Here is a 922,746-nt window from a genome sequence, read left to right as displayed (position 1 = left end):
GGAAGAGGTCATTGGTTCCGAAAGCATGCGCGAGCTTGAGCGCCGCGTGGTGCTCTCTGTCATCGGCCGGAAATGGCAGGAACACCTCTACGAGATGGACTACCTCAAGGAGGGCATCGGCCTGCGGGCCATGGCACAACGTGATCCGCTGGTGGAGTACCAGCGAGAAGGTTTCGCGATGTTCCAAAGCATGATGGAAGCCATCCGGGAGGAGAGTGTTGGCTTCCTCTTCAACCTTGAGGTGGAAGTGACCCCTGCCCAGGATGTGGTTGTGCAGGACGCTGCGGGGGGCCACACCGAGCACATGGACCCCCAGGTTCGCGCTGCCGGCCTGGAAGCTCCGGAGAAGCCTGCCCAACTGCAGTACACCGCTCCCTCTGAGAGCGGTGGAACGCAGACCCGGGTGGAAACCCGGTCCGGGGGCGGACGTTCCGGAAACCCTGCCAAGGCAGCAGCCCAGGATGCCGCGAAACGGCCGGCGAAGAAGAAAAAGCGTTAGCAACACCGGCAACACCGCCGGAAGCATTGGCGGCAGCAAGCAGGGCAGGGACGGAAGCGTCCCTGCCCTGCTTGCTGCCGCCTCGCTGTTGTACTCCGCCAATGCCCGTCCCCAAAAGAATCAGCCGATGACGAGTTCAACTATCCGCCATACCTGTTTGCTGCGCTCAAGCCGGACAGCAACGGCACGGGCGCGTACATCATCCACCACCACGGCGCTGGCCTCATAGATTCCGTCGGCCACCTCACATAACCGCACCGAGCGGACCGTCGAGTTCCGGTGCAGTCGGGCCAGCGCAGGGTTTCCAGTCCTCGTTATTTCGCGCCTGATCAGTGCCGCCCGGTGCTGCAGGGACGCCAGGCACCGGGGATCAAGGCGCCGGGCCAACTGGTGGACGGGCCGGATTCCGGCCAGGACTTCCATGGCGGCCTGGATCGTCCCCCTCGTGATCGCCCTGACTTCCGCCGCCTCATTGACCGGCTGGAGAGCTGCCTTCACCCCGGGAGGCTGGGCTCCGGGCGCCGGAGCAGGGCGCCTTTCCACCATGCCCCTCCCGCCGATTCCCCTGGTGGCGTCAAGGCCCTGGACGGTCCCTACAGATGTCGCTGCAGTCATTGTGTTCTCCTGGCTTCAAATCGTTTGATGGAGTGTGGCAGGCCTGCCGGTAAGGCCGCCGGCCGGAAATGGTGAAAGGCACCCGGGCCGAGTGGCCCTAGTTACGGCGCCGCAGGCGCCTGCAGTATTTGGCCGGGAAGCAGGACGTCAGGACTTCCGCCGATCAGGGCGCGGTTTGTTGCATACCACCGCGGCCATTCAAGGGCTACGTCCACGTCGGATGCCTCCGGTCCCAGATAGGTGGCCACGATGTCCCATAGCGTGTCGCCGGCGATTACGGTTACTGCGGTTCCCTCGCCACCCGAGTCTGGACCGGAGGTACTTCTGGTTCGCGGTCCCACCAGCAAACCGGGTTCCACCATCGGGGGAGCTGGCTGCCAGCCGGGGTGGAGTGTGGCGTCAGGGGGTTCACTGCGTGAACTGCGCGCCGTCGCAGGGTCTTCAAGCGCTCCTGGCGCGTCTTTCGCAACAACCGTTGGCGTTGGGACCTGCGTCCCGCCGGCGCCAAGAGTCCTGCCTCGCCCCTCAGCAGTGCCCAGGGCCGCAGGGTCCGATGGAACTGACGCCGCGTATGCCTGGGTCGGCGTCCACTCAGGCCCAGGTGCGGCCGGCGCGGCATTCGCCGCGGCTCCTGCCACAAGTTGCAGCGACAGGGCGGCAACCACCGCCCGCCGCATAAAGGCGGGAGACAGCCTGCGCGCGGCAGCCGCCGCACGCCGTCGTCCGAGGTGTTCCAGCAGAACCGACGCAGCTGCGGCCAGGATCGAGAAGGCCCACCACAGCAGAAGGCCCAGGCCGGCCGCCGCCGCGGCCGCCCCCAGAAGAACGCCGACGGGTGCTTCCTGGTTACGGGCCGCTGAGTTCTGCCACTGTCCAAGCAGGCCAACCCCCAGGAAGCAAAGCAGAATGCCCAACGCCGGAAGGGCCAGAGCCATGACGGCATCGGACCACCGCGCCGCTTCGGAACGTGCCATTACTACTCCTTTGATGCCGTTTGATGCTGTTTGATACCACTTGACCAAGTTTGCGACGAGGCCGCGGTATTTGTCCATACGTTGGAGAGGAAAAGGCGAAGCCGTTGACTGACCGGGCAGGGCACCCTACGCTGTCGGGATGCGCTGGGATGCTCTCTTCAACGACATGGAAAGCCAGTTCGCGGAGGCCGACCGTCTGGCGCTTGACAGCGAGATCAACGAGCGGACCCGGGCTGAGATGGTCAGCGTTCCGCTCGAGCACCGGTTGCGTGCGGCCGTCGGGTGCCGCATCGGCGTTTACCTGCTTTGTGGAGAATCAGCGCGCGGGGAACTCAGGCATGCCGGAGCGGACGCGCTGGTCCTCGACGAAGATCAGCACCAAGTGCTCGTCCCCTATGCTGCTGCGGCGCGGTACGTCGGGCTCGGCAGGCACGCGTTGCCGGAAAACTCACCGGTCCGCCGCTCAATTGGGCTTGCCCACGCCCTCCGTGGCCTTGCCCGCGACCGTGCGGAACTGTCCGTGACCATTTCAGGGGGAGGCGGCGCACTGCGGCTGGCCGGCGTTATCGACCGGGTCGGCAGGGACTATATCGACCTGGCCTCGGTCACTCCAGGAGAGGTGCGGAGGAGCCGGAGTGTCCGTGAAGTGTCAGCAATCCCCTTCACTGTCCTGGCCATGATCAGGTCGCCCAAGGCCGGCTGACTCCGGCTGTGGACCTGTGAAGGGGGTGAGGCGTCAAACGGACTTGGAGCGTGACTCCTGAATCATGCGGCTGGCCTCGGCGTAGCGTTCCTCGATGTATTGCTCCAGCATCTTCTCTTCCACCCGCCATTGCCCGCGGTTATCTTGACTCTTCTCACGTGTAGGAATTGTTTGTATAGGGCATTCTGCGGTCGGTACCTAACACTTTTTAGGTTGGGTGTGAGGCTAGCTTGTAAACGCTTCGGCTCGGTCACCACAAACGTAACGCCGGCAAGCCGACATCGCTTCACGGAGCGCAGGGCCCACCCGGTTCACCCCCGTCAGTCCGTGATTGAAATAGATCTGGGGCTTCTCAACACCCAGGGCAAAGAGGGCATTGTGTTGGGCGGTAAGGTCCTTGCCGTTCGCCAAGACCCGGGCATAACCGATCTTCATTCCAGTCAAACAAACATGGTTGCAGTAATCCCCCCGTCACCGTGCATTTCATCGTTCGGGTCTTACGTACATAGCCTGGGCTCGCAACCGCACGGAACGTAGCCTTCGGCTTCCGCGGCACGGGGATCGACCGGCTTGCGGGCAGCCACAATATGATCAATTGGTGACCGCTCGAATCCGCTTCGCGACATCGGCTGACTACCCGGCAGTGGAGACGATCGAGAATGCTGCCGATCGGCTTCTCATTGATTGGCTGCTTCCTGATCGATGGCCGCCCGCCCCATCTGGGGGTTCAAGAGCGTCAGAGCCCGGATACGTCCTAGTCACCGAAGCCACAGACACAGGCGCTGTCGTGGGTTTCGTGCACGTTATCGAGTCAGGGAAGATTGCTCACCTTGAGCAACTTTCGGTCTTACCCGAATATGGTCGTCGCGGATACGGCCGCCTGCTGATCAATGCCGCGAAGGAAGAAGCCCGCGAACGTGGGCATAGCCGGCTGACCCTGCGTACTTATGCCGATGTCCCTTGGAACGCGCCTTTCTACTCGCGGGCAGGTTTTGTGGAGGAGGACCCTTCGACTGACTTCCACCGGAAACTGGTGCGTCTTGAAGACAGCCTTGATCTCGCCAGGTACGGTCGCCGCGTACAGATGGTCGCTGTGCTGAAGTAGTTCCCTTCTATCCGTATAGCGCCGTAGCCGATCGAGGCGTCAGCCGTTCCACCGGTCAGGATAACGTCAGAACTATGCGCGAACCGTTGATAGTGGCCCTCAGCCTGTTCTTTGTTGTCGGATGCATAGCGACCTTCCTATGGATCCGTACGTTGGAGCGCAGGACAAGCCACCTCGGATGGTCGGATCCACGTCAGGGGTTCGGTAAGCGACGCAAGATTCAGTTTGCCCTGTGCGTGGCAGCGGCGGCGGCCATCTATTTGCTTGCCGTCTACGGGCCCTTGCGGTTCCCGGGGACCGCAGGAGTTAGCGGAGCTGGGCTGGTACTCCTTCTCGTGTCTACGGTTTGGTTCATATTCCGCAGAGACATAGCGCAGTATCAGTACCAGACCGTCATGACAATGTTCAACCGCAACCGACCCGAGCAGGATGAAGAGCAACGACAAGTCAAAGCCATGGAATCCCTTGGAATTGGTTTCAGCATTCTCCTCTTCTGCACCGGGATCCTGTTGATCACCCTAAGCATCGCGTTTTCTTGACGCTGACCCCCCACCTGCCCGCCGAAGGATCGGTCTGTCAATGGCCATTAGTTTCTGCCCACGGACGGCCAGTTGATGTGCCCGCTGGTGGCCAGTAAAACTGCCCGGTGATGGCCAATAGATCTGCCCACTGCTTGGTTCGGCGGGGTTGGCCATCGTCGGGTCTTGTTAGTTCAGTTGGGTGACTCCTTTTCCGGCGAGGGCCTGGGTGAGGCGGATGGAATCACCGTTGGTTTGGCAGACGTGAGCGTGGTGTAGGAGCCGGTCAACGGTGGCCGTGGCGAGGGTTTTGGGCATGAGCTCGTCGAAGCCTGCCGGGTGAAGGTTCGAGCTGATCGCGACGGAGCGCTTTTCGTAGGCGGCGTCGACTACCCGGTAAAGTCCTTCAGCGGCGTCTGTGGCCACCGGGAGCAGGCCGATGTCATCGATCACCACGAGTTCCGCGCGGAGGATTCTGGTCACGGCGCGGGTGACGCTGTCGTCGGTGCGGTGGGCGCGGATGAGGGCGCCGAGGTCTTCGAGTCTGAACCAGGCCACGCGCATGCCGGCTTCGACGGCTTGCTGGCCGAGGGCTTCGAGGAAGAACGTTTTCCCGGTGCCGGAGGGTCCGCAGACGACGAGGTTTTCCCTGCGGGTGATCCATTCCAGGGTGCGCAGGGCTTGCTGGGTTGGGCTAGGGATGGACGAGACGGCGGGGTCCCAGGCGTCGAAGGTTTTCCCGGTCGGGAAGCCTGCTGCTTTGCGCCGGGTGGCGAGCATGGACCGGGCCCGGCCGGCGGCTTCTTCGGCGAAGAGTGCCTTGATGATCTCGGCCGGCTCCCAGCGTTGGGCGCGGGCGGTCGCGATCAGTTCCGGTGCGAGGGCACGGGCGTGGGGCATCTTCAGTTGCCGCATCAGCGCTTCGAGCTCGGACGGGAGGGCCGGGGCGGTGGTGCTTACGGGGCTCATCGGTTCTGCTCCTTGGCGGTGCTGAAGGGCGCTGCGCCCAGGCCTGCCCACGCGCCGGTGCCTTGGGTCAGGGAGCGGGTCTCGTCCGCGGCGTGGGTGGTGGTGCGTCTGACGTTCGCGTTCAGGATCGAGGCCAGGTCGCCGTGGGCGAAGCGGCCATGGAGTGCCGCGTCGCCCAGGGCCCGGTCCACTTGCTTGGTCCCGGCGATTTTGGCCAGGGTCACGGCCTCGGCCATTTTCAGGTTCATCCTCCCCGTCCCGGCCGCGGCGGCTTCGACCAACCACGTCGCCGCGCCGGCGCCGATGGCCAGGAATTCGGCTTCGTCGGCGGTGCGGGCTCTGGGTGTGTAATCGCCCGGGACCCGGGTTCTGATCCCGGGGAAGTGCTCATCGTTGATGGCAGGGCTGCCGGGCCTTGCCCGTTCGTGCCGGGCGACCTCAACCGGACCACCGGGGCCGTGATGGACGATGATGACCTGCTCGCCCGGGCCGCTGCCGTGGACGCGGACGAACACCCTGGCCCCGAGCAAGTGCGCCGGGACGGAATACTGCGCGTTCTCGAACGTCACCATCGGGGTGTTCTCCGGGACCGTGCGGGCGAGCCCAAACGCGACCGTGTGAGCAGTCTCCGGGACCCGATGCAACCCGGGCGCCTCCTCTGCCAGCACCGCAGCGGGTTTACGCCGCGTGGCACGGTGCTCCCGGTTATTCACCTCGTCCATGAAGACCTCACACGCCTTCTCCAACTCCGCGAACGTGGAGTACTCGGCCCGCAGATTCGTATCGGTCGGCACCAGATCGGCCTTGGCCAGCTTCACCGACGCCTCGACCCCACCCTTCGTGGCCGGATCGGCCGGCTGGCAGGTCAGCACGGTCACCCCGTAATGCCGGGCGAAGTCCAGGGTTTGCTGGTTCCGCACCGGCACCCCGGCCACGTGCGCGGTGGTCACCGTCTTCTCGTTATCCGTCAGGACATAGGTCGGCGCCCCACCCAGGATCCGGAAACAGCGGTCAAGCGCTGCGAAAACGCTCGGCGCGGTCCGGTCCCGCAGCGGGATCACGATCCGGAACCTCGAGAACGCGAGCCAGGCAACGAACAGGATGGTCTTCACCCCGCCGATCCGCGGCCCGTCACCGAAGTCGTACTGCAGCCACATCCCCGGCTCCGCGATCCAAGGCCGGTGCACGCGCACATGGCCCAACCGCCAGGCCGCTTTCACCTGCGCGATCGCCCGGCGGGTAGACCGCTCCGACCCCACATAACCCAGAGCGAGCAGCTTCTCGTGGGCTTTATCCGCGCGGATCCGGCCCTTGGACGTCTCGACCCATTCCTCGATCTTGGGCAAGAACGTGTCCGTGACACGATGGCGGGGCGCCGGTTCAGCGATCGGCCGGCCCGCGTCCCGCGCCGCAACATGCCTGGCAACAGTGTGATGGGAACAGCCCGTCAGCTCCGCGGTTGCACGCAACGATCCGGTCAGATCGTAGGCAGCAAGAATTTCCATGATTTCTCCGTCAGACTTCATACAGGGCCTCTTCCTGGGCGACATTCGATGCGACTAGACACCGTCATCAAATCCCGGGGAGAGGCCCCCGCCGCTTAAGACGCGGCAGGACAAGTAAGGAAGTGGGCAGATCTCATGGCCACCGATGGGCAGTTCTACTGGCCGTCAGTGGGCACTTTCGTGGCCGCCTACGGGCAGTTTTTCATGGCCACTAACATCGGTCACCGTGCACGGCTAGCTTCTACCTACCGGAGGATGTCGACCACTCGTAGAGTGGCCTCGAACGGAGGAAGAACAATGGCGAAACGAAAATGGCACGACAACTGGGTGCTCTACCTGATTCCGCCGTCTCTTTTCGCCATGTTCTTGGTTTGGATTATGAGGGACGTGTGGCACTGGTTCTGACGCCGCGCAGAACGTGGACGACCGTAACCAAAGGTTGGGCATCGCCCGGCGTTTTTCCCCTGCTCTAGGGATCCATTCCTCCCTGATTCGGCCATCTATCCAACACCGGACGCGCCGTGAGGAAAACGTCACTAGCCCTAGTATTGTGGCGCTCTCTCTCACGGCATACTCTTTGAGCCTGATCGGGAATTGGGGTGCGGTCTAATGGCCGGAAAAATCAGACTCTCGCTATTGGCCGTTACGCTATTGGCCGTCCTGGTTGCGTGCGCAGGTCCTGCCACTCCCATTACCGAAGCCTCCTCGGAGTCGCCGGCCCCCACCGCCGCTTCCGGCATGCCAACCATGCTTTACACCCATTGCGGAATCAAGGAATTGCGCGTCGACGACACATTCTTCCTCGCCGAAACACCACTGGACGACGGCCAGGGCAATCCCCCTCCGGGTTGGGGAAACCCTTATCAGGCTGGCACTGTGACCGTGTCCGGCTCAAAAGCTGTATTTCGGGATGACAATGGCCACGTCATCACTTTCCTTGCTCGTCCGGGTGCCACAGGTTTTCTCAATATCTGTTCCTAGAAGCCGATGGGGCTGCACGGTAATGGATCCCTTTACAGTGCAGACGCCGGCATTGCCCAGGCACATTCGGAGACGAAGCTTCGTCCGCTTGGGTGTCGTGTCATCGTCTTGGAGAAGGTGACGGATAGGAGGACTATGCAGCCTATGTCCGGGAATCCGTAGCGACGCCACTGGGCCTCTGCACCGAGCCCAGCAACGTCAAAGCAGCCGGACAATCCTGCCCCGTCCGCAACAAATGCGGCGGATGCCAGTACTACCGGGCCAACCTCTCCCATCTACCCCAGATCGACGCCCACATCGTCGCCCTCACCGCAGACCTGGCAGCGGCCGGTGACATCGCCGAACCATGGATCCACCAGTCACTTACAGCAGAGGTCAGCTCCTACAAACGAATGCGCACCGCGCTGCTGAAGGAAAAATCCAGGCTGCCCCCCGAGGACAAGGCCGCCATTGATGACGCCGTCACGCTCCTGCAGCAAATCCCTCCCGCAGCGCCACGCCTTGAAACCACCGGAGAACGCCGCATGCTGCCACTGACACCCGTCCGAACCACAAACCGAATATGAGCGAAAAACGGCAGGCACCCATCGCCGCGCTAATTGGGGCCAAGAAAAAGGAAAGCAAAACCAAACAAGCCCTCGTCCGGAGAGCAATCACCCGGCTCATCAACGGCTCCGAGCTGCTAACCGTCTCCTCAGTTGCCCGGGCAGCGGGGGTCAGCCGCTGGCTGATCTATAACACCCCGGAACTGAAAACCGCGGTCACCCGCGCAGCGGCGCAGCAGCGCGCGACCTGGGCACAGGGCCATGAACAGACAGGAATGACACCCAAAGGCGCCGTGACCGAACTCCTGCGGCTCCAGGAACGACTCGCCACCGTCACCCGGCAACGCGATCACTACAAACGCGCAGTGAACACCAACCTCGCCGAAGCCCTGGCCGGAAGAACTCCGGAACAGATGGCCAGCTACATCAGCGAACTGGAAACCCAACTCAGCACAGAACGGAAGAGCACTGAGCAGGCACGCAGCGCCATCTCACTACTCGAAGCCCAAGTCGAAGACCTAAACGACCAGCTGCGCGCCGCGCAGTCCATCAACAGGACCATGATGAAACAACGTAACGAGGCAGTGCCCATCACGAAGCTTGAGGCCCGAATACCCGAAAGGGGCTAGACACCGTCCGGCACGGGCCGGCCGTCAGCAGACTGCGCACGGACATACTCGGCGGTCTTCTCATAACCCCGGGAAATGTATTCCTCTAAAAGGCGCGACTCAACCCGCCACTGCCCCCGGCCCCCAACCTGAATCGCAGGCAATTCGCCTGAGCGGACCAGGGCATACGCCTGGGCTGAGGAGATATTCAGAATCTCCGAAACATCAGCCAACGCTAAAAACCGCTTCTCAGCCACAGCACATCACGCCCCAAAGACTACCCAACCGGGCCCTACGATCCTCACGAACCGCACAGAAATCAATCACCGAATCAGGCCCCTTGGCCATGAGTTCCGTGCAGAAATCGCATCGACCCCCATGACTGAGCAAGATAACCCCGGCCGCCGACCTGGATGGCCTTCAATTCGCCGCTGCGGACCAAGGCGTATGCGGCAGGGGAGTTGATCTGGAGTTGCTCTGCGACATCTGCAAGCGTGAGGAACCTTGGCATGCATCCATTTTGCCATCAACTGGCATCTTATGTGCCTGTTATCCACAGTTTGGCGGTATTTGGATAATTGACTTTTGTTCGCGTGGCCTTGCGGTAACAATGAGGAGTCCGGCCAGAGCGGGCAGGTCCGGTGTACCTAGGGGGAGAACGGTATGGTTCCTGATTCAAGCACCACTGCACCACGGCTGAAGCGCCCTTCGTGGAAGGACCCGCGGCTGCTGGTGGGCATTCTCCTGGTCCTGGCATCCATCGCGGGGGTCATCTTCCTGGTGGGCAGCGCAGACCGAACCACCGAGGTTTACGCCGCGCGGGAGGGCATTGCTGTTGGCGAGCGCCTGACGCCGGAGAATGTGGTGCGCGCCAAGGTCCGGCTGGGCGACACGGAACAGCACTACATCACAGTGGAGGCCGGCCTGCCCCAGGATGTCGTCGCCATGCAGAGGATTGGAAAGGACCAGCTTGTTCCCCGGGCGAGCCTTGGTGCGGTGGACCAGCTGAACCGAAAGCCCGTTGCCCTCAATGTCGAGCAGACTTTGCCCTCGCAGGCAGTCGCCGGCGCCCGCGTAGACGTCTGGGTGGCCCAGCCCGACGCGAAAAACGGGTTCACCGAGCCCAAGCTCATCCTTCCCGGAGCGGAAATTGCAGAGGTCGCCAACGGGTCCACCGCGCTTGGGTCGGCGAAAACCACCGTGCTCATGGTCCTGGTCGAGGACAAGCAGATGCCTGCCTTGCTGGGCGCCCAGGCAAATGAGGCAAAGATATCCGTCGTCTGGAACCCGGGCGGCGCCCGATGAACATTCCCGTCGTCACCGTCGGCCAAAGCCGTGAGGACCTGGTTGGGGGTCTCGAAAGACTGCACGGTCCGGTCACGGTGGTACGCCGGTGCGCGGAACTTCCCGAACTGCTGTCGGCCTGCCAGAGCGGACTGGCCCGGGCGGCCGTGATCGCCGATGGGTCTGAAGGGTTAACGGCTTCCCTGGTCGACCGCCTTGGGGCAGTTGGCGTCGCGATCATCGCGCTGACCGACAACGCGGAGGAGGCCGCGAGGCTCCGCAAAATTGGCGTCGCCTCGGCGTTGACGCGGGTTGAGTCGGCGGAGCTTTCCGACAAGATTGCCGACGCCGTCGCGCAACTTACAGGTGCGGTCCGTCCGGTCAGCCTCAGCACGGCCGCTGATACCGGAGCTGCGCTGGCAACCGATCCTGTGGGGCCGGAGCAGGAGGCGGAAGGGCGCGGAACCGGAAGGCTCATCGTCGTCTGGGGGCCAGCGGGGTCCCCCGGAAGGACCACGGTGGCAGTGAACATCGCGGGCGAGATGGCGGCCGATGGCCAGGACGTCCTCCTGGTCGACGCCGACACATACGGCGCCAGCGTGGCCGCAGTACTCGGGCTCCTGGACGAATCGGCCGGGCTGGCCCAGGCGTGCAGGCTCGCCGATCACGGGCAGCTGGACGCGGATGCACTCCGAAAGGTCGCCGCCACCGTCGCTACGGCATCAGGGCAGTTCCGGGTGTTGACGGGCATCACCCGGGCGGATCGATGGACAGAAATCCGTGCCACGGCCCTGGCGCTGGTCCTTGAGCGGGCCCGGGAAATCGCCGATGTGGTGGTGGTCGATACCGGCTTCTGCCTGGAAGCCGACGAGGAACTGAGTTTCGATACCATGGCGCCGCGCCGCAACGCGGCCACACTGCGCCCGCTGGAGCTGGCTGACACCGTCTATGCCATCGGCGCCGCTGATCCCGTGGGCGTACCCCGGATGGTGCGTGCGCTTGCCGAGCTTGGAGACGCAGTTCCGCAGGCGTCACCCACCGTCCTGATGAATAAAGTGCGTTCCTCCTCCGTCGGGAGGGATCCGGAGCGCCAATTGCGCGATGCGTGGGACAGGTACGCGCCGGCCTCGGAACTGACGGCATTCCTGCCCCATGATCCCCGCGCCGCCGACGCCGCCCTCCTGTCAGGATCCCTGCTGCTGGAGGCTGCCCCGGATTCGGACCTGCGCCGGGCAATCCGCGACCTCGTTTGTGCACCAGACCAGCGAAAGCGCAGATCCTCTGTAATTTCTTCCACACCATGGCGAAGGGCGAAGGACTAGGCTCGCCATAAGAGCTGCAAAGGTGCGGCGAATATCTCTGATGGAGGCGTTGTCGATGTCGTCTGGATCCAGTGTGGAGGACCAGCCCCTCTCTATTGAAGGCCTTGAGGGTTTCATGGGGGACTACTACCAGCACCTGGCTGAGGAGGATGCGCGCAGCTACCCGCGCGACGTGCTGGAAGCCCGGGCTGAAGAGCACCGCCGTGCAGCTTCCGTAAGGCAGCCAGGTCAGGCCAGGATCTCGATTGTCGACGAAGAAGACAGCAGCGTCATCTTCGTCGTCACTGACGACATGCCATTCCTGGTCGATTCGGTAAACGCCGAACTTGTCCGGCAGCACGCCGCCATCAAGCTTGTCGTCCACCCGCTTTTCGTGGCCACCCGCAACCGGGAGAGCGGTGAGCTGGTCAAGGTCAACAGGGTGCCGGCGCACCTCGGGATATCCAGCGGGGACACCGCTGCGATGCCCAACCTTTCCCACCTGATCGCGCAGGGGGAGAACGCCTCCCACATGGAGTCGTGGATCGCCGTCGAAATCCAGCGCGTCCCGGACGAAACGAAGACGTCGTTGCTTGAGGGCCTGACCCGCGTGCTGAACGATGTCCGGGCCGCCGTGGAGGACTGGCCCAGGATGCGCCAGAAGGCGCTGGAAATCGCCGAGAGCCTGGACCGCGTGGCAAACTCAGCGCAGATCGCCGAACTCCGGCAGGCGAAGGACCTGCTGCGGTGGCTGGACGACGGAAACTTCACGTTCCTCGGCTACCGTGAATACGACCTCCTTAACGTGGACGGGGAAGACGTCCTCGAATTGCGCGAGGACAGCGGGCTCGGGCTGCTGCGCGCGGCCGCAGACTCCCCGCACATCCAGCACCTGACCGACACCGGCCGCAAAAAGGCACGGGAAAAACGTGCGCTCGTCATCACCAAAGCCAATTCGCGTTCCACCGTCCACCGCTCCGCCTACCTGGACTACATCGGCATCAAGAGCTTTGACGCGGCGGGGAACGTCAACGGGGAACGGCGCTTCATTGGACTTTTCGCCACCAGCGCCTATGCCGGTTCCGTCCGCGACATTCCCATTGTCCGGGAAAAGGTGGACGCCGTGCTGCAGAATGCAGGCTTCCCGCCGGACTCGCACTCCGGGAAGGACCTGCTGGGAATCCTGGAAACCTACCCCCGCGACGAGCTGTTCCAGATCGAAGTCCCCGACCTTGCCGCCACCGCGCTGGGGATCCAGAAGCTGCAGGAACGGCGGCGCACCCGCCTGTTCCTGAGGCCGGACATCTATGGCCGTTTCATGTCCGCTGTTGTCTACCTGCCCCGTGACCGCTACACCACCAACGTCAGGCTCCGCATCGAGCAGGAACTGCGGGAAACGTTCCAGGCAGTCTCGATCGACTACGAAGCCCGCATGACCGAATCTGCCCTCGCGCGGCTTTTCTTCCGCATCCGCCTGCCCAAGGACGCCGACGTCAGCCACGTCAACAGCGATGAGCTGGAAACGCGGCTGGTCCGGGCCGCCCGGTCATGGAGCGAAGGCATCGCGGAAGTCCTGCGCGAGGGCCGGGATCCAGCCGAGGCCAAGGAACTTGCCGCCATTTGGGCCGAGGCGTTTCCGGCCAGCTACCGGGTGGACTACGAAGTAGAGGACGCGCTTGAGGACATTGCGCGCTTCGAGAAGTACGGTGCTGCGGCCGAGCGGAGCACCGGCGCGCAGCAGGACCGGCCCGGCGTGCACGTGTACCTTCCCGAAGGCGCCGGAGCCACGCTTGAGGAAGATGCCCGGGTCAAGCTCTACATGCTGGAGCCCAAGAGCCTGAGCCAGATCCTGCCGTACTTCCACAACCTGGGACTGGAGGTCCTGGATGAGCGGCCGTTCGAAATCGAGACGGCGGACCACCGTGACTTCTTCCTGTACGACCTGGGGCTGAAGTATCCGGCGGCAGTGGACCCGATGTCCACGGGCGGGCTGCTGGCCGAGTCCTTCGGTGCCGCCGTCACCGGCGCCGCGGAATCGGACAGCTTTGACCGGCTGGTACTCCGGGAAGGCCTGCACTGGCGGCAGATCACCATGCTGCGGGCATACGCCCGTTACATGCGCCAAATGGGCAACAGCAGTTCCTTCGGCTTCATGGCGAACACCCTCCTTGCCAATCCGGACGTGACCAGGGGCCTGACCGCGCTCTTCGCCGCCCGCTTTGACCCCGCACTCGGCGAAGACAGCCGGGCCGAGGCCCAGGCGTCCGTGCGGCAGGAACTGGCAGCCGCCATCGAGAAGGTGGCAACGCTCGACGCCGACCGTGTGCTGCGGACTTTCGTCAACTTGATCGAGTCGACCCTCCGCACCAACTTCTACCAGGACAAGCCCCACCTCAGCTTCAAGCTGGATCCCGCGCAGATCGAAGGATTGCCATTCCCGCGGCCAATGTTCGAAATCTGGGTGTACGCTCCCCGGGTGGAGGGTGTGCATCTTCGGTTCGGCAAGGTGGCGCGCGGCGGGCTCCGCTGGTCCGACCGGCGGGAGGATTTCCGGACCGAAATACTGGGCCTGGTCAAGGCACAGACAGTCAAGAACGCCGTGATCGTGCCTACGGGGGCAAAGGGTGGCTTCTTCGCCAAGCAGCTCCCGGACCCGTCCGCGGACCGTGCCGCCTGGATGGCGGAAGGCGTCGAAAGCTACAAGACCTTTATCAGGGGGTTGCTGGACCTTACTGACAACCTGGTGACCGAAGGTGACGGCCAGCGGCTCGTGCCGCCGTCGAACGTTGTCAGGCATGACGACGACGACTCCTACCTTGTGGTCGCGGCGGACAAGGGCACGGCTACTTTCTCCGACATCGCCAACGGATTGTCCGCCGAGTATGGTTTCTGGCTGGGCGACGCCTTCGCCTCCGGCGGATCCGTGGGCTACGACCACAAGGCGATGGGCATCACGGCCCGTGGCGCCTGGGAATCGGTGAAGCGGCACTTCAGCGAGCTGGACCTGGATACACAGACCGAACCGTTCACCGTGGTGGGCGTGGGGGACATGTCCGGGGACGTGTTCGGAAACGGAATGCTCCTGTCCCGGCACATCCGCCTGCTTGCCGCCTTCGATCACCGGCACATCTTCCTTGATCCCAATCCGGATGAGGAATCCTCGTTCGCGGAGCGGCAACGGCTGTTCGAGCTGCCCAGGTCCTCGTGGGACGACTACAACAAGTCGTTGATCAGCGAAGGCGGCGGGGTCTTTGCCCGTCAAGCCAAGTCGATTCCGGTGTCCGCGCAGGTACGCACCGCGCTGGGGCTGCCGGCCGACACCACCGAACTCAGCCCGCCGGAACTCCTGCGCGCCATCCTGCTGGCACCTGCCGACCTGCTGTACAACGGCGGAATCGGGACCTACGTCAAGGCAAGCTCAGAGTCCAACGCCTCTGTGGGTGATAAAGCCAACGACGCGATCCGCGTCAACGGCCGGGACCTGCGTGTCAAGGTGGTCGGCGAGGGCGGAAACCTGGGCATGACACAGCGCGGCCGCATTGAAGCAGCCCTGCAGGGTGTCATCCTCAACACGGACGCCATTGACAACTCCGCTGGCGTGGACTGCTCCGACCACGAGGTCAACATCAAGATCTTCGTGGACCGGATGGTGGCCGCCGGCAAGCTGCCTGCCGATGATCGCGCAGACTTCCTCGCGTCGATGACAGACGAGGTGGGCCGTCTGGTCCTGGAAGACAACATCGACCAGAACATCCTGCTCCTGAATGACCGCACCAGGGTGGCGGAGTGGAGCCCCAGCTACGAACGGCTCATGGACTGGCTGGAGAAGACCGCAGATCTGAACCGGGACCTGGAAGCGCTGCCCAGCACTGAAGCTCTTCGGGAGCGGCTGCAGCAGGGGCAGGGGCTGACTTCCCCGGAGCTGTCGGTGCTGGCCGCTTATGCCAAGATCGAGCTGGCATCGGCCCTGCGCGACAGCGAACTCGCGGACGATCCGTGGTTCCGTGGGACGCTGCGTTCCTACTTCCCACACCAGTTGCGCGAACGCTTTGACGCGGAGCTGGACACCCATCCGCTGCGCCGCGAAATTATCGCCACCGTGGTGGCGAACGACATGATCAACCTGGGCGGTATCACCTTCGCCTTCCGGGTCATGGAGGAAACGTCGGCCAGCGAAGTGGCGGTTGCCAAGGCTTTCGTAGCGCTGCGCGAGGTGTACGAACTCGACGCCATGGTGTCGGAACTGAACAGCCTGCCTGCTTCGTTCCCAACCGAGCACTGGAGCGCGGTCCACTTGGACATCCGCCGGCTCCTGGACCGGGCGGTCCGCTGGCTGCTCAGCCAGGAAAGTGTTTCGCGCCCCATCGCCGAGGTGGTGTCCGAATTCAAGCCGCTGATGGATCCGATGCGGGCCCGGCTGCTCGACTATCTGCGCGGTGATGACCGCGAGCGGGTGGCGGCGTGGCTGGCCAAGGGCCGCGAGTGGCAGCTGCCCGAAGACCTGGCCCTGCGCTGGGCCGAGCTGTTCGAAAGCTTCGTCCTGCTGGATATCGCCAAAATCGGCCGCTCCCGGAAGGACCCCGTCGAGGAGATTGCGGCCGTTTATTACACGGTGTTTAACCGTTTCCACGCGGACTCGCTGCTGGAACGGATCAGCAGCCTGCCCCGGCAGGACCGGTGGCAGGCGCTGGCCCGTGCGGCGTTGCGTGACGACCTCTACTCGACAGTGTCGGACATGACGACGGCGGTGCTGGACGCCACGTCCACCGCCGAGTCACCCGACGCGCGGCTCAAGGACTGGGAGGCCCAGAATGCCGAGCAGCTGGGCAGGGCCAAGAGCATGTTCGATGAGGTGAACGCCCTGGAGGCCGACGACATGGCCTCACTGTCGGTAGCATTGAGGCTCTTGAGGTCAATCGTCCGACGCTAGCAAGCCGGCGTCGAAAATGGAGGTGCAGTGGCAATCTTTACGGACCCCATCAGGGAACACGCTGATTTCGGGCCGGGCGATGCCGAATGGCTGCACCTCCTGGTGGGGGACTGGCAGATGGTGGCGGACCTGGCGTTCGCCGACCTCGCGCTGTGGTTCCCCCACCCGGAGCTTGGCTACATTGCCCTGGCACACGTGCGCCCCTCTACCACCCACACCGCGTTCCACAGTGACTTTGTGGGCGAAGGCATCAGGTCCGATCTGCAACCACTTGTGGACAAAGCGTGGAACAGCAGGACCATCGAGCGTTCCAGCGAGACGAACTGGAACAGCGAGATGGCCCTGCGGGTGGAGGCCGTTCCCATGGTCCGCAACGGCCGCACCCTCGCGGTGGTCACCACGCACATGGATCTGTCCAGCTCCCGGATGCCGTCCCGGCTGGAACTGACCTACCGTCAGTGCGCTTACGACCTCCTGCGGATGGGCACCCTGGGGCTGTGGCCCGATTTCGCCTCGCCCACCGGATCCCGCCGGGGCGCTCCCCGCGTGGGGGACGGCCTGATCAGGCTGGACGCCGATGGCGTGGTGCAGTATGCAAGCCCCAACGGCGTGTCGGCCTTCCGTCGGCTGGGTGACGGCGAGTCCCTGGAGGGCCGTTCGCTGGCTGAGGTTACGGCCGGCCTGCTGAAAGACCGCCGGATGGTCGATGAGACCCTGCCGCTGGTGGTGACGGGGCGCATGCCCTGGCGCAGCGAAATCGAGTCCCGCGGGGTAAGCCTGTCCCTCCGGGCCATTCCGCTGCGCGACGAGCAGCAGCGGTTTGGCGCGCTGGTGCTCTGCCGCGACGTCTCCGAACTGCGCCGGCGTGAGATGGAACTGGTGACGAAGGACGCCACTATCCGGGAGATACACCACCGGGTCAAGAACAATCTCCAGACCGTGGCTGCACTCCTGCGGATGCAGTCCCGCCGCATGGTGAGCGACGAGGCAAAGCAGGGCCTGGAACAGGCGATGCGACGTGTTGCCACTATTGCACTGGTTCACGAGACTTTGTCGCAGGGCCTCACCCAGAGTGTGGATTTTGACGAGCTGATCGGGCGCCAGTTCCGGCTGTCCGCGGAGGTGGCGTCCCCCTCCCAGCAGGTCAGGACCGAGCGGGCGGGCACATTTGGTGAACTCCCCAGTGATCTCGCAACCCCGCTTGCCCTGGTCATCAACGAACTGGTGACCAATGCCGTTGAACATGGGCTTGAGGGCAGGGCGGGAACAGTATGGCTTATTGCCGACCGGTCCGAAGGTGAGGACGGCGAGGAGTTGACGGTCACTATTGCCGACGACGGCGTGGGACTTCCCGAAACCCCGCACGTCGAGGGACTGGGCCTGCAGATCGTGCGGACCCTGGTCACCAGCGAACTGGGCGGCACCATCACGTGGCAGCGGCGCGAGGGCGGCGGCACCGAAGTCAAGATCCGGCTGAGCCTGGCGGGCAAGTAAGGCGCAGCCTTCCAGACTGCCTTCCTCCGGGCGTGCGCCCGCAGGAAGGCAGGAAGGCCAACGCTGGCAACGAGAACAAACAGAGGCCCTGGGACAATCCATCTGGATTGTCCCAGGGCCTCTGTTTTAGTCGACCTGCGCTCCTGCCCTGCCGTTGCGGACTCTAACTAGGAGGCGCGGCGTGCACGGGCAGCGCGACGTTTCAGGGCGCGGCGCTCGTCTTCGCTCATGCCGCCCCACACACCGGCATCCTGGCCGGACTCCAGGGCCCACTGCAGGCACGTGTCCACGACGGGGCACCGCCGGCAGACGCTCTTGGCTTCCTCGATCTGCAGGAGGGCCGGTCCGGTATTCCCGACGGGGAAGAACAGTTCCGGGTCCTTGTCGAGGCACGCTGCGCGATTACGCCAATCCATGCTGATCAGTTGCTCCATTTCTGGGAATTGCCTTTGTGAAATTATTCACTAGTGGCTACAAAGGAAAAGGGCCCTTTGGGCCCCCTTGGTCATCTGCATCAAGCCTGTCATGTTAACGCTGTGTAAACAAGGGGTAATAACGCCCGAAATCCCACGAAACCTGAGCGATGCATCACAGTGACGGCCGGCGCCCTCACCAGTGTCCGACTATGTCCGGTAGGGTGCCAGTGTGTCAAGACCCCCGGTGAACCCAGCAGGTACCCCATCTTCTCCCGATGACTCCGGTAGTGGCGCTGACCGCCCAACGGCCCGGCCGACCACGGTACCTGCCGGGGCCAAGGTGGTAGCGCTCGTGGCAGCTGCCGAGGCCTCCGCCCTCCTGGTGGCAGCCGGATGGTATGCCTTCGAATTGCTGTCCGGGAGTCCCGTCCTGTCCTTCTGGGGCGCAGTCTTCACCATGGGCCTCCTGCTTGCCTTTTCCGCATGGCTTTATGCCGTGGCCGTCTTTCTCTACCGGGGCCTCCGGTGGACCAGAGCGGCTGCGCTGGTGGCCCAACTGTTCGTTCTAACCATCGGGGTGCCGGCAATGACCAGCGGCCTGGTCCTCGTGGGCCTCGCAATGGTGGTTCCGGCGGTCATCGCTATCGTTCTGCTGTTTTCCAACAGGGTGATAAACCATGCCTCGCGCACAGGGGCCGCGCCGCCGACCCTCTGACCCGTGCCTGTGTCTTCCAGTCCGTGACGGAAAGGCTTAGGCGACGGTGCAGCCAGCTCTCATTTTCCCGCCCAAGCCACCTGAAGGGGGCAGGATCGGCCGCCGGAGATCAACACGCCGCGGCCGGGCGGCGGGCTGGCCTCGGTTTCGAACCGGCTCCCGAACAGGTCGCCGTCAGCTGCTGAACGGGGACAGAGCAGCAGCCCCAGGCCCGATGCCCTGGCATTCATGATCAACGGAACGCGCTGAAGGAGCGCCGGGCTGAAAGCGGCGGTGACGACGGCAGCGTAGCCAAGTGCATTCAGCTGGCCCAAATCCCTTACCGCGGGCGGGGCGAGCAGATCCACATCATCGACAAGGAGAATTGACCCGAGGGGAAGCTTCCCTGCCTCAGCCTGCACCAGCAGCTCACCCCAGGCATTTCCGGCCGCCTCGGAAGGTCCGGGACAGGTGCACCAGGACTGCTCCGGGTTGAGTGCCTGCAGAGCGTGCAAGGTATTGGTCTTGCCGCTTCCGGGCCCGCCAAGAATTCCGATGACGCCAGCGCCGGGCAACCGAAATATCACTGGGGCAAGCTCGTCCCCGGACACGCCCAGAAGGATTTCGCGTTGGCGTCGGCCCGCTTTCGAGGGCAGTACTGTTCCAGGCCGCCGGGAAAAGCGCCCTTCTTCAACCAATGCCCGGCCGGGCTCAGGTTCGGGGACATGACCGGCTCCCGTTTGCCCTGCCATCGCTGCAATTTGCCGGACCGTGATTGTCGCCGGAAGGGGTTCCACGCGGAATGGAGGCGAACCGGCGCGTGGATAACCGGGGTTACCGATACTGTCTGGGGCAGAGGGTCGGTAGAACTGGCAAAGTGCGGGCCCGCCGCCGGAGACAGGGCCAAAGGCTGCCGCCCGCCCCTCGATAGCCGGGACGGAAGGCAGCCGCGGCCACATGGCCCGGCTTTCCTCCGTGGAACCGGATGGAAAGTAGAAGCGGTTGGGGAGGGCACCGAAGAATCGGGCTGTCACCAGCTCGCGCTCGCCGGAGAGCAGCAGGGTGATGCCCACCCTGGCGCCGTCACGGACGAGGTCGGTGACCAAGTCCTCAGCCCAGGCCAACGGTCCCGAGCGGAAGGCCGAGACCCAGGATCCCCAGCCGGAGATGGCGAGGACGAGAGGTATCCGGCCGGTGGCTTGGCTGGCCAACCGCTGCCCAAGTTCCCGGACAAGCCGCTCCAGGATGCGTACGCCCCGCCGAAGCTCGTGCAGTCCGGCATAGGCGCCTGTCCTGCCTGCCCGGGCCAGCGGCAGGAAGCCTCCTAAGCCATCCAACAGGTAGAAGTGGGTTTCAGCAGGGCCGAGCATCAGTTTGGAGACAGCCAGTTGGAGCCCCTCTGTGGCACCGGAGGCCGGACTGCCGATGAATGCTGCGTGGCCATGGTGGGCAGGGGCCCACACCAAGGCCTCTACCTTTTGTTTTTCGGGTACATCCATCAAGCCCAGCCGTACCCCGCCCACCGGGCCCATTGGCTCTGCCTGGCATGGGTCGCAGGTGGGGTTAGCCGGAGTGGGTTCTTCCAGTTGCTCCGGAAGGGGAGGAGCCACAGGCCTGCGTGGCAGTTCCTTTTCCTGGGCAGCGCACAGGTTCCGCACCATGGCTGTCAGCGGCTCCACCGCTTGCGCGGGGGTTGAGACAGTGGCTGCCCCGTGGCCGACGTCGATGCCTTGGGCGGCGAGGTAGTCGGTTGTCCGGTGGACGTCAACGGCAGCGGGAGGTCCCACTCCGGAAGGTGAGGCCAGGGAGGCTCCCTGGAACTCCTCTGCCGCCTCGGCCCCGCGGGCCAAAAAGGCGCGGCCTGGCGAGTCGACACTGATGGCCGCGGCGTCCTTGGAGTTGACGATATCCACCGACTCCATTTCTGACTGCACTCGAAGGGCAATACTGGAGGTGACGTTGGCGCGGATGTCTGCCGTCAAGGCACCCTGCGGCCTCTGCGTTGCCATCACCAGGTGGATACCCAGCGATCGGCCGATAGCTGCGATCCGCAGCAGCTCCCGAAGTACTTCGGGTGCATCGTCAACCAGCATCCTGAACTCGTCGATGACGATGACCAGATGGGGGAGGACGAAGTCCCTGGCGGCAGGTGTGGAGCGGTAGGCGGAGATGTCCGGGACGCGCGCGGCCGAAAGGCAACTCTCCCGAAGCCGCACTTCGGCGCGGAGTGAGGTCAGCGTTCGATCCATTTCGCCGTTGGAAAGGTCTGTCTGCAATCCGACGCAGTGCACCAGGCCCGCCAGCGGGCCAAGTCCTGAACCGCCCTTGAAATCGATGAAAAAGAAGTTGACCCGCTCCGGCGGATGGCTCAGGGCGAGGGCAAGCGTGAGGCTCCGGAGGAGTTCCGATTTTCCCGAGCCGGTGGTGCCTGCCACCAGAAGGTGGGGGCCGTCAGCATGAAGATCGATGAACTTGGTTCCGGCTGAGCTCAGTCCCAGTGGTGCTGCCAGTCCATCATCCTCCGCGCTGAAGCCCCATCGGTCCGCGGTGGCTTCCGGAGTAAGGGGCAGGACCTGGCCGAGGCTGCAGACAGCCGGAACACCTGAGCCCGGTTCCTTGCCCTCCGGGGATTGGCCTGCCCGGCGCCGGCAAAAACGAGTGAACACATCTTCCGGCACCAAATCGGGGACGAAGACGGTCTCGCGGAGGTCCAACAGCGCGACTGAGCGTCGTTCGGCCAGGAGGACATCGGGCGGAGGCCATTCCCCTTCGTCCGGGAGAAAGTGAAGGACCTGCCACCCACACCGTAGTGCGGCTTCGCGGACGCCCTGTTCAGCTTCGGCGGTGGAGGGTTCACCCCGAATCAACAGCACTCCGCGCTCGCAGCCCCCGGGATGGACGCCGTTTAGGACACTGAGTCCGGCATCGGCTGTTGCCGTGAGCGTCACCCTGCGAAGGTACCGGGCAGCGAGTGGCAGGGTTCCCGGCGTCCCGTGGACGACGACGTGTGTGGTGCCCCCGCGCGGGTACCCCGCCAGTTGCATGAGAAGGGAGCGGATAAGGCCGTCGGTTGCAAACCGCGGTCCGCCCACCGTCGTGAGCGGGCGGTCCGGGTCCAGCAGGACAGGGGCCATTTCGGGCGGTGGAATCACATGGGCTGCGCCAGCCGGTTCTACCCGTACGTTCGGCGCCTGTTCCGCCTGGCCCACCCGCAGCCAGATGCCATCGGCACCCGAACCATCACGGGCCGTCTCCTTACCTGTTTCCGCTGCCAACGCCACGAGAGACAGGGGAGGGGCGCACCGCCGTCGGCGTTTTCTGTCTTCCTCGGCAGCCGCGTGCACCGCAGCGGACAATTTCTGCTTTTGCGGCTCTTCGCGGTTCGTGGGGAAACGGGTCCCTGGAATGAGCGTCATGCCGCCGTCCGGACGGCACTTCGTAAGAGAATAACGGATTTGTAGTTGGCTGCGTTGCGGTACCCGCGGGCGGTTCGCTTGATGTTCTTGATAGCGGTGTTGTTGGCCTCGACCTTCCCTGTTGTGGCGCCGGTAATGATCAGCACCTCTATCTCTTTCCACCATCTGCAGACGGTTCGGTAGAGCCTGTTCGTCTCCGGCCGTGCGGCTGCCCTGACCAGTTCCTCGAGTACCGTCTTGGCCGTCGCGGCGTCTTCGAGCGAGCCGGTGCGGAGTAGTGCCCGGAGTTGTTCCTTGACGTTCCAAACAGCCTGGAGGGTTCCTGTGGGATCGTCCAGGGTGAATACTTCCTCGAGTCGGCGGCCGGCCCTGCAGCTGAGGGTGTCGCCGCCCCGGAGGAGCAGCATGCGGTGGGCCCAGGCCTTGTCGATGGCCCGGCCGCGGCGGCCCTTGACCTGTTGCGAGAGGTTCTGCCGGGTCTCCGTCATGGCCTGGTTCGCCAGGGAGATCAGGTGGAAATGATCAACGGCGACTGCCGTGCGCGGCAGCCACATCCGGAGCGCTTTACGGAATGCCGCCGAGGGGTCGATCGCGACGACCTGCACGGCCAGGCGCCACTCCAGGGGCCGGGCGAACAGCCAGTCCCCGACGCCCTTGTGGTCCCGCCCGTCGACGACACCGAGGACCTGGCCGGTGTCGAGATCAACGATGGTTGTCATCCAGGGTTCGAACCGGGTCCACGCCTTCGTTGACGGGTCCTGGAAGTAGCGCACGGACCGGAACCGGTGTTCGTCGATGCCGAGCATCCGCGGGCTGAGCTTGTCCACGTCGGGCAACCGCAGCAGGCAGGCTTCGGTCACCGCAGCCCGGACCATCCACCAGGACACGGAGAAGCCGGCAGCGGTCTCCGAGACGGCCCGGCCGGAGCGGATGACGGCGTCCACGAGCTGGTCCCGAAGGCGGCTCGTGGACCGGGCATGGCGCGGGACCTGGGGCGTGGATTCGAAGAACGAGAGCCGGTCGCAGGCCGGTTCCTCGCAGTACCAGCGGTACTTGGACCAGAGGACCTCCACGGGCCCGGCGACAGGAATATCACGGAGCCGTTGAAGGCGGCGCTCTTTCCGCCGGGAAGCGATGACCCCGCAGCTCGGGCAGCCCGGTAGCTGGTCCGTTTCAACGATGACCTGCCTCCGGCCGGCAGTGATGGTGGTGGAGATGACATGGTAGTCGGGCAGGTTGAAGAGGATAGTGGCAGCGTCGGCTGCGACCCCGGTAGGCTCGTTCAAAGGCTCGTGGTCCTGTTCCAGGTTGAATGCTAGACACACTCATCCCAGCAGGGCCACGGGCCCTCTTGTCTTCAACGACACGAACTCAATTCCCCACCAACCACGAAGAGCCGCTTTTGCTGCCTCCCGCTGAGCGCAGTAACCAGGACCGGGAACGCGGAGCCCAGGGAAAAGACGAGGAACATCCACATGCCCGTGAGCATGGCCAGCAGCACCCCGATTACCAGCGGCAGAACCGCGGCCAGGAGGAGCGCAGGACGGTTTCCGGCCTCGACCCGGCCGGCCACCACGATGGGGTCAGCCACCGACTTTCCTGCATCTGCCAGGACCCGTACAGGCAGTTCGGCAAAAACGAGGGACAAGTTCGACTGCCCGCACCTGATGTTGGAGTCCGTGGAGATGACCGCGCTGCGGATCCGCTCCCCGTTGACGTAAGACCCGTTGGCACTGTCCAGGTCAACCAACATAATGTCCGTCTCCGTAACGATCACCCGGGCGTGTTCGCGGGAAAGCTCCGGATCCGGAATGACAATCCGCGTGCCGCTGCGGCCAATGCTGTAGCTGCCACGTTGGAGCCGGACAACCGTTCCCGCTGCCGGGCCACTGTCAATCATGAGGGCCAGCGGAGCCGCACGATCCCCGACCGGCGGACGTTTCGGCCGCCGCCTTAGAGGCGCGGTGCCGCCATCGACAAAGATCGCCGCCTCCACCAGCGGAGGAACACCGAGCACCAGGGAACACAAATCTTCCCCGTCCACGGAGACAGCGCCTGCGCCGAACTTCCGTACCAACTGCTGGTGAATCACGGAGCCGGACGTGCCAGGCGGCGCATCGATGGATAATTCCACAGGTGGCTCGACCTTCGGTGATCCCGGGCCGCCAACCAGCGTGCAGTTGAATGTCATGGTTGGGATCCTTCGCGTATTTACCCACACGCTAGTCACGGCCGTCAGTACCGGGCAGGCAGTTCACGCTCTATGTGGATAAAAGAGTGGTTGCGCCTGCCTGATGCGGCCTGTGTGCCGGCTCACAGCGAGCGGCTGATTCGACGGCCCGTGCAGTCCCTCGGGTAGGCTAGAGCAGCAGACAATGCGCACGATTGCGCTGCCCGCATTCGAACCAGGAGATTTTGTGACCGCTGACCTCGTCATCGTAGGGTCCGGCTTTTTTGGCCTGACAATCGCAGAACAGGCCGCCACTGAGCTCGGCCTGAAGGTCGTCGTCATCGACCGTCGCCACCACATCGGCGGAAACGCGTACAGCGAAAAGGAAGAGCAGACCGGGATTGAAATCCACCGGTACGGCGCCCACCTTTTCCACACCTCCAACGAGCGGGTGTGGGAGTACGTCAACAGGTTCACCACCTTCACGGACTACGTCCACAAGGTCTATGGCGTCCACAAGGGGGAGGTTTATTCGCTGCCCATTAACCTGGCCACCATCAACCAGTTCTTCCGGGCCAACCTCACCCCCGGCGAGGCCAGGGACCTGATCCAGGAGCAGGCCGGCGAACTGGCAGGAACGGACCCGCAAAACCTGAACGACAAGGGTATCCAGCTCATCGGGCGCCCGCTCTACGAAGCATTCATTAAGCACTACACGGGCAAGCAGTGGCAGACCGACCCCAAGGACCTGCCGGCGGGCATCATCTCCCGGTTGCCCGTGCGCTACAACTACGACAACCGGTACTTCAACGACAAGTACGAGGGCCTGCCGACCAACGGCTACACCGCATGGATCGAAAAGATGGCGGAGCACCCCAACATCGAGGTGCGGCTCAACACGGACTTCTTCGACGAGTCCCACGAGTACAGCAAAAACAAGGTAGTCGGCAATATCCCGGTCGTATACACAGGGCCGGTGGACCGGTACTTCGACTACGCGGAGGGAGACCTGTCCTGGCGCACCATCGACTTCGAGGAAGAAGTCCTGGAGATGGGCGACTTCCAGGGCACGTCCGTCGTGAACTACAACGACGCCGACGTTCCTTACACCCGCATCATCGAGCCCCGGCACTTCCACCCGGAGCGCGACTACCAGACCGAAAAAACGGTCATCATGCGCGAGTTCTCCCGCTTCGCCGAAAAGGGCGACGAGCCCTACTACCCGGTCAACACCTCCGCGGACAGGGAGCGCCTGCTCAAGTACCGCGACCTGGCAGCGGCCGAGAAGGACGTCCTGTTCGGCGGCCGGCTGGGCACCTACAAGTACCTGGACATGCACATGGCCATCGGGTCCGCGCTGAGCATGTTCGATAACAAGATCAGGCCGCACTTCGAAAGCGGCGTACAGCTTGAAAGCGGGGGAGTTGACGCATGAGCGTGCCTACCGACAACAAGACGAAGAAGTCCGTGAAGACTGATACGGCCAAAACCCAGCAGGCGTGGCAGACGCTTCAGCGCGTGATCCTGCCCAGCGCGAGCCAGATGGATACGGTGCCCCTGTACATGGATATGGGCACCGCTACCGGTATCCAACTGCCTACTGCCGGGGACCGGGACGGGAAGGCGAACAAGGCCCGGACCATCAGCAGCCCCACCAAGGAAGCGCACGTGGAAGACTTCCTTTCACGCCACTCAACGTCTGTCCGCTCAGGCGAGCGGGTGTCCTTCGGTTCCTACTTCAACGCCTTCCCGGCCAGTTACTGGCGGCGGTGGACCACGGTGGACAAGGTCCGGTTGCAGGTCCGGACCCAAGGGGCCGGCTCCGTCATCGTCTACAAGTCGAATGCGCGCGGGTCCCTGCAGCGGGTGGACACCCGGAGAGTTGAAGGCACGGCGGAAAGCACCTTTGAGCTTTCGCTCGCGCCTTTCGGTGATGGCGGATGGTACTGGTTTGACCTGCTTGCGGGTACAGAGCCGTTGATTATGCTCGACGCCGAGTGGCAGGGAGCGGCGGTCGAAACGACGCCGGGGTCAGTTACGCTCCAAATCACCACCCTGAACAAGACGGACTTCTGCCTGAACAACCTGCGCCTCCTTGCCGAAAGCGAAGAAGCACTTGCCCACGTGCAGGAAATCCTGATTGTGGACCAAGGGACGCAGAAGCTTGCCGACGCAGCGGGCTTCGATGAGGTTAAGCGGTCCCTGAACGGCAAGCTGCGCATCATCAACCAGTCCAACCTGGGTGGCTCAGGCGGGTTCGCCCGCGGCATGTTTGAAGCTGTAGAGAACGGCAGCGACTACGCCCTGCTGATGGACGATGACGTGGTTGTCGAACCGGAGAGCATCATTCGCCTGCTGACTTTCGCGGACCGGTGCAAGACGCCGACCCTCGTCGGCGGCCATATGTTCGACCTGTACAACCGCACCGTGCTGCATACCTTCGGCGAGGTGGTCAATCCTTACCGGTTCCAGCCGTCGCTCCCCAGCGAGGACATGATCCTGGGCCACGACTTCCTGTCGTCCAACCTTCGCCAGACCCCCTGGCTGCACCGGCGGTGCGACGTCGATTACAACGGCTGGTGGATGTGCCTCATCCCCACCCAGGTAATCCGTGAAATCGGGCTGTCACTCCCGCTGTTCATCAAATGGGACGATTCCGAATACGGGTTGCGGGCCAAGGCCGCCGGCTACCCGACGGTGTCCCTGCCTGGTTCAGCCGTTTGGCATGTTTCGTGGATCGACAAGGACGACCTTGTCGGCTGGCAGGCCTACTTCCACGCCCGCAACCGGGTAGTGGCCGCGCTCCTGCACAGCCCCTACGAGTTCGGCGGCAGGGTCATCAAGGAGTCGCAGTACGCCGACGTTAAGCACCTCGTATCGATGCAGTACGCCACAGCGCAGGGCCGGCAGTGGGCATTGGAAGATGTGCTGAAGGGCCCGGATGCCTTGCCAGGGCTGCTGTCCGCCAAGCTGCCGCAGATCCGCAGCATGATGTCTGCACACTCTGACGCGGTCTTCCGGCCCGATCCTGATGACTTCCCCGCACCCAAAATGGACAAACCTCCACGCCGGGGCCACGGACCGTCACAGCCACGGAAGCTGACTCTCTTGCCATGGGCGGCCAAGACTGTCGTTCGGCAACTCGCGAGCCCGGTCAAGGGCACCAACGCCGAACGGCCGCAGACCACAGTTGCGCACCAGGACAACCGGTGGTGGCGGATGGCGCAGTATGACAGCGCTGTTGTGTCCAACGCCGAAGGCACAGGAGCTTCCTGGTACCGGCGTGATCCCAAGCAGCTGAGGAAGATGCTGGCCGAAAGTGCCAAGCTCCACTCTGCACTGCTGAAGGAGTGGCCTGCCCTCAGTAAGAAGTACAAAGCCGCCGTTTCGGAGCTGACCTCCATGGAGTCTTGGAGGAAGACGTTCGAGCAACACACCCAGAACGAGATCAAGTGAGCGCAATTGCGTCCGGTGAGCTAACTACTCCCGGACTGGGCGGTGGCCTGCGGGACATCAGGCAGTCCGGCTTCCTGCTGAAGCTGCTGGTCCGCAAGGAACTCAAGGTGCGTTACCGGGGATCTGTGCTGGGACTCCTCTGGTCATACGTGAAGCCGGGAGTGCAGTTCATTGTCTTCTACGTGGCCCTGGGGGTTTTCCTCGGCCTTGAACGGAGTGCGCGGAACCCGGAAGGGCTTTCCAACTATGCGGTCTACCTGTTCTCTGGCATCGTCCTGATTAACTTCTTCACCGAGGCCCTGGGCAACGCCGCACGGTCGATAGTCAATAACGGAAACCTCATCAAGAAGATCTATCTTCCGCGCGAGCTCTTTCCCGTTGCTTCCGTCTGGGTGTCGGCCGTGCACTTCTTCCCGCAGCTGGTGGTGCTGGTCATAGGGTGTGTCCTGGCCGGCTGGCATCCCAACCTCGTTCAATTGCTGGCTGCGGTTGCGGGTTTCGTTATCGTTGCTCTGCTCGCAACGGGACTCGGTCTGCTGTTCGGGGCGGCCAACGTCTACTTCCGCGACTCCGAGAACCTGGTGGACATGCTCCTGATGATTGCCACTTGGGCTTCCCCTGTGATGTATGCGTGGTCCATGGTCCAGGAGAAGCTTGGCCCAGGGTGGTTCGCCGTCTACCAGGCAAACCCGATCACGATTGGAGTGGAACTGTTCCACTACGCCTTTTGGTTCCCCACAACGGACGGATCGGTCGCCATGCCGCCGAATCTCTTCAGTCTCTGGCTCTTCGTTGGGCTCGGCGTGGCCCTTGCCATCCTCCTGCTGGGCCAATTCACCTTCCGGCGCCTTGAGGGCCGTTTCGCGCAGGAGCTCTAAGTGGTTAAGGCAATCGAAGTTTCCGATATCAGCAAGCAGTTTGTCCTGCGCCATACCCGGTCCATCAAGGAAGCCGTCGTTTGGCTTTTGAAGGGCCGCAAGGGGGATTTGTCCGAGAAGTTCCACGCCCTCAAAAACGTTTCTGTTGACATCGAAGCGGGGGAAACGGTGGCGCTCCTGGGCCTGAACGGTTCAGGCAAGTCCACTCTGCTCAAGCATATTTCGGGCGTCATGCTTCCAGACACGGGGACGGTAAAGACGAGGGGCCGGGTTGCGGGACTCATCGAAGTAGGCGCCGGGTTCCACCCCGACCTCTCCGGGCGGGACAACGTGTTCCTCAACGGTGCCATTCTGGGAATGACGGAACAGCAGATCAACGAGAGATTCGACGATATTGTCGAATTTTCCGAAATCGGCCAGTTCATCGACACCGAGGTTAAGTTCTACTCTTCCGGGATGTACCTTCGCCTGGCTTTTTCGGTCGCAGTGCATACAGACCCGGAAGTCTTCCTGATCGATGAGATCCTCGCGGTCGGTGACGAGCCTTTCCAGCGTAAGTGCATCGACAAGATCCAGGAACTGGCGCACGAGGGAAAGACACTCGTTGTGGTGAGCCACGACCTGGATCTGGTTTCCCGCATCTGTGACCGGGGAATCCTGATGGAGCACGGTAACGTGAAATTTGATGGACCCATTCACGAGGCTGTCTCGATCCTGAGAGCCTGACGGGCGCAATTCGCAGCAGGTCATCAGCTGCTTGCAGATTTTGTTTGACAATCAGCGGTACGAGGTGCCGCTTCGGCCCGCGTGCCGGTAACTTTTCGGAGGATTCTTGTCCTGGTTTGACCAAGTACCGCAGTTTCTCCTCGCACTGGTTCTGCTGTTCATTCCGGGGCTCGCCGTGGCCGTTGCAGCCCGCCTCGAAGGACTCCGCATCTTCGCCCTGGCCCCGGGAATCAGCGTCTCCATAGTCGCAATTTCGGCTGTTGCAGCTCCCTTCCTGGGGCTCTCCTGGTCGTTGCTTCCCGTGCTGGGCACAACCGCTGTCATGACCGGACTCGCTCTTGCTGCATCATTCTTGGTTGCGCGGAAAAGCAACAAAGTTGGGGCCAGACACAGTGGCAGACCGCAGTGGAGTGTCCTTGCTGTTTCGGCGGTCTCGGTTATTCTGGCCGCGGTGCTCGTCTCGCGCCGACTAATCAAAGCCATTGGGCAACCGGAGTCCTTTTCCCAGACATTCGACAATGTTTTTCACCTGAACGCCATCCGGTACATCCTCGATACGGGTTCCGGCTCGTCCTTGACCCTTAATGCGATGACGGGCGCCTCGTCATATCCTGCTGCCTGGCACGACCTTGTCTCGCTGCTTGTCAGCGTCGGTGGAGGAGGAATACCCGCGTCCGTCAACGTCGTCAATATTGTGGTGGCCGCTTTGGTTTGGCCGCTTGGCTGCATCTACCTTGCGCAGGCTATTTGGGGGAACCGTCCAGCAATATGCATCTCCGCCGGCGTGCTCTCGGCAGCCTTTGGCGCCTTCCCAATCTCGCTCCTCGACTTTGGGGTGCTCTACCCAAACTTTCTCGCGGTTGCACTCTTGCCGCTGGTCGTGGGCATATCGGTGGAGGTACTGGGTTTGTCGCCAGCACCGATTCGCTCCAGGTTCATTGGGGTGCTGGTCCTGCTCGCTGTGCTCCCGGGTCTTTCCCTTGCCCACCCCAGCGCCGCCATGGCCTGGATAGCGATGATGACGCCGGCCGCCGCCTACGTCTATGTCCGTCTGGTGGCGCGGACGCTTGCGTCGTCGCGCGGCCGCAGGCGCGCACTGAATCTCGCCGCGCTGGTCGCCGTCCTGGTGGGCACCGTAATGGTTGTCCGCCTTCTGTGGAACCTTGTTCGTCCTCCAGCCGAGGCGGCATTCTGGCCCCCCGTGGAGACCACGGGACAGGCCATCGGCGAGGTGATCGCGAGTTCGGCGATCGGACGCCCGGTCGGCTGGGCCGTCCTGGCGCTGACCCTTATCGGCATCTACGTGACAATTAGGTCCCGCCGGCAGCTGTGGTGGCTGGGTACATACGCTGTGGTGGGTTTCCTGTTCGTGGTTGTCAGTTCGTTTCCCGCCGACCAGTTCAGGATGTACTGGACCGGTATCTGGTACAACGACCCGCCGAGGCTTGCTGCGCTCTTGCCACTGGTGACAATCCCGCTTGCCTCCCGCGGGGCAGTTTGCATCTGGGATCTGTTCTTCAAGAGCAGCGTGAGGGGTATGGAGGCTTTGCAGCGGAAGCGGTTGGCAAGGCCTGAAGGAGCTGCAACTGATCGCGCCGCCGTTCGTCAGGTAGCGACGTACTCGACCGTTGCCGGCCTCCTCATGGTGCTGGCCCTGGGTGCGGCCACGCAGCGGGCGAATGTGCGCCAGGCGCAGGATGCGATGGCAGGCTCCTACCGGCTGGCCGCGGATTCGCCTCTGGTCTCCCAGGATGAGCTGAAGCTGATTGACCGGCTGCCGAACGAAGTGCCGAAGGATGCCGTCCTGGTTGGAAACCCATGGAACGGCAGCTCACTCGCCTACGCGCTTGCCGACCGCAAACTGATCCAACTGCACATCCTCAGTGCCGTTCCAGAAGGGACTGCAGCACTCCTGAACGGCCCTACTCCTGCGAAAGATGATCCCGCCACCTGCCCAGCGGTCCGGAAGCTGAACATCGACTACATCCTGGATTTTGGTCACCGTGAAGTGCATGGCAGGGACAACGGATACAAGGGGCTGGACAACCTCATCGCCTCCGGCCTGGCGACGTTGGAAGACTCGGAAGGCGAAGCGAAGCTCTACAAGCTGCACCTGTGTGATAGCTGACGTGCGCAGCCTGGCATTTATATAGCCCTAAGCGGGATTTATATAGCCCTAAGCGTCCTCAGACCAGGGAGCAGTAAGCCAAGGAAAAGGACTGCTTCACTGATTGCCATTGACATCGCGACCCCATCTATCCACCCCGCGATTGCAGTTGAGAACATTAGGCTTACGCCGATGACGGCCGAAATAACCGTCCAAGTCAGAATCAGCCGCTGGCGGCCATGCGGCAACAGGAGATTGCGAATGAACGGAGAACTGGCCGAAATAAACAAAAACGAGGCTCCGTAGAGTGCGCATGTTGCCTGGCTGGCCTTGTTAGCGGAACCAAACAGGATTTCCGACGTCAATGGACCGAGTGCGGCAAGGAAGACAGCTCCAGCCAGGCCCAGCGCAAAGTGGGCTGCGACGGCGGCTGTATGGCGTTTCCTGGCGCTGGAGGCCTGCGGTTCGAGAGTCCAGCCCTGGAAGGTATTGCCTAAGGCCATCACCGAGAAGAGGCCAAAGCGGTAGATGGTATCGGCAGAGCCGAATCCTGCCACTACCGTGCTGGGAATGAAGGCCTGGGCGATCGGAACAGGTGTTGCAGCGTACGTGGTACCGGAGAGACTGATCGCTGCCGGCCCGAATTGGCCGCGCAGATGCTTAGTGGTTCCACGCCAAGAGGTGAACGTTTTGCCCCTCTCCGTAACAACGAGTCTGTGGAAGACCACAAGACTTATCCCAACAGCGGCCAGCAGTATGACTGGATAGAGCCAGATCTCCTTGGTCACCAGTATTGTTGGGACCGCAACAAGGGTTGCCGCCACCCGGGGCAGAGTATCAAAGGTCGCAAGCAGCGTTGGCTTTCCAACCCCTATGCAAAACCATGCCGGTGACAGGCCAACCACTGCAGTCGTTAGGGACATTGCTGCGCCGTCATAGCGATGCTCGGGGGCAGCCAACTGCCACGCCAAAGCGAAGACCGCGGGAAATACCACCGCTGAGAGGACCAGACGGGTTCTGATGCTCTCCCTGTAAACCTCTGCTCTGTGGAGAGGAGAGGGGTTCTGGGCTATTTCGACCGGACCGACTGTAGTCCATCCCCAGGCAATCACAGCACCACCAAAGGCGCCGATGGCCTGCCCGGATACAAGGCTCGACCAACCTCCTTCTCCGGCGACACGGGACAAGATGGGCAGGAGTAGGAACGGCGTTACGAGCGATAACAGGGGTAAGCCCGTAAAACCGGCAAGCCTCAACAACACGGCTTTCATACTCAAGCACTTCCTTCGATTAGTACTGCAAGCCTGCTGCGTAGCGTGACCGTATTTTTCCAAGAGGGAGCCGGAACGTCGCCCGGACACCCGCTGCCGCGGAACGGTGAAACCCGCAGCAGGGGCAGGGGCCGGCTTTGACTAAGTGGCCGTGCTGAGCGGCATCCGCGGGAGAATCACACCGAGGTAAATCTCCAACGCGCGGATCGGTGCCACGTTCTTACGGAGCACGCCACCTAAAAGGCAACGAAGCAGGCGCCAAGCTCGGGGCTGCCCATAGGTCCTCAGCGCTTCCTGCAAGCCGGGGCAGGAAGATTGGTCCACGGTCCCGGACCGTTCCAGCAGGGTCCGGGCCATGAGCGTGCGCCAACCAAGTCCTGTCTTATAGATGATGCTGCAGATACTGCGGGGCCTCGTGCTTCCTTCATAGCGCTTGACGAACCGAAGGGTGTTGCGGATCGACGTGGGCAGGCTCTGCCGCGACTCGCCCACCACATTGCCGCTGTGCTGGATGTAGTCCTGCAACACGTCGTTCTGGATGCTGATTCCCCCGAAAGCAAGCGCACAGAGTCCGATCCAGTGATCGTGATATTGGGACGGCGCAGCGAGCGATGGAAAGGGGAGGGCTACGTCAAGAAGTTCGCGGCGGAACACACACAGAGACCCCGTCACCTGGTTGTTGGCAATGAGGTCGGCGGCACCGACGTTGCGCCTGTCGGTCAGGGTTCCTTTCGCAGGATCCTGATCGGCTGTCGAAATCTCCGGTGTCACTACCCGTGCCTGGCCTGTCACCAGTGCGGAATCATCCAGATGGGGGAGCAATGCTTCGAGTTTGCCCGGGTACCAATAGTCGTCCTGGTCGCTGAGGGCAACCCAGCGCGCTGCTTCCGGGACTGCTTCCAGGGCACGCTCGAAGTTGTGGTGGAATCCGAGCCGGCTTTCGTAGCCGAGCACCTGGAAGCGCGCATCGTCGCCGCATGCCCGGCGCACCATGGCCTCAACAGGCTGGTAATCGCCATCCACAGAAATGAGGCAAACAAAGTCCTTGTGGGTCTGCGCCTGGATGGATTTGAGCTGGCGGGCGAACATTGGCTCGTCCGGCTGGTAGGCGGCAAGTGCCACCGCACCGAAGCTGCCCGCGTAGCTGTCCGGGGAGGGGAGTATCGAGTCTGCATTGTGCCCGGAGGTCATCTGGTCCGGACCCTCCTGCCCAGGGCCACGAAGAACGCGCGAAGAAGCATGATTCTCGCACGCAGAATCACCGCGGTGGGCCGGCGTGACTTGGGGGTCGTGTTCTCGTCATGCAGGCGGCGTGCAACAGTCGGCGCCTCAACATGGATCATGTCTTGGTTAAGGTTGGCCACGATGGCGATCCACTGATCGTGCGTCTCGGTCAGGAAGTCCGGAAAAGGAAGTATCAGTTTTTTCGCGGCAGCACGGAAAGCCATGGTGCACCCGTAGTATGGCCGCACCCCAATCCAGGTGGTGATGATGTTTGCCACCCACCGCCGGCTGTCGGATTCTTTCAGCTGAATCTTGTGGTACCTGTTTGCCGGGCCCCCGAAAACGGTGAAGTTGCTTGCGGCAAAGTTCTTCTCTTGAAGGGCGTTGACCAGAGTTTCCACGCGTCCGGCAGGCCACACGTCGTCCTGGTCCGACAGCATGATGTATTCGCCCCTGCTGGCGGTTATCGCCTTTTCAAAACTGGCGACGTACCCCCTGTTTTCCTTGCTGGGCAGGAGGACGATGCGGGGATCGTCGAAGCCACGGACGACGTCGAGCGTGCCGTCAGTGGACGCATCGTCAACAATGATGAGTTCGTCCATGGAAGTTAACTGCGCAAGGATGGATTCCACTTGTTCCGCAACAAATTCCTGGCCGTTGTACGTTGCCATGCAAACGGAGACCCGCACGGGCGCATTCGCGTTCATGCGCTGATCTTCCGCTGGAAGGCGGCGTCAATCTTTCCAAGGCGTCCGAGCCACCCGTCCAAACAGCCCCGGATAAATGCCCGGTACTGTCCTTTTCGGTTGGCTCCGTAAAGCAACCTGAATACGTCGCTTTCGGCCTGGAAGCGGAGTCTGCGGATCAGCCACACAGGGAATCTCGCACCATACTGCCGCCAGAGGTAGATGCTGTTCCTGGTCATGTAGTACACCCGGAAAGGGGCATGCGAATGCACGTGGCGCTTGACGCCCAACACTGTCACGTGCCAGCCGAAAAGCATCATAGGCTGTGCGTGGCCCAACGCATGCGTCATATTGCATCCCTTTCCGACCAGGGTGGCCAGCCCGTGGGACCTCACACGAAGATTGAACTCGGAGTCGACGCAGTCGATGAAAAGCCTCTCGTCAAGCATTCCGGCAGTCTTGAAAGTGGACACCGGGATAACGGCTCCCGACTGGAGGGGATCGAACGCTTCGGGAAAACGAGCCCTTTTGGTGAGCAGCGGGACGTTCAGGCCATTATGCGACTGGGCGCTCACCAGGCCGGCGTTGATGCCGTTGGCCCGGGCTTCCGTATACGTGTCCAGAGCTGCTGCGATGTAGCCAGGATCAAGGGCAGAGTCCTGGTCGAGGGTCACCACGAAGTCGGGGGACCAGGATTCAATCGCGGCCTCTATACCTGCATTCAGTGCTGCCGCAATTCCAACGTTGCCCGGCATCCGAATTACGGTGCAACCGAGGTCTTCCAATTCCCGCAACACGCTGCTGTTCCGCTCGAGGTCCGATCCGTCGTCGACCACAACCGTGTGAATGACTTGCTTGCTGAGGTCTCTCACCCTCTGGGGAAGGTCCTGGGGAGGGTGGAAGGCTGAAATAACAGCCGCCACACGCGGGTCACTCCGGTGCGTCACGTCTTATCGTTCCTTCTCGCTTAATCAAATAGACCGTTCCAATGCGTCAGGGAACTGTCAGACAGCAGGCTCCAGTCTATCGTCGGTTCAGAGGGGCCTCCATTTGCCTCTTCCAGCAAGTCGAACAGGCTTCCGGAAAGGGGCGGCCAGTGGCGACGCGGTAGCATTGTCGAGGTGCTCATCTCCGGGCAGACAGATCCAACACTCTGTATCTTCAAGAAAAGGACCTACCTGGCACATGGCCATTGATGTATTGCTTCCCTACTATGGGGACGTCGACCTGATGAAACTTGCGGCCCAGAGCGTCATGAGCCAGCAGTTCGAGGATTGGCGTCTCATCGTGGTCGACGACGGGTACCCCAGCCCGGAACCCCAGCGCTGGTTCGAATCAATGACCGACCCCCGGGTGACGTACCGGAAGAACGAAACAAACCTCGGCGCCAATGGCAACTACCGCAAGGCGCTCGAACTGGCTGAAGCGCCGATTGTCGTCGTGATGGGCGCGGACGACATTATGTTGCCCAACTATCTCGACGTTGTCTCCCGCGCGTTTGACGCCTATCCCGAGGCGAGCGTTGTGCAGCCGGGTGTGCAGGTCATCGATGAGCAGGGCCGCGCTTGCTCCCCTCTCGTGGACATCGTCAAGAAGGTATACGCTCCGTCCACCAAAGAGACGGTGCTGCTCCAGGGTGAAAGAATGGCCACTAGCCTTGTCCGTGCGGACTGGGCGTACTTCCCGTCTCTGGCGTGGCGAACGGACGTAATCCGTCGTATCGGGTTTACCGAAGGCCTGCATGTGGTCCAGGACCTCGCTTTGCTGCTTGATATCGCGGCCGAAGGCGGTTCCATGGTGGTAGACCCCACCCTGTCATTCCTCTATCGCCGGCACTCGGCGTCGGACTCGTCGGTCAAGGCCCTCGACGGGCGACGGTTCGATGAAGAACGTGCCTTCTTTGAGGGCCAGGCGCGCCGCTTCCGCGAACTTGGGTGGAACGCCACAGCACGGGCAGCGGCCTTCCACACAACATCGCGCTTGAACGCCGCCACTTTGGTGGCCCGGTCTTTGATGATCGGGAAAACAGACTCGCTGCCGAGGCTGTTGAAACACGTGGTCTCGTAGAAAGTTTCGTTAAACGGCCCAGGTGGCTGCCCGGTGATACCGAGCAGCCACCTGGTCCTTTTAAGGCGTTGGCTCCTGGGGGCGAACTTCCGGCGGAAGCTGCCCACCGCCGGCGGCATTGCCACCCTGCAGCCGGCCCGTTTCGAGTTCCTCCACTTTGAGGCGGAGAATGCCTACCTCTTCCGCCAGAACCCGGATTTCATCCTCCGCCTGTGACTGCTCGAAGGAGAGGTGCAGGCAGACCGACACCAGCAGTACGAGTGCAATCGCGAACAGAAGGTTCGATGGAACTTTGACTCCGAGCACGCTGCTGGACCAGAAGAGAAGCTGGGGAAATGCCACCAGCACCAGCACGCCGACGCCGATGATGATCCAGATGACGGCGTACTTCTCCCGCAGGTGACGGCGCCGCAGCATCTCGAAGATGATAAGCAAAATAACGAGCACAAAAATGAAGCCAACGAGGGTGGCCATGGAAACTCCTAGTTGGACGACGGTTCATTCCTCTTGCGCGTCAAAGCGAAGAGGAGGGCGAATGCTGACCGGCCCAGATAGATGGCGGCTTTGACCGGATCGTGGCTGGGAGTGCCGCCTTGGCGTTCCCGCATCGAAACCCCAACCTGGCGCACCGTACATCCTGACCGGATGGCTACGACCAGTGAATCGATCGTGTCACCCAGGTATTCGGCCGGGTAGTGGTCCACGTACTGTCGAATGGCCTTGGCATTGGCAGCGCGAAAACCGGACGTCACGTCTGTGAGCCGGGTGCCCGCGATCCGGGAAATGGTCCAGGCCAGAACATTCATGGCCCACTTGCGGGGCCCCCGGACAGTGTAATTTCCTTTTTCCGCGAAGCGGGCACCAATGACGATGTCGGCTTCCTGGAGCCCGTCGAGCACGGCCTTGATATCGCGTGGATCGTGCTGGCCATCGGAGTCGACCTGAATGACTTGCGAGTAGCCGTGCATCTTGGCGTACTTAAAACCGGTCCTCATGGCGCCGCCCACACCCATGTTGAAAGGGAGCTGCACGACCAGCGCACCCGCCGCGCGGGCGACCTGCGCAGTGTTGTCGCGTGAACCGTCGTCCACTACGAGGACGCTGCAGTCGGGGCCAAACTCGAACACTTCCCGGATGGTGTTGCCGATGGACTCCGATTCATTCCAGGCCGGCATGATCACCAGGGTGCGGTGGGCTTGCTCTGCGGGAGTCATGCTTTATCGTTTTCCGCCTTCAGGTAGGCGCTTAGCCTCGACTCGGCGTCGGGGATCTCAAACCCTGTCGACTGCGCCTTCACCAGCTTCAGGTAGCTGTTGAGCGGCCGGGGAGCCGCTGCTTTGTCCTTGAAGTACTCGGCGGTCGTGACGCCCGTTACGTCACTCCGGGCTGCCCCGGATTGCTCATAAACGTCTCCAGCGATATCCGCCCAGCTTTTCACCGGACCTTCATTGCTGAAGTTGTAGGTCCCGTAGGCCGCGTCCCCATCCAGCAGGTGTCGGATGAAGGCCGCGATGTCTTCGGTGAAACTCAGCCGGCCCTTTTGGTCGTTGACGACTGAGGGTTTGACGCCTTTGCGCGCGAGGCTTGCCATGGTGCGGACAAAGTTGTTGCCTTCCCCGATAACCCAGCTCGTCCTGACGATGTAATGGCGGGGAACGACGCTGACCACCGCATCCCCGGCCGCCTTGGTTTGCCCATAGACGCCCAGGGGCGTGAAGGACTCGTCCTCGTCGTGGCTGTCCAAAGTTCCGTCATAGACATAGTCCGAAGAGACATGGACCAAAGTGAGGTTATGTTCGACGGCGGTGCGCGCCAGGTGCGCCACCGCGGCAACGTTGATGGACCAGGAGGCGCTCCGGCCTTCTGCCGTTTCTGCGGCGTCGACGGCGGTGTAGGCGGCAGCGTTGATGATGGTGGAGTAGTTCTTCCAGTTCCTGCCCGCGAAGCTTGCCTCGCTGGTGAGGTCAAACTCCGCCCGGCTTGCGAACTCAACTGTTGTGTCGCCGTCGTACGTCCTGCGCAGTGCTTTGCCCAGTTGTCCGTCCGCGCCCACTACAAGGATTTTCTTGGCGGGCATCGGCGCGACGTCCGCCATCCGTGGGTGCGCCTTGTCCTTATCGGAGAGCTCGGCCTGGGCAAGGGGAATGGGCCACTGTATCGCCGCTGTCTCATCCGCCAGGTTGAGGAAAGTGTACTGACCCTGGGCGTCCGCGGACCAGTGGTCATTCACCAGATACGTGTAGGCCGTGTTGTCCTCGAGTGTCTGGAAGGCGTTGCCAACACCCCGTGGAATGAAGATGGCCTGGCTTGGATCAAGCTCCGCCGTGAAGACGGCCCCAAAGGAGGGCCCTTCACGCAGGTCCACCCATGCCCCGAAAATACGGCCGGTTGCAACCGAGATGAACTTGTCCCAAGGCTCCGCGTGGATCCCGCGGGTGGTGCCGGCCTTTTCGTTGTAGGAGATGTTGTTCTGGACCGGCCGGAAGTCGGGCAGCCCAAGGGCCACCATTTTTTCCCGCTGCCAGTTCTCCTTGAACCAGCCCCGGTTGTCACCATGGACCGGAAGGTCATAGAGGACGACGCCGGGAATGGGGGTTTGGTGGGCGGCAAGCTTTTTCGAGAACTCCAGGGACATTTGTTACTGGCCCTGTTCCTTGTACTTGGCCTCGGTGGCGGCTTTCTGCGGACGCCACCAAGCCTCGTTTTCCCGGTACCACGCGATGGTGTTTTCGATCCCCTCATCGAAATTGGAGAACCTGGGCTCCCACCCGAGCTCATTGCGAAGCTTGGTGGAGTCAATGGCGTACCGCAGGTCGTGGCCGGGGCGGTCAACCACGTGGTCGTACGCGTCAGCGGACTGCCCCATGTGCTTAAGGATCAGTTCGACAACTTCTTTGTTGTTCTTCTCTCCGTCTGCCCCGATCAGGTACGTTTCGCCGATGGTTCCCTTGGCGATGATGGCCAGCACAGCTGAGGAATGGTCATTGGCGTGGATCCAGTCCCTGACATTTTCGCCCTTGCCGTAGAGCTTGGGACGGATCCCGTCGATCACGTTGGTGATTTGCCGGGGAATGAACTTTTCCACGTGCTGGTACGGCCCGTAGTTATTGGAGCAGTTGCTGATGGTGGCCTGCAGGCCGAAGGATCGTACCCATGCCCTGACCAGAAGGTCGGATCCGGCCTTGGTGGAGGAGTACGGGCTGGACGGGTTGTAGGGAGTTTGCTCCGTGAAGCGCTCCGGGTCATCCAGTTCCAGGTCTCCGTAGACCTCGTCAGTCGAAATGTGGTGGAAGCGCTTGTTGTGCTTGCGGGCTGCTTCGATCAGTGTGTAGGTGCCGATGATGTTGGTGTCCAGGAACGGGCGGGGGTCGTGGAGGGAGTTGTCGTTGTGGGACTCCGCAGCGTAATGGACAACTACATCGGTGTCGGCCACAAGGGCATCTACAAGCCCGGCGTCTGCAATGTCTCCCTGAACGAAGTTGAAGCGTTCCTGCGGAAGGCCCTGCAACGACTCAAGGTTGCCCGCGTAGGTCAGCTTGTCCAGAACAGTGACGTGGTCTTCGGTGTTTTCGATAACGTAGTGGACAAAGTTCGAGCCGATAAAGCCGGCTCCGCCGGTCACTAGAAGTCGCTGCATAATTCCCTAGACTACCGGATTTGCCGCTGCCCTAAGCGAAGGGAAAGATGGGGGCATGCGCGGAATAATACTTGCCGGCGGAACCGGCTCCAGGCTTCATCCCATCACGCTGGGTGTCAGCAAGCAGTTGGTACCGGTCTACGACAAGCCGATGATCTACTACCCGCTGTCAACGTTGATCCTTGCAGGTATCCGGGACATCCTCATCATCACGACGCCCCACGACGCGGAGCAGTTTGAACGCTTGCTGGGGGACGGGTCCCGTTTCGGTGTTTCCATCACCTATAAGCAGCAGCCTTCGCCCGATGGATTGGCCCAGGCCTTTGTCCTCGGCGCCGACCACATCGGCGATGACAGCGTCGCACTGGTGCTGGGCGACAACATCTTCTACGGCCAGGGCATGGGGACCCAGCTGCGCCGTTTCAAGACCATCGACGGCGGAGCGGTCTTTGGGTACTGGGTCAAGGATCCCTCCGCCTACGGTGTGGTGGAGTTCGACGACAATGGCAAGGCCCTGTCGCTGGAGGAGAAGCCAGCGGCTCCGAAGAGCCATTATGCGGTTCCAGGGCTGTATTTCTATGACAACAATGTTGTTGATATCGCCAAGAACCTGAAGCCCTCTGCCCGTGGGGAACTGGAAATCACCGACGTAAACCGCATCTATCTGGAGGCCGGTAAGCTGCAGGTCGAAATCTTGCCGCGTGGAACCGCTTGGCTTGATACGGGCACCTTCAATGACCTCAATGATGCCTCGAACTTCATCCGAACCGTCGAGAACAGGCAGGGCCTGAAAATTGGTGCCCCCGAGGAGATTTCGTGGCGGCTCGGATTCCTGAGCGACGACGAACTCCGCGAACGGGCCGAGCCCTTGGTCAAGAGCGGTTACGGGGCTTACCTGTTGGAGCTCCTGGCTGAAAAGTAGCCTGGACACGAATAAGGGGGGTGAAGCCGCGGCTTCACCCCCCTTATTCGTGTCCTAGTAAGTCAACGAACGGCATCCCAACTGGGAGTTGTACGCAGCAAACATTGAGACCGCAACCCCGTAAGTGCAGACGCGGTATTGGCCGCGGGCGGTGATTGGGACAGATGTCGAATAACCGTGGTCACCCACCGTCTGCAGGGCGCTGTTAACATCCGGCCGCTTGAGATTGGCAGTGAAGGGATATCCTCTGGTGCTCCCGTCCGGGTACGTGACGTAGACGTGAACAGGATTGGAAATGCCGGGCAACGCAGGGTCCAGTGTCCAGCCCTGGGTTACGACCGCAGCCTGCCCATTGGACACCTGGATGCCGGCGCTGTCGAGGAATCCCATGGTGGGCGGCGTAGAGGAAACGGAGAAGTTCCTGCATCCAAGTAGGGTGGGCCCGTTGGAGACAGGTGCCACGCCAGCAGCCTGGACGCAGACCGAATAGGTGCCGGTCGAGTTGATGGGAAGTGCGGCCTGGAAACCATGGTCACCCACTGTCCCCAGTGCGGAGTTCACATCTGGCCTTTTCAGGTTGGCCGTGACGTTCACAGGTGTAGGGCTCGTCACCGCGGTTCCGTCTTTGGCGGAAATGTACACGTTGACGGGAATGCTGGTGGCGGGCTGGGTGGGATCCAGGGCCCAACCGGTGACCTGAAGGGCCGCCGAGTTGGTGGCTTGGGTGATGGTCAGGGTGTCGTAACTGCCAATGGGGGACGGATTCGCGTCGACGCTTATAGTCCTGCACCCCAAGGGAGTGTTTGCATTCTGGCCTATCGCATACGTGCAGACCTTATAAGATCCCGGAGCTGTTACGGGGACCTGATAGTCGAAACCGTGGTTGGAACCCAGGCCTGTCGCTGACTGCACGTCTGGCCGGGAAGTGTTTGCGGTCATGCGGTAGCCGGTGGTGGTTCCGTTCGGAGCTGTCACGTAGGCGTCTGCATACGAGGACGTTGAGGGATTGGCCTGGTCAGCCGCCCACCCTTTGAGCTGCAGTGTGACCTTGTCCACGGTTCGGTTTTGCGTGAGAGTGTCGAAGCTGCCTACCGGCACGCCAATTCCTGTAGCGCTTACGCTCTTGCAGCCCAGGGGCGTGTTGCCATACGTGCCGATCGAGTAGGCACATGCAGTGTATGTTCCTGAGCGGGTGATAGGCACAGATCCGTCGAAACCGTGGTTGGGCCCGTAGCCCAGGGCCTGGTCAACATCAGGTCTTGAGGCATTGGCTGTCCAGGCGTAACCCGTGGTGCTGCCGTCCGGTGACGTGACGTAGACGTGTGTTTGGTTCGAGGCGGCGGTGTTGGCAAGATCAACCGACCAGCCCCGCGCGCGCAGCGCAAATTGGGTGCCGCTGCCTGTCACGGACAGGGAGTCGAAGCTTCCTGTTGGAAGCGCCGCACCTGCAAACCGCTGCAGGGATGGATAGTCGCCGTTCCATACGTTGGAGTCGCCCGCAAATGGCCCTGTGCTGCTGTATTGCCACATGCTGTAGGTGCTCCAACTGCCTGTCGGGACTGCCCCGGCATCGTTGGTGGGCGCTCCGGGGTAGGCTGCCACCCACAGGGGGTAGTCACCGAAGCCCGCAGGGTTTCCAAGGCACTGGTTCCACCAGATTGTGTTCGTGTAGATCGCCGGAAGCCGGCCGGTCAAGGACCTCATGGTGTTTCCAAAGTCCTGTACCCAGGACGCCAGCTGCCCGGGAGTCATGTTGTAGCAGGTATTTCCAAAGTAGAAACCGTTGATGGTCCGGCCCTCATAGGGATTGAACTCGAAATCGAGGACCGGCGGCATGGTGTACCCGTCGGCGGACCATCCGCCGCCGTTTGCTACAAAGTACCGGGCCTGGTCGGCGCCTGATGACCAGTTTGGGATGGCAAAGTGGTAGGCACCGCGGATCATTCCGACGTTCCTGGAGCCCTGGTACTGCGGGCTGAACTGGTCATTCGTCATGTAATTGCCCTCGCTGGCCTTTACATAAGCAAATCGTGCACCCATGTTCCACTGCTGCTGCCAGTCGACGTTGGGCTGGTAACCGCTGACGTCAAGTCCCTGGATTCCAAAGGTGGGCGTCCATGTCCCTTGGGTCGCCAGCGACTCGGTACTGAGTCGCTGGACAGCTGAGGTGCTGGACGACGATGTTACCCGGGCTGACCGCTGGCCCATCTGAGCGCCCTTCCCGACGGCCTCAGCCATGGACTGCGCCGGTGGCGCCGTCGGCGCCGGGGCCGCGCTGGCTGCGGGCGAAGAGGCGGGGACTGAGGCCTCGGGTGACGGGGCGGGAGACGACGAAGGAGCGGACCCAGCAGCTGTCCCGCTTATTGATGGTGAAGGAGTAGGCGAAGGATTGGAGTCCACCGCGAAAGCTGCACCGCTAATGCCGGGACCCAGCGTCAGCGAGCAGGCAAGGACGAGCACCCCTAAGGGTTTCAGGGCCAGGCGACGGGACTGAGACAGGTTCCGCTTCATTTTTTGCTCCGGAGAAATTGCGACGCTCCCCCGAGCGCCCTTTGGATACTGCTCAGGCGATTTCCCCCAGGAAGTCCCCTGATAGTGCTATTTCGTTAAATAACGCGCTCACCATAGCATCCTGTTACTACTGGGACCAGTGTTGTGCAGGTTGCAGCTGTGAAGACCGCGGAAGTCCCGGGGGTAGGCCGCCGGCTACAAGTTGTCTAAAGCAGGCGCACAAAGACGTCGGGGGAAAGGCGTCCTGCCCTTCCCCCGACGTCTTATGTCAGGCCCTATCCTGCCAAGGCAGGAGATTTCGTGCTAACCCCCGAGGAAGTAGCCGCTGACATCGCTCACCAGCTGCACAGTCCCCCCGGTGGAGCTGTTCCTAAGGCTCACCTTGCCGTCGGAACCCACCGGAACCACCACCAAGTTCGGCACTGTTTGGCTCTTGCCGAAGTTGACGTTGGAGGCGTTCGGTACAGCCTGCCCGGACGGGTATGCGGTGATGAAACCGTTGGAGGTAGGTTCTGTCACCGTCAGGTTGAAGACCACACCTGCAACAGAGGCAGGAATGCCCGAGGCGCCGGCTACCTGGAACGTAGCCGAGGTGTTGGTCGCTACGGGACCGGTGGAAAGGCGTGTGTCGAGGAACCGGGACGGTCCTACCGGCACAAAAGCTCCAGCCGCGGTGGGTGTCCCGGCAATGTAGTAGCCAAAGACGTCAGCCACAAGTTGTGCTGAGCCGTTGGAGTTGTTTGTGAGGTTCACTTTGCCGTCAGCGCCCACCGGCACGGTGACCAGGTTGGGTACGGTCTGGTTCGGCGCATAGTTGACGTTCGAGGCATTGGGTGCAGCGCCGCCGGAAGGATAGGCGGTGATGAACCCATCGGATTGCGGCTGGGTGACCGTCAGGTTGAACACCACCGCGGAAACCTTGTCCGGGATGCCGGAGCTGCCGCCTACCTGGAAGGACATCGTGGCATGGGCCGCAACAGGGGAGGAGGACCGGGTATCCAGCAACCGCGAGGGTCCGACCGGGACAAGTGCGCCGGGTACAGCCGGGGTACCTCCGAGGTAGTACCCGCTGACGTCAGCTACCAACTGGGTTGCACCGGTGGAGGAGTTCTTGAGCGTTACCTTGCCGTCGCTACCCACTGGCACAGTTACCAGGTTCGGCACAGTCTGGCCTTTCCCATAGTTCACATTCGACGTCGCAGGAGCGCTTGTGAGTGAGGGGTAGGCCGAAATGAATCCGTTCGCCTCCGGTTCTGTCACGGTCAGGTTGAACACGACTGACGAGACGTTCGCCGGAATCCCTGAGGCACCGGCCACCTGGAAGGACACGGTACCTCCAGGTCCCACTTTTGAGGATGTCCTCGTATCCAGGAACCGCTTTGGCGTGACCGGAACGAATGTTCCCGGTGCCGTGGCCGTCTTGCCGCCAGCAACAGGCAGATCGGCGAACCAGTAGCGCTTGGCCACGTCATCGGTGGCCAGAGCCACGATGCCCGTGGTGCTGTTGACCGGTTGCTTACTGGTGCTCACGTTGTTCATGTTCAGTGAAGAGCCATCCTGGATAACAGGAGTCCCACGGCCGGATGCAAAGACAGGATTGTCCATGTCGGCGGTCTTTTGGTAGATGGCGCCCGAAACGCCGGTGTACGGGCAGCCACTGGCTGACGTCGCCGGCCCCGTCTGGAACGCGTGCACCTTGTTGTTTTCAGGATCAAGCACGATTTGTGGCCGGGTTTCGCAGTCAGCCAGCGTGGAGATGGTGGACCGTGAGAAGGACCCTGTACCAGGCTTGAAAACCAGAAGCTGCAGCTGCGGAAGCGTCTTGTCCGTGGCAGTTTCATCGAGGCTTGTCTTAACGGCGGCGAATACCCGGCCAGCGCTGTCCGCTTGCAGGGACTTGAGGTTGAGGTGGTCGTCTGCGATGCCCTTCCCCTGCACTGCGGGCTGGGCCTTCCAGGAGCCGGCCGACTGGCCATCCGTGTGGGTAGCCCACCAAACAGAACCTGTGGACTGGTCGGACCACATCACCCCGATCTGCTTCTTGCCAAACGCCACAACGGCGGAAATATCATCCGGCGTGGGGTGCACGTTGTTAACAGGGAGGACCGCGGGCGTGCCCCAGTTCGTGCCACCGGCCGCGGAACTGTTGACCATCACGCTGTTGGTGTATCCCGCAGTTGCGTCACCTGTGACGTGGGTCCACGTAGCCCAAATGGCCCCCGTGCTGTCCTTGTCGATGGTCATCGTTTCACTGCTGTCAGTGGTGATGGTAGTGGGGAACCCGGAGTCCAGCGTGTACTTCCCGTTTGCATAGCTGTACCGGTAGAGCCTGGCAGGTTGGTTGGGTAGAGAAGCAACTGGAGCGTTCTCGGTTGATGTTGTGACGACATGGGAGGCGACGTACAGGTGCGTGCCGTCCCATAGGGTGTCTGCAAGTGTGTTGGTTCGGCTGTCTATGGCAACCCCGGTGTCAACCCACTTTTCTGCGGTGCGATCAAGCTTGTAGATTCGCCATCCGCTTCCAGTGGTCCACATGTCAGCCCACCAGGAGCCATCGTTCCACCAGAGCTTGCTCTGAGGCTTCTCTTCCGTGGCTGCCTGCCCAGACCCGGTATATGTCACGCTGGGAAAACCATACGTTGGGGCCGGCGCAGCCACTGTTGGGGCTGCCGCGCCGGCTGGCGCCCCAAATACTGTTGCCAGCCCAGAGACAACAAGAACTGTTGCCAGTCCTTGGCCCAGGGCGCGCGTCATGCGTCTCTTCACGATTCTCCTAACAATCAGCCCCAACGCTGCTGCGTCCAGGTCCCTAAGGAAGCTGGTGCCCCCGCTCACCATTAATCCCTCCTGCAACACTTGGCACACGGGTAGTGAGTACTCCACTTGGAGAGGGCTGCCTACCGGTCCACGGGGCCAAGGTACTCAGGGTACTGATCGTTCTGCATTGTTCGGTTTGTCCACAGCCTTGTCATTTGACTTGTTGTGGCAGGACCGGCTCCTTAGGCTGGACCTCAGTCGCACTGCCTCCGCCGGGGGCGGCAGTTGTATGGGGGAACATATGGACGCGCTGGGAATAGTCGAGGACGAAGTCCGCGAGCTCATTCGCCGCCGCGGGCTGGACCCGCTCAGGCAGGCAGGCGAGGTCCGTCGATTGGTCGAAGCCGCAGTCACTGACTACGACGAACGGGCCCTCATGGGACCTCTTCCGCCCCTTGGCCCTCTTGACGCAGCGCGTCGGTTCCTTTTCGACGCCGTCGCAGGGTTCGGCGTACTTCAACCCCTCCTCGATGATCCATCGATTGAAGAGATCTGGCTCAACGCCCCCAATGAAATCTATGTCGCACGCAACGGCGAGTCAGAGCTGACGTCGCTCAGCCTTTCCGAGCAGCAGGTGCGGGATCTGGTGGAACGCATGCTCAAAAGCTCCGGCAGAAGGCTGGATATGTCGTCGCCCTTTGTGGATGCAGCGCTGCCCGACGGCTCCAGGCTCCATGTTGTCATTCCGGACGTCACGCGCCGCCACTGGGCCGTGAACATTCGTAAATTTGTCGTAAAAGCCAGCCGTCTTGAACATCTTGTGGAGTTGGGAACCCTGACCCCACAAGCTGCGCGCTTTCTTGGCGCGGCAGTTTCCAGCGGCCTCAACATCCTCGTTTCCGGGGCAACGCAGGCAGGCAAGACAACCATGCTGAACTGCTTGGCGGCCAGCATCGGAAGTCGGGAGCGCGTCATCACCGTCGAGGAAATCTTCGAGCTTCAGTTCCCCCTCAGGGACGTCGTAGGCCTGCAGTGCAGGCAGCCGAACCTCGAAGGTGAGGGCGAAATTCCACTTCGCCGACTAGTGAAGGAGGCTCTGCGCATGCGCCCGGACCGTTTGGTGGTGGGGGAGGTGCGGGAAGCTGAGAGCCTGGACATGCTGATCGCACTCAATAGCGGACTTCCCGGTATGTGTACTGTCCACGCCAACTCGGCACACGATGCAGTAACCAAAATCTGCACCCTTCCTTTGCTCGCGGGGGAGAACATATCCAGCGCGTTCTACATTGAGTCCCTACCAACAGTTAGGGTGAGGGCATGGCCGGGACAGCAGAAGTCAGGGCAGCAATCTACTGCCGAATCTCGAAGGACCGGGAAGGGGCGGGCCTCGGCGTGCAGCGCCAAGAGGAAGACTGCCGGCGCCTGGCGGAGTCTCTTGGGTGGACCGTCGCCGGCGTCTACACGGATAACGACATATCGGCCTACTCAGGCAGGCGCCGGCCCCAATATCAGCAGCTCCTCGAACGTATGGAAGCCGGAACCCTACAGGGCGTCATTGCCTGGCACACGGATAGGCTGCACCGCTCACCGGTCGAACTCGAAAGCTACATCGACGCCTCCGACAAAAACGGCATCGTCACCCACACGGTCAAAGCCGGGGAGATAGACCTTTCCACGCCGTCGGGCAGGGCCGTCGCCCGCACCCTCGGCGCGTGGTCTCGGTACGAGTCTGAACACAAGAGCGACCGCATCACCCGCAAGAAACTGCAGCTCGCAAAAGACGGCGCATTCACGGGCGGCCCGGTCCCGTACGGCTGGGAAATGATCGACGGCGCCCCGGTCATAGTCGAAGCCGACGCCCTCGAAATCAAGAACGCCGTAACCGGGTTCCTCGCCGGCCGGAGCATTGGTTACATCGTCAAAGACCTCAACGGCAGGGGAGTGCACACCAGGCGCGGGCAGGATTGGACAAGCACCGCCGTCCGCAACCTCCTCCTACGGCCAACCAACGCCGGCCTGTCCGCTTACCGCGGCGAAATCATGGGCCCCTCAGTCTTTCCCGCAATCATCAGCGAAGACGACTGGCGGGCCTGCGTTACCACTCTCAAGAACCCGTCCCGGCTCACACAGAACGGCAACCGCGTCCGTCACCTCCTCGCCGGCCTCCTCCGCTGCGGCACCTGCGGGGAACCAATGAAAACGTCCAGCAGGGCCGGGAAAACCGGGCAAGTCCACTACTACAAATGCAAGGCGACCGGCGGCGGCCACGCCTTCCAGAACGCCGCGCCCGTCGAAGCCTTCCTAACCCGGGTTGTACTCGGTGTCCTCAGCCGGCCAGAGAACGCAGACGCCGTAACCGCCGGCGCCGACGGCATCACTGCGGCGGAGCTGCAGCAGAAAGCCACCGTCCTTCGCGCCCGCCTGGACGAGTCAGCGAACAGCTACGCCGACGGCGACATAACCGCCAAGCAGCTCAGCATCATCACTGCCCGCGTTAACGCTGACCTCGAAACCGTCAACCAGCAGCTCGCCTCGCTCCGCAGCACCAACGTCCTCGCCGGTCGCAACGGCTCAGCCGAGGAAGTAGCGGCATGGTGGGAGTCTGCCGGCATCGAAGACCGCCGGGCCGTCCTTGACGCCCTCATGGCCGTCTACGCCCACCCGGTAGGCAAGTCCGCGCCCCGCACGTTTGACCCCGACAGAATCCGTATCGAATGGAAGCAAGGGGCCGGCAACCCCGACACGCCGACAAAGTCCGCGGAGTAGCAAGCAGGCGCCTCCTGCCTGTTACGTTGACTTTCGTAGTCCTCGCAGCGTTAGAGCGAAGCCCGATTGCTCGGCGGGGACGATAAGACCACTCAAGATGTCATGGCGCAAGATTGCATCACGTGGGGACGGCTGGGTTCGGGCCTGTCCAAGCTCCCACGGAGCCGCATGAAACTAATCCCTGCCAGAGAACTCCTCTGGCGCGGGACTACTTCGTGCCAGGAGTCTCCGTGTCTTCAACACCCAATCTGCTTACCGTCAACGAAGCAGCCGAAATCCTACGAGTCGCACCCGAAACCGTGCGCCGGCGGGTCCGCGACGGCTCCCTCCCAGCCTGCCGACTCGGCACCAGGTCAATCCGCATCCGCAGCACAGACCTGCAAGGACTCGCAACGCCGGCCCCCACCCCCGACGCCCTCGAAACACGCATAGCCCGGCTCATCGCCGAAGCCCCACCGCTGACAGACGACCAGTGCAGCCGCATCGCCATGCTCGTCCGCCGGGGCGGTGACGCCGCATGAGCGCACAACGCATCATCACCACCCGCAGCGCCGCGACCGTGCACGGCTTCACCCGCACCACAAACCACGAGCCCACAGCCTGGCTCAAAAACCGCCTGCAGCTCCTCGCCGCAGACCTCGACGCCGGCCACGTCACCCACTGCGGCCACCTCAACGGAAACGGCGCCGTCGGCATCATCGGGCTCTGGGCGCCCCGCAAAGCCGTCTGCCGCGACTGCCAGCACCTCATAGGCATCCAAGGCGCCGCGGACCGCACCTGCGACCGCTGCGGCCACCACGACCCCGCCGGCGTCACTCTCTCCGCCGTCCGCCCTATCCCGGCCCTCATCGTCCTCATGGGCCTCTGCGACGCCTGCCAGCGTAAGGAGGCCGCTAAGTGAACCGCATAGCCTCAGCCGTCCGCGTAGCCCTCTACGACAAACTCGACAACCTCACCCCGGAACAGAACCAGGCCTACCGCGACCAACGCGCCACCGAACTCACCCGCGCCGTACAAGCCAACGACGGCAACACCCTCTCACAGGAAAGCCTTGACGCCCTAGACAACCACCTCCTCGAGCGGATCCTAAACGGTGCACCACACCTCGATCAGGCCGGCTACCAAGCCCTCGTGGACGAATACGAAACAGCCGCCTACGCACGACAAATCCGGCTTCGCGAACGCGCCGCAAACATCGTCAAAGCCGAAAACACCGCCCCGCCCGCGGCACTACCCGGCATAGTCCAGCTCAAAGACCTCCTCGAAGAACCAGACGAAGAAATCCGCTACCGCATTGACGGGCTCCTGCCCACCGGCGGCAACTGCATCCTCGCCGCCCAATACAAGGCAGGGAAGTCCTCAGCCGTCGGCAACGCCGTCCGCTCACTCGTGGACGGCGACCCATTCCTCGACAAATTCCCCGTCCAACCCGTCACCGGCGAAACCGAAGACGGGCGGCCCGGCACAGTCGTCCTCATCGACAACGAACTCGACCCCCGCACCCTCAAACGCTGGCTCCGCGACCAAGGCATCAAAAACACCCACCTCGTCGAAGTCGTCAGCCTCCGCGGCAACCTCTCCACGTTCAACCTCATCGACCCCGACACCCGCAAAGCATGGGCCCACAGAATAGAAGGCGCCGACGTCGTCATACTCGACTGCCTCCGGCCCGTCCTCGACGCCCTCGGACTCGACGAAAACCTCGACGCCGGCCAATTCCTTATCGCCTGGGACGAATTCCTCGCCGAAGCAATGGCCGGCGAATCCATCATCGTGCACCACATGGGCCACAACTCGGAACGGCAGCGCGGCTCCTCCCGGCTCCTCGACTGGCCCGACGTGACCTGGAAAATCGTCCGCGCCGACGAAGACCCCTCATCACCCCGGTTCTTCTCAGCATTCGGCAGAGACGTTGACGTGCCAGAAGGCGGCCTGGAATACGACCCGGCTACACGCCACCTCAGCTACACCGACGGCAACCGCCGGGAAGGGGCGGCAGGGAATGCCATGCCGGCACTCCTCGAACTCCTCACCCAGCACTCAGCCCTCAGTGGCCGGCAGATCGAAGAACACCTAATGCCGCAGGGGCACCCACAGAAAGCCATAAGGGCAGCACTCAAGAAAGCGCGCGCCGAAGGCCGCACAATCACCTACAGCGGCCCGCACCGGGCGACCATGCACAGCCTCGACGCCAGGCATGGAAAGACCACCGGAACGAGTGAAAAGTCCGTTGCCAACTTTTCACAACCGACTTTGCACCCTTAGTGCGTCAGTGCGTCGCAGTGCGTTCAACGCACCCGTGGTCAGTGCGTCAGTGCGTATATAGACGCACTGACGCACCACAGCCGACGCGGACAACAGCCCAACGCACTGAAAACAACCAACAACGGCCAGGAAAAGAAAACATGAAAAACGCTGCAAAACTCGCCGGCACACTTCCACGCCCCCACAGGCAGCAACTACACGCCGCCCTCATAGCCGCCGTAACCCGGCACCGCCATAACGTCCCCTGCCTGACAACAGCCCCCGGCCTCGACTGGCTCGACCCCGACCCGGACACCCAACAAGCAGCAGCAGCACTCTGCGACCGCTGCCCAGCCCTCCAAGCCTGCCGACGCTACGCAGCCACAACCAGGAGAGTCCCGGGCACCTGGGCAGGCACCACCGAAGCCGACCGGAAACAACGCCGGGCAAAACACCCGGGCAGCAGCAAACAAAAAGACCCAGCAGACCGGCACGGCAAAAACCAAGCAAAAAACCCAAGCGCGAAGGCAGCAACACGCGAGGAACAACGGCAGGCAGACGCAGCATGAGAGAAACAACCAGAGACGACGCCCTCACCCTGCCCGAATGGATCGCCTTCGTCGGCCTCCGCAACGGCGCACTGCTCCCATGCGCATCCGGAACCTACGAATGGATGAGCAAAGACCACGCAGAACAACGGAAAGCCGCACAACTCTGCCGGTCCTGCCCCGTCATGGACGCCTGCCGAAACTACGCGCTCGCAGCCGGCGAAACAATCGGCGTATGGGGCGCAACAACGCCCGCGGACCGCCGCAGGTACCGGCGGCAACAGCAGGCGGCCTGACGGGCAGCCACGGCCCGCACAGCAGGCGGCAGGACCGGGGGAGGGGCGTCTGACTTTGAACGCCGGGCCACCGAATCCCCGCCGGGGTAGCTCAGCACGCAGTATGACCGACCAAAACCACTTTTTGAAAGCGACGACAGCGAAGGAAAGAACAATGACGACAGCAGCATCCGGCAATCGCGGCCCGGGGCGCCCTTCGACGGGCGGGCCGAAGCTCAAGCTCATGCCCGGCGCCGATCCCGGCCAGAAGCAGCCGCCGGCAGCCCCGTCCGCGGTGCAGATAGGTGGCGGCACTTTGGATTGGGACAACCAGCCGGATATCTCCGCCGTCGGCCTGGCGGAGTGGCGCCGACTGGCCGAACAATTCCGCTGCGACCCGGAGCGTTTTCTTGAGGGGGACCGGCAGGGCCTTGTGGCCTATTGCACCTTTTGGGCGGACTTTGACGCCGCGGCCCGGGATATCGCGGAGAACGGTTTGACCGTTCCGGGCCGGTCCAGTGCGGACAACGGGCGCGGAGTGAAGAACCCGAATGTTGCTGCGAAGCGTGAAGCGTCGCAGCAGCTCCGTCTGTGGGCGCGTGAGCTGGGCTTGACGCCGAACGCCCGTACGCAGATGAAAACCGCGCGGCAGGCAGCCGGCGAAGACGACAACAATCCGTTCTGATAACAACGAAGGAAAAGCACAATGACTGAACAGCCCACCCGCGCAGCCCTCACGCTCAACCGCCTCGCGCTCGCCCTTTTCCGCGCCGAATCAGTAGAAGACGCCGACGCCCTGGCGGTCCTGCAGGGACAGATTGAAGCCCTGCCTGAGACAAGCCGGGAAACCCTGGAAAAGATGCTCCGCAACATTGTGGCGGCGGCGCAGGCCGCCCCTGCCGGCGTCGGCCCTGAGGAATTTTTCGACCACTACAGCGCCGCCTTGGACCGCAAAGAGTCAGAGCTGGGCCAAAGTTCCTGACAGAAAAACCGGAAAACGCCCACATTGGGCCACCGGCCCCTGCAAGTATGAGAACCACCGCCGCCTGAATGACACGAAACAACCCAAGATAGGCGACGGAAAATGAACCCTGAACAGCGACTTGCCCAGCTCCGCAAGGAAGCAAACGCGCTCCTTGCCAAAGCCGAAGGGCCCGACTTCACCGAAGCCGACGGGAAGCGGGCAACCGCCCTGGCCCGCGAAGTGAACGACCTGCAAACCAAGATCGGCAATGCGAACGCTGCCGCGGCCGCCTTGAACAAGGCAGTTACCGGCGGAATCACGCACAGCTCCCTTGAGGACGAAGAGGAATACCTCCGGGAGGTCACCATGCCGGGCGTGCGTAAGGCGGCCGGGGCGGACAACGGACGCCGGGAGCGGGCGGCAGCGTTCGCCAAGCAGATGCAGAAGGCCCTGGATGTTGCGGCGCCGACTATCGGCGGCCCTGCGGTGAATAAGCAGCTCGTCCCCAGCGGGGCCGTGAGCGTCGGATTCGACGGGCGTGCCATTGAGGATCCGAAGGCACAGCATTCCCTGCCGAACGCGATCAACGCCCGCCCCGTGGACAAGCCGACTGGCTCCTACCTCCGGCAGGTACTCCGCGAAAACAACGCCACCAGCGTTCCTATGAGCCAGCTCAAGCCGGTTTCCCGGTACGGCCTGGAGGCTGAGAACTACAGCATTGCTACTATCGCCCACGTTTCGGAGCCGACGCCCATCCAGTATTTCGCCGATTACGGTTCCCTGGAAGAGTTTCTTATCTCCGAAATGACTTACGGGCTCGAGTCCGCGGTAACGGACTTCATCCTGAACGGCGGCCTCGCTGAGGACGATTCCACCGTGTACGGCATCATGACTACACCCGGTGTTATCCAAACGGCATTCTCCGGCTCAGCCATGCGGTCCATCCGCCGCGCGTTGGGCGACCTTGAGGCCGCTGGCTCTCCGGCTACCGGGATTGTTCTCAACCCCTTGGATTGGATGGAAATTGAGCTTGCCGAGGACACCACGGGCAGGTTCCTTGTCGGCCCGTCCCAGCCGACGGCCGCCCCGGCCCGGACCCTGTGGAACGTGCCCGTGACCTTGGCGAACGATATGCCTGTCGGACAGGCCGTCGTGGGTGACTTGAGTGTCGTCACCCTGCTGACCCGTTCCAGCGCCCTCCTGGCCTGGAACCCGTTTGTCGGTATCACCGGCACGGAGGCGGCGCCGGTCACGCGGGAGCTTTTCCGTCGAAATGAAATCGAAGCCCGTCTTGAAGCCCGTGTGGGCCTGGAAATCACGTCTCCTAAGTCTCTCCGCGTCGTGGACCTGGCGGCCTAAAAAGCTTTCCCCGGCAAGGCGTCAACGTCACCCGCCAGCAGTATCCATGCTGCCGGCACAGGGATCGATGGGAGCTGACGAGAAGAGCGACCAGCGCCGTCCGGAGGAATAATAAGCCCCCGCAACCAGCGAGTTGCGGGGGCTTACCTATCGCCTCCAAGACGTCAGCGGGACCACTACACTCATCAACTTTCCTATCTGATCTTGCACGGGAGCAGAGTTCTGTAGCCCCCGTTCGAGAGCAGCAGGCAGCCAGGTCTTACCCTTATGCACTCCCAAGCTATAGCCAAAGCTTTCGAGCTCTCCGGCCTCTACGAGTACGACGCGCTGTTGCGCGAGGCCCTGAATCAGTCGTGTTACAGCATCTGTATTTCCTACATTCCGGCGCATCAGTTCGTTAACGCCGTGGTGCTTCACATCGTCCCATGGGCGCGACGGGGCTTTGAGCGCGTCACTAACAGCTTTGCGGGCGTCTCCGTCAAAGAGCGCACGCGGGTTCTGGTCAATCAAAGAATCGAATGTTTTTGCTACCCGGTCGCTGACGGTAACGACGTTCTCGGAAGCGAGGGGTGCATTAAGCGGCCGCACAACAGACTGCCAATCATCTTCCAGGACCGCCCAATCGCCTCCAACAGCCTCGACGATGTTTTTGATCACCGTACGTTTGTCCAACACGTCCAGATCGGGCAGAGCAACGACAGGAACGTTTAAGGATCGAAGGGCACTGGCCAGCCGTGGCATGTTACTTGTGCCACCTGTCGGAATGAAAAGCACCTCGGTTGCTGGAAGAGGAGTGGGCAGTTGTTCCGGGCCGCTGCTGGCAAGGTTATTCTCGTGAACGTCTAGGGCAGCCTCATAAAACCGGCAATCACGCTCAGCTTCAGCAAGAACGACGACCTCATGAAAGAGCCCGTCAAGAACGTGGCTGTACTTGAGGATGGGGTCTTTCATGATCGCCCGGAGGTCTTCCGATCTAAGTTGGAATGCCCTGGTGGGGTTGCTCTGCTGACGAACTAGGCGGACCACCGACAACGGGGCCTCTGCGTTCACAAGCCCAGCGAGGATATTGCGATCGTGTGTTGCAAGTATTACTTGAATCTTCTTGTCGGCAGCGATTTTTCCGAGAATCTGACCTAGGGCAAAGGCCTGCGGTGGATGAAGGAAGGCTTCCGGTTCGTCGATAAGGAGGACTGGGTAGGTAGCCGTGACAAGGGGCACGAGGATGTTGAGAAGACTTCTCATGCCGTCGCCCTGTTCTGCTAGCGCGGGGAGGGACTCAACGTCCAGTTGGTAGGCGACCTTGTCGTCGTATTGGCGCTCGGGCCGCGGAACGGTCGGAGTGCCGACCCGGAGTATGAGTTGCGGGTTCAAATCGTCAAGATGCAGATGCTTTTTGAGGATTTTGTAAGTTATTGCGTTGAGTTCGTCCATCAATTCCTTGCGCTCGCTTAGAAGCTGCAGCGGCTCCGTAGCTGGCAGAAGTACGTTGCCCTTCGTTTGCGCTGGAATAATGTCCCTTTGGCCAGCAGGTAAATGTTTGACGAAGAAAGGGAAGAGGCGTTCCTTATTGAAGTTGTCAGGGCCATTGAGCATGACGTCCGGGTACAAGAACCCGGAGAGTGGCTGTAAGTGACCGAAACGTTGAAAGTGGGCGTTGGAAGCGTTCTCCGTGTCCACAAAAAACTGAGCATGTTTGATAAGCCAGTCCGCATAGTCGGAGTGGTCTCCGTCTGCGTATCGGTGTGCGGATATGACTATGCGCCGCCGATGTACGTCTTGGCCTAACAACTGCTGGCTTAGTTCGGTCAGCATCGTTGATTTTCCGCAGTTGTTTGCGCCGGCGATGACAGTGACACCCGCGGGTTGAAACTCAACCACGTCACCACTGGCTAGGAACGCTTGGCTGACGCCAACAGACACGTTTTCGGCGTTCCCTCTGCGCGTGTTGTGATCTCGCAGAATATCGTCAAGTTGGTTTTCCCTTAGCGTCATACATGTCAACCTACTCGCAGCAGCCGACATTTGCCGTTTGTAGTGCTTTGACATAGAGCGCAAGTGCGTTCGTGGTCCCCACCGTTGCATCGTGCATAGACCTAGTGGTGCACTGCAGCCGGCACGCCGATGGGCGGCGGCAAGTAACCCAAGTCCTGTCATTGGGACGCCGCGTGGAAAACGGCATTATCGAATCCTCATTGGTCTTCGCCATGGAAAACGGGGTCCTGCAGCCCCGGGCAAACGCTATGCCTGCAGCGGAGAAGTTTTCGAAGGCAGGGTACGACGTCGCCGCGCTGCTGGATCCGCGATGATCGCGGCCCTGGTGGGAACTACGGCGGGGGTTGGCTTCTTCCTCATTTGGTGGTCCTGTTGGCAAACGCCTGACTCTGCAAAGCGGGAGCGCAAGCCGGGCCGGCTGGCAGACCTGCTCGTCGGCGCCGGAGTGGATAAAGTCTCACCCCGCGGTTTGGTTGGGACTTGCCTTGGGCTCGGGGCATTTGTGGCCCTGGTCTTCTATGGTCTCAGCCGTTCCTGGCCCATCGCCTGCTGCTTCGGCCTTTTCGGCGGGTGGCTGCCAATCACCCTTCTGCGGTGGCGCGCTAAAAAGAGGACGGCCATGCTGCGTCAACTGTGGCCTGACGTTGTTGACCACCTCCGATCCGCAATCCGTGCAGGCCTGCCGCTGCCTGAGGCGCTTATCCAGCTTGGAGACAAAGGGCCCGAGGAACTGCGGCCGCTCTTCCGGGAGTTTGGGGCTGACTACCGGGCCGGTGGCCAATTCGATGGTTCGCTGAACAAGCTGAAACAGCGGCTCGCCGACCCCGTGGCTGACCGGATTATCGAAGCACTCCGGCTGACGCGGGAAGTGGGCGGCTCAGACCTGGGAAAACTCCTGGGGACCCTGGCAGAGTTCCTGAGGGAAAATGCCCGGACCCGCAGTGAACTTGAGGCACGCCAGTCGTGGACCATAAATGCCGCCCGCCTCGCAGTTGCTGCGCCCTGGATCGTCATGATTCTGCTGGCGACCAGACCGGAAGCGATACAGGCCTACAACACGCCCCTGGGCGCCGCCGTGCTGCTTGGTGGGCTGGTGGTCTCGCTGGTTTGCTACACCGTGATGTTGAAGATCGGGGCCCTGCCGCAGGACGAAAGGGTGCTGCGTTGACGAGTCTTTCCCCCGCCGCCGTAATCTGCGGAATTGCCCTGGGCTTCGGCTTGTGGCTCGTTATCTTCCGGTCTCCTCCCATGCGCCCCATAACGTTGTCTGAGCGGATTGAGCCCCAGCTGAAGTCCCAGAACCTGGAATCGCGGCTTCTGCGCAGTGGGGAGCAGAATCTAACGCCGTTCGGACCGCTTGAACGGATTCTCCGGCCGGTTTTCCGGGACTGGCTCACCACCTTGGGGAAGCTCAATCCCGCACCCGGGGCCACGGGACGTCGGCTCGCGCAGGCGGGATTGGACAAATCGCCGCTTGATTTCCGTGCAGAACAATTGCTGTGGGCGGCGGCCGGGTTTGGCGTCTCTCTGATCGTCGTCCTGGTCGGAGCAGCCGCCGGTAGGTTCAGCCCGGTCTTTGCGGCCGCAGTGGTTATCGGCAGTGCCGCAGCAGGTTTCGTACTGCGGGACTACTGGCTGGGCGCCCAAGTCCGCCGGCGGGAAACACGGATGATGGCAGAGTTTCCCAGCCTGGCCGAATTGATGGCCCTTGCTATTGGCGCGGGGGAGAGCGCAACAGGCGCTTTGGATCGTGTGTGCAGGAGTGCCAACGGTGAGCTGTCCAAAGAGTTCTCGAAAATCCTCGCAGAGACAAGAGCCGGCAAGCCCTTGGTTGTGGCCCTGCAGGAGTTTTCTGCACGCACCGACCTTGCACCGCTGGTCAGGTTCGTCGACGGGATCATCGTGGCGGTGGAAAGAGGAACACCTTTGGCCGACGTGCTTCGCGCACAGGCGCAGGACGTACGCGACTCAGCCAAGCGCGATCTGATGGAAGCTGCCGGGAAAAAGGAGATCGCAATGATGGTGCCCTTGGTTTTCGGGGTGCTTCCCCTAACCGTCGTATTCGCGGTATTTCCCGGCCTCGCCGCCATCAACCTGGGCTTCTGATGGCTGCCAAAACCAAAGGCCCGCACTTCAGCAACAACTGCATGCCCCGTCAAGGAAACAGGAATAGGACCAAGATGAAAACCATGGAAACCCGCTTCGTGATGCTGCTTCTTGGCCTTGCGGCTTTGCTCCAGTTGCAGGTGACCCGGAGGGGCCGCCCGCAGCCGCTTCGCGCCGCGCAGGGCCGCCACGGACAGGATAACGACGAATTGTCCGTAGCGAACCCCAGCGATGATCCTGAACGCGGCGACGTTCCGGGCTGGGTGATGATAACCCTGATGTCCGCTGTCCTGGTTGCCGCCCTGCTGGCGCTTGCAGGCCCAGCACTGGAGGCGATGTTCAACCAGGCAATGGACAAGGTGGGAAACTGAACCATGGAGGTGTCCGCTCCCGGTCCGGCGGCGCAGCCGGACTTGTCCCGCCCCGGGGAGCGGGGTTCGGCCGTGGTGGACTTTGTCCTGGTCGGCGGGCTGCTGACAATGTTCTTTCTGGCGATCGTCCAGTTGACCCTGGTACTGCATGTCCGGAATACGCTCATAGATGCGGCTGCATCAGGGGCACGGTATGGAACCCTTGCTGACCGCACCGCCTCGGACGCCGAGGAACGAACCCGCAGCCTCATAAGCATGGCCTTGAACAAAGGTTTTGCAGAGCAGGTCAGTAGCGAGGAAGTAAGCGTGCAAGGTATGCGGACACTGGAGGTGACGGTCAGGTCTCCAATGCCCGTCATCGGCCTGATCGGACCACGGGACATGCTGGAGGTGAAAGGGCATGCCGCCATCCAGCCCTGATCGGTCCCGCTCTACGTCATTGCACGGGGCCAACGTACAGCTTGGTTCCAGTCTCCGCCTGCGCCTCCAGGCGCGCCTGGCTGAGACACTCTGCTTCAAAAGGGACCGGGACTGTGAGTCGGATCAAACATCCAAAGGGCCTGTGTACCGGCAGCGGTGTTCCAGTGAACAGGGAAGCGCGGTAGTCGAGTTCACCTTCCTTGCACTCCTGCTGATGGTCCCGCTCGTGTACTTCGTAATCACGGTTGGCCAAATCCAGGGAGGATCGTTTGCGGTGGTGGGCGCCGCAGACCAGGCAGCGAAGGTGTTTGTCGCCCAGCCCGATTCCTCCACGGCCCAGGCAACAGCGGAGCGGGCGGTGGCTCTTGCCCTTTCCGACTTCGGGCACCAACCGGACCGCGCCACCATGACCACCACCTGCAATCCCGCCGACTGCCAGGCGGCGGGCACTGCGGTAACCGTGACCGTCAGGCTGGGCGTGCCCCTGCCGTTCGTGCCGTTTGCCGAAGGGTTGTCCGCAACGGAGGTAGAAGCAGCTTCTACCCAGCTCGTCGGTCGGTACCGGTGAAACGCAGGGAACCGGATGAAAGCGGACAGCTGATGGTGATGATCCTCGGCTACGTGCTCCTGGCGCTTTTAGTGGCGACCGTGGTCATCGGCATAACCGCGGTGTACCTGGAGCACAAGCGTCTCCTGTCCTTGGCGGATGCGGCGTCCCTGGCTGCGGCCGACAGCTACACACTGGGGGAAGTCTCAGCAGAGGGGGGAAGCCCATCCGCTGTCCTCAACCCCGCCCGGGTCCGACATGTGGCCGCCGATTTCGTTGGCAGGAGCCCCGCCTCGCAGCGGTTTTCCAGCCTTGCTGTCACCGGGGCAACGGGCACGCCGGACGGTTCCACTGCCGTCGTGGTCCTCACTGCCTCTGTCCACCCGCCCGTAGTGAACTTCCTGATTCCTGACGGCATCCGCATCGAGGCGACATCAACCGCGCGTTCACGCCTGACCCGCTGACGCGTTGGCCGGCTGGCCGTCGCGACGACGGGCCACTGAACCAGCTCACGGGCCGGGCCGGGCGGTATGCCCCGATAGCGTAGGCTTAAACCACCATGGCCAATATTGATTTTTCCGCTGAAATCCGCGCGCTCCGCGCCACCTACGAGTCCATTGAACGCGTTTCCGACGTGGAGGCACTCAAAGAGGACATCGCAGAACTCAGCGAGCGGGCAGGGGAGCCCGACCTTTGGGACGATCCCGCGGCCGCACAGAAAATCACCTCGCGGCTCTCCCACCGACAGTCGGAACTGGAACGCCTCACCAATCTTGCGGCCCGGATCGACGATCTGGAAGTACTGGTTGAGCTCGGGCAGGACGAGGACGACGCCGACTCGATGGGGGAGGCCGCGGCCGAACTTGAGTCCATTAAGAAGGCCCTCAAGGACCTGGAAGTCGTGACACTGCTCTCGGGTGAGTACGACGAGCGCGAAGCCGTGGTTTCCATTCGCGCGGGCGCAGGAGGCGTTGATGCCGCAGACTTTGCCGAGATGCTCATGCGCATGTACCTCCGCTGGGCGGAACGGCACGGCTACCCCACAACCGTCATGGACACTTCCTACGCGGAAGAGGCTGGACTCAAGTCCGCCACTTTCGAGGTGAAGGCGCCCTACGCGTACGGGACCCTGAGCGTGGAAGCCGGGACCCACCGCCTCGTCAGGATCAGCCCCTTTGATAACCAGGGCCGCCGGCAGACCTCCTTCGCCGCTGTCGAAGTCATTCCGCTGATCGAACAGACCGACTCGATCGACATCCCCGACAACGAAATCAGGGTGGACGTCTTCCGTTCATCCGGCCCTGGCGGCCAGTCGGTGAACACGACCGACTCCGCTGTCCGCCTTACCCATATCCCGACGGGCACCGTGGTGTCCATGCAGAATGAAAAGTCCCAGCTGCAGAACCGTGCAGCTGCCATGCGCGTGCTGCAGTCCCGCCTCCTGCTTTTGAAGAAGGAGCAGGAGGATGCGGAAAAGAAGGCGCTGGCCGGGGACGTCAAGGCATCCTGGGGTGACCAGATGCGCTCCTACGTCCTGAACCCGTACCAAATGGTGAAGGACCTGCGGACCGAGCACGAGGTGGGCAATACCGCGGCAGTGTTCGACGGCGAAATTGATGACTTCATCGACGCCGGCATCCGCTGGCGAACAGACAACCGGAACGCCGAAAAGTAGCCCTCACTCCAAGGCCCGGGGACCGCTGATCCGGCGACACGCCCCTGGAAGCCCGGCCAACCGCCGGACGTTTTGCGTATAGTCAAGGGGCCGGGGCCCTACTTTCCCCAAACGAAAACCCGTGCACCGGCTGCAGAACTGGGCTGCATCTGAAGAATCAGCCATGCCCTGCAGGGTACTTAGGGCCATGATCCGATTCGAAAATGTCACCAAGGTTTACGACCAGAAAGCCCGTCCGGCGCTGGATTCGGTCACCCTTGAGATTGACCGCGGCGAATTCGCCTTCCTTGTCGGCGCCTCCGGCTCCGGAAAGTCGACGTTCCTCCGGCTCGTTCTGAAGGAAGACCGCGCCACCTCCGGTGCCGTCTATGTCGCCGGCCAGAACGTGGCCAAGATTTCCAGCTGGCGCGTTCCGCGCCTCCGCCGGGGCATCGGCGTCGTCTTCCAGGACTTCCGCCTCCTGCCGCAGAAGAATGTGTTCGCCAACGTAGCGTTCGCCATGCAGGTCATCGGCAAGAGCCGCAGCGTTATCCGCGACACCGTCCCCGAGGTCCTCAAAACGGTAGGGCTTGAGGGCAAGGAACACCGCATGCCGCACGAGCTTTCCGGCGGCGAGCAGCAGCGCGTCGCCATCGCCCGAGCCGTGGTCAACCGCCCGGGGATCCTCCTCGCTGACGAACCCACCGGAAACCTGGACCCCACCACCTCCATGGGCATTATGGGCGTGCTGGACAAGATCAACCAGAACGGAACCACCGTGGTGATGGCCACGCACGATGACGACATCGTCAACGAGATGCGCAAGCGGGTGGTCGAGCTCAAAAACGGTGTTGTGATCCGCGACGAAGCCAAGGCCCTGTACACATCGATGATTCCGGTTGTCGGCCAGTCCCGGCGCCTGAAGGACGCCAGCGGCAGGGAAACGCCCGACGGCGGCCTGCCGGGCAACGGTGCCGAAGGCGAGGCCCAGCGATGAGGCTCGCGTTCATCCTGTCCGAGATCGGCAGCGGTCTGCGCCGCAACCTTTCCATGGTGGTCTCGGTGATCCTGGTGACGTTCGTGTCCCTTACCTTCGTGGGCGCCGCCGGCATGCTGCAGATGCAGATCAACCAGATGAAAGGCTACTGGTACGACAAAGTCCAGGTGGCCATCTTCCTGTGCAGTGAAGGTTCGACGGCGCCGGGCTGCGCGTCCGGGCCCGTCACCCCTGAGCAGCAACAGGGCCTCAACGCTCTCCTGGAGTCCCCGGCTGTGGCGCAGTACATCAACGACTTCCAGTTTGAGTCCAAGGATGAGGCCTACAAGCACTTCAAGGACCAGTTCTCCAATTCGCCCATCGTCGATTCCGTGACGCCGGACCAGCTGCCGGCATCGTTCCGGATCAACATGAAGGATCCACAGAAGTACCAGATCATCAGCGAGACGTTCTCGTCCCAGCCGGGCGTAGAAACGGTCATTGACCAGCGCCAGCTGCTCGAACGCCTGTTCTCGGTGATGAACGGCGCCTCCTTGGTGGCAGTGGGCATCGCAGGTGTCATGATCGTCTGCGCCATCCTGCTGATCGCCACCACCATCAGGCTCTCCGCCTTCAGCCGACGCCGGGAAACCGGAATCATGCGGCTCGTGGGAGCCTCAAAAACGGTGATCCAGCTGCCGTTCATCCTGGAAGGCGTCATCGCAGCAGTGATCGGTGCTGCCCTGGCCTCGGGCACCCTGTGGGCGGTGGCGCAGTTCTTCCTCGGCGACTACATGTCGCGGCAATACCCCGATACGGCCTTCATCTCATCCGGCCAGACCCTGATCCTCGCTCCGGCGCTGCTGGTCCTTGGCGGATCCTTGGCAGGAATTTCGTCTCTCTTGACCTTACGTAGATATTTGCGCGTTTAGGCTGTGCACACCGACCAAGGAATGCCCATGAACCTGATTGATCAACCCTTGCCCCGTCCTCGGCACAGCCGAGGGCGGACCGCCGGACGCCGTTTGGGGGTCATCAGCGGTGTGCTCACCATTCTGCTGTCCGCGGGGATGGCCGTTGCGACGCCCGTCGCCTTCGCCGACGACCTCGAGGACCGCAAAGCTGCGCTCGAAGCAGAAGCCGCACGCGTGCAGGCTTCCCTCGAATTTGTCGATTCCCGGATTGCAAAGGCCGCCGGGGACCTGGTGATTTACCAGGGCCAGCTTCCGGGTGCCCAGCAGGCGCTGCTCGACGCGCAGGGTCGCGTGGCCAGCGCGGTGAAGGAATCGGAGGCACTGGCCGCGCGTGTGGACATGGCCCAGCAGAACAAGGCGAAGATCACCCAGCAGCTTGAAACGGACAAGCAGAAGATCGCCGATACCAAGAAACTGATCGGCCAGATTGCCACGCAAGCCTACAAATCCGGCGGCGTTCCCTCCAACCTGTCGCTGTTCTTCGGCTCCAACAGCGGCAGCAGCCTGACTGAAACCATGGACCTGGCTGACCAGGCCATGCGCAGCCAGAACGCGGCCATGGACAAGCTCAACCAGCAGAACGCCACCAACGTAAACTCTGAAGCCCGCCTTCAGGCCGTGGAAGTGGAAATCAAGGACCTCAAGGCCAAAGCCGACGCCGCTCTGGAACGGGAAAAGGCGGCGCGTGACGAAGCTGCGGCGAAGAAGGCGCAGGTAGACCAACTGATTGCGGATACCACGCGCCTTGACGCTGAGCTCCAGGCCGCCAAGCCCGGAATTCAGGCCAAACTTGCCGGTGTCCAAGCCAACCAGAACCAAGTTGCCAACGAAATCGCAGAACGTGACCGAAAAGCCCGGGAGGCGTGGGAAGCGGAGCAGCGCCGGCAGGCAGAGGCTGCTGCTGCAGCTGCCGCCGCTGCAGCAGCCGCAGCCGCGGCAGCGAACCGCCCGGCGCCGCCCGTTCAGCCGTATGTACCGCCCGCGGTAGGGTCGCCGTCGGCCTTTGGCCTCCGCCACCCGTTCGACGGCAGCATCCCCATCACCTCAGGCTTTGGCTACCGCACAACTCCGCCGGGAACGATCGACTTCTACGGCACCGGCGGCTATATGCATACGGGAATCGACTTCGGTGCCGCCTGTGGCACCCCTGTGTACGCGGCGGCGGCCGGGGAAGTCTTTAGCTCCGGCTGGAACTCCGCCGACGGTGGCGGGTGGCGCGTCAAGATTGATCATGGCCTGGTGCAGGGGAACACCCTGACCACCATCTATTACCACAACTCCAGCATCGTCGTCTCGAATGGGCAGCGCGTCTCCCAAGGCCAGCTCATTGCCTACTCCGGCAGTACCGGTAACTCCACCGGCTGCCACGCCCACTTCGAAACATGGCTCAACGGCAAGGCCGTAGATCCCATGGGACTGCTGTAGGGGAGAACACCCCTGCCGTAGACTGGGATAGCTCTGCGCCGCCAGGCGGGGAGCTGCCAACTTGAACTTGAGGAGTTTTCCCGTGCCTAAAGAAAGTGGCCGTAAGGTGGTGGCCACCAACCGCAAGGCCCGGCACGATTACCATGTGCTGGACACTTACGAGGCCGGCATCGCGTTGATGGGCACCGAAGTGAAGTCCCTGCGCGAGGGCCATGCCTCCATGGTGGACGGATTCTGCACGTTCTATAACGACGAGCTGTGGATGGAAGCCATCCACATTCCGGAGTACAACCAGGGCAGCTGGACCAATCACGCTGCACGCCGCCGCCGTAAGCTGCTGCTGCACCGCGAGGAGCTCATCAAGATCTCCCGCAAGGTCCAGGAAGCCGGCTACACCATCGTTCCGCTGCAGCTCTACTTTGTGGACGGCCGCGCCAAGGTGGAAATCGCCGTGGCCCGCGGTAAACGCGAGTACGACAAGCGGCAGACGCTGCGGGAGCAGCAGGACAACCGCGAGGCGCAGCGTGAGATGCGCGAACGCAACCGTCGCCGGTAGGAATTATTTCACCGGGGCATGCGTTAGTATGGATAGTCCGGCAGGCTTGCCAGCCGGTTTGGTAACAAAATACGGGGATGATCGGTTTCGACGGTGTTAGTCGCGACAGGTGAAGCGGGCCGAGGATGCAGAATTATCTCGTAAACGCTTTCTGCAAACCAATAAGTGCCGAATCTAAGCGCACTGACTTCGCTCTCGCTGCCTAAGCAGTAAGACAGTCCGTCAGCCCGGGGTTGCTATCGCCCCGGATCCTGGCGTCATTTAGATAGCCACTGCTGTTTGCTCCCGTCATCGGAGTAAACGGGACTTTTAGATGACTGGGCCCGGATCAGCCAGCTGTTTGCAGCATGGCTGGGGCCGAGAAAATCCGACGCAAACTGCGCCCGGAGAAGCCCTGACAACACGACATCGGACGGGGGTTCAATTCCCCCCATCTCCACCCAATGGTGACTCGAGCCATCCTTCACGGATGAGTCGAGTCATCGGTAGCACCCCGGTCTTCGGACCGGGGTGTTTTTTTGCCCTGTTTTTCTGGGCTGGCGGTTCCTTGCGGGGTCGATGGTGAGTTCGCGGATGATCCCGCCAGTGGTGGCGTCGCTGATGGTGACATCGTTGTGGACGAGCATCAGGACATGTTTGCGGGCGTCGGCGCAACCGATGCCGATGTGGCGAGCACCCCGGTCAACTGGCCGGGGTGCCGTAGGAGGACCTATTGCTGGGCCTCGTTAAACCTCTGAGCCAGCACGGGCACGAGGGAGCGGATGTAGCTGCGTGCCGCATGGTCATAATCGGCGTACACCTGGAGGCCACCTATCACTGCATAGCAGCTGCGGTCGTCACAGAACTGATCGGACAGGTCGAGGACTTTCACATTAGGTTTGCCGATGCGGTGGGCGGCATCAGCGACAGGGTCCGGCAGCAAAGCCTCGGCCCGCGCGTTTGCACAGCTAATCGGGTGTTGCTGGTTGAGCGCGACGCAGTCCGGGCTGCTGTGCCGCAGGGTCAGCGGGGGATCCCGGAAGACGAAGACCCGTGAACCGGCGTCGGTCCATTCTCTGAATCGCTTGGTTACCGCATCGTTGTACTGGTCCAGCTGGGAGCGGCCGGTGCCGTCATCTATGCTTTCGCCGGCTCCAAATGATGAAACGAAAACCATGTCGGGCTTTTCCCGGACAATTCGGTCCGTTACCTGCTGACTCCACGACAAGCATCGCAGTTGCGAGTGAGGATCGGTGGCTGGGTCTCCCATGAAGGCGACTCGCTTTACATCCACAAATGGACAGCCGCCGACCATGGACTCCTTTAGCTTCCACTTGTGAAGCTTTGCAAGCTCGTATAACGCGCCTTTCCATTGCTCCGCGTGCGAGTCACCGATCAGCCATACGGTTGCTGCGGATTGCGCGCCCCCGGTGAAATCGCAGTCCGTCAGGATCTTCTGGTCTTCGAAGACTATGGGGTCAGCTGCAGGGTGACATTCGGGAGCGTCAAAACGTGGTGCTTCATTCGGACCCACATTTGCGACTTGGGCAGCCCCGAACGGATCGCTGCAATTGTTTTTCGGGTCCAGGCTGCGCGCCCCGTAACAGGGCCCTCCGGAGAGTGACTGAAGCTTCGCAGTTTCGGCTTCCTGGGCCTTGCCAAAGCTCAGCAGGAGGCCGCCGCCAAGGGCGCAGACAAATGCCATAGTCGCTGCCATATATCGGACGACGTGAACTGGTTTGGCCGCGCGCAGGAGTTTAGTGCGGCCCGGGTCTTCAACAAGTTTCTTGGAAACATAGGCCAGCGCAATGGCGAGGACCAGTACAAGTATTTTGTCCTTGGTCCACAGGGAGTGGCCCAAAAGTGCCGGGGCCAAAACGATCAGTGGCCAGTGCCACAGATAAAGGGAATAGGACACGTCACCCACCAGCTGGATGGGCTTGACGGCGAAAATCCGGTTAGGGGACCAGAACGGGCTGTTGGGTCCGGAGGCGATCACGAGCGCAGTGCCGACGACGGGGACTGCCGCAGCGATACCAGGGAAATACGTCTGCTCGTTGTAGGAAAACGCGGAATACGCTATCAGACAGTATCCGAGCCATTGTGCCGCGCCGGACACAGACAGGTGATAACTCGGCAGCCGCAGACGTAAAGCCGCCAATGCTTGGGGGCCACCGATCGCAATCAGGGCTCCCGCGCCGAACTCCCATACACGGGCAGGCGTGACAAAGTAGGCCGGGCTCTTGTTTGTGTAGGTGAACCAGATACAAAAGGCCCAAGCCAGGGCGCTGACGACAGTAACACCCAGCGCGAGAAACACCCGCCGGCGGACACGGAGCCGGGCCGCAGCCAAGAACAGCCCAAGAAGGAGCAGCGGCCAGAGCAGATAGAACTGCTCCTCCACTGACAGGGACCAAAAGTGCTGCACGGTCGACGCGACTTCGTTATGCGCAGAGTAATCCACGAACTTGGCCGCCAGGACCCAGTTTTCAACGTAGAGAACGGACGCCATTGTTTCCTGTGCGATTGAGACCCAGCGCGAGAAAGGCAGCAGGGCCCACGCGGCCAATAGCGAAATTACGGCGACAAGGGTTGCGGCCGGAAGCAATCTCCTGATCCGCCGTGAATAGAACTTCCCGAGTTCGATCCGGTTCGAGCGCTCCAGTTCCCCAAGCAAGTGCTTGGTAATCAGGTATCCCGAAATCACGAAGAAGACGTCGACGCCGACATAACCACCTGGAAGTCTTAGTGGCCACAGGTGATTGAGCACCACGAGTCCGACGGCCAAGGCGCGAAGGGCCTGAATGTCCTTGCGGGTAGCGCTGGCCGCTTCTGTCCGCCGCACGTCAGCCCTGGATAGCAAGACCTGTCCGGTCACACGTACTCCTCAATTTTTCTGTCAAGTGAATGCAAGCCCTGCCCCCTCGACGCCGACACCTGTTTACGACCGGTGCTCGTTTCACGCGCGACGTGCAGTCGATAAAGCCAAGAAAAGGGCCCGATTTTGACCAGGTAAGGGGAGAGAATTACCCGGTTGTACTTTAGCACCGGGCATGGCGCGAATTGCTGCTGGATATATGCACCGGGAGTCCGCGCCGAAATGTGGCCTGCACCCGGGCCGGGCCGAAATGCTCTGGTACTCCGGGCCGCCGCCCCGCTATCTTCGGAGCATGCACAACGACGCGCTGCAAACGCCTACCGAAGTCCTCGACGCAGGAACGTGCTGGGACCTCCTCCGAGGCGTGTCCGTCGGGCACCTGGCCGTACTGGTGGACGGGTATCCGGAAGTCTTCCCGGTCAATTACAAGGTGGATCAACAGTCAGTTGTTTTCCGCACCGGGGAAGGTGCCAAACTGCGCGCAGCCGGGGGACCGCTAGCCGTCGCGCTTGAAGCCGACGGCCATGACGCATCCAGGGCATGGAGCGTGCTGGTCAAGGGCAGAGCGGTCACCCTGGAGCCCTCAGAGGAACTCCTGGCAGGGGCCGGGCTGACACTTTTCCCTTGGCAGGCTGGCGAAAAGGATCACTTCGTCCGAATCGTCCCCACCTCCGTCAGCGGACGGCGCTTCACCATCACATCCCCGCTTACGTGGTGGAACCATGTGGGACACGCGGCACGCAGGGACACTGCTTAGTCGGCGCCGGGCCCATCGGCCCTTTCCGGAACCCGGGCTTGCTGGTACCACTTACCTATGATCGGGTCGCCCACCGCCGCTGCCGCCAAACCACCATTCGACGCCGTCATTTTCGACCTCGACGGGGTGGTCACCAACACGGCGCTGGTCCATCAGGCAGCATGGAAAGACGCGTTTGAGCGGATCCTGCATGACCCCAGGGTTCCGGCGGACGCCAACCGTGCCCCCCTCAGCAGGGCTGACTACCTCACCTTCATTGACGGGATGCCGCGTGAGGAAGGGGTGGTGCGGTTCCTCGCCGCCCGCGGAGTCAAGGTTGAAAAGGGGAAAGAGACCGACGCGGCCGGAGCCTGGACCGGATTCGGCCTGGGGGCCTGGAAGAACGAATACTTCCTGCAGCACCTCCGCGATGACGGCGTCCAGAGCTACCCCGGAACACTGGAACTGCTGCAACGGCTTGCGGGCGCGGCGGTGCCAACCGCCGTGGTCACCTCAAGCCGGAACGCCTCGCTGGTCCTGCAAGCGGCAGGCATCCATGATTTGTTCCAGGCAGTGATGGACGGAACGACGGCGGCCGGGCTGGGTCTGCGCGGAAAGCCGGCACCGGACGTTTTTCTTGAGGCCGCATCACGGCTGGGGGTGGCTCCGGCACACGCCGTGGTGGTGGAGGATTCGGCGGCGGGGGTCGAGGCCGGCCGGCGCGGCGGTTTCGGCCTCGTGGTGGGAATCGACCGCACCGGGAACCGCCGCCAGCTCGAAGCGGCCGGTGCCGGAATCGTCCTCAACGACGTGGGAGAGCTGGACCTGGGACAAGTCATCGGCAACGCATGGCACCTCGTCTACGAAGGTTTCGACGCCGCGCACGAGGGGCACCGGGAAGCGCTGACCACGCTGGGCAACGGTTACATGGGCGTGCGGGGAGCGGCACCCGAGGGCGGACCCTTCAGCTACGCGGGCATGTATCTTGCGGGCGTGTACAACCGGGTCCTCGCCAAGGCCGCCGGCGAGACGCTGCTGGAAGAACACATGGTTAACGCACCCGATTGCCTGCCGCTTGACTTGCGCTTGTCCGGCCAGCCGTGGTGGTCGGAAGGCGGAATGACCGTCATCCGCGAGCGCCGTGTCCTGGACCTTAGAAAGGCGTTGCTCGAACGGAGGCTGCTGTTGGAGGGCGCAGACCACCGGTGCCTGGAAGTGGTGCAGACCCGCTTTGCATCCATGGCAGAACCCCACCTGCTTGTCCTTGAAACGGTGATTACTGCGCTGGGCTGGAGAGGTGACGTGGAAGTCCGCAGCGGCATAAATGCCGCCGTGCGCAACGCCAACCTGCCTGAACACGCCCAGGGTTCCGACATCCATCTCGCTGACATGACTGCCCCGCGCGGCTCCAGCCTGGAGCTGCCTTCCGACGGAACCTCCGTCGTCGAAGTGGAAACCACGCAAAGCCTGATCCGCATCGCCGCAGCCTATCGGACATCCCTGTCCCAGGCGGCGAAAGGAAGCGAGGGCGGCAGGAAAGGCGCGTTCCATTTCCATACCCTGCTGCTTTCCCTTGAGGCAGGCGCGACGGCGCGGATCACCAAGACAGTGGCCGTGGTGACGTCCCGCGACCGTGCCATCTCCTCCCCGGCGACTGAGGCCAGGGCCGTGCTCGGGCGCGCAGGCGGTGACTATGATGCGTTGCTGGCGGCGCACGAGGATGCCTGGCGGCGCGAAGTCCGGCCGTTTTTGGTGGACATCGATGCTCCGGTCCAGGTGAAACTGGTTCTTAACCTGCACATCTTCCATTTGTTGCAGACATTGACCCACCACACGGCCGAACTCGACGCCGGCGTCACCGCGCGCGGCCTGCATGGCGAAGGCTACCGCGGCCACGTCTTTTGGGATGAGCTGTTCGTCCTGCCGGTGCTCACCTCAAGGACGCCCGACATTGCCCGCTCCGTGCTCGATTACCGGTGGCGGCGGCTTCCCGCTGCCCGGCATGCTGCAGTGATGGCGGGACTGGAAGGAGCCAAGTTCCCATGGCAGAGCGGCAGTGATGGGACCGAGGAGACGCCAAAATGGCTGTACAACGAAAGGTCCGGAAGGTGGGTGAAGGACCACTCGCATCTGCAGGTCCACTCGGGGCTGGCCGTTGCCTTCAACGCCTGGCAGTACTTCCAGGCCACTGGGAACAAGATTTGGCTCCTCCAAAAGGGGGCCGAGCTGGTGATCGAGGTTGCCAGGTTCTTCCGATCCCTGGCCTGCTACGACGAGCAGGGCGGCCGGTACCACCTGCGCGGCGTGGTGGGACCGGACGAATACCACACGGGGTACCCTGGCCGGGACAAACCAGGCCTGGACGATAATGCCTACACCAACGTCATGGCCGCGTGGGTCTGCGCCCAGGCGGCGGGCATCCTGTCCTTCCTCCATGGCAGCGAGCGTGCCGGGCTCATGGAACGCCTCGGTGTCACCGATGAGGAAACAGCCGGGTGGGCGCACATGGGAAGCGCGATGTACGTCCCCTTTCACAGTGACGGCGTCATCAGCCAGTTCGAAGGCTACGGGGATCTGAAGGAGCTTGATTGGGAGCATTACCGGGACGAGTACGGTGACATTGAACGCCTGGACCTGATCCTGGAAGCCGAGAACGACGCGACCAACTGCTACAAACTGGCAAAACAGGCGGATGTCCTGATGCTGCCGTACCTGCTGGGCCACGAAGGACTGGTCAGCATGCTTCAGCGGCTGCATTACGGGTTCGGGCAGGAACAACTCAACCGGACCATTGAGTACTACCTCGCCAGGACGGCCCATGGCTCCACGCTAAGCAGGGTTGCACACGCATCCGTCCTGGCAGGGCTGGACGCGGACAGGGCCTGGGACAGCTTCCGGGAAGCGCTCGACGCCGATTTGGACGACACCCAGCACGGCACCACCCGCGCGGGGATCCATTTAGGCGCAATGGGCGGCACGATCGACGTGGTGCAGCGCAGCTTCGCGGGCCTGCGGTTCAGCGGGGAGACCATCGTGTTCGCCCCCAACCTGCCCACGGGTCTTCGCGGCGTGGCCTTCGAAGTCCTGTACCGGGGGCACCGGCTTCGGGTGCATCTCAAGGATGGGCGGATGAGCATCGCCTCCGCCCCTGGCGACGCCGGCCCCATCAAGGTGCATGTGTACGGCACCGACGTTGTCCTGCCTCCCGGCCGGACCCGGCACTTCCCGTTGCCTGCCCGGGCCCCCGGACTGGCGGCGTCGTGAAACGGCTGGGAATCCTCACCAGTGGTGGTGACTGCCCGGGGGTCAATGCGGTCATCCGCGGAGCCGTACTGGGCGGGGACGTGGCGCACGGATACGAATTCCTGGGGTTCAGGGACGGATGGCGGGGTGTCCTTGAACAGGACGCCGTTCCTTTGCCCCGGACGAGCGTCCGTGGGATCTCGCGCCTGGGCGGAACCATCCTGGGCACGTCGCGAACCAACCCGCTGGTAGGGAAGGGAATCGATGGCGTGCGGAGCTGTTTTCGGCGCAACGGCCTGGAAGGCCTGATCGCCATCGGGGGAGAGGGGACGCTGGCGGCCGCCCGGGAACTGTGCGCGCAGGACATCAACGTGGTGGGGGTGCCCAAGACCATCGACAACGACCTTGGCGCTACGGACTACACCTTTGGCTTTGACACCGCAGTCCAGACTGCCACGGAAGCCATGGACCGCCTGCGGACCACAGGCGAATCCCATCACCGCTGCATGGTGGCGGAAGTCATGGGCCGCAACGCAGGGTGGATAGCCCTGCATTCCGGGATGGCCTCCGGCGCGCACGCCATCCTCATACCGGAGCATCCCGTATCCCTGGACCAGGTCTGTTCATGGGTGGTATCCGCCCGCGACCGCGGCAGGGCTCCCCTTGTGGTGGTGGCCGAAGCCTTCGCACCCGAGGGGCACCCTGCGCCTTACGCCCCCCGCGGCCTGGATACTTTCGGCAGGCCACGACTGGGAGGCATCGGGCTGCTGCTTGAAGGGGAACTACAGATGAGGACCGGCATCGAAACCCGGGCCACGGTCCTGGGCCACATTCAGCGCGGCGGCGAGCCAACGGCCTTCGACCGTGTCCTTGCCACCCGCCTGGGCCTGGCCGCGGTCGAATCCGCAGCAGCGGGACGGTGGGGCACCATGGTGTCGCTGCGTGGCACGGACATCGTGAATGTCGGCCTGGACGAGGCGCTGGGACAACTGAAAGTGGTGCCCGAGGCGCGCTACAAGGAGGCCGCCGTCCTGTTCGGCTGAGGTGGCGCAGTGACGGGAATCGGGCGGCCTGCAGAAACTATTGCACAGCCTGTTCGGGGCGGACCCGCAGGACCGCCGACCCGGTTATCCTGTCCGCCGCCAGGTCTTCCAGGGCCTTATCGGCAGCGGCAAACGGGTACACCGTGGTGGTGAGGGCCAGGGAAAGCCGGGCTGCGAGGGTCAGGAACTCCTGCCCGTCCCTCCTGGTGTTGGCTGTCACGCTGCGCACCTGCCGTTCAAAAAAGAGCTCCCTGGCGTAATCCAGGGCCGGGATGTCGCTCAGGTGGATGCCCGCGATTGTCAGCGTCCCGCCGCGGTCGAGGGCACGCAGGGCGACGGGAACGAGGTCACCTGCCGGTGCAAACAGGATGGCGGAATCGAGCGGTACCGGCGGTTCGGCGTACGCGTCCCCTGCATACTCCGCTCCCAGGTCCAACGCCAGTGACCGTGCGCCCGGGGACCGGGTCATGACGAACACAGAGGCGCCCTGTTTGAGTGCCAGTTGCGCGGTGATGTGGGCTGAACTGCCGAAGCCGTAGATGCCCAGGCGCCCGCCGACCGGCAGGGCTGCGCGTTTCAGGGCGCGGTACCCGATAATTCCGGAACACAGCAACGGCGCAGCTTGTTCGTCGGTAAATGAGGCAGGCAGAGGGTAGGCAAAGTCCTCCGCTACCGTCAGGTGCTCTGCGTAGCCCCCATCCCTGTCCCAGCCGGTAAAGACGGGTGACGAGCAAAGGTTCTCTTCACTTCGGCGGCAGTAGGGGCACCGGCCGCAGGTCCCGCCGAGCCACGCCACGCCAACCCTGTCACCTACTGTGAACCGCGTGCAATCCGCCCCCGTTTCAATGACGACGCCGACTGCTTCGTGGCCTGGCACCACGTGCGGATGCCGCGGCGCCAGGTCTCCTTCAGCGAGGTGGAGGTCTGTCCGGCAGACGCCGCAAACGCTCACTTCCACCAGGAGTTCGCCGGCGGCAGGTCTGGGGGTGGGCCGCTCACCCAGCAGCAGTGGATGGGTGGATATGGGCCCCGGCTGGTTCACCCACCATGCCCGCACAGCGTTCTCCTGTCCGTTGTCCTGCCGGCGTCTCCTGCCCGGCGGCCGCCTATTCGAAGCCGGCGCGGGTTGCGTCGTCCAGCGGGGTTTGCCACAGCAGCGGCGCGTTTACTGTAAAACGCCTCCCCGTGATGGACTCCGGCGTGATGCGGATGAAGTGCTCCTGCCCTACGCCCTGCCAGGGAAACAGGGCACGGCGGATGTCGTCGAGGTCGGGGCCCGTGGGCGTGGTCTCCTGTGCCTTGCCCTTGATAACGACGCTCCAGGCAAGGCCGAACTGCGGGCTGACAGCATCGGCTTCCAGTGCAACCGCGGCATCCGACTGGATTGCCTGCTGCTTGGTGCCGCTGCCGGTGCGGAACACCAGCGTTTGGCCGTCCACCTTGTAGTTGACGGGGAAGACGTCGGGGTGGCCGTCGGCGATGACGGCGAGCCGCCCCACCCCGGTTTGGGAGAGGAGTGTCCAGCATTCCGCCGTGTCAAGGATTTCCGGCGCCGGTACGTTCGTGTTGTCAGTCATAGGCCACAGCGTAGGCAACTCTCCTGCTTGCGGAAAGGGCATAAAGGCCTGGCATGGAAGGAAGGACCTATGGCCCTTGGAGGCCGGCCAGGGCGAATGCGACGCTGTGGGAGAGCCCCGGGAACCTGACTCTTCCTGCGAAAGGTGGCCATGCTGACGCATCTGTTCCTCAACCGCCTGCTGTGGGCTGTTGCCGGACTGCTGGCGCTGGGCGCTGCAGCAACAGGAATATTGCGAATGGAAATCTATGACGGCGTGGTCGCCCCAAGGCTTGTGCCCGGGGCGTACTCCCAGGACCTGCTCTCCCTGGGGGCGGGGCTCGGTCTGCTGTACCTGGCGTATGCAGCCGGGCCGCAAAGGACCAAGCACCAAATTGTGGCCCTTGGGCTCCTCGGCTACCTCTTCTACGCCTACGGAATCTACGTCATCGAGCGGACTTACAACGGCTTGTACCTGCTGTACATGGCCGTCTTCGCACTGTCTTTTTGGGCGCTGGCCACGGCGGGAGCCAGCCTGGACCGCGCAAACCCGTCGGTATCCCTGCCCCGCGCGGTGAGGATTACGTCGGCTCGGGTGCCATTCTTCAGCCCCTGATTTTCTATCCCCTCTGGATCGGGATGCTCCTGCCCCTCATGGCGACGGGCGATCAAATCGACTCCCTCTACTCAATCTTCATCCTGGACCTTTGCTTCATCATGCCCGGGTTCCTGATCCTGTCCTTCCTGGCATACCGGAACCACCGGACAGGGTTGCTGCTCCTGCCGGCCCTGCAGGTCCTGGGCTTCACGCTCATCTTCTCCCTGGCGGTGGGCGAACTGGTCAAGCCCCTGTTCGGGGCAGCACCGGACGGGGCCGCACTCCTGCAGGCGCTTGCACTCTCGGCGCTGTTCCTGGTGCTGGCAACCGTGCACCTGGCCAAACTCCGGACCGTATGGACACCGGGGAAACGCCTTCCGGGCCGCAAGCCCGGCGAAACGCATCCCGCCGAAAGCCAACACACACAAACGCCACCCGCCTCAACGCAGCCACCGCATGGCCAGCCATCCCAAACCGGCAGGCGGCCGCAAAGCCGGCCCTCACATTAAGGAATTAGCCCATGAAAGCCCTCGTCTACGGCGGACCCGGCGAAAAGTCCTGGACCGACGTCCCGGATCCCCGCATCCAGCAACCCGGCGATGCCATCGTTAGAGTCGATACCACCACCATCTGCGGTACCGACCTGCACATCCTCAAAGGTGACGTACCCGCCGTGCAGAAGGGCCGGATCCTGGGCCACGAGGGAGTGGGGACCGTCGTGGAAACCGGCCCCTCCGTGACGGGCCTGAAAGCCAACGATCGCGTCATCATCTCGTGCATCAAGTCCTGCGGCCACTGCATCAACTGCAGGACAGGCCTGTACTCGCACTGCCTGGGAGCAGAAGGCCAGCAAGGCACCGGATGGATCTTTGGCCACCTGATCGACGGTACCCAGGCCGAGTACGTCCGCGTGCCCTACGCCGAGAACTCGCTGCACCTGTTGCCTCCCGGCGTCAGCGACGAACAAGCAGTCATGCTCTCGGACATCCTTCCCACCGGATTCGAAATAGGTGTCCAGTACGGCCGGGTCAAGCCCGGGGACAGCGTGGCTGTGGTGGGTGCAGGGCCGGTGGGCCTGGCGGCGATCACCACGGCAGGACTGTATGGCGCCGCCACCGTGGTGGCCATTGACCTGGACGCCAACCGCCTCCACAAAGCAAAGGAGTTCGGGGCGACGGACACGGTCCTCTCCGGCAGCGCTGATTGGAAGGAACAGGTCCTTGCCCTCACAGGCGGCTACGGCGTCGACGTGGCCATCGAAGCGGTGGGCGTGCCCGCAACGTTCGCTATGTGCACCGAGATTGTCCGGCCGGGCGGTTCGGTGGCCAACGTGGGCGTGCACGGAAAACCGGTGGAACTGCACCTCGAAGATCTTTGGATCCAGAACATCAACATCAGCATGGGCCTGGTGAATACCAACACCACGCCCATGCTGCTCAAGCTGGTATCACAGGGAAAGATCCGTGCGGAAAAGTTCGCCACCCATCATTTTGGCTTCGATCAGTTCCTCGATGCCTACGACACCTTCTCCCGCGCTGCCGAAACCAAAGCGCTCAAAGTGGTCCTCAAGCCCTGAAGCGTCCAGCTAAACGGGAGAATCCGGTCCAAAGCGGGCCGTACCGAAAGCCAGTTCCTACAACCAGTCGGCGGAAAAATCCACTGGAGGCCACCACCGCGTCCGTGACCTTACCGCGAACGTGCGCCCGGTGAGGTCCGTGGGCGTGAGGGCCACCAGGTGGTCCTTGATACCGGGCTGCCACGGTTCCCGGTCGGCGTCACCGTCCGGCAGGGACATCCGGGTTTCGTCGAAGGGTTCCGGCCTGCCCTTCGCCACCACGCTCCAGACTTCCGTGGCATACGGATTGAGCCCGTCCACCTCGAAGGCGGCAACTGCACCGCTGAGCAGCGCGCGGAGCTTCGTGCCCGGCGCGGTGCGGAAGACCAGCGTTTCCCCAGTCACGGAGAAATTCACGGGAAAGATCTCCGGAACGTCACCGTTGATGACCGCCAGCCTGCCGATGTAGGACGACCGAAGATACTTCCAGCACTCATCGGCGGGCAGGATTTCGGTTTGAGATCCTGCAGGGGAATCAGTCATGGTACCGATCCTAGGGCCTGGACAGCAGCCGCGCACGGGTGGCGGTTTCACCCAAGGCGTAGCGAAGCCGGGACTGGAGATGCCCCGGCCGTCGTTTTCTTCTATAAGGCCCCAACAGGGCAAACCACCGCCACAAGCGTATAGAACGGAACATGGCGGATCAGGGCGGAAACGCAGGCAGGAGGTGCGCCGTGGAGCAGGCGCCGGAACCCCAGCAACCGGAGGACGACGACGTTCTGGATGCCTATTCCCGGACCGTCATGCGGGTAGCGGCTGCGGTGACCCCGCATGTGGCGGCGATCGAGATGACTGCCCAGCGCCGTAATGGCCGGGTCAGGGTGGGAGCGGGCTCGGCCGTACTTTTCACGGAGGACGGCTACCTGCTCACGAATTCGCACGTCGTGGCCGGTACCCGGCAGGGCTACGCTGTCTTTGGCGACGGCACCAGGATGGAACTCGAGCTGGTGGGCGCAGACCCCCTGTCCGATCTCGCGGTGGTCCACGGTTCCCGGCCCAAGGTCCGGCCCGCCGTGTTTGGCGCGGCGGAGACCCTGCGTGTGGGGCAGCTTGTGGTGGCGGTGGGGAACCCCCTGGGTCTGGCAGGTTCCGTGACCGCAGGGGTGGTCAGCGGCCTGGGCCGTGCCATACCTGTCTGGTCAGGCGGTAACCGGCGTGTCATCGAGGACGTCATCCAGACGGACGCGGCCCTGAACCCCGGAAACTCCGGCGGTGCGCTCGCGGACACCCATGCCAGGATCGTGGGCATCAACACCGCGGTGGCGGGCGCCGGCCTGGGACTGGCCATCCCCATCAACGCCACCACCCGCAGGATCATTTTCGCGCTGCTGGCGGACGGGCGGGTGCGCCGCGCCTACCTTGGCCTTGTCAGCACTCCCATCCAGCTCACACCCAGTGCGGTGATCCGGACCGGGCTGCGCGAAGGACTTCGTGTCGTGGAGGTGCTGCCCGGTTCGCCCGCGGACAAGGCGGGCCTGTCCGCAGGGGACATCATCATCACGGCGGGTGGCCGCGCCGTGAACAACGCCGAGAGCCTGCAGCGGCTCCTGTTTGCGGACGCCATCGGCCAGCCGCTCGACGTGGCAGTGCTGCGCGACGGCGCCGAACTGCACATCACCGCTGTTCCGGAGGAAATGACGGGAAACGGCACGGCTTAAGGTTCGACGGCGGTCAGGCACCCTGGGCAGGCAACGCCCGGTGACCTACGGACGAACCGGGGGCGCTTCCACGTCCGCGATGCCCACGAAACGGGTCCCCACGCCGTCGTACTCGCTGCGGACGTGGCCGGCGCGGACAGGCGGAACCTCCGCTGGGGCGTGGTGTCCGCACACCACGTACGTAAAGTCGGGCCACCACTTCTTGGGCCGCGCCGCTTCCTCATAGCCACAGACGGCGCATTCCAAGTGCACCCAGACGGGCCGCTTTCCCGTCCGGTTGGCGCGCGACTGCACCAGCCAGGGCGGGGGATTGTCCAGGATGGCACGGAGCTCGGCCTCCGTCATCCACTTGGGCAGGCCATGGCGCTGTGCCATTTCAAGGGGAACATCAAGGGTTATTGCCGCGTCGCGTCTGCTGATCATCACCTTCAACCATACGGGAGGCGGCCAAATCGCCTGGCCGGGCCTGGCCGGGCCTGGCCGGGCCGGGCCGGGCTGGAGCCGGGCTCCGGAACTCAGCCGACCAGGGCGATGCCCGCGGCCGCAGCAGCAAAGCCCAACGCAAGGTTGACCGCCACGTTCAGCACCGCCGAGCCGAACCGTGCTTCGCTGAGCAGGCGGATGGTGGCCGTGGTCCAGGAACTGAAAGTGGTGAGCCCTCCGGCCAAGCCGGTGGCCAGACCCAGCTGCCATTCGGTGCCCAGTCCCAGTCCGGTGGTCAGGCCGTGGGAGAGCCCGATGACGAAGCACCCCACCACATTGACCAGCAGGGTGGCCCAGGGCCAGTGCAGGGCTCCGCGGCCGTCCGCGCGGACGCTTCGGATGCTGCTGTGGTGCGCAAACCAGCTGTCCACCCCGAACCGCAGGAGGGCGCCGGCCACGCCAAATACCCCCACCAGGGCCGCAGCGATCATGGCCGGCCATCCCGGCTGCACGATAGGAACCTGCCGGTCCGCCACCCGGCGCCGGCGGCCGCCAGGCCGAGGACCAGGGACAGGCCCAGATAGGTGATCCATACCGGGTGGGCGGAGGCGCGCGCCAGCTGGTCCGAGGCGTAGATGACTGCCGAGAAGGTGGTGAAGGAGCCCAGCAGGCCGGGTCCCACCGCTGCCCGCAGCCAGAATGCCGTGTGCGGGCGGGCCATCCAGACTGTGGTCAGGGCCGCCAGGACGAAACTGCCGCTGATGTTGATGGCCAGCGTGGCCCAGGGGAGGGAGCCGGGTGCGTCCGGGAATGCCAGCCCCAGCCCGTACCGCAGTTCGCTGCCGATCAGCCCGCCGGCGGCCACGGCCAGCCACGCCGAGCCGTTGGGCATCGCCACGTCAGGATCCGCCCAGGACGCAGCCAGGGTGCGGGGTGTCGCTGGAGACCCACAGCGCTGAGGCGATTTCATCGGCCAGGTCGTAGTCCCGGGGCGTGCCCGAACTGCCGATCCGCACCACCATGGGGCCGCCAAACGGGCGCCGTCCCACCACCTCCACCTCGGCATCGAGGTCGATGTCCTGGGCGGCGAGGTACCGCAGCAGCTCTGGGTTGTCATCGCTGATCCGGGTGATCCGGCCGCTGTGGCCTTCGTCCAGTTCGGCGAGCAGGTGGGCGCGCGGCATCAGTACCTGGCCGTCGGCGGTGGGGATGGGGTCGCCGTGCGGGTCCCGCTTAGGGTCCCCGAGCTTCGCCGCGACGCGTTCAATGAACGTGTCCGAGACCGCGTGCTCCAGCTGTTCAGCTTCATCGTGGACCTCGTCCCAGCTGTAGCCAAGGCGCTGGACAAGGTAGGTCTCGATCAGCCGGTGGCGGCGGACCATGGCCAGGGCCAGCCGCAGGCCGGCCTCGGTGAGGGTGACGGCGCTGTACGGCTTATGGTCCACCAGGCCCTGGTCCTTGAGCTTGCGGACCATCTCCGAAACCGAGGAATTGGCCACGCCCAGCCGCTGTGCCAGCTGCGAGGACGTGATGGGCTTGTCCTGCCATTCCGTGAACGAATAGATGACCTTGACGTAGTCCTCGATCGAGGAGGAGGGCGCGCTGGTCTTCACAGGTTCAAGCCTACCGGTTGGGCCGCGGCGGCAGAGTCCGCTGCACTGGTCATGCCTTGACCGCGCGCCAGGCGAGCGTGAGGTAGGGAAGGTGGATCTGCTGGTCCGGGGCGTAGGCAAGGTGCTCGTGCAGGTACCAGTCCAGGTTGGCCAAGACCTTGGCCCTCGTTGCCTCGTTGGCGCGCAGGTAGTAGCTGCGTGACTTGGTGAGCTCCATCAGGTCCGTGGTCGTCACAGTGTCCTGCCAGTGGCTGACGTGTCCCTCGAGACCTTGGAATTCAGGCCCCACGACGGGTTTGTGGCCAGGCCGGTACACGTCACCTGCGTGCATGATCCGGGAAAGGCGGTGTACCCAGGGCACGGAGGTGTCCAGCTGGTTCCATACCAGGCCCAGGGTTCCATGCGGGCGCAGCACCCGGGCGAGTTCGGTACTTGCGGCCAGCGGGTCGCACCAGTGCCACGCCTGGGCAACGGTTACGACGTCGAAGCTGGCGGTGGGAAGGCCGGTCACCTCGGCGGAGCCCACCACAGCTGCGGCGCCCGGGCAGTGGGTCTTCAGCTGGGCGAGCATGTCCGCGGAGGGGTCGACGGCGGTGACGTCCAGGCCCAGGTCCAGCAGCAAGGAGGTGAACTTTCCGGTACCCGCGCCGACGTCCAGTGCCTCATGGGCGCTGGTGGGCACCAGCCAGCGGACCGAGTCTTCCGGATATCCGGGGCGGACGCGGTGGTAGTGCCCGCCGCCGTCCTGGAAGCTCTGGCCAAGCTCCCGGCGCCGCCCGTGATCGAGCCTGGGGCCACCCCGAACCAAGCGTGGCCTCCTTCGTGTGCTGCCGATGTGGACGTCTCTCGAATGTACCGCACGGACGGTCACCGGCTGGTGCCCCAAGGGGCACCCTCTTTGCTGCAGCTGCTCAGTCGTCGATGCAGGGGGCCGCGCCGGCCGTTCCCGGCGTGTTGGGCGCCCAGTGCGGGTAGGTGCGGAAGTCGTTGGCGGGGACCCAGCGCCCGGCGTCCACCACGTAGTCCCACCCCAGCCCGTTGCTGCGCAGCGCACGGATACCGGCGAGGAGGCGTTCGGCATCCTCCAGCCGTGAGCCGACGCCAAAACTTGCGCGGAGCGAACCGGACGGCAGGCCAAGGCGCTTCAGCAGGGGATGGGCGCAGAAGCGTCCATCGCGCAGGCCCACGCCGTGCTCGGCGGCGAGATAGGCGGCCACCAGCCCCGCGTCGTAGCCCTCCACGGAGAAGTTAACCACGCCGATGGTGTCCGTTTCCGGGTTGCTGTCCTTGAAGATCTGGTGCACGGTAACGCCGTCGATGTCCTGCAGGCCCTCCACCAGGAAGGAGCGGATCGCGGCTTCGTGGGCGTGCCACCGGTCCTGGTCGAGCTCAGCAATGACCTGGGTGGCGCGGGCCAGCGTGGCGGCTCCGAGGACGTTCGGCGAGCCCCCCTCATGGCGGGCCGGGCCGCTGGCCCAGCTGACGCCGTCGAGCCTTGCTTCCTTGACCGCGCCGCCGCCGGCAAGGTGCGGGACGCCCGCGTCCAGCCAGTCAGGCCGTCCCACCAGGACGCCGGCGCCGAACGGTGCGTAAAGCTTGTGGCCGGAAAACGCGATGTAGTCGATGTCATCCGTGCTGATGTCCACCCGGCGGTGCGGTGCCAGCTGGGCCGCATCCACCACGATCCGTGCGCCGTGCTCGTGGGCCAGCGCGGCCAGGGCGCGGATGGGAAGGATCTCGCCGGTGACGTTTGAAGCGCCGGTGACGGCCAGCAGGCTGACCCCGCCCTGCTCCAGCTCCGCGCAGACTGCGTCGAGGGTGCCGGTGATCGTCTCCGCGGCCACGATGCTGCGGTGGGGCACGCCCTGCCACGGCAGCAGGTTCGCGTGGTGTTCGATGTCCAGGTAGAGGACATCGCCGTCAGGGCGGCCATCGGTGACCGGGAGGCAACCTGCCAGGAGGTTCAGCGAGTCGGTGGTGTTGCGGGTGAAAATGACCGAGTCGTCCGGGCGGCCGCCGACGAAATCGCGGACGATGGTGCGCGCGTTCTCGTAGACAGAGGTGCTGATCTGGGAGGCGTATCCTGCTCCCCGGTGGACGCTGGCGTAGTAGGGCAGGATTTCGTTCAGGTAGGCAGACACCACGGAGAGTGCAGGGGCCGAGGCGCCGTAATCCAGGTTTGCGTACCGCACGTGGCCGCCGGTGATCAGCGGCGCCTGGATCTCGGCTCCGGTGACTGCCGCGAGGGGCCGGCCGGCAACGGCATGCCGTTCAGCAACTGCCGCTTCGGTGCTGACGGGCTGGGGGGAGACGGTGGCAGTTGTCACAGAGACCTCACTTGGATACAGGACTCCGGCATAGTGGAATCCGCGCTTGCCGCATCCGCTCCGGACCGGCCTGGTCGTCACCCGGGGCACCCCACCGCGAATGGAGGGTTGCCGGCCAGCAAACCGGGGTTTAGCGCTGGCACTCGTGACCTGGATAAAAGCGTAGGACATGCGGCTGACAGGACTGAACCCGCAGCGATTGTTAAGCGGTTTGTTACGCGATTTCGAATAAACGGCGGCGGACACCCCCATCTGGAGGTGTCCGCCGCTGCTTTATTCGTTTTTTCGGGGAAAAGCCAACCGTTACAGCAAATCGTCCAAATAAGGGTTCAGGCGGTGCAATACCTCTGAGTGCAGGATCGAGTTGGTGGCCAGCGCGTTCCCGCCGAAGGGGCCGTCCTCGCCTTCCAGCGACGTGAAACGGCCGCCGGCCTCCACGACGATCGGCACAAGGGCGGCCATGTCGTAGAGGTTCAGTTCCGGTTCGCAGGCGATGTCCACGGAGCCCTCCGCCACCATGCAGTACGACCAGAAATCGCCAAAGGCACGGGTCCGCCACACGTCCTCGGTGAGGCCCAGGAACTCGTCAAGGTTTCCCCGTTCCTTCCAGCCCGTGAGGCTGGAGTAAGAGAGGGAGGCGTCCGAGAGTGTCGAGACGTTGGAGACGCGGAGCCGGGTGGCAGCTGCCAGGGACCTGCCCATGTATGCGCCCATACCCTTCGCCGCCCACCAGCGCTTGCCCAGGGCCGGGGCGCTGACCACGCCCACCACCGGCTCGCCCTCGTCGACGAGGGCGATAAGGGTAGCCCAGACCGGAACGCCGCGGACGAAGTTCTTGGTCCCGTCAATGGGGTCGATGATCCAGCGCCGCGACCCGTGTCCCGTGCTGCCGAACTCCTCGCCCAGGACCGCGTCCCGGGGGCGGGAACGCGAGAGCTGGCCGCGGATGGCTTCTTCGGCGGCCTTGTCCGCATCGGTGACCGGCGTCAGGTCCGGCTTGGTCTCGACGTGGAGGTCCAGGGCCTTGAAGCGGCTCATGGTCTGGTCATCCACGGAGTCGGCCAGGACATGTGCCAGGCGCAGGTCATCGTTGTAGCTCGAAGCGGGTTGGATCATGGTTCCAAACTACAGTCTGCGCACGCTTCTGCCGGGGAGAACGCGTCAGTTGACGCTGCCGAGCTCCTTGGTTTCCTGTGCTTCCAACCTTGGATCCGTGCCGAGCAGCCGCCGCAGCGACGCCAACCGGGCGGGACCGGTGGGACCTGCGTGTCCGCCCGCCACCCAGTCGTCGAGGCCGCAGTTCACTGCAATTGCCGTGTGCTTGCAGCCCCGTTCGCAGTTCTCGATGCCGGGGGAGAGGTCCGGGAAGGAGCGCAGGATCCGGTCGGGGTCCACGTGGGCGAGGCCGAAGGACCGGATGCCCGGAGTATCAATGATCCAGCTGCCGGCCGGAGCGTCCGCGAGGCGCAGCGCCAGGGCAGAGGACGACGTGTGCCGGCCCCGTCCCGTCACGGCGTTCACTCCGCCGGTGGCCCGCTCGGCCCCAGTAAGCGCGTTCACCATGGTGGACTTGCCCACGCCTGAGTGCCCGAGCATGACGGTGACCTTGCCGCCCAGGTGGGCGCGGAGGGCTGCCACCGCGGTGCTGTCCAGCCGGGCCGAGAGGCCGTCGTCGGAGCGTGCGTCGATCCCGGAGGCCTGGGCGTCAGCGGTTCGGCTGATGATCACCGGGAAATCCAGGTGGGTGTAGTTGGACAGCAGTTCCGCTGGATCCTTGACGTCGGCCTTGGTGACCAGCAGGATCGGCTCGATACCGGCGTCGTACGCAGCCACCAAGGCACGGTCGATGAATCCGGTCCGCGGCTCCGGATTGGCGGCCGCCACCACGATCACCAGCTGGTCCGCGTTGGCCACCACGGCACGTTCGATTGGATCCGTGTCGTCGGCGCTGCGCCGCAGGAGCGTTTTGCGGTCCTGGATCTTCACCAGGCGCGCCAGCGTGTCCGGTGCCCCGGAGACGTCCCCCACGAGCGAGACGAAGTCGCCTGCAACCACCGGCGAGCGGCGAAGTTCGCGGGCGCGTGCCGCAATGACCACGCGTTCGTTGTTCGAGTCCTCACCCACGACTGCGGTGTACCGCCCCCGGTCCACCGTGATGATCCGTCCGGTGACCGCATCGTCGTGGCTGGGACGGTCCTTGGTGCGGGGCCTGGAGCCCTTCTTGTTGGGCCTGATACGGACGTCGGACTCGTCCCAGGAGTCAGTGCGCCGTGCCACCGCTGGGCTCCTCCGGTCCGGATGCCGCAGCGGCGTCCTGGGCCAGCATGCCTGCCCACAGCTGGGGGAAATCGGGCATGGTTTTGGTGGTGGTGGCGATGTCCTCCACCTGTACGCCCTCCACTGCCAGGCCCAGGATGGCGCCGGCAGTGGCCATTCGATGGTCCGCGTAGCTGCGGACGACGCCGGCGTGCAGCGCGGCGGGCCGGATCACCAGGCCGTCGCTGGTTTCCTCTGCGTCCCCGCCGAGCCGGTTGATTTCCGCCACCAATGCAGCGAGCCTGTCCGTCTCGTGTCCGCGCAGGTGGGCGATCCCGGTGAGCCGGGATGGGCCCGTGGCCAGCGCGCACAGGGCTGCGACGGTGGGGGCAAGCTCGCTGGTGTCCGCGAAGTCGCCGCCCTTGATCTCCGGGCCGCCGGTGACAGTCAGGACGCCGTCGGACAGGGTGACGTGTGCGCCCATTTTCACGAGAATCTCGCGCCACAGGTCTCCCACCTGCTGGGTATCCGCCGGCCAGTTGGGAATCCGAACTGTTCCCTTCGAGGCCAGGGCGGCCGCCAGGAACGGTCCGGCGTTGGAAAGGTCCTGTTCGATCCGCTGGTCGAAGGCACGGATTGGCCCGGGTGCCACCACCCAGTGGTTGGGAACGGAGTCGTCCACGGACACGCCGGCGCCGCGCAGGACAGCCACGGTCATGTTGATGTGGTCCAGGCTCGGCACCGGCTTTCCCACGTGCTCCAGGTGCAGGCCCTCGTCGAACCTCGCCCCCACCAGGAGGAGGGCGGAGACGAACTGGGACGACGCGCTGGCGTCGATCACCAGATGGCCGCCCCGCACCGCGCCCTTGCCTTCCACCACGAACGGGAGCGACGACGGAGCGGAGCCGTCTTCGGAGGCAACGGCCACACCGAGGGCCTTAAGCGCCTCGATGATGGTTCCCATGGGGCGCTTCCGGGCGTGCGGGTCGCCGTCGAAGACGCTGGTTCCGTTGCGGAGCGCCGCCAGCGGTGGAACGAACCGCATGACCGTGCCCGCCAGCCCGCAGTCGATTCTGGTCAGGGACGCCTCAGCCGCTGCCGGCAGCGGAACCACTTCCAGGTCAGGGCCAAAGTCGCCGTCCCCCGGCACTTCCTTGATAGAGGCGCCCAGCTGCCGGAGCGCATCGACCATCAGTGCCGAATCCCTGGAGTGCAGGGGTGCGCGCAGCCGGGACGGGCCGTCCGCCAAGGCGGCCAGGACCAAGTACCTGTTGGTCAGGGACTTTGATCCCGGAACCGTCACGGTGGCATCGACGGGCCGGGACGCAAAGGGTGCGGCCCAGTGCTCGACAGGTGTTCCGGACCCGTCCCGGGTGGCAGCTGTTGCGGTCATTCGTGCTTATGCTCCCGTGGCGTGTACGGCGCGGCGTACGGCTTTGTCCGCCTTGTTCAGCTTCTTGGTGGTGGTCCGGCGCGCGTCGGCAGCAAGGTGCGAGGCATTCCTGCGGGCATCGGCGGCCAGGTGTTCGGCACGCCAGGCCAGGCCCGGCTTGCCCGCTGTGTCCACCGAGGCCAGCAGCGCGCCGCCGCTTAGCGAAAGGTTCTTGAGCAGCTGGTTCCGGCGGTTTTCCCGCCCTTCCTTGCTGCTGATATCCGCACTGCGCCACTCAACAAAGGTGTTAAGCAGCGAAATCACGGTCAGGAGGCCGGCTGAAAGCCTGGAGAACTTGCCAAGGCCGAACAGGACGCCCGCTCCCACCTGGGTTCCGCCGATGACGCGCGCCAGCGTCTTCTCGCTCGCCTGGAAGGGGAGCGAAGCCGCCGCCTTACGCAGGAGCGGCGAGAGCTGCTGGGCGGTGTCGTCGGAGTTCTTGAGCTTATCCAGTCCGGCAAGAACGAAACTGGAGGCAAGCATGGGCCGGGCGAGCGTGCGGACAAAGGACATGAATTTCCTCCTGGATGGACGAGCCGCGGCAAGCGGCGGAGTCGGTCCTAGTCTTGCACTTTTGGGGAATATTTGCCCGCTGAGGGCGGTTATCGATGTCGGGTCCGTGACAGGGACCCAGGCGATCATTCACCCGATACAGAGCGGAGTTGGGCCTTGGGGAAGGTGTTGGACGAAACCAGACCGGCGGGGCCGGTGGCATTGGATACTCTTGCCGCGGAGCCGCTGGAGTACGGCATGCCCCGGGCGGGAAGCCGGACAGTAGACTTGAAGGCAATGAGCACCTTGGATCCGGCCGCCGCGGCCATGTATGAGGCCACCCCCGCCGAAGTGAACGGCAAGGCGGGAGCCGCGCCTCTCCCGTCCGGTCAGGATGGTCCTGGTTCCCGGGCCGCCGACGCCGACGCAAATGACAGTACCGAACTGGATGTCTCCGCGGAGACCATGGAGCAGCGCCGCCTTCGCTTCGAGCGGGACGCCATGCAGTACGTGGACCAGCTGTATTCGGCTGCGATGCGCATGGCACGGAACCCGTCGGACGCGGAGGACCTGGTCCAGGAGGCCTACACCAAGGCCTTCTCGGCGTTCCACCAGTACAAGCCGGGAACCAACCTGAAGGCGTGGCTGTACCGGATCCTCACCAACACGTACATCAACCTGTACCGCAAGCGGCAGCGTGAGCCCTTGCAGTCCAACTCGGACAGCATTGAGGACTGGCAGCTGGCGCGGGCGGAGTCGCACACCTCGAGCGGACTGCGGTCCGCCGAGGCCGAGGCATTGGACCACCTCCCGGACTCGGACGTAAAGCGGGCGCTGCAGGATATCCCTGAGGAATTCCGCCTGGCGGTCTATTTCGCTGACGTGGAGGGCTTCGCCTACAAGGAAATCTCAGACATCATGAACACGCCCATCGGCACCGTGATGTCCCGGCTCCACCGCGGCCGGCGAATGTTGCGGGACATGCTCGCGGAATACGCCGCCGAGCGGGGATTCAAAACAGCCGTGGATACGTCGGAAGCGGCAGGAAGCAAAGCACAGGAGAACAGGAAATGAGCGATTGCCAGGGATTGGGCGACTGCGACGACACCCGGATGCAACGCATCTACGAATACCTTGACGGGGCGCTGACCCGCGAGGACTTGACCGAGATCAAGAACCACCTGGATGAGTGCCCTGAGTGCACCCAGCAGTACGACCTCGAGTGCGTCATCCGCAACATGGTCAAGCGCTCGTGCAAGGAGTCCGCTCCGGATAACCTGAAGAACGCCATCCTGGACAGGATCCACGCGATCCGTCCCGTGGAGGCATAGGCATAAAGCGCCGGCCTCCGGATCAGGGCCGCAGACAGCAAAGGACCCCGTAAGCCGAATGGCTTGCGGGGTCCTTCGCTTGAACCGTGTTCCTGGCATTTGCCTAGGTGTTGGGGCGCTTCCCGTGGTTCGCGCCGCCACGCTTACGGTCACGACGCTTGCGTGCACGCTTGCTCATAGCTGGCCTCCTTACTGTTGGTACTCAAAAGAGCTGCCCTCCAGTCTCCCACATGATGTGGCGCCCCGCGAACCGGGAAACGGCGAATGACCTGCGGCAGTGCCTGCAGGTCATGCCCTAATGCCGCAGGGTGCTGCGGATGGCTGCCCGGGCGTCTTCCAGGACAGTACGGACAGTTTCCAGGGTCACCGGGCCTATGGGCTCGCGCAGGGCGTACCGGCGCAGTTCTGCACGGAGGTCGTCACCGAAATGCTGCAGCATCAACTCCACGTCACGCCGTTGCACCGAGGCTGCAATGCCGTTCTCCACGCCCGCCAGGTCATCCCGGCACCGGTCCAGCTCTGCGAGGCCCGCGGGGGTGATGTGGTAGTTGGTGCGGCGCCCGGCCTGCTCAGTGGACACCAGGCCGTCCTCCTCGAGCTTGCCCAGCCTCGGGTAGATGGTCCCGGCGCTGGGTGCATAGGTCCCGCCAAACCGGTCCCGGAGCGCCTTGATGAGTTGGTATCCGTGTTTGGGCCCGCTCTCGAGCAGGGCCAGGAGGTAGAGGCGCAACGCACCGTGTGCGAAGACGGGCGGCATCAGCGTTCCGTTTCGCCGCCGTCAACGGATGCCGGAGCGTGGAAGATGGAGGTCTTGCCCGACACCGAGTTGGTCCGCACCAGCATCAATTGGCCATCCGGCCCGGCGATGGTCTCCACCTTGCCGTTGGCCAGGAGGCACTGCTGTCCGTCCAGAACCACCGCACCGCCGGCCGACTTGGCCACAATGTCCACGCCTACGTCATGGGGCAGGCGGATGGTGAGGTCCCCGGAAACCGAGTTGGAGCCGAAATCCCGGGTGAAATCGAGCAGGTCGAAGCTGAGGTGGCCGCTGACCGTGTTGGTGCGCACATTGGTGAAGTGGCCGGACGCAGTAACCTCACCGGAGACGCTTTTGGCGGTGAGTACGCCGCGGTGGTCCCGGACAGCCACGCTTCCGCTGATGGTGTTGACCTGGAGTTCGCCGGACGTGCCCTCTGCTGCCACCGTGCCGGAAACGGTGTTGAGGCGGACGTGGGCGGAGGTGCCGGAGACCAGGCCGTCGCCGCTGACAGTTCCCGCTTCGACCTCAGTGCCGGCGGGAACGGCAACGGTGATGACGGCGGAATTCCCGCTGTTGTGATTGACCGTCTCCATGAGGTTCTTGAACCACCCCTGCGCGCCGTGCAGCTGGTGCCGGACCTCCAGCCTGCCGCCACTGAGGGAGACGGCGACGGGGTCGCCGTGGACCTCGGACACCTCAATCCGGACCACAGGTTCGGCATGCGCCACGACGCGGAAGCTGCCGCGTACCATCCCCAGCTTCAGGGACGCCACGTCTCCTACGACGATGGTCTGCGGGCTCTCGACAGTCCAGGTTTCCTCAGCCACGGTCCCTCCAAAAGACGATATATCGCGTTGCCGCTACAACTTATCGCCGCAGGCGGACCGGGTCAAGATATATCTCGAAGCCTACTGCGGTGCTTCCAGGCCCAGCCACTGGAACCAGCCGCGGTGCAGAACCAGCCACGCCATGAGGCCATATCCGGCCTGACCGGGTGTGCCGCCGTTGGCGGCCAGGTCCTGGCGCCACTGTTCGTGGTTCAGGAGGGGTGAGAAGGTGTCGACGTAGAGGTGCTTGCGGCGGGTGGTGACATCCGCAAAGGCGGTGTTCAGCTCGTCAAGGCGCCGGTTCTGGGCCGGATCGAGAGTGGGGGGCGGTCCCACCACGAAAACCTCGATCCGGTTCTGGGAAGCCGAGTCCAGGATGTTGGCCAGGTTCAGCCTGCTCCGTGCCGTGGACAGGCCAAACTCGATATCGCGTCCGGACAGGCCTATAACGAGCCGATTCTCCGCTTGGGCGCTGAAGCGGCGGCCTGCTTCGTCCAGCCACCGCGCCGCCAGCCCCTCAGTGCCTTCCTGGGGGCAGGGGAGCGCGTAGCTTTCCAGCAGCATGCCGTCCTGGGGAGTGCGGGCCAACACCCGGCCCAGCCAGCCAAGCGCCCGGGGATCGCCCAGTCCGGCCAGCAGTTCATCTCCTACAGCTGCGATCCGCAGCTTCCTGTCTTCCACGCGTTCCTCTTTACTTCGGTACGGGTCTACTTCGGACGGCATCTGCCGCCGTCGCCGCCGCGGCTGCGGAGGTTGAAGGCGGCGCTGTCCATCCATTAAACAGAACTGCCCGGCCGGAGTCTGGTATTTCGACGTCCGGCCGGGCAGCCTTACTGCTTACTTCCTGTCAAATGCCTGCTTCAGGAGCGCATCCTGTTCCGCAGCGTGGCGCTTCATGGAACCGGCGGCCGTGGAGGCAGAGGCCGGCCGGGACACCAGGCGGACGCGGCGGTCGAGAATCTCCGGCAGGTTCAGGCCGATGAATGGCCATGGTCCCTGGTTTGCAGGCTCGTCCTGGGCCCACACCACCTCGGCGTTGGGGTACTTGGCGAGTTCCGCAGCGATCTCCTGGTGCGGCAGCGGGTACAGCTGCTCCACGCGGACGATGGCAGTGGTCTGGTCGCCGGTCTTCTGCCGGGTGGACAGGAGATCGTAGTACAGGCGGCCGGAAACCAGGAGGACGCGCTCGACGGCGGTGGCCGGCAGCTGCTCATGCTCACCGATCACCGGGCGGAACGTGCCGTTGGTGAAGTCCTCCACCGACGAGGCGGCGGCCTTCAGGCGCAGCAGCTGCTTCGGCGTGAAGATGATCAAGGGCTTCCGTGGGCGGCTGTAAGCCTGCCGGCGCAGCAGGTGGAAGTGCGAGGCGGCCGTGGTTGGGTTGGCCACGATCATGTTGTCCTCCGCGCACAGCTGCAGGAAGCGCTCGATCCTTGCCGAGGAGTGGTCCGGGCCCTGGCCTTCGTAGCCGTGCGGCAGCATCAGGACCAGCGAGGAGCGCTGTCCCCACTTCTGCTCTGCGGAGGAGATGAACTCGTCGATGATGGTCTGTGCACCGTTGACGAAGTCACCGAACTGGGCCTCCCAGAGGACCAGGGCATCCGGACGCTCCACGGAGTAGCCGTACTCGAAGCCCATGGCCGCATATTCGGACAGCAGGGAGTCGTAGATCCACAGCTTGGCCTGGTCATCAGAGAGGTTGCCCAGGGGCAGCCATTCCTTGCCGTTGGCGCGGTCGTGGAAGACGGCATGGCGCTGGACGAACGTTCCGCGGCGGGAGTCCTGGCCGGCCAGGCGCACGGGGACGCCTTCCATGATCAGGGACCCGAAGGCCGCGATCTCGCCGAAGCCCCAGTCGATGCCGCCCTGGCGGGACATCTGCTCGCGCTTTTCGAGCAGCTGCTTCAGCTTGGGGTGGACGGTGAAGCCCTCGGGGATCTCGACGTGGGCCTTGCCGATCCGGGCCAGGGTCTCGGCGCTGATGGCCGTGGAGGCCGGCGCGTTTACGCTGGAATCGGACTGCTGGGCCTTGGGCCGTTCGATGTCGGACACGGCGGCGGAATCCGCGGTGACGATCGGAATCGGTGAGGTCTGGGCGGCGTGGGTCTCGGCGAAGACCCGCTCCAGCCGTTCCTGGTAGTCGCGGAGCAGCTGCTCGGCTTCTTCCTCGGTGATGTCCCCGCGGCCAATGAGCGACTCGGTGTACAGCTTGCGGACGGAGCGCTTGGCTTCGATCAGGTTGTACATCAGCGGCTGGGTCATCGAGGGGTCGTCACCCTCGTTGTGGCCCCGGCGGCGGTAGCAGACCATGTCGATGACAACGTCCTTGTGGAAGCGCTGCCGGAACTCGTAGGCAAGCTGGCCGATGCGGACAACGGCCTCGGGGTCGTCGCCGTTCACGTGGAATACCGGTGCCTGGATCATCTTGGCAACGTCCGTGGAGTACGTGGACGAACGCGAGGACGACGGGGCGGTGGTGAAGCCCACCTGGTTGTTGACCACAATGTGGATGGTGCCGCCGGTGCGGTAGCCGCGGAGCTGGGACAGGTTGAGGGTTTCGGCCACAACACCCTGTCCGGCGAAGGCTGCGTCACCGTGCACCATGATGGGCAGGACGGGGAATGATTCGCCCTGGTCCAGCCGGTCCTGCTTGGCCCGGACGATGCCCTCAAGGACGGAGTCCACGGCTTCCAGGTGCGACGGGTTGGCGGCGAGGTAGACCTTGGTTTCCTTGCCGTTGTCCGAGGTGAACGTGCCTTCGGTGCCCAGGTGGTACTTGACGTCGCCGGAGCCCTGGACGGAGCGGGGGTCCTGCGTGCCCTCGAATTCGCGGAAGACCTGGGCGTAGGTCTTGCCGGCAATGTTGGTCAGGACGTTGAGGCGGCCGCGGTGGGCCATACCGATGGCGACCTCGTCCAGGCCGTCGTCGGCTGCATCGGACATGATCGCGTCCAACAGCGGGATCAGGGACTCGCCGCCCTCAAGGGAGAAGCGCTTCTGGCCCACGAACTTGGTCTGCAGGAACGTCTCAAAGGCCTCGGCAGCGTTCAGCTTGGAGACGATCCGCAGCTGCTCTTCCCGGCTGGGCTTGGAGTAGGGGTGCTCCAGTTGGTCCTGGAACCACTTGCGCTCGGCAGGTTCCTGGATGTGCATGTATTCGATGCCGGTGGTGCGGCAGTAGGCATCGCGCAGGACCCCCAGGATGTCGCGGAACTTCAGCATCGGCTTGCCGCCGAAACCGCCGGTGGGCCATTCGCGGTCCAGGTCCCAGAGGGTCAGGCCGTAGGTGAGGACGTCAAGGTCCGGGTGCTTGCGCTGCACGTATTCCAGCGGATCGGTGTCGGCCATCAGGTGGCCGCGCACGCGGAAGGAGTGGATCAGCTGCTGGATCCGGGCCACCTTGTTGATCTCGTCAGCGGGGTCGACCTGCAGGTCGGGGCTCCAGCGGACAGGCTCGTAGGGGATGCGCAGGGCTTCGAAGATCTCGTCGTAGAAGTTCTGCGCGCCCAGCAGGAGCTGGTGGACCAGCTTCAGGAACTCGCCGCTGCCGGCGCCCTGGATGACCCGATGGTCGTAGGTCGAGGTCAGGGTGAGGACCTTGCTGATGGCGTTCTGGGCGATGATCTTCTCGCTGGCGCCCTGGAACTCGGCGGGGTAGTCGAGGGCGCCGACGCCGATGATGGCCGCCTGGCCCTTGGAAAGACGCGGTACCGAGTGCACGGTGCCGATGCCGCCGGGGTTGGTCAGGGACACCGTGGTGCCCTGGTGGTCCTCAGCGGTGAGCTTGCCGTTGCGGGCGCGCTTGATGAGGTCCTCGTAAGTGTGCCAGAACTCGGCGAAGTTGAGGGTCTCGGCCTTCTTGATGTTCGGGACCATGAGCAGGCGGGTGCCGTCGGGCTTGGGCATGTCGATGGCGATGCCGAAGTTGACGTGGGCCGGCTGGACCGCGACAGGCTTGCCGTCCACCTCGTCGTAGTACACGTTCATCGACGGGAACTGGGACAGGGCCCGGATCACGGCGTAGCCGATGAGGTGGGTGAAGGACACCTTGCCGCCGCGGGCACGGGCCAGGTTGGAGTTGATGACCACGCGGTTGTCGATGAGCAGCTTGGCGGGAATGGCGCGGACGCTGGTGGCGGTGGGCACCTGGAGGCTGGTCACCATGTTGGTGGCGATGGCCTTGGCCGGGCCGCGGAGGACGGAGACGACGTCTTCCTCGGGAGCCGTGGGGGCCTTAACGTTCTTGGGCAGCTGGGCCGGGATGGGCTGCGAGCCGGTGCCGGCTTCGGTCTTCTTGCCGCCATCGCGCGCTTCGGTTGCGGGGGCCTTCTTGACAGGCGCGGGGGCTGCTGCAGGGGCAGCGGCGGACGGTGCGGCCGGGGGAGTGGCAGGGGCAGCTGCCGGCGACGGTGCCGGTGCTGCGGGAGCCGTTTTTACGACAGGGAGTTCCCGGGTGGGAGGGTTGACGGCGTGCGCGGAATTTCCGTTGGAAGATGAACCGTTGCCCGAGTCGAAGGATTCAAACAGGGGCCACCACTTGGCGTCCACTGCATTCTTGTCCTGTTGGTACTGCTCGTACAGTTCGTCAACGAGCCACTCGTTTCCGCCAAATTCCTCTGGTAGACGGTGGCTTGGCTGCTCTGGCACTTGAAATACGCCTCTTCCATGAGTTTGATTTCTCTTTGGCCCCCCGGTGCTTCAGCACTACGTTCGAACCAGTCTCTGTCCTCTGAACCCGGACCTTTGCAAGTCTAGTGAGCATTCCGTGTTAACTGCCAATAAGGGTGACCCAAATCATGATGTGGCGGACGGGGGCCGAAATATGGCGGCTGTCCGGTGTCGCCGCCAGGTCCCCGGGTCACGACTTCGCCTCCTTCCGCCCGCCGGAACAGGGCGTTTTCCGCCGTCCGGCCGGGCCTTGCGGCAAGGGGTGCTCCTGTAGACTGAAATTCTTATGGACAGTAAATCTAGGTGCCGGCCTGGGCGCTGTCAGCGGAGCATGAAGAGAAGCGCCGCGCAGTCCGCCCACAGAGCCGGCAAACCCCGACAACGCGCCCATCACCAGCCAACGGCCCAGCTTGCCGCAACCCGCACGGACCAGGCATCGGTATCTGCCGACCATCCTCCGCCGGGACGAAACAGCTTCCCAACCTTCCCATTGAGCACGCTTGAGGCATTTTCCGCACGTCAGGCGGGATGCTGAATGGAGTGGCTTCTCCTTGCAGCAGGCTTGCTGCTGATCGCCGGCACCGGATTCTTTGTTGCCGTCGAATTCTCCCTCATCGCCCTGGACCAGCCCACTGTCCAGCGCGCAATTGACGACGGCGACACAGGGGCAGTGCCCCTGCTCACCTGCCTCAAGTCCCTGTCGACCCAGTTGTCCAGTTGCCAGCTCGGAATCACCTTGACCACACTGCTCACCGGTTACGTCATGGAACCGTCAGTAGGCCGCCTCCTTAAGGCGCCGCTGGCCGCCGTCGGGCTTCCCTCCGTGGCGGTGGAGTCCGTCTCGCTCATCCTGGCGATGGTCCTGGCGACGCTGCTGTCCATGCTCCTGGGTGAGCTGGTGCCGAAAAACATGGCGATCGCGCTGGCCTTCCCCGTGGGCCGCGCCCTGGCGGGGCCGCAGCTGATTTTCACCGCGATCTTCAAGCCGGCCATCCTGGTCCTCAACGGCTTTTCCAACAGGATCCTGCACATCTTTGGGCTGGAAGCCAAAGAGGAAATTTCGGGAGCACGGACGCCGGCGGAGCTTGCTTCCCTGGTTCGCCGGTCCGCGGCTATGGGAACGCTCGATGCCGGGACCGCCAACTTCATTGCCCGCACCTTGAATTTCTCGTCGCGGACAGCAGCCGACGTGATGACCCCGCGCATCCGGCTGGAGACGATCGACGCCGACCAGCCGGTGTCCGATGTGGTGGATGCGGCACGCAGGACCGGGTACTCGCGGTTCCCCGTCATCGGTGACTCGGCCGATGACATCCGCGGCCTGGTGCACATCAAGAAAGCCGTTGCCGTTCCGTGGGAACGCCGCCAAAACCTCGAAGCCGGCGCCATCATGACCGAGGTGCTGCGCGTGCCGGAGACCATCCACCTGGATGCGCTGCTGGCAGAACTGCGGGAAGGAAACCTGCAGCTGGCCGTGGTTCTGGATGAATATGGCGGAACCGCAGGCATCGCCACCCTGGAGGACCTGGTGGAAGAGATCGTGGGGGAGGTGGCGGACGAGCACGACAAGGTCCGCCCGGGACTCCTGCAAAGCGCCTCCGGCGACTGGTATTTCCCGGGGCTCCTCCGGCCCGACGAACTGTCCGAACAGATCCCGGGGTTGAGTGTTCCCGACGAAGCGGCCTACGAAACCGTGGGCGGCTATGTCATGAGCAAGCTGGGCAGGATCGCCGTCGTGGGCGACACAGTGGCCGTCAACGGCGGAACACTGAGCGTCACCAGGATGGACGGCCGCAGGATCGACCGCATCTGCTTCCACCCGGCAGCAGCAGAAGCGGCTGCGCAGGATGCCAATGACAGGAGCAAGCCATGAGCGACTGGGCCGGAATACTCTGGCTGTGCTTCCTCCTGCTGGGCAACGCTTTTTTCGTGGCTGCTGAATTCGCAATCATGTCAGCCCGCCGCAGCCAGATTGAGCCGTTGGCAGACACCGGGTCCAAGCGGGCCCAGACCACCCTGCGCGCCATGGAGAATGTCTCCCTGATGCTGGCCTGCGCGCAGTTGGGAATCACCGTCTGCTCGCTGCTGATCCTGCTGGTGGCCGAGCCGGCCATTCACCACCTTCTTGCTGTTCCCATCGAGACGGTGGGCCTGCCGTCGGAAGTGGCTGATGTCGCTGCCTTCGCAGTGGCCCTGATGCTGGTGACGTTCCTGCACGTGACGTTCGGCGAGATGGTGCCCAAGAACATCTCCGTGTCCGTGGCGGACAAGGCAGCCCTGTTCCTGGCTCCGCCGCTGCTGTTCATCTCGCGCCTGGTCCACCCCGTGATTTCAGTCCTTAACTGGTCGGCCAACCACATCCTGAAGCTGATGCGGGTGGAACCCAAGGATGAGGTGACGTCCTCCTTCACACTGGAGGAGGTGCAGTCGATCGTGCAGGAGTCCACGCGCCACGGTTTGGTGGACGACGACGCCGGGCTCATCACCGGCGCGCTCGAGTTCTCCGAACATACGGCACAGGACATCATGGTGCCGCTTGAAAAGCTCGTCATGCTGCCGGCTTCCACCACCCCCGTGGAGTTCGAAAAAGCCGTCAGCCGTACGGGTTTCTCCAGGTTCCCGATGCTGGATGACGAGGAAATGCTTTACGGCTACCTCCACGTGAAGGACGTGCTGTCTATTCCGGAATCAGGTTACGAACTGCCGATTGCCGAAAGCCGCATCCGCTCGCTCGCCAACCTTTCCCTGGGTGACGAGATCGAAAAAGCCATGTCCGTCATGCAGCGCACCGGGTCGCACCTTGCCCGCGTGATCGGCCCTGATGGCAACACAAGGGGCGTCCTCTTCCTTGAGGACGTGATTGAACAGCTTGTCGGTGAAATCCGGGATGCAACCCAGGCCACCGGCATTCGCCGACTGGGGCAGCCGAACGGAGGCTGACTTACCGTGGCGCTCCTCGGGCAGGGGCGCCACGGTCCGACCAGTCCCCGTGAAACCTAAATAGGAATCATTCGCATTTGGGTATAGGCTTGTGTCTGTCGCCTTCCCTTCCTGTGTGAACTGAGGTTTTTCGTGCGCCGTACAGCCACTGCCAGCTCCTTCCTTGCCGCCCTGACAGGCGTCGGTCTCCTGCTCAGTGCATGCAGCGGCCAACCGTCGCAGGCCCCGGATGCGGAGCAGGGTATCAACGTGGTGGCATCAACGAACGTTTACGGCGACATTGCCCGGACCATCGGTGGTGACAAGGTCAAGGTCACCTCGATCATCAACAACGCCGGGCAGGATCCGCACTCGTACGAGGCGACCGCCCAGGACCGGCTGGCCGTGTCCAAGTCCCAGCTGGTCATCGAAAATGGCGGCGGCTACGACGACTTCATCCATACCTTGGTGGAGGGCAGCAGGATCGACAGTGCAGGCGTGCTGACCGCCGTCGAAATTTCCGGGCTTGCCCACCCGGAGGATGCCACGGCCGGCCCGTCGGCAACACCCGCGGAGGAGTCCGGCGCACACAGCGGACACGACCACGGCGGCCTGAACGAGCACGTGTGGTACAGCCTGCCGGCCATGGAGCGCGTGGCCGATGCCATTGCGGGAAAGCTGGTGTCGCTGGATCCGGCCTCGGCCGCCTCCTTCACCGCCAACGCGAACTCCTTCAAGTCCTCCCTGGCACAGCTTCACTCCAAGGTGGACGCCATGAAGGCGGCTACGCCGGGCAGCCGCGTAGCAGTCACGGAGCCAGTCCCGCTCTACCTTTTGGAGGAGGCCGGCCTGGTCAACGCCACGCCTGAGCAATACACCGCTGCCATCGAGGAGGGCAGCGACGTTCCTCCCGCGGTTCTGAAGGAGGCCACGGACCTGGTTGGCTCGAAGTCCGTACGCCTACTGGCCTACAACGCCCAAACGGAAGGCCCGCAGACGGAGGCACTCAAGAAGGCAGCCGAATCCGCTGGTGTTCCGGTGGTCGACTTCACCGAGACCCTGCCTGAAGGCAAGACCTACCTGCAGTGGATGACGGACAATGTGAACAACATCAGCAAGGTTCTGGAGACAAACTAGGTGAAATCCGTCGTAAGCCTCAAAGGGGCGTGCCTCGCGTTTGGTCAGCGCACCCTTTGGGAGGACCTGGACCTGGACATCAGGCCCGGGGAGTTTTTCGCCGTGCTGGGCCCCAACGGCAGCGGCAAGACAAGTTTCCTCAAGGTCCTGCTGGGCCTGCAGAAGCTGCAGTCCGGACAGGCAACCTTGGGCGGCCGCCCGGTGGAACGGGGCAGCAGCCTGATCGGCTACATTCCCCAGCAGAAGTCGTTCGCGCCGGACACCCCCATGCGCGCCCGTGATTTGGTGGCCCTGGGCGTGGACGGCCACAAGTTTGGGATCCGGCTTTCAGCCCGCAAGACCAACCGCAGGGTGGACCAGTTGCTGGAACTGGTGGGAGCCTCCGACTACGCCAGAGTCCCGGTTGGCCAGCTCTCAGGCGGAGAGCAGCAGCGGCTCCGGGTGGCGCAGGCACTGGCCACGGACCCAAAGGTGCTGCTCTGCGACGAACCGCTGCTGTCCCTTGACCTCCACCACCAGCAGGCCGTCAGCGCCCTGATCCACCAACAGAGCCGGGAACACGACACCGCCGTCGTCTTCGTGACCCATGAAATCAACCCGATCATCGACTACGTGGACCGGGTCCTGTACCTGGCGGGGGGACGCTTCCGCGTGGGGGCGCCGGAAGAGGTCATGACCACCGAAGTGCTCTCAGACCTCTATGGCAGCCACGTGGAGGTGATCCATGCCAACGGCAGGATCGTCGTCGTCGGCCTGCCGGATGCCACCACGCATCACCACCACGAGGCGGACGCGCTGGCAGGGGAGGTGGCCTGATGGACGCCGACAGCATCCTGGGCGCCATCTTCAACTTCGACAACTATGGCGAACTGCTGGTCCTGGTCCAGAACTCAATCTGGGCAGGCGCCATCCTGGGCCTCCTAGGCGGGCTGGTGGGAACATTCGTCATGAAACGGGACCTTGCTTTCGCGGTCCACGGCATCTCCGAACTTTCCTTCGCAGGTGCCGCCTTTGCCCTGCTGGTTGGGGCGGACGTGGTGTTTGGCTCGCTCATAGGCTCGGTGGCGGCCGCCCTGCTGCTGGGCCTGATGGGGGTCCGGGCCAGGGATAAGAACTCCATCATCGGCGTCATCATGCCCTTCGGCCTGGGACTTGGCATCCTGTTCCTTTCCCTGTACCAGGGCCGTGCGGCAAACAAGTTCGGCCTGCTGACCGGCCAGATCGTCTCCGTGGACACCGTCCAACTGCAGGCCCTGGCGGGGACCGCCGTCGTGGTTGTGCTTGTGCTGGTGGCCGTGTGGCGTCCGCTGAACTTCGCCAGCGTTGACCCGGAGCTCGCCGAGGCCAGGGGAGTGCCCGTCCGAACGCTGGGAATCGTGTTCATGATTGTGCTGGGCGTCAGCGTGGCCCTGTCCATCCAGGTGGTGGGGGCCCTGCTGGTGCTTGCCCTGCTGATAACGCCCGCAGCGGCGGCGCTGCGGGTAACGTCGTCGCCGGCAGCGGTGGTGGTCCTGAGCGTGGTCTTCGCCGTGACGGCAACCGTGGGCGGCATCCTGCTGGCCCTGGGGGGACGGATCCCGATCAGCCCCTACGTCACCACGTTGTCGTTCCTGATTTATGTGGTGTGCCGCATCATCGGTTCTGTGCGCGACGCCCGGGGGATCAACGGCCGGGTCCTTACAGTTTCCCGGCAGCCTTAAGGGCGGTGCAGTCGGGGCAAAGGCCGAAAATTTCCACGGTATGGTCCACCTCGGTGAACCCGTGTTCGGCCGCCATGCGCACCGCCCAGGTTTCCACCGCGGGTGCTTCCACCTCCACTGCCTTTCCGCAGTTCCTGCACAGCAGGTGATGGTGGTGGCCGGTCACGGCGCAGCGCCGGTACACCGCCTCGCCGTCGCCGTTGCGCAGCACGTCCACCAGGCCTTCGTCGGCCAGTGACTGCAGGATCCGGTAGGCAGTGGCGAGCGAAACGGAGACGCCCTGGTTCTGCAGGATCCGGTAAAGCTCCTGCGTGCTGACAAAGTCATCGAGATCGTCCAGGGCCGCGCTGACGGCCTTCCGCTGTTTGGTGACGCGCTGTTCCTTGCCGCCTCCTGCCGGGGATGGGGCGGCGGAATCAGCCTTGACGCCGATCGGCATGGACGAACTCTCTTCCGTGGGGGGGCAGACATCAAGATTACCAGTCGGTGCCTGGCAGCCGGATTTCGCCGGCAGGGTTCGTGGACAGCCTTCAGGAACGGAACCTAGGCTGGCGCTATGAAGCTGACCAAGTACACCCATGCCTGTGTCCGTCTTGAGAAGGAAGGCAGGGTCCTGGTCCTCGATCCGGGCACCTTTTCCGAGTCGGCAGAAGCGCTGGCGGGGGCCCAGGCCGTCCTGGTGACGCACGAACACGCAGACCACCTTGACACCAAGGCCGTGGTGGAAGCCCTGGAAAAGGATAAAGACCTGGCGCTGTTTGCCCCAGCGGGCGTCGCCGGCCAGCTGCGCGGGGAAGCCCCGGAGGCAGCGGACCGGATCCACACCGTGGAACCGGGGGCGTCGTTCCAGGCTGCCGGCTTTGACATCCGCAGCTTCGGGGGACAGCACGCCCTCATCCACCCCCAAATTCCCTTGGTGGCGAACATCGGCTTTCTGGTGGACGGCAACGTGTACCACCCGGGCGACTCGTTCATCATCCCGGACGGCATCGACGTCCAGACCCTCCTGGTCCCGTTGCACGCACCGTGGAGCAAGTCCGCGGAGGTGGTGGACTTCGTGATCGGCGTGCGGGCGCCGCGGGCGTTCCAGATCCACGACGGGCTGCTCAATGAGAACGGCCTGGGCGTCGTCGAAGGGCACGTGAAGCGGATTGGCGCCAAGTACGGCACGGAGTACCGGCACCTGGCCCCGCGCGAGTCCGTGGAAGTTTAGGCCACCGCCCCGGTCCACTCCCCGGTGTCCAGGAAGCGCGCGATTGCCGCTTCGTAGGGTGCCGGATCCAGCCCCTGGGAAGCCAGCCACTCCTGGTTCCAGTGCGTGCCCGCATAGCGGTCGCCGCCGTCGCACATCAACGAAACGACGCTGCCCCGCCGGCCTTCGGACAGAAGCTGCGCGACTGTTTCCCAGACGCCCCAGAGGTTGGTGCCCGTAGACGGGCCGGCATGCAGGCCCGCGTAGTGGTGCAGGTGGCGCATCGCGGCAACCGACGCCGCATCCGGCACCCGGACCATCCTGTCTATAACCGTGGGGATGAAGCTCGGCTCCATCCGGGTCCGCCCAATTCCTTCGATCCGCGAGGGAACGCTGGCGGGCTGTCCATCTGCTTCACCCAGCCAGCCGGGGTAGAACGCGGAGTTTTCGGGGTCCACCACCAGCAGCTTGGTGGGATATGAGTGGTAGCGCAGGTACCGGCCGATGGTGGCGCTGGTCCCGCCCGTGCCGGCGCCCACCACTACCCAGTCGGGGACGGGGTGCGGCTCAAGGCTGAGCTGGCCGAAGATGGATTCGGCGATGTTGTTATTCCCGCGCCAGTCCGTGGCCCGCTCTGCGTAGGTGAATTGGTCCATGTAATGCCCGTTGCAGGTGGCGGCTACGTCTTCTGCCACGGCATACACGTCCGGGGCGTTCTCCACCAGGAGGCAGGAGCCGCCGAATTGCTCAATCAGGGCGATCTTTTCCTGGCTGGTGGTGCGGGCCATGACGGCGATGAAGGGAAGTCCCAGCAGCTGGGCAAAATACGCTTCCGATACCGCAGTGCTGCCGCTGGAAGCCTCGACGATGGTGGTGTCCTGCCGGATCCAGCCATTGACCAGCCCGAACAGGAAGAGGGACCTTGCCAGGCGGTGCTTGAGGCTGCCGGAACGGTGTGTCGACTCGTCCTTGAGGTACAGCTGGATGCCCCAGTGCTCCGGGAGCGGTACTGCATAAAGGTGTGTATCCGCGGAGCGGTTGTTCTCCGCTTTGATGGTGCGGATGGCCTGGTCCGCCCACTCCCGGTCCCTTGCGCCGCTGCTCCTGCCGGTGCTGCCCTCGATCGTCACTAATCCAGCGTACCCGCGGTTCGGGAGCCGCCCGTCTAGAGTGGGACCCGTTGGCAAAACAAGGCGTAGGGAGTGCAATGAAGCCGTTGATCGACGTCCCGGAACTTGAGGCAAGGCTTGCCGCCGGATACCGGACGGTCCTACTGGACGTGCGCTGGGCCCTGGGCGATCCGCACGGCCATGAACACTACCTCGCGGAACACCTGCCGGGCGCGGTCTTCGTAGATCTGGCCACTGAACTCTCTGATTCGTCGGTTCCGGACCGCGGGCGGCACCCGCTGCCGGCTCGGGAACAGTTCCAGGAGTCGGCACAGCGCTGGGGAATCCGTAACGGCGACGTGGTGGTTGCCTACGATGACAGTGCCAACATGGCGGTGGCGAGGCTGTGGTGGATGCTGCGTGACGCAGGCTTGGCAGCGGTCTACCTGCTCGACGGCGGCCTGGCCGCCTGGCGGGCAGCCGGACTTCCGCTCGAGTCGGGCCCGGTTCAGCCCAGCCCCGGCGACGTGGAGTTGGGCAGCGGGCACATGCCTGCGCTGGACGCCGGTGCTGCCGCCGGCTGGGCGCACAGCGGACTGTTGCTCGATGCGAGGGCAGGGGAGAGATACCGGGGCGAGGTTGAGCCCGTGGACCCGCGCGCCGGCCATATCCCCGGGGCGGTCAGTGCCCCCACCGCGGGCAACGTCGATAACGCCGGACGCTTCCTGCCGCCGGGGCAGTTGCGGCGGAGGTTTGCGGACCTCGGGGTCCAGGACGGAACGCCGGTGGCGGTTTATTGTGGCTCAGGCGTTACGGCAGCCCATGAGGTTGCTGCGCTGGAAGTTGCCGGGTTCCGGGCAGCGTTGTATCCAGGCTCTTTCTCCGAGTGGTCCAACCGCCCGGAACTGCCGGTCGCGATCGGCGCGGAGCCAGGGGGCGTCGGGTCGGATCCCGGCGACGCCGGAACCCCGGCTGGAAAGTCCGCAGGAGCCGGGGGTAGCGTCGCACTATGACACCAGGACGCCCTGTACCACCGCCCCTTGCCAAACCCATCACCCCGGCCCCGGAAAATGCGCCCGCCCCTGGCAGTGTGCCAGCGACGGAAGCCGGTGCTCTCGCCGCAGCCTACGGTGCAGCGTCCGGGGACAGCGGCCTTGTACCGCTGACAGTGGCCCGCCGGGCACCCAAACCGGACGACGTCGAAATCGCCATCGAATTCTGCGGGCTGTGCCACTCGGACGTGCACGCCACCCGCGGCGAGTGGGGCGGCCAGACCTACCCGCTGGTGCCAGGCCACGAAATCGTGGGAACTGTCAGCAGGATCGGCTCGGACGTCACTGACTTCGCGGTTGGTGAGAGGGTAGGCGTGGGCTGCATGGTGGACTCCTGCCGCGAGTGCGACAGCTGCCTGGACGGCCTGGAGCAGTACTGCGAAAACGGCATGACAGGCACCTACGGCGCAAAGGACCGCAGGAACGGGGACGCCATCACCCAGGGCGGCTATTCCTCGTCGATCGTGGTGGACCGCCGCTATGTCCTGCGCGTCCCGGACTCACTGGACCCGGCCGCCGTCGCGCCCCTGCTGTGCGCGGGCGTCACGACGTTCTCCCCGCTGCGGCACTTCGACGTCGAAGAAGGCGACGTGGTGGGCGTGGTGGGCCTGGGCGGACTGGGCCATATGGCCGTCAAGCTCGCCAAGGCCATGGGCGCGAAGGTGGTGGTGTTCACCACCTCGGAGTCGAAGGTCGCCGCCGCCCTGGGACTGGGGGCCGATGAAGTTGTCCTCTCCCGGGACGAAGCCGCCATGGCTGCCGCGGACCGCACCATCGACCTCATCATCGACACCGTTGCCGCCCCGCACGACCTGAACCCGTTCTTCCGCACCCTGCGCGTGGACGGCGCACTGTTCCAGCTTGGCCTGCCGTCGGAAGCCATGCCGCCGGTCAACCCGGGCGCCCTCATCCGCCGCAGGATCGCGTATGCCGGGTCATTGATTGGCGGCATCGCCGAAACCCAGGAGATGCTGGATTTCTGCGCGGAGCACGGCGTGGTGGCCGATATCGAGATGGTGTCCGCCGGCCAGCTGAATGAGGCCTACGACCGGATGGTCGCTGGAGACGTAAAGTACCGGTTCGTGCTGGATACCAGCACGCTGCAGCCAGCCGCCGAGGAGGCAAACGCATGAGCACGCTGTTCACGAAGATCCTGAAGGGCGAGATCCCCGGCCGGTTCGTATGGCGCGAGGACGATGTGTCGGCTTTCCTGACCACGGGCCCGCTCGCCGACGGCCATACACTGGTGGTTCCCACCGAGGAAGTGGACCGCTGGACGGACGCCCGGCCGGAAACCCTTGCCAAAGTCATGGAAGTGGCGCGGCGGATTGGCGCCGTGCAGGTGGACATCTTCGGTGCGCGGCGTGCGGGCCTGATCGTGGCCGGCTATGAAATCAACCATCTGCACGTCCACGTGTGGCCCTCGCGCAGCATGGCCGACTTCGACTTCGGCTCCGCGGACCAGAACCCGGATCCCGCGGTCCTGGACGCCAACGCGGAGAAGCTGCGTGACGGGCTGCGCGCAGCCGGCTACGGGGAGTTCGTTCCGGCGTCCTAACCTTTGTTCCCTGCCCGCCGCTGCTGCGGCGGGCAGGGAAAGGGTCAGTCCCTGCGTGGCATCATGGCCACCATGCCCGCATAGGTGAAGCCGCCGCCAAATCCGAACAACAGCGCGGGGACGTCCGCCGGGATCTTCCCGGAATGCCACCATTTGCTCAGTCCCAGCGGCACGCTGGCAGCGGACGTGTTCCCCGACTCGGTGACGTCGGTGATGACGACGCGGTCCGACAGGCCCAGGGCTTCCGCCAGCGGCTCGATTATGCGCAGGTTGGCCTGGTGCGCTGCGAGGACCTGGATGTCGTCCAGTCCCAGCCCGGCGCGGGCCACGATTTCACGGGCGCGCTCCGGTGCCTTGGTGAGGGCCCACCGCAGCACTTCCCGCCCGTTCTGGGAGAACCTGCCCAAGGGAGGCGAGATGCGGACGGCGTCCGCCATGCCACCCTCCGAACCCCAGACCACCGGGCCAATCCGGGGCATTTCGGATGGGCGTACGACGGCGGCCCCGGCGCCATCGGCGGTGAGCACGGCCGTCGCGCGGTCCGTCCAGTCGGTAACTGCCGAGAGGGTCTCGGCGCCGACTACGATCGCGTGCGAGGCGCTTCCGCTGCGGATCGCCTGGTCCGCCACGCCGAGGGCATACTCGAAGCCCGAACACGCCGTGTTGACATCCATGATCGCCGGTCCCCGGCGGTTACCGCCCAGGCCAAGTGCCTCGGCTACGCGGCCGGCAGTGTTGGGGGATCGCTCGGCCGCTGTGGTGGTGGCCACCACCACGAGGTCAATGTCTGTGGCCGCAACCCCGGAATCGGCCAAGGCCATCCGGGCTGCGGGGATTGCGAGGTCCACCACGGTTTCACCCTCACCGGCGATATGCCTGGTGACGATGCCGGTGCGCTGGCGGATCCACTCGTCGCTGGTGTCCATCATGCCTTCGAGCTCATGGTTGTCCATGATGCGCGCGGGCTGGGCGTGGCCGAGCCCGGCGATCTCTGTCCCTGCCGGTCCTTGGGCAAGCGTGAGCTTCATGTGTTCCTCTCGTAGGGGAGTGCTAGGCGGGTGCCAGCGCCTTGTTGAGTACGGCGCGGATACGTTTCTCGGAGACGGAGTAGGCCGTGCCGAGCTCGACGGCGAACAGGCTCACCCGAAGCTCCTCGATCATCCAGCGCACCTGGGTTAACTCCTGGCCCGCACCCCGTCCCGGCAGCAGCGCCGAGACAGCGTCGTCATAGTCGTCCTCGAGCCGCTGCACCACTGCCATATTGAGGGCATCCCGCTGGACGTTTCCGGGCAGGCGTTCCAGCCGCTTCTCAATTGCGGCCAGGTAGCGCGGCAGCTGGCTCAGCTGGGCGTAGCCCGTGCGTGCTACAAAGCCGGGATACACCAGCTGCTCGAGCTGGCTTTTGATGTCGTTCAGTGCGCTGATCAGGGCCAGGCTGGTGGTTCCCTTGAGTTGCTTTTCGATGCGCCGGGTGCTGGACAGGATCCGCTCGACGACGGCAGTGACCGAGAAGACCGTGTCGATCAGTTCCGCGCGCACCACCTCATACAACGCATCGAAGGCCTTGCGGTTCCATGGAAGTTCCACAGGGGTGAGCTTGTCGATGGCCGCCAGCGCGCAGTCTGCGATGAGGGCGGACACCGAACCGTGCGGGTTTTGGCTGAAGGTGAGCTTCTCGGTGTTGCTGAGGTGCTCCAGGACGTACCGGTCAGGCGCCGGAACGCGCAGTGCCAGCAGCCGGATCACGCCGCCGCGCATTGCCTCGGACTGTTCCTCCGCGCTCTGGAACACACGCAGCGACACCGAGGTCCGCTGGTCCACCAGTGCCGGATAGCCGGTGATGGTGTGGCCCTTGACCATGCTGCTCACCTGGCGCTCGATGGTGCCGACAGTCCACTCCGTGAGGCCATCCTGCTCCACAAACCCAGCCGCGGCAGGGGCTTGCGGCACCCGGGCGGCCTCCTGGCGTGTGGCCGGCCCGCCGTCGGACGCCTTCCCGTTGCGCCGCTTGGACGTGCCGGCAGCGCCGGGCGCCGTGGATGCCGGGGTGGCACCGAGCGATTCGGCGATGGCGCGGCGGGTGGCCGGTGCAAGCCGTTCCTGCAGTTCCGCAAGGTCCTTGCCTTCGCCCAGGACCTTGCCCTTGCTGTCCACCACTTTGAAGCTCACCCGCAGGTGCGGCGGGACGGCGTCCCAGTTCCAGGAGCCGGGCGGGATGATGGCGCCCCGGATCCGCCGCAGGGCAAGCTCCAGGGACGGTTCCAACTCGTCCTTGGCGGGATCGAAGTCGGTTTCGAGGACGGCCACCGCCTGCCGGGCGACGTCTGGGGCGGGGACGAAGTTCTTGCGGACCTGCTTGGGCAGTGACTTGATGAGCGCTGTCACCAGCTCCACGCGCTGGCCCGGAATCAGCCACCGGAACGGCGCGTCGTCGAGCTGGTTCAGGAACAGCACCGGCACTTCGGCCGTGACACCGTCGGACGGATCGGGGGCAGAGCCCGGCGCCACGGGATGGAATTCATACGTCAGCGGGAGCTCGAAGCCCTTGTGCAGCCATGTCTTCGGGTACGCCGACTCGTCCAGGTCGTCGGCGTCGTCGCTTAAGAGCAGCGATTTGTCGTAATCCAGGAGGTCGGGGGTGTCCCTGCGGGCATCCTTCCACCATTTGTCGAAGTGCCGCTCGGAGACCACGTCGGGTCCGATCCTGGCGTCATAGAACTCGAACAACGTCTCGTCATCCACCAGCAGGTCGCGGCGGCGCATGCGGGCCTCGAGTTCCTCCACCTCGTGCAGGAGGGCGCGGTTGCGGTGGAAGAACTTGTGGTGGGTTCGCCAGTCGCCCTCCACCAAGGCATGCCTGATGAACAGTTCCCGGGCCACCACCGGATCCACCCGGCCGTAGTTGATGCGCCGCTGCGCGATGATCGGAACGCCGTAAAGGGTGACCTTTTCGTAGGCCATGACGGCGCCCTGCTTGGTGGACCAGTGCGGTTCGCTGTAGCTGTGCTTGACCAGGTCCGGAGCCACCTGTTCGGCCCACAGGGGATCGAACTTTGCGGCCACCCGGGCCCACAACCTGCTGGTTTCCACCAGCTCGGCGGCCATGACGAACGTGGGGGACTTTTTGAACAATGCGGAACCGGGGAAGATGGCGAACCGGCTGCCCCGGGCGCCGGCGTATTCGCGCTTGCGCTCATCCAGGATGCCGATGTGGCTTAGGAGCCCGGAGAGCAGGCTGATGTGGATGCCATCGTGGTTGCCTACGGGGTCGGCCAGGCGCTTGTTGTCCAGCGTGATGCCCAGAGGCCGGGCGAGCTGGCGCAGCTGGGTGAAGAGGTCCTGCCATTCCCGTACGCGCAGGTAGTTGATGAACTCGGCGCGGCACAGCCTGCGGAAGGCTGATGAGGATAATTCCTGCTGCTTCTCCTGCAGGTAGTTCCAGAGGTTGAGGTAGCCGGTGAAGTCGGAATTCTCATCGCGGAACCGGTTGTGTTTTTCCGCAGCCAGCTGCTGCTTGTCGGTGGGACGTTCGCGCGGGTCCTGGATGGTGAGGGCCGCCGCCAGGACCATGACTTCCCGGACGCAGCCCCGTTTTCCGGCTTCCACGATCATCCGGCCCAGGCGGGGATCAACGGGCAGTTGGGCGAGTTTCTGCCCGACGGCGGTGAGCCCGCCGCCTTTGGTTCCGTCCCTGCCGTCGGCTGCTTCCGCCCTGCCGTCCTTGCCCTGCGTGCGTGGGGGAGCAAGGGCGCCGAGCTCGCGAAGGAGGGTGACGCCGTCGTTGATGGCCCGGGTTTCCGGCGGTTCGACGAAGGGGAATTCCTCAACATCCTTGGGGCCTTTCGCCACGCCCATCGCCGTCATCTGGAGGATGACGGCTGCCAGGTTGGTCCGCAGGATTTCGGGGTCCGTGAACCGGGGGCGGGACTCGAAGTCCTCCTCGGAGTACAAGCGGATGGCGATGCCGTCCGACACGCGGCCGCAGCGGCCCGAACGCTGGTTGGCCGATGCCTGGGAGACGCGCTCAATGGGCAGGCGCTGGACCTTGGTGCGGTGCGAATACCGGGAGATGCGCGCCGTACCGGTATCGATGACGTACTTGATGCCCGGGACGGTCAGGGATGTTTCCGCCACGTTGGTTGCCAGCACGATCCTGCGCTTGCTGCCGGGGTGGAACACCTTGTGCTGCTCCTGCAGGCTCAGGCGGGCGAACAGGGGGAGGATCTCGGTGTTGGCGAGTCTCCGGTTGGACTGGATGCGGGACTGCAGGGCCTCGGCGGCGTCGCGGATCTCGCGTTCACCCGAGAAGAACACAAGGATGTCCCCGGGCGCTTCCGCTGCCAGCTCATCCACGGCGTCGCAGACGGCATCCAGGGGATCGCGGTCCTCTTCGAGCTCATCGTCGGAGGCCTCCTCATCGTCCGCGGCCGGCTGCGTGAGGGGACGGTAGCGGATCTCCACGGGGTAGGTCCGGCCGGAGACTTCGATGATGGGTGCCGGATTTTCCGGGGTGCCGAAGTGGTTGGCGAACCGTTCGGGGTCGATGGTGGCCGAGGTGATGATGACTTTCAGGTCCGGGCGCTGCGGGAGGATCCGCTTGAGGTAGCCCAGGATGAAGTCGATGTTGAGGCTGCGTTCGTGCGCCTCGTCAATGATGATGGTGCTGTACTTGCGCAGGAGTCTGTCCCGCTGGATCTCGGCGAGCAGGATGCCGTCGGTCATCAGCTTGACCTTGGTCGCCTTGCTGACCTCACCGGTGAACCGGACCTGGAAGCCGACCTCCTGGCCAATCTCGACGCCGAGCTCCTCTGCGATGCGCTCGGCTACCGTCCGGGCTGCCAGCCGCCGGGGCTGTGTGTGCCCGATGAGGCCCTTCTCACCCAGACCCAGCTCAAGGCACATCTTGGGAATCTGGGTCGTTTTTCCGGAGCCGGTCTCGCCGGCGATGATGGTCACCTGGTTGGCGGCGATGGCGGCCATCAGGTCCTCGCGGCGCTCGGAAACCGGCAGCTCGGCGGGATAGGAGATATGAAAAGTCATGGCTGCAGACAGTCTACTGCCGCCACCAACGGCCCTTTATGCCAATTCCGCCTGCAGCGCAGCCTTCAGCTTTGGGCGTCGGCGTCCGCATCGTCGTCCTGCCCGGGACGGAACGCACCGGCAGATTGCTCGGAGGCAGCCCGTGCGGTGTCGACCAAAATGCGCCACGGGCCCGTAAGGGCCTGTTCAGGCAGGGCAGCCCTCCGCTGCCCTGCCGTGATGGAGTAAATGAAACGGTCCGGCTGCGGAGCCTCGAAGGCGGCGGCCGCGGCCCGCGGGGTGCTGGGGACCGCATCCCACGGGCAGGCCTCCACGATGGGTTGCCACTGGCTCAGGTCGCGGTCTGTCTGGGCGTCCACCGTCCACACCCTTGTCATGGCCGCGATCCCGCCGGTGCGCTCCACCTTGATCTTCATGGCCTGGCCCCTGGGCTTCCATTTGGCCCCGCGGCCACGAGCGGGCCCCAGGGCAGCGGTTAAACCTTGACCTTTACAGTTTCCCACGCGGCCCCTACGGCGTCATGCTCCCGCGAAGCGGCGCCGAAAAGGTCGGCGGCGGCACGCATTGTGGCGCGGGCAAAAACCGTGAAGGTTGCCGCGGCCGGCAATGAGCCATTGGTCAGGGTCTCGTACCAGATCCGGCCGGGCGCCTCCCAGGCACAGCCGCCCAAGGCAGACGCCACCTGGTAAAAGGCGCGGTTGGGGATGCCGGAGTTGATGTGGACTCCACCGTTGTCTGCGCTGGTCCGGACATAGGAGTCCATGGAATCGGGCTGCGGGTCCTTGCCCAGCACGTCGTCGTCGTAGGCGGTCCCCGGTGCTTTCATGGACCGCAGGGCGAGGCCCTGGACCTTGTGGGTGAAGAGGCCTTCGCCGATCAGCCAGCTTGCCTCCGCAGCTGACTGGTTTTTCACGAACTGCTCCACGAGCGCGCCGAAGACGTCCGACATCGATTCGTTCAAGGCACCTGCCTGGTTCCGGTAGGCAAGGCCGGCCGAGTATTGGGTTACCCCGTGCGCCAGTTCGTGTCCAATGACGCTCAGCGACTTGGTGAAGCGTTGGAAGACGTCACCGTCACCATCGCCGAACACCATCTGGCTGCCGTTCCAGAAAGCGTTGTCGTACAGCTTGCCGAAGTGCACCGTGGCGTCCAGCTTCAGCCCGCGCCCGTCAACCGAATCCCGTCCGAAGGCGTCCGCATAAAGGCGGTGCGTGTGCCCCAGCCCGTCGTAGGCTTCGTCCGCGGCGGGATCGCCGGTGGCGGGCCCGCCTTCGCCGCGTACAAGCCTGCCCGGGAGCGTTTCCTCCCGGCCCGCATCATAAATGGTGCGGCTGACGGGACCTGGTTTTACCTGGCGCAGTCCGGGCGGGAGTGCCGGCACAGCCTGTGCGCGGGCGGCCTGGAACGACTCGACGTGGCCCAAGGCGTTCCTGGCAGCGTTTGCCGCCGATGAGAATCCGGGCGCATCCTGCTGCGCGAGCCGCCGCAGCAGGTAGGGCGGAACGATGGAACAGAACTGAACGTGCATGGCGTACTCCCTCAGCTAGGTGTTTTCAGCCTATGAGGGGCCACCGACAATCAGTGGCAGGCCCGCCTCAGGGAATTTATTGGCCTGCCGGGCGCTGCAGCGCGCTCCGGTGGGTACGGTAGGCGCATGGCTCAAACCGAAACCCCCGCCAAGTCCGGCTCCACGCTGCTGACGGTCATCGTCGCCTTCGCGGCCAACACGCTCGTGGCCGCGGCGAAGACGGTGGCGGCTGTCCTCTCCGGTTCCGCCTCGATGGCCGCGGAGGCTGCACATTCCTGGGCAGACACCGGAAACCAGGTCTTCCTGTTCTTTGCCGAGCGGCGGTCTTCCCGCCCCCGGGACAAGAGCCATCCCATGGGCTACGGCCGGGAAGCCTACGTCTGGTCGATGTTCGCCGCTTTCGGTCTGTTCACCGCCGGCGCGGTGGTGTCGATCATGCACGGCGTCCAGCAGATTTTTGAGCCGGAACCCGCATCGGACTTCGTGGTGGCCTACGTGGTCCTGGGCGTGGCCTTCGTCCTGGAAGGGATTTCGTTCGCCCAGGCCTTCCGGCAGACCCGGAAAGCGGCCCATGAGCTGGAACGGCACACGCTTGAACAGGTCCTCATCAGTTCAGATCCCACCCTGAGGGCAGTCTTCGCCGAGGATGCGGCGGCGCTGATCGGCCTCGTCGTGGCCTTCGTGGGCGTGTTCCTGCACCAGGTCACCGGATCACCGCTGCCGGATGCGATCGGTTCGATCGCCGTCGGCGTGCTGCTCGCCGTCGTCGCCGTCGTACTGATCGACCGCAACAGGCGCTTCCTGGTGGGGCAGGGCGTCACACCCGACATTGAACGGTCCATGGCCCGCCGTGTGCTGGAGCACCAGGACATCGCCCGGCTCACCTACCTGCACCTGGAATTCGTTGGCCCGCGCAAGCTGTACCTCGTGGCGGCCGTGGATCTCCAGGGGGACCACCCGGAGCACGAGGTTGCGGTGGTCCTGCGGCGGATCGAGCGCGAGCTGGAGGACCACGAAACGGTGGAGGAGGCTGTGCTCACCCTGGCCACGATGGACGAGGCAGCGCTGCGTTTCTGAGGGCACACGTCCCGCTCAACAAACGAAACCCCGCCGCTTCAATGAAGCGGCGGGGTTCTTTGGTGCCCTCGATAGGATTCGAACCTACGACCTTCTGCTCCGGAGGCAGACGCTCTATCCCCTGAGCTACGAGGGCAATCCGGATATCCTGCCGTTCCCGGCGGGACGTCCTAGAGCTTAGCAGGAAGGTGCCCTGCAAGGGAAAACCGCCTCCGGCGCCGGCTCCGGAGGGCCGGAAAGGCGGGCTCAGTAGCCCGAAAAGGAGTCCGTCCGCACCCGGCGCGCGCCTGCACGGCCGGCTGCACGGCGGAGTGCCGCCACGCTTGCGGGGGAGCCGGAGACGTAAACGTCCCGCCGGGAAATATCGGGTACCAGTGCGGCAAGGGCCGCTCCGTCCAGTCGGCCGTCCGCACCGAAGCTTCCGGCGCCAGAGAGGCTGCCGGCGGCAGGGGCCAGGCCCGACGGCGGCACGGACCCGTCTGCGAGCCGCACCAGCACGCGCACTCCGGAACTCCGTAGTTCCTCCGCGTAGGCCACCTCCTCATTGCTCCTGGCCAGCACCAGGATCACCGCGTCCCGTTCCTGCAGCGCACCCGAGGCCAGATACGAGATGAACGGTGTAATTCCGATTCCCGCCGCGACAAGAAGCACGGGCCGGCGCGGATCGCGTGGCAGGACGAAGTCCCCGCCCACCGCCGTGGCAGCCACCTCATCGCCCGGCCGGAGCGCCAGCAGCGCCTCCTTCGCCGCAGACAATGACCCGTCCGTCCGCACGCCAAACTTCACCAGGCGGCCGCCTGGGCCGCCCGCAAGGCTGAAGACCCGGCGTCGTCCTTTTCCGTCCGGCTTGGCCTGGGGAAGATCCAGCTCCATGTACTGCCCGGGAAGGAAGCGCACCGGCCGGGCAGGTTCGAAGGAGAACTCGGTGGTGGCGGGCGTCAGCGGGCGGGCGCCGGCGAAGCGGAGTTTCACGGCTCCGCGCTGGCCCGCCAGGAAGGCCAGCAGGTTGCCCGCAAGCAGCGCTGCCTCCGGTGAATTGGCAAAGATTCCCAGGTTCCAGGGGACCGCGAAGAGCACGCCCACCAGTGTTGCGAGCGCCAGCTGCTGCCAGCGCCGTGGCGGCAGCGTCAGGGGCTCGGTGAGCATGAATCCCACAAAGAAGAGCACCGGCCGCTGGGCCAGGGCCTGCCAGGCGCCCATCCCCGCTGTCATGCCGGCGCGAAGCAGCTCGAGCATGATGATGGCAGTGGCCACCGCCGTAAACAGCGACGCCATCAGGAGCTTGCGTGTCCGGTACAGGACCAGCAGCACGCCGGGGACCAGCAGCCAGAGCATGGCGGGCGTCGCTGCCCACCACGTGGCGATGTTCAGTCCAGTGAGTCCGGTGGCGAAGGCACCTGCGGCGGCTGGGTTGAAGATGTGCCGGCCACGCCACGCCAGGGTGTATTTGGACGCGGACGCCAGGATGCAGGCCAGCGCCACTCCTGCCAGGTCCATCGACTGCAGGGACGGCCAGAACAGGAAGTAGAGCAGCAACCCGGTGATAAGCGCCGACTCCGTGTGGGGCCGGACCCGGAAGAGCGCCGCCATGGCCCTGTTGGAGGCATAGGTCAGGGCCAGGCACAATGCCAGGTGCGCCAGCATTTCCGGGATGCCGAACGTCAGCCAGCCCAGCACGTTCAGCAGCAGGCTGTAAGCGGCCAGTGCCGACAGGACCAGCAGGACAAGCCGGTACATGGTGAACCTGCCGACGACGGTCTCCACGCGCCCGGCCAGGTAATGCGCAGGGCGGGCTTGGGGTGCTTCCACAGGGTTCATGAAAACAACGCCCCTTCAAATCCGGCGGAATAGGCGGCGCTGCCGTCGGAAAAGACGGTCAGCCAGGAGAAGTCGAAGGTTTCCTGCAGCGTTGCCCCTGGCACGAAGAAGAGCGCCGTGGCGAGCGCGTCAGCCACCAGGGCGGTGTCTGCCAGCGTCCAGGTGGCGACGGCGGTGCGCACCGGGTGGCCGGTGGTTCCGTCCAGCACGTGGTGAAGTCCGTCGCCCCAGGCACGGCGGTTGGCGGCGGAAGCACAAAGAGCCCGGCCGTCCAGATGGATCATGCCGATCGCCTGCTCCGGGTTGTAGGGATGTTCGAGCGCTACGCTGACGGGTCCTGCGCCGCGGGCCAGGAGGTCGCCGCTGGCATCGATGAGGAACTCACCCATTCCGGTGGCCTCAAGTTCCGCCGCCAGGAGGTCCACCAACAGTCCCTTGCCGGCGGCGCCGATGTCCAGTACCACAGGGGTGCTGGCGGTCAGGACTGTTCCGGACCAGCGAAGGACCGCCTCCCATTTTGGCGCCGGGAGGGGCGGGCCGGCGGGCAGGAGCGAATATGCTGCGTCATACCCCAGACGCTCAAGGCTGCCGCCAATCAACGGCGTCATGGCCCCACCGGTAAGCCGATAGAGCCGGCCGTACAGCTCGCCGAGCGCGGCGGCCTCGCCGGGAAATTCATACTGCCCCGGCTCCCTGGCCAGTTCCCCGACCAGCGAGTCGGAGCGGAAACGGGACCAGTCGGCGTCGAACTTTTCGACCCTGTCCAGCAGGCGCCTGCGAACGGACGCCGGCAACGGCAGGGGAGTGCTGACTGCCCAGCCGGTGCCGATCCCCTGAAACGAGAAGTCCTCCCAGTCCGCCACGGGCACCGCCTACTGCGCCTCGGACTTGATCTTCTCCACTGCCTGGTTGAAGCCTCCGCTGGTCAGCGAGGAACCGGCAACCTTGGAAACGTTCAGTTCATCGATGTTCTTACCCACCACCTGGGCTGCAATGCCACCGGCAAACTGGCCCTGGAACTTCCGCGTGTTCGGATTCGACGGGTGCTGGGTGATCTGCACGTCCGTGACCTTTCCCGCGGCAAGGGTCAGCTGGACGCCCACAGTTTCGGTGCCGTTGGGCGAAACGTAGTTTCCATCGGCGTTGTAGGTGCCGTCCTTGTACTCGGCCCCGCTGGCGGCCAGGGAGGAGGATCCTGGGGTGGGCGCCGGGGCGTCGGCGGGTGTGCTGTCGGCGGACGAGGGTGCGCAGCCGGCGACGGTTCCCGCCAGCGACAAGCCGGCGATACCGGCCAAAAGACCGTTGCGGACTGCGTGCATGGATGGGCTTTTAGGGATGGAGGGTCTCATGAAGGCTCTCGATTCACTTTCGGGGCGGTACCGGATCACCGATGCCGTGCGGCAGTGGCTATGCTCTAGTCAACGCCGGATGCATGCGAATGGTTCACGTATGGCGGGGTTCACTCCTTTCCGTGACGCCGGGCGCAGTCACGGCCGCCAAATTCTTTGCTGTCACTGGCCCCCGGTAGGCTAGAGGGGTGACTCCCGAAGAACTTTCCCTCGCCATATCCGCCTGCCTCAAGGACGCCGTCGCCGCCGGCGATATTGCCCTTGCTGTATCAGCCATTCCGGCTGACGTGCGCGTGGAGCGACCCAAGAACCGGGAGCACGGTGACTGGGCCACCAACATTGCCCTCCAGCTCGCCAAGCAGGCGGGCACCAACCCGCGCGAGTTCGCCTCCATCCTCAGCAGCCGGCTCAAGGCCATCGACGGTGTTTCCGCCGTTGACATCGCGGGCCCGGGCTTCCTGAACATCACCGTGGACGCCGCAGCCGCCGGTGCCCTGGCGAAGGCCATCGTCGAGGCCGGCCCGGACTACGGAACCAACACAGCGCTCGCGGGGCACACGGTCAACATGGAGTTCGTCTCTGCCAACCCCACCGGTCCGTTGCACATCGGGCACACCCGCTGGGCCGCGCTGGGCGACTCCATCGCGCGTGTGCTGCGCGCTTCCGGCGCCGATGTTACGGCCGAGTACTACATCAACGACGCCGGCTCGCAGATGAACACCTTCGCCAACTCCGTGTACTCCCGGCTGCATGGCCTTCCCGTGCCGGACGGCGGCTACCCCGGCCAGTACATCGCCGATCTGGGACATGAGGTACTTTCGGCGCATCCGGACATCCGGGAACTCACCGAAGTTGCCGCCCTGCCGGTGATCCGCGCCGCCGCCTACGAAGCACAGATGAAGGACATCAAGGCCACGCTGGCAGACTTCGGCGTCGCGTTCGACGTCTTCTTTTCCGAGCAGGAACTGCACGACGCCGGCGCCATCGAAAGTGCCGTGGCGCGCCTGCGCGAACAGGGCCACGTGTTCGACGACGGCGGGGCGGTCTGGCTGCGGACCACGGACTTTGGCGATGACAAGGACCGCGTGATGATCCGCGCCAACGGCGAGCCCACCTACTTCGCCGCCGACGCCGCCTACTACCTGTCCAAGAAGGACCGCGGCTTCACGGAGAAGATCTACCTCCTGGGTGCCGACCACCACGGCTACATCAACCGGCTCAAGGCCATTGCGGCCGCTGCAGGCGACGATCCCGAGGTGAACATCGAGGTGCTGATCGGCCAGCTGGTGTCGGTCAACGGAGCAAAGCTGTCCAAGCGTGCCGGCAACATCATCGAGCTCAAGGACCTGATTGACTGGCTGGGCAAGGACGCCGTCCGCTATTCGCTGGCGCGTTTCCCGGCGGATTCGCCCTTGACCCTGGACCCGGACCTGCTGAAGAAACACAGCAATGAGAACCCTGTGTTCTACGTCCAGTACGCCCACGCACGTTCGCGCGGCGCTGCGCGCAATGCCGTTGACGCAGGCGTGGAGCGCACTGTGGACGGCAAGGACAGCTTCGACGCTTCCCTCCTGGACCACGCAACCGAAAACGAGCTGCTGTCCTACCTGGGCAGCTACCCGTCGATTGTGGCCAAGGCCGCGGAGCTGCGCGAACCGCACCGGGTGGCACGGCACCTCGAGGCCATCGCCGGCGCGTACCACCGCTGGTACGACGCATGCCGGATTGCCCCCATGGGTGAAGAACCCGTCACCGACCTGAACCGCACCAGGCTCTGGCTCAACGACGCCACCAGCCAGGTACTGGCCAACGGCCTTGACTTGCTTGGCGTCTCCGCGCCGGAACGGATGTGATTCCCATGCCTGCACAGGACACCAACCCTGCATCTCCGCTGGCCCCCGAATGGCTTTCGGTCCCGGCCGACCTGAATGTCCTGGAGCCAAAGATGTGGGCCAAGGATGCCGGCCGGAACGAGGCCGGTGAACTCACCCTGGACGGCGTTCCCGTGAGCGACCTCCAGCGGAAGTACGGCACCCCGCTGTTCGTTATGAGCGAGAACGATTTCCGGGCCCGGGCCCGGGCCTTCAGCGATGCATTCAACGATGCGTTCGCGGACATCTGCGGCGGAGTGGACGTCTACTATGCCGGCAAATCGTTCCTGTGCACCGCCGTGGTGCGGTGGGTCGAAGAAGAGGGACTGCGGCTGGACACCGCCTCCGGCGGTGAGCTCGCCGTCGCGGCGAAGGCCGGGATTCCTGGTGCCGACGTTGCCCTGCACGGCAACAACAAATCCGACGGCGAGATCCACCGTGCGCTGGACATGAAGCTCGGCCGGATCGTGGTGGACAGCCTCAGCGAACTGGTCAGGGTGGGCGCCATCGCCGAACGCCGGGGGGAAGTGGCCAAAGTCATGCTCCGGCTCACGCCGGGCGTCCATGCGCACACCCACGAATTCATTGCCACGGCCCACGAGGACCAAAAGTTCGGCCTGTCCATGGCCGCCGACACCACTGACCAGGCCGGCGTCTCCGCTGCCGAGGAGGCAGTGGCGGCGGCAGCTGCGCACCCCGCCATCGAACTGCTGGGCCTGCACTGCCACATCGGCTCGCAGATCTTCGAACCGGACGGTTTCGCCCTGGCCGCGCAGAAGCTCCTGCGCTTCCTGGCCGCCATGCAGGAAAAATACTCCATCATCATGCCGGAACTGGACCTCGGGGGCGGCTACGGAATCGCCTACACGCCGGTGGATACGCCTCGCCCCGCAGCGGAGATCGCGAACGCAATGGCCGCCGTCGTGCGTTCCACCTGCGCTGAGCTTGGCATCGACGCACCCCGCATCTCCATCGAGCCCGGACGCGCCATCGTGGGCAGCACCACGTTCACCCTGTATGAAGTGGGCACCCTGAAGACCGTCCGCGTGGACGCTCCCGCGGCGTCCGGCGACGGTGACGCGGGCAACAACGTTACGTATCCGCGCCGCTATGTTTCGGTGGACGGGGGCATGAGCGACAACGCCCGGCCGGTGCTCTATGACGCGGATTATTCGGCCGTCCTGGCCTCCCGCACGTCCGGCGCGGCCCCGCAACTGTCCCGCGTGGTGGGCAAACATTGCGAGAGCGGCGACATAGTTGTTAGAGATGTATATCTGCCCGAGGACGTGGCAGCCGGTGATCTGCTCGCTGTCCCGGGAACCGGCGCCTACTGCTGGGCCCTCTCGAGCAACTACAACTATCTGGCCCGGCCGGGCGTTGTCGCGGTGCGCGACGGATCTGCCCGGCTGATTGTCCGCGGGGAAACCGAAGAAGATTTGCTGAGCCGCGACATGGGAGCCTGAATGACGGAAATGCGAACGCTGAAAGTGGCCCTGCTGGGCTGTGGCAACGTTGGGGCCCAGGTTGCGCGGATCCTCATTGAGGACGCGGACGCCCTTGCCGCACGTACCGGCGCCCGCCTGCAGCTCAGCGGCATTGCCGTGCGCAACGTCAATGCCCCCCGCGACGTGGACCTGCCCCAGGAACTCTTCACTACCGACGCCGACACCCTGGTCAAGGACGCTGACCTGGTCATCGAACTCATGGGCGGCATCGAACCGGCGCGCACGCTGATCCTTTCCGCACTGCGCAACGGCGCCTGCGTGGTCACCGGCAACAAGGCACTCCTGGCACAGGACGGCCCCACCCTCTACGAAGAGGCCGACAAGGCGGGTGTCCAGCTGTCCTACGAAGCCGCGGTGGCCGGAGCCATTCCCATCCTCCGCCCCATCCGCGACAGCCTGTCCGGCGACCGCATCACCCGGGTCCTGGGCATCGTCAACGGCACCACCAACTTCATCCTTGACCAGATGGACAGCACCGGTGCGCAGTTTGCGGACGCCCTCGCAGAAGCCCAGCGGCTTGGCTACGCGGAAGCCGATCCCACTGCCGACGTCGAAGGCCACGACGCTGCCGCGAAGGCTGCCATCCTGGCCTCGCTTTCCTTCCATACCCGTTTCTCCCTGGACGACGTCTACTGCGAGGGCATCACGTCCGTCAGCGCCTCGGACATTGCCGCCGCAAAGGATGCAGGCTTCGTCATCAAGCTGCTGGCCATCGCGGAGAAGTTGGCCGGAGCCGACGGCAACGAAGGCGTCTCCGTCCGCGTCCACCCCACCCTCCTGCCACGCGAACATCCCCTGGCCGCCGTCCGCGGTGCGTTCAACGCGGTGTTCATTGAAGCCGAGAACGCGGGCGAGCTGATGTTCTACGGCCAGGGCGCCGGCGGAACCCCCACCGCGTCGGCCGTCCTGGGCGATCTTGTGTCAGCAGCCCGCCGCCTGGTCCTTGGTGGTCCCGGACGCACCGAAACCACCACCGGCCATGTTCCGGCGCTGCCCATCGATGCTGCCACCACCAGCTACTACATCGGGCTCGACGTCGCCGACCAGCCCGGCGTCCTGGCCAGGATCGCCCAGTTGTTCGCCGAGCACGGCGTCTCCATCGAAATCATGCGGCAAACCATCCACCGCGACGCCGGGTCCAACGTGGAATCGGCCGAACTGCGGATCGTCACCCACCGCGCGTCAGAGGCTGCCCTTGCGGCCACCGTCGAGGCCGTGAAGGGCCTGGACGTCATCAACTCAGTTACATCCGTTCTGCGGGTAGAAGGAGTCTAAATGGCTCACCAATGGCGCGGAGTCATCCGCGAATACGCTGACCGTCTGCCCGTGACGGAATCCACCAGGGTCATCACCCTGGGCGAGGGCGGCACCCCGCTGGTGCATGCGCAGAAGCTCTCCGAACTCACCGGTTCCGAGGTCTACCTCAAGGTGGAGGGCATGAACCCCACCGGCTCGTTCAAGGACCGCGGCATGACCATGGCCATGACGGCGGCAGTCGCGTCGGGGGCCAAGGCTGTCGTCTGCGCTTCCACCGGAAACACTTCCGCCTCCGCGGCTGCCTACGCAACCGCCGCCGGCCTCAAGTGCGCCGTGCTGGTTCCTGAAGGCAAGATCTCCATGGGCAAGCTCAGCCAGGCCATCGCGCACGGCGCCACCCTGCTCCAGGTGGACGGCAACTTCGACAACTGCCTGGACATCGCCCGCAAGCTGGGGGAGTCCTACCCTGTTTTCCTGGTGAACTCCGTCAACCCCGCCCGCATTCAGGGCCAGAAGACCGGCGCCTTCGAAGTGGTCGACGCCCTGGGCGACGCACCGGACATCCACGTCCTGCCCGTGGGCAACGCCGGCAACATCACTGCGTACTGGAAGGGCTACAAGGAGTACTCCGCTCCCTTCGAATCCGAGACCGCCGGCACCCTGCCCGCAGTGTCCACCAAGACCCCTGCCATGTGGGGCTTCCAGGCCGCCGGGGCAGCCCCCTTCGTTGCAGGCCACCCCATCACCGAACCCGACACGATCGCCACGGCCATCCGCATCGGAAACCCCGCCTCCTGGGACGGGGCCGTGGGCGCCCGTGACGAATCCGGCGGACTCATCGACGCCGTCACCGATGAAGAGATCCTGAACGCCCACCGGTGGCTGTCAGCCAAGGAAGGTGTCTTCGTGGAGCCCGGCTCCGCCGCAGGCGTGGCAGGCCTGCTGAAGAAGCACGCCGCCGGCGAAGTTCCCAGCGGAAAGAAGATCGTCATCACCGTCACCGGCCACGGACTCAAGGACCCCCAGTGGGCCCTGCGCACCGAGGACGGCAGCGACGTCCAGCCGGTCAAGGTCCCGAACGACGTGGTTACCGTCGCCGCCGAGCTGGGACTGGAAGAAAAATAGCCTTGGACACCACCTCGCAGGCCGCTGTTGGACTGCAACTGATTGAGCCGGGCCAGTGCGTCACTGTCCGCGTACCCGCCACCACGGCCAACCTTGGGCCCGGCTACGACAGCCTGGGGCTCGCCCTGGCCCTGCACGACACCCTCACCGTGGAAAGCCTGGATACGGACGAACTCGTGTTCGAGCTCAGCGGCGAGGGTGCCGACACCCTGCCGCAGGACGCCAGCCACCTGGTGATACGCGCCATGGATGCAGCCTTCGAGCGCTTGGGTTACCGTCACGGCGGGCTGAAGGTGACCGCCCAAAACGTCAACCCGCACGGCCGTGGGCTGGGCTCCTCCGCGTCCGCCGTGGTGGCTGCGGTGTCGGCCGCCAACGCCATGGTTCCGGCCGAAAGCCAGCGTGGAAAGGAGTGGATCCTCCAGCTCACCAGCGAACTGGAGGGTCACCCGGACAACGTGGCACCCGCCATTTTCGGCGGTTTGGCGCTGTCATGGCAGGACAGTGAGCAGTACAGCAGTACCAGCGCCACCGTTGCCGGAACCGTCATCCCCATCGTGGCAGTCCCGGACTTCGAACTCTCCACCGAAGCGGCCCGCGCACTGCTGCCGGCATCGGTGGGACACCATGCCGCGGCGATGAATTCCGGCCGCGCGGCGCTGTTGATCCATGCGCTGACGCAAAAGCCTGAATTCCTGTTGCCGGGCACGGAGGATTACCTGCACCAGAGCTACCGCGCCGAGTCCATGCGGCCCAGCGCGGCCCTGATCGGCGCGCTGCGCCGGGCCGGGTACGCGGCCGTAGTGTCCGGGGCTGGACCCACCGTCCTGGTCCTGGCCAACGGTGAGCTGCAGGCAGCTGACGCACTGGCTTTCATCCAGGCCTTTACGGCAGAGAACACGCCGGACATTGGCTGGCGTGTGCTGAAGCTCGCAGTGGACGTCGAAGGTGCTAAGGTGGACTTGCACCGGCGGTAATTCCGCCTATCTGATCTGCTCCTGCATTCAGTTGCTATTTGATCTACGACTGTGAATGTATTCCGGTGCCGCCTGCTTGGTCTGTCGCAGGAATCTGCAGCATCCAACTGCCCCTGAACCGTCAGTCCGGCGTTGTGCCATGGGCGCAGCGCAAGGTGAATCAGTATCCGGCCCTGCTGGCCGAAATCCAACCGGCAAGGCCGAACAATCCCGGCTGCAGATCTGAACTGCAGCCCAGATCAAATCATCGCGTCCAGCTCCCAGTCTGGACGCCGTCGAGGGGGAAGGATCCTTCGTGACCGAAACCACTGAGCTGTCACCAGCTGTGGAACACACAACTTCTGCTGCCGAACCAACGGCTGCACCCGCCAAGAGCAGCGGCCTCGCCGGCCTGAAGCTCGCCCAGCTGCAGGCCCTTGCCAGCCAGCTCGGTATCTCCGGCGGATCCCGCATGCGCAAGGGGGACCTGGTCTCGGCCATCTCCGCCCATCGCGCCGGGACCCTCACCGCCAAGGCCCCCGCAAAGTCGGCGGAAAAGGCTCCGGAAAGCACCGTGGCTCCGGCTTCGACCGCACCGGCTTCCGCGGTGGACGCCCCTGCCGCAGAAGCTCCTGCAGCGGAAGGCACCCGTGCCCGTGGGCGTGGCCGCAGCCGCCGCGCAGTCAGTGACGGCGTGGTTGCCCCCGCAGCCGAAGCTCCCGTCGTGGAGACCGCAGCCGCGCCCGCCCCCGCAACTGTCGAAGCGCCGTCGGCCGCTCCTGCGGAAGCACCCGAGGCCACGGAAGGTGCTGCAGAGCGCCGCCAGCCGCGCACCCGCAACCGCCGCCGCAGCGAAGCCCCTGCCGCCTCCGTCCAGGAAGCCCCGGTGGAAACCCCGGCAGAGCAGCCGGCCGCTGAACAGCGTTCCGGCGAGCAGCGTACCGAAGCCCCCGCAACTGAAGCGGGCGACGCCGGCCAGCGCACCGAACGCCGTGAAGGCGGCCGCACCCGTGGCCGTGACCGCGATGCCGACGGCGGCCGCGACAACCAGGGCAGCCGCGAGGCAGGCCAGCGTGAAGGTGGCCGGGATAACCGCGACAACCGCGACGGCGACGATTCGGACGGCGGAAACCGCCGCAACCGCCGCAACCGCCGTGACCGGAACGACCGCTCCGGCGGCCAGGACCGGGACAACTCGCGCAATGACCGCTTCCGGGACCGCAACGACCGCCGCCGCGGCCGCAACCAAGGCCCGGACGTGGACGACGTCGAAGTCACCGAAGACGACGTCCTGCTGCCGGTTGCCGGCATCCTGGACGTCCTGGAGAACTACGCGTTCATCCGCACCTCCGGCTACCTGCCCGGCCCCAACGACGTCTACGTCTCTTTGGCGCAGGTCAAGAAGTACAACCTGCGCAAGGGCGACGCCGTAGTCGGCGCCATCCGTGCACCGCGGGAAGGCGAGGACCGCAGCCAGCAGTCCAACCGCCAGAAGTTCAACGCTCTGGTTCGCGTCACCTCCGTCAACGGCAAGACGCCGGAAGAGCTGAAGGACCGCGTCGAGTTCGCCAAGCTCGTTCCCCTGTACCCGTCCGAGCGCCTGCGCCTGGAGACCGACCCCAAAAAGATCGGCCCCCGCGTCATCGACCTCGTGGCACCAATCGGCAAAGGCCAGCGCGGCCTGATCGTCTCCCCGCCCAAGGCAGGCAAGACGCTCATCCTGCAGTCCATCGCCAACGCGATCACCACCAACAACCCTGAGGTCCACCTCATGATGGTGCTGGTTGACGAACGCCCCGAAGAAGTCACGGACATGCAGCGCACCGTCAAGGGTGAGGTCATTGCCTCCACCTTCGACCGTCCCGCCGACGACCACACCACCGTGGCTGAACTCTCCATCGAACGCGCCAAGCGCCTCGTGGAAATGGGCATGGACGTGGTGGTCCTCCTCGACTCCATGACCCGACTGGGCCGTGCCTACAACCTGGCAGCACCGGCCTCCGGCCGCATCCTGTCCGGTGGTGTGGACTCCGCAGCGCTCTACCCGCCCAAGCGCTTCTTCGGCGCCGCCCGCAACATCGAAAACGGCGGCTCACTCACCATCCTGGCCACCGCGCTCGTCGAGACCGGTTCCAAGATGGACGAGGTCATCTTCGAAGAGTTCAAGGGCACCGGCAACATGGAACTGCGCCTGTCCCGCCAACTGGCCGACAAGCGCATCTTCCCCGCAGTCGACGTCAACGCCTCCGGCACCCGCCGCGAGGAAAACCTGCTGTCGCCCGAAGAAGTCAAGATCATGTGGAAGCTGCGCCGCGTCCTCTCCGGACTCGAGACCCAGCAGAGCCTTGAACTGCTCACCAACAAGATCCGGGAAACCCAGAGCAACGTCGAGTTCCTCATGCAGGTACAGAAGACGACGCTTGGTGCGAAGTCGGATAACGACAAGTAGCTGAAGCAGGGGTGGGGCCGTCGCATATTTTTGCCGGCCCCGCCCCTTCGCGTTGCGGCTGACATACTGCGTACGTCAGCCGCAACGCTCCGACAGGCCCGATGCCACTCCCCGGCCGGCAAAAATATGCGACGACGGCGCACGTCACCTGCCGCTGGGCGCGTCATTAGACTTGTACAAGTCGAAAGAGGTTTATAGATGTTTGAGTCCGTACAGGGCCTGCTTGATGAGCATGATGCCATTCAGGCGCAGCTCGGGGATCCTGCTGTTTATGCTGACCAGCGGCTGGCCCGGAAGCTTGGGCGGCGGTCGGCTCAGCTCAATGGCATTGTTGAGGCGTACCACAAGTGGGAGGGCCTCCGGGATGATCTTGCCGCTGCCAAGGAGATGGCTGCCGAGGATCCCGAGTTCGCTGCCGAGGTGCCTGAACTCGAGGCCGCGCTGGAGACTGCTGCGGCCAAGCTTCGCCGCCTGCTCATTCCGCGCAATCCGGACGACGCCCGCAACGTGATCCTTGAGGTCAAGGGCGGCGAAGGCGGCGACGAGGCTGCCCTGTTCGCCGGCGACCTGCTGCGCATGTACACCCGGTACGCGGAATCCCGCGGCTGGAAGACCGAAATCATCTCCGCCACCGAGTCCGACCTTGGCGGGTACAAGGACGTCCAGGTGGCCGTCAAGGGCAACTCCAACGATCCCGCCGAAGGCGTTTACGCGCGGCTCAAGTTCGAAGGCGGCGTGCACCGCGTGCAGCGCGTGCCCGTCACCGAATCCCAGGGCCGCATCCACACGTCCGCCGCCGGCGTGCTGGTCCTGCCCGAAGTGGACGAGCCCGAAGAACTCGAGATCAACCAGAACGACCTCAAGATCGACGTGTACCGGTCCTCGGGTCCGGGCGGGCAGTCCGTGAACACCACCGACTCCGCCGTCCGAATCACGCACCTTCCCACCGGCATCGTGGTGGCCATGCAGAACGAGAAGTCGCAGCTGCAGAACCGCGAAGCGGGCATGCGCGTCCTGCGGGCACGCATCCTGGCACATCAGCAGGAGCAGATCGACGCCGAAAACTCGGCCCAGCGCAAGTCGCAGATCCGCACCATGGACCGCTCGGAGCGCATCCGCACCTACAACTACCCTGAAAACCGGATCGCGGACCACCGCACCGGCTACAAGGCGTACAACCTGGACCAGGTCATGAACGGCGACCTGGAACCGGTCATCCAGTCCGCCATCGAGATGGACGAGCAGGCCCGCCTGGACGCCATCGGCGACTGACCGGAACTACGCCATGATCGAGCCCACCTCAGCGGCGCCGTCCCAGACCCTGGCCGCGGCGGTCCGGGAGGCCGCTGCGCTCCTGGCGGAAGCCGGTGTGCCGAGCCCCCGGGCCGACGCTGAACTCCTGGCTGACCACCTCCTTAACGTAGGGCTGGGGCGACTCCGCTCTTTGATGCTGGGTGACACCCCCGCACCGGAAGGCTATGCCGAACTCGTGGCCGAACGTGCCCGCCGCATCCCGCTGCAGCACATCACCGGGGTTGCGCATTTCCGCTACCTGGAACTGGCAGTGGGGCCCGGGGTGTTCATTCCGCGACCCGAGACGGAGTCCGTTGTCCAGCTGGCCATCGACCGCGTCAAGGGCATGCCGCATCCCCGGATCGTGGACCTGGGGACCGGCTCCGGTGCCATCGCCGGCTCCATTGCCCACGAGGTACCCGGCGCAGAGGTCCACGCCGTCGAATACAGCCCCTTCGCGCACGCCTGGGCAGCTAAGAACCTGGCGCCGCTGGGCGTGAACCTCATCCTGGGGGACCTGCGCGACGCTTTCGCCGAACTTGACGGAACTGCCGACGTCGTTGTTTCCAACCCCCCGTACATCCCCGCCGAAGCCATCCCCAACGAACCCGAAGTAGCCCTGCACGATCCTCCCGAGGCACTGTACGGCGGGGGAGCGGACGGCATGGAACTGCCGACGGCGGCCGCGGCCTCCGCTGCCCGGCTGCTGCGGCCCGGGGGGTACTTCGTCATGGAACACGCCGAAGTCCAGGCGGGCTGGATTGCCGCCATGCTTGCCAGGAGCGGAACCTGGACAGCCATCACCACGCACCTGGACCTGAACGGCAAGGAGCGCGCCACCAGTGCCGTGCTCGCGGACCAGTCCACACGGAATGAAAGAATGGGCCAGTGACCACAACTTATGACTGCACCATTGACGACGAGCGGGCCCGGGGCCTGGAACACGCGGAGCGTGCCATCAGCGAAAAGAAGTGCGTCGTGCTCCCCACGGACACGGTTTACGGCATCGGCGCGGACGCATTCTCACCGCAGGCCGTCACGATGCTGCTGGTATCGAAGGGACGCAGCCGCACCATGCCGCCGCCCGTCCTGATTCCGCGCATCAACGCCCTGGACGGCCTGGCCACCGAGGTGTCGGCGGACGCCCGGAAGCTCGCCGAGGCCTTCTGGCCCGGCGGCCTGACCCTCATCCTGCATGCGCAGCCGTCCCTGGACTGGGATCTTGGCGAAACCAAGGGCACCGTGGCGCTGCGGATGCCCGCCGACGACGTTGCCCTGGAACTGCTGACCCTGACCGGTCCGCTTGCCGTTTCCTCCGCCAACCGCACCGGCCAGGCCCCCGCCCAGACGGCCGCAGCGGCGCGCGAACAGCTTGCAGACTCGGTGGAGGTGTACCTTGAAGGCGGCGCCCGCCCGCTGGAAGGTGAGGCCGGCGTACCCTCAACCATCGTTGACGCCACAGGGCCCGTCCTGCGCGTGGTGCGCACCGGCGCCGTGAGCCTGGACCAGTTGCGGGAGCACGTCCCGGGCGTCCTTGGCCTGGGCGAGATCCCGATGGCTGAAGCGGAACCCGCACCGGAGCAGCAGGCCTCAGGGGATGCAACGGACGACGCCGGTCACGCACCTGCGGTGTCCGGCTCCTCCGCGGTGACGGCTACTGACGCAGAACCGACCACGCCGGCCGGGAACCAGCAGCCTTGATGGCCCTGGACCGCCAGCAGATCCCCGTCCTGGACGTCCACGCGACACCCCTGCGCGTTTCCGAGCTGGTCGAGGAGCTCAACCGGTTCATCGAAGACGGATCAACCCGAACCGTCCTGGGCCATAACCTGCACAGCGTCACGCTCACCTTGTCCGATGACGGCTTCCGCCGCTTATATGAAGAAAGCGACGTGGTGCTCCTGGACGGCGCCCCGGTGCTGTGGCTGTGGGGGAGGACCGGTAACGCCGAGGGCCCAGTGATGGATTACCGGCTGGGTTCCACCGACTGGCTGCCTGCCCTCCACGAGGTGCGCGGCCTGGAGCGGATTGCCGTGATCGGCGCAGGCGCGGAAGCGAACGCGGGCGCCGTCAGCAGGTTGAAGGACATCGTTCCCAGCGCCCATGTCGCCGGCTTCCCGGGGGAGGGCTGGGGACCTGCCCTTGAGGACGAGGTTGTGGCGTGGCTGCACCATGAGCAGCCCCAGTTGGTCCTGCTCGGACTCGGCATGCCACTCCAGGAGGAAGTCCTGCAGCGGCGGCTGCGCGACGTGCCACCTGCCGTCTACTGTGCCGTGGGCGGCGCCATCGAACAGTTGGCCGGTGTGCAGAAACTTGCTCCGCGCTGGCTGGGCAGGATGGGACTTGAGTGGGCATGGCGCCTGCTCCTGCATCCCCGCCGTGTTGCCTATCGCGTGCTGGGGGAGCCGTGGGTCCTGCTGTGGCTGCTGGTTGCCAGGCGGATGAAAAACCGGGGCAGGGCCTAGAACTTCTGGTCCTCCAGCGGAGCGAAGCCCTTGCCGCGAAGGCCGGTGCTGAACGAACGCGCCCAACCCAGGAAGCCCCGCAGGTCGCGACGCTGCAGGAAGTAGCCCAGGTAACCGCCGACGTCGGCCACGAACGATCGCACCCGGAAGTACCGGCGGATGAGGTAGCCCCGGTTCCGGTAGTAATAGAAGCGCTTGAAGGCGGAGTCTGGAACGATTACGTGCCAGCGGGCACCGTAGACATGCTGGGTTTCCGAGAAGGCATGCGGGTGCGTAATGGCGGTGGTGGTCACCGTGCCGAACCGTACCCCCGCCTTGCGGAGCCGGATGGTGAAATCCACCTCGTCGCCGCGGATGAACAGGCGCATGTCGGGCAGGCCGACTTTGAAGAACACGTCTGACCGGATCAGCGCGCCGTTGAAGAAGTGCCCGTCGTCGGGCAGAAAGCCGCGCTTTTCAACCTCCGCGCGGTCGTGCGTGACTTTGCCGTCAAGGCGGAAGAAAAAGGACAGCCGGTCGGGATTTCCGGGCGCTATCACCAAGGGGACCACCGCTTCCAGGTCGCGGGCCTCAGCCTCACGAAGCAGCGTGGCGAGGCATTCCGGATCGGCCGGCTCGGCGTCGTCGTCCATCATCCAGACCCAGCGCGCGCCGCTGGCCACCGCCTTGAGCGCAGCCAGCGCGAACCCGCCGGCGCCGCCCAGGTTGGCTTCGGAGCGGACATAGTCAACGTTGGGGTGCGCCGCCGCCACCTCCGCAGCCGGGGTGGTGCCGCTGTCCACCAGGCAAATGGTGTCCACGTGGCGGCTCTGGGCGTTGATCGACTCCAGCAGGACGGACAGTTCCTTGGGCCGGTCGAAAGTCACGGCGGCAACCGCAATGCGGGGGGTCATGGGGGTCCTTTCCGCATGGCTGCCAGGGAGTTCCCCACCTGTTGTGCGCCCGTGTGGCGCGGAGCCATGGTGCCGGTGGCACTAGTATCTTTGACTAGAGTCCACTGTAATACAGCCCTGTAAGGCGCTGCGCGTAAGTCTGGCGCACTGCCTGCTGCGCGCTCGGCGACGGAGAAGTTTCATTTATCGAAGAACAGATTCCCGGCCAATGAGCCCTTCCACCACGGACCGGCTGCCGGCACAGCTGAACGGCTTCGACACCATTACTCCCCAGACGGTGCCTGCCCCATGATCATGTACCTGCTTATGGGGCTGACGGCTGCCATCGTGTCCTACGCTGCCACGTGGGGCGCCCGGGTGGTGGGCCACAGGCTCGAGCTGCACCTTCCCATCCGCAGCCGGGACATGCACTCCATCCCCGTTTCCAGGCTGGGCGGTGTTGCGATCTTCCTGGGGATCATGGTGGCGCTGGTCGTGGCCAGCCAGTCTTTCTTCGTCAAAGACATCTACCGGAACAATTTCTCACCCTGGGGGGTCCTGGCCGGCGCAGCCGTTATCGTCCTGGTGGGCGTGGCGGACGACCTGCTGGACATCCGGTGGTGGGTCAAGCTGATCGGGCAAAGCGCAGCCGGCCTGACAGTGGCCCTCTTGGGGGTCCGAATGACCATCATCCCCTGGATTCCAGAGCCCATCTACCTGCAAAACGAAACGCTCCGGGTGGTGCTGACAGCGGGGCTGATCGTCACCACCATGAATGCCTTCAACTTCATCGACGGACTGGACGGCCTCGCCGCCGGGGTGGCCATTATCGGCGGCACGGCTTTCTTCTTCACCGCCTACTGGGTGCACCGTAATGCGGTGCTGCTGGACTACTCGGATCTGGCGACCCTCATCACGGCCGTGCTGGTAGGCGGCTGCCTGGGATTCCTGCCGCACAACTGGTTTCCGTCGAAGATCTTCATGGGTGATTCCGGCGCCATGCTGATCGGACTGCTCATGGCTTCGGCCGGTGTGGTGTCCACGGGGCAGATCTCCTCGGGCCTCTACGACCGCGCGAACGGCATCTCGACGGTGATCCCCATCCTGCTTCCGTTCGCCGTCCTGTTCCTTCCGCTGCTGGACCTGGGACTGGCCGTGGTGCGCCGGACGGCCCGTGGACGTTCCCCGTGGTCGGCGGACCGCGGCCACCTGCACCACAAGCTCCTGGACATCGGCTACTCCCACCGCACCGCCGTGATCCTGATGTACCTGTGGACGGCAGTGCTCTCCTTCGGTGGCCTGGCGTTCGCAATCTTCCCCTGGCAGATCGTGCTTGCGGTCGACATCTTTGCCACGCTGGTCATGGGACTGGTCACCGCGTGGCCCTACCTGGCGCGGGGAAACGGGGAAACCAGGGCGTAACGCCGGTTCTGAATTATTTCTATCTCGTGTAGAATTTAGGGGCAGCCCAAGCTGCCACTCCACCCCCTGCCTCCTGGCGTTTTGCCATGTGGTGCCGACGATTGGGATCGAATGACCTCCAACGCCGAGTCCGGACCTGCCTCCGGCAATGGTCCCGTTGGCGCCTCCGGTCCCACGCCTTCACTGTGGCTGAACCTGCTCAAGCGCAGTTCCATCGCCGCGGCGGCGGGACTTGTGCTGTGTGCCATCCCGGCCGCCCTCCTGAACGGGTTCACCGGCGCCGTGTCGAGCGTCCTCGGTGGCCTGCTGGTGATGCTGTTCTTTGGCATCAGCCTGCTGGTGGGGCATTTCGTGGGACGCCGCAACCCGTCGGGGGCGATCGGCATGTTCGTCGCCACCTACTTCATCAAGGTAGTGGGCTTTGCCGTGGTCCTGTTTGCCATCGGTGCTCCGGAATGGCTCCACGGCCGATGGTTCATCATCGGCGCGGTGGTTGCCGTCGTCCTTTGGCAGGCTGCAGAGATCCATGGCTTCAGCCGCGCCCGCCTCCAGATCTACAACGATCCAGAAGACAGCGGAGCAACCGATGAGTGACCCGAAGAAGTCCGCGGGCGCTGCCCACGGCAAACGTGGATCCAACAGCTCCGCGCCCGCTGCTTCCGACGCTTCCAACGATGGCGGCTACAACGCTGGAATGGCTGTATTCAGCTACATCATTGGCGGAATCATCGTCTGGAGTTTGATAGGGTGGGGACTGGATTATCTGTGGGGAACGCGCTGGATCGTGCTCGCAGGCGCTCTGCTTGGAGCCGTCGGAGGTTTCTACCTTTCCCACATGCACGGCCTCACCAGTTCCCGCAAAAATGCTGATGAGCGCCATGCTTCCAGCGCACCGTCCCAGGACGGAGAAGATAATGCCAAATAATTTCACAGGGGGAACAGCAGGCTGTCAGGCTGCCGGACCCCGCCCAACGCCCAATGATGGACACTGCAGAGAGGAAACGCGTTGATCGCGCTTGCGCTCCCGGCCCAAGATTCAGGAGAGTTCACTCCTCCTGGTATTAACGAAATGCATTTGCCGGCAATCCTGCCGTGGGGTGCCGCAGAAGGATTCTCCAAGCAGATGCTGCTGGTCCTCCTCTCTGTCGTCTTTATCGCCGTCTTCTTCGTGCTGGCCGCACGCAAGCAGCAGCTGGTACCCGGCAAGCTCCAGTTCGCCGGCGAGGCCGCCTACGGCTTCGTCCGCAACGGCATTGCCAAGGACATCATCGGCGGCAGGGACTTCATCAAGTACGTCCCGCTGCTCTTCAGCCTGTTTTTCTTCATCCTGGTCAACAACATCTACGGTGCCATCCCGGTGTTCCAGCTCCCCACGTTCTCGCACGTGGGTGGAGCGTACGTGCTCGCCGGCCTGGTCTACATCACCTGGATCGCCATCGGCGTCAAGAAGAACGGCCTGCGCTACTTCAAGCTGGCCACCGTCCCCTCGGGGGTACCGTGGTACATCCTGCCGATCGTCATCCCCATTGAGATCATCTCCAACTTCGTCGTCCGGCCGGTCACCCACAGCCTCCGTCTGTTCGCCACGATGCTCGCAGGCCACCTCATCGTGATGATCGCCGGCTCCGGCATCGAGTACCTGATCATGCAGGAGAACGTCCTGCTGAAGGGCACCTCGGTCCTGGTCCTCGCCGGTGCCATCGCCATGTACATGCTCGAGGCCCTGATCATGGTCCTGCAGGCCTACGTCTTCACGCTGCTGACCGCGATTTACATCGAAGGCGCGCTGCACGCCGACAGCCACTAGGCACCCCGCCGGGGGAGCCATGCTCCGCCGGCACACCACAGTCTTCCCCTCGCGGGGATGAAGCAACCCAAACAACCTGCCGCACAAAGCGGCATCTTGAAAGGAAAAAAAATGGAAGGCTCCATCAACGGCTCCCTCAACCTCATCGGCTATGGCCTCTCGGCTATCGGCGGTGGTATCGGTGTGGGTCTCGTGTTCGCTGCCTACATCAACGGCGTCGCACGCCAGCCGGAAGCCCAGCGCGTCCTGCAGCCGATCGCATTCCTTGGCCTGGCGCTGACCGAAGCACTCGCCATCCTGGGCCTGGTCTTCGCTTTCGTTCTCAAGTAAACCTTCAGAACCTCAGCGAACATTCAGAACCGAGTAGATAAGGACGGGTGAAATATGCATCAGCTGATCATCTCAGCCGCCGCTGAAGGCGACGTCAACCCCCTTGTTCCCAATGCCTGGGAAATGCTGGTTGTCTTCGTGGGCTTTGCCATCCTCTTCTTCATCGTGGTCAAGTATGTTGTCCCGATGTTCGAGAAGACCTTTGCAGAGCGTGCCGAGGCCATTGAAGGCGGCATCGCCAAGGCTGAAAAGGCCCAGGCTGAGGCGTCTGCTGCACTCGAAGAGTACAAGCAGCAGCTGACCGACGCCCGCACCGAAGCCAACCGCATCCGTGAGGAAGCCCGCGCCGAAGGTGCCCAGATCCTCGCGGATCTCAAGGAGAAGGCGGCAGCAGAGTCTGCCCGCATCACGGCACAGGCTCACGCGCAGATCGAATCCGAGCGCCAGGCGGCCGTTGTGTCCCTGCGCTCTGAGGTTGGCACCCTGGCCACCACCCTTGCCGGCCGCATCGTGGGCGAGTCCCTCGACGACGACGCACGCGCAGCGCGGGTAGTGGACCGCTTCCTGGCAGATCTGGAGTCCCAGAACGCAGGTGCAGCAAAGTAATGGCAGGCGTATCGAGCGAATCGCTGGCAACAGCGCTGGCAGAGTTGGAAGCAAAGCTTCCGACTGCGTCGCTGCAGCTGGCAAAGGAACTCTTCGGAATTCTGGGAATGGTGGACAGCTCGGCTGGCTTGCGCCGCGCCCTGACTGACCCGTCCCGCAACGGTGACGAAAAGTCGGCGCTGGTCAAGCAGCTGGTTGGCGGAAAAGTCTCCGCTGATGCTGCAGACATCGCAGGCGGACTGGCCAGCCTACGCTGGGCCAACGCACGTGATATCGGCGATGCACTCGAGACTCTTGCCGCAACGGTGGTCATTTCCGTTGCTGAAAACAAGTCGGCCGTTTCTGCCTCCGGAATCACTGGCCTGGAAGAGCTGGAGAACGACCTGTTCTCCTTCAACCAGGCTGTTGCCTCCAGCCACGAGGTACAACGTGCTCTGTCCGAACCACAGGCCAGCAGTGCAGCCAAGGTTGCACTCGCGGAGAAGCTTGTGCCAGGTGCCAGTGAGGAAGCGAAAGTCCTCATTGCCCAGGCTGTGACCCAGCCCCGCGGTATCAAGCCCACCCGGTTGGTGCAGCGGTTCGCTGAATTGGCAGCCAAGCGGCAGCAGCGCTGGATTGCAACGGTCAGCGTAACCCGTCCTTTGACGCAGACACAGCTTGCCCGCTTGCAGGCTGGCCTGAATGCCATGTACGGGCGGGAACTGAAGGTCAACCTCAATGTTGACCCGGCACTCATTGGCGGCATCCGCGTCCAGGTTGGTGACGAAGTGCTTGACGCTTCGGTCCTCACCAAGCTGGGTGAGCTGCAGCGCCAGCTGGCCGGCTAGCCGGACAAGCACAATACAACTGATAGAAACCCCGGTCACCGCTTGCGGTGATCACAAACAGGAGAGCAGGGACTGCAGATGGCCGAATTGACCATCAACGCCGACGACGTCCGTAATGCGCTGAACGAGTTCGCGGCGTCCTACGAACCCGGGAACGCAGAGCGCGTAGAGGTCGGCCGCGTAACCACCGCTAGTGACGGCATCGCCCGTGTTGAGGGTCTTCCCTCGGTCATGGCGAACGAGCTGCTGCGCTTTGAGGACGGCACCCTGGGCCTGGCCCAGAACCTTGACGTCCGCGAAATCGGCGTCATCATCCTCGGCGACTTCACCGGCATCGAAGAAGGCCAGGAAGTCCACCGGACCGGGCAGGTTCTGTCCGTGCCCGTGGGCGATGCCTTCCTTGGCCGCGTTGTCGACCCGCTGGGCGTGCCCATCGACGACCTCGGCGAGATCAAGGCCGAGACCACCCGCGCACTGGAGCTTCAGGCCCCGGGCGTAACCCAGCGCAAGTCGGTCCACGAGCCGATGCAGACCGGCCTCAAGGCCATTGACGCGATGATCCCGATCGGCCGCGGCCAGCGCCAGCTGATCATTGGCGACCGCCAGACCGGCAAGTCCGCCATTGCCATCGACACCATCATCAACCAGAAGGCCAACTGGGCCTCCGGTGACGTGACCAAGCAGGTCCGCTGCATCTACGTTGCCATCGGCCAGAAGGCGTCCACCATCGCCGCCATCCGCCAGACCCTCGAGGACAACGGCGCATTGGAGTACACCACCATCGTGGCTTCTCCCGCCTCTGACCCCGCTGGCTTCAAGTACCTGGCACCGTACGCCGGCTCGGCCATCGGCCAGCACTGGATGTACGGCGGCAAGCACGTCCTCATCGTGTTCGATGACCTGTCCAAGCAGGCCGAAGCCTACCGCGCCGTGTCGCTGCTGCTGCGCCGCCCGCCGGGACGCGAGGCTTACCCGGGCGACGTCTTCTACCTGCACTCCCGCCTGCTGGAGCGTTGTGCCAAGCTCTCCGACGAGCTCGGCGCCGGCTCCATGACCGGACTGCCGCTGATCGAGACCAAGGCGAACGACGTGTCCGCCTACATCCCGACCAACGTCATCTCCATCACGGACGGCCAGATCTTCCTGCAGTCCGACCTCTTCAACGCCAACCAGCGCCCCGCTGTTGACGTGGGTGTCTCGGTGTCCCGCGTTGGCGGTGCCGCTCAGGTGAAGTCCATGAAGAAGGTCTCCGGTACCTTGAAGCTGGACCTGGCCCAGTACCGCGACATGCAGGCGTTCGCGATGTTCGCATCCGACCTGGATGCAGCGTCCCGACAGCAGCTGACCCGTGGTGCCCGCCTGATGGAACTGCTCAAGCAGGGCCAGTACTCGCCGTTCCCGGTCGAGGACCAGGTCGTCTCCATCTGGGCCGGTACCAACGGCTACCTGGACGACGTTCCGGTCGAGGACATCAGCCGCTTCGAGTCTGAGTTCCTTGAGCACCTGCGCCACAAGTCCTCGATCCTCACCACGCTGGCCCAGACCAACGTGCTGGACGATGACACCGTTGCAGCCTTGAAGTCCTCGATTGTGGACTTCAAGAAGGGCTTCTTCGGCGAGGGCGACAACCTGCTGGTCGGTGCCGGGCATGAAGAGCATGCCCCCATCGACGAGGCCCAGGTTGACCAGGAAAAAATCGTCAGGCAGAAGCGCTAGTTCCACTGGCCGAGTGTGCCGGGCCCACGGGTCCGGCACACCCGGTTCACGGAACGCTAGGAAAGGATAAGTATGGGAGCCCAGATCCGGGTCTACCGCCAGAAGATCAGCTCGACCACGTCGATGCGCAAGATCTTCAAGGCGATGGAACTGATCGCTACCTCGCGCATCGGCAAGGCCCGTGCACGTGTAGCAGCTTCACTGCCTTACGCGAACGCGATCACACGCGCCGTTTCTGCTGTCGCCAGCCAGAGCGAGATCGACCACCCGCTGACCACTGAGCCCGAGCAGATCCGCCGTGCCGCCGTCCTGGTAATCACCTCGGACCGCGGCCTTGCCGGCTCCTACTCGGCCAGCGTCCTCAAGCAGGCGGAAGGTCTCATCGAGCTTCTTCACGAAGAGGGCAAGGAAGTCAAGACCTACGTCGTCGGACGCAAGGCACAGGCCTACTTCGATTTCCGGAACCGCGAGTATGCGCGGGTCTGGACCGGAGGGACCGATGCGCCTGAGTTCGCCACGGCACGCGAGATCGGCGAAGCACTGCTGTCGGAATTCGCAACTGAGTTCGAAGAGGGCGGCGTGGAGGAGATCCACGTTGTTTACACCCGCTTCAAGTCCATGGTCACCCAGGAGCCGACGGTCATCCGCCTGCTGCCGCTGGAGGTCGTGGAAGAGCAGGCCGAATCTGAGTCTGACCTTCTGCCGCTGTACGAGTTCGAGCCGGAAGCGGAGCGGGTCCTTGACGCCCTCCTGCCGCGCTACATCGAATCCCGTATCTTCGCGGCCATGTTGCAGGCAGCAGCCTCCGAGCTCGCCGCGCGCCAGCGGGCGATGAAGTCCGCGGGCGACAACGCAACAGACCTGATCAAGAAGTACACGCGTCTGCGCAACACGGCCCGCCAGGCTGAAATCACGCAGGAACTCTCCGAGATTGTTGCCGGTGCCGACGCCCTCGCGTCCTAGCCTCCACTGCCTCGGTTCCCGCGGAACCTGCACCACCACAGATACACTTAACCCCACGCCATCTACTGAATGAAGTGAGAGAGATGACTGCCACTGCTACCGAACACGTAGCCGCAACGTCCGGTGCATCCGGCCGTATTGCGCGCGTAATCGGCCCGGTTGTCGACGTCGAATTTCCGGCTGACGCAATCCCGTCCATTTACAACGCTCTGACAACCGAGATCACCCTCAACGGTGTCACCAAGACCATCACGTTCGAGACCTCCCAGCACCTGGGTGACAACCTCGTTCGCGCCATCTCCCTCCAGGCCACCGACGGACTCGTCCGCGGCACGTCCGTGGTGGACACTGGTGCCCCCATCTCCGTTCCCGTCGGTGACGGCGTCAAGGGCCACATCTTCAACGTCCTGGGACAGCCCCTGGACGTTGCCGAGTCAGAGTTGGAAATCACCGAGCGCTGGCCCATCCACCGCAAGGCTCCCAGCTTCGCTTCGCTCGAAGGTTCCACCGAGATGCTGGAGACCGGCATCAAGGTCATCGACCTCCTCACCCCGTACATCAAGGGTGGAAAGATCGGCCTCTTCGGTGGCGCCGGCGTGGGCAAGACCGTGCTGATCCAGGAAATGATCACCCGTGTTGCGCGCAACTTCGGTGGTACGTCGGTATTCGCCGGTGTTGGCGAGCGTACCCGTGAGGGCAACGACCTCTGGGTTGAAATGGAAGAGGCAGGCGTCCTCAAGGACACCGCCCTTGTGTTCGGCCAGATGGATGAGCCGCCGGGAACGCGCCTGCGCGTGGCCCTGTCCGCGCTGACCATGGCGGAGTACTTCCGCGATGTGCAGAACCAGGACGTGCTGCTCTTCATCGACAACATCTTCCGCTTCACCCAGGCAGGTTCCGAGGTTTCCACCCTCCTCGGCCGCATGCCTTCGGCCGTGGGTTACCAGCCCAACCTTGCGGATGAGATGGGCCTCCTGCAGGAGCGCATCACCTCCACCAAGGGCCACTCGATCACCTCGATGCAGGCCATCTACGTTCCCGCGGATGACTACACCGACCCGGCACCGGCCACCACCTTCGCGCACCTCGATGCGACCACGGAACTCTCCCGTGAAATCGCCTCCCGTGGTCTGTACCCGGCCGTGGACCCGCTGACGTCCACCTCCCGAATCCTGGACCCCCAGTACATCGGCAAGGACCACTACAACACGGCCGTCCGTGTTAAGCAGATCCTGCAGAAGAACAAGGAACTCCAGGACATCATCGCCATCCTCGGTGTCGATGAGCTCTCCGAGGAAGACAAGATCGTCGTGTCGCGTGCACGCCGCATCCAGCAGTTCCTCTCGCAGAACACCTACACCGCCAAGCAGTTCACCGGTGTTGAAGGCTCCACGGTCTCCATCAAGGACACCGTTGAAGGCTTCGCGGCGATCTGCGACGGTGAACTCGACCACATCGCGGAGCAGGCGTTCTTCAACGTCGGTGGCCTTGATGACGTCGAGCGCCAGTGGGCCAAGATCCAGGAACAGACCAAGTAATATGGCTGAGCTTGAGGTTGAGATTGTCGCAGCGGACCACTTCGTGTGGTCCGGAGCGGCCAAGATGGTCAAGGCCCGCACCAGCGATGGTGAAATCGGAATCCTGCCCGGCCACTCGCCCCTGCTGGCGATCCTGGCCGAGGGTGAACTGGCAATCCAGCCGGTGTCCGGAGACCGTATTGCGGTGGACGTCGACGGCGGGTTCTTCTCCGTCGACAACAACCGCGTGGTGATCGTTGCTGACAACGCCCAGTTGGGCGGCTCGGCTACCGCTGGGATCCGCTAGCACGACCTTGATGGACGCACCGGGTATTACGTTCATCGCACTGGCAGTCGTGTTCGGATTGCTTATTTTTGCACTGTGCCTTTCGGGGGTGCGCCGCTTCAACCTGCGGCGTGCCCTCGGCACGGTGGACGCCTCCATTTGCGTAGCTGGAAACAGCTGGCAGATGGGGGTTTGTCGTTATCAGGACAACGACCTTGAATGGTTCAAGCTCATCTCGTTGAGTGTCCGCCCCAAGTACACGTTCAAACGCAGCTCCCTTGAGCTGCTCGGCCGCCGGAAGCCTACTGAAGCGGAGGCGGTGAAGGTACAGCCGGACGTGGTGATCGTCGAACTTCGCTACGAGGGGCAGGACCTGCACCTGGCCATGAAGTTCGACGCCTATACCGGACTGTCATCCTGGCTGGAAGCAGGTCCTGTCATTGGCGTGGGGACCTGGCGCTAGCCAACGTGGACTGGCTTTTAGACATCCGGCTCACCGACGGTCCACTCTATGGAACCGTGCTGGTATTGGGAATGGGCGGCGCCGCCTACCTCCTGGTGCCGCCTTGGCGCGCCGCCATGGTTCCGGTCCATCGCGTCCGGGCGTGGGCGGTCCGTATCCTCACGGCCACAGCAGCCGCATTTGCCCTGGTCGGCACGGTCCACTGGGCGCTCATCAACATCTTCACCATCTTCCCCGAGGACCTGCCCGACCCCGTCCTGCTGTGGCTGGTGCCGGGTGTGGCGGCCCTGCTCCTGTGCCTGCTCCGGCTGCCCAGGACGAGTTGGAGCGGCCGCGGGGGAGGGATCCTCGCTGCGCTGCTGGTGGTGCTGCTCTCGGCGATCCAGATCAACGCCTACTTTGGCCTGAACAGGACCGTCAGTGACCTGCTGGGTACGGCCCTGGCCCGCATTCCCGCGCTGGAGCAGGACCTCATGCGCCATGCCGGGGAACCCGACGGCCTGCCCCTGCGGGGCTGGAAGCCGCAGGGGGAGTTGCCTGCCGGAGGTGTCCTGCGCAAGTCCGCGATCCCCGGAACGTTGTCCGGGATGAACACCCGCGACGCCTACATTTACCTTCCGCCCGCCTACTTCGCAGCCAACCGCCCCGCCCTGCCGGTGCTGGTCCTGGTCGCGGGCCAGCCTGGCGGCCCTGCCGACTGGCTTACCGGCGGCGCCATCCGCGGCCATATGGATTCTTTCGCCGCTGCCCACGGCGGGGTGTCTCCGGTGGTGGTCATCCCCGATCCCAACGGCTCGCAGTCCGCCAACACCATGTGCATGGACAGCCGGATCGCCAAAGCGGACACGTACCTTTCCCAGGACGTTCCACAATGGATCGGTTCCACCCTGGCGGTGGACACCAACCACAGCCACTGGGCCATCGGAGGTTTCTCTTTCGGCGGCACGTGTGCGGTGCAAATGGGGACCAGGCATCCCGACATTTACGCCGACGTGCTGGCTTTCTCCAGCGAAGCGGAACCGGCAATTGCCAAGGAACGGCAGAAGACCATCGACGCGGCGTTCCCGGGGAACCCCGACGAATTCACCCGTCAGACTCCACTGGAGATTATGAAACACCAACGGTTCGAGACCCACGGCATGTACCTCACCGCAGGGCAAAACGATCCGGAGTTCGTGGCCAACCTCCAGACGCTTGCCGCGGCAGCGCAGAATGCCGGCTTTACGGTGCAGGCACACGTGGTGGAACACACCGGCCATTCCTGGGACACCTCATCCAAGCGTTTTGCCGACGCGCTGCAGTTCCTTGGCGACCAGTGGGGGTTGCAGTGGTGACCACCAGGCAACCCAACCGCACGGCCGCCCTGATGTGGGCCTCCGTCGGACGCCCCGCAGTGCAGCAGGTCCTGCGCACGCTGAAGTCCATGCCGTTCACCCTCGGCGTGGTTGTTGCCTTCCTCGCCACCGCTGCCCTGACCGGAAGCTTCCTGGACGGCCCGCCGGAGCAGCTGCTGGGGCTTGCGTCCGTCAGTGGCCCTGGCCTGCGGGGCGGGCAGTGGTGGTCGCTGTTTACCAGCCTCTTCTTCGCCACCAACCCGCTTGCGTACATCACCGCATCGCTGATGATTGTCCTGCTGCTGGGACTCGCCGAACGAAGGCTGGGCCGCCGGGCCGCCGTCGGACTGTTCTTCGGCGGCCAGTTCGCGGCCGTCACCGTGTTCCTCCTGGTGACCCAGTTGGCGGGATATGTGGGTGACGGCTGGTTGGACACCATGGCCGACGACAACCTGATTGGACCCTACGCCCCGGTGCTGACGGCCGGGCTGGCCGCCAGCGCACGGATCACCCTCCTGTGGCAGCGCCGGCTCCGTACGGTGGTGTTGTCCATCTCGCTGCTCCTGGTTCTCTATGTGGGGCACGCAGAGACGGTCATCGGCCTTATCGGCGCGCTCCTTGGCCTGTTGGCCGGTTGGTGGATCCAGGGGGACCAGGGGCGCCTCCACCGCCACCGGTCCACGGGGCGCGAGACCAGGAACCTGCTGGCCCTCACTGTTGCCGTCTTTGCCGTGGGGCCTATACTGACCGGCATCACGCGGGCGCCCACGGGCCCGCTGGCCCTGCTGCGCGACGTCGTGCTCAGCCCGATGCCCACCCTCAGCCAGCTTGTGTTCAACTGCGGCGCCACGGTGGACGCGTCCTGCCTGGAGACCGGAAGGGCAGGATTTGCCGGGCCGTTCGGTTTGGCCCTGGCGGTGGTGCCGGTCATCCTGCTGCTGATCTGCGCGGACGGCATGCGGCGCGGCCGCCGGCTGGCCCTTAACATCGCCCTGGCCATCCAGCTGGCTGTTACCGCGCTGGCCGCCGTCTACCTTGCCTTGTTCGCCCTTGTCCCGTCCCGCCTGCAGGGCACGCATGCCACGCCGCTGTCCTCGGCCTTCGCGCACGTGCTTCCGCTCGTGGTTGTCCCGCTGCTGCTGGCGGTCGTCCTGTGGCTGAACCGGCGGCAGTTCCGCGTGCAGACGCGGCCAGGCGCCCGGCGCGTGCTCGGTGCGGTGGTCTGCGGAACCTGGCTTGCCCTGGCCAGCTCCTACACGGTGGCCTGGTTCTGGTCCGGGGGACTGGCCCGCGACGGCGGTCTGCTGGGTCTTTTCGCCGAGCTGGCCCGGCAGTACGTTCCGGTGCCCATTCCACAACATTTCCGCCGGGTCTTTCCTGAGCAGGACAGCGCTGAGGCGATGCTGTTCGCCTACTCGGGTCCGGTGTTCTGGCTTGTAGCCCTGGTGGCCGTGTGGTGGGTGCTGGTGGGCCGGCACCACGGCCTCAACTTCGGGCGGCAGGACCGGGACCGCGCCCGGGAGCTGCTCCACCGGGGCGGCGGGCCCCTGTCCTGGATGGCACTCTGGGAGCCCAACACCTACTGGTTCAGCCCGGACGGTGCCGGTGCCATGGCGTTCCAGCAGCATGGGACGGTGGCGCTGACCCTGGGCGGCGCCATCGGTGACCGGGCGGCTGAGCAGCGGGTGACCGAGGGGTTCCTGGATTACTGCCGCAGCCAGGCCCTGGTCCCCGCGCTGTATTCCTGCGACGACACCATGTGGCCGATGCTCAGGGAACGCGGGTTTTCCCGCGTGGCCGTTGCCCAGGAGACCCGGCTGGCGCTGAACGAGCTCGAGTTCAAGGGCAAGGAATGGCAGAACGTCCGGACAGCCCTGAACCGCGCCGCCAAGCTGGGGGTCCACGCGGTCTGGGGCTCCTACCACTCGCTGCCGCCGGCGCTGCGGTCGCGGTTGAACGAAGTGTCCGAGGAGTGGGCGGCCACCAAGTCGGTGCCGGAAATGGGCTTCACGCTTGGGGGAGTGGACGAACTTGATGACGAGGAAGTCCTCTGCTGCTTGGCTGTGGACGGTAACGGCACGGTCCACGGCGTGACAAGCTGGTTGCCCGTGTACGACGGCGGGCGGCTGGTCAGCCGGACATTGGACGTCATGCGCCGGGGCAGCGAGGGATTCCCTGGGGTAATGGAATTCCTGATCGCCTCGGCTGTCCTTGAGCTGCGGGATTCCGTGGACGTTATTTCCCTGTCCGGCTCGCCGCTGGCCAGCCGTCCGGACATCGAGCCCGAGACTGGAGCCGCTGCAGAGGATACGGCCGCGGCTAAGGGCCAGGAGGACGCGGGTGCCACCGACGAGGGAGCGCAGAACCTGGTCAGGATCCTGGATCTGGTAGGCCACGCGCTGGAGCCTGTCTACGGCTTCCGTTCCCTGGCGGCCTTCAAGTCCCGGTTCAAGCCGGAGTACCGGGCGCTCTACCTGTATTACCAGGACCCGCTGCACCTGCCCGCCATCGGCCGGGCGCTGACCCGGGCCTACCTCCCCGGCCTATCCCTGGCGCAGGGCGCCCGGCTGGTCCGTAAATTGGTCACCTGACGCCGGATAGGCTGCCAAAATTGTGCCGCTGTAAAGCACCCCGGGAGAAATCCTGCATTTAGGCTGCGTAATTCCGGACAAAACAAAATGGTCCCCGGCGAAAATTGCCGGGGACCATTTGTCGCTGGCGGCCACGGAAAGCGGCCGGGCGGTTTACTTAGACGACAGTTACGCCGGTGGCCTGGGGGCCCTTGGCACCCTGGCCGATTTCGAACTGAACGCGCTGGTTCTCGTCGAGGGTCTTGAAGCCGCCGGTCTGGATTTCGGAGTAGTGAACGAAGACATCGCCATCGGAGTCGTCCGGGGTGATGAAGCCGAAGCCCTTTTCAGCGTTGAACCACTTGACGGTTCCCTGTGCCATTTATTTCTCCTCATTGTGGAACTTTTTAAGACCGGCACACCTCGTGCCGCCCTTGGTCACTCCGCGAGAAGAATCCTGGATTGCCTTCCCCGGGAGGGGTCCGGCGCTGCAGGAGCTTCGCGCTCGCAACATGTCTTGCGAGCATGAAAAACACCTACACAAAGACTGAGATAAGAATTTCATGCCCATTCCCGCAGGTCAACGGCCCGGACAGCAAAAAAGCGAAAATTTAGGTAAAAAACAGGTGACGAAGAGGTCTGGCCTGAACGCAGCCATTTAGGTGCCTGAAGCAACAAAGGAAAGTCGCTTAGAAGAGCCGCGATTCGCTGTCGTCAACTCCGCGCATGGCGTCGTAATCAAGGGTTACGCAGTCGATCCCGCGGTCGTTGGCCAGCACCTTTGCCTGCGGCTTGATCTGCTGGGCCGCAAAGATGCCCCGCACCGGTGCCAGCAGCGGGTCGCGGTTAAGGAGTTCCAGGTACCTCGTGAGCTGCTCCACGCCGTCGATGTCCCCCCGGCGCTTGAGCTCAATGGCCACCGTGGCGCCGTCAGCGTCCCGGGCCAGGATGTCCACGGGACCAATAGCGGTGAAGTACTCGCGCCTGATCAGCGAGTAGCCCTCGCCCAGCGTTTCGATCTGCTCGGCCAGCAGTCGCTGCAGGTCCGCTTCCACGCCGTCCTTGATCAGGCCGGGGTCTACCCCAAGGTCGTGTGAGGACTCACTGATCTTCTCGTGGATGTTGATGATGAGCCGGTCATCGGTCTTGGCCGACTGCACGGTCCACTGCTCCACCACCCCAAGCTCCAGGTCCACCTCGTCAGGGGACGAAACCCGGAGCGTGGCCGGCGGGCTCATCCAGTTCAACGGCTTGTAGGAACCGCCATCGGAGTGCACCAGCACGGAGCCGTCCGCCTTGACCAGCAGGAGCCGGGTGGCGAGGGGGAGATGGGCTTTGAGCCGGCCAACGTAATCAACGGAGCAATGGGCTATGACAAGTCGCACGCCGTACAGACTATCGCGTGGGCTCCGGCAGGTTATGCCCGACGGCGGGACGCGCCTTGGGGGAAGCGGCGCGGGTCAGCGGGCAGGCTGGGGCAGAATGGATACATGCCGCGCTCCAACCGTCCCCGCCGTCCCGTTTCCGGCAGGGCTCCCGTTTCCGGCAAAGGTGCAGGGCGGAAAAGGAACGGGGACGTCCCCGAACTGGACCTGGAGCGTGCGCGGGCCGGAATTGCCCGCCGGGAAAGCGCCCCCGATGGTGAGTGGATGGTGCGGACCATGACTGCCAAAAACGCCGAGAAGACCTACATCTGCCCGGAGTGCTCCACGGCGGTGCTGCCCGGGGTCGCACACCTGGTGGTATGGAAGGACGACCACCTCTTTGGCGCCGCCGCAGGCCTTGCCGAACGCCGGCACTGGCACACCAACTGCTGGCTGACGCGCAGCTACCGCTACCGCTGACCGGCCGGGAACGGCGGATGCCCCCACTGTCGCTAAGCTGGCAGGCATGACTTTTGATCCGGCGTCGTACCAGTTCACCCAGGGCCAGGGCCCCGTTCCCATCCGTGCCTCCACAGTCCTGCCGGCCCGGCGGGAGAACATCGAGCTGCAGACGGAGGACGGCCACACGCTGGTGGGGGAGCTGGCACTGCCTGAATCGGGGCCAGTGAAGGCCACATTGATCACGCTCCACCCGCTGCCGACGCACGGCGGCTTCATGGACTCCCATGTCTACCGCAAGGCCTCATACCGGCTGCCGGCGCTGGCGGGCATCGCCGTTCTGCGCTTCAACACCCGCGGTACCGCCTCTCCGCGCGGCACCAGCAGCGGCGGCTTCGAGGAAGGAATCGGCGAACGCTATGACGTGGAGGCGGCCGTCCGTTTCGCCGTGGAACGGAACCTGCCCAACCGTTGGCTGGTGGGCTGGTCCTTCGGCACCGAACTTGCGCTGATGTACGGCGCCATCGAGCCCGTGGCGCCCCAGATCGAGGGCGCGGTGCTGCTGTCGCCACCGCTGCACCGCGCAACGGACAAGCACCTGCAGCTGTGGGCGGAATCGGGCAAGCCGCTCACGGTCCTGGTACCGGAGCACGACGACTTCCTGCAGCCGTCGGAGGCCACCGCCCGGTTCAGCGTGGTGCCGCAGGCCCGGGTGGTGGGCGTGGCCGGGGCCAAGCACCTGTGGGTGGGGGAGAAGTATGCTGCCAGGGTCCTGAACGACATCGTGGCGCAGGTCACTCCCGTCCAGGCCGACGCGGAACTGCCGCAGGAGTGGGACGGTCCGACGGCGACTGCCGGGGCCTAGCGGTCAAGCCCCGGGCGCAGCGCCAAAGGCAGGCGCCAAGGGACGACCCGTTTCAGTGCTGGTCCTGCCGGACCCTCAGTGCTGGTCCTGCCGAACGATGTAAATCTCCCGGAGCAGCAGCAGCACGGCAGCGGCGGTGGGGATGGCGATCAGGGCCCCCAGGACGCCCAGGAGGCTGCCGCCGGCGATCACCGAGATCACGGCCACCGCACCGGGCACGGCAACTGCCTTCTGCATGATGCGCGGTGAGATGAAGTAGGCCTCGAACTGCAGGTAGGCGAAGTAGCAGATGGCGTAGATGGCCGCCACCTGCCAGCCCTCGGTAAGGGACACGAGCGTTACTACAATGCCTGCGATCATCCCGCCAACCAAAGGGATGAATGCCAGCAGGACCACCACGAACGCCAGGAGCAGCGCGAAGGGGACGCCCACGATGGACATCACCACGAAGGCGAAGGTGGCGTTGAGCAGGGCCACGCACGCCTGGCCGATCACGTAGTTTCCCACCGACCGGGTGATTTCCTCCGAGAGGGCGGCCACGCGCTTTCGGCGGGAGCGCGGCGCCAGGCGGTAGCCCCACTTCTTCATGGCCGGCAGCGCTGCCAGGAAGTACAGGCTCAGAACCAGGACGATGAGGGCGCCAAAGAGGCCGTTGGCCACGGTGGACCCGAAGCCCAGCACGCCACCGAAAATACCGCCCATCGCGGCGGGGTCGTTGACGAACTTGTTGACCTCCTCCGTGATGCGGTCGCGCACGCCGAACTGGTCGTCAAGGCTGCGGAAGAAATCCGAGTCCATGAAGTTGCGCATCCAGTCCGGTGCCTGCCGCACGATCTCGGAGACCTGCTCCACGATGGTGGGAATGAGCGTGGCGAAGAATCCGACGACGGCGCCCATCAGGACCGCCACAGAGACCAGGATTCCGGCGGGCCGGGGAATTTTGCGGCTCTCCAGCCAGCCCACCACGGGCTCCAGGCCCAGGGCGATGAACAGCGCCGCCACGATCCACAGCAGCAGCTGCGTGGTGTGGGAGCCGATCCAGTAGACCAGCAGCGCCAGGCCCACGCCCACAGTCCCCATGAAGCCCATGTACAGCGGGTGTTGCGGGGACATGCGCGGACCAGGGTGGCCGAACTGCGGCTCCTCGTCACCGCCGTGCTCCGTTTCCGGGGCCTGCCCCGTGTATTCGGGTGGCATCTCGAACCGGAGCCTGGGCTGCGCCCCGGGCAGGGGCTGGCGAAGCCGCCGGACCACCTGGCCAAGGGCGGCGGCGGCAGTACCCCTGCGGCGGGCGGTTGCCGCCATGCCCAGGGGAGGCACCGGAGCAGGGACAGGGTCCCTGGGATCCCCGGGATTTGCGGCTGCCGCCGAGGACGGGTCCGTCTTGTCTGTCACTGGTTCTAGGGGCCTGTTCCGTGCGTGGCTCCGCCTTCGCGGGCCGGTGTGATGATCATCGCAAACACTATCAGCAGGCTTGCCACCGCCTGCCTAAGGCGCTGCCCGGGTGCCCACTGGGAAAGGCGGGGAACCGCCTGACAGGGGCCCCTGATAACAGAAAGGTTACTATTGAAGGTAAACCCCCGCTGATGATAGGTGTTTCCCTTGCGTTTAAAGACTGCAGCCGCACTTGTGCTGCTCGGCCTCCTGACACTTTTGGCCGGCATCGGCCAGAGAACCATCTGGGCTCCATCCGAGACGTTTACCGCTTCCGCGCCGGCCGATGCCGCCGCGGCGCCGCTGACGGTCATTGACCAGAAGCTGCGCACCCTGCACGGCGGAACCGTGAAGATCAACATCCAGGGTGACGGCAACTTCATGCTGGCATCGGGCCGCCCCGACGACGTCAATGCCTGGGTCGGCAAGACGGCCCACAACACCATCAGCGGGGTTTCCGAGGACGAAAAGTCCCTCCAGGTTGACCACACTGACGGCGATGCTGCCGCCCCCAACCCGGCCGGCTCCGATCTGTGGGTGTCCAGCGAGAACGCGGGCGGCGAGCTTGAGTACACCTGGACCCCGCCGGCTGACGGCGAGTGGACCCTCCTGCTGGCCTCCGACGGCACCAAGCCGGCACCCGCCTCTGTGTCCATGACGTTCCCGAACGACACTTCCACGCCTTGGGCGGTGCCGCTGATGGTCCTGGGCAGCCTGCTGATCGTCGCCGGAATCGTCCTGGCGTTGCTCGCCGCGCGCAGGAAGAACGGAGAAGATGCCGGTGACAGCACCGACGGTGACATCAGCGACGGCGGCAGCAGCAGCTATGCGCGCCGGGCCCGTGCACGCAAAGCCAAGTCGGCGGATGCCGGCTCGCAGAACGAAGGCTCACTGAACCCGGACACATCGAACGCCGGCAACCAAAACCAGGCGCCGTCGTCGTCCTCCTCCAAGGTGACCATGGTGGCAGCGGCTGTTGCTGCCGCCGTGCTGGCTGGTTCCGCCACCGCCGCCCAGGCGGCCACCCCCAGCCCGCAGCCTTCCGGCAGTGCCTCGTCACCGGCCAAGGAAGCATCCGGTCTGCCGGTGCTGCTCGATGCCCAGTTCCGGCGGATCCTGGAGCAGGTCTCCAGCGCCACCGATGCCGGAGACGCAGCCAAGGACGCGGCGAAACTTGCCGGCCGGGTGGGCGGACCTGAACTGGAGATCCGCACGCAGAATTACAAGATCCGCTCGCAGGTCGGCTCCTACGAACCGCGGATGCCGGTGCGCTCCACCAAGCTGCTGACTTACGTGGTCACCAGCGACCGGAACTGGCCGCGTTCGGTGCTGGCCGTGACCCAGGGTGAAGGCAACGTGGTTCCGCAGATCCTGACGCTGGTCCAGAAGTCGCCGCGCGAAAACTACAAGCTGACGGAAACTACGCCCCTCCAGCCGGGCACCACGTTCCCCAACATCAGCCGCGGGGGCACTGAGACCCTTGCCGCGTCGGACAAGTCCGGCCTGCTCTACAGCGGCGAGGAAGCGATGTCCGGACTCGCCGACCGGCTTACGTCGGCGGACTCGCCCTTCAAGGACAAGCTCGTCGAGGGCCAGTCCTCGCCGTACATCGCCGACACCCTGTCCTACCAGGCGGAGGTGGTGAAGTCCGGCCAGAACGGCAACTTCTCCTTCACGCACAAGGTGGTTCCGGAGAACACCGTGGTGTTCCGCACCGCTGACGGCGGGGCGCTGGTCCTGGGCCGGATCAACTTCGGCTTCGAAGGCACACCGAAGGCGGCCGGCGACAAGCTCAGCATCGGGGACGACGCCGCTGCCCTGGCCGGCGGCAAGGAAACCACCACGGGAATGGTCCTGAGCTTCGCCGAATCCATGGCGGTCTACGTGCCCCCGGCAGGATCCACGGACCCGATGAAGCTCGTTGCCGCCACCCGCGGCCTGGTCGGCGCCAGCTTCAAGTAGCGCTTGGCTGTATTACCACCGGCAGCGGCCGGAGTGGCTAGAGTGGGAAACATGAGTTCGCCAGCTTCCCGCCCAGTCCCTCCTGCCGCTGCCAACCTTCTTAACCTGCGCGGCGCCGTCGACCTTTCCTCGCTGAAGCGCCCCGCATCCCCATCCGGCCCGGCTCCTTCCGGTCCCGCCGCTGGGGCGGACCAGGGTGCGCAGCCCGGCGGACCCGACGGCGGACCCGAACTCACGGTCAACGTCACTGAAGCGAACTTCCAGCAGCTGGTGGAGTTGTCCGCGCAGGTGCCGGTGGTGTTTGCCCTGTGGGCCGCCTACTCGCCGGAGTCCAGCAGGATGCTTGACACCCTGGACCGCGTGGTGGCCTCCTACGGCGGCCGCCTGGTCCTTGGGGCAGCCGACATCGAAGCCTTCCCGCAGCTTGCCCAGGCCTTCCAGGTGCAGGCCGTTCCCACCGCCGTTGCCGTCCTCAAGGGACAGCCGGTGCCGCTCTTCCAAGGCGCGGCGGATGAGCAGCAGGTGCGCAGCCTCTTCGACGAACTCCTCAAGGTTGCCGCGGCCAACGGGGTCACCGGCAGCCTGGACGCCGGTGCCGCCGGTGCCCAGGAGACTGCGCCGCTGCCGCCCCTGCACCAGGCGGCGTTCGACGCCATCGAGGCCGGCGATTATGCCGCAGCCGCCGAAGCTTATCGCCAGGCCCTGAAGGAAATGCCGTCGGACCATGAAGCCAAGGCCGGGCTGGCGCAGGTGGAGCTGATGGACCGGCTGCAGTCGCTGTCCGCCCGGGACAGCGACGCACTGCGTGGGCTTGCCGCCAATGAGCCGGACAACCTGGACGCGCAGCTTGGCGTGGCGGACCTGGACGTGGCCGGCGGGCACGTGGAGGACGCACTGAACCGCCTGGTGGCCTTCATTGGCAGGAATTTCGGCCCCGAACGCGAGACCGCCCGCGTCCGGCTGCTGGAACTCTTCGACGTGGTGGGCGCCGGTGATGAGCGTGTGGCAAAGGCGCGCCAGGCGCTCGCGCGGGTGCTGTTCTAATGCCGGCCCTGTTCCAGCCGCTGGCCCTGCGGTCCATGGAGCTGCAGCACCGGGGCTGGGTGTCGCCCATGTGCCAGTACAGCTGCGATCCCGACGACGCCCCCGGCGTCCCGCACGACTGGCACCTGGTGCACCTGGGCGGCTTCGCCGTGGGCGGCGCGGCGATGATCCTCACCGAGGCCGCGGCAGTGAACGCCCAGGGCCGCATCAGCCCCCGCGACGCAGGCCTCTACAACGACGAGCAGGCGGCGGCGTGGGAGCGGATCATTTCCTTCGTCCACCGGAACGGCGTGGCCGGCACCAAGATCGGTGTCCAGCTGGCCCACGCCGGCCGGAAGGCCTCCACGTACTGGCCTTTTTCCGGCAAGCACGGCAGCGTTCCGGCGTCCGAGGGCGGCTGGGAAACTGTGGGCCCGTCCACCACTTCCTTTGAGGGCTACGCGGCGCCTGCGGCCATGACCGTGGAGCAGATACAGGGCGTCATCGATGACTTTGCCGCCGCCGCTGTCCGCGCGGTGGATGCGGGTTTTGACACCATGGAAATCCACGGGGCGCACGGCTACCTGCTGCACCAGTTCCAGAGCCCGCTGATCAACCAGCGCGAGGACGAATGGGGCGGGGACGAAGCCGGACGGAACCGGCTGATGTTGTCCGTTGTAGATGCAGTCAGGGCCGTGATTCCGGATTCCATGCCGCTGCTGCTCCGGGTCTCGGCCACCGACTGGGCACCGGGCGGCGTGGACCAGGCGGCGTCCGTCCGGCTGGCCCGGGAAGCGGCCGCCCGCGGTGTGGACCTGGTGGACGTCTCCAGCGGGGGAGCCGTGGCGCACCAGCAGATCAAGCCGGGGCTGGGCTACCAGACCGGTTTCTCGGCCGCCATCCGGGACGAAGCCGGCGTCGCCACCGGCACCGTGGGGCTGGTGACCACTCCCGGCCAGGCGGAGCACGCCATTGCCACCGGACAGGCCGACGGCGTCTTCATCGCCCGGGCCGCGCTGCGCGATCCGCACTGGTGGCTTCGCGCCGCCTTCGAATTGGGCTACGACCTTCCCTGGCCGCCCCAGTACGAGCGGGCTGTCCCGCGGCGCACGTTCTAAGCCTCGTCTTTTGACCGAGGAGACCGGCCTGGCCGGCAGCAGCAGGCATGATCAGCAAAACCCGGTTGAAGGGCAGCTGGAAGCGAAGATCCTGGAACTCCTGGCGGCAAGGGCGGCAACCTCCACCATCTGCCCGTCCGATGCTGCCAGGGCCGTAGGCGGCGACGACTGGCGCCACCTCATGGAGCCGGCACGGGAGGCTGCCCGGCGCCTGGTGGACGCCGGTCAGGTGCACATCACCCAGGGCGGATCCGTCGTCGATCCCGCCACGGCAAAGGGACCGATCCGCATCCGCAAGGCGCCCTGAGACACCACCCTGTCAGCCCAGCAGCTCGTCCACGTAGCACCAGCGCCAGTCTTCGCCGGGTTCTGCGCTGCGCATGACGGGGTGGCCCGTGTCCTTGAAGTGCCGGCTGGCGTGGCGCCCAGCGGAGGAGTCGCAGCAGCCGACGGTCCCGCAGGCAAGGCACATGCGCAGGTGCACCGGCGAGGTGCCCTCCCGCTCGCACCCGGAACAGGCCGGGTTGTCGGGGACCGGCGCCGGCATGGCAGCCGTCAGGTGGTCGCACACACCGCCCGGCTGGGACAGCCCCTCGCCGCCGCCACCGTCGGCGGCGGAATCGAGCTCATTGAGGGAGGCGTCGAGCATGGACTCCTCCACGTCCAGTCGTTCCAGGACTTCGCTGAGGACCTCATGGGCAAATTCCCCGCCGCGCCTGAGCTCCAGCACCTTGTCCCGCTCAGCCTCCAGCATCGCCATCCGCAGCTGGGCATAGCGCTGGCTGGGCGTGGCCGCCTCGGCCGTCGGCCTGCCCAGGCGCTCCCAGGCTGCCAACCCGCGTTCCTGCGTCCGGCGCCGCAGCATGTCCATGACCTCCGGCGGGTCGCTCTCGCGCCGCAGCTGCTCCAGCCGCTCCATCCCCGCAGCTGTAGCCAGCTGCATCAGCGAGGCCTGGTTCAGGGCGTCCTCCCGCCGGTCCGGCCCCGGCAGCCCCAGTGCCCGGACCAGGGCCGGCAGCGTGAATCCCTGCAGTACCAGCGTGCCGCCCACCACCACCATGGCCGCCAGGACCAGCACGTTGCGGTGCTCCAGGTCGTCGGGCAGCGTGAGTACCGCGGCCAGGGTGACCACACCCCGCATTCCTGCCCACGACACGATGGCCGGGAACTGCCAGGGCGGCGCCGGGTCCGACCGCCGTACCGAAGGGATCAGGCGGGGCAGGTAGGTCGCGGGGAAGACCCAGACCGGCCGCAGTACCAGCACAGCCAGCAGGACCACCGCGCAGCCGAACCACACGCGGCCCGCGCCGAGCGAATCGTCCTGGACGCTCTCGACGATGGTCCGTACCTGCAGGCCGATGAGCAGGAACACTGAGTTCTCCAGCAGGAACTGGATGGTGTCCCAGTTGCTCCTGGCGCTTTGCCGCGCGGCGCCGTTGGGCATGGACGGCGCCTTGGTGCCCATCACCAGGCCGGTGACGACGACGGCGAGCACACCGGAGGCGTGGATGGCCTCGGCCGGGAGGTATGCAACGAAGGGTGCCATCAGCGATGTGGAGGTGTTGATGGCCACGTTGTGCACCCGTTTTCGGATTTCGGTGAGGACATACGCCACGGCGAGGCCCACCGCCAGGCCGCCGCCCGCGGCCACCACGAACCCGCCGGCCACGTCCAGCGCGGACACCGAGCCCGCGATGGCGGCCACTGCCGCCCGCAGGCACACCAGCGCTGTGGCGTCGTTGACCAGCGATTCGCCTTCCAGGATGTTGACGATCCGGCGCGGCATTCCCACTTTCCGGGCGATGGCGGTGGCCGCCACCGCATCCGGAGGCGCCACCACCGCGCCCAGGGCGAAGGCGGCCGCCAACGGGATCTCCGGAAACAGCCACCACACCACCAAACCCACGCCCAGGGTGCCGAAAATGACGTATCCCACGGACAGCAGCCCAATGGAGCGGCGGTTGGTCTTGAAGTCGAACAGCGACGTGCGGAAGGCGGCCGCGTACAGCAACGGCGGCAGCAGGCCAACCAGCACCAGCTCCGGGTTCAGCACAACCGGCGGAATGAGCGGCAGGAACGATCCCGCCACCCCGGCCAGGACCAACACCAGGGGAACCGGGATATTCAGTTTGCGGCCCAAGGCACTGCCGGCGCACACCACGGCAACGATCACCAGCAAACCCAACGCGATGTCCATTCCGTAAGTCTCGCACCCCGCGGAGCTGGCCCGCGGACTAGGCTGGCACCATGACTGCTCCGACACCTGGCCCGGCGCCGAGTTCCGGCCCAACGGCGGCCCTTTCCCTCCGTGGGCTGGCCAAACGGTTCGGCGGGAAAATCGCGGTGGACGGCATCAGCCTGGAGGTGCCTGCCGGTTCGTTTTTCGGCATCGTCGGACCCAACGGTGCAGGCAAGACCACCACGCTTTCCATGGCAACGGGCCTCCTGCGTCCGGACTTCGGCACCGCCGTGGTGCACGGCGTGGACGTGTGGCAGCACCCGCTGGAAGCCAAACGGCTCATGGGCATCCTGCCTGACGGCGTCCGCCTGTTCGACCGGCTCAGCGGAGAGCAGCTGATCACGTATGCCGGGCTGCTGCGGGGCATGGACAAGGCGGTGGTGGCGGCCCGGGTGGGCGAGCTGCTGGCAGCCATGGACCTTACCCAGGATGCCGGCACGCTGGTGGTGGACTACTCCGCAGGCATGACCAAGAAGATTGCCCTGGCGTCGGCCCTGATCCATGCGCCGCGGCTCCTGGTGCTGGACGAGCCCTTCGAAGCCGTCGATCCGGTTTCGGCCGCGAACATCCGCTCCATCCTGGACCGGTATGTGGCCTCCGGCGGAACCGTCATTGTCTCCAGCCACGTGATGGACCTGGTGCAGCGCATGTGCGACCACGTCGCGGTGGTGGCCCGGGGCAGGCTCCTGGCCGCAGGAACCGTTGACGAAGTGCGCGCCGGCATGTCCCTTGAGGACCGGTTCGTGCAGCTGGTCGGCGGACACAGCCACACGGAGGGGCTGGAATGGTTGCGCACCTTCTGAGGCTCAAGCTCACGCTGCTGCGCAACGGACTTCGCCGCAGCCCCTGGCAGCTGGTGGGCATGGCCATCGCCGGGCTCTACGCGCTGGGAGTCGTGGCAACGCTGGTCCTTGCCCTGATCCTGCTCCGGGGCGCCGGACCAGCGACCGCCCATACGGCGGTGGTCCTGGGCGGTTCCGCAGCGGTGCTGGGCTGGGGTGTGGTTCCGGTAGTGGCCTCGGCCACGGACATGACCCTCGACCCGGCCCGCTTCACCACCTTCGCCATACCCATGAAGCAGCTGCTCGCCGGCCTGGCGCTTGGCGGGCTGATCGGCATCCCCGGCCTGGCCACCGCGGTCGTGGCCTTGTCCACCGTGGTCACCTGGTCCCGCGGGGTGCTGCCCGCGCTCGCAGCCCTGCTCGGCGCATGCCTTGGCGTCATGACCTGCGTGGTCCTCGCCAAGGTGGTGACCACAGCTACGGCAAGCCTGGCTGCTTCCCGCCGGTTCAAGGACATCAGCGCCATCGCGTTCATGGTGCCCCTGGTCCTGCTGGGCCCCATCGTGGCCGGCGTTGGGCGCGGCATCTCCGCATCCACGGGGTTCCTGCCGGAGTTCGCCCGGACCCTGTCCTGGACGCCGCTGGGCGCCCCGTGGGCGCTCGGCGGTGATATTGCGTCGGCCCGGCCCGCTGAGGCCGGGGTGAAACTGCTGCTTTCGGTGGCTGTCCTGGGTGCCCTCGCCTGGTGCTGGAAGCTGCTGCTTGAGCGCGCCCTCGTCACCCCGCCCTATGCCGGTGCAGGGAAGCGCAGGAGCGGCAGGCTGGGGCTGTTCGGTGTGCTGCCTGCCACCCCTGCCGGTGCCGTGATGGCAAGGTCGCTCACCTACTGGTTCCGGGACCCGCGCTACTCAGGTTCCCTGGTGGTAATCCCGCTGCTTCCCGTGGTGCTGGCGTTCCAAGGGACACAAACCGGAAGCTACGGCAGCCTGGCCTTCCTGGCGCCGCTGGCCGCCTTCATCCTGGCCTGGTCAATCTCAGCCGACGTCTCCTATGACAACACCGCTTTCGCGCTGCACCTGGCCACTGGCGTCAGCGGCGTGGCCGACAGGCTGGGCAGGGCATTGGCGTGCCTGGCGTTCGCCCTGCCGGTGGTGTTGGTGTTCTCGGTGGGCTACGCGGCGTTCACCGGCAATTGGGCGGCGTTGCCCGGGCAGCTGGGGCTCAGCCTGGGCATCCTCTTCACCGGCCTGGGCCTGTCCTCGGTGGTCTCTGCCCGTTATGCAGTCATCGTCCCGCTGCCCGGGGACAGCCCGTTCAAGAAGCCTCCCGGAAACGTGGGGCAGACCATGGCCGTGCAGTTCGTCGGCATGCTGGTCTTGATCGTTTTGGTCCTGCCCGAGGCCGCGCTGCTGGTGGCAAACGCAGTGACCGGGAACATCCTGTTCGGCTGGCTCACCCTGGCGGCAGGCATCGTCCTGGGCCTGGTCCTCTTCCTGGCCGGTGTCCGGCTGGGCGGCAAGTGGCTGGACGCGCGCGGACCCGAGCTTCTGGCACAAGTCACCGTCAACCGCTGACTTCAAGGAAAGGAACACCATGGAGATTGTGATCCTTGGCGGCAGCAGGCAGATCGGAAAGCTCGCTGCCGACGCCATTGAACAGCTGATCCGGAGAAAGCCCGACGCTGTCCTGGGCCTGGCCACGGGCTCGTCACCGCTGCCCGTCTACAACGAGCTCGCGGCGCGGCATGATCAGGGCCTGGACTTCAGCAGGGCCTCGGCATTTGCGCTGGACGAGTACGTGGGCCTGCCCGCCGGCCACCCCGAGTCCTACCGCGAGGTGGTCCGCCGGGAATTCACCAACCGGGTGAATATCGCGCCGGAGAACGTCCATGGCCCCGACGGAGCCGCGGCCGACATCCCCGCTGCCTGCGAAGCCTATGAACAGGCCATCATCGCGGCGGGCGGAGTGGACCTGCAGTTGCTCGGCGTGGGCACCGACGGGCACATCGGCTTCAACGAACCGGCCTCTTCCTTTGCCTCCCGGACGCGGATCAAAAGCCTGATCGAGCAGACGCGCCGGGACAACGCCCGGTTCTTCAACAGCCTTGCCGAGGTGCCCCACCACGTCATCACCCAGGGCCTGGCCACCATCATGGCGGCGCGCCACGTGGTCCTCGTGGCCACCGGCGCGCAGAAGGCCCAGGCCGTCCGCGACTTCGTGGAGGGGCCGGTGGCTGCCATCTGCCCGGCATCCGTGCTCCAGTTCCATCCGCATGCCACGGTCCTGTTGGACGAAGCCGCTGCCTCGGCCTTGAAACTGGCGGATTTCTACCGCCACACCTACGAAAACAAGCCCGCCTGGCAGGGGCTGTAGCAACGCCTGCGGGTGCGCCGCCAGGGAGCAAAGAGTACGGCGGCGGCCGGTGCCGGACCCCGCTGCGGGCGTGCCGCCGTCGAACGTCCGGCCGACGGAACGGCTAAGATGGATGGCATGACTAGCATGACGGACCCTCTCGAAAACGACCCGATGCGCGAGCTTTCCGGGGCTGGAACGTCCACGGCCACCATTGAGCGCGAGGAACTGCGCCAGGAAGTGGAGCCGGGCGACCGGGAGCGCTTCGCACACTATGTGCGGAAGGAAAAGATCATGGAGTCCGCCATGACCGGGGAACCTGTCATTGCGCTGTGCGGCAAGGTTTGGACCCCGGGCCGGGACCCGAAGAAGTTCCCGGTCTGCCCCGAGTGCAAGGAAGTATATGAAGGCCTCCGGCCGGGCAACGACGGCGGAAAGGGTCCGGGCGGCTCGGGCAACGACAAGTAGTGACGGAGACGCTCTTTGGCGGCCCCACCCTGCCTCCGGCCTACCCGGAACGTGCAGCCTGGGGAACCGCCCCGAAACTCCGTGCCTGGCAGCAGGAAGCCCTCGATGTCTACCTGAAGAACAGTCCCCGGGACTTCCTCGCGGTGGCAACCCCCGGTGCCGGTAAAACCACCTTTGCGCTGCGGATCGCTTCCACCCTGATCGATTCGGGTGCCGTGAACCGCGTGACCATCGTTGCGCCCACGGACCACCTGAAGCGCCAGTGGGCCGACGCGGCCGCCAAGGTGGGTATCGCCATCGACCCCAACTTCAAGAACTCCGACGGCCAGCACGGCCGTGGCTTCATCGGCGTCGCCGTCACCTATGCCCAGGTAGCCAGCAAGCCAATGCTGCACCGCGCCAAGACAGAGGCTGCCCGCACCCTGGTGATCCTGGACGAGATCCACCATGGCGGCGAAGCCCTGTCCTGGGGTGACGGACTGCGCGAAGCGTTCGATCCCGCCGTGCGCCGGCTGTCCCTGACCGGTACGCCGTTCCGCTCGGACACCTCGCCCATCCCGTTCGTGGAGTATGCGGAGGACCGGGACGGCATCCGGCGCTCCAAGGCCGACTACACCTATGGTTACGGCAACGCCCTCCGGGACCACGTGGTGCGTCCTGTGATGTTCATGGCCTACTCGGGCCAGATGCGCTGGCGCACCAGCGCCGGCGAGGAAATGGCGGCGTCGCTTGGCGAGGCGGCGGTAACCAAGGACATCACGTCCCACGCCTGGCGGACGGCGCTGAACCCCGCGGGGGAGTGGATTCCCGCCGTCCTGGCCGGCGCCGACAAACGGCTCAGCGAGGTACGGCGGACCGTGCCCGACGCCGGCGGCCTGGTCATCGCCACCGACCACGAGGACGCCCGCGCCTATGCCGGGCAGCTGAAGAGGATCACCGGCGAATCACCCACCGTCATCCTCTCCGACGACGCCAAGGCGTCCAGCAAGATCGAGGAATTTTCCGCCGGCGACAAGCGCTGGATGGTGGCCGTGCGCATGGTGTCCGAAGGCGTTGATGTGCCCCGGCTCTCCGTCGGTGTTTACGCCACCTCGACGTCCACTCCGCTGTTCTTCGCCCAGGCCGTGGGCCGCTTCGTGCGTGCCCGCAAAAGGGGCGAGACGGCGTCGGTCTTCCTGCCTTCTGTCCCGCAGCTGATGGCGCTGGCCAACTCCATGGAGATGGAGCGGGACCACGCGCTGGACCGGCCGGAAAAGGAGGACGGCGACGGCCTGTTCAACCCGGAAGACTCGCTGATGGACGAGGCCAACCGGGAGGAGAAGGCCTCGGACAGCCTGACCAAGGGCAAGTTCGAGGCGCTCGACTCGCAGGCCTCCTTTGACCGGGTCCTGTTCGACGGCGGCGAGTTTGGCACCGGCGGCGAGGTGGGGTCCGACGACGAGATGGACTTCCTGGGCATCCCGGGGCTCCTGGACGCGGAGCAGGTGGGGATGCTCCTGCGCCAACGCCAGCACGAGCAGTTGAACCGGAGGAACCGGAAGGCTCCTGCCGCGGCCGCCGAGAGTTCGGTGCCGGCCGTGCCTGACCACAGGATGCTGATGGACCTGCGCAACGAGTTGGCCAAGAACGTGGCCGCCTGGTCTGCCCGGACCGGAACGCCACACGGCGTGGTGCATACCAAGCTACGGACCGTTTGCGGCGGCCCTCCCGTGGCCCAGGCCAACGAGGAACAGCTGAAGTCCCGGCTGCGCAAGCTTCAGGACTGGTTCGTGGGCCGCAAGTAGCGGCTCAGGCGATATCGGCCCCGCCGAGTTCCAGTTCGGCAACGGTGTCCTCCAGGTCCTCGGCGATGCCGGCGGTCAGCGACCGCACCACCGTGACGCCGTAGCCTGCCTGGACGGCGTCAAGGGCGGTGGCCTTGACGCAGTAGTCGGTGGCGATGCCAACCACCACCAGGTCCTCCACGTCGTGGCTCTGGAGCCAGTCATCAAGGCCGACGGCGTCGTCATCCGGCTCCAGCGACTCGGCGTCCATGTCAGCGGCGCCACCGGCCTTGCGCTCCCCGGTGGGGACGGCGTCTTCGGGAGCCAGCAGGCCCTCGAATCCTGAGTAGGCGGCAGCGAACTGGCCTTTCCGGAAGTACGCGTCCACATATTCGGTGTCCAGGTCCGGGTGGAGCTCCGCTCCGCGGCTGCCTGCCACGCAGTGCCGTGGCCAGCTGTCCTTGTAGTCCGGCGTCTCCGAGAAGTGGCTGCCGGGATCAATGTGCCAGTCCTGGGTGGCCACCACATAGTCGAATTCCCTGTGGTGGGCGTCCAGGTACTCGCTGATGGCCCCGGCGACGGCCGCCCCGCCCGGAACGGCGAGCGAGCCACCCTCGCAGAAATCGTTCTGGACATCCACGATGATCAAAGCGCGGGCCATCAGTGCTCCTCAGTTGTCTTCATAGAGAGTGGGAATTGCGGCTTCGCCGCGCTGCAGGCGGTTGACCACGGGCGGCAGTTCCGCCATGGAGTCCTCATGGCGCTGCCGCGCGCGGAGCACGCCCTCGTGCCCGGTCCAGCCCGGAATCAGCTCGCCATTTTTCATGAACTGCTGCAGCAGTGGACGGTCGTTGCCGTCGTCCTCCGGGCGGTGGCCCACGCCCACCACCTCGGCGGTGGCCCTGCCGCGTTCGTCCAACTTCCGCAGTGCGTACTTGCGCCCGCCCACGCTTGCCTTGTTCTTGGCCGCTTTGGCCACGGACACGAAGTTGCCGTCATCGTCCGTGCGGCTGACAAGTTTGTAGACCATGCTGGCCGTGGGGGCGCCCGAACCGGTCACCAGCGAGGTGCCTACCCCATAGGAGTCCACGGGGGCTGACTGCAGCGCCGCGATGGCGTACTCATCCAGGTCGGAGGTGACCACGATCTTGGTGTGCTCGTTGCCGAGGTCGTCCAGCAGTCGGCGCACCCATTGCGCCTGGGCCACCAGGTCGCCCGAGTCCAGCCGGACGGCGCCCAGCCGCGGCCCTGCCAGGTCAACGGCCGTGCGGACTGCCTTTTCGACGTCGTACGTGTCCACCAGGAGGGACGTTCCCTCGCCCAGCGAGGCAATCTGGGCCTCGAACGCCTCCCGCTCGGTATCGTGCAGCAGGGTGAAGGAGTGGGCGGCGGTGCCCACGGTCTTCACGCCGTAGCGGATGCCCGCCTCAAGGTTGGAGGTGCTGTCAAAGCCCGCGATGATGGCGGCCCGCGCCGATGCGGTGGCGGCTTCCTCATGGGTGCGCCGTGAACCCATTTCGATGCAGGGCCGGCCACCCGCCGCGCTCACCATCCGCGAAGCGGCGGAGGCGATGGCGGTGTCGTGGTTGAGTACGGACAGCAGGTAGGTCTCCAGCATGCAGGCCTCCGCGAATGACGCCTCCACGATCAGGATGGGGGAGTTGGGGAAGTACGCGTCGCCTTCGGCATAGCCCCAGATGTCGCCGGAGAATTTGTAGTTGGCCAGGTAGTCCAGCGTCTCCCGGTTGACCACGTGCGTACGCTCCAGGAATTCCAGTTCGGCCTCGCCGAACCGGAAGTTGGCGATGCCCTCCAGGAGCCGCCCGGTGCCGGCGACGATGCCGTAGCGCCGGCCGTCGGGCAGCCGCCGCGCGAAAGCCTCGAACACGGACCTGCGGTGCGCGGCCCCCGAGTGGAGGGCTGCCTGCAGCATGGTCAGCTCATAGTGGTCGGTGTAAAAGGACGTGCGGGGATGGTCCCAGCCGGCTGAGGTGCTCACGAAAGTCACTCTAGTAGCCAGCCCCATAGAATGGACAGATGACCATAAGCGTTGCGCCCGGCCCTGATACACAGGAGGGCATCCGGACCGGCACAGCAGAGTCCACCGACTCCCTGACCGCGCCGGACATCCCCTGGAACCTGGTGATCTGGAACGATCCCGTCAATCTCATGAGCTACGTCAGCTACGTGTTCCAAAGCTACTTTGGCTACTCGGAGACCAAGGCGAACAAGCTGATGATGGAGGTCCACAAGAAGGGCAGGTCCATCGTCGCCTCGGGCAGCAAGGAACAGGTGGAGCGCCACGCCGTGGCAATGCACGGGTTTGGGCTTTGGGCCACGGTGGAAAAGGCCAGCGGAGGCTCCGGCGGCAACTCGGGCAGGTCCGGCGGTTCGGGCCAGGGTAAGGGGAAGCGTGGCTAAGGCATTCAAATACGGACTCAAAGGCATCACCGGTTACCTGGAACCGGCCGAACGGGACCTGCTGCGCAGCCTGATTGACGATGTCATTTCCATGCTCCAGCCGGAGGACCGTGCCGGGCAGGACCCGCTGGCGGCCCTGATCGGACTCGACATGGACGTCGCGGAGCCCACCGACCGTGCCGTCAAGCGGCTGCTGCCCAACGTGGTGAAGGACGACGGCGGTGCGTCCCTTGAGTTCCGCCAGCTCACCGAGCGTTCACTGCGGGAAACAAAGATCGGGGCGCTGCGTGCGGCGGCGCTGGACCTGGACAAGGACGAGATCGTGCTGACGCCCGAGGGCGCAAGGCACTGGTCCATGGCGCTGAATGACGTCCGCCTTGTGCTGGCAGAGCGGCTGGATATCAGGGATGAGGCCGACGCCGAGCACGTCCACCGCATGCAGGACTGGTCCCAGGCCGAGGACGTGGAGAGCTACCTGGCGCTGGTGTACAACTTCACCACCTGGCTGCAGGAGTCCCTGGTCCAGGCCATGCTGCAATCGATGGAATCCCGCCGGTGAGCGACGGCGGCCAGGGGGAGGCCGTCCTTGTGACAGAGCAGACACGAGTCGCTGGACACAAGATGATGACTGACGCTTCCGGCACCGCCTATCCTCGAATAACCATGACAACAGCCTCGAGCGCGGACCCGTCGGCGGAAACACAGCCCGCGGCCGCCGCAAGTGACCTGCCGGCCGCCGCCCCCGAAGCCCGGCCCATCGGCGTCTTCGATTCCGGCGTTGGCGGCCTCACCGTGGCGCGCTCCATCATCGACCAGCTTCCAAACGAGTCGATCCTCTACGTGGGGGACACTGCGCACGGCCCTTACGGGCCGCTGCCCATCGCAGAGGTGCGGGCCAACGCCCTGGGTGTGATGGACGAACTCGTGGACTCCGGCGTCAAGCTGCTCACCATCGCCTGCAACTCGGCGTCGGCCGCTGTCCTGCGGGATGCCCGTGAGCGGTACACCGCCAAGTACGGCATTCCGGTCATCGAGGTCATCCAGCCCGCGGTGCGGCGCGCCGTTGCCGCCACCCGCAGCGGGAAAGTCGGCGTGATCGGAACCTCCGCAACTGTCGGCTCGCGGGCGTACGAGGACACCTTCGCAGCAGCTCCGGACCTGGACATCACCTCGGTGGCCTGCCCCGAGTTCGTCAGCTACGTGGAAGCCGGCATCACCACAGGACCGGCGCTGCTCGCCGTTGCGGAGGAATACCTGGCGCCGCTGAAGGCGGCCGGCGTGGACACCGTGGTGCTGGGTTGCACGCACTACCCCCTGCTGACAGGCGTTATCTCCTTCGTCATGGGCGCCGACGTCACCCTCGTCTCCAGCGCAGAGGAAACCGCCAAGGACGTCTACCGCGCCCTGGCCACCCACAACCTGCAGCGGACCTCTGATACCCCTCCCGAGCACCACTTCGTGGCCACCGGCGACGCCGGGCAGTTCGAGGCGCTCGCCCGGCGGTTCCTGGGCCCGGAGGTGCTGTCCGTACGCCACGTGGACCACGTCGCGGCGCAGTACCCCACCGGCAGCCTGGCCCGCATCACCCCGGAGATGATCGCCGCCGCGCAAAGCGCACGGAACCGGCCCAGGATCTCCAACTTCGTGGGCGGCGGATTTGCCAACGCGCGGCGCACCGGAGGTCCCGGCCTGTGAAGCTGACCATCGTGGGATGCACGGGCTCGTTCCCCGGGCCCGGCTCCCCGGCGTCGTGCTACCTCCTGACCGCCACCGACGGCGACCGGACCTGGAAGGTGGTGATGGACCTCGGCAGCGGTGCGCTGGGGGCGATCCAGCGCTACACGGACCTGGAGGACATCGACGCGATCTTCCTCACCCATTTGCACCCGGACCACTGCATGGACCTCTGCGGGCTGCACGTGGCCATCCGCTGGAAGCCCGGAGGCTGGGGCCGCGGCCGGATCCCCGTCTGGGGCCCCGCCGCCACGGCAGACCGGATGGCCACCGCCTACGGGCTGGACCTGGACCCGGGCATGCACGAAGAGTTCGACTTCACTAACTGGACCGAACGCGAACCGGTGACCGTGGGCCCCTTCACCGTCACCCCATTCTCCGTCAACCATCCCATCGAGGAGGCCTACGCCCTCCGGGTGGAAGTGGTTGAACCCGGCAAGGACGGCACCCCGGTGTCCCGCGTCCTGACCTATTCCGGCGATACCGATTCCTGCGCGGGGCTTGAGGAAGCTGCCAAGGACGCAGACCTGTTCCTGTGCGAGGCAGCCTTCGAAGAGGGCCGGGACGACGGCATCAACGACGTCCACCTCACCGGCAAGCGGGCCGGCGAGGCGGCAGCAGCTGCCGGTGCGCGGCGGCTCCTGCTGACCCACATCCCGGTATGGACGTCGCAGACCACCGTCATGGCTGAAGCCCGCCCGGTGTTCCCGGGCGACGTTGCCGTCGCCGTGGCGGGCGTGCACTACACCATCTAGCTGCACCTGCCGTCTGTGTGCTGGGGACGTCCGGCGGAGCGGCACTCGATAAGCTAAAGGCATGACATCTGAAGCAACTGCAGTGCCCATCGTGCGCGCCGACGGCCGTGCCCCCGACCAGCTCCGGCCCATCAGCATCACCCGCGGATGGTCCAACCAGGCTGAAGGTTCGGCACTGATCGAATTCGGCAACACCAGGGTGCTCTGCACGGCATCGCTGACACCAGGCGTCCCGCGCTGGCTCAAGGGCGAGGGCAGAGGCTGGGTCACGGCGGAGTATGCCATGCTGCCCCGCGCAACCAACACCCGCTCCGACCGCGAGTCCGTCAAGGGCAAGATCGGCGGCCGCACGCACGAGATCTCGCGGCTGATCGGCCGTTCGCTGCGCTCCATCATCGACACCAAGGCCCTGGGCGAGAACACTATCGTTCTGGACTGCGACGTCCTGCAGGCCGACGGCGGCACTCGCACCGCAGCGATCACCGGCGCCTATGTTGCCCTGGCGGATTCCATCCGGTTTGCCCGCGACAACAAGCTCATCGCCCGGAACGCGCAGCCGCTGATCGATACCATCGCCGCCGTTTCCGTGGGCATCATCGACGGCGTCCCCATGCTGGACCTGCCGTACGTGGAGGATGTCCGGGCCGAGACCGACATGAACGTGGTGGTCACGGGCTCGGGCAAATTCGTGGAGGTGCAGGGAACCGCGGAGGGCGCCCCCTTCGACCGTGACGAGCTGAACCAGCTCCTGGACCTGGCGCTGTTGGGTACGGCCCAGCTCGCTGCCATCCAGCGCGAAACCCTGGCGGACACCCTGTGAGCAGCGTGGCGCCCCGCCTGGTGCTCGCCACGCACAACAAAGGCAAACTCCGGGAGCTCCGCGAACTGCTGCGCGGGCAGGTGCCAGGGCTCGACGTCGACACCCAGGTGGTGGATGCCGCCGCGGCAGGTGCGCCGGACGTCGTCGAAACCGGCGTGACGTTCGCCGAGAATTCGCTGCTGAAGGCGCGGGCGGTGGCTGGCGCCACCGGCCTGGTGGCCATCGCCGATGACTCCGGGCTGGCCGTGGACGTCATGGGCGGGGCCCCCGGCATCTTCTCCGCCCGGTGGGCCGGACGGCACGGTGACGATGCCGCCAACCTGGAACTCCTGTTGAACCAGCTGTCGGATGTCCCGGACGAACACCGTGGGGCCGCGTTCGTGTGCGCTGCCGCCCTGGCCCTGCCAGCGGACGCGGATGGCCCCGGCCGGGAAGTGGTGGAGTACGGGCAGCTGGAAGGCATCCTCTTGCGCGAACCGCGGGGAGCCGGCGGATTCGGTTACGATCCGGTGCTGCAGCCGGCCGGCGAGGACCGCAGCTGCGCCGAACTGTCTGCTGAGGAAAAGAACGCCATCAGCCACCGCGGCAAGGCGTTCCGGGCGCTGCTGCCGTCGATCGTGGCAGCTTTGGAAGCGGCGGGCTAGGAGAAACACGCAAAAAAGGTGCGCACCCGCGTGGGTGCGCACCTTTTTTGCTGCCGCTGGAGGCTGGAGCGTTGCTACTCCGGCCGGCTGCCGCGGATGTTGCGGGGCGTCTTCTGATCCTCTTCCGGGCCGTGTTCCTCGATGAACTCATCCACGGCATCGGTGCCGTAGGCCTGCGCCTGGCGCCTGGCGGACAGGCCGCGCAGGACTTCGATGCCGATGGGAATCACCGAGACCAGCACGATGGCGATGAAGATAATGTCCAGGTTGTCGCGGACCCACGGCACCTTGTCGCCCAGCAGGTAGCCGAGGAGGGTCACGCCGCCGCCCCACAGCACCGCGCCGATGACGTTGAACACGAAGAACTTCCGCTTGCTCATCTGGGCAACACCGACGATCACGGGAACAAAGGTGCGGATGATCGGCACGAACCGGGCCAGGATCAGCGCCTTGCCGCCGTGCTTTTCAAAGAAGGCGTGGGCGTTCTCCACGTTCTCCCGCTTGAACAGCCGGGAGTTTGGCTTGTTGAAGATGGCAGGGCCCGCCTTGGACCCGATGAGGTAACCGGTCTGGTTGCCGATGATGGCCGAGACCACGATCAGCAGGGCCAGCAGCCAGATGTTGAACTTGATGGTGTCCGTGGCCACCAGCAGGCCGGCGGTGAACAGCATGGAGTCGCCCGGCAGGAAGAATCCCACCAGCAGGCCGGTCTCGGCGAAGACGATTCCGCATACCAGCAGGACCACCCAGGGGGCGAGGGCAGGATCGGCCAGGAAGACCTGGGGGTTCAGCCAATCGGGCAGGAACGACGCCATTTTCGGCTGGACCGGTCCCGCACCGCCCAGCATGGACACAGCGAGGTCATTCATCACAGGAAAGTTCACCCCTCAAGGGTACTTGACGGGCCTGTCCCGCCCAGGGTGGGGCGCGTGCGGCGGTAAGGTAGGGGCCGTGGGTTTGGACTTTACGGCGATCGACTTCGAAACGGCCAACGGCTTCCGCGGCTCCCCTTGCTCCGTGGGACTGACGAAGGTCAGGGGCGGCAGGATCGTCGAGGAGGCCTCCTGGCTGATGCGCCCACCCTCCGGGTACGACCACTTTGACCATCACAATGTCAGGATCCACGGGATCACTCCTGCCCACGTTGCCGGTACGCCCCGCTTCGGTGAGCTGTTTCCTGAGATCGGTGCCTTCATCGGCGGGGATGTACTGGCAGCCCACAACGCCGCGTTCGACCTGGGCGTGATCCGCTCGGCGCTGGAGGTGTCCGGCCTGCCCGGCCCAGCCTACGACTATGTGTGCACCGTCATGCTGTCCCGCCGCTGCTACTCGCTGGTCTCCAATTCGCTCCCGTTTGCCGCCGAGGAAGCGGGCGTCCCGCTGGTCAACCACCATGACGCCACGGAGGACGCCCGTGCCTGCGCCGGCATCCTCATTGACATCGCCGCCCGCAACGGCGCCAACAGCATCGCCGAACTCTATCTCTCCCTGGGCCTGGACATGCCCCGCCAGCAGGCCTTCGATCCCGCCACGGGCGAGCTGTCCAAGCCCAGCCTCGCGGCCGTGGCCGGTGCTTCCGGGAACGGCGCCGCGCTGGTCCGCCGGTTCCAGTCCGGCTGGCCCGAGGAAGGGGCCAACCCCGAGCCGAACGCGGATGCCGAGCCCGGCCACCCCCTGTACGCGCAGACGGTGGTGTTCACCGGGCAACTCTCCATCGAACGCCCGGAGGCGAAGCTCCGCTCGGCCCGGTGCGGCGCCCGCACCGAAAGCCGCGTCACCGCCCGGACTACCGTCCTGGTGGTGGGGGACGGGTTCGTTGCCTCGGACCTGCGCTCGGGCAGGCTCACCGGCAAGGCGCGGCGCGTCCTGGAACTCCACGAGCGGGGACAGGCCATCGAGGTGCTCTCCGAGGGCGAGTTCCTCCAGATGGTGGGCGGGGACGTTCCCGGCGGCCCTCAGGGTGCCGGCGCGGACAGCTGGAAGGGCGCGTTGGCACCTGCGGTCAGCGCCTGAGCCCCATGCCCTGACCTCAGCCCCCTGAGCATCTGCCCTGACCCGTCATGCCCTCCGTTGCCCGCAGTCACGCGGCGCAACAAAGCTTGGCCGCCCGGGCAACAGGCTCCTAACCTTGCGTCATGTCCTCCCTGTTCGCTTTTCCCAATCCCGTCAATGAGTACGCCGCCAGGGTCACCGCCGCGCTGGTGGTGCTGCTCGCCGTCGTCACCGCCGTGGCAGGTTCCGCGTGGGGGCTGCTGGCCATTGCCATCGGGTTCTGGCTCCGGCTGCTTTTCGGCCCGCGGATTTCACCCCTGGCGTTGCTGTCAGTGAAGGTCATCACTCCCCGGCTGGGAAAGGTGCGGCTGGTTCCCGGGCCGCCCAAGCGCTTTGCCCAGGGGATCGGCGCAGCAGTGTCCACCGCCGCCCTGCTCCTGTTCGCTGCAGGCGCGGCACCGGCAGCCTGGACGCTCCTCGGCGTCCTGGTGGTCGCAGCGTCGCTGGAAGCCTTCGCCGGATTCTGCCTGGGCTGCACCATCTTCGGGTTCCTGCAGCGCCGTGGACTCATTCCGGAGGATGTCTGCGAAGCCTGCAACAACATCAGCCTTCGCCGGTCGTAACCTTTACCAACTGATCGGCCATGCCCCGGATGACCTTCGGTGCTTCGAGGTCATTAAGCCATTCCGCCGGCAGGCAGGCCTCCCCGTACAGGGCGCCCAGGATGTTTCCCGCCAGGGAGCCTGCCGTATCGCTTCCGCCGCTGTGGTTCACGGCCACTGCCAGGGCATCCCGGAAATGCTGGTCCGGCTGCCCGTCGGCAGCGCCGGCCGGGAGCGTGGCAAGGACGGCGTAAAGCGCGACGGCGAGGGCCTCCTCCGCGGTCCAGCCCCCGCCAAGTGCCTGGACCAGTTCCTCCGGGCCGGCCAGTTTCCCCAGGGCACCAGGTGACTTCTCCGCCAGGCGGATGGCGGCCTCCAGGCGCTCCGGCAGTTCCGGTGCGGCCTCCGGAAGGGTGGCGGCGTGGGCAGCGACTGCGGCCGCAGCGTCCCGCAGTGGCTCCCCGGACACCAGCCGGTGGATCAGCAGGCTGAAGATTCCGGCGCTCTGGTGGGCCACGGGATGCCCGTGCGTCAGGGCGGCGGCATCGGCACTCAGTTTGTAGACGGCGTCGGGCGTAATGTGGGGAATCAGCCCAAAGGGCGCTGAACGCATCACCGTACCGGGGCCCTTTGCGCCGGCATTGACGGGGCGCACCGCGGTTCCCATTTCGCCGGTGGCCAGCCCGCTGATGCAGTCCCTATCGGGGTGCCGGCGCTGCCGGAGCACCTCGTTGCTGTCGATCCAGCGGGGCTGGGGTGCCGGCGCAGACGCCCCGGCGTCCTCGCCCTGCGTCGCCAGCCAGCGCAGGTAGGCCAGCCAAAGGCAGGCGTTCACGTCCGCGCCAACCCCCGCGTTGGCCCATTCCAGTGCCTCCACCAGGCCGTCAACGGTGTAGAGCGTCAATTGCGTGTCATCCGAAAAGTGGCGGGGGCCGGACAGCTCGCCAAGCCCGGTCAGCCCCCGGGCACCGAAGCGTTCCCGGATGTCGTCGATGGAATCAAACTCCACGGCGTAGCCCAGCGAATCTCCCAGCGCCCCGCCCAACAGGCAGCCGTGGATCCGGGACTTGAGGGTGGGCGCGGGAATGCCGGGGTCAGTGCTCATGCTGTCAATGTACCGTCCCCCGTACAAACTCCGCCCAACCCAAGGGGTCCCGGGGCACCGCCAACAGCTGGTGCCCAGCAAACGTACAGCCTGGGCTGGAATACTGCTCGGGTTGCCGTGGCCAGACCGCCGGCACGCACCTGCCTCCCACACGTAAGGTTTCCCCATGAGCACCCCAGCCCCAGCCCGCGACGCACTGCAGCCCGGCGGTACTGACACCGCCCCCGGCTTGCTGCCCCGCTTGGTGGCCGAGGCCTTCGGCAGCCTCTTCCTCGCCGTGGCCGGGCTGGGTGTGCCGCTGTTCAGCATTCCGCAGTCCAGCCCAGTTCCTGCCGCGCTTGCTGCCGGCCTGGCCATCACCGCCGCCATGCTCGCCTTCGGGCATGTCTCCGGCGGCCACTTCAACCCGGCCATCACCCTGGGGCACCTCCTCGCCGGCCGGATCCGTGCCGGTGCCGCCGCGGCATACGCCGCCGCCCAGGTGGTGGGTGCCCTGGTAGGCGCCCTTGCCCTGTTCGGGATCCTCCGGACGCTTCCCAGCATCCCGGACAGCCGCACGGCCTTCGACACCGTGGCAGCCGGTTTCGCTGCGCACTCCATAATCCAGGCGCCGCTGGCCGCCGTCGTGCTCCTGGAACTGCTGGGCGCCGCGATCATCGTGGCAGTCTTCCTCGGCGCAGCCGGCCGCAGCGGCAACCGCACCGTGGCCGCCGTCGCCGTCGGCCTGTCCTTCGCGGCCCTGCTCCAGGTGGGCCAGTCGGTGGGAAACCTGCCATTCAACCCCGCCCGTGCCGTGGCCTCAGCCGTTTTCAGCTCGGGCTGGGCCATGGAGCAGCTGTGGGTCTTCCTGGTGGCGCCGCTGGCCGGCGCTGCCATCGCCGGCCTGGCGTTCCGGATCACCACGGGCGCTGAGCCTGCCGCGGCCGCTGCGCACCGGGCCTCCGACGACGGCAAGGCCGGTGGCAACCGGAAAGGCACCGACGTGACAGAGGCGGGCGACGTCGACGCCGGTGGCCTCGACGCCGACGGTGTAAACCCGGACGGCCTCGACGGGGACCTCACATGCAATGACGACGACGGCGCCGCGGCCCCCAGGACAGGTGCCGGTACGCCCGCCACGGCCCAGCGCCAGGACAGCGCCCGGCAGCAGGAAAGGATCCGCGTCAGCGAGGCCCAGGAATTCTTTGACGGCAAACGGTCCTGAACGCTGCACCGCGGCACTGCGTCGCGGCTATTTTCTGAAGTGTCAGTGGCTGCCGATAGCTTAGGAACATGCGGTTACTTCACACCTCGGACTGGCATCTTGGCCGTTCGTTCCACGGCGTTGGCATGCTGGACGCCCAGCGTGCCTTTGTTGACCAGCTGGTGGCAGCGGTCCAGCGCGACGGCGTCGACGTCGTCCTGATTGCCGGGGACGTATACGACCGCGCCCTCCCGGGCGTGGACGTGGTCCACCTCCTTGACGACGCGCTGGTCCGGCTCACTGCCGCAGGTGCCAAAGTGGTCCTCACCAGCGGCAACCACGACTCCGCCATCCGGCTCGGCTTCGCGTCCCGGCTGCTGGAGCGTGGGGGAGTGCACCTGCGCACCAGGGTGGAAGATTTGGCCCAGCCTCTCCTGCTTCCGCTGGGAACCGATGCGGCCGGCAAGGACGCCGTGCTGGCGCTCTACGGTATTCCGTGGCTGGAGCCCCGGCTCGTCAGTGAGCAGCTCGGGGTGGAAACGGCGAGCCATTTCGAGGTCACCCGTGCAGCAACCTCCCGGATCCGGGAGGACATTGCCCGCCGGTCGGAGTCCGCCACCGTCCACTCGGTGGTCCTGGCCCACACGTTCGCCAGCGGAGGCATCAGTTCGGACAGCGAACGGGACCTCAGCATCGGTGGGGTGGGCGCGGTGCCGCTGGACCTGTTTGACGGCTTCAGCTACACGGCGCTGGGTCACCTGCACGGCCGGCAGGAACTGTCCGGTTCCGTCAGGTATTCGGGCTCTCCGCTGGCCTATTCCTTCTCCGAGTCCACCCACCGGAAGGGGGCATGGCTCGTGGACATCGGTCCGGAAGGAGTCGCCGCTGTGTCGGAGGTCCAATGGGAAGCCCCGCGCGCCCTGGCTGTACTGCGGGGAGAGATGGAGGACCTCCTGGCTGAACCCGCCCACACCTGGGCCGAAGCCGCCTATTGCCAGATCACCTTGACCGACGCCCAGCGTCCCGCCCGCGCGATGGAACGGCTCCGCACCAGGTTTCCGGACACGCTGGTCCTGGCATTCGATCCGCAGGGCGGGGCGGCCACCGCGCAGGCCAGCTATAGCAGCAGGCTTGCCGGGGCACCGGATGACCTGTCTCTCTGCTGCGGCTTCCTGGAACACGTACGGGGACGGAGCGCGGACCAGGCGGAAAAGGCTGCGCTTGCCGCCGCCCTGGAAAACGTCAGGCTGCAGGAGGCATCGCGGTGAGGATCCACCATCTGCGCATTTCGGGGTTCGGCCCTTTCGCGGGCACCGAGGACATCGACTTCGACCGGCTTAGTGCCCATGGTCTTTTCCTGCTGAACGGACCTACGGGTGCGGGAAAGACCAGCGTGCTGGATGCCATCTGCTTTGCCTTGTGCGGGTCTGTTCCCGGGGCCCGGCAGGACGGCAAGCGGTTGCGCAGCGATCACGCAGAGCCCGGGCAGGAACCGGCCGTCACGTGTGAGTTTTCCGCGCAGGGCCGGCGCTTCGAGGTGACACGCTCCCCGGCCTGGGAGAAGCCCAGTGCCAGGGGTAAGAACGGCTTCACGGTTCAACAGGCCAAAACACTGCTCCGGGAGCGGGTGGACGGAACGTGGTTGGAAAAGTCGGCCCGCAACGATGAAGCGGGAGCCGAAATCATGGCGCTCCTGGGCATGGACCGTGAACAGTTCACCCGCGTGGTAATGCTGCCCCAGGGTGACTTCGCTGCCTTCCTCCGCTCCAAGGCTGCCGACCGACTGGACCTGCTGCAGAAGCTTTTTGGTACCCAGCGGTTTGAGGCCCTGGAACAGGAACTGTCCCGCCAGTCCGCTGCCGCCCGCGAGGACGTGGCGGCCCTGTCCGGGCAGCTCGGACTCCTGGCCTCCCGGGCGGAAACCGAAGCCGCCCCGTTGCAGCTTCCGGAGGACGACGCACCGCCCGCCGAAGATGTTCCCCGCCGCCTTGCATGGCTGCAGGCTTCCACCGCGCGGCGCCTTGAGGAACTGAGGGACCGCGCCGCTGCCGCGGAGGCCGCAAGCCAGGACCGCCGCAACGAGGCAGATCAGGAGGCCGCGCGGCAGGGGAGGAACCGGAAACTCCAAGCTGCCATCGAGCGGCAGGAGGCAGTGAAGGAAGGGGCCCAACGGCAGGAGGAGCTTCTGTCCCGGCTCAGGCGCCACCGCCAGGCCGAAGTCCTCCAGGGGCAGCTGCAGGTGGTGGACGCCGCATCGGCCAAGGTGCGCAGTGCTGCAGCCGGCGCCGAATCCGCCATGACGCTGCTCCGGCTCGCCGTTGGCGATGGCGGGGAACTGGCCCAGCTCGGCCTGGAAACGGCGGCGGAAGCTGCCGATGCGGTGCTGGAGTCCTCCACTTCCGCCGAAACCGCCGGAGCCGGTGAACGTGGCGGTGCCGCCAAGGACGGCATGCCCGGGGCCGCGGAAGAACTCGGCCGGCTGCGTTCGCTGCTGGCGGTGGTCGAGGCGCGGCTGCCGGACGAGGACAAGCTCCGGGACCTCCGAAAGCGGCACCAGGCACTGTCCGGGAAGCAGGCAGAACTCCAGCAGGCCGCGGAGACGCTGGGCAACACCGTCTCGCAGCTGCTGGTGGAACGCGAACAGCTGGTGGACGGCATGGACCGGCTGGAAACCCGGTCCACCGACGCCGCACTTCGCCGCAAGGAAGCTGCCGCCGCCGCGGAACTGCTGGACGTGGTCCGGCGCCACGGTTCCGCCGTTAGGGCCCTGGGCCTCGTCAGGGCCCGTCACGGAGACTCGCGGGAGAACCTGTTGGAGGCCAAGCGCCGCTGGTTGGACGTGAGGGAGGCACGCCTGGCCAATGCGGCATCCGAACTGGCCGCGAAGTTGGTTGATGGAGAACCCTGCGCCGTCTGCGGCAGCGGCCACCATCCCAGCCCCGCAGATGCCGGCAGCGGAGGTCCCGGCCTGGCCCAGGAAGAGGAGAAAGCCCACGACATTTACGAGGCTGCGGAGGCAGCCCACGCCTCGGTTACCGCCGAACTTACCCAGGCTCAGCAGGCGGTGGCTGTCCTCGCCGGACAAGGCGGAAACACCCCCGAGGCAGAGGCCCGCGCTGCCGCGGACGGTGCCCTCGCTGCGGCAAACGACGCCGAGCAGGCAACGGAGGAACTCCAGGGCAGGCGGCAACGGCTCGAAGTACTGGATGCGGGCATTGGTCAGGCCCGGTCCGGCATGGCCGAAGCCGAGGCGGACCTCTCCCGGGTCGCTGCCTCCCTGGCCGAGCTGGCTGAACAGGCGGCTTCATTGGACAAAGGCCTGGCAGGGCTGCGCGGCGGCCACCGCAGCCTGGACCGCCGGTTGCGGGCACTTGAGGAAGCCGTAGCGGTCCTCGATAAAGCGGTCGAAGCGCAGGCGCGGCTGGATGCTGCACTGCTGCAGGCTGCTGAAGCGCGCGAACACCTTGAGCGTGCCCTGCCGGAGGCCGGCTTCGCCACAGTCGCCGACGTCCGTGGCCAGCTCCTCGGAGCCTCTGAAGCCGCGGCCCTGGACGCCGCAATCCGTGCTTTCCAGGACGAAGCCGCCCGGGTGGCCGGATTGTTCGAGTCCGAGGACATCGTGTTGGCAATGGCTGAAGCCGCGGAGGGCTTCCAGATGGACGAGGAACGGCTGGCAGAAATGCGTGCGGGAGCGGCGGCTGCCCAGAACGACGCACGGGAGGCGGATTTGGCGGCGGGTCTGGCGGACCGCTGCCTGGCCTCGCTGACGTCAATTGCTGCTGAATACGAGACGCTGGTCTGCTCGTCACGGGAGCCCGCGGAGAAGGCACAAATGCTCGCCGGACTGGCTGATGCGGCGTCCGGTCGGGGCGAGAACACCTACCGGATGAGCCTCAACAGCTACGTCCTGGCCGCCCGGCTGGAACAGGTGGCCCTCGCCGCGTCGGAACGGCTGGTGGCCATGAGCGATGGTCGCTACCTGCTCCAGCACACGGACGCCAAAGCCGCCCGCGGTGCCAAGTCAGGGCTGGGGCTTGAAGTGGTGGACCAGTGGACGGGCTTCCGCCGGGATACGTCCACCCTGTCCGGCGGCGAGTCCTTTATGGCGTCGCTGTCCCTGGCCCTGGGCCTGGCGGACGTTGTCCAGCAAGAGGCCGGAGGAGTTGAAATCGAGACCCTGTTCGTGGATGAGGGCTTTGGAAGCCTGGACGAACAATCGCTGGAACAGGTGATGGATGCCCTTGAAGGGCTTCGCGACGGCGGCAGGGTAGTGGGCCTTGTCAGCCATGTAGCCGAGATGAAACAGCGGATCGGCACGCAGCTGCAGGTACTCAAGAGCCGGAACGGCTCCACGCTCCGGATCTCCGAAAGCCTGGACGCGCTCGCCTGACCGGGGCCGATATACTGTAACGCGTTACCGGGTTGCGCGCATCGGGAGGAGGGACGGTGCGCACCGACTGAACGAGCCCGGAATTGACCACACAATCTACTCCTTCAAGCACCAGCGACACCCCTGCCCGCGTCACCGCCGCGAACCCGGCGGAAGGGAAAGCGCGCGGACGCTTTTCGCGCCTCCCGCAGCTGGCAGGCCGGAGCTTCATCCCTCTGGGACTCTTCGCCCGGCTTCCCCTGGCGATGCTCACCATGGGCACACTCACCCTCGTCACTTCCGTCAGCGGCTCCGTTGCCGCGGGCGGAACAGCCGCGGGCGCGGTGGGCATCGGCTCGGCGCTTGGCGCGCCGCTGCTGGGATCCTTGGCAGACAGGAGGGGACAGCGTCCAGTCCTGTTGCTCGCAGCTGCGCTCAATACCCTGGCGGTACTGGCCCTGGTGCTCGCCGCCAATGCCTCTGCGGCAGCCGAAGGTTTTCCGCTTGCTGTGCTGGCAGTTGCCTTCGCTGCCGGCGCCACCAGTCCCCAGGTGGGCCCCCTGGCGCGGGTGCGGTGGATGTCCCTGACGGCCAGCGCGGACGCTACGGCTCCGCGCCCCGATCCTGCCCGTGACCTGGATACGGCCCTCTCCTACGAAAGCACCGCAGACGAGGTGACGTTCGTCCTGGGACCGGCACTGGTGGGAATCCTGGCCAGCCTCGTTGCGCCCTGGCTTCCGCTGGCACTGGCCGCGGCCATGACCATCACGCTTGTACCGGCCTTCGCAGTCCATCCCACCCACCGGGCGGTTCCGGCCGCCCGCCGGTACCGCCGTGGGCAGCGCCATGCTGAAACGGGCCGGGGCGCAGCAAAGCTGCCGTGGGTGGTGGCCCTGCCCGTCTTTGCCATGGTGTGCATGGGGACCTTCTTTGGCTCTACCCAGACTGCCCTCAGCGCCTTCTCCGCTGGGCTCGCCGGCACCGAAATCGCGGGGCTGCTGTACGCCGTCATGGGGCTCAGCTCGGCTGCCGCGGCACTCTCAGTTGCCTATTGGCCCCGCCGCGCCGGGCTCGTGCTGCGCTGGGTGCTCTGTGCTGTCCTGATGGCGGGACTGGCCGTCCTGCTGCTGGTGCCGTCGTCGCTTTCCATGATGGCGGCGGTCCTGCTGCTTCTCGGGCTGCCCGTGGGCCCGGTGATGGTCACTGTCTTTGCCGTGGGCGGAAGGGTGGCTCCCGCCGGCATGCTGGGCACCGTCATGACCGCGCTGGCCAGCGGGATTGTCGCCGGAACCGCCCTTGGATCCTCTGTTGGCGGGCAGTTGGCGCAGCTGCACGGGCACGGTGCCGCGTTCCTTGTCCCGGTCGGCGCCGCGCTGGCGCTGGCACTGCTGGGTGCGGCAGCCGCCGTCGTGCTCCGCCGAAAGGCCTGACAGCACACCCGGCACGGCGCATCCCGGCCCGTCCGGCCGCTGGTTCGACCTGTTCTGCTACGCGAGCTGGCTCTCGATCCGTGCCGCGCTTTCGGCGATGGCCGCGCCCACGGCTTCCGGGTCCTGGGCGGAACGGATATAGACGACGGCGAGTGCGGCCGGACGTCCGCCGGGCACCCGGACCGGGGCTGCGAGTGAGGAGACCCCGGCAATGACCTCGTCGTGGCTGGCCGAGTAGCCCTTCCTCCGCGCTTCCACCGCCTCCGGCCGGTACGGGATCCCCGTGTCCAGCCGGTCCCACTCCGGCTCGGTAAGGGCCGATTGGATGGCAATACCGGGCGCCCCGGCGTTGATGGGGTGGCGCGTGCCGGGACGCTGGGCCACGCTCGCCCCCGAATGCCTCGGTTCGACCGTAACAAGCGTGATGCAATCGTGGTGGTCCCAGACCGCCACGAAGGCCGTCATGTCCAGCGAGTTTGCCAGCTGGGTGAGCTCCGGGAGGGCGGCGCTCTGAAGGTTGCGGGAGACGCCGCGGGCCAGGACCGCAAGGCCGGGTCCAGGCTGGACCCGGCCGGCGTCGTCGCGGACCAGGAGGGAATGGTCTTCGAGGGTGCGCAGGATCCGGTATGCCACCGAACGGTGGACGCCCATGGCCTCGGCCAGCTCGGCGATGGTCAGCGGTCCGGAGGCAGCTGCAAGGATCTCCAGCGCACGGATGCCGCGCGACAAAGTCTGGGAGGGCGAAGCCTGCGGCACCGCTCCGGCCTGTGCTGCGGCTGCTGGAGGAGTCATGTGTCCATCCTAGGTTGCGGTCCACCGGGTGACCCTTGTCTCACTTCGCGTGAAGCGGTAGTGTCCTGTATACGAACTCGCAGTTCAAATATAGAACATCTATTTCGAGTGCGCATGCCTCGTGAAAATCCCCGGAGTTCGTGTTCCGCATCACAATTTCGTAGTACCCTACTAACTAACTGACCGTTCTGTCGGTAATTCTGAAGGCGTCCGGGTGGCATTGCTGCCCAATAAACAATGGAGTTTCAATGACCACACCTTCCAAGGTGGATACCCTCGCTGGTCCCAGCAGCCGGCGTGAGGAGCGCAAGGTCCTCGCCGGCACCCTGGTCGGCACCACTATCGAGTGGTACGACTTCTTCATCTTTGCCCAGCTGACGGCAACGCTGCTGTCACCGCTGTTCCTCGCACCCTTGAACGAATCCAACCCCGGCCTGGCCCAGATTCTCTCCTTCGCCCTCATCGGCATCAGCTTCCTGTTCCGCCCCCTCGGCGCCGTCATCGCAGGGCACCTGGGCGACCGCCTGGGCAGGAAGGCCATGCTGGTCTTCACCCTGGTAATGATGGGCGCGGCCACTGCCCTCATCGGCATGCTGCCCACCTATGCGCAGATCGGCGCCTGGGCTCCTGTGCTGCTGATCCTGCTGCGGGTCATCCAGGGCTTCTCCGCCGGCGGTGAATGGGGCGGTGCAGCCCTCATGGCCGTGGAGCACGCACCAATCAACCGTCGTGGCCTGTTTGGCGCCTACCCACAGATTGGCGTGCCCGTGGGCATGATCCTGGCCACCGGCCTGCTGTTCTTCCTCAACACGGGCATGTCCAAGGAAGACTTCGCGGCCTGGGGCTGGCGCGTGCCGTTCCTGCTCTCCATCGTCCTGATCGTGGTTGGCTACCTGATCCGCCGGGCCGTCGCCGAGAGCCCGGTCTTCCAGGAAATGGCCCTGCGCAAGAAGGAGAGCAAGGCGCCCCTGGGCGAGCTGATCCGGAACCACAAGCTGCCGGTGCTGTACTCCACCCTGATCTTCATCGGCAACAACGCGGCAGGCTACCTGCTTATTGCGTTCTTCATCTCCTACGCCACCAAGACCCTGAAGATGCCCACCCCGCAGATCCTCCTGGCCACCACGCTGGCGTCCTTCGGTTGGCTGATCTTCACGCTGGTGGGCGGATGGCTGTCCGACCGCATTGGCCGCGTCAAGACCTTCCTGATCGGCTACGCCATCGTCTTCGCATGGATGATTCCGATGTTCGCCTTGATCGACACCAAGAACATCATGCTCTACGGCGTCGCCCTGTTCGTCCTGACCGTGGGCCTGGGCCTTTCCTACGGACCCATGTCCGCCATGTACGCAGAGATGTTCCCCGCCAACGTGCGCTACTCCGGCATCTCCATCGGGTACGCCTTCGGCGCCATCCTGGGCGGAGCCTTCGCGGCCACCATCGCGGAATCGCTGCTGCAGGCCACCAGGTGGACCGGCTCGATCGGCATCTACATCATGATCCTCTGCGTCATCTCCGCCGTCGGCGTGGTGCTGGCCAAGGAAACCAAGGGCCGTCCGCTGGGGGTCAGCAGCCACCACTAGTCCCCGCCGTCCCCAACTGAAGCAGACCCGGACCCCTTTGGGTCCGGGCCTGCTTCGTATCCTGATCGGTCAGGTAGCCAGCAGCCTGACCGCGTCGGCGTCGCTCAGTTGCGGAAAGTGCCGGTAGTAGCTGCCCACGGCCCGGAACTTGCCGGGCAGGTGCAGGCAGATCACCGCGTCGCACACCCGCTCAAGCGATGCCTGTGCGTCAACCGAACCCACCGGGGCGGCAGCAACCACCGCAGCAGCGCCACCTTCCCGCAGGGCCTCGACGGCAGCGCGCATCGTAGCGCCAGTGGCCAGGCCGTCATCCACCAGGAGCACGGTCTTGCCCGCCACGTCCATGCCGGCTCTCGGGTACAGCTCCGCCCGGCGAAGCAGTTCGGCCCGCTCGCGGTCTTCCACGGCGTCCAGCGCTTCCTGGCGAACCCCGTGTTCAAGGACCCGCTCCAGCAGCGGCTTGTTGATCAGCCGGACCGTGCGGCCTCGAGCCAAGGCCAAGGCACCGTACGCGGTTTCCTCGTGCCCGGGGATCCCCAGCTTCCGCACCAGGACGGTGCCCTGGGGCAGGCGCAGCTCCGTTGCCGCGGCCGCCGCGACGGCGATGCCCCCGCGGGCCAGGCCCAGGACCACGGTGTCAGGGCGTTCCCGGAATTGGGCCAGGGCAGCGGCAAGGCGTTGTCCGGCCTCCGTACGGTCTTCGAAACGCGTCCCCATGTGTCCTTTCCGGCGCTCTGTCCCTCACCGCTGCGGCCTGCCGTCGGCGTACCGTTCCCATGGCCGCCGTCGGCAGCCCGCGTGCCGCTTAGGCAGCCAGGAACGAAATCGCGGCCTGCTTGAAGGCCCGGCTGGTGATGGCGTTGGTGTGGTTCCGGCCCGGGAGGATCACTTGCTCAGCCGTCGACCCTGCGCCGCGGGCCAGTTCGGCAAGCTTGGGCAACGTGGCAGCGCGTTCGTCCTTGTCTCCCGCAACCAGCAGCATCGGAACGCGGGGGACCGCTTCGGCCGGGTCATAGGGTTCGGCCTTGATGGCCTCCACGAGGGACAGGAGCGCGAAGACGTTGTTGCTGGGCAGCAGCAGCGCCATCTTGAGCAGCTGGGCGGTGGACTCGTCCTTGATCGGAGTGCCGTCGGCGAGGTAGTCCTGGGCGGCTACCAGGTCGAAGGCCGCCAGCGGATCAGAATCGTTGGGGCCGCCGAGCACCAGCCGGTGCACCAGTTCGGGCTGGGTTGCGGCGAACTCCCAAGCGAGCCGGGAACCCAGGGAATAGCCCACCACGTCCAGCCCGCTGGAAGGATCCCCGTCCTGCAAGGGGCGCGCGCCGGCGTCGAAGGCTGCCTGCAACAGGTCCGCGCGGATCCGGCTGGGGGAGTAGGAATCCATGTCCTCGGGGGCACCGCTGCGGCCGTGGCCCGGCAGGTCGACGGTGATCACGCGGCGTCCGGCGTCGAGCAGGGCAGAGACCCATCCCGTGTCCTCCCAGTTGAGCTTGGACGAGGAGGAAAAGCCGTGCAGCAGCAGGACCGGCCGGAGGCCTGCGTCAGCCGCGGGTTCATGGACCGCCACATACAATTGCGGGTCGGTGCCTTCGACGGTGTGCGCCTGCTGCTGGCCGCTGTGCCTGCCGGTCATGGTGTCAGTTCCCCAATCAGGTACGGCGCCTGGGCGGGCCCGGCGCATCGGTGCGTCTTCTGTGGAAAGGTAGGCACCACTCTACCTGTTGACGGCCTGCTTCCTGCCGGTCAGGCGGGCGCCTGCGGCGCAGGCCAGTGCGATGCCGGCGATCAGGGTGAAGGTGCTGAAGAGCTGCACGCGGCTGGCGTCAGCACTGAACCCGACGGCGAAGATGAGTCCCAGCAGCACCAGCCCCAGGATGGTCAGGCCGGGAAAGCCCTTCATCCGCAAGGGCAGCGGGGTCCCGTCCCGGTCCGCCCGCCGCCGGAGGACCAGCTGGGACACCAGGGCGCTGCCCCAGACCACCAGGCACGTCGATCCCACCAGCTGGAACAGTGCGGGCAGGATACGGTCCGGGAACAGGAGTTCCAGGACGGTGGCCACGAAGCCGAAGGCCACGGAGACCGCCACCGCGGGCACGGGCACGCCGGCACGGTTGAGCCGGGTCAGGACGCGGGGGGCCTCGCTCCGCTGGGACAGGGAGTAAACCATGCGGGAGGCGCCGTAAAGGTTCGCGTTCAGCGCTGAGAGAAGTGCGACGACGGCCACCAGGGTGATGGCGGTGGAGGCGCCAGGGATCCGGGCGGCATCCAGAACGCCGGCGAAGGGGGAAGCAAGGCTTTTGGAAGTGGCGGGAAGGACGGCGGCGATGACGAAGACGGAGCCGATGTAGAAGACCAGGATCCGCCACACCACCGTGCGGATGGCCCTGCCTACGCTGCGTTCCGGGTCCTCGGTCTCGGCTGCCGCCACCGAGACAATCTCCGTGCCGCCAAATGCGAAGATCACCACGAACAGGGCCGCAGCAACGCCGCCCAGGCCCTGCGGCGCGAAGTTGCCGGTGAGGTTTTGCGGGCCAGGGGAGTCGACGCCGGGGAGCAGGCCCAGGAGCAGCGCTGCACCGACTCCAAGGAACAGGATGATGGCGGCCACCTTGAGGATGGCGAACCAGAACTCGAACTCGCCAAAGTTCCGGACCCCGGCCAGGTTGATGGCGGTGAAGACCACCATGAACAGCAGCGCCAGGGCCCAGACCGGGACCACCGGCCAGACGGAGAACAGCAGCCCGGCCGCGCCCAGGGCCTCGGCTGCGATCACCACCACCAGCTGCAGCCACCACAGCCAGCCGATGGTGGCACCTGCCGTGCGGCCCAGCGCGCGCTGGGCATACACCGAGAAGGCTCCGCTGTTCGGATGTGCCGCCGCCATCTCACCGAGGGCCCACATGACCAGGATGATCAGCGTTCCGGCCACCAGGTAGGAGATGAGGACTGCCGGCCCTGCCGCCTGGACACCCGCGCCCGACCCCAGGAACAACCCGGCCCCGATGGCACTGCCGAGCCCCATCATGGTCAGCTGGCGGGGCTTCATGCTGTGGACGGCCGAGGCCTTGGACGGGGGGCTGGACGTGGTGGTCGATGGCGTGTGGGCAGACTTCATCGTCATGGGCAGGTGCACCTTCTGGGGTGGTTGGGTCCGGGGGGAGGCCCGGGGGTCCTTTTGGGACCTATTGAATTTACCGCTTCTGAAAGGCTGCCCGGAAACCGGAGGGCGAAGTCCGCAGCCGGCGGCGCGCGCCCGTTGCAGCAGTCCAAGCGCGGCCGGCACCTGATGTGAAGGCTCCATGCCCAGGGTGGCTTGGAAATGTGCGGGCAGAAACATTTCCCTTTCGGGGACGCCCGGCCGTAGAATTAGTTTTGGTCAAGATGACCATAACTAGCGATGACCGCCTCCAAAGCGGGCAGTCGAGGATGACGGAAGGCGGTGGGACGGGTGTACTACAGCTCGGCTAATGTTTCCGAGCGGCAGGCCGCGCCGCCGTCGTTGGCCATCTCCACGGTGATCTTCGCCCTCCGGCCCAGTGCCACCTCCGGCCGTCCCACCCTGTGGCTTCCCCTGGTGCGCCGCATCCGGGAGCCGTTCAAGGGGTTGTGGGCCCTCCCGGGAGGCCCGCTCAGCCACGACGAGTCACTCCAGGACGCCGCCGCCAGAAACCTGCGGGAAACCACTGGGCTTGCACCGAGCTACCTTGAGCAGCTGTACGCCTTCGGCGGCCTCCACCGTTCACCCACCCAGCGCGTGGTCTCCATCGTCTACTGGGCCCTGGTCCAGCCCACGGAAGCAGCGCTCGCGGACGAGTCCGAAAACGTGAAGTGGTTCCGCGCGGACCGCCTGGGCGAGCTGGCCTTCGACCACAACGCCATCGTGGACTACGCGCTCTGGCGCCTGCGCAACAAGCTGGCGTACGGCTCGGTGGCGTACCACCTGCTGGGGGAATACTTCACACTGGCCCAGGTCCGCGAAGTCTACGAAGCCGTCCTCGACCGCCAACTGGATCCCGCCAACTTCCGGCGGCAACTCAAAGCCACCCCGGAAATCGAAGAAACCGGGGAATACCTCCAGGGCGGCAAGCACCGCCCGCCACGCCTCTACCGCTTTACCGGCCGGCCAGGCCTTGACCCAGACAACAGGAGCACACCATGAGCAGCGTCAACACGGCAATCCAGCTGATCACGCGCGAACAGGCCGAAAAAGGCGCAGCCGCTGAACGCAGCACCTGCAGCCCGGCGCTGGCCAAGGGCCCGTGGGATTACGACCTGGCCGAGGCGCTCGCAGGGGTCCCGGCCTATGGCCCGGGTGCATCCAGCGCCGATCCGGCACCGGCCACCACACCGCGCCAGGGCCAGCTGCCGGAAGAGTACAAGCTGGCCGGCGAGGCCGAGCTCGGGGAGCGCATCAAAGCTGCCAAGGCCGCCCTGGGAGACCGGGCGGTGATCCTGGGCCACTTCTACCAGCGGGATGAAGTCATCCAGTACGCGGACTTCGTGGGCGATTCCTTCCAGCTGGCGAACGCCGCACTGACCCGCCCGGACGCGGAGGCGATCATCTTCTGCGGCGTCCACTTCATGGCTGAAACGGCGGACATCCTCTCCACGCCGGAGCAGGCCGTGATCCTGCCCAACCTCGCCGCCGGCTGTTCCATGGCCGACATGGCGGACGCGGATTCGGTGGAGGAATGCTGGGAGCAGCTCGAAGACATCTTCGGGACAGAGCCCGACGCCGAAGGCCGGGTTCCGGTCATCCCCGTCACCTACATGAATTCCTCCGCAGCCCTCAAGGCGTTCTGCGGCGAACACGGCGGCATTGTCTGTACCTCCTCCAACGCGAAAACGGTGATGGAGTGGGCCTTCCAGCGGGCCCAGCGCGTGCTGTTCTTCCCGGACCAGCACCTTGGACGCAATACCGCCAAGGCCATGGGTGTGCCGCTGGAGCAGATGCCCATGTGGAACCCGCGCAAGGACCTGGGCGGCAATGACGAACAGGCGCTGTTGGGCTCCCGGGTGATCCTCTGGCACGGGTTCTGCTCCGTGCACAAGCGCTTCAGCGTGGCGCAGATCCAGAAGGCCCGGGCGGAGTTCCCCGGCGTCCAGGTCATCGTCCACCCCGAGTGCCCCATGGAGGTGGTGGACGCAGCGGATTCCGCGGGTTCCACGGACTTCATCAAGAAGGCCATCGCCGCCGCCACCGAGCCCACCACGTTCGCCATCGGCACCGAGATCAACATGGTGAACCGGCTTGCCGCCGAGTACCCGCAGCACACCATTTTCTGCCTGGACCCGGTGATCTGCCCATGCTCCACCATGTACCGCATCCACCCCGGCTACCTGGCCTGGGTGCTGGAGGAACTGGTGGCCGGCCGCGTGGTCAACCGCATCACAGTTGACGACGAGGTACAGGCCAACGCCAGGATTGCGCTCGAACGCATGCTCGCGGCGAGGCCCTGATGGCAAGCCGCCTCGCTGTCATCGGAAGCGGCATCGCCGGCCTGTACGCAGCGCTCCTCGCCGCCGATGCCGGCGCTGACGTGGTGCTCCTGACCAAAGGCGCGCTGGACCAGAGCAACACCTGGTACGCGCAGGGCGGTATTTCCGCTGTACTGGCCAAGCCCGCGCCCGGGGACACCGTGGCTGCGCACATCGCGGACACGCTCCGTGCCGGTGCCGGGCACTGCAACGAAGCCGCCGTCCGGCTGATGTGCACGGAAGCACGCCGCGATATTGAGGGCCTCCAGTGCTACGGAGTTACCTTCGATGCAGGGCAGGCGGGGGCAACGCAGGCTGAAGCAACGTACGACGGCGGCCCGGCCCTTGGGCTCGAAGCGGCCCACAGTGCCCCGCGCATCCTGCATGCAGGCGGAGACGCCACGGGTGCGCGGGTCGCCGGCGCGCTGATCCAGGCAGTGCTGTCCCGGCGGGACGAAGGAAAGCTCACCCTCCTCGCACATGCCCGCGCAACCTCCCTCGTCACCCACCGCGGAAGGGTGACCGGACTGGAGTACCTGCAGGACGGCCGGACCAGCAGGCTGGACGCGGACGCCGTCCTGCTCGCCACCGGGGGAGCGGGCCAGCTGTTCGCCCAAACCACCAACCCCGCCGTGGCCACCGCCGACGGACTGGCGCTCGCCGTCCGCGCCGGGGCAGCCACCGCAGACCTGGAATTCTTCCAGTTCCACCCCACCTGCCTGGTCAGCTCCGCCACCGCCCTCCCTGACCGGTTGGACGGCCCGCTGCTCATCTCCGAAGCGGTGCGCGGCGAAGGCGCCATCCTGCGTGACTCCGGCGGCCGCCGCTTCATGCAGGCCTACCACCCCGATGCCGAGCTGGCGCCCCGCGATGTCGTCTCCCGCAGCATCGCCCTCCACCTGGCCAAGCTCGGCGACCCCACAGGCCACGTCTACCTCGACGCCCGCGTCATCGAGCAGGCCAGGGGGGAAGGCTTCCTGCAGCAGCGGTTCCCCACCCTCACCCGCAAGACCCTCGACGCCGGCATCGACTGGACCCGCGAACTGGTCCCCGTCGCCCCCGCCGCCCACTACTGGATGGGCGGGGTACGCACCGACCTCTCCGCCCGCACCACCGTTCCCGGCCTCTACGCCGCCGGGGAAGCTGCCTGCACGGGCGTCCAAGGGGCAAACCGGCTGGCCAGCAACTCCCTCCTCGAAGGACTCGTCTTCGGCCGCCGCGCTGTTGAAGGCTTCCTCTCCGGTGGCCGGGGCTGGGACGCGTCCCGCGGCAGCGATGCTCCGCGTGCTGCCTCGGCCGCGGGCGGCCTCCGCTTGACGCACGCTTCCGCACCCCTGCCGCGAAACGCGAGTGCGCCCGTCACCGTCCCTGCTGCTTTAGAAGGCGGGGCGGACCTCTCAGGTGCGCCCGCCGGGAGTTGGCCGTTCAGCTCCGGTGGGGGAGAGGAGGTCGGGGAGCCCTTTTCTCGGGAGGCTCTTCGCCGCCTCATGACCTCGCATGCCGGGGTGCTGCGCTCCGGGGAATTGTTGGCTGAGGCCGGCCGCACGCTTGAGTCCTGGGCCGGCGTCGTCCGTCCGCTCTCCTCTGCTGGCCTCTCCCCTGTTGACCCTGGGGTTCTTGAGGACCGAAACCTTTTGCTGGCTGCGCGGCTGCTTGTGGCCGCTGCCCTCAACCGCCGTGAATCCCTGGGGGCGCACTACCGCGATGACGGCCCCGACCAGACTGAACCTTCCTACCCTCCGCGCCTGAAAGCGAGCCTGCTCCATGACTGAATCCGCCGTGATCGACCTCGCTGCCGCCGCGCGTCCGGCACTGGACCTCACGCTCCCGTCGGCCCCCGTCCGGGAGATCCTCGAACGGGCCTTCGCCGAGGATGCGCCAGGCGGCGACATCACCTCGCAGTTGCTTATACCGACGCATGCCCGTGCCACTGCCGTCCTCAACGCCCGTGTCCCCGGTGTCCTTAGTGGCGCCACCGTGTTCCGCGACGCCATGCAGCTGGTGGACCCCGACACCCGGGTGGAGCTCCTGGTGGCGGACGGAGAAAGGTTCGACGCCGGCACGCACCTCGCCCGGGTCAGCGGCGCCGCACGCTCTGTACTGATGGCAGAGCGGGTGGCGCTGAACCTGGTCCAGCGGATGTCCGCCATCGCCACGAAGACTGCAGAGTTCGTGCGGCTCACCGAGGGCACAAGGGCCCGCATCACCGACACCCGCAAAACTACCCCCGGCCTGCGCATCCTGGAACGCCTCGCGGTCAGGTGCGGCGGCGGAGCAAACCACCGCTACAGCCTCTCCGACGCCGTCCTGGCCAAGGACAACCACCTCGCTGTGATGACCGGGGGAGACCCTGCAAAGCTCACGGAGCTTCTGCTGGCGGCCAAGGCGCAGCTGGGCCACACCACGCACTTTGAGGTGGAAGTGGACCGCATGGACCAGATCGAACCCGTGCTGGCCGCGGGAGTGGACACCATCATGCTGGACAACTTTTCGGTGCCGGAGCTGAAGGACGGCGTTGCGCTCGTGGCCGGACGTGCCCGCGTGGAAGCCAGCGGCAACGTCAACCTGAACACGGTTGCCGCCATTGCCGCGGCAGGCGTGGATGTCATCTCCGTGGGCGCGCTCACCCACACTGTGGCCGCCCTCGATCTGGGCCTTGACGTTGAATTGACCGCCGGGTGAGGCTGCCGTGATCTTCCTTGACGCCGCCGCCACCACCCCCGTCCGCCGGGAAGTGCTGGACGCCATGTGGCCCCACCTCACCGGCGGGTTCGGGAACCCGTCCAGCCACCACACCCTCGGTGAGTCGGCCGCCGCGGCGCTTGCGGGGGCGCGGTCAACCGTGGCGGGGGTCCTTGGCTGCCGGCAGGGCGAGGTGGTGTTTACCTCCGGCGGTACCGAGGCGGACAACCTGGCCGTCAAGGGAATCGCCCTGGCCCGGCAGGCGAAAAACCCGCAGCTGGACCGGGTGGTGATCAGCGCCGTCGAGCATCCTGCCGTGGAGGAATCCGCGCGGTACCTGGAACGCTTCCACGGCTTTACCGTGGACGTGGTGCCGGTGGACGCCGCCGGCCGTGTCACGCCGGAGGCCTTGGCAGCCGTGTTGCGTCCGGAAACCGCCCTGGTGAGCATCATGTACGCCAACAACGAGGTGGGAACCGTCCAGCCCATCCCCGCGCTAACGGAACTCGCCCATGTCCGGGGCATCCCGTTCCATACCGACGCCGTCCAGGCCGCCGGATGGCTGCCGCTGGACACCAGATTCCTGGGCGTGGACGCCATGAGCATCTCCGGGCACAAGCTCGGCGCACCGAAAGGCTGCGGCGCACTGTTTGTCCGGAGCCGCACCCGGCTGGAACCGGTCATCCACGGCGGCGGCCAGGAGCGGGGCCGCCGTTCCGGCACCGAAAATGTGGCAGGGGCGGTGGGGCTGGCTACTGCCCTCACGCTTGCCCAGGACCGCCAAGCGGAGCAGCAGGCACGGGTGGAAGCACTGCGTGACGGGTTCATCGGCGCCGTGCTGGCAGGAGTGCCCGACGCCGTCCTCACCGGCCACCACTCGGAACGCCTCCCGTCGGTGGCCTCGTTCTGCTTTCCCGGAACCAGCGGTGAGTCGGTTCTCCTGGAACTGGAACGGCGCGGCGTGGTCTGCTCCAGCGGCTCGGCCTGCGCTGCCGGGTCCGATGCGCCGTCGCCCGTACTCACCGCCATGGGGATTTCCGCCGAGGTGGCCCAGACCGCTGTCCGATTCAGTTTCGATGCTTCAGTGACGCAGGAGGACCTGGACGCTGCAGCGGTTGCCGTCCAGGCGGCAGTCGGCAGCGTCAAGACCCTGGGCACGGGCCAGCGCTCCTGACCGTCCCGGCCTCCGGGTCAGCGGTGCCGTGCAATCAGCGGTGCCGTGCCCGGCGGAAGATCCAGTGCCGCAGCATGCTGAACCGCACCGCCGTGGCCAGGAACCCGGACAGCGTGGTGGCCACGAGTTCGTCCCCTACCGTGGCGGCCGGGTTGAACCAGTGCAGTACGCCCAGGCTGCTGCCGGTGATTACCAGGGCCACGCCGATCACCACCAGGCCGTTGAGGTGATCCCGCGTGCGGCGTTGCTGGCCCGCGATCTTGAAGGTCAGCCGCCGGTTCAGTGCCGTGTTCAGCAGGGATGTGAGGATCAGCGCCACCGCGTTGGCCAGCTGGGCGCCAAGCCAGGGCCGCAGCAGCGCGTAGATCCCCAGGGATGCGGCCGTGCAGATGACGCCTACACCGGAGAACCGGATCAGCTGGCGGACGACCGGAAAGCGCAGGATCCCCCGGTAGTGCCTGGTGGCGGGAAGGCGCCGGGTGGTGGTCTCCGGTCCTGGGGGTGCTGACGTTTCCTCCCTCACGCGGCCGCACCCGCAGCATGGTCAGTGCAGCAGGCCGTGAACGCGGACGGATGGCGCGCAGGGCGCAGGGAAAGACCCGCCACAGGTCAGTACAGCTCGCCCACGGGGATGTCCACTGCCAGCCGGTTGGACGGTCCGGGCAGGGGACAGGCCCATGCCTCGTTGTAGGCGCAGGATGGGTTGTAGGCGAAATTGAAGTCCAGGACGAAGGTGGCGTCGGGACCGCTGCCGTTGACACCGTGGAAGGCACCCTTGATGGTGTCCAGCAGGTAGCGGCCGGCCCCGTAACTTCCGCCCGGCTGCCCGGCCGTGGCATCCCGGAACGGAACGAAGATGCCGCCGCCGTAGCCGTGGATCTTCCATACCCCCAGCTGGCCCATTTCCGGAAGATCGAAGGTGCCCAGACGGACAAGGTGGACCACGCCGTCGGTCCCCGTGTCCACGCTCAATTCCCGGCCGGCGCCTTCCTTGGTCAACGGGACGTGGAAGCGGTAGATGGGATCGTAGTCGGCAGTCTTCAGGCCGGAGAACCGTGCCTTGTCCGCGGCAGTCAGCGCGGATGCGGGGTGCGTGGCGAACATCAGGTCCCGCTGGTGGCGCCAGTATGAGTGCGCCTCGGACGGGCTCTCCGCGGAGATCCGGCGGACGGCGTCGTACAGCGCAAAGGTCCGCAGACGCCAGTCGGCGACGTCCACGGCGGACATGTTCAGGGCGGAGGTGTCCGCGGGATTGTCTTCAGCTGCGCCGTTCTGCTCTTCCGCCATAGCTTCCAGCCTAGTCCCAGCCCGGGGTGGTAAATGTCCGACGGCGGCACGCCGGGCAGGTGCCAGGGCTGGGGGCTGCCCAGGTGGTTGGCGGAGGGGGGCGCCAGCAATGCGAAAAACACCCCCGCGTATGCGCAGGGAAGCGGACGGAGCGCCGCTAGGCTGGCTTTCATGACAGGCAAGGCAGCGTCCACCCTTCTTTCCGGCGCATCACTTGTTGCCGCCGCAATCCTGCTGGCGGCCTGCTCCGGGACACCGGCCGGAAGTCCTGGCTGGACAGCGCAGCCGGCATCATCGGGAGCGGCTGCGAACGGGGCGGCGACGCCGGGCAGCCCAACGCAGGAAGCGGCACCCGGAGCAAGCGGCAGCAGCCCCTCATCCACCTCCGCAACGTCTGCCGGGCCGCAGGGCGCTGCCACCGCCGCTGCCTGGAAGACGTTCTCCGATTCCGCCAAGACAGTCAGCTTCGACCTGCCGGCGGACTGGATCGCCCAGTCCGTACCACGGGAGGAGGGCGTCCTTCCCGGCGGCCTGAAGGTTGACGTGAAGAAGCCCGACGGAACATTCGTTGCCGCGCTCAGGACGGGACTCCCGCCGTCGTCCGGTGACTGCCCGGACAGCGCAAAGCACCCGTATACGGTGATCAGCAGCGTACCCTTCGAGCTCGCCGCGCAGGGCGGGGAGGGAACCATCCCGCCGCGGATGGTCTACCGGGTGATCCAGGGCTACCGCTACTTCGGCTCCTATGGCATCACCAACCTGGTGGGCGGAGCGGACGGGAAGGCCTGCGAGCTGCGAAATGTGGTGCGCGGCCCCGCAGGCAAGGGAGACTACTCCTTCGGCGACCTGGTGGCGCTTAAGGCCTTCGCTCCGGACGAGAAGGTGGCTCCGGCCAAGGCCTTCGACACCCTGGGCCAGGCCGCACAGTACGTCAACGAGAGCAGTGACTTCGCCAACGTGCAGCGGATGCTAATGTCGCTGAAGGTCAAGAACTAGTCCCGCTGCCCGCACTTACCAGGTGCCGGGGCAGGCGACTTTCCGTCCGCCCCCAACACCCCTGGAGAGACATGGAACGCTCTGTTTCCGCACGCCTGGTTTTCAGGACCATCGCCAACACCAAGGTGGCCATGGCCATCGCCGTAGCGAGGAACAGCGGCTACTCGTCATTCGAGGAATCACTGTCCGTGACTGCAGGCGGAGCGGACGTTCCGCTCACGGATGTTTCGGACCACCACGGCGGCCGGTTCCACTACATGGAGTTCGCCGAGCCCACCGATGTCACGGTGGAATACTCCGCCACGGTGACCGGGCGGGGCGTGCCGGAAGAGGCCAGCCTGGCAGACCGGATCCGGTACGTGCGGCCAAGCCGCTACGCCGAATCGGACCGGCTCCTGCCCACGTCGTACGCCGAGTTCGAGGGCGTTCAGGGCGCGGACCTGGTCCACGCCGTCCGCAACTGGGTCAACGGTGAACTGCGGTACATCAGCGGCTCCTCCCGCGGCACCGACGGTGCGGTGGAAACCCTGCTCAGCAGGCGTGGTGTCTGCCGGGACTTCGCCCACCTCGCCATCGCGCTGCTCCGTTCCAAGGACATCCCCGCCCGCTTGGCGGCCGTCTACGCCCCCGGCCTGAATCCCATGGATTTCCATGCCGTGGCGGAAGCCTATGTGGAGGGCGCCTGGCACATCATCGACCCCACGGGGCTGGCCCCGCGGGAGTCGATGCTGCGCATCACTGCCGGCCGCGACTCGTCGGACACGGCCTTCCTGTCCACGGTGGGCGGCAGCCTGGTGCTGAACCAGCTGCGCGTCACCGCGGTGGTCAACGGTGACCTGCCGGCCGAGGATCCCGCCCGGCTGGTCCAGCTCGGCTAGCGCTTCCGCGGCAGAGGCCCCAGAGAGTTCCGCAGTTTGTCCGTAAGCCGCATCAGTTCCTTTTGCTCGGCGGCCGTCAGGGCGGGACCCACCAGCGCCGAGATGTCCCGCACGTGCTCGCGGCCGATCTCCTTCTGCAGCTCCCGCCCTTCGTCGGTCAGCTTCAGCAGTACGCCCCGGCCGTCCTCCGGCGCGGGCATCCTGGCTACCAGCCCCCGCTTTTCGAGCCGCTCCACCAGCCTGCTCAGGCTGGACTGGCTCAACAGGACGTTGTCGTTGAGCTCGTTTAGCCGCAGCCAGCCGGACGGGCAGCGGGAGAGCGTAAACAGGACGTCGTACTCATTGAGTGCCACCTTCCGGAATGCCGGTGCGGACTGCAGCTTCCGCATCACGGCAACCTGGGCCCGGAACAGTGATTCCCAGGCTTCGGCCGCAAGCCGCACCGGTGATTCCGTTCCTCCCGCGGCCATTACGCCTCCGAGGTGGCTTCTGCGGCATCCTGCGATGCCAGCAGGGCCGCCACGCGGCCGGCGTGGGTGGGCGGCTCCGGGACGTGTGCGGGCTTGAGGGCCGCGTACTCCTTGCGCAGGACGGGCAGGACTTCCTCGCCGAACAGGTCCAGCTGTTCCAGCACGGTTTTCAGCGGCAGGCCGGCATGGTCGATCAGGAACAGCTGGCGCTGGTAGTCACCGAAGTACTCGCGGAACGTCAGGGTCTTTTCGATGACCTCCTGGGGGCTGCCCACGGTCAGCGGGGTCTGCGAGGTGAAGTCCTCCAGGGACGGCCCGTGGCCGTAGACGGGGGCGTTGTCGAAGTACGGCCGGAATTCCTTCACGGCGTCCTGGGAGTTCTTCCGCATAAAGAACTGGCCCCCGAGGCCCACAATGGCCTGGTCCGCCTTGCCGTGGCCGTAGTGTTCGTACCGCTCGCGGTACAGGCCGATCAGCTGCTGGTAGTGCTCCTTGGGCCAGAAGATGTTGTTGGCGAAGAAACCGTCACCAAAGTAGGCCGCAACCTCGGCAATCTGCGGGGTGCGGATGGAACCGTGCCATACGAAGGGCGCCACGCCGTCCAGCGGCCGGGGCGTCGAGGTGAAGTTCTGCAGCGGGGTGCGGAACTTGCCGGACCAGTTGACGGTGTCCTCATCCCAGAGCTTGCGCAGGAGGCTGTAGTTTTCGATGGCCAACTCCACGCCGTCCTGGATGTTCTTGCCGAACCAGGGGTACACGGGGGCGGTGTTGCCGCGGCCCAGGACCAGGTCCACGCGCCCGTCCGCGAGGTGCTGGAGCATGGCGAAGTCCTCGGCGATCTTCACGGGGTCGTTCGTGGTGATCAGCGTGGTGGCCGTGGAGAGGATGATCCGCTCGGTCTGTGCTGCGATATAGGCCAGGGTGGTGGTGGGGGAGGAGGAGAAGAAGGGCCGGTTATGGTGCTCGCCCAGGGCGTAGACATCCATGCCAATTTCCTCGACCTTTTTGGCGATGGCCACCGAGGCCTTGATACGTTCGTGCTCGGTGGGGGTGCGGCCCGTGGTGGGGTCCGTGGTGATGTCGCTGACGCTGAAAACACCGATCTGCATGACAATGCCTTTCCGTTCCTGGACTTGCTGGCTTGGTTCCACTCTAGACCAATTTAGATGCATTTGCATCTATCGCCTTCTGTAACGCCAAGCGGCGGTGATTATTCCCGGCCCAGGTCCAGCATCGGATCCTTTGTTAAAGAGCGATGCCCGCACCGCAGGGCGGTACGGGCATGCCTTGGCGGGACGGGGCCCTATTCGGCGCCGCCGGGGGCCGCGCGGCGGCCGCTGACCTTGGGAACCTGGCCGGTGGTCCAGTCCCGGAACTCCGCGTCGACGTCGGAACCCGGGCCCGTCTTCACGCTGGCCTCCGGACGGGCCTGCAGGTCCTTCAGCAGTGCCTTCTTCTCCCGCCGCCCCTCCACCAGGCGGTACAGCACGGGGACCAGGATCAGGGTCAGGGCGGTGGAGGACACCAGGCCGCCGATGACCACCACCGCCAGCGGCTGCGAGATGAAGCCGCCACCGCCGGTGAGGCCCAAGGCCATGGGGGTCAGGGCGAACACGGTGGCCAGCGCCGTCATCAGGATGGGCCGCAGGCGTTGCCTTGCTCCGTTGGTGATGGCATCCGCCACGTTCATGCCGGGCCGGCCGTCGCGCGGCTGCCGGTACTGGTTGATCAGGTCGATCAGCACGATCGCGTTGGTGACCACGATGCCCACCAGCATCAGCATGCCGATCAGTGACGGCAGTCCCAGGGGCACTCCGGTGAGCAGGAGCAGGGCCACGGCACCGGTGGCCGCGAACGGAACCGAGACCAGCAGGATCAGCGGCTGGATGAGGGACTTGAAGGTGGCCACCATGATCACGTACACAATGGCGATGGCGGCCAGCAGGGCCAGGCCCAGCTGCCGGAAGGATTCGGCCTGCTGGGTGGTGGCGCCTCCGATCGTGGCGGTGACCCCCGGCGGCAGCTGGACATCGGCCAGGCGCTTCTGGACTTCGCCGTTCACGGCGCCCAGGTTGGAGCCCGACGGCGTGATGGACACCTTGGCGGTGCGCTCACCGTTGCTGGCGGTGATGGAGACGGGGACGTCCACCTGCTCCACGGTGGCGATGCTGCCCAGCGTCACCGGACGGCCGCCGGCAGGCAACGGGATGTTCCGGACCGCGTCAATGCTGGTGAACTTGGTGCCCTGGCCGATCCGGACGGGGAAGTCGTTGGTGTCGATCCGCACGGTCCCGGCCGGGATGGGGCTGATGGTGGATGCCAGGACCCCGGCCACCTGTTCCTCGTTCAGGCCGGCGGCCGTGGCTTTGGCCCGGTCCACCTTGACCTGTACCACGGGGTTGCTGGCGGCAAGGTTGCTGGCCACTTCGCTGGTGCCGGGCACTCCGGTCATGGCGGCGACCATGGTGTCGCTGGCGGCCCGCAGGTCGCCGCTGGTGGCAGCCTTCAGGGTGATGTCCACGGTGGAGGAGGTGCCGAAGCCGCCCTGCTGGGTGCCTACGGAGACCTTGCCGGCGTCGGGCACCTTGGCAAGCTCCGAGCGCACGGTGTCCTGGAGCCGTTCCTGGTCGGCCTTTTCATCCGTGACCACGGTGAAGGTGGAGTTGGAGGATCCAGTGGAGGTGAGGGCAGCGAAGCCGGCCTGGGCGTTGCCCGAGGTCACCTGGACGTCCTTGATGCCGTCGATGCCGCGCAGCACCTCCTCGAGGCGGATGGCGGCGGCACTCGTGTCCGCGAGGCTCGTTCCGGCCGGCAGCACCTGGCGGACCGTCAGGCTGTTCTGCCCGGAACTGCCCAGCAGGTTTGTGGCCAGCAGCGGGGTCATGGCAGCGGTGGCACCGAGTACCAGGACAGCGGCAACCAGGGTGATGACCGGGTGCTTCTGGGTTGACCGAAGGATGGGAAGGTAGCCGCGCTGCAGGCGGCTGCGCTGTTCGGCGTCGTGGGCCTTTGCCTTCGCCTCTTCCGCGATCCGCCGGGCGTCCGCGGAACCTGCGGGCGCCCAGCCGGTCTTGGGGTTTTTGAGGAACCAGTAGGCGAGCACCGGAACGATGGTGAGGGAAACCAGCAGCGAGGCCAGCAGCGCCATGGTCACCGTCAGGGCAAACGGCCGGAACAGCTCGCCGGCAAGCTCGCCGACGAAGGCGATGGGCAGGAAGACCGCCACCGTGGTCAGGGTGGACGCCGTGATGGCGCCGGCCACCTCCCGGATGGCGGTGAGGATCGCCGTCGACTTTTCCTCACCGTAGCTAAGGTGCCGCTTGATATTTTCGATGACCACGATCGAGTCGTCCACCACGCGGCCGATCGCGATGGTCAGCGCGCCCAGCGTCAGGATGTTCAGGGAGTAGCCTGTGCCCGACAGCCCGATAAAGGTGATCAGCAGGGACAACGGGATGGACACTGCCGTGACCAGCGTGGAGCGGGCGGACATCAGGAACAGCAGGATGACCGCGACGGCGAACCCGAGACCCAGCAGGCCTTCGGTGGTGAGGTCCTTGATGGACTTTTCGATGAAGGGTGCCTGGTCGAAGACGGGGGTGAACTTGGCGTTGGAGCCCAGTTCCGCTTCCAGCTCGTTCAGCGAGTCACGCACCGCGTGCGAAATTGCCACCGTGTCGCCCTCGGGCTTCTTGGTGACGGAGACAGCCAGGGTCTCTGCCCCGTTGGTGCGGGTGATGGAGGTGCGTTCGTCGTCCTTGATCGAGACGTCGGCCACCGAGCCGATGGTCGCGGCATTTTTGGCGCCGGCCAAGGGCAGCGCCTTGATGGCATCCAGGGAATCCACCGGGCTGCCGATCTGCAGCGAGAGGGTCTTGCCCTGGTCCTCGAGGGTGCCCGCAGGAATCAGCGCGCCGTTGTTGGACAGGGCATCCCGGATGGCGGTGAGGGTTGTCCCTGCCGCCGCCATGGCGTCAGCCCGGGGGAGGATCTCGATGTGCTGGGTGGCGCCACCGGTCACATCGGCGCTGCGGACACCGTCGATCTTCTGCAGCCGGGGCACGCTGAGGCGCTGCAGGTCCGCGTTCAGGTCGCTGAGCGGCTTGTCCGAGGAGACGGCCAGGAAGACGATGGGGAAGTCGCTGATGCTGCCGGCGATGGCCTGCGGCTGGACGTCGCTGGGCAGGGTCCGCTTTGCGTTCGAGATGGCCCGGTCGATCTGGTTCCGGGCCCGGTCCAGGTTCGATCCGTAGGTGAACACCATGGTGATCTGGGAGACGCCGGTGCGCGACGTGGAGGAGGTGGATTCCAGCCCCTCCACACCGTTCAGCGCCTTCTCGAGCGGGCCGCTGACCTGCTTGTCCACCACTTCGGGGGATGCGCCCGGCATGGAGCTGAGCACCGTGATCTGCGGGAACTCAATTGAGGGGATGAGCTCCTGCTTCAGCGATGACATCGTGATCACGCCGAAGACCGAGGCGAAGACGGTGATCAGCGCGATCAGGGCCCGGTTCGCCAGGGAAAGCTGTGCCAGCCGGAACATGGGTGGTCTCCTGGGGGTCTAAGTGACTGGTACATGCCCTGGGGGTGCCAGCCACTGGCCCCGGCAGGGTCAGTGGCTGGCGGAAACGCTCTCCAGCTGGAGGGACTTGGCCGTGGCCCGTTCCAGCTCCGCGGCGAGGTCCGGATTCTCATCCAGCTTCACCCCGTAGCCGGGCATCATGTCCTTGAGCTTGGACTGCCAGCCCTTGAAGTTCCGGGGGAACGTCTTCTGGAGCAGCTCGATCATGATGGGGACAGCGGTCGAGGCTCCGGGCGAAGCGCCCAGGAGCGCGCCGATGGAGCCGTCGCGGCCGGCGATCACTTCGGTTCCGAACTGAAGGATGCCGCCCTTTTGCGGGTCTTTCTTGATGATCTGTACACGCTGGCCGGCGGTGATGAGTTCCCAATCCCCGCCCTTTGCCTCCGGGTAGTACTCGCGAAGCGCTTCAACCTTCTGGTCGTGCTTTTTAACCACTTCCTTCACCAGGTACGCGGTGAGGTCCATGTTGTCCTTCGCTACGGCAAGCATCGGGATGATGTTGCCCGGGCGGATGGACAGGGGCAGGTCCAGGTAGGAACCGTTCTTGAGGAAGTTGGTGGAGAAGCCCGCGTACGGTCCGAACAGGAGGGAGCGCTTGCCGTTGACATAGCGGGTGTCCAGGTGCGGAACGGACATGGGGGGAGCGCCCACCGATGCCTGGCCGTACACCTTGGCGCTGTGCTGGGCGGCGATGGCCTCATCGGTGCAGCGGAAGAACTGGCCGGAGACGGGGAATCCGCCGTAGCCCTTGCTCTCGGGGATGCCGGAGGCCTGGAGCAGGTGCAGGGCACCGCCGCCGGCGCCGACGAAGACGAACTTGGCGTGGATCTTGCCGTGTTCTCCGGACTTGGGGTGCTTCAGCGTCAGGTCCCAGCCGCCGTCGGACGCGCGGGTGATGCCGGTGACGTCGTGGCCGTAGTTGATCTCGACGCCGTTGTTCCCCATGTAGGTGATCAGTTCGCGGGTCAGCGCGCCGAAGTCCACGTCGGTACCCTCGGCTGCGCGGGTGGCGGCGATGCGCTGCTGGGGGTCGCGCCCCTTGACGATCAGCGGGGCCCACTTGGCGATCTGCGCGTGGTCCTCGGAGAACTCCATGCTCCGGAACAGGGTGTGCGGCTTGAGTGCCTCGTAGCGGGTCTTCAGGAACCGGCTGTGGTCCTCGCCGATCACGAAGCTCATGTGCGGGACCGTGTTGATGAAGCCCTTGGGTGACCCGATGAGGTTGTTGTCCACCAGGTGGGACCAGAACTGGCGGGAGAGCTGGAACTGTTCGTTGATGAGCAGTGCTTTGGCGGGGTTGACCGAGCCGTCCTTGGCTGCGGGGGAGTAGTTGAGCTCGCAGAGGGCGGCGTGGCCCGTTCCTGCGTTGTTCCAGGGATCCGAGCTTTCGAGCCCCGGCTGGTCCAGCCGCTCGAACAGGGAGATGGTCCAGTCCGGCTCCAGCTGCTTGAGGAATGCCCCCAGCGTGGCGCTCATGATGCCGCCGCCTATCAGGACAACGTCGGCGTGTGGGGTCTTGGAAATGAAGGTCACGATCAGTCTCCGATTGCAGCGGCTCTGGCTGTCACAGAATATCCCCGCGCGGGCCGCATACTGAAATTGGCCCGGCCCGTCAAGACTTCAGCTGGACCTTGGTAAAAACTTCGTTTAAGACCGGGGATGCCGGGTAGCTCTGCACCCGGTCCGAGAGGGCCAGCGCGGAAATGGGGAAGGCGACGGGAACGGCCGGTACGGTCGCCGCTATCTGGGCATTGATGGTGTGATAAAGGTCATCCCGCTCCTTGCCGTCGGGCAGTCCACGGGCGCGGTTGATCTTGGAAAAGACCTGTGGATCCTGGTACCCGAACTCGCCGTTTTTCTCCCCGAAAAGCGGGCCCACGAAGTTGTCCGCGTCCGAGTAGGAGCCGTTCCAGCCGAGGATGTGGAATGCGTGGTCGCCGGCGGACTGGACCTTCTGCAGGTACCCGTCGGACCAGTCCACCGGGACGGGCCGGATGTTGAAGCCGACGGCGGTGAGCTGGCGGCTGAGTTCGGCGTAGACCTTCTCGGGGGTGGGCAGGTACGGCCGGGTGACGTTCAGGGGGTAGTAGAACTTCAGTTCCTCGCCCGCGTACCCCCCTTCCTTCAGATAGTCCTTGGCCCTTACCGGGTCGTGGCCCAGTGCCGGAGCTTCGTTGTTGAAGCCGCTGATCTTGGGCGGGACGAACTGTGTGGCCTTGGCGGTGTTGTCGATGAAGAACTTCCGGATCAGGGTTTCCTTGTCGATGGCAAGCTCCACCGCCTGCCGGATCTTCTGGTTCTGGAGTACCGGGATGTCCTGGTTCATGCCCACATACATCACCGAGAACGGGTCGCGCTGGACAATTTGCTTGCTGCGCTTCACCAGCTGGTCGAAGTTGCCGACGGTCACGGCGTCGTAGCCGTCGATCGTGCCATCCAGCAGCGCCTGGAGCCGGGTCTGCGGGTGGTTGTAGGCCAGGAAGTTGATGGTGGCGATCTGCCCGCGGTCGCCCCAGTAGTTCCGGTTGCTGGACAGGGTCACGTTGTCATTGCCCCAGGCAGCGAGGGTGAAGGGGCCCGTGCCCACGGGTTTTGTGGCGAATGCTGACATGGCCTGGCCGCCGCGGTTCTGGTCCAGGACATCGGCCTTTCCGGACGCAAGGGCCGCAGGCGATGCGATGGCAAAAGCCGGCAGTGTCAGTGCCTGGAGGAACGCGGTGAAGCGCTGGGTGAGGTCGATCTGCACGGTGTCCGGGGCAGGCGCCGTGCAGCTCTTGAAGATGGAGAGGCCGGGCTCGTCCGAGTGTGCCTTGAACACGCCCTTGAAGGAACTGCCCGGTGCCTGCTTCCGCAGTGCCACGGGGAAATTGAACCAGCGGTTGAAGTTGGTGCAGACGGCGTCGGCGTTGAAGGGGGTGCCGTCCTGGAAGGTGACTCCCGTGCGGAGTTTGAACGTGTAGGTTCGGCCGTCGTTGGACTCATTCCACTCGGTGGCCAGCAGCGGGGTGGGCTTGCCGGTGGTCTGGTCCACGCCCACCAGGCCTTCGAGGATCTGCCGGGTGATCCGCTGCGACTCCACGTCGTTGGACAGCGCCGGGTCCAGGCCCAGGGGCTGGGCGGCCGTACCGAAGTTGAAGGTTGCTGCAGGTTCTGCAGCCTTGGTGCTGGGCGTGCCGGAGGTGGGGGAGGGTGACGGCATGCCTGTGCATGACGTCACGCCCAGCGCCATGAGGACGGCACCGGCCTTGATGACCGTACGCCGCGAAGTACTGCTGGGCACTCGTTTATCACCTCTGGATGCTGCCGGCTCCGCCGCGTGCGGGCCGGGATCCAGTCTAGGGGACACGAGCCGGAGCCGGTCCCGGAAGGACACCCGGCGCGCCAAAGCCGGGTCCGCTGTTGCCAGCGGACCCGGCCTGGTGTTGGGGGGCCGTAAGGGGGCTTACTTGGGCATGAGGACCGAGTCGACCAGGTAGACCGTTGCGTTCTTGGTCTTGACGCCACCGCAGATCACGTTGGCGTTGTCCACCTTGAGGTTGTCACCGCTGCCGGTCACAGTCACTGAACCACCCTGGACCGTGGCATGGGTGCCGGCGATCTTGTCAGGGGTGATCTGGCCGGGGACCACGTGGTAGGTCAGGATCTTGCTCAGCAGGGCATCGTCCGTCTTCAGGGTCTCGATCGTGGCGGGATCGATCTTCTTGAAGGCGTCGTCCACCGGAGCGAAGACGGTGAATTCGCCACCGTTGAGGGTGTCCACCAGGTTGACCTTCGGGTTCAGCTTGCCGGAGACCGCCGCAGTCAGGGTGGTCAGGATGGGGTTGTTGGACGCTGCCACGGCCACCGGGTCAAGGGCCATGCCCTCCACCGAGCCTGCACCGGTGGGAACCTGCTTGGCATAGGCGGCGCAGCCGGGCCCAACCAGGTTGGCTGCCGGGTCCATCATGCCGGCCGAGGAGCTGGCGGAGGGGGACGCCATGGCGGAGCTGGACGGGGATGCCATGCTGGAGCTGGGGGCGGATGACATCGGCGCCGACGACGCCGAGGATCCTGAGGTGCTGCCCGAGCCGCCGCATGCGGTGAGGCTGAGCAGAGCGGCCGCTGCAACGCCTGCGACGGTGAAAGTGGTGCGCTTAAAGGTCTGCATTTCAGTTCTCCTTGATCGTTTGCCTGCCGCGGTCCGACATCGTGCTGTCGGCATGCGGTCTGCCTTGCGGTAAGCACCTGCCCTTGGCTGGTGTCTCAATGGCTATTCGGCCGATGGGCAGCGGCGGATGGGTGGATCTTTGGAGTTTTTCGAATCGAAGCAGGAACCGGCGCAAAACCGGCGGCTGCTTAACGCAGGAATCCCCCGGCCGGGGCCGGGGGATTCCTCAGGTGCGCAAGGGGGGACTTGAACCCCCACGCCCGAAGGCACAGGAACCTAAATCCTGCGTGTCTGCCAATTTCACCACTCGCGCGCGTCATCGGTCGTGTCAAAAGTACGACGGCGGATGACAGATCCCATTGTAGCGTCGCCCCGGCGGTGGCCGGGGCAGCCGGGGCCGGGTCAGGCGTCCAGGTTGAGGTCCCGCCTTAGCTTCGCCACGTGGCCCGTGGCCCGCACGTTGTACTGGGCCAGGGCCACCTTTCCTTCCGGATCCACCACGATGGTGGACCGGATCAGGCCCTCGTAGGTCTTGCCGTAGTTCTTCTTTTCGCCCCAGGCGCCGTATGCCTCGGCCACCGCGTGGTCCGCATCGGAGAGCAGCGGAAACGTCAGGGACTCTTTCTCAACAAACTTTGCGAGCTTTTCAACGGGGTCGGGTGAGATACCCAGGACATCGAAGCCGGCGGCCTGCAGGGACGCCAGGCTGTCGCGGAAATCGCAAGCCTCCTTGGTGCAGCCGGGAGTGGAGGCGGCCGGGTAGAAGTAGACAATGGTGGAGCGTCCCGGCCGGGGGGCCAGGCTGACGTCCTTGCCGGTTGAATCCTGCAGCGTGAAAGCGGGTGCATTGTCGCCGGTAACGAGTCTTTCAGCCATTGTTTTTCTCCTTGTTGCGGGCGGGACACAACAGCCTAGTAAGCAGGTGGAGCGAGTGCTAATCGGCACTTGGTTATACTTGCTGCTATGCCTGATATGGATCACTGGCCCACAGGGCGCCTTCTGTCCACTGCTGCGCGCCTCGTCGAACACTCATGGAACGAAAAACTTGGCGCCATCGGACTCACCCACGCCGGTGTTATCGCCATCGAAGTCCTTGCCGCGCAGGGACCCATGACCCAGGCCCAACTAGCCCAATACGTCCGCGTCCAGGCCCAGACCATGGGCAAGACGCTCAGCCGGCTTGAGTCCCACGGCCACATCGCCAGGGTTCGCAGCACCTCGGACCGCAGGAGCCATGTGGTGTCGCTGACCGAGCAGGGCAAGGAAGCGGTTGCCCAGGCCGTGGAGATGGAGCGTTCAGTGCTGGCATCGGCGTCGATCGACCCTGAGCTGCTGCGCCAGGAACTCAAAGCCGTCGTGCGTGAACTCGCCAGCCAGTTCTCCACCACCCCCAGCAACGCCGGAGCCCTGATGGACAACATGGCAAAGTAGCCGCTGCCGCATTCGGCAGCCTAAGCGCGGACCTGGTCTCAATGACCGGGCCGCGCTTTTTTGTGCCCCGCAGCCGCCCGCCGTCGTACTTTTCCACCCCACCACCATCGATTGCTCCGTAGTTGTCGTTCTGAGGCGTGAAAACGACAGGTACTCAGCAATCGATAAGGGGGCGGGCAAAACAAAACAGCCCCGGTTTGTGTTTCCACAAACCGGGGCTGTTTTCCCAGTGGTGCACCCCCCGGGACTTGAACCCGGAACCCATTGATTAAGAGTCAATTGCTCTGCCAATTGAGCTAGAGGTGCATCTTCTTTGCTTCCATCTTCGGGCTTTTTCTTTCCCGTTGATCTCCGCAACGACATGAAACTCTACACGAACTTTTGGTGCAAGTGAAATCGGCCCCGCCGGAGGTCTCCGTGTCACCTCGAAGGCCCCAAAACCAGCACGAAATCAGGGTTTTCGTTGTTCGTCAGCAACCAAAAGCCACCCTCCGGAGCGCGGATTACGTCCCGGATCCGCCCGTACTGCCATGTGAAATAGGCCACAGGAACTCCTGCTTCTGTCCCCGACAGCGGCACCACCCATAACCTCTCGCCACGGAGGGCTCCCAGGTAGGCGACGCCATCAACGATTTCCAGCCCACTGGGGGAGGACTCGCGGGTGGAGGGCCATACGACCTTTGCGTCCTGGAAGCCGGAGCGGTGAGGTGCGCCGGTGACTTCAGGCCAGCCGTAGTTGGCACCCGGCAGGATCAGGTTCAGTTCGTCGTCCACATCCGGTCCGAACTCGCTGGCCCACAGCCTGCCGGCGCTGTCCCAGGCCAGGCCCTGCACGTTGCGGTGGCCCAGGCTGTAGACGGCGTTGCCGAACGGATTGCCCGGTGCGGGACCGCCCTCGGGCGTGAGCCGAAGTATCTTCCCGCCCAAGGCATTGCGGTCCTGGGGTTGGTCGCGGCGCTGGGCGTCGCCGGTGCCCACATAGAGGAACCCGTCTGGACCGAAGCGGATCCTGCCGCCGTTGTGGGTGCTGGCTTTGGGTATTCCCGGGAACACCGTTTGGGGTTGGCCAAGTACTGGGGAGCCGTCGGGAGCACTGTCGAGGACAAGCCGGACAATTCGGTTGTCCTCCTGGCCGGTCAGGTATGCGTACAGGTAGCGGTCCGAGGCAAAGCGCGGGGAGAGCGCCAGGCCCAGGAGGCCGCCTTCGCCGCCGGCCACCACGCCAGGGACCTTCCCGATGGCAGTGGCCTTCCCGTCCCGAACGGCTTTCAGCAGTGCTGTACCGCGCTCGGAGATGACGGCTGTGCCGTCCGGGAGGAAGACGGCAGCCCAGGGTGTGTCCAGCTCCACGTCAAGGCGCTCTTGGACTGCCGGCGCAGGAGCGGGCGCACCAGGTGGAGTGGGGACGACGGCGGTTCCCGCCGGAGTGCCGGTGCCGGCGGGGCTTGTGGCAGGCCCCGGCGCCGGGGGTCCTGTACAGGCAGCCACCACAAGGCAGGTCACCAGCCAGGAAAGGCCCGCCGCAAAGCGACGGGCCTTTGTCCTGCTAGAGCCGCTTGCGCCGGGGGGTGCGGAAGCCTGCGGCCTCGGCGTGGGCAGCGGATTCAAACCAGACTTCCGCCGTGGCCTGCTCATAGTCGGGGTGTCCTTCTTCGTAGTAGACCATCGCGGAGGCGTCACCCTTGACCGTGTAGTCCTCGGGGCCGCTCCCGTCGGGACCCGGTGCTGCTGAGCCGGCACCGTAGGGCTCGTCGGCTGCGAGGTGTCCGGAAGGTTCCGGGACGGCCGTGTACTGCCCTGGGGTGCTTGTCGATTCCTGCCCCTGGCCGGAGGGCTGGTGGTGGTCGGCCCCGTTCTCTACCAGTGCGGAAGAATGTGCTCGTTCCAGCGTTTCCGCCGCGCCGGTGCCGCCTGGGGCCGCGCCGGAGGAGGTTGGCTCAGCAGCCCCGCCCTGTGGGCCTGCTGAGCCGGAGGTGTCTGCCCGGTGCTGGGGTGCCTGCCCGCCGGCGGGTCCGGCAGCCGGTGTGCCGCCGTCGTCCACGCTTTCCACAGCTGCCGTTTCCGCGCCCGGAAGCGTGGGGGCGTGGGGCGCCGTGTATTCGTCATGGTGCACGGGGCGTGCCGTGGCGGGGGAGGGCTGGGCTGCGGGAGCCTCTGCCGCTGCACCCTGACGTGCGGGCGTTTCCGGGCCGGTGGTACCTGGGGAGGAGGGCGGCGTTGCCGTCCCGCTTGTGGTGGAGGAGCCGGAGCGGGATCCGGTCCCGGCCTCGGACCACTGGGTTTCCCACTCCGCCTTGTCGGCGGCAAGGTCAGCGGCCTCGTCCTGGCGCCGGTGTTCTTCCCGCCCGGCGCTGCTGCCCGAAGTGCCCTCGCTGGCCGTGGCGCGGTCCGCGGATCCTGCGGCGCCTGCCGCCGTTTCAGGCGTGGACGTGGCCGCGGAGTCCGCCGGCTCCTGGGCTGTTGTAGGGGCTGCCGGTTCAGCCGGCCGGCCGAATCCCGCTGCAGTGGGGATGCCGGTGGTTCCAGCGGCCTGGGCGGACGCCGCGGCGCTGCCGCCCCCAAGGGCCCCGTCGGTCCGGGTCCCGCCTGTCCCGGCTCCGGCTGACGGTCCGCCGGGCGGGTTGGCTTTTCTGTTGCGGTTCAGCAGCCACAGAATGATGGCGGCGACGATGACGATGAGGATGATCCAGAAAATAATGTCCATTGCAGGCCTTTCGGTCCAAGGTGTATGGGTGTCCTGCCCCGACGCTACGTCGGGTCACCACCGCTGTCCAGAGACGCCGCGCGGAGCAGTGATACACGTGCCGGCCGCCGCTGCCGCCGGGCAAGCGGGCGGGCTGGAAACAACCTTCGTCTCGAAATATGAGACGAACGTCCACTAGTTGGGCACCGATCCGCCGCGTTTTCGCGAAAATGTGGCCGCCGCTGTCGTTTCCGCCACTGCCCGAGCCCTAGACTTTCCCGTATGAGTGAGAGCCGGTTCGCAACCGATACCAAGCCTGACATCAAGCCCCGCAGCCGCGTCGTAACTGACGGAATCCACGCAGCCCCCGCGCGGGGCATGTTCCGGGCCGTCGGCATGGGTGATGACGACTTCGCCAAGCCCCAGGTGGGTGTCGCGAGCTCGTGGAATGAGATCACCCCCTGCAACCTTTCCCTTAACCGGCTTGCCCAGGGCGCCAAGGAAGGCGTCCACGCAGGCGGTGGCTTTCCCATGCAGTTCGGCACGATTTCCGTGTCCGACGGCATCTCCATGGGCCACGAAGGCATGCACTTCTCCCTGGTCTCGCGCGAAGTCATCGCCGACTCCGTCGAGACCGTGATGCAGGCCGAGCGGATCGACGGTTCCGTCCTGCTGGCCGGCTGTGACAAGTCCCTGCCAGGCATGCTGATGGCTGCGGCCCGGCTAAACCTTGCCAGCGTCTTCCTCTACGCGGGGTCCATCATGCCCGGCTGGGTCAAGCTCGAGGACGGTTCCGAAAAGGAAGTCACCCTCATCGACGCATTCGAAGCCGTCGGCGCCTGCGCGGCGGGCAAGATGAGCATGGAGGACCTGACCCGCATTGAAAAGGCCATCTGCCCGGGCGAAGGCGCCTGCGGCGGCATGTACACGGCCAATACGATGGCCTGCATCGGCGAGGCCCTGGGCATGTCCCTCCCCGGCTCCGCAGCCCCTCCCTCGGCAGACCGCCGTCGTGATGAATTCGCCCGCAAGTCCGGCGAAGCGGTGGTTAACCTGCTGCGTCTGGGCATCACCGCCCGCGACATCATGACGCGGGAAGCCTTTGAGAACGCCATTGCCGTCACCATGGCCTTCGGCGGCTCCACCAATGCCGTCCTGCACCTGCTGGCCATCGCCCGCGAAGCCGAGGTGGAACTGACCCTCGACGACTTCAACCGCGTCGGGGACAGGATTCCGCACCTGGGCGACCTCAAGCCCTTCGGACGGTACGTCATGACCGACGTGGACCGCATCGGCGGCGTGCCGGTGATCATGAAGGCACTGCTCGACGCCGGCCTGCTGCACGGCGACTGCCTCACCGTCACGGGCAAGACGGTCGCGGAAAACCTCGCCGCCATCAACCCGCCGGACGTCGACGGCAAGATCCTGCGCGCCCTGGACAACCCCATCCACAAGACGGGCGGCATCACCATCCTGCACGGTTCCATGGCTCCCGAAGGCGCCGTGGTCAAGAGCGCCGGATTCGACGCTGATGTCTTCGAAGGAACAGCCCGGGTCTTCGAGCGCGAACAGGGCGCGCTGGACGCCCTCGACAACGGCCAGATCCACGCCGGTGATGTCGTGGTGATCCGTTATGAAGGTCCCAAGGGCGGCCCGGGCATGCGCGAAATGCTTGCGATTACCGGCGCCATCAAGGGTGCCGGCCTGGGCAAGGACGTCCTGCTCCTCACCGACGGTCGGTTCTCCGGCGGCACCACGGGCCTGTGCATCGGGCACGTTGCGCCGGAAGCGGTCGACGGCGGCCCTATCGCCTTCGTGAAGGACGGGGACAGGATCCGGGTGGACATCGCCGCACGCACCTTCGACCTGCTGGTGGACGAAGCGGAGCTCGAGGCCCGCAAGGTGGGCTGGGAGCCGCTGCCTGCCAGGTACACCAAGGGCGTGCTCGCAAAGTACGCCAAGCTGGTGCACAGCGCGAGCCAGGGCGCCTGGACCGGCTGATTTTAGGTCCTCAGGCCGCCCGTCGGGAACTTGCCCGCTTGAGGCGGCAGGGCTTAATAAGGGGTGACCCGAGGGGCCCCGGGCTAACGGCGCTCGCGCCGGAAGTTTGGGGTAGGGTCATTCCGTGGACAATGACGTCCACATGGTGAGATAGGGTTGTCTCTCGTTGACACCCATCTTGCCAAGAGGGAAAACTGAACGCATGACTTTCGTTACCGCCGGCACCGTCGTCGTCCTTAGCAAGCGCGTGGCACATTAGCCCCCTGGTAACGAACCGTCACGCGCAAACCCCTCAAACGCCGCCAGGCCGAGGGGTTTTTTTATTCCCACCGCTTTACCAGTTCCAAAACCAGAGAAGATCCACAAGGAAGAGTCCGATGAGCAAAGGATCGCCCATCAGCCCCTCGCTGATGGCCACCAAGTCCGCTGGAGCCGCCAAGGCTCCGGAACGCGCCGACCGGACGGCTGACCATGCCGCCGTCGTCGCCGACCTTGCTGCCGTCTCTCCTGTCCTTGGGCCGAACAACGTCGTACCCCCGACGGTGATGACCGGCTCGCAAGCAATCGTCCGCTCGCTCGAAGAACTCGGCGTCGACGACATTTTCGGTTTGCCTGGTGGCGCGATCCTGCCCACCTACGACCCCTTGATGGCCTCCACCATGAACCACGTGCTGGTCCGTCACGAACAGGGAGCCGGCCACGCCGCGCAAGGCTACGCCATGGTCACCGGGCGGGTGGGCGTCTGCATCGCCACCTCCGGACCCGGTGCCACCAACCTCGTCACCGCCATCATGGATGCCCATATGGACTCCGTTCCCCTGGTGGCCATCACCGGCCAGGTATCCAGCGGCGTCATCGGCACCGATGCCTTCCAGGAAGCAGACATCGTGGGCATCACGATGCCCATCACCAAGCACTCCTTCCTGGTGACCGACCCCAACGACATCCCGCACGTGATGGCCGAAGCCTTCCACCTGGCCTCCACGGGCCGTCCCGGCCCCGTTCTCGTGGACGTCGCAAAGGACGCCCAGGTGGGCCAGATGACCTTTTCCTGGCCGCCAAAGATCGACCTGCCCGGCTACCGCCCGGTGACCCGCGGCCACAACAAGCAGGTGCGGGAAGCTGCGAAGCTCATTGCCGCTTCGACCAAACCGGTCCTGTACGTGGGCGGCGGCGTGGTCAAAGCCCACGCCTCGGCCGAACTGTTCGCCCTCGCCGAAGCAACCGGCGCACCCGTGGTGACCACCCTGATGGCCAAGGGCGCGTTCCCGGATTCGCACCCGCAGCACGTGGGCATGCCCGGCATGCACGGCAGCGTTTCCGCCGTCACGGCCCTGCAGCAGTCCGACCTGCTGATCACCCTCGGTGCCCGCTTCGACGACCGCGTCACCGGCGTGCTGAAGACCTTTGCGCCGAATGCCAAGGTCATCCACGCTGACATCGACCCCGCCGAAATCTCCAAGAACCGCACCGCTGATGTGCCCATCGTGGGGTCCGTCAAGGAGATCATCCCGGAGCTGACCGAGGCCGTGCGCAGCCAATTCGAGGCATCGGGCACCCCGGACCTCACCACGTGGTGGGCGTTCCTCAACAACCTCAAGGAAACCTACCCGCTGGGCTGGACCGAGCCGGACGACGGCCTGATCGCCCCGCAGAAGGTCATCAAGCGGATCGGCGAGCTGACCGGTCCCGAGGGCGTGTACGTGGCGGGCGTTGGCCAGCACCAGATGTGGGCCGCGCAGTTCATCAAGTACGAGCGCCCGCACGCCTGGCTGAACTCCGGTGGCGCCGGAACCATGGGCTACGCCGTCCCGGCGGCCATGGGCGCCAAGGTGGGCGAGCCGGACCGTGTGGTCTGGGCCATCGATGGCGACGGCTGCTTCCAGATGACCAACCAGGAGCTGGCCACCTGCGCCATCAACAACATCCCCATCAAGGTTGCTGTTATCAACAACTCCTCCCTGGGCATGGTGCGGCAGTGGCAGACCCTGTTCTACGAGGGCCGCTACTCCAACACCGACCTCAACACCGGCCATGACACCGTCCGCATCCCGGACTTCGTCAAGCTGGGGGAGGCCTACGGCTGCGCTTCCTTCCGCGTTGAACGCGAAGAAGACATCGACGCCACCATCCAGAAGGCCCTCGAGATCAACGACCGTCCCGTGGTCATCGATTTCGTGGTGAGCCCCAACTCCATGGTGTGGCCGATGGTGCCCGCCGGCGTGAGCAACGACCAGATCCAGGTTGCCCGCAACATGACCCCGGAATGGGAAGAGGAAGACTGAGCATGACCCGCCATACACTTTCCGTCCTGGTTGAGGACAAGCCCGGCGTCCTGACCCGCGTGGCCAGCCTGTTCGCCCGCCGCGCCTTCAACATCAACTCCCTGGCCGTTGGCCCCACCGAAGTTCCGGGTGTTTCCCGCATGACCGTGGTGGTCGACGCCGACGGCGACCTCATCGAGCAGGTCACCAAGCAGCTCAACAAGTTGGTCAACGTCATCAAGATCGTTGAGCTCACCCCCGAATCTTCCGTACAGCGCGACCACATCCTGGTCAAGGTACGTGCGGATGCCGCAACACGCCTGCAGGTAACCCAGGCCGCAGACCTGTTCCGCGCCTCAGTGGTTGACGTATCCACCGACTCCGTCGTCATTGAGGCCACCGGCCATCCCGAAAAACTCACAGCCCTGCTTTCAGTGCTGGAGCCCTTCGGCATCCGCGAAATTGTGCAGTCCGGCACCCTGGCCGTTGGACGGGGATCCCGCTCCATGAGTGACCGGGCGCTCCGCTCCGCCTAGGCGTCAAGCCCGCGGCGGCACCCGCGCCCGTAACCGCAGCACCGCAAGACCACTATCTACACACCACTCAAGAGGAGTTACGCAAGTGACTGAAATGTTCTACGACGACGACGCCGATCTCTCGATCATCCAGGGCCGCAAGGTTGCCATCGTTGGCTACGGTTCCCAGGGCCACGCCCACGCGCTCAACCTGCGCGATTCCGGCGTCGAGGTCGTCATCGCGCTGAAGGAAGGCTCCAAGTCCATCGCCAAGGCCGAGGACGCCGGCTTCCAGGTCAAGAACGTTGCCGACGCCGCCGAATGGGCCGACGTCATTATGATCCTCGCGCCGGACCAGCACCAGCGCTCGATCTACAACGACTCCATCAAGGACAACCTGAAGCCGGGCAAGGCCCTCGCATTCGCCCACGGCTTCAACATCCGCTTCGGCTACATCCAGGCACCGGAAGGCGTTGACGTCATCCTCGTCGCGCCGAAGGCTCCCGGCCACACCGTGCGCCGCGAATTCGAAGCCGGCCGCGGCATCCCGGACATCATCGCCGTCGAGCAGGACGCCACCGGTTCCGCCTGGGAGCTGGCCAAGTCCTACGCCAAGGCCATCGGCGGCACCCGCGCCGGCGTCATCAAGACCACCTTCACCGAAGAGACCGAAACCGACCTCTTCGGCGAGCAGGCTGTCCTCTGCGGTGGCGTGTCCCAGCTGGTCCAGTACGGCTTCGAAACCCTGACCGAAGCCGGCTACCAGCCGCAGATCGCCTACTTCGAGGTCCTCCACGAGCTCAAGCTCATCGTTGACCTCATGTGGGAAGGCGGCATTGCCAAGCAGCGCTGGAGTGTTTCCGACACCGCCGAGTACGGCGACTACGTCTCCGGTCCGCGCGTCATCACCCCCGAGGTGAAGGAAAACATGAAGGCCGTCCTGGCCGACATCCAGTCCGGCGCTTTCGCCAAGCGCTTCATCGAGGACCAGGACAATGGCGGCGTGGAGTTCAAGGAACTGCGCGCCAAGGCAGAGCAGCACCCCATCGAGGCTGTGGGCCGCGAACTGCGCTCCCTGTTCTCCTGGCAGCAGCAGGACGTCGACTACGTGGAAGGTTCCGCTGCCCGCTAAAGCTGGCCGCCCAACCATATAGAACGCCACCGGTGAGGCCGGGCTCACACTTAACAATGTGAGCCCGGCCTTTCCGTCGGCCTAGACTTGTTTCCATCCCCAGGACTGCAACGCAGAGGATCAGCCGTGTCAAAACCCGTAGTACTGCTCGCCGAAGAACTTTCCCCCGCCACCGTCGAGGCCCTCGGCCCGGACTTTGAAATCCGCCAGACCGACGGCGCCGACCGTTCCCAGCTGCTCTCGGCGATCAGTGACGTAGACGCCATCCTGGTCCGCTCCGCCACCCAGGTGGACGCCGAAGCGATTGCCGCGGCCAAGAACCTCAAGGTCATCGCCCGCGCCGGCGTCGGCCTGGACAACGTGGACATCAAGGCCGCCACCCAGGCCGGCGTGATGGTGGTCAACGCCCCGACGTCCAACATCGTTTCCGCCGCGGAGCTCACTGTGGGCCACATCCTCAGCCTGGCCCGCCACATTCCGCAGGCCAGCGCCGCCCTCAAGGACGGCGAATGGAAGCGCTCCAAGTACACCGGCATTGAACTGTTCGAAAAGAAGATCGGCATCATCGGCCTTGGCCGCATCGGCGCCCTGGTGGCAGCCCGGCTCAAGGGCTTCGACACCAAGATCCTGGCCTACGACCCCTACATCACTTCGGCCCGCGCAGCGCAGCTGGGCGTTCAGCTGGTCACCCTGGACGAGCTGCTGGCCCAGTCCGACTTCATCACCATCCACATGCCCAAGACACCGGAGACGGTGGGCATGCTGGGCGCCGACGCCTTCAAGAAGATGAAGAAGACCGCCTATGTGGTGAACGTGGCCCGCGGCGGGCTGGTGGACGAGGAAGCACTCTTCACCGCACTGCAGGACGGCGAAATCGCCGGTGCCGGCGTTGACGTCTTTGCCAAGGAGCCCAGCACCGACCTGCCGTTCTTCAAGCTCGACAACGTCGTGGTCACCCCGCACCTGGGCGCCTCCACGGACGAAGCCCAGGAAAAGGCCGGCGTCTCCGTGGCCAAATCGGTCCGCCTGGCCCTCGCCGGCGAGCTGGTCCCGGACGCGGTCAACGTCGCCGGCGGCGTCATTGCCCCGGACGTCCGCCCGGGCATCCCCCTGATCGAGAAGCTGGGGCGCATCTTCACCGCGCTTACCCACGCATCCCTGACCCAGTTCGACGTGGAAGTGGCCGGAGAGATCTCCACCCTCGACGTCAAAGTCCTGGAGCTGGCGGCGCTGAAGGGCATTTTCGCCGACGTCGTGACCGAGCAGGTGTCCTACGTCAACGCTCCGGTCATCGCCGAGCAGCGCGGCATCAACGTCCGCCTGATCACCACCCCGGACACCGAGTCCTACCGCAACGTGCTGACCCTGCGCGGCGCCCTCAGCGACGGCAGCCAGATCTCCGTGTCCGGCACCCTGACCGGACCCAAGCAGATCGAGAAGCTGGTGGGCATCAACGGCTTCGAGGTCGAGATCCCCATCAGCGAGCACCTGGTGGTGGTTGCCTACACCGACCGTCCCGGCGTCATCGGAACCATCGGCCACATCCTGGGCATGAACAACATCAACATTGCCGGCATGCAGGTGGCGCGCTCCAACGAGGGCGGCCAGGTCCTGGCGCTGCTGACCATCGACAGCTCCGTGCCCCAGCAGGTGCTGGACGCCATCAAGGCCGGGATCGGCGCTGAAATGGTCCGGGAAGTGGATCTGGAAGACTAGCGCCGCAGGACCAGCGCGACACACCGGCCGAAACGCCGAAGCCGCTCCTCCTCCGCAAGGGCACGCCCAAACGGAGCCACATATGATTGGCCGGTCTGCTTACAATGGCTAGGTCCTGATTCAGGACCGTAGCCGGCAGACCGGCCAATACCTTTTGCACATCCGTCCGTCATTGTCCACGTCTGCCCGGGCGGATGGACGTGTGCGCACGCAATCCAGGTTTCAGGGAGTTCCATGAACGCCGTCCAGAGGTTCATCAGAAGCAGGGTGCTGCTGTTGACCGCGGCCATCTTGATCGCAGCCATGTGCTTGTCGGTCCTCGTCCAAAGCCAGTCACAGGCTGCGCTCCACCGGACGGTCGATGAAAACTCAAGGGGGCTCTACGACATCCTGGTCCAGGCCAAGGCTCCCTCCGGGGCACTCCTGCAGCCGGAGATCGCCAACGGCGCCGGCGGCATCGGCTTCGACCAGCTGGACTCCATCCGGAAGCTGTCCGGCACCTCTGTCGCCGCCCCGATCAGCCTGGTCTCGCGCGTCACCCAGAACCTTGAGACGCCCCGGTTGGACGCCATGGACTACCTGGGCTACAACGCCGGCCTGGCCGGCACCGCCACGTCCGACCAAGCAGCGGGCGCCACCGCCCCGGACAAGTGGCCCGCAGCCGAATCCGTGCTGACGGACTCGGCAAAGAAGTACCGTCTCACGGCCAGCGCCGTCAGCTCCGACGGCAGCTCCGAACAGACGCTGTTCAAGACCACCGCCGAAGGAACGCTGGGCAAGGCCAAGCTCGTGGAGGAGAAGGCGGCCGGCGGCAGCAGCATCCGCATCGCCGCACCCGCGGGGGAGACCGGCATCAAGTTCCCCGCCCCGGCCGGCGGCTCGGAGCACAACCTCTTCAACCTCTCGGTGGCACTCCCGCTTGCCCCTGAGGTCACTGAATCCGTGGTGGCCGTTGACCCCGCCGCCGAACGGTCCCTGCTTGGCTCGGCCGGCGACTTCCTGGCTCCGCTGGAAAAGGCGCCGCCCGCCGACGCCCGCGGCGCCGGCGCCGTGGGCCGCTACCTGGAAGGCCTCTTCACCAGCGGCATCAGCATGGACCAGCTCAAGGAAGGCCCCGACTTCCTGGGCGTCAAGCTCAAGTACTGGGCGCCCCTGATGACCCAGTACCAGCAGGCAAAGCGCACCGGACAGCTGACCAGCGCCTCCCAGGCCGTCCCGCTGATCGTCCGTTCCGGTACTTCGCTGGACCTGAAGTACAACGTCAAGATCGAGGAAATTGACGACGCCGGCAAGGTGGTCAAGGACGTCGGGACCGTTTCGAAGTCCCTGGGCAAGGACTACCTGCCGTTCGTCTCCAAGGATCCGTTCACGCTGTCGTGGCCGGGTTCGACCGACCATTCCTCGCTGCTGGGCGCCAACGGCAACTTCAACCCGGGCCTCTACACGCCGGCCAGGTGGAGCACCAATTTCGCCGGCGCCCCGAAGTACACCGACGGCGGCACCGCCTCCAACGGGGCCGTGGACAAGACGGCTGTGCCGGGCGAATGGGTCACCGTCAACCGCCTGCCGGACAAGGCGTCCAACGGCGCACCCGTTGACCAGACCCAGCGCAACCCGGTGGACGAGCGGTCCTACCGTGACAACCTGCCCACCGGCCAGCAGCAGGCTGCGCAGCCACTGCCCATGGTCTACGGCACATTCGACCCCGCTGCCGTAGAGGCGGCCTCGGGCGATGTCAACAAGCTTCCGCTGGGCGGGTACGACCCCACCCCGTTCACCCTGGTCAAGGACGCTGCCGGGAAGGACGTTCCCGAAGCCCAACTGAAGCCGTCGCTGAGCGCGACGGGACTCGCCAGCCAGTCCGCCGGTGCCATCACCGACTACTACGGACTCGCCGCAGCACGTGGCTACAAGCAGAACGCGGCCGTCATCGACGCCGTCCGCGTCCGGGCCAAGGCACCGGGCAGCTGGAAGGACGCCCAGCCCGAGGTGGAGAAGCTCGCCGCCGAGATCCGGGACATGGGCCTGGACGCGACCGTAGTGGCCGGTTCGGCCCGCGAGGACACCAGCATCTTCGTCCCCGGCTACTCCAAGGACGGAGCGGGCAAGGAATCGGCGCTGGGCACCGTCCAGCAGTCCTGGGTCCGGCAGAACGCGGCCGAGGCCGTCACAGGAGCATTGTCCGGAACCAACACCACCCTGCTCTTCCTGACACTGTGCGGGGCAGCCCTGCTGACCGGTGCATCGACCGTCAGCTACATCCGGAAGCGCCGCAGCGAAGCGGGCACTTTGCGGGCCATGGGCTGGACACAGCGGCGGATCCGCAGCTGGGTGCTTGAGGAATTCGGCGTGGGAGCCGTGCTGCTCGCCGCCGCCGGGCTCGTGCTCACCCTGCTGAGCTGGAGCCTTGCCACCGCTTTGGTGTGTGCCGCCGTCCTGGTGCTGTACTGCGCCGCGGCCTTCTTTGCCGCCCAGCAACTGCGCCACCGCGATGTGATCGACCAGGAGCCGCAGCATGACGAACGGCTCATCCAGGTCGATTCCCCGCTGACTTTCGCCAACCGGCAGCTGAGCACCAACAAGTTCAACACCCTGTCCCTGGCTGTCGCCGTCGGCGTCTTCGGTGCCGCAGTCGGCGGGCTGATCGCACTGCTGATCGACATCCCGCGGGCAGCCGGCGCCAGCGCCCTCAGCGGCCTGGCCGCAGCCAGCGTGACGCTGCCCAGCATCCTGCTGGCGCTTGCGGGCGTGGCCGTGGGCCTGGTGCTGACCCTGGTCACCGGCCGGTTCGAGCTCAATGCCAAGCGGCAGTACCTGGGCATCCTGCAGGCCATGGGCTGGAACCCGGACATGCTCCGCCAGGTCCGGTTGTTCGAAAATGCGCTGGTGGGAACCGTGGCCCTGCCACTGGGCGTGCTGGGCGCCCTTGGCATTGGCCTGCTGCTGGCCCCCTATGCAGCCATCTGGGCTGCCATAGCCGGGCTTGTGGCTGTAATTTGCTGGATACCGATTGCAACGAAAGTGGTCCAATGACAAACCCGACGAACGTCCAGCGGAGCCGCAGGAGCGGCTCCAACGAGGTCCCCCTGCAGACCCGGGCCAACACCATCGTCAAGTCGGCCGACCATGCCACCCCGCTGGAGATGCGCGACATCACCATCCGCTATGGCGGCGGCAAGGGCGGCGCCGAGGCCGTGAGCGTGGTGGAGGGCTTCGACCTGACCCTGCACGCGGGCGAGATGCACTGCGTTGCCGGCCGAAGCGGCTCCGGCAAAACCAGCATCCTGACTGTCGGCGCCGGGCTTACCCTGCCCACGTCGGGCCGCGTCTTCTGGGAAGGCGATTCCCTCGAAAGCATGGGCGACGACGAAATCGCCGACCGCCGTCGTGCCCTCATCGGCTACGTCGACCAAGGCGGTGCACTGATCGACGGAATGAGCGCCCTGGAGAACGTGCTCCTGCCTGCCGTCCCGGACGGCGAGGTGGACCAGCGCCGCGACATGGCCAAGGACCTGCTGGACCTGGTGGGCCTGGGCCGGCGCATGCGGCACCGTCCTGCCCAGCTGTCCGGCGGCGAACGGCAGCGCGTGGCCATCGCCCGCGCACTGATCCTGGGCACCAGGGTGCTGGTGGTGGACGAGCCCACCGCCTCGCTGGACCGTGCCTCCGCCAACCGCATCATCAGCATCCTGAAGGACACCACCTCGGACGGGATCGCCGTCCTGGTGGCCTCACACGACCACGAACTGGTCCGCCTGAGCGATACCCTGACAGAACTGATCTAGCCCACTCCACCGCACCGAAGGTAACCGTCCAACCGTGACTGCTCCAGAGAAAACGCCGTTCTACATCACCACGGCCATCACCTACCCCAACGGCGTGCCGCACATTGGACACGCTTACGAGTACATTGCCACCGACGCCATGGCGCGCTTCAAGCGGCTGGACGGCTATGACGTGATGTTCCTGACCGGCACCGACGAGCACGGCATGAAGATTGCCCAGACGGCGGAAAAGGAAGGCATCACGCCCAAGGAGTTGGTGGACCGGAACGCCGGAATTTACCAGGCGGCGCACTCCGCCCTGGGCATCAGCTACGACCGGTTCATCCGCACCACGGACGCCGACCACTACGCTGCGTCGCAGGCCATCTGGAAGAAGATGGAAGCCAACGGCGACATCTACCTCGACAAGTACGAGGGCTGGTATTCCGTCCGGGACGAGGCGTTCTACGCCGAGGACGAGACGGTGGTGAAGGACGACGGCGTGCGCTACTCGAAAGAGACGGACACCGAGGTGACTTGGACGGCGGAGGAGAGCTACTTCTTCCGGCTGTCCGCCTACCAGGACAAGCTGCTGGCCCTCTACGAGTCCCACCCCGAGTTCGGCGCCCCGCAGTACCGGTTCAACGAGGTGATCAGCTTCGTCAAGCGTGGCCTGGAGGACCTGTCCATCAGCCGCACCACCTTCGACTGGGGCGTCCCTGTCCCGGGCAACGACAAGCACGTGATGTACGTCTGGGTGGATGCGCTGACCAACTACCTCACCGGTGTGGGCTACCCGGACGTGGACTCGGAGAAGTTCCGGAAGTACTGGCCTGCCGACGTCCACATCATCGGCAAGGACATTTCACGGTTCCACGCCATCTACTGGCCCGCCTTCCTGATGAGCGCCGGGCTTGAACTGCCCAAGCGCGTCATGATCCACGGGTTCCTGCACAACAACGGGGTCAAGATGTCCAAGTCCCTGGGCAACGTAGTGGCCCCGGCGGACTTCGTTGCCCGCTACGGCCTGGACCAGGTGCGGTTCTTCTTCCTGCGCGAGGTCCCGTTCGGGGCGGACGGCAGCTACAACCACGAGGCCATCGTGGGCCGGATGAACTCCGACCTGGCCAACAACTTCGGCAACCTGGCCCAGCGTTCGCTGTCCATGGTGGCCAAGAACTGCGCCGCCTCCGTGCCCACGCCCGGTGCGTTCACCGCGGAGGACGACGCCATCCTGGCCCAGGCCAATGGGCTGCTGGAGGCGGCCCGCGCCGCCTTCGACAAGCAGGAATTCAGCCGCGCCCTCGAAGCCCTCTGGGGTGTGCTGCACCACACCAACGCCTACTTCGCCGAGCAGGCGCCCTGGGTGCTGCGGAAGACCGACGTCGAACGCATGAACACCGTGCTGTACGTGACGCTGGAGGTGCTGCGGATTGTGGCCATCCTGGCCCAGCCGGTGATGCCGAACGCCACGGCCAAGCTCCTGGACGCGCTCGGCCAGCCGGAAGGCGACGCGCGGCTGTTCAGAGCAATTGCCACCCCAATCGTGCCGGGAACTGGGCTGCCCGCTCCCACCCCCGTGTTCCCCAAGTTCGAGGAACCCGCGGAGTAGCAAAAGCAGGAGCGATGCGCTCGTGTCCAAAAGCTGAGACAGCTTGACCACCATATGGATGTCTTGGCTACCCTGAAAACATGAGCGCATCCTCCATCGATCTGGCAGTAATTCCCGGCGACGGCATCGGCCCCGAGGTCATCGCCGAGGCCCTCAAAGTCCTGGAAAAGGCGGTGGCCGCCGAGGGCGTGCAGCTCAAGCCGACGCACTACGAACTCGGCGCCGGACACTGGCTTGCCACGGGGGAGACCCTCCCCGAGCATGTCCTGGAAGACCTGAAAAAGCGCGACGCGATCCTCTTCGGCGCCGTGGGGGCCGCCCCGGGCGACACCCGCATCCCGTCCGGTCTCATCGAGCGCGAACTGCTGCTCAAGCTCCGTTTCAGCCTGGACCACTACGTCAACCTGCGGCCGTCACGCCTTTACGGCACAGTGGGCAGCCCGTTGGCCAACCCCGGGACAATCGACTTCATCGTGGTGCGCGAAGGCACCGAAGGCCCCTACGTCGGCAACGGCGGCACGCTGCGGGCCGGCACGCCGCATGAGGTAGCCACCGAGGTCTCGTTGAACACCGCCCACGGCGTGGAGCGCGTGGTCCGCGACGCGTTCCGCCGCGCCAGTGCACGGGAGCGCAAGCACGTCACCCTGGTGCACAAGCACAACGTCCTGGTCTACGCCGGGCACCTGTGGAAGCGCACCGTCGAAGCCGTCGCCCGGGAATTCCCCGAGGTCACCCACGACTACCTGCACATCGATGCCGCCACCATCTTCATGGTCACGGACCCGTCCCGCTTCGACGTGATTGTCACCGACAACCTCTTCGGCGATATCATCACCGACCTTGCCGCAGCCGTCACCGGCGGCATCGGCCTGGCGGCATCAGGCAACATCAATATGGACCGCACCGCACCGTCGATGTTCGAGCCGGTCCATGGTTCCGCACCGGACATCGCGGGCCAGGGCAAGGCGGATCCCACCGCGGCCATCCTCTCCGCGGCACTCCTGCTGGACCACCTGGGCTACACCGATGCCGCCCGGAAGATCGAAGCGGCGGTGGTTGCCGACGTCGAAAAGCGCGACGGCACCGCACGCAGCACCAGCGCCGTGGGCGACGCCATCACCGCCGGCCTGTAGCTGTACTGCCCCGGCGGGTTGCCGCCGGCTTCGGGCGTAAGCTTGTCTCGAATCACCAAATGCCGCCTCGTTGTTCAGCGCTGAGCCCCGGGCGGCCGATCGTGGAGGAACCATGACTCAGACCGCCCATGGCGTCGAATTCACCCGGCAGCCCTCGGAGAACCCGAAGTCCGCCGAAGAGCGTGCAGCCATCCTGGCGAACCCGGGATTCGGCAACTACTTCACCGACCACACCGCCATCGTCGATTACAGCGTGGACGCGGACGGCAACGGCGGCTGGCACGATGCCCGGATCGAACCTTACGGTCCGATCGTCCTGGACCCCTCGGCCGCCGTCTTCCACTACGGCCAGGAGATCTTCGAGGGCCTCAAGGCCTACCGGCACGCGGACGGCTCAATCTGGACCTTCCGCCCGGAGGCCAACGCGGCACGCCTGAACAAGTCCGCCCGCCGCCTGGCCCTGCCCGAACTGCCGGCCGAATACTTCCTCACCGCCATCCGTGAACTGGTGGCCGTCGACAAGGAATGGGTGCCCTCCGGCGACGGCGAAGCCCTGTACCTGCGGCCCTTCATGATCGCCACCGAGGCTTTCCTGGGTGTCCGGGCTGCCCGTGAGGTGTCCTTCCGGGTCATCGCTTCGCCTGCCGGCAACTACTTCGGCGGCGAGCTGAAGCCGGTTTCGATCTGGATCTCCCGCCAGTACGCGCGCGCCGGCCGCGGCGGCACCGGTGATGCAAAGTGCGGCGGCAACTATGCAGCCTCGCTCATTGCACAGCAGGAAGCGGAAGCCAACGGCTGCAAGCAGGTGCTGTTCCTCGACCAGGCCAACGACAACGCCGTCGAAGAACTGGGCGGCATGAACGTGTTCTTCGTCCTGAAGGACGGTTCCCTGGCCACGCCCGCGCTCACCGGCACCATCCTGGAGGGCGTCACCCGCATGTCCGTGATCCAGGTGGCCAAGGACATGGGCCGCGAAGTGGCCGAGCGCAAGATCACCCTGGACGAATGGCGCGACGGCGTAGCCTCCGGCGAGATCACCGAGGTGTTCGCCTGCGGCACGGCCGCGGTCATCACCCCCATCGGGGTCCTCAAGGACGACACCGAGTTCATCGGCTCCGAGGACGCCAAGGCCGGCGAGGTGACCATGGCCATCCGCGAAAGGCTCCTGGGCATCCAGACCGGCGTGGAACCGGACACCCACGGCTGGCTGACCCGCCTGGCATAGCCGGGAGTCTTCAAGTACGACGGCGCCTGCCGGACTTTGGTCCGGCAGGCGCCGTTCTGCCTTCCAGCCGACGGCGGGCGGTCAGCGCCGCGCTGCCTTCCGGGCGGCGTTCTTCATCGCCTTGCGCGAGACCGGCTTGAGTGCCTTGCGGGCAGCTTCCTCGGCGAGAGCCCGGTTGCGGCGGGCGTCGATGATGTCGTTCCAGAGCGTGGTGGCAAAAACGCCGCCGTCCTGGGCGTAGACGTCATAGGGGTAGCCGGCGTAGACGGAGGGCGTAGCGCCGCCAGTGAACAGGTCCTGGCTGTTGGCCTTGGCCACGGCGTCAGCCACTGCCCAGGCACGGGTCAGGTGGCGGGTCAGGTTTTCCTGGACGAACACGTTGGCGTCGCTGGACCGGGATGCCTGGTCCAGCAGGGCTTCCAGGTCTGCGGCGAGAATGGCAGCGCCGGCCTGCTCCGCAGGTGCGGGGGCCGCATCCAGTTCCGCCGTGATCCCGGAAACGGCTTCCGTCCAGTCCGCCGTGTCACGGAATTTCTTCCAGGTGGGAAACCAGACGATGCTGCCGGTGGCGTGGTTGTGGATGTGCAGGAGGCCGGTGGCCTTCTCGGTTGCCGAGTGGTCGTGGCCGTCCGCGTCCGCCTGGGCGAGAAGGTCTGCGAGTGTTGCTGTGCTCATGGGAGGGTATCCGGCTTCCTGGTGGGGATCGTAGGGCTGTCACTGGGTGCCAACTCCGGGCTGCTGCCGTTCTATTCCGCCGGTGCGTGGCGGACGCAGGCTGGGGAGCGGCCGACCTGAATGCAGGGAGGCCCCGCATGCAAGGATGGGTTCGTGACCTCTGATTCCGGCCCCTCCCTGCAGCGCAGCTCCGCGCTCACCCAGTTCATCCTGGCCCCCAATCCCGGACCCATGAGCCTGGACGGCACCAATTCCTACCTCCTGCGCGCCCCGGGCCATTCCCGCATAGTCGTGGTGGACCCCGGGCCCCAGGACGAAACGCACCTGGAGGCACTCGCCGGGGCCGGCGCCGTCGAACTCGTGCTGGTCACCCACCGGCACGCGGACCACACGGCCGGTTCCGCCCGCTTGCATGCGCTGACAGGCGCACCGGTCCGCGCCAAGGACCCGCTCCATTGCCACGGTGGGGGAGCACCGCTTCTGGACGGCGAACTGATCCGGGCGGCAGGGCTGGAGATCACCGTGCTGTCCACGCCGGGGCACACATCGGACTCTGTCTGCTTCCACCTGCCGGCGGACGGGGAATCCGGTGCAGTGCTGACCGGCGATACCGTCCTGGGCCGGGGAACCACCGTCCTGGACTACCCGGACGGCACACTGGGTGACTACCTCGCGTCCCTGGACCGGTTGGCTGCGCTGGGCCCTGCAACCGTCCTGCCGGCGCACGGTCCGGTGCTGCCGTCCCTTGAAGGCATCGTCCGCGACTACCGGACGCACAGGGAGGAGCGGCTGGCGCAGATCCGCGCTGCGCTCCACCGGCTGGGCCGGGACGCGTCCGCAGGGGAAGTGGCTGACGCCGTCTATGCCGACGTCGGGCCCTCCGTCCGGCGTGCTGCGGAACTGTCCGTGGCGGCGCAGCTTTCCTACCTCCGCGGCGGGAATGGCGGGAAGGACGACGGCGGCGGGACGGTAGGGTAGGAGCCATGCGTATTGCCAGGTTTGTAGTCGATTCCGATCCCCTGTACGGCGTCGTGGAAGGTGAACCCGGCAGTGAGGAAATCACTGTCATCCACGGCGACCCCTTCTTCAACGGCGTGGAGCGCACCTCCGTGCGCCACAAGCTGGAGGACGTCCGGCTGCTGGCGCCCATCATTCCCCGAAGCAAGGTGATCGGCGTGGGCCGGAACTTCGTGGAGCACGCCAAGGAGCTGGGCAACGAAGTGCCGGCCCAGCCGCTGCTGTTCCTCAAGCCCAACACGGCTGTCGTGGGCCCTAATGATCCCGTGGTGCTGCCCGAGTTTTCCGAAGAGGTCTCCTTCGAAGCGGAACTCTGCGTGGTGATCGGCCGCATCTGCAAGGACGTGCCGGAAGAGCGTGTGGACGACGTCATCTTTGGCTACACCTGCGGCAACGACCTCACCGCGCGTGACGTCCAGAAGACCGACCTGCAGTGGACCCGTGCCAAGGGCTTCGATACCTCCGCCCCGCTGGGACCGTGGATCGAGACCGACCTGGACACGGAGGACCTGCAGATTACTGGCAGGCTGAACGGCGAGGTGCGCCAGGATGGCAGCACCAGCCAGATGATCCGCGGCGTACGCGAGCTGGTGTCGCTGGTGTCGCAGGCCTTCACCCTGCTGCCTGGCGATGTCATTATGACCGGGACGCCCGCGGGCGTCGGCCTGGTCAAGGAAGGTGACCGGTTCGAGGTGGAAATCGAGGGCATCGGGCGCCTGTCCAACCCCATCGTCCGCCGCTAGCGCCCTCCCGGGCCCCGGCCTGCCAGGGTCTTGCCGGGCGGAAGGCCGGGCCCGGCCAGGCGGGTAAAGTTGAAGCCACTATGAGTATCGCTTCTTCGTCACCTGCCGCCTCCATCCCGCCCGTCACCGCCGAAACGCCCGTCCGGGTCCGTTTCTGCCCTTCACCCACGGGAACCCCGCACGTCGGACTGATCCGCACTGCCCTGTTCAACTGGGCCTACGCTCGCCACACCAAGGGCACGCTGGTCTTCCGGATCGAGGATACTGACGCGGCACGGGACAGCGAGGAAAGCTACCACCAGCTGCTGGATGCGCTGAAGTGGCTTGGCATCGACTGGGACGAGGGCGTTGAGGTGGGCGGCCCGCACGAGCCCTACCGTCAGTCCCAGCGCGGCGACATCTACCAGGACGTCATCAAGCGGCTGCATGAGGGCGGGTTCATCTACGAGTCCTTCTCCACTCCGGAGGAGATCGAGGCACGCCACCGTGCCGCGGGCCGGGACCCGAAGCTTGGCTACGACGGCTTTGACCGGCACCTGACCGAGGAGCAGCTGGCCCAGTACCGGGCGGAGGGCCGGCAGGCTGTCCTCCGCCTGCGCATGCCGGATGAGGACATTACATTCAATGACCTGGTGCGAGGCGAGATCACCTTCAAGGCCGGATCCGTGCCCGACTTCGCGGTAGTGCGGGCCAACGGCGCGCCGCTGTACACCCTGGTCAACCCCGTGGATGACGCGCTGATGGGCATCACCCACGTGCTGCGGGGCGAGGACCTGCTCAGCTCCACGCCACGCCAGGTGGCTCTCTACCGGGCGCTGTACGCCATTGGCGTTGCCGAGTACATGCCGGAGTTCGGCCACCTGCCCTACGTCATGGGACAGGGCAATAAGAAGCTCTCCAAACGCGACCCCGAGTCCAGCCTCTTCCTGCACCGCGAGCGGGGCTTCATCCCCGAAGGGCTGCTGAACTACCTGTCCCTGCTGGGCTGGTCGCTCAGCGCCGACGAGGACATCTTCACGGTGGAGCAGCTCGTTGAGCACTTCGACATCCACGACGTCCTGGGCAACCCCGCGCGCTTCGACCTGAAGAAGGCCGAAGCCATCAACGGCACCCACGTTCGCATGCTTGAGCCCAAGGTGTTCCGCGACCGCGTAGCGCACTACCTGCGCGAGGCAGGCCTGGTGGGGGAGATCCTGACCGACCGCGAGGAAGAGATCCTCACCGAAGCCGCACCCCTGATCCAGGAGCGCATCACCCTGCTGGGCGAGGCGCCGGAGATGCTGGCGTTCCTGTTCAAGGCGGACGACGCCATCGATATCGCCGATGACGCGCGCAAGGGCCTTCCGGCCAACCTTCCCGAGGTGCTGGATGCCGCCATCGCCGCCCTCGAACCGCTGGCTGACTGGACGGCGGAGGACATCCAGGCTGCCCTCAAGCAGGCCTTGGTGGAGGACATGGGCATCAAGCCGCGGCTGGCCTTCGGCCCCGTGCGGACGGCTGTTTCCGGCCGCCGCGTGTCGCCGCCGCTGTTTGAGTCCATGGTGATCCTGGGCAAGGAGTCTTCGCTGCGCCGGCTCCGCGCCTTCCGCGGCTGATGTCCGCTCCCAGCCAGGCACATGCCGCCGCGCTGACCACACCGTTCGGGGTTATCCGGGGCGTCCTGTTCGACATTGATGACACCCTGGTGGACCTTGAGTACTCCATGACCACCGCCCTGCGGGAGGTCAGTGAACACCTCCTGCCAGGCCTGGACCAGGCCGGATGGGAACGCTTCGGGCGTATCTTCACCCACGAAACCACGCACTACTACGACCGCTACCTTGCGGGGGAGCTGACGTTCAATGAACAGCGCCTGCTCCGGGGGCGGGCCGCGTTGGGGCACTTCGGAGTGGAACTTGCCGATGGTGAGGAATCGCACCGATGGCTGAGTGCCTATATGGAGAAGCAGCCTGCGTACGTCAAACCGTTTCCGGACGTGCTGCCGCTGCTGGATGTCCTGGACGCGGCGGGCATTCCTTACGGTGCCGTGAGCAACAACGTGCACGACTACCAGCGGGCCAAGCTGGACGGGGCCGGACTTGAACGGGTCACCCATCTGGTGGGTACCGACACCCTTGGCGTGGCCAAGCCGCATCCGGCAATGTACCTGGAAGGCGTCCGGCTGCTGGGAACCGCCCCCGCTGAGACGCTTTACGTGGGCGACAACCGGCTGCTGGACGCGGAGGGCTCCACGGCGGCAGGGTTGGTGGGCGTGTGGCTCAACCGCTCGGGCGAGGTCGTAGAGGATTTCGACGGCGGCATGGTGGCTTCCCTGAACCAGCTGTTGCAGTAGGCCTGCTGCACAGGGCCTGTGCGGCGGCCGCAGCCCTTCGCGAAGGACTGCGGCCGCCGCAGGTGCGGTTCGGGCCGCCGTCAGGCGGTTTCCAGGCCGACAGCCCGTCGGCGAAGGACCAGGTAGGCGGCGACGGCGGCAGCCACCAGCAGTGCCACGAGCAGCAGCGCGACCGCGGGGCTGTTGAGCCACGACGACGGCGATACGGCCGCCACCTTCGTGTGCAGTTCCTCGGTCCCGGCCGCGATCCTCGAGTTGCCGTCCGCCAGCTTGCCGGCGCCATCGGCGAGTTTGCCCGATCCATCGTCCAGTTTGCCGTTGCCGTCAGCCAGTTTTCCCGTGCCGTCGGCCAGCTGGGCGGAGCCGGACTGCAGCTGGCCCGTGCCCTTGCTTAGGGTGACCGTGCCGTCGGAGAGCGCCTGCGTCCCGGCCAGCAGGCCAGGGTTGGCGGGGTCCCCATCGCCGTTGACTCCTGCGCTGAGTTTGGTGGTGCCGTCCTGCAGGCTGTTGGCGGCGTAGATCAGGCCGGGGCGGTCCGGGTCGCCCGGAACCCCGTCCATGCCAACCCGGATTTTTGTGGTGCCCTCCGCCAGCATCGTGGTGCCCAGCACCACTCCCGGGTTCTGCGGGTCCGTCGCATTGAGTTTCTCGGCCAAGGTGGCAAAGCCTGCCTTCAGCCGGCCTGCGCCGTCGTTCAACTGGCCGGCTCCCGTGCCCAGCTTGTCCGTTCCGGCCTTCAGCTGCGCGGCGCCGTCGTTCAGCTTCGCCGCACCCGCATCGAGCTGGCCCGCCCCTGCGTAGGCCCGGCGCCCGCCGTCGGCCAGCTTGGCAATCTGGTCCTTGATCACTGCCAGCGGCACCAGGCCCTGAGGACCGTTCGCCGCCGCCTCAAGCTGGTCGAGGCCCTGGCTGAGCGCAGCGAGCCCATCACCCTTGGTGGGATCGTTGCCTGCACCCGGGTAACCCTTCAACTGGGCTGTTCCGCTCTTCAGAGCCGCAGTTCCGGCGCTGAGGCGGCCGGCGCCGGCATCCAGTTGGCCGGCTCCCGCCGCCAGCTGGTCCGTGCCTGCAGCCAGCTGCCCGGCGCCGTCGGCGAGATTGTTCGGCGCGTTTCCGGCGGCCGTCGGGGTCAGGGCCGCTGAAAGGGCCACGGCGCCGGCCTGGAGTTTCTTTGCGCCGTCGTCCACCTGGTAGACGCCCGGTACGAGTTTGTTCAGGACATCATTCTGCAGTTTGGTGGTACCGGCATGGAGCTTGTCCACCCCCGGCGCCAGCTGGTCGCGGACTCCGGAGTAGATTTTCCCGGCGCCGGTCTGCAGTTCCGCCGCGCCCGCGTTCAACGCGGCGCTGCCGTCCTTTACTTTGCCGGCGCCGTCCCTCACCTGCGCCGCTCCCTTGTTGGCTGCGCCCGCGCCTGTGGCCAACTGGCCCGAACCGTCCTTGAGCTGGGCAGCTCCGGCAGCGGCCTGCTCCGCTCCATCCATGAGCTGGGCGGCACCGTTGGAGATCTGGCCTGTGAGATAGGTGTAGAAGGCAAGAAAGAGTGCCAACAAAAGGGACAGGGCGATGATCGCGATGGACTGGGAGCGGAGTCTGGGTCTGGCTGCTGCGATGGATGCTGTGCGGGTTGTCAACGCTGACACTTCCTATCTCTCCGCCGGACGACGCTGCCCGGCGGTGTGAACCGTGGTTGGTAAGGCGTTCCCGTTTTCCTCATGGGTGCCCGATGGGTAGGGCGGGGAGGTTGTTACCGATGGGTAACTTACTCGAGAGTAACCACACGGCTGGATGGTGGGCAAGGGTTTTGCCGGAATGCTTTTGGCGGGAGGCTGGGCGCGCTTGGGATGTCGATTTGTGCGAGCTGAAAGTCTCAGGTAAAGTAATTTCTCGTGCTGAGGCGCACGGAGCAGGGAAAACGCCCTGAAAACCGGCCCGAAAGTATCATTGGGATATGGTGTAATTGGCAACACTACGGTTTCTGGTACCGTCATTCTAGGTTCGAGTCCTGGTATCCCAGCTCTGGTTTGAGGGCTGATTTCAGCCGCAAACAGAAGGTTTCCACCCGGTTCGCCGATTTGAAACCTGAGCGAAGTGTGTGAAATACTCACTGAGCTTGAGCAGCGGAAACGCTGCCGGAAGTACGCGGCCCCATCGTATAGCGGCCTAGTACGCCGCCCTCTCACGGCGGTAACGCGGGTTCGAATCCCGCTGGGGTCACCATCGAAATGGTCCCGGGCATCAGCCCGGGACCATTTTTGTTTCCCCACTATGGCTGCACGGCCAAGGCGCGCCATCACGTCTGCGGTAGAACAGCGCACGCCGCCGCGGATCAAGCCTGGCCGACGCGCCGCGGCAGGCCAGGCAAATGGACTGAACTGGCATGATGTTGCTGTGACCTCCCACAACGATTACCACCGGTCCGCACAGACGGACCGCGCCCCCCAGACGGCGCCGCAGGCCGCGGCGGCGGTGACGCTGCTGGAAGAGGTCCGTGCCGGCCTGGAGGATGTCGCGCTGCCGCTGGCCCTGCCGGGTGCCGAGCAGGCGCGGCGGGAGACGTCCGCGGCGAGAGCCCAGCTGGATGACTACATCCTTCCCCGGTACCGCAGCCTGGACGCCCCGCTGCTCGCCGTCGTCGGCGGTTCCACCGGAGCGGGAAAGTCCACCCTGGTGAATGGCCTCGTGGGCCACCCTGTGACCCGCGCCGGCGCCATCCGTCCTACCACCCGCCAACCCATCCTGCTGCACAACCCCGCTGAGGCAAGCTGGTTTGATGGCCAGCGCGTCCTGCCGGGACTGAGCCGGATCCGGGGCACCCTGGCGGCCGGTCCAGTGCCCATGGCTCCGGCCGGCGCTCCGGACAACGCGGTCGACTCGCTGGTCCTGCTGGCCGATCCGGCGGTGCCGGCGGGCATCGCGCTCCTTGACGCACCGGATGTCGACTCCATTTCCGACCAGAACCGCCTGCTGGCAGGGCAGCTGCTGGCGGCGGCGGACCTGTGGGTGTTTGTTACCACCGCCAATCGGTACGCGGACGCCGTTCCCTGGAAGCTCCTCCTGGACGCCGCCTCCCGGGACATCACCGTGGCGGTGGTGCTGGACCGCGTGCCCCAGGGCGCTGAGGCCGAAGTGAGCCAGGACCTTCGCGGACTCCTCGACCGCGAAGGACTCTCCGGAAGCCGCCTCTTCGTCATCCGGGAAACCGCCCTGGACCAGGGCGGCATGCTGCCCGCGGGAACAGTCGACGAGCTGCGTGGATGGCTGTCGTCGCTGGCCGCTGACGCCGCCGGCAGGGCCGACGTCGCCCGGCGGACCCTGAACGGCACCGTCCGCGCCCTGGCCCAGCGCATGACGGAGATCGCGGAGGCAGTCCGCGAACAGGAACGGGCAGCTGCACGGCTCGAAGCGGACGCCGTGGCAGCCTACGGTGATGCGGCCACCCGGATCCTCGACGCCACCAGGGACGGAGCGCTGCTGCGCGGCGAAGTGCTGGCGCGCTGGCAGGACTTTGTGGGCACCGGTGAATTCTTCCGGACACTTGAGCAGAACGTGGGCCGGTTCAGGGACCGCATGGGCGCCTTCTTTAGGGGTGAACCGGCGCCCGCGGTCCGGGTTGAAGCAGCCATTGAGACCGGGCTGCAGGCGGTGATCGTCGACGAAGCAGCCAATGCCGCAGAGGACACGGACCAGCGTTGGCGTTCAGATCCGGCAGGCCGCCAGCTGTTGGGCCGGGAGGATTTGTCCGGCACGGCCCCAGGCTTCGCCGACCGCGCGGCAGCCGAAATCCGCGCCTGGCAGGAAGCGTTAATGGAGCTGATCCGCACGGAAGGGCAGGGCAGGCGCACGCAGGCACGGTGGTTGTCCTTCGGCATCAACGGGCTCGGTGCCGCGCTGATGATCGTGGTGTTTTCGATGACGGCCGGACTGACTGGTCTTGAGATCGGTGTCGCGGGCGGCACCGCCGTCGTGGGCCAGCGCCTGCTCGAGGCCGTGTTCGGCGAGGACGCGGTGCGCCGCATGGCGGACAAGGCCCGTGAGGACCTGGCGGCTCGCTGCCAACAACTGCTGACGGATGAACAGCAGAAGTTCCTGCAGCGGCTGCCGGAGGACAATCCCAACCTCGCGCAGCGGCTTGCCGGCCAGGCCGGGGAACTCGCGCGGCTGGCGGGAAAGGCGTGAGCCGCCACAGCGGGGCACGCGGGTCAACGCGGCTGGACAGCCGGCTCCAGGCCCTCCAGGACGCCCACGAACTGGGGGAGGGCGTGGTCCCGGACGAGGCGCTGCAGGAAGCATTCGACGTCCTGGAACGCGCCAGTTCACGCCGCTCATTGTCCGCCGACCACACCGTGGTGGGGTTTTTCGGAGCGACAGGCAGCGGCAAGTCCTCCCTTTTCAATGCCGTCAGCGGCGCGGAAATCGCAACGGCGGCCGCCCGCCGTCCCACCACATCGGAACCACTGGCGGGGGTGTGGGGAGCAAAGGGGAGCGAGGCGCTGCTGGACTGGCTGGAGGTTGGAAACCGGCACCACGCCGCACCGGTGGAGGGCTTCGCCGATGAACAGACCGGGCTGATCCTGCTGGATTTGCCGGACTTCGATTCGACCCGTGCCGCGAACCGCGAGATCGTGCAGCGGATGGTGGGAATGGTGGACGTCCTGGTCTGGGTGCTCGACCCGCAAAAATATGCCGACGCCGCCGTGCACAACGGATTCCTGGCACCCCTTGTCACCCATGGTGCCGTCACGCTCGTGGTCCTGAACCAGGTGGACCGGCTGCCTGCGCATGATCTGCAACCGGTGCTCGACTCGCTGCACGCGATCCTTGCAGGGGAAGGGCTGGGACAGGTGCGCGTGCTTGCCTCGTCGGCAGTGACGGGAGCGGGAATCCCGGAAGTGCGTGCCGCCATACGGAAGGTTGCCGTCCAGCGCCAGGCCCAGTCCCGGCGCCTGGAGGCCGATGTGACCAAGGCAGCGGAGGACCTGCGGCGCGTTTCCGGCGAGGGGGAGGCTGCGGGGGTGCGGACCGCGGCAAAGACGAGACTGGCTGAGGAACTGGCCCTGGCGGCAAACGTCCCTGCCGTGGTGCGGGCGGTAGGCCAGTCCTACCGTCTGGAGTCGGTGCGCAGGACGGGCTGGCCTGTAACCCGCTGGCTCTCCCGTTTCCGGCCGGACCCACTGCGGCGGCTCAACCTGCGGCGGGATACTCCTGCCGAGCTGAACAGGACATCGCTGCCGCCTGCCGGTGCGCCGGAACGGGCCAGGACGGATGCGGCGGTCAGGGAATTTGCGGATTCGGCCAGCGCGGGCGCGCCGGGACCCTGGCGGGCCGCAATCCGGGGAACAGCAAGGGCAGGAAGGGACAGGCTGCCCGACGCTCTGGACCAGGCCATCGCCGGAACCGACCTGGGAGCCAACCGCAAAGCCTGGTGGTGGGGGCTCTTCAACATCCTGCAGTGGCTCGCGCTGCTGACGGTCCTGGGTGGCCTGGGCTGGCTCGGCGTGCTGGCCGGGCTGGCGTACCTGCAGTTGCCGGTACCGGAGGTACCGCGAGTGGAGGGGTGGCCGGCGCCTACGCTGATGATTGCGCTGGGCGTGGTGTTGGGGATCTTCCTGGCCATCACCGGCCGCTTTATCGCGGCAGGTGCTGCCCGCGCGCGTGCTGCAAGGGCCCGACGCCGGCTCAACAGTGCCGTTGCAGGTGCAGCCCAGGAACTGGTGGTGGCCCCAGTGGAGGCCGGGATTGCCCGGCTTGCAGCCTTCAACAAGGCCCTGAAGAAGGCAGGGCCAGGCTAGGAGCTTGTTGCCTGGGCGGCGGCGAGGGCAGCCGCGGCATCGCGGATCTTAATCAGGGTGCGCAGGTTGCGGGTGGTAGTGGCGGCCTTTAACTTTGCCTTGGCACTGATCTTGCTGAACGGGCTGTCCAGGGTTCCACCCACCGGGGCCAGCCAGGCAAGGGCTTCCGGCCCCAGCCGCCGCTGGTCATGCTTTTCCAGGGCGGACCCTCCTGCTTCCAGCTCATCCAGCACCTTGGCATCCGACGAGAGGGTGATGTAGGTGTGGGTGGACTTGTCGTCTTCGGGGAAGGGGCAGGCTTCCACCAGCTGGGCCACCCTCCCGGCATCCAGGACCACCACCCACGCCTCATAGCCAAACGCTGCACGCAGGCACTGCTCGCATTCCTGTTTGACGGCGGCTGCGTCCAGGGTACTGGAGAGCACCACGTTTCCGCTGGCCAAAAGGGTCTTGGCATCGGTGAAGCCGCGGTTCTTCAGTGCGTCCCGAAGATCGGCCATCTTGATATTGATTCCGCCCACATTGATGCCGCGGAGGAACACTGCATAGCTGCCCATGGCCACAGCCTAGCGGCGTGAACGGGCGGGAGAGCGGACTTTGCTAGTCGTTGTTTTTCCGCAGCGCCTCGGTGAGGATCCGGCCGGCGTTGCACACCACTTCCGCGTGCAGGCGCCCCGGTTGGCGGGTCAGCCGCTCGATGGGTCCGGAAATGGAGACGGCGGCAATCACCCTGCCGGACGGACCGCGGACGGGGGCCGAGACGGAGGCGACTCCCGGCTCGCGTTCGCCAAGGCTCTGTCCCCAGCCCCGCCGTCGTACCCCTGCCAGGACGGTGGGCGTGAAGCGGGCTGACTGCAGGCCCTCAAGGAGCCGGTCGTGGTCCTCCCAGGCGAGCAGGACCTGGGCGGCGGAGCCGGCTTTCATGGACAATTGCGTGCCGACGGGGATGGTGTCGCGCAAACCGATGGGGCGTTCGGCGGAGGCGACGCAGACGCGCCAGTCGCCCTGTCGGCGGAAGATCTGCGCGCTCTCGCCGGTGGCGTCGCGCAACTGCATCAGCACGGGCCCGGCGGAGGCGATCAGGCGGTCCTCGCCGGCTGCCGAGGCGAGCTCAACGAGCCGGCTGCCGAGGACGAACCGGCCCTGGATGTCGCGGCTGACCAGCCGGTGGTGCACCAGCGCCAAAGCGAGGCGGTGGACAGTGGGCCGGGCCAGTCCGGTAGCGGCCACCAGCTGCGCCAGCGTGGTGGGACCTGCCTCGAGTGCGTCGAGCACCTGGGCCGCTTTATCAATGACACCGACTCCACTAGAATTGTCCATGTAATGATATTGCCGTCTCAGTATCTGAGATGCAAATCTTTCGGCTGGCGCAGCGCGGAGCCGTCTTGATTCAGTTGGACTAATCAGCCAAACAGCAGTGAAGGGAGATGGCCATGGCAAAGACATTGGCCGAGAAAGTCTGGGACGCGCACGTGGTGCGCAAAGGTGACGGCGAAGGAGCCAACGCCCAGCCAGACCTTCTGTTCATCGACCTCCACCTGGTCCACGAAGTCACGTCCCCGCAGGCCTTTGAAGGCCTTCGGCTGGCCGGCCGCAAGCTGCGCCGGCCGGACCTGACCATTGCCACCGAGGATCACAACACCCCCACGCTGGACATCGACAAGCCCATTGCTGATTTGACCAGCCGCACTCAGATCGAGACCCTGCGCCACAACTGCGCGGAGTTCGGTGTCCGGCTGCACAGCCTGGGCGACGCAGAACAGGGCATTGTCCACGTGGTCGGTCCGCAGCTGGGCCTCACCCAGCCGGGCATGACGGTTGTCTGCGGCGACTCGCACACTTCCACCCACGGCGCCTTCGGTGCCCTGGCCATGGGCATCGGCACCTCCGAGGTGGAGCATGTCATGGCCACCCAGACCCTGTCGCTCAAGGCGTTCAAGACCATGGCCATCAACGTCGAGGGCACCCTGCGTCCCGGTGTCACGGCGAAGGACATCATCCTGGCGGTCATCGCCAAGATTGGCACCGGCGGCGGGCAGGGCTACGTCCTGGAATACCGCGGCTCCGCGATCCGGGCCCTGTCCATGGAAGCCCGCATGACCATCTGCAACATGTCCATCGAGGCCGGCGCCCGCGCCGGCATGGTGGCCCCGGACGAGACCACGTACGCCTACATGAAGGGCCGCCCGCACGCTCCGGAAGGCGCTGACTGGGATGCCGCCGTCGAATATTGGAACACGCTGAGGACCGACGACGACGCCACCTTCGACGTCGAGGTGGATCTGGATGCTGACACGTTGGAGCCCTTCGTCACCTGGGGCACCAACCCAGGGCAGGGCGTCTCCCTGTCCCAGGCCGTCCCGAACCCGGCGGACTTTGGTGACGAGAACGCCAAGGCTGCCGCGGAGCGGGCCCTGCAGTACATGGGCCTGGAAGCCGGCACCCCCATGAAGGACATTCGCGTTGACACCGTCTTCCTGGGCTCCTGCACCAACTCGCGCATCGAGGACCTGCGCGCTGCGGCGGACATCATCCGCGGGCGCGAAAAGGACCCGAATGTGCGGATGCTGGTGGTACCGGGTTCGGCCCGTGTCCGGCTCGAGGCCGAGGCCGAGGGACTGGACCGTGTGTTCAAGGACTTCGGCGCCGAATGGCGTTTTGCCGGCTGCTCCATGTGCCTGGGCATGAACCCGGACCAGCTGGAGCCGGGGGAGCGCTGCGCCTCCACGTCCAACCGCAACTTTGAAGGACGCCAGGGCAAGGGCGGTCGCACGCACCTGGTCTCCCCGGTGGTGGCTGCAGCCACGGCGGTGCGCGGCACGCTCAGCTCGCCGTCGGACCTTGAACCGGCCCCCGAACCCGCCGCCATCCGCATCGACGCAGCCTAGGACAGACATCATGGAAAAGTTCACCAAGCACACCGGCATCGGCGTCCCGCTGCGCCAGAGCAATGTTGACACCGACCAGATCATCCCCGCGGTGTACCTCAAGCGCATCACCCGGACCGGCTTTGAGGACGCCCTGTTCTCCGCCTGGCGCAAGGACCCGTCCTTCATCCTCAACCAGGAGCCCTACAACGCCGGCTCCGTGCTGGTGGCCGGACCGGACTTCGGCACCGGTTCCTCCCGCGAGCATGCAGTGTGGGCCTTGAAGGACTATGGCTTCAAGGCAGTGCTGTCCTCCCGCTTCGCCGACATCTTCCGCGGCAACTCCGGCAAGCAGGGGCTGCTGGCCGCGCAGGTGGCGCAGGACGACATCGAGCTCATCTGGAAGGAACTCGAGAACGCTCCGGGGACCCAGGTCACGGTGGATCTCGAGTCCAAGACCGTGGTGTGCGGCAACATCGTGGCGCCGTTCGAGATCGACGACTACACCCGCTGGCGGCTCCTGGAGGGGCTGGACGACATCGGGCTGACCCTCCAGCACGAAGCCGACATCACCGCCTACGAGGCGACCCGCCCGGCGTTCAAGCCCAAGACCCTGCCGGCAAAGCTCTCCTAGCTGCCCGGACCATTCCGGCGGCAGGGGCGGGTGCGCCACGCCCCGCCGCCGGTGCCCCCTTATTTCGGTTCGGTAACGCGACCTCCTATGCTTGGTTGGAGCCTTTGCAAGGTTTTGGGGGCTAGTGATCGTGAGGAAACCGGTATATGAGTAGTGTTCTGACAATCCGCGGCGGTGTCCCGCTTACAGGCCGCGTCAGCGTCCGTGGGGCAAAGAACCTTGTCCCGAAGGCAATGGTTGCGGCGTTGCTGGGCAACGAACCGTCGGTGTTGCGGAACGTGCCGGAAATCAAGGACGTGGAGGTGGTTACCTCCCTGTTGCAGCTGCACGGCGTGACCGTGGAGAAGGATCCGGTCAACGGTGACCTCACCCTCGATCCCAAGGCCGCGAAGACGGCATCCAGCACTGCCATCGATGCGCATGCCGGGGACTCCCGCATCCCCATCCTGCTGTGCGGGCCACTGATCCACGCCATCGGCGAAGCCTTCATCCCGGACCTGGGCGGCTGCAAGATCGGCGACCGGCCCATCGACTACCACCTGGACGTCCTGCGGCAGTTCGGCGCCGTGGTGGAGAAGCGCCCCGGCGGCATCCACATCTCCGCACCCAAGGGCCTGCACGGCGCCAAGATCTCGCTGCCGTACCCGTCCGTCGGCGCCACCGAACAGGTCCTCCTCAGCGCCACACGTGCCGAGGGCATCACGGAGCTTTCCGGTGCGGCCACCGAGCCGGAAATCATCGACCTCATCGCCGTCCTGCAGAAGATGGGCGCCATCATCAGCGTCCAGACGGACCGCACCATCCGCATTGAGGGCGTCCGCGACCTGGGCGGCTATAACCACCGGGCCCTCTCGGACCGCAACGAATCCGCGTCCTGGGCTTCGGCAGCGCTGGTGACCCGCGGAGACATCTTTGTCGAGGGTGCTTCGCAGCGCGACATGATGACCTTCCTGAACACCTACCGCAAGGTGGGCGGCGGCATGGACATCGGCGAGGACGGCATCCGCTTCTACCACAAGGGCGGAAAGCTGAGCCCGCTGGTCCTCGAGACCGACGTCCACCCCGGATTCATGACTGACTGGCAGCAGCCCCTCGTGGTGGCGCTGACCCAGGCCGAGGGTGTCTCGATCGTCCATGAGACGGTCTACGAGAACCGCTTCGGCTTCACCGATGCCCTGATCCGCATGGGTGCCAGCATCCAGGTGCACCGCGAGTGCCTTGGCAGCGTTCCGTGCCGGTTCGGCCAGCGGAACTTCCTGCACTCCGCCGTCATCTCCGGCCCCACCCAGCTCAAGGGAACGGACATCGACGTTCCGGACCTCCGCGGCGGCTTCAGCCACCTGATCGCCGCCCTGGCCGCCACGGGAACCTCGCGGGTCACCGGCATCGACATCATCAACCGCGGCTACGAGCGTTTCACCGAGAAGCTTGCCGGCCTCGGTGCCGATTTCGACATCACCACCACGAAGTAGAGCGGAACTGTGAAGGAATCTGCCAAGAGCAGGGCCACATTTGTGTTCATCGCCGGCATCGCCCGGCCGCTGCTGAACCTCATGATGTCCAAGACGTGGGAGGGAACAGAAAAACTTCCCGCGGGCGGCTTCATCGCCGCTCCCAACCACTGCACGGAGATTGACCCGCTGGTGGTGGGCCACATGCTGTACAACCAGGGACGGGCCCCGCACTTCCTCGCCAAGGCGTCCCTGTTCAAGGTCCCCGGCCTGGGCCCGCTGCTGAGAGCCACCAAGCAGGTGCCGGTGGAGCGTTCGACGGCGGGAGCGAACCGTTCGCTGCAGGTGGCCCAGGAGATCGTGGCTGAGGGCGGTGCCATCATCATCTACCCCGAGGGCACGCTGACGCGTGATCCCGACCTGTGGCCCATGAAGGGGCATACCGGCGCTGCACGTCTGGCCCTCGAAGGCGGAATCCCCGTGGTGCCCATCGCCCACTGGGGTGCCCACGAGGTGTTCCCCAGGTACGGCAAGCGTTTCCACCTGTTCCCGCGGAAGCGATCACGGGTACTGGTGGGGGACCCTGTGGACCTCAGCGCGTTCGACGGACGTCCCCTGGACAACGCAACGCTGGCGGAGGCCACGGAAGTCATCATGGCTGCGATCACGGGGCTCCTTGCGAGCCTGCGCGGTGAGCAGCCGCCGGCGGAACGGTGGGACCCGGCCAAGCAACAGCAGGCCAAGCAGGGGCGGTTCGTGGAACGCGGACAGCAGCACGGTGCAGGAACGGAAGCTCCGTGACCGCTGACGCAAAGCCGGGAGCGGCCCGCACGGTCGCCGTTCTTGGCGCGGGGTCCTGGGGGACCACGTTCGCGAAAATCCTCGCAGATGCAGCCATCGCCACGGGAACGCCTCGTGCCATCAAGCTGTGGGGCCGGCGCGCCGAAGTGGTGGAGGAGATCAACACCAGCCACCGCAACAGCGACTACCTCAAGGACATCGTCCTGCCAGAGAACATCACAGCGTCTACCGACGTCCGCGAGGTGTTGGCGGGAGCCGAACTTGTGGTGATCGCCGTTCCGGCCCAGTCACTGCGTCCGCAGTTGCGGGAGTGGAAGGCCATGATCGCCCCGGGTGCCGTCGTCGTCTCCCTCATGAAAGGCCTTGAGCTGGGAACCGACGCCCGGATGAGTGAGGTCATCAGCCAGGAACTGGACCTGCCGCTGGAACGCATCGCCGTCGTCTCCGGACCCAACCTCGCCATGGAAATTGCCCGGGAGGAGCCCACGGCGTCCGTCGTTGCCTGCACGGACTCCGCCACCGCCGGCTGGCTGGCCAGGACCTGCACCGCTCCGTACTTCCGGCCCTACACCACATCGGACGTCGTCGGCGTCGAAATCGGCGGCATCGTCAAGAACGTGATCGCCCTTGCCGTCGGCATCTGCGAGGGCAGGCAGATGGGGGACAACACCAAGGCCTCGGTGATCACCCGGGGGCTGGCGGAAACATCCCGCCTCGCGCTGGCGCTGGGCGGAGAGGCCAAGACCATGGCCGGGCTCGCCGGGCTGGGCGACCTCGTCGCAACCTGTTCGTCCGCCCTGTCCCGGAACCATACCGCCGGCAGGCTGCTCGGCCAGGGACTGACGCTGGAGGAGGTGGGCCGCAAGATGACCCAGACCGCCGAAGGTATCAAGTCGGGCCAGGCCGTCCACGAACTCGCCGGCAAGCTCGGCGTCGAAATGCCCATTACTGCCGCCGTGGTTGCGGTGCTGGCAGGCAAGCTGTCCGTTGACCAACTGGGGCCGATTCTGCTGTCCCGGGAATTGAAACCTGAAGGCGATTACTGACCATGTCCCACGACACAAACACCCCCGGGGAAACGGCACCCAACAGGAAACCGCGCGTTGCGGTGCTCTTCGGCGGCCGCTCCAGCGAGCATGCGGTGAGCTGTGTGACTGCCGCCGGTGTCCTGGGCGCGATTAACAAGGACAAGTACGAGGTAATTCCCATCGGGATTGCCAAGACCGGCCAATGGGTCCTGGCCCCGGCGGAAACGGCCCAGTGGTCCCTGTCGGCCTCAGCCCTCCCCGAGGTCGTGCCCTCGTCGGAGACCGTCACCCTGGCCGAGATCGGCGGGGAACACCAGCTGATTGTGGCGTCGCCCAACCAGGTGCCGCAGGAACTGGGCGCCGTGGATGTGGTCTTCCCGCTGCTGCACGGCCCTTTCGGCGAAGACGGCACCATCCAGGGACTCCTTGAGCTTTCCGACACCCGGTATGTCGGCGCGGGGGTCCTTGCTTCGGCGGTCGGCATGGACAAGCACTACATGAAGGTGGTTTTCGAAGCTGCCGGACTCCGCGTCGGCCCCTATGTCGTGGTCACCGACAGGCAGTGGCGCCGGGACCCCGAGTCCGTCCGCAAGCAGGTGGACCGGCTCGGGTTCCCCGTGTTCGTCAAGCCGGCCCGTGCGGGCTCCTCGATGGGCATTTCGAAGGTTGACTCCCTGGACGACCTGGATGCCGCCATCGAAGAAGCCCGCCGCCACGACCTGAAGCTCGTGATCGAAGCCGGGATCGTGGGACGCGAAATCGAGTGCGCCGTCCTGGAAGGCAGGGGCACCGACGCGCCCCGGACCTCCATGCCGGGCGAGATCTCCGTATCCGGGGGAACGCACGAGTTCTACGACTTCAACGCCAAGTACGTCGAGGATGACGCCGCGGCCCTGAGCTGCCCGGCGGACATCCCTGCCGAAGCGATCTCCCGGGTCCGTGAGCTCGCTGCCGCCGCATTCGATGCCGTCGGTGCCGAGGGCCTGAGCCGGGTGGACTTCTTCTACACGCCCGAGGGTGAGTTGATCATCAACGAGATCAACACCATGCCCGGCTTCACGCCCAAGAGCATGTACCCGCAGATGTGGGCCGCTTCAGGCCTGGGCTACGCCGACCTGATCGATGAACTCATCTACCTGGCCCTGAACCGCAAGACCGGACTCCGCTGATCCCGGGGACCCTGCCGGCGTGGGCCCACGGTGGGTGGCCTGGCGGAACCTACTGGCTCTTTGGCAGGTTCTGCAGGTCTTCCTGGCCCACGCAGTTCCGGACGGAAGGGACCTTCGCTGCCGCTGCCGCCAGGTCCGCGAGCACAGTCGCGGAGCTGATCTTGTCCGGGTCCATCAGGATTTCCGTGGCAGGCTCCCGGCCGTAGGTGGTCAGCGTCCACACCGGGTCGCCTTCCTTGATGACCCAGTCGACGCCGTTAACGGTCACGCAGCGGTCGGTGGTGGGCCCCGGCACGTTGACTCCGCACCGCAGGATGACCAGCGAAGGATCCCCCCACGCCGCGGTGGCCTGGCTGTTGGTCTTCCGCAGCTTTGAATCGCCAATGGAATCAGGCAGCGCCAGCATCATCGGCGCACACGCCGGGTTGGCCGCGTCCTTGGCGGCAGTGACGTCCACTGCCGGTGAGCAGGCGGTCAGGGAAAGGGCGGCCACCGCTCCAACCATCGCCATCCTGGCGGCGCGGGCGGACAGGGGCAGGTGGTGGTGGTGCATGCTTCCAGCCTATCGCCGCCGCAGTGCCCGCCCGGACACAATGTCAGTCCGGCGCGGTAGCGTAGTGGCGTGCCTGAAGACCTCCGTAACCGCGTTGACCGCCAGCCCACCGTCGACGGCCTTTCCGAAGCCGACCTGCTGGCCCGGATCTTTCCGCGCCTGCGCATGGAGGCCGGGCACACCGCCAGCACACTGCTGGGACCTGGGGATGACGCCGCCATCGTCGCCGCCCCGGACGGCAAAACGGTCATCAGCATCGATACCCAGGTCCAGGACCAGGATTTCCGGCTCCTGTGGCCCAACGGCTACCGCACCACCGGATTCGACGTCGGATGGAAAGCAGCCGCGCAAAACCTCAGCGACATCAATGCCATGGGCGCACAAGCCACGTCCATGGTTGTCAGCCTCACGCTTCCCGTCCACACGCCCGTGAGCTGGGTGGAGGACCTGGCGGACGGCCTCACGGCCGGAATCCGGGAGCTCGGAGCAGTCCGCTGTTCCGTGGCCGGCGGGGACCTGGGCCGCGGGCGTGAAATATCGGTGACGGTGGCGGTGCTGGGAACGCTCGACGGCGGGCGGCCAGTCCTCCGGTCAGGCGCCCAGCCAGGGGACGTCCTGGCGTTGGCCGGCACGGTTGGCCATGCTGCTGCGGGGCTGGCCCTGCTGGAAGCGGATATTCCGGCGGACACCCTGGGCCCGGCGGAAAGAGTCTTCATGGACCTGCAGTGCCGCCCGCGTCCGCCGCTCGCGGCAGGTCCGGCAGCCCGCGCCGCAGGGGCCACGGCAATGCTCGACATCTCGGACGGGCTCCTGCGCGACGGCAGGAGGCTGGCTGCAGCCAGCAGCGTTGCCGTCGCCCTGGATCCCGCGCGCCTGGCCGAACTGGCGGAGGTCCTGGTTCCTGCGGCCGCCCTGTTGGGAGCCGATCCTGAGCAGTGGGTGCTGGGTGGCGGTGAGGACCACGGGCTGCTGGCCACATTCCCTGCCGATGTTCAGCTGCCACCCGGATTCACTGCGCTAGGCTCGATACATGCACTCGGTACCGACGATGGCCCGGGCGTCTTGACAGCGGGTCCGGCCGCGGGCACCGGGGGATGGGATCACTTTGCACACTAAGGTTGCCGCCAACGCGCTGGCGATGAAGAGGTGGCTGGGCAAGGCTGAAACTGCCCTCGGCAACCACAGCGACCGGCTGAACGCCATCAACATCTTCCCGGTAGCTGACGGCGATACGGGCACCAACCTGTACCTCACCGTCCGCGCTGCGGCCCGTTCCCTGGTGCTTGGCGAAGACCAGCCCGCCCCGGTTGACGTCGGGGAAGTCCTCGCCACCGCAGGGCAGGCAGCCATGGAGGAGGCACGCGGAAACTCCGGAACGCTCTTTTCGGTGTTCCTCTGCGCCGCGGCCGAGCCGTTGGCCGGACACACCAGGATGACGTCCACGCTCCTCGCCGCGGCCCTCAACCGTGCCCAGATCCGCGCCTGGTCCGCCCTGAGCGACCCCGTTCCCGGAACCATGCTGTCGGTCATGGAAGCGGCAGCCCGCGCTGCAGCAGCCGTCGACGCCGGCCAGGACGGCGATGACAGCAACCATGCCCTGGGCCTCACCCTCGACGCCGCCGTGGAGGGAGCGCTGGCCGCGGTGGTCCACACGGAGGAGCAGCTCGATGCCCTGCAGTCCGCCCGGGTGGTGGATGCCGGCGGCGTGGGCATGCTGCTGATCCTCGACTGCCTTCGCTCCGCCGTGATGGGCCAGGAACTGCAGGACGAACTCCTCGACGGACTGCACGGCTACGACGTCTCCGATCCCCACATCCACGCTTCCATGCCGGACGACGACGGCGTGGAAGTCATGTGCACCATCACCCTTTCGCCCCTGAACGCCGCCACCCTGCGGCAGCGGCTCGACGAGATCGGCGAGTCCGTCATCATGAGCCAGGTGGGCAGCGGCCCGGACACCGACGGCAACTACCGGTGGCGGGTCCACGTCCACGTCCCGGAACCGGACCCCGCCGTGGACATCATCCGGTCCCTCGGTGAACCATCCCAGATCAGCATCAGCGAGCTGGCGCTTCCCCGGGACGCTGCCGTGGATGCGGTGAATACCGGCGGGCATGAACGCTGAGCTGGACCTGGCCCTTGAACGGCGGATCGGAAAGCGGTCCGCCGCGGTCATCGAGAAACACCTCGGCATCACCACCGTCGAAGGCCTGCTTAACTACTTTCCCCGCCGCTACCTGACCCGCGGTGAACTGACACCCATCAGCGGGCTTCCGCTTGATGAGGAAGTCACCCTCATCGCCCGGGTATTGTCCAGCAGCACCCGGCACATGCAGGCACGCCGCGGAACCATCACGGACGTCATAGTTTCCGACGACGACGGGCAGCAGGGGCTGCGGCTGGTGGGAGGCCAGGACTACCACGGCAAGGTGCCGGGAACGCTGAAGATCAGCTTCTTCAACGGTTACAAGGCAAAAGCTGAACTCCTTCAGGGCCGGCGCGCCCTGTTCTCAGGAAAAGTCACCCGGTTCAAAGGGCAACTGGGCCTCACCAACCCGGACTTCCTCATCCTGAACGAGGACCCCTTCGCGCCGGGCAGTGATGATCCGGAGAAACTCGCAGCCATGCCGATTCCGGTGTATCCGGCTACGGCCAAGCTCCCCAGCTGGAAGATCCAGAAGGTGATCGCCACGCTGTTGGAGACCGCTGACCTCGGCTCTATGGCGGACCCGCTTCCCCCCGCAGTGGCAGACCGGGAGGGCTTCCTTCCCGTGGCCCACGCCTACCGGCTTATCCATGCGCCTGAAACAGCGTCTGACTGGAAACGCGCCAGGGACCGGCTCCGCTACCAGGAGGCCCTGGTTTTGCAGTCCGCACTGGCCCGCCGCCGTGCCCAACTCGCCGCCGAGGAAGCCACCGCGCGGCGCCCCGTCAACGACGGGATCCTGTCCGCGTTCGACCAAAACCTGCCGTTCACCCTCACAGCCGGCCAGGCCGCCGTCGGGAAGACGCTGGCAACGGAACTGGCACAGGACACGCCCATGAACCGGCTGCTGCAGGGCGAGGTGGGCTCCGGCAAGACCGTCGTGGCACTCCGGGCCATGCTCCAGGTGGTGGACAGCGGGGGACAGGCCGCGCTGCTGGCACCCACCGAGGTGCTCGCCGCCCAGCACTACGACTCCATCCGCCGCACCCTTGGCCCGCTGTCCAGCGACGGACTCCTGGGTGGGCTGGCCGGCGGCGGGTCTTCCGTGCAGGTCACTCTACTGACGGGCTCCATGCCCACCGCGGCCCGGAAGCAGGCCCTGCTGGATGCCGCCTCAGGGACGGCGGGAATCATCGTAGGAACCCACGCCCTGCTCAGCGACAACGTGTCCTTCTACGACCTCGGCCTGATCGTCGTGGACGAACAGCACCGCTTCGGCGTGGAACAGCGCGACGCCCTGCGGGCCAAGGCCCGGAAGCCGCCGCACCTGCTGGTCATGACCGCCACACCCATTCCCCGGACCGTGGCCATGACCGTGTTCGGCGACCTCGAAACCTCCACCCTCGATGAACTGCCCAAGGGCAGGGCCCCCATCGCTACCCACCTCGTGGGCCTTGCGGAGAACCCCGCCTGGGCGGGACGGATCTGGGCCCGCGCGCGGGAGGAGATCGACGCCGGCCACCAGGTGTACGTGGTCTGTCCCAAGATCGGAACGGACGACGACGGCGACTTCAGCCCGGGGGAGGCTGCGCCTCCGGGCGTGGAGGCGGAGGAGGGACGGGAGCTCGCATCGGTCACCGGCGTCGTGGACTATTTGCTGGCTGAACCCTCACTGGCAGGGGTTGCCCTGGCCCCGCTCCACGGGCGCCAGGACCCGGAGCTGAAAACGGACACCATGGCCGGGTTCACTGCCAACCGCATCAAGCTGCTGGTCTCCACCACGGTGATCGAGGTTGGCGTGGATGTGCACAACGCCACCCTGATGGTCATCCTGGACGCCGACAGGTTCGGAATCTCGCAGTTGCACCAGCTGCGCGGCCGGGTTGGCCGCGGCGGCCTGCCCGGGACTTGCCTGCTGGTCACTGCCCTGGAACCGGGCCACCCCAGCAGGAGACGGCTCGAAGCCGTCGCCGCCACCACGGACGGCTTCGTCCTGTCGCAGGAGGACCTCAAGCTCCGGCGCGAAGGCGACATCCTGGGCGCTTCCCAATCCGGCGGACGGTCAACACTGAAGCTGCTGCGGGTCCTTGAGCATGAGGACATCATTGCCCGGGCCAGGGAAGACGCCCAGACCATCGTCGGCCAGGATCCGCTGCTGTCCGCCCACCCCGAACTTGCCGATGCCATCGAGAAGTACCTCAACCCCGAGAAGGAGGCGTTCCTTGAACGCGGTTAGCAACCAATGCCTGCAGGGCGCCGGCGGATCGCGGTGGTCGCGGTGACCCGGATCATTGCAGGTGCCGCGGGCGGCACTCCGCTGACAGCGGTCCCGGGATCCCTGACCCGGCCCACCACTGACCGCGTTAAGGAAGCATTGTTCTCCCGCCTCGATGCCTTCGATGTGATCGCGGGTTCCCGCGTGCTGGATCTGTATGCGGGCTCTGGCGCGCTGGGTGTGGAAAGCGGCAGCCGGGGAGCCCTGACGGTGGACCTGGTGGAATCCGATGCCAAGGCAAGCGGCGTGTGCCAGCGGAACGCGGACCTGATCAACGGTGTTCTGGGCCGCAAGGCGGTGACCGTGCACCGCGCCCGGGTGGAGCCCTTCCTCGACCGCGCCCCCGAGGCCACGGCATGGGACCTGGTGTTCCTGGACCCGCCGTACCCGCTGGAGGAGGCCGGGCTGTCCGGGGTGCTGGAGAAACTCGCCGGGCACCTGGCCCCGGGCGCCGTCGTCGTAGTGGAACGCTCCTCCCGCTCCCCTGAACCGGGGTGGCCGCAGGGCCTGACCAGGTTCGCCGAGAAGAAGTATGGGGAGACCCGGCTGTGGTACGCGGAGCCGTTCGTGCCCGATGCAATCGCCGCCGAGGACTTGCCCGGGACGGACGGGCCGGATTCCCTGCGGGCCTAGCCCGAGAAGGGGTCCAGGTCCACCCCGGCCAGGACCCGCGCCGGGTGCGGGCCCCGCGCGGTCAGTTCGGCCGTCCAGGCTTCCGGCCAGGGGCCCTGCGTGCCCGCCAGGATAATGTTGCCCGGGTACCGGCCCTCAAACATCCCCGCTTCGGCGAAGGCGCCGACATCGGCCATGGCCTCACGCATCGCGGCCACCTGGCTCCTGACCAGCGTGAGGGCCGCTTCGTCGCCGACGTTGACAATAAGCAGCCCGTCCGGGCGCAAGCGGTGTCTGGCCTCCCGGTAGAAGCCGCTGGTGGCGATGTGGCCCGGTGCTTCAGGACCGGAAAAGATGTCCAAAATGACGACGTCGAACGTAAGGTCCGGAGTAAGCGCGCCGAGTGCCTCGCGGGCGTCGCCGATGATCGTGGTGAGGTCCGTTCCCTCAGGCATGGGCAGGTGCCTGAGGACAAAGTCGAGCAGTTCACGTTCCAGCTCAACTGCATACTGGATGGAACCGGGGCGGGTGGCCTGGATGTACCGTGCCAGGGTCAGCGCCCCTGCTCCCAGGTGCAGGGCCCTGATGGGTTCTCCCGGCGGTGCCGCGAGATCCACCAGATGCCCGATCCTGCGGAGGTACTCATAGAAGATCTCCGCCGGGCGGTCCAGGTTCACGTGGGACTGTTCGGCTCCGCCGATGGCGAGGAGATAAGCGCCATCAGTAAACGCGTCAGGTTCGATGGTGGCATGCTGGCCTGTTGTCCGGAGGAACCTGCTGATGGCCCCGCCACTGCCGCCGGGCATCAGAGCCTGCCGCGCAGCGTTGCCAGCCGGGCGGCAGCCTCCTCCAGGACCTCCGTCTTTTTGCAGAAGGCAAACCGGAGCAGGCTTCGCGTGCGTTCGGCTCCATCCGGATGGCAGAACACCGGAACGGGGATGGCGGCCACCCCCACCAGTGCGGGCAGCCGCCGGGCGAGGTCCAGGGCGTCCGTGATGCCCAGCGGCGCCGTGTCCACGTTGACGAAGTAGGTGCCCTTGGGGGTGAATACGTCAAAGCCCGCGGCCCGGAGCCCGGCGCTGAGGATATCGCGCTTCTGTTCCAGGGCGGCGGCGATGCCGGTATAGAAATCGTCCGGCAGGGCCAGGCCCGTGGCGATCGCGGCCTGGAACGGAGTACCCGAACTGTAGGTGAGGAACTGCTTTACCGTGCGGACGGCCGAGACCAGTTCCTCGGGACCGCTCAACCAGCCGATTTTCCAGCCGGTCAGGGAAAAGGTCTTGCCGGCGGAGGAAATGGTGATGGTCCGGCCCGCGGCTCCCGGGAGCGCCGCCACCGGCGTGTGGCGGACGCCGAAGGTGAGGTGCTCGTACACCTCATCGCTGATGATGATGGTGTCGTGCTTCTGCGCAAGGTCCACCACGCGCTGCAGGATCTCCGCAGGGAAAACGGCACCCGTGGGATTGTGCGGATTGTTCAGCAGGACCACCCGCGTCCGCTCATTAAAGGCAGCTTCCAGTGCCGCAGGGTCGGGCAGGAAGTCGGGCGCGGCCAGGGGCACGGTGGCGTGCGTGGCGCCCGAGAGGCCGATGACCGCGCCGTAGGAGTCGTAAAACGGCTCAAAGGTCAGGACCTCGTCGCCGGGTCCGGCAAACGCCAGGAGGGACGCAGCGATCCCTTCGGTGGCACCGGTGGTGATAATGACCTCGGTTGCGGGGTCCGGCGCCAGCCCATAGAAGCGTTCCTGGTGCGCGGACACCGCCTCCCGAAGTTGGGGCAGCCCCTTGCCGGGTGCGTACTGGTTGGCCCCTGCAGCGATGGCTGCCCGGGCGGCCTCCCTGATTTCTGCCGGCCCGTCTTCATCGGGGAAGCCCTGACCCAGGTTAATGGCGCCGGTCTGGACGGCCAGGGTGGTCATCTCCTCGAAGATGGTGACGCCCAGGCCGCCGTCCGGAGCGAGGAGGTTGGCTCCGAGGGCTGTCCGCTGCCAGGGAGCAGGTGCCAGGGGGGTGGAAAGTTCCCGTGGTGGATGCATTCAGTCATGTTATCCCGGCCTTTCCATGCGGTAGGTTCGAAGCATGCGACGCGCTGTGTGCCCCGGATCCTTCGACCCCATCCACAACGGCCATCTTGAGGTCATTGCAAGGGCTGCGGGTCTTTTCGACGAGGTCATCGTGGCCATCTCCACCAACTACGCGAAAAAGTACATGTTCAGCCTCGAGGAACGGCTGGAGATGGCGCGCGAAACCCTCGCGTCCCTCAAGGGCATCGTGGTGGAGCCGGTGGGCGAGGGCCTCCTGGCCGAGTATTGCCGCCAGCGGGGTGTGTCCGCCATCGTCAAGGGACTGAGGTCATCGTCGGACTTCGACTACGAGCTTCCGATGGCCACGATGAACCGCCAGTTGAGCGGAGTGGAGACAGTTTTCCTCCCGGCCGAGGCAAGCTACGTCCACCTGTCCTCCACGCTGATCAAAGAGGTGGCGGTCCTGGGCGGCAGCGTCACGGACTACGTGCCCCGGTCGGTGCACCGCCGTATGGTTGCCGGCGAGCCTTCGGCGGATCAGCAGCCAAGGCGGTAGGCTGGATCGGTACTTCGGCGCTGCCTCCTGCCGGTTTGAGTCACCATGGCTCTTCAGGCTAAGATGGTACGTCGGTCATATGTTCAACAGGAGTTCTCATTAACAGAGATGCTGGTTCGCCCCTGGCGTTCGACGTCAAGGACCTCGGGCGCAGCCCGGGAAGCATGCGGACGCTGAAGGAACATGTACCCGCACCGGGTGATCTTGGTGTGGCGCTTATTGGTGTTCAGGAAGGCTCGGATGTCGAGCTCGACCTGAGGCTTGAGGCCGTACACGAAGGAATTCTGGTATCAGGAACCGTTGTCGCTGAAGTAACCGGCGAGTGCGGCCGATGCCTGGATCCCCTTGCGTATGACCTTGAGGTCAATGTGCAAGAACTTTTCTTCTACGAGGGCGCTGAGTTCTCGGACGGAGAAGAAGATGAAGAGCAACGTCGAGTCGAGCACGATGTAATCGATCTTGAACCGGTGTTGCGGGACGCGGTTGTCACCAATCTGCCGTTCCAGCCGGTGTGCCGGGAAGACTGCCAGGGCCTTTGCTCCGAATGCGGAGCTCGCCTGGAAGACGAGCCGGGGCACCACCACGAGGTCCTGGATCCTCGCTGGGCTGCCCTAGCTGATATGGCTAAGCCTGACCGGCAAAATTGATTTGTACGTGTTTGTCTAGAGAGAAATGAGTTAGCCGTGGCTGTTCCCAAGCGGAAAATGTCTCGCTCGAATACCCGCGCCCGCCGCTCGCAGTGGAAGGCGACCGCCCCTCACCTGGTGAAGACCGTTGAGAACGGCCAGGTCACCTACAGCCTGCCGCACCAGGCAAAGGTCGTTACCGACTCTGCTGGCACCGCGCTGTTCCTTGAGTACAAGGGCCGCAAGGTCGCTGACGTCTAATCGGCCCAACAGGCTGACTGATGTCTTCAACTGAAGAGCTTCTGAAGCGTCTCGGTGTCTCTATTGACGCCGGGACGCTTCGTCTTGCGCTCACGCACCGTTCGTACGCCTACGAGAACGGCGGCATCCCCACCAACGAGCGGCTCGAGTTCCTGGGCGACTCCATCCTGGGGTTCTCCGTGACCGACGCCCTCTACCGGGACAACCCGAACCTGCCCGAGGGCGAACTCGCCAAGCGCCGGTCCGCCGTCGTCAGTACCCGTGCGCTTGCCGGCATCGGCCGCAGCTTGGGCATCGGGGAATTCATCTATCTTGGCCAGGGCGAGAAGCTCACCCATGGCAAGAACAAGGCTTCCATCCTGGCGGACACCATGGAAGCCCTGATCGGTGCCACCTACGTCTCGAACGACATCGAGACGGCGCGCCAACTGGTCATGCGGCTAATTGGTCCGCTGCTGAAGGATGCCGCCGTCCTGGGCGCCGGCACCGACTGGAAGACCAGTATCCAGGAACTCGCAGCCAGCCGGCAGCTGGGCAGCATCCACTACGCAGTGGAGGGTTCCGGGCCTGACCATGCCCGCACCTTCACCGCTGTCCTGAATATCGGCGGAACCGCCTACGGCAAGGGTTCCGGTCACTCCAAGAAGGAAGCGGAACAGGAAGCCGCGGCAGACGCGTGGCGGGTGCTTTCCGGCGCTGGGGCCCAGGAGGCCTCCAGTACCGGCGCAAGCTCCGTGGCCGCCCAGTAGCGTCCATGCCCGAACTGCCCGAGGTGGAGGTTGTCCGCCGTGGCCTGGTGAACTGGGTCCGCGGCAGGACCATCCGTGATGTTGAAGTCCTCGACCCACGCTCCATCCGCCGCCATGCCCTTGGCGTCGGGGACTTCATCGGCAACCTCGAAGGTGCCACTGTCTCCGACGTCGTGCGCCGGGGAAAGTTCCTCTGGATGCCGCTGGTGGACAGCTCTGCTGCCGGATTGGACACCCCGGAGACCGATTGCCTGCCCCACGTTGCCCTTATGGCGCACCTGGGCATGAGCGGGCAGCTGCTGATGCAGGACCCAGCCGTCCCCGATGAAAAGCACCTTAAAGTCCGGTTCCGGCTCAGCCCGCGGGACGGGATGCCGGATCAACTGCGGTTCGTGGACCAGCGGATCTTCGGCGGCCTCTTCGTCACCACGCTGGTACCCACTGACGACGGCGGACCAGGCGGCCTGGCGGAATCCCCTCTTCCCCTGATTGCAGAGGAAGCAGCACACATTGCCAGGGACCCCCTGGACCCTGCCTTCTCCTTTGACGTCTTCTACCAGCGCCTCCGCAAGCGCAAAACGGGGCTGAAGCGGGCGCTGCTGGACCAGGGACTGGTGTCCGGCATCGGCAACATCTACGCCGACGAAGCACTGTGGCGTGCCCGCCTGCACTTCGCCCGGGCCACCGACACCCTGCGCAGGAGTGAAGCCCAGCGCGTCCTCGACAGCGCCCGCGAGGTAATGCTCGATGCCCTGGCAGCAGGCGGGACCAGCTTTGATTCGCTGTACGTCAACGTCAACGGCGCCTCAGGCTACTTTGACAGGTCCCTCAATGCCTACGGCCGGCAGGGCGAGCCCTGCAGGAGGTGCGCCGCAGCGGGTATCAATGCGACCATCCGCCGGGACCAGTTCATGAACCGTTCCTCCCACACCTGCCCCGTCTGCCAGCCGCGGCCCCGCAACGGCCGCTGGTAGCGGCCGCCCAACCCCGCCTGGCAGGCCCGCTCAGCGGGAGCCGTAGTATTCCGTGAGCCGGGCGAGGCCTTCGTCGATGGGTACTTGGGGAGTCCAGGCGAGTAGCGTGTGGGTTTCGCGCTGGTCGAACCAGTGTGCCGTGGACAACTGCTCTGCGAGGAACCTGGTCATGGGCGGCTCGTCCTGCTTGCCGAGCCGAAGCCACGCCCGCTCCACCACTGATCCTGCCAGCCGCGCCAGCGGGCCGGGGACGGACCAGGCCGGCGCGGGTACGCCGCCGGCAGCGCAGATCCCTGCAATGAGTTCGCCCACGGGCCGGGGCTCACCGTTGGTGACCACCAGCGCCCGGCCGCGGATATGCCCCATCCGCTCCAGCGCGGCAACGATGGCGGCCGCCGCGTTGTCCACGTACGTGGTGTCGATCAGGGCAGCCCCGGCATCCAGCAGCGGCAACCGCTTCCGGGCCGCCCGTGCCAGCACCCGTTCCACCAGCTGGGTGTCCCCGGGACCCCACACCACGTGCGGCCGCACCGCGGCGGCACGGAAGTCCGGTGCGTCTGCGGCAAGGGCCAGCAGTTCCGCCTCGGCTTTTGTGCGGGAGTAATCGCCGTGGGCATGTACCGGGTCGGCCGGCTCAGCGCCCAGCCCTGCGATGGCGGCCCCCGAGTTGGCCACCGACGGCGAGGACACGAAAACGAAGTCCCTGACCCCGGCGTCGCGTGCTGCCTGGAGCAGCCGCCGGGTTCCCTGGACGTTCACTTCGTTGAATTCCTGCGCACGGCCGGTAAAGGAAACCTTGGCGGCCAGGTGGATGACGCCCTCAACGCCCCGGACGGCTGCCGAAACCGCCGCCTCATCGGTGAGGGAGCCACTGCGGTCCGTCACGCCGTCGACCCTTGACGAACGCCGCTGGAAGGTGGTGACCGCATGGCCCTTCCGCACCAACAGGCCTGCCACCTCCCGGCCCAGCAGCCCGCTGGCGCCGGTGACCAGCACCCTCATGGCGTCCCCGGGCGGCCGCCGGCCAGGACGGACGAGGCCCACTGGGACAGCCGCGTCCGGTCGATCTTGGCGTTGTGGCGGATGTCGGTGGGCTGCACAGGGACAACCAGGACGGCGGCGACGGACACGCCCGCGCCGCGTGCTGCGGCCCGCACCTTGCCCGCCAACTCCGGACCGGCAAGGCCGGCTTTCGGGGCCGGCGGAACGGTTTCGACGACGGCGGTGACGGCCTGCGTCCCTGCCGGTCCCACCCCCACCACGGCTGCCATGCCGACGCCGTCCAGGCTTTCGATGGCCTGTTCCGGGCCTACGGGGGTCACTGCGCCGCCAGGTGCAGTGACGACGTGCGCAAGGCGTCCTTCCACCCACAGCCGTCCCCGGGCGTCGAAATGGCCCACGTCCCCGGTGCGGTGCCATCCGGCGGGACCGCTGCTCAGCTCCTGGGTCAGCCAGAGGCGGTCGTAGGCGTCCTTGACGTGCGGCGCATTCACCAGGACCTCTCCCGTGATGCCCGCATCGGTGACGGGCAGGGAGCCAGGGGCGGTGCCGTCTCCTGCCAGCGGGACAACGGCTACGCGGGCACCGTGGACGGGCAGGCCCACACACACGCCGTTGCCCGCGCCCGTCATCGTTCCGGCAGCGGCATCAGCGGCGGCGGCCTGGATTTGTTCGAAGCTGATGTCGGTGACGGGCAGCGCCTCGGTCATCCCGTACGGGGTGTGCAGCGAAGCGCGGGGCACCAGCTGCTGCACCTCCGCGAGGAGTGCTTCGGGAACGGGCGCGCCGGCGGAGAGGAGCAGGTCGACGCGCTCAAGTGCGGCGGTACCCTCCGGGGTGAGTCCGCCATGTGTGGCGACGACGTTGCGCAGGGCAGCCGGGGACGCGAAGACCACCGTTGCATCGATGGCCGCCGCGGCATCGGCGAGGGCGCGTGCAGTCAATGTGCGGGGTGCGGTGACATCCATCGCCGGCGTCACCGAGACGGCCCCCAGGGCTGGCCCCAGCAGGGCAAAGGGCGCGAAACCCGCCACCAGGCGCTGGCCGGGACGGATCCCAAAGGTTTGGGCCACGGTGTCCCGCATGGCGGCAAGCTGCCGATGGGTATACAACACGCCCTTTGCAGGACCGGTGGAACCGGAGGTGAAGAGCACCGCGGCGGGGGAGTCCGGGGCCGGCAGGGGCCGCGCAACACTGCCCCCAGCCCCGGCCCTTTCCGAACCTGCCCTCGCCAGGGCGGCAAGGGAGGTTTCCACCCCGAGGAGGCGGCGGCGTCCCGCCGGGAGCTCCTGCACACTGATGCGCCGGGCTGCCCACCCGAGGGCCCGGGCGGCGGCCAAGGCCTTGTCGATCCCGATCAGGACATCGGGAGTGGCTCCCTTGACGGCCCGGCTCAGGCCCCTGGTGCCCAGGCCGGCGTCGGCCACCACCACCACAGCACCGAGCCGCAGGCAGGCATACAGGGCCACGGTGAGGTCCACCCCCGGCGGAACCATCAGGCTCACCCGGCTGCCCGGCCCAACGCCCGCCTCCTGCAGGCCCGCGGCAAGGTGTCCAACAGCCGCCTCCAGCTGCTTCCACGTCAGGAAGCGGGCCACGGTGCCGTCCGTTGCCATTTCGACGACGGCCCTCCCGTCGCCCGCTGGTCCCGCCGCCAGTTCGGCAAGCGGCGCCCACAGGGGCTCAAAGCTGTCGGTGCCCTGTACGGCGGCGGGGGGGTCGGCAGCACGGGTACCACCACCGGTAACGCGCCCCGCGAGCCACTCGAAGACCGGCGTGGCAATGTCCCGGTCCTCGGCCACCAGGTGCCCCGCGCCCTCGTAGCGGTGCACGTCCGCATGCGGGAGCCGGGTGATGAGGTCCTTGAGGTAGCGGTCCGAGAAGATGGGGTCGCGCGGACCCCACAGCATCAGGGCTGGAACATCCAGCCCGCGCACCCCCTCCGCCACCCCGGTGAGCGCGGCAAAGCTTGGGTGGGACGCGTCAACGGGAATGTCCGCAACAAAGTTGCCCACCCCGGCGCGCCGGGACGCCCCGCGGTAAGGGGCCATGTAAGCGGTCCGGACCTCCGCGGACAGTGGCGGGTGTGCCAGAGAATGCGTCACCCGCAGGAAGGCATCCGAGGTGATGGTGCCCCATTTGTGGACGGCGGGGTGCAGGGCAAGCCGCAGCGCTGCCGGAATGGGAGAGCCTTCCGGCTGGTGCACCGCGGTGTTGGTCAGGACCACCCCGGCCAGCTGGTGTTCGTGCGCCAGGGCCCAGCCGAGGCTGATGACGCCGCCCCAGTCGTGGCCTACGGAAACCACTGGCCCCTCCAGGGCCAGGGCGTCGGTGAGGTCGCCCAGGTCGTTGATCCTGTCGGCCAGCCGCCGGACCGTCCCGGTGCGCTCGGAAAATCCCATGTCCAACTGGTCCACGGCCACCACACGCCATGGATGGGCCGCGTCGGATCCGCCGGCCAGCAGGGTCCGCCACAGGTAGGACCAGGTTGGGTTGCCGTGCACGCACAGCAGGGTCCCCAGGGGAGCCAGTCCGCGGCGGGCAAGTTCTGCACCGTTATCCAGCAGGTGCCAGCGGTGCACGGTGCCGGGGGCATCAGCGCCGGAGGTGGAGGGGACTTCGAGTTCGCGTGACCATTCGGCGTTGACGCCGGGCCAGTCCGCGATCACCAAACGATTTCCAGCATGGCGGTGTTCAGGCCGGATCCCACGCCCATGCACAGGACCCGGTCACCGCTCCCCAAGGACTGGGCCTCGGCTGCCAGCGTCATGGGAAGGGAGGCAGGCCCCACATTGCCCCAGTGCGGGAACGTGATGGGCACCTTGTCCGGGTCCAGGTCGATCGCCTCGATAATGGCCTGCGTGTAGGCGTTGCTGACCTGGTGGGTGACGTAGCGGTCCATGGCAGCCCAGTCCCACTCGGGCTGGGCCTCATGCCACGCTTCGACGACCAGCTGCAGGCCGCCGTCGAGCAGTCCCTTTGTATCGGTGTGCATGCCGTCGATGCCGCCCACGCACAGTTCGTGGTGTTCGGTGCCGGCCCGCATCACGCCGCCCACCACGCGGTGGGCGCCGGGGTGCTGGTCGGCCGGTCCCAGGACGGCGGCGGCGGCTCCGGAGCCCAACGTCAGCGTGGCGAACTCGCGGTTGAAGTCGGCCCGGGTGGTTTCGGGCCGCTGGAGGCGTTCCAGGGTGGCCTCCTGGGTCAGCTGGGCGTCCTCGCCATTGACAATCACGGCGTACCTGATCTGGCCCGAATCGATCATGTTGCCGGCCAGGGTCAGGGCATTGACGAAGCCCAGGCAGGCGTTGGCAAGGTCGAAGTTCATGGCCGACGACGGCAGGCTGAGTCCGTGGTGGATCTTCACCGCGACGGACGGTTCCAGGTTGCGCCTGGTCACCGAGGTGTTGATCAGCAGGCCGACGTCTGATGCCTCGATGCCCGCCTCGGCCAGGGCCTTGGCGCCGGCTTCCACCGCAGCGTCATCGAACGACGTGCCGGCGGCCCACCAGCGGCGGTGCGTGATGCCTGCGACGCGTTCCAGCAGCCGCGGCGGGAACTTCAGCCGCTGCAGGGTTGACGCCAGGCGCCGGTCAAAGTCCGTGGAACTCACAATCCTTGGAGCTTCAACGCTGCTCACGGAGAGCAGCGCGGTGTTGCTGTGGCGGAAGGTTGCATTACCTGCCAATTCAAGCCCCTCTTCGTTTCTGTCCCGCATTCCTGCGGTGACTGTACCCACAAAAACGCAGGCTCAAGAGCTTAACTATGCCTTTGCCTGCCCGGAACATGCATATTCACGCGTGGCGCAGGCCTTGGCTTCCGGGCGCTGCTGCGGGGAAATGTCGGTCCTGCGCAGTAGATTGTAGTGAGCCGGTTCCCGCAATCCTGCCCTATCCGCTCCAGGAGACCAGAAAAGCCTTGCACCTCAAAAGCCTGACCGTCCGGGGGTTCAAGTCCTTTGCGTCTGCCACCACCTTCGACTTCGAACCCGGCGTCACCGCCGTGGTGGGTCCCAACGGATCCGGGAAGTCCAACGTGGTGGACGCCTTAGCCTGGGTCATGGGCGAGCAAGGCGCCAAAACCCTCCGCGGCGGCAAGATGGAGGACGTCATTTTCGCCGGGACGTCAGGCCGGCCGCCCCTTGGCCGGGCACACGTTTCGCTCACCATCGACAACGCCGACGGCGCCCTGCCCATTGAATACAGCGAAGTCACCATTTCCCGGACGCTGTTCCGTGCGGGCGGCTCCGAGTACGCCATCAACGGTGCCGCCTGCCGGCTGCTGGATATCCAGGAACTGCTTTCCGACTCCGGGCTGGGCCGGGAGATGCACGTCATCGTCGGCCAGGGCCAGCTGGACCGCGTGCTGCACGCCACCCCCGAGGACCGCCGCGGCTTCATCGAGGAGGCAGCAGGGATCCTCAAGCACCGCCGGCGCAAGGAACGCACGGTCCGGAAACTGGAGGCCATGCAGGCCAACCTCCAGCGCCTCACCGACCTCACCGGGGAAATCCGGCGCCAGCTGACGCCCCTGGGCAAGCAGGCGGAGGTGGCCCGCCGCGCCCAGCGCGTCCAGTTCGACGTAAGGGACGCCCGCGCCCGCCTGCTTGCCGACGACCTCGTCCAGTTGCAGCTGGCGCTGGAGCGGGACGTGGCGGACGAGGCTGCGCTCAAGGCCCGGCGTACCGCCGTCGAGCAGGAACTCGAAACGGGCCGCAGGCGGCAGGCAGCGCTGGAGCAACTTGCGGCAGAGGCCACACCGCGCCTTAATGCCGCCCGTGACACCTGGTACCGGCTCTCCACTGCCCGGGAGCGGCTTCGCTCGCTCGGCTCGCTGGCCACTGAGCGCAGCCGCCTGCTGGGTTCGGAAGATGCCGCGCCCCCGCCGGGCAGGGACCCCGAACAGCTCGAACGCCAGGCAGCCCGGGTGCGGCAGGAGCTCGCCGAACTTGAACAGGACATTGAAACCAGGCGCAGTGCCCTGGAGACGGCCAGCGCCGCAAAGGCCGAAGCGGAGCAGGCGGCCCTGGCCGAGGACCAGCGGCTCACCGCCCAGCTCCGGGCGGCAGCCGACCGGCGGGAAGGGCTGGCACGGCTGGCCGGCCAGGTGGCGGCCGCCAGGTCCCGGGTGGAGTCCGCGCAGGCGGAACTGGGACGGCTTCGCGAATCCCTTACCGCCGGAACCGAACGCCGCGCCCGTGCCCAGGCCGAGTTCACGGCGTTGGAGAACCAGGTGGCGGGCGTGGAGGAGGGGGAAGAATCCCTCGACGCCGACTATGAGGCTGCAAGCGAGGCCCTGGACGCTGTGCTCCAGGAGATCACGGACCTCAAGGCCGCCGTCAACGAAGGAGTCCGCAAACGGGATGCCCTGGCCGCGCGGCTCGACGCCCTCAAGCTGGGGCTCGACCGCAAGGACGGCGCCCGGCACGTGCTGGAATCAGGCCTTCCAGGGGTGCAGGGAAGCGTCGCCGCCACGATCACGGTGCAGGCCGGTTATGAAGCGGCCATCGCCGCCGCCCTGGGACAGGCATCTGAAGCAGTGCTGGTCAAGGACAAGGACACGGCCGTCGCAGTGCTGCAGCGGCTCAAGGACGACGACGCCGGGCGGGCATCGCTGCTCCTCGCCTCGGCTGCGGCGGGCCACCAGAGGGACGGCGACCACCCTGCCGTCCGGCTGCCCGAGGGGGCGCAATGGGCCGCCGACCTCGTGGAGGGGCCCGCGGGGCACCTCGCCCTGGTCCGGCACCTGCTGGCCGGGACCGCCGTCGTATCCGGCATCGACGCCGCGTCCACCCTCGTGGCCTCGGTGCCCGGCCTCACGGTGGTCACCGGCGAGGGTGACGTCTTCACGGCTTTAACGGCGGCCGGCGGTTCTGCCAAGGCACCGTCGCTGCTCGAGGTACAGGCGGCAGTGGACGACGCCGATCGCAGCCTTTCTGCGGTCACCGCGGACCTGGAGCGGAACAGGTTCGCCCTGGCCGGCGCCGAGGCGCGGCGCGCAGGTGCGCAGGAGGAAGCGGACGCCGCCCTGGACAAGCTGCACGAATCCGATGCCCGCCTCGCGGCGGTCGCTGAACGCCTGGGCCACCTGAACTCCGTCCTGCGCAGTGCCGTGGGCGAGAGCGAACGGCTGGCCGCGTCCTTGGCGCGGGCGGAAGGGAATGTCGCTGCCGAGCAGGAAGCGCTCGCGGCCGTTACCGCCCGCCTGGCGGCAGCCCAGGAAGCACCCGTTGAAGAGGAGCCCTCCACCGAACAGCGGGACGCCCTGGCACATGCCGCCTCCGCCGCCCGCGCAGCAGAGGTGGAGGCACGGTTGTCCCTGCGCAGTGCCGAGGAGCAGGTGGCCGCCACGCGCAACCGGGTGGCATCACTGGAACGCGCCGCCGCCACCGAACGCCGTGCCCGCGAGGAAGCCGCGGAGCGCGCCCGGCGCCGCCGGATCCAGGCCAAACGGGCAGCCGCCGTTTCCGCAGGCGTGGAACTGGCACTCGGCTACGTTGATGTCTCGGTGGACCTGGCACGGCACGAACGGGACCTGGCCGAGGAGAACCGGGAGCTGCGTGACCGCGGCCTGCGCGAAATCAGGGAAGCGAACGACGCCCTGGCCCGGGAACTGGCCGACCTCACGGACAACGTGCACCGCGACGAGCTCGCCCGGGCCCAGCAACGGGCCAGGATCGAGGCAGTGGAAACCCGCTCCGTGGATGAACTGGGCATTACCCCCGAGGCCCTGGTGGAGGAATTCGGCCCGCACGTCCCCGTGCCCGTGCCTGCGGAGGAATCCAGCGACAAGTGGGCCGCCCTCCGCGCCCCCGTTGATGCTGGCGGGCAAGAGATCGTGGAAGGAAAGCCCTACGTCCGGCAGGAGCAGGAGAAGCGGCTGCGGAAGGCAGAACGGGACCTGGCCAGCCTGGGCAAGGTCAACCCCCTGGCCCTTGAGGAATTCGCGGCACTGGAGGAGCGGCACCAGTTCCTCAGCACCCAGCTGGAGGACCTGAAGGCCAGCCGCCGGGACCTGCTGGACATCATCAAGGAAGTGGACGACCGCGTCCAGCGCGTCTTCGCCGAAGCCTTCGAGGATACCCAGGCGCAATTCGCCAGGGTTTTCGACCGCCTTTTTCCCGGCGGCGAAGGCCGGTTGGTCCTTACCGACCCCACGGACATGCTGACCACCGGCATCGAGGTGGAGGCGCGTCCGGCGGGCAAGAAGATCAAGCGGCTGTCGCTGCTCTCCGGCGGTGAGCGGTCCCTGACCGCGGTGGCGCTGCTGGTGGCCATCTTCAAGGCCAGGCCCTCGCCGTTCTACGTCATGGACGAGGTGGAAGCGGCACTGGACGACACCAACCTGGGCCGGTTGATCACCATCTTCGAAGAGCTCCGGGAATCCAGCCAGCTCATCGTCATCACCCACCAGAAGCGCACCATGGAAGTGGCGGACGCGTTGTACGGGGTAACGATGAGGGGCGACGGCGTCTCGACAGTGATCAGCCAGCGCCTCGGCGCGGAGGTTTAGCAGCGGCGCAGAGGAATATCAGCAGCGCGGGCGGCGACGAAAAGGGCAGGTCAGCTGCGCGGCAGGCGCCGGAAGGGGGCAAGCCGTTTGTGAGAAGCTAGGGGAGTGAATGACATCCTTCCCATTGTCCTGTCCATTCTTGCTGCGCTGGTGGTCATCGGCGCCTTGATCCCGGTCCTGATCAAGACGCGGAGGAACATCACCAGGTACCCCGGTACACGGGACGCCAATGACCCCGAAATCCGCTCCGGCGGAAGTACCGCGGTGGCGGACCGCGAGGGAACCATCGAGCGCGCGGCCCCGCAGGGCGCCGACCTCGATGAGCTGGACACCACAATGGTTCCGGACAATGCTGCCGGGCTGGAAACCATCCCCGTTGAAACCCCGCTCCCGGTCGCGGGACGCCTCACCCGCCTGCGCGAACGGCTGGTCCGCTCGAACAACATCATGGGCAAGGGGCTGCTGGCCCTGCTGTCCAGCGACCGCATCGACGAGAGCGTCTGGGACGAAGTGGAGGAGACACTCCTGCTCGCGGACCTGGGCACCGAGCCCACCATGCAGCTGGTGGATGCCCTCCGGGAGCGGGTCAAGGTCCTGGGCACCCGGACCCCGGAACACGTCAAGGCCATGCTGCGCGAAGAGCTCATCAAGCTCGTGGATCCCACCATGGACCGCAGCCTGAACGTCCAGCGGCATGCCGACAAGCCCGCCGTGATGATGGTGGTGGGCGTGAACGGCGTGGGCAAGACCACCACGGTGGGCAAACTGGCACGTGTGCTGGTGGCCGAGGACAAGGACGTCCTGCTGGGCGCCGCGGACACGTTCCGCGCCGCCGCCGCCGAGCAGCTGGCCACGTGGGGCCAGCGCGTCGGCGTTCCCACCGTGAAGTCGGACATCGACGGCGCCGACCCCGCCTCCGTTGCCTATGAGGCAGTAAAGGCAGGCATCGAGCAGGAAGTGGACGTTGTCATGATCGACACCGCCGGCCGCCTGCAGAACAAGGTTGGCCTGATGGATGAACTGGGCAAGGTCAAGCGCGTCGTGGAGAAGCTGGCAGAGGTGGATGAGGTCCTGCTGGTGCTGGACGCCACCACCGGCCAGAACGGACTGAACCAGGCGCGGGTCTTCTCCGAGGTGGTCAACGTCACCGGCATCGTCCTGACCAAGCTGGACGGAACCGCAAAGGGCGGCATCGTCGTGGCCATCCAGAAGTCCCTCGGTGTGCCGGTCAAGCTCATCGGTCTGGGCGAAGGTGCCGACGACCTGGCACCGTTCGACACCGAAAGCTTCGTCGACGCCCTGCTGAACTAGCTGACCGCTGAACCGGGTGACTCCTGAACCGGCCTGGTTCCAGAACTCCGGCAGGGCCTGCTACGGCCCTGCCGTACGGAGCGATTCCCGGGTGGGAAGCCAGGCGACGGCGGCCAGGAGCATGATGCCGCCGGTGACCCCAAAGGCCCAGCCGAAGCCCAGCCGGTCCGCCAGCAGCCCTGCCACGACCGGCCCAACGATCGCGCCGACGTCGGACATCATCTGGTAGACGGCCAGCACCTTGCCGCCCGAGCGGCCATTTCCGATGACATCGGCCACTGCAGCCTGCTGGGCTGGGCCGAAGAGGCCCGACCCGACGCCGGCCAGCGTTGAGGCCGCAAGGAACCAGGGCAGGTCCGTGGTGATCCCGATTGCCGCGGTTGCCAGGGCTGCCACCAGCAAACCCGCGATTATCATGGGCTTGCGCCCCACCGAGTCGGCCAGGCGCCCCGAGAAGGTGAGCGCGGCGGCGTTGCCGGCAGCGAACACGGCCAGGGCCAGGCCGGCAGCCTGCGGGCCTGCTCCGAAAGCGGCCGCCGCAAACAGCGGCACGGTTGCCATCCGCACGCCAAAGGTGGCCCAGCCGTTGGCGAAGCTGGAGGCGAGGGCCGAACGGTAGGTGCCCGCGCCCAGGGCTTCGCCGAAGCGCATGTCCGGTGACCGCTTCTGTGCGTCTCCGCCGTCCCTGCGCTGATGGCTGAGCTGGGTCTGAACCACGAAAGCGGCAACGAGCAGGGCGGCGGCGTAGGCGAGGAACGGAACCCGCAGGCCCAGCCCCGCCAGGAGGCCTCCCACGATGGGCCCGCACACGTTCCCGATCAGGAACGCTGAGGCGTAGGCTCCCGAGACCCTTCCCCTGCTTTGAGGCGGCGCCAGCCGGACCACCAGGGCCATGGATGCCACGGTGAACATCACCGAGCCTGCCCCGCCAAGGCCGCGGAACAGCAGCAGCTGCCAGTAGTCCTGGGCGAAGGCGCACGCCGCGGTGGACAGCGCCACGATCAACAGCCCGGCAACGTAGATGGGGCGTTCGCCCCGCTTGCCGATCAGTGCACCGCCGGCCGGGGCAAAAGCCAGGCGCATGAACGCAAAGATCGCCACGATGACGGCAGCCTCGGTGTTTCCCACTCCAAAGGTTGTGGCGAACTGGGGCAATACGGGCGCAACAAGCCCGAATCCAAGCGCGATGAGGAAGGCCGCGGCCAGCATCACCTTGATGTCGCGGGGGAGCCTTTCGCGCTGCGGCCGCAGCCGCGCCCAAAACCTTGAGGTGGCGCCGTTGGCGCGGGGTGGTGCCGTCATGCTGGGGAAATCCTCGCTGGAAAGGGAGCCGGGTGGCTGCGCGGGTGCGGAAACATAACCGTAACAAGGCGGATATGCACCATTTACTTCCTAGAGGTTGTTGTAACAGGCCGGCAATCTAAATCCTCCGCGGGCGAAACACGCCACCCACACACTCTTTACAGGACGCAAAAGGCGTTGGCAGGCGGAGTACTTCCGCAAGATTCGATGAGAGAGGACGTGCACCATGGAACTTACCGCAGGTCACGTTTGGGTCATGGTGGCGGCAGCCCTTGTGCTGTTCATGACACCCGGTCTGGCATTTTTCTACGGCGGCATGACCCGCGCCAAGGCAGCCCTGAACATGATGATGATGAGCTTCATCTCCATCGGCATGGTGGGCGTCGTCTGGGTCCTGTGGGGCGCCTCCATGAGCTCCGGGGAAGGGTTCATGGAGATCGTCGGCAACCCGTTCGCCACATTCGGCCTTGAGGGAATCACCACCCCCGATGGCCTGATCAAGGTTGGCTACGCCGCCACGTTCGCCATCATCACGGTGGCACTGATCAGCGGCGCCATCGCAGACCGTGCCAAGTTCGGCGCCTGGTCCGTGTTCGTGCCCGTGTGGGTCACGCTGGTCTACTGCCCGCTCGCCTACATGGTGTGGGGCGGCGGCCTCTTCGGCCCCGAAGGAGCCATCGGCAAGGCCCTTGGCCCCGCCATCGACTTCGCCGGCGGCACGGTGGTCCACATCAACGCAGGTGTGGCCGCGCTCATCCTGGTCCTGATCATCGGCAACCGCAAGGGCTTCGGCAAGGACCCCAACCACCGCCCGCACAACATTCCGTTCGTCATGCTCGGCGCGGCCATCCTCTGGTTCGGCTGGTTCGGCTTCAACGGCGGTGCAGCCACCACTGCCGAACAGGGCGGCCTGATCTGGGTGAACACCCTCGCAGCCCCGGCAGCTGCCATGCTCGGTTGGCTGGTCACCGAGCGGATCCGCGACGGCCACCCCACCTCGCTCGGGGCAGCATCCGGCGTGGTTGCCGGCCTGGTTGCCATCACTCCGGCCTGCGCCAACGTCAGCCCCGTGGGCGCCCTGGGCCTGGGCGTCGTGGCAGGCGTAGCTTCCGCCCTGGCAGTCGGCCTGAAGTTCCGTTGGGGCTTCGATGACTCGCTCGACGTCGTGGGCGTGCACCTGGTATCCGGCATCATCGGCACCGTGGCGCTGGGCTTCATCGCCCTGCCCACCGACGGTGTTGGCGGCGGCCTCTTCTACGGCGGCGGACTGGCACAGCTCTGGGCACAGCTCGCGGCAGCCGGCATCGCCATTGCCTACTCCGCGATCCTGACCACCATAATCGCCCTGGCCATCCACAAGACAATGGGCTTCCGCGTCTCGCAGGAACAGGAAACGGTGGGTGTGGACCTCAGCCTGCACGCCGAGACTGCCTACGAGTTCGGCGTCAGCGGCCACGGCGGAAGCTTCCAGCCGCTGCATGACCTGATCACCGGCAAGGGCCTAACCCCTGAAGCCGCGCAGGCAGCGGAAGCGCAGAAGGCACAGTCAGCAACAGGCAAGGAAAGCGTGGGGGCATGAAACTGATCACTGCAATCGTCAGGCCGGAAAAGCTCGAAGCCATCAGGGAAGGGCTGGAAGCCTACGGCGTCCAGGGCCTGACGGTCAGCGCGGCCAGCGGCTACGGCCGGCAGCGCGGCTACACCGAGGTCTACCGCGGGGCGGAATACAACGTGGACCTCCTGCCCAAGATCCGGGTGGAAGTGCTGGCAACGGACGAACAGGCCGATGACATCCTGGACGTGATCATTGCCAGCTCCAATACCGGCAGGGCAGGGGACGGCAAGGTCTGGACCATGGACGTCCACGAAGCAGTGCGGGTCCGCACAGGGGAACGCGGAGTGGCCGCCATCTAGGCCTCACCACTGCGGCCCCCAGCGGACGGCAGGAACTGAAAACGAAAGCAGGGCGGGCGGGAACCGGAAGGTCCCGCCCGCCCTGCTGACGTCTAAGGCGCCAAACCCGCCTTGTGTGGACGGCTCAGTCCTGACGCCGGTTGGTGGGCCAGGACGCCGGCCCGGCCGACCCGGCGTCGTACTCCTCCAGCGGGACCTCACCCTTTTCCCATGCCTTCAGCACCGGTTCAACAATCCGCCAGCAGTCCTCAGCCGTGTCGCTCCGGACGGACAGCAGCGGATCCCCGGACAGCACCCCCTCCAGCACCTCACCGTAGGGCAGCAGGTCGGAGGCACTCAGTTCCGCCTCCAGGGTGACCCGGCCCAGGCTGAAAATGTTCCCGGGACCGTTGACATCCACGTCGAACTCCAGCGTGTCCGGGCCAAAACCGATCCGCAGCTGGTTGGGGGAGTCCACCCCGGTGAAACCCTGGGGGAGGTGGGGCACCGGCAGGAAAGTGACCACCGCCTCCTTTCGCTTGTCGCCCAAGGCCTTGCCCGAACGCAGGATGAAGGGAACGCCACGCCAGCGCCAGTTGTCGATGCCCACCTGGATCTCCGCGAGGGTCTCCGTTTCCCGGTCGGCGTCCACGCCCTCCTCCCTGGCGTAGTCGGGGACCTCCTTGCCTGCTACAGTGCCGGCGGTGTAGCGGGCCCTGCGCGTTGACCTGGTGAAGGGGGCGCTGACGCTGCTGGCGCGAAGGACGGTGGAGACCGCATCGCGCAGGTCGCGCTCGCCAATGGTGGCCGGAGGCTCGATGGCCATCACGGCCATGACCTGCAGGAGGTGGCTTTGGATCATGTCGCGCAGGGCGCCGGCGCCGTCGTAGTAGCGGGCACGTCCCTCCAGGGCCAGATCCTCGTCGAAGAAGATTTCCACCTTTTCCACGTGCTGCCGGTTCCACACCGGCTCCAGGAAGTTGTTCGCGAACCGCAGGCCCAGGATGTTGAGGACTGTGGCCTTGCCCAGGAAATGGTCCACCCGGTGGATGTGGTCTTCCGGGACGAGGCGCGCCAACGTCTGGTTGAGGGAGCGCGCGGACTCTTCGCTGGAGCCGAAAGGCTTCTCCATCACCAGGCGGGTACCGGCCGGCACCTCCCCTGGCTGAAGCGTCTCGCAGGCCAGCTGGCTGATCCGGGGCGGCAGAGCGAAGTAGACGGCCACCGGGCCTTCCAGGGTTTTCAGCAAGGCCGCGAGGGCGCCATTGGCCGTGACATCCAGCTGGTGGTACACCGTCTCCTTCTGCAACAGCTCGAGGGCTTCCTTGCCCGGCTGGTCCGCTGCACCGGCCGCCGCCGCGAACGATGACTGCACGCGCTCCCGCCACTGTTCAGGCGTCCAGGGGTCCGAACCGGCCCCCACCAGGCTGAGGCCCTCTGCACGGCCGGCGGCAAGCAGCCGCGCCAGCCCCGGCAGGAGGAGGCGGCCGGTGAGGTCGCCCGAGGCGCCGAGGATGAGCAGGGTCTTGACAGTTGTTTGGCTCGTCATTTTGCCAGCATGCCATCTTAGGTGCCTGACTTGATACCCTAGGTAGTCGAGTCCCGATCATCTCCTGAAAGAAGTTCACGGCGCGTGTTCAATTCACTCTCTGACCGGTTGACAGCAACCTTCAAGAATCTCCGCGGCAAGGGCCGCCTTACGGAGGCCGATGTTGATGCCACCGTCCGGGAGATCCGCCGTGCCCTTCTGGACGCTGACGTCGCCGTTCCGGTGGTCCGCGAGTTCACCGGGCGCGTCCGCGAACGCGCACTGGGCGCCGAAGTCTCAGGCGCGCTGAACCCCAGCCAGCAGATCGTCAAGATCGTCAACGAGGAACTCGTGGAGATCCTCGGCGGTGAAACCCGGCGGATTCGGCTGGCAAAGAACGGCCCCACCGTCATCATGCTCGCCGGCCTCCAGGGCGCGGGCAAGACCACCCTGGCCGGCAAGCTGTCCAAATGGCTGAAGGCCCAGGGCCACAGCCCCATGCTGGTGGCCTGCGACCTCCAGCGCCCTAACGCCGTCACCCAGCTCCAGGTGGTAGGCCAGCGCGCCAACGTGCCGGTCTTCGCCCCGCACCCCGGAGCCACCTCCACGGAACTGGACCAGCCCGCCGGTGATCCGGTCGCCGTCGCCCGCGCCGGCGTGGAGGAAGCACGCCAGAAGCTGCACGACGTCGTGATCGTTGACACCGCCGGCCGCCTTGGCGTGGACGCCGGGATGATGGAGCAGGCCCGCCAGATCCGCCGCGCCATTGTCCCGAACGAAGTGTTGTTCGTGATCGACTCGATGATTGGCCAGGACGCCGTCAACACGGCGCTCGCGTTCGATGAAGGCGTGAACTTCACGGGCATCGTGCTGTCCAAGCTCGACGGCGATGCCCGGGGTGGTGCCGCGCTGTCCGTTGCGTCGGTCACCGGCAAGCCGGTCATGTTCGCCTCCACCGGTGAAGGCCTGGACGACTTCGAGCTCTTCCACCCGGACCGGATGGCCTCGCGCATCCTGGACATGGGCGACATCCTCACGCTCATCGAACAGGCCGAAAAAGCGTGGGACAAGGACGAAGCTGCCCGGATGGCGAAGAAGTTCGCCGACCAGGAAGACTTCACCCTCGAGGACTTCCTGGCCCAGATGCAGCAGATCCGCAACATGGGCTCCATGAAGAAGATGCTCATGATGATGCCGGGCGCCCAGAACATCCGGCAGCAGCTGGAGCAGTTCGACGAGCGGGAAATCGACCGCGTCGAAGCGATCGTCCGGTCCATGACCCCGCACGAGCGGCTTGCGCCCAAGATCATCAACGGCTCGCGTAGGGCCCGTATTGCCCGTGGTTCCGGCGTACATGTGTCGGAGGTCAACGGCCTGCTGGAGCGCTTCGCCCAGGCCCAAAAGATGATGAAGAAGATGGCCCAGGGCGGCATGCCGGGGATGCCAGGGATGCCCGGCCTTCCCGGAGCCGGGGGCGGCGCGCGGAAGAACGCAAAGAACGCACCCAAGAAGAAGGCAAAATCCGGCAACCCCGCCAAGGCCGCACAGGAGCGCAAGGACGCGGAAGCCCGCCGTGCCAACGCCGCCAAGGCGCTCCCCACCGGCGCTGCGTTCGGCCAGCAGGGCGGCGACTTCGACCCGTCCTCGCTGAACCTCCCCAAGGGCTTCGACAAGTTCCTGGGCAAGTAGGAGTTTCCAGCATCAGGAAGCGCCAGGTGCCGTTTTGACCGCTCAAGACGACACCTGGCGCTTTTTCGTGGGGATGTCGGCAGCGTGGAATAGGGTTGGGACATGTTCAAGCAGAGGGTAGTTTTCGTGCACGGCGCCGGAAGTTTCGGTGCCGCCGCATGGCCGCGCCAGCACGGCATGGCGCTGTCCTATGACGCCCTGTTCCTCCGCCGGCACGGCTACGATGCCGCCGCGGAGCCGGTGGATTCGTCGTTCACGGAAGATACCGCGATCATCCTGCGGTCCCTGGGCGACGACGGCCGTGGCGCTGCCGGCGGACACGTCGTTGCGCACGCCCAGGGGGCAATCGCCGCCATGATGGCCGCCGTCGAACGCCCGGACCTCGTCTTTTCCCTGTCGCTGGTGGAGCCCGCCTGCCTGTCCCTGACGGCGGAACTGCCGGCCACGGCCGCCCACATCCGCCTGATGCAGCCACTGTTCGACGTCCGCCACCAGCTCAGCGATGACGACTTCCAGCGCGAGTTTGTCCGCCGGATCTACGCCACCGACCTGCAGCAGCCTGCCACCACCGAGGAGAAGCGGTCCGCGCGGCGGCTGCGGCTCCAGGAGCCTTCCTGGGAAGCGCCGTTGCATATTGTTCCCGGCGTCCCCACCTTGGTCCTGACTGGTGGCTGGGAGCCGCTCTACGAGGAAATTGCCGGGTACCTCCGGGAGACCGGCGCCCTGCACCGCGTTGCCGCGGGAGGGCACCGGCCCCAGGACTCCCGGGACGGGGACCGGGCCATCCGCCAGTTCATCAGCGGGGTCGGCAGGAGCCAGGCCGCCCGGGCGTCCTAGCCGTCAGCGGGGACCCGCAGCTCCGGCAGGTAGACCTTGCCGCCGGCTGCTAGGAACTCCTCGCTCTTCCCCCGCATGCCGGCGGCCAGGTCCGCCAGCGCCGCCTGCGCGTCCGCGGAGCCATATTCGTCCCGGATGTCCTGGCTGATCCGCATGGAGCAGAACTTCGGACCGCACATGGAGCAAAAGTGCGCCGTCTTGGCCGGTTCGGCCGGTAGCGTCTCATCGTGGAACGACTCCGCGGTCACGGGGTCCAGGGACAGCGCGAACTGGTCCCGCCAGCGGAATTCGAATCTCGCCTTGGACAGGGCGTCATCGCGCTCATGCGCCCCGGGGTGGCCCTTGGCCAGGTCCGCGGCGTGCGCTGCGATCTTGTACGTGATCACGCCCGTTTTCACGTCGTCCTTGTTGGGCAGGCCCAGGTGTTCCTTCGGCGTGACGTAGCAGAGCATGGCTGTGCCGTACCGGGCGATCTCGGTGGCGCCAATGGCCGAGGTGATGTGGTCATACCCGGGCGCCACATCCGTCACCAGGGGCCCCAGGGTATAGAAGGGCGCACCCTTGCACAGCTCCTGCTGCCGCTCCACGTTCTCGCGGACCAGGTGGAAGGGAACGTGGCCCGGCCCCTCCACCATCACCTGCACGTCGTACTCCCAGGCCCGCTGCGTCAGCTCGGCCAGCGTGTCCAGCTCCGCGAACTGGGCCGCGTCGTTGGCGTCAGCGGTGGAACCGGGGCGCAGACCGTCACCCAGGGAAAACGCAACGTCGTACTTCGCGAAGATCTCGCATAGCTCATCGAAGTGCGTGTACAGGAAGTTTTCCTGGTGGTGGGCCAGGCACCAGCCGGCCATGATCGAGCCGCCGCGCGAGACGATGCCCGTTACGCGGTTGGCTGTGAGCGGGACGTACCGCAGCAGCACGCCGGCGTGGATGGTCATGTAGTCAACGCCCTGCTCGCACTGTTCAATGACAGTGTCGCGGAAAATCTCCCATGTCAGCGCGTTGGCCTCGCCGTTGACCTTTTCCAGGGCTTGGTAGATCGGCACTGTCCCGATGGGGACGGGGGAGTTCCGGATGATCCATTCCCGCGTGGTGTGGATGTCATCGCCGGTGGACAAATCCATCACCGTGTCGGCACCCCACTGCGTGGCCCACTGCAGCTTGTCCACCTCCTCCGCGATGGAGCTGGTGACCGCGGAATTGCCGATGTTGGCGTTGATCTTCACCAGGAAGGCCTTGCCGATGATCATCGGCTCGGACTCGGAATGGTTGATGTTGCTGGGGATGATCGCGCGGCCGGCGGCCAGCTCGCTGCGGACCAGCTCGACGTCGCAGTTTTCCCGCAGCGCCACGAACCGCATTTCCTGGGTGATGATCCCCTGCCGGGCATAGTGCATCTGCGTCACTGTCCGGCCGTCGACGGCGCGGCGGGGCACCGGCCGGGCGCCCTTCCATTCTGCAGAGGCGGCACCCCGGCGGACCGCCGAGCGGCCGTCATCGAGCAGGTTGCGCTCCCTGCCGGTGTACGCCTCGGTGTCTGCCCGTGCCTCAATCCACTCCGAACGGAAGGGCTGAAGGCCCCGGACGGGGTCGCTGCCCGGCCCCGCTGTCCGGTAGGTGCGGAACGGTTCGTTGGGCCGGCCGTTGGGGGATGGCTCAAGGGAAATTTCCGTTACCGGCACCCGGATCCCGGCGCCGGGATCTTCGATAAAGGCCAGCGAATGCGACTTCAGGGACTGGGTCACCTGAAGTGCTGTCTGAGCGTCCGCTGTTGTTTCGGCCTGGATTTGGGCAGCGTTTAACTGGGTGTTTTGTGTACTCAAGGGAATACTCACTTCCTTCGCCGGCATTACCCGGACAGGTTCAACGGTCGCAGGCCGCGTCAGCCCGATCTCAGCCCCTGCAGGGGCACCCGTGTGGTCAGGAACGAAGCTACCACAGGCCCCTGGGACCGCGTTGTCACAATCCGCGGTGCTAGCCTGTCCGGGCAATGAAAGGAAGTCCTGATGCCACAAGTCATTGAATTCAGCGGACCCGTCCTGACCGGACCCGACAGCATCCGGTACGGGCTTTGGTCCGTGGACGGGAGCCTCACCTTCACCCGTCCCGTGACGGAGCCGGGCAGGGTCCTCCATGGCTGGGTACTGCCGGGTTTCGTTGACGTGCACTGCCACATCGGGCTGGGACCGGGCGGCCCCGTTGACGCCGCCACGGCTGCGGAGCAGGCCCTGGCTGACCTCAACGCAGGAACCCTGCTGGTCCGTGACGCCGGTTCACCGGCCGACACCCGCTGGATGCAGGGCGGCAGGGATTTCCCGCTGCTGATCCGTGCCGGGCGGCACATCGCCCGAACGCGGCGCTACCTGCGCGGCTTCGCGGAGGAAGTGGAGCCGGAGGGCCTCGTGGAGGCCGTCCGCAAGCAGGCGCGCGACGGCGACGGCTGGGTCAAGCTGGTGGGGGACTGGATTGACCGCGGCGCCGGTGACCTGGCCCCTTCCTTTCCCGCCGCCGTCGTCCGTGACGCCGTCCAGGCAGCGCATGACGAAGGTGCCCGGGTGACCGCCCACTGTTTCGCCGAGGACACCCTGGACCTGATGCTGGATGCCGGAATCGACTGCATTGAACATGCCACGGGCCTCCTGCCCCGCCACCTGCCCCGGTTCGCCGAACAGGGCATACCGATCGTGCCCACCCTCATCAATATCGCCACCTTTCCGGACATCGCGGCGCAGGCGGATTCCAAGTTCCCGCGCTACGCCGCCCACATGCGCGCCCTGTGGGAACGCAGGCTGGAACGGGTGGCCGAGGCCCACGCAGCCGGCGTGCGCATCTTTGCCGGAACCGATGCCGGCAGCACAATCCGCCACGGCAGGATCGCGGACGAAATCCTTGAACTGCACGGCGCCGGCCTGCCAATGACTGCAGCACTGGATGCCGCATGCTGGGCCGCCCGGACCTGGCTGGGGGCGGGCGTCCTGGCGGAAGGAGCGCGGGCCGACGCGGTGGTGTGCCGGGAAGACCCCCGGGCCGTGCCGGAGACCATCAGGTCGCTTGAGCATGTGGTGCTGGGCGGCCGCATCATCCGCTGACCAGAGGGCCCTTGGGGACTTGGAATAAATTGAAGGTTCAAGTAATTTTAATGTGTGACAGGCCGCCATTGGGACGGCCTCCAACACAAGGAGCCATCAATGACCGCAGCAGCCAGCAGCCAGGATCTTCTTCCTGCCGACCTCGCCATGGGCACCGTGATGCTCAAGGTGGGCGACATGAAGCTCATGGCCGACTACTACCAGCGCGCGCTGGGACTCGAGGTGGTGGCTGAGCAGGACGGCGGACTCTACCTTGGCCGGCTCGGCAGGCCGCTGGTCCACCTGGCCCCGGCGCCGGGACTGCATATTCCCGGCAGGGGAGAGGCGGGCCTGTTCCACACCGCCCTGCTGTTCGAAGACCAGGCTTCCCTGGCCGCCACCGTCGCCACGGCCGCCCAGTACGAGCCGCGGTCCTTCACCGGCAGCGCCGACCACTTGGTGAGCGAGGCCTTCTATTTCACCGACCCCGAGGGCAACGGCATTGAACTGTACTGGGACCGCCCGCGCAGCAACTGGTCCTGGAACGGGACGGACGTCGTCATGGACAGCCTTGCCCTCCCGCCGCAGCGCTACCTGGAGCAGTACCTCACCGAAGAGTCGCTGGAAGGCCAGCGCCGGACAACCGCAGGCGTTGGCCACGTGCACCTCCAGGTGGGTCACGTCCAGGCCGCCCGGGACTTCTACGTGGGAACCCTCGGCTTCGAAAAGACGGCCGGCTGGCACGGGCAGGCATTGTTTGTTTCCGCCGGCCGCTACCACCACCACATGGCAATGAACGTCTGGAACAGCCGCGGTGCCGGGCCGCGCAAGGACACCCTGGGGCTCGGTGAGGTGCTGATTGAAGTTCCTTCAGGGGACGACGTCGGGGCGCTGGCGGACCGCCTCAAGGTTGCCGGAGTGGCCTCGCACCACACCGGTGCCGAGCTCCGCTTCGAGGACCCGTGGCGCAACCGGATCCGGGTAGCCGTCCGCTGACGGGTGGACTTGGCCCCCGTTTGCACGGCGGGGCAGCACAGAAAGGGTCCGGCGTGCGCGGGCAGGCGGGCAACTACTAGGCTGATCCCGTACGGCCGGGCAGCGCCCGGCGCGCTGTCCCGCCAACGGAAGAAGGGCAACCCCATGGGCTTCACCGAGATCTTTGTCGCCACCCATGACGCCGCGCTGAAACGCGCCGGCATCCTCGACGAGGGCAGCGGCTCCGCGGCTGGCGGCCCTGCCGCCCATGCGGTGCGGATCCAGGGAATCAGCGACTTCGAGGTTGAGCAGCTGGGCGACCTGGCGGGAACGGCCGTCCACGCGGGCGGCGCCGACTACGAGCTGACCATGGTGGACGTTGCCAGCGATTCGCTCCTCGCCGTGCCGCCGGCTATGGTCCGCGCCCTGGCGGATCTGCTCTCATACGAAACCGAAGGCGAAGGCAACGTCCTCGACGACGTTGCCGAACAGTGGGCCGCCCAGGAGGACATGCCCTTCGACGCAGGCCAGGCCCGGACCTATGTGCAGCAACTGGCGCAGCTCGCCGCCGGAATCGACGATTCAGAACGGACCGGACTGTACGTCTGGTCCGCCTGAGCCGGGTCCTGGAACCCTTCGGCGCTCCCCGTATGGCCGGCGCGCCAGCCACGCCCGCGCCAAGTCGAATTAACCGCGCTCATCTGGCACAATGGACAGGTACTCGATCTGCGCGGCCCCTCTCTCCGCGTCCGGATCCTGTCCCTCGAGCCCGCAAGTACGGCCCGCCCCACGGGTGCAGAAAGCCGGGTTCACCCCTTTTCTGAAACAGGAGTGACCACAAAAGTGGCCGTAAAGATTCGCCTTAAGCGCTTCGGTAAGATGCGCGCACCGTACTACCGCATCGTCGTCGCGGACTCACGCACCAAGCGTGATGGCCGTGCCATCGAGGAGATCGGCAAGTACCACCCCACCGAAGAGCCCTCATACATCGAGGTCAACTCAGAGCGTGCCCAGTACTGGCTGTCCGTCGGCGCCCAGCCGTCCGAGCAGGTTGCCGCGATCCTGAAGATCACCGGTGACTGGCAGAAGTTCAAGGGCCTGCCGGGCCAGGAAGGCACCCTCAAGACCAAGGTCGAGAAGGAATCCTTCGTCGCCCCGGAGAAGGGCTCGGTCATCATCCCGGAAGCCATCACCAAGAAGGCCTCCAAGTCTGACGCTGCCGAGGCCCCTGCCGACGCCGAAGCTGAGACCACCGAGGCTGAGTAGATTGCTGGCAGAAGCGCTGGAGCACCTGGTCCGTGGAATCGTCGATTCCCCGGATGACGTCAAGGTCAGTTCGAAGAACAACCGCCGCGGGGATACCCTCGAGGTGCGCGTTCACCAGGATGACCTCGGACGGGTGATCGGCCGCCAGGGCCGCACGGCACGCGCACTGCGCACCGTGGTGGCAGCACTGGCCGGTGGCGAACCGGTACGCGTCGACGTCGTCGACACCGACCGCCGCCGCTGAGCGCTCGGCAACATTCAGTTCTTGCTCCGGCCCCTCCACCATCAGGTGGAGGGGCCGGTTTGCTTTCAACAACACAGTCCTTTCATCAGAAACACCACAACCCGGAACAGAGGAACAGATGCAGCTTCAGGTGGCGCGGATCGGCAAGCCGCACGGCATTCGCGGGGAAGTCACGGTCCAGGTGCTGACGGACGCCCCGGAGGACCGGTTTGTCCCCGGTACCACGTTCGTGGTTGAGCCTGCTGCGTCCGGTCCCCTCACTGTGAGCAGCGCCCGCTGGAACAAGGACATCCTGCTGCTCGGATTCGAGGAAGTGGCTGACCGCAACCAGGCTGAAACCCTTCGCGGCGCCAAGCTGTTCATCGAAACCGAGGAGCTTGACGAGGACGACGATGACGAGGGCTGGTACGAGCACGAACTGGTCGGCCTTGAGGCCAGGATCGGCTCCCGGGTGGTGGGCAAGGTGACGGCGCTGAACACCATGCCCGTCCAGGACCTGCTCATGGTCACCACCCCCGGCGGTGAAGAAATCCTCATCCCGTTCGTGGAACAAATCGTGCCGGAAGTCAACGTCGAGGAGGGCTACATCCTCCTCACCCCGCCGGACGGGCTCTTCGAACTGAACTCCGACGAAGCTGCTGCCCTCGAAACGGAAGGCAGGGACTAGATGCGGATCGACGTCGTCAGCATCTTTCCTGAATACCTTGCCCCGCTGGAACTCTCGCTGATCGGCAAGGCCCGCCAGGATGGAATCCTGGACCTGCACGTCCACGACCTGCGCAGCTTCACCGCTGACAAGCACCGTTCCGTGGACGACACCCCGTACGGCGGTGGCGCTGGAATGGTCATGAAGCCCGAGCCCTGGGCGCAGGCCCTCACCGCCGTGGCGGAAGGGCGCCCGAATCCGCAGCGCAAGCCCGTGCTCATCGTTCCGTCCCCTGCGGGCGAGCGGTTCACCCAGGCCCTAGCCTATGAACTGGCGGAGGAGCAGCATCTGGCGTTTGCGTGCGGGCGGTACGAAGGCATCGATGAACGCGTCATCGAATGGGCGCAGGAACACTTCACCGTCCGCCCCGTCAGCCTGGGCGACTATGTGCTCAATGGCGGGGAAGTGGCCGTCCTTGCCATGGTGGAGGCCATCGGCCGCCTGCTCCCCGGCGTTGTCGGCAATCCCGAGTCCCTAGTGGAGGAATCCCACTCCGACGGGCTCCTGGAATACCCGGTCTACACCAAGCCTTCGGTCTGGCGGGACCGCGAAGTGCCGCCGGTGCTCCTCAGCGGCAACCATGGCAGGATCGCCCAGTGGCGCCGCCACGAACAGTACCGCAGGACGGCTGAGCGCCGCCCGGACCTCCTGCAGGGGTTCGACGCCGGCAGCCTCCCACGTGCCGACCGCAGCGAATTGCACAACCTGGGCTACGACGTCGTGGACGGCCGCCTGGTCCGCCGCCCGGAACCGGACGCCGCACAGGAGGGTTAACCCCGGCGGAATTGGCGTAACCCTGCTGCTGTGGCAAAATTAACCCTTGTGTCTGCTGGGTCCGCACCTGCCACAGGGGGTAGCGCGGCCAACAGCGTGGCAACCGGCCCCATCAAGCCTTGAAGCGGCCGGACTACTTTACTTCGGCGGTGATGCCCGGCCTGCTTTCCAGTGGGCCGACTTGCCTGCCGTTACCCAAAGTGAATGACCTGTGGCGTTCACCAGGAGTGCAATCATGCATATTCTCGACTCCGTCGATGCAGCCTCGCTGCGCAACGATGTTCCCGAGTTCCGCGCGGGCGACACCCTCAAGGTGCACGTGAACATCATCGAAGGCAAGAACACCCGTGTCCAGGTCTTCCAGGGCTTCGTCCTGGGCCGCCAGGGCGATGGCGTTCGCGAAACCTTCACCGTCCGCAAGGTTTCCTTCGGTGTCGGCGTGGAGCGTACCTTCCCGGTGCACTCCCCGATCATCGAAAAGATCGAGGTTGTCACCAAGGGTGACGTCCGCCGCGCCAAGCTGTACTACATGCGTGCACTGCGCGGTAAGGCCGCCAAGATCAAGGAAAAGCGCGACTTCAGCTCCGCCAAGTAAGTCCAGCCCGGACTCACTGCCACGCCGGAGCGCGGCCGTAGCCGGCAAGCGCCGGAGCAACACCAGCGCCAGGATACAGACCATGCACCAGACAAAACGCCAGCCCCGCAAAAAGGGCTGGCGTTTTGTCGTTGCAGCGGCGTTGCTCCTTGCTGTTGCCATCAGCGGACTGGTCCGGTCACTGTGGCTGGATGTCTACTTCATCCCCTCGCAGTCCATGGAGCCGCTCCTGGAAGGCGGGGACCGCATCCTGGTATCGCGCACGGACTTCCAGTCCGAACCCATCCGGCGCGGGGACGTTGTCGTCTTTGACGGCCGCGGCAGCTTCGCCCCGCTGAACAGCGGCAAGGGCCCCTTCGCGGACGCCGCGGCGTCCGCCCTGCAGTGGCTCGGCGTCGCCGGCAGCGACACCACCTACGTCAAAAGGGCCATCGGCGTTCCAGGCGACACAGTGGTCTGCTGCGACGCTGCCGGGAAGGCCACCGTCAACGGCGTTCCCCTTGACGAGCCCTATGTTTTTCCGGGGGACGTGCCCAGCACCCAGAAATTCAGCACCCTGGTTCCGGAAGGCAGGCTATGGCTGATGGGGGACCACCGCTCCGTCTCCGCCGATTCCCGCAGCCTGCTCGGCGCCCCGGGCGGTGGCCTGGTGCCGCTGGACCGGGTGATCGGCCGGCCGGTCCAGATCCTTTGGCCGCTTGATAGATTTGCTCCTGTAGCACGGCCGCCCGCAACGGGGCCAACAACACAGAACGGACGGTAAATGCCCGAGAACCACGCGCGGAAACCTGAACCGCGCCACGACGGCGCTTCAGAAACGCCCGCCGTCCAGGCCTCCTCCACGTCGGCTCCGGGGGAGGATCCGGAGTCAACCGCACCCGTCCACCGGCGGAACCGGGCGGAGTCCAAGGCTGCCGGCAACCCCTTCCTCGGGTGGCTGAAGGAAATCGCCACGGTGGTGGTCATCGCGGTGGTGCTGTCCTTCCTCATCAAGACCTTCCTCTTCCGGGCATTCTTCATCCCCTCCGAATCCATGGTGAACACCCTGGACGTGGACGACCGCATCTTCGTCAACCTCCTGGTCCCGGAACCGTTTGCCCTGAGCCGCGGGGATGTTGTGGTGTTCCGTGACACCAAGGGATGGCTGCCTCCGGCACCGGCCAAGGCACAGGGCCCGTTCACCTGGGTCCAGGACGGCCTCACGTTCGTTGGCCTCCTGCCGGACAACTCGGAGCAGCACCTGGTCAAGCGCGTCATCGGACTGCCGGGCGACCACGTGGTTTGCTGTGACGCCGGCGGTAAACTGACCCTTAACGGAACCTCGCTCGACGAGACCTACATCAATCCCGCCGAGGTGCCGCAGGTCCGCAACTTTGACGTCACCGTCCCGGAAGGCAAGGTGTGGGTGATGGGTGACAACCGGAACCACTCCGCCGATTCGCGCGCCCATATGGAGACCGACGGCGGATTCATCGACCTCAAGGACCTGGAAGGCAAGGCCGCCGTGATCGCGTGGCCGCTGAACAGGATCAAGACCTTGGACAACTACCCGGACGTGTTCAAGAACGTCCCGGCGGCGAAGTGACCATGTCCCCGGCAGTGCATGCTTCTCCGGCAATACAGGCTGCTCCGGCGACGAAGGCGCGCGCAGCCTCGAAGCCGGCGGCACGTGGTGCCAAGGCGCCCACCCTGCGGCATGAGCGGACCTTCAAGGCCCAGGGCGTACGGTTCCTGGCCGGGGTGGACGAGGTGGGCCGCGGGGCCCTCGCCGGCCCTGTCAGCGTGGGAATCGCCGTCGTCGACCTGGAACGCCAGAAGCCGCTGGCAGGCGTGCGGGACAGCAAACTGCTCAGCCCGGCCGAGCGGGAACGCCTGAATCCCCTGGTGCGGCGGTGGAGCGTCGCCTCAGCGGTGGGGCACGCCAGCGCGGACGAGATCGATTCCCTGGGGATCATTGCCGCCCTGCGGCTGGCGGGAACCCGCGCCTGGGGGAGCATCCTGGACGCCGGAACCATCCCGGACGCTGTGCTGCTGGACGGAAGCCACAACTGGCTTTCCCCGGCGGAACAGCTGTCCCTGTTTGACCAGCCCGTGCTGGAGGCGGGCTGCGAGGCGCCGGTCCACACCAAGGTCAAGGCGGACATGCAGTGCCTCAGCGTGGCCGCCGCCAGTGTCATCGCCAAAGTGGAGCGGGACCGCATGATGCGGGAACTGCACAGTGAGTATCCCACTTATGGATGGGACATCAACAAGGGCTACGCCACCGCTGGCCATCGGAACGTGCTGCGCGCTGCCGGCCCCACGCCCTACCACCGGGTCAGCTGGCGGCTGCTCGGCGGGGAGCTGCAGGGCATGGACGTCCCTGACGGGGAAGAGCCGTACGAAGACTGACTCCTGCGCCCGGCGCCAGGCGCGCCGCACATGGTGCAAGATGGAAGCATGAGTGCTGAAGATCTTGAGAACTATGAAACCGACATGGAGCTTCAGCTCTACCGTGAATACCGGGACGTCGTCGGCCTGTTCAGCTACGTTGTCGAGACCGAGCGCCGCTTTTACCTTGCCAACCACGTGGACCTCCAGGCCCGCAGCGCCGACGGCGAGGTCTACTTCGACCTGACCCTCCAGGACGCCTGGGTGTGGGACGTCTACCGTTCGGCCCGGTTCGTCAAAAGCGTCAGGGTCCTGACCTTCAAGGACGTCAACGTCGAGGAACTGCCCCGCAACGAGGAGCTGGCCCTGCCCAAGGATGTGGACCTGGGCAACTAGCGCCACCACTTTCCCTCCACACCAGGCCCTGTCCACATACGGCAGGGCCGTTCTGTCTCCCGCAGACCTCCGCCGCCAGGCTGGTTGCGGAGGTAGAAATGAAATCAAAAGACCTGTTGGGCAGGCACGGCGAGGACCTCGCCGCCGGCTTCCTTGAAGCTTTGGGCATGCTGGTGGTGGAGCGCAACTGGCGGTGCGCCGAGGGCGAGATTGACATCGTTGCCCTTGACGGCGATGCCCTGGTCATCGCCGAGGTAAAGACCCGCCGCTCCCTGGACTATGGCCACCCTTTCGAGGCAGTGGGCCCGGAAAAGCTGGCACGGCTGCACCGTTTGGGCGCTGCTTGGTGCCGGGACCGGGAACTGCGAATGCCGCTGCGCCGGGTGGACGTCATCGCCGTAGTGGACGACGGCGGCGGCGAACCTGTGGTGGAGCACCTCAAGGGGGTGGGGTGATGGCGCTTGGCCGCACCTACTCCATCGCCCTGGTGGGACTGAATGGCTACCTGGTCGAGGTCGAGGCGGACATCGGCCAGACGCTGCCGGCGTTTGTCATTTTGGGCCTGCCGGATGCTTCGCTGAACGAGGCCAAGGAGCGTATCCGTTCCGCCGCCAAGAACTCCGGCATCCCGCTTAGCCGCAGGAAGATCACCGCCAATCTCATACCCGCCTCGCTGCCCAAGCGGGGATCCGGGTTCGACCTCGCCGTGACCATGGCGGTGCTCCGGGCAGCGAACGACATCAAGCCCACCGGACGCACTGTCTTCATCGCTGAGCTGGGACTCGATGGAAGGCTGCGGCCCGTCCGTGGCATTCTGCCTGCAGTCATGGCGTCGGTCCAGGCAGGCTACTCCGAGATCGTGGTGGCACAAGCGAATTTTGCCGAGGCTTCCCTCGTCCCGGGTGCCAGTGTTCGCGGGTACCGCACACTGGCGCGGTTGGCCCTCGACTTCGGCGCTGATCCCCAGGAGCTTGCCCTGGATTTCGAACCGGACGACTCCGACGATGACGCGGATGGTGCTTCGCCGCCGGGGCCGTGTCCGGACATGGCAGATGTCTCCGGCCAAGGCGACGCCCGCAGGGCATTGGAAGTTGCAGCCGCAGGGGCACATCATCTGCTTCTCACTGGGCCGCCGGGTGCGGGCAAGACCATGCTGGCCGAGCGGCTGCCCGGTTTGCTGCCGGATCTTGGCGACCAGGAGTCCATGGAGGTCACCGCCATCCACTCGCTGTGCGGCCTGCCGGCCTCCGCGGTGCAGCTCCTGCGCCGCCCGCCCTTCGAAAACCCACATCATTCAGCCACCGCTGCAGCCATCATCGGCGGCGGCTCGGGTCTGCCCAGGCCGGGCGCTGCGTCCAGGGCCCACCGCGGTGTGCTTTTCCTAGACGAGGCCCCCGAATACGAACGGCGGGTCCTGGATGCCCTGCGCCAGCCGTTGGAGAGCGGAGAACTGGTGATCCACCGGTCTGCGGGCACGGCGGCCTATCCGGCCCGGTTCCAGCTGGTGCTCGCCGCGAATCCCTGCCCCTGCGGCAAGGCCTCGGGGAAGGGCCTGGACTGCACCTGCACGCCTATGATGCGCCGCCGTTACCTCGCCAGGATGTCCGGGCCGCTACTGGACCGGGTGGACATCCAGCTGCAGGTGGAGCGTGTGTCCCTGGCTGAGTTCGGACAGGCCGGTACCGAAGAGGACACCGCATCGATCGCGCGCCGGGTGCTGGACGCCCGTGCCAGACAGGCCGAACGCCTGCACTGCTTCGGCCTCGAGACGAACTCGCAGGTGCCGGGACGGGTCCTGCGTGGTGTCTTGCGGCTCCCGGCAGGTGCCACCCGGATCCTGGACCAGTCCCTGGAACGGGGAGTGCTCACCGCGCGGGGGTATGACCGGGTCCTCCGGCTTGCCTGGACCCTGGCGGACCTGGGGCACCGGGACGCGCCGGACACAAACGACATCGGGCAGGCGTTGGGCCTGCGGCAGGCCGCGGCGGTTGCGGCATGACAGGAGTGGCAGGACGGAGCGGGTTGAAGGAACTGGGTGTGGAAAAGGAACCGGGTGTGAAGAAGGAAACGGGTTTGGACGCGGAACGAGTGGCCCGGGCCGCGCTTTCGCGGCTGATGGAGCCGCAGGATACGGCCGGCCTGGCCCTCGTTCAGATCGCCGGGGCAATTGACGCCCTGCGCATCGCCACCGGCCAGATATCGGCAGGTCCCGACCTGGAGCGCGAGATCACCCTTCTGCTGGCGGACAGTGGTGCCGGCGGAAGCTGGGCGGGGCTGGCCGCCGCGCTGAAGCGCTGGCAGCCACGGCTTCCCGACCTTGCGCCGGAACGCGACCTTGCCACCATGGCACGCCTTGGTGGCCGTCTCATCATTCCAGGCGATGAGCTGTGGCCGGTCCAACTCGCGGACTTGGGAATCCAGGAGCCCATCTGTCTCTGGTGGCGCGGCCAGCAGCAGCCGTTGCCGGCCGTGGACAAATGCATCGCCCTTGTGGGATCAAGGGACAGCACCAGCTATGGAGCAGCCGTCACAGGGGATCTCGCGTACTCGCTGGCGCAGCGCGGCTTTACCGTGGTTTCAGGCGGAGCCTACGGGATTGATGCCCACGCCCACCGGGCAGCGCTTGCCGGTGGCTCCGCCGCCGTCCCCACCATCGCCGTCATGGCCGGGGGAGTGGACCGGTTCTATCCATCGGGCAACGATGATTTGCTGCGTTCTGTGGCAAACCAGGGCGCGGTACTGGCCGAGGTGCCGCCTGGGTCGGCACCGACCCGCTTCCGGTTCCTGCAACGGAACCGCCTGATAGCTGCCCTCTCCGCGGTGACCGTGGTGGTGGAGGCACGCTGGCGCTCAGGAGCACTCAACACGGCCCACCACGCCGAAACCCTGGGCCGCGCCGTCGGTGCCGTTCCCGGCTCGGTCCACAGCGCCAATTCCGCCGGCTGCCACCGCCTGCTTCGGGACGGGGGTGCCGTCTGCGTCACCGATGCAGCCGAGGTGGCCGAGTTGGCTTCACCCAGCGGAACGGCCCTGCCGGAACAGCGTACGGCGGAAGCCGCAGTGCAGGACGGGCTGACCCTGGAGGACCTGATCCTGCTGGACGCGCTGCCGCTGCGTTCCACCACTTCCGTGGAAAAGCTTTCGGCGGTGGCGGGCCTTGGCCAGGATTCGGTCCGGGCAGGACTGGGGAGGCTGGGGCTGCTTGGACTCGCTGTCTCCGAGCGGGGCGGGTGGAAACGCGGCAGGGGATGACCGTGTCTGCCTGGGGAGGAAGCCATGCAACTGGGAAGGTAGAGGAGTGGATAATGATGAACTGCCCGCGGAGCTCAGCGCGGCCCTGGACGGCTTTGCCGGTTACTTGTCAGGGGAACGTGCGGTATCGGCCCATACCCGGCGCGCTTACCTGGGTGATCTGCGCAGCCTCCTGTCCCATGCGGCATCAGAAGGCGTGGCAGGGCTGAACGACCTTGAACTGGGGACATTCCGCCGCTGGCTGGGCAATCAAAGCTCATCGGGGGCCTCCCGGGCGACCCTCGCGCGCCGGGCTGCTACGGCCCGGACGTTCACCGCCTGGGCGCTCCGTGAGGAACTCATCGACGTGGACCCTGCGCTGCGGCTCAAGGCACCCAAACGCGAAGGATCCCTGCCTGGCGTCCTGCAGGCCTCCCAGCTCACGCGGATCCTGGAGCGGCTCGAGATCTCGGCCTTTGAGGGCGAACCCATCGCCGTGCGGAACCGGGCCATGGTCGAACTCCTCTACGCCACGGGTATCCGGGTAGGCGAACTTGTGGGCCTGGACATCGATGACCTGGATCCGGACCGCCGGACGCTGCGGGTGATCGGCAAGGGCAACAAGGAACGTACCGTCCCGTTCGGAGTTCCCGCAGCCGTGGCCCTCGACGACTGGCTCCGGCGGGGACGCCGGGCACTGGCCAAGGACACCAGCGGACCGGCCCTTTTTCTCGGCGCCCGCGGTGCACGGGTGGACCAGCGCCAGGTCCGCGCCCTGGTCAATATGCTCTTTGAAGCACTGGGAGATACCTCCGCGACTGGACCCCACGCGCTCCGGCACTCTGCCGCCACCCATCTGCTCGACGGCGGAGCCGACCTTCGCGCGGTGCAGGAGATTCTGGGCCACAGCAGCCTGGCCACCACCCAGATCTACACTCACGTCTCGGTGGACCGCCTGCGGAAGAGTTATCAGCAGGCCCATCCCAGGGCTTGACCACCGCAGCTAATCGCACTGGCGTAATTCCATGAGGTACGGCACAATAAGAGTCACGTCCGGCAACTTTCAAGTACCGCTTGAAGCCCCTGTGGTTTCGTTCGGCGCGGCAAGTCCGGACACAGCTTTATCTGATACATCTGAATACAGGGAACCACCGCCGCAGTGAAGGCATGGCAGTTCCATCCAGGCAGAGGTCGTTGGGGAAGACGTACCTAGAGCTATGGAGGATGGAATGTCTATTGCAACGACCCGTGGTGTGCTGTTCGTTCACTCGGCCCCTACGGCGCTGTGCCCCCACGTTGAGTGGGCGGTCGGCGCTGTGGTGGACAAGCGGACGGACCTTGAGTGGACCGCTCAGCCAGCCGCGCCCGGAATGTTCCGGGCCGAGCTGTCCTGGACCGGCGCGCCCGGTACAGGTTCGAAACTGGCGTCCTGCCTCCGTGGCTGGGCGCACCTTCGGTATGAGGTTACTGAGGAGCCCAGCCAGGGCGTGGACGGCGGCCGCTGGTCGCACACCCCCGAGCTGGGAATTTTCCATGCTGTCACTGACGTCCATGGCAACATCATGGTGTCCGAGGACCGCATTCGGTACGCCTATGAGTCCGGCGCCGGCGACCCATCCGCCGTCTACCATGAACTGTCCCTCGCCCTGGGCGAAGCCTGGGATGAGGAACTTGAGCCGTTCCGCCATGCTGCCGAAGGCGCCCCGGTCCGCTGGCTCCACCAGGTGGGCTGACCGCCGTCGTCCATTCCCGGGCGGCTAAAACAGCAGCAACACTTCCATAGCACAAAGGAGGCCCCGCCAGCCGGCGGGGCCTCCTTTCGTATCCGGGACAACCCGCACGGACTACACGCTGCGGATGGCCACCACGGCGTTGTGACCGCCGAAGCCGAACGAGTTGCTCAGCGCCACGATGCTGCCTGCGGGCAGTTCGCGGGCGGAGGTGACAACGTCGAGCGGGATTTCAGGGTCCTGGTTTTCAAGGTTGATGGTGACCGGGGCCTTGCGCTCATGGACGGCCAGGACGGTGAGGACAGCCTCCACGGCACCGGAGGCGCCCAGGAGGTGGCCCATCTGCGACTTGGTGGCGGAGACGGCCACGTTCTCCACGTGGGCGCCCAGGGCGGCACGCAGCGCCGTGTACTCGGGCTTGTCGCCAACGGGGGTGGAGGTGGCGTGCGCGTTCACGTGAACCACGTCTTCAGCGTGGATCCGGCCATCGAACATGGCAGCCTTCAGCGCGCGGGTGGCGCCCAGCCCTTCGGGGTCCGGGGCCGTGATGTGGTAGGCGTCCGCCGTAACCGAGGTACCGGCGAGCTCGGCATAGATGCGGGCTCCACGGGCAAGCGCGTGTTCCTCTGCTTCGAGGACCAGGGCGCCGGCGCCTTCACCCATGACGAAGCCGTCACGGGCAGTGTCGTACGGACGGGAGGCGCGCTCGGGCTCGTCGTTCCGGCGGGACAGGGCCTGCATGGATGCGAACGCTGCCAGCGGCATGGGGTGGATGGCGGCTTCCGCGCCACCGCACATCACCACGTCTGCCTTGCCGGAGCGGATGAGTTCCAGGCCGAGGTGCATGGCCTCGGTGCCCGAGGCGCAGGCAGATACGGGTGTGTGGGCGCCGGCTCGGGCGCCAAGATCCAGGCTGACGGCCGCGGCAACGCCGTTGGGCATCAGCATGGGGACGGTCATGGGCAGGACGCGGCGCGGGCCTTTTTCCTTGAGCGTGTCCCAGGCGTCCAACAAGGTCCAGACGCCGCCGATGCCGGTGGCAAAGGCCACGGCAAGCCGGTCCTGGTCGAATTCCGTGATGCCGGAATCAGCCCAGGCTTCGCGGGCGGCGATGACGCCGAACTGCGTGGAGGGGTCCATCCGCTTGGCTTCAACGCGGCTCAACACGTCGAGGGCCGGCGTGCTGCACCGGGCGGCGAAGTGGACAGGGAGCTCGTACTTGGCTACCCAGTCGTCCTCGAGGGTGCGGGCACCGGAGACCCCTTTGAGGGCGTTGTTCCACATGGTGGGAACATCGCCGCCGATGGGCGTGGTGGCACCCAGACCGGTAATGACTACTTTGCGTGTCATGGGATCACTCTTTCGTCGGTGGGGAATCCGGCTGCGTCCGCCGCAGGGTCCCGCACATGTTGATGATCGGCCAGTCCCGGTCGGGGTACTGCGCCGGATAAATGCGGCGGGCTGCCGGTCCGGTCAATCCGGACCGGCAGCCCTGCCAAGCCGTAAGACGGCGAAAAGCCTGTGACTAGGCCTGTGCTCCGGCAATGAAGCTGACAGCGTCGCCAACAGTCTTGAGGTTCTTGACCTCTTCGTCCGGAATGCGGACGCCGAACTTTTCCTCGGCGTTGACCACGATGGTCATCATGGAGATGGAGTCGATGTCCAGGTCCTCGGTGAAGGACTTGTCCAGCTCGACGGCCTCCGGGGCCAGGCCGGTTTCCTCGTTGACGATTTCAGCCAGGCCGGCCAGGATCTCTTCGTTGCTAGCCATGTGTGGCTCCTTTTCTTGTATTGCCGGCAGAGGCTGCCGGAAACGGTCCAGGCCGCGGTTGCGGCCCTTGGGCGTATCTAGGGAAGGACAACTACCTGTGCGCCGAACACCAGGCCGGCACCGAAACCGATCTGCAGGGCCAGCCCGCCGCTCAGTCCGGGGTTCTCCTGAAGGAGCCGGTGCGTTGCCAGCGGGATGGAGGCAGCGGATGTGTTGCCGGCCTCGGCAATGTCCCGTGCCACTGTAACCGTCTCGGGCAGCTTCAGCTTCTTCACCATCTCGTCGATGATGCGCATGTTGGCCTGGTGGGGGATGAAGGCCACCAGGTCTTCGGCCTCGATGCCGGCGGCGTCGAGTGCCTGCTGGGCCACCTTGGCCATCTCCCACACTGCCCAGCGGAAGACGGTCTGGCCGTCCTGCCGGAGGGTGGGGTACAGCTCCTGTGCCTCTTCCAGAAGCGCGAGGTCGCCCGTGGAGTCGGACTGGCGGGCGGCGAGTCCCAGGTCGCGGACATCCAGCAGGGAGCGGGTCATGCCAATGGCATTCCACTTGCTGCCGTCAGAACCCCACACCGATGGGGCGATGCCCGGGGTGTCGGAGGGGCCGACGACGACGGCGCCGGCACCGTCCCCAAGGAGGAAGGAAATGGTGCGTTCGCGGTTGTCGATGACGTCCGACAGCTTCTCTGCGCCGACCACCAGGACATACTTGGCGGCGCCGGAGCGGACCAGGGCGTCCGCTTGGGCAATGCCGTAGCAGTAACCGGCACAGGCCGCGGAGATGTCAAAGGCAGGAGCCGGAGTGGCCCCGATCCTGTCGGCCAGGCTGGCTGCGGCGGAGGGCGTGGCGTAGGGGTGGGTCACGGTGGAGACAATCACGGCACCCAGGTCCGAGCCATCAATGCCGGCCTTCTCCATGGCTTCGCGGGCCGCTCCCTCAGCCATGTCGATCACGCTGACGTCGGCAGCAGCGCGGTGGCGGGTGATGATGCCGGTGCGTTGGCGGATCCACTCATCAGAGGAATCGATCCATTGGCATACGTCCTCGTTGGTGACGATGACATCCGGCCGGTAAGCCCCCAGGCCCACGATCCGGGTGTGCTCCTGGATGGGAGCCTGCTTCAGTGTGGGAACGCTCATGCGTTGCCCTCCAGTTCTGCGAAGAGCGCCAGCGCGGCGGAAAGGTCGTCGGGGGTCTTGACTGCAACGGTCTTGACGCCGGGCATCCCGCGCTTGGCGAGTCCGGCCAAGGTGCCCGCAGGAGCCAGCTCTATCAGGCCGGTGACGCCGCGCTTCACCATGGTCTCCATGCACAGGTCCCAGCGCACCGGGCGGGACACCTGGGCGATCAGGCTTTCGACGGCGGCGCCTCCGTCGGTGACTTCCCCGCCGTCGTAATTCGACAGGAGGGGCACCTTCGGGGCCACCGGGTTCAGCTGCGGCGCCAGCGCCTCCAGGGCGGCGACTGCAGGGGCCATATGGCTGGTGTGGAATGCGCCGGCAACCTTGAGCGGAATGACGCGCGCCTTGGCGGGCGGGTTGTCAGCAAGCGCTTTGAGCTGTTCAAAGGTACCTGCGGCAACTGTTTGGCCGGCACCGTTGACGTTTGCCGGTGTGGCACCGGATGCCTCGATCGCCGCAAGCACCCCTGCGGGGTCACCGCCCACGACAGCGCTCATGCCGGTGGGTGTGACGGCTGCCGCGGCGGCCATGCTGTTGGCGCGCTCCCGGACAAACGTCATGGCTTCCTGCTCCGTCAGCACTCCGGCGAGGGCGGCAGCGGTGATCTCACCCACCGAGTGGCCGGCCAGGATGACCGGAAGGGAGTTGAGTTCAACATCGAAGAGGGAGGCGGCGGTGACCAGCCCCGCGGCAACGATCAGGGGCTGCGCCACGGCAGTGTCCTTGATGGTTTCCTCGTCGGAGGTAGTCCCGTGGGCGATCAGGTCGATCCCTGCGATGTCACTCAGGGAGGCCAGTTGGCCTGCCACCGAGGGTAGTTCCAGCCAAGGGGCCAGAAAACCCGGGGTCTGTGAGCCCTGTCCAGGGCAGACTATTGCAAGCACGTAACCAGCTTTCCAAATTACTGTGTGATCCAGCGGTGTTTCTCCGCACCAAGCTCACGGGGTCAGGTTGTAGGAAGTCTACAATGCCTCAGGCCTGGTTCCGGGAAGCCTGCCGCTCCGTGGCGGCCTTCGGCGGGGCTGAAAGACGGCCCACGACCAGTGCCGCCTGCAGCACGAACGCCTCACGCGGGAGCAGCGGGTCCCAGCCGGTGACGTCGCAGACCCGCTTCAGCCGGTACCGGACGGTGTTCGCGTGGACGAAGAGTTCGCGCGCCGTGGCCTCCAGCGAGTGGCCCAGTTCCAAGTACGTTCCCAGCGTTTCCACCAGGCCGTTGGAGGCCGCCAGGAGCGGCCGGTAGATGTTCTTCACCAGGGAACGGCGGGCAGCGTCGTCGCCGGAAATAACCCGTTCCGGCAGCAGGTCATCGGCGGCCACCGGACGGGGTGCGGACGGCCAGGCCCGGGCAGCGGTCAGCCCGGCAAACGCCGATTGGGCGGAGCTGCTGGCCTCCAGCAGCGAGCTGGCCTCCGGGCCATAGACCACAGGCCCGGGGGCGAACATGTCGCTCAGCTTCACGTACGCGGTTTCGCGGTCCTGGACCCCGCCAAGGATAAGGATCAGCCGGTCGCCCTGGATCCCCACCAGCGCATCCTCGGCGTACCGCCCAGCCATTCGGCGCAGCTCGCTGACGTAGCTGGCGCTGGGTTCGGACGGCGAATTGCCCACCATGACCGTGAACCGTTCCTGCGCCTTCCAGCCAAGCGCTGCAATGCGTGAGCGCAGTGCGTCGGTGTTTTCGCCGCGCAGGATCGCATCCACGATCAAGGCTTCCAGGCGCGTGTCCCAGGATCCGCGGGACTCGGCAGCCCTGGCGTAAACATCTGCGGCTGCAAAGGCGACTTCCCGCGAGTAGCGCAGCACCGCCTCGCGAAGGGACGGCTGGTCTGCCTCCGGTGCGATGACCGGCACCTGGTCCTCCACCACCTCCACCACGATCCTGATCAGCTGCAGTGCCTTCTGGAGGCTGATGGAACGGGTCAGCTCAGTGGGGGCGGTCCCGAAGACGTCGGTGAGAATCCACGACGGCGAGCTGGGCCGCTCATACCAGGTGACAAAGGCCGCGATTCCGTTCTGCGCCACCATGCCCAGGGCCGACCGCTCGTCAGCGCTGAGCCGGCTGTACCACGGCAGCGACTGCTCCAGCTTGCGCATGGTGGCGGTGGAGAGCTGTCCCACATTGGCACGAAGCTGCTTGAGGGTCTCGGACTTCTCCGGGGTGACCTTCGGTGCGGGCGGTTTCCGCTTCGAAGACGGGCTTGCTGGTGCTGGCATTCTTTGAGCATACGGCCACCGCCCCGCAAGCTCCATTTGTGCGAAGGCTACAATTCGCTTTGCGCTGCGTCACAGCGCTCCGGCTGCTTTTGAAACGAACGACGGCGGCCCTCACCTTGTGGGGTGAGGGCCGCCGTCGTTCGCTGCTGGTTCCGCTGTCCAGCCCGAAGGCTAGGCTTCGCCTCCGGCGTTGCCGGTGGTGCCGGCATTGACGTTGAGCAGCTTGTACTTCTCGATCGCCTTCACCGGGGCGTCGACATCCACCTCGCCGCGGCGCGCCAGCATTTCAAGGGCACGGACCACGATGGAGTGGGTGTCGTTCTTGAAGTAGCGGCGGGCTGCTGCGCGGGTGTCGGAGAAGCCGAAGCCGTCGGCGCCGAGGGTGGCGAATTCGTTGGGGACGAACTGCCGGATCTGGTCCGGGACTGCTTTCATGTAGTCGGAGACGGCGACGATGGGGCCGGTGGCTCCTTCGAGTTGCTGGGCGACGAAGGGGACGCGGGCGGGCTGGCCGGGGTTGAGGAAGGCTTCTTCTTCGGCGGCGAGGCCGTCGCGGCGCAGTTCGTTCCAGGAGGTCACGGACCAGACGTCGGCGGAGACGTTCCAGTCATCGGCCAGTACGCGCTGGGCTTCGAGGGCCCAGGGTACGGAGACGCCGGAGGCGAGGATCTGGGTGCGGGGACCGTCGATCTTTGCCGGGGCGAGCAGGTAGATGCCCTTGATGACGCCTTCGACGTCGAGGTTCTCCGGTTCTGCGGGCTGGATGATGGGTTCGTTGTACACGGTGAGGTAGTACATGACGTTCTTATCCGTCGAGTTTTCCCCGTACATCCGTTCCAGGCCGGAGCGGACGATGTGTCCGATCTCGTAGCCGTAGGCGGGGTCGTAGGTGAGTACGGCCGGGTTGGTGGAGGCCAGCAGGGGGGAGTGGCCGTCGGCGTGCTGGAGGCCTTCGCCGGTGAGGGTGGTCCGTCCTGCGGTGGCGCCGATGATGAAGCCGCGGGTCATTTGGTCCGCTGCTGCCCAGAAGGCGTCGCCGGTGCGTTGGAAGCCGAACATGGAGTAGAACACGTAGACCGGGACCAGGGGGATGCCGTGGGTGGCGTAGGAGGTTCCGGCGGCGGTGAACGCTGCCACGGCGCCGGCTTCGTTGATGCCGGGGTGGATCAGCTGGCCCGCGGGGGACTCCTTGTACGCCAGGACCAGGTCACGGTCCACCGACAAGTAATTCTGGCCCTTGGGGTTGTAGATCTTCGCCGTGGGGAAGAACGCGTCCATGCCGAAGGTGCGGGCTTCGTCGGGGATGATCGGGGCGATGTGCTTGCCGAAGTTCTTGTCCCGCATCAGGTCCTTGAGCAGGCGGACGAACGCCATGGTGGTGGCGGCCATTTGCTTGCCCGAACCGCGCTTGGCCACCTCGTAGGACTTCGCCTCGGGCAGCACGATCTCAGCGTGGGTGTTGCGGCGCTCCGGGACTGATCCGCCCAGCGCGGCACGGCGCTCCATCATGTACTTGATTTCCGGGGCGTCGTTACCGGGGTGGTAGTACGGCGGCCGGTACGAGTCGTTCTCCAGCTGCTCGTCCGTAATGGGGATCCGGAGGTGATCGCGGAATTTCTTCAGGTCGTCCAGAGTGAGTTTCTTCATCTGGTGGGTGGCGTTGCGGCCTTCGAAGTGGGGGCCGAGGCCGTAGCCCTTGACGGTGTGGGCGAGGATGACGGTGGGTTTGCCCTTGAATTCGGTGGCGGCCTTGTAGGCGGCGTAGACCTTGCGGTAGTCGTGGCCACCACGTTTGAGGTTCCAGATCTGGTCATCGGTCAGGTCCGCGACGAGGTCTTTGGTCTGCGGGGTTTTGCCGAAGAAGTGTTCGCGGACGAACCCGCCGGATTCGGCCTTGTAGGTCTGGTAGTCCCCGTCGACGGTCTCGTTCATGATCTTCACCAGGGACCCGTCGGTGTCGCGGGTGAGCAGGTCATCCCATTCCCGGCCCCAGACGACCTTGATCACGTTCCAGCCCGCGCCGCGGAAGAACGCTTCGAGTTCCTGCATGATCTTGCCGTTGCCCCGGACCGGACCGTCCAGGCGCTGGAGGTTGCAGTTGATCACGAAGTTCAGGTTGTCCAGGTTCTCGTTCGCGGCGAGCTGGAGCAGGCCGCGGGACTCGGGCTCGTCCATTTCCCCGTCGCCCAGGAACGCCCAGACCTGCTGGTCGGAGGTGTCTTTCAGGCCGCGGTTGTGCAGGTAGCGGTTGTTCTGCGCCTGGTAGATCGCGTTCATCGGCCCGATGCCCATGGACACGGTGGGGAATTCCCAGAAGTGCGGCATCAGGCGCGGGTGCGGGTAGGAGGACAGGGCGTGGCCGGCGCGGGACTTTTCCTGCCGGAACCCGTCCATGTCTTCCTCGGAGAGCCGGCCTTCCATGAATGCCCGGGCGTACATGCCGGGGGAGGCGTGGCCCTGGAAGAAGACCTGGTCCCCGCCGCCGGGGTGATCCTTGCCGCGGAAGAAGTGGTTGAACCCGACCTCGTACAGGGTCGCCGCGCCGGCGTAGGTGGAGATATGCCCGCCGACGCCGATATCGGGCCGCTGCGCCCGGTGCACCATGACCGCGGCGTTCCACCGCATGTAGGCCCGGTAGCGGCGTTCGTACTCCTCGTTGCCCGGGAACTCTGCTTCCTGGTCCACCGGGATCGTGTTCACGTAATCGGTGGTGGTCACCATCGGCACACCCACGCTCTGCGCGCCCGCGCGCTGCAGCAGGCTCCGCATGATGTATTGGGCACGCTCGGTACCCTGTTCCCTGATCAACGCATCCAGGGACTCAACCCACTCGGCAGTCTCTTCCGGATCACGATCAGGCAGCTGGTTAGTCAACCCGCTGAGGATATGGGAGGTCTCTTCTCCTGCAGCCACGTCCAACCTCTCTTTGCGCGCATGAATCGGCGCACTCAGGCCAGGCAGGGTGACTGCCCGGCGTATATACGCCGTGTGCGACGTATCGGTTACAACAGCCCGGTCATGTGTGCCGGGCAGCTTCCTAGCGCTCCTATGTCTGCACGGAGTCACACGGTTGTCGTCCCGCAGGCATAGTTGTCACCAGCCACTCTAGCCCTGACGCGAACCCGATGCGTAGCTGCGGCCCCGGCGCTCCAGTTGTATTTCGTTCGTCATACTGGTTGTGTGACCAAAAGCCCCTGCGACGGGGCTGTTGTCGCGGGATGTGACGCAGAATATGCGCAATCCCGGGGGCGGCAGCTTGAAGCGCAGGCACAAAGGGTGTTGGCTTGGGAGTAATGGAAATCACTATGCACACCGCATATATGAGGTATTGGAGGAACACGTGAGCGAGGCCGACGCCGCCACTTCGGTAAATGTGGCGGAAAAATTGGGTTTCAAAAACGGGGATCTGATTCAGGAGTTCGGTTACGACGACGATGTCGATTTCGACTTGCGTGACGATATTGAGGACTTCACCGGTTCCGAGATGCTGGACGAGGACGACCATGAAGTGGCGGACGCCGTCATCCTGTGGTGGCGCGACGGCGACGGAGACCTGGTGGACAGCCTGGTGGACTCCCTCACCACCCTGAGCGAAAGCGGCGTCGTCTGGGTCCTCACCCCCAAATCCGGCAGGGATGGCTACGTCTCACCCGCAGACATCCAGGAGGCCGCACCAACCGCCGGCCTGCATGTCACCACTTCCGCCGGAGTTTCGAAGGACTGGAGCGCCACCCGCCTGGTCAGCAGGAAGAACAAGTGACGGCAGCGGTTGAGGCCGCTTCTCCAGCTGTCCCTGCGCTGGGAGCAACAGCACCTGACTTCGAGCTCGCCAACCAGTATGGCGAGCCGGTGCGGCTGTCATCCTTCCGCGGGCAAAACGTGGCGTTGGTTTTCTATCCCTTTGCGTTCTCCGGCATCTGCACCGGCGAACTGTGCGAAATACGGGACAACCTGGGCATGTTCGAAAACTCGAACGCGGTGGTCCTGGGCGTGTCCGTGGACAGCAAGTACAGCCTCCGCGCGTACGCGGCCCAGGAAGGCTACAACTTCGACCTCCTCGCCGACTTTTGGCCGCACGGAGCGGTGGCCACAGCCTACGGAGTGTTCGACGCCGGCAGCGGCATGGCCAAACGGGCCACCTTCATCATCGATTCCCAAGGCAAGGTCCGCTACAGCGTGGTGAATCCACGGGGCCAGGCGCGCGACTTCAACGAGTACCGCACCGCCTTGGCGGACCTGAAGCAGGCCTGAGCCGTCATGCCCGGGCAGCGGCGGGGGACGGGCCTTACCGGCTTTGCCAGCAGGCCGCCGGTGCTCCCTGTGCCGCCATCCGGGGAGGAACTGGCGGTTCTGGTCCAGATCCGGGACCTGCTCGCCGGCGCCCCGTTCGCCCTGCTGACGGGCGCCGGGCTCAGTACCGACTCCGGCATTCCGGACTACCGCGGTCCGGACTCGCCGCCCCGGTCGCCCATGACGTACCAGGAGTTCGTCCGCCACGCAGCAAACCGGCAGCGTTACTGGGCCAGGAACCACATCGGATGGTCGCACATGCGGCACGCCGACCCCAACCAGGGCCACTACTCCGCCGCCGAACTGGAACGGCGCGGCTACCTCACCGGGCTTATCACGCAGAACGTTGACCGGCTGCACCAGGACGCGGGCAGCTCAAACGTCGTCGACCTCCATGGCAGGTATGACCAGGTCATCTGCCTTGACTGCGGACGTACCTACTCGCGACGGCTCCTTGCCGGTGTTTTCGAGGAACTGAACCCGGATTTCCTGGAACGGGCCGCAGCCACCGGCCTGGTGGAAGTGGCGCCGGACGCTGACGCCACCGTTGAAGACCAGGCCCTCATTGACAGCTTTGTGGTGGCTGTTTGTCCTGCCTGCGGCGGAACCCTGAAGCCGGACTTCGTCTACTTTGGGGAAAATGTCCCTAGAGACCGGGTTGAACGCTCATACGCCATGGTGGACCAGGCAGCTGCCCTGCTGGTTGCCGGTTCGTCCCTGACGGTCATGAGCGGCCTGCGGTTCGTCAGGCACGCCGCCAAGGAGGGCAAGCCCGTGGTCATCATCAACCGTGGTGCCACCCGGGGCGACGACAAGGCAACCATCAAGCTCGAGGCAGGGGTCAGCCAGGCGCTGCAATACCTTGCGGCTGAACTTCCCTCCCTTTAGGAAGCGTTTCCTGCCGATTCGCGTTTCCTGCCTCCAGTCCGGTAGAGTCTATGTTCGTTGGTTGCGGCGGAACGGCCGGGATCAACGCGATTTGGGTCTTTAGCTCAGCTGGTAGAGCGCCACGTTTACACCGTGGATGTCATCGGTTCGATCCCGGTAGGACCCACCAGCAAAACCCCGTTGCCCGCCCACCCGGCGAAGGCAGCGGGGTTTTTTCTTGCCGGTCCTCCTGTAGGCCGATTGTCTGACCCTTGCCATAGGTTGCAGCAATGGAACACGTCATAGTGCACACAGACAGCGACGGGATGCCGACGGCGGTGCTGAGCAGGGGCAGGGAATGGGCCGTGGGTGCCGAGCCAGTCAGATGGTTCGAGCGCATCAACTGGTGGGAAACCAGCCGCCGGATGCCAAAGGGCAGCGGCGGAGTGGACGTGGAGGTCCTTCAGCTGCAGGTCAGGCTGGGAAACAACGCCAAGTCGGCCCTGGCCACCATGTACCTGCAGCGCGACGGCCTGGGAGGCGGGTGGCGGCTGAGGGAATCCGCAGCAGGGGCGGCCTGAGGAGCCGCTCGCTGCCAGCCGGTCGCGGGCATTGGAAAACCCTCCACCGCGACTATTGGGGGATGCCGCGGGGGAGGGCTTGGGATGAATATACCGTGAACTGCCGGAAACAAAAAGCTGTCCGCATTTCATGACTGTCACTTGGGCATGGCGCCCATGGCTTTGGGAGGAGCTTTGGCTGCGACAGTGGGTACCGCTTATTGCCGGACGGGTTATTGCCGAACGGGGATGAACACCCGTGGCTGCTCCGTCCAGGTATCGGCCATTTGGGACATAGTGCGCCGCATGATCCGGTCGGACGCTTCACGGGCAGCTTCGGCGTCACCCCTGGCGATCGCCTCCGCCAGGTCCTCATGCCACTGCAGGGCTGCCTTGTGCGGGTGGTCGGGCATCAGTCCGTGGACAGTACGGCCGGTCAGGGTTTCGGCCACCTGGCCCATGAGGTTGGCGAACATCTCGTTACCCGAACCCGAGAGCAGCAGCGAGTGGAACCGGATATCCAATTCCAGGAAGCGGGAAACTTCCCCGTTGTTGCCGGCCTCCCGCATGGCATGGGCAACATCCACGAGCTCCATCCGCAACGGGGCCGGCGCGTTCTGTGCTGCCAGTTCGGCAGCCGCCGGCTCCACCGCGGCCCGCAGTTCGGCAAGGGAGCGCAGCTGCGCGCCGCGGGCATCGCTGGCCAGCCGCCACCGGATTACCTGCGGGTCGAAGGGATTCCAACGGCTTGCCGACAGTACCCGGATGCCCACCCGCTTGGTGGTCTCCACCAGCCCCAGCGACTGCAAAACCCTGACTGCTTCCCGGATTACCGAACGGGAAACCTTCAGTTCATCCTCAAGCTGCTCGGCGAGCATGACGTGGCCGGCAGGGAGGTCCCCCGAGATAATCCGGGTGCCCAGGTTTTCGATGGCACGGTGGTGGAGGCTGCTGGTCATGCTGCTAAGCCTAGTTGTTGGAAACCCCGCGTTTGCAGCCGGGAACTGTGCAGGCCGGTCGTCTGGGGAAGGGAGCGGGGTGGGTTCCGGGCAGTCGTCCTAGACTGGCAACGACACACAATGGGTTCCATGACGCGGACGTTACTTTCGCGTCACCGCCAGAATATATATGCTTTATTCTGACCCCCTGATCTGCCCCGGTGACTTCCCGCCTGCGGAAGCCGGCAGCCGAGGCGAACAATGAATTGGAGTTATTGATGTCTGCACACATCGGTGTCACCGGCCTCGCCGTCATGGGCGCCAACCTGGCGCGCAACCTGGCCCGCAACGGATTCACGGTTGCCCTGCACAACAGGTCCGTGGAGAAGACGGACGCGCTGCTGGAAAAGCACGGTTCGGAGGGTGACTTCATCCGGACTGAAACCCTGCAGGAACTGGTTGATTCCCTGGAGAAGCCGCGCCGCGTGCTCATCATGGTGAAGGCCGGCAAGCCCGTGGACTCCGTCATCGAGCAGTTGGAGCCGCTGCTGGAGCCGGGCGACATCATCATCGACGCCGGCAACTCCCACTACGAGGACACCCGCCGCCGGGAAGCGGCGCTGGCCAAGAAGGACCTGCACTTCGTGGGCGTCGGTGTCTCCGGCGGCGAGGAAGGCGCCCTGAACGGCCCGTCCATCATGCCCGGCGGCTCCAAGGAGTCCTACAAGGCCCTTGGCCCGCTGCTGGAGAAGATCTCCGCAAAGGTCGACGGCGAGCCCTGCTGCGCCTGGATCGGCACCGACGGTGCGGGGCACTTCGTCAAGATGGTCCACAACGGCATCGAGTACGCCGACATGCAGGTCATCGGCGAAGCCTTCGACCTGCTCCGTTCCGGCGCAGGCATCGAGCCCGCGGAGCAGGCGAAGATCTTCTCCGAGTGGAACAAGGGCGAGCTGTCCTCCTTCCTGATCGAGATCTCTGCCGAGGTCCTGGGCCACGTTGACGCCAAGACCGGCAAGCCGTTCGTCGACGTCGTCGTTGATGCCGCAGGCCAGAAGGGCACCGGCCGCTGGACTGTTATCTCCGCGCTGGAACTTGGCTCGCCGGTGTCCGGCATCGCCGAATCGGTTTTCGCCCGCGCCCTCTCCTCCCAGGCCGCACAGCGCAAGCTGGGCCAGGAACTACTGGCCGGCAACGAGGCAACCGTCGAGATCCCCGAGACGTTCGTTGAGGACGTCCGCCAGGCCCTCTACGCCTCCAAGCTGGTCTCCTACGCCCAGGGGCTGGACATGCTGACCTCCGCTGCCAAGGAATACGGCTGGGACCTGAAGCTTGACGAAATCGCCTCCCTGTGGCGCGCAGGCTGCATCATCCGGGCCGAGCTGCTCAAGGACATCACCAAGGCCTATGCCGCTGACGAGAAGCCTGCAAACCTGCTGTTCGCCCCGGCGTTCACCAAGGCCATCGCCGACGCCCTGCCGGCCTGGCGCCGCGTCGTTGCCACCGCCGTCCAGCTCGGCATTCCGGTGCCGGTGTTCTCCTCATCGCTGGCCTACTACGACGGCCTGCGCCGCAAGCGCGTAGCCGCCGCCCTGATCCAGGGCCAGCGCGACCTGTTCGGTGCACACACCTACGGACGCATCGACACCGAAGGCACCTTCCACACCCTGTGGGGCGAAGACAAGTCCGAAGTTGAAGCGGTGGACACGCACTAGCAACTGCCGCCGTACAGCAAGAGGCGGGCATTTCCCCGGTTTCCCGGTGGAACTGCCCGCCTCTTGCTGTACCTGCTATTGGATCAAATGCGGTATTCGATGTCATACTCGGCCGGATCAACCGCGGGCTTGGTTTCCCGCTGCGCATCCCGGTGCCGCCACTTGGCGGGAACCCCGGTGACGATTGATTCCGGCGGCGCGTCCTTGACCACCACTGCGTTGGCGCCTATGGCACTGTCGCGGCCGATGGTGATTGGCCCCAGGACCTTGGCTCCGGCCCCGATGGTGACCCGGTCGCCGATGGTGGGGTGCCGCTTGATCCTGGCCAGGGAGCGCCCGCCGAGCGTCACTCCGTGGTAGATCATCACGTCCTCGCCGATCTCGGCGGTCTCGCCAATCACCACGCCCATGCCGTGGTCAATGAAGAACCGCCGGCCGATCGTGGCGCCGGGATGGATCTCGATACCGGTCCAGGAGCGCCCCAGCTGTGACAGGAGCCGCGCCGGGAAACGCAGGGCGGGGTTCTGCCACATGCGGTGGGTCAGTCGGTGGATCCAGATGGCGTGCAGGCCGGAATAGGCGAAAAAGTTCTCAAAAGAACCTCGAGCCGCCGGGTCATGGGACCGGGCGGCGTCGAGGTCTTCCTTCAGTCTTGCGAAAAAGCCCACAAAGTTCTTTCTACAGGAAACGGGCGGACAGCGGACTGATCAGCCGCGGATGTCGTCATAGAGCACGGTGGAGATGTAACGCTCACCGAAGTCACATACGACCGCCACGATCAGCTTGCCCGCGTTCTCGGGACGCTTGGCCAGTTCCAGCGCACCCCAGACGATGGCGCCGGAGGAGATGCCACCCAGGATGCCCTCCTTGATGCCCAGGTCGCGGGCCACGCGGACGGAATCTTCCAGCGTGGCATCCAGGACCTCGTCGTAGACGTTGGTGTCCAGCAGTTCGGGGATGAAGTTGGCGCCCAGGCCCTGGATCTTGTGCGGGCCGGGGGCGCCGCCGTTCAGGATGGCGGAGTCCTTCGGTTCCACGGCCACGATCTGTACGCCGGGCTTGCGCTCCTTCAGCACCTGGCCGACGCCGGTGATGGTTCCGCCGGTGCCGATGCCGGCGACGAAGATGTCCACGGCGCCGTCGGTATCGGCCCAGACCTCCTCAGCGGTGGTCTTGCGGTGGATCTCCGGGTTGGCTTCGTTGGCGAACTGCTGCGCCCAGATGGAGTTCTCGGTGTTGGCGACGATTTCCTGGGCCTTTTCCACGGCACCGCGCATGCCCTCGGAACCCGGGGTCAGGACGATCTCGGCACCGAAGGCGCGCAGCATGACCCGGCGTTCGGTGGACATGGTCTCTGGCATGGTCAGGATGACCTTGTAGCCGCGGGCAGCACCCACCATGGCAAGGGCGATGCCCGTGTTGCCCGAGGTGCCTTCGACGATGGTGCCACCGGGCTTCAGGGCGCCCGACTTTTCAGCGGCGTCGATGATGGCAACACCGATGCGGTCCTTGACGCTGTTGGCCGGGTTGTAGAACTCCAGCTTCACGGCAACGGTGGCGTCCAGCCCCTCGCTGAGCCGGTTCAACCGAACCAGCGGGGTCCCGCCGACCAGTTGCGTCACATCGTCATAGATCCGTGCCATGTACATACGCCTATCTCTAAGGGGTGGATACTGAGGTCAGCCTAACGAGGCCGTGTAACGGTGGCTAAGCGTTAAGCCATGCAGAGTAATATTTCCGCGCCTTGGCCAGCTTAGGGTTGATGATCACCTGGCAGTATCCCTGTTCCGGGTGTTTGGCGTAGTAATCCTGGTGGAATTCCTCCGCCACGTGGAAACGGGGCAGGCGGCTGACTTCCGTGACGATCGGGTGGGACCACAGAGCCTGGTTGCGGTCAATCGCTTCCTCGAACAGGACCTTCTCCTCGTCGGTTTCGTAAAACATCGAGGAACGGTACTGGGTGCCCACGTCGTATCCCTGGCGGTTCAGGGTGGTGGGGTCATGCAGGGCAAAGAACATGTCCAGGACGACTTCGGCAGGGATGACCTCCTCATCAAAAGTCACCGCCACAACCTCGGCGTGCCCGGTGGTGCCGCTGCAGACAGAGTAATAGTCGGGCTCGGGATCGTGGCCGCCGGTGTAGCCCGATACCACCGAGGTCACGCCCCTGGTCTTCTGGTAGACGGCGTCAAGGCACCAGAAGCAGCCTCCGCCCAGAACAAAAGTTTTCATGACCTCTTCAATGGTTGGCGGCGCCGGATCATTCCCGGCACCCTGCAGCGCGCCCGGCGCAAACTGCGGCGGCCCGAAGCCGATGGGGTAAAACTAAGACTATGCAACCTGAGGACACCGACGATACCGGCAAGGCAGATCACGACGGCGAAGCCTCCTCCGACACGCCGGCTCCGGCCGGTTCCGCGGAGGCTCCCACCCTGGCCGAACTGCTCCTCGCGGTGGAGGAACTGTGGCCGGAGTCCCTGGCGGAGGGATGGGACGAGGTTGGGCTGGTGGCAGGGCACCCGTCCGCGCCCGTATCCAAAGTGATGTTCGCGGTCGACCCCACGCTCGAGGTCATCGAGGAAGCCGTTGAGTGGGGCGCCGAACTGTTGATCACCCACCACCCGCTGCTGCTGAAGGCCGTCACGTCGGTGGCCGCCACGTCGGCCAAGGGCCGGGCTGTCCACCGGCTCATCGAATCGGGCACGGCGCTGCTGACCGTGCACACCAACGGGGACTCCGCCGTCGGAGGTGTTTCCGATGTCCTGGCCGACGCCTTGGGGCTCCAGGACGCGGCCCCGCTCACCACTGCCGCCAACGGCTTGCCGGAGGAAGGCATTGGGCGGGTGGGCGACCTGGCTGAAGCCATGAGCCTGGGTGACTTCGCGGCGCGCGTGTACGGGATTCTTCCGTCCGTTGCCGGGGGAGTGCGCGTCTCCGGAGACAAGGACGGACTGGTGCGGCGCATCGCGGTGTGCGGAGGTGCAGGGGACTCGCTGTTCGCTGAAGTACGGGCCAGCAACGCCGACGTCTACGTCACCGCCGACCTTCGCCACCACCCGGCATCGGAGGCACGCGAGGCTGCCCTCAACGGCCGGCCCTACCTGGTGGATGTCTCGCATTTTGCCAGTGAGTGGCTCTGGCTGCCTGCCGCGGCAGCAGCTTTGGGCAACGTCCTGGCTGACCAGGGCCATGAGGTGGAGCTCCGGGTCAGCACCACCAACACCGATCCCTGGGACTTCATCCTGACTCCCGGCTAAGCGAGGCGGGGGAGCAGGGCAGGCGCTAGAGTCTAGGAAGCGCCGGTACGGTGCCCGGCCCCGGCCGGAAGGAATCTAGCGGAGGTAACAGTGGCCAAGGCAGCACCGGCGGAACAGTTGAAGTTGCTCGAACTGCAGGGCCTTGATGCAAGGCTGAAGGGCCTCGCCAACCGCCGCCGGACGCTGGAAAACGATCCCCGCATCAAAGACCTTGAGGCCGCGCTGTCCGTAGCGAACGGTGAACTGGGCGCGGCCAAGGTGGCCGTGCACGACGCCGAGGCCGAGCTGAAGAGGGCCGAGGCCGACGTCGAACAGGTTGCCTCGCGCATCGAACGCGACGAGGCCCGGCTCAACAGCGGTACCGGCCTTTCCAAGGACCTGGTGGCCCTGCAAAAGGACATCGCTTCCCTGAACAAGCGCCGCTCGGACCTGGAAGATGCGGAACTGGAAGTCATGGAGCGGCTCGAATCGCTGCGGGAACGCCAGGCGGCCCAGCAGCAGATCGTCGATGACATCAAGGGCTCCTTCGGCACCATCCGGGCCGAACTTGATGGCGCCTTGGCCGAGGTGGAAAGTGAAGCCGCAGGGCTGCGCTCCCAGCGCGCCGAATTCGCCGCCGGCCTGGACGCGGCCATGCTCGCGGTCTACGAAAAGACCCTGGCGAAGCGCGGAGTGGGCGCGGCACGGCTCTTCCACGGCACCTCGGAAGCCTCCGGCATGAAGCTCAGCCCCGGCGACCTCGCCGAGATCAAGGCTGCAGCTGCCGACGAGATCGTCTTTTGCCCGGACTCCGGCGCCATCCTGGTCCGCTCCGACGAGTGGTCCTGAGCGCCCGGTGGCCTAGCCCGGCTTCATCAACCCGACAGATCAGCCGGTCAGGATGATGTTGAGGGCGTGCGGCTTGCGGGCGGTGCCCGGCACGAGTTCTGCATCCCACTTTTCGCGGGCGGCCTTCAAGAGGTCCGACGGCGCGGCGGGGGCTTTTCCGCGGCGTACCAGCAGGTGCCGCGCCAGTTCGCCGCGGGTGTGCTTGGCGAAGTGGCTTACCACCTTGCGGACCCCGCCGGTCTCGGTCAAGACGTTCACGGAGACCGTTTGTTCGGGCGGAGGCGCCCAGGCAGCGGCATAGGTGCTGGACCTGCAGTCGACCAGCAGGTGCCCCTGGGCTGCGGCGCCCAAAGTATCGGTGAGCTGCGCCTTCCAGAACGAAGCGAGCCGGCCGACGTCGGGCAAGGCCGTCCCCATGGACAGGCGGTAGGCGGGAACGGTGTCGGAAAAGCGCAGGGCCCCCCACAGCGCCGAGATCACCAGGACCGATTCATCGGCCTTGCGGCGCTGGGCCGACGTCAGTGTCCGGTAACCCAGCGCGTCGTAGAGGACGCCGGAGTAGATGCTGTGTGCCGGCGCCGCCGGTTCGGCGTGCAGGCGCGTGTTGCGTTCGACGTCGCCACGCAACGACGCACCCACGCCCAGCATGGCGAGGGCGTCCTGGTGTGCGCTGACAGTTCCCAATGCCTCAAGGACCTTGGCGCGGTATGGGTTGAGCTCCGGGAAACCCAGGGCGGACCAGTCGATGGCGGAACCACGCAGGGCGGGCGTCTTGCCTTCGGAAGGGGGAAGCAGAATCAGCACCGTCCGATCCTACCGGCGACGAAAGCGGCCGGCCGCGCCGGTAGACTGGACGCGGATGGGACAGCCAGACGGCCGCGCGCTACGCAAGTGGCTCGAGGAACGTCCGGGCTCCGCAGGGCAGGGTGGTGGGTAACGCCCACTCGGGGTAACCCGCAGGCCAGTGCCACAGAAAACAGACCGCCCGCATTTCCGGTTCCGGCCGGGGAGAGCAGGTAAGGGTGAAACGGTGGTGTAAGAGACCACCAGCTTCCCGGGTGACCGGGAAGGCTAGGTAAACCCCACCCGGAGCAAGGCCAGACAGGACACGTTCGAGGGCTGCCCGCCCGAGTGTCCGGGTAGGCCGCTGGAGGGTGCCGGCAACGGCACTCGTAGATGGATGGCCGTCGCTCCCACATCCGGTAACGGAGGGGGAGAACAGAACCCGGCGTACCGGCTGTCCCATCCGCAAACCCGTGTTTGACCACGGGCAACGTGTCGGGGATGCTGAACCGTGCCCGTAATTCCTGAATCCCGCCCCGCACCTGCCGCGGGCATTCCCGGCGCCCGTTCACAAGGTGTGGCGCTCGCCGGTTTCCTGGGCCTTTCCGCCCTGGCCTGCGTCCTCGCCTCCCTTCCGATCGTCCTCAACTCCAACGGCTGGTACGCAACGTCACTGAAGGCCCCGTGGATGCCGCCGTCGTGGATGTTCCGGACCACCTGGATGGCGCTGTATGCGGGTGTGGCCGCTGCCGCCTGGCTGGTCTGGCGCAAGGGCGGACTCACCGGAGGCGCCCTTGTCGGCTACGCACTTCAGCTGCTGCTCAACACCGCGTGGCCGGTGACCTTCTTTGCCCTGTACCCAATGCTCGGAGAGGTGGCCCTGTGGTCTGCCTTCGCGGTCATCTGTGCCCTCACCGCAACCCTGGGGTTCCTCGTCCTGAGGTTCGGACCGGTGGACGCCGCCGCCGGATACCTCGTGCTGCCGTACTTTTCCTGGCTGGTGTTTTCCGCCAGCCTCAACCTGTATTCGGCCATCCACAACTGAGGCGCAGCTGCAGCCTTGCGGGCGGGCCGGGCCTGTGTGAGTGATTTCACGCAGTGCAAGCGTGTTCCCCGGGGCGCGCCAAATTAGAATGGAACCCGGACGCAGGAGTTCTACCGCCGAAAGTTGCGTTCGCAGCCGGCGGTTTTTCTTTGCACGCGATCCAGGCGCCCGGGGGTCATCCCTGCAGGTGCCGGTGCCCCTGGACATCATCAGGTGGCCAACATCTGTGTACGAGGACGTACACGGCTGAACCGAGGAAGGTATTTCTGTGAGCCAGACGTCTGATTCTTGTCTTGATACGTGGATGGGCCGGGAGGCCCTTGCCGAGGCCATGATCCCGGTCATCGGCAGGCTGTACCGCGAAAACAACGTGGTGACCAGCATCCACGGACGGAGCCTGATCAACAAGTCCACCATGAACATCCTCAAGGCACACCGCTTTGCGCGCCGGATGGCCAAGGACGAACTGCTCCTGGAGGAGACCGCACCCCTGCTGAACACCCTGGCCGAACTCGAGCTGGGCGCCGCCGCGATCGACATCGCGCGGCTGAACCAGAAGTTCAAGGAAGAAGGCAACGGCGCCACCCTTGAAGAATTCCTGCGGGACGAGCTGGCAGAGATCGTAGGCAAGCGTGGTGCCGACGACCGCACCAGCACCGACGTCGTGCTCTACGGCTTTGGCCGCATCGGGCGGCTCCTGGCACGGCTCCTCATCGAAAAGGCCGGCGGCGGGCACGGCCTGCGGCTGCGCGCCATCGTGGTGCGCCGCGGCTCCGACAACGACCTTTCCAAGCGCGCCAGCCTCCTGCGCCGGGACTCCGTCCACGGCTCCTTTGAAGGAACCATCCGGATCGACGAGGAAGCCAACACCATCACGGCCAACGGCGTCCGAATCCAGGTCATCTACTCGAACGACCCCGCCACGATCGACTACACGGCCTACGGCATCAACAACGCCCTGGTGGTGGACAACACCGGCCGCTGGCGCGACGCCGAAGGGCTTGGCCAGCACCTGCAGAGCAAGGGCGTTGCCCGGGTCCTGCTGACGGCCCCCGGCAAGGGTGAGTTGAAGAACATCGTCCACGGCATCAACCACCGGGACATCACCGATTCGGACAAGATCGTTTCCGCGGCGTCCTGCACCACCAACGCCATCACGCCGGTCCTGAAGGCCATCAACGACAAGTTCGGCGTGGTCCATGGCCACGTCGAAACCGTCCACTCGTTCACCAACGACCAGAACCTGATCGACAACTTCCACAAGGGCGACCGCCGCGGCCGTTCCGCAGCGTTGAACATGGTCATCACCGAAACCGGTGCCGCGAAGGCAGTGGCCAAGGCCCTGCCCGAACTCCTGGGCAAGCTCACCGGCAGTTCCATCCGCGTTCCCACCCCGGACGTGTCCCTGGCCATCCTGAACCTCACCCTGGAGAACGGCACCACCAAGGACGAGATCAACAACTACCTGCGCGAGATGTCGCTGCACTCTGACCTGCGCAAGCAGATCGACTACATCGACTCGCCCGAGGTTGTCTCCACCGACTTCGTTGGTTCACGCCGCGCCGGCATCGTGGACGGCCTGGCCACCGTGTCCACGGACAAGAACCTGGTCCTCTACGTCTGGTACGACAACGAGTTCGGCTACAGCTGCCAGGTGGTCCGGGTCATGGAAGAAATGGCAGGGGTCAACCCGCCCTCGTTCCCTGCCAAGGAAAGCGCCGCCGCCCTGGCCGCGATCGCTGTCTAACGAGTTAGGTGTCGTCCTGCGAATTCCCGGCTGGTTCTCTGGAATCAGCCGGGAATCGGGACCACACTGGTGGCATGGACAACGAATCGACACTTCAGCACGAAACCACCCTCGAACACGCCCTGGACGTAGCCAAGGCCAACCACAAGGAAGCCGTCCGGCTGCTGGAGCGTGCCCGCGCCGCGCAGAAGACCGGCGACGTCTCCGACGAGCGGGTGCGCCAGCTCGAGGGACTGCTGGCCATCGCCGAGGAAGACCTCCGCAGGGTCACCAAGGAGCAGTAGCCCAGTACTCACCGCCCGCCGTGTGACCCATCACTCGTCCCCAACAGTGTGGATATCAACGGCGGGACGGGCTCTTTGTCCTAAGCTCGCTGGGGTGCCCGACTATTCCCTTCCGCCGTCCACCCCGTGACCGTCAGCTGGTCTGCCTACCGCCGCGCACGCCGCCGTTCCCGGCAGGCCTGGGCATTGCTCATCACAGCGGCCGCCGGCATCCTGGCCGCGCTCTTTTGGTTCTTCACCGCCGGCCAGTTCGCCGCGGCCGGACCCGCACCGCAGGGACCAACTGAGGCACCGGTCTTCGACGCCGCGTGGATGAAACCGGTACAGGAGCCCAACCCCGTACCTGCCGGGACCGCCGCATCCGCGCTGGAGGGCCTCGCTGTGAAGGGCCGGGCGCCCAACACTGGTTACAGCCGGGAGGCTTTCGGGCAGGCCTGGCTGGATGTTGACCGTAATGGCTGCGACACCCGCAACGACATCCTGCGCAGGGACCTTGCCGATGTGGTCTTCGCCGAGGGGTCCACGTGCAAGGTAACGGCCGGGCACTTCCGTGAACCCTACACAGGCCAGGATGTGGACTTCCGCCGCGGCTCCGACAGCAGCCGTGCCGTCCAAATCGACCATGTGGTGGCCCTCGGCGATGCCTGGCAAAAGGGAGCCCAGGGACTGGGGCCGAAGGCACGCCAAAGCCTGGCGAACGACCCCCTCAACCTCATTGCCGCCGACGGCGCTGCCAATCAGCAAAAGAGCGCGGGGGATGCAGCCACCTGGCTGCCGAAAAACACTGCCATCCGATGCCATTACGTTGCACGACAAATCTCGGTGAAGGCGGCTTACGGCCTTTGGGTGACGGCAGCTGAAAAGGACGCCATGAAACGTGCCCTCTCATCCTGCCCCCAGCAGCAAACCATCAGGGTGCAGCAGGCCGTCACTGCCCGCTAAGCAACGCGCTGTCCAAGGGCCATTGGGCCTTTGCGCGTGTCAGTGGAAAGGGGCTTTCAAGCCTCAGTGGCCGAACGGGTCGGGATCAACGCCCGGCATCCACGTCAGTCCGGGCACGCCCCATCCGTTCTTCTTGGCCTGCTTCATGGCCTTTCGGGAATAGCGGTCCATCAGGCGGTTGACGTAGAGCTTGCCGTCCAGATGGTCGTATTCGTGCTGGATGACCCTGGCGAACCAGCCTGTCGCCTCGAACTTCACCGGGTTTCCGTGCCCGTCAAAGCCCTCCACCCGTGCCCACTCTGCCCGTTTGAGCGGATACTGCTCACCGGGGAAGGACAGGCAGCCCTCTTCCTCCTCGTCGGGGTCGGGGGCGGCACCGGAGACCTTGGACAGGGTCAGGACGGGATTCACCACCACGCCTGTTGGGGGAGCGCCGTCGTCGTTGGCGTACTTGTACACGAAGATCCGCTTACCGACGCCGATCTGCGGGGCCGCAAGGCCCACGCCGTTGGCGGCGTCGTTGGTTTCGAACATGTCGGCTATCAGGCTCCGCAGTTCGTCGTCGAAAACCTCCACCTCGCTGGCGCGCCGGTGCAGGACAGGTTCGCCCCAGATGGTGATCGGCAGAACAGTCATTTCAGTCGTCCTTCGGCTTCGCGGTGTCCCCGGCTGCAGTGCACGTACCCCGGTGGGGCACGACAAAGGAGGCCGCACCGGATATCCGGTGCGGCCTCCTTTGTTGACGGCTGCATATGCCGCCCCGTGAGGGTGAGCGACGGGGGTTGAACCCGCGACCTCCTGGACCACAACCAGGCGCTCTGCCAACTGAGCTACGCCCACCATGTGCCTCAGGGGATTTCCGCCTTAGCGGCTCCCCGGAAACGCAACTCAAATAGCTTACCTGCTCGGAAGGGGTGCTTTGTCCACTTTCTGCGATTTGGAGCAAAAATCATTAAAACGTGGCGCAGATTACTCCGCGGGCTGCCCGGCGGCGTCTCCGTTGACGATTCCCTGGGCGATCTTCTGGGCCGTGGCACTGTCCGGTCCGGGCGCGGGCACGAAGACCGCTTCGCGGTAGTACCGCAGTTCGTCGATGGAATCCTTAATGTCCCCAAGCGCACGGTGGCCGCCCTTTTTTGCCGGCGACTGGAAGTAGGCCCTGGCGTACCAGCGGCGCGACAACTCCTTGATGGTGCTGACGTCGATCACGCGGTAGTGCAGGTGCTCCACCACGGCCGGCATGTCACGTGACAGAAACACCCTGTCGGTGCCCACGGAGTTGCCGCCCAGCGGTGCTTTCCGCGGATCCGGAACCCAGGCAGAGATGTACTCCATCACGGCGGCTTCTGCTTCTGCCATCGTCTTGCCGTGCGGGAGTTCCGCCAGCAGCCCGGACTTGGTGTGCATGTCCCGGACAAAATCGGACATCTGGGCCACCGCGGCATCGTCGGGCTTGATCACCACGTCCACGCCGTCACCCAGGATGTTCAATTCCGAATCGGTGACCAGGGCTGCCACCTCAATGAGGGCGTCGTTCTTGATGTCCAGACCGGTCATTTCACAGTCGATCCAGACGATTCGTTCGTTAGATATAGGCACCGGACCAGCCTACCGTTACACCTCTCGGCGCCCGGCCGATGCTAGGATTTCGGGTACGCGGCGGGTCGCCCTTCGACCCTGAACCATGTCCCGGCCCGGCCCGCATGACCCGCCGGGCGAACCGCGGAAACACAAGAAGATTGGACGATCCTGAGATGACGGCGCCTGTGCCCGCAACGGGGGAGATGGCGGCGGCCGGCATTGCCGGAGACGGCAGTGCCGAGGTGGACAATCCGCGCTCACCCCTGATTGCCGGTTTCGTGGGCTCCATGTTCATGCTGGTCGGATCCTTCGGCGTGGGCTGGCTGGCCCCCGTCTCGGAACTGCGCCGCATGCCCCTCTTCATCTGGATGCGCACCGAAGCCCCCGGTGTCGCGCTGTCCATCATCCTGGTGGCTGTGGGTGGCATGCTTCTGGTGCGCGCGTGGCTGCGGCTCGGCCAGAAGGTCCGGGTGTGGGGCGGAGAGGCGCGGAGGGCAACCCTGGCCGCAGTAGTGGCCTGGGGCCTGCCCATGATGTTCAGCGTGCCGCTGTTCAGCCGCGACGTCTACGCCTATATCGGGCAGGGCCGGCTGATGGTGGAGGGGTTCAACCCTTATGAAAACGGCATCTCCGCACTGTCCAACTACTTCCAGCTCGGCGCAGACAAGATGTGGACCGAAGCGCCCGTTCCCTATGGCCAGCTGTTCCTGTGGATCGAGCAGTTCGTCGTCTGGGTGACCAATGTCCAGCCGGAGGCCTGCGTCATGCTCTTCCGGCTGGTGGCACTGGCCGGCGTGGTGCTGTGTGTCATTTATGTCCCCCGGCTGGCCGAGCTGCACGGCGTCAACCCGCACCGCGCCCTCTGGCTCACCGTAGCCAACCCACTCTTCCTGACCAACTTCATCGCCAGTGTCCATAACGACTCCCTGATGATCGGGCTGGCCCTGGCCGGACTGTACTACTCAGCCACCCGGCGGCAGCTCAGAGGCATCCTGCTGGTGACCCTGTCCATTGCAGTGAAGCCCATCACCATTGTCTTCCTGCCGTTCATCGGGCTGCTGTGGGCGGGCAGGAATGCCGGGTGGCTGCGGAAGGTGGCATTCTGGGCGATGACGGCCGGCCTCAGCCTGGTCCTGCTGACCGCGATGAGCTTGGTTAACGGTTTCGGCTTCGGCTGGATCAACGGGCTTTCCGCTCCGGGCAGCATCTCCATCTGGTACGCCCCCGTGGGTTTGATCGGCATGGTGGTGGGGTCGCTGGCCGGTGCGCTTGGCTTTGACGGGTCGGTGCCCGCAGGGTGGGTGTTCGACGCCGGGAAGCTGGTTGCGGTGGGCATCATCGCCTGGCAGATCTTCAAGGGGGATTACGACCGGCTGATGCGCCGCCTGACGCTTTCCCTTGCCGCCGTGGTCCTGCTGGCCCCCATCATCCAGTCCTGGTACGTCGTGTGGCTGATTCCGCTCTTTGCCGTGACGGGCATCCGCAACGACTGGCAGGTCAAGGCACTGTACTTTGTGGTGTCGTTCTTCATGATCTACGCCATCTCCGATCAGCTGGACGTCTTCCCGTACCTCCAGACCCAGGATCTGGGCTTCGCGCTGGCCCTGGCCCGCGTGGCTGCGGCGCTGACAGCCCTCCTGTTTGCGCTGTACCTGATCTTCTGGGACCCCGGCACCCGCCGGCTGTTCCGCAAGACGCGCGGGCCCGTCGTCGAACGTCCGGTGATCTAGCGGCCTCCGCTTACTGCTGTACGCCGGCCGTCAGCCGGCGCAGGGCTTCCTTCCGTGACAGCGGGCTCATATCCGCGCTGTGCCGGATGACGAATCCCTCCACCCACTCCGGCGCCGTCTTGGCGTACTCGCGCAGCGCCCAGCCGATCGCCTTCCGGATGAAGAACTCCCGGTCTGAGAGGTTCGGCTCAATGACGGCGGCGAGCAGTTCCGGATCGGTGGCCTCTTTGGCCCTTAACTGTGAAGTGATGGCGGCCCTGCGGATCCACAGGGCCGGATCCCGGCTCCATTGGGTGAGCACCCTGGCCATCTCGGCGGGGTGGGCCAGCAGCAGGGCGCAGATCCTGCCGGACACCCCGTCGGCAAAATCCCACCAGGAGCCTGTGCGGATGATTTCCTCGTAGACCGGCAGCATGGCCAGGTCCCCGGCCAGCATCCGGTGTGCCGTCAGGTCAATAGCGGCGTAGCGCTCCTCCCGGAAGGTCGAGCTGCGCCACAGCTCCAGGACTGTGGCGCGCAGCTGCCCGGCAGAGGCCGGTGGAAACTCCCGGGCAGCCCCTGCGGCGATGCGCCGCACGTCGGGAACCCGCACACCCAAACAGGGGAGTGAGGACTTCATGTACGCTTGGGCGCCTGCCGCCCGTTCCGGATCGGCGAGCTCCCGGAGCCCACCACGAACGGCGGCAACGAGGTCCTGGTCAGCGTCCGTTTCCATGTGCGCCACTTTAGCCAGTATTGGCGGCCGGCGTACGGTACGCTGGTGAGCGCTAACACGTAGGAAGCAGAGGGAACCCATGCCCGGAACCGAAGTCCACCTGGCCCGCGGAGCCTACTCCGCCGTCGTCACCGTCCGAGGAGGAGCGCTTCGCGAACTGCGCTATGGGGACAGGGACCTGGTGGTGGGCTTCGGCCCGGAAGGCGCCGTACCCGACTACAGGGGCGTCATCTGCGCGCCTTGGCCCAACCGGCTCGCGGACGGCACCTACACCTACGCCGGAAAGGCATATGCTGCGGCGGTCAACGAACCGGAACGCGGCTCCGCCCTTCACGGCATGGCGATCCACCAGGCCTGGGAGGTTAAGGAAGCGGCCGGCGACCGGGCGGTCCTGGGCTGCCACATCCCATCCGGTCCCGATTACCCCGGCGACCTTGAGCTCACGGTCACGTACTCCCTGTCGGACGGAGGGCTCCACGGCATGGTGCATGCGGTCAACACCGGATCCGCTGCGGCGCCGTACGGCGTATGTCCCCACCCCTATCTGGTGGCCGGGCCCTCCCCGCTGGATGACTGGTCGCTGGAGCTTCCTGCCGGCACCTATCTGGAGGTCACGCCCGACCGGCTGCTGCCCATAGGCTTGCGCCAGGTTGCCGGGGACGCCTTCGACTTCCGTTCGGTCCGGCGCCTGGGACAGGTCAAGATCGACCATGCCTTCACCGACATTGCGCGGGACGCTTCCGGGCTGGCGCGCGTGCGGGTGCACGACCCTTCGGGCACCGGAGTGGAGCTGGAATGGGGGACCGAGTGGCCTTGGGTCCAGGTGCACACCGGCGACAAGCCCATCGGCCCGGACCGGCTGGGGCTGGCCGTTGAACCCATGACCTGCCCGCCGGACGCCCTGCACTCAGGAACGGACCTGGTACACCTGCAGCCCGGCCAGTCCCATTCAGCTGCCTGGACCATCCGGGCCCTGCACTAGCGCCGGCCGGCCGGGGCGGCCCCCGCGCGGGCGTCCGCCCACCCGGCCCGTTCCAGCCACGCGGCGCACAACGAAGTCCACTGCTCCGGCCCTGGCTCGCCCGGGGCAAGTCCCAGTCCGTGCCGTCCGTGCGGGAAGACATGGAGCTCGGCATGAACACCGGCAGCGAATAGGGCTCTGGCGTAGTTCAGGCTGTTGCTCACCGGCACGGCTTCGTCGTCGGCGGTGTGCCAGAGGAACGCCGGGGGAGTCCTGGGCGTGACGTTCAGTTCCGCCGACAGGGCCGCCAGGAGGTTCGACGGCGGTGGGTCGCCAAGGAGGTTCGCTACCGAACCCTGGTGCGTTTCGTGGGTCAGCGACGCCACGGGGTAGCACAGCACCGAAAGGTCCGGCACCGCGGCGGGAAGGTCCAGCTCCGGATTCCCCGTGGCCGCGGCCGTGCTCAGGGTGGCGGCCAGATGTCCCCCGGCCGAGAAGCCCAGCACGCCCACGCGGTCTGGGTCCACAGCGAGGCCGTGCTGCCCGCTCCGGATGTGGAGCATGGCTTCCTTGGCGTCTTCCAGCGGCGCCGGATGCCGGTGCGGTGCCACGCGGTAGCGGAGTATGAAGGCGTGGATGCCAAGGGAAGCGAGCCACTCCGCCACTGGTTCGGCTTCATGATCCGCCTGCCGGGCATAACCTCCGCCGGGGAGGACCAGGATAGCCGGCCGGGGTCCCGCAGCCTCCGCATGTGCGGGAACGGAGGTTAGCCCGCGGGGCGCCGTCACGCTGCCGCTTCCGTGCTGCGCCGCAGCGTGACCTCGCCGGTTACGTCACCGGGGAGGGCGTCCTCCGCGTCTTCGCCGTTGGGCTGCGGACCCGTGGCCCGGGTGGCAAAGCGTCCAATGTCTTCCAGCGGCAGGCGGACAGTGGAAAGGGCCGGCCGGAAGTCCCGGAGGGTTTCGATGTCATCGAAGCCGGCGATCGCAGCGTCCCTCGGGATACGCAGCCCCTCAGCGCGGAGGGCAGCCGCCGTCCCTATGGCCATCACGTCGTTGACGGCGAAAATGCAGAGTTTCCCTTCCGCTGTCCCGCCGGACTGGGCGGCCTTGATCCGTCCGGCAAGTCGAAGCCCGGCCTCATATCCGCCGGACCGGTTGAATGCGGTCCTGAGCACTTCGGCCTGCCCCCGCCCTGCCCGCTCCAGTCCCTCCTGGAAGCCTCGCACGCGGTCATCGGAGGTCAGGAGGCCCTCGGGACCGGCGACAATGACGAAGCCGCCGTTCCAGCCTGCCGCAAGTTTGGTGGCCAGTTGGCCGGCGAGTTCCTGGTTGGGGACTTTGACCACGTGGTACCCCTCCTGGACGGTGGCACCCACCACGGGGTGTCCGACTACAGCCACCTGGCCGCCGTTCCGGCAGTACCGGTCAAGCTCCGCCGCCAGTTCGGCGTTGCCGTCCTGGTCCTCCTTTCGGCAGGAGCGGGAGCCGGCGATGACGATCGAATCTGCGCGGCGGGCAGCGAAGGCGGCCACCGCCTCCTTCTCCTCGGCCGGGCCACCCCCGGTGGCAGCCAGCAGCACCATCTTGCGCTGCTCCCTCGCGGCTTCCTGGACTCCCCGTGTGATGGCGGCGAAGTAGGGGTCCGCGATGTCGTGGACAATCAAGCCGATCAGGCCCGAGCTGGATTTCGCCAGCCCCTGGGCCTGCGCATTCGGAATGTAGCCGAGCGAGTCCGCCGCCTGCCGGACCCGCTCGGCGATGTCCTTGCCCGGCTTCCGGGCAGAGCCGTTCAGGACGCGTGAAGCCGTGGCGGGGGAGACGCCGGCAAGGCGTGCCACCTCGGTAAGGGTACTTGCAGCCACTGCATCTCCTGGTCGTCGTTCGGGGCTCAAAGGCTAAGCACATTATGGCAGTTCAAACTACTTCCGGAAAGCGCTTGCCAATGGGAACCGCGCCGTGCATCATTGAAGCAGCGGGAACGCGCTTTCCCAGTCAGCTTCAGTACATCGCTCACTCACCGTGGAGGACACATGGGCTTCGAAACGAAAACGATCCGCATCGCCATGAACGGCATCACCGGCCGGATGGGTTACCGCCAGCATCTGCTGCGTTCCATCCTGCCCATCCGTGACGCCGGCGGCTTCACCCTTGAGGACGGCACCCGGGTCCAGGTGGAACCCATCCTGGTGGGCCGCAACGAGGCCAAGATCCGCGAGCTGGCGGAAAAGCACAAGGTTGCAGAATGGACCACCGACCTGGACGCCGTGATCAACGACCCCACTGTCGATGTCGTTTTCGATGCCTCCATGACCAGCCTGCGCGCCGCCACCCTGAAGAAGGCAATGCTGGCCGGAAAGCACATCTTCACCGAAAAGCCCACTGCGGAAACGCTGGAAGAGGCCATCGAGTTGGCGCGGATCGGCAAGGAAGCCGGCGTCACCGCCGGCGTCGTCCATGACAAGCTCTACCTTCCCGGCCTGGTCAAGCTCCGCCGCCTGGTGGATGAGGGCTTCTTCGGCCGCATCCTCTCCATCCGTGGCGAGTTCGGCTACTGGGTCTTCGAAGGTGACATCCAGGCGGCCCAGCGTCCGTCCTGGAACTACCGAAAGGAAGACGGCGGCGGAATGACCACGGACATGTTCTGCCACTGGAACTATGTCCTGGAAGGCATCATCGGCCAAGTCAAGAGCGTCAACGCCAAAACCGCTACCCACATCCCCACCCGCTGGGACGAGACCGGCAAGGAATACAAGGCCACCGCGGACGATGCCTCCTACGGCATTTTCGAGCTTGAGACCCCGGGCGGCGACGAGGTCATCGGCCAGATCAACTCCTCCTGGGCCGTGCGCGTCTACCGCGACGAACTGGTGGAATTCCAGGTGGACGGCACCCATGGCTCCGCGGTTGCGGGCCTGAACAAGTGCGTCGCCCAGCAGCGCGCACACACCCCCAAGCCCGTCTGGAACCCGGACCTCCCCGTCACCGAGTCTTTCCGTGACCAGTGGCAGGAAGTTCCAGCCAACGCCGAGCTGGACAACGGCTTCAAGCTGCAGTGGGAAGAGTTCCTGCGCGATGTGGTTGCCGGCCGCGAGCACCGCTTCGGCCTGCTGTCCGCAGCGCGCGGCGTCCAGTTGGCCGAGCTTGGCCTGCGCTCCAGCGACGAACGCCGCACCATCGACATCCCGGAGATCACCCTCTAATGACTTCACTCATTCTTCCCTCCGATGACGGCGGCACCAGGGAGTACCGCCTGCAGGGCGGCAGTGCCTGGGCCCGGCCCACAGCCCCCCTGACAGCACGCCGTGCCTACGCGGCCGCCCACGTCATTCCCGAGGTCCTCGCCGACAACACCCCGGGCGCCCCCGCGCGCCTCGACTGGGACGCCACCATGGCCTACCGGCACGAGTTGTGGTCCTACGGCCTGGGCGTTGCCGATGCCATGGACACGGCCCAGCGCGGCATGGGCCTGGACTGGGCTGCCACGCAGCAGCTCATCAAGCGCACAGGGGTGGAGGCCGCCGCAGTGGTGTCGTCCAACACCCCGGCCACCGCGGGCAAATCCGTCCGGGACCTCGTGTCCTGCGGGGCCGGCACCGACCAGCTGGACATCGACTCCCTGCCCTCCGGTGAGGCCGGGATCAGGGCAGTCCTGGAGGCCTACCGTGAACAGATCGCCGTCATCACCGAGGCCGGACCCAAGGTCATCCTCATGGCATCCCGGGCCCTGGCAAAGGTGGCCAGCGGCCCGGAGGACTACCTCAGCGTCTACTCCACGCTGCTGCAGGAAGTGGACCAGCCGGTCATCCTGCACTGGCTGGGCACCATGTTCGACCCCGCCCTCGCAGGATATTGGGGTTCCGACGACGTCGCTGCCGCCACCGAAACCTTCCTGGGCCTGATCCGGGACAACGCGGACAAGGTGGACGGCGTCAAGGTCTCGCTGCTCGACGCCAGCCACGAGGTTGGCCTGCGCGCAGCCCTGCCCGAAGGCGTCCGCCTCTACACCGGCGACGACTTTAACTACCCCGAACTGATTGACGGTGACGGAACCCACCACTCCGACGCCCTGCTCGGCATCTTTGCCGCCATCTACCCGGCCGCCTCGGTGGCCCTGCAGAACTACGAGGCCGGAAACGCCGCCAAGGCACGCGAAATCCTGGACTCCACCCGCGACTTGGGCAAGCACATCTTCAGCGCCCCCACGTTCTACTACAAGACCGGCATAGCGTTCATGTCCTGGCTCAACGGCAGGCAGCCCGGCTTCCAGATGGTGGGCGGACTGCATTCCGGGCGCTCGGTGTGCCACCTGTCCAGGACCTTCGAACTGGCCGACCAGGCCGGCCTGCTGAAGGACCCGGCACTGGCAGCCTTCCGGATGTCGGACTACCTGCGGATCAACGGGGTGGGCGTATGAGCGACTTTTCGCGCCTCTCCATCAACAGCGCCACCACCAAGAAGTGGACGCTCGCCCAGGTCGTCGAGGGCTGCGTCAAGGCCAGCATCCCGGCCATCGGCCCCTGGCGCGACCGCGTCGAGGAAGCCGGGCTGGACAAAGCGGCACGCCTGATCAAGGACGCCGGCCTCCGCGTCTCGTCCCTGTGCCGTGGCGGGTTCCTTACCGCCGCCGACGCCGAGGGGCAGGCGGCAGCGCTCGCCGACAACCGCGCCGCCATCCTCGAGGCCGTGGCCCTGGACACCAGGGAGCTGTTCCTGGTGGTCGGTGGCCTGGCGCCGGGGGAGAAGGACGTGGTGGCGGCCCGGCAGCGCGTGGCAGACCGGCTCGCGGACCTGGTCCCCTTCGCGGAAGAGAACGGCGTCCGCCTGGTGCTGGAGCCGCTGCATCCGATGTACGCCGCTGACCGGGCGCTCATCTCCACCCTGGGCCAAGCCTTGGACCTCGCGGCGCCGTTCGATGCCGCGACGGTGGGTGTCGCCGTCGACACCTTCCATGTGTGGTGGGACCCGGAACTTAAGACGCAGATTGAGCGTGCCGGACGTGAGAACCGGATCGCCTCCTACCAGGTGTGTGACTTCAACATGCCCATCGCCGCAGACCCGCTGCTGTCCCGCGGGTACATGGGCGACGGCGTGGTGGACTTTGCCACCATTGGCACCTGGGTGCGTGACGCCGGGTACACCGGCGACATTGAGGTGGAAATTTTCAATCAGGAGATCTGGGACACGGACGGCAACATTGTCCTGGCCACGGTCAAGGAGCGGTACGCGGAGCTTGTCCTCCCGTACGCCTGATCTGATACCAGACCGCGGGCTCCTGCTACGTCACGGCAGGAGCCTGCGCCCCACATGGAAGGACCCGGACCAGCGGTGGTTTCCCACCGCTGGCCCGGGTCCTTTTTCCTGCCCGTTCCCCGCTGCCCGCCCTTGCTGCTAGCCCTGGGCGTACAGCGAGGCGAACCTGCGGTACCTCGCCAGCACGCCGGCGTCGTCCGTTCCGTGTGGAAGGTCGACGGCGTCTGCCGCCCAAGCGGGGAACTGTCCGGTGAGTGCCGCGGCTGCCTGCCGTGCGGCGCCGTCGGCAACGTATTCACCCGGCTGGGGGACGGTGACGGCCGTTCCCAAAAGGCCTGCGGCGACTTCCTGCACGGCAACCGACTGGGCGCCCCCGCCCACCAGCAGGATCCGCTTTGGCTGCACGCCTTGCGCCTGCAGGGCCGCCAAACCGTCGGCCAGGGAGCAAACCACGCCTTCGACGGCGGCGCGCGCCAGGTTGGCGGGGGTGTAGTTGGCCCGGGTGATTCCATGAAGGGAACCTGTGGCGTCGGGCAGGTTGGGCGTCCGCTCCCCATCGAAGTAGGGGACCAGGGTGAGGCCTCCGGCGCCGGGCCCAGCGGACAGGGCAAGCCGGTTGAACTCCGGCAGGTCCACATCCAGCAGCGCGGCCGTGGCATCGAAGATGCGGGTGGCATTCAAGGTGCAGACGAGCGGCAGGTAGTGGCCGTCAGCGGCGGCGAACCCTGCCACCAGTCCCGAGGGGTCTGCCGCCGGCTTATCCGAAACCGCAAACACTGTGCCGGAGGTGCCCAGCGACACCACCACGTCGCCCAGCCCCGCCCCCGCGCCGAGGGCCGCGGCGGCGTTGTCCCCGGCGCCGGCAGCCAGGAGAGCGCCTGCCGTCGTCTTTCCCGCCGCTTCCAACGGCCCAAGGACCCTGGGGAGGACGGGCACGTGCCCAAGGGAGGCGGTGAGGACGTCAGGAAGGTATTTGCCCTCGGCCGTCGAGTAGTACCCGGTGCCTGAGGCGTCGGAGCGGTCGGTGGCCAGGGCGGCCAATCCCTCTTCTCCGCTGCCGGGGCCGTAGCCGGCGAGCCGCCAGGTGAGCCAGTCGTGCGGAAGGCAGACGGCGGCCACCTTTGCGGCGTTGTCCGGCTCGTGGGCTGCCAGCCAGCGCAGCTTGGTCACGGTCAGGGACGCCACCGGGACGGTACCGGTGGCGTTGGCCCAGTACTGCGCGCCGGCGGCGGGATCGCCGCCGCCGGCACTTTCGATAAGTTCCGCCGCTGCGCCTGCGCTGCGGGTGTCGTTCCAGAGCAGCGCCGGACGGACCACTGCACCGTCGCTGTCCAGGCAGACCATGCCGTGCTGCTGGCCGCCGATGGAGACGGCGCTGACGTCGTCGAGTCCGCCGGCGTCGGCAATGGCTTTTTGCAGGGCCGTCCACCAGTGGTCGGGGTTGACCTCGGTGCCTTCGGGGTGGGCGGCGCGGCCCTGGCGGACCAGCGCTCCGGTGTCCGCGTCGCGGATGACTACCTTGCAGGACTGGGTGGAGCTGTCGACTCCGGCTACAAGCGGCATGGGGTTCTTTTCTTTGTGCAGGAATGTCTGAGTGCAGGAATGTCTCAGTGCAGGAATGGAAACGCTGCGGGGCCTGGAGGTTGTGTCTCCCAGGCCCCGCAGCGGGTATCGGGTGGCTAGTGGGCGCCCAGGAGGTGCTCGATGGCCAACTGGTTGAGCCGGACGAACGCGAAGGAGCGCTCGGCGGCCTTGTCGGCGTCGAAGTCCTCAAACGCTGCGGCGTCAGCGAGCAGGTCCGCGGTGCTCTCACCGGCGGCGAGGGTGCTTTCGCCGAGTTCGAAGACGCCGGAGGTCTTGAGGGCTTCCTGCACCTGCGGGTCTGCGCGGAAGGCCAGGGCCCGTTCCCTGAGCAGGAGGTACATTGCCATGTTGGCCTTGGCGGATTCCCACACGCCGTCGTAGCCGTCGGTGCGGGAGGGCTTGTAGTCGAAGTGGCGCGGGCCGTCGTACTTCGGGCCGCCGTTCGGGAAGCCGTTCTCCAGCAGGTCCACGGTGAAGAAGGCGCTGGTGAGGTCGCCGTGGCCGAAGACCAGGTCCTGGTCGTACTTGATCCCGCGCTGGCCGTTGAGGTCGATGTGGAAGAGCTTGCCGGCCCACAGTGCCTGGGCGATGCCGTGGGTGAAGTTCAGCCCCGCCATCTGCTCGTGTCCGGTCTCGGGGTTCAGGCCCACGATGTCGCCGTGTTCCAGCTGGGCGATGAAGGCCAGGCCGTGGCCCACGGTGGGCAGGAAGATGTCGCCGCGCGGTTCGTTCGGCTTGGGTTCGAGGGCGATGCGGAGGTTGTAGCCCTTCTCCTTGATGTAGCCTGCGGCGGTGTCCACGCCTTCCTTCATCCGGTCCAGGGCTGCGGCGAGGTCCTTGGATCCGTCGTATTCGCTGCCTTCGCGGCCGCCCCACATGACGAATGTTTCGGCGCCGAGTTCGGCGGCGAGGTCGATGTTGCGCAGCACCTTGGACAGGGCAAAGCGCCGGATGGAACGGTCGTTGGAGGTGAAGCCGCCGTCCTTGAAAACGGGGTGGCTGAACAGGTTGGTGGTAACCATCGGAACCTTCAGCCCGGTCTCGGAAAGGGCTGCTCTGAAGTTCTTCAGGATCAGCTCCCGCTCGGAAGCGGAGGCACCAAACGGGACGAGGTCATTGTCATGGAAGGTGATGCCGTACGCGCCAAGTTCGGCCAGGCGGTGAACGGCTTCGACGGGGTCCAGCGCCGAGCGGGTGGCGACGCCGAACGGGTCGGCGCCGGTCCAGCCGACCGTCCAGAGGCCAAAAGTGAACTTGTCGGCGGGGGTGGGGGAAAGAGTCATGACGCGTCCTTGCGATCGAGCGCTCCGCGGGATTGCGAAGCATTAGTTCATTGCCTGAACTATATGAGCCGACGTAGGGTGGGGTCAAGAGGTCCAGCTTGCGACAGCCGGAAAAATTAACGGAGCCATAGATCGAGGAGCTTTGTGATGGTGATGCCGGTGCCTGCAGTGGCGGGACCGGGAGGCGCAGCCCCCGGCAGTGTGGGGGACGTCCGGCGCAGCAACCTTGCCCTGGTCCTGGGTGCGATCGCGGAATTCCCACGCGGCACCTGCCCCAGCCGCGCACAGATCGCGGGCGCCACCGGGCTGACCAAAGCGTCGGTGTCCAGCCTGGTGCTGGACCTCCTGGACGTCGGCATCATCCGGGAAGTAGGCCTGAACCCGCAGGGGCGCGGCCGGCCGGGCGTCGGACTGGAGCTTAACCCGGGCCGCGCTGTCATGGGGATGGAAATTAACGTGGACTACATCTCTGCGGCCGTGGTTGACCTGGCCGGCAGTGTCCTGATCCGGGAGGTGAAGGAGCGGGACAACCGCAACAGCCCGGACGCCCCGGTACTGGCGGCGCTTACAGTCCTGGCCGCCCGGGTACGGAGCGCGGCGGGGGAGCAGGGCGTCGAGGTCCTCGGCGGAGGGCTGGCCGTTCCGGGCCTTGTTGACCCTGCTGCGGCGCGGGTGCTCACCGCCCCTAACCTTGGCTGGGTCGATGTGCACCTTGACCTTGATGCGTTGCTGCCCGAAACGCCCCTGGGCGTGGCGCTCTTCAATGAGGCCAACGCAGCTGCCCTGGCAGAACTGCGGTACCGGCCGGACGGTGCCTCCGACTTCCTGTTCGTTTCCGGTGAAGTGGGCGTCGGTGGCGGGATCGTCATCGGGTCCGAGCTGTTCTCGGGCCCGGAAGGCCATGCCGGCGAAGTCGGACACATCGTGGTGGACCCGGACGGCAGTCACTGTTCCTGTGGGGGGACCGGTTGCCTGGAAACCGTCGCCGGCCAGGACGCCATTTTCGCTGCAGCCGGCCTGGCTCCGGACGCTGCGTCACGGTCCGCCAGCATGTCCGCGCTCCTGCAGGCGCTGGAGGCCGGAGACCCCAACGCGGTGTCCGCCGTCAAACAGGCGGGCCGCTGCCTGGGCATAGCGCTCGCGTCAACGGCCCGGGTGGTCAATATCCAGTCGGCCGTCCTGGGCGGACATTTCGCGGTCCTTGAGCCCTGGCTGCGCGGTCCGTTGCTCGACAGCGTGCAGAAGTACGCGCCGGGCAAGTACGCGCCGGAGCAGGTCACTGTCTCCGCCGTGGGCGAGTCGGGAGCCCTGCTGGGTGCGGCCGGCAGCGTCATCCGCTCCCTGGTGGAGGCGCCGCACCGGCTGCACGCTTAACCGGAATGCACAATGCCCCGGTCCGAAGACCGGGGCATTGCCCTCAAAGTGCCCCAGGAGGGAATCGAACCCCCGACCGGCGGATTAGAAGGCCGCTGCTCTATCCCCTGAGCTACTGAGGCATCGGCTTCCGGCCTGCAAGCCGGCGCCTCAAAAAGTTTACATTGCCCGGGGCGCCGGGAGCGGCATTCTGCCGCCACCCCTCCTCCACACCTTCCTTGTCGGCGCTCGTTGTCCACATAGGAAAATCCATGCCTGCCGTCCGGTGTTGTCCGGCGCGATGCTGGTCATGCCTGCTAAAGGCGCCACCATCCAGACAGGACGTAGACATGAGCGAAACGATCATCACCATCCGGGGCTTCGTGGCCACGGAGATTACGAGTTCCACCACGCCAGGCGGAGTGGCAACGGCCTCCTTCCGGCTCGGCTCCACCGCCCGTCGTTTTGACCGGGCATCCAGGACCTGGGGTGACGGACACACCAACTGGTTCACGGTCCAGGGCTACCGCAACCTTGCCGGAACCCTTGGCTGCAGCATCAGGAAGGGACAACCGGTCATCGTCGTGGGCAAGCTGAAGATCCACACTTGGGAGAAGGACGGCCGGGTGTATCACTCCACCATCATCGATGCTGAGGCCGTGGGGCACGATCTCACCTTTGGATCGGCAAACTTCATTCGTACCGCTTCCAGGCCGGCGCTCTCCCTGGTGGAGCAGCCGCCGGTTCCTGACGACGCCGCCGGAATGGACCAGGTTCCGGATGACCTGGAGGACCACGAGGACGAACACCCCGAAGACCACGGCCAGCCCGCCGTCGTCATCGAGGACAGTGATGGTGCCCTCGCCTCGCTGGACCTGGAAACGGGGGAACTCGCGGAAGTCTAGGAATCACGTATCAGGTATCAGTGTCCCCGTTCATTCGCGCGCGGACGGACGGCGGCACCCCCCGGCCGCCCTCCGTCCGCCCGCCACATGCCTGATGCCGGGCGCCTATTGCCGGCGATGCTTCCGCACGATGTGTCTCCCGCACGACCACGCCCGGTGCCGTTCACTCACCCCGGCCCGTGCCTGCGTCCATGGCAGAATGACTCCATGCGTCCCACCCCTTACCAACGGCCGAATAAACGCGCCGGTGCAGCGCTGGCATGCGCCGTCCTGGCGTTTGCCCTGTCAGGGTGTGTTGCCGGCCCTTCCGCAAGTCAACCGGTACTTGGATCCAGTGAAGGGCAGGGGTCGTTGCCGGCGACGGCAGCCGCCGGTGCAACGCAGGAGCCGGCCCAGGCCGCTGGCTCGGCCCCGGGCAGCAGCCGTCCCGGCGGAGAGCCGCTGGCCAGCACATCCGGCGGGGTCCCAGGCACATCCGCTGCGGCCTCCGCGGCTGCGGCTGAAGCGGCCACCGACAAGGTGAAGCGCACCGTTACGGACACCCTGACCAAATTGGCAAGCGGAACTCCAAAGCCTGCGACGGGCCAGGTCAGCGAAGCCCTCACCGGTGCCGGCATAGCGCCCGCCGTTCTCCAGGTCTCGCAAAGCCGGACGCCCACCGGACTGGAAGCAGATGCCATCGAGGCGGCTGTCCTGCAGGGGAGGGATTGCGTCATCGGACAGGTGCGCGAAGGAGCCGTAACCGTCACGGTCCTTCCGGTCCTGGCCAGCGGTAAATGTTTCGTCGGATCCTGATCGCGTCAGCCTGCCGGCCGCAAATGTGAGATCTGCCCGCCAACCCACTAGATTTGAGACCATGGCGGAATTTATCTACACAATGACCAAGGCCCGCAAGGCCGTTGGCGAGAAACTCATCCTTGATGACGTAAGCATGTCCTTCTTCCCGGGCGCCAAGATTGGTGTTGTGGGCCCCAACGGTGCCGGTAAGTCCACCATCCTCAAGATCATGGCCGGGCTGGACACGCCCTCCAACGGTGAGGCCAGGCTCAGCCCCGGCTACAGCGTGGGTATCCTGCTCCAGGAACCGCCCCTTAACGAGGAAAAGACCGTCCTGGGCAACGTCCAGGAAGGCGTTGGCGAGATCTACGGAAAGATCCAGCGCTTCAACGAGATCTCGGAGGAAATGGCCAGCCCCGACGCTGACTACGACACCCTCCTTGAAGAGATGGGCAAGCTGCAGGAAGCCATCGACGCCGCCGACGCCTGGGATCTCGACTCCCAGCTGGAACAGGCCATGGACGCGCTGCGCTGCCCGCCGGCCGATGCCGATGTCACCAACCTTTCCGGTGGTGAACGCCGCCGCGTGGCGCTGTGCAAGCTGCTCCTGCAGAAGCCGGACCTGCTGCTCCTCGATGAGCCCACCAACCACCTGGACGCCGAGAGCGTACTGTGGCTCGAACAGCACCTCTCCAGCTACCCCGGCGCCGTCCTTGCCGTGACCCACGACCGCTACTTCCTCGACCACGTGGCTGAATGGATTGCCGAAGTGGACCGCGGCCACCTGTACCCCTATGAGGGCAACTACTCCACCTACCTGGAGAAGAAGCGCGCCCGCCTGGAAATCCAGGGCAAGAAGGACGCCAAGCAGGCCAAGCGCCTCGCCGAGGAACTCGATTGGGTGCGCTCCAACGCCAAGGGCCGCCAGACCAAGTCGAAGGCCCGCCTGGCCCGCTACGAGGAAATGGCCGCAGAGGCAGACCGCACCCGCAAGCTTGATTTCGAAGAGATCCAGATCCCGCCGGGACCCCGCCTGGGTGGCCTGGTGCTGGAGGCCAAGAACCTCCAGAAGGGCTTTGAGGACCGGGTCCTGATTGACGGGCTGTCCTTCACCCTGCCCCGCAATGGCATCGTGGGCGTCATCGGCCCCAACGGCGTGGGCAAGACCACCCTGTTCAAGACCATCGTCGGCCTGGAACCGCTCGACGGCGGCGACCTGAAGATCGGTGACTCGGTCAAGATCTCCTACGCGGACCAGAGCCGCGGCGGCATCGACCCCAACAAGACGCTGTGGGAGGTCGTGTCCGACGGACTCGACTTCATCCAGGTGGGCAACGTCGAAATGCCGTCCCGCGCCTACGTGGCCGCATTCGGCTTCAAGGGCCCGGACCAGCAGAAGAAGGCAGGCGTCCTCTCCGGCGGTGAGCGGAACCGGCTGAACCTCGCGCTCACCCTGAAGCAGGGCGGCAACCTGCTGCTGCTTGACGAGCCCACCAACGACCTTGACGTCGAAACCCTCAGCAGCCTGGAAAACGCGCTGCTCGAGTTCCCGGGCTGCGCCGTGGTGGTCTCGCACGACCGTTGGTTCCTGGACCGGGTGGCCACCCACATCCTGGCCTATGAAGGCGACGACGAAAACCCCTCCAAGTGGTACTGGTTCGAGGGCAACTTCGAATCCTACGAGGAGAACAAGGTCCAGCGGCTGGGTCCCGACGCCGCCAAGCCGCACCGTGTCACCCACCGGCGCCTCACCCGCGACTAGCAGGGCAAAGGAAGAAGGCCGGCATCCGAGGTGAGCTTTTCACGTCGGATGCCGGCCTTCTTCATGCGCGGCCCGTCGTCCCGGCAGGATTAGGCGTCTTCCGGGAGGTTGGGAACCCGAACCATGCCCTCCTGCGCCACCGAGGCAACGTGGTGGCCCTCACGGTTGAAGATCTTGCCCGTGGCCAGGCCCCGGGCGCCATGGGCGCTGGGGGACTCCTGGACGTAGAGAAGCCATTCATCAACCCGTGCCGGGCGGTGCCACCACATGGCGTGGTCCAGGCTTGCGACGTTCATGCCCGGGGTGGTCCAGTTCAGGCCGTGGCGTCGAAGAATCGACTCGAGGAGCGTGTAGTCGCTGGCATAGGCGAGGGCGGCACGGTGCAGGTTGGAGTCGTCCGGCACCGGGCCGAAGGTCTTCATCCAGACGGCGTTGCGGGCCTCGCGCGGGCCGGTTGCGGAGACATACAGCGGCGGGTCCACGTGCCGGATGTCGAAGGGGCGCTCGTACGCCCAATGCCGGGCCACGGGGTGGTCGAACTTCCCCAGCAGGTCAGCTGTGCTGGGCAGCGACTCGGGGTCCGGGATTCCAGCCGGCATGACGGAGGAGTGGTCGATGCCTGCATCGTCACCCTGGAAGGAGGCAATCATTGACAGGATGGGCACCCCGTCCTGATAGGCGTGGACGCGCCTGGCGGAAAAGGACCGGCCGTCGCGCAACCGCTGCACCCCGAAGGTGATGGGCTTGTTGGCGTCGCCCGGCCGCAGGAAGTAGCCATGCATGGAGTGGACGAACCGCTCCGGATCCACCGTCCTGGTGGCCGCGACCAGTGACTGCGCAAGCACCTGCCCGCCGAAAACCCTATGGTGGGGCTGCTGCTGGGAAGGGCCCAGGAAAATATCCTCATCCGTCCGTGCGCCCTCAAGCTCACCAAGGTCCAGCAGTTCGATCAGCGATGAGGTTGGGTCTCCGCTTGGCGGCGCCAGCAGTCCGGCTTCGGCTTCAGTCATGGTCCGACTCTAGACGGCGCCCCGGGAACCACTCAACCGGAGTGCAGCCGGTAGTGTCTTAGGTGTGTCTGAACTTCTCACTTCGTCCTTCCGTTTCGCCGATCCCCGGGATCTGGCCGACCTCAAGACGTTCGCCACCCGCGCCAAAGCCATAGACGACGGCGGAGCGATGCGCCTGCAGGCCGCCGGTCCAGTCCTTGCCGCCTACGTTTGCGTCCTGCGGCCCAGGCTCCTGGGCGAATCGACGCCCACCATCCTGGGACTGCGCACCATGGCCCTGGCGGAACCGTCCAGGACCGATGTCACCGTTGCACTGTCATCGGTCCTGGACCGGCTGGCACGGACGGGGGATCAGGACGTCGAATTCCCGGTTCCGCCCACCACTGTCAGCGAATCATGGACGGGGGTCGGCGCACCGCGGGGCGGATGGGAGCTGCTGGGGTCCGTCAGCGACGCCCGCCTTCGGGCTGCGGCGGAGGCGGGCATCGCCGAAGTGGCAGGCATCGTGCCGGACAAGCCTGGCGCCCTCATCGTCAACAACGCACGGGCTGCTGTGTGGGGGCGGGAACTGGACGACGCCGGCCTGCCCGCCGGTGCAGCCTTCGCGGCCTTCGCGCTGGGGTTCCTGGGTGACGGAGACCAGAAGCTTTACCGGGCCGGCCGCTGGTTCCGGCTGACCGGGCCCCGCGGCCACGTCCTGGCGCGGACCGGCAGCGGCCTGCTCTAAGGCCAGGCTGCCGCGGCCGCGTTGGGGCGGCGGGAAAATCGGGCTTAAGCTCCGGAGGGGCTGTTCACCATGGACAAGGCGGCCCGCTCCATGTAGTCCCACAGTGTGCCTTCGTAGAGCGGCGGCAGTTCCAGCGCATCGACCGCGGTCCGCATGTGGAACAGCCACCGGTCCTTCGCCTCGGGCGTGACCTTGAACGGCATGTGGCGCATCCGCAAGCGCGGGTGGCCGCGTTCCTCGCCGTATGTGGTGGGGCCGCCCCAGTACTGCTCCAGGAACATCAGGAACCGGCGCTTCGCCGGGGCCAGGTCCTCTTCCGGATACATCGGCCGCAGCACCGGATCGGTGGCCACGCCGTCGTAGAAGACGTCGATGAGCTTTACGAAGGTGTCGTGGCCGCCCACGGCATCATAGAAGCTGTCGGTGTACTCCGGCTTGCTGAAGGGATCGTTCTGCATCAACTGGGGCCGCTGCCCTGGGACAGGGCGGCGTGGCTCGATGGGAAGCGACATGCTAGTCCCCGGCTTTCTGGTCTGTCTTCTTGGTCTCAACGTGCGCCGAGCCCTGGTCGGTGGTCCCGTCGTCGGATTCGTGCAGCGGGACGTAGCGCCCCTGCGACCGGTTGCCCACGCGCAGGATCTCACCGTTGCGCAGGTACCAGATGGCGCCGTCGTCGGAGCGGACACGGGTGATCCGCAGGCCCATGGACTCCACCACGCCCACCACTTCGCTGGTTTCGATCACGTCGCCGATCCCGTACTGGTCTTCAATGGTAATGAAGATTCCGGCCAGGAAGTCCCGGATCAGCTGCTGGGCGCCGAAGCCGATGGCCACACCCAGGATGCCCACGCTGGTCAGCAGCGGGGCGATATTGATGTCCAGGTTCTGCAGCACGTACATGCCGGTGATAATGACCACCAGCACGCCCACCACGCTGTTCAGGAGCGAACCGATCGTCTCCGCGCGCTGGACCCGCCGTTCGTGGTCCAGGGCGCGGAAAGCCGGCGCCACCCATTTGAAGGTGGGCTTCTTGAAGAAGTTGCTTCCCGCTGCGACGCGCTTGGTGATGCGCGAGATGATGAAGGTCGCCACCAGCCAGACGGCCACGCCGACGCCGAGGCTGATCACGATGCCCGGGATGCTCACCCCGCTTGGCTGGCTGGTGGCAGGGGGAAGAAGGGACAACATGCTGACCATTGGTGGACGTAGCTCCTTGGGATATTGCTCTGTTCTCTTTCAACCCTAGCGCCGTAGCGTGGAGCAATGCGCATCCTCATCCTCGGCGGAACCGCCTTCCTCTCCAAGGAGATTGCCACGCAGGCGGTTGCTGCCGGGCATGACGTCACCTGCCTGGCGCGTGGAACAACGGGCGCGGCACCGCCCTGCACAGCGTGGATCAGGGCTGACCGGTCAACAGGCCAGGCCGCGTATGGGGAACTGGCCGGCGCCTGGGATGCCGTGATCGAGGTGGCACGGGATCCTAATCCGGCGCGGGAAGCCCTGGCGGCCCTGGCAGGCCGGGCCGGGCACTGGACCTTTGTGTCCAGCTGTTCGGCCTATGCGGACAACTCCGTCCCCGGTGCGGCGGAGGACGCATCGCTGCTGCCGCCCCTGCCCGCCGGTACGCCTTCCACCCCGGACAATTACGGCGAATCCAAGGTGGCCATTGAGGAAGCCACGGTGCAGTCCACGAACGGCAAGGCCCACCTCTGCCGCGCAGGCCTTATCAGCGGCCCCGGCGACCCCACCGACCGTTACGGGTACTGGCCGGGCCGCTTTGCCCGGGACTCCGGACCCGTGCTTGTCCCGGACCTCGGCGGCCACCCCACGCAGGTCATCGACGTCCGGGACCTGGCGGCCTGGATCCTGCTGGCCGCAGAACGCGGGATCCCGGGTCCTTTGAACGCCATCGGGGACCAGATCCCTTTCGCGGACCTCGTGAGCGCCTGCCGCGCGGCGTCCGCCACGGACACCGCCGCCGTTACTGCTTCCGCAGACTGGCTGGTGGAACAGGAGGTCAACTACTGGTCCGGGCCGGAGTCCCTTCCCCTCTGGCTGCCACCCCACCACGAGGGCTTCATGGCCCGCAGCAACCGGGCAGCCAAAGCCGCCGGCATGGCGCTGAGGCCATGGCAGGAAACCCTGGTGGATACCCTGGGTGACGAACGCGCCCGCGGGCTGGACCGGCCCCGGAAGGCCGGCCTGACTCCCGCCACGGAACAACGGCTTGTGAACCTGCTCCGCAGCGGCCCCGGACGCTAGCCCGCCACCGTCTCCGGCTGGTGCTCCACCGGAAAGTTCACACTGCGGGCGATGAAGCAAACCTGGTTGGCCTCGTGGTGCAGCGACGCCGCCAGTTCGGCCTGCGCTGCGTCTGCCACCGTCACCTGGGGATGCAGGACAACCCGCTCGAACTGGCCGCTGCCGTCCCGGTTCAGCCGCATCAGCCCGGTTGCCTCGTCCCGGTAGTCCGTGACCACCACACCGTGTTTCACCGCCACGTGCAGGTAGGACAGCATGTGGCACTGGGCCAGCGCGGCCAGGAGCAGTTGCTCCGGGTTGTACCGTTCCCGGTCCCCATGGAACGTGGGATCCGCCGAGCCCTTCAGGGGCGGCAGGCCCGGAATGAGCACATCGTGGTCGCGCGAGTAGCTCCGGTAGGACGAAGTGCCGTCCCCACGGTTGCCGGTCCACTGGACTGTCAGGGAGTAGCGGTGTTCATCGAGGCTCACTGCAGGCTGCCGTCCGCCACCACGTCGGCGGCGCGTGCACGCAGGGCGCGGGCAACGCCGTCGCGGTTTTCCAGCATCATGCGGCGCAGCGCGGCGCTTTCAGCCGGCAGCGACGCCAGGAAGCCGTCGGTCCGGTCGATGGTGGCCTGGGTGGTCAGCAGCGCCGGGTAGAGCCCGACGACGATCTGCTGGGCCAGTGCGTGGGTGCGGGTCGCCACGATGCCCGGCACAGCCGCGAAATACTTTTCGGAGTACGGCTCCAGCAGCGAGCGGTCCAGCACCCGCATGAAGCCGGTCACCGCCGATCCCTGCAGCGCGTTGGACAGTTCGCCCTTGACCACGATGGACTCCCAGGCCGCGGCCTTCGCCTCCGGGGTGGGGATGGCAGCCTTGGCCAGCGCGGCCGCATTCTGTCCGCTGGAGGTGTTGTCCCGCTGCAGTTCCGCGTCGATGCCGTCCTGCCCCATCCGGCCACCCGCCACCAGCGAGGCCACCAGTTCCCACCGGAGGTCCTGGTCCAGGCTCAGTCCCGCCAAAGCCACCGACCCATCCAGCAGGCCGGCCACCCGGTCCAACTGGGACCCGCTGCGCGCCAGGAGGGCAAAGGCCTTGATGAACTGCAGCTGTCCGTCGGAGCCCGCCGGAACCTCCGCAGCCAGGTCCCACAGCCGGTCCGCCGCCGCCACTGTGGTGGCCTCGCGGTGCTCTTCCGCCACATAGAAGTTCAGGGTGGTGGCCAGCTGGCGGAGCTGGACCAGGATCACGGACGAGTCGGTCTCTGCGGCCACGTTGGCCAGGATCAGTTCCACGTACTTCCGGGCCGGCGTCTCGCCGTCCCGGGCAGCGTCCCACGCCGAGTTCCAGACCAGGGTCCGGGGCAGGCTTCCGGCGAAGTCCTTGAGGTGGGCGGTGGCGGTGGCCAGCGATTTGGGATCCAGCCGCACCTTGGCATAAGCGAGGTCGTCGTCGTTGATGAGGATCAGGTCCGGCTGGGCAAGGCCGGCCAGCGCCGGCACTTCAGTACGTTCGCCGTCGACATCCAGCTCCTCGCGGTGCACCCGCTCCAGCTTGCCGGCGCCGTTCAGGTTGTAGAACCCTACGGCCAGGCGGTGCGGGCGGAGCGTGGGCCACTCGGGCACCGCGGACTGCAGGACCACGAAGGAGCGCAGCTTCCCGTCCGGGTCCACATCCAGCTCGGGGGCCAGGGTGTTGACGCCTGCGGTCTCCAGCCACTGCCGGCCCCAGTCATCCAGGTCGCGGCCGCTGGCCTTTTCCAGTTCCACCAGCAGGTCCTGGAGTTCGGTGTTGTGCCAGGAGTGCTTGGCGAAGTACTCACGGACACCGGCCATGAACTGTTCGGGCCCCACCCAGGCCACCAGCTGCCGGAGCACCGAGGCACCCTTGGCGTAGGTGATGCCGTCGAAGTTGACCTCAACGTCCTGCAGGTCGTTGATTTCAGCGAAGATCGGGTGCGTGGTGGGGAGCTGGTCCTGCCGGTAGGCCCACGACTTCTCCACCGACGCGAACGTGGTCCAGGCGCTGGTGAAGGACGTGGCTTCCACCGCCGCCAGGTGGGACATGTACTCGGCGAAGGACTCGTTGAGCCACAGGTCGTTCCACCAGCGCATGGTCACCAGGTCGCCGAACCACATGTGGGCCAGTTCGTGCAGCACTGTGATGGCGCGCCGCTCGATCTGGGCGCCGGTGACCTTGCTGCGGAAAACGTAGCCTTCCAGGATGGTCACGGCGCCGGCATTCTCCATGGCGCCGGCATTGAACTCCGGAACGAACAGCTGGTCGTACTTCTCGAACGGGTACGGGCAGCCGAACTGGGCCTCGAAGAACCCGAAGCCCTGGCGGGTGAGTTCGAAGATGTTGTCCGCGTCCAGGTACTGCATCAGTGATTTCCGGGCAAAGACGCCGAGCGGGATCACGCGGCCGTCGGAACTGGTGACCTCACTGCGGACGGACTGGTAGGGGCCGGCAATCAGGGCCGTGACGTAGGAGGACAGCCGGGGCGTCGGGGCGAACGTCCACACGGACCTTGCCGAGCCGTCCTCGGCCGGCGCGGCTTCCGCCGGAGAAGGCGTGGGGGAGTTGGAGATGACGTCCCAGTGCGACGGCGCCGCGACCGTGAAGGCGAAGGTTGCCTTCAGATCCGGCTGCTCGAAGACGGCGAACATCCGGCGGGAGTCGGGAACCTCGAACTGCGTGTACAGGTAGACCTCGTTGTCCACCGGGTCCACGAACCGGTGCAAACCTTCCCCGGTGTTCATGTACGGCATATCGGCCACAACGGTCAGTTCGTTCTGCTCCGCCAGGTCCGGCAGCTGGATCCGTACGCCGTCTGAGACGGTGGCCGGATCAAGGCTGCGGCCGTTCAAGGTCACGCCGTGCACTGCGTGGGTAATGGCGTCGATGAAACTGGATGACCCCGGCGCCGCCGTGAATTTCACGGTGGTGGTGCTGCCAAAGACCTCGCCGCCGCGGGTCAGGTCGAGGCTGACATCGTAGGACTCGACGGTGATCAGATCGGCGCGCTCACGGGCTTCGGCGCGGGTCAGGTTCATGCCTGGCAAAGGAGGTCCTCCAGAGAAGTTTCGGCTGCCGGCCGGTGGTCCCGGTTCCGGCACTGTGATGCATTCTTCCATCCCTGCAGGCCTTGGCAAGTTGCGCAGGTCACAGCGTGCTCCCCGCAGGGTCCGGCGATTGGCGGGGCGGCCCCAGGGGTAGCGTTAAATACATGGGAAAGCTGCTGGATTCGGTGGATACCAAGGCAATGCGTTTCGCTGTCGGGTTCCCCGTCGTGCTGGCCGCCGCCTTCGTCTACTGCGCGTTCCTGCTGCGTCCGGACCTTCCGGATCCACTCGCCATCCAGTGGACGGACGACGGCGGTGCCGCCTTTGCGCCGTTCGGCGCCTACGTAGGGGTTGGTGCGGCGGGAATCGTCGTGGCAGGCTGGCTGGTCCTGCTGCAGGCAGTACCCCTTGGCCGGCCGGTCATGATGCGCCGGATCATGATGGGGGCAGGGCTTTTCCTCAGCCTCTTCATGACCTCCGCCCTTGCCGCAGGCTTAATTGGCCAAACCGGGCTGGCCGACGCCCGGCAGTCGCACGTGGACATGACGGTCCTCGCCCTCGGCAGCGGTGCCGCAGTCTCGCTCGGCGTGGCCATGGGCATGGTGTACAAGGCCGACCGGCAATGGTCTCCCGATGACGACCGCGCACTGCAGATAGCCATCGCCAGGGAACTGGATCCAGACCTTGCCCGGGACAGCATCAGGCTCTGGGTGCATGCCAAGAGTTCAGTCTTCGTGATGATCGCCATCGCTTCCCTGTTCCCGGCAGCCCTGATTGCGGTGGTGGTGCCGTGGCTGGGGATCCTCCTGGTGGTCCTGGCCGTCATCGGCGCCGCGTTCCTCTTCGCCCGCGTACGGGCAGACCGCCGAGGGCTGAAGGTCATGCTGGCCGGGCTCGTTCCGGTCATGGACGTGCCGGCCGGCGCCATTGCCGATGCCAGCGCCGCGGACGTCAAGGCCGCCGATTACGGCGGGTGGGGCTACCGGCACCACGGCGGAACCGCGGCCATGCTGGTAAGCAGCGGGCCCGCCGTCGTCGTCAGCAAGACCGACGGCCAGCGCGTCGCCGTCAGCGGCGGCAGCCAGGCCTCGGCCGCGCGGCTGGCCGAAGTCCTCACCCGGGTGGCCGCCCGGGCCCGGCGCGGCGGAAGCACGCCACCCGCCACCGGACGCCCCGGGACCTGACCCGCGGCAGTCCGAGTATCCTTATCGGTGTCGTTCCGGCCTCCACCGGCGGCCTGCCAGCCCCACGAAATGAACGGACTTAGCACGTGACCACAACCCCTGCCTTCCCGCGGGTCCACATTGCCACCGACCACGCAGGCATGGAGCTCAGCGCCCACCTGGTGTCCCACCTGACCGGGAAGGGGTACGAGGTGGTGGACCACGGGCCCAAGGTCTACGACGCCCAGGACGACTACCCGTCCTTCTGCATCAACGCAGCCCTTGCCGTGGTGGCGGACCGGGAGGCCGGCATCCACGCCCTGGGCATCGTGCTGGGCGGCTCCGGCAACGGCGAGCAGATCGCCGCCAACAAGGTCAGGGGCATCCGCGCCGCCCTCGCCTGGAACCTCTCCACTGCAACCCTGGCCCGCGAGCACAACGATGCCAACGTGGTGGCCCTGGGCGGCCGCCAGCACACGGTGGAAGAAGCCACCGAACTGGTCGAGGCATTCCTGGCCGAACCGTTCAGCAACGATGAACGCCACATCCGCAGGATCGAAAAGATCGCAGTGTTCGAGGCAACCGGCGAGGTCATCGAGTAGTGCCTGAAGGCCATTCCGTCCGCAGGCTCGCCCGGCAGTTCGGTGATGTCTTCACCGGCGAGGCCCTGGCCGTGTCCAGTCCGCAGGGCAGGTTCAGCGGGGGAGCGGCGCTGTTGGACGGCCGCACCATGGTCGCCGCCGAGGCACACGGCAAGCACCTGTTCCTGCATTTCGACAACTCGCTGGTGCTGCACGTCCACCTGGGACTGTACGGCGCCTGGAGCTTCGGCGGCGACAGCACCTTCACCGGTGCCTCCAGCATCGGCGCCCCCAGGCGGGTAGGGGAGCAGGAGGCCTTCGGGGACCCGGACGACGACGGCAGCGCACCCTACGCCGGGCCGCCGGCACCCGTTGGGGCCGTGCGCGTCAGGCTCGCCGGAAGGCACGGCTGGGCGGACCTTCGCGGTGCCACCACCTGTGAAACCATCACCGCAGCGGATGCGGATGCGGTGCTGGCACGGCTGGGGCCCGACCCGCTGCGGAACCTGCGCGGTGACGCCGGCCGGTTCGCCGGGAAGCTTCGATCCAGGAAGACCCCGCTCGCAGCCCTGCTCATGGACCAGAAGGTGATTGCCGGCGTCGGGAACGTCTACCGGGCGGAAGTCCTATTCCGCCGCCGCCTGGACCCGTGGCTCCCCGGAAGCGCGCTGCCGGACGGCGACGCCCGCAAGCTCTGGCGGGACATCGTCGCCGTCATGACCGACGGGGTGGCGGACGGGCGGATCATCACCACCCCGCCCAAGTACTGGACGCTCGATGGCACCACCGCAGCCAAGGCAGCCGCGGCAGGCGTGCCCGTGCCGGCCAAGAGCGCCGGCTTCCCGCACGGTGACGACGTCCATTTCGTCTACAAGCGGCAGGGCCTGCCGTGCCGGGTGTGCCGCACTGTCGTGCTGATTGCCGAGCTGGCCGGACGGAACCTCTACTGGTGCCCGTTCTGCCAGCAGCCGCAGGAGTAGGCCAGCCTGCCTGGGCCGCGCCTTCGCGGGGCACTTTGGCACGGACACGCCGCCCGCCGTCGGGAATTACTGCTGATGCGCCGTCAAAATGCCCCACGACGGTTCGCGACACGGCTTAAAACCAAAGGGACCCCTCTGCAGAGGGGTCCCTTTTCATGGAGGGGACGACGGGAATCGAACCCGCGTAATCAGTTTGGAAGACTGAGGCTTTACCATTAAGCTACGTCCCCGAAGGAAGATCCGTTTTTCGCGGAAACTCCGGGCTGGCTGTTCAAGCCGGATACAACTAAACCTAATCCATGGCCTACGTGTCAAATGTGCAATCCCGACGCGTATCACCGTAGACTTGCCTGTGCACTTACGGGGTGTAGCTCAGCTTGGCTAGAGCGCCTGCTTTGGGAGCAGGAAGTCGCAGGTTCAAATCCTGTCACCCCGACTCTGCGGCCAGGACCAGTCGGCCTGGACATCCAATGCGTTTGCAGAAACCCATCCCACAACCCAGGAGTACTTAGACCGTGAAGAGCGCTGTCGAGAACCTCACCCCCACGCGGGTCAAGCTCAATGTTGAGGTCCCCTTTGAGGAACTGAAGCCCAGCATCGACTCGGCCTACAAGACTGTTGCCTCGCAGATCCAGGTCCCCGGGTTCCGCAAGGGCAAGGTTCCCGCCAAGCTCATCGACCAGCGCGTCGGCCGCGGCTACGTCCTGGAGACCGCGATTAACGAGGGCCTTAACGGCTGGTACCAGGCTGCCGTGCAGGAGTCCGGCATCCGTCCCCTGAGCCGTCCCGAGGTGGAGATCACCGAGGTGCCTGATCCCTCAGCAACCGACGGCGGCCTGAAGTTCGCCGCCGAGGTTGACGTCCGCCCCGAAATCGAACTCCCGGACTACTCCGGCATCGAGGTCCAGGTTGCGGCTGCCGAATCCTCCGAAGCCGACGTGGACAAGGCCCTCGACGAACTTCGCGGCCGCTTCGGCACCCTGAAGTCCGTCGACCGCCCAGCTGCTGACGGCGACTTCCTCACCATCGACATCACCGCCACCATCGACGGCGAAGAGGTCGACTCCGCTGCCGGCCTGTCCTACCAGGTTGGCGCCGGCACCATGCTCGAGGGCATGGACGAGGCCGTTACCGGCCTGAGCGCCGATGAGGACGCCATCTTTGACACCACGCTGGTGGGCGGCGACCACGCCGGCGAAGCAGCCCAGGTCAAGGTAGTGGTCAAGGCCGTCAAGGAACGCGAACTGCCCGAGGCGAACGATGACTTCGCCCAGCTGGCCTCCGAGTTCGACACCCTCGCCGAGCTGCGCGAAGACCTCGCCAAGCAGGCTGCTGACTCCAAGATCGTGGAGCAGGGCGTTGAGGCCCGCGACAAGGTCCTGGACAAGCTGGTGGAGCTCGTTGAGGTTCCCGTTCCGGATTCGGTCGTCGAAGAGCAGCTCGAAGCGCACTTCCAGGAGGGCAACGGCCACGGAGACGGCGAGCACGACACCGAGGAGCACCGCGAAGAGGTCCGCGCCAACACGGCCCGCGCCTTCCAGAACGAAATCATCCTCGACGCCATCGCGGAGAAGGAAGAAGTCAACGTCAGCCAGAACGAGCTGATCGACTACATCGTCACCACCGCCAGCCAGTACGGCATGGACCCCAACCAGTTCGCCCAGATCATCGATCAGAGCGGCCAGGTGCCCATGATGGTCTCCGAGGTTCGCCGCCGCAAGGCGCTGGCCGTCGTCCTCGGCCAGGCCACGGTGACCGACACCGAGGGCAAGGCAGTGGACCTGAGCGACTTCGTCCGCCCCGGCGGCGAGGAAGTTCCCGCAGCCGAAGCAGCCGACGCTGACGCCATCGAAGCTAACGCCGCTGAGACCGAGGTTGTCGAAGCTGAGGACGCCACCGCGGAGGCCAAGGCCTAGTCCTCACCGGACCCGCAGCACGGCCCCTGGATCGTTCCGATCCGGGGGCCGTTCGCGTTGGAGCTATAACAACACACCGCGGATTCGACGATCGTGCGCCGTCAGCGAACAGCCGTCAGTGCACGAACAAAACACCGGGGAAACCGGTTAGTGTCCAAGTAGTGATTTTCAGTGATGTCACCGTCACCAGTGAGAGGTAATTAAACATGTCACAGCACTCAGAGGCCCCCCGGATGGCGACCGTCGATCCTGCAGCCCAGGACAACTACATTTACAACCGCCTTCTCAAGGAGCGGATCATCTGGCTGGGCTCGGAGGTGCGTGACGATAACGCCAACGCGATCTGCTCGCAGCTGCTCCTGCTCTCGGCCGAGAACCCGGAAAAGGACATCTACCTCTACATCAACTCGCCCGGCGGCTCCGTCACGGCAGGCATGGCCATCTACGACACCATGCAGTTCATCCCCAACGACGTCGTCACCGTCGCCACCGGCCTGGCCGCGTCCATGGGCCAGTTCCTGCTCTCCTCGGGCACCAAGGGCAAGCGCTACGCCACCCCCAACGCCCGCGTCCTGATGCACCAGCCCTCCGGTGGCATCGGCGGCACGGCTTCGGACATCAAAATCCAGGCCGAGCTCATCCTGCACATGAAGAAGGTCATGGCGGAACTGACCGCTGAGCAGACCGGCCAGACCGTTGAAACCATCCTCAAGGACAACGACCGCGACAAGTGGTTCACCGCCACCGAGGCCCTCGAGTACGGCTTCTTCGACAAGATCGCCGCGCACGCCGGCTCCGTGTCAGGCGGCGGCGGAACCTCGAACGGTTCCTCCGGCGAATCCGCTTCCCAGAGCTAACCGGCATCCAGAACCCTTTCGATCAGGAGCAAAAACAATGAACTACAACTTCGGGTGGTCAGCCGGCAATCTTCCGTCCAGCCGCTACGTACTGCCGCAGTTCGAGGAACGCACCCCCTATGGCTTCAAGCGCCAGGACCCGTACACCAAGCTCTTCGAGGACCGCATCATCTTCCTCGGCGTGCAGGTGGACGATGCTTCCGCTGACGACATCATGGCGCAGCTGCTGGTCCTGGAGTCCACGGACCCGGACCGCGACATCACCCTCTACATCAACTCGCCGGGCGGTTCGTTCACGGCCATGACGGCCATCTACGACACCATGCAGTACATCCGCCCCGAGATCCAGACTGTCTGCCTGGGCCAGGCCGCCAGCGCCGCTGCAGTCCTGCTCGCGGCCGGCACCCCCGGCAAGCGGCTTGCCCTGCCCAACGCCCGCGTCCTGATCCACCAGCCGGCGCTGTCCGGCGGCCAGGGCGGGCAGGCATCCGACCTGGAGATCCAGGCGGCCGAGGTCATGCGCATGCGCTCCTGGCTTGAGGACACCTTGGCGCAGCACTCCGGCCGTACGTCGGAGCAGGTCAACAACGACATCGAACGCGACAAGATCCTCACCGCCGACGAGGCCCAGGCATACGGCCTCATCGACCAGGTGCTTGATTCCCGCAAGATCAAGCCCCAGGCGATCACCAGGTAGCAGTACGGAAAGCCGGTGCGGCCAGTTCATTTGGCCGCACCGGCCTTTTCTTTCCACCCTTGGGGCCGAATGTGACCTAGAGTGGATGGTGTCACAAACCGGTCCTCGCTGGCCCGGAAGATTTCAGCAATGGTGCAGGGCTGCCTGGCAGCAGGATACTAAGGGGTTCACATATGGCTCGGATTGGCGAGAGCACGGATCTGCTGAAGTGCTCTTTCTGTGGAAAGAGCCAGAAGCAGGTGCGCAAGCTCATTGCCGGGCCCGGTGTCTACATCTGCGATGAATGCATCGAGTTGTGCAACGAAATCATCGAAGAGGAGCTGGCTGAGGTCGCCGATCTGGGCAGCTTCGAATTGCCCAAGCCGCGTGAAATCTTCGACTTCCTCCAGGAATACGTCATCGGCCAGGAGCCTGCCAAGCGCTCCCTCGCCGTCGCGGTCTACAACCACTACAAGCGGATCCAGGCAGGCCATGCGCCAAAGTCCGGGAGCCTGGGGGAGGGCGGCCACCACGACGACGTCGAAATCGCCAAGTCCAACATCCTCCTCATCGGCCCCACGGGCTGTGGCAAGACCTACCTCGCCCAGACCCTTGCGCGGCGGCTCAACGTTCCTTTCGCCGTGGCGGACGCCACCGCACTGACTGAGGCCGGCTATGTGGGTGAGGACGTGGAGAACATCCTCCTCAAACTCATCCAGGCCGCGGACTACGACGTCAAGAAGGCCGAACAGGGCATCATCTACATCGATGAGATCGACAAGATCTCGCGCAAGAGCGAGAACCCCTCCATCACCCGTGACGTCTCCGGTGAGGGTGTGCAGCAGGCGCTCCTGAAGATCCTGGAGGGCACAGTGGCCTCCGTTCCGCCGCAGGGTGGACGGAAGCACCCGCACCAGGAATTCATCCAGATCGACACCACCAACGTCCTGTTCATCGTGGCCGGCGCCTTCGCAGGCCTGGAGGAGATCATCGGGTCCCGTTCCGGCCGCAAGGGCATTGGTTTTGGTGCCCCGCTCAACGAGGCCAGCAAGAAGGTGGACTCCTACGGCGAGGTCATGCCGGAGGACTTGCTGAAATTCGGACTGATCCCCGAATTCATCGGCAGGCTCCCGGTGATCACCACCGTGTCCAACCTGGACCGGGACGCCTTGATCCAGATTCTTTCCACCCCCAAGAACGCCTTGGTGAAGCAGTACCAGAAGATGTTCCAGATCGACGGCGTGGAACTGGTCTTTGATGACAGCGCCCTGGACGCGATCGCGGACCAGGCCCTGGAGCGCGGCACCGGTGCCCGCGGCCTCCGCGCCATCCTTGAAGAGGTCCTGCTTCCCGTGATGTTCGATCTTCCCAGCCGCGAGGACGTTGCCAGCGTGGTAATCACTGAAGACGTGGTCCTGCGGGGAGCCGAGCCCACCATGATTCCGCACGTGGCCAAGCGCCGTAAATCTGCCTGACCGAGAGGACCTTCATGACTTCACCTGCCAAGAACAAGGCCGATTTCTGGTTTGACCCCCTGTGCCCGTTTGCCTGGGTCACCTCCCGGTGGATTGGCGAGGTCGAAACCGTTCGCGACATCGAGACCGAGTGGCACGTGATGAGCCTGGCCGTCCTGAACGAGGGACGGGACCTGGACCCCGGTTACCGCGAGTCCATGGACAACGCCTGGGGCATGGTCCGCGTGATCATCGCCGCCAGGGAAGAACACGGGCCGCAGTTCATCAAACCGCTCTATGACGCCATGGGCACCCTGATCCACAACCAGGGTGAAAAGGACCGGACGGCGGTCATTTCCAAGGCCCTTGCCGACTGCGGTCTCCCGGCCTCCCTTGCTGACGCAGCCAACACCGACGCTTACGACCAGCTGCTCCGGGCCAGCCACGAGGAAGGCATTTCGCTGGTGGGCCAGGACGTCGGTACCCCCGTAGTCGCCTTCAATGGAACCGCATTCTTTGGCCCGGTCCTGACCCGCATACCGCGGGGCGAGGAAGCCGGCAGGATCTGGGACGCCACTACCACGATCGCCGCCTACCCTCACTTCTTTGAGCTGAAGCGCAGCCGCACGGAAAGCCCCGAATTCCACTGACGCCCAGGACTGCCTGACCAGCTTCGGGCCGCCGAACCGGGACGCCAAGGGCCCCGGGAAAACTACCAATATGTAGTTTTCCCGGGGCCCTTGCACGTGGACCGGGGCGGGAGAACAATTGTCCTTACCACTTCGAAAGAAGGGGACGCAGGAACCAAAGATTCAGTGATATGTAGTTTGACGCAGCCATCGGCAAAGTTGAATGCAGCTACCAGTGACGGTGTAGTAAGACCTGAAGATCAGCGGATCCTGCCAGACCATCAGAGCACGTCACCGGATGGTCGAAACAGTCGAAGCCCCACCAACGGCAACACGCTGATGGGGCTTCCCCTGTGTCTGGAACCCGGGGTGTCCGGGACCAGGCGTGATCAGGATCAGGCCTTGGCGGGCTCGTCGCTCGGAGCGAGGGCAACATCGGTCACGGCGAGGTCTCCCTCTCCCACCACCAGGGTGATTTCCCGGGCGTTGGACGCCGCTTTCAAATCAGCCAGCCCGGCTTGCAGCTGTGCCGTCAGCACCTCCGGGGCTGTGATGGTGGCGGACAGCACTTCGGTGCGCTGCTTGACCTTTGCCTCGGACTTGGCCTTGCGGACACCGCTGAGGGCCACGCCCACCGTCGCCAGCATGGTGGTGTCCCCACCGGGGATCTCCAGCGCTGCCGGCCACGCGGCCCGGTGCACGGACCCGTTGCGCCACCAGCTCCATACTTCCTCCGTTGCGAAGGGCAGGAACGGGGCGAACAGCCGCAGCAGGGTGTCCAGCGTGGTGGCCAGGGCGGCAAGCACGGAGGCCTGCTCCGCTTCGCCCGCAGCCCCGTACGCGCGGTCCTTAATCAGCTCCACATAGTCGTCCGTGAACTGCCAGAAGAATGACTCCGTGAGCTGCAGGGCGCGGGCGTAGTCGTAGTTGTCGAACGCCTTGGTGGACTGGGCCACGACGTCGGCCAACTGGGCCAGCAGTGCGCGGTCCAAGGGATTGGTCAGGACGCCGAGGTCGCCCGACAGCACAGAGTTCTCCGTGGCGCCGAGGTTCAGCACGAACTTGGAGGCGTTCAGCAGCTTGATGGCCAGGCGGCGCCCGATCTTCATCTGGGCGATCTCGTAGGCGGTGTCCGCGCCGAGCCGCGCCGAGGCAGCCCAGTAGCGCACTGCATCGGAGCCGTATTCGTTCAGGACATCAGTGGGGACCACCACGTTGCCCTTGGACTTGGACATCTTTTTGCGGTCCGGGTCCAGGATCCAGCCGGAAATGGCCGCGTGCTTCCAGGGCGCGCACTTCTGGAGTGCATCAGCGCGGACCACGGAGGAGAACAGCCAGGTGCGGATGATGTCGTGGCCCTGGGGGCGGAGATCGAAGGGGAAGACCTTGGCAAACAGGTCCTCGTCCCGGCTCCACCCGCCCACGATCTGCGGGGTCAGGGAGGACGTGGCCCACGTGTCCAGGACATCCGCGTCACCCGTGAAGCCGTTGGGCTGGTCGCGCTGTGCCTCGTCGAAGCCGGGGGCGACGTCGGCCGCGGGGTCCACGGGCAGCAGGTCGTCGGAGGGCAGGATGGGGTTGTCGTAGTCCGGGTTGCCCTGTGCATCGAGCGGGTACCAGACCGGAATCGGGACGCCAAAGAAGCGCTGGCGGGAAACCAGCCAGTCACCGTTCAGGCCGGCGATCCAGTTTTCGTAGCGGGAGCGCATGAACGACGGGTGGAAGTCGATCTCCTTGCCCCGGCCGATGAGCCGTTCGCGGCGTTCTTCGTCGCGCCCGCCGTTGCGGATGTACCACTGCCGGGACGTGACCACTTCCAGGGGCTTGTCGCCCTTCTCGAAGAAATTCACCGGGTGGGTGATCTTCTTCGGTTCCCCGTCCAGGAGGTCCGCTTCCTTGAGTAGTTCCACCACGGCTTCCTTGGCGGAGAAGGCAGTCTTGCCGGCGATCGCCGCGTACGCCTGCTTGCCGGCCTCGCTGGTGATCCAGTCCGGGGTCTCGCCGATGATACGGCCGTCGCGGCCCATGATGGCGCGGGTGGGCAGCTGCAGCTCGCGCCACCAGGTGACGTCCGTCAGGTCGCCGAAGGTGCACACCATGGCAATGCCGGAACCCTTGTCCGCCTTGGCTAGGGGGTGGGCCTTGACCTCAAGTTCGACGTCGAACAGCGGGGACTTGACCGTCTTGCCGAACAGCGGCTGGTACCGCTCGTCGTCGGGGTTTGCCACCAGCGCGGCACAGGCAGCCAGCAGCTCCGGGCGGGTGGTTTCGATGAAGACCTTGTCCCCGTCTTCGGTAAAGAAGGGGTAGCGGTAGTAGGCGCCGGGAACCTCGCGGTCCTCCAGCTCGGCCTGCGCGACGGCCGTCCGGAAGGTGACATCCCACAGCGTGGGCGCTTCGGCCATGTAGGCGTCGCCGGCGGCCAGGTTGGCCAGGAAGGCGCGCTGGGACACTGCCCGGGAGGTGTCATCGATGGTGCGGTAGGTCAGGTCCCAGTCCACGGACAGGCCCAGGGTCTGGAACAGGTTTTCGAAGACTTTCTCGTCCTCGACAGCCAGTTCCTCGCACAGTTCGATGAAGTTCTGGCGTGAGACGACATCGAAATCGCGCTGGTTCTTGGCAGGCTGTGCCGGAGGCCGGTAGTCCGCGTTGTAGGGGATGGCGGGATCGCAGCGGACGCCGTAGTAGTTCTGCACGCGGCGTTCCGTCGGCAGTCCGTTGTCGTCCCAGCCCATGGGGTAGAAGACGTTCTTGCCGGTCATGCGCATGTAGCGGGCCTGGACGTCCGTCTGGGTGAAGGAGAACATGTGCCCCACATGCAGGGATCCCGACGCGGTGGGCGGGGGAGTGTCGATCGAGTAGACCTTCTCCCGGGTGGTGTCGGGGTTGAACTTGTAGGTTCCCTCGGCCAGCCAGCGCCGGGTGAGCGCGGTTTCGAGGCCTTCGAGGGCCGGCTTGTCCGGGACGTTGATGGGGGCGGTGGTGGGCGTGTCTGTACCCTGCGTGTCTTCAGCCATTGGGCAATTCTTTCATGCCGGCTTCCATCCCACCCAACCCGCACCACCCGGCGGGGCACGGGCGCGGGTAGCATGCGCCGTATGGGCGATATTCAGGGCACGTTTCGAGTAAAGCGCATCTACGAGCAGCCGGAGATCGACGACGGCTTCCGGGTGCTGGTGGACCGGCTCTGGCCCCGTGGGGTGCCCAAGGAAAGTGCCGCCGTCGACCTCTGGCTCAAGGACGTTGCGCCCTCCACGGAACTGCGCAAGGAGTTCAACCACCGCCCGGAGCGGTTCGCCGATTTCAGCGCACGCTACCGGCTGGAACTGGACTCCAATCCGGCAGTGGAGACCCTGCTGGTGCTGGCCGCCCGCCACTCCCGGGTCACCCTCCTCTACGCTGCCCGCAATACAGAGGAAAACAATGCCAGGGTCCTGCTTGATTACCTCCTGGGACGGCCACCCGGCTGATCCCGCTAGGGTGGTGCCATGACTGAGGACTTGCAGAAAAAGGCAGCACTGGTAACCGGAGCGAGCAGCGGAATCGGGGAGGCAGCAGTGCGTGCGCTGCGCGCCGACGGGTGGACGGTCTTCGCCGTGGCACGCCGCGCAGAGCGCCTGGCGGCCCTGGAAAGCGAAACAGGCGCCATCGCAATTCCCGCGGACATTGCAGAGGACGACGACGTGTCCCGGCTGCTCGCGCGGGTCACCGAGGCGGGCGGCATCGACACACTGATCAACATCGCCGGCGGCGCCCGCGGCGCCGACAAGGTGGCCGACGCCAGCACGGCGGACTGGGAGTGGATGTACCGCGTCAACGTCCTGGGCACCATGAAGCTCACCCGGGCCTTCCTGCCGATGCTGCGGGCCACCGGGGAAGGAACGGTGCTGAACCTGACTTCCACCGCCGGTCTGGATGCCTACGAGGGCGGCGGTGGCTACAACGCCGCCAAGTTCGGCCAGCACGCCCTCACCAACGCCCTCCGGCTTGAGGAAGCAGAGCACAACCTCCGGGTCATCGAGGTGGCGCCGGGACTGGTGCAGACCGAGGAGTTCGCCCTGAACCGCCTGGGGGACCCGCAGGCCGCCGGCAAGGTGTACCAGGGCGTGGAGAAGCCCTTGACGGCGGAGGATGTGGCCGACGTCGTCCGGTACGCGGTGACGGTCCCGCACCACGTCAACCTGGACCAGATCGTCATCCGGCCGGTGGCGCAGGCCGCCAACTACAAGCTCATCCGGAAGGGCTGAGCGGGCAGGAAGGGCTTCGGGCGGGAAGGCCTGTCCCGCCCCGGCCCTCTGAATGGCACTGGAGCTGCGGCGATAGTAGACTTTTCAATGGTTATGACCCGGCAATCACCGGTGAGCTTCCGGAAGAACCCGCGGCCGCTGCCTCCAAGGCACATCGCGTCAGTAGAACCGGACGGGTAAGCCCGTCACAGCAGTAATGAGAGGCCGGAGCGGCAGGTGTTCCTCACGGAACACGCAGCGCCGGTAAGTGAGGTGGTACCGCGGTGGGCGTGACGTCTTCGGGACGGCACGGCAGCCGTCCTCGCATCCTGAACGGAACGTCCGGCCCTGCCGGGGGTTCACCACGCTCAACCCAGGATGTCGAACATGACGTTTTACCCCAAGGCCTCAGCCTCCAGCACTTCCCCCAACGGCAGCGCCGGCGTATCCGCCTCCGTGAAGTTTCCGGAGATCGAAGAGCGCATCCTGAAGTACTGGGACCAGGACGGCACCTTCCAGGCCAGCATCGACCAGCGCAGCGCCGACGTTCCCGGCGGCGAGCCGGGCAGCAACGAGTTCGTGTTCTACGACGGGCCGCCCTTCGCCAACGGCCTGCCCCACTACGGCCACCTCCTGACCGGCTACGCCAAGGACCTGGTGGGCCGCTACCAGACCCAGCGCGGCAAGCGCGTCGAACGCCGGTTCGGCTGGGACACCCACGGCCTGCCCGCCGAGCTTGAAGCCATGAAGCAGCTGGGCATGACGGACAAGACGCAGATCGAAGCCATGGGCATCGACAAGTTCAACGATGCCTGCCGTGCGTCCGTGATGAAGTACGCCGACGAATGGCGCAGCTACGTCACCCGCCAGGCCCGCTGGGTGGACTTCGACAACGACTACAAGACACTCAACGTCGAGTACATGGAATCAGTCCTCTGGGCCTTCAAACAGCTCCACGACAAGGGCCTGACCTACAACGGCTACCGCGTCCTTCCGTACTGCTGGAAGGACGAAACACCGCTGTCCAACCATGAGCTGCGCATGGATGACGATGTCTACAAGAACCGGCAGGACCAGACCGTCACCGTCACGTTCCCCATCCTTGCGGGGGAGTCGGAGCTTTCCAAGGAGCTTGCCGGCGTGCAGGCCCTCGCCTGGACCACCACCCCCTGGACACTGCCCACCAACGCCGCGCTCGCCGTCGGGCCTTCCATCACCTACGCCGTGCTGCCCGCCGGGCCCAACGGCATCAAGGCCGCCTCTGCCGACGCCCCCGTCAATGGCAGCTTCCTGCTCGCAGCCGACCTGCTGGGCAGCTACGCCAAGGACCTGGGCTACGACAGCTTCGAAGCTGCGGAAGCCGCCGTCGTGTCCACCCACACCGGCGCCGAACTGGAAGGCCTGGAGTACCAGCGGCTCTGGGACGACTTCGCCGACAACGAGAAGTACGGCATGGAGAACGCCTGGCGCTTCGTGGTGGCCGACTACGTGACCACCACCGACGGTACCGGCATCGTCCACCAGGCGCCCGCCTACGGCGAAGACGACCAGAAGGTGTGCGAGGAGGCAGGCATCCCCGTGGTGCTCTCCGTGGACGAGGGCGCCAAGTTCCTGCCGCTGTTCAAGCACGGCGACCTGCACGACATCGTCGGCCTGCAGGTCTTCGAGGCCAACAAGCCCATCACCCAGGTGCTCCGCGCCCAGGGCCGCCTGGTCCGCCAGGCCAGCTACGAGCACAGCTACCCGCACTGCTGGCGCTGCCGGAACCCGCTGATCTACCGCGCCGTGTCCTCCTGGTATGTGGAGGTCACCAAGTTCAAGGACCGGATGTCCGAACTGAACCAGGAGATCAACTGGATCCCCGGCAACGTCAAGGACGGCCAGTTCGGCAAGTGGCTGGAAAACGCCCGCGACTGGTCCATCAGCCGCAACCGGTTCTGGGGCAGCCCCATCCCCGTGTGGCAGTCCACGGACCCCGAGTACCCGCGCACCGACGTCTACGGCTCCCTTGCGGAGATCGAGGCGGACTTCGGCCGGCTGCCCCTGAACAAGGACGGCCAGGTGGACCTGCACCGCCCGTTCATCGATGAACTCACGCGGCCCAACCCGGACGACCCCCGCACCCCCGAAGAGGGCCAGTCCGTGATGCGCCGTGTGGAGGACGTCCTGGACGTCTGGTTCGACTCCGGCTCCATGCCGTACGGCCAGGTGCACTACCCGTTCGAGAATGAAGCCTGGTTCAACACGCACAACCCGGCTGACTTCATTGTGGAGTACATCGGCCAGACCCGCGGCTGGTTCTACATGCTGCACATCCTGTCCACGGCGCTGTTCGACCGTCCCGCCTTCCGGAACGTCATCAGCCACGGCATTGTGCTGGGCTCCGACGGCCAGAAGATGTCCAAGAGCCTGCGCAACTACCCCGACGTTTCCGAGGTCCTGGACCGCGACGGCTCGGACGCCATGCGCTGGTTCCTCATGTCCAGCCCCATCCTCCGCGGCGGCAACCTGATCGTCACCGAGCAGGGCATCCGCGACGGCGTCCGCCAGGTCATCCTGCCGCTGTGGAACGTGTACAGCTTCTTCACCCTGTACACGAACGCCGCGAACGGCGGTGCCGGCTATGACGCGAAGCTGCGCTACGAGGGCTACCGGGACACCCTGGACCAGTACCTGTTGGCCAACACCGGCGACCTGGTGCGCAGCATGACCGCGCAGCTGGACACGTACGACATCTCCGGTGCCTGCGACTCGCTGCGCAGCTACCTGGACATGCTGACCAATTGGTACGTCCGCCGCAGCCGGCAGCGGTTCTTCGACGAGGACCAGGACGCCTTCGATGCGCTGTTCACCGCCCTGGAGACCGTTACCCGCGCCGCGGCATCGCTGCTGCCGCTGGTCTCGGAAGAGATCTGGCGCGGCCTGACCGGCGGCCGGTCCGTGCACCTTGCCGACTGGCCGGATGCGGACCTCTTCCCGGCGAACCCGTCCCTGGTGGAAGCCATGGACCGGGTCCAGCAGATCTGCTCCACCGGCTCCTCGCTCCGCAAGGCAGCCAACCTTCGGGTCCGGCTGCCGCTGCAGGAACTCACCGTGGTGGCACCCGGCGCAGACGCGCTGGAAGGCTTTGCCGCCGTCGTCGCCGATGAACTCAACCTCCGGTCCGTCCGCCTGCTGGACGCCGCCACGGCCTCCCCGGAGGAGTTCGGCATCCAGCAGAAGCTGGTGGTCAACGCCCGCGCCGCAGGCCCGCGCCTGGGCAAGAACGTCCAGGTGGCCATCAAGGGCTCCAAGTCCGGCGACTGGTCGGTGGACGAAAACGGTGTTGTCACCGCGGGCGGCCTTCAGTTGGAGCCCCAGGAGTACACGCTGGAGACGGTGGTGGCGGAGTCCGACGGCGGTTCGGCAGCTGTCGCCGTGCTGCCCGGCGGCGGGTTCGTGGTGCTGAACACGGAAGTTACCCCGGAGCTTGAAGCCGAAGGCCTGGCCCGCGACATGGTCCGCGCCATCCAGCAGGCCCGGAAGGATGCAGGGCTCAACGTGAGCGACCGGATCCGGACCACCGTCAAAGCAGGGCAGAACGTGGTGGATGCCTTGTTGGCCAACGCCGAATTGGTCAAGGGCGAGACCCTGACCGTGGATCTGGCGGCTGTACCGGCTGACCTGTCCGAACCCGCCGTCGTGGTTGAAAAAGTGGAGGCCTAGGACATGTCCGACGAATTTTCCGTGGAAAGCGTCTACGCCGAACTGTTGGGACGGGCGCCCGAGAACAAGATGGAGCCCCGGCTGGCGCCGCTGTTCCGTGCCATGGACGTGCTCGGCGAGCCGAACAAGGCGTACCCGATCATCCACGTGACCGGCACCAACGGCAAGACGTCCACGGCCCGCATGATCGAGTCCGTGCTCCGCGCCCAGGGCCTGAGCACCGGCCGCTACACCAGCCCGCACCTGTCCAAGGTCACCGAACGTATCAGCATCGACGGCCACCCCGTATCCGACGAAACGTTCGTCCGGATCTGGGACGAAATCCGGCCCTACCTGCAGATTGTGGACTCCGAGCTCGAAGCCGAGGGCCAGCCGCGGCTGACCTACTTCGAATGCCTCACCATCCTGGGCTTCGCCATTTTCGCCGACCAGCCCGTCAACGTGGCCATCATCGAAGTGGGCCTGGGCGGCATCACGGACGCCACCAACGTGGGCGACGGCCAGGTGTCGGTGGTCACCCCCATCTCGCTGGACCACACGGACCTGCTGGGGGACACTACGGCGGACATCGCCTACGAAAAGGCCGGCATCATCAAGCCCGGCGGCTACCTCATCAGTGCAGCCCAGCCGGTTGACGCCGCCCAGGTGCTGCTGGAGAAGGCCAGGGAGGTGGGCGTGCCGTTCCGCTTCGAGGGCGTGGAGTTCGGCGTCGAGTCACGGACAGTGGCCGTCGGCGGGCAGATGGTCACCATCCAGGGCATCGCCGGCCGCTACCCGGACCTGCTGGTGCCGCTGCACGGCGCGCACCAGGCACAGAACGCTGCCGTGGCGGTCGCCGCCCTGGAGGCGTTCTTCGGCGGTGAGAAGGAATTGCCCTTCGACGTCCTGCAGGAAGGCTTCGCCGCCGTCACCTCGCCCGGCCGGCTCGAGGTGGTGCGCACTGCGCCAACCATCATCGTTGACGCTGCCCACAACCCCGACGGCATCAAGGCCTCCGCGGTGGCGCTCCAGGAAGCATTCACCTTCACCCGGCTGGTGCCGGTAGTGGGCGTACTGAAGGAAAAGGACGCCGAGGAGATCCTGCGCGAACTCAAGGAATCCTTGGGAGGCGTGGCGGAGGAATACTGCTTCACCCAGTCCAACTCGCCGCGTGCCGTCCCCGCCGCCGAACTGGCGGAGCTCGCGATCGACCTGGGCTTCGGCGAGGACAACGTGCACATCGCCGAGAAACTGGACGACGCACTGGAGTGGGCAGTGGAACGCGCCGAAGCCAACGAGGACCTCTCCGGCGCCGTGCTGGTCACCGGGTCCATCACGCTGGTGGCCGAAGCACGGATCCTGCTTGGAAAAACGGAGGCGTGACCATGGCCAGACTGACCAAAGCGCAACGTGAGTGGCGCCCCGGCATGCCGAAGAAGCGGCGCTCCACGAAGGTCATGTTCGCCTCCACGGTGTTGCTCCTCGAAGCCTTCGTGATGTTTTTCGCCACCCTGGTGGTGTTCGGCCTCCGCCGCGGTGAGTTCCCGCCGGCGCTGATCCTGGGCGTTGGCATTGCCCTCAGCGTGGTGATGATCGGCGCCTGTGCAGTCCTCAACAGGCCCTGGGGCATCGGGCTGGGATGGATCCTGCAGCTCGTCCTGATCCTTACGGGCATATTCGAGCCGGCCATGTTCCTGGTGGGCGCCCTCTTTGCGGTTGCCTGGTGGTACGGCATCCGCACCGGCATCCGGCTGGACCGCGAAGCTGCACAGCGCGCCCGCGAGCAGGCGGAATGGGAAGCGGCCCATCCCGACCAGGCCTCCGGTCCGGCCCAGCCACAGTCCCCGTAGGCCTGTCCCCGTAGACTTATCCCAAAATCCCACCAACGCATTGGAGTAGTTGTGACTACAGAGCGCACCCTCGTCCTGATCAAGCCCGACGGCGTCGCCCGTAACCTGACCGGCGCCATCCTGGCCCGCATCGAAGCCAAGGGCTACAGCCTGGTTGAGCTGAAGAAGGTCGACGCCACCCGTGAACTGCTGGAGCAGCACTACGAGGAGCACGTGGGCAAGCCGTTCTACGAGCCGCTGGTGGAGTTCATGCTCAGCGGACCCGTGGTGGCTGCCATCTTCGAAGGCCACCGCGTCATTGAAGGCTTCCGCTCGCTGGCCGGTACTACGGACCCCACGACGGCGGCGCCGGGCACTATCCGCGGCGACTTCGGCCGGGACTGGGGCTTGAAGGTGCAGCAGAACCTGGTGCACGGCTCCGACTCCACCGATTCCGCTGAGCGCGAGATCAAGATCTGGTTCCAGTAACCGCTCGCCCGCCCCAGCGGCTGATGACCGCGAACTGACAGATAAGGCCAATGTTCTTCATGAACATTGGCCTTATCTGTCACCTGGCGGGGGAGCGGAGCGGACTTAGAAGCCCGAGGTCCCCACAAAGACCTGGATGAATGCGAAGAAGATGGTGGCGATGACGGCCACGTACAGCAGCGCAGTGATGATCCAGCCGGAATCACCGAGGATGCGGGCAGCGCCTGAAGGCATGGGGATGACGCCCGCGGTGATGTTCCTGATGGTGGTCCACACAAAGAGCGGGATCATGGCCGCCCAGACGATCATGCAGAACGGGCACAGGATGTGGATGGAGTACAGGGCCTGGGACCACAGCCACACCACGAACGCGAAGCCGAGCGTGACTCCTGCCTGCAGTCCCAGCCAGTACCAGCGGGCAAAAGTGGCTCCCGAAAGCAGGGCCATGCCCACGGTGGTGGTGATCGCGAAAGCCACGATGCCGATAAACATGTTGGGGAAACCGAAGACGGAACTTTGCCACGTCTGCATTACCTGCCCGCACGAGATCCAGGGATTCACGTCGCATACCGTGGTGTGGCTGGGGTCCTTGAGCACTTCGAGCTTTTCCAGCACCAGGGTTCCGGAGGCAAGCCAGCCAACGACGCCGGTGATGACCAGCAGCCAGCCGAAAGGCCGGTTCCGGGCCATCGGCGGAACGGCAGCGGCCGGCGTAGCTTGTTGATCGGCGCTCCGATCCTCTTCACGGGCGCTGACGGGGGAGATGCTGGGCATGGGTTTGGCGTCCTTTTCGTCCGGTGCTCCTGTGCCTGATTGTAACGCCGGCAGCTGGTGCCACTACACAGTAACGGGAACAGCCGCCCCTGCCTCCGCGGCGATCCAGCTTGGGTATGAGAGAATGAACGTGGCTGGAAGCCGATCCACATTCGGACTCCGGTCCGGTGGTTTGTTCCCAAGACCGCCAATGATGAGCAGGGCAGGCTTCGGATTCTTCCGGCACACCCGCAACTCCATTGGGCGGCACCTGGTTGTGGCACGCAGAACAACGGGTTTTCAGAACATCCACCGGCTCCTACGGGCTGCCGCACCCCAACGACGGTGCGAACCTGGGAGTATCCACTTGACTTCTGTCAACGCCTGCGGGTTTTGACAATATGTGCCCCAATGGGTGCCGGATGTGGCGGTACGTCAGGGGCAGGAGTGTTGCCACATATGGACAATGATCAGGAACTGGCCGTTAACGTAGAAGCCGCGGCGGATGCTGCGGCACCGAAGAGGGCCCCACGCGCCCGGCGCAAAGCAGCTCCCAAGGCGATGGACGACGTGACGGAAGCCGTCGCCACGGCTCCGGAAGCAGCGGTTTCCCCCCACGTCGACGCAACACAGGCTGATGACGCGGAAAAGGCGCCCAAGGCTCCGGCCCGACGCACCCGCGCCCGGAAGAAGGTGGAGGCAGCGGAACCGCTGCCCACCTTCGCGGAGGAAGCCGGCCCCGCTGACGAGCGTGTCGCCGCCGACGGTGCCGGCGTTGACGCCTCCGCCGGGGCGTCGGCTGCCGTTGCTGCCGGCCCCGTTGTTGATGCTGCCGCCGCTGGCAGTCCCGCCGCCGCACCTGTTGCCGAACCAGCGGCAGACGTCGAAAGCAAACCGGTCCGCCGCCGTCGGGTAGCCACCCGCAAGGTTGCTTCCCCCGCCAGTGCCGAACCGGCACCTCCCGCAACCGAAGCCGTGGTTGAGGGATCAGCAGCACCTGAAGCCGCAGTTCAGGAAGCAGTGCAGGAGCCCGCGCCGACCGCGGAAACTGCCAAGCAGGCGCAGGAACCTGCCGCCGCCCAGGAGCCCGCGCCGGCCGCGGAATCCGCTGAACCGGCGCAGGAAACTCTGGCCGCGTCCAGCGGCGGAGAACCTGAAGCCGCCGCAAGCCCCTTCGCTTCCCTGTTCCTGGAACCCGCGTCGCCCACCTCCGTGCTCTTCCAGGCACCGGACCTCAGCACTGTGGTCCGTCCCGCAGCGCCCGTCGCCGAGGAGCCTGAGGAGGAAGAAACGGAAGACACGGACGATTCCTCCAGCCGCCGCCGGCGCCGCAGCCGTGGCCGCAGGGGCCGCAGCCGGATCGGCGACAGGGCTGAAGAGGACAACGAGGACGGCAGCGTTGACGCCGACGCCCAGGACGAAGCCGACGAGGACACGGCCGGGACGGTGGAGGACGGCGTGACCTCCCGCCGCCGCCGTCGCCGCCGCCGTGGGGACCAGGACCTTGAGCTTACGGGTGGCGGGGACGACGATCCCCCCAACACGGTCACGCGCGTGCGCGCCCCGCGCGCTGTGACCGAGGCGCCCGCCAGCAACCGCGTCACCAGCGTTAAGGGTTCCACCCGCCTGGAGGCCAAGAAACAGCGCCGCCGCGAATCCCGCGACACGGGCCGCCGCCGCACGGTCATTACCGAAGCCGAGTTCCTGGCCCGCCGGGAGTCCGTTGACCGGCAGATGATCGTTCGCCAGCGCGACGACAGAATCCAGATCGCGGTCCTCGAAGACGGCGTGCTGGCCGAGCATTTCGTATCCAAGACCCAGCAGGACTCGTTGATCGGCAACGTGTACCTGGGCAAGGTCCAGAACGTCCTGCCGTCCATGGAAGCGGCGTTCGTGGACATCGGCCGCGGCCGCAACGCGGTCCTGTACGCCGGCGAGGTCAACTGGGAAGCGGTGAACCTCGAGGGCAAGCAGCGCCGCATCGAAAACGCGCTGAAGTCCGGCGATACCGTCCTGGTCCAGGTCACCAAGGACCCCGTGGGCCACAAGGGTGCCCGCCTCACCAGCCAGATCTCGCTGCCCGGACGCTACCTGGTGTACGTGCCCGGCGGGTCCATGACCGGCATCTCCCGCAAGCTGCCCGACGTCGAACGGAACCGCCTCAAGCGCATCCTCAAAGACCGCCTGCCCGAGCACGCCGGCGTCATTGTCCGCACGGCCGCCGAGGGCGCTTCCGAGGAAGAGCTCACGCACGACATCAACAGGCTGCGGGCCCAGTGGGAAGGCATCGAAAGCCAGTCGGCCTCCACCAAGATCCTGGCCCCCGAACTGCTCTACGGCGAGCCGGACCTGACCATCAAGGTGGTCCGCGACGTCTTCAACGAGGACTTCTCCAAGCTCATCGTCTCGGGCGAGGAAGCCTGGGACACCATCGAGGCCTACGTAACCTACGTGGCCCCGGACCTGGTGGGCCGCCTCGAGAAGTGGACCAAGGACCAGGACATCTTCTCCGCTTGGCGCATCGACGAGCAGATCCACAAGGCCCTCGAACGGAAGGTCTTCCTTCCCTCGGGCGGCTCCCTGGTGATCGATCGCACCGAGGCCATGACCGTGGTGGACGTCAACACCGGCAAGTTCACCGGCAGCGGCGGCAACCTCGAGGAAACCGTCACCAAGAACAACCTCGAAGCTGCCGAGGAAGTGGTACGCCAGCTGCGGCTGCGCGACATCGGCGGCATTATCGTGATCGACTTCATCGACATGGTGCTCGAATCCAACCGCGACCTGGTGCTGCGCCGCCTGGTGGAATGCCTGGGCCGCGACCGGACCAAGCACCAGGTTGCCGAAGTGACCTCTCTCGGCCTGGTCCAGATGACCCGCAAGCGCATGGGCACCGGGCTCCTGGAAGTCTTCGGCGAGCAGTGCGAGGCCTGCGCCGGCCGCGGCGTGGTGACCCACGACGATCCCGTGGAGCACCGCCGGGCCAATGTCGTGGCCGCCGAGCACCACCACGTCCAGCGCAATGACAACCGGCCCGAAGCCCGGCCGGAAGCCCACCGCACCGAAAGCCAGCGGACCGACAACAACCAGCCGGGCGCACGTTCCGAACGAAAGCGGCGGCGCGGACGCAACGGCCAGCAGCCCGAGGCCGCTCCGGCTCCTGCCGTCCAGGTCCACACCGTCCACCCGGACCCTACGGACGCTGAGCGGCATGCCAAGGCAGAAGCAACCCGCCTTGCCCTGGCCAACATCGCCGCTGCTGCCCACGCCGCCCACCTGCACGACGAAGAGGTAGCGGCAACCCGGCAGGTGCCCGCCGCCCCGCCTGCGCCGGCTCCGGCGGAGGAGAAACACGACGCCGACGCCCCCACGCGTCCGGCGGCTGTCCTGACATTCGGTGGCGAGGAAGTCCCGCTTCCGTTCGTGGAGCATGCGGAGGAGCAGCAGCCCAAGCCGGCTCTCACCTTGGACCGGCTCGCTGAAGCGTTCGCCCACCTGGGCCAGCCGGCGTCGTCCGTGGAGGACGTTCCGGCGAGGACCGCGGAGGCGCCGCAGGCAGCCGAACCGTCCGCACCGGCACCGGCCACGCCGGAATCAGGGGCTGAAGCCGGGGGAGCGGAAGCCCGCACCGCGGTGGAAGTCCCAGGCGAAAAGGACTATTCGGACCACACGCTGGAACAGTCCCGGCAGCGCCGTCCGCGGCGCCACCGGGGTGCCAGCCGTGCGCAGGGTGCCGCCAACGAGACCGCCGTCCAGCACCACGAAAACGTCCAGTCGACTGCCGGAGGCCATTCGCACGCGGCCAAGGCCCCGGAAATGGATAAGGCACAGGCCACCGCCGAACCGGGCAAGGCGGCAGCGGAACCGATTATCCTCGGCGTCGGCGTCCCGGCTTCGGAGCTGTAAGCCGGAAGCCCCGGACAGGCAACAAAGACACATTCAGGAGTCCCCGCTTTGTGGACGGTTCCCCGGTGAATGACACGGGGAACAGTCCCAGGGCGGGGACTCCTGCGTGCGGCACCCACCCCTTTGCGGCAGGTGCTGTCACCTTTCCTGGGAATACGCCCCAGCGGCTAGGCTGGAAACCGACACGGGGTGCCGCGCAAAAGGCCGGCTGAGATCCACACCCGTTGAACCTGTCCGGCTAGTACCGGCGAAGGGATGTCTCTTGTCTTCAACCCTTTCCATGCCCCTGCCAGCTGCATTCGATGCACCCACTGCGTTGCCGGCAGGCCGTGACGTTCCACGCGTCCTCTCCATCGCGGGCTCGGACCCGTCAGGCGGAGCGGGCATCCAGGCAGACCTTAAGAGCATCGCCGCGCATGGCGGCTATGGCATGGCCGCCATCACCGCCCTCACAGCCCAGAACACCCAGGGCGTGCAGGCCGTGCACGTTCCTCCGGCCGCTTTCCTGGCCCAGCAGCTGGATGCCGTCAGCGACGACATCAACATCGACGCCGTCAAGATCGGCATGCTGGGTGACAGGGAAGTGATCCGCACTGTTCGCGGCTGGCTCGAAAAGGTGCGTCCCGACGTCGTGGTTCTCGATCCGGTGATGGTTGCCACCAGCGGCGACCGGCTGCTGAAGGAATCGGCGGAAGCGGCACTTCGGGAACTGCTGCCCCTTGCCCACCTCATCACCCCCAACCTGCCCGAGCTTGCCATGCTGATGGGCGCTGCCCCCGCGGAGAGCTGGGATGAGGCGCTGGCGCAGGGCAGGCGCCTGGCCGATGCCACCGGGGCCACAATCCTGGTCAAGGGCGGGCACCTGGCGGGGGAGCGCTGTCCGGACGCTCTGGTCAACACCGCGGGCCTGCTCGGGGAGGAGATAGTGGAAGTCCCGGGACCCCGTATTGCCACCCGCAACAGCCACGGCACGGGATGCTCCCTTTCCTCCGCAATGGCAACCGTGCAGGCACGCCTGGGAGACTGGGAAGCAACACTGCGGACCGTCAAGCCCTGGCTGGCCGGCGCCCTCGAGAACTCGGACCAGCTGTCAGTGGGCCGGGGGAACGGGCCAGTGCACCACTTCCACCATCTGCGGCCGGCACTGCAGGAAGGCGGCTTCGCGGCCCGGCTATGGACTGAAGCCCAACAGGACCTCGACGACATCTACGCGCTTGACTTCATCCGCGGCCTGGCCGCGGGAGACCTGGCCGAGAAGGACTTCGCCTACTACCTGGCCCAGGACGCCCTTTACCTCAACGGGTACTCCCGCGTTCTGGCCCGCACCAGCGCCCTGGCCCCCTCGGAGGCCGAACAGTTGTTCTGGGCAGGATCGGCCCAGAATTGCCTCGAAGTGGAAACGGAACTCCACCGCTCCTGGCTCAGCACCCGGCCGGTCCAGGGCGGCCTGGGCCCCGTCACCAAGGCCTACGTTGACCACCTCACAGCAGCATCGGCGTCGGGCAGCTACGCAGTCCTGGCGGCAGCCGTCCTGCCCTGCTTCTGGCTCTACGCCGAGGTGGGCAGGAAGCTGCACGCCCAGTTCCTTTCCAGCGGTGAGCCTGAAGGGCACGCCTACGCGGCGTGGCTGCGCACCTACGCCGACGAGGGCTTCGCCGAAGCCACCCGCCGGGCCATCGCCATCGTGGATGGGGCGGGGCGGAAAGCGTCGGACCATGAAAGAGCAGCGATGGTCACCGCGTTCAAGCAGTCCTGCCGCCTGGAAGTGGAGTTCTTCGACGCGCCGAGACTTCATTCCTGACCGCTGCCGGCAGCGCCGCCGCTATGATGGAGTGGCATGGTTGCGGTGCTGCCCGCCGGGTTTGTGGTTACTACCACAGCGGGGCCGCCGGAACCAGCCTCATTTGCGGCCGTGGACGGATTTAGCGTATTCTGGATCTTCGGTGCTTACGCCAACACTTGGGTTATGACCCTGGGGCATTCTGCTGTGTATAACAAGCGGACTGCTCCACCGGGACGGCTCACGGATTTCCCCGGGGAATCCACGGCGTTGAGGCACAGCGGGATCCCAGCCAATTTCCGAGCCGGGTGCCGCACGCAAATTTTGTAATAAACGTCGAGAGAAGTGAGTTCCCAAGTGGTGTACGCGATTGTCCGCGCAGGCGGCCGCCAAGAGAAGGTTTCCGTTGGAGACTTCGTTACCCTGAACCGCGTCGCCGGTGGAGCCGGCAGCACCATCGAGCTGCCCGCACTGCTCCTGGTTGACGGTGACAAAGTCACCTCCGCCGCCGCTGACCTGGCCAAGGTAACTGTTACGGCTGAAATCCTCCAGGACCTCCGTGGTCCTAAGATTGTCATCCAGAAGTACAAGAACAAGACCGGCTACAAGAAGCGCCAGGGTCACCGCCAGGAACTGACCAAGGTCAAGATCACCGGCATCAAGTAACCCACCGGTTACTGTTCAGGTTTTCCAACAGATTCCCCAGAATTTTAAAGGCAGGCATTTCAGATGGCACATAAAAAGGGCGCGAGCTCCACTCGCAACGGTCGCGATTCCAACGCTCAGTACCTCGGCGTCAAGCGCTTCGGCGGCCAGGTAGTTTCCGCAGGCGAGATCATCGTCCGCCAGCGTGGCACCCACTTCCACCCGGGCGCCGGCGTTGGCCGTGGCGGTGACGACACCCTGTTCGCACTGACCCCGGGCGCCGTTGAATTCGGCACCCGCCGCGGTCGTCGCGTAGTCAACATCGTTGCTGCTGCAGCTGCAGAGTAACAACAAGTTCTGAAGCGGTGGAGCGGGCCTGTGGGTCCGCTCCACTGTTCTTTTAACCGCATTACAATCGATGTGGCGTTCCGGACGCCAGGTAAACAGCATTTGAGGAGATCCACGTGGCCAGCTTTGTAGACCGGGTAGTCCTGCACGTATCCGGCGGATCGGGCGGCCACGGATGCGTCTCCGTCCACCGCGAGAAGTTCAAGCCCCTGGGTGGACCCGACGGCGGCAACGGCGGCAACGGCGGTGACGTGATCCTTCGCGTCGATCACCAGACCACCACACTCCTCGACTACCACCACGCACCCCACCGGCATGCCAGCAACGGCGGTCCCGGCATGGGTGACTGGCGCGGCGGTAAGAACGGCGAGACCCTGGTGCTGCCCGTGCCGGACGGTACCGTGGTCAAGACCAAGGACGGCACCCTGCTCGCCGACCTCGTAGGTGAAGGTGCTGAGTACGTGGCGGCCGCCGGAGGCGTGGGCGGGCTCGGCAACGCAGCACTCTCCTCCCAGAAGCGCCGCGCCCCTGGCTTCGCCCTGCTGGGCCTTGAGGGTGACTCCCGCGACATCGTGCTGGAGCTGAAGTCCATCGCGGACATAGCGCTGGTGGGCTTCCCGTCCGCGGGCAAGTCCAGCCTCATCGCAGCGATGTCCGCCGCCCGCCCCAAGATCGCCGACTACCCGTTCACTACGCTGGTTCCCAACCTCGGCGTGGTGCAGGCAGGCGATGTGCGTTTCACCATCGCCGATGTCCCCGGCCTCATCGAAGGCGCCAGTGAGGGACGCGGCCTGGGCCACAACTTCCTGCGCCACGTTGAGCGCTGCGCTGCCCTGGTGCACGTGCTGGACTGCGGCACCCTGGAATCGGACCGGGACCCGCTCTCCGACCTCGCCATCATCGAGGGGGAGCTGGAGAAGTACGCCGTCGACATGAGCTATGCCGGCCAGGACGGCGAAGTGGTTCCCCTGAACCACCGCCCCCGCCTGGTTGCCCTGAACAAGGTGGACCTGCCGGACGGCAAGGACATGGCAGAGTTTGTACGCCCGGAACTCGAATCGCGCGGCTACCGCGTCTTCGAAGTGTCCGCCACCAGCCACGAGGGACTGCGCCAGCTCGGCTTCGCCATGGCCGAGATCGTCCAGGCCGCCCGCGACGCCGTAGCCGCCGCCCCGCCCAAGGTCCAGCCCGCCGTGTTGCGGCCCCGCGCCGTGAATGAAGCAGGGTTCAAGATCCGTCGCGAGGAGAAGAACCTGGAGCCGCTGTTCCGCGTCCTGGGCGAAAAGCCCGAGCGGTGGGTCAAGCAGACCGACTTCACCAACGAGGAAGCCATTGGTTATCTCGCAGACCGCCTGGCCAAGCTCGGCGTGGAGACCGAGCTGTTCAAGCAGGGCGCCAAGCCGGGGGACACCGTGGTCATCGGCGGGGATGACGGCGTCGTCTTCGACTGGGAGCCCACCATGATGGCGGGTGCCGAACTCCTGGCCTCACCGCGCGGCACTGATCCGCGGTTCGCCGATATCGGTGACCGCCCCACCCGCACCCAGAAGCGCGAGGAGCAGCAGGAACGCCGGGATGCCAAGGCTGCCGCCCGCGCCGAGCTTGAGGCGGAGCGGAAAGCCGGGATCTGGACCGAATCCGTCAGCGGCCGCCGCGCCGCCCAGCCCCTCAAGGAAAGCGGACTGGAAGCGGACGATGACCTCTAAGAGCACCACCGCTGACCCTGCCCAGCGCATCGCGGACCGAAGTGCGCTGGCAGGTGCCCGGCGCATCGTGGTGAAGGTGGGGTCATCCTCGCTGACCAGCATCAAGGGCGGCATCTCCGAAGAGTCGCTCACGGCACTGGCCGACGCGCTGGCGGCCAAGCGCAACGCCGGCGCCGAGATCATCCTGGTGTCCTCCGGCGCGATCGCCGCCGGACTGGCTCCGCTGGGGCTGGCAAAGCGGCCCCGCGACCTCGCCACCCAGCAAGCCGCCGCCAGCGTGGGCCAGGGACTGCTGATGGCCCGCTACACCCAGGCCTTCGGCGCCCACGGCGTGACCGTCAGCCAGGTCCTGCTCACGGCCGAGGACCTGATGCGCCGCAGCCAGCACACCAACGCCCTGCGCGCCATGGACCGGCTGCTGAACCTCGGGGTGGTCCCCGTGGTCAACGAAAACGACACTGTCGCCACCCACGAAATCCGCTTCGGCGACAACGACAGGCTCGCCGCCCTGGTGGCCCACCTGGTGCGCGCCGACGCACTCGTGCTGCTGTCCGACGTCGACTCCCTGTATGACGGTCCGCCCGCCCAGGGTGCCAAGCGCATCCCCCTGGTCACCGGCGCGCACGACCTTGAGGGCGTTTCCATCGGCAAGGCGGGTAGGGCCGGCGTGGGCACAGGCGGCATGATGACCAAGGTCGAAGCTGCCAGCATGGCGGCAGGCTCGGGCATCCACGCCCTGGTGACCTCCACGCCCAACGCCGCCGCGGCCCTGAACGGCGAGGACGTGGGCACCTGGTTCTCCGTCAACGGCTCCCGCAAACCGGTCCGCCTCCTGTGGTTGGCGCACGTCGCCTCCGTGCAGGGCCGCTTGATCCTGGACGACGGGGCTGTGCGCGCCGTGCGGCACCACCACACCTCCCTGCTGCCGGCGGGAATTTCCGCCATACACGGAGACTTTGAGCCGGGCGATGCCGTGGAACTCGCGGGTGCCGACGGCTCCGTTGTTGCCCGTGGTCTGGTCAACTACTCATCCCAGGAACTGCCCCACATGCTGGGACGGTCCACTCGGGAACTTGGCGAAGAACTGGGCAGTGGCTATGACCGCGAAGTTGTTCATGTTGATGACCTGGTGCTGTTGTGAGCTGCCGGCTCGCCTAAACTTGGAGCATGACTGAAGCCCTGATCCATACTGCTGAAAATTCCGGAACCACTGCTGCGCAGGCGCAGCCGGGTCCGTCGGCAGAGCAGGTATCAGCCGTGGACACTCTTTCCCCCGCGGAAGTGGAAGCGGCCGTCCACGCCATTGCCGACCGCTCCCGCCACGCAGCCCGCCGGATGTCCACCGCCAATCGCGCGTGGAAAGACCGCGGCCTTCGCGCCGTGGGAGCCGCGCTGCAGGAGAACGTCCAGGCGATCCTCGCCGCCAATGCCATGGATGTGCAGCGGGGCAAGGACAACGGCACCTCCAAGGCCCTCCTGGACCGGCTCACCCTCACCGAAACCCGTGTTGCCGGGTTGGTGGCGGCCCTGGAGAACCTGGCCAACCTTCCTGACCCCGTGGGCAACGTGGTCCGTGGCCAGACCCTCCCCAATGGCCTGCGCCTCCGCCAGGTCAATGTGCCCATGGGCGTTGTGGCGGCAATCTACGAGGCGCGTCCCAATGTCACCGTGGACATCGCGGGGCTGGCCCTCAAGAGCGGCAACGCAGTGATCCTGCGCGGCGGCAGTGCGGCGGAAGCCACCAACCAGGTCCTGGTACGCGTGCTTCGTGAAGCCCTTGAATCAGTCGGCCTGCCCGCCGATGCCGTGCAGACCGTGGACCAGTTCGGCCGCGCCGGCGCCAACGTCCTGATGAAGGCACGCGGCCGGGTGGACGTACTGATTCCCCGCGGCGGCCGCGACCTGATCCAGACCGTGGTCACCAACTCCGCCGTGCCGGTCATTGAGACAGGGGAAGGCAACGTCCACATCTTCATCGACGAGTCCGCCGACGAAAACATGGCCGTGGAAATCCTGCTCAACGCCAAGACCCAGCGGCCCAGCGTGTGTAACACCGTGGAGACGCTGCTGGTCCATTCGGGTTCAACCGTGCTGCCGGCCGTCGCCAGCGCCCTCCGGAACGCCGGCGTCCGCCTCCACGTGGACGACCGCACCAAGGCGGCGCTGCCCGGCGTCGAGACCGAGCCGGCGACGGACGCGGACTGGGGCACCGAGTACATGGACCTGGACCTCGCAGTGGCCATGGTGGACAGCCTGGATGACGCCGTCCAGCACATCCGGACCTGGTCCACGGGACACACCGAGGCGATCCTCACCAACCACCTTGCCAACGCGGAACGGTTCATCGCGGAGGTGGATTCGGCGGCGGTGATCGTCAACGCTTCCACCCGGTTTACCGACGGCGGCGAACTGGGCCTTGGTGCCGAGGTGGGGATTTCAACCCAGAAGCTGCACGCCCGCGGCCCGATGGGCCTGACCGAACTCACCACCACGAAGTGGATTGTCCAGGGCGAAGGCCAGGTCCGCGCGTAGCAACGCGGTAACATAGACCAGAACCCGGAAAGCAGCGGTAGGTTCCGCTGCCCGTAATCCTTGAACATAGGGGAGAAAATGCTGCTCCAGCAGATTGCCACGTCCGTCGCCACCGCCGGTGAATCAGGCCATGAGGAGCTTGCTCCGCTGTGGGCTGAGCCGTGGGTATTCGGCGTGTCCATGTTCGGCATCCTGGTGGTCCTGATGTTCATCACGCTCTCCTACACGAACCTGGGCAACCGGCACGCCGCCACCGAGGAACACGCGGATCCGCACCGGCAGCACCCCAACAAGCACGATCGCGGGCAGGGCCACTAAGATTTCCCACAATCTGCACCGCAATGGTGCCCGGGGGAGGCTGCGGCTGGGCGTGATGGGCGGGACGTTCGATCCCATCCACCACGGCCACCTCGTTGCGGCCAGCGAGGTCGCGGCGGAATTCGACCTTGACGAGGTTGTCTTCGTCCCCACCGGGCAACCATGGCAAAAGTCCCATAAACAGGTCAGCGAGCCCGAGCACCGCTACCTGATGACCGTGATTGCCACGGCATCCAATCCGCGGTTCACCGTCAGCCGCGTCGACGTGGACCGTCCTGGTCCCACCTACACCATCGACACCCTGCGCGACCTGCGGGCACAACGCCCGGACGCCGATCTGTTCTTCATCACCGGCGCGGACGCCCTGGCGCAGATCCTGTCGTGGAAGGACATCGACGAACTCTGGTCGCTGGCGCACTTCGTGGGAGTCACGCGGCCAGGACACGTCCTGGACGGCATGGGCCGTGAAGACGTCAGCCTCCTGGAGGTCCCGGCGATGGCCATTTCGTCAACCGATTGCCGTGCCCGCGTGGCGGCGAACAACCCGGTCTGGTACCTGGTCCCGGACGGGGTAGTGCAGTACATCGCCAAGTACGGCCTTTATTCCGACGCCCCCGCAAGCGCGGAGGAACAAACTTCCGAAGCACGCGAACCCGCCAGTACTGAATGAGTTCTCAATGAGTCAGGAACAGCCACCTATCCGCAGCCGCCGGGAACTCCGGAAGGCCAGGGAAGCCCAACAGGCCACCCCACCTTCCTCAGAAGAGCGCCCGCCTGCCGCCGACCGGCCGGCTGACCGCGCCCCGGCACCCGCAGCCCACCCCCAAACGGCCGCGGACCAGACGTCCACGCAGCGTTCGTCCCAGATCCGGGCGCGCGACCGAGCCACGCTTCGCGCCATCAAGGAACTTGAGGAAAAAGAAGGGCAGCTCTCTGCCGGAGGACCACCCACCCGGCGCCAGCTGCGTTTGCAGCAGCTCAAAGAGCAGGCACTGACGGCGGCCAATCCTGTTGTTCAGGCCGCCGCTCCAGCTCCCACTGCTCCGCCATCCCCCGACGCCGGAAAGGGCAGCGGAGCCGGAAGGAAGCGTGAGGGCCAGAAACCGGAGGGCCCCACGCAGGCTTCCGGGAACGTTCCGGATGGCATGACTGTTGAACAGGCGCTGGAAGCGCGCGCACTCATCGCCGCGCAGGCCCGGAACCAGATCGCCAAAATGGAGCACATTGCCTCCATGGATCCCGAAGCCGTGGATCCGGAGATCCTTGCTGAGCAGATCGCCCTCGCCGAACGTGCCGCCGTGCTTAACCGCCGGGCCATGGCCCGGCAGAAACTTGCCGAGCAGGCAGGCACCCCGGCCGTCCAGGCCAGGACCCCCGCTCCCGCGGACAAGCCAGCCCCGGAGACTGCGAACAAGCCCGCCCCGGACACTGCCGCCAAACCCGGCCCCTCCACCGCCAACAACCTGGCAATGGTGACCCCGCTCGAGTTCGTCCAGGTGCCCGGCGTCGAACGTCCGGTGATGAAGCCGCCGGCAACCTCCCATGTTCCGGTGACCACCAGGCCCGGTACGAAGGTTTCCCCGGGTCCAAAGGTGCCGCCAGGTGGGAAACGTAAGCCTGCGGCCCGGCCCAAGGCACCTGTGGCTGACACCGCCGCCGGCCGTTCCCAGGTCATAGCCCGGGCGGAGGCTGCCGCGAAGGCTGCAAGCCGTCCCAAACCGGTGGCGCAGCCGGTGGGCCAGCCGGCGAACCAGTCGGAGGACCTCTTCGAGGACCTTCCCCGTGTTCCCGCCAGCTCCGCTTATGGGCTCGATCCGCTGGATGCCGCCACGGCCGGCCTGGCCAGGGCGCAGCGGAACCGCATCCTCCAGTTTTGCATCCTCGCGTTCGGGATCCTGGCCCTCGTTGCCGGCATCATCCTGATCGTCAGCGGCATGTCCCGCTGACCCGGCCGGCACCAATACTTAACACAATCAAGGAGTCCCGTGACTGCAACAGAATCATCCATCGCCATTGCCCGTACGGCCGCCAAGGCCGCCGCGGACAAGATCGCCCAGGACATCGTCGCCATGGATGTGAGTGAACGCCTGGCCCTCGCCGACGTCTTCCTCATCGCGTCGGCGCCCAGCGAACGCCAGGTCAACGCCATCGTGGACGGCATCGAAGAGGAACTGGCGAAGCAGGACCTGCGTCCCGTGCGCCGCGAGGGCCGTTCCGGCGGTCGGTGGGTCCTGCTGGACTACGCCGACGTCGTCATCCACGTCCAGCACGAGGAGGACCGCGTGTTCTATGCCTTGGAGCGTCTGTGGAAGGACTGCCCCGTGGTGGACCTGCAGCTCGGCGACGACGCCTCCGCCAAGGCCGGCGCAGCAACCGAAAGCGAGTAGGCGCGGCGCCTGGGTGAATATTCCCGATTTGGAATTTTCGGAACTGCTGTTCTAAGATATTTGAGTTGCTTCGGGGGAGACCCCGAAACGAAGCTTGCTTGGAGCGGCAACAATCCGGGGCTGTGGCGCAGCTGGTAGCGCACCTGCATGGCATGCAGGGGGTCAGGGGTTCGAGTCCCCTCAGCTCCACCGGTAAGTCCGCCGGAACCTACGGTTCCGGCGGACTTTTTTGTGTTCCAGCCTCGGTGCGCCTTTGGGGTTTGGCGGCTTGGAGTGTGACTGGGCCTTAGGGCGGCCAATTGGCGTCCAGCGGAAAAGTGCATTACTCTGGTCAGGTTGCTCCGGGGAATTCGACCGGAAGGGACGAAAAGTAAGGGGCTGTGGCGCAGCTGGTAGCGCACCTGCATGGCATGCAGGGGGTCAGGGGTTCGAGTCCCCTCAGCTCCACCGATATAACGAAACAAAGGGAACCATCACTTGGTGATGGTTCCCTTTCTTGTTGCCACCGGCAACCGTTTGTGGACTAAAACTCTTCCGGCGCTGGTCAAAGCGCGGTACAACTGTGATTGAGGGCACATCGTCCCGCCTCCGGACTGCTTTCATCCAAGGCGGCGGCCGCGGGACGCGCTGACGAGGAGGTCACAGATGTCCCACGCAGGTGGTTCCGGCTACGTCCCGAACGGTGAAGCTTTTCCCGAAGGTCGCCTGACACGCGACACCGCCATCCGCGGGCCGGCCAGGCCCGCCCCCTATATCGGCGCCGGCGTCCTGCTGGCGGCCGCCATCCTGTTCCCCCTGATGCCCCAGCTCTACGCCTTTGATGCGCCGCGGCTTGGCGGCCTCCCGTTCTTCTACTGGTACCAGCTCCTGTGGGTGCCGATTTCGGCGATCTTGACCGGCAGCGCGTATTGGCTGGTCACCAAGGAGGACCGACGACGGCGGGCAGAGGCCCGTCCCGGCGGCCCACCCCAGGAGGGGGCAGCCTCCGCCGGGAACGGTTTGGAAGGGGAGCGGCCATGAGCGGGCGGGAGATCAACTGGACGGCGCTTGTCATTGTCGTGCTGCTCTTTGTGGTCGTCGCCGTGATGGGCTTCCTGGCCGCGAGGTGGCGCCGCAGCGCCGAAGTGGAGGGGCTGCACAGCCTGGATGAATGGGGCCTGGGCGGCCGTGGGTTCGGTACCTGGATTACTTGGTTCCTGTTGGGCGGGGACCTGTACACCGCGTATACGTTCGTGGCGGTGCCGGCGGCAATGTGGGCCACAGGCGCGGTGAGCGGCTTTTTCGCGGTCCCCTACACCATCGTTCTGTATCCCATCATCTTCATCATCATGAGCCGGTTGTGGTCGGTGTCCCACCGCCACGGCTACGTCACCTCGGCAGACTTCGTGGGCGGACGGTACGGCAGCCGTTGGCTTTCGCTTGCCGTCGCGGTCACCGGCATCGTTGCCACCATGCCCTACATCGCCTTGCAGCTGGTTGGCATCAAGGCCGTGCTCACGGTTCTTGGCCTGGGCAGCTCCGGGAATGTGTTCTTGACCGACCTGCCGCTGATCCTGGCCTTCGTGGTCCTTGCCGCCTACACGTACACGTCGGGCCTGCGCGCACCGGCGATGATCGCCGTCGTCAAGGACCTGCTGATCTACCTTGCCGTGATCGTTGCGGTCATCTACCTGCCCATCAAGTTCGGCGGTTGGGACACGATCTTTGGTTCGGCCCAGTCAAAGCTGGGCACAATCAACCAGGCTACGGGCAAGCCGGCGGGCGTCTTCATTCCGGGAGCAGCCAACTACTCGGCCTACTGGTCACTTGCGCTGGGTTCGGCCATGGCGCTGTTCATGTATCCGCACTCGGTGACGGCGGTACTGGCCTCCAAGGCCCGCAACACCATCCGGCGCAACGCGGCCATCCTGCCGCTGTACTCGCTGATGCTTGGGTTCCTTGCCCTGCTCGGCTTCGTTGCCATCCAGGCGGGCACCAAGCCCATCGACCTGGACGGCTCGGTCAACCCGCAGCTGGTGGTCCCGCAACTCTTCCTTGACCACTTCCCGGCATGGTTTGCCGGCATCGCGCTGGCCGCCATCGCCATCGGCGCCCTGGTGCCGGCAGCGATCATGTCCATCGCGGCCGCCAACATGTTCACGCGCAACATCTACCGCGATTTCATTCGTCCCGACGTCGATCCCAAGACCGAGGCGAAGGTGTCCAAGATCGTCTCGCTGGTGGTGAAGGTGGGTGCCCTGGTCTTCGTGATCGCCATGGACCAGTCGGCAGCCATCAACATGCAGCTGCTGGGTGGCATCTGGATCCTGCAAACCTTCCCGGCGGTGGTGGCAGGCCTCTACACCCGTTGGTTCGACCGCTGGGCGCTCCTGATCGGTTGGGCGGCTGGCATCATCTTCGGCACCGTCTCCGCCTACAACGTGGTCAACCCGGTCACCAAGGCACACTTCGGCGGCTCGGTTGCCCCCATCCCCGGAACCGACCTCAGCGTCTACATCGCGGTGTCAGCCTTCGCGCTGAACCTGATAGTCGCCGCCGTCCTGACCCTGGTGATGCGGGCCCTGAAGGTCCGGACAGGCGAGGATCTCACCAGGCCCACGGACTACGAGGCGGACGAAACGGACCCGAAGGTGGTACAGATCGAGAAGACACAGCATTTCACCCAGCCGGGCGGCCCTTCACCGGTCGCCTGAGGGGCTAGACCGCCCTCCTGCCGGGTTACGTCCCGGCAGGAGGGCGCCCACATTACAGCCAGGCGTTCCGCCGCAGCGGCGGTTCTTCCCCGCCCGGCCGCCGGACCAGGACCTGGTTGACCCCGGTCAGCCCATTTTCGAATCCCAGTGCGCTGGCTGCCATGTACAGCCGCCACACCCGCGCGCGCCCTTCGCCAACCAGCCGCACGGCCTCGTCCCAGTTCTGTTCCAGCCGGCTGACCCAGGCCCGAAGTGTCAGGGCGTAATGGCGCCGGAGGGCCTCCACGTCGAGGACTTCGAACCGGGCGGTCTCCAGGGCGGAGACCATCTCGCCGAGGCTGATCATTTCGCCGTCCGGGAAGACGTACCGGGGGATGAACGAGTCCGGGTCGGGGCTGGTGGGTCCGGCATTCCAGGAGATCGCATGGTTCAGCAGCCGGCCGCCGGGGCGCAGCAGCGCGAAGAGCGCCGTGGCGTAGGCAGGGGTCTGGGCCCGTCCCACGTGCTCGGACATTCCGATGGAACTGATGGCGTCGAACGGTCCGTCCTGCACGTCCCGGTAATCCTGCACGCGAATCTCCACGCTGTCGGTGAGACCGGCGTCCGCCGCCCGCTTGCGCGCCAGAACCGCCTGCTCCGCCGAGAGCGTCACGCCCACGACTGTGACGCCGTACCGGGCTGCAGCATGGATGGCGAAACTGCCCCACCCGCAGCCCACATCCAGGACCCGCATCCCGGGTTGAAGGCCCAGCTTCCGGCACACCAGATCCAGCTTGGCTTCCTGCGCGGCATCGAGGCCGCAGTCTGCGCCGCCGCGCCCGTCAGCGTCCAAGCCGCCGCGGCCCTCAGTGACCACGCCCTGGGCTGGATCCGCGCCCAGGCTGCTGCCAGCCGGCCGTGCGGCCGCATCGGCGGGCCATACCGCGCATGAATACACCATGGACGGGCCCAGCACCAGGGCGTAAAAGTCGTTGCCGACGTCGTAATGGTGCGAAATGGCAGCCGAGTCGCGGCTCCTGGAGTGCATCCTGCCTTTCCCTGCGACGCGCGCCTCCTCCGGCGGAGGGGCCGGGTTGGCCCCGACGGCCCCGAGCCGGACGGCGGTGCGCAGGAGCAGCCAGAGTTCGCCTGGGGAGAGCGGGCGGAACGGACCGGGCTCGGCGAACTTTCCAGCCGAACTCAAGGCCGTGAACGCGGCGAAGATATCGCCTGGGGCATCGATGTCGCCGGCTACATACGCCCGGCTCAGCCCCAGTTGCCCGGGCGACCAGAGCATCCGCCGCAGGGCCTTCCGGGATTTGAACTCCAGGACCGGGGCACCCGCTGGACCCGCCTCCGACCCGTCCCACGCCCGCAGCCGCAGTGGTATCTGCCCGGTGCCCAGCACCACCCCCAGGGCTTTTTCCAGCCGGGCGGCGTGGCCCTTGCTTCCGTTTCCGTTTGGTACTGCTGCTCCCGTCTCCATGCGCCCACCCTAAGGCCGCGCTGCCCTCCGCGACTATCATGGGGGAGTGATTCCTGACCCAACCGATGTGGTGGTCATCGGGGCGGGCCAGGCCGGCCTGTCGGCCGCCTACCACCTCCAGCGCCGGGGGCTCGACTATGCCGTGCTCGACGCCGAGGAAGGTCCGGGCGGCGCGTGGCGGCACCGCTGGAAGAGCCTGCGCATGGCCACGGTCAACGGGATCAGCGACCTGCCCGGCATTCCCAAGCCCGAGGTGGATCCCGCCGAACCCAGCTCCGAGTTCCTGACCCGCTACTTTGGCACCTATGAAGCGGAGCTGGGTCTCTCCGTCCGCCGTCCCGTCAAGGTGCGCGCTGTCAGACGGGAAGACGACAACCCCGCCGGGCGGTTGCGAATCGAAACATCCGACGGCGACTGGAGCGCCAAGGCACTCATCAATGCCACCGGTACGTGGACCCGCCCCTTCTGGCCCATTTATCCCGGCCAGGACTCGTTCCGCGGCCGCCAGTTGCACGTTGCCGACTACGTCTCGGCGGACGAGTTCCGCGGTAAGCACGTCATCGTCGTGGGTGGGGGCATTTCGGCCGTCGGCCTGCTTGAGGAAATTTCCCGCGTCACCACCACCAGCTGGTTCACCCGCCGGGAACCAGTGTGGCGGGACGCGCCGTTCGATGCCAAGGCAGGCCACGACGCCGTGGCGCTGGTGGAGGAACGGGTCCGCCGTGGGCTTCCGCCGCAGAGCGTGGTTTCCGTGACGGGACTGATCTGGACTCCTGCGCTGCGCGCCGCCAAAAAACGCGGCGCACTCGACCGGCAGCCCATGTTCACCTCGATCGAGCCAGATGGGGCCCGCCGGGCGGACGGCAGCCTCCTGAAAGCCGATGTCATCCTTTGGGCCACCGGCTTCAGAGCCGAACTGGAACACCTCGCTCCGCTTCACTTGCGGGGACCCGGCGGCGGGATCGCCATGGAGGGCACCCAGGTGGCAGCCGAGCCGCGCGTCCACCTGGTCGGCTACGGCCCGTCGTCGTCCACTATCGGCGCCAACCGCGCAGGCCGCGCAGCCGTGGCGGCGATTATGGGACTGCCTGGAATGGCGGCAGCGGCAGAACCGGTAACGTGGGGGTGATGCCCCGGGCGCCGGGGACGGCAATCGCAACAGAAGGCGGCAGGGCACCGGTGGCAGCAAACACCTTGGAGGACGTTTTCCGCGTCCTGCGCCGGCGGCCCGACGTGGAGGCCCCCAACCTTCAGGCCTGGGACGCCACGGACCGGCTGCTGCTGGAGACAGCAGTGCAGCTCGGGAGGTCCGGCAGCAGCTTCGCTGTCATCGGAGACCGTTACGGCGCCTTGACGCTCGGCGCTTCCGCAGTGCTTGCCCCCGCGTCCCTGCGTGTGCACCAGGACCTCATCACCGGGGAAAGGGCGCTGCGGCTCAACGCGGCCGACTTGTCGAATGGGTTGCAAACCGGCCGGGAGGCTGCCGAAACCGAAGGTGCCGAAACCGGGTTTGTCCAGCTGCCCCTTGGCCGGGAGCTGCTGGAGGGAGCAGAAACCGTCCTGCTGCAGCTTCCCAAGACCCTTGCCGAACTGGAGGAAATTGCTACGGCCGTAGCGCGGCACGCGGCACCGGACGTCCGGTTGCTGGCAGGGGGCCGCATCAAGCACATGTCACTGGGCATGAACGCGGTCCTGGAACGGTACTTCGTGTCGGTGCAGCCGCAGCTCGCCCGGCAAAAATCACGGGTCCTGCTCTGCGCCGGGCCCAGGCCTGCCAGCGCCGCCCCACGTTTCCCCGTGGTGGAGCACGTTGCCGAGCTGGACCTGGACGTGGCCGCGCATGGCGCCGTGTTCGCCGGCCCACGGCTCGACATCGGCACACGCTTCCTGCTGACGTTCCTGCCTGCCATGAAACCGGCACGGCACGCCGTGGACCTTGGATGCGGCACCGGGATCCTGGCTGCAATGTACGCCCGGAAGTTCCCTGCCGCATCCGTAACGGCAACGGACCAGTCCGCAGCCGCCGTCCGGTCCGCCCTCGCCACCGCCCAGGCGAATGGGCTCGCCGACCGGATCACCGTCCTGCAGGACGATGCGCTCAGCAGCTTTGCCGATGCGTCCGTGGACGCCGTGCTGCTCAACCCGCCCTTCCACGTCGGCGCCGGTGTCCATGCCGGAGCGGGCCTGAAGATGATCGAGGCCGCCGGCCGTGTCCTGGCTCCCGGCGGCGAACTGTGGACGGTCTTCAACCGGCACCTGGCCTACCAGCCGGCACTGGAACGCTGTGTAGGGCCCACCGTGGTGGAGGGCCGGAACACCAAGTTCACCGTCACCCGGAGCACCCGCAGCCCCTGCTGACGGGAAAAAAGACATCGCGCCGCGCCGCCGTTCCCGCATGTGGGCGGCGGCGCACCCGTAACGTACGATTCAAAGCATCACCATCACCGGTAGCCGAAGACGTTTAGGGGACACAGTGTCTGAGATCCGCCAATCCTCTCCGAGACGCGGAACCAACTTGCCCAGGATGGGGGACTTCAACCTCACTGTCATCCTTGACGCAATCCGCAGGACCTCCGGTGGTCTCAGCCGGGTAGAGCTGGCCCAGATCGTGGGCCTGTCCCCCCAGACCATCTCCAATATTTCCCGCCGCCTCCTGGACCAGAACCTGATTGTCGAGGCCGGCAAGGAGGGCACCGGTCCGGGCAAGCCGCGCACTATCCTGCGCCTGAATCCCGGCGGCATGTACGCCCTGGGGGTCCACCTGGACCCGGCTGTCACCACTTTCGTGGTGCTGGACCTCGTGGGAGCGGTGGTGCGGCATTCAAGCATCAAAACCCCCGGCGGCAACGATCCCGCCGCGGTCATCGCCACCATCACAGCGGAAATCGCCCAGCTCGTGGAGGACTCGGGCGTGGACCGGGGCCGGATTGCGGGACTGGGAGTGGCCGCCCCCGGCCCCATCGACCTGGACCATGGAACAGTGGTGGACCCGCCCCTGCTTCCCGGCTGGGACAGGGTGGAACTGCGGGACGCGCTGGCCAGGGCCACCGGCTACTCAGTACTTGTTGACAAGGACGTCACCAGCGCCGCAGTGGCGGAAACCTGGGCGGGTGGCGCCAGTGGAGCCGGCAGCTTCATCTTCATGTACATGGGCACAGGCATCGGCTGCGGCATCGTGCTCAACGATGAGGTTGTCCGCGGCACCTCCGGCAACGCCGGCGAGATCGGCCACATCGTGGTGGACCCGGACGGTCCGCTCTGCGACTGCGGCCAGCGCGGCTGCGTCAAGTCCTCCGCCATCCCGCAGGTCCTGGTGGCCGAGGCCGAAGCCGCCGGCATCCTGGACGGCACCCGCGCGGGGAACAGCGGCGCCGAAATCCAGCAAAGTTTCTCCCGGCTGTGCGAACTTGCCGATGCCGGCAACGAAAAGGCCGCCGCCATCCTGGATAAGTCCGCGGTCCTGGTGGCCCGGGCGGCGTCGGTGGTCACAAACGCCCTGGACGTTGAAAGGGTTGTTTTCGGTGGCCCCTTCTGGAGCGGGCTGGCCGAACGCTACCTTGAACGGATCCCGCCGCTGCTGGACGGCAACAGCGCTGCCCGCCTCATCCACCCCATCGAGGTGGTGGGCACAGGCGTGGGGGAGGACGTGGGAGCCATCGGGGCCGCGTCCCTGGTCCTGGAACACACCCTCGCCCCCCGCGCCCAGCGGCTCTTGCTGGAGAGCTGACCAGCATGTTTCGACGGGCATCCAAGACAGCATCCCTGCTCGCCGCCGCGGTCCTGGTCCTCGCAGCCTGTACGCCCGCAGATCCGGGCGGCGGCGATAAGACCATCAAGGTGGCCTACCAGAAGACAGACTCGTTCACCGCCCTGGACAGCATGCTGCAGGAGGCGAAGAAGGAGTTTGAATCCGCCAACCAAGGCGTGAAAGTCGAACTGCAGCCCATCCAGGCCAGCGACGAGGACTACGGCACCAAGCTGGCCCTGGCCCTGCGGTCGCCCTCGACTGCCCCGGACGTCTTCTACGAAGACACCTTCAAGGTCCGCTCCGATGCGGACGCCGGGTACCTCATGAACCTGGACAGCCGCTTGGCGGGCTGGGGGGACTGGGGCGCTTTCGACAACGCAGCGAAGGAAGCGGGGAAAGCGGACGACGGCGGCACGTACGCAGTGCCGTTGGGCACCGACACGCGGGTCATCTGGTACAACAAAAAGGTTCTTGCGGCAGCAGGCATTGGACTGCCCTGGCACCCGTCCAGCTGGCAGGACATCCTGGACACCGCGCGGAAGATCAAAGCCGCCAACCCGGACGTGATCCCCTTCAACATGTACGCCGGAAAGGGTACCGGTGAAGGAACCGTAATGCAGGGGTTCTACGAACTCCTGTACGGCACCGGATCAAGCCTTTACGACCAGGACTCCAAAAAATGGGTCGTAGGCTCGCCCGGCTTCAAGGACTCGCTCACCTTCCTCGAGACGCTCTATGGGGAGAACCTGGCCGTTCCTCCGGCCGAAGCGCTGGACCCGAACGTCTGGAAGAAGGTGTTCGGCGAGTGGTTCCCCAAGGCAAAACTGGGAGCAACCGTGGAAGGCTCCTACGCGCCGTCGTTCTGGCAGGCCGGCGGGAGCTACGCGTGGCCCGGTTACGAGCAGGAGATGGGCGTCGCACCGTTCCCCACGCAGAAGGGACAGGCGCCAGGCAAGGTCAGCATGTCCGGGGGATGGACGCTGGCCGTTGGCGCGGAAACCAAGCAGCCGGACCTGGCCTTCAATTTCCTCACCACCGCCCTCAACGCAAAGAACTCGCTGGCATTCACGCTGGCCAGTTCGCAGATCGCCGTCCGCAACGACGTCGCCGCCGACCCCGGCTACCAGTCCGCCAACCCGTTCGTGAAGGATGTCTCCGGCCTGGTGTCCGTCACCCGGTTCCGGCCCGCCACCTCCGACTATCCACGGATTTCCGCTGCCGTCCAGGAAGCCACCGAGGCCGTCATCACCGGCAATCGGACCCCTGAGCAGGCGGCGGCCGACTATGACACGGCCGTGACCGGCATCGTGGGCGGCGACAAGACCATCCGGAAGTAGCGGTGGCCGCCAACCACCGCGGCCGGCAGGTGCTCCGCTACCTGCCGGTCCTGCCCGCCGTCGTGCTGCTGGCCGTGTTCCTGGCCGGCCCCGTGCTGTGGGCCTTCCACGCCTCGCTCACCAACGCCGGACTCACCGGCAAGCACGCCAGGAACCCCGAGTGGGTGGGGCTGGAGAACTACCAGCGGCTGTTGCAGGACCCCGCCTTCCCGCTTTCGCTGGCGCTGACCGTCCTGTTCGTTGCAGGCTCGGCCGTCCTGGGCCAGAACGTGCTGGGACTGACCCTGGCCGTCCTCATGCGGCGCGCACGCCCTATGGTGTCGGCAACTGTTGGCACCGCCGTCGTGGCCGCCTGGGTCCTGCCGGAGATCGTGGCTGCCTTCGCCGCCTACGCCTTCTTCAGCCGGGACGGGACGCTCAACCAGTTGCTTGGCGCGTTTGGGCTGGCGGAGACCGACTGGCTTTACGCCGTTCCGATGGTGGCCGTGATCCTGGCGAACACCTGGCGCGGGACGGCCTTTTCGATGCTGGTGTACCGGGCCGCGCTGAACGGCGTCCCGGCCGAGCTGACCGAGGCTGCACAGATGGACGGTGCCGGTGCCTGGCAGCGGCTGGTGTTCATCACCCTGCCGGTGATCCGGGGCAGCATCGCCACCAACCTGATGCTGGTCACGCTGCAGACGCTGGCGGTCTTCACCCTGATCTGGGTCATGACGGCCGGTGGCCCTGCCAACGGCAGCACCACCTTGCCTGTCCTCGCCTACCAAGAGGCCTTCAAGTTTGGCGACATCGGCTACGGTACGGCCGTCGCCGTGGTCCTCATCCTGATCGGGGCCGTGTTCGGGCTGGCCTACCTGCGCCTGCTCAGGGAGCAGAAACCGTGACAGGCCGGCATGGACGTACCCGGAGCGTGTGGGCCGACGTGGTCCTGGTGCTGATCGGTGCGTGTTTCCTGCTGCCGCTGCTGTGGCTGGTCCTCGGTTCCCTGGACCCGGCCGCCGGACACGGCACCAAACTTCCGCAGCAGCCCGGGTTGGACAACTTCGCGGCCGTCTTCACTCCGGAGCTGCTGTTCCGGCCACTGTGGAACAGTTTGCTGCTGTCGGCCGGAACCGGCATCGTTACGCTGGTGGCAGCCGTGCTGGCCGCGTATCCACTCTCCCGCTACCGGTCCCGGTTCAACACTCCGTTCATGTCGGCCATCCTGTTCGGCACCTGCCTTCCCGTCACCGCCATCATGGTGCCGGTCTACGGATTGTTCGTCCAGCTTCGGCTGCTGGACTCCATTTTCGCAACGGTGCTGTTCCTGGCCGCTACCAGCCTTCCCATGGCCATCTGGATGACCAGGAACTTCATGGACGCCGTGCCGCTGGCACTTGAGGAAGCGGCGTGGGTTGACGGCGCATCAAGGCTGTCCGGGCTGCGGTCCATCGTGCTTCCGCTGATGGGACCGGGCCTGGGCGTGGTGTTCATCTTTGTGTTCATCCAGGCGTGGGGAAATTTCTTTGTCCCGTTCGTGCTCCTGCTGTCCGAGGCCAGCCAGCCCGCGGCTGTGTCGATCTTCAGCTTCTTCGGCCAGCACGGCGCAGTGGCCTACGGCCAGCTGGCCGCCTTCTCGATTCTCTATTCCGTTCCGGTCCTGGCCCTGTACGTCATCGTGGCGCGCGGTTCCGGCAACGCACTGGCCCTTGCAGGTGCTGTCAGGGGCTAGTCAATGTCCTCGAGCACCACGCCGAAGGGCAGGGTATCGTCGAGGTGCGCCTGGTGGCCGGTGGGATTGTTCACCACCCGGACTCCGTGCAGTTTTTCTGCCGCAGACTGCATCAGGACCGGCCGGACCGTGTCGACGAAGTGCTCGCTTTTACCGGCGAGGTATTCCTTGTAGCTGGCTGGAAGCTCAATCATGGCAAAAGGATAGACCTGCCTGCCACCAATGGGGAGGGGTGCCCATTGCCGGACTCCCGGTGCCCGGCTTGGATAGGATGGCGGACGGGACATGGCCGGCCCGGCCAGCGCGACCAACGCCGTCATCAGGGGGAATACAGTGCTTTCGACCAGCGTGCCTGCAAGAATCCAGCCGGCGGAGCTGGCCAGGGCGCAGCAGGTGGTGGCCAATATTTCCCGCAGTTTCGATGCAAAAGTGGTGGGGCAGTCCCTGCTGCGGGAGTCGCTGCTGGTGGGACTGCTGACCGGCGGCCACATCCTCCTGGAAAGCGTCCCGGGACTGGCCAAAACCACGGCGGCACAAACCCTCGCCGAAGCTGTGAGCGCCGAATTCCGCAGGATCCAGTGCACCCCTGACCTGCTGCCCAGCGACATCGTGGGAACACAGATCTACGATGCCGCCAAAGGGACCTTCCGTACCCAACTCGGCCCGGTGCATGCCAATATCGTGCTGCTGGATGAGATCAACCGCTCCAGCGCCAAGACCCAAAGCGCCATGCTGGAAGCCATGCAGGAACGCCAGACGTCCATCGGAGGACAGGACCACCCCCTGCCCTCGCCGTTCCTGGTCCTGGCAACCCAGAATCCCATCGAGCAGGAGGGAACCTACCAGCTGCCCGAGGCGCAGATGGACCGGTTCATGCTCAAGGATGTGCTGGACTATCCCACTCCCGTGGAAGAAGCGGAGATCATCCGCAGGATCGATGCCGGCGTCTACACCCGCGAACAAAAGCCTGCGGCTGCAGCCTCCCTGGACGCCATCACCGAAATCCAGGCTTTGGTGGGACGGGTCTACCTCGACCCGGCGGTCATCAACTACATCGTGGGCCTCGTCTACGTGACGCGGAACGCCTCCCAATACATCGACGCCCGGCTGGCCGGCTTCATCGAATTCGGTGCCAGCCCACGCGCCAGCATCGCCTTCAGCCAGGCGGCGCGGGCGGTGGCGCTGCTGAACGGCCGCGACCATGTCATCCCCGAGGACGTCAGGTCGCTGGCCCACCGGGTACTGCGGCACCGGTTGATCCTGAACTTTGACGCCGTGGCCGAGCAGGTCCCGGTCGAATCGGTGATCGACGCCGTCGTCGCCGCCGTCCAGACTCCCTGACCCCGGATGGCCAGCCTCCTCCAGCGGGTGAAGTCGAAGATGGCCATCTTCGCGCACCGCAAAGCGCGTGGAATGCTCGACGGCGAGTACGGTTCCGTGTTCAGGGGCCGCAGCCTGGACTTTGACGACCTGCGCGCCTACGTGCCGGGTGACGAGGTACGCGACATCGACTGGAAGGCCACGGCCCGGCACGGTTCACCCCTGATCCGGCGCTATGTGGCCGTCCGCCGGCAGACCGTCCTCCTGGTCACGGACACGGGACGGAACATGGCAGCGGAGGCCCGGTCCGGGGAAGTGAAAAAGGACATCGCCGTGCTCGCACTGGGAGTCATGGGTTACCTGGCCCACCGGCACGGGGACGTGGTGGGCCTGGTGTGCGGCGACTCCACCGCAACCCGGTCCCTGCCGGCAAAGAGCGGCGAAGCCCACCTGGAACGGCTCCTCAGGCACGTGGATTCCCATACGGGCCTCGACGGGGCGCCCAGCAGGATCCAGGACCAGCTGGGCTACGTGGCACGCAACGTCAAGGGCCGCCACCTGCTCTTCGTCGTCGCCGACGAACTGGCCGCGGACGCCGCCAAGGCCCAGCTCCTGCGCCGGCTCCGCGCCCAGCACGAAGTCCTGTGGCTGACCGTGCGGGACACGGACCTCGCACCATCCTCCAAGCACACGGATCCCAACGCCCCCGCGGCCTTCAGCGTTGCCGACGATTCCCTCCTGCCCTGGCCGCCGGGGATGTCCGCCGCAGTGGAGGCCGCCTACACGAAAGCGGCCTCGGAGCGTGATGCGGGCCGGCAGGCCATGCTGCGCGCGGCCGGGATCACTGAAGGGGACGTGTCAGGCAGCGGGGATGTCATCACCGGACTGTTCACGCTCCTGGAGAGGCACCGCCGTGCAGGTTGATCCCGGGTTCTTCGGCCCGCTGCAGTACAGCCCCGCCTGGGCGTGGTGCGGGGCAGCGCTGCTCGCCCTGCTGGCAGGGTGGTACGTCTTCGTGCTGGCCACCACCCGTGCAGCCAGGCGCTCCGAGCCGGCCGGCAGTGCCCAGGAACGGTCCGCGCTGACCGACCTGCCTGCGCTCAAGGCGGCCTACCTGCAGCGCATCCACGATGTGGAGCAGGCAGCGGCGGCGGGCGCCCTGGATGCGCGGCCCGCCCATCAGGAGATCAGCCTCCTGCTGCGCGGGTTTGTCCGGGACGCTACCGGAGTGGACGCCACCAGGATGACCCACCAGGACCTCGCCCGGCACCCTCTTCCCGCCGCGGCCGACGCGGTCCAGGCCCTTTACCCGGCTGAATTCGGTCCCGGGCCGCTGCCTTCCGTTGCTGCGTCTGCGGCAAGAGCCTCGGCGGCGGTGCGCGCGTGGAGCTGATGTTCTGGTGGCTGATGCCCGTTGCGGCCGCCGCGGCGGGCGTGGCGGCAGCGGTTGCGTGGCGCAGCAAGAGGCGCGGCAACGTACGACGCCGGCCCGTGGCCCACGCGGACAGGCTCACCGCGCTGCCGGAATACCAGGCAGCCCTCCGGCGGTACCGGCGGTGGCTGGCCCTGGCCGCAACTGCGCTCGCCCTGTTGCTGGTGTCCACCGCGGTAGCCGCGGCCCGTCCCGTCTCGGTGGATACCGTCCGGCCGGAGCAGCACAACCGCGACATCATGCTCTGCCTGGACGCATCGGGCTCCATGAGCAGTGCCGACGCTGCAGTAGTGGAAGTCTTTGCCAAACTGGCGCGCGAGTTCGACGGCGAACGGATCGGCCTGACCATTTTCGACAGCAGCGCCATCCAGGTCTTTCCGTTGACGGACGATTACGCCTACGCGCAGGAGCAGCTCCAGGGTGCCAAAGACGCCTTCGACGGCAAACCCGGAAGCTCCGGATTCCTTGACGGCACGTGGAGCGGCAGGGGCTCCTCCCTGATTGGCGACGGGCTGGCGTCCTGCCTCAACAGTTTCCCAGGGGCTGGCAAGCCCCAAGAAGCCAGCGGCGGGGGTACCAGCTCCCAGCGCTCGCGGTCGGTGGTGCTGGCGACCGACAACTTGCTGTCAGGAAAGCCCATCATGGCGCTGGGCCAGGCGGCCGCGTTGGCCAAGGATCGGTCCGTCCGCGTCTACGCGCTGAACCCGGCAGACCTGGACTACGGCCCCGGTCCGGACCAGCCGGGTGCCCAACTGCGGGCCGCCGCAGAATCCACGGGCGGCGCATACTACGCCCTTGACCGCCCGGACGCCGTGGCCGGGATTGTCACCGGGATTGAGCAAACCGAGACATCGGCCATCCACGGCGCACCCCGGGCTGTGTTCGCAGATGTACCTGGCCTGCCGCTGGTTGCTGCGCTGCTGTCTGCTCTTGCCCTTTGCGTTGTCCTTTGGCGCCTGCAGGGCATCCGCCTCCGCAGCAAGGCATGGCTGCGCCGGGGAGCAATTGTGCTGCTGCTTCTTGCAGCGGCCCTGCGGCCACACCTGCCGGGCGGCACCGTCCAGGCCGCCAGCGCGGACCTGAACGTTTTCTTCGTGGTGGACACCACCACCAGCATGGTGGCCGAGGACTACGACAACGGAAAACCGCGCCTGGAGGGCGTCCGGAAGGACATCATGGCCATCGCTGAACAGTTGCCCGGCGCCCGGTTCTCCGTCATCACGTTCGACACCACCGCGCACGTCCGCATGCCGCTCAGCACCGACACCCTTGCCCTGCAGACCATCACGGACGTCCTGGAACCGCAGGTGACCGCTTATGCCAAGGGCAGCAGCATCACCGCAGCACGGCAGGTGCTGTCCGAGCGGCTGGCAGCGGCCAGGGACAGCCACCCGGGCCGGCCCCGGCTGGTGTACTACCTGGGCGACGGTGAGCAGACCAGCGGCAGGGAGCCGGGTCCCATGAAAGTCGACGGCGGATTGGTCGCCGGGGGAGCGGTGCTGGGTTACGGCACATCCGCGGGCGGATGGATGAAGGAGAACACCGGTTTGGCGGACGACGGCGGGACGGACGGGGGAGGGGAGGCCGGCACCCGCAGCGGCGGCTACGTCCAGGACACCCGGCCCGGCAGCAACGGTGATGCACTGTCGATGATTGATGAGGGACGGCTGCAGGCCATCGCCGGGCAGCTTGGCGTGCCATATGCCCACCGCCTTGCCGGCGCCCCAGTGGCGGACATGATGCAGCAGGCGCACCCCGGCAGGGCGGAACGCGCTGACGGGCAAGGGCAGCTGGCGGCAGGAACGGAGCTCTACTGGATCCTCGCCGCCGGCGCCTTCCTGCTGGCCCTTCCGGAAGCCGTGGCACTCGCGCGGCAGCTTCGCGGACTTCCGCGTGCGGGCCTGAAGGAAGAAAAGCGTTGACCGCACAGTCGACACCACGGTCCCGCAGGCGCCGCCTGATGCTGTGGTCGGCGCTGCCGGTGCTCCTGGTGCTGTGCACCGCCATCAAACTGCTCAGCCTGGGCATCCTGGCTGACCGCGCCGCCGCCGGTTTTACCGCCGGGAACGCTGCCGCCGTTGATGCCGCCGCCCGGGGCCTTGGTTTCGCAAACGTCGTGGAGCCGCACAAGGCGACGTTCGCCGCCGGCGACGCAGCCGTGGCGGAGGAAGACTATGCGACTGCCAGGACACACTTCGAACAAGCTCTAGGCATGGTTCCCGCCAGCTCGGGGGACGCGTGCACCATTCGGGTCAACCTTGTGCTGGCGATCGAACGCCTGGGTGACCAGCGGCAGCTGGCCGGGGACGCGGCGTCGGCCGTTCTGTTGTTCAAGGAAGCGCTGGCAACGGCCGGGCAGGCGCCGGAAGGGTGCCTGGCCGGGAGTGCCGAAACCGGCGGCCGACTGGACGCGGCAAGGGAGCGGCTGGAGAGCAAACTCGGCGCTGCCGGACAGGGCGCGGGCGGGACGCCGGCACCAGGGGAGGAGCCATCGCCGGACACGTCGGCGGACCCCCGGCAGGGCCAGCTGGACCAGCTCCAGGACAGCGCACGCCAGGCCGAACGGGAGCGCAACAGCGGGCGTGAGCGGGAAGAGTATCTGGACAGCAGCGGCGGGGCAGCTGTGGACCGCCCCTGGTGAAGGCGGGTACTGGCGAAGAAAATTCTGTTGCCTTGGAAAACGGCCTGTAAAACAGTGTCTTAATTCGGTGCCGACTTGTTCCCTGCCGGTCACAGCCCATAGAGTCGTAGACAAGTTACCGCGGTAACGTGTCAGCGATCCTCCGATCTGGAGGGTGTGGGTGCCCCCATGTGGGCCTGACATTTGCTCACGGACTACTTCATGCAAGGCGTAACAGTCGCGGCTGCGTCCCTGGTGGAGTCCCTCCGTGTTCCCCAAACTCAATTCATTGCCGGTTTCCCGCCGTTTTTTCGGCGGAAAGCAGGCGATGGCCCAAAGCCAAGGACGCAAATGTCACCACCAAGTTTGATTGACGCACACCCGAACCTCTCCGACACCGCCCCGGTGGCGCTGTCCTATGAGCTGTTCCCGCCCCGTTCCCCTGCAGCAGCGGAAACCCTCTGGACCACCATCCGGGAACTGGAAACCACTGAGCCGGACTATGTCTCCGTGACCTATGGCGCCAGCGGCTCCAACCGGGACACCGCCGTCGAACTCATTAATCGGCTCCTGCTCGAGACCACGCTGCGGCCGCTGGCCCACCTGACCTGCGTGGGCAACAGCCCGCAGGAACTCGCCACTATCGTGGGCGAACTGCTGGACACCGGCGTACGGGGCATCCTTGCCCTGCGCGGAGACCTTCCCAAGGACGCCGGCGCACCAGCCGCTGGATCCCTTCGGTACGCCCAGGACCTCATTGAACTCATCCGACGCGTGGAGCAGCGCCGTTCGGCCCTGCTTTGTGCCGGCAAGATCGCGGTCGGCGTGGCCGCCTACCCCACGCGGCATCCTGAATCACCCAGCGAAGAGCACGACGTGGAGGTGCTGCTCGCGAAGCAACGCTCCGGCGCCGACTTCGCCATCACCCAGGTGTTCTTTGAGACCAGTCAGTACGCGGACCTGCTCACCAGGGCCCGGCGGGCCGGCGTGACCATCCCGATCATCCCCGGCGTCATGCCGCTGACCAGCCTCCGCCGGCTTAACCGCCTTGGCGAGCTGACGGGTGTGGAACCTGCGCCGGAACTGATGGCCAAGCTGGCCGCCGCCGAGACCGACCTCGAACGGCTCCACATCGGGGTCGACGCGACGGTGGACCTGGCCAATGCGGCCCTGGACGCCGGCGCTCCCGGCATCCACATCTACACCTTCAACGAGCACCAAAGCGCGCTGGAAGTGCTGGACAAGCTGGCCCTGCCCCGCCGAAGCCGACCCGGCAGCCAGCACGGCCGGCGGGAATCCGCCGCCCGCATCCAGCTCGCCAGCTGAGCGTTTCGCGCTCCTTACACACCTTTACCCGACCAGCCCGACGTTAGGGCTGCCCAAAAAACTTAGGATCTTCCATGTCTGAGCTGACTGCACCCAAAAACACCCCGTTCCCGTCCGCTTCACTTCTCGGCTACCCCCGCATCGGCCGCCGCCGCGAACTCAAGAAGGCCGTGGAGGCCTACTGGGCCGGCAAGATCGACGCCGCTGCCCTGGACGCCGCTGCCAAGGGCATCCAGCTGGCCGCCGCCCGCCGCCTCCAGGAACTCGGGCTCACCGAAGCCGCCGCCGTGCCGGGCACCTTCTCCTACTACGACCAGGTCCTCGACACCACCGCGCACCTGGGTGCCGTTCCTGCCCGCTTCGGTAAGCTGCTCAACGCCGACGGGCAGCTGGACATCGACGGCTACTTCACACTGGCCCGCGGCAACAAGGAGCAGCAGCCGCTCGAAATGACCAAGTGGTTCGACACCAACTACCACTACCTGGTGCCGGAAATCGGCCCGGAGACAGAGTTCACCCTGGCCTCCACCGCCAAGGTTGACGAGTTCGGGTTCGCCCTGGCCAACGGGATCGAAACCCGCCCCTACATCGTTGGGCCCGTGACCTACCTGCTCCTGTCCAAGGCTTCCGACGACGCCCAGGCCGGTTTCGCGCCACTGTCCCGCCTCGAGGACATCCTGCCCGTCTACGTCGAGCTGCTCGAAAAGCTCGCCGACGCCGGCGCCAACTGGGTGCAGCTCGACGAGCCGGCCCTGGTGGTTGACCAGGAAACCCCTGCCGCCGGCATCGAAGCAGCCGTTGCGAGGGCTTATGAGGTCCTGACCGCCGCGGCCAACCGTCCGCAGATTCTGGTTTCCACCCCGTACGGCTCGCTCGAAGGCCAGCTGGGCACCCTCGCTGCCACGAACATCGATGCCCTTCACATCGACGTCTTCAAGGGCGCCGTTCCCTCCGCCGCAGCGCTGGCTGGCCTGGGCAACAAGACCCTGGTGGCCGGCGTCGTGGACGGCCACAACATCTGGCGCAACGATCTCGCCGCGTCCGCCGCCAAGCTGGACCAACTGAAGGCCGCCGCCGGGAAGGTTGCCGTCTCCACCTCCACGTCCACCCAGCATGTCCCCCATGACGTCGCTGAGGAGACCCAGCTGTCAGAGCAGCTCCGCAGCTGGCTTGCCTTCTCCGACCAGAAGGCCGTGGAGGTCAAGACCCTGGCGTCCTACCTCGCGGACCCGGCCGCGGCGAAGGTTGCCATCAAAGAAGCCACCGCCGTGATCGGTTCCCGCGCCACCGCGGAAGGGGTGCGCCGCGCTGATGTCCGGGCCCGGACCGAAGCGCTTACCGCCAAAGACTTCACCCGCTCGGCCTACGAAGTCCGCGAGGCCGCCCAGGAAGAAGCGCTGCACCTGCCGCCGCTGCCCACCACCACCATCGGCTCCTTCCCCCAGACCTCCGAAATCCGTTCGGCCCGCGCCCGCAACAGCAAGGGCGAGCTGAGCGATGAGCAGTACGAACAGCTCATGAAGGACGAAATCAAGCGCGTAGTGGACCTGCAGGAAGAGCTGGGTTACGACGTCCTGGTGCACGGCGAGCCGGAGCGCAACGACATGGTGCAGTACTTCGCCGAGAACCTCGAAGGCTTCGACGTCACCGTCCATGGCTGGGTCCAGTCCTACGGCTCACGCTGCACCCGCCCGTCGATCCTCTGGGGAGACGTCACCCGCAGCGCTCCCATCACCGTCAAGTGGGCGGAATATGCACAGTCGCTGACCGGCAAGCCGATGAAGGGCATGCTCACCGGTCCGGTCACCATCCTGGCCTGGTCCTTTGTCCGGGACGACCAGCCGCTGGCTGAAACCGCCAACCAGGTTGGCCTGGCGCTGCGCGACGAGATCGCCGACCTCGAAGCCGCAGGTATCAAGGTCATCCAGGTGGACGAGCCCGCCCTGCGTGAACTGCTTCCGCTGCGCAAGGCAGACCAGGCCGACTACCTGAAGTGGTCCGTTGAATCCTTCCGCCTGGCGACCGCGGGCGCTGCCGACGCCACGCAGATCCACACCCACCTCTGCTACTCGGAGTTCGGCGTCATCATCGACGCGATCGACGGCCTGGACGCCGACGTCACCTCCATCGAAGCCGCCCGCTCCCGTATGGAGGTTGTCCACGACCTTGAGTCCCACGGCTTCGGACGCGGGGTTGGTCCGGGTGTTTACGACATCCACTCACCCCGCGTTCCGGGCGAAGCCGAGGTCACCGAGCTCCTGTCGACCGCGGTCAAGCATGTCCCGTCCCGCCAGCTCTGGGTCAACCCGGACTGCGGGCTGAAGACCCGCGGCTATGCCGAGACGGAGGAGTCGCTGCGAAACCTGGTCAAGGCCACGCAGACGGTCCGTGCGGAACTGCTGCAAGCGGCCAAGTAGCGGACCCACGACGGCGGCTGGTCACCTGGGGTGCCCGGCCGCCGTCGTCTCCTTAATCCGCCAGGCGCTGACTGCCAGCCAAACACTTGCGGTGACAATCGCCACAATGCCGACCAACGTAGGCACTGAGTTGGCGTTGGAAAACCCTGTTTCGCCGATGATCCATCCCTGCGCCAGGTAGGCCAGCCCGGACAGCGCCATGAGCAGTCCGATGATCCGGGGAACGCGATGTGTGGCGGTCACAACAACGCCCAGCAGCAACAGTGCCGTTCCCAGCAGGAAGCTTTGGTAGCTGCGCGTGCCCCACTCCAGCCAGCGAATGCCCTCCGCCGTGGCGAAACGCGCCGCCTTTTCAGGCTCCGGAGCTGCGGCCCAGGCGTCCACCGCCTGCTTCAGGGCAACCCCGTCCACCGCCTGGAGTACGGCGTAAAGTGCCAGGGCGGCCGCGGCGGCAAGGGCACCAAAGCGGGCAAGCCAAGCCACGGCGTGCTGCCGGACGCCAAGGGCTGCCCACAGGGACACCAGGCCCGCGCATACAAGCGCCATCCCCACGAACTGGCCCAAGTGCACGGCGGTCCAGATGCCGCTGTTGGCGTAGGCGGTGAAGGAAGCGGCGTGGTCGTTGGCGTCGTGGGACTCGGCATGGAACACGCCGGCGAGTATCGAGGCCAGCACACCGGCCAGGAGCAGCGACGCAGCCAGCCGCCACGTTCCGGCTTTCACATCATGCATGAGATCCATCGTGGAACCGGCCGCTCAGCAGCGCCAGGGTCAAACGCCCTTCAGGACTCCCAGACGATCTCGTCGTCCACCACTCCGTCCTGGTCGGCGGAGGCCACCAGGACCTCATCCGTGAAGTGCTGGCCCAGGGTGAAGTCCAGGACGAAGTAGCGCTCGGGCTGGCCGGGGTAGATCCCTACGTGGCCGAGTTTCAGCGCCTTGAGGAACACCTCGTTGGTGAGCTGTTTGCGGTCCTGGACGCCGAACACCTTGTGCAGATGCTCGTCCTTGAGGGCGTTGCAGTGGAAGTGCAGGTACTCCTGGGGGCTGGTGCCCTCTTGCTCAAGTTCCTCGGCGATCATGGCCCGGACTTCGTCCACGAGCTCGGGAAGGAAGCGCAGCCGGTACTCGACTTTCCGCAGCGCGGCTTCATCGAAGTGGTCGTGCGCGTTAATGTTCAGGTCGAGTTCCAGCGGGTGGCCTCGCAGCTCGTGCTTGGCGGCGAAGAGGTGATCCCTGCCGTGGTTGAGCTCAATCTCCCCAAAGTGCTGGCTCGCTACCTTGTTCATAGTCTCAACATAGACCTGAAGGGCAGACCATTCCAGCGTTCGGCCCTAATTCACCGCTGTGCGCATCCCGGCAAGGGTTTCAGCCAGCAGGTCCACGAAAAGTTGCACCCGCGCGGTCTTCCGGTCGTTGATCAGCAGCGCAAACACGTTCCGTGCCAGCCGGATCTCGGGCACGTCCAGCACCACCACGCCTGCCGGCTTGTTCCGCAGCGCCAACTCCGGAACCAGGGCTGCACCCAGTCCTGCTGCGGCCATTTCCAGGCTGGCGTGGAAGTCATCACTGTGTGCCACCACGCGGGGATGCAGGTTGCAGCCGGCGAACAGCCGCTCGATCACCATGGCGTCACTGGTGCCGGGGTGATGCATGATCCACGGCATTTCCGAGAGATGGTCCGCCGCCACCTTGGCATCGGCCCGGAAGCCCCAGCCTGCCGGCAGCACCACGCGGAAGTCGTCGTCACCGATCCACTGCCGGTTGATGGTGTTGGGCCAGGCGAAGCCGGTCTGGCCCACCTGGAACACCACCGCGAGGTCCAGGTCGCCGCCGGTGCGCAGGCCCTGGATAGTCTGGCCGGGCTCCGCCACCGAAACCCGCAGGTCAATGCCGAGCTTCTTCCAGGCCGGATTCTTGAGGATCCGGGGCAGGACATAGGTGGCCAGGCTGGGGAAGATCCCCAGCCGCAGCTCCTGGCTTCCGGTGTCCTGCGTCCTTGACGCGGCAGCCATCAGTGCCTCGATGTCGGTGAGCACCTTGGCGGCATGGCGGGTCATGACGACGGCGGCCTCCGTAGGGACCACGGCGCGCGCTGAGCGCTGGAAGAGGGTTACGCCCGTTTCCCGCTCCAGCGCGGACATCTGCTGCGAGACGGCCGAGGCCGTGTAGCCAAGCGTTGCGGCTGCCGCAGCGAACGAGCCCAGCCGTGTGACCTCCAGGAGGGTCTTCAGGTGCACGGGATTTACCACGAGCCCACAGTACTGCACCCATCCGCGGCCGCTCCTGCGCCGAATTGCCGTCTGTATACCCGGCCCAGCGACAAATGTTCAGCAGAGGAGCATAAATTGTCACTTATCCCAGCAGGAAGTGCAGGCAGGCGGCGCATCGCCGTCATTGGCAGCGGCGTGGCGGGATTAACCGCCGCCTACGTCCTGAACAGGCAGGACGACGTCACCCTGTTTGAGGCGGACTCACGGCTGGGCGGCCACGCCCACACCCATGACATGCCGCAGCCGGACGGAAGCGTCATCGGGGTGGACACCGGATTCATAGTGCACAACGAGCGGACCTATCCCACCCTGCTGCGGCTGTTCGCCGAACTCGGCGTGGAAACGCAGGACTCGGAGATGAGCATGTCCATCCGCTGCGACGGCTGCGGGCTGGAGTACGCCGGTGCACGGGACGGTGCCAGGGGAATCATCGCCAAGCCTTCCAGCCTGCTGCGTGGCCGCTACCTGCTGATGCTGCTGGAGGTCACCCGCTTTTACCGGAAGGCGAGAGAGCTGCTCAGGACGGCGCCGCCGTCGGCCGTCAGCGATGAGGTGGAAGTCCCGGAACTGACGCTGGGCGCATTCCTGGAGCGGGAGAAGTTCAGCCCCTACTTCATCTCCCACTTCATGACCCCGGTGGTCAGCGCCGTATGGTCCTGCGATCCCACCACCGCCCTTGCCTATCCCGCTCGGTACCTGTTCACCTTCCTGGGCCACCACGGCATGCTGGGCATCAAGGGCTCACCGCAATGGCGCACAGTCACCGGCGGATCCGCCCGGTACGTGGAAAAACTCGCTGCAACACTGGGCGACGTTCGGCTGAACACGCCCGTCACGGCCATCCGGCGGCTGCCCGACGGCGTTGAGCTCGCAACCGACAACGGACTGGAAGACTTTGACGCGGTGGTCATTGCCACCCATCCTGCCCAGGCACTTGGGTTCCTGGCGGACGCCACGCCTGAGGAGAAGGAAGCGCTGGGCGGGATGCCCTACTCGGTGAACCACACCGTGTTCCACCGGGATCCCGCCGTCCTGCCGGCGTCGGAGAATGCGAGGGCGTCCTGGAACTATCGGCTGCCGGCTTGCGACGCCAGGCCGGACAAGGTCCTGGTGAGCTACGACCTGACCCGGCTGCAGCGGCTCGCGCCGGCGGACGCCCGCCCCTACCTGGTGAGCCTGGGTGAATCGGAGCTGATCGCCGACGACGCGGTGCTGGAACGGATGGTGTATGAGCACCCGCAGTACACGCCTGAATCCCTGAAGGCCCAGCAGGCGATCGCGGCGCTAGGCGACAGCAGGATCGCGTACGCCGGGGCCTACCTTGGCTGGGGCTTCCACGAGGACGGCGCCCTCTCCGGTGTGCGTGCGGCAGAAAAGCTGGGCCGCACGTGGCCGCTGCCGCTGCCCGAGTCGGGCGACGCCAGCGGTGAAGGGGAGCGGGAACTCGCCGCAGAACCTGCATGACCATGGGCGCCTCGATCTACCGCACGTCCATTTCCCATGTGCGGCGCAGTCCCTTGAAAAACGCCTTCACGTACCGGAGCTACAGCTGGTTCGTTGACGTGGACGCGATTCCGCGGCTGCCGCTCCTGCTCCGCCCGCTGGCCGTGTTCCGCGCCGCGGACCACCTGGGCAATCCGGAGGCCAGCATCCGGTCGAACGTGGAGCGGTACCTGCGCACCCAGGGCATAGAGCCCGACGGCGGGCCCATCCACATGCTGGCCAGCGCCAGGGTGTTCGGTTACGTCTTCAACCCGCTCACCCTGTTCTGGTGCTACCGCGCCGGCGGAGAGCTGCAGTGCGTGGTGGCCGAGGTCCACAACACCTACGGGGAACGGCACTGCTACCTGCTGCGGACCGACCCGGCAGGGCGGGCGTCGGTGCCGAAGGCGTTCTACGTTTCACCCTTTAACGACGTCGATGGGCAGTACCGCATGAAGCTTCCGGCGCCGGGGGAGCGGCTGGCGGTCTCCATCATCCTGGAGCGGGAGGGGCAACGGCCCTTCGTCGCCACCATGGACGGACGGCGGAGACCGGCCACCATCCCGAACATCCTCGCCGCCGCCTTGACGGTGCCCGCGGCGCCGCTGCTGGTATCCGCCCTTATCCGCATACAGGGCATTAAGCTCTGGGCAAGACGCCTGCCCGTCGTTGCCAGACCACACCACCCCTCACAGGAGGCAGTTCAATGACAATGACCGACGATAACGGCACCACTGCCCACCTCGAAGACCCGGCCCAGACCGCCGCGCACACCCCTGCAGCCTGGGGCGCAACCGGTGTGCCGGCGTCACCCGCCACCATCGATCCTGACCGCTGGCCCGGTGTTGCCACGCCGCCGTCGGGCCCCAAGGCTGAGGTGGCCGGGAAAGCCGCCGGCCTGTTGTTCAAGGGAGCCGTCAAGCGGCTGCCGCTGCGGGTGGAATACCCGGACGGAACGGCCCTGGGGACCGGCGGTCCCGACGCCCCGGTGATGACCATGGTGCGGCCGGACGCGTTCGAGAAGCGGATCGGCGACAACGGGCTGATCGGACTGGGGGAGTCCTTCATGGCCGGCGACTGGGAAGCGTCGGACCTGGCTGCGGTGCTTGAAGTCTTCGCCGCCTCCGTGGATGCACTGATCCCGATGCCGCTGCAGAAGCTGCGCTCGCTGTACCTGCCCCGGACGCCCCGCCAGGAACGGAACGCCGAACAGAACACCCGGAGCAACATCTCCAGGCACTATGACCTGTCCAACGAGCTGTTCTCCAACTTCCTGGACACCACCATGAGCTACTCATCGGCGCTGTTTCCCGAGACAGCCGGCCCGCTGTCCTCGGTGAGTTGGGATTTCCTGGCGGAGGCACAGCAGGCCAAGATCGACCGGCTGCTGGACAAGGCCGGCGTGGGAAAGGGGACCCGGCTGCTGGAAATCGGCACGGGCTGGGGTGAGCTTGCTTTGCGTGCCGCGGCCCGCGGCGCCACCGTTTACAGCGTCACCCTGTCCAGCGAGCAGCAGGCGCTGGCCCAGGAACGCATTGCGGATGCGGGGTTCGCGGACCGTGTGACGGTGGCGCTGCAGGACTACCGCGCGGTGGAAGGCGAGTACGACGCCGTGGTGTCCGTGGAGATGATCGAGGCCGTGGGCTACGAATACTGGCCCATCTACTTCCAGACGATCGACCGCGTCCTGGCCCCCGGCGGAAAGGTGGCCGTCCAGGCCATCACCATGCCGCACGGGCGGATGCTGGCCACCCGCAACGCCTACACATGGGTGCACAAGTACATCTTCCCCGGCGGGTTCCTGCCCTCCGTCCGGGCCATTGAGGGCGTGACGCAGCAGCACACCACCCTGCGCGTCCGGGAGCGCATGGGGATGGGCGACCACTACGCCGCCACGCTGCGGTTGTGGGAGGAGCGGTTCCTTGCGCGGTCCCGGGAAGTGGGGGAGCTGGGCTTCGACGCGGTGTTCCAGCGGATGTGGCTCTTCTACCTCTGCTACTCCCGCGCGGGGTTCCAATCCGGCTACCTGGACGTGCAGCAGATTGTGCTGGACCGCCGGGAGGCGCAGCTTTAGTTTTGCCTTGGTGTTAGGGAAGGGGAGGGACAGGCATGAAACTTAGGACACTGGCATGGACGACGGCGGCGACGGTCGCCACTGCCGCGGCAGGCGGGGTTGCCACGGACCCGCGGAGCAGCTGGTACCTGAAGTTGCGGAAGCCGGAGTGGCAGCCACCGGCAATTGCGTTCCCCGTGGTGTGGACTGCCTTGTACGCCGATCTGGCGGTGACGTCCGCCGTCGCGCTGGACCGGGCGGCCGAACTGGACCGTGCTGCCGACACTCCCGGCCCAGTCAGAAAGGACCACCGCCGGGAGCTGCGTGCCTACCAGGGTGCATTGGCCGCAAACCTTGTCCTCAACGCCTCGTGGAGCTGGTTCTTCTGGCGCTCCCGCCGGCCGTGGCTGGGAGCTGCCGAAGCGGCCGTGCTCGCAGCCAGCAGCGCGGACCTGGTGCGGCGGACCTACCGGCTGAACCGGACTGCCGGCGTTTCACTCGCTCCGTACGCTGCCTGGTGCGGATTCGCCACGGTACTGTCCACGGCAATCGCCAGGCTCAATCCCGGCGCGAAGTAGGAAGCGGAGGCAATCTCTCACTGCCGCGTGCCGGATCGAAGGGTCCCTCATCACTACATGTAGTGATAAGGGACCCTTTTCCTGTGGCGGGACAGGTGGCGCGACACGCCGGTGAATCACGACACGCGGACTGTGCATAAGTGGGCAAGCCCGTCCACAGGGTGTGGACCAAGCCCGCAAAAAACCCGGGATCCCGGGCATTTTTCCGGCTCCTGCCTGTGGATTAACGGTGCATTAAATGACATACTTGTAATACATCATCTTGGGGTTCCAAAGAGGCGTCTGCACTACATGTAGTATCTACATACAGCTGGACGGGGACACCGAACCAGCAAGAGTTTAACTAAGGGGACAGGGACAATGACCGTAACGGTTTACACGAAGCCTGCTTGTGTTCAGTGCAACGCCACTTACCGCGCGCTCGACAAGAAGGGCATCACCTACCAGAGCGTTGACATCTCCCAGGACGCCGAGGCACTCGAGCGCCTGAAGGCACTGGGCTACATGCAGGCTCCCGTTGTGGTCACCGACCAGGACCACTGGTCCGGCTTCCGCCCGGACAAGATCGAAGAACTGGCACTCTCCGCCGTTTCTTCCGTGGCCTAGGAGCCACAGCTTTTTCCTGCCGGCGACCAACTACCAGCTGAGGTGACTCCCATGGCACCAACAGCACAGCGCGACCACACGGCTCAGCGTGTGGAGGTGTCCCCGCCGGCCGCAGATCGGAACGATCCCGGGCAGGCTCTCACGGAGAGCCAGCTCATTTACTTTTCCTCCACATCCGAGAACACCAGCCGCTTCGTTGCGAAGCTTGGCCGTGAGGTGGCCCGGATCCCGCTTTACGCAAAGGACGCACCCCTCCTCGCCACCCGGCCATTCGTGCTGGTGGTGCCCACCTATGGCGGCACCGGGGGAGAGGGGTCCGTTCCCAAGCAGGTCATCCGGTTCCTAAACAACCCGCAGAACAGGAAACTGCTCCGCGGCGTTATCGGCGCCGGCAACACAAACTTTGGGGACAACTACTGCATGGCCGCGGACATCATCGCCGCCAAATGCCAGGTACCCCACCTTTATCGATTCGAACTTATGGGAACGCCGGAAGACGTCACCCGGGTCAACCAAGGATTGGACAAGTTTTGGACACGACTGTCGCAGACACAGAAGTAACCAGGGCCCAGGAGCCTGAGATGCCCGCCGCCTACAAGGGGCTGGGCTATCACGAGCTGAACGCCATGCTGAACCTCTACGGTCCCAATGGCGAAATCCAGTTCGGCGCCGACCGTGAGGCTGCGCACCAGTACTTCCTGCAGCACGTGAACAACAACACCGTGTTCTTCCATGACCTGGAGGAGAAGCTCGACTACCTGGTGAAGAACCAGTACTACGAGCGCGAAACGCTGGACCAGTACACGATGAACTTCATCCGTGAGCTGTTCAACCGCGCCTACAAGAAGAAGTTCCGCTTCGAGACCTTCCTGGGCGCATTCAAGTTCTACACGTCCTACACGCTGAAGACGTTCGACGGCAAGCGTTTCCTGGAGCGCTACGAGGACCGCGTCTGCATGGTTGCCCTGCACCTTGCCCGCGGCAATGAGCAGCTGGCCCTGCAGATGGTGGACGAGATCATCGAAGGCCGCTTCCAGCCGGCCACCCCCACGTTCCTGAACGCCGGCAAGAAGCAGCGCGGCGAACTGGTTTCATGCTTCCTGCTCCGCATCGAAGACAACATGGAATCGATCGGCCGTTCCATCAACTCCGCCCTGCAGCTGTCCAAGCGCGGCGGCGGCGTGGCCTTCGCACTGACCAACATCCGCGAAGTCGGTGCCCCGATCAAGCAGATCGAGAACCAGTCCTCCGGCGTCATCCCCGTGATGAAGCTCCTCGAAGACAGCTTCTCCTACGCCAACCAGCTGGGCGCCCGCCAGGGTGCCGGTGCCGTGTACCTGCACGCCCACCACCCGGACATCTACCGGTTCCTGGACACCAAGCGTGAGAACGCGGACGAAAAGATCCGCATCAAGACCCTCTCCCTGGGCGTTGTCATCCCGGACATCACGTTCGAGCTGGCCAAGAAGGACGAGGACATGTACCTGTTCTCGCCCTACGACGTCGAACGCGTCTACGGCATGCCGTTCTCCGATGTCTCCGTCACCGAGAAGTACTACGAGATGGTGGACGACTCCCGGATCAAGAAGACCAAGATCAAGGCCCGCGAGTTCTTCCAGACCCTCGCCGAGATCCAGTTCGAGTCCGGTTACCCGTACATCATGTTCGAGGACACCGTGAACCGGGCCAACCCGATTGACGGCAAGATCATCATGTCCAACCTGTGCTCGGAGATCCTCCAGGTTTCCCAGCCCACCACGTACAACGATGACCTCTCCTACGCCGACACCGGCAAGGACATCTCCTGCAACCTGGGTTCGCTGAACATCGCCAAGACCATGGACTCACCGGACTTCGGGCTGACCATCGAGACGGCAATCCGCTCGCTCTCGGCGGTGTCGGACATGTCCAACATCACCTCGGTGCCCTCCATCGCCAAGGGCAACGATCAAAGCCACGCCATCGGCCTGGGCCAGATGAACCTGCACGGCTACCTGGCCCGCGAGCGGGTCCACTACGGTTCCGAAGAGGGCCTGGACTTCACCAACATCTACTTCTATTCCGTGGTCTACCACGCGGTACGGGCGTCGAACCTGCTGGCCATCGAGACCGGCCAGACGTTCGGCGGGTTCGAGAAGTCCAAGTACGCGTCGGGTGAATACTTCGACAAGTACACGGAGCAGGAGTGGGTGCCGCAGACCGAGAAGGTCCGTGAGCTGTTCAAGGATGTGCACATCCCCACGCAGGCTGATTGGCTGGCGCTGAAGGCCTCAGTCATGGAGCACGGCATCTACAACCAGAACCTGCAGGCTGTCCCGCCCACGGGCTCGATCTCCTACATCAACAACTCCACCTCCTCGATCCACCCGGTGGCGTCCAAGATCGAGATCCGCAAGGAAGGCAAGCTGGGCCGCGTGTACTACCCGGCTCCGTACCTGACCAACGACAACCTGGAGTACTACCAGGACGCGTATGAAATCGGCTACGAGAAGGTCATCGACACCTACGCTGCTGCCACCCAGCACGTGGACCAGGGCCTGTCCCTGACGCTGTTCTTCAAGGACACCGCCACCACGCGAGACATCAACAAGGCCCAGATCTATGCCTGGAAGAAGGGCATCAAGACCATCTACTACATCCGTCTCCGCCAGCTCGCGCTGGAAGGGACTGAGGTCGAGGGCTGCGTCAGCTGCATGCTGTAGTTGCTCCTTCAACTAAAGGTGCCAGTACGACGGCGGGTGGCCGCCCGCCGTCGTACGCTTTAACTTAGTGAAACCCACCCAACGCTTAGGGGATGACATGACCGAGAAGGTCAAGCTGCTTAGCCACGTCGAGGCCATCAACTGGAACCGCATCCAGGATGACAAGGACGTCGACGTCTGGAACCGCCTGGTGAACAACTTCTGGCTGCCGGAGAAGGTGCCGCTGTCCAACGACGTCCAGTCGTGGAATACGCTGACCCCGGCTGAGCAGCAGCTCACCATGCGCGTGTTCACCGGCCTGACCCTGCTGGACACCATCCAGGGCACTGTCGGCGCCGTCTCGCTGATCCCGGATGCGCTGACCCCGCATGAGGAAGCCGTTTACACGAACATCGCGTTCATGGAGTCGGTGCACGCCAAGAGCTACTCGTCCATCTTCTCCACGCTGGCCTCCACCAAGGAGATCGACGAGGCATTCCGCTGGTCCACTGAGAACGAGAACCTTCAGAAGAAGGCGCAGATCGTCATGGACTACTACCAGGGCGACGATCCCCTGAAGCGGAAGGTTGCCTCCACGCTGCTGGAGAGCTTCCTGTTCTACTCGGGCTTCTACCTGCCTATGTACTGGTCCTCACGCGCCAAGCTGACAAACACGGCCGACCTGATCCGCCTGATCATCCGCGATGAGGCCGTGCACGGCTACTACATCGGCTACAAGTTCCAGCGCGGGCTGGAGGCTGTTTCTCCTGAGCGCCGCCAGGAAATCAAGGACTACACCTTCGAGCTGCTGTTCGAGCTCTACGAGAACGAGGTCCAGTACACCCACGACCTGTACGACGGCGTGGGCCTGGCCGAGGACGTCAAGAAGTTCCTGCACTACAACGCCAACAAGGCCCTGATGAACCTGGGCTACGAGGCGATGTTCCCGGCGTCCGTCACCGACGTTAACCCGGCCATCCTTTCGGCGCTGTCCCCGAACGCTGACGAGAACCACGACTTCTTCTCGGGGTCCGGTTCCTCCTACGTGATCGGCAAGGCCGTGAACACCGAGGACGAGGACTGGGACTTCTAGTCCCACAGCGACTTCACGTGTCCAGCTGGAACGACCCCGCACCAATAAGGTGCGGGGTCGTTTCGCGTCGGCCCGCGCTTTCGGTGTCTGACGATGCGGGTGCGCTTTGCCTGCCCTCCTGCTGCCGCTCAGACCCGTCCGTTTACAGGCCAGGGCCTGAGAGTGGGCACCTCGCGCGCAGCCCACACGTGCGGACATGGGGGCGCGTAGAGACGGCTGGGGAGTTCTCCCGATGTCGTCGCCGGATCGATCCTGCTATCTTTTGCGAATGGAGCTTGCTGTCACGCTGAAGAATGTCGCCGCTCATGCGGGTGTGTCCAGAACTACCGCTTCAAACGTGGTGACCGGAACGGGGCGTGTGTCCTCTGAGACTCGTGAGCGCGTGCATCAGGCCATGCGCGAACTTGGCTACGTCTACAACCGTGGCGCGGCATCACTTCGGACGCGACGGACGACGACTGTCGGAGTTGTGGTTACTGACATCGCCAACCCGTTTTTTGGTGAGCTCCTCGTGGGTCTCGAGGAGACCCTCGCTGAGGCCGGATTCCGCTCACTTGTGGTTGCATCGTCGGATGATCCAGTGCGGCAGGACGAACTCGTCGCCGAGCTTCGCGAATACCAGGTAGCCGGACTTGCTGTTATGCCCGCGTCCAGGTCCAGCAGGGCATTCGTTGAAGGCCTTGAGGCATCACGAATACCCCACGTCTTCGTGACCAAGTACCTGGAAGGCGTATCTGCCCCCTACGTTGGGCCTGATGACAGGCTGGGCGGACGACTCGCGGCGGAGCATCTGCTCGGCCACGGCTGCCAGACGTTCGCGTTCGTCGGAGGGTATTCCCGTCACCTTTCGCGCCGGGATCGTATCGAGGGCGTGCAATCTGCGCTGATGGACGCAGGTCTCGATCCCGGTCAATTCGTTCAGATTGAAAGCTCGACAACTGGCGAGGGCGGGCTGCGGGCGGGCAAACAGTTGCTTGAGCGAGGGCAACTCCCGGATGCGATCATCTGCCAGAGCGACGGTGTGGCCTTTGGCGTCTATCGGGCGCTGCGGATAGCGGGACGAGCCAGCGATGTCCGCGTGATCGGCTACGACGACGTTCGGACCGCGGCACTCTGGGAGCCTCCCCTCACGTCTGTGGCGACCCGTCCCGAAATGCTTGGGCACGCTGCAGCGGAACTGCTCCTCGGGGAGATCGCCGAGCCGTCGGCCGGGCTGTCACAGCGGGTGTTTGCGCCGGAACTCGTAATTCGGGAATCGTGCGGCTGCAGCTAGCGGCCTTAACAAAAATGCTTGACAGTGACCCACGTCACCTGAAACGATCGGCGGAGTGCTGAATCGATCCCGCAACGCGGAGCCGGCTCGAAGGCGCTAAGTCTCTTCCATTACCGATGGGTCGTTTTTGCACTGTTGCTGAATCGATCCACCATACGACCACCTTCCAGTTCTGCCCCAAAGCAGGCAATTCCCAAGGAGCCCTCTGTGGACAACATTTCTTCATCACTCTCATCGCCCGCTGGACCGGACAAGACGAAGCCCAGCTTTATGCGCGGCAGGAAGGTGACCGGCCTCATTGCTGCTGCGGGAGCCATCGGCCTGGCCCTGAGCGGATGCGGCAGCAGCGCCGCCCCGTCCGCAGGCCCCTCGGCCCCGGTGGTTGACCCGGCCTCGGCAAAAGCAGCGTCAGGCAGCCTTTCCATTTGTGGAGGGCGGGATTCTGTGGGTCTCTACCAGGGCACTGTGGATGCGTTCATGAAGGCGAACCCCGGGATTACCGCCAAGTACACGGTGCTCGGTGCGACCACCGATGAAAGCCGCACCCAAGCTGTGCAGCGGCTTCAGGCGAAGTCTAGCGAGTGCGATCTCTACCTCACGGACGTGACATGGACACCCGAGTTCGCCTCGCAGGGCTGGCTGCAGGACATGACCAAGGTCACTGACGCGGTCAAGGACACCCTGATCCCTTCAACAGTCGCCACAACGCAGTACAAGGGGAAGTCGTGGGCCACACCGTTCTACACGAATGCAGGGCTCATCTACTACGCCAAAGACAAAGTGGCCAAGCCCGAGACATGGCAGCAACTGTACGCCGAAGCAGCAAAGTCTCCAGGCAATGGCTTGGTGTACCAGGGCAAGCAGTACGAGGGACTGACCGTCAACTTCCTGGAACTCCTCTACAGCGCCGGCGGGGATGTCATCGACGACCAGGGAAACATCAAGGTCGATTCACCCCAGACCCGCAAGGTGCTTGATTTTATGGCGCAGGGCATCAAGAACGGGTCAGCGGACCGGGCCGTACTCACCTACGAGGAGAATGCCTCGCGTCTTGCGTACGAGTCGGGAAAGTTCGGGTACGAACGTAACTGGCCGAACGTCTACGGGCAGCTAAATGCCACACCCCTGAAGGGTACTTTCGGAGTCGCCCCCCTTCCGTCCTTTGACGGCAGCACCAATGGCAGCGGCGTGCTGGGCGGATGGAACCTGGCAATATCTGCCTACGCGTCCAACCCAGCGGCAGCGGTGGCGTTCGTGAATTTCGAGTCCTCACCTGAATGGCAGAAGCACGTGGCCATGGATTACTCACAGGCCCCGGCCGGCGAGGCGGCCTATTCCGACCTCGGTGTCCTCGGCAAGATGCCCTTCGCCAAGGAACTCCTGGTCTCTGTCAAGGGCGCCAAGCCTCGCCCGGTTTCGCCGGTCTATTCCCAGATTTCCGCGGCCATCAACAAGAATGTGTACGCCGTCCTCTCTGGCGCGTCGAGCACTGAGGACGCCGTGAAAAACATGGCGGACCAGATCAAGACCGCGCAGGCAAGCTTCTGATGACGGTCCGTGCGCTCGTCCCCGAGCGGCATCGCAACACGCGGGACCGCGCGGAACGCAGGCTCGCCGCGTTCATGACTGCCCCGTCGCTCCTCCTGATGGCCGTCGTCGCCGCCGTACCGATCGGCTACGCGATCTGGCTCTCGCTCAACCAATACAGCCTGATCCAGGTCGGGCTGTCCCGTTTCGTAGGACTGGGCAACTACGTAGACGCACTCACGGGACCTGACTGGTGGAGGGCATTCGGCCAGACCTTCCTCTTTGCAGCCACCTCCGTGGCACTCGAGATGGTCCTCGGCACGGGGATGGCGATGCTCCTTAACCTAACGTTCCGCGGTCGTGCCCTCCTGCGCACTGTCGTCCTCGTGCCCTACGCGATCATCACTGTCGTCAGCGCGATCACTTGGCAGACCATGTTCGATCCGACCACCGGATTCGTACCCCAGATCCTCGCTGCCCTTCACCTGCCTGGAGCGGGAGTCGTCTGGCTCGGGGAGCAGGGCTATGCGATGGCCGTGATTGTCATGGCGGACGTGTGGAAGACGACCCCCTTCGCGGCCCTAATTATCCTCGCCGGTCTCCAGGCAATATCGCAGGAGACCTACGAGGCAGCGGAACTTGACGGCGCGAGCCGGTGGAAAACCTTCGCCCACGTAACCCTCCCGCTCCTCCGTCCCGCCATCGTCCTGGCCGCAATCTTCCGCACACTGGACGCCCTGCGGATCTTCGACCTGCCGTTCGTGCTCACCCACGGCGCAAACGGCACGCAGTCAATGTCCATGCTGGCCTACACCCAGCTGAATGAGAACAGACTGGTCGGTCAGGGCTCGGCCCTCTCCATCCTCACATTCATCACCGTCATGGCCGTCTCCGCGGTCTACATCCGCTTTGGCGGCGGAAACATCCGCGACATTGCCCGGGAGGATCGCTCATGAGCACATTGACAGCTTCACGTGCCTCCACCAGGGCCGCCGAGAGCAATGGCACCGCAAAGAGCCGCCGCAGCACAACACGCCTTCACCCGCTCGTCTGGGTGTTCGCCGTCGTCGTCATGGGATTTTCGCTCCTTCCCTTTTATTGGCTGGTCAGCACCTCCTTAAAGAAGGGCGCAAGCCTTGGCCAGGGCGAACTCTTCCCAAGCCAGCCGACCCTTGACAACTACCTTTCTGTGTTTGGCAACAGCGACTTCCTGCTGGCGCTGCGCAACTCAGTGATCATCGCTGTCGTGACAACGATCATCGCCCTTGTATTTGCTTCCTTTGCCGCGTATGCGCTGGCCCGGCTCAAGATGCGCCGGAAGGCGCTCATCCTGACATTGATTCTCTCGGTCACCACCTTTCCCGCAATCGCGATCGCAGCTCCCTTGTTCGCCATCTGGAGGGAGATTGGCCTCTACGACACCCTCGTGGGCCTCATCATCCCTAAGCTCACCTTTGCCCTGCCACTGGCCATCTATACGCTGACGTCCTTCTTCAGGGACATCCCCAGAGAACTTGAGGAGTCAGCCTATGTCGATGGTGCCACCCCGTTTCAGGCCTTCAGCAGGGTCATCCTTCCCCTGGCCATCCCAGGCCTCGCAACGACCGCGATCCTGGTTTTCATCTCAGTCTGGAACGAATTCCTTCTGGCCGTTACCCTGACAAGCTCCCCGGCCGCCCGGCCAGTCCCGGTAGCGATCGCGTTCTTCAACGGTATGAGCGAATTCGATATCCCACTGGGCAGGATCAGCGCCGCATCCGTCATCGTCACGATCCCGCTCGTCGTCCTCGTACTGATCTGCCAAAAGCGGATTGTCGCCGGGATGACCGCCGGCGCAGTCAAAGGCTGACCGGAACCCCCGCCAACCCCAACATTCCAAATTGCACCAACACCAGATAAGGAAGCATTTTCCGTGAACCCCGATCAGTTCCAAGGTCCCGCACTCAGAGTCGGCGTTGTCGGCATAGGCTGGGCCGGGCAGCAGCATCTCAACGCGTACAGCAATAGCCCCGGCGTCGAAATCGTCGCCGTCGCCGGCATGGAAGAGGAGCTGCTCCACTCGCTCCAGGCAACCCACGCCATTCCAAATGCCTTCCTTCGCTGGGAAGACATGCTGGAGCTTGAGGACCTGGACGCCATTAGCGTGGCGGTTCCAACTTTCCTGCACGCGCCAATCGCTATCGCCGCTCTCGAGCGCGGGCTTCACGTCCTGAGCGAAAAACCTCTCGCCCGGACAGCGGATGAGGGCCGGGCTATGGTCGAGGCGGCGAGAGGCGCAGGCAGGGTCTTGGACGTCGCCTTCAACCACCGGCGTCGCGGCGATATCCAGACACTTAAGTCGATAATCGACGAGGGCGGACTGGGGCGGCCCTATTACGCCAAGGCATCGTGGCTGCGCAGGACCGGCATTCCCCGCCTCGGGAGCTGGTTCACAAACCCCGAGCTCTCCGGAGGTGGTCCCATGGCAGATATTGGCGTCCACGTCCTCGACTACGCCCTTCACCTGCTCGGCGAGCCCAAAGTCCTCAGCGTCTCGGCAACTGTGCATGCCGAGCTTGGACCACGGGGACGCGGTGGAAGCGCGCGCTTCTCGGCCATGAGTTCGGAGCATGCCTTCGAAGTGGAGGACTTTGCCTCGGCGTTTATCCGTCTCGAGGGCGGGGCAACCCTCCTCATTGAGGCGGGTTGGGCCAGCTATCGCGAGAAGGATGACGTGCTCGGGTTCATGGTTTACGGTACGGACGGCGGCGCAGAACTGGTCGCGAAAGGATCGCCGTCTGCTCCTGTGGGTCAACTTACGATCTTCACTGACAAGGATGGCGAAAACGCCGACTACAGCCCTGAATCCCAGCCTGGAAGAGGCCACCAAGCCGTCGTGGAGGATTTCCTCGACATCGTGCGTGGCGGCGAAGCTGTATGGGGCCATCATGATGGCTCCCTGGCTCTGAACCGGGCGGAAATCATTGACGCTTGCTACCGGTCAGCCCGCGAAGCGAAAGAGGTGCAGCTGTGAGCAACGGCAAGCAACTGAGGGTGGTTGTGTGGAACGAAGGGGTCCACGAGTCCCTCAATGAGCCAGCCCATATCGGCCACATGTACCCGCAAGGCATTCATGGAGCTATTGCAGCCGGTCTCCGCGAGGCCATCCCGGACGTCGAAGTCTCCACAGCCACTCTGGCTTCAGATGAAAATCATGGACTGTCCGAAGAGACCCTGGCGGGAACTGATGTACTGCTGTGGTGGGGTCACAAGGCTCATGCCGAGGTCAGCGACGCTGTCGTGGAACGCGTCCACCGGCACGTCCTCGGAGGGATGGGACTGATCGTGCTCCACTCGGGGCACTTCTCGAAGATCTTCACCAAACTGCTGGGCACCAGCTGCTCCCTTGCCTGGCGGAACGACGGCGAACGCGAGTTGGTGTGGACCGTCAAGCCCTCACACCCCATCGCAGAGGGCGTGGACAGCCCCATCGTCATTCCTGAACAGGAGATGTACGGCGAACTCTTCGACATTCCCGACCCGGACGACCTGATCTTCATCAGCTCCTTCGCGGGCGGTGAGGTGTTCCGCTCCGGTGTCACGTTCACCCGGGGCAAGGGCCGCATCTTCTACTTCAGCCCTGGGGACCAGGAGTACCCGGTGTACCACCACCCGCAGGTCCAGCGCGTCCTGGCCAACGGTGTGAAGTGGGCCGCGCAGCCCGACCTTGACCGTTCGGCCCCTCAAGTCAGTAACGCGACCCGTGGATGGTACGAAACGTCCACGGTGGACGAAACAGTGCATCGTCCGGTGTCTCAGTCAACGTTCGATGGGGCGGTGCTCCGATGAACCGTCCACTGGGTGTCGCGGCCATCGGGTACGCGTTCATGGGCAAGGCACACTCACAGGCTTGGCGCAATGTGTCTTCCTACTTCGACGTTCCGGCTGTAGAACAACGCATCATCGTCGGCACAGACGCTGCGCAGGTCGACGCTGCCGCAAACCGGTACGGGTGGGCGGAATCCGCAACCGACTGGCGTGAGGTCCTCACGCGTGACGACGTGGACATCGTCGACATCTGCGCACCAGGGTGGCTGCATGCTGAGATCGCCGTCGCGGCGCTCGAGGCCGGTAAGCATGTGCTGGCCGAAAAGCCGCTTTCAAATACGCTTACGGAATCCGAGGCCATGGTCGCGGCGGCGCAGGCTGCCCGGGCGCACGGAGTGCACTCGATGGTCGGGTTCAACTACCGCCGAGTGCCGGCTCTGGCATACGCCAGGCAACTAATTTCCACCGGGCGACTGGGCCAAGTCCGCCAGGTTCGCGTCTCGTACCTTCAGGACTGGCTCGCCGAGGTGAATGCCCCCATGAGTTGGCGGTTGCGAAAAGAGACCGCCGGCTCGGGTGCTTTGGGGGACATAGCCTCACACGCCGTCGACCAAGTTCAGTACCTGCTCGACGACCGAGTCATAGAGGCATCAGGACGCCTGCATACCTTCGTAGGCCAACGCCCAGGCCCCTACGGCGCCGAGCAGGTTACCGTGGACGACGCTGCCTGGGCTACCATGACCCTTGCCGGCGGGGCGATAGCTTCCGTGGAAGCCTCCCGGGTAGCGCGGGGCCGAAAGAACTCGTTACGAATCGAAGTCTACGGATCCACTGGCTCGCTGGCGTTTGACCTCGAGAGGCTCAATGAACTTGAGTTCCTCGACACAGCTGACCCCACAGCTGAACAGGGTTTCCGGCGGATTGTTGTGACGGAGCCGGAGCACCCGTACATCGATGCCTGGTGGCCTCAGGGGCATGTGATCGGTTGGGAGCACACCTTTACCCACCAGATCAGCGATTTCCTCGCTGCGATCCGTGATGGTTTCCTGCCCTCGCCGTCCTTCGAAGACGGGCTTCAGGTCCAGAGGGTGTTGGCCGCAATCGAAGAATCCGCTGCCAGCAGATCAGTTCTCCTCCAAATTTGAGGACGAACCTGTCACGTCGGGTCTGCGGGCCCCAGTCCTGAACTAAAGGAACCCAATGAAAATTGCACTTGGCAACGACCACGCAGGGTACTCCCTGAACGAATACGTTCGCAGGGTCCTGGAAGACCTGGGTCACGAAGTGCTCGACCTAGGAGCCCCGAGCGAGGCGCCGGTAGATTTCCCGGACATTACCCGCGCCACCTGCGAAGCCGTCCGGAGTGGAGAGGCAGCACGAGCGGTGCTCTTGTGCGGAACCGGCGTGGGTGCCGTAATGGCCGCCAACAAGATTCCGCGCATTCGGTGCGCCCTGGGCCACGATGTGTATTCGGCGCACCAAAGCGTTGAACACGACGACGCCAACGCCATCGCCTTGGGAGCATGGCTGATAGGCCGGGCCACCGCCAAGGAAGTCCTCCAGTCATTCTTGGACGCGAAGTTCGACAATGACGTAGACACCATCCGCCGAGTCGCCAAACTGCGCGATATGGAAATCCAAGCCGCCCGTGAACTCGCCGCAGAGCTCTAAACAGGGCTCACTCCACCGAAGCACCGTTCACCGGAAGAATCAAAAGCGCAATCTCCGCAGGCGTCGAGTTTGTTAGCAGCCTGCCTGTCAGCGCTGGGCAAAAGGTGGGCCATTGGAGGGTTGAGAACTGAGCCCGGTTCGGCATCGGATAGGCAAGCCCCCGGTCGCATTGCTACTACACCCCTTTTGGAGTGTGGGCGAAGCGGTCATGACCAAGATCCACTGGCTGTCCGCTTGGCATTGGGGGAGCGACTCAGGCCGCCCGCACACCCCAGGCCGGACAGCGTCGGACCCGCACTCAGTACCCGCGTTCGGGCGAGGAATTCTTCCTCGCCCGAAGTGGTTCCAGCAGTATGACCCTTCCGCGGATTTCCATTCTCGACCGTGCCAACGCCCGGGAGGGGTTTCCTGCTGCCGACGCCCTGAACCGGGTGCTGGAACGGGCCCAGCGGGCCGAGGAATGGGGTTACCACCGCTTCTGGGTCGCAGAGCACCATGCGGTGCCGGGCATTGCCGGTTCCGTACCCGCCGTGCTGATGGCCGCCGTTGCTGCCAGGACGCACTCCATCCGGGTCGGTTCAGGAGGCATCATGCTTCCCAACCACCAGCCACTCGTGGTGGCCGAGCAGGCGGCCACGCTGGAAGCTCTTCATCCCGCGCGGATCGACTTGGGCGTTGGCCGGTCTGTCGGTTTCACCCCGGCAGTCCGGGATGCGCTTCGCGCCGGGAAACAGGAAGCTGAGCGGTTTGAAGACCAACTGGCCGAACTGCTTGCCTACCTGTCCGGAACCGCGTCCATCACAGCCCGGCCGCGGAACGACTCGGCTACACCGGTATTCGTGCTGGCCACGGGTTCGGGAATTGAAATTGCAGCCCGTGCCGGCCTGGCTGTAGTGCTGGGCGGGCCAGCCGTGTTCCGGACAGACCAGAACGGCAGACTCCCGGCGCTGGACAGGTATCGCTCACAGTTCCGTCCATCACGCTGGTTCCAGCGACCCTACATCATGGTTTCCGCGAACGTAGCGGCGGCCGCGACTCACCAAGCGGCAAGGGAACTGCTTTTGCCCGAAGCCATCGCGCTGGCCCGTTCCAGGACCACCGGTGAATTCGCTGCCCTGGCGCCCGTGGGTCCCACCGAGTGGCCCGGGCTGACTGTCCGCGAAAAGGAAGCGGTCGAAAGAAGCCTGTCCACATCGCTCTACGGCACGGCCTCCGAGGTACGGACCCAAGTCCAGCACCTGCTCGCGACCTCCGGAGCTGACGAGTTACTCGTCACAGGCGGAGCCTTCGACGTCGCGGCACAGGCGGAATCGGATCGGATCCTGGCCGGGCTCTTTCCCCAAGAAGAGCTCCCCAGCATGGACGACCGCCGTGGATTCGTAGCATCCCGTTGACGCGCACGCCACGCTGAGCGGAACCATCGCCGCGTGCGGGGGCAGTCTGGGTGACCCGGGTTTAAGGGCCGGCGGCGGTTTGGGGGGCTGCATCCGGTCTCGGGATGCTGCGGCCGCCGGCCCTGTCCCCATGTGTAGAACCTGCCCCAGCGACAGGATCTTGCCCTCAAAGATAGGACCCGTTCCTAAACGGCAGCCCACGATGGGCACAAGGTTTGCTCAAGAGTGGCCACGTCACTACCGCTGGGTCCCAGATTGCTGGCAGTCGGATAGGATGCCAATTCCACTAACGATAGAAAGACCGCAGTGAAGCAGAGTATTTTCTCCCGTGTCGCCCAGCTCGCCAAGGCCAACCTGAACGCCCTCCTCGATTCCGCCGAAGACCCGCAGAAGATGCTGGACCAGATGGTCCGCGACTACTCGGAAAACATCCGCGAAGCCGAGTCCGCAGTGGCCCAGACGATCGGCAACCTTCGCATGGCCGAAGACGACCACAAGCGGGCAGTGGACGACGCCAACACGTGGGGCAAGAAGGCCATCGCAGCTTCCCGGAAGGCCGATGAGTTCCGCGCCGCGGGGAACAGTGTTGACGCGGACAAGTTCGATGCCCTCGCCAAGGTCGCCATCGGCCGGCAGTTGACTGCCGAATCCACCGCGAAGGCCCAGGCACCTGCTCTGGCCGCGCAGAACCAGGTGGTCGACCAGCTGAAGAACGGCCTGGACATGATGAGGGGCAAGCTCGGGGAGCTGACCGCTAAGCGCAACGAGCTGGCCAACCGCGCCCGGGTCGCGGCTACCCAGTCTCAGGTGAACGAGGCGCTCAAGGCCCTGGACGGCGGGGACCCAACTTCGGCGATCGGCCGTTACGAGGACAAGGTCCGGCGCCAGGAAGCCACCGTCCGCGGCCAGCAGGAACTCGCCGCCTCATCACTGGACGCCCAGTTCGCCTCCCTGGAAGACCTCGGCGAGCAGACCGAAGTGGAGGCACGGCTTGCGGCGCTGAAGTCCATGGACCGGAAAGCCATCGACTACTAGGACGTGGTCCAGGGCGGCGCGGCAAATTCCGTCAGACCAGCCAGCGCCACCAGCGTGGCTGCTCCGGCTCCGGTATCGGTTCGGGTTCCGGTTCTTCACCCAGGGCCAGTGCGGCCTCAACGATGTCGTCCGCGGTGAGCGTCATAACTGCCTCACGATCGAGTGCGTCGAGACTTTGTTCCTCGTCAAGCGACAGCCGCAGCGCCTGGCGGTTCAGCGCCTGCTCGAACAGCGTGCGGGCGAACCGTGCATTGCCGGAGTCCTCACCCGCGTGGAGCCCGGCGAGGATGCGGCGCAGCATCTGGTCCGCACCCGGCTCCAGCCTGTACTCGTGCTGGGCCAGCATCTGGCGGAAGATCGTCTGGAGTGCGTCGACGGAGTAGTCGGGGAATGTGATCTCGCGGGCGAACCGGGAGCGCAGCCCGGGGTTCGAGAGCAGGAAGGATTCCATCAGCCGCGGGTATCCGGCCACGATCACCACCAGGCGATGCCGGTGGTCCTCCATCCGCTTCAGCAGGACCTCGATCGCCTCGGGACCGAAGTCCATCCGGCCGTCCTCCGGAGCCAAGGCGTAGGCCTCGTCGATGAACAGGACGCCGTCCAGGGCACGGCGGATGACCCGGTCCGTCTTGATGGCGGTCTGTCCGACGTACTGCCCCACCAGGCCGGAACGGTCCACCTCCACCAGGTGGCCTTTCTGCAGCAGCCCTACCGCGCGGTACATCTCCGCCAGAAGCCGCGCCACAGTGGTCTTGCCCGTGCCTGGGTTTCCCAGGAACACCAGGTGCTGTGATGTGGCCACCTCCGGTAGGCCGTGGGCCTTGCGGCGGGCCTGGACCTGGAGCAGTGCGACGAGTGCCCGCACCTGTTCTTTGACCGTCTCCAGCCCGACCAGCGCGTCGAGCTCGGCCTGCACCTCGGACAGCGGCCGGGCCGGCCCGGGCCTGGGACCAACGAGATCGCCAACGAGGTCGTCGACGCGCTCCGAACCGGGCAGCTTGAGCTGATCGGCCAGGTGGCCGATGGTTTCGCGCAGCTCGTCGAGCGGTTTCCGACTGGCAGCCATGCCTCCACTGTAGTACCCGATTCCGGCCACGAACGTTTTCGTCCTGCTCCCAAACGACGGGCCGTAGCGGGGGAAAGGGTCCGGCCCTAGGATGGCGCCATGAGGAAGTGGGGCGAAATGCATCCCGCGCTCCGTGCAGTTTTGGTGGGCGTTGTGGCCTGCGCCGCCATCCTGGCGGCTGGTCTCATCCTTGGGGGCACTCTCGAAGACGCGGTCGCCAATGCCGCCTTCTATGCGCTGATGATCGGCGGCGGCGTGTTCTTTATGACGACGCGGTTCCCGACGGACGCGGCCAAGCCGGATGAGCCCGGCAAATTAGTCATCTTCCTGCGCTTCCCCGACTCATCGCCGGGCTCGCTCAGCAGCACATGGCAGATGGGCGTCGCCAGCCCAGGCCCGGGACGAATCGATTTCCAGCCGACCGTCCACGGCGAACTGATAGCCAGTGGCCGCAGCAAGGCGCTTACGGGGCTTAGGGCCACGGAGTTCCCACCACGGAAGGCCAACCGCCAGGATGCCAAGCAGGAAGTGCCGTTGGACTTTCACGTCATTAGCCTGAACTCAGACGCTGGCGTTATTGACATCGCAGCCGGACCGGCCACTCTCCAGAATCTTCAGCGCGTCGTATTGACGCCCTCTTAGGCGATGACTGCGTTCAAGGCGCTGCGCCGGCGGTCGGCCGATGCGCCCTATCAGTTTTCGGGAGGGGAGCAGACGTGACCCTCGGTGTCCATGGGGTACCCGCAGAGCGGGCATAGTGGACGGCCGGCGCCCACCACCTCACGCGTGCGCTTGGTGAATGCGCGAGCGGTGCCCACCGGCATTCTCACCAACACCATTTCGGGTACCTCAGCGTCGTCCTGGTCAAAAGATTCGTCATCACCATCACCATCGACATCGCTGATGGGGTAAGCCTCTATGACCACCTGCGCCGTCGTCGGGTCCCACCCCAGGCTCATGGCGCCGGTTCGGAATTGCTCTTCAACGACCTCAAGCGGGTCGTTATCGACCAACTCGATAGGAGTACCCGTGGGGACGCTGAAGGGATTGCCCTCAAGGGTGTTGAGCTGGTCGAGAATTTCGTCTATCTTCTCTGCGAGCAGAGCTGCCTGCTGCTTTTCCAGACCGATGGTTACGATTTGCCTGCCTGTCCGTACTTGCAGGTAGAACGTACGCGCCCCCGGAACACCGACGGTGCCGATAACGACCCGGTCAGGCCAGGAAAACTCGTGAACAAGTGTAGGCATGGCAGTAGTCTAGGCGACATGAGCTTCGTCGGCCGGTGGGCCGCATGGACGAACCCCTTCAGCTTGCTACGCCACTTGCCCACCGCCGTGACCGTCCCACTTGCCTTGGGCGGCGTCGCCGAGGTCCTGCGGGCACGCGGGTACCGACAGAGGTAACTCTGTAGCGCGCGGGCCCGACGGATCCGTCCTGCTGGGTAGTGTGAATAGATGCACTTCTCTTCGGAACTCCTTGAAGGCGTTGTCCTCCGGCCAGTCCAGAAGCTGGACGCCAGGGCGCTGGCTGAGGCGTTTCAGAAGAACCGCGCCCATCTTGCGCCGTGGGAACCGATTCGGCCCGACAAGTTCTACACAGTCCAGGGACAACAAGAGGTGATCATCAGGCAGCGACGGGAACTTTCTGCGGGCACCGGCCTTCCAATGGTGTTGGTGCGTAAAGATGAGGTCGTCGGCCTGCTGACCCTGAGTTCGATCGTGCGGGGTGCCTTCCAAAACGCACATCTGGGTTACTGGGTGGACCAAGCTTTGCAGGGTTCCGGGATCATGACGGCGGCGGTGGCAGCCGCTGTCAACATCGCCAAACATGACCTCGCGCTGCACCGTCTTGAGGCCGCGACCCTGGTGCACAATACGGCATCACAGCGGGTGCTGGAGAAGAATGGATTCGAGTCCTACGGCACCGCGCGAGCCTATTTGCGGATAGCCGGGTTATGGCAGGACCACCGCATGTTCCAGCGGATTCTCTAGACGACAGGAGTAGGAGGGAAGGCTCATTTGGCGGCTGAGTGCGGAATCGCGGCAGTCATGAAGCACGCAGGTGGGCCAGCCCCAGTCCGACGGGGATGTTGACGGCCCGTCCAAACTACTGCACACCATCTCAGGGCAGGGGCCGGTTACTCCGCTAAGGAGTAGGCAGAGCCCGAAGGGGTGCGCTGCAGGACGCCGAAGTCGACCATGTAGCGGCGCAGCAGCACCACGTCATCGGTATAACTGAGCAGCCGCTCATTGACCTGCCTTTCAGCGAGCTTCTCGCCGGGTGCGATGGCCTCGGTGGCGATCCTCGCCAACAGCGCCCTCCGTTCTGCCACGTTCGCCGGATATCTCTCTATTCGGCCCAGTCGCATGAACCTGTCCAGCCCGGTCTGTGGCTGCCGGCGGGGTTGCTGGGCCAGCAGGTCCCGGAAGATGGTCTCCTCCGCCACCAGCTCACCGGATGCCCGCCGCTGGACGAGCCCGGACTCCAGCAGCGCGGCGATGGCCCGGTGGCGCCGCTGCTCCTTCACGTCAGGCAGGATATCGTTGGGGGCCGCCCCCAGCACTATCTGGGCATAGGCGGTCCTGGCATCACTGTTGCCCAGCGCCGCCAGCACGCGACGCCAGTGGGGTCCGTTCATTTTCGATCCTCGGGCCACGCCATTCTCCTCCTGTGCCGTCGAGCCACACCATTGCCTCGAGGCGTGTTGGCGATCGTATCCCGCGGGCCGCGGTTCCCGGAAGCTGGCCGCACACAGGACAATCCGCAGCGTTGCGCACGTATCAGGCACAGGGGTGCCAGCGGCGGGATGCCGGCGTCTTCACCGCTGTAAGACCCGGCACCCCTACAACTCGGCCCACGAACCTGCCCGCGCCTCAAAGCTGCTGACTACCGCGGCGGGCCTTCCTGCCAAGGCGACTGCCGTCGTCGTCATAGTCGAGCCGAAGACGCTCGTCGTACTGGCGAATCCCGCCCACCCCGGCCTGGCGAGCCTCCACGCCCTTGGCCCATGTCAACGCTTCCCGCCGGGCTTGCCGTCCTCAGGGCATGGCAATCGTCACCGTCATCGACGAGCTTTTCGAGGCCGATATGTACGCATTCTCGAACGACAGTGTCCCTGTTACTGTGGCCTCCTGAATCGTGCCGTGGTATGAATACCGCTGCACGAACTGGCCCGGCAGCACGTTCCGCGAGTTTGATCCGCCTCTTTCCACCTTCCCCGTGCCCTGCCATGTAAGGTCCAGGTGGATTTGGGATCCATCTGAGAGGGGCACCGTGGCGACAGCATGCACCAGTCCGCGTTGGAAGGTAAAGACCTGAGTGGCGGCTTCCCCGTAAACGAAGTGGCTCTGGCCGGTGCACTTGTTGAACTCGGAGGAGGAGTAGTACATGGTGCTGGCGCCGTTGAGGGGGATGAGGTCCCGGCGCTGGCGGAGATGTAGCTGTACGAGCATCCGTCGGCTGACATGCTGGATGTATCCGCCTGTACATACTCGGAGCTGTAGCGCTCCCTGAAGACTTCGGCAGCGGAGGCTGCGGGCGCGGCCGCGATGCCTATCCCGGAAGCGGTTAGCAAACCGGTAACTATAGCTGCCAAACGGGTCTTTCCGCGTATGTCGGTTGCGGGCATGACGTTCATCTTCTTCCATGTGACTGGGCCGTTAGGGCCGGTACAGGCACGGTATGCCGGGGTACCGAACGGGGGCTAGGGCCCTTTGTCCGTCTGTCCGTGGTGTTCGTCAGCGAGAAGGACCGCCCAGGACGATTTGTCGGGTTCCAGACAGGCGTCCCCGGCTTTCATAGTGGGCGGGCGGGACTTCCGGCCCTGGATCCTGGGGGAGCGCAATGCCACGATTGGCCGATGCTGTTCCACAGGCGGGCGATCCTTTTGCTCGTGATACTGGGTGCAGGGGGCACGTACCTCCGTTACATTCGTCCCTGGCAACTCACTTGGGGCGCCACGCCTGAAGAGGTCTCGCGGGCGATGCCCGGCGACGAACTGGTGCCCAAACCGACGTTCAACGCCACGAGGGCCATCACCATCGGGGCAGCGCCGGAACGGATATGGCCATGGCTGGTCCAAGCGGGGCTTGGCCGCGGCGGTTGGTACAGCTACGACATCCTGGACAACCTGGGGCGCCCGAGTGCACGGCGCATCATCCCGGAGCTGCAGAACCTTACCGTAGGTGACATTGTTCCCATGAGCCCCGACGGCAAGCACGGCATCCAGGTGCAGAGGATGGACCCGCCACTGTCCATGGTGTGGGGCGCGCCGGGGAATAACAGCTGGGCGTGGCAGCTTGAGCCCATCGGCGACGGTTCAACCCGGCTTGTCAGCCGTATCCGCGCCCGCTACCGCTGGTTTTCACCCGCAATTTTGTTCTCGGCACTCGTGGAATTCGGCGACATCTGGATGATGCGGAAGATGCTGCTCAACCTCCGCGAACGGGCCGAAACGATGGTGTCATGACGTTCGGAAAAGGGAAGCGGCCGCACGTCATGGAGGCCGGTGCCCGGGAGGACGTCCGCGCCCGCCGTCAACACCCGTGGAGCCGTGCGCGGGACGCCGTGGTGGTCCTGGCGGAGTACGCCGCGGAGACCGTTTACGGGTTTGCCCACCCTGAGTGGCGCGTCAGCGGGGCTGCGGCCCACGAGATGACCGAACGCCTGCCCGGGGATGACGTTGTTCCCCAGCCGAACTGGCAGGCCACGAGGGCAACTTCCATCGCCTGCCCGCCCGGATACGTATGGCCCTGGCTCGCCCAGGCAGGATACGGACGCGGCGGCTGGTACGGAGATATGCCGTGGTGGAAGGACCCCGACGGGTCGACCGGCCCGCGTTCAAGTGCTGCCGGCATCTTGGCAGGGCACCAGACCCTCCATGAAGGGGACATTCTTTTGGACGGGCCCAACTGCAACGCGGCAGTTGGTGCGTGGCGTGTTGTCCAGCTGGATCCCGGGCGCGCCATGGTGCTCTACAGCAGCCGGACCCTCAGCGGCCGTGAGGTCCTTCCCGGAACCAAACTTCCACGAAGCTACTTTTCCTGCAGTTGGGCATTCATCCTGAGGCCGGAACTGGAGTCCGCCGCCCGGTTGATCGTCCGCTCACGTGCCTGTTACCACCCGGGGTGGATGGTCCGGGCGGCCGCCGTGATCCGGAGCGGTGACACGGTAATGCAGCGGGCAATGCTCGCCGGGATCAAACGGCGGGCAGAGAGGGCATACAACGAAAGAGGGTAGCCCCGCAATCGGCCGGCTCAACAATCGATGCATCACTACGCCTCCTCAGCTTTCGCATAAAGCGCAAGGAGGTCGCGGCTGAACTCGTGCGGGGACGTTTCGCAGGGGCTGTGCCCACCCCGGTAGACGCCGATCCGGGCACGGATTGCCTGCGCGAACAGCCGGTGCAGCTGGAGCGGCCACAGGTCATGCTCGCCCACGGCCACGAACTTGGGAAGCGGGGCCTCAGCCAGCTCGTGCCGTAGGTCCGGTACATGCTGCATCAGCGTGTAGATATCGCGGATGGAGGAGCGGCGCGTGAAACGGAAGCGGTAGTTTACGAACCGCTGCCTTCCGGGCGGTACATGGGCCACCCTGCCGCTGCGGATTCCCCAAATGAGCAGCGCGGCGCCTGCCCTGCCGTTGACCCACGTGCTGAACCGGCCAATGCGGATCACACCCCGGAAACTCGGGCCCGGTTCCGGCGGGCACCCAAGGAAGGTGATGGACCGGAAGAGGTCCGGCCGCTCAACATAGGCGAGCTGGGCGATGATGCCCGCGAAGGAATAGGCCACAACATGCACAGGGGTTGCCGTAGATTCCATAACCGCCAGGAAGTCGTCCACGAACAACCGGTAGTCGTAGTGCTTCCGGGGCGGCACCAGGTTCTCCGGCCCTGCGCCCGCCGACTGGTACTGGCCGGCAAGATCGTACGTCAGGGCGTAGTACCCCGCGCCGGCCAGGTCCGGCAGCATGAGGGAAAAGTCCTCTTTGGATCCGGTGGCACCGGGGACCAGGACGACGCACGGATCCTCCGGATTGCCCAAGGCCATGGCCGCGAGCTTGCCGCTGGGGACGTCCAGCGTAAAGTGCACCGAGCCAGGCGGCGGCACCGACCAGTCGACGTCCCCTAGCTCCGCATCCAGCAGGGCAGCCGCATCCACGCGGGCAGAGCCAAATTCCTCGGGGTCAACCCCGTACTCTCGTTGGCCCGGCTCCGACATGGTCCCAAGATAACCCAGCCGGCGGGGCCTAGTCAGCGGCAGAGGGTAGACCCGCCACCTTGCCCACGAAGGCATGGAGCCGCCGGTACACTTCCTGGGATTCCGGGTAGCGGTAATCCTGTTGCCAGGTATGTTCGGTGTTGGCGCTGGCCCAGGGGTAGATGAGGGCATCCACTGGAACGCCATGGTCCTGCAGTCGCTCGATGAAATTGAGGTTGGACCGGTAAAAGAAGTCGCGCTCGGAGGTGGTGACGAAGACCGGCGGGTGGCTCCCGTCCAGCCACTCGATAGGGGACAGGTACCCGGCTGCAGACTTCAGTCGTGCTGGTGTCAGGGGAGCCGTGGCCGGCAGCAGCATGCGAACGAAGTTCAGGCTGAGGACAAAGCCGCTTTCAAAAAACACCGAAAAATCGACGGCGCTGCAGTGCTGGACAAGCCCTTTCACATGCCCCGCCGGAACGGCCGGCAGCAGCGAGTAGTGTGCGGCGAGCTCAGGGCGCAGGCTGATGGCGGTGAGCAGGGCCGAAATCTGCCCGCCCGCGGAGTCCCCGCCCAGGATCAGGCGCGCAGGGTCCCCGCCGTACTCTTCGATGTTGGCCACAACCCACGCGAGGGCGGCGTTCGCGTCCTCGAGCACGTGCCCCATGTGGAACCGCGGCGCGTGCCGGTAGTTGACGTTGACCACCACCATCCCGCCTAAAGCCTGGTTGGCGCAGTACTTGGTTAACGCCGACTTGTCGCCGGACGTCCATCCTCCGCCGTGGAAATAGACGTAGACCGGCAGGCTCCCGCCACGCGCCACCGCACCTTCGGCCGACGTCTGTGCCACCGACAAGGGTGTCACTACATCCAGGCGGTGGGCGCGCAGGCCATCGCCCACATAGTCGAGGTCGTGGACATAGGCCACCTCGGTGACGGGATCCGTGTTGAACCGTATCCGCTCCCGCGAGCTGACCGAACGCATCATCAGCCGCCACGTCCACACAGGTACCCGGCGCAACGCAGTCCGGGCCCGGCGGGCCAGCGGGAACGCGCCACCGGAATGGGCAGCCACCGTCATTCCTCCATTTTACGAGCCCGTGGCCCGGGCCTACCCCTGCCCGCCTTCCATGATCCGCCGTGCATCCTCCTGGGCCCTCAGGGCCAGGGCTGTCACCACCTCACCCCTCATCACCGGGCTGGAGGCGGAGCCCATGTTCCGGAGTTCGGACACCGTGCGCGGCGGGTTCACGCTGTGGGCCGCCGCATGGCAGTTGGGGCACAGCGGAATGAGGTCGGCTATGGGGTCCAGCTGGTATCCGCTGTCCAGCATGTCCGGCGGCACCACATGGTGCACGGCGAGCGCCTCTGGTGCGTTGCCGCCGTAGGCGGACTCGAAAGAGAACCCGCAGGCGGCGCACGATGTGCCGTGAAACGCAAGGCAGACCCGCCGCGCGTCAAGGTCCCGTTCGTAGCGGCTTACCTGGACAGTGCTGACGGCGCCGGGCGGCAGGCTGCCCCCGACCACCTCAGCGCGTCCCGCCGTCGTGGGCCCGCAAGCACGCCACAGCCGGCGCAGGGGAGGCTCGTACGACGGCGGCAAGGCCACCAGGGAAGGTCCGCCCGCCTTGGGCCAGTGGTCACGGGGGAGCGCGTCGCCAAGGATGCCGGGCCGTATCTGCTCACCCAGTGCGAGCAGCGCATCGAAGGCGACGGCGACGAACCATTCGCCCGTTCCAGCCAGCTGGTACGGCTCCGACGCGACCACTCCGTGACCGATCAGGCCGCTGCCGGCTTCATTGCTGCCGCACAGCAGGAGCCAGGCTTCGGTGCCCGGGCTGAGGCCAGGGCCGGCGTCCGGGTGCTGCTCCAGGCACCACCGCTCCACCGCCCTGCCGGATTCCGCGACGTGCTCGACGACGGCACGGTAGTCCCAGCGCAGAAGCCTGTTTGTGTCGCACCCGAGAATTACCGCAGCCACTGCGCACCGAACTCCACCACGCGCCGTCGAACCTCAAACACCGGGGCGGGAATTAGATCGGTTCCTTGGCCAATGCCTTGGTCTTGGCGGGCGTTTCGCGGCCCAGGCGTTGATCGAGCGTGACGCGGAGCCGCGCCGCCGCAACCTGGACACGGTGCTCGGCGGCCGAACCGGTTTTCTTGGCCGGCTTGGCTGCGGTGTTCCGGGGAGTGTGGACGAAACGATGTTCAGGCGATGTTGCGCTCACGGTCCAACCTCCTTGGTACTGTCGTCATCCGTCGTTCCATTCTCGCCTAAGTTGCCGCCGTCGTCCACGAAGGCCAGCTCCTGCCCCGGCCCGGCGTCCACCTGGCCATCGTCCCCGTTCTCCTCGCCGTTCTCGTCCCCGGACACGCTCTTCCAGGCGATATCGAACAACTCGAGTTCCTCGGTCCGGGCCAACTCGCTCCTGGCCAGGACCTCCAGGGTTGCCAGCCCCAGCGCCTTGGTCCCTTCATCCGGGTCCAGCGCCCGGTCCAATGCCCACTGGGTGCGGCGCCACCATTCCGCCCTGCTGTCCGCCTCGGTCTTCTGCTGAAGGGCGTTGGCATCGGCTTCGCGCTTTTGATCCAGGGCTGTCTTGTCCGCGGCAGTGCGCTGTTTCAGGGTGCGCCAGTTGATGTAGAAGGCCAGCAGGGCGGCGATGAGGACGGCCAGGGGCCCCAACCCCGCAAGGATGACCCACCAGTCAGCCGGACCGGAGTGGACGACGACATCCAGCGGATCGGGGGAGGGAACTGGGGTCACCGGACCAGCTTAGGCGCCAGGTTCGGGCGGCAGCGGGACGACACTCCACCTGCATTCCCCGTCATCAGCAGATGGGCGGCTGCTTCAACTGCGCTGCTCCAACTGCCGCTGTTTCAACTGCCCCGACGGGAGATGAGGACCGGGTCCTGGGCGTGGTGCAGGACTGCATGGGCGGTGGAGCCCATGGTTTCCCTGAGGATGCCTTGGCCCTGGGAGCCCACCACCACTATCCGGGCTTCTGCGGAGGCCTGGAGGATGGCATGCGGGACCGAGCTGTCCGTAAGGATCTTTCCGTCAATGCGGATAGCGGGTGCCGCGGCACGTGCATGGGCCAACGCGGACGACAGGATTGTCCGGGCGTCACTGTCGGAGTCCTGAGTGTCCGATCGCCGGCGGCCCGGGGGCTGGTGCTGGACATGGACTACCTCGAGTGGGGCCCGCCATGCCGTCGCCAGGGCACAGGCATCCTCCAGCGCTGTGGGGGAACCTGAAGCGTCGACGGCGGCGACGACCGGCCCGTCCGGGTGGAGGTCCTGCCGGATCACGGCGACGGGGCAGGCAGCGGTGGCTGCCAACTCCAGGCTCACGGAACCCACGAGCAGGCCCAGGAAACCGCCCAGGCCGCGGCTGCCGACAACCAGAAGTTCTTCTCCCCTGGAAACACGGGCCAGAAGCTGTGCAGGCACTCCGTGAAGCAACGTGCTCCTGACCTGAAGGCCTGGAACCTCTGCTGCCGCCTGTGCCACGCCCTCTTCCAGGACGGCCTGGGCTGACTGTTCCAGGCCACTGCCTGACACGCCCGGAACCGGACCCAGGTGCCTGGTGAGCAGCGGCCATAGTGAACAATGCACCACGTGGAGCCGGCGGTTCACCGCCCGGGCGTGCCTGGCTGCCCAACGGACAGCGGCCGCGGCCTCATCCGATCCGTCATAGCCGACCACCACGGCTCCGGGTTCCTGCGTCATGTGACTCCGCTCCCATCAGACCGAGCCTCACCAGCGGGACCTTCGGCCCTTTGGCGGCCCTGCACGTTGGCCCATCCTGATTCTAAATATTGGGGAGGGATATGGGCAGCGTGGTCAGCCGGATTGCCGCGATGATGCTTGCCCTGGCTGCCCTGCTCCTGGGGTTCGCTGTCCCAGGCAGCGCAGTGGCACCCGTGGCTGTCATTGTGGAGGACACCGCAGGGGTGCTTGACCAGAACACGCTGCTGCCCGCCGTCGAACGCATCCAGTTCTACGAGCCCACCCGCGTTGCCGTCTTCACCTACAACGGAAAAGCGGAGGACAACCTCAACGAAGAAGTGCTGAAGTTTGCCCGGTCCAGGCATCCCGAATGGATCAGTGCCGACGGCCAAAAATGGGCCGACGGGCTGTTCATTTTCGCGCTGGACCCTGTGGGCCGCCACGTGGGGACCTACATGGGCGAGGACCGGAAGGTGTCGCTGGAACAGCGCAGCGACATCCAGGACGCGTCGAAGGAACTGTTCCGGGACGCCCAATGGACCGAAGGAACGGTGGCAGGCATTCGACGTGGCGCCGAGCTGATCAACCAGCCGTGGTACAGGTCCGCCGCGTTCACGATCACGGCGTGGGTCACCGGCGGCATTGCGGTGCTCGGTGCCGCCGCATGGCTGATCGTCCGGGCCGTGACCAGAAGCACCTGCCGGAAACACATCGAACGCGGGGACCGCAGCTACTCCAACGTCAGTATGGACCTGGACGTGACGGAACTGAATGCCGGGACCATCCCGGAATCGTCCCGCTATGGGAGCCAGGTCCTGGAGAAACACCGCACCTTCCTGAGCCGGTACGCCGCCGTCACAGAGCTGTCCAACCAGGTGCACGCAATGGGCAGGCGATCCTTGAGTAGCCGGAAGAACCTCAAGCTTGCCCGCCAGTTCGCGGACAGCGCCGCCGAACTGGATGCGCTGGATGACGTCATCGCGGACAGCAACGCCCTGCTGAACCGCGCCGACACGTGGCCCACCGCGCGGGACCGGCAGCTTGCCCCGTTCCGCAGGGACTTGGCCGGACTCGAGCAGCTCCTGGCCAAGCGGCACGGACAGGGGGACTCCGCAACGGCCGCCGCGTTGCGGTCCTTCCGCGACGAAAGCCTGCGGGAGATCGAGCGGTGGACCGCAGAACTGGCAGACGGACGGATCTCGCCGGAGGAGGCCCTGGACCGGCTGTACAAAGCACGTACCCGGCTCTCCGAGTTGCTGGAGAACCACGCGGAAACGGTGATCGAGGGCTTTGCCAGGAATGAGCGGGAGGCACGCCTGATGCGGGAGCAAATGGAAACCGCCCACGAAGGCCGGGACCACCATAAACAGCGGACTTATGAACCAAGCATCCTGGGGACGGTCTACCCGTCGTACCAGTTTTTCTCCGTCGCCACCTTCAACTCCGGATTCAACACAGGGGTCAGCAGCGTCAATTCGGCCAGGGGCGGCGGCAGCACCACCGGTTACGGCAGCAGCGGCGGAAGCTTTTCCGGCTCCGGTAGTTCGTCCGGCTTCTAGATTCCCCTGGGGGTAGTGGACGCCCGCTCGGCTTTGGCGCCGCGTGGCCGGCAGCAGACGCACAGGAGTGGGGCCCATCGTCAGCGATGGGCCCCACCGGTCTTCCTGGTCAAAGGGCCGTCCGCCCTGAGGCCTTGGACGGCGCTTATCTTATGCTGCCCCGACAGAGTTGAGCAGGCGGGTCCCGCGGCGTACCGCATATCGCGGATGCGGTACCGAAGCATGGAGAACGCCCGGCGGAGGCGGCGCCACATCCCGGATCAGGCCGGTGCCTGCGCATTCACGTACCTCTTCGATGGGGGCGGCCGCCGCCTGCTTGTCGGTGAACTGTCCGGAAACCGCCAATACATGTCCATCGGGCATCACTAGCCGGAACCGAATCTGCGAATCATCATCGACAAACAGTTCGAACGTACCTGCCATAAGCCTGGTTCTCCTCCATCGTCCTGCCTCCGTTGGTGAGGCTACGTCCTGCGCCGGTATCCGGCGCAGCGAAATGCTGGTGCACAACCACGGCGTTGTGCACCGTTCGACCTGAACAACCATCCCAGAAGCCCGGTCCGGCTTTTAGGGACCAAGGTCCCGGATTGCAAAGGTGGGGGATGCTAGGCAGCCAGGCGCGAAAGGCGGATCAACACAATCCCTGTGGCAATGAACCACACCCAGAGCAGGATGCCGTAGCCCCAGTAGAAGTCCGGGACAGCCTGCCGAAGGACCTCACTGACCACTCCCAAAGCACCGGTGCCGATGCCGAACCACGCCAGGAACTGCGGGAAGGGCGCCCTCGCCGTCACCATCGCCAGTCCCATCAGGAGGATCCCGAAGGCGGAGAGGACGCCCACGATGGCAGGTGTGTTGTTCTCGGCGATGATTGCTTCAGCAGCGGTAGCGTAAGCGCGGCGTTCCTCGTCCCTCCCGGTGGCCATGTAGCGGTCGCTGAGGTAGACGAGGTTGAGGGAGCCCCTGCTGGTGACCGGGACGGCAAGCAGGAGCGCCCAGGGCAGGGCGCCAAAGATCAGCGCGATCAAGGGCAAACTCTTCCGGAAGGGCATAAGCGCCACGAAGAGTCCTGTGAAAACAAGCACCGGGAGGATGTTCGGCAGGATCCACAGGACCTGCTCGGCCACGTAGTTCGCCTTATTCGCCGCAATGAACTCCAGGGTGGCGGCTCCGCCGTGCACCGGCGGAGGCGCCAGGAAGTCAAGCACCAGCGCGGCTACCAACAACAGGACGAACAGGATCGATGATGCCCCCGCCGTGAGATAGAGGAGCCCCCATTCCCGCTGGGCCCGGGGAGCGCCGTGCCGTTTCATCCCTGGAGCCTGCCATCCGTAGGGCGCGTCCGGTAGTGCCGATGGGCCCGGTAGACGGGGCACCATTGCTGCCACCGGTGACCAACGGCCCTGTTCCGCCATGCCAGTCCTTGGCAAACTGCCTTTTTGAATACCGATTACGTTCGCCGGGAGTGAGACATGTCCGTAAATGAGCCGCACACAGGCAACGGCATGGAGGAGCATCTGCGGATAGAACTGGAGGACGCCGCATCGGTGAAATGGTGGGTACGAATCCTCTCCACCCTTGGCTCGCAGTACGGACGCACCCAGCTTCGGTTCGTTGGCAGGACGGAGGACGGCCGCAGGCTTTATGTCAGTGACACGTTCCCCGGGCCGCCCCTGAACGCCACCCCTCCCGCAGAAGCCTGGGCTCCAGGCCTGGAGGCGAGCCTCAGCCAGTTGCGCGGGGAAATTGCCCGCGACGGTTGGTCGGAGACCAGCCAGGGGGCGCAGCCGTGGGAGTTAACCTATGTCCGCCGCAAGGGCTTGTTATCTTGACTCTTCTCCCATGGAGGAATTGTGTGTCCCGGCGGCGCAGGTGCGCCGGACCAGGCGTCCAAGGCGCGAAGACCAGATCCCGGCATGGATAAGTTGGGGGTTACCGGGTGCCGCCGAGCAACGTTCCAGCCTCGTCCGAGGGTTTCAGCAGCCAGTCCCGCGCCTTGTCAGCGGACGTGAAGTACCGTATCGGGAACCCGGCAGAGATCAGGGACAGGCGGAACATGGCGATGACGCGGTCAACGGGTGAGGTTCCCAGAAGTGCCATGCGCGAGATGCTGGATGCATCGGGGAAGAGTTTCCGGGCGGCCGCGGAGTGGGTGACGCCCTGAATTTCGACCAGCATTGGCAGCCTGGCGCCCCGCGTCAGGGTGGAGATGGCTTCCAGGGCGGCCTTGGCGACGTCGATGCCGATGTAGACTCCCGGATTCCAGCGCAAGTGCAGGACCCCATCGGACAGCTCCACCGTGCCCTTGCCTTTGATGTCCACCGCGCTCCTCCCTCCCTTGTCCTGACCCGAATCCAGCCTTGACGGTAGCCGAACCGAACGGCATCTGCACCAGGACACTCCCGAACGTCGTCGGGCCGGAGACCTTTCATCTGCTCATATAGCCTAGGTGCAGCGCTCATGGGGGTAACAGGAATCAGTGCTTCCCGCGTCGAGCGCGACTGTCGCCCAACCCTGTTTTACGCTGTGTCGCAGGGCGGATGAGCAGCAGCGCGAGCACCACGACCCACGCAAGGGTCGTCATGATGTTGACGCGCTCCCAGAGCCCCGCCCACGGCGTCGGCAGGTTGGCTTGGAGAGCCGGGGCATCCCCGGCGGTGAGTACGCCGAAACCGATGAGAAGCAGGATTGTGGCTGTGGTGTACAGACGGAACCACAGGTTCAATGCAACGGCTGCGGAGATCATTGCCGCCATCATCAGCGCACTGGTCACCGACACGATGATCAAATGCGCTGTGTCGGCCGCAGTGGCGCCGCCGGCGGCCAGTACTTCGCGGGTGTGCATCGAGGCGAACGGGTAGGCCAGTCCGGCCAGCACGTAGGCGGCCAGGAGGATGGCGGACACGCGAAGCGACTGGCGTCGGCTTCCGGACTGCCAGACGCCGGCTGCGAACGCAGCCATCAGGGCGCTCCACAGCAACCCCAGCCATACCCACAGGGTCCTGGTGGGGACATCCCATGCCGAGAGCTCGCTGACCGTCTGTGAGATGGGGTCGTACCCGGGATACCGGATCAGCCAGATCATGACTCCGTAGAGCGCAGAGGCAGCAGGTCCGCACAACAGCAACGACCTCCGCCGGGTAGCGGTCGCGAGCAGGGAGTGCTGGACTGAACTGGACATGCCTACCTCCGGGCCTCGGCCTCGGTGTTAATGAACCTTGTGAATTTCCTACCTGAGCCACTGCCGCCGGCACGCCTCTTTTTCGGTGCGTTTGATCTCATTGGTGGAGGCCCTGCCATGTGTCCTGCTACTGGTACCCAGCGACAGCGGAATACATGATCACGCCCGCCGCCACCGCCGCGGCAAGGGCGGCCGAGGTGGTGAGCCAAATCAGGACCGAGCGTTCCTTGTAGTGAATGATGCTGACGAGCCCGAGTGCCGCTGCTGCGGCTGCGGGTCCCGCGAAGGCCTGCCCAAGGGCGTGCCACACCCAAGTGGCAGACGGGAAGCCCATCATGGGCAGCAGAACGATCCATGCAAGGAGGGTCGCCAGCACGGTGATGGCAGCGAAGAGCAGGCTCCAGCGCCCGGCTGCCGACTTTGGTGTGATTGCGGGTGACATGTCTTCTGCTTACGGGTGCGGTTTACGGGTGCGGTGTGAACATGCTGATGAAGAAGGCGAGGTCAAAGACGGCCAGCTGCGCCGGGCCGGCGACCAGTGCGGTAGCTGCCAGCACCGAGCGGTCCCGGTAACTGATGATTCCGGCCAGCGCGAGGGCCGGACCAGCCCCTGCCACCGGTGTCAGGATGGCCCACGGGCTATATGAGAGAACCAGACCGACCACCAGGAAGGCCGCGGCCCACCACCCTGCCGGTGTCGTCGGCAGGAATCGGATGCTATCTCGGTCAGCCCGGAACGCCGCGAGGATGAACAGCACGGCCGCCACAGTGAGGGCATAGGACGCGCCGGAGATCAACACGTCCGGGGTCACGGGCAACTGCGTTCCGGGCGTGAAAACTATCGAGGCAGCAGCCATGATCCCGCCCGAGAGGATGAGAAAAGCCAGGGCCCAGTAGCCCAGCCGCGTGCGGACCACGCCGTGTTTCCGCACCTGCCGTGCGATCCCTGCAACAGCGCTGAGGAAGAAACCGCCGACGACGACGCTTGCCCAGACAACCTGTCCCGTTGGGGGCTCCCCAAAGGGTATCGACGCCACGGTCAGGGCCACGATGAAAAGCACAACGGCCGTTCGCGAAAGCCAGATCACCGGCAGAGCGGCCCGGTGGGGAATTGTCGATTGGATCGGAATTGCCATCGAAGGCTCCAAGTGGGTTTGCGTGCTGGCGGGGTCAGGAGTGGCGAAGCGGGACCTCAGCTCCGCGTTCCCGGGTTCTCAGCCCACAGCCTCAGGCGACCGGCCACACCACCCTGGTCTGCCACGTTGCAGGATCCGGTTGCTGTTCCGGATCGGTCAGGTAGTACTCCCACATCGTGTCCGAGGGGGCGGCGCCATCGGCCTCCATCCGTTGCCGGATGGCATCGTAGGTGGTACCCAAGGTGTCATAAGGGCCCGTATGGACAGCTTCGAACGCGTCCGTATCGGGCAGTGTCCCGCTGGCCACTTCGCCTGTCCCCCGGAAGTTCCCGGCGATAGGGAACCCCGCTTCAACATCCACAGTTTCGCCCGGCATCCCGTGGTACAGCGCGAACGGCGGCCCCGCCGGCCTGGCTCCCTGCATCTGGACTGCCGCCATCACGGCGCCGAAAGCGCGGCCGAAGAAGCCTGTCAGCGCGTCCATGGGGACCCTTTCGCGCACCACGGCAACGGGTTGTTCGGGAACATGGATCTTTCGGGGCTGCTGGCCATCTTCAGTCATGGCATCAGCTTTGACCTGCCGGCAACAGCGCGACAGGGCCAGAGGACTCTAACTGTCAGCCCGCAGCGCCGTACGCTTCCTGCATCCACGTCCGGACCTCGGCATCGAGTTGGGTGCTGTCAGTGAGCTCCAGGTGGTGCATCCAGGTTTGGGCCGAAGGATGCACGATCTGCTTGAAGCGCGGTGAACCCAGGTCCCGCGGCAGGGCCAAAGACAGGACAAGCGGAACCGCGGATTTCACATAAAGACCGGGCCGCCAGAGGTACGCGAACCCGCGGCGCCGGCGAAAGGAAATCTGGCTCTTGCCCACCCTTATCCCAAAGGGTCCCAGGCCCGCCGCCATTCGCTCCACCGCTTCGTAGAGGCCAAGCGCGGTGGGCGCCCCGTCGAAGAACTGTTCCACCGTCCGTAACTGCACCGACATTGCCGCCCTATGGCTCACTGGTGCTGATCGTTACGGCTTGCATGTGGGCTCCGGTCTGCGTCGGCGGCAGGTCTTCCCCCAACGTTGCCGAGACGCCCGGAGCCGTGGACAGGGCCGAAGGTCACATCGGCGGTAACAGAAGGCGGGCTGGGGCCAAATGCCCTAGCCCGCCTGACGGCAGCAGGGTAGGTTCAGTTCCATGTGCGATGACCTTCACCGCCTCGTGCCGAAGGGTCCTGGATGAGGAAGCAGGCGTCCCCAACCATGGCAACCGGCCCTGGTCCGGGCAGCGTTGATGCCGGTGAACCTGCCGGCTCGCCCATGGAAAAGGCCCGGGTCTTTCTCAGGCGGTATCCCGTCGTCGCACTGACTTTGCTGGTGCTCCTGGCCACGCTGGTGCTGGTTCAGTTCGGCCTGGAACTGCAGGTCCGCATCCTGGCGTCGGCTTACGCGGCCGTTATCGTGGTGGCGCGCGCGGCCGGCATGGTCCGGTCGCTGCGTGAAGGCCGCTGGGGCATCGACCTTTTGGCGCTGATGGCCATTGCCAGCACCGTGGCGGTGGGCGAATACCTCGCGGCCCTGGTGGTGATCCTGATGCTCACCGGCGGGGAGGCGCTGGAGAATTTTGCCCAGGGCCGCGCAGCGCGGGAACTGCGGTCCCTGCTGGACCGGGCGCCCCGCTTTGCCCACCGTGAGGAATCCGGTGGAGCCCTGGTGGACACCCCGATCGGCGAGGTTGCGCCGGGGGACATCCTGGTGGTCCGTCCGTCCGAACTGGTACCCGTTGACGGTGAACTCCTGTCCGATTCAGCCAGCCTGGATGAGTCGTCGCTGACGGGCGAAAGCCTGCCGGTGGAACGCACCCGGGGGCAACAACTGCTCAGCGGCGCCGTCAACGGCGTGGCGGCCATCCGGCTGCGGGCAGCGGCCACCGCGGCAGACTCACAGTACAGCCGCATCATCGCCCTGGTGGAGGAGGCTTCCAACAGCCGCGCTCCCGTGGTCCGGCTGGCCGACCGCTACGCAGTGCCCTTCACCCTCCTCGCCCTGGCCATGGCAGGTACGGCATGGCTGTTGTCCGGTGAGCCGCTGCGCTTTGCCCAGGTCCTGGTGGTGGCCACGCCGTGCCCGCTGCTGATCGCGGCGCCGGTGGCGTTCCTGGCCGGCACCAGCCAGGCCGCCCACAAGGGAATCATCATCAAGAACACCAGGACCCTTGAACAGCTGGCGAAGGCGCAATCAGCGGTCTTCGACAAAACCGGAACCCTCACGTCGGGACGTCCCGTCCTCGATGAGATCAGGGTGTCGCCCGGTCACGGGGAAACACTGGGCAGCAGGAAGCTCCTGCAGCTTGCAGCCTCCGCGGAACAGTACTCCTCGCATGTGCTGGCAGCTTCGGTGATCGAAGCCGCCAAGGCGGCCGGCATTGGACTCCTGCCCGTGACGCAGGCGACCGAAAACGCCACGCACGGTGTGGAGGCCATCTGTGACGATCAGCAGGTGGTGGTGGGAAAAGCGGGCCTGGTCCGCAGTTCATCCACCGGGTTCCGGGAGGCTGCAGTGCACAGCGGTCAGCTTGCCGTCCATGTGGCCGTCAACGGCGGGTACGCCGGTGCCTTGATCATGAAAGATCCATTGCGCGGCAACGCCGTGGATACCCTGGCGCGCCTGCGCAGCCTCGGCGTGCAGAACACGATGCTCCTGACCGGTGACGCCAAGGCCACGGCCGCGCACATCGCCGAGGAAGCCGGGATTGACCGCGTCCAGGCGGAATGCCTGCCCGAGGACAAGGTCAATACTGTTGCCGCGTTGGCGGAACGGCCGGTCCTGATGGTGGGCGACGGCGTGAATGACGCTCCCGTCCTGGCCGCTGCGGATGTTGGCATCGCGATGGGGGCCAAGGGCGCCACGGCGGCGAGCGAATCCGCGGACGTGGTGATCATGCTCGATGACCTGTCCAAAGTGGCCCAGGCCGTAGCCATCGGAAAGCGCACGGTGGGTGTTGCCCTGGTGAGCATCTGGACGGGCATAGGACTCAGCATCGTCCTGATGGCCATTGCCATGACCGGATACATTCCCGCCGTCGCCGGCGCACTCCTCCAGGAACTGGTTGACCTGGCCACCATCCTGAACGGCCTTAGGGCACTGCACGGTGCCGATAGGAAATCCGGTCCACGGAGGCCGCCGGCGGCATGACTTTTGGCCCTTCCCAGCTCAACCCCCAGCCGGGATCGTGGTGACCATGAACGCAGAAACAGGAGCCAAGCCGGTCATCGTGGGTGTGGACGGGTCCGAATACTCCTCCGCAGCCCTCCGCTACGCGGGCACGCTGGCAGCCCGCCTGGGCACCCGGCTCGAAGTCATCTCATGCATCGGGATGCCGGACTACCTGGTGATGTCACGCCTCGAGGGGGCCGACCGGCAGTTCACCGCCAGGTTGGAGGACGCTGCCGGGCGCCTGGTGGAGGATGCCCTTGGCCGGGCGTTTTCCGCTGAACGGCCGGAAAACATCGACGTGACCATCAAGTTCGGGTCACCGGCGAAGGTGCTGGTGGACGAGAGCCGGCGGGCACAAATGCTGGTGGTTGGACGGCACGGCGAAGGCGGCCTGCTCAAGTCGTCCATGGGCTCCGTCAGCAAGGCCTGCGCTGCCCACTCCAACTGTCCCGTGCTCCTGGTTGGGCAGGAGGCGGACGCTGTGTGAGGACCGCGGAGGGCCTGACCTCTGAACAGGCCGCGCAGCTCCTGAAACAGGCGGGCCCCAACCAGCTTCCCGCGGAGAAACCCGTTCCGCAGTGGCGGAAGCTCTGGGGCGAAATGACTCACTTTTTCGCCCTCATGCTGTGGTGCGCCGCCGGGCTGGCCTTCATCGCGGACATGCCGCAGCTCGCCGTGGCGATCATCGTCGTCGTCATTGTCAACGGAGTCTTCGCGCACATCCAGCAGGAACGTGCCCAGCACGCCGCCGCCCGGCTGCGTGGCCTGCTGCCCGCCGACGTGGTGGTCCGGCGGGACGGGAAGGTGCGCAAGGTCCACGCCAGCGAGCTGGTGGTCGGCGACGTGGTGCTGCTCGCTGCCGGCGACCGCGTCCCCGCGGACTTGGTGCTGCTGTCGGCGTCTGCCTGCGCGGTGGATGAATCCATGTTGACGGGCGAAAGCGCCCCTGTGCCCAAAATCGCGGATGACCCGGCTTGGGGCGGCACATTCCTGGTCAACGGCTACGCGGAAGCAGCGGTTTCCGCGACAGGTGCTGGAACCAGGCTGGCCGGCATCGCTGCCCTGACCAGCGGGGCGGTTTCTCCGCCTACGCCGCTCTCCCAGGAACTGCGCCGGATCGTCCGCGTTACCGCCGGTATGGCGCTGGGGATCGCGGCGGTCTTCTTCCTGGCATCGCTGCTGGTGGGCTTCCAATGGCGGGACTCGTTCCTGTTTTCCATCGGCGTTGCCGTGGCGCTGGTCCCGGAAGGCCTCCTCCCCACGGTCACGCTGTCGCTGGCCATGGGGGCCCAGCGGATGGCATCGCGCAGCGGGCTGGTCCGGAACCTTGAGGCAGTGGAAACCCTGGGTTCCACCACTTTTATCTGCACCGACAAAACCGGGACCCTGACGCAGAACCGGATGAACGCCGTCGAAGTCTTCACAGCGGCTGGTCCCGTCCACGTGACGGGCCAGGGATACGCTCCCGACGGCGACGTGCAGGGAAGCGGGGTGGAAGAGGCAGCCGCGGCGGCGCTGGCAGCGCGTACCGCTTCCCAGGGCCGCGCCGAGTTCCACGACGGGCAGTGGCGGGCGCAGGGCGACCCCATGGAAGCGGCCATGGACGTCCTGGCCCGCAGGCTCACAGGCACAGAGGCCGGCGCTGCCCCCTGGCGCCGGTTGCCGTTTGATCCCGTGCGGCGGCGCGAATCCGCCCTCCTGGGAACCGATCTGTTCTGCAAAGGTGCCCCCGAAACCGTGCTGCCGGTCTGTGAAGCCGTGCCCGGCCCAGTCAAGGAACAGGTGGAGGTGATGGCCGCACGCGGGCTGCGCGTCATCGCGGTTGCGAGGCGCCGGCTCGGCGGAGCGCCTGCTGCGTGGCAGTCCACTCCAGCCTTGGAACTCGAAACGGGCATGGAACTCCTGGGCCTGATCGGACTGCAGGACCCGCCCCGGCAGGATGTGGGGGACGTGATCCGCGCGGCCCGGCAGGCAGGGTTGAGGATTGCCATGATCACCGGCGACCACCCGGCCACGGCCGCGGCGATTGCCCGCCAGATCGGCCTGACCGGGAGCCCCGAACTTGTGCTGGAAGGCGCGGACCTGCCGGAGGACGACCAGATACTGGGCGCACTCCTGGACCGCGACGGAGTGGTGGTCAGCAGGGTCTCACCGGAGCAAAAGCTCCGCGTGGCCAAGGCGCTGCAGGCCCGCGGGCATGTGGTGGCGATGACCGGCGACGGCGTCAACGACGGTCCTGCCCTCCGTGAAGCGGACATCGGTGTGGCTATGGGCCTCAGTGGAACAGACGTGGCACGTGAGGCCTCGGACCTGGTCCTCCTTGACGACCATTTCGGCACCATCGTGGCCGCCATCGAACAGGGCAGGGCCACCTACGCCAACGTCCACCGGTTCCTCACCTACCACCTCACAGACAACGTGGCGGAACTGACCCCCTTTGTCATCTGGGCACTGTCCGGCGGGCAGTTCCCGCTGGCCCTGGGGGTCCTGCAAATCCTCGCCCTGGACATCGGCACCGATTTGCTGCCGGCCCTGGCCCTTGGCGCAGAACCGCCCGGCAGGCGCATTCTGGCCCGGCCGCCCGAACGACGGCACCTGATGGACCGGCAGTTGATCATTCGGGTCTTCTGCATCCTGGGTCCCGTGGAGGCTGCAATGGAAATGGCAGTGTTCTCCGCTGTCCTGGCCGGCGGCGGATGGAGCCGGGGCCAGGTTCCCGGGGCAGGGCTGTTGATGGCGGCCTCCGGTGCCGCTTTCACCACCGTGGTCCTGGGACAGGTAGCTAACGCTTTCGCCTGCAGGAGCGCCACGTTGCCGCCCTGGAAGCTGGGCTGGGCGACCAACAGGCTTCTGGTATGGGCCGTCCTGGCTGAACTGGCCATCCTTGCCGTCTGCCTGTACGTGCCCTACCTCGCCACGCTGCTGGGCCAGGCACCGCCAACACCGGCGGGCTTCCTGCTGGCGCTCCTTGCGGCACCTGCTGTCCTCCTGGCGGACTGGATCCACAAAACGGCGCGCGGGCGGCTGCGGCGGAGCAGGACCTAAGACTCTGCATGCCCCGGTTGGTGGAGTCCAGAATCAAGCCATGAGTGCCGCCGCAGACACGTCCCTGGCCAACGCCAACGTCAAATGGATCGAGGACACCGGGATCGCGGACATCCCATCCGTGGGAGGGAAGAACGCCTCGCTGGGCGAATTGAGCCGTGCACTGCAGTCCGCGGGGGTCAGGGTACCCGAGGGGTTCGCCACCACAGCTGCCGCCTACCGGGCGTTCCTTGCTGCGAACGGCCTGGAGCCGCTGATCAGGAAGCACATGGAGGACCAGCGCTCCGGAACGTCCACGCTCCGCCAGGCCGGGGCCGCGATCCGTGAGCTGTTCCTGCAGGCCACCTTCCCTGCAGACATCGCCGCGGACATCCAGGAACACTACCGGGCCCTGTGCCAGCGGGCCGGGCAGACCCAGGTTGCCGTTGCGGTCCGCAGCAGCGCCACTGCGGAGGACCTCCCGGACGCCAGCTTCGCCGGCCAGCAGGAAACCTTCCTGAATGTGGCAGGCGGACGCGCGGTGTTGGACGCTTGCCGGCGCTGCTATGCCTCCCTGTTCACGGACCGCGCCATCAGCTACCGCGAAATGAAGGGATATGACCACCTGGACGTCGCCCTGTCCGTGGGCGTGCAGCGGATGGTCCGCTCAGACCTGGGCGCGTCCGGGGTGATGTTCTCGATCGACACCGAGTCCGGTTTTCCAGGCGTGGTGGTGATCAGCGCAGCCTGGGGACTGGGAGAGACGGTGGTCCAGGGGACCAGCAACCCGGACAAGTACCAGGTGTTCAAGCCGCTCCTGGCAGAGGAACGCTTCAGCCCCGTGATCGAGCGCGAGCTCGGTGCTAAGGAACGCAAAATGGTGTACAGCCAGGGCGGGGACGCGCGGACCAGGATGGTCGAGACCTCCGAGCGGGAGCAGCGCTCGCTGGTGCTGGATGACCGGGAGGTTGTCCTCCTGGCCCGCTGGGCCGTTGCCGTGGAGGAGCACTATGGGCGCCCGATGGATATGGAGTGGGCCAAGGACGGGATCACCGGAGAACTCTTCATGGTGCAGGCAAGGCCGGAAACCGTGCAGGCCCGCAGGAGCACAAGCACGTTCCGGACCTACCACCTTGCACAGCCCGGCAAGGTCCTGGTCTCCGGCGCCGCGATTGGCGACGCCATTGCCCGGGGCCAGGCCTGCGTGGTGCGGGATGCGAAGGACATTGAATCCTTCGTGGACGGGTCCGTGCTGGTCACCCGGATGACGGACCCGGACTGGGTGCCCGTGATGAAGCGTGCCGCTGGCATCATCACGGACCACGGCGGCCCGACCAGCCACGCGGCCATCGTCAGCCGCGAACTGGGCGTGCCCGCCGTCGTGGGCACGCGCAACGCCACCGAAGCATTGTCCGACGGCGTCCCGGTCACCTTGTCCTGCGCCGAAGGCGAGGAGGGCCGCGTCTACGAAGGACTGCTGGAGTTCTCAGTGGAAGAAGTGGACATGCAGACACTTCCGGCCACCCGCACGGCCGTGATGATCAACATCGCCAGCCCGGCTGCCGCCTTCAAATGGTGGCGGCTGCCCGCCGCCGGCGTGGGCCTGGCCCGGATGGAGTTCATCATCAACAACCTGATCCGCATCCATCCCATGGCCCTGGTCCACCCGGAGAAGGTGACTGACCCGGAGGAGGCTGCGCTCATCCGGCAGCTGACCCGCGGCTATGAGGACCCGCAGGAGTATTTCGTCGACGTGCTGGCAACCGGGATCGCCAAGATTGCCGCTCCCTTCCATCCCAAGCCCGTCATCGTCAGGTTGAGCGATTTCAAGACCAACGAGTACGGCCACCTGATCGGCGGCAGCGCCTTCGAACGCCCGGAGGAAAACCCCATGCTCGGGTTCCGCGGGGCCTCCCGCTACTACAGCAGCCACTACCGCGAAGGATTCGCCCTGGAGTGCAAAGCCCTGAAACGCGTGCGCGAGCAGGCGGGGTTCGGCAACGTCATCGTCATGGTTCCCTTCTGCCGTACCGTGCGGGAAGCAGACCAGGTGATCGCGGCCATGGAGGAACAGGGATTGGTCCGCGGCAGGGAAGGGCTCCAGCTCTACATGATGTGCGAGATTCCGTCGAACGTGGTCATGGCAGCGGAATTTGCCAAGCGCTTTGACGGCTTCTCCATCGGGTCCAACGACCTCACGCAGCTGGTGCTGGGCGTGGACCGCGACTCGGAGGAACTTGCGGGGCTGTTCGACGAGCGGGACCCGGCAGTGATGGCCATGATTGCCGAGGCGATCAGCAAGGCCCACGCGGCCGGCATCAAGATCGGGATCTGCGGGCAGGGGCCCAGCAACCATCCGGACTTCGCAGAGTTCCTGGTCGGCCTGGGCATCGATTCCGTGTCCCTGAACCCTGACACCTACGTGCGGACGCTCCCTGTCATTGCCGCGGCGGAGGCACGGGCGTACGAAAGTGCCTGGCAGCCCGAGGGGTGATCCCCGGGAAGCCAGGCACCGGCGTCGTACTTAAACTGTCCTTAACCCCTGCTGATGGGGATCTTTGACGCCGCAGCTTCCTGCCCCTGGTCCGGCATCGGAGCCCGGACTTCGAGGAGGCCGTCCTTGTACGAGGCAGTGATGTCGCCTTGCTGGACGCCGCTGGGGAGGGGAATCCGGCGCATGAAGGAGCCGTAGCGGAATTCGGACCGGTAGCTGTCCTTGTCCTTGTGCTCTTTCTTTTCCTGCCGCTCCGCCTTGATCGACAGCACGCCGTCGGCAATCGTGACGTCAACGTCCTTTTCCGGATCTATGCCGGGCAGCTCGGCCCGCACCACGAGCGTGTTGCCGTCCATCATCTCCTCAACCCGAATGGCCGAGGAACCCATGTCGCCGTCGAACAGCCTCTCGATAACATCCATCGGGGAGCGCCGGGTGTCGAACCATCTCATCAGGTCAGTCATTCTTGCCTCCTGCTCATGTGGAAGCCGGACCATCGCGTTGCCCGGCAGTTCCACCTTCCCCTTCCCGGGTGGCCGCTTCCAGAGTCAAAGGTCCCAGCCCGCCTTGGTGGCCGTGCAAGGATGGCCGCCGGGTAAAACGCCCCACCAGCTCAATAGCCACGCAACCTGCTGCGGCAACCGCGGTGGAAAGGCTCAGCAGGGCGGGAGGCGGCCAGTCCACGCGGAAGAAGTCCTGCGCCACCGGGACGGTGAACAACAGGACCAGCCCTGCGTACATTCCGGCAAGGATCAGGACCTTGGTTGGGCTGAGGGGGCGCGATGCCATCACCAGGATCCACGCGGCCACCAGGCCCAGGGTCAGGGTGGCCGCAGACTGCGCAGACTCTTCGCTGTATCCGCCCCATGTCTGGGCATAGCCGCTGACGGCAAGGACGCACAGGGCGGCGCAGATGCCGGCCGGAACAGCGAAGGCGAGGGAACGCCGGAGGAACCCCGGAGCGTAGCGCTGCCCACCGGGCTGCAGGGCCAGGAAGAACGACGGCAGGCCGATGGTCAAACCATCCAGGGCCGACAGCTGCCGGGGCAGGAACGGAAAGGCCAGCAACAGGATGCCGGACACCACGGAAATGATGGTGGCGTAGACGGTCTTGCTCAGGAACACCAGGGAAACGCGCTCGATGTTGCTGATGGCCCGACGTCCCTCGTCCACTACGGCCGGCAGCCGTTCGAAGCGACCGTCCAGCAGGACCAGGCGGGCCACTGCCTTGGTTGCGGGGGAGGCCGAGTCCATGGCGATCCCCAGGTCGGCCTCTTTGAGCGCCAGGACATCATTCACCCCGTCACCGGTCATTGCCACGGTGTGCCCCCGCCGTCTCAGTGCCTCGATCAGGTCCCGCTTCTGGGAAGGTGTCACGCTCCCGAACAGGCTGTTGGCCTCCACCGTTTCCTCCAGTTCGACGCGATCGTCAGGAAGCCGGCGTGCGTCACAGGCAGCACCGGTCCCAAACCCCACGCGGCGGGCCAGCGCCCCCACCGTGCGGGGGTCGTCTCCGGAGATGATCTTGACGGTTACCCCCTGCCGCCGGAAATAGTCCAGGGTCGAGGCTGCGTCCCGGCGGATGCTTTCGCGGAACGTCAGCAGCATGACCGGAACCAGGTCCGGCGGGATTCCCGCGCCTGCGGCATCCCGGGGCAGCGGCCCGTCCAGGTACACCAGGGCCAGGGTCCGGAGGCCCGTTGCGGCGAGGGTTGCGGCGCTGCCGTGCGCCGCCTCGCAGCCGCGCCCACTGAGTACTGCGTCGGGGGCTCCGAGGATCCATGTGCCGGCAGCGGCGGAGCCCGGCGCAAACGTCACCGAGCTCCACTTGCGGGCAGAGGAGAAGGGGACCGAGTCCTGCTCCTGCGGAGGGACCGGCGCAGGGAAGGCCTTCCCGATGGCTGCGGCGGTGCTGCTGCTGTCTGCGTTGGAACCGAACCACTCCAGCGCCTGCTGCCACCCGGGGGCAGGAACAGTCCCGGCGTGATGGACGGCGTCGAACACCAATGAGCCTGAGGACAACGTGCCGGTCTTATCCAGGCAGAGGACGTCCACCCGTGCCAGCACCTCCACGGCGGCAAGTTCCTGGATCAGCACCTTTTGGCGGGCCAGCCGGAGCCCTCCCACGGCGAAAGCCACGCTGCTCATCAGGAGCAGGCCCAACGGAATCATGGCCATGATGCCCGCAACCGAACCCACGGCCGCCGGCACCCAACGCCCTGATCCCATGGCTCCGGCCCACCCGCCCTGCTCCTGCATTTGGGCATTCGTGAGCAGCAGGGCGGTGGGAAGAAGCAGCCACGTGATGACGGCAAAGACTTTTTCCAGGCCCCGCCGGATCTCTGACGTCACCAGGGAAAACCGGCGCGCCTCAGCCGCCAGCCCGTAGGCGAACGTGTCGGGTCCCACCCGGAGCACCTTGGCACGCCCGCTACCGGCAAGGATCAGGGACCCGGAGAGCAGCACGGCGCCGCCCTGCTTGGGCACGGGTTCGGATTCGCCGGTCAGCAACGACTCATCCACCTCAAGCGGGTTCCCGTCCAGCAGCATCAGGTCCGCCGTGACCTGGTCTCCGGCGTTGAGTACCACCAGGTCGTCAGGCACCAACTCCTCGGAGGAGATGGTTTCCCGGGCCCCGTTCCTGACCACCGTGCTCCTGGCGGCATGCAATATCGCAAGCTGGTCCAGCGAGCGCTTGGCCCGGTATTCCTGGATGATGCCAATCAGGGAATTGCTGATGGCGGACAACCCGAACAGCGCGTCTCGCCACTGGCCAAGGACCAGCAGCAGGATGAAGCACCCTCCGACAACGCCGTTGAAAAGCGTGAAGACGTTGGCCTGGACAATCTCTCCGACGCTCCTGCTGGTAGCCGTCGGCACGCTGTTGATGCGGCCGGCGGCAGTGCGCTCCCGAACTTCGGCAGTGGAGAGCCCGTCCCGGGCATGGCCGATGTCCAGGCCCGGGACCGCGGCCCCGTTGTCCCCGGCTACCGTCATGACGTGGCCAGGCTGCTGACCCGGTCAGTCGTGGTGCTGCTGCCTGTGCACGCGGGTGATGACCGTAGGGCAGGGCGGCTGGGTAAGCACCGCGTGTGCCGTGGACCCCAGGAGGAGCCTTTCGAAGCCACCCCTGCCACGGCTGCCCAGCACCAGCAGACGGGCACCGGCAGCTGCGCGGAGCAAAGCGTCTGCAGGTTCCAGGACGGTCTCCATCACGGTTTGCACCCTGAGGTCCGGGTAGTCCTGCCGGAGGCCTGCCTCCGTTTCGGACAATACGATCTGCTCCTCCTCCACCACATGGGTGGCGAAACTGCTTTGCGGCAGTCCGGCGGAGATCCAGCGGTTGGGGCCGGTGAACGCGTAGAGGACGGTCAGGTCCTCCCCGAGGGCGTCAGCTTCGGCCGCCGCAAAGGCAACAGCCTGCGTTGATTCCCGTGATCCATCAACACCCACCACGATGCCGCGGCCCGGTTCCTGGGCGTCGCCGATGACGGCCACGGGGCATTCGGCTGTGGCAGCCGCCTGCAGGGCCCGGTCCGTGAGGGCACCGCGTGTGTGGCCGCTGGTCCCAAGCACCAGCATGCTGGCATTTTTCGAGTAATCGCCCAGGGCGGCCCCTACGCCGCCCTCCAGGAGCTGGAGGGTCACCTGCAGGCCGGGCTCGGCAGCGGTGGCCTTCTCACCGGCTTCCTTCAGCAGGCCCAGCCCCGATTCGCGCAGGACTTCAAGATAGGGCAGGACTTCGGCGGCCATCCACCGGTCGTCCACCACATTCACGACGGCGAGGGGAAGCTTGAGCCTGTTGGCCCGGGCTGCTGCCCACAACAGGGCGGCATTGGACGCCGAGGAATCAGTGATGCCGACGGCGATTGGCTTGGCAGGTGCCATGGGGGACCATCCTTTGCGGGTTCTTGTGGCGGGGTGTGGTGCAGGAGCCGGGGGAGTGTTCGTGTGCAGGCCTAATCCGCGCTTGGTTCGCGCGGCGGCCACCAGTGGGTTGGCGCGGCGATGACGAACCTGCGCCCACTGATTTCGTGCGGCGTGATCCGGATCAGGACGTTCTTTTGGCCGGGTTGCCATGGGGAAAGCCCTGCATCCATGGCGTCCTGCGTTTCCTCGGCATCGGTAACGATCAGCGCGTGCCCCTTGAGGATGACGCTCCAGGCGATGGTGCCGTACTGTTTCATCCCGTCCGCCTCGACGGCCACTGCCTTATGTTCGGCGAGGGAGGCAAGCTTGGTTCCTTCCCCCGTCCGGATGAGCAGGGTGCCGTTGGTGGGGACAAAGTTCACGGGATAGTTTTCAACAATGTCCCCGTCCGTGAAGGCGATCCTGCAAAGGGACGTTGAACGAAGGTATCGCCAGCAATCGTGGACGCCCAGTTCCTTGATTTCCGGTTCAGTCGCTGCGGTGTTCATGGCCGTAGCCTAAAGCCGGGTATGGCCCCCGGCTAGGGAAGAAGGTCCCGCGCCCCCTAGCGCCCCTATTCGGGGACCATTGGGGGTATTTTTTCCCCTGTGCTCCTAGAATTAATCGGGAAGCGCCTTCATGCTCAGGTGAAGGTGGAATTGGGGGGGGCGGAGGCCGGCACTTCCGTTTCGAACACTTGGACCGCGCCAGGGACCCGCAGCGCCGCAGGTTCCTGCCGCAGGAGGTGGCACGTGAGCACTGACCAGCCCTGGCGCTCGCCGATGAGGGACAGAGTTGAAGACCTGGTACGGGACTTTACAGCCCGCGGGGACGAATTGCTGGATACGCAGGAACGGATCAACGGCCTGTTGGCTGCGGTGGTGGCCCTGGCCGAGGACCTGAGCCTCGAGGCCGTGCTTGACCGGCTCGTGCGGTCTGCGTGTGCCTTGGTGGGCGCGAGGTACGGTGCTTTGGGGGTCATCGGCGAGGACCGCAGGCTCAGCCACTTCATCACGGTGGGAATTGATGAAGAGGGCATCCGTTCCATCGGTTACCTTCCTACCGGCCATGGAGTGCTGGGCCTTTTGATCCGCGAGCCGCGGCCCCTGCGCCTGCATGACCTTGGCCAGCACCCCATCGCTGCGGGTTTCCCTGCAAATCACCCGCCCATGCGGACCTTCCTGGGCGTACCGGTCCGCCTCCGGGACGAAGTCTTCGGCAACCTCTACCTGACGGAGAAACAGGGCGGGGAGGACTTCACAGCTGAAGATGAGGACCTTGCCGTGGCCCTCGCGGCTGCGGCCGGAGTGGCAATCCAGAATGCCCGCCTTTTCGAAGACAGCAGCCGGCGGCAGAAGTGGCTGGAAGCAGGGATGGAGCTGAGCAGCAGATTGATCATGACGTCCCACCCGGGAGGTGGGGACAACCTGGATGTTGTTGCCGATACCGCCCTCAAGGTGTCGGACTCGGTGCTTGCGGTCGTGGCCGTGCCGGCCGGTGACGGCTCGCTTCGCTGCCGGTCATGCCTGGGGGTGCAGGGAATCCAGGCAGGCCAGGAGTTGATGGTTTCACGGGCGGTATCGGGCGTCCTTGAGGGCGGCGGGTCGTTGGTGGTGAAGGATCCGCGGCAGGTGTTCGAGGACGGGGTAGCGGAGAAGCTTGGTTCCGTCCTCGTGTGCTCGCTCGGGCACAGCTCCAGTGACAACAGGGTCCTGCTGCTGGCGCGCGGACAAGGAACTGCCGTGTTCAACCAGGCTGAGGCCGAATCCAGTGCCATCTTCGGAAGCCGGATCGGACTGGCGCTCGACCTGGCCCGCGTGAATGCACTTCGCGAACAAAACCTTCTTTTCACGGACCGGGAACGGATTGCCAGGGACCTGCATGACCTGGTCATCCAGCGCTTGTTTGCTGCCGGGCTGAGCATCCAGAGCCTGCGGCGGTACACCCTGGATCCGGTGGCGCATGAGCGTATCGCCGCCGTGACCACGGAGCTCGATGACACCATCCGGAAACTGCGGGACACCATCTACTCGCTCCGCACGGCGGATGAGGAACGTGAACCGCTGACGGGCCGTATCCTGCGGGTGGTCCGGGAGAATTCGCGCAGCTACGCCCTGACGCCAAAGGTATCCCTGGACGGACCGGTGGACTCGGTTCGTGAGGATGTGGCAGTGCACTTGTTGTCAGTGCTGTCGGAAGGGCTCAGCAATGCGCTGCGGCATTCCGGCGCGGACGATATCCAGGTGACCGTTGCCGTGGGGAGCGGCGACGCTTCGGGCAGGGACGTTCACCGCGGGAACTTTGATGGCAGGAATGCCAGTGCCGGGAGCGCCAATGCCAGGAATGAAGTCCAGCTCCTCATCCATGACAATGGCCGGGGGTTCGCCGAGCACGGCCAGGTAAGCGGACTGGCGAACATGCGCCACCGCGCTGAACTGCTGAAGGGCAGCTGCGTCATCGAAAGCGTCCCGGGGCAGGGTACGTCCGTGCGGTGGTCGGTGCCACTGGCCTGACCTGTCCGGTCAGGCGGAGTCCGGTGAACTCTTGGTGACGTAGACCGCCGCCTGCGTCCTGCGTTCGAACCCCAGCTTGGCCAGGATGGACGAAACGTAGTTCTTGACGGTCTTCTCGGCCAGGAACAGCTCGTCGCCGATTTGGCGGTTGGTCAGCCCCTGGCCGATCAACGCCAGCACCTTCTTCTCCTGCGCGCTCAGGCCCTCCAAACGGGGATCTGTAGGCGCCGTGGAAAGCCCGGTAATGATCTGCTGCTCCACCCCAGGATCAAACAGCGATTCTCCGGCAGCGGCCCTGCGGATCCCGGCCAGCAGGTCGTCACTCCTGATCTGTTTCAGGATGTAGCCGGAGGCACCTGCCAGGACCGCCCCGCGCAGGGCCTGTTCGTCGTCGTAGCTGGTGAGGATCAGGCAGCGCAGGCGGGGATCCAGCGAACGCACGTCCCGGCACACTTCGATTCCCGTGCCGTCAGGAAGCCGCCCGTCAAGGATGGCGATGTCCGGGTGCAGGGCGGGGATGCGGCGGGTGGCTTCGGCTGCGGACCCGCTTTCGCCTACGACAAGGAATCCTTCGCCTTCCAGCAGGTCCTTCAGCCCCTGCCGGACAAGCTCATGGTCATCGAGGATGAACACCCGGACCTGCCCCAAAGATCCTGTTGGCCCATCAGTCCCTGCTTCATGCTTGTACACCGAACGCTCCCAATGTCTTCAGGATCAAGGCCCCGCTGCAGACGGGGTAGCCCCCGGGGAGGGCCTGGTCCCATTGTTACCCGGGGAGGCGGCGGCGGGAAGGGACCAAAGTCCACGTCACCGGACCTTGGCCGGGAAAGGGGCCCCTCGGCTTGCAAGGACGTGATGACCTTCGGCCCTTCCACGCGGAGCGTTTGTGGTCCATTCTGGGACCGAGCCAAAGGATGGCACCCGGCCACAGGAAAGCATATGGCAGGGCAGCACTTGGCAGGACAGTGATGGGAGCCGGCATGGATGGCCTTGAACCGCACCCGAGGATCATAGTCGGGGTGGATGGATCCGAAGCCTCCGTCGCCGCGCTCCGGGTGGCCCGGGCGATGGCGGAACCAATGTCGGCCAAGGTTGAAGCCTGGGCGTGCTGGGACGTTCCGGCCGGCTACGGCGTGTACCTCGCCGTCGGAATCGAGGGGTTCAAGTATGCCGCGGAACAAGTGCTCCAGCAGGCGCTGGCAGACGCTTTCGATGAACTGCCTCCGTTCGTGCACCCCCGGCTGGTCAGGGGCAAGCCCGGTCCAGCGCTGATTGACGCGAGCCGCAACGCGTCCCTGCTGATTGTTGGAAGGCGGGGGCACGGGAGCTTCGTCCCCGGTTCGGTGAGTTCGGCATGCGTGAGCCACGCGCACTGCCCGGTGCTGGTGGTCCACGCCCCGGAGACAAAAGACCCGGAAGAAAAGGCAGAGGCGGAGGCCGCAGTGGGGGTTGCAGACCCCCGCACCGCTGTGGTTCCCTGACCGTGCACCTGATTGTCCAGCAGTTCAGCGCCGAGCCAATGCACATGCGCCTCAATGCAGGTGCGCCCGCTCAATGCTTGTGATGATGTGCTGCGCCTTCTCCCACCAGTTCGTGCAGTCCTTCCACTGCATGGGCGAGCGACAGTGCGGGGGATTGGATGACGAAAGGCATCAGGAGGCGGTTCTCTTTGTCCAGGTGCAGGGCGAAGATCCGCTGGATGGCACCGGCCGCCACAGCCGCGGCCACCCCGTCAGCCGTTCTGAGCTCCTCGATCAGGCCCACGATGACCTGGTGCTCGGCCAGCATGCCGTCCACCAGCAGCTTGGCCTCCGGCATGCCGTGCGGCCCGCTGTAAAGCGGCCCTTCCTCGGCCAGGGCGTGAGGCACCAGCTCCTTGTCACACCAGTCAAGAAGGGTGGCCTGCGCAGCCTGGGCGGCGCCGGCATCTCCAGCCTCCACGGTCTCCGTCAGCAGGCCCACCAGCCCGTTCAAGTGCCGCAGCATATCCGCATGGTGGGTTTCCACCGCCTGCAGCGCCTGCCGTTCGGACGAAAGGTCCTTGCCGTTCCCGCTCATTCGTTGTTGCCTTCCACTTGGGTAACGCGCCGGTTCCTGCTCCGCAAGGACCACCGGAGGTCCTTGATGGCCCAGTAGCCGCCCCCGTTCATGAGGGCAAACCCTGCGATGCCCACGGGGGGCACCCGCATCACCAGGCCCAGGAGGAGGACGCAGACACCTGCCGCGAAAACGACCAATCCGCGGCTGATCCGGGCCCTGCGGGACAGCGCGGCGCTGTCCCTGCTGAGCATGTCGGCGAGCCGGGGATCGTCCTCTTCCAGGCCGTGGCCGATCAGTTCAAGTTCGCGTTTCTCGAATTCAGAGAGTGGCATCGTTGCACCCCCGCGGTTCGTTGCCTGTAGGACCCGGGAACTCAGGCACCCGGCTGGCCGCGCAGGACGGACAGCCTGTTCTGGTATTCCAGCGCGTCGATCTCGCCGCGGGCAAACCGCTCGGCAAGCACGTCCTCTGCCGGCCGCGGGGACTGCTGCAGCGGGTGCGGAGACGGCGCCCGCAGGGAGCGGGCCAGCAGGACAATACCGGTGATGATTGCTCCCCAGACCACCACCATGCTGATGCTCATCAGGACATAGCCCCACAGGCCCATGCCGTCATTCCAGCCGTACACTTCCACGACCTCCGGGTTCTGAAAGGCGGGCGCCAGCCGTCTGCCTTCCCTTTCAGTATTGGGCGCCCAGGGTGCGGAAGGGAGAGCCATTGGTCCTGTTCCAGCGGCGTGCACCACCGCTTTGGCCGGCTTGCCCAACGGGGCTTTTGACACTGGCGCAGGTGGTGCAGGCCCGGGACCCTGAAGCACGGCGTGATTCTGGAATCGCGGACAACCCGCGGAAGCAGAGAGAGGAGCGCATGGCCTCCAGGGAAAAAGCCGCCGACGGCGTGACGCCGCAGCATGCGTTCCTCGCTGCTTGGGTGGGCTGGGTAAGCCTCGGTGAGAGCATTGGGTTCCTTGCCCCGGCCCTTGCCCAGTTCCTTGCCGCAACTGTCTGGCCCGGCGCGGATTTTGGGCTTCTGGTCCTGGCCGGGTTGGCTGAAGGTGCTGTCCTGGGCTGGTCCCAGGCCCATGTCCTGCGATCGCGGCTGCCGCGCATTTCCACTTCACGATGGATTCTGTTGACCGCGGCGGGTGCGGCCTTCGCCTGGTCCGTGGGAATGCTGCCGTCGGCCTTCGAGACATGGCAGGATTGGCCGCCGGCGGCCTGGATAGGGGCCGGCGGTGTGGCAGCCATCCTGCTGCTCGGGTCCATTGGAACTGCCCAATGGTTCGAGCTGCGCCGCCATACCTTCCGGGCATGGCGCTGGGTCGTCGGGAGTTCTGCGGCGTGGGCCGCGGGTCTGTCGGTCTTCATGCTTGTGGCCCCTCCTCTATGGCAGCCGGGGCAGCCTGCCTGGCTGATCGCTGCCATCGGGGTGGCGGCAGCAGTTCTGATGGCAGTAGTGATGGCCCTGGTCACCGGCCTGGTGCTGATACGCCTTCTGCAGGTGACCCGGACGGCCGGGGCAGGACGTTGAAGCGCGGAACCTTGATGCCCGCGGAATTAAAAGCCACGGCGCCGGAAGCGCTTGTCCAGGGCGACGACGAGGGAGGCCAACAGCGCCAGGCCGACGATCCGCAACCACGCCTCTGCGCTGATGGGGGCGGTGTGGAAGAGTTCGTTCATCAGCGGGATGTAGGTGAGGGCCAGTTGGCCGGCTGTCTGGACCATGACGCCGAGGAGCAGCCAGCGGTTGCCGAAGGGCCTTATCCGCCAGGCGGGGCGGGTCAAGGACCGGCAGCTGAAGAGGTAGAACACCTCCACCGCCACGAAGAGGTTCACTGCGGAGGTGCGGGCCTGCGCCACCGATGCGCCGACGGCCGCTTCGTGTTCGAAGAGCCACCAGGCCCCGGCCACCAGCAGGGCCGACACGAGCAGGATCCTAACGGTGAGCGCCCACGTCAGGAGGGGGCGGTCCGGTGCCCTGGGCGGTCGGGACATCAGGCCTTGCTCCTTCGGCTCGAAGGCGAGCATCAGTCCAAGGGCGACGGCGGTGGTCATGTTGATCCAGAGGATCTGGGTGGGCAGGATGGGCAGCGTAGCGCCCAGCAGGATGGCCACGAGGATCACCAATCCCTCGGCCATGTTGGTGGGGAGGGTCCAGACGATGAACTTGGTCAGGTTGTCGAAGACATTCCGGCCCTCTTCGACCGCTGCTTCAATGGTGGCGAAGTCGTCGTCAGTCAGGACGATGTCCGAGGCCTCCTTGGCCACCTCGGTTCCGGTGCGTCCCATCGCGATGCCCACGTTCGCCTGCCGCAGGGCGGGGGCGTCGTTCACGCCGTCACCGGTCATGGCGGCCACGTGCCCGCGGGATTGCAGGGCATCGATAAGGCGAAGCTTCTGTTCAGGCGAAACCCGTGCAAAAACCGTGGCGCGCTCCACGGCATCCGGGAACCGGTCTGCCGGGATGTCGTCCAGCTGGGCCCCCGTCAGGGCAGTTCCGGCATCATGGTCTGCGGCCAGCCCCACCGCCGCGGCCACGGTCACCGCCGTCCGTATGTGGTCTCCCGTGATCATCTTGACGCCCACGCCGGCACGCCGGCAGGCCGCAACGGAGGCCGCCGCGGCCGGCCGCGGTGGGTCATGCATGCCCTGGAGTCCGGTAAAGGTCATCCGGCCCCGCAATTCCATGGTGGAAAGGGGACCGCCGGCCGCGGGGAGGCGCATCATGGCAGTGGCCAGCACCCGGAGCCCGGTGTCTGCGAGCGCGTGTGCGGCGCTGAGCACCGAATGCCTGCGGAGGGGACTGGCGCCGCCGCCGGTGTCCATTTCGTGGCCGCAGAGTTCCAGGACCCGTTCCACGGCGCCCTTGACGAACACCGTTCCGCCGCCGTGGGGGAGCGTTGAAGCGTGCAGTGTTGCCATGAACTGCCGCTCGGAGGTGAACGGCTGCTCGGCCTGCCGCGGGTTGGCGGCCAGGAATTCCCGCACCCGGATGCCGCCTTTCCCTGCCGCCACCAACATCGCCGCCTCGGTAGGGTCACCCCGAACCTGCCATCCGGACCCCTCGGGCCGGATGGTTGCATCGTTGCAGGCGGCACCACCCAGGAGGGACCAGTACAGGGCAGCATCCCGGTCTGCCGGCCGCGTTGCCGCGCCGGGTGCCTGTCCGCCGGTGCCGTCTCCGGCTGAAGGGATGATGAGGCCCTCCGGTCCGTAGCCGGAACCCGTGACGTCGTACCTGCCCGAGGGCGTCCAGAGCGCCCGGACTGTCATCTGGTTCTCCGTGAAGGTGCCTGTCTTGTCGGAGCAGATCACCGTGGTGCTGCCCAGCGTTTCCACCACTGGAAGCCGGCGGACCACGGCACGGCGGCGGGCCATCCGGCGCACGCCGATGGCAAGCGTTACCGTGACGGCGGCGGGAAGACCCTCCGGAATGGCGCCCACGGCCAGCGCGACGGCGGCGGTGAACATCTGTCCCGGGCGTTCCCCATGTGCCAGGCCGGCGAGGAAGGCTACGGCAGCGAGGGCAAGGATGGCGATGGTGAGCGTGGTGCTGAAGCGTGCCAGCTTCAGGGTCAAAGGTGTGGCCACGGGGCGGACGGCGCCCATGAGGCGGTGGATCTCGCCGAGTTCGGTTTCACCGCCGACGGCGACGACGATTCCTGCGCCGGTGCCGGCGGTCACCAGTGTGCCGCTGTACAGCATGTTCCGCCGGTCGGCCACGGGCGTGACCTGGGGGAGTACCACCTCGTCCTTGGCCACGGGGTCCGATTCTCCCGTGAGCGCGGATTCGTCCACCCGGAGGGCGGACAGGCGCACCAGGCGCAGGTCGGCGGGTACCTTGTCTCCCGCCTCGAGCAGGACAAGGTCGCCAGGGACCAGGTCTTCGGAGGGGACCTGCATCCGTTCGCCGCCACGCATTACGGCGGCATGCGTGCGGACCAGCGAATGAAGGGCATCCAGGGCTGCTTCTGCCCGCACCTCCTGGACGAAACCGATCAGCGTGTTAACCAGGACCACGGCGAGGATGACTGCAGAGTCCAGGAATTCGCCAAGGAACACGGTAACCACGGCGGCGGCCAACAGGACATAGACCAGCGGGTTGTTGAACTGGCGTCCCAGTTTGCGGGCAATGCCTCCACTGTGTGACCGCGGTAGCTCGTTTCTCCCGAATTGGGCACGTCGGCGCTCTACCTCGCCATGGCCCAGGCCCCTGGCGGCGTCCGTTCCAAGCAGGATCACCACTTCGTGGACCGGGAGACCGTGGTGGGCAGGATCCGGAGGGCCGTCCTGCCTCCGGCGGCCGGATCCAGGCTCCGGGCTCCTCAACCGCCCCTTCCCGGTGGTCCGCCGTCGTACTTCACCGGCCGGCACCGCGCTCACCCGCCCCGGACGTTAATTACCGTCTTCGCAGCTGTCCTGGTCAGTGGTTTCCGGCGGCTTCGGAGTGCTCCTCTGGTGTGTGCACCACCAGGACCGGGCAATGGGCGTGGGCCACGATGGCGGAACTTACGGAGCCCAGGAGCAGGCCACCGAACCCGCCGTGCCCGCGGCGCCCCACCACGATCATGTCCGCGTCGCGGCTGGCATCGATCAGCGCTTCACGGGGGTGGCTCCGGATCAACGACGAGGTGACATTTGCCGGCGTCTCCGCTCCGAACGCCTGCACCACGGCCTCGTCCAGGACCTTTCTGGCGCCCTCCTCGAAGCCCTCGATGCCCATCATGACGTAGCCGCTGTACATCTGCGGGTACTCCCAGCAGGCCACTGCCTGGACCTTTGCGCCCAGGGGAGTGGCGAGCCGCTGCGCCTGGCGAAGGGCCTCCACGGATGCTTCCGATCCGTCTACGCCCACCACGATCCTGGCTATTGGTGCCCCGGCAATGCTCATTTCCGCTCCCTTGGTCCGCCCGCTTGCTTTAACCCGCGCTGTCACGCCTATCTTGCCTGCACGAGTGGGACCGGGCCAGGGTCCAAGGTCACGGCGCCCCGGCAGGGGGCACGCCGGCCGGCGGAATGGCCACCCCGGACCATGCCGGTTCGGTTGCGCCCTGGTCCAGCCGGAACGGCGGATATTCGTCCCGCATCAGTGCGGTGTACACCAGGACCCGGTAGATCCAGCGGTCAACGCCGAGGATGAAATCGAACAGCGGGCGCTGGTAGCGGCCCGTGAACAGCAGGATCACTGCCGCTATCAGGACCAGCAGCCCCAGCAGGGACGGGCCCGCTTCCTGGACATATGTCGTCCCGCCGAAGTTGTTTTCCGCCCGCCACCGCCACGTGGTGTTGGTAAAGGCAGCGACCACCAGCAGGTGCGGGATCGACAGCAGCCACCATTTCACCAGGACCAGGCCGCGGGACAGCCGCTCCGGGTAGTCGACGTCAAAGTCGGCGGGGTAATTGGTGCGCTTCAGTGTGAACGGCGGGTACAGGTCGGTGCCGACGGCGGCGTAGGCGTAGAACGCCACCCGCCAGTTCCACCGCATGACGCCCACGTTGAAGTCGAACAGTGCCCGCGGGTAGCGGCCGGTGAACAGGATGCCGAACCCGGCCACGATGGTGGTGATGACGAAGGCGAACCAGAGGAAGAAGAGCAGGATGAAATGCGGAATCGCCAGGAACCACTTCACCAGCCACATCCACCGCGACAGGGCCGGGTCGATGTCCCCGAAGAGCCTTGCGGGGTAGCCGGGGGCACCTGGCACCGGGGTGAAGGTTTCAGAGGGCGGCGCGGCCCCGGGTGCCGGGGGTGCTCCGACCACCGGCGCCGGGTACACAGGTGCGCCTCCCGCCGGCCCGCTGTAGGGAGGCTCACCGGCAGGTGGTCCTGCGGAAGGATGCGCGGCGTGCCGTCCAAGGCCGGACGCCCCCAGGATGATGAGGGGAATGCCGATCACCAAGGCAATGATCCCGCCTACCAGCAGGCCCGTTGCTGCCGGCTGGAAGAGGTCCGAGTGGAAGCCTGCCTGCAGCCGCACATCCACCCCTTGGGAGGCGTCGGCGTTCATCACCACCACTTCCCAGGCGCCGGGCGCGATGTTCCAGGTGAGCTCCTGCTGCCCGGATCCTGTTGCGGAGGCGCTCCAGAAGCGCTGGTCGGCAGGCGGGGTTGCAGGATTGTTGCCCGGAACGTCGCGGTAGTCCGCACGGAAGGGCTGCTGCCGGATGTTCAGCAGCTCCGAGTGATGCACGCCTGACAGGTACTGCTCCACGTCGGCCTGCCGGCCAATGCCAATGAACACGGGCTTGTCCGGCGTTACTGATGCAGCCCGCAGCCTCAGCTTTCCGATGTCAAAGGGCAGCCTGCCGGGAACGTCCTCGCCGATGGCGTCGGCCCGAGGCGAGGTGAGGGCAAAGGAATTGACGGAAAACCGTGACGTACCGGACGTCAGGTAGCCGTCGCCCTGGATGGTTCCCACCGCTGAGGCCACGGCTCCGCCCGCCAGTGCGGCCAAACCGGGGAGCGTGATGAGGATCCCGAGGATCAGCATGATGATGGCAGCGGGCTTTTTCATGGCGTCGAACCTTCGGCGTACGGAATACGGAGTGCCGGCAGGAGGACCGGCAGGCGGTGCAGCCTACATCGTGCGGGCAGCGTCAGTCCGGGTGATGATCACGGGGCACGGAAGGTGCTTGAGGACGCCGTGAGCGGTGGAACCGAGCAGGAGGCGTTTAAAGGCGCCCCGGCCGCGGCTGCCCACCACCAGCAGCCTTGCCCCGGCTGCGGCCTCCACCAGGGCGTCCACCGCGCGCCGTTCGGTATCAAGGCGCTGGTGCACGATCAGGTCCGGGTAGTCTTCCTTGAGCCCTGCCACCGCTTCGGACAGCACCACGCGTTCCTCGTCAGCGATGAGGTCCGCCATGGCTGCGGGCGACAGGCCGGCGTCGATGACAGGATCCGGGACATCAACGGCATAAACGACAGTGAGTTCGTCGCCTTCGCGGTCTGCCTCCGCGGCCGCAAAGGCGACGGCCTGGGTCGACTCGGGGGATCCGTCGATGCCGACCACCACTCCGGCCCTGCCTTCAAGGTCCTGGGTTCCGACGACGGCCACAGGGACTTTGGCGGCAGTGGCCACCTGGAGTGCGCGGTCGGCAAGGGTGCCGCCGAGATGGCCGCTGCCGGAACCGATGACCATCATCGAGGTCCTCTTGGAGTACTTGGCCAGGGATCCACCCACGCTGCCGGTAAGCAACTCTGTTTCAGCGGTGATGGGCACCGTTCCTTCGAGGCGTCCGGCGGCGGTCTTCAGGAGTTCTTCCCCGGCCTGTTGAAGCGTTCCGAACCACGGGTAGGGTTCGGCAACCCACCGGTCGTCCACCACGTGGAGGATCACCAGGGGCAGGTTTGCGCGGTGGGCGCGCCGGGCGGCCCACAGGACGGCGGACTGGCTTTGCGCTGAGTCGTTGGTGCCCACAGCAATGGGTTTCTGGGATGTCATGGCCGCGCTTCCTGCTTGTCGTTAACTGGCTCCTGCCTTTCAAGACTGGCCCGGGTGCCACCGGTGCTCTAGGGCCAGAAGTCACAGAAGCGCTGTTCAGGGCGCATTACGCGCCGGGCGCTGGCGGAGCAATAGGCTCCGGGCCGGGTGTTTCCCTTTCGGCCAGCGTCTTGTAGATGGTCCAGCCGACGGCGGCCAGCGGCACGGCCAGCAGCGCACCGATGACGCCTGCCAGCGTCGCCCCCGCGGCCAGTGCCAGGATGATCACCAGCCCGTGGATCCGCAGGACCCGGCCCATGAAGAAGGGCTGGAGGATATGGTGCTCAAACTGGTTGGCCGCGACCAGGATCACCAAAACCACCAGCGCGGGAACTGGCCCGTTCTCCACCAGGGCCACCAGCACCGCCAGGCTGCCGGCGGTGGTTGCGCCAATAATGGGAATGAAGCCGCCCAGGAAGACCACCGCGGCCAGGGGGACGGCCAACGGAACTTGCAGGATCAGGAGCCCGGCCAGGACGATGATGGCGTCGATGGCCGCGATGATGAGTGTCCCGCGGACGTAGCCGCCCAGCACCACGATGCTGCGTTCGGCCGCCAGGTGCGCCTTTCCTTGGCGGGTCCCGGGGAGGAAGCCGATCAGGAAGCCGCGGATCTTCTCACCGTCCTTGAGGAAGAAGAACAGGACCACGGCAGTCAAGACTGAACCCGCCACGATTTCCCCGGCCGTCCGTAGCCCCGTCAATGCGTCGGCGCCCAAACTTCCTCCCGCCAGGAACTTCTGGAACTCGCTGCGGGCCGCGTCGATCTGGTCACTGATCAGGGCCACGGGACCGGTGGTGATGAATTGCTGCAGTTGGCCAATACCTGCTTCTGCCCGGGCTGCCAGGACGGAGGCCTGCTGCCGGACGAGGGCGATGATTCCGCCGACCACGCCGGCAGCCACCACCAGGATCACCAGGAATGAGGACAGTACGGCCAGGGCGCGCGGCCAGCCCCGGGCTGCAAGCCAACGGACGGCAGGAGCCATCGCCGACGCGAGGATCAACGCAACCAGTACCGGGATGGTGACAAGCGGGACGCGGATGGCGGCCGAGACCACTACCCAGGCAAGCGCCAAAACTGACAATGCCTGGATGGCGCGGATGCTGGCCCGGCCTAATCCATCGGTCCACATAAAGGACATCCGGGCGGTAAAGGACTGGGGCCGGGACGGCTGTGCCGCGGACCCGTCCGGGGACATATTCGGTTTCATGGGATTCTCCTTGCTTGCCCTCACGTTCTGTCCCATTTGCCTGTTCCTTACCCATGACGGTTCACATCCACCCCAGTTCGTCAGTATGCTTACTATTGTTCGCTGTACGACAACGTGAAAGGCATCATCATGACTGAGCAGAACGTCCCTGACGATGAGCTGGAAGTTGTGGAGGAGGACGACGTGCTTCTCGATGAAACTCCCGGCGCGGCATCGTCCCTGGAACTGGACCCCGTGATGGGGGAACCCGACAACTACCCCGGTGCTGCGGAGAACAATCCGGAACGCTGGCGGGAGGACCCCCTGCTGCAGGACGAGGCCGTCTCGGGTGAAGAGGAGGACTTCCTGAGCGACCAGACACTGCGGGACGAAAGCGCCCAGGCCCGCTACCGCGCCGGCGACGAGCAGGTGCCCCCGGATACGCCCACGCTTGGGGAGGCAGCGGCCGATGTCGATTTCGGCGAAAACCCCACCGGTCCTGAAGCGGACGCCAGTGACGACGAGGAAAACTTCGGCGGCTCGCCGCTCAGCCAATTCGAGCCCGACGACCTGGAACGCTAGCAGCTGAAGGTCCGGGCCCGCGGGGTCCGGACCGGTGGGAAGGGAGACAGATGCAATCCAAGGAACTGCTGCTGGAGGCCTTCGACCGGCTCCCGGCCCTCGTCCGCCAAGTTCTGGAGGGGCTCAGCGAGGCGGACCTGCAGCGCCGCCCTGCCGGCAACGGCAACTCCATCGGTTGGCTGATCTGGCACACGGGCCGGGTGGAAGATGCGCAGGTGGCCTCCGCCTTCGGGCTGGAGCAGGTGTGGACGGGAGAAGGCTTTGTATCCCGTTTCGGGCTCCCGCTGGCGGAGCGGGACACGGGCTACGGCCACACAAGTGAACAGGTGGACACCGTCAGGGCGACCGGCGAAGTCCTGCAGGAATACTACGATGCGGTCCACCGGCAGACCGCCAGGGCCCTGCAAGGTATTGATGATCCGGACCTGGACCGTGTGGTCGACAGGCATTGGGACCCGCCCGTAACCCTTGGGGTGCGGCTGGTCAGCATCCTGGGGGACTGCCTGCAGCACCTTGGCCAGGCTGCCTACGCCAAAGGGCTGCATGCGGAGATGGCGGACGCCCCCGGTGCGTGAACTCGTGGTGCTGGGCACGGCCTCCCAGGTTCCTACGCGCACACGGAATCAGAACGGCTACTTCCTTCGCTGGGACGGCGAAGGACTTCTGTTTGACCCCGGCGAGGGCACCCAGCGCCAGATGATCCATGCCGGGGTGTCGGCCAGCCGCATCACCAGGATTTGCCTCACGCACGTGCACGGTGACCACTGCTACGGCCTGCCGGGGGTACTGTCCCGAATGGCCCTGGACGGCGCCGCACACCCCGTTCACCTGCATTACCCGGCCTCCGGAGACCAGGTGGTCCGGGCCCTCTTGGCGGTCAGTTCACCCGGCATCGACCTGCGGCTCCATCCGTACTCCGGCTCCGGCCCCGTGGCGGACGGCCTCGAGATCCGGCCTCTTAGGCACCGCATTGAAACGTACGGATACCTGCTCACCGAGCCTGACGGCCGCACCTTCCTACCGGAGCGGCTGCGGGCGGCAGGAGTCCAAGGGCCCGACGTCGGCACGCTGCAGCGCCAGGGGTACCTCGGAGCAGTCACGGTGGAGGACATGAGCATTCCCAGGCCCGGCCAGCGCTTCGCGTTCATCATGGACACCGCGCCGTGCCCGGGCGCGGAGGAACTGGCCGACGGCACCGACCTGCTGGTCGCTGAGTCGACCTTCAGCGACGACGACGGCGGGCTGGCGAAGCAGTACCTGCACCTCACCGCCGGACAGGCAGGGGAGCTGGCGGCATCCGGAAAGTCCCGGACCCTGGTGCTCACACACTTTTCCGCACGCTATGGCGACGACATGTCCCGGCTTGCGGAGCAGGCGCAGGCACGTGCTGGGGGAACCACCGTCATTGCAGCCCATGACCTGCAGCGCATAGCCGTTCCCCCGCGGCGGCAACCGGAGCGGGAAGCGGCGGGCCATAACGACGGCGATAGGGTTTAAACCATGACGGCAGCAGCTGAATCCACAGTGGCCCTTGATGGCCGCTTCGCACGTGAACTGTCAGAACTCGCTGTTCCCTGGCAGGCCGAGGAAGCCCCCAACCCAGGGCTCCTTGTCCTGAACGAGGAGCTGGCACGGGAGCTGGGACTGGACCCGGAGTACCTGCGCAGCCCCGAAGGTGTACGGCTGCTGGCGGGAAACCATGTTCCGCCTGGCGCCACGCCCGTTGCGCAGGCGTATGCAGGCCACCAGTTCGGAGGATACTCACCCCTGCTCGGGGACGGACGGGCCCTCCTGCTGGGTGAGGTCACGGACCGCAACGGACGGCTCCTTGACCTCCACCTCAAAGGCTCGGGGCGCACGCCTTTCGCCCGCGCCGGGGACGGCCGTGCCGTCGTCGGGCCTATGCTGCGCGAGTACCTCGTCAGCGAGGGGATGTACGCCCTGCACATCCCCACCACCCGTTCGCTCGCAGTCGTGGCAACAGGCCGCCAAGTCCGGCGCGACGACATGCTGCCGGGCGCCGTCCTGGCCCGGGTGGCAAGCAGCCACCTGCGCGTGGGCAGCTTCCAGTACGCGCGTGCCACCGAAAACATGGATCTCCTGAAGCGGTTGGCGGACCACGCCATCAGCAGGCATTACCCGCACGCCGCCGACGCCGACAACCCCTACCTTGAGCTGTTCGCCTCGGTCGTCTCGGCCCAGGCGGAATTGGTGGCCCGCTGGATGCTGGTGGGATTCGTGCACGGGGTCATGAATACGGACAACATGACCATTTCAGGGGAGACCATCGACTACGGCCCGTGCGCGTTCATGGACGCGTTCAATCCCGCAGCCGTTTACAGTTCCATCGACGTCAGCGGCCGCTACGCCTACGCGAACCAGCCGGTTCTTGCTGAATGGAACCTTGCCCGGCTCGCCGAGGCGATGCTGCCGCTCATCCATGAAGCCCAGGAGCAGGCGGTTGCGCCCGCAGTGGAGGTGCTCGGCGGCTTCCGGGGCCACTACAGCAGGGCGTGGACCGGTGGCATGAATGCCAAGCTCGGCCTTGGCAGCCGCGGGGGAAGTGACGAGGAAACCACGTCCGCTTTGGTGGACGGCGCCCTTGCCATCCTGAAGGACGGTCCCGTGGACTACACCCTCTTCTTCCGTAACCTGGGCAAGGCCGCCCGTGGCGACCTTCGTCCGGTGCGCGGCATGGTTCTTGATCTGGCTGCGTTTGATTCCTGGGCGGAGCGGTGGCAGGCACTCGAACCGGACGCGGAGCTGATGGACAACGTCAACCCGGCGTACATTCCCAGGAACCACCTCGTGGAGGAGGCATTGGCCGCTGCCACGGCCGGAGACCTGTCACCCTTGCAGCAGCTTTTGGAGGCAGTCAGTGACCCCTTCACCGAGCGGCCCGGGCTGGAACGCTACGCCGAAGGCGCCCCCGAGGACTTCGGCAACTATATGACCTTCTGCGGGACCTGACGGCTGCGGGGGCAGGCGGCGGATGCGACAGGAGGGCGGCAGCCGGATGACCGGCTGCCGCCCTCCTGTCTAATGCCTGCGCTGTTGGGCGCCTGCGGTGATGCGAAGACTAGGCGACGCGGACCGCTGAGTAGCCGCCGAGCCAGCTGATGGAGTGCACCTGGGTGTCGTAGCCGTTCACGCCACCGCTGACAACCTGGCCGTTGCCGGCGTAAACGCCAACGTGGCCGGAGGTGATGATCAGGTCGCCGGGCGCAGGAGCGCCGACCACGGTGCCGTACTGGAAGAACTGGGTGGGGGCAAGATCGCCAACGGACTTGCCCACCGAGCGCAGCGCCTTCTCAACCATGGCAGTGCAGTCCTGCTTGATGCCCAGCTGGCCGTAGGCGTTTGCCAGGATGGCAGCGCCGGTGCCGCTGCCGGTGGGGGCGGACACGGGGGTGGCCGAGGCGTAGGACATGTTCATGCCGGTGTTGGCCGGAGCGGCGGCTGCGGTCTGCACGGGTGCTGCTGCAGGGGCCGGAGCCGGTGCCGGTGCCGCGGTGTAGCCGGCGGCGGGGATCTGGATCTGGTCGCCCGGGTAGATGATCGAGGACAGGCCCAGTCCGTTGGCGGACAGGACGCTGTTCAGGCTGACGCCATTAGCAGACGCAATGGCACCCAGGGTATCGCCGGAAACTACGGTGTGGACGCTGCCTGCTGCCGCTGCCGGGGCCGCAACAGGTGCGGAGTACGCCTGCACGTTGGTCTTTTCCGTGGTGTCAGGGCCGGTGACACCGGCGTGGGCCGGGGCGCCGACGCCGAAGGCAATGCCGGACGCTGCAGCAACTGCGAGCGCGGGGCGGCCCAGCGAGCGGGCCTGGGACTTGGCTGTCACGGCGAGGCCCTCGAGAACAATGGAGCGGGCCGGAGTTGCGCGGTGACGGGCAGTGGTGGAATTTTTTGACACGGTTGATCGCCTCTCCCATGCCTGCGGGGTGAGCTGTCGGGTTCGGGCTGGAGATACCCGGCCGGAAGCAACCCCGTAATGGACGGAGGCGCTATCGACTTAACCCCAAGGCCACAAGTGGCCGCGGAAACTTGGTTCCCCCGTCCCTGCCAGCTGGAGCGGTTGTATCCCATGATCAGTGGCAGGGCTCGGCATACTGATGGGAATGTCCCGTCTGAGAGGGACACCTGAAGACCATAACCCACATGCGGTGGCATTGTCACATTTGGATAACATACGAGGTTCCCCTCTCGAATTCCGCAAACGTTTGGACGTTACGGCTGTTACCGGTGTCGACCTCGGCTAATAGCCGGGCTTGCAGGATAGGTAACGGCCCGGACACGGACACGGGATGTTTGCCGCGGCTCCATCGCACTGGCCGTTTCCATTCAGGCGCTCCGCGATCCGACCGCTAGGCTGTTTGTATGCCAGATTTCGACCGGTTCCGGGTACTGCTCGAAGAGGAGCGGGCGCGGCGCCTGGAGTTGCTGCCGGCGCTGCGGGCTGACATCCAGGCAGCGAATTCGGCCCGGCAGGACTCCAATGTCGATGACGAGCACGATCCCGAAGGGGCCACGATCGCGTTTGAGCTCTCGCAGGCTTCGGCGCTCCTGAAGCAGAGCTCGGCCGGCCTGGACCAGATTGACGCGGCGCTGGCCCGCCTGGCAGCGGGGACCTATGGAGCCTGCGCCGTGTGCGGGGAGCCCATTGCGGAGGGCAGGCTGGAAGCGCGCCCCTGGACACCGTTTTGTATCCGCCACGCCTCGTCCGGTCGGGGACGATGACTGGCCCTGCGGATGTGGTGTCCGCGGCGGCGGAGTTCGTTGACCGGACCCTCCAGAACGAGGGCGCCTGGTACCGGGCGGACGACGTCGGGAACCGGCTTGGCTGGGTGCTGGACTCTTACGGTTCCTCCATCGGAGCGGTGCGCGGCACGGTGCGCGATGCCCTGCGCAAATTCAAGAACCTGGACCACGACACCACGGTGATGCTTGCGTCCACCCTGTGGGGACAGCCCCGGCCCGGCTCCCGCCCCGTGTTTGAGCGCCGGTTGGCGGCCGTGGTGCTGCTGCAGTCACGGGTGCGGCTGCTCAGGCACTCGGACCTGACCCGGCTGGAAGGCTTCCTTCGTTCTGCCCAGGCTGCAGACCTGATCCAGCCCCTCCTGGGCGACGTCCTGGTGCCGCTGCTGTCCGGCCTCGGGGAGCGCGAGCGGCAGCGGGCCAACGCGGTCCTGGCTCGGTGGCGGGACGACCCCGACCCGCAGCTTCAGGCGGCGGCAGCCGCCCTTGAAAAAGATTTGACCCTTTGACCTCGAAACCGGGAGATCCGCATGAATGAGCACTTTGACCTTGACCGTTTTGTTGCCGCGCAAAACAGCGGCGGCACCTATGACCAGGCGCTGGGGGAGCTGCAGGTCGGCAGGAAGTCCGGCCACTGGATGTGGTTCGTCTTCCCGCAGATTTCCGGGTTGGGGCAGAGCGCAATGTCCCGCAAATACGCCATCTCCTCACTCGCAGAGGCCCGTGCCTACCTGGATCATGAGGTACTGGGGCCGCGGCTCCTGGAGTGCGCCCTGGTCCTGGCCAACCATGCAGACCAGTCCGCGGAGGACATCTTCGGCGGCATCGATGCCAGGAAGCTGCGGTCGTCCATGACACTGTTTCTCCGGGCGGCACCCGGAGAAACAGTGTTCAAGACTGTCCTGGCCCAGTTCTTCGACGGCGAGCCTGACCCTGCCACCGATGAGATCCTGGCTGGCCAGGCCGCTGGCTGACGCCGGGTTGGCGGATCAGCCAGGCCCGGGGAACCGGCTAGGGCGTGGGGCTGCCGCCGTTGACGTTCAGTGTTTCCCCTACCACGTAGCTGGACTCGGGTGAAGCCAGGAAGACGTAGGCGGGTGCCAGCTCCGCGGGCTGTCCTGCCCGGCCCAGGGGAGTCGACTGGCCGAATTCCGGCAGCTGCTCCTTGGGCTGGCCGCTGCTGACCTGCAATGGCGTCCAGATGGGACCCGGGGCCACGGCATTCACCCGGATTCCCTTGGGTGCCAGCTGCTGTGCCAGTCCCTTGGTGAAGTTGTTGATGCTGGCCTTGGTGGTGGCGTAGTCCACCAGGGTGGGGGACGGGTTGTACGCCTGGATGGAGGTGGTGTTGATGATGGTTGAGCCGGCCGGCATGTGCGGGACGGCGGCCTTGGTCAACCAGAACATCGCATACACGTTGGTCTTGAGGGTGTGGTCGAACTGCTCGTCGGTGATGTCCTGCAGGTCCTCCTGGGCCACCTGCTTCCCGGCGTTGTTGACCAGGATGTCCACCCCGCCCAGCACGGCAACCGCCGTATCAACGACTTCCCGGCATGTGGCGGAATCCTTGAGGTCGCCCGGCACCTTGACGGCCTTGCGGCCCGCGGCCTCGATGATCCCGGCGATGCGGGAGGCATCCTCCTCTTCCTGGGGCAGGTAGGAAAGGACGACGTCGGCGCCTTCCCTTGCAAAGGCAATGGCAGTTGCGGCGCCGATGCCTGAGTCCGCGCCGGTCACGATGGCGCGGCGGCCTTCCAGCCGTCCCGTTCCGCGGTACGTTTCTTCGCCCAGGTCAGCCTTGGGTGTCAATTCGGCGTCGAGGCCCGGCTCGGGCTGGTGCTGCTTTGGCGGGGAAATCTTTTCGTAGGCAGTCACGGGATTACGGAAGGTGTACTGGTCAGTCATGGTGGTCCTCCTGTTCGTGCGGACTCGGGCTGGTTCGTCGCCCCGGAAATTGAAGCAGCCTGCGATCAATGGATCACAGTGAGCCAAAAAGCTAAGCATGCTTACCGTTCCCAGCCTAGGCAATGTAACCCCGCCCTGCCAAGCGGTCCTTCGGCGTGGCCGCGTCAGTCCCGCCGTACTTCGACCAGCCTGACCTCCGCCAACCGCCCGCCGTCGACCACGGCTTCCATGAATGTGCAGGAGGGCTGCCGGCGGCGGTCCGTGGGCGACCCGGGATTCAGCAGCCGCAGCCCGTTCGGCGACGCGGTGTCCCAGGGAATGTGGCTGTGCCCGAACACCAGGACATCGGCTTCCGGATACAACGCTTCGCACCGCAGTTCGCGGCCCTTCGCCTGCCCTGTCTCGTGGACCATCGAAAACCGGACGCCCTCCAAGGTCGCGCTGGCCGTTGCAGGAAGGCGGCGGCGCAGCTCCGCGCCGTCATTGTTCCCATACACGCCCAGCAGGCGCCTGCTTCGGCGCTCGAATTCGTCCAGCAGCGCTGCGTCCACCCAGTCACCGGCGTGGAGCACCACATCGGCATTTTCAACGGCCCGCCACACCTGGGCGGGAAGGTCTTTGGCGCGTTTTGGCACGTGGGTATCGGCGATGAGGACAAGGTTCAAGGGCATATCCGCATCCTGCCATGAAGCCCTGTTCCCGCGCCCACCGCAGTCGTACTCTGGGGCTGGGAGGTGATTGCCATGGAGGCAGCCCAAGGCGACCGCATCGTCGTGCACGGAAGGACCGTAGGGTCCTCGGACCGGCACGGGGTGATCCTGGAAGTCCGCGGCGAAGGCGGAAGCCCGCCCTATGTTGTCCGCTTTGACGACGGGCACGAAACGGTCATGTATCCCGGCGGCGATTTCGCCGTCGACCGTGCACACAACACCTGACCGGCGGTGCAAGCGGGACTGCGCCCCGCCGCTCCACCTGTCAGACTGGACGAATGGACCACTTTCCGTACTCCAGCACGTCATCCACCCCACCGCCCCGCTCCGGTCCGCGCGACCCGGGTGACGCCTGGGTGGAAGGGGACCGGGGCCGGTACTGGGGCAGGTTCGGTGCGGCCGGCGTCCTGGCCTACGACCCTGCCAAGGGCGTGCTCCTGCAGCACCGCGCCGTCTGGAGCCACAACGGGGGAACCTGGGGCCTTCCCGGCGGGGCGCTGCATGAAGGCGAAGAAGCGGTGGACGGCGCGCTCCGCGAGGCCTACGAGGAGGCGGCCGTCCCGTCGGAGAGCGTGGAAGTGCTCTTCACCTCGGTCCTGGACCACGGCTACTGGTCCTACACCACCGTGGTGGTGCGGGTGCTGGAGTCCTTCGAGCCCATTATCAGCGATCCCGAAAGCATTGCGCTGCTCTGGATCCCGGTAGCCGAGGTGGATGCCCTGGAGCTGCATCCGGGTTTCGCGGCGGCCTGGCCGGAACTGCTGGCGCGGCTGGATTCCGGAGAGTCCTGGTGAACGGGGAACGCTGCTGAACCCCGGCCTGCGCCGCTGCTAGTAGCCTTCGCCGTACTCGGCCGTCACCAGGATGGGCAGGTGGTCCGAATTGCCGCGCGGCAGCGTCTCCACACTGGCGATGTCCAGGCCCAGTGACGTGGCGAAGTCGAAGTGGCCCTTGAACACCTTGTACCTGGTGTAGGTCCGCCTGTTGCTGAGGGACAGGGCGTATCCGGAGTTCTTCATATGCATGTCAAGGTTCTTGGTGAAGAACGGGTAGTTGAAGTCACCCACCATCAGGGTCATCAGGCCCTTGCCCATGCTCAGCAGCTCGGCGTGCGCTGCGTGGATCTGCTTGCGCCGCAACGAGTTGGAGGCAGTGAGCGGGGCTGCATGGAAGGAGCCGATCACCAGCTCATGCTGGGTTTCGTTGTCCATCACCCTGGTGCCGATCAGCCGCTCATGGGCCGGGGCCAGCACCCTGTCATGCATGGACTTCTTCAACGCGAAGGACTGGGTGTCCAGTGCAGTGAAGCGGCTGGTGCGGTAATAGATGGCCAGGCCCAACCGGTTGCCCTTGGTGGCATCGGCAAGGTGCAGGGGGCCCAGGGTTTCGGGAAGGTCGCTGGCATCCACTTCCTGGAGGCACAGCGCATCGATGTCATGGTTCCGTGCCAGGGCGAGGAGCTCGCCGCTGGCATTGTGCTTGCGGAGGTTGTAGCTGATGACGCGCATGAAACACCTCTTTTGAGGGTTGCTGACAGGACCAGTTCCTTACTCTAGTCCGATTGCCGCCCCCACCCTCCAACATTTCGCCGGCCGTCCCGGCGCGCCGTTCCCGTGAAGGATAGAGTTAGTGGCAATTCACTGAACGTTTCGTAAGGGGCCAGCCTTGACTGCAGACCTGCCCGAACTTGCCGGGGGCAACTTTTACTACCAGGACCTGGGGGAGGGAGCGTTCCGGTCCACCATCCATGCCCAGGGAGCGTGGAATGTCCATGAACAGCACATGGCACCGGCGTCCGGCCTTCTGGCGGACCGGCTGGAACGGCACGAGCCGCGCGAAGACATGCGGATGGCGCGAATCAGCTATGAGATCCTTGGCCTGATCCCGGGCGGTGAGTTCAGGATCGATACCACCACGCTGCGGCCCGGCAGGACAATCGAACTTGTGCAGGCCGAGCTGGTAGCAGGCGGCAGGACGGCGATCCGCGCTACCGGGTGGCGGATGCTGACCAGTGACACGGGTGAGGTGGCCGCCGTCGAGGACGCCGCCATACCCGGCCCTGACGAATGCAAGCCCTATGACGGCTCAGCCGTCTGGCCCGGCGGTTACATCCGGTCCCTGGAAATGCGGGTCGCGGAAGGACACCGGCCGGGGGCGGGGAAAGTGTGGCTGCGCACGGAACATCCACTCACCGACCGCGCCGACAGCGGGGATTTCGCACGGCTGATGGGGATGGTGGACACCGCCAACGGCATCGCCGCCCGGGTCCCACCGGGCAAGGACAGCTACGCGTTTCCCAATCTGGACCTGCAGATCCACATGTACCGCAGGCCCGAGGGGGAGTGGCTGGGGCTGGACAACGCTGTGTCGTTTGGCCGCGACGGGATCGGCCTCACATCCACCGTGCTGCACGACCGGCAGGGTCCCTTCGGCCGCGCCGAACAGATCCTGACGCTTCGCAGGACGTGACCTGCCCAGCTATGGTGCCCGCCTGTATCGCTGAGTATCGTTGTATATCGTTCGCGATTGACAAAGGAGTTCATCATGCGTTCGTCATACCCTGCAGGCGGATTCGGTCCCGGTAATTTCGATGGGATGTGGCAGGCCGTCGAAGAGCTGAGGTCGCGGTTCGAAAAGCGGGCGGGAACCCGTGCCGGGAAAGGCGAGGTGCGGGCGGCGGTCCTGGCCCTGCTCGCGGAGCGGCCCATGCACGGTTACCAGATCATCCGTGAAATCGAGGAGCGCAGCGGCGGCAGCTGGAAGCCGAGCGCAGGTTCTGTCTATCCCACCCTGCAGCTGCTGGCCGATGAAGGAACAATCAGCGCCGAGGAATCCAACGGCCGGAAGATCTACTCCCTCACCGAAGCTGGGCGCGAGGAGGTGGCGGCCCGCCACGGTGCTGCGCCCTGGGATCCTGCAGGTCCCCAATCCGGAACCGGAATTGCTTCGCTCCCCAAGGCCGGCATCGAGCTGGCCCAGGCGGCAGCCCAGGTGGCCCGGACCGGATCGCCGGAGCAGGTGCAGCAGGCCGTAGTGGCGCTGGACGAGGCCCGGCGCCGGCTCTACGCCATCCTCGCCCAGGACTGACCCGGGTGGTGGCGTCGACCGTCCAGGACAAAGCCGCAGACCCCTCGCTGCCCGTGCGCGAGCACCGGGGGCGCTACCGGCGGATCCTGCGTTTCGCCGCCTGGAACCTCGCCGCCACGTGGTGGTTCGAACTGTTCCTGCCGCGGATCGGGCTGGGACGGATCTCCGCGCGCACCCGCTCCAGGCGGATGCGGCGCTTCGCGCAGCGGTTCCATGACCTGGCGGTGGAACTTGGGGGACTGATGATCAAGGTGGGCCAGTTCCTGTCCTCCCGGCTCGATGTCCTTCCACCGGAGATCACCAAGGAGTTGGAGGGGCTGCAGGACGAAGTGCCGCCGGTTGCGTTCCCGGCCATCTCTGCCCTGGCGGCACAGGAACTGGGGACACCGCTGGCAGGTGTTTTCGCGTCCGTGGACCAAGCGCCCATCGCCGCTGCATCCCTGGGCCAGGCCCACCGGGCCCGCCTCAATGACGTTGACGCGGGGGACACCGGGCTCGACGCCGTGGTTTTGAAAGTGCAGCGCCCGGGTATCGGAGCCATCGTGGACGTCGACCTCGCCGCCCTCCGCAAGGTGGCCGGCTGGCTCAGCCACATCCGGCTCGTATCCCGCAGGGCCGACATGCCGGCCCTGGTGGAGGAATTCGCCCAGACCAGCCTCCTGGAAATCGACTACCTGCACGAGGCCGTGAATGCAGAGCGTTTTGCCGCCGATTTCGCCGGCGATGACCGCGTGGAGGTTCCTGGCGTGGTGTGGGAGCGGACCACCCGCCGCGTGCTGACCCTCGAGGACGTCACGGCCATCAAGATCACCGACGTCCGGGCGCTCCGCGCCGCCGGCATCGACCCCGCCGAGGTTGCGCCGGTGTTCGCCTCCATCATGTTCGACCAGCTCTTCACCAACGGCTTCTTCCACGCCGACCCGCACCCGGGAAACATCTTCGTCACCCCGGTCCCGCCAGGCACCGGGGAGCATCCCTGGAAGCTGACCTTCATCGACTTCGGCATGATGGGGGAAGTAACAGCCTCAACCCGCAGCGGGCTGCGGAAGCTGCTCATCGCGGCGGCCGCGCGCGACGGCAAAGGACTTGTGGCGGCCATCAACGACGTGGGCGTCCTGATGCCGTCAGCGGACAGCGTGGGCCTGGAACGGGCCATGACGCAGCTCTTTGCCCGTTTCGGCGGCATGGGGTTTGCCGAACTGCGTGAGGTGGACCCGCGGGAGTTCCGGGACTTCGCCGTGGAGTTCGGTGACGTGGTCCGCTCGCTGCCGTTCCAGCTGCCGGAGAACTTCCTGCTGATCATCCGTGCCATGTCCCTGACGTCCGGGGTGTGCAGTGCCCTCGACGAGCGGTTCAACCTGTGGGACTCGGTGGAACCCTACGCAGCACAGCTGCTGCGGGACGAGCGCGGCAACGTGGTGCAGGATGTGGCCCGGCAGGCCATCGATGCCGCCGCCGTGGCCTTCCGCCTGCCAGGCCGGCTTGACGCGTTGGCCGGCCGGCTCGAAGAGGGATCACTGGAGGTGGCCGTTCCCCGGCTGGAGCGGCAGGGGGCCCGGCTGGAAAGGGCCGTGCGCCGCTCGGCCTCCGCCGTGGTCTTCGGCGCCGTGCTGATCGCCGGCGCCATCGCCCGCGCCGACGACCTGGTACTGGGCAACGTGCTGATGGCAGCATCGGCAGTTCCACTGCTGCACGCACTGTGGGTGGGGCGCCGGGGGCGTTAAGTCGCGTGCCGCCGTCGGGCGTACCCTAGGGATGGCCCGTCCGGCCGCTGCCAATGAACCTGTCGCCACCAATACCCGTCGACGCCAAAGCCCAGGGAGCTTCGCCATGCACCATACCGCTACCGGACTCCGCCCGCTCACCGTGGTGCGGCAGGACGTGTCCCTCGGCGCGGGCCGCGACCTCGAATTTGGCCTGGAACTGTTGGCCAGGGCCAGGAGTGGCGGGATAGGGCCCACCCTGCGGCTGTACCGACCAGCTCCCACTGTGGCGTTCGGGCAGCGGGACACCCGGCTGCCGGGTTTCGACGCGGCCGCCCGCGCCTGCCGGGAGAACGGCTTTGAGCCCCTGGTCCGCAGGGCAGGCGGACGCGCTGCCGCATACCACCAGGGCACGCTGGTGGTGGACCATATCGAACCGGATGCGGATGCCGTCGCGGGCTCCAAGGCACGGTTCGGCTACTTCGGCGAACTCTTTGCGACGGCCTTGCGCAGCGTGGGGGTGCAGGCGGCTGTGGGCGAGATCCCGGGGGAGTACTGCCCCGGTGAGTTCAGCGTGCACGGCACCGACCCGCAGGACAGCTCGCGGCGGCTGAAGCTGGTGGGGACTGCCCAGCGGGTGGTCTCCGGCGGGTGGCTGTTCAGCTCCGTGATTGTGGTGGAGGACTCAGCCCCTATCCGTAAGGTCCTCACGGACAGCTACGCGGCGCTGGGCCTGGACTGGGACCCTGCCACCGCCGGTGCAGCCAATGACCTGGTCCCCGGCCTGGACGTGGCAGCCGTTGAGCAGGCCCTGCTGGAAACGTATGCGGGCCATGCCGTCCTGGAATCTGCTTCATTCAGCAGCCTGGGGGCATGACCCGCAAACAGTGGTGCGGCCGGCGCCGCATGGGATGGTGGCCGGATCAGGCGGCCAGGCGGCTCTTGACCTCGGCAGCCGACGGGTTGGTGGCTGCGGTGCCGTCCGGGAAGAGGACGGTGGGAACGGTCCGGTTGCCGCCGTTCAGCTGCTCCACGAGCTCGGCGGTACCCTCCACCTCTTCGATGTTGATTTCGTTGTAGCCGATGCCCTGCGCATCGAGCTGCTTCTTCAGCCGGTTGCAGTAGCCGCACCAGGTGGTGGAAAACATGGTGATGGTGCCGGATTCGGGAGTGAAGTCCACAGGGAGCTCCTATACGTCGCTTGGAAGGTTTCCTTACATTCAACCGTAGCGCGGCGGCCGGTATTCCCCGGTACGGCATTGCGTGGGCGGGGCTGGATGACAGTTTGTGGCGGGCGGTGGCAAGGTGGTGCCATGTGTGGACGCTACGTAATGGCCCGTGCCGTGGGGGACCTCCTGGCTGAGTTCGACGCCGAGCTGGAGGACGAGGTGAGCGTTCCGCCGTCGTGGAATGTAGCTCCCACCGACGCCGTCCCCATCGTGCTGGAGCGCCTGAAGGAGGACAACGCCGGGCCCAGGCAGGTGCGCCAGCTGCACGTGGCACGCTGGGGCCTGGTCCCGTCCTGGGCGAAGGACCTGAAAATCGGGTCCAGCATGATCAATGCCCGCAGCGAATCGGTGCTGGAGAAACCGGCATTCCGGAAAGCCGTAAAGTCACGGCGCTGCGCAGTCCCGGCGGACGGCTACTACGAATGGAAGCAGGGCCCCGGGAAGTCCAAGCAGCCGTATTACGTGCACCCGGTCCAGGGCAATGGGCTGGTTTTCGCCGGCCTCTACGAATGGTGGAAGGACCTGTCCGTGCCTGTAGGGCAGCCGGGGCGGTGGCTGCTGTCCACGTCCATCCTCACCGCTGACACGCCTCCGCCGGGGACGGAATCCACCATCTTTGGGAAGCTGGCGGAACTGCACGACAGGGTGCCCCTGCCCATGGACAAGGCCACGATGGAAGCCTGGCTGGACCCCCGGGCCGATGACGCAGCCGGGCTGGTGGACCTGGTGCGGTCACGGGTCAAGGATGCCGCCGCTGACTGGCAGGTGGATTCGGTGGGCAAGGACGTGGGCAATGTCCGGAACAACGGCCCGGAACTGATCCGCCCGGCGGAGGCACTGTTCCAGCAGCCCCTCTGAAGGTGCCCGGCCTTCACACCGTGACGGTGCCGGCGTCGTCCACTGCCCAAGTGGGGTTATAGGCCACTTCCCAGCGGAAGCCGTCGGGGTCGGCGAAGTAGCCCGTGTAGCCGCCCCAGGGCTGGGTGACCGGCTCGGCGATGATGGCAGCGCCCGCCCCCGCCGCCTCCTCCAGGACCCTGTCCACATCCGCCGGGCTTTCCACGTTGTGGCTGAGGGTGATGCAGGGGACGCCGGTCGGCGGATTGGTGCCGGCTTCGGCCTGCATCTGGCGTGCGTCCCACAGGGAGAGCATCAGGCCGTGGTTCACCTGGATGAACAGCACCTCCCCTGCAACCTCCCGGTGGACCGGCCAGCCAAGGCCGTCAATATAGAAGGCGCGTGAATCCGCAACGTTGCGGACACCGAGGGAGATAAAGTCGACTCTGGGCTCCATGCTTCGATACTGTCAGACGATGGCGACAATTCAAGGAAACGATAGGGATGCCCGGGCCGACAAGGAACAGCTCGCTGCGGTCCGGATTGCCGTTGACGAGGTGGATGAGCAGATTGTCACCCTCATCGCCCGCCGTGAACGGCTGATCAGGATCGCCGGAACCCTCAAGGGTGATGACGCCGAGGTGCGCGCCCCGGGCCGGGTGGAGCGCATTATCGAGCACGTGCGCTCAGCGGCTGAGAAAAAGGACATTGACCCTGACATTGTGGAGTCAACGTACCGGGCCATGATCTCTGCGTTCATCGAACTTGAACTGCGGATCCACAAAGAAAACAGCTGACTTTAAAGTGTTGGTGGAGGTGGCCTACAGGGCCTCCTCCACCGGCACGCCGTGCTGGAACTCCCGTCCGTCCGCCTCGCTGAAGGCGGAAATGACGTGCCCCTGTCCCAGCCCGTTGAGGGCTGACAGGGGAAAGCTCCCGGTAATGGTGTTCTCCGAGTGGGACACCCCGGACAGGTCGTAATCCTCCTCGACGCCCTGGTCCCGGTTGAACGAGTAGCAGGCGATTGCCTTCCCGTTCATGAACTCAATGCACAGCCGCCGCTGGAATGAATAGTCCGGCGAGGCCCCCATCAACCCCACCACGTAGGCGCCGGATTCCGGAATGGCGCCGTCGATATCGAACGTGGCAAGGATCGTGGAATCCTGGGCCTTGATGCTTGCCTGCTTGAGGAGTGCGTCATCGGTACTCATGCCAACATCCTGCTCCCTGCCGCACGCTCCGTCCACCCCCGCCTATGTTTTGCTCCCGACGCGGCGTAGACTGGCATTATTCGAATACGTGTTCGAATAACGATTCCAGTTTTACCGTCCGGGGAGGCGCCATGGGCATGTTCAGCGAGTCCGTTGACGTGGTGTGCTCCGCTGCAGGCCAACCGGAATCCCTCACCTGGGCAGGAAAGTCTTACGCAGTCTGCGCCGACCCTGTCCGCTGGTTTGAACGCCGTCAATGGTGGGCGGAGGACGCCAGGGCTCCCTTGGGAAGCGGGCAGGGCGTGGTGGACCACGAAATCTGGCGCATCCAGGTGCTGCCCGTCCGGAAGCCACCCCGTTCCGGGGAATCCGGAGAATCTGACGGCACAGAACCCCTCACCCTTGACCTGTCCCGCCACATCCCCAGCGGCCGGTGGCGGCTGCTGCGGATCCATGACGCACTGCGCCCCAGAACTGCTTGAAACAGAACAGCATGAGCTTCACCCACCTTCACGTGTCCACAGCATTCAGCGCCCACTACGGCGTCTCCTGGCCGGAGGAACTGGCCATGGCAGCCGCCGCTGACGGGGCCACTGCCCTGGCCTGCACCGACAGGGACGGCCTGTACGGCACCATCAAGCACCTCAAGGCCTGCATGGCAGCCGGCATCGATCCCATCGTCGGAGTGGATTTGGCAGTCTTTGACGACGACGGCGATCACCGCACGCAGGTATCCGGCAGGGTGGTGGTGCTGGCCAGGGGCAACAACAACGGAGCCGGATACCGTGCGCTCTGCCGGCTGGTCTCCGACGCCCACGCCAGGACTTCCGGGAAAGCCGGGGGAGCAGTGCCCGCGGCAGTCACCCGCGCCGAACTCGCCTCCCGCACCCTGGACCCCCAAACCCTCAAACCCGTGCTGACCGTCCTGCTCGGCCCCGACTCCGACGTCGGAAGGTCCATGGGCGGGCGTCGCTACCTGCGCCCCCGGACCTTGTTCAAGCAATGGATCGATGCCATGCCCGCGGGAACGGTCGTAGCGGAAATCGTCTCCCAGCTCAGCGCCCCGGGTACCCCGTTCAGCACGGCCCATGCTGTCCGCATGCTCAGGCTTGCCGAGGAATACCATGTACCCGCCATCCTCACCAATGCCGTCCGCTACTGCGCCGCCGATGGAGCCCCCACTGCCGACGTCCTGGACTCAGCCAGGACCCTGAAGTCCCTGCCGGAGCTGGCAGGGGAGCCGCTCCTGCAGCCAACCGGACAGGGGTGGCTGAAATCCGGGGAGCAGATGCTGGCCCTGGGAAAGGAGATCATTTCCGCGGCCGGTTATGGCGCCGCGGACCTCAAGCAGCTGATGGCCCAGACCGAGGCGCTCGCCGACCTCTGCAGGATTGACCCCACCGCCGATATGGGGTGGAAGCAGCCGGTGGTCCCGGAAGCATCAGTCATTGGCATCAACCAGGATCCGCACGCCGAACTTCTCCAGCGCTGCCATGCAGGAATCGGGAGGCGGTTCCCCGGTGTCAGCGGCAAGGCTGAGAAGGACATGCTGCTTCGGCTGGACCATGAGCTCAGGATCATCAACAGCCTCGGTTTCTCCTCCTACTTCCTGACAGTGGCGGAGGTGTCGCGGATGATCCAGGACATGGGGGTCAGGGCGGCCGCCAGGGGGTCGGGGGCCTCCAGCCTGGTCAACTACCTGATTGACGTCAGCCATGTGAATCCCCTCCAGCACGATCTCATTTTTGAACGGTTCCTTTCCAACGACCGCGCCACCCTTCCGGACATCGACATCGACGTCGAAAGCGCAGAACGGCACAACGTCTACCGGCGGATCTTCGAACGGTTCGGGTCCGAGCGGGTCACCCTCATGAGTATGCAGAACGGGTACCGGGCACGGGGGGCAGTGCGCGACGCCGGGCTGGCGCTGGGGATGGACGACGGCGAGGTGGGGGAGATCGCCAAGCAGCTGTGGCGGTTCTCGGCGCGCAAGTTCCGTGAGGCGCTGCAGGAGAAGCCCGAGCTGCGGGAGTTTGCCGGCAGGGTTGAACAGCGCGATGCCGATGGCAACCAGCAGCTTGACCTGCTGGTGGACCTGACCGAACGCCTGGACCGGCTTCCCCGCCACATCTCAATGCACCCGTGCGGCGTGATCCTGGGCGATGCAACGCTCCTGGACCGCACCCCGGTCCAGCCAAGCGGGCTTGGCCTGCCCATGAGCCAATTCGATAAACACGACATGGACCCCATGGGCATGCTCAAACTCGATGTCCTGGGTGTCCGCATGCAAAGCGCCATGGCTTTCGCTGTCAGGGAGATCATCCGCATCCACCCCACCAAGAAGGAAGTGGTGGCAGCGGGGCGGCACCCACTGGGACCTGACGGCACCGGGCCGGATTACATTGCCGGAGATGGCCGGATCGACCTGAACGCCGTCCCCCTGGACGATGAACCAACCTACGAACTGATCAGGAGCACGCACACCCTGGGCTGCTTCCAGATTGAATCCCCCGGGCAGCGGGAACTGATCGGCAAGATGGCGCCACGTGAATTCAACGACCTCATCATTGATATCTCCCTGTTCCGCCCAGGACCGATGAAATCGGATATGGTGCGGCCCTTCCTGGAACACCGCCACGGTTTTGCCCCTGAGGTGTATCCGCACCCGGACCTCAAACCCGTGCTGCAGGAAACCCACGGGGTCACGGTCTTCCACGAACAGATCCTGAAAACCCTCAACATCATGACCGGTTGCGGGCTTGCCAAGGCCGACGAGTTCCGCAGGGCGTTGAGCAACGAGGTCGGGGAAGCGCAGGTAGAGGAATACTTCCGGCGCAACGCCAAGGCCAGGGGATATACCCCCGAGGTAGTGGAAAAGGTATGGGGGACGTTAAAGTCCTTTGCCAGTTTCGGCTTCTGCAAAGCCCATGGCGCTGCTTTCGCCGTTCCCACCTACCAGTCCGCCTGGCTGAAGGCACACCATCCCGAAGCCTTCCTGGCGGGCCTGTGGGAGCACGATCCCGGAATGTATCCCAAACGGCTTTTGGTTTCCGAAGCCCGGCGGCTGGGCATCCCCATCCTTCCCCTGGACATCAACAGGAGCAAGGCCGAATACAGGGTGGAGCGGATCGAATCCGGCAAGGACACTGGAAAGCTGGGAATCCGGCTCAGCCTGAACGGGATCTACGGGCTGTCTGCGGCCGAATTGAAACGGATCGTAGCCGGACAGCCCTATGACTCGCTGGCCGACCTCCGGGCGCGCTCGCGGCTCAGCAAGCCCAGCATCCGGCGCCTGGCCCAGCTGGGTGCCTTCGATTCCCTGCATCGGGAAGCAGGTGGCCCGGCCAACCGCGCGGACCTGGTGCACCATCTGCAGCAGTTCCAAACCGCCAACGGAACGCGCAAAGGCCTGGAGGTGCTGGAAGGGCAGCTGGCACTTCCCCTGGGCGACATCGAACTGCGGAACATCAAGCCTGGGCTTCCCGCCCCCACCCTGGTGGAAAACGTCAGGGCAGAACTGGACCTTATGGCCGTCGATGTCAGCACCCACCTGATGGACAGCCACCGGCCGCTGCTGGAAAAGCTGGGCGTCACCACAGCGGATAAGCTCCTCAGCCTGCGCAACGGCACTGAAGTGCTGGTGGCAGGAGTGCGCGTGGCCACCCAAACGCCACCCATGCGCGGCGGCAGGAGGGTGGTGTTCATCAGCATTGACGACGGCACCGGCTGCGTGGATTCTGTCTTCTTCCACGAGGCCCAGGAAAGCGCCGGCCCGCTCCTGTTCGGCACCCGCCTGCTGCTGATCCGCGGCACCACCCGCAGGACCGGACCCCGGGGCATCAGCATCAGCGCGAGCATGGCGTGGGACCTGCGCCGGACGGACACCTTGCCCTTCCCGGAAAACACGACGGCGAGCGGCGGGGACGTGCCCCATCCCCTGGATGGCATCAGCAGGACACTGGCGATCACCGGTTTCAACGGGTGAGCCTGCAGTTTTTGTCCGCTGCACCTGCCGTGCGCCGCGTTGGTCGGCCCTGACCGGAACCGATAGCATTGACGATGGCTGGCTGTGGTCCCCGTATGCCACAAGCTATGAAGCCTCAACTTTGAATAGGAGACACCCGTGTCAGATGCCCAGCAGATCACCCTTCTCGTCGATGGCGAAGAGACCAAGGTGACTACCGGGACAACCGGTGCGGAACTCTTCTTTGAGCGCCGTGACGTTGTCGTTGCCCGCGTTAACGGCGAACTGAAGGACCTGGACCAGGAACTTCCCGAAGGCGCCGAGGTGGAGGGTGTCACCATTGATTCCCCCGACGGCCTGAACGTCCTGCGCCACTCCACGGCCCACGTCATGGCCCAGGCCGTGCAGCAGCTGCGTCCCGACGCCAAGCTCGGCATCGGCCCCTACATCACCGACGGCTTCTACTTCGACTTCGACGTTGCCGAGCCGTTCACCCCCGAGGACCTCAAAACCCTCGAAAAGATGATGCAGAAGATCATCAACCAGAACCAGAAGTTCGTCCGCCGCGTCGTCACCGAGGACCAGGCACGCGAAGCGATGAAAAACGAGCCCTACAAGCTCGAACTGCTGGGCAGGAAGAACGACGCCGCCGAGGCCGGGGAAGGCGTAAACGTCGAGGTCGGTGCCGGCGACATCACCATCTACGACAACGTAGAACGCAAGGAAGGCACCACCGTCTGGTGCGACCTCTGCCGCGGCCCGCACCTGCCCAATACCAAGTTCATCTCCAACGCCTTCGCCCTGACCCGCTCGTCGTCGGCCTACTGGCTGGGCAACCAGAAGAACCAGCAGCTGCAGCGCATCTACGGCACGGCCTGGCCCACCAAGGAAGCGCTGAAGGCCTACCAGGAACGCATCGCCGAGGCCGAACGCCGCGACCACCGCAAGCTGGGCTCCGAACTGGACCTGTTTTCCTTCCCGGACGAACTGGGCTCTGGCCTGCCCGTCTTCCATCCCAAGGGCGGCATCATCCGCAAGGAGATGGAGGACTACTCCCGCCAGCGCCACGTCGAGGCCGGCTACGAGTTCGTCTACACCCCGCACATCACCAAGGGGCACCTGTACGAGGTCTCAGGCCACCTGGACTGGTACAAGGACGGCATGTTCCCCGCCATGCACGTGGACGCCGAACTCAACGAGGACGGCACCGTCCGCAAGCCCGGCCAGGACTACTACCTGAAGCCGATGAACTGCCCCATGCACAACCTCATCTTCCGCTCCCGCGGCCGGTCCTACCGTGAACTGCCACTGCGGCTGTTCGAATTCGGTTCGGTCTACCGGTACGAGAAGTCCGGTGTGGTGCACGGCCTCACCCGCGTCCGGGGCATGACACAGGACGACGCCCACATCTACTGCACCCGCGAGCAGATGAAGGACGAACTCACCAAGACCCTCAACTTCGTCCTGGACCTGCTCAAGGACTACGGCCTGAACGACTTCTACCTGGAACTGTCCACCAAGGACCCGGAAAAGTACGTCGGCGACGACGCTACCTGGGAAGAAGCCACCAGGACCCTTTCCGAGGTGGCCCAGGAGTCCGGACTGGAGCTTGTGCCGGACCCGGGTGGAGCTGCGTTCTACGGTCCCAAGATTTCCGTGCAGGCCAAGGACGCGCTGGGCCGCACCTGGCAGATGTCCACCATCCAGTTGGACTTCAACCTGCCGGAACGCTTCGAGCTGGAGTTCCAGGCCGCCGACGGCAGCCGCCAGCGCCCCGTGATGATCCACCGCGCGCTGTTCGGCTCCGTGGAGCGCTTCATGGGTGTCCTCACCGAGCACTACGCCGGTGCGTTCCCCGCATGGCTGGCGCCGGTCCAGGTGGTGGGCATTCCGGTCGCCGAAGCGTTCAACGAGTACATGTTCGACGTCGTCGATCAACTTAAGGCAGCGGGTATCCGTGCCGAGGTGGACACGTCCTCCGACCGGTTCCCCAAGAAGATCCGCACCGCCAGCAAGGACAAGATCCCGTTCGTGCTCATCGCCGGCGGCGACGATGCGGAAGCAGGCGCGGTGTCGTTCCGCTTCCGCGACGGAAGTCAGGACAACGGCGTGCCGGTGGAGGAAGCCGTCAAACGGATCACCGACGCCGTCCGCAACCGGACCAGCTAGCCGAACGGAAGCAACACAGTGCAGGAGAACACAGGCGCAGGTTATCCAGGCGATGCCGGCGTTACCGACGATTTTGCCCTCGCCGGTGTCCCGGACGCCTTCCAGCGCCTGTGGACTCCGCACCGCATGGCCTACATCAAGGGCGGTCAGCACCAGTTCAAGAACGAGAATGATTGCCCGTTCTGCGTGGGCCCCGGCCGCACCGACGAAGAGGCCCTCATCGTCCACCGCGGCCGCACCTGCTACGTGGTGCTCAACCTCTTCCCCTACAACCCAGGCCACCTGCTGGTCTGCCCGTACCGGCACATCCCGGACTACACGGATCTTACGGTTGACGAAACAGCAGAATTCGCCGACCTGACCCAGACAGCCATGCGGGTCCTGCGCAAGGTTTCCAATCCCGGTGGCTTCAACCTGGGCATGAACCAGGGAGTTGTGGGCGGTGCCGGGATCTCGGCGCACCTGCACCAGCACATCGTTCCGCGGTGGGGCGGGGACGGCAATTTCTTCCCCATCATCGCCCAGACCAAGGCCATCACTCAGACCCTTGACGAGGTCCGGCAGTTGGTGGCCGACGCCTGGCCCGGGGAGTCGGATGCTGAATAAGCATGCCCGCGGTTTCTTCACCGCCCTGTTTACCCCATTGGCCCGCTGGCTTCTGAAGATGGGTGTTTCCCCGGATGCGGTCACCATCCTTGGCACAGCAGGGGTTGCGGCGGGTGCCCTCGTGTTCTACCCGTTGGGCCAGCTCTTCTGGGGGACCCTCTTCATCACGGCGTTCATCTTCTCAGATGTCCTGGACGGCATCATGGCCAGAATGCAGGAGGTCAAGAGCCGCTGGGGGAACTTCCTCGATTCCACCTTGGACCGGATCGCCGACGGCGCCCTCTTCGCCGGTGTTTCCGTCTGGTTCTTCACCGGCGGCAACAACCCGCCCATCGCCGTCGCCGCCCTGCTGTGCCTTGTCCTGGGCATGGTGGTTTCCTACGCCAGGGCCAAGGCCGAGTCCCTGGGATTCACCGCCAACGTGGGAATCGCGGAGCGTGCAGAGCGCCTGGTATCCGTGCTGGTTGTCACCGGCCTGACCGGCCTTGGACTCCCGCCAGTGGTGCTCCTGGTCACGCTGGTGCTTCTGGCGCTGGCCAGCCTCATTACCGTGGTGCAGCGTGTACTCTCGGTGCACCGGCAGGCCTTGGCAGCACCAACCTCCGCTGATTAAGCATGATTAAGCCGGTCCCGCGGCGGGGGACTAGTATATAAGTGCCCGGTCAAGGGACCCGGCAACCCGTGCGTGCACCTCCGGCAGCTGCCGCCGCATGCCCGGCGAAGATCATCTGTCTACCCATAGGGGTTTTTGTGTCTACACCTGATGTAAGCAACGAGGCCGGTTCGTCCGCGAGCAGCGTCACGGGCAGCAGCCGCGTGAAGCGTGGCATGGCCGAGATGCTCAAGGGCGGCGTCATCATGGACGTCGTCAACGTCGAGCAGGCCCGCATCGCCGAAGACGCCGGTGCCGTGGCGGTCATGGCGCTCGAGCGCGTTCCCGCCGATATCCGCGCCCAGGGCGGCGTGTCCCGCATGTCCGATCCCGACATGATCGACCAGATCATTGACGCCGTGTCCATCCCGGTCATGGCAAAGGCCCGCATCGGCCACTTCGTGGAGGCCCAGGTCCTGCAGTCCCTCGGCGTGGACTACATCGACGAGTCCGAGGTCCTGACCCCGGCCGACTACGTCAACCACATCGACAAGTGGAACTTCAAGGTTCCCTTCGTCTGCGGTGCCACCAACCTCGGTGAGGCCCTGCGCCGCATCAACGAGGGCGCGGCCATGATCCGGTCCAAGGGCGAGGCCGGCACCGGCGACGTCTCCAACGCCACCGGGCACATGCGCAAGATCCGCTCCGAGATCGCAAGGCTCTCCTCCCTGCCCGAAGACGAGCTGTACGTCGCCGCCAAGGAACTTCAGGCCCCCTACGAACTGGTCAAGGAAGTGGCTGCGGCCGGCAAGCTCCCCGTGGTGCTGTTCACCGCAGGCGGCATTGCCACCCCCGCTGACGCTGCCATGATGATGCAGCTCGGCGCCGACGGCGTCTTCGTCGGCTCCGGCATCTTCAAATCCGGCAACCCCGCCCAGCGCGCCGCCGCCGTCGTGAAGGCCACCACCTTCTTCGACGACCCCGACGTCATCGCCAAGGCCTCCCGCGGGCTGGGCGAAGCCATGGTGGGCATCAACGTCGACGAGATCCCCCAACCGCACCGTCTCGCTGAGCGCGGCTGGTAACTCACTACTCGTTTTGGCGCCTTGTCGGCGCCGGACGGCGCGATCCTCTGCGTGCTATCCCCGCGCTCCTTTGGCAGCTTTCGCGGCTGGCTGGGGCGCGGGGCCCCTTTACGCACGCTGCCGGACCGCACCGTCCGGCGCTTCGTGTCGCCAACCGCGGTGACTGACGACGCCGGTTCCTCACTTTCTTCTGGTGGGGGACCGGCGTCGTCCGTTTTTTAGCTTTTCTCATCGATTGCTCCCCGCCGGCCCCCTAACCTCGCAAGCTCGGCCGGGGAACCCTGCCGACGTGGGCCCACGTACTTGTCGTTTTCGGGGCTCAGAACGACACTTGCTCAGCAATCGATGGGGTTACTCCAGGCCGCGGCGCTTTAGCAGGGGCTCAAGCCTTGCTTCGCGGCCTCTCAGCGTGCGGAAGGAGTCCAGCGGGTCGCGGCTGTTGCCGCGGCTCAGGAGCTCCTCGCGGAAGCGTTCGCCGTTGGCTCGGGTCAGGCCGCCATTCTCGGTGAACCAGTCCACCGTCTCGGCATCCAGCACTTCGCTCCAGATGTAGGAGTAGTAGCCCGCTGCGTAGCCTGCCCCCGCGAAAATGTGCTGGAAGTAGCCGGTCCGGTAGCGCGGCGGGATCAGCGGGTGGGCAATTCCCGCCGCAGCGAGGGCCTTGGCCTCAAACTCCAAGGCATCCTCCGGCACCTCACCCGGCTCCAGCGTGTGCCAGGCGAGGTCCAGCAGGGCCGCGCCCAAATATTCGGTGGTGGCGAAGCCTTCCCCCCAGAACCTGGATTCGTTGAGCCGGTCCACAATCTCCTGCGGAAGCGGCTCCCCGGTGACGTGGTGGCGGGCGTAGTTCGACAGCACCTGCGGCCACATGATCCACATCTCGTTGACCTGCGACGGGTACTCCACGAAGTCCCTGGGCACGGAGGTGCCTGAGAAGCGGGGATACGTGACGTTGGAGAACAGGCCGTGCAGGGCATGGCCGAACTCGTGGAACAAGGTCCGCAGCTCGTCCAGGGTGAGAAGCGTTGGCTCGCCCACCGGCGGCTTGGAGATGTTGAGCGTATTAGTCACCACGGGCTGCGTGCCGAGCAGGGCAGACTGCTCAACGAGCGAGTTCATCCACGCCCCGCCCCGCTTCGATTCGCGCGCATAGTAGTCGCCGAGGAACAGGCCCAGGCTGGAACCGTCCTCATTCCGGACCTCCCAGATGCGCACATCCGGGTGGTAGGCCTGGAGATCCGCCCGCTCCTGGAAGGTGATCCCGTACAGCGATTTTGCGGCAAAGAACACGCCGTCGGTGATGACCCGGTCGAGCTCGAAATACGGACGCAGGGCCTGTTCGTCGACGTCGTACTTCTCCCGCCGCACCTTTGCGGAATAGTAGGCCCAGTCCCATGCTTCCAGCGGGTGCCCGGCGACCTCGGCCAACGCGGCCGCTTCGGCATCCGCGTTACGGACGGCTGCCGGCGCCATTCGGTTGAGCATGGTCCGGACGGCCTCGAAGTCAGGCGCGGTCTGGCGGTCCGCGACAAGCTCGGCGTAGTTGGCGAAGCCCAGTAACTGCGCCTTTTCCGCCCGCAGCCCGGCCAGATCGCGGGCCAGGTCCAGCACATCCAGGCTGCCGCCGTCGCTGCCCCTGGCCACGGACGCTTCAAACAGGCGACGGCGGACGGCACGGTTCTCGAGCGAGGCCAGGGCAGGCTGGTTGCCTGGCTGGACCAGGGTGAGCAGGTATTTGCCCTCGTGTCCGGCGGTGCGGGCAGCTTCCGCGGCGCTGGCGACGTCATCGGCGGGCAGCCCCGCCAGGTCACGGACGTCCTCCACCAGCAGGGCAGCCGATTTCATGCCCTCTTTGACCCGCTGGCCAAACTCGGTGCCCAGCCGGGCCAGCCCGGCGTTAATTGCCCGCAGCCGTTCCTGGCCTGGGCCGTCCAGCTGGATGCCCGACTGGCGGAACTCCCTCAAGTACTCCTCTACCAGCCGGACGGATTCCGGATCACGACCGGCCGTATCAATGGCCGCAAAGCGCTCGAACAGCCTCCTGTTGAGGTAGACCTCGTCCTGGTGGGCAGAGAACCGCGGTGACAGCACCGTTTCGAGTTCCCTGATCTGCTCAGACGCGTCCGCCGAAACCAGGGTGAAGAACGCCGCGGCCGACCGGTTCAGGAGTTGTCCGGAGCGTTCCATGGCAAGGGCCGTGTTCTCAAACGTGGCCGGTTCGTCGTTGTCGGCGATGGCCTCGATTTCGTCCATGTGCGCAGCCAGGCCTGCTTCGATGGCCTCACCGTATTGCTCCGGCGCGAGCGCCGCGAAAGGTGGAATGCCGTAGGGCAGGGGACTGGCAGTGAGGAGGGGGTTCGTCATGGGGTAAACCTTTCACAGCGGGGCACGCTTCTCAATTACCTGCCCATGGCGTCGTCCTCCCAGCCGGGATCCCTACAATTGCCGCTATGGAGTCCAGCCAGGACTGCAACCAGCGCGCCCAGCAGGGCCAAGTCCCAGTTCGGGTAATGACGAAGGAGACCAGGGTCCATGACCAAAAGTGGCACAAGGCCCGGGACCACCTTCCTGGGTGTACCGTTCCAGTGGCTGGGTCCGGGCGTGGTGACGGTGCTCGTGATGGCGTACGGCATCTTCTGGTATCTGGCTCGTCCGGGAAATGAGCCCGTTGCCGGTTACGTCGGGCAGCTCTTCGGCGGCGAATCCGTGCTGCTGTATTCGATCGCGCTGGTCCTGGTCAGTACCCTTCCCCTTGTCGAGCCTGTTTTCGGCGGCATCGACCACGCCGCCATCTGGCACCGCAGGGCGGCGATTACGGCAACCATCCTGCTGTTGCCGCACATCGAACTTGCGTCCAACCCGGAAGCCACCAGCCTGGGAAAAACCTTGGCCGTGGTGGCTATCTGCGGCCTCGCGGCGCTGGTGGTGTGGGCCATCCTGCCACGTTGGCGGACCATGCTTCCGGCACCCGTGCGGCGGCTGGTGGTCACCGCGCTTCAGTCCAAGCCGGTCCAGCTGGCCGCCCGCCTACTGGGCGGCTACGAGCGGTGGCGGGGCTTCCACCGCCTGACCGGCCTGTTCCTTGCGGCCGGATTCCTGCACGGCCTGCTCGATGCCAGCGCATTCGGTGCTGTACCCGGACTGCGGTGGAGCTACGTGGCCATCGGCGGAACGGGCCTGGCCTTCTATGCCTACCGCGAACTGCTGGCACGGCGCTTCCTTCCGCACCACGACTACCAGGTGGCCGGGGTCCGGCCTGTTGCTGCGGACCTGGTGGAGGTGGCGCTGCGACCCCTGGGCCGGCCGTTGGCCTTCAAGCCGGGCCAGTTCGCCATGGTTTACCTCGAAACGGCCGAGGGCTGGCAGCGCCATCCTTTCTCCATCTCCGGACCCGCCCCGGAGGGTGGAATCAGCATTACGGTGAAGGCCCTGGGCGACCACACGACCAGGCTTCCCGACGTGGTCCAGCCGGGCATGCCGGCGGTCGTGGGCGGCCCCTATGGTCGGTTTGACCGGCACCGTGGCACTGCCCACCAAGTCTGGATCGCGGGAGGAGTGGGGATCACGCCGTTCCTCAGTTGGCTGCGGTCCCTCGACGCGGAGCCTGACGGGCAACTGCAGCAAGAGGTCCACTTCTTCGTCACCTCGGCGGGACGTTCCCCGTTCGCCGACGAGATTGCCGCCGTCGCCAGGAAGCATCCCCGGCTTACCGTACACCTGGTGGACACCGCCGCGGACGGACGGCTGACCCCGGAAGCGGTCCTGTCCTCAGTGGGCACCGAACCACGGCGGCTGTCGGTCTTCATGGGCGGCCCGGACGTCATGCTGCGGCAGTTCCGGAAAGCCTTCCAGGCGGCAGGCGTCCGCCGGGCAAACATCCACCGCGAGTACTTTCAGTGGCGTTGAGTACGGATACCGCAGCTCAGCGGGGGCGGCGGGCAGCGTGCTCCCTGGCGAGGACGGCGTAGGTGTCGTCCGGGTTGCCGGGGGAGAAGCTGCCGAATTTGCGCTCCGCAGCCGTCCGGATGAGGAAGTCCGCGATCGCCGGGTTCTTGGGCAACAGCGAGCCGTGCAGGTAGCTGGCCACGATGTTGCGGTAGCGGGCGCCCTCATGGCCATCGTTGCTGTTGTTCCCCATACCCTTGGGGACGGTGCCGAGCGGCCTGACACCGGCGCCCAGCGTCGTCTGTCCGCTGTGGTTCTCGTAGCCCAAAACCTCACCGAACTCTGGAGTGGAAATCTTGACGTTGCCGATCAGGCGCTCGTCGGTGCCGTGGGTTTCCACGTCCAGGACGCCGATACCCGGGATAACAGCGCCAGTGCGGGTCTTGAAGAAGCGGCCGAAGAGCTGGTAGAGGCCGCAAATGAGCAGCATGGGCGCACCGTCCTCGGCCAACTCCTTGAGTTCTCCGGCCCGGGCCTGCAGGTCGTCCTGGATCACCAGTTGGCCGCTGTCCTGGCCCCCGCCTCCCACGATGATGTCCACGCCGTCAGGGAAGGGGTCGCCCACGTTGTACTCAAGCAGTTCGGGGGTGTACCCGTGCCAGGCGATGCGCCGCTGCAGGACCAGGGCATTGCCCCAGTCGCCGTAAATGTTCATGTCGCGGGGGTACAACTGGACTACCCGGAGGGTGCCTTTGGACTGGGCGGCAGCTGTCGCTGCTTCTGCCGGATTCACGAGACAACCTCCACGGTGGTGATTTTGGACAGCTCGCGGCGAATGGCCAGCATCGCCGTGTAAGTGCAGAAGATCCGCTTTGGCTTGCCCCGGCCCTCCCTGACGAAGGCTGCGAGGGCGGCGGGGATCTCCGGCTCCACGGCCCCGACCTGGACGTCGTCGTACTGCAACCGCAGCGCCATGTCGTAGGCCCGGGACCCGGTGATCAGCTCCACGCCGCCCTCCCGGAGGGAATCGAACTCCACGTCCCAGAGCCAGGACATGTCCCGGCCGTCGGCATAGTTGTCGTTGATCGCGATCATGGTGGCGTAACCGCCGGCAGGGAAGGATTTAAGTCCCAGCCGGAAACCGCTGGGGTTCTTGACCAACACCAGGTCCAGTGGCTGGCCGTCCACGGTGAGGCTTTCACCGCGCCCGAAGGCGGGGGCAACCTTGGACAACGCCTCGAGCAAGGTGGCGTGGTCCGCCGTCGCGGCGCCTGCCCCGCAGATGCTGCGGGCCAGGGTCAGGGCCGCGGCCGCATTGAAGATGTTGTACACGCCGCGCAGCTTCATCGCTGTGGTGACCGTACCGCCGTCGTACTCAAACTCGGCACTGTCCGCGCCCACTTTCCGGAGCACGACGTCGGCGGCCGGCTTCTCCGGCAGGCCCGCCGGGGCGGGGCTTCCGGGAGCAGCCCGCATGTCGTCGTCATTGGGGAAGGTCGCCAGCAGGGAGTCGTCGAGGCCGAAGTACTTGACCTCCTGACCCGTCAGGGTGTCTGCGATCCGTGCCACCCGCGGATCCTCGCGGTTGAGGACCACGGTTCCGGTGGTCTTGGCGGCAATGTGCTGCAGGAGCTGTGCGGTCTTGTCGATTTCGCCGAAGCGGTCCAGCTGGTCGCGCAGCACGTTAAGGAGCAGGCAGTAGCGCGGCGGGACACTGTTCACGAAATGCACCGCGTGGGCTTCGTCAAGCTCCAGGACGGCAATGTCCGCGTCCAGCCGGCCGCGCCAGTCCACTTCACCCAGGAGGGCCGCCGCCACGCCCCGCGTGAAATTGCTGCCGGTGCGGTTGGTGAAAACCTTCAGGCCCTGGCTTTCCAGCAGTTCCACCACCATCTTGGTGGTGGTGGTTTTGCCGTTGGTGCCGCTGACCACCGCCACACCGTGCGGCAGGGTGGTGAGCGTCCGCCGCATGAAGCCGGGGTCGATTTTCTCGACCACCAGGCCGGGCAGCGCGGACCCGCCGCCCCGCAGCCGGGACACCCTGCGGACCAGCTTGCCGAGCGGAACACTGTAGAAGACCATGTTTTGAATATATCCCAGCAGCGGCATGCAACCTTTGCCGGCAGGATGCCTGCGGCACCAGCCATACGGCCCGGGCCGTATGCTGGAAAGATGACAAACCCCCCATCTGCTGCCCAGGCGCGCGTGGGGTCAGGCCTGAAAATCGGTGTCCTGGCCCTCCAGGGCGACTTCCGTGAGCACCTGCGTGCCGCGGAAGCCACGGGCGCCCAAGGCGTGCCCGTGCGCCGCCCGGAGGAACTGGACGGCCTGGACGGCCTCATTATCCCCGGCGGCGAGTCCACCGCCATCGATAAGCTGGCCCGTGCCTTCGAGCTTGCCGATCCGCTCCGCAAATACATCGGCGAGGGTTTGCCCGTGTATGGCTCCTGTGCAGGCATGATCCTGCTCGCGTCCGACATCGCCGATCCGGCAACCGATCTGTCCGGTGCGCCGCAGCAGACCTTCGGCGGCCTTGACATTACTGTCCGCCGCAACGCCTTCGGCCGCCAGCGCGAATCCTTCGAAACCGACCTGGACTTCAAGGGCCTGGACTTCAGCGCCACCGAATCGGGCGTGGAACCGGTGCACGCAGTCTTCATCCGCGGGCCCTGGGTGGAACGGGTGGGAGAGGACGTGGAGGTCCTGGCACAGGTGGAACCGGCCGACCCCCACCATGCATCCCACGCCGCATCGCTGCCGGGGGCGGCTAGAATTGTGGCAGTGCGTTCCGGCCAGTTGCTGGCCACCTCCTTCCATCCGGAAGTGACCGGCGAGAAACGCGTACACGAACTTTTTATCCGAATGATCAGAGGAGAAGCGTAAAGCATGTCAGGCCACTCCAAATGGGCAACGACCAAGCACAAAAAGGCGATCATTGACAGCCGCCGCGCAAAGTCGTTCGCCAAACTGATCAAGAACATTGAAGTTGCCGCCCGGATGGGCGGACCGGACCTCGCCGGCAACCCCGGTCTGGAACTCGCCGTCACCAAGGCCAAGAAAACCTCGGTTCCCAACGACAACATCGACCGCGCCATCAAGCGCGGCGCCGGCCTCACCGGCGAAGTGGTTGACTACACCGAAATCATGTACGAGGCCCGCGGCCCGCAAGGCTCGGCCCTGCTGATCGAGTGCCTTACCGACAACAAGAACCGGGCAGCATCAGAGGTTCGCCTGGCCATCTCCCGCAACGGCGGCACCATTGCCGACCCCGGCTCCGTCAGCTACCTCTTCACCCGCAAGGGCGTGGTGAACCTGCCCAAGAACGGCCTCAGCGAGGACGACGTCCTGATGGCCGTCCTCGATGCAGGTGCGGAGGAAGTCAAGGACAACGGGGAGACCTTCGAGATCCACTCGGAGCCTGGCGACCTGCAGGCCATCCGTGAAGCGCTGAAGGAAGCCGGCATTGAATACGACACGGACGAAGTGGAGTTCGTGCCCTCCATGCAGGTTGAGCTGGACGTTGACGGCGCCCGCAAGTTCCTGAAGCTCGCCGATGCCCTCGAGGACCTCGACGACGTCCAGAACGTCTACAGCAACGCCGACCTGAGCGACGACGTCCAGGCTGCCCTGGAATCCGAGTGACGTCCCACCTTGCCCGCTAGCCCGCAGGAATCGAAGCCGGGTTCCCCGGCCGGAGCGGAGCATAAGTGACCCTCCGTGTCCTCGGTGTTGATCCCGGCCTCACCCGCTGCGGCATCGGCGTCGTGGACGTCGAACGGAACCGGCGCGCCAGCATGGTCGCCGTTGGCGTCGTGGGCACGTCCCCGGACGAGACCCTCGACCGCCGGCTGCTGGTAATCGCAACCGCCATCGACGAGTGGCTGGACCGCTACGAACCGGAAGTACTCGCCGTCGAACGCGTTTTCTCGCAACTCAACGTGAGCACGGTAATGGGTGTTGCCCAGGCCTCCGGCGTGGTGATCGCGGCGGCCGCACGCCGGGGAATCCCGGTGGCGCTGCACACGCCGTCGGAGGTTAAGGCAGCCGTCACCGGCAGCGGGTCCTCCAACAAGGACGCCGTGACCAAACTGGTCACCAAGATCCTCCGGCTGGATGCCCCTCCGCGCCCCGCCGACGCCGCCGACGCGCTGGCGCTGGCCATCACGCATGCGTGGCGCGCCGGCAGCGGTGCCGCCGTGGCCACCACCGGTCCCGGCAGCTCATCCCTGACGCCCGCCCAGCGCGCGTGGGCCGAAGCGGAGGCAAAGGCGCGCCGCGCACGCTGATTGTCCCTGCTGCTTGCTAGGGTATTCGTAGATATGTTCGGATAGCCGGGCCCCACGAACGGGCCCGCAGTACCACGGGAGCCCGGCCTTGATCAGTTTCCTCCGCGGAACGGTAGCGCACGTTGGCCTGTCAACGGCTGTGATTGACCTCAACGGTGCCGGGATGAGCGTCTATGCCACCCCGCAGACCCTTAGCCACCTCCGCGTCGGTGAAGAGGGCAAGGTGTTCACCTCGCTGATCGTGCGGGAGGACTCGCTCACGCTCTTTGGCTTCGCGGACGACGACGAGCGCGAGGTTTTCGAGGTTCTGCTCAGCGTCAGCGGAGTCGGGCCCCGGCTTGCCCTTGCTGTCCTGGCAGTCCATGACCCCGAAGCCATTAGGGTGGCGGCACACACGGGGGACAGCAAGACCTTCACCAAGGTCCCCGGCATCGGCCCCAAGGTGGCGGGCAGGATTGTGCTGGAACTCGCAGGGAAGCTCGTCCCGCAGGGGACAGCTCCAGCCCCCGGAGCCGGAACCCCTGCCGAGGCCGCCTGGAAGCCCCAGGTGGTGGCCGCAATGACCAGCCTTGGCTGGTCCGAGAAGGACGCGTCCACCAGTATCGACAAAGCCCTGGCCGACGAACCCGAAGTGTCCTTCCGCGGCAACGTTCCCGAGATCCTCCGCACCACGCTCCGGTGGCTCGGCCAGGACGGCGCACGCGCCGGTAACCGCGTAGGCACCCGTGGCTGAACCCTCACTGGTTGCCGCGGGGGAGGAACCGGAAGAGCGTGCCATCGAGGCCGCGCTGCGGCCCAAGAACCTGGACGACTTCGTTGGCCAGCACCGGGTGCGCAAGCAGCTGTCGCTGGTGCTGCAGGCCTCCCGGATGCGCGGGCGAACAGCGGACCACGTGCTGTTCTCGGGCCCGCCCGGCCTGGGCAAGACCACCCTTGCCATGATCGTCGCCGCGGAGATGAACGCGCCGCTGCGCCTCAGCAGCGGACCAGCCATCCAGCACGCCGGCGACCTCGCGGCCATCCTGTCCTCGCTGTCCGAAGGCGAGGTCCTGTTCCTCGACGAGATCCACCGCATGTCCCGGCCGGCCGAGGAAATGCTGTACATGGCCATGGAGGACTTCCGCGTCGACATTGTCGTGGGCAAGGGTGCAGGCGCCACTGCGATTCCCCTGGAACTGCCGCCGTTCACCCTGGTGGGGGCCACCACCCGTGCCGGGTTGCTCCCGGGACCGCTGCGCGACCGGTTCGGGTTCACCGGGCACCTCGAGTTTTACTCGGTTCCCGAGCTGGAGCTGGTTCTGCGCCGTTCCGCCGGGCTGCTGGACCTGAAGGTCAACTCCGCCGGATTCGCTGAGATCGCCGGCCGTTCCCGCGGTACGCCGCGTATCGCCAACCGCCTGCTGCGCCGTGTCCGGGACTGGGCGCTGGTGCACGGCATCGAACAAATCGATGCAAGGGCCGCCTCCGCTGCCCTGGACATGTATGAAGTGGACAAGAAAGGCCTGGACCGGCTGGACCGGGCGGTCCTGGACGCCCTCATTACCAAATTCGGCGGCGGTCCCGTGGGCCTCTCCACCCTCGCTATTGCCGTGGGTGAGGAAACCGAAACGGTGGAAACCGTCGCCGAACCCTTCCTGGTCCGCGAAGGCCTGCTGGGCCGCACGCCCCGCGGCAGGATCGCGCTGGCGGCTGCGTGGACGCACCTTGGCTACGCCATCCCGTCCAACGTGTTCGCGCAGGAGCAGCTGGACCTTTTCGAGCCCGGCGGGGACGCTTCCGCGGCGGGGGAATGGGTCGCGGAGGGCCAATAGCAGGCTCCCTTCAGCTTTTCCCTTTAGACTGGTATGACGCCCGGCACGTTCGGGTCTTTGTTTCGCGGGTGGCCCTGACGCCCCCGTCGCTTGGGGAAGGAAAAGTCAGGCGCTCTGCCTGCATCACCAGCCCGCCCCGGCCGAAGCGAAGCCGACGTCGCTGGAAAACCAGCTGTACCAGAAAAAGAACGGAATTCCCCTTGGATCCAATGTCAATTCTCCTGTTCGTCATGCTCGGCGTGTTCATCTTCATGATGTTCCGCCGCAACAAGAAGACGCAGCAGCAGCAGGCAGAGCTCCAGTCGAAGTTTGGCCCGGGCGTGGAGGTCATGACCAGTTTTGGCCTTTTCGGCCGGATCGTGGACATCGACGAGGCCGACAACAAGGTCACGCTTGAACTTTCCCCCGGCAACCTGGCCACCGTCCACCGCCAGGCCGTCACCAAGGTCATCGAGCCTGCCGTGGAAACCACCCCTGAGGCCGAGCCCGCCGCTGCTTCCCCTGTGGTACCGGACGATGCGTCCTCCCTCACCACCCCGGAGACCGGGAGCACCGCCACCGGCGCGGAGACTCCGGAAGAAAACCTGAAGCGCCTCAACGACGAGGGCAAGAAGGACAGCTAGGCCCGCTGGCCCCTTTCCTCCCTCTACCGCTGCGGACCACCGCCGGCGCGGCCATGGCCTGCGCCGGCGGTTCCTCCGCGAATAAGAGAAAGATCGACAATGGCACGAACTGGCCGCAAGAAGCCGGGGCTCCGCGTCCTGGTCTGGCTTGGCGTACTCCTGGCGGCGCTGACCGCCGTCCTGGCCGGCGGCACCATCGCCGGACAGGCCAGCTGGGCGCCCAAACTCGCCCTGGACCTGGAGGGCGGCACCCAGATGATCCTCGCCCCGAAGGTGGAGGGCGGATCGGACATCAACGAGCAGCAGCTCAACCAGGCCGTGGCGATCATCCGCCAGCGCGTTGACGGCTCGGGCGTCTCCGAAGCGGAAATCAGCACCCAGTCCGGGCGCAACGTGGTGGTCAGCCTTCCCGGCACGCCTTCCGCCGAAACCCGGAACCTGATCCAGGCCTCCGCGGACATGAATTTCCGCCCCGTGCTGCTCAATGGTGACGGCGCACCGGTGCCGCCGGAGTCGCAGACCCCTGAGGCCCAGCTCCCCAAGCCGACGGCTGCCCCGGCGAACAGCAGCGACACCAACTGGATCACACCCGAGATCTACAAGCAGTTCGAGACACTTGACTGCAACAGCCCCGCAGCCGAGAAGTCCCAGCGGTCAGATCCCACGAAGCCGCTGGTCACCTGCGAGCCTGCCACCGACAAGTCCCCGGCGATCAAGTACATCCTGGGTCCCGTGGAGGTGAAGGGCAGCAACATCGTCACTTCGTCCTTCCAGCTGCAGCAGGGCGCCCAGGGCGCGGTCACCAATGAGTGGGCCGTCAACATCCAGTTCGACGCCGAAGGTACCGCGAAGTTCAAAGAGGTCACCGAGCGCCTGAACCAGTTCTACACGGCCGCCGGCGGGCAGTCGGGCAGCGACCCCAAGGCGCAGTTCGCCATCGTCCTGGACGACCAGGTCATCTCCGCGCCGCGTGCGCTGGCCGTCATCACCGACGGACGTCCGCAGATCACCGGCGGCTTCACCGAGCAGACCGCCAAGGCCCTGTCCGACCAGCTGAAGTTCGGCGCCCTTCCCATCAGCTTCGACATCCAGAGCGAGCAGCAGATTTCCGCCACGCTTGGTGGGGAACAGTTGCGCATGGGATTGTTGGCCGGCCTGATCGGGCTCCTGCTCGTGGTGGTCTACTCGCTGTTCCAGTACCGGGCCCTGGGCTTCGTGACCATTGCCTCCCTGGTGGTGGCCGGTGCCCTGACCTACCTGGCCATCGCCATCCTCGGCTGGACCGAGAACTACCGGCTGTCCCTTGCGGGCGTTGCGGGCATCATCGTGGCCATCGGCCAGACAGCTGACTCGTTCATCGTCTACTTTGAGCGCATCCGTGACGAACTGCGTGAAGGGCGCGGCCTGGTGTCCGCGGTCGAAAACGGCTGGAAGCGGGCCAAGCGCACCGTCCTGGCGTCCAAGGCCGTCAACCTGCTGGCCGCGCTCGTCCTGTACTTCGTCGCCGTGGGCAACGTGCGCGGTTTCGCCTTCACCCTGGGCCTGACCGCCATTGCCGACCTCATCGTGGTGTTCATGTTCACCCACCCCACGCTGCAGCTTCTGGCCCGCACCCGTTTCTTCGGTGAAGGCCACAAGTTCTCCGGCCTGGACCCCGAACGGCTGGGCGCGGTGCCGCTGTACCGCGGCGCCGGGCGGATCCGTACTCCCGAGGAGCGGCCTGTGGTGGTCCGCAGCAAGAACGCCGGTGCAGCGGCCGAGGCCGAGCGCCGCATGACCATCGCCGAACGGCGCATGGCAGAAAAGCAGGAACAGCTGGCTGGCTCGTCCAAGACCTCCGCGAAGGAGAACAAGTAATGTCAGGCTTCTCCACTTTCGGCAACGAGCTTTACTCGGGCAAGCGCTCCTACGACTTCGTTGGCGCCAAGAAGATCTGGTTCATCATCGCCGCGGTGGGCGTGGCCCTGTCCATCATCATCCCGGTGGCCATGGGCGGCTTCAACCTCGGTATTGAATTCCGCGGCGGCTCTGAATTCACGGTCTCCAACGTCAAGACCACCGATGCCGCCATCGGCGGGAAAGCCGTCACCGACGTTGTATCCGGCAGCGTTCCGCGCGTGGCAAACGTGGCCGGCAACACCATGCGCATCCAGACGGACAAACTGACGGACGACGAAACCCTCAAAATCAAGCAGGGCCTCACCAGCGCCTATGGCGTTACGGACAACGAGGTGACATCCACGTTCGTGGGCCCCACCTGGGGTGCTGACGTGACAAAGCAGGCACTGATCGGCCTGGTGGTGTTCGTGCTGCTGGCGGCCCTGCTCATGGCCCTGTACTTCCGTACCTGGAAGATGTCCCTCTCGGCCCTTGCCGGCATGGCGGTGACCATGTTCATCACCGCCGGGGTCTACGCCCTGAGCGACTTCGAGGTGACCCCGTCGGCCATCATCGGCTTCCTGACCGTCCTCAGCTACTCCCTGTACGACACCGTGGTGGTCTTCGACAAGATCCGCGAGAACACCTCCGGCATCGACGCGTCCACGCGCCGGACCTTCGCCGAGGAAGTCAACCTCGCGGTCAACCAGACGCTGGTGCGGTCCATCAACACCATGATGGTGGCCATCCTCCCCGTCGGAGCCATTCTGTTCATCGGTGCCGGACTCCTCGGCGCAGGAACGCTCCGCGACCTGTCCCTCGCCCTGTTCGTCGGGATCCTGATCGGCACCGCCGCGACGATCTTCGTGGCGGCGCCGATGTACGCCTGGCTCCGCCAGGGCGAACCGGATTTGGTCAAGCAGGCACGGCGCGTGGAGCAGCGCCGCGCCGGGGCTGCGGAGCGGTCAACGACGGCGACGCCGGCGCAAGCCTGACCGGCAACCGCGAAGCCTGACGGGGAACCACAGGCAGTTGTAAAGCCCTCAAGGGCCGGGTGATGCAGATATTGCGTCACCCGGCCCTTGACTATTCTGTCCCGGTTATAAAAGTCGCCGCCCGGAGGAATAGACTGGGGTAATTAAATCGGTGGTGAGGGGTGCTTCATTGGAAGAACGTTCGGCGTCGGCGCCAACGGCACAGGAAGATAAGAATCCTGCCGGTGTACAAGCCGGTGCGGCAACGCCCGCGCGCCCTGGTTCCCTGGTTCCTGTCGACAACTCAGGATCCCGCGCCACGTTCCCGGGCCGCCGTGAGCGGACCCGCTCCCGCCTTGCCCGCCTGACCGGCCGCGGCCCAGCCACGTACTCTCCCATCCTTGAACCGTTGCTCCGCACCGTCCGCGCCAACAATCCCAAAGAGGACTTCGACCTCATCCAGCGCGCCTTTGACGTAGCCGAGCGCAGCCACCGCGGGCAGAAGCGCAAGAGCGGGGATCCGTACATCACCCACCCCGTGGCCGTGGCAACCATCCTCGCTGAACTGGGACTCAGCGGCACGACGCTGGCTGCAGCGCTGCTGCATGACACGGTGGAAGACACTCCGTACACGCTTGCCGACCTGAAGCGGGACTTCGGGCCGGAAGTAGCAATGCTGGTGGACGGCGTGACCAAACTGGACAAAGTCAGCTTCGGCGAGGCTGCCCAGTCGGAGACCGTCCGAAAAATGGTCGTGGCCATGGCCAAGGACATCCGTGTCCTGATGATCAAGCTGGCGGACCGGCTGCATAACGCCCGCACCTGGCGCTTCGTTTCGGCCGAATCCTCTGCCCGCAAAGCCCGGGAAACCCTGGAGATCTTCGCACCGCTGGCCCACCGCCTGGGTATGAACACCATCAAGTGGGAGCTTGAGGACCTGTCCTTCGCGGCGCTGTATCCCAAGGTGTACGAGGAGATCGTCCGGATGGTGGGGGACAGGACCCCCGAGCGGGAAAAGAGCCTGGGCGTCATCCGCGACCAGATCACGGAGGACCTGCGCGGAGCCCGGATCAAGGCCACCATCACCGGCCGGCCCAAGCATTACTACTCCATCTACCAAAAGATGATTGTCCGCGACAAGGACTTCGACGACATCAACGACCTCATGGGTGTCCGCGTCCTGGTGGACTCCGTCCGGGACTGCTACGCCGCCCTGGGTATCATGCATTCGCGCTGGAACCCCCTGCCCGGCAGGTTCAAGGACTACATCGCGATGCCGAAGTTCAACATGTACCAGTCGCTGCACACCACCGTCATCGGTCCGGGCGGCAAGCCGGTGGAGATCCAGATCCGCACGCATGAGATGCACCGCCGGGCCGAATACGGCGTGGCGGCCCACTGGAAGTACAAGGACCAGCCGAACCGCACCGCCGTGGGTCCCGGAAGTCCCCGCGACGGCGACATGGGGTGGCTGCGGTCCCTGGTGGACTGGCAGCAGGAGACATCGGATCCGGGGGAGTTCCTGGACTCGCTCCGGTTTGAAATCAACGCCCGCGAAGTGTTCGTCTTCACCCCCAAGGGCGAAGTCATGGCACTGCCGGCGGGATCGACACCCGTGGACTTTGCCTACGCAGTCCACACGGAGGTGGGCCACCGCACCATCGGCGCCAGGGTCAACGGCAAGCTGGTCCCGCTCAACAGCGAACTGAACCACGGCGACTGGGTGGAAATCTTCACCTCCAAGGCCGAGGGAGCGGGGCCCAGCCAGGACTGGCAGCACTTCGTCAAGAGCGCCCGGGCACGCAACAAGATCCGGCAGTGGTTCAGCAAGGAACGCCGCGAAGAAGCGATCGACCGCGGCAAGGAACTGCTGACCCGTGCCATGCGGAAGCAGAACCTCCCGCTGCAGCGGCTGATGACGCACGAGGCCCTGGCCGCCGTGGCGGAGGAGTTCAAGTACGCCGACATCTCCGGGCTTTACGCCGGGGTGGGCGACGGACACACGTCCGCGCAGTCGGTCATGGAGAAGCTCATTGAAAGCCTGGGCGGCAATGAGAGTGCCGATGATGACGTCGAAGAGGTCAGCATCCCCACCCAGGTCACCAAGGCCCGCTTCTCCGACTCCGGTGTAGTGGTCCGCGGCGTAGGCGACGTCTGGGTCAAGCTCGCCCGCTGCTGCACGCCCGTTCCGCCGGATCCGATCCTCGGTTTCGTGACCCGGGGTTCCGGTGTTTCCGTGCACCGGACTGACTGCACGAACATCTCGGACCTGAAGGACCAGCCGGACCGGATCGTGGACGTGGACTGGGCGCCAACCCAGTCGAGCGTCTTCCTGGTGGAAATCCAGGTTGAGGCGCTGGACCGCAAGTCCCTGCTCTCCGACGTGACCAGGGTCCTGTCGGACAACCACGTCAACATCCTCGCCGCCAGCGTCCACACCTCCACGGACCGCGTGGCGATCTCAAAGTTCGCTTTCGAGATGGGCGACCCCAAGTACCTCAGCCACGTCCTGAGCGCCGTCCGGCGGATCGACGGGGTCTTCGACGTCTACCGCACCACCGGCAACAAACGCCGGAGCTAGCAGGGCAAGCTTTTCCAGCGCCGCCCGCTTGTGTGGCACCCGGGGTGTTGCCTCGATGGCCCGGACCAGGAGGCGCAGCTTCACGTCCTGCTGCGGCCTTGCCAGCAGGCCGGCGAGTGCGGGTACGGCGCGCTCCGATTCCACATGCAGGGCGATATCAAGCGCGGTCCGCAGGGGGCTGGACACCATGAGCCCGCCCAGGCTGATCACATCGAACGGCCCAAGCTTCACTTCATGCAACGTGCAGCCGCGCGTGCTCCGCAGGCTGGACACCCTCCGCTTGGCATCCACCAGCAGGGCCAGGCGGTCAGGCTCAGCCGCACAGCCGTAGATCCAGGCCGCCGTCATCCGCCCGGCAACAACGCGCTGCCGTATTGCCGCCGGTACAGCCCCTGCCGCTGCCCTTGCACGCAGCTGAGGGGACGCAGGGATTCCGGGGAGCGTGTAGCCGTGCTGATGGAAACGGGCCAGCAGGCCGTCCGCTGCGAGGGACTGCAGTTCCGGACCGGCGAAGGGGCCGCCGGGAGCATAAAGCTCGGGAAAGCGGGGCGCTGCGCCGGATTCCGCCGGGTTTTCCCGGCAAGCCGCACGGGAAACTGGCGGGCCGGCTGCCCTGCCTGGCCCGGCGGCGGATGGAGTTGGAGGAGTGGCCATAGCCCCATCCTGCCCGGGACGCCCTTAAGCGGCACAGGCCCCGCCCGGTTTATGTGGATAACCGGAACGGGGCCTGCGCCCGTCAGCTCAACGGGTTGTTCAGGACAGCTCGCTGGCGGAGCGCTGGATCTGGTCGAGCCAGGCCTGGCGCGCCTCAAGGGCTTCCTGGGCAGCCTTGATCTTGCGCTGGTCGCCGCTCTTCTCTGCCTTGGCGAGGTCTTCCTGGAGCCCGGCGATGGCGGACTCCAACTGGGACAACGCGCTGTTGGTGCGTGCCTTGCGCTCAGGGTTGGACCGCTGCCACTGCTCTTCCTCAGCGTGGCGGACGGCGTCCTCGACCTTCCGCAGTCCGGCCTCGATCCGGCCCATGTCTGCCCGCGGCACCTTGCCGGCCTCTTCCCAGCGGTCACGGATGGACTGCAGGGCCTTCTTGGCCGCGGCGAGGTCCTTGACCGGCAGGATGGTGTTGGCCTCGGCCAGCAGTTCTTCCTTCACGGTAAGGTTTGCGGCGTATTCCTGGTCGATCTCGTCATTGGCGGCCTGGCGCGACGTGAAGAAGACGTCCTGCGCGGCGCGGAAGCGTGCCCACAGCGCGTCATCGTCCTTGCGGCTGGCACGCGGCGATGCCTTCCACTGGTCCATCAGCCGGCGGTATTCCCCGGCGGCGTAGCCCCAGTCCGTGGAGGTGGACAGGGCTTCAGCTTCGGCAATCAGCTTCTCCTTGGCAGCCTTGGCCGCAGAGTTGTTGCTGTCCAGCTGGGAGAAATATGCCCTGCGGTGGCGGTCGAAAACGGTGCGGGCAGCACGGAACCGCTTCCAGAGGGCGTCTTCGTTGCTGCGGCCCAGCCGGACGCCGCTCTTCTGGGCGGCTTTCCAGTTTTCGAAAAGCTCGTTCATGCGGGCGCTGGAGGTCTTCCACTGTGTCTGGGCGGGATCCTGGCCGGAAATCTGCTCCGCCTCGGCAACAATGGCTTCACGCGCTGCGAGCTCGGCGGCCCGCACGGCGTCGTGCTCTGCTTTCTCGGCCTTTTCCAGCTCCGCGATCTGGCCGGACAGCTTATCCAGGCGCGCTTCCGCAGCCCGGAGGTCGCCCACCATGTTCCGCTCGGCAAGCTGCTCATGCAGGTGCGTCACCGTCTTCTGCATGTCGGTGCTGGGGGCCTTGGAGGTGACCCGCTGTTCCAGCAGAACGATCTGAGCCACGACGTCGTCGTACTTCCGCGCAAAGTACAGCAGGGCTTCGTCGTCGCTGACGCCGGGGTACTGGCCCACGGGGTGCTCGCCGTCGTCGATCTTCAGGTAGACGTGGCCGTCGCCCTCCACCCGGCCCCATTTGGACGCCTCGGCGACGGAGGTGCTGGGTGCGGCAGGAGCCGGTGCGGCGGCGGGTGCGGCCGCGGCCGGCTTGGGCCGGGAGGCGAAAGCGGCAGGAGACGGTGCAGACGGCCGGGGCCCGGGGGCCGGCGCAGCCGCCGAGGGCGCTGCGGGAGCCTCGGGCGCGGCAGATGACTGCTCGGCATTCGCATCAGGACCGGTACCTTCGCCGGCGGCGGGGGCCGCCGTTTCGGTCAGGTCTGTTGCTGTTTCGTCGGATTTTTGACTGTCTGTCACCGCTAAAAGTCTTTCGCTTGGAGGGAAATACTCACGTACTCACCGTGGCCAGTCCGGCCCGGCTTCCTACTTCAGAGAAAACGAGTCTATCGTGACTGGTTGTTTTGGCGCGCCGTCCGTGTCGCTGGCTCCCGGTGTGATTCCTGCGGCCGCGATGGTGGAGACGACGTCGAGCCCGGAGGTGACCTTTCCTACAACGGTGTAGCCCCCGGCGGCATCCGCCGGAATGACCGTGTCCTTGTAGACAATAAAGAACTGTGTCCCGTTGCCGTACGCGTTGTTGCCTGTGCGGGCAACGGCGATGGTGCCGGCAGGGTAGGTGCTGTTAGCCGGGGTGTTCTCGAGCGGACCCCACGTGTAGTTCGGGTCGCCCTGCCCGTCTCCCTTGGGGGAGCCGCACTGCAGGACGCCGAACTTGTCTGCGGTGGTCAGCCGGTGGCACGTCTTGCCGTTGAAATAGCCTTCGTCGCTGAGGGACTTGAACACGGCGGCAGCCTGCGGGGCCTTGGTCCCGTCCACTTCCACGCCCAGCGGGTTGCCGTTCAGCAGCAGCTGGCCGGAGAACGTCTTGCCGGCCGCCGTATCCGCAGCCGGGATGTTCGGTCCATTCGTTGCCGGCGCGGAGGGTGTGGGGGAGGAGCTTGGGGAAGCGGAGGGCTCCGTCAATCCCGCCTGCGCAGCAGCGTATTCGGCTTCCGTGGGATTGCCGGCGAACGCGGTGAGTTGGAGGACGACGGCGAGCACCACGGCGGCGGCCCCGGCACCGGCGGCCACGAGGTTGTCGCGCTTCCGCCGCTTCTCCTGGCCGCGCCGGAGCTCACGCTTGGCCTCCATTTGCTGGATGCGCCGTTTTGCTTCGCGTGCACTGCGTGAACTGGCCGCCAAGGGTCCTCCTCGTCGTCGGGCTGCTGGTGCCCGGCGGTTGGCCGCGGGGCGCAGGTGTCAGGGGCCAGGCTTCGCGGGTCCGCTGCATTAGAGATGCACAGGGATGCCGCATAAACTGGCTGCCGCACATAGTTTATGCATGGCTGGCTGTGCTGCCGCCGCATGCCGTCTTAACGGGCGCGGGCCGGCAGTTCCGGCGCCCCTTCCATTCCTAAGGAGAACCTTCCCCATGGCACGCACCGCCTCCCTGTCCGGATTCCCCGAGTGGCTTCCCGAGGAACGGCTGGTGGAGTTGCATGTGCTCGATACCCTGCGCCGGGTTTTTGAGCTCCACGGTTTTGGCTCGATCGAGACCCGAGCGGTGGAGACGGTGGGCCAACTGCTCCGCAAGGGGGAGATCGACAAGGAAGTGTACGGCCTGAGCCGGCTGCAGGAGGATGAGAGCGAGAACCCCGTCAAAGGCGGAAAGGCCGACCCGCACGCACTTGCCCTGCACTTTGACCTGACGGTTCCGTTCGCCCGGTATGTCGTGGAGAACGCGGGCTATTTGTCTTTCCCGTTCCGCCGTTACCAGATCCAGAAGGTGTGGCGCGGGGAACGGCCCCAGGAAGGACGGGCCCGCGAGTTCACCCAGGCGGACATTGACGTGGTGGGCGACGGCGAGCTTCCGTTCCGCTATGACGTCGAGATCGCGCTGGTCATCGCCGAGGCACTCAGCGCCCTGCCCATCCCCGACTTCCGCCTGCGCATCAATAACCGCAAGCTGGCTGAAGGGTTCTACCGCGGCATTGGACTGGAAGACACCGCAGGCGTGCTGCGCAGCATCGACAAGCTCGAAAAGGTGGGCCCCGCCAAGGTGGCCGAACTGTTGAAGAGCGAACTCGGAGCGTCCGACGAACAGGCGGCCAAGGCCCTGCAGCTGGCGGCCATTCGCACCGAGGACACCTCCTTCGTGGCCCAGGTCCGCGCCTTGGGCGTCAGCAACGAACTGCTGGATGAAGGCCTGGACGAACTGGAACAGGTCATCGATGCCGCCGTCCAGCGCGCCCCGGGCAAGGTCCTGGCGGATCTCAGCATTGCCCGCGGCCTGGACTACTACACGGGCACGGTGGTGGAAACGGTGCTGGTGGGCCACGAGCAGCTGGGCTCCATCTGCTCCGGCGGCCGTTACGACGCCTTGGCATCGAAGGGAAACCGCAAGTTCCCGGGCGTCGGCCTCTCCATCGGTGTCACCCGCCTGGTGTCCCGGATCCTGAGCCAGGACCTGGCCAAGGCTTCCCGTTCGGTTCCCACCGCCGTCCTGGTGGCCCTGAACCAGGATGACAGCTGGGGAGCGGCCCAGGACGTTGCCGCCCTGCTGCGCAGCCGGGGGATCCCCACCGAGGTTGCGGCGAAGGCGGACAAGTTCGGCAAGCAGATCAAGTTCGCGGACAAGCGGGGGATCCCCTTCGTCTGGTTCACCGACGAGGACGGCACCCACCAGGTCAAGGACATCCGCACCGGCGAGCAGGTGCTGGCCGCTCCCGAAACCTGGATGCCGCCGCTGGAGGACCTGACCGTGCAGGTTGAAACGACCGCGACTGCACCGGCTTCGGTGTAGCCCGGGAACCTAAGGCGGGGGCTGGTACCTACGCCTGGGGCTGGTGCTGCCGGAAGCGAAGCACCAGCCACCGTCCGGCCACCCCTGCCGCCAGGACCACCGCCATGGTCAGGAGGGACGCTGCCGGCAGCGTGAAGGCGAGTACGACGCACCCCAGGAACCCGACAGCGTTGAGCCAGCGTGGAGCGTACCCGGGGTGTGCCGCGAGCGTGAAGGCGGAGGCGTTCGCTATCGCGTAGTAGACCAGTACACCGAAGCTTGAGAAGCCCACCACGGTCATCACGTCAGTGGTCAGCAGGAGCAGGATGACGACGGCGGCCACGGCCAGTTCCGCGACGAACGGAACGGTGTGGCTGCCGCCCACCTTCGCCAATGGTCCGGGAAGATCCCGTTCCCTCGCCATGGCCAGCGTTGTCCTGCCCACCCCCGTGATAAGTGCGAGAAGGGCGCCCAGGCATGCGGCCGCCGCTCCGGCCTGCACCAGCGGCGCACCCGCGGCAAGGCCTGATTCCAACACCGCGTCCAGCAGGGGTGTCCGGGTGGCGGCAAGCCGGTCACCGAGGTGGGCCTGCAGGAGCAGCGCCAGCACCAGGTAAATGGCAAACGCGGCCGCCAGGGCCGCGAGGATGGCCCGCGGTATGGCCCGGGCCGGGTTCCGCACCTCTTCGCCCAGGGTGGCGATCCTGGCGTAGCCGGCGAAGGCGAAGAACATCAGTCCGGCGGCGGGCAGCACGCCGGCCGCACCTGCGGACGGAGCCCCTGCCGTTTCCGTCGCAGGGTGCGGCCCCAGCACTGCTGCGACGGCAACGAAGACCAGTGTTGCCAGGACCATGCACAGCAGGATCCGGGTCAGCAGGGCGGTCCTGGTGATGCCCAGCAGGTTGACGCCGGTCAGCACCACGACGGCGGCGATGGCCACCGGAACAGCAATAGCCGGGGCCACGTAACTGCCGAACGTCAACGCCATGGCGGCGCAGGAGGCGGTCTTGCCCGTGACAAAACCCCAGCCGGCCAGGAAGCCGGGCCATTCGCCCAGTTGCTTGCGGCCATAGATGTACGTTCCGCCACTGGTGGGATACTTTGCGGCGAGGGCTGCGGAAGCCACCGCGTTGCAGTACGCCACGACGCCGGCGACCACCACGGCCAGGACCAGCAGGTTCCCTGCCAGGGCGGCGGCCGGGGCGAACACCACGAACACGCCTGCACCCAGCATGGAACCGAGTCCAATGGCGGTGGCATCAAAGGTCCCCAGCCGGCGCTGCAGCTGCTGTGGTTCGCTCATGCGGCGGCAGTCCCTTTCCAGCGGGTAAACTCGGACGGGATCGTTCCCGCAACGATCATATTGAACTTCCCCCTGTTTTCCCGCAGAAAGGCGTGCTGTGCTGCGCACACATGACCTCGGATCCCTTCGCTCCGAGCACATTGGACAGACCGTAACCCTGGCCGGCTGGGTGGCCCGCCGTCGTGATCACGGTGGTGTGGCATTCGTGGACCTGCGCGACGCTTCAGGCGTGGCGCAGGTGGTTGTCCGTGAGGAAGAAGTGTTCCACGGGCTGCGCAACGAGTACGTCCTGCAAATCAAGGGCACGGTGTCCCGGCGACCGGAGGGCAACGAGAACCCTGCGCTGGCCACAGGCGAAATCGAGGTCATCGCCGAGGACGTCACCATCCTCAACACCTCGGACCCGCTGCCGTTCCAGATTGACGAGCATGTGGAGGTCGGCGAGGAAGCCCGCCTGAAGCACCGCTACCTGGACCTGCGCCGCCCCGGCCCCAGCCGCAACCTGCGCCTGCGGTCAGAGGCCAACCGGGTGGCGCGCGAGCTGCTCCACCAAGAGGGCTACGTTGAGATCGAGACGCCCACGCTGACGCGCTCGACGCCGGAAGGCGCCCGCGACTTCCTGGTTCCGGCACGCCTGGCCCCGGGTTCCTGGTACGCCCTTCCGCAGTCACCGCAGCTTTTCAAGCAGCTGCTGCAGGTGGGCGGCTTCGAGAAGTACTACCAGATTGCCCGCTGCTACCGTGACGAAGACTTCCGCGCGGACCGGCAGCCGGAATTCACCCAGCTGGACATCGAGGCCAGCTTCGTGGACCAGGACGACATCATCCGGATGGGCGAAAACATCGTCAAGGCCGTATGGCAGCTCATCGGCGTCGAAATCCCCACGCCCATCCAGCGGATTACCTACGCCGATGCCATGGCACGGTTCGGCTCGGACAAGCCGGACCTTCGGTTCGGCCAGGAGCTCACCGAGTTGACTGAGTTCTTCAAGGACACCAGCTTTGGGGTGTTCAAGGCGCCGTACGTCGGCGCCGTGGTGATGCCCGGCGGCGCCTCGCAGCCGCGCCGCACCCTGGACGCCTGGCAGGAATGGGCCAAGCAGCGCGGCGCCAAGGGCCTGGCCTACGTGCTGTACAAGGAGGACGGCGAACTCACCGGTCCTGTGGCCAAGAACCTCACGGACACCGAGCGCGCCGGCCTGGCCGATGCGGTTGGCGCCAAACCGGGCGACTGCATCTTCTTCGCCGCAGGCGAGAAGACCCCGTCGCGGGCCCTCCTGGGTGCTGCCCGCGTGGAGATCGGCCACCGCACCGGCCTGATCGACCCCACCGACTGGGCGTTCTGCTGGGTAGTGGACGCCCCGATGTTCGAGCCCGCCGCCGCCGCAGTCGCCTCTGGTGATGTGGCTGTCGGCGGAGGGCAGTGGACGGCTGTCCACCACGCGTTCACCTCGCCCAAGCCGGAATTCCTGGATACCTTCGACAAGGACCCGGAGTCGGCACTGTCCTACGCCTACGACATCGTCTGCAACGGCAACGAAATCGGCGGTGGCTCCATCCGTATCCACCAGCGTGAAGTGCAGGAGCGGGTCTTTGAGCTGATGGGCCTGGACAAGGAGGACGCGCAGACCAAGTTCGGCTTCCTGCTCGAAGGTTTCAAGTACGGCGCGCCTCCGCACGGCGGCATCGCGTTCGGCTGGGACCGTGTTGTCTCGCTGCTGGCCGGGGTGGAGTCGATCCGCGACGTCATCGCCTTCCCCAAGTCCGGCGGCGGCCACGACCCCCTCACCGAGGCCCCGGCCCCCATTACGCCGCAGCAGCGCAAGGAAGCAGGCGTGGACTTCAAGCCGGAGGCCAAAAAGCCGGAAGAGAAAAAGAAGCCCGAAGACCAGCAGTAGTACCCGCGGCCTGGGGCCGCAACGCAGCAGGAGGTTCTCCGGTCCGCCGGGGAGCCTCCTGCTGTTAAGGAAGGAAACCTCGTGGCCGTAGGCGATATGCAGCCCCCACCCCCGAATATTGAAACTACCGCCCTCGAATCCGCCATGGACGCCGCCTGGCCCGCCCTGGAACAGGACGCTGCCGGCGGCTGGATCCTCCGGGCGGCGGAAGGTGTCACGCAGCGGGCCAACTCCATCTGGCCGCGGGACGCCGCGCAGCACCTGGGCGAAGAGCTTCCCGCGCTGCTCCGCGAGGCTCGGTCCTGGTACCGCAGCCGTCGGCTTCCGGTCATCTTCCAATTGTTTGAGGGCGCGGATGCGGCCGCGCTGCACGGACTTCTTGATGCGGAGGGCTTCACCCGCCAGTCCGAGACCCTGGTCATGACCCGCAGCGCCCTGCAGGTCCCCGGTCCTGCAGCCGAGCCGGGCACTCCGGCTGTGGAACTCTTACCGAAGCCATCGAAGGACTGGCTGCGGGTCTGGTGGCAGGTGGACGGCCGCGGCGGGGAGGACGCCATGGCCGTCGCCCAAAAAATCCTTGAAGGCTGCCCCTCCGTCTATGCCCTGGTGCGGGACGACGGGGGCCGGCCGGCCGCCGTCGGGCGCCTTGCGCTTCCCGGCGGCAGCCACTTGGGTGGCCTGTACTGCATGGCCACCCTGCCGGAAGCGCGTCGCCGCGGGTTCGCCGCAGCGGTCCTCGACTCGCTGCTGCAGGCCGGCAACAGCCGGGGCGTGACGGGCTTCTGGCTGCTGGTGACTGCGGCGAACCACGGCGCGCAGGAGTTGTACGCCAAGGCCGGGTTCAAGGAAGCCGGCCGCTACCTGTACCGGCAGGAACGGCCCCGCCGGGCGCCCACCGGCTGCTGAACCGTCATGGCCGAAGCACTTTACCCGGGCAGATCCGCTACGGTGATCCGCACCGCGCAGGCGTCGGCTGCGGCCTTCTTCACCACGGCGGCCCTGGGTTCCGGCACGTCGAGGTATGCGAGGCGGGGGAGCTGCGCATAGTCCCGGAGAACTGGTTCGGCGAGGACCAGGTCCGCCAGTGTCCTGTCGCCGCCCGGCACGAGATATTCGAAGGCATGCCCGGCGAAGACCAGCCCTGCCTGTTCCGCCACGGCAACCACCAGGGCATCAGCCTGGTTGGAGCGCCGGCGGGCAAAGCGCTGCTGGGACTGGCCGCCGGCGGCCGTGCGCGACTGGACGTACCGGGTTCCCGCTTTTGACGCGAGCAGCGTACCTTCGCTTGCCACCCCGAGGCCGTAGCCGCCCCGCCGGACCAGCAGCAGTCCCAGCCGGCGGGGCTGGGAGGCAAGGGCGGCCAGCCGCTCCAGCGGGCCGGCGCCGCGACCCGGCCGCCCATCTGCCGGCCACGGCGCCTGGAGGAGGGCTACGGTGCCATCGGCCGCCACAAGGCGGAGGCCGTCGTCGTCATCCTGCAGCCGGTATCCGCCGTGCGAGGCGCCGAACCGTTCAGCCCAGCCCGCCAGCCGGGCGCCTGGGACGAAGGCGGTCCGGACGGAGGGCGGTCCGCCGGCAGAAGCAGGGGAAGGCATGGGGCATCCTTGGGGCGGAGAAAGCAGCGGTTGACTGGAAGTAGCCTATCTATGTGGATGATCTCTTCGGCAACGGGCCAGAACATGACGACGACGAGGGTCCCGTCGCCGGGGCAGGCAACGGTTCCCGGGGCAACAGCGCGCGCGGCCAGGGCTCGCCCCGCAGCCCCCTCGCCGTAAGGATGCGGCCCCGCACCCTCGATGAGGTGGTGGGCCAGCAGCACCTGCTCGGCCAGGGCTCGCCGCTGCGCCAACTGGCAGCCGGGGCAGGCGCCGACGCAGCCGGTCCGGCCGGACCCAGTTCCCTGATCCTTTGGGGTCCGCCGGGTACCGGCAAGACCACGCTCGCGCACGTCATTGCCCGCGGTCCCGGCCGCAAGTTCGTGGAACTGTCCGCCATCACTGCGGGCGTCAAGGATGTCCGCCGCGTCATGGACGACGCCCTCACCGCGCGGGACCTGTACAAGACCACCACGGTGCTGTTCCTGGACGAGATCCACCGCTTCAACAAAGCCCAGCAGGACGCCCTGCTGCCCGGTGTCGAAAACCGCTGGGTGGTCCTCGTGGCTGCCACCACCGAGAACCCTTCCTTCTCGGTGGTCTCGCCGCTGCTCTCCCGCTCGCTGCTCCTCACGCTCAAACCCCTGACCGACGCGGACATCGAGGGCCTGCTGGTGCGGGCCGTGGAGGATCCGCGGGGGCTGGGCGGCAAGGTCCGGCTCAGCGACGAGGCGCTGGAGCACCTGGTCCGGCTCTCGGGCGGGGACGCCCGCAGGGCGCTCACGGCACTGGAAGCCGCGGCGGGTGTCGCTTTCGGTGACGCGGACGACGTCGAACGTTCCGTGGCGGAGGAAGGCGCACCTGGTGGGCCGGCCGCCGAAGCGCCTGTCGCCCTGGAGCCCGTCGTTGTGGAGTTGCGGCACACCGAGCGCGCCCTGGACGCGGCTGCCGTCCGTTATGACCGCGCCGGTGACCAGCACTACGACGTGGCCAGCGCCTTCATCAAATCCATCAGGGGCTCGGACGTGGATGCGGCCCTGCATTACCTCGCCCGGATGCTCGAGGCGGGGGAGGACCCGCGGTTTGTTGCCCGCAGGATTGTCATCTCCGCAGCGGAGGATGTGGGCATGGCCGACCCCACCGCCCTCCAGACGGCCGTCGCAGCGGCGCAGGCCGTGCAGCTTATTGGCATGCCCGAGGGCCGGATCATCCTGGCCGAGGCCGTGGTCCACCTGGCCACCGCACCAAAGTCCAATGCCGCCTACATGGGCATCAACAAAGCGATCGCCGATGTGCGCGCCGGCCTGGGCGTGGGGATTCCCGCGCACCTGCGTGACGCGCACTATCCCGGCTCCAAACAGCTGGGCCATGGCGTGGGCTACAAGTATGCCCACGACGCACCGCACGCCGTGGCTACCCAGCAGTACCCGCCGGATGACCTGGTGGGCCGGGACTACTACCAGCCCACCGGCAACGGTGCGGAACGGGACATCGCCCAGCGGCTGGAGCGGCTGCGGAGGATTGTCCGGGGCAAGTAATCGCGTGGTAAGCTGACTCTTTGTCTGGCAAGGCACGGACGCACAATCTCCCCAATTTACGTTGGACAGGTTATGCCCTGCGCCCAGTAGCAAAAGGCAGCGGTTGGCCGATGCTCTCCATCGTGGAGGCCAGTAACACTGACACACCGCAGATATTGGAAGGACACAAGTGGCTAACAACACTCGTGCTCGCCGTCAGGCCCGCCTCTCGCGGTCCCTCGGCATTGCTCTGACCCCCAAGGCCGCCAAGTACATGGAGCGCCGCCCGTACGGCCCCGGTGAGCATGGCCGTGCCCGCAAGAAGCAGGACTCCGACTACGCCGTTCGCCTGCGTGAAAAGCAGCGCCTGCGCGCCCAGTACGGCATCCGCGAAGCACAGATGACCCGTGCCTTCGAAGAGGCCCGCCGCACCAAGGGCCTGACCGGTGAAAACCTCATCGAACTGCTCGAAATGCGCCTCGACGCCCTGGTCCTGCGTGCCGGCTTCGCCCGCACCATCGCCCAGGCCCGCCAGCTGGTTGTGCACCGCCACATCATGGTTGACGGCGTCCGCGTTGACCGTCCGTCGTTCCGCGTCGGCGAGGGCCAGCTGGTCCACGTCCACAGCCGCAGCGAAACCATGGTTCCGCTCCAGGTTGCCGCAGCCGGTGCCCACCGCGACGTCCTGCCTGCCGTTCCGGCCTACCTGGACGTCAAGCTGGAGGCCCTGCAGGCACGCCTGGTCCGCCGCCCCAAGCGCTCCGAAATTCCCGTGACCTGCGAAGAGCAGCTCGTCGTCGAATTCTACGCACGCTAAATCCCAGCAGCGTATCCAAAGAAGCCCGTGGCAAGCGCCGCGGGCTTCTTTGTATGTAAGGTACTTGGGGGACATCTGCGCAACGCGCCTTCCGTGCATGCCGCGGATGGGGCCCCACCACGGAATTTCAAGGAGATGAACGTCTATGTCTGGTGGCGATATTGCCGGCCTGATCGCTGCCGGGGTGTTCGCGCTCCTGGTCCTGCTGCTTGCGGTCCCCATCCTGAAGCTGGGGAAGGTCTTTGACGAGATGCGGACTACCATCCGCTCCCTCAGCGACGGCGCCACGCCACTGATGGATGAGGTCACCGCAACTGTTTCCACCACCAACCAGCAGTTGAAGAAGGTGGACGGGATCTCATCCAACGTCTCGGACGCGTCCGCCAACATCTCCGCCCTGTCGTCGCTGGTCGCCGCCACCGTGGGTTCCCCGTTGATCAAGGTTGCCGCGTTCAGCTACGGCGTGCGCAGCGCCTTCGCCAACCGCCGGAAGCCCGCTGCAGGCCGCCGCAGCCGCTAGATTCGAAAAGAAGACCATGAAAAGAATTGTGTGGATGGGTATCGGCGTGGCCATTGGCGTCATCGCCTTCCGTAAAGTCAGCCAGGCGCAGTCCAGCCTCGGGCCGGAAGGCCTGAACCGTGCAGTGGGCCGGTTGGCCGACGGCGTTTACGACTTCGCCGACGCCGTGCGTGCAGGGATGCATGAACGCGAAACCGACTTGAGGACCGCCCTGGGCATCGAGTCCGCGGAAGTTGTTCGCCGCTAGCCCGGAAGGGCATATAGCGCCGGCAGCCAGTCAACAACCGGCAGGAACCCGATCCGGGAACCCGCCACCTGAACGAAATATCCGTGCCGCCCTGCGGTGCGGACCAAGAAGGGTAAGAAAACAGCTCATGAAGTCGCAGGAGATCACAAAGCGCTGGGTGGACTTTTTTGTCAGCAAGGGCCACACCGCGGTTCCCTCCGCATCGCTGGTCTCCAGCGACCCCTCGCTGCTGTTCACGGTGGCCGGCATGGTCCCGTTCATTCCCTACCTCACCGCCCGCGAGGAACCGCCCTACTCCCGCGCCACCAGCGTGCAGAAGTGCATCCGCACCGGCGACATCGAGGAAGTGGGCAAGACCGCCCGCCACGGCACCTTCTTCCAGATGTGCGGCAACTTTTCCTTCGGCGACTACTTCAAGGAAGACGCCATTAAGTTCGCCTGGGAACTGCTCACCAAGAGCGTTGACGACGGCGGCTACGGCCTTGCGCCCGAGCGGCTCTGGGTCACCGTCTACGAAGAGGACGACGAAGCCGAAGAGCTGTGGCTGAAAAACACCGGCGTCCCCGCCGAACGCATCCAGCGGATGGGCAAGTCGGACAACTACTGGTCCACCGGCCAGCCCGGCCCCGCCGGTCCCTGCTCGGAGATCTACTACGACCGCGGTCCGGCCTACGGCGTCGAGGGCGGTCCCCTCGCGGACGAGACCCGCTACATCGAGATCTGGAACCTGGTGTTCATGCAGTACCAGATCGAGAACGTCCGGTCGAAAGTCGACTTCGACATCGTGGGCGAGTTGCCTAAGAAGAACATCGACACCGGCCTGGGCATGGAACGCCTCGCCATGATCCTGCAGGGCGTCGAGAACATGTACGAGACCGACCAGGTCCGCCCCGTCATCGACAAGGCCGCGGAACTGTCCGGCAAGGAATACACCTCCGCCGAAACCCCGGACGATCCCCACCACACGGACGACGTCCGCATGCGCGTGGTGGCCGACCACATCCGCTCGGCCCTGATGCTGATCTCCGACGGAGTGACCCCCTCCAATGAAGGCCGCGGCTACGTCCTGCGCCGCCTCATCCGCCGCGCCGTCCGTTCCATGCGCCTGCTCGGCGTTGAAGAGGCCTGCCTGCCCCAGCTGCTGCCGGCTTCCCGTGACGCGATGAAGGGTGTGTACCCTATCGTGGAAACCGACTTCGACCGGATCAGCCGCATCGCCTACGCCGAAGAAAAGGCATTCCTGCGCACCATCGCCTCCGGCACCGCCCGGCTTGAAGACGCCGTCAAGGAATCCAAGGCCGCCAACCAGCCCCTGTCCGGTGCCGATGCCTTCGCCCTGCACGACACCTACGGCTTCCCCATCGACCTCACGCTCGAAATGGCCGAAGAGGCCGGGCTCAAGGTGGACGAGGCCGCGTTCCGCAGCCTGATGCAGGAACAGCGCCAGCGCGCCCAGGCCGATGCCAAGGGCAAGAAGGGCGGCCACGCCGACGTCAGCGTCTTCCAGGACCTCCTGGCCCAGGGTGAGACGGTCTTCACGGGCTACTCCGAGCTGGAGGGTGAGTCGCGGGTCCGCGGCCTGCTCAGCGCCGGCCGCCAGGTCCAGCAGGCCCTCACCGGGGACGAGATCGAACTCGTGCTGGCCGAAACGCCGTTCTACGCCGAAGCCGGCGGCCAGGCCGCCGATACCGGCCTGATCACCGGCGACGGTTTCGTCGTCGAGGTCCTGGACGTCCAGCGGCCGGTAAAGGGCCTGAGCGTGCACAAGGCGATTGTCCGGGAAGGCGAAATCGGTGCTGATTCGCTGGTGCGCGCCGCCGTCGACCGCGAACGCCGCCACGCCGCAGAGCAGGCGCACACGGGCACGCACATCGTGCACGCCGCCCTGCACCAGATCCTTGGGCCCGAAGCCACCCAGCGCGGCTCTTTCAATAAGGCCGGGTACCTGCGCTTCGACTTTGCGTGGGGCGAAGGGCTGAGCACCGCCACCCGGTCCGAGATCGAAGAAGTCTCCAACCTTGCCATCCGCAACAACTACGCGGTGGAGACGAAGATCATGGGCCTGGCCGAAGCCAAGGCACTGGGCGCTATGGCGCTTTTCGGCGAGAACTACGGCAGTGAAGTCCGGGTTGTGGAGATCGACGGCGCGTGGTCGCGCGAGCTGTGCGGCGGCACCCACGTTGCCAACACGTCGCTGATTGGCAGCCTTTCCCTCCTGGGTGAGCAGTCGGTGGGTTCGGGGAACCGCCGTGTGGAGGCTTTCGTGGGCATGGAGGCGTTCCGCCACCTCGCCGCCGAACGCGCACTGGTTACCGAATTGACCGACCTGCTGAAGGTCCCCTCCGGCCAGCTCGCGGACCGGATTTCCGCCACTTTGGCCAAACTGAAGGCAACCGAGAAGGAACTGGACCGGCTCCGCAAGGAGCAGCTGGCCGCAGCCGCCGCGAATCTCGTCAACACCGCGCAGGATGCTGCCGGTGTCCGGGTGGTGGCCCACGACGCCGGCTCCGTCAGCGGCGCTGACGACCTCCGCGGCCTCGCGTTGGACCTGCGCAACCGCCTCGGTTCAGAAGCTGCCGCGGTAGCCGTCGCCGGTGTCGCCAACGACCGCCCCCTGATCCTGGTTGCCACCAACGAGGCAGCCAGGGAAGCCGGTGTCAAGGCCGGCGCCCTGGTCAGAGTCGCTGCCGGCGTGCTGGGTGGTGGCGGTGGCGGCAAAGATGACGTTGCCCAGGGCGGCGGTACGGACGCCGGTAAGGTCGGTGCTGCCCTGGCTGCCGTCGTCGACGCCATCTCAAGGCGCTAACCCTCCGATGACCAATCCTGTTGCTGCCGGCGGCTACCCCCAGGGCGTGAAACTGGGGGTGGACGTCGGCACCGTCCGGGTCGGGGTCGCCATCTGCGACCGGGACTCGATCCTTGCCACGCCCTACAAGACCCTCGACCGGAACGCGAAGAAGAACTCGGACATCCGCGTCATCGCGAAGCTGGCGGAGGAACTGGAGGCTGTGCAGGTTATCGTTGGCCTGCCCAGGACCATGAAGGGTGAGGAACATGCCTCAGCCAGGATGGCAACGGACTATGCGCTGCTGCTGGCTGCTGAATTTTCCAGCCGCGGCCTGGCCGTTGCCGTCAACCTTGTGGACGAGCGCCTCAGCAGCGTCACGGCCCACCGGAACCTGCACGAAGCTGGCATGAGCAGCAGGGAGCACCGTAAAGTAGTTGATCAGGTCGCGGCGGCGGGTATTCTTCAGCACGCCATCGACATGCAGAAAGCCAGGGGAGCGGATGTCGGCTCACGCGTGACAGCGCCATCCCCGTCCGTGGACCTGGGGGCCGGTGGGGTGGACGAACCAGTCCGCACCGCCCCCGCAGACACGGCCCGATTTTCAGATAATGGAAGGCAACAGTGAGCCCTGCCAACATTGATGACACCTCCGGTCCGCTGGGCACCGGGGCCCAGCGGCCGCTGACCCGCAAGGAACTGCGCGCCCGCGAGAAGACCCTCAATACCGGGGGCCAAAACGCCGTGCCCGAACAGGCTTACGAAACCGGCGAGGTCCCTCCGCAACCCGCCGCACCCCCGGCCGCCGCTTCTCCGGCCACCGAATCCACTTTTGCTCCGCTTCCCGGCGCCGGTGACGTTCCGGCGGCACCGCAAACGCCCCCGTCCATCCATGACGACGCGGCACACCAGGACGCCGCAGGGCATCACCACACGGATGACTACCGGCACGACCACCCCGACGACGTCACGTCCCATTCGGACGACGTCCACTATGCGCACCACGAGGCCCACATCCACGATGAAACGGACGTCCCCGACTACCCGGAGAGCGTTCTCGGCCACTCTGCGTATGAGGCAACCGACTACCACCCTGAGGCCCATCCCGAATCCGCGCATGTTGACCCGGTTGCCGGGATCCTGCCCGCCGCATCCAGTGAGGTGGTGAAACGTCCCTCGAAGAAGGTCCGCCGCCGCCGCAGGCTGTTGGCGCTGTTCCTGACGCTGGCCGTGTTCGTGACGGCCGTGGCCGTAGGCGCCCAGTTCCTCAAGCCCCTCCTGGGCAGCGGCAAACCATCGGACTTCCCCGGCCCCGGAACCGGTGAGGTCCGCGTGACCGTCGCCAGCGGCGAGGGCACCAGGTCCGTTGCGTCGGAACTGGAGAACCAGCGCGTCGTGGCTAACGCGGATACCTTCATGCAGGCGTTCCATGCGTCCGGCGCAACCCTTTCCCCGGGGGATTACGTTTTCAAGACCGAGATGAAGAACGCGGATGCGGTCAGCGTCCTGGCCGGCAAAGACAAGTCCAAGGTCATTTACTTCGCCCTGAGCGCAGGACTCCGCATCAGTGAATCCCTCCAGGCGATCTCCGAGGGATCCGGTATCTCCGTGCAGCAGTTGCAGGCGCTCAGCAACCAGCCTGCGCAGTTCGGCCTGCCCGCCAACGCGAAGAACCTGGAAGGCTACCTGGCGCCGGGCGAGTACCGCTTCCCGCTGGGTACCCAGGCAAAGGACATCCTGCAGGCGCTGGTGAAGGCCACCACCGATGAACTCGTCTCACAGGGCATCACGGAGCCCGCAAAGCAGTACCAGGCCGTGATCGTGGCGAGCATTGTCCAGGCCGAGGGAGGCCAGGCCGACTACGGCGACGTTGCCGGCGCCATCTACAACCGGCTGAAGCCCAATGACCAGACCGGTGGCTTCCTGCAGGTTGACTCAGCCGTCACGTACGGACTGGGAACCCGGAGCTTCAACTTCACCGATGAGCAGCGCAAGGACAAGTCGAACCCGTACAACACCTACGCGAACCCCGGGCTGCCCCCTGGCCCCATCGGGTCTCCCGGCAAGACAGCTATCGACGCGGCAGCCAGGCCAAAGACCAACGACTACCTGTACTGGGTCACCATCAACCTGGATACCAAGGAAACCAAGTTCGCCAAGACCCTTGCTGAACACAACGCCTACGTGGAGCAGTACAACGCCTGGTGCCAGGCAAACGCGGGCCGCTGCACATGAGCCTGCGGGCTGCCGTCCTGGGCCACCCGATCAGCCACTCAAAATCCCCGGCGCTGCACCTCGCGGCCTATGAGCGGCTGGGTGCAGGCATCAGTTACACGGCCATCGACGTCACTGAGGAACTGCTGCCGTCCTTCATGCGCCAGATCCGGCACCAGCCGGGTTGGCGGGGATTGTCGGTGACCATGCCGCTGAAGACGGCGATGCTGGACGAGGTGGACGAGGTGCGGGGAGTTGCACGGACCCTGGGCGTCGTGAATACCGTGACGTTCGAGGAGACCGCCGCCGGCCTCAGGACGGTGGGCTCCAACACTGACGTGACGGGCATCGTCAACGCCCTCTGCCATGCCGGTTCTGCTGCCGCACCCTCGGCCGTCATCCTGGGCGGGGGCGGCACGGCGGCCTCGGCCGTCGCCGCACTCAAGGAACTGGGCACCGAAACGGTGCAGGTCTTTGTCCGTGACGCGTCCCGCACGGCAGACGTCCGCGCGGCTGCCGACAGCCTCGGGATGGCCCTGGAGGTCCGCCCCCTCGCCGGGGCCGCCCGCCCAACGGCGGAAGCCGACGTCGTCGTTTCGACACTGCCGCCGCGCGCGGCAGACGGGCTCGCCGCGGAAATTGCCGCGCTCAAAACCACGACACCAGGTGTGCTGCTGGACGTCGCCTACGATCCTTGGCCCAGCCTTATCGCCTCGGTTTGGCAGGCCGGCGGCGGCCGCGTGGTGCCCGGATTGGAAATGCTGCTGTACCAGGCAGTGGAGCAGGTGCGGCTCTTCACCCGGCGCGGAGAAGACGTTAATGCAGCTGTCATAGATGTGATGTGTGACGCAGTCGGCCTTGCCCGGCGGGCGTTCTGACCGCCCTACGTGGCAGGATGGAAATTATGCGTTGGTTGACTGCCGGTGAATCCCATGGTCCGGCTCTAATGGGAATTATTGAGGGCGTCCCCGCCGGTGTGGAAATCACCAGCGGCCACATCGCAGACTCGCTGGCCCGCCGCCGCCTCGGCTACGGACGCGGCGCGCGGATGAAGTTCGAGCAGGACGTCGTGACCATTCTTGGTGGCGTCCGGCACGGCCGCACCCAGGGCGGTCCGGTCGCTATCGAGGTGGGAAACACCGAATGGCCCAAATGGGAGCAGATCATGTCTGCCGATCCCGTGGACCCCGAACTCCTCGCCGACCAGGCCCGCAACGCGCCCCTGACGCGCCCGCGCCCGGGCCATGCAGACTTTACCGGCATGCAGAAATACGGCTTCGACGAGGCCCGGCCCGTGCTGGAACGTGCAAGCGCCCGGGAAACCGCCACGCGCGTGGCACTGGGGACCGTGGCCGCACAGTTCCTCAGGCATCTCGGCATTGAGCTGGTCAGCCACACGGTATCCATCGCCAGCGTGACGGTGCCGGAAGGCCGTCCGCTGCCCGTGCCCAGCGACGTCATCGCCCTGGACACCGACCCCCTGCGCTGCTTCGACCGCGAAACCTCCGACGCCATGGTGGCCGAGGTCGACGCCGCGCACAAGGAAGGCGAAACCCTGGGCGGTGTCGTTGAGGTCCTGGCCTACGGCCTTCCGCCGGGACTGGGCAGCTACGTCCACTGGGACCGCCGCCTGGACGCCAGGCTGGCCGCGGCCCTCATGGGGATCCAGGCCATCAAGGGCGTGGAGGTTGGCGACGGTTTCCTGACAGCGGCACGCCGCGGGTCCGCCGCCCACGACGAAATCCTCCGCGACGGCGAAGGCCGGATCGTGCGCGCCAGCAACCGCGCCGGCGGCATCGAAGGCGGCATGAGCATCGGCGACGTCCTCCGTGTCCGGGCAGCCATGAAGCCCATCGCCACTGTGCCCCGCGCCCTGCGGACCATCGATGTCAGCACCGGCGAACCAGCCAAGGCCCACCACCAGCGCTCCGACGTTTGCGCTGTGCCGGCTGCCGGAGTGGTGGCCGAGGCCATGGTGGCCCTGGTCCTCGCCGAAGCGGTCATCGAGAAGTTCGGCGGTGACTCGGTGGCGGAGACCGCACGCAACATCAAGGGCTACCTGGACAGCATCCCGGCATCCCTGGACTCGATCGGCCAGTAGTGCTCCACCGCAGCAGTCCCGGAGCGGTTGGCGGCCGGCCGATTGTGCTCATCGGCCCCATGGCCGTGGGCAAATCAGCCGTCGGCCGGCAACTCGCCCAGCAGCTGGGTGTCCGTTTCATTGACACCGACGCCGTGATCGTCGCCGGCCACGGCTCCATCGCCGAGATCTTCGCCGGGCGCGGCGAGCACGCCTTCCGGGAAATCGAGGCCCGGACCGTCGCCGAGGCCGTGGCGGAAGCCGAGGGCACGTCCACGGTCATCTCGCTCGGCGGGGGAGCGGTGCTGGACCCAGGCACGCAGCAGCTCATCAGCCGCTGCACCGTCGTGTACCTGGAGTGCGACGCCGCTACCGTCGCGGACAGGATCGCCCGCAACTCCGGCCGGCCGCTCCTTGCCGGAGACGCGATGGGCCGCTGGACGGCCATGTTCGCCACCCGCAGGCCGGTCTACGAAAGGCTGGCCGACATCACCCTGGACGTCCGCCACGGCTCGATACCCGAACTGTGCGGTCGGCTGGAAGCAGCACTGCGCAACCATGCAGCTGCCAAACAGGAAGTTGAAAAGTGAACACGCAATCAACAGTCATCAACGTCACCGGCGAAGGCGCCGGCAACAACTACGGCGTCGTCGTCGGGCGCGGCCTCCTTGGTGAACTTCCCGCCCTGCTCGGAGAGCGCGTCCGCCGGGTCCTCGTGATCCACCCCCGCGCGCTGCGCCTCACGGGCGACACCGTCCGCGATGAACTCGCAGAAGCGGGTTTCACGTCCCTCACCGCGGAGATCCCGGATGCCGAGGAAGGCAAGCACATCCAGGTGGCCGCCTTCTGCTGGCAGGTCCTGGGCCAAAACGACTTCACCCGCTCCGATGCAATTGTCGCCGTGGGCGGGGGAGCGGTGACCGACCTTGCCGGCTTCGTTGCAGCCACCTGGCTGCGCGGGGTGAAGGTCATCCACATGCCCACCAGCCTGCTGGGCATGGTGGACGCCTCCGTGGGCGGCAAGACCGGCATCAACACGGCTGAGGGAAAGAACCTCGTGGGCTCCTTCCACCCGCCGGCGGCCGTCCTGGCGGACCTGGACACCTTGGACACGCTGCCGAAAAACGAAATCATTTCGGGCCTGGCCGAAGTCATCAAATGCGGCTTCATCGCCGACCCCGCCATCCTGGACCTGGTGGAAAAGGATCCGGCCGCGGTGGTGGACCCCCGCTCCGAGGCCCTGCGGGAGTTGATCGAGCGGGCCATTGCCGTGAAGGCGAAAGTGGTCTCCGAGGACCTCAAAGAGTCCGGGCTGCGGGAAATCCTGAACTACGGACACACCCTGGGCCACGCCATCGAACTCGTGGAGCGGTACTCGTGGCGGCACGGCGCCGCGGTGTCCGTGGGCATGATGTTCGCAGCTGAGCTCGCCCGGAGCGTGGGGCGGCTCAGCGACGCCGACGCCGACCGGCACAGGAGCATCCTGGACGGCCTCGGGCTTCCGGTCACCTATCGGCGGGACCGGTGGCAGGGCCTGCTGGACGGTATGCGCCGCGACAAGAAATCCCGCGGCGACCTGCTGCGGTTCGTGGTGCTGGACGGCATTGCCAAACCCGGAATCCTCGACGTCCCGGACACCTCGCTGCTGTTCGCGGCCTACCAGGAGATTGCTTCCTGATGCAGGGCGACATAAGCGGCACCGCCGACTGGCCCGAAGCCGGCTTCCCGGGCATCCGCATCAACCCCGATAGCCTGCAGCCCCAGATCGTCAACGAGGACGTGGTCCGGGAGACCCTGGCCGCCTCCTCGGATCCGGCGGACCAGATCTTCGTGCTGCTGGTTGAGGGCCACGCGTCCGAGGCTGCCGAGCTGCTTGCGGAGGCCCGCTTCAAGGATCCGGAATCGTTCCTCCTGCGCATCTTCGAAGCCGAAGTGCTGAGCGTCAGCCATCGGATGGACCGCGCTGTGGGCCTGTTCCGCCAACTCCTTGCCGAGGCGCACGGCACGCCGGGGGAGGCCCTGGCCCTCCAGTACCTGGGCAGGGCGCAGTACGCAGCCGGACAGACCTCTGCTGCGGTTGAATCCTTCTCCAGGGCGCTGGACCTGCGGGTGGCTCAGTCAGCCGACGCCGCCCAGATCTACTCGTCCACGGTGGCTCTCCAGCGGGCCAGGGACGTCCTGGACCTGGCCTGCTGAGGCCGCAGCCATAGGCTGCGGAAGGGCGCCCGGTATTTACCGGTAGAATGGTTGTGGAATTTTTGCATCCACGCGATTTTTGACAAACACGTGCAGGCGGGCCGTTGCGGCGTGCCCGCCCGGCATACAGCATCTGACCACGCGGCCAGACAAAGAAACCAAAGGAAACCAGTGGCAACCACTAACGACATTAAGAACGGAACGGTCCTGAAGCTTGAGGGCCAGCTCTGGAACGTCATCGAATTCCAGCACGTCAAGCCCGGCAAGGGCGGCGCCTTTGTGCGGACCAAGATGCGCAACGTGATGTCCGGCAAGGTTGTCGACAAGACCTTCAACGCCGGGCTCAAGATCGAAACGGCTACCGTCGACCGCCGCGACTACCAGTACCTGTACCAGGATGGCGCGGACTTCGTGTTCATGGACACCTCGGACTACGACCAGATCACCGTCTCCGGTGCCACGGTAGGCGACGCCACCAACTTCATGCTCGAGAACCAGATGGTCAACATCGCCATCCACGACGGTACCCCCCTCTACATCGAGCTGCCGCCGAGCGTTGTCCTCGAAATTACCTACACTGAGCCGGGCCTGCAGGGTGACCGCTCCTCCGCAGGCACCAAGCCCGCCACCCTGGAAACCGGCTACGAGATCCAGGTTCCGCTGTTCATTGAAAACAACACCAGGGTCAAGGTGGACACCCGCGACGGCAGCTACCTGGGCCGGGTCACCGACTAGTGAGCGCCCGCGGTAAAGCCCGCAGCAGGGCACTGGATGTTCTTTTCGAAGCGGAGCAGCGCTCTGTTTCACCGTTCGACGTGCTCCGCGCACGCCGGGAAAAGACCGACCAGGTGGTCAACCCCTACACCCTGGAAATCGTCGAAGGAGTGCTGTCGCAGCAGGCAGCCATCGATGAGTTCCTGGAGACCTACTCGCAGGGCTGGAGCCTGGAGCGCATGCCGTCAGTGGACCGCATCATCCTGCGCATCGGCACCTGGGAGCTGCTTTACAACGACGACGTCCCTGATGGCGTGGCGGTCAGCGAAGCAGTTGCGCTGGCCAAGACCTTGTCCACGGACGAGTCGCCGCAGTTCATTAATGGCCTCCTGGGCCGGCTGCAGCAGCTGAAGCCGTCGCTCCTCGCGTAAGAGCTGCCGGCAGCACTATCAATAGACAAAAGAACCCCGCCCATGGCGGGGTTCTTTTGCGTTGCCGGTGGGATTCGGTTCACCCGGCCACTGACGCCCGCAGGGCCAGGATCCGCTGGAGCTGCAGCCTCTCCTCGGCCTGGTGGATGGCTACGTCGCGTCCGCTCAGGATCCGCTGGCGGGTGTTGGCCAGCTGGGTTGCCGCCTTGAGGAACTGCTTCATCTGCTGCTTCCTGCCCGCACTGGCTGCCCACGCCAAGGCTGTCCGGCGGCCCCCGCGCGTGGCCAGCAGCTGTACCTCAGCGGGCGTGAACCAGCCCGCGGCGGAATACTCCAGCAGGCGTTGGCGGGTCAGGCGTTTCTCGGCCACCCGCAGGAAGATGATGCCTGCCACTGCCAGAACGAAGATCGGCACCTGGACCACGATGTAGTCCAGCAGGAATCCCTGTCCCATGCTGTTCCACCTGTTGTGGAGGAACATGGCCGGCAGCAGGCCCACGAAGAACGCGCCGATGGATGCGCCGGTGTGCCAGCGCCTGGCGGCGAAGCCCATAATGAGGCCGGTGGTGCCGGTGAAGATCGCATGGGCGAAAGGGGACATGACGCCGCGCAGGAAGAAGACCTGGGCGAAGTCGGTTGCCGGCGACGCCGATTCGGCGATGGCCCGGCCGAAATAGAGGATGTTCTCGGTGAAGGCGAAGCCGCCGGCGATGGTGAAGGCGAACACCACGCCGTCCACGGGGCCGTCGAACTGCCGCCGCGCTGCCAGCAGGAGGATGAGCAGGCCCAGCGACTTGGCGAACTCCTCGACGATGGGTGCCTGCACGGTGGCCATGTAGGTCTGAAGGTCAGGCTGGTCCGTGAACTGGAAGGCGATCACGAAGAACGGCTGGATCAGCAGCGTTACGGCAACGGACACCGCGGCGCCCCACGTGAAAGCAAAAAACAGGAGCCGTTTCGGTTCCGGCTCCCACCTGTCGATGATGTGCACCGCCGTCAGCACCACCGCAAGCGGGACCAGGGACGCCAGGAAACCAATCAGGAATCCGGCAGCACCGGTGTTGGACAGCAGGAACGGCACCACCAGGAACAGGCTAAGGAAGGCGAGCACGCCGCCGGCAACGCTCAGCCCCAGCAGTCCGCTGCGGGTCCGCGACGCCTGCAGCACCGTTCCCTGCGCCTGCGGCGGAACCACGCCCGCCGGCGGCTGGCCCTGGTGCCCCGGCGCCGCCCGGTAGTTTTCCGGCTGCACCTGCCCCATCCAGCTTGGATTCGCTTCCCGGGGCAGGGCACCACCGGCACCGCCGTAGTGGTCGTCGGGGAGTCCGGGTGAAGGGTGCTGCGAATACATCGGCATACCGGAAAGCCTAAGCGGGCGCTCCCGCGCCACAAAGGAAGCGGGCTTACTTTCTGTTTTGCGGCCCGCGGGATGTGACCAGCACCGCGTTGATCCGGGGCCGGCGGGGCAAGACCGTGTGGTAATTTTGAACAGCAAACATTCCTTTTTTAATTCCGTCCTGTGAGGCGGGGAAAGGGGAGACGAGCGTTGACATCTGTCACCAGCGCACCGGTTCCAGCCAGGGTTGTCCTCAACCAGGCGGACATTGACCGGGCCCTCACTCGTATCGCCCACGAGATCCTCGAAGCCAACAAGGGTTCCCGGGACCTGGTCCTGCTGGGCATTCCCCGCCGCGGTTATCCGCTGGCTGTCCGGCTGGCGGAAAAAATTGCCGCCGCGGATAACGCCGTTGATGCCGCCGCCATCGTAGGCCAGCTTGACGTCACCATGTTCCGTGACGACCTCTCCCACCAGGGAACCCGCCCCCCATACCCCACCAGGCTGCCCCGGACGGGGATTGACAACAAAGTGGTGGTGCTCATCGACGACGTTCTTTACTCCGGCCGCACCATCCGCGCCGCCCTGGACGCACTCGTGGATCTCGGCCGCCCGCGCATCGTCCGGCTTGCAGTCCTGATCGACCGGGGCCACCGCGAACTTCCCATCCGCGCGGACCACGTGGGCAAGAACCTGCCTACGTCCTCAGCCGAAAAGGTCCGGGTCCGGCTGGAAGAGACGGACTCCTCCGACGGCGGAAGCCCGGTCAACGAAGTCGTGATCGAGGGGGGCGCATGAAACACCTCCTGTCGACCGAGGACCTCAGCCTCTCGAACGCCATCCGCATCCTGGACACCGCCGAGGAAATGTCGGCCGTGGGGGAGCGGGAAGTCAAGAAACTTCCTGCGCTGCGCGGCCGCACCGTGGTCAACCTCTTCTTCGAAGACTCCACCCGCACGCGGATCTCCTTCGAAGCTGCCGCCAAGCGGCTCTCAGCGGACGTCATCAACTTCGCCGCCAAGGGATCATCCGTCTCCAAGGGCGAATCCCTCAAGGACACGGCCCAGACACTGTCCGCCATGGGTGCGGACGCCGTCGTCATCCGGCACTGGGCCTCCGGCGCACCCCACCGCCTCGCCGCCACTGACTGGATCGACGCCGCCGTCATCAACGCCGGTGACGGCACGCACGAACACCCCACCCAGGCCCTGCTCGACGCCTTCACCATGCGCCGCCACTGGGCCCGCCTCTCCGGCACAGCGTCTGAAGGGACTGACCTCAAGGGCATGCGGGTGGCCATCGCCGGCGACGTCCTGCACTCCCGCGTGGCGCGTTCCAACGTCTGGCTGCTGCGCACCCTTGGCGCTGAAGTCACCCTGGTGGCCCCACCCACGCTGCTGCCGGTCGGCGTCGACAAATGGCCCTGCAGCGTCAGCTACGACCTCGACCAGACCCTGGCCAACGGCGTGGACGCCATGATGATGCTCCGAGTCCAGGGCGAACGCATGAACGCGTCGTTCTTCCCCAGCACCCGGGAATACTCCCGCCGCTGGGGCTTCGACGACAACCGCCTGCGTGCCCTCGACGACCTCGGCATGACGGACACCATCATCATGCACCCCGGACCCATGAACAGGGGCCTTGAGATCAGCGCCGCCGCCGCCGACTCACCCCGTTCCACCGTCCTCGCGCAGGTCCGCAACGGCGTGTCCGTGCGGATGGCCGCGCTGTACCTGCTGCTCTCCGGAGACACCCGGGAACCAGCCGCACACCGGGCACCGGCCTACGCTGCCGCCGCCCCTTCCCCCAAGGAGAGCAACTGATGGCAGCCAGCACCGGAACCTACCTCATCCAGGGCGCCGCCATCCTGGGCGGGGAGCCTGCGGACCTGCTGATCCGCGACGGCATCATCGCCGAGATCGGCCATGGCCTGTCGGCTGACGGTGGGACCGTCATCGACGCCACCGGGCTGGTGGCGCTGCCCGGCATGGTGGACGTCCACACGCACCTGCGTGAGCCGGGCCGCGAAGACGCCGAGACAGTGGAAACGGGCACCCGGGCCGCGGCACTGGGCGGCTACACCGCCGTGCACGCCATGGCCAACAGCACTCCCGTTGCCGACACCGCCGGCGTGGTGGAGCAGGTCTACACGCTTGGCCTTGCAGCCGGCTGGGTCGACGTCCGCCCGGTGGGCGCCGTAACCGTCGGCCTGGCAGGGGAGCAGCTCGCCGAACTCGGCGCCATGGCCGATTCCCGCGCGCGGGTGCGGATGTTCTCCGACGACGGGATCTGCGTCCATGACCCGGTGCTCATGCGCCGCGCCCTCGAATACGTCAAGGCGTTCGACGGCGTGGTGGCCCAGCACGCGCAGGAACCGCGGCTCACAGCCGGGGCACAGATGAACGAGGGCGACGTGTCCGCCGTCCTGGGCCTCACCGGATGGCCCGCCGTGGCGGAGGAAAGCATCATTGCCCGCGACGTCCTGCTGGCCCAGCACGTTGGCTCCCGCCTGCACGTGTGCCACGTTTCCACGGCGGGCTCGGTCGAGATCATCCGCTGGGCCAAAGAGCGCGGCATCGACGTCACCGCCGAGGTCACCCCGCACCACCTGCTCCTGACCGACGACCTGGTGCGCAGCTACGACCCCGTGTTCAAGGTCAACCCTCCGCTGCGCACCGACGCCGACGTCCAGGCATTGCGCGCGGGCCTGGCAGACGGCACGATCGACGTTGTGGGTACCGACCACGCACCGCACCCCAGCGAACACAAGGAATGCGAGTGGGCGCAGGCTGCCATGGGCATGACCGGGCTGGAAACGGCCCTGTCCGTGGTCCAGGACGCCATGATCGAAACCGGCCTGATGACCTGGGCCGACTTCGCCCGGGTCACCTCCACCGCGGCTGCGAAGATTGGGCGGCTGGCTGACCAGGGCCGGCCCATCGAGGCCGGCGAACCCGCCAACCTCATCCTGGTTGATCCGGCAGCACGCTGGACAGTGGACCCCTTCCAGATGGCCACCATGGGCCGCAACTCCCCGTTCAAGGGCAGGGAACTTCCGGGCAAGGTGGTGGCCACCTTCTTCAAGGGCCACCCCACCGTCCTGGACGGCGCCCTCAACACCCCCCACCCGGAAGCCGCCGCAACCCCGGCAGGCGCTGCCTGATGGACAAAATCCTTCCCGGACTTGCCATGCTGGCGGTTGTCGCCGTCGTCTTTGTCCTCCTCGCCGTTGGCTGGCGCAACCGCCTGAAGCGCCAGTCCGACGTCGAGCAACTGCCCCAGGTGCCCGACGCGCCCGGCGAGCCCACCGCCGCTGCCGACGGGCAGTACGTGGCCACCACCACGGCAGGCGACTGGCTCGACCGGATCGCGGTGCACGGCCTGGGCATCCGTACCAACTCCAGCCTCGAGGTGTATCCGCACGGGGTCCTCTATGAGCGCTCAGGTGCCCCGGCCCTCTACATCCCCGCAGCCTCCCTCACGGGTGTCCGGCAGGACAGCGGTATGGCAGGAAAGTTCGTGGAAAAGGACGGCCTGCTGGTGCTCGCGTGGAGGCATGGTGCCCACGAACTGGACACCGGCTTCCGGACCCGCCGCGCGGCGGACAAGGAAGCTCTGTACCAGGCCCTTCAGGATTTGATTTCGTCAGCCCCCGCGGCTGGTGCCACCAGTGGAAAGTAAGACAGTGAAAGCGAATACATTGACAGCAACCACCTCCGCTCCTGTATCAGCCCCGGCTGCGCTGGTCCTCGAAGACGGGCGCATCTTCCGCGGCACCAGCTACGGCGCCACGGGCACCGCCCTGGGCGAAGCCGTCTTCGCCACCGGCATGACCGGTTACCAGGAAACCATCACCGATCCGTCCTACGCCCGCCAGCTGGTGGTGCAGACGGCGCCGCACATCGGCAACACCGGCGTAAATGATGACGACGCCGAGTCCCGGCGCATCTGGGTGGCTGGCTACATTGTCCGCGACCCCGCGCGCCGGCCCTCCAACTGGCGTTCCGAGCGATCGCTGGACGAAGAGCTGGTGGCCCAGGGCATCGTTGGCATCCAGGGCGTTGACACCCGTGCCATCACCCGGCACCTGCGCGAGCACAAGACCATGCGCGCCGGCATCTTCTCCGGTGAGGCCGCCCAGGTTACGGACAAGGAACTGGTCGACGCCGTCCTGGCGAGCGCCCCCATGGAGGGTTCCCGCCTGGCCGAGGAAGTCAGCGTTGACGAAGCCTACGTGGTGGAACCCAAGGACCACGGATGGGACGGCGACCCCCGCTTCACCATCGCGGCGATCGACCTCGGCATCAAGGCCATGACCCCCGTGCGGTTCGCCGAACGCGGCGTCCGCGTCCACGTGCTGCCCGCCACCGCCACCCTGGAGGACGTCAAGGCGGTCAACCCGGACGGCTTCTTCATGTCCAACGGCCCCGGAGACCCCGCCACGGCCGACGCCCAGGTCAAGCTGCTGCGCTCGGTCCTGGACGAGAAACTGCCCTACTTCGGCATCTGCTTCGGCAACCAGATCCTGGGCCGGGCACTGGGCTTTGGCACGTACAAGCTCCGCTACGGCCACCGCGGCATCAACCAGCCCGTCATGGACCGCCGCACCGGCAAGGTGGAAATCACCTCCCAGAACCACGGTTTCGCCGTCGACGCCCCGCTCGACGGCGCCACCCAGGCACCAGAGGAGCGCTACGGCCGCGTGGAAGTCAGCCACGTCAGCCTGAACGACGACGTCGTGGAAGGCCTGGCCTGCCTCGACATCCCCGCCTTCTCCGTGCAGTACCACCCGGAGGCTGCAGCCGGACCGCACGATGCCGCCTACCTGTTTGACCGCTTCATCGAACTGATGGAAGGCACCCGCGACGGCCGGACCGCCAACCTGTCAAAGGAACCCGTGGATTCCGCGCACTCTGCCGGGGCTGACCACAAAAACGACAACAAGACTGAGGACAAGAAGTAATGCCGAAACGTACAGATCTCAAGAGCGTCCTCGTCATTGGTTCCGGCCCGATCGTCATCGGCCAGGCCGCCGAGTTCGACTACTCCGGCACCCAGGCGCTGCGTGTCCTCAAGGAGGAAGGCCTGCGCGTCATCCTCGTGAACTCCAACCCGGCCACCATCATGACCGACCCCGAGTTCGCCGACGCCACCTACGTTGAGCCCATCACCCCCGAGGTGGTGGAGAAGATCATCGCCAAGGAACGCCCGGACGCCGTGCTGCCCACCCTGGGCGGCCAGACCGCGCTGAACACTGCAATCGCCCTGGACAAGAACGGTGTGCTCGAGAAGTACAACGTGGAGCTGATCGGCGCAAACATCGCCGCCATCGAGCTCGGCGAGGACCGCGAGAAGTTCAAGGGCGTCGTGGAGCGCTGCGGCGCCGAGTCCGCCCGCAGCCACATCATCCACACCATGGACCAGGCTCTCACCGCCGCGGTCGACCTTGGCTACCCCATGGTGGTCCGTCCGTCCTTCACCATGGGCGGCCTGGGCTCGGGCCTGGCTTACAACGAGGAGGACCTGCGCCGCATCGTCGGGCAGGGCCTGCAGTACAGCCCCACCAGCGAGGTGCTGCTCGAAGAAAGCATCCTGGGCTGGAAGGAATACGAGCTCGAGATGATGCGGGACAAGAACGACAACGTGGTTGTTGTCTGCTCCATCGAGAACTTCGATCCCGTAGGCGTGCACACCGGTGACTCCATCACCGTTGCCCCGGCGCTGACCCTCACGGACCGCGAGTACCAGAAGCTGCGCGACGTGGCCATCGCCGTCATCCGCGAGGTGGGCGTGGACACCGGCGGCTGCAACATCCAGTTCGCCATCGATCCCAAGACCGGCCGCGTTGTGGTCATCGAGATGAACCCCCGCGTTTCCCGTTCCTCCGCCCTGGCATCCAAGGCCACCGGTTTCGCCATCGCCAAGATCGCCACCAAGCTCTCCCTGGGCTATACGCTGGACGAGATCCCCAACGACATCACGCAGAAGACGCCCGCGTCCTTCGAGCCCACCCTGGACTACGTGGTGGTCAAGGTCCCGCGGTTCGCCTTCGAGAAGTTCCCCGCGGCCGACAACACCCTTACCACCACCATGAAGTCGGTGGGCGAGGCCATGGCCATGGGCCGCAACTTCACCGAGGCACTCCAAAAGGCCCTGCGCTCCCTGGAACAGAAGGGTTCGCAGCTGGACTTCAGCTCTGTCCCGGAATACGAAGTCGCAGAGCTCATCGAAAAGGCCAAGCGCCCCACCACCGAGCGGCTGCACCAGGTCCAGCGAGCCCTCCTGGGCGGCGCCACCGTGGAACAGCTCTTCGAAGCCACCAAGATTGATCCCTGGTTCCTGGACCAGCTCGAACTGCTGAACGAGGTTTCCCGGGAAATCCGGCAGGCCGGCGCCCTGACCGTCGACATGCTCAAGCGCGCCAAGCGCCACGGGTTCTCCGATGAGCAGATCGGCGCGCTGACGCACAACTCCGAGGCCGTGGTCCGCGGTGTGCGGCAGGCTCTGGGCATCCGCCCCGTCTACAAGACCGTTGACACCTGTGCCGCCGAGTTCGCCGCCTACACCCCGTACCACTACTCGGCCTACGACGAGGAGGACGAGGTTGCGCTGCACTCCAAGCCGTCCATCCTGATCCTCGGCTCGGGTCCCAACCGCATCGGCCAGGGCATCGAGTTCGACTACTCCTGCGTGCATGCCTCCATGGCGCTGCGCAAGGCAGGCTACGAGACCGTCATGGTCAACTGCAACCCGGAAACCGTCTCCACCGACTACGACGTCTCCACCCGCCTGTACTTCGAACCGCTCACGCTCGAGGACGTCCTGGAAGTCATCGCGGCCGAGGAACGCACCGGCGGCGTCATGGGCGTGTTCGTCCAGCTCGGCGGCCAGACCCCGCTGAAGCTCGCCCAGCAGCTGGCCGACGCCGGCGTGCCCATCCTGGGCACCTCCCCGGAGGCCATCGACCTCGCCGAACACCGCGGAGCCTTCTCGCGCGTGCTGGACAAGGCCGGCCTGGTGTCACCCAAGAACGGCACCGCGGTTTCCTTCGAGGATGCCAAGACCATCGCCGATGAAATCGGCTACCCCGTCCTGGTCCGCCCGTCCTACGTCCTGGGCGGCCGCGGCATGGAAATCGTCTACGACGAGCCCAACCTGTCCCGCTACATCGCCAACGCCACGGAGATCACCCCGGACCACCCGGTCCTCATTGACCGGTTCCTGGAGGACGCCGTCGAAATCGACGTCGACGCCCTCTTCGACGGCACCGACATGTACCTGGGCGGCATCATGGAGCACATTGAAGAAGCCGGCATCCACTCCGGTGACTCCGCCTGCGTCCTGCCGCCCATCACCCTGGGGAGCAACGTCATTGAACGCGTCCGGACCGCAACCCGTGCCATCGCTGAGGGCGTGGGCGTGCGCGGTCTGATCAACATCCAGTTCGCGCTGGCCTCCGACGTTCTGTACGTCCTGGAAGCCAACCCCCGCGCGTCCCGGACCGTGCCGTTCGTATCCAAGGCCACCGGCGTCCAGATGGCCAAAGCCGCCGCGCTCATCGGCACCGGCGTGACCATCAACCAGCTGCGCAGTGCCTACAAGATGCTGCCCGAGGTTGGCGACGGTTCCACCCTGCCGATGGACGCCCCCGTCGCTGTCAAGGAAGCGGTGCTGCCGTTCAGCCGGTTCCGCACGCTCGAGGGCAAGGTGGTGGACTCGCTGCTCGGACCCGAGATGCGTTCCACCGGCGAGGTCATGGGCATCGACAAGCACTTCGACACCGCCTTCGCCAAGAGCCAGGCCGGCGCCAACAATGCCCTGCCCACCGAGGGCAAGGTGTTCGTCTCCGTGGCCAACCGGGACAAGCGAGCCGTCATCATGGCGGTCAAGCGGCTCTCGGACCTCGGCTTCGAGATCGTCTCCACCGGCGGCACCGCCGACGTCCTGCGCCGCAACGGACTGCAGGCCACGCCGGTCCGCAAGGTCGCCGAGGGCAGCAGTGCCGAGGGCGAGGGCACCATCGCGGACCTGATCGTCGCGGGCGAGATCGACATGGTCTTCAACACGCCCTCGGGCGGCGAGGCCCGCAGCGACGGCTACGAAATCCGCGCCGCAGCGACCTCCATCGGCATCCCGTGCATCACTACGGTGGCTGAGTTCAACGCCGCGGTCCAGGCCATCGAAGCCATGCGCACTTACGAATGGTCGGTCACCAGCCTGCAGGAGCACGCGGCAGCCCTTGCGGAGTCGCAGAAAGCGGCCCTGCAGCATGCCTGAGCAGGTTCCCGGTTCGCCTGCATCCGGCGCCGGCCGGGAGTCCTTTGGCTCCCGGCTCGGCGCGGCCATGGCCGCCCGCGGCCCGTTATGCGTAGGCATCGACCCGCACCCGGCCCTCCTGAAGGGCTGGGGACTGGACGACGACGCCGCCGGGCTGAGGCGCTTTTCCCTCACCGTCCTGGAAGCGGTGGCTTCGCTCGCTGCCGCGGTCAAGCCGCAGGTGGCGCTTTACGAGCGCCACGGATCTGCGGGCATGGCCGTGCTGGAGGAGGTCCTGGCCACCGCGCGCGACGAATCAGTTCTGACGATCGCCGATGCCAAGCGCGGGGACATTGGTTCCACCATGGCTGCCTACGCCGACGCCTGGCTCCGTGACGAGTCTCCGCTGGCGGCCGATTCCGTCACGCTTAGCCCCTACCTCGGCTTTGAGTCCCTGCGCCCTGCGCTTGACCTGGCGGCAGAGACCGGCCGCGGGGTCTTCGTGCTGGCCCTGACCTCCAACCCGGAGGGCGCCTCCGTCCAGCACGTGGGCGGAAAGGATTCCGTGGCCCGAAGGATCACGGCCGCAGCGGCGGCGGAGAACGTGCGCTATGCAGGAAACCTGGGGTCCGTGGGCCTGGTGGTGGGTGCCACCGTTGGCAGCGCCCTGGCGGATTTGGACCTGGATCTTGCGGCCGTCCGCGGCCCCATCCTGGCACCCGGGCTCGGGGCGCAGGGGGCCACGCCGGCCGACCTTCGGGCCACCTTCGGTGCTGCTTACCCTCTGGTCCTGGGAACGTCCAGCCGCGACATCCTGTCGGCGGGACCGCAGGTCCGCGCCCTGCGTGAGGCCGCCCTGCGGACCCTGGAGGGGCTGCGGGGACAATAGCCTGCAATTGCCCTGACGCATTGATTCACGCTGCACCAGAGGGTAGTTTCAGGACAGGTCCAAGGGCGGCCGCCCTTGGATGAAATCCGCCGACTTCGGGGGTGTCCGTGATGGTCCTGCGACCTTTATCTGCGTCTGAACGGGCCGATGCCCTGGGCAAGGCGGCAGCCGCCAGGGCCACCCGGGCCGCCGCCAAGGAAAGCCTTCGAAACGGCGACAGGTCCGCGGCGGACATCATCAGCTCGGCCCTGGAGGATGACGCGCTGGCCCGCATGAAAGTCTCTGAGCTGCTCGAGGCCCTTCCCGGCATCGGCAAGGTACGGGCCGCCGCGATCATGCAGCAGCTGGGCATTGCAACCTCCCGCAGGGTCAGGGGCCTGGGCGTCCACCAGCGCCGGGCGCTGGTAGATTTTATAGACGAGCATTGAGGCAGGCAGCGCCTGTCTTCCCCCCAACTGCGGCAAAAGGAATACGTGAGCAAGAAACCTGGACTGACAGTCCTCGCAGGTCCGACGGCTGTTGGCAAAGGCACCGTGTCCACCTACATCCGTGACAATTACCCTGAGGTGTGGCTTTCGGTCTCAGCCACCACCCGCGCGCCCCGGCCCGGGGAGGTCGACGGCGTTCACTACTTCTTCAAGTCCAAGGAGGAGTTCGAGCAGCTCATTGCGGATGGTGAACTCTTGGAGTGGGCGGTGGTCCACGGCCAGAACACCTACGGCACCCTGAAGAGCACCGTGAACCGGGCCATCGCTGAAGGCCGGTCCGTGCTGCTGGAAATCGACCTGCAAGGCGCCCGCCAGGTCAAGGCAGCCGTCCCGGACGCCCAGTTCGTCTTCCTGGCCCCGCCCACTTGGGACGAAATGGTCCGCCGGCTGGTGGGCCGGGGCACCGAAACACCGGAAGAACAGCAGCGGCGCCTGGAAACCGCTAAACTGGAACTTGCTGCTGAACCGGAGTTCGACCACACCGTCATCAATGACGACGTCCGCCGGGCAGCGGACGAGCTTGTTTCACTCATGGGGCTGACACCGCATCCACACCTGCCGGAACCGTCAGCCCGCTAGGAATTTGGAGAATTCGTGTCCACGAACCTTGAAGGCATCATCAACCCGCCGATCGACTCGCTGCTCGAAGCAGCCGACTCCAAGTACGGCCTGGTGATCTTCGGTGCCAAGCGCGCTCGTCAGATCAACGCCTACTACGCCCAGCTGCACGAGGGCCTCTTCGAGTATGTCGGGCCCCTGGTCGACACCAAGCTGAATGAAAAGTCGCTCTCGATCGCGCTGCGCGAGATCAACGAAGGCAAGCTGGTTTCCAGGCCGATCGAAGCCGCAGAGTAATCCTGCCGCTGAGCTGAACCGCTGTTGACGGAGGTCACGTGCGCATAGTCCTCGGAGTCGGGGGAGGGATTGCTGCCTACAAGGTGGCATCGCTCCTCCGGCTTTTTACTGAAGCTGGCCATGACGTCACCGTGATCCCCACGGAGGCGTCCACCCGCTTCATCGGAACCGCCACCTGGGAGGCGCTGTCCGGCAACCCCGTGAGCAACAGCGTCTTCGACGACGTGCACCTGGTCAACCACGTCCGCCTGGGCCATGAAGCGGACCTCGTCGTGGTGGCACCCGCCACGGCAGATCTCCTGGCGAAAGCTGCCACGGGCCAGGCCGGGGACCTGCTCACCAACACGCTGCTGATGGCGCACGGCTCCGTGCTGTTTGCCCCTGCGATGCACACGGAAATGTGGCAGCACGCCGCCACCCGCGCCAACGTCGAAACCCTGCGCTCCCGCGGCGCTGCCGTCCTTGAACCCGCCTCCGGCCGTCTCACCGGGACCGACTCAGGTCCTGGAAGGCTGCCCGAGCCCCAGATGATTTTCGACGCAGCCATGGCACTGGTGCAGGGGCAGTCCGACTACCAGCTCCCGCTTGCCGGCCGCACCGTGACCATCAGTGCCGGCGGCACCCGGGAACCGTTGGACCCCGTTCGTTTCCTCGGCAACCGGTCGTCCGGCAAGCAGGGCGTGGCCCTGGCGGTCGCTGCGCGGAACGCCGGCGCCAGCGTGCGGCTGCTGGCAGCCCATATGGACGTTCCACCGCCGGCCGGCGTGGAAGTTGTCCGCGTTGAGACTGCCCTGCAGCTCCGCGAGGCTGCACTGGCCGCCGCTGCCGGGTCCGATGTCATCATCATGTCCGCAGCTGTTGCCGACTTCCGCCCGGCGGCAGTCTCGGACACCAAGATCAAGAAGCGCGACGACACGGCAGATCCGGTCATCACCCTGGTACGCAACCCGGACATCCTGCAGGAGCTCGTGGAGCAGCGCGATGCCGGCCCGGCCCAATCCGGGCAGCTCATTGTAGGGTTCGCGGCCGAGACCGGGGATGGCCAGGGGGACGTCCTGGCGTATGCGGAGGCAAAGCTGCAGCGTAAAGGCTGCGACCTGCTGGTGGTCAACCATGTGGGGACGGACAAAGTCTTCGGGCAGGACTCCAACTCCGTGGTCATCCTTTCGCGCTCCGGCTCCGAACCGCAGGAAGCATCGGGAACCAAGACTGAGGTTTCGGAAGCCATCATCAGACGCATCAGTTCTGAACTGAACCGCGTTGCTTCGAACTGAACGTGTTCGCCTTGGCCTGGGTGTTCCTGGCCACGTTTGCTTAGCACGGGGACATCTACGGACTTCTCCCTGACGGGAGTACCAACACCAACCAGTAAGGTAGTTGAGTGACTTTACCGCTGCACCTTCCCCACACCCACGGGGCCACGCCCTCCGCGCTCCGGCTCTTCACGTCCGAGTCGGTCACTGAAGGCCACCCGGACAAGATCTGCGACCAGATCAGCGACGCCATCCTGGACGCGCTCCTGTCCGCTGATCCAGAGTCCCGCGTGGCCGTGGAGACCATGGCCACCACCGGCCTGGTGCATGTGGCAGGCGAAGTCACCACTGATGCCTACGTCGAAATCCCGCAGATCGTCCGTGAGACCATCCTGGGCATCGGGTACGACTCGTCCGCCAACGGGTTCGACGGCGCCCGCTGCGGCGTGTCCGTTTCCATCGGACAGCAGTCCAACGACATCGCTGGTGGCGTCTTTAACTCCCTCGAGGCCCGCGAAGGCCGCCAAGAGGACGACTACGACCTCCAGGGCGCCGGCGACCAGGGCCTGATGTTCGGCTACGCCAGCGACGAGACGCCGTCCTACATGCCAACGCCCATCTGGCTGGCCCATCGACTCTCCGAACGCCTCACCGACGTCCGCAAGACGGGCCAGCTGGCCTACCTCCGCCCCGACGGCAAGACCCAGGTCACCGTCGGTTATGACAAAGACGTTCCGGTGTCTGTGGAAACCGTGGTGATTTCCAGCCAGCACGCCGAGGGCGCAAGCCTTGAGCAGCTGCGCGCCGACCTCGCCGCCGTCGTGATTGAACCTGTCCTGGCTGCCGCCAACCTGGATATTTCCCGCGCGGCCAACATCCTCAACCCTGCCGGCGAGTTTGTGATCGGCGGCCCTGTGGGCGACGCCGGCCTCACCGGCCGCAAGATCATCGTGGACACCTATGGCGGCATGGCACGCCACGGCGGCGGCGCCTTCTCCGGCAAGGACCCGTCCAAGGTTGACCGCTCCGCAGCGTATGCCATGCGCTGGGTAGCCAAGAACGTGGTGGCCGCGGGCCTGGCCAAGCGCGCCGAGATCCAAATCGCCTACGCCATCGGCCAGGCGCGGCCGGTGGGAACCTACGTGGAGACGTTTGGCACCGAAACCGTGGATCCGGCCCGGATCAGCGAAGCCATCGCCGAAATTTTCGACCTTCGTCCCAGGGCCATCATTGATGCCCTGGACCTTAAGCGGCCCATCTACGCCAAGACAGCCGCCCACGGCCACTTCGGCCGGGATGACCCCGACTTCACCTGGGAGCGGCTGGACCGGGTTGACGACCTGAAGGCGTACTTCAACGCCTAATGTCAGTGGCCGGTGCTTTGCTGTTCGTGTCAAACCGGTAGCTGAACGGAGGTAACTGTCATGGGTTCTGACAGCTCCGTCCAGCCAACCCTTTTGCAGGGTTTCCCCGCACGCAAAATGCCCGGCGGCGTTGCAGTTGCTGCCCAACTGCCGGTGGCAAGGGTCCTGGTTGAGTCCTCCCTGCCACACCTCGACCGCCCCTTCGACTATGCCGTCCCTGAGCCGCTGGAACAGGTCGCCCAGCCGGGAACCCGGGTGAAGGTCAAGTTCAACGGCCAGGACCTCAGCGGATACCTCCTTGAGCGGCTGGAGGAGTCCGACGCCGGACACACCCTTGTGCCCCTGGCTAAGGTGGTGTCCCCGGTCCAGGTCCTCACACCCGCCGTCAGGGACCTTGCCACCGCCGTTGCTGCCCGTTACGCCGGTACCGTCAGCGATGTCCTCCGACTGGCGGTGCCGCCGCGGGTGGCGAAACTTGAAAAGGACTATCCCCACTCGCTGGGCGCGGAGGAGGCGGTGCCCGCGCCCGAGGCTGCGGGAACCCCCGCCGTTTCCGCCTGGGGTGCGTACCGCACAGGTGCTGCTTTTCTCCGGCACCTGGCGGGTGGGGGCTCGCCCCGCGCCGTCGTCAACCCCCTCCAGGGGTACGGGCCCGCAGGCTGGCCGGACCTGCTGGCCCAGGCCGCTGCTGCCGCCTATGCCTCCGGCCGGGGATCAGTGCTGGTGGTACCCGACTACCGGGATCTGGACCGGCTCGAGGAAGCGCTCAACGGGCTGGTGCCGTCCGAGGCCGTGGCCCGCCTCACCGCAGATGACGGCCCCACGCCGCGGTACCGCAACTTCCTGCGACTGCTCGCCGGCACCGCGAGAATCGCCATCGGCACGAGGTCCGCCGCGTTCGCCCCTGTTCAGGACCTGGGGCTGGTGGCCTGCTGGGACGACGGCGACGACCTTCACATCGAGCAGCGCGCACCATACGCCCATGCCCGGGAGGTCCTGCTCCTGCGGGCCGAGCAGGAAGGCACCGCCTGCCTGCTTGCCGGACATGCCCGCAGCACCGAAGTGCAGCGGTTGGTGGAAGCCGGGTGGGCCGTCCCGGTCGAAACCGAGCGTGGAACCCTCCGCAGGACCGTTGCCCGCGTCGTGAGCACTGCGGACAGCTTCGAACAGGCGCGCGATCCCTTGGCCACCCTCGCCCGCCTCCCGCACGCGGCATGGCAGGCCGCCAAGGAAGGACTGGAACGCGGGCCCGTGCTGGTGCAGGTGGCCAGGGCGGGTTACGCGCCCTCGCTGGTATGCGAAACGTGCCGTGAACCGGCCCGCTGCGGCCGCTGCCAGGGACCCCTGGCGCTGGCCGGAACATCAGCGCTGCCGCAGTGCCGCTGGTGTTCCACCCCGGCACCCGACTGGAAGTGTTCCCACTGCGGGGGCCGGAGGCTGCGCAAAGGCGCCACCGGAGTGCTGCGCACCGCTGAGGAACTTGGCCGCGCATTTCCCGGCACAACAGTCATCACGTCCTCCGGGGACCAAGTGAAGGCCAGGGTGGGCCCCGGCAAGGCGCTGGTCGTGGCCACGGTGGGGGCCGAACCTGTCGCAGAGGACGGCTACGCTGCCGCCCTGCTCCTGGACGGGGATTCCCTGCTCCGCCGCGAAACCCTCCGTGCCGGCGAAGACACCGTGCGGCGCTGGTTCAACGCTGCAGCCCTGGTCCGTCCCGCCCCGGACAAGGGTCTGGTGGTGGTTACGGCCTCGGACGCAGCCGCCACCGGCGCGCTGCTGCGGTGGGATCCGGCAGGATACGCCCAGCGCGAGCTGTCCCTCCGAACGGGGCTGCAGCTGCCCCCGGCAGTGCGGATCGCATCGGTGACGGGGCCGCGGGCTGCCGTGGAACACTTCACCGGCGCCGTGGAAGCGGACCTCGCACGCGCCGGAATAACGCTCCGCGCCGCAGGCCCGGCGCCGCTGCTGCTGACCGCACCGCCCTCCGGCAGGCGCTCGGCCGAAGACGTACGGACCCTGCTGTTCTTCCCGTACGGCCAGGCGTCCGCCGTCGTCCGCGTCCTAAGGGTCACCCGGGCAGCCGTGGCGGCCAAACGTGCCATCGACCCAGTGCAGCTGCGCTTGGACGGTGTGGATGTGCTCTGAGGGTTGACCTGCTCTAGGCCCGCTGCCTTTTCGCCATGACCTCGTGCGCCGCTTCCACCAGCTGGCGTGCCGACTCGTCCCAGCTGAACTCGCTTGCCCGCGCAATGGATCGCCGGGACAGATCCTGCCAGTGCGCATCATCCTGCAGTCGTGATACCGCGTCCGCGAACTGCCCCGGGGACTCGGGGTCCACATAGAGTGCGGCGTCCGCACCCACTTCCCGGAAGATCGGAATGTCGCTGGCGATCACCGGGGTGCCCAAGGCCATGGCCTCGACCAGGGGAAGTCCATACCCCTCGGCCCTGGACAGGCTCACCAGTGCAGTGGCCCGGCGCAGCAGCGCGTCATACTCCGCATCCGTCACGCCGTTGTGGAACACCACGGAGGCGCCCGGCGGAATGATGCGTTCCAGTTCGGCGCGCCGCTGGGGCGTTATGCGGCTGAGCAGGTGCAGGGTGTAGCCGGGCAGCCCGGCCATACCCGCCACCATGGTCTCCACATTCTTGTACGGCATGAACGAGCCCATGTAGATGATGGTTTTGTCGGCTCCACCAGACGGGTTGCGGGGTTCCTGGGCAGGCTGCGGGGCGTTGGCGATGATGCGCACGGGCCGGCCCGTTAGCCGGTACTTGGCCATCAGGGCCTCTGTAGTGCGGCTGATGGTGGCTACGATGTCCGCGCGGTTGAGGAGCAGGCGCTGCGGCCAGAAAGCCTTGTGGTACAGCCGCCAGAGCACGCGCACGGGTGCGGGCAGGAAACCCGGGGGAGCGGGGTGCTCGTAGTAAATGAGGTCGTGCAGGGTGAGGATGAGGCCGTACTTGCGGCCCCAGGTGCCCATGGTCTGCATGGGGCACACCACCACGTCCGCTCCAATGCCGTTGACCGTCCGGGCGACGAACAGCTCGCGGGGGGAGAGCGGGCTGCTGATGAGCGTGTACGGAACGTCCGGCAGGAGGGCCAGCTGCCGGACATCGGAGACCAGCATGGACACGTCGGCGATCTTCGCCGTGGCAGCAATCAGGCTTGCTCCGTAGCGGCTGATGCCGTCGTGGTGGTCGGTGCGGGTGAAACGTGCATCGATGACAATCTTCACGCGGGGTGGTCCTCCAGGAAGCTGCGGATGTAGCGGGCGGCCGGTTCCGGCGTTTCGTAATGGATCAGGTGTCCGACGCCGGGGATCACCTTCAGTTGCCCGTCCGGCAGCAGAGCCAGGAGGCGGTGCTGGTTGGGAAGGGTGGCAATTTCGTCCTTTTCGCCGGCGATCAGCAACACAGGAAGGTCCAAGCGGTCCGCCACCTCCGCCACATGGTTGCTGACGGAGGCCGTGAAGGACTCCAGCAGGCTGTCCCGGTCGGCGAAGGAACTGAAATAGGCGTGGTGCTGTCCGTGGATGTAGGCGCGCAGCTCCCTGTCGCGCGTCTTGGCCATGGTTTCGCTCATCACCCGCACAATCAGCGGATTGCGCAAAAGCGCCAGCCCGGGCTTCCGGGGAAGCCGGGCCGCCAGCCGGTAGTAGAGCACGGCCAGCCGGGTCATCACGCCCTTGGGTCCCTCCAGCGCCGGGGCGGCGATGGGGTTGATGAGGATCAATGGGTTTACGCTGTCCGGGTTGTTGGCCACGAAGTGTGACGCCACGATGGAGCCGAAGGAATGTCCCAACAGCACGGTGTCCGGCCCCAAGCCCTGGGATGCCATGAAATCGGTGATGAACTGTCCGTAACGCTCCACCGAGTGCGGGTCGCTGGCGAAAGCGTCGGAACTGCCAAAGCCTGGCAGGTCCGGCATGATGACACGCATGTCCGGGAGCTGGTCCGCCATGCGCAGGAGCCCGTGGTGGTCGCCGCGGAACCCGTGGACCACCAGGATGGTCCGGGTATGCCGCGTCTCTTGGAGGGGTTCGTAGGTCCAGAAGGCCACCGTTCCGCCGTCGAGGGTCACGGTTGAGGCGGACGTGCGGGCGGCAAGGCCGGGGCTCAGGTACGCCGGCGCAGGGGCGATCTCCGGGTTCACAGTATTCATGCCCGGCCTAGTTGACGGTGTCCGGGTGGGACCCGGTCCGCTGCCCGCGGTCCAGCTCCTTGATGGCCGCCAGGTCACGCTCTGAAAGCTCGAAACCGAAGACGTCGAGGTTCTCCCGGATCCGCGCTTCGGAGCTGGCCTTGGGGATGGCGATGTTTCCCAGCTGCATGTGCCAGCGGAGGACCACCTGAGCCGGCGTCCTGCGGTGCTCCGCGGCGCAGGCCTGGATGACGGGGTCGGCAAGGACCTGTCCTCGGCCCAGCGGACTCCATGCCTCCGTGTGGATTCCGAGTTCCGCGTGCTTGCTGCGCAGTTCTTCCTGCTGCAGCCAGGGGTGGAGTTCGATCTGGTTGACGGCGGGGACCACTTCGGCGCTTTGCAGCAGGCGGTCGAGGTGCGCCGGCTGGAAGTTGCTCACGCCAATGGCACGGACCCTGCCTTCACGGTAAAGCGTCTCGAGCGCGCGGTAGGTTTCGGGGAACAAGCCGCGGCGGGGGCAGGGCCAGTGGATCAGGTACATGTCCACGTAGTCCAGGCCCAGGTTGACCATGGAGTCGTCGAATGCCCGCAGCGTGGCGTCGTAGCCGTGGTGGTCATTCCACACCTTTGTGGTAACGAACACGTCTTCGCGGCCCAGGGGCGGGAAGAGCTCCCCGGAACCACCGCTGCCGGCCCCGGCGCCCAGCTGGGAACTGATGCCCCTCGCCACGCCGGTTTCGTTGCCGTACATGGCGGCCGTATCGAAGTGCCGATACCCAACGGCGAGCGCGGTGGCCACCAGGCCTTCCGCGTCTGCTGCCGGCACTTTGTAGAGCCCGAAGCCGAGCTGGTCTATCAGCACGCCATTGTTCAGGCTGAGCCGGGGTGAGGTTCTCATGGCACCGACTCTACCCACTTCAGCTGGTCAGCCCCTCGTAATCGACCAGGCGGCGGGCAGTTGCTTCATCAAGGATCAGATCGGTGGCGAGCCGCGCCGCCAGGGCTCCGCGCAGGCCGTTGATCTTGGACACCCCCGACACCACGCAGATCCTGCGGCGGACCTGCCGCAGCTGGGCCAGCGCAGGGCCGGTGGACCGTTCGTTCAGGACGATCCCGTCGGAGGAACCGTCGGCCCGGAAGAAAACGGTGGCCACGTCACCCACGACGTCGGAGTTGGCGAGCGCGTTCAGGTCGTCCTCGTCCAGGTACCCGCCTGCGTAAACATGGCTGGGGTAGTCGGCGTGCACGGAACCGACACCGAAAATGGCGATGCTCATCTTGGCCTGCAGCTCCAGGACGCGCTGTACGCTGCGTTCATTCCACATGGCCGTCTTGGTGGCGGCGTGGTCAAAAAAAGCCGGGACGGGAAACTGCTCCACCCGGGCCCCGTAAGCGCTGCCGAACCTGCGCATGATGTCGCTTGCATAGGTAATGCCCGTGGTGTGCATGTTGCCGGCACCGTTGAGCTGGACGATGACGCTGTCATGCGTGATCTTCCTGGTGAGGTGCCTGCTCACCGCACTGAGGGTCGACCCCCAGGCCACCCCGATGATGGCGTTGGAGTCCACCAGGGGCCCGATGGTCCGGGCCGCCTGCATGGCTACCCGGTCCAGGGTCTCCGCCTCGTTGAGCGTCCCGAGGATCGGAACCACATGGACATCCAGGTTGTACCGGCGTCGGATCATCCCCTCCAGCTCCGGGCCGGTGTCCAGGGGGTTGCGGATTTGGATCTGCACCAGGCCGGACTCCCTGGCGGAGGACAGGAGGCGGGAAACAGTGGACCGGGAGGTGCGCAGTTCACGTGCTATCGCATCCATCGTCAGGTCCTGCAGATAATACATTTGTGCAGCTCGGAGGGCATCTTGGTCGCGGGAAAGTGCCATCTCAGTTCCGTTCTGCACGTTTGTGCATAGTCCTTGACTCCATTTTCCATTTCTCCGAACAATAGAGCAGAACGGCGGCGCCACCAAGCGGTGTCCGCATCACACAAAGCCCCAAGGGAGTAGTTTTGGGACCCAAGGATTCATCTGCTCAACCCTCTGTCAGCGCGCCCCTTCCAGGGGCCGAACGCCCCTCGGTCCACAGCCTGCGGCGCCGCCCCCACGCGAAGGTGCTGGTAGTGGGAGGTGGCATCAACGGCGTTGGCACGTTCCGTGACCTGGCCCTGCAGGGCGTGGACGTCGCACTGGTGGAGCGCGGTGACTACTGCCAGGGTGCAAGCGGCGCATCCTCGCACATGATCCACGGCGGCATCCGCTACCTCGAAAACGGTGAATTCCGCCTGGTCCGTGAGTCCGTGGTGGAACGCAACCGCCTGCTGAAGATTGCCCCGCACTACGTCAAGCCTTTGCAGACAACAATCCCGATATTCAGCACCTTCTCCGGGATCCTGTCCGCACCGCTGCGCTTCCTGACGCACAAGCAGCAGGGCAAGCCCAAGGAGCGCGGCGCGTTCCTCATCAAGGCCGGCCTCAGCCTCTACGATTCGTTCTCCCGTGACGGCGGGACGGTGCCGCGACACCAGTTCCGCACCCACAAGGCGGCCCTCCAGGAGCTCCCGGATCTCCGCCCCGACGTCAAATACACGGCGACCTACTTCGACGCCTCCGTCCACAACCCGGAGCGGCTGACGCTCGACGTCCTGCAGGACGGCGAAAAGGCAGGCCGCGCGGGCAATGCCCAGGCCGCCGGAGCGCAGGGGAACACTGCCCGGGCCAGCAACTACCTCTCACTGCAGTCGATGTCGTCCGCACCCAACCCGGGGACTGGCCGTGGCAGCACGGTCCGGCTTCGCGACGAACTCACCGGTGAAGAATTCGACTTCACGGCTGACATCATCGTCAACACCACCGGGGCATGGGTGGACCTCACCAACGAGTCCATGGGCGCTGCATCGTCCTTCATGGGCGGCACCAAGGGCTCGCACATCGTGCTTGACCACCCCGGCCTCCTCGCGGCCTGCCGCGGACGCGAAATCTTCTTCGAGCACACCGACGGCCGGATCGTCCTCATCTACCCCATGGGCGACCGCGTACTGGTGGGCACCACCGACGTGGATGCGGACATGACGGAGGACGCCATCTGCACGGATGAGGAGATCCAGTACTTCTTCGACCTCATCGGCCACGTCTTCCCCTCGATCGACGTGACGCCCGACGACATCGTCTACACCTTCTCCGGTGTGCGCCCCCTGCCGAGCCACGACGCCACGCAGCCCGGCTTCGTCTCCCGCGACTACCGTATTGAACGCCGCGCCTCCGGCGACAACGGAAGCGGTGCCATCGTCCTGAGCCTGGTGGGCGGCAAGTGGACCACCTTCCGTGCCCTTGCCGAGCACCTGACCAACGACGTCCTCTCCGAACTCGGCGTACAGCGGAAAGTGTCGACGGCGCAGCTCCCCATCGGCGGCGGCGCCGGCTTCCCGGCCGATGAGGCCGGCGAACAGAAATGGATCAAGGCACACATGGGCGCCGGCCGTGACGCAGACCGCACAGCCGGACTGCTGACCCGCTACGGGACACGCGCCGAAGCAGTGATCTCGTACCTCGATGCGGAACCCGACCAGCCACTGCGCTCCACCCGCGAACTCACTGTCCGTGAACTGGGGTTCATGGCGGCGAATGAGCAAGTGGGGCACCTGGTGGATGTGTTCATCCGGCGCACCTCCCTTGCCTTCCGCGGACTGGTCACCGGAGAACTTCTCAATGAAGTGGCCGAGGTGTTGTCCGTCCCGCTCAAGTGGGACGCCGCAACCCGCGCTGCTGAGATCAAGCACGCCCAGGACGTGCTGCAGCGTTTCCACCGCGTGGAAACGCACAGCCTGGTCTCCTAAGGCCGGGCAGCCGGCCGGGACGCGCCAGCGTCCCGGCCAACGGTTCTTCACCCACGGAGAACCGACAACTAAACAAAGAAGGAGTCAAAGATGTCTCTAGGAATAGTCTTCCTCTCCGAAGTCTTTGGCACGGCAATGCTGACCCTGTTGGGTTGCGGCGTCGTTGCCAACGTGGCTTTGCGGGGGACAAAAGGCAATGGCGGCGGTTTCCTGATGGTCACGTGGGGATGGGGTATCGCCGTGTTCTGCGGCGTATTCGTTGCCGCCAAGTCGGGCGCGCACCTGAACCCGGCTGTCACTCTTGGCCTGCTGCTCAACGGCAAAGCCGAGTATGCCCCCGGCGTCGCCGTGGATTTCGCATCTACCCTCACCTACTTCGGGGGCGAGATGGTCGGCGCTTTCCTTGGCGCAGTCGTCTGCTGGCTGGCGTACAAGCAGCACTTCGATGACGAACCGGAACCCGCCGGCAAGCTTGGAACCTTTTCCACCGGCCCTGCCATCCGATCCACCTCATGGAACCTCATCACCGAGATCATCGGCACTTTCGTCCTGGTTTTCGTCATCCTCACTTTGGGCGGCACCCCCTCCGGCCTGGGCCCGCTCGCCGTCGCCCTGCTGGTGGTCGGCATCGGTGTTTCCCTTGGCGGCCCCACCGGCTACGCCATCAACCCCGCCCGTGACCTCGGCCCCCGCATCGCCCACGCTGTGCTTCCCATCAAGGGCAAGGGTTCCAGTGACTGGGCCTACTCCTGGATCCCCGTCGTCGGACCGCTGGTCGGCGGCGCGCTCGGCGGCCTGGTGGCCCGCATTGTTCCCATCATCGTCACGGCTGCTGCCTGACCCACACCCATTCAACCAACAAAGACAAGGACGTCATCATGAACCAGTACGTAATCGCCATTGACCAGGGCACCACCAGCACGCGCGCCATCATTTTCGACCACAGCGGCGCCATTGTCTCCAGTGGACAGATGGAACACGAGCAGATCTTCCCGCAGGCCGGCTGGGTGGAACACGACGCAACGGAAATCTGGAACAACACCCGTGAGGTCATTGGCTCGGCCCTCTCCAAGGCGAACCTGACGCGGCACGATATCGCCGCCGTCGGCATCACCAACCAGCGTGAAACGGCCGTGGTGTGGGACAAGACCACGGGCAAGCCCGTGTACAACGCCATTGTCTGGCAGGACACCCGCACCCAGGACATCGTGGACCAGCTGGCCAAAGACGGCGGGGCAGACCGCTTCAAACAAAAAGTGGGCCTGCCGCTGGCCACCTACTTCTCCGGCACCAAGATCAAATGGATCCTGGACAACGTTGACGGCGCCCGGGAAAAGGCCGAGGCCGGGGACCTGGTCTTCGGCAACACCGACGCCTGGGTCCTGTGGAACCTGACCGGTGGCGTTGACGGCGGCGTTCACGTCACCGACGTCACCAACGCTTCCCGCACCCTGTTCATGGACCTCGAAACCCTGCAGTGGGACGACGAAATCCTCGGCATCTTCGGCGTACCGCGCAGCATGATGCCGGAAATCAAGTCCTCCTCGGAGGTTTACGGCACCGTCCACAGCTCCCAGCTGCTCCGCGAGACGCCGGTGGCCGGCATCCTTGGCGACCAGCAGGCCGCAACGTTCGGCCAGGCCGCCTTCGACGCCGGTGAAGCCAAGAACACCTACGGCACAGGCTGCTTCCTGATCTTCAACACCGGCGAGGAAATCGTCCACTCCAAGAACGGCCTCCTCACCACCGTCGGGTACAAGCTCGGCGACGCCAAGCCGCATTACGCCCTCGAAGGGTCAATCGCGGTCACCGGCTCCCTGGTGCAGTGGCTTCGGGACAACCTGGGCATGATCAGCAGCGCACCGGAAGTGGAGACGCTGGCAGCGGCGGTCAAGGACAACGGCGGTGTCTACATCGTCCCGGCCTTCTCCGGCCTGTTCGCCCCGTACTGGCGCTCCGATGCCCGCGGCGCAATCGTCGGCCTGACCCGGTTCGTGAACAAGAACCACATTGCCCGGGCCGCGCTGGAAGCCACCGCGTTCCAGACCCGCGAGGTCCTGGACGCGGTCAACGCGGACTCAGGCGTGCCGCTGAGCGAATTGAAGGTCGACGGCGGCATGGTGGCCAATGATGCCTTGATGCAGTTCCAGGCGGACATCCTTGGCGTCCCGGTCATCCGCCCCAAGGTCATCGAGACCACCGCGCTGGGTGCTGCCTACGCGGCAGGCCTGGCCGTCGGGTTCTGGAAGGACCTGGGCGAATGCTCCGCCAACTGGTCCGAGGACAAGCGCTGGGAACCGCAGATGGACCAGGCCGAACAGGACCGCCAGATGCGGCTCTGGAAGAAGGCGGTCACCAAGTCCATGGATTGGGTCGACGAGGACGTGAAGTAGCCCGCAGCTGGCCCTGAGAGGGGCCGGAGACTCCCGCCCGCCCGCTTCGCGGTGCCCACCACACCATGGCGGGGAGTCTCCGGCCCCTCTCTTCCGGCTGCTGCCACCTCAGCCGCTCGATTGCGACTTACGCTGAGGGGGTGTGCAGGTGCGCTAAAGTAGATTCATGCGTGCGATCCTTCTGCTTAGTTAGCCGCCGGCTCCGATTATCGGACAGCTGAGCGGCAGCCCCTCCCTTCGTGAGGGGCTTTTGTGTGTCCGGGGCTTTGCGCCGGACCGGCAGCAGGGGGATCAGGCCGTTATGGCAGCACAAATGCCGTAACAGAACAGAAGAGGGCAGCAGTGGGCGTTCAGCCGGAGACAGAGACCGGAACAGCAACAACAGTATCGGCGGAGCCTGAAGAGGGCACCTACAGTTTCACCGCCATTGAGGCCAAATGGCCCCAGGTGTGGGAGGACCTCAAGGTCTTCACCCCTGTGGACGACGGGTCCCGGGAGCGCCGCTACGTGCTTGACATGTTCCCGTACCCCTCAGGTGACCTGCACATGGGCCACGCGGAAGCGTTCGCCATGGGCGACGTGGTGGCCCGCTACCTGCGCCAGCAGGGCTACGACGTGCTGCACCCAATCGGCTGGGACTCCTTCGGCCTGCCCGCGGAAAACGCCGCCATCAAGCGCAACGCCCACCCCAGTGAGTGGACCTACGCCAACATCGACACCCAGGCAGCGTCCTTCAAGCGGTACGCCATCTCCGCCGACTGGTCGCGCCGCCTCCACACCTCCGACCCCGAGTACTACCGCTGGACCCAGTGGCTGTTCAAGCGGTTTTACGAGCGCGGACTGGCCTACCGGAAGAACTCCCCGGTGAACTGGTGCCCCAAGGACCAAACCGTCCTGGCCAACGAGCAGGTTGTCAACGGGGCCTGTGAGCGCTGCGGCACCACGGTCACCAAGAAGTCCCTGAACCAGTGGTACTTCAAGATCACTGACTACGCGGACCGCCTGCTGGACGACATGGAAGAGCTGCGCGGCCACTGGCCCGAGCGCGTCCTGGCCATGCAGAAGAACTGGATCGGCCGGTCCGAGGGTGCCCACGTCAACTTCGTGATCGAGGCCGACGGCGGCAAGCCCGCCAAGGAGGTCACGGTCTTCACCACCCGCCCGGACACCCTCTACGGGGCAACGTTCTTCGTGGTGGCAGCCGACGCGCCGCTCGCCGTCGAACTCGTTACCGACGAGCACGCCGCCGCCCTGGACGAATACCGCGAACGGGTCAAGGCACTCTCCGAAATCGAACGCCAGTCCACCGAGCGAGAAAAGACCGGCGTCTTCACCGGCCGCTACGCCGTCAATCCCCTGAACGGCGAGAAGCTGCCCGTCTGGGCCGCCGACTACGTCCTGGCGGACTATGGCACGGGCGCCATCATGGCCGTGCCGGCCCACGACCAGCGCGACCTCGACTTCGCCCGCGCCTTCGGCCTGCCCGTCCGGGCCGTCCTGGACACGGGCGAGGAGGACCCTGCTGTTTCCGGCACGGCCACCGCGGGGGAGGGCACCCTGATCAACTCCGGCGAGCTCAACGGCCTGCCCAAGGCCGAGGCCATTCCTGCCGCCATCGCCATGCTGGAGCGGCAGGGCACGGGTGAGAAGTTCGTGAACTTCCGGCTCCGCGACTGGCTGCTGAGCCGCCAGCGCTTCTGGGGCACTCCCATCCCCATCATCCACTGCCCGTCCTGCGGCGAAGCTCCAGTTCCTGATGAGCAACTGCCGGTCACCCTGCCCTCGGACCTCCGCGGCGAGGACCTGGCTCCCAAGGGCACCTCGCCGCTGGCCGCCGCTGAGTCCTGGGTCAATGTCGAGTGCCCCACCTGCCACGGCCCCGCCAAACGGGACACCGACACCATGGACACGTTCGTGGACTCGTCCTGGTACTTCCTGCGGTTCGTATCGCCGCACTACACGGAGGGCCCCTTCGATCCGCAGAAGATCAACGACTGGATGCCTGTCGGCCAGTACGTGGGCGGCGTGGAGCACGCCATCCTCCACCTGCTGTACGCGCGGTTCTTTACGAAGGTCATTCATGACCTGGGCATGATCGATGCGGACGAACCCTTCAGCGCACTCCTCAACCAGGGCCAGGTGCTCAACGGCGGCAAGGCCATGAGCAAGTCGCTGGGCAACGGTGTTGATCTCGGCGAACAGCTGGACAAGTACGGTGTGGACGCTGTCCGCCTGACCATGGTGTTCGCTTCCCCGCCCGAGGACGACGTGGACTGGGCCGACGTTTCGCCGTCGGGCTCCGCCAAGTTCCTGGCCCGGGCGTGGCGCCTGGCCCAGGATGTCACCAGCGGGCCCGGTGCCGATTTCGCCGCGGGCGACCGCGCACTGCGCTCGGTCACGCACCGCACCATCGCCGATGCAGCTGAGCTCCTGGACGCCAACAAGTTCAACGTGGTGGTGGCCAAGCTGATGGAACTGGTCAATGCCACCCGCAAGGCGATTGACTCCGGGGCAGGAGCATCCGACCCGGCAGTCCGCGAGGCGGCCGAGGCAGTGGCCGTGATCCTCAGCCTGTTCGCGCCGTACACGGCCGAGGACATGTGGAACCTGCTGGGCCACCCCGCCTCCGTTGCCAATGCGGGCTGGCCGGTGCACGATCCTGCGCTCCTGGTCCAGGAGACGGTCACTGCCGTTGTCCAGGTCCAGGGCAAGGTCCGTGACCGGCTGGAGGTTTCCCCGGATGTTTCCGAGGACCAGCTGCGCGAGCTGGCCCTGGCGTCGGAGAACGTGCAGCGTGCCCTTGACGGCCGGGGCATCAGGACAGTGATCGTCCGTGCCCCTAAGCTGGTGAACATCGTCCCGGCATAGCCGCATCCGCAGCATGGGCCGGCCGTCGGGGGTTGTCCTCCGGCGGCCGGTCCTGGCTGAGCCGGTCACCGTCTCCAGGAGGCCCTTTGCCTGACAGTAACGCCGCCGCCTGGCCGTGGGTGCGCGCACGGCTCTCCGGCCTCCGTCCCGCGGCCCGGCCGGGCACGGGACGCGGTGGAGGCGCTGTGGTCCGCACCGCCGTCGTGACCGACTCCGCCGCCGCCCTCCCTGCGGACTATCCACGCGGGCTACCGTGCGACGGGATCCTGACGGTGACGCCCATGCCCGTCATGGTAGGTGCGGAAATTTACGGCGAAGGTGAAGACGACATCCTGGAGACCATCGCCCTGGCATTGGCCGCGGGGACTCCGGTCAAAACGTCCAGGCCATCACCGGGACAATTCGAGCAGGCCTACCGCGCCGCTCAGCTTCATGGGTTCGATGCGGTCGTGTCCGTCCACATCTCCGGCGAGCTTTCGGGCACGGCAGATTCCGCACGCCTGGCTGCAGCCAGGGTAGGAATCCCGGTGGACGTGGTTGATACGCGGACCGTCGGCATGGCGCAGGGGATGGCGGTTCAAGCCGCGGTGAACGCGGCGGCCGCTGGTGCGGACCGGGGGGCGGTGGCCGCTGCGGCGGCCACCCAGGCGGACCGCACCAAGGTCTTTTTCTATGTACCCAGCCTGGAACAATTGCGGCGCGGCGGGCGGATCGGAGCCGCTGCGTCGCTGCTGGGCACCATGCTTGCCATCAAACCCATCCTGGCACTCGACGGCGGCAGGATCGTGCCGCTCGAAAAGGTGCGGTCCGCTGCCAGGGCCGTGGCGCGCCTTGAGGAAATTGTTGTGGCCGCAGCCGCACCCCATCCGGGTCAGTCCGTGCGCCTTGCCGTCCATCACTTCGGCAACCCGGAGGAGGCTAAGAGCCTGGCGGCGAGACTGGAAGCCGCTCTTCCGGATTGTCCCCCCGCGCAGATCAGCTCCCTGCCGGCGGTCCTGGCCGCCCACGCCGGGCTGGGTGTCCTGGCGGTCATTGTGGGCAGGGTGGAAATCGAGGAGCGGCCCGCAACCGACGGGCACGCGCAGCGCCTGAAATGAGGCAGCAGTTCCGGCAGGGAATTCTTTCGTTGGGCTGTACGTTGCAGGACCGGTAACACCCATCAAGCGAAAAGAGATGTACCTTCGTGGCAACCGATTACGATGAACTCCGCACCGACGTCAAGGAATCCCAGGAAAACTCGCTGGAGGCACTGAAGTCCGCCAAAGCGCCGGACGCGCAATCCGTGGTTCAAGAGCTCGACGAGGCTGACACCCTGGACGGGCTCACCCCTGGCGGCGAGTTCATCGCCGAAGAGCTCGTCGTCCAGGTGATTCCCCAGGCTGACGACGAGTTCACCTGCTGGTCCTGCTTCCTGGTCCGCCACCGCTCCCAGAAGGCGCGGGAAAAGGACGGCCATGCCTACTGCACTGAATGTGAGGGTTGAGCGGCTCCGGTCGGAGGCCCCGCAACTTACTGGTTTTCTGTCTTCACCAAGCTTTTGTCCGCGCTTGGTCCCGGAGTAGGGCCCTCTGGCCCAGGTCCTGCGCCTCCTGTTTCCGTAGCATTGGCGGCAGCGACGTATCGGAAGGGACAGTTCGATGACCATGCAGCAGCCCCCGGACGCTTCGCGGAACGCAGTCCCGGGGCTGGATTTCCCCTACTACGGCGCTCCGCCCGTCGAGGCAGTCAAGCGTGTATTCCAGAAGTACGCCGTCTTTACCGGACGAGCCAGTCGCAGTGAGTATTGGTGGTGGTTCCTCGCCTCCGGACTGGCGTCCGCCGTGTTGAACTCGATCAGCCCGACAATCGTCAATGGGCAAGTGACGGGGTCCAGTGCGCTCGGGGGTATCTGGTTCCTCGCCACTGTGGTCCCTTCGCTCGCTGTGGCGGTCCGGCGCCTCCACGATGCCAACCTCAGCGGCTGGTTGTTGCTCCTCGCCCTCATACCGGTGCTCGGATGGATTATCCTCATCGTGCTGCTCGCGCAGCGTGAGAACCCGCTGGGCCAACGGTTCGACAGGTACTCCCGAGCCGGGTATTGGCAGGCTCCAGCAGGACCTGGATACAACTCCCCGCCTGCGCCTCCGGGTTCTGACGGACTTACCCCCTCATAAGCTGCCCCCGCTGCACGCTGCCGTCGGCATGTTTCCACATAGGGCCACCGGTTCCTCGCCGTTTAACCGACTGGGTTCCTAAGGTGGAGCTATGTCACGCCGGGATGCTGGAACAGCAGGTCAGCAGGCGCGGCACGCACACGCCAGGCTTCGAGCGACCCTCGGTAAGGCACCTCCCGGACTTCTGGAGCATGGCCCGGGTCAGACGGGTTTTGAGTTCCGGGGCTCCGGCGAGGGGGATGGAGCTGAAAGTGAATCCCGCCGGTCACCTTCCCTACGAGGGCGGGTCGGCCTGCGCGTCGCCGTGCTGCTGGCCGCGCTGGCCGCGGCCGCCGGCGCGTGGTTCTGGTGCCAGGCAGGATCGGCAGCTCCGGAGGTTTTGCCGCTGAGCGGGATGGATTCCGGGGGACTCTCAGAAGAATCCAAGGGTGACGCCGCTGCGGGTTCGGCCCCTGACCCTGCTTCAAGCCAGGGGGAGCCCAACAGTGCGGTACTGGTGGTAGTCCATGTCGCCGGAGCTGTTGCCAAACCTGGGGTCATCCGGCTGCAGCAGGGCAGCCGCGTAGATGACGCGATTGCTGCAGCGGGTGGCGCTTTGGCTGACGGCGATGCCAACCGGCTCAACCTTGCTCTTATGGTGGAGGACGGCCAGAAGATCTACGTCCCACAGCATGGGGAATCCCTGCCCGCCGGGTCGGATGCTGCAGCTTCGGAAGGCACAAGGCCGGATGGATCCGGGGCCAGCTCCTCCGGAACAAGCGGTACCGTGCAGCAGGGGACCCAGGGTGCGAAGGTCAACCTCAACACCGCCGGCGCCGCTGAACTGGACACGCTGCCAAAGGTCGGCCCGGTGCTGGCACAGCGAATCGTGGACTGGCGGAAGGAACATGGTCCTTTCAACAGCGTCGAAGAGCTGGACGCTGTGGACGGTGTTGGCCCCAAGATGCTTGAGGCCTTGCTTCCCTTGGTCACGGTCCAGGGGTAACCGTGGCCACCAGTCCGGGCAGGAGAAATACGAACCGGCGGCGGGTGGGGGCCGTCCGGAATCCCAGGAGTGGGAAAGGAATGCTGCGTCCTGAGGCGGAAAGGCAGGGAACGCGACCGTCTGTAACCCGGCGTCCAGGAGTAAAGAGCCCGTGGAGCCGGTTCATTGAGTCGGCCGTGCAGGACATGGACGCAGTGCCGGCCGCCCGGGAGACAACGCCGACATCCGGCCTGGACCGGGTGCGCGCACGGATTGTCGACGCCCGCAAGGTCCAGGAAGAAGCCGACTCAAGTCCTGGCCAACTACAGAAGCGTACTGACCTCCGGCTTGCCCTGCCGGCAGCGTCGGTGTGGGCTGCCTCGGTGGCGGGGCTTTGGCTGCCGCCCACGGAGTTGGCCGCCCTCTGCTGCGCCCTGGTGGCGCTCGGCGGCGCGTTCCTGGCCATTGCAGCCAGGGGCGGACGGAAACGCAGAGCGCATGGTGGCACCGGGCCTGCTGCAGTTCCCACCTTCCGCAGGGCGCGGGGACGCAGCTATCGGGCGGCAGCGGGCGTCTCTTTGATATTGGCTGCTGCTGCCGCAGCACACTCGGCAACAGCGTCCAGCCAACGGTCCGATGGGCCGCTCGCGGAAGCGGTTGCGGCCGGGAAATCGGCCGTTGCCGTGGTCGAGGTGGCAGGAAGTCCGCGCGCCATCGGTGGTCGGGGAGGAACGGGGGAACGGTGGTCGGTGCCGGTGTTGACCCGTGAAGTGACGACGAGCGGTGTTCTGGTCCGGATACGGGCCCGGTTGGTCGTCATGGGCGGACGAGGCTGGGGGAATGTCGTTCCCGGGCAGACCCTGCGGGCAACCGGCAAGCTGCGGCCCGCAGAGCCCGGTGGCCAAGAAGCGGGGAACCTCAACGCCTCGACAGGCCCTGGTAACCCTTCACGCAGCTCGCTGTCGGATAACGGTTCCTTGTTGGAGGCGGGAGCGAGGGACCTGCGCGGGCGTTTTGTTGCCGCCTCCGCGTTCCTGCCACCCGACGCCCGCGGACTGCTTCCGGGAATGGTCACCGGCGACACCAGTGCATTGGACGAGGGCTTGGGCAACGCGATGAAGGCCGTGGGCATGACCCACCTGACAGCTGTCAGCGGCGCAAACTGCAGCCTTGTCCTGGGCGCGCTGCTGGTGATGTGCCGTCGTATCCGGCTGCCCCGCACTCCTGCTGCTGGAGCCGCCCTCGCCGGCCTGGCCCTGTTCGTTGTCCTCGTGGGACCTGATGCGAGCGTCCTGCGCGCGGCGCTGATGGGTGCCATTGGTGTCGCGTCCCTGGCGGGCGGCCGCTCGGGACGGGGCCTGAGCTTCCTGTGCCTTGCTGTTATCGGGCTCCTGCTGTCGGACCCGGAGCTGGGCTCGAGTTTCGGATTCCTGCTGTCCGTCCTGGCCACGCTGGGCATCATCCTCCTGGGACGGCGGATCCTCGGGTGGATTCCCGCGGCAGTGCCGCGGTGGGTGGCCGCGGCAGTTGCGGTTCCGTTGTCGGCGCAGTTGCTGTGTGGGCCAGTGATCGTCCTCCTGCAGCCGCAGTTTGCAACCTATTCCCTGATGGCCAACGTGGCCGCCTCACCTCTTGTTGCTCCCGTGACGCTGCTGGGTACCGCTGCTGTACCCTTGGTGGTTCTATTGCCGTGGGTGGCCACGGGGCTGATAGCAGTGGCAGGGATGTTCAGCGCCGGAGTAGGCGGCATCGCCCGGTGCGCGGCTCAATTGCCGGGGTCAGCCCTTCCCTGGCCGGAGGGGATACCTGGACTGTTGTCCATGGTGTTGTTGTCGGTGGTGACACTCGCCACCGTATGTGCGGCGGCCCGGCCCTTGCAGGTCGTCCGCAAAGCTCAGGAAGCGCACGCCGCCACTGTGGTGCTGATCGGGCTGGTGGAACTGCGGCTGCAACAGTTCTGCCGCGCCTGCGGCTTGGACCGGGGGCACAGACATGGCAGGCTGGGATACTGCAATAACACCTCCGGAAGGGACCTTCGATGGCCGCTGCGCAAAAGCGAGCAACCCGCTCCCCGGCATCGAACGCGGCCTCCTGGCGGGACGTAACTCCGGACAGGATCGTCCTGGTGAGCGGGCCGGAGGAGTATCTGGGCATCAGGGCCATGGACAGGATACGTTCGCAGGTACGGGCAGCTGCACCGGACGTTGAATTGAGCCGCATGAACGCTGCCGGCTATGAAACCGGCGCCCTCACCATGCAGGTGAGTCCCTCGCTTTTCGGTGAAAACAAGCTCATCGAAGTGGAAGCAGTGGAGGGCATGAACGACGCCTTCCTCGCGGATGCCCTCGCTTACCTCCAACATCCGGAGGAGGACGCTGTCGTCGTGTTCCGGCATGCCGGGGGAGCGCGCGGCAAGAAGCTCCTCGACGCCATCAGGAAGGGCGGCTGGCCGGTGGTGGATTGCCAGCCGCTAAAGAAAGATGCGGACAAGGTCCAATTTGTGGTCGCGGAGTTCAAGGCAGCTGGCCGGCGGATCAACCAGGATGCGGTACAGGCGTTGGTGAACGCCGTGGGTGCAGACTTGTCGGAACTTGCCGCCGCCTGCGCACAACTGATCGCGGATGCGGGCAGCACCGTCACCACGGAAACCGTGGACAAGTACTACGGTGGCCGGGTCGAAGCCACCGCTTTCAAGGTGGCCGATGCGGCAATGGCGGGAAACGCGCCGGTGGCACTGTCCACTCTCCGCCATGCCCTCGCTACCGGCGCAGACCCGGTGCCCCTGGTGGCAGCCCTGGCATCCAAGCTGAGGACGGTGGCCCGGGTGGCAGGTGCCTCTGGATCATCAGCGCAGATTGCCGCGGACCTGGGAATGCAGCCCTGGCTGGTCGAGCAGGCGCAGCGGGATGTCCGGCGCTGGACGCCCGAGGGCCTGGTGCGCGCCATCCAGGCCACGGCGGAGGCTGACGCGCAGGTCAAGGGCCTCTCCCGGGACCCGGTCTACGCGGTGGAGCATGCCGTGACCGTGATTGCCATGTCCGTCCAGGGCAGGTAGCGCCGGCACGGCATCAGCTCCTGCCGCCTTATGGCCTCACGCAGCAGGCGAATAAGGCGTTTCAGGTAACCGTCGACGGCGGGCTGCAGCGGCTCCCGAAGAAGACGCGTTAAAGGCGTGTGGCCGGCACCCGAGGGTACCGGCCACACCATCAGTTCGTGGGAACTGGAAACCTTAGAGTGCGTTGACCTTCTTGGAGATCGCCGACTTGCGGTTCGCTGCGTTGTTCTTGTGCAGAACACCCTTGCTGACAGCCTTGTCCAGCTTACGGCTGGCAGAAACGAGCGCAGTAGTAGCAGCTTCCTTGTCAGCGGACTCAACAGCGGTGTTGACGGCGCGGATGGCCGTCTTCAGCTCGGACTTGACTGCGTTGTTGCGCAGGCGGGCCTTTTCGTTGGTCAGGATGCGCTTCTTCTGGGACTTGATATTCGCCACGTGTGAACTCTCTTTGTAATGCGGAAATGGTCTAGAGGGCTTTCAAGCTGGCCTTGACTGAGCGGCGTGGGGATACCTATGGCGGCCAGCTATCAGTGACCGTCGACCTGCACGGACACACAGCAATAAAGAATAGCAGGTCAGCGGCGCCACTGGCCATTTGCGCCGGTCAGCTCCATCCGTGTCGCCTGAGGAGCCCGGCCGCCACTTTTTCGAAGCGCGCCCTGTCCAGTACCGCGCCTTCACGCCGGATGCCGTCGGGTCGGATCTGGAGGATGCGGTCCAGCCGCACCTCGCTCGCCCGGCCCTGCCTGTCCCAGCCGCCGGCCCCAAGGTCCACGTACTCGGCCGATGTGGAACCCGCGGGCACCCTGTCCCTGCTGGTGAGCATCAGTCCCAGGAGGTAGGGGCCGTGATGCCCCACCAAGAGGACCGGGCGGTCCTTCCCCTTGCCGTGGTCCTCTTCATAGGGGACCCAAGCCCACACCACTTCACCCGGATCCGGGTCGCCGTCCGGCTGCGGGGCGTAGCGGATGTCCGCGCGGCCGCGGAAGTCACCGGGGTAGGCGGCCGACGCTGCGGTGGCGCTGTCGGGCGCTGGACCCCCGCCGCCGGCGCTCTTGGGCGGCAGCCTGCGTGGGGCCGGTGGAACGGACGATCGCTTCTGCAGCAGGCGCAGTCCGCGGCGGACGGCGTTTCCCAGGCAGCGGAGATCAATGGCCATCCCGACAGCTTATCGGCGGGGTTGAGCTCCAGAAGCGCACCGGTAGAAGGCGGTCAGGATGCGGTGGCGGGGTCCCGGACGTGGGACACTGGAGGTTCAAGATGTGCGGCTGGTCCGCGGGCGCCTTTCGCGTGCCGCCGGATGGCTGCAGAAAAGCCAACAGTAAGGACCCTGCGTGTCTCCCATGGCCCGCACCGCACCGGTGCCCGCCGCGACAGATCCGGCAATCATTCGGAACTTTTGCATCATCGCGCATATTGACCACGGCAAGTCCACCCTGGCTGACCGGATGCTGCAGTCCACCGGGGTGGTCCAGGCGCGCGACATGAAGGCTCAGTACCTGGACCGCATGGACATCGAGCGTGAACGCGGCATCACCATCAAGTCCCAGGCTGTCCGCATGCCGTGGGAGGTGGATGGTGTCAGTTACGCACTGAACATGATCGACACCCCGGGCCACGTGGACTTCACCTACGAGGTGTCCAGGTCCCTGGCCGCCTGCGAGGGCGCAATCCTGCTGGTGGACGCGGCCCAGGGCATTGAGGCCCAGACGCTGGCCAACCTGTACCTGGCCATGGAGAACAACCTCACCATCATTCCGGTGCTTAACAAGATTGACCTTCCCGCGGCGCAGCCCGAAAAGTACGCAGCTGAGCTGGCCAACCTGATCGGCGGCGACCCGGAGGATGTCCTGCGCGTGTCCGGCAAGACCGGTGTGGGCGTGGAAGCCCTCCTGGACAAGATTGTCAGGGACCTTCCGGCGCCGGAGGGTGACCCCGATGGTCCGGCCCGTGCCATGATCTTCGACTCTGTCTACGACACCTACCGCGGCGTGGTGACCTACGTTCGCGTGGTGGACGGCATGCTCCACCCGCGGGAACGCATCCAGATGATGTCCACCAGGGCCTCGCACGAGCTCCTGGAAATCGGCGTCAGCTCACCCGAACCCACACCTTCCAAGGGCCTGGGCGTCGGTGAAGTGGGCTACCTGATCACCGGCGTGAAGGACGTCCGGCAGTCCAAGGTGGGCGATACTGTCACCAACCTGGCCAAGCCGGCAGCCCAGTCGCTGCCCGGCTACGCCGATGCCAAGCCCATGGTGTTCTCCGGCCTGTACCCGCTGGACGGCGCCGACTACCCGGTACTCCGTGACGCCCTCGAAAAGCTCATGCTCAACGACGCGGCGCTGGTGTACGAACCGGAGACCTCGGCTGCGCTGGGCTTCGGTTTCCGGGTGGGCTTCCTGGGTCTCCTGCACCTCGAGATCACCCGCGAACGCTTGGAGCGCGAATACAACCTCGACCTCATCTCCACTGCGCCTAACGTGGAATACGAGGTGACCCTGGAGGACAAGAAGGTGGTCCGCGTGACCAACCCCAGCGAGTACCCCACCGGCAAGATCGCGGAAGTACGCGAACCCATGGTCTCCGCCACCATCCTGGCCCCCAACGAATTCGTCGGCGCCATCATGGAACTGTGCCAGTCACGCCGCGGCGTCATGGGCGGCATGGACTACCTCTCCGAGGACCGGGTGGAAATCCGCTACCGCCTGCCGCTGGCGGAAATCGTCTTCGACTTCTTTGACATCCTGAAGTCGAAGACCCGCGGCTACGGCTCCCTGGACTGGAAAGCCGACGGCGAGCAGGTGGCCGACCTGGTCAAGGTGGACATCATGCTTCAGGGTGAGCAGGTGGACGCCTTCAGTGCCATTACCCACCGGGACAAGGCATACGCCTACGGCGTGATGATGACCGGCAAGCTCCGCGAACTCATCCCCCGGCAGCAGTTCGAGGTGCCGATCCAGGCGGCCATCGGTTCCAGGATCATCGCCCGCGAAAGCATCCGGGCCATCCGCAAGGACGTACTGGCGAAATGCTACGGCGGTGACATATCACGTAAGCGCAAGCTGCTGGAAAAGCAAAAAGAAGGCAAGAAGCGCATGAAGATGGTGGGCACGGTGGAAGTGCCGCAGGAGGCCTTCATCGCCGCCCTCACCACGGACGAATCGAAGGACAAGGCAAAGAAGAAGTGACCACTGCGCAGCGGGGGACGCGCTGATGCCCAGCGTCCTTCCCCTCGGCGACCCGGCGCCGTCGGACGGTCTGTTGCCTCCACAGGCAGCGGACGGTGCGGCGGGCCGGGCATTCGGCCTGTACGTCCACATTCCCTTTTGCGCCGTGCGCTGCGGATACTGCGACTTCAACACCTACACCGCCACGGAGCTCGGCGGCGGCGCATCCCAGGATGCATATGCCCAAACGGCAGTGTCGGAAGTGGCATTGGCGGCCAAGGTGCTGGCGGGCTCGGGCATGCCGGAGCGGAAGCTCAGCACGGTCTTTTTCGGCGGCGGCACGCCCACGCTGCTTCCCGCTGACGACCTTGCGGCGATCCTGCGCGCTGCCATCGACCAGTGGGGCATCGAGGACGGCGCCGAGGTCACCACGGAAGCCAACCCGGACTCCGTCACCCCTGAATCCCTGGCCGTCCTCAAGGAAGCCGGCTTCACCCGCGTGTCCTTTGGCATGCAGTCCGCCGTTCCGCACGTCCTCAAGGTCCTTGACCGCACCCACACGCCGAGCCGGGTTCCGCAGGTGGTGCAGTGGTCAAGGGAAGCCGGCCTGGCTGTCAGCCTGGACCTGATTTACGGCACGCCGGGGGAGTCGCTGGCCGATTGGCGGCACTCACTGGAGACCGCCCTGTCCTACCAGCCGGACCACATCAGCGCCTACGCGCTGATCGTCGAGGAGGGTACCAAGCTGGCCGCCCAGATGCGGCGCGGTGAGGTCCCGGGAATTGACGACGACGACCACGCCGACAAATACGAGCTCGCCGACCAGCTGATCACCGAAGCAGGGCTTGGCTGGTACGAGGTCAGCAATTGGGCGCGCACTCCGGAGCAGGCGTGCCGGCACAACCTCGCATACTGGCGGGGCGACGACTGGTGGGGGATCGGGCCGGGCGCCCACTCCCACATGGGCGGGGTCCGCTGGTGGAACGTCAAGCACCCGTCCGCCTATGCCAACCGGCTGTCGCAGGGGCTGTCGCCGGCTGCCGGCAGGGAGACCCTGGATCCGGAAACCAGGCACCTGGAAAAGGTGATGCTCGAGGCGCGCCTGCAGTCAGGACTTGAGGTGTCAACGCTCAGCGCTGCCGGGCGGCACGAGGTGGCCGGGCTGATCGCGGGCGGCCTGGTGGATCCTGCTGCTGCTTTCCGCGGACGGCTGGTGCTGACCCTCAAGGGCAGGCTGCTGGCAGACGCAGTGGTCCGCCGCATCCTCCCCGACTAATCTCAGGAAGCCGCTGGGTGCGCCCCACAGCTTGCGAGGGCAGGGAGCCGCTGGGTGGGCCCACGCCCGTAGGGTTCCCTGGCCGAGCTTGCGAGGCTAGGACCGGCGGGTGGGCCCACAGCGGCAAGGGCCCCGGCCCGAGCTTGCGAGGCTAGGGAACGGGCGGGGACTATTTGATCCAGCGCAGGTTGTACTGGTAGCGGTGCGGCTGGCCTCGGTTGACGTGGATACCTGCGGCTACGGAGAAGCAGGTGAGGGCTACCCAGATCAGTGTGGCGATGACCGCGAAGATGTTTCCCACATAGGGGATGAAGACCAGGATGTTGGCCAGCACCGCGGCGATGGTGGGCGGCAGGCTGAAGTTCAGGGCTTCCTTGGATTCCTGCGCGGTGAACGGCCCGCGGTCGCGGAAGATCAGGTAAATCAGCAGCGAGGGGATGCACCCCAGGATCCCGCCGAAGTGTGCCAGCGTGGCCCACTGGCGGTCCTCGCTGGCCGTAAGCGGCAGGGCGTTGGCGGGTACGCCATGGTACTCGGAGCGGCCCTGGCCGTCCCTGTGATCACGTGCGTTTTCTGCCACAGTCTGTGTCCTTCTGAGGTGCAAGTTAGTGCTGACTACTACCAAGAATACTGGCTTTAGGGCCGGCGTCCGCCGCCTAGGGCACGGTAAGGAAATCGATGACTTCCTCAACCCGGCCCAGCAGCGACGCTTCGAGGTCCGCGTAAGTGCGTACGGCGCCCAGTAATTTCTGCCATCCGAGGCCGATGTCTTCCTTCGTGCTGTGCGGCCAGCCGAACGCTTTGAGGATCCCGGTCTTCCAGTCCTGCCCCCGGGGGATGGCGGGCCATTTTTCGATGCCCAGGACTGAAGGCCGGATTGCCTGCCAGACGTCCACGTACGGGTGGCCGACGATCAGGACGTTGCCGGCCGCGCCGGGGGACGCCATGACGGCGTCGGCGATCCGGTATTCCTTGGAATCGGGAACCAGGTGGTCCACCAGCACGCCGAGGCGGCGGCCAGGGCCGGGCTTGAAGTCCGCCACGGCTGCGGCCAGGTCGTCGATGCCGTGGAGGGGCTCGACGACGATGCCCTCCACGCGCAGGTCGTCTCCCCAAACCTTTTCCACCAGTTCGGCGTCGTGCTTGCCTTCCACCCAGATCCGGCTTGCCTTTGCGACCTGGGCGCGTTGGCCTGGGACGCGCACTGAACCGGAGGCGGTCCGGCCGGCGGGAGGGCCGGCGGCGGCCTTGAACGCGGGCGGCATCAATCGGATGGGCTGGCCCTCGAGGAGGAAACCGAATCCCAGCTTGAAGGACCGGGACTTTCCGCGGCGGTCCTCCAATGCCACGACGTGCATTCCGCCGGACTTCTCTACGCGGGTGACAGCGCCCACCCAGCCGGAGTGTACTTCCTCAAGAACCATGCCCCGCTCCACAGGGACCTCGGGCAGCTCCGCCCGCTTGGGAGCGGAAATGCCCCGGGGGCCCCAGTTCTGGTAATCCATGGAATCAATCCGCCTAGCGCTAGCTCCTCAACCCGGGAATTTCGCCCGGAGCGGTACCAATGCTAACAACGGGCCGAGGCATAATAGACTGTTAGCACTTAGGCATGTCGAGTGCTAACCCTTGGGCGGCACCGTGCGGGGTGGGTGCCCCGGACCATGGATGGAGGTGGAGAGTGAGCGAGCCACGCAAACTGGAAGTACTGCGGGCCATCGTGGAGGATTACGTCCACTCCCGCGAGCCGGTTGGATCCAAAGCCCTGGTGGAGCGGCATCATCTTGGCGTTTCCAGCGCCACCATCCGCAATGACATGGCCGCGCTGGAGGACGAGGGGCTGATCACAGCCCCCCATACCAGCGCCGGCCGGATCCCCACGGACAAGGGCTACCGGCTTTTTGTCGACCAGATCTCCGCCGTCAAGCCCCTGTCGGCTCCCGAACGCCGAGCCATCCAAACCCTCCTGGAGGGCGCGGACGACCTCGACGACGTGCTGGACCGCACCGTCCGGCTGCTGTCACAACTGACCAACCAGGTAGCCGTGGTCCAGTACCCGCACCTGAGCAGGGCACTTGTCCGGCACATCGAATTCGTGCTGCTGGCACCGCGGAAGGTCCTCGTGGTCCTCATCGCCAACAGCGGCAAGGTGGAGCAGCGCGTCATCGACGTCGGGCAGGACCTCGGAGACGAAGCGCTGGCGGAGCTGCGCACCCGTTTCCTTGCCGCCCTCGGGGGAACCCGGCTGAGCCACCTCGCCCAGGCACTTCCCGCCGTCGTGGCCGCTGCACCCCAGCCGCAACGCCAGGCGGCCCACGCGCTTGCCCTCGGCCTGGAGGCGCTGGCCCAGAACAGCAGGGAAGACCGCATGGTCATGGCCGGCACCGCCAACCTGGCCAGGTCGAACGTTGATTTCCCCCTGAGTATTGGTCCGGTGCTGGAGGCGCTCGAGGAACAGGTGGTGATGCTGCGGCTGTTGAGCGAAATGGCCCAGGACCACCGGGGCGTGGCCGTCAGCATCGGACGGGAGAACCCCTATGACGGCCTTGCCGAGGCCTCCGTGGTGGCCACCGGCTATGGTCCGGACAGTGCAGCCAAGGTGGGAATCCTCGGACCCACCCGAATGGACTATCCCACCACCATGGCCGCCGTCAGGGCCGTAGCCCGCTACCTTTCCAGGATTTTGGGGCCCTGACTCCTGGCCGCCGGAGCCCGCTTCGGCTGTGGACAAGAGTCCTGGCGCCCGACTGAACGCAGTACAACAAGGAAGAGACACGAATTTTGAGCAGCCACTATGACGTCCTTGGAGTCTCACCCGAAGCTACGGGCGAAGAGATCAAAAAGGCCTACCGCAAGCTGGCCCGCACCCTTCACCCGGACGTTAACCCAGGTGCCGACGCTGCCGAGCGCTTCAAGGCGGTAACGCACGCCTACGAGGTCCTTTCCGACCCCCAGAAGCGCAGGATCTACGACACCACCGGCAACGAAAACGGCACGGACAACGGTTTCGGCGGCGCCGGTTACGCAGGCCAGGGGTTCGCGTTCCAGGACATCTTCGACACCTTCTTTGGCGCGGGCGGCACGTCTGGCCCGGCGTCCCGGGTTCGCCGTGGCCAAGACGCACTCATCAGTGTCCGGATCGACCTCCGCGACGCCGTCTTCGGAGTCAACAAGAAACTCGAGGTGGACACTGCAGTGGTCTGCCCCACCTGTGATGGATCCTGCTGCCGCCCGGGCACCCACCCGGAGCGCTGTGACATCTGCGGCGGCAGCGGCCAGGTCCAGCGGGCCGTCCGGTCCATCCTTGGCCAGGTCATGACGGCAGCGCCCTGCGGCACCTGCGAAGGTTTCGGCACGGTCATCAAGGACCCCTGCAACGAATGCAGCGGCCAGGGCCGCATCCGCAGCCGCCGGTCACTGACCATCAAGGTTCCTGCCGGCGTCGCCACCGGCACCCGCATCCAGCTTTCCGGGCAGGGCGAAGCCGGCCCGGCAGGTGGGCCCGCCGGCGACCTGTACGTGGAGATCCGCGTCAACAACGACCCCACGTACGTGCGCGAAAGCGATGACCTGCACGCCACCCTGCACATCCCCATGACCGCTGCGGCCCTGGGCACGGACGTCAGCCTGGAAACCTTCGACGGTACCCAGGAGATCGATGTCAAGCCCGGCACCCAGTCCGGCGAAATCATCACCCTGCGCGGCTTGGGCGTCACGCACCTGAGGGGCTATGGCCGCGGCGACCTGAAGGTCCATCTGCAGGTGGACACCCCCGCCAAGCTCGACTCCGCGCAGGAGGACCTGCTGCGCCAGCTTGCCAAGCTCCGCGGCGAGCAGATCACCGAAGGCAAGTTGGCTGCCAGCGGCGGCATGTTCGCCAAGCTCCGGGACCGCTTCGGGAACCTGTAGCGGTGAGCAACCCGGTCTTTTTCACCTCCACCGGTTCCCTGGACGCCATGACGCCGGGCCGCATCTTTGTCCTCGAAGGGGCGGAGGCGCGCCATGCCGTCACCGTAAAGCGGCTGGCGCCGGGCGAGGCCGTGGACATTGTCGACGGCGCCGGCACCCGCATGGCCGGAAGAGTCGTCTCGGCTGCGCCCTCGGGCCTCGAGGTGGAGTGCGGCAGCCTGACGGTGGAAGACAGGCCGGACGTGCGGCTGGTGCTGGTCCAGGCCCTGGCCAAGGGCGATCGCGACGAACTGGCCATTGAGACGGCCACCGAACTGGGCGTCGACGCGGTGGTTCCCTGGCAGTCCGAACGGTCCATCGTCCGCTGGAAGGGCGACCGTGCAGCGCGGGCTCACGCCAAGTGGGAGTCAACCGTGGCGGCGGCCGCCAAGCAGGCACGGCGTGCCTGGATCCCGGAAGTGCGCGCCGCCGTCGACACCACAGGGCTTGCCACCGCGGTGAACGCGGCGGACCTGGCGGTCATCCTGCATGAAGACGCCGTACGGCCGCTGCGTACCGTCCTTGAAGCGTGGCAGGGGAGTGCAGGCACCGGCTCCCGTGAAATCCTGCTGATCGTCGGCCCGGAGGGCGGCATCAGCCCGCGGGAAGTAACGAAACTCTGCGACAAAGGGGCTGTGACAGCCCTGTTGGGGCACCATGTCCTGCGGTCCTCCACAGCCGGGCCGGCCGCCGTCGTGCTTGCCAGCGACATTCTTGGCCGGTGGACCACTACCGGACTTTGAAGGTCCTGGTGTCCTCGTTCTTGTCCGGCTCCCCGCCGGAGCCGGCCTGCGCCACCCGGAGTTCGTAGTCGCCTGGCGGCAGGTTCAGGGCCAGCGTGAAGACGCCCGCCTGTCCCTGCTCCGTGCCGGCCGTGATCTCCCCGTTCAGGAAGGGCGCTTTGCTGCCCCCGTCCCCGGCCCGAAGGAGCTGCCAGTGGAGCTTCGCGCCAGGGGACGTGCTGCGCCCGGTGACTTTTACGCTGCCGCCCGGCACCTCGGAGTTTTCCTGGGGGTCGATAATCCATACCGGCGCCACCAGGCCTGCCGCGCGCGTCATGAGCGCGCCCAGCTGGATCTTTCCGAACGCCACGTAGTCCGTGTGGCCGTCTACGAGGATCCGGACCCGGACTTGCTGGCCGGTGTCGATCAGGCCCGAACTGGCGGCCGCCGCGGTGGCCGTGTAAATCAACTGCTGGATGGCCCGTGCCGCCATGTCTGCATCGAGGTTGCTGTTAAAGGCGTCGGCCGAGACGTCGACGGTGATGACATCCTTGCCGGAAATGGACGTGGCCAGCTTGTCCGGGTTCTGCCAGGGCGTGAAGAAATCAGGGTCCAGGGGCTTTTCCGACATCATGGCGCGCAGTGCCCGGGTCACCGGGTTGTCCTGCTCCGGGACGTCCCGGAATTCGCGGTAAAGGAAGATGTTCCCCCCGCTGCGGCCAATCCAGTACACCGGGGCCTTGTTGGAGGACTGCGTAGTTTCCAGCGGGGCGCTTGTGGCCGGGCCGTCCGGCATAGTGCCCCCGGAGGCGGGGACCGATGCGCTGGTGCCTGTAGGTGAAGGCCCGCCCTCGGCCGTGCAGCCTGCCAGGGCCGGAACAAGCACCAAAATTCCTGCAAGGACGGCCGGGCACAGGCGGCCCTTGGGTCGTCCTGCCCTTTTGGGCACAGAGGTTTCCGGCACTGTCCTGCCCTTGTCCTTTCCTGGCGTGGCGGGCCGATCCCCCTGGCGGCCTGACGTCCCAGCAGATGCTGGATTTCCAGCATTGCACAGCGGTGCGCACGGTCAGCCGCTCTGTGCGTCCTTCCGGCGAACTGCAACTGGAACGATATATGGCCGATATGAAGTTGATATCTAAGCGCCCTGCTCGGGAACCTTCCACGGGTGGCGCGTCAGCTCCCATTCGGCCGGATATCCGCTCCATACCCGTGCTGGCGTAAGATAAAGGGATCGCTGGGCAGGGAGCACCGCGCGACGGGCACCGGCATCAGCCAAACGCAAAACAAGTGATGTCGATCTTCGAGGGGACCACGGGCCTGCGGGCCAACACCATGACTGAATCAGCAAATGGTAAGCGCCGGCTCAACACGGGCGAAGGCAGTCCGGGGGAATTTCCGCACTCAATGCCCGGCACCCGGACCGAAGTTGTCCTCTTTGAGAACACCGACCAGATGGTTCAGTCACTTGGCAGCCACGACGAGGCGCTGCGCTTCATCGAAGAGCAGTTCCCGGATGTCAATTTCCACGCCCGCGGCAATGAACTGTCCATCAGCGGCCCCGTCAGTGACGTGCCCCGGATCATGCGGCTGCTCCAGGAGGTCCGTGGCCTGGTGGCCAGGGGCACTGTCATCACGCCCGCGGTGCTGCAGCAGCTGGTGTCGCTCCTCCGCACCCAGTCCCTGCAGAATCCCGTGGACGTGCTCACCCACGACATCCTCTCCAGCCGCGGCAGGACCATCCGGCCCAAGACGCTCAACCAGAAGAACTACGTTGACGCCATCGACGCCAACACGGTGATCTTCGGCATCGGGCCCGCCGGCACCGGCAAGACGTACCTGGCCATGGCGAAAGCGGTCCAGGCGCTGCAGCAAAAAGAGGTCAGCAGGATCATCCTCACCCGCCCTGCGGTGGAGGCCGGGGAGCGGCTGGGATTCCTGCCCGGAACGCTCAGCGACAAAATCGACCCCTACCTCAGGCCGCTCTACGACGCCCTGCACGACATGATGGACCCCGAGTCCATCCCGCGCCTCATGGCCGCCGGCACCATCGAGGTGGCCCCTCTGGCGTACATGCGCGGGCGAACCCTCAATGACGCCTTCATCATCCTCGACGAGGCACAAAACACCACGCCGGAACAAATGAAGATGTTCCTCACCCGGCTTGGATTCGGATCCAAGATGGTGGTCACCGGAGACATCACCCAGGTGGACCTGCCCTTCGGAACGCGTTCCGGGCTGCGGATCGTCGAGGAAATCCTGCAGGGAATCGAGGGCGTTAGTTTCTCGGTCCTGGATGCCGCCGACGTTGTACGGCACCGGCTTGTGGGGGACATCGTCAACGCCTACAGCATCTGGGACGAAACCCAGCGGAACCGGGTCAAGCACTCAGCCAGCAGGGAAAAACGGGGGGAACACGCGTGAGCATCGAGGTCAACAACGAGTCCGGCATCCAGGTGGAGGAATCGGAGCTCGTGGCCCTGTCGCGGTACATCTTTGAACAGCTCTATATCCACCCGCAGGCCGAACTTTCCATCCTCTTGGTGGACGAACCCGCCATGGAGAAGCTGCACATCGAGCTGATGGACGAACCTGGCTCCACGGACGTGCTCTCGGTCCCCATGGACGAGCTGACCCCCGGGACCCCTGACCGGCCGACGCCCCAGGGCATGCTGGGCGACATCGCCATCTGCCCGCAGGTGGCCAAGGTCCAGGCCCGGAACGCCGGCCATTCGCTCCAGGACGAGATGCTGCTGCTGACCACGCACGGCATCCTGCACCTGCTGGGCTACGACCACGCCGAGCCGGAAGAGAAAGCGGAGATGTTCGGGCTCCAGCGCGAACTCCTGTCCGGCTTCACCGGCAAAGAAGCCCCCGCCGAGACAACCCAGTGACGCAACTGCTCCTGGTCGCGGTGGCACTGGTTTTCCTTGCCGTCGCGGCCGTGCTGACCGCGGCCGAGGCCGCCTTCAGTTTCCTTCCCCGCCACGACGCCGAAGAGGCACTGCACCGGAGCCGCGGCACTGCCATGCGGCGCATCCTTGCCGAACCCGTGGCCCACACCCGGGCCCTGCGGTTCTGGCGCGTCTGGTTCGAGATGGCCTCCGCCGTCGCCGTTGCGGTGCTGATCGCCAGCCTGCTGGACAACGTGTGGGTCGCCGGCCTGGTGGCGACCGGCATCATGGCGCTTCTGGGCTTCGTGATCGTGGGTGTTTCGCCCCGGCAGCTCGGCCGGCTGCATTCCACGGCTGTTGTCCGCTTCACCGCCCCGATGGTCCGGTTCCTCACCAGCGTGCTGGGACCGGTTCCGGGCTGGCTTGTTGCCATCGGGAGCTCGGCAGCCCCCGGAGCGCCCGGCGGCGACGATGCGTTTTTCAGCGAGCAGGAGTTCCGGGAGCTCGTGGACCGGGCCAGTGAATCCGACATGATCGAAGACACCGAGGCGGAGATGATCCAATCGGTATTCGACTTTGGCGACACCCTGGTGCGGGCTGTCATGGTCCCCAGGACGGACATCGTCAGCATCGACGCCGGCTCCAGCCTGCACCAGGCAATGTCCCTCTTCCTGCGCTCGGGCTACTCCCGCATCCCCGTCATCAACGAGAATACGGACCACATCCTTGGCATCATCTACCTCAAGGACGTGGCCGCGGTCATCCACCAACTGGCAGCCGGCCAGGAACCACCCCTGGTGGAGTCGCTGGCCCGCGAAGTCCGCTACGTGCCGGAGTCAAAGCCCGTCAGCGACCTCCTGCGCGAGTTGCAGAAGGAATCCACCCACGTGGCCATCGTCATCGACGAATACGGCGGTACTGCGGGGCTCGTGACCCTCGAGGACCTGATCGAGGAAATCGTGGGCGAGATCGTGGACGAATACGACACCGAGAGCGCGGAAGCCGTGGCACTGGACGACGGCTCCTACCGCGTGAGCGCCCGGATGGGCATCGATGATCTCGGCGAGCTGTTCGACCTGGAGATCGACGACGACGAAGTTGACACCGTGGGTGGCCTCCTCGCCAAGGCGCTTGGCCGCGTCCCGATCGTGGGCAGCAGCGTGGAGGTGCAGGGGGTGTCCCTGCGGGCGGAGCGGCTGGAGGGCCGGCGGAACCGGGTCAGCCACATCATTGCGGCGCCCGTACCAAGAGTAGAGACTGACCTTGAAGGCCTCCTGGAAGAGGCCGAAGCAACCCAGCAGGGAGTTCCACGTGAGCAAGAAAAATAAGGCCGAATTACCAAACGATTTTGGCGGCTTCCGCGCCGGGTTCGCGGTCCTGGTTGGCAGGCCCAACGCGGGCAAGTCCACCCTGACCAATGCCCTGGTGGGCAAGAAGGTGGCCATCACCTCCGCCAAACCGCAGACCACTCGGCACACCATCCGCGGCATCGTGCACCGTGACGACGCCCAGCTGATCCTCGTGGACACGCCGGGGCTGCACCGTCCCCGTACCCTCCTGGGAAAGCGCCTGAACGACCTTGTGGCAGACACGCTGGCCGAGGTGGACGCCATCGGTTTTTGCCTGCCGGCGAACGAAAAAATCGGTCCCGGTGACAAATTCATCGCAGCCCAGCTTGCCGCCGTCGGCCGCCAACCGGTGGTTGCCATAGTCACCAAGGCAGACCTCGTGGACAAGCAGGCATTGACTGAACAACTCCTTGCGGTTGCGGCCCTGGGGCGCGAAGTGATGGGGGAGGACGGCTGGAAGGACATTGTTCCGGTCTCCGCTGCTGACGGCTTCCAGGTGGAAACGGTCGCCGACGTCCTGATCAGCCACATGCCGCCGTCGCCGCCCCTCTATCCCGACGGCGAACTGACGGATGAGCCCGAAGCGGTCATGGTTGCCGAACTCATCCGCGAAGCTGCCCTGGAGGGGGTCCGTGACGAGCTTCCCCACTCCCTGGCCGTGGTGGTCGAGGAGATCGTCCCCAGGGAGGACCGGCCGGACGACAACCCCCTGCTGGACGTCCGCGTTAACCTCTACGTGGAGCGGCCATCCCAGAAGGCCATCATCATCGGCAAGGGTGGCAGCCGGCTGCGGGAAGTGGGAACCAACGCCCGCAAGGGGATCGAAGCCCTCCTGGGCACCCGGATCTACCTGGATCTTCACGTCAAGGTGGCCAAAGACTGGCAGCGCGACCCGAAACAACTGGTCAAACTGGGTTTCTGACCTACGATAAAGGCGTTCGGCGGAGGGCGCCGGCAAGTTCTCCACACTGGACCACTAAAATGGACCGGATTTCGTTTTTAGAGGAAGGTTCACCAGGTGGATCGAGGCCGCGATGGACGTGACAACGAGGCTGACCTGTCAGCCGGACCGGGACCGGTATCCCGGCACGCAAACGGCGGTGCCGTTGGTGCTGCCCGCCACCTGGGCCCCCTGCGCGGGATGCCGTTGTGGCTGAAAACCGTCACTGGCGTGGTGGCACTGGTCCTCGTGGGCGCGATCGCCTTCGGCGGGTTCTGGCTTTTCCGGCTCCAGAACAACATCTCCAAGGCGCCGCTGAACGCCGGCGGGGAGAACACCGAAGCTGCCGGTAACGATGCAACCGGCCGGCTCCAGATCCTGATTCTCGGTTCGGATACCCGCGACGGGAAGAACTCGGAGTACGGAACTTCCGACGATTCCACCGGCTACGGCAAGTCTGACGTCATGATGCTGATGGACATCTCCGAGGACAACAAGCGCGTCAACGTCATCAGCTTCCCGCGTGACCTGCTGGTGGACATCCCCGACTGCAAGGACAGGAAAACCGGCAAGGACTACCCTGCCCGCACAGGTGTGATGATCAACGAAGCCATGAGCGAGGCCGGCATCGGCTGCGCGGTGGACACCGTCAACAAGCTCACCGGCATGCAGGTGGACCACTTCATGATGGCCGACTTCAATGCCGTGAAGGAGCTGTCCAATGCAGTGGGCGGAGTTGACGTCTGCATCAGCGACGCCGTTTACGATCCCGACTCCCGGCTGCGCCTGCCCGCCGGAACATCGTCAGTGCAGGGTGAAATGGCGCTGGCGTTCCTCCGGACCCGCCACGCTTTTGCCGACGGCGGCGACCTGGGACGGATCAAGGCGCAGCAGGGCTTCCTGTCGTCACTGACCCGCAAGATCAAGGATGAGGGAACACTGTCCGACCCGGCAAAAATGCTAAAGATCGCCGACGTCGTTACCCGGAATTTGACCGTTGATGACGGGCTTGCTTCGGTTCCCACCCTCCTGACCATCGGCACCCGGCTCAAGGACATCGACATCAGCAAGGTGGCGTTCGTGGCGGTGCCCACCACGCCGGCGCCCGTTGATCCCAACCGGCTGGTCATCGCGGAGCCTGCCGGTGCGCAGCTGTTCTCTGCGTTGCGGAAGAACGTGGACCTCACCGATCCCAATGCGCCCGCTTCGCCGTCGCCCAGTGAGACGGCATCACCGTCTCCGACGCCGACTGAGACGGCTCCGCCGGTGCCGCCGTACAACAAGGGCATCCAGCCCGTCACTGTCGCCAACGGAAGCGGGGTCAGCGGCCGCGCGCAGGAAATTGTCCAGGCGTTGGTGGCAGGCGGCTTCACGCAGACCAGCCAGTTCCTCGCCCAGCCGGTGGCCAAGACAGCCGTGTATTACGGCAACGGCTTCGCCGATGTGGCGGCCGACGTCGCCGCCCTGCTGGGGATTCCGGCCACCCTCATGATTCCTGCCCCGGGGGTATCGGGCGTGCAGGTCTATGTGGGCAGCGACTTCACCAGCGGCACCACTTATGGAGGAGGAGCCAGCGGTGGGACGGCGCCGGCTTTGCCGCAGGACATCGTGAACCAGACTGCAGGAGACAAAGTCTGCCAGCAGGCCAACCCTGAGCTGATCGTGCGGTAACACCAGTGTCGCCGGCGGCAGGCCGCCGGCAAAAAATTTGGGCCCCGCCGCACAGGCGGGGCCCAATTTTAGTTTGGCTACCAGATGCTGACGCGCTCGGCGGCCGGCATCCACATGCCGTCCTCCTCGGTGACGTCGAACGCCTCGTGGAAGGAGTCCAGGTTCTTCGCAATCGCGTTGGTCCGGAACTCATTGGGGGAGTGGGGATCGGTGGCAAGCCGCCTGATCGCCTCTTCCTGCCGGATCACCTGGCGCCATCCCGCCGCCCAGGAGGCAAAGAAACGCTGCTGTCCGGTCAGCCCGTCCAAAACTTCGGCGTCATTGCCATCGAGGCTGATCTGGTAGGCCTTGTAGGCGATGGTCAGGCCTGCCAGATCGCCGATGTTCTCACCGAGCGTAAGCCGGCCGTTGACGTGGTGGCCCGGCGCGGCGGTGGGGGACAAAGCATCAAACTGTGCAACGAGCCGTGCTGTCAGGGCCTCGAAAGCCTGGCGGTCCTGGTCCGTCCACCAGTTGCGGAGGGCGCCGCCGCCGTCGAACTGTGATCCCTGGTCGTCAAAGCCGTGGCCAATCTCGTGACCGATGACGGCTCCGATACCGCCATAGTTGACGGCGTCGTCGGCGTCGGCGGTAAAGAACGGCGGCTGCAGGATGGCGGCGGGGAAGACAATCTCGTTCATCATCGGGTGGTAGTAGGCGTTGACCGTTTGCGGCGTCATCAGCCACTTGGTCCGGTCCACAGGCTTGCCCACCTCGTCCAGGTGCCGGTCGACGTCGGCATTGTGCGCCCGTTCCACGTTGCCGAGGAGGTCTTGGGGGTCGATCTCCACCGCGGAGTAGTCGATCCACTTGTCCGGGTAGCCGATCTTGGCCCGGAATGCCTCCAGCTTGCGCAGGGCCTCGGCCTTGGTGTCCTCACCCATCCAGTCCACCCCGGTGATGCTGCGCCGGTAGGCCTCGATGAGGTTTGCCACCAGGGTCTGCATCCGTGCCTTGTGGGTCTCGGGGAAGTGGCGTTCCACGTAGATCTGCCCCACGGCTTCACCCAGAGCAGCCTCGATGACGGCGACGCCCCGCTTCCACCGGTCCTTGTTGCGGGGCGTGCCGCTGATGGTGGTGCCGTAGAAGGCGAAGTTGGCGTCCACGAAGGCGGAGGACAGGTAGGGGGCGGCACCGCTGATGACCCGCATGGCCAGCCACTCCTGCCAGGTCGCCACGGGGACTTCGCCCAGGAGTGCGGCTGCGCCGGTGAAGAAGTCGGGGGTGCTCACCACGATTTCCGTACGCTTGGCCTCGTCGATTCCTGCAGCGTCGAACCAGGTGTCCAGGAGCGGGAAGAGTTCGGTGGCTTCTTCAGCCGTCTTCAGGTTGTAGGTCTTCTGCGGATCACGAAGGGTGACGTTGTCCCAGTGGTGGGACGCCAGCTTTCGTTCCAGCTCAACGACCCGGGCTGCTGCGCCCTGCGGATCGGCTACCCCTGCGAGTTCGAACATCTTCTGCACATGCGCGGCGTAGGCGGAGACGATGGGAGCGAACTTCTCCTCCCGGTAATACGACTCGTCGGGCAGGCCCAGGCCGCCCTGGCCGGTGTACAGCAGGACCCGGTCCGGGTTGCCGGCGTCGGGGGCAGGGTAGATGTAGAACAACCCGCCCACGTCGGCGCGGAACAGCCGGCCGGCCAGTGCAATGAGGTCCGGCACAGCGCTGGTGGCGAACACCTCGGCCAGCCGTCCGCGGATGGGCTCCATGCCCTTGGCCTCAACAGCTGCTTCGTCCATGAAGCTGTTGTAGAGGTCGCCGATCTTCCGCTCGATACCGGTGGCGTCCGCCCCCTTTGCCGCGGCTTCCTCGATGATGTCCCGGACAGCGATCTCGGACCCGTCGCGGAGTGCGGTGAAAGTGCCCTCCAGCGGCCTGTCATCGGGAATCTCGGTTGATTTGAGCCAGGCTCCGTTGATGTGCTGGTAGAGGTCGTCCTGCGGCCGGACTGTGTGATCAATGGTGGACAGATCGATCCCCGAAATGGGCACTGCAACTCCTTTGCTGGGACGCCGTTGCCGGGCGGAAAACCGGAATGCGTCTGCATGCTGGACTTTACGGACGGTAGTGCCCTTTCATCTTACGCACCCGTGTTACCCTCAAAGTGTGCGTGCAGAGCTCCTTCTCCTTAGCTGCCGCGGCGAGGCCACAGACGCTATTTAGCGCACGGCCCACCCTCGCTGCGGAGTTTGTGTTGCCCGGCCACCCTTTCACTGAAGATCGATAGAAAAGGCCACGAACGTCATGCGAAACGCACAGAAGCCCTCAGGAATGCCTGCCCACCGGTACACCCCGTTCCAGGACCAGATCAAGGTTGAACTCCCGGACCGCACGTGGCCGGACAAGGTCATCACCAAGGCCCCGCGCTGGTGCGCTGTGGACCTGCGCGACGGCAACCAGGCACTGATAGACCCCATGAGCCCGGCCCGCAAGATGAAGATGTTCGATCTGCTGGTCCGCATGGGCTACAAGGAGATCGAGGTCGGCTTCCCGTCCGCGTCCCAGACGGACTTCGATTTTGTCCGTCAGCTCATCGAGGGCAACCACATCCCGGACGACGTCACCATCCAGGTCCTGACGCAGGCGCGCGAACACCTGATCGAACGGACCTACGAGTCCCTGGTGGGCGCCAAGCAGGCCATCGTCCACCTCTACAACTCCACATCGGTGCTGCAGCGGCGCGTGGTCTTCAACCAGGACGAGGACGGCATCCTGGACATCGCCCTCCAAGGCGCCCGCCTGTGCAAAAAGTACGAGGAAACCCTCGCGGATACGCACGTGACCTATGAGTACTCGCCCGAATCCTTCACCGGCACGGAACTGGAGTACGCGGTGCGCGTGTGCAACGCCGTCGCTGACGTCTTTGAAGCCTCGGCGGACCGCCAGGTAATCATCAACCTGCCCGCCACCGTGGAGATGGCAACGCCCAATGTCTACGCCGACTCCATCGAGTGGATGAGCCGGCACCTGCACCCGCGCGAAGGCATCATCCTGTCCCTGCACCCGCACAACGACCGCGGCACCGGAGTCGCAGCCGCCGAACTGGGCTACATGGCCGGTGCAGACCGCATTGAAGGCTGCCTCTTCGGCAATGGTGAACGCACCGGCAACGTGGACCTGGTGACCCTGGGCTTGAACCTGTTCGTCCAGGGCATTGATCCCATGATCGACTTCTCCAACATCGACGACGTCCGCCGCACCGTGGAGTACTGCAACCAGCTGCCGGTCCCGGAGCGGTCGCCGTACGGTGGCGACCTGGTGTTCACCGCTTTCTCCGGTTCCCACCAGGACGCCATCAAGAAGGGGTTCGAAGCCCTGGAGCGCGATGCCGCTGCAGCCGGCAAGGCCGTGGACGACTTCACCTGGCAGGTGCCGTACCTGCCCGTGGACCCCAAGGACCTTGGCCGCAGCTACGAGGCCGTGATCCGCGTGAACTCGCAGTCCGGCAAGGGCGGCGTGGCCTACCTGCTGAAGAACGAACACAGCCTGGACCTGCCGCGCCGTGCGCAGATCGAGTTCTCCGGTGTCATCCAGCGCCGTACCGACACCGTCGGCGGGGAGGTCAGTGGCGCCCAGCTCTGGCAGATCTTCCAGGATGAATACCTGCCGTCCGGGCAGGCTGACGGGCAGTGGGGACGCTACTCCCTGGGCGGGGTCAAGACGGAAACGGATGCCGACGGCGGTATGACGCTGCACGCGTCCCTCGCCATTGATGGTGTCCAGGTGAACCGCACCGGCACCGGCAACGGTCCCATTGCGGCCCTGCTGAACATCCTCCACGATGACGGCGTGGACGTCCGGGTGCTGGACTACAGCGAGCACGCGCTGTCCGAGGGCGGCAACGCCATGGCCGCCGCTTATGTTGAGTGCGCCGTAGGGGAGCGGGTGCTGTGGGGCGTCGGGATCGACGCCAACACCAGCATGTCCTCCCTCAAGGCCGTCATCTCGGCAGTGAACCGCGCCATCCGGGACGCCCAGGCCTGATACCTGTAGCAGGTGGCGCCGCTCTTACCGGCGGCGCCGCCACGCCTTGGCAGCATGGTGCTGTACAGGATGGGAAGATAGAGCGTGCCCCAACAGTCTTTCGCCTCCCGGGCGTACCGGGACGACGCCGTGGTGCTCCGTACCCACAAATTGGGCGAGGCGGACAGGATCATCACCCTCCTGACCAAGCACCATGGGCAGGTCCGTGCCGTCGCCAAGGGTGTGCGCCGCACCAGCAGCCGTTTCGGTGCCCGGCTTGAACCCTTCATGGTGGCGGACCTGCAACTGGTCTCCGGGCGCACCCTGGACATCGTGACCCAGGCCGTCGCCAAAGGTGCCTACGGCGGAAGCATCGCCGCGGACTACGGCAGGTACACGGTGGCCGCGGCGATGACCGAGACGGCGGAAAAACTCACGGATGTGGACGGCGAAGCGGGCACCGCGCAGTACAACCTGCTGGTAGGGGCCCTCGCCGCGTTGAGCCGGGACGAGCATGCCGCCGGCCTCATTCTCGACTCCTACCTGCTGCGCGCGCTGGCTACCGGCGGATGGGCGCCCAGCTTCACCGACTGCGCGCGCTGCGGCATGCCCGGCCCGCACTCCGCCTTTTCCGCGCCTCTGGGCGGCATGGTCTGCCCGCAGTGCAGGCCGCCGGGGTCACCGGCCCCGGCGCCGGAGACCGTGGTCCTGCTGGCGGCGCTGCTGACCGGGGACTGGACGACGGCCGACGCTTCCCAGGCGCAGCACCGCAAGGAGGCGGCCGGGCTGGTGGCCGCGTACCTGCAATGGCATCTGGAACGAGTACTTAAGTCCCTCAAACATGTGGAGCGTAGCTGACAGTGGCCCTGGGAAAAAAGAACAACGCAGCCCGCAGGCGCACCCATCCCGTGGTGGCCCCCTACCCGCATCCGTCCGGTGCGGTGGCGCCCTCTATTCCCGCTGAGTTCATTCCGCGGCACGTGGCCATCGTGATGGACGGCAACGGACGGTGGGCCAACCAGCGCGGCCTGCCCCGGATCGAGGGGCACAAGGCGGGGGAGCCAGCGCTGCTTGACGTCATGGCCGGAGCCATCGAGTTGGGGATTGAGTACGTCAGCGTGTACGCCTTCTCCACCGAGAACTGGCGCCGGTCGCCCGAGGAGGTCCGCTTCCTGATGGGATTTAACAAGGATGTGCTGCGAAGGCAGCGGAACCAGCTCGATGACTGGGGAGTGCGGGTCCGCTGGGCCGGCCGCCGCCCCCGGCTCTGGGGTTCGGTGATCCGTGAGCTGGAAGAAGCTGAGGAGTTCACGGCTGCCAACACCACCTGTAATTTGACCATGTGTGTTAATTACGGCGGCCGGGCCGAGATCACCGATGCGGTTTCCGCCATTGCCGCGGAGGTGGCAGCGGGGAAGCTGAAGCCCGGTGCCATCACGGAGCGGACCATCCAGAAATACCTCGACGAGCCTGACCTGCCGGACGTGGACCTCTTCCTCCGCAGCTCGGGGGAGCAGCGACTGTCCAACTTCCTCCTCTGGCAGTCCGCCTACGCGGAGTTTGTCTTCATGGACACGCTGTGGCCGGACGTGGACAGGCGGACCCTTTGGGCCGCCGTCGAAGAATATGCCCGGCGGGACCGCCGGTATGGGGGCGCCGTGGATGCCGCCGCTGCTCCCGCGGACGTCAAGGATGATTCCCCGGCCGGGCTCCAGGCGGAGTAACTTCACCCATACGCACGCAGCCAGCGGGCCAGCCTTGAGTAGGCATCGGACCGGACCGGCTCGGGGGAGAGGAAGACGTCGTGCAGCGCCCCGTCGATCCGTTCGAGGGTCACGGTGCGGCCCAGGGTCAGCGCCCGGGCGCTGATGGTATTGACGTCCAGGACGGCATCGGTGCGGCGCATTTCCTCGGACCAGAGAAGCCCGTTGGCGCTCCCCTTGGAAAGCAGGACCAGGATGGGCGCTTCGATCCCCAGGCCGCGCGCCACCCGCGCATGTCCCGCGAGGACCGCCCTTAGCCACCCTGCCCGGACGGGGAAAGCCATCCGGGGACGGTAGCGTTCGTCAAGCGGCCACTCGCCGTCCGCAGCGCTGCTGATGGTGCGCCAGTAATGGCCCCGTTCGGGCAGGCGGAGGACTGTTTGAGGCCGGAGGCGGGCAACCGGGCGCACCATGCCCGCCGCAGCCCGCCGCACGAGTGAGCTGCCGTGCATCTCCAGCCACGGACTGTTGAGGACCAGCAACGAAACGGCCCCGGGATGCCGGCTGGTCCAGAGGGCTGCCACCAGTCCGCCGGTGGAATGGCCCATCAAAGCCAGGGGACCGGGGGCGCCCTCGGCGCTGATGATGCGCCCTGCTTCTTCAATTTCGGCGTCATAGGCCGCGAGGTCCGCCACGTACCCACCAGGGGATTCCGGGCGCAGGCTGCGCCCGTGGTTGTGCATGTCCAAGGCGTAGAAGTCGTATCCCGCCCCAGCCCAGAACCTTGCCAGGTCAACATTGAAAAAGTAGTCGCTCCAGCCGTGCAGGAACAGTACGGCACCGTGGCGGCCGTCGGCGGCGCCCCTGTCCGGCTGAGGCCGGAGCCGTACCAGGGTTGCGGTCCGCTCCACACCGTCAGGTCCGGTGGCCACAAAGGAACCGGACTCAAAGTCCCCGCCCAGGATGTCCTGCTGCCACTGCATGACCTCATGCTAAACCGGGCCGGCGGGTGCGTCCGTTCCGGATCGGCTGCTTCTTCGTTTTGGTATGCGGCCCCAGGAAACGGGAAACTGGAGGCATGCGCGTTTACCCCACTTTCTTCAGGCTGGCCTTTTCATGGATGGACGCCGAGCGCGCCCACAAAATCGGATTCAAAGGCATCCGGCTCGCGCATGCGTCGGGCGCCGGGAGGCTCCTGCAGAAACTGACGGCGCCTGCACCGTCCCTCCAGACCACTGCCTTTGGTGTTACATTTCCTTCGCCCTTCGGGCTGGCCGCCGGCTTCGACAAGGAAGGGCTCGGCATCGAGGCCCTCACCGATCTTGGGTTCGGCCACGTGGAAGTCGGCACCATTACCGGCCAGGCCCAGCCGGGCAATGAAAAACCGCGGCTGTTCCGCCTGGTGGAGGACCGTGCGGTCATCAACCGGATGGGTTTCAATAACGACGGCGCCTCGGCCGTCGCGCCCCGGCTGAAGGCGGCGCGCGCTGCGCTCCAGCGCCGATACCCGTCGGTGCGCCCGGTCATCGGCGTCAACATTGGCAAGACCAAGGTGGTGGAGCTGGCGGACGCCGTGGACGATTACCTGGTGAGCGCCCGCAGCCTGGCTCCTGCCGCGGACTACCTCGTGGTGAATGTCAGTTCCCCCAACACGCCGGGGCTGCGGTTGCTCCAGGACGTGGAGACCCTCCGCCCCCTCCTGACGGCAGTGGGACAGGAAGCTGACCGGGCAGCCGGGCGGCACGTGCCGCTGTTGGTGAAGATCGCCCCGGACCTCAGCGACGAGGACATTGACGACGTCGCCCGCCTCGCCCTGGACCTCAAACTGGACGGGATCATCGCCACCAACACCACCATTGCCCGCTCGGGACTGACCTCGCCGGCGGACCAGGTGGCCAAGTGCGGTGCCGGCGGCCTGTCCGGAGCCCCCTTGAAAGCGCGGTCCCTCGACGTCCTCAAGCGGCTCAAGAAGGCTACCGGCGATTCCCTGACCCTGGTGGCGGTAGGCGGTGTGGAGTCGGCCCAGGACGTACAGGAAAGGCTCGACGCCGGCGCAAGCCTGGTGCAGGGCTACACGGCGTTCCTTTACGAAGGTCCGTTCTGGGCGGCACGGATCAACAGGCAATTGGCAAAGAACCGCCGCTCCTGATAGTCGGGCGGCCGGCAAGCCTGCCCCGGACAGCCACTACTTAAAACCGGAACCCCGGCGGTCATTCCGCCGGGGTTCCGGTTTTTGAAGTCGATGCCTGGTCAGGCGGGGTACTGGCCGCGCTGAACCTGGGGCTTGGGCAGCCGCAGTTTCCGGAACTGCAGGGACCGCATGGAGCCGTACCAAACGGTTCCACGCTCCACCTCGCCGAACTTCTCCGCCAGGCGCTTGCGAAGCTTGCGGGACAGGATAAAAACGTCCACGAAGACAGCCAGGAACATCACCCAGAATGCGCCCAGGACGTAGATCATCATGTCGCTGGAGGCCGGTACCACCAGTGACACCAGCACGAAGACCAGCGCGCCGAACATCAGGTACTCGCCAAGGTTGAACCGCGCGTCCACGAAATCGCGGGCAAACCGCTTCTGCGGGCCTTTGTCCCGCAGCGGCAGGAACTTCTCGTCACCGGTGTCCAGCGCGCGGCGCATTTTCAGCCGCTGGTCCTGGACGGCCTGGCGTTCGGCGGCCTTGGACGCCTTGCGGTCCTCGGGGACCAGCGGGCGTTTGCGGGCAGCCTCCTGTGCCTTCCGGGTGGGGGTTGGGGCGCCCTTGCCCACCGCGCTGTTCTGCCGCGCGGCCGCTTCCGCTGCCTGCTGGTCTATTGTTTGCTGCGCCGAGGGCGCTTCTTTTCTACGTCCGAACACCTGACCAGAATACCTTGCAGCAGCACGCCCGCCGCCTGCTCCCGCGCCCGCCCTGGCCGGGAGCAGAATGTGACGAGGGTAATGTTTTGGCCATGACCTCTTCATCCGCTGCCACCCCGCGCAGCACCACAGACATCCCCGGATCCAGCCCAGCCGGCAACGTCAGGACGGACGATCTTCGTTCAGCCGTAGACCGTTCCTTCGATCGGACTTTGGCACGGCTCAAGGAGCTTGTCGCTATCCCCGGAATCGCATGGCCCAGCTTCGACCGCGCCCCCCTGGAACGCAGCGCCGAGGCCGTCGCGGAACTTGTCCGGGGCGCCGGCCTTGGCGAAGTCCAGGTGCTGTCCGTGAACAAGGCAGACGGCACACCCGGTGGCCCGGCCGTCGTCGCCCGCCGTCCTGCCGGGGACGGAAAGCCGACTGTCCTGCTGTATGCCCACCACGATGTCCAGCCGGTGGGCGACGAATCGCTGTGGGAAACGGAGCCGTTCACTGCCGTTGAAAAGGGCGGCCGGCTGTACGGCCGGGGCGCTGCCGATGACAAAGCCGGCATCATGACGCACGTTGCTGCCTACGCAGCCGTCTCCGAGGTCCTGGCCGACTCCCTGGATCTTGGCGTGACCTTCTTTATTGAGGGGGAGGAAGAAGCGGGGTCGCCTACGTTCCGTTCATTCCTGGAGGCCAATCGCGAACTGCTGCGTGCCGACGTCATCGTGGTGGCCGACTCAAGCAACTGGAAAGTAGGGGTACCTGCCCTGACCACCAGCCTGCGTGGATTGGTGGACGGCACTATTGAAGTGCAGGTCCTGGAACACGCAGTGCACTCCGGTATGTACGGGGGCCCGGTCCTGGATGCGCCCACGCTGCTGTCGCGCCTGATCGCCACGCTTCACGATGCCGACGGGAACGTGGCCATCGAGGGCCTGATGGCAACCGACACGGCTGCGGTTGAGATGCCGGAGGCGGACTACCGCGCGGATGCCTCGGTGCTTGACGGGGTCCGGCTGGCCGGGTCCGGAAGCATAGCTTCCCGGCTGTGGACCAAGCCGGCCCTGTCGATCATCGGTTTCGACGCGCCCGCCGTGGATGTGGCCTCCAACACCCTCCTTCCGCGCGCGCGGGCCAAGTTCAGCCTGCGTCTGGCGCCCGGGCAGGTTCCGGCGGACGCCATGGAAGCAGTTCGCCGCCACGTGGAGGCCAACGCGCCCTTCGGCGCAAAGGTTGTCTTCACTCCGGGGGAGGCCGGGAACCCGTTCCGGACGGACACCTCCTCCGCCGCTGCCTCCGTGGCCATGTGGGCCCTGGGGGAGGCGTGGGGCGTTCCTGCCGTGGAAACCGGCATCGGCGGTTCCATCCCCTTCATTGCGGACCTGACGGACCTGTATCCTGCAGCGCAAATTTTGGTAACGGGGGTGGAGGACCCTGATTCGAGGGCCCACAGTGCCAACGAATCCCTGCATATCGGTGACTTCCGCAACGCCATCGTTGCCGAGGCCCTCATGCTTGCAAGGTTGAACGGTGAGGGCCTTCCGGGGGCTGAATGACGGTCCTTTGCCGTGAAGTGGACCGGACGGGCTTCCAGGGAACAACCGGACCGCTTTGACGGTTACGACAGGAGTTAGAGCTACAGGACTGCCGCGCGTAGCATGTAGCTATAGCCCATACCGTAACCGTAGGGGCAGGCGCCGTTTCGGCGACGCCGCCAGACCGTCCTAAGAAGGTAGGCCAATGAGCACCGCAACCAACGAAAACAGCACCGCCACCACCGTGGCCAGCGATGAACTGCCCGTTCACGAGGTCAACCTGACCGACGTCGCTGCAGGCAAGGTACGCAGCCTCCTTGAGCAGGAAGGCCGCACTGACCTGCGGCTGCGCGTAGCCGTACAGCCCGGCGGGTGCTCAGGGCTGATTTACCAGCTCTACTTCGACGAACGGCTCCTTGATGGTGACGCCGTGCGCGACTTCGACGGAGTCGAGGTCGTCGTGGACAAAATGAGCGTGCCGTACCTGAGCGGCGCCAGCATCGACTTCGAAGACACCATCTCGAAGCAGGGTTTCACCATCGACAACCCGAACGCCGGAGGCTCCTGCGCCTGCGGTGATTCATTCCACTAAGCCGGTTATTTCGCCTGATGTCCGCGCCGGGTTCCCTGCCGTCCAAAACGGCACGGGGGCTCGGCGCGGACATGTGGGCGAAACGCCCGGCGGAGCGGTAAGCTCTACACCGAGTAGTAAAACTTTTTTGTGCCCGGAGCGCCTTTCTGGCTGCCCGGACAACAGCAACAAGTAGGAAGGGCCGTCTGTGAGTTCGCAGAACCGAACCGGCAGCCGACGCAAAACGATCACCACGATCTCAAGCTTGGCAATTGCCGGCGCGTTGGTTTTGACCGGATGTTCGCCAGAGGTAGAGAAAGGGTGGATGCCCACTGAACGTGGCACCACCAGCAACACCGACCGCATCATGGACCTCTGGGTCAACTCATGGATTGCTGCGCTCGTGGTGGGCACCATTACGTGGGGCCTGATCATCTGGTGCCTGGTTGCCTACCGCCGCCGCAAGGGAACCGTTGGCTTCCCCCGGCAGACCAGCTTCAACCTCCCCCTCGAGGTCTTCTACCTGACCATCCCGATCTTCATGGTCCTGGTGTTCTTCTACTTCACCGACCGTGACCAGCAGGCCATCGATGACCGCTCCCAGCCGGCCGACGTCGTAGTGGACGTCCGCGGTAAGCAGTGGGCTTGGGACTTCAACTACAAGTCCGGCGACGTCATCCAGGAAGACCTCCACGAGGCAGGCGTCCAGGCGCACCTCACGGGCAACACCATCGACAAGGAACAGCTTCCCACCCTGTACTTGCCCGTCAACAAGTCCGTTGACCTCGAACTCAACGCCCGCGACGTCATCCACTCCTTCTGGGTTCCTGCCTTCCTCCAGAAGCGCGACATGATCCCGGGCAAGACCAACTACATCCGGTTCACCCCCACTAAAGAGGGCACCTACGACGGTAAGTGTGCCGAACTCTGCGGCGAGTACCACTCCGAAATGCTGTTCCGCGTAAAGGTGGTGTCGGAATCCGAATTCCAGGCCCACATGGACAAGCTGAAGGCTGACGGCAACACCGGCCTGCTCGGTGTGGAGTACGACCGCAACCCGAACCTGAACGAAACCAAGTAAGGGGAGCGACGTGGCTACGTACACCCAATCCGCACCTGCGGGAGTCCTGTCGGCTCCCGTGGTACCCAAATCCAAGGGGCGCATCGTCGTCAACTGGATCACCTCCACTGACCACAAGACCATCGGGTACATGTACCTGATCGCGTCGTTCGTGTTCTTCTGCCTCGGCGGTGTCATGGCGCTGCTGATCCGCGCCGAGCTGTTCGAACCCGGCATGCAGATCCTGCAGACCAAAGAGCAGTACAACCAGCTGTTCACCATGCACGGCACGGTCATGCTGCTGATGTTCGCCACCCCGCTGTTCGCCGGATTCGCCAACGTCATCATGCCGCTGCAGATCGGCGCCCCGGACGTTGCCTTCCCGCGCCTGAACGCGCTGGCATTCTGGTTCTTCCTGTTCGGCTCCACCATCGCGGTGTCCGGCTTCATCACCCCGCAGGGCGCCGCGTCCTTCGGCTGGTTCGCTTACGCGCCGCTGTCCAACACCACCTTCACCCCCGGCATCGGCGGCGACCTGTGGGTGTTCGGCCTGGCGCTGTCGGGCTTCGGCACCATCCTGGGTGCGGTCAACTTCATCACCACCATCATCTGCATGCGCGCCCCGGGTATGACCATGTGGCGGATGCCCATCTTCACCTGGAACACCCTGATCACCGCCATCCTGGTGCTCATGGCCTTCCCGCCGCTGGCCGCCGCACTGTTCGCGCTCGGCGCGGACCGCAAGTTCGGCGCGCACATCTTTGACCCGGAGAACGGCGGCGCCGTCCTGTGGCAGCACCTGTTCTGGTTCTTCGGCCACCCGGAGGTGTACATCATCGCGCTGCCGTTCTTCGGCATCGTCTCGGAGATCTTCCCGGTGTTCAGCCGCAAGCCGATCTTCGGTTACAAGGGCCTGGTCTACGCCACCATCGCCATCGCAGCCCTCTCCGTGACGGTGTGGGCACACCACATGTACGTCACGGGCGCCGTCCTGCTTCCGTTCTTCTCGTTCATGACAATGCTCATCGCAGTGCCTACCGGCGTGAAGTTCTTCAACTGGATCGGCACCATGTGGCGCGGGTCGCTGACGTTCGAGACGCCCATGCTGTGGAGCATCGGCTTTATGATCACCTTCCTCTTCGGTGGCCTGACCGGCATCATCCTGGCTTCCCCGCCCCTGGACTTCCACGTCTCGGACTCCTACTTCGTGGTGGCGCACTTCCACTACGTGGTGTTCGGCACCGTCGTGTTCGCCATGTTCGCCGGGTTCTACTTCTGGTGGCCCAAGTGGACCGGCAAGATGCTCAACGAGCGCCTGGGCAAGATCCACTTCTGGATGCTCTTCCTGGGCTTCCACGGCACCTTCCTGATCCAGCACTGGCTGGGCGTCGAAGGTATGCCCCGCCGCTACGCCGACTACCTCGTGGAGGACAACTTCACGTGGATGAACCAGTTCTCCACCATCGCATCGTTCGTGCTTGGTGCGTCACTGATCCCGTTCTTCTGGAACGTCTACATCACCTGGCGCAGCGCCGAAAAGGTCCAGGTCGATGATCCGTGGGGCTTTGGTGCTTCGTTGGAGTGGGCCACGTCCTGCCCGCCGCCGCGCCACAACTTCACGTCCCTGCCCCGGATCCGTTCGGAGCGTCCCGCCCTGGACCTGCACCACCCGGAACTCCGGCAGGTTCACACCGTTGAGTCGCCGGCTCCCGCAGCAGGGGTGCTCGGCAACGCCGACCAGAAGGACACCGCACAATGAAAATCGAATCCTGGATCTTTGGCTCCGGAGTTTTCTTCTTCGTTCCCGTCGCTCTGGTCTACGGTTTCCTGACCAGCTGGGGTGAATGGGTCGGCATCCTGGGCATCCTCCTCGTTGGTGGGCTGGCAGGCATGATCGGCGCCTACCTCGGCTTCACCGGCCGGCGGGTGGGCCTGCGTCCTGAAGACCGCAGTGATGCTGAAATCCACGAAGGCGCCGGCGAGCAGGGGCACTTCAGCCCCTGGAGCTGGTGGCCCCTCGTGCTGGGCATCGCCTGCGCCACCGGCTTCCTGGGCCTGGCAGTGGGTCCGTGGATCATCTTCATCGCGGCCGGTATTGCCGTTGTGGCACTCGTTGGCTGGGTCTACGAGTACAGCCGCGGAGACCACGCGCACTAGGCAGGAAAAAGAATAGCGACGTCGGGCCCCACCTTTCGGTGGGGCCCGACGTCGTTAACTATCTCCAAGCGGCTCAGGCGGCTCCCTGCGACTCCAACAGGCCCCGGAGGTCCCGGGGGGCTTCCTCGGCCTTTTGCCGGCCCAAAGCGCCATCCAGGGCCGCCTCATTGACGGCCAGTTCAACGTGGCAGCCCTGCGGGAAGTCGGCAGCCATCACCTGGAGCAGGGAGCGGGCATCCACCTTGTCAGCGCCGGCCTTGCTGATAGTGACCGGCAGTCCGGTATCGGTGACCGCCCGGACAAATATGGCGGCGGAACGTGCGTGCAGGCCCACGGGCGCAGCGACCACGGCCTTCTGTACTGGCAAAGCGACTCCTACGTCACGCGACGGCCCCATCCGTCTGTCCGGCAAAGTGTCCTGACCAAATATATCCGGCGGCCGGCGCTGTGCGCGACAGCGACCGAGAGTGGTACAGCAGGTGGTCTAGCCCGTCCTAAAATTGAGTGCAAACCCAACGGCAGGAGAAACATCATGGCAGCTGGCGCCACGGAAATAGCGGGGGAGATAGACCGCACCAGCGGAACCGCCATCTACGTTCAACTACGCGAGATCCTTCGGACCTATATTGCAGAGTCCTGCCCCCCGGGCTCGGCGCTTCCCTCGGAACGTGACCTTGCCGAGCGGTTTGGGCTGGCCCGGATGACCGTGCGACAGGCCATCGATGCCCTGGTGGGGGAGGAGGTCATCGAGCGTGTGGTCGGTTTGGGGACCTTTGTCCGGCGCCCGAAACTGGACCTCCAAGTGAAGCTCACGTCCTATAGCGAGGAGATGCAGCGGCGCGGCATGGTTCCTGCAGCCAAGGTGCTGAGCTTCGAGCAGATCGGTGCCAGCGCCTTCCTGGCGCGCGAGCTCCAGCTTGATGAGGGCACTCCGCTGGTCCGGTTCCGCCGGCTCCTTCTGGCGGACGGGGAACCGATGAGCGTGGACGAAAACTTCATCCCGGCGCACCGGGTCCCAGGGCTGCTCGACGGCGAGCCGCCCACCTCGCTGTATAACGTCCTCAGCGAGCAGTTCGGCCTGGTCATGGAGTGGGGGGAGGACATGATCGAGGCCACGGCGGCGTCACCCTCCACTGCCAGGCTGCTCAACGTCGAAGTGGGGGCGCCCCTGTTGAAGATCCAGCGGCATGCGTTCGTGGCAAGGGCCATGGTGGACTACTCCGTCTCGTACTACCGGGCGGACCGGTACAAGCTCTGGGTGCCCCTCCAGCGACCCGGAGCACGGAGAGCCCGCAACCACTAGGCACGCCACTTTTGGCGCTGGTGAACGGGCCTGGAGGTACTTGCAGCCACGTGTTAAGCAGGAAAGGCCCGATCCATAACGGATCGGGCCTTTCCTTTGGGTTCTGAAGCTAGTGCGTGAGGCTCTTGCTTCCTTCTGCCGCTTCAACAGCCTCGTGGCCGTGGCCGTGGGCTGCCTCCAGCTCAGCAGGCGTTGCCGGAGCGACGCGGTCTTCAAAGAACCAGCGCGAAAGGAACGCGCGGCGCTTTTCCTTGCTGGTGACTACGCCGTGCTCGTTGGGAATGGCCGGAATCACCTGGGGTGATTCGAAACCAACCAGCTTGTAGCGCTTGTACTCATCCAGCGGGGCGTGGACCTCGATGAACTCACCGTGCGGAAGCCGGACGATGCGGCCTGTCTCCCGACCATGAAGGGCGATCTCCCGGTCCTTGCGCTGCAGCGCAAGTGCTACGCGCTTGGCGACGATGAAGCCGATGATGGGGCCGATGAAGAACAGAGCACGAAGCCAGTAGGTGACATCGTTCAGCGACACGTGGAAGTGCGTGGCGATGAGGTCGGAACCTGCAGCAGCCCACATGACGCAGTACCAGATGAACCCTGCTACGCCGATTGCCGTGCGGGTGGGGGCGTTGCGCGGACGGTCCAGCACGTGGTGTTCACGGTCATCCTTGGTGATCCACCGTTCGATCCACGGGTAGGTGAACATCACGGTGAACAGGATCCCGGCCGGCACCAGGGCGGGCAGCAGAACGTTGAAGGTGAACACGTGGCCGAACCAGACCTGCTCCACGTGCCAGTTGCCGAGCGTGCCCGGCATGAGCCGCAGCGCGCCGTCAACGAAGCCGATGTACCAGTCGGGCTGCGTACCGGCGGACACGGGGGACGGGTCGTAGGGACCGTAGTTCCAGATCGGGTTGATGGTGAAGAATGCGGCCATCAGTGCGATCACACCGAAGACGATGAAGAAGAAGCCACCGGCCTTCGCTGCGTAGACAGGCCCGAGGGGGTAACCCACAACGTTGTTGTCGTTACGGCCGGGGCCAGGGTACTGGGTGTGCTTGTGGACCACCACCATGAACAGGTGGAGGACGATCATCAGCAGGATCAGGGCAGGCACCAGCAGGATGTGCAGCATGTAGAGGCGGCTGATGATGGCGGTACCGGGGAACTCGCCACCGAACAGGAAGAACGAGATGTACGTTCCGATGACCGGGATCGACTTGATGACGCCATCGATAATCCGGAGGCCGTTACCGGACAGCAGGTCGTCGGGGAGCGAGTAGCCGGTGAATCCGGCTGCCATGGCCAGGATCAGCAGTACGCTGCCGACTACCCAGTTCATCTCACGCGGGCGGCGGAACGCGCCGGTGAAGAAAACACGCAGCATGTGGACCGCAATGGACGCCACGAACAGCAGGGCCGCCCAGTGGTGCACCTGGCGCATGAAAAGGCCGCCGCGGATATCGAAGGAGATGTTCAGCGACGAGCTGTACGCCACCGACATTTCCACGCCCTTCAGAGGAACGTAGGAACCGTCGTAGTGGGTCTCCGCCATGGACGGATCGAAGAAGAACGTCAGGAAGGTGCCCGAAAGCAGCAGGATGACGAAGGAGTACAGGGCGACTTCACCGAACATGAACGACCAGTGGTCGGGGAATACCTTGCGGCCGAATTCGCGAAGGATGCCAGAGCCGCCCACGCGGGAGTCAACGAAGTCGGTAAACCGGCCTGTCTTTGTTTTAGCGACGAAAGCGGGTTCAGCTGTTGATGTTGCGCTCATGCTCATCACGCTCCCAGTAACTTGGTCCTACGGGTTCATGGAAGTCGCTGGTAGCGACGAGGTAGCCCTCGTCATCAACTGCAATCGGCAGCTGGGGGAGAGGACGGCTGGCGGGGCCAAAGATCACCTTGCACTCTTGCGTGAGGTCGAAGGTGGACTGGTGGCACGGGCACAGCAGGTGGTGCGTCTGCTGCTCGTAGAGGGCAACGGGGCAACCGACGTGGGTGCAGATCTTGGAGTAGGCGACGATTCCGTTGTAGCCCCAGTCTTCGCGGCCCTTGGAGGGGTTCAGCGATGCTGGATCGAGGCGCATAAGCAGGACAACGGCCTTGGCCTTCTCGTTAAGCTTGCCTTCCTCAAGTTCGTTCAGCCCCTCCGGGATAACGTGGAAGGCGGAACCGATGGTGACATCCGCGGCCCTGATGGGTGTGCCATCGGGGTCCCGGGTAAGCCGCTTGAGCTTTCCGTCCTGGGGAGCCCACATGGTGTGTGCGAGCTTGTCGTCAGGCCGCGGCCCAAGGTCGCCGAAGATGGCCACAGCGGGAAGCGGAGCCAGCGCAACGGCCCCCAGAAGGGTGTTGCGGATGAGCGGACGGCGTTTGATGCCGGTCTCTTCAACGATGTCGTCAACGATGCGGACAGCAGCCTGGCGGTCCTCCTCGTAACGGATCGCATGTCGTTCCTCGGAGACCTCGTGATCGGGCATAAGGGCCTTGGCCCAGTGCACGATGCCGGTACCGATACCCAACATGGCGAAGGCAGTGCCGACGCCGAGCAGGGCATTCTGGAGCCGGATAGTGGCAATGCTGGAGTCATGACCAAGATCGATGGCGAAGTACGCCACCAGGAAGATCAGGGTTCCAACAACAGAAATGCCAAATAGTAAGGCGACCTGCCGTTCTGCCCGCTTTGCGGCCTTCGGGTCCGTGTCAGCCAGGCGCAAACGATGCGGGGGAATTCCAGGATCCTGGAACCTCTCCACCTCATTCTGACCAGCCGTAGCTACGGTGCCCGAGTGGTTCGGACTGCCGTCACTATGGTTGCCCATAATTCGCCTCATCCTTCTCTCGTCCCGGCGGTTGCCGGGTTAGTTTCTAATATCAAGCTGCTGACTGGGCAGCAGAAGTGTGTTTTTCCTGCCGAAACTCAGGAAGTCCTTGAGGTCAGCCAGATGGTGAAGGCGATGATGACGCCGAGGCCGGCGACCCAGACAAACAGGCCTTCAGCAACCGGGCCAAGGGAGCCCAGGTTGGCGCCGCCCGGCGAACCGGTAGTCTCGATCTGCTTCAGGAAGGTGATGATGTCCTTCTTGCCCTCAGGGGAGATGTTGGCATCGTTGAACACGGGCATGTTCTGCGGGCCCGTGGCCATGGCTTCGTAGATGTGCTTGCCGCTGACATCGGCCAGGGCGGGAGCAAACTTGCCCCGGGTCAGGGCTCCACCGGCTGCTGCGGCGTTATGGCACATGGCGCAGTTGGTACGGAAGAGCTCGCCACCGGCGGCCGCGTCACCGCCACCGTTTGTCAGCTCTTCTGAAGGGATTGCCGGGCCGGCTCCCAGGGAAGCAACGTAGGCTGCAAGCTGGTGGGTCTGCTCGTCGTTGAACTGGACAGGCTTTTTCATGGCCTGGGGACCGTTCATCTGCATCGGCATGCGGCCGGTACCCACCTGGAAGTCAACAGCGGCGGCACCGACACCGACCAGCGACGGACCGTCCTTGGATCCACTGGCACCCATGCCGTGGCAGGTGGCGCAGTTGGCGGCGAAGAGCTTGCCGCCTTCCTCCACGTCGCTTGCGCTTGCGGTGGTGGTGCTCGCCTTGGCCTCATTCATCGAGGTTGCTACGGCGTACAGCCCACCCGTAATGAGGAGCCCCATCAGAAGCAGCGCGATTGCTGCAAGTGGGTGACGCCGCTTTTGGGAGAGTGCCTTCACGTGGTGGTTCCTTTATTCGATCCTGCGCCGGCTCCGGGAGCCGCTACCTGAAATTCTGCCTCTTGTAGAAAAAGAATCAAAGCTGGCTACTTGAGTACGTAGATGACCAGGAAGAGGCCGATCCACACGACGTCCACGAAGTGCCAGTAGTAAGAGGTGACGATTGCGGACGTTGCTTCGAAATGTCCGAACTTCTTCGCAGCGAAGGACCGGCCCATGATGAGCAGGAAGGCAATCAGGCCGCCGATGACGTGGAGGCCGTGGAAGCCGGTGGTCATGTAGAACGCTGAGCCGTAGGCGTTGGAGGAGAGCGAGACGTGCTCGGAGACCAGCATCGCGTATTCGGTGGTCTGGCCGGCGACGAAGAACGCGCCCATGAGGAAGGTCAGGGTGAACCATTCGTTCATTCCCCAGCGGGCGAACTGCAGCGCGCCACCGGTACGCCGGGGCTGCAGCCGCTCTGCGGCGAAGACGCCCATCTGGCAAGTAAAGGAACTGGCCACGAGGACGATCGTGTTGACGAGCGCAAAGGGGAAGTTGAGCTTGGCTGTCTCTTCCGCCCACATCTGCCCGCTGGTGGAGCGCAGAGTGAAGTACATGGCGAAGAGACCGGCGAAGAACATCAACTCGCTGGACAGCCACACAACGGTTCCGACAGAAACCATGTTGGGGCGGTTCAGCGTTGGGTGCGCCGGGGTACTGGGGGCATGGGTCGCAGATGTCACATAGACATTATGTCTGTAAAAGTCCGTGCTGCCCAACGCAAACCACCTTTTCGGAGGACTTTTTCTACAAAGACGCGAAATTGGCCGGAAAAGTTCCCGGCACCGTTCACATTGGTCAGCGCCTGCCATCCCTCGATAGCATCAGCAGGTGACTTCACTGGCATCCGCAGCGTCCGGCAACACTTGGCCCCGCCTGATCTCCGCCCTTATCAAGGGGTCCGACCTCTCGGCGGAGAGCACCTCCTGGGCCATGGACACCATCATGTCCGGTGAAGCCACGCCTGCGCAGATCGCTGGATTCCTGGTGGCCCTCAGCGCCAAGGGTGAAACCGTGGATGAGCTTTCCGGCCTGGTCGAAGCGATGCTTTCCCATGCCAACCCGGTGGCAATCTCCGGCGAAAAGCTCGACATCGTCGGGACGGGTGGTGACCAACTTAACACCGTCAACATCTCCACCATGGCCGCGCTCGTCGCTGCCGGCGCCGGTGCAAAGGTGGTGAAGCACGGCAACCGGGCCGCGTCGTCGTCGTCCGGTTCTGCCGACGTGCTCGAAGCGCTGGGTGTCCGCCTTGACCTGTCCATTGCGCAGGTGGCGCGGAACGCTGAAGAGGCGGGGATCACGTTCTGTTTTGCCCAGGTGTTCCACCCCTCGTTCCGTCACACGGCCGTACCCCGCCGCGAGCTGGCAATACCTACGGCATTCAACTTCCTGGGGCCGTTGACCAACCCCGCGAACGTTCAGGCCTCGGCCGTCGGCGTCGCCAACGAGAGGATGGCGCCGCTCGTCGCGGGAGTCCTGGCCCGGCGGGGGAGCAGGGGGCTGGTGTTCCGTGGCAACGACGGGCTGGATGAGCTGACCACCACCGGTCCTTCCACGGTCTGGGAGATCCGGAATGGCGTCGTCACCGAGCTCCATTTCTCGCCCGAGGACCTCGGCATCAGCCTGGCTACCGTTGAACAGCTCCGCGGCGGCGATGCAGCTGCCAACGCGGGAGTCGTGCGGGACGTGCTTGCCGGCCAGGAGGGTCCTGCCAGGGACGCAGTGTTGGTGAATGCTGCGGCCGGCCTGGTTGCGTTCGACCTGGAAGCGGAGGGCCCGTTCCTGGACCGTATGCAGAAGGCGTTCGCCCGCGCAGCACAGTCCATTGATTCCGGTGCCGCCGCCGCCGTGCTGGACCGTTGGGTATCCCTGTCCCGCGCCTAGGGCGGCCAGGGCCTACTGTTCGAAGCCCAGGGAAAAGGCGGCGTCCAGATCGTGCTGCGAGTAGGCCCGGAACGCGATGTGAGTGGTGGTATGGACCACGGCGGGAACTTTGGAGAGGCGGTCGGCGATGACGTCCGCCAGATCCTCGTGCCGGTGCACGCGCGCCACCGCTATGAGGTCCCATTCCCCGGTGACCGAGTAAACCTCGCTGATGCCTTCGATGGCGGAGATCTCCTCCGCCGTCTCGGGAATGCGGGCGGCGTCAGTCTTGATCAGAACAAATGCGGTAACCACGTTTGTACCCCTTCAATCAGTTCCGCCGCGGCAGGGCCCGGCAGGTTTCTTCTCTGCTGCCAGCCTATTACACGGTCGGCGTTTCCCCGGCTGCCGCGTCCTGTACTTATCGACTGCGGAGCTTTCCAGCGCCGGTGATCAGCAGGCGGTAGCCCACCAGGAAAACGGCAAGCGCCAGCGTGGCCACGATGACGAAGGGAATCACGACTGTTTGGCCAGTGAGGGCGCGCAGGACCATGCCCCCTGCCAGGCTGCCCAGCCAGACGGGAACACCTGCCCCCAGGACGGATAAGGGCCTCCGCCATACCCTGGCAGCTGCCCAGCCCGCGGCTGCGCCGGCGAGGAAGGGCCATGCGGTGAGGAGCACGCCGAGGACCGGCTCCTCACGGTGGTGCGCGTCCCGGCCTATCGCGGCGAACGCGAGAATCAACACGATGTCAGCTGCTGCCGCCGCCAGGACTACTCTCGCGGAAGCTGTCTTGGCCGGCTTCGTTTTCAACGAACTCATGGTTTCGAGCTTAGCCGCCTGCAGAGAGGGTTGACGCGGGCACGTACATGCCCGGCGTCGGGATCGGCAGGGGACCGGCATCCTGTCGGCCGTTGCTGTCTGGCGGCGCTTCAACCTTGCGGACCAGCCAGCTTGCCTCCCACCGGAGCTGGTATCCGCCGCTTCCGTCCCACTCAACCAGGACGTCCGTCACGGTATAGGCGACGGCGGTCCCCGGGTGGGCCCGAACCGTGACCGGTGCGGGCTTCAGGAGGATGATGGGCCGTCCGGGTGCCTGCCGCAGCGCGTCCTCACGCATCAATGAACGGCACGCGTGGCAGGTGCTGACCGAATGTGTGCACGCTTGGGGTCGGGGAAGTTCCTGCATGGAGGCGTCCTTGTGAATGGAAGGAGGATGGTGCGCGGTCGCCGTCTGCATGAACAAGAGAGCGGCCCGGGGGACCGCTCCATCGCGCTGGCGGGCGACCGGCCGGCCTGCCGCCATGTCCAAAAGGTTAGGACGCCCGGCTGTAGCGCGCATGGGGAGGAACTACCCAACTTCCATGCGGGGGCTCCCCGTTTTGAGCGGCGTAGGGGATAGGGATGCAGTAGGGTCACAGCAGGAACCAAGGAGCCCAGCACTACTGGAGACACAGTGAACAAAGCCTTGTGGATATGCAGCCTGGTTGGTGCGGCCTTGGGCATCAGCCTTGGCCTGGCAATGTTTCAGTCGCCGTTCTGGGGCTTTGCATTGGGACTGGGACTTGGAGCCGTGGTGGGCGCTTCGATCCGGCGGCGTCACTGACCAGTATCAAAACCGGCCCGTTGGCCGGCCAGTCCCACCAGCCCACCAGCTATCCAGCAGAACAGGCTTGATAGCCGTGGCAGGAGGGGGATGCATGTCTCAGCCAGAGGCCAAGCCATCGAACTGCTTCATCAACGTTACTGGCACCTCTGCGTATCAAATGTGTGCATATTGTCGATGAGCAATGGCCCGCTGGCGCAGATCACTGAAGGGCGCTTTGAGGGCGTGGCGACGTCATTCATGCCGCCGGTTATGCTGAGCCATGAATTGGCCACGTTTCGTAGTACACGGGATTCTTGCAGTGGTTGCGGGTGTGATCGCCGCTGTCAGTGCTGGGGCGCTTTTTCCTGATCTTCCGCAGTGGGCGATGACCGTGATCGGCGGGGCAGTTACGGGCTTTTGCATGCCCGTTGCCGTTGGCCGGAGTCGTAATTCCAAAGGTCCCGAGAAGGACCCGCCTAAAGAAGAACTCGACGAAGATCGAGGCTAGACGCAGGCCCAACAATGACACTCCCTAAACGCCGTGGGCCATTGCGGCGAGGTACCCTGCACCGGAGTTGACGGGCGCCCTTGTTCTTTCAGGGTTCCGTCCGCCGGTCGACGTACCGGGACCATGCGTCTCCTGCGGCGTCTGCGTGGAGGAATGAGACTTGGTAGCTGTAGCCGAGTGCGTCGGCGACCAGTGGTGGCGGGGTGACGGAGAGGTGGTCGTCCAGGGCGGCGTTCCGTGCGCCGAGCAGGTCGAGTCCGAGGACGCGGAGTCTGTCCATGATGGTGTTCGGGTGGAGGTGTTGACCTGCCCTAATACCGGGGAATAGCCATTGGCTGTCCCGGTCTGATGCTGTTCGGAGGTTGGGGCGGTTCCGGAGGTGCTGCTTGAGGAGTTCCGTGAAGGGCTGCGGGACCGGAATGGGGTGTGTGCCAAAGGAGATTTTGATCGCGCCCGTGGTGTCGTTGATGCTGACCGCGTCGATACGGAGGCCGGCAACCCGGACCAGTGGCTGGGCGTAGAGGAGAAGCAGTACTCCGGCGACTCGGTAAGGCACGGATTCGCTGGTGCCGGTGAGCAGTTCCTTTAGCCAGGCAAGGCGTTGTTCCTGGGGGAGGGCGGGTCGGCTTTTGGCGGCGTAGTGGCCGATTTCGACACGCATGTTCGTGCCGGTCTTTTTCGCGAAGACGAAGAAGGTCCGGATGGCTTTCCTGGTTGTAGGCCCGGTTGTGAGCCAGGTGTCCACATCTTGCTGGGTGCAGGAGGCAGCGGTGCGTTGGTGGGTATTCCAGAGCCAGTCGAGGAACTTGATGGTTTCAGTGATCTCTTGTTTGGCGGAGTGCACCGGGCGCTGGGCCGGTTTGTCCGGCGTTACCGCGGCACGGATGCGGCGGAGGTGGTGCCACTTGGCGAAGTGCTCGACGGGTTTGGCAACTTCGGCCGCCAGGGGGCGCAGCTTGTCATCGATCCAGGCTTCGAAGCGACTCAGATAGGGGTCCTGGTGGGGGAGGAGCCCGTGATGCACGAGTAGCGCCCGGAGGTGGTCGGCTGCCCGTCCTGCCGTTTCGCGGTGACTGTCGAGGCCTTCGTGGGTCATGGGAGTCTGGCCGCTCGCGACGGAGGTAAGGAGCGTCTGGACTTTGGCGGAGCGTTTCCAGGTGATGATGCTTTCCGGTCGATCGGCCTGGCAGAGGACATCGATCAGGCGGTTTGCGGTTGTCGGATCGGCCGGGTTCGTTAGCAGCAGGGCGGTGAGGTCGTCCCGGAGTGCGCAGCGGGCGCAGATGCCGCGGCGGTAGAACTCACCTTCGTGTTTGCAGCGGGCGCAGTGGAAGTTGTGGAGGATGCCGGCGCACGGTGCGCACCGCGGTCCTCCATCCTTGGCGGGTGGGCCGGGGAGCAGTCTGTGCTGCTTGCAGTCGGGGCAGGTGCCGTGGGTGCGGGTCGCGACGGTGAAGCAGGGACCGCAGATCTTGCCTTCCGGCCAAGTCACCCTGGCTTTGCCGGCGCTGCGGCCGCAGCGGGCGCACTGGACGGAGCCGGTCGTGCGGGGCCGGCCGCGGGTGGTGCTGCGCGGCGTCAGTCCTCCAGGTAGATCAGTGGCCATCGTCGATGATGCGCGCCCGGCGCGGGCGGACGGTGCGGTTGAGGTCCACGACGTTGGGGGAGTTGCCGGTTCCGGTCTTGCGTGCCCGGACGTCGGCGGCGGTGACGGTAATGAGATCTTCTGGGCCGCAGGAGAAGATGTCGCAGATCGCCGCGATGACCTGGAGCGCTACCCGTTCGGGCTTCTGGTTGACGATTCGGTAAACCTGGGGCCGGGACAGGATGATTCCCCGTTCGGCGAGCAGGGGGATAAGGTCGGTGGTGTTGTGAAGCCCCCGGGCTGCCATCAGCTCGGAGAGTCGCCACGTATATTCGACTTGGCGCTTCATCGCTGACCTCCTGATTGTTTGCCCAGCGCGTCGTTCATGGTGCGGTCCAGGGACGCCCGCAGTGTGGTGTTGCGGAAGTCGTCGCTGACGAATTGGTAGATGCCGGTGGTGGAAGCGTACTCGTGGCCCATTTGATATTGCACAAACCTAGGATCCCATCCGGCTTCCAGCAGGTGGGTTGCATAGGAGCGCCGCAGCGAATGCAGGTCCAGCCCATCCGCAGGCATTCCCAGCTCATTCAGATACCGGCGGAGCCGCCGCAGAAGCGTGGACTCGATGATGAGACCACCGCGTTCGCTGGGGAAGAGATCGAGGCTGTTAAGGGTGCCGCGGCCGTTGGCGAGCCAATCCTCCAGGACGCCGGAGGTCCAGTCGAAGACCGTCAGGACGCTACGGGGTTTGGGTGGTGACGCTTTGCGGGACTTGCCGAACCTGACCTTGCAGACACCGAATCTCCCGAATTTGCGCGCTTGCTGGTTGGTCGCGAAGTCGATGGTCTGCAGGTGCCGCAGCTCGTTGAACCGGAGCCCGTAGGAGTACGCCACCTTGAGCATGACCGAGTCGCGAAAGGCCGCCTGCCAGCCCTTCTTGCCAGAGGCCTCAATGAGTTGAACCTCGTCGTCGGCATGGTCAAAAAGCCTCTGGAGTTCCTCTTTGGTATAGGCCCGCTTGGAGGGGCGGCCTTCAAATTCCTGCACATGCGGCGCGGTGTTCCACTCGTAGAAGACCTGGGCCGGATGGGTGCCAAAGCGCTGTTCGCAGACACGGTCCCAGCCATAATCGGGATTGGCGACATAGGACGTGAACTGGCGCAGCGCGGACTGATGGGCCCGCAGCGTCGAGTGGCCCACGTGCCGGATCGAGCGCAGATCCCCGAAATACTCCTCAACATGGGCCGGCGTCCAATGCCACGGAAATTCATTCACGTGGTCCACAAACCTGCGAACGTACCTGATGCGCTGGTCAATCGTGTCGAACTTCAGATTGCGAGACAACTGCTGGTTCCGCCAGCCATCGAGCATCTGGTCAAAAGTCTGCTGTTCGGGATGAAGCAGCTGGACGGAGCCCAGAAGGTGCACCCGCCCTGATCCATCGACTGCCATTTCGCCCCTCAAACCTGCGCCAAAATTTGAATCAATGTTTCATTAAATGCATCATCTCAGCAAATCCGCAGGTCAGAGGCACCTTTTGCGCCATTCGGCGGACAAGCCAGCCCCGCCCAGGCGTGGCTGGGAACATTGATTGGAGTCGGAGAAAACCCCGGAACACCACGGGTCAAGGCGTATCAAACGCGTGACGCGGAACTCCGCGGGAGAGGGCTTGAATGATTCATCTGATGAGATACGCAGAGTACTACTTGACATAATGTAGATTATCGGCGTTTTGGTAAGGACTCCGGGCGGAGTTGCCCAGCATGCATCCCTGGCCGCAAAACCGGCCTGAAAGAGGATGAAAGCGCTGGTCAGGACGCAGAGGCATTGTCTTTATCCAGGCGCCCGTCAAGAATGAATCAATGACGGTCTACGTGCGTTCACTCGAAACTGCAGTTCCGACGACAAAGCTGATCCAGTCCGAAGCCCGCGACGTGTTTGCGGCACAGCCGGGTTTGTCCCGATTGGGTTCGCGACTGGTCAACACGTGCTTTGATGGTGCAGCCATAGATACGAGGTTCACCGCCGTTGAGGAACTGACCACCACGGCCCGCTCCGAAAACCCGCAGTTCTATGACCAGGAATCCGGCCTGCTGCTGAACCCGAGCACCAAGGTCCGCAACGACATTTTCGCCCGCGAGGCCACAAAGCTGTTCGTCGAGGCTTCCCGCGCTGCCTTGGAAGCCGCCCCTGAACTCGATTTACTTGACATAACTCATCTGGTGACCGTTTCCTGCACCGGCTTTTTCAACCCTGGCCCTGACTATAAGGTTGTTCGCGAACTCGGCCTCAGTCCTGCTGTCCAGCGCTACCATCTGGGTTTCATGGGCTGTTACGCGGCGTTCCCCGCGCTCCGCGCGGCGAAGCTGTTCTGCGAGGCGGATCCCAATGCCGTCGTGCTGGTTGTCTGTGCTGAACTGTGCTCCCTGCACGTCCGGACCTCCAACAACCCGGACACCATCATGGGCTCGGCCCTCTTCGCTGATGGTGCGGCGGCCGCCGTCGTGACGGCCCGGCCAGGCGCCGAGGAAAGCGCGCTTCTGAAACTGGACCATTTCGAAACTGTCCTGACGCCGGTCGGCGAGGACTCCATGGCCTGGAATATCGGTGACAACGGCTTCGAGATGGTCCTGGGCAACTACGTGCCGCACATCATTGACGACCACATCGTGGATGCACTGGAACCGCTTTTAGCCAGGGAACCGGGGCTGGCGGCACTCCCCTACACCGCCATCCCCCACTGGGCCATCCATCCCGGCGGCCGCAGCATCCTGGATAAGGTGCAGTCCCGGCTCGGCCTCAGCGACACGCAACTGGTTCCCGCCCGGGAGACCCTGCGCAATTTCGGAAACATGAGCAGCGCCACCGTGCTGTTCGTCCTCAAACACATCCTGGAACAACCCCTCAAGGAAGAGGATGAACGGATCTGTTCCATGGCCTTTGGCCCGGGCCTGACGGTCGAAACGGGTTTGTTCACGAAGCTCCGGCAGCCCGCTGGCGGGTCGGCGAGCCCTGCCCAGGAGGACCCCGCACAAATAGACACTCCCCAGGAGGACGTTGCGGGGGAAGAAGCCCTGCTCAAGGACAACCGGGCCACCGAGGTCACGCTTGCCTGAGCCGACTTCCACAACCATGGACATCCTGCTTACCCGGCGCGCCATCGGCGATGTCGAGCAAATGGACCACCCCGACTGCGACCCCCGGCTCCTCGATAACACCTACCGGCAGTTCGGCATCATTAACAGGGCCCTGTCGGGCTGGCGTCGGCTCTACACCAGGGAGTTGCGCAGCCTGGAACGGCAGGGCCAGGCGCCGCTGACTGTCCTCGATGTCGGATGCGGCGGCGGCGACCTTGCGGTGATGCTGGCCCGCTGGGCAGCCCGGGACGGCATACCTATGCAGATCACCGGCATCGATCCCGATCCCCGCGCGGCCAGCTTTGCCCGGCGCCGGCCGCCCATACCGGGCGTTGAGTTCCGTCAGGCCCACAGTGCAGACCTCGTCAGGGAAGGTGCGGCATTCGATGTCGTGATTTCGAACCACATGCTGCACCACCTCGGAGCCAAAGAGCTACGGCATCTGTTGGCCGACTCCGAAATCCTGGCGTCAGGGAAAGCGCTGCACAACGACCTCGTTCGAAGCCCTACCGCCTTTGCCCTCTTCAGCGTTGCCGCACTCCCCTTCCGCCACTCCTTCATCCGCCAGGACGGCCTTACTTCCATCCGCCGGAGCTACCGGCCCGCCGAGTTGGCTGCGGCCGCTCCCCCGGGCTGGTCAGTGGAGCGCTCATCTGCCTTTCACCAGGTCCTGACCTACCGCAAGGGCTGACCATGGATGCCGAGGTTCTGATTGCAGGCGGTGGTCCCGTGGGCCTGTACATGGCTGCTGCGTTGCTGCAGGAAGGTGTCTCGGTCAAGGTTTTTGAACAGAGGCAGACGCGGAACCGGCATACCCGCGCCATCGGCATCCACCCTCCGGCGCTGGAGGCACTTGCCGGGGTTGGGGTGGCTGCCCCCATGGTGCAGGAGGGCGTCCCCATCAGGACCGGCCTGGCGGTCAGCGGCGGGAAGACCGTGGGGACCATGGAGTTCGGCGCCGTATCCAAGGATTTCCCTTTTGTGCTGGCGCTCCCGCAGTTCCGCACGGAGCAGCTTCTCGAAGAGCGCGTCACTGAGCTGGACTCCGGCGCGATCATCAGGGGCGCCAACGTCACCAGGGTCAGGGACGACGGCGGCAGGGTCACCGTTGAGGTCGAGTCCGGCGCAGCTGCCACGCGCCGCAGCGCCACGGCAGCGTTACTCGTGGTGGCTGACGGTGCCCGGTCCCGGCTGCGCAGCGCGTTGCAGGTGCCGGTGGCCGGCAGAACGTACCCGGACCACTACCTCATGGGGGATTTCGACGACGGCACGCACTACGGGAACAAAGCCGTCCTGTTCCTCGAACCGGAGGGAATCGTTGAATCCTTCCCGTTGCCCGGCGGCGTGCGCCGCTGGGTGGTCCGGCTGGGACAGCCCGCCGGACCGGCTGCAGGCCCGCACGACCTGGCCCAGTTGGTGCGACGGCGGACCGGGTTCCATCCTGATACGTCCTCGAATTCCATGCTGAGCGCCTTCAACGTGCGGTCCACCATTGCCCGCCGCACCGTCACGGGACGGGCGGTGCTGCTGGGAGATGCGGCGCACGAGATCAGCCCAATTGGAGGCCAGGGCATGAACCTGGGCTGGCTGGACGCCAGGGAGCTGCTGCCGGTGGTCTGCGCGGCCTTGGCAGGCAGGCCGACTGGCAGCCAGCTCAGGGAGTTCGAAAAGCGACGGCAGAAGGCAGCGGTCCTGGCCCGCCGACAGGCGGAAGTCAACATGATGCTCGGCAGGCCGCTGCCGTCACAGCTCCTGGGAATCCGCACCGCCGCCATTGCCGCGGCCGCGGCAATTCCGGCAGTGAACCGGTGGGCCGCCAGGCGCTTCACAATGCACTAGGCTCCCGGCGGGCACAAGCAGGCGGGGGTTACCGGAAATAGCAGTCGTAGCTGTCCTGGCTCACAATCACGCCACCGCTCACCTCAAAGACGGAGGCCGTCCTGGCGCGGATGGTCTCGCCGCGGTCCCAGTACCGCAGGTCCATCAGTACCGTGGCCGACCAGTCGGCCTCCACCGCCACCCGGCCGCCTTCACAGGTGGTCCTCCGCACAATGAACTTCTGGTCCTTCACCACCTGGCGGCTTTGGTCCGCGCCGGCAAGGACTCCAGCCAGTGCCCGGGTGGAGCCTTCAGGGGCCAGCAGATGGGGTGCCTCGGTCAGGACGAACGATTTCGACAGGAACGGCCTGATCTCCGCCGCGCCGCCGCCGGCCTCAAGGACCCGAATGAATTCCAGTACGTGCTCCAGCGGCGATGCCGCCGGGAGGGAATTGTCAGCCATGCAGTAGACCCTAACCGACAGGTCCCCGTGGTCCGGCCAGTAGGCTGTCCCCATGACCCAGACTGTTCCCCAAACAACTGCCGGTGCCGACGAGATCCGTGAGACCGTGGAGCGGATCCTGTCCGCCGAATCCCTTCCGCCCATCGTCCAGGCGGGCCACCCGGCACTGCGCCAACGCGCCGCCGAGTTCGACGGGCAATTGTCAGCGGACCAGTTGCACCGCTTGATCGGGATCATGCGCCAGGTCATGCACGAGGCCCCGGGTGTGGGCCTTGCCGCCCCGCAGCTGGGCATTCCCCTGCGGCTTGCCGTCCTGGAGGACCAGTTCAACGTTGATCCGGAAGCTGCAGCCCTGAGGAACCGGAGCCCACTGGAGTTCCTGGCCATCCTCAATCCCCGGTACACGCCCCGGGGGGAAGGACTCGCGTCGTTCTATGAGGGGTGTCTTTCCCTGAACGGGCTCCAGGCCGTAGTGGCCCGCCCGGAGGCTGTGCTCCTGGAGTATCTGAGGCCCGACGGCGTGCCGGAGCACCGGGAGTTTTTCGGGTGGCAGGCGCGCATCGTTCAGCATGAAACGGACCACCTAAACGGCATCCTGTACATAGACCGGGCCCAGCTACGGTCCCTGAGCAGCAACGCCGAGTACGCGGCGCACTGGGCGGAGGCCGGCATCGGCAGGGCACAGGATGGTTTGGGGTTCGACGCCGGTCCGGCCGGCATTTCCGCCGGCTGATTCCAGCTGCCACGTACGCAAGGCGGCGGGCACGGACTGCGGGCCCGGCAGCCCTAAGATTGGTCCCATGCCTTCCGCGGATGTCCTTCTCCTCTGTCCTGTCTGCTCAGCTCCGCTCGAGCACCAGGAAGCGAAGGGTGGCCGCCATCCGCGCCTGGCCTGTCCCAACGGCCACAGCTTCGACGCCGCCCGCCAGGGCTACTTCAACCTCCTGGTGGGCAAGGGCTCACCCTTCGAGCCGGACAGTGCGGCCATGGTGGCGTCACGTTTCAACTTCCTGGGGGACGGCCACTACCGGCCGATGGCGCAGGCGCTTGCCGCCGCCGTCGTGCCCAACCTGCCGGCGGCAGGTGCCGTCGTGCTGGACTCCGGAACGGGGACCGGGCACTATCTGCGCGAAATCCTCGACGCGGCGGCTGCGGCCGGGCGCCAGGCGTCCGCCATCGGCCTGGACATCTCCAAATTCGCCCTCCGGCGCGCCGCCCGGCTCAATCCTGAAACGGTCAACCTGGTGTGGGACATCTGGCAGCCCTTTCCGGTGGAAAGCAACTCGGTAGACGCGGTTACCGTGGTTTTTGCCCCACGGAACCCCGCGGAATTCGCCCGGGTCCTGCGCCCCACGGGCGTGCTGGTGGTGGTGACACCGCGCAGCGGACATCTCGCGGAGCTCGCCGAGGTGACCGGGATGCTGGGAATCGAAGAAGGCAAGGACGAACGGCTGGCCGTGGCAATGGCCGGCCATTTCGAGGCGGAAAGCACCCTCGACGTCGACGTCGCGCTGGAGCTTAGCCGCACGGCAGCCGCGGACCTGGCGTTCATGGGGCCTGCCGGCCATCATCTGGACCGGGACCGGCTTGCGGCCCGGCTCGAAGATGTCCCCGAGCCTTTGGCAGCACAGGCGAAGTTCAGGCTTTTCGTCTTCCGGCCCGCCACCCGGGATGCCCCGTAACGACTTGGCCACTATCCCCCGGCAGCCTCCATGATCGGGCCCACACCGCAGGGCCGCGGACTAGGATGAAAAGACAGTTGCTGGCGGGTCCGCGGACGCGGTTCCCCCGTGACGAAGGGGGAAACAGGGATGTTCGAATGGCTTGGGGAAAACTGGTGGGCCGTCTGGCTCACAGCCTTCCTGGCGTTTGCCGTGATCGAGATGATCACCCTTGACCTGTTTTTCATTATGCTCGGCGGCGGTTCACTCGCCGCACTGGTGGCCGATTTCGCCGGCGCCGATCCCTGGCTGCAGGTGGTCATCTTCTGCATCGTGTCCCTGCTCATGGTTGCCTTTGTCCGCCCGGTGGCGCTCTCGCACCTGAAGAAGGGCCCGTCCGAACAGCGGACCAACGTGGACCGGCTCATTGGCGAACCGGCCGTGGTGATGGAAGCAGTCACCTCCGACGGCGGCCTGGTGAAAATCGGCGGTGATATTTGGAGCGCCCGCTCCGCCGCGGGAGTCCTTCCTGCGGGCCAGAAGGTGGTCGTGGCGGCTATCGATGGCGCAACAGCAGTGGTTTCGGTACCGCCTACGGCGGCCACCGGACCTGATACAACCTGACAATTGGGGAACAAGGAGTTGTATGAATAACGCAGGCGGAACCGCGCTGGCCATCGTGCTGGTGGTTCTGATCGTCTTTGTCATCATAGTTTTGGTCCGGGCCGTCCGGATCATTCCGCAGGCACGCGCCGGCGTCGTTGAACGGCTTGGCAAGTACCAGCGGACGCTGAACCCGGGACTGACGATCCTGATTCCGTTCGTGGACCGGCTCCTGCCGCTCCTGGACCTGCGCGAACAGGTGGTGTCCTTCCCGCCGCAGCCGGTCATCACCGAAGACAACCTGGTGGTTTCCATCGATACGGTGGTGTACTTCCAGGTGACGGACCCCCGGGCTGCCACCTATGAGATCGCCAATTACATCCAGGCCGTGGAACAGCTCACCACCACCACGCTGCGCAATGTTGTGGGCGGACTCAACCTTGAGGAAGCCCTCACGTCCCGCGACCAGATCAACGGGCAGTTGCGCGGCGTCCTGGACGAAGCAACCGGCCGTTGGGGCATCCGCGTCTCACGGGTGGAACTGAAGGCCATCGACCCGCCGCACTCCATCCAGGATTCCATGGAGAAGCAGATGCGCGCGGAACGTGACCGTCGAGCCGCCATTCTCACCGCGGAGGGAACCAAGCAGTCCGCCATCCTGACGGCAGAGGGCCAGCGCCAGGCTGCGATCCTCAAAGCCGAAGGCGAGGCCAAAGCCGCAATCCTCCGCGCCGACGGCGAGTCGCAGGCAATCCAGAAGGTCTTCGACGCGATCCACAAAGGTAACCCGGACCAGAAACTGCTGGCCTACCAGTACCTCCAGACGCTCCCCAAACTGGCTGAGGGATCCGCCAACAAACTTTGGATCATCCCGAGCGAGGTCGGGGAAGCATTGAAGGGCATCGGCAGCGCCATCGGCGGCGCCAACGCGGAAGCCACCGCTTCCGGGCTCTTCGAGCAAGCGCCTGTCGACCGGAGCCAGCCCTAACACGACAGGGAAACAGGGAGGGTTCCGCGGCAGAACCGCGGAACCCTCCCTGTTTGGTCCTGACCGATTAACACCCGTATAATTGGGTATTTGTCCGGCAGGAGTATACCGGCTGGAACAACCAAGCTTCGCAATGCGTTGAATCCTATGATGCAGCACAGTGCACACAGTAGTCCGGCGGTGCTACGGCGCCACCGGCTAGCGCGGAGATCTAATCCGCGAACCGACCAGAGGGAGAAAACATGAGCGATCGCAGCCTGCGGGGCATGCGCCTTGGTGCGCAGAGCATGGAGACCGAGTCCGGAGTTGAGCCGGCTCCGCGCCAGCGGGTTGAATACCGTTGCGCGGATGGCGAGCAGGTCTTCGTCACGTTCTCCTCCGAGGCGGAAATTCCTCCGGTGTGGGTCTCCAAGACCGGCAAGGAAGCGCTCCTGGTTGACGGCGAAAAGCCGGACACCAGCAACGACAAGGCAGTGCGCACCCACTGGGACATGCTGCTGGAACGACGTTCCCTGCCTGAACTCGAACAGATCCTCGAGGACCGCCTGACCATCCTTCGCGAACGCCGCGGAGAGCGCCGCTCGGCCTAAGGCCAGCCGCAAAAAAATGGGGCAGCCCCGCACTTTGGTGCGGGGCCGCCCCTTTTTTTTTTGCGTATTCCGTCCCCTGCAGGGGTTTAGCCCGCCAGCAGAATCAGGCCTGCTTGTTCTTCAGCTTGCCTGCCAGGGTGTTCCATCGGGCAGCCAAACCCCACCTGGTGACATTGATCATGGCTTCGACGACGATGTTGCCGCTCATTTTCGATGCACCCAGCTCGCGTTCAACGAAGGTGATGGGGCGTTCCTCGATGCGCAGGCCCAGCTTCGCCACGCGCCAGGCCAGGTCCACCTGGAAGCCATAGCCCACCGAGTCCACCTGGTCCAGGTTGAGCTTCTCCAGGGTCGTCCTGCGGAATGCCCGGAAGCCTCCGGTCACATCCTTGATCGGCAGGCCGAGCATCAGGCGGGCATAGGTGCTGCCCACCCGCGAGATCGCCTGGCGATACAGGGGCCAGTTCACCACGCTGCCGCCGGGAACCCAGCGCGAGCCCATGGCCAGGTCTGCGCCCTGGTCCACCGCTTCAATCAGTTGGGGAAGCTGTTCGGGCTGGTGGGAACCGTCTGCGTCCATTTCAACCAGGACGTCGTACCCGGCCTCCAGCCCCCACTTGAAGCCGGCAATGTAGGCCGCGCCCAGGCCTTCCTTGCCCTTGCGGTGCAGGACATGGACCTGGGAATCCTCGGCGGCGAAGCCGTCGGCAAGTTGCCCGGTGCCGTCAGGGCTGTTGTCATCAACCACCAGCACGTCCGACGCCGGAACAGCCTTCCGAAGGCGCTGGAGCGTCTTGGGCAGCGATTCCAGTTCGTTGTAGGTGGGAATGATCGTAAGGACGCGCACAAAGGGCCTTTCCTGGTGGAAGTGGTCGGTGCACCTGATACCGGCCTTGCCGGCGCCGGGCGCAACTCCCCATTATAGGGCGGACGGTTCCCGGGTCAGGAACGCAGTGCCGGGCTGGCGAACAGTTCGGCGCCGTTTTTGACGGTCTGCAGGCATACCGGGTCCGAGCCCGTGTCCAGGGCCGGCAGCAGGGGGGTCCGGGCGCGCGGATCTGTGCTCCATGACTGCACCCGTCCGTCGGCCACCTGGACCATCAGTTCCTCCACCTCCCAGACGGCAAAACTGGCAGGAGCTCCGGGAACCAGCTGCCCAGCCATGGGGTTTGCGTGCCGGGCAGCCCTCCAGCCGGCGCGGGTATGACCCAGGAACGCTGCCCGTGCGGAAATTCGCTCTGCGCTGTTGTGATGTTCCACGCAAGCGCGCACGCTGGCCCACGGACGGAGGGGGGTGACGGGACTGTCACTGCCAAAGCAAACGGGGACCCCTGCGGAGTAGAAGGCGGCGAACGGATTCATGGACCGGCTGCGCTCCCCCACCCGCCTCTCGTAAAGTCCGCCTGGGCCGCCCCAGGCTGCATCGAAGGCCGGCTGGGCGCTGACCGTCACGGAGTAGTGGGCCAGCTTGGCCACGGCAGCCGCATCAGCCATCTCCACATGCTCAAACCGGTGGCCGGCTGCACGCACCCGCTGCTCCCCCACTTCCCTGGCCGCCAGGTCCAGCGCTTCCAGGGCAGCGTCAAGCCCGGCATCCCCGATCACGTGGAACCCGCCCTGGATCCCGGCAAGGGAACATGCGGCAAGGTGGGCTGCCGCCTGGTCCACGCTGAGGTACAGCGCGCCGCGCTCCTGGGCAGCATCGCTGTAGCCCGCCCGCAGCGCGGCAGTGCGGGAACCCAGTGAACCGTCAATGTTGAGGTCGCCGGCAAGGCCGCGGATGCGTCCTTCGAACTGCCCAACGAGAACGCGGGCCTGCTCCTCGGACGAAACCAGCTCGCCCCAATACGGCAATACTTCGGGAAACTGCGCGCCGCCGTCCGCACCACCGTTCCAAGCGGCAGCAAGCTTGAGATCATCGGCGCCGCCAATATGCGGCGCCCCCATCTCTGCCACGGCAACGTAGCCGTTGGCCGCCGCCTCCATCAGGGCACGCTCCTGGTGCCGCTTCAATGACTCCTGTGGCAGCTGGCGCGTTGCCAGTCGTGCCGCTTCGTGTGCCGCCCGCGTTACCCGGGCTCCGCCGTCGTACCCGTCCTTGCCGCGCAGGTCCGCTGACCGTGCCAGCGACGTCGAAACCAACGCCGAATGCACGTCCACCCGCGAGAGGTACACCGGACGACCGTCCGCTGCGCGCTCCAGTTCCTCGGCGCTGGGCAGGGTGGAGTCCGCCCAGGTGGTCTCGTCCCAACCGTGGCCGAGCACGGGCCCGTCACCGCCGGCGGCGGCAACTGCGTCCAGCAGGGCGCGGGCAGAGGCTACGGACCCCAGCTGCAGTGACTCCAGGGCAATGCCGGTTTCGGTCAGGTGCATGTGGGAATCGACGAATCCGGGGGCTACCAGGGCGCCATGGAGGTCGATGACCTCCATGGAACTGTCGGCAATGGATGATGCCGCCTGCTCTGAACCGACCCAGGCAACGGTGTCGCCGTCCACCAGCATGGCCGTAGCGAAGGGGTCCGCCGCGGTGTAGACGGACCCGTTCCGGTACAGCACCGGGGTGGGACGGGACGTGGCTTCAGGGTTGGGCATGGCGGAAAGGACTCCTGGGTATGGGCAGGCCGGCAGCGGTCGGCAGCGGTGAAAGCGGGACTAGAGAACGGACGAGTACGCCACGACGCCGCGGCGGATGAGGTTGATGGCTTCGGCGCAAAGCCGTGCCAGCCGCGGATCAAGGCCGGGAATTTTTGCCAGCTGGTCCAGGAGGTCCACCACCTGTTTGACCCAGCGGACAAAGTCGCCGGCCGCAAGGTCCGTGCCGCTCAGGACATCCTGCAGGTGCCGGCCGCGGGCCCACTTGTAGAGAGGCCAGACCAGGCCCAGTTCAGGCTCGCCCGTCAGCGGAAGCTTGTTCTCCTCTTCCACGTCTTCAAGGACGGACCATTCCCTGACCACGATGTCCACAGAAGTTTCCAGGGAGACACTGGGCATGCGCGGCCGCAGGCCCCGGTCTTCGCGTTTGGCCTGGTAGACCAACACGCTGGCCAGGGCAGCAACTTCTGCGGCGTCCAGGTCATCGAACGCGCCCAGCCGCAGCGACTGTGAGATCAGCAGGTCCTTCTCGCCGTAGATTCGGCGCAGCCGCTGGCCGTCCGCGCTGATGTTCAAGCGGCCATCGCCGGCGTCCTCCAGATATCCATAGGCGGACAGGACGTCGCACACCCGGTCAAAGGTTTTAGCGATGGTGTTGGTGCGGCCCTGGATCTGGCGGACCAGGCCGTCCGTTTCGCGCCGCAGCTTCCACCAGCGCTCCGACCACCGCGCGTGGTCTTCCCGTTCGCTGCATCCATGGCAGGGGTGTGCCTTCAAGGCCCGGCGCAGGGCCGCGATGCGCTTCTCCTGGTTGGGAAAGGCGGCGCCACGGCCGAAATCGTGGTTGCGGTTCTGGCCGGGAGCGGGCGGCCGGTTTTCCCGCAGCGCGTTCCGGACGGAGGACGCAAGATCGCGCCGTGACTTGGGCACCTTTGCATTGAAGGACTTCGGGATCCGGATGCGGGTCACCGGGGCGATGGGACCTTCCAGGTCATCCGTACCGATTCGTCGCAGCTGGTTGTCCAGCGTAAGAACGGCAGGCCGCGGTTCGCGGCTGCCGTGGTCGGAGCTGAGTACGACGGCGGGCCCAGGGGCGCGTCCGCCGGGAACATTGACCACGTCCCCCGGCAGGAGACGGGCAAGGGAGTCGCCACTGAGTGACTTCTGGACCCGTGACTTGGTCCGGGAGGTGGCACTCTCGGCGTCGGATAGTTCCCTGCGCAGCCGGGCATACTCCGTGAAGTCGCCCAGGTGGCAGGTCATGGACTTGGCGTAGCCTGCCAGGGATTCCTCACGGCTGCGTACCTGCCTGGCCAGGCCCACCACGGAGCGGTCGGCCTGGAACTGGGCAAAGGAGGATTCCAGGATTTCACGGGCACGGGACCGGCCAAACTGTGCCAGGAGATTGATGCTCATGTTGTAGGTGGGCCGGAAACTGGAGTTCAGCGGATAGGTGCGCCGGGACGCCAGGCCCGCCACCGCCGTCGGGTCCGTTCCTGGCTGCCAGAGCACCACCGCGTGGCCCTCAATGTCGATCCCGCGGCGGCCCGCCCGTCCGGTCAGCTGGGTGTATTCACCTGCCGTGATGTCCACGTGGGCTTCGCCGTTGAACTTGTCCAGCTTTTCCAGCACCACGGAACGGGCCGGCATGTTGACGCCCAGGGCAAGGGTTTCCGTGGCGAAGACAGCCTTCACCAGCCCGTCGGCGAAGAGCTTCTCCACTACCTCCTTGAAGGTGGGCAGCATGCCTGCGTGGTGGGCGGCAAAACCGCGGACCAGGCCGTCCCGCCAGGTCCAGAAGCCCAGGACGTCGAGGTCGTCCGGCGGGATGTCCTGCCCGGCCTCATCGACGCGCTGGGCGATGATCCGCTGCTCCCTTTCGGTGGTGAGCCACAGTCCGGAACCGACACACTGCGCCACTGCTGCCTCGCAGCCGGCGCGGGAAAAGATGAAGGTGATGGCAGGCAGCAGGTCCATCCGGTCCAGGCTCGCGATAACCTGCGGGCGGCTGGCCGGACGCACTCCCCTGGGCTCTCCGCCCCGGCCCAAGCGGTCGTTTCCGCGCCGGCCGCGCTGCCCGCGGCCCCCGGGCCCGGGGCGGCTTCGGTAACTCTGCTGGGTTTCGCTTTGCGCCACTGTCAACAGGTCCGGGTTGACGTCGAAGCCGCGCCCCGTGGCGTTGTCCGGAGATTTGCCGGGCTTGGCCGCTTGCCGGTCCTCATCCTCCTCAACGGGCGGGGCGATCTCGTCAAAGGTGGTTTCCCCGGCGAACAGGTCCATGATTTGCCGGCCCACCATGACGTGCTGCCACAGCGGTACCGGCCGGTGTTCGGAAACGATGATGTCGGTGTCACCGCGGACGGTGTCCAGCCAGGCGCCGAATTCCTCGGCATTCGAGACCGTGGCACTGAGCGAAGCGACCTGCACCTCGGTGGGCAGGTGGATGATGACTTCCTCCCAGACTGCACCGCGGAACCGGTCGGCAAGGTAGTGGACTTCATCCATGACCACGTAGCCAAGGTCGTCCAGCGTCGCCGACTCCGCGTAGAGCATGTTCCGCAGGACTTCTGTGGTCATGACCACCACCTGGGCATCACCGTTGATGCTGGTGTCACCGGTCAGGAGGCCCACGTTGTCGGCACCGTACTTTTCGGTGAGTTCGCTGAACTTCTGGTTGCTGAGGGCCTTGATGGGCGTGGTGTAGAACGCCTTCAGCCCGCGCTGCAAGGCGAGGTAGATGGCGAACTCCCCCACGATGGTCTTGCCGGCACCGGTGGGGGCAGCCACCAGGACTCCCCTGCCCTCCTGCAGGGAACGGCATGCCTGCTTTTGGAAGTCATCCAGCTCAAAATCCAGGGTCCCGCTGAAGGCTCCCAGGGGTGTGGCGGCGTAGGCCCTGCGTTCGGCGCTTGCGCGGTAGCGCTCGGCGGGAGACAGTTCTTCAGGATCGACGGGGCCGGTGGAGAAGGGTCCGGTGGTGGAGGACATACCCCAAGCCTAACGGCAGCCTAGAGCTTCTTGAGTTCGCTGCTGGGGGTGGCGATATCTGCGGTGGCTTCGGTCTCCTCGACCTGCCGGGCCTGGCGGCGGTCGCGTCGCTTGTCATTCATGATGCAGATGCCGATTGCTGCGAAGAACAGCGCCAGCAGCGGGACGGCGAGCATGAACATCGATATCGCATCCGCACCCGGCGCGGCGATCGCAGCCAGGACAAAGACCAGGAACACCGTGATGCGCCACGCTTTGAGGATGGTGTGGCCGGACACGATGCCCGCCATGTTGACGCCGACCAGCACCACGGGCACCAGGAAGGCCAGGCCCAGCATCAGCACCATGCGGGTGACGAATTCGATGTAGGTCCTGGCATCGATGACGCTGGAGGAACCTTCAGGGGTGAACTGGGTCAGCGCGTGGACCACCTGGGGAACCACGAGCCAGCCTACCCAGATTCCGGCGAGGAACAGCGGGATGGCCGCGGCCATGTAGCCCAGGGTGTAGCGCCGCTCCTTGAATGTCAGCCCGGGCGTGATGAACGCCCAGAGCTGGTAAATCCAGATGGGGCTGGAGATGACAGCCCCAATAAGGAGCGACATCTGCAGCTTGAAGTCAAAGGGCGACGCGATGGTTCCGAAGTTGATGGCAGCAAGGCCGCCGGTCTCATTCGAAATCCGGTTCACAGGCTCAGCGAGGGCCTTCAGCAGCGGATCGTAAAGTATCCAGCCCCCAATGCCGCCGATGACGACGCCGATTGCCGACTTAATCAGCCGGTTCTTCAGCTCCTTGAGGTGTTCCCAAAGGGACATCCGCCCCTCGGGATTGGCTTTACGGGCCCGCGACAGTGCCACGGGAGGTCAGGCGCGGGTCGACGGCGGAACGTCAGTGCCGTCAGTCGGCTCACCGGGCTTCGCCTTGGGGTGGTTCACGATGGTGCCTTCCACCGGACCTGAGGCGTCGGTGGTGGAGTCGGCTTTGCCGTCGTTCTTCATTTCCTTGACCTCGGACTTGATGATCCGCATGGACTGGCCCAGGCTTCGGGCCATGGCCGGAAGCTTGGGGGCGGCGAAGAGAAGCAAAGCAACAATGATGATGATCACGATTGGCCAGGGGCCATCAAAGAGTCTTCCCACGGGAAATCCTTTCCTCTAACTACATCCTACTTCTATGTGAAGTCGAGATCGCCGAGCGCCTGCGGCTGGCCCCGGTCCTTTTTGCGCTGCACTCGCCTGCGCCGGCGTTCTTCGCGCCGTGCCAGTTTGGATGCCTCGTAATCATGTCGCATGACAGCGGGTGAGGCAAAAACGGCAGAGCCCGGCACGGTGCGTGACGGATCACCGGTTTCGTCCGGGACCTCAAGGGGGCCCAGATGCCCCAACTTGCCGCCTGCGGCGCTGAGGTCCTTCATGATGGCCATGAACTGCCGGAACAGACGGATGCCCAGCAGGACATAGAAAAGCAGGGCTACTGCGACGAGCGCCACCCATATAAGAATCCAGGACCACCAAGGCATGGTGAAGAGTCTATCCGGCGTAAGTGTGCAGGGCTGCCGCCAGCCAGTCCCGCGCCGCGTCGGCTACCTCAGCGGGTGCCAGGATGCGGACCGCGCCACCATGTTGGGCCACGAACATCGGCAGCCAAGCCGTGCTTCCAAACCGGATCTCTGCCACCAGGCCGCCGTCGGGAAGCTCGGCTGTCCGCTCCGCGTAATAGTCCTCGGCCAGCCCCCTCCCCTGCCGGGTGAGCTGGACCGTGACGATTGTGTCGTCGTCGTTCGGGGTGAACAGCTTGGCCGGGACGCCGCTCTCCCGTTCTCCCGCCTTGCTGGCGGGCGCCCCGTTGGGGTGCACATCCTCTACCCGGTCCAGGCGGAAGTTCCGCAGCCCGTCCACCAGGTGGCACCAGGCTTCGAGGTACCAGGTGTTGTCAAGGGAGTACAGCCGGAGCGGGTCAACGTCGCGTTCCGTCACGGCGTCCCGTTGCGGTGACAAGTACGTGAGGTGGAGCTGGGAACGGGACTCGATGGCGTGGCGGACTATGGCGTGCGTTTCGGCGTCCTCGGGAGCAACCTGCGGTCCGGCGATGGAGGCAGCGCGGAGTCCTTCCTCCCCTGCGGCTGCCAGAAGCTTCAGGGTGACCGATTCCAGGGCCCCGCCACCGGGCAGGTCCGGCAGGCCATTGAGTGTCTCCAGCCCGGTCAGCAGGGCACAGGCCTCCTCCACGGTAAACCGGACGGGCTTTTTCAGGTCGAGGTCCTGGGTGATGAAGACGTGGTCGTCTTCCCACTGGATGTCCAGCAGGTCGTCCGGATAGCCCTCGGGCAATCCGGAGCAAATGAGGATCCGGAGGTCCGCCTCGAGCTCTTCGCGGGTGACGCCGAAGTGGCGGGCGACGTCCTGGATGTGGAGGCCTTGGTTGTGGACCAGGAACGGCACCAGTTGCAGCATCCGCTTGAGCTGGTCCTCCGAGGTCCCTTTCCGGGCAGTCCGTGCACGGGTATCGGTGAAGGAGTAGGCGGGGACAGGTGCGGCACTGAAGTCTGCCGCGGCCTGCAGCCGACGGCGTACGGCCTCGACGAGCACGGCGGGTTCCACTGCCAGGGCGTCCGGCCCGTAGGACGCCAGCTCCTCGGCCAGGACTTCCGGGTCGCGGTACTCCAGGACCAGCTGGTCATAGCCCTCACGGGGCCGGCCGGACGCCTGCGGTGCAGCCTCCTGGACCGCCCGGCGGCGAAGGGCCAGCAGGTGCCCTTTCCGGACATGCACGACGGCGGTGCGGAGCGGCAGTTCAGGCAGGCGTTCCAGCTCCGCGCGGATGTTGAAGTCGGCGGGCGGTTCGTACTGCTCTCGTGGGAGGGTGGTCACGGCGCTGGTGAGGCGGGAAAGCCGGAACTGCCGCGCGGCCTTCCGGGCCCGGTCGTAACCCATGAGGTACCACTGGCCAAAGCGGCTGCCCAGGCCCCATGGCTCAACGATCCGTTCCTTCTCCTTGCCGGTAGTGCCTGCCAGGTAGGTGAAGGCCACCGGATGCTTGGCGTGCATGGCTGCCACGATGTCATCGAACGCCTGGCCCGCCGGTTTGATCCGCGGCTGGACCCCCGCGGGCAGCTCCACCTCTGCCAGCTGCCCGGATGCCTGCAGCTTCCGCAGCGCACTTTGGGCTGCCGTCCCCAGCGCGGCACGCTCCCAAAGCTGGGAGGCCAGGAGGAGGACGGTCCACTCCTCGGGCCCAAGCTCGACATCAGGGAGCCGGTTGGATTCCTTGCCGATCCGGTACCGCGTGGTAGCGGGATCGTCCTCGCTCCAACCCAGGTCCGTCAGTGTCTCAACATCAAAGCCCATCGCGCGCAGGTCATTCTTGTCCCGCTCAAACATGCGCCCGAATGCGACGTCATTGCCGGAGGTGTCGTGGTAAACCTTGTCGCGCAGCTCGCTGCGGTGGAGCCCGTAGCGGGTGTTGAGGAGCGCGATCAGCAGGTTGAGGAGTCGTTCAGTGCGGGTTAGGGACACGTTCGTTACGTTACTAAACTCCCCCGGGGAAAGCAGAAAGCGCGGCTGAATGGAGGGTTGTCCTCCGTCCAGCCGCGCCCCTGGCGGCATCCCTGGGTTGGGTTAGCGGACCCCGACGAGGTCCACGACGAAGATCAGGGCTTCGTTGGGTGCGATGGCCCCACCGGCGCCACGGGAGCCGTAAGCCAGCTCTGACGGGATCTCCAGGCGACGGCGGCCGCCCACCTTCATGCCCAGCAGGCCCTGGTCCCAACCCTGGATGACCTGGCCGACGCCGACGCGGAAGTCCAGCGGTGCACCGCGCCCCCATGAGGCGTCGAATTCCTCGCCCGTGGACCAGGCAACGCCGACGTAGTGGGTGGAGACGGTATCCCCTGCCTTGGCTTCGCGGCCGTCACCCTCGATGAGGTCGGTGATGACGAGTTCCGTGGGAACATCACCTTCCGGGAAGTCGATCTCGGGCTTCTGGCGGTCGAATTCCCGCTGTCCAAACGACATGCTTGCTCCTATGCGTGAGTGCTGATGGTTGCCGCGAAGAACGCGGCGTTCCTGTAAGTCTTGCTACTTGACCCCGAGGATGTCCACTACGAACACCAGGTCACCCTTCGCCTGGCCCTGGCCGGCGTCACCGTAGGCCAGATCCTTGGGGATGACCAGCAGGACGCGGGAGCCTACGGTTTTACCGGTAAGGCCCTGGGTCCAGCCCTTGATGACGCCTGAGAGCGGGAAGGTGGCCGGCTGTCCGCGGTCGAAACTGGAATCGAACTTGGTGCCGTCGCTGAGGTTGACGCCGACGTAGTTCACGGTCAGTGTGTCGGTTTCCTTGACCGTGGCGCCGGTTCCCTTGATCAGGTCCTGCGACACAAGGGAAGTGGGGGCCGGTGCTCCGGCTACATTGATTTCCGGTACGCCGTCCTTTTCGGTCACCGTGGGCAGCCCGGCCTGGGGCGACACCGTTTCACCCTGGGGCTTGTCCAGGACAGGAGTGGGGTCTGAGGCGGAAAGAACCTTGATGATCAGCAGCTGAGTGGGATCGGAAGCTGCGCTGGGGCTTGCGCCGGGACTGGCGCTGTCGGACGGGCCGGCACTTGACGACGGTGCACTCTGCTTGCCGGGGACGGCCAGGGCAAGGCTTGACCCCACCTTCGCGCCGACGAAAGCGTTATAGATGACGGCGCTGTTGGTCTTGAGCTCATCGTTCAGCTCCAGGTTTTCAGGCTCGTTGGGGAATGTATCCTCCAGCTGGGACCCATCCGTGCCGTTCAAGGCCAGGACGGAGATTTTGGCGATCTGGTTGGCCTTCACGGTGGCGCCGCTGCCTTCGGAAACGACTTTGATGGTGGGCTGGGTGACGGTCAGAGGCTTGTCGAACTCCACCCCCGGGGCCTTCTTGTCTCCGTTGTCGGTCAGCTTGATGGAGTCGAACTTTGCAGTCTCCCCGGCGGACTGGCTGCTTGGTTCGGGCTGGGAGGCTGTACCTCCGCAGGCGGTCAGGAGCAGCAGGCCGGGGAGGAGGATTGCTAGTAGTCGGCGCACGTAGGATAACTTTCGTCGGGGCAGGGTGGATACGACAATCCGCATGGCGGCGGACAGTGCCGTGGAGGTCCCGTTAAAAGGACCCTATCCAGAATAGACCCTGAAGCTGGGCGTCCGCCCGGAGCCGATCAACCCATGGAGTCGAGCAGCGTATCCACGCGCTCATCGACGCTGCGGAAGGGATCCTTGCACAGGATTGTCTGGTGGGCGCGGTCGTTCAGCTTCAGGTGCACCCAGTCAACCGTGTAGTCGCGCCCGAGTTCCTGTGCCCGGCGGACAAAGTCCCCCCGGAGCTTGGCCCGGGTGGTTTGCGGGGGTGTGTCCACGGCACTCTTGATCACCGTATCGTCAACGATCCGGCGCACCGCGCCACGGGACTGGAGCAGGTAGAAGAGTCCACGGCTGCGGGAAATGTCATGGTACGTCAGGTCGAGTTGGGCGATCCGGGGAGCCTCCAACCCAAGCCCGTGCCGTTCGCGGTAATTGTCCATTAGCTTCTTCTTGATGGCCCAGTCGATTTCCGTATCGATGCCCCTGGTATCACCCGATTCGATGGCGTTCAGCGTGCGTTCCCACAGGTCCAGGATCACCGGAACGTGCTGGTTGTGGGCGCCGTGCTCCTTCACGAAGGCCGTGACCTTGGTCAGGTATTCCTGCTGGATCTCAAGGGCTGTGAGCTGGCGGCCGTTGGCCAGGCGGACCAGGGCGCGGCCGCTGAGGTCGTGGGAGATTTCCCGGATGCTGCGGATGGGATTTTCCATCCGCATGTCGCGCATGATCACGCCCGCCTCGATCATCCGAAGAACCAGGTCCACGGTGCCGATCTTCATCAGTGCCGTCGCCTCGGACATGTTGGAGTCACCGACGATGACGTGCAGTCGCCGGTAGAACTCGGCATCTGCGTGCGGCTCGTCCCTGGTGTTGATAATGGGGCGGGACCGGGTGGTGGCGGAGGAGACGCCCTCCCAGATGTGGTCGGCGCGCTGGGAAAAGGCGTAGGTGGCCCCGTGGGGAGTCTTCAGGATCTTGCCGGCCCCGGCGATGAGCTGGCGGGTGACGAGGAACGGAATCAGGATCTCGGCCAGACGGGAAAACTCGCCGCGCCGCGGAATGAGGTAGTTCTCGTGGCTGCCGTAAGAGTTGCCGGCGGAGTCCGTGTTGTTCTTGAACAGGTACACGGTGCCGTTGAACCCTTCAGCAGCCAGACGCGCCTGGGCCTCGTCCACCAGGTCGTCAAGGATCAGTTCACCGGCACGGTCATGGGCGATCAGCTGGGCAAGGTCGTCGCATTCTGCCGTGGCGTACTCGGGATGGGACCCCACATCGAGGTACAGCCGGGAACCGTTGGTAAGGAACACGTTCGACGAACGCCCCCAGCTGACCACCTTGCGGAAGAGGTACCGGGCCACCTCCTCGGGAGCAAGAGGCCTGGAGTCCGGGCTCGAATAAGAGATCCCGAACTCGGTTTCGATGCCGAAGATTCTCTTGTCCATGTTGTCCTCCTAGGCCAGCAGTGCTGTGATGTCCGCGTCATTAAGCCTGCGGAAGGCGCGCCGGGTGCCGCGGGTGCTGTCGGAAAGCCTGTCCAGCACGGCCACCTCGAGGGCGCTGGGCGGCAGTGGCGCTCCCGGCTGCTCCCCCTCCTGGACAGGCGTCAGCCCCTTCAGTGCCAGCCGCACTGCGTCAGCGAAGCCCATCGAGGCCTGCCAGCCTGCATCAATTGCCGACGACACCTTCTCGGCCTGGCCGCCCATCACGACGAAGCTGTGCTCGTCGGCAATGGACCCATCAAACGTCAGCCGGTACAGGTGGTCTTCGGCCTGCGTGGGACCCACCTCCGCGACGGCAAGTTCCACCTCGAAAGGCTTCTGTTCAGCGGTGAAGACGGCGCCCAGGCTTTGCGCATACACGCTCGCCAAGCCACGGGCGGTTACATCCTCGCGATCGTACGAGTATCCCCGGACGTCGGCGTAGCGCACGCCGGCCTGCCTGAGGCTTTCGAATTCGTTGTACTTGCCCACCGCGGCGAACGCGATCTTGTCATAGATCTCACCGATCTTGTGGAGGGACGGCGAGGGATTCTCGGCGACGAGTGCAATGCCGTCGGCGCAGCTGATGACCACAACGGAGCGGCCCCGGGCGATGCCTTTCCGCGCAAAATCCGCGCGGTCCTTCATCAGTTGTTCGGGCGAGACATAGAACTGCTGGGTCATCTCAGGCCTCCCGTCCGGCGATGGTGCGTGCTTCAATCACGCCGCGGGAGGCAGCCGCAAGTTCAGGTTCCGGCACCCGGCGGGCGCCCGTCCTGTCCACCGTATAGACCACGGGCCACAGCTGCCGGACCGTATCGGGTCCGCCCGTGGCGGAGTCGTCGTCGGCGGCGTCATACAGGGACTCCACGGCAACGGAAAGTGCCTCGGCTGCGGTGAGGTTGGGGCGCCAGAGCTTTTTCAGCGCGCCGCGGGCGAAGACGGAACCGGAGCCGACGGTGTGGTGTTCGTGTTCCTCATACCTGCCGCCGGTGACGTCGTAGGAAAACAGCCGGCCGACACCGGCGGTGGTGTCGAAACCTGCGAAGAGGGGCACTACCGCCAGACCCTGCAGGGCCAGCGGAAGGTTGCCCCTGATCATGGCCCCCAGCCGGTTGGCCTTGCCCTCAAGGCTGAGCTGGGTTCCTTCAATTTTTTCGTAGTGTTCGAGTTCAACCTGGAAGAGCCGGGTCAGGTCAATCGCGATGCCCGCCGTTCCGGCGATGCCCAGGACCGAGAAGTGGTCCGCGGGAAAAACCTTCTCGATGTGCCTGCTGGCGATGACGTTTCCCATGGTGGCCCGCCTGTCCCCCGCCATCAGGACACCGCCGCCGTAGCTCATGGCAACGATGGTGGTGGCGTGTGGGACCTGCACCGGGACAGCCGCGGACGCACCACCTTGGAGGGACCGGCTAAAGGGCAATAGCTCGGGCCGGTCCCGTAGAAGGTGCTCCGTAAAGGACGAGGTGGCGTTTGCGGCTACCTGGTTGGCGGTTGATTCCTGCACTCATCACTCCTTGAACGTGGTACTTCAACGTTGGTACAGATCCCGGCCTTCCGCGGCTTCCGCCACCTTCCGGGTCCGGGTTACTGGCCGCCCTTTTGGACGAACGCCCGGACAAACTCCTCGGCGTTGGATTCCAGGACGCCGTCGATCTCGTCGAGCAGGTCGTCAACGCCTTCGGTTGAGGCCGAGGCCTGCGCCCCAGGTGGTGCCGGGGGCGCCTCGGGGATGTCTTCGTCGACCTGGCTGTCGCGTGATTGGGGCTGTTGCTGCTCCTGGCCTGCCATTGGTTTCCCTCCTTCTTCCTTCGGTGGATCCGGCGGATCCTCCGATATGCCCATCCTGCCACGGGACGGACGTTCCGGCGCGGTTTAGCCCGCAGGAGGAGTGCTGCTGTGTCCCAGCAGCTCCCCGAGGAATGGGCCCGCTTCCCGATAGCGCTCGAATAACGCTCCAGTCAGGGCTTTGGTTCCCCTCAGGGGCTCACGGGTGGGCACCCGCTGAAGCCTTCCATAACCGGGCACGTCGAAGATGACAGAGTCCCAGCTTGCCCCCACTACGTCCTTGCCGAAGCTGCTGATGCACTTGCCCCGGAAGTAGGCCCGGGTGTCGGCCGGCGGCTCCGCTACTGCCGCGGCGATGGTGGCATCATCCACCAGCCGCTGCATCCGGTTCCTGGACAGCAGGCGGTAGTAGAGGCCTTTCTCGGGCCTGATGTCCGCCCATTGGAGATCCACCAGACCCAGCCGCGCGTCGCTCCATTCCAGTCCGTCGCGCTGGCGGTAGCCGTCCAGCAGGGAGAGTTTGGCCAGCCACTCAACAGAGGTGGCGGCAGCGGCCCTGTCGCTGTCAAGCTGGGTAAGAACGGACGCCCACCGCTCCAGGACCTCGTGGGTATGTCCGTCACCGTCCACGGCGTCACCCACACCGGTGTCCTGCGCGAGTTTGGCCGCAGCCTCGTGGTACATCCACTGGAGGTCCAGGGCCGTGACGCGCCTTCCGTCGAGTAGGCGCAGCTTTGCGGTCAGCGAAGTGTCGTGGCTGACGGTCTTGAGGGCTGCGACGGGTTCATAGACCTCGATTTTGGGCGCAAGCCCCGCTTCAATGAGGCTGAGGACCATCGCCGTGGTGCCGAACTTGAGGTAATTGGACACCTGGCTGAGGTTGGCGTCCCCGATGATCACGTGCAGGCGCCGGTACTTGTCCGCTGTGGAGTGGGGCTCGTCCCTGGTATTGATGATGGGCCTGCGGATGGTGGTTTCGAGCCCCACTTCGGCTTCGAAAAAGTCCGCCCGCTGGCTGATTTGGAAGCCGGGAATCGAGCTGTCCTGGCCGAGTCCCAGCCGGCCGGCCCCACAGACCACCTGCCGGCTCACGAAGAACGGTGTCAGCCCCCGCACGATGTCCCCGAACGGTACCGACCTTGGCATGAGGTAGTTCTCGTGCGAACCGTAGGACACGGACTTGTTGTCAGTGTTGTTCTTGTACAGATTGACCGGCGGCAGGGCCGGGTCCGCGGCCAGCCTGCGGACGGCAGCCAATCCCACCAGGTCACCTGCGGCGTCCCAGGCCACGGCGTCGCGCGGGTTGGTGACTTCGGGGCTGGAGTACTCAGGGTGCGCGTGGTCGACGTACAGCCGGGCCCCGTTGCCCAGGACCATGTTCATCAGCAGGGTGCCGGATTCGTCCTGGCCGTCGAGTTCAAGTTCCTCGCGGCCGTAGGCCAGGGCCACCGCCTCCGCGTCGAGCACCGGCGGCTGGTCGGTCAGCTGGGTGGGATGTGCGGCGCCCCTGTCCACTGTCCAGCCGCGGGCATCGTGCAGCGGCTCTTCGTCGGTGTAGTCCCAGCGCGTTTCCGCTCCGCCCGCAGCGCGTTGCCGGGTCACCTGGGCGTAGGCCTGCACCACCCTGGCGCTCATCATGGTGGCGTTGGCGGATGGCGCAGATGGGGCATGGATGCCGTATTCGGTTTCCGCTCCCATGACGCGCATGGCCCCGCCGGCGGGGAGGCCTTCCCCACCGGCGGAGCCGTGTGCACCCGTCATAGATACTGTCCTGTGGTCGGCATGGTCTCGATGGACTTGCCCGGCTCCTGGCCGGCTTTCCCTTGGACGATGGTGCGGATATAGGTGATCCGTTCGCCCTTCTTCCCGGAAATCCGGGCCCAGTCATCCGGATTGGTGGTGTTGGGCATGTCTTCGTGTTCACGGAACTCATCCACCACGGCGCGCAGCAGGTGCTCGATCCGGAGGCCCTTCTGGTGCGTGGTCAGCAGGTCCTTGATGGCGTACTTCTTGGCCCGGTCCACCACGTTCTGGACCACGGCCCCGGAGTTGAAGTCCTTGAAGTACAACATTTCGGTGTCACCATTGGCGTAGGTGACCTCCAGGAACTCGTTGGACTTGTCCGTGGAGTACATCGCCTCCACCGTTCGCTGGACCATGGCATCAACGGTGGCCTGGATGTCCCCGTTGTGTTCGGCCAGGTCGGATTCGTGGAACGGCAGGTCCGTGGTGATGTATTTGTTGAAAATGTCTGCAGCAGCTTCCGCGTCGGGCCGCTGGATCTTGACCTTGACGTCCAGACGTCCGGGCCGCAGGATTGCGGGGTCGATCATGTCCTCGCGATTGGACGCGCCAATGACGATGACATTGTCGAGGCGCTCCACGCCGTCGATCTCGCTGAGGAGCTGCGGCACGATGGTGGTCTCGACGTCGGACGAGATGCCGGTGCCGCGGGTACGGAACAGTGAGTCCATCTCGTCAAAGAACACCACGACGGGGCTGCCGTCCGAGGCCTTCTCCCGGGCGCGGGAGAAGATGAGGCGGATGTGCCGCTCTGTTTCACCCACGTACTTGTCCAGGAGCTCAGGCCCCTTGATGTTGAGGAAATAGCTCTTCAAGTCAACGTTTCCGGAACGCTCCGCTGCGCGGGCGGCGAGCGAGTTGGCAACGGCCTTGGCGATCAGGGTCTTGCCGCAGCCCGGAGGACCGTAAAGGAGGATGCCCTTGGGAGCCTTCAGGCCATGTTCCCGGTAGAGGTCCGGGTGCAGGAACGGCAGTTCGACGGCGTCGCGGATCTGTTCAATCTGCGGGCCGAGGCCGCCGATGTCTTCGTAGGTGATGTCCGGAACTTCCTCAAGGACCAGGTTCTCCACCTCGGAGCGGGGTACTTTCTCCAAGGCGTAGCCGGTCCGGGAATCGACGGACAGGGCGTCGCCAACCCGGAGTTTCTCGGAGAGGAGGGCACCGGAAAGCCGGACGACGCGTTCCTCGTCCGCACGGCCCACCACCAGGGCCCGGTCGCGTCCCAGCATTTCCTTCAGCGTGGCAAGTTCACCGGCGCGTTCGTAGCCCAGTCCCGCCACGATCAGGAGTGCCTCGTTCAGGAGCACTTCCTGCCCTACCGCGAGCTGGTTGATGTTCACCAGCGGGCTGATGCCCACCCGCATTTTCCGCCCGGCGTTGAAGATGTCCACCGACTCTTCAGTGGCGGCCTGGCCGCTGTTGCCCGGAGCAGGCTGCCGCTTCGGATTTATTTGGAGGATGGTGCCGAAGCTGTATGGCGGCTGCCCTTCCTGGTCCAGGGCGTTTTTCAACCGCAGGATCTCTGCCTTGGCAGTCTCAAGCATGCTGACCAGCTTGGAGTTGTTCTGCGTGGCTACTGCCAGCTGGCGGTCGATATGCCTGAGCTTGTCCCGAAGTATGTTGACCTGGCGGTCAGCAACCGAGAGGTCGTTGGCGGCAGACTGCTCTGCCGGAGTACGTCCGGAGTCCGTGTTTGGTGTCTCCATGATGTATCAGCCCCTTCCTGCGCTTCTCTTAAGACATTAGTCCCAGATTGCCGGGTAGGGATGGAGACTCCCGAAATGTGGACTAGTTCGTGACCTCTGGCCCGTCCACCACGTTGGTCCCCGCGATGGCGTCACGGGCGGCGCGCCGGAGCTTCTTGTCCGATACAGCGCGCTCCCCCACGGCCCCCGGAGTCCAGGCGTTGACGTCCTCTTCGTTGAAGTCGGTCTTGGACGGGCGGCGCTTGACTGAAATGCCGGTGACGCCGTCGGCGAGCCGCCGCGTGACCAGCAGGAATCCGGTGTGGGCCACCATTCGGTGGTCGGGACGGACGGCGAGACCTTCCAGGTGCCAGCCGCGGACCATCGACTCCCACGCGTCGGGTTCGGTGAACCGGCCGTCCGCCCGGATGGCTTCCGCGGTGCGGGAGAGCTGGGTGACGGTGGCAACGTAGTTGATCCACACGCCGCCGGGCGCGAGGACGGTGGCAACGGCGTCGAGGCATTCCCAAGGCGCGAGCATGTCCAGGACAACGCGGTCCACGGAGCCGGGTTCCTCGGCTTTGACCACTTCCTCCTGGAAATCACCCAGGGAGATCTGCCAGGCGGGGTGCGGGCCGCCAAAGATCGTCTCCACGTTTCCGCGGGCGATGTCCGCGAATTCCTGGCGCCGTTCGAAGGAGTGCAGGTAGCCGTTATCGCCCACGGCGCGGAGCAGGGAGATGGAGAGGGCGCCGGAGCCGACGCCGGCTTCCACTACACGTGCGCCCGGGAAGATGTCCGCCATGGTGACGATCTGGCCGGCGTCCTTGGGATAGACGACGGCGGCGCCGCGCGGCATGGAGAGGACGAAGTCGGAGAGCAGGGGGCGGAGGGTCTGGTACTGCTGGCCGACATTGTTGACCACCACGGAGCCGTCGACCTTGCCAATGATTTCGTCATGGTTGAGGAACCCGCGGTGGGTGTGGAATGCGCCGCCGCGTTCCAGGGTGATGGTGTTCATGCGGCCCCGCTCATCGGTGAGCTGGACACGTTCGCCTTCACGGAAGGGGCCGCGGCGACGGGCAGCTCCCACCGGCTGCGAGCCGCTGGCGGCAGCACCGGCTTGGGCTGCTCCGTTGGCGTCGTTGACGGCAGTTTCGCTGCTCATGATATTTCCTCGCTCCTGTAAACCTGTTGTGCCGCAACCGGACGGTCCGTTGGGACGTTGTGGCTCTATCGGCGGCAATGCACGACCGGCAGGTAACTCTACCGGTTCTGGCCCTGCGGGTGCCTATCGTTGCGCGGGCGCTTGCCGGTAATGGCCGCGAGGACTGCCTCCTGGGTCATTAGCCCAGTGACCATGCCGTTGTGGTCCACCACTGCATAGTGGCGTCCCTCAAGCTGCGAAAGGAACTGGATCAGCTCCTGCCCTTTGGACCATTCAGGGACGTAGGCGCCTGCAGCCAGTGGAAATGAAACGGCGGTGATGGGGGTGGTATCGGCGGCAGCAGCCGGCACTGATGCCACCGCGCCGGGGTCAACTACGCCCTGGGGCCGGCCATCCGGTCCGCAGACCACGACAGACTTTGTTCCTGCTGCCCCCAGGCGGATGGCATCCCGTACGGTGCCGGTGGCAGGCATTCCGGTGGCGGGCGTCGACAATGCCGCGGCACTGACCAGCGGGAGCCGGCCGCGCAGCGTGCCTTGCTGGATGGACGCTGACGCTCCCATCCAGAGGAACCCGCCCACCAGGATAGTGATCATGAGGAGGCTGAAGTCCGGACTATCTCCGGCCAGGTACGGGCGAAGGAGGAACCAGTACGCAATGGCCAGGACGATGATGCGCCCGCCCCACCCGGCTGCAACAGTTCCTTTCGCCTGGCTGCCGGTGGCCTTCCAGACGATGGACTCGACCAGCCTGCCGCCGTCCAGTGGCAGGCCCGGCAGGACGTTGAAGACGCCAATCAGGAAGTTCGCCCACATGAAGATGTTCGTCAGAATTTCCGCGACGCTTCCAAGGCTGTCGGTGCCGAGCAGCAGCCAGGCCCCGCCCGCCAGGACGAAGTTGGCAGCCGGGCCCGCCAGCGCCACGAGCACGGACCGGCCCGGAGACGATGTGAAGCTTTCGAACTGGGTGTGGCCGCCCCAAAGGTTAAGCACAATCTTTTGCGTAGGCCAGCCGTAGATTTTTGCTGTCAGGGCATGGGCGAGTTCGTGGACGAGCACTGAGATCAGGAGCAGGACGGCGTACGCGAACGCCACGATATAGGCACTCGTGCCCAGCGTCGGGTTGTTCCTGGCCAACACAGGCCCGTAGACGATCACGGTGAAGGCCGCGATCACGAACCACGAGTACGCAAGGACAACGGGGACGCCGGCGATCCGCCCCAGCGGGATGCCTTCGCGGCGTGCCGGGTTGGTGCCTTGGCCGGGGCCGCCCGGGTCAGCCACGTGCATCACCCGTTGAAGCCGCGGGTGCGTCCGCCCGCTGAAGCAGTGCTTCCAGCTCAGCCAGCCCCCGGCCGGCGAGGGTGTCCCAGAGTGCGTAGCTGTCGTGGTCCGGCAGCGGCACAATGTGGGGCACGGCCACAGTGGCGACGCCGGAGGCGACGGCCGCGGCCACGCCGGGCACGGAGTCCTCAAGGGCTACGCAGTGGTGGATTCCAAGATCGGGATCGCTCTCCTGCAGCCGTTCCACGGCCGTCAGATATGCCTCCGGGTGCGGCTTGCCCTGGCTCACGATATCGCCGGTGACCAGCACTTCGAAGTACGGCCGGGGAAGGCTGGCCACCACCTCGCGGGCCAACGGTCCCTCCGACATGGTGACCAGGGCGCAGCGAACGCCGGCCAGGTGCAGTTCTTCAAGGAGTTCACGGGCGCCGGGGCGCCACGGCACCTGCTGCCGCACGCTGTTGATGACCTGTCCGGTGAGGGTGTCGATGATTTCGCGGATTTCGAGCTCGACGCCGGCCTGTTGGAGCAGGCCCGCGGAAAAGGTCAGTGACTGGCCAACCAGCTGCATTGCCTGGTCATGGCTCCACGTTCCACCGTGTGCCTCCACCAGTGCATGTTCCGCCGCGATCCAGTATGGCTCGGTGTCCACGATGGTGCCGTCCATGTCCCACAGGACGGCTTTGAGCGGTGAACCGGAGGCAGGAAATCGCATGACGCCAGTCTACGGGGGATGGCTGGGCGGCGGCTGTGGGCTACGCCCTTGGCGAATATGACGCAGGGCCGGTGCTGTTTGCACTGGTTCCCGGGGATTTGCGGCGCTTCATTCCATGCGCGACCCTGCACCTTGGACGTAGGGTGAAGAAATGAATAGCTTCGAGGGAGACACCGCCGAACAGGGTGCCGGACCCGAGCGGGAACGGTTCCTGCAGCCAGTCGCTGACGGACAGCGCGTAACGGTGATGCTTGCCGCCTTTGAAGGGTGGAACGACGCCGGAGAAGCGGCCAGCGATTCGCTGCGTTACCTGAACAAGTTGTGGGGCGGCAAGAAGGTGGCATCCATCGATGCCGATGAGTATTACGACTTCCAGTTCACGCGCCCCACCGTCCGCAGGAACGCGGCCGGGGAACGCAAGATCAAGTGGCCTTCAACCCGCATCTACAAAGCCACCGCGCCCAACTCCAACGTGGACGTCATCTTCGTCCAGGGCACGGAACCGTCTTATAAGTGGCGCGCCTACACTGCAGAACTGCTGGCCCATGCGGAGGCGCTGAATGTGGACTACGTGGTGCTGGTTGGAGCGCTGCTGGCGGACGTCCCGCACAGCCGCCCTATCCCAGTGAGCACGTCCTCCGACGACGCACCGCTCAGGGAGCGGATGAACCTGGAGGCCTCCCAGTACGAAGGCCCCGTGGGCATCGTGGGCGTTCTGTCCGAGGTGGCGCTCCTGGCTGGTATCCCTGCCGTGTCGTTGTGGGCTGCCGTGCCGCACTACGTGGCCCAGGCTCCCTCCCCCAAGGCGCAGCTCGCCCTCCTGCACCGCATCGAGGAGCTGCTGCAGGTGCCCCTGGATACCCATGAGCTGGCCGAGGAAGCTGACGCCTGGGAACGCGGCGTGGACGAACTGGCTACCGAGGATCCCGAAATTGCTGCCTACGTCCGGCAGCTGGAGGAAGCCAAGGACACCGCAGACCTCCCGGAGGCCAGCGGCGAATCCATCGCCAGGGAATTCGAACGGTACCTGAAGCGGCGGGGCCAGGACCGGCCCTGAGTATTAACAGGTGAGGGGCGTGGGCGGAAGAATTCCGCCCACGCCCCTTTCTTGTGTTCCTGCAAACTGGAGTACTACAGCCGGATGCCCAGTAGGGCGTCCACCGCATCTTTCACCAGGATGCTGTCAGCAGGGCTGGCGGCAGCACCGCCGTCGTTCGCGGACCGTGCCCAGCGCGAGATGGCGGCAACCGCCGCCGGGGCATTGAGGTCTGCCGCCAGCGCTTCACGGATTTCGGCGAGGAGCGCCTTTCCCGATCCTTCGGGGGCGTGGTCCAGTGCAGTCCGCCACGCCGCCAGGTCAGCCTTGGCGGCCGCGAAGCCTTCGTCCGTCCATGACCAGTCGGAGCGGTAATGGTGCGCCAGGATGGCCAGGCGGATTGCAGCCGGGTCCTCACCGGCAGCGCGGAGCTTGGAGACCAGCACCAGGTTGCCCTTGGACTTGCTCATCTTTTCGCCGTCGAGTCCCACCATGCCTGCATGGGCGTAATGCCGGGCAAGGGGCACCCCCGCGAGGGAGTACGCGTGGCCGGCGCCCATCTCGTGATGCGGGAAGATCAGGTCCGAGCCACCGCCCTGCACCGTGAAGGGCGACGGCAGGTACTTCTGGGCGATGACGGTGCATTCGATGTGCCAGCCGGGCCTTCCGGCGCCCAGGCTTCCACCCGGCCAGCTGGGTTCGCCCGGCCGTTCCACGCGCCAGAGCAGCGGGTCAAGCGCCTGCCGCTTCCCGGCCCTTCCGGGATCGCCGCCGCGCTCGGCAAAAAGCTCCAGCATGGCGCTCTCGCCCAGGTGGGAAATGCATCCCAGTACCCAGGCGTCAGGTGCCGTCGACTGCTTTCCGGCAGCTTCGACGTCGTAATAGACATCGCCGTCAGGTTCCCCGTTGGTGCCTGCCACCTGGTAGGCCAGCCCCATGCTGACCAGCCGCTCCACCTCGGGGACGATCAGGCCGATGGATTCCACAGCGCCAACGTAGTGGTCGGGTGCCAGGACGTTCAGCGCCTCCATGTCGGTCTGGAAGAGCTCCACCTGCTCTGCGGCGAGGTCGCGCCAGTCGACGCCGGTGGCGGTGGCACGTTCAAGCAGGGGATCGTCCACATCAGTCACGTTCTGCACATAGGAAACCTCGCTGCCGGCGTCGCGCCAGGCGCGGTTGAGCAGGTCAAAGGCAACGTAGCTGGCTGCATGTCCCATGTGGGTCGCGTCGTAGGGGGTGATGCCGCAGACGTACATGGAGGGCCTGGCCTCCTGCTCAAGTGCCACTTCGCGGCCTGCCGCAGTGTCGAACAAACGAATCGCGGGCATGTTTCCGGGCAGGGCAGGAACGGGGCGGGAAGTCCAGGATTTCACAAGCCCAAGCCTAGCCCTAGGCGCTGATGACGCCGAAACCGAGCAGGAGGTAGAGCGCCAGGCCCAGGAAGATGCGGTACCAGACGAAGAGGCGGTAGCTGCGCGTCGAGACGAACTTCAGGAACCAGCCGATGATGACATATCCCACTACCAGGGCGATCACAGTGGCAAGGGCGGTCTCCGGAAGGCCAAATGGCCCGGAAAGGCCTTCCTTGGTGACCACCTTGTACAGCTGGTACAGCCCGCTGCCGAACACGGCGGGGATGGCCAGCAGGAACGAATACCGTGCCGCGGCTTCCCGCGTGTACCCCATGAGCAGGCCTGCAGTGATGGTGCCGCCGGAGCGGGAGACGCCGGGGATCAATGCCAGGGCCTGGGCAAGGCCGTAGAAAATGCCGTGCTTATAGGTCAGGTGCGTCAGGTCCCGCTTCTGGGCACCGGTGGCGTCGGCCACGGCAAGGATCAGGCCGAAGACGATCAGCATGGTGGCCACAATCCACATGCTGCGGAGCACGGACTCGATCTGGTCCTGGAAGAGCAGGCCGAGCACGATGATGGGCAGGCTGCCCAGGATCACCAGCCAGCCCATCCTGGCATCAGGATCCTGCCGCGGCACTTTGCCGGTCAGGGATCCGGCCCATGCCTTGACGATGCGGACAATGTCGCGCCAGAAAAAGATCAGCACGGCGGTCTCCGTGCCGAGCTGGGTGATGGCCGTGAAGGCGGCCCCGGGGTCCTCCGCGTTGGGAAGGAATTCACCCACGATCCGCAGGTGCGCGCTCGATGAAATCGGTAGAAATTCGGTCAGTCCCTGCACAAGGCCCAGCAGGGCCGCTTCAAACCAGTTCACGCTAAGACCCTACGGCATGGCACCTGTGCTTCTGCCCGTAAGCTTGCTGCTATGCAGCAGCGTTACGTCGGCAACAGTGGTTTGCGAGTTTCAGCCCTCTCCCTGGGCACCCGGTCCTGGGGCGGGGAAACTGACGAGCAGGACGCTTCAGAGTTGCTGCGGACCTTCCTCGACGCAGGCGGCCGGCACGTGGACACTTCGGCGTCATATGCGGGCGGCGCCTCAGAGGCAGTCCTCGGTTCCCTGTTGGGTGATGTGGTGTCCCGCACCGAGATTTCCATCTCCACCAAAGCAGGAATGACGACGCCGGATGGCCGGCGCGCGGTGGACACGTCGCGGAACGCAATGCTGACCGGGTTGGACGCCAGCCTGGCCAGGCTGGGCACCGACTACGTGGACCTCTGGTTTGCCGAGGCGTGGGACGGCAACGTTCCCCTCGACGAGACGCTGGGGGCACTTGACTTCGCAGTCCGCTCCGGGCGGGCCAGGTATGCAGGGATCTCCAACTTCAAGGGCTGGCAAGCGGCGAAGGCGGCCGCTGTCAGCAGCGTCCCGCTGGTGGCGGTCCAGGCCGAATACTCGTTCCTTAACCGGTCGGGTGAGGCGGAGCTGATGCCGGCTGCGGAGGACGCAGGGCTTGGGCTCATGGCGTGGGGACCGTTGGGCCGTGGGGTACTCACCGGGAAGTACCGGGCTACCATCCCGGCCGGTTCCCGTGGCGCGTCCGTCAGCGAGGCCGCCTACGTGGAGCCGTATCTGGCGGAGAAGCCGTCACGGATCGTCGATGCGGTGTGCATGGCCGCCAACGGGCTGGGCCGGACTCCCCAGGATGTGGCGCTTTCGTGGCTGCTGTCGCAGCAGGGAGTTGCCACGGCAATCGTCGGCGCCCGCACACCGGTGCAGTTGAAGGAAATCCTCGACGCCCAGCTCGCGCCGCTGCCGCCGCAGATTGCTCGGGCCCTGGAGGACGTTTCGGCAGCTTCCTAGGGCTGCCGGGTTTTCCGGGGCCGCTATTCCTCGACGATCTCCAGGTCTTCGTCGTCGTCCACGTCGGCTTCCTCGTCTTCTTCATCCTCGTCGTCGAAGACCTGAAGCGGGGTCACTTCGTTGTACGCCTCGTAAAGCGCGTCCTCGTAAACTTCGAAGGCATCGGCAACTGCGAAAAATGCTGCTTCGACTGAGGGGTCGCCGTCCCCGCGCCGGTTGGATGCTGCTATAAGGTGTTCTTCCAAAGCGGTGGTCAGGGACGAAAGCGCGACACGCGGATCGATGCTCATGACTTCACGTTAGCGGGAAAAGGACGAAAATGGAGAGCAAATGAAGGAACAATTTCTCACCAGCTCGGTCCAGCGGGAACGGGATTATTTGCGGCAGTACGAGTACCTCGTACTGACCGTCAGTCCTGATGATTCCCTGCCCGAAGCGCGGCGCCGGCTGGTTGAACACTCCGAATACGGCAAGTGGGAACTGGAACGCAGCAAGCTTTATGTGGGCGGCGGCCGGCGCTTTTGGCTCCGCCGCCGGGTGATGCAGGTCCAGCGGACCGTCTAGTGCGTACGCGGTCCGGTGGACCGTCTATCCGGTGGACCCTCTAATCTTCCAGCGGGCCCAGCCAGGCGTTCGCCACAGTGTTGTGGGCTGACTCGTCGTCCGACGGGTGGAACATCCCGGCCAGCACATCGCGGTAGAGCCGTTCGAGCTCTGAGCCCCTGAAGTAGCTTGATCCCCCGCTTACGCGGATGGCCAGGTCCACCACGCGGCGCGCCGTCTCCGTCGCGTTCACTTTCAGGCCCACCAGTTTGGGGAACCATTGGGCCCCGTGGTCGGCAAGGGCGTCGACGTCGGCCGTCACGGACCGAAGCTGCGGGTACAGGTTGTCCATGGCCATGGCGGCGTCCGCCACCTTCCAGCGGATGTCGGGGTCCTGGGCGTAGCTGCGCCCCCCGTTCCTGAAGGAGGTCCGCCGCTTCACGGTCTCCACGCCCACAACCAGGGCACGTTCGCCCAGCCCCGTGTAGACAGCAGCCAGGAGGCTCTCGAAGCAGGCGAATATGGCGAAGATCAGCGGGTCGGCGTTGGGGCCTACGGGAAGTTTCCGGAAGATCCGGTCCGCAGGAACGGCCACACCTTCCAGGACAGTGGTGGCGGACTGGCTGGCCCGCATGCCCAGGGTGTCCCAGTCGTCCAGGATCCGGTAGCCCGGGGTCTGGCGGGAGATGAAGCCGTGGACGAGCTCGCCGGCGCCGCTCCGGGCCTCCGGGTCCTTCCCGAAGATGCCCAGGCGGGTCCAGGCCGGCGAGAGGCTGGTGAAGATCTTTGTCCCGGTGAACGAGTAGCCGCCGTCCTGTTCCGGCGTGGCAGTGGTCCGGGAGTCGAAGAGGACGGAGTCGTTGCCGGCTTCCGAGTTCCCGAAGGCGAAAACCTCGCCCTGGGCGGCTTCCTCGAGGACGAAGGCCAGCGAGTGGTCGCCCCGGGCGGCGAGGACGTGGGCGACGCCGGTCCAGACCAGGTGCATATTGACAGCCAGTGCGGTAGCAGGGGCAGCCGTTGCCAGCCTGCGCTGGCACTGCGCCGCCGCTTCGAGCCCAAGCCCTGCGCCGCCGTCGGACGCCGGCACGAAAAGCTTCAGGTACCCGGCCGCTGCCAACTCCTGGAGGTCCTCATGGAAGAAGGCGTTGTCACGATCATATGCGGCAGCGCGGCCGCGGATGCGCTCAAGGAGCTCATCCGGCAACAGTTCCTCAGGAGTCACGGCCTGGTCCCTTTAGTAGTTGGTGAGCAGGGTGTTCAGTACGCGGGCGCCGAATTTGAGGGAGTCCGCCGGGACGCGCTCGTCAACGCCGTGGAACATGCCGGTGAAGTCCAGATCGTCCGGAAGCATCAGGGGTGCGAACCCGTAGCCGGTGATCCCGAGGCGGCTCAGCGACTTGTTGTCCGTTCCGCCGGAGAGCGTGTACGGCAGCACCTTGGCACCGGGATCCTCCTTGTGAAGGGCGTCGATCATCGAGTCCACCAGGTTTCCGGCGAACGGGACCTCGAGCGAGACATCGTTGTGGACGTAGCTGACGTCCACGCCGTTGCCGGCCAGTTCACGGACGATCTCGAGGACCTGCTGTTCCTGTCCCGGCAGTGTGCGGCAGTCGACCAGGGCTTCGGCAGACTCCGGGATGACGTTGTGCTTGTACCCGCCCTTGAGGAGGGTTGGGTTGGTGGTGTTCTGCAAGGTGGCGCCGACGAACCTGGCCACCGTACCAAGCTGGTTGAGCAGGAGGTCAGGATTGTCGGCGTCGAACTCCACACCGGTGAGTTCCGTTACACCGTCAAGGAACTGGCGCGTGGTGGGGGTGAGCTCGATCGGCCACTTGTATTCGCCGATCCGCGTGACCGCAGCGGCCAGGCGGGTGACTGCGTTGTCCGTGTTGATCTGGGAACCGTGGCCGGCCCTTCCATGGGCCACGAGGCGGAGCCAGGAGATGCCCTTCTCCGCCGTCTGGAGGAGATAGGTGCGCTGGCCGCCGATGGTCGCCGAGAAGCCGCCGACCTCGGAAATGGCTTCGGTGGCGCCTTCGAAAAGTTCGGGGCGGTTGTCCACGGCATAGCGGGCGCCGTACACGCCCCCGGCTTCCTCGTCCGCGAAGAAAGCGAAGATGATATCCCGCTTGGGCTTCCTGCCTTCCCTGGCGAAGCTCCGCAGGACCGAAAGAATCATGGCATCCATGTCCTTCATGTCGACGGCGCCGCGGCCCCAGATCAATCCGTCCTTCAGTTCTGCGCCGAACGGGTCCACCGACCACTGATCACGGAGGGCAGGAACGACATCAAGATGGCCGTGGACCACCAGGGCGCTGGCGGACGGGTCCTCACCTGCCATTCTGGTGACAACGTTGGCGCGGCCCGGTGCGGACTCGAAGATCTCTGCGCTTAGGCCCACTTCCTCAATGAGCCCAGCGGCATACTCGGCCGCCGGCCGCTCCCCCGGCCCCGACCCGTCCCCGTAGTTGGAGGTATCGATCCGGATGAGTTCCTGGCAGATCCGGACAACTTCATCCTCGGGCAGGACATCAGGCATATGGGGCTCCTTGGTAGGGAATGACTGGGGCGGCACGGGCTTGAATCGCTGTCCTCAGCCTACCTACTTGGCCCGATTCGTTGTTCTCCGAAAAGTCGTGTTAGAGTTTTTCTCGCTGCTTCGGAGAGGCGCGAAACGCTGAAAGGCGGGACGGCTTCCCGAAATACCACCTGCGCGGGTGGCGGAATGGCAGACGCGCTAGCTTGAGGTGCTAGTCCTCGAAAGGGGGTGGGGGTTCAAGTCCCCCTCCGCGCACAAAGAAAACCCCGGGAAACCGGGGTTTTTTTGTGTCTCCAACCACGCGAGACGCGTTCTCAACCACGGTGGTGCCGGTACCCAGTACAACTGGGGTTTGGAATCCAGCTCCCCGGGCTGTTTCTTGCGGTGCAGTCGAGTGGGAAGGCATGTCGGCCGGGGGGTCAAATAGGGTGTGCCTGGGGGAAACGGGGCGCACATTGTCCTGTGTCCCTATGACCTCGTCCGCATCCCCTAATGGCCTTGCTTCACCTCGGTGACAAGCGGAAACTATGACCCATAGGGTTACGCAGTCAGCCGAGCCGGACCACTGCGGAAAGCAGGGACTCGTGTCCTCGCATGCTGACCATTCCCAAACATTTGAGCTCCCGCAGGTACTCAGCCCGTCAGGACAGGACCAGTGGGCCTCCTGGCCAAAGCGGGCCTTTGCGCCATGAGCACCCTTCAGGCGGTGGCCCTGATCTTCGTTGGCGCCTTCGCCTGGATCGGCCTGACCGTAGTTGTTCTTCTGAATTTGAGGCGCCGCAGGAAGGGATCCTCCAGGGTGGCTGCGGCACCGCCGGTTCCAGTCCCGATCAGCTATCGCCCCCATCGGCCCTGGCGCCGCGCCCGGCCCTTTACCGGCCAAGCCCCTGCCCCGCGACGACACAGGTTGAGACTCAGACGAATCCGCGGCTGATGTCGATTATCCGACCGTGAGGCAGCCCGCCAAGAAGCAGGGTAGCCACCAATCTAATAAGCAATCACCTATTCAGGGTGACCTTTCTTTGGAGCAGGAATGGATACCGGGACAATCCTCGGGTTCACTTTCGGTTACCTTGCCGCCATCGCAGGGATCTTCATTCTGTACAGCCCGATCATCATCTTGTGCATCGGCGTACTCATCGCGGGTGGCCTCCTGCAATTGCTGCTTTTGCCCTTCGCGGCCCTGATCAGAAGGCTGCGGCGCCGGCCGCCGCCGGAAACGGACCCGTCATGGCTTCTGGACCGCAGCAGGCAGGGCGAAGTAAACGTCCGACGTGTAGATGGTCGGCGTGCAGATGGTCGGCGTGCAGATGGGACGGGCCCTGCTGGCCCAGTCCCCCAATGACGGCGCCACTACCCGGCCCACTGCTTCAGGCCGCCCCATCTCCCCTGCTGCCGCATTTGTTGGAGTCAGCAGGAGCCCGGCCTGCTTCCGCGCGATACTCATCTGTCGGTGGGACGAAATGATGCCTCCGCGGAATGATGACCGCCGGGCTGGTCCTGCATTGACGACGTCCAGCAACTCCGAGGCAGCAACCTCAGTGGTTTCACCGCCGTCCCCAAACACATGCCGCAGCAACAATCTTCTGACAGTACGTTACGGCCGCTGGCATAAAGGCGGACTTCGGCACGGAGTTGCGCCCGGATCTACGGGAGTCACCGTCCTAAGCTTTCGCCATGCACCCCTTAGCGGCAATCGCCTTGGTGTTCCTGACCGGGCTTGCCTGGACAGTTACGGTTCTAAGCATGTTGGTGTCCCTTGCGAAAGCCAGAGGGCGGGCGATGCCCGAGCCCGCGAGCAGCCCACAGCACATGCAGACACCCGTTGCCGATGCCGAAGCAGCAGGAAGGTAAACCTGCCATAGCTCGCCGTGCCGGTCTTTCCCCAGAACGTCTCGCCGCCCGCAGGAGTGTCCGGTGGTAACAAGTCCTGCATCAGCCGACAATTTCCCGCCTGGATCCTGGCCGCAGGGCTGACGGATTCTGTCGCCCGGCTACCGCGGCTGCAAGGGACATGGCTAAGGACGGCGTCGTGGTCGTTCTACAGATTACGCACCCAGGCCGCCAACCTCGTGTCCGCGCCGTAGTCAGGGCCCCTGCGATAAGCAGGGCCGCCAGGGGAACCGCGACGCTGACACCTACGCTGGCGGTCGCTGGCACAGGTGGTTCTGCCAGGCGGGCGCAGGGATGTCGGGGCTCCGGCAGTTTACGCCGAAACAGCAAAGGGAACCCCAGTCCCGGACATCCCGGGCGCTTGCTCCTGCTGCCCCTTTACGCCCAGGTGATGTAGTAGCCGCCCGGACTCCAATGGATGATGCCGCCCTGGTAGTTCTGGGCGACACTCCCATCATTGCCAGTCGGATATTCATCGCTTGTGGGGTATCCCAGGCGTCCCGATTCAAACCCCGTTGAGGCCCAGATGGACCGGATCGCACCGATGGAGATGTGGGCGCCCGTGGCTGGAGACCAGATGATCGCTCCGCCCTGATAGTTCTGGTAAACGCCCCCATCCCGAAGACCGGTGACCTCGTCAGTCACCGGGTATCCCAGCCGGCCGTTCTCAAAACCCGTGGCTGCCCAAAGCCCCCGGATAGCGCCGGTGGAGACGTGTGGCCCTGATGCAGGCGAGTAAACGATGCACCCGTGTTCAAAACACTGATATCCGCCGCTGTCCTTCAGGCCGTAGATCTCGCCTGTGGTGGCCGCTCCGAGGGCGCCATTCAGGGATGCCGCCTTGGCGGCGATCGGAGTTTGCGGGGCTGGAAAGGTGACGGCAGCGGAGGCATCGATAAGGCCCGCTCCGCATCCCCCCGGGCAGGTTCCCAGGAGGGGACGTGCGGTCGCCTTGAGCTTGGCTTCGATTTGGGATGGCGCCAAGGAGGGATCGGCTGCCTTCATCAAGGCACCAACGGCCGACGCCATGGGCGTGGCCATTGACGTGCCCATCATGTATCCATAGGTCTCGGCGCCCGGGCTGGTGGTACCGGCATTCAACGTGGAGAGGATCCCCGCATCCGTGTCGCCTCCCGGGGCCATGACATCCACCGTGGGTCCGAAATTCGAGTACGACGCTTTGGACCCGGCCTTGCTGCTGGCGCCGATGGCAATCACGTTGTTGCAGTTCGCTGGCGCGACGTTCGACGCGGGCTGGTTCTCATTGCCCGCAGCGACAAAAACAGTGGAACCGCGGCTCACGGCGCCGTCGATGGCTGCCTGCATGGTGGCAGGGCACGCGGCAGTTCCCCCGACGCTCAGGTTGATGGTCTTCGCCGGATTAGCGTTGGCGGGTACGCCACTGACCGTCCCCCCTGAGGCCCAGGTAATGCTGTCGGAAACATCAGAGAGGTAACCACCGCAGGCGCCGAGTGCGCGGACCGGCTCGATTTTCACTCCGGGAGCAGCGCCGCTGACTCCCTCGGCATTGTTGGCGACGGCGGCGATAAGCCCGGCCACGTGGGTTCCGTGCCAGGAAGAGTTGGCGGACGAGCCGGAACCGCAAGCACCTGCGGTCCGGAAATCCCCCGGATCGGAGGGGTCGGCGTCCCTTCCGTCGCCGTCACCTGAAGAGGCTGGATCGGTAATCATGTCGTAACCGGCGGTGACATTGCCCTTGAGGTCGCTGTGTTGGGTGATGCCGGTGTCGATAACGGCGACGACCTGTCCCGCACCCGTGGTTTTATCCCACACTGAGGGGACGCGGATGCCGGAATTGGGATCGGACAAAGCCCACTGCTGGGAGTAGTAGGGGTCGTTTGGTATGGACGACGGATACAGGAGGATGTCGGGCTCCACCGAGGCGACGTCAGCGCCTGCGGCAAGGCTCTCCAACATACGCTGGGACTCTGCAGCACTCAGCCGGCGGCTTGCCTTCACTACCTTGGCGTCGCCGGCCGTGGTCTTGACCTCCCTGACCTCGATGGAGGTATCGCCGGCAGCCTTCGCATACGTCTTGCCCCGCCATGCAACGCTGCCCGCTGCTGAGGGCTTGAACTTTACGATGAACTGGTCAGTGGGCCGCGGGGAAGCCGCGGAACCGACTGGAGTGGGAGGACCAGGGGGCACTGCCGGGCTGTTCGCGGCGATGGCAGTTGTTGCGGTGCCAGAGGCAAGAATGACGGTGACCGCCAGCAGCCGCCTGGTCCTGTTACCGATGGCTTTTGTCCTACCAGCGTTCGTGCGCATATCCGCTCCTCTGGGGCCTCCCGGTTCCACCAGCGAGCCTACTAAGACCATGTCCCGGGCGGGACCCCCGCAGCGTCCCCCAATCCACGTGGGCTAAACCCCGCAATGCTCCCGGATACTGGTCAGGCCAACCGGCCCCTAACCATCTCGCTGACGGCCTTACCGTCGAAGCGTCCCCCGATCCTGGGAGTGACGGATTTCATGATGGTCCCCATGGAGCGCATGCTCAGCTCGGCGCCCTCTGACTTCAGGCCGGCGATAACCTCGTCGACGATGGCTTCGGCTTCCTCACGGGTCAGGGCCTTGGGCAGGTAGGTCTCGATGACCTCGGCCTCGGCGATCTCCGCGTCCGCGCGGTCGGAGTGGCCGGCGGCGGAATACGTGGCAGCGGTGTCCCGGCGCTTGGCAGCCTCCTTTTGCAGGAGTGCGGTGACCTGGAGGTCATCGAGCTCAATGGGGGTCTTTCCGGACTTCTCCCGCGTTTCGATCTCGCCCAGGACGTTGCGGACCGTGGTCAGGGCCACTCTGTTACCGGCTTTCATATGAGCGACGACGTCGCCCTTCAGTTTTTCCTTCAGTGACATGGTGTTGTGGCCTCATTCTTTGTTCGGAGGGGAACTGCCATGGCCAAGCCTATTCCGCCGCTCCTGCGCACGTCGCGGCTACTGGAGGCGGGGCCGCTCCTTTCACGGTCACCATTTGCGCCGGTACGTAGGCTAGTTTGGGAACCCAGTCGCCCGGTCCCCCGGGCCCCGAAAGGAGCACCGAGTGGAAAGCATGGTTGGCAAGTGGTTTCTGAATTGGGTTGAGCGCGGCAACCCCGCCTCTGACATCCAGGCAGGTGGTGCTGGAACTCGGGCGTGGTCGGAAGGCAACCTGGTCCGCCCCTTGGTTCACGGAGCAGCCTACTTCGCCAGGCTGCGGGATGAGCTGCGCGGCCTCCAGGCGGGTGACAGGGTTTGGTTCACCGACTGGCGCGGCGATGCCGATGAGCAGATTGCGCCAGACGGAACCACCATCGGCGGGTTGCTCGCCGGGCTGGCCAGATCGGGAGTGGAAGTGCGCGGCCTCGTCTGGAGATCCCACGGCGAGCGCATATCTGCGCCCATCAGCGGCCGCTCCAACGAACATCTCAGCCGGCAGATCAACGACGCCGGCGGGGAGGCCCTGTTGGATCAGCGGGTGCGCCTGTTCGGCTCACATCACCAGAAGCTGATGGTCATCCGCTATCGCGACGACCCCTCCCGCGATGTCGCCTTTGTAGGGGGAATCGACCTTTCGCACAGCCGCCGGGACGACGCCGGCCACGCCGGAGACCCGCAGGCGGTGAAGATGGATTCGCATTACGGCCCGAGGCCCCCATGGCATGACGCCGCCCTCGAACTGCGGGGCCCGGTAGTGGCCGATGTGCTGGCCGTGTTTGCCGAACGGTGGAACGATCCCCACCCGCTTGACCGCCATACGCCGTACCGGATGCTGTTGCAGCGCCTGGCCCGCATGCCCCGGCACCCCAAACCGCTCCCGGAGGCCGCTCCTCCCCCGCCTCCGGCCGGTCCGCATGCCGTTCAGCTGCTCCGCACCTACGGCCTGAAGCACCCGCCCTTCCCGTTCGCACCGAACGGCGAGCGCAGCATCGCGCGGGGTTATGCAAAAGCGTTCGGCCAGGCCCGTTCCCTCATCTACATCGAGGACCAGTATCTGTGGTCCAGCGAAGTGGCACACGGAATAGCAGCCGCACTGGAGCGCAACCAGGAACTGAACGTGATCATCGTGGTGCCCAGGTACCCGGACTCCGACGGGTTCCTCGGTGGTCCGCCCAGGCGCTTGGGGCAATTGCGCGCCATCAGCATGCTCCGCAAGGCCGCGCCGGACCGGGTGGGGGTGTTTGACCTGGAGAACAGCGAGGGGACTCCCGTCTACGTGCACGCCAAGATCTGCATTATTGACGACACCTGGTTCACCTGCGGATCCGACAATTTCAACCGCCGGTCCTGGACCACTGACAGCGAGCTCACCTGCGCCGTGATCGATACCTCCGCCGAAGGCTCACAGGACGGGGGAACACGTACCCCAGGGTCCCGCCCGCTCGCCAGGGAGCTGCGGCAGCAGCTGTGGGCCGAACACCTCGGCCTGGACGAAGACGACACCCAGCTCCAGATGGATGGGGCGCTGCAGTTATGGAACCGCACGGCCGATGCCCTGGACCGCTGGCACAGTACGGGCCGCCGTACGAAACGGCCCGCGGGACAGGTACGCCGCCATGCCCCGGAACCTGTCCCGCCCCTCCATCGCCTTTGGGCCGATCCGGTCTACCGGTTCATTGTCGACCCGGACGGCCGTCCCCGTGGGCTCCGCGGCACCACCCGCTTTTAGCCCCCGACGCCCGTGGACTTGAAAAATAGATCATAAGCATGCTTATGATGTTTCCAGCCGAATGCGAACGGCTGTCAACCACAGGAGGTAACACCATGGGACTGGGCGACAAGATCGAGAACGCTGCCGAAAAGGCCGGCGGTAAGGGCAAGGAAGCGGCGGGTAACGCCACCGGCGACGAGAGCCTGCGGGCCGAAGGCCAGGCGGACCAGGCAAAGGGCGGCCTGAAGCAGGCCGGCGAAAAGGTCAAGGACGCTTTCAAGGACTAAGAAACGGTCTTTTGGAAGGGGCGCACCCAGCGAACGGGGTGCGCCTTTTTCGTGCCCTCCCCCTTTGGCCAGCACACGGATGGGTGGGACCGGCTCCGGCGGGTACTTACCCAGTAGCATTCCAGGCGACCCGGCAGCGGAGAGGCACATGAGCGAAGAACGACGGCGGGAGCTCGGGGAGTCTGACGCCCCAGTTGAGCATGACCTTCAGGAGTCGTTCGAACGGACGGTGGGCCAGGGGGCCGAGCGGCTGCATCGAACCATGCGGAACATCCTTGTGACAGGCGTGTTCGGCGGTTTTGAGGTGGGACTGGGCATCATGGCGTACCTGGCAGTGCTCCATGAAACGGGAAACCATCTGATAGCGGGCCTGGCGTTCAGCATGGGGCTCATCGCCCTCCTGCTGGCCCACAGTGAGCTGTTCACGGAGAACTTCCTGATGCCTGTTGCGGCTGTCGCTGCGAAGGAAGCGAGCTACACCCAACTGGCAAAGCTGTGGGGAGGAACGCTCATTTCCAACCTGCTGGGCGGATGGATCTTCGTGTGGATCGTCATGGTGGCATTCCCCGAATGGTCAACGGTGGTCAGCGAGAGCGCCCACCATTTCGTTGACGCCCCGTTCTCCCTGCAGTCCATTGCCCTGGCCGTCCTGGGTGGAAGCACCATCACCCTCATGAGCAGGATGCAGCAAGGCACGGACAACGATGTGGCGCGCATTGTGGCCACCGTTATCGGCGGGTTCCTCCTGGCTGCGCTACCGCTCTTCCACTCAATCCTCGACTCCCTGCTGATCTTCGCCGCGATCCACTCGGGCGCGGACATCAGCTACGTGCAGTGGCTGGGCTGGTTCGGCTACACGCTGCTGTTCAACGTTCTCGGCGGCATCATCCTGGTAACCCTCCTGCGCCTGGTGCGGACAAAGGAACTTATTCAGAAGCGCCGCACGGAGGCACCCACTGACCCCGACGCCGCCCGCAACCCCTGACCGGCAGCGGTAGCTTGGAACCCGTAAGAATTATGCAACCGGACATGGGAGAAGACATGAAGGCAATCGTGTACGAAGCAACAGGTCCCTCATCTGTGCTCAAGCTGCAGGACAAACCGGTGAGTGATCCGGGTCCGGGCGAGGTCAGGGTCCGTCTGGTGGTGTCCGGAGTGAACCCCACCGACTGGAAGTCACGGTCGGGCAGTGGAAGCAACAAGCTGCCCGACCCCAAGGTTCCCAACCAGGACGGAGCCGGGGTTGTCGACGCACTGGGGTCCGGGGTGGCCGGTTTCAACGTGGGCGACCGTGTGTGGCTTTGGGATGTCGCATGGGCCGGTAACGAAGGTACGGCCCAGGAATACGTCGTGGTGCCTGCCCATAAGGTGGTGGCATTACCGGACGCCGAATCCTTCGATACGGGTGCCTCGCTGGGAATTCCAGCCCTGACAGCACACCGTGCCCTGACTTCGAACGAGGACGGCCCGGATCAGCTCTCCCCCGGAGCCCTGGCAGGCCGGAGTGTGTTGGTCACCGGAGGCGCAGGGGCTGTGGGGCATGCGGCCATCCAGTTGGCCCACTGGGCAGGGGCTTCGGTCATCACTACCGTCAGCGGAGACCGGAAGGCTGAGCTTGCCCGCCGTGCCGGCGCCGACACGGTTATCAACTACCGGTCCGAGGATGTGGTCCACGCCGTTAAGGCAGCAGCACCGGACGGCGTCGACATCATCGTGGACGTGAATGCGCCGGCGAACATCGAGACTGACCTGCAGGTCCTCAAACCCGGCGGCACGGTCTCCATTTATGCAGCCAACCCCGGGGAATCGCTCAATGTTCCCATCCGGGAAAGCATGACCAAGAACGTCCGCTACCAGTTCATCCTCACCTACACGGTCACGGATGAGCAGAAACAGCAGGCAGTGTCGGCAGTTGCCGGGGCCCTGGAAGCGGGTGCGCTGCGGGTGGGCGAAGACCATGGACTGCCCCTGACGCGCTTCACCCTTGAGCAGACGCCGGCGGCACATGATGCCGTGGAACAGGGAACAATCGGAAAGGTGCTCATCGACGTCGCACCTGCGCCTTAATCCCCGGCGCCGGTCTCAGCGCGAGAGGCGGTCCCGGGCGGCGTGTTCAACCAGGACAGGTATGAACGCGCGGACCCTGCCGGTGTCCAGCAGGCTGTGCTCCTGCTGGACCACGTCCTCGATGTGTTCCCTGGGCAGGGCGGGAAACTTCACCGCAAGCCTGTCCACCACGTCCCCCAGCGCCCGCAACTCTTCGCTTACTCCCATCGGGAAAGTGTCAGGGTTTCGGCGGATGCGGTCAAGACTTGACCTTCAACGCTGCGGCAGGCAGGGGCAGGGGCAAGCTGCGGCAGGCACACATTCAGCAGGCCAATGCAGCAAAGCCCACGACGGCGGGCGCCTGCCAGGGCGCGTCGCCCTCCCGCGGGTGCTCCACGCTGATGCACCCGCGGAAGACCGCCGTCGTCAGTGCGGGTGCAGCCTGCGGCTCCGGGGGCGCCGGCCCCGCCCTTGGGGGTGGGAACCGGCAGCCACCGGACGGTACTCAATCCGCCGCTTCTCCGCCCGGATGTCGCGCCGTTCCTGCCGCCGCGCTTTCCGTTCCGGCCGGTCGATGGCGGACAGAATCGTCAGCGTCACGGTGACCCACAGGAACGCTGTCCCCAACACCAAGGCGATTTCCAGCTCAGTGCTCATGCACCAATTTTAGGCCGCAGGGGCCGGACTCCAACCCTGCGGACCCACATCAACGGCGTGCAAATCCACAGTGCCTAGAGAAGCCCCAGGCTCCTTACGGCAGCCATGACATCGGGGACCTGGACGGCCAGCAGGGCAGGATCTGGCTGGGCTGCAAACGTGTCCCCGCGCCGGAGTTCCGCGCGGGTCAGGACCACATGCGGTCCCGGAGGAGGCCCCCAGATTTCCGGCGGGGCCGGCCCGAACAGCACCACGGAGGGCGTCCCGTACGCGGATGCCAGGTGCGCCGCTCCGGTGTCGGCTGAGACAACCAGGCGTGCGGCGGCGATCGTGGCAGCGAACTCACCAAGGCCCAGCACCCCGGCAAGAACGGTGGTGCCCGGGAGTCCTGCGAGGCGGCACACTTCCTCAGCCCTTACCCGTTCCGATGTCCCGCCGGTGAACACGACCTGGTGTCCCGCTTCTGCGAGCGCCGCTGCCACCGCCGCAAAGCGCTCTGCCGGCCACAACCTGCTGCCGTATGCAGCTCCCACATGCAGGACTGTGACGCCTGGGACCGGGCTGGGCATATGCGGCGAATTCAGCTGCACATCCAGCGGATCCGCCTCGATGCCATGCCATTCCACCAGCCGTACCCAGCGTTCGCGCTCGTGCAGCTCCGGCCGCCAGGGCGGACCGTCCCGGTGCGGGCTCCGGTGGCCCACGGTCTGCCGTGCCTTTAGCGCGTCGATCCGCCCCTGGCTCTCCGGACCGCTGCCGTGCAGGTTGACGGCCACATCCACCACGCCCGGTTCCATCGCCAGGGGTTCATCCAGGCCGTGCGTCGGCAGCAGCTCATAGCCGCCCACCAGACCCAGTGCTTCGGATAACCATCCCTGTGCCGCGTAGCGCAGCCGGTGCTCAGGGAAAGCCCGCCGGATGCCTTTGAGTGCCGGCACTGCGACCAGCAGGTCGCCCAGCTTCAAGGCGCGCAGGACCAGAAGTTCCGGTTTCCCATCGGCAGGAATCGTGTCGCCGGACTGCTGGGCGCTTTCGGCGCCGGTCATGCGTCCTGCTTGGCGAACGTCGTGGCGGTGAGGCTGAGGACGTCCTCATACACTTCAGGCACTCCGATTGTGGCCACCACTGAGTCGTCGTGGGCGCAGCGCGGGGCAGTCCAGCCGACCTGGGTGACGTCGATGCCGCAGGTGGGGCAGGTGGTGACCCAGGACGCGTGCACGCGGTGCAGGCTCCTGCCCAGGGCGCCGGCGTTGATCACGTTGCCCGCCCAGAAGATCCCCACCGTGGGTACGCCGAGCGCCTGCGCCAGATGCCGTGGGCCACTGTCGTTCGCCACGACAACATCAGCTTCCGCCAGCAGCGACACCAGTCCCGCCATATCGAGTGCCCCGGCCACGGAGCGGACGCCGGGCGATGCCGCCCGCTCGGCAATCCCCTCTGCCAACTCCTGCTCGCTGCTGTCCCCAACAGTGATCACCCGTGACCCGTCAGCCGCGCAGGCGGCCGCGAGTTCGGCGAACTTCTCCGCCGGCCAACGACGGCGGGGGTCGGTGGCACCGGGATGGATCACCACCAGCGGCTGGCCGGCTTCGCTGTTGGCAGCTTCCGTGGCTGCTCCACAATCAGCCGGCGACAGCCGGGCCTCGAGGTCAACGGGGAAGGCACCTGCGAATCCTGCCACCTCCAGGGCCCGCAGTGGTTCGTTCTGGTAGTAGAGGTAGGGGATGGTGCGTTCCAGGCTGGCGGCGTCGGGTGTCCTGGTGCCCACCGTGTGGCGCGCCCCGAGGCGCAGCAGGAAAGGATTGGAATACCGCCCGCCGCCGTGGACCTGGACGGCGAGGTCGAAGTTCCGGCTGCGCATCTGCGCGAAGAAACGCTCCAGTTCTTCCGCATCTTCTTCCCCGGGCCGGACTCCCTCGGCGAAGGGCAGGACCACCACCTCATCAACGGGGCTCTTCAGTGCCGCCAGCAGCGCCTTGTGGATCGGCGTGCCCAGCAAGGTGATGGTTGCTTCGGGGTAGGCCGCCTTCAGCGCCGCCATGGCGGGGATCGCGAAAATCAAGTCTCCCAAACCGCCCCCGCGCAGGACCACGATCCTGGACACGGCGTCGAATTTCTCCAGCACGGGACCGACACCCACGCCGACTTGTCCCGCACCGCCGAACTCTGCGGTGAGTTGCTCCAAAATCTGCCCCTTCCGTCACGCAGAGGGAACAGCAACCGGCCGTCCCTCCACTGCCCATGCCGCCGCATTCCGGTTCCAAACCCGCGGCCGCTCCTTTGAACCTTTACCCAATCGGCACCGGATCTACGCTCCCTGTTGGGGAATACCGGCTCCATGCTGTACGTTTCATACCCGACAGCCCATCAAAGAAAAGAGAAGCACCCAAAGTGGCAACCGATTACGATGAACTGCGTTCCGACGTCAAGGAATCGCAGGACAACTCACTCGAGCAGCTCCAGTCAGCGAATGCTCCCGACGCCCGCAGCGTTGTGCAGGAGTTGGACGAAGCTGACGGGCTGGACGGCGCCGGGGTCCCGGGTGGCGAATTCGTCGCTGAGGAGCTCGTAGTCCAGGTTATCCCGCAGGCTGAGGACGAGTTCACCTGCTACTCCTGCTTCTTGGTCCGCCACCGGTCCCAGATCGCCCGGCAGAAGGACGGCCACAGCTACTGCACCGAGTGCGAAGGCTAGGGCGACACGCTTCCGCCAGTGGCTAAAATCACCACCCTTGCCCGAAAGGCACGCCGCACCAGGCGTGCCTTTCGGCTTTAAGCACTCACCGCCAAGCATTCACCCAGCCCAGCTTCGTAAGGTTGGGCACACAACGTACGACGCCGGCACGCACCACCCCGGCCCGGCGGCCAGGAGGCAACGGTGGACAGCCCCGCCAGCTTGTGGAGCGCGTTCAGCGCCGCCTTCACCCAAACAAACGTACCCACCGTCACGTGGGTTGAGCTGCTCCTGTCCCTGGCGGCCGCCGTCGCCCTGTCCGTCCCGCGCCGCAGCTGGCGCTACTTCGGGCTCCTCGCCACCGCCACGCACGAACTGGGGCACGCGTTTGCCGCCGTGACCTCCGGGCAGCGGCTGGCAGGGATCCGGCTCCGGCTCGACCACTCGGGGACCACCACCACGTACAGCCGGAGCAGGCTGGCGGCCGCGTGGTCGTGTTTTTGGGGCTACCCGGTGCCTGCCATGGTTGGTGCAGCTTTCGTGTGGTGCGGGCTCAGTGGTTGGGGTCCCGCCGCCATGGCCGCCACTGCGCTGGTCCTGGCCACGTCGCTGGTCTTCCTGCGCAACCTGGCCGGATTCGCCATCACCGCATCAGCCATCGCCGGCACCGCCGCATTGGCGTTCCTGGCACCTGGGCCCGTCGTGGGCCACGTTACCGTCGTCCTCGGCATGGCGCTGCTGGTGGCTGGCGTCCGCGACCTGCTCAAGCTCACCAACGTCCACCTCCGCCGCCGGGACCGCCTGGGCAGCTCCGATGCCTACCTCCTGTACCGGGCCACCTCCGTTCCCTCGGGGATCTGGATCGCCTTGTTTTCGCTGATCGTCGCCGGGGCCTGGCTCGTGGCGTGGCAGCCTATCTCGGTGATCCTGCTGAAAGGTCCCTAGATTTCAGGGGCGGCGCATAGGCTGGTGGCATGAGCCAGGAAACGGAAAGCACCCGCACAGCGACCCACGCCACCAACGAGCACAGCACCCGCGGAGCCTATGTGACAGGCGGCGCGGAATTTACCCGCGACACCAACTACATTGAGGACCGCATCACCAGGGACGCCGCGCCCGGCAGCAACGGCGAGCCCGGCTGGCCGGTGGAGGCAGGGCGCTACCGCCTCATTGCCGCCAGGGCATGCCCATGGGCCAACCGCACCGTAATTGTCCGCAGGCTGCTGGGGCTGGAAGAGGCAATCTCGCTGGGCCAGCCCGGCCCCACCCATGATGCACGTTCCTGGACTTTCGACCTCGATCCCGGCGGCGTGGATCCGGTCCTGGGCATCGAGCGGCTCCAGGAGGCCTACTTCAAACGCTTCCCCGGCTACCCCCGCGGCATCACGGTCCCTGCCATCGTGGACGTGCGCAGCGGCGAAGTGGTGACCAACAACTTCCCCCAGATCACCCTGGACTTTTCGACGGAGTGGACGGAGTTCCACCGACCGGGTGCGCCGCAACTCTATCCGGAGCACCTCCGCGACGAGATCGACCAGGTGAACAAGCGGGTCTTTACCGAAGTCAACAACGGCGTCTACCGCTGCGGCTTCGCCGGCTCGCAGGAAGCCTATGACGCAGCATACGAACGCTTGTGGACCGCCATGGACTGGCTGGAGGACCGCCTCTCGCGGCAGCGCTACCTGGTTGGCGACACCATCACCGAGGCGGATGTGCGGCTGTTCACCACACTGGCAAGGTTCGATCCCGTGTACCACGGGCACTTCAAGTGCAACCGGCAGAAATTGAGCGAGATGCCCAACCTGTGGGGCTACGCCAGGGACCTGTTCCAGACGCCGGGCTTCGGCGACACCATCGACTTCGTGCAGATCAAGCGGCACTACTACATCGTCCATGAGGACATCAACCCCACCGGAATTGTTCCCGCCGGCCCCGCGTTGGGCGGATGGCTGGAAGAGCACGGCCGCGAATCCCTGGGCGGCCGGCCCTTCGGCGACGGTACCCCTCCGGGGCCGGTCCGGCCGGGTGAGGAAGTGGCACCGGGACACGGAGCCTAAAGCGGGCCAAACCCGGCGCGAGAAATCGCTTTCCTCCTACACTGAAAGGCATGCAGACTTCTCTTGGTTTTGTGGCGCCGGGGTACGAAAACGTGCTGGGCCTGTTCAAGTCCCTTCTCGCAGAGGACCCCCGTTACAGCGCGCAAGTCGCTGCCTACCAGCACGGGGTGCCGGTGGTGCACTTGGCGGGTGGGCCGGACATGGACGCCGAAACCCTGACCGGCGCATATTCCTGCTCGAAAGGCGTTGCCGCAATGGTCATCGCTCTGCTCGTGCAGGACGGCGTCCTTGAGCTGGACAAGACAGTGGCCCACTACTGGCCCGAGTTCGCAGTGCATGGAAAAGACCGGCTGCTGGTGCGGGAGGCGCTGTCGCACCAGGCCGGTCTTTTGGGCGTTGAGGGCGGCTTCGGGCTGGACGAGTTCACAACAGCCCGCGCCGCCGCCCGGCTGGCCGCTGCCGCCCCCGCATGGGAACCCGGCCGGCAGTTCGGCTACCACGCACTCACCATTGGCATCCTGATGGAGGAACTGTGCCGCCGCACCACGGGTGAGGCACTGCAGGACCTTTATGACCGGAGGATCCGCAAACCGCAGGAGGTGGAGTTCTTCCTCGGCCTTCCGGAGGACCTGGAACCGCGGTACCGGGATGTCCTCTACGAAGATGTTGCGAACCAGCCGTGGGTGGACCCCCTCAGCCTCGAAGGCCTCAACAGCAATGCACCCCTCAGCACCATCATGGAGCTGCCGAACATCCGGTCCGTGCGGGCCGCCGGTATGTCCGCGGCGGGCGGTGTGGGATCAGCAGACGGCCTCGCCCGGCTGTACGCGGCGGCGACCACCGGCGTCGACGGCGATGAGCCGTTCCTCACAGGTGGGACTGTCGCGGCAATGACACGGGAGCAGGTGTGGGGGCTGGACCGGTCCTCCGGACTGGACAATGCTTTCGCCGTCGTCTTCATGAAACCGCACCCCTCGCGGAACTTCGGAAGTTACCGTGCCTTCGGGCATGAGGGGGCCAATGCGGCCCTTGGATTTGCCGACCCCTCCTACGGCATGAGCTTCGGTTACATTCCCCGGCGGCAGGAAGAAGGGCGCACGCCGGGCCGGGCCCACCGCCTCGCCGCAGAGGTGCGGCGGTCAGCGGCCGGCTTGTCCTGAGGGTGCCCCGGGCCTACTGTGGTCCGGATGGGCAATACTCAGGCACGGCCGGATGCACGGTGGGCTCGGGGGACCCAACTACTCAAGCAATCGGTGGCGGGACTCTCTGCCGCCTTCGCAGCACAGCGGCTTCAGCTGGCTGCCAAAGCGGCTCTCGCCGCGGGGCTGGCTTTCGCCATCGCTCCCCACATGCCGGGCGCGGCGTCGCACTACGCCTACTACGCGCCGCTGGGTGCACTGGTGGCGATGTACCACAATGTCGCCGGGTCGGTGAAGCAAGGGGCGCAGGCTTTGGCGGGGCTTGCGATGGGGATTGGCCTCGCTTTCGTCCTGGTGAGCATCAGCGAGCCCTCACCCCTGACAGTCGCCCTTTTCATGGGGGTGGGAGTGCTGTTGGGCGGGTTGCCGGGCATCGGCTCAGGCAGCGATTGGATTCCGACGGCGGCACTCCTGGTGCTGCTGGTGGGCGGCAGCAATGCCGATGACTTTTCCTACGGTTACCTGGTGCAGATGGCTGCCGGCGTGGCGGTGGGCATCGCGGTAAATTTTCTGATCTTCCCGCCGCTGCACTTCAACGCGGCCGCCTCCAGCCTTGCAGACCTGCGGCTCGCACTGGGACGGCAACTGACCGACATGGGCGCGGCCCTGAAGGAAAAATGGCCGCCTGAGCATGAGGACTGGTCGCGCAGGTCGGACGAACTGGCCGAGGCGGCCAGGTCGGTGCGGCACCTGGTCAAGGAAGCCGACGCAAGCCGCCGGGCGAATCCGCGCCGGAAACTGCACCCGCGCGACATGGACCAGGATTACCGCGACCTGCAGGACCTGGAGCGCGTTACGTTCCACATCCAGGACATGACCGATGTGCTTTCCGATGTGATCTGGGAAGACGACGTACCCTACGCCATCCCGTTGCAGGACAACGAACCGCTGGCAGACGCCGTCACCGCAACCGGAGAGCTGCTGTCGGTCGATTCCAGCGGCGACACCGGGTCCCGGAAGGACGCGTATGCAACCGCCAAAGCGGCGGTGGAGGCCTGTATGGCCGCCACCGCCGGAAGGCCTGCGGCGCAGGGAACGGTCCCTGCCTCCGAGTCGGTCCTGCTCAGCCTTCACCGGATCCTGCGGGCGGTGCGGCCGAAGGACTAAGCCCCGAATCCGGCGCCAGGAGCTACAGCGCTGAAACAGTGCCGGTGAAGTGGCGCCGCCCGGAGCGCGGACTCCACGCAACAAAGTTGGAGTGCTTCCACGCCCCTGAACCGCTTTGTTCGGTTTCGATCTCCAGAGCCACCCGGGACGGCAGGAAGACCGGCGCTTCGAAGTCCACGTCCCAGATGAAGGAATCGCCCCGGGCGGGTCCCACATCTGCAAGGGCCCGCGAGGCCAGGTACATGCCGTGCGCGATTGAACGGCGCAGCCCCAGCGCTTTGGCCGAGAGCACACTCAGGTGTATGGGGTTGAAGTCCCCCGATACGGCGGCATAGGCACGTCCGGCATCCACTCCCAGCTGCCACAGGGCTGTTGGGTCAGGTGCGGTGAAGTCTGACTTTGCCGGGATGGCAGTGGGTTTGTCGATCCCGGGCAGGAACACGCCCTTGGCCAGGTAGGTGGACACCCCGCGCCAGTGCACCTCCCCAGAGCCGGCAGTCCGGACCTCCGCCACAACGTCCACCTGGGTGCCTGCACGGTGTCCGCGCAGATTTTCCACCCTGGCGGTCATGTCCAGAAGGTCGGTGAAGACCAATGGCGACCTCTGCTCCACGCTGTTGCGCAAATGGATCATGCCCAGCAGGGGCAGCGGAAAGTCGTCCCGGTTCATGACGCTCATGGCCAGGGGAAATGCGATGGCGTGGATGAAACCGGCCGGCAGGACGTCACTGGCCGTCTCACCGATCAGGTGCTGGTAGGCGGTGAGGTTTTCAACGTTGACAGCCACGCCCCTGACTTCATGGCTTTCAGCCGGAAGGACTGACGTGTCGTGGTTTCCCAGCAGCCTGCGGCGTGCTGCCATCGCGGCCGCATTGACGTAGAGCTTGGACAGGGAGGGCATTTCGGCCAGGATTACTGGTTGCTGGACTGTCATGCCCCCACCAGGTTCTGCCCGCACACCCGCAGCACCTCCCCGTTGATGCCGCCCGCGGCGTCGCTGGCCAGGAAAGCGATGGTTTCCGCAACGTCGGAGGGAAGGCCTCCCTGCTGGAGCGAATTGAGCCGCCGTGCCACCTCGCGCACGGCAAGGGGGATCCGGGCCGTCATCTCGGTTTCGATGAAACCGGGCGCCACCGCGTTGATGGTGCCGCCGAGGGACGCGAACAGCGGGGCGCTGGCCCGGACCATTCCCATCACTCCCCCCTTGGATGCGGCGTAGTTGGTCTGTCCCCTGTTACCGGCGATGCCGCTGGTGGAGGCAACTGACACGATACGCGGCGCAGGCCCCAAATGCCCGGATTGCAGCAGTGCCTCGTTGATCCGGAGCTGGGCCGCAATGTTGATGTTGATGACACTGTTCCACCGTGCCTGGTCCATGTTGGCCAGCAGCTTATCCCGGGTGATACCCGCGTTATGCACCACGATGTCCAGCCGACCGTGCCGCTGGACGGCATGGCCGATAATCCGTTGTCCCGCGTCCTCGCCGGTGATGTCCAGCTGCAGGGCAGTGCCCCGCACCTCGTTGGCTACGGACGCCAGCTGGTCCCCGGCCGCCGGGATGTCCACCAGGATCAGTGTGGCTCCATCGCGGTGCAGGGTCCGGGCAATCTGGGCTCCGATGCCGCGGGCGGCGCCGGTGACGACGGCAACTTTTCCTTCCAGCGGCCGTTGGGGGTCAGCGGGAAGCCCGCCGTCCTCAGTTGAAACCTTCAGGAACTGGCCGTCCACGAACGCGGACCGGGCGGAAAGGAAGAACCTGATGGCACCGAGGGTGCTGGGACTGATGGATGTGGTGCCGTCTGCCAGGAGTACGCCGTTACCCGTTGCCCCTGCCCGCAGTTCCTTGGCAAGGGAACGCAGGAAGCCATCCACCCCCTGCCGTGCCGCAGCGGTTTCGGGTGAGGTCGCCTCCGCTGCGGGACGCGACAACGTGATGATCCGGCCACCTGGCCGCAGGTCCCGGAGCGAGCCGGCCGCGGCCAGTACGGGCTTTTCCAGCTCTGCCGGGTGCTCCACCTCGTCGAGGACCAGGATGATGGCGCCGAGTTTTTCGGCCGGGACAGCGTGCCGCCTGACGTCAAGGTCCCAGGACAGCAGTTCCGCGGCCAGTTTGTCTGCCCCTGCAGTATCCCCCACGACGACGACGGGTCCCGTCACCAGCGGCTGGCCCGGCTCGTAGCGGCGCAGGACAGCGGGCTGCGGAAGGCCGAGCTTCTTTGCCAGGTTGCGGCCCAGGCCGCTGTTGACCAGTTGCGTGTATTTGTCTGCCATGCCGCCCCCTACAGAGATTCCAGGATCGCGACGACGCCCTGGCCGCCGGCTGCGCAAACGGACACCAGGCCGCGGGCAGGACGGCCGGTGGAAGCCGCCTTGGCGTGCAGCATCTTGGCCAGGGTGGCGACGATGCGGCCGCCGGTTGCGGCGAACGGGTGGCCCGCCGCCAGCGAAGACCCGTTGACGTTGAGGCGCGATCGGTCAATGCTGCCGAACGCACCTTCCAGGCCCAGGCGGGTGCGGCCGAACTCCTCGTCCTCCCATGCAGCCAGTGTGCTGAGGACAGTGGCGGCAAAGGCTTCGTGAATCTCGAAGTAGTCAAAGTCAGCAAGCGTCAGGTTTTGCCGGGCCAGGAGCCGTGGCACAGCGAACACGGGCGCCATCAGCAACCCGTCCTTGCCGTGCACAAAATCCACCGCAGCAGCCTCGGCGTCAACCACGGCGGCCAGCTTGGGCAGGTCCCGGGCGTCTGCCCATTCGTCGGAAGCCAGCAACACCGTGGAGGCCCCGTCCGTCAGCGGCGTGGAGTTGCCTGCGGTCATGGTGGCATCTGCACCGAGGTTGCGGCCAAAGACCGGCTTCAGGGAAGCGAGCTTTTCCTTTGAGGTATCGGCGCGGAGGTTCGCGTCGCGCGTCAGCCCGCGGTACGGGGTCAGCAGGTCATCAAAGAAGCCTGAATCGTAGGCGGCGGCCAGGTTGTGGTGGCTGTTCAAGGCCAGCTCGTCCTGGGCTTCGCGGGAGATTTTCCACTGTGCGGTGGTGAGGGCCTGGTGCTCGCCCATGGTCAGGCCGGTACGCGGCTCTCCCGTACCGGGGGCCAGCGGCGCCAAGTCCTTGGGTCGCAGCCGGCTCAGGATCTGCAGCCGCTGGGGAAGTGTCTTGGCGCGGTGCAGGTCCAGGATTACCTCGCGAAGACCTTCGCTGACAACCACCGGTGCGTCGGATGCCGAATCAACGCCGCCGGCGATGGCCGAGTCGATTTGACCCAGCTTGATCTTGTTCGACAGCCCCACAACCGTTTCAAGGCCTGTGGCACATGCCTGCTGGAGGTCGTAGACGGGAGTTTCGGCCGAGAGTGCCGTGCCGAGTACGGCTTCCCTGGTGAGGTTGAAATCTTTGGAATGCTTGAGCACCGCGCCCGCTGCCACCTGGCCGATCCGCTCGTCCTGAAGTCCGAAGCGTGCGATCAGGCCGTCCAGGGCAGCGGTCAGCATGTCCTGGTTGGAAGACTTTGCATAGGCGCCGCCGGCGCGGGCGAACGGAATCCTGTTTCCGCCGACGACCACCGCCCTGCGGGTTGGCGGGACGGCGGCTGAGGCTGATCCATCAGGCGCGGGGGTGGACTGTCCGTCTATGGACATGGAAGGCTCCTCGGGTCACATGCGGTTACCGATACCCAGCGTACCTGATACGCTGGGTATCGTGAACTTTCAGGACACAAACATCTCTCCTTCCATCGGGCTTCAACAACCCGCAAGCCCGGACGGGCGTTCCTCGCGCTGGCAAAGCCACCGCGAGGAACGCCGCACAGAGCTGATCAAGCAGGCCCGCCGGGCAGTGCATGCACTGGGCAGCGACGCCTCGATGGAGGACATCGCAACTGCCGCCGGGACCTCCAAATCGGTCTTCTACCGCTACTTTGGGGACAAAGCCGGGCTGCAGCAGGCTGTGGGAGAAGTGGTCCTCAGCCAGATGCAGCACCGCATCCAGGAAGCTGCGCAAAGTGCCGTCACACCCCGGGAAGGGCTGCTGGCGATGGTATCGGCCTACCTGCAAATGGCGGACACCAGCCCCAACGTCTACGCGTTTGTCACAAGCTATGCGCCGGCTGACCAGCCCGGCCCTGCCCATCCTGCAGCCGCAGGCGGCCCGCTGGGACACTTCTTCGACGCCATCGCGGACATGATCGCCAAACCGATGCGCTCGCACCTGGGCGACGTCGGAGAAGCCGTCATCGGCTACTGGCCCAAGGCGGCCATCGGCCTGGTGCGGAATGCCGGCGAACAGTGGCTCAGCACCCCCGAGTCCCCTGCCAAGCCAACCCAAGAGAGCATGGCGCGCCAGATCACGGCGTGGCTGTGCGTTGGCATAGCCCCTGAGCTCACCCCTGCTTCACCAACCACCAAGTTATCCGCCAAAGAAGGACTGTGACATGACTGATGTAGTGGAACGCCAAGCCGGCAAGGGCCTCCGCCCCGCGGCAACGCCTGCCGCCACTCCGGACAAAAGTTCCGAACCCGCCGTCGACGTCGAGGCATTGGGCAGGCAGCTCCTGGGAAAGTGGGCCGATGTCCGCCGCCAGGCGCGGGACCTGGCAGCCAGGCCGGAACTGCACAAAGTGGAGGGCCTGACCCACACGGACCACCGTGAACGCGTCTTCGGCCAGCTCAAATACCTCGTGGACAATGAGGCCGTGCACCGCGCCTTCCCATCTGACCTGGGCGGCTCGGACGACCACGGCGGAAACATCGCAGGTTTTGAGGAACTGGTGGTGGCCGACCCCTCGCTCCAGATCAAGGCCGGCGTCCAGTGGGGACTCTTCGGTTCCGCGGTGATGCACTTGGGCACGGCTGAACACCACGCGAAGTGGCTGCCGGGAATCATGAGCCTCGAGATCCCCGGCTGCTTCGCCATGACCGAGACCGGCCACGGCTCAGATGTGGCCAGCATCGCCACCACCGCCACCTACGATCCCGACACCGAAGAATTCGTCATCCATACCCCCTTCCGGGCGGCCTGGAAGGACTACATCGGCAACGCCGCCACTGACGGGCTGGGCGCCGTGGTCTTCGCCCAGCTGGTCACCCGCGGCGTGAACCATGGAGTCCACGCCTTCTACGTGGACCTGCGGGACCCCCGGACCAAGGAGTTCCTGCCCGGCATTGGCGGCGAGGACGACGGCATCAAGGGTGGCCTCAACGGCATCGACAACGGCCGCCTGCACTTCACCAACGTCCGCATCCCCAGGACCAACCTCCTGAACCGGTATGGCAACGTTGACGTGGACGGAAACTACACCTCGCCCATCGCCAGCCCCGGCCGGCGCTTCTTCACCATGCTGGGCACCCTGGTCCAGGGTCGGGTATCACTGGACGGTGCCGCCGTCGCCGCCTCCAAGGTGGCTTTGAAGGCGGCCATCCAGTACGCCACCGAGCGCCGCCAGTTCAATGCCTCCTCCCACACCGAGGAGGAAGTCCTCCTTGACTACCAGCGCCACCAGCGGCGGTTGTTCACCCGGCTGGCCACCACCTACGCGGCCGCCTTCGCCCACGAACAGCTGCTGGAGAAGTTCGACGACGTCTTCTCCGGTGCCCACGATACCGACGCGGACCGCCAGGATCTGGAAACCCTGGCTGCAGCGCTGAAGCCGCTGAGCACCTGGCACGCCCTGGACACCCTGCAGGAATGCCGGGAGGCCTGCGGCGGCGCCGGGTTCCTGATCGAAAACCGCTTCGCCTCGCTGCGTGCGGACCTGGACGTGTACGCCACGTTCGAGGGCGACAACACCGTTTTGCTTCAGCTGGTGGCCAAGCGCCTGCTGGCTGATTACGCCAAGGAATTCCGCAACGTCGACTTCGGCGTCCTGGCCCGCTACGTGGTGAACCAGGCAGCCGGCGTCGCAGTCCACCGTACCGGCCTGCGCCAGGTGGCCCAGTTCATGGCGGACACCGGATCGGTCCAGAAGGCCGCGATCGCGTTGCGGGACGAGGAAAGCCAGCGTGCGCTCCTCACGGACCGGGTGCAGACCATGGTGGCTGAGGCAGGAGCTGCCCTTAAAGGCAGCAAGCGCCTGCCGCAGGACAAGGGCGCCGCCCTGTTCAACCGGCACCAGAACGAACTCATCGACGCCGCCCAGGCACACGCCGAACTGCTGCAGTGGGAGGCCTTCACGGAGGCCCTCCATCAGGTGTCGGACCCGGGAACCAGGAAAGTGCTGACCTGGCTGCGTGACCTATTCGGCCTGTCGCTGATCGAAAAGAACCTGTCCTGGTACCTGATGAACGGCCGCCTTTCCATGCAGCGGGCCCGCACGGTGGGCGGCTACATCAACCGGCTGCTGGAGAAGATCCGTCCGCACGCGCTGGACCTCGTGGATGCCTTTGGATACGGCGAGGACCACGTCCGTGCAGCCATTGCCACCGGTGCCGAAAAGACGCGCCAGGACCAAGCCCGGGCACATTTCCGGAACCAGCGTGCCAGCGGCCAATCCCCGGTGGATGAGAAGGTGCTTATCGCCCGGACCGCTGCCGGAGCCCGGAAGGGCTGACCTGCCGGGAGCGCCCAAGGCACTCCATGCGATGCCGGGAAATTACGACGGCGCCGCTCCCCTATCAAGGGGAGCGGCGCCGTCGTTATTTGTACTTGGACGATCAGCCGGCGGCCGGCAGTACAGAGCGGTACACCTCAAGGGTGGTCTCGGTGATGGACTCCCAGGAGAAGTGCTTTTCGGCGCGTTCCCGGCCGGCGCGTCCCATGGCGCGGGCGCGGTCGGGATCGGACACCACTTCTGTGAGGGCCGCAGCAAACTCCTTGACGAACTTCTCCGGATCCAGGGGCGTGCCCGTGCCGTCCGTCACCTGCTCCAGGTCGACCAGCAGTCCGGTGCGGCCATGCTCCACGACCTCGGGGATGCCGCCGGTGGCACTGGCCACCACCGCCGCCCCACAGGCCATGGCTTCAAGGTTGACGATGCCCAGCGGCTCGTAGATGGAGGGGCAGGCGAACGCGGTGGCGTGGCTGAGCACCTGGATGAGCTCGTGGCGCGGCAGCATCCGTTCGATCAGTACCACGCCCGTGCGCTGCTTCTGCAGGTCCTCGATCAGGGCCGCGGTCTCTGCTGCGAGTTCCGGGGTGTCGGCCGCGCCGAGGCACAGGACCAGCTGGACGTCGGCCGGTAGCTTCGCCGCCGCCCTCAGGAGGTAGGGGACGCCCTTCTGGCGTGTGTTTCTTCCCACAAAGACGACGCTCGGCTTGGCCGGGTCGATGCCAAGGGCGCGGACGGCGTCGTCGTTTTCGTCACGCTGCCACAGCTCCACGTCGATGCCGTTATGCACCACCCGGACCTTCGCCGGGTCCACGTTGGGGTAACTGCGCAGGATGTCCTGGCGCATGCCTTCGGACACCGCGATGATCGCGGCCGCAGCTTCATACGCTGTCTTCTCCACCCAGGAGGAGAGGGCATAGCCGCCACCGAGCTGCTCAGCCTTCCAGGGCCGCAGCGGCTCGAGGCTGTGAGCGCTGAGGACGTGCGGGATTCCGTGTAGCAGAGACGCCAGATGGCCTGCCATGTTGGCGTACCAGGTGTGCGAATGGACCAGGTCCGCGCCTTGGACGTCCGGCACAATGCGCAGGTCCACACCCAGGGTCTGGACCGCCGCGTTCGCCCCGCCGAGGTCTTCCGGGACCTGGTAGGACGTTACCGTCGCGCCATGATAGTCGGCGTCACGGGGAGCGCCAAAAGCACGAACCTGCAGGTCAACGTGCTTACTAAGCACCCTGCTCAATTCGGCTACATGCACCCCGGCGCCACCGTAGATCTCCGGCGGGAACTCTTTAGTCACAATGTCTATTCGCACAAGACCCAAGGTAGTCGTTCACGGATAACTGTTCTAGTGTGAAGGAGTCCGGGCATACCGGACTGTCTTGGGGAGTTACGAAGGCGTACAGGAGCGACCATCATGCCGTTAACCAAAAAAGTCCTGGCCATTGTCCTCGCAGGCGGCGAGGGAAACAGGCTTATGCCACTGACGGCAGACCGGGCCAAGCCCGCCGTGCCCTTCGCCGGCAGCTACCGCCTCATCGACTTCGCGCTGTCCAACCTGGTGAATTCCCGCTACCTGCAGATCGTGGTGCTGACCCAGTACAAGTCGCACAGCTTGGACCGGCACATTTCAGAGACCTGGCGGATGTCCACCCAGCTCGGCAACTACATCGCTTCTGTCCCGGCGCAGCAGCGCGTGGGCAAGAGCTGGTTCCTGGGCAGTGCCAACGCCATCTACCAGTCCCTGAACCTCATCCATGACGCCAACCCCGACATCGTGGTGGTGGTCGGCGCGGACCACGTGTACCGGATGGACTTCGCCCAGATGGTTGCCCAGCACGTCAACAGCGGTGCCAAGGCCACCGTGGCCGCAGTACGGCAGCCGCTGCACATGGCCAACCAGTTTGGCGTCATCGAAACGGACCAGAACGACCCCCAGAAGATCGCGGCGTTCGTGGAAAAGCCCGCCAGCACCCCCGGTCTTGCCGCGGACCCCTCCCAGTTCCTCGCCTCCATGGGCAACTACGTTTTTGATGCCGACGCCCTGGTGGCCGCGCTGCACGTGGACGCCGAGCGCCTTGACACCAAGCACGACATGGGCGGGGACATCATCCCCTACTTCGTCAACCGCGGCGAGGCAGGTGTCTACGACTTCACGCTCAACGACATCCCCGGCTCCACCGAACGCGACCGCACCTACTGGCGCGACGTAGGCACCATCGACTCCTTCTATGACGCCCACATCGACCTCATCTCCCCGCTGCCGGTCTTCAACCTCTACAACTCCGAGTGGCCCATCTACACCCGCCAGAGCATTTCGCCGCCGGCCAAGTTCGTCCGCGGCAAGAACAACACCGTGGGCACGGCGCTGGACTCCATCGTCGCCAACGGCGTGGTGATTTCCGGCGGCGTGGTGGAAGGATCGGTGCTGTCCAACGACGTCTACGTGGCCACCAGCGGCCGCGTCATCGACTCGGTGCTGATGGACAAGGTGCAGGTGGGCGAAGGGGCCGTCATCAACCGCGCCATCCTGGACAAGAACGTCAAGGTCCCCGCGGGAGCCGCCATTGGACTCGACCCGGACCTTGACCGGGCCCGCGGCTTCAAGGTCACCGAATCCGGCATTACCGTCCTGTCCAAGGGCCAGGAGGTCCCGGAGCCGGGCGAGGAAGAACGGAAGCTCGCGGCGAAGCATGTCGGCGTCCTGCCCAGTGCGATCAGGGCCGCCGCGGAGCAGTACCCCGACATGCGCGAGGCCGCGGACAAGGTTGCCGGCACGCATGCTGCCGCAGCCGCGGAGGCCGCGCCGGCCGGCAGGGTTTCCTGACGCCCGAGTCGCCGCCGCTTTACCCGCAGTAAGCCAGCAGGCCGGGGCACCACCGATGGTGCCCCGGCCTGCGGCGTACGCTGTAAAATTTTCCCAATGAGCTCCCCCGATCTGACCCCTGAGGACATCCAGGCCTGCCTCAAGGTCCTGAACACCATCCACGCGTACGACGAGGAGCACCCGGACTACCTTGCAGTCCGCCGTGCGACGGGAAAGATGTTCAAGGCGGTCAAGCGCCACCGCAGGGTCACCAAGCGCGATTCGATCGCCGAGGCTGACCGCGCCGTTATCGCCCAGACCGCCACGGCCGCGCCGGACCGGATCGATGACGAGACCCGTGGCAATAAGCTGGCACCGTCCACCACCGGCAAGGTTGCAGGCCACCTCATCAGGTCCCGCCCCTGCTACATCTGCAAGCAGCACTACACCCAGGTGGACGCGTTCTACCACCAGCTGTGCCCCGAATGCGCCGCCTTCAGCCACAGCAAGCGCGACGCCCGGACTGACCTCACCGGGCGCCGGGCCCTGCTCACCGGCGGCCGCGCCAAGATCGGGATGTACATCGCCCTGCGCCTGCTGCGCGATGGAGCGCACACCACCATCACCACCCGGTTCCCCAAGGACGCGGCCCGGCGCTTCGCCGCCATGGAGGACAGCGGCGAGTGGCTGCACCGGCTCCGGATCGTGGGCATTGACCTGCGCGATCCTGCCCAGGTCATGGCCCTCACCGACTCGCTCAATGAAGCCGGCTCGCTGGACATCATCATCAACAACGCCGCCCAGACGGTGCGCCGTTCCGGCAATGCCTACAAGCCCCTGGTCGATGCCGAGGACGAACCCCTCCCCGCGGCACTGGAGCACGCCAACGGCGGCCCGGAGCTGCTGACCTTCGGCCACGCCCATGACAAGCACCCGCTGGCGATCGCCGGCAGCGTCACGGAACATCCCGTCCTGGCCGGCGATGCCGTCACCTCCCTCGCGCTGTCCACCGGGTCCGCCTCGCTGGAACGGATCGCCTCGGGCACGGCCATCGACGCCGGCGGGCTGGTTCCCGACCTGGCCACCATCAACAGCTGGACCCAAGTAGTGGACGAGGTGGATCCGCTCGAAATGCTCGAGGTGCAGCTCTGCAACGTCACCGCGCCGTTCCTGTTGGTCAGCCGCCTCCGCGACGCCATGAGGCGCTCCACTGCCCGGCGGAAGTACATCGTGAACGTCTCCGCCATGGAGGGCCAGTTCTCCCGCGCATATAAGGGGCCCGGGCACCCCCACACGAACATGGCCAAGGCCGCCCTGAACATGATGACGCGCACCAGTGCGCAGGAAATGCTGGACACGGATGGAATCCTGATGACGGCCGTGGACACGGGCTGGATCACCGACGAACGTCCGCACTTCACCAAGGTCCGGCTGATGGAGGAAGGCTTCCACGCTCCCCTGGACCTGGTGGACGGCGCGGCCCGGGTCTACGATCCCATCGTCATGGGCGAAAAGGGCGAGGACCAGTACGGCGTTTTCCTGAAGGATTACAAGCCCAGCCCCTGGTGATGCGCGGTATGCTCACGGCATGAGCAACGAGTCATCCAGCCAAGTGCAGAACCTCGAACACCACGAATGCTGGGCCATGCTGCGGACGGTGTCCGTGGGCAGGCTGGCAGTGCTGGCGGACGGCCGTCCGGATATCTTCCCGGTGAACTACACCGTGGACGGCGGCACGCTGGTTTTCCGGACCGCCCAGGGAACCAAACTGTCCGCAGCCACCGGAGGCGAGGCCGCCGTTGCCGTCGAGGCGGACGGGGTGGACCCGGACACGGGATTGGCCTAAAGCGTAGTGGTCAAGGGCACCGCCGCCCTGGTTAAAAGCACCGAAGAAGTGCTGGAGACGTCCCGCCTGTACCTTTTCCCGTGGCAAGCGGGGCGGAAAGACGCCTTTGTCCGCATCACGCCGGATTCGGTGACGGGGCGCCGCTTCAAGGTCACGGATCCGATGACCTGGTGGACGCAGATCAACGGCTCTGCCAAGGCGTCGCAGGAATAGGCCCAAAGCCGGTCAACAACAAATTACGACGGCGGGTTCCCCGGCCAGGAAGGCCGGGGAACCCGCCGTGTCAGGCCAGTTGGGTGATTTCCACGCTTACTTTGAGGGCGGACCCGCCGCCCCCGGACAGAATGCCCTTCAGCGGGGGCACGTCCCGGTAATCGCGGCCCCTGGCCACGGTGACGTGGAAGTCGCCGGCGGGCTTGTGGTTGGTGGGGTCCCAGCTGCGCCAGTCCCCGTCCCACCATTCAAGCCAGGCGTGCGACTGCCCGGCAACGGTCTCCCCGATGCCGGCGCTGGAGCGCGGGTGCAGGTAGCCGGAGACGTAGCGCGCGGGAATGCCGCAGCTGCGCAGGGCGCCGATGGCCAGGTGAGCCAGGTCCTGGCACACGCCCTTGCGCTGCCCCCAGGCCTCTTCGGCGTTGGTGGTGACGGCGGTGGAACCGGACATGTAGGTCATCTCCCCGCGCATCCAGGCGAAGACGGCCATGGCCGCCTCATGCGGGTTCTTCCCGGCCACGACATCCGGGATGATGCCCAGCACTTCGTCGCCCGGGCCGCTCAAGCGTGACTGCGGCAGCCAGTCACTGAAGGCATCAAGGGTTTCCGGGGACTTCAGGTCCTCCCAGCCCACGATGTCGGCTTCCGCCGGGATCTTCTCCGCCCGGTGCACCTCGACGGTGATGTTGGAAACCACCTCGAGGCTCTCGTGGGGCATCTGCATGTCGAAGGCCGTGACCCTGGTCCCCCAGTAGTCCCGGTACGTGCTCACCGCCGCCTGCGACGGAGCCACCTTCACCACGGATTCCAGGACCACCTGCTGCGAATCGGTCAGCGGGGTCATCCGGGCCTCGTTGTAGGACAGGGTCACCCGCTTGTTGTACTTGTAGGCCGTCCTGTGGACGATGCTCAACCGGGTCATGACACTTCTCCCACCCAGGCAAGTTCATCCGCCTGATTGAAGTACTTACGGGAAATGGCGTCCGAGGCCTGGGACACTGCCTTCTGCACCCGTTCCATGTGTTCGGGCAGCTCGGACATGAGATCGTCCGTGCGGTGGAATTCCAGGAAGGTCCGGGCCTGCCCCACGATGCGGCGGGCGTCGTTGATGAAGCCCACGCGCTGCGCGGACGGGTCCAGCTTGGCCAGGCACTCGTCGGCGTCCCGCAGCGCATAGACGATGGACCGCGGAAAGAGCCGGTCCAGGAGAAGGAATTCGGCGGCATGCTGGTCGCCGAAGGCCGCGCGGCGCGTACGGAGGAAGGATTCGTAGGCGCCGGCGCAGCGGAGCATGTTGACCCAGGACATGCCCGCGGAGAGCACGTCGCGGGTGGAGAGCATGCGTGCCGTCATGTCCGCGCGTTCCAGGGAACGGCCCAGGACCAGGAAGAGCCAGCTTTCGTCATGGCTCACCGTGGTGTCGGCAAGGCCGCTGACCATGGCGGTACGCTCCAGGGTCCAGTTGCAGAACCGGTAGGTGCCCACCACGTCCTTGCGGTGCTGGCTCAGCCCGTAGTAGGTGGTGTTCAGGCTCTCCCACAGTGCAGAGGACACGGTCTCCCGGGCCCGGCGCGCGTTTTCGCGGGCAGCACCCAGGGACCCCGCGATGGAGGTGGCACTGGTCTTGTCATAGGCCAGGGCGTGGAGCAGTTCCGGCAGGCCGAAGTCCTCGCTCTGCGGCCTGGCGCCCATGACGGCCAGGAGTTCCTGCGCCACGCTCTTGCGTTCCTCCATGGGGAGGTGGTTCAGGCGTTCCAGGTGGACGTCGAGGATGCGGGCGGTTCCGTCCGCCCGCTCCACGTAACGGCCGATCCAAAACAGGGACTCGGCAATACGGCTAAGCATTCGCGGCTACCTCCTGCGCGCCCGGAACTAAGTTGGAAAAGAAATGCCCGACGGCGGCCAGGTGTCCAGGTGCCCGGCTCACTGCTGCTGCTCCGACTGGCGGTCGCGCCAGTTGCTCTCGACCGGCCAGACGGAGACCCGTTCGCGGACCGTGACGGACTGCCGGGGAACGGTTTCCACTGGCATCTGGGGTGAGTCGGCCAGGACCCACGTGTCCTTTGACCCGCCGCCCTGGCTGGAATTGACGATCAGGGAGCCCTCCTTCAAAGCCACGCGGGTCAGGCCGCCGGGGAGCACCCAGACGTTGTCGCCGTCGTTCACCGCGAAGGGGCGAAGGTCCACGTGCCGGGGGCCGAACTTGTCGCCGCCCAGGGTGGGAACCGTGGAAAGCTGCAACACCGGCTGGGCAATCCAGCCGCGGGGGTCGGCAATGATCCGCTGGCGGAGTGCGTCCAGTTCGTCCCGGGACGCGTCGGGGCCGATGACCAGGCCCTTTCCGCCGGAACCGTCCACGGGCTTGACCACCAGTTCCGCGAGGTTGTCCAGGGTGTACTCCCGGGCTTCCTTCTCCTCGAGGCGGTAGGTGTCCACGTTGGCGATGATGGGCTCCTCGCTGAGGTAGTAGCGGATCAGGTCAGGCACGTAACTGTAAACCAGTTTGTCGTCGGCAACGCCATTGCCCACCGCGTTGGCGATGGTGACGCCGCCGGCGCGGGCGGCGTTGACCAGGCCGGGGCAGCCGAGCATGGAGTCGGAGCGGAACTGCAACGGGTCCAGGAAGTCGTCGTCGATCCGCTTGTAGATCACGTCCACCCGCTGCTCGCCGGCCGTAGTCCGCATGTACACGCGGTTTCCGCGGCAGATCAGGTCGCGGCCCTCCACAAGTTCCACGCCCATGAGGCCGGCCAGGAGGGTGTGCTCAAAGTAGGCGCTGTTGAAGACGCCGGGGGTGAGGACGACGACGGTGGGATCGTCAACGCCGGCCGGCGCGGTTTTGCGCAGGGCCGAGAGCAGCCGGCGGGGGTATTCCTCCACCGGGCGGATCAGCTGCTGCCCGAAGGCTTCGGGCAGGCCCTTGGCCATGGCGCGCCGGTTCTCCAGCACGTAGCTGACGCCGGAGGGCACCCGGACGTTGTCTTCAAGGACCCGGAAGGTACCCGCGGCGTCGCGGACGACGTCGATGCCGGAGATATGCACCCGGACGCCGCCCGCGGGCTCGAAACCGTGGACCTGCCGGTGGAAGTGTGCGCTGGTGGTCACCAGCTGACGCGGGATCACGCCATCGGACACCACGGTCATCTTGTCGTAGACGTCGTTCAGGAAGGCTTCCAGGGCGCGTACCCGCTGGGCGACGCCCCGTTCCAGGACATCCCACTCGGCAGCCGGGATGACCCGCGGGACGATATCGAGGGGAAAGGGCCGTTCCTCACCCGCGTAGTCGAACGTGACACCGCGGTCCAGGAAGGTGCGGGCCATGGAGTCGGCGCGTGCGCTGACGTCCGCCAGGGAGAGCTTCCGGAGAGCCTCCGCCACCTGCCCGTACGAGTCCCTGGCCTGCTGTCCCGGGGCGAACATCTCGTCGTAGGCTCCGGTGCGGCCTGCGGCCTCGGAGTAATCCTGGAATAGGTCTGACATGTCCAATAGCCAACCATCTTTTTGTTTCGAATTCATTTACAGCCACCCATTGTGGCGTGTTGGCGCCGGTAGCCCGGTTCGTACTTTACTGGCCTCTTCGGGCACAGTAGGTGAGTGCCAGTCAGCAGAAGCCTTCCCGAGCCGGGCCGTGGCCGTTTCCGGCCCCTCCTCGCACGGCTTGTCCCGGGCCTGCTGACCGCGGCAGCCGCCGTCGCTGCCGCCTTCCTGGTGCACGGCCTGCTGCCTGCGCTCCCCGCGATGACCCTGGCCGTGGTGCTGGGGGTGCTCGCCGCCAACCTTCCCGGCGCCGCTGGATGGACCGAAGGGCGCGCACGGCCCGGGCTGGACTTCGCGGGCAAGCACCTGATGCGCGCCGGAATCGTCCTCCTGGGCTTGAAGGTCAGCGTCATGGACGTCCTGGGCCTGGGGTGGCTGGCGCTGCTTCTGATCGTGGCGGTGGTGGCCGCCAGCTTCGGCGGGACGTACGCCATCTCGCGCCTCTTCCGCCTGCCGCCGGTTACCTCGCTCCTGGTGGCCACCGGCTTCTCCATCTGTGGGGCCTCTGCGATTGGGGCCATGGCGGCCGTCCGCCGGATCCGGCACGCCGATACCGTCCTGCCCGTGGCCCTGGTGACCCTCTGCGGAACGCTCGCCATCGGTGTCCTTCCCCTCGTCGCCCATCCCATGGGCCTGACGGCGGCCGTGTTCGGCGCCTGGACCGGTGCTTCCGTGCATGATGTGGGCCAGGTGGTGGCCACCGCCCAAACCGCTGGGACCGCTGCCCTGGCGATCGCCGTCGTCGTCAAACTCACCCGGGTGCTGCTGCTGGCGCCTGTTGCCGCCATGGCGGGCGCGCACCATCGAAGGGGCGCGCGGTCAATCGGCGCCGCAGACGGCAGCACGGCGAAGATGCCGCCGGTGGTGCCGCTGTTCGTAGTGGGTTTCGTCGCCATGGTGGCGCTCCGCTCCACGGGCTGGCTTCCCGCAGCGTGGCTTGAGGCCGGAGCCACCCTGCAGGACCTCCTGCTGGGCGGGGCGCTGTTCGGGCTGGGCTCGGCGGTGCGGATCCGCAGCCTCCTCCACACGGGTGGCCAGGCGCTCCTGGCAGCACTGGCCTCCTGGTTCCTGATTGCCGCGCTGGGCCTTGGGGCCGCGTTCCTTATCGCAGGCTGAGCGAGCCCTTGGCCCGGCCACCTGAGCCAACCCAACAGGGCCGTGGTTAGATAGCCGGGTGTCGAATGAGAATCTGCAGCGCCACGAAGCCGCCGAACGTTCAGCCCTGATCAGCACCACCAGCTACGACATCTCCCTGGATGTGCGGCAGGCAGCTGATCCGGCAGTCGCCGGTTACACCAGCCGCAGCGTCATCACCTTCACGGCCGAGCCCGGCTCCAGCACATTCCTGGACTTCATCGGCAGCAGCGTTCACAGTGTGCTCCTCAACGGCAAGGGACTGCCGGTGGAGGACGTGGTGGACGGCGCACGGATCCGGCTGGACAACCTGCGGGCCGAAAACCAGGTCTCGGTCACCGGAACCGCGCTGTACAGCCGCTCCGGCGAGGGCATGCACCGGTTCGTGGACCCCGCCGACGGCCAGTGCTACCTGTACACCCAGTATGAGCCGGCCGACGCGCGGCGGGTGTTCGCCAACTTTGAACAGCCGGACCTGAAGGCTGCCTACACGTTCCATGTCATGGCCCCAGCAGACTGGCACGTAGCCTCCAACGGTGCGGAGGTGAAGCGCACCCTGCTCACCAGCGACCCGGCCACCGCCTGCTGGGACTTCGCCACCACCTTGCCGATGTCCACCTACATCACCACCGTCCTGGCCGGCCCCTACTTCAAGGCAGAGGAAAGCTGGCAGGCAACGCTCGACGACGGCACCCGCCTCGATGTCCCGCTGGCCCTTTACTGCCGCGCCTCCATGGCCGAATCCTTCGACACGGACCACCTCTTCGAGCTCACCAGGAAGGGGCTGGACTTCTTCAACCGGCTCTTCGACTACCCGTACCCCTGGGGCAAATACGACCAGGCCTTCGTTCCCGAGTACAACCTCGGTGCCATGGAGAACCCTGGCCTGGTCACCTTCACCGAGAGCTACGTCTTCACGTCCCGGGCCACCGACGCCCAGTACCAGGGGCGGGCCAACACCCTGCTGCACGAGATGGCCCACATGTGGTTCGGGGACCTGGTGACCATGCAGTGGTGGGACGATCTGTGGCTCAAGGAATCGTTCGCCGACTACATGGGAACGCTCGGCGTCGACCGGGCCACGGACTGGGACACCGCGTGGGTCAACTTCGCCAACAAGCGCAAGGCCTGGGCCTACGTCCAGGACCAGCTGCCCACCACCCACCCCATCGTGGCGGACATCCCGGACCTCGAGGCGGCCAAGCAGAACTTCGACGGCATCACCTACGCCAAGGGCGCCTCCGTCCTCAAGCAGCTGGTGGCCTATGTAGGTTTTGACGCCTTCATCGCCGGCTCGCGCGAGTACTTCCGGAAGCACGCCTACGGGAACACCTCGCTGGCCGACCTGCTGGCGGCCCTGGATGCTGCCTCAGGCCGTGAGCTGTCCGGCTGGGCCCGGCAGTGGCTGCAGACCTCAGGCATTTCCACGCTGTCTTTGGACTTCGCCGCGGAGGGTGCGCCGGAAGGCGCAGCAGCGGACGACGACGGCGTGCCGGGCAGGGTGGCAATCGTCCAGGAAGCGACGGACCCGGTCACGGGACACGAGGAGCTGCGGCCGCACCGCCTCCGGGTGGGTTCCTACGACTTCGACGCCGAGGGCGCCCTGGTGCGGACCGGCAGCATCGAAACCGACGTGGCCGGCGCCCGCACGGAACTCCCCCAGCTCGCGGGCCAACCGCGGCCTGCGCTCCTCCTGGTCAATGACGACGACCTGACCTACGCCAAGGTGCGGCTGGATCCTGCCTCCGAGGCAGCGGTTCGTTCCTCGCTGGACCGGATTGCCGATCCCATGGCCCGCGCCCTTTGCTGGACGTCGCTGTGGAACTCCGCCCGGGACGGCGAAAGCCCCGCATCGCTGTACGTGGATGCCGTAGCTGCCTTCGCCCCTGCCGAAACGGGCATCGGCGTCCTGCTGAACGTCCTCGACAACGCGACAACCGCCGTCGAACGCTACACCCCCGCTGACGGCCGGGCCAGCGTGCGCTCCGCCTTCCTGGCCGCGGCCGCTGCCGAACTGGACCGTGCCACGCCCGGCTCGGACCAGCAGCTCGCCTGGGCCCGCACCCTGGCCACCCTGAGCCGGCATGACGGGAGCCTGCTCCCCCGCCTCCGGGGCCTGCTGGACGGCAGTGCGCCCGTGGAGGGCCTGGCTGTGGATGCCGAGCTCCGCTGGCACCTGTGGCATGCGCTCGCTGCCAACGGACAGGCCGGCGCAGCAGAACTGGATGCCGAACTGGCCCGGGACACCACCGCTTCGGGCCGGGCAGGGCACGCGACCGCGATGGCATCCCGGCCGGACCCTGCCGTGAAGGCCGCGGCCTGGCACGCATCCGTCGAAGGGACCGAGCTCTCCAACCAGCTCCTGACGGCAACCATCAGTGGCTTCACCACGGCTCCGCCGGCGCTGCTGGAACCCTATGTGGAGCCGTACTTCGATTGCCTTCGGACCGTATGGGATGAACGCAGCATTGAGATTGCCAGCCGGATTGTTCGCGGTCTCTACCCCGCGGCGCAGGATCTGGCGGCGGGCACCCAACCCGAGGAGCATCCGGTGGTACGGCGGACCGATGAGTGGCTGGCTGCCACCCCGGAGGCGCCGCATGCCCTGCGCCGGATCATCATCGAGCAGCGCAGCCACCTGCTGCGCGCACTCACCGCACAGGCCGCCGTCGTTCCCCACCACTCATCGATTGCTCCCTAAGCGTCGTTATGCAGGCGCCAAAACGACAACGGGCCCACGCCGGCGAGGGCCCCGGCCTGAGCTTGCGAAGGATGGGAGCCGGTGGGGAGCAACCGGTGAGGCTACGGGACGCGGTGGAGCCACTCCTCGGTCCCGAACTTGGTGGCCACCCGTTCCTCGGCGGCGGCCAGTTCGTGTCCCGCCAGCTGTGACGGCGTTGCCCCGTAGCGCTCGCTGAACACCTCGATCATCGCCTCGATGATCGCCATCCGGGCCAGGCCGGTCTGGCGGCGCAGCGGGTCCACGCGCTTCTTGGCGCTGCGGGTGCCTTTGTCGGAGAGTTTCTCCTTGCCGATCCGGAGGACCTCCACCATCTTGTCGGCGTCGATGTCGTAGCTCATGGTGACGTGGTGCAGCATGCCGCCGTTTGCCAGCCGTTTCTGTGCGGCGCCGCCGATCTTGCCCTGGTCCGTGGCGATGTCATTCAACGGGATGTAGAACGCGTTGATGCCAAGCTTCTTCAGTGCGGCCATGACCCAGGCGTCCAGGAAGGGGTAGGAGTCCGCGAAGCTCAGCCCGTCCACGAGGGTCTGGGGCAGGTAGAGCGAGTAGGTGATGCAGTTGCCGGCCTCCATGAACATGGCGCCGCCACCGCTGATCCGCCGGACCACGTTGATGCCGTGTTTGGCAACGCCCTCGGGGTCCACCTCGTTCTGCACGGACTGGAAGCTGCCGATGACCACCGACGGCTCCTGCCAGTCCCAGAACCGCAGGGTGGGGGTACGCTCCCCCGCGCCAACGGCTTCCGTGAGCACCTCGTCCAGGGCGACGTTGATTTCGGTGGGAAGCACGGTGGGCGCGATGATGTTCCAGTCGTGGTCTCCCCACGAGGTGGCCTTGGCCAGCGCCCGGCGGACGGTGACGGCCACCGCATCGGCAGAGAAGCCGAACAGGACCGCTCCAGTTGGCAGCGCTGCGCTGACGGCCGCGGCGAGGTCTTTAGCGGGAGTGGTCTCGGGGAGCCCGGTCAGCGCGCGGTTGATGTCTGCCAGTGCCTCGTCCGGTTCCAGGAAGAAGTCGCCGCTGACGGAGACGTCCGCAAGGGCGCCGTCCACCACGGTCAGGTCCACCACCACCAGCTTGCCGCCGGGCACCTTATATTCACCGTGCAGGCGCTGGTTGCTGGCGGCTTCAGGGGCGGGGAAAGGTGACTGGGTCATGCTTCCAATCCTGCCCCAGAAGACAGGTGTGCGGTTAACGCAGAAGCCCGCACCGTTTCCGGTGCGGGCTTCCTGATACAAGCCAGGGCGAAGGAATTACTTCTTGCCGCCGAAGCCCTTGAAGCGAGCGTTGAAGCGCTCGACGCGGCCTGCAGAGTCCATGATGCGCTGCTTGCCCGTGTAGAACGGGTGGGACTCGGAAGAGATTTCGACGTCGATGACCGGGTAGGTGTTCCCGTCTTCCCACTCAATGGTCTTGGAGGAAGACACAGTGGAGCGGGTCAGGAACTTGGTGCCGGAGGCCAGGTCGTTGAAGACAACAGCTTCGTACTTCGGGTGGGTATCAGACTTCACAATGGGACCTTTGTTCGCGCAGCTGGATTTTGCCAGCTGCCAGGTATGAATGGGATGGCTGGGTTCTGTTGCATCAGCCGTAGCTGAAAAAGCAGGACAACCAGCTATCCATCATAGCCGATGCCCGTGGGGCTGACGAACCAATGCGCCATACGTTAGGCCCGCGCGCGAAGCTCCCAAAAGGCCACGGCGGAAGCGGCGGCTACGTTGAGGGAATCCACGCCGTTGCGCATGGGGATCTTTACGGCGAGGTCGACGGCGGCGAGGGTCTCCGGGCTCATGCCGGCACCCTCGGTGCCGAGCACCAGGGCGAGCTTGTCCAGGTTCCGGGAGGCGACGGCGTCGACGTCCTCCGCGTCGGGCGTCAGTTCCAGTGCCGCGACGGTGAAGCCGTGGTTCTTCAGCACCTGGAGGTCGCCGGGCCAGTTGTGCAGGCGCGCCCAGGGAACCTGGAACACGGTGCCCATGCTCACCCTGACACTGCGGCGGTACAGCGGATCACCGCACCGCGGGGAAACCAGGACGGCGTCGATATCGAGCGCCGCTGCGGAGCGGAAGATGGCCCCCACATTGGTGTGGTCCACGATGTCCTCCAGCACGGCCACGCGGCGGGCCCCGGCCAGGAGCCCCGGCAGCGGCACCGGGGCAGGGCGCTGCATCGCCGCCATGGCCCCGCGGTGCAGGTGGAAGCCGGTGATTTCCTCCAGCAGGGCTGCCGAGCCGATAAAAACCGGTACGTCCGGGTACGCCTTGAAGACGTCGTCGAGGTCCGCCACCCACTTCTCGGCGAGGAAGAACGACCGTGGCTGGTGCCCGGCGGCCAGCGCCCGGCGCAGCACCCGCGACGACTCGGCGATGTACATGCCCTCGGCCGGTTCGCGGAGCTTGCGCAGGTGCACGTCGGTGAGCGTGGTGTAGTCGCTGACCCGGGGGTCGTCGGCGGATTCGAGGTAGTGGAAAGTCACCGGGTGATTATTGCAGCAGGTTGGCGATCATGACGGCGAGGGCCACGAGGCCCAGGCTGAAGATCACGGCACGCAGGACGCGGGGCGACAGCTTGCGGCCCACCTTCGCGCCCATGAGGCCGCCGATGGTGGAACTCACAGCGATCAGCAGCACCACCAGCCAGTTGACACGGTCGAAGGCGAACAGCAGGTAGGAGATGGCGGCGACCATATTCACGCCGAGGACCAGGAAGTTCTTCATGGCATTTGCGTTCTGGATGGTGCCGGTGAGGAACACGCCAAGGATGCCCACCAGCAGGATCCCCTGCGCTGCCACGAAGTAGCCGCCGTAGACTCCGGCCAGGTAGACCAGGACCAGCAGGAGGATCCCGTGGCGTTTGTCTTTGGCGGCCTGCGCCGGATCGGCCTCGCGCTTGCGCACCCAGTCCTGCAGCCGCGGCTGGAACACGACCATCAACATGGCCAGGACCAGCAGGACCGGGGCCACATAGTGGAAGACCTTTTCGGGCAGGTGAAGCAGGAGATAGGCGCCGGTGATGCCGCCAAGCACCGACGCCGGCAGCAGGCGCATGACCTGCCGCGCACGGCCCGCCAGCTCACGGCGGTACCCGAAGGCCCCGGCGCCCGTGCCGAAGACCAGGCCCATCGCGTTGCTCATGGAGGCGGTTACCGGGGCAACGCCCAAGGCGATGAGCACTGGGAAGGTGACCAGGGTCCCGGAGCCCACCACGGCGTTGATGGTGCCGGCCCACAGCCCGGCGATGAACACAATGATGCTGCTGAAGAATTCCAAGGTAGTTGCGCAGGCCTCTTCTAGCGGCGTGCTGTGGCGGTGTAACGTCCCGCGTTCTCGGTCACCGCAAGCGGCAGCCCGAAGGTGGTGCTGAGGTGTTCTTCGGTCAGGACCTCGGTAATGGGACCGGCAGCTACAACTCCGCCGTCACGCAGCAGCATGGCGTGGGTGAACCCCGGCGGGACTTCCTCCAGGTGGTGCGTGACCAGGACCATGGCAGGAGCCGCTTCATCGCGGGCAAGCTCGGCGAGCTTGTGCACCAGCTCTTCGCGGCCGCCCAGGTCCAGTCCGGCGCCCGGCTCATCCAGCAGGAGCAGTTCGGGGTCCGTCATCAGGGCCCGGGCAATCTGGACGCGCTTGCGCTCGCCCTCTGACAGGGTGGCGAACGTCCTGTTGAGCAGCGGCCCCATGCCCCAGTCGTTCAGCAGCCGGAAGGCGCGCCGTTCGTCGTCGCGCTCGTAGCCTTCGCGCCAGCGGCCGGTGACGCCATAGGCAGCGGTAACCACAACGTTCAAGACGTTCTCGTGTTCGGGGATCTGGGTGGCAAGGGCTGCGGAGGAGAGACCGATGCGGGGCCGGAGCTCGAACACGTCAACGCGGCCCAGGATTTCGTCGAGGATGCCGGCCGTTCCGCTGCTGGGGTGGAGCCGGGCCGCCGCGATCTGGAGAAGGGTGGTCTTGCCGGCGCCGTTGGGGCCGAGAATGACCCACCGCTCGCCCTCGTTAACCTGCCAGTCAACCTTGTCCAGCAGGGTCTTTTTGCCTCGGACAACGCTGACGGAGTCCAGTTCCAGAACATCACTCATAGGAGTAGACACTAGGACAAAAAAGAAGATGACTGATAACCGGTGTGAAGGCTGCCTAACGGCCCTGCATCGGCTGCCCGCAATGAATTCAAGGCACCCGTTGACCGCTGGCTAAGATTGCTGGCATGACTTCGAACGTGACTGCGGTCAGCTATGGCCTGAATGTGACCCCTGCCGGGCTGGAGCAGCTGCGTTCCGTCCTTGATTCGCACGGCGCCGAGGTGCTGGCCGAAACGGAGTCAGGAGACAACCGTTATCGGGTCCACATCCTTGAACTGGCCCTTCCCGACGCCACCGCTGCGGGGCTCGCCGCACTGCGCCGCGGCGTGGCGGAATCCGCAACGGACGGCTTTGACACTGCCATCGTGCCCGCCGCCCTTCGCACTGCGGCCCGCAAGCTGCTGATCATGGATGTGGACTCCACCCTGATCCAACAGGAGGTCATCGAACTCCTGGCCGCCTACGCGGGGAAGCGGGAGGAGGTCGCAGCCGTAACGGAGGCTGCGATGCGTGGTGAGCTGGACTTCGCCCAAAGCCTGCACGCCAGAGTGGCCGTACTCGCGGGGCTGCCGGCCGACGTCGTCCATTCCGTCCGCCAGGAAGTGAAGCTCAGCGAAGGCGCCGAGCAGTTGGTGGCCGCGTTCAAGGCCGCAGGCCACACCGTGGCGGTGGTGTCCGGCGGATTCAACCAGATCCTGGAGCCGATCGCCGCCGACCTGGGCCTGGACTACTGGCAGGCCAACGAACTGGAGATTGTCGACGGCGCGCTGACCGGCAGGGTGCTGGGCGCCGTGGTGGATAGGGCTGCGAAGGAAAAGTACCTGCGGGAGTGGGCTGCCGCCGAGGGTATCGCGCTTGAACACACCATCGCCGTGGGTGATGGCGCCAACGACCTGGACATGCTGGGCGCCGCCGGGATCGGGGTGGCTTTCAACGCCAAGCCTGCCGTCCGCGCCGTGGCCGACGCAGCACTGAACATGCCGTACCTGGACGCGGTCCGCCACGTCGCCGGCGTCTGACTCCCCCGCTTTAACCGCGAAATGGCAGTTCGCGGCAGTGCTCGACATGAGCATTGCCGCGAACTGCCATCTCGCGAAGGGGCCAGAGTTTAGCTGGAAGCCTCGGCGCTCTTGCCGAAGTAATCCGCTCCGCCGGCGTATTCGGTGTGGCCGGACTCGACGTCGGCCGTTGCCATCCCTGCCACAACCTGCGCAAACTCTTCGACGGAGTACAGCTTGCCGGCCTCCGCGCGGCGGGCCTCGATGGCGCCTGGCGTGGAACGGTCCAGGAGCGTGGCGGTGACGGTGCCTTCGATCATGTCGCCGGACACCACCACCAGGGAGATGCCCTTCTCCGCGAGGTTGGGGATGAGTTCACGCAGGGCGTCCTCGCCGGCGCGCTTGCTGCGGGCCACCGGCTCGTAGGCCGGCATCGTGGGGACCGTGTTGATGAAGTGGGCCTGGTGGCTGGTCACGAAGACCACCCTGGAGCCTTCCTTCATCAGGGGCACTGCGGCGTTGAGCATGTTGATCTGCGCGTCGCGGTTCAGCTTGAGCGCGTAGTCCTCGCCCATGCCGGTTTCCATGCCGCCGGAGGCGTTCAGGACCAGGATGTCCAGCGATCCAAAGTTTTCCATGGCGGCGCTGGCGAGGGCCTGCACGCCTTCCTGGGTAGTGAGGTCGGCACCCACGGCGACGGCACGGCCGCCGGCGGCCTCGATCCCTTGCACTACCTTGTTGGCGCGGGGCGCCTTCTGGCGGTAGTTGACCACGACGGCGGCACCCTCCGAGGCGAGGATCTTGGCTACGTCAGCGCCAATGCCGCGCGATGATCCTGTGACGATCGCCGTTTTGTTGTTCAGCAGTCCCATACGAGCTTCCTTTGTTCGAAACATCTAAATCGTTGTGGCCTGCAGTCCATCATGCCAGCGGCCGAAGCCGATATCCCTTGTCCGACTTCGACAAAGAAGGACCCGGCGGCTAGTTTCCCGCAGCGTCAGGGGGCGGCAGGGTCAGCGGCTGAGACCGGCAGGGTCAGTGGCCCATGCCCAGGCCGCCGTCCACCGGGATCACGGCGCCGGAGATGTAGGCGGCTTCGTCGCTTGCGATCCAGCGGACCACGTTGGCCACCTCCGCGGCCTCGGCAAAGCGTCCGGCGGGGATGCTGGACAGGTAGTCCTTCTGGGTGGCTTCGGGGAGTTCTGCCGTCATGTCGGTGTTGATGAAGCCGGGCGCCACCACGTTGGCGGTGATGCCGCGGGAACCGAGCTCGCGGGTGAGGGACCGGGCGATGCCCACCAGGCCGGCCTTGGACGCGGAGTAGTTGATCTGGCCGGGTGCGCCGTAGAGGCCGGACACCGAGGAGATGAGGACAACGCGGCCCTTCCGCAGACGGATCATGCCCTTGGACGCGCGCTTGATGACCCGGAAGGCCCCGGTCAGGTTGGTGTCGATGACCGAGGTGAAGTCGTCCTCGCTCATGCGCAGGAGCAGGGTGTCCTTGGTGATGCCGGCGTTGGCCACCAGGACTTCCACGGGGCCATGCGCCGCTTCCACTTCCTTGAAGGCAGCATCCACCGAGGCTTCATCAGTAACGTCCGCCTTGACGCCGAGGATTCCCTCCGGAAGCTGCGTTTCGCTGCGGTACGTCACGGCCACCTTGTCACCGTTGGCGAGGAACGCCTGCGCGATGGCAAGGCCGATGCCGCGGTTGCCGCCGGTCACCAGGACACTGCGGGGGGCGGACGCTGTTTCAGTCATGGGGATGCTCCGAAATTCTGCGGCAGGCTGTGCCGCGCTAGCGGGGTGTGGTTTGGGCTGCCTCCGATCTTAGCGGCAGGCCTGCGGCGGGTTTGGGCAGCACTGCCGATGGTGCGAGAATTAAGGGAAGCCTTTGGAGCGTGATCATCCACCGTGACCCTTGAAAACCATGCGGGACGTTCCGCGCCCGAAGAACCGGGCCGGTTCTCCGGCGACGCCGAGGTCCACAGCATTACGGACGCCGCGGCCGCACATTCGGAAGATATGCGCCAGCGGATGATCAAGTACGCCCTGGCCATGGGGATCCGCATGGTCTGCCTGATCCTGATTTTCGTGGTGGACGGGTGGTTCAAGATCATTGCGGTGGCGGGAGCAGTTTTCCTGCCGTGGATTGCGGTGGTCATCGCCAACGGCAGCGACAAGGCGGAGACGCCCAGCGACTTGCTGCTGGACTCGGCCCCGTTGGCCGAGCTTGAAAGCCCGCCTCCCCCGGCCACCGACGAAAAACCGGAAAGCGCCGTGCTCCAGGGCGAGCTGGTGAAGGACGATGACCAGGAGCGCGGAGAGCAGGGGCAGGCCAAATGAGCATTTTCGATTTTGCAGCAGGATCCGACGTCGTTTCTGAGACCGCCCTGTGCTCGCGGAAGGCGTGCAGGGCGCAGGCGTCCTGGCAGCTTCTCTGGAACAACCCCAAAATCCACACACCCGAGCGGCGAAAGACCTGGCTGGCCTGCGCCGACCACCGGGCATGGCTGGAGGACTACCTGCAGACGCGCGGGCTCTGGAAGGAAACCCTCCCCCTCGCCGGCGACGGCGGATCGCTGGAGCAGGACATCTGAATGTACCGTTTCCTTTTTTCCAGCAAGTGGCTGGGCTATCTCCTGCTGGCCGCCATCTTTGCCACCGCATGTGTTTTCCTGGGCCGCTGGCAGATGGACCGCCGTGCGGAGACCCTGGCCGAAATCAACCGGGTGGTCAGCAATTACTCGGCAACTCCCATCCCTTTCGAGCAGGCACGGGACCAGTTCAACCACCTGGACCCGGCCAAGGAGTGGACCCAGGTCGAGCTCAAGGGAACCTATGACGCCGCCGGGGAACGGATCGTGCGCAACCGGCCTCTCAACGGTCAGCCCGGCTACGAGGTAGTGGTCCCCTTCCGCCTCACCACCGGTGAGACAGTCGTCATCGACCGGGGCTGGTTGCCCATCGGCAACACGAATCCGGGCAGCCCCGATTCGGTGCCTGCCCCTCCCCAGGGTGAGGTGACCGCCGTCGTGCGCTTGAAGCATGGTGAGCCGGAGCTTCAGCGCGGGGCCCCCGAAGGGCAACTGGCGTCCATCGATCTCCCCACGTACGCCGCGCAGCTGGGCTACCCGCTGATGACGGGCGCGTACGGCCAGCTCGCCTCGGAAACACCGCCGGCAGCCGCGATGCCCGTTGCCTTCCCCAAGCCGTCGACGGATGAGGGGACGCACCTGTCCTACTCCCTGCAGTGGTTCGCTTTCGGCGTTCTCATGTTCGTCGGGTTCGGCTACGCGGCGCGGCAGCAGGCACGGAACGCGGCGATCGACGCCGAGGACGAGGAGCTGATTGACGATGGGGCCATGCATGCTGCGGTGGCCCCCCGCCGTCGGCCGGCTGCACCCCGAAAGCGCAAGAAGGCGACCGCCGAGGAAGAAGAAGACGCTCTCCTGGACGCGCAGGGCTACTGAGGCATGGAGTACGACGGCGGCCCGGTCTCCTTGGTGCGCTCCGCTCTGGTGGCGGCGGGGCTCGCCGACACCGTGCGCACCTTTCCGTCGGGAGTACCCACGGCAGCCGCAGCAGCTGAGGCCCTCGAATGTGACCTTGCAGCCATCACCAACAGCCTTGTCTTCGAACTCGGCGGGGAGCCGCTGCTGATCCTGGCCAGCGGCGCCGCGCGCGTGGACACAGCGCTGGTATCAACGCAGCTGGGCGCAGGGAAGATCCGCCGCGCCTCCCCCGCCTTCGTGCTGGAACATACGGGCCAGGAGGTAGGTGGCGTAGCCCCGGTGGGCCACCCCAAAGGGATCCGCACCCTGCTGGACGAGTCCCTGCGGCGCCACGAGCTGCTGTGGGCCGGAGCGGGAGACCACAACTCCATGTTCAGCATCACCTACCAACAGCTCCGGAGCCTTACCGCGGCGCTGGAGCTGCAGGTGCGCTAAGCCAGAGTGATGAGGTCCAGGTAGTCCTCGTTCCAGAGGTCCTCGACGCCGTCCGGAAGCATGACTACGCGTTCCGGGTTCAGGGCTTCGACCGCACCTTCGTCGTGGCTGACCAGGACAACGGCGCCGGTGTAATTGCGCAGGGCGCCCAGGATTTCGGCGCGGCTGGCGGGGTCGAGGTTGTTGGTGGGCTCGTCGAGGAGCAGCACGTTGGCGCTGGAGGCAACGATGGTGGCGAGAGCCAGGCGGGTCTTCTCGCCGCCGGAGAGCACACCCGCAGGCTTGTCCACGTCGTCACCGGAGAACAGGAACGAGCCAAGGATGCCGCGCACCTCGGCGTCCTTCATATCGGGCGCGGCGGAGCGCATGTTCTCCAGCACAGTCCGGTTGTGGTCCAGGGTTTCGTGTTCCTGGGCGTAGTAGCCAACCTTCAAGCCGTGGCCGGGGATGACTTCGCCGGTGTCGGGAATGTCCACGCCGGCGAGCATCCGCAGCAGAGTGGTCTTTCCGGCACCATTGAGGCCCAGGATGACCACTTTGGAACCGCGGTCGATGGCCAGGTCGACGTCGGTGAAGATCTCCAGCGAGCCGTAGGACTTGCTGAGCCCGTCCGCGGTGAGCGGGGTCTTGCCACAGGGTGCGGGGTCCGGGAACCGCAGCGCTGCCACCCGGTCCTGCTCGCGGACCGCTTCCAGCCCGCTGAGCAGGCGCTCGGCGCGCTTGGCCATGTTCTGCGCGGCAACGGCCTTGGTGGCCTTGGCCCGCATCTTGTTGGCCTGGTCCATGAGGACCTGCGCCTTCTTCTCAGCGTTGGCGCGTTCCCGCTTCCGGGCGCGCTCGTCGGTCTCCCGCTGAAGGAGGTAGCGCTTCCAGTCCATGTTGTAAAAGTCGATCTGGGCACGGTTGGCGTCCAGCAGGAACACCTTGTTGACGGTGGCTTCCAGCAGGTCCGTGTCGTGGCTGATGACGATCAGGCCGCCCTGGTGGTTCTTGAGGAAGTCACGCAGCCAGGCGATGGAATCGGCGTCAAGGTGGTTGGTGGGTTCGTCCAGGAGCATCGTCTCGGCGTCCGAGTAGAGGATGCGGGCCAGTTCGACACGGCGCCGCTGGCCGCCCGAGAGCGTCTTGAGCGGCTGGTTCAGCAGCCGGTCCGGGAGCGCAAGGTTGGAACAGATCGACGCAGCTTCGGCTTCCGCTGCGTAACCGCCGGCTGCGAGGAACTCGGATTCCAGCCGGTCATACCGGCCCATGGCCTTCCGCTGCACTTCGGCGTCCTCGCTGGCCATTTCGTCGTGGGCCTTCCGAAGCTTACCGACGACGACGTCCAGGCCACGGGCGGACAGGATGCGGTCCCGTGCCAACTGCTCCATGTCCGGGGTACGGGGATCCTGGGGCAGGTAGCCGATCTCCCCGCTGCGGGTGACCTTACCGGCGGCGGGAAGGCCTTCGCCTGCGAGGACGCGGGTCAGCGTAGTCTTGCCGGCACCGTTCCGGCCGACAAGGCCGATCTTGTCTCCCTTGTCGATGCGGAAGCTCACCTGGTCCATCAGGAGCCGGGCACCGGCGCGCAGTTCAAGATCCTGGACAGTAATCACAGCAGGTAAGGCCTTTCACAACAGGGAACGCCACGGTCCGCGCACGGAGTGCCAGGGGACGCTGGGGCAGAGTGGCCGGAGAACGGCACATCCCAGTCTACCGTCCGGCAGGCGGCGGTCCATCCATACTGCATACAGGGGAAGGATGCCGTCGGCTTAACTGCCGTTTCGGGCCCGGTCCGTCAAGGACAATGAGGACATGGAATTCGACCGGCTGCTGCAAATCCGCCGCATTTACGCGCAGCCTGCAGCCTTGGAGCTGCCGCGCGGGCGGGAGATCGTGGCACGGTGGCCGGGAGCCGACGTCGTTCCCGTGGAGAGCCATTGGAACATTCCCGACCTCCACGGCGACGAAACCAACGTGCCGCGGTGGTCCCGGATCAAAACCGAGGCGCTGGTCCTCGGGGTCAAGAAGTCCCTGACCGTGAAGCCGAACGGCAGGTCAGCGGACTTCATTGCCCCCTCCACGGCCAACGGATGTGCCATGGCGTGCGCCTACTGCTACGTTCCGCGGCACAAGGGCTACAGCAACCCGGTCACCGTTTTCGCCAATATCGACCAGATCGCCGGGACGCTGGAACGGCACGCCACGCGCCAGGGACTCAAGCTGGAGCCTAACCAGTGCGACCCCGAGCTCTGGGTCTATGACATTGGCGAAAACAGCGACTGCTCGGTGGACGCGCTGATCAGCGACAACGTGGAGGACCTTGTCACGCTGTTCCGGGAACTGCCCAATGCCAAGCTGTCCTTCGCCACAAAGTTCGTCAACCGGCACATGCTCGGCTGGAACCACGGGGGCCACACCAGGGTCCGCTTCTCGCTGATGCCGGCGGACCTGGCGAAGTCAGTCGATGTGCGGACGTCCCCGGTGGCCGAGCGGCTGGCCGCCATTAACGATTTCGTCGACGCCGGGTACGAGGTACATGTGAACTTCTCCCCCGTGATCATTACCGACACGTGGCTGGCCGACTGGGAGGAGCTGCTGCGCCAGTTGGACGCCGCCCTGACCCCTGCAGCCAAGGCGCAGCTGGCCGCCGAGGTCATTTTCCTGACCCACAATGAGCAACTGCACGAGGTCAACCTGGGCTGGCACCCGCAGGCCGAAAACGTCCTGTGGCGCCCTGACCTCCAGGAGGCCAAAGTCTCCTCGAATGGTTTCAGCAATGTCCGGTACCGGGCGCGCGCCAAGGCAGGCTACGTCCAGCAACTGACTGCGCTGATTGGCAGGATCGCACCGTACTGCCGGATCCGGTACGCGTTCTAAGCACCGCGCTTCCCGGCCCGCTGGCCCGGCCCGCGATGGAACGGAAGACTAATGGCCCGCGGGACCACCGCCGTCGGGCGTTTCTCCTGCCGCGCCGTGCCCGTGATCCTTCGCCTTGCCGAAGGGCAGCACTTTCAGCAGCGGGCCAATGACAGCCATGACCACCAGGCCCCAGGCGAGCCCGATCACCGCTGAGCACAGGGTGTCCACGAGCCAGGCCAGGAAGCCGCCAACAACGGCAACGCCCGCCACCGGGTGCTCGAGTGCGTGGATCAAGTCATAGGGCGCGTGCCAGCCAAGGTCGTGTGCCCCCTGCACCATAATGTGGCCGCCTACCCAGAGCATCGCGATCGTTCCCACGAAGGTAATCGCAGCCAGTACGGCCGGCATGCCCCTTACCAGGAGGTGGCCAAAGCGCTTGGCGCGCGCAGAATCCTTGGCGGCAAGATGGACTCCAATATCGTCCATCTTCACGATCAGCCCGACGGCGCCGTACACAAGCACTGTGATGGCAATCGCCACCAGGACCAGAATGAAAGCCCGGACCCAAATGGATTCCGTCGCCACCTCGTTCATGGAGATGACCATGATTTCGCAGGACAGGATGAAGTCGGTGGTGATAGCGCCCTTGACGACAGTGGCCTCCGCGTCATGCCCGCGTTCCACAGCCGGCGCTTCCTCGGCCTCATGGTGGCCGCCGCGCAGCTTGTGCCAGACCTTCTCCGCGCCCTCATAGCAGAGGTACGTGCCGCCCAGCATCAGGATGAACGGGATGATCCAAGGGATGAAGGCGCTGATCAGCAGGAGCGCCGGGAGAATGATCAGGAGTTTGTTCCGGATGGAGCCCCAGAAGATCTTCTTGATCATGGGCAGCTCGCGCGACGGGTCCGCCCCGGACACGTACTGCGGGGTGACGGCGGCGTCGTCAATTACGACGCCGGCGGCCTTGGTACCAGCCTTGGCGGCACCGGCTGCCACATCGTCTACCGAGGCTGCCGCGATGCGGGCCAGGGCGGCGACGTCGTCCAGCAGGGCGACGAGCCCGCCGCTCACAGGTGGCCTCCGCCTGGCTGGGGACCGGACGGTTTTGCGTGGGTGGGTGCGTGCGTGATGGGCATCTTCGGAGTATATGGCAGCAGGGCGTAGGCCCTCTCACCCGCACGGGGGCGAGGTGCTCAGTTTCCGGTGGACTTCTTGAGTTCCTGGGCGAACATCACAATGATGCCGCTGGGACCACGGACGTAAGTCAGCTTGTAAATGTCTCCGTAGGTTGCGACGCCCCGCAGCGGGTGGCATCCATGCTTCGCGGCGATCTCCAGCGCGGCGTCAATGTCGTCGACCGAGAAGGCAACGCGGTGCATTCCGATTTCGTTCGGCAGTGTGGGGTGTGTGTCGATGGCGGCAGGATGGATGTACTCGAAGAGCTCAAGCTGGCCTCTGCCGTCCGGGGTCTGGAGCACTGCGATTTTTGCGTGGTTGCCGTCAAGGCCCACGGCGGTGTCGGCCCACTCCCCGCTGACGGTGTCACGGCCCAGGACCGTAAGCCCGAGGTCAGTGAAGAACGCGATGGCCTCTTCCAGGTCACGAACCGCGATTCCGACGTTCTCAAGTTTGATGGGCATGTGCCACAGGCTACCAACTCACGAAGTCCTGGTCAGTGGACCGAGTACCTGACAAACCGGCCGAAATAATGCGTCTCCGTAAGAACCATTAGCTGATTCAGATCATTCTTCGTCCTGATGATCGCCTGCGTTACGGTGCAGGAAAAGATCACCTACGGCTTCGAGAACGCCTTGAACTACAGCAGCGTGACTTCCACGAGCACGGACATGCGAACAGAATACGACGTCGCGCACGGAAGCTGCGCGGAGTCCAGTCCGTACCCGACCGGCATATGAGCAGGCCGTGGGCTCGTGAATTGGACGCTCGCAGGGCCGCGGCTTGCTTGCCGACTATTCTTTGTTCAACGAGAAAAACTTCCTTGGGGGATGTACGCAAAGCCCACTGTTCCCTCGGTCTTCAGTCTGACGGTTACTTTACCGAGGCTCGCGAGGTCTCCACCGAAAACAGCCTCAAGGCATAAGCCCATTCTTTGCCGGACAACCACTTGCTGCCTGCAGCCGGAGGGCAATGAGTTCTGCCCGCCCTCGCGGTCGGTCCAAGACCTGGAACGGGAAGAACTGCAGCAGCACTAAAGGTCCTCGACTCAGTACTTGTAGAAGCCCTCCCCCGAGGCGACCCCCAGCTTGCCCTGGTCGATGTAGTGCTCCTTCAGGTACTGGGCGAACGCCTGGGAACCGGCATCCGGCGAGGCCGAGGCGATGTTGTACGCCGTGGTCAGGCCGACGACGTCGTAGATCTGGAACGGTCCGCTCGGGGCCCCCGTGGCGATGCGCCAGGTCTTGTCAATGGTGCACGGGTCGGCGACGCCCTGAAGCAGCAGTCCGGCGGCCGCGTTCAGCAGCGGAACCAGCAGCGAGTTCAGGACGTAGCCGGCCTTCTCCTTCTTGATCTCGATCGGTTCCAGTCCGCTGTTCCGGGCAAAGTCGACGACAGCCGCGTACACCGCCGGGTCCGTCTCCGCGGTGCCCATGACCTCGGCGATGTTCTGCGCCCAGATGTTGTTGGCGTAATGGAGCGCGAGGAAGCGGTCCGGGCGTCCGGTGAAGTCTTTCAGGTCACTGGGCAGCAGGGTGGATGAGTTGGTCGCGAAGATGGCCTTGGCCGGCGCCAGTTCCGCGAGCTTGCGGTAGACGTCGCGTTTGAGTTCCAGCAGTTCGGGAACGGCTTCGATCACAAGGTCCGCGTCGACGACGGCGTCCCCCAGGTCTGCGGTGAGGCGGAGGTTTGCCAGGGCTGCTTCGGTCTTGCCCTCGGAGGCGCCGGCAATCTGTGCCCGGTAGATGCCGGCGAGGCGGGCGAAACGGTCCCGCGCCTTGGCAAGTGCGTCCTCATCGACGTCGTAGGCGGTGACTGCGAAACCGTGGAATGCGGCCTGGAAGGCGATCTGGGAGCCGAGCACCCCTGTGCCGAGCACGGTGAGCGTCTTGATGGAGGGCATTATGGTTTCCTTTCGGCGCCGGCCTTAGCGGCCGCCGGGGTTGTCGGACCCGTAGATACTGCGGATCCAGATGGTTGACAGGATGTCCAGGGCGGCGGTCTCCGCGATGGCAGGACTCTCCCGGTTGAGGGCAGCAGTAATGACCCGTTCGTTCATCAGGTTCAGGCTCACCGCGAGGTCGTGCGCGTCGGTGCCCGCCGGCGCGGCCCCGCGGGCCTGCTCGGCACGGATAACGTCGCTTGAGAAGTCGACCCAGGACTGCATCGACCTGGACCACAGCCCGCGCACCTCGTCGTTTCGGGTGCGCGCCCCGATGGCGGCGGTCGACACACCGCGGTGAGAGACAAACACCTCAACGAACATTCCGATGGAACGGGTCCACGCACCCGCGGGGTCGCTCTCGAAATCGCGCGGCAGGTGCCCCACCCGGTGCTCGACCTCGTTGATAACCCGGTCCAGCAGGGCCAGCAGCACGGCATCTTTCGAGGGGAAGTAGAAGTAAAAAGTGGGGCGCGAAATGCCGGCACCCCGGGCCAGATCCTCGATGGAGACCTCGTCAAAGGCACGGTTTGCCAGGAGGGCCTCGGCGGTGACCAGGATTGCGTCCTGGCGCTCATCGCCCGAAACCCTCGCGCTGCGTCTTCCTCTTTGAGCCATGCGCCCATCCTAGCCCCGGTTCTCAACACGGTGTTGACTATCTCAACATTAAGTCGATAGCTTGGCGGCATGAGCGAGCACGTAGATGTGTTGATTGTCGGCGCCGGGCTGAGCGGTGTGGGTTTCGCCAGCCGGCTGAAGCGCGAGGTACCCGGAAAAACCTTCACCGTAGTGGAGTCGAGGAACGCCGTCGGGGGTACCTGGGACCTGTTCCGGTACCCCGGGATCCGGTCCGACAGCGACATGTACACGCTCGGCTACTCCTTCCGGCCCTGGGCCGGCGCCAAGGCGATCGCGGACGGCGAGTCCATCCGCGAGTACATCGAGGCAACGGTCGCCGACGAGGGCCTGGCGCCGCGGATCCGGCTGAACACCAGGGTCATTTCCGCCTCATGGTCAAGCGAAACCGCACTGTGGACCGTGACGGCGGTCCACACGTCCGGGGGCGAGTTCCGGTCCGGCGACACCGCCTCCTCCCCCGAGCCACTCACCTTCACCTGCTCGTTCCTGTCCGTCTGTTCCGGCTACTACCGCTATGACGAGGGCTTCACCCCGGCCATCGACGGGGCCGACACCTTTGCCGGAACGATCGTCCACCCGCAGCACTGGCCGGCCGACCTCGACTATGAGGGAAAGCAGGTGGTGGTCATCGGCAGCGGCGCCACGGCCGTGACGCTGGTGCCGTCCATGGCAAAGTCGGCCGCCAAGGTAACGATGCTGCAGCGCTCCCCCACCTACATCGCCCCCGTGCCCGCGCGGGACCACCTGGCCGACCGCCTCCGAGGCAAGCTGCCCGCGCAACTGGCGTACGACGTCGTACGTTCCAAGAACATTCTTTTCTCCATGTTCACCTACCAGCTCAGCCGACGGCGGCCCGAGACGATGAAGGCGATCCTGCGCAAGTCGGCAGTAGCCAAACTGCCGGCGGGCTTCCCGGTGGACACGCACCTGGCCCCGTCGTACCAGCCGTGGGACCAGCGGGTCTGCGCGATCCCCAACGGGGACCTGTACCGGGCCATCAGTGCCGGCACTGCCGAGATCGTGACCGACACGATTTCCCGGATCACCCCGGACGGGATTGACCTGGCCTCCGGCACATCGCTGCCCGCCGACGTCATTGTCACGGCCACGGGACTGAACCTGCTGGTGATCGGCGGCATGAAGCTCTCCGTCGACGGCGAGCCTGTGGACGTTGGCAGGACTCTAACCTACAAGGGCATGATGCTGGAGGGGGTCCCGAATTTCGCCCTCACCATCGGCTACACCAACGCGTCCTGGACCCTGAAGGCGGACCTGGTCGCCGGGTACATCTGCAGGCTGATCAAGCATCTGGACCGCCGGAACCTTCAGTGGGTGGTACCCGCGGCACCCGCCGACGTCGCCAACGGCTCGCTGTCCTCGCTGATCGACCTGAAGGCCGGCTACATTTTCCGCGGCGCCGACCAGTTGCCCCGGCAGGGCGCAGGCTCGCCGTGGCGGCTGCACCAGAACTACTTCCGCGATTTCGCCCTGCTCCGGGCCGGCCGGCTGACCGACCACGTCCGGTTCGGCCGGCGGGGGCAGCCGGCGCGGGAAACTGTCCGGCAACCCGCCGCCCCGGCCCGGGATCCCCTCGCATTGCCGGGGACGCGCCATGTCACCGTCGCGGGGACACGCCTGCGCTACCGGAACACCGGCAGCGGGGATCCGGTGCTGCTGCTGCACGGCATCGGCCAGAGCCTCGAGGACTGGAACGAACAGCACGATCGGCTCTCGGACCGCCACACGGTCTACAGCGTCGACCTTCCCGGCTTCGCGTACTCCGAACGGCTCCCCGGCACTACGACGCTCGCGAAGCTGGCCGGGATCCTGCCGGCCTTCCTGGACGCCGTCGGGGTTTCCGGGCCGCTGCCCGTGATGGGCAACTCGCTCGGCGGTGCCGTCGCCATGAAGCTGGCCGCCGACCATCCGGACCGCGTCTCCGCGCTCGTGCTGGCCAACAGCGCCGGATTCGGCCAGGAAGTGGCACTGGTCCTTCGCCTCCTTGCGGTCCGCCCGCTCGCGGCCCTGCTCCTGCGGCCCGACGAGAAAGCATCACGCCGGACGGTACAGTCGCTCTTCTACGACAAGACGCTGGTCACGGACGACCGCATCGGCCACGCGCTCGCCCTGTCGCAGCGGGAGGCGCACCGCCGGACGCTGGTCGACGTCGCCCGCGACCTGGGAACGATTTCCGGTGTCCGGGCTGAGTGGCGCACCGCTCTGATCGGCGCGCTCGCCAGGTCAGACGTTCCGGCGCTGGTGGTGTGGGGCGACCACGACCACATCCTGCCGTTCAGCCACCTTGAAGCGGCCGCCGCGGCGCTGCCCCGCGCCGAGTCGCACGTCTTCGCCAAGACCGGGCACATGCCGCAGATCGAACGGCCTGACGAGTTCGCGGCCGTAGTCGAGGACTTCCTCACGAGGGTCTCCGCCGGCCGTCAGGCGGCTAGCATCTAAGGGCGCTTCTCGTCGTCGGCCTCTCGGCATGCGGGCGCTGCGGTAGCCGGTCTCACCGTCGGCCTCTATGCATGCCGGCTGCAGCGGGGGCACCTGCCGTCGCCCGCCGGGCCGGGTCGTGGCGGTCAAACTCTTGGCCGCCTTCTATTGGCCTGTCTCAGCGCTATACATACATAGCTGTAGCCCGGGCAGCAGCAGGTCCGGCGGCACCTGGGTCAAGCCGTAGAGCAGCAGGCCCATTGAGACAACCACGACGCACACGCCGCGAACGTCCATGGACGGCGGGCACGAGTGCCTATTGCATCCCCCATGTCATGGAAGGCACTCCAGCGGTGTCGATGGTCTGCGCCGGGAACCGAGAGATTGCAACACTTGGACAGCAAGTGTCAGGCGCCGCAAGCCGATCGGCTTACGGAGACGGGTTATAGCTGGAGCACGCCGGCCGGGCTGCTAAACGCTCATCGAGGAAACTGCGTACATGGGGCCATTCCTCGCGTAGAACAGAGTAAACGGCCGTGTCTCGCCAACTGCCATCCGCACGCCGTTGGACATGTCTGAGCACGCCTTCTTTTTGGGCGCCGATCCGCTCTATCGCCGCCCGCGACCGAACGTTTAGTACGTCGGCCTGCAATCTGATCCGCTCAAATCCATGGGTGAAGGCCGTGCCCAGCAGGAGCCGCTTGGCGTCAGCGTTCACCCCGCTTCCCCAGACGTCCGGGGAATACGCCGTCCAGCCGATATGCGCAGACTCATTTTTCAAGTCGAAATCGCCGAGCGTGGTGGTGCCAATCACCCGGTCATCCAATGAACGCAGACACACGGCGTACACGTTGCCTTGTTGCCAGGGCAGCCATTGCCTCAAAAACTCCGACCACTGCCCGAAGTTCTCGCGATATGCCCCCATACCTCCTCCCCAGCCACCAGCGAATATCTCGGGTTTTCCGATGGCTGTGAATAGGGCCGGGAGGTCATTCTCGATCAGCTCGCGAAGAACGACGACGGCGCCTTCAAGGCGAGCCTGGGGATCGGGACGGGAAGCAGCCATGCTTCTCATCATTCCAGGTAAGGATCCCTAATAGGACGACTTCAAGTCAGGCGAGCTGTCTCCCTGCGGCTCACAAGAAGTGAAAGACTCCACTCATGGCTAATGCTCGGGGTCGTGCGATGTCCAGGGAACATGCAGCCCGGAAATACATCTTGGTTTTGCAGTGGCCAGCAACATCTGATGTCGACTTTGATGCGCTTATCTCAATGGAGGACTTGCTTCAGTCTGGTCTCCTTGATGCATACGGCGTCGTAGACGGGCACGACTTTGGCGCTGGCGAAATGAATATCTTCATTGAAACGGATCGACCGCTAGAAGCCTTTCAGCACGCGAGGACGACACTGGGGACTGACTGGCGATGGGCCAGCGTACGCGCGGCATATAGGCCGGTAGGTGAAGAACGTTATGTGGTCCTTTGGCCGAAGGCGCTTGAGGTGTTCTCAGTCTCATGAGGCCGGCGGCCGAAGTTGGGGACTGCTGAAGGTTTAGTTGACAGCTGTGGTTGATAATTTCTTACGCGGCTGAGGCCGCGTTTTTTATTGTCTCAAACTCGATGGGTGTCAGCCGCCCGAGGGCGCGTTGACGGCGTTTGCGGTGGTAGCTGCGCTCGATCCAGGTCGTGATGGCCAGCCGGAGCTCGGCCCGGGTCTCCCATCGTTTCCGGTTCAGGACGTTCTTTTGAAGCAGGGAGAAGAACGATTCCATCGCCGCGTTGTCACCGCAGGCCCCGACCCGGCCCATCGATCCGCTCAGCCCATAGGTGTTCAGGGCCAGGACGAACTTTCTGGATCTGAACTGGGACCCTCTGTCCGAGTGGACCACCGTGCCCGCCGGTTTCCTGAGGGCCACGGCGTGGTCCAGGGCGGCGACGGCCAGGGACGCTTTCATCCGCCCGTCCATCGAGTATCCGACGATCCGGTTTGAGTGAAGGTCCTTGATCGCGCACAGGTACAGCTTGCCCTCCCCGGTGTGGTGCTCGGTGATGTCCGTGAGCCATTTCCGGTTCGGTGCCGTGGCGCTGAAGTCCCGTTCGACGAGGTCATCGTGGACCGGAGGGCCGGCCTTGAGCCCTGAGCGGCGCCGCCGGTGGATCACCGAGAGGATGCCGTTCTCCGAGCACAACCGCCAGATCCGGCGTTCGCTGGCGGCCGGGCCGGGACCGGCGTTGATCTCATCGGCGATGAACCGGTATCCGAAGGCAGGATCGTCGCGGTGGTGGTCGATGGCCGCGTTGATCAAGTGGGCTTCTTCCCAGTCCCGGGCGGGGACGGGATTGGCGGCCCACTGGTAGTAGGCCTGTCTGGAGAAATTCAGTACCCGGCAGGACACTGCCACGGGAACCCTGATCGGGGCGTCCCTGGCAGCCAGCTCGCGGACCAGCGGGTACATCATTTTTTTGGATTGATGTCCCGGGACAGATAGGCCACGGCACGGCGCATGACTTCGGCTTCCTGTTCCAGGAGCCGGATGCGTTTGTTGGCCTCCCGCAGCTTCGCGGCGTCATCGGACACCGCCCCGGACTTCACGCCATCTTCTCTATCGGCGATCTTCATCCAGCGGTGCAGGGCAGCGGGCGAGACACCGAAGTCCTTGGCGATCTGGGTGATGGGTGCTTCGCCCTTGCGGGCAACCGCGACGACATCGCGGCGGAACTCTTCGGGAAAGGCTTTGGGCATGATGAACATCCTTCCACCCGCGAGGATCAAATCCTCACAGGCAAAGTGTCAATCAAACCTTCAGCAGTCCCCTTTGTAAGTGAAGCAGCGGTGAACCCACTTGTCAGGAATGAATAGCTCTGCGAGATTGAGCCATGACTAAGGGAATTGCCTCTAGCACCGCGTTCTGGAGGAGGCTTGGGACTCAATGCAACAACAAGACCTGAATCCTGCACCTCGAGGGTGGCTTGAAAAAGCCAACGATTCCAGTATTGGGATGTTTCTCTTCATCCCAATCTTTTTGGGCGTGTTTTTTTCTTTGAAGGATGCGATTGGAGACTGGGCGGCAGCTGCTATCGCCGTCCTGGCCAGTCTTGCCCTGCAGACAGTACTCGCGCTGCTCATAGCCCCAGCAACCAGGAAGCGCGTAGCGCTAGATGCGGAACAAGGGATATTCGAATGTGCCCACCGAGAGAGGGCCTCCTCCCTTAAACGGAGATGGGCCATGGGATATGCCAAAGCAGAACCAGGCCGAATCCTATTCCAAGCACGCACAGGGATGACCGGTCCTGTGTTTGGTCCAGTAGAGATCTACTCAGAACCCCGAGCCGTAAGCGAGCCGTTGAAAGCACCATGGACCGTATTTCCAAGAGGAAGGCTCATCGAGCTGAGCACCGATAAGGGGAACATAGAGCTGGCTGCCTCTCCATCAAGTCTGAACCTGCTCTTCCAGAGCAGCCTGAATGATGGCTAGCCCCCGTCCCTGCCACCTGACTAAACACATCGGAAAATTTCTCTTCCCTCGCCCCGCTCATTGTGTCCCCGTAAGCCGGTCTAACCGGGCAGTATCTTGCGTTTGGGAACTTACACTCAGATGACTTTCTTCACGTCAGGAGTTGGGATGCGGTATCAAGATCCGCCGTGGTGGCAAATAGGGATTGGGCGTTCAAATCTTAGGAGGCTGAATCAGTGAAAATCTGGAACACGGAAACGCCCACATTCACCCTCGTTCTCGTCACAGGGGTGATGATTGCAAGTTTTTTTGCCACCTTTGATCGATTTCCCCAGATGCTCCTGCCATATTTCCTCGCTGTCGTTTTACTTCTGTCAATCGTCAACAATGCGAGGATCAGGAAGCGGCGACGGACTCGCACGGACGGGTGACCTGATCTGAGGTGTCTCGATGCTCATTCCCGGTGTCGTCCGTACTACACACTCATCGAAATCGTTCAGTGAAGCGATCCGAACGGCCGCTGTTAGAAGGCTAGCGGCTTCATGGGTGGGCTCTGGACTTGCATCCATGCGTTCATGGTGCCGTGGCCCACCGGTCGTTGGACCCCGCCATGAAATTGTCAATTCCGCTTCACTGGACTTCGTCAACCCTGCCTTCGCGGTAAGCATCCTTTTGGGGCTCGGCTGGCTACGCTGAAATGCACGTGAAAGCAGACGACCACCGACGCCTCATCAGGCGTCTTGTCAGCAACGCCGGGCCTTGTCCTGGACGGCGAACTGCGGATCGTCGGGCGGTCCCCCTCCGCTTACGTTCGCGTTTCACCATTCCTTAGCGACGACTGGAACATGAGGATTTCACGCTCGTGTTTGCCACTGTCGGCCCATATGGCTCCTCCATCGACCAATTGGAAAATTATGTGAATGACGTTCCTGCTTTCATCGGAAGTAATAGTGCAATGCGCGCTTTTGGTGAACATGTCAGCCTTCCGTATTGCGGTAATCGCTGGCCCGTTCATGTGGGCATCCTTGTAGTTTGGCGACGCTTTCATGTACTCAAGGCACTGCATCAGTGCTGAGGTAGGAAGCATTCCATGCAGGGGGATATAGCCCTCGGTGCTGGTGAGTGTCTTCTGAATGGCCATATCTGCCTTTCGAACCTCCAGCACTGTTCTTATCCGCGTCATGAGCCCGATCAACGTCAGCACGGCAATGACCGAACCCAATATGGGCATTAAGCTGAGACCGACCGAGTTATAGGTCCATATTGCAAACAATATGGCCATGACCTCGAGGATCAAATATCCAATGAGTCCAGGAAGAATCCCCTGAGACTTCGGTAGTTGAGTTCTCATGAAAATGGTTGAAAAAAGGCAGGCTTGCGCCCGCGCTGTGCAGTAGTCATTCCCCATCGAACTTTCTACGAATTTAGATCTAAGGCGATCCGATATCGCGAAAGCCCGATCCCCCAACGAGTGATGGCATGACGCTAAGCCGCCCACGGTCTCCGATCAACGATCTTGAGCAAATCCTGCGAAAAAACTCGGGCTTCATGATTGTCAGCCCGAAACTCACCTGCTCCTGCACACCGGCAAAGAACGCAGCTTCGCGAACGGCCTGCACTGAGTAAGTCAACGTAATTCAGGACCACTAGGACGGCCTGATCGCACACCCGCCCGCACAAACCGTCCCGTTAGCCGGTCCGCCACGCGCCGCAGTCCGGACTCTTTTAGGGGCGTCCAAAATTCGCAGCGCGCCGAGGTTCCGAGATTCCCGTAAACCCCGCCCCTCGTACTGCCCGGTAATGGAGTCCTAAACGCTATAATTGACGGCATGCTTATCGGGTACGCCCGAGTCTCCACCAACGCCCAGGATCTGACCGCACAGCGCGACGCTCTTGCAGCGGCTGGGGTGGATCCTGAAGTTATCTATGTCGATCAGGGATTCACCGGAACCCAACGCGACCGGCCCGGCCTCGGCAAGGCCCTGGCCGCCTGCCGCAGGGGAGATACCCTTGTGGTCACCAAACTTGATCGCCTCGCCCGCTCGCTGTCCGACGCCCGGGACATCGCGGACGAGCTCACCCGTAAGGGGGTTGCCCTCGACCTTGGTGGGAGCGTCTATAACCCCAATGATCCGGTGGGGAAGCTGATGTTCAATATCCTGGGCATGATTGCCGAGTTCGAATCCGACCTGATCCGCGCCAGGACTCGTGAAGGAATGGCAGTGGCAAAAGCCAAGGGCCGGCTGCGAGGGAAACCTCCGAAGCTTTCAAAAGCCCAGGAAGCACACGTCGTTAGTCTCTACCAAGGCGGGGCGCACACAACCGCTGAGATTGCCGAGCTATTCGGCGTTGCCCGCTCGACGATTTACCGGGCCGTCCAAAGAGCATTGCCAACGCCGCCCAAGTGATGGTTGGCCGCTGCGAGAGGTGTAAGGCATTCCAGCCACTTCGCATGGAAGTTGTGCCCACCCCAAAAGCAGCAACCCTCCCGGTTAGTGGAACCCCTACAAAATGAACCCTGCTCCGCGGCGGTAGCGTCGGCTGTACATTAGATTCCGCTTGTACAACCCCGACAGGAACCCCATGAGCACCGTCGCCACCACCAAGAACACAGGCCAAGCCCGCCGCCGCTGGAACGGCACAGACCTCGGGCTGATCGCCGTCTTCGCCGCCCTGGTCGCCGCCGCCGCCCTGGTGCCCGGGCTCGCCCTGAACGGCTTCGGTGTCCCCATCACCTTCCAGACCCTGGCGGTGATGCTCACCGGACTGGTGCTTGGCCCCGCCCGGGCGTTCGCCGCCGTCGGCCTTTACACGCTCCTTGGCCTGGCTGGCCTGCCCATCTTCAGCCAGGGCCGCAGCGGCCTGGCCATCCTCGCCGGGCCCTCGGCCGGGTACATCATCGCCTTCCCCGTCGCCGCCTTCGTCGTGGGATGGCTGGCCACCCTGGTGATCCGGCGCACCACCAAGGCCCGCGCCCTGTGGTTCTTCCTCTCCGCCACGGCCACGAGCATCGTCTTCGTGCACACGTTGGGCGTCATCGGCATCGCGATGAACTCCAAGGCAACCCTGGAACAGGCCTTCATGAGCGACCTCGTTTTCTACCCGGGAGACATCATCAAGAATGTCCTGGCAGCCGCCATCGCGGTCGCCCTTCACCGGGCCTTCCCGGATGTCCTGGTGCGCCGCGTCCGTCGCCGTGCCCTGCCCGCTGAGAGCGCCTAGGCCGCCATGCCCGCCGTGACCTTCGCCCAGGCATCCGTCGCCGTCGAAAGGGAGGACTCCCCACACCCCAAGGTGCTCCTTCACCCGCTGGACCTCCGCCTGGAGGAAGCACGGATCGGAATCATCGGTGCCAACGGTTCCGGGAAATCCACCCTGCTGCGCCTGGTCAACGGCCTCATCCAGCCCACCACAGGGGCGGTAACGGTCGACGGCGACGACACAGTCCGTGCCGTCCGGAAAGTCCGGCGCAACGTGGGGTTCGTCTTCACCGATCCGCTGTCCCAGCTGGTGATGCCCACAGGCCGCGAGGACGTGGAACTGTCCCTGCGCCGATCCGTCCGGAACGCGGCCGAGCGGGGCAGCCAGGCCGAAGCCGCACTGCAAAGACTGGGCCTGCTGCACCTGGCGGACCAGAGCATCTACGAACTGTCCGGCGGCGAACGGCAGCTCATGGCGCTCGCCGCCGTGCTGGCCGTCGACCCTAAAGTGCTGGTCCTGGATGAGCCCTCCACCCTCCTGGACCTGCGCAACCGCGAGCTGCTCCGCAGGACGCTGGCAGGTCTGGACCAGCAGATTATCCTGTCCACCCACGACCTCGAACTGGCCTTGGACATGGACCGGGTCCTGGTCATCGAGGACGGTCGGGTGGCATTCGACGGCGCCCCAGCCGACGCCGTGGCCGCCTACCGTTCGTGGTGCGTGGCGGGACTCAATGCAGGGCGGGATGTTCCGTGAGGGGCCACGGCTTCCTCCTTGCCAACTATGTGCCCGGCGATTCGCTTCTGCACCGGGCACCGCTGGCACTGAAGTTCCTCCTGGTCGTAGCCTGCGGCCTTGTGTCCTTCATCATTGTGGACTGGCGCATCTCCGCAGCCGTATTGGCTGCGCTGTGCGTTCTCTTTTTGGCGTCCGGAGCCGGAGTGAAAAGGCTCTGGCGAGCAATCCGGCCGCTTGCCCCCGTGCTGTTGGTGATTGGTCTCTTCCAGTGGTGGCAACTCGGCGGACCCACGGCGGGGCGGATCGTGTTGAACATCCTGCTCTGCGTGGTGGCCGCGTCCCTGCTCACCGCCACCACGCCCATTCAGCGGCTCCTCGACGGCGTGGTCCGGGCTGCCCGTCCCTTCACCAGGTTCGGCGCGGATCCGGAGCGCTTTGCCCTGACCATTGGCATCATGCTCCGCAGCATCCCGTTCATCGCCGGCACCTTCGCCGACGTCCGTGACTCCGCCAAGGCCCGCGGCCTGGAGCGCAATCCGCGGGCCCTGGTCCTGCCCGTCTTCATCACCTCGGTGGCCTACGCACGCCAAACGGGTGAAGCACTCGCCGCCCGAGGCCTGGGCGAAGCCGAGGACTAAAGCCGGCCTAGAGGCGCCGGTACTCCAGCAGTGCGGCCGTCCCCATTCCGCCCGCCATGCTGATCATCGCCAGTCCCAGGGCTCCCGGTGTTCCTGCCCTCCGCGCCTGGGCGAGCAGCCGGGTCACCAGCACCGCCCCCGAGCCACCATAGGCGTGCCCCAGCGCCAGCGCCCCGCCATCGAGGTTGGCCCGGTCGGCGTCGATTCCCAGCTGGTCCAGGCACGCGAGGGTCTGGGACGCGAAGGCCTCATTGAACTCCACCAGGTCCACGTGTTCTGCGGTCACACCGGCCTCCGCGAGCAGCCCACCGGCCGCCTGCGCAGCACCGATCCCCAGCACCCGGGGCTCGACGCCGGCGGTTGCGGTGCCGCGCACCAACAGCGCGTCGCGTGCCCCCAGTTGGCGGGCATGCTCCAGGGACGTCATAACGACGGCGGAGGCGCCGTCAGCGTCGAAGCAGGAGTTCCCGGCGGTGACAGTTCCTCCGGGCACGAAGGCGGGCGGGAACCGTCGCATGACGGCCGGGGTGAGGCCGCGGCGTGGCCCGCCGTCACATGAGACCGTGCCCGTGTCTGTGGCCAGCGGGACGATTTCGCCGGCAAAGCGGCCGTCCTGGATTGCCGCAAGGGCTTTACGGTGGCTTGCCAGCGCGAAGGCGTCCTGCCGCTCCCTGCCGACGCCGTATTCCTGCGCCACCGTTTCCGCCGCGACGCCCATGTCCGGATCGCCAAAGCTTTCCGGCACAAACTGGGCGCGGAGGTAAAAGTCCGCGCCGCCGTCGTCCGTCCTGTGGGCCCGAAGGGGTGCGGTGCTGGAGCTCTCCACTCCCCCGGCCAGGTAAAGCGGGTTGCCGCCTGCTGCAACCAGCCGGCCGGCGAGAACAATGGCGTCCAGCCCGGAACCGCACTGCCGGTCGACGGTGATCCCGGGGACACTGACCGGGAGTCCGGCCTCGAGCAGGGCCAGCCGGGCCACGTTGCCGCCGCCGCCTACTGCGTTGCCGATGACGACATCGGAGACGGTGGCGGGGTCCACGGCGAGCTCGGCAACCAGCGCCCGGAGCACCGGCGCCAGCAGTTCGTGGGCGCGCAGGCTCCGCAGCGCACCGTTGACGGGGCACACCGGCGTCCGGCGGGCTGCGATGATGACCGGCTGGCGCTCCGGCGGCAGCAGGTCAGCCGGCAAGGGGCCGCGCCCTGGGGTCCCGGGAGTTGATCCGCTCCAGCAACAGGCTCCGGCTGACCTTGCCCCGGTCCGTCGTGGGCAGCTCGGGCAGGAGGTAGTACTGAAGGGGACGCTTGTGCCGGGACAGGAGGTCCTCCAGCCCGGCCCGCAGCTGGGTGGCGGTGATCCCGCCGTGGGACGGAACCACGCCCGCCACCACCCGCTGGCCGCGCAGGTCATCCGGCATCCCGGCGGCGAGGGCTGCGGCCACACCGGGAACCGCGGCCAGTGCCAGTTCCACCTCGTGGGGGTACACGTTCCGCCCGGCGGTGAGGATCATGTCGGCGCGCCGGCCCAGGATGTGCAGTTCCCCGTCCTCGAGATAGCCTTGGTCCCCCACTGTGTACCAGCTGCCGAAGGACCGCAGGGCCTGGCCGTCGTCGCCCCACAGGTAGCCGTTGCTCACCATGCCGCTGCGGACGCAGATGTTGCCGTATCCGCCGTCCGGGACCTGGGTCCCGTCGTCCGCCAGGACCCGGACCTCGACGCCGGGGAAGGGCCGTCCGATTCCGGTTCCGCCGGGGGCTGCAGCCTGTCCGGGTGCCAGTTTGAGACCGGATACGAAGCTCAGCTCGGAGGCGCCGTAGTACTCGTAGATGGTGGCATTCGGGGCCCAGCGCCGGGCGGCCTCCAGCGTGCGGGCGTCCAGCTTCGAACCGGCGCAAATGATGCTGCGGATCCCCGAAGCGTCCACGCATCCCGTCAGGCCGCGCTCGCTGAGCATCCTCAGCATGGTGGGCACCAGGACAAGCCGGGTGACGCGGTCGTGCGTGATGGCACCGTGGACGTCGCCGACGTCGAACGTCTCCAGCGTCTGGAACTCGGAACCGGCGTAGAGGCACTCGGCCAGCGCGTAGAGATTGAGGCTGGCCGCCAGCGGCCCCGGGGCAAGGGTGACGTCATCCTGGCGAAGGCCGAAGAACTCAATCGAGGCATCGAAAGACTGCTGCCAGGACTGCCGGGAGCGGGTAAAGGCCTTGGGCACGGTGGTTGTCCCGGATGTGAGGCCGACCAAGAACGTGGACTCCGGCGGACCATCAGCAAGACCGTCGTCCGGGGATACCGGCGCCGCAACGCTGTGCGCCTCAACGTGCCGGACAATGTCCTCCTGGAGCGGTGCCGGCCATTCCGGATCCAGGACGGCGCACTGCCGCCTGCCGGCCACAGCTGCAGCAAACTTCACTGCAAATTCCACGGAATTGGCTTCGCAAAGCGTGGTCACTGACTTAGTCTCCGCCACCAAACCGGCGACAGCATCGCGCAGCGCTGCCCATTCAAGCCGCCGCCCGCCGACCACGACGGCGGTGTCGTGCGGGCGGTGCTCAGCCCAGCGTTGGATCATGTTCAGGAACGGCACGGACCAACTTTACCGGCCGCCGGGGATTGAGCCGCGGGGCCGCGGGTATTGTGACGATATGAGTTTCAATGACAATGCGCAGCTTGATCCCAGCCAGGTCCAGGACCGAAGGGGCATGGGTACCGGTGTGAAGGTCGGCGGCGGAATCGGCGGCGGCCTGGTCCTGCTGGTTGCGCTCCTGCTGGGCATCAACCCCAACATGCTCGGCGGCCTGACCGACGGCGGCACCGCCGGCCAGTCCCAGGGCACGGCTCCGGCCTGCAAAACCGGAGCGGACGCGGATGCGCGGCTTGACTGCCGGATCACCGGCACGGTGAACAGCCTCAACGCGTTCTGGCCGGGCTACCTCCAGCAGTACAAGGTGCAGTACCCGCGGCCGGAGGCAGTGATCTTCAACGGCAGCACCAACACCGGCTGCGGGCCCGCCACTTCCGACGTGGGTCCCTTCTACTGCCCGACGGACACCACCGCCTACTTCGATCCCGGATTCTTCCAGGAACTCGTGGACCGGTTCGGTTCCTCCGGCGGCCCCCTCGCCCAGGAGTATGTGGTGGCGCACGAATTCGGCCACCACGTCCAGAACCTGCTGGGTGACCTGAAACGCGCGCAGCAGGATCCGCAGGGACCGGAGTCCGGGTCCGTCCGAACCGAGCTGCAGGCCGATTGCTACGCCGGACTCTGGGCCAAGTACGCTTCCACCACCAAGGACCCCGCCACCGGCCAGCCCTACCTGGAGCCCCTCACCCCGCAGGATGTGAATGATGCCTTGTCGGCAGCCGCATCCGTGGGCGATGACCGGATCCAGAAGGCAGCCACCGGCCGTGTCTCCCCCGAAGGCTGGACCCACGGCTCCAGCGAGGAACGCCAGCGCTGGTTCTCCCGGGGCTACCAGTCCGGCGACATCAAGCAGTGCGACACGTTTTCCGCCGCCACCCTCTAACCCCAGGTTCACCCCATCGATTGCTCCGTACTTGTCGTTTAGATCGCTGAAAACGACAGATACGCAGCAATCGATAGGCCAACGACGACGGCGGGCCACCTTTCCTGCGAAAGGTGACCCGCCGTCGTCGTACTTATTTAGATGTTGAAGCCAAGGGCCCGCATCTGGTCCTTGCCGTCGTCAGTGATCCGCTCCGGACCCCACGGCGGCATCCATACCCAGTTCAGGCGCCAGTCGTCCACGACGCCGTCCAGTGCCTGGCCCACCTGCTCCTCGAGCACATCCGTGAGCGGGCAGGCGGCGGTGGTGAGCGTCATGTCGATCAGGAGCGCACCGTCGTCGTCGGAGTACTTCAGGCCGTACAGCAGGCCCAGGTCCACAACGTTGACGCCAAGCTCAGGGTCGATGACGTCCTTGAGCGCCTCTTCGACGTCCTCCAGGGCCGTGCGGCCCGGCGTGATTTCGGTCATGGCAATGAGTCCTTACTAGGCCTGTACTGCGGCCTCAGCCGCGATGGTGGCTGCGCCGGCGCCCTTGGCGTAGCGGTCGTAGCCTTCTTCTTCGAGGCGGTCGGCCAGTTCGGGGCCGCCTTCCTCGACAACCTGTCCGTCCACGAACACGTGCACGAATTCAGGCTTGATGTAGCGCAGGATGCGGGTGTAGTGGGTGATGAGCAGCGTGCCCATGTTGCCCTCGGCGTGCGCGCGGTTGACGCCTTCGGAGACGATCTTCAGCGCATCCACGTCCAGGCCGGAGTCGGTCTCGTCCAGGACGGCGAACTTGGGCTTGAAGAGTTCCAGCTGGAGGATCTCGACGCGCTTCTTTTCGCCACCGGAGAAGCCTTCGTTGACGTTGCGCTGGGCGAAGTCGGCGTCGATGCGCAGCTTTTCCATGGCGTCCTTCACGTCCTTGGTCCAGGTACGCAGCTTGGGCGCTTCGCCATCGATGGCGGTCTTGGCGGTGCGGAGGAAGTTGGTCATGGTGACGCCGGGAACCTCCACCGGGTACTGCATGGCCAGGAAGACACCGGCGCGGGCGCGCTCGTCAACGCTCATGGCCAGCACGTCTTCGCCGTCCAGGGTGATGCTGCCGCTGGTCACGGTGTAGCGGGGGTGGCCCGCGATGGTGGAGGCCAGGGTGGACTTGCCGGAGCCGTTGGGGCCCATGATGGCGTGGGTTTCGCCAGTCCTGATGGTCAGGCTGACGCCCTTCAGGATCTCCTTGGTGCCCTGTTCCGTCTCAATGCTGACGTGCAGGTCCTTGATCTCAAGAGTTGACATGCTCTTCTTTCTTTTTCGCTCGTAAGTCTGGTGCTGCGGGCGCTCAGTAGTTGTTTACTGCTGCGCCGTTCAAAACGTTGGTGACGTCCACGTAGACGTCGTCTCCGTCGAGTTCGACGGCGAACACCGGGACAGGATCGTAGGCGGGGAGCTGCAGCGGCTGGCCGCTGCGCAGGTCGAACTGGGAGCCGTGGCCCCAGCACTCGATGGCGCAGCCTTCCACGTCGCCCTCGGACAGGGAGATGTCCGCGTGCGAGCAGGTGTCGCCGATGGCGTGGATCTCGCCCATCGAGTCCCGCACCACAGCAACGGGGTAGCCGTCGATCAGGATCCGCAGTGCCTGCTTGACCTGGATGTCATTGGCGCTGCAGACTAGTTCGCCCTTGGGTGTGCCGCTCATCCGTTCCTGCCCGTTCCTAGTTCTCGGTTGCCGCGAGTTCGCGCTCAACAGCCTCGGTCAGGCGCTCTTCGAGGGCCGGGACCTTGATCTGCTGGATGACCTCGTTGAGGAAGCCGCGAACCACCAGGCGGCGGGCAACATCCTCGGGGATGCCGCGGGCCATCAGGTAGAACAGGTGCTCGTCGTCGAACCGGCCGGTGGCGCTGGCATGGCCGGCACCCTCGATCAGGCCGGTCTCGATCTCCAGGTTGGGCACGGAGTCCGCGCGGCAGCCGTCGGTGAGGACCAGGTTCTGGTTCTTCTCGTAGGAGTCGGTGCCTTCAGCCTGCTTCTGGATCAGCACGTCGCCCACCCAGACCGTGTGTGCGCCCTTGCCCTGCAGCGCGCCCTTGTACAGGACGTTGGACTTGCAGTTGGCCAGGTTGTGGTCCACGAAGGAGCGGTGCTCCAGGTGCTGTCCCGCGTCGGCGAAGTAGAGGCCCAGAAGCTCGGCCTCGGCGCCTTCACCGGCGAACCGGACGTTGGAGTTCAGGCGGACGATCTTGCCGCCGAGCGTTACGGCGATGTGCTTGTACACGGCGTCCTTGGCAACCTCGGCGTCGTGCTGGGCCAGGTGCTTGGCGTCGTCTTCCCACAGCTGCACGGAAACCACCGTCAGCTGGGCGCCCTCGCGGACCAGGACCTCGACGTTGCCGTTGTGGTCGGCGATGCCGCCGTGCTCCAGGATCACTACGCCGCGGCTGTTGGCCCCGGCCTCGATCACCACGTGGGAGTTGCTGCGGCGGCCCGCGCCGTTGCCGGTCAGGACGACGCGCACGGGAGCGTCCAGCTCGGCGTTGGCCGGGATGGAGATCAGCTGGGCGCCACCGGCGTTGGCGGAAGCGACGACGGCGGCACGGTCGGCGGGGACCAGGGTGGCACCACGGGGGGCCTCGCCTGCGCCGAGGATCCGCTGCACGACGGCGGCGGGCGCTTCGACGGAAACGTCCAGGACGCCGTCTTCCGACGGGGCGTCGGACAGCAGGTTGGCCAGTTCACGCACCGGGGTGAAGCGCCATTCCTCTTCCCGGCCGTTGGGCAGGGCGAAGTCGGCCACGTCGTGGCTGGTGAGCCGCTCGGCGCGGGAGGCCATGACCTGCGTGCCGTGGCTGTGGTGGCGGTCAACCTTGGAGGCGACCAGGTGTTCGCCTTCCTCGGTGAAACCGGAGATCGACGGTGCGCCGATGCGCGCCTTTTCGGTAGTTGCTTCGGCAGTCATTAACCGACGGATCCTTCCATCTGGAGTTCGATGAGGCGGTTGAGCTCAAGGGCGTATTCCATGGGCAGCTCGCGGGCGATCGGCTCGATGAAGCCGCGCACGATCATGGCCATGGCCTCGTCCTCGGGCATGCCGCGGGACATGAGGTAGAAGAGCTGCTCCTCGCTGACGCGGGAAACGGTGGCCTCGTGTCCCAACTGGACATCGTCCTCGCGGATGTCGATGTACGGGTAGGTGTCGGAGCGGGAGATGGTGTCCACCAGGAGGGCGTCGCAGCGCACGGTGTTGGCCGAGTGCTTGGCCCCTTCGCGGACCTGGACCAGGCCGCGGTAGGCGGCACGGCCGCCGCCCCGGGCAACGGACTTGGAGATGATGGAGCTCTTGGTGTTCGGCGCGATGTGCACCATCTTGGAGCCGGTGTCCTGGTGCTGGCCCTCGCCGGCGAATGCGATGGACAGGGTCTCGCCCTTGGCGTGCTCGCCCACCAGGTAGACGGCCGGGTACTTCATGGTGACCTTGGAGCCGATGTTGCCGTCCACCCATTCCATGGTGGCGCCGGCTTCGCAGACAGCGCGCTTGGTCACCAGGTTGTACACGTTGTTGGACCAGTTCTGGATGGTGGTGTAGCGGACGCGGGCGCCCTTCTTCACGATGATCTCCACGACGGCGGAGTGCAGCGAGTCCGAGGTGTAGATCGGCGCGGTGCAGCCTTCGATGTAGTGGACGTAGGAGTCCTCGTCGGCGATGATCAGCGTGCGCTCGAACTGGCCCATGTTTTCCGTGTTGATGCGGAAGTAGGCCTGCAGCGGGATGTCCACGTGGACGCCCTTGGGCACGTACACGAAGGAGCCGCCGGACCACACTGCGGTGTTCAGCGACGCGAACTTGTTGTCGCCCACGGGGATCACGGTGCCGAAGTACTCCTGGAAGATCTCCGGGTGTTCCTTCAGTGCGGTGTCGGTGTCCAGGAAGATGACGCCCTGGGCCTCGAGGTCCTCACGGATCTGGTGGTACACCACCTCGGACTCGTACTGGGCAGCAACGCCGGAGACCAGGCGGCTGCGCTCGGCTTCCGGGATGCCCAGCTTCTCGTAGGTGTTGCGGATGTCTTCCGGGAGGTCTTCCCAGGTGGCTGCCTGCTTCTCGGTGGAGCGGACAAAGTACTTGATGTTGTCGAAGTCGATGCCGGAGAGGTCTGCACCCCAGGTGGGCATGGGCTTGCGGTCGAAGTACTTCAGGCCCTTGAGGCGGAGGTCGAGCATCCATTCCGGTTCGCTCTTCTTGGCCGAAATGTCCCGGACTACCTCTTCATCGAGACCACGCCGTGCATTGGCGCCGACGTCGTTCTTGTCGGCCCAGCCGTACTCGTAGTTGCCGATGCCGTGGAGCTCGGGATTCTTTTCCAGAATCTCCGAGATCACAGTGTTTTCGGCTACTGCTTTCTCTGATAGTTGGTCCGTCATCACGGCCTTTCTTGCTGATGGTTGATTACTTCGTCCAGGCCGGCGGGGGCTGCCGCCGGCGCGGGCGCCGGTTTGGCAGACAGCCTGCCTGTAGGTATGTGGGTGGTGCAGACGTGGCCGCCCCGCGCCAGGGTGGAGAGCCGGCGTACGTCCACTCCCACCAGCCTTGAGAAGACTTCGGTCTCGACGTCGCAGAACACCGGGAACCGGGCTGCCAGCTGCTGGATGGGGCAATGGCCCTGGCAGAGCTGCACGCTGGACAGCGCCGCCGGAAGCGGTGCCTTCGCTTCGATGGTTGCGGCGGAAGCGACGAAGTTGTCCCGGCTCAGTGCGGCTGAGAGTGCGATGGCACGGTCGCGGATATCCGGCCCGGCCTGTTCGATTTCGGGTGCGTACCGGCGCTCCATGTCCGCGAACCGCTCCTCGGCGAAGGCCCGCACCGCATCCGGGCCGGCAACCTTCTGCAGCTCCTGAAGCGCCAGTGCGGCAATGTCCAGGTAGTCATTGCCAAGGCTTGACTGGCCCTGGGAACTGAGGACGTAGCGGCGGGCCGGGCGGCCGGCACCCGCACCGGGCTTGGCAACCCGCTTGACTTCGATGACGCCGGCACGCGAGAGGTGGTCAAGATGGCGCCGGACTGCCGCTGGGGTGAAGCCCAGCATGTCTCCCAGTTCGGCGGCGCTGACCGGTCCGTGTTCCAGGACGGCAGCGAGGACCCGGTCCCGGGTGCGCTCGTCGGCATCAGCCACGGGGCTGGATGCGGCACGACCGGGCCCGGCAACGGGCACAGCGGTGGTGTTGGTCATGGAATACACAACACAATCATGTCGTAATTTAGTCCCGGGCTCCAGTAAGGGCAGGCTGACCTTGGGGTCTGAACCGATTATGACCAAGCCGCGATTCGCGCACCCAGACTCAGCAGCCGCGCCGGGTTGGCCGGGACAGCGCTAAATACTACATCCCGTAGAATACTGTGGTGCGATCCCCCCAGTCCCCCGTCCTGTCCATTCATGGGCTCATCAAGGACGTTGGCCCCTTGTCCAGTATGGACGGCAAGATGCTTCGGGTAGTCAGCGGTGTTTCCCTCGCTGCCGAACGCGGCCAGGTAACTGCCCTGCTCGGCGCCAACGGTGCCGGGAAGACAACAACCCTCGAATGCGCTCAGGGCCTGCAGAAACGTACCGGCGGCAGCATTTCGCTGCTGGGCGAGGACCCCGCGACGGCCGGCGCCGGGCTGCGCTCCCGCGTAGGTGTGATGCTCCAGGACGGCGGCCTCCCGCCGTCGGCCAGGCCCCTGCCGCTTTTGCGGCACATCGCCGGGCTCTACGCCCGCCCCTGGCCGCTCGAGGACCTGGTGGGCCGCCTTGGCATCGATACCTTCAGCCGCACCAGCGTCCGCAGGCTGTCCGGAGGCCAGAAGCAGCGGCTGGCGCTTGCCGCTGCCCTCATCGGCAGGCCGGAAGTACTGTTCCTTGACGAGCCAAGCGCCGGCCTGGACCCGCAGTCCCGCCAACTCGTGTTCGACCTGATCGCGGAGCTGCGTGATGGCGGCATGGGCATCATCCTGACCACCCACCTCATGGATGACGCCCAGCGCCTGGCGGACTATGTCTACATAATCGACGGCGGCCGCAACGTGGCCGAAGGAACTGTCCAGGAACTGTTGCAGCGCAGCCCGGTCACCGAACACGGCGCAGACCACGTCCGGACGCTCGCGTTTGAAGCCCCGGCCGGACTGGACCTGGCCGCAGTGCTGCCGGACGACGTGGAATTTTCCGAAGCCCGTGCCGGCAGCTACACCGTGACCGGCGCGCTCACGCCGCGCCACCTGTCCGCGCTGGCGCAGTGGTGGGAAGCGAAGGGCATCATGCCGGCATCACTGAGCCTTGAGGCGCGTAGCCTTGAAGACGTCTTTTTGGACATTTCAGGAAAGGACATCCGATGAGCGGGGCAGCATTGCAGGAGACGCAGCAGCCGGCGTCCCTGGCGCGCCGCGTCCTGCTCCAGGGCAAATACGAGGCACTGACCATGCTGCGCAACGGCGAACAGCTGATCCTGGCAATCGTGCTCCCGCTGCTGGCATTGGTCGGCCTGACGGTGACCCCCTTCCTGGACGGCATGGGCTCCAGCCGCATCAACGTGGCAGTCCCGGGGATCCTGGCCCTGTGCGCCATGTCCACCGCCTTCACCGGGCAGGGCATCGCCACCGGTTTCGACCGCCGCTACGGCGTGCTCCGCTTCCTGTCCACCACTCCGCTGGGGCGGGGCGGCCTGATTGCCGGCAAGGTCCTTTCAGTCCTGGCCGTTTTGTGCATCCAGGTGGTGGTGGTGGGCCTTGTCGCCTTGGCCCTCGGCTGGCAGCCGACGGCGGCGGGCTGGTTCCCGGGGCTGGCCCTTCTTGCGCTGGGCGCGGCGGCGTTCACGGCGCTGGGGCTGCTGGTGGCCGGGACGGTCCGGCCGGAAGCCACGCTGGCCATCACCAACCTTTTGTGGATCCTGTTGGGAGCCATGGGCGGGATTGTGATCCCGTCCGAAAGGCTGCCTGCGGCCGCGCAAGCGGTGGTGCACTTCCTGCCTTCCGGCGCCTTGGGTGAATCGATGCGCGCCGCCTTCCTGGGCGGGGCCGTGAACGGCGGCGCCGCCCTTATCCTGCTGCTCTGGACGGTTATTGCCGGGGCTGCAGCCATCCGTTGGTTCAAGTGGAATTGAGATGATCGTGTCCACGGCTTCACGCCTTCCCCAGCTCGCCGGCCGCCTGGCCTCGCGGCTCCCACGCACCGTGGACGTCCGCATCCGCCGGCTCGCCGTAGCGTCCCTGATCGGCCAGACGCTTTTGGTGGTCACCGGCGGCGCCGTCCGGTTGACCGCATCAGGCCTGGGCTGCCCCACGTGGCCTCGCTGCACCTCCGACTCGATTGTGAACACCCCGGAAATGGGCATCCACGGCTTCATCGAGTTCGGGAACCGGCTCCTGACCTTCGCGCTGGCTGCCGTGGCCGCCCTCATGCTGGTGTACCTGTGGAACCTGCGGAAGGAACGCAAGGACCTTTTCCTGCTGGCCCTCGGACTGCTCGCCAGCATTCCGGCGCAAGCGGTGATTGGCGGCATCACAGTCCTCACCAACCTCAACCCGTGGGTGGTGGGCCTGCACTTCCTCGTGTCGATGGCCCTCGTGGTGTTCGCCACCCTGCTGGTGAACCGCGCGTTCGGACGCACCGGCCGCTTCGTTGCTGCCCGGCCCCCCGCACTGCCTGCCGTGCTGCGTCCGGTGACGGCCGCCGTCGCCCTTTTCTCCGCCGTCGCCGTGATGCTCGGCGTGGTGGTCACCGGGGCCGGTCCGCACGCCGGCGACGCCGATGCCCCCCGCAATAACCTGGACTGGGACCTGTTCTCCCACATCCACGCGGTTCCCGCCTATCTGGTCACCGCCGGTACCGTGGTGGCCCTGGTACTGGTCTTCAGGCGCCGCATCACCGGCCCGTTCCGCACCGCCGTACTGATGCTCCTGGGCGTCACCATCCTCCAGGCCATCATCGGCTTCACGCAGTACTACAACGGCATCCCGGCGCTGCTGGTTGCCGCCCACATGCTTGGCGCGGCGCTGCTGATGGCCGCGTCCACCAACGCCTGGGACATCGCCCACTCCAGCGCGGTGGAGACGCGCAGTTCCGTAAGGTAAACCGCTGCAATACGCTGCCCCCCCGCGACAGATGGCAGGCGCCCCGGACCGTTTGGGCCGGGGCGCCTGCCGTTTAACGGCTGCCGCCTGAGCTACCGGTCGGCCAGGGCCCGACCCTGCACCCCGGCGACGAAGGATCCGTCCAGGTCCTCGATGCCGTCGGCCGTGATGCGCAGGACCTTCGCCGTGGCAATGTCGTAGAAGAGTCCTACGGCCTGCACCTTTCCGGCCGCCAGCGCCGGCCCGGCCACCGGATGCTCCTGCAACTTGGCCAGCTGTACAGCCACGTTGACCATGGCCAGCTGGTCCACGGTACTGTAGCCGTCTTGCGCGGCCTGCCTGCCCACCGGATGTCCGGCCAGGAGTTCCGCGTAGCTGGGGCGGGCGTGGTCCAGCCAGCCTGCGAATGCCGCGCCGAGGGAGCTGTTGTCAGCACCGTCAGCCTCTGCGAGCACCGCCTTCATGGCGCCGCAGTTGGAATGGCCGCAAATGACCAGGGACTGTACGCCAAGGCCGTTGACGGCAAAGGAAAGGGTGGCGTCGATCGAAGCCTCCTGGCCCGCGTCCCTGCATACCACGTTGCCGATGTTGCGCAGGGTGAGCAGGTCCCCCGGGCCGCTGCTGGTGATCAGGTTTGGATTGACGCGGGAATCCACACAGGCCACGAACAGGCTGTCCGGGTTCTGCGCGTCCGTCAGGTCATGGACAAGTGGGCGCACCTGGTGGGCGAACCGGCGGTGGTATTTATTGATACCCACCAGCAGCGGCACCTTGCGGGGCGGAAGGGGCAGTTCGGTGGCGTCCTCGCGCCGGGGAGCCTGGCGCGCAGCGTCCTGAAACACGGTGTTGCCATGCTCTTCAAGGATCACCGTGGCGCCCGTGGCCTGGTGCTGGAGCTGCCAGGCGAGCAGGGCCTCACGGAACGAGTGGTCCACATAGTCGGCGTTCAGCTCCACCACCACGTCGGCGCCGGCGGGAACAGACTGGAGGACTCCGCTCAGCTTCGGCAGCGCGAAGAAGCTGCACGAGCCGGCGATGGTCACACGCCAGGACGACGACGGTGCCGCGGGGCGGTGCGCGCGGATGGGGGTGCGCAGGACGCGCCAGAGGACATGGGCGGCGGCGAGGGCCAGGCCGATCATCACCCCTTCGAGCAGGTTCAGGAACACCACGCACACCAGGGTCACCGCATAGATGGCCAGGTCCCCGGTCCGATGGCTGGTGCGGATGTCCGCCAGCTTGATCAGCCGCGCGCCGATCACCACCAGCAAACCGGCCAGGACCGCCAGCGGGATCAACTGGATCAGTCCGGCAAAGAGGGCCGAAAACGCGAGGACCCACACGCCGTGCAGGATTGCGGACATGCGGGTGGCGGCGCCGGCCTCCACGTTGGTGGCGCTGCGGACAATGACGCCCGTCACGGGCAACCCGCCGAGTGAGCCCGAAACGATGTTCGCGGCGCCCTGGCCAATGAGCTCCCGGTTGAGATTGGTCCGGGGGCCGGTCTGCATCTTGTCTACGGCCACGGCGGACAGGAGGGATTCGATGCTCGCGATCAGGGCCATGGTGAGCACTGCGAAGGCGAAGGCGCGCCAGTTCCCGTCAGGCAGTCGCGGCAGTGCGATGGCGTCAAAGATGGAGCCGTCCAGGGAAATGCGCTCAACACCTGGGGCAAAGGCCACGGCCAGTGCGGTGCCTGCAGTGACCGCGGCAAGGGGGCCGGGCACACGCCGGACAGCGGCCGGCAGGAACTTCCAGCACAGGAGGATGGCCACGACGGCCAGACCCAGCAGGGCGGCATGCAGTTCCAGGTTGGTGATGGCCGCAGGCAAGGCCGTGAGGTTTTCGAATGCAGATCCGGCGGGCTCGGATCCGAGCAGCACGTGCAGCTGCTGCAGGATGATGGTGACGCCGATGCCCGCCAGCATGGCTTTGACCACCACGGGCGAGACGGCAAGGGCGGCGCGCCCCACCCGGCTGATCCCCAGGAGGAGCTGCACGACGCCGGCCGCTGCCGTGATGGCGCAGGTCACCTGCCAGCCGAATTCCTGGACCAGGCCGGCCACGACGACGGTCAGGCCGGCCGCAGGTCCGCTCACCTGCAGCGGAGAACCGCCAAGGCTTCCGGCCACGACTCCGCCAACGGCGGCGGCGATGAGGCCAGCCATGATGGGCGCCCCCGATGCTGCTGCAATGCCCAGGGAGAGCGGGAGGGCCACAAGGAACACCACCAGGGATGCCGGCAGGTCTTTGCTTAGGTGCGCAGTGAACAGGCGGCCGGCGAACGTGAAGCGGCGGCCGCCTCCCTTGCCACCCGGCGGGCTGTGGCTGGGAGCGGGAACGGTGGAGGGACGGGCATCCATGGAATTTCCTTTGCGTCAGGGGAAGGGGCAGCTCCACCGTAAGCAGCAGGTCATCCTCAATGACAGCTAAAGTGATAGATATGACAAAAATGTCAAATCGTTCGCCGAGGCAACGGAATTAGGGCATCCATGGCTTCGCGCAGGGCCGGGCAGGACGAGCGGCGGCACGCGATGAAGCATCGGCCCGACTGAGGGGGCGGGTCCGGTTAAACAGAGCAGCGGCCCCACACGAAGTGTGAAGCCGCTGGTCCAGTCCGGGCTGGGATGGCAGGGCTAGCCGATGATGGCATGCCCAATGAAGGGGTCCACCGCCAGGGCGATGAACAGCAGCGTCAGGTAGCTGATGGAGCCATGGAACACCTTCATGGCGCGCTTGTCAGGGATGTCCTCACGCTGGGCACGGCCGTACAGGGCGTGGGACTCATAGAGGAACCAGGCACCTGCAAGGATGGCGGTAAGGGTGTAGACCCAGCCGGCGCCGCCTGCCGGAATCATCAACAGCGAGCAGGCCACCATGGCCCAGGCATACAGGACCACCTGGACAGACACCACCTTGGCGCCGGCGATGGCGCCAAGCATGGGGACGTTGGCATTCCGGTAGTCCTCGCCGTAGCGCATGGACAGGGGCCAGTAGTGCGGCGGTGTCCACAGGAAGATCACCATGAACAGGATGACGGCCGGCCACTCCACGGAATTGGTCACGGCAGCCCACGCAATGAGCACCGGGAAGCAGCCCGCTGCGCCGCCCCACACAATGTTCTGCGCGGTGCGCCGCTTAAGGATCATGGTGTAGATGACCACGTAGAAGAAGATGGCTCCCAAGCCCAGCCAGGCTGACAGCGGATTGGCGCCGAACCAGAGGATCGCGATTGCGGCCGCGCCAAGCAGCCAGGAGAACACCAGTGCCTCGCGCGGGGTGACTTCACCGGTGACCAGGGGCCTGTTTTCCGTACGCTGCATCAGCTTGTCGATGTCACGGTCGATGTAGCAGTTGAAAGCTCCGGCACTGCCGGCGGCGAAGGCTCCACCCACCAGGGTGGCAAGGATCAGCCCGATGGACGGGAAGCCGCGCTCCGCATAGATCATGGTGGGCAGAGTACTCACCAGGAGCAGCTCGATGACCCTCGGCTTGGTGAGGGCGAGATACGCCTTGGCCTTACGGGCAAACCCGGCGCCGGAGGCCCGGGATGCTTTCAGCGGCGTATCTGTTGTGCTCACGGTGGCAGTCACCCGTTCTGTGTGGCAGTTTGAGGCTGGCAGTGCAGCTCCGGTCTTGCGGCCCGGGCCCGGGCACGGCACTAAGGAAGGAAATGCATCAGGTGCGTGCAACAGTCGGGAAACCCCGGACGGCGTTGGATATGCACACCCGGCGTTGGCCTCCGAATATCATACCGCGCCCGGGGCGCTGTCCCGGCCCTGCCATATGCGCATTTGATCGCTCGCGGGCCCATTCGAGCAGATTAACTCACGACGTCGTGATGGTGATTCACAAAAGGGGAAATTGCGTCCAAAACGTGAGATTTGGCCCGCCCGGAGTATGGATAAGAGCTAAGCTGTCACCAGATCAGCACGCAGCAAGAAAGCGGTGGAAAACGCATTCCCGCTGCTGTCCGTGACTGAATGCAAGGATCAACGTTTCGATGGTGGACGGCTGGTACACACCGCAGCGGGCGCCACACACGCGCCCTCAATCGGATCCGGTGTACCGCCGCCGCCAGCACAGAGAGGGGCCCGGTTTTCGTGCCACATTTGGAAGAGCAAGAACTGTCATGGACCAGCTTGGACCAGAAGGCGGTGGACACCATCCGCGTCCTGGCTGCCGACGCCGTGGAGAAGGTGGGCAATGGACACCCGGGAACCGCCATGAGCCTGGCACCGGCTGCCTACCTCCTCTTCCAGAAGCTGATGCGCCACGATCCGCGCGATCCGCAGTGGCTGGGCCGTGACCGGTTCGTCCTGTCCCCCGGCCACACATCGCTGACCCTTTACATCCAGCTGTTCCTCTCCGGCTACGGGCTGGAACTGAAGGACCTCGAAGCGCTGCGCACCTGGGGCTCGCTGACCCCCGGCCACCCGGAGTACAAGCACACCGCCGGCGTGGAGATCACCACCGGCCCGCTGGGCCAGGGCCTGGCATCATCGGTTGGCTTTGCGTACTCCCAGCGCCGCCAGCGTGGCCTGTTCGACGCCGACGCTCCGGCCGGCCAGTCGCCGTTCGACCACACCATCTGGGTCATCGCCTCCGACGGCGACCTCCAGGAAGGCGTTACCGCCGAAGCCTCGTCGCTGGCCGGGCACCAGGAACTGGGCAACCTTGTGGTCATCTACGACGAGAACCACATCTCCATCGAAGACAACACCGACATCGCCTTCACCGAGGACGTCCTGAAGCGTTACGAAGCCTACGGCTGGCACACCCAGCGCGTGGACTGGACCCGCACCGGCGAATACAAGGAAGACGTCCAGGAGCTCTACAGCGCCCTGCTGGCCGCCAAGGCCGAGACCTCCAAGCCGTCCATCATCTCGCTGCGCACCATTATTGGCTACCCGGCCCCCAAGAAGCAGAACACCGGAAAGATCCACGGCTCGGCCCTGGGCGGCGATGAGGTTGCAGCGCTGAAGGAAGTCCTCGGCTTCGACCCCGCCAAGTCCTTCGAGGTGGACCAGGAGGTCCTGGACCACGCCCGCCAGGTGGTGGAACGCGGCGCCGCAGAGCGCAAGGAATGGGAAGAGTCCTTCACCGCGTGGCAGGAAGCCAACCCCGAAGGTGCCGCACTCCTGCAGCGCCTCGAGGCCCAGGAGCTGCCCCAGGGCGTCGACGCAGCCCTCCCGGTCTTCCCGGCCGGCAAGGACGTCTCCACCCGCGCGGCATCGGGCAAGGTCCTGAATGCACTCGGCCCGGTCCTGCCCGAACTGTGGGGCGGTTCGGCCGACCTCGCGGAGTCCAACAACACCACCATCGAGGACTCGCCGTCCTTCGTGCCCGCCTCCAAGCAGACCGATGCATGGTCCGGCAACCCCTACGGCCGCGTCCTGCACTTCGGCATCCGCGAGCATGCTGCCGCCTCGATCGTGAACGGCATCACCCTGGCCGGCAACACCCGCGCGTTCTCCGGCACCTTCCTGATCTTCTCTGATTATCAGCGCCCTGCCATCCGCCTCGGCGCCCTGATGGGTGTGCCGTCCCTTTACGTCTGGACCCACGACTCCATCGGGCTGGGCGAGGACGGTCCCACGCACCAGCCGGTTGAGCAGCTCGCCTCGCTGCGCGCCATCGTGGGCCTGGACGTCGTCCGCCCCGGCGACGCCAACGAAGTGGCAGCGGCATGGAAGACGATGCTGGAAAACCACGCCAACCCCGCAGGCATCGTCCTGACCCGCCAGAACATTCCTACCTGGGAACGCGGCGAGGGCGACGCCGACGGCGACACCTTCGCATCCACCGCGGGTGTGGCAAAGGGCGGCTACGTCCTGGCCGAAGCATCCAAGGACGGCGCCACCGTTCCGGCCGACGTCATCCTGATCGCCACCGGTTCCGAGGTCCAGCTCGCAGTCCAGGCACGCGAAGCACTGCAGGCCGAAGGCATCGCCGCGCGCGTCGTGTCCATGCCGTGCGTTGAATGGTTCAAGAAGCAGGACGCCGCCTACCGCGAATCCGTCCTGCCCGCCGCAGTCAAGGCACGCGTTTCGGTTGAAGCAGGACTGGCCCTGGGCTGGCGCGAATTCGTTGGCGACGCCGGCCGTTCCGTCAGCCTTGAGCACTACGGCGCTTCCGCCGACTACAAGCGGCTCTTCCAGGAGTTCGGCATCACGGCAGAAGCAGTTGCCGCCGCCGCCAAGGACTCCCTCGCCGCCACCCAGGCCTAAACCCAAACTTCAGGAGATACAGCAATGACTACTCCCACCCAACAGCTCTCCGACGCCGGAGTCTCCATCTGGCTCGACGACCTTTCCCGCGGACGCCTGGAGACCGGCACCCTCCGCAAGCTCATCGAGGAAAAGAACGTGGTTGGTGTGACCACCAACCCGTCGATCTTCCACGCCGCCATCACCGCCGGCACCGATTACGACCAGATCATTGCCGGCAAGGCGGCAGAAGGTGCCAGCGTGGAGGACACGATCTTCGAGATCACCACCACCGACGTCGCTGACGCCTGCGACCTGTTCGCCCCCGTTGCCGCCGCCACCAAGGGCGTGGACGGGCGCGTTTCCATCGAAGTGGACCCGCGCCTCGCCTGGGACACCGCGGGAACCATCGCCGAGGCCAAGCACCTCTCCCAGCGCGTCAATAGGGACAACGTCCACATCAAGATCCCGGCAACCATCGAGGGCCTCGAAGCCATCACGGCAACCCTGGCCGAAGGCATCAGCGTCAACGTGACCCTGATCTTCTCCCTGGAGCGCTACCGCGCGGTGATCAACGCCTTCCAGTCCGGACTGGAGCAGGCCAAGGAAAACGGCCACGACCTGTCCAAGATCCACTCCGTTGCCTCATTCTTCGTCTCCCGCGTGGACACCGAAATCGACAAACGCCTCGACAAGATCGGCACCGACGAAGCCAAGGCCCTGAAAGGCAAGGCCGGTTTGGCAAACGCCCGCCTGGCCTACCAGGTCTATGAGGAGCTCTTCGCCACCGAGCGCTGGGCCCTGCTGGCCGACGCCGGCGCACTCCCCCAGCGCCCGCTGTGGGCCTCCACCGGCGTCAAGGACCCGGCGTACCCGGACACCCTGTACGTCACTGAACTGGTCGCGCCCGGCGTCGTGAACACCATGCCGGAGAAGACCCTGGACGCCACGTACGACCATGGCGTGGTCACCGGCGACACCGTCAGGGGCACCTACGATGACGCCAACGCCACGCTCGACGCCCTGGAAAAGCTTGGCGTGTCCTACAACGAGGTCGTCGCGCTGCTCGAAACCGAAGGCCTGGACAAGTTCGTGGCCAGCTGGAAAGAACTGCTGGCCGACGTCGAAGGCGCCCTCGCCTCTGCACGGAAGGCTTCCTAACACCCATGAGCACTCTCAGCTACGACGCCACCGGCGCGGCGCAGAAGGCGCTTGAACAGCACCTTCCCGCCCTCGTGGAGGACCGGATTGCCACGCGGATTTTTGCCAAGGACCACACGCTGTGGGGTCCCGACGCGGAGTCCGAGTCGGCAATTCGCCTCGGATGGGTGGAGGCAGCCACAGTCTCCCAGCCCTTGGTCAAGGACATTCTGGAACTCCGTGATGCCCTGCGTACCGAAGGAGTCAGCCGGATCGTGCTTTGCGGCATGGGCGGATCCTCCTTGGCCCCCGAGGTCATCGCAGGCACCGCCGGCGTCGAGCTGACCGTGCTGGACAGCACTGACCCGGACCAGGTCAGGGCTGCCCTCGCGGACCGGCTGGCCCAGACCGCCATCGTGGTCTCGTCCAAGTCCGGATCCACCCTGGAGACCGATTCCCAGCGGCGCATCTTCGAACAGGCCTTCACCGAGGCCGGCGTGGACGCCAAGAGCCGGATCATCATCGTCACGGACCCGGGCTCGCCGTTGGACAAGGCCTCCCGGGAGGCCGGCTACCGGGCCGTCTTCAACGCCGACCCCAACGTCGGCGGCCGCTACTCCGCCCTGACCGCCTTCGGCCTGGTCCCCTCCGGCCTGGCCGGCGTGGACATCCAGGCCTTCCTGGACGAAGCCGAGGAAGCTGCGGAAATCCTCAACGATGACGCCCCTGAGAACATCGGGCTGGCCCTGGGCACGGCCTTGGGTGGAACCAGCCCGCTGCGGAACAAGATCGTCATCGCCGAAGACGGCTCCGGCATTGTTGGCTTCGCCGACTGGGCCGAACAGCTCATTGCCGAATCGACCGGCAAGCTGGGCACCGGGATCCTTCCGGTAGTCGCGGGTCCCCAGGCGCCGGAAGTCACCTCCGGCGCGCCCGATGTCCTGGTGGTCCGGCTCGTGGCCGCAGACGCCGACGTCGAACTCGGCGAAAACCAGGTGGCCATCGCCGGTGGCCTGGCCACCCAGATGATGGTGTGGGAGTTCGCCACCGCCGTGGCCGGGCGCCTGCTGGGCATCAACCCCTTCGACCAGCCCGACGTCGAGGCCGCCAAGGTGGCTGCGCGCGGACTGCTGGACGCCCAGCCGGAACCCACACCGGCCGCCTTCGTTGACGGCGCCATTGAGGTGCGCGGAGGCGACTGGCTCGGCGACGCCGCCACAGCAGAAGGTGCCGTCAAGGCCCTGCTGGGTACACTCGCCTCCGACAGCTACCTGAGCGTCCAGGCCTACTTCGACCGGCTCGCCTTCGCCGGGCTTGAGGGCATCCGTGACGAGCTGGCGGCGGCTACGGGCCGCCCGGTAACCTTTGGCTGGGGTCCGCGCTTCCTGCACTCCACCGGCCAGTTCCACAAGGGTGGACCGGCCATCGGCGTGTTTCTCCAGGTCACCGCAGCACCCGCCGAGGATCTGGCGATCCCGGACCGGCCGTTCACCTTCGGCGAGCTCATCGCCGCCCAGGCCGCAGGCGACGCCCAGGTACTGGGCGAACACGGCCGTCCCGTGCTGCGCCTCCACCTCACTGACCGTGCCGCCGGCGTGGCACAGCTGCAGGACATCGTCGCTGCACTGTCCACCCGCGCATCCGCAACCGAAAGCTAAGGCGCAAAAGCAACATGCCAGAAACTGAATACGGCCGGAAGGGCGCGGGCCGCCCGCGTAATCCGTTGCGTGATCCGCGGGACCGCCGTTTGAACCGGATTGCGGGTCCATCGTCGCTTGTGTTGTTTGGGGTGACGGGGGATCTTGCCCGGAAGAAACTGATGCCGGCGGTGTATGACTTGGCTAATCGTGGGTTGTTGCCGCCGAGTTTCGCGCTGGTGGGGTTCGCCCGGCGGGAGTGGGACAAGGAGGATTTCGCCGCTGAGGTGAAGGCCTCGGTCCAGGCCCACGCCCGGACGCCGTTTGATGAGGCGGTGTGGAACCAGCTCTCGGAGGGCATCCGGTTTGTCCAGGGCGAGTTCGACGACGACGCGGCATTCGAGCGGCTCGGCGAGACAATCAAGGAACTCGACGATGTCCGCGGCACCCGCGGGAACCACGCGTTCTACCTCTCGATCCCGCCCAAGGCGTTCGAGCAGGTCTGCCGGCAGCTGTCCAAGCATGGCCTGGCGCAGGCCGAGGGAGACAAGTGGCGGCGGGTGGTGATCGAGAAGCCGTTCGGGCATGACCTGGAATCCGCCCGGCAGCTGAACGACATTGTGGAGTCGGTGTTCCCCCCGGACGCGGTGTTCCGGATCGACCATTACCTGGGCAAGGAAACGGTGCAGAACATCCTGGCGCTGCGCTTTGCGAACCAGTTGTTCGAGCCGTTGTGGAACGCGAACTATGTGGACCATGTCCAGATCACTATGGCCGAGGACATCGGCACCGGCGGCCGCGCCGGGTATTACGACGGGGTCGGCGCGGCCCGGGACGTGATCCAAAACCATCTGCTGCAGTTGCTGGCGCTCACGGCGATGGAGGAGCCGATTTCGTTCAACGCCGATGACCTGCGCGCGGAGAAGGAAAAGGTCCTCGCCGCGGTCAAACTCCCCGAGGATTTGTCCACGCATTCGGCACGTGGGCAGTTCACCGGCGGGTGGCAGGGCGGGGAGCAGGTCCTGGGCTACCTGGAGGAGGAAGGCATCCCGGCCGACTCGACCACGGAAACCTACGCGGCAATCCGGGTGGACATCCACACCAGACGCTGGTCCGGCGTCCCGTTCTACCTGCGCGCCGGCAAGCGGCTGGGTCGGCGGGTGACGGAGATTGCGGTGGTGTTCAAACGCGCCCCCAACCTGCTCTTCCGCGACCACGGGGAGGACGATTTCGGGCAGAACGCCGTGGTCATCAGGGTCCAGCCCGACGAGGGCGTGACCATCCGGTTCGGCTCCAAGGTCCCCGGCACCCAGATGGAAGTCCGCGACGTGACCATGGACTTCGGCTACGGGCACTCCTTCACCGAATCCAGTCCTGAAGCCTATGAGCGGTTGATCCTGGACGTGTTGCTGGGTGAGCCGCCGCTTTTCCCGCGGCATGAGGAAGTGGAGCTGTCCTGGAAGATCCTCGACCCGTTCGAGGAGTACTGGGCGTCGCTGGACGAGCAGCCCGAGCCCTACGCCCCCGGTTCCTGGGGCCCCGCCAGCGCTGATGAGCTGCTGGCCCGTGACGGACGAACCTGGAGAAGGCCATGATCGTTAACCTGCCCGATACCACCACGTCCAAGGTCTCCAAGAAACTCATGGCCCTGCGCGAGCAGGGCGGGGTGATCGCCCTGGGCCGGGTCCTGACCCTGGTGGTCGTCACGAAATCGGGGCTGGAGGAAGAAGCGATCGAGGCCGCCAACGACGCCTCCCGCGAACACCCCTGCCGGATCATCGTGCTCGCCGACGCCGGGAAGGACGCAGCGGACCGGCTGGACGCCCAGATCCGGGTGGGCGGGGACGCCGGGGCCTCCGAGGTTATCGTGCTGCGCGGCTACGGCCAGCTCGCCCACGAAAGTGAGTCCCTGGTCGCCGCGCTGCTGCTCCCCGACGCGCCCATTGTGGCCTGGTGGCCGCATGGTGCCCCGGAAAACGCGTGCGAGACCTCCATTGGAGCGATCGCCCACCGCCGGATCACCGACTCCGCGAACGAGCCCGATCCCCAGGCCGCGCTCGAACGGATCCACCGGACCTACAAGGCCGGCGACACCGATCTCGCCTGGACCCGCCTGACCAACTGGCGTATCCAACTCGCCGCGGCCCTGGATGAAGTGGACTCCTCCCCGGTGACGGCCGTTGCCGTCGAGGGTGCCTCGGACTCACCTTCCACCATCCTGCTCGCGGCTTGGCTCACCCTGACCCTGGATGCCCCGGTGACGATCGTGGCGGACCCGGCCGGAACCGGGATCCGGCGCGTCCGGCTCACCCGACCCGGCGGCGACGTCCAGCTCTTCCGTCCGGGACTGTCCGTGGCGGAACTGACCCAGCCGGGCCAGCCGGCACAGCGGATCTCGCTCCCCCGCCGCAGCCTCCGCGACTGCCTCGCTGAAGAACTCCGCCGCCTGGACCCCGATGAAGTGTTTGGTGAAGTGATTACTATTGGACTGCCACGTACCAATCTAAGGAGCGTCCGACCCAGTGAGCGTTGACCCACGAGTAAGCATCCATCCTGATTCGTCCGTCCTCATGGCTGCCATCGCGGCCCGCCTGATCACCAAGCTCGTTGATGTGCAGGACAAGTACGGCGAAGCCACCGTGGTGCTCACCGGGGGAACCGTGGGAATCGGCACGCTGAAGGCCGTTGCGGACTCACCGGCGGCGCCCGCCGTCGACTGGTCCAAGGTGAACTTCTGGTGGGGTGACGAACGCTTTGTTGCTTCCGCCGATCCGGACCGCAATACGAAACAGGCATTTGATGCGTTGCTCTCGCATATTCCGGTGGACCCGGAACGTGTCCACTCCCCTGGTTCGTCTGACGATTTCGGCACTCCCGAGGAGGCCGCGGATGATTACGCCCGGCAACTGAGGGAAGCGGCAGCAGCCGAGCATGCGGCCGACATGTCCGACGACCGGCCAGAGGAACCGTCATCGCTCCCCCGGCTGGACGTGGTACTGCTCGGTGTTGGACCCGACGCCCACATTGCATCGCTCTTCCCGGAGCAGGCCGGGATACGGGAAAAGGGCCGCACGGTGGTGGGTGTCCGGAACTCCCCCAAGCCGCCGCCGCTGCGGATCTCCCTGACCCTTCCCGCCATCAACACGGCTTCCGAGGTGTGGATGGTGGTGGCCGGCGAGGACAAGGCCGGAGCAGTGGGGCTTGCCTTGGCTGGGGCCAACCCGGTGCAGGTGCCTGCCTCAGGCCCCCGCGGTACGTCCCGTACCCTGTGGTTGATTGACGAAAACGCAGCCTCACGTGTCCCGCAGCAGCTCGTCCGAAAGGACGCCGCGGGCGCGTAGCTTTTCCAGCGCTCCGGCCAGGACATCTTCGGCGTCCTGGCCGGAGCGCCGTTCTTTAACGTATTCCAAGTGGCTCTTGTAGCCGTCGTCGAACAGATCGTCCGGAGCCGCCTCGTTCCCGTCGCGGGTAGCGGGGCCGCCACAGCGCCGGCAGTCCCACGTGCGGGGAATCTGGTCCTCCGGCATCTTCAGGAACACGGGCTGCGTCTCGTGGCCCTTGGCGCACCAGTACGACACCCTGATCCGTGGCAAGGGGCGCGAGGACGTGTCATTGGATTGAAGGCTGGACCCTGAGCCTGCTGTCACCCCGGCCCGGGTGCCGCGGAAGCCTGATGCTGGATGGACCATGGGAACTCCTGCTTCGAAGGGGACGCCGGCACCCGCAGCTTAAAACAAAACTGTGGCTGCCGATAACCGACAGCCACAGTTTAGATGTCAGGGCCGGGCGGCGGGAGTGCCGCAGGCCTCTATTCAGTTGCAGAGCTCAGGAGTCCCCGCCGCTGAACCGCATGATCAGGCCGAGTGCGATAATCACCAAGCCCCAGGTGACACCCAGGATGATGGTGAAGCGGTTGAGGTTACGTTCTGCCACGCCAGAAGAGCTGAGGCCTGAGCTCATGCCGCCGCCGAACATATCGGACAAGCCGCCGCCGCGTCCCTTGTGCAGGAGGATCAGCAGCGTCAGAAGGAGGCTGGTGATGCCCAGGAGGATCTGCAGAATGACATGAAGAACGTCCACGACGGCCTTTCAGAAGTTGGAATTGCGGGAGTGTGTGCCGGTTGCGGGCTAGTCCGCGACCAGGTGGCTCTCGAACCTGACAATATTAGCAAACTCCGCCGGGTCAAGGCTGGCGCCGCCCACCAGGAGGCCGTCCACGTCGCGCTCCTGCAGGATGGCAGCAGCGTTGTTGGCCTTGACGGACCCGCCGTACAACAGGCGGGTCTTTGCGGCCACGTCGGCGCCAAAGAGGCTTTCGAGTTCTGCCCGGATGGCGGCACACATCTCCTGCGCGTCTTCCGGGCCAGCCACCTCGCCCGTGCCGATGGCCCAGACCGGCTCATAGGCAACCACCAGTTCGGCGGCCTGTTCGTTGGTCAGCCCGGCCACTCCGGCCCGGAGCTGCTGCAGCGTGTTTTCAACATGGGTTCCGGCCTGGCGGATCTCCAGGCCCTCGCCGACGCAGAGTACGGGGATGATGCCGTGCTTGAACGCGGCCTTGACTTTGGCGTTGACGACGCCGTCGGATTCGTTGTGGATGGTGCGGCGTTCGCTGTGGCCCACCAGGACGTACTTGCAGCCGAGCTTGCTCAGGAACTGGCCCGAGATGTCACCGGTGTAGGCTCCGGAATCGAACTGCGAGAGGTCCTGGGCGCCGTAGGCGATCTGCAGGTCGTCGCCCTGGACCAGGGTCTGCACGCCGCGGAGGTCGGTGAACGGCGGGAAGACGGCCACCTCAACGCGGCTGTAGTCGTGCTTGGCGTCGGAGAGGGTCCATGCCAGCTTCTGCAGAAGGGTGATGCCCTGCACGTGGTCCATGTTCATTTTCCAGTTGCCCGCGATGAAGGGCTTGCGGTCGAAAGCGCCGTTCGTTGACGTAGTCACGTATTCTCCAAAAGGTTCTTGATATGTGTGCGGCCGGCAGGCTGCCGCGGGCAACCTGCCGGCCGGAGGACTGCGAGGCCCGTACTACCGGTCCAGGACGCTGAGGCCCGGGAGTTCCTTGCCTTCGAGGTATTCCAGGCTGGCACCGCCGCCCGTGGAGATGTGGCCGAACTGGTCGTCGGCGAACCCCAGGGTGCGTACTGCTGCAGCGGAATCGCCGCCGCCCACCACGGTGAAGCCGTCGGTTTCGGTGAGGGCCTGGGCAATGGCGCGCGTGCCTGCCGAGAATGCCTCGAACTCGAAGACGCCCATGGGGCCGTTCCAGAAGACAGTGCGGGCGCCCTTGATCCGGTCGGCAAAGGCGGCAGCGGTATCGGGTCCGATGTCCAGGCCGATGCCCTGGGCACCGAAGCTGCTGCCTTCAATGGCATTCGCGGCGACCGTTTCGTGCGCGGCATCGGCGGCAAACTTCTCCGCCACGACGACGTCCGTGGGAACCACGAATTCGGTTCCTGCGTCCGCGGCCCGCTTCAGGTAGTCCTGGACCACCGGGATCTGGTCCTGCTCGAGCAGGCTCGAGGCGACTTTGTGGCCCTGCGCTGCCAGGAACGTGAACAGCATGCCGCCGCCCACCAGGATGGTGTCAGCCTTGCCAATCAAATTGGCGATGACCGCGAGTTTGTCCGAGACCTTGGAACCGCCGAGCACCACCACGTAAGGGCGCTGGGTGTCGGTGGTGAGCTTCCGGAGGACTTCCACCTCTGTGTGCACCAGGTCGCCCTGGTAGGACGGCAGCCGCGTGGCGACGTCGTAGACACTTGCGTGCTTGCGGTGGACGGCGCCGAAGGCATCGTCCACGTAAGCGCCGTTGCTGCCGGTCAGGGCCACCAGTTCATCGGCGAAGGCGCCGCGTTCGGCGTCGTCCTTGCTGGTTTCGCGGGCGTCGAAGCGGACGTTCTCGAGGACCAGGGCTTCGCCGTCCTGCAGGGATGCCGCGGCAGCCTTGGCGGCATCACCGACGGTGTCGGCCGCAAGGGTCACCTTGAAGCCGGCCAGTTCGGCGAGCCGATCCACTGCAGGCCGCAGGGAGTACTTGTCCTCCGGAGCGCCCTTGGGGCGTCCAAGGTGGGCTGTTACCAGCACGCGGGCACCGGCGTCCGTGAGCTTTGCCAGCACTGGAAGTGAGGCCTTGATGCGGCCGTCGTCAGTGACTGTAGAGCCGTCGAGCGGCACATTCAGGTCACTTCGAACCAGAATGTACCGCCCGCGGACACCTTCAGCGATCAGTTCGTTGAGGGTGTGAGATGTCATGTGTCTAACCCTAGCCCAGCTTGGATGCCACGAGCTCCGTGAGGTCGACGAGGCGGTTGGAGTAGCCCCACTCGTTGTCATACCAGGAAACAACCTTGACCTGGTTGCCAATCACCTTGGTCAGGCCGGAGTCGAAGATCGAGGAAGCGGGGTCGCCCACGATGTCGGAGGAGACGATGGGCTCGTCCGTGTAGGTCAGGAAGCCCTGGAGCTCTTCGGACTCCGCAGCGCGCTTGAGGGCTGCGTTGACTTCCTCAACGGTGGTCTCGCGGGACACGGTGACGGTGAGGTCGGTGGCGGAGCCGGTGGGCACGGGGACGCGGATGGCGTAACCGTCCAGCTTGCCCTTGAGCTCCGGCAGCACCAGGCCGATGGCCTTGGCGGCACCGGTGGAGGTGGGAACCATGTTGATGGCCGCAGCGCGGGCCCGGCGCAGGTCCTTGTGGGGGCCGTCCTGGAGGTTCTGGTCGGCGGTGTAGGCATGCACGGTGGTCATGAGGCCACGCTCGATGCCGAATTCGTCGTTGACCACCTTGGCCAGCGGGCCGAGGCAGTTGGTGGTGCAGGAGGCGTTGGAAATGATGTTGTGCTTGGCGTTGTCGTAGAGGTTGTGGTTGACACCCATCACGATGGTGATGTCCTCGTCCGAGGCCGGAGCGGAGATCAGGACCTTCTTGGCGCCTGCGGCGATGTGCTTCTGCGCGTCTGCAGCCTTGGTGAAGAAACCGGTGGATTCAATCACGATGTCCACGCCCAGTTCGCCCCAGGGGAGGTTGGCGGGATCGCGCTCGGCCAGGACCTTGACCACGTTGCCGTTGACGACGATGTTGCCATCCTTGACCTCGATGGTTTCCTTCAGGCGGCCGCCGACCGAGTCGTACTTGAACAGGTGCGCCAGGGCTTCGGGGCTGGTGAGGTCGTTGACTGCAACGATCTCCAGGTCCGCGCCTTGGGCAAGCGCTGCGCGGAAGTAGTTGCGGCCAATACGGCCAAAGCCGTTGATACCAATACGGGTCGTCACTTTTACAGTCTCCTTGGTGCTTTGAGAAGCACTACTAGTTGAGCGGGCGTTGAAGCCAACTAACAGATCCCGCACGCCATTGGGCAGAGATGATTTACACGGAGGGCGACCAGCCTCATTGCTGAAGGCTAACCGCCTTCCGTGACCTATCTTACGTTTAACTGGGTCCGCCCCCGCAAGTGCGGGGGCGGACGGTCCACATCCCGGCCGGTTTAAGTCAGAATGTGAAGTTTGTTACATCGATGTATAGCGACTGTCACTACGGGAGGGTGATGAGTCCCGTTGCGTTGGCGCGTGCTGCCTCGAAGCGCTGGGCAACATCTGCCCAGTTCACGATGTTCCAGAACGCCTTGACGTAGTCGGCCTTTACATTGACGTAGTCCAGGTAGAAGGCGTGCTCCCACATGTCCAGCATCAGCAGCGGGATGGTTCCCAGGGCGGTGTTGCCCTGCTGGTCGTAGAGCTGCTCGATGACCAGGTTTCCGCCGATGGGCTCGTAGGCCAGGAAGCCCCAGCCCGATCCCTGCAGGCCAAGGGCTGCGGCGGAGAACTGGGCGCGGAAGGCGTCGAAGGAGCCGAACGCGTCATCGATTGCGGCAGCCAGCTCACCTTCGGGCTTGTCGCCGCCGTCCGGGGACAGGTTCTTCCAGAACACTGAGTGGTTGATGTGTCCGCCGGTGTGGAACGCCAAGTCCTTGGAGAGCCGGTTGATGTTGGCGAAGTCGCCCTTTTCACGTGCCTCGGCCAGCTGGGCCAGGGCGTTGTTGGCGCCTGCCACGTAGGTGGCGTGGTGCTTGCTGTGGTGCAGCTCCATGATCCGCGCGGAGATGTGCGGTTCAAGGGCGGCGTAGTCGTAGCTGAGTTCCGGCAATACGTACTCGGTCACAAAATCCTCCAATATCGTGGACCCCAAGGTCCGGTTTGGTAACGCTCGGATTGTGCATCCGGGCAGCTGGTGCCCGGAATTCTTTTTGATTCTATGGGGCGCCTACTCGTCCAGCATTTCAGGCGTCACATTGGCATCCGTTCCGGGAACGCCCAGGTCAAGCGCACGCTTGTCCGCCATGGCCAGCAGGCGGCGGATCCGTCCGGCGATGGCGTCCTTGGTCATGACGGGGTCGGCCAGCCGGCCCAGCTCGTCAAGGCTTGCCTGCTTGTGCGCCACCCGCAGTTCGCCGGCGTACTTCAGGTGGTCCGGAACGTCGTCGCCCAGGATCTCCAGCGCCCGCTCCACGCGTGCGCCGGCGGCCACGGCGGCCTGGGCGGAGCGCCGCAGGTTGGCGTCATCGAAGTTGGCCAGCCGGTTGGCGGTGGCCCTGACTTCCTTGCGCATGCGGCGTTCCTCCCACACCATCAGCGCATCGTGGGCTCCCATGCGCGTCAGGAGCGCGGCGATGGTGTCCCCGTCGCGGATGACCACGCGGTCCACTCCCCTGACCTCACGCGCTTTGGCCTGGATGTCCAGCCGGCGGGCGGCGCCCACCAGGGCAAGGGCGGATTCCGGCCCAGGGCAGGTGACCTCCAGCGACGACGAGCGGCCCGGTTCGGTCAGCGAACCGTGGGCCAGGAACGCGCCGCGCCATACGGCCTCGGCGTCAGCCGCTGAACCATTGACGACGGCGGATGGCAGCCCGCGCACGGGCCTGCCGCGCCCGTCCAGGAGGCCGGTCTGGCGGGCCAGTGCCTCGCCGTCACGGACGACGCGCACCACATAGCGGCTGGCGCGCCGCAGTCCACCGGCGGAGACCACGATGATTTCGCTCTGGTGGCCGTAGACCTCGGCAATGGCGGCACGGAGCCTGCGGGCAGTGGACGCCAGGTCCACTTCCGCCTCGATGACGATCCGGCCGGAGATGATGTGCAGTCCCCCGGCGAACCGGAGCATTGCGGAGACTTCAGCCTTGCGCACTGATGACTTCTTGATGTCCAGACGGGACAGTTCTTCCTTGACTGATGCTGTCAGTGCCATGGCACCTTCCTAACTGTTCCCGAAAATGTCCTGGTACGCCGTGGCCAGCCTGAGCGGCTCGTGGACGGGGCGGCGTCCCGACGCCCCTACTTTACCCAAGACAACTTCCGCCCCGAGCATGCCGGCAGCCTTCTCGAACTCCTGCCGGTCCGGCACCGACGCGGGATCGGCCAGGACCACGTCCACGCTGAACTCCGGAGCGTAGCGCCGAAGGACGTGCAGATGGTCCGCCGCCGTCATGCCAGTGGTTTCCTTGGTATCCATGGCGAGGTTCATGGTCAGGCAGCGCTTGGCCGGGGTACTGCACAGCGCCTGCCGCATCTCGGGCAGGAGCAGGTGCGGCAGGACCGACGTGTACCAGGAGCCCGGGCCCAGGACCACCCAGTCCGCCAGTTCGATGGCCGTCAGGGCGTCCGTGCAGGCCGGGGCCGCCTTGGGCAGGAGCCGGACTTCCTCAAGCGAGCCGGCCACGGCGCAGCGCGCCTGGCCGTGGATGGTCTGCAGGCTGATGGCACCGTCCGGGGCGGTCACGCGCACGTCGCCTTCGATGGTGAGCGGGACGGTGGACATGGGCAGGACCTGCCCCCGGGCGCCGAGCAAGGCCCCGGCCCACTTGAGCCCTGCGACGGCGTCGCCCAGCAGTTCCCACAGCGTCACGATCAGCAGGTTGCCCATGGCATGCTCGTCCAGGGAGCCCCCCGGGCCTTTCCCGGCGCGGAAGCGGTGCTGCATGACATCGCGCCAGGTCCGTCCCCAGTCGGTGTCGTCGCAGAGCGCGGACAGTGCCATCCGGAGGTCCCCCGGCGGAAGGACGCCGTACTCCTCGCGCAGACGCCCGGACGAGCCGCCGTCGTCCGCTACCGTGACCACCGCGGTGAGTTCGGAGGTGAGCAGCCGCAGCGCCGACAGCGAGGCCGCCAGGCCGTGGCCGCCGCCCAAGGCCACCACGTTGGGACCCTTGTCCTGCTGTCCCGAGCCCTTACCAGCGGCCGGCGGCACCAGGGGCAGGGCTCCGGTGAACAGGGCCATTACTCGCGGCCCAGATCCCGGTGCGCGGTGGTCACCGTGACCCGCGGGTACTGTGCGAGTTTCTTGGAGAGCTCGACGGCCACGGCCACCGAGCGGTGCTTCCCCCCGGTGCAGCCGACCGCGATGGTGGCGTAGTGCTTGTTTTCCCTGCGGTACCCCTCCAGGACGGGCTCCAGGGCCAGGACGTAGCGGTCCACGAAGTTCTTGACGCCTTCGGCTTCCAGCACATAGTCGCTGACGTCCTTGTCCAGGCCGGTCTGCGGGCGGAGCTGGGGCACCCAGTGCGGGTTGGGGATGAAGCGGACATCGGCCACGTAGTTGGCATCCACCGGCAGGCCGTACTTGAAGCCGAAACTCATCACGTTGAGCCGCAGGGCAACGGGACCGGTTTCGCTGAACAGCTCCGTAATGGCGGTGGCCAGGCCGTGGACGTTGTAGTTGGAGGTATCCAGGACGACGTCGGAGCTGTCGCGGAGTTCCTGCAGCAGCTCACGTTCGGCGGCAATACCGTCGAGGATGCGCCCGCCGCCCTGCAGCGGGTGCGGACGGCGCCCCTGTTCAAACCGCCGGACCAGGACGTTGTCGCTGGCGTCGAGGAACAGGACCCGGAAAGTGACCCCGCTGGCGGCGAGTGCGTGCAGGGCAGAACGGATGTCGGCAAAAAGGCCTTTGCTGCGGACGTCGATAACCACTGCCAGCCGGGGAATGGACTGCGGTGCGTGCGAGACCAGTTCCGCGAGCGTGCCCAGCATCTGCGGCGGCAGGTTCTCCACGACGTACCAGCCGTGGTCCTCCAGGGCGTCGGCGGCCGTGCTTCGGCCGGCGCCGGACATTCCGGTGACCACCAGCAGCTCCGCTTCGACCGGTTTGACGGGTTCCATCCCGTCGTGCCCGGCCCCGGATTCCGCCGTCGTGTCTGCCATGAAGCCTGCCCCGTTTCCTCGTTGTCCCCGTGGGCAGCAGCGATGGCGCTGCCCCGTCCTTTACCCTAGCTAAGATTCAATGATTTCGCCGGTGGTCATGTTGATCGCCGGCACTGTGACTGCTTCGGGCCCATCCGCAGCGAAGTGGTTCACGATGGCACTGGCCAGTGCCGGGCCTATGCCTTTTGCCTCCGCGAGCTCTTCCGCGGTGGCAGCCTTGACGCCCTTCACCGAGCCGAAGTGCGCCAGCAAGGCCTTGCGCTTGGAGGCGCCCAGGCCCGGAACGGCGTCCAGCGCCGAAACGGTCATGGCCTTGCCGCGCTTCTGGCGGTGGAACGTGATGGCGAAGCGGTGCGCCTCGTCTCGGATCCGCTGCAGCAGGTACAGCCCCTGGGAGGTGCGGGGCAGGATGACCGGGAAGTCGCTGTCCGGGAGCCACACTTCCTCAAGGCGCTTGGCCAGCCCCACCACGTACACATCATCGATGCCCAGGTCCTTCAGGGCGCGGGCCGCGGCGTTGACCTGGGGCTGGCCGCCGTCCACCACCACCAGGTTGGGCGGGTACGCGAATTTCGCCTTGGGCGCCGGGGTGGTGGTGTCCAGGGCGGCAGCTTCGGTTGCGGCCGCCTGGCCGGCCTCGTCCTGGCCAGGCACTGCCAGGCCGTGCGCTGCCAACCCGTCCGCTGTAAGGACGGACTCATCCACTTGCGCGGACTTGTCCTGCAGGTAGTGCCGGAACCGGCGGGTGAGGACGTCATGCATGGCCGCGGTGTCATCGGACGCTGCGGGACCCGTGATGGAGAACTTCCGGTAGTCGGACTTCTTGGGCAATCCGTCCTCCACCACCACCATGGAGGCCACCACGTTGGTGCCCTGCACGTGGGAGACGTCGAAGCACTCGATCCGCAGCAGCGGCACGGGCAGGTCCAGGGCTTCCTGCAGCTCCTGGAGGGCCTGGGACCGCACGGTGATGTCCCCCGCACGGCGGGTCTTGTGAAGCCTCAGCGCGTGCTCGGCGTTCTCGCGCACGGTGGACATCAGCGCCGCCTTGTCCCCCCGCTGGGGCACCCGGATGTCCACCTTGGCGCCGCGGATGCCGGCCAGCCACTTCGCCAGGTCCTCCATGTTGCTGGGCGCCACGGGCACCAGGACTTCGCGGGGCAGCCGGCCGTGGGTATCGCCGTCCTCGCCGTAAACCTGCTGGAGCAGGTGCTCAACCAAGTCAGGCGTGCTGAAGTCTTCCACCTTCTCCACCACCCAGCCGCGCTGGCCCCGGATCCTGCCGCCGCGGACGTGGAACACCTGGACGGCAGCTTCGAGTTCGTCCTCGTGCAGGGCGAAGACGTCGGCGTCGGTGTCCTCGGACAGGACCACCGCGTTCCGCTCGAAGACCTTGCGCAGCGCGGTGATGTCGTCCCGGAGCCTGGCGGCGTGCTCATAGTCGAGCTTCGCCACGGCGTCGCCCATTTGCTTCTCAAGCTTGTTGATGAACCTTGTGGCCTCGCCACCCATGAAGGCGCAGAAATCGTCGGCCAGTGCCCGGTGGTCCTGTGGCGAGATCCGGCCCACGCAGGGTGCTGAGCACTTGTCGATGTATCCCAGCAGGCACGGCCGCCCGCTGGCCTCGGCGCGCTTGAAGACGCCGGCGCTGCAGCTCCGGACAGGGAAGACGCGGAGCAGGGTGTCCATGGTTTCCCGGATGGCCCCGGCTGTGTAGGGGCCGAAGTAGCGGGTCCCCTTCCGCTTGTCACCGCGCATCACCTGGACCCGCGGGTACTTTTCGCCCATCGTCACGGCAAGGTAGGGATAGGTCTTGTCATCCCTGAACACCACATTGAACCGGGGCTTGAATTCCTTGATCCAGGTGTATTCCAGCTGCAGCGACTCCAGCTCGCTGCCCACCACCGTCCACTCGACGCTGCTGGCCGCATGGACCATCGCATAGGTCTTGGGCAGCAGCCCGGCCGGGTTGGCGAAATAGGAGTTCAGCCGGGACCGGAGGCTCTTGGCTTTGCCTACATAAATGACCCGGCCGTGCGGATCGCGGAACCGGTAGACGCCCGGGTTGGTGGGGATTTCACCGGTTTTGGGGCGGTAACTTGCTGGATTTGCCACCTATCAAGTCTACTGAGTCGCGCCGGGTCTCCTTGCCAGCCGGTTACTCCGCGGACTTGCTCTGGTTGTAGCTGGCAGAGCGTTCCTGGCCGCTGAGCTCGGCGATGGCGTCCATAATCCGGTCCGTGACCTCACGGCGGGCGGGCAGGGAGTGGTCCGGACCCGTCTTGTCGAAGTACAGCGGCTCCCCCACCTTCATGGTGAAGTGCTGCGGCCTGACCCCTTTTTCTCCGGCCCGCTGTAGCTTCTCGGTCCCGATCAGGCCCACGGGAATGACGGGGGCCCCGGTGGTGAGTGCCAGCCAGCCGACACCGGTACGCCCCCGGTAAAGGATGCCGTCGCGGGAGCGCGTGCCTTCCGGGTAGATGCCGATGCCCCGGCCAGCCTCCAGGATGTCCAGCAGGGTCTTGAGGGCCTGCACGCTGGCGGCCTGTTCGCCGCGCTCCACCGGGATGGAGCCCACGGATTCGAAGAACGCCTTCATGACCTTGCCCTTGACGCCGCCGGTGGTGAAGTATTCGGCCTTGGCGAAGAAAGCGACGGGCCGCGGCATCAGCGCCTGGACGATCACGCTGTCGAAAAAGGACAGATGGTTGGGGGCCACGATGAAGGGACCGTCGGAAGGGACGTTTTCGAGTCCGACGACGGTGGGCCGGCAGGTGCCGGCGATCAGGTTGCGGGTTGTCCAGCGGACGGCATCAAACATTTCCATCGTTGCTCACCCCGCTCATGGCCGCGGTGTGGACTGCCTGGAGCCGCTCGATGACCGAAACGAGTTCCTCGCCTGTATTAACGACTGCCACGGAGCCGGCTTCCTCCAGCTCACCGTCCGGAGCGAAGCCCCAGACCACCCCGATGCAGTCCAGTCCGTTGGCGATTGCACCGGAAACGTCCTGGGCGCGGTCCCCCACCATGATGGCGTGCTGCGTGTCCAGGTCCCGCAGGGCGGCGGCGATGATCTGCGTCTTGCCAAGCGGAACGCCTTCCACCCTTGCTTCGTCGTCGGCGGAGCCGTGGATGCCGTGGAAGAATCCGTCGATGCCGTGGTGCGCTAGGACCTTGTGGGCAAGCCGCTGCGGCTTTTGGGTGGCAACGGCCACGGGGCGTCCATCCTCTGCGAACGATTCGAGGATTTCGCGGATGCCCGGGTACAGCCGGCTCTGGGCAATTCCCGTGGCGACGTAGTATTCGCGGTAGCGGCGGACCACCTCTTCCAGGCGGTCCGCCGGCACCTTTGCCACGTTGAGCAGTGAATCGCTCAGCTTGGGGCCGATCATGGAGTCAAGCAGGTCCTGGCCGGGAACGGGAAGCCCCAGCTCCCGGAGGGCCGACGCAATCCCCTCAGTAATTCCACCGGCCGGGTCGACAAGAGTGCCGTCCAGGTCAAAGATCACGGGCACTGTTGTTGAAGTCACCGGGTTAGTTTCTCACGACAGCAGGACTGCCTGAAACTCGCATTCCCTGCGAGGAATACTTCGCTTGTAATTCCCTCGCTCAGCCGAGTATTTCGGCGAGGAATTTCCCGGTATGGCTGGTGCTGGACTTCGCCACCTGCTCCGGCGTTCCCGCAGCCACAATCTGGCCCCCGCCGGAACCGCCGTCAGGCCCCAGGTCCACCAGCCAGTCTGCACTCTTGATGACGTCCAGGTTGTGCTCGATGGTGATCACCGTGTTGCCCTTGTCCACCAGTCCCTGCAGGACCATGAGCAGCTTGCGGATGTCTTCGAAGTGCAGGCCCGTGGTGGGCTCGTCCAGGACATAGATGCTGCGCCCGTTGGAGCGCTTCTGCAGTTCCGCGGCGAGCTTGACCCGTTGCGCTTCGCCGCCGGACAGCGTGGTGGCCGGCTGGCCCAGCCGCACGTAGCCCAGTCCTACGTCCACCAGGGTGTTCAGGTGACGTGCGATGGGTGAGAACGCCGCAAAGAATTCGGCGGCCTCTTCGATGGGCATGTTGAGGACATCCGCGATGGTTTTGCCCTTGTAGTGCACCTCCAGCGTTTCCCGGTTGTAGCGGGCCCCGTGGCACACCTCGCAGGGGACGTAAACGTCAGGCAGGAAGTTCATCTCGATCTTCAGCGTGCCGTCACCCGAGCACGCCTCGCAGCGGCCGCCCTTGACGTTGAAGGAGAAACGGCCGGGCAGGTAGCCGCGCACCTTGGCTTCGGTGGTTTCCGCGAAGAGCTTGCGGATGTTGTCGAAGACGCCGGTGTACGTGGCCGGATTGGACCGGGGGGTACGCCCGATGGGGCTCTGGTCGACGTGCACTACCTTGTCCAGGTGCTCCAGGCCCTGGACCGTCTTATGCCGCCCGGCCACCTGCTTGGCGCCGTTGAGCTTGTTCGCCAGGACTTTGTAGAGGATTTCGTTCACCAGCGTGGACTTCCCCGAGCCACTCACGCCGGTCACCGCAGTGAAGAGGCCCAGGGGGAAGGCAGCATCGACGTTCACGAGGTTGTTCTCCCGCGCGCCCACTACCTTGATCTCGCGCTTCTTGTCGTACTTGCGGCGCTTCTTGGGCACTTCGATGGCCTTGCGGCCGGACAAATAGTCACCGGTCAGGGATTCCGTGTTGGCCAGCAGTTCCTTGTAGGTGCCGGAGTGGACCACCTGGCCGCCGTGCTCGCCGGCGCCGGGCCCAATGTCCACGATCCAGTCGGCCACGTGAATGGTGTCTTCGTCGTGCTCCACAACAATCAGGGTGTTCCCCATGTCGCGGAGCCGGGTGAGGGTTTCGATCAACCGGCGGTTGTCGCGCTGGTGGAGGCCGATGGAGGGTTCGTCAAGGACGTAGAGGACACCCACCAAACCGGACCCGATCTGGGTGGCCAGGCGGATGCGCTGGGCTTCGCCGCCGGACAGGGTGGCCGAGGGCCGTTCCAGGTTGAGGTACTCCAGCCCGACGTCCAGGAGGAAGGTCAGCCGGGCCTGGATCTCCTTGAGGACCTGGTGGGCGATCTGGGCTTCGCGCCCGGTCAACACCAGGTTGTTCAGGAATTCGGCACATTCCCGCATGGGGAGGGCGGCTACCTCGGCGATGGACTTGCCGTTAATGAGGACGGACAGGGAGGCGGGGTTGAGGCGGGCTCCGTTGCATGCGGGGCACGGAACCTGCCGCATGTACTCCTCGTAACGGTCGCGCGCCCAGTCGGAATCGGTCTCGCCGTGCTTGCGGTGGACGTACTGGATGGCACCTTCGAACCCGGTGCTGTACTTGCGTTCACGGCCAAAGCGGTTGCGGTACTGCACCACCACTTTGTGGTCCTTGCCGTGCAGGACGGTCTGGCGCACGTCCTTGCCCAGCTTCTCCCACGGCGTGGTCATGGAGAAGCCCACTTCCTTGGCCAGGCCCTCCAGCAGCCGGTTCCAGTACTCGGTGGTGGCCGTTCCCATGGACCACGGCGCGATGGCGCCCTCGGACAGGGACAGTTCCGGGTTGGGAACGATGAGTTCCTCATCCACCTCAAGCCGGGTACCGATGCCGCTGCAGGCCGCGCAGGCGCCGAAGGGGTTGTTGAAGGAGAAGGAGCGGGGCTCGATCTCGTCGATGGCGAGGGGGTGCTCGTTGGGGCACGCCAGGTTTTCCGAGAACGCCCGGATCCGTTCGGGGGCGTCCGCATCAACGTCGACGAACTCCGCCAGCACACGTCCCTCGGCCAGTCCCAGGGCGGTCTCGATGGAGTCGGTCAGCCGCTGGCTGATCCCTTCCTTGACCACCAGGCGGTCCACCACCACCTCAATGGTGTGCTTGAACTGCTTGCCAAGCTTGGGCGGATCGCTCAGCTGGACCAGGTCGCCGTCCACCCGTGCACGCGAATAGCCCTTGGCGCTGAGGTCCTTGAAGAGGTCGACGAACTCGCCCTTGCGTCCGCGGACCACGGGGGCCAGGACCTGGAAGCGGGTGCCTTCGTCGAGTTCCAGGAGCTGGTCGACAATCTGCTGCGGGGTTTGCTTGGACACCGGTTCACCGCACACGGGGCAGTGCGGGCGGCCGACGCGCGCCCAAAGGAGGCGCATGTAGTCGTAGATCTCGGTGATGGTGCCCACCGTGGAGCGCGGGTTCTTGCTGGTGGATTTCTGGTCGATGGAAACCGCCGGGGAGAGGCCTTCGATGAAATCGACATCGGGCTTGTCCACCTGGCCCAGGAACTGGCGCGCGTAAGCGGAGAGTGATTCGACGTAGCGCCGCTGGCCCTCGGCGAAGATGGTGTCGAACGCCAGGGAAGACTTGCCGGATCCGGAGAGTCCGGTGAAGACGATCATGGCGTCCCGCGGCAGGTCGAGGTCCACGTTGCGCAGGTTGTGCTCCCGCGCACCCTTCACCACGAGGCGGGAGAGGTCCGGGCGCTCCAGGGCCGCAGCGGAGGGGACGGCGAGGGAAGCGGAGGGGGCAGGGGTTTCTTCAGCTAAGGCTTTAGGCACCCCATAATGCTAATCGAAAACTTTTTCGAACACTGACCGTTCCGCCCTCAGGGAACATCGTAAGCGGCGGCCAGCAGCTTCACCGCTTCGGCGAAGCTGGCGCCCTGGGATTTTGCGACGGCGGCATATGCGGCCGCGGCGTCGGAGAGGTCTCCCAGCCGCTCATCGCGCGCACAAACCACGGTCCCGTTGCGCCCCCGGGTGGCAACGACGCCGGCCGCCTCCAGCTCCTTGTAGGCCCTGGCCACGGTGTGCGGGGCGACGTCGAGTTGTTCCGCGAGGGCCCGTACCGCGGGGAGCCTGGTGCCGGGCGCCAGTGCACCGCTGTCCGCCAGATGGATGACCTGCAGCCGAAGCTGCTCGAAGAGCGCCACGCTGCTGGCCTGGTTGGGCCGCCAGGACCCCGGGAAGTCGGGAGCGGCCTTCACAGGCCGCCCTCCAGGACGCCGGCCTTGCCGTCCCGTTCTGCAAACTGGGCGTTGTACAGCCTGGCGTAATAGCTGTTCGCTGCAAGGAGGCTTCCATGCGTGCCTTGCTCGACGATGCGTCCGTGGTCCATGACGAGAATTAGATCAGCGTTACGGATGGTGGACAAACGGTGGGCGATCACGAAACTTGTCCGCCCGCGGCGCAGCCGCTGCATCGCCTGTCGGATAAGCAGCTCAGTCCTGGAGTCCACCGAACTGGTTGCTTCATCCAGGACAAGTACGGAGCGCCCGGCGAGCTGGGCCCTGGCGATCGTGAGAAGCTGCCGCTGGCCCTGGCTGAGCGGCTCCCCGCCGTTTTCCAAAACAGTGTCGTAGCCGTGCGGCAGGGACCTGATGAAGTGGTCGGCATGGGTGGCCTCTGCGGCGGCGACAATGGCGGCTTCCGAAGCGTCGGGCCGGCCGTAGGCGATGTTGTCGCGGATGGTGCCCCCGAAAAGCCAGGAATCCTGCAGCACCACGGCAAACCGGGCACGAAGGTGGTCACGGGGGATGTCCGCGATGTCCGTTCCGCCCATGGTGATCCGGCCGGATGTGGGCTCCAGGAACCGCATCAGCAGGTTCACCACAGTGCTCTTGCCCGCGCCTGTATGCCCCACGATTGCCACCGACTGCCCCGGCTCCGCGGTGAAGGTGAGGTTACGGACCGCGGGGACGGATCCGGGGTACCCGAACGTGACGTCCTGGAAAACGATGGGGCCCGCGGCCGGGGCGCCGGGCACGAGCCCGTCCCGTGCAGGAGGGTCCTGCTCGTGCAGGTCAGGCTCCGGCAGATCCTCATGTGCGTCCAGGAGCACGAATACCCTGCCCGCGGATGCCGCACAGGACTGCATGACGTTGAGGAGCCCCCCGATCTGGCCCACCGGCTGGGTGAACAAGCGGCTGAACTGGACGAAGGCCTGGACGCCCCCGATGGTCATGGCTCCCGCGATGACCTGCAGGGCTCCCACCACCGCAACTGCTATGTAGTTGAGGTTGGACATCAGCACCATCAACGGCTGGACCACGCCCGCCGAGTACTGCGCTTTGGCAGCCGCCCGTGCCAGGCGGCCGTTGCTCCGGCTGAAGACCTGCACCGCGTGTCCCTGCCGGCCGAAAGCCTTGATGACCTCGTGCCCGCTGATGAATTCCTCCACGTGGGCGTTAAGTTCGCCGGTCTCCTTCCATTGCGTGGCGAAGTGCTCCTGCGACCGCCTGGCCACCAGGAACGTAATCCAGGTGGAAATGGGAACGGTGGCAACGGCAATGGCTGCAAGCAGCGGCGAGATCCACAGCATCATGGCCAGCGAACCGAACAGCATCAGCACCGACACGATCAGCTGGGTCAGGACCTGGTTGAGGGCCTGCGCAATGTTGTCGATGTCGTTGGTGGCCCTGCTCAGGACGTCACCCCGGGAGCGTTCGCGGAAGTAGGTGGAGGGAAGGCGGTGGAGTTTGTCCTCGACCGAGGCACGCAGGCCGTACATGAGCCCTTGCACGGCGTGGGCTGTCAGTGCGCCCTGCACCCAGTTGAACAGGGAGGCGAAAACGTACATCATGGCCACGGCCGCCAGCAGGATTCCCAGGCCCTGGTCCAGGGAGCCTTCGAAGATGCCCTCCACCACCATGTCGGTGGCATCACCCAGGTACTTTGGGGCGGCGACGTTGAGGCCCGCGAACGCGCAGGTAGCCGCGACGGCTCCCAGCATCCGCAGCCGGAAGGGGCGCAGGAGGCCAAGGAGCCTGCCGGCAGTCGGCCAGAACCCCTGCCCCGCTTCCCCGGCTTCCTCCCCGCCCGTCACAGCATGCCGTCCAACGCGAGCTGCGACTCGGCAATTTCCCGGTAGGTGGCTGAGGTTTCCAGCAGCTCCTGGTGCGTCCCCTGCGCAACGAGCCCGCCGTCGTCGAGCACCAAAATGAGGTCCGCGTCCTCCACGGCGGAAATGCGCTCGGCAACCAGGATGGTCGTTGCCGCGGCGAGCTGCTGGTCCAGGGCCTGCCGCAACCGGGTGTCCGTGTCGTAGTCCAGGGCAGAAAAGCTGTCATCGAACAGGTAAAGGGGCGCTTTGCGCAACAGGGCCCGGGCAATGCACAGCCTTTGCCGCTGCCCGCCCGACAGGCTGGCGCCGCCCTGGCCGACAGGGGTGGCGAGCCCCAGCGGGAGGTCACGCATGAAGCGCATGGTCTGTGCCGCCTCCAAAGTGGCCCAAAGTTCCTCGTCTGTGGCGTCGGGGGCGCCCATCCTCAGGTTGTCGGCGATGGTGCCGGTGAACAGGTGGGAATGCTGGGGCACGATGGCCATGGCGGCCCGGAGCTGGTCCAGGGGCAGGTTCCGGATGTCGTGGCCGGCCAGCGTAATCCGGCCTTCCGTGGGGTCAAGGAAACGCGGAACCAGGTTCAGCAGGGTGGTCTTGCCGCTGCCGGTGGAGCCGACGATCGCGGTGGTGCTACCGGGAGCAGCGGTAAAACTGATGCCGGCCAGCACGGGGGCTTCTGCACCCGGATAGGAAAAGCCCACGTCCTGGAACGTCAGCACCGCCGGCTGGGCCGGATCAAAACGGGGGTGGTCCAGCCGCGCGTGCGGCTGCGCTTCGCTGCTGACGGACGGCTCGGTGTCGAGGACCGCTTGGATCCGTTCAGCGCAGACGGCGGCGCGGGGCGCCGTCATGAGGACGTACATGGACATCATGATGGCGAGCAGGATCTGCATGATGTAGGCGATGAACGCAGTAAGCGCGCCGAGATTCATCAGTCCTGCCTGGATGCGGTGGCCGCCGAACCAGACGACCGCGACGGAACTGATGTTGACCACCAGCATGATCATCGGCAGCATCCCGGCCACCAGGAGCGCCGACTGCAGGTTGTTGGCCGTCAGGCCCGCATTGGTCTCCGCGAACCGACGCACTTCGTGGCCCTGCCGGACAAAGGCACGGATGACATCCACACCAATGATCTGCTCGCGGAGGATGCCACCGGACCGGTCCAGCAGGTCCTGGCCTTCCCGGTAGAGCGGAATCAACCGGCGGACGATCAGGTACATGATCAGCAGGAGCAGGGGCACGATGCCGATCACCACCACTGACAGCGCCACGTCCTGCTGCACGGCAAGCACGATCCCACCGATGCCCATGGCCGGGCCGGCAAAGAGCATGGTGAAGACCAGCACGGCAAAGGCCTGGACCTGCTGGACATCGTTGGTTGCACGGGTGGTCAGGCTTTGGGTTCCAAACAGGGCCACATCCTGCGTGGACAGCGACTGGATCCTGGTAAAAACCTCCGCCCGCAGGCGGTGCCCGATCCTCATGGCCACCACCGCTCCCAGGTAACCCGCGGCGATGGCAGAGGCGGCCTGCACCACCGCGATCACGGCCATGAGCACCCCGAGCCGCGAGATCACCTCCGGGTTCCCGGCGACGATGCCGTCATCGATGATGGCCGCGTTGACCGTGGGCAGCAGCAGGTTCGCCGCCGCCTGGACCAACTGGAGGAGGACGATCGCTCCGACGTGCGCGTATTGGCCTGCAAGCTGCCGCTTCATGAGTCCGACCAGCAAAATACCCCCTGTATGTGCGTTCGGCCGAAAAGGGGGCCAGCGGCTTGACCCCTAAACCACAGACGCCATTGTAAGCCACATCACTTTTCATTTCTGTCACGGCATGTGACGGGGGTGAAAACTATCCGTCGACATCCTTGCGGCCCACTGCGAAGATCCGGCGGAACGGGAAGACGGTGCCGTGGACGCCCTGGGGGTAGGCGTCCCGCAGGGCGGCGGCATACTCGGATTCGAAGCGCTTGGCGTCATCTTCGTGAAGGGCGGCCATGACCGGCCGGAGCGCCGTGCCCCTGACCCACTCCAGCACCGGGTCCTGGCCGTGGAGCAACTGCTGGTAGCTGGTTTCCCACGCGTCAGCCGCGAAACCGGCGTCGAGCAGGACGCCCAGGTAGTCTTCGGGCTCCCCCACCGTTTCCCCGCCCCGCAGCACCCCGTCCAGCTTGGACGCCCAGTTGTCCGAGGCTGCGAGTTCCCGCATCAGGGCGTGCGAAGGGGCGTCGAAGTTCCCGGGCACCTGCATGGCAAACCAGGCGCCGGGCCGGAGGGCGTCGAGCCACTTCCGCATCAGGTCTTGGTGCCCCGGGACCCACTGCAAGGCCGCATTGCTCACCACGACGTCCGTCGCGGGGGCCGGCATCCAGTCCACAATGTCCGCCTGCTGAAATGTCAGGGCAGGAATCTTCGCCGCCAGCGGGGCGGCCTTTGCCAGCATCTCCGCGGAAGAGTCCAGGCCCACCACCTGGGCGCCCGGCCAGCGCTCGGCCAGCGTTGCCGTAAGGTTCCCGGGCCCGCAGCCAAGGTCCACCACCTGTGCGGGCCCCTCCGCGTGGATCCTTGCCGTGAGGTCGAAGAACGGCCTGTTCCGGTAGTCGTCAAACTCGACGTACTTTGCGGGGTCCCATTTCATGAATATCTCCAGGTTCTGACGCGCACACGGGCAAGCCGTAGCCTAACCCGGCAGGTACGCCTGGTCCCTCCGCAACGTGGCACTAAGGTTGAACTCAATGAAACTCGTTGACCAGCTGACCGATCTGTCCACTCCCAACCCGGCCGCCGCCGTCGATCCCGACGCCCTTTACACGCGGTTTGTGGAGTGGACGGAAAGCCGGGGCCTGTCGCTGTACCCGGCGCAGGATGAGGCCATCATGGAGCTGGCAACTGGCGCCAACGTCATCCTGGCGACGCCCACAGGCTCGGGTAAATCGCTGGTGGCCATCGCCGCGCACTTCCAAGCCATGGCCCAGGGCCGGCGCAGCTACTACACCGCCCCTATCAAAGCCCTGGTGTCCGAGAAATTCTTCGCACTTTGCGATATTTTCGGCGCCGAGAACGTGGGCATGATCACCGGTGACTCCGGGGTGAACCAGGACGCGCCCATCATCTGCTGCACGGCGGAAATCCTGGCCAACATCGCGCTGCGGGAGGGCCCGGCGGCGGAGCTCGGTGCCGTGATCATGGACGAGTTCCACTTCTACTCCGATCCGCAGCGCGGCTGGGCCTGGCAGGTGCCCCTCCTTGAGCTTCCGCAGGCCCAGTTCCTGCTGATGTCCGCCACGCTTGGCGACGTCACCAGGTTCGAGGAGGGACTGACCGCGCTGACCGGCCGCGCCACCACCACGGTGAGCTCGGCGGAGCGTCCCATTCCGCTGCATTACTACTACCACCAGACTCCCGTCCACGAGACCCTGGAGGAACTGCTGTCCACCCGGCAGGTGCCTGTCTACGTGGTGCACTTTAGCCAGCTCGAAGCGAATGACCGCGCCCAGAACCTGATGAGCATCAACGTGTGCACCCGGGAGGAAAAGGACAAGATCGCGGAGCTGATCGCCAACTTCCGGTTCGCCGCAGGGTTTGGGAAGACGCTGAACAGGCTGGTGCGCCACGGAATCGGCGTGCACCATGCCGGCATGCTGCCAAAGTACCGCCGGCTGGTGGAGCAGCTGGCCCAGGCGGGGCTGCTGAAGGTTATTTGCGGCACGGACACGCTGGGCGTGGGCATCAACGTGCCCATCCGGACGGTGCTGCTCACGGCCCTGAGCAAGTACGACGGCGTCCGCACCCGGCTGCTTAATTCGCGTGAGTTCCACCAGATTGCGGGCCGGGCAGGCCGGGCGGGTTATGACACCGCCGGGACGGTGGTGGTGCAGGCTCCCGAGCACGTGATCGAGAACGTGAAGGCGATGGCCAAGGCCACGGCCAAGTTCGGAGACGACCAAAAGAAGCTGCGCCAGGTGGTGAAAAAGAAACCGCCCGAGGGGTTCGTCTCCTGGGGCGAGCCGACGTTCAAGCGGCTCGTGGAGTCTGTGCCGGATCCGTTGACGTCGAGTTTCACGGTGACGCACGCCATGCTGATGAACCTGATGGAAAGGCCCGGGGATCCGTTCGCGGCGGCCAGGCGGCTGTTGACCGAGAACCATGAGCCACGCCCCTCGCAGCTGCGGCTGATGAAGAAGGCGCTGGGGATCTACCGGGAACTGCTGGCCGCCGAGGTGATCGAGCGGATTCCGCCGGAGGAACAGGGCCCCGATGGCCGCACTGTCCGGCTGACCGTGCACCTGCAGCCAAACTTCGCCCTGAACCAGCCGCTCTCCCCCTTCGCGCTTGCTGCGCTGGACCTCCTTGACCCGGAGTCGCCGTCGTACGCCCTGGATGTGGTGTCCGTGATCGAGGCGACCCTGGAGAAGCCCCGCCAGATTCTCTCCGCGCAGCAGAAGAAGGCCCGCGGCGAAGCGGTGGCCGCCATGAAGGCCGACGGCATCGACTACGACCAGCGGATGGCCATGCTGGATGAGGTGACCTATCCCCAGCCGCTTGCGGAGATCCTGGGTGAAGCGTTCGAGGTGTACCGGAAGGCCGCGCCATGGGTGGGAGACTTTGAGCTCGCGCCCAAGTCGATAGTCCGCGACATGTACGAACGGGCCATGAACTTCGGCGAATTCGTCCAGTTCTACGGCCTGGCCCGGTCCGAAGGGATTGTGCTGCGGTACCTCGCCGACGCCTTCAAGGCGCTGCGCCAGACCGTCCCGCAGGACATGCTCCGGGAGGACCTTGAAGACCTCGTCGCGTGGCTGGGCGAGCTGGTGCGGCAGGTGGACTCCAGCCTCCTGGATGAGTGGGAGGAGCTGGCTTCCGGCGCGGCCCCTACGCCGCACGACGCACCGCCGCCCCCGCCGCCGTCGCTCACGTCCAACATCCGCGCGTTCCGGGTGATGGTGCGCAACGAAATGTTCCGCCGGGTGGAGTTGTTCGCCGATGAGGATTCCGCGGCTTTGGGAGAGCTCGACGGCGGCTCCGGCTGGGGTGCCGAACGCTGGGAGGACGCACTGGACGACTACTTCGACGAACACGACGACATCGGGACGGGTCCCGATGCGCGCGGCCCCGCCCTGCTGATGATCACCGAGGAACCGGGGACCTGGAAGGTCCGCCAGATCTTCGACGATCCGGCGGGCAACCACGACTGGGGGATCTCGGCGGAGGTGGACCTGGCAGAGTCGGATGCGACCGGAACGGCCATGGTCAGGGTCACGGAGGTAAACCGCCTCTGACGCCGGCCGCCTGCGTTCCCGGGCGCTCTCCAGCGGCCTGCCGGGGCCTTGCCGGTGCCGGCGGTAAGCTCGAACCATGAGTGTAATCCGCCCCGCAACCCGGCACGACGTCCCCGCCATCCTCCGGATGATCCATGAACTGGCGCATTACGAGAAGGAACCCGACGCCGTCCGGAACACCCCGGAACTGCTGGCGCAGGCGCTCTTTGGCGACAACCCCCGCGTCTTCGCCGCCATGGCCGAAGATGATGCAGGCGACGTGCAGGGCTTCGCACTGTGGTTCCTGAACTACTCCACCTGGGAGGGCGTGCACGGGATCTACCTGGAGGACCTCTACGTCAGCCCGGAAGCCCGCGGCGACGGGCACGGCAAAGCGCTGCTGCAGCACCTTGCCGCAATCGCCGTCGAGAACGGTTACGCACGGGTGGAATGGAGCGTCCTGGACTGGAACGAACCCTCCATCAATTTCTACCGCCGCCTCGGTGCCCGCCCCATGGACGGCTGGTCCACCTTCCGGCTTACCGGCGAGGCGCTGGACCTGTTTGGCCGGGCAGCTTCCCTTCCGGCTCCCGCCCGTGGTTAACGTGCAGCGCGTCCCGGCCGCGGCGGTCCGGCACGAGGTAAGGGCAAGGCACGAATTCCGCGGCATGCGCACCGTGGAGCACTACTTCACCGTCCCGCTGGACCATTCGGAACCCTCCGGCGAGACCATCACCGTTTTCGCCCGCGAGTACGTCTCCGCGGCACACAGTGAGGAGGCGGCCAGCGGGCTGCCGTGGCTCCTGTTCCTGCAGGGCGGCCCCGGCGGACGCGGGAACAGATGGGGTTCCCTGGGCGGCTGGAGCAAAGCAGCCGCGCAGGACTTCCGGATCCTGATGCTGGACCAGCGCGGCACCGGACTCTCCTCTCCCCTCGACCGCACCACCCTGCCTGGCCGCGGCTCCGCAGCCGCGCAGGCCGCCTACCTGGAGCATTTCAGGGCAGACTCGATCGTGGCGGACGCGGAGCTGATCCGCACGGCCCTTGGCTCCGAACCCTGGACCATCTACGGCCAAAGCTACGGCGGCTTTTGTGCCCTGACGTACCTGTCCTTCGCGCCGGAGGGACTGCGCGAAGTCCTCATCACCGGCGGCCTTGCACCGCTCACCGGCAGCGCGGACGACGTGTACCGGGCCACGTACCAGCGCGTGGCGGCGCGGAACGAGGAATACTTCAGCTGGTATCCGGAGGACCGGAAGACGGTGGAACGGATCGCCCGCCACCTGCGCTCCACAACCGAGTTGATGCCCGACGGCGTGCCGCTGACCGTGGAACGGTTCCAGATGGCGGGGGCATTCCTGGGCGGCAACACCCGGGTGGACAGCCTGCACTACCTGCTGGAGGACGCCTTCGTGGAGACCGCCGGCGGGCCAAGGCTTTCGGACACGTTCCTGGACCAGCTCCAGGGCGTCGTGTCCCGCCGTTCCAACCCGATGTACGCCCTGATGCACGAATCCATCTATGGCCAGGGGCAGGCCACGAATTGGTCCGCCTGGCGGATGCTGGCCGAGAACCCGTGGTTCAGGCCGGACGCCGAGCCGCTGCTGCTGACTGGCGAGATGGTGTACCCGTGGTATTTCGAGCAGGACCCGGCCCTCCAGCCCCTGCGCGAGGTCGCGGAACTGCTGGCTTGCAGGCAGGACTGGCAGCCGCTTTACGACCTGAGCGTGCTTGCCGCCAACACTGTTCCCGTTGCGGCTGCGGTGTACTCCGACGACATCTACGTGGACCGGGACCTCTCCCTGCGCACTGCGGCAGCAGTGCAGGGCCTGCAGGTCTGGGAGACGGCCGATTTCCATCATGACGGGATCGCCGACGACGGCGAAAGGATCTTCGCCCGCCTGCTGGGAATGGCGCGGTCAGGCGGCCGCTGACCGGCGGTGCGACGTCCGGGTGACGACGGCGGCGGCCAGGACTGCCGCGCCAATGGTTCCGCCCAGCAGGTTCAGACCCAAGTAACCGGCGTAGCCCAGGACCAGTCCCGACAACGCGCCGCCCAAAGCTCCCGCAGCGCCCATCAGCATGTCGGAGACGCCCTGCACCGCTACCCTGGCATCCCGCCCGACACTGTCCGCCAGCAGCGTGGACCCCGAGATGGTGGCCGCCGACCACCCCACGCCCAACAGGACGAGCCCGGCAGCCACGGCGGCAGTTGAGGACTGCCCGAATCCTGCAATCGCGACTGCTGCGACCAGCACCGAGAAACCGATCATGATGGTCTCGATCCGGCCTGCCCGGTCCGTCAGCCAGCCCATCACCGGGGAGAGCGCGAACATCCCGGCAATATGCAGTGAAATGGTGAAGCCGATGATGACCAGCACATCACCTTCGGCATGCCCTGCATGCGGACCGGGACCCTCCACCAAGTGCTGAAGGTGCAGCGGCGTCATGGACATCACGCCCACCATCACGGCATGGGCGGCGACGATTCCGGTCACGGCCAGCAGCGCCGTCCGGGAACTCCGGATGGCCTGCAGTCCGCGGCCAAGGGAGCCTGCCACGGTCTGCGGCGCGGCGTGGACATCCTGCCCGGGGACACCAGGCCCGGGAGCGCCCGAGTGCGGCGCATGAACCGCCGGAGCCGGCGGTTCATGGCCCGCGGGCTGATCCTTGTTGCTGTTGGCGGCAGCGAGTTCCCGTGCCAGCAGGAGCGGGTCCGGGCGGAGGCCGGCGAACACAAGCACGGTGGCGATCAGGAGCCCGGCCACGGAGATCACGAAAGGTCCTGCGATAGGCGGCAGGCCCAGTGCCGCTCCAACGGCCGTGCCGGGCTGGATGAGATTCGGCCCGGCAACGGCACCAACGGTCACTGCCCAGACGACGGTGGACAGTGCCCGGCCGCGGTGCCCGGCGGCAGCGAGATCGACTGCGGCGAACCTGGCCTGCAGGCTCGCCGCGGTTCCCACGCCGATCCCTGCTGCTCCCAGGACCAGCACGATGAAGGACCCGGAAATAACGGCCAGCACCATGAGCACCGCACCCGCCAGCGCGGCGGAGAGGCCGGCCACCTGGCCCACGCGGCGGCCGCGCCGTTCGGCCAGTGACGCCAGCGGCAGCGCTGCGGCCGCTGCCCCGAGCGTCATCACGGTGGCAACAGACCCGGCCCACGCACTGGACCCCGAAAGTTCGACGGCCAGGATGGAGCCGATGGACACGGTTGCTCCCGTCCCGAGTCCGCCGAACACTTGGGCCGCGCTCAAAAGCACAACGGTGCGCCGCTGCACTTGGAGCACGCCCTGATCCTTCACGGGTGTGCGGGCCATGTTTCGAGCATAGACCTGTCCCGGGGAGCCCTACAGGGGGTTTGAGCCGTTGCTGCTACCAACGTTTTAAGCGGGTAGTCCCGGCCGCCTGGGCGGCCGGGACTACCCGGATTGCTTCGTGCGGCGCAGCCCTATTCGGCGTCGCTGTGGCTCTTCCGGGCGTCTTCTTCAAGCCGGGGATCAACTTCGGCAACCTTGGCCTTGGAGCTGAGCAGGCTGGCGACCACGGCAATCACGATGGTGCCCACAATGACGGCGAGCGAGACGAAGGTGGGGATCTCCGGCGCCCACTCGATGTGCTGGCCACCGTTGATGAACGGCAGCTCGTTGACGTGCATGGCGTGCAGGACCAGCTTGACGCCAATGAACGCCAGGATGACCGACAGCGCGTGCTTGAGGTAGATCAGCCGGTTCATCAGGCCGCCGAGCAGGAAGTAGAGCTGCCGCAGGCCCATCAGGGCGAAGAGGTTGGCGGTGAAGACAATGAAGGGACTCTGGGTCAGCCCGAAGATCGCCGGGATGGAGTCCACGGCGAACAGCAGGTCCGTCAGGCCGATCGTGATGAAAACGATCACCATGGGGGTGAAAACCTTCTTGCCGTTGACCACGGTCCGCAACTTGCCGCCGTCGAACTTCTCCGACATGGGGATGACCTTGCGGATTTTGGCAATCAGCGGATTCTCGCGGTCTTCTTCCTCTTCGCCTTCGTCCTGGGCCTGCTTCCAAGCCGTCCAGAGCAGGAAGGCGCCGAAGATGTAGAACACCCAGCTGAACTGGTTGATGACGACGGCGCCCAGCAGGATGAAGATGCCGCGCAGGATGAGCGCGATGATGATGCCCACCATCAGCACTTCCTGCTGGTATTTCCGCGGGACGGAGAACCTGGCCATGATGATGATGAACACGAACAGGTTGTCAATGCTGAGGCTGTACTCCGTGACCCAGCCGGCAACGAACTGGCTGCCGAATTCAGGGCCGGTGAAAGCGAACATGGCGCCGGCAAAGGCCAGGGCCAGCGTGACGTAGAAGGCCACCCACAGTCCCGCCTCCTTCATGGACGGTTCGTGCGGCCGCCGCACCACCAAGAGGAGATCGATCAGGAGAATCAGGCCGAGGACGGCAAATGAGCCAACCTCGAACCATACGGGCAAGTCGAGCACAGGGCAGCCTTTCGCAGGGTACACAAAATGGTGTAAGTCTCTCCGGCCTGCCTGCGCTCCCCCGTGCTGCTGTGGCACTTGGTGCTGATGTGGTGGCCCGCTACGCCCGGCAGGGCAACTGTGCCCTGCGTGTTGACGATCGTAGCGCTTGGGATACTCCCCTACGTGCCTATAACTCTACCCCAGCCCGTCCGGGATGACGTCCCGGCGGACGCACCGGATAACGGTTTCCCAAAAACCATTGACCAGGCCTTATGCCGCTTGAAATAATCACGGGCAGTGAGAAAACGCTTTCTCATGTCGACCTAGTGTTCTTCCAGAAAGTCAAGGTTGGTCAATGAAGACTCCACTTCGCACCAGCATGGTGGCCAAGGCCTTTGCCACCGCCGCCACGGTAGCCCTGCTGGCTACCGGCTGCTCCTCCGCCTCCTCCAGCGACAGCGGCGGCAATGTCACCGTCCGCTTCACATGGTGGGGCAACGACCTGCGGAACAAACAGACGCAGCAGGTCATCGATGCCTTCCAGGCGTCGCATCCCAACATCAAGATCCAGGCCGAGCCGGGGGTGTGGAGCAGCTACTGGGACAAGCTTGCCACCACCACCGCCGCCAACGACTCCCCCGACGTGATCCAGATGGACCAGGCCTACATCGCAGAATACGGTGGCCGCGGGGCACTGCTGGACCTGTCAAAGCAGGGCAACATCGACACTTCCAAAATTGACCAGGACGCCCTGAAGTCCGGGCAGGTGGACGGCAAGCAGTACGGCCTTAGCACCGGCCAAAATGCCAAGGCCGTGATGATCAACACCAAGATGTTCCAGGACTACGGCGTCCCGATCCCGGATGACAAAACCTGGACCTGGGATGACTACACCAAGACCGCTGCCCAGATCGCCGCCGCGGCGGCGAAGGCCGGCCAGACCAACTACGGCAGTTCCTACTCGCTGACGGACTCTGACCTGAACACTTGGGCCATGCAGCACGGCGAGTCGCTGTACTCGGCGGACGGCGGCCTTGGCTTCAAGGAGGCCACGGCGACGTCCTTCTTCGAGAATGTGCTGAACCTGCGGAACAAGGGCGCAGCCGCTCCAGCCAACATCGCCACGGAGGACATCAGCGCTCCGGTTGAACAAACCCTCTTCGCCACGGGCAAGACCGCCATGTCGTGGTGGTGGACCAACCAGGTCAACGCGCTCCAGTCCGCACTGAAGACTGAGGTAAAGATCCTGCGCGCACCCAGCTCCACCGGCAGCGCCAAGGACAACGGCATGTCCTACAAGCCGTCCATGTTCTGGTCTGTTTCCTCACGCAGCAAGCATCCCAAGGAAGCCTCCGAGGTGGTCAACTACCTGCTGAACAACCTGGACGCGGCCAAGACCATCCTGACGGAGCGCGGCTTCCCCACCAACTCGGAAGTCCAGACAGCGATCGACCCGCAGCTGACACCCGCGGACAAAGCCGCGGCGGCGTTCCTCAAGGACATCAAGCCGGATCTGAAAGGCGTCCCTCCCGTACCCCCCACCGGTTCTTCCGGAGTGCAGGCGCTGATCCAGCGGTACAGCAGCGATGTCCTTTTCGACCGCAGGTCACCTTCGGACGCAGCCAAGGGCCTTATGCAGGAAGCAAAGGACATGATCGACTCCGCCAGGAAGAAGTAGGCGGCCGGACCGGCCCATAGGTGAAAACGGCGGGCACCCCTGAGGGGTGCCCGCCGTTCCTGCTTAGGCAGTTGCCTGTACCCTGCCGGTTGCGGGAAGAGGTGCGGCCTAGGCGTGGCCCGCGGCCTGCATCTGGCGCAGTTCCTTCTTCAGCTCGCTGACCTCGTCGCGGATCCGGGCTGCCACCTCGAACTGCAGTTCGGCGGCCGCTCCGTGCATTTGTTCCGTCAGCTGCTCGATCAGGCCCACCAGGTCCTCGGCAGGGGCCGCCGCCAGCCCATCGGCCCGGACCGTGGCGGCACCCTTCTTGGCTCCCTTGGCACCGGGTTTGGTTGCCCCGGTGATCCCGCGCTTGCCCTTGCCGTAGTCGAAGCTGCCCAACAGCGCATCGGTGTCGGCGTCTTCCTTGGCCAGCTGGTCCGTGATGTCGGCAATCTTCTTCCGCAGCGGCTGCGGATCCACGCCGTGCTCCTTGTTATAGGCCACCTGGATGGCGCGCCGCCGGTTGGTCTCGTCGATGGCGTTGGCCATGGAGTCAGTGATGCGGTCCGCGTACATGTGCACCTCGCCGGACACGTTGCGGGCGGCACGCCCGATGGTCTGGATGAGCGACGTGGACGAGCGCAGGAAGCCTTCCTTGTCCGCATCCAGGATGCTGACCAGGGAGACCTCGGGAAGGTCGAGGCCTTCACGGAGCAGGTTGATGCCCACCAGGACGTCAAAGGACCCCATCCGCAGTTCGCGCAGCAACTCCACCCGCCGCAGGGTATCCACGTCGGAGTGGAGGTACTCCACCTTGACGCCGTGGCCCAGAAGATAGTCGGTCAGGTCCTCGGCCATGCGCTTGGTCAAGGTGGTCACCAGGACCCGTTCATTCCTCTCCACCCTCGTCTTGATTTCACCGAGCAGGTCATCGATCTGGCCCTTGGTGGGCTTGACCACCACCTCCGGATCGACAAGGCCCGTGGGCCGGATGATCTGCTGGACGAAGCCGTCGGCCTTGCCCAGCTCATACTTGCCCGGAGTAGCGGAAAGGTAGACGGTCTGGCCTACCCGTTCCAGGAATTCGTCCCACTTCAGCGGCCGGTTGTCCATGGCGGACGGCAGCCGGAAACCAAAGTCCACCAGGTTCCGCTTCCGCGACATGTCGCCTTCGTACATCGCCCCGATCTGGGGAATCGTGACGTGGGACTCATCCACCACCAGCAGGAAGTCGTCCGGGAAATAGTCCAGGAGGCAATGCGGGGCAGTGCCCGGCCCGCGCCCGTCAATGTGGGACGAATAGTTCTCGATGCCGTTGCAGAAGCCCATCTGCTGCATCATTTCAAGGTCGTACGTGGTGCGCATGCGCAGGCGCTGTGCTTCCACCAACTTGTTCTGGCTTTCCAGCACCTTCAGCCGGTCTGCCAGTTCATCCTCGATCCGCTTGATGGCGCGCGCCATCCGTTCCGGCCCGGCAACATAGTGCGAGGCCGGGAACACGTACATCTCCTCTTCGTCGCGAATAACCTGGCCGGTAAGCGGGTGAAGGGTCTGGATGTTCTCGATCTCGTCGCCAAAGAACTCGATCCGGATAGCCAGTTCCTCATACATCGGGATAATTTCCACGGTATCGCCACGCACCCGAAAGGTTCCCCGGTGGAAGTCCATGTCGTTGCGCGAGTATTGCATGGCGACGAACTTCCGCAGGAGGTCGTCCCGGTTCATCTCGGCGCCCTTGCGGAGCGTGACCATTCCGGCGATGTATTCCTCCGGCGTGCCCAGACCGTAAATGCAGGAGACGGTGGCCACCACCACCACATCTCGGCGGGTCAGCAGGGCGTTCGTGGCCGAGTGCCGGAGCCGTTCGACTTCCTCATTGATCGAGGAGTCCTTCTCGATGAAGGTGTCCGTCTGGGCCACGTAGGCTTCGGGCTGGTAGTAGTCGTAGTAGGAGACGAAGTACTCCACCGCGTTGTTGGGCAGGAGTTCGCGGAACTCGTTGGCCAGCTGCGCGGCCAGCGTCTTGTTCTGCACCATCACCAGGGTGGGGCGCTGCACCTGCTCGATGAGCCAGGCGGTGGTGGCGCTTTTACCGGTGCCCGTGGCACCGAGCAGCACCACGTCCTTTTCACCGTTGTTGATGCGCTCGGTCAGCTCCGCGATGGCTGCGGGCTGGTCCCCTGCGGGCTTGAATTCGCTGATGACTTCGAAGGGCGCTACAACACGTTTGACTTCCTGCGCAAGGCTCATGGATCTAATTTACAACCGGGCAGTGACACTGGACGTCCCCGTCCGTTACAGGCGAACACCATCCCTGCGCCGGGCCGGCGTCAGGACGGGTACGACGGCGGTTCCCACCCGGTTGCCTCAGCCCACGCCGACATCCGCGGCCAGGCAACGTCAGTGAACCAAGGTTCCTTGGCGTCGGCGTACGGCTTGGTGGTGGGCGAACCGGCGAAACGGGCTGCAAGGTCCCCCTTGTGGTCGCCGTAAAGCTTCAGCGCGGAGGGCTCGCTCCGCAGCCAGTCCCGGAACATCAGCGCGTAACGCCAGCCCGCCGAGCCGGCGGCACGGACATGCACATTCACGGCACGGCACGGGTCAGCGTTGGCGTGGAACCGCTTCAACCATGCCGACTGGTCGGGATCGCCGGGCTTCGGGGAGTCGGCCTCCACTCCACGAACGGCCGGAAAACCGGCAGCGGCCAGCATCGGGGCAAGCTTTTCAGCGGCTTCCAAATCCCGCACTCCCACCTGCAGGTCGATGACGTCCTTCGCGGCCAGGCCGGGAACGGAAGTGGAGCCGACGTGGTCCACCGCCAGGATGAGGTCCGGCGCGGCTGCAGCAATCCTCGCTGCGATCCTGCTTGCCTCCTCCGCCCACTCCGTACGGTACGGCTCCAGGACCGCTCCGCCGGGTCGCGGTGCGCGTTTCCCTTCCACGAGGTTGTGGGCGAACGGCACCAGGCGTCGGTCCCAAAGCGCGTCCACCTGGTCCAGCAGCTGCTGCACGGTCCCTGAGTTGTCCAGGACGACGTCGGCGGCGGCCAGCCGCTCTTCCCTGGTGGCCTGGGCAGCAATGCGGGAAAGTGCCGCCTCCGCGGTCATCCCCCGCAACTCCTGCATGCGGTGCAGCCGCACATCGTCGGGGGCGTCCACCACTACGACCAGGTGGAAGGCGGCGCCCTGCCCGGTCTCCACCAACAGGGGAATGTCCTGGACAACGACGGCGTCATCGGCGGCGGCAGCCGTGATGGCCGCGGCACGGGCGCGCACCAGGGGATGCACGATGGCATTCAGCGCAGCCAAGCGTTCCGGATTGCCGAACACCGCCTCGCCCAGCCGGGGCCGGTTGAGCCGCCCGTCGCCGTCGAGCATCCCTGCGCCGAACTCCGCGACGATGCGATCCAGCCCCTCGGTCCGGGGCTCAACCACCTCACGGGCCAGGGCATCCGCGTCCACCAATACGGCGCCGCGTTCCACCAGCCGTGCGGCCACCACCGATTTCCCAGAGGCGATCCCGCCCGTCAACCCAATCTTCAGCACCCTCCCACCCTACTGAACCGACACGGGCCGGAACCGTACGGCATGCTCTTATTGCACCGGCAACTGCAATCCCTGCTCCTGGGCGAACTTCATGATGTTGGGCATCATGAGCTCTGTTTGCCGCTTTGCTTCTTCTGTGGGCGTGAAGGCCAAATACTCGCTGCCTGCAAACGAAGGGGTGTGTGTCCGGGCTCGATGACGAACGCATCCCCTGCTTCGAAAATTTCTTCGCTGCCATCGGCCAGCCGGACTCCGAACCTTCCTTTAAGTACGTAGCCCACATGGTGCGCCTGGCACTGGTCGTTCGGGGCACCTTTGAAGAAGAGCGCCTGGTCCATGTCGATGAAGTTGTTCTCCATGCTGACAGTCCAACCTGCAACCTCATGTTCATACGCGTCCACGTATCCCGGCAACACCTGATGTGACGAAGCGGTGGCCCTCGACACCTTCGGCATGGTCTTTCCCTTTCCTGCGGTGAATTGGTCCCGCCCGCCCCAGCCATCGGACACTGGCCATGCTAGTTACCGGGCGCGGCTGCCGGTCAGGGACGATCGTCCCGCGGATCGCCGACCCCGCAGCCTCCCCATAGACTGAAACGGTGTTGAAACCGGGGGGACCATCAGCAGACAACGCAGACAGCCGGGCCACGTCCTACACCACACTGGCAGCGGGGCAGGATTTCCGGCACGAGCTTGAGGTCAAGCGCTCGCGATTCATCACCGTGCTCCGCCGCGCCGGCACCGAGGACGAAGCCCGCGACCTGGTGGCAGGCCTTCGCCGCGAGTTCCATGACGCCCGCCACCACTGCTCGGCGTTTGTTATTGGCCCCGACCGGACCGTCCAGCGGTCGAGCGACGACGGCGAACCTGCGGGGACCGCCGGCATCCCCATGCTCGAAGCCCTCCTGAAGAGGGAAACCGCCCCAGGGGTGACGGACCTCAGCGACGTCAGTGCCGTCGTCGTACGTTACTTTGGCGGGGTCCTGCTTGGTGCAGGAGGGCTGGTCCGGGCGTACTCTGAATCAGTCTCCGCGTCCCTGGACCTCGCACCGCTGGTCCGGCGCAGCAGGCGGCGCATATGTTCCACCGCCGTGCCCCACGCCGCAGCGGGGCGGCTGGAGAACGACCTGCGTGCGGCCGGCATGGTCATGGCGGAAACCACCTACCAGGACCGGCATACCGTGCTCCGGGTTGCCGTACCCGACGACGCTGATGCCATCGCGGCCGCAACGGAGCGGGTCCTGCAGCTCACGGCAGGGTCCGCCACGCTTACTCCCGACGGAACGGAATGGGTGGATGAACCCCACGACTGACGTAACCCTTGTGGACGTTGACCGGGCGGTGGCGGACCAACTGCTGGAGCTGGCCAAGCGTGACGCCTCCCCCGATGAGGTGGCTCCCCCGGTGGGCGGCCCCGGCTGGAACCTCGAGCGGACCGCCTGGTTCTTCAGCTACCATCACGCTGCAGCCGACGGGCTGGAGGGCCCCGCCGCGGAAAAGTCCTGGGCAGTCTATAGCGGCGGCCACATTGCCGGTTCCGTACGCCTCAAGCGCAACCCTGGCGCCGGCGTCCCGTCGGCGGAAACCGGCATCTGGCTTGGCCGCAGCTTCCGTTCCCGGGGCGTTGGCAGCGCCGCCTTGGACCTAGTGCTGGCGGAGGCCCGCCGGGCCGGACTGAAGCGCGTCACTGCCCGCACCCTCGTCGGAAACCAGGGCGCCCAAAGGCTGCTGGCGGCCGCGGGCGCGGAACTGACGCAGGATGACGGGAAGGTCCTGGCCGTCTTCGAGCTTTAGCGCCGCCAGGCGGGAACACCGGCAGCACCTTGCGGGATGACAGGCCCATTTCCGGCAGTCGTCCAGCGCCTTAAACAACAGACCCCCTGCCTTGTGGGCAGGGGGTCTGTTGTTATCAGCCCGGGAGTCCGGGCCGGCGGCAATTAGTTGCCGGTCAGCTTCTCACGCAGGGCAGCAAGTGCCTCGTCCGAAGCCAGGGTGCCGGCACCGGAATCGGTGGCAGCAGGCTCCGAGGAGTAGCTGGTGGTGCCGGAATCGCTGTCACCGGACGTTGCAGCTGCAGCGTCGTCGGCAGCGTGCTGGGCAACCTGCTTCTTGTGTGCTTCCCAGCGGGCCTGGGCGTCAGCGTACTGCTGCTCCCAAGCTGCGCGCTGGTTCTCGTAGCCCTCGAGCCATTCGTTGGACTCGGGGTCGAAGCCCTCGGGGTACTTGTAGTTGCCCTCTTCGTCGTACTCTGCGGCCATGCCGTACAGGGCGGGATCGAATTCGGTGCTGTCGGCGTCGACGCCCTCGTTGGCCTGCTTGAGGGACAGCGAGATGCGGCGGCGTTCCAGGTCGATGTCGATGACCTTGACGAACAGTTCGTCGCCAACAGAGACAACCTGCTCGGCCAGTTCGACGTGGCGGACAGCCAGCTCGGAGATGTGGACCAGGCCTTCGATGCCGTCTTCGACGCGGACGAACGCACCGAACGGAACCAGCTTGGTGACCTTACCCGGAACAACCTGGCCCAGGGCGTGGGTGCGGGCGAAGGTCTGCCACGGATCTTCCTGCGTAGCCTTGAGCGACAGGGAGACGCGCTCGCGGTCCAGGTCGACCTCGAGGACCTCGACGGTGACTTCCTGGCCAACTTCGACAACCTCGGACGGGTGGTCGATGTGCTTCCAGGACAGCTCGGAAACGTGAACCAGGCCGTCTACGCCGCCCAGGTCCACGAAGGCACCGAAGTTGACGATGGAGGAAACGACACCGGGACGGACCTGGCCCTTTTCCAGCTTGTTGAGGAAGGTGGAGCGGACCTCGGACTGGGTCTGCTCGAGCCATGCACGGCGGGACAGGACCACGTTGTTGCGGTTCTTGTCCAGCTCGATGATCTTGGCTTCGATCTGCTGGCCGATGTACGGAGCCAGGTCGCGCACACGGCGCATCTCGACCAGGGATGCGGGCAGGAAGCCGCGCAGGCCGATGTCGAGGATAAGACCACCCTTGACAACCTCGATGACGGTACCGGTGACGACACCGTCTTCTTCCTTGACCTTCTCGATGTCGCCCCAGGCACGCTCGTACTGAGCACGCTTCTTGGAGAGGATCAGGCGGCCTTCTTTGTCTTCCTTGGTGAGCACCAGGGCTTCGACCTGATCGCCGACGGAAACAACGTCCCCGGGATCAACGTCGTGCTTGATGGACAGCTCGCGGGAGGGGATGACACCTTCGGTCTTGTAACCGATGTCGAGCAGGACTTCATCGCGGTCGACCTTGACGACGGTACCTTCGACGAGATCTCCGTCGTTGAAGTACTTGATGGTGGCGTCGACAGCTGCGAGGAAGTCCTCAGCGGTACCGATGTCGTTAATCGCGACTACGGGGGTACCGGGCTTCTCGGTGGAGGTGATGGTCATGTAGTAGGGGCTCCGTTGTGGATAGTTAGTCGGTCAGGCAAAACCGGCGCGCCCGCGTCATGGAACGCAGGCGCGATTCGCGGTGGATCCAAACGGATCCTCCGGGTCATCCTGATTTGTGGATTGCTTTTCAATGCCGCCCTCGAGGGGCAGCAAGTGCGTGCACGTGGTACACGCCCGTTTATTCTAGTCGCTGCCGGCAATGCGGGTCAAAGCGGAAGCGGGGCAGGCCGGCAGCGGATTAGAAGTGCGTCAGGCAGTGGGTGGGCCGCTCCACCGCGAACAGCTGCTGCGCTTTGAAGGCCGCGCCCGGAGTTGCCTCGCAGAGGGCACCTGCCGCCTTCAGCGTCACGGGGCTGATCCCGCCCAGGTAGATGGAGGACAGCGCCGAAACGTCCAGTGCCAGGTCTGCTTTTCCCGCTGGAACACGTTCGACGGCGGCCTCGCCGCCCTGGACGTCCAGCGCGAAAGTTCCACCGGTGAGGCCCAGTGGGTCCCCCACTTCGAGGACCAGCCGTCCGTCCGCAGGGTAGCGCCGGGCGGCCAGGGCCTGCGGGATGTCGAGGATGCGGAGCCAGAGCATGTCACGGCTGTCCGAGGCGTCGATGCAGCGCGGGTCCGCCAGCGCCCAGGCCAGGGGATCGTCCACCGGGGCCTCGTTCCAGGACACACGTTCCACGAGGTCGATGGCGCCAAGGTATTGCCACAGTTCCAGATAGGCATGATCCGTGGCGGCAACGAGGTCCACGACCTCCACGGTGGCGGGCGTAGTCTCCCAGCCGGCGAACTTGTAGGAGACGTAGCCGTCCACGCCGCCGTCCGGGCCGTAGTGCAGAGCCGCCTTGATGGCGGGGTCCTCCTTGCCGTCACGGCCCATCGACCCCGAAGCGAGCAGCCAGTACCACTCCTGGCGCCCGAGGGAGCCGGGGGTGTGGCGGTGCACGCGGTCGAAGACTTTAGGGGCAACGTCGAGCAGGACCCTCGGGTCCGCCACCTCCACGGTTCCCGTTGCGTGGTGGCGCAGGCTGAACCGGGCCGTGGTGTCCACCTTGACGGTCCGCTCGAGGCTGGCCACGCCGTAACCAAACCGCCCGTAGATGCTCCCTTCGGAGGCGGTAAGGGCGGCCACCGCGATGCCGTCGTCCTTGGCTGCCTGCAGATCCCCGGTCATCATGCGCCGCAGCAGGCCGCGGCGGCGGTGCGAAGTCCGGACGGTGACGGCGGTAACCATCTGGGCTTCCAGCATCCGGCCAAAACCTATGTTGAGGGTTTTCCGGAACGTCCCGAAAGTAGCCACGGGCACCTCGGCCGGGAGCGAGTGCTCTGCCGGTGTTCCGGTCTGGTAGGCGCCGGTGAAGATCCTGCGGTCGACCTCGTAGGTGGCCATGGACCGCGCCACGTGCTCCGGGGTGGGGGTGGAGTCATGGAAGCCGAAGCCCACCGCCCTGCCCCAGGTTTCGGCTTCGGCGTACCCGTCTTTCCCTTTGGACACGGCAGGAAAGCGCCGGATTTCATAGTTTCCGCTCAGATCACCCATTTACCCGAGCCTAGCCAATGGATCCGGCGCCTGACCAGCAAAAACAGCGCCGCATATCGCCGGCGTCCGCGGCGGGGCTAGTGGCCGGCGTCGTACCAGCTGGGTCCCACGCCGATCTGGACTTCCAGGGGGACGCTGAGGTCCGCGGCAGCGGCCATCTGCTCGGTCACCAGTTTCTCCACGGCAGACCGCTCCCCTGCCGCCACCTCCAGGACCAGTTCGTCGTGGACCTGGAGCAGCATGCGGGACTTCAGGCCCTGGGCCTGGAGTTCGGCGTGGACTCCCAGCATGGCGCGTTTGATGATGTCCGCGGCCGAACCCTGGATGGGGCTGTTCAGCGCGATGCGTTCAGCGTTCTCACGCAACTGCCGGTCGGTGCTGGTGAGGTCCGGCAGGTAGCGGCGGCGTCCCTCGATGGTGGCCGTGTACCCATCAACCCTGGCCTGGTCCACCACGCCCCGGAGGTAGTCGCGCACGGCGCCGAAGCGGTCGAAGTAGTCCTTCATGAGGGTACGGGCCTCATCAACGGAAATTTCCAGCTGCTTGGACAGGCCGAAGGAGGTCAATCCGTAGGCAAGGCCGTAGGACATCGCCTTGACCTTGGAGCGCATGGCGCTGGTGACCTGGTCCGTGGGGACATGGAAGATATTGGAGCCGACGAACCGGTGCAGGTCCTCTCCGTCCTTGTACGCCTGGATCAGCCCAGCGTCCCCGGAGAGGTGGGCCATGATGCGCATCTCGATCTGGGAGTAGTCGGCGGAGAGAAGGCATTCGTAGCCGTCGCTGACGACGAAGATCCCGCGGACCCGCCGGCCTTCCTCGCTGCGGATGGGGATGTTCTGCAGGTTGGGGTTGTTGGACGAGATCCGGCCCGTGGCGGCAACGTTTTGCGCGTAGGTGGTGTGGATGCGGCCGTCTTCCGCCACGGACTTCTTCAGCGACTCGATCATCTGCCGCAGCTTGGCGGCCTCACGGTGCGCCATGAGCTGGACAAGGAACTCGTGCCCGGTCTTTTCCAGGAGGTTCTTCAACGACGCGGCGTCCGTGGTGTAACCGGACTTGATCTTCTTGGTCTTGGGCAGCTGCAGTTCGTCGAACAGGACGGTCTGCAGCTGTTTGGGCGAGCCCAGGTTGACCTCGTGCCCAATGGCGGCGAAGGCCTGTTCCTGGGCCTGGTCGATCACCCTGGCAAGGTCGGCCAACTGGTCGTCCATCTTGTCCATGTCGACGGCGATGCCCGCAAGTTCCATGTCCGCCAGGACGCGGCTGACCGGCAGCTCAAGGGTGGACAGCAGCTCCTCCGCCTTGCGGCTCTTGAGTTCGTCCTCGAAGTAGCGGCTCAGGGCCAGCACGACGGCGCCGGCCTGGACGAGCGAATCGGCCGCGGCGTTGTCATCGCCGTCGAAGGACAGTTCCAGCTGCCCGGCTTTGGCAGTGGCAGCGGGAATTCCCACGTTGAGGTGGTGCTGGGCGAGCTCGGCGAGTTCATAGGTGCGGCGGTCCGGCTGGATGAGATAGCCGGAAATGGAGGTGTCGTCCACCACGCCCTCCAGTTCCAGGCCGCGGGCCGTCAGCGCCTTGAGCGCGGCCTTGAAACCGTGCATGACCTTGGGCGCTTCAGGATCGCGCAGCCATGCCGCGAGCACGTTCTCGGTCTCAGCGTCCTGGCCTGAGAGGTCGACGTAGACCGCGGCGTCGCCGCGGACGATGGCCAGCGCAGCGGCGTCCTCGCCGATGCGGCCCGGGACGAGGTCGACGGCGAGGGCGGACCGCTGGCCGGCGCCTGCGGCCAGGAAGGCGGCCAGTCCGGCGGCGTCAGCAGGGACAGTGTATTCAGGGGTGTCGATGCTTTCGCGTTCGGCGGCGGGGGTGTCTGCGTCGCCGTAGAGGGCGAACAGGCGACCGCGGATGGCCTTGAACTCAAGCTGGTCGAAGAGGTCCTCCAGGGCCGCCTGGTCCGGGCGTGGCTCGTGGAGGTCCTCCAGTGTGACGGGGAGGTTGAGGTCGGTGTGGAGCTGGTTCAGCCGCCGGTTGCGCTTGACGTTCTCGATATTCTCCCGGAGGGCGTCGCCCACCTTCCCGCCAATGGCGTCGAGGTGTTCCAGGACGCCTTCCAGGCCGCCGTACTGGTTGATCCACTTGGCCGCCGTCTTGGGGCCAACGCCGGGCACGCCCGGGAGGTTGTCCGCCGTCTCCCCCACCAGCGCTGCGAGATCGGAGTAGCGGGACGGGCTGACGAAGTACTTTGCTTCGATGGCCGCGGCGTCCATCCGGGGGATGTCGCTGACACCCTTCCGCGGGTACAGCACGAAGACGTTGTCCGTGATCAGCTGGAAGGCGTCCCGGTCGCCGGAGACGAGCAGCACCTCGTAGCCTGCCTTTTCACCCATGGCGGCAAGGGTGGCCAGGATGTCGTCGGCTTCGTAGCCCGGCATCTTGATGGTCTTGATGCCCCAGGCTTCCATGACCTGGGCGATGAGGTCGATCTGGCCGCTCATCTCGCGCGGTGTTTCGTTCCGGCCACCCTTGTATTCGCTGTACTCGGTCTTCCGGTGCGTGGATTCGTCCGAGACGTCGAAAGCGACCGCGATGTGGGTGGGCTGCTGCTCCTTGATGAGGTTGATCAGCATGGAGGTGAAGCCGTGGATGGCGTTGGTGTGCTGGCCGTTGGAGGTGGAGAACTTGTCCGCGGGCAGGGCGAAGAATGCACGGAACGCCATGGAGTGGCCGTCCAGGACCAGCAGCCGCGGCTGGTCGGTAATGGGAATGACGGGCGCTTCGGTAGCTGAAACAGACCCTCCGGCAGCGGGGGCGGCGCTCTTGGCAGCAGGCTTTGGGGCGGCGGAGCGGGACTGCGGGGCAGCCCCCTCATCGATGGCCTGGGACGGGAAGGGAGCCGGTTTGGTTGTTTCACTCACAGGTGCCAGCCTAGTTGCCATGACAGACAATTTCACGCCGGGCGCTTTCGCCGAAGAGCTGGCAGCTGCCGGTATTCCCGACCACATGCACGGCTGGCTGGGGAGGTTCGGCGTCGGCGCACTGGTGGTGAAGATGGGCATCCATTTCCTGGAGATGAGCCCTGAACGCACCGTTGCCACCATGCCCGTGGAGGGCAACACCCAGGTGGCGGGGATCCTGCATGGCGGCGCGCACGTGGTGCTGGCGGAAACCTTGGGCTCCTTCGCCGCGGGAATGCATGCCGGACCGGACCGCCACGCCGTGGGCATCGAGGTCAGTGCCACGCACCACCGGTCCATCGCCGAGGGCTTGGTGACGGGCACGTGCACCGCCATTCACCTGGGACGCACATTGACCACCCACGAGATCGTCATGACGGACGGGCAGGGACGGCGCCTGTCAACCGCCAGGATCACCAATATGCTCCGGGATAACGTCGCCTAAGTCAGGCCCAGGGCCTTCGGGCTCAGGCCTGCGGGCCGGAAGCCGAGGGCAGCAGGTAGCGCAGCTCGACGATCCCCCTGCCCAGGGTGCGGGAGGCAGCCAACTCAAGTGCCGGCGTCGGGCCCTTCATGGGCAGCAGCCGCTTCCCTGCACCCAGTACCACCGGAATGACGGAGAGGATGATCTCATCCAGCAGGCCTGCGTCGGCGAACTGGGCCGCGAGGTTGCCGCCGCCAACCACCCAGATGTTCCTGTCCCCGGCGGCACGCCGGAAGTCCGCAATGAATTCCTGGACGTCACCGCGGACAAAGGTGATGTCGGCACCCTCCGGCGCACGGTATTCGTGGTGGGTGAACACGTAGCTGGGCGTACCGTTGTACGGCCACTTGCCCGGCTCGTGCTCCTGCAACCAGGCGAAGGTTTCCCCGCCCATGACGATGCAGCCAACCCCGGACCTGAAGTCGTTGTAGCTGTCCGCGCCGCCCTCGAAACCGTCGAACTGCAACAGCCAACCCAGGTCGTCTGAGGTGGTGGCGATGAAGCCGTCAAGGGATGCGGCAACAAAGTACTGGATGCGTGGCATGGGCCCAGCCTAGCGAGCCGGCGCAACCCCGCCAATCAGGGGGCCCGGCCACCGGCCCGGCAGTGCTGCGTGGAGAAGGGCAGTGCTACTTCGAGAAGTACGGGATGATCAGGTACAGCCCGAAGAGGACTGCCACGCCACACAACCCAAAGCAGATGTAGGCGAAGGAGCGCTTGACGCCGGGGGACGCCTGCTGGGCGTCAGCGGCAATCGCTGTGAACCGGACACCCAGCGAGTAGAGGGTCACCACGATTGCCGCGGACACGAGGGTGGCGCCTGCAACGGTCAGGAGTTCCAACCACTTCATCGTTGATTCTCCTTGCGGTCGGTTGCTTTTGCTCTTGCTTCTGCCCTGGCTTTTGCGTCGGCCTTGGCTTTCGCTTTGGCTTCGGCCCGGGCCTTCTTCTTTGCGAAGCGGACGGCCTGGCCGGCTTCCTCCACCTCGACGGCGTTCTGGTGGCTCACGGAGGACTTTCGTGAGTAGAAGAACATGAACAGGACAGCCGCGCTGCCCGCGACGGCGGCGATGAGGACGCCCACGGCGCCGGTCTTCACCAGGAGGGCGGTCAGTGCGCCGACAACCCCTGCGGCCGGGAGGGTGAAGAGCCAGCCCAGCGCGATCTTGCCCACCATGTTCCAGCGGACCGTGGTCCCGCGGCGGCCCATTCCCGAGCCGATCACGGAGCCGGAGGCCACCTGCGTAGTGGAAAGGGCGAAGCCCAGGTGCGAGGACGCGAGGATGGCGGACGCGGTGCTGGTCTCCGCCGCAAAGCCCTGGGCGGGCTTGACCTCGGTCAGGCCCGAGCCCATGGTGCGGATGATGCGCCAGCCGCCGGCGTAAGTACCGATGGCGATGGCCAGGGCGCAGGCCGAGATCACCCAGAGCTGGGGGCCGGAGCCGGGGGCCTGGGTTCCGGCGGCGATCAGGACCAGGGTGATGATGCCCATGGTCTTCTGGGCGTCGTTGGTGCCGTGGGCCAAGGCCACCAGGCTGGAGGTGAAGATCTGCCCGGTGCGGAACCCGCCGCGCTTCTGGGTGAGCTTGGTGCCCGTCTCGGGATCGTGGCGGGAGGTCAGGGCGTAGGCCAGGCGCGTGCAGACATAGGCGGCGAGGCCGGCAATGACAGGAGCGAAAACAGCGGGAAGGATGACCTTCTGGAGCAGGGTTTCAAGGTTGACGGAGTTGAAACCCGCGCCGACGATGGCTGCGCCGATGAGTCCGCCGAACAGCGCGTGCGACGAACTGGACGGCAGGCCCTTGAGCCAGGTGATCATGTTCCACAGGACGGCACCCATCAGCCCGGCGAAGATGATCTCCGGGGTGATCTGGACGCCGCCGGATCCCTCCCTGATGATGCCGCCGGAGATTGTCTTGGCAACCTCGGTGGAAAGGAATGCGCCCACGAGGTTCAGCACCGCCGCCAGGGCGACGGCCGTCTTGGGCTTGATGGCACCCGTCGCGATGGGCGTTGCCATGGCGTTCGCGGTGTCGTGGAAGCCGTTCGTGAAGTCGAAAAATAGTGCCAGTGCGATGACCAGCGCCACCATGAAGGTGATATCCACCTGTTGCCCAATCTGCAGAGTCGACGTTCAGCAGTTTCACTTACCAGGCTGCCTTGCACAGCATAGTTCACCAGCTGTTTGCGTGGAATGACTTGCGGCGCGGGCACAACCGGCGGGAAACCCTAACGATCGTACGCGTCCCGGGCATGAGGTCAAAACACGGGTTGGAGCAGGAAAGACCGGAGCCGGTCCAGTTCCGGAGGCGTTATTCCGCGCCGGGGATGCGGCGAGACGGTCAGGATGCGGCGGCCAAGGATCCGGGCCCACTGCTGTGCTTCAGCCTCGAAGGCCAGTTGGTCGTCCACCCAGGCCACGGCATCCGGGCCCGTTTTTTCAACATCCGCCTGGATGGCCCGAAGCTTCCACCAGCCGGTCCCGCCGGCGGCCCCGTCCGCAGCGAGGTACGGCCAGTTCCGGCCGGCAAGTCCGACGGCGGGACACAGGTATTGCGGGGCCAGTTCCTCCCAGCTGGTGAGCCAGACGCACCGCAGCCAGGGCGTCCGGGCCAGGGTATTGAGCCCGGTCACGAGTTCGGCAGCGAAGGCCACCGGCAGCAGCCCGGCGTTGGCGCGCCGCCATTCAGAGCCCCAGCCGGTTACGCCGTCCGGGCCGAACGGACAGACCACCCCGTCGACGTCCAAATAGAGCGTGCGCCACACACTGCACCTGCAGGGACTCAGCCCTGGTGGAACTGGGGCGGCCGTGGCCCGGCATCCAGTTCCGGCGCAATCTTCTCTTCGAGGGCCGCCACCGTGACATCGGGCAGGACGATGAGGCCGTCCAGCTCATGACGCGCCCGCTTGTAGGCGGCTTGACGTTCGGCCGGGGTGGCAGCGTCGTTCTCGGCGATCATCAGCAGTTTGCGTGCCGTGGCCAGCCGTTCGCGTTCGGGCCCACTGAACTTGCTGTCCCGGACGCGCCGGGCTTCCCGCTCGGCCACGTCAAGCGCCACCGCAAAGTTGTTGACCGCCTGCCGGTACGCGTCAAGGCCGGCCACCGACCGGAGGTCTTCGGCTGAGGCGGGCCGCTGGCCGTCCGCTTCCCGCTTGGCCCGAAGGAAGGCTACCGTGAGCGGTTCGCGGACGTCCGTCATCATCGGGAAATCGATCAGCTTGCCCACGTCCAGCTCATAGTCGAGCCACCGCCGATTGGTCGCGTCGTGGGTCGCCATCAGCGCCTGCACCTCGCCCACGGAGGCCCTTTCGGCTTCCAGCGCCTGGTTCCTGAGCTTGTACAGTTCAACCCGGCGCCGGTGCCGGCGTTCGCCTGCCTGCCGCCAGCCGCTTGCCCAGCGACCGGCGAACGCCATCAGCGGAAATACCATCCACCACTTGTCGGAGAGAAACTCCATGAGGGGGCTCACCCGTTAATCCTCCCAGCCCGCGGGCCCGGCCTCAAGAAGCAAGGGAAGATCCACCACCCGGCGGGACAGGGAGCTCAGGGGGCCGGAGTCACCTGCGCGGCGTTGATGTTGACCAGCCAGGACACTCCGAACCGGTCGGTGCACATGCCAAAAACATCTCCCCACGGAGCCCTTTCCATGGGAACTGTCACCGCTCCCCCGTCGGCGCTGAGCTTCTGATAGTAGCCGCGAAGCTCCACCTCATCGTCCCCGCTGAGGGAAATGGATATGGAGGAGCCAGGGTGGTATTGCATGCTGTTGGGGGTGTCCGCGCCCATGAGTACCAGGCCCTGGGTGGTGGCCAGCATGGCATGCATGATCTTCTCCGCTTCCGCAGGGTCTTCGCCGGCCTGGAAGTCGCCGAAGGTGCTGAGCGTCAGTTCGCCACCGAACACGGACTGGTAGAAGTTCATCGCCTCGCGGGCATTGTCGCGGAAGCTCAGGTAGGGATTGAGGACTGTTGGCATGGGAGGGTCTCCTTCGAAGGGGCCGGAACCGCGTCGGCCGGAACTGGGGCAGACACCATCCTGCCCCATGCTGTGACGGCCCGGAAGGGAAACACTCCCCTGTTCACGGCACGAAGCGGTAGCCGGCGCCGGCTTCGGTCAGCAGGTGCCGGGGATTGCCTGGATCGTCCTCCAGCTTCCTCCGCAACTGGGCCATGTACACACGGAGGTAGTTGGCTTCCTTACCGTAGGACGGTCCCCAGACTTCGGCCAGCAACTGCTGCTGCGAGATGAGCCGCGACGGGTTGCGGACCAGGATTTCCAGGATGTTCCACTCGGTGGGGGTGAGCCGCACGGGCTGCCCGGAACGCAGGACCTGCCGGGCCAGGAGGTCAACGGTAAAGCCGGCGGAGCTGACCAAGGGGTGTGTCTTGGCCTGCGGCACCCTCCGCAGCAGGGCACGCAGCCGCGCCAGCAGCTCATCGAGGCCAAAGGGCTTGGTGATGTAGTCGTCGGCGCCGGCATCAAGGGCGCCCACCTTGTCCGGGGATCCATGGCGGGCGGACAGGACCAGGACGGGCACGGCGCTCCAGCGGCGCAGGTTCCTCAGGACCTCGGTCCCGTCCATGTCCGGCAGGCCCAGGTCCAGGACCAGCAGGTCCGGCGCGGACCGGGAGGCCGCCGCGAGCGCGGAAGCACCGTCCACGGCCGTGTCCACCGCGTAGCCGTGCGCGGCGAGCGTGATGCGGAGGGCCTTCAACAGGTGCGGATCGTCATCGATGACCAGGACCCTCGCCTTGGCCTGCCGGGCACTGCCAGGGGTGCCGCCGTCGTTCCCCCTCATGGCTGCGCCCCGGCAGCCGTGTGAATGCCGGGGCTGCCGCCGGCGGGGGCGCTGGCCGGTATGCCGGTAGAGAGGGGCAGGCGGATCACCATGGTCAGGCCGCCGCCCGGGGTTTCCCTGGCGGTGAGCGTTCCCCGCATCGACTGGACGAAGCCCTGCGCCACCGAGAGTCCCAGTCCGATCCCGGTGGACGTGGATGTGTCGTCGAGCCGCTGGAACGGACGGAACATCTCCACCACTTTGCGGGCCGGAACGCCGGGGCCGTGGTCAATGATCTGCAACTCTCCACAGGGATGACCGTCCAGGACACTGCCGCCGGCACCGCCTGCCACCACCACAGCCGTGCCCGCGGCATACTTCAGCGCGTTTTCCAGGATGTTGGCCACCGCCCTCTCCAGCAGGCCGGCATCGGCATCCACCGGGGGCATGTTGGCCGGCAGCGCCACCCTCACCGCTCCCCGGGGCAGGCCCCGTAAAGCAGCTTCAACGGCCTCGGACCAGCGGACCGGGCCCAGCAGCGGTTCCACCGATTGCGCGGTGATCCGCGACATGTCCAGGAGGTTGGCCACCAGCAGGTCCAGCCTGTCCGTGCACTCATCGATGGTCTCCAACAGGTCATGCTGCTCCGCCGGGGTGTAGGAGACGCCGTGCTGCAGGAGCCCGCCGGCAGCCAGCTTGATCCCGGCCAGGGGCGTACGGAGGTCGTGGGACACTGCCCGGAGGATGGCAGTGCGCATGGCGTTTCCCTCCGCGAGGCGGAGCATTTCGGTGCGGGTGGCTGCCAGCTGGCGGCGCTCGAGCTGTGCTTTGACGTGGACCGCGAAAGCGGCCAGCAGCCTGCGCCCGGACGGTGGAACCTCACGCCCCAGCAGCACCAGCGAGGTTTCCTCATCCACCTGCTCAACGGTGGTAGCGGGAGTTCCGGTGGCGGGAACCCCGGCCAGGGGCCCCCGCAGCCGGTCCGCGGCATCCCCGGCTGCGGCAACCACCTGCCAGCCGCCCAGCCCAACGTCTGATCCGGCGTCGTCCTTCATTGCCGTGCCCGGCGCGTCACTGCCCCCGGCGGACGCGTGCCCATCGGTACCGGGTCCGGCGCCGGGCCGGGCCAGGACAGCGGCGCCGGTGGCGCCGAAAACGTTCACCGCTTCAGCCAAAAGCCCCTTCAGGTTGTCCTCGTGCCGGGACGCCGCGAGGGCCAGATCGGCCAGGGTGGCGGCTTCGGCCCGTGCCGTGGCAGCCTCCTTGGACCGCCGGGCAGACCGGTCCACCACCCCTGCCACCGCTACGGCAACCCCGGCGAACACGGCCAGCGACAGGACGTCCTGAGGGTCGTGGATGGCCAGATCCCGCAGCGGCGGCGTGGAAAAGTAGTTGACCAGCACGCTGCTCCATAATGCTCCCGCAATCGCGGGCCAGAGGCCCCCCACCAGGGCGACGGCCACCGCGCCGGCCAGCTGCAGCAGTGCCGCCGTGGCCACGCTGTGGTCAAAGACTGCCAGCAGCAGTTGCAGCCCGGCCGGAAGGGCGGCGGCGAGCGCAAACCCGATCATCACCCTGCGCCGCCCCAATGCGGTCCGCTGCCCGGCGCCCCTGGACAGGGATGGCCGGGACACCGCAGGCCGGGGCACCACCTGGACATCGATGTCCCCGGCGCCGCGCACCACCTTCGCTTCCACGCTGCCGCCGGACAGGACGGCAAACCTGCGGCGGCTCTGCCCTACCAGGATGTGTGTGGCATCGTGCGCGCGGGCATAGTCGAGCAGGGCCCCGGCGACGTCGCCGGACGAAAGCGCGTGATAGCTGCCGCCGAGCCCTGCGACGAGCTGCCGCTGGGCCTCCAGCGCATGCGGCGACTCGCCCTGCGCGCCGGACGGGGTCCGGACGTGGACGGCAAGGACGTCACCTTCGCCCGCCCGCTCCAGGAGCTTCGCGGCGCGGCGCACCAGGAGGTCTCCCTCGCCGCTGCCGTTAAGGCCGATGACGATGCGTTCCCTAGCCATGAGGCACATTCTCCCACCAATGGGCAGGGCAGGTGCCCTCCTCCGCCGCGCCGGCCGGCTGCGGAGGAGGGGTGCGGTGCGGCCCGCGGGAACGTAGGCTCGGGGCATGGCCCGATTCTTTGATGTCCACCCCCACGACCCCCAGCCCCGCGCCATTGCGCATGCGGTGAAGATCATCCGCGACGGCGGCCTGATCGCCTACCCCACCGACTCCTGCTACGCGCTGGGCGCGCAGATGGGCAACCGCGAGGCCCTGGACCGGATCAGGAGCATCCGGCACCTGGATGACAAGCACCACTTCACGCTTGTCTGCCGGGACTTCGCCCAGCTGGGGCAGCTCGTGAACATCAGTAATGACGTGTTCCGGAGCATCAAGGCCGTCACCCCCGGCAGCTACACGTTCATCCTGCCCGCCACCAGGGAAGTTCCCAAGCGCCTGCTCCATCCCAAGAAGAAGACCGTGGGTGTGCGTATCCCGGACAACCGCGTGGTGCAGGCGCTGCTGGCCGAACTGGGCGAGCCGTTGCTGTCCAGCACGCTGCTGCTGCCGGATGAGGAGGAACCGCTGACCGTGGGCTGGGAGATCAAGGAGCGGCTGGACCACCAGGTGGATGCCGTCATCGACGCCGGGGACTGCGGCGCCGAGCCCACCACCGTGGTGGACTTCTCCAGCGGGGTCGCCGAGATTGTCCGGCGCGGCATGGGCGATCCGTCCAGGTTCGAATAACCCACACAGGAGTATCCGCAGGGAGCCGTCGCGGGGCACTTTGCCCCCGGCCGCCGTCGTACGTTACGACGGCGGCCGGGGGTCCGTGTCAACGTGCCCCGTTACGGGAGGGCGGCTTAGTCCTGCTTGCGTGCCCTGCTGGGCTGGACCCGCGGCGGTTCCCCCGGCATCTTGGGGTAGTCCGGCGGAAAGGGCATCTCGCCCAGGCCGGCCTTGCAGTCGCGGTCCCACCACTCCAGCAGAGTATCGATGGTGCCGGGGCTCGCACTGAAATCCGCCCAGGGATCGCCCACCGCCTTCAGCCGTCCGGGGACGGTGAGGATGGTGAAGTTTTTCGGATCGGCGTGCTCCAGTTCGTCCCAGGTAATGGGGCATGAGACTGGGGCGTGCGGAAGCGCCCGCGGGCTGTAGGCGCCGGCGATGGTGCGGTCGCGGTTGGCCTGGTTGAAGTCCAGGAACACGCGCCGGCCCCGTTCTTCCTTCCACCAGGCAGTGGTCACTTTGTCCGGGATGCGCCGCTCCACTTCCCGGGCAACGGCGATGACTGCATGCCTGACGTCCAGGAACTCGCGGGTGGGTTCGATGGGCGCATAGACGTGGAGTCCGCGATTTCCGGAAGTCTTGATGAAGCAGGTCAACCCGGCCTCGGCGAGGACCTCCTTCAGCACCAGGGCGGCGGGGACGGCGTCATCGAAGTCGGTGCCGGGCTGCGGGTCGAGGTCGATGCGCAGCTGGTCCGGGTTGTCGGTGTTTTCTGCGCGCGAAGGCCAGGGGTGGAACACCACCGTGTTCATCTGGACGGCCCAGACGGCGGCCGCGGGCTCATCGAACACCAGCTGCGGGTGGGACCGGGCACTGGGGTAGACCACTTTGACTGAGCGGATGAAGTCCGGCGTGCCCTTGGGCGGGTTCTTGGAGAAGAACTGTTCACCGTCGATGTTGCCGGAAAATCTTTGCAGCGCCACCGGCCGGTCCCCGTTGGCGGCGATGAACGCCTCCCCCACATCGCAGATGTAGTTCACCAGGTCCAGCTTGGTGAGGCCCAGGTCCGGCCACAGGACCCGGCTGGGACTGGAAATCCGCATCTCCCGCGGACCGTGGGGACCCTGCACTGTGATGGTGGTCTGTTCACTCGCCATGGGGACAACGTACACCCCGGCGCAGGCCGGGACCGGCACATCCGGCAGGGCTCCGGCATGATGGACCCATGCCAGCCTCCGAACAGCAGCTCACCATCACCGCAGGTGACGCCACCTTTTCCGCCGTCTATGCCCGCCCCGCGGAGCCCACCGCAACCGTGGTGGTGGCACACGGCGCAGGCGCGGGCATGGAGCACCCGTTCCTCCGCGGCTTCAGTGATGCCCTCAACCGCCTGGGCCTGGCCACCCTGCGCTTCAACTTCCCTTACCGGGAGGCAGGGCGGAAGTTTCCCGACCGCCCTCCCGCGGCGATTGCCGCCTGGCGGGCCGCGATGGCTGCGGCCCGGTCACAGGCTGAAGCGCATGCTGACCGCGGCCCGGTGTGGGCTGCCGGCAAGTCGTTCGGCGGACGAATGGCCTCCATGGCCGTGGCCGAGGGGATGAACGCCGCAGGCCTGGTGTACCTGGGCTACCCCCTGCACGCTCCGGGGAAACCCGACAAGCTCCGGGACGAACACCTGTACGGGCTTACCACGCCCATGCTGTTCCTGCAGGGGACCCGGGACACCTTTGCCACCGCCGACATCCTGTCGGACGTCGTGTCCCGGATCGGGCCCAGTGCCGTCCTGCAGTGGGTTGAAGGCGGTGACCACTCGTTCGCGGTGGCGGGCAAGAAGCGCCCCGCCGACGAGGTGGGGGCGTCCTTGGCCGCCCCGGTCGCCGACTTCATTGCAGCGCACTCCTAAGGGTCCTCGGCCAGCCACTACCTGCGCTGCTTGGTCCGTGCCGTGGCCGGGGCGGACCAGGGGTCTTCCGGCCACGGATGCTTGGGGTAGCGGCCCCGCATTTCCGCACGTACCTGGCTGTACGGTCCCGACCAGAATGAGGTGAGGTCATCGGTGACGGCGAGGGGGCGGCGGGCCGGCGAAAGCAGGTGGAACAGCACCGGCACCCTGCCTCCCAGCAGCCTCGGGGATTCGGCCAGGCCGAAGCACTCCTGCAGTTTCACCGCCACCACCGGGGCAGCCGCGCCGTCACCGGGCTCCGGGTAGTCAATCCGGACTTTGGCGCCGCTGGGCACGTCAAGTCCTTCCGGGGCGAGCTCGTCCAGCCGGGCGGCTTCGGGCCACGGCAGCAGGCGGCGCAGGGGCTGGGCCAGGTCGAGGGAACCCACCGGCTTGCCGGCGGCGAGCTCTTCCAGCTCCGGCCCCAGCCAGTCTTCCAGCCGCGACAGCAGTGCACTGTCCGACATATCGGGCCAGGGCGCTCCCAGCCCGTGATGCAGGAAGGCGAGCCTGCGCCTCAATACGGACGCCGACGCTGACCATGCCAGCGTCGAGAGCCCCCCGGACTGAAGCGCCGCCGCCACGGCCCTCCTGCCCTGCTCTGCCGTGGGGCGGACCGGCGTGGCGGACAGCACGATGGCCCCGAGCCGCCTGGTCCTTCGCGCACTCACCCGGCCGCCACGGAATTCGGTGTCCACCGTCTCGGCCAGCAGGTTCGCCGCGGCCCTTTCGGCCATCACCGCCGAAAGGGGTGCAGCCGCGCGGATCACGGCGCCGGTTCCGGCAGCGGCCCGGCCCTCCGTCCGGGACACTTCCGCCACGGCCACCCATTCCTCCCCCGACAGGCTGCTGCCAACGGGCAGGCCGGCCCTGGTACCGGATGTAAGTAAGTACTGCCCGGCGCCCCCGCTGGCGGGAACGCGGCGGGCCACCCGGTCCGGAAAGGCGAGGGCGACGACGGCCCCTACAGCTTCGCCGCCGGTGGCAGGTATGGCAGGGCCTGCCACGGCAGCGGTTTTTTGCCGCCGTGCCAGGCCAGCCAGGCGCTTGGCCTCTTCTGCCCAGCGGCGGCCCGCGGGGCCCGGGTCGGCACGGAGCTGGGCGAGGAGGCGGGGCAGGTCGGCTCCGGGGGCACGGTTGTCCCCGGAGAGCGCCGCCACCACCTCGGCGGCGAGCTGCTGGCCATGGGAGGCGCCGCCGTCGAGCAATGCCCGGGCCAACCGGGGATCGGCGGGTATCCCGGCAAGGGCGCGCCCCGCCTTCGTCACCTGGCCGTCGTCGGACACGGCGCCCAGCTCGCGGAGCACCTCGACGGCGTCCTCCATGGCCAGCCGCGGGGGTGCATCCGGAAGGGCGAGCCCCCTTCCGCCCGGGGCACCCCAGCAGGCCAGTGTGAGGGCGGCACTTGTCAGGTCGGCCACGTTGATTTCCGGCGTCACGTGGGCGGGGGCCGCCCCGTATGCCTGCTGCGAGTAGCAGCGGACCACCGTTCCCGGCCCTTGCCGCGCGGCGCGGCCGGCACGCTGGTCGGCGGATGCGCGGGAGCAGGAGACCGTCACCAGCCCGCTCATGCCCCGGCCGGAGTCCCGCCGCGGCTCGCGCGCGAGCCCGGAGTCGATGACCAGCCGGACGCCGGGCACCGTCAGGGAAGACTCGGCAAGATCGGTGGAGACGATGATCCGCGGCGGGTCACCGGGACCGCGTCCCGACACCGCCCTGTCCTGCTCCGCCGCGCCCACCTGGCCGTGGAGTTCGAGGACGTCCACGGTGCGACCAGTGCGGGTACGCAGCGCTGCTGCAACGTGGGAGACCTCCCGGGCGCCAGGGAGGAACACGAGGGCGTCCACTGACTGGCCGGCGGCGATGGCGCGGGCGTGGGCGTCCGCCGCTGCCGCGGCCACATGGTCCAGGAAGGAACGGCTCACCCCCCTGGCGTCCAGCCGCGCCCCTGGCGCCGGGATCCACTGGACCTCCAACGGATGGTTCACGGAAGGACAGTCGACCACGGGTGCCGGCATGCCGCCGTCGGAATCCCCCAGCAGCCCGGCGAACCTTGGCGCGTCCAGCGTTGCAGACATGGCGACGACGGCGAGGTCGCCCCTGAGCGCCCGGACCTCCGCGAGCATGCCCACCAGGAGGTCGGTTTCCAGCCCACGTTCGTGCACCTCGTCCAGGACGACGGCGGCGGTCCCGTCAAGCCCGGGATCGGCCAGCAGGCGGTGGAGCAGGATGCCCGGGGTGACAAATTCGACCCGGGTGCCGGGGCCTGCCTGGCGTTCCCCGCGGACGGTGTAGCCCACGCGGCCTTCCCCCCGCCCCCTTCCGTCCAGGACGGAGAGCCGGCGGGCAGCGGCCCGGGCGGCAACACGGCGCGGCTGGGTGACGACGACGCGCCCGCGCCGGCCGTACAGATTCGCCAGCAGCGGCGGGACGAGCGTGGTCTTTCCTGTTCCGGGCGGCGCCTGCACCACAGCTGCGCCGGGTGAGCTGCCGCTTTCCAGTACGCTGCGCAATGCGGACAGGGAACCCTCGAAGGCAAGCCCGGCGCCGATGGCCGCAAGGTCGAAGGCGTCGGCGGGCAGAGGGCCCTCAAGGGGAGTCATCCGTCCATTCTGCCCTGCCGTGTGGCACCCCGCCGTTGGGGTCAGGGCTTTCCTTGCCCCTTGCCCTTGTTCTTGTCCTTGGCTTCTTTGGCAGTGTCCGACCGCTGGTCGCCGGGAACATCCGCGGCCGGTTCAGGGGCGGGAGCAACGGCAGGCACCGCCGGTTCCACGGGAGCGGGGACGGGTCCACTTTGGTCCGTGTCGGCAAGTGGGGTGCTGTCGGAGGGGGCAGGAGCGGCTGCACCGGGTTCCGGCGCGGGAGGTGCTGCGGCGGCCGCCACTTTCGTGGCGAGGTCCGACTTTACTGCCGAGAGCGCGGTCTCGATGCCGCGGTAGCGTGCGGCGGAGAGGCGCCCCGCTGCCGCCGCGTCACCCAGGTCTTTCTCGAGTGCCTGCAGGGCGGCCAGTGCCCCGTCCATCCTGTTCTCCGCGGCCGCCTGGCTGATGCTCAGGACGCGGATCTGGAAGCCCCGGAGGACGTTTTCGTCGGCGTCCGCAGAGCGAATGCCTGCCGCGCCAACCACCAACGCCGCGGCAACCAGGGTGCAGCACAGGGCGATCAGGCCACGGAGCCTCCGGCGGCGCGCTGGCGCAGGGTTTGCCCCGGCTGCCTCAGCGGTGTGTCCCGGTGCCGTGGCCGGTTCCCCCTCACGCGGCATGCCGGCCCCGCATCGGCATGGGAGCGGTGGAGCGAACAGGCAGCACGGTGACGGTGGCCGGTTCGGCCCCGGCGGCCGCGGCCGTGGTCTTGTCTGCGGGGGCAGTACGCCGGGCCAGGAGAATCCGGACAGCCGTCCGCAGGATGGTGGCGATCAACAGGCCGATGCCCACTCCGAGGAGCACATGGCCCGCAAGATAGTGCTGGGCAGCTCCCGGGCCACCCTCAGCGGCAACCGCCGCCCCGCCAACGGTCAGCATCAGTGACAGGGCCGTACCGAAAATTGCGCCCATGGCTCCTGCTCCCATCCCATTTAATCAGCAAGCTTACTAGTAATGCTCAGTAAGCTTACTACCTGATGGGCCTGAAGCAAGAGTACGGAAGGCCGGCGTTCCCGCGCGCGGAGCGGAAGCCTTACGCCCATCGATGGGCAGGCCCGGTCAGCCCGCCGCTTCGAGCAGGCTCTCCGCCGGCGCAAGGCCGGCGTGCCGGCCCTTGTAGAAGAGCAGCGGTTCGGCGTCGTGCCGCGCGTGGAGGTGCCGCACCGCGGCCACCACGATGGTGTGGTCGCCGCCGTCGTACTCTGCGTGGAGCTCGCAGTCGATCCACGCGAGCGCATCATCGAGCACGGGATTTCCCAGCGGCGAGGAGGTGTGGCTGACGCCGGCAAACTTATCTGCTCCCGAGCGGGCGAACTGCCCCGCGAGGTGCTGGTGTTCTGCCGGGAGGATGTTGACGGTGAAGGAACCGGCCTTCCGCAGCACCGGCCACGTGGTTGAGGTGCGCGCCGGGCTGAACGTGATTAGGGCAGGATCCAACGACAGGGATGCGAAGGACTGGCAGGTAAAACCGGCGGGCCCGTCCGGAGTGGAACTGGTAATTACGGTCAGGCCACTGGCGAATGTTCCGAAAATATCGCGCAGGCGGCGCGGGGCAAGATCTGAAGTGACTGTCATGGAAATGGCCTCTCATCTGGATCGTTACCTCACCAAACCACCCCGACCAGGCCTGTTCAAGCGGCCTGAAACGCGCGGACTCGGACCGCAATCCAGCGTCACGCCCGTACATCCGGCGTCATCCGCACTGGTCCACCTGGATCCTGCCGTGTCCATGGATGACGTAACACATGACGGTTCTCGTCGCGGCCATTCGCGCCCTTCGCGCCTGGCTAGCCGCGCTGGTCCAGCGCGGCCAGCAGCCGCCGGACCGATCCGCCCAGGTTCCAGTCGGCGGCAAGCCGCTCGAGTTCGGCGCGCCGCTCGCCGCTCACGGGGTGCAGGAGGGCGCCGGCTTCGTCAAGGGTGGGAAGTTCCAGGTCCCGCACCAGGCGGACGACGGCGGGGGCTGCTTCAAGGTACGCGGCGGCGGCAGCCAGCTTGGCCTGGACAGGACCGGATACCCCGCCGTCGGGCTCTTCCGCCGCTGCCAGCAGGCGTTCCAGGGTGCCGTGCTTGAGCAGCAGGGACGAAGCCGTCTTCTCCCCGATTCCCGCCACGCCGGGCAGGCCGTCGGAGGCATCCCCGCGCAAGGTTGCATAATCGGCGTACTGCTGCGGCAGCACCTTGTACTTGGCCACCACGCTTTCTTCCGTGATGACTTCGAGGTTCTTCATGCCGCGGGCGGTGTAGATCACCCGGACGCCGCGCTCGTCATCGCAGACCTGGAAAAGGTCACGGTCGCCCGTGACGACGTCCACCGGAAAGGCAGACTGGCTCGCATAAGTCCCAACGACGTCGTCGGCCTCATGGTGGGCCGCGCCGACGATCGCGATGCCGGCCAGCTCCAGCACCCTGCGGATCATGGGCAGCTGCGCTTCGAGCCCCTCCGGGACCACCTCAACGTCCGTGCCATCCGGTACCGCCCGGGCCACCCGGTGGGCCTTGTAGGTGGGAAGCAGGTCCACCCGCCATTGGGGCCGCCAGTCATCGTCCCAGCAAGCCACAAGATGGGTGGCCTGGTAGTCGATGGTGAGCCGGGCGATCATGTCCAGCAGTCCGCGGACGGCGTTGACCGGCGTACCGTCCGGATGGCGGATGGTGTCCGGGAGGCCGTAGAAGGCACGGAAGTAGAGGGAGGCAGTGTCGAGCAGCATGAGGCGCTGGGGCATACCTTGATCCTGACACGGAACGGCTCCGTACGGCAGCAGGCGGGTCCCGTGCCTGAAGCGGCCGCCCAGGGATGACCACCTGGTTCAGAGGCGTTGACCCCCGGGGAGGCATGGGCGAGGATAGCGGAATACGCTTTCCTACTCGAACCAGGAGTGCCATGCCCGCGGACCCGATCACAATCAACGACAACGGCGCATGGTGCTGGTTCCAGGACGAGCGGGCCCTGGTCGATCCCGTTACCAACACCCTGCTGGCGGGTTCCGTGGCTGCCCCCGACGGCCCCGGCGGCGAAAGCCGGGGCGGCAACATCGAAATTGCCGTCCTGGACCTGGCCACCGGCCAGAGCACGGTGCACGTCCTGCACCAGAGGCTGGAGCCCGACGACCACAATGCGCCCGCGCTGCTGATCAGGCCGGACGGCCGGTACCTGGCCATGTACGCGAAGCACAAGACAGACAACTTTTCCCGCTGGCGAATCTCCACGCGACCCCACGACGCCTCTGAATGGGGCCCGGAAGAATGCTTCGACTGGACGGAACTGGCGGCCGGCCGCGGCGCCACCTACTCCAACCTGCACCGCCTGGACGCGGAATCCCGGGTATACAACTTTGTCCGGGCCATCAACGACGACCCCACGATGATGGTCTCGGAGGACGACGGCAGCAGCTGGAGTTACGGTGGCAAGCTCTTTACCCGGCCTAAAATCGGCTACGTCAACGGCTACACCCGCTATGTCGGCAACGGCACCGACCGTATCGACCTCATCACCACGGACCACCACCCCCGCGACTTCAACAACAGCATTTATCACGGCTTCATCCGGGACAACGCGCTGCACGATGGACAGGGCCAGGTGGTTTCCAAGCCCCTGCTCGGCTCCCCGGCATCAACCAGAGCTCCCTCACCACGGTTTTCAAGGCAGGCACCGAACTCGGCGGGGACATCCTCACCCACGGCTGGACCGTCGACGTCCGCGGCCAGGGCTCCCAGCTGGCCGCCATCATCAGCTGCCGGTCTAACGACGTCAACGGCGCCCTCGGGCGGGAGCAGGCGCTCGACGTCGATGACCACCGCCTGCTCTACGCCCGCTTCGACGGGATGCGCTGGCAGTTGCACCATCTCGCAGCGGCCGGCCCGGCCCTGCTCCCCCACGAACAGGACTACACCGGGCTGGGTGCGGTGGACCCCTACGACCTGGACCGGGTGTACGTCTCCGCTCCGGCCGATCCCCGGACCGGCGATGCCACCGCACATTACGAGCTCTACGCCGGCCGGACCCGGGACGGCGGCGCCACGTGGGAGTGGGAGGCAGTGACAGCCAACTCCGGCGTGGACAACCTTCGTCCGATGGTGCCGCCCGGAGACGCCGCCGTGCATGCGGTTTGCTGGTTCCGCGGCAGCATGCGCTCCTCGCAGGCCTACCGGACCGAAGTCGTGGTGCTTCCACGGTGACCTGACGCCGGAGGCTTTACGCCTGCCCAGCCCCTTGCGGCGTGTCGATCACGCGCGGGATGTACTCGAGCAGCTGGAGGCGCCCGTCAAAGGTCCTGCTGTCCACCATCTCCAGGGCAACGTCAGGGTAGCCCTCATAGATCCATTCGCTTCCGGTACGGCCGGTGATCAGGGGGAAGACAACCAGGCGAAACCGGTCCACCAGGCCGGCTGTAACCAGGGACCGGCAAAGGCTGAGGCTGCCCAGGGTACTCAAAGGCCCCGCGGAGGCCTGTTTCATCTGCCTGACGGCCTCAACGGCGTCCCCGGCCACCAGTTGGGAGTTCGGCCACCGGAGGGGTGTTTTTAAACTGGAGGAAAACACCACCTTGGGGACGGCAGCGAGGCCCGTCAGCGAAGTGGCTTCCTCCGCGGAGAACCCTTCACCCCCGGCCGCCGCGTCCTCCGACATGCCGGACATGAGGCGGTAGGTGTTGGCCCCCATCAGATAGGTCCGCTCCTTACGGGCCTCCTGCTTGAGCCAGGCCAGGTATTCCGGCCCTTCCAGGCCCCACCAGCCCGGCCAACCCTCCCCATTGGCACAGCCGTCCAGGGTGACGATCAGGTCCACCATCAACTGGCCCACCGCCGGTCAGAACCAATCGCCGTCGGCGTAGGCGCTGCGGACGTGGGCGCGCAGGTACTCGCCCACCACTGCGGCCCCCAGATCGCCCACCTCGGGGGCCACCACCCGACCATCCACGCGGTGCGCCATCCGCTGGATGAAGCGTTCCAGGCCGGGGTCGTTCCCCAAGCGGAAAAAGGTGGTCTGTGCCCCCATGCGGCCAAGCCGGTCCAGTTCCCCGATGGTAGCCCGGATGGTTTCCGCATCGGGCGGCCAGTTGAACCAGGAGTCCCCGTCGGGCAGCAGATGCGCGGTGGGTTCGCCGTCGGTAACCACCAGCAGGACCGGCTGCATGGACGGGTGCTGGCGGAAGAAGCGGCCCGCCAGCAGCAGGCCGTGGTGCAGGTTGGTGCCCTGTTCGCGCAGGGCCGGCAAAGCCGTCAGTTCCCCGATGTCCATGGACTGCGCGTAGCGGCCGAACGTGATCAGCTGCAGCCGGTCCCCCCGGAAACGGGTGGACACCAGGTGGTGCAGCGCGAGCGCCGTCCGCTTCATGGGAACCCACCGCCCCTCGGCAGCCATGGAGAAGGACACGTCCACCAGCAGGGCAACGGCGGCTTGGGTCCGGGCTTCCGTCTCCGCTACTTCGATGTCGTCCACGGCGAGGCGCAGTCCGCGGGCCGGGTCACCGCCGTCGGCCATGGTCCGCCGGATGGCGTTGGTCATGGTGCGGGTGACGTCCCAGGGCTCGGCGTCGCCGAACTCCCACTGCCGGCTGGACCCGGTCTGTTCGCCCGCAGCCCCTGCCATCCTGGTGTCCCGGCTGCCCTGCCGCCCGGACAGCTGCCTGGCAGCGTCACGCAGCAGCGACTTTCCAAGCCGGCGCATGGCCTGCGGGGACAGCCGAAGGTCGCCGTCCGCCCCGCGCCGCAGATAGCCGCCGTCCTGCATCGCCCGCTCAATCTCCGCAAGCGTCCTGGCGCTTACCGCGGCGCTCTCCCCGAGCTGGCGCGCAAGGGCATCCAGGTCCAGGTCGTCCAGCCGGGAGCCGTTGTAGCTTTGTGACAGCTGTTCGGACAGTTCGTCGAGTTCGGCGATGTCCTGGAGCACCCCGGTGCCATCACCCAGGCCCAGGCCCTCCTGTCCTTCGAAGCGTTCCGATCCGTTCCAGTCCTCCCCGGGCCGCAATTCCTGCAGGGTGGCGTCGAGTTCGCTGAGCTGGGCCATGAGTTCGGGTGAACCGAAGGCCTGGGCGGACAGCCGCATCAGCTGATCACGCTGCTCCGGGGACATTGACTGCAGGAGCCGCTGGGCCGCGGCGGCGCGCTGGGCCAGGGCATCCACCAGTTCCTCAACCGACTGCGGGTTCTCCGGAAAGTACTGGCCGTGCTTGGCCATGAATTCCTGGAAGTCCGAGTCTGTGTCTTCGCCCCGCCGGTGTTTGCCCAGCAGCTCGTTAAGGTCCCGGAGCATGGCGCTTACGGCCTCGCGGTCTTCATCGGTGGCGCTCTCCAGCGCCTGCTTCATCCCGGCGAACCGCTGCTCCAGGACTTCCCGGCCCAGCAGGTCCTTGATCTGTTCGTAAGCCTCGCGGGCTGCACTTGACTGCCAGTCGTAGGATGCGAGCTCGTTGACGGCCGCGGCGGTGGATGGCGGGAGGTTCTGCAGCTGCATTTCCCGGAAGGCACGGTCGGTGTTGTCCATCATGGCGTCCCGGGCGAGTTGCTTGCGTTCTTCCAGCACGGCGGTGTCCAGGAGTTTCTTCACTTCGTCCAGGGTGCCGTCCAGCCGGTGCCGGCCAAGCAGGTCGCGCCGCCGCTGCTGGACGCGCCGGGCAAGGTCGTCCAGCCCGTCGCGGTTCCGGCCGCCCCTGCGCAGGAACTCCTGCAGGGCGTGGCGCGGCGAGTAGCCTGCCATGACGTCCTCGGCGACGGCGTCGAGCGCCTCGGCCAGGTCCACCGGCGGGGCGAGCGGGTCCGGGCCGCCCCTGTACCGGCCGTACCTGGCGGACCGTTTGTGGATAGCCATGGTGCCTCCTGGGCTTAGCCGTAAATGGTTTCCTCGTCGTCGGACTCCTTGGAGATCCGCCGGCCCAGGTACAGGCCTTCCAAGGCGAGTTCGACGGCGGCGGCCCGCTGGCCGTCGTTCACCGCACCGAGGCGCCGGCCAATTTCCTCGTAGAGGCCGGAGCCGTTCAGCGACGGCAGGTTGCCAAGGAACTCCCGGGCTGTGACCTGCTCGCCGGTGCTGACGGTCCGGTGGCCATCGAGGGCGTTCACGAGCGGGCCCATGTCCAGCCCCTGGAAATGGGCCCTGACCGCCTCGGCTGTGGCGGTGCGCAGCAGGTGGTCAAGGACGCCCTGCTCGCGCCCTTCCTCGCCCGATTCGAATTCAATCTTCCCGGTGAGCACCTCCACGGCGGGTTCCAGGTCGATGATCCTGGCGACGGCTTGGTCCTCACCCCGCAGGCTGGCCCGCCGCAGGGCCGCGGCGGCGATGGTCTCTGCCCCGGCAATGGCAAACCGGGCGGAAACACCGGACGTCTGGTTGATCGCCGGCGACTGCCGCAGCGCCCTGGTGTAGCGGGCCAGGATCTCCAGGATGAACGGCGGGACATCCGCCACCAGGCGGCCCTCCTGCCGGATGACCGAGACCTCGTCTTCCAGTTCGATCGGGTAGTGCGTGCGGATCTCCGCGCCGAAGCGGTCCTTCAGCGGCGTGATGATCCGGCCGCGGTTGGTGTAGTCCTCAGGGTTGGCGGAGGCGACCACCAACACGTCCAGCGGCAGCCGCAACACGTAGCCGCGAATCTGGATGTCCCGCTCCTCCATGACGTTGAGCATGGCCACCTGGATGCGTTCGGCAAGGTCCGGCAGCTCGTTGATGGCGATGATGCCGCGGTTCGAGCGCGGAATGAGCCCGTAGTGGATGGTCTCCGGGTCCCCCAGCCGGCGGCCTTCGGCCACGCGCATCGGGTCCACGTCACCGATGAGGTCTGCCACCGAGGTGTCCGGCGTTGCCAGTTTCTCGACATAGCGCTCCGAACGGTGCCGCCATGCAACCCGCAGCCGGTCCCCTTCGGTCACCGCGCGGGTCCGGGACTGTTCGGTGATCGGTTCGAACGGATGCTCGTTAAGCTCCGAATCCTCAATCACGGGCGACCACTCGTCCAGCAGCCCGGCCAGGGTGCGGAGCAGGCGGGTCTTGCCCTGGCCGCGCTCGCCCAGCAGGACAATGTCATGGCCTGCTATCAGTGCCCGCTCCAGCTGGGGAATCACCGTCCTGCTGAAGCCATAGAGGCCTGGCCAGGGGTCGCGTCCTTCCGCCAGGGCGGCGAGGAGATTGTCGCGGATTTCGTGGCGAAGGTCCTTGAGGACGTAGCCTGCCGCACGGAGTTCACCAACGGTGTAGATATCGGGGCGATCAGTCACCTCTCTACCGTAAGCCCCGCCCTGCGGCTAATCGAGAGATTCCTCCAGATTCCCAAACGGCTGCCCGTACCGCTTGCCGCTCCCAGCGCCTAGCAGGCTCGGCACGGGGTCCCCTCGCGGCTACCGCTTGCCGCTCCCCGCGCCTCGCAGGCTCGGCACGGGGTCCCCTCGCGGCTACGCTTAGACGCAATGACACAGAGCACATTGATCCTTTTAGTCCGGCACGGCCAGACGCCCACCACTGGTACCGTCCTGCCCGGCCGGGCCCCGGGGCTGCACCTTTCCGAGCGGGGACGTGCCCAGGCCGACGCCGTGGCTGAGCGCCTTTCCGGCCTGCCCGTGCACGCGGTCTATTCCTCGCCCCTCGAGCGGGCACGGGAGACGGCGGAGCCTACTGCGGTCCGTGCCGGGGTCACCGTCAGCGAGGACGCCGGTCTCCTGGAATGCGATTTCGGCGACTGGACCGGTGCCGCGCTCGCCGGCCTGACGGGTTTGCCGGAGTGGCAAACCGTCCAGCACAACCCGTCCGCTTTCCGTTTCCCCAATGGCGAGGGGTTCTCCGGAATGCAGGCCCGGATTGTCGGCAGCCTGGACGCACTCCGGGCCGCGCACCCGGGTGCCGTCGTCGTCTGTTTTTCCCACGCGGACCCCATTAAAGCGGCCGTGGCGCACGCGCTGGGCACCCACCTGGACCTCTTCCAGCGGATCATGATCAGCCCGGCGTCGGTCTCGGCGATCTCCTACACCGACGGCCAGGCACCCGCCGTGCTCACTGTGAATTCGATGTCCGAACCCCTCAGCGGGCTGAGGGCGCAGTGAACGGACGTGCACTAGCGTGGGGCCTGCGGTGTCCGGGCGGGAACTGACACTCCTCACGGAGGGCCGCGTGGAGTTGCTGGGCCGCATCATGAGCGGCAGCAATGCCACCTTCCTCGTGGAGCTTTCGTGCGGGGACGACTCCAACTGGGCAGTCTATAAACCCGTTGCGGGGGAACGTCCGCTCGCAGATTTCGACGCCGGCCTGCACCGCCGGGAGCGGGCCGCGTACCTGCTCAGTGAGGCACTGGGATGGGGAATCGTCCCGCCGACGGTGGTCCGCACGGATGCACCGCTGGGGGTGGGGTCCCTGCAGTGGTTCATCGAGGGCGACCTCGAGGAGCACTACTTCACACTTTTCGCCGACTCCCCCGAAACTCATCCGGAGCTTGCCCGGATGGCCTTGTTCGATTACGTGGCGAACAATACCGACCGGAAAAGCGGCCACGTGCTGCGCGGCACCGACGGCCACATCTGGGGGATCGACCACGGCCTGTGCTTCTCGGCCGCGTTCAAGCTGCGGACGGTGATCTGGGACTTCGCCGGCGACCCCGTTCCTGATGCCCTGCTCGAGGACATCAGCCCCTTGGCCGCCGCGGTGCCGCCCGACCTCGCTGCGTTGCTTGACGAAGCCGAGGTGGCCGCACTCCAGCGCAGGGTCCAACGCATGCTGCAGGAAAAGGTCCTCCCCGTGGACCGCACGGGCATGCGCTACCCCTGGCCCTTGGTCTAGATGCTTTGATCCAGATGGTTCCGGCCAGGCCTCTCCGGTCCTGGCCGTGGGACTAGGCGGCAGGCCTGCGCGGGTCCTGGCGCCCTTCCATGGCGGCCGCTGCCGCCGGGGCTGCCTGCTCAAGGTAGGCGCCGATGTGGTCCAGCAAGTAGTGCTGCCCCTGGACGGTTGGATGGTCGCCGTCGGGACCGATCAGATCGTCGAAGTCATCGCTGATCCAGCCCTCGGCAATCGGGTCCACGAACTCCCCGCCGGCCTGCTGGGCGGCGGCCTTGAGCTGGTCGCTGATGTCCACCAGCCCCGGGTCCGGGGTTGCCGTGTAGGAAGGCGGGCCCACCACGATGATTCTGGCATCAGGGGCCAGGGTCTCCGCCCGGTCCATTGCGGCAAGGGCAGCGCTGCCTATGTCAGCGGGCGCGTACCCCAGGTCGTTCTCGGATCCGAAGAAGACCACAATGCCCGTGTCCGGGGTGACGAAGTCTTCGACCTGGGTGCCGAAGGTTCCGTTGTAGTCACCCAGGCTGAGGTAGCCGCTTCCGTCCTCGGCGGCGTTGACCACTTCCAGGCCGGCCACTTCCGGGTCTTTCCGCATGAGCGCCGGCCATGCCTGCTGTGGAGAGGTACCGTGGCCTGTGCTCAGTGAGTCCCCGACCACCACCACGCGGACAGGAGGCGCCGCCGTGGCGGATGGCTGGGTCTGGGCCGTGCTTCCCGATGTGACGGCCAGGAGGAGGGCAACAGCTCCCGCCGCGAGAACGCGCCCGGGGTGCTCGGAAAGCAAGAAATTGTGCCGCATGGGTGCTGCCTCCTCCCTGGAAATGCGTGGCGGCAGCTGACTCGCTGCCGCCGATCTGTCCTTTGTCCGTGTCCCATCGTAGGCAATTGTGGGAACACTGTAGGGCGAAGGTGACCAGAATCAACAGGATGCACAGCGACTGCACAGGAAGTCTTAGGGCATTAGGTAGCCCCTCGGCCGGGTTTGGGGGCAGGGGTCCACGGCCACCCCGGCTGCGCTTGGGCAGCTACCCTTGACCCGTGCAGCAGCAATCCACGTGGAACCCCGCCGCCAGCCTTTCCGAGCAGGCACCTGGCATCTACTTCGCCGAAGGGCCGGCCGCCAACTGGATCGTGGTCCGGGACGGGACGGGCTTCATCCTCATCGACAGCGGCTACCCCGCCGACCGCCGCCACGTCCTTGCCTCACTCCGCTATCTGGGCCTGGAACCTGCCGACGCCCTTGCGCTGCTGGTCACGCACGGCCATGTGGACCACACCGGCTCCGCAGCGTACTTCGCCGAGGCGTTCGGAACCCCGGTGCTGTGCGCCCCCGAAGAACTGGCCCACGTGCAGGGAACGGAAAAGCACCAGGTCACCCTTGGTCAGGTGCTCAGGCGTGCATGGCGGCCGCGCGTCCTGCGCTGGATGGTTCATGCCATAAAAGCCGGTGCGCTGGCGGCGAAGCCTGCGGCCGGAGCACAGGGGTGGGACGCGGCCACGCTCCGGTCCCTGCCGGGCAACCCCGTCGCCGTCTCACTGCCCGGCCATACCCCGGGCAACGCGGCAATCCTCCTTCCGGAGGCGGGCGTCATCGCAGTTGGTGATTCGTTCGTCACCGGCCACCCGATCAGCCGGACTGCAGGGCCGCAGATGCTGCACCGGATGTATCACACAGACCCTGCAGAGGCGGTGGCCGCCCTGCGGAAACTGGAGGGAACGGATGCCACTGTCATCCTCCCCGGCCACGGGCCCGCGCTGCACCTCCCGTTGGGCGCGGCTCTGGACGCCCTCGGCCGGGGCGCCCGGGAACGCTCATCCTGGCGGGGCCGTCCGGGGCGGGTTCAGAACTTTCCGTAGCGCCCCCGCGCCATGGAGTACACGCCGTAGCAGATGAGCCCGGCCGCGATGGCGGCGAGAAGGAACACGCCGTAAGGCTGTGACCCGAGGGTTTTCAGTCCACCGTCCAAACCTGAGGATTTGGACGGGTCAGCGGTGGCGGCCGCCACGATGATCAGGACGCCGACGACGGCGAGCACCACACCTTTGGCTGTGTAGCCGACAGTTCCGAGCCACTCGACCGCCGTGCGGGCGCTGCCCGGATCCTGCAGGTCCTTCATGAACTTCCGGGAAACACCCCGGTAGGCATAAAAGATGCCGGCGCCGGCGATCGCCAGCCCCACCGCAACCACAAGCACCATCCCGGCCGGTGCCCCCATCAGCTTTGCCGTGAAGTCGCTGGCCGACTGGCTGGAGTTCTTGCTGCCGCCCGAGGCAAAGACGGCAAAGGTGAAGGCCAGGAAACCAAACACGACGGCCTTGCCCACGGCGGTGGCCGCCTCTTTGACCTTCTTTTTGGATTCAGTCCCGCTGCGGGCACCATAGAACGCTTCACTGAGCATCCACAGGGCGAGTGCGCCGCAGGCCACGGCGCCGGCCCAAAGCAGGATGCCGCCGCCGGGCTTGGCTGCCAGCGTTCCGATCGCGCCCGACTGGTCGGCCTCGCCGCCCTGGCCGCGGGCCAGTTGCAGGGCAATGACGCCGATCAGGATATGGACCAGGCCGATGAAGACAAATCCTGCCCGGGCCAACATGCGGACCACCGGGCTGCGGCTGGCGGATGCGGCCTCCGATACTGCCCTGTTAGCTCCCTGCGACGCGTTGCCCATGGCCGGCCCTTCCCAAATATGTAGTTGGTTCTTCTCTTCCCGGTCAGCCTCCCCGCCTGCCAGCGTCGCGGAATGATTCAGTGTAAATCCGCCCGTGCCGGCCCAACAGGTGCAAAGAAATTCCCGGCCATCCACGGATCGGCACTACAGTCGAAGCGGTGCATGCAAAACAGAACCCTGACGAACTGACCGCCCCGACCCTACCGTCCGTTGCGGCCGGCAATGCCGAAGACGGGTTCGTCCGGGTGCGTGGGGCCCGCGAAAACAACCTGCGGAACGTGAGCGTGGACGTGCCACGGGATGCGATCGTGGCGTTCACCGGTGTCTCCGGCTCCGGCAAGTCGTCCCTCGCGTTCGGCACCATCTACGCGGAAGCGCAGCGCAGGTTCTTCGAATCGGTGGCACCCTATGCCCGGCGGCTCATCCAGCAGGGGCACAACCCCAAGGTGGAACAGGTTACCGGGCTGCCGCCCGCCGTCGCCCTCCAGCAGCGCCGGGGCACGGCCACCTCCCGCTCCACCGTTGGGACCGTCACCACCTTGTCCAATTCGCTGCGCATGCTCTTCTCGCGTGCAGGCACCTACCCTGCCGGCGCCCCTTCGCTGGACTCGGACGCCTTCTCCCCCAACACTGCGGCTGGCGCCTGCCCGGAATGCCACGGCCTGGGTACTGCCCACACCGTCAGTGAAGCATCGCTGGTTCCAGACCCGTCCCTGAGCATCCGTGATGGCGCCATCGCGGCCTGGCCCGGCGCCTGGCAGGGCAAGAACCTGCGCGACATCCTGTCCCACCTGGGCTACGACGTCGACACCCCCTGGCATCAGCTTCCCAGGAAGCAGCGCGACTGGATCCTGTTCACCGAAGAACAGCCTGTGGTGGAAGTGACGCCGCAGCGGGACCGCGTGGCCAAGCCCTACAAAGGCCGGTTCTGGAGCGCCAAGAGCTACGTGATGCACACGCTGCTCGACTCCAAGAGCCCTGCAATGCGGGAGAAAGTGCTGCGGTTCATGGAGACGGGACCGTGCCCCCGCTGCGGCGGGACAGGACTCCGGCCCGAGGCTCTGGCGGTCACCTTCGCCGGCCACACCATTTCCGGGCTTAACGCCGTGCCCATGGCCAAACTGGCGGAGCTTATCCGCCCCACCACGGAACTGGCCGCTGCGGGAACCGCCTCCCGAAGGCAGTCCTCCGAGTCCAACGAAGTGGCCGTTGCCATCACCCGGGACCTGCTGCAGCGCATCAACGTGCTGCTGGAGCTTGGCTTGGGCTACCTGGCGCTTGGCCGGCCCACGCCAACGCTTTCGCCCGGCGAAATGCAGCGGCTCCGGATTGCCACGCAGCTGCGCTCCGGGCTTTTCGGCGTGATCTACGTGCTCGATGAACCGTCCGCAGGCCTGCATCCGGCAGACGCCGAACCCCTAGTTGCCGTGCTGGACCAGCTCAAATCGTCCGGGAATTCCGTGTTCGTGGTGGAGCACAACATGGACCTGGTCCGCCGCGCGGACTGGCTGGTGGACGTGGGACCCCGTGCGGGCGAAGACGGCGGAGAGGTGCTGTACAGCGGCCCGGTGCAGGGCCTCAAGGCAGTGCCGGAGTCCGTGACGCGGCCGTTCCTTTTCCAGGAGGGAGAGCTCCGGGGGGAACGGCAAGCGGCAACGGGCGACGGCGGCGCTGACGCCGGCAGGGGTGGGCCCCGGCAGCCCGCGGGCTGGCTTGAGCTGCGCGATGTGAGCCGCCACAACCTGCGGAACCTGGACGCGGCTTTTCCACTCGGCGTCCTGACGGCGGTCACCGGTGTGTCCGGTTCCGGGAAGTCCACCCTGGTCAGCCAGGTCCTGGCCGGCGTGGCCGGCGCGGCACTGCGCACGGTGACCGGGCCTGCCGCCGATGAGCCGGAACCGGACCAGGCCGAAGACAACAATGGGCCCCTGAGCGTCGGCACCGTGAGCGGGCTGGAAGGGATCGACCGCCTGGTCAAGGTGGACCAAAGGCCGATCGGCCGCACTCCGCGCTCCAACCTCGCCACCTACACCGGGCTGTTCGACGCCGTCCGGAAGGAGTTCGCTGCCACTGAGGCTGCCAGGAGCCGGGGGTTCGGGCCCGGCCGTTTCTCGTTCAATGTGCCCGGCGGGCGCTGCGAGACCTGCCAGGGCGAAGGGTTCGTGGCCGTGGAACTGCTCTTCCTGCCCGGCAGCTACGGTCCGTGCCCGGAATGCCACGGCTCGCGCTACAACCCGGAGACCCTGGAGGTCACGTACCACGGCAGGAACATCGCCGAGGTACTGGGCATGACGGTCGACGCCGCCGCCGGTTTCCTGACGGGAGTTCCCACCGCGGCACGTTCCCTGCAGACGCTGCAGGACGTGGGGCTGGGCTACCTCCGGCTGGGCCAGCCCGCCACCGAACTCTCCGGCGGCGAGGCGCAGCGGATCAAGCTGGCCACGGAGCTGCAGCGCGCCCGGCGCGGGCACACGCTGTACCTCCTGGATGAGCCCACCACGGGACTGCACCCCGCGGACGTTCAGCTCCTGATGGCGCAGCTCAACCGGCTGGTGGACTCCGGAAACACCGTGGTCCTGGTGGAACATGCGATGGATGTGGTGGCCGCCGCCGACTGGGTGATGGACCTGGGGCCCGCCGGTGGTGACGCCGGCGGGGAGATCGTCGCCGCCGGTGACCCGGCCGCCGTCGCGCGTTCCGTTGACAGCCGCACCGCGCCCTACCTGGCTGCCGCACTTCAGGCCCGCCACGCAGCCCGGCACGGGTAGCCGCCGGCCCCTTGCCCTCCTCCGCGCCGGGCGCGTATCACTGAGGAATGCGTTTACAACGCGGTGCCCTTCCCCGGGACGTGCTTCAGGGCCGCGTAGCGGTGGTGACCGGATCGTCCCGCGGGCTCGGCTTTGCCATGGCACGGGCTCTGGGCCTGCACGGCGCAACGGTGGTGCTGGCGTCCAGGTCGGACGACGGCGTTGCTGCCGCCGTCGGGCGCCTGCGGGCTGAAGGCATCGCGGCGTCAGGACGGCGGTGCGACACCGGAGAGCCAGGGGACGTGGAGGTGCTCCGGGACGAGGCCACCAGCCGGGGGACGTTGGACATTTGGGTCAATAACCCAGGCGTGTCCGGCGTGTTCGGGCCGACGGCGTCCACGCCCGTGGCTGACTTCACGCAAGTGGTGCGAACCAACATCCTGGGGACTTTCCACGGCGCCCGGGTGGCGTTGCCGGTGTTCCTTGCCCAAGGCCACGGCGACCTGGTCAACCTGTACGGCCAGGGCGACCGCGGGCCCGTCGCGCTCCAGAACGCCTATGCCTCCAGCAAGCGGTGGGTCCGCCAGTTCACGGAGACGCTGCGGCTGGAAACCAAAGGCACCGGCGTCCGGGTGCACGGCATGAATCCCGGCCTGGTGCAGACCGATCTCCTGGGGCGGGTGACCTCCCAGCCCGGGTACCAGCACCGCCTCGGCGCCCTGCCGGTGGTCGTCGGGCTGTGGGGCCAGACGGCGGACGATGCCGCATGGCCCATCGTGGACCTGGTGACCTCGGATAAGGCGGAATTCCGGTTCCTGACCAAGCGGAGGCTGGTGACGTACGGGCTGCGCAACGTCCTGCACGGGCGCCTGCGCGACAGGCACCGGATGGCCCTGGACGTCACCGTCCTGGAACAGCCGCAGCAACCGCTTCCGGGGTGCGCCCCTCGTACCGGGGCAAGTCCTGACGGAAGTGCTACACGTTCTTTCGCTGACGGGCCAGGAAGCCCTTGACGCGGCCCTGGAACTCAACGGGATCCACTGCAGGCCCCGGTGTTGCCCGACGACCGGCGTCCGTCACCAGGCCCAGACCCTCGTTGACGGCTGCCTTTGATGCCCGCAGGGACGCCGCCGAAGCTCCCCGCCAATTATCGAGGATCGCTTCCAGCAGCGCATCCGCGTCATCGTCGGGAGCCAGGGTGGTGACCAGGCCCATGGACCAGGCTTGGTGGGCGGTCAGCATACGGCCGCCAAACAGAAGGTCCTTGGTCCGCGACGGGCCTATGCGCAGTGCCATGCGGTTGGCGAAGGTGGCTGGAACCAGCAGTCCGAGGCGCGCCACAGGCATCCCGATGCGGGCCGACGGGGTGAGCAGCTGCAGGTCGCAGGCGAGAGCCAGCTGGCAGCCCCCGCCGGCCGCTACTCCCTCCACAATGGCCACGGTAGGTACTGGCAGGTCCTCGAGCGCCTGCAGGGCGGACTCGATCACATCGAACGTCCGGCTGACCTCCGTGTCCGTCCGGCCCTCCCATTCGCGCACGTCAAAGCCTGAGCAGAACACTCCTCCCCTGCCCCGCACTACCACCGCACGCAGGGACGGGCTGGCTGCCAGCCCATTGACTGCATGCCCCAGCTCCTGCCACTCGGCGTAACCGAGGGCATTGAGCCGTTGCCCGCTGCCAAAGGACAGCGTCGCGACAGCTCCCGCTTCTTCAACACTTACTGACGCCATACGTCGGCTGCCCTTTCCTGCACCCCGGTGGAGACTGATCCGTGGACCACCACCCCGAACACCAGGACGCAGTCGCCGATACGCAGGGTCTGGTGAAGTGAACACTCCAGAACTGCCGGGGACTCCTTGACGCGGGGCGGCCGGACCACGGCGCTGGGCTCGCGGGTGAGGCCCGCGGCATCAAACTCGCTCACGTCGGAACGGAAATTCGTGCCGGTGGCGTTGACCTCCTGGATCAGCGCGGCCGGAGCAAGGTTCACAACGAACTCCCCCGTCGCCTCGATGTTCCGCAAGGAGTCCTTTTCCCCCACGGAGGTGAACTGGATGATCGGAGGGTCCACCGAGGCGACAGTGAAGAACGCGCGAGGTTGTCCACGCCTGCCGGTGACGTGCTCGAAACCCAGGCGATGGGCCGTGGAACAACTACGGAGGTCAGGAACTTGTAGAACTCCCGCGGCCCCAGCTGGCCGGGGTCAAAGTCTGATCGCATTCGTCCTACAGGTTCCTGGGCGTCGCGGCGGCAGCGGCGTCCTTGGCCAGCGCCCCCTTTGCCCTGGGCAGGAAGATCAGGGCAAGCATGGCGATGATGCAGCAGAGGATGATGTAGAGCGAGATCGACGTCGAGTTGCCGTAGTTTGCCAGCAACGCCGCCGCAATCAGGGGCGCGGGACCACCGGCGATCACGCTGGCCAGCTGGTATCCCAGTCCGGCACCGGTGTAACGGATGTCCGTGTCGAAGCTTTCGGCGATCAGGGCAGCCTGCGGGCCGTACTGGATGTCGTGCAGGATCAGGCTGACCACCACCGCAACGCCGACCCACAGTGCGTCCCGGGTGTTCAGCAGCCCAAAGTAGGGAAATGCAAACAGCGCCGTGAGCACGATGCCGGTTCCGTAGACGCGCCGGCGGCCGAAACGGTCTGAAAGGCGCCCGAAGAGGGGCACGCTGATCAGCCCCAAGGCTGCTGCAATCAGCGTGTCATCGAGGATGGAGTTGCTGTCCAGCTTCAGCTGCTTGGTGGCGTACGTGATCACGAAGGTAATGAACAGGTAGAAAGGTGCCTGTTCCGAAGTGCGCACCAGTGCGGAGAGCAGGATCTCCTTGGGCTGCCTCCGGATCACCTCGATGATCGGAGCCCTTACCACCTTGTTGGACTGCCGGACGGCGTCGAACTCGGGGCTTTCAATGACGCGCAGGCGAACGAACAGGCCTACACCGATCAGGATGATGCTCAGAATGAAGGGGATCCGCCAGCCATAGGCGACAAATCCCTCAGCGCCGGTGGCGGCAGTAGTCAGCCGGACGACGCCGGTGGACAGGACCAATCCCAGCGGCACCCCGATCTGCGGCCAGGAAGCGGACAAGCCCCGCCGGGCCTGGTCGCCCCATTCCATGCTCAGCAGGACCGACCCGCCCCACTCGCCGCCAACGCCGATGCCCTGGATGATGCGGAGCAGTACCAGCAGGACCGGCGCGGCGACGCCGATGCTTTGGTACGTCGGGAGGCAGCCAATTAGCACGGTTCCGAAGGCCATGAGGAAAAGCGTGGCCATGAGCGTTGTCTTGCGGCCGATCCGGTCACCGAAGTGGCCGAAGATGGCCGCACCGATGGGCCGGGCCACAAAGCCGACAAACTGTGTGCCGAAAGCTGCAAGCACACCGGCGAAGGCCACTTGGCCCGGGAAGAACAACTGGGGAAACACCAGGGCAGCGGCAGTTCCATAAAGGAAAAAGTCGTACCACTCGATCGTTGTACCCACGACACTTGCCACGGTGGCCCGCCTTACGGCCTGCTCCCGGGTCACTCCTTGAATACTCATCATCACTCCATTGGTCAGATGTAGTAGGGCGCCGGCCTGGCTTCAAAATCGGACAGATGGGGGTTCCGAAATCAGGCCCACTGGACCCGCAATGCGGTTCTCCAACCCATGGTGCGGGTCCTCGTTGCCTATGTCAACAATTAACTTCACCTGGCGCGGCGCCATAGAATAACCACTCACACCCCGGAAGATCGCTGAGATAAGGGACAAAGGCGTTGGCGTCAGAGCGAAGCAGCGGATCCGCGCAGCCCCTCCTGGTGCTGCGCAAAGTCAGCGAGATCCTGAACTGCTTTTCCATTGAGTTCCCGGAACCTACGCTCCAGCAAATCGTCCGGCAGACGGGGCTGCCGTCGAGTACATGCCAGCGGCTGGTGCAGAACATGGTGCGGGAAGGGTTCCTTGACCGCGACGGAGACCGCTACCGGATCGGGTTGCGCCTGGTCCAGTGGGCCACCCCCGGCACCTTCGGCCTGGATGTGGTCCGTTTGGTCCATCCCTTCCTCCAGGAACTGCGCGACAAGACCGGAGAGACGGCCTGCCTGTACATGCGTGACGGCGCCTTCCGCACTGTGGTTGCGGTGGCCGAAACCCGTCACGTGGTGATGCGGCCCTTCCTGGTGGGGCAGGTCATGCCGATGCATGCCGGGGCGCCGGGAAAGATCTTCCTTGCCTTCGATCCCGAAGCCCGTGAGGCAATCCAGGACACGGAGCTGACCAGCTACACCTCGGCGACCCCGGATACGTGGGAGAAACTCGACAGCCAGGTCAGCGAGGCGAAAGCTGCGGGCTTCTACGCAGCCTTTGGGGAGCGGAACTCAGACGTGGGCTCCATCAGCGCCCCGGTCTTCAACCACGCCGGGCGCCTCGCTGCGGTCCTGGGCGTCGGTTTTCCCACCCAGCGCGTAAGTCCGGACGACGTCGGGCGGCTGGGTCCGGCGGTCGCGGACGCCGCGAGGGCGGCCAGCGCTGCCCTCGGCTACCTGGAGAAAAGCCCTCCCTCCTGACCTGGTCCCGCCCCGGTTGCCGGACCCGACAACGGACGCCAGGTGCCGTCGTCGTTAGCCATTTTCCGTTGCCGCAGGCAAATGTCGGCCCAGCTCTGGACTCCTGCGCGGGGCCGAATCAAACTGTCTACAACAGCTGGCCGGAAACGCCTGAATCGAGGGCACTTCAGCGGTGCGGTAAAAGGACGGCTGCACTTATTGGGGCTTGACCGTGATGCCTGTTCACGGCATTGAAAGGATCTGGTTATGCCGGACTTTGCACCGTTCTTCCCGCTTATTGCCATTGTTTTGGGGGTTCTTTTTGCCATCGCCTTTATCTGGGTGGCCACCAAGCTGATGTGGAAAGTAGCTGAACCTAATGAGGCCCTCATCATCTCCGGACTCACGCGCGGAACGCTGGAAACCCGGGAAGGAATGGACTTCAAGATTGTCACCGGCAAAGGCGCCTTGGTCCTGCCCGGCCTCCAGACGGTGCGGCCGCTGTCGCTGACGTTGAATGAAACCGAGCTCAAGGTTTCCTGCGTTACGTCCCAGGGCATCCAGGTCGTCGTGGAGGGCGTGGTTATTTACAAAATCGGTGATGCCCCGCCATTTATCGCCAATGCGGCCCGCCGTTTCCTGGGCCAGCAGCCAAAAATGGAAAGCCAGGTCTATAACGTCTTCGAGGGCCATCTGCGCTCCATCATCGGCAGCATGACGGTGGAGGAGATCATCCGTGAGCGGGACAAGCTCGCTTCCCAAGTCCGCAGCGCCAGTGGCGTGGAGATGGAGAAGCTGGGGCTGGTGGTGGACTCCCTGCAGATCAAGGACCTCCAGGACCCAACGGGCTACATCCAGAACATCGCCAAGCCGCATATCGCCCAGGTGAAGATGGAGGCCCGCATTGCGGAGGCCACCCGCAACCGGGAAGCTGCGGAGAAGGAGGCAGAGGCGGCAGCGTTGATTGCGGACGCGCAGAGTGCTTCCGCAATCAGGCAGTCCGTGGCGCAGGCCAACGCCGAGCGCGCCAGGGCAAACGCTTCCCAGGCCGGCCCGCTGGCCGAAGCGACGGCACGGCAGCAGGTGGTGGTCCAGGAAACGGAGGTGGCCAAGCTCGAGGCCGACCGCGAAGAGCAGAAGCTCCAAACCATTGTCAGGAAGCCGGCGGACGCCAAGGCCTATGCCACAAGGACCGAAGCGGAGGGCAAGAAGGCCGCGGACATCAGCGCCGCGGAGGCATTGGCCCGCCGAACGGAACTGGAAGCCCAGGCCAACGCACGGCGGACGGAGCTGCTGGCCCAGGCCAATGCCACCGCAGCCGCTGCCACTGCCGGTGCCACCAAGGTCACCGGCGAGGCCGAAGCCGCCGCCACCAGGGCCAAGGGAGATGCCGCGGCCTCCGCGATCAAGGCCAAGGCACTGGCCGAGGCAGACGGCATCAAGGCGCGCGCCGAAGCACTGGGCACCAACCAGGACGCAGTCATATCCCAGCAGCTTGCCGAGAACATGCCCGCCATCATTGCTGCGGCGGCGGAACCTTTCTCCCATGTCGGCAACATGACCGTCCTGAACGGCGGAGAGGGCGTCAACCAGATGCTGGGCGGAATCCTGGCCCAGGCCGGCGACTACCTCCCCGCCCTCGCGTCAGCGCTGCGCAAGGGTGAAGACGCCAAGCGCCCCGCGCGGGCACAGGGCTCCTAGCGGGTTTGGGGAACCCTGGATGCGCAAAAACGTTGACCGCAGCCTGACTGGAAAGATTGGCCGGGTGACCGGGCGGGTTGGCCCGGGCACCATCGGCGAAGTCATGCTGCCCTATCTCGGCGGCATCATGGCCTTCCACGCCCACCCATTCGACAAAGCCAGCGACTTTCCGGTGGGTGCTGAAGTGCTGGTGATCTACTTCGACCCTCCGCAAACCGTGTATGTGGATGAACTGCCGGACGTGCTCAAGCACTAAGTTGGGGGCTCCCCCGGACCTGTCGTGGCTCGCTACCGGCCGCCCTCCATCTTGCGGCTGCGCTGCTCCTGGGCCATCGGCCCGTAGGGGTAGACGCCGGTTTCGGGCTGGCTGGCCTGAGTGAGGCGGGAGATTTCCTCCGCGGTGAGTTCCAGTTCGGCGGCGGCCAAGTTGTCCGCCAGCTGCTCCGTGGTGCGGGCGCCCAGGATCACCGAGGTCACTGCAGGCCGGTCCGCCAGCCACGCCAGCGCCACCTGGGAATGGCTAACACCGTGGGCAGAAGCAATGTCCGCAACGGCGTCGAGAACTGCCCACGTCCGCGGGTTCTCGTTGCGCGCCTTCCAGGCCTCCATGCCGCGTTCGGGGTTTTCGCCGAGGCGGGTTGCACCGGACGGGCGCTGGTCCCGCTGGTACTTGCCGGACAGCCAGCCGCCGCCCAGCGGTGACCAGGGCAGCAGGCCGATACCGGCGTCGAGCGCGGCCGGAACGATCTCGAACTCGATGTCCCGGACCAGCAGGCTGTACTGCGGCTGGAGGCTTACGGGCGGGTTCCAGCCTTGGCTGCGGGCCACGTGCACGGCCTTGGTGAGCTGCCAGCCCAGGAAGTTGGAGAAACCGTAGTAGGCGATTTTTCCGCTTGCCACGGCGTCGTCCAGGAAGCGGAGGGTTTCCTCCAGCGGGGTGATCGGGTCCCATGCGTGCATCTGGTAAAGATCGATCTGTTCCACGCCAAGGCGGCGGAGGGAATTATCCAGGGCCCGCGCCAGGCGACGGCGGGACGTCCCGACGTCGTTCGGTGCCGTCCCCATGGGGAAGCGCCCCTTGGTGGCGACCACGGCGCTGTCCCTGGCCTCGGGCCGTTTGGCCAGCCACCGTCCGATGATTTCCTCCGACACTCCGGCGCTGTACACGTCCGCGGTGTCAATGAAGTTGCCGCCGGCCTCGAAGTAGCTGTCCAGGATGGCATGGGAGGTTTCCTCTGTCGCCTCTGCGCCGAAGGTCATGGTGCCCAGCGCATAGCTGGTGACGATGGTGCCGCTGTTTCCTAGGGTTCGGTACTGCATGGGTGTCCTCGCGATCAGTTGGTGTCGGGCGGAAAGGTGCGCGCGGCCGCGTCCGTGGTGGTGGTGCGGATCCGGTACAGGCTGGTGGTTGCGGTGAGGTAGAGGTCCTGCCCGTCGGGGCCGCCAAAGCACAGGTTGGATACGGTTTCCGGCACGGCGATGGTCTCCAGGAGATCGGAGGACGGCGAATAGACGCGGACCGAAGGGCCGGCTGAAGTCCAGATCCTGCCTTCGACGTCGATCCTCAAGCCGTCCGCCGGGTACCCGTCTTCCAATTCCAAAGTGCCTGTCCGGGGTCCGCAGGTACCATCGCCAACACTGTAGCTGGCGATTCGCAGGGGGACGCCGTAACGGGGACCGGCGGTGTCGGCGACGTAGAGGACCGTCTCGTCAGGTGAGAAGGCCAGCCCGTTGGGGTGCACCAGGTCCGTGATGACAGCACTGAGTCTCCCCGTGGCCGGATCGAAGCGGAAGACGTTGCAGCCGCCGTATTCCTGCTCACCCTCGTGCCCCTCCTTCGTCCCCGGAAGAATGCCGTACGGCGGGTCGGTGAACCAGATGCTGGAGTCACGGGCCACCACCACATCGTTGGGTGAGTTCAGCCGGCGGCCCTCGAAGGAGTCCACCAGGCCCGTCACGGTCCCTTCACTGTCCCGCTCCACCCGGCGCCGGCCGTGGCTGCACTGCACCACGCTCCCGTCGGCGTCGAGGGTGCGGCCGTTGGTGTATTCGACGCCGACGGCATACTCCCGGGTGGCACCGCTGGCCGGGCTGAATTCCAGGATGCGGTCATTCGGGATGTCACTCCAGCGCACCGTCTGCGACGAAGGAACCCACAGAGGTCCTTCGGCCCAGACCGAGCCCGTGAAAAGGCACTCAAGTGAGCCGGTCGTGAAGTCGCTAACCATTGGAGCTCCTTTGCGGTCCAGGGTTCCGCCGCGGCGTGCCCGGACACGACAGGCCCCGGCGGCGGCACAGGCACCACCCTAGCCGCAAGCATCGTACCGGTGACCTTACCGCGCCGGATCCTGCAGGATATGTTTCGGATACAATCGGCTGTCGGCGAGCCTCACTCGCCTCGATTCCCCCTGCAGGGCGGAGATTGACAGCGTTGTACGGAGGGAAAGCAATGAGGCACGCCGCGGTTAAGCGACGCCGGGGGCACGTCCGGGCCGGCCATGGCCCCAGGCCGGACATCCAGGGCCTCCGGGCGCTGGCCGTGGGGATCGTGGTGATCTACCATCTTCGCCCGGAAGCCCTCCCGGGCGGATTCGTAGGAGTCGACGTGTTCTTCGTCGTCTCGGGTTTCCTCATCATTGGCTCCCTTGCAAGGGAAGCCGCCAGAAACGCGTCCATCTCCGTCCTTGATTTCTACACCCGGCGCATCCGGAGGCTGTTCCCGGCGTCGGCAGTTGTTTTGGTCGCAGTCCTGGCCGGCGCTGTCCTGCTGCTTGCCCCCAGCCGCTGGCAGAACATCTCCTCCGATGTCCTGTTTTCGCTGCTCCAGGTACAAAACTGGCACCAGGCTCTTTCCGCCGTTTCCTATGCGGGTGCCACGCAGGAAGTGTCTCCCCTGCAGCACTTCTGGTCCCTCGCCGTCGAGGAGCAGTTCTACCTCGTCATCCCGTTCTTCTTCCTTGGCCTGGTCGCCGCCGCCCACGCTGCAGGGCAAAAGGCCGGCCGGTTCATTGTCCCGGCCTTGTCCGTAACTGCCTTGGCATCGTTCATTTACAGCATCTACCTGAGCGGCCACGAGCACACCATCGCGTACTTTGCCACCACCACCAGGATTTGGGAACTCGCCGTCGGCGGACTCGCTGCCCTACTCCCGACCCTGCTGAAGGGCTCCGCCCGCCTTGCCTCACTCAGCGGCTGGCTGGGCGTCTCCGCCATCGTTGTGCCCGCCTTCCTCTTCAGCACCGATATGGCCTTCCCGGGCAGCATCGCCGCCATTCCGGTGCTGGGCACCGCCATCCTGCTGCGTACGGGCACCTTGTCAATGGCCGTTCCGTGGTCCGCCTCCCGGTTCCTTGGCATCCGGCCCATGACCTTCGTTGGCGACGTGTCATATTCCCTGTACCTGTGGCACTGGCCGGTCATCGTCTTCGCTGTCGCGCTGTTGGGCCGCGCCCCGCGCATCAGCGAAGCACTCCTCCTCGCCGTCGTAAGCCTCGCCCTCGCCGCCGCCTCCTACTACCTGGTGGAGCAGCGCTTCCGGCACCACTCCGGACAGGCTGACTGGCGCACGTACCGCCGGGTATACGCCATGGCCCTTTGCGTGGCGCTGGTGGTGTCTGGGGCAGCGTGGGCGCCTTGGCAGGTCATCGAGTTCAAGCGCGCACAGTTGTCCACCGAACTGTCCGATCACGATTACCCCGGTGCGCAGGCGTGGTCTGCCCGTCCTGCGGCCGTCCCCGCCGGCCTGCCCGTCCGCCCTGACCCCTCAGTGGCCATGCAGGACGTGCCGGCCACGAGCGTCGGGGCCTGCGGCGTGTACGACCCCGCCCTGGTGCCCGACACGGATTGCTGGTTCGGTTCAACGGCAGATCAAGGTGCCCCGGTTGTCGTGGTTGTCGGGGATTCCCATGCGGGTCAGTTTGTTGACCCCCTCATCGCCGTCTCAAAACATATTCCGCTCAGGATCCACGCCATGGTGCGCAATGGCTGCCCGTTTGCGCTGGCGCCGCCACGGTCTGCCGCCACCGTCTACACCAACTGCCCGGCCCAAAACGCTGTAACGGCGGAAAAGATCGCGGCAGCAAAACCTGACCTTGTCCTGGTTGCCGGGATGCGCGAAACGGGGTACCGGAAAGCGCTTGGATGGTCCTGGGGGCCGGACGCCCCGCTGCTGGATGGTTATGTCCAATCCCTTTCCGCCCTGCGCGCTGCCGGGCTCCGCGTCGCCGTCATCGCGGACCTGCCATATCCCCACGGGAACCCGGTGGAATGCGTCCAAAAGCATGCCGACGGCGACGCCTGTGCCACGCCCGCTTCGGAAGCCCTGGCGAGCGGTGAGGACGCGCTTGTGTCGGCAGCCGGACGGATTAACGGCGTCGAAGTTGTGGACCTGTCGAGGTTCTTTTGCCGGGAAGGTCTTTGCCCTGCTGTCATTGGCAACGTTCTGGTCTACCGGGACAACCACATGACGAATACCTTCGCGAAGTCACTTGGGCCGGACCTGGCCGTCGCACTGGGCCTGAGCTAAGGGCGCAAGGGAAGCCCCGGCAGCTCAAGGAGCAGGTGGGGCCGTGGTGGTTCGGACAATCAGCCGGGTCGGCATCTTGAGCTGGGTGGTTTCAGGCGCCTCGCCATTCATGAGCGCCACCACCAAGGCGGCTGCCGAGGCGCCCATACGGCTCATGGGCTGGTGCACCGTGGTAAGCGGTAAGGCGTGCCGGGCTGCTTCCGGAATGTCATCGAAGCCGACTACTGAAAGCTCTCCGGGCACCTGTATTCCAAGCTCCCGCGCCACCGCGATGACAACGATGGCAGAGAGGTCGTTTGCGGCGAAAACGGCAGTGGGGCGGTCGTGCCTGGTGAGGAGGCGGTGAGCTGCCCTACGGGCATATTCGGGGTCGTAGTTCCCGATCTCGACCAGGGTCTGGTCAAAGGGAAGGCCGCCTTCGGACAGGGCCCGGCGGTACCCCGCCTCCCTTGCGATAGCGGAACGCAGGTCGGGGCGGCCGGCGACGAAGCCGATCCGCCGGTGGCCGAGGCCCATCAGAAACCTGGTGGCGTCACGTGCGCCGCCCAGGTTGTCTGATTCCACGGTGGGGAGGTCGGCCCGGCCAGTGTGGGGATCCACGGCCACAATCGGCACGTCCGCAGTGACGTTCACAACCGTCGGGGTCACCATGATCGCGCCGTCGATAAGGGTCCCGCTCAGGCGGCTGAGCGATCGCCGTTCCCATCCCTCGGAGGAGAGCTGGTTCGAACCGCTGTAGGCCAGGAGGTCGTAGCGGGAACCGCTGAGGGCGGAGCCCACGCCCTTCAGGATCTCGGCACTGAAGGGCTCAAAGTCGGCCACCAGCACCCCGATGACGCCCGTCTTGCGGGAGCGCATGCTGCTGGCCACGAGGCTTGACTCGTATCCGAGGTCGCGCGCGACCTGTAGGACTCGTTCTACCGTCTCTACCGCAATGCCGTAGCGTCCATTCACTGCTTTGGACACGGTTGAGACTGAGACGCCGGCCGCTTCGGCGACGTCGAGGATGGTTGCACGCCTTCTCACAAGTCACGATTCTAGCCATGGAAAATGTTTTCGAAAACGTTTGACGGCCTCTCCGGCCATTGGCAGGCTTTAGTCGTCCGGGGTGCTCCGGATCACTTCTAGCCCCACTGAGCCGGTCATTCATTTATGCCCTGCCAAGGAACGGGCTTCGCTCCTACGCACGTCCCCACGGACGGCTCAACGACGAGAACAGGATGGAATTAGATGAAAGCCAGGAAATTCTTGAGAGGGGCGGCCATTCTGGCCCTGGGGTCCATAGCCCTTAGCGCTTGCGGCGGTCCTTCCGGCAATTCCTCGGACGGCAAGGTGTCTATGACACTTTGGGAGAATTCGACGACGGGTCCCGGCCTGGAATTCTGGAAGTCGGCTGTCGCTGACTTCGAAAAGGCAAACCCGAACGTCACCATCAATGTCCAGGCCATCCAGAACGAGGACCTGGACGGCAAGCTGCAGACTGCCCTCAACTCCGGCGACGCACCTGATATCTTCATGCAGCGCGGCGGCGGCAAGATGACGGCAATGGTCCAGGCCGGACAGTTGATGGACCTGACCGACAAGATTTCGCCTGACACGAAGAAGGTAGTTTCGGCAGGATCCTTCAAGGCCGAAACCTACCAGGACAAGGTCTGGGCGATGCCCATCGCGGTACTTCCCGGCGGCCTCTTCTACAGCCAGGACCTTCTCAAGGCCGCCAACATCACCGGCGCCCCCGCCACGATCAGCGACCTCGAAGCCGACGTCGAAAAACTGAAGGCAAGCGGTGTCGCCCCGGTTGCACTCGGCGCGAAGGACGCATGGCCGGCAGCAATGTGGTTCTACTGGTTCTCGCTGCGCGAATGTGATGCCGCGACGATGCAGAAGACGGCGGACTCGAAAGACTTCTCCGACCCCTGCTGGCTGAAGGCGGCCCAGGACCTGCAGAGCTTTGCTGACAAGAAGCCGTTCAACGACGGATTCCTGACCACCTCCGCCCAGCAGGGCGCAGGCAGCTCAGCAGGCCTGCTTGCCAACCACAAGGCCGGGATGGAACTCATGGGCGCGTGGGATCCGGGCGTCATTGCCTCGCTCACACCGGACCAGAAGCCGCTGAAAGACCTTTCCTGGTACCCCTTCCCCGCAGTCCCCGGCGGAAAGGGCGACCCCGCTGCCATCATGGGCGGTGTTGACGGATTCTCGTGCTCCGTCAATGCGCCCAAGGAATGCGTTGACTTCCTCAACTTCATCGCAAGCACTCCGCAGCAGGTCGCCTACTACAAGGCCTTCAACGCCCCGCCCGTGAACTCCGAAGCGCAGAAGTCCGTCACCGAACCGTACCTGCAGGAAATCCTGAAGGCATACAACGCAGCTCCCTACGTCTCGCAGTGGCTCGACACCGTGCTCGGCCAGAACATCGGCAACGCCCTGAACGTTGCCGTCGTCGACATGCTGGCCGGCAAGAGCGATCCGCAAAAGCTTATCCAGACGGCGAACGACGCCGCCAAGAAGGGCTAAGAGGAAGATCCGTGAGCAACGCCCCCCAGACAACCTCGACCGAGCGTGTGTCGACGGCGGAGCTCGCGCCGCACGATGGGAGCGTCGCCCGCGCGTCGCTCCCATCGAAGCAGCGCCGCCGCCGTACCGCCTGGTCCGGACCTTTGGAGATTGCAATCCTGGCAGGACCGGCGATTGTCTTCTTCGTGGCCTTCGTTATCCTGCCTGTCGCCATGGCTGCGTATTACGGCTTTTACCGCTGGAACGGATACGGGCCACCCACCAACTTCGTCGGGCTGCAGAACTACGTGGTCATCCTGCAGGACCCGGCATTTTTGCAGGCCTTGTCCCACAACGCATTTATCGTCGTGGCCTCGCTCGTCCTTCAAGGGCCCGCCGCGATCCTGTTGGCGCTGCTGCTAAACCGCAGGATGCGCGGGCAATCCGTCATTCGCGTCCTGATCTTCGTGCCCTACGTCATCTCCGAGGTGGTCGTGGGTACGGGATGGAGCCTGATGCTCCAGAACAATGGCGCGCTCAACGGCTGGCTGCGCAACCTGGGGCTCGGCGCCCTGGCCCACGACTGGCTGGCGGATCCCGGCGTGGCCATGTGGACCCTGATGGGCATCCTGACGTGGAAGTACATCGGGTTCGCCGTCATCCTGTTCCTCGCCGGCCTGCAGGGCATCCCGGAAGAGCTTTATGAGGCTGCCTCGCTCGACGGTGCTTCCTATTGGCAGATCCAGCGGCGAATTACGTTGCCGCTGCTGGGTCCGACGCTGCGCATCTGGGCGTTCCTGTCCGTTATTGGCGCCCTGCAGCTGTTCGACCTCGTCTACATCATTTGGGGCCAGTACGTCGCCTCCACTGCCGGCACGTCCACCATGGCCAGCTACATGGTGACGAACGGCCGAAACGCCGGAAACTACGGTTACGGCAACGCTGTCGCCGTCGTGATCTTCATCATCTCCCTCGTCGTCGCCTTGGTGTACCAGCGGTTCGTGCTGCGCCGTGACACCGCAGGCGCCCTGACAGAAAGGAAGGCGCGATGACCGCCGCCATCACCGCCCGGCGTTCCCGTCGGGCTGACCAGCAAAGCCTGCCATGGGGCTCCCCCGTCGTGTACTTCGTTGCGCTTGTGGTCATTGCGCTCATGTTGGCACCGATCGCCTACATCATTTTCGGCGGTTTCCGTACGAATGCGCAGATCACCACTGACCCGGCAGGCCTGCCAAATCCCTGGAACGTGGGCAACTACCTCACTGTCATAGGCGGGGGCGTCTTCTGGCGGCAGGTGCTGAACTCAACCATTGTGGGGGCCGTAACCACCCTGGGCGCGGTCGGCTTGGGCCTGATGGCCAGCTACGTGCTCGCCCGGTACCAGTTCCGGGGGCGCGGCGCGCTGTACTCGCTTTTCGCGGCCGGGCTGATGTTTCCCATCACCGTTGCCATCACACCGCTGTACATTGTGGTGCGCAACCTGGGCCTTATGAACTCCCTGGCCGGCGTCATCCTCCCGCAAATCGCGTTTGCACTCCCCACCACGATCATCATCCTGGTGCCGTTCCTGCGCGCCATCCCGGATGAAATCCAGGAGTCTGCCTTCATCGACGGCTGCAGCCGCCTGGGCTTCTTCTTCCGGATGGTGCTGCGGCTTTCACTTCCGGGTGTGATCACCACCGGCATCCTGGTCTTCATCGGCAGCTGGAACAGCTACCTGCTGCCGCTGTTCATCCTGAACAAGGAAGCCACCTTTACCCTTCCCCTGGGGGTGCAGGCGTTTTCGTCCCAATATTCCACGGATACAGCGCAGGTCCTGGCCTTCACATCCCTGTCCATGATCCCCGCGCTGGTGTTCTTCAGCCTCTTTGAACGGCGCATCGTGGGTGGACTCACCGGCGCCGTCAAGGGCTGACGGCAGCCCAATTAAGGAAAAGAAGCATGAGTAATCCTGGCAACAGCCCCACCCTCCCTCCCGTGTCGGAACGGGTCAGCCGGCTCCATGCCCGGATGACCCTCCCGGAAAAGCTGGCCCAACTGGTGGGTTACTGGGTGGACAAATCCGAGGACAAGGTGGCACCGCTTGACGGTGAGTTCGCCGAAGTACCGAGTTACGCTGACGCGACGGCCGAGGGCATCGGACATCTCACCCGGGTGTACGGCACCCGTCCGGTTGAGCCGCTTGAACGCGCGCGGTGGCTGTGGTCGGAACAGCGCAGGCTTCGGGAGCAGACCCGCCTCGGCATTCCCGCGCTGGTGCACGAAGAATGCCTGACCGGGCTGGCAGCCTGGAAGGCGGCCACGTTCCCCACTCCCCTTGCCTGGGGTGCCGCGTTCAACCCCGACCTGGTGGAGGAGTTGGGCGCTGCCATCGGCGACTCGATGCGCGCGCTCGGCATCCACCAGGGCCTGGCGCCGGTGCTGGACGTCATCCGTGACCCGAGGTGGGGCCGGGTGGACGAGTGCATTTCGGAGGACCCGTATGTGGTGGGCACCATCGGTACGGCTTACGTACGGGGCCTGCAGTCAGCGGGGGTGCATGCCACGCTCAAGCACTTCGTCGGTTACTCGGCGTCACAGGCAGGCCGCAATCATGCCCCCGTGCACGTCGGTGCCCGCGAACTCCGGGACGTCCTGCTGCAGCCGTTCGAGATGGCGGTACGTGACGGGAACGTACGCTCGGTAATGAATTCGTACTCCGAAATCGACGGCGTGCCCGTCGCGGCGGCCCCGGAGTACCTGACGGGCATCCTGCGCGATGAATGGAATTTCGACGGCACCGTGGTCTCCGATTACTTTTCCGTCGCTTTCCTGCACACGATGCACCGGATCGCCGCCGACCGCGGTGAAGCCGCAGAGCTGGCGCTGCAGGCCGGCATCGACGTCGAGTTGCCCACCGGTGATGCATTTGTGGGCCCGCTCGCCGAACGGATCCGCAGCGGCCTCTCCGACGAGGTGCTGGTGGATCGGGCGGTGCTGCGTGTGTTGAGTCAGAAGGAAGAACTGGGGCTGCTCGACGAGACGTTCGACGCCCCACCCACAGAAGTTGACCTGGACAGCCCGCGCCACCGCAGCCTGGCGTTGCGGCTGGCCGGGGAATCGTTGGTGTTGCTGGCGAATGATGGGGTCCTGCCACTGAAGCGGAACCCGGGAAGCATCGCGGTCCTGGGACCAAATGCCGACGCGGCGGAGGCCCTGATGGGGTGCTACTCGTTCGCCAACCACGTGCTGGCACACCACCCGGAGGTGCCGCTCGGGTTCGACATCGTATCGGTCCTGGAAGCGCTGCGGGACGAATTCCCTGACGCCGCAGTCGCTTCGGCCCGAGGCTGCGATGTGGACGGCGACGACCGCTCGGGCATCCAGGAAGCCGTTGAGACCGCAGCCGGCGCAGACGTTGCCATCGTGGTGGTCGGTGACCGCGCCGGGCTGTTTGGCCGCGGGACTGTAGGAGAGGGTAACGATGTCGAGAGCCTGGAGCTGCCGGGCGTCCAACGTGAACTGGTGGAGGCTGTAGTCCGAACAGGCACACCTACCGTGATGCTCGTACTCTCTGGGCGGCCGTACGCCATCGGATGGGCACTGCAGGGGGCGACTGCCCCGGCCGCAGTGTTGCAGGCCTTCTTTCCAGGAGAAGAAGGCGGACCGGCCGCAGCCGCGGTACTGTCAGGGCGCGCAGCTCCCTCCGGCCACCTGCCGGTCTCGCTGCCGCGCTCAGCGGGGTCGCAGCCGTTCTCGTATCTGCACCCTGTACTCGGAGGTCCGTCAGACGTTACCAGCGCCGACAGCACACCTGTGCTCCCTTTCGGGCACGGCCTGACCTATACGACGTTCGAGCACAGCGGGCTCGAGGTAGCGGACACGGTGTCCGCCGGCGACGCTTTCACGGCAACGGTTACCGTCCGGAACACAGGCGAACGCGCGGGCACCGACCTGGTTCAGCTCTACGCGCACGATACCTACGCCACTGTCACCCGCCCCGTCGCGCAGCTCCTTGCCTACGCTCGAATCTCGCTGGAACCGGGTGAAAGCGGGTTGGTGACTTTCGATGTGCCGACTGCCCGGCTGGCCTTCACCGGCCGGCATGGTGCGCGCATCGTGGAGCCCGGTGACATCGAGCTTTGGGTTGGCCCGTCCTGCGCGGAACGTGAAACCACAGCGGTGTTCACCATCACGGGCCCCGAGCATGTCGTAAGGGCCGACGATGCCCGACTGGCCCGGCACAGTGTCGCCGTACCGGCCCCCTCCCCAGCCAGATAGCGCCCAGCAAAGAGACCTGGGCCCGACAGGAAGCCCCCAGTTCCACCCGAGAAAGTTCTGCATATGTACAACGACATGCCCGAAACGGAACTCCGAACCTACAAGAGCTCCCAACTCTGCAACGAGGACTTTGACGCATTCTGGGAGCAGACCCTGCAGGAAACCCGCCAGGCCGGCGGCGAAGTGGTGGTCGAACCGGTGCATGCAGGCCTGGAGACAGTTGATGTCTACGACGTGACCTTCCCCGGCTTCGGAGGGGATCCCATCAAGGCCTGGCTGCGGGCCCCGAAGAATCCAAACGGACCACTGCCCGCGGTAGTCCAGTACGTAGGTTACGGCGGAGGCCGGGGACGTCCCTGGGAGAACCTTTTCTGGGCCTCCGCCGGCTTCGCCCACCTGCAGATGGACACCAGGGGGCAGGGATCCGGCTGGTCGGTCGGCGACACCCCCGATCCGGGCCCCTCGGGCCCGCAGGTTCCGGGCGTCATGACAAAAGGAATCACCAGCAAGGAAACCTACTACTACCGCCGCCTCATCGCTGACGGCGTCCGGGCAGTCGATGCGGTCCGCACCCTCCCCTGGATCGATCCTGGCCGGATCGCTGTGACCGGGGGAAGCCAGGGAGGGGCGATTGCGCTTGCGGTGGGCGCGCTGGTGCCGGACATCTCGGCAGTGGCCGTGACTGTCCCCTTTCTCTGCGACTTCCCAAGGGCAACAGTCATCACGGACGCGTATCCCTTCCGGGAGATCGCGGACTATCTTTCCACCCACCGTGACAACACTGAAGCCGTAGCCGACACCCTCAGCTATTTCGACGGTGTCAACTTCGCTGAACGGTCAAGGCACCCCGCCTACTTTTCCGTAGCACTCATGGACCCGATTACCCCTCCGTCGACGGTCTTCGCCGCCTACAACGCATACAGCGGCGAGAAGGAAATTAAAGTCTGGCCCTTTAACGGACATGAAGCCGGCGGGCCGGACGACGACCAATTGGTACGCCAGTTCCTGGCACCACGGCTCGCGGCGCCCTCTCACGGCGACAAGATCTCCGCCTCTGAAAGATGAAGTCAAACCAGAAACCGAAGGAGTACTACGTGCCTTTTCAACGTTCCCTTTTCATCGGTGCGCTCGGCTTGTGCGCCCTGCTCGCCACTCCAGCCGCTGCCATGGCTGCATCAGGACCACTGGAAGCCGGCGGACCGTCGCAGCAGCGCGATTCTCTCCGCGCACTTGGCGCCAATATCGGATTGCGCATCGGCACTGCGGTCAACAGTGACCAACTCGGAAGCAATCCGGCCTACACCGATATCACCGCCGCCCAGTTTTCCACGGTCACACCGGAGAACGTCATGAAATGGGAAGTGGTTGAACCGACCCAAGGCAACTATGACTGGGCTGCCGCTGATCGGCTCGTGGCATTTGCTGAGGCGAACCACCAGTTGGTGCGCGGTCACACCCTGGTTTGGCACAGCCAGCTCCCCAGCTGGCTTACGGCTGCCGCCCCAGGGATGAGTGCGGACCAGCTGAGGCAGGTCCTGCACAAGCATGTCACTGATCAAGTCACGCACTTCAAGGGCAAAATCTGGCAGTGGGATGTCGTCAACGAGGCGTTCAATGAAGACGGCACCCTGCGCAACAGCATCTGGCTGCAGAAGCTGGGGCCGGGCTATATCGCAGATGCCTTCCGTTGGGCGCACGAGGCAGATCCACAGGCCAAGCTCTTTTACAACGACTACAACATCGAATCCACCGGGCCGAAGAGCAACGCCGCCTATGCGCTCGTCAAGGACCTGAAAGCGCAGGGCGTTCCCATCGACGGGGTGGGGTTCCAGACCCACCTGGACACGCAATACCCGCTGCCTGACCTGAAGAACAACCTGCAGAGATTCGCTGACCTTGGCCTGGACGTGGCAGAGACAGAAGTCGACGTGCGGACCACCCTGCCGGTCACACCCGTCGAACAGTCGGCACAAGTGGCCGCATACTCGCAGACGCTCCAGGCCTGCATGGCAGTGAAGGAATGCATCTCCTACACCATATGGGGCTTCGGTGACGCCTACTCGTGGGTGCCCGGAGTCTTCCAGGGCGAAGGCGCAGCGAGCATCTATGACGAGAACCTCCAGCCGAAGCCGCAGTATTACGCCCTTCAGCAGGACTTGCAGCTTGCAGCGGGCGCACCTCACAGGAGCGGCCAAGGAGCGGGCCGGGGCTAAGTCCGGCAGCTGACGGAGCTTTGCCGGGAGGCCGGTGATGCACAGGTAGACATCGCCGGCCTTCCGGTCAACGACGGCGGCATAGCAAGGAGAAAACACAGTGCTACGAATAGGAATCCTGGGTGCAGCAGGAATTGCGCCCGCTGCAGTCATCCGGCCGGCCGTCCGCCGCTCCGACGTCCAAGTCGTGGCCGTGGCGTCCCGCCGGAAGGAGAGTGTCCGGCAGTTCGCCGATAGCCACGGAATCGACCGCTTCTACGGGGACTACTCCGAAATGCTGGCCGACTCCGAGATAGACCTGGTCTATAACGCACTTCCGCCCTCCGGGCACGCCGAGTGGTCTATTGCGGCCCTGGAGGCCGGCAAGCACGTACTTTGCGAGAAACCGTTCGCAATGAACGCTGAAGAGGCCGGCCAAATGATTGAAGCTGCGCGCTCGACAGGCTACCGGCTCATTGAGGCCTTCCACGACCGTTACCACCCGTTGAGCGCTGAAGTCGATGCCGTCAAGGCTTCAGGCGCGCTCGGCGAGATCACGATGTTGCGCGCGGACTTTTCCGCCTCCAATCCGTTTGATCCGGCCTCGCTGCGGCACGATCCGCAGTTGGGGGGTGGGTCGCTGATGGACCTGGGCTGCTACCCCGTCCACTGGGTGCGTGCGCTTATGGGCGAGGAACCAACGGTGCTTGGGGCGAGGGCGACAGTTAATCCTCTCGGCGCGGACCTCAGCGTCAGCGCCGACCTGCAGTTCCCCTCGGGAGCACAAGCGCTCGTCACCTCGGCAATGGTCGAACAGGCACAGCACCTGAACTCTTCACTTGAGGTAACCGGTACCGGAGGACGGCTGCAGGTCAACAACATGGTCTTCCCCTCCCGGGGCCATTCCATCACCCTTACCACCGAGGGGCTGGACCGCACCTGGACTGTAAGGGGGCTCGAGACGTATGACCACCAACTCGAAGCTGTCGTCACTGCTCTTCAAACGGGCAGCGAACTGCCCACGGAGGGGTCCGACTGCCTGGCCAACATGAAAATCATTGACGCAATTTACCGCGCCGCCGGGGTTGCCCGCTGAGGCCCGCCGCAGCTTGGCACGGTCCGCGGGGCACTGTTCAAGCCCGGTTGGGCCCTTCGCCCCTATAGCCGGGGTTTGCCTCGGGAAAGACTTGATACATGCAGTCCGCCGGCGCATGGAGTGGGGTGTCATGTCGGGAACAAACCTGAGTGGAAGGGCCCATGTTCTGCCGCGGTTTGCCTGGCCGGTGTTCCTCGTCGGCGCGATACTGCTGCTGTCCTTGGGGAACCCCGCGGTGTACGGGGTTGGCGTTCCAGTTGCCGCGCTGGTTTTCGCACTCGTTTTGCCCACGTCCCGGCCCCGCTGGGCCGGACATCCGGACTGGCCTGACATCGGTGCCGTTGCCGCACTGTACCTGGGCGTCGTGGCCCTCTTTTGGCTGGCCTTCAGGGTGTTCACCCAGGGAAATACGCTGGGGCTGTTCCTGTCATTCGCGGCCGGCATGCTCCTCGGTGTCCTCGGCCCCATCGGGTACAACACCTGGATCCGGAGGAGGTCCCTGGACGCGCTAGGGATCAGCCGCAAAAACCTGGGCCAGGCATTCGCCCTGGGACTCGCCCTCGCAGCCGTGCAGTTCGTCATCACGCTTTGGGGGTACCCGCTTCCGCGCCCCGTCGACTGGGTGCCTCTGGCAGCCCTTGCCATCACCGTGGGTTTCTTCGAAGCAGTCTTCTTCCGGGGCTTCATCCAGGCGCGCCTGGAAGCCAGCTTCGGCCCGATCGCGGGAGTGGCCGGCGCCGCCGCACTGTACGCGGCCTACCACGTCGGCTATGGCATGACAGGGTCCGAGATGCTCTTTCTTTTCGGCCTCGGTGTGGTCTACGCGGTTGCGTTCAGCGTCGCCCGGAACCTGATCGTCCTCTGGCCCCTGCTGGTCCCCCTCGGTTCCTTTTACAGCAACCTGCGCGGAGGTTCGATCCGGATGCCGTGGGAGGCGATCCTGGGTTTCGCGGACGTACTGGGCCTGATGGTGGCGGCTGTTTGGTTCGCCGCGCGGCATGAGCGCCGGTCCGGCTTGGCTGGAGTGCGGGGGGCCAGGGATGACAAAGCAAAGGGCAAGAACGTACGACGCCGGGAGTAACGACCCAGGGGCAGGCTTTGATTAAGATCGAGGTTCTACGGTTATTCAATTGGGTGCTTGGCACTCTGCGTTCCCGCCAGCAGCGTGAGGCACAGGGGGCCGCCGAGCAGAGAGGCCACCATGGACACCGCTGAGTCCACGCAATACCCGCTGGATCCCTTTTCCCACTATGAACACATGCGCGCAGCCGCCCCCGTTTTCCACGACGAACCATCAGGGAGCTGGCACGTGTTCCGGTACGATGACGTTCAGCGGGTGCTGTCCGAGCACGCTACGTTCTCCTCACGCATGGGCGGCGACGCTCCATCGGGTTCCGGCCAGTTGTTCGCATCAAGCCTGATCACAGCCGATCCCCCGCGGCATCGGCAGCTGCGTTCCCTGGTGACCCAGGCTTTCACGCCGAAAGCAGTCGATGCCTTGGCTCCCCGCATCTCCGCACTCACGGACGAACTGCTGGAGGGACTCGTGGGGCGCGGCGGCAGCGCGGACCTGATCCAGGACTTGGCCTACCCGTTGCCGGTTATTGTGATCTCCGAACTGATGGGCATTCCGGGGCAGGACCGTGAGCGCTTCAAGCACTGGTCGGACACGATTGTCAGCCAAACACGGACCGGGCCGGGCACCGACCGCCAGGACTCCACCACATCGGAAATGGTCGAATACTTCCTGGCCCTGATCGACCAGCGCAGGAGGCATCCGGGTGAGGACCTGATCAGCAGGCTGCTGTCTGCCGAGATCGAAGGCCAAAAACTTTCGGTGCCCGAACTGCTGGGTTTCTGCGCCCTGCTGCTGGTCGCCGGCAACGAGACCACCACCAACCTGATCGGCAACGCCGTTTTATGCCTGGCCGAATCGCCCGGCACCCTTGAGCGCCTACTGAACGAACCGGCCTTGTTGCCCCAGACCCTCGAAGAGGTGCTGCGCTTTCGCTCCCCTGTCCAGTCGATGTACCGGGTGAGCGTAGCGGACACCGATGTGGGCAGCGTACGCATCCCGGCCGGGGCACCGATCGTGGCCTGGATCGGCTCGGCCAACCGCGACGAGCGGCAGTTTGAACACGCGGCGGAGTTCGACGTCGACCGCAACCCGAACCGGCATCTGGCGTTCGGCCACGGCATCCACTTTTGCCTCGGCGCGCCGCTGGCCCGGCTCGAGGCGAAAATCGCACTGGAGGCCCTGCTGGCCCGCCTGCCCGGGCTGTCCGTGCCTCCCGGAGCCCGACTGAAGCGCATGGAAAGCACCATCGTCTACGGCTTGAAAGCACTTCCCATTACCTGGCACCCCGCCTGACCGCCGCCCAGGCAAGCGCCCGGAAAAACCCCCGACTGCCAGTCGTGGCTTAGTCGGGGGTACCCGTTTTCGTGGCGTAGGCAGTGGCTTGGGCACGTACCTTGCGGATATAGGCGTCGGACTGGTTGTAGGCGTAGATGGCATCCGTCCACCCCTGCGCTGTCGTGAGGTCGCGGCCGCGGTCACACAAGTAGGTGGCGGCGCTGAGGGCGGCATCGTCGATATTGAAGGGGTCTGCTGTTCCGTCCCCGTTCCCGTCCCTCCCTGCCAGACGCCAGGTGGAAGGAATGAATTGCATGGGCCCCACCGCGTGGTCCCAGTTGGCGTCGCCATCCAGGGCACCGGCGTCGGTGTCGGGGATAGCGGCGAAACCTGACCCATTGAGGCTTGGGCCCACGAGGGGCCCGCTGGCCTGGCCCAAGGCGTCCAGGCTGCCCCCACCATAGGTTCCGTGGCCTGATTCGACGAAGCCGACGGCGGCCAGGGTATTCCAGCCGATTCTGCATTGCGGCATGGAACCATTTGCCGTCACGGCCGCAGCAACATAAGCGCGCAGGGCACGGGCAGGGATTCCAGTTTCGGCGGAAGCCGCGCGAAGCCATTCGGCGTCGGGACTGTGTGTGACGTCCACGGCAGTGGTCATCCCGCCCGTCCCGGTTTCAAGAGTCACCAGCGCCCGCGGCGGCGGCGAAAGTGCCACCCTGGCGTCCGCCCCGGCCTGTCCCATCACCCAAAACGAGAAAACCGCGCTGGCGCAGGCCACAAACAGGCTGAAAACTACAAAGCGTCTTACACGGAGCACTGACTAATCAAACCACTCAATCCGGGAACCGAATGCGTCACCGCGTGGGATCGATCATTGTCATGCCGGCGACGTTCGCAGTATCGAAGCGGGGCAGCATGGCAGCGGCCTCCTCCAACCCGATAATGCGCTCGATGAGTTTCTGTGGTTCCAGTGCTCCCGATGCGATCAGGGCGAGCATTCCGGGGTAATCCACCGCTGCCATGCCGTGGCTGCCGAAGACATCCAGTTCCCACGCAATGACTCGGGCCATGGGCACCCGGGGATGCCCCTCCACTGGCGGGAGGAGTCCGATCTGGACGTGCCGGCCGCGGCGCCGCAGGCTAAGGAGCGCGTCAGCGCAGGTTTGCTCACTACCCACGGCATCAATGGAGACATGGCTTCCACCGGTTAGGGCGTGCACTTGGGACGGGATGTCCGAACTGTCGGCGACCAGGACGTGGTCGGCGCCAAGAGTAGCGGCCACCTTGAGTGCCCCCGGATTGCGGTCCACAACCACCACCTTGCCGCCGAGTGCCTTCGCAATCATGACCGCGCTGAGCCCTACGCCGCCGGCCCCCACGATGGTGACCCATTCGCCGTCGGCGAGGCGTGCCCTGCCGGTAAGCGCGCGGTACGCCGTGGCAAAACGGCACCCCAGGCTTGCCGCTGCCTCGAAACTGACTCCTGCCGGGACGGCGACAAGGTTAGTGTCCGCACCGTGAATGACTACTTGCTCGGCGAAGGAGCCCCAATGGGTGAAGCCGGGTTGCTGCTGTGCGGGACAGACCTGCGCGTTCCCCCCGCGGCACCACTCACAGGCCCCGCAGCCCTCGACGAAGGGGGCCGTCACTCTGTCGCCGACCGCCCACCTGGTCACCCCTGCGCCCACGGCGGCAACGACGCCGGCGAACTCATGGCCCGGAACATGCGGCAACGCTATGTCGTCGTGGCCGGCCCAGGCGTGCCAGTCGCTGCGGCAGAGGCCGGTGGCGGCGACGGTGACCAGGACACCGCCTGCCGGCACCTCAGGTACGGCTACCTGTTGGACAGCCAGCGGGCCGGCGATGCGGTCCATGACGATTGCACGCATAAGACCCACCCTAGAGAACGTTGATGGCAACAACGATGCCTATGATGATGGCTGCTACGAGCCCCAGCATCATGTAAAGACCGGCCTTCATTGCGCTCGTCCGGACGGGTGCCCCTGTTTGGGAAAGGACCGCCTGCCAGGCCTTGATGGTTTCCAGCCCCTCGTAGTAGGAGAACATCATCAAGGCACTCCCGGCAATGCCGGCCACGCCGCCCACTCCCCCTGCGCCGCTCATGGCAGCGCCCGCGGAACCGGCACGGTTGAGGGCTGTGCGGTCCTTGAAGTCGTCGGAGGCCACCTTCATCTCCGCCTTCTGCTCCGGCGACGGGTCCGGCGACATTGACGCCCCGACGCCCAGCAGGTCAAATTTCCGGCCCTGGGCTGTGACTGCCATTGTTCCCATGCTGGTGAATCGGAATGATGCCTGCTTCACAGGCAGGGAGAGCACACTCATGCCGGCAGCATCCACCATGCGAAACATCCCTGAGGAATCCATGCTGACCACCACGGGCACTGTCTTGGCTCCATTGATCATGCTTTTTCGCCAGTACAACAGGGATTTCATCGGTGTCACGCAAACATGTGGTGGCGTCGTCATGACCACAGCTTAGGCAGCACCCTTCGCAATTGCCCGCAAGGGACACGGGGAGAACTCCCCTGGCCGCGCATCGGTACCATCAGGCATGGGCAGGAAGAACTACCTCATCGAAGGCGGCTCGGGCACCGGCAAGACGGCAGTCTGCAATGAATTGCGCCGCCGTGGCTACCACGCCATCAACGGCGACCGCGAACTCGCCTATCAAGGTGATCCGGAAACCGGAGAACCGGTAGGCGGCATCACCGGAGTCGCCGTACACGGGCACCACCTCTGGAGGGTGGACCAGGTCAGGGCGTTGGCCGCGGACCCGCGGGAAGCGGTGACCTTTTTCTGCGGCGGGTCGCGGAACCTCGCCAAGTTCATCGATCTCTTCGATGGTGTCTTCGTTCTTGAGGTGGACCTGGAAACCTTGAAGCAGCGGCTGGATCAGCGCCCTGAGGACGAATGGGGAGGACGCCAAACAGAACGGGAGCTGATTGAGCACCTGCACCGAACACGGGAGGAGATTCCACCCGGCGGCATCACGATCGACGCCACTGCCCCGCTGGCGCGCGTCGTGGATGACATCCTCCGCCGCGTCCAGCCAGCCGTCCCGGACTAGCCGTCCTTCCAAACGTGCTGCATGAGGGGCCCGGTCAGCGAACCACTGTACGGTGACCGGCATCAATCCGTTTGGTCCAGCCGCGGGAATCAAGGTGCTCCAGCAGCGGGACCGCGATCCGGCGTGTTGTGTCCAGCGCCTGGCGTGCCTGGCTGGTGGTGAAGGGCTGGGCCAGGCCGGCGAGGGTGCGCATCGCAAGCGCGGGTGCCGTGGGCAGCAGCACCACCCCGTCACGCAGACGCAGCAGCCGTCCCGTGCGTTCGGCGGCGGCCAGTTCCCGGGCGCCGAGGCCCATTGACGCCAGCTCGTCGGCTTCCGGGGCATGGAACGCGTCTGTCTTGAGCCTGCGCTCCAACCGGGCGATTGCCGGCTCAATGGGGCCAAGGTTGCCCTGGCTGCCCGGCACCCGGATGTGGCCGCTGTCCTGCTCCAGCTCCGCCCCGCGGATAACGTGGGACAGCAACCTCTCGTCGGGCAACCTGAGCAGGTCCCGCGCCGCGCCCATGGAAAGGCCTGGGGCCAGGGGGTCCCGCTCCTGCAGCGCCTCGACCGCGCCCCGAAGCCGGTGCTGCCACGCCTCAAGGACAGGGGCATGCACCCACCAGTCACCGAAAACCCGCACGCCCTGCGGGGAATCCACAGCGTGCCCGGGCAGCAGCCCAAGCTTGCGGAGATGATCCATTTGGACCGCTCCGCGGGCTGCCACTTCCCCCAGAACGTCCCCTGCGGGATCCATCCCTGCAAGCCGTTCGGCCCAGTGCGCGCCGTCACCGCGCCACCGCAGCTCCGGTGGGTCCGCGTCGAGAATGCGCGCCCCACCCAGGACCGAACGGCTGCCAGGGTCGCGCAGCACCAGCCGGTCCCCGAGAACCAGGGGCAGGTGCCTGTCGAGGACCAGCCGGGCATGGTCGGCCCCGAAGGGACGCAGCCGCGCCGGCACGGACGCCGTGCCCACATGCACCATGATTTGCTCGGGCACGTCGGTATACGCCACCCCGGTGGTGCGGTGGATGCCTACGACGCCGGTGGTGGGCCATGCACCAGGGGTAACCAGCGCGTCCCCGCGCCTGATGTCCGTTGCGGCAACGTCGCGCAGGTTCAACGCCACCCGGCTGACCGGCTCCACCGACTGGTACGAGGTGTCGCGGCTTTGCAGGCCGCGGACCGCCACCGGCCGGGACCCCGAATGGCCCAGCAGTTCCAGCCGGTCACCCTGGGCGAGCGTGCCCGCTGCCAGTGTTCCGGTGACCACCGTTCCGGACCCGTTGATCGTGAACGACCGGTCCACCCACAACCGGACCCGCCCCGTTGTGGTGGGGGCAGGCACCTGGGCCAGGACGCCGTCGAGCGCTGCACGCAACTCAGCCAGGCCGGTCCCGTTGATGGCCGAAACAGCGATGGCTGGGGCATCCCGCAGCCCGGTCCCTGCCAGCTCCGTGCGGGCCCGCGACAGCACGTCGGCGACGCGCTGCCCGGATGCCCGGTCCGCGCGGCTGAGGACTACCACGCCGTGTTCAATGCCAAGCGCAGCTACCGCATCCCGATGATCGCTTGACTGGGCCTGCCAGCCCTCATCCGCGGCTACGACGAAGCAGACCACCGGAGCCGGTCCGATTCCGGCAAGCATGTTGCCGAGGAAGCGTTCGTGGCCGGGCACGTCGACGAAGGCAACGTCCTGCCCGGACGGCAAGGTGGTCCATGCGTAGCCGAGGTCAATGGTCAGCCCGCGGCGCCGCTCTTCCTCCCATCGGTCCGGCTCCATGCCGGTAAGGGCGCGGACCAGGGTGCTTTTACCGGAATCGACATGTCCGGCCGTGGCAACGACGTGCACGGTCAGCCCGCCCTGCCTGCGTCCGCAACGTCGAGGGTTGCCAGTGCCTGCCGAACGGCATCGAGGATCCGGTCATCCTCGGCCGGCGGCACACAGCGCAAGTCGATCAGGCAGGCGCCGTCGTGGACGCGCGGCAACACGGCCGGGTCGCCGGTGCGCAAGCGTCCTGCAATTCCCTCGGGGAGCCGCAGCGCCCATCCCGGCAGCGGAACGCCGGGGGCGCCGCCGCCGCCCACCCGGCCGTCATGGGGTACGACGGGGACGCCCAAGGCGTGGGCGAGCCTGTCAGTACGGCGCCGCAACTGTTCGACGTCGGCGTGCAGCGCCTCGACGACGGGCGTCGGCCCGCCGGCGACGGTTGCTTCCAGGGCGGCCAGGGCAAGCTTGTCCGCCCGGACAGCACGGGCGAGCGGGTGGCGGGCCAGCCGGGTAATGATTTCCTTGCGGCCCAGCAGCAACCCGGCCTGGGGGCCGCCCAGCAGTTTGTCGCCGCTGGCGATGACGACGTCGGCGCCGCCCGCCAGGGCGGAGGCGACATCCGGTTCGTCCGGCAGGTACGGATCGGGCGCCAGCAGCCCACTGCCCAGGTCAGCCACGAGTGGAACGCCGTGTGCCGCGGTCAGCCGGCTCAGTTCGGCAATCGGAACCGCGGACGTGAACCCGTCCACCCGGAAGTTGCTCGGGTGCACCTTGAGGATGCAGCCCGTGTCCGGTCCGACGGCCCCCGCGTAGTCATGCAGGTGTGTCCGGTTGGTGGTACCCACCTCGTGAAGCACCGCGCCTGTCGACTCCATCAGGTCGGTCAGCCTGAAGCCTGCACCGATCTCGACGAGTTCCCCGCGGCTCACCACCACCTCCCGGCCGGCGGCCAGGGCTGTGGTGGCCAGCACCAGCGCTGCAGCTCCGTTGTTGACCACCAAGGCGTCCTCGGCGGCAGGACAGGCAGCGAGGAGGGCGGCCCGGGCACCGGCACCGCGGCGGGAGCGGCCGCCGTCTGCAAGGTCCAGTTCCACGTCAACGTAGCCGCTGGCAGCGACAAGGGCTTCCACCGCCGCTGCAGAAAGGGGGGCGCGGCCAAGGTTCGTGTGCACGATGACGCCGGTTGCGTTCAGCACCGGACGGAGGGTTGTTGCTTTATGTGAAGCGACGGCTGCGAGCAGGGCAGGTTGCACCTGGTTGGGAGGCAGCTCACCGCGGCGGGCCTGTCCCTGGATTTTTCGGACGAGTTCGCGGACGACGCGCTCATTCATCCGTGTCCGGGCCTCGCGGACGGCGGGCAACGCCAGCAGGTCGTTCGTGCGGGGAATCAGCCGCCGGGGATCGACCTGGACCACAGCCCTCCTCTTTTCACGGCATTCACGCCGGTAGTTTGGCGGTGGCGGACGGGAATCGAACCCGCCAGGCCGAGATGCTCAGCCTCACCGGTTTTGAAGACCGGGGGGCCCACCAGGACCCGGACGCCACCGCGCCTCAATATAGCAGGGTTAACTGGAGGGGTACGCTAGGCGGGTGAATGAGGCTCAGACGTCAGTACAGCAACTTGATGATGGTGCCGCCGGCTTGCTCCGGCTCACCGACTATGCCCACGGCGGAGGCTGCGCCTGCAAGATTCCGCCAGGCGAACTCGAGGACGCCGTCCGCGGCCTGATCGGCCAACCGGGCGCAGAGGTGCTGGTTGGCCTGGACAGCGGCGACGACGCCGCGGCGGTCCTGGTCCGCGATGATCTGGCCGTCCTCACCACCGCTGACTTCTTCACTCCCGTGGTTGACGACGCGTTTGACTGGGGCCGGATTGCGGCCGCCAATGCCCTCTCGGACATCTACGCGATGGGCGGCCGCCCGGTCACGGCGATCAACCTCGTCGGCTGGCCCCGCGGAGTCCTGCCGATGGAATTGATGACGGAAGTCCTCCGCGGCGGGCTGAGTGTGGCGTCCCAGGCGGGGTGCCCGGTGCTCGGTGGGCACTCCATCGACGATCCGGAGCCGAAGTACGGCATGGCTGTCACGGGCGTCGCCCACCCCGACCGCCTGCTCCGCAACGACGCCGCCCAGCCCGGGCTGCCGATCACGCTCACCAAGCCACTCGGCGTCGGACTTCTCAACAACCGGCACAAGCAGACCGGGGAGGTGTTCGCTGAAGCGGTGGAGACGATGGCGGCCCTCAACCGGGACGCAGCCGACGCCGCGGTTGCTGCCGGCGTCCGGGCCGCCACTGACGTGACGGGTTTTGGCCTGCTGGGGCACCTTTACAAGATGGTCCGCGCCTCGGAGGTGGGCGCCGTGATCGATCTGAAGGCTGTACCACTGATCGAGGGCGCGCGGGAGGCACTCCGTGACGGTTTCGTCTCCGGCGGAACCCGGCGCAACCTTGATTGGGTGCGGCCGCACCTGCGCTCCGCTGCCGGCGTCACCGAAAACGACCTGCTGCTGCTGGCCGATGCCCAGACCTCAGGCGGGCTGCTGGTGGTCGGCGAGTTGCCGGGCTACCCGGTGATCGGCCACACCACTGCAGGGCGGGGCATCGAGGTCCGCTGACGCGGCTGCCCGCTCAACCGGCGGTGGTGATCGCGTCGCCGGTCACGCCTGCGGCACGGCGGGCAGCGAGCCGGTTCTTCTGCGGTTCGATGGTGTACCGCGGATCCCTGGCCGAGGCGAGGCCCGCTTCGAACACGCCGAAGCGGGTCAGGGCCGAAGCGCCCAGCAGCGCCAATCCCGAAGCTGCCGCCACCACGCGGTTGCGCCCCGCGAGCAGCGTTCCGAGTCCGCCGGCCAACGCCAACCGCTCGCTCCACTTCAGCATGGAGCCCGCCTTACCCTGGTGCAGGGGCTCGGCGGCCACCGGATCCATGCGGCGCTCCATCACCTTCATGGCAGCGACATCCCCCAGCACGCCGAGCACCGCAAGTTTCCGGGCCGGTCCTGTCTCATGGATGGGTGTGGTAACCATGGCGAGGCCGGCAGAAGCGAGGCAGGCCGAACTAACGAAGACGAATGGCAGTTCCTCGTGCGCAGCATTCCATGTCGGGGTGGCGGTATCACCCAGCAGGACAGCCGTGTACGCCGCCAGTGGCCCGGCGAAAACCGCCGCTTCGACGCCGGCCGCACCTTCCACTGCATGCAGGACCTTCCGCAACGGACCCAGCGGAAGCCGGCTGCCGGTCATCCGGTCGATTTCCGCCACCGCGGTCACGGCCGTGCCCGCGCTGAAGGCGCTAAGGATCCACGAGCCCACACTCATCGGCGAGGTCACCTTGAAGGTCCGCAGCATGTGCAGGAAACGTTCCGGCCTGCCCAGGTCCTTCACCAGGGCAACGGCACCGGCGCTTACTGCCGCCAAGGCGCCCAGCCGGGCGTTGCGGCGAAGGATAGGCCGGCCGGTCAGCTGCCCGCCAAGACCGAGGAGGGCTGACCCGCCTGCCACGCCACCCAGGAACAGGTATATGGCCACGTCATCGCCCCAAGGCGCCGGCTTCACGACGGGACGCCCGTAGTACGAGGTGAACTCAGGCTCCGGAACCATGGGCATTTCCCGTGAGCCGTCACCATTGTCCCGGCGTCGACCGGTGCCGCGCTTGCCGCCCTGCCGGCGGCGTCGGGCAGGTTCTGATGGCCGGAAGCTGTCGAACTCTGAGAGGGTCACGCCCGTCCTCCCAGGAAGGCCAACGCAGCGGCCGCAGCCATGCCTGCCACGGCCATGCCGGCGCGGCGGTACATCTTCGGCAAGTCTGCGGTGGGCACCCGGGGGTCCGGCGGAAGCCCGTACACTTCTGGTTCATCCAGCAGCAGGAAGACAGATCCGGTTCCGCCGACGCCGTCGTTTTCGTTCGCCCCGTAGAGCCTTGCTTCGGTCATCCCCTGCGCATGCAGGGTGGCCACCCGCTCCCGGGCCGTCTCCACCATGTCATCGTGGTCGCCGAACTTGATGGACGTCGTCGGGCATGCCTTGGCGCATGCCGGCGTCTGGTCGTCAAGCAGCCGGTCATAGCACAGCGTGCACTTCTGGGCGATGCCCTCGTTGGGGACGTCGGGATGCTTGGCGTGCTGTTCTTCCCTGCTGCTGGCGACTTTGACCGTGCCGTTGCTGCGGCGCTCGATCACGCCGAAGGGGCACCCGGCCACGCAGGTACCGCAGCCGTTGCAGACGTCATCCTGGACCACGACGGTGCCGAACTCTGTGCGGAACAGCGCGCCGGTGGGGCAGACGTCGAGGCAGCCGGCGTGGGTGCAGTGCTTGCAGACATCAGAGGACATCAGCCACCGGAAGTCTGCGGTGTCCGGCGGGGTAGTATCAGCGTCCGCAAGATCCGTAACAGCCGTTGCCGGGGCCGGCGGCCCGATGCGCGGCATGCCCAGGCTGACCAGGGCACGGCCTGACTCTCGCGCCTCGATAATGCGTTCCTGGCCCTGTTCAATAAAGGCGACGTGCCGCCAGGTGCTGGCACCCAGCGATCCGGTGTTGTCGTAGGAGGACCCAAGCAGTTCCAGGTTTCCGTCCTGCGGGTTGTGGTTCCACTCCTTGCAGGCAACTTCGCAGGCCTTGCAGCCGATGCAGATCGAGGTGTCGGTGAAGAACCCCTTGCGCGGATGGTTGTGCTCCCAGTGGGCATCGGCGGTGGGGTCGGTCGGTCCGGACAGCTGGCCCATCTAGTCCTCCGTCGTCGGGTTGGTGTCCGGAACGCCGCCGGCAGGCAGCGTTCCGGACGGGGCAGTGTTTGCTTGGGCTGACACGGTGGGGAGCAGACTCATCAGTTCTCCCCACCGTCGGCGCTGCCCTTTTCACCCGGGCGGGGTTGGATGCCTTCCGCCGCGGGATTGGTGACGGCGCGGTTGCCGGTCTCGGTGGTCACTCCGGCCCGTTCCTGATATTCAGCAACCAGGGCAAGCAGTTCCGCCCCGCGGGGCCTGCGGCCCGGCCGGATGTCGCACGAGGCCACCTTCGATTCCTGAATCTGGACATTGGGATCAAGGGTCACACCCAGCAAATCGTTTGCAGCGTCGCCGCTGACGACGGCATTGCTGCCGACGCCCCAGTGGTACGGCAGCCCGATCTGGTGCACGGTGTGGCCTCCGACCTTGAGCGGCGCCATGCGGTCAGTAACCAAGACCTTTGCCTCGATGGCGGAGCGCGCCGAAATAATCGTGGCCCACCCGTAAGGTTCGAGACCCCGCTCCGCCGCCAGCTGAGGCGAGACTTCGCAGAACATCTCCGGTTGCAGCTCGGACAGGTACGGAAGCCAGCGGCTCATTCCGCCCGCTGTATGGTGCTCGGTCAGCCGGTACGTGGTGAAGACATACGGGTAGACGTCGGAGCCACTGGTCCCCGCGCTTGGCGCACTCAGGTTGTCCTTGCGGGGGAACACCAGCCGCGCAGGGTTCTGCTGCTGCGGGTACAGCGCATTGGCCACCGGCGATTCCTGCGCCTCGTAGTGCGTGGGCAGGGGTCCGTCCATGAGGCCCTTCGGCGCAAACAGCCAGCCCTTGCCGTCAGCCTGCATGATGAAGGGATCATCACCGCTGAGGGCGGCCGGACCACCGACAGAGGGGTCCGGGTGGCTGCCCGGGGCAAGGTCAACCGGGAAGTCGGGCACGTCGTCTCCGACCCATTTACCCTGCTCCTGGTCCCACCAGATGTACTTCTTCCGCTCGCTCCACGGCTTACCGTCCGGGTCGGCCGAGGCGCGGTTGTAGAGGATCCGGCGGTTGGCAGGCCAAGCCCAGCCCCATTCCGACGCCGTCGGCCCCTGTTCCTGGCCCGGCTTGCGGTTGGCGGCATGGTTGAAGCCGTCAGCGTAAACACCGGTGTAGATCCAGCAGCCGCCAGACGTGGATCCGTCAGCCTGCATCTCCGTGTAGGAGGACAGGGGCTTCCCGGCGTCAGGACCTGCCAGGTGGCGGCCGTTGATCTCGGCAAGGACCGCTTCCGCATCGGGATCGCCGTGCTCGTCCGTGGGGTAGTCCCATGTCAGGTCGAGCAGCGGACGGTCGCGTTCGTCCTTGGAATCGGCCAGCTTCTCGCGGATCCGCTTACCCAGTTCAAAGAAGAACTGCAGTTCGCTTTGGCACTCCCCTGGCGGTGCAACCGCCTGGTGGCGCCACTGCAGCAGCCTTTGGGTCTGGGTGAACGAGCCGGCTTTCTCCACGTGGGTCGCCGCCGGCATGAAGAACACCTCTGTCTCGATGTCTTCGGTGCGCAGCTCCCCCGATTCGATCTCCGGACCGTCTTTCCACCAGGTAGCGGACTCGATGAGATTCAGATCCCGCACCACAAGCCACTTCAAGTGGGACATGCCCATCCGCTGCATCCGGCCGTGGGCTGAACCCACAGCAGGGTTCTGTCCAAGGATGAAGTACCCTTCCACTTCGTCCTCGAGCATGCCCATCACGGTCTCGTATGTTCCGTGGGCTCCGGTCAGCCTCGGAATGTAGTCATATGCCCAGTCGTTGTCCGCTGTGGCGGCGTCGCCCCACCATGCCTTAAGAAGGCTGATGGTGTAGGCATCTGCATTGGCCCAGTAACCTTTTTGCTGCTTCGACCCGATGACGGACAGATAGTCCTCGAGCGTGTCGTGGCGGCCTGCGCTGGGCATCGGCAGGTACCCGGGCAGCAGGTTGAACAGGGTGGGGATGTCCGTGGAGCCCTGGATGCTGGCATGTCCGCGGAGGGCCATGATTCCGCTTCCCGGGCGTCCCACGTTTCCGAGCAGGAGCTGCAGGATGGCGGCAGCCCGGATGAACTGCGTTCCCAGCGAGTGCTGGGTCCAGCCCACAGCATAGGCGAAACAGGTGGTCCGGTCGCGGCCCGAGTTCTCCGTGATGGTGCGTGCCAGGTACTCGAAGTCGGCCACGCTGATTCCGCACATGTCCTGGACCATCTCAGCCGTGTAACGGGCGTAGTGCCGCTTCACGATCTGGAAAACGGTCCGGGGGTTCTGGAGGGTATCGTCACGCTGGACTTCGGCGTGCTCCAAGGGCGGACCACCGCTGCCGAAAGCATGTCCGGCAGCGCGGTCCCTGGCATCGGCACCGTGTTCCGATCCGGGGCCGGGCTCGTCAATGGCGCCGTCCCCGCGTTCCGCGTATGCCCATGAGGACGTGTCGTAAGCACCCTTCTCGGGATCGAAGCCGGAGAACAGCCCGCCCAGATCCTCGGCATCGCGGTAATCGTCGTGGACCAAGGTTGCAGCGTTGGTATACGCGCTGACGTACTCCTTGAACCAGAGATCGTTGCTGATGACGTAGTTGATCAGTGCGCCGAGAAGCACGACGTCCGAGCCGGCCCGAATAGGTATGTGCTTATCCGAGACCGCTGACGTGCGGGTGAAGCGGGGATCGACGTGGATGACCTTCGCACCGCGCGCCTTCGCCTCCGCCACCCACTGATAGCCCACAGGGTGGCACTCGGCCATGTTGGACCCCTGGATGACGATGCAGTCGGCGTTGGCCATGTCCTGCAGTGATTGCGTTGCACCACCGCGTCCAAAAGAGGCTCCCAAACTGGGAACCGTCGCGGAGTGTCATATGCGGGCCTGGTTCTCGGTCTGCACCGCCCCTGCTGCTGTGAAGAGCTTCTTGATGAGGTAGTTCTCTTCGTTGTCCAGGGTTGCGCCACCCAGCGAAGCGATGCCCATGGTGCGGCGCAGCAGCCGGCCTTGATCGTCTTCCTGTTGCCAGGTCCTGCGGCGGGTCTCGATAAACCGGTCCGCCACCATGTCAAGGGCCTTCTCCAGGTCCAGGTGTTCCCACTCGGTGGAACGCGGCGCACGATAAAGCACTTTGGTCTGCCGGCCCGGCGAATTGACCAACTGCTCACTGGCAGAGCCTTTGGGGCACAGCCGGCCGCGTGAAATGGGTGAATCCGGATCGCCTTCGATCTGGACTACCTTTTCGTCCTTAACGTAGACGCGTTGCCCACAGCCAACGGCGCAGTAGGGGCACACGCTCTGCACCACACGGTCGGCAGTGGCCGTGCGGGGAGCTATTGCCTTGGTCTTGGCCGATGTGACCGCTGGGCCACGGCCGAACAGGTCGCCCGTGCTCAGCTGACGGACGACCGGCCATTGAAGAAAACTTCGCGGTGCCATTTCTGGAGCTTACCCCTGACCACGGCCGAAGTAACAGGACACGGCTGGGCGTGTCCCGTGCGAAGCATTTTTGGCAACGTCTAACCTCGGCGATCTTCGGTCAGGCAGCAAGTCCAGGAAAATATTGCTCTTGAGGTGGACTTCAGACGCTCATGATCACCGTGGCGAGATCTGCGGGACGGCTGATGAAAGGTGAGTGGCCCGCCTTAATGGTGACCGATGTGGTGCACCTTTCCGCCATGCGCTCCTGAAGCGCGGGATCCAGTGCTTTGTCACCCTCGCAGAGAACGTAGGTGCTTTCAAGGCTTTGCCACGCCATGCGCTCGGGCATTCCGCGGCCGTGGCCCGGTTGCTGCGGTACCAGCAGCGCCGTTGCCCAGGCGCTGTCGGCGTCAGTGCAGTCGGCATAAAGGGCTTCCCGGGCGAGCCCTGGCTGAATGCTGGTGCTTCCATCGTCGTTGTGCTGCAGTGCGCTGTTGATTGCAGCGCCGGGACCGCCCAGTGAGGCCCCGCTCTCACCCGCCGCGGGCACGAACGCCGCGACGTACACGAGTCGCGAAATTCGTTGCAGGCCGCTGATGACTGATCCCCCGTAGGAGTGACCGACGGCGACGGGCGGGACGTGGCACGCGTCCACCACCTCCTGCACCCCCGCAGTATCCGCGGCCAGCGAGCCCCGATGCAGACGGGGAACATGGACAGTAACAGCCTGCTCCCTTAGGGCCTCCGCGAGCCGGTCAAAGTGGGCGGGCTGGTGCCACAATCCGTGCACAAGTACCACCTCGGCCTGCTGCCCCATGCTCACAGCTTAGGGATACCCCCTGGCTTCCTTGGGCATCTTAACCAGCGTTCCTGGTTTGAAATCGAGCAACTCAACTCCGCCCGGCAGGAAAGGCACTGGACGAAGTGGTTCGCTTCAGAGCTTGGCAGAGCTGGTGGCTATGTTGAGTTGAAGGCCCAAAACCAGCCCCAATCGCAAGCCCGGTCAGTAGTTAGCGAGGGCATCCCGGAGCATGTGGTGACCTTGTTCCTCGAACTCACGGTCACCAACCTGGAACGCCCAGGCAGCGGTGGAGACAGCTTCGCGAAGCTGGGTTATGTTCCAAAGCCTGCTCTCTCGAGGGTCGAAACCGTACCCCTTGAAGAAGGCCTCCTCCAGTTCGGGGCCCGATCGCCATTGCTGCGCGGCCAAGCGGCAGAAATCGCTGAGTGCGGGCCTGAACTCGAACCGTCCGAAGTCGATGATCCTGAGCTCGGTCCCGTTCATGAGCCAGTTACGCGGTTGCCAGTCGCCGTGGGTCGGGACGGCCCTGACCGGTTCCGGCCGGTAGGAGGCGAGGATGTTCCGCGCTTTTTCTGCGGCGGCTTTGTCCATCTGCTGGGGCTTGTCCAGCCAGGCCATGGCTTTGGCGGTGGCTGCATCTTCATACTGCGGGTCCACCCGTACCGCTTGGGCGTGGAAGGCACGCAGTAACTGGCCGGCCTGCAGGTAGGTGTCTGCGTCATATTCAGCGGCTCCTCCTTCGACCGGGGAACCGTCCAGGTATTCCGTCACCAAGAGGTTCAGCCCTCGGCTGGCAGTTACTAAGCTGGGTGCCCTGTCCTTGGAGGCCCAGATGCCGGTGAAGGACCCGTGGGCCGCTATCTCACGGCCGATGTGACGGTTGGCCGGTCCCGCAGCCTTGACCACGTATCTGCGCTCACCGTGCTCCACCTCCAGCACGGTGGTATCTACGAGATTCCACGAAAGATCATTCAGGAGGCGAACGCCGGGAAACCGGCTCTCCACAAAGCCAGCCTGTCCGGCGCTGAGCCGGTTCCGGTGCCAGGATTCCATCCCTGGAGACTACCGGGGCGAGAACAATGCCAGAGCTTTTTCACGCGGGATGCAGTCCCAGCTGATGCCAGGTGAGGTGTTCGTGGTCGGTCAGAGCGACCACTGCGACTCCGATCCAGAGTGCGGCGCTGAGCAGCGAGGCGTGGATCAAGAAGGATGTCCCACTCAGGGACGGCGAGAGGATAGGGAGTGTGCTGGCTGCGTAGCTTGCATGCATCAGAGTTGCCACGAGCAGGCTCCTTGTCCTGTCGTAGACCCATACCATCAGCACCCGGTAGGCCGTCAACGATGCGACGGAGCAGAGGAAGTAGAGCGGCACATAGAGCGCGACCGGAACTTCCCCGTTCGAAGTCCCGGCGGTCCAGAGGATCTGGAACAAATGCCAGGGCCCCCAAAGTGCACCCACGATAAGCCCTGTGGCCAGGACACCGTGGCGTAGCCGCAGCCGCGGGATGGCAAATCCTGTCCAGCCAACTTCTTCGAGCAGGACTGAGACGCCTACTCCAAGGACGGGCAGAAGGAGAGCGATCTTGTCCTCGGCCGTGAGGATCGGCGGCAGGAATATGGGAGAAGCGATCGACAGGACGGAGAGGACCACAGCCGTCAGGACGGGTGCGGTAAGGAGGGCGATGGTGTACCAGCGGCCTGCCACCCGCCACTTAGCCAACCGGGATCCGATCTCACGGAGGCCCGCCTTTCCGGTGAGGAGGCCGGTCAGCAGGAGCCCTGCGATGGCAGGCCCCGTGAGCATGGCCAGGACGGCTGGAAGGAACCGGGGGTCGGTTTGCCAGAAGGCCCGCGCAAAATAGCCGGGCCCTCCCACAATCAGGAAAAGACTCCACGAGATGGCGAACGTAAGAATGTAATAGCTCAGTACTTGATGCCGCCTGACAAAGGCGACGATGACGTTCATTGAAACCTCCTACCCTGAGGACCCTTTGCGGCCTGCCTTCCGCCGAGAAGCCGAAGCCGGGGGGCGCACCGATGCCAGATGCGGCTTGAACCCCTGGTGCTGAAGTTGTTTGCGGGCACATAGCCGGCAGGACCACTGGGACGCGCTCGAGCTCCCGGACACGCTTCCTCTACGCCGAACCAATTTAGCGCTGCACCATAGGCGCCACCAGGGCCGTTCGCCTCCGGGTGGGCCACGCATCTGACCCAGAGGGTAACCAGGCGGAGCAGGTGATGGCATCCTCAGCTGGGGTGCCCGACGGTCGCCCCCGGACGCACAGACCGTTGCGCTAACGCAAATAACGCGGGACACTGGCCAAAGGTATCCATGGCCAAAGGGAGGCATGATGCGCGCGTTGACCGTTACACCTGGAGAAAAGGACTCATTGCACCTGCGGGAGGTTCCAGACCCCGGGACCGGCGAGGGCCAGGTACTGGTGGAGTCCCTGGCCGTGGGCCTGTGCGGAACCGACAGCGAGATCATCGCCGCCGACTACGGGGAAGCACCTCCGGGCCAGGACTACCTGGTGCTGGGCCACGAGAACCTCGGCCGGGTGATCGACGCTTCCCCGGATTCCGGCTTAGCTAAAGGCGACCTGGTGGTGGGAATTGTCCGCAGGCCCGATCCGGAGCCATGCAAGGCCTGCGCCGCCGGGGAATGGGACATGTGCCTCAATGGCAAGTACACCGAGCACGGAATCAAGGGCCTGGATGGTTTCGCGCGGGAACGGTGGCGGGCCGACGCCCAGGCGATGGTGAAACTGGACTCACGTCTGCAGGATGTAGGCGTCCTGCTGGAACCCACCACCATCGTGGCCAAGGCGTGGGAACAAATCAACCGAATCGGGCAGCGGGCATTTTTCGACCCCCACACCGCCGTCGTCACCGGCGCCGGGCCCGTTGGGCTGCTGGCGGCGCTGCTGGGAGTCCAGCAAGGCCTTGACGTGCACGTTTTTGACATCGTCACAGACGGTCCCAAGCCACAGCTCGTCCGCGACCTGGGGGCCACCTACCACAGCGAGCCCCTGCCGGATTCGGGCATCAAACCCAATGTGCTTGTTGAATGCACCGGCGTCACCCCCGTGGTCCTGGACGCACTCAAATGCCGGGCCCAGGACGCCATCACCTGCCTGACGGGCGTTTCCGCAACAGGCAAACAAACAAGGGTGGACGTGGGCGCGCTCAATCGCGAGGAGGTGCTAATGAACGGCGTGGTCTTCGGCAGCGTCAACGCGAACCGACGGCACTACGACGCCGGCGCGGAGGCCCTCGCCAAGGCAGACCTCGAGTGGCTGCGCCGCCTCATCAGCCGCCGGCTACCGTTGGAAAGCTTCGCGGAAGCCTTCAAGCACCAGCCCGACGATGTCAAGGTGGTCCTGGACCTGGAAGCAGGAGCCGACGAGGGGAACGAACGGTCATGAACCGGGAAGGCGGCCCTCAAGGAGCAGGCGCGGACCACCTGTTTCCTTCGGGGCGGCAATACGACATAGCCTTCGATCGCCAAAGCGCCACACTGACCGAAGTGGGCGCTGCATTGCGCATCTACCGCCAGGACGGCCGGGACCTGCTTGACGGATACGGGAAGGAGGACATGTGCACAGGCGCGCGGGGACAGTCGCTCATCCCCTGGCCCAACCGGATCAAAGGTGGCCGCTACGAGTGGGAAGGCAGGCACCTCCAGCTCGACCTCAGCGAGCCGGACAAGGGCGGTGCAATCCACGGGCTGACACGGTGGCGGAACTGGACTGTCCACCGCCATACCGCGGACTCCATTTCGTTCACCTACACCCTGCACGCCTGCCAAGGCTGGCCCTGGGTGCTCGACTGCCACTTGGACTACCAGCTTGGCCATGACGGATTGACTGTCCGCACCACGGCCGTGAACCGCAGTACAGAGCCATGCCCCTTTGGCACAGGAGCGCATCCTTATCTCAGCACCGGAGTGGGCCGCCCCGGTGCTATTGACGCCGGTCTGGTGCAAGTGCCCGGGCGTACCTTCCTGCCAGTGGATCCGCAGGGCATCCCCACCGGGCATGAACGTGTGGACGGCACCGAGTACGACCTGCGGGAACTACAGCAACTGGGAGGGCGGCACATCGATGTTGCCTACACGGATCTACTTCGCGATGCTGACGGGCTGGCTCGGGTGAAACTCCTCCGGCCGGATCGCACCGGAGGGGTTGAGCTGTGGGTGGACGAGACCTATCCGTACCTGGAAATCTTCACCGGCGACACCCTCCCCCAGCCGGACCGCCGACGCAGCGGACTGGGGGTCGAACCCATGACGTGCGCACCCGACGCCTTCAACTCCGGCGAGGGGCTGATCACCCTTGAACCCGGGCAATCCCACACCGCCCAGTGGGGCATCAGGCCGCTCTAAGGAAAGACCGTAAGGAAAAGCCATACGAGCGCAACATCAACCATTGCGCAAACGCAAGTATTGGAGTTCAATGAAAACATGGCTTCTGCGGCGTCAGGATCCGGTCACTTCAGTTCCCGGGCTCCCAATGTAAATCGGCCATCGGAAGTGCCCTGGCCGCCGGCGGCGGCCGCAAAAGCCTCCAGCGCCGCAGCCAGCGCCGGGCGCCGGCCCGATGGCATCCTCGAAATGACCTCTCCAATCGCCTGCCGCCGATGGTCCAGCACCGAATCAACCAAGGCATGTCCTTTCGCCGTCAGCTCGAGCCGGACGTATCGCCGGTCTGCCGGGTCCTCCCGCCGCTCCAACAGGCCCGCAGCCACCAGTCGGTCGCAGATGCGCGTGGCATTGGAGGCATGCACACCCAGTTCAGCGGCGACTCCGCCCAGGTTTTGCGGGCCGCGGGTGTGGATCAGGACCAGGACCCGCAGCTGCGGAGTATTCACCACGTCCTCCACCTCGGCAACAGAGCGGGCAACGACCCCCAGGAGAGTATCGGCGGCACGCATCACCGCCTCGACTTCCCGGGTCGAAGGTTCCTGGACTGATTCAGGTCCACCAGCTGCATCCATGGGCACCAGTTTCCTCCGATAGTTGCTTTCCCGCAAAGTTTGAAGGTTCTACAGGACCGGTACGGACCTGCAGTCCAGGTTAGGAGAATCGTGAGAACACGACAGGCAAAAGATACCGTGGCCGGCACGGTGCACGGGATCGACCGGCTGATCAGGAATGTGCAGACTGGCCGGTTCGAGCGGTCCCTTTCGGCGCTGACGGCGGCAGGCGCCCTGGTGACCGCTGCGGAGATTTTCCTGGAGCATGACAAGGCAAGCTTCGGCAACAAATGGATGTGGGCTCCGGTTGCCCTTGGTCCGTTGGGAGCTGCCGCCGGGGTGGCAGGGGTCTTCAGCCGCCGCATGGCCAAGACGGCGCTGCCGCTGGCCAGCGCAGCCATTGTCGCCAATGGGCTGCAGGGCACCTGGCTGCATTTGCAGGGTATCCGGCAGAAGCCCGGAGGCCTGTCCAACCTGCGCTACAACCTGGAGATGGGCCCGCCACTCTTCGCACCTCTGCTGGTCACCCTGGTGGGCGGCATGGGGTTGCTGGCCTCGGTCCTGAGGAGGGAACCGTGACCGGGCTCCCCCTGCAGAGGGACGACGGCGGCGGACGCTACCCTGGCTTCAGCACCGTCGCCCAGGCGCGGCACTGGGACCCGGCGACGGCCGCCGTCGTGCAGTCCCGGATGGGCATGGCCCCGGACGTCCGCTTCTTCACCCCGGAGGAGGAGGCGGCGGCGCGGGCCCTGTTTGACCAGTTACTGGACCAGCAGGCGGAACCGCGGGTGCCGGTGGTGGTGAACATGGTGGACGCCCGCCTGGCGGAGGAGGAGACCGACGGCTGGCACTACGACAACATGCCGCGGGACGGCGAGGCCTGGCGGGCCTCCCTGGCTGCACTGGACCAGGATGCCATGTCCCGGGAGAACTGTAGCTTCGCCCTGCTCAGTTTGGACGGCCAAGCGAAGCTGCTGCAGGACATCTGCGACCTGGACCGGGACCTGTGGCGTGGGCTGCCGGCGGACCGAGTGTGGAGCCTCTGGACACGTTATGCCTGCACCGCGTTCTACTCCCATCCTCTGGCCTGGGACGAAATCGGCTTCGGCGGGCCGGCCTACCCGCGTGGCTACAAGAACCTCGGCGTGGACCGGCTGGAACCATTTGAAGTGCGCGATGTACGGCCGGAAGCGGATCCCACGCATGGGGCTGACAGATGAGCAACCTGCGGGAACGCAATGAATCCGCCTGGCTGCTGCCCAAGGGCCCCGGCAGCAACCTGGGGCTCAGGGATAACATGCGCCGGTACCGCGACGACGACGAGGTGGACATCGTCATCGTGGGCTGCGGCGCCGGAGGAGCCACGCTCCTACAGCGCCTCGCGCGGGCCGGCTGGCGGGCCGTGGGCCTGGAGGCCGGCCCGTTCTGGGAGCCCGAGCAGGACTGGGTCAGCGATGAGGCCGGCTCCCACCACCTGTACTGGACCGAACCCCGGGTCATCGGCGGCAGCGACCCCGTCCCCTTGGGCTCCAATAATTCCGGCCGGGGCGTGGGCGGTTCGATGGTCCATTTTGCCGGCTACACACCGCGTTTCCATCCCAGCGATTTCCATACCCTCAGCGCTGACGGAGTGGGCGCCGACTGGCCGCTGGAATACGGTGAACTGCGGCCCTACTACGAGGACATTGAGGCCGAACTTCCCGTTTCGGGGGAATACTGGCCTTGGGGCGATCCGCACGGCTACCCCCATCGGCCGCACCCGGTCTCCGGCAACGGCGAGCTGTTCCTGAGGGGCGCAAACGCCTGCGGCGTCACGGCAAAGGTGGGGCCGGTGGCCATCGCGAATGGCCGGTTCGGCAACCGTCCGCACTGCATTTACCGGGGCTTCTGCCTCCAGGGCTGCAAGGTCAACGCCAAGGCTTCACCGCTGATCACGCACGTCCCCGACGCCCTGGCGCATGGCGCCGAAATCCGGCCCGACGCAATGGCCACCAGGATCGTGCTGGACGAACGCACCGGCCTGGCAACCGGCGTCGAGTACGTCCAGGGCGGCATCCGCAGGTTCCAGCGCGCCCGCCTGGTGGCCGTGGCAGGCTATTCGATCGAAACGCCCCGGCTGCTGCTGAACTCCACGTCGGCGCGCTTCCCGCACGGGATGTGCAACGACTTCGACCAGGTGGGCCGGTACCTGATGGTGCAGGGTGCGCCCCAGACCGCTGGACGGTTCCAGGCGGAGGTGCGGATGTGGAAGGCTCCGCCCCCGGAGGTCAGCACCGAGGACTTCTACGAAACAGACCCCGCTAAGCCGTACAAACGAGGCTTCTCCATCCAGTGCGTGTCCCCGCTTCCGATCACCTGGGCGGAGCATGTCGCCGCCCAGGGACACTGGGGCGCGGCTCTCCGCCGGTACATGAGCGACTATCCGCACTGGGCGTGCCTGGGTGCACTCTGCGAATTCCTTCCCCTTGAAGGGAACAGGGTGACCCTCGCGGATGAAACGGACCGCAACGGCATCCCCATCGCTTCCTTCAGCTACAGCCAGTGCGACAACGACCGGCAGCTGATGTCTGCAGCGCAGCAGGTCATGGAGCGGATCCTCACGGCGGCGGGAGCGGAGGAGGTCATCACCATCAACCGCTATGCGCATTTGGTGGGCGGTGCCCGCATGGCCGCCGTCGAGCAGGAAGGAGTGGTGGACCGGAACCTGCGGAGCTTTGCAGTACCAAACCTGCTGGTGACTGACGGCAGCGTCCTGCCCACGCAGGGAAGCGCGAACCCTGCCCTGACCATCATGGCGCTGGCGGCCCGCGCGGCCGGCGTCCTGGTCCAAGGCGCCCGCAGGGGCGTCACGATGAGCATGAAGGAAGACTGATCATGGCAACTACAGTGGCTGACTACCTGCTCTCCCGCCTGGGCGAGTGGGGCGTGGACAAGGTTTTCGGTTTCCCCGGAGACGGCATCAACGGCATCCTGGCCGCCTTCGGCAAGGCGGGCAACCAGCCAAAATTCATCCAGGCCCGGCACGAAGAGATGGCAGCGTTCGAAGCCGTGGGCTATGCCAAGTTCGGTGGCCGTGCCGCCATCTGCATGGCCACCTCCGGCCCCGGCGCAATCCACCTCCTCAACGGGCTGTACGACGCCAAGCTGGACCATGTTCCCGTGGTGGCCATCGTCGGCCAGACGGCACGCAGCGCCATGGGAGGGTCCTACCAGCAGGAAGTCGACCTGCTGACCCTGTTCAAGGACGTCGCCTCGGACTACGTCCAGATGGTTACGGTTCCAGAGCAGCTGCCCAACGTCATCGACCGCGCCATCCGGATCGCGGAGGCGCAGCGGGCTCCTACTGCCGTCATCATCCCCTCCGACGTCCAGGAGCTCGAATACGCGGCACCCACGCACGAATTCAAGATGGTCCCCTCCAGCGTGGGAATCCGCTGGCCGGATATCCAGCCGGACAGTGAGTCAATCCGCGGTGCCGCCCAGCTCCTGAATGAAGGCTCCAAGGTGGCCATCCTCATTGGCCAGGGTGCGCGGGGCGCAGCGGCCGAGGTCCGGGAAGTGGCAGAGCTGCTGGGCGCGGGAGTGGCGAAGGCGCTCCTGGGCAAGGATTCGCTGCCCGATGACCTCCCGTACGTCACGGGTTCCATCGGTCTCCTGGGCACCCGGCCGAGCTACGAGATGATGCGCGACTGCGACACGCTGCTGACGGTGGGCTCCAGTTTTCCCTATACCCAGTTCCTGCCCGAACCCGGCCAGGCCCGCGGGGTGCAGATCGACGTGGACCCGAAGATGATCGGGCTGCGCTACACGAACGAGTTCAACATCGTGGCCGACGCCGGCACCGCATTGCGGGCCCTGATCCCACACCTGGAGCGCAAGCCGGACCGGTCCTGGCAGGAAAACCTGGAATCGTCCATCAGCCGTTGGTGGGAAACCATGCACGATGAGGCCATGGTCAGCGCCGATCCCGTCAATCCCATGCGGCTGTTCGCCGAGCTCTCCACCCGGCTTCCGGCCAACGCCATGCTCAGCGCCGATTCCGGCTCTTCAGCCAACTGGTACGCCCGGCAGCTGAAGTTCCGGGGAGAGGTCCGGGGCTCCTTGTCGGGCAACCTGGCCACCATGGGGCCCGGGGTTCCCTACGCTATCGGTGCCAAGTTTGCCCACCCCGGCCGGCCGGCGATCGCCTTCGCCGGTGACGGTGCCATGCAAATGAACGGGCTCGCCGAGCTGATCACCATCAAGCACTACTGGCACGAATGGGATGATCCCCGCCTGGTGGTGGCCGTCCTGCACAACAACGACCTCAACCAGGTCACCTGGGAAATGCGGGCCATGGGCGGTGTGCCCGCCTTCCGCGAATCCCAGGCGCTCCCGGACGTGGACTACGCCGGGTTCGCCGAAAGCCTGGGCTTGCAGGGTATCCACGTGGACAATCCCGACGACGTCAGACCGGCCTGGGAGAAAGCCCTCGCCGCGGACAGGCCCACACTCCTGGACGTCCGCACCGACCCCGACATTCCGCCCATTCCACCACACGCCACCCTTGAACAGGCGCGGAAGACTGCCGAGGCCATGGTCAAGGGTGATGACAGTGCCTGGGGCGTGGTCAAGGAGGGCGTCAAGACCAAGATCCAGGAATTCCTGCCGCACAAGGAGGGCTGAAGGGTGGGATCCGGGGAGGCCCCCGTCACGGCCCTCAATGCCGCGGTGTACACAGTTCCCACGGATGCGCCGGAAGCGGATGGCACCTTCAGCTGGGACTCCACCACGATGGTGCTGGTGCAGGCCGCGGCTGGCGGGAAGACGGGCCTGGGATGGACGTACGCACCGGCCGCCACAGCGGACCTGGTGGAAGCGCTCCTCGGCCCAGCCGTGCACGGCGTTGACGCCCTGGACGTGCCGGCCGCTGCGGCGGCGATGGCCCGGACGGTGCGCAACCCCGGCAGCACGGGGCTGGCATCCTACGCCGTCTCCGCCGTCGACTGTGCCCTCTGGGACCTGAAGGCCCGCCTCCTGGACCTGCCGCTGCACAAACTCCTCGGCTCGGTCAGGGACAGCGTGGCGGTCTACGGCAGCGGCGGGTTCACCACCTATTCGGAAAAGCAGCTGCGCACCCAGCTGGAAGGCTGGGCCCACGGCCAACGCATCCCGCGCGTGAAGATCAAGATTGGCCAGGACAACGGAAGCAACGTTCCCCGCGACCTGGAGCGCATCCGCCAGGCGCGTTCCGCCGTCGGCCCTGACGTGGAACTGTTTGTCGATGCCAACGGCGCCTATACCGACAAACAGGCTGTCCGCGTCATGCGCGAGGTTGCAGCGGAGAACGTGACGTGGTTCGAGGAGCCCGTCTCAAGCGACCACCTGGCCGGGCTCCGGGTGGTGCGGGACGCGGTGGACGCCGACGTGGCAGCTGGCGAATACGGGACCGGTCTCCCCTACTTCCAACGCCTGTGCGCCGCGGATGCCATCGACTGCCTGCAAGCGGACGTCAGCAGGTGCGGCGGCGTCACCGAGTGGCTGCGCATCGCCGCCGTCGCTGCTGCCCACGGCCTGGAAGTCTCCGGCCACTGCGCGCCCCACCTGAGCGCCGCCGTCGCCGCCGCCACTCCCAACTTCCGCCACTTGGAATGGTTCCACGACCACGTCCGGATCGAGAACCTCTTGTTTGACGGAACGCTCGACCCCGACGGCGGAGTCCTGCAACCTGGCGACGGGCCCGGCAACGGGCTGTCTCTGCGCACGACTGAGGCCGACGAATACCGGGTCCGCTGACATGTTTGACCAACAGGAAAGGACTCGTCCCCGTGAATAACCCGAACCGTGAACAGCAGCACTGCCTTCTGGCCGGTGCCTCGTAATGCCGGCATGGTTGCTGGCCTGGATGTGGGGCACCATCGCCGGCGGGGCTCTGGTGGTCGGCTGCGCCATGGCATGGAAATGGAAGATTCCGTCCAAAGTAGTGTCCTCCGTGATGTCCTTCGGCGCGGGCGTGCTGATCTCAGCCCTCGCCTTCGAGCTGGTGGAAGAAGCAGTCAACGGCGGTGGTCTCTGGCCCACGATCGGGGGCTTCGCCACCGGCGCCGTCGTTTACGTTGCCGCCAACGCCCTGCTGGCCCGCAAAGGCGCCGAGCACCGCAAACGCTCGGGTGGGAAACAGCCGTCGGAGCAGCAAAAACCAGGTAGCGGGACCGCCATCGCCGTCGGGGCGCTGCTGGACGGTATCCCGGAATCGGTGGTCCTCGGCGTCGGACTGGTGACCGCCGGTGCAGTCAGCCCGGCCATGCTGGCCGCCGTCTTCATCTCCAACGTCCCCGAAGGCCTCTCCAGCACGGCCGGCATGAAGAAAGCCGGCCGCAGCGCCAAATATGTCTTCGGAGTCTGGGTGGGCATCGCCGTGCTCTCAGGGATTGCGGCGCTGGTCGGGTTCCTGGTCCTGCAGGACGCCCCTGCCGAAGTCGTCGCCTTCATCACTGCGGTAGCAGCAGGAGCCATCCTGGCCATGCTCGCCGACACGATGATCCCCGAAGCCTTCGAAGAACACCACCTGCTCACCGGCCTCATCGCCGCCGCCGGATTCCTGGCTGCCTTCACTGTCGACCAGGTAGGCGGCTGAAACACGACCGAAAGGACCCCAATGAGTAGCAATCCCGGCAAGGCTGGCCGCGCCAACCCCGAGCCGCTGAACCCAGACCCTACAGGCCAGGACCCCAGTGCCACCGACCCTGGCGCAGATGCCAAACTGCAGCTCCAGCTGGCCATCTTCGACGTCACCAAGGACGCGCAGGGCAAAAGCCTGGACGAGATTCAGGAAAGCCTGCGCTCTGCCTTCGCAGCCCGTGGCGTCGAGGCACCCCCGGGCACCTGGCTGGAGTCGGTAGCCTCCTCGGCCTTCTACGGCGAGCCTTACATCATCGACTTCCCGGCAGCAATCGCGGCAGACGATGCCATGCCGGCCCCTAACAAGAACGTCCGGAAGCGCCTCGCCTTCCGTCGGCAGTTGCGCCAGGAGAAACTCCCGGCCGGAACCTTCCCTCCCCCGGCTGAATGGGAAGTGCCAGCCAACGAAATCACCCACCCCGGCACCGCCGACCACCGCGTCACCGTATCCCGGACCACAGGTGGGAGCCGTATCGTTCTGCTTGCCATAGGGCTGGCAATGGTGGTGCTCGTGGCAATCCGGGCTGCCCGGCGGCCCAGTCGCCTGCTTGGGCCCCTGCCGGCTCAATCATTTACCGGTACGGCCAAGGAGGGCACCCATGTCGGATATCAGTGATTACGCGCTCCTGGGGGACTTGCACACGGCTGCCCTCATCAGTACCAGCGGCTCGATCGACTGGATGTGCCTGCCGAACTTTGACTCCCCGGCCTGCTTCGCTGCCCTGCTGGATACCCCTGCCGCGGGGCGCTGGCTGCTGGCACCCGCCGGGGAAGGACGGTGCACCCGCCGCTGGTACCGCCCGGGAACGCTCATCCTTGAAACCGAGTGGGAAACTTCCCAAGGAAGCGTCAGGGTCACTGACTTCATGCCTGTCCGCGACGACGGCGCCGACGTGGTGCGTGTTGTCGAGGGCCTTCGCGGCAGCGTGCAGATGTACGGGGAATTATGCCTGCGCTTCGATTACGGCCACATCGTTCCCTGGGTGAGGCGCAAAGACCATCGCCTGACCGCCATCGCGGGCCCGGACGCCGCGTACCTCACCACCCCCGCCCCGCTCAAGGGCCGGGACATGCGCACGGTCAGTGACTTCACAGTGCAGGCGGGTGAAAAAGTGCCTTTCGTGCTGCGGTGGGTTCCCAGCAGCAAGCCTGCCCCGCCGGAAACCGACCCGGACAAGGCGTTGGAAACAACGGAGAACTTCTGGCTGAACTGGATCGGCCGCAGCCGGATGGAGGGAAAGTACAAGGATGCGGTTGAACGTTCGTTGATCACCCTCAAGGGGCTTATCTACTCCCCCACGGGTGGCATCGTCGCAGCTCCCACAACTTCCCTGCCGGAAGACCCCGGTGGATCCAGGAACTGGGATTACCGGTTCTGCTGGCTTCGCGACGCGACCCTGACGCTGCAGTCGCTGCTTGCCGGAGGCTACACCGAGGAAGCGGCGGCGTGGCGGGAATGGCTGCTGCGTGCCGTCGCGGGCGACCCCGCCGACCTGCAGATCATGTACGGCATCGACGGCACCCGCCGCCTCCCGGAAACGGAACTGCCGTGGCTTGCAGGGTTCGAAGGTTCCAAACCGGTCAGGATTGGAAACGCCGCCGCACCCCAACTGCAACTGGATGTATGGGGCGAGGTCCTGGACGGGCTCTCCCTGACCCGCGCCGCCTTTCCGGACACTGTCGATGACTCCTGGGACATCCAGGTGGCCCTCATGGAGTACCTGGAGGGAGCCTGGGACCAGCCCGACAACGGGCTATGGGAAATGCGCGGTCCCCGCCGCCACAATACCCATTCAAAAGTCATGTGCTGGGTGGCGGCGGACCGCATGGTCAAGGGCATCAGGCACTCCGGGTTGCCAGGCCCGGAAGACAGCTGGTCCGCGCTGCGCGACACCATCCATAAAGACGTCATGACGCACGGCTTCAACAGCGAGCGCAATACCTTTGTCCAGTCCTACGGAAACAACGAGCTGGACGCGAGCCTCCTTTTGATCCCCCGCGTGGGGTTCCTGCCCCACGACCATCCCCGCGTGATCGGCACTGTCGAGGCCATCCAGCAGCACCTCACCGAAGACGGTTTTGTCCTCCGCTACCGCCCACAGGCGAGCAATGATGGCCTCCCCGGGACCGAAGGGGTCTTCCTCGCCTGCTCCTTCTGGCTGGTTGACGCCCTGCTGGGGATCAACCGGCGAAGCGAGGCCGAGGAACTCTTCGAACGCCTCCTCAGCCTCCGCAATGACGTGGGCCTGCTCAGCGAGGAGTGGGACCCCAAGAACGAGCGGCAACTGGGCAACACCCCGCAGGCCTTCAGCCACTTCCCCCTCATCCACTGCGCTTTGCAGCTCCAGCACGGGCAATCCAGGCAAAGCAACACTCCCCTGGCCAGCCCGGAAGACCGTCACGGGGACCGGGCAGGGGACGGTGGCTCCGTGAACGAACAGACATCCTGATGCCCGCATAGGCATCGGTGCCCTCATGAACCTAGGGCCGGCCTCATGAAGCTAGGGCCGGCCTGCGATGCAGGCCGGCCCTACGGACCTTCAGAGGGTATTCCGCCTGCGTGTGTCTGCCTTAGCCTTTTCCGGTTGCCCCGCCCGGGATCGGCCGGCGGCCAGCGGCCTGTCACCGCCGCGCCGCAGTGTCAGCATCACCAGGCCAGCGGCCAGCAGGCAACACGCCAGGAAGATGGAGGTTGCCAGGAAACTGCCTTGCGTCACATCCTGCAGGAAGCCGCCCACGTAGGGTCCGACGAATCCACCAAGGTTGCCTACCGCGTTGATCAATCCCATGGCGGCACCGGCAACGGCCACCGGCATCGCACGCGACGCGGAAGCCCAGAAGGGACCGTCATAGGCCAGGGCGCCTGCGACGGCGATGCTGATAAGCGTGACGGCAAGAACGGGCATGTTGTCGCCGGTTGCAACCGAAACCACCAACGCGACAGCTCCCACTGCCATCGACAGCAGCACGTGCGTGGAGTAGCGGCCGGAACGGTCGGCTGCTTTGGCGTTGTACCAGAGGCCGAACATTGCCAACACGTATGGAATTGCCGTAATCAGGCCAACCTCCAGGGAGGACCCGGAGGTGATCGTCTTGATTACGTGGGGAAGCCAGATGTTGATGCCGTAGAAGCCGATCTGTATGAGGAAATACACCAGGGTCAGTCGCCACACGACACTGTTTGACAGAACCTGCCGCAGTCCGAGCTTCTCCTGCTGGGGATGTGCCGCTGCGTCAGCAGCAAGTCCCTTCTCGATGTATTCGCGCTCCTGTACCGAGCACCACTTTGCTTCGCGCGGGTGGTCGGCGATCAGGGCCCACCAAAGGGGGGCCGCGATGATGAACGGGAAAATGCCTTCGATGATGAACAGCCATCGCCAGTCCGAGAATGAGAGGATCCACCCGGACAGGGGCGCCGTGATGATGGAAGCGATCGCGATATTCATCATCCAGAGCGCATAAGCGCGCGCCCGCTCGGCGGCGGGGAACCAGTGGCTGATCAGTACAAGGATCGCAGGCCAGTTCCTCGGCCTCGGCGACGCCGAGGAAGAAGCGCACCACCAGCAGCTGGGTGAAGTCCTGGATGAATCCGGAAAGGACAGCCAGCACGCCCCCAAATGAGCACCATGATGCCCACGAACTTCTTGGCACTCCAGTGCTCGGCGAGATGCCCGCCTGGTATCTGCAGGACGAGATAGCCGATGAAGAAGATACCTGCCGCCAGGCCCTGCTGGGCGGCGTCGATGCCCAGGTCCTGATGGAGCCCGTTCAGGGCGAAACCGATATTTGTCCTGTCCATGAACGAGATGATGTAGACGATGATAGCGACGGGAATCAGCCGCTTCCACCGGGTATTACCCACTGCCACTGCTGCCGTTACGTTCTGTGCCATAGGAAATGCTCCTTCGCGATATGGCTTATCAGACCGCGCCCCAGTACGCCTGTTGCTCTTACGCAGGCTTGTCGGGCCCCCGTTCCACCATGCAGGCGGAAATGAGCACGATTCCGGGTGGAACTGCATCGAGATGCGATAACTGCTGTGCAGGCTGTTTTCGCCCGAGAATCTAGCTTTTATTTTTTCGCAACTATTGCAAATGCGCAAGAAGTAATGGCCACCTCTTCTGAAAGCCCGGGAAGTCCGGAATCCGCGAGGTGAGCACTGAGCCGGATGCGTACGACGGCGGGTGGGCTCCCGCCGTCGTACGCTTCCCGATCGCCGTTCAAGCCAGGGCGGGGAACCTGGGTAGGTGCGTTGGGCCAGACTGTAAGTATGAAGAAGCTTCTGTGGGTAGCACTTTCGGTGTTCGCCGTCATTTGCGCCGTGGCTGTGATGTTGCTGCTGTCGGGCGGTCTCCGTTGATGATCAAGCCCGCCTGCTTGGTGGATCAGGCCGGCTACAGGGTTGGTCGTTGTCGCCAACACGTTGGTGCCCAACAGGTACGACAGCAACGCGTGGCGCAAGACTTTGCCCTGGATCGCGTCGGTTTTGAGGCCAGTATCTGAGACTTGGAAGGTCATACCCACGGTGAAGGCCTGGTCTGCGAAGTCCAAGTACCGCGGCCGCTTGCTTTCGTTGGCTGCAGGCCCCCGTTCGGTACGTCTAGTTGCTGCAGCCCATTCCACTGCAAGGGCCTCATTTTCCGTTACGGCAGCGGCGAGCTGCCTGGGCCAGAGGTAGGCGCGGCGGCGGGGAGGCAGTTCCGGGGCGCCGCACCGATGAAGGGCGCGGGGTAGCCGCGGCAGCCGGACTTCCGCAGATTCTGCCAAGACTTTCCGCAGCATCACCACAAATCGGCGGTCCGCGCGATGGGGCCGGGGCAGACTTGTTCCGTCTCCCGGTATTACCCCCGGCCCCAATCAAGGTATCCATGAAATTCACTTCTTCGCGCATGTCCGCGGCAACCCTCGGGCTGCTCCTCACTCTGCCCTCCGGCCTTGCCGCCGCCACCGCTTCCGTCGCCGCGCCGGTCCCCGCCGTCGTCCCGGCCACAACCATCGCCGACTCGTTCACCAAGCAAACCTTCGACCTCATCAACGCCGAACGCGCAAAGGTTGGATCGCGGCCCTTCGTATGGAACCAGAAGATCGCCGACGTCTCCCAGGACTGGGCCAAGCAGCTGGGCGTAGCTACGATGGATACCAACTTCGACTTCGCCACCATCCACCGCGCCGACGCCGGCGGCAATGAGATCCCGGCCGGTGCCACCTGGTACCGCGAGAACATCGGGTTCAACTTCAGCCCCGCCCAGCTCGTGAACTGGTGGATGAATTCCCCTGGCCACAAGGCCGCGATGCTCGATCCGCGCGGCACGGACGCAGGCATTGGCTACGTCGTCCCTACCACCGGACCCTACGCAGGCTGGCACCTGATGGTCTCCAACATGGCGGCCTACCCCACCACCCAGATTCCGTCATCCCCGGCTCCGCCCACTGCCCCAACGACGATTTCCTATGAGGGGCATGTTCAAAAAATTGGTTGGCAGTCCAGCGTGTCGAACGGCGAAACCGCTGGCAGTGTAGGACAAGCGCTCAGGCTGGAAGCGCTCCGCTTTTCTACATCAGGACAGACGGTTCGAGCGCATATCCAGGATACTGGCTGGCAAAATTACAGCACTGGAGCGACAACAATTGGTACTACCGGGTTGGCACTTCGCATGGAAGCAATACAAATCAAATCCACAATTGCCGGTGAGACAATCCGATGCCAAGCACATGTTCAAAATATTGGCTGGATGCCCGAGGTTGGTGATGGTGAGGTTTGCGGAACCACCGGCCAGGGACTCCGTCTTGAAGCAGTACGCTTCCGGGTAGTGCGACAGTAGGAATCTCATGTAGCTGAGTGGGCCGCTACGGGTTTCGAGAACGGCGTCCTGGGCTACCCGCCATCAGGCGAGGTTCCCGCCAACCGCGGCGTTTACCAGACCGGCCCCAACGGCAACGTGGCGCAGAACTTCCAGAACGGCGCCATCCGCTGGGGTCCCGCCGGCTCCGGCAACGCCTACTAGGAACATGACACCTAAGCACCCCTTCCTGCCACCGCGGGAGGGGTGCTGTCCTGTCCGGGCGGTTACCGGCCTCTGCGTAAAACTGTCTGTGGCAGGTGGAACTGGCTACTAGGCTGTCCATGGGCGCCCGAAGTGCCTGTTACTTTGACCCGAAAGCAGTGTCCGTTGGAAAACCGCATCACCCTCATGGCCACGCTGGCCGGCCTGGTCCTGAGCGCCTCAGCCTGCGCTCCCTCAAGCACGGCGCCCACGGCCACCGCCCCCGCCGCTTCTGCACCGGCGACCACCTCCACGGCCGTCGCGTCCTCCGCACCTGTGGGCTGGGGACTGAACCCCAAGGGTGCAGCGGACCGGATCAAAGCCGCAGGACTGCAAGTACTCAACGCCGAAGGCGCCGCCGAACACTTCCATGCGCACCTGGACATCTTCACGGACAGCAAACCCGTGACCGTCCCGGCCGACATCGGCTTCAGCTTCAACCCTGCCGGCCAGCCCAATGGAATCTCCGCGCTCCACAGTCACGACGAAACCGGCATCATCCACATTGAGGCACCCACCGCCGGCGCCACCTACACCCTCGGACAGTTCCTCACCGAATGGGGTGTCCTTGACGGCACCGACAAGAACCAAGGAACGCCACATTCGAACATCGACGGGTGGAACGTGGCGGTCAACGGGACCAAGCGGGACGGGAAGATCACCGACGTCGTCCTGAAAGCCCATGACGAAATCGTGCTGTTCCACGGCACAGCCCCGAATCCTCTTCCTGCCTCGTATACATTCACTGGCGGCCTGTAGGCGCCCAACTGACGGCGCCAAAAAGCCCCGGACCAGTGGTGGTCCGGGGCTCCGCAGATCAACTTACCGCTCTATGGTGACGTTGAGATCCAGATGGATGTTCTCGCTGGCGAGTCGGTCTTGCAGGTACTGGGCGAGGCTGGCGTCGGTGGCTGTGTGCGGTCCCTTCGGGACGGCCCCGCGGAAGACGGCCTGGGTGTTCGTTGAGCGGAGCACGTCCAGTGGCGTTGACCGGAGGTGTCCGTCGGTTAGGCGTTCGATGTCGGTGCGGAAGGTGCGTCGGTGGTCCTCGCGCATGGAGGCGCACATGGTGAATGGAATGAAAGCTACGGGCAAGGGGGTCCTTTCGAGCGAGGCAGCCAGCGGTCGGCGCCTCACGATGTACAAGGCAGAAACGGCCCCTTCTATTCCTTCCCAGCCGCAGGGCCGAAACCCCTTGGTCTTTCCCCACTCTCAAGTAGCAGGATCACGTCGAGGTGGGTGGGCACTAAGCCCCTAGCCCGGTTCCAGGAGGAGACCTAGCCTATATACCGCCCTACCACTGTCCATGCTGCGCCCTTGTCGAGGCTCCGCACTTCTGGGCCGAGAACTACTACGCCGCCGCTGATGCGATCGTCCGCGTTGATGGCCGTAAGGTCTACCTCTCGCTTGACCGCCAGGGCCTCGACGCCCAGCAGTGAGCCGTCCTGGAGTTGGTGCATTTCCAGGCGCTTCGCGGCACACTAGGGGCATCCGAACCGGGGTTTCCGTTGATTAGACGAGAGTTACCACCCAATGTAAGGGTGGAAGCATGGATGCCGATGTTAACTTCTATTTCGACCCGGTGTGCCCTTTCGCCTGGATGACCAGCAAATGGGTGCGGCAGGTGCAGGCGCAGCGCGACTATACGGTGGACTGGCGGTTTATCTCGTTGCGTCTGGTCAACTCGAACGTTGACTATGACGCGCATTTCCCGCCTGAGTACGAGGCCGGACATACGGCTGGGTTGCGGCTTTTGCGGGTGGCGGCCCGGGCTCGGGCGGAGCACGGTCGCGAATCGATGGCAGGGTTGTATGCCGCGTTCGGCAGACACATTTTTGAAACTGCGCCGGACCCAACGATTAAGCACAATGAGGCTGAAGTCCGGGAGCGGCGTGGGACACGCGGGTTCGTTGAGCCAATCCTTGCGGAGGCCGGCCTGCCCCGGGCACTGGCGGAAGCTCTCGACGACGAGTCCTGGGACAGCGAGATCCGGCAGGAGACGGATGAAGCACTGGCGTTGACGGGCAAGGATGTGGGCACGCCCATCATTCACTTTGAACCCCCCGCCGGCGTGGCCTTCTTCGGGCCCGTCATCAGCAGGCTGCCGGACGAAGACTCGGCCACCGAGCTCTGGGACCATGTAGTCGGCCTCGCCCGTTTCCCTGGGTTCGCCGAGCTAAAGCGCAGTCTGCGCGAACAGCCACAGCTTCCTGCCCTCGGGTTCACGCCGGGTACGGTCGGCAAGCAAGAGGACTGGCACGGCGGCAGCCGACGGCAGAAGAAATAAGCGTCTGCAAGGATGGATGCATGAATACGGCAAACACGCGCCATCACCAGGAGTCAGTCACGGTCAACGCTTCAGCGGAGATGCTTTACGACCTGGTCTCCGACATCACCCGCACCGGTGAGTGGAGCCCGGTCTGTACTTCGTGCTGGTGGGACAACGAGTCCAGCGCCGGGCAGGTCGGTGCCTGGTTCACCGGGCGCAACGAGCTCCCGCACCGGACCTGGGAGACCCGGTCGCAGGTGGTGGCCGCCGAGCGCGGCCGGGAATTCGCCTGGGTGGTGGGTGGCAGCTATGTCCGCTGGGGCTTCACCCTTACACCGGCAGGAACCAGGACGATCCTGACCGAGTCGTGGCACTTTCTGCCGGCCGGGATCGCCATGTTCGAGGAGAAGTTCGGCGACCGGGCGTCCGCTGAGATCGCGGACCGAACGCAGCAGGCGCTCGACGGGATCCCGAAGACGCTCGCCGTGATCAAGCGAATCGCCGAACCGCTCGCCGCGAGTAACGTGACCTGATCATGTCCAGCTCACTCACGGCCTCCCCGTGGCCGCGGTGACCGGGCGGCAGGTCAAGACAGCAGGCCAAGGGCTATCAGGGGTCGCGTGATTCAGCTTGCGCGGCTCGCCCCTGCGACGAGTCGGGCCGCGTCCGCAAGGCCGTTCGCCCCCGCCCGCGCGTAGCGGTCAATGGTGGCAACATCCTGGCCGCGGCTTGTCATCGCTTCGGTAAAGAGGTCCATGTCAATTACCTGCAGGATTTTGAGGTGTTCGGCGTTGTCGGTCGTGACGGCGCCGGTGAGTGCCTCAAGCGCGAAGCTTCGGCCGGTTCCGGAGAGCAGCAGATCCATCAGGGGCCCCATGTTCAGCTTCAGATTGTTGGCCAGCGCCAGGATGTCTTGGGCGTTTTTCTGGTTCATCATGAGGAGGGCATTATTGAGGAGCTTGCCGGTTTGACCGGACCCGACCGCCCCCATGTGTGTGATCTTCGCAGAAAAGGCCGCAAGAACAGGCCTGACCGTCTCCAAGGCCTGGATGGGCCCGCCGACTATGGTCGTCAACTGCCGGGCTTCGGCCCCGGGCCGCCCACCGCTGACCGGGGCGTCCAGCACCAGCACCCGCGAAGTCGCTGCCCGCTGGGCCATCGACACGGCGTAACCCGGAAGTCCGGTGCCGTGATTGATCAGGATGGCGCCCGGAGCAAGGCTTTCCAGCAGGCCGCCAGTGGTGAGAACCTCTTCGATGTCGGAGTCCTCCCGAAGGCAGAGTCCGACGACGTTAGTGGCGGCCCCCAGCCCGGCAACGGTGTCATGCCGGACGTATGGCAGACCTTGGAGGGCGGCGAGGGAGGCTTCGCGCCGGACCCAGACATGCAGCTGAAATCCTGCGGCCGCGATGGCTCGGGCCATGGGCGCGCCCTGGTCTCCGAGGCCTACCCAGCCCACTTTCGGGTCGTGCAAAAGCATGTTCGGGTCGGTGGGTTCCCAAAGAGTGTCTTGTCCGGTGGTGCGCATGTCTTGCTCCCTTCGTCCTGGAGAGTTGAAGTCGTTCATTTAGCACCCTGTGCCAGGAGTTCCGCAGAGAGGTCCCAGAGGCGCCGGGCGTTAGCCGGGTCGAGGGCGTAGGGAGCCACCCCGGTGTAGTCCGGGCCGCGGTGGTCCACGACGGCGGCCTCGTTGACGTCCTCAAAGTAGCGGCCGCCGATGCCTTCCAGGTCCGGGGAAGTGGCGACATACAGGGTGGTGGCTGCACCCTGCTGAGGCGTCTTCCGGCGCTCGAGCGGGGTCCGGAGGCCTCCGGTGTGGCGTTGAAGATTTGTGGCAATGGCGCCGGGCATAACTGCATTTGAAGTAATGCCGTCTCGTGCCCAGCGCTCAGTTGCCGCGACCGCGAAGAGTGTCGAGGCCGTCTTGGACTGGCCGTAGGCCAGGAACGGGTCGTAGGGGACGAAGTTGAAGTGTGGATCGTCAAACAACACGGGGGCAAACAAGTGGCCGCTGGAACTCAGGGAAACAATCCGGGCATTTCCGGCCTCTGCCAGGGCTGAGTGCAGGGCGTTGGCGAGGGCGAAATGACCGAGGTGGTTGGTGGCAAACTGCATCTCCCAGCCTTCCGGGGTCCGTTCCAGCTCCGGCAGGGCCATGACGCCGGCGTTGTGGACCAGAACGTGGAGTGGACCGCTCCACTGCGCGGCGAATCGGGAGATAGTGGACAGGTCCGAAAGGTTCACCCTGGCCACAAAGATGTTCGGATTGCCGGTTGAACTCCGGAGATCGGCTGCAACCGGTGCCGCTGCGTTGATGTTGCGGACCGCGAGAGTGACCTCGGCTCCGATGTTGGCGAATGCACGGGCGGTCTCAATGCCGATGCCGGAGGCGCCGCCGGTGATTACGACACGTTTACCAGTGAAATCGATGCCTTCCGTGACGTCGGAGGCGGTTGAGCTGAACCCGTACTTGGTGGAGATTCGTGTCATGGTGATGAGCTTTCTTGCGACGGATAGGAGTCGTGGACTTAAGGCAAAGCACGCTCGACAGCAGCAATTTCCAAGGGGAAAGGCTTCGGTGAGGGGGCTATGACTCAGTGTGCGCTCGTCGAGAAGGGGCAGCCAGAACCATGGGTTTCATATGAATGCCAGGGCTACCCTGAGGAATCGTCCTGGTTCCTTGTCGAATTTCAGTCCGCTTGTGGAAGGGTGGCAGCCAACCGTTGCAGGGCCAGCTCGGATCGGCTCCCGGGCTCGGCGTGGTGAACGACAAGAAGGTGCCCGTCCGTGCCGGTAACTGCCAGTTTCTCGTGAAAGAGCTCCATGTCTCCCACCAGTGGATGGTGAAGGAGACGTTTCCCCGCGACTTTCGGGCGCACATCGTGGCGGGCCCACAATTGAAGGAAGTAGGGACTGCTCTTTGCCAGGCCAGAGAGCAGTCCCTCAAGTGCAGGGTCGTTGACCCGCTCCCCCACCGAGGCCCTTAAACCGGCAGTGGCCTCCTCCATGACCTGTTCCCAGTCCTCGTAAAGCTCCCGCTCGGCAGGGTCCAGGAACGCTTCCCGGAGCACGTTCGTCCCCACTTTGTTCCTCGGCGACAGCGCGACTGCCAACGAGTTGGCGGCGAGGACGTTCATGAAGCGGTCCTGCACGAAAGCCGGGACATGGGCCAAGGTCTTCAGTAGATGCGAAAGCCCTGTATCAACGCCTGTTGTCTCTTCCACCCCTGTCACAGCCACGGAGGCCGGCCGCGCCAAACGGTGCAGATGCAGGGTCGACGGCGGATCCAGGCGCAGGGCCCGGGCAAGGGCATCGAGAATCTGCGGGGACGGGTGGTGGTCTTTTCCCTGCTCGAGCCGCACGTAGTAATCAACGCTGATACCCGCCAGCCCTGCGACTTCCTCACGTCGAAGACCCGGGACCCGCCGCCGGCCAAAGCCGCCGAGACCAACATCTTCCGGGCTGACAAGGCCCCGACGGGCCTGCAGGTATTGGCTGAAAGCCTGGTTTTTCGCCACCTTCCCAATCTACGCTCGCCCTGGACAGGTGGCGGACTCTCTCCACTGTCCTTAACGTGGCAGGGCGAGGAACTCCCATACGCTAAAGATTATGAATACCGATAGCGATGTACTTGCTGCTGCCGAGGACTGGTTGGTCGGGCTCTTGCAACCGCCCATCTTCAACCATTGCGCACGGGTGTTTGAATATGCCCGAGCCATCGCTGCGCGCGAGGGCTGGGCTGTTGACATTGCGGCTCTGCGCATCGCTTCCCTTTTCCATGATGCCGGGACCGCTGATGAGTACGACGGCCCGCAGCGGTTTGAAGTCGAAGGTGCGGACGCGGCCGCGGCGTTCCTGACCACCCACGGGTGGGAAGCAGGCCGGGTAGACTCGGTGTGGGAAGCCATTGCGCTGCACACCTCACCTCAGATTGCTGAGCGCCGGGGACCCGTAGCGAGGTACCTCCGCCTCGGCGTTCGGGCCGACTTCGGGGATGACACCCTGCTGCCTCGTGCGGAGAAGCACCGCTCCGAGGTCCAAGCGAAGTATCCGCGGCTGATGATCGAGCAGTGCCTGGGCCAGGCAGTCGTTGAACAGGCATTGCGCAATCCGGAGAAGGCACCTCCATCCTCCTGGCCCGGTGGGCTGCTGCAGGCTCATCTGGGCACAAATCATGTCCAGGGGATCAACCCCGCCTTCTAGCCGCTGCTCAAGCAGTTGCATAGAGTGTGGCCTGTTGTGAACTGATCGGTTCAGGATCCATGATGGGAAAGGCGCCCAAACGAGTGCCTGGAGGCGTGGGCAACGCCGGATGCGAGGACTGCTGAGACAAGTGAGTGAACGAGGCAGGACCATCGGGTTCCTGGTCCACGACAACGTCACGATGATGGACATCGCCGGGCCAGCCGACGTGTTCCATCATGCCAATGCCTTTGGAGCCGACTATAAGACAGTTATGGTTTCAGCGGACGGCCAAGCCAAACGGGCTGCAAACGGGCACTATCTAATGGTGGAAACCACAGCCGGACGGGCAGGTGCGCTCGACACGGTTCTCGTTCCTGGGGCCTACGGCATGGTGGCCAAGCCTTTCGAGCAGGAACTGGTCGATGCCGTTTCCCATCTGACGAACGATGCCAGAAGGATCGCATCTGTTTGCACTGGCGCTTTTCTCCTGGCGCACGCGGGGTTGTTGAACTACCGGAACGCGACAACTCACTGGACCCAGGTCGAGCGGTTCACAAAGTCGTTTCCCTTGGTAAACGTGGTCCCGGATGCCTTGTTTGTGCAGGATGATCCGATCATAACTTCCGCTGGCATCAGTTCCGGCGTGGACTTGGCGTTGTTCATGGTTGAGGACGACTATGGTCCGGACGTAGCCCGCGCCGTCGTCCGGCAAATGGTCATATTCAACCAACGGCCCGGCGGCCAATCACAGCGTTCGGTGGCCGTCGGCGCGAGCTCTTCCCGGGACCACGTCCTAAGGAAACTGTTGGATCAAATCACAGCTGAGCCAGCCGCCGATTACTCGATAGACGCCATGGCCGCAATGACAAATCTCAGCGCCAGCAGCCTTACCCGCAGGTTCCAAGAGGCAACCGGGACCAGTCCGGCCCGGTATGTCGAAAAGGTACGGATCGAAGCCGCGCAGGCAATGCTCCAACGCGGAGCCACTGTTGCCGCAACTGCAGCCGCAACAGGATTCGGAAGTGCAGAGACCTTGAGGCGCGTGTTCACGCAGAAAGTCGGAATGAGTCCCTCCCTGTATCTCGAGCGCCTTATGCCGCGGCACGACGGCGCCGGACACCTCCCCGCGTAACTTCAACAGCCTGACGCTATTTGTGGGTTTCCTGACGGAATCAGCGGGTCCGCTGGCTCTTTCCATGGACGATGCTGGACTCACCGGGGCAATCCGGAGCACCCGCAACCAAAGGAGCAGGCCATGCCCTTCGTAAACGTCAAGCTCGTGGACGGGGTCTTCACCGAAGACGAAAAGCACCGTATGGCGGCAGCGCTGACCGACGTGATGGTGCAGTTCGAAGGATCCGAAGCTTTCCGTGAGGTGCGTCTGGGTCCTCATCGAAGAACTGCACACCGACGGTTGGCACATCGGAGGGCTTCCCTTCCGGGGACCGGCCAGCCTAATGGACGGCCTCGCCCGTTCCAAAAGTCTCTACGAGTCCATCGATGGCCATCCGGTGACCCGGACGGAACTGGCCGAAAAAGCACCCGTTCGGGACCGGTAACCGGTCTGAAGGTTCGGTGAGGCATCTGCTCCGGCAGCGCGCCCTCGCCGAACCAGACAGCCAGTCCCCACCAAAGCCACATCCTCAATTCGGTGTGCAGACAACTGGAGAACATCCGTTCTCCCCTCAAGAAAAGAAACAGAACCATGGGTTTCATCAAAGTCGGTACGGAAAACAGCACAGACGTCGAGCTTTACTACGAGGACCACGGCACCGGACAGCCGGTTGTCCTGATCCATGGCTACCCACTGGATGGTGGGTCATGGGAGAGGCAAAGCGCGGCCCTCCTGAACGCCGGCTACCGCGTCATCACCTACGACCGCCGGGGCTTCGGCAAGTCAAGCAAACCGACCACCGGCTACGACTACGACACCTTCGCAGCCGACCTCAACACCATCCTCGAAACCCTGGACCTGCAGGAGGTCGTCCTGGCGGGCTTCTCGATGGGCACGGGCGAAGTTGGACGGTACATCGGCACCTACGGTGAAGCACGGATAGCCAAGGCAGCCTTCCTTGCGTCCCTCGAACCGTTCCTCCTGCAAACCCAGGACAACGCCACCGGCGTTCCTTCCTCGGTGTTCGACAGCATCCGCAATGCCGCCATCGACGACCGCTACGCCTGGTTCGCCGATTTCTACAAGGATTTCTTCAACACAGACACCTACCTTGGAAGCCGTCTCAGCGAGGAGGCCCTGCACAGCGCATGGAACGTTGCGGTCGGCTCTTCCTGGTACGCCTCCTTCGCCGTCGTCGACTCATGGCTGACGGACTTCCGTGCCGACGTCGAGAAGATCACCGTCCCGGCCCTGATTGTCCACGGAACGGCGGACCACATCCTGCCAATCGACGCAACAGGCCGGGAATTTACCAAGCGGCTTCCATCCGCTGAATATGTGGAGATCCAAGGCGCCCCGCACGGCATGCTCTGGACGCACAGTGGCGAGATCAACGAAATCCTGCTCCGCTTCCTGGACAAGTAGCCAAGCCCTGCCACCCCACAGGAGGGCGTGGAACGGACGCTATACACGCCCTCCTGCGGCTTGCCCCTCAATGAAACGGAACCACCCCTATGACACCTGTACGCCACAGGACGCTGATCCTTCTGGACCATCCCGACCTTTCCACCTCCCGTATCAACAAGGCTCTGGCAACTGCGCTTGAGGATGCACCGGATCTTACTGTGCACGACCTCAGACGCCTGTACCCGGACGGCCACATCGACCTCGCTGCGGAGAGGGCCGCGGTGCAAGCGGCTGGGAACATCGTCCTGCAATACCCAACCCACTGGTACGCGCCCCCGGCATTCCTCAAAACCTGGCTCGATGAGGTGCTCGTCCGGGGCTGGGCCTACGGCACCGGGGCACCCGGAGCCCTCGCGGGCAAGACACTCCGGGTTGCCACCAGCACAGGCGGTGCCGGCGAGGCTTACTCTCCGGACGGCTTTCACGGGTGGGATTACAACGACATCCTCATCCCGCTGCAGGCCACAGCCCGCCGACTCGGAATGCAATGGCTGAACCCCTTCATCCTTCACGGCGTACGGGACCTGACGGACGAACAGCTGCAGGACCTGGCGCAGGACTACAGGAACCTGCTGTCATTGCGCGCCGTGCCGGAGCACGTCTAAGTGATGCCCGCGCTAACCAACACCGATAGGACAACCACAATGAAGAGCATGTCGACCACGGCCTATGGCGGCCCCGAAGTCATTCAGGAAGTCCACCTTCCTACGCCCGAGCCGGCCGCGGGGGAAATAACCATTGATGTCCAGTACGCGGCCGTCGGCCTCATCGATGCCATCATCCGCCGAGGAACTTTCGCCGACCTCGACTACGTCCCGAAGCCCTCCTATGTACCGGGACTCGAAGTCACCGGGACGGTCCGCGCCCTCGGAGAAGGGGTTACCGGCCTGTCAATCGGTGAGCAGGTGGCAACGGTGACACTTCCGCACAGCGGAGGATACGCAGAAGTCGTAGCGGCGCCGGCCGCGCTGGTCGTCTCACTCGAAGGATCCGGCGCTGATCCGGTCCAGGTTGTTGCGGGACTTGGCAACGCCGCAACCGCCTACATGGCACTGACCGAGCTCGGCAACATCCGTGCCGGATCCCGCGTGCTGGTCCACGGCGTCGTTGGCGGCCTCGCCTCCGCGTTTCCCGCCGTCGCCCGAATGCTCGGAGCCAGCCGGGTAGTAGGTACCGTCCGCACCAAGGACAAGGCTAAAGCTGCTATGTCTCTCGGGCTGGACCGTGTCATTGTCTCCGACGAATTTCCCGGCGCCCTCAACGACGAAACCTTCGATCTCGTTATTGACCCCGTCGGAGGAGAGCAGCGCCTCGCCACGCTGGACGTCATGGCACAGCATGCACGCATGCTTGTTGTCGGCAGCGCCGCACAGGACGCCGGCACCATGGTCGACACCAACAGGATCTGGCGCAGCAACATCGGCATCCTGGGCTTCAGCGCCGGGCTGGCCCTGTCCGAAAACCCCGAACGCGGGGCGGCCGCCGGACGAGCGGTCCTGCCTCTCATCGCAGGCGGCCAGCTCACCCTCCCCGTGAACGTGCTTCCGTTGGAAGAAGCTGCCGAGGCGCACGCACGGATGGAAGCACGGACCGTCACGGGCAGACTGATTCTTGCCGTGAGCAGCCATGAACCCATGGGGAGGTACTGACAGGGTGCGGCACTCCCAGGCAGACCTGTCCTTCTCCCGCATCCTCACGTGAATGAGTATCGAAACATGAACCATGAAAACCAAAAGAACATCATCGTCACAGGTGCCAGCAGCGGCATCGGGGCAGCGACTGCCCGCACCCTGGCGGCCCAGGGCCACAGGGTATTCCTCGGCGCGCGACGCGAAAATTCACTACGCACCCTCGTGGCAGACATCCAGCGCGATGGAAGCGAGGCAGGGTACCGCCGACTCGACGTAACAGACCTTGCCGACTTCAAGGATTTCGTGAAAGCCGCCGAAGAGCGCTTTGGCCCGGTCGACGTTCTTGTGAACAACGCCGGCATCATGCCGCTGTCCCCCGTGCATGATCTGCGCATCGAAGAGTGGAACTCCATGATTGACGTGAATCTGCGCGGCGTACTTCATGGCGTGGCAAGTGCTTTACCCGGCATGCGCTCCCGCCGCACCGGCCACATCATCAATGTCGCCTCCGTCGCCGGGATGCGCGTTGATCCGACCGCAGCCATCTATTGCGCAACCAAATACGCTGTACGGGCGTTCTCCGAAGGGCTCCGACAGGAGAACACAGACGTGCGCGTGACCGTGGTTTCGCCCGGCTTCACTCAGACTGAACTAACGGACCAGGGCGGCAACCCCGAAGTCCAAGCAGCTGCCCATGCCGCAGCTGAACAGTTCGGGATTCCCGCTTCTGCCGTGGCGGACGTTATCGCCTTTGCCATCGCCCAGCCGGCAAACGTCGACATCAATGAGCTCGTCGTCCGGCCGACCCGTCAGCAGTAGCCCCTCTGTCCCGACATTTTGACCGAGACACAGCAATAAATCGAGTTGACTGCTGGTGGGCCTGGCGATGCCAGGCCCACCAGCCACTTCTGAAACCAGGAAATGGATATGGCGAAAGACAACGCACTGGGCAATTTCCTTCGGGCCTGTAGAGGGCGGGCAAGCCTGGCCGCCGCAGGCTTTCCTATAACCGGCCCACGCAGAGTACCGGGGTTGCGCCGGGAGGAACTAGCCGTGCTGGCAGGGGTCAGCGCCGACTACTACGCCAGAATCGAACAAGGCCGCGAACGAAACCCCTCCGCCCAAGTCATTGATGCCATCGCGCGCGCCCTGCAGCTGAGCCTGGACGAGCGAAGCCACCTGTACAGGATTGCCAGGCTCTCACCTGACATCGCCCCACGGGACAATACACAGGGTCAGGTCGCCCCCCAGCTTGTGCAGCTCCTGGATCAGTTTCCCGCGGCCGCAGCGTACGTCCTGGGTCCGGCCTTCGACATCCTGGCAGCCAACCACATCGCCTCAGCGCTTCTGGACCCCTTCGGCGGCATGCGCAACATGGTCCGGATTCTGTTCACCCACCCGTTAGCAGACACCATCTTTGATTGGGCCGCGGTGGCACCGGCAACAGTCCACGCGCTGCGGCTCAACGCAGGTCACAGCGCCCACGCCCAGGTCATAGAGCCACTCGTCCAGGACATGCTCCACTTCTCAACCAACTTCCGCGACCTGTGGCAGAGCCAGACCGTCGCCGGACTCGGGAGGGCTTACAAAGTGTTCCACCACCCCCGTGTAGGTCCGGTGAAACTCAACTACCAGACGTTCCATGTCCAGGACGCGCCAGGACAACAGCTCCTGGTGGGATCCCCTGAATCAGGGAGCGTCAGTGCAGACGCCCTGGCACTCCTCGCATCCTTGCCCGGCAGTTGCGGGCCAAGCGCGGGAGGATAGGGCCGCTCCAGCGGCTTCCCAAGAAAGCCACGGACGCCTGTTGCCGCCCCTGCTGCACTGCCGGAACAAATTCCGGCAGTGCAGCAGTTATGGAAACGCCGATGGCGCAGAAGCCCTCAGCCTGGGAGCGCGCCGGGAGTGACCTGGTTGTTCCACTGCCAATGCGCCGTTGCTCTTCCCTCCGCGTCCAGGGTTACCACCCAGAGATTGTCGAAGGTTCCGAGAGCGGGATAGGTCCCGGTCCCCTGCCCAGCAAAGGTGTCCCCTGTTAGGTGCAGCAGCTTCCACCCGAAGGTCCAAGACCCTGTCCCAGCCCACCCCGCCCGCATCTTCCAGCCCGCGGCAATCTCGTCCAAGCCATTCCAATCGGTCTCGTAGGGGCGTTCGTGGAATTCCGCGTCGCGGGCATAAACGGTGGCAATGTCATCCAGCCGGTTGGTCCTCCATGCCTGGACATACCGATGGATCCATCCCGTGGCCTCAGACTCAGTTATGACATTCAATTGTTTCTCTGCCTATTCACAGCATCAGTATGTAACCCGTAGATACGCGGTAGAAGGCCGCACCAGCAGGGGTGGCGCACTCCTGGGTTCCCAATTCCCGCTGCTCGATCGGAACAGCGTTAAGGCAGCTGGTCCAGCCGCAGGAGTGCCCGCGGCGTGTGCCAGAGGGCATTCTTCATCCATCGGCTTCCGAGTCCCCAGCTTTCGAGTACCTGAATCTGGTGGCTGTAGGAATAGGGAATCGAGGGGAAATCCGTCCCGAAGACGACTTTGTGGGATAGCCCAGCAAGGATGTCCACATAGCCGGGCGGGATCGGGGCGACCTGTTCCATGTAAGAGGTGCCCACCATAGTGGTGTCGAGGTAGACATGGGGATTGTTTGCGGCAAGCTCGGCGAACTCCCGGTACTCCGGCAGGCCTGCGTGGGCGATGATGAGCACCAGTGCGGGATATCTCCTGATGAGTTCCCGGATAGGTTCAAGTCCGGTGTATTCCCCGGCGTGCGGACCGTTGCCGCAGTGAATGACGACCGGCGCAGCAGAGTCCTCGATGAGCTTCCAGGCCGGTGCAAGCTGAGGGTCCAGGGGTGAGAAACCACCCACCTGGATGTGGACCTTGAAGATCCGCGCGCCTTGTTTCAGGCTTTGCCTGACGACGTTTTCCACGTCTGGCTCTGGGTAAAACGTCGCGGAGTGGATGGCGTCAGCGTGGCTCAAGGCGAATGCTGCCGAGTAGTCATTGAGCCACTGCGCCATACCGGGGCGGTGCGCATAATTCAGGGTGGTGAAAGCCTTCACCCCCATGTCCCGCAGAATCCGCACCCGTTCCTCTTCGGACGCCCGGTAGGTGATGGGCCAGGCGGGAGCGCCGCTGTCCGCCACACGGTCAAAGAACGCCCACACCTTTTCCAGTACCTGGGAAGGCATGAAATGCACATGCAGGTCAATGATTCCCGGCAAGCCCAGTGAGTCCAGGTACGGACGGATCTCCATGTCTAACCGCGGTGCAAGTGCTACAGCCAAGCCGAACCTCCTGCGTTCCATATCCTGTCGGCGCTTGAGCGTCGTCAACCCCCGATGGAGCTCACCAAAGCAAGAGGACTCTTCCGCAGGCGCGGCAGATTCATTGCCCACCCAAGCATATGTACAGTCCCACTGCTACCGCTTATGGCAGGCGGCGGATAGGGCGTGGCGGTGTCGGCGTCTTTGACGCTCGTCGCGCTGGACGACGGCAGGGTCCGCATCTGCCGCCGGCCGCTCCGGCGACGGCTTAGGCCGCCAGGGGCACCGTGCCGGCCTCGACAACGAGCGACTGCCCGTCGCCCGAGACGGCCACCAGTGCGCCGGACTGGAGGTTCGACGGAGGCCCAGTGCATTTAGTCCGGCGGCCGATCATCAGTTCAGCCCACGGGGTTCGGTGTGCGGATGTGGGTAGTGGATGCAGGTTGGCTTATGGTCGATGCGGTACAGCACCATGTTGCCGCAGTGCTTGCACGTCCAGTCTTCAGGCAGGGTCATTCCGTTGGTCTTTCTCTTGGGTTGTGCTGGCAGCAGCAGATGCAGCAGTACGTCTCATGTGGACGAGCGCGCCCGTGCAAATCAGCGCCGTTGCCCGCGCATTTGATGATGGCATTGCCCTCGCGCGCCGGTCCCGGGGCTTGGTCCGGAATGGCGCGGCGATGATTTCCCGTCAGCTCATGCTTTCCGTTTTTGCGTATGGCAATCGCACCGGCAGACCCCTGTCCACGATGGACGGATTGCAGCTCCTGCCGTCACAGTTACGGTGGTGAGTGGATTAGGACTTAACGATGGCCAGGTGGCGGCCAAACGACACTTCAGGTCGACGGGGCTCCGTGTTGCCCAGCATCATCCCCGCGTTCCGCACGCTCACAGCGGAGGATCACAGGATGGTGTGACCCCCGGGATGCACGCGCCATAAGTGCAGACGCACACGCACAGCAGGGGCTTTCTCAACCAAGGGGATCGGTCCCATACCTGCTGCATGAGTAGGTCACCGCCAAGCTTTCGCTAGCAGGACTTGGTTTACTGTACGCCCATACCGGAGCTGGCAGGGCGAAATCCGACTCTTACAGCCAAAGTTCGACACTCGCCCCCTGCTTATGCCGGAAAGCTGGGATACCTAGATTCATAGGCACGCCACAGGTCCCCGTTCTGCCCGTTGTCGGAGCGGCGAGCGAGAAGCTGCAGAGCGACGTGGCGCATGAACGCTTCCTTGCACCGCTAGCTGATTGGGAGCAATGCCAAATGGTGCTGTTCACTTTCCTCCGGGACGATGCCGGGGCGTCGAGGTGGGGCGAGACCCGAGGGCACTCGAACTTCCGCCGCTCCGAACCTAGACGTAGATCTTCGGTAACAGATTGATCACGAAGGCATTAAAAGTCATTGACAGCGCTGTCAGTAAGAGAGTTAGATCACTCCATGGATGACAGCGCTGTCAAAACAGGTCCGCAAGAAGTTTCAAAACCCGCGCTGCCGCGACTGGCTGATGTCGCCGCCCATGCGGGTGTCTCGGCCAAGACGGTGTCCCGGGTTGTGAACAATGAAGCGAACGTCCGGCCACAAGTCCGGGAGCAGGTTATGCGTTCAGTCGCAGCGTTGGGATATCGCCCGAACGCAGCAGCGCGTGCCCTAGTCACGCAGCGCACGCACCAGATCGGCCTCATCGCGACGGCGAGTTCGCTGTACGGTCCGACAGCGGGACTCTTCAGCCTGGAGCAGGCCGCCTGGAAGGCCGGGTACGGCTTGACGCTCACCACCGTCAGGGAGGCGTCTGAGGCGGAGCTTGAAGAGGCGATTCGCTACTTGGGCGTGCGTGGCGTGGAGGGCGTGATCGTTTCCGGCGTAGCGGGGATTCTGAATCTGGCATCGTCGTCCCTGGTCGACATGCCTCTAGTCAGCACCAGTCCTATTGCAAGCGACTCAGTGAAACACGTATTGGTCGACTCGGACCAGGTGGCCGGCACGAGAGCCGCGGTGCGTTATCTCTACAACTCCGGGCATCGTCGCATTGCACACCTCGCCGGCCCGTTGACCTGGGACTCTGCCGCCCGGCGTCGCGACGGATGGCTGCAAGAACTGGAGGACCTGCGACTCGACCCCGGCCCCCTCCTTGAAGGTGACTGGTCACCCAAGTCCGGGTATGAAGCGACGCTGACGCTCGATCGAAGCTCGGCGACTGCCATTGTCATCGCCAATGACCACATGGCGATGGGCGCTATCCGCGCCTTCACAGAGAAAGGCATCTGCGTACCGGATGACATGTCAGTGATCGGCTTCGACGACGTCCCTGAGGCCGCCTACCAAATGGTTCCACTCACGACGGTGCGCCAAGATTTTTCCTCCGTCGCGGAACGTTCCGTCGGCGAGCTGATTCATCTAATCGAAGGACGCTCCGCGGAAAACACCAGCATTCACCTTCCCACTGAGCTGATCGTGCGGGCATCCACTGCACCTTGCCTGGGCAATCCGGCTGACTGATCAGCTTCTCCAACTCCCGTAAAAACGAACACCACCCACGTTCCCCGGCGCAGCGGCGCGCCGACCTTACGGGCCAGCTGCCGCACCCTTATCACCGTCCCAATAGAAAGCAGAAGCCATGTCACGAGATATTTCACGTCGCTCCATCCTGGCCGCGTTCCCTTTGGCTGCCCTGAGTGTTAGCGCTCTTACTGCCTGCAGCGGCGGGACGTCCTCCGCGTCAGGCGGTGCCCCCTCCCCCGTTTCCCAGTCTGACGTTGATGCAGCGATGAAGAAGGACACGAAGCTGACTTTCTGGACGTGGGTGCCCGATATCCAGAAAGAAGTGGACATGTTCCAAGCCAAGTACCCGGCCGTGAAAGTCGAGGTCGTGAACGTCGGCCAGGGTGGCGCCCACTACCAAAAGCTCCGCGCGGCAATCCAGGCGGGAAAAGGTGCCCCAGACGTGGTGCAGATGGAGTTTGACAAACTGCCTTCATTCACCCTTACGGACAACCTCCTGGACCTGACCCCGTATGGCCTAGCCGACCTGAAGTCCGACTACCCGGCTTGGGTTTGGGACGGGGTAACGCCAGGTGGCAAGGGTATCTACGGCGTTCCACAGGACACGGGCCCGATGGGCATGCTCTACCGCGAAGACCTGTTCACAACCGCCGGAATCACCGTCCCCAAGACGTGGGACGAGTTCGCCGCCGCAGTTTCAAACTATCGGGGCAAGAACTCAGCAAGCATGCTCGTCAACTGGGCCCCCAGCTCTGAGGCAAACATGCTGGGTCTATTCTGGCAGGCCGGCGGCCGGCCCTTCTCCTACGACGGGACCAAGAATGTCAAGATCAACCTCACAGGCGACGCGGCGTGCAAGAAGGTTACCGCCTTCTGGAACGATCTCTTCCGTTCAGGGAACATTGGTAACGAACCCGACTTCGCCGACGCCTGGTATCAGGGCTTGAACAACGGAAAGTACGCGGCATGGCTGACCGGTGCCTGGGGTCCGGTCTTCTTGCAGGGAACAGCGAAGAGCACGGCTGGCAAATGGCGCGCGGCACCATTGCCGCAGTGGGATCCGTCCAAGCCGGCCAGCGGCAACTACGGCGGTTCCACGGACGCGGTCCTCAAGTCCAGCGAGAATCCCATTGCCGCCGCCATGCTGGCCCGTTTCATCAACACCGATGAAAAGGCGGCACTGACCCTGGCCAACGAACAATTCCTCTTCCCGCCGTCGACGAAAACGCTCAAAAACCCTGCCTTCGCTGACGCCACAGCAAGCTTCTACGGAGGCCAGAAGGTCAACCAGCAGTTCACCGACATCGCCTCGACCGTCCAGGAGGGCTTCCAATTCCTGCCCTTCAACGACTACGCCGCCAGCAGCTACGACAAGACCATGGGCAAAGCCATCGGCGACCGCGGTGACCTCAATGCTGCGTTGTCCGCCTGGCAGGATGACCTGGTGCAATACGCCAAGGGACAGGGCTTCACCGTTGCAAGCTGAGACTCGCACCCCGCAAGCACCACAGGCCTCAGGCAGGAAACCCGCGAACATCGCGCGCCGACGCCAGCACGTGGCGGCCTATACTTTGTCCCTTCCGTTTATGGTCGCCTTCGCATTGATGATCGCCATACCTCTCGTGTATGCCGGCTATCTCTCCTTGTTCAAGAAGCAACTCATCGGCGGCGTCTCCTTTGTCGGCATGGACAACTACTCGCGTGCCCTGACCGACCCGTCTTTCCTGGGTGGGGTGGGGCGTATGGCCCTGTTCCTTGTCATCCAGGTACCGGTCATGCTCGGCCTGTCACTGCTGTTCGCCCTCATCCTGGACAGCGGCATGCTGCGCCTGCAAAAGTTCATCCGTCTCGGGGTGTTCCTGCCGTACGCGATTCCCAGCGTCATCGCCACATTGATGTGGGGTTACCTGTACGGGAAAGACTTCGGCCCGTTCGCGCAACTTGCCAAGTCCCTCGGGCTTCCAGCGCCGGACTTCCTTGCCGGGGGCAACGTCCTCTTCTCGATCATGAACATCGTGACCTGGGGATTCGTCGGCTACAACATGATCGTCATGTACGCGGCCCTCAGGTCCATACCCGCCGAACTGTACGAAGCGGCAAGGGTCGACGGCGCCAGCGAGTTCAGAGTGGCGTGGTCGATCAAGATACCCGCCATCAAGGGCGCCTTGCTGCTGACCACGATCTTCTCAGTCATCGGATCGTTCCAGCTCTTCAATGAACCGAACCTCCTGCGGGTTATCGCCCCAGCAGCCATTGGTCAGGATTACACGCCGAACATGTACGCCTTTCAGCTGTCCTTCGTCAATCAGGATGCCAATTACGCTGCCGCTATCGCTTTCCTGCTCGGGATCGTAATCATGGCCGTCAGCTACGGAGTCCAGTTGACCACGAACAGAAAGGAGATGGCATCGTGACCGCCACAACTGCTGACCGCCTCACAACACGAAACCAGACCACGACTCCACCTCGGCGCAAACGATCAGGCCGCAGCACGCTCCTTACCGTCGCCATGCTGCTGTGCCTGGTCTATTTCCTCCTGCCCATCTTCTGGCTCGTAGTTGCCTCCACCAAGGCAAACGAGGATTTGTTCAGCAGTTTCGGTCTCTGGTTCTCCCACATGAGCCTCGCCGAGAACCTGAACAGTGTCTTCACCTTCCAGAACGGCGTCTTCATCCACTGGATGGTCAACAGCCTCATCTACGCCGTCGTCAGCGGTCTAGGGGCATCAGCGCTGGCCACCGCTGCCGGCTACGCCTTCGCCAAATACAGGTTCCCCGGTGGGAACGCAATGTTTACCATCGTGCTGGGCGCAGTGATGATCCCGATGACGGCCCTTGCCATCCCGACCTACCTGCTCTTCGCGGGAGCGAACCTGACCAACACCCCCTGGGCAGTGATCCTACCCTCGCTGGTGAGCCCATTCGGTGTGTACCTGATGAGGGTCTACGCTGCCGATGCTGTCCCGGACTCACTCATCGAAGCAGCACGGGTCGACGGCGCAGGTGAAATGCGTATCTTCTTCCAGATCGTTCTCCGGCTCCTCGTACCCGGATCCATCACGGTATTGCTCTTCGCGCTAGTGGCGTCGTGGAACAACTACTTCCTGCCCCTGATCATGCTCAACAGTCCTGAACTGTTCCCGCTTCCCGTTGGCCTTGCCCAATGGCAGGCAGCATCGGCGGCAGGTTCCGGATCCCAGGCTCTGTTCTCCACGGTCATCACCGGGTCACTGGTCTCAGTGCTCCCCCTCATGGCCGCGTTCCTGTTCCTCCAGCGCTACTGGCAGTCCGGCCTCGGCACCGGTGCCGTCAAGGCCTGACCTACCCCTTCCCTAAACGAAAGTAACAATTCATGTCTGAACGACCTCGCAAAGTGCTCTTCGGCGCAGCTTATTACCACGAATACCAGCCCTCCCCCCGCCTCGAGCAGGATCTCGATCTCATGGCAGCGGCCAACATGACCGTGATCCGTGTCGGTGAATCCACCTGGTCCCAGTGGGAGCCAGAGGACGGCAAATTCGACCTGGAATGGATGACCCCTGTCCTAAACGGGGCCCGCGAACGCGGCATCTCCGTGATCCTTGGCACCCCGACCTACGCCATTCCAATGTGGCTTGCCCGACGCTACCCCGAGATCGCTGGAGAGCCAAAGACCGGCCACCCACTAGGCTGGGGGGCGCGGCAGGAAGTGGACTACACCCACCCCGCTTTCAAATTCCACGCCGAACGCATCATCCGCAAAATTGTCCAACGCTTCGCGACGCACCCGGCCGTTATCGGCTACCAGGTCGATAACGAGCCGGGCCTGCTCGCGTTCCATAACCGCGGCGTCTTCCAGCGCTTCACGGACGAGCTCCGGCACCAGTACGGAACGGTGGAGAACCTCAACAAGGAATGGGGCCTCGTCTACTGGTCCCATCAGCTCTCCACGTGGGCTGACCTCTGGACACCGGACAACAACGCCCAGCCGCAATACGACCTCGCTTGGCGCCGCTTCCAGGCCCGGCTCACCACCGAATTCCTGCAATGGCAGACCGCCATCGTCAGGGAGTACGCTACCCCGGAACAGTTCGTGACCACCTGCATCGCCTACGACCGGCCCTCACAGCACGATCAGGACATGACCCGGGCTTTTGACGTCACGGCAGGTAACCCCTACTACGCCATGCAGGATGCTTTCGCCATTCCGCCGTCGAACAGCACGCCCCAGGGGTGGGCGACGAGCGGCGCCTGGACGCTCTTCCAAAGCGGTGACCGCATGTACTCGTCCAAGCAGGCCCCGTTCCTGGTCACCGAGACCAATGCGGGAGCCATCGGCGGATCAGCAATGCAGTACCCGGCGTTTGATGGCCAGTGGCGCCAGGCTGCCTACGCTTTCATCTCCCGCGGCGCCGAGATGATCGAATACTGGCATTGGGCCACCAACCACTACGGCACCGAAACATACTGGGTCGGGGTCCTCCCGCACGACCAGAAGCCCGGACGCGTGTACCGCGAACTGGCCCAACTGGGAGCTGAACTTAAAACTGCCGACAAAGCCTTGGTCGGCCTCACACCGGATGCAACCATCGGCATGATCTACTCAAACGACTCCAAGTGGGGCCTGGCCGGCCAGCCCTGCTTCCTGTCCGAGGCCCCCATGACGGGAGACGAACGCTCCTACCAAAAAATCTTCGAAGCCTTCTACCAGGGTGCCTTCCATGCAGGAGCCCCGGTCCGCATCCTGCACGACCGCCAGATCATTGGCACTGAAGGGCAGGGCCTCGACCCTGCCCAAGTGGCCAAGGACCTGCCCGTCCTGATTGCCGCCGGCCTGTACATAGCCGATGACGGACTGCTGGACTGGCTGCGGGTCTACGCGGAAGCCGGTGGACACCTCGTTCTGGGCATGCGAACCGCATACGCCGATCACGAAGCGCGCGCCCGGCTCGAAACCAAACCCTCCCGCCTCGCTGAACAAGCAGGGGTCAGCTACCAGGAATTCTCGCAGCTCGCCCGCCCGCTTGAACTGAAGGCAGCATATGGATTCCAGCTCTCGCCGGGAAGCCTCGCGACCCGCTGGATCGACTACCTTGAGCAGCACGACGGCGGCACTGCCCTTGCCAGCTACCTCCACCCGCAGTTCGGCCGCTACCCCGCCATCACCACGGCGGCGGCGGGGGCCGGAAGGATCACCAGCGTCGGCACGCTACCGAACCCGGAACTTGCAGCAGACCTGATTCGCTGGTTGACACCGGATCACAACGTGGGGTGGGAAGACCTGCCCGAGACCGTCACTGTTCACTCGGCGACAAATGCCGACGGCGGCCGCCTGCACTTCGTGCACAACTGGGGCTGGGAACCTGTCACGGTTGCGGCGCCGGCCGCCTTGGATGACCTACTCGATGCGGAAAAGACCAACCTCACCAAGATTGAGCTCAAAGCCTGGGACGTGCGCGTCCTCACCGAACCCCTCAAGCAGGAAACCAAGAACTAACTGGCTGGAGCACCGGGAGGAGTGCCGGTCATTCGGCCTCCTCCCCGGCCGGCTGCTTGGATACTGGCGCCATAGGCGGGTTCGCGAGCGTTGGGCCCGCCGCAGACGACCGTCCTACGGCCGCTCTCAATCAAGAACTCACACGGGAGACCAATTGCAGACCAGAGCACGCATGGTAGATGTGGCCTTCGAAGCTGGCGTCTCAGTGGCTACCGTTTCCAATGTCCTCAACCACCCCGAGATTGTCATCCCCGGTACTCGGGAGAAAGTAAGGAAAGCGATACGTGCCCTCCAATACACGCCGGTCACGCAGGTTCCCCACCGTTCTGAGAAAAGGCAGAGGACACGCCAGCCCAACCCCAATCCCGTCCTGATGACCAAGCCGGAAGGACGCGAATCTTCAAAGGCGAGACCCGCTGCTCACATCAACCCATATTTCACTGATGTCCAGGCTGCGCAGGTGCGGGCGGCACTTGAGGCTGCCGGGCCGGGAGAAGGGTATGCCTCGCTCTCTGACCTGGTGGTCGCCGCGACGATGGAGGAAGTCAAGCGACTGCAACGCAAGTACAACGAGGGGCGGGCTTGGCCGGGCATCCCTGCCGGGAAAATCCGGCGAGGACGGCCCACCCGGGGTGAAGCTACAACGCGTAAGGACTGGTCCTGAGCCCTGCAACAATCTAAGTGCCAACCGGCAGGCTATGCGTTCCAATGAAAAGGCCAGTTTCACAGTGGTTGGCACCACGCAGAGGCATGCCCATGAGTGACTGAATGCCAGGTCGACAAAAGGCTGACGAAAGGCCACTCCTTCTCATTTCCGTAACTCTTGCGGCTTGAGAAAATCTCCTGTTGAAGATTCCCGCGGCTCCACAATGGACTTGGCCCGGGAAGGATCCATCAGATGGCCTCCGTCACATGGTCTGGAAGTAAAGGTGGGAGTGGGCGGCGCACCTTTCGTTCAGGCGAGCCGCGCAGTTTGGGCACGATGTGGTTGCCAGATAAGCGTGGATGGACATCTCGCATTTGCAGACGCCGCACAGGACTGCTGACTCTGACCACAGCTCCCTTGGCCATGTTTGGGGCTTGTGACCTGCCTCTTCCTCATGGCAGAGGTGGCAGGGATAGTACCGAAGACAGCACTTGAACTTTATGGCTATCACATCCACGTCGGTGCGGTAGTGAATGCAGCGGGTTTGGTCGTCTACGGTTCTGCCGAAAACTTTCATAGCGCCGGCCTCGCGTACTTCACGCGGCGGACAAGGATGTCAGGGAAGGCCCTGTGCACAGCCACGGCCGCAACGGATGCTACGGCGTCCTTCACAATATCGCCCGGGTAGAAGATCAGATCACTGGCGAAGGCAGCCTGCCACGACAGTTTGAGGTTCACCATCATGCCGAGCACGCCTGGCATGTGCGATGCGACAACAGTCACCACGATGCTGGCGAGGAAGAACCATAGGCCGCGCCGCCTGGCTGGGAGGCGCCGGATGACTTGCTCCGCAGCGATGCCAACGAGAAAGGCCGCGAGGAGGAACCCCACTATGTAGCCGGCGGATCCGCCAGCGAGGACCTGCAGGCTCGCTCGGCCGCCCGAGAAGATCGGCAGCCCAACGAATGCAAGAAGGAGGTATAGCGCTACCGCGGCGACGGCACGCGACCCGCCAAGGACGAGGCCGGTCACCATGATAGCCAGAGTCTGCAGCGTGATAGGCACCCCGAAACCTCCCACGGGGATGCCCGGGACGATCGCAGAGGCTGCGATTAAGGCGGCGAACACAGAAATAAGGGCCAGAGACTGAGCGTCCCCCAACCGACGCGGCCTTCCCGGCCCTGCCTCGGCGGGGCGGCTGGCTGCCGAGGTTCGTGTCGTCGGTTGGCTCATGGTTCCTCCTGTGGTCCTTGGCGGCGGCCTTCTCCGAAGAAGGCTACTTAGCACCGCCCAAGGCCTTTTTGTAGCAAAGCCACGACAGGGCCGATGAACTTTGGCGCGATGGCTACAAGCGGCCACTACCTTGTCGCGTTGGCTACTTCACTTAAGCAGTAGGGGGTTTCCTATTTGCCACTGGCAGACAGCCAAGGCGCGTGGGCCCATGTGGACGTACCACTGTGGATGAACCACACCAAAAAACCATTGACCGCATTGTGACGTGGGGCATAGTATTCAAACCGCGCCTCCCACTTTCCATTTAGCGGAAACCCTCTTTCATTTTTGTTGCAGACAAAGGAGTCTTTTGTGACAACGTTCCACCAGGTTGTCGATCCTCTGGGATCGCTGGTCCTTGGGGCAGTACTCGCGGCCCTTCCGCTCATCCTTCTGTTCATCCTTCTCGGCGTTTTCAGGACCAAGGCCTGGAAGGCTGCTGTTGCGAGCCTCGCCCTTTCCATCGTGCTGGCTGTCACCGTATGGCGGATGCCCGTCGGCCAAGCCCTCAGCGCGACTGCCGAGGGTGCTTTCTATGGCTTTTTCCCGATCCTGTGGATCCTGATCAACGCCTTGTGGGTCTATAAGCTCACAACTGAAACCCGGTGGTTTGAAGTGCTGGGAGCGACAATCCGGTCCGTTTCAAGCGACCTTCGCATCCTGACAATCCTGATCGCATTCTGCTTCGGCGCGCTTCTGGAGGCCCTGGCAGGGTTCGGCGCGCCCGTGGCGATCACTTCGGGCATGCTGATGGCAGCGGGTATGAGGCCCCTCAAGTCCGCAGCCGTCTCGCTCCTGGCCAACACCGCACCCGTGGCCTTCGGCGCCATGGGCTCTCCCGTGATCGCCCTCAGTGGCGTCACCGGAATCCCGCTTGCAACCGTTTCGTCCATGGCCGGCCGGCAGACTCCGTTCCTGGCGCTCATTGTCCCGCTTCTGCTGGTGTTCATCGTGGACGGTAAACGCGGCGTCCGCCAGACGTGGCCCGCCGCAGTTGTCGGGGGAACAGTATTCGCTATCGCTCAGTTCCTTACCTCGAACTACTTCACTGTCGAACTCACGGACGTCCTCGCCGGTATCTTTGCCATCGCAGCTGTCCTGCTTCTGCTCCGGGTGTGGAAGCCCGCCCAGACAATGACGGCCGATTCTGCGGCCGTGGAGGGGGAACCCGAATTCAGCGCGCTGGGCGCTGGGACGGCGGCCGTGGCCGGGCGGGCAGGAGCGTCAGTGGTCGACGGCGGCACGGCCGGTGGAACGGGACGGCCCGGCCAACTACCTCGAGGGTCAGCGGTGGAACAGGGTGTTTCCACCCGCCCCTTGCCCCGGGAGATCTGGATGGCGGTAGCGCCCTACCTCATCATCATCGCGGTGTTCTCCGTCTCCCAGATACCGGCGGTCAAGTCCTGGCTGACTGCCGCCGGCGGCTTTTCGTTCAGCTGGCCGGGGCTCGACGTCCTCGGCGAGAACGGCAAGCCGGTCTCGTCGCAGACCATGCGTTTCGACCACCTCAAGGCCACCGGGACGCTCCTGCTCATCTCTGGTCTTATCACGCTCGCCCTTTACCGGATTCCATTCGGTGCAGGCGTGAAGATCTACATCAAAACGCTGGCCATGCTCCGGTGGACGATCTTGACCGTATGCTCCGTGCTGGCCCTTTCGTTCGTCATGAACCTCTCGGGTGAAACCGCAACCCTCGGCGTCGCCCTCGCCTCGACCGGCGGGCTCTTCGCAGTGCTCTCTCCAGTGCTGGGCTGGATCGGCGTTGCGCTCACCGGCTCGGACACCTCGTCGAACTCATTGTTCGGACAGCTCCAAGTGACTGCTGCCTCGCATGCCGGCCTCTCGCCGGTGCTGATGGCCGCCACCAACTCCTCCGCCGGCGTCCTGGGCAAGATGCTCTCCCTGCAGAACCTCGCCGTGGCCGCGGCCGCCGTCGGGATCGAAGGGCTCGAAAGCACGCTGTTCCGCCGGCTCCTGGGCTGGAGCATCGGCCTGCTGGCACTCCTTACCGTCCTAGTCCTGCTCCAGACCAACGTCCTCGCATGGATGGTGCCGTGAGCAACCGCACGGCACCAATTCCATCCCCTGCATAACGACCGGAAGGCCCATCATGACCGTTAAGACAGCCTCGACCCCCGCTCCGCACGCAGCGGCCAGCCCCTCGCCCACTGCTGCCGTGCTGGCAGCGCACCCACGGGCGACCACGGATGCCGAGGCGCGCCAAGCTGCGGCCACGGACCGCTCCGGCTACGTCCCCACCACAGTTCCGGACGGGGTGGTTATCGCCCAAAGCGTTGACGACGTCGTCGAATTGCTGCGCCTCGCCCACGCCGCGCAGGTCCCCGTAGTCCCGCGCGGAGCAGGGACCGGCCTGGCCGCAGGGGCCAGCGCGCGTGCGGGCGAGATCGTGCTCGACGTCTCCCGCATGAACCGTATTCTGTCCATCGACCCGGTGGAAATGATTGCCGTCGTCGAACCTGGAGTGCTCAACGCCGAGGTCAATGCCGCGGCCGCCCGGCACGGGCTCTTCTATGCACCCGACCCGGCGAGCACCGCAATATGCTCCATTGGCGGAAACATTGCCACGAACGCGGGGGGCATGTGGTGCGCGAAGTACGGAGTGACCCGTGAATCGGTACTTGGGCTGACCATTGTCCTGGCAGACGGGCGAATCCTGCGCACGGGCAGGAAGACGATCAAGGGCGTCACCGGCTATGACCTCAACGCCCTCTTCATCGGCTCGGAGGGAACCCTGGGCGTGGTGGTAGAGGCCACCCTTCGCCTGCGGCCGAGGCCCGTGCGGACGGAGACCCTCGCCGCCTACTTCGCCGACATCGAGGCAGCCGGCCGCGCTGCCTCCGCCATCACTGCTGCACGCATCCAGCCCTCGATCCTGGAACTGATGGACGGCCCCACCCTTGAAGCCGTCGACCTGGCTGAGGGCACCAGGCACCGCGAGCTCGGCGGTGCCTTCCTCCTCGCCCAGACAGATGGCTACGGTGCCCACCTCGAGCTCGACGAGATCGTCCAGGCGATCAGTCCATTCGCCACGTCGGTCCACCGCGCCGCCGATGCCGCTGAGGCCGCAGCCCTGGTCAAGGCCCGGCGCGACGCCATCCCGGCCCTGGAAAAGCTCGGGCGCGTATCGATCGGTGACATCGCCGTTCCGCGGGACCGGCTCGCCGATGCCTTCGCCGGACTCGAGGACATTGCGTCCCGTACCGGGGTGCGGATCTTCAGCGTCGCCCACGCAGCTGACGGGAACCTGCACCCCATGCTCGTCGTCGACCCTCACGAGCCCATAACCGAGGGCCCTGCAAAGGCCGCGCTCGGGGAAATGTTCCACCTCGCCCAGCGACTGGGCGGAACCCTGACAGGCGAACACGGGGTGGGGCTGCTGAAACGGGAATGGGTCGGGGAGGAAATCGGCGAAACGTCCCGCTCCCTTCAGCAGGCAATCAAGGACGTCATCGATCCGGCAGGGATACTCAACCCCGGCAAAGCCATCTGAAACAGGGCGACGAAGGCCCGTCTTCAAAATTAGAAATTTTCATAACACCGAACCCCTTTATAAGGAGCAAGCAGTATGTCGTCGCATGTGAAGACAAATGGACTCACCGTCGCCGGAGGCCTTTATGCCTTCGTCCGGGATGAGGCACTCCCCGGCACCGGGATCGAGGAGGAGGCGTTCTGGGCTGGGGCAGCATCGGTGATTGAGGAGTTCTCCCCGCAGGTGCGGGAATTGCTGGCAACCCGTGACCGGTTGCAGGAGCAGATCGACGAGTTTCACCGCACCCACGCAGGTCCCGGCGATCCTGAGGCGTACGAGGCCTTCCTCCGTTCGATCGGCTACCTGGCGGAGGAACCAACGGACTTCAGTATCACCACGGAGCGTGTGGACCCGGAGATCGCCACAGTCTCCGGCCCTCAGCTGGTCGTACCGCTGTTGAACGCGCGCTTCGCCACCAACGCCGCCAACGCCCGTTGGGGTTCCCTCTATGACGCGCTCTACGGCACAGACGTGATCGATGAGGCGGAAGGGCGTGAGCGCAGCGGCGCCTATAACCCCGTCCGGGGTGCTGCCGTCGTGGCCATCGGCCGGCAGTTCCTCGACGAACACACTCCTCTAGCGTCCGGCTCCCACGCCGACGTGACGGCGTACCGCGTGGTCGACGGCGCCCTCGTTGCCGAAAATGCCAACGGCACCACCCGTCTCACCGAACCTTCACAGTTCGCGGGTTACGGAGGAACCTCAGCGGAACCGGACGCCGTGCTGCTGGTGCACCACGGTCTGCATGTTGAAATCCAGATCGACCGGAACCATCCCATCGGAGCCGGCGACCAGGCAGGCGTGAAGGACATTGTCCTGGAGTCGGCCGTCACCACGATCATGGACCTCGAGGACTCGGTGGCGGCAGTGGACGCCGAAGACAAGGTGGAAGGCTACCGGAACTGGCTCCGCCTCATGCAGGGAACGTTGACCGCTGACGTCGAGAAGGGCGGCAAGACCTTCGCGCGCCGGCTCAACCCCGACCGCGTTTACACGGCACCGGACGGATCGGAGCTGACGCTGCCCGGCCGCTCCTTGCTGCTTATCCGTCAGGTGGGTCATCTGATGACCAGTGACGCGGTCCTGGACGCAGCCGGCAACCCGGTACCCGAGGAGATCCTTGACGCCCTCTTCACCGGCCTTGGCTCTGTGCACGACCTGCGCGGACCCAACGCGGCAAGCAACTCCCGGACCGGGTCGGCCTACATCGTCAAGCCCAAGATGCACGGGCCCCATGAAGTAGCCGTGGCCTGCGCCCTGCTCACAAAGGTGGAATCCGTCCTGGGCCTGGACCCGCTGACCCTCAAGATCGGCATTATGGACGAAGAGCGCCGCACCTCCGCGAACCTCAAGGCGTGCATCTGGGAGGCCCGGGACCGGGTGGCGTTCATCAACACCGGATTCCTGGACCGGACCGGAGATGAGATCCACACGTCGATGTTCGCCGGACCGATGGTCCGCAAGGCTGACATGCGCTCCACCAGCTGGATCAAAGCCTACGAAGACGCCAACGTGGACATCGGACTCGAATGCGGTTTTGCCGGCCGGGCGCAGATCGGCAAAGGCATGTGGGCCGCGCCGGACAACCTGGCGGACATGCTGGAGCAAAAGGTTGCCCATCCCCTTGCCGGCGCCGACTGTGCCTGGGTCCCATCCCCGACCGCGGCGACACTGCACGCCATCCACTACCACCAGGTCGACGTAGATGCCCAGCAGGCACAGCTTGGCCAAGCGCGCCGCTCCACCCTGCGGCAACTGCTCACCATCCCGGTGGGAGATCCGGCAAGCTGGGACGAAGATGCCCGGCGCAGCGAACTGGACAACAACATCCAGAGCACCCTGGGCTATGTCGTCCGCTGGGTCAACGCCGGCATCGGCTGCTCCAAGGTCCCGGACATTCACGGCACGGCGTTGATGGAGGACCGCGCCACCTGCCGGATCAGCTCCCAGCACATTTCCAACTGGCTCCTCCACGGCGTTATCACCGCGGAGCAAGTGGAGGATTCGCTGCGGCGCATGGCCGAGGTGGTGGACGAACAGAATGCCGCTGATCCGGATTACCTGCCGCTATCGCCGTCATTCGACACCGAAGCCTTCCTGGCCGCCCGGGAGCTCGTGCTCACGGGCGCTGCCCAGCCCTCCGGGTACACCGAACCAATCCTCCACCGCCGCCGCGAAGCGCAGAAACACACCACCGACCTTGCCAGGAGCGCATCTTGAGCCTTAACCTCGACACCGCCCAATCCATCATCGCCGAGGCACTCGCAACAGGGCAGCAGCACGGCTTCAAGCCGCTGACCGTCGTCGTGCTCGATCCGGGAGGACACGTTATCGCCGCCGCCCGGCAGGACGGCGCTTCGAACAACCGCTTCGAAATTGCCCACGGCAAGGCATATGGAGCCCTCGCCCTCGGCATGGGGTCACGGGCCCTCATGGAACGGGCCGAGCAGCAGGCCTACTTCATTGCGGCCGCAGCTGCTGCCATCGGCGGGCGTCTCATCCCGGTGCCCGGCGGAGTACTCGTCCGCGGCAGCGACGGCGAAATCCACGGTGCCGTCGGAATCAGCGGCGACAGCTCCGACAACGACGAGACCGCAGCATCCAAGGCGATCCAGGCCGCGGGGCTCACAGCACAAGTGTCCTAAGGCAATCCGACTACCCAACGCTTCCAGCCGCCGGAGAGAAAGTGTCCGGCGGCTGGCGCGTGTCCGGGCTTACCGGGCCTGACCGTAGAACCAGTCGATGTGTTCACGGACGAGACGGGCCGCCACCGCCCCGTCCCGTGCCTCAACAGCATCGAAGATACCGTGGTGGTGTGCCCGAAGGACATGAACCACTTCCTCCCATGCCCCCTGCCGCGCCGCTGCCTCGCTGATATAGTCGCGGATCGCCTCGCGCATCGACTCCATCATCGTGCTCACCACGACGTTGCCTGCCAATGCACTGAGGGCGACATGGAACTGGGCGTCCAGGAGGGTGAAGATTTCAGAAGGCAACCCTTCATCGTCCATCGCCTCCAGCAGCAGCCGCGCGTCATCGAGTTGCTCAGGAGTCCACGAAACGGCAGCGGCATGCTCAAGCGCCCACGTCTCAGTCATGATCCGCGCCTCCACGATGTCCTTAAGGGGAAGCTGCTGGCTCGCAACGTGCATGCGCAGGGCTCCGCCCAGGGCATGCGATGGGTTCGAGACCACAACAGTGCCTGAGTTTGGCCCCGACCCCGTCGAGGAACGGACAACGCCCATCACTTCAAGTGACCGGATAGCGTTCCGCACGGACGCGCGTGAAATCCCGAACTGCTCCGCCAGGGCACGTTCGCCAGGCAGTCTGTCACCGATCTTGATCGCCCCTGAGCGCAGGCTCTCCTCTACATGGCGCAGCACAGCGTCGTGCACCCGGACCGCGCCAAATTCAGTCATGGAACAATCATGCCGCAGCAGGTCGCTCCCCGGGGTAACAGTGAGAGCGCAATCAACGGTCAACATAAATGTACAAGAAATTGTTGACAATCCTGAATGTAACTTGGTTCACTTGAGGCGACGGCGCGGTTCCAAGTGCGCCCTCCCGGACCTTCAAAGGACAAACCATGGACAAGGCCATTTCTGCTGCGGCCGCTGCGGACTCCCCCGCGTTGGACTCCAGCCGCCAGGATCCTGCTGGGCCACGCCCCGCCGGCGGCCAGTTTGCAGTGCCGTGCTGGTTGATGCGGGGCGGGACGTCCAAGGGCCCGTTCTTCCGGGCCAGTGACCTGCCCACCGATATCCCAACCAGGGACGCCATTCTGTTGGCTGCCATGGGTTCCCCGGATCCCCGGCAGATTGACGGGCTGGGCGGCGCCCACCCGCTGACCAGCAAGGCCGGGATCGTCTCGGTCAGTGGACGCGACGGCGTGGACCTGGAGTTCCTGTTCGCGCAGCTCCAGCCCACCACCGACACCGTGGACACGACTCCGAACTGCGGAAACATGCTCGCAGCAGCGCTCCCCTTCGCGATCGAGTCTGGACTTTTAACGCCCGACGGCGACACCACCACGGCGCGCGTCCTCACCTTGAACACGAATATGGTCGCCGAGATCACCGTCCAAACGCCCTTGGGCCCGGACGGCCGGTATGTCGGCTATGAAGGGGACGCCAGGATCGACGGCGTCCCCGGCACCGCGGCGCCGGTGACCATCAACTTCCTGGACACCGCCGGTTCCGTCTGCGACTCTCTCCTGCCCACCGGCAACCTCCGCGACACCGTGGACCTCCCCGGCGTCGGACCCGTCGATGTCACCTGCATCGACAACGGGCAACCCCTGGTGATTATCAACGCCGGCGACCTGGGCCGCACGGGCCGCGAGGCCGCCGTCGACCTTAACAAGGACGCCGAACTCAAGGGACGCCTCGAGGACCTGCGCCTGATCTGCGGGAAGCTCATGGGCCTGGGGGACGTGACGGACAGGAACTACCCGAAGATGACGCTCGTTTCCCCGCCCACCGCGGGCGGGGCGATCAACACGCGCAGCTTCATCCCGCACGTCTGCCACGAATCCATCGGGGTACTGGCGGCGGTGACCGCCGCAACCGCCGCGACCCTGAAGGGGACTGTGGCGCACGACGTCGCATTCCTGCCGGACGGGACGGACCTTACGGTGTCGGTGGAACATCCCAGTGGCGAATTCACCGTCCAGCTCGGCCTGGACCCCCGTGACCCCACCCGAGTGGTCAAGTCCGCGCTGATCCGCACCGCGCGGCTGATCATGGCCGGGGATGTCATGGTCCCCCGCGGTCTCTGGAACCCCACCACTACCGAGCCTTCAGCGACTTCCTCCCAGGAGCACCCACTGTGATCATCGACATCCACGGCCACTACACCACGGCCCCCGCGGCCCTTGGCGACTGGCGCGACCGGCAGGTCGCGGCACTGCAGGACCCTGCCTTGGCACCGTCCCCCGCTGAGCTGCAGATTTCCGACGACGACCTGCGCGAAAGCATCGAAGCGAACCAGCTGCGGCTCATGGACGAACGCGGCATCGACCTCACCGTCTTCTCGCCCCGGGCGTCCTTCATGGCCCACCACATCGGCTCCTTCGAAACCTCCGCCGAGTGGGCGGCGATCTGCAACGAGCTCTGCTACCGGGTCAGCCGGCTCTACCCCGAACGCTTCGTCCCTGCCGCGATGCTTCCCCAGTCCCCCGGCGTGGACCCGGCCACCTGCCTCCCCGAGCTCACGCGCTGCGTGGAGGAAAACGGTGCCGTCGCGCTAAACCTGAACCCGGACCCCTCCGGGGGCCACTGGACAGCACCACCGCTCACGGACCGGTACTGGTACCCGATCTACGAGAAAATGGTCGAGTACGACATCCCTGCCATGGTCCACGTGAGCACCAGCATCAACCCCGCCTTCCACACCACCGGCGCGCACTATCTCAACGCTGACACCACCGCAGTCATGCAGCTCATCCAGGGAAACCTGTTCGCGGACTTCCCGACCCTGAAGCTCGTCATCCCCCACGGCGGCGGCGCGGCCCCCTACCACTGGGGCCGCTTCCGCGGCCTGGCCATGGCACTGGGCAAGCCCGCCCTGGAAGAACACCTGCTGGACAATGTCTTCTTCGACACCTGCGTGTACCACCAGCCCGGCATCGACCTGCTCCTGAACGTCATGCCCACCAAGAACATCCTGTTCGCGTCCGAAATGATCGGCGCCGTCCGCGACATCGATCCATGCACGGGGCACAACTTCGACGACACCCACCGTTACATCGACGCAGCGGGACTGAATAAAGCGGACCAGGCCGCCATCCAGGAACTCAACGCCCGCACCGTCTACCCCCGCCTCAACGCCCTGCTCAAACAGCAGGGCCGCTAAGCCCCAGGAGCCACAAATGCAGGAACTCGGAGTTGTCCACACCACCATCACCCGCGCAGCCGAACAGGATGTCAAAGCCCTCTCAGCGTTTGGCGTCAGCACCATCCACGAAGCCATGGGCCGCCTGGGCCTCATGCGCCCCTACATCCGCCCCGTCTACCCCGGCGCCGCGATGTGCGGCACCGCCGTCACCGTCCTGCTCCAGCCCGGGGACAACTGGATGATGCACGTCGTTGCCGAACAGGTCCAGCCCGGCGACGTCGTCGTCGCAGCCTGCACCACCGAAAGCGAAGACGGCTTCTTCGGCGACCTGCTCGCCACCTCCCTGCAGGCCCGCGGCGCGAAGGGCCTGATCATCGACGGCGGCTGCCGCGACGTCGCCACGCTCCAGGACATGGACTTCCCTGTCTTCAGCCGCGCCATCAATTCCAAAGGCACCGTCAAAGCCACTCTCGGATCCGTCAACATCCCCGTCGTCTGTGCCAACGCCCTGGTCAGCCCGGGGGACGTGGTGATTGCCGACGTCGACGGCGTCGTGGTGGTCCCCGCCGCACGCGCAGCCGAAGTGGCCGAAGCCGCCCGCAGGCGGGAGGACAACGAAGATGCCAAGCGCCAACGCTTCGCCAACGGGGAACTCGGACTCGACATCTACAACATGCGCCGCCCCCTCGAAGCTGCCGGACTCCGGTATGTCGACTGAAGCCACCCAAAGGAACCCCATGGAAACCGCCTTCACCAAGACACCGGGCTGGCTCGACTGGTACAGCATCCCGTCCACGCCCCGCTTCAAACTTCCCGCAGGAGCAGTGGACGCGCACTGCCACGTCTTCGGCCCAGGCGCGGAATTCCCCTTCGCGCCTGAACGGAAATACACCCCGTGCGACGCCGGCAAAGACCAACTGTTCGCACTGCGCGACCACCTGGGAGTGAGCCGCAACGTCATCGTGCAGGCCACCTGCCATGGAGCGGACAACAGCGCCATGGTGGACGCAGTCGAGGCCGCGGGGGGTCGTGCCCGCGGCGTGGCCACGGTACGGCCGGACATCAGCGACGCCGAGTTGCAGCGGCTCGACGCCGCCGGCGTGCGGGGCGTCCGGTTCAACTTCCTGAAGCGCCTGGTGAATGCGGCGCCGCAGGAGGAACTGGCGGAAATTGCCCGCAGGATCGCCCCGCTGGGCTGGCACGTGGTCATCTACTTCGAAGGCCAGGACCTCGAGGGCCTGGAAGGGTTCTTCGGATCCCTGCCCACGCCGCTGGTGGTGGACCACATGGGCCGCCCGGACGTCACCAAGCCCGCCACCGGCCCGGAGTTCGGCCGCTTCCTGCGCTTCGTCGAAAACAACGACGTCTGGGTCAAGGTCAGCTGCCCCGAACGGCTCAGCGTTTCCGGGCCACCGGCCTTGGATGGCGAGACGCACGCATACCGTGACGTGGTGGCCTTCGGCCGGACCGTCGTCGAGGAATTCCCTGACCGGGTGCTCTGGGGATCCGACTGGCCCCACCCGAACCTCACCGGCCACATGCCCGATGACGGGCTGCTGGTGGACTTCATCCCCCATGTGGCCACCACCTCCGAGCTGCAGCACAAGCTGCTGGTCAACAACCCCATGAGCCTGTACTGGCCCGGCGAAAACGCCTAGTCACCGCCCAAGCTTCCCCCAACCTTTGCCCCTAGGATTCCAATGACGCATTCCAACGCCGCCAACCGCCTGGACCGGTTGCCCATCTCCAAGTTCCACAAGATCGCCCTGGTGGCCGTCTCATTCGCCTACTTCTTCGAGTTCGCAGACATCAACAGCTTCGCCACCACGGTTCCCAAGCTGATCAAGCTGTGGGGCGTCACCGTCAACCAGGTGGCATACGTGACCTCGGCGTCCTTTGTCGGTATGTTCTTCGGCTCGCTCATCGCCAGCTGGATGGCCGACCGCTGGGGACGCAAGAACGCCCTGGTGATCACCACGCTCTGGTACGCATCGTTCTCCCTCATCGCGGCCTTCTCCTGGGACATCCTGTCCCTTGGCGTCTTCCGGGTCCTGACATCGGCTGGCCTCTCCGCGATGACGGTGGTGGCCGTCATCTACGTCAACGAACTGTTCCCCGCGGCCAAGCGCGGCAAGTACCAGGCGTACGCGATCGTCATCGGCATCTGCGGCACCCCGGCCACCAACCTCATCGCCAGCCTCGTGGTCCCCCTCTCGGACTGGTCCTGGCGCCTCGTCTACATCTGGGGCGCGCTGGGCATCCTCTTCATCCTGTTCACCCGACGCCTCAAGGAGTCCCCGCGCTGGTACGAAAACAAGGGCGACTACGCCAAAGCCGATGCCATCCTGAACGAGATTGAAGCCACCGTGAGCGCGGAAAAGGGCGCTCTTCCCGAACCGGCCGCAGCTGTTGAAACCCCCACGGCCACCAAGGCACCCCTGACGCTCCTGCTGCAGAAGAAATACCTCGCACCCACCGCCCTGCTGACCATCCTCTGGGTCACCCAGGCCATCGGCTTCTTTGGCTACTCCAGCTGGGCTCCCACCCTCCTGGCCAAGGAAGGCTTCAGCGTCGAGAACTCCATCTTTTACGTGGCACTGACCACCATCGGCGCGCCCCTGGGCTCCTACCTCGCATCCCTGGTCACGGACCGGTTCGAGCGAAAATGGTGCCTGGTGGTCTTCGGCAGCATCATCGCCGTCTGTGGCCTGCTCTACGGGCTCACGTTCAACCCCGTCCTCATCGTCCTGTTCGGCTTCCTGGTTAACCTGTTCGAACGCGGCTACACGGCCCTGGCCTACGCCTACTCCCCCGAGCTCTTCGACACAAACGGCCGCTCCATGGGCACCGGAATCTCCTACGGCCTGGGACGCCTCTCCAACGCCGCCGGGCCGCTGATCATCGCCGCCCTCTACAACGGCAGCGGCTACCAGAGCGTCTTCTTTTTCATCGCCGGCACCTGGCTGTTCGGCGCAGTCGCCCTGGCAGTTTTCGGCCCCGCCACACGGAAGGCCCGCCTCTCCGCCACCACCGGCGCCAACCCCGCCGCCGGCCCCCTGGACGGAACCGCGTCCGTCAGCGCAAGCACCGAAGGAGACGGCACGAAGCACAACATCAGGTAAGGCAAGGAAGAATGTCAGCAGGGCAAGGAAGGTCCAGGCGGAAGCGTGGACCTTCCTGGCCCTGCCTGTGCAGCGACGCCATATATTGACGCCCCTGGGTCTTTCCGGTCTACGTTTTGTCGCCCTCCGGGTCGACCCATCCCCTCGGGGCCAGGAGGTGCCTCCGCGGGTGGGCCAGCGGTTTTGCCGCAGTGAGCTTGTCGTAGGTGTAGGCAGAGACCGGCATCGGTGAGGTCTGCCGGGGCTATGCGCAAGGTAGCTTTTCCAACCGCAACGGAATCTCGTCTGCCCGCGACAACGAGCGACACGCGAGATCGATAGTGTCGCCATACAAACGCCCACAAGGGGGTTGTTCGTCGCATAGCGTGGGGGCAGGGGGTGCAGCTGCGCCCGGGACTGGAAGGCGGAGGAAGAACATGGATTACATAAAGCTCGGCAACACGGGCATGGACATCTCGCCGCTGGCACTGGGGTGTATGACGTACGGGGATCCCGCGCGGGGTCCACATCCGTGGACGCTGCCTGAAAGTGAGAGCCGGCCGCTGATCCGCCAAGCCGTGGATGCCGGCATCAATTTCTTCGACACCGCGAACGTCTACTCCAACGGCAGCAGCGAGGAAATAGTGGGCAAGGCGCTGGCCGACTTCGCCCGCCGGGAGGAAATCGTGATTGCCACAAAGGTCCACGGGGTGATGCGACCCGGCCCGAACGGCCGCGGGCTCTCACGCAAGGCCATTTTCGCGGAGCTCGACGCCAGCCTGACCCGGTTGGGAACGGACTATGTGGATCTATACCAGATTCACCGTTGGGATCCCACCACGCCCATTGAGGAAACGCTTGAAGCCCTGCATGACGTCGTCAAGGCCGGCAAAGTCCGCTACATCGGGGCTTCCTCGATGGCCGCATGGCAATTCAGCAAGGCCGTGTATCTGCAGCAGATCAATGGCTGGACCCGCTTTGTGACGATGCAGGACCACTACAACCTCGTGTACCGGGAGGAGGAACGCGAAATGTTCCCCCTCTGCGCCGACCAAAAGATCGGGGTCCTGCCGTGGAGTCCGCTGGCACGCGGCAAACTGACCCGGGACTGGGACGAGAAAACCAACCGTTCGGAGAAGGACGAGTTCGGCAAGACGCTCTACAGTGCCGAGAGCGGCGACCGGGCCGTCGCCGACGCCGTGCGCGTCATCGCCGAACGCCGAGGGGTCCCGCGCGCCCAAGTGGCCCTGGCCTGGGTCCGCTCCAACAGTGTGGTCAGCGCGCCTATTGTCGGTGCCAGCAAGCCACAACACCTGCACGACGCTCTGAGTTCCCTCGAGCTAACGCTCACACCGGAGGAAAAGACAGAACTTGAAAATCCGTACGTCCCGCACGAAATCGTTGGATACTGAGGGGCAATCGCTGGGGAACGGGCAAGCCCACACAGAGATGCTTAGGGTTGAAGGCGGTGACGGGTGAAGTTGGATGAGTCCCATGTGCGCGGAGCCCTCCCTCCCCGGCGTCGGCCTGGTGATGCCGGCTGGCGACCGGCTTGTAGTAGCGGGAACCTGGCCGCCGAGCGGATGACCAAGGGCTTTATGGGCTCGCTGGTAGGGGCTGTCTAATGGATGCAGAAGCGATTCCAGCCGAGCTCATCCAGCGTGTTGTCATCGTCCATGGCTACGAGTCGGCGCCGGACGCGAACTGGTTCCCCTGGCTTCAGCGCGAACTGCAGTCCGTCGGCGTGGACGTCACCGCGGTTCCGCTCCCTGACCCGGACGATCCGGAGACGACAGCATGGGAGAACGCTGTAAGTAGGGAGCTTGGGGTGCCGGATGCGGGAACGGTGATGGTAGCCCACTCTTTAGGGGTGATCACTGTACTGCGGGTCCTGGCAGCCCTCCCGCAGCCGTGGCAGCTGGGCGGCCTCGTCCTGGTAGCCGGCTTCATCGAACCGCTCGACGCCTTGCCGGAACTTAATCGCTACCTCGCAACAGGGGTGGAGGTCGAAGGCCTGGCAGAGTGCATTCGCAAGCGGACGGTCATCCGCTCAGAAACGGACCCTTTCGTTCCCCCGGAAGCGTCGGATAAGCTCGCCAAGCGCCTCCAGGCACGATTGCAGGTCCACCCCGAAGCCGGACACTTCATGGCAGAAGACGGTGTCACCAGCTTCCCGGCAGTGCTTGACCTAATCCTGTCCCCCTAACGGGTTCTCCCACTACGGCCGCGGGGCTCCGTCATCTCGGTACTGCCCATCCTGGCCATCTTCCTGATCGGCCAGCGGTACTTCATCCAGGGCATCGCCACGAGCGGCATGAAGGGATGACCTCCATGGCACAGCACCCGGCGGGGCGGCGCCGCCTTGCGGGAGGCATCCCCGGCCCCGGATTCGAAACCTTCGTAGGCATTTTCGGCTTCGTCTACACCTTCCTGGCCGGGAACGTGCTGATGGCCGTGGCCAACGCCCCGCTGGTGCTGTGCCTGGCCCTGGTGGCAGACCCGGTCGCCGCCTGGCCCTTCTTCCTGGCGCTGTCCGTCACCGTTGCTCCGTCGCTCGCCGGGCTCTTCGCCTCCTTCCAGGCCCTGCACGACGACGGCGGTGCGGCCAAGCCCGTAGCCTCCTTCCTGAAGGGGTACAGTCGCAGGTTCCGCCGGACGGCACCGCTGGGGCTGGCCACCGTCGCGGTGCTGCTGTTCCTCGGCGTTGACCTGGCCATCGTGCCGTCTGCGCCGGCAGCCGCGCTGCTGGTCCCCGTCATCGTGACGGCCGCCGCTGTGACGGCGACCGGCGCCGTGATGGCGATTGCCGGCGTCGTAGTCTTGCCCAACGCCACACTGAAGGACCTGTTGAAGGCGTCCCTTTACCTGAGCGTGCAGCGCTGGTACCTCAGCCCGGCCCTGCTGGCGCTGCTGGGAATCATCGCCTCAGCTGCCCTGCTGCAGCCCGTCCTCGGTGTGGCGCTGGCACCGGCACCGCTGCTGTTCGTCGTCTGGAGCAATGCCGCCTACGCCTGCTCCTCGGCCCTGCGCTCCTCTTAGGAACCCCCTGAGGATTCGCTTGTAGCGACGAGGACGTTGTCATCCGGCCGCATCAGAATGTACACCGCGGCATGACGATCTGGACGCTGGCACACGAACGCACCGCCAGTGAGCTCACCGTCGCCAAAACGCGCATCACCGCCTCCGCCCCCTCGGTCGGAGAGGCCAGCGTCCACCCAGGTCGGGACTGGTTCGCCGTCCTCTCCGGTACCGCCGAACTTCGCCTCTTTAGCACGCCAGTACGTCAATCAGCCCTGGCTGTGGGAGCGTTACAAAGCTGGTTCTGGATTGCAGGGAGCAGGACTGCTACGGCGGCAGAGGTGATTTCGTCGACCCGATCCTTCGGAAGCCGGCCCCGGGCAGCCAGAGAACTGATGCCCTCCAGCATCCCGGTCAGCAAGTAGGGTAATGGCCCCAGCGCCTGAGGGTCCGGCTCCCCCAGTAAGCGGGCCCCGAGGGTGAAGAACCGGGCCGCCGATTGCGCCGCTGCGCCGCCGTTCCCCGGATTCAGATCCCGGGAAAACATGAGCTCCATCAACGCTGCGTTGGTTACGGCGAAGTGGACGTGGGTATGGGCGTAAATGCTTAGCCGCTCGTGCAGATCCGTGTGGACATCGGCGGACACCAACGCAGCGGTGAGCTCATCAAACCCCCTGGCTGCTATCGCGTCCAGCAGCGCCTCTCGATCAGAGAAATGCCGTAGTGGCGCAGCGTGGCTTACCCCGGCCCGCCGTGCCAACTCCCTCAGCGTCACAGCCGCCACGCCGCGTTCCGCCAACAACAAACGACCCTCTTCAATGAGGACCTGACGCAGCGACCCGTGGTGGTAAGGCGTGGACATTTCCTCATTCTAGCTTGATGTAGACATTGACAACAATATATACAGCGTCTACTTTAGCGCTATGATGCTTCCACGATTCCCTTCAGCTGCCATTTCCGCCCCTACCGAGGGAGACCGCTCCATGGCCGGGCGGACTGTGCTCATCACGGGGGCGACGAGCGGTATCGGACGTGCCACTGCTGTCGCCCTGGCCGCGGCTGGTGCACGTCTGGTGTTGGCGGTGCGCGACACCGCCAAAGGCGCAGCCTTGGCCGAAGATTTGGGTGGGAAGCATGTGGTTCGGGCTCTGGATCTCGCTAACCTGGCCTCAGTGCGGCGCTTCGCGCAGAGCACCACCGAGCCAATCGACACTTTGGTCAACAACGCTGGCGTCGCCTCTTCGACGCTTCAACGCACCAGCGACGGCTTTGAGCTGCAGTTCGGCACCAACCACCTGGGGCACTTTCTCCTGACCACACTGCTTCTGCCGCAGATCACCACCCGCGTTGTCACCGTGGCCTCCCAGGCCGAACGCGCAAGCCGCCTTAACCTGGAGGACCTGAACTGGCATCACCGCGAGTTCCGAGGGGGGCGCGCCTATGCCGATTCCAAGCTGGCCAACCTGTTGTTTACCGCCGAACTGGACCGGCGACTGCGGCAGGGGGGCTCACCCGTGCAGGCAATGGCCGCCCATCCCGGGCTGGTCGTGACCGCGATCTACGACGATCCCCGGCGCCGCCGCCGAAGTGTGTGGGACCGTCTCCTCCCCCTTGCGGGGCAGCAGCCCGACCAAGGTGCGTTACCGGTATTACTTGCCATCACCGGGGACCTGCCCGATGCGGCATTTACCGGCCCCCGCCACCTCATGCACATGCGCGGCGGCGCAGAGATGATCGGACGATCGGCGCGAGCGAAAAACCCGGAGTTGGCACGGCGACTCTGGACAGCTTCTGAGCAACTGACCGGCCACGGTGTTGTGTCGGCCCCGACGGTCCCGACGGTCCCCACGCAAGAGTGACCAATGATCAGTGCGACCGCGGTCCGACACATCCCACCATCGGTACGGACCGCCATCCGGCCGGCAGCCCGACCCAACGATTGACTGATCGGTCACGACACTCTTGTTGAAGCTCGATAGCCCGCAGCTCTAGCAGGTTCACCGTTTTCTGCCTACTGGCGGACGGAAAAGTCAAGCTTTGTCACTAGCAAAACTGACGCAGCAGCTCCGGCCACCAGCCGTTTACCGCGCCTGCTGAGCTCATTGGAGCCAAAGACCACCAGCCGGCGGGCAGCCTCCCTGTCCGACAGACCCTCCGGCTGGCTGCGCAGATCGAAGAGCAACCTCCCCAACGGCAGCGCGGGATCAGGCAGCGACATCAGCTAGCCCTTGGAAGGCGTCGTGCGTTGTCACCATGCGCCGTTTTCACGGTCCATGCCTCTGGCCCCTGGGCCGGCATGGTACAAATTAGTGCTGAAACTGGGCCTGCTACGGCGTGGCCGTTTCACGGTTACTGCGGCCCAGAACGAAGCCCAGAACCACCATGGCTACGCCAAGGGCGGCATGCAGCCAGTTGTCGGCGGTGTTCACCGGAATGAAATTCGCGCCGGACGCCTGATCGATGAAGAGCCCGTACAGCCAGATCACCAAGTAAAGGATGCCGCCCCCAATGAGGTAGTACTTTGACTGGACGTCGGTCCGTGCCATCAACAGGCCCGCCGCGCCCAGAAGCAAATGGACGACGTTGTGAAGAATCGACACCTGGAAGATGCCCAGGAGCATGGCTCCCGAGTCGTGGCCCGCGTAAGTCATTTGCGAGTAGTTAGTGGTGATGCCCGGAATGAACCCGAGAATCCCAACAAGGACGAAAACAGCGCCTGCGGTAAGAGCCGTGAGCTCGATGGGCGTCCGATGTCGCTGGGCGCTAGCGCCCGGATGTGCTGATGAAGTGGACATGTCCTGTTCCCGAGGGATTGCTTGCAAAAATAGTCAAAAGGCGGTTCCGGGCACCTTGCCGTGCGAAACCGCCGGTTTCCCCCACAACAGGTTCCGTCCGGGGAGCGGCCCCTCTCAGAGTCTTTGGTCCCGCATAAACCCCCTTCTTGCCGATGCAAATCATCGGCCGAAGGGTCCCCGCCAAAGGCCCATTGACGGCGACAGCATCCAGCGCTATACCTCAAATCAAGTCCAGCAGCGAGGGCTGAAACAGCTGTGCACGACCACCGTAGCGCCCAGCGCTCCCCAGGTAAGAGCCGTGGACGAGCTGCAATACAGCTTCAGGGATGGCCCTGTCCCACTGCTCTCCGTGACGAGGTCCTCGTCTACGTGCTTAACCTGGATCAAGAGCCGAGGTGGCCTGAGAATTGCGCCGTTGCCTGGTCGGACGGCATCGGGTCAGTTCTGTCCGTCCCATTCCCCCTCGGCGGGGGCGCAGGGGCTGCAATGAGCCTGTCCGCCGCAGACAAAAAGCCTTCACCGATGATGATATTGCCGGTGCACAAAGTTACGCCGTGCAAGCGTCCAAGTCCCTACGCCTCGCTGTTCGAACGGCGCAACTGGTGAGTAGCCACCAGAACCTCAAAGCGGTGCTGGAGTCCCGCACCATCATCGATCCCGCAGCAGGAATTCTCATAGAACGCCAACGCTGCGGCCAAGACACAGTCCTGCAGATCCTTCGCGATGAATCAAACAACCGAAACCGCAAACTGCGCGAGATTCCCGCGGATTACGTAGCAACAGCAGCCAACAACCTAACCATACGTACTCACTTCGACCGCTGAATACATCAGCCAAGCAGTCTCTAGGTGTACTGCCCAGGGACGCTGGTTTGGTGAATGTTATGACTCGCTGGAGTCGTTGAGCCAAAGGTGAGGACCTCCGGTTGCACAGTGGAGGTGCTTAGACAACCGCTGCAGCGACCAGGAGGTCCTCATGTCCCACGCTAATGCCGCTTTGAGTCCCAAATCGCGCTGACATATGTTCCCAATTCAATCAAGTGGATTCTCGGTGATTCGGTGGGCCCTTGGTCAGCGGTAAATGGCGCCCTGTTGGTTCGCGAGCGCCACGTGACCGCCTGTTGAACTGCCGCTTGCCCTTAGCCGTCGTGACGTCGCACCCCCTCCCTCACCCCATGCCGTAGACTGATAGCAGTGGAGCGCCAAAGAGTGCCGCACGACTACTGTCTTCCGTGCCCCGGCATCCGCCCCCAGCCTGCGAAGAACGCTATTCCTGGATGGACCAGGTATCACTGCGCTTACCGCAAACACTCACAACCACGCCGAGCGGCAGAAATTCTGCCCGCAATCCACCGCGCCTTTGTACCTACAGGGTCGAGACGTAGACCATGCGTGACCTCCCCGCGGCACAATGCGCCACTGCCATCCCGACGTCTTAACGAACCCTGCGTATCAACGAAAGGTGGGACCTTGACGAGTCCGACTTCACAGCGACCTGTTCTGTGCATAAAAATTCCCGCTGCTGAGTGCGAGGCGGAGCGCCGAAACAGGATGGCCCTCTACCTGCTGGAAAACGAATGGGGTTGCGGTCGGATCAACGTCGGCGAGCTGCAAAGGTGTCAATGGCCATTAGTTTCTGCCCACGGACGGCCAGTTGATGTGCCCGCTGGTGGCCAGTAAAACTGCCCGGTGATGGCCAATAGATCTGCCCACTGCTTGGTTCGGCGGGGTTGGCCATCGTCGGGTCTTGTTAGTTCAGTTGGGTGACTCCTTTTCCGGCGAGGGCCTGGGTGAGGCGGATGGAATCACCGTTGGTTTGGCAGACGTGAGCGTGGTGTAGGAGCCGGTCAACGGTGGCCGTGGCGAGGGTTTTGGGCATGAGCTCGTCGAAGCCTGCCGGGTGAAGGTTCGAGCTGATCGCGACGGAGCGCTTTTCGTAGGCGGCGTCGACTACCCGGTAAAGTCCTTCAGCGGCGTCTGTGGCCACCGGGAGCAGGCCGATGTCATCGATCACCACGAGTTCCGCGCGGAGGATTCTGGTCACGGCGCGGGTGACGCTGTCGTCGGTGCGGTGGGCGCGGATGAGGGCGCCGAGGTCTTCGAGTCTGAACCAGGCCACGCGCATGCCGGCTTCGACGGCTTGCTGGCCGAGGGCTTCGAGGAAGAACGTTTTCCCGGTGCCGGAGGGTCCGCAGACGACGAGGTTTTCCCTGCGGGTGATCCATTCCAGGGTGCGCAGGGCTTGCTGGGTTGGGCTAGGGATGGACGAGACGGCGGGGTCCCAGGCGTCGAAGGTTTTCCCGGTCGGGAAGCCTGCTGCTTTGCGCCGGGTGGCGAGCATGGACCGGGCCCGGCCGGCGGCTTCTTCGGCGAAGAGTGCCTTGATGATCTCGGCCGGCTCCCAGCGTTGGGCGCGGGCGGTCGCGATCAGTTCCGGTGCGAGGGCACGGGCGTGGGGCATCTTCAGTTGCCGCATCAGCGCTTCGAGCTCGGACGGGAGGGCCGGGGCGGTGGTGCTTACGGGGCTCATCGGTTCTGCTCCTTGGCGGTGCTGAAGGGCGCTGCGCCCAGGCCTGCCCACGCGCCGGTGCCTTGGGTCAGGGAGCGGGTCTCGTCCGCGGCGTGGGTGGTGGTGCGTCTGACGTTCGCGTTCAGGATCGAGGCCAGGTCGCCGTGGGCGAAGCGGCCATGGAGTGCCGCGTCGCCCAGGGCCCGGTCCACTTGCTTGGTCCCGGCGATTTTGGCCAGGGTCACGGCCTCGGCCATTTTCAGGTTCATCCTCCCCGTCCCGGCCGCGGCGGCTTCGACCAACCACGTCGCCGCGCCGGCGCCGATGGCCAGGAATTCGGCTTCGTCGGCGGTGCGGGCTCTGGGTGTGTAATCGCCCGGGACCCGGGTTCTGATCCCGGGGAAGTGCTCATCGTTGATGGCAGGGCTGCCGGGCCTTGCCCGTTCGTGCCGGGCGACCTCAACCGGACCACCGGGGCCGTGATGGACGATGATGACCTGCTCGCCCGGGCCGCTGCCGTGGACGCGGACGAACACCCTGGCCCCGAGCAAGTGCGCCGGGACGGAATACTGCGCGTTCTCGAACGTCACCATCGGGGTGTTCTCCGGGACCGTGCGGGCGAGCCCAAACGCGACCGTGTGAGCAGTCTCCGGGACCCGATGCAACCCGGGCGCCTCCTCTGCCAGCACCGCAGCGGGTTTACGCCGCGTGGCACGGTGCTCCCGGTTATTCACCTCGTCCATGAAGACCTCACACGCCTTCTCCAACTCCGCGAACGTGGAGTACTCGGCCCGCAGATTCGTATCGGTCGGCACCAGATCGGCCTTGGCCAGCTTCACCGACGCCTCGACCCCACCCTTCGTGGCCGGATCGGCCGGCTGGCAGGTCAGCACGGTCACCCCGTAATGCCGGGCGAAGTCCAGGGTTTGCTGGTTCCGCACCGGCACCCCGGCCACGTGCGCGGTGGTCACCGTCTTCTCGTTATCCGTCAGGACATAGGTCGGCGCCCCACCCAGGATCCGGAAACAGCGGTCAAGCGCTGCGAAAACGCTCGGCGCGGTCCGGTCCCGCAGCGGGATCACGATCCGGAACCTCGAGAACGCGAGCCAGGCAACGAACAGGATGGTCTTCACCCCGCCGATCCGCGGCCCGTCACCGAAGTCGTACTGCAGCCACATCCCCGGCTCCGCGATCCAAGGCCGGTGCACGCGCACATGGCCCAACCGCCAGGCCGCTTTCACCTGCGCGATCGCCCGGCGGGTAGACCGCTCCGACCCCACATAACCCAGAGCGAGCAGCTTCTCGTGGGCTTTATCCGCGCGGATCCGGCCCTTGGACGTCTCGACCCATTCCTCGATCTTGGGCAAGAACGTGTCCGTGACACGATGGCGGGGCGCCGGTTCAGCGATCGGCCGGCCCGCGTCCCGCGCCGCAACATGCCTGGCAACAGTGTGATGGGAACAGCCCGTCAGCTCCGCGGTTGCACGCAACGATCCGGTCAGATCGTAGGCAGCAAGAATTTCCATGATTTCTCCGTCAGACTTCATACAGGGCCTCTTCCTGGGCGACATTCGATGCGACTAGACACCGTCATCAAATCCCGGGGAGAGGCCCCCGCCGCTTAAGACGCGGCAGGACAAGTAAGGAAGTGGGCAGATCTCATGGCCACCGATGGGCAGTTCTACTGGCCGTCAGTGGGCACTTTCGTGGCCGCCTACGGGCAGTTTTTCATGGCCACTAACACAAAGGACCCTCCGCGGCGATGAGCGCGACACATGCAAATGCCAAACCGCGTGACACTGAAAATGTCAATCGGCGTTGAGCCCACCCCGTCTAGAGGATATGCCGTGACGCACCGTCAAGGAACAGCACTCCGCCGTGCGCGCCGAGTATCTGCAGATGGCCGCCCTCGGTGGGCGGTACGAGGCACACCGCTCCTTCTTTGGAGCCGATTTGTCGAACTCGGTGGGTCGTTTTTCGGGCGAACTCATGCCCCGGCGCCGGTCCCCCAAGTTGCACTCCAGCCCCTCCACCCAGCAACTGCGCCCCTTACCAGAACGACGAATCAACTCAGCGACCAGAGCGTGATGCCTTTTAGGGGTAGCCCACGGCAACCCTCCGAAGCCATGATGGCACCATGACTGATGCCCAGCGGAAGCTGTCCGCCGCCGAGCTTGCCGAAGCTGGCCTCACCGGCTGGCGCCTGACCGGCGAGGCCATCACCGCCACCTTCAGGACCCGGAAGTTCTCAACCGGACTGGAACTCGTGAACCGCATCGGCACCTCCGCCGAGGAAGCCAACCACCACCCCGACCTCACACTCACCTACCCCGAGGTCCGCGTCACGCTCTCAAGCCACGACGTCGGCGGAATCACCATCCGCGACATCGACCTCGCCCGCACCATCAGCGGCCACGCCGCGAACCTCGGCGTCACCGCCGCGGAGTAATTCCGCGTGGTCGGGCGGGGGCGAAGGATCGCCGAGGCGCTAAGCTGCTGGCGAGGAATCAGGTAAGCCGCGTCGTCTCGCAACGAGCTGAATCGACGCCCCCTAAAGGGCACAGTGGCCGGATCCCTAGGATTCTGTCTTTCCCGTGCATAGTCTGGGAGAGGACGCCACCCTACGTGAGGGTCAGTGAGAATGTGATCAAAGCAGATACTGCGGTAATCGACCGGAACAACATCACCGTATTGGGTCCGGATTCCGGGCCTGTGCTGATGTTTGCCCACGGTTTTGGCTGCGACCAGGCGGTGTGGCGAAAACTGGTCCCTTACTTTGTTCAAGACTATCGGCTGGTGCTTTTTGATCATGTTGGTGCAGGACACTCCGACATCAGCGCCTACGACTGGGATAAGTACGGGTCCCTGAATGGGTACGCGACGGACCTGCTGGAGATTTGCGCCGCCCTCAAACTTGAGGAGGTCATCTTGGTGGGACACAGCGTCAGCACAATGATCGCTGTGGTCGCCGCAGCGCAGGAACCAACCAGGTTTTCTCACCTGATCCTGCTTGCTCCTTCACCCCGTCATACCGACGACCCATACGACGGCTACGTAGGCGGGTTTACACGGGAAGACATCGAGGGGCTGCTCGCATCTCTGGACAGCGACTATTTTGCCTGGGCCGCGGCCCTGGCTCCCGTAATCATGGGAAACCCGCAAGAGCCGGAATTAGCGGAGGACCTTACTGCCAGCTTCTGTGGGACAGATCCGGCCATCGCACGGCACTTCGCCGAAGTGACTTTCTTCTCCGACACCCGCCCGGAACTGAGAAAGCTGCACACCAGCTGCCTAATTCTGCAGTGCTCCCACGACAGGCTTGCCCCTCCCGAAGTGGGCGATTATCTGCACAAGAACCTGGAACACAGCACCCTGGTGCAGCTCCAGGCCACCGGGCACTGCCCCCACATGAGCGCACCTGAGGAAACGGCGGGCGCGATTCTTCACTACCTCCACACCCACAGCTAACAGATCCTGCCGGCTTCAACATCCGTTGCTGGTCGACATGACAACGGAAGTCTCATTGAGCCGGAAGGCGGGCACTCGTTTCAGCCTCCCGTGCCGATGATTGCCACAACAACGCTTCCGTCCACGGGAGTGATGGATCGGTCCACCACGAGCTCGTCGCCGTCGGCGATACCCGCGTCGGCCATCGGGTGGCCGGCGACCCACGCCAGGAACGGGCCGGTGATGTTCTTGATCAGATGCTTGTTCAGGTCGATGCGCCCAGTGAAGCAGCCTTGGGCGGGAGAAGGGAAGCCCCCGGTACAGCCACCGGAGACTATAGCGGTTCTGGTATCGAGGAGGAGCAAACATCGAGGGCGGCGATAACAACACCATTCATCGCCCAACCCGTCCGCTGGTGGCTCCTTTATCTCGTGGGTAACCGGGCCGCGAAAGAGGAGTACCGCAACGACGAAAGCCTTTACACATTCCTCGCTTTGATCGGCGCACTGTTGATCTTGATCGGCGTTGTCCTGATTGTGACCGCGGTCTTCCGGGGCCTGCGCAAGATTGACCCGCTCACCGCCGAGGCCGCGGTCAGTCGGTCATCAGGTTTCTCGCCAGGGCCGCCGTGCAGGACGACGTGCTGCACGGCGGCGCACCACCGGGCCGCGGCCACGCCCGTTCCTAAGCAAGTCACCGGCCCGGACAGCGGAACCAACATGAGGTCCTGGAGTTCTACGAGGCCGACTGCCGGTCAGCGGACGGTCCCGCCAGGAATCAACGCTGGCTGGTGGCTTACCCGCCGACGCAGGGACGCCGCCGAGGGCACCCTCTCCACCGCCTACGCTGAGGCTCTGGATATGATTCCTGGCTGGCGGGACCACACAGCCAAGCGCGAAGCCGACGCAGTTCGCTGGAAGCAGCGCCTAAACGGAGTGGCAGTGTACCTGGCCCGTCTGCAACGATTTGCTGCGGCACAACAAGGCCCAGGACCAGGAAGAGCGCACCCTGGGCGTCTGGCTGCACACCCAGCGCATTGACTGCGGGGTAGAAAAGCTGGACAAGGTCAAAGAGAAGCAGCTCAATAAAGTCATCCCCGCTTGGCGGTAGGGTAGGCAGCAGAGGGCGCCAACAACCCGGCATAACGACCAGAAGGCGGAGTCAGGAACAGGGGAATCGGTGGGCAACTTTGAATCGTCCGTTTTCAAGTCAGGACTGTGGATGGACAGCAACGGTCAAACTGATTGGGACCTGTGGGTCTCCGTTCACAACAGCGACATCGCCACCATCGAGTATCAGCCCTCCGGGTCCGCGGCGGGGCGTTTGTTTTTATTTGGGCTTCCAGCCCCGCGATTACTTTGGCGACCCTACCGACCACGAGCCCGTACACCTGGCTGCGGAGTCTGAGGGCTTCTCTCAGTGGGCTGCTACTGTTCTGGGCAGAAACATCTCCCCGGAAGAAGTCCGGGCAATGATGGCGGAGGAAGAGTTTAGTGAACCGGTTGACACCTTCGTCGAAGACACCGTCACCCGTCTTCTGACCCGGCTGGACATACCCCTGCCACGATGGCTGCAAAGTGGACCAAGCCCCGTCTGACCTGCACCAAGACTCCAGCGCGAAAGCTTGCTTTACTGAGCGTGATTCTTGACTTCATCGACAAACTGCTGCGCGACCTGCGACATCAGGTCAAGCGCTTCTTCCTCACTTATCGCCATGCCTGTGTTCGCACCCATGTCCAAAGACACCGTCCCGGCCAAGACGCGGAGTCCGACCCCGGCAGCGTTCCCGCTAAAAGATTGCTTGGTTACGTATGCCTTCTCCCCGATGTCTGGACCCGGAAGAAGCTGGATCGTCATCGTTTGGGGCCCGGTGGCTCCGGACACCGTTTGATCGAACGTGGCGCAGCGAACCATGAGCTCCTGGCTGTAATCAAAGTCGGCTTTGGCGAGCCTCTGTTTGGGAGCGCTTCGCACATCGAAGAGGATCATTCCGACTCCGTGCTCGCCAAGGTTGGAAATGTCGGCCTGCGCAAAGCCCATTGAGAGATCCAACTGCACCTCGTGTTGCCAGGACCTATGGAAGACGTTGCACTCAGCCGGTTCGGTAGGGCCCAATATGGACGAAGGTGAAGCAGACGCTGGCGGCTGGGTCATTAGGGCATAAGATTTCCGGGCCATGGCTGTGTCTCCCACACTTCCGCCGTGCGGCTCCAGCACTTTGCTGCTGATTGACATGAGCTCCTGGTCGGTGAAGACCTTCTGCGGCGTGGCAGTGGCCTCAACCGATGGCGAAGGGGTAACGCTGGAAGGTGCAGTTGAGCGGCTGGTGTCGCTGGACGACGGGGTGCCAGCTGTCTGCCCGGGTGCGCAGCCCGTGAGGATCAGCATTCCAGCAATCACTGCGGCGGCCCAGCTGGCTCGTTCCCGCGATGGCTGCATCAGAGTCCTCCTACTCGTTGGATCCAAGACCTTGTGGGCGCGAGCACGTGCTGGCTCAGAAGTCGATCCCCTTTACCAAAGTGAGCAACTGCTCTTTGCTGCCAATACGGGGAACATGCCGTGCCGTCCGGAGTTCAGGAACCGTGCACCGGCAGCGGAGGCCGCAGCCAGTCGTCAACGTTCGGATCGTGCTCCGCCAGGAGGCTCTCCAACGCTTCCCAGCCATGGGTCCCGGCAAAGTTGGCCTCTTCAAGAAACAACGGTAGGAGCATGGCAATGATGATCGGGCCGTTCGCGTCCTCGCAGACGGCAAACTCATCGGGTTGGTAGTAGGGGCTGTAGAGGAGGAAGGCCTCGAGCTTGGTATCAGGATCAAGCAGCCCTCTTGGTCCGATGACCTCCCCTCGAAACGGAGCGCGTCCCTCATGGATCATCTCCTCCGCGATCTGCTGCATGACCGAGGGAACATACCGTTCAAAGTGGCCGCGGCGGACCATCATCAGGAGTTCAATCCTGATCGGAGCCATTCCGGGCACATCCAGTGCGTACCTGCTCAGCCCCAGGGTCGAGTAGGCAACGACGACGTCCAGGGGACCGTCGTCGAACCTGACGATCTGCGCGTGTGCCCGGTCTCCGTCGGCGTCATTGGTCCAGGCTACGGAGATGGGGCCCAGATATTGTTCCAGGTGCTCGACGAGGTGTGTCATGGCTCTTCCTCTCTATCCCCGCTGTCGGCGGCCGCGGGCCCACAAGACCTCGGCGACACCGCTGAGGGCCAGCGGGAACGCCACGACGGCGGCCAGGAACCGCAGGAAACTGTAGGGGCTGACGAGGTCTGCCCAACCCACAAGAAACCCTGGCAGCGCCACGCAAATCGTCACCCACACTGGGTGCCCACGAAGGTGCGACCAGAAAGAAGCCCCAATGCCCAGAATCCAACCAGCGAAGAGGTAGAGGCTGCCAATCCACGACGCTTCCTGCTCGGCCGGCGTCGGCATCCAGAGCCAGATTCCGGCGTGCACAACCCCGTAAGCAACCAAGGTCATCGAAGCGAGTACAAGCAGGACCCAGGCGATCGTCGCCGTCCAACGTCTGCCCGCTGGTGACAGTGTCATCATGTGGCTCGCTTCTGCGGGTCAATCTGAAGGACTACGTCTCCGCAGACCAGTGATGCTCTCCCGCCGGTCTCCAGGCGGCAGTCGTGGTCTTTGACCCGCGTCCATCCGGCGATCTCCGGCGCGTCACGGACCCGCTTGCAGTGGTGCCCATCGTGCTGTGCGTAGATGACGACGTCGCCATCGAATCCGTCCTGGGAGACGAGGACCGACGATCCGTCGGCGGCCGTGATCTTCACATCGTCACCCATCCCCACCGCACCCAGGAAAGCGAAGATCAGGATGATGCCCAAGTAGGGCAGGGCTGCTGCGACGCCCAGGCCAGCGGTCCAGTCGACGATGAGCCTGGGCGCGAAAACATGCGGGATCCGGGAAGGTTCGAAAGCTATACGAAGCAGTCCGAGACGAAGAGTTTGGACACTGTCAACACTTCCTTTTCGTTCAGCTCCATTTTCCTCGAACGGAAGTGGCCATATTGGAGGCAACGCCCACGCCATAGTGGTTATTGTGACGCGGTCCGGGCAGCCCGACGTCGATTCAAGCCGGTAAAGGCGACTCGTCGTCGGTCGCGGCGGCGGTCGATGCAGGCGTTGTGTCTGCAGCAAGGGCCTGGCGGCGACGGTAGATCTGGATACCGATAGCCACCGGTATGGCAGTAACGGCGACTGCGCGCATCCACGGCCTGTCCAGAACATGACCGGTGAGGGCATCCAGGGAAACCCTCCCTGGTCCCCCGATCGCGAAGGACGTGGCCGCCAGCCCGAGCACTGCCGGATATTCCAGGCCTCCGTCCATAGCGAAGAAGCCGTTCGGCGCGTGCACGCTGGCAGCTACCCCCATGGTCGTGGCGGCGGCCGCTCCCGCCGCCGGCGTGGCGAAACCCAGAGCAAGCGCCAATCCGGCGCCCGCTTCCCCGAGACCGGCCAACATGGCACTGGTCTTCGCAGGGCGGAAGCCCATGGCATCCATGCCCTTGCTCGTCTCCTCGATACCGCCGCCGCCGAACCATCCGAAGAGTTTCTGCGACCCGTGGGCGACGAGCACGCCGCCAAGTGCGGCACGGAACAGGGTGCGGGCCGCGGTGGTGGCCGCCGGCGTTACATTCTCATGACTCACGGTGATGAACCTTCCGGTCAATAATGCGGGATCAAGCCTTCGGGCCATTCTAGGACAGCCCTTTCGGATCCCGACGGCGACGTCGTCCTCACGAGCCCTTACTGCTCCTACAAAGTCTGCAGGAGCATCGCTGCCTAGGCGATGGGATCATCCCGCTCATAGACCATTTGCAGGGTGCTGGATCCGCTCGCCGTGGCGAGCGGATCCGTCTCCGTCCCCGAAATGGTGCTCAGGCTCGACGCGGGAGTCGACATTCGCCACGATGACCAGCTGCCCGCCAGGTGCTTCATCTTGGCGACACGCGGCGCCGAGGGGCATCACGCTCGGGATGTACGATGTAGCCCGCACCCCAAGCGCGAAAGTACATCCAGGGAGGCAGAAATGAACACGGCATTTTTAGAGGGCAAGGTGGCCATCGTTACTGGCGGCGGACGCGGGCTCGGGCATGCAATGACGCTCGGCCTTGCCCGCGCCGGCGCCAGCGTCGTCACCTCGGCCGCGCGCGAGGGGCACGAGATCGGCAGGGTCGCCGACGAGATCAACATGATGCTCGGCGTTCGCCGCGTGCTTGCGGTGCAAGCGGACGTAACCCAAGAAGCCGATTGCCAGCGCTTGGTCGACGAAGCACTCGCTACCTTCGGTGGCCTTCACATCCTGGTTAACAACGCCGGACGCGGCATGAAATACGTGAGCGCGACCTTCCTGACCGAACCTACGCGGTTCTGGGAAGTCGACAGTGACACTTGGCGGACTATTATCGACACCAACGTCAACGGTCCTTTCCTGATGGCGAAGGCGGCCGTGCCGCACATGTTGCATCAGCGCTGGGGACGCATCATCAACATCACCATGAACCATCAGACCATGCGCCGCGCCGGCTTTTCGCCCTACGGCCCATCCAAGGCCGCGCTCGAATCCGAAACCGTAATCTGGGCCCAGGACCTGGCTGGCTCGGGCGTGACAGTCAACGGCCTGCTGCCTGGCGGCGCCACCGACACAGGCATGATCCCCGAAGGGGTATCCGAGGCTGTGCGCCGCCAATTGCTGCGGCCCGAAGTAATGGTCGAGCCGCTCCTCTGGCTGGCCTCGGACGCCTCTGCGGAAATCACGGGCACCCGCTTGGATGCGGCGCGCTGGGACAGCGCCCTGACCCCGGAACGCGCAGCCGCAGAGGCTCTCGAGCACGCAGGCTGGGCCCCCCAGTCTCCGCACTGACCGGTCGATATGGCTAAGCGGGAGACACCGGCCCGATCGTCAGGAACTCCAGGGTCCGGGTCGACAGCATGCCAGGTTCGCGAAAACGAAGATGTCAGGGTTGTGCCCGTTACGCCATTCCCTCATCAGTGGCTGAATGAATCCCCAATATCGCTTTGGGGACGCACAAAGAATGCGCCGTGCAGTGCAAGAATCCACCGGGATGAATGTCGGAGATGTCCATCGATCCGGGCACCCCTTCCCCGGGTTGCTGACGGTGTCTAGTGGCACCCAAGGCGCTCCGTTGAGTCGACGATGCCAGATCCGGAGGCCTCTTTTATTTGGGGGTGTAACTTCGCCGCCGCTGCTAGCCGGCGTAGGGGTCGGCGATGCCGATGTACTGGGTGTAGAGGTATTCCTCGATGCCTTCGAGGCCGCCTTCACGTCCCAGGCCCGACTGCTTGACGCCGCCGAAGGGTGCGGCCGCGTTGGAGATGACGCCGGCGTTCAGGCCGAGCATGCCCGTTTCAAGTTTTTCACCCATCCGGATGCCGCGGTTGATGTCCTTGGTGAAGACGTAGGCCACCAGGCCGTATTCGGTGTTGTTCGCCAGTCGCACGGCCTCGTCTTCGCTGCTGAAGGTGATGATCGGGGCAACAGGGCCAAAGATTTCCTCGGAAAGGATCCGGCTCCCCTCGGCGACGCCGGTCAGGATGGTGGGCTGGTAGAAGTAGCCCGGCCCCTCCACCGGTGCACCGCCCAGGACTGCCTTGGCGCCGGAGGACAGGGCATCGGACACCAACTCGTGGACCTTGTCACGGCTCTTGGCGTCGATCAGCGGCCCTACCTTGGATTCGGGTTCGGTTCCGCGGGCGGTGGTCATTTCCTTCATCTTCGCGGCGAACTTCCCGGCGAATTCGCCGGCCACGGACTCGTGGACGATGAAGCGGTTGGCCGCCGTGCAGGCCTCGCCCATGTTCCGCAGTTTGGCTGCCATGGCACCGGTGACGGCGGCGTCCAGGTCGGCGTCCTCGAACACCAGGAACGGGGCGTTGCCGCCGAGCTCCATGGAGGTGCGCAGCACATTTTCGGACGCATCGGCCAGCAGCCGGCGTCCCACTTCGGTGGAGCCGGTGAAGGAGAGCTTGCGCAGCCGGGAGTCCTTGATCAGGGGCCCGGTGGTGGCACCGGCCGTGGACGTGGGGATGACGTTAAGGACACCGGCCGGGAGGCCGGCTTCCTGCATGACGGCCGCGAACAGCTGGGACGTCAGGGGCGTCAGGTTCGCGGACTTCAACACCATGGTGCAGCCCGCGGCGACGGCCGGGGCGATCTTGCGGGTGGCCATGGCCAGCGGGAAGTTCCACGGTGTGATCAGCAGGCAGGGACCCACCGGCTTCTTGGCCACCAGGAGCCGGGACTTGCCATCGGGTGAGACGGAATAGCGGCCAAAGGCGCGGACTGCTTCTTCGGAGAACCAGCGCAGGAACTCGGCGCCGTAGGTCACTTCACCGCGGGCCTCGGCCAGCGGCTTGCCCATTTCCAAAGTCATCAGGAGTGCGAAGTCTTCTGCCCGTTCGGTCACCATGTCGAAGGCACGGCGCAGGATTTCGCCGCGTTCCCGGGGCGGCACCTTCGCCCAGGATTCCTGGGCAGCGGCGGCGGCGTCCAGGGCGGCCGCACCGTCCTCGCGGCCGGCGTCGGCAATGCTCAGCAGCACCTTCCCGGTAGCGGGATCCTCGACGTCGAACGTCTTGCCCGAGGCGGCGTCGCGCCACTCACCATCGATGAGCAGCCCGGTGGGAACCGAGGCCAGCAGGGCGCCTTCACGCTGGGCGTTTATTGACATCGTTTTATCTCCAAGGGTTTCAAGGAAGTCGTGGCGGTGTGCCGCCCAACCTTCAGCAGTTTGGTGCGGGCGGGCCGCCAGAATCAGGGTATGAGGACGTTCAAGGCTTCTGGTGCTCTTGTCCCGGTTGAGGTGGCGTCGGTGCCGACCCGTCTGGTCGGCACCGACGCCTAAGGCGGGAACCGGTTAGGCCAGGACGCTGGTCTTAGTACGGATCAGGTCCAGGGCCTGAACGAGGTACCCCTTGAAAACCGGGTAGTTCTCGCTCATCGGGAAGTGCCCGATAGCCTTCATTTCGATGAACTCCGCGCCCGGGATCTGGCTGGCGGTGCGGGCTCCGTCTTCAGGGGTGGTGAGGTAGTCGTATTCGCCGGTCATCATGACCACTGCGCATTTGTCGGTCTGGATTTCGCCCAGTTTGCCGCGCAGGTCGTGGTCCACCGAGTAGAAGTACAGGTCACCCTTGAACGCCTCGGAGCCCTGGGTGTAGTAGAACCACGTTTTCCAGCGGTCCGCCTCGGGCGATTGGGGGGCCATGAGGTCCCAGGTGCCGCTGCCGCACACCTGAGCGGCGTTGGCGTGCGGGTGCTGCCACCAGTCGAGGTAGAACCCCGGTGAGTAGTCTGCCCCCTCTACGGGGATTACGGCCGCGAACCTCTCCGGGGATCGGTGGGCGAGCTGCAGCGCGATGTTGCCGCCGAAGGAGGATCCCATGAAGATGGGGTCAACCAGTTCCAGTGCATCGACGAGAGCGATGATGAAGTTGGCGTAGTGGTCCGCGCTGAGCTGGTACTCCTCGGTCCACCACTCCGTGTTTTCAGGGGGGTCCGATTTGCCGTGGCGGGGAAGGTCGTAGGCGATGACGCGGTAGTTGGCGGTGATCTCCGGGTCCTCCAGCAGGCCGCGCCACTGATGGTTGTGGGCTCCGGCGGTGTGCTGGCAGACCAGGGGCTGGCCTTGGCCGTTTTCGAGGTAGAAAACCTTGTATTCAAGGCCGTCCACGTCGACGGTGACGTAGTGGCCGGTGACGGGGGAAATTTTACTCATGTCAGTAACTCCTATGGTCTAGACGGGTGCGCCGGTGGAGCGCAGCAGTTCGATCTGGCGGGTGAGGCAGCGCAGGTTCTGCATCAGGACCAGGACCTCGCCTTCCAGCTTCATGTCCCGCTGGAAAGTGGCGGCCCAGATGCCGTGGTACATGGGAGCCGGGACGGGCTTGCCGAATTCACCCCAGGTGTGGGCGCTGGCCCGGATGGCGAACTGGTAGGGCACCTCAATGGGTCCCGGGTCCACGGAAATCTGGGCGATGGTGCCCGATACCACCCGGACAACAAAGGTGTGTGTCTCCATGTCCAGGAGGTAGGAGCAGGTGAAGTACTTTCCGTGGGCCTGGATTTCCGGGTCCTGGTTGTTGGCCTCAGTGAAGCTCTGAACCCAGGATTCTACGGAAGGGGCACGTGTTGCGACCGTCATGTCATTGTTCCTCTCGTTGGACTCGCGGAGGGTCGGGCTTCTCTGCCCGAGCCTCGGAAGCGTGGTTCCTGGAGTGCTTGGTGGCTATCTCCGTTGGCAACCCTTCGCTGTTTCCATTGCAGCCCCCGCAACCCCGACCGGTCCAATACCTGTGCCCTATCCGTCAATAGGCCGAAACTATTGGACCCCGATTGTGGCGGAGCCTACAGTTGAACGAATGCAGCAGCCACAGCTAGACCTGCGCGTACTGCAGTACTTCGTCGCCGTTGCGGAAGAACTGCATTTCGGGCGAGCCGCTGCGCGGCTCCATATCGCGCAGCCATCCCTCAGCGTGCAAATACGGAAGCTTGAACATGCCCTGGGCACTCCCCTGCTGCTCCGGACCAGCCGCAGCGTCTCCCTGACCAGTGCCGGGGATGTTCTGATGGGTGAAGCCAAGCGTCTTTTGGCCGCCGCCGAGCGTGCCGTTTCGCTGACGCGTGAGGTGGCCAGCGGGGTGCGGGGCACCCTCATAGTCGGCTTTCAGGCCAACGCGGCTGCCGAGCTCACGCCGCGGATCCTCTCCGCTTTCAAGAACAACCACCCGGAAATCCACGTCCAGATGAGGTCGTTCGATTTTGCCGACCCCACTGCGGGGTTGGCCGACGGAAGTGCCGACGTGGCCTTTGTGCGGCCGCCCCTGCCCGCGGCTGACTGGCTCGCCATGGAGACACTGTTCGTTGAGCCGCGCGTCCTCGTAGTTGCCAGCAGTTCCCGCTTTGCCGGGCTGTCTGAGGTTTCCGTGGAACAGGTGGTTGATGAGTCCTTCGTCGCCCGCAAGGCTCCGGATAAGTGGAGGGATTTTTGGCTCGCAACCCAGGCCCGCGGAGGACAGCCGGTCCGTATGGGCACGCAGGTAGCTACTGTTGACGAGTGTTTCGAAGCCATCATGGGTGAGCGGGGCATTGCATTCACGCAGGCATCCACCCAGCGTTTCTATGACCGTCCGGGGCTATCATTCATACCGGTCAGGGATGTCCCGCCTTCTCCGCTGTCCATTGCATGGCGGACGGATGTCAACGACGGGCTGGCACGTGAGTTCGTGGAGACCGCCCGGACGTTGGCCTCCTTCGGAGGTGTCCCGAACCTCGTCGACTCCCGGCTGACCGCCTAGCTTTCCCTCTTCGCCCCAGTCCAATTGGTGCACTGACTATGCCGGTGCACTAGCCGCCCCCGTCGTCCGCTGTTTTTGTGTTACTTCGTGAGTGCATTTTCCAGCCAGGACCTCAGGACAGGGGCGGGAGCTGCCCCGGCCTGCCTTGCGACGATCTTGCCGTCGACGATGACCATCAGCGTGGGCACCGCCTGTATGGCGAATCTGGCGGAGAGCTGCGGCGACTGATCCACATCGACCTTGACAAGTTTGATTTGTCCGGCGCGTTCGTGCGCCAACTGGTCCAGCACGGGGCTCACCATCCGGCAGGGCCCGCACCAGACCGCCCAGAAGTCCACCATCACCGGAATGCCGGACCGCTCAGCAATTTCGCCGAAGTCGTCGTCGCCGGCTTCAACTACCCAGGGGAGCTCCCGGTGGCAATTCCCGCAGCGTGGCCGGCCCTCGGCGGCGGCCGGCACGCGGTTGGACTTGCCGCAATGGGGACATTTGATGATGGCCTTGTTCATGGGGTTCCAGCCCCCTCCAGCTCCCTCTCGCTGTAGTCAACCACGAGTTCCCCTCCGGACGCGGTCACCGTGACCACTCCGCCTTCGGCGATACTGCCGCGCAGGAGGGCCCGGCCCACCTCCGTTTCCACCACACGGGAGATAAAGCGGCGCAGCGGTCGCGCCCCGTAGATCGGATCGAAGCCGCGTTCGGCTATCAGTTGGCGTGCCTCCTCGGTCAGGCGCAGCTCGATTTGCTGCTCGGCGAGCCGCTGCCGCAACTGGTGAAACTGCAGGTCAACGATGCGCTCGATTTGCGGCAGTCCCAGGGGTGCGAACAGGACGGTGTCGTCCACGCGGTTGAGGAACTCGGGACGGAAGTGGCCCCGGAGCTCCCCCATCACCAGGCTCCGTGCCTGCTCGGTGACCGTTCCGCCCTCAGTGGAACCCTCAAGGAGATATTGGGAACCGATATTAGAGGTCATGATGATCACGGTATTGCGGAAATCAACGGTGCGGCCCTGCGAGTCCGTAACCCTGCCGTCGTCCAGGACCTGCAAAAGGGTGTTGAAGATGTCCGGGTGGGCCTTTTCCACCTCATCGAAAAGCACCACCGAGTACGGCTTGCGGCGTACGGCCTCGGTGAGTTGGCCACCCTCGTCGTAGCCGATATAGCCCGGAGGGGCACCCAATAGCCGGCTCACGGTGTGGCGCTCCTGGTACTCGCTCATGTCCAGCCGGATCATCGCGTTCTCACTGTCGAAAAGGGCAGCGGCAAGGGCCTTGGCGAGTTCGGTCTTCCCGACGCCGGTCGGCCCCAGGAAGATGAACGAGCCGATGGGCCGACGCGGATCCCGTATACCGGAACGTGCGCGGATGATGGCATCCGTAACCGCACTGATTGCTTCTTCCTGACCGATCACACGGGCGCGCAGGATCTCGTCCAAATGCAGGACTTTCTCACGTTCGCCCTGCTTCAACCGTGCCACCGGTATGCCTGTCCAGGCCGCGACGATGTCGGCGATCTCGTCCTCCGTCACCACCTCGCGCAGCAGGCGTTTCTCCCCCTGTTTCGCGGTCAGCCGCTCCTCCTCAGCGGCCAACCGCCGCTCGAGGTCGGCAATCCTGCCGTAACGCAGTTCCGCCGCCCGGTTGAGGTCGTAATTCCGCTCAGCTTCTTCAGCCTCCTGCCGCGCCCGCTCCAGTTCACTGCGGATTTCCTGCAGCTTGTGGATCGCCTGGCGCTCGGATTCCCATTGGGCCCGCTTCGCGTCGGCCTCCGCGCGCAGGTCCGCCAATTCACGCCTCAACTCCTCGAGCCGGGTCTTGCTTGCCGGATCGGTCTCCTTGGAGAGAGCCGCCTCTTCTATCTCAAGCCGTGTGACCCTCCGGGTTAGCTCATCCAGTTCCGCCGGCATCGAATCAATTTCCGTCCGCAGCCGGGCGCACGCCTCATCCACGAGATCGATGGCCTTGTCCGGAAGGAACCGATCAGTGATGTACCGGTGGGAAAGGGTGGCCGCAGCCACGAGAGCACTATCCTGAATCCGTACGCCGTGGAAGACCTCAAGCCGCTCCCGCAGCCCACGAAGAATGGAAATGGCGTCCTCGACGTCGGGTTCCTCAACCAGTACCGGCTGGAAGCGCCGTTCCAGTGCCGGATCCGACTCGATGTGTTTGCGGTATTCATCGAGGGTGGTGGCACCGATCATGTGCAGTTCCCCGCGGGCCAGCATTGGCTTGAGCATGTTCCCGGCGTCCATCGACCCCTCGCTCGCTCCTGCCCCGACGACGGTGTGCAGCTCGTCGACAAAGAGCAGGATCCTTCCCTCCGCCGCCAAGACTTCGGCGAGCACAGCCTTCAGCCGCTCCTCGAATTCGCCGCGGTACTTGGCACCTGCCACGAGTGCGCTCAGGTCAAGCGAGAAGATGGTCTTGTCCTTCAGCCCTTCCGGCACATCCTGGCGGACGATCCGTTGGGCCAGTCCCTCCACAATGGCTGTCTTACCGACGCCTGGCTCCCCGATCAGTACCGGGTTGTTCTTGGTCTTGCGCGATAGGATCTGCACGACCCGCCGGATCTCGGCGTCGCGGCCGATGACCGGATCCAGTTTTCCTGTGCGGGCGTCCGCCACCAGATCGCGGCCGTATTTCTCCAGCGCCTCGTAAGTCTGCTCCGGTGTTGCCGAGGTGACGCGCTGGTTTCCGCGTACCTGGGTCAGGACCGAGAGGAACGCCTCACGGGTGATGCCGTGCTCGGCCAGCACCCTGCCGGCCGGGGTTGACCGGCCTTCCTCCGCCAGCGCGACCAGCAGGTGTTCCACCGAAACGTACTCGTCCTTAAGCCGTTTGGCTTCACGTTCGGCGGCATCCAGGAGTGCGCCCAGCCTAGGGCTCACATACACCTGGCCCGGGGCCGCCCCCGGGCCGGTAACCTTCGGCTTGCGCCGCAGCTCCACTTCCACCGCGCTCTTCAGCTCGTCCACGTCCACCTGCATGCCCACGAGCAGCCGGGGAACGAGGCCTCCCTCCTGCTCCAGCAGGGCCAGCAGAAGGTGTTCGCCGTCGGTTTCAGTGTGCCCGTTGCGTTGGGCAATCCGTTGAGCCTCGGCCAAGGCCTCCTGCGACTTTTGCGTCAAACTCTCCATGTTCATCGTGAAGCTGTCCCTTCCACCTGCGTAATTTCAACCAGTCGCCGTTCAAGCGAGTCGACCCGCACCAACAGATCGAGAACCAGCGGGATTGCCGCGTAGTTCAGCGACAGCTCCGAATGAAGTCTCATGACACGGGCTATGAGGTCTGGGGCCCGAGGGCTGAACCAAGGTCCGTCCGGGGCATTGCCCAAGGGCCGGATCAGATCCAGGTCTACGAATCGCATGACGACGTCGGGGTGGACGCCGCTGATGCGTGCCACCGCCTCTAGATTCAGGCGCCACGGATAAGCGAGCGGATATGTTCGGCTCATTGAAGCCCCTCCCTCGGGTGAAAGTCGGAGACGGCGTCAAGCTGCTCGTACAGTTGCCGCACCTTGCTGCTCAGCCGCGGGGGCACCATGATCCGGATTTCCGCGTAGAGGTTCCCCGGCTGGCCCCTCGGGTCGGGCATGCCCTGGCCTCGAAGCCGGAGCCTGCGCCCGCTGGAAGATCCCTCGGGAACGGTGATGGTGACCGGTCCGGCAGGAGCGTTGACTTTGATCTTGGCCCCCAGGGCGGCTTCCGACGGGGTGACGGGAAGGTCGAAGTGAATGTCCCGGCCCTTGAGCCGGTACCTGGGGTCCGGTTGGATGCGTACAGTCAGGAAGAGATCCCCCGGCGGACCCCCTTCACGGCCTGCGGCGCCCTCCCCTGCGAGGCGGATGCGCTGGCCGTCCAGCACGCCGGGAGGTACGTCCACGTCATAATTCCGCGTTTCGCCGTCCGGCTGGGCCAGGCGGACCGTGCGCCGTCCGCCACGAATCGCCTCTTCGAGGGTCAGCCGAAGCTCGGCTTCGTGGTCCGCCCCGTGCGCAGGGCCGGTTGCCTGCTGCCTGATCCAGTCGCCGAGCAGGTCCTCCCAATCGACGTCGCCACCCATATCGACGTTGACGTTGCCGTACCCGCTGCGTCCCGGCCTCGGGCCCGGCCTAGGGCCGCCGGCCCCCCAGCGCGGGGCGCCTCGGGCCGGACCGGCACCACTGTATTGTTTGTAATCCGCACCGAAGCGGTCGTACCGCGCCTTCGTTTCGGGATCCGAAAGCGTGCTGTACGCCTCGCCGATTTCCTTGAACCGGTCCGCCGCGTCCGGCTCACGATTGACGTCCGGATGGTATTTTCGCGCCAGCTTGCGGTAGGCGCGCTGGATTTCCTTGGCGTCCGCCGTGCGGGAGAGACCGAGAACGGAATACGGGTCCTTAGCCATGGTCAGGGTTCACCGCCCGGCTAACAACGACGGCGGCTGGCCTGAGGGTGGTGTCCGGACCACCGTAGCCCGGACGCAGTACGGTCAGCACAGTCCCGGGGGGAGCCTCGTCCGTTTCCGAGACACTGACTACCTCGTGAATCCGTGGATCGAAAGGGACGTTTTCGGCGTCGATCCGCGGGTAGCCCAGGCGGGCCAGGGTATCTATGGCTTGGGATCGAATGGAGGCTACGCCGTCAGCGAGGGGATCCCCCTCAGACGGGGCGTGAGCCAAGGCCAGTTCGAGATTGTCCAGGACGGGCAGCCACTCTAACGAGACCGCTGCACGTTCCTGCGCCCTTAGCTGTGCCCCGTCCCGGACGGCGCGCTTTCGAAGGTTGTCCGCGTCGGCCAGCGCGCGGCGCCACAGGTCTTCCATTTTGGCCAGCGCATTGGCGTGGGCGGTCGCCTCGGCTTCCCTCTCATTGCGTGCGGCGGCTTCGGCCTCGCCACCTCCTGGATGGGCCTGTCCAGCCTGCCCCGCCTGGTCGCTCATGGCCGTTCCTAGCCACGGTCGAATTCTGCATCGACGATGTCATCGTCCTCCGCATCGGTGGAGGCGCCGGGCTGAGGCGAGGATCCCTGGCCTGCCCCTGCACTAGCCGAGGATGCCGCCGAGGCAGCCGAGGCACTTAGCGCCGACTGTAGCTGCTGAAGCTCGGAAATCAGCTCCCTCGCGGTGCCAACATCCGCCTGGTTGCTGACGGCGTCGCGCGCCTGGCCTACCAGCAGCTCCGCCCGGGCCTTGTCGTGTGCCGGGACTGCGTCGCCAAGCTCGTTCACGGCCCGCTCAACGCGGTAGGCGACCGCGTCGAGTTCGTTGAGAGTGTCGATCCGCTCCCGGTTCTGTAGGTCTTCGCTTCGGTGGGAATCGGCCTCGGCAATCATGCGCTCCACTTCCTTGGCGTCAAGGTTGGAGCCTTCGCTGATAGTGATGCCCTGTTCCTTGCCCGTGTCCTTGTCACGGGCGGTGACGTTCAGAATGCCGTTGGCATCGACGTCGAACGTGACCTCGATCTGCGGTTCTCCCCGGGGCGCCGGCCGGATATCGGTCAGCTGGAACCGGCCCAGCACCCGGTTATCCGCCGCCAGTTCCCGCTCCCCCTGCAAGACCACCACGTCCACGGCGGGCTGATTATCGTCAGCTGTGGAGAAAACCTCGCTGCGCCTTGCGGGGATGGTCGTATTGCGCTCAATGATCTTTGTCATTACGCCGCCTCGTGTCTCGACGCCCAGGGAAAGCGGCACAACGTCCAGGAGCAGGACGTCCGAGACCTCGCCCTTAAGCACGCCGGCCTGGATCGCCGCACCGATAGCTACGACCTCGTCCGGATTGACACTCATGTTGGGATCTTTGCCGCCGGTCAAACGCCGGACAAGGTCCTGTATGGCGGGAATGCGGGTGGAGCCACCGACCAGAATTACTTCGTCGATGTCGTTAGCTGTAACCTTGGCGTCCGCCATCGCCTGCTTGACCGGGCCCATGGTGCGTTCCACCAGGTCGTGGGTGATATCTTCAAAAACGGAACGCCGAACGGTGGTCGTTAAATGCTTTGGACCCGTGGCGTCCGCAGTGACGAAGGGAAGGTTGACCTGGGCCTGGGTCACCGAACTCAGCTCTACCTTCGCTTTCTCGGCCGCCTCGAACAGGCGTTGCAACGCCTGCGGGTCCGAGCGCAGGTCGATGCCCTCCTGCTTCTGGAATTCGTCGGCCAGGTAATCAACAAGGCGGCGGTCAAAATCGTCTCCGCCAAGGTGCGTGTCACCTGCCGTGGAGCGAACCTCCACAACTCCGTCCCCCACGTCCAGCAGGCTTACGTCAAAAGTTCCGCCGCCAAGGTCGAAAACCAAAACCGTCTCATGCTGACGTTTGTCGATTCCGTAGGCCAGGGCCGCTGCAGTCGGTTCGTTGATGATACGCAGGACTTCGAGCCCGGCAATCCTGCCCGCGTCCTTGGTGGCGGTGCGCTGTGCGTCGTTGAAGTAAGCAGGGACCGTGATGACGGCCTCCGTCACTTTTTCGCCCAGCTGCTTAGCGGCATCGTCCACCAGTTTGCGGAGAACAAGCGCGCTCACCTCTTCGGGTGCTATTTTCTTGCCCTGAACCTGGAAACGCGCCAGTCCGTTGTCATCCGCCACGACGTCGAAGCTCACGGCCTTGGCTTCATCCGTGATCTCGTCAGAGCGTCGGCCGATAAACCGCTTGGCCGAGGTAATGGTTCCTTTGGGGTTGAGAATCGCCTGCCGGCGAGCCAGCTGCCCCACCAGCCGTTCCCCGCTGTCCGTATACGCCACAACGGAGGGCGTGGTCCGGGCTCCTTCTGCATTGGGTATGACGCGGGCTTCCCCGCCTTCCCAGACGGCGATCACTGAGTTGGTTGTTCCAAGATCAATTCCTACTGCTTTGGCCATGACTCGCTCCGGTCCTAGTGGGCGCGACCCCGTTACGACGCCGCCCGAGATTCCACCGCATGATTCCACGCCCCTGTCCTTGCCTGGCCGCGAGGCTCGAAGGGCTTTGTCATGGGGCCTTACAGGGTTGAGTCTGCCCGCGGAAGGGAAGGACGGCATGACCCTCGAAGGTCCAAATATCCTCAGGGGAACTGACCTAGCAGGATAGGGTCCGCAGGCGTAGGCTCGAAACCGAGGGATGATTCTGGATCCGCCTCCACACATCTCGCTACACGCATCTCGCCACGAGTCCTTAGCTGCGCACAGAGACTGCAGGTCAACTGAATGTCCGATCGATTAGCGGCCGACGAGATCCTCGGCAAGGCCATACACTCTGTTTCGGCACTGGGATTCTGCCATGTAGCAGCTTCCTATCTTGTGGTGGATGGTCACCTGCTTCCTGGCCCGAATCCGGCGCCGACCGCCCAGGACCACGACATCCGCCCGCTCGAACACCCGGATGCCGAACTTCCTCCCACAAGTCCGGGCTGGCGGTACGCGCTCTCGACCTTTGGCGACAGTGGAGAACTGAACGGGTGCCTGGTCCTGCATGCCCATACGGTTCCGAGTCCGGCGCAGATGATCGAGCTGCACGCAATGGCCGGAACATCCGCCCCTGGCGCAGTCGAGGAAGCCCGGGGAGCAAATCAGCAGGAGCGCCTTGGCCCGCTCCCCAATCCGCCCGGTGTTGACGATCGCTTGCGAATCCTGTCTGCAGCGGTGCTGCGGCTCGAAAACCGAACATCGATCCAAAATGCCCTGAATGGCACTCTCACAGCCCCCCTGGGACAAATGAGTTCCCGGGAGTCCCTTCTGGCGGAAGTGCTGTCCGTGCTGACGGGACGTCCGGTCTGCACTGAGGACGGATTCGGCAATATCCGCGCCGCGGCCGGTACCAAATCCGGCCGCCCCTACCCTCGGCCCAGCGCGGCTGACAGGTCGCGGACGGCGCAACTCTGGCTCGCCTTCGGATTGCCGGTCCAGGAACCCCAGGGACTCGTGGCGCTGGTTTTGCTGGACAGGGATGTGCTGGGGGCAATGTGCTTGCTGGAGAACGGCAGGCCGTACACGGCCGAGGACGTCTTCGCCTTGGAGTATGGAACGCGGCTGTTGCAGGTGGAGTTGGCGCACCGGCGCAGCATTGCCCAGCTGGAACTGAAACTGGGGCGCGACCTGGTGTATGAACTGGTGTCAGGCATGGATGAAGAAGCCGCGGCCGCGCGTGCCGGGGCGTTGGGATACGACATCGCGGGCCCGCATCACGTGGTCGTCGCCCAGTGGCAACCGCCAAGGACGGACGACTCGATCGTGATCGCCCTGCGCAGGGCGCTGCGCGAACTCCAAACCCCTGCGCTCGTTTCACGGCGTTCGGACGTAGCACTGGCCGTGGTCTCCGGTGATCCGCGCAATACCGAGCTCTTTAACGTTGCGGCGAGGACTCTGCGCAGCGCCACCGGGGCCATGGGCATCGGAGGTCCGAGCCGCGATGTCAGCCAGCTCCCCCGCTCCTACGCCGAGGCCATGCGTGCGCTGCACATCCGGGTCCACTCCATCGACCAGTACGGGCTCACGCGCTACGACCAGCTGGGGATCTACCGCATCCTTGACATGCCCGGCAGCGAAATAGACCTCTCCGGCTACGTCGCGGAGTGGCTGGGTGCGCTGCAGTACAACGATGCCCGCCGGGGATCCGACCTGGTACGCACCCTGGCGCAATACCTGGATCATGGCGGCAACTACGACGACACAGCCGACAGCCTCGCGATTCACCGGAGCACGCTCAGGTACCGGCTCAAGTCCATCCGGCAGATCACCGGTTTTGACCTTGCCGACCCCGAAACCCGCCTCAATCTGCACGTCGCCACCCGCGCCTGGCGCCTACGTCCCCACGGACGCCCGGAAGCATCGCACGGTTCAGACCAAACGCGGCACGGAAGCACGCAGCTGCCTCGGATTGACCTGGGGGACCCAAAACCGGACGGTTTTTAGGCGTCCCGGGGCCATGCGGGCGCGGTGACGGCGGAGGAAACTCGGACTGGTACATGTCGCCACCGACACCCGCAGAAGGCAACTGGAATCCAAAATGAGTATGAGCAGACCAACGACCGTCGAGGGCGATGCCCCGCTCCCGTCGCCACTACGCAGGAGGACGTGGCCCGCCACTCTCGGCGCCGGATTACTCATAGTCGGGGCAGCGTGCACCGGCTCACCAGCCGCTCCAACGTCGCAATCCCCCAGCAGTGGAGATTCCAGCGGCGGAGGGGATCTTTCAGCCGTTCCCGCGATCGTCAGAGAAGTTGAGCCCTCTGTGGTCACGATCCAGACATCAGGCGGCATCGGCAGCGGAGTGGTCTACCGCAGCGACGGCACCATCGTCACGGACGCCCACGTGGTGGAGGACCAGCAAAAGGCGCCGTTCAAGAGCATCAGCATCCACTTCGCGGACGGATCTCAGGCGGCGGCCACCGTCGTCGGTGTTGACGACCCAACCGATGTGGCAGTGGTGAAAGCCGACCGTGGCAACCTTCCGGCCGCCAAGTTCTCGACGGCACTACCCGAAGTTGGGCAACTGGCAGTTGTTATTGGCAGTCCGCTGGGGCTGGAGCAGACCGTCACGGCGGGCATCGTTTCCGCACTTCACCGCAATATGCCACCGTCAGAGGGATCGCCGCAGGGGCTTATCGACCTCATCCAGACGGACGCGCCCATCTCCCCGGGCAATTCGGGTGGAGCAGTGGTCAACAGCAATTCCGAGATCATCGGGCTCTCGGAAGCCTATTTGCCACCCAGCTCGGGGGCCGTGTCGATCGGGTTCGTCACTCCCGCGGCGACCGTGATCGACGTGGCGGACCAGATACTGAAGAGCGGTGTGGCCTCGCACGCTGTCCTTGGGATTGTTCCCACCGACATCTCTCCTGAGGTCGCAAGCCGCTTTGGCCTTCCCAGAACGTCTGGCGCGCTGGTCATCGAAGTTGTCCAGGGAGGACCGGCGGCCAAAGCGGGGCTGCAGCCAGGAGACATCATCACCCAGTTCGACGGGCAGAAGATCGACAGTGTGACCGATCTTCTGGCCGCCCTACGCAAAAAAGACCCGGGACAGCAGTCCGATGTCGAGTTCCAGCGCGGGAAAGACACAAAGACCGTGAAAGCCACTTTGGGGAGCACAGGAAAGGAATAGGGCTGTTCGTACAGCCCGACGATCAAAGTCACGAATAACCCATTTCCAGGAACAGAGGTCTGGCCATGTCTGACGCATTCACGAAAGAATTGCATAAGGGATCAGGAAACACGTTGATTATCAGGGGCATCGCAGCCGTCCTGTTCGGCATTTTGGTTGTCGTCTGGCCCGGCGTCTCCATACTCGCACTGGTGATCCTCTTCGGAATATACGCATTCATTGACGGCATCACGAACATCGTGCACTACGTCAGGCACAAGGGGCGCCGGTCCGCTTGGCAAATAGTGGGCGGGGTCATTTCCGTGCTCGCGGGTCTCGCCGCCTTCTTCTGGCCGGGCATCACCGCCCTTTCGCTGGCGCTCGTCATCGGCGCGTGGGCCGTCATTCTCGGTGTCTCCCAGATAGCACAGGCCTTCGAAGTAAAAAAGACCGACGAACAATGGTGGCTCTGGCTGATCACAGGCATCGTCACCACTCTCTTCGGCCTCTTCCTGGTCATTCTTCCCGGCCCAGGCATACTTGGTCTCCTGGGGCTGCTCGCTTCCTTCGCGATTCTGTTCGGAATACTTCTGATTGCCACCGGAATTGACCTGCGGAGGAGGGGTGAAAACCCCATTGGAAAGCTCGCTGCGGGCTAGAAGAATTCTCACGTCCAGTTTCACTACTTGGGCGCTTACGCCAGCGGATTACATTCCGGAACAACGACGACGGCACAAGCGTCCCGCCGTTGGGTTACCTGCCCCGCGCGGGTCTGCCCAACACATCACTTCACTGGCAAACCAATGAGCCGGGTAAATTGCCCGGTGCCCGGCTGCCCGCGCTGGTCCGGTGTTTTCAATTCCGCCGCACAATGCCGACGGCACACTCAGTGCGGGCTTTTCCGGAGGCCGATTTCACGGCCGGAGCGAGGTAGGAGCCAATATGATTCCTGGAATTCGTGATCCGCATCTCGGACAGATCCGTCCGGTTCGCGTGCGCACACCGCAGGGCTGCGAGGAATGCCTGGCTTTAGGCACTCCCTGGGTGCACCTGCGTTTGTGTCTGACCTGCGGCCACGTGGGGTGTTGTGATTCCTCACCCATGCGGCACGCCCGGGCTCACGCCACTGAATTGCATCCAATCGTTCGTTCCCTGGAGGCCGGCGAAGACTGGCGCTGGTGCTATCCCCATGAGGCATTTGTCTAGGACGCGGAAAGGTGGAGCCGACTGATGGAACCTGTCACGGACTCGACTCTGATCGAAACACCGGATATCTCCGGCGCCTATCCACGGCTCAGCCAGGCCCAGATCGAATTGCTTAGCCGTGCCGGCACCAGACGGGATACCTCCGCCGGGGAAGTCCTCATACACGAGGGAAACATCGACGCTGACTTCTTCGTGATTCTGCAGGGTAAGGTGCTGGTCGTGGAGGGGCTGCACGCCGACGGTGAAGGACAGCCTGCTGGGCCGGGCCGCGGGACGCGGATCCTCGAAGTTCACGGTCCCGGACGTTTCCTCGGGGAGCTGGGCCTGGTCGAGGGGCAGCCGGCCTTTGTCAGCGCAGTGGTAGCCGAGGCGGGAGAAGTGCTCCACATCAGCGGGGACGATCTTCGCCGCATGGTTTTAACGGACGCCACGGTGGGTGAGACCATCCTGCGGGCATACCTTCAGCGCCGGATCCTCCTGATCAGCGCAGGCGCGGGCATCCGCATCGTCGGGTCCCGTTTCAGCCGGGACACCCTTCGGCTGCTGGATTTTGCAGCAGCCAACCGTCTGCCCCACCGCCTGGTCGATCTGGAGGATGACGAGCAGGCACAGGCGCTCCTGGACCGGGTTGGGATCCTCGCCAGTGACCTGCCGGCGGTGGTGCTGAACGCTTCGCATGTCCTAAAGAACCCGTCCAACGCGGAACTGGCGCTTGCCCTTGGCCTGCGGGCGGTGAAAGAGCATTCTGCCTCGTACGACCTTATGGTGATCGGGGCCGGTCCGGCCGGTCTGGCGGCCGCCGTGTACGCGGCGTCCGACGGCTTGTCGGTGGTCCTCAAGGAAGGGCATGCGATGGGTGGGCAAGCCGGCACGTCACCACGGATTGAGAACTTTCTCGGCTTTCCCTCCGGAATCTCGGGTGGGGAACTCACTGAAAGGGCGATCATGCAGGCCCGAAAGTTCAAAGTCCAGGTCAACGTCGGCTGCCAGGCACACTCCATCACATTGCGGGACGGTGAATTTCGTGCCGAGTTCGACGAGAGCGGTCCTGCTTCATCACGTGCCGCGCTCCTCGCCACCGGGGTTCACTACCGCCGCCTGCCAGTCCCCCGGCTGGAGGAATACGAGGGAATCAGCGTCTTCTACGCCGCCACTGTCCATGAGGCCAGGCTCTGTGGAACCCAGCCCGTGGCCGTCGTCGGTGGCGGGAACTCCGCCGGCCAGGCCGCCCTTTTCCTGTCTGGTATGGGAACACAGGTGCGGCTGGTGGTGCGCGGGGAAGACCTCCGGGCGGACATGTCAGGGTACCTCGCGGATCGAATCGAGGACCACCCCGGCGTAGAGGTACTGCTGGGGGCGAACATCGTGGGCCTGGTTGGTTCAGACACCCTCGAACGTATCGTCGTAGATCTGAATGCCACGGGCGAACAACGGAGTTTCCCCTCGCGATACCTCTTCATTTTCATTGGAGCCAAGCCGCAGACAGAATGGCTGCAGGATACCCTGGTCCTGGATGACCACGGCTTTGTTCTCACCGGGGCTGACCTCGAAGACCTTCCTGCCGGGTTCAGCCATCTGGGCCGCAGGCGGCTGCCCCTGGAAACCAGCGTGCCTGGCATGTTCGTGGCCGGCGATGTCCGGCATGGATCGGTGAAACGCGTAACGGCGGCCGCCGGTGAAGGCTCAACAGCAGTGGCAATGATCCACGAGCACCTGCGCCTCCTCCGGGATGGACCGTCCGGGGCGCGTCTGTGAAGGACAGCGCGGCCCGGCCTTGACCGGCCGCATAGTTCACGACGGCCGCATTCATTTTTGCCGGTCGAAGACCATAGACACATTGAACCGTAGGAGGCCGGGGTGCCAGAAAGTCCAGGTGACGCGTCCCCTTCCGGTGACCGCAAGTTGGGGGTGCTCGCAGAGCCGGAGGTCACCGCCGAGTTTGCCGAGCGTAACGGCCGCGAAGTGGGCCATCTGCTCAACCTTGCCGACGAACGCCACAACTGGTCCGTTGTGATCGAGTACCGGGACTTCACGGCTGGCAATGGGTTGACGCCGATGTTGGACTCTTTGGTGAAACACCGGGTCCGCCGTTCATGGGATGTCATGGTCTGCCTGACCGATCTTCCGATTCGTCTTGACGGCCGGACTGTGGTCGCGGAAGTTGCGCTTGGGGAGCCGATCTCCCTGGTTTCTTTGCCCGCGCTCGGCGCCGTCAACATCGACCGCCGGGTCCGCGCTGCCGTCACCGACCTCGGCTGGGCGATGCATCGCCACTTCGATCCCGAGGATGACGCCGGGGAGTTCGGTCCACCCTCGCTGCACCAATCGCGGCGCGTTGAGACCGCGGTTCTTGACGAGGGGCCGATTGGGTTCCGCTACCTGTCAGCAACCCGTCTAGGGCGGGGACGGTTGCTGGCAGGCATGCTGCGGGCGAACCGTCCCTGGCGGCTGGTCTTCGGATTGAGGAGCGCAATGGCCGCAGCGATCGCCACAGGCGCCTTTGCACTTGTCACGGACACCATCTGGCAACTCGCGGACCTGCTGGGGGCGCCGAGATTGACGCTACTGACGGTCCTTTCGATCAGTACGATGGTGTTCTGGATCATCACCCAGCACGATCTATGGGAAAGCGCGCGTCGAGACGGTCTCCTCGAGAGATACAAGGCTTCCCTCTACAACACCTCTACGGTGTGGTCGTTGACGATCGGCGTCGTTATCAGTTATGTCCTGCTATTCGTCGCCGTGCTGCTGGCCGCGGCCTTCACCATTGACGACGGCCTGTTGGCGCAGACCCTGCAACACCCAGTGTCCGTTTGGGACTTCGCGGAAGTCGCTTGGATGACGACCTCGGCGGCGCTCATCGGTGGTGCGCTGGGCTCGGGATTCGAGTCAAAGGATGACATCCTACGGGCGGCGTATGGCCAACGGGAGCGTCATCGTCGCCAGTCTGCCGACGAAAGCGAATAGCCGGCCCGGCCCTCATGCGGGCTGGGGAGCCGCTCCGGTCGCCTTTAAGAGCATTTCCGCTGGGTGTATTCAGACGTGATTTAGCACCCTGGGCGGCTCATGCCTGTCTTTTGGTCTACAGACCTCGGAGGAAGGTGGGCCGGTGCTCGAACCCGTGGCTGGTGAGGCCGTAAAAAACGGGCAGGATCACGAAAATCACCGATGCCACCAGCGGATGGACCACGACACCTACCGTTCCCGCCGCGAGGTACATTACGACGCCGGCTACAGCACGCGGCCGCTCGCGTGCGAAGTAGTAATCCTCCACCTCCTCCTCGGTGAGCTCGGGATGCCGTGCCAGGTGCGAGAAGAACACCCACCATGACAGGCACAGCAGTGCCCCGATGATCGCATACAGCGCGACGGCGACCCGTTCGTCGGTCAGGTTTCCCGTCTTGGCTGTATCGATGATCACCGCTGTGGGCCAAGGTAGAAGCGCGAGCGTCGCGAGGATTCCCAGGTTGGCCCAGTGCAGGCCGATGTCCATCTCCCGGATTCGGGTGAAGGCGGATTTGTGGTTGAGCCAAATTACGGCGAGGTAGATGTAGGAGGCCGCGTACGCCAGGTATGTCGGCCATTGACCCAGCAATCCCGCCAGCAACCCCCCGGGCTCGGTCTCTGGCGGCTGGAGTTCAAGTACCAGGAGCGTGATGACGATCGCGATAACGGCGTCGCTGAACGCCTCGGCACGGCTGGTGTCTGAACGTGTCACCCTTTGCTCCTAGGCCTGGGCATCAGTTGGCCCTCCTGCCCGGCGCTTTTGCTGCCGGGCGACCCCTGTTGAAAGCAGTTACCGAATATCGCTCCAGAGCCACGGGCTACAGATGTGCGGAATCAGCATGGTGATGCTGTGATGGCGGGGAGGCCTTTATCCGTCTTCGCCGGGCAGCTTGTACGCGAGCACGTCGACGTTCTGTATGTTCGGTTCCGCGCTGAACAGCTCTGCTCCCTGAGCAGCAAGTGCTTGCCCGACACCTCCTGCCAGATGGGTCCGGCGGGCCTCGTCGTCCGGAAACACGTCGAAGACCCCGAAAGTCGATTCGTCGAACTGGAGGGCGAACCAGGCGCGCGTGCCCTGCTCCTGTTCGACGACCGCGCGTGCGCTGCGGAGGAAATCCGCGACGTCCTTCTCCTTGCCGGGCTTGGCCTTCAAAATCACCGACAACGCAACCTCAATCATGCCCCCTCACCCGGCCCGATTTGGCGGATTCCGTACTGCACGACAGTTTTCATGGCGGGCCTCCTTGGAGCGGTACTGCGGGTGGGATGGTGCGGACCGAGCTTGGCCTCGTGGCACCTCCTCAACCTGTCGAGGGAGCGGCGCGACGCACTGCCCAGTCTCCCAGTGATTGTCGGCCACCACAAGGGACGATTCCTTTTGCCAACGCACTGGATGCAGGCGGCAGTGCCGAGGCACGGCGTCTGGTGGGCAGGTGCTTTTGTTACAGGCCTCACGGTGGGTCGCATCATGGAGATGGGTGGCCACATCTTCCACGTGCGCGAAGGCTGCGCGCCCTCGAGGCCGTTCATTCCGCGCTGGGGCCGGAGAGTCACTGCCGTGCCCGTACAAACTATGTAAGGGACGCGGTGCGTAGCGAACCGGAACGGGCCAGCAAAAAGCCGGGTACACAGGATGTCACTGTGTACCCGGCCTGGGTCCGGAGCTGCCGCTGCCGGCGACGGCTTACGCCGCCAATGGCATCGCCTCACGGCCTGCCTCGACGACGAGCGACTGCCCGTCGACCGAGACGGCCACCAGGTCGCCGGACTGGAGGTCCGACGCCACAAAGAGATCCGCAATCCGGTCGTCCAGCTCACGCTGTATCACGCGGCGCATGGGCCGGGCTCCGTATTCGGGCTCGTAGCCATGTTCGGCGATCCAGTCGACGGCCGCTTCGCTGACCTTCAGGGCGATGCCCTGGGACTGCAGGCGGGTTTCCGTCTGGTTCATCATCAGCCGGACGATCCGGCGCAGCTGCGCCTGGTCCAGCTTGCGGAACAGGACGATCTCGTCGATGCGGTTGAGGAACTCCGGCCGCATAGTCTCCCGCAGCCGGCCCAGCACCCGGTCCCGCAGCGCCTTCTCCGAGCCGTAGCCGTTGGCCTCGTCGGCCTTGGATACAAAGCCCATGGCGCCGCCCTTGCTGGCCAGGAACTCCGAGCCGAGATTGGAGGTCATGATGATCACGGTGTTGCGGAAGTCGACTACGCGGCCCTGTCCGTCGGTCAGCCGCCCGTCGTCGAGCACTTGGAGGAGCAGGTTGAACACGTCCGGGTGGGCCTTCTCCACTTCATCAAGCAGCACAACGGAGTACGGGTTACGACGGACGCGTTCGGTCAGCTGCCCGGCCTCGCCATAACCGACATAGCCCGGAGGGGCTCCGACCAGCCGGCTTACGGTGTGCCGCTCGCCGAACTCACTCATGTCGAAGCGCACCATAGCATTCTCATTTCCAAACAAAGACCCGGCCAGCGCCTTGGCGAGTTCTGTTTTGCCCACACCCGTCGGGCCGAGGAACAGGAAGCTGCCGATGGGCCTGCCCGCATCCCCCATGCCGGTGCGGCTACGGCGGACCGCCTTCGCGATCAAAGTCACGGCGTCGTCCTGCCCGACGATCCGCTGATGCAGGTCATCCTCGAGCCTGGCCAGGCGTTCCCGGTCGTCTTGGGTGAGCCTGCTGGCCGGGATCCCGGTGGACCGGGAGATGATTCCTGCAATTTCCGCTTCATTGACGATGTTCTGGACGCCGTCGGACTCCCATGCGCTGGAGCTGGTCGCGGAGAGCTTCCGGTTCACCTCTTCGATCTCATCCCGCAGTCTCGAGGCCTCTTCATAGCGTTCTGCGGCGGCCGCGTCGTTCTTGGACTTTTCCAAAGCGACGAGCTTCTCGCGCAGAACATCCATGTCGGGCCGCGAGCCGCGTTTGAGGCTCAGCCGCGCACCTGCCTGGTCGATGAGGTCGATGGCCTTGTCAGGCAGGAAACGGTCGGTCACGTAGCGTGCGGAGAGTTCGACGGCGGCACGGATCGCCTCGTCCGTGTAGCGGACGCCGTGGTGTTCCTCGTAGCGTCCACGCAGGCCGTCGAGGATCTGCACTGCGTCCTCGACGCTGGGCTCGCCGACGTGTACGGGCTGGAAGCGGCGTTCCAGTGCCGAATCCTTCTCCAACTGACGGTATTCGTTCAGGGTGGTGGCGCCGACGAGATGAAGTTCCCCACGGGCCAGGCGCGGCTTGAGGATGTTTCCTGCGTCCATGCCGCCTTCCCCCGCGCCGCCGGCTCCAACCACGGTATGGAGTTCGTCGATGAACAGGATAATTTCCCCGGTACGTGAAGCCACCTCGTCCATCGCCTTGGTCAGGCGCTCCTCGAAGTCACCGCGGTATCGCGTCCCGGCCAACATGGCCGGCAGATCCAGGGCAACCACACGCTTGCCGCGCAGCTGTTCGGGCACGGTGCCGGCGACGATCGCCTGGGCCAGCCCTTCGACAACCGCGGTTTTGCCCACGCCTGCTTCCCCGACCAGGACCGGATTGTTCTTGGTGCGCCGGGCGAGGATCTCGATGGTCTGCTCGATCTCGGCACTTCGGCCGATTACGGGGTCCAGGCCGCCTTCGCCCGCGCGCTGCGTGAGGTCGATGCCGTAGGTATCCAGGACAGGGGTGTCAGATGCATCGGCGGCTGCCTGCGACCGTGCGGGCCCTGCACCAGCCGGTGCGGACGCCGGCACCGCGGACTGCCCCCGTGGGCCGGACTGCAGGGACTCCGGTGTCACTCCGGCCGCTGCAAGCACCTGACCGGCCGGAGCCTCCTGGTTGACGACGAGGGCGAAGAACACGTGGTCAGGATCGATGTACGTTGAGCCGAATGCCCTGGCAACCTGGTAGGCGTCCAGCAGGGCGCGCTGTGCCGACGGCGTCAGGGCCAATGCCGTTTCCGCCCTGGCAGTTGCCTTCTCCGGAAGACGTTCCTCGGCGGCTGTGGCGATGGCACCGGGCGCCGAGCCCGCGTGGCGGATATAGTCGGCGGCCGGTTCCCGCTCGACGATGACACGCAGGATGTGCAGCGCATCCACGTGGACATGACCGTAGTTCGCGGCGAATTCCGCGGCGCGTGCAAGCACCTCGTGGGTGCGCCGGCTCAGGAGCCGGGTGATGTCCATAGGTTGCCCGTTCCGGGCCCCGCGTTGGCCCTGCAAATAACGGGCAAGGAATTCGTCGAAGGAGCCGTTACTGAACTCCGCCGGTCCGAATGATGAAGCCATGAAACCTCCGTTGGAAAGTTGAGTGTACATGACTCAACGTTGGGGAATGGTATTTATTCCCGGGTGCAGTGGTGACGCTACGACCCGGTGAAAGCCATGAGTTCCGGCATCTGGCTGCAGCCCATGCTCAACGTGCTATTCCGCGCCGGATCACTTCTGGTCATCGTCCGCTGAAATCAACCCTGAAGGACCCGCGCATGTCCGCGTACGATGGGGCACAATGAACCCCCGGTTCCTTGTGAACGCAAAGAAATCCGTAGGTCCAGAGATATTCCGTGATGTTGAGATCCGCTCTGACCCAAGCGGCGGACCGTCGGACCCCTTCACGGCCATCGAACTGGAGGGTAAGTCTCAATGTCACATATAGATCGCAAGGCTCTGATCTCAGCCATCGTTGGTCTCGTTGTGGCGCTTGTTCCGGCGTTGCTTGGCGCTCCGGAACTCGCGCCCTTGATCGGGTGGTCTGTCGCCGGCTGCGTCTTCCTGGCCTGGGCGTGGACCAAGGCGTGGCCTGCTGGTCCGGAAGCCACGGGCGAACTCGCCCGCCAGGAAGGCAAGTCTCGACGGCTCGTCGACTCCCTCATCACAGGTGCGACATTTGCCAGTCTCGTTGCGGTTGTCTTTGCACTGATCCGCAGCCAACAGAAGGATCCCATCGGCGTGGCGGCAGCGATCCTTGCTGCTCTCGGCGTCGTGCTCGCGTGGTCGCTCGTCAACACTGTCTACGCCTTCAAGTACGCTCGGATGTATTACCACGACGACCACCATCGCTTCAGCTTCAATCAAAACGAGGACCCGTCGTACAGCGACTTCGCCTACGCAGCCTTCTCCATCGGCATGTCATACAACGCCAGCAACGTGAACGAGTCATCCACCCCCTCCCGCAGGATCGCATTGGGGCACGCACTGCTCTCCTACTTCTTCGCCACCTTCGTGGTCGCAGTAGCGATCAACCTCGTCGTCAGCCTCGGCCAGTCCGGTTAACTGCGAAACATATACCCACGTGGCAGCCTAATCCTGCCCGTGCCGCGTAACGATCCAGCACGGTGCAAACGTGGGAATGGACAGCGTGAAGCAGCACCCGCCGAAATTGTTGCACCCTCTTACCCCTCGACATCCTTTACTAAGGGTGCTTAGCATTGAGGTCCGGTATTTACTATTTCGCGAAGTGGCTTGCCCGCCAGGATTTCCAGTGCAGTGAGCCACCTTGAATCCTGGGCCTCCCGCCCGTATGGGCGGACTCAGAGGTCCTTTCCTATCCCGCTCCCCCGTGATGTACGAACACGTACCTGGGTGCCGCGCGCCCTGGAGTGCATTTGTGCTGCCCCGGGCGGACTTTGGAAAAGAGCGAACAATGAAGGCTGTAGTTTACAAAGGACCCAACGACGTCAGTGTCGAGGAGATCCCCGACGCCAAAATTGAGCACCCCGCCGACGTGCTGGTGCGCATCACCTCAGCGAACATTTGCGGCTCCGACCTGCACATGTACGAAGGGCGCACCAGTTTTGAACCGGGCCGATCCTTCGGGCACGAAAACCTGGGCGAGGTGGTGGAGGTCGGCCCTGCGGTCAGCAAGGTAAAAGTGGGCGAACGGGTGGTCCTGCCATTCAATATCGCTTGCGGATTTTGTAAAAACTGCGAACGCGGCTTCACGAACTACTGCCTGACAATGCAGCCGGAACCGAAGCTCGCCGGCGCCGCCTACGGTTTCGCGGACATGGGCCCATACCAGGGCGGACAGGCTGAGTACCTGCGCGTGCCGTACGGTGACTTCAACTGCCTGCGCCTGGGCGAGGACGCGGCGGAGAAGGAACTCGACTATGTCATGCTCGCTGACATCTTCCCCACGGGCTGGCACGCCACAGAGATGGCCGGTGTATACCCGGGCGACTCTGTGGTGATTTACGGCGCCGGTCCGGTCGGGTTGATGGCTGCCTACTCGGCCATCATCAAGGGCGCCGGCAAGGTCATGGTGGTGGACCGCCACAGCGACCGGCTCAAGCTCGCGGAGGAGATCGGCGCCATTCCTGTTAATGATTCCGAAGTAGACCCGGTCGAGTTCGTCAAGGACCAAACCATGGGCTTCGGTGCAGACCGGGGCTGTGAATGCGTTGGCTACCAAGCGCACGATCCGGGCGGAACTGAACATCCCAATATGACATTGAACCGGCTTGTGGACTCCGTGCGGTTCGTCGGCGGCCTGGGCGTGGTGGGAGTTTTCCTGCCCCAGGACCCGGGAGGCCCCGACAAACTTGAGCAGCAGGGCCAGATTGCCTTCGACTATGGAAACTACTGGTTCAAAGGACAAACCATGGGCTCAGGCCAGTGCCCGGTCAAAAAATACAACCGGGCCCTGCGTGACCTCATCGCCGGCGGAAAGGCCAGCCCGTCCTTCATCGTCAGCCACGAGCTGCCGCTGGACCAGGCCCCCGAGGGCTACAAGAACTTCGACAGCCGCGAAGACGGCTGGACAAAAGTCGTCCTTCACCCGGCCGGAGCATGAGCATGCGCGCAATGGTGTACCGAGGCCCGTACAAGATCCGGGTCGAAGAAAAAGACATACCAAAAATCGAGCACCCCAACGACGCGATCGTAAAAGTCAGCAAGGGCGCCATTTGCGGGTCGGACCTGCACCTATATCACGGCATGATGCCGGATACGCGTGTGGGGATGACGTTCGGGCACGAGTTCGTGGGCACCGTTCACCAGGTGGGCTCCTCCGTGCAGAACCTGACGGTAGGCGACCGGGTGATGGTGCCGTTCAACGTCTACTGCGGCTCCTGCTACTTCTGCACCCGCGGCCTGTATTCGGACTGCCACAACGTCAACCCCAATGCGACCGCGGTGGGCGGCATCTACGGCTACTCCCACACCTGCGGCGGGTACGACGGCGGCCAGGCGGAATTCGTGCGCGTCCCCTTTGCGGACGTGGGGCCAAGCAGGATCCCGGACTGGATGGACGAAGAGGACGCAGTACTGCTCACCGACGCCTGTCCCACGGGCTACTTCGGCGCCCAACTCGGGGACATTGCCGAAGGCGATACCGTGGTGGTGTTCGGGGCTGGGCCGGTTGGGCTTTTCGCGGCCAAGTCCTCCTGGCTGATGGGGGCCGGACGGGTGATCGTGATTGACCACCTGGAGTACCGGTTGGAAAAAGCGCGCAGTTTCGCGCACGCCGAGACGTTCAACTTTGCCGAGTACGACGACATCGTGGTGCACCTGAAGAAGGAGACCGACTACCTGGGCGCCGACGTCGTTATTGATGCCGTGGGGGCCGAGGCGGACGGAAACTTCCTCCAGCACGTCACGGCCTCCAAACTCAAGCTCCAAGGCGGCTCCCCCGTCGCCCTGAACTGGGCCATTGACTCGGTACGCAAGGGCGGCACGGTATCTGTGGTGGGCGCGTACGGGCCCATCTTCAGTGCCGTGAAGTTCGGCGACGCCATGAACAAGGGCCTAACGCTGCGGATGAACCAATGCCCGGTCAAACGGCAGTGGCCGCGCCTCTTCGAGCACATCCAAAATGGGTACCTGAAACCCAGCGACCTCGTCACCCACCGGATCCCGCTGGAGCACATCGCCGAGGGCTATCACATGTTCTCCGCCAAATTGGACAACATCATCAAGCCGCTCGTTGTCGCGGGCCAGTCCTGAAGGGAAGCGCATCATGACTGAAATAGCCACACCGTATATCGCCAACAAACGCACTCCGATGAGGTCCGCCGAAGACCTGCGGGCACAGATCCCGGGATGGGGAGCCGACCTCGACCCGGCCGACCGGCCCTCCTATCCCCGGGAGCAACCCGGGATCGAAACCGGAGCGCACTGGGACTTCCCCGAACGCCAACCCGAGAAGTGGCCCCGGGAACGGTCTGTCGAGCACGCGTTCCTGCCGCCGGTTTTCGGTACCTCCACTCCTCCTGCAGGGGCCTCCGGCGCCATCCGGAGACACGCCTACAAGTACAGCGAGGGCCGGGCCGCGCACTGGCTGCTGCTGCTCGCAGCAGACCGGGTAGACGCCTGGGAACACCACGTGAAATCCTTTGGCACCCTCCATCCCGACAACCCCATCTCCGAAACCGGCGTGGCCGCTGAGTTCGGCCGGGGTGGTTTCAGCTCACGGTTTGGGCAAAAACGCACGGATGTAAACCACCAATGGATGGACCCCATCATCGTGGCCGGCCCCTGGGTGATGGCAGCGGTAGGGCTCGCAGCGGCCTACAAGACCTTGCGAAAGGAACGCACACAACCTGATAACGGATCTGCATGGACGGCGAAGGCTCGGGAGTAACAGCACCAACGTGTGACGCAATTCCTGCCGCGGTGACTAACGCTCAGTAGTCACCGCGGCAGGAGCCCAAACGGGCGCTGCCATCCAGAGCTGCCTGCTTTTACTGGGCGGCGACTCTAGTCGACGGCTCAGGATTCAGGGGCAGCCGGGACACTTTTGCCACCGGCACTATCACTAAGAAAGTCGCGCCCGGACCCACCCCACAGCAACTGGCCTTAACGAGTTCGTGCCTCTCGACGACAGGCCCGTGCCTCTCGCTGATGAACGGGAATGACCGTCGAACCCGCGAACGGCGGCCGAACGGCGGCGGGCGGAAACCGGAGGAAGGCGAATGACGGATTCGGAGACAGTCGGCACGGGCCAAAAAGCAGCTGCCGGGAAGCGCGGCCGGGGGCGCGGACCGGGAAAGGGCGATGCGGCCGACGGGCGGCTGCGACGTTTCATGGGTTTACTGGGGCCCGGGCTGATTACCGGGGCTGCGGATGATGATCCATCAGGAATCGCGACGTACGCCCAGGCCGGTGCGAGTTTCGGCAACGGGATGTTGTGGGCGGCACCGTTGACACTGCCGATGATGATTTCAGTGCAGGAGGTCTGCGACCGTACCGCTCTGGCGACAGGGGAAAGCCTCGGCTCGTTGGTCCGTCGAAAATTCTCCCGTAAACCCAGAATCATTATTGGGATCCTGATGGTGGCCTTACTGGTGGCCAATACGCTGAACATCGCCGCGGACCTGATGGCGATCGGTCAGGGCATGGAATTGTTGGGCGCCGGTCCGAACCATGTGTGGGGCGCTGTCGCCGGCATAGCCATCATCGCGACCCTGATGACGGGTTCTTTCAGCGTGATTGCAAAAGTGTTCAAATGGCTGTGCCTGGTGCTGCTGGCCTATGTCGGCGTACTCTTCGTGGCCAATGTCGACTGGAAGGACGTATCTGCTGGTTTGCTCGGGCTGCAGTTCCGGTGGGACTGGGACTACCTGGGTATGATCGTCGCGGTTCTCGGCACGACAATCTCGCCGTACCTGTTCTTTTGGCAGTCGGCCCACAGGGTTGAGGAAATGCGCGCGGAGGACCTGGGCGGCAAGCGTGCGGTGGCATTACCGGACCGGGAGGGAGACGCCGCGGGCCGGAAACTTCGACATGCCCGTGCCGACGTGTTTATCGGCATGTTCTTCTCCGTGCTGGTGATGTTCGCGATCATGGCAGCGACCGCCGCTACGCTCGGCAAGAACGGGACCGTGATCAAGACTGCGGCCGATGCTGCCAAGGCCCTCGAACCGGTTGCAGGACCGGCCGCAAAAATGCTCTTCTCCATCGGGTTCATCGGCTCTGGTTTTCTTGGCATCCCTGTCCTTGCGGGGTCCGCATCGGTGGGATTGGCCGGGCTGATGGGAACCAGGTGGGGCTTTGACCGAAACCCCCGCACGGCGCGCTTCTTCTACGTCCTCCTAGGCGTCGGCGTAGTTGGCGGGATCATGATCGCCACATTCATCGACAACCCGATCGGCCTGCTGGTCTTCAGTGCCGTGGTCAATGGAATCGCTGCCGCACCCTTCCTGATCGTGACCATGCTCATCTCCGGAGACCGGAAAATCATGGGCCGCTACACCAACGGCAGACTCGTCTCCGCGATCGGATGGAGCAGCGCGACCATCATGACCGCCGCCGGAGCCATCGGAATCTACAGCACCCTCGCAGGCACAGGCGGTTAGCCCCCGCCATTCCGAATTGCATGCGCCACGCGATGACTAGCGCCGCGAAAAGTCGCCCTTTACCGCCGAATGTCACACGCTTATTGGGGCGGCTTGCCACAGATCCGGCGTAATCTACAGCATCTTCGAAAGCTTGCTGGATGCAGGTGGGAAAGTGTCGTTATTGACCCCTCCGGATCCGTCACAAAGCAGCTGCAGACTGCGACTGCCGGCCACTCCCCCATCGGGCCTAAGACCACGTCTCAGAAACGGTCGTTTTGCGCAGTCGGCGAACTAAGCAGACAAGTCCCAAGTTCCGCCCGCGGGGTCCTCGCGCCGGGACCTTCGCCATCGGAGGTCCAGGCCCTGTATTCAGGGATGGCCCCGGAAGGCATTGTGAAACGTGGGGCATCGGCATAAGTTTGGCCACATGGACACCGGCACGGCGGTTGACTATCAGCGTTTGTGCGACTTGGTGGCCCAAATGGAAGACCTCAGGGGCTTGCTTAATGGCGTGACAGACTTGACTGCTGCGTCGATGACCAACAGGGCCGGTGTCAGGGTTGAGTGTGCCGTGACGCTTCATCGGCGCAGGCGTCCGGCGACGGCGGGCGGCAGTGATGATGAGGCCGTTATGCTCGGGAGTGAAGGCCAGCGAGTGGGCGGTCCGGGTCTTGCCGCAATCCGGACCGGGAAACCTGCAGTGGTGAACAGCCCGGCCGAGATCAGCTGGTCAGCGTTCGCCCAGGAGCTGTCAGCCTCAAGCTTCGACAGCGCCCTTGCCATCCCACTGGATCTGGGCCCATCCGCCTCAGCAGCGATAAACCTGTTCGCCGTCCGGCCGGGAATTTTCACAGAGGAGACAATTAGGGACGGTCAACAGTTCGCCGATATGGCAGCGCGGGCACTGCGGATGGGTCTGCGTATAGCCGAGGCGGAACTCAAAGCTTCCGACCTCGACGCTGCCATGACCCACCGGACCGTCATCAACATGGCCCAAGGGATCATCATGGCCGAAAACCGGTGCAGCGATGAACAGGCCTTCACTGTCCTGAAAAAAGCCTCCAGCACCCGGAATCAAAAACTTCACGAAGTAGCCAGGGCAGTTGTCGGCGGAATTACCGACGTTATCCCGCATACCTATTTCGAACACTAAACCCCAAGCCCCACCCCTCAGCCGGCACCCGAAAAGTTGGGATAATGTCCGCTGCTGAGACAAGTTCGAGGCTGGGCAGCTGACAGGACCGGCCCGCCTCGTTCAGGTCTTCCCATAAATAATGCCCCGCTTCTCTCCACCTGCCTATGAGACCGACGGAAACACTCGTTTTTTACCCTCGCGCTCGGGTTGCACTCAAGGACAGCTATTCCTGTGGGTCTTACGAGACCTGGAAACCCGGAAGGGCGCCTTGAATTCGGCCTGCACGCGCACAGGGCCCAGGGTATGCCGGGGCGCGGATGACTGCCTGCAGGCTTAATAGTGATATGAAAAGGGACCCGGGAACCTATGACTGGGATTTCTGGATTGCTGACTTCAGCAAGGCAGGCTTGCGGACGGGTGTTGAGGAGTTGTCGTGGAACTGAATAGGCAAGACAGTGACATCGTGGCCATTAATCTTTCGGGTCACGGTTACCTGCACGTGCGATGGACGCCCGGAGCGGTGGTCACAGAAGTCGAAGCCACCTGGCTGAAGAGCCGCGCTGCTGAGCTCAGTTCAGGGCGTGCCCTCCCAATGCTGGTGGAGATGGCCAGCATGGCCTGGATCGATCGCGCCGCCACAGAGGTTTTTGCGGCCCCGTGGCCGCTCGAGCGGATGGCCCTCGTTTGCGCCAATCCGGTAGACGAAGTCATAGCCGTCTTTTATGCCTCACGGCATACCCATTCGTGTCAGACGCGGTTCTTCACGTCAGTGGACGAGGCGGTTGCCTGGCTGACCGAGTGACTCATTCCGATCAACCCGAAGAACTAAAGCTTCACGGGCGTCTCGCCCCAGGGCGAAAAAGCCCCTTCAGAAACCGTCGTTTTGACGGAAGAACGGCAGGTCGTCATTGATGCGGGCTGCCACGCCGCTACCTTTCTCGCGGATGAAGTCGAGATCTTCTCGCGAGAGGATCATCTGACCGTGCTTATCGACTTCGATCTCTCTATCGGAATTATCCTGGATCCGTGCAGTGATCGTAATCGGCACGAGAGCGCATGCTGGATTGTCGAGAAGCCAACGGCGTGTCCCTGAATCAAGTCGGTCCCACTCCTCTTTGAGCGTCATCTCCGTCAGCCCATCCTCACCAATTACCGCTGAACCCGAATCCCAAAGTCGAGTGAGTCCGCTTACACTACGTCCGGGTTCCAAGAAAAAACAGTGCTCACATAACCTTCCCAACAAAGTGGAACCCCGCGACTGCAGATAGTCCCTTAATTGCCGGCTTTCGAGAAGCCAACGGCACGGATGACCCCTTTATCCCAACAGTATTACTAAGTACACTTAGTAATACTGTTTTCGGTAGGGCTGGAGCGCACGTGCAGCTCCTTTGGGGAGCGGCTGCCGCTAGGGTGAGCGAAGGTGGGAACCGATGTACGGAAACCAGGAAATTCCCTTTACTGTCTATGAGGACCTCTCCGGCGTCCTGCCTATACAACTCCAGGCAAGGGAGATCATTGACGATATCCTTAGGAGCCCGGTCGCAGACGAAGCTGATATCCGCGCCTCCCTAAGACGTCACGCCGCGGATCACCCCGGGCAGCCGGAAAAGGCGTTACTGATACACATGCTCACCGTTCGCCGATCCCTTCAATATTTGACGCCATCGAGCGGATACTGAGGGTCTGCTGCAGGGGTGGTCCTGCCCCGGACCCTAGCTGCAACTCCGTCAATCGGGGACCAAGACCCCGACAGCACCACATCCATTCAGTAGATCAGGAGGCAAATGATGAGTATCGGCCCTGAGGAAACGAGCCCGGAGGTCCCGGACTCCGACGCCCTCGAGCAGCGGACACCGGCGCTGCCTGAAGAGACCCAGGAGTGGCCCGCAGCAGGTCAGCTGCCGGCTGACGTTCCGCAAGCGGACTACATCGAACAGCGCGAAGCCGTCCAGCCTGCCAGCACCGGCTACGACGGGATCACCGCCTCGGAAGTGGACGCCGACGAAGGAGACCTGATCGAAGGGCATCTGGGACCAGCAGGCGACGCCGAAGACGACTACCCCGACGCCCGCGAGTAAACGCTTTAGTACGGGCAGACACAACACCAGAATGGTGTTAACAGGACCCCCTGCAGGGCGGAGGTGAAGGTGATGGATGACAACGCAAAGCGTTCCATCGAACCCCCTTCCCGGCTCGCTTGAGATTCCGCAAAACTTCGGGCAGCTACTTCCGGCCGTAACGATCAGTCCGAGTTCGGGTTGGGCGTTTATCCGCACACCGCTGCGCAGGCCGAGACGGAACGACTAGAAATCAAGGGGCCGCTCCACGGCCAGTTCGAGGAGTCGGCTTCGACTCCCTGTAGGAGAGGTACCCCTAAAGGAGGGCCTCCAGCTTCGCGTAATCGGCATCGCCGTCCAGCCCCGGTAGAGCATCCATAGCTCGATTGGAGGGACGTCACCGGATTCCACCAAGAGCGGGCCTTGCCCCGAAGATTCGGTTTGCCCATGGGCTATCCTTCCGCCGTGTACGCGACGACCACTACAAAGCAAATTATAAGTACACTTATAATTAGTCGTACCGCGGAGGTTTCCTATGACTGCAGCGTCCACGAGCTCGTTGAGCATGGATTCGTGGCCAACCGGCCGGCTTTTATCAACGGCGGCCAGGCTGGTCGAACATTCCTGGAACCAGAAGCTGGCCGGGGTCGGCCTCACCCACGCCGGGGTGATAGTCCTTGATGTCCTTTCCGCAACCGAGGAGCCGATGAGCCAGGCGATGATTGCCCAACGGGTCCGGGTGCGGAACCCGACGATGGGTAAGACTTTGTCGCGTCTGGAGGCCCGGGGTCACATCCGCCGCCAGCCCAGCCCCTCTGATGGCAGAAGCCATGTCGTGTCCATTACCGACCTCGGCGCCCGGGCGATCATAGAGGCCCATGAAGTGGACCGCACGATATTGACGCATGCGCCGGTGGATGGGGACAGACTTCGCAAGGAACTGCAGACCATTGTTGTCCTGCTCGCTTCGTCGGCCAGGGAAATCACATCCGGCGACCGATAGCTGCTTCGCCGCGTCGCCTGCAGGGTTCATTAGAAGGTAGCGTGCCGGCAGCACTCTTCTGGAACGGGGCTATGCACCCCCTATGTCCTTTGACGTGGCGACAAACCCGAATGAAGCTCTGGCCACTGCTGTTGAAGAGCTGCCTTGAATCAGCTGGCTGGCAGAAACTCCTCCAGGCGATGTCCAAAGCCGGCGCCCGTAACCTCTACATGCAGCCACGCCCATCCCCATCGGCGGGGTGTCTTCACACCCGGAAGAGCGCCTGCAACAAGGGCAGGCCCATGCCGGGCCAAGTGCGGGCTCTGTTTGTTGTGGACCCGCGCCTGCCGGTCAGCTTTGCCAGGAGCTGGCCCTCGTCGTCGGGAACACCGCTGGTCCTGTCCATGCAGCCAGCGGCGCCTACCGGTTGAGGAGTTCCCGGTAGAAATCCAAATGGTCAGCGACCATCCTTCCGGCGCTGAACCGTTGGCTGGCGATCTTCCTGCACTCTGCCCGGTCCAGCTCACCAGCCATGAGCAGAAGCCCCGGCAGATCTTCAACCGACGCCAAGTAGCCTGTAACGCCATCGTCGACAATTTCCGGCGCCGCTCCGGCACGAGTGGTTATGACGGGAGTGCCGGTAGCAAGGGCCTCAATCATCACCAAGCCGAACGGTTCCGGCCACTGGATGGGATTGAGCAAGGCAAGGGATTCTCCCATCAGGTAATACTTGTCGGGCTCCCCGATCTCTCCGACAAACTCATCATCAGGGCCCAACACCGGTTCAACCACGTCGTGGAAGTATTCAAGCTCCGGCGCTTCCTGCACCTTGGCCGCCAGCCGCAGCGGAATTCCTGCCGCATGGGCTATTTCAACCGCTTCGAGCGCGCCTTTATCCGGACACATCCGCCCCACAAAACATGCATACCCACCCCGGCCTGAGCCCACGGGAACATCAGCGAGGTCCATGCCATGATGAATGACCCGGGCAACCGGAACATCCGGGGCCTGATGGACCTGGTCATAGGAGATGCCCAGGATGCTTGTATCCCTGCTCATTGCCCGATAAATCTCCGCCACCTCGGGCAGCAGCCTTCCGTGGATAGTGGTGACTACCGGCACAACACGCGGACGATGGGCGTACAGCGGTCCGGTCAAGGTATGGTCGTGAATCACATCCACCTGCCCCATCGCGTCATAAGCCCTGATGGCATGGTTCATCTCCGAACCCCTCATGCCCAACTCCCGTGAGTCCGCAGCCCGCATCCCCGGCGCCAGCGGCACCGGGCAAGTACTGTCCGACGGCGCCGCCAACACAACCTCTTCGCCAGCATCAGCGAAACCCCGGGCGAGCGAGTTGACCACCCGCTCGATACCCCCGTAGGCCGTGGGTGGCACAGCAAACCATGGGCTTGAAATCAGGCCAATACGCACGACTGCCTCTCCAGCGGTGGACGGACCGTTCAGCTCCGTCCGGATCCATTGATGGACCCCCCCTACGCTCTCCGTACCCCCCGCCTGGGTGCACAACCGATTCGCCGGCACTTACATCTGCGTGGGCCCACTTAAGCTGCACCTCGACGCCTAAGCACCGCCGCACTCCTCGCCGCGGGGGTGCCGCATTGGCATCGGCTTTTCCCAATCGTTGGACCCCTCGCCCTGCCCGGCTGCGCGTTGCTCGGAAGGGCGAGGTGGCGTCAGGCAGGGCGAGTGGTTCGTGGTCACGATCGGCCGCTTAGGGGAGCAGTTCAAGTTCCCAGTCTTTAACGTCGGCCACGGGGGCGAACAGGCTCGGGTCCAGTTCGTCGAGTGCCTGGCCGTTCCTGACCCGTTCGGGCCAGTTCCGGTTCCCGAGCGCGGCCTTACCCAGGGCTACGACGTCGGCGGTGCCATCGGTGAGCATTGAAAGGGCCGTTTCGGGGTCATCCAGTTGACCGTTGGCTATGACTGGCAGGCCTGAGTGCCGTTTGGCCAGGGCGGCCAACGATGGCCCCTGGTCACCGAACGCCGGCGCGTAGGCCCGGTATTCCGTGGTGTGGATGAAGTCGACGCCACTGGCGGCCAGAGCTGAGAAGATTACTTCGGCCTCCCCAGCCCCTCCGGTCCAGCGGTGGTCGTGGTCGCTGACCTTGGATTGGGAGACGCGAATACCCACGGTCAGGTCCGGTCCCACGGCTTCGCGGACGGCCTTTGCGATGTCGGCGGGGAAACGGACCCGGTTTTCTGCCGAACCGCCGTATTCGTCCGTTCGCAGGTTCAGGTAATCGGTGAGGAACTGGTCCAGCAAGTATCCGTTGGCGCCGTGGATTTCCACGCCGTCGAATCCTGCTTCCTTGGCGCGCAGTGCGGCATCCACAAAGCCCTGACGAACTTCATCCATCTGTTCACGGCTGATTTCGGCTGGAACGCGGTACGGGCCCTCACCGCGGTAAAAGTCCAACTGCTCTCCCCTTGGAGCTACGGCGGACGGGGCGACGCTTCCGTCCTTGAAGCGGTTTCCCTGCGCCTGGCCCCCGGCGTGCATCAGCTGGGCGAATATTTTGGAGCCGGCTGCGTGGACGGCGTCAACGACTCCAGTCCAGGACCTGGCTTGTTCCTCCGTCGCGAGGCCTGGCTGGTAGAGGTAGCCCTGGCTGTAGGAGGCGTCAGGGTAGATGCCCTCCGTGATCAACAAGGCAAACCCGCCGCGGGCAAATGCCTCGTAATAAGAGATCATTTTCCCGGTAACCAGCCCCTCTTCCGTCGCGCTGATACGCGTCATCGGGGCCAATGCCACACGGTTTGACAGCTGGGTCGAGCCGAGCTGCAGCGGGTTCCAAAGCGGTGTGGAGTCCATCAAATGTCCTTAATCGTGAATACACTTCCGACACCGGCGAGCGGGTCTGGAGCGCGTGTTGAGGTCATGGGGGTTGGGCACGGAGATTGCATCGGCCTGAAAGCCAACTGCGTACTAGGTAGTACGACAACCTTCGTAGTACTACATGTATCGTACAATAAGTAGAGACTCCACCCAGCCAGCAGCAGGAGGTTTACCGTGCGATCACTTGCCCATCCCGAGACGGGCGAGCTGCAGTTGGACGCCATATTGTCCGCCCTGGCGGATCCAATACGGCGGCAGATAGTCGCCCACCTCGCCGCAGACCCCGGCGCACATGCTTGCAGCGCCTTCAATCTGCCGGTTACCAAGTCCACATCAACGCATCACTTCAAAGTCCTGCGCGAAGCAGGTTTGATTCGCCAGAACTACAAGGGGACGTCCATCCTCAATTCATTGCGTACGGAAGACCTCGAAGCACAGTTCCCGGGCCTCCTCCGGGCTGTCCTCCAACCCACCAATCCGACCCCTTTGCCTCCGGTCCTGGACGTTCACGAGCGGGACTGAAGGCACGGGAATCCCCAGCGGCTTTGGGGCTTAGCAGCCCCGGATCCAGATGCCAGCTCTTTTTCGCGTCGTGGGCCTCCGGGCTTGGTATCGTCGCAAGTGAGATCACCGTCAGGCTCTAGACCGGGCGGGGCCACCCCGACGACGAAGGACCACTATGAAACGCAGCCGACTTTCCCTTATCGGTCTCATTGCAGCGGCAGGACTGGCGTTAGCAGGGTGCGGGTCTTCGTCGACAGGTCCTGCCGGCTCGGCACCTGCTGGCGGCCAGGACACCTCCCTGACTGACGTCCAAACTTCGGGCGTACTCAAAGTTGGCACCGAGGGAACCTACAAGCCGTTTTCGTTCCATGCCAGCGGCAACGGGGAACTTACCGGCTATGACGTTGAGATCATCAGTGCCGTCGCCAACAAGCTTGGCGTCAAGCCCAACTTCCAGGAAACCCAGTTCGATGCCATCTTCGCCGGCCTCGAAGCGAAGAGATTCGACGTTATTGCGAACCAGGTTTCAATCACCGACGAACGCAAGGCCAAGTACGAATTCTCGACCCCCTACACGGTCAGCACAGGGGTCATTGTCACCAAGGCGGACGACAACAGCATCACCTCCTTCGACAGCCTTAAGGGCAAGACCACGGCCCAGTCCCTGACCAGCAACTGGTACAAGCTGGCGCAGCAGAGCGGGGCGAACGTGCAGGCAGTGGAAGGGTGGGCGCAGGCCATCACCCTGCTAAAGCAGGGGCGGGTCGATGCAACCATCAACGACAAACTGACCTACCTCGACCAACAAAAAACCGACCACGACCAAAGCATCAAGATCGCGGCAGAAACCTCCGACAAGTCACTCAGCGCCTTCGCCATCCGCAAGGGCGCAACGAGCCTGACAGACGCGATCAACAAGGCATTGGGCGAGCTTCAGGCCGACGGGACCCTTCAGAAGATCTCGCAGAAATACTTCGATGCTGACGTCACCAAGTAGCAGCATGCTCCTTCTCGACGCCTGCCACACATCATGACGGTCGATTGGCCCCTCGTCTGGGAGTCCTTGGGCCCCATAGTGAGCGGTGCTGTAACCGGCACGATTCCCGTCGCCCTCACGTCGTTTGCCCTCGGACTGGTGCTGGCCCTGCTTGTCGCGCTGATGCGGATCAGCCGCAACCGGATCGTCTCGGCAATCGCACGCGGCTATATCTCGGTCATCCGCGGCACGCCGCTCTTGGTTCAGCTGTTTGTCATCTTCTACGGGCTCCCGTCCGTAGGCTTAACTATCAGCCCGTGGCCGAGTGCGATCATCGCCTTCTCACTGAACGTTGGCGGATACGCCGCGGAGATTATTCGGGCAGCCATCCTCTCTGTCCCCAAGGGCCAGTGGGAGGCCGGCTATACGATCGGCATGTCACGGCGCCAGTCACTGACCCGCATCATCCTCCCCCAGGCAGCCAGGGTCTCTGTTCCACCACTCTCCAACACCTTTATCAGCCTGGTGAAGGACACCTCCTTGGCCTCACTGATCCTCGTGACCGAACTGTTCCGGCAGGCGCAGCAGGTGGCTGCTTTCAGCCAGGAATTCATGCTCCTCTACTTGGAAGCAGCGGTTATTTACTGGATCATCTGCCTCGTCCTTTCCGGCGGCCAGTCAATCCTCGAGAAACGATTGGACCGATATGTCGCACACTGAAGCTGGTACGGTCGGCACTCCACTCTTGGCCGCCCACGGCCTCCGGAAGTCATTCGGCGACCACGAAGTGCTCCGGGCCATCGACGTAAACGTCCGCCGCGGAGAAGTAGTCACGCTGATTGGCCCGTCCGGTTCAGGAAAAACAACCGTCCTGCGGTGCCTGGACGGTCTGGAAATACCGGACAGTGGAGTCGTGGAGTTCCCGGGCGACCTAACCGTGGACTTCTCGGCAGGGGCTTCCAGAAAAGATCTGGCGGCCTTGCGGGACCGAAGCGCGATGGTGTTTCAGCACTACAACCTCTTTCCACACAAGACGGCCCTGCAGAACGTCATCGAAGGCCCCGTCCAGGTGCAGAAGCGGCCGAAAGCCGATGTCGTCTCTGAAGCCCGGGAACTGCTCGCACGGGTCGGCCTCGCGGATAAGGAAAACAGCTATCCCTTCGAGCTTTCCGGCGGCCAGCAGCAGCGTGTGGGCATCGTCAGGGCACTGGCCCTGCGTCCCAAACTTCTCCTCTTCGACGAACCGACCTCCGCGCTCGACCCGGAACTGGTAGGCGATGTCCTGACGGTCATCAAGGAGTTGGCCGACGAGGGCTGGACCATGGTCGTCGTCACCCATGAACTGGCATTCGCACGCGAAGTCGCAAACGAAGTCATTTTCATGGACGGCGGGGTCGTCGTTGAACGCGGCCACCCTGACACCGTGCTGCGCGACCCGCGCGAGGAACGCACCCGGCAATTCATCGACCGACTGCTGCACCCCTTCTAGCGCAGGACTCAAGCCCGCAGCCGTCCTGCGCCCGGTCCTGCCAGCTGAAGACGGGAGGGCAAAAGAACACGCCTGGCCTTCGCGTGCGCTGCTGACCTCCGCGAACGAGGAGGACCGCGCGTCGTACTTGCCGTTTTATCTCACCCGTAGCCGCATAAGCATTAAGAGCCCGATGCATCTCTGGCAGGCTCAACCCGATCGGTCGGCG

Annotated in this window: 847 protein-coding genes, 14 tRNA genes, 2 other RNA genes, 7 pseudogenes and 4 riboswitches (1 of these 874 only partly in view); of the genes and pseudogenes, 511 read left to right on the top strand and 359 right to left on the bottom strand. The window is 65.4% G+C overall.

Annotated features, from left to right (window positions below):
• A protein-coding gene (secA, locus tag LFT44_RS13225) for a preprotein translocase subunit SecA (protein ID WP_236798915.1) crosses the window boundary here: on the top strand, positions 1–499 show its final stretch. The gene continues 2,243 nt to the left of window position 1, outside the view; the window shows 499 of its 2,742 coding nt (coding positions 2,244–2,742); the start codon falls outside the window, past its left edge; the stop codon is at positions 497–499.
• 120 nt (positions 500–619) lie between these two features.
• On the opposite strand, the gene LFT44_RS13220 is transcribed toward secA, so the two are convergent.
• Entirely contained in the window at positions 620–1,114 is a 495-nt protein-coding gene (locus tag LFT44_RS13220; RefSeq protein ID WP_236798914.1) for an Rv3235 family protein, read from the bottom strand.
• A 101-nt stretch (positions 1,115–1,215) separates the two neighbouring features.
• The gene (locus LFT44_RS13215; protein ID WP_236798913.1) at positions 1,216–2,088 is read right to left on the bottom strand and encodes a LysM peptidoglycan-binding domain-containing protein; all 873 of its coding nucleotides are present in this window, start codon (positions 2,086–2,088) and stop codon (positions 1,216–1,218) included.
• Positions 2,089–2,227: 139 nt separating this feature from the next.
• Between LFT44_RS13215 and LFT44_RS13210 the strand changes: the two genes are divergently transcribed.
• Positions 2,228–2,791, top strand: coding sequence for a hypothetical protein (locus LFT44_RS13210; protein ID WP_236798912.1), 564 nt, complete (start codon positions 2,228–2,230; stop codon positions 2,789–2,791).
• Between the two features lie 33 nt (positions 2,792–2,824).
• On the opposite strand, the pseudogene LFT44_RS13205 reads toward LFT44_RS13210, so the two are convergent.
• A pseudogene (locus LFT44_RS13205) lies at positions 2,825–2,929 on the bottom strand (helix-turn-helix domain-containing protein); the annotation flags it as partial.
• Between the two features lie 460 nt (positions 2,930–3,389).
• On the opposite strand from LFT44_RS13205, the gene LFT44_RS13200 reads away from it, so the two are divergent.
• Positions 3,390–3,896: a GNAT family N-acetyltransferase gene (locus LFT44_RS13200; RefSeq protein WP_236798911.1), complete on the top strand. Its 507-nt coding sequence runs from the start codon at positions 3,390–3,392 to the stop codon at positions 3,894–3,896.
• 74 nt (positions 3,897–3,970) lie between these two features.
• Positions 3,971–4,435, top strand: a complete 465-nt coding sequence (locus LFT44_RS13195) for a hypothetical protein (RefSeq protein ID WP_236798910.1) — start codon at positions 3,971–3,973, stop codon at positions 4,433–4,435.
• A 168-nt stretch (positions 4,436–4,603) separates the two neighbouring features.
• On the opposite strand, the gene istB (LFT44_RS13190) is transcribed toward LFT44_RS13195, so the two are convergent.
• Positions 4,604–5,383, bottom strand: a complete 780-nt coding sequence (gene istB, locus LFT44_RS13190) for an IS21-like element helper ATPase IstB (protein WP_109864394.1) — start codon at positions 5,381–5,383, stop codon at positions 4,604–4,606.
• Entirely contained in the window at positions 5,380–6,909 is a 1,530-nt protein-coding gene (gene istA, locus LFT44_RS13185) for an IS21 family transposase (protein ID WP_236798909.1), read from the bottom strand. The genes istB (LFT44_RS13190) and istA (LFT44_RS13185) overlap by 4 nt, the downstream gene beginning before the upstream one ends.
• Before the next feature lie 588 nt (positions 6,910–7,497).
• On the opposite strand from istA (LFT44_RS13185), the gene LFT44_RS13180 reads away from it, so the two are divergent.
• Positions 7,498–7,869 carry a hypothetical protein gene (locus tag LFT44_RS13180; RefSeq protein ID WP_236798908.1) on the top strand — a complete coding sequence of 124 codons (372 nt, stop codon included), beginning with the start codon at positions 7,498–7,500 and terminating at the stop codon, positions 7,867–7,869.
• Positions 7,870–8,431: 562 nt separating this feature from the next.
• A complete protein-coding gene (locus LFT44_RS13175) occupies positions 8,432–9,043 on the top strand; it encodes a DUF6262 family protein (RefSeq protein WP_236798907.1) in 612 nt (203 codons plus the stop codon).
• On the opposite strand, the gene LFT44_RS13170 is transcribed toward LFT44_RS13175, so the two are convergent.
• Positions 9,040–9,279: a helix-turn-helix domain-containing protein gene (locus LFT44_RS13170; protein WP_236798906.1), complete on the bottom strand. Its 240-nt coding sequence runs from the start codon at positions 9,277–9,279 to the stop codon at positions 9,040–9,042. The two genes, LFT44_RS13175 and LFT44_RS13170, sit on opposite strands and share 4 nt — an antisense overlap.
• A gap of 137 nt (positions 9,280–9,416) precedes the next feature.
• Positions 9,417–9,533 (bottom strand): annotated as a pseudogene (locus LFT44_RS13165) (helix-turn-helix domain-containing protein); the annotation flags it as partial.
• Positions 9,534–9,685: 152 nt separating this feature from the next.
• Between LFT44_RS13165 and LFT44_RS13160 the strand changes: the two are divergent.
• From LFT44_RS13160 to LFT44_RS13145, 4 genes are read left to right on the top strand one after another with little or no spacing between them, the layout of a single operon-like run.
• Positions 9,686–10,327, top strand: a complete 642-nt coding sequence (locus LFT44_RS13160; protein ID WP_236798905.1) for a hypothetical protein — start codon at positions 9,686–9,688, stop codon at positions 10,325–10,327.
• On the top strand, positions 10,324–11,628 hold the full coding sequence (locus LFT44_RS13155) for an AAA family ATPase (RefSeq protein ID WP_236798904.1): 1,305 nt from the start codon (positions 10,324–10,326) through the stop codon (positions 11,626–11,628). Before LFT44_RS13160 ends, LFT44_RS13155 begins: the two co-directional genes overlap by 4 nt.
• 55 nt (positions 11,629–11,683) lie before the next feature.
• Entirely contained in the window at positions 11,684–16,537 is a 4,854-nt protein-coding gene (locus LFT44_RS13150; protein ID WP_236798903.1) for an NAD-glutamate dehydrogenase, read from the top strand.
• A 27-nt stretch (positions 16,538–16,564) separates the two neighbouring features.
• Positions 16,565–18,031: a sensor histidine kinase gene (locus tag LFT44_RS13145; protein WP_236798902.1), complete on the top strand. Its 1,467-nt coding sequence runs from the start codon at positions 16,565–16,567 to the stop codon at positions 18,029–18,031.
• A 167-nt stretch (positions 18,032–18,198) separates the two neighbouring features.
• Here LFT44_RS13145 and LFT44_RS13140 read toward each other — a convergent pair whose 3' ends face one another.
• Positions 18,199–18,447, bottom strand: coding sequence for a WhiB family transcriptional regulator (locus tag LFT44_RS13140; RefSeq protein ID WP_003804966.1), 249 nt, complete (start codon positions 18,445–18,447; stop codon positions 18,199–18,201).
• A 340-nt stretch (positions 18,448–18,787) separates the two neighbouring features.
• On the opposite strand from LFT44_RS13140, the gene LFT44_RS13135 reads away from it, so the two are divergent.
• Entirely contained in the window at positions 18,788–19,162 is a 375-nt protein-coding gene (locus LFT44_RS13135; protein WP_236798901.1) for a hypothetical protein, read from the top strand.
• 59 nt (positions 19,163–19,221) lie between these two features.
• On the opposite strand, the gene LFT44_RS13130 is transcribed toward LFT44_RS13135, so the two are convergent.
• The 3 genes from LFT44_RS13130 to LFT44_RS13120 are packed head-to-tail and all read right to left on the bottom strand — an operon-like array spanning position 19,222 to position 24,748.
• Positions 19,222–22,557 (bottom strand): FtsK/SpoIIIE domain-containing protein, encoded by a 3,336-nt coding sequence (locus LFT44_RS13130; protein ID WP_236798900.1) that lies wholly within the window; start codon positions 22,555–22,557, stop codon positions 19,222–19,224.
• Positions 22,554–23,882: an ISL3 family transposase gene (locus LFT44_RS13125; RefSeq protein ID WP_236798899.1), complete on the bottom strand. Its 1,329-nt coding sequence runs from the start codon at positions 23,880–23,882 to the stop codon at positions 22,554–22,556. The genes LFT44_RS13130 and LFT44_RS13125 overlap by 4 nt, the downstream gene beginning before the upstream one ends.
• 32 nt (positions 23,883–23,914) lie before the next feature.
• On the bottom strand, positions 23,915–24,748 hold the full coding sequence (locus LFT44_RS13120) for an FHA domain-containing protein (RefSeq protein WP_236798898.1): 834 nt from the start codon (positions 24,746–24,748) through the stop codon (positions 23,915–23,917).
• Between the two features lie 226 nt (positions 24,749–24,974).
• Here LFT44_RS13120 and glf point away from each other — a divergent pair, with 226 nt between their 5' ends.
• The 5 genes from glf to LFT44_RS13095 all read left to right on the top strand — a co-directional run bounded on the left by glf (position 24,975) and on the right by LFT44_RS13095 (position 31,915).
• Positions 24,975–26,162 (top strand): UDP-galactopyranose mutase, encoded by a 1,188-nt coding sequence (glf, locus tag LFT44_RS13115; RefSeq protein ID WP_236798897.1) that lies wholly within the window; start codon positions 24,975–24,977, stop codon positions 26,160–26,162.
• Positions 26,159–28,183: a glycosyltransferase gene (locus LFT44_RS13110; RefSeq protein ID WP_236798896.1), complete on the top strand. Its 2,025-nt coding sequence runs from the start codon at positions 26,159–26,161 to the stop codon at positions 28,181–28,183. Before glf ends, LFT44_RS13110 begins: the two co-directional genes overlap by 4 nt.
• Complete coding sequence (locus LFT44_RS13105) at positions 28,180–29,061, top strand: ABC transporter permease (protein WP_236798895.1); 882 nt, start codon at positions 28,180–28,182, stop codon at positions 29,059–29,061. The genes LFT44_RS13110 and LFT44_RS13105 overlap by 4 nt, the downstream gene beginning before the upstream one ends.
• A complete protein-coding gene (locus LFT44_RS13100; protein ID WP_236798894.1) occupies positions 29,062–29,787 on the top strand; it encodes an ABC transporter ATP-binding protein in 726 nt (241 codons plus the stop codon).
• A 106-nt stretch (positions 29,788–29,893) separates the two neighbouring features.
• A complete protein-coding gene (locus tag LFT44_RS13095) occupies positions 29,894–31,915 on the top strand; it encodes a DUF6541 family protein (protein ID WP_236798893.1) in 2,022 nt (673 codons plus the stop codon).
• Between the two features lie 38 nt (positions 31,916–31,953).
• Here LFT44_RS13095 and LFT44_RS13090 read toward each other — a convergent pair whose 3' ends face one another.
• From LFT44_RS13090 to LFT44_RS13075, 4 genes are all read right to left on the bottom strand, one after another.
• Positions 31,954–33,165 (bottom strand): lipopolysaccharide biosynthesis protein, encoded by a 1,212-nt coding sequence (locus tag LFT44_RS13090; RefSeq protein WP_236798892.1) that lies wholly within the window; start codon positions 33,163–33,165, stop codon positions 31,954–31,956.
• A gap of 141 nt (positions 33,166–33,306) precedes the next feature.
• The gene (locus LFT44_RS13085; RefSeq protein ID WP_236798891.1) at positions 33,307–34,356 is read right to left on the bottom strand and encodes a glycosyltransferase; all 1,050 of its coding nucleotides are present in this window, start codon (positions 34,354–34,356) and stop codon (positions 33,307–33,309) included.
• A complete protein-coding gene (locus LFT44_RS13080) occupies positions 34,353–35,096 on the bottom strand; it encodes a glycosyltransferase (protein WP_236798890.1) in 744 nt (247 codons plus the stop codon). Before LFT44_RS13080 ends, LFT44_RS13085 begins: the two co-directional genes overlap by 4 nt.
• Positions 35,093–35,998, bottom strand: a complete 906-nt coding sequence (locus tag LFT44_RS13075) for a glycosyltransferase (RefSeq protein ID WP_236798889.1) — start codon at positions 35,996–35,998, stop codon at positions 35,093–35,095. The genes LFT44_RS13080 and LFT44_RS13075 overlap by 4 nt, the downstream gene beginning before the upstream one ends.
• Positions 35,999–36,260: 262 nt before the next feature.
• Between LFT44_RS13075 and LFT44_RS13070 the strand changes: the two genes are divergently transcribed.
• Complete coding sequence (locus tag LFT44_RS13070; RefSeq protein WP_236798888.1) at positions 36,261–37,142, top strand: glycosyltransferase family 2 protein; 882 nt, start codon at positions 36,261–36,263, stop codon at positions 37,140–37,142.
• Between the two features lie 60 nt (positions 37,143–37,202).
• Here the strand turns inward: LFT44_RS13070 and LFT44_RS13065 are convergent, their stop codons facing one another.
• From LFT44_RS13065 to rfbB, 4 genes are read right to left on the bottom strand one after another with little or no spacing between them, the layout of a single operon-like run.
• Positions 37,203–37,616, bottom strand: a complete 414-nt coding sequence (locus LFT44_RS13065) for a DUF2304 domain-containing protein (protein WP_236798887.1) — start codon at positions 37,614–37,616, stop codon at positions 37,203–37,205.
• 8 nt (positions 37,617–37,624) lie between these two features.
• Entirely contained in the window at positions 37,625–38,356 is a 732-nt protein-coding gene (locus LFT44_RS13060; RefSeq protein ID WP_236798886.1) for a glycosyltransferase family 2 protein, read from the bottom strand.
• Positions 38,353–39,777 (bottom strand): sugar nucleotide-binding protein, encoded by a 1,425-nt coding sequence (locus LFT44_RS13055; protein WP_236798885.1) that lies wholly within the window; start codon positions 39,775–39,777, stop codon positions 38,353–38,355. Before LFT44_RS13055 ends, LFT44_RS13060 begins: the two co-directional genes overlap by 4 nt.
• Positions 39,778–39,780: 3 nt before the next feature.
• Positions 39,781–40,779 (bottom strand): dTDP-glucose 4,6-dehydratase, encoded by a 999-nt coding sequence (gene rfbB, locus LFT44_RS13050; protein ID WP_236798884.1) that lies wholly within the window; start codon positions 40,777–40,779, stop codon positions 39,781–39,783.
• 55 nt (positions 40,780–40,834) lie between these two features.
• On the opposite strand from rfbB, the gene rfbA reads away from it, so the two are divergent.
• Positions 40,835–41,701, top strand: coding sequence for a glucose-1-phosphate thymidylyltransferase RfbA (gene rfbA, locus LFT44_RS13045; RefSeq protein ID WP_236798883.1), 867 nt, complete (start codon positions 40,835–40,837; stop codon positions 41,699–41,701).
• Between the two features lie 54 nt (positions 41,702–41,755).
• Here the strand turns inward: rfbA and LFT44_RS13040 are convergent, their stop codons facing one another.
• Together LFT44_RS13040 and LFT44_RS13035 are read right to left on the bottom strand one after the other, a co-directional pair.
• Positions 41,756–43,909 (bottom strand): GH25 family lysozyme, encoded by a 2,154-nt coding sequence (locus LFT44_RS13040; protein WP_236798882.1) that lies wholly within the window; start codon positions 43,907–43,909, stop codon positions 41,756–41,758.
• A gap of 606 nt (positions 43,910–44,515) precedes the next feature.
• Positions 44,516–46,747, bottom strand: coding sequence for a hypothetical protein (locus tag LFT44_RS13035; protein ID WP_236798881.1), 2,232 nt, complete (start codon positions 46,745–46,747; stop codon positions 44,516–44,518).
• 523 nt (positions 46,748–47,270) lie between these two features.
• Here LFT44_RS13035 and LFT44_RS13030 point away from each other — a divergent pair.
• From LFT44_RS13030 to LFT44_RS12990, 10 genes and pseudogenes are all read left to right on the top strand, one after another.
• Positions 47,271–48,275, top strand: a pseudogene (locus LFT44_RS13030) (CpaF family protein); the annotation flags it as partial.
• 11 nt (positions 48,276–48,286) lie between these two features.
• Positions 48,287–49,735, top strand: coding sequence for a recombinase family protein (locus LFT44_RS13025; RefSeq protein ID WP_236798880.1), 1,449 nt, complete (start codon positions 48,287–48,289; stop codon positions 49,733–49,735).
• A gap of 230 nt (positions 49,736–49,965) precedes the next feature.
• Entirely contained in the window at positions 49,966–50,256 is a 291-nt protein-coding gene (locus LFT44_RS13020) for a helix-turn-helix domain-containing protein (protein WP_236798879.1), read from the top strand.
• Positions 50,253–50,636, top strand: coding sequence for a hypothetical protein (locus LFT44_RS13015; protein ID WP_236798878.1), 384 nt, complete (start codon positions 50,253–50,255; stop codon positions 50,634–50,636). The genes LFT44_RS13020 and LFT44_RS13015 overlap by 4 nt, the downstream gene beginning before the upstream one ends.
• Positions 50,633–52,000: an AAA family ATPase gene (locus LFT44_RS13010; protein ID WP_236798877.1), complete on the top strand. Its 1,368-nt coding sequence runs from the start codon at positions 50,633–50,635 to the stop codon at positions 51,998–52,000. Before LFT44_RS13015 ends, LFT44_RS13010 begins: the two co-directional genes overlap by 4 nt.
• Before the next feature lie 140 nt (positions 52,001–52,140).
• Positions 52,141–52,548, top strand: a complete 408-nt coding sequence (locus tag LFT44_RS22150) for a WhiB family transcriptional regulator (protein WP_442863748.1) — start codon at positions 52,141–52,143, stop codon at positions 52,546–52,548.
• Positions 52,545–52,823: a WhiB family transcriptional regulator gene (locus LFT44_RS13005; protein ID WP_236798876.1), complete on the top strand. Its 279-nt coding sequence runs from the start codon at positions 52,545–52,547 to the stop codon at positions 52,821–52,823. The genes LFT44_RS22150 and LFT44_RS13005 overlap by 4 nt, the downstream gene beginning before the upstream one ends.
• 103 nt (positions 52,824–52,926) lie before the next feature.
• Positions 52,927–53,487, top strand: coding sequence for a P27 family phage terminase small subunit (locus LFT44_RS13000; RefSeq protein WP_236798875.1), 561 nt, complete (start codon positions 52,927–52,929; stop codon positions 53,485–53,487).
• 21 nt (positions 53,488–53,508) lie between these two features.
• Positions 53,509–53,784: a hypothetical protein gene (locus LFT44_RS12995; RefSeq protein WP_236798874.1), complete on the top strand. Its 276-nt coding sequence runs from the start codon at positions 53,509–53,511 to the stop codon at positions 53,782–53,784.
• A 102-nt stretch (positions 53,785–53,886) separates the two neighbouring features.
• Positions 53,887–55,125 (top strand): phage major capsid protein, encoded by a 1,239-nt coding sequence (locus LFT44_RS12990; protein WP_236798873.1) that lies wholly within the window; start codon positions 53,887–53,889, stop codon positions 55,123–55,125.
• 147 nt (positions 55,126–55,272) lie between these two features.
• Here LFT44_RS12990 and LFT44_RS12985 read toward each other — a convergent pair whose 3' ends face one another.
• Complete coding sequence (locus tag LFT44_RS12985) at positions 55,273–57,117, bottom strand: ATP-dependent nuclease (protein WP_236798872.1); 1,845 nt, start codon at positions 57,115–57,117, stop codon at positions 55,273–55,275.
• 59 nt (positions 57,118–57,176) lie between these two features.
• Here LFT44_RS12985 and LFT44_RS12980 point away from each other — a divergent pair.
• The 13 genes and pseudogenes from LFT44_RS12980 to ssrA all read left to right on the top strand — a co-directional run.
• Positions 57,177–57,431, top strand: a pseudogene (locus LFT44_RS12980) (CpaF family protein); the annotation flags it as partial.
• Positions 57,428–58,285, top strand: a complete 858-nt coding sequence (locus LFT44_RS12975) for a type II secretion system F family protein (RefSeq protein WP_236798871.1) — start codon at positions 57,428–57,430, stop codon at positions 58,283–58,285. The pseudogene LFT44_RS12980 and the gene LFT44_RS12975, both read left to right, overlap by 4 nt.
• The gene (locus LFT44_RS12970; protein WP_236798870.1) at positions 58,282–59,223 is read left to right on the top strand and encodes a type II secretion system F family protein; all 942 of its coding nucleotides are present in this window, start codon (positions 58,282–58,284) and stop codon (positions 59,221–59,223) included. The genes LFT44_RS12975 and LFT44_RS12970 overlap by 4 nt, the downstream gene beginning before the upstream one ends.
• 74 nt (positions 59,224–59,297) lie before the next feature.
• Complete coding sequence (locus LFT44_RS12965; RefSeq protein WP_236798869.1) at positions 59,298–59,594, top strand: hypothetical protein; 297 nt, start codon at positions 59,298–59,300, stop codon at positions 59,592–59,594.
• A gap of 3 nt (positions 59,595–59,597) precedes the next feature.
• Positions 59,598–60,014, top strand: a complete 417-nt coding sequence (locus LFT44_RS12960; protein ID WP_236798868.1) for a TadE family protein — start codon at positions 59,598–59,600, stop codon at positions 60,012–60,014.
• 142 nt (positions 60,015–60,156) lie between these two features.
• Complete coding sequence (locus tag LFT44_RS12955; protein ID WP_236798867.1) at positions 60,157–60,582, top strand: hypothetical protein; 426 nt, start codon at positions 60,157–60,159, stop codon at positions 60,580–60,582.
• Positions 60,579–61,025 (top strand): pilus assembly protein TadG-related protein, encoded by a 447-nt coding sequence (locus LFT44_RS12950; RefSeq protein ID WP_236798866.1) that lies wholly within the window; start codon positions 60,579–60,581, stop codon positions 61,023–61,025. Before LFT44_RS12955 ends, LFT44_RS12950 begins: the two co-directional genes overlap by 4 nt.
• A 95-nt stretch (positions 61,026–61,120) precedes the next feature.
• Positions 61,121–62,236, top strand: coding sequence for a peptide chain release factor 2 (prfB, locus tag LFT44_RS12945; RefSeq protein ID WP_236798865.1), 1,116 nt, complete (start codon positions 61,121–61,123; stop codon positions 62,234–62,236).
• 187 nt (positions 62,237–62,423) lie between these two features.
• Positions 62,424–63,212 carry a cell division ATP-binding protein FtsE gene (ftsE, locus tag LFT44_RS12940; RefSeq protein WP_236798864.1) on the top strand — a complete coding sequence of 263 codons (789 nt, stop codon included), beginning with the start codon at positions 62,424–62,426 and terminating at the stop codon, positions 63,210–63,212.
• Positions 63,209–64,123 (top strand): permease-like cell division protein FtsX, encoded by a 915-nt coding sequence (ftsX, locus tag LFT44_RS12935; protein ID WP_236798863.1) that lies wholly within the window; start codon positions 63,209–63,211, stop codon positions 64,121–64,123. The genes ftsE and ftsX overlap by 4 nt, the downstream gene beginning before the upstream one ends.
• 27 nt (positions 64,124–64,150) lie before the next feature.
• Positions 64,151–65,590, top strand: coding sequence for a M23 family metallopeptidase (locus LFT44_RS12930; protein WP_236798862.1), 1,440 nt, complete (start codon positions 64,151–64,153; stop codon positions 65,588–65,590).
• A gap of 82 nt (positions 65,591–65,672) precedes the next feature.
• Entirely contained in the window at positions 65,673–66,146 is a 474-nt protein-coding gene (smpB, locus tag LFT44_RS12925; RefSeq protein ID WP_043453530.1) for an SsrA-binding protein SmpB, read from the top strand.
• A 73-nt stretch (positions 66,147–66,219) separates the two neighbouring features.
• Positions 66,220–66,588: a transfer-messenger RNA gene (gene ssrA / locus LFT44_RS12920) on the top strand.
• A 21-nt stretch (positions 66,589–66,609) separates the two neighbouring features.
• On the opposite strand, the pseudogene LFT44_RS12915 reads toward ssrA, so the two are convergent.
• Positions 66,610–66,817: pseudogene (locus tag LFT44_RS12915) on the bottom strand (IS481 family transposase); the annotation flags it as partial.
• A 38-nt stretch (positions 66,818–66,855) separates the two neighbouring features.
• Positions 66,856–69,003, bottom strand: a complete 2,148-nt coding sequence (locus LFT44_RS12910; RefSeq protein ID WP_236798860.1) for an acyltransferase family protein — start codon at positions 69,001–69,003, stop codon at positions 66,856–66,858.
• 292 nt (positions 69,004–69,295) lie between these two features.
• On the opposite strand from LFT44_RS12910, the gene LFT44_RS12905 reads away from it, so the two are divergent.
• Genes LFT44_RS12905 through LFT44_RS12895 form a run of 3 tightly spaced genes read left to right on the top strand, consistent with a single transcriptional unit; the run spans position 69,296 to position 74,025 of the window.
• Entirely contained in the window at positions 69,296–69,760 is a 465-nt protein-coding gene (locus tag LFT44_RS12905) for a pyridoxamine 5'-phosphate oxidase family protein (protein WP_236798859.1), read from the top strand.
• Between the two features lie 57 nt (positions 69,761–69,817).
• On the top strand, positions 69,818–73,003 hold the full coding sequence (locus LFT44_RS12900) for an HAD-IA family hydrolase (protein ID WP_236798858.1): 3,186 nt from the start codon (positions 69,818–69,820) through the stop codon (positions 73,001–73,003).
• Complete coding sequence (locus tag LFT44_RS12895) at positions 73,000–74,025, top strand: ATP-dependent 6-phosphofructokinase (protein ID WP_236798857.1); 1,026 nt, start codon at positions 73,000–73,002, stop codon at positions 74,023–74,025. The genes LFT44_RS12900 and LFT44_RS12895 overlap by 4 nt, the downstream gene beginning before the upstream one ends.
• 37 nt (positions 74,026–74,062) lie before the next feature.
• Here LFT44_RS12895 and LFT44_RS12890 read toward each other — a convergent pair whose 3' ends face one another.
• Both LFT44_RS12890 and LFT44_RS12885 read right to left on the bottom strand, forming a co-directional pair.
• Entirely contained in the window at positions 74,063–75,082 is a 1,020-nt protein-coding gene (locus tag LFT44_RS12890; protein ID WP_236798856.1) for a zinc-dependent alcohol dehydrogenase family protein, read from the bottom strand.
• Between the two features lie 49 nt (positions 75,083–75,131).
• Positions 75,132–75,602 carry a pyridoxamine 5'-phosphate oxidase family protein gene (locus LFT44_RS12885; protein ID WP_236798855.1) on the bottom strand — a complete coding sequence of 157 codons (471 nt, stop codon included), beginning with the start codon at positions 75,600–75,602 and terminating at the stop codon, positions 75,132–75,134.
• A 150-nt stretch (positions 75,603–75,752) separates the two neighbouring features.
• On the opposite strand from LFT44_RS12885, the gene LFT44_RS12880 reads away from it, so the two are divergent.
• From LFT44_RS12880 to LFT44_RS12870, 3 genes are read left to right on the top strand one after another with little or no spacing between them, the layout of a single operon-like run.
• Positions 75,753–76,196: a hypothetical protein gene (locus LFT44_RS12880; protein ID WP_236798854.1), complete on the top strand. Its 444-nt coding sequence runs from the start codon at positions 75,753–75,755 to the stop codon at positions 76,194–76,196.
• A 23-nt stretch (positions 76,197–76,219) separates the two neighbouring features.
• Positions 76,220–76,687, top strand: coding sequence for a hypothetical protein (locus LFT44_RS12875; RefSeq protein WP_236798853.1), 468 nt, complete (start codon positions 76,220–76,222; stop codon positions 76,685–76,687).
• An 11-nt stretch (positions 76,688–76,698) separates the two neighbouring features.
• Positions 76,699–77,754, top strand: a complete 1,056-nt coding sequence (locus tag LFT44_RS12870; protein WP_236798852.1) for a zinc-dependent alcohol dehydrogenase family protein — start codon at positions 76,699–76,701, stop codon at positions 77,752–77,754.
• A gap of 57 nt (positions 77,755–77,811) precedes the next feature.
• On the opposite strand, the gene LFT44_RS12865 is transcribed toward LFT44_RS12870, so the two are convergent.
• Entirely contained in the window at positions 77,812–78,276 is a 465-nt protein-coding gene (locus LFT44_RS12865) for a pyridoxamine 5'-phosphate oxidase family protein (RefSeq protein WP_236798851.1), read from the bottom strand.
• A 191-nt stretch (positions 78,277–78,467) separates the two neighbouring features.
• Between LFT44_RS12865 and LFT44_RS12860 the strand changes: the two genes are divergently transcribed.
• Positions 78,468–79,451 (top strand): S1C family serine protease, encoded by a 984-nt coding sequence (locus tag LFT44_RS12860; protein ID WP_236798850.1) that lies wholly within the window; start codon positions 78,468–78,470, stop codon positions 79,449–79,451.
• A gap of 45 nt (positions 79,452–79,496) precedes the next feature.
• On the opposite strand, the gene LFT44_RS12855 is transcribed toward LFT44_RS12860, so the two are convergent.
• The 10 genes from LFT44_RS12855 to LFT44_RS12810 form a co-directional block, all read right to left on the bottom strand.
• Entirely contained in the window at positions 79,497–79,874 is a 378-nt protein-coding gene (locus tag LFT44_RS12855; RefSeq protein WP_236798849.1) for a hypothetical protein, read from the bottom strand.
• 92 nt (positions 79,875–79,966) lie between these two features.
• Positions 79,967–80,365, bottom strand: coding sequence for a fluoride efflux transporter FluC (locus tag LFT44_RS12850; protein ID WP_236798848.1), 399 nt, complete (start codon positions 80,363–80,365; stop codon positions 79,967–79,969).
• Positions 80,362–80,766 (bottom strand): fluoride efflux transporter FluC, encoded by a 405-nt coding sequence (locus LFT44_RS12845; protein ID WP_236802893.1) that lies wholly within the window; start codon positions 80,764–80,766, stop codon positions 80,362–80,364. Before LFT44_RS12845 ends, LFT44_RS12850 begins: the two co-directional genes overlap by 4 nt.
• 7 nt (positions 80,767–80,773) lie before the next feature.
• Positions 80,774–81,487, bottom strand: coding sequence for a metal-dependent transcriptional regulator (locus LFT44_RS12840; RefSeq protein WP_236798847.1), 714 nt, complete (start codon positions 81,485–81,487; stop codon positions 80,774–80,776).
• 49 nt (positions 81,488–81,536) lie between these two features.
• Positions 81,537–82,295 (bottom strand): class I SAM-dependent methyltransferase, encoded by a 759-nt coding sequence (locus LFT44_RS12835; RefSeq protein WP_236798846.1) that lies wholly within the window; start codon positions 82,293–82,295, stop codon positions 81,537–81,539.
• 103 nt (positions 82,296–82,398) lie between these two features.
• On the bottom strand, positions 82,399–83,814 hold the full coding sequence (locus LFT44_RS12830) for an aminotransferase class V-fold PLP-dependent enzyme (RefSeq protein WP_236798845.1): 1,416 nt from the start codon (positions 83,812–83,814) through the stop codon (positions 82,399–82,401).
• A 37-nt stretch (positions 83,815–83,851) separates the two neighbouring features.
• A riboswitch (SAM riboswitch) is annotated at positions 83,852–83,965 on the bottom strand.
• 152 nt (positions 83,966–84,117) lie between these two features.
• Positions 84,118–84,930: a histidinol-phosphatase gene (gene hisN, locus LFT44_RS12825; protein ID WP_236798844.1), complete on the bottom strand. Its 813-nt coding sequence runs from the start codon at positions 84,928–84,930 to the stop codon at positions 84,118–84,120.
• 45 nt (positions 84,931–84,975) lie between these two features.
• Complete coding sequence (gene rsgA, locus LFT44_RS12820; RefSeq protein WP_236798843.1) at positions 84,976–86,091, bottom strand: ribosome small subunit-dependent GTPase A; 1,116 nt, start codon at positions 86,089–86,091, stop codon at positions 84,976–84,978.
• Positions 86,075–87,463, bottom strand: coding sequence for a 3-phosphoshikimate 1-carboxyvinyltransferase (gene aroA / locus LFT44_RS12815; protein ID WP_236798842.1), 1,389 nt, complete (start codon positions 87,461–87,463; stop codon positions 86,075–86,077). Before aroA ends, rsgA begins: the two co-directional genes overlap by 17 nt.
• A 6-nt stretch (positions 87,464–87,469) precedes the next feature.
• Entirely contained in the window at positions 87,470–88,015 is a 546-nt protein-coding gene (locus LFT44_RS12810) for a DoxX family protein (RefSeq protein WP_236798841.1), read from the bottom strand.
• Between the two features lie 195 nt (positions 88,016–88,210).
• On the opposite strand from LFT44_RS12810, the gene LFT44_RS12805 reads away from it, so the two are divergent.
• Both LFT44_RS12805 and rsrA read left to right on the top strand, forming a co-directional pair.
• On the top strand, positions 88,211–89,068 hold the full coding sequence (locus LFT44_RS12805; RefSeq protein WP_373462123.1) for a sigma-70 family RNA polymerase sigma factor: 858 nt from the start codon (positions 88,211–88,213) through the stop codon (positions 89,066–89,068).
• Positions 89,065–89,325, top strand: a complete 261-nt coding sequence (rsrA, locus tag LFT44_RS12800; RefSeq protein WP_236798840.1) for a mycothiol system anti-sigma-R factor — start codon at positions 89,065–89,067, stop codon at positions 89,323–89,325. The genes LFT44_RS12805 and rsrA overlap by 4 nt, the downstream gene beginning before the upstream one ends.
• A gap of 103 nt (positions 89,326–89,428) precedes the next feature.
• Here the strand turns inward: rsrA and LFT44_RS22145 are convergent, their stop codons facing one another.
• From LFT44_RS22145 to LFT44_RS12780, 5 genes are all read right to left on the bottom strand, one after another.
• Positions 89,429–89,503: a 50S ribosomal protein bL37 gene (locus tag LFT44_RS22145; RefSeq protein WP_369299106.1), complete on the bottom strand. Its 75-nt coding sequence runs from the start codon at positions 89,501–89,503 to the stop codon at positions 89,429–89,431.
• A gap of 117 nt (positions 89,504–89,620) precedes the next feature.
• Positions 89,621–90,082 (bottom strand): PadR family transcriptional regulator, encoded by a 462-nt coding sequence (locus LFT44_RS12795; protein ID WP_236798839.1) that lies wholly within the window; start codon positions 90,080–90,082, stop codon positions 89,621–89,623.
• On the bottom strand, positions 90,082–90,912 hold the full coding sequence (locus tag LFT44_RS12790) for a DUF4097 family beta strand repeat-containing protein (protein ID WP_236798832.1): 831 nt from the start codon (positions 90,910–90,912) through the stop codon (positions 90,082–90,084). Before LFT44_RS12790 ends, LFT44_RS12795 begins: the two co-directional genes overlap by 1 nt.
• Positions 90,913–90,993: 81 nt before the next feature.
• Positions 90,994–91,593, bottom strand: a complete 600-nt coding sequence (locus LFT44_RS12785; protein ID WP_236798827.1) for a GDSL-type esterase/lipase family protein — start codon at positions 91,591–91,593, stop codon at positions 90,994–90,996.
• A 156-nt stretch (positions 91,594–91,749) separates the two neighbouring features.
• Entirely contained in the window at positions 91,750–95,559 is a 3,810-nt protein-coding gene (locus LFT44_RS12780; protein WP_236798826.1) for a multifunctional oxoglutarate decarboxylase/oxoglutarate dehydrogenase thiamine pyrophosphate-binding subunit/dihydrolipoyllysine-residue succinyltransferase subunit, read from the bottom strand.
• Positions 95,560–96,115: 556 nt separating this feature from the next.
• Between LFT44_RS12780 and LFT44_RS12775 the strand changes: the two genes are divergently transcribed.
• The 5 genes from LFT44_RS12775 to LFT44_RS12755 all read left to right on the top strand — a co-directional run bounded on the left by LFT44_RS12775 (position 96,116) and on the right by LFT44_RS12755 (position 101,336).
• Positions 96,116–97,453, top strand: coding sequence for a hemolysin family protein (locus LFT44_RS12775; protein WP_236798825.1), 1,338 nt, complete (start codon positions 96,116–96,118; stop codon positions 97,451–97,453).
• The gene (locus tag LFT44_RS12770; protein WP_236798824.1) at positions 97,450–98,520 is read left to right on the top strand and encodes a hemolysin family protein; all 1,071 of its coding nucleotides are present in this window, start codon (positions 97,450–97,452) and stop codon (positions 98,518–98,520) included. Before LFT44_RS12775 ends, LFT44_RS12770 begins: the two co-directional genes overlap by 4 nt.
• 132 nt (positions 98,521–98,652) lie before the next feature.
• A complete protein-coding gene (locus LFT44_RS12765; RefSeq protein ID WP_236798823.1) occupies positions 98,653–99,636 on the top strand; it encodes a metal ABC transporter solute-binding protein, Zn/Mn family in 984 nt (327 codons plus the stop codon).
• Positions 99,637–100,452 (top strand): metal ABC transporter ATP-binding protein, encoded by an 816-nt coding sequence (locus LFT44_RS12760; protein ID WP_236798822.1) that lies wholly within the window; start codon positions 99,637–99,639, stop codon positions 100,450–100,452.
• Entirely contained in the window at positions 100,452–101,336 is an 885-nt protein-coding gene (locus LFT44_RS12755) for a metal ABC transporter permease (RefSeq protein WP_236798821.1), read from the top strand. The genes LFT44_RS12760 and LFT44_RS12755 overlap by 1 nt, the downstream gene beginning before the upstream one ends.
• Here LFT44_RS12755 and LFT44_RS12750 read toward each other — a convergent pair.
• Positions 101,314–101,775, bottom strand: a complete 462-nt coding sequence (locus LFT44_RS12750; RefSeq protein WP_236798820.1) for a Fur family transcriptional regulator — start codon at positions 101,773–101,775, stop codon at positions 101,314–101,316. The genes LFT44_RS12755 and LFT44_RS12750 overlap by 23 nt on opposite strands.
• 117 nt (positions 101,776–101,892) lie before the next feature.
• Here LFT44_RS12750 and LFT44_RS12745 point away from each other — a divergent pair, with 117 nt between their 5' ends.
• Positions 101,893–102,549: an MBL fold metallo-hydrolase gene (locus LFT44_RS12745; RefSeq protein ID WP_236798819.1), complete on the top strand. Its 657-nt coding sequence runs from the start codon at positions 101,893–101,895 to the stop codon at positions 102,547–102,549.
• On the opposite strand, the gene LFT44_RS12740 is transcribed toward LFT44_RS12745, so the two are convergent.
• On the bottom strand, positions 102,546–103,658 hold the full coding sequence (locus LFT44_RS12740) for a PLP-dependent cysteine synthase family protein (RefSeq protein ID WP_272910857.1): 1,113 nt from the start codon (positions 103,656–103,658) through the stop codon (positions 102,546–102,548). The genes LFT44_RS12745 and LFT44_RS12740 overlap by 4 nt on opposite strands.
• Before the next feature lie 77 nt (positions 103,659–103,735).
• On the opposite strand from LFT44_RS12740, the gene LFT44_RS12735 reads away from it, so the two are divergent.
• The 3 genes from LFT44_RS12735 to LFT44_RS12725 are packed head-to-tail and all read left to right on the top strand — an operon-like array spanning position 103,736 to position 106,247.
• Positions 103,736–104,650, top strand: coding sequence for a sulfurtransferase (locus LFT44_RS12735; RefSeq protein ID WP_236798818.1), 915 nt, complete (start codon positions 103,736–103,738; stop codon positions 104,648–104,650).
• Entirely contained in the window at positions 104,647–105,822 is a 1,176-nt protein-coding gene (locus LFT44_RS12730) for an NAD(P)-dependent alcohol dehydrogenase (RefSeq protein ID WP_236798815.1), read from the top strand. Before LFT44_RS12735 ends, LFT44_RS12730 begins: the two co-directional genes overlap by 4 nt.
• Positions 105,819–106,247, top strand: a complete 429-nt coding sequence (locus tag LFT44_RS12725) for an HIT family protein (protein ID WP_236798814.1) — start codon at positions 105,819–105,821, stop codon at positions 106,245–106,247. The genes LFT44_RS12730 and LFT44_RS12725 overlap by 4 nt, the downstream gene beginning before the upstream one ends.
• A 44-nt stretch (positions 106,248–106,291) precedes the next feature.
• Here LFT44_RS12725 and LFT44_RS12720 read toward each other — a convergent pair whose 3' ends face one another.
• The 4 genes from LFT44_RS12720 to LFT44_RS12705 all read right to left on the bottom strand — a co-directional run bounded on the left by LFT44_RS12720 (position 106,292) and on the right by LFT44_RS12705 (position 112,815).
• Positions 106,292–107,275: a beta-ketoacyl-ACP synthase III gene (locus LFT44_RS12720; RefSeq protein ID WP_236798813.1), complete on the bottom strand. Its 984-nt coding sequence runs from the start codon at positions 107,273–107,275 to the stop codon at positions 106,292–106,294.
• A gap of 22 nt (positions 107,276–107,297) precedes the next feature.
• Positions 107,298–111,287 (bottom strand): ATP-dependent RNA helicase HrpA, encoded by a 3,990-nt coding sequence (hrpA, locus tag LFT44_RS12715; RefSeq protein WP_236798811.1) that lies wholly within the window; start codon positions 111,285–111,287, stop codon positions 107,298–107,300.
• 65 nt (positions 111,288–111,352) lie between these two features.
• Positions 111,353–111,703, bottom strand: coding sequence for a protealysin inhibitor emfourin (locus tag LFT44_RS12710; protein WP_236798807.1), 351 nt, complete (start codon positions 111,701–111,703; stop codon positions 111,353–111,355).
• A 59-nt stretch (positions 111,704–111,762) separates the two neighbouring features.
• Positions 111,763–112,815: a M4 family metallopeptidase gene (locus LFT44_RS12705; protein ID WP_236798806.1), complete on the bottom strand. Its 1,053-nt coding sequence runs from the start codon at positions 112,813–112,815 to the stop codon at positions 111,763–111,765.
• A 126-nt stretch (positions 112,816–112,941) separates the two neighbouring features.
• Here LFT44_RS12705 and LFT44_RS12700 point away from each other — a divergent pair, with 126 nt between their 5' ends.
• A complete protein-coding gene (locus LFT44_RS12700; RefSeq protein WP_236798804.1) occupies positions 112,942–113,892 on the top strand; it encodes a cation diffusion facilitator family transporter in 951 nt (316 codons plus the stop codon).
• A 60-nt stretch (positions 113,893–113,952) separates the two neighbouring features.
• On the opposite strand, the gene LFT44_RS12695 is transcribed toward LFT44_RS12700, so the two are convergent.
• The 4 genes from LFT44_RS12695 to LFT44_RS12680 form a co-directional block, all read right to left on the bottom strand.
• Positions 113,953–114,028 (bottom strand) — tRNA-Arg (locus tag LFT44_RS12695).
• A gap of 110 nt (positions 114,029–114,138) precedes the next feature.
• Positions 114,139–115,710 (bottom strand): ferredoxin--NADP reductase, encoded by a 1,572-nt coding sequence (locus LFT44_RS12690; protein WP_236798803.1) that lies wholly within the window; start codon positions 115,708–115,710, stop codon positions 114,139–114,141.
• A complete protein-coding gene (locus tag LFT44_RS12685; RefSeq protein ID WP_236798802.1) occupies positions 115,707–116,579 on the bottom strand; it encodes an FAD:protein FMN transferase in 873 nt (290 codons plus the stop codon). Before LFT44_RS12685 ends, LFT44_RS12690 begins: the two co-directional genes overlap by 4 nt.
• Before the next feature lie 3 nt (positions 116,580–116,582).
• On the bottom strand, positions 116,583–117,029 hold the full coding sequence (locus LFT44_RS12680; protein ID WP_236798799.1) for an FMN-binding protein: 447 nt from the start codon (positions 117,027–117,029) through the stop codon (positions 116,583–116,585).
• A 218-nt stretch (positions 117,030–117,247) separates the two neighbouring features.
• On the opposite strand from LFT44_RS12680, the gene argS reads away from it, so the two are divergent.
• From argS to LFT44_RS12630, 10 genes are all read left to right on the top strand, one after another.
• On the top strand, positions 117,248–118,912 hold the full coding sequence (gene argS / locus LFT44_RS12675) for an arginine--tRNA ligase (RefSeq protein WP_236798798.1): 1,665 nt from the start codon (positions 117,248–117,250) through the stop codon (positions 118,910–118,912).
• 5 nt (positions 118,913–118,917) lie between these two features.
• Entirely contained in the window at positions 118,918–120,393 is a 1,476-nt protein-coding gene (lysA, locus tag LFT44_RS12670) for a diaminopimelate decarboxylase (RefSeq protein WP_236798797.1), read from the top strand.
• Positions 120,394–121,710, top strand: coding sequence for a homoserine dehydrogenase (locus tag LFT44_RS12665; RefSeq protein WP_236798795.1), 1,317 nt, complete (start codon positions 120,394–120,396; stop codon positions 121,708–121,710).
• Complete coding sequence (gene thrC / locus LFT44_RS12660; RefSeq protein WP_236798792.1) at positions 121,711–122,817, top strand: threonine synthase; 1,107 nt, start codon at positions 121,711–121,713, stop codon at positions 122,815–122,817.
• Between the two features lie 2 nt (positions 122,818–122,819).
• Positions 122,820–123,794, top strand: coding sequence for a homoserine kinase (gene thrB, locus LFT44_RS12655; RefSeq protein WP_236798790.1), 975 nt, complete (start codon positions 122,820–122,822; stop codon positions 123,792–123,794).
• 295 nt (positions 123,795–124,089) lie between these two features.
• Positions 124,090–126,222, top strand: a complete 2,133-nt coding sequence (gene rho, locus LFT44_RS12650; protein WP_236798788.1) for a transcription termination factor Rho — start codon at positions 124,090–124,092, stop codon at positions 126,220–126,222.
• A 198-nt stretch (positions 126,223–126,420) separates the two neighbouring features.
• On the top strand, positions 126,421–127,494 hold the full coding sequence (gene prfA / locus LFT44_RS12645) for a peptide chain release factor 1 (RefSeq protein WP_236798786.1): 1,074 nt from the start codon (positions 126,421–126,423) through the stop codon (positions 127,492–127,494).
• A 13-nt stretch (positions 127,495–127,507) separates the two neighbouring features.
• Positions 127,508–128,407, top strand: a complete 900-nt coding sequence (gene prmC / locus LFT44_RS12640) for a peptide chain release factor N(5)-glutamine methyltransferase (protein ID WP_236798784.1) — start codon at positions 127,508–127,510, stop codon at positions 128,405–128,407.
• Positions 128,404–129,216: an L-threonylcarbamoyladenylate synthase gene (locus LFT44_RS12635; protein ID WP_236798782.1), complete on the top strand. Its 813-nt coding sequence runs from the start codon at positions 128,404–128,406 to the stop codon at positions 129,214–129,216. Before prmC ends, LFT44_RS12635 begins: the two co-directional genes overlap by 4 nt.
• Complete coding sequence (locus LFT44_RS12630) at positions 129,216–129,980, top strand: WecB/TagA/CpsF family glycosyltransferase (RefSeq protein ID WP_236798779.1); 765 nt, start codon at positions 129,216–129,218, stop codon at positions 129,978–129,980. Before LFT44_RS12635 ends, LFT44_RS12630 begins: the two co-directional genes overlap by 1 nt.
• Here LFT44_RS12630 and LFT44_RS12625 read toward each other — a convergent pair.
• The gene (locus LFT44_RS12625) at positions 129,977–130,873 is read right to left on the bottom strand and encodes a glycosyltransferase (protein ID WP_236798778.1); all 897 of its coding nucleotides are present in this window, start codon (positions 130,871–130,873) and stop codon (positions 129,977–129,979) included. The genes LFT44_RS12630 and LFT44_RS12625 overlap by 4 nt on opposite strands.
• Before the next feature lie 288 nt (positions 130,874–131,161).
• On the opposite strand from LFT44_RS12625, the gene LFT44_RS12620 reads away from it, so the two are divergent.
• The 14 genes from LFT44_RS12620 (at position 131,162) to LFT44_RS12555 (ending at position 144,714) form a co-directional block, all read left to right on the top strand.
• Complete coding sequence (locus tag LFT44_RS12620; protein WP_236798776.1) at positions 131,162–132,274, top strand: MraY family glycosyltransferase; 1,113 nt, start codon at positions 131,162–131,164, stop codon at positions 132,272–132,274.
• A 111-nt stretch (positions 132,275–132,385) separates the two neighbouring features.
• Entirely contained in the window at positions 132,386–132,868 is a 483-nt protein-coding gene (locus LFT44_RS12615; protein ID WP_236798774.1) for a hypothetical protein, read from the top strand.
• Positions 132,861–133,199 carry an AtpZ/AtpI family protein gene (locus LFT44_RS12610; protein ID WP_236798772.1) on the top strand — a complete coding sequence of 113 codons (339 nt, stop codon included), beginning with the start codon at positions 132,861–132,863 and terminating at the stop codon, positions 133,197–133,199. The genes LFT44_RS12615 and LFT44_RS12610 overlap by 8 nt, the downstream gene beginning before the upstream one ends.
• 81 nt (positions 133,200–133,280) lie before the next feature.
• A complete protein-coding gene (gene atpB, locus LFT44_RS12605; RefSeq protein WP_236798771.1) occupies positions 133,281–134,081 on the top strand; it encodes a F0F1 ATP synthase subunit A in 801 nt (266 codons plus the stop codon).
• Positions 134,082–134,192: 111 nt separating this feature from the next.
• Positions 134,193–134,411 (top strand): ATP synthase F0 subunit C, encoded by a 219-nt coding sequence (gene atpE, locus LFT44_RS12600; RefSeq protein WP_003804776.1) that lies wholly within the window; start codon positions 134,193–134,195, stop codon positions 134,409–134,411.
• A 54-nt stretch (positions 134,412–134,465) separates the two neighbouring features.
• The gene (locus LFT44_RS12595; RefSeq protein ID WP_142133430.1) at positions 134,466–135,017 is read left to right on the top strand and encodes a F0F1 ATP synthase subunit B; all 552 of its coding nucleotides are present in this window, start codon (positions 134,466–134,468) and stop codon (positions 135,015–135,017) included.
• Positions 135,017–135,844, top strand: coding sequence for a F0F1 ATP synthase subunit delta (locus LFT44_RS12590; protein WP_236798769.1), 828 nt, complete (start codon positions 135,017–135,019; stop codon positions 135,842–135,844). Before LFT44_RS12595 ends, LFT44_RS12590 begins: the two co-directional genes overlap by 1 nt.
• A 78-nt stretch (positions 135,845–135,922) precedes the next feature.
• Positions 135,923–137,560 (top strand): F0F1 ATP synthase subunit alpha, encoded by a 1,638-nt coding sequence (gene atpA, locus LFT44_RS12585; RefSeq protein WP_018768403.1) that lies wholly within the window; start codon positions 135,923–135,925, stop codon positions 137,558–137,560.
• A 72-nt stretch (positions 137,561–137,632) separates the two neighbouring features.
• Entirely contained in the window at positions 137,633–138,523 is an 891-nt protein-coding gene (locus tag LFT44_RS12580; protein WP_236798768.1) for a F0F1 ATP synthase subunit gamma, read from the top strand.
• 83 nt (positions 138,524–138,606) lie between these two features.
• Positions 138,607–140,061, top strand: coding sequence for a F0F1 ATP synthase subunit beta (gene atpD, locus LFT44_RS12575; RefSeq protein ID WP_236798766.1), 1,455 nt, complete (start codon positions 138,607–138,609; stop codon positions 140,059–140,061).
• 1 nt (position 140,062) lies between these two features.
• Positions 140,063–140,347, top strand: a complete 285-nt coding sequence (locus LFT44_RS12570) for a F0F1 ATP synthase subunit epsilon (protein ID WP_018760117.1) — start codon at positions 140,063–140,065, stop codon at positions 140,345–140,347.
• 10 nt (positions 140,348–140,357) lie between these two features.
• On the top strand, positions 140,358–140,789 hold the full coding sequence (locus LFT44_RS12565; RefSeq protein WP_236798765.1) for a DUF2550 domain-containing protein: 432 nt from the start codon (positions 140,358–140,360) through the stop codon (positions 140,787–140,789).
• 5 nt (positions 140,790–140,794) lie between these two features.
• Positions 140,795–142,123, top strand: a complete 1,329-nt coding sequence (locus LFT44_RS12560; protein ID WP_236798763.1) for an alpha/beta hydrolase — start codon at positions 140,795–140,797, stop codon at positions 142,121–142,123.
• Positions 142,124–142,155: 32 nt separating this feature from the next.
• Positions 142,156–144,714: a bifunctional lysylphosphatidylglycerol flippase/synthetase MprF gene (locus tag LFT44_RS12555; RefSeq protein ID WP_236802890.1), complete on the top strand. Its 2,559-nt coding sequence runs from the start codon at positions 142,156–142,158 to the stop codon at positions 144,712–144,714.
• Positions 144,715–144,871: 157 nt separating this feature from the next.
• Here the strand turns inward: LFT44_RS12555 and LFT44_RS12550 are convergent, their stop codons facing one another.
• Both LFT44_RS12550 and nucS read right to left on the bottom strand, forming a co-directional pair.
• Positions 144,872–145,075 carry a cold-shock protein gene (locus tag LFT44_RS12550; protein WP_003804766.1) on the bottom strand — a complete coding sequence of 68 codons (204 nt, stop codon included), beginning with the start codon at positions 145,073–145,075 and terminating at the stop codon, positions 144,872–144,874.
• 307 nt (positions 145,076–145,382) lie between these two features.
• On the bottom strand, positions 145,383–146,078 hold the full coding sequence (gene nucS, locus LFT44_RS12545; protein ID WP_236798762.1) for an endonuclease NucS: 696 nt from the start codon (positions 146,076–146,078) through the stop codon (positions 145,383–145,385).
• Between the two features lie 105 nt (positions 146,079–146,183).
• On the opposite strand from nucS, the gene LFT44_RS12540 reads away from it, so the two are divergent.
• Together LFT44_RS12540 and LFT44_RS12535 are read left to right on the top strand one after the other, a co-directional pair.
• On the top strand, positions 146,184–146,537 hold the full coding sequence (locus LFT44_RS12540; protein ID WP_236798761.1) for an ATP/GTP-binding protein: 354 nt from the start codon (positions 146,184–146,186) through the stop codon (positions 146,535–146,537).
• A gap of 46 nt (positions 146,538–146,583) precedes the next feature.
• The gene (locus LFT44_RS12535) at positions 146,584–147,381 is read left to right on the top strand and encodes an alpha/beta hydrolase (protein WP_236798760.1); all 798 of its coding nucleotides are present in this window, start codon (positions 146,584–146,586) and stop codon (positions 147,379–147,381) included.
• A 75-nt stretch (positions 147,382–147,456) separates the two neighbouring features.
• Here LFT44_RS12535 and LFT44_RS12530 read toward each other — a convergent pair whose 3' ends face one another.
• On the bottom strand, positions 147,457–148,776 hold the full coding sequence (locus LFT44_RS12530) for an AI-2E family transporter (protein WP_373462115.1): 1,320 nt from the start codon (positions 148,774–148,776) through the stop codon (positions 147,457–147,459).
• A gap of 234 nt (positions 148,777–149,010) precedes the next feature.
• On the opposite strand from LFT44_RS12530, the gene LFT44_RS12525 reads away from it, so the two are divergent.
• Genes LFT44_RS12525 through LFT44_RS12510 form a run of 4 tightly spaced genes read left to right on the top strand, consistent with a single transcriptional unit; the run spans position 149,011 to position 153,225 of the window.
• On the top strand, positions 149,011–150,777 hold the full coding sequence (locus LFT44_RS12525) for a hypothetical protein (RefSeq protein ID WP_236802888.1): 1,767 nt from the start codon (positions 149,011–149,013) through the stop codon (positions 150,775–150,777).
• A gap of 51 nt (positions 150,778–150,828) precedes the next feature.
• Entirely contained in the window at positions 150,829–151,821 is a 993-nt protein-coding gene (locus tag LFT44_RS12520) for a tetratricopeptide repeat protein (RefSeq protein ID WP_236798759.1), read from the top strand.
• The gene (locus tag LFT44_RS12515; protein ID WP_236798758.1) at positions 151,821–152,918 is read left to right on the top strand and encodes an NADH:flavin oxidoreductase/NADH oxidase; all 1,098 of its coding nucleotides are present in this window, start codon (positions 151,821–151,823) and stop codon (positions 152,916–152,918) included. The genes LFT44_RS12520 and LFT44_RS12515 overlap by 1 nt, the downstream gene beginning before the upstream one ends.
• A 28-nt stretch (positions 152,919–152,946) precedes the next feature.
• Positions 152,947–153,225 carry a DUF3253 domain-containing protein gene (locus tag LFT44_RS12510; protein WP_306967775.1) on the top strand — a complete coding sequence of 93 codons (279 nt, stop codon included), beginning with the start codon at positions 152,947–152,949 and terminating at the stop codon, positions 153,223–153,225.
• A gap of 12 nt (positions 153,226–153,237) precedes the next feature.
• Here the strand turns inward: LFT44_RS12510 and LFT44_RS12505 are convergent, their stop codons facing one another.
• A complete protein-coding gene (locus LFT44_RS12505) occupies positions 153,238–155,115 on the bottom strand; it encodes a Na+/H+ antiporter (protein WP_236798756.1) in 1,878 nt (625 codons plus the stop codon).
• Positions 155,116–155,165: 50 nt separating this feature from the next.
• On the opposite strand from LFT44_RS12505, the gene LFT44_RS12500 reads away from it, so the two are divergent.
• The 5 genes from LFT44_RS12500 to LFT44_RS12480 all read left to right on the top strand — a co-directional run bounded on the left by LFT44_RS12500 (position 155,166) and on the right by LFT44_RS12480 (position 160,543).
• Positions 155,166–155,960 (top strand): ABC transporter ATP-binding protein, encoded by a 795-nt coding sequence (locus LFT44_RS12500; RefSeq protein WP_236798755.1) that lies wholly within the window; start codon positions 155,166–155,168, stop codon positions 155,958–155,960.
• A complete protein-coding gene (locus LFT44_RS12495; RefSeq protein WP_236798754.1) occupies positions 155,942–157,513 on the top strand; it encodes a transporter in 1,572 nt (523 codons plus the stop codon). Before LFT44_RS12500 ends, LFT44_RS12495 begins: the two co-directional genes overlap by 19 nt.
• Before the next feature lie 19 nt (positions 157,514–157,532).
• Positions 157,533–158,312, top strand: coding sequence for a glucosamine-6-phosphate deaminase (gene nagB, locus LFT44_RS12490; RefSeq protein WP_236798753.1), 780 nt, complete (start codon positions 157,533–157,535; stop codon positions 158,310–158,312).
• Between the two features lie 108 nt (positions 158,313–158,420).
• Complete coding sequence (locus LFT44_RS12485) at positions 158,421–158,759, top strand: DUF3039 domain-containing protein (protein ID WP_236798752.1); 339 nt, start codon at positions 158,421–158,423, stop codon at positions 158,757–158,759.
• Positions 158,759–160,543, top strand: coding sequence for a DEAD/DEAH box helicase (locus LFT44_RS12480; protein WP_236798750.1), 1,785 nt, complete (start codon positions 158,759–158,761; stop codon positions 160,541–160,543). The genes LFT44_RS12485 and LFT44_RS12480 overlap by 1 nt, the downstream gene beginning before the upstream one ends.
• Positions 160,544–160,547: 4 nt before the next feature.
• Here LFT44_RS12480 and LFT44_RS12475 read toward each other — a convergent pair whose 3' ends face one another.
• Positions 160,548–161,183, bottom strand: a complete 636-nt coding sequence (locus LFT44_RS12475) for an isochorismatase family protein (RefSeq protein WP_236798749.1) — start codon at positions 161,181–161,183, stop codon at positions 160,548–160,550.
• Between the two features lie 9 nt (positions 161,184–161,192).
• Positions 161,193–162,521, bottom strand: a complete 1,329-nt coding sequence (locus LFT44_RS12470) for a nicotinate phosphoribosyltransferase (protein WP_236798748.1) — start codon at positions 162,519–162,521, stop codon at positions 161,193–161,195.
• A gap of 38 nt (positions 162,522–162,559) precedes the next feature.
• Between LFT44_RS12470 and clpS the strand changes: the two genes are divergently transcribed.
• The 6 genes from clpS (at position 162,560) to rdgB (ending at position 166,896) form a co-directional block, all read left to right on the top strand.
• A complete protein-coding gene (gene clpS / locus LFT44_RS12465; RefSeq protein ID WP_236798747.1) occupies positions 162,560–162,943 on the top strand; it encodes an ATP-dependent Clp protease adapter ClpS in 384 nt (127 codons plus the stop codon).
• Positions 162,936–163,502, top strand: a complete 567-nt coding sequence (locus LFT44_RS12460; protein ID WP_236798746.1) for a DUF2017 domain-containing protein — start codon at positions 162,936–162,938, stop codon at positions 163,500–163,502. Before clpS ends, LFT44_RS12460 begins: the two co-directional genes overlap by 8 nt.
• A 65-nt stretch (positions 163,503–163,567) precedes the next feature.
• Positions 163,568–164,638: a glutamate racemase gene (murI, locus tag LFT44_RS12455; protein WP_373462122.1), complete on the top strand. Its 1,071-nt coding sequence runs from the start codon at positions 163,568–163,570 to the stop codon at positions 164,636–164,638.
• Positions 164,635–165,432 carry an MBL fold metallo-hydrolase gene (locus LFT44_RS12450; protein ID WP_236798744.1) on the top strand — a complete coding sequence of 266 codons (798 nt, stop codon included), beginning with the start codon at positions 164,635–164,637 and terminating at the stop codon, positions 165,430–165,432. The genes murI and LFT44_RS12450 overlap by 4 nt, the downstream gene beginning before the upstream one ends.
• A 61-nt stretch (positions 165,433–165,493) precedes the next feature.
• On the top strand, positions 165,494–166,252 hold the full coding sequence (gene rph / locus LFT44_RS12445; RefSeq protein WP_272910796.1) for a ribonuclease PH: 759 nt from the start codon (positions 165,494–165,496) through the stop codon (positions 166,250–166,252).
• Positions 166,249–166,896 (top strand): RdgB/HAM1 family non-canonical purine NTP pyrophosphatase, encoded by a 648-nt coding sequence (gene rdgB / locus LFT44_RS12440; RefSeq protein ID WP_236798743.1) that lies wholly within the window; start codon positions 166,249–166,251, stop codon positions 166,894–166,896. Before rph ends, rdgB begins: the two co-directional genes overlap by 4 nt.
• Before the next feature lie 74 nt (positions 166,897–166,970).
• Here rdgB and LFT44_RS12435 read toward each other — a convergent pair whose 3' ends face one another.
• Positions 166,971–167,765, bottom strand: a complete 795-nt coding sequence (locus LFT44_RS12435) for a DedA family protein (protein WP_236802886.1) — start codon at positions 167,763–167,765, stop codon at positions 166,971–166,973.
• 82 nt (positions 167,766–167,847) lie between these two features.
• On the opposite strand from LFT44_RS12435, the gene LFT44_RS12430 reads away from it, so the two are divergent.
• Together LFT44_RS12430 and LFT44_RS12425 are read left to right on the top strand one after the other, a co-directional pair.
• Complete coding sequence (locus LFT44_RS12430) at positions 167,848–168,909, top strand: exonuclease domain-containing protein (protein ID WP_236798738.1); 1,062 nt, start codon at positions 167,848–167,850, stop codon at positions 168,907–168,909.
• Positions 168,910–169,031: 122 nt separating this feature from the next.
• A complete protein-coding gene (locus LFT44_RS12425) occupies positions 169,032–169,511 on the top strand; it encodes a DUF4395 domain-containing protein (protein WP_236798736.1) in 480 nt (159 codons plus the stop codon).
• Here LFT44_RS12425 and LFT44_RS12420 read toward each other — a convergent pair.
• A complete protein-coding gene (locus LFT44_RS12420) occupies positions 169,492–170,595 on the bottom strand; it encodes an ADP-ribosylglycohydrolase family protein (RefSeq protein WP_236798735.1) in 1,104 nt (367 codons plus the stop codon). The two genes, LFT44_RS12425 and LFT44_RS12420, sit on opposite strands and share 20 nt — an antisense overlap.
• Before the next feature lie 166 nt (positions 170,596–170,761).
• Here LFT44_RS12420 and LFT44_RS12415 point away from each other — a divergent pair, with 166 nt between their 5' ends.
• The 4 genes from LFT44_RS12415 to LFT44_RS12400 all read left to right on the top strand — a co-directional run bounded on the left by LFT44_RS12415 (position 170,762) and on the right by LFT44_RS12400 (position 177,577).
• Entirely contained in the window at positions 170,762–171,799 is a 1,038-nt protein-coding gene (locus LFT44_RS12415) for an aquaporin (RefSeq protein WP_236798734.1), read from the top strand.
• Between the two features lie 68 nt (positions 171,800–171,867).
• A complete protein-coding gene (locus tag LFT44_RS12410; RefSeq protein ID WP_236798733.1) occupies positions 171,868–173,046 on the top strand; it encodes an exonuclease SbcCD subunit D in 1,179 nt (392 codons plus the stop codon).
• Positions 173,043–176,168: an AAA family ATPase gene (locus tag LFT44_RS12405; RefSeq protein WP_236798732.1), complete on the top strand. Its 3,126-nt coding sequence runs from the start codon at positions 173,043–173,045 to the stop codon at positions 176,166–176,168. Before LFT44_RS12410 ends, LFT44_RS12405 begins: the two co-directional genes overlap by 4 nt.
• A gap of 83 nt (positions 176,169–176,251) precedes the next feature.
• Positions 176,252–177,577 (top strand): MFS transporter, encoded by a 1,326-nt coding sequence (locus tag LFT44_RS12400; protein ID WP_236798731.1) that lies wholly within the window; start codon positions 176,252–176,254, stop codon positions 177,575–177,577.
• A gap of 57 nt (positions 177,578–177,634) precedes the next feature.
• Here the strand turns inward: LFT44_RS12400 and LFT44_RS12395 are convergent, their stop codons facing one another.
• The gene (locus LFT44_RS12395; RefSeq protein ID WP_236798729.1) at positions 177,635–178,369 is read right to left on the bottom strand and encodes an IclR family transcriptional regulator; all 735 of its coding nucleotides are present in this window, start codon (positions 178,367–178,369) and stop codon (positions 177,635–177,637) included.
• Between the two features lie 248 nt (positions 178,370–178,617).
• Between LFT44_RS12395 and LFT44_RS12390 the strand changes: the two genes are divergently transcribed.
• Complete coding sequence (locus tag LFT44_RS12390) at positions 178,618–179,952, top strand: MFS transporter (RefSeq protein WP_236798727.1); 1,335 nt, start codon at positions 178,618–178,620, stop codon at positions 179,950–179,952.
• A 69-nt stretch (positions 179,953–180,021) separates the two neighbouring features.
• Here LFT44_RS12390 and LFT44_RS12385 read toward each other — a convergent pair whose 3' ends face one another.
• The 3 genes from LFT44_RS12385 to LFT44_RS12375 form a co-directional block, all read right to left on the bottom strand.
• Positions 180,022–180,669, bottom strand: a complete 648-nt coding sequence (locus LFT44_RS12385; RefSeq protein ID WP_236798725.1) for a phosphoribosyltransferase — start codon at positions 180,667–180,669, stop codon at positions 180,022–180,024.
• Between the two features lie 88 nt (positions 180,670–180,757).
• Positions 180,758–181,585, bottom strand: coding sequence for an alpha/beta fold hydrolase (locus LFT44_RS12380; RefSeq protein ID WP_236798723.1), 828 nt, complete (start codon positions 181,583–181,585; stop codon positions 180,758–180,760).
• Positions 181,586–181,666: 81 nt separating this feature from the next.
• A complete protein-coding gene (locus LFT44_RS12375) occupies positions 181,667–183,073 on the bottom strand; it encodes an amino acid permease (protein ID WP_442863747.1) in 1,407 nt (468 codons plus the stop codon).
• A 327-nt stretch (positions 183,074–183,400) separates the two neighbouring features.
• Between LFT44_RS12375 and LFT44_RS12370 the strand changes: the two genes are divergently transcribed.
• The 5 genes from LFT44_RS12370 to LFT44_RS12350 are packed head-to-tail and all read left to right on the top strand — an operon-like array spanning position 183,401 to position 189,286.
• The gene (locus LFT44_RS12370) at positions 183,401–184,111 is read left to right on the top strand and encodes an NUDIX hydrolase (protein WP_236798721.1); all 711 of its coding nucleotides are present in this window, start codon (positions 183,401–183,403) and stop codon (positions 184,109–184,111) included.
• Positions 184,108–185,412, top strand: coding sequence for a quinolinate synthase NadA (nadA, locus tag LFT44_RS12365; protein WP_236798720.1), 1,305 nt, complete (start codon positions 184,108–184,110; stop codon positions 185,410–185,412). The genes LFT44_RS12370 and nadA overlap by 4 nt, the downstream gene beginning before the upstream one ends.
• Positions 185,412–187,202, top strand: a complete 1,791-nt coding sequence (locus tag LFT44_RS12360; RefSeq protein ID WP_236798719.1) for an L-aspartate oxidase — start codon at positions 185,412–185,414, stop codon at positions 187,200–187,202. Before nadA ends, LFT44_RS12360 begins: the two co-directional genes overlap by 1 nt.
• Positions 187,195–188,112 carry a carboxylating nicotinate-nucleotide diphosphorylase gene (gene nadC / locus LFT44_RS12355; protein ID WP_236798714.1) on the top strand — a complete coding sequence of 306 codons (918 nt, stop codon included), beginning with the start codon at positions 187,195–187,197 and terminating at the stop codon, positions 188,110–188,112. The genes LFT44_RS12360 and nadC overlap by 8 nt, the downstream gene beginning before the upstream one ends.
• Positions 188,113–188,119: 7 nt before the next feature.
• Positions 188,120–189,286, top strand: a complete 1,167-nt coding sequence (locus tag LFT44_RS12350) for a cysteine desulfurase family protein (RefSeq protein WP_236798713.1) — start codon at positions 188,120–188,122, stop codon at positions 189,284–189,286.
• A gap of 34 nt (positions 189,287–189,320) precedes the next feature.
• Here the strand turns inward: LFT44_RS12350 and LFT44_RS12345 are convergent, their stop codons facing one another.
• Together LFT44_RS12345 and LFT44_RS12340 are read right to left on the bottom strand one after the other, a co-directional pair.
• A complete protein-coding gene (locus LFT44_RS12345; protein ID WP_236798712.1) occupies positions 189,321–189,809 on the bottom strand; it encodes a GtrA family protein in 489 nt (162 codons plus the stop codon).
• A gap of 86 nt (positions 189,810–189,895) precedes the next feature.
• Complete coding sequence (locus LFT44_RS12340; RefSeq protein ID WP_236798710.1) at positions 189,896–190,573, bottom strand: DUF1684 domain-containing protein; 678 nt, start codon at positions 190,571–190,573, stop codon at positions 189,896–189,898.
• Between the two features lie 171 nt (positions 190,574–190,744).
• Between LFT44_RS12340 and LFT44_RS12335 the strand changes: the two genes are divergently transcribed.
• Positions 190,745–191,569: a hypothetical protein gene (locus LFT44_RS12335; protein WP_236798708.1), complete on the top strand. Its 825-nt coding sequence runs from the start codon at positions 190,745–190,747 to the stop codon at positions 191,567–191,569.
• Positions 191,570–191,640: 71 nt separating this feature from the next.
• Entirely contained in the window at positions 191,641–192,447 is an 807-nt protein-coding gene (locus tag LFT44_RS12330) for a transglutaminase-like domain-containing protein (protein WP_236798707.1), read from the top strand.
• On the opposite strand, the gene LFT44_RS12325 is transcribed toward LFT44_RS12330, so the two are convergent.
• The 8 genes from LFT44_RS12325 to bcp form a co-directional block, all read right to left on the bottom strand.
• Positions 192,444–192,917, bottom strand: coding sequence for a MarR family winged helix-turn-helix transcriptional regulator (locus LFT44_RS12325; protein ID WP_236798705.1), 474 nt, complete (start codon positions 192,915–192,917; stop codon positions 192,444–192,446). The two genes, LFT44_RS12330 and LFT44_RS12325, sit on opposite strands and share 4 nt — an antisense overlap.
• On the bottom strand, positions 192,917–194,026 hold the full coding sequence (locus tag LFT44_RS12320; RefSeq protein ID WP_142133480.1) for an LLM class flavin-dependent oxidoreductase: 1,110 nt from the start codon (positions 194,024–194,026) through the stop codon (positions 192,917–192,919). The genes LFT44_RS12325 and LFT44_RS12320 overlap by 1 nt, the downstream gene beginning before the upstream one ends.
• 194 nt (positions 194,027–194,220) lie before the next feature.
• Positions 194,221–197,460 carry an efflux RND transporter permease subunit gene (locus LFT44_RS12315; RefSeq protein WP_236798704.1) on the bottom strand — a complete coding sequence of 1,080 codons (3,240 nt, stop codon included), beginning with the start codon at positions 197,458–197,460 and terminating at the stop codon, positions 194,221–194,223.
• Positions 197,461–197,529: 69 nt separating this feature from the next.
• Entirely contained in the window at positions 197,530–199,032 is a 1,503-nt protein-coding gene (locus LFT44_RS12310) for a malate:quinone oxidoreductase (RefSeq protein ID WP_236798703.1), read from the bottom strand.
• A gap of 79 nt (positions 199,033–199,111) precedes the next feature.
• Positions 199,112–200,779: an ABC transporter substrate-binding protein gene (locus tag LFT44_RS12305; RefSeq protein ID WP_236798702.1), complete on the bottom strand. Its 1,668-nt coding sequence runs from the start codon at positions 200,777–200,779 to the stop codon at positions 199,112–199,114.
• 162 nt (positions 200,780–200,941) lie between these two features.
• Positions 200,942–201,646: a fasciclin domain-containing protein gene (locus LFT44_RS12300; RefSeq protein WP_236798701.1), complete on the bottom strand. Its 705-nt coding sequence runs from the start codon at positions 201,644–201,646 to the stop codon at positions 200,942–200,944.
• 231 nt (positions 201,647–201,877) lie between these two features.
• Positions 201,878–201,959, bottom strand: a tRNA-Leu gene (locus LFT44_RS12295).
• Between the two features lie 89 nt (positions 201,960–202,048).
• A complete protein-coding gene (gene bcp, locus LFT44_RS12290) occupies positions 202,049–202,522 on the bottom strand; it encodes a thioredoxin-dependent thiol peroxidase (RefSeq protein WP_236798700.1) in 474 nt (157 codons plus the stop codon).
• Between the two features lie 96 nt (positions 202,523–202,618).
• On the opposite strand from bcp, the gene LFT44_RS12285 reads away from it, so the two are divergent.
• Positions 202,619–203,077 carry a MarR family winged helix-turn-helix transcriptional regulator gene (locus LFT44_RS12285; protein ID WP_236802884.1) on the top strand — a complete coding sequence of 153 codons (459 nt, stop codon included), beginning with the start codon at positions 202,619–202,621 and terminating at the stop codon, positions 203,075–203,077.
• A 230-nt stretch (positions 203,078–203,307) separates the two neighbouring features.
• On the opposite strand, the gene LFT44_RS12280 is transcribed toward LFT44_RS12285, so the two are convergent.
• The 3 genes from LFT44_RS12280 to LFT44_RS12270 form a co-directional block, all read right to left on the bottom strand.
• Positions 203,308–203,383, bottom strand: a tRNA-Lys gene (locus tag LFT44_RS12280).
• Between the two features lie 114 nt (positions 203,384–203,497).
• Positions 203,498–204,580, bottom strand: coding sequence for a PQQ-dependent sugar dehydrogenase (locus LFT44_RS12275; protein WP_236798699.1), 1,083 nt, complete (start codon positions 204,578–204,580; stop codon positions 203,498–203,500).
• 43 nt (positions 204,581–204,623) lie between these two features.
• Positions 204,624–205,781, bottom strand: a complete 1,158-nt coding sequence (locus LFT44_RS12270) for a sunset domain-containing protein (protein ID WP_236798698.1) — start codon at positions 205,779–205,781, stop codon at positions 204,624–204,626.
• A gap of 261 nt (positions 205,782–206,042) precedes the next feature.
• Between LFT44_RS12270 and ilvD the strand changes: the two genes are divergently transcribed.
• From ilvD to LFT44_RS12220, 10 genes are all read left to right on the top strand, one after another.
• Positions 206,043–207,761, top strand: a complete 1,719-nt coding sequence (gene ilvD / locus LFT44_RS12265; protein ID WP_236798697.1) for a dihydroxy-acid dehydratase — start codon at positions 206,043–206,045, stop codon at positions 207,759–207,761.
• A 377-nt stretch (positions 207,762–208,138) separates the two neighbouring features.
• A complete protein-coding gene (locus LFT44_RS12260) occupies positions 208,139–210,046 on the top strand; it encodes an acetolactate synthase large subunit (RefSeq protein WP_236798696.1) in 1,908 nt (635 codons plus the stop codon).
• A 2-nt stretch (positions 210,047–210,048) separates the two neighbouring features.
• A complete protein-coding gene (ilvN, locus tag LFT44_RS12255) occupies positions 210,049–210,561 on the top strand; it encodes an acetolactate synthase small subunit (protein ID WP_141160110.1) in 513 nt (170 codons plus the stop codon).
• A gap of 85 nt (positions 210,562–210,646) precedes the next feature.
• Complete coding sequence (gene ilvC, locus LFT44_RS12250) at positions 210,647–211,672, top strand: ketol-acid reductoisomerase (protein ID WP_236798695.1); 1,026 nt, start codon at positions 210,647–210,649, stop codon at positions 211,670–211,672.
• Between the two features lie 126 nt (positions 211,673–211,798).
• Positions 211,799–213,388, top strand: coding sequence for a phosphoglycerate dehydrogenase (gene serA, locus LFT44_RS12245; RefSeq protein ID WP_236798694.1), 1,590 nt, complete (start codon positions 211,799–211,801; stop codon positions 213,386–213,388).
• A gap of 234 nt (positions 213,389–213,622) precedes the next feature.
• Positions 213,623–216,421 (top strand): ABC transporter permease, encoded by a 2,799-nt coding sequence (locus tag LFT44_RS12240; protein WP_236798693.1) that lies wholly within the window; start codon positions 213,623–213,625, stop codon positions 216,419–216,421.
• A complete protein-coding gene (locus LFT44_RS12235) occupies positions 216,418–217,173 on the top strand; it encodes an ABC transporter ATP-binding protein (protein ID WP_141160114.1) in 756 nt (251 codons plus the stop codon). The genes LFT44_RS12240 and LFT44_RS12235 overlap by 4 nt, the downstream gene beginning before the upstream one ends.
• A 34-nt stretch (positions 217,174–217,207) precedes the next feature.
• Positions 217,208–218,764 (top strand): methionine--tRNA ligase, encoded by a 1,557-nt coding sequence (metG, locus tag LFT44_RS12230; RefSeq protein WP_236798692.1) that lies wholly within the window; start codon positions 217,208–217,210, stop codon positions 218,762–218,764.
• Positions 218,765–218,844: 80 nt separating this feature from the next.
• The gene (locus LFT44_RS12225; RefSeq protein ID WP_236798691.1) at positions 218,845–219,897 is read left to right on the top strand and encodes a 3-isopropylmalate dehydrogenase; all 1,053 of its coding nucleotides are present in this window, start codon (positions 218,845–218,847) and stop codon (positions 219,895–219,897) included.
• 112 nt (positions 219,898–220,009) lie between these two features.
• Complete coding sequence (locus LFT44_RS12220; protein WP_236798690.1) at positions 220,010–221,122, top strand: branched-chain amino acid aminotransferase; 1,113 nt, start codon at positions 220,010–220,012, stop codon at positions 221,120–221,122.
• Positions 221,123–221,203: 81 nt separating this feature from the next.
• On the opposite strand, the gene LFT44_RS12215 is transcribed toward LFT44_RS12220, so the two are convergent.
• On the bottom strand, positions 221,204–221,797 hold the full coding sequence (locus tag LFT44_RS12215) for a hypothetical protein (protein WP_236798689.1): 594 nt from the start codon (positions 221,795–221,797) through the stop codon (positions 221,204–221,206).
• 120 nt (positions 221,798–221,917) lie between these two features.
• On the opposite strand from LFT44_RS12215, the gene LFT44_RS12210 reads away from it, so the two are divergent.
• The 4 genes from LFT44_RS12210 (at position 221,918) to LFT44_RS12195 (ending at position 225,889) form a co-directional block, all read left to right on the top strand.
• A complete protein-coding gene (locus LFT44_RS12210; protein WP_442863644.1) occupies positions 221,918–222,775 on the top strand; it encodes an MBL fold metallo-hydrolase in 858 nt (285 codons plus the stop codon).
• Positions 222,776–222,780: 5 nt separating this feature from the next.
• Positions 222,781–223,557, top strand: a complete 777-nt coding sequence (locus LFT44_RS12205; RefSeq protein ID WP_236798687.1) for a fumarylacetoacetate hydrolase family protein — start codon at positions 222,781–222,783, stop codon at positions 223,555–223,557.
• An 80-nt stretch (positions 223,558–223,637) separates the two neighbouring features.
• Complete coding sequence (gltX, locus tag LFT44_RS12200) at positions 223,638–225,152, top strand: glutamate--tRNA ligase (RefSeq protein WP_236798686.1); 1,515 nt, start codon at positions 223,638–223,640, stop codon at positions 225,150–225,152.
• Positions 225,152–225,889, top strand: a complete 738-nt coding sequence (locus LFT44_RS12195) for an HAD family hydrolase (RefSeq protein WP_236798685.1) — start codon at positions 225,152–225,154, stop codon at positions 225,887–225,889. The genes gltX and LFT44_RS12195 overlap by 1 nt, the downstream gene beginning before the upstream one ends.
• Before the next feature lie 80 nt (positions 225,890–225,969).
• On the opposite strand, the gene LFT44_RS12190 is transcribed toward LFT44_RS12195, so the two are convergent.
• Positions 225,970–227,532: a hypothetical protein gene (locus tag LFT44_RS12190; protein ID WP_236798684.1), complete on the bottom strand. Its 1,563-nt coding sequence runs from the start codon at positions 227,530–227,532 to the stop codon at positions 225,970–225,972.
• 302 nt (positions 227,533–227,834) lie between these two features.
• Here LFT44_RS12190 and LFT44_RS12185 point away from each other — a divergent pair.
• From LFT44_RS12185 to LFT44_RS12170, 4 genes are all read left to right on the top strand, one after another.
• Positions 227,835–227,906, top strand: a tRNA-Gln gene (locus tag LFT44_RS12185).
• Positions 227,907–228,033: 127 nt separating this feature from the next.
• A tRNA-Glu gene (locus LFT44_RS12180) sits at positions 228,034–228,109 on the top strand.
• A 171-nt stretch (positions 228,110–228,280) separates the two neighbouring features.
• On the top strand, positions 228,281–230,068 hold the full coding sequence (locus LFT44_RS12175) for a dynamin family protein (RefSeq protein ID WP_373462113.1): 1,788 nt from the start codon (positions 228,281–228,283) through the stop codon (positions 230,066–230,068).
• A complete protein-coding gene (locus LFT44_RS12170; RefSeq protein WP_236798683.1) occupies positions 230,065–231,681 on the top strand; it encodes a GTPase in 1,617 nt (538 codons plus the stop codon). The genes LFT44_RS12175 and LFT44_RS12170 overlap by 4 nt, the downstream gene beginning before the upstream one ends.
• On the opposite strand, the gene LFT44_RS12165 is transcribed toward LFT44_RS12170, so the two are convergent.
• Both LFT44_RS12165 and LFT44_RS12160 read right to left on the bottom strand, forming a co-directional pair.
• Positions 231,678–232,238, bottom strand: a complete 561-nt coding sequence (locus LFT44_RS12165; RefSeq protein WP_236798682.1) for a DUF1697 domain-containing protein — start codon at positions 232,236–232,238, stop codon at positions 231,678–231,680. The two genes, LFT44_RS12170 and LFT44_RS12165, sit on opposite strands and share 4 nt — an antisense overlap.
• Before the next feature lie 43 nt (positions 232,239–232,281).
• A complete protein-coding gene (locus tag LFT44_RS12160; RefSeq protein ID WP_009356552.1) occupies positions 232,282–233,001 on the bottom strand; it encodes an IclR family transcriptional regulator in 720 nt (239 codons plus the stop codon).
• A 113-nt stretch (positions 233,002–233,114) separates the two neighbouring features.
• Here LFT44_RS12160 and leuC point away from each other — a divergent pair, with 113 nt between their 5' ends.
• The 6 genes from leuC to LFT44_RS12130 all read left to right on the top strand — a co-directional run bounded on the left by leuC (position 233,115) and on the right by LFT44_RS12130 (position 239,631).
• Positions 233,115–234,569, top strand: coding sequence for a 3-isopropylmalate dehydratase large subunit (gene leuC / locus LFT44_RS12155; protein WP_236798681.1), 1,455 nt, complete (start codon positions 233,115–233,117; stop codon positions 234,567–234,569).
• A gap of 10 nt (positions 234,570–234,579) precedes the next feature.
• Positions 234,580–235,182 carry a 3-isopropylmalate dehydratase small subunit gene (gene leuD / locus LFT44_RS12150; protein ID WP_142133504.1) on the top strand — a complete coding sequence of 201 codons (603 nt, stop codon included), beginning with the start codon at positions 234,580–234,582 and terminating at the stop codon, positions 235,180–235,182.
• Positions 235,183–235,328: 146 nt separating this feature from the next.
• Complete coding sequence (gene murA, locus LFT44_RS12145) at positions 235,329–236,654, top strand: UDP-N-acetylglucosamine 1-carboxyvinyltransferase (protein WP_236798680.1); 1,326 nt, start codon at positions 235,329–235,331, stop codon at positions 236,652–236,654.
• Positions 236,655–236,663: 9 nt separating this feature from the next.
• Positions 236,664–237,434 carry a lysophospholipid acyltransferase family protein gene (locus tag LFT44_RS12140; RefSeq protein ID WP_236798679.1) on the top strand — a complete coding sequence of 257 codons (771 nt, stop codon included), beginning with the start codon at positions 236,664–236,666 and terminating at the stop codon, positions 237,432–237,434.
• On the top strand, positions 237,431–238,480 hold the full coding sequence (locus LFT44_RS12135; protein WP_236798678.1) for an NAD(P)H-dependent glycerol-3-phosphate dehydrogenase: 1,050 nt from the start codon (positions 237,431–237,433) through the stop codon (positions 238,478–238,480). The genes LFT44_RS12140 and LFT44_RS12135 overlap by 4 nt, the downstream gene beginning before the upstream one ends.
• A gap of 2 nt (positions 238,481–238,482) precedes the next feature.
• On the top strand, positions 238,483–239,631 hold the full coding sequence (locus LFT44_RS12130) for a D-alanine--D-alanine ligase family protein (RefSeq protein WP_236798677.1): 1,149 nt from the start codon (positions 238,483–238,485) through the stop codon (positions 239,629–239,631).
• Positions 239,632–239,680: 49 nt separating this feature from the next.
• Here the strand turns inward: LFT44_RS12130 and LFT44_RS12125 are convergent, their stop codons facing one another.
• The gene (locus LFT44_RS12125) at positions 239,681–240,184 is read right to left on the bottom strand and encodes a DUF3515 domain-containing protein (RefSeq protein ID WP_236798676.1); all 504 of its coding nucleotides are present in this window, start codon (positions 240,182–240,184) and stop codon (positions 239,681–239,683) included.
• A 69-nt stretch (positions 240,185–240,253) separates the two neighbouring features.
• On the opposite strand from LFT44_RS12125, the gene thiL reads away from it, so the two are divergent.
• From thiL to rsmD, 4 genes are read left to right on the top strand one after another with little or no spacing between them, the layout of a single operon-like run.
• Complete coding sequence (gene thiL / locus LFT44_RS12120; RefSeq protein WP_236798675.1) at positions 240,254–241,300, top strand: thiamine-phosphate kinase; 1,047 nt, start codon at positions 240,254–240,256, stop codon at positions 241,298–241,300.
• Positions 241,301–241,322: 22 nt separating this feature from the next.
• Positions 241,323–242,309 carry a DAK2 domain-containing protein gene (locus tag LFT44_RS12115; protein WP_236802882.1) on the top strand — a complete coding sequence of 329 codons (987 nt, stop codon included), beginning with the start codon at positions 241,323–241,325 and terminating at the stop codon, positions 242,307–242,309.
• Entirely contained in the window at positions 242,299–244,566 is a 2,268-nt protein-coding gene (locus tag LFT44_RS12110) for an ATP-dependent DNA helicase RecG (RefSeq protein ID WP_236798674.1), read from the top strand. The genes LFT44_RS12115 and LFT44_RS12110 overlap by 11 nt, the downstream gene beginning before the upstream one ends.
• A gap of 42 nt (positions 244,567–244,608) precedes the next feature.
• The gene (rsmD, locus tag LFT44_RS12105; protein WP_236802881.1) at positions 244,609–245,238 is read left to right on the top strand and encodes a 16S rRNA (guanine(966)-N(2))-methyltransferase RsmD; all 630 of its coding nucleotides are present in this window, start codon (positions 244,609–244,611) and stop codon (positions 245,236–245,238) included.
• On the opposite strand, the gene LFT44_RS12100 is transcribed toward rsmD, so the two are convergent.
• Together LFT44_RS12100 and LFT44_RS12095 are read right to left on the bottom strand one after the other, a co-directional pair.
• The gene (locus tag LFT44_RS12100) at positions 245,235–246,023 is read right to left on the bottom strand and encodes a spermidine synthase (protein ID WP_236798673.1); all 789 of its coding nucleotides are present in this window, start codon (positions 246,021–246,023) and stop codon (positions 245,235–245,237) included. The two genes, rsmD and LFT44_RS12100, sit on opposite strands and share 4 nt — an antisense overlap.
• On the bottom strand, positions 246,023–247,252 hold the full coding sequence (locus LFT44_RS12095) for an aminotransferase class I/II-fold pyridoxal phosphate-dependent enzyme (RefSeq protein WP_236798672.1): 1,230 nt from the start codon (positions 247,250–247,252) through the stop codon (positions 246,023–246,025). The genes LFT44_RS12100 and LFT44_RS12095 overlap by 1 nt, the downstream gene beginning before the upstream one ends.
• A gap of 43 nt (positions 247,253–247,295) precedes the next feature.
• On the opposite strand from LFT44_RS12095, the gene coaD reads away from it, so the two are divergent.
• From coaD to mutM, 5 genes are all read left to right on the top strand, one after another.
• On the top strand, positions 247,296–247,796 hold the full coding sequence (coaD, locus tag LFT44_RS12090; protein ID WP_236798671.1) for a pantetheine-phosphate adenylyltransferase: 501 nt from the start codon (positions 247,296–247,298) through the stop codon (positions 247,794–247,796).
• A 164-nt stretch (positions 247,797–247,960) separates the two neighbouring features.
• Positions 247,961–248,443, top strand: a complete 483-nt coding sequence (locus tag LFT44_RS12085) for a YceD family protein (RefSeq protein WP_236798670.1) — start codon at positions 247,961–247,963, stop codon at positions 248,441–248,443.
• A gap of 36 nt (positions 248,444–248,479) precedes the next feature.
• A complete protein-coding gene (rpmF, locus tag LFT44_RS12080; protein ID WP_009356569.1) occupies positions 248,480–248,683 on the top strand; it encodes a 50S ribosomal protein L32 in 204 nt (67 codons plus the stop codon).
• A gap of 20 nt (positions 248,684–248,703) precedes the next feature.
• On the top strand, positions 248,704–249,432 hold the full coding sequence (gene rnc, locus LFT44_RS12075; RefSeq protein ID WP_236798669.1) for a ribonuclease III: 729 nt from the start codon (positions 248,704–248,706) through the stop codon (positions 249,430–249,432).
• 5 nt (positions 249,433–249,437) lie between these two features.
• Positions 249,438–250,406, top strand: a complete 969-nt coding sequence (mutM, locus tag LFT44_RS12070; protein WP_236798668.1) for a bifunctional DNA-formamidopyrimidine glycosylase/DNA-(apurinic or apyrimidinic site) lyase — start codon at positions 249,438–249,440, stop codon at positions 250,404–250,406.
• Positions 250,407–250,436: 30 nt separating this feature from the next.
• Here mutM and LFT44_RS12065 read toward each other — a convergent pair whose 3' ends face one another.
• The 3 genes from LFT44_RS12065 to LFT44_RS12055 are packed head-to-tail and all read right to left on the bottom strand — an operon-like array spanning position 250,437 to position 255,093.
• Positions 250,437–251,408 (bottom strand): NAD-dependent epimerase/dehydratase family protein, encoded by a 972-nt coding sequence (locus LFT44_RS12065; protein ID WP_236798667.1) that lies wholly within the window; start codon positions 251,406–251,408, stop codon positions 250,437–250,439.
• Positions 251,405–254,077 (bottom strand): alpha/beta fold hydrolase, encoded by a 2,673-nt coding sequence (locus LFT44_RS12060; protein WP_236798666.1) that lies wholly within the window; start codon positions 254,075–254,077, stop codon positions 251,405–251,407. Before LFT44_RS12060 ends, LFT44_RS12065 begins: the two co-directional genes overlap by 4 nt.
• On the bottom strand, positions 254,071–255,093 hold the full coding sequence (locus LFT44_RS12055; protein ID WP_236798665.1) for a 3-oxoacyl-ACP synthase III: 1,023 nt from the start codon (positions 255,091–255,093) through the stop codon (positions 254,071–254,073). Before LFT44_RS12055 ends, LFT44_RS12060 begins: the two co-directional genes overlap by 7 nt.
• Before the next feature lie 230 nt (positions 255,094–255,323).
• Here LFT44_RS12055 and smc point away from each other — a divergent pair, with 230 nt between their 5' ends.
• Positions 255,324–258,917 (top strand): chromosome segregation protein SMC, encoded by a 3,594-nt coding sequence (gene smc / locus LFT44_RS12050; RefSeq protein ID WP_236798664.1) that lies wholly within the window; start codon positions 255,324–255,326, stop codon positions 258,915–258,917.
• Between the two features lie 105 nt (positions 258,918–259,022).
• Entirely contained in the window at positions 259,023–260,228 is a 1,206-nt protein-coding gene (gene ftsY, locus LFT44_RS12045; RefSeq protein ID WP_236798663.1) for a signal recognition particle-docking protein FtsY, read from the top strand.
• A 60-nt stretch (positions 260,229–260,288) separates the two neighbouring features.
• Here ftsY and LFT44_RS12040 read toward each other — a convergent pair whose 3' ends face one another.
• Positions 260,289–261,530, bottom strand: a complete 1,242-nt coding sequence (locus tag LFT44_RS12040) for an MFS transporter (RefSeq protein WP_236798662.1) — start codon at positions 261,528–261,530, stop codon at positions 260,289–260,291.
• Between the two features lie 226 nt (positions 261,531–261,756).
• Between LFT44_RS12040 and LFT44_RS12035 the strand changes: the two genes are divergently transcribed.
• Both LFT44_RS12035 and LFT44_RS12030 read left to right on the top strand, forming a co-directional pair.
• Entirely contained in the window at positions 261,757–263,109 is a 1,353-nt protein-coding gene (locus LFT44_RS12035) for an ammonium transporter (RefSeq protein ID WP_236798661.1), read from the top strand.
• Positions 263,106–263,444 carry a P-II family nitrogen regulator gene (locus LFT44_RS12030; RefSeq protein WP_159631736.1) on the top strand — a complete coding sequence of 113 codons (339 nt, stop codon included), beginning with the start codon at positions 263,106–263,108 and terminating at the stop codon, positions 263,442–263,444. Before LFT44_RS12035 ends, LFT44_RS12030 begins: the two co-directional genes overlap by 4 nt.
• A 124-nt stretch (positions 263,445–263,568) precedes the next feature.
• Here LFT44_RS12030 and LFT44_RS12025 read toward each other — a convergent pair whose 3' ends face one another.
• Positions 263,569–264,972 carry a glucose-6-phosphate dehydrogenase gene (locus tag LFT44_RS12025; protein ID WP_236798660.1) on the bottom strand — a complete coding sequence of 468 codons (1,404 nt, stop codon included), beginning with the start codon at positions 264,970–264,972 and terminating at the stop codon, positions 263,569–263,571.
• 84 nt (positions 264,973–265,056) lie between these two features.
• Between LFT44_RS12025 and ffh the strand changes: the two genes are divergently transcribed.
• Together ffh and LFT44_RS12015 are read left to right on the top strand one after the other, a co-directional pair.
• Positions 265,057–266,640, top strand: coding sequence for a signal recognition particle protein (gene ffh / locus LFT44_RS12020; RefSeq protein WP_141160150.1), 1,584 nt, complete (start codon positions 265,057–265,059; stop codon positions 266,638–266,640).
• 102 nt (positions 266,641–266,742) lie between these two features.
• Positions 266,743–267,477, top strand: coding sequence for an alpha/beta fold hydrolase (locus LFT44_RS12015; RefSeq protein ID WP_236798659.1), 735 nt, complete (start codon positions 266,743–266,745; stop codon positions 267,475–267,477).
• Here LFT44_RS12015 and thiC read toward each other — a convergent pair.
• Positions 267,474–269,300: a phosphomethylpyrimidine synthase ThiC gene (thiC, locus tag LFT44_RS12010; protein WP_442863746.1), complete on the bottom strand. Its 1,827-nt coding sequence runs from the start codon at positions 269,298–269,300 to the stop codon at positions 267,474–267,476. The two genes, LFT44_RS12015 and thiC, sit on opposite strands and share 4 nt — an antisense overlap.
• Positions 269,296–269,403, bottom strand: a riboswitch (TPP riboswitch). (Overlaps the previous gene by 5 nt.)
• An 80-nt stretch (positions 269,404–269,483) precedes the next feature.
• Here thiC and LFT44_RS12005 point away from each other — a divergent pair.
• The 17 genes from LFT44_RS12005 (at position 269,484) to LFT44_RS11925 (ending at position 282,835) form a co-directional block, all read left to right on the top strand.
• Positions 269,484–270,566, top strand: a complete 1,083-nt coding sequence (locus LFT44_RS12005) for an amidohydrolase family protein (protein ID WP_236798658.1) — start codon at positions 269,484–269,486, stop codon at positions 270,564–270,566.
• A gap of 99 nt (positions 270,567–270,665) precedes the next feature.
• The gene (locus LFT44_RS12000; protein ID WP_236798657.1) at positions 270,666–271,541 is read left to right on the top strand and encodes a VOC family protein; all 876 of its coding nucleotides are present in this window, start codon (positions 270,666–270,668) and stop codon (positions 271,539–271,541) included.
• 144 nt (positions 271,542–271,685) lie between these two features.
• Positions 271,686–272,138, top strand: coding sequence for a hypothetical protein (locus LFT44_RS11995; protein ID WP_236798656.1), 453 nt, complete (start codon positions 271,686–271,688; stop codon positions 272,136–272,138).
• A 225-nt stretch (positions 272,139–272,363) separates the two neighbouring features.
• Positions 272,364–272,786 carry a 30S ribosomal protein S16 gene (rpsP, locus tag LFT44_RS11990; protein ID WP_236798655.1) on the top strand — a complete coding sequence of 141 codons (423 nt, stop codon included), beginning with the start codon at positions 272,364–272,366 and terminating at the stop codon, positions 272,784–272,786.
• A 1-nt stretch (position 272,787) separates the two neighbouring features.
• Positions 272,788–273,030 (top strand): RNA-binding protein, encoded by a 243-nt coding sequence (locus LFT44_RS11985; RefSeq protein WP_018759999.1) that lies wholly within the window; start codon positions 272,788–272,790, stop codon positions 273,028–273,030.
• Positions 273,031–273,148: 118 nt separating this feature from the next.
• On the top strand, positions 273,149–273,697 hold the full coding sequence (rimM, locus tag LFT44_RS11980; protein ID WP_236798654.1) for a ribosome maturation factor RimM: 549 nt from the start codon (positions 273,149–273,151) through the stop codon (positions 273,695–273,697).
• Entirely contained in the window at positions 273,698–274,510 is an 813-nt protein-coding gene (gene trmD / locus LFT44_RS11975; protein WP_236798653.1) for a tRNA (guanosine(37)-N1)-methyltransferase TrmD, read from the top strand.
• A 235-nt stretch (positions 274,511–274,745) separates the two neighbouring features.
• A complete protein-coding gene (gene rplS / locus LFT44_RS11970) occupies positions 274,746–275,105 on the top strand; it encodes a 50S ribosomal protein L19 (RefSeq protein ID WP_018768283.1) in 360 nt (119 codons plus the stop codon).
• 82 nt (positions 275,106–275,187) lie between these two features.
• Positions 275,188–275,868, top strand: coding sequence for a signal peptidase I (lepB, locus tag LFT44_RS11965; protein WP_236798652.1), 681 nt, complete (start codon positions 275,188–275,190; stop codon positions 275,866–275,868).
• Positions 275,869–276,690 (top strand): signal peptidase I, encoded by an 822-nt coding sequence (lepB, locus tag LFT44_RS11960; RefSeq protein ID WP_236798651.1) that lies wholly within the window; start codon positions 275,869–275,871, stop codon positions 276,688–276,690.
• Between the two features lie 2 nt (positions 276,691–276,692).
• Entirely contained in the window at positions 276,693–277,496 is an 804-nt protein-coding gene (locus tag LFT44_RS11955; RefSeq protein WP_236802879.1) for a ribonuclease HII, read from the top strand.
• Between the two features lie 48 nt (positions 277,497–277,544).
• Positions 277,545–277,871, top strand: coding sequence for a DUF2469 domain-containing protein (locus LFT44_RS11950; RefSeq protein ID WP_056335405.1), 327 nt, complete (start codon positions 277,545–277,547; stop codon positions 277,869–277,871).
• Positions 277,872–277,969: 98 nt separating this feature from the next.
• Positions 277,970–278,326 carry a YraN family protein gene (locus LFT44_RS11945; RefSeq protein ID WP_236798650.1) on the top strand — a complete coding sequence of 119 codons (357 nt, stop codon included), beginning with the start codon at positions 277,970–277,972 and terminating at the stop codon, positions 278,324–278,326.
• A complete protein-coding gene (locus tag LFT44_RS11940; protein WP_236798649.1) occupies positions 278,326–279,870 on the top strand; it encodes a YifB family Mg chelatase-like AAA ATPase in 1,545 nt (514 codons plus the stop codon). The genes LFT44_RS11945 and LFT44_RS11940 overlap by 1 nt, the downstream gene beginning before the upstream one ends.
• Before the next feature lie 116 nt (positions 279,871–279,986).
• Entirely contained in the window at positions 279,987–281,123 is a 1,137-nt protein-coding gene (gene dprA / locus LFT44_RS11935; protein WP_236802878.1) for a DNA-processing protein DprA, read from the top strand.
• Positions 281,124–281,169: 46 nt separating this feature from the next.
• Positions 281,170–282,096, top strand: coding sequence for a tyrosine recombinase XerC (locus LFT44_RS11930; RefSeq protein WP_236798648.1), 927 nt, complete (start codon positions 281,170–281,172; stop codon positions 282,094–282,096).
• 235 nt (positions 282,097–282,331) lie between these two features.
• The gene (locus tag LFT44_RS11925) at positions 282,332–282,835 is read left to right on the top strand and encodes a DUF3145 domain-containing protein (protein ID WP_236798647.1); all 504 of its coding nucleotides are present in this window, start codon (positions 282,332–282,334) and stop codon (positions 282,833–282,835) included.
• A gap of 111 nt (positions 282,836–282,946) precedes the next feature.
• Here LFT44_RS11925 and fabF read toward each other — a convergent pair whose 3' ends face one another.
• The 6 genes from fabF to aceE all read right to left on the bottom strand — a co-directional run bounded on the left by fabF (position 282,947) and on the right by aceE (position 290,914).
• Positions 282,947–284,182 carry a beta-ketoacyl-ACP synthase II gene (gene fabF, locus LFT44_RS11920; RefSeq protein WP_236798646.1) on the bottom strand — a complete coding sequence of 412 codons (1,236 nt, stop codon included), beginning with the start codon at positions 284,180–284,182 and terminating at the stop codon, positions 282,947–282,949.
• Between the two features lie 175 nt (positions 284,183–284,357).
• Complete coding sequence (locus LFT44_RS11915; protein WP_009359314.1) at positions 284,358–284,603, bottom strand: acyl carrier protein; 246 nt, start codon at positions 284,601–284,603, stop codon at positions 284,358–284,360.
• A gap of 77 nt (positions 284,604–284,680) precedes the next feature.
• Entirely contained in the window at positions 284,681–285,742 is a 1,062-nt protein-coding gene (locus LFT44_RS11910; RefSeq protein WP_236798645.1) for a beta-ketoacyl-ACP synthase III, read from the bottom strand.
• Entirely contained in the window at positions 285,739–286,668 is a 930-nt protein-coding gene (locus LFT44_RS11905) for an ACP S-malonyltransferase (protein WP_236798644.1), read from the bottom strand. Before LFT44_RS11905 ends, LFT44_RS11910 begins: the two co-directional genes overlap by 4 nt.
• Before the next feature lie 88 nt (positions 286,669–286,756).
• A complete protein-coding gene (locus LFT44_RS11900) occupies positions 286,757–288,001 on the bottom strand; it encodes a PucR family transcriptional regulator (protein WP_236798643.1) in 1,245 nt (414 codons plus the stop codon).
• A 171-nt stretch (positions 288,002–288,172) separates the two neighbouring features.
• Complete coding sequence (gene aceE, locus LFT44_RS11895) at positions 288,173–290,914, bottom strand: pyruvate dehydrogenase (acetyl-transferring), homodimeric type (RefSeq protein WP_236798642.1); 2,742 nt, start codon at positions 290,912–290,914, stop codon at positions 288,173–288,175.
• A gap of 427 nt (positions 290,915–291,341) precedes the next feature.
• Here aceE and LFT44_RS11890 point away from each other — a divergent pair, with 427 nt between their 5' ends.
• The 5 genes from LFT44_RS11890 to LFT44_RS11870 all read left to right on the top strand — a co-directional run bounded on the left by LFT44_RS11890 (position 291,342) and on the right by LFT44_RS11870 (position 293,739).
• The gene (locus LFT44_RS11890) at positions 291,342–291,761 is read left to right on the top strand and encodes a DUF3052 domain-containing protein (protein WP_236798641.1); all 420 of its coding nucleotides are present in this window, start codon (positions 291,342–291,344) and stop codon (positions 291,759–291,761) included.
• On the top strand, positions 291,758–292,252 hold the full coding sequence (locus LFT44_RS11885) for a peroxiredoxin (RefSeq protein WP_236798640.1): 495 nt from the start codon (positions 291,758–291,760) through the stop codon (positions 292,250–292,252). Before LFT44_RS11890 ends, LFT44_RS11885 begins: the two co-directional genes overlap by 4 nt.
• Before the next feature lie 6 nt (positions 292,253–292,258).
• Entirely contained in the window at positions 292,259–293,179 is a 921-nt protein-coding gene (locus LFT44_RS11880) for an NAD-dependent protein deacetylase (RefSeq protein ID WP_236798639.1), read from the top strand.
• A 93-nt stretch (positions 293,180–293,272) separates the two neighbouring features.
• Positions 293,273–293,348, top strand: a tRNA-Val gene (locus LFT44_RS11875).
• Positions 293,349–293,448: 100 nt separating this feature from the next.
• A complete protein-coding gene (locus LFT44_RS11870) occupies positions 293,449–293,739 on the top strand; it encodes a hypothetical protein (RefSeq protein WP_236798638.1) in 291 nt (96 codons plus the stop codon).
• A 212-nt stretch (positions 293,740–293,951) separates the two neighbouring features.
• Here the strand turns inward: LFT44_RS11870 and LFT44_RS11865 are convergent, their stop codons facing one another.
• Positions 293,952–294,677 (bottom strand): FadR/GntR family transcriptional regulator, encoded by a 726-nt coding sequence (locus tag LFT44_RS11865; RefSeq protein WP_236798637.1) that lies wholly within the window; start codon positions 294,675–294,677, stop codon positions 293,952–293,954.
• Positions 294,678–294,934: 257 nt separating this feature from the next.
• On the opposite strand from LFT44_RS11865, the gene gndA reads away from it, so the two are divergent.
• Entirely contained in the window at positions 294,935–296,371 is a 1,437-nt protein-coding gene (gndA, locus tag LFT44_RS11860) for an NADP-dependent phosphogluconate dehydrogenase (RefSeq protein WP_236798636.1), read from the top strand.
• Between the two features lie 83 nt (positions 296,372–296,454).
• Here the strand turns inward: gndA and epsC are convergent, their stop codons facing one another.
• From epsC to msrA, 3 genes are all read right to left on the bottom strand, one after another.
• On the bottom strand, positions 296,455–297,039 hold the full coding sequence (gene epsC / locus LFT44_RS11855; protein WP_142133583.1) for a serine O-acetyltransferase EpsC: 585 nt from the start codon (positions 297,037–297,039) through the stop codon (positions 296,455–296,457).
• Between the two features lie 39 nt (positions 297,040–297,078).
• On the bottom strand, positions 297,079–298,014 hold the full coding sequence (gene cysK, locus LFT44_RS11850; protein WP_236798635.1) for a cysteine synthase A: 936 nt from the start codon (positions 298,012–298,014) through the stop codon (positions 297,079–297,081).
• A 64-nt stretch (positions 298,015–298,078) separates the two neighbouring features.
• The gene (gene msrA / locus LFT44_RS11845; RefSeq protein ID WP_236798634.1) at positions 298,079–298,603 is read right to left on the bottom strand and encodes a peptide-methionine (S)-S-oxide reductase MsrA; all 525 of its coding nucleotides are present in this window, start codon (positions 298,601–298,603) and stop codon (positions 298,079–298,081) included.
• 101 nt (positions 298,604–298,704) lie between these two features.
• Between msrA and LFT44_RS11840 the strand changes: the two genes are divergently transcribed.
• Positions 298,705–299,628 carry a Nif3-like dinuclear metal center hexameric protein gene (locus tag LFT44_RS11840; protein WP_236798633.1) on the top strand — a complete coding sequence of 308 codons (924 nt, stop codon included), beginning with the start codon at positions 298,705–298,707 and terminating at the stop codon, positions 299,626–299,628.
• A gap of 90 nt (positions 299,629–299,718) precedes the next feature.
• A complete protein-coding gene (locus LFT44_RS11835) occupies positions 299,719–300,456 on the top strand; it encodes a zinc ribbon domain-containing protein (RefSeq protein ID WP_236798632.1) in 738 nt (245 codons plus the stop codon).
• A 39-nt stretch (positions 300,457–300,495) separates the two neighbouring features.
• Here LFT44_RS11835 and LFT44_RS11830 read toward each other — a convergent pair whose 3' ends face one another.
• On the bottom strand, positions 300,496–301,260 hold the full coding sequence (locus LFT44_RS11830; RefSeq protein ID WP_236798631.1) for a YaaA family protein: 765 nt from the start codon (positions 301,258–301,260) through the stop codon (positions 300,496–300,498).
• Between the two features lie 56 nt (positions 301,261–301,316).
• Between LFT44_RS11830 and rnpB the strand changes: the two genes are divergently transcribed.
• The 5 genes from rnpB (at position 301,317) to LFT44_RS11805 (ending at position 305,257) form a co-directional block, all read left to right on the top strand.
• An RNA gene (gene rnpB, locus LFT44_RS11825) (RNase P RNA component class A) lies at positions 301,317–301,705 on the top strand.
• A 45-nt stretch (positions 301,706–301,750) separates the two neighbouring features.
• Positions 301,751–302,284 carry a TspO/MBR family protein gene (locus LFT44_RS11820; protein ID WP_236798630.1) on the top strand — a complete coding sequence of 178 codons (534 nt, stop codon included), beginning with the start codon at positions 301,751–301,753 and terminating at the stop codon, positions 302,282–302,284.
• A 304-nt stretch (positions 302,285–302,588) separates the two neighbouring features.
• Positions 302,589–304,031, top strand: coding sequence for a glyceraldehyde-3-phosphate dehydrogenase (locus LFT44_RS11815; protein ID WP_236798629.1), 1,443 nt, complete (start codon positions 302,589–302,591; stop codon positions 304,029–304,031).
• A gap of 74 nt (positions 304,032–304,105) precedes the next feature.
• Complete coding sequence (locus tag LFT44_RS11810; RefSeq protein WP_236798628.1) at positions 304,106–304,315, top strand: hypothetical protein; 210 nt, start codon at positions 304,106–304,108, stop codon at positions 304,313–304,315.
• Between the two features lie 126 nt (positions 304,316–304,441).
• The gene (locus tag LFT44_RS11805; RefSeq protein WP_236798627.1) at positions 304,442–305,257 is read left to right on the top strand and encodes an HNH endonuclease family protein; all 816 of its coding nucleotides are present in this window, start codon (positions 304,442–304,444) and stop codon (positions 305,255–305,257) included.
• Positions 305,258–305,320: 63 nt separating this feature from the next.
• On the opposite strand, the gene def is transcribed toward LFT44_RS11805, so the two are convergent.
• The 3 genes from def to orn all read right to left on the bottom strand — a co-directional run bounded on the left by def (position 305,321) and on the right by orn (position 306,814).
• The gene (gene def / locus LFT44_RS11800; protein WP_236798626.1) at positions 305,321–305,893 is read right to left on the bottom strand and encodes a peptide deformylase; all 573 of its coding nucleotides are present in this window, start codon (positions 305,891–305,893) and stop codon (positions 305,321–305,323) included.
• A gap of 131 nt (positions 305,894–306,024) precedes the next feature.
• Positions 306,025–306,097 (bottom strand) — tRNA-His (locus LFT44_RS11795).
• Between the two features lie 129 nt (positions 306,098–306,226).
• A complete protein-coding gene (gene orn / locus LFT44_RS11790) occupies positions 306,227–306,814 on the bottom strand; it encodes an oligoribonuclease (protein ID WP_236802877.1) in 588 nt (195 codons plus the stop codon).
• Between the two features lie 197 nt (positions 306,815–307,011).
• On the opposite strand from orn, the gene mptB reads away from it, so the two are divergent.
• On the top strand, positions 307,012–308,568 hold the full coding sequence (mptB, locus tag LFT44_RS11785; protein ID WP_236798625.1) for a polyprenol phosphomannose-dependent alpha 1,6 mannosyltransferase MptB: 1,557 nt from the start codon (positions 307,012–307,014) through the stop codon (positions 308,566–308,568).
• Between the two features lie 10 nt (positions 308,569–308,578).
• On the opposite strand, the gene LFT44_RS11780 is transcribed toward mptB, so the two are convergent.
• Positions 308,579–309,283, bottom strand: coding sequence for a DNA alkylation repair protein (locus tag LFT44_RS11780; protein ID WP_236798624.1), 705 nt, complete (start codon positions 309,281–309,283; stop codon positions 308,579–308,581).
• Positions 309,284–309,362: 79 nt separating this feature from the next.
• On the opposite strand from LFT44_RS11780, the gene LFT44_RS11775 reads away from it, so the two are divergent.
• A complete protein-coding gene (locus LFT44_RS11775; RefSeq protein ID WP_236798623.1) occupies positions 309,363–310,265 on the top strand; it encodes an aldose 1-epimerase family protein in 903 nt (300 codons plus the stop codon).
• Here LFT44_RS11775 and LFT44_RS11770 read toward each other — a convergent pair.
• Positions 310,262–311,032 carry an alpha/beta hydrolase gene (locus LFT44_RS11770; protein ID WP_236798622.1) on the bottom strand — a complete coding sequence of 257 codons (771 nt, stop codon included), beginning with the start codon at positions 311,030–311,032 and terminating at the stop codon, positions 310,262–310,264. The two genes, LFT44_RS11775 and LFT44_RS11770, sit on opposite strands and share 4 nt — an antisense overlap.
• Positions 311,029–312,108 carry a LacI family DNA-binding transcriptional regulator gene (locus tag LFT44_RS11765; RefSeq protein WP_236798621.1) on the bottom strand — a complete coding sequence of 360 codons (1,080 nt, stop codon included), beginning with the start codon at positions 312,106–312,108 and terminating at the stop codon, positions 311,029–311,031. The genes LFT44_RS11770 and LFT44_RS11765 overlap by 4 nt, the downstream gene beginning before the upstream one ends.
• Positions 312,109–312,276: 168 nt before the next feature.
• Here LFT44_RS11765 and LFT44_RS11760 point away from each other — a divergent pair, with 168 nt between their 5' ends.
• From LFT44_RS11760 to LFT44_RS11750, 3 genes are read left to right on the top strand one after another with little or no spacing between them, the layout of a single operon-like run.
• Positions 312,277–313,446, top strand: coding sequence for a Gfo/Idh/MocA family protein (locus tag LFT44_RS11760; protein ID WP_236798620.1), 1,170 nt, complete (start codon positions 312,277–312,279; stop codon positions 313,444–313,446).
• The gene (locus LFT44_RS11755) at positions 313,446–314,660 is read left to right on the top strand and encodes a dihydrodipicolinate synthase family protein (RefSeq protein WP_236798619.1); all 1,215 of its coding nucleotides are present in this window, start codon (positions 313,446–313,448) and stop codon (positions 314,658–314,660) included. Before LFT44_RS11760 ends, LFT44_RS11755 begins: the two co-directional genes overlap by 1 nt.
• Positions 314,657–315,496 (top strand): sugar phosphate isomerase/epimerase family protein, encoded by an 840-nt coding sequence (locus tag LFT44_RS11750; protein ID WP_236798618.1) that lies wholly within the window; start codon positions 314,657–314,659, stop codon positions 315,494–315,496. The genes LFT44_RS11755 and LFT44_RS11750 overlap by 4 nt, the downstream gene beginning before the upstream one ends.
• Before the next feature lie 138 nt (positions 315,497–315,634).
• Here the strand turns inward: LFT44_RS11750 and xylB are convergent, their stop codons facing one another.
• Both xylB and xylA read right to left on the bottom strand, forming a co-directional pair.
• Positions 315,635–317,059 carry a xylulokinase gene (gene xylB / locus LFT44_RS11745; protein WP_236798617.1) on the bottom strand — a complete coding sequence of 475 codons (1,425 nt, stop codon included), beginning with the start codon at positions 317,057–317,059 and terminating at the stop codon, positions 315,635–315,637.
• A gap of 116 nt (positions 317,060–317,175) precedes the next feature.
• Positions 317,176–318,363 carry a xylose isomerase gene (gene xylA, locus LFT44_RS11740; protein ID WP_236798616.1) on the bottom strand — a complete coding sequence of 396 codons (1,188 nt, stop codon included), beginning with the start codon at positions 318,361–318,363 and terminating at the stop codon, positions 317,176–317,178.
• Between the two features lie 147 nt (positions 318,364–318,510).
• Between xylA and LFT44_RS11735 the strand changes: the two genes are divergently transcribed.
• Positions 318,511–319,737, top strand: coding sequence for an ROK family protein (locus LFT44_RS11735; protein WP_236798615.1), 1,227 nt, complete (start codon positions 318,511–318,513; stop codon positions 319,735–319,737).
• Positions 319,738–319,786: 49 nt separating this feature from the next.
• On the opposite strand, the gene LFT44_RS11730 is transcribed toward LFT44_RS11735, so the two are convergent.
• Positions 319,787–319,859 (bottom strand) — tRNA-Arg (locus tag LFT44_RS11730).
• A 207-nt stretch (positions 319,860–320,066) separates the two neighbouring features.
• On the opposite strand from LFT44_RS11730, the gene LFT44_RS11725 reads away from it, so the two are divergent.
• From LFT44_RS11725 to ettA, 3 genes are all read left to right on the top strand, one after another.
• Positions 320,067–320,621, top strand: coding sequence for a single-stranded DNA-binding protein (locus LFT44_RS11725; RefSeq protein WP_236798614.1), 555 nt, complete (start codon positions 320,067–320,069; stop codon positions 320,619–320,621).
• 207 nt (positions 320,622–320,828) lie between these two features.
• Positions 320,829–321,416, top strand: coding sequence for a DUF6993 domain-containing protein (locus tag LFT44_RS11720; protein WP_236798613.1), 588 nt, complete (start codon positions 320,829–320,831; stop codon positions 321,414–321,416).
• Between the two features lie 61 nt (positions 321,417–321,477).
• Complete coding sequence (gene ettA, locus LFT44_RS11715; RefSeq protein WP_236798612.1) at positions 321,478–323,160, top strand: energy-dependent translational throttle protein EttA; 1,683 nt, start codon at positions 321,478–321,480, stop codon at positions 323,158–323,160.
• 89 nt (positions 323,161–323,249) lie between these two features.
• Here the strand turns inward: ettA and LFT44_RS11710 are convergent, their stop codons facing one another.
• Positions 323,250–324,170 carry an acyl-CoA thioesterase gene (locus LFT44_RS11710; protein ID WP_236798611.1) on the bottom strand — a complete coding sequence of 307 codons (921 nt, stop codon included), beginning with the start codon at positions 324,168–324,170 and terminating at the stop codon, positions 323,250–323,252.
• A 64-nt stretch (positions 324,171–324,234) separates the two neighbouring features.
• On the opposite strand from LFT44_RS11710, the gene LFT44_RS11705 reads away from it, so the two are divergent.
• Positions 324,235–324,897 (top strand): hypothetical protein, encoded by a 663-nt coding sequence (locus LFT44_RS11705; protein WP_236798610.1) that lies wholly within the window; start codon positions 324,235–324,237, stop codon positions 324,895–324,897.
• A 44-nt stretch (positions 324,898–324,941) separates the two neighbouring features.
• Here the strand turns inward: LFT44_RS11705 and LFT44_RS11700 are convergent, their stop codons facing one another.
• Together LFT44_RS11700 and LFT44_RS11695 are read right to left on the bottom strand one after the other, a co-directional pair.
• A complete protein-coding gene (locus LFT44_RS11700) occupies positions 324,942–325,409 on the bottom strand; it encodes a globin (protein WP_272910795.1) in 468 nt (155 codons plus the stop codon).
• Between the two features lies 1 nt (position 325,410).
• Positions 325,411–326,094, bottom strand: coding sequence for a mechanosensitive ion channel family protein (locus LFT44_RS11695; RefSeq protein WP_236798609.1), 684 nt, complete (start codon positions 326,092–326,094; stop codon positions 325,411–325,413).
• A gap of 66 nt (positions 326,095–326,160) precedes the next feature.
• Here LFT44_RS11695 and LFT44_RS11690 point away from each other — a divergent pair, with 66 nt between their 5' ends.
• Positions 326,161–327,159 carry an NAD-dependent epimerase/dehydratase family protein gene (locus tag LFT44_RS11690; RefSeq protein ID WP_236798608.1) on the top strand — a complete coding sequence of 333 codons (999 nt, stop codon included), beginning with the start codon at positions 326,161–326,163 and terminating at the stop codon, positions 327,157–327,159.
• On the opposite strand, the gene LFT44_RS11685 is transcribed toward LFT44_RS11690, so the two are convergent.
• Positions 327,156–327,629, bottom strand: a complete 474-nt coding sequence (locus LFT44_RS11685) for an OsmC family protein (RefSeq protein WP_236798607.1) — start codon at positions 327,627–327,629, stop codon at positions 327,156–327,158. The genes LFT44_RS11690 and LFT44_RS11685 overlap by 4 nt on opposite strands.
• Positions 327,626–330,199, bottom strand: coding sequence for an aminopeptidase N (pepN, locus tag LFT44_RS11680; RefSeq protein WP_236798606.1), 2,574 nt, complete (start codon positions 330,197–330,199; stop codon positions 327,626–327,628). The genes LFT44_RS11685 and pepN (LFT44_RS11680) overlap by 4 nt, the downstream gene beginning before the upstream one ends.
• Positions 330,200–330,372: 173 nt before the next feature.
• Here pepN (LFT44_RS11680) and LFT44_RS11675 point away from each other — a divergent pair, with 173 nt between their 5' ends.
• The 3 genes from LFT44_RS11675 (at position 330,373) to LFT44_RS11665 (ending at position 332,932) form a co-directional block, all read left to right on the top strand.
• Positions 330,373–331,392: a hypothetical protein gene (locus tag LFT44_RS11675; protein WP_236798605.1), complete on the top strand. Its 1,020-nt coding sequence runs from the start codon at positions 330,373–330,375 to the stop codon at positions 331,390–331,392.
• A gap of 86 nt (positions 331,393–331,478) precedes the next feature.
• Positions 331,479–331,973 carry a ribose-5-phosphate isomerase gene (locus tag LFT44_RS11670; RefSeq protein ID WP_236798604.1) on the top strand — a complete coding sequence of 165 codons (495 nt, stop codon included), beginning with the start codon at positions 331,479–331,481 and terminating at the stop codon, positions 331,971–331,973.
• The gene (locus LFT44_RS11665; RefSeq protein WP_236798603.1) at positions 331,973–332,932 is read left to right on the top strand and encodes an Fpg/Nei family DNA glycosylase; all 960 of its coding nucleotides are present in this window, start codon (positions 331,973–331,975) and stop codon (positions 332,930–332,932) included. The genes LFT44_RS11670 and LFT44_RS11665 overlap by 1 nt, the downstream gene beginning before the upstream one ends.
• 156 nt (positions 332,933–333,088) lie before the next feature.
• Here the strand turns inward: LFT44_RS11665 and LFT44_RS11660 are convergent.
• A tRNA-Gly gene (locus LFT44_RS11660) sits at positions 333,089–333,162 on the bottom strand.
• 131 nt (positions 333,163–333,293) lie between these two features.
• Between LFT44_RS11660 and LFT44_RS11655 the strand changes: the two genes are divergently transcribed.
• The 6 genes from LFT44_RS11655 to LFT44_RS11630 all read left to right on the top strand — a co-directional run bounded on the left by LFT44_RS11655 (position 333,294) and on the right by LFT44_RS11630 (position 338,485).
• A tRNA-Pro gene (locus LFT44_RS11655) sits at positions 333,294–333,368 on the top strand.
• A gap of 79 nt (positions 333,369–333,447) precedes the next feature.
• On the top strand, positions 333,448–334,848 hold the full coding sequence (tig, locus tag LFT44_RS11650; RefSeq protein ID WP_236798602.1) for a trigger factor: 1,401 nt from the start codon (positions 333,448–333,450) through the stop codon (positions 334,846–334,848).
• A 233-nt stretch (positions 334,849–335,081) separates the two neighbouring features.
• A complete protein-coding gene (locus tag LFT44_RS11645; RefSeq protein ID WP_272910838.1) occupies positions 335,082–335,705 on the top strand; it encodes an ATP-dependent Clp protease proteolytic subunit in 624 nt (207 codons plus the stop codon).
• A gap of 37 nt (positions 335,706–335,742) precedes the next feature.
• Positions 335,743–336,402 carry an ATP-dependent Clp protease proteolytic subunit gene (locus LFT44_RS11640; protein WP_138606612.1) on the top strand — a complete coding sequence of 220 codons (660 nt, stop codon included), beginning with the start codon at positions 335,743–335,745 and terminating at the stop codon, positions 336,400–336,402.
• 173 nt (positions 336,403–336,575) lie between these two features.
• Positions 336,576–337,856, top strand: coding sequence for an ATP-dependent Clp protease ATP-binding subunit ClpX (clpX, locus tag LFT44_RS11635; protein ID WP_236798600.1), 1,281 nt, complete (start codon positions 336,576–336,578; stop codon positions 337,854–337,856).
• Between the two features lie 14 nt (positions 337,857–337,870).
• Positions 337,871–338,485 (top strand): mycothiol-dependent nitroreductase Rv2466c family protein, encoded by a 615-nt coding sequence (locus LFT44_RS11630; protein WP_236798599.1) that lies wholly within the window; start codon positions 337,871–337,873, stop codon positions 338,483–338,485.
• A gap of 374 nt (positions 338,486–338,859) precedes the next feature.
• On the opposite strand, the gene valS is transcribed toward LFT44_RS11630, so the two are convergent.
• Positions 338,860–341,481, bottom strand: coding sequence for a valine--tRNA ligase (gene valS, locus LFT44_RS11625; RefSeq protein ID WP_236798598.1), 2,622 nt, complete (start codon positions 341,479–341,481; stop codon positions 338,860–338,862).
• Positions 341,482–341,553: 72 nt separating this feature from the next.
• On the opposite strand from valS, the gene LFT44_RS11620 reads away from it, so the two are divergent.
• The 6 genes from LFT44_RS11620 (at position 341,554) to ndk (ending at position 348,692) form a co-directional block, all read left to right on the top strand.
• Entirely contained in the window at positions 341,554–341,934 is a 381-nt protein-coding gene (locus tag LFT44_RS11620; RefSeq protein WP_442863745.1) for a DUF488 domain-containing protein, read from the top strand.
• An 18-nt stretch (positions 341,935–341,952) separates the two neighbouring features.
• On the top strand, positions 341,953–342,711 hold the full coding sequence (locus LFT44_RS11615) for an SDR family oxidoreductase (protein WP_236798596.1): 759 nt from the start codon (positions 341,953–341,955) through the stop codon (positions 342,709–342,711).
• Between the two features lie 366 nt (positions 342,712–343,077).
• Positions 343,078–346,395, top strand: coding sequence for an isoleucine--tRNA ligase (gene ileS, locus LFT44_RS11610; RefSeq protein WP_236798595.1), 3,318 nt, complete (start codon positions 343,078–343,080; stop codon positions 346,393–346,395).
• A gap of 3 nt (positions 346,396–346,398) precedes the next feature.
• On the top strand, positions 346,399–347,757 hold the full coding sequence (locus LFT44_RS11605) for a bifunctional folylpolyglutamate synthase/dihydrofolate synthase (RefSeq protein WP_236798594.1): 1,359 nt from the start codon (positions 346,399–346,401) through the stop codon (positions 347,755–347,757).
• Between the two features lie 2 nt (positions 347,758–347,759).
• Positions 347,760–348,224, top strand: a complete 465-nt coding sequence (locus LFT44_RS11600; RefSeq protein ID WP_236802875.1) for a DUF4233 domain-containing protein — start codon at positions 347,760–347,762, stop codon at positions 348,222–348,224.
• Positions 348,225–348,275: 51 nt separating this feature from the next.
• On the top strand, positions 348,276–348,692 hold the full coding sequence (ndk, locus tag LFT44_RS11595; protein ID WP_141941779.1) for a nucleoside-diphosphate kinase: 417 nt from the start codon (positions 348,276–348,278) through the stop codon (positions 348,690–348,692).
• Between the two features lie 105 nt (positions 348,693–348,797).
• Here ndk and LFT44_RS11590 read toward each other — a convergent pair whose 3' ends face one another.
• On the bottom strand, positions 348,798–349,466 hold the full coding sequence (locus tag LFT44_RS11590) for a vitamin K epoxide reductase family protein (protein WP_236798593.1): 669 nt from the start codon (positions 349,464–349,466) through the stop codon (positions 348,798–348,800).
• A gap of 438 nt (positions 349,467–349,904) precedes the next feature.
• On the opposite strand from LFT44_RS11590, the gene LFT44_RS11585 reads away from it, so the two are divergent.
• From LFT44_RS11585 to mctP, 15 genes are all read left to right on the top strand, one after another.
• Positions 349,905–353,351: an Rne/Rng family ribonuclease gene (locus tag LFT44_RS11585; RefSeq protein ID WP_236798592.1), complete on the top strand. Its 3,447-nt coding sequence runs from the start codon at positions 349,905–349,907 to the stop codon at positions 353,349–353,351.
• A gap of 175 nt (positions 353,352–353,526) precedes the next feature.
• Positions 353,527–353,624: riboswitch (TPP riboswitch) on the top strand.
• A gap of 7 nt (positions 353,625–353,631) precedes the next feature.
• Positions 353,632–355,152, top strand: a complete 1,521-nt coding sequence (thiD, locus tag LFT44_RS11580; RefSeq protein ID WP_236802874.1) for a bifunctional hydroxymethylpyrimidine kinase/phosphomethylpyrimidine kinase — start codon at positions 353,632–353,634, stop codon at positions 355,150–355,152.
• A gap of 336 nt (positions 355,153–355,488) precedes the next feature.
• Positions 355,489–355,797: a 50S ribosomal protein L21 gene (gene rplU, locus LFT44_RS11575; RefSeq protein WP_141946370.1), complete on the top strand. Its 309-nt coding sequence runs from the start codon at positions 355,489–355,491 to the stop codon at positions 355,795–355,797.
• 63 nt (positions 355,798–355,860) lie between these two features.
• Complete coding sequence (gene rpmA, locus LFT44_RS11570; protein ID WP_009372867.1) at positions 355,861–356,124, top strand: 50S ribosomal protein L27; 264 nt, start codon at positions 355,861–355,863, stop codon at positions 356,122–356,124.
• A 116-nt stretch (positions 356,125–356,240) separates the two neighbouring features.
• Positions 356,241–357,830: a GTPase ObgE gene (obgE, locus tag LFT44_RS11565; RefSeq protein ID WP_236798591.1), complete on the top strand. Its 1,590-nt coding sequence runs from the start codon at positions 356,241–356,243 to the stop codon at positions 357,828–357,830.
• Entirely contained in the window at positions 357,820–358,971 is a 1,152-nt protein-coding gene (proB, locus tag LFT44_RS11560; RefSeq protein WP_236798590.1) for a glutamate 5-kinase, read from the top strand. Before obgE ends, proB begins: the two co-directional genes overlap by 11 nt.
• Before the next feature lie 26 nt (positions 358,972–358,997).
• Positions 358,998–360,362 (top strand): glutamate-5-semialdehyde dehydrogenase, encoded by a 1,365-nt coding sequence (locus tag LFT44_RS11555; RefSeq protein ID WP_236798589.1) that lies wholly within the window; start codon positions 358,998–359,000, stop codon positions 360,360–360,362.
• A 78-nt stretch (positions 360,363–360,440) separates the two neighbouring features.
• Complete coding sequence (locus LFT44_RS11550; protein WP_236798588.1) at positions 360,441–360,680, top strand: hypothetical protein; 240 nt, start codon at positions 360,441–360,443, stop codon at positions 360,678–360,680.
• Between the two features lie 55 nt (positions 360,681–360,735).
• The gene (gene nadD, locus LFT44_RS11545; protein ID WP_235009459.1) at positions 360,736–361,350 is read left to right on the top strand and encodes a nicotinate-nucleotide adenylyltransferase; all 615 of its coding nucleotides are present in this window, start codon (positions 360,736–360,738) and stop codon (positions 361,348–361,350) included.
• A gap of 7 nt (positions 361,351–361,357) precedes the next feature.
• Complete coding sequence (locus LFT44_RS11540) at positions 361,358–362,626, top strand: hypothetical protein (RefSeq protein WP_236798587.1); 1,269 nt, start codon at positions 361,358–361,360, stop codon at positions 362,624–362,626.
• 39 nt (positions 362,627–362,665) lie between these two features.
• The gene (gene rsfS / locus LFT44_RS11535) at positions 362,666–363,067 is read left to right on the top strand and encodes a ribosome silencing factor (protein ID WP_142133637.1); all 402 of its coding nucleotides are present in this window, start codon (positions 362,666–362,668) and stop codon (positions 363,065–363,067) included.
• 116 nt (positions 363,068–363,183) lie between these two features.
• Positions 363,184–363,256, top strand: a tRNA-Ala gene (locus LFT44_RS11530).
• Positions 363,257–363,441: 185 nt separating this feature from the next.
• A tRNA-Ala gene (locus tag LFT44_RS11525) sits at positions 363,442–363,514 on the top strand.
• Between the two features lie 198 nt (positions 363,515–363,712).
• Positions 363,713–364,087, top strand: coding sequence for a DUF3311 domain-containing protein (locus LFT44_RS11520; protein WP_236798586.1), 375 nt, complete (start codon positions 363,713–363,715; stop codon positions 364,085–364,087).
• The gene (gene mctP / locus LFT44_RS11515) at positions 364,084–365,760 is read left to right on the top strand and encodes a monocarboxylate uptake permease MctP (protein ID WP_236798585.1); all 1,677 of its coding nucleotides are present in this window, start codon (positions 364,084–364,086) and stop codon (positions 365,758–365,760) included. The genes LFT44_RS11520 and mctP overlap by 4 nt, the downstream gene beginning before the upstream one ends.
• Positions 365,761–365,812: 52 nt before the next feature.
• Here the strand turns inward: mctP and LFT44_RS11510 are convergent, their stop codons facing one another.
• Positions 365,813–367,225, bottom strand: coding sequence for an SAM-dependent methyltransferase (locus LFT44_RS11510; RefSeq protein ID WP_236798584.1), 1,413 nt, complete (start codon positions 367,223–367,225; stop codon positions 365,813–365,815).
• Positions 367,226–367,271: 46 nt separating this feature from the next.
• On the opposite strand from LFT44_RS11510, the gene LFT44_RS11505 reads away from it, so the two are divergent.
• The 6 genes from LFT44_RS11505 to LFT44_RS11480 all read left to right on the top strand — a co-directional run bounded on the left by LFT44_RS11505 (position 367,272) and on the right by LFT44_RS11480 (position 374,021).
• A complete protein-coding gene (locus LFT44_RS11505; protein WP_236798583.1) occupies positions 367,272–368,354 on the top strand; it encodes an FAD-dependent oxidoreductase in 1,083 nt (360 codons plus the stop codon).
• A 50-nt stretch (positions 368,355–368,404) separates the two neighbouring features.
• On the top strand, positions 368,405–369,583 hold the full coding sequence (locus LFT44_RS11500) for a class I SAM-dependent methyltransferase (RefSeq protein ID WP_236798582.1): 1,179 nt from the start codon (positions 368,405–368,407) through the stop codon (positions 369,581–369,583).
• 166 nt (positions 369,584–369,749) lie between these two features.
• Positions 369,750–370,952 carry an ROK family transcriptional regulator gene (locus LFT44_RS11495; RefSeq protein ID WP_236798581.1) on the top strand — a complete coding sequence of 401 codons (1,203 nt, stop codon included), beginning with the start codon at positions 369,750–369,752 and terminating at the stop codon, positions 370,950–370,952.
• Positions 370,953–370,957: 5 nt separating this feature from the next.
• A complete protein-coding gene (locus LFT44_RS11490; RefSeq protein WP_236798580.1) occupies positions 370,958–372,310 on the top strand; it encodes an extracellular solute-binding protein in 1,353 nt (450 codons plus the stop codon).
• 2 nt (positions 372,311–372,312) lie between these two features.
• The gene (locus LFT44_RS11485) at positions 372,313–373,194 is read left to right on the top strand and encodes a carbohydrate ABC transporter permease (RefSeq protein WP_236798579.1); all 882 of its coding nucleotides are present in this window, start codon (positions 372,313–372,315) and stop codon (positions 373,192–373,194) included.
• Positions 373,191–374,021, top strand: coding sequence for a carbohydrate ABC transporter permease (locus LFT44_RS11480; protein ID WP_236798578.1), 831 nt, complete (start codon positions 373,191–373,193; stop codon positions 374,019–374,021). Before LFT44_RS11485 ends, LFT44_RS11480 begins: the two co-directional genes overlap by 4 nt.
• Here the strand turns inward: LFT44_RS11480 and LFT44_RS11475 are convergent.
• Complete coding sequence (locus LFT44_RS11475; RefSeq protein ID WP_236798577.1) at positions 374,018–374,215, bottom strand: hypothetical protein; 198 nt, start codon at positions 374,213–374,215, stop codon at positions 374,018–374,020. The two genes, LFT44_RS11480 and LFT44_RS11475, sit on opposite strands and share 4 nt — an antisense overlap.
• 139 nt (positions 374,216–374,354) lie before the next feature.
• Here LFT44_RS11475 and LFT44_RS11470 point away from each other — a divergent pair, with 139 nt between their 5' ends.
• The 7 genes from LFT44_RS11470 to metE all read left to right on the top strand — a co-directional run bounded on the left by LFT44_RS11470 (position 374,355) and on the right by metE (position 383,136).
• Entirely contained in the window at positions 374,355–375,362 is a 1,008-nt protein-coding gene (locus tag LFT44_RS11470) for an AAA family ATPase (protein ID WP_236798576.1), read from the top strand.
• Between the two features lie 6 nt (positions 375,363–375,368).
• The gene (locus LFT44_RS11465; RefSeq protein WP_236798575.1) at positions 375,369–376,265 is read left to right on the top strand and encodes a DUF58 domain-containing protein; all 897 of its coding nucleotides are present in this window, start codon (positions 375,369–375,371) and stop codon (positions 376,263–376,265) included.
• Entirely contained in the window at positions 376,255–376,734 is a 480-nt protein-coding gene (locus LFT44_RS11460) for a hypothetical protein (RefSeq protein ID WP_236798574.1), read from the top strand. The genes LFT44_RS11465 and LFT44_RS11460 overlap by 11 nt, the downstream gene beginning before the upstream one ends.
• A complete protein-coding gene (locus LFT44_RS11455) occupies positions 376,734–378,695 on the top strand; it encodes a VWA domain-containing protein (RefSeq protein WP_236802873.1) in 1,962 nt (653 codons plus the stop codon). The genes LFT44_RS11460 and LFT44_RS11455 overlap by 1 nt, the downstream gene beginning before the upstream one ends.
• The gene (locus tag LFT44_RS11450; RefSeq protein ID WP_236798573.1) at positions 378,692–379,414 is read left to right on the top strand and encodes a hypothetical protein; all 723 of its coding nucleotides are present in this window, start codon (positions 378,692–378,694) and stop codon (positions 379,412–379,414) included. Before LFT44_RS11455 ends, LFT44_RS11450 begins: the two co-directional genes overlap by 4 nt.
• A 330-nt stretch (positions 379,415–379,744) precedes the next feature.
• A complete protein-coding gene (locus LFT44_RS11445; RefSeq protein ID WP_236798572.1) occupies positions 379,745–380,719 on the top strand; it encodes a methylenetetrahydrofolate reductase in 975 nt (324 codons plus the stop codon).
• A gap of 74 nt (positions 380,720–380,793) precedes the next feature.
• Complete coding sequence (metE, locus tag LFT44_RS11440) at positions 380,794–383,136, top strand: 5-methyltetrahydropteroyltriglutamate--homocysteine S-methyltransferase (RefSeq protein WP_236798571.1); 2,343 nt, start codon at positions 380,794–380,796, stop codon at positions 383,134–383,136.
• Positions 383,137–383,157: 21 nt separating this feature from the next.
• Here the strand turns inward: metE and LFT44_RS11435 are convergent, their stop codons facing one another.
• Genes LFT44_RS11435 through LFT44_RS11425 form a run of 3 tightly spaced genes read right to left on the bottom strand, consistent with a single transcriptional unit; the run spans position 383,158 to position 385,388 of the window.
• The gene (locus LFT44_RS11435) at positions 383,158–383,868 is read right to left on the bottom strand and encodes a DUF4386 family protein (RefSeq protein WP_236798570.1); all 711 of its coding nucleotides are present in this window, start codon (positions 383,866–383,868) and stop codon (positions 383,158–383,160) included.
• Between the two features lie 50 nt (positions 383,869–383,918).
• The gene (locus tag LFT44_RS11430; protein WP_236798569.1) at positions 383,919–384,425 is read right to left on the bottom strand and encodes a DUF2004 domain-containing protein; all 507 of its coding nucleotides are present in this window, start codon (positions 384,423–384,425) and stop codon (positions 383,919–383,921) included.
• 45 nt (positions 384,426–384,470) lie between these two features.
• On the bottom strand, positions 384,471–385,388 hold the full coding sequence (locus tag LFT44_RS11425; RefSeq protein ID WP_236798568.1) for a LysR family transcriptional regulator: 918 nt from the start codon (positions 385,386–385,388) through the stop codon (positions 384,471–384,473).
• Between the two features lie 96 nt (positions 385,389–385,484).
• Here LFT44_RS11425 and LFT44_RS11420 point away from each other — a divergent pair, with 96 nt between their 5' ends.
• From LFT44_RS11420 to LFT44_RS11335, 19 genes and pseudogenes are all read left to right on the top strand, one after another.
• A complete protein-coding gene (locus LFT44_RS11420) occupies positions 385,485–386,873 on the top strand; it encodes an NAD(P)/FAD-dependent oxidoreductase (protein WP_236798567.1) in 1,389 nt (462 codons plus the stop codon).
• The gene (locus tag LFT44_RS11415; protein ID WP_236798566.1) at positions 386,870–387,601 is read left to right on the top strand and encodes a DUF1365 domain-containing protein; all 732 of its coding nucleotides are present in this window, start codon (positions 386,870–386,872) and stop codon (positions 387,599–387,601) included. Before LFT44_RS11420 ends, LFT44_RS11415 begins: the two co-directional genes overlap by 4 nt.
• Positions 387,598–388,965, top strand: coding sequence for a class I SAM-dependent methyltransferase (locus tag LFT44_RS11410; protein WP_236798565.1), 1,368 nt, complete (start codon positions 387,598–387,600; stop codon positions 388,963–388,965). Before LFT44_RS11415 ends, LFT44_RS11410 begins: the two co-directional genes overlap by 4 nt.
• A 35-nt stretch (positions 388,966–389,000) precedes the next feature.
• The gene (locus tag LFT44_RS11405) at positions 389,001–389,522 is read left to right on the top strand and encodes a TspO/MBR family protein (RefSeq protein ID WP_236798564.1); all 522 of its coding nucleotides are present in this window, start codon (positions 389,001–389,003) and stop codon (positions 389,520–389,522) included.
• 360 nt (positions 389,523–389,882) lie between these two features.
• Positions 389,883–390,128, top strand: coding sequence for a glutaredoxin-like protein NrdH (gene nrdH / locus LFT44_RS11400; protein ID WP_013601222.1), 246 nt, complete (start codon positions 389,883–389,885; stop codon positions 390,126–390,128).
• Between the two features lie 51 nt (positions 390,129–390,179).
• Positions 390,180–390,689, top strand: coding sequence for a class Ib ribonucleoside-diphosphate reductase assembly flavoprotein NrdI (gene nrdI / locus LFT44_RS11395; protein ID WP_373462200.1), 510 nt, complete (start codon positions 390,180–390,182; stop codon positions 390,687–390,689).
• 20 nt (positions 390,690–390,709) lie between these two features.
• The gene (nrdE, locus tag LFT44_RS11390; RefSeq protein WP_236798563.1) at positions 390,710–392,830 is read left to right on the top strand and encodes a class 1b ribonucleoside-diphosphate reductase subunit alpha; all 2,121 of its coding nucleotides are present in this window, start codon (positions 390,710–390,712) and stop codon (positions 392,828–392,830) included.
• 97 nt (positions 392,831–392,927) lie between these two features.
• Positions 392,928–393,902 carry a class 1b ribonucleoside-diphosphate reductase subunit beta gene (gene nrdF, locus LFT44_RS11385; RefSeq protein ID WP_013601219.1) on the top strand — a complete coding sequence of 325 codons (975 nt, stop codon included), beginning with the start codon at positions 392,928–392,930 and terminating at the stop codon, positions 393,900–393,902.
• A 196-nt stretch (positions 393,903–394,098) separates the two neighbouring features.
• Positions 394,099–394,260, top strand: a pseudogene (locus LFT44_RS22140) (hypothetical protein); the annotation flags it as partial.
• Between the two features lie 36 nt (positions 394,261–394,296).
• Positions 394,297–395,175 carry a substrate-binding domain-containing protein gene (locus LFT44_RS11380; RefSeq protein ID WP_236798562.1) on the top strand — a complete coding sequence of 293 codons (879 nt, stop codon included), beginning with the start codon at positions 394,297–394,299 and terminating at the stop codon, positions 395,173–395,175.
• Positions 395,176–395,382: 207 nt separating this feature from the next.
• Positions 395,383–396,723 carry an ABC transporter substrate-binding protein gene (locus LFT44_RS11375; RefSeq protein WP_236798561.1) on the top strand — a complete coding sequence of 447 codons (1,341 nt, stop codon included), beginning with the start codon at positions 395,383–395,385 and terminating at the stop codon, positions 396,721–396,723.
• Positions 396,723–397,658: a carbohydrate ABC transporter permease gene (locus LFT44_RS11370; RefSeq protein ID WP_236798560.1), complete on the top strand. Its 936-nt coding sequence runs from the start codon at positions 396,723–396,725 to the stop codon at positions 397,656–397,658. The genes LFT44_RS11375 and LFT44_RS11370 overlap by 1 nt, the downstream gene beginning before the upstream one ends.
• A complete protein-coding gene (locus LFT44_RS11365; RefSeq protein WP_236798559.1) occupies positions 397,655–398,551 on the top strand; it encodes a carbohydrate ABC transporter permease in 897 nt (298 codons plus the stop codon). Before LFT44_RS11370 ends, LFT44_RS11365 begins: the two co-directional genes overlap by 4 nt.
• A 63-nt stretch (positions 398,552–398,614) precedes the next feature.
• A complete protein-coding gene (locus LFT44_RS11360) occupies positions 398,615–399,715 on the top strand; it encodes a Gfo/Idh/MocA family protein (RefSeq protein ID WP_236798558.1) in 1,101 nt (366 codons plus the stop codon).
• Positions 399,712–400,530: a ThuA domain-containing protein gene (locus LFT44_RS11355; RefSeq protein WP_236798557.1), complete on the top strand. Its 819-nt coding sequence runs from the start codon at positions 399,712–399,714 to the stop codon at positions 400,528–400,530. Before LFT44_RS11360 ends, LFT44_RS11355 begins: the two co-directional genes overlap by 4 nt.
• On the top strand, positions 400,527–401,654 hold the full coding sequence (locus tag LFT44_RS11350) for a Gfo/Idh/MocA family protein (RefSeq protein WP_236798556.1): 1,128 nt from the start codon (positions 400,527–400,529) through the stop codon (positions 401,652–401,654). The genes LFT44_RS11355 and LFT44_RS11350 overlap by 4 nt, the downstream gene beginning before the upstream one ends.
• Positions 401,655–401,709: 55 nt before the next feature.
• The gene (locus LFT44_RS11345; RefSeq protein ID WP_236798555.1) at positions 401,710–402,180 is read left to right on the top strand and encodes an RpiB/LacA/LacB family sugar-phosphate isomerase; all 471 of its coding nucleotides are present in this window, start codon (positions 401,710–401,712) and stop codon (positions 402,178–402,180) included.
• Positions 402,181–402,533: 353 nt separating this feature from the next.
• A complete protein-coding gene (locus LFT44_RS11340; protein WP_236798554.1) occupies positions 402,534–403,574 on the top strand; it encodes an MsnO8 family LLM class oxidoreductase in 1,041 nt (346 codons plus the stop codon).
• Between the two features lie 306 nt (positions 403,575–403,880).
• Positions 403,881–404,609 carry a PspA/IM30 family protein gene (locus tag LFT44_RS11335; protein ID WP_236798553.1) on the top strand — a complete coding sequence of 243 codons (729 nt, stop codon included), beginning with the start codon at positions 403,881–403,883 and terminating at the stop codon, positions 404,607–404,609.
• Between the two features lie 31 nt (positions 404,610–404,640).
• Here LFT44_RS11335 and LFT44_RS11330 read toward each other — a convergent pair whose 3' ends face one another.
• On the bottom strand, positions 404,641–405,675 hold the full coding sequence (locus tag LFT44_RS11330; RefSeq protein WP_236798552.1) for an AAA family ATPase: 1,035 nt from the start codon (positions 405,673–405,675) through the stop codon (positions 404,641–404,643).
• 99 nt (positions 405,676–405,774) lie between these two features.
• Between LFT44_RS11330 and LFT44_RS11325 the strand changes: the two genes are divergently transcribed.
• Entirely contained in the window at positions 405,775–406,317 is a 543-nt protein-coding gene (locus tag LFT44_RS11325; protein ID WP_236798551.1) for a hypothetical protein, read from the top strand.
• A 50-nt stretch (positions 406,318–406,367) separates the two neighbouring features.
• On the opposite strand, the gene LFT44_RS11320 is transcribed toward LFT44_RS11325, so the two are convergent.
• Complete coding sequence (locus tag LFT44_RS11320) at positions 406,368–406,922, bottom strand: DUF3090 domain-containing protein (RefSeq protein ID WP_236798550.1); 555 nt, start codon at positions 406,920–406,922, stop codon at positions 406,368–406,370.
• Between the two features lie 207 nt (positions 406,923–407,129).
• Here LFT44_RS11320 and LFT44_RS11315 point away from each other — a divergent pair, with 207 nt between their 5' ends.
• Positions 407,130–407,666 (top strand): GNAT family N-acetyltransferase, encoded by a 537-nt coding sequence (locus LFT44_RS11315; RefSeq protein WP_236798549.1) that lies wholly within the window; start codon positions 407,130–407,132, stop codon positions 407,664–407,666.
• 146 nt (positions 407,667–407,812) lie between these two features.
• On the opposite strand, the gene LFT44_RS11310 is transcribed toward LFT44_RS11315, so the two are convergent.
• Positions 407,813–408,313 carry a DUF2087 domain-containing protein gene (locus LFT44_RS11310; RefSeq protein WP_236798548.1) on the bottom strand — a complete coding sequence of 167 codons (501 nt, stop codon included), beginning with the start codon at positions 408,311–408,313 and terminating at the stop codon, positions 407,813–407,815.
• Between the two features lie 400 nt (positions 408,314–408,713).
• Positions 408,714–409,127: a hypothetical protein gene (locus tag LFT44_RS11305; protein ID WP_236798547.1), complete on the bottom strand. Its 414-nt coding sequence runs from the start codon at positions 409,125–409,127 to the stop codon at positions 408,714–408,716.
• Positions 409,128–409,534: 407 nt separating this feature from the next.
• On the opposite strand from LFT44_RS11305, the gene LFT44_RS11300 reads away from it, so the two are divergent.
• Both LFT44_RS11300 and LFT44_RS11295 read left to right on the top strand, forming a co-directional pair.
• Positions 409,535–410,143 carry an SRPBCC family protein gene (locus LFT44_RS11300; RefSeq protein WP_236798546.1) on the top strand — a complete coding sequence of 203 codons (609 nt, stop codon included), beginning with the start codon at positions 409,535–409,537 and terminating at the stop codon, positions 410,141–410,143.
• A complete protein-coding gene (locus LFT44_RS11295) occupies positions 410,140–410,913 on the top strand; it encodes a hypothetical protein (RefSeq protein ID WP_236798545.1) in 774 nt (257 codons plus the stop codon). Before LFT44_RS11300 ends, LFT44_RS11295 begins: the two co-directional genes overlap by 4 nt.
• A 35-nt stretch (positions 410,914–410,948) precedes the next feature.
• Here the strand turns inward: LFT44_RS11295 and LFT44_RS11290 are convergent, their stop codons facing one another.
• The 6 genes from LFT44_RS11290 to LFT44_RS11265 all read right to left on the bottom strand — a co-directional run bounded on the left by LFT44_RS11290 (position 410,949) and on the right by LFT44_RS11265 (position 415,607).
• Positions 410,949–411,896 (bottom strand): alpha/beta fold hydrolase, encoded by a 948-nt coding sequence (locus LFT44_RS11290; protein ID WP_236798544.1) that lies wholly within the window; start codon positions 411,894–411,896, stop codon positions 410,949–410,951.
• A gap of 28 nt (positions 411,897–411,924) precedes the next feature.
• Positions 411,925–412,956 carry an alpha/beta hydrolase gene (locus tag LFT44_RS11285; RefSeq protein ID WP_236798543.1) on the bottom strand — a complete coding sequence of 344 codons (1,032 nt, stop codon included), beginning with the start codon at positions 412,954–412,956 and terminating at the stop codon, positions 411,925–411,927.
• Positions 412,957–412,986: 30 nt separating this feature from the next.
• The gene (locus tag LFT44_RS11280; protein ID WP_236798542.1) at positions 412,987–413,856 is read right to left on the bottom strand and encodes an HNH endonuclease; all 870 of its coding nucleotides are present in this window, start codon (positions 413,854–413,856) and stop codon (positions 412,987–412,989) included.
• 52 nt (positions 413,857–413,908) lie between these two features.
• Positions 413,909–414,103: a hypothetical protein gene (locus LFT44_RS11275; RefSeq protein WP_236798541.1), complete on the bottom strand. Its 195-nt coding sequence runs from the start codon at positions 414,101–414,103 to the stop codon at positions 413,909–413,911.
• Positions 414,100–414,642 carry a hypothetical protein gene (locus LFT44_RS11270; RefSeq protein ID WP_236798540.1) on the bottom strand — a complete coding sequence of 181 codons (543 nt, stop codon included), beginning with the start codon at positions 414,640–414,642 and terminating at the stop codon, positions 414,100–414,102. The genes LFT44_RS11275 and LFT44_RS11270 overlap by 4 nt, the downstream gene beginning before the upstream one ends.
• A 113-nt stretch (positions 414,643–414,755) precedes the next feature.
• The gene (locus tag LFT44_RS11265; RefSeq protein ID WP_236798539.1) at positions 414,756–415,607 is read right to left on the bottom strand and encodes a universal stress protein; all 852 of its coding nucleotides are present in this window, start codon (positions 415,605–415,607) and stop codon (positions 414,756–414,758) included.
• A 101-nt stretch (positions 415,608–415,708) separates the two neighbouring features.
• Between LFT44_RS11265 and LFT44_RS11260 the strand changes: the two genes are divergently transcribed.
• Positions 415,709–417,166 (top strand): DUF5129 domain-containing protein, encoded by a 1,458-nt coding sequence (locus tag LFT44_RS11260; RefSeq protein ID WP_236798538.1) that lies wholly within the window; start codon positions 415,709–415,711, stop codon positions 417,164–417,166.
• Positions 417,167–417,316: 150 nt separating this feature from the next.
• On the opposite strand, the gene LFT44_RS11255 is transcribed toward LFT44_RS11260, so the two are convergent.
• Together LFT44_RS11255 and LFT44_RS11250 are read right to left on the bottom strand one after the other, a co-directional pair.
• The gene (locus LFT44_RS11255; RefSeq protein WP_236798537.1) at positions 417,317–417,589 is read right to left on the bottom strand and encodes a YegP family protein; all 273 of its coding nucleotides are present in this window, start codon (positions 417,587–417,589) and stop codon (positions 417,317–417,319) included.
• 182 nt (positions 417,590–417,771) lie between these two features.
• Positions 417,772–418,479, bottom strand: a complete 708-nt coding sequence (locus tag LFT44_RS11250; protein WP_236798536.1) for a DUF4386 family protein — start codon at positions 418,477–418,479, stop codon at positions 417,772–417,774.
• A 159-nt stretch (positions 418,480–418,638) separates the two neighbouring features.
• Between LFT44_RS11250 and LFT44_RS11245 the strand changes: the two genes are divergently transcribed.
• On the top strand, positions 418,639–418,998 hold the full coding sequence (locus tag LFT44_RS11245; protein WP_236798535.1) for a hypothetical protein: 360 nt from the start codon (positions 418,639–418,641) through the stop codon (positions 418,996–418,998).
• A 100-nt stretch (positions 418,999–419,098) separates the two neighbouring features.
• Here the strand turns inward: LFT44_RS11245 and LFT44_RS11240 are convergent, their stop codons facing one another.
• The 6 genes from LFT44_RS11240 to LFT44_RS11215 form a co-directional block, all read right to left on the bottom strand.
• Positions 419,099–419,488, bottom strand: a complete 390-nt coding sequence (locus LFT44_RS11240) for a DUF7793 family protein (protein WP_236798534.1) — start codon at positions 419,486–419,488, stop codon at positions 419,099–419,101.
• 154 nt (positions 419,489–419,642) lie between these two features.
• Positions 419,643–420,347, bottom strand: a complete 705-nt coding sequence (locus tag LFT44_RS11235; protein WP_236798533.1) for a DUF998 domain-containing protein — start codon at positions 420,345–420,347, stop codon at positions 419,643–419,645.
• A 127-nt stretch (positions 420,348–420,474) separates the two neighbouring features.
• A complete protein-coding gene (locus LFT44_RS11230; protein WP_236798532.1) occupies positions 420,475–420,789 on the bottom strand; it encodes a hypothetical protein in 315 nt (104 codons plus the stop codon).
• Between the two features lie 22 nt (positions 420,790–420,811).
• Complete coding sequence (locus tag LFT44_RS11225) at positions 420,812–421,483, bottom strand: hypothetical protein (RefSeq protein ID WP_236798531.1); 672 nt, start codon at positions 421,481–421,483, stop codon at positions 420,812–420,814.
• 91 nt (positions 421,484–421,574) lie between these two features.
• Positions 421,575–422,045, bottom strand: a complete 471-nt coding sequence (locus LFT44_RS11220; RefSeq protein WP_236798530.1) for a GyrI-like domain-containing protein — start codon at positions 422,043–422,045, stop codon at positions 421,575–421,577.
• Between the two features lie 55 nt (positions 422,046–422,100).
• Positions 422,101–422,469, bottom strand: coding sequence for a DUF5655 domain-containing protein (locus LFT44_RS11215; protein ID WP_236798529.1), 369 nt, complete (start codon positions 422,467–422,469; stop codon positions 422,101–422,103).
• Between the two features lie 240 nt (positions 422,470–422,709).
• On the opposite strand from LFT44_RS11215, the gene LFT44_RS11210 reads away from it, so the two are divergent.
• From LFT44_RS11210 to ppsA, 4 genes are read left to right on the top strand one after another with little or no spacing between them, the layout of a single operon-like run.
• Positions 422,710–424,665, top strand: a complete 1,956-nt coding sequence (locus LFT44_RS11210; protein ID WP_236798528.1) for a heavy metal translocating P-type ATPase — start codon at positions 422,710–422,712, stop codon at positions 424,663–424,665.
• 46 nt (positions 424,666–424,711) lie between these two features.
• Positions 424,712–425,173 carry a universal stress protein gene (locus tag LFT44_RS11205; protein WP_236798527.1) on the top strand — a complete coding sequence of 154 codons (462 nt, stop codon included), beginning with the start codon at positions 424,712–424,714 and terminating at the stop codon, positions 425,171–425,173.
• Positions 425,170–427,731: a cation-translocating P-type ATPase gene (locus LFT44_RS11200; RefSeq protein ID WP_236798526.1), complete on the top strand. Its 2,562-nt coding sequence runs from the start codon at positions 425,170–425,172 to the stop codon at positions 427,729–427,731. The genes LFT44_RS11205 and LFT44_RS11200 overlap by 4 nt, the downstream gene beginning before the upstream one ends.
• Positions 427,732–427,771: 40 nt before the next feature.
• Positions 427,772–430,204: a phosphoenolpyruvate synthase gene (gene ppsA / locus LFT44_RS11195; RefSeq protein ID WP_236798525.1), complete on the top strand. Its 2,433-nt coding sequence runs from the start codon at positions 427,772–427,774 to the stop codon at positions 430,202–430,204.
• A gap of 41 nt (positions 430,205–430,245) precedes the next feature.
• On the opposite strand, the gene LFT44_RS11190 is transcribed toward ppsA, so the two are convergent.
• From LFT44_RS11190 to LFT44_RS11175, 4 genes are all read right to left on the bottom strand, one after another.
• Entirely contained in the window at positions 430,246–430,668 is a 423-nt protein-coding gene (locus LFT44_RS11190) for an Hsp20/alpha crystallin family protein (RefSeq protein ID WP_272910793.1), read from the bottom strand.
• A 13-nt stretch (positions 430,669–430,681) separates the two neighbouring features.
• The gene (locus tag LFT44_RS11185) at positions 430,682–433,201 is read right to left on the bottom strand and encodes an HAD-IC family P-type ATPase (RefSeq protein WP_236798524.1); all 2,520 of its coding nucleotides are present in this window, start codon (positions 433,199–433,201) and stop codon (positions 430,682–430,684) included.
• Between the two features lie 24 nt (positions 433,202–433,225).
• Positions 433,226–434,092 (bottom strand): universal stress protein, encoded by an 867-nt coding sequence (locus LFT44_RS11180; protein WP_236798523.1) that lies wholly within the window; start codon positions 434,090–434,092, stop codon positions 433,226–433,228.
• A 71-nt stretch (positions 434,093–434,163) separates the two neighbouring features.
• Positions 434,164–434,622, bottom strand: a complete 459-nt coding sequence (locus tag LFT44_RS11175; RefSeq protein ID WP_236798522.1) for a pyridoxamine 5'-phosphate oxidase family protein — start codon at positions 434,620–434,622, stop codon at positions 434,164–434,166.
• Positions 434,623–434,895: 273 nt separating this feature from the next.
• On the opposite strand from LFT44_RS11175, the gene LFT44_RS11170 reads away from it, so the two are divergent.
• Entirely contained in the window at positions 434,896–436,626 is a 1,731-nt protein-coding gene (locus tag LFT44_RS11170; protein ID WP_236802870.1) for a GAF domain-containing sensor histidine kinase, read from the top strand.
• Between the two features lie 9 nt (positions 436,627–436,635).
• Here LFT44_RS11170 and LFT44_RS11165 read toward each other — a convergent pair whose 3' ends face one another.
• Entirely contained in the window at positions 436,636–437,259 is a 624-nt protein-coding gene (locus LFT44_RS11165; RefSeq protein ID WP_142135354.1) for a response regulator, read from the bottom strand.
• Between the two features lie 347 nt (positions 437,260–437,606).
• Here LFT44_RS11165 and LFT44_RS11160 point away from each other — a divergent pair, with 347 nt between their 5' ends.
• Positions 437,607–438,107, top strand: a complete 501-nt coding sequence (locus LFT44_RS11160; RefSeq protein ID WP_236798521.1) for a universal stress protein — start codon at positions 437,607–437,609, stop codon at positions 438,105–438,107.
• Between the two features lie 70 nt (positions 438,108–438,177).
• Here LFT44_RS11160 and LFT44_RS11155 read toward each other — a convergent pair whose 3' ends face one another.
• Genes LFT44_RS11155 through LFT44_RS11145 form a run of 3 tightly spaced genes read right to left on the bottom strand, consistent with a single transcriptional unit; the run spans position 438,178 to position 439,300 of the window.
• Positions 438,178–438,684, bottom strand: coding sequence for a hemerythrin domain-containing protein (locus tag LFT44_RS11155; RefSeq protein ID WP_236798520.1), 507 nt, complete (start codon positions 438,682–438,684; stop codon positions 438,178–438,180).
• The gene (locus LFT44_RS11150) at positions 438,681–438,998 is read right to left on the bottom strand and encodes a DUF3040 domain-containing protein (protein ID WP_236798519.1); all 318 of its coding nucleotides are present in this window, start codon (positions 438,996–438,998) and stop codon (positions 438,681–438,683) included. Before LFT44_RS11150 ends, LFT44_RS11155 begins: the two co-directional genes overlap by 4 nt.
• Positions 438,999–439,039: 41 nt before the next feature.
• Positions 439,040–439,300: an SHOCT domain-containing protein gene (locus tag LFT44_RS11145; protein WP_236798518.1), complete on the bottom strand. Its 261-nt coding sequence runs from the start codon at positions 439,298–439,300 to the stop codon at positions 439,040–439,042.
• A gap of 233 nt (positions 439,301–439,533) precedes the next feature.
• Here LFT44_RS11145 and LFT44_RS11140 point away from each other — a divergent pair, with 233 nt between their 5' ends.
• On the top strand, positions 439,534–440,196 hold the full coding sequence (locus LFT44_RS11140) for a hypothetical protein (protein ID WP_236798517.1): 663 nt from the start codon (positions 439,534–439,536) through the stop codon (positions 440,194–440,196).
• 26 nt (positions 440,197–440,222) lie between these two features.
• On the opposite strand, the gene LFT44_RS11135 is transcribed toward LFT44_RS11140, so the two are convergent.
• The 5 genes from LFT44_RS11135 to LFT44_RS11115 form a co-directional block, all read right to left on the bottom strand.
• Complete coding sequence (locus LFT44_RS11135) at positions 440,223–442,994, bottom strand: cation-translocating P-type ATPase (RefSeq protein WP_236798516.1); 2,772 nt, start codon at positions 442,992–442,994, stop codon at positions 440,223–440,225.
• 94 nt (positions 442,995–443,088) lie between these two features.
• Positions 443,089–443,556, bottom strand: coding sequence for a universal stress protein (locus LFT44_RS11130; protein ID WP_236798515.1), 468 nt, complete (start codon positions 443,554–443,556; stop codon positions 443,089–443,091).
• Positions 443,557–443,644: 88 nt separating this feature from the next.
• On the bottom strand, positions 443,645–445,180 hold the full coding sequence (locus tag LFT44_RS11125; RefSeq protein WP_236798514.1) for a DUF4389 domain-containing protein: 1,536 nt from the start codon (positions 445,178–445,180) through the stop codon (positions 443,645–443,647).
• 63 nt (positions 445,181–445,243) lie between these two features.
• Complete coding sequence (locus LFT44_RS11120) at positions 445,244–446,107, bottom strand: universal stress protein (protein WP_236798513.1); 864 nt, start codon at positions 446,105–446,107, stop codon at positions 445,244–445,246.
• Positions 446,108–446,213: 106 nt separating this feature from the next.
• Positions 446,214–447,359, bottom strand: a complete 1,146-nt coding sequence (locus tag LFT44_RS11115) for an AI-2E family transporter (protein ID WP_236798512.1) — start codon at positions 447,357–447,359, stop codon at positions 446,214–446,216.
• 129 nt (positions 447,360–447,488) lie between these two features.
• Here LFT44_RS11115 and LFT44_RS11110 point away from each other — a divergent pair, with 129 nt between their 5' ends.
• Genes LFT44_RS11110 through LFT44_RS11095 form a run of 4 tightly spaced genes read left to right on the top strand, consistent with a single transcriptional unit; the run spans position 447,489 to position 450,890 of the window.
• The gene (locus LFT44_RS11110) at positions 447,489–447,920 is read left to right on the top strand and encodes a hypothetical protein (protein ID WP_236798511.1); all 432 of its coding nucleotides are present in this window, start codon (positions 447,489–447,491) and stop codon (positions 447,918–447,920) included.
• Positions 447,921–447,970: 50 nt separating this feature from the next.
• Entirely contained in the window at positions 447,971–448,495 is a 525-nt protein-coding gene (locus LFT44_RS11105) for a mycothiol transferase (protein WP_236798510.1), read from the top strand.
• The gene (locus LFT44_RS11100) at positions 448,488–449,417 is read left to right on the top strand and encodes a ribonuclease Z (protein WP_236798509.1); all 930 of its coding nucleotides are present in this window, start codon (positions 448,488–448,490) and stop codon (positions 449,415–449,417) included. The genes LFT44_RS11105 and LFT44_RS11100 overlap by 8 nt, the downstream gene beginning before the upstream one ends.
• Before the next feature lie 3 nt (positions 449,418–449,420).
• Positions 449,421–450,890 (top strand): protein adenylyltransferase SelO, encoded by a 1,470-nt coding sequence (locus LFT44_RS11095; RefSeq protein WP_236798508.1) that lies wholly within the window; start codon positions 449,421–449,423, stop codon positions 450,888–450,890.
• A gap of 109 nt (positions 450,891–450,999) precedes the next feature.
• On the opposite strand, the gene LFT44_RS11090 is transcribed toward LFT44_RS11095, so the two are convergent.
• Positions 451,000–451,839, bottom strand: coding sequence for a C40 family peptidase (locus LFT44_RS11090; protein WP_236798507.1), 840 nt, complete (start codon positions 451,837–451,839; stop codon positions 451,000–451,002).
• A 3-nt stretch (positions 451,840–451,842) separates the two neighbouring features.
• Positions 451,843–452,013, bottom strand: a riboswitch (cyclic di-AMP (ydaO/yuaA leader).
• Between the two features lie 290 nt (positions 452,014–452,303).
• On the opposite strand from LFT44_RS11090, the gene LFT44_RS11085 reads away from it, so the two are divergent.
• From LFT44_RS11085 to LFT44_RS11075, 3 genes are read left to right on the top strand one after another with little or no spacing between them, the layout of a single operon-like run.
• On the top strand, positions 452,304–452,663 hold the full coding sequence (locus LFT44_RS11085; protein WP_236798506.1) for a TraR/DksA family transcriptional regulator: 360 nt from the start codon (positions 452,304–452,306) through the stop codon (positions 452,661–452,663).
• Positions 452,660–453,190: a DNA alkylation repair protein gene (locus LFT44_RS11080; RefSeq protein WP_236798505.1), complete on the top strand. Its 531-nt coding sequence runs from the start codon at positions 452,660–452,662 to the stop codon at positions 453,188–453,190. Before LFT44_RS11085 ends, LFT44_RS11080 begins: the two co-directional genes overlap by 4 nt.
• A gap of 21 nt (positions 453,191–453,211) precedes the next feature.
• Positions 453,212–453,655 (top strand): DUF1810 domain-containing protein, encoded by a 444-nt coding sequence (locus tag LFT44_RS11075; protein ID WP_236798504.1) that lies wholly within the window; start codon positions 453,212–453,214, stop codon positions 453,653–453,655.
• 37 nt (positions 453,656–453,692) lie between these two features.
• Here LFT44_RS11075 and LFT44_RS11070 read toward each other — a convergent pair whose 3' ends face one another.
• The gene (locus LFT44_RS11070; RefSeq protein ID WP_236798503.1) at positions 453,693–454,586 is read right to left on the bottom strand and encodes a glucose 1-dehydrogenase; all 894 of its coding nucleotides are present in this window, start codon (positions 454,584–454,586) and stop codon (positions 453,693–453,695) included.
• Between the two features lie 164 nt (positions 454,587–454,750).
• A complete protein-coding gene (locus tag LFT44_RS11065) occupies positions 454,751–455,257 on the bottom strand; it encodes a metallophosphoesterase family protein (RefSeq protein WP_236798502.1) in 507 nt (168 codons plus the stop codon).
• Positions 455,258–455,329: 72 nt separating this feature from the next.
• On the opposite strand from LFT44_RS11065, the gene LFT44_RS11060 reads away from it, so the two are divergent.
• Together LFT44_RS11060 and LFT44_RS11055 are read left to right on the top strand one after the other, a co-directional pair.
• On the top strand, positions 455,330–455,521 hold the full coding sequence (locus tag LFT44_RS11060; protein ID WP_142133702.1) for a DUF1918 domain-containing protein: 192 nt from the start codon (positions 455,330–455,332) through the stop codon (positions 455,519–455,521).
• Positions 455,522–455,574: 53 nt separating this feature from the next.
• Complete coding sequence (locus LFT44_RS11055; protein ID WP_236798501.1) at positions 455,575–456,090, top strand: NUDIX domain-containing protein; 516 nt, start codon at positions 455,575–455,577, stop codon at positions 456,088–456,090.
• 36 nt (positions 456,091–456,126) lie between these two features.
• On the opposite strand, the gene LFT44_RS11050 is transcribed toward LFT44_RS11055, so the two are convergent.
• Complete coding sequence (locus LFT44_RS11050) at positions 456,127–456,804, bottom strand: endonuclease/exonuclease/phosphatase family protein (RefSeq protein WP_236798500.1); 678 nt, start codon at positions 456,802–456,804, stop codon at positions 456,127–456,129.
• 157 nt (positions 456,805–456,961) lie between these two features.
• Between LFT44_RS11050 and LFT44_RS11045 the strand changes: the two genes are divergently transcribed.
• From LFT44_RS11045 to LFT44_RS11030, 4 genes are all read left to right on the top strand, one after another.
• On the top strand, positions 456,962–457,765 hold the full coding sequence (locus LFT44_RS11045) for a thioesterase family protein (protein ID WP_236798499.1): 804 nt from the start codon (positions 456,962–456,964) through the stop codon (positions 457,763–457,765).
• A 75-nt stretch (positions 457,766–457,840) separates the two neighbouring features.
• On the top strand, positions 457,841–458,383 hold the full coding sequence (locus LFT44_RS11040) for a PadR family transcriptional regulator (protein ID WP_236798498.1): 543 nt from the start codon (positions 457,841–457,843) through the stop codon (positions 458,381–458,383).
• Between the two features lie 8 nt (positions 458,384–458,391).
• On the top strand, positions 458,392–460,107 hold the full coding sequence (locus LFT44_RS11035) for an ABC1 kinase family protein (protein ID WP_442863640.1): 1,716 nt from the start codon (positions 458,392–458,394) through the stop codon (positions 460,105–460,107).
• A 106-nt stretch (positions 460,108–460,213) separates the two neighbouring features.
• On the top strand, positions 460,214–460,963 hold the full coding sequence (locus tag LFT44_RS11030; protein WP_236798497.1) for a lipoate--protein ligase family protein: 750 nt from the start codon (positions 460,214–460,216) through the stop codon (positions 460,961–460,963).
• A 46-nt stretch (positions 460,964–461,009) separates the two neighbouring features.
• Here LFT44_RS11030 and LFT44_RS11025 read toward each other — a convergent pair whose 3' ends face one another.
• On the bottom strand, positions 461,010–461,267 hold the full coding sequence (locus LFT44_RS11025) for a mycoredoxin (RefSeq protein ID WP_236798496.1): 258 nt from the start codon (positions 461,265–461,267) through the stop codon (positions 461,010–461,012).
• Positions 461,268–461,417: 150 nt separating this feature from the next.
• On the opposite strand from LFT44_RS11025, the gene LFT44_RS11020 reads away from it, so the two are divergent.
• Positions 461,418–462,173, top strand: a complete 756-nt coding sequence (locus LFT44_RS11020; protein WP_236802867.1) for an SOS response-associated peptidase — start codon at positions 461,418–461,420, stop codon at positions 462,171–462,173.
• 13 nt (positions 462,174–462,186) lie between these two features.
• Here LFT44_RS11020 and LFT44_RS11015 read toward each other — a convergent pair whose 3' ends face one another.
• Complete coding sequence (locus LFT44_RS11015) at positions 462,187–462,609, bottom strand: VOC family protein (protein WP_236798495.1); 423 nt, start codon at positions 462,607–462,609, stop codon at positions 462,187–462,189.
• Positions 462,610–462,628: 19 nt separating this feature from the next.
• Between LFT44_RS11015 and LFT44_RS11010 the strand changes: the two genes are divergently transcribed.
• Positions 462,629–462,949 carry a chorismate mutase gene (locus LFT44_RS11010; protein ID WP_142133710.1) on the top strand — a complete coding sequence of 107 codons (321 nt, stop codon included), beginning with the start codon at positions 462,629–462,631 and terminating at the stop codon, positions 462,947–462,949.
• Positions 462,950–462,973: 24 nt separating this feature from the next.
• On the opposite strand, the gene LFT44_RS11005 is transcribed toward LFT44_RS11010, so the two are convergent.
• Complete coding sequence (locus tag LFT44_RS11005; protein ID WP_236798494.1) at positions 462,974–463,363, bottom strand: hypothetical protein; 390 nt, start codon at positions 463,361–463,363, stop codon at positions 462,974–462,976.
• Positions 463,364–463,494: 131 nt separating this feature from the next.
• On the opposite strand from LFT44_RS11005, the gene LFT44_RS11000 reads away from it, so the two are divergent.
• The 6 genes from LFT44_RS11000 to pdxS all read left to right on the top strand — a co-directional run bounded on the left by LFT44_RS11000 (position 463,495) and on the right by pdxS (position 471,779).
• A complete protein-coding gene (locus LFT44_RS11000; RefSeq protein ID WP_236798493.1) occupies positions 463,495–463,845 on the top strand; it encodes a hypothetical protein in 351 nt (116 codons plus the stop codon).
• A gap of 11 nt (positions 463,846–463,856) precedes the next feature.
• Entirely contained in the window at positions 463,857–467,348 is a 3,492-nt protein-coding gene (locus tag LFT44_RS10995; protein ID WP_236798492.1) for a DNA polymerase III subunit alpha, read from the top strand.
• Positions 467,349–467,486: 138 nt separating this feature from the next.
• Complete coding sequence (thrS, locus tag LFT44_RS10990) at positions 467,487–469,496, top strand: threonine--tRNA ligase (RefSeq protein ID WP_236798491.1); 2,010 nt, start codon at positions 467,487–467,489, stop codon at positions 469,494–469,496.
• Between the two features lie 18 nt (positions 469,497–469,514).
• A complete protein-coding gene (locus tag LFT44_RS10985) occupies positions 469,515–470,102 on the top strand; it encodes an HIT family protein (protein WP_236798490.1) in 588 nt (195 codons plus the stop codon).
• Positions 470,092–470,715 (top strand): phosphatidylinositol phosphate synthase, encoded by a 624-nt coding sequence (gene pgsA, locus LFT44_RS10980; protein ID WP_236798489.1) that lies wholly within the window; start codon positions 470,092–470,094, stop codon positions 470,713–470,715. Before LFT44_RS10985 ends, pgsA begins: the two co-directional genes overlap by 11 nt.
• 137 nt (positions 470,716–470,852) lie before the next feature.
• A complete protein-coding gene (pdxS, locus tag LFT44_RS10975; protein WP_141181666.1) occupies positions 470,853–471,779 on the top strand; it encodes a pyridoxal 5'-phosphate synthase lyase subunit PdxS in 927 nt (308 codons plus the stop codon).
• A gap of 351 nt (positions 471,780–472,130) precedes the next feature.
• Here pdxS and LFT44_RS10970 read toward each other — a convergent pair whose 3' ends face one another.
• Positions 472,131–474,143 carry a M3 family metallopeptidase gene (locus LFT44_RS10970; RefSeq protein WP_236798488.1) on the bottom strand — a complete coding sequence of 671 codons (2,013 nt, stop codon included), beginning with the start codon at positions 474,141–474,143 and terminating at the stop codon, positions 472,131–472,133.
• A gap of 168 nt (positions 474,144–474,311) precedes the next feature.
• On the opposite strand from LFT44_RS10970, the gene LFT44_RS10965 reads away from it, so the two are divergent.
• Complete coding sequence (locus LFT44_RS10965; protein WP_236798487.1) at positions 474,312–475,685, top strand: ferredoxin reductase family protein; 1,374 nt, start codon at positions 474,312–474,314, stop codon at positions 475,683–475,685.
• A gap of 16 nt (positions 475,686–475,701) precedes the next feature.
• Here LFT44_RS10965 and LFT44_RS10960 read toward each other — a convergent pair whose 3' ends face one another.
• Both LFT44_RS10960 and LFT44_RS10955 read right to left on the bottom strand, forming a co-directional pair.
• The gene (locus tag LFT44_RS10960; RefSeq protein WP_236798486.1) at positions 475,702–476,457 is read right to left on the bottom strand and encodes a type 1 glutamine amidotransferase; all 756 of its coding nucleotides are present in this window, start codon (positions 476,455–476,457) and stop codon (positions 475,702–475,704) included.
• Positions 476,454–477,746, bottom strand: coding sequence for a Mur ligase family protein (locus LFT44_RS10955; RefSeq protein ID WP_236798485.1), 1,293 nt, complete (start codon positions 477,744–477,746; stop codon positions 476,454–476,456). Before LFT44_RS10955 ends, LFT44_RS10960 begins: the two co-directional genes overlap by 4 nt.
• Positions 477,747–477,836: 90 nt before the next feature.
• Between LFT44_RS10955 and pdxT the strand changes: the two genes are divergently transcribed.
• The 9 genes from pdxT to LFT44_RS10910 all read left to right on the top strand — a co-directional run bounded on the left by pdxT (position 477,837) and on the right by LFT44_RS10910 (position 487,817).
• Positions 477,837–478,547: a pyridoxal 5'-phosphate synthase glutaminase subunit PdxT gene (gene pdxT, locus LFT44_RS10950; protein ID WP_236798484.1), complete on the top strand. Its 711-nt coding sequence runs from the start codon at positions 477,837–477,839 to the stop codon at positions 478,545–478,547.
• Positions 478,548–478,550: 3 nt separating this feature from the next.
• Positions 478,551–479,306 carry a YebC/PmpR family DNA-binding transcriptional regulator gene (locus LFT44_RS10945; protein ID WP_236798483.1) on the top strand — a complete coding sequence of 252 codons (756 nt, stop codon included), beginning with the start codon at positions 478,551–478,553 and terminating at the stop codon, positions 479,304–479,306.
• Between the two features lie 65 nt (positions 479,307–479,371).
• Positions 479,372–479,950, top strand: coding sequence for a crossover junction endodeoxyribonuclease RuvC (gene ruvC, locus LFT44_RS10940; protein ID WP_159631890.1), 579 nt, complete (start codon positions 479,372–479,374; stop codon positions 479,948–479,950).
• 88 nt (positions 479,951–480,038) lie between these two features.
• Entirely contained in the window at positions 480,039–480,683 is a 645-nt protein-coding gene (ruvA, locus tag LFT44_RS10935) for a Holliday junction branch migration protein RuvA (protein WP_236798482.1), read from the top strand.
• Positions 480,676–481,761, top strand: coding sequence for a Holliday junction branch migration DNA helicase RuvB (gene ruvB, locus LFT44_RS10930; RefSeq protein WP_236798481.1), 1,086 nt, complete (start codon positions 480,676–480,678; stop codon positions 481,759–481,761). The genes ruvA and ruvB overlap by 8 nt, the downstream gene beginning before the upstream one ends.
• Positions 481,762–481,970: 209 nt before the next feature.
• Positions 481,971–482,384 (top strand): preprotein translocase subunit YajC, encoded by a 414-nt coding sequence (gene yajC / locus LFT44_RS10925; RefSeq protein WP_236798480.1) that lies wholly within the window; start codon positions 481,971–481,973, stop codon positions 482,382–482,384.
• Between the two features lie 99 nt (positions 482,385–482,483).
• Complete coding sequence (secD, locus tag LFT44_RS10920) at positions 482,484–484,241, top strand: protein translocase subunit SecD (protein ID WP_236798479.1); 1,758 nt, start codon at positions 482,484–482,486, stop codon at positions 484,239–484,241.
• Positions 484,241–485,257, top strand: coding sequence for a protein translocase subunit SecF (secF, locus tag LFT44_RS10915; protein ID WP_236798478.1), 1,017 nt, complete (start codon positions 484,241–484,243; stop codon positions 485,255–485,257). Before secD ends, secF begins: the two co-directional genes overlap by 1 nt.
• Before the next feature lie 169 nt (positions 485,258–485,426).
• Entirely contained in the window at positions 485,427–487,817 is a 2,391-nt protein-coding gene (locus LFT44_RS10910) for a RelA/SpoT family protein (RefSeq protein ID WP_236798477.1), read from the top strand.
• Here the strand turns inward: LFT44_RS10910 and LFT44_RS10905 are convergent.
• The 3 genes from LFT44_RS10905 to LFT44_RS10895 all read right to left on the bottom strand — a co-directional run bounded on the left by LFT44_RS10905 (position 487,698) and on the right by LFT44_RS10895 (position 490,967).
• The gene (locus LFT44_RS10905; RefSeq protein ID WP_236798476.1) at positions 487,698–488,471 is read right to left on the bottom strand and encodes a type IV toxin-antitoxin system AbiEi family antitoxin; all 774 of its coding nucleotides are present in this window, start codon (positions 488,469–488,471) and stop codon (positions 487,698–487,700) included. The two genes, LFT44_RS10910 and LFT44_RS10905, sit on opposite strands and share 120 nt — an antisense overlap.
• Before the next feature lie 99 nt (positions 488,472–488,570).
• Entirely contained in the window at positions 488,571–490,082 is a 1,512-nt protein-coding gene (locus tag LFT44_RS10900; RefSeq protein ID WP_236798475.1) for a DUF349 domain-containing protein, read from the bottom strand.
• 66 nt (positions 490,083–490,148) lie between these two features.
• The gene (locus tag LFT44_RS10895; protein WP_236798474.1) at positions 490,149–490,967 is read right to left on the bottom strand and encodes a peptidylprolyl isomerase; all 819 of its coding nucleotides are present in this window, start codon (positions 490,965–490,967) and stop codon (positions 490,149–490,151) included.
• A gap of 229 nt (positions 490,968–491,196) precedes the next feature.
• On the opposite strand from LFT44_RS10895, the gene hisS reads away from it, so the two are divergent.
• Positions 491,197–492,567: a histidine--tRNA ligase gene (hisS, locus tag LFT44_RS10890; RefSeq protein ID WP_236798473.1), complete on the top strand. Its 1,371-nt coding sequence runs from the start codon at positions 491,197–491,199 to the stop codon at positions 492,565–492,567.
• Positions 492,568–492,595: 28 nt separating this feature from the next.
• Here hisS and LFT44_RS10885 read toward each other — a convergent pair whose 3' ends face one another.
• The gene (locus tag LFT44_RS10885; RefSeq protein WP_236798472.1) at positions 492,596–493,849 is read right to left on the bottom strand and encodes an APC family permease; all 1,254 of its coding nucleotides are present in this window, start codon (positions 493,847–493,849) and stop codon (positions 492,596–492,598) included.
• A gap of 97 nt (positions 493,850–493,946) precedes the next feature.
• Here LFT44_RS10885 and aspS point away from each other — a divergent pair, with 97 nt between their 5' ends.
• Complete coding sequence (gene aspS / locus LFT44_RS10880; protein ID WP_236798471.1) at positions 493,947–495,746, top strand: aspartate--tRNA ligase; 1,800 nt, start codon at positions 493,947–493,949, stop codon at positions 495,744–495,746.
• Positions 495,747–495,842: 96 nt separating this feature from the next.
• The gene (locus LFT44_RS10875) at positions 495,843–496,652 is read left to right on the top strand and encodes a GNAT family N-acetyltransferase (RefSeq protein WP_236802865.1); all 810 of its coding nucleotides are present in this window, start codon (positions 495,843–495,845) and stop codon (positions 496,650–496,652) included.
• Between the two features lie 20 nt (positions 496,653–496,672).
• Here the strand turns inward: LFT44_RS10875 and LFT44_RS10870 are convergent, their stop codons facing one another.
• Positions 496,673–497,341, bottom strand: coding sequence for an acVLRF1 family peptidyl-tRNA hydrolase (locus LFT44_RS10870; RefSeq protein WP_236798470.1), 669 nt, complete (start codon positions 497,339–497,341; stop codon positions 496,673–496,675).
• Between the two features lie 53 nt (positions 497,342–497,394).
• On the opposite strand from LFT44_RS10870, the gene LFT44_RS10865 reads away from it, so the two are divergent.
• The 14 genes from LFT44_RS10865 (at position 497,395) to nusB (ending at position 510,862) form a co-directional block, all read left to right on the top strand.
• On the top strand, positions 497,395–498,879 hold the full coding sequence (locus LFT44_RS10865) for a replication-associated recombination protein A (RefSeq protein ID WP_236798469.1): 1,485 nt from the start codon (positions 497,395–497,397) through the stop codon (positions 498,877–498,879).
• A 169-nt stretch (positions 498,880–499,048) separates the two neighbouring features.
• Positions 499,049–499,675 (top strand): 30S ribosomal protein S4, encoded by a 627-nt coding sequence (gene rpsD, locus LFT44_RS10860; protein ID WP_009357431.1) that lies wholly within the window; start codon positions 499,049–499,051, stop codon positions 499,673–499,675.
• Positions 499,676–499,820: 145 nt separating this feature from the next.
• Positions 499,821–500,195 carry a DUF948 domain-containing protein gene (locus LFT44_RS10855; RefSeq protein ID WP_142133738.1) on the top strand — a complete coding sequence of 125 codons (375 nt, stop codon included), beginning with the start codon at positions 499,821–499,823 and terminating at the stop codon, positions 500,193–500,195.
• A gap of 16 nt (positions 500,196–500,211) precedes the next feature.
• Positions 500,212–500,442, top strand: a complete 231-nt coding sequence (locus LFT44_RS10850; protein WP_236798468.1) for a DUF6167 family protein — start codon at positions 500,212–500,214, stop codon at positions 500,440–500,442.
• A gap of 127 nt (positions 500,443–500,569) precedes the next feature.
• The gene (alaS, locus tag LFT44_RS10845) at positions 500,570–503,248 is read left to right on the top strand and encodes an alanine--tRNA ligase (protein ID WP_236798467.1); all 2,679 of its coding nucleotides are present in this window, start codon (positions 500,570–500,572) and stop codon (positions 503,246–503,248) included.
• 7 nt (positions 503,249–503,255) lie between these two features.
• Positions 503,256–503,855: a Holliday junction resolvase RuvX gene (gene ruvX / locus LFT44_RS10840; protein WP_236798466.1), complete on the top strand. Its 600-nt coding sequence runs from the start codon at positions 503,256–503,258 to the stop codon at positions 503,853–503,855.
• Positions 503,852–505,462, top strand: coding sequence for an endolytic transglycosylase MltG (mltG, locus tag LFT44_RS10835; RefSeq protein ID WP_236798465.1), 1,611 nt, complete (start codon positions 503,852–503,854; stop codon positions 505,460–505,462). The genes ruvX and mltG overlap by 4 nt, the downstream gene beginning before the upstream one ends.
• Entirely contained in the window at positions 505,459–506,319 is an 861-nt protein-coding gene (locus LFT44_RS10830) for a shikimate dehydrogenase (protein ID WP_236802864.1), read from the top strand. Before mltG ends, LFT44_RS10830 begins: the two co-directional genes overlap by 4 nt.
• Positions 506,320–506,342: 23 nt before the next feature.
• Positions 506,343–507,542 carry a chorismate synthase gene (aroC, locus tag LFT44_RS10825; RefSeq protein WP_236802863.1) on the top strand — a complete coding sequence of 400 codons (1,200 nt, stop codon included), beginning with the start codon at positions 506,343–506,345 and terminating at the stop codon, positions 507,540–507,542.
• Entirely contained in the window at positions 507,542–508,111 is a 570-nt protein-coding gene (locus tag LFT44_RS10820; RefSeq protein ID WP_236798464.1) for a shikimate kinase, read from the top strand. The genes aroC and LFT44_RS10820 overlap by 1 nt, the downstream gene beginning before the upstream one ends.
• On the top strand, positions 508,108–509,199 hold the full coding sequence (gene aroB, locus LFT44_RS10815) for a 3-dehydroquinate synthase (protein WP_236798463.1): 1,092 nt from the start codon (positions 508,108–508,110) through the stop codon (positions 509,197–509,199). The genes LFT44_RS10820 and aroB overlap by 4 nt, the downstream gene beginning before the upstream one ends.
• Positions 509,199–509,717 (top strand): tetratricopeptide repeat protein, encoded by a 519-nt coding sequence (locus LFT44_RS10810; protein WP_236798462.1) that lies wholly within the window; start codon positions 509,199–509,201, stop codon positions 509,715–509,717. The genes aroB and LFT44_RS10810 overlap by 1 nt, the downstream gene beginning before the upstream one ends.
• A 171-nt stretch (positions 509,718–509,888) precedes the next feature.
• Positions 509,889–510,452, top strand: coding sequence for an elongation factor P (gene efp / locus LFT44_RS10805; RefSeq protein WP_142133745.1), 564 nt, complete (start codon positions 509,889–509,891; stop codon positions 510,450–510,452).
• On the top strand, positions 510,452–510,862 hold the full coding sequence (nusB, locus tag LFT44_RS10800) for a transcription antitermination factor NusB (protein WP_236798461.1): 411 nt from the start codon (positions 510,452–510,454) through the stop codon (positions 510,860–510,862). Before efp ends, nusB begins: the two co-directional genes overlap by 1 nt.
• Before the next feature lie 79 nt (positions 510,863–510,941).
• On the opposite strand, the gene LFT44_RS10795 is transcribed toward nusB, so the two are convergent.
• Positions 510,942–512,213: a PrsW family intramembrane metalloprotease gene (locus LFT44_RS10795; protein ID WP_373462164.1), complete on the bottom strand. Its 1,272-nt coding sequence runs from the start codon at positions 512,211–512,213 to the stop codon at positions 510,942–510,944.
• 195 nt (positions 512,214–512,408) lie between these two features.
• On the opposite strand from LFT44_RS10795, the gene pyrR reads away from it, so the two are divergent.
• The 13 genes from pyrR (at position 512,409) to LFT44_RS10730 (ending at position 527,448) form a co-directional block, all read left to right on the top strand.
• On the top strand, positions 512,409–512,996 hold the full coding sequence (gene pyrR, locus LFT44_RS10790) for a bifunctional pyr operon transcriptional regulator/uracil phosphoribosyltransferase PyrR (RefSeq protein WP_236798459.1): 588 nt from the start codon (positions 512,409–512,411) through the stop codon (positions 512,994–512,996).
• Complete coding sequence (locus LFT44_RS10785; protein WP_236798458.1) at positions 512,993–514,021, top strand: aspartate carbamoyltransferase catalytic subunit; 1,029 nt, start codon at positions 512,993–512,995, stop codon at positions 514,019–514,021. The genes pyrR and LFT44_RS10785 overlap by 4 nt, the downstream gene beginning before the upstream one ends.
• Positions 514,021–515,361 carry a dihydroorotase gene (locus tag LFT44_RS10780; protein ID WP_236798457.1) on the top strand — a complete coding sequence of 447 codons (1,341 nt, stop codon included), beginning with the start codon at positions 514,021–514,023 and terminating at the stop codon, positions 515,359–515,361. The genes LFT44_RS10785 and LFT44_RS10780 overlap by 1 nt, the downstream gene beginning before the upstream one ends.
• On the top strand, positions 515,361–515,879 hold the full coding sequence (locus LFT44_RS10775; RefSeq protein WP_236798456.1) for a PH-like domain-containing protein: 519 nt from the start codon (positions 515,361–515,363) through the stop codon (positions 515,877–515,879). Before LFT44_RS10780 ends, LFT44_RS10775 begins: the two co-directional genes overlap by 1 nt.
• A 19-nt stretch (positions 515,880–515,898) precedes the next feature.
• Entirely contained in the window at positions 515,899–517,161 is a 1,263-nt protein-coding gene (gene carA / locus LFT44_RS10770) for a glutamine-hydrolyzing carbamoyl-phosphate synthase small subunit (RefSeq protein ID WP_236798455.1), read from the top strand.
• Entirely contained in the window at positions 517,161–520,475 is a 3,315-nt protein-coding gene (gene carB, locus LFT44_RS10765; RefSeq protein WP_236798454.1) for a carbamoyl-phosphate synthase large subunit, read from the top strand. Before carA ends, carB begins: the two co-directional genes overlap by 1 nt.
• Complete coding sequence (gene pyrF, locus LFT44_RS10760) at positions 520,468–521,343, top strand: orotidine-5'-phosphate decarboxylase (RefSeq protein ID WP_236798453.1); 876 nt, start codon at positions 520,468–520,470, stop codon at positions 521,341–521,343. The genes carB and pyrF overlap by 8 nt, the downstream gene beginning before the upstream one ends.
• A 110-nt stretch (positions 521,344–521,453) precedes the next feature.
• Positions 521,454–521,771, top strand: a complete 318-nt coding sequence (gene mihF, locus LFT44_RS10755) for an integration host factor, actinobacterial type (protein WP_200830713.1) — start codon at positions 521,454–521,456, stop codon at positions 521,769–521,771.
• A gap of 45 nt (positions 521,772–521,816) precedes the next feature.
• Positions 521,817–522,410: a guanylate kinase gene (gene gmk / locus LFT44_RS10750; RefSeq protein WP_142133756.1), complete on the top strand. Its 594-nt coding sequence runs from the start codon at positions 521,817–521,819 to the stop codon at positions 522,408–522,410.
• A 15-nt stretch (positions 522,411–522,425) separates the two neighbouring features.
• Positions 522,426–522,686 carry a DNA-directed RNA polymerase subunit omega gene (gene rpoZ, locus LFT44_RS10745; RefSeq protein WP_236798452.1) on the top strand — a complete coding sequence of 87 codons (261 nt, stop codon included), beginning with the start codon at positions 522,426–522,428 and terminating at the stop codon, positions 522,684–522,686.
• Between the two features lie 38 nt (positions 522,687–522,724).
• Positions 522,725–523,960, top strand: coding sequence for a bifunctional phosphopantothenoylcysteine decarboxylase/phosphopantothenate--cysteine ligase CoaBC (gene coaBC / locus LFT44_RS10740; protein ID WP_236798451.1), 1,236 nt, complete (start codon positions 522,725–522,727; stop codon positions 523,958–523,960).
• 107 nt (positions 523,961–524,067) lie between these two features.
• Entirely contained in the window at positions 524,068–525,303 is a 1,236-nt protein-coding gene (metK, locus tag LFT44_RS10735) for a methionine adenosyltransferase (RefSeq protein WP_236798450.1), read from the top strand.
• Between the two features lie 60 nt (positions 525,304–525,363).
• Positions 525,364–527,448 (top strand): primosomal protein N', encoded by a 2,085-nt coding sequence (locus LFT44_RS10730; protein WP_236798449.1) that lies wholly within the window; start codon positions 525,364–525,366, stop codon positions 527,446–527,448.
• 13 nt (positions 527,449–527,461) lie between these two features.
• Here the strand turns inward: LFT44_RS10730 and LFT44_RS10725 are convergent, their stop codons facing one another.
• Genes LFT44_RS10725 through LFT44_RS10710 form a run of 4 tightly spaced genes read right to left on the bottom strand, consistent with a single transcriptional unit; the run spans position 527,462 to position 531,329 of the window.
• On the bottom strand, positions 527,462–528,541 hold the full coding sequence (locus LFT44_RS10725; protein ID WP_236798448.1) for a glycosyltransferase family 4 protein: 1,080 nt from the start codon (positions 528,539–528,541) through the stop codon (positions 527,462–527,464).
• Entirely contained in the window at positions 528,538–529,467 is a 930-nt protein-coding gene (locus LFT44_RS10720; protein WP_236798447.1) for an alpha/beta fold hydrolase, read from the bottom strand. The genes LFT44_RS10725 and LFT44_RS10720 overlap by 4 nt, the downstream gene beginning before the upstream one ends.
• 7 nt (positions 529,468–529,474) lie before the next feature.
• Positions 529,475–530,344, bottom strand: coding sequence for an aldo/keto reductase (locus LFT44_RS10715; RefSeq protein WP_236798446.1), 870 nt, complete (start codon positions 530,342–530,344; stop codon positions 529,475–529,477).
• A 19-nt stretch (positions 530,345–530,363) separates the two neighbouring features.
• Entirely contained in the window at positions 530,364–531,329 is a 966-nt protein-coding gene (locus LFT44_RS10710) for a sugar-binding transcriptional regulator (RefSeq protein WP_236802862.1), read from the bottom strand.
• 125 nt (positions 531,330–531,454) lie between these two features.
• Here LFT44_RS10710 and LFT44_RS10705 point away from each other — a divergent pair, with 125 nt between their 5' ends.
• The 10 genes from LFT44_RS10705 (at position 531,455) to holA (ending at position 544,711) form a co-directional block, all read left to right on the top strand.
• Positions 531,455–533,278: a glycerol-3-phosphate dehydrogenase/oxidase gene (locus tag LFT44_RS10705; protein ID WP_236798445.1), complete on the top strand. Its 1,824-nt coding sequence runs from the start codon at positions 531,455–531,457 to the stop codon at positions 533,276–533,278.
• 90 nt (positions 533,279–533,368) lie between these two features.
• The gene (locus LFT44_RS10700) at positions 533,369–534,118 is read left to right on the top strand and encodes an MIP/aquaporin family protein (protein WP_236798444.1); all 750 of its coding nucleotides are present in this window, start codon (positions 533,369–533,371) and stop codon (positions 534,116–534,118) included.
• Between the two features lie 38 nt (positions 534,119–534,156).
• The gene (gene glpK, locus LFT44_RS10695; RefSeq protein ID WP_236798443.1) at positions 534,157–535,671 is read left to right on the top strand and encodes a glycerol kinase GlpK; all 1,515 of its coding nucleotides are present in this window, start codon (positions 534,157–534,159) and stop codon (positions 535,669–535,671) included.
• A 342-nt stretch (positions 535,672–536,013) separates the two neighbouring features.
• Positions 536,014–538,539: a leucine--tRNA ligase gene (gene leuS / locus LFT44_RS10690; RefSeq protein WP_236798442.1), complete on the top strand. Its 2,526-nt coding sequence runs from the start codon at positions 536,014–536,016 to the stop codon at positions 538,537–538,539.
• A gap of 86 nt (positions 538,540–538,625) precedes the next feature.
• Positions 538,626–539,636, top strand: coding sequence for a DegV family protein (locus tag LFT44_RS10685; RefSeq protein ID WP_236798441.1), 1,011 nt, complete (start codon positions 538,626–538,628; stop codon positions 539,634–539,636).
• A gap of 86 nt (positions 539,637–539,722) precedes the next feature.
• Positions 539,723–540,022: a DUF4193 domain-containing protein gene (locus LFT44_RS10680; protein ID WP_236798440.1), complete on the top strand. Its 300-nt coding sequence runs from the start codon at positions 539,723–539,725 to the stop codon at positions 540,020–540,022.
• Positions 540,023–540,176: 154 nt separating this feature from the next.
• Entirely contained in the window at positions 540,177–540,692 is a 516-nt protein-coding gene (locus tag LFT44_RS10675; RefSeq protein WP_236798439.1) for a DUF805 domain-containing protein, read from the top strand.
• 304 nt (positions 540,693–540,996) lie between these two features.
• Entirely contained in the window at positions 540,997–541,677 is a 681-nt protein-coding gene (locus tag LFT44_RS10670) for a ComEA family DNA-binding protein (protein ID WP_236798438.1), read from the top strand.
• 185 nt (positions 541,678–541,862) lie between these two features.
• Positions 541,863–543,761 (top strand): ComEC/Rec2 family competence protein, encoded by a 1,899-nt coding sequence (locus LFT44_RS10665; protein ID WP_236802861.1) that lies wholly within the window; start codon positions 541,863–541,865, stop codon positions 543,759–543,761.
• Entirely contained in the window at positions 543,695–544,711 is a 1,017-nt protein-coding gene (gene holA, locus LFT44_RS10660; RefSeq protein WP_236798437.1) for a DNA polymerase III subunit delta, read from the top strand. The genes LFT44_RS10665 and holA overlap by 67 nt, the downstream gene beginning before the upstream one ends.
• A gap of 174 nt (positions 544,712–544,885) precedes the next feature.
• On the opposite strand, the gene rpsT is transcribed toward holA, so the two are convergent.
• Both rpsT and LFT44_RS10650 read right to left on the bottom strand, forming a co-directional pair.
• Positions 544,886–545,146 (bottom strand): 30S ribosomal protein S20, encoded by a 261-nt coding sequence (gene rpsT / locus LFT44_RS10655; protein WP_018761400.1) that lies wholly within the window; start codon positions 545,144–545,146, stop codon positions 544,886–544,888.
• A 169-nt stretch (positions 545,147–545,315) separates the two neighbouring features.
• Positions 545,316–545,870 (bottom strand): type II toxin-antitoxin system PemK/MazF family toxin, encoded by a 555-nt coding sequence (locus LFT44_RS10650; protein WP_236798436.1) that lies wholly within the window; start codon positions 545,868–545,870, stop codon positions 545,316–545,318.
• Positions 545,871–546,045: 175 nt separating this feature from the next.
• Between LFT44_RS10650 and lepA the strand changes: the two genes are divergently transcribed.
• Together lepA and hemW are read left to right on the top strand one after the other, a co-directional pair.
• Positions 546,046–547,902 (top strand): translation elongation factor 4, encoded by a 1,857-nt coding sequence (lepA, locus tag LFT44_RS10645; RefSeq protein ID WP_236798435.1) that lies wholly within the window; start codon positions 546,046–546,048, stop codon positions 547,900–547,902.
• Between the two features lie 25 nt (positions 547,903–547,927).
• Positions 547,928–549,157 carry a radical SAM family heme chaperone HemW gene (gene hemW / locus LFT44_RS10640; protein ID WP_236798434.1) on the top strand — a complete coding sequence of 410 codons (1,230 nt, stop codon included), beginning with the start codon at positions 547,928–547,930 and terminating at the stop codon, positions 549,155–549,157.
• A gap of 169 nt (positions 549,158–549,326) precedes the next feature.
• Here the strand turns inward: hemW and LFT44_RS10635 are convergent, their stop codons facing one another.
• Together LFT44_RS10635 and LFT44_RS10630 are read right to left on the bottom strand one after the other, a co-directional pair.
• Positions 549,327–549,737: a DUF4870 domain-containing protein gene (locus tag LFT44_RS10635; protein WP_056336732.1), complete on the bottom strand. Its 411-nt coding sequence runs from the start codon at positions 549,735–549,737 to the stop codon at positions 549,327–549,329.
• Between the two features lie 76 nt (positions 549,738–549,813).
• Positions 549,814–550,662 (bottom strand): DUF3097 domain-containing protein, encoded by an 849-nt coding sequence (locus tag LFT44_RS10630; RefSeq protein WP_236798433.1) that lies wholly within the window; start codon positions 550,660–550,662, stop codon positions 549,814–549,816.
• A gap of 173 nt (positions 550,663–550,835) precedes the next feature.
• Here LFT44_RS10630 and hrcA point away from each other — a divergent pair, with 173 nt between their 5' ends.
• The 3 genes from hrcA to LFT44_RS10615 all read left to right on the top strand — a co-directional run bounded on the left by hrcA (position 550,836) and on the right by LFT44_RS10615 (position 553,845).
• Positions 550,836–551,849 carry a heat-inducible transcriptional repressor HrcA gene (hrcA, locus tag LFT44_RS10625; RefSeq protein WP_236798432.1) on the top strand — a complete coding sequence of 338 codons (1,014 nt, stop codon included), beginning with the start codon at positions 550,836–550,838 and terminating at the stop codon, positions 551,847–551,849.
• 86 nt (positions 551,850–551,935) lie between these two features.
• A complete protein-coding gene (gene dnaJ, locus LFT44_RS10620) occupies positions 551,936–553,063 on the top strand; it encodes a molecular chaperone DnaJ (protein ID WP_236798431.1) in 1,128 nt (375 codons plus the stop codon).
• Between the two features lie 2 nt (positions 553,064–553,065).
• The gene (locus LFT44_RS10615; protein WP_236798430.1) at positions 553,066–553,845 is read left to right on the top strand and encodes a 16S rRNA (uracil(1498)-N(3))-methyltransferase; all 780 of its coding nucleotides are present in this window, start codon (positions 553,066–553,068) and stop codon (positions 553,843–553,845) included.
• Here LFT44_RS10615 and LFT44_RS10610 read toward each other — a convergent pair.
• On the bottom strand, positions 553,832–554,788 hold the full coding sequence (locus LFT44_RS10610) for a GerMN domain-containing protein (protein ID WP_236798429.1): 957 nt from the start codon (positions 554,786–554,788) through the stop codon (positions 553,832–553,834). The genes LFT44_RS10615 and LFT44_RS10610 overlap by 14 nt on opposite strands.
• A 368-nt stretch (positions 554,789–555,156) precedes the next feature.
• Here LFT44_RS10610 and LFT44_RS10605 point away from each other — a divergent pair, with 368 nt between their 5' ends.
• From LFT44_RS10605 to LFT44_RS10585, 5 genes are all read left to right on the top strand, one after another.
• Positions 555,157–556,245, top strand: a complete 1,089-nt coding sequence (locus tag LFT44_RS10605) for a PhoH family protein (protein ID WP_236798428.1) — start codon at positions 555,157–555,159, stop codon at positions 556,243–556,245.
• Positions 556,242–556,715, top strand: coding sequence for an rRNA maturation RNase YbeY (gene ybeY / locus LFT44_RS10600; RefSeq protein ID WP_236798427.1), 474 nt, complete (start codon positions 556,242–556,244; stop codon positions 556,713–556,715). The genes LFT44_RS10605 and ybeY overlap by 4 nt, the downstream gene beginning before the upstream one ends.
• Entirely contained in the window at positions 556,712–558,043 is a 1,332-nt protein-coding gene (locus LFT44_RS10595) for a hemolysin family protein (protein ID WP_236798426.1), read from the top strand. Before ybeY ends, LFT44_RS10595 begins: the two co-directional genes overlap by 4 nt.
• The gene (gene era / locus LFT44_RS10590) at positions 558,027–558,986 is read left to right on the top strand and encodes a GTPase Era (RefSeq protein WP_236798425.1); all 960 of its coding nucleotides are present in this window, start codon (positions 558,027–558,029) and stop codon (positions 558,984–558,986) included. Before LFT44_RS10595 ends, era begins: the two co-directional genes overlap by 17 nt.
• A gap of 96 nt (positions 558,987–559,082) precedes the next feature.
• On the top strand, positions 559,083–560,675 hold the full coding sequence (locus LFT44_RS10585; RefSeq protein ID WP_236798424.1) for an LCP family protein: 1,593 nt from the start codon (positions 559,083–559,085) through the stop codon (positions 560,673–560,675).
• 77 nt (positions 560,676–560,752) lie between these two features.
• Here the strand turns inward: LFT44_RS10585 and LFT44_RS10580 are convergent, their stop codons facing one another.
• The gene (locus LFT44_RS10580) at positions 560,753–562,705 is read right to left on the bottom strand and encodes a M13 family metallopeptidase (protein WP_236798423.1); all 1,953 of its coding nucleotides are present in this window, start codon (positions 562,703–562,705) and stop codon (positions 560,753–560,755) included.
• 253 nt (positions 562,706–562,958) lie between these two features.
• Here LFT44_RS10580 and leuA point away from each other — a divergent pair, with 253 nt between their 5' ends.
• From leuA to LFT44_RS10565, 3 genes are all read left to right on the top strand, one after another.
• Entirely contained in the window at positions 562,959–564,698 is a 1,740-nt protein-coding gene (gene leuA / locus LFT44_RS10575; protein ID WP_236798422.1) for a 2-isopropylmalate synthase, read from the top strand.
• A gap of 84 nt (positions 564,699–564,782) precedes the next feature.
• The gene (gene recO, locus LFT44_RS10570; protein ID WP_236798421.1) at positions 564,783–565,535 is read left to right on the top strand and encodes a DNA repair protein RecO; all 753 of its coding nucleotides are present in this window, start codon (positions 564,783–564,785) and stop codon (positions 565,533–565,535) included.
• Positions 565,536–565,537: 2 nt separating this feature from the next.
• On the top strand, positions 565,538–566,401 hold the full coding sequence (locus LFT44_RS10565) for an isoprenyl transferase (protein ID WP_236798420.1): 864 nt from the start codon (positions 565,538–565,540) through the stop codon (positions 566,399–566,401).
• 2 nt (positions 566,402–566,403) lie between these two features.
• On the opposite strand, the gene LFT44_RS10560 is transcribed toward LFT44_RS10565, so the two are convergent.
• Complete coding sequence (locus LFT44_RS10560; protein WP_236798419.1) at positions 566,404–567,363, bottom strand: alpha/beta hydrolase; 960 nt, start codon at positions 567,361–567,363, stop codon at positions 566,404–566,406.
• A gap of 95 nt (positions 567,364–567,458) precedes the next feature.
• Between LFT44_RS10560 and LFT44_RS10555 the strand changes: the two genes are divergently transcribed.
• Positions 567,459–568,529: a quinone-dependent dihydroorotate dehydrogenase gene (locus LFT44_RS10555; RefSeq protein WP_236798418.1), complete on the top strand. Its 1,071-nt coding sequence runs from the start codon at positions 567,459–567,461 to the stop codon at positions 568,527–568,529.
• Between the two features lie 101 nt (positions 568,530–568,630).
• On the opposite strand, the gene LFT44_RS10550 is transcribed toward LFT44_RS10555, so the two are convergent.
• Entirely contained in the window at positions 568,631–569,233 is a 603-nt protein-coding gene (locus LFT44_RS10550; RefSeq protein WP_236798417.1) for a DUF3043 domain-containing protein, read from the bottom strand.
• 92 nt (positions 569,234–569,325) lie between these two features.
• Here LFT44_RS10550 and LFT44_RS10545 point away from each other — a divergent pair, with 92 nt between their 5' ends.
• The 5 genes from LFT44_RS10545 (at position 569,326) to LFT44_RS10525 (ending at position 574,547) form a co-directional block, all read left to right on the top strand.
• The gene (locus LFT44_RS10545; RefSeq protein WP_236798416.1) at positions 569,326–570,780 is read left to right on the top strand and encodes a dipeptidase; all 1,455 of its coding nucleotides are present in this window, start codon (positions 569,326–569,328) and stop codon (positions 570,778–570,780) included.
• A gap of 184 nt (positions 570,781–570,964) precedes the next feature.
• The gene (locus LFT44_RS10540) at positions 570,965–571,351 is read left to right on the top strand and encodes a HesB/IscA family protein (protein ID WP_236798415.1); all 387 of its coding nucleotides are present in this window, start codon (positions 570,965–570,967) and stop codon (positions 571,349–571,351) included.
• Positions 571,352–571,538: 187 nt separating this feature from the next.
• Positions 571,539–572,411, top strand: a complete 873-nt coding sequence (ctaC, locus tag LFT44_RS10535; RefSeq protein WP_236798414.1) for an aa3-type cytochrome oxidase subunit II — start codon at positions 571,539–571,541, stop codon at positions 572,409–572,411.
• Between the two features lie 10 nt (positions 572,412–572,421).
• Positions 572,422–574,149, top strand: a complete 1,728-nt coding sequence (gene ctaD, locus LFT44_RS10530; protein ID WP_236798413.1) for an aa3-type cytochrome oxidase subunit I — start codon at positions 572,422–572,424, stop codon at positions 574,147–574,149.
• Positions 574,146–574,547, top strand: a complete 402-nt coding sequence (locus tag LFT44_RS10525; protein ID WP_236798412.1) for a cytochrome c oxidase subunit 4 — start codon at positions 574,146–574,148, stop codon at positions 574,545–574,547. Before ctaD ends, LFT44_RS10525 begins: the two co-directional genes overlap by 4 nt.
• Positions 574,548–574,620: 73 nt before the next feature.
• Here LFT44_RS10525 and LFT44_RS10520 read toward each other — a convergent pair whose 3' ends face one another.
• Positions 574,621–574,914 (bottom strand): HPr family phosphocarrier protein, encoded by a 294-nt coding sequence (locus tag LFT44_RS10520; RefSeq protein WP_236798411.1) that lies wholly within the window; start codon positions 574,912–574,914, stop codon positions 574,621–574,623.
• A 165-nt stretch (positions 574,915–575,079) separates the two neighbouring features.
• Here LFT44_RS10520 and LFT44_RS10515 point away from each other — a divergent pair, with 165 nt between their 5' ends.
• On the top strand, positions 575,080–575,850 hold the full coding sequence (locus LFT44_RS10515; protein ID WP_236798410.1) for a GntR family transcriptional regulator: 771 nt from the start codon (positions 575,080–575,082) through the stop codon (positions 575,848–575,850).
• A gap of 109 nt (positions 575,851–575,959) precedes the next feature.
• On the opposite strand, the gene qcrB is transcribed toward LFT44_RS10515, so the two are convergent.
• The 4 genes from qcrB to ctaE form a co-directional block, all read right to left on the bottom strand.
• On the bottom strand, positions 575,960–577,630 hold the full coding sequence (gene qcrB / locus LFT44_RS10510; RefSeq protein WP_236798409.1) for a cytochrome bc1 complex cytochrome b subunit: 1,671 nt from the start codon (positions 577,628–577,630) through the stop codon (positions 575,960–575,962).
• The gene (qcrA, locus tag LFT44_RS10505) at positions 577,608–578,678 is read right to left on the bottom strand and encodes a cytochrome bc1 complex Rieske iron-sulfur subunit (RefSeq protein WP_236798408.1); all 1,071 of its coding nucleotides are present in this window, start codon (positions 578,676–578,678) and stop codon (positions 577,608–577,610) included. The genes qcrB and qcrA overlap by 23 nt, the downstream gene beginning before the upstream one ends.
• Before the next feature lie 98 nt (positions 578,679–578,776).
• A complete protein-coding gene (gene qcrC, locus LFT44_RS10500; RefSeq protein WP_236798407.1) occupies positions 578,777–579,565 on the bottom strand; it encodes a cytochrome bc1 complex diheme cytochrome c subunit in 789 nt (262 codons plus the stop codon).
• An 86-nt stretch (positions 579,566–579,651) separates the two neighbouring features.
• On the bottom strand, positions 579,652–580,326 hold the full coding sequence (ctaE, locus tag LFT44_RS10495) for an aa3-type cytochrome oxidase subunit III (protein WP_217509392.1): 675 nt from the start codon (positions 580,324–580,326) through the stop codon (positions 579,652–579,654).
• A 112-nt stretch (positions 580,327–580,438) separates the two neighbouring features.
• Between ctaE and trpD the strand changes: the two genes are divergently transcribed.
• Positions 580,439–581,494, top strand: a complete 1,056-nt coding sequence (gene trpD / locus LFT44_RS10490) for an anthranilate phosphoribosyltransferase (protein WP_236798406.1) — start codon at positions 580,439–580,441, stop codon at positions 581,492–581,494.
• A 12-nt stretch (positions 581,495–581,506) separates the two neighbouring features.
• On the opposite strand, the gene LFT44_RS10485 is transcribed toward trpD, so the two are convergent.
• The 6 genes from LFT44_RS10485 to LFT44_RS10460 form a co-directional block, all read right to left on the bottom strand.
• Positions 581,507–581,788, bottom strand: a complete 282-nt coding sequence (locus LFT44_RS10485; protein WP_043456257.1) for an Lrp/AsnC family transcriptional regulator — start codon at positions 581,786–581,788, stop codon at positions 581,507–581,509.
• 106 nt (positions 581,789–581,894) lie between these two features.
• Complete coding sequence (locus LFT44_RS10480; protein WP_236798405.1) at positions 581,895–582,296, bottom strand: DUF3054 domain-containing protein; 402 nt, start codon at positions 582,294–582,296, stop codon at positions 581,895–581,897.
• 10 nt (positions 582,297–582,306) lie between these two features.
• On the bottom strand, positions 582,307–582,594 hold the full coding sequence (locus tag LFT44_RS10475) for a hypothetical protein (RefSeq protein WP_236798404.1): 288 nt from the start codon (positions 582,592–582,594) through the stop codon (positions 582,307–582,309).
• Between the two features lie 1,064 nt (positions 582,595–583,658).
• Positions 583,659–585,176 (bottom strand): recombinase XerD, encoded by a 1,518-nt coding sequence (locus LFT44_RS10470; protein WP_236798403.1) that lies wholly within the window; start codon positions 585,174–585,176, stop codon positions 583,659–583,661.
• Entirely contained in the window at positions 585,166–585,504 is a 339-nt protein-coding gene (locus LFT44_RS10465) for a helix-turn-helix domain-containing protein (protein ID WP_236798402.1), read from the bottom strand. Before LFT44_RS10465 ends, LFT44_RS10470 begins: the two co-directional genes overlap by 11 nt.
• Positions 585,501–586,583, bottom strand: a complete 1,083-nt coding sequence (locus LFT44_RS10460; protein ID WP_236798401.1) for a tyrosine-type recombinase/integrase — start codon at positions 586,581–586,583, stop codon at positions 585,501–585,503. Before LFT44_RS10460 ends, LFT44_RS10465 begins: the two co-directional genes overlap by 4 nt.
• 434 nt (positions 586,584–587,017) lie before the next feature.
• On the opposite strand from LFT44_RS10460, the gene LFT44_RS10455 reads away from it, so the two are divergent.
• From LFT44_RS10455 to LFT44_RS10445, 3 genes are read left to right on the top strand one after another with little or no spacing between them, the layout of a single operon-like run.
• On the top strand, positions 587,018–588,271 hold the full coding sequence (locus LFT44_RS10455) for a type III polyketide synthase (RefSeq protein ID WP_236798400.1): 1,254 nt from the start codon (positions 587,018–587,020) through the stop codon (positions 588,269–588,271).
• 16 nt (positions 588,272–588,287) lie between these two features.
• Positions 588,288–588,983: a class I SAM-dependent methyltransferase gene (locus tag LFT44_RS10450; protein ID WP_236798399.1), complete on the top strand. Its 696-nt coding sequence runs from the start codon at positions 588,288–588,290 to the stop codon at positions 588,981–588,983.
• A 2-nt stretch (positions 588,984–588,985) separates the two neighbouring features.
• Positions 588,986–590,131, top strand: coding sequence for an FAD-dependent oxidoreductase (locus tag LFT44_RS10445; RefSeq protein ID WP_236798398.1), 1,146 nt, complete (start codon positions 588,986–588,988; stop codon positions 590,129–590,131).
• A 28-nt stretch (positions 590,132–590,159) separates the two neighbouring features.
• Here the strand turns inward: LFT44_RS10445 and LFT44_RS10440 are convergent, their stop codons facing one another.
• A complete protein-coding gene (locus LFT44_RS10440; protein WP_236798397.1) occupies positions 590,160–590,573 on the bottom strand; it encodes a nuclear transport factor 2 family protein in 414 nt (137 codons plus the stop codon).
• A gap of 52 nt (positions 590,574–590,625) precedes the next feature.
• Here LFT44_RS10440 and LFT44_RS10435 point away from each other — a divergent pair, with 52 nt between their 5' ends.
• The 5 genes from LFT44_RS10435 (at position 590,626) to LFT44_RS10415 (ending at position 594,415) form a co-directional block, all read left to right on the top strand.
• On the top strand, positions 590,626–591,306 hold the full coding sequence (locus LFT44_RS10435) for a peptide deformylase (protein ID WP_236798396.1): 681 nt from the start codon (positions 590,626–590,628) through the stop codon (positions 591,304–591,306).
• Between the two features lie 67 nt (positions 591,307–591,373).
• Positions 591,374–592,255: a putative RNA methyltransferase gene (locus tag LFT44_RS10430; RefSeq protein WP_236798395.1), complete on the top strand. Its 882-nt coding sequence runs from the start codon at positions 591,374–591,376 to the stop codon at positions 592,253–592,255.
• A gap of 129 nt (positions 592,256–592,384) precedes the next feature.
• Entirely contained in the window at positions 592,385–592,858 is a 474-nt protein-coding gene (locus LFT44_RS10425) for an NfeD family protein (protein ID WP_236798394.1), read from the top strand.
• 22 nt (positions 592,859–592,880) lie between these two features.
• Complete coding sequence (locus LFT44_RS10420; RefSeq protein ID WP_236798393.1) at positions 592,881–593,825, top strand: SPFH domain-containing protein; 945 nt, start codon at positions 592,881–592,883, stop codon at positions 593,823–593,825.
• Between the two features lie 242 nt (positions 593,826–594,067).
• Entirely contained in the window at positions 594,068–594,415 is a 348-nt protein-coding gene (locus LFT44_RS10415; RefSeq protein ID WP_026266052.1) for an RNA polymerase-binding protein RbpA, read from the top strand.
• 103 nt (positions 594,416–594,518) lie between these two features.
• On the opposite strand, the gene LFT44_RS10410 is transcribed toward LFT44_RS10415, so the two are convergent.
• From LFT44_RS10410 to LFT44_RS10325, 18 genes are all read right to left on the bottom strand, one after another.
• Positions 594,519–595,262, bottom strand: a complete 744-nt coding sequence (locus tag LFT44_RS10410) for a polyprenol monophosphomannose synthase (RefSeq protein WP_236798392.1) — start codon at positions 595,260–595,262, stop codon at positions 594,519–594,521.
• Positions 595,263–595,357: 95 nt separating this feature from the next.
• Positions 595,358–597,007: an amidohydrolase gene (locus LFT44_RS10405; protein ID WP_236798391.1), complete on the bottom strand. Its 1,650-nt coding sequence runs from the start codon at positions 597,005–597,007 to the stop codon at positions 595,358–595,360.
• Between the two features lie 60 nt (positions 597,008–597,067).
• Positions 597,068–599,995: a DEAD/DEAH box helicase gene (locus tag LFT44_RS10400; RefSeq protein ID WP_236798390.1), complete on the bottom strand. Its 2,928-nt coding sequence runs from the start codon at positions 599,993–599,995 to the stop codon at positions 597,068–597,070.
• 20 nt (positions 599,996–600,015) lie between these two features.
• Entirely contained in the window at positions 600,016–600,810 is a 795-nt protein-coding gene (tatC, locus tag LFT44_RS10395) for a twin-arginine translocase subunit TatC (RefSeq protein ID WP_236798389.1), read from the bottom strand.
• Between the two features lie 48 nt (positions 600,811–600,858).
• Positions 600,859–601,134, bottom strand: a complete 276-nt coding sequence (gene tatA, locus LFT44_RS10390; protein WP_142133819.1) for a Sec-independent protein translocase subunit TatA — start codon at positions 601,132–601,134, stop codon at positions 600,859–600,861.
• Positions 601,135–601,166: 32 nt separating this feature from the next.
• Positions 601,167–601,514 (bottom strand): hypothetical protein, encoded by a 348-nt coding sequence (locus LFT44_RS10385; RefSeq protein WP_236798388.1) that lies wholly within the window; start codon positions 601,512–601,514, stop codon positions 601,167–601,169.
• 10 nt (positions 601,515–601,524) lie between these two features.
• Positions 601,525–603,510: a helix-turn-helix transcriptional regulator gene (locus LFT44_RS10380; RefSeq protein WP_236798387.1), complete on the bottom strand. Its 1,986-nt coding sequence runs from the start codon at positions 603,508–603,510 to the stop codon at positions 601,525–601,527.
• Positions 603,511–603,612: 102 nt separating this feature from the next.
• Positions 603,613–604,008, bottom strand: a complete 396-nt coding sequence (locus tag LFT44_RS10375; protein ID WP_066275847.1) for an FKBP-type peptidyl-prolyl cis-trans isomerase — start codon at positions 604,006–604,008, stop codon at positions 603,613–603,615.
• Between the two features lie 63 nt (positions 604,009–604,071).
• Positions 604,072–605,046: an FKBP-type peptidyl-prolyl cis-trans isomerase gene (locus LFT44_RS10370; protein ID WP_236798386.1), complete on the bottom strand. Its 975-nt coding sequence runs from the start codon at positions 605,044–605,046 to the stop codon at positions 604,072–604,074.
• A gap of 128 nt (positions 605,047–605,174) precedes the next feature.
• Positions 605,175–606,539 carry a Pup--protein ligase gene (gene pafA, locus LFT44_RS10365; protein WP_236798385.1) on the bottom strand — a complete coding sequence of 455 codons (1,365 nt, stop codon included), beginning with the start codon at positions 606,537–606,539 and terminating at the stop codon, positions 605,175–605,177.
• Between the two features lie 9 nt (positions 606,540–606,548).
• Positions 606,549–607,259, bottom strand: coding sequence for a proteasome subunit alpha (prcA, locus tag LFT44_RS10360; protein ID WP_236798384.1), 711 nt, complete (start codon positions 607,257–607,259; stop codon positions 606,549–606,551).
• A 1-nt stretch (position 607,260) separates the two neighbouring features.
• Positions 607,261–608,082, bottom strand: a complete 822-nt coding sequence (gene prcB / locus LFT44_RS10355; RefSeq protein ID WP_236798383.1) for a proteasome subunit beta — start codon at positions 608,080–608,082, stop codon at positions 607,261–607,263.
• A gap of 80 nt (positions 608,083–608,162) precedes the next feature.
• Positions 608,163–608,366, bottom strand: a complete 204-nt coding sequence (locus LFT44_RS10350) for a ubiquitin-like protein Pup (protein WP_236798382.1) — start codon at positions 608,364–608,366, stop codon at positions 608,163–608,165.
• A gap of 84 nt (positions 608,367–608,450) precedes the next feature.
• Complete coding sequence (gene dop, locus LFT44_RS10345; protein ID WP_236798381.1) at positions 608,451–610,124, bottom strand: depupylase/deamidase Dop; 1,674 nt, start codon at positions 610,122–610,124, stop codon at positions 608,451–608,453.
• Positions 610,121–611,872, bottom strand: a complete 1,752-nt coding sequence (arc, locus tag LFT44_RS10340) for a proteasome ATPase (protein ID WP_236798380.1) — start codon at positions 611,870–611,872, stop codon at positions 610,121–610,123. Before arc ends, dop begins: the two co-directional genes overlap by 4 nt.
• Positions 611,873–611,954: 82 nt before the next feature.
• The gene (locus tag LFT44_RS10335; RefSeq protein WP_236798379.1) at positions 611,955–613,019 is read right to left on the bottom strand and encodes a tRNA (adenine-N1)-methyltransferase; all 1,065 of its coding nucleotides are present in this window, start codon (positions 613,017–613,019) and stop codon (positions 611,955–611,957) included.
• 98 nt (positions 613,020–613,117) lie between these two features.
• A complete protein-coding gene (locus tag LFT44_RS10330) occupies positions 613,118–614,308 on the bottom strand; it encodes a site-2 protease family protein (RefSeq protein ID WP_236802860.1) in 1,191 nt (396 codons plus the stop codon).
• Entirely contained in the window at positions 614,295–615,017 is a 723-nt protein-coding gene (locus tag LFT44_RS10325; protein ID WP_236798378.1) for an HAD family hydrolase, read from the bottom strand. The genes LFT44_RS10330 and LFT44_RS10325 overlap by 14 nt, the downstream gene beginning before the upstream one ends.
• Positions 615,018–615,168: 151 nt before the next feature.
• On the opposite strand from LFT44_RS10325, the gene LFT44_RS10320 reads away from it, so the two are divergent.
• Complete coding sequence (locus LFT44_RS10320; RefSeq protein WP_236798377.1) at positions 615,169–616,074, top strand: PAC2 family protein; 906 nt, start codon at positions 615,169–615,171, stop codon at positions 616,072–616,074.
• A gap of 74 nt (positions 616,075–616,148) precedes the next feature.
• On the opposite strand, the gene mshC is transcribed toward LFT44_RS10320, so the two are convergent.
• Both mshC and LFT44_RS10310 read right to left on the bottom strand, forming a co-directional pair.
• Positions 616,149–617,426: a cysteine--1-D-myo-inosityl 2-amino-2-deoxy-alpha-D-glucopyranoside ligase gene (gene mshC / locus LFT44_RS10315; protein WP_236798376.1), complete on the bottom strand. Its 1,278-nt coding sequence runs from the start codon at positions 617,424–617,426 to the stop codon at positions 616,149–616,151.
• 16 nt (positions 617,427–617,442) lie between these two features.
• The gene (locus LFT44_RS10310) at positions 617,443–618,276 is read right to left on the bottom strand and encodes an undecaprenyl-diphosphate phosphatase (protein WP_236802753.1); all 834 of its coding nucleotides are present in this window, start codon (positions 618,274–618,276) and stop codon (positions 617,443–617,445) included.
• A gap of 51 nt (positions 618,277–618,327) precedes the next feature.
• Between LFT44_RS10310 and LFT44_RS10305 the strand changes: the two genes are divergently transcribed.
• A complete protein-coding gene (locus LFT44_RS10305; RefSeq protein ID WP_236802751.1) occupies positions 618,328–619,263 on the top strand; it encodes an aldo/keto reductase in 936 nt (311 codons plus the stop codon).
• Between the two features lie 23 nt (positions 619,264–619,286).
• Here LFT44_RS10305 and LFT44_RS10300 read toward each other — a convergent pair whose 3' ends face one another.
• Positions 619,287–619,553 carry a hypothetical protein gene (locus LFT44_RS10300; protein WP_141941360.1) on the bottom strand — a complete coding sequence of 89 codons (267 nt, stop codon included), beginning with the start codon at positions 619,551–619,553 and terminating at the stop codon, positions 619,287–619,289.
• Positions 619,554–619,593: 40 nt separating this feature from the next.
• On the opposite strand from LFT44_RS10300, the gene LFT44_RS10295 reads away from it, so the two are divergent.
• Positions 619,594–619,827: a DUF5703 family protein gene (locus tag LFT44_RS10295; protein ID WP_018771130.1), complete on the top strand. Its 234-nt coding sequence runs from the start codon at positions 619,594–619,596 to the stop codon at positions 619,825–619,827.
• A 40-nt stretch (positions 619,828–619,867) separates the two neighbouring features.
• On the opposite strand, the gene LFT44_RS10290 is transcribed toward LFT44_RS10295, so the two are convergent.
• Positions 619,868–621,028 carry an acyl-CoA dehydrogenase family protein gene (locus tag LFT44_RS10290; RefSeq protein ID WP_236802749.1) on the bottom strand — a complete coding sequence of 387 codons (1,161 nt, stop codon included), beginning with the start codon at positions 621,026–621,028 and terminating at the stop codon, positions 619,868–619,870.
• A 12-nt stretch (positions 621,029–621,040) separates the two neighbouring features.
• A complete protein-coding gene (locus LFT44_RS10285) occupies positions 621,041–622,345 on the bottom strand; it encodes a M20/M25/M40 family metallo-hydrolase (RefSeq protein ID WP_236802747.1) in 1,305 nt (434 codons plus the stop codon).
• A 172-nt stretch (positions 622,346–622,517) separates the two neighbouring features.
• Here LFT44_RS10285 and LFT44_RS10280 point away from each other — a divergent pair.
• A tRNA-Leu gene (locus tag LFT44_RS10280) sits at positions 622,518–622,600 on the top strand.
• 973 nt (positions 622,601–623,573) lie between these two features.
• On the opposite strand, the gene LFT44_RS10275 is transcribed toward LFT44_RS10280, so the two are convergent.
• From LFT44_RS10275 to LFT44_RS10265, 3 genes are all read right to left on the bottom strand, one after another.
• Entirely contained in the window at positions 623,574–623,924 is a 351-nt protein-coding gene (locus tag LFT44_RS10275; RefSeq protein WP_236802745.1) for a hypothetical protein, read from the bottom strand.
• Positions 623,925–624,616: 692 nt separating this feature from the next.
• Complete coding sequence (locus LFT44_RS10270; RefSeq protein WP_236802743.1) at positions 624,617–626,527, bottom strand: S8 family serine peptidase; 1,911 nt, start codon at positions 626,525–626,527, stop codon at positions 624,617–624,619.
• 122 nt (positions 626,528–626,649) lie between these two features.
• Positions 626,650–627,111, bottom strand: coding sequence for a GatB/YqeY domain-containing protein (locus LFT44_RS10265; RefSeq protein WP_236802741.1), 462 nt, complete (start codon positions 627,109–627,111; stop codon positions 626,650–626,652).
• Positions 627,112–627,304: 193 nt separating this feature from the next.
• On the opposite strand from LFT44_RS10265, the gene LFT44_RS10260 reads away from it, so the two are divergent.
• The 4 genes from LFT44_RS10260 (at position 627,305) to LFT44_RS10245 (ending at position 631,236) form a co-directional block, all read left to right on the top strand.
• The gene (locus tag LFT44_RS10260; protein ID WP_236802859.1) at positions 627,305–628,900 is read left to right on the top strand and encodes a phospholipase D family protein; all 1,596 of its coding nucleotides are present in this window, start codon (positions 627,305–627,307) and stop codon (positions 628,898–628,900) included.
• A gap of 95 nt (positions 628,901–628,995) precedes the next feature.
• Entirely contained in the window at positions 628,996–629,169 is a 174-nt protein-coding gene (locus LFT44_RS10255) for a CsbD family protein (protein ID WP_142133841.1), read from the top strand.
• A 148-nt stretch (positions 629,170–629,317) separates the two neighbouring features.
• Entirely contained in the window at positions 629,318–630,154 is an 837-nt protein-coding gene (locus LFT44_RS10250; RefSeq protein ID WP_236802740.1) for a formate/nitrite transporter family protein, read from the top strand.
• A 56-nt stretch (positions 630,155–630,210) separates the two neighbouring features.
• Complete coding sequence (locus LFT44_RS10245) at positions 630,211–631,236, top strand: NADPH:quinone reductase (protein ID WP_236802737.1); 1,026 nt, start codon at positions 630,211–630,213, stop codon at positions 631,234–631,236.
• A gap of 15 nt (positions 631,237–631,251) precedes the next feature.
• Here the strand turns inward: LFT44_RS10245 and LFT44_RS10240 are convergent, their stop codons facing one another.
• From LFT44_RS10240 to LFT44_RS10225, 4 genes are all read right to left on the bottom strand, one after another.
• Entirely contained in the window at positions 631,252–631,443 is a 192-nt protein-coding gene (locus LFT44_RS10240; RefSeq protein ID WP_236802735.1) for a three-helix bundle dimerization domain-containing protein, read from the bottom strand.
• 198 nt (positions 631,444–631,641) lie between these two features.
• Positions 631,642–631,872, bottom strand: coding sequence for a hypothetical protein (locus tag LFT44_RS10235; protein WP_236802733.1), 231 nt, complete (start codon positions 631,870–631,872; stop codon positions 631,642–631,644).
• Between the two features lie 74 nt (positions 631,873–631,946).
• A complete protein-coding gene (locus LFT44_RS10230) occupies positions 631,947–632,918 on the bottom strand; it encodes a glycosyltransferase family 9 protein (protein WP_236802731.1) in 972 nt (323 codons plus the stop codon).
• On the bottom strand, positions 632,915–634,057 hold the full coding sequence (locus tag LFT44_RS10225) for a glycosyltransferase family 9 protein (RefSeq protein WP_236802729.1): 1,143 nt from the start codon (positions 634,055–634,057) through the stop codon (positions 632,915–632,917). Before LFT44_RS10225 ends, LFT44_RS10230 begins: the two co-directional genes overlap by 4 nt.
• A gap of 206 nt (positions 634,058–634,263) precedes the next feature.
• On the opposite strand from LFT44_RS10225, the gene LFT44_RS10220 reads away from it, so the two are divergent.
• The 5 genes from LFT44_RS10220 (at position 634,264) to LFT44_RS10200 (ending at position 638,908) form a co-directional block, all read left to right on the top strand.
• On the top strand, positions 634,264–634,566 hold the full coding sequence (locus tag LFT44_RS10220; protein ID WP_018761323.1) for a DUF4193 domain-containing protein: 303 nt from the start codon (positions 634,264–634,266) through the stop codon (positions 634,564–634,566).
• 183 nt (positions 634,567–634,749) lie between these two features.
• Entirely contained in the window at positions 634,750–635,490 is a 741-nt protein-coding gene (locus tag LFT44_RS10215; RefSeq protein ID WP_236802727.1) for a M50 family metallopeptidase, read from the top strand.
• A gap of 29 nt (positions 635,491–635,519) precedes the next feature.
• Positions 635,520–636,602, top strand: a complete 1,083-nt coding sequence (locus LFT44_RS10210) for a glutathione S-transferase family protein (RefSeq protein WP_236802725.1) — start codon at positions 635,520–635,522, stop codon at positions 636,600–636,602.
• A gap of 50 nt (positions 636,603–636,652) precedes the next feature.
• Positions 636,653–637,762, top strand: coding sequence for a serine hydrolase domain-containing protein (locus tag LFT44_RS10205; protein WP_236802723.1), 1,110 nt, complete (start codon positions 636,653–636,655; stop codon positions 637,760–637,762).
• Positions 637,763–637,855: 93 nt separating this feature from the next.
• Positions 637,856–638,908 carry an FUSC family protein gene (locus tag LFT44_RS10200; RefSeq protein ID WP_236802858.1) on the top strand — a complete coding sequence of 351 codons (1,053 nt, stop codon included), beginning with the start codon at positions 637,856–637,858 and terminating at the stop codon, positions 638,906–638,908.
• Between the two features lie 22 nt (positions 638,909–638,930).
• Here the strand turns inward: LFT44_RS10200 and LFT44_RS10195 are convergent, their stop codons facing one another.
• Genes LFT44_RS10195 through LFT44_RS10185 form a run of 3 tightly spaced genes read right to left on the bottom strand, consistent with a single transcriptional unit; the run spans position 638,931 to position 642,543 of the window.
• Positions 638,931–639,842: a MaoC family dehydratase gene (locus LFT44_RS10195; protein ID WP_236802721.1), complete on the bottom strand. Its 912-nt coding sequence runs from the start codon at positions 639,840–639,842 to the stop codon at positions 638,931–638,933.
• The gene (locus LFT44_RS10190) at positions 639,839–641,179 is read right to left on the bottom strand and encodes a 3-oxoacyl-ACP reductase (protein ID WP_236802719.1); all 1,341 of its coding nucleotides are present in this window, start codon (positions 641,177–641,179) and stop codon (positions 639,839–639,841) included. The genes LFT44_RS10195 and LFT44_RS10190 overlap by 4 nt, the downstream gene beginning before the upstream one ends.
• 8 nt (positions 641,180–641,187) lie before the next feature.
• Positions 641,188–642,543, bottom strand: coding sequence for an acetyl-CoA C-acetyltransferase (locus LFT44_RS10185; protein WP_236802717.1), 1,356 nt, complete (start codon positions 642,541–642,543; stop codon positions 641,188–641,190).
• Positions 642,544–642,562: 19 nt separating this feature from the next.
• Between LFT44_RS10185 and LFT44_RS10180 the strand changes: the two genes are divergently transcribed.
• On the top strand, positions 642,563–643,333 hold the full coding sequence (locus LFT44_RS10180; protein ID WP_373462206.1) for a TetR/AcrR family transcriptional regulator: 771 nt from the start codon (positions 642,563–642,565) through the stop codon (positions 643,331–643,333).
• A gap of 1 nt (position 643,334) precedes the next feature.
• A complete protein-coding gene (locus tag LFT44_RS10175) occupies positions 643,335–645,449 on the top strand; it encodes an acyl-CoA dehydrogenase family protein (RefSeq protein WP_236802713.1) in 2,115 nt (704 codons plus the stop codon).
• Positions 645,450–645,552: 103 nt separating this feature from the next.
• Here the strand turns inward: LFT44_RS10175 and glgA are convergent, their stop codons facing one another.
• Positions 645,553–646,758 (bottom strand): glycogen synthase, encoded by a 1,206-nt coding sequence (glgA, locus tag LFT44_RS10170; RefSeq protein ID WP_236802712.1) that lies wholly within the window; start codon positions 646,756–646,758, stop codon positions 645,553–645,555.
• A 102-nt stretch (positions 646,759–646,860) separates the two neighbouring features.
• On the opposite strand from glgA, the gene glgC reads away from it, so the two are divergent.
• From glgC to LFT44_RS10155, 3 genes and pseudogenes are all read left to right on the top strand, one after another.
• Positions 646,861–648,270: a glucose-1-phosphate adenylyltransferase gene (gene glgC / locus LFT44_RS10165; protein ID WP_236802710.1), complete on the top strand. Its 1,410-nt coding sequence runs from the start codon at positions 646,861–646,863 to the stop codon at positions 648,268–648,270.
• Between the two features lie 96 nt (positions 648,271–648,366).
• The gene (locus tag LFT44_RS10160; protein WP_236802708.1) at positions 648,367–649,818 is read left to right on the top strand and encodes an SDR family NAD(P)-dependent oxidoreductase; all 1,452 of its coding nucleotides are present in this window, start codon (positions 648,367–648,369) and stop codon (positions 649,816–649,818) included.
• Between the two features lie 19 nt (positions 649,819–649,837).
• Positions 649,838–650,308 (top strand): annotated as a pseudogene (locus LFT44_RS10155) (pyridoxamine 5'-phosphate oxidase family protein).
• A 70-nt stretch (positions 650,309–650,378) separates the two neighbouring features.
• Here the strand turns inward: LFT44_RS10155 and LFT44_RS10150 are convergent.
• From LFT44_RS10150 to LFT44_RS10140, 3 genes are all read right to left on the bottom strand, one after another.
• Positions 650,379–651,230 carry a transglutaminase family protein gene (locus tag LFT44_RS10150; RefSeq protein ID WP_236802706.1) on the bottom strand — a complete coding sequence of 284 codons (852 nt, stop codon included), beginning with the start codon at positions 651,228–651,230 and terminating at the stop codon, positions 650,379–650,381.
• Positions 651,227–652,153, bottom strand: a complete 927-nt coding sequence (locus LFT44_RS10145) for an alpha-E domain-containing protein (RefSeq protein WP_142133862.1) — start codon at positions 652,151–652,153, stop codon at positions 651,227–651,229. Before LFT44_RS10145 ends, LFT44_RS10150 begins: the two co-directional genes overlap by 4 nt.
• A 78-nt stretch (positions 652,154–652,231) precedes the next feature.
• Positions 652,232–653,788, bottom strand: coding sequence for a circularly permuted type 2 ATP-grasp protein (locus LFT44_RS10140; RefSeq protein WP_236802704.1), 1,557 nt, complete (start codon positions 653,786–653,788; stop codon positions 652,232–652,234).
• 114 nt (positions 653,789–653,902) lie between these two features.
• Between LFT44_RS10140 and LFT44_RS10135 the strand changes: the two genes are divergently transcribed.
• Together LFT44_RS10135 and pepN (LFT44_RS10130) are read left to right on the top strand one after the other, a co-directional pair.
• Positions 653,903–654,961 (top strand): YeiH family protein, encoded by a 1,059-nt coding sequence (locus LFT44_RS10135; RefSeq protein ID WP_236802702.1) that lies wholly within the window; start codon positions 653,903–653,905, stop codon positions 654,959–654,961.
• Positions 654,962–655,019: 58 nt separating this feature from the next.
• A complete protein-coding gene (pepN, locus tag LFT44_RS10130) occupies positions 655,020–657,680 on the top strand; it encodes an aminopeptidase N (protein WP_236802700.1) in 2,661 nt (886 codons plus the stop codon).
• Positions 657,681–657,781: 101 nt separating this feature from the next.
• Here pepN (LFT44_RS10130) and LFT44_RS10125 read toward each other — a convergent pair whose 3' ends face one another.
• The 5 genes from LFT44_RS10125 to LFT44_RS10105 all read right to left on the bottom strand — a co-directional run bounded on the left by LFT44_RS10125 (position 657,782) and on the right by LFT44_RS10105 (position 661,797).
• Positions 657,782–658,879 (bottom strand): lipoate--protein ligase family protein, encoded by a 1,098-nt coding sequence (locus LFT44_RS10125; protein WP_236802698.1) that lies wholly within the window; start codon positions 658,877–658,879, stop codon positions 657,782–657,784.
• Between the two features lie 96 nt (positions 658,880–658,975).
• Positions 658,976–659,233, bottom strand: coding sequence for a type B 50S ribosomal protein L31 (locus tag LFT44_RS10120; protein WP_018761303.1), 258 nt, complete (start codon positions 659,231–659,233; stop codon positions 658,976–658,978).
• Between the two features lie 155 nt (positions 659,234–659,388).
• Positions 659,389–660,198, bottom strand: a complete 810-nt coding sequence (locus LFT44_RS10115) for a TrmH family RNA methyltransferase (protein ID WP_236802696.1) — start codon at positions 660,196–660,198, stop codon at positions 659,389–659,391.
• 7 nt (positions 660,199–660,205) lie between these two features.
• On the bottom strand, positions 660,206–660,991 hold the full coding sequence (locus LFT44_RS10110) for a sulfite exporter TauE/SafE family protein (protein ID WP_236802694.1): 786 nt from the start codon (positions 660,989–660,991) through the stop codon (positions 660,206–660,208).
• 20 nt (positions 660,992–661,011) lie between these two features.
• A complete protein-coding gene (locus tag LFT44_RS10105; protein WP_236802692.1) occupies positions 661,012–661,797 on the bottom strand; it encodes an ABC transporter ATP-binding protein in 786 nt (261 codons plus the stop codon).
• 125 nt (positions 661,798–661,922) lie between these two features.
• On the opposite strand from LFT44_RS10105, the gene serB reads away from it, so the two are divergent.
• On the top strand, positions 661,923–662,816 hold the full coding sequence (gene serB / locus LFT44_RS10100; RefSeq protein ID WP_236802691.1) for a phosphoserine phosphatase SerB: 894 nt from the start codon (positions 661,923–661,925) through the stop codon (positions 662,814–662,816).
• Between the two features lie 89 nt (positions 662,817–662,905).
• Here the strand turns inward: serB and LFT44_RS10095 are convergent, their stop codons facing one another.
• Together LFT44_RS10095 and LFT44_RS10090 are read right to left on the bottom strand one after the other, a co-directional pair.
• Positions 662,906–663,667, bottom strand: coding sequence for an SDR family oxidoreductase (locus LFT44_RS10095; RefSeq protein WP_236802689.1), 762 nt, complete (start codon positions 663,665–663,667; stop codon positions 662,906–662,908).
• A gap of 163 nt (positions 663,668–663,830) precedes the next feature.
• Entirely contained in the window at positions 663,831–664,556 is a 726-nt protein-coding gene (locus tag LFT44_RS10090; RefSeq protein WP_236802687.1) for a beta-ketoacyl-ACP reductase, read from the bottom strand.
• A gap of 153 nt (positions 664,557–664,709) precedes the next feature.
• Between LFT44_RS10090 and LFT44_RS10085 the strand changes: the two genes are divergently transcribed.
• From LFT44_RS10085 to LFT44_RS10070, 4 genes are read left to right on the top strand one after another with little or no spacing between them, the layout of a single operon-like run.
• Positions 664,710–665,141: a DUF3099 domain-containing protein gene (locus tag LFT44_RS10085; protein WP_236802685.1), complete on the top strand. Its 432-nt coding sequence runs from the start codon at positions 664,710–664,712 to the stop codon at positions 665,139–665,141.
• Positions 665,138–665,395 carry a hypothetical protein gene (locus LFT44_RS10080; protein ID WP_236802683.1) on the top strand — a complete coding sequence of 86 codons (258 nt, stop codon included), beginning with the start codon at positions 665,138–665,140 and terminating at the stop codon, positions 665,393–665,395. The genes LFT44_RS10085 and LFT44_RS10080 overlap by 4 nt, the downstream gene beginning before the upstream one ends.
• Positions 665,396–666,268: an SURF1 family cytochrome oxidase biogenesis protein gene (locus LFT44_RS10075; protein WP_236802681.1), complete on the top strand. Its 873-nt coding sequence runs from the start codon at positions 665,396–665,398 to the stop codon at positions 666,266–666,268.
• Between the two features lie 3 nt (positions 666,269–666,271).
• Positions 666,272–666,745 carry a YbaK/EbsC family protein gene (locus LFT44_RS10070; protein ID WP_236802679.1) on the top strand — a complete coding sequence of 158 codons (474 nt, stop codon included), beginning with the start codon at positions 666,272–666,274 and terminating at the stop codon, positions 666,743–666,745.
• Here the strand turns inward: LFT44_RS10070 and abc-f are convergent.
• Positions 666,742–668,340, bottom strand: coding sequence for a ribosomal protection-like ABC-F family protein (gene abc-f, locus LFT44_RS10065; RefSeq protein ID WP_236802677.1), 1,599 nt, complete (start codon positions 668,338–668,340; stop codon positions 666,742–666,744). The two genes, LFT44_RS10070 and abc-f, sit on opposite strands and share 4 nt — an antisense overlap.
• A gap of 199 nt (positions 668,341–668,539) precedes the next feature.
• Here abc-f and LFT44_RS10060 point away from each other — a divergent pair, with 199 nt between their 5' ends.
• Entirely contained in the window at positions 668,540–669,604 is a 1,065-nt protein-coding gene (locus LFT44_RS10060) for a spore photoproduct lyase family protein (protein ID WP_236802675.1), read from the top strand.
• Positions 669,605–669,652: 48 nt separating this feature from the next.
• Here the strand turns inward: LFT44_RS10060 and LFT44_RS10055 are convergent, their stop codons facing one another.
• From LFT44_RS10055 to LFT44_RS10040, 4 genes are all read right to left on the bottom strand, one after another.
• A complete protein-coding gene (locus LFT44_RS10055; protein ID WP_236802673.1) occupies positions 669,653–670,657 on the bottom strand; it encodes a DUF808 domain-containing protein in 1,005 nt (334 codons plus the stop codon).
• 122 nt (positions 670,658–670,779) lie between these two features.
• Positions 670,780–671,226: a VOC family protein gene (locus LFT44_RS10050; protein ID WP_236802671.1), complete on the bottom strand. Its 447-nt coding sequence runs from the start codon at positions 671,224–671,226 to the stop codon at positions 670,780–670,782.
• A 584-nt stretch (positions 671,227–671,810) separates the two neighbouring features.
• Entirely contained in the window at positions 671,811–672,665 is an 855-nt protein-coding gene (locus tag LFT44_RS10045) for a 3-hydroxyacyl-CoA dehydrogenase (protein ID WP_236802669.1), read from the bottom strand.
• 24 nt (positions 672,666–672,689) lie between these two features.
• On the bottom strand, positions 672,690–673,322 hold the full coding sequence (locus tag LFT44_RS10040; RefSeq protein WP_236802666.1) for a TetR/AcrR family transcriptional regulator: 633 nt from the start codon (positions 673,320–673,322) through the stop codon (positions 672,690–672,692).
• Positions 673,323–673,391: 69 nt separating this feature from the next.
• On the opposite strand from LFT44_RS10040, the gene LFT44_RS10035 reads away from it, so the two are divergent.
• Positions 673,392–675,800, top strand: a complete 2,409-nt coding sequence (locus LFT44_RS10035; RefSeq protein WP_236802663.1) for an alpha/beta fold hydrolase — start codon at positions 673,392–673,394, stop codon at positions 675,798–675,800.
• A 409-nt stretch (positions 675,801–676,209) separates the two neighbouring features.
• On the opposite strand, the gene LFT44_RS10030 is transcribed toward LFT44_RS10035, so the two are convergent.
• Entirely contained in the window at positions 676,210–676,845 is a 636-nt protein-coding gene (locus LFT44_RS10030) for a GNAT family N-acetyltransferase (RefSeq protein ID WP_236802661.1), read from the bottom strand.
• A gap of 513 nt (positions 676,846–677,358) precedes the next feature.
• Positions 677,359–678,521 (bottom strand): IS3 family transposase gene (locus tag LFT44_RS10025; RefSeq protein ID WP_236800145.1). Its coding sequence is split into 2 segments (ribosomal slippage): positions 677,359–678,240 and positions 678,243–678,521, totalling 1,161 coding nucleotides; the frame shifts between segments, so codons are not numbered across the junction.
• A 187-nt stretch (positions 678,522–678,708) separates the two neighbouring features.
• On the opposite strand from LFT44_RS10025, the gene LFT44_RS10020 reads away from it, so the two are divergent.
• Positions 678,709–679,254, top strand: coding sequence for a hypothetical protein (locus LFT44_RS10020; RefSeq protein ID WP_236802660.1), 546 nt, complete (start codon positions 678,709–678,711; stop codon positions 679,252–679,254).
• Between the two features lie 784 nt (positions 679,255–680,038).
• Here the strand turns inward: LFT44_RS10020 and LFT44_RS10015 are convergent.
• Positions 680,039–680,641 carry a hypothetical protein gene (locus LFT44_RS10015; protein ID WP_236802658.1) on the bottom strand — a complete coding sequence of 201 codons (603 nt, stop codon included), beginning with the start codon at positions 680,639–680,641 and terminating at the stop codon, positions 680,039–680,041.
• 421 nt (positions 680,642–681,062) lie between these two features.
• On the opposite strand from LFT44_RS10015, the gene LFT44_RS10010 reads away from it, so the two are divergent.
• From LFT44_RS10010 to LFT44_RS09995, 4 genes are all read left to right on the top strand, one after another.
• Positions 681,063–681,641, top strand: coding sequence for a recombinase family protein (locus LFT44_RS10010; protein WP_373462183.1), 579 nt, complete (start codon positions 681,063–681,065; stop codon positions 681,639–681,641).
• Between the two features lie 175 nt (positions 681,642–681,816).
• The gene (locus tag LFT44_RS10005) at positions 681,817–682,455 is read left to right on the top strand and encodes a biotin transporter BioY (protein ID WP_236802656.1); all 639 of its coding nucleotides are present in this window, start codon (positions 681,817–681,819) and stop codon (positions 682,453–682,455) included.
• A gap of 6 nt (positions 682,456–682,461) precedes the next feature.
• Entirely contained in the window at positions 682,462–683,190 is a 729-nt protein-coding gene (locus LFT44_RS10000) for an energy-coupling factor ABC transporter ATP-binding protein (RefSeq protein ID WP_236802654.1), read from the top strand.
• On the top strand, positions 683,187–683,810 hold the full coding sequence (locus LFT44_RS09995) for an energy-coupling factor transporter transmembrane component T family protein (RefSeq protein WP_236802652.1): 624 nt from the start codon (positions 683,187–683,189) through the stop codon (positions 683,808–683,810). Before LFT44_RS10000 ends, LFT44_RS09995 begins: the two co-directional genes overlap by 4 nt.
• 7 nt (positions 683,811–683,817) lie before the next feature.
• Here LFT44_RS09995 and LFT44_RS09990 read toward each other — a convergent pair whose 3' ends face one another.
• Together LFT44_RS09990 and LFT44_RS09985 are read right to left on the bottom strand one after the other, a co-directional pair.
• Positions 683,818–684,996, bottom strand: coding sequence for a thiolase family protein (locus tag LFT44_RS09990; RefSeq protein WP_236802650.1), 1,179 nt, complete (start codon positions 684,994–684,996; stop codon positions 683,818–683,820).
• Positions 684,986–686,392 carry a class I adenylate-forming enzyme family protein gene (locus tag LFT44_RS09985; RefSeq protein WP_236802649.1) on the bottom strand — a complete coding sequence of 469 codons (1,407 nt, stop codon included), beginning with the start codon at positions 686,390–686,392 and terminating at the stop codon, positions 684,986–684,988. Before LFT44_RS09985 ends, LFT44_RS09990 begins: the two co-directional genes overlap by 11 nt.
• A 58-nt stretch (positions 686,393–686,450) precedes the next feature.
• Here LFT44_RS09985 and ypfJ point away from each other — a divergent pair, with 58 nt between their 5' ends.
• Complete coding sequence (ypfJ, locus tag LFT44_RS09980; protein WP_236802647.1) at positions 686,451–687,332, top strand: KPN_02809 family neutral zinc metallopeptidase; 882 nt, start codon at positions 686,451–686,453, stop codon at positions 687,330–687,332.
• A 137-nt stretch (positions 687,333–687,469) separates the two neighbouring features.
• On the opposite strand, the gene LFT44_RS09975 is transcribed toward ypfJ, so the two are convergent.
• The 6 genes from LFT44_RS09975 to LFT44_RS09950 are packed head-to-tail and all read right to left on the bottom strand — an operon-like array spanning position 687,470 to position 692,539.
• Entirely contained in the window at positions 687,470–687,802 is a 333-nt protein-coding gene (locus tag LFT44_RS09975) for a metal-sulfur cluster assembly factor (RefSeq protein WP_058267279.1), read from the bottom strand.
• 15 nt (positions 687,803–687,817) lie between these two features.
• The gene (gene sufC, locus LFT44_RS09970) at positions 687,818–688,612 is read right to left on the bottom strand and encodes a Fe-S cluster assembly ATPase SufC (RefSeq protein WP_236802645.1); all 795 of its coding nucleotides are present in this window, start codon (positions 688,610–688,612) and stop codon (positions 687,818–687,820) included.
• Between the two features lie 43 nt (positions 688,613–688,655).
• Entirely contained in the window at positions 688,656–689,012 is a 357-nt protein-coding gene (locus LFT44_RS09965) for a non-heme iron oxygenase ferredoxin subunit (RefSeq protein ID WP_142133896.1), read from the bottom strand.
• A gap of 16 nt (positions 689,013–689,028) precedes the next feature.
• A complete protein-coding gene (sufD, locus tag LFT44_RS09960; protein ID WP_236802643.1) occupies positions 689,029–690,270 on the bottom strand; it encodes a Fe-S cluster assembly protein SufD in 1,242 nt (413 codons plus the stop codon).
• Positions 690,270–691,733, bottom strand: coding sequence for a Fe-S cluster assembly protein SufB (gene sufB, locus LFT44_RS09955; protein ID WP_043454764.1), 1,464 nt, complete (start codon positions 691,731–691,733; stop codon positions 690,270–690,272). The genes sufD and sufB overlap by 1 nt, the downstream gene beginning before the upstream one ends.
• Positions 691,733–692,539: a helix-turn-helix transcriptional regulator gene (locus LFT44_RS09950; RefSeq protein WP_236802641.1), complete on the bottom strand. Its 807-nt coding sequence runs from the start codon at positions 692,537–692,539 to the stop codon at positions 691,733–691,735. The genes sufB and LFT44_RS09950 overlap by 1 nt, the downstream gene beginning before the upstream one ends.
• A gap of 170 nt (positions 692,540–692,709) precedes the next feature.
• Between LFT44_RS09950 and LFT44_RS09945 the strand changes: the two genes are divergently transcribed.
• The 3 genes from LFT44_RS09945 to LFT44_RS09935 are packed head-to-tail and all read left to right on the top strand — an operon-like array spanning position 692,710 to position 695,412.
• Positions 692,710–693,678: an ABC transporter ATP-binding protein gene (locus LFT44_RS09945; RefSeq protein ID WP_236802638.1), complete on the top strand. Its 969-nt coding sequence runs from the start codon at positions 692,710–692,712 to the stop codon at positions 693,676–693,678.
• Entirely contained in the window at positions 693,675–694,442 is a 768-nt protein-coding gene (locus LFT44_RS09940) for an ABC transporter permease (protein ID WP_236802636.1), read from the top strand. The genes LFT44_RS09945 and LFT44_RS09940 overlap by 4 nt, the downstream gene beginning before the upstream one ends.
• Positions 694,443–694,449: 7 nt before the next feature.
• The gene (locus LFT44_RS09935; protein ID WP_236802856.1) at positions 694,450–695,412 is read left to right on the top strand and encodes a COX15/CtaA family protein; all 963 of its coding nucleotides are present in this window, start codon (positions 694,450–694,452) and stop codon (positions 695,410–695,412) included.
• A gap of 92 nt (positions 695,413–695,504) precedes the next feature.
• Here LFT44_RS09935 and LFT44_RS09930 read toward each other — a convergent pair whose 3' ends face one another.
• Together LFT44_RS09930 and LFT44_RS09925 are read right to left on the bottom strand one after the other, a co-directional pair.
• A complete protein-coding gene (locus LFT44_RS09930) occupies positions 695,505–697,775 on the bottom strand; it encodes a SulP family inorganic anion transporter (protein ID WP_236802634.1) in 2,271 nt (756 codons plus the stop codon).
• Between the two features lie 273 nt (positions 697,776–698,048).
• On the bottom strand, positions 698,049–699,005 hold the full coding sequence (locus tag LFT44_RS09925; RefSeq protein ID WP_236802632.1) for a heme o synthase: 957 nt from the start codon (positions 699,003–699,005) through the stop codon (positions 698,049–698,051).
• Between the two features lie 519 nt (positions 699,006–699,524).
• Between LFT44_RS09925 and tkt the strand changes: the two genes are divergently transcribed.
• From tkt to pgl, 6 genes are read left to right on the top strand one after another with little or no spacing between them, the layout of a single operon-like run.
• Positions 699,525–701,642, top strand: coding sequence for a transketolase (gene tkt / locus LFT44_RS09920; RefSeq protein WP_236802855.1), 2,118 nt, complete (start codon positions 699,525–699,527; stop codon positions 701,640–701,642).
• Positions 701,643–701,666: 24 nt separating this feature from the next.
• Entirely contained in the window at positions 701,667–702,782 is a 1,116-nt protein-coding gene (tal, locus tag LFT44_RS09915) for a transaldolase (protein WP_236802630.1), read from the top strand.
• A 5-nt stretch (positions 702,783–702,787) separates the two neighbouring features.
• Positions 702,788–704,419 carry a glucose-6-phosphate isomerase gene (locus LFT44_RS09910; RefSeq protein WP_236802628.1) on the top strand — a complete coding sequence of 544 codons (1,632 nt, stop codon included), beginning with the start codon at positions 702,788–702,790 and terminating at the stop codon, positions 704,417–704,419.
• A 14-nt stretch (positions 704,420–704,433) separates the two neighbouring features.
• A complete protein-coding gene (gene zwf, locus LFT44_RS09905; RefSeq protein WP_236802626.1) occupies positions 704,434–705,993 on the top strand; it encodes a glucose-6-phosphate dehydrogenase in 1,560 nt (519 codons plus the stop codon).
• A complete protein-coding gene (locus LFT44_RS09900; protein ID WP_236802624.1) occupies positions 705,990–706,931 on the top strand; it encodes a glucose-6-phosphate dehydrogenase assembly protein OpcA in 942 nt (313 codons plus the stop codon). The genes zwf and LFT44_RS09900 overlap by 4 nt, the downstream gene beginning before the upstream one ends.
• 37 nt (positions 706,932–706,968) lie before the next feature.
• The gene (gene pgl / locus LFT44_RS09895) at positions 706,969–707,739 is read left to right on the top strand and encodes a 6-phosphogluconolactonase (protein WP_236802854.1); all 771 of its coding nucleotides are present in this window, start codon (positions 706,969–706,971) and stop codon (positions 707,737–707,739) included.
• Here pgl and LFT44_RS09890 read toward each other — a convergent pair.
• The 17 genes from LFT44_RS09890 to LFT44_RS09810 all read right to left on the bottom strand — a co-directional run bounded on the left by LFT44_RS09890 (position 707,692) and on the right by LFT44_RS09810 (position 727,053).
• A complete protein-coding gene (locus tag LFT44_RS09890) occupies positions 707,692–708,087 on the bottom strand; it encodes an RNA polymerase-binding protein RbpA (protein ID WP_236802622.1) in 396 nt (131 codons plus the stop codon). The genes pgl and LFT44_RS09890 overlap by 48 nt on opposite strands.
• Before the next feature lie 136 nt (positions 708,088–708,223).
• Positions 708,224–708,478 carry a preprotein translocase subunit SecG gene (gene secG, locus LFT44_RS09885; protein ID WP_236802620.1) on the bottom strand — a complete coding sequence of 85 codons (255 nt, stop codon included), beginning with the start codon at positions 708,476–708,478 and terminating at the stop codon, positions 708,224–708,226.
• Positions 708,479–708,526: 48 nt separating this feature from the next.
• Complete coding sequence (tpiA, locus tag LFT44_RS09880) at positions 708,527–709,342, bottom strand: triose-phosphate isomerase (protein ID WP_236802618.1); 816 nt, start codon at positions 709,340–709,342, stop codon at positions 708,527–708,529.
• A gap of 84 nt (positions 709,343–709,426) precedes the next feature.
• Positions 709,427–710,653 (bottom strand): phosphoglycerate kinase, encoded by a 1,227-nt coding sequence (locus LFT44_RS09875; protein WP_236802616.1) that lies wholly within the window; start codon positions 710,651–710,653, stop codon positions 709,427–709,429.
• Positions 710,654–710,663: 10 nt separating this feature from the next.
• Entirely contained in the window at positions 710,664–711,674 is a 1,011-nt protein-coding gene (gap, locus tag LFT44_RS09870) for a type I glyceraldehyde-3-phosphate dehydrogenase (RefSeq protein WP_142133914.1), read from the bottom strand.
• 259 nt (positions 711,675–711,933) lie between these two features.
• Entirely contained in the window at positions 711,934–712,560 is a 627-nt protein-coding gene (locus LFT44_RS09865) for a superoxide dismutase (protein ID WP_236802614.1), read from the bottom strand.
• A gap of 102 nt (positions 712,561–712,662) precedes the next feature.
• Positions 712,663–713,643, bottom strand: coding sequence for a DNA-binding protein WhiA (whiA, locus tag LFT44_RS09860; RefSeq protein ID WP_142133916.1), 981 nt, complete (start codon positions 713,641–713,643; stop codon positions 712,663–712,665).
• Between the two features lie 9 nt (positions 713,644–713,652).
• A complete protein-coding gene (locus LFT44_RS09855) occupies positions 713,653–714,672 on the bottom strand; it encodes a gluconeogenesis factor YvcK family protein (RefSeq protein WP_236802612.1) in 1,020 nt (339 codons plus the stop codon).
• Entirely contained in the window at positions 714,672–715,595 is a 924-nt protein-coding gene (gene rapZ, locus LFT44_RS09850) for an RNase adapter RapZ (RefSeq protein WP_142133918.1), read from the bottom strand. Before rapZ ends, LFT44_RS09855 begins: the two co-directional genes overlap by 1 nt.
• A gap of 69 nt (positions 715,596–715,664) precedes the next feature.
• The gene (uvrC, locus tag LFT44_RS09845; RefSeq protein WP_236802610.1) at positions 715,665–717,710 is read right to left on the bottom strand and encodes an excinuclease ABC subunit UvrC; all 2,046 of its coding nucleotides are present in this window, start codon (positions 717,708–717,710) and stop codon (positions 715,665–715,667) included.
• A 43-nt stretch (positions 717,711–717,753) separates the two neighbouring features.
• The gene (locus LFT44_RS09840) at positions 717,754–718,422 is read right to left on the bottom strand and encodes a lysophospholipid acyltransferase family protein (protein WP_236802608.1); all 669 of its coding nucleotides are present in this window, start codon (positions 718,420–718,422) and stop codon (positions 717,754–717,756) included.
• A complete protein-coding gene (locus tag LFT44_RS09835; RefSeq protein ID WP_236802606.1) occupies positions 718,409–719,125 on the bottom strand; it encodes an HAD hydrolase-like protein in 717 nt (238 codons plus the stop codon). Before LFT44_RS09835 ends, LFT44_RS09840 begins: the two co-directional genes overlap by 14 nt.
• A gap of 79 nt (positions 719,126–719,204) precedes the next feature.
• Positions 719,205–722,129: an excinuclease ABC subunit UvrA gene (gene uvrA / locus LFT44_RS09830; protein ID WP_236802604.1), complete on the bottom strand. Its 2,925-nt coding sequence runs from the start codon at positions 722,127–722,129 to the stop codon at positions 719,205–719,207.
• 47 nt (positions 722,130–722,176) lie between these two features.
• Positions 722,177–722,557: a GntR family transcriptional regulator gene (locus tag LFT44_RS09825; RefSeq protein WP_236802602.1), complete on the bottom strand. Its 381-nt coding sequence runs from the start codon at positions 722,555–722,557 to the stop codon at positions 722,177–722,179.
• The gene (locus tag LFT44_RS09820) at positions 722,554–724,395 is read right to left on the bottom strand and encodes an ABC transporter ATP-binding protein (protein ID WP_442863777.1); all 1,842 of its coding nucleotides are present in this window, start codon (positions 724,393–724,395) and stop codon (positions 722,554–722,556) included. Before LFT44_RS09820 ends, LFT44_RS09825 begins: the two co-directional genes overlap by 4 nt.
• Complete coding sequence (locus tag LFT44_RS09815; protein ID WP_236802600.1) at positions 724,392–726,131, bottom strand: ABC transporter ATP-binding protein; 1,740 nt, start codon at positions 726,129–726,131, stop codon at positions 724,392–724,394. The genes LFT44_RS09820 and LFT44_RS09815 overlap by 4 nt, the downstream gene beginning before the upstream one ends.
• Positions 726,132–726,267: 136 nt before the next feature.
• Positions 726,268–727,053, bottom strand: coding sequence for a trans-aconitate 2-methyltransferase (locus LFT44_RS09810; protein ID WP_236802598.1), 786 nt, complete (start codon positions 727,051–727,053; stop codon positions 726,268–726,270).
• A gap of 97 nt (positions 727,054–727,150) precedes the next feature.
• On the opposite strand from LFT44_RS09810, the gene LFT44_RS09805 reads away from it, so the two are divergent.
• The 3 genes from LFT44_RS09805 to LFT44_RS09795 all read left to right on the top strand — a co-directional run bounded on the left by LFT44_RS09805 (position 727,151) and on the right by LFT44_RS09795 (position 731,607).
• Positions 727,151–729,694: a DEAD/DEAH box helicase gene (locus LFT44_RS09805; protein WP_236802596.1), complete on the top strand. Its 2,544-nt coding sequence runs from the start codon at positions 727,151–727,153 to the stop codon at positions 729,692–729,694.
• Between the two features lie 76 nt (positions 729,695–729,770).
• A complete protein-coding gene (locus LFT44_RS09800) occupies positions 729,771–730,277 on the top strand; it encodes a GNAT family N-acetyltransferase (protein WP_236802594.1) in 507 nt (168 codons plus the stop codon).
• Positions 730,278–730,341: 64 nt separating this feature from the next.
• On the top strand, positions 730,342–731,607 hold the full coding sequence (locus tag LFT44_RS09795; protein ID WP_236802852.1) for an alpha/beta fold hydrolase: 1,266 nt from the start codon (positions 730,342–730,344) through the stop codon (positions 731,605–731,607).
• On the opposite strand, the gene LFT44_RS09790 is transcribed toward LFT44_RS09795, so the two are convergent.
• Both LFT44_RS09790 and LFT44_RS09785 read right to left on the bottom strand, forming a co-directional pair.
• Positions 731,593–732,996, bottom strand: coding sequence for an MFS transporter (locus tag LFT44_RS09790; protein ID WP_236802592.1), 1,404 nt, complete (start codon positions 732,994–732,996; stop codon positions 731,593–731,595). The two genes, LFT44_RS09795 and LFT44_RS09790, sit on opposite strands and share 15 nt — an antisense overlap.
• 131 nt (positions 732,997–733,127) lie before the next feature.
• On the bottom strand, positions 733,128–734,156 hold the full coding sequence (locus LFT44_RS09785) for a TerC family protein (RefSeq protein WP_236802590.1): 1,029 nt from the start codon (positions 734,154–734,156) through the stop codon (positions 733,128–733,130).
• Between the two features lie 337 nt (positions 734,157–734,493).
• On the opposite strand from LFT44_RS09785, the gene LFT44_RS09780 reads away from it, so the two are divergent.
• Positions 734,494–735,816, top strand: a complete 1,323-nt coding sequence (locus LFT44_RS09780) for an ABC transporter substrate-binding protein (RefSeq protein ID WP_236802588.1) — start codon at positions 734,494–734,496, stop codon at positions 735,814–735,816.
• Between the two features lie 108 nt (positions 735,817–735,924).
• On the opposite strand, the gene uvrB is transcribed toward LFT44_RS09780, so the two are convergent.
• The 3 genes from uvrB to LFT44_RS09765 form a co-directional block, all read right to left on the bottom strand.
• A complete protein-coding gene (uvrB, locus tag LFT44_RS09775) occupies positions 735,925–738,048 on the bottom strand; it encodes an excinuclease ABC subunit UvrB (RefSeq protein WP_236802586.1) in 2,124 nt (707 codons plus the stop codon).
• 80 nt (positions 738,049–738,128) lie between these two features.
• A complete protein-coding gene (gene coaE, locus LFT44_RS09770) occupies positions 738,129–739,343 on the bottom strand; it encodes a dephospho-CoA kinase (protein WP_236802584.1) in 1,215 nt (404 codons plus the stop codon).
• Positions 739,344–739,447: 104 nt separating this feature from the next.
• A complete protein-coding gene (locus LFT44_RS09765) occupies positions 739,448–739,702 on the bottom strand; it encodes a hypothetical protein (protein WP_236802582.1) in 255 nt (84 codons plus the stop codon).
• A 242-nt stretch (positions 739,703–739,944) separates the two neighbouring features.
• Here LFT44_RS09765 and LFT44_RS09760 point away from each other — a divergent pair, with 242 nt between their 5' ends.
• Together LFT44_RS09760 and LFT44_RS09755 are read left to right on the top strand one after the other, a co-directional pair.
• Positions 739,945–740,655: an IMPACT family protein gene (locus LFT44_RS09760; RefSeq protein ID WP_236802851.1), complete on the top strand. Its 711-nt coding sequence runs from the start codon at positions 739,945–739,947 to the stop codon at positions 740,653–740,655.
• Positions 740,639–741,136 (top strand): GNAT family N-acetyltransferase, encoded by a 498-nt coding sequence (locus LFT44_RS09755; RefSeq protein WP_236802580.1) that lies wholly within the window; start codon positions 740,639–740,641, stop codon positions 741,134–741,136. The genes LFT44_RS09760 and LFT44_RS09755 overlap by 17 nt, the downstream gene beginning before the upstream one ends.
• Before the next feature lie 143 nt (positions 741,137–741,279).
• On the opposite strand, the gene rpsA is transcribed toward LFT44_RS09755, so the two are convergent.
• From rpsA to polA, 3 genes are all read right to left on the bottom strand, one after another.
• Positions 741,280–742,755 (bottom strand): 30S ribosomal protein S1, encoded by a 1,476-nt coding sequence (rpsA, locus tag LFT44_RS09750; protein ID WP_236802578.1) that lies wholly within the window; start codon positions 742,753–742,755, stop codon positions 741,280–741,282.
• A 241-nt stretch (positions 742,756–742,996) separates the two neighbouring features.
• The gene (locus LFT44_RS09745; protein WP_236802576.1) at positions 742,997–744,292 is read right to left on the bottom strand and encodes a GNAT family N-acetyltransferase; all 1,296 of its coding nucleotides are present in this window, start codon (positions 744,290–744,292) and stop codon (positions 742,997–742,999) included.
• A 77-nt stretch (positions 744,293–744,369) separates the two neighbouring features.
• Entirely contained in the window at positions 744,370–747,012 is a 2,643-nt protein-coding gene (polA, locus tag LFT44_RS09740; RefSeq protein ID WP_236802850.1) for a DNA polymerase I, read from the bottom strand.
• A gap of 217 nt (positions 747,013–747,229) precedes the next feature.
• Here polA and LFT44_RS09735 point away from each other — a divergent pair, with 217 nt between their 5' ends.
• Entirely contained in the window at positions 747,230–747,694 is a 465-nt protein-coding gene (locus LFT44_RS09735; RefSeq protein WP_236802575.1) for a hotdog fold thioesterase, read from the top strand.
• 22 nt (positions 747,695–747,716) lie between these two features.
• Here LFT44_RS09735 and LFT44_RS09730 read toward each other — a convergent pair whose 3' ends face one another.
• The 8 genes from LFT44_RS09730 to LFT44_RS09695 form a co-directional block, all read right to left on the bottom strand.
• Positions 747,717–748,277 carry a dihydrofolate reductase family protein gene (locus tag LFT44_RS09730; protein WP_236802574.1) on the bottom strand — a complete coding sequence of 187 codons (561 nt, stop codon included), beginning with the start codon at positions 748,275–748,277 and terminating at the stop codon, positions 747,717–747,719.
• Between the two features lie 85 nt (positions 748,278–748,362).
• Positions 748,363–748,584 (bottom strand): hypothetical protein, encoded by a 222-nt coding sequence (locus LFT44_RS09725; RefSeq protein WP_236802573.1) that lies wholly within the window; start codon positions 748,582–748,584, stop codon positions 748,363–748,365.
• Positions 748,581–749,840, bottom strand: a complete 1,260-nt coding sequence (locus LFT44_RS09720) for an inorganic phosphate transporter (RefSeq protein WP_272910887.1) — start codon at positions 749,838–749,840, stop codon at positions 748,581–748,583. Before LFT44_RS09720 ends, LFT44_RS09725 begins: the two co-directional genes overlap by 4 nt.
• A 152-nt stretch (positions 749,841–749,992) precedes the next feature.
• Entirely contained in the window at positions 749,993–750,499 is a 507-nt protein-coding gene (locus LFT44_RS09715) for an HAD domain-containing protein (protein WP_236802571.1), read from the bottom strand.
• Between the two features lie 17 nt (positions 750,500–750,516).
• Positions 750,517–751,203 carry a hypothetical protein gene (locus LFT44_RS09710; RefSeq protein WP_236802570.1) on the bottom strand — a complete coding sequence of 229 codons (687 nt, stop codon included), beginning with the start codon at positions 751,201–751,203 and terminating at the stop codon, positions 750,517–750,519.
• A 74-nt stretch (positions 751,204–751,277) separates the two neighbouring features.
• Positions 751,278–751,709: a VOC family protein gene (locus LFT44_RS09705; RefSeq protein ID WP_236802567.1), complete on the bottom strand. Its 432-nt coding sequence runs from the start codon at positions 751,707–751,709 to the stop codon at positions 751,278–751,280.
• Between the two features lie 103 nt (positions 751,710–751,812).
• Positions 751,813–752,532: a response regulator gene (locus tag LFT44_RS09700; RefSeq protein ID WP_236802565.1), complete on the bottom strand. Its 720-nt coding sequence runs from the start codon at positions 752,530–752,532 to the stop codon at positions 751,813–751,815.
• On the bottom strand, positions 752,529–754,532 hold the full coding sequence (locus LFT44_RS09695) for a DUF4118 domain-containing protein (protein ID WP_236802562.1): 2,004 nt from the start codon (positions 754,530–754,532) through the stop codon (positions 752,529–752,531). The genes LFT44_RS09700 and LFT44_RS09695 overlap by 4 nt, the downstream gene beginning before the upstream one ends.
• 106 nt (positions 754,533–754,638) lie before the next feature.
• Between LFT44_RS09695 and LFT44_RS09690 the strand changes: the two genes are divergently transcribed.
• Positions 754,639–755,259: an L-threonylcarbamoyladenylate synthase gene (locus tag LFT44_RS09690; protein WP_236802560.1), complete on the top strand. Its 621-nt coding sequence runs from the start codon at positions 754,639–754,641 to the stop codon at positions 755,257–755,259.
• A 116-nt stretch (positions 755,260–755,375) separates the two neighbouring features.
• Here the strand turns inward: LFT44_RS09690 and ligD are convergent, their stop codons facing one another.
• Positions 755,376–756,398, bottom strand: coding sequence for a non-homologous end-joining DNA ligase (gene ligD, locus LFT44_RS09685; protein WP_236802558.1), 1,023 nt, complete (start codon positions 756,396–756,398; stop codon positions 755,376–755,378).
• A 68-nt stretch (positions 756,399–756,466) separates the two neighbouring features.
• Between ligD and LFT44_RS09680 the strand changes: the two genes are divergently transcribed.
• Positions 756,467–757,144: an alpha/beta hydrolase family protein gene (locus tag LFT44_RS09680; protein ID WP_236802556.1), complete on the top strand. Its 678-nt coding sequence runs from the start codon at positions 756,467–756,469 to the stop codon at positions 757,142–757,144.
• A gap of 17 nt (positions 757,145–757,161) precedes the next feature.
• Here LFT44_RS09680 and hrpB read toward each other — a convergent pair whose 3' ends face one another.
• The 5 genes from hrpB to LFT44_RS09655 form a co-directional block, all read right to left on the bottom strand.
• Entirely contained in the window at positions 757,162–759,786 is a 2,625-nt protein-coding gene (hrpB, locus tag LFT44_RS09675) for an ATP-dependent helicase HrpB (protein WP_236802554.1), read from the bottom strand.
• Positions 759,787–759,827: 41 nt separating this feature from the next.
• Positions 759,828–760,445, bottom strand: coding sequence for a hypothetical protein (locus LFT44_RS09670; RefSeq protein WP_236802553.1), 618 nt, complete (start codon positions 760,443–760,445; stop codon positions 759,828–759,830).
• On the bottom strand, positions 760,435–760,737 hold the full coding sequence (locus LFT44_RS09665) for a hypothetical protein (RefSeq protein WP_236802551.1): 303 nt from the start codon (positions 760,735–760,737) through the stop codon (positions 760,435–760,437). The genes LFT44_RS09670 and LFT44_RS09665 overlap by 11 nt, the downstream gene beginning before the upstream one ends.
• 147 nt (positions 760,738–760,884) lie before the next feature.
• Complete coding sequence (locus LFT44_RS09660) at positions 760,885–761,400, bottom strand: flavin reductase family protein (RefSeq protein ID WP_236802549.1); 516 nt, start codon at positions 761,398–761,400, stop codon at positions 760,885–760,887.
• A 212-nt stretch (positions 761,401–761,612) separates the two neighbouring features.
• Entirely contained in the window at positions 761,613–762,551 is a 939-nt protein-coding gene (locus tag LFT44_RS09655; protein ID WP_236802548.1) for a 5'-3' exonuclease, read from the bottom strand.
• Positions 762,552–762,709: 158 nt separating this feature from the next.
• Here LFT44_RS09655 and LFT44_RS09650 point away from each other — a divergent pair, with 158 nt between their 5' ends.
• Both LFT44_RS09650 and LFT44_RS09645 read left to right on the top strand, forming a co-directional pair.
• Positions 762,710–763,867: a BNR-4 repeat-containing protein gene (locus tag LFT44_RS09650; protein WP_236802547.1), complete on the top strand. Its 1,158-nt coding sequence runs from the start codon at positions 762,710–762,712 to the stop codon at positions 763,865–763,867.
• Entirely contained in the window at positions 763,864–764,004 is a 141-nt protein-coding gene (locus tag LFT44_RS09645; RefSeq protein WP_236802546.1) for a hypothetical protein, read from the top strand. The genes LFT44_RS09650 and LFT44_RS09645 overlap by 4 nt, the downstream gene beginning before the upstream one ends.
• 16 nt (positions 764,005–764,020) lie before the next feature.
• Here LFT44_RS09645 and LFT44_RS09640 read toward each other — a convergent pair whose 3' ends face one another.
• The 3 genes from LFT44_RS09640 to LFT44_RS09630 are packed head-to-tail and all read right to left on the bottom strand — an operon-like array spanning position 764,021 to position 768,039.
• Positions 764,021–764,617 (bottom strand): dihydrofolate reductase family protein, encoded by a 597-nt coding sequence (locus LFT44_RS09640; RefSeq protein WP_236802848.1) that lies wholly within the window; start codon positions 764,615–764,617, stop codon positions 764,021–764,023.
• 18 nt (positions 764,618–764,635) lie between these two features.
• Positions 764,636–766,636 (bottom strand): vWA domain-containing protein, encoded by a 2,001-nt coding sequence (locus LFT44_RS09635; RefSeq protein ID WP_236802545.1) that lies wholly within the window; start codon positions 766,634–766,636, stop codon positions 764,636–764,638.
• Between the two features lie 14 nt (positions 766,637–766,650).
• On the bottom strand, positions 766,651–768,039 hold the full coding sequence (locus tag LFT44_RS09630; RefSeq protein WP_236802544.1) for a sigma 54-interacting transcriptional regulator: 1,389 nt from the start codon (positions 768,037–768,039) through the stop codon (positions 766,651–766,653).
• Positions 768,040–768,228: 189 nt separating this feature from the next.
• On the opposite strand from LFT44_RS09630, the gene LFT44_RS09625 reads away from it, so the two are divergent.
• Positions 768,229–768,858 (top strand): MSMEG_4193 family putative phosphomutase, encoded by a 630-nt coding sequence (locus LFT44_RS09625; RefSeq protein ID WP_236802543.1) that lies wholly within the window; start codon positions 768,229–768,231, stop codon positions 768,856–768,858.
• Between the two features lie 28 nt (positions 768,859–768,886).
• Positions 768,887–769,588: an SCO1664 family protein gene (locus tag LFT44_RS09620; RefSeq protein WP_236802542.1), complete on the top strand. Its 702-nt coding sequence runs from the start codon at positions 768,887–768,889 to the stop codon at positions 769,586–769,588.
• 52 nt (positions 769,589–769,640) lie between these two features.
• Here LFT44_RS09620 and LFT44_RS09615 read toward each other — a convergent pair whose 3' ends face one another.
• A complete protein-coding gene (locus LFT44_RS09615) occupies positions 769,641–770,384 on the bottom strand; it encodes an SGNH/GDSL hydrolase family protein (RefSeq protein WP_236802541.1) in 744 nt (247 codons plus the stop codon).
• 239 nt (positions 770,385–770,623) lie between these two features.
• Between LFT44_RS09615 and LFT44_RS09610 the strand changes: the two genes are divergently transcribed.
• Positions 770,624–771,442 carry an MBL fold metallo-hydrolase gene (locus tag LFT44_RS09610; protein ID WP_236802540.1) on the top strand — a complete coding sequence of 273 codons (819 nt, stop codon included), beginning with the start codon at positions 770,624–770,626 and terminating at the stop codon, positions 771,440–771,442.
• Here LFT44_RS09610 and LFT44_RS09605 read toward each other — a convergent pair.
• Positions 771,427–772,251: a DUF1206 domain-containing protein gene (locus LFT44_RS09605; RefSeq protein ID WP_236802539.1), complete on the bottom strand. Its 825-nt coding sequence runs from the start codon at positions 772,249–772,251 to the stop codon at positions 771,427–771,429. The two genes, LFT44_RS09610 and LFT44_RS09605, sit on opposite strands and share 16 nt — an antisense overlap.
• A gap of 185 nt (positions 772,252–772,436) precedes the next feature.
• On the opposite strand from LFT44_RS09605, the gene LFT44_RS09600 reads away from it, so the two are divergent.
• Positions 772,437–775,019, top strand: coding sequence for an excinuclease ABC subunit UvrA (locus LFT44_RS09600; RefSeq protein WP_236802847.1), 2,583 nt, complete (start codon positions 772,437–772,439; stop codon positions 775,017–775,019).
• Positions 775,020–775,066: 47 nt separating this feature from the next.
• On the top strand, positions 775,067–776,011 hold the full coding sequence (locus LFT44_RS09595) for an SDR family oxidoreductase (RefSeq protein ID WP_236802538.1): 945 nt from the start codon (positions 775,067–775,069) through the stop codon (positions 776,009–776,011).
• On the opposite strand, the gene LFT44_RS09590 is transcribed toward LFT44_RS09595, so the two are convergent.
• From LFT44_RS09590 to LFT44_RS09580, 3 genes are all read right to left on the bottom strand, one after another.
• A complete protein-coding gene (locus tag LFT44_RS09590) occupies positions 775,974–776,729 on the bottom strand; it encodes an enoyl-CoA hydratase/isomerase family protein (protein WP_236802537.1) in 756 nt (251 codons plus the stop codon). The genes LFT44_RS09595 and LFT44_RS09590 overlap by 38 nt on opposite strands.
• Positions 776,717–777,070, bottom strand: coding sequence for a flavin reductase family protein (locus LFT44_RS09585; protein ID WP_236802536.1), 354 nt, complete (start codon positions 777,068–777,070; stop codon positions 776,717–776,719). Before LFT44_RS09585 ends, LFT44_RS09590 begins: the two co-directional genes overlap by 13 nt.
• Before the next feature lie 154 nt (positions 777,071–777,224).
• Entirely contained in the window at positions 777,225–778,547 is a 1,323-nt protein-coding gene (locus tag LFT44_RS09580) for an MFS transporter (RefSeq protein ID WP_236802535.1), read from the bottom strand.
• 215 nt (positions 778,548–778,762) lie between these two features.
• Between LFT44_RS09580 and LFT44_RS09575 the strand changes: the two genes are divergently transcribed.
• From LFT44_RS09575 to LFT44_RS09565, 3 genes are all read left to right on the top strand, one after another.
• Positions 778,763–779,551 carry an IclR family transcriptional regulator gene (locus LFT44_RS09575; RefSeq protein ID WP_236802534.1) on the top strand — a complete coding sequence of 263 codons (789 nt, stop codon included), beginning with the start codon at positions 778,763–778,765 and terminating at the stop codon, positions 779,549–779,551.
• Between the two features lie 246 nt (positions 779,552–779,797).
• Complete coding sequence (locus LFT44_RS09570) at positions 779,798–781,231, top strand: flotillin family protein (protein WP_236802533.1); 1,434 nt, start codon at positions 779,798–779,800, stop codon at positions 781,229–781,231.
• A 19-nt stretch (positions 781,232–781,250) separates the two neighbouring features.
• Complete coding sequence (locus LFT44_RS09565) at positions 781,251–781,487, top strand: hypothetical protein (RefSeq protein WP_236802532.1); 237 nt, start codon at positions 781,251–781,253, stop codon at positions 781,485–781,487.
• Between the two features lie 32 nt (positions 781,488–781,519).
• Here LFT44_RS09565 and LFT44_RS09560 read toward each other — a convergent pair whose 3' ends face one another.
• Positions 781,520–782,551 carry an aldo/keto reductase gene (locus LFT44_RS09560; RefSeq protein WP_236802531.1) on the bottom strand — a complete coding sequence of 344 codons (1,032 nt, stop codon included), beginning with the start codon at positions 782,549–782,551 and terminating at the stop codon, positions 781,520–781,522.
• Between the two features lie 14 nt (positions 782,552–782,565).
• Positions 782,566–783,459 carry an SMP-30/gluconolactonase/LRE family protein gene (locus LFT44_RS09555; RefSeq protein WP_236802530.1) on the bottom strand — a complete coding sequence of 298 codons (894 nt, stop codon included), beginning with the start codon at positions 783,457–783,459 and terminating at the stop codon, positions 782,566–782,568.
• A 221-nt stretch (positions 783,460–783,680) separates the two neighbouring features.
• Between LFT44_RS09555 and LFT44_RS09550 the strand changes: the two genes are divergently transcribed.
• A complete protein-coding gene (locus LFT44_RS09550) occupies positions 783,681–785,756 on the top strand; it encodes an acyltransferase family protein (protein WP_236802529.1) in 2,076 nt (691 codons plus the stop codon).
• Positions 785,757–785,780: 24 nt separating this feature from the next.
• On the opposite strand, the gene LFT44_RS09545 is transcribed toward LFT44_RS09550, so the two are convergent.
• Positions 785,781–786,782, bottom strand: a complete 1,002-nt coding sequence (locus LFT44_RS09545) for a LacI family DNA-binding transcriptional regulator (RefSeq protein WP_236802528.1) — start codon at positions 786,780–786,782, stop codon at positions 785,781–785,783.
• A 204-nt stretch (positions 786,783–786,986) separates the two neighbouring features.
• Between LFT44_RS09545 and LFT44_RS09540 the strand changes: the two genes are divergently transcribed.
• The 9 genes from LFT44_RS09540 to LFT44_RS09500 all read left to right on the top strand — a co-directional run bounded on the left by LFT44_RS09540 (position 786,987) and on the right by LFT44_RS09500 (position 798,171).
• Positions 786,987–788,273, top strand: coding sequence for an ABC transporter substrate-binding protein (locus LFT44_RS09540; RefSeq protein WP_236802527.1), 1,287 nt, complete (start codon positions 786,987–786,989; stop codon positions 788,271–788,273).
• A gap of 11 nt (positions 788,274–788,284) precedes the next feature.
• On the top strand, positions 788,285–789,304 hold the full coding sequence (locus tag LFT44_RS09535; RefSeq protein ID WP_442863776.1) for a carbohydrate ABC transporter permease: 1,020 nt from the start codon (positions 788,285–788,287) through the stop codon (positions 789,302–789,304).
• Positions 789,301–790,167, top strand: coding sequence for a carbohydrate ABC transporter permease (locus tag LFT44_RS09530; protein WP_236802526.1), 867 nt, complete (start codon positions 789,301–789,303; stop codon positions 790,165–790,167). Before LFT44_RS09535 ends, LFT44_RS09530 begins: the two co-directional genes overlap by 4 nt.
• A gap of 26 nt (positions 790,168–790,193) precedes the next feature.
• The gene (locus LFT44_RS09525; RefSeq protein ID WP_236802525.1) at positions 790,194–792,512 is read left to right on the top strand and encodes a beta-glucosidase; all 2,319 of its coding nucleotides are present in this window, start codon (positions 790,194–790,196) and stop codon (positions 792,510–792,512) included.
• 63 nt (positions 792,513–792,575) lie between these two features.
• Positions 792,576–793,577 carry an acetylxylan esterase gene (locus tag LFT44_RS09520; RefSeq protein ID WP_236802524.1) on the top strand — a complete coding sequence of 334 codons (1,002 nt, stop codon included), beginning with the start codon at positions 792,576–792,578 and terminating at the stop codon, positions 793,575–793,577.
• A gap of 29 nt (positions 793,578–793,606) precedes the next feature.
• On the top strand, positions 793,607–794,725 hold the full coding sequence (locus LFT44_RS09515) for an endo-1,4-beta-xylanase (RefSeq protein WP_236802523.1): 1,119 nt from the start codon (positions 793,607–793,609) through the stop codon (positions 794,723–794,725).
• Between the two features lie 100 nt (positions 794,726–794,825).
• Positions 794,826–795,800: a Gfo/Idh/MocA family protein gene (locus tag LFT44_RS09510; protein WP_236802522.1), complete on the top strand. Its 975-nt coding sequence runs from the start codon at positions 794,826–794,828 to the stop codon at positions 795,798–795,800.
• Positions 795,801–795,930: 130 nt separating this feature from the next.
• Positions 795,931–796,881 carry a CPBP family intramembrane glutamic endopeptidase gene (locus tag LFT44_RS09505; protein ID WP_236802521.1) on the top strand — a complete coding sequence of 317 codons (951 nt, stop codon included), beginning with the start codon at positions 795,931–795,933 and terminating at the stop codon, positions 796,879–796,881.
• Positions 796,882–797,001: 120 nt separating this feature from the next.
• Positions 797,002–798,171: a cytochrome P450 gene (locus tag LFT44_RS09500; protein ID WP_236802520.1), complete on the top strand. Its 1,170-nt coding sequence runs from the start codon at positions 797,002–797,004 to the stop codon at positions 798,169–798,171.
• 49 nt (positions 798,172–798,220) lie between these two features.
• Here LFT44_RS09500 and LFT44_RS09495 read toward each other — a convergent pair whose 3' ends face one another.
• The 3 genes from LFT44_RS09495 to LFT44_RS09485 form a co-directional block, all read right to left on the bottom strand.
• Positions 798,221–798,814, bottom strand: coding sequence for a lytic transglycosylase domain-containing protein (locus tag LFT44_RS09495; RefSeq protein ID WP_336885644.1), 594 nt, complete (start codon positions 798,812–798,814; stop codon positions 798,221–798,223).
• 196 nt (positions 798,815–799,010) lie between these two features.
• Complete coding sequence (locus LFT44_RS09490) at positions 799,011–800,045, bottom strand: zinc-binding dehydrogenase (RefSeq protein WP_236802518.1); 1,035 nt, start codon at positions 800,043–800,045, stop codon at positions 799,011–799,013.
• Between the two features lie 10 nt (positions 800,046–800,055).
• Complete coding sequence (locus LFT44_RS09485; RefSeq protein WP_236802517.1) at positions 800,056–800,439, bottom strand: hypothetical protein; 384 nt, start codon at positions 800,437–800,439, stop codon at positions 800,056–800,058.
• A gap of 58 nt (positions 800,440–800,497) precedes the next feature.
• Between LFT44_RS09485 and LFT44_RS09480 the strand changes: the two genes are divergently transcribed.
• Together LFT44_RS09480 and LFT44_RS09475 are read left to right on the top strand one after the other, a co-directional pair.
• Entirely contained in the window at positions 800,498–800,656 is a 159-nt protein-coding gene (locus LFT44_RS09480; RefSeq protein WP_236802515.1) for a hypothetical protein, read from the top strand.
• Positions 800,657–800,728: 72 nt separating this feature from the next.
• Positions 800,729–801,244 (top strand): nucleoside kinase, encoded by a 516-nt coding sequence (locus LFT44_RS09475; protein WP_236802513.1) that lies wholly within the window; start codon positions 800,729–800,731, stop codon positions 801,242–801,244.
• Between the two features lie 34 nt (positions 801,245–801,278).
• On the opposite strand, the gene selB is transcribed toward LFT44_RS09475, so the two are convergent.
• From selB to LFT44_RS09460, 3 genes are all read right to left on the bottom strand, one after another.
• On the bottom strand, positions 801,279–803,075 hold the full coding sequence (gene selB / locus LFT44_RS09470; protein ID WP_236802512.1) for a selenocysteine-specific translation elongation factor: 1,797 nt from the start codon (positions 803,073–803,075) through the stop codon (positions 801,279–801,281).
• A gap of 2 nt (positions 803,076–803,077) precedes the next feature.
• A complete protein-coding gene (gene selA / locus LFT44_RS09465; RefSeq protein WP_236802510.1) occupies positions 803,078–804,409 on the bottom strand; it encodes an L-seryl-tRNA(Sec) selenium transferase in 1,332 nt (443 codons plus the stop codon).
• Positions 804,410–804,445: 36 nt separating this feature from the next.
• A tRNA-Sec gene (locus LFT44_RS09460) sits at positions 804,446–804,540 on the bottom strand.
• A gap of 44 nt (positions 804,541–804,584) precedes the next feature.
• On the opposite strand from LFT44_RS09460, the gene selD reads away from it, so the two are divergent.
• Complete coding sequence (selD, locus tag LFT44_RS09455) at positions 804,585–805,610, top strand: selenide, water dikinase SelD (RefSeq protein WP_236802508.1); 1,026 nt, start codon at positions 804,585–804,587, stop codon at positions 805,608–805,610.
• A 13-nt stretch (positions 805,611–805,623) separates the two neighbouring features.
• Here selD and nrfD read toward each other — a convergent pair whose 3' ends face one another.
• From nrfD to LFT44_RS09425, 6 genes are all read right to left on the bottom strand, one after another.
• Positions 805,624–806,715 (bottom strand): NrfD/PsrC family molybdoenzyme membrane anchor subunit, encoded by a 1,092-nt coding sequence (nrfD, locus tag LFT44_RS09450; protein WP_236802506.1) that lies wholly within the window; start codon positions 806,713–806,715, stop codon positions 805,624–805,626.
• Positions 806,712–807,719, bottom strand: coding sequence for a 4Fe-4S dicluster domain-containing protein (locus tag LFT44_RS09445; RefSeq protein ID WP_236802504.1), 1,008 nt, complete (start codon positions 807,717–807,719; stop codon positions 806,712–806,714). The genes nrfD and LFT44_RS09445 overlap by 4 nt, the downstream gene beginning before the upstream one ends.
• Before the next feature lie 101 nt (positions 807,720–807,820).
• Complete coding sequence (gene fdh, locus LFT44_RS09440; RefSeq protein WP_236802502.1) at positions 807,821–811,156, bottom strand: formate dehydrogenase; 3,336 nt, start codon at positions 811,154–811,156, stop codon at positions 807,821–807,823.
• A gap of 142 nt (positions 811,157–811,298) precedes the next feature.
• Positions 811,299–811,955 (bottom strand): alpha/beta hydrolase, encoded by a 657-nt coding sequence (locus tag LFT44_RS09435; RefSeq protein WP_236802500.1) that lies wholly within the window; start codon positions 811,953–811,955, stop codon positions 811,299–811,301.
• A gap of 186 nt (positions 811,956–812,141) precedes the next feature.
• Positions 812,142–812,993 (bottom strand): aminoglycoside phosphotransferase family protein, encoded by an 852-nt coding sequence (locus tag LFT44_RS09430; RefSeq protein ID WP_236802498.1) that lies wholly within the window; start codon positions 812,991–812,993, stop codon positions 812,142–812,144.
• A 40-nt stretch (positions 812,994–813,033) separates the two neighbouring features.
• The gene (locus LFT44_RS09425; RefSeq protein WP_236802496.1) at positions 813,034–813,906 is read right to left on the bottom strand and encodes a CPBP family intramembrane glutamic endopeptidase; all 873 of its coding nucleotides are present in this window, start codon (positions 813,904–813,906) and stop codon (positions 813,034–813,036) included.
• Positions 813,907–814,291: 385 nt separating this feature from the next.
• Between LFT44_RS09425 and LFT44_RS09420 the strand changes: the two genes are divergently transcribed.
• Together LFT44_RS09420 and LFT44_RS09415 are read left to right on the top strand one after the other, a co-directional pair.
• On the top strand, positions 814,292–815,365 hold the full coding sequence (locus LFT44_RS09420; protein ID WP_236802845.1) for a glucose 1-dehydrogenase: 1,074 nt from the start codon (positions 814,292–814,294) through the stop codon (positions 815,363–815,365).
• 101 nt (positions 815,366–815,466) lie between these two features.
• Positions 815,467–816,324: an aldose 1-epimerase family protein gene (locus LFT44_RS09415; protein ID WP_236802494.1), complete on the top strand. Its 858-nt coding sequence runs from the start codon at positions 815,467–815,469 to the stop codon at positions 816,322–816,324.
• A gap of 104 nt (positions 816,325–816,428) precedes the next feature.
• On the opposite strand, the gene LFT44_RS09410 is transcribed toward LFT44_RS09415, so the two are convergent.
• On the bottom strand, positions 816,429–816,935 hold the full coding sequence (locus LFT44_RS09410) for a MarR family winged helix-turn-helix transcriptional regulator (protein WP_236802492.1): 507 nt from the start codon (positions 816,933–816,935) through the stop codon (positions 816,429–816,431).
• A gap of 90 nt (positions 816,936–817,025) precedes the next feature.
• On the opposite strand from LFT44_RS09410, the gene LFT44_RS09405 reads away from it, so the two are divergent.
• From LFT44_RS09405 to LFT44_RS09370, 8 genes are all read left to right on the top strand, one after another.
• Positions 817,026–817,493: a hypothetical protein gene (locus tag LFT44_RS09405; RefSeq protein ID WP_236802490.1), complete on the top strand. Its 468-nt coding sequence runs from the start codon at positions 817,026–817,028 to the stop codon at positions 817,491–817,493.
• Positions 817,490–818,134, top strand: coding sequence for a gluconate 2-dehydrogenase subunit 3 family protein (locus LFT44_RS09400; protein ID WP_236802488.1), 645 nt, complete (start codon positions 817,490–817,492; stop codon positions 818,132–818,134). The genes LFT44_RS09405 and LFT44_RS09400 overlap by 4 nt, the downstream gene beginning before the upstream one ends.
• Positions 818,131–819,786: a GMC family oxidoreductase gene (locus LFT44_RS09395; protein WP_236802486.1), complete on the top strand. Its 1,656-nt coding sequence runs from the start codon at positions 818,131–818,133 to the stop codon at positions 819,784–819,786. Before LFT44_RS09400 ends, LFT44_RS09395 begins: the two co-directional genes overlap by 4 nt.
• A gap of 2 nt (positions 819,787–819,788) precedes the next feature.
• Positions 819,789–821,579 carry a thiamine pyrophosphate-requiring protein gene (locus tag LFT44_RS09390; RefSeq protein ID WP_236802485.1) on the top strand — a complete coding sequence of 597 codons (1,791 nt, stop codon included), beginning with the start codon at positions 819,789–819,791 and terminating at the stop codon, positions 821,577–821,579.
• Positions 821,580–821,582: 3 nt separating this feature from the next.
• Positions 821,583–822,689: an enolase C-terminal domain-like protein gene (locus tag LFT44_RS09385; protein WP_236802483.1), complete on the top strand. Its 1,107-nt coding sequence runs from the start codon at positions 821,583–821,585 to the stop codon at positions 822,687–822,689.
• Positions 822,690–822,774: 85 nt separating this feature from the next.
• A complete protein-coding gene (locus LFT44_RS09380) occupies positions 822,775–823,530 on the top strand; it encodes a ZIP family metal transporter (RefSeq protein WP_236802482.1) in 756 nt (251 codons plus the stop codon).
• Positions 823,531–823,551: 21 nt separating this feature from the next.
• Complete coding sequence (locus LFT44_RS09375; protein WP_236802481.1) at positions 823,552–824,190, top strand: hypothetical protein; 639 nt, start codon at positions 823,552–823,554, stop codon at positions 824,188–824,190.
• A complete protein-coding gene (locus tag LFT44_RS09370; protein ID WP_236802478.1) occupies positions 824,174–826,024 on the top strand; it encodes a glycoside hydrolase family 15 protein in 1,851 nt (616 codons plus the stop codon). Before LFT44_RS09375 ends, LFT44_RS09370 begins: the two co-directional genes overlap by 17 nt.
• A gap of 90 nt (positions 826,025–826,114) precedes the next feature.
• Here the strand turns inward: LFT44_RS09370 and LFT44_RS09365 are convergent, their stop codons facing one another.
• The 3 genes from LFT44_RS09365 to LFT44_RS22075 all read right to left on the bottom strand — a co-directional run bounded on the left by LFT44_RS09365 (position 826,115) and on the right by LFT44_RS22075 (position 828,092).
• Entirely contained in the window at positions 826,115–827,191 is a 1,077-nt protein-coding gene (locus LFT44_RS09365; protein ID WP_272910886.1) for an MFS transporter, read from the bottom strand.
• Positions 827,074–827,466: an MFS transporter gene (locus tag LFT44_RS21980; RefSeq protein ID WP_272910885.1), complete on the bottom strand. Its 393-nt coding sequence runs from the start codon at positions 827,464–827,466 to the stop codon at positions 827,074–827,076. The genes LFT44_RS09365 and LFT44_RS21980 overlap by 118 nt, the downstream gene beginning before the upstream one ends.
• Before the next feature lie 179 nt (positions 827,467–827,645).
• Positions 827,646–828,092 carry a hypothetical protein gene (locus LFT44_RS22075; protein WP_336885562.1) on the bottom strand — a complete coding sequence of 149 codons (447 nt, stop codon included), beginning with the start codon at positions 828,090–828,092 and terminating at the stop codon, positions 827,646–827,648.
• A gap of 350 nt (positions 828,093–828,442) precedes the next feature.
• Here LFT44_RS22075 and LFT44_RS09355 point away from each other — a divergent pair, with 350 nt between their 5' ends.
• A complete protein-coding gene (locus LFT44_RS09355) occupies positions 828,443–829,396 on the top strand; it encodes a CAP domain-containing protein (protein ID WP_236802477.1) in 954 nt (317 codons plus the stop codon).
• Positions 829,397–829,744: 348 nt separating this feature from the next.
• Positions 829,745–830,377 carry a hypothetical protein gene (locus LFT44_RS09350; protein WP_236802475.1) on the top strand — a complete coding sequence of 211 codons (633 nt, stop codon included), beginning with the start codon at positions 829,745–829,747 and terminating at the stop codon, positions 830,375–830,377.
• Between the two features lie 63 nt (positions 830,378–830,440).
• Here the strand turns inward: LFT44_RS09350 and LFT44_RS09345 are convergent, their stop codons facing one another.
• Positions 830,441–830,713 (bottom strand): hypothetical protein, encoded by a 273-nt coding sequence (locus LFT44_RS09345; protein WP_236802474.1) that lies wholly within the window; start codon positions 830,711–830,713, stop codon positions 830,441–830,443.
• Between the two features lie 454 nt (positions 830,714–831,167).
• Between LFT44_RS09345 and LFT44_RS09340 the strand changes: the two genes are divergently transcribed.
• Both LFT44_RS09340 and LFT44_RS09335 read left to right on the top strand, forming a co-directional pair.
• Positions 831,168–831,905 (top strand): mycothiol-dependent nitroreductase Rv2466c family protein, encoded by a 738-nt coding sequence (locus LFT44_RS09340; protein ID WP_236802472.1) that lies wholly within the window; start codon positions 831,168–831,170, stop codon positions 831,903–831,905.
• Between the two features lie 20 nt (positions 831,906–831,925).
• A complete protein-coding gene (locus LFT44_RS09335) occupies positions 831,926–832,420 on the top strand; it encodes an SRPBCC family protein (protein ID WP_236802470.1) in 495 nt (164 codons plus the stop codon).
• Between the two features lie 92 nt (positions 832,421–832,512).
• Here the strand turns inward: LFT44_RS09335 and LFT44_RS09330 are convergent, their stop codons facing one another.
• The 3 genes from LFT44_RS09330 to LFT44_RS09320 all read right to left on the bottom strand — a co-directional run bounded on the left by LFT44_RS09330 (position 832,513) and on the right by LFT44_RS09320 (position 835,405).
• Positions 832,513–833,415, bottom strand: coding sequence for an NAD(P)-dependent oxidoreductase (locus LFT44_RS09330; protein WP_236802469.1), 903 nt, complete (start codon positions 833,413–833,415; stop codon positions 832,513–832,515).
• Between the two features lie 35 nt (positions 833,416–833,450).
• Entirely contained in the window at positions 833,451–834,377 is a 927-nt protein-coding gene (locus LFT44_RS09325; protein WP_236802467.1) for an SDR family NAD(P)-dependent oxidoreductase, read from the bottom strand.
• Between the two features lie 200 nt (positions 834,378–834,577).
• Positions 834,578–835,405 (bottom strand): helix-turn-helix domain-containing protein, encoded by an 828-nt coding sequence (locus LFT44_RS09320; RefSeq protein ID WP_236802465.1) that lies wholly within the window; start codon positions 835,403–835,405, stop codon positions 834,578–834,580.
• Positions 835,406–835,496: 91 nt separating this feature from the next.
• Between LFT44_RS09320 and LFT44_RS09315 the strand changes: the two genes are divergently transcribed.
• From LFT44_RS09315 to LFT44_RS09285, 7 genes are all read left to right on the top strand, one after another.
• Complete coding sequence (locus LFT44_RS09315) at positions 835,497–836,090, top strand: HD domain-containing protein (protein WP_236802463.1); 594 nt, start codon at positions 835,497–835,499, stop codon at positions 836,088–836,090.
• A 181-nt stretch (positions 836,091–836,271) separates the two neighbouring features.
• Positions 836,272–837,204, top strand: a complete 933-nt coding sequence (locus tag LFT44_RS09310) for a GlxA family transcriptional regulator (protein WP_236802461.1) — start codon at positions 836,272–836,274, stop codon at positions 837,202–837,204.
• Positions 837,205–837,777: 573 nt separating this feature from the next.
• Entirely contained in the window at positions 837,778–838,611 is an 834-nt protein-coding gene (locus LFT44_RS09305; protein WP_236802460.1) for an alpha/beta fold hydrolase, read from the top strand.
• Positions 838,612–838,700: 89 nt separating this feature from the next.
• On the top strand, positions 838,701–839,258 hold the full coding sequence (locus LFT44_RS09300) for an NAD(P)H-dependent oxidoreductase (RefSeq protein WP_236802458.1): 558 nt from the start codon (positions 838,701–838,703) through the stop codon (positions 839,256–839,258).
• A 39-nt stretch (positions 839,259–839,297) separates the two neighbouring features.
• Positions 839,298–840,302 (top strand): quinone oxidoreductase family protein, encoded by a 1,005-nt coding sequence (locus tag LFT44_RS09295; RefSeq protein WP_236802456.1) that lies wholly within the window; start codon positions 839,298–839,300, stop codon positions 840,300–840,302.
• A gap of 66 nt (positions 840,303–840,368) precedes the next feature.
• Positions 840,369–841,103: an SDR family oxidoreductase gene (locus tag LFT44_RS09290; protein WP_236802454.1), complete on the top strand. Its 735-nt coding sequence runs from the start codon at positions 840,369–840,371 to the stop codon at positions 841,101–841,103.
• A 102-nt stretch (positions 841,104–841,205) separates the two neighbouring features.
• On the top strand, positions 841,206–842,051 hold the full coding sequence (locus tag LFT44_RS09285) for a helix-turn-helix transcriptional regulator (protein WP_336885643.1): 846 nt from the start codon (positions 841,206–841,208) through the stop codon (positions 842,049–842,051).
• Positions 842,052–842,167: 116 nt separating this feature from the next.
• On the opposite strand, the gene LFT44_RS09280 is transcribed toward LFT44_RS09285, so the two are convergent.
• Positions 842,168–842,554, bottom strand: a complete 387-nt coding sequence (locus LFT44_RS09280) for a nuclear transport factor 2 family protein (RefSeq protein WP_236802451.1) — start codon at positions 842,552–842,554, stop codon at positions 842,168–842,170.
• Positions 842,555–842,673: 119 nt separating this feature from the next.
• The gene (locus tag LFT44_RS09275) at positions 842,674–843,576 is read right to left on the bottom strand and encodes an amidohydrolase family protein (RefSeq protein WP_236802449.1); all 903 of its coding nucleotides are present in this window, start codon (positions 843,574–843,576) and stop codon (positions 842,674–842,676) included.
• Positions 843,577–844,992: 1,416 nt separating this feature from the next.
• Between LFT44_RS09275 and LFT44_RS09270 the strand changes: the two genes are divergently transcribed.
• The 6 genes from LFT44_RS09270 (at position 844,993) to LFT44_RS22070 (ending at position 852,193) form a co-directional block, all read left to right on the top strand.
• Positions 844,993–846,051, top strand: coding sequence for a LacI family DNA-binding transcriptional regulator (locus LFT44_RS09270; protein WP_236802447.1), 1,059 nt, complete (start codon positions 844,993–844,995; stop codon positions 846,049–846,051).
• A 268-nt stretch (positions 846,052–846,319) separates the two neighbouring features.
• Complete coding sequence (locus LFT44_RS09265; protein ID WP_236802446.1) at positions 846,320–847,540, top strand: ABC transporter substrate-binding protein; 1,221 nt, start codon at positions 846,320–846,322, stop codon at positions 847,538–847,540.
• A 100-nt stretch (positions 847,541–847,640) separates the two neighbouring features.
• Positions 847,641–848,468 carry a carbohydrate ABC transporter permease gene (locus LFT44_RS09260; protein WP_236802444.1) on the top strand — a complete coding sequence of 276 codons (828 nt, stop codon included), beginning with the start codon at positions 847,641–847,643 and terminating at the stop codon, positions 848,466–848,468.
• On the top strand, positions 848,465–849,373 hold the full coding sequence (locus LFT44_RS09255) for a carbohydrate ABC transporter permease (protein WP_236802442.1): 909 nt from the start codon (positions 848,465–848,467) through the stop codon (positions 849,371–849,373). The genes LFT44_RS09260 and LFT44_RS09255 overlap by 4 nt, the downstream gene beginning before the upstream one ends.
• Positions 849,374–849,405: 32 nt before the next feature.
• Entirely contained in the window at positions 849,406–851,529 is a 2,124-nt protein-coding gene (locus tag LFT44_RS09250) for a beta-galactosidase (RefSeq protein ID WP_236802441.1), read from the top strand.
• 205 nt (positions 851,530–851,734) lie between these two features.
• Positions 851,735–852,193: a ParB family protein gene (locus tag LFT44_RS22070; RefSeq protein ID WP_336885642.1), complete on the top strand. Its 459-nt coding sequence runs from the start codon at positions 851,735–851,737 to the stop codon at positions 852,191–852,193.
• 244 nt (positions 852,194–852,437) lie between these two features.
• Here LFT44_RS22070 and LFT44_RS09235 read toward each other — a convergent pair whose 3' ends face one another.
• A complete protein-coding gene (locus LFT44_RS09235; RefSeq protein WP_236802439.1) occupies positions 852,438–852,752 on the bottom strand; it encodes a CHY zinc finger protein in 315 nt (104 codons plus the stop codon).
• The gene (locus tag LFT44_RS09230) at positions 852,749–853,408 is read right to left on the bottom strand and encodes a biotin transporter BioY (protein WP_236802438.1); all 660 of its coding nucleotides are present in this window, start codon (positions 853,406–853,408) and stop codon (positions 852,749–852,751) included. Before LFT44_RS09230 ends, LFT44_RS09235 begins: the two co-directional genes overlap by 4 nt.
• A gap of 351 nt (positions 853,409–853,759) precedes the next feature.
• Here LFT44_RS09230 and LFT44_RS09225 point away from each other — a divergent pair, with 351 nt between their 5' ends.
• From LFT44_RS09225 to LFT44_RS09210, 4 genes are all read left to right on the top strand, one after another.
• The gene (locus LFT44_RS09225) at positions 853,760–855,505 is read left to right on the top strand and encodes an L-lactate permease (RefSeq protein ID WP_236802436.1); all 1,746 of its coding nucleotides are present in this window, start codon (positions 853,760–853,762) and stop codon (positions 855,503–855,505) included.
• 52 nt (positions 855,506–855,557) lie between these two features.
• Positions 855,558–856,958: an FAD-binding oxidoreductase gene (locus LFT44_RS09220; protein WP_236802434.1), complete on the top strand. Its 1,401-nt coding sequence runs from the start codon at positions 855,558–855,560 to the stop codon at positions 856,956–856,958.
• Between the two features lie 75 nt (positions 856,959–857,033).
• On the top strand, positions 857,034–859,217 hold the full coding sequence (locus LFT44_RS09215; RefSeq protein ID WP_236802433.1) for a malate synthase G: 2,184 nt from the start codon (positions 857,034–857,036) through the stop codon (positions 859,215–859,217).
• Positions 859,214–859,642, top strand: a complete 429-nt coding sequence (locus LFT44_RS09210; RefSeq protein WP_236802430.1) for a GlcG/HbpS family heme-binding protein — start codon at positions 859,214–859,216, stop codon at positions 859,640–859,642. Before LFT44_RS09215 ends, LFT44_RS09210 begins: the two co-directional genes overlap by 4 nt.
• 69 nt (positions 859,643–859,711) lie before the next feature.
• Here the strand turns inward: LFT44_RS09210 and LFT44_RS09205 are convergent, their stop codons facing one another.
• Complete coding sequence (locus LFT44_RS09205) at positions 859,712–860,416, bottom strand: FadR/GntR family transcriptional regulator (protein ID WP_236802429.1); 705 nt, start codon at positions 860,414–860,416, stop codon at positions 859,712–859,714.
• Between the two features lie 167 nt (positions 860,417–860,583).
• Between LFT44_RS09205 and LFT44_RS09200 the strand changes: the two genes are divergently transcribed.
• The 8 genes from LFT44_RS09200 to LFT44_RS09165 all read left to right on the top strand — a co-directional run bounded on the left by LFT44_RS09200 (position 860,584) and on the right by LFT44_RS09165 (position 868,972).
• Positions 860,584–861,828, top strand: coding sequence for a 4-oxalomesaconate tautomerase (locus LFT44_RS09200; protein WP_236802427.1), 1,245 nt, complete (start codon positions 860,584–860,586; stop codon positions 861,826–861,828).
• Positions 861,825–862,850: an amidohydrolase family protein gene (locus LFT44_RS09195; protein WP_236802425.1), complete on the top strand. Its 1,026-nt coding sequence runs from the start codon at positions 861,825–861,827 to the stop codon at positions 862,848–862,850. Before LFT44_RS09200 ends, LFT44_RS09195 begins: the two co-directional genes overlap by 4 nt.
• A gap of 16 nt (positions 862,851–862,866) precedes the next feature.
• Positions 862,867–863,550 (top strand): 4-carboxy-4-hydroxy-2-oxoadipate aldolase/oxaloacetate decarboxylase, encoded by a 684-nt coding sequence (ligK, locus tag LFT44_RS09190; protein ID WP_236802424.1) that lies wholly within the window; start codon positions 862,867–862,869, stop codon positions 863,548–863,550.
• A gap of 19 nt (positions 863,551–863,569) precedes the next feature.
• Positions 863,570–864,490 (top strand): amidohydrolase family protein, encoded by a 921-nt coding sequence (locus LFT44_RS09185; RefSeq protein ID WP_236802422.1) that lies wholly within the window; start codon positions 863,570–863,572, stop codon positions 864,488–864,490.
• A gap of 42 nt (positions 864,491–864,532) precedes the next feature.
• Positions 864,533–865,954, top strand: coding sequence for an MFS transporter (locus LFT44_RS09180; RefSeq protein WP_236802420.1), 1,422 nt, complete (start codon positions 864,533–864,535; stop codon positions 865,952–865,954).
• Positions 865,955–866,370: 416 nt separating this feature from the next.
• Positions 866,371–867,345: an aldo/keto reductase gene (locus tag LFT44_RS09175; protein ID WP_236802418.1), complete on the top strand. Its 975-nt coding sequence runs from the start codon at positions 866,371–866,373 to the stop codon at positions 867,343–867,345.
• A 212-nt stretch (positions 867,346–867,557) separates the two neighbouring features.
• Positions 867,558–868,139, top strand: coding sequence for an RBBP9/YdeN family alpha/beta hydrolase (locus LFT44_RS09170; protein ID WP_236802417.1), 582 nt, complete (start codon positions 867,558–867,560; stop codon positions 868,137–868,139).
• Between the two features lie 125 nt (positions 868,140–868,264).
• Positions 868,265–868,972, top strand: a complete 708-nt coding sequence (locus LFT44_RS09165; RefSeq protein ID WP_236802415.1) for a hypothetical protein — start codon at positions 868,265–868,267, stop codon at positions 868,970–868,972.
• Between the two features lie 244 nt (positions 868,973–869,216).
• Here LFT44_RS09165 and LFT44_RS09160 read toward each other — a convergent pair whose 3' ends face one another.
• Positions 869,217–869,813, bottom strand: a complete 597-nt coding sequence (locus LFT44_RS09160) for a TetR/AcrR family transcriptional regulator (protein WP_236802414.1) — start codon at positions 869,811–869,813, stop codon at positions 869,217–869,219.
• A gap of 121 nt (positions 869,814–869,934) precedes the next feature.
• Here LFT44_RS09160 and LFT44_RS09155 point away from each other — a divergent pair, with 121 nt between their 5' ends.
• Complete coding sequence (locus tag LFT44_RS09155; protein WP_236802412.1) at positions 869,935–870,810, top strand: SDR family NAD(P)-dependent oxidoreductase; 876 nt, start codon at positions 869,935–869,937, stop codon at positions 870,808–870,810.
• A 152-nt stretch (positions 870,811–870,962) separates the two neighbouring features.
• Here LFT44_RS09155 and LFT44_RS09150 read toward each other — a convergent pair whose 3' ends face one another.
• Both LFT44_RS09150 and LFT44_RS09145 read right to left on the bottom strand, forming a co-directional pair.
• Positions 870,963–871,169 (bottom strand): cation-transporting P-type ATPase, encoded by a 207-nt coding sequence (locus LFT44_RS09150; protein ID WP_236802410.1) that lies wholly within the window; start codon positions 871,167–871,169, stop codon positions 870,963–870,965.
• 109 nt (positions 871,170–871,278) lie between these two features.
• Positions 871,279–871,746 carry a DUF4383 domain-containing protein gene (locus LFT44_RS09145; RefSeq protein WP_236802409.1) on the bottom strand — a complete coding sequence of 156 codons (468 nt, stop codon included), beginning with the start codon at positions 871,744–871,746 and terminating at the stop codon, positions 871,279–871,281.
• A gap of 554 nt (positions 871,747–872,300) precedes the next feature.
• On the opposite strand from LFT44_RS09145, the gene LFT44_RS09140 reads away from it, so the two are divergent.
• On the top strand, positions 872,301–872,570 hold the full coding sequence (locus tag LFT44_RS09140) for an ANTAR domain-containing protein (protein WP_236802407.1): 270 nt from the start codon (positions 872,301–872,303) through the stop codon (positions 872,568–872,570).
• A gap of 925 nt (positions 872,571–873,495) precedes the next feature.
• On the opposite strand, the gene istB (LFT44_RS09135) is transcribed toward LFT44_RS09140, so the two are convergent.
• Both istB (LFT44_RS09135) and istA (LFT44_RS09130) read right to left on the bottom strand, forming a co-directional pair.
• Positions 873,496–874,275 carry an IS21-like element helper ATPase IstB gene (istB, locus tag LFT44_RS09135; protein ID WP_109864394.1) on the bottom strand — a complete coding sequence of 260 codons (780 nt, stop codon included), beginning with the start codon at positions 874,273–874,275 and terminating at the stop codon, positions 873,496–873,498.
• Positions 874,272–875,801 carry an IS21 family transposase gene (istA, locus tag LFT44_RS09130; protein ID WP_236798909.1) on the bottom strand — a complete coding sequence of 510 codons (1,530 nt, stop codon included), beginning with the start codon at positions 875,799–875,801 and terminating at the stop codon, positions 874,272–874,274. Before istA (LFT44_RS09130) ends, istB (LFT44_RS09135) begins: the two co-directional genes overlap by 4 nt.
• A gap of 590 nt (positions 875,802–876,391) precedes the next feature.
• Here istA (LFT44_RS09130) and LFT44_RS09125 point away from each other — a divergent pair.
• Positions 876,392–876,703 carry a 4a-hydroxytetrahydrobiopterin dehydratase gene (locus tag LFT44_RS09125; protein ID WP_236802406.1) on the top strand — a complete coding sequence of 104 codons (312 nt, stop codon included), beginning with the start codon at positions 876,392–876,394 and terminating at the stop codon, positions 876,701–876,703.
• 194 nt (positions 876,704–876,897) lie between these two features.
• The gene (locus LFT44_RS09120; RefSeq protein ID WP_236802404.1) at positions 876,898–877,722 is read left to right on the top strand and encodes an alpha/beta fold hydrolase; all 825 of its coding nucleotides are present in this window, start codon (positions 876,898–876,900) and stop codon (positions 877,720–877,722) included.
• An 80-nt stretch (positions 877,723–877,802) separates the two neighbouring features.
• Here LFT44_RS09120 and LFT44_RS09115 read toward each other — a convergent pair whose 3' ends face one another.
• Entirely contained in the window at positions 877,803–878,066 is a 264-nt protein-coding gene (locus LFT44_RS09115; RefSeq protein WP_236802402.1) for a LexA family protein, read from the bottom strand.
• 601 nt (positions 878,067–878,667) lie between these two features.
• On the opposite strand from LFT44_RS09115, the gene LFT44_RS09110 reads away from it, so the two are divergent.
• Entirely contained in the window at positions 878,668–878,811 is a 144-nt protein-coding gene (locus LFT44_RS09110) for a hypothetical protein (protein WP_236802400.1), read from the top strand.
• A gap of 519 nt (positions 878,812–879,330) precedes the next feature.
• Here the strand turns inward: LFT44_RS09110 and LFT44_RS09105 are convergent.
• The 5 genes from LFT44_RS09105 to LFT44_RS09090 all read right to left on the bottom strand — a co-directional run bounded on the left by LFT44_RS09105 (position 879,331) and on the right by LFT44_RS09090 (position 882,371).
• Positions 879,331–879,741 (bottom strand): hypothetical protein, encoded by a 411-nt coding sequence (locus tag LFT44_RS09105; RefSeq protein ID WP_236802399.1) that lies wholly within the window; start codon positions 879,739–879,741, stop codon positions 879,331–879,333.
• A gap of 533 nt (positions 879,742–880,274) precedes the next feature.
• Entirely contained in the window at positions 880,275–880,847 is a 573-nt protein-coding gene (locus LFT44_RS09100) for a suppressor of fused domain protein (protein ID WP_236802397.1), read from the bottom strand.
• A gap of 12 nt (positions 880,848–880,859) precedes the next feature.
• Positions 880,860–880,988, bottom strand: a complete 129-nt coding sequence (locus LFT44_RS21975) for a hypothetical protein (protein ID WP_272910884.1) — start codon at positions 880,986–880,988, stop codon at positions 880,860–880,862.
• Between the two features lie 266 nt (positions 880,989–881,254).
• The gene (locus tag LFT44_RS09095) at positions 881,255–881,548 is read right to left on the bottom strand and encodes a hypothetical protein (RefSeq protein WP_236802396.1); all 294 of its coding nucleotides are present in this window, start codon (positions 881,546–881,548) and stop codon (positions 881,255–881,257) included.
• A gap of 244 nt (positions 881,549–881,792) precedes the next feature.
• Entirely contained in the window at positions 881,793–882,371 is a 579-nt protein-coding gene (locus LFT44_RS09090; RefSeq protein ID WP_236802394.1) for a DoxX family protein, read from the bottom strand.
• A gap of 381 nt (positions 882,372–882,752) precedes the next feature.
• On the opposite strand from LFT44_RS09090, the gene LFT44_RS09085 reads away from it, so the two are divergent.
• Positions 882,753–883,586, top strand: coding sequence for an SDR family NAD(P)-dependent oxidoreductase (locus LFT44_RS09085; protein WP_236802393.1), 834 nt, complete (start codon positions 882,753–882,755; stop codon positions 883,584–883,586).
• Between the two features lie 346 nt (positions 883,587–883,932).
• On the opposite strand, the gene LFT44_RS09080 is transcribed toward LFT44_RS09085, so the two are convergent.
• From LFT44_RS09080 to LFT44_RS09070, 3 genes are all read right to left on the bottom strand, one after another.
• Entirely contained in the window at positions 883,933–885,414 is a 1,482-nt protein-coding gene (locus LFT44_RS09080; protein WP_236802391.1) for an NAD-dependent succinate-semialdehyde dehydrogenase, read from the bottom strand.
• Positions 885,415–885,600: 186 nt separating this feature from the next.
• Positions 885,601–886,461 (bottom strand): alpha/beta fold hydrolase, encoded by an 861-nt coding sequence (locus LFT44_RS09075; protein WP_236802390.1) that lies wholly within the window; start codon positions 886,459–886,461, stop codon positions 885,601–885,603.
• Between the two features lie 18 nt (positions 886,462–886,479).
• A complete protein-coding gene (locus LFT44_RS09070) occupies positions 886,480–886,887 on the bottom strand; it encodes a hypothetical protein (protein WP_236802388.1) in 408 nt (135 codons plus the stop codon).
• Between the two features lie 217 nt (positions 886,888–887,104).
• Here LFT44_RS09070 and LFT44_RS09065 point away from each other — a divergent pair, with 217 nt between their 5' ends.
• A complete protein-coding gene (locus LFT44_RS09065) occupies positions 887,105–888,040 on the top strand; it encodes a LysR family transcriptional regulator (protein ID WP_236802387.1) in 936 nt (311 codons plus the stop codon).
• A gap of 80 nt (positions 888,041–888,120) precedes the next feature.
• Here the strand turns inward: LFT44_RS09065 and trxA are convergent, their stop codons facing one another.
• The 6 genes from trxA to dnaK form a co-directional block, all read right to left on the bottom strand.
• Positions 888,121–888,549, bottom strand: coding sequence for a thioredoxin (gene trxA, locus LFT44_RS09060; RefSeq protein WP_236802385.1), 429 nt, complete (start codon positions 888,547–888,549; stop codon positions 888,121–888,123).
• The gene (clpB, locus tag LFT44_RS09055) at positions 888,546–891,182 is read right to left on the bottom strand and encodes an ATP-dependent chaperone ClpB (protein WP_236802383.1); all 2,637 of its coding nucleotides are present in this window, start codon (positions 891,180–891,182) and stop codon (positions 888,546–888,548) included. Before clpB ends, trxA begins: the two co-directional genes overlap by 4 nt.
• Positions 891,179–891,406, bottom strand: a complete 228-nt coding sequence (locus LFT44_RS09050; RefSeq protein WP_236802843.1) for a chaperone modulator CbpM — start codon at positions 891,404–891,406, stop codon at positions 891,179–891,181. Before LFT44_RS09050 ends, clpB begins: the two co-directional genes overlap by 4 nt.
• Positions 891,407–891,489: 83 nt before the next feature.
• A complete protein-coding gene (locus LFT44_RS09045; protein WP_236802381.1) occupies positions 891,490–892,425 on the bottom strand; it encodes a DnaJ C-terminal domain-containing protein in 936 nt (311 codons plus the stop codon).
• On the bottom strand, positions 892,418–892,960 hold the full coding sequence (locus tag LFT44_RS09040; protein ID WP_236802379.1) for a nucleotide exchange factor GrpE: 543 nt from the start codon (positions 892,958–892,960) through the stop codon (positions 892,418–892,420). The genes LFT44_RS09045 and LFT44_RS09040 overlap by 8 nt, the downstream gene beginning before the upstream one ends.
• Before the next feature lie 8 nt (positions 892,961–892,968).
• Positions 892,969–894,876: a molecular chaperone DnaK gene (gene dnaK / locus LFT44_RS09035; protein ID WP_236802377.1), complete on the bottom strand. Its 1,908-nt coding sequence runs from the start codon at positions 894,874–894,876 to the stop codon at positions 892,969–892,971.
• Positions 894,877–895,200: 324 nt separating this feature from the next.
• Between dnaK and LFT44_RS09030 the strand changes: the two genes are divergently transcribed.
• From LFT44_RS09030 to LFT44_RS09005, 6 genes are all read left to right on the top strand, one after another.
• Positions 895,201–896,904, top strand: coding sequence for a PucR family transcriptional regulator (locus LFT44_RS09030; protein ID WP_236802375.1), 1,704 nt, complete (start codon positions 895,201–895,203; stop codon positions 896,902–896,904).
• Between the two features lie 319 nt (positions 896,905–897,223).
• Positions 897,224–898,093 carry a S1C family serine protease gene (locus LFT44_RS09025; RefSeq protein ID WP_236802373.1) on the top strand — a complete coding sequence of 290 codons (870 nt, stop codon included), beginning with the start codon at positions 897,224–897,226 and terminating at the stop codon, positions 898,091–898,093.
• 65 nt (positions 898,094–898,158) lie between these two features.
• Entirely contained in the window at positions 898,159–898,731 is a 573-nt protein-coding gene (locus tag LFT44_RS09020) for an HdeD family acid-resistance protein (RefSeq protein ID WP_236802371.1), read from the top strand.
• A 283-nt stretch (positions 898,732–899,014) separates the two neighbouring features.
• Positions 899,015–899,278 (top strand): UBP-type zinc finger domain-containing protein, encoded by a 264-nt coding sequence (locus LFT44_RS09015; protein ID WP_236802369.1) that lies wholly within the window; start codon positions 899,015–899,017, stop codon positions 899,276–899,278.
• Between the two features lie 24 nt (positions 899,279–899,302).
• Positions 899,303–901,033, top strand: a complete 1,731-nt coding sequence (locus tag LFT44_RS09010; protein WP_236802367.1) for an FAD-dependent oxidoreductase — start codon at positions 899,303–899,305, stop codon at positions 901,031–901,033.
• Positions 901,034–901,135: 102 nt separating this feature from the next.
• The gene (locus tag LFT44_RS09005) at positions 901,136–902,245 is read left to right on the top strand and encodes a hypothetical protein (RefSeq protein ID WP_236802365.1); all 1,110 of its coding nucleotides are present in this window, start codon (positions 901,136–901,138) and stop codon (positions 902,243–902,245) included.
• Between the two features lie 115 nt (positions 902,246–902,360).
• Here LFT44_RS09005 and LFT44_RS09000 read toward each other — a convergent pair whose 3' ends face one another.
• The 3 genes from LFT44_RS09000 to LFT44_RS08990 form a co-directional block, all read right to left on the bottom strand.
• On the bottom strand, positions 902,361–902,996 hold the full coding sequence (locus LFT44_RS09000; protein WP_236802363.1) for a TMEM175 family protein: 636 nt from the start codon (positions 902,994–902,996) through the stop codon (positions 902,361–902,363).
• A 156-nt stretch (positions 902,997–903,152) separates the two neighbouring features.
• Positions 903,153–903,464 (bottom strand): putative quinol monooxygenase, encoded by a 312-nt coding sequence (locus LFT44_RS08995; RefSeq protein ID WP_236802361.1) that lies wholly within the window; start codon positions 903,462–903,464, stop codon positions 903,153–903,155.
• A 504-nt stretch (positions 903,465–903,968) separates the two neighbouring features.
• A complete protein-coding gene (locus tag LFT44_RS08990; RefSeq protein WP_236802359.1) occupies positions 903,969–906,548 on the bottom strand; it encodes an ATP-dependent Clp protease ATP-binding subunit in 2,580 nt (859 codons plus the stop codon).
• Positions 906,549–906,902: 354 nt separating this feature from the next.
• Between LFT44_RS08990 and LFT44_RS08985 the strand changes: the two genes are divergently transcribed.
• The 7 genes from LFT44_RS08985 (at position 906,903) to LFT44_RS08955 (ending at position 914,472) form a co-directional block, all read left to right on the top strand.
• On the top strand, positions 906,903–907,532 hold the full coding sequence (locus LFT44_RS08985) for a DUF1345 domain-containing protein (protein WP_236802358.1): 630 nt from the start codon (positions 906,903–906,905) through the stop codon (positions 907,530–907,532).
• 370 nt (positions 907,533–907,902) lie between these two features.
• A complete protein-coding gene (locus tag LFT44_RS08980; RefSeq protein ID WP_236802356.1) occupies positions 907,903–909,051 on the top strand; it encodes a glutathione-independent formaldehyde dehydrogenase in 1,149 nt (382 codons plus the stop codon).
• Positions 909,052–909,053: 2 nt separating this feature from the next.
• Positions 909,054–910,202, top strand: coding sequence for a zinc-dependent alcohol dehydrogenase (locus tag LFT44_RS08975; protein ID WP_236802842.1), 1,149 nt, complete (start codon positions 909,054–909,056; stop codon positions 910,200–910,202).
• Between the two features lie 13 nt (positions 910,203–910,215).
• Positions 910,216–910,839, top strand: coding sequence for a hypothetical protein (locus LFT44_RS08970; RefSeq protein WP_236802352.1), 624 nt, complete (start codon positions 910,216–910,218; stop codon positions 910,837–910,839).
• A 331-nt stretch (positions 910,840–911,170) separates the two neighbouring features.
• Complete coding sequence (locus LFT44_RS08965; protein WP_236802351.1) at positions 911,171–912,553, top strand: Nramp family divalent metal transporter; 1,383 nt, start codon at positions 911,171–911,173, stop codon at positions 912,551–912,553.
• A 409-nt stretch (positions 912,554–912,962) separates the two neighbouring features.
• Positions 912,963–913,688: a GAF and ANTAR domain-containing protein gene (locus tag LFT44_RS08960; RefSeq protein ID WP_236802349.1), complete on the top strand. Its 726-nt coding sequence runs from the start codon at positions 912,963–912,965 to the stop codon at positions 913,686–913,688.
• 445 nt (positions 913,689–914,133) lie between these two features.
• Complete coding sequence (locus tag LFT44_RS08955; protein WP_236802348.1) at positions 914,134–914,472, top strand: DUF7793 family protein; 339 nt, start codon at positions 914,134–914,136, stop codon at positions 914,470–914,472.
• Positions 914,473–914,538: 66 nt separating this feature from the next.
• On the opposite strand, the gene LFT44_RS08950 is transcribed toward LFT44_RS08955, so the two are convergent.
• On the bottom strand, positions 914,539–914,796 hold the full coding sequence (locus LFT44_RS08950; protein WP_236802347.1) for a hypothetical protein: 258 nt from the start codon (positions 914,794–914,796) through the stop codon (positions 914,539–914,541).
• A 304-nt stretch (positions 914,797–915,100) separates the two neighbouring features.
• Between LFT44_RS08950 and LFT44_RS08945 the strand changes: the two genes are divergently transcribed.
• The 3 genes from LFT44_RS08945 (at position 915,101) to LFT44_RS08935 (ending at position 916,730) form a co-directional block, all read left to right on the top strand.
• On the top strand, positions 915,101–915,349 hold the full coding sequence (locus LFT44_RS08945) for a hypothetical protein (protein WP_236802345.1): 249 nt from the start codon (positions 915,101–915,103) through the stop codon (positions 915,347–915,349).
• Between the two features lie 105 nt (positions 915,350–915,454).
• Positions 915,455–915,748: a hypothetical protein gene (locus tag LFT44_RS08940; RefSeq protein ID WP_236802343.1), complete on the top strand. Its 294-nt coding sequence runs from the start codon at positions 915,455–915,457 to the stop codon at positions 915,746–915,748.
• A 514-nt stretch (positions 915,749–916,262) separates the two neighbouring features.
• Complete coding sequence (locus LFT44_RS08935; RefSeq protein ID WP_236802341.1) at positions 916,263–916,730, top strand: MarR family winged helix-turn-helix transcriptional regulator; 468 nt, start codon at positions 916,263–916,265, stop codon at positions 916,728–916,730.
• A 244-nt stretch (positions 916,731–916,974) separates the two neighbouring features.
• Here the strand turns inward: LFT44_RS08935 and LFT44_RS08930 are convergent, their stop codons facing one another.
• The 3 genes from LFT44_RS08930 to LFT44_RS08920 all read right to left on the bottom strand — a co-directional run bounded on the left by LFT44_RS08930 (position 916,975) and on the right by LFT44_RS08920 (position 919,545).
• The gene (locus LFT44_RS08930) at positions 916,975–917,115 is read right to left on the bottom strand and encodes a hypothetical protein (protein ID WP_236802339.1); all 141 of its coding nucleotides are present in this window, start codon (positions 917,113–917,115) and stop codon (positions 916,975–916,977) included.
• A gap of 14 nt (positions 917,116–917,129) precedes the next feature.
• Positions 917,130–918,074 carry a glycosyltransferase gene (locus tag LFT44_RS08925; protein WP_442863782.1) on the bottom strand — a complete coding sequence of 315 codons (945 nt, stop codon included), beginning with the start codon at positions 918,072–918,074 and terminating at the stop codon, positions 917,130–917,132.
• A 370-nt stretch (positions 918,075–918,444) separates the two neighbouring features.
• On the bottom strand, positions 918,445–919,545 hold the full coding sequence (locus LFT44_RS08920) for an NADH:flavin oxidoreductase (protein ID WP_236802335.1): 1,101 nt from the start codon (positions 919,543–919,545) through the stop codon (positions 918,445–918,447).
• A 198-nt stretch (positions 919,546–919,743) separates the two neighbouring features.
• Between LFT44_RS08920 and LFT44_RS08915 the strand changes: the two genes are divergently transcribed.
• From LFT44_RS08915 to LFT44_RS08900, 4 genes are all read left to right on the top strand, one after another.
• Positions 919,744–920,091 carry an ArsR/SmtB family transcription factor gene (locus LFT44_RS08915; protein WP_236802334.1) on the top strand — a complete coding sequence of 116 codons (348 nt, stop codon included), beginning with the start codon at positions 919,744–919,746 and terminating at the stop codon, positions 920,089–920,091.
• 157 nt (positions 920,092–920,248) lie between these two features.
• Positions 920,249–921,070, top strand: a complete 822-nt coding sequence (locus tag LFT44_RS08910) for an amino acid ABC transporter substrate-binding protein (RefSeq protein ID WP_236802332.1) — start codon at positions 920,249–920,251, stop codon at positions 921,068–921,070.
• Positions 921,071–921,103: 33 nt separating this feature from the next.
• Positions 921,104–921,769 carry an amino acid ABC transporter permease gene (locus LFT44_RS08905; RefSeq protein ID WP_236802330.1) on the top strand — a complete coding sequence of 222 codons (666 nt, stop codon included), beginning with the start codon at positions 921,104–921,106 and terminating at the stop codon, positions 921,767–921,769.
• Complete coding sequence (locus LFT44_RS08900) at positions 921,756–922,538, top strand: amino acid ABC transporter ATP-binding protein (protein ID WP_236802329.1); 783 nt, start codon at positions 921,756–921,758, stop codon at positions 922,536–922,538. The genes LFT44_RS08905 and LFT44_RS08900 overlap by 14 nt, the downstream gene beginning before the upstream one ends.
• Positions 922,539–922,746: the final 208 nt, after the last annotated feature.

This window comes from Arthrobacter sp. FW306-05-C, from assembly GCF_021801725.1.
Classification (GTDB): Bacteria; Actinomycetota; Actinomycetes; order Actinomycetales; family Micrococcaceae; genus Arthrobacter.
The sequence above is the reverse complement of the archived record's forward strand: the minus strand, read 5'-3'. Positions and strand labels throughout refer to the sequence as shown.

Coding starts and splice junctions, on each gene's coding strand:
- LFT44_RS13220 (WP_236798914.1), bottom strand. CDS start 1,114: ATGACTGCAGCGACATCTGTAGGGACCGTCCAGGGCCTTGACGCCACC.
- LFT44_RS13215 (WP_236798913.1), bottom strand. CDS start 2,088: ATGGCACGTTCCGAAGCGGCGCGGTGGTCCGATGCCGTCATGGCTCTG.
- LFT44_RS13210 (WP_236798912.1), top strand. CDS start 2,228: ATGCGCTGGGATGCTCTCTTCAACGACATGGAAAGCCAGTTCGCGGAG.
- LFT44_RS13195 (WP_236798910.1), top strand. CDS start 3,971: ATGCGCGAACCGTTGATAGTGGCCCTCAGCCTGTTCTTTGTTGTCGGA.
- istB (WP_109864394.1), bottom strand. CDS start 5,383: ATGAGCCCCGTAAGCACCACCGCCCCGGCCCTCCCGTCCGAGCTCGAA.
- istA (WP_236798909.1), bottom strand. CDS start 6,909: ATGAAGTCTGACGGAGAAATCATGGAAATTCTTGCTGCCTACGATCTG.
- LFT44_RS13180 (WP_236798908.1), top strand. CDS start 7,498: ATGGCCGGAAAAATCAGACTCTCGCTATTGGCCGTTACGCTATTGGCC.
- LFT44_RS13175 (WP_236798907.1), top strand. CDS start 8,432: ATGAGCGAAAAACGGCAGGCACCCATCGCCGCGCTAATTGGGGCCAAG.
- LFT44_RS13160 (WP_236798905.1), top strand. CDS start 9,686: ATGGTTCCTGATTCAAGCACCACTGCACCACGGCTGAAGCGCCCTTCG.
- LFT44_RS13155 (WP_236798904.1), top strand. CDS start 10,324: ATGAACATTCCCGTCGTCACCGTCGGCCAAAGCCGTGAGGACCTGGTT.
- LFT44_RS13150 (WP_236798903.1), top strand. CDS start 11,684: ATGTCGTCTGGATCCAGTGTGGAGGACCAGCCCCTCTCTATTGAAGGC.
- LFT44_RS13140 (WP_003804966.1), bottom strand. CDS start 18,447: ATGGATTGGCGTAATCGCGCAGCGTGCCTCGACAAGGACCCGGAACTG.
- LFT44_RS13130 (WP_236798900.1), bottom strand. CDS start 22,557: ATGACGCTCATTCCAGGGACCCGTTTCCCCACGAACCGCGAAGAGCCG.
- LFT44_RS13120 (WP_236798898.1), bottom strand. CDS start 24,748: ATGACATTCAACTGCACGCTGGTTGGCGGCCCGGGATCACCGAAGGTC.
- LFT44_RS13110 (WP_236798896.1), top strand. CDS start 26,159: ATGAGCGTGCCTACCGACAACAAGACGAAGAAGTCCGTGAAGACTGAT.
- LFT44_RS13090 (WP_236798892.1), bottom strand. CDS start 33,165: ATGAAAGCCGTGTTGTTGAGGCTTGCCGGTTTTACGGGCTTACCCCTG.
- LFT44_RS13085 (WP_236798891.1), bottom strand. CDS start 34,356: ATGACCTCCGGGCACAATGCAGACTCGATACTCCCCTCCCCGGACAGC.
- LFT44_RS13080 (WP_236798890.1), bottom strand. CDS start 35,096: ATGAACGCGAATGCGCCCGTGCGGGTCTCCGTTTGCATGGCAACGTAC.
- LFT44_RS13070 (WP_236798888.1), top strand. CDS start 36,261: ATGGCCATTGATGTATTGCTTCCCTACTATGGGGACGTCGACCTGATG.
- LFT44_RS13065 (WP_236798887.1), bottom strand. CDS start 37,616: ATGGCCACCCTCGTTGGCTTCATTTTTGTGCTCGTTATTTTGCTTATC.
- LFT44_RS13060 (WP_236798886.1), bottom strand. CDS start 38,356: ATGACTCCCGCAGAGCAAGCCCACCGCACCCTGGTGATCATGCCGGCC.
- LFT44_RS13055 (WP_236798885.1), bottom strand. CDS start 39,777: ATGTCCCTGGAGTTCTCGAAAAAGCTTGCCGCCCACCAAACCCCCATT.
- rfbB (WP_236798884.1), bottom strand. CDS start 40,779: ATGCAGCGACTTCTAGTGACCGGCGGAGCCGGCTTTATCGGCTCGAAC.
- rfbA (WP_236798883.1), top strand. CDS start 40,835: ATGCGCGGAATAATACTTGCCGGCGGAACCGGCTCCAGGCTTCATCCC.
- LFT44_RS13040 (WP_236798882.1), bottom strand. CDS start 43,909: ATGGGCCAGCGGTCAGCCCGGGTAACATCGTCGTCCAGCACCTCAGCT.
- LFT44_RS13035 (WP_236798881.1), bottom strand. CDS start 46,747: ATGTGGACCACTGGAAGCGGATGGCGAATCTACAAGCTTGATCGCACC.
- LFT44_RS13025 (WP_236798880.1), top strand. CDS start 48,287: ATGGCCGGGACAGCAGAAGTCAGGGCAGCAATCTACTGCCGAATCTCG.
- LFT44_RS13015 (WP_236798878.1), top strand. CDS start 50,253: ATGAGCGCACAACGCATCATCACCACCCGCAGCGCCGCGACCGTGCAC.
- LFT44_RS22150 (WP_442863748.1), top strand. CDS start 52,141: ATGAAAAACGCTGCAAAACTCGCCGGCACACTTCCACGCCCCCACAGG.
- LFT44_RS13005 (WP_236798876.1), top strand. CDS start 52,545: ATGAGAGAAACAACCAGAGACGACGCCCTCACCCTGCCCGAATGGATC.
- LFT44_RS13000 (WP_236798875.1), top strand. CDS start 52,927: ATGACCGACCAAAACCACTTTTTGAAAGCGACGACAGCGAAGGAAAGA.
- LFT44_RS12995 (WP_236798874.1), top strand. CDS start 53,509: ATGACTGAACAGCCCACCCGCGCAGCCCTCACGCTCAACCGCCTCGCG.
- LFT44_RS12990 (WP_236798873.1), top strand. CDS start 53,887: ATGAACCCTGAACAGCGACTTGCCCAGCTCCGCAAGGAAGCAAACGCG.
- LFT44_RS12985 (WP_236798872.1), bottom strand. CDS start 57,117: ATGACGCTAAGGGAAAACCAACTTGACGATATTCTGCGAGATCACAAC.
- LFT44_RS12975 (WP_236798871.1), top strand. CDS start 57,428: ATGATCGCGGCCCTGGTGGGAACTACGGCGGGGGTTGGCTTCTTCCTC.
- LFT44_RS12965 (WP_236798869.1), top strand. CDS start 59,298: ATGAAAACCATGGAAACCCGCTTCGTGATGCTGCTTCTTGGCCTTGCG.
- LFT44_RS12960 (WP_236798868.1), top strand. CDS start 59,598: ATGGAGGTGTCCGCTCCCGGTCCGGCGGCGCAGCCGGACTTGTCCCGC.
- prfB (WP_236798865.1), top strand. CDS start 61,121: ATGGCCAATATTGATTTTTCCGCTGAAATCCGCGCGCTCCGCGCCACC.
- ftsE (WP_236798864.1), top strand. CDS start 62,424: ATGATCCGATTCGAAAATGTCACCAAGGTTTACGACCAGAAAGCCCGT.
- ftsX (WP_236798863.1), top strand. CDS start 63,209: ATGAGGCTCGCGTTCATCCTGTCCGAGATCGGCAGCGGTCTGCGCCGC.
- LFT44_RS12930 (WP_236798862.1), top strand. CDS start 64,151: ATGAACCTGATTGATCAACCCTTGCCCCGTCCTCGGCACAGCCGAGGG.
- LFT44_RS12905 (WP_236798859.1), top strand. CDS start 69,296: ATGCACAACGACGCGCTGCAAACGCCTACCGAAGTCCTCGACGCAGGA.
- LFT44_RS12900 (WP_236798858.1), top strand. CDS start 69,818: ATGATCGGGTCGCCCACCGCCGCTGCCGCCAAACCACCATTCGACGCC.
- LFT44_RS12885 (WP_236798855.1), bottom strand. CDS start 75,602: ATGACTGACAACACGAACGTACCGGCGCCGGAAATCCTTGACACGGCG.
- LFT44_RS12880 (WP_236798854.1), top strand. CDS start 75,753: ATGCTGACGCATCTGTTCCTCAACCGCCTGCTGTGGGCTGTTGCCGGA.
- LFT44_RS12875 (WP_236798853.1), top strand. CDS start 76,220: ATGCTCCTGCCCCTCATGGCGACGGGCGATCAAATCGACTCCCTCTAC.
- LFT44_RS12870 (WP_236798852.1), top strand. CDS start 76,699: ATGAAAGCCCTCGTCTACGGCGGACCCGGCGAAAAGTCCTGGACCGAC.
- LFT44_RS12865 (WP_236798851.1), bottom strand. CDS start 78,276: ATGACTGATTCCCCTGCAGGATCTCAAACCGAAATCCTGCCCGCCGAT.
- LFT44_RS12855 (WP_236798849.1), bottom strand. CDS start 79,874: ATGATCAGCAGACGCGACGCGGCAATAACCCTTGATGTTCCCCTTGAA.
- LFT44_RS12850 (WP_236798848.1), bottom strand. CDS start 80,365: ATGATCGCTGCGGCCCTGGTGGGGGTATTTGGCGTGGCCGGCGCCCTC.
- LFT44_RS12845 (WP_236802893.1), bottom strand. CDS start 80,766: ATGCCCAACGGCTCGGCGTGGCTGGCCGTGGCCGCCGGCGGGCTGATC.
- hisN (WP_236798844.1), bottom strand. CDS start 84,930: ATGATCCAACCCGCTTCGAGCTACAACGATGACCTGCGCCTGGCACAT.
- aroA (WP_236798842.1), bottom strand. CDS start 87,463: ATGACCGCAACAGCTGCCACCCGGGACGGGTCCGGAACACCTGTCGAG.
- LFT44_RS12810 (WP_236798841.1), bottom strand. CDS start 88,015: ATGTCCTTTGTCCGCACGCTCGCCCGGCCCATGCTTGCCTCCAGTTTC.
- rsrA (WP_236798840.1), top strand. CDS start 89,065: ATGAGCGATTGCCAGGGATTGGGCGACTGCGACGACACCCGGATGCAA.
- LFT44_RS12795 (WP_236798839.1), bottom strand. CDS start 90,082: ATGCCGCCCGTCTTCGCACACGGTGCGTTGCGCCTCTACCTCCTGGCC.
- LFT44_RS12775 (WP_236798825.1), top strand. CDS start 96,116: ATGGAGTGGCTTCTCCTTGCAGCAGGCTTGCTGCTGATCGCCGGCACC.
- LFT44_RS12770 (WP_236798824.1), top strand. CDS start 97,450: ATGAGCGACTGGGCCGGAATACTCTGGCTGTGCTTCCTCCTGCTGGGC.
- LFT44_RS12755 (WP_236798821.1), top strand. CDS start 100,452: ATGGACGCCGACAGCATCCTGGGCGCCATCTTCAACTTCGACAACTAT.
- LFT44_RS12750 (WP_236798820.1), bottom strand. CDS start 101,775: ATGCCGATCGGCGTCAAGGCTGATTCCGCCGCCCCATCCCCGGCAGGA.
- LFT44_RS12745 (WP_236798819.1), top strand. CDS start 101,893: ATGAAGCTGACCAAGTACACCCATGCCTGTGTCCGTCTTGAGAAGGAA.
- LFT44_RS12735 (WP_236798818.1), top strand. CDS start 103,736: ATGAAGCCGTTGATCGACGTCCCGGAACTTGAGGCAAGGCTTGCCGCC.
- LFT44_RS12730 (WP_236798815.1), top strand. CDS start 104,647: ATGACACCAGGACGCCCTGTACCACCGCCCCTTGCCAAACCCATCACC.
- LFT44_RS12725 (WP_236798814.1), top strand. CDS start 105,819: ATGAGCACGCTGTTCACGAAGATCCTGAAGGGCGAGATCCCCGGCCGG.
- LFT44_RS12720 (WP_236798813.1), bottom strand. CDS start 107,275: ATGAAGCTCACGCTTGCCCAAGGACCGGCAGGGACAGAGATCGCCGGG.
- hrpA (WP_236798811.1), bottom strand. CDS start 111,287: ATGACTTTTCATATCTCCTATCCCGCCGAGCTGCCGGTTTCCGAGCGC.
- LFT44_RS12710 (WP_236798807.1), bottom strand. CDS start 111,703: ATGAAGATCAAGGTGGAGCGCACCGGCGGGATCGCGGCCATGACAAGG.
- LFT44_RS12705 (WP_236798806.1), bottom strand. CDS start 112,815: ATGCACGTTCAGTTCTGTTCCATCGTTCCGCCCTACCTGCTGCGGCGG.
- LFT44_RS12700 (WP_236798804.1), top strand. CDS start 112,942: ATGGCTCAAACCGAAACCCCCGCCAAGTCCGGCTCCACGCTGCTGACG.
- LFT44_RS12690 (WP_236798803.1), bottom strand. CDS start 115,710: ATGAACCCTGTGGAAGCACCCCAAGCCCGCCCTGCGCATTACCTGGCC.
- LFT44_RS12680 (WP_236798799.1), bottom strand. CDS start 117,029: ATGCACGCAGTCCGCAACGGTCTTTTGGCCGGTATCGCCGGCTTGTCG.
- lysA (WP_236798797.1), top strand. CDS start 118,918: ATGCCTGCACAGGACACCAACCCTGCATCTCCGCTGGCCCCCGAATGG.
- LFT44_RS12665 (WP_236798795.1), top strand. CDS start 120,394: ATGACGGAAATGCGAACGCTGAAAGTGGCCCTGCTGGGCTGTGGCAAC.
- thrC (WP_236798792.1), top strand. CDS start 121,711: ATGGCTCACCAATGGCGCGGAGTCATCCGCGAATACGCTGACCGTCTG.
- prfA (WP_236798786.1), top strand. CDS start 126,421: ATGTTTGAGTCCGTACAGGGCCTGCTTGATGAGCATGATGCCATTCAG.
- prmC (WP_236798784.1), top strand. CDS start 127,508: ATGATCGAGCCCACCTCAGCGGCGCCGTCCCAGACCCTGGCCGCGGCG.
- LFT44_RS12630 (WP_236798779.1), top strand. CDS start 129,216: ATGGCCCTGGACCGCCAGCAGATCCCCGTCCTGGACGTCCACGCGACA.
- LFT44_RS12625 (WP_236798778.1), bottom strand. CDS start 130,873: ATGACCCCCCGCATTGCGGTTGCCGCCGTGACTTTCGACCGGCCCAAG.
- LFT44_RS12620 (WP_236798776.1), top strand. CDS start 131,162: ATGATCATGTACCTGCTTATGGGGCTGACGGCTGCCATCGTGTCCTAC.
- LFT44_RS12615 (WP_236798774.1), top strand. CDS start 132,386: ATGACCTCCAACGCCGAGTCCGGACCTGCCTCCGGCAATGGTCCCGTT.
- LFT44_RS12610 (WP_236798772.1), top strand. CDS start 132,861: ATGAGTGACCCGAAGAAGTCCGCGGGCGCTGCCCACGGCAAACGTGGA.
- atpE (WP_003804776.1), top strand. CDS start 134,193: ATGGAAGGCTCCATCAACGGCTCCCTCAACCTCATCGGCTATGGCCTC.
- LFT44_RS12595 (WP_142133430.1), top strand. CDS start 134,466: ATGCATCAGCTGATCATCTCAGCCGCCGCTGAAGGCGACGTCAACCCC.
- LFT44_RS12590 (WP_236798769.1), top strand. CDS start 135,017: ATGGCAGGCGTATCGAGCGAATCGCTGGCAACAGCGCTGGCAGAGTTG.
- atpA (WP_018768403.1), top strand. CDS start 135,923: ATGGCCGAATTGACCATCAACGCCGACGACGTCCGTAATGCGCTGAAC.
- LFT44_RS12580 (WP_236798768.1), top strand. CDS start 137,633: ATGGGAGCCCAGATCCGGGTCTACCGCCAGAAGATCAGCTCGACCACG.
- atpD (WP_236798766.1), top strand. CDS start 138,607: ATGACTGCCACTGCTACCGAACACGTAGCCGCAACGTCCGGTGCATCC.
- LFT44_RS12570 (WP_018760117.1), top strand. CDS start 140,063: ATGGCTGAGCTTGAGGTTGAGATTGTCGCAGCGGACCACTTCGTGTGG.
- LFT44_RS12565 (WP_236798765.1), top strand. CDS start 140,358: ATGGACGCACCGGGTATTACGTTCATCGCACTGGCAGTCGTGTTCGGA.
- LFT44_RS12555 (WP_236802890.1), top strand. CDS start 142,156: ATGTGGGCCTCCGTCGGACGCCCCGCAGTGCAGCAGGTCCTGCGCACG.
- LFT44_RS12550 (WP_003804766.1), bottom strand. CDS start 145,075: ATGGCACAGGGAACCGTCAAGTGGTTCAACGCTGAAAAGGGCTTCGGC.
- LFT44_RS12540 (WP_236798761.1), top strand. CDS start 146,184: ATGCCGCGCTCCAACCGTCCCCGCCGTCCCGTTTCCGGCAGGGCTCCC.
- LFT44_RS12535 (WP_236798760.1), top strand. CDS start 146,584: ATGACTTTTGATCCGGCGTCGTACCAGTTCACCCAGGGCCAGGGCCCC.
- LFT44_RS12520 (WP_236798759.1), top strand. CDS start 150,829: ATGAGTTCGCCAGCTTCCCGCCCAGTCCCTCCTGCCGCTGCCAACCTT.
- LFT44_RS12515 (WP_236798758.1), top strand. CDS start 151,821: ATGCCGGCCCTGTTCCAGCCGCTGGCCCTGCGGTCCATGGAGCTGCAG.
- LFT44_RS12505 (WP_236798756.1), bottom strand. CDS start 155,115: ATGGACATCGCGTTGGGTTTGCTGGTGATCGTTGCCGTGGTGTGCGCC.
- LFT44_RS12500 (WP_236798755.1), top strand. CDS start 155,166: ATGACTGCTCCGACACCTGGCCCGGCGCCGAGTTCCGGCCCAACGGCG.
- LFT44_RS12495 (WP_236798754.1), top strand. CDS start 155,942: ATGGTTGCGCACCTTCTGAGGCTCAAGCTCACGCTGCTGCGCAACGGA.
- nagB (WP_236798753.1), top strand. CDS start 157,533: ATGGAGATTGTGATCCTTGGCGGCAGCAGGCAGATCGGAAAGCTCGCT.
- LFT44_RS12485 (WP_236798752.1), top strand. CDS start 158,421: ATGGATGGCATGACTAGCATGACGGACCCTCTCGAAAACGACCCGATG.
- LFT44_RS12475 (WP_236798749.1), bottom strand. CDS start 161,183: ATGGCCCGCGCTTTGATCATCGTGGATGTCCAGAACGATTTCTGCGAG.
- clpS (WP_236798747.1), top strand. CDS start 162,560: ATGACCATAAGCGTTGCGCCCGGCCCTGATACACAGGAGGGCATCCGG.
- murI (WP_373462122.1), top strand. CDS start 163,568: ATGACTGACGCTTCCGGCACCGCCTATCCTCGAATAACCATGACAACA.
- rph (WP_272910796.1), top strand. CDS start 165,494: ATGACATCTGAAGCAACTGCAGTGCCCATCGTGCGCGCCGACGGCCGT.
- LFT44_RS12435 (WP_236802886.1), bottom strand. CDS start 167,765: ATGAATGACCTCGCTGTGTCCATGCTGGGCGGTGCGGGACCGGTCCAG.
- LFT44_RS12425 (WP_236798736.1), top strand. CDS start 169,032: ATGTCCTCCCTGTTCGCTTTTCCCAATCCCGTCAATGAGTACGCCGCC.
- LFT44_RS12420 (WP_236798735.1), bottom strand. CDS start 170,595: ATGAGCACTGACCCCGGCATTCCCGCGCCCACCCTCAAGTCCCGGATC.
- LFT44_RS12415 (WP_236798734.1), top strand. CDS start 170,762: ATGAGCACCCCAGCCCCAGCCCGCGACGCACTGCAGCCCGGCGGTACT.
- LFT44_RS12410 (WP_236798733.1), top strand. CDS start 171,868: ATGCGGTTACTTCACACCTCGGACTGGCATCTTGGCCGTTCGTTCCAC.
- LFT44_RS12395 (WP_236798729.1), bottom strand. CDS start 178,369: ATGACTCCTCCAGCAGCCGCAGCACAGGCCGGAGCGGTGCCGCAGGCT.
- LFT44_RS12390 (WP_236798727.1), top strand. CDS start 178,618: ATGACCACACCTTCCAAGGTGGATACCCTCGCTGGTCCCAGCAGCCGG.
- LFT44_RS12385 (WP_236798725.1), bottom strand. CDS start 180,669: ATGGGGACGCGTTTCGAAGACCGTACGGAGGCCGGACAACGCCTTGCC.
- LFT44_RS12380 (WP_236798723.1), bottom strand. CDS start 181,585: ATGACCGGCAGGCACAGCGGCCAGCAGCAGGCGCACACCGTCGAAGGC.
- LFT44_RS12375 (WP_442863747.1), bottom strand. CDS start 183,073: ATGACGATGAAGTCTGCCCACACGCCATCGACCACCACGTCCAGCCCC.
- nadA (WP_236798720.1), top strand. CDS start 184,108: ATGAGCAGCGTCAACACGGCAATCCAGCTGATCACGCGCGAACAGGCC.
- LFT44_RS12360 (WP_236798719.1), top strand. CDS start 185,412: ATGGCAAGCCGCCTCGCTGTCATCGGAAGCGGCATCGCCGGCCTGTAC.
- nadC (WP_236798714.1), top strand. CDS start 187,195: ATGACTGAATCCGCCGTGATCGACCTCGCTGCCGCCGCGCGTCCGGCA.
- LFT44_RS12340 (WP_236798710.1), bottom strand. CDS start 190,573: ATGGCGGAAGAGCAGAACGGCGCAGCTGAAGACAATCCCGCGGACACC.
- LFT44_RS12335 (WP_236798708.1), top strand. CDS start 190,745: ATGACAGGCAAGGCAGCGTCCACCCTTCTTTCCGGCGCATCACTTGTT.
- LFT44_RS12330 (WP_236798707.1), top strand. CDS start 191,641: ATGGAACGCTCTGTTTCCGCACGCCTGGTTTTCAGGACCATCGCCAAC.
- LFT44_RS12325 (WP_236798705.1), bottom strand. CDS start 192,917: ATGGCCGCGGGAGGAACGGAATCACCGGTGCGGCTTGCGGCCGAAGCC.
- LFT44_RS12320 (WP_142133480.1), bottom strand. CDS start 194,026: ATGCAGATCGGTGTTTTCAGCGTCAGCGACATCACCACGGACCCCACC.
- LFT44_RS12315 (WP_236798704.1), bottom strand. CDS start 197,460: ATGTTCCGGCTGGCACAGCTTTCCCTGGCGAACCGGGCCCTGATCGCG.
- LFT44_RS12300 (WP_236798701.1), bottom strand. CDS start 201,646: ATGCAGACCTTTAAGCGCACCACTTTCACCGTCGCAGGCGTTGCAGCG.
- bcp (WP_236798700.1), bottom strand. CDS start 202,522: ATGGCTGAAAGACTCGTTACCGGCGACAATGCACCCGCTTTCACGCTG.
- LFT44_RS12285 (WP_236802884.1), top strand. CDS start 202,619: ATGGATCACTGGCCCACAGGGCGCCTTCTGTCCACTGCTGCGCGCCTC.
- LFT44_RS12270 (WP_236798698.1), bottom strand. CDS start 205,781: ATGGACATTATTTTCTGGATCATCCTCATCGTCATCGTCGCCGCCATC.
- ilvD (WP_236798697.1), top strand. CDS start 206,043: ATGAGTGAGAGCCGGTTCGCAACCGATACCAAGCCTGACATCAAGCCC.
- LFT44_RS12260 (WP_236798696.1), top strand. CDS start 208,139: ATGAGCAAAGGATCGCCCATCAGCCCCTCGCTGATGGCCACCAAGTCC.
- ilvN (WP_141160110.1), top strand. CDS start 210,049: ATGACCCGCCATACACTTTCCGTCCTGGTTGAGGACAAGCCCGGCGTC.
- LFT44_RS12240 (WP_236798693.1), top strand. CDS start 213,623: ATGAACGCCGTCCAGAGGTTCATCAGAAGCAGGGTGCTGCTGTTGACC.
- LFT44_RS12235 (WP_141160114.1), top strand. CDS start 216,418: ATGACAAACCCGACGAACGTCCAGCGGAGCCGCAGGAGCGGCTCCAAC.
- LFT44_RS12225 (WP_236798691.1), top strand. CDS start 218,845: ATGAGCGCATCCTCCATCGATCTGGCAGTAATTCCCGGCGACGGCATC.
- LFT44_RS12220 (WP_236798690.1), top strand. CDS start 220,010: ATGACTCAGACCGCCCATGGCGTCGAATTCACCCGGCAGCCCTCGGAG.
- LFT44_RS12215 (WP_236798689.1), bottom strand. CDS start 221,797: ATGAGCACAGCAACACTCGCAGACCTTCTCGCCCAGGCGGACGCGGAC.
- LFT44_RS12210 (WP_442863644.1), top strand. CDS start 221,918: ATGCAGGGAGGCCCCGCATGCAAGGATGGGTTCGTGACCTCTGATTCC.
- LFT44_RS12205 (WP_236798687.1), top strand. CDS start 222,781: ATGCGTATTGCCAGGTTTGTAGTCGATTCCGATCCCCTGTACGGCGTC.
- gltX (WP_236798686.1), top strand. CDS start 223,638: ATGAGTATCGCTTCTTCGTCACCTGCCGCCTCCATCCCGCCCGTCACC.
- LFT44_RS12195 (WP_236798685.1), top strand. CDS start 225,152: ATGTCCGCTCCCAGCCAGGCACATGCCGCCGCGCTGACCACACCGTTC.
- LFT44_RS12165 (WP_236798682.1), bottom strand. CDS start 232,238: ATGGGCAGCTATGCAGTGTTCCTCCGCGGCATCAATGTGGGCGGAATC.
- LFT44_RS12160 (WP_009356552.1), bottom strand. CDS start 233,001: ATGGACAATTCTAGTGGAGTCGGTGTCATTGATAAAGCGGCCCAGGTG.
- leuC (WP_236798681.1), top strand. CDS start 233,115: ATGGCAAAGACATTGGCCGAGAAAGTCTGGGACGCGCACGTGGTGCGC.
- leuD (WP_142133504.1), top strand. CDS start 234,580: ATGGAAAAGTTCACCAAGCACACCGGCATCGGCGTCCCGCTGCGCCAG.
- murA (WP_236798680.1), top strand. CDS start 235,329: ATGAGTAGTGTTCTGACAATCCGCGGCGGTGTCCCGCTTACAGGCCGC.
- LFT44_RS12130 (WP_236798677.1), top strand. CDS start 238,483: ATGTCCCACGACACAAACACCCCCGGGGAAACGGCACCCAACAGGAAA.
- LFT44_RS12125 (WP_236798676.1), bottom strand. CDS start 240,184: ATGCACCACCACCACCTGCCCCTGTCCGCCCGCGCCGCCAGGATGGCG.
- LFT44_RS12115 (WP_236802882.1), top strand. CDS start 241,323: ATGAAGAGGTGGCTGGGCAAGGCTGAAACTGCCCTCGGCAACCACAGC.
- LFT44_RS12110 (WP_236798674.1), top strand. CDS start 242,299: ATGAACGCTGAGCTGGACCTGGCCCTTGAACGGCGGATCGGAAAGCGG.
- LFT44_RS12100 (WP_236798673.1), bottom strand. CDS start 246,023: ATGCCCGGCGGCAGTGGCGGGGCCATCAGCAGGTTCCTCCGGACAACA.
- LFT44_RS12095 (WP_236798672.1), bottom strand. CDS start 247,252: ATGCATCCACCACGGGAACTTTCCACCCCCCTGGCACCTGCTCCCTGG.
- coaD (WP_236798671.1), top strand. CDS start 247,296: ATGCGACGCGCTGTGTGCCCCGGATCCTTCGACCCCATCCACAACGGC.
- LFT44_RS12085 (WP_236798670.1), top strand. CDS start 247,961: ATGCGGACGCTGAAGGAACATGTACCCGCACCGGGTGATCTTGGTGTG.
- rnc (WP_236798669.1), top strand. CDS start 248,704: ATGTCTTCAACTGAAGAGCTTCTGAAGCGTCTCGGTGTCTCTATTGAC.
- mutM (WP_236798668.1), top strand. CDS start 249,438: ATGCCCGAACTGCCCGAGGTGGAGGTTGTCCGCCGTGGCCTGGTGAAC.
- LFT44_RS12065 (WP_236798667.1), bottom strand. CDS start 251,408: ATGAGGGTGCTGGTCACCGGCGCCAGCGGGCTGCTGGGCCGGGAGGTG.
- LFT44_RS12040 (WP_236798662.1), bottom strand. CDS start 261,530: ATGACGGCACCACCCCGCGCCAACGGCGCCACCTCAAGGTTTTGGGCG.
- LFT44_RS12035 (WP_236798661.1), top strand. CDS start 261,757: ATGGAACTTACCGCAGGTCACGTTTGGGTCATGGTGGCGGCAGCCCTT.
- LFT44_RS12030 (WP_159631736.1), top strand. CDS start 263,106: ATGAAACTGATCACTGCAATCGTCAGGCCGGAAAAGCTCGAAGCCATC.
- LFT44_RS12025 (WP_236798660.1), bottom strand. CDS start 264,972: ATGACGAGCCAAACAACTGTCAAGACCCTGCTCATCCTCGGCGCCTCG.
- LFT44_RS12015 (WP_236798659.1), top strand. CDS start 266,743: ATGTTCAAGCAGAGGGTAGTTTTCGTGCACGGCGCCGGAAGTTTCGGT.
- LFT44_RS12005 (WP_236798658.1), top strand. CDS start 269,484: ATGCCACAAGTCATTGAATTCAGCGGACCCGTCCTGACCGGACCCGAC.
- LFT44_RS12000 (WP_236798657.1), top strand. CDS start 270,666: ATGACCGCAGCAGCCAGCAGCCAGGATCTTCTTCCTGCCGACCTCGCC.
- LFT44_RS11995 (WP_236798656.1), top strand. CDS start 271,686: ATGGGCTTCACCGAGATCTTTGTCGCCACCCATGACGCCGCGCTGAAA.
- rimM (WP_236798654.1), top strand. CDS start 273,149: ATGCAGCTTCAGGTGGCGCGGATCGGCAAGCCGCACGGCATTCGCGGG.
- trmD (WP_236798653.1), top strand. CDS start 273,698: ATGCGGATCGACGTCGTCAGCATCTTTCCTGAATACCTTGCCCCGCTG.
- rplS (WP_018768283.1), top strand. CDS start 274,746: ATGCATATTCTCGACTCCGTCGATGCAGCCTCGCTGCGCAACGATGTT.
- lepB (WP_236798652.1), top strand. CDS start 275,188: ATGCACCAGACAAAACGCCAGCCCCGCAAAAAGGGCTGGCGTTTTGTC.
- lepB (WP_236798651.1), top strand. CDS start 275,869: ATGCCCGAGAACCACGCGCGGAAACCTGAACCGCGCCACGACGGCGCT.
- LFT44_RS11955 (WP_236802879.1), top strand. CDS start 276,693: ATGTCCCCGGCAGTGCATGCTTCTCCGGCAATACAGGCTGCTCCGGCG.
- LFT44_RS11950 (WP_056335405.1), top strand. CDS start 277,545: ATGAGTGCTGAAGATCTTGAGAACTATGAAACCGACATGGAGCTTCAG.
- LFT44_RS11945 (WP_236798650.1), top strand. CDS start 277,970: ATGAAATCAAAAGACCTGTTGGGCAGGCACGGCGAGGACCTCGCCGCC.
- LFT44_RS11940 (WP_236798649.1), top strand. CDS start 278,326: ATGGCGCTTGGCCGCACCTACTCCATCGCCCTGGTGGGACTGAATGGC.
- dprA (WP_236802878.1), top strand. CDS start 279,987: ATGGAGCCGCAGGATACGGCCGGCCTGGCCCTCGTTCAGATCGCCGGG.
- LFT44_RS11925 (WP_236798647.1), top strand. CDS start 282,332: ATGTCTATTGCAACGACCCGTGGTGTGCTGTTCGTTCACTCGGCCCCT.
- fabF (WP_236798646.1), bottom strand. CDS start 284,182: ATGACACGCAAAGTAGTCATTACCGGTCTGGGTGCCACCACGCCCATC.
- LFT44_RS11915 (WP_009359314.1), bottom strand. CDS start 284,603: ATGGCTAGCAACGAAGAGATCCTGGCCGGCCTGGCTGAAATCGTCAAC.
- LFT44_RS11910 (WP_236798645.1), bottom strand. CDS start 285,742: ATGAGCGTTCCCACACTGAAGCAGGCTCCCATCCAGGAGCACACCCGG.
- LFT44_RS11900 (WP_236798643.1), bottom strand. CDS start 288,001: ATGCCAGCACCAGCAAGCCCGTCTTCGAAGCGGAAACCGCCCGCACCG.
- LFT44_RS11880 (WP_236798639.1), top strand. CDS start 292,259: ATGCCCGGGCAGCGGCGGGGGACGGGCCTTACCGGCTTTGCCAGCAGG.
- LFT44_RS11870 (WP_236798638.1), top strand. CDS start 293,449: ATGGAACACGTCATAGTGCACACAGACAGCGACGGGATGCCGACGGCG.
- LFT44_RS11865 (WP_236798637.1), bottom strand. CDS start 294,677: ATGACCAGCAGCCTCCACCACCGTGCCATCGAAAACCTGGGCACCCGG.
- gndA (WP_236798636.1), top strand. CDS start 294,935: ATGTCTGCACACATCGGTGTCACCGGCCTCGCCGTCATGGGCGCCAAC.
- cysK (WP_236798635.1), bottom strand. CDS start 298,014: ATGGCACGGATCTATGACGATGTGACGCAACTGGTCGGCGGGACCCCG.
- msrA (WP_236798634.1), bottom strand. CDS start 298,603: ATGAAAACTTTTGTTCTGGGCGGAGGCTGCTTCTGGTGCCTTGACGCC.
- LFT44_RS11840 (WP_236798633.1), top strand. CDS start 298,705: ATGCAACCTGAGGACACCGACGATACCGGCAAGGCAGATCACGACGGC.
- LFT44_RS11815 (WP_236798629.1), top strand. CDS start 302,589: ATGGGCCGGGAGGCCCTTGCCGAGGCCATGATCCCGGTCATCGGCAGG.
- LFT44_RS11810 (WP_236798628.1), top strand. CDS start 304,106: ATGGACAACGAATCGACACTTCAGCACGAAACCACCCTCGAACACGCC.
- def (WP_236798626.1), bottom strand. CDS start 305,893: ATGACTGTTCTGCCGATCACCATCTGGGGCGAACCTGTCCTGCACCGG.
- orn (WP_236802877.1), bottom strand. CDS start 306,814: ATGACCGGTCTGGACATCAAGAACGACGCCCTCATTGAGGTGGCAGCC.
- mptB (WP_236798625.1), top strand. CDS start 307,012: ATGACGGCGCCTGTGCCCGCAACGGGGGAGATGGCGGCGGCCGGCATT.
- LFT44_RS11780 (WP_236798624.1), bottom strand. CDS start 309,283: ATGGAAACGGACGCTGACCAGGACCTCGTTGCCGCCGTTCGTGGTGGG.
- LFT44_RS11775 (WP_236798623.1), top strand. CDS start 309,363: ATGCCCGGAACCGAAGTCCACCTGGCCCGCGGAGCCTACTCCGCCGTC.
- LFT44_RS11760 (WP_236798620.1), top strand. CDS start 312,277: ATGGGCTTCGAAACGAAAACGATCCGCATCGCCATGAACGGCATCACC.
- LFT44_RS11755 (WP_236798619.1), top strand. CDS start 313,446: ATGACTTCACTCATTCTTCCCTCCGATGACGGCGGCACCAGGGAGTAC.
- LFT44_RS11750 (WP_236798618.1), top strand. CDS start 314,657: ATGAGCGACTTTTCGCGCCTCTCCATCAACAGCGCCACCACCAAGAAG.
- xylB (WP_236798617.1), bottom strand. CDS start 317,059: ATGCCGCTTGTAGCCGGAGTCGACAGCTCCACCCAGTCCTGCAAGGTA.
- xylA (WP_236798616.1), bottom strand. CDS start 318,363: ATGACTCTTTCCCCCACCCCCGCCGACAAGTTCACTTTTGGCCTCTGG.
- LFT44_RS11735 (WP_236798615.1), top strand. CDS start 318,511: ATGGTGATGCCGGTGCCTGCAGTGGCGGGACCGGGAGGCGCAGCCCCC.
- LFT44_RS11725 (WP_236798614.1), top strand. CDS start 320,067: ATGAGCGAAACGATCATCACCATCCGGGGCTTCGTGGCCACGGAGATT.
- LFT44_RS11720 (WP_236798613.1), top strand. CDS start 320,829: ATGCGTCCCACCCCTTACCAACGGCCGAATAAACGCGCCGGTGCAGCG.
- ettA (WP_236798612.1), top strand. CDS start 321,478: ATGGCGGAATTTATCTACACAATGACCAAGGCCCGCAAGGCCGTTGGC.
- LFT44_RS11710 (WP_236798611.1), bottom strand. CDS start 324,170: ATGACTGAAGCCGAAGCCGGACTGCTGGCGCCGCCAAGCGGAGACCCA.
- LFT44_RS11700 (WP_272910795.1), bottom strand. CDS start 325,409: ATGTCGCTTCCCATCGAGCCACGCCGCCCTGTCCCAGGGCAGCGGCCC.
- LFT44_RS11695 (WP_236798609.1), bottom strand. CDS start 326,094: ATGGTCAGCATGTTGTCCCTTCTTCCCCCTGCCACCAGCCAGCCAAGC.
- LFT44_RS11690 (WP_236798608.1), top strand. CDS start 326,161: ATGCGCATCCTCATCCTCGGCGGAACCGCCTTCCTCTCCAAGGAGATT.
- pepN (WP_236798606.1), bottom strand. CDS start 330,199: ATGAACCTGACCCGCGCCGAAGCCCGTGAGCGCGCCGATCTGATCACC.
- LFT44_RS11675 (WP_236798605.1), top strand. CDS start 330,373: ATGGGAAAGCTGCTGGATTCGGTGGATACCAAGGCAATGCGTTTCGCT.
- LFT44_RS11645 (WP_272910838.1), top strand. CDS start 335,082: ATGGCGACCGTCGATCCTGCAGCCCAGGACAACTACATTTACAACCGC.
- LFT44_RS11640 (WP_138606612.1), top strand. CDS start 335,743: ATGAACTACAACTTCGGGTGGTCAGCCGGCAATCTTCCGTCCAGCCGC.
- clpX (WP_236798600.1), top strand. CDS start 336,576: ATGGCTCGGATTGGCGAGAGCACGGATCTGCTGAAGTGCTCTTTCTGT.
- LFT44_RS11630 (WP_236798599.1), top strand. CDS start 337,871: ATGACTTCACCTGCCAAGAACAAGGCCGATTTCTGGTTTGACCCCCTG.
- valS (WP_236798598.1), bottom strand. CDS start 341,481: ATGGCTGAAGACACGCAGGGTACAGACACGCCCACCACCGCCCCCATC.
- LFT44_RS11620 (WP_442863745.1), top strand. CDS start 341,554: ATGCGCCGTATGGGCGATATTCAGGGCACGTTTCGAGTAAAGCGCATC.
- LFT44_RS11615 (WP_236798596.1), top strand. CDS start 341,953: ATGACTGAGGACTTGCAGAAAAAGGCAGCACTGGTAACCGGAGCGAGC.
- ileS (WP_236798595.1), top strand. CDS start 343,078: ATGACGTTTTACCCCAAGGCCTCAGCCTCCAGCACTTCCCCCAACGGC.
- LFT44_RS11605 (WP_236798594.1), top strand. CDS start 346,399: ATGTCCGACGAATTTTCCGTGGAAAGCGTCTACGCCGAACTGTTGGGA.
- LFT44_RS11600 (WP_236802875.1), top strand. CDS start 347,760: ATGGCCAGACTGACCAAAGCGCAACGTGAGTGGCGCCCCGGCATGCCG.
- LFT44_RS11590 (WP_236798593.1), bottom strand. CDS start 349,466: ATGCCCAGCATCTCCCCCGTCAGCGCCCGTGAAGAGGATCGGAGCGCC.
- LFT44_RS11585 (WP_236798592.1), top strand. CDS start 349,905: ATGGACAATGATCAGGAACTGGCCGTTAACGTAGAAGCCGCGGCGGAT.
- thiD (WP_236802874.1), top strand. CDS start 353,632: ATGCCCCTGCCAGCTGCATTCGATGCACCCACTGCGTTGCCGGCAGGC.
- rpmA (WP_009372867.1), top strand. CDS start 355,861: ATGGCACATAAAAAGGGCGCGAGCTCCACTCGCAACGGTCGCGATTCC.
- proB (WP_236798590.1), top strand. CDS start 357,820: ATGACCTCTAAGAGCACCACCGCTGACCCTGCCCAGCGCATCGCGGAC.
- LFT44_RS11555 (WP_236798589.1), top strand. CDS start 358,998: ATGACTGAAGCCCTGATCCATACTGCTGAAAATTCCGGAACCACTGCT.
- LFT44_RS11550 (WP_236798588.1), top strand. CDS start 360,441: ATGCTGCTCCAGCAGATTGCCACGTCCGTCGCCACCGCCGGTGAATCA.
- nadD (WP_235009459.1), top strand. CDS start 360,736: ATGGGCGGGACGTTCGATCCCATCCACCACGGCCACCTCGTTGCGGCC.
- LFT44_RS11540 (WP_236798587.1), top strand. CDS start 361,358: ATGAGTCAGGAACAGCCACCTATCCGCAGCCGCCGGGAACTCCGGAAG.
- LFT44_RS11520 (WP_236798586.1), top strand. CDS start 363,713: ATGTCCCACGCAGGTGGTTCCGGCTACGTCCCGAACGGTGAAGCTTTT.
- mctP (WP_236798585.1), top strand. CDS start 364,084: ATGAGCGGGCGGGAGATCAACTGGACGGCGCTTGTCATTGTCGTGCTG.
- LFT44_RS11510 (WP_236798584.1), bottom strand. CDS start 367,225: ATGGAGACGGGAGCAGCAGTACCAAACGGAAACGGAAGCAAGGGCCAC.
- LFT44_RS11495 (WP_236798581.1), top strand. CDS start 369,750: ATGGGGGACTTCAACCTCACTGTCATCCTTGACGCAATCCGCAGGACC.
- LFT44_RS11490 (WP_236798580.1), top strand. CDS start 370,958: ATGTTTCGACGGGCATCCAAGACAGCATCCCTGCTCGCCGCCGCGGTC.
- LFT44_RS11475 (WP_236798577.1), bottom strand. CDS start 374,215: ATGATTGAGCTTCCAGCCAGCTACAAGGAATACCTCGCCGGTAAAAGC.
- LFT44_RS11465 (WP_236798575.1), top strand. CDS start 375,369: ATGGCCAGCCTCCTCCAGCGGGTGAAGTCGAAGATGGCCATCTTCGCG.
- LFT44_RS11455 (WP_236802873.1), top strand. CDS start 376,734: ATGTTCTGGTGGCTGATGCCCGTTGCGGCCGCCGCGGCGGGCGTGGCG.
- LFT44_RS11445 (WP_236798572.1), top strand. CDS start 379,745: ATGTCACCACCAAGTTTGATTGACGCACACCCGAACCTCTCCGACACC.
- metE (WP_236798571.1), top strand. CDS start 380,794: ATGTCTGAGCTGACTGCACCCAAAAACACCCCGTTCCCGTCCGCTTCA.
- LFT44_RS11435 (WP_236798570.1), bottom strand. CDS start 383,868: ATGCATGATGTGAAAGCCGGAACGTGGCGGCTGGCTGCGTCGCTGCTC.
- LFT44_RS11430 (WP_236798569.1), bottom strand. CDS start 384,425: ATGAACAAGGTAGCGAGCCAGCACTTTGGGGAGATTGAGCTCAACCAC.
- LFT44_RS11415 (WP_236798566.1), top strand. CDS start 386,870: ATGACCATGGGCGCCTCGATCTACCGCACGTCCATTTCCCATGTGCGG.
- LFT44_RS11410 (WP_236798565.1), top strand. CDS start 387,598: ATGACAATGACCGACGATAACGGCACCACTGCCCACCTCGAAGACCCG.
- LFT44_RS11405 (WP_236798564.1), top strand. CDS start 389,001: ATGAAACTTAGGACACTGGCATGGACGACGGCGGCGACGGTCGCCACT.
- nrdH (WP_013601222.1), top strand. CDS start 389,883: ATGACCGTAACGGTTTACACGAAGCCTGCTTGTGTTCAGTGCAACGCC.
- nrdI (WP_373462200.1), top strand. CDS start 390,180: ATGGCACCAACAGCACAGCGCGACCACACGGCTCAGCGTGTGGAGGTG.
- nrdE (WP_236798563.1), top strand. CDS start 390,710: ATGCCCGCCGCCTACAAGGGGCTGGGCTATCACGAGCTGAACGCCATG.
- nrdF (WP_013601219.1), top strand. CDS start 392,928: ATGACCGAGAAGGTCAAGCTGCTTAGCCACGTCGAGGCCATCAACTGG.
- LFT44_RS11380 (WP_236798562.1), top strand. CDS start 394,297: ATGCGCGAACTTGGCTACGTCTACAACCGTGGCGCGGCATCACTTCGG.
- LFT44_RS11370 (WP_236798560.1), top strand. CDS start 396,723: ATGACGGTCCGTGCGCTCGTCCCCGAGCGGCATCGCAACACGCGGGAC.
- LFT44_RS11365 (WP_236798559.1), top strand. CDS start 397,655: ATGAGCACATTGACAGCTTCACGTGCCTCCACCAGGGCCGCCGAGAGC.
- LFT44_RS11350 (WP_236798556.1), top strand. CDS start 400,527: ATGAACCGTCCACTGGGTGTCGCGGCCATCGGGTACGCGTTCATGGGC.
- LFT44_RS11345 (WP_236798555.1), top strand. CDS start 401,710: ATGAAAATTGCACTTGGCAACGACCACGCAGGGTACTCCCTGAACGAA.
- LFT44_RS11340 (WP_236798554.1), top strand. CDS start 402,534: ATGACCCTTCCGCGGATTTCCATTCTCGACCGTGCCAACGCCCGGGAG.
- LFT44_RS11330 (WP_236798552.1), bottom strand. CDS start 405,675: ATGGCTGCCAGTCGGAAACCGCTCGACGAGCTGCGCGAAACCATCGGC.
- LFT44_RS11325 (WP_236798551.1), top strand. CDS start 405,775: ATGAGGAAGTGGGGCGAAATGCATCCCGCGCTCCGTGCAGTTTTGGTG.
- LFT44_RS11320 (WP_236798550.1), bottom strand. CDS start 406,922: ATGCCTACACTTGTTCACGAGTTTTCCTGGCCTGACCGGGTCGTTATC.
- LFT44_RS11315 (WP_236798549.1), top strand. CDS start 407,130: ATGCACTTCTCTTCGGAACTCCTTGAAGGCGTTGTCCTCCGGCCAGTC.
- LFT44_RS11310 (WP_236798548.1), bottom strand. CDS start 408,313: ATGAACGGACCCCACTGGCGTCGCGTGCTGGCGGCGCTGGGCAACAGT.
- LFT44_RS11305 (WP_236798547.1), bottom strand. CDS start 409,127: ATGCTCGTACAGCTACATCTCCGCCAGCGCCGGGACCTCATCCCCCTC.
- LFT44_RS11300 (WP_236798546.1), top strand. CDS start 409,535: ATGCTGTTCCACAGGCGGGCGATCCTTTTGCTCGTGATACTGGGTGCA.
- LFT44_RS11295 (WP_236798545.1), top strand. CDS start 410,140: ATGACGTTCGGAAAAGGGAAGCGGCCGCACGTCATGGAGGCCGGTGCC.
- LFT44_RS11290 (WP_236798544.1), bottom strand. CDS start 411,896: ATGTCGGAGCCGGGCCAACGAGAGTACGGGGTTGACCCCGAGGAATTT.
- LFT44_RS11285 (WP_236798543.1), bottom strand. CDS start 412,956: ATGACGGTGGCTGCCCATTCCGGTGGCGCGTTCCCGCTGGCCCGCCGG.
- LFT44_RS11265 (WP_236798539.1), bottom strand. CDS start 415,607: ATGACGCAGGAACCCGGAGCCGTGGTGGTCGGCTATGACGGATCGGAT.
- LFT44_RS11260 (WP_236798538.1), top strand. CDS start 415,709: ATGGGCAGCGTGGTCAGCCGGATTGCCGCGATGATGCTTGCCCTGGCT.
- LFT44_RS11255 (WP_236798537.1), bottom strand. CDS start 417,589: ATGGCAGGTACGTTCGAACTGTTTGTCGATGATGATTCGCAGATTCGG.
- LFT44_RS11250 (WP_236798536.1), bottom strand. CDS start 418,479: ATGAAACGGCACGGCGCTCCCCGGGCCCAGCGGGAATGGGGGCTCCTC.
- LFT44_RS11245 (WP_236798535.1), top strand. CDS start 418,639: ATGTCCGTAAATGAGCCGCACACAGGCAACGGCATGGAGGAGCATCTG.
- LFT44_RS11235 (WP_236798533.1), bottom strand. CDS start 420,347: ATGTCCAGTTCAGTCCAGCACTCCCTGCTCGCGACCGCTACCCGGCGG.
- LFT44_RS11230 (WP_236798532.1), bottom strand. CDS start 420,789: ATGTCACCCGCAATCACACCAAAGTCGGCAGCCGGGCGCTGGAGCCTG.
- LFT44_RS11225 (WP_236798531.1), bottom strand. CDS start 421,483: ATGGCAATTCCGATCCAATCGACAATTCCCCACCGGGCCGCTCTGCCG.
- LFT44_RS11220 (WP_236798530.1), bottom strand. CDS start 422,045: ATGACTGAAGATGGCCAGCAGCCCCGAAAGATCCATGTTCCCGAACAA.
- LFT44_RS11215 (WP_236798529.1), bottom strand. CDS start 422,469: ATGTCGGTGCAGTTACGGACGGTGGAACAGTTCTTCGACGGGGCGCCC.
- LFT44_RS11210 (WP_236798528.1), top strand. CDS start 422,710: ATGAGGAAGCAGGCGTCCCCAACCATGGCAACCGGCCCTGGTCCGGGC.
- LFT44_RS11205 (WP_236798527.1), top strand. CDS start 424,712: ATGAACGCAGAAACAGGAGCCAAGCCGGTCATCGTGGGTGTGGACGGG.
- ppsA (WP_236798525.1), top strand. CDS start 427,772: ATGAGTGCCGCCGCAGACACGTCCCTGGCCAACGCCAACGTCAAATGG.
- LFT44_RS11190 (WP_272910793.1), bottom strand. CDS start 430,668: ATGACTGACCTGATGAGATGGTTCGACACCCGGCGCTCCCCGATGGAT.
- LFT44_RS11185 (WP_236798524.1), bottom strand. CDS start 433,201: ATGACGGTAGCCGGGGACAACGGGGCCGCGGTCCCGGGCCTGGACATC.
- LFT44_RS11180 (WP_236798523.1), bottom strand. CDS start 434,092: ATGGCACCTGCCAAGCCAATCGCCGTCGGCATCACTGATTCCTCGGCG.
- LFT44_RS11175 (WP_236798522.1), bottom strand. CDS start 434,622: ATGAACACCGCAGCGACTGAACCGGAAATCAAGGAACTGGGCGTCCAC.
- LFT44_RS11170 (WP_236802870.1), top strand. CDS start 434,896: ATGAGGGACAGAGTTGAAGACCTGGTACGGGACTTTACAGCCCGCGGG.
- LFT44_RS11160 (WP_236798521.1), top strand. CDS start 437,607: ATGGATGGCCTTGAACCGCACCCGAGGATCATAGTCGGGGTGGATGGA.
- LFT44_RS11155 (WP_236798520.1), bottom strand. CDS start 438,684: ATGAGCGGGAACGGCAAGGACCTTTCGTCCGAACGGCAGGCGCTGCAG.
- LFT44_RS11150 (WP_236798519.1), bottom strand. CDS start 438,998: ATGCCACTCTCTGAATTCGAGAAACGCGAACTTGAACTGATCGGCCAC.
- LFT44_RS11140 (WP_236798517.1), top strand. CDS start 439,534: ATGGCCTCCAGGGAAAAAGCCGCCGACGGCGTGACGCCGCAGCATGCG.
- LFT44_RS11130 (WP_236798515.1), bottom strand. CDS start 443,556: ATGAGCATTGCCGGGGCACCAATAGCCAGGATCGTGGTGGGCGTAGAC.
- LFT44_RS11125 (WP_236798514.1), bottom strand. CDS start 445,180: ATGAAAAAGCCCGCTGCCATCATCATGCTGATCCTCGGGATCCTCATC.
- LFT44_RS11120 (WP_236798513.1), bottom strand. CDS start 446,107: ATGACATCCCAGAAACCCATTGCTGTGGGCACCAACGACTCAGCGCAA.
- LFT44_RS11115 (WP_236798512.1), bottom strand. CDS start 447,359: ATGAAACCGAATATGTCCCCGGACGGGTCCGCGGCACAGCCGTCCCGG.
- LFT44_RS11110 (WP_236798511.1), top strand. CDS start 447,489: ATGACTGAGCAGAACGTCCCTGACGATGAGCTGGAAGTTGTGGAGGAG.
- LFT44_RS11105 (WP_236798510.1), top strand. CDS start 447,971: ATGCAATCCAAGGAACTGCTGCTGGAGGCCTTCGACCGGCTCCCGGCC.
- LFT44_RS11095 (WP_236798508.1), top strand. CDS start 449,421: ATGACGGCAGCAGCTGAATCCACAGTGGCCCTTGATGGCCGCTTCGCA.
- LFT44_RS11085 (WP_236798506.1), top strand. CDS start 452,304: ATGCCAGATTTCGACCGGTTCCGGGTACTGCTCGAAGAGGAGCGGGCG.
- LFT44_RS11080 (WP_236798505.1), top strand. CDS start 452,660: ATGACTGGCCCTGCGGATGTGGTGTCCGCGGCGGCGGAGTTCGTTGAC.
- LFT44_RS11075 (WP_236798504.1), top strand. CDS start 453,212: ATGAATGAGCACTTTGACCTTGACCGTTTTGTTGCCGCGCAAAACAGC.
- LFT44_RS11070 (WP_236798503.1), bottom strand. CDS start 454,586: ATGACTGACCAGTACACCTTCCGTAATCCCGTGACTGCCTACGAAAAG.
- LFT44_RS11065 (WP_236798502.1), bottom strand. CDS start 455,257: ATGCCCTTGAACCTTGTCCTCATCGCCGATACCCACGTGCCAAAACGC.
- LFT44_RS11060 (WP_142133702.1), top strand. CDS start 455,330: ATGGAGGCAGCCCAAGGCGACCGCATCGTCGTGCACGGAAGGACCGTA.
- LFT44_RS11055 (WP_236798501.1), top strand. CDS start 455,575: ATGGACCACTTTCCGTACTCCAGCACGTCATCCACCCCACCGCCCCGC.
- LFT44_RS11050 (WP_236798500.1), bottom strand. CDS start 456,804: ATGCGCGTCATCAGCTACAACCTCCGCAAGCACAATGCCAGCGGCGAG.
- LFT44_RS11040 (WP_236798498.1), top strand. CDS start 457,841: ATGCGTTCGTCATACCCTGCAGGCGGATTCGGTCCCGGTAATTTCGAT.
- LFT44_RS11030 (WP_236798497.1), top strand. CDS start 460,214: ATGCACCATACCGCTACCGGACTCCGCCCGCTCACCGTGGTGCGGCAG.
- LFT44_RS11020 (WP_236802867.1), top strand. CDS start 461,418: ATGGCCCGTGCCGTGGGGGACCTCCTGGCTGAGTTCGACGCCGAGCTG.
- LFT44_RS11015 (WP_236798495.1), bottom strand. CDS start 462,609: ATGGAGCCCAGAGTCGACTTTATCTCCCTCGGTGTCCGCAACGTTGCG.
- LFT44_RS11010 (WP_142133710.1), top strand. CDS start 462,629: ATGGCGACAATTCAAGGAAACGATAGGGATGCCCGGGCCGACAAGGAA.
- LFT44_RS11005 (WP_236798494.1), bottom strand. CDS start 463,363: ATGAGTACCGATGACGCACTCCTCAAGCAGGCAAGCATCAAGGCCCAG.
- LFT44_RS11000 (WP_236798493.1), top strand. CDS start 463,495: ATGGGCATGTTCAGCGAGTCCGTTGACGTGGTGTGCTCCGCTGCAGGC.
- LFT44_RS10995 (WP_236798492.1), top strand. CDS start 463,857: ATGAGCTTCACCCACCTTCACGTGTCCACAGCATTCAGCGCCCACTAC.
- pgsA (WP_236798489.1), top strand. CDS start 470,092: ATGCTGAATAAGCATGCCCGCGGTTTCTTCACCGCCCTGTTTACCCCA.
- LFT44_RS10970 (WP_236798488.1), bottom strand. CDS start 474,143: ATGACGAACCCCCTCCTCACTGCCAGTCCCCTGCCCTACGGCATTCCA.
- LFT44_RS10965 (WP_236798487.1), top strand. CDS start 474,312: ATGACCAAAAGTGGCACAAGGCCCGGGACCACCTTCCTGGGTGTACCG.
- LFT44_RS10955 (WP_236798485.1), bottom strand. CDS start 477,746: ATGGTCTTCTACAGTGTTCCGCTCGGCAAGCTGGTCCGCAGGGTGTCC.
- pdxT (WP_236798484.1), top strand. CDS start 477,837: ATGACAAACCCCCCATCTGCTGCCCAGGCGCGCGTGGGGTCAGGCCTG.
- LFT44_RS10945 (WP_236798483.1), top strand. CDS start 478,551: ATGTCAGGCCACTCCAAATGGGCAACGACCAAGCACAAAAAGGCGATC.
- yajC (WP_236798480.1), top strand. CDS start 481,971: ATGTCAATTCTCCTGTTCGTCATGCTCGGCGTGTTCATCTTCATGATG.
- secD (WP_236798479.1), top strand. CDS start 482,484: ATGGCACGAACTGGCCGCAAGAAGCCGGGGCTCCGCGTCCTGGTCTGG.
- secF (WP_236798478.1), top strand. CDS start 484,241: ATGTCAGGCTTCTCCACTTTCGGCAACGAGCTTTACTCGGGCAAGCGC.
- LFT44_RS10905 (WP_236798476.1), bottom strand. CDS start 488,471: ATGGCCACTCCTCCAACTCCATCCGCCGCCGGGCCAGGCAGGGCAGCC.
- hisS (WP_236798473.1), top strand. CDS start 491,197: ATGGCACGCACCGCCTCCCTGTCCGGATTCCCCGAGTGGCTTCCCGAG.
- LFT44_RS10885 (WP_236798472.1), bottom strand. CDS start 493,849: ATGAGCGAACCACAGCAGCTGCAGCGCCGGCTGGGGACCTTTGATGCC.
- LFT44_RS10875 (WP_236802865.1), top strand. CDS start 495,843: ATGCAGCCCCCACCCCCGAATATTGAAACTACCGCCCTCGAATCCGCC.
- LFT44_RS10870 (WP_236798470.1), bottom strand. CDS start 497,341: ATGCCTTCCCCTGCTTCTGCCGGCGGACCGCCCTCCGTCCGGACCGCC.
- LFT44_RS10855 (WP_142133738.1), top strand. CDS start 499,821: ATGTCTGGTGGCGATATTGCCGGCCTGATCGCTGCCGGGGTGTTCGCG.
- LFT44_RS10850 (WP_236798468.1), top strand. CDS start 500,212: ATGAAAAGAATTGTGTGGATGGGTATCGGCGTGGCCATTGGCGTCATC.
- alaS (WP_236798467.1), top strand. CDS start 500,570: ATGAAGTCGCAGGAGATCACAAAGCGCTGGGTGGACTTTTTTGTCAGC.
- ruvX (WP_236798466.1), top strand. CDS start 503,256: ATGACCAATCCTGTTGCTGCCGGCGGCTACCCCCAGGGCGTGAAACTG.
- LFT44_RS10830 (WP_236802864.1), top strand. CDS start 505,459: ATGAGCCTGCGGGCTGCCGTCCTGGGCCACCCGATCAGCCACTCAAAA.
- LFT44_RS10810 (WP_236798462.1), top strand. CDS start 509,199: ATGCAGGGCGACATAAGCGGCACCGCCGACTGGCCCGAAGCCGGCTTC.
- LFT44_RS10795 (WP_373462164.1), bottom strand. CDS start 512,213: ATGTATTCGCAGCACCCTTCACCCGGACTCCCCGACGACCACTACGGC.
- LFT44_RS10785 (WP_236798458.1), top strand. CDS start 512,993: ATGAAACACCTCCTGTCGACCGAGGACCTCAGCCTCTCGAACGCCATC.
- LFT44_RS10780 (WP_236798457.1), top strand. CDS start 514,021: ATGGCAGCCAGCACCGGAACCTACCTCATCCAGGGCGCCGCCATCCTG.
- LFT44_RS10775 (WP_236798456.1), top strand. CDS start 515,361: ATGGACAAAATCCTTCCCGGACTTGCCATGCTGGCGGTTGTCGCCGTC.
- carB (WP_236798454.1), top strand. CDS start 517,161: ATGCCGAAACGTACAGATCTCAAGAGCGTCCTCGTCATTGGTTCCGGC.
- pyrF (WP_236798453.1), top strand. CDS start 520,468: ATGCCTGAGCAGGTTCCCGGTTCGCCTGCATCCGGCGCCGGCCGGGAG.
- mihF (WP_200830713.1), top strand. CDS start 521,454: ATGGTCCTGCGACCTTTATCTGCGTCTGAACGGGCCGATGCCCTGGGC.
- LFT44_RS10730 (WP_236798449.1), top strand. CDS start 525,364: ATGGGTTCTGACAGCTCCGTCCAGCCAACCCTTTTGCAGGGTTTCCCC.
- LFT44_RS10720 (WP_236798447.1), bottom strand. CDS start 529,467: ATGAATACTGTGAACCCGGAGATCGCCCCTGCGCCGGCGTACCTGAGC.
- LFT44_RS10715 (WP_236798446.1), bottom strand. CDS start 530,344: ATGAGAACCTCACCCCGGCTCAGCCTGAACAATGGCGTGCTGATAGAC.
- LFT44_RS10710 (WP_236802862.1), bottom strand. CDS start 531,329: ATGGCACTTTCCCGCGACCAAGATGCCCTCCGAGCTGCACAAATGTAT.
- LFT44_RS10700 (WP_236798444.1), top strand. CDS start 533,369: ATGTCTCTAGGAATAGTCTTCCTCTCCGAAGTCTTTGGCACGGCAATG.
- glpK (WP_236798443.1), top strand. CDS start 534,157: ATGAACCAGTACGTAATCGCCATTGACCAGGGCACCACCAGCACGCGC.
- LFT44_RS10675 (WP_236798439.1), top strand. CDS start 540,177: ATGACCATGCAGCAGCCCCCGGACGCTTCGCGGAACGCAGTCCCGGGG.
- LFT44_RS10665 (WP_236802861.1), top strand. CDS start 541,863: ATGGACGCAGTGCCGGCCGCCCGGGAGACAACGCCGACATCCGGCCTG.
- holA (WP_236798437.1), top strand. CDS start 543,695: ATGGCCGCTGCGCAAAAGCGAGCAACCCGCTCCCCGGCATCGAACGCG.
- LFT44_RS10650 (WP_236798436.1), bottom strand. CDS start 545,870: ATGGCCATTGATCTCCGCTGCCTGGGAAACGCCGTCCGCCGCGGACTG.
- hemW (WP_236798434.1), top strand. CDS start 547,928: ATGCCCAGCGTCCTTCCCCTCGGCGACCCGGCGCCGTCGGACGGTCTG.
- LFT44_RS10630 (WP_236798433.1), bottom strand. CDS start 550,662: ATGGATTACCAGAACTGGGGCCCCCGGGGCATTTCCGCTCCCAAGCGG.
- LFT44_RS10605 (WP_236798428.1), top strand. CDS start 555,157: ATGACTGAATCAGCAAATGGTAAGCGCCGGCTCAACACGGGCGAAGGC.
- leuA (WP_236798422.1), top strand. CDS start 562,959: ATGCGAAACGCACAGAAGCCCTCAGGAATGCCTGCCCACCGGTACACC.
- LFT44_RS10560 (WP_236798419.1), bottom strand. CDS start 567,363: ATGCAGTGGCAGCAGGACATCCTGGGCGGGGACTTTGAGTCCGGTTCC.
- LFT44_RS10555 (WP_236798418.1), top strand. CDS start 567,459: ATGCGCGTTTACCCCACTTTCTTCAGGCTGGCCTTTTCATGGATGGAC.
- LFT44_RS10545 (WP_236798416.1), top strand. CDS start 569,326: ATGACCTCTTCATCCGCTGCCACCCCGCGCAGCACCACAGACATCCCC.
- LFT44_RS10540 (WP_236798415.1), top strand. CDS start 570,965: ATGAGCACCGCAACCAACGAAAACAGCACCGCCACCACCGTGGCCAGC.
- LFT44_RS10525 (WP_236798412.1), top strand. CDS start 574,146: ATGAAAATCGAATCCTGGATCTTTGGCTCCGGAGTTTTCTTCTTCGTT.
- LFT44_RS10515 (WP_236798410.1), top strand. CDS start 575,080: ATGGCAGCTGGCGCCACGGAAATAGCGGGGGAGATAGACCGCACCAGC.
- qcrB (WP_236798409.1), bottom strand. CDS start 577,630: ATGAGCGCAACATCAACAGCTGAACCCGCTTTCGTCGCTAAAACAAAG.
- qcrA (WP_236798408.1), bottom strand. CDS start 578,678: ATGGGCAACCATAGTGACGGCAGTCCGAACCACTCGGGCACCGTAGCT.
- LFT44_RS10480 (WP_236798405.1), bottom strand. CDS start 582,296: ATGAGTTCGTTGAAAACGAAGCCGGCCAAGACAGCTTCCGCGAGAGTA.
- LFT44_RS10475 (WP_236798404.1), bottom strand. CDS start 582,594: ATGCGTGAGGACGCGCTGCGGCAGGCACCCGGACGGCCCATCATCCTC.
- LFT44_RS10470 (WP_236798403.1), bottom strand. CDS start 585,176: ATGGCCACTGATCTACCTGGAGGACTGACGCCGCGCAGCACCACCCGC.
- LFT44_RS10465 (WP_236798402.1), bottom strand. CDS start 585,504: ATGAAGCGCCAAGTCGAATATACGTGGCGACTCTCCGAGCTGATGGCA.
- LFT44_RS10455 (WP_236798400.1), top strand. CDS start 587,018: ATGACGGTCTACGTGCGTTCACTCGAAACTGCAGTTCCGACGACAAAG.
- LFT44_RS10450 (WP_236798399.1), top strand. CDS start 588,288: ATGGACATCCTGCTTACCCGGCGCGCCATCGGCGATGTCGAGCAAATG.
- LFT44_RS10445 (WP_236798398.1), top strand. CDS start 588,986: ATGGATGCCGAGGTTCTGATTGCAGGCGGTGGTCCCGTGGGCCTGTAC.
- LFT44_RS10440 (WP_236798397.1), bottom strand. CDS start 590,573: ATGGCTGACAATTCCCTCCCGGCGGCATCGCCGCTGGAGCACGTACTG.
- LFT44_RS10435 (WP_236798396.1), top strand. CDS start 590,626: ATGACCCAGACTGTTCCCCAAACAACTGCCGGTGCCGACGAGATCCGT.
- LFT44_RS10430 (WP_236798395.1), top strand. CDS start 591,374: ATGCCTTCCGCGGATGTCCTTCTCCTCTGTCCTGTCTGCTCAGCTCCG.
- LFT44_RS10425 (WP_236798394.1), top strand. CDS start 592,385: ATGTTCGAATGGCTTGGGGAAAACTGGTGGGCCGTCTGGCTCACAGCC.
- LFT44_RS10420 (WP_236798393.1), top strand. CDS start 592,881: ATGAATAACGCAGGCGGAACCGCGCTGGCCATCGTGCTGGTGGTTCTG.
- LFT44_RS10415 (WP_026266052.1), top strand. CDS start 594,068: ATGAGCGATCGCAGCCTGCGGGGCATGCGCCTTGGTGCGCAGAGCATG.
- LFT44_RS10405 (WP_236798391.1), bottom strand. CDS start 597,007: ATGCCCAACCCTGAAGCCACGTCCCGTCCCACCCCGGTGCTGTACCGG.
- LFT44_RS10400 (WP_236798390.1), bottom strand. CDS start 599,995: ATGTCCTCCACCACCGGACCCTTCTCCACCGGCCCCGTCGATCCTGAA.
- tatC (WP_236798389.1), bottom strand. CDS start 600,810: ATGTCCCTTTGGGAACACCTCAAGGAGCTGAAGAACCGGCTGATTAAG.
- LFT44_RS10385 (WP_236798388.1), bottom strand. CDS start 601,514: ATGCCTTGGTGGTCCTGGATTCTTATATGGGTGGCGCTCGTCGCAGTA.
- LFT44_RS10375 (WP_066275847.1), bottom strand. CDS start 604,008: ATGTCGTTTGGACAGCGGGAATTCGACCGCCAGAAGCCCGAGATCGAC.
- pafA (WP_236798385.1), bottom strand. CDS start 606,539: ATGGACAAGAGAATCTTCGGCATCGAAACCGAGTTCGGGATCTCTTAT.
- prcA (WP_236798384.1), bottom strand. CDS start 607,259: ATGACCCAGCAGTTCTATGTCTCGCCCGAACAACTGATGAAGGACCGC.
- LFT44_RS10350 (WP_236798382.1), bottom strand. CDS start 608,366: ATGGCAGGCCAGGAGCAGCAACAGCCCCAATCACGCGACAGCCAGGTC.
- dop (WP_236798381.1), bottom strand. CDS start 610,124: ATGACGGGTGCACACGGCTCCGCCGGTGGGGAAGGCCTCCCCGCCGGC.
- arc (WP_236798380.1), bottom strand. CDS start 611,872: ATGGAGACACCAAACACGGACTCCGGACGTACTCCGGCAGAGCAGTCT.
- LFT44_RS10335 (WP_236798379.1), bottom strand. CDS start 613,019: ATGAGCAGCGAAACTGCCGTCAACGACGCCAACGGAGCAGCCCAAGCC.
- LFT44_RS10330 (WP_236802860.1), bottom strand. CDS start 614,308: ATGCACGTGGCTGACCCGGGCGGCCCCGGCCAAGGCACCAACCCGGCA.
- LFT44_RS10325 (WP_236798378.1), bottom strand. CDS start 615,017: ATGCGATTTCCTGCCTCCGGTTCACCGCTCAAAGCCGTCCTGTGGGAC.
- LFT44_RS10320 (WP_236798377.1), top strand. CDS start 615,169: ATGAATAGCTTCGAGGGAGACACCGCCGAACAGGGTGCCGGACCCGAG.
- LFT44_RS10305 (WP_236802751.1), top strand. CDS start 618,328: ATGCAGCAGCGTTACGTCGGCAACAGTGGTTTGCGAGTTTCAGCCCTC.
- LFT44_RS10300 (WP_141941360.1), bottom strand. CDS start 619,553: ATGAGCATCGATCCGCGTGTCGCGCTTTCGTCCCTGACCACCGCTTTG.
- LFT44_RS10295 (WP_018771130.1), top strand. CDS start 619,594: ATGAAGGAACAATTTCTCACCAGCTCGGTCCAGCGGGAACGGGATTAT.
- LFT44_RS10285 (WP_236802747.1), bottom strand. CDS start 622,345: ATGCCTGATGTCCTGCCCGAGGATGAAGTTGTCCGGATCTGCCAGGAA.
- LFT44_RS10270 (WP_236802743.1), bottom strand. CDS start 626,527: ATGCGCACGAACGCTGGTAGGACAAAAGCCATCGGTAACAGGACCAGG.
- LFT44_RS10265 (WP_236802741.1), bottom strand. CDS start 627,111: ATGTCACTGAAGGAAAAACTGAAGGGCGACGTCGTCGCTCATATGAAA.
- LFT44_RS10260 (WP_236802859.1), top strand. CDS start 627,305: ATGGTTGGCAAGTGGTTTCTGAATTGGGTTGAGCGCGGCAACCCCGCC.
- LFT44_RS10255 (WP_142133841.1), top strand. CDS start 628,996: ATGGGACTGGGCGACAAGATCGAGAACGCTGCCGAAAAGGCCGGCGGT.
- LFT44_RS10250 (WP_236802740.1), top strand. CDS start 629,318: ATGAGCGAAGAACGACGGCGGGAGCTCGGGGAGTCTGACGCCCCAGTT.
- LFT44_RS10245 (WP_236802737.1), top strand. CDS start 630,211: ATGAAGGCAATCGTGTACGAAGCAACAGGTCCCTCATCTGTGCTCAAG.
- LFT44_RS10240 (WP_236802735.1), bottom strand. CDS start 631,443: ATGGGAGTAAGCGAAGAGTTGCGGGCGCTGGGGGACGTGGTGGACAGG.
- LFT44_RS10235 (WP_236802733.1), bottom strand. CDS start 631,872: ATGAGCACTGAGCTGGAAATCGCCTTGGTGTTGGGGACAGCGTTCCTG.
- LFT44_RS10230 (WP_236802731.1), bottom strand. CDS start 632,918: ATGACCGGCGCCGAAAGCGCCCAGCAGTCCGGCGACACGATTCCTGCC.
- LFT44_RS10210 (WP_236802725.1), top strand. CDS start 635,520: ATGAGCCAGGAAACGGAAAGCACCCGCACAGCGACCCACGCCACCAAC.
- LFT44_RS10205 (WP_236802723.1), top strand. CDS start 636,653: ATGCAGACTTCTCTTGGTTTTGTGGCGCCGGGGTACGAAAACGTGCTG.
- LFT44_RS10195 (WP_236802721.1), bottom strand. CDS start 639,842: ATGACAGTCCAGCAACCAGTAATCCTGGCCGAAATGCCCTCCCTGTCC.
- LFT44_RS10190 (WP_236802719.1), bottom strand. CDS start 641,179: ATGGCAGACAAATACACGCAACTGGTCAACAGCGGCCTGGGCCGCAAC.
- LFT44_RS10185 (WP_236802717.1), bottom strand. CDS start 642,543: ATGTCCATAGACGGACAGTCCACCCCCGCGCCTGATGGATCAGCCTCA.
- LFT44_RS10180 (WP_373462206.1), top strand. CDS start 642,563: ATGCGGTTACCGATACCCAGCGTACCTGATACGCTGGGTATCGTGAAC.
- LFT44_RS10175 (WP_236802713.1), top strand. CDS start 643,335: ATGACTGATGTAGTGGAACGCCAAGCCGGCAAGGGCCTCCGCCCCGCG.
- glgC (WP_236802710.1), top strand. CDS start 646,861: ATGCCGTTAACCAAAAAAGTCCTGGCCATTGTCCTCGCAGGCGGCGAG.
- LFT44_RS10160 (WP_236802708.1), top strand. CDS start 648,367: ATGAGCTCCCCCGATCTGACCCCTGAGGACATCCAGGCCTGCCTCAAG.
- LFT44_RS10150 (WP_236802706.1), bottom strand. CDS start 651,230: ATGACCCGGTTGAGCATCGTCCACAGGACGGCCTACAAGTACAACAAG.
- LFT44_RS10145 (WP_142133862.1), bottom strand. CDS start 652,153: ATGCTTAGCCGTATTGCCGAGTCCCTGTTTTGGATCGGCCGTTACGTG.
- LFT44_RS10140 (WP_236802704.1), bottom strand. CDS start 653,788: ATGTCAGACCTATTCCAGGATTACTCCGAGGCCGCAGGCCGCACCGGA.
- LFT44_RS10125 (WP_236802698.1), bottom strand. CDS start 658,879: ATGACCCAGTCACCTTTCCCCGCCCCTGAAGCCGCCAGCAACCAGCGC.
- LFT44_RS10105 (WP_236802692.1), bottom strand. CDS start 661,797: ATGAGTGATGTTCTGGAACTGGACTCCGTCAGCGTTGTCCGAGGCAAA.
- serB (WP_236802691.1), top strand. CDS start 661,923: ATGACTTCGAACGTGACTGCGGTCAGCTATGGCCTGAATGTGACCCCT.
- LFT44_RS10095 (WP_236802689.1), bottom strand. CDS start 663,667: ATGGGACTGCTGAACAACAAAACGGCGATCGTCACAGGATCATCGCGC.
- LFT44_RS10090 (WP_236802687.1), bottom strand. CDS start 664,556: ATGACTGAAACAGCGTCCGCCCCCCGCAGTGTCCTGGTGACCGGCGGC.
- LFT44_RS10080 (WP_236802683.1), top strand. CDS start 665,138: ATGAGCATTTTCGATTTTGCAGCAGGATCCGACGTCGTTTCTGAGACC.
- LFT44_RS10075 (WP_236802681.1), top strand. CDS start 665,396: ATGTACCGTTTCCTTTTTTCCAGCAAGTGGCTGGGCTATCTCCTGCTG.
- LFT44_RS10070 (WP_236802679.1), top strand. CDS start 666,272: ATGGAGTACGACGGCGGCCCGGTCTCCTTGGTGCGCTCCGCTCTGGTG.
- LFT44_RS10060 (WP_236802675.1), top strand. CDS start 668,540: ATGGAATTCGACCGGCTGCTGCAAATCCGCCGCATTTACGCGCAGCCT.
- LFT44_RS10050 (WP_236802671.1), bottom strand. CDS start 671,226: ATGCCCATCAAACTTGAGAACGTCGGAATCGCGGTTCGTGACCTGGAA.
- LFT44_RS10045 (WP_236802669.1), bottom strand. CDS start 672,665: ATGCCCTCCATCAAGACGCTCACCGTGCTCGGCACAGGGGTGCTCGGC.
- LFT44_RS10040 (WP_236802666.1), bottom strand. CDS start 673,322: ATGGCTCAAAGAGGAAGACGCAGCGCGAGGGTTTCGGGCGATGAGCGC.
- LFT44_RS10035 (WP_236802663.1), top strand. CDS start 673,392: ATGAGCGAGCACGTAGATGTGTTGATTGTCGGCGCCGGGCTGAGCGGT.
- LFT44_RS10030 (WP_236802661.1), bottom strand. CDS start 676,845: ATGGCTGCTTCCCGTCCCGATCCCCAGGCTCGCCTTGAAGGCGCCGTC.
- LFT44_RS10020 (WP_236802660.1), top strand. CDS start 678,709: ATGCAACAACAAGACCTGAATCCTGCACCTCGAGGGTGGCTTGAAAAA.
- LFT44_RS10015 (WP_236802658.1), bottom strand. CDS start 680,641: ATGGGGAATGACTACTGCACAGCGCGGGCGCAAGCCTGCCTTTTTTCA.
- LFT44_RS10010 (WP_373462183.1), top strand. CDS start 681,063: ATGCTTATCGGGTACGCCCGAGTCTCCACCAACGCCCAGGATCTGACC.
- LFT44_RS10005 (WP_236802656.1), top strand. CDS start 681,817: ATGAGCACCGTCGCCACCACCAAGAACACAGGCCAAGCCCGCCGCCGC.
- LFT44_RS10000 (WP_236802654.1), top strand. CDS start 682,462: ATGCCCGCCGTGACCTTCGCCCAGGCATCCGTCGCCGTCGAAAGGGAG.
- ypfJ (WP_236802647.1), top strand. CDS start 686,451: ATGAGTTTCAATGACAATGCGCAGCTTGATCCCAGCCAGGTCCAGGAC.
- LFT44_RS09975 (WP_058267279.1), bottom strand. CDS start 687,802: ATGACCGAAATCACGCCGGGCCGCACGGCCCTGGAGGACGTCGAAGAG.
- sufC (WP_236802645.1), bottom strand. CDS start 688,612: ATGTCAACTCTTGAGATCAAGGACCTGCACGTCAGCATTGAGACGGAA.
- LFT44_RS09965 (WP_142133896.1), bottom strand. CDS start 689,012: ATGAGCGGCACACCCAAGGGCGAACTAGTCTGCAGCGCCAATGACATC.
- sufD (WP_236802643.1), bottom strand. CDS start 690,270: ATGACTGCCGAAGCAACTACCGAAAAGGCGCGCATCGGCGCACCGTCG.
- sufB (WP_043454764.1), bottom strand. CDS start 691,733: ATGACGGACCAACTATCAGAGAAAGCAGTAGCCGAAAACACTGTGATC.
- LFT44_RS09950 (WP_236802641.1), bottom strand. CDS start 692,539: ATGACCAACACCACCGCTGTGCCCGTTGCCGGGCCCGGTCGTGCCGCA.
- LFT44_RS09940 (WP_236802636.1), top strand. CDS start 693,675: ATGAGCGGGGCAGCATTGCAGGAGACGCAGCAGCCGGCGTCCCTGGCG.
- LFT44_RS09930 (WP_236802634.1), bottom strand. CDS start 697,775: ATGGATGCCCGTCCCTCCACCGTTCCCGCTCCCAGCCACAGCCCGCCG.
- tal (WP_236802630.1), top strand. CDS start 701,667: ATGACTACTCCCACCCAACAGCTCTCCGACGCCGGAGTCTCCATCTGG.
- LFT44_RS09910 (WP_236802628.1), top strand. CDS start 702,788: ATGAGCACTCTCAGCTACGACGCCACCGGCGCGGCGCAGAAGGCGCTT.
- zwf (WP_236802626.1), top strand. CDS start 704,434: ATGCCAGAAACTGAATACGGCCGGAAGGGCGCGGGCCGCCCGCGTAAT.
- LFT44_RS09900 (WP_236802624.1), top strand. CDS start 705,990: ATGATCGTTAACCTGCCCGATACCACCACGTCCAAGGTCTCCAAGAAA.
- pgl (WP_236802854.1), top strand. CDS start 706,969: ATGGCTGCCATCGCGGCCCGCCTGATCACCAAGCTCGTTGATGTGCAG.
- LFT44_RS09890 (WP_236802622.1), bottom strand. CDS start 708,087: ATGGTCCATCCAGCATCAGGCTTCCGCGGCACCCGGGCCGGGGTGACA.
- LFT44_RS09875 (WP_236802616.1), bottom strand. CDS start 710,653: ATGACATCTCACACCCTCAACGAACTGATCGCTGAAGGTGTCCGCGGG.
- whiA (WP_142133916.1), bottom strand. CDS start 713,643: ATGGCACTGACAGCATCAGTCAAGGAAGAACTGTCCCGTCTGGACATC.
- LFT44_RS09855 (WP_236802612.1), bottom strand. CDS start 714,672: ATGGCCCTGTTCACCGGAGCCCTGCCCCTGGTGCCGCCGGCCGCTGGT.
- rapZ (WP_142133918.1), bottom strand. CDS start 715,595: ATGGCAGACACGACGGCGGAATCCGGGGCCGGGCACGACGGGATGGAA.
- LFT44_RS09840 (WP_236802608.1), bottom strand. CDS start 718,422: ATGGAAATGTTTGATGCCGTCCGCTGGACAACCCGCAACCTGATCGCC.
- LFT44_RS09815 (WP_236802600.1), bottom strand. CDS start 726,131: ATGAAGCGGCAGCTTGCAGGCCAATACGCGCACGTCGGAGCGATCGTC.
- LFT44_RS09810 (WP_236802598.1), bottom strand. CDS start 727,053: ATGAAATGGGACCCCGCAAAGTACGTCGAGTTTGACGACTACCGGAAC.
- LFT44_RS09805 (WP_236802596.1), top strand. CDS start 727,151: ATGAAACTCGTTGACCAGCTGACCGATCTGTCCACTCCCAACCCGGCC.
- LFT44_RS09800 (WP_236802594.1), top strand. CDS start 729,771: ATGAGTGTAATCCGCCCCGCAACCCGGCACGACGTCCCCGCCATCCTC.
- LFT44_RS09795 (WP_236802852.1), top strand. CDS start 730,342: ATGCGCACCGTGGAGCACTACTTCACCGTCCCGCTGGACCATTCGGAA.
- LFT44_RS09790 (WP_236802592.1), bottom strand. CDS start 732,996: ATGGCCCGCACACCCGTGAAGGATCAGGGCGTGCTCCAAGTGCAGCGG.
- LFT44_RS09780 (WP_236802588.1), top strand. CDS start 734,494: ATGAAGACTCCACTTCGCACCAGCATGGTGGCCAAGGCCTTTGCCACC.
- uvrB (WP_236802586.1), bottom strand. CDS start 738,048: ATGAGCCTTGCGCAGGAAGTCAAACGTGTTGTAGCGCCCTTCGAAGTC.
- LFT44_RS09765 (WP_236802582.1), bottom strand. CDS start 739,702: ATGGAGAACAACTTCATCGACATGGACCAGGCGCTCTTCTTCAAAGGT.
- LFT44_RS09755 (WP_236802580.1), top strand. CDS start 740,639: ATGAACCCCACGACTGACGTAACCCTTGTGGACGTTGACCGGGCGGTG.
- rpsA (WP_236802578.1), bottom strand. CDS start 742,755: ATGACCATCACCTCCACCGAGAAGCCCGGTACCCCCGTAGTCGCGATT.
- LFT44_RS09745 (WP_236802576.1), bottom strand. CDS start 744,292: ATGGGTGATCTGAGCGGAAACTATGAAATCCGGCGCTTTCCTGCCGTG.
- polA (WP_236802850.1), bottom strand. CDS start 747,012: ATGGCGTTCCGTGCATTCTTCGCCCTGCCCGCGGACAAGTTCTCCACC.
- LFT44_RS09735 (WP_236802575.1), top strand. CDS start 747,230: ATGACAGACAATTTCACGCCGGGCGCTTTCGCCGAAGAGCTGGCAGCT.
- LFT44_RS09730 (WP_236802574.1), bottom strand. CDS start 748,277: ATGCCACGCATCCAGTACTTTGTTGCCGCATCCCTTGACGGCTTCATC.
- LFT44_RS09725 (WP_236802573.1), bottom strand. CDS start 748,584: ATGAAGTGGTTGGAACTCCTGACCGTTGCAGGCGCCACCCTCGTGTCC.
- LFT44_RS09705 (WP_236802567.1), bottom strand. CDS start 751,709: ATGCCAACAGTCCTCAATCCCTACCTGAGCTTCCGCGACAATGCCCGC.
- LFT44_RS09700 (WP_236802565.1), bottom strand. CDS start 752,532: ATGAGGGGGAACGACGGCGGCACCCCTGGCAGTGCCCGGCAGGCCAAG.
- LFT44_RS09695 (WP_236802562.1), bottom strand. CDS start 754,532: ATGGCTAGGGAACGCATCGTCATCGGCCTTAACGGCAGCGGCGAGGGA.
- LFT44_RS09690 (WP_236802560.1), top strand. CDS start 754,639: ATGGCCCGATTCTTTGATGTCCACCCCCACGACCCCCAGCCCCGCGCC.
- ligD (WP_236802558.1), bottom strand. CDS start 756,398: ATGGCGAGTGAACAGACCACCATCACAGTGCAGGGTCCCCACGGTCCG.
- LFT44_RS09680 (WP_236802556.1), top strand. CDS start 756,467: ATGCCAGCCTCCGAACAGCAGCTCACCATCACCGCAGGTGACGCCACC.
- hrpB (WP_236802554.1), bottom strand. CDS start 759,786: ATGACTCCCCTTGAGGGCCCTCTGCCCGCCGACGCCTTCGACCTTGCG.
- LFT44_RS09670 (WP_236802553.1), bottom strand. CDS start 760,445: ATGCCGCGTGAGGGGGAACCGGCCACGGCACCGGGACACACCGCTGAG.
- LFT44_RS09665 (WP_236802551.1), bottom strand. CDS start 760,737: ATGGGCGCAATTTTCGGTACGGCCCTGTCACTGATGCTGACCGTTGGC.
- LFT44_RS09660 (WP_236802549.1), bottom strand. CDS start 761,400: ATGACAGTCACTTCAGATCTTGCCCCGCGCCGCCTGCGCGATATTTTC.
- LFT44_RS09655 (WP_236802548.1), bottom strand. CDS start 762,551: ATGCCCCAGCGCCTCATGCTGCTCGACACTGCCTCCCTCTACTTCCGT.
- LFT44_RS09650 (WP_236802547.1), top strand. CDS start 762,710: ATGCCCGCGGACCCGATCACAATCAACGACAACGGCGCATGGTGCTGG.
- LFT44_RS09640 (WP_236802848.1), bottom strand. CDS start 764,617: ATGGTGGACCTGATCGTCACCCTGGACGGCTGTGCCAATGGGGAGGGT.
- LFT44_RS09635 (WP_236802545.1), bottom strand. CDS start 766,636: ATGGCTATCCACAAACGGTCCGCCAGGTACGGCCGGTACAGGGGCGGC.
- LFT44_RS09625 (WP_236802543.1), top strand. CDS start 768,229: ATGACACAGAGCACATTGATCCTTTTAGTCCGGCACGGCCAGACGCCC.
- LFT44_RS09615 (WP_236802541.1), bottom strand. CDS start 770,384: ATGCGGCACAATTTCTTGCTTTCCGAGCACCCCGGGCGCGTTCTCGCG.
- LFT44_RS09605 (WP_236802539.1), bottom strand. CDS start 772,251: ATGGGCAACGCGTCGCAGGGAGCTAACAGGGCAGTATCGGAGGCCGCA.
- LFT44_RS09595 (WP_236802538.1), top strand. CDS start 775,067: ATGCGTTTACAACGCGGTGCCCTTCCCCGGGACGTGCTTCAGGGCCGC.
- LFT44_RS09590 (WP_236802537.1), bottom strand. CDS start 776,729: ATGGCGTCAGTAAGTGTTGAAGAAGCGGGAGCTGTCGCGACGCTGTCC.
- LFT44_RS09580 (WP_236802535.1), bottom strand. CDS start 778,547: ATGAGTATTCAAGGAGTGACCCGGGAGCAGGCCGTAAGGCGGGCCACC.
- LFT44_RS09570 (WP_236802533.1), top strand. CDS start 779,798: ATGCCGGACTTTGCACCGTTCTTCCCGCTTATTGCCATTGTTTTGGGG.
- LFT44_RS09565 (WP_236802532.1), top strand. CDS start 781,251: ATGCGCAAAAACGTTGACCGCAGCCTGACTGGAAAGATTGGCCGGGTG.
- LFT44_RS09560 (WP_236802531.1), bottom strand. CDS start 782,551: ATGCAGTACCGAACCCTAGGAAACAGCGGCACCATCGTCACCAGCTAT.
- LFT44_RS09555 (WP_236802530.1), bottom strand. CDS start 783,459: ATGGTTAGCGACTTCACGACCGGCTCACTTGAGTGCCTTTTCACGGGC.
- LFT44_RS09550 (WP_236802529.1), top strand. CDS start 783,681: ATGAGGCACGCCGCGGTTAAGCGACGCCGGGGGCACGTCCGGGCCGGC.
- LFT44_RS09540 (WP_236802527.1), top strand. CDS start 786,987: ATGAAAGCCAGGAAATTCTTGAGAGGGGCGGCCATTCTGGCCCTGGGG.
- LFT44_RS09530 (WP_236802526.1), top strand. CDS start 789,301: ATGACCGCCGCCATCACCGCCCGGCGTTCCCGTCGGGCTGACCAGCAA.
- LFT44_RS09525 (WP_236802525.1), top strand. CDS start 790,194: ATGAGTAATCCTGGCAACAGCCCCACCCTCCCTCCCGTGTCGGAACGG.
- LFT44_RS09520 (WP_236802524.1), top strand. CDS start 792,576: ATGTACAACGACATGCCCGAAACGGAACTCCGAACCTACAAGAGCTCC.
- LFT44_RS09505 (WP_236802521.1), top strand. CDS start 795,931: ATGTCGGGAACAAACCTGAGTGGAAGGGCCCATGTTCTGCCGCGGTTT.
- LFT44_RS09500 (WP_236802520.1), top strand. CDS start 797,002: ATGGACACCGCTGAGTCCACGCAATACCCGCTGGATCCCTTTTCCCAC.
- LFT44_RS09495 (WP_336885644.1), bottom strand. CDS start 798,814: ATGACCACTGCCGTGGACGTCACACACAGTCCCGACGCCGAATGGCTT.
- LFT44_RS09490 (WP_236802518.1), bottom strand. CDS start 800,045: ATGCGTGCAATCGTCATGGACCGCATCGCCGGCCCGCTGGCTGTCCAA.
- LFT44_RS09485 (WP_236802517.1), bottom strand. CDS start 800,439: ATGGCAGTCACAGCCCAGGGCCGGAAATTTGACCTGCTGGGCGTCGGG.
- LFT44_RS09480 (WP_236802515.1), top strand. CDS start 800,498: ATGCCGGCAGCATCCACCATGCGAAACATCCCTGAGGAATCCATGCTG.
- LFT44_RS09475 (WP_236802513.1), top strand. CDS start 800,729: ATGGGCAGGAAGAACTACCTCATCGAAGGCGGCTCGGGCACCGGCAAG.
- LFT44_RS09445 (WP_236802504.1), bottom strand. CDS start 807,719: ATGGGCCAGCTGTCCGGACCGACCGACCCCACCGCCGATGCCCACTGG.
- LFT44_RS09435 (WP_236802500.1), bottom strand. CDS start 811,955: ATGGGGCAGCAGGCCGAGGTGGTACTTGTGCACGGATTGTGGCACCAG.
- LFT44_RS09430 (WP_236802498.1), bottom strand. CDS start 812,993: ATGGAATCCTGGCACCGGAACCGGCTCAGCGCCGGACAGGCTGGCTTT.
- LFT44_RS09425 (WP_236802496.1), bottom strand. CDS start 813,906: ATGAACGTCATCGTCGCCTTTGTCAGGCGGCATCAAGTACTGAGCTAT.
- LFT44_RS09420 (WP_236802845.1), top strand. CDS start 814,292: ATGCGCGCGTTGACCGTTACACCTGGAGAAAAGGACTCATTGCACCTG.
- LFT44_RS09410 (WP_236802492.1), bottom strand. CDS start 816,935: ATGGATGCAGCTGGTGGACCTGAATCAGTCCAGGAACCTTCGACCCGG.
- LFT44_RS09395 (WP_236802486.1), top strand. CDS start 818,131: ATGAGCAACCTGCGGGAACGCAATGAATCCGCCTGGCTGCTGCCCAAG.
- LFT44_RS09390 (WP_236802485.1), top strand. CDS start 819,789: ATGGCAACTACAGTGGCTGACTACCTGCTCTCCCGCCTGGGCGAGTGG.
- LFT44_RS09380 (WP_236802482.1), top strand. CDS start 822,775: ATGCCGGCATGGTTGCTGGCCTGGATGTGGGGCACCATCGCCGGCGGG.
- LFT44_RS09375 (WP_236802481.1), top strand. CDS start 823,552: ATGAGTAGCAATCCCGGCAAGGCTGGCCGCGCCAACCCCGAGCCGCTG.
- LFT44_RS09370 (WP_236802478.1), top strand. CDS start 824,174: ATGTCGGATATCAGTGATTACGCGCTCCTGGGGGACTTGCACACGGCT.
- LFT44_RS21980 (WP_272910885.1), bottom strand. CDS start 827,466: ATGGCACAGAACGTAACGGCAGCAGTGGCAGTGGGTAATACCCGGTGG.
- LFT44_RS22075 (WP_336885562.1), bottom strand. CDS start 828,092: ATGACCTTCCAAGTCTCAGATACTGGCCTCAAAACCGACGCGATCCAG.
- LFT44_RS09355 (WP_236802477.1), top strand. CDS start 828,443: ATGAAATTCACTTCTTCGCGCATGTCCGCGGCAACCCTCGGGCTGCTC.
- LFT44_RS09340 (WP_236802472.1), top strand. CDS start 831,168: ATGGATGCCGATGTTAACTTCTATTTCGACCCGGTGTGCCCTTTCGCC.
- LFT44_RS09335 (WP_236802470.1), top strand. CDS start 831,926: ATGAATACGGCAAACACGCGCCATCACCAGGAGTCAGTCACGGTCAAC.
- LFT44_RS09330 (WP_236802469.1), bottom strand. CDS start 833,415: ATGCGCACCACCGGACAAGACACTCTTTGGGAACCCACCGACCCGAAC.
- LFT44_RS09325 (WP_236802467.1), bottom strand. CDS start 834,377: ATGACACGAATCTCCACCAAGTACGGGTTCAGCTCAACCGCCTCCGAC.
- LFT44_RS09315 (WP_236802463.1), top strand. CDS start 835,497: ATGAATACCGATAGCGATGTACTTGCTGCTGCCGAGGACTGGTTGGTC.
- LFT44_RS09310 (WP_236802461.1), top strand. CDS start 836,272: ATGATGGACATCGCCGGGCCAGCCGACGTGTTCCATCATGCCAATGCC.
- LFT44_RS09305 (WP_236802460.1), top strand. CDS start 837,778: ATGGGTTTCATCAAAGTCGGTACGGAAAACAGCACAGACGTCGAGCTT.
- LFT44_RS09300 (WP_236802458.1), top strand. CDS start 838,701: ATGACACCTGTACGCCACAGGACGCTGATCCTTCTGGACCATCCCGAC.
- LFT44_RS09295 (WP_236802456.1), top strand. CDS start 839,298: ATGAAGAGCATGTCGACCACGGCCTATGGCGGCCCCGAAGTCATTCAG.
- LFT44_RS09290 (WP_236802454.1), top strand. CDS start 840,369: ATGAACCATGAAAACCAAAAGAACATCATCGTCACAGGTGCCAGCAGC.
- LFT44_RS09285 (WP_336885643.1), top strand. CDS start 841,206: ATGGATATGGCGAAAGACAACGCACTGGGCAATTTCCTTCGGGCCTGT.
- LFT44_RS09270 (WP_236802447.1), top strand. CDS start 844,993: ATGGATGACAGCGCTGTCAAAACAGGTCCGCAAGAAGTTTCAAAACCC.
- LFT44_RS09265 (WP_236802446.1), top strand. CDS start 846,320: ATGAAGAAGGACACGAAGCTGACTTTCTGGACGTGGGTGCCCGATATC.
- LFT44_RS09260 (WP_236802444.1), top strand. CDS start 847,641: ATGGTCGCCTTCGCATTGATGATCGCCATACCTCTCGTGTATGCCGGC.
- LFT44_RS09250 (WP_236802441.1), top strand. CDS start 849,406: ATGTCTGAACGACCTCGCAAAGTGCTCTTCGGCGCAGCTTATTACCAC.
- LFT44_RS09235 (WP_236802439.1), bottom strand. CDS start 852,752: ATGAAAGTTTTCGGCAGAACCGTAGACGACCAAACCCGCTGCATTCAC.
- LFT44_RS09230 (WP_236802438.1), bottom strand. CDS start 853,408: ATGAGCCAACCGACGACACGAACCTCGGCAGCCAGCCGCCCCGCCGAG.
- LFT44_RS09220 (WP_236802434.1), top strand. CDS start 855,558: ATGACCGTTAAGACAGCCTCGACCCCCGCTCCGCACGCAGCGGCCAGC.
- LFT44_RS09215 (WP_236802433.1), top strand. CDS start 857,034: ATGTCGTCGCATGTGAAGACAAATGGACTCACCGTCGCCGGAGGCCTT.
- LFT44_RS09205 (WP_236802429.1), bottom strand. CDS start 860,416: ATGACTGAATTTGGCGCGGTCCGGGTGCACGACGCTGTGCTGCGCCAT.
- LFT44_RS09200 (WP_236802427.1), top strand. CDS start 860,584: ATGGACAAGGCCATTTCTGCTGCGGCCGCTGCGGACTCCCCCGCGTTG.
- ligK (WP_236802424.1), top strand. CDS start 862,867: ATGCAGGAACTCGGAGTTGTCCACACCACCATCACCCGCGCAGCCGAA.
- LFT44_RS09185 (WP_236802422.1), top strand. CDS start 863,570: ATGGAAACCGCCTTCACCAAGACACCGGGCTGGCTCGACTGGTACAGC.
- LFT44_RS09180 (WP_236802420.1), top strand. CDS start 864,533: ATGACGCATTCCAACGCCGCCAACCGCCTGGACCGGTTGCCCATCTCC.
- LFT44_RS09175 (WP_236802418.1), top strand. CDS start 866,371: ATGGATTACATAAAGCTCGGCAACACGGGCATGGACATCTCGCCGCTG.
- LFT44_RS09170 (WP_236802417.1), top strand. CDS start 867,558: ATGGATGCAGAAGCGATTCCAGCCGAGCTCATCCAGCGTGTTGTCATC.
- LFT44_RS09165 (WP_236802415.1), top strand. CDS start 868,265: ATGGCACAGCACCCGGCGGGGCGGCGCCGCCTTGCGGGAGGCATCCCC.
- LFT44_RS09160 (WP_236802414.1), bottom strand. CDS start 869,813: ATGTCCACGCCTTACCACCACGGGTCGCTGCGTCAGGTCCTCATTGAA.
- LFT44_RS09155 (WP_236802412.1), top strand. CDS start 869,935: ATGGCCGGGCGGACTGTGCTCATCACGGGGGCGACGAGCGGTATCGGA.
- LFT44_RS09150 (WP_236802410.1), bottom strand. CDS start 871,169: ATGTCGCTGCCTGATCCCGCGCTGCCGTTGGGGAGGTTGCTCTTCGAT.
- LFT44_RS09145 (WP_236802409.1), bottom strand. CDS start 871,746: ATGTCCACTTCATCAGCACATCCGGGCGCTAGCGCCCAGCGACATCGG.
- istB (WP_109864394.1), bottom strand. CDS start 874,275: ATGAGCCCCGTAAGCACCACCGCCCCGGCCCTCCCGTCCGAGCTCGAA.
- istA (WP_236798909.1), bottom strand. CDS start 875,801: ATGAAGTCTGACGGAGAAATCATGGAAATTCTTGCTGCCTACGATCTG.
- LFT44_RS09125 (WP_236802406.1), top strand. CDS start 876,392: ATGACTGATGCCCAGCGGAAGCTGTCCGCCGCCGAGCTTGCCGAAGCT.
- LFT44_RS09105 (WP_236802399.1), bottom strand. CDS start 879,741: ATGGGCTTTGCGCAGGCCGACATTTCCAACCTTGGCGAGCACGGAGTC.
- LFT44_RS09100 (WP_236802397.1), bottom strand. CDS start 880,847: ATGACACACCTCGTCGAGCACCTGGAACAATATCTGGGCCCCATCTCC.
- LFT44_RS09085 (WP_236802393.1), top strand. CDS start 882,753: ATGAACACGGCATTTTTAGAGGGCAAGGTGGCCATCGTTACTGGCGGC.
- LFT44_RS09080 (WP_236802391.1), bottom strand. CDS start 885,414: ATGTCAATAAACGCCCAGCGTGAAGGCGCCCTGCTGGCCTCGGTTCCC.
- LFT44_RS09075 (WP_236802390.1), bottom strand. CDS start 886,461: ATGAGTAAAATTTCCCCCGTCACCGGCCACTACGTCACCGTCGACGTG.
- LFT44_RS09070 (WP_236802388.1), bottom strand. CDS start 886,887: ATGACGGTCGCAACACGTGCCCCTTCCGTAGAATCCTGGGTTCAGAGC.
- LFT44_RS09065 (WP_236802387.1), top strand. CDS start 887,105: ATGCAGCAGCCACAGCTAGACCTGCGCGTACTGCAGTACTTCGTCGCC.
- trxA (WP_236802385.1), bottom strand. CDS start 888,549: ATGAACAAGGCCATCATCAAATGTCCCCATTGCGGCAAGTCCAACCGC.
- clpB (WP_236802383.1), bottom strand. CDS start 891,182: ATGAACATGGAGAGTTTGACGCAAAAGTCGCAGGAGGCCTTGGCCGAG.
- LFT44_RS09050 (WP_236802843.1), bottom strand. CDS start 891,406: ATGCGATTCGTAGACCTGGATCTGATCCGGCCCTTGGGCAATGCCCCG.
- LFT44_RS09045 (WP_236802381.1), bottom strand. CDS start 892,425: ATGGCTAAGGACCCGTATTCCGTTCTCGGTCTCTCCCGCACGGCGGAC.
- LFT44_RS09040 (WP_236802379.1), bottom strand. CDS start 892,960: ATGAGCGACCAGGCGGGGCAGGCTGGACAGGCCCATCCAGGAGGTGGC.
- dnaK (WP_236802377.1), bottom strand. CDS start 894,876: ATGGCCAAAGCAGTAGGAATTGATCTTGGAACAACCAACTCAGTGATC.
- LFT44_RS09030 (WP_236802375.1), top strand. CDS start 895,201: ATGTCCGATCGATTAGCGGCCGACGAGATCCTCGGCAAGGCCATACAC.
- LFT44_RS09020 (WP_236802371.1), top strand. CDS start 898,159: ATGTCTGACGCATTCACGAAAGAATTGCATAAGGGATCAGGAAACACG.
- LFT44_RS09015 (WP_236802369.1), top strand. CDS start 899,015: ATGATTCCTGGAATTCGTGATCCGCATCTCGGACAGATCCGTCCGGTT.
- LFT44_RS09010 (WP_236802367.1), top strand. CDS start 899,303: ATGGAACCTGTCACGGACTCGACTCTGATCGAAACACCGGATATCTCC.
- LFT44_RS08995 (WP_236802361.1), bottom strand. CDS start 903,464: ATGATTGAGGTTGCGTTGTCGGTGATTTTGAAGGCCAAGCCCGGCAAG.
- LFT44_RS08990 (WP_236802359.1), bottom strand. CDS start 906,548: ATGGCTTCATCATTCGGACCGGCGGAGTTCAGTAACGGCTCCTTCGAC.
- LFT44_RS08985 (WP_236802358.1), top strand. CDS start 906,903: ATGTCACATATAGATCGCAAGGCTCTGATCTCAGCCATCGTTGGTCTC.
- LFT44_RS08980 (WP_236802356.1), top strand. CDS start 907,903: ATGAAGGCTGTAGTTTACAAAGGACCCAACGACGTCAGTGTCGAGGAG.
- LFT44_RS08975 (WP_236802842.1), top strand. CDS start 909,054: ATGCGCGCAATGGTGTACCGAGGCCCGTACAAGATCCGGGTCGAAGAA.
- LFT44_RS08970 (WP_236802352.1), top strand. CDS start 910,216: ATGACTGAAATAGCCACACCGTATATCGCCAACAAACGCACTCCGATG.
- LFT44_RS08965 (WP_236802351.1), top strand. CDS start 911,171: ATGACGGATTCGGAGACAGTCGGCACGGGCCAAAAAGCAGCTGCCGGG.
- LFT44_RS08960 (WP_236802349.1), top strand. CDS start 912,963: ATGGACACCGGCACGGCGGTTGACTATCAGCGTTTGTGCGACTTGGTG.
- LFT44_RS08950 (WP_236802347.1), bottom strand. CDS start 914,796: ATGACGCTCAAAGAGGAGTGGGACCGACTTGATTCAGGGACACGCCGT.
- LFT44_RS08945 (WP_236802345.1), top strand. CDS start 915,101: ATGTACGGAAACCAGGAAATTCCCTTTACTGTCTATGAGGACCTCTCC.
- LFT44_RS08940 (WP_236802343.1), top strand. CDS start 915,455: ATGATGAGTATCGGCCCTGAGGAAACGAGCCCGGAGGTCCCGGACTCC.
- LFT44_RS08935 (WP_236802341.1), top strand. CDS start 916,263: ATGACTGCAGCGTCCACGAGCTCGTTGAGCATGGATTCGTGGCCAACC.
- LFT44_RS08930 (WP_236802339.1), bottom strand. CDS start 917,115: ATGGACAGGACCAGCGGTGTTCCCGACGACGAGGGCCAGCTCCTGGCA.
- LFT44_RS08920 (WP_236802335.1), bottom strand. CDS start 919,545: ATGGACTCCACACCGCTTTGGAACCCGCTGCAGCTCGGCTCGACCCAG.
- LFT44_RS08910 (WP_236802332.1), top strand. CDS start 920,249: ATGAAACGCAGCCGACTTTCCCTTATCGGTCTCATTGCAGCGGCAGGA.
- LFT44_RS08905 (WP_236802330.1), top strand. CDS start 921,104: ATGACGGTCGATTGGCCCCTCGTCTGGGAGTCCTTGGGCCCCATAGTG.
- LFT44_RS08900 (WP_236802329.1), top strand. CDS start 921,756: ATGTCGCACACTGAAGCTGGTACGGTCGGCACTCCACTCTTGGCCGCC.